This is a genomic window from Leptothrix mechoopdaensis (SeqCode) (genome assembly GCF_053893855.1).
Map to the genome: position 1 here is coordinate 1,019,883 of NZ_CM132699.1, position 911,334 is coordinate 1,931,216.

At 69.5% G+C, this 911,334-nt stretch carries 771 protein-coding genes, 11 tRNA genes, 1 other RNA gene, 5 pseudogenes and 3 riboswitches (2 of these 791 running past the window's edge); of the genes and pseudogenes, 423 read left to right on the top strand and 365 right to left on the bottom strand.

Features of this window, described 5'->3' with window-relative positions:
• The 7 genes in view from xrtB to ACWA7K_RS04630 are tightly spaced (at most 17 nt apart) and all read left to right on the top strand, a layout consistent with a single transcriptional unit that may run on beyond the window.
• Positions 1-510, top strand: the 3' portion of a protein-coding gene (gene xrtB, locus ACWA7K_RS04600; RefSeq protein WP_456166085.1) for an exosortase B. Its footprint begins 363 nt before the window's first position; 510 of the gene's 873 nt are visible here — the last part of the coding sequence; its start codon lies beyond the left edge, outside the window; it ends in the stop codon at positions 508-510.
• A gap of 17 nt (positions 511-527) precedes the next feature.
• Positions 528-1,226, top strand: a complete 699-nt coding sequence (epsI, locus tag ACWA7K_RS04605; protein WP_456166087.1) for an exosortase-associated protein EpsI, B-type — start codon at positions 528-530, stop codon at positions 1,224-1,226.
• Positions 1,223-2,677 carry a lipopolysaccharide biosynthesis protein gene (locus ACWA7K_RS04610; RefSeq protein ID WP_456166089.1) on the top strand — a complete coding sequence of 485 codons (1,455 nt, stop codon included), beginning with the start codon at positions 1,223-1,225 and terminating at the stop codon, positions 2,675-2,677. Before epsI ends, ACWA7K_RS04610 begins: the two co-directional genes overlap by 4 nt.
• The gene (locus tag ACWA7K_RS04615) at positions 2,670-4,106 is read left to right on the top strand and encodes an O-antigen ligase family protein (RefSeq protein ID WP_456166091.1); all 1,437 of its coding nucleotides are present in this window, start codon (positions 2,670-2,672) and stop codon (positions 4,104-4,106) included. The genes ACWA7K_RS04610 and ACWA7K_RS04615 overlap by 8 nt, the downstream gene beginning before the upstream one ends.
• Positions 4,103-5,068, top strand: a complete 966-nt coding sequence (locus ACWA7K_RS04620; protein WP_456166093.1) for a glycosyltransferase family 2 protein — start codon at positions 4,103-4,105, stop codon at positions 5,066-5,068. The genes ACWA7K_RS04615 and ACWA7K_RS04620 overlap by 4 nt, the downstream gene beginning before the upstream one ends.
• Positions 5,065-5,973, top strand: coding sequence for a glycosyltransferase family 2 protein (locus ACWA7K_RS04625; RefSeq protein ID WP_456166095.1), 909 nt, complete (start codon positions 5,065-5,067; stop codon positions 5,971-5,973). The genes ACWA7K_RS04620 and ACWA7K_RS04625 overlap by 4 nt, the downstream gene beginning before the upstream one ends.
• A complete protein-coding gene (locus ACWA7K_RS04630) occupies positions 5,970-7,184 on the top strand; it encodes a GH39 family glycosyl hydrolase (RefSeq protein WP_456166097.1) in 1,215 nt (404 codons plus the stop codon). The genes ACWA7K_RS04625 and ACWA7K_RS04630 overlap by 4 nt, the downstream gene beginning before the upstream one ends.
• Positions 7,185-7,220: 36 nt before the next feature.
• On the opposite strand, the gene ACWA7K_RS04635 is transcribed toward ACWA7K_RS04630, so the two are convergent.
• The 3 genes from ACWA7K_RS04635 to ACWA7K_RS04645 are packed head-to-tail and all read right to left on the bottom strand — an operon-like array spanning position 7,221 to position 11,906.
• Positions 7,221-8,360 carry a glycosyltransferase family 4 protein gene (locus tag ACWA7K_RS04635; RefSeq protein WP_456166099.1) on the bottom strand — a complete coding sequence of 380 codons (1,140 nt, stop codon included), beginning with the start codon at positions 8,358-8,360 and terminating at the stop codon, positions 7,221-7,223.
• Entirely contained in the window at positions 8,357-9,154 is a 798-nt protein-coding gene (locus ACWA7K_RS04640; RefSeq protein WP_456166101.1) for a WecB/TagA/CpsF family glycosyltransferase, read from the bottom strand. The genes ACWA7K_RS04635 and ACWA7K_RS04640 overlap by 4 nt, the downstream gene beginning before the upstream one ends.
• Before the next feature lie 43 nt (positions 9,155-9,197).
• Complete coding sequence (locus tag ACWA7K_RS04645) at positions 9,198-11,906, bottom strand: patatin-like phospholipase family protein (protein WP_456166103.1); 2,709 nt, start codon at positions 11,904-11,906, stop codon at positions 9,198-9,200.
• A 332-nt stretch (positions 11,907-12,238) separates the two neighbouring features.
• Between ACWA7K_RS04645 and ACWA7K_RS04650 the strand changes: the two genes are divergently transcribed.
• Positions 12,239-13,561, top strand: a complete 1,323-nt coding sequence (locus ACWA7K_RS04650) for a UDP-glucose dehydrogenase family protein (RefSeq protein WP_456166105.1) — start codon at positions 12,239-12,241, stop codon at positions 13,559-13,561.
• Between the two features lie 2 nt (positions 13,562-13,563).
• On the opposite strand, the gene ACWA7K_RS04655 is transcribed toward ACWA7K_RS04650, so the two are convergent.
• The 7 genes from ACWA7K_RS04655 to metG all read right to left on the bottom strand — a co-directional run bounded on the left by ACWA7K_RS04655 (position 13,564) and on the right by metG (position 21,910).
• Positions 13,564-14,154, bottom strand: coding sequence for a CZB domain-containing protein (locus tag ACWA7K_RS04655; RefSeq protein ID WP_456166107.1), 591 nt, complete (start codon positions 14,152-14,154; stop codon positions 13,564-13,566).
• Between the two features lie 161 nt (positions 14,155-14,315).
• Complete coding sequence (locus ACWA7K_RS04660; protein WP_456166109.1) at positions 14,316-15,497, bottom strand: MFS transporter; 1,182 nt, start codon at positions 15,495-15,497, stop codon at positions 14,316-14,318.
• 64 nt (positions 15,498-15,561) lie between these two features.
• Positions 15,562-17,637 carry a putative bifunctional diguanylate cyclase/phosphodiesterase gene (locus ACWA7K_RS04665; RefSeq protein ID WP_456166111.1) on the bottom strand — a complete coding sequence of 692 codons (2,076 nt, stop codon included), beginning with the start codon at positions 17,635-17,637 and terminating at the stop codon, positions 15,562-15,564.
• A gap of 182 nt (positions 17,638-17,819) precedes the next feature.
• Positions 17,820-18,746 (bottom strand): segregation and condensation protein A, encoded by a 927-nt coding sequence (locus ACWA7K_RS04670; protein WP_456166113.1) that lies wholly within the window; start codon positions 18,744-18,746, stop codon positions 17,820-17,822.
• Positions 18,743-18,943, bottom strand: coding sequence for a DUF3460 family protein (locus ACWA7K_RS04675; protein ID WP_456166115.1), 201 nt, complete (start codon positions 18,941-18,943; stop codon positions 18,743-18,745). Before ACWA7K_RS04675 ends, ACWA7K_RS04670 begins: the two co-directional genes overlap by 4 nt.
• 71 nt (positions 18,944-19,014) lie before the next feature.
• The gene (locus ACWA7K_RS04680; protein WP_456166117.1) at positions 19,015-19,791 is read right to left on the bottom strand and encodes a YoaK family protein; all 777 of its coding nucleotides are present in this window, start codon (positions 19,789-19,791) and stop codon (positions 19,015-19,017) included.
• 43 nt (positions 19,792-19,834) lie between these two features.
• Positions 19,835-21,910, bottom strand: a complete 2,076-nt coding sequence (metG, locus tag ACWA7K_RS04685) for a methionine--tRNA ligase (RefSeq protein WP_456166119.1) — start codon at positions 21,908-21,910, stop codon at positions 19,835-19,837.
• A 109-nt stretch (positions 21,911-22,019) separates the two neighbouring features.
• On the opposite strand from metG, the gene ACWA7K_RS04690 reads away from it, so the two are divergent.
• The 3 genes from ACWA7K_RS04690 to apbC all read left to right on the top strand — a co-directional run bounded on the left by ACWA7K_RS04690 (position 22,020) and on the right by apbC (position 24,618).
• The gene (locus tag ACWA7K_RS04690; RefSeq protein WP_456166121.1) at positions 22,020-23,081 is read left to right on the top strand and encodes a dienelactone hydrolase family protein; all 1,062 of its coding nucleotides are present in this window, start codon (positions 22,020-22,022) and stop codon (positions 23,079-23,081) included.
• A gap of 7 nt (positions 23,082-23,088) precedes the next feature.
• Complete coding sequence (locus tag ACWA7K_RS04695) at positions 23,089-23,418, top strand: 2Fe-2S iron-sulfur cluster-binding protein (RefSeq protein WP_456166123.1); 330 nt, start codon at positions 23,089-23,091, stop codon at positions 23,416-23,418.
• A gap of 108 nt (positions 23,419-23,526) precedes the next feature.
• On the top strand, positions 23,527-24,618 hold the full coding sequence (gene apbC / locus ACWA7K_RS04700) for an iron-sulfur cluster carrier protein ApbC (RefSeq protein WP_456166125.1): 1,092 nt from the start codon (positions 23,527-23,529) through the stop codon (positions 24,616-24,618).
• A gap of 16 nt (positions 24,619-24,634) precedes the next feature.
• On the opposite strand, the gene ACWA7K_RS04705 is transcribed toward apbC, so the two are convergent.
• A complete protein-coding gene (locus ACWA7K_RS04705; protein WP_456166127.1) occupies positions 24,635-25,258 on the bottom strand; it encodes a hypothetical protein in 624 nt (207 codons plus the stop codon).
• Positions 25,259-25,326: 68 nt separating this feature from the next.
• Here ACWA7K_RS04705 and ACWA7K_RS04710 point away from each other — a divergent pair, with 68 nt between their 5' ends.
• The 6 genes from ACWA7K_RS04710 (at position 25,327) to ACWA7K_RS04735 (ending at position 33,705) form a co-directional block, all read left to right on the top strand.
• Positions 25,327-26,289, top strand: a complete 963-nt coding sequence (locus ACWA7K_RS04710) for a LysR family transcriptional regulator (protein WP_456166129.1) — start codon at positions 25,327-25,329, stop codon at positions 26,287-26,289.
• A gap of 214 nt (positions 26,290-26,503) precedes the next feature.
• Positions 26,504-28,171 carry an OFA family MFS transporter gene (locus tag ACWA7K_RS04715; RefSeq protein WP_456166131.1) on the top strand — a complete coding sequence of 556 codons (1,668 nt, stop codon included), beginning with the start codon at positions 26,504-26,506 and terminating at the stop codon, positions 28,169-28,171.
• A gap of 171 nt (positions 28,172-28,342) precedes the next feature.
• Positions 28,343-28,873 carry a formate dehydrogenase subunit gamma gene (locus tag ACWA7K_RS04720; protein WP_456166133.1) on the top strand — a complete coding sequence of 177 codons (531 nt, stop codon included), beginning with the start codon at positions 28,343-28,345 and terminating at the stop codon, positions 28,871-28,873.
• Entirely contained in the window at positions 28,870-30,480 is a 1,611-nt protein-coding gene (locus ACWA7K_RS04725; RefSeq protein ID WP_456166135.1) for a formate dehydrogenase beta subunit, read from the top strand. Before ACWA7K_RS04720 ends, ACWA7K_RS04725 begins: the two co-directional genes overlap by 4 nt.
• A gap of 10 nt (positions 30,481-30,490) precedes the next feature.
• The gene (gene fdhF / locus ACWA7K_RS04730; RefSeq protein WP_456166137.1) at positions 30,491-33,403 is read left to right on the top strand and encodes a formate dehydrogenase subunit alpha; all 2,913 of its coding nucleotides are present in this window, start codon (positions 30,491-30,493) and stop codon (positions 33,401-33,403) included.
• An 89-nt stretch (positions 33,404-33,492) separates the two neighbouring features.
• The gene (locus ACWA7K_RS04735) at positions 33,493-33,705 is read left to right on the top strand and encodes a formate dehydrogenase subunit delta (RefSeq protein ID WP_456168685.1); all 213 of its coding nucleotides are present in this window, start codon (positions 33,493-33,495) and stop codon (positions 33,703-33,705) included.
• Between the two features lie 3 nt (positions 33,706-33,708).
• Here the strand turns inward: ACWA7K_RS04735 and ACWA7K_RS04740 are convergent, their stop codons facing one another.
• A complete protein-coding gene (locus ACWA7K_RS04740; RefSeq protein WP_456166139.1) occupies positions 33,709-34,071 on the bottom strand; it encodes a response regulator transcription factor in 363 nt (120 codons plus the stop codon).
• Positions 34,072-34,236: 165 nt separating this feature from the next.
• Between ACWA7K_RS04740 and ACWA7K_RS04745 the strand changes: the two genes are divergently transcribed.
• The 3 genes from ACWA7K_RS04745 (at position 34,237) to ACWA7K_RS04755 (ending at position 37,121) form a co-directional block, all read left to right on the top strand.
• Entirely contained in the window at positions 34,237-35,721 is a 1,485-nt protein-coding gene (locus tag ACWA7K_RS04745) for a methyl-accepting chemotaxis protein (RefSeq protein WP_456166141.1), read from the top strand.
• A 13-nt stretch (positions 35,722-35,734) separates the two neighbouring features.
• Complete coding sequence (locus ACWA7K_RS04750) at positions 35,735-36,958, top strand: sensor histidine kinase (RefSeq protein WP_456166143.1); 1,224 nt, start codon at positions 35,735-35,737, stop codon at positions 36,956-36,958.
• 87 nt (positions 36,959-37,045) lie between these two features.
• Positions 37,046-37,121, top strand: a tRNA-Asn gene (locus ACWA7K_RS04755).
• A 78-nt stretch (positions 37,122-37,199) separates the two neighbouring features.
• Here the strand turns inward: ACWA7K_RS04755 and ACWA7K_RS04760 are convergent.
• The gene (locus tag ACWA7K_RS04760) at positions 37,200-37,508 is read right to left on the bottom strand and encodes a sensor histidine kinase (protein ID WP_456166145.1); all 309 of its coding nucleotides are present in this window, start codon (positions 37,506-37,508) and stop codon (positions 37,200-37,202) included.
• 534 nt (positions 37,509-38,042) lie between these two features.
• Here ACWA7K_RS04760 and ACWA7K_RS04765 point away from each other — a divergent pair.
• Positions 38,043-38,912, top strand: coding sequence for a hypothetical protein (locus ACWA7K_RS04765; protein ID WP_456166147.1), 870 nt, complete (start codon positions 38,043-38,045; stop codon positions 38,910-38,912).
• Positions 38,913-39,457: 545 nt separating this feature from the next.
• Here the strand turns inward: ACWA7K_RS04765 and ACWA7K_RS04770 are convergent.
• The 11 genes from ACWA7K_RS04770 to ACWA7K_RS04820 all read right to left on the bottom strand — a co-directional run bounded on the left by ACWA7K_RS04770 (position 39,458) and on the right by ACWA7K_RS04820 (position 51,027).
• Complete coding sequence (locus tag ACWA7K_RS04770; RefSeq protein ID WP_456166149.1) at positions 39,458-41,770, bottom strand: sensor histidine kinase; 2,313 nt, start codon at positions 41,768-41,770, stop codon at positions 39,458-39,460.
• Positions 41,767-42,573 (bottom strand): ABC transporter substrate-binding protein, encoded by an 807-nt coding sequence (locus ACWA7K_RS04775; RefSeq protein ID WP_456166151.1) that lies wholly within the window; start codon positions 42,571-42,573, stop codon positions 41,767-41,769. Before ACWA7K_RS04775 ends, ACWA7K_RS04770 begins: the two co-directional genes overlap by 4 nt.
• 11 nt (positions 42,574-42,584) lie before the next feature.
• On the bottom strand, positions 42,585-43,667 hold the full coding sequence (locus tag ACWA7K_RS04780) for an NAD(P)/FAD-dependent oxidoreductase (RefSeq protein WP_456166153.1): 1,083 nt from the start codon (positions 43,665-43,667) through the stop codon (positions 42,585-42,587).
• A 10-nt stretch (positions 43,668-43,677) separates the two neighbouring features.
• The gene (gene fdxA, locus ACWA7K_RS04785; protein WP_456166155.1) at positions 43,678-44,001 is read right to left on the bottom strand and encodes a ferredoxin FdxA; all 324 of its coding nucleotides are present in this window, start codon (positions 43,999-44,001) and stop codon (positions 43,678-43,680) included.
• Positions 44,002-44,063: 62 nt separating this feature from the next.
• Positions 44,064-44,774: a uroporphyrinogen-III C-methyltransferase gene (gene cobA / locus ACWA7K_RS04790; RefSeq protein ID WP_456166157.1), complete on the bottom strand. Its 711-nt coding sequence runs from the start codon at positions 44,772-44,774 to the stop codon at positions 44,064-44,066.
• A 23-nt stretch (positions 44,775-44,797) separates the two neighbouring features.
• Positions 44,798-46,102 carry a sulfate adenylyltransferase subunit 1 gene (locus ACWA7K_RS04795; protein WP_456166159.1) on the bottom strand — a complete coding sequence of 435 codons (1,305 nt, stop codon included), beginning with the start codon at positions 46,100-46,102 and terminating at the stop codon, positions 44,798-44,800.
• Positions 46,102-47,055, bottom strand: coding sequence for a sulfate adenylyltransferase subunit CysD (cysD, locus tag ACWA7K_RS04800; protein ID WP_456166161.1), 954 nt, complete (start codon positions 47,053-47,055; stop codon positions 46,102-46,104). The genes ACWA7K_RS04795 and cysD overlap by 1 nt, the downstream gene beginning before the upstream one ends.
• Positions 47,056-47,119: 64 nt before the next feature.
• Positions 47,120-47,860, bottom strand: coding sequence for a phosphoadenylyl-sulfate reductase (locus ACWA7K_RS04805; RefSeq protein ID WP_456166163.1), 741 nt, complete (start codon positions 47,858-47,860; stop codon positions 47,120-47,122).
• A gap of 26 nt (positions 47,861-47,886) precedes the next feature.
• Positions 47,887-48,429, bottom strand: coding sequence for a DUF934 domain-containing protein (locus tag ACWA7K_RS04810; protein WP_456166165.1), 543 nt, complete (start codon positions 48,427-48,429; stop codon positions 47,887-47,889).
• Positions 48,430-48,470: 41 nt separating this feature from the next.
• Positions 48,471-50,180 (bottom strand): nitrite/sulfite reductase, encoded by a 1,710-nt coding sequence (locus ACWA7K_RS04815; protein WP_456166167.1) that lies wholly within the window; start codon positions 50,178-50,180, stop codon positions 48,471-48,473.
• 55 nt (positions 50,181-50,235) lie between these two features.
• Positions 50,236-51,027: a sulfite exporter TauE/SafE family protein gene (locus ACWA7K_RS04820; RefSeq protein WP_456166169.1), complete on the bottom strand. Its 792-nt coding sequence runs from the start codon at positions 51,025-51,027 to the stop codon at positions 50,236-50,238.
• Between the two features lie 353 nt (positions 51,028-51,380).
• Here ACWA7K_RS04820 and ACWA7K_RS04825 point away from each other — a divergent pair, with 353 nt between their 5' ends.
• On the top strand, positions 51,381-52,262 hold the full coding sequence (locus ACWA7K_RS04825; RefSeq protein WP_456166171.1) for a patatin-like phospholipase family protein: 882 nt from the start codon (positions 51,381-51,383) through the stop codon (positions 52,260-52,262).
• 21 nt (positions 52,263-52,283) lie between these two features.
• Here the strand turns inward: ACWA7K_RS04825 and ACWA7K_RS04830 are convergent, their stop codons facing one another.
• Positions 52,284-52,781, bottom strand: coding sequence for a DUF192 domain-containing protein (locus ACWA7K_RS04830; protein ID WP_456210366.1), 498 nt, complete (start codon positions 52,779-52,781; stop codon positions 52,284-52,286).
• Between the two features lie 101 nt (positions 52,782-52,882).
• On the opposite strand from ACWA7K_RS04830, the gene ACWA7K_RS04835 reads away from it, so the two are divergent.
• The 9 genes from ACWA7K_RS04835 to ACWA7K_RS04875 all read left to right on the top strand — a co-directional run bounded on the left by ACWA7K_RS04835 (position 52,883) and on the right by ACWA7K_RS04875 (position 61,005).
• Complete coding sequence (locus ACWA7K_RS04835) at positions 52,883-55,291, top strand: heavy metal translocating P-type ATPase (RefSeq protein ID WP_456166175.1); 2,409 nt, start codon at positions 52,883-52,885, stop codon at positions 55,289-55,291.
• Between the two features lie 3 nt (positions 55,292-55,294).
• On the top strand, positions 55,295-55,522 hold the full coding sequence (gene ccoS / locus ACWA7K_RS04840; protein ID WP_456166177.1) for a cbb3-type cytochrome oxidase assembly protein CcoS: 228 nt from the start codon (positions 55,295-55,297) through the stop codon (positions 55,520-55,522).
• Between the two features lie 25 nt (positions 55,523-55,547).
• Entirely contained in the window at positions 55,548-56,987 is a 1,440-nt protein-coding gene (gene ccoN, locus ACWA7K_RS04845) for a cytochrome-c oxidase, cbb3-type subunit I (protein ID WP_456166179.1), read from the top strand.
• 19 nt (positions 56,988-57,006) lie between these two features.
• Positions 57,007-57,648 (top strand): cytochrome-c oxidase, cbb3-type subunit II, encoded by a 642-nt coding sequence (gene ccoO, locus ACWA7K_RS04850; protein ID WP_456166181.1) that lies wholly within the window; start codon positions 57,007-57,009, stop codon positions 57,646-57,648.
• A gap of 10 nt (positions 57,649-57,658) precedes the next feature.
• Entirely contained in the window at positions 57,659-57,838 is a 180-nt protein-coding gene (locus tag ACWA7K_RS04855) for a cbb3-type cytochrome oxidase subunit 3 (RefSeq protein WP_456166183.1), read from the top strand.
• Positions 57,831-58,775: a cytochrome-c oxidase, cbb3-type subunit III gene (gene ccoP / locus ACWA7K_RS04860; RefSeq protein WP_456166185.1), complete on the top strand. Its 945-nt coding sequence runs from the start codon at positions 57,831-57,833 to the stop codon at positions 58,773-58,775. The genes ACWA7K_RS04855 and ccoP overlap by 8 nt, the downstream gene beginning before the upstream one ends.
• A gap of 69 nt (positions 58,776-58,844) precedes the next feature.
• Positions 58,845-60,287: a cytochrome c oxidase accessory protein CcoG gene (ccoG, locus tag ACWA7K_RS04865; RefSeq protein WP_456166187.1), complete on the top strand. Its 1,443-nt coding sequence runs from the start codon at positions 58,845-58,847 to the stop codon at positions 60,285-60,287.
• Between the two features lie 32 nt (positions 60,288-60,319).
• The gene (locus ACWA7K_RS04870; RefSeq protein WP_456166189.1) at positions 60,320-60,631 is read left to right on the top strand and encodes a hypothetical protein; all 312 of its coding nucleotides are present in this window, start codon (positions 60,320-60,322) and stop codon (positions 60,629-60,631) included.
• A 23-nt stretch (positions 60,632-60,654) separates the two neighbouring features.
• Positions 60,655-61,005, top strand: a complete 351-nt coding sequence (locus ACWA7K_RS04875; RefSeq protein WP_456166191.1) for a hypothetical protein — start codon at positions 60,655-60,657, stop codon at positions 61,003-61,005.
• A gap of 78 nt (positions 61,006-61,083) precedes the next feature.
• Here the strand turns inward: ACWA7K_RS04875 and fnr are convergent, their stop codons facing one another.
• Positions 61,084-61,830, bottom strand: coding sequence for a fumarate/nitrate reduction transcriptional regulator Fnr (gene fnr, locus ACWA7K_RS04880; RefSeq protein ID WP_456166193.1), 747 nt, complete (start codon positions 61,828-61,830; stop codon positions 61,084-61,086).
• Between the two features lie 240 nt (positions 61,831-62,070).
• Here fnr and hemN point away from each other — a divergent pair, with 240 nt between their 5' ends.
• The 3 genes from hemN (at position 62,071) to icd (ending at position 65,711) form a co-directional block, all read left to right on the top strand.
• Positions 62,071-63,465, top strand: a complete 1,395-nt coding sequence (gene hemN / locus ACWA7K_RS04885) for an oxygen-independent coproporphyrinogen III oxidase (protein ID WP_456166195.1) — start codon at positions 62,071-62,073, stop codon at positions 63,463-63,465.
• Between the two features lie 85 nt (positions 63,466-63,550).
• A complete protein-coding gene (locus ACWA7K_RS04890; RefSeq protein ID WP_456166197.1) occupies positions 63,551-64,315 on the top strand; it encodes an urease accessory protein UreH domain-containing protein in 765 nt (254 codons plus the stop codon).
• Between the two features lie 142 nt (positions 64,316-64,457).
• Positions 64,458-65,711, top strand: a complete 1,254-nt coding sequence (icd, locus tag ACWA7K_RS04895) for an NADP-dependent isocitrate dehydrogenase (protein WP_456166199.1) — start codon at positions 64,458-64,460, stop codon at positions 65,709-65,711.
• Between the two features lie 345 nt (positions 65,712-66,056).
• Here the strand turns inward: icd and ACWA7K_RS04900 are convergent, their stop codons facing one another.
• The 7 genes from ACWA7K_RS04900 to ACWA7K_RS04930 are packed head-to-tail and all read right to left on the bottom strand — an operon-like array spanning position 66,057 to position 73,131.
• On the bottom strand, positions 66,057-67,088 hold the full coding sequence (locus tag ACWA7K_RS04900) for a branched-chain amino acid ABC transporter permease (protein WP_456166201.1): 1,032 nt from the start codon (positions 67,086-67,088) through the stop codon (positions 66,057-66,059).
• A gap of 4 nt (positions 67,089-67,092) precedes the next feature.
• Positions 67,093-68,004, bottom strand: coding sequence for a branched-chain amino acid ABC transporter permease (locus ACWA7K_RS04905; RefSeq protein WP_456166203.1), 912 nt, complete (start codon positions 68,002-68,004; stop codon positions 67,093-67,095).
• Positions 68,001-68,747: an ABC transporter ATP-binding protein gene (locus ACWA7K_RS04910; protein WP_456166205.1), complete on the bottom strand. Its 747-nt coding sequence runs from the start codon at positions 68,745-68,747 to the stop codon at positions 68,001-68,003. The genes ACWA7K_RS04905 and ACWA7K_RS04910 overlap by 4 nt, the downstream gene beginning before the upstream one ends.
• On the bottom strand, positions 68,744-69,499 hold the full coding sequence (locus tag ACWA7K_RS04915) for an ABC transporter ATP-binding protein (RefSeq protein ID WP_456166207.1): 756 nt from the start codon (positions 69,497-69,499) through the stop codon (positions 68,744-68,746). Before ACWA7K_RS04915 ends, ACWA7K_RS04910 begins: the two co-directional genes overlap by 4 nt.
• Positions 69,499-70,815: an ABC transporter substrate-binding protein gene (locus ACWA7K_RS04920; RefSeq protein WP_456166209.1), complete on the bottom strand. Its 1,317-nt coding sequence runs from the start codon at positions 70,813-70,815 to the stop codon at positions 69,499-69,501. Before ACWA7K_RS04920 ends, ACWA7K_RS04915 begins: the two co-directional genes overlap by 1 nt.
• Positions 70,816-70,859: 44 nt before the next feature.
• On the bottom strand, positions 70,860-72,311 hold the full coding sequence (locus ACWA7K_RS04925; protein ID WP_456166211.1) for an aldehyde dehydrogenase: 1,452 nt from the start codon (positions 72,309-72,311) through the stop codon (positions 70,860-70,862).
• Positions 72,312-72,357: 46 nt separating this feature from the next.
• Positions 72,358-73,131, bottom strand: coding sequence for a coniferyl-alcohol dehydrogenase (locus tag ACWA7K_RS04930; protein WP_456166213.1), 774 nt, complete (start codon positions 73,129-73,131; stop codon positions 72,358-72,360).
• A gap of 209 nt (positions 73,132-73,340) precedes the next feature.
• On the opposite strand from ACWA7K_RS04930, the gene ACWA7K_RS04935 reads away from it, so the two are divergent.
• The 3 genes and pseudogenes from ACWA7K_RS04935 to ACWA7K_RS04945 form a co-directional block, all read left to right on the top strand.
• Complete coding sequence (locus ACWA7K_RS04935; RefSeq protein WP_456166215.1) at positions 73,341-75,143, top strand: sigma 54-interacting transcriptional regulator; 1,803 nt, start codon at positions 73,341-73,343, stop codon at positions 75,141-75,143.
• 57 nt (positions 75,144-75,200) lie between these two features.
• Positions 75,201-75,689 (top strand): hypothetical protein, encoded by a 489-nt coding sequence (locus ACWA7K_RS04940; protein WP_456166217.1) that lies wholly within the window; start codon positions 75,201-75,203, stop codon positions 75,687-75,689.
• A 420-nt stretch (positions 75,690-76,109) separates the two neighbouring features.
• A pseudogene (locus tag ACWA7K_RS04945) lies at positions 76,110-76,277 on the top strand (relaxase/mobilization nuclease domain-containing protein); the annotation flags it as partial.
• Between the two features lie 324 nt (positions 76,278-76,601).
• Here ACWA7K_RS04945 and ACWA7K_RS04950 read toward each other — a convergent pair.
• On the bottom strand, positions 76,602-77,501 hold the full coding sequence (locus ACWA7K_RS04950; protein ID WP_456166219.1) for a LysR family transcriptional regulator: 900 nt from the start codon (positions 77,499-77,501) through the stop codon (positions 76,602-76,604).
• 124 nt (positions 77,502-77,625) lie between these two features.
• Here ACWA7K_RS04950 and ACWA7K_RS04955 point away from each other — a divergent pair, with 124 nt between their 5' ends.
• The 7 genes from ACWA7K_RS04955 to ACWA7K_RS04985 all read left to right on the top strand — a co-directional run bounded on the left by ACWA7K_RS04955 (position 77,626) and on the right by ACWA7K_RS04985 (position 86,783).
• Complete coding sequence (locus ACWA7K_RS04955) at positions 77,626-78,258, top strand: NADPH-dependent F420 reductase (RefSeq protein ID WP_456166221.1); 633 nt, start codon at positions 77,626-77,628, stop codon at positions 78,256-78,258.
• 48 nt (positions 78,259-78,306) lie between these two features.
• Positions 78,307-78,870 carry an ester cyclase gene (locus ACWA7K_RS04960; RefSeq protein WP_456166223.1) on the top strand — a complete coding sequence of 188 codons (564 nt, stop codon included), beginning with the start codon at positions 78,307-78,309 and terminating at the stop codon, positions 78,868-78,870.
• Positions 78,871-78,975: 105 nt separating this feature from the next.
• Positions 78,976-79,845, top strand: coding sequence for a helix-turn-helix domain-containing protein (locus ACWA7K_RS04965; RefSeq protein ID WP_456166225.1), 870 nt, complete (start codon positions 78,976-78,978; stop codon positions 79,843-79,845).
• Between the two features lie 224 nt (positions 79,846-80,069).
• Positions 80,070-81,836, top strand: coding sequence for a tannase/feruloyl esterase family alpha/beta hydrolase (locus ACWA7K_RS04970; protein WP_456166227.1), 1,767 nt, complete (start codon positions 80,070-80,072; stop codon positions 81,834-81,836).
• 165 nt (positions 81,837-82,001) lie between these two features.
• Complete coding sequence (locus ACWA7K_RS04975; RefSeq protein ID WP_456166229.1) at positions 82,002-83,255, top strand: helix-turn-helix domain-containing protein; 1,254 nt, start codon at positions 82,002-82,004, stop codon at positions 83,253-83,255.
• Between the two features lie 156 nt (positions 83,256-83,411).
• Positions 83,412-85,175 (top strand): GMC family oxidoreductase, encoded by a 1,764-nt coding sequence (locus tag ACWA7K_RS04980; protein WP_456166231.1) that lies wholly within the window; start codon positions 83,412-83,414, stop codon positions 85,173-85,175.
• Between the two features lie 156 nt (positions 85,176-85,331).
• The gene (locus ACWA7K_RS04985) at positions 85,332-86,783 is read left to right on the top strand and encodes an aldehyde dehydrogenase (protein ID WP_456166233.1); all 1,452 of its coding nucleotides are present in this window, start codon (positions 85,332-85,334) and stop codon (positions 86,781-86,783) included.
• 85 nt (positions 86,784-86,868) lie between these two features.
• Here ACWA7K_RS04985 and ACWA7K_RS04990 read toward each other — a convergent pair whose 3' ends face one another.
• Positions 86,869-87,780: a LysR family transcriptional regulator gene (locus ACWA7K_RS04990; RefSeq protein WP_456166235.1), complete on the bottom strand. Its 912-nt coding sequence runs from the start codon at positions 87,778-87,780 to the stop codon at positions 86,869-86,871.
• Positions 87,781-87,892: 112 nt separating this feature from the next.
• On the opposite strand from ACWA7K_RS04990, the gene ACWA7K_RS04995 reads away from it, so the two are divergent.
• The 12 genes from ACWA7K_RS04995 to maiA all read left to right on the top strand — a co-directional run bounded on the left by ACWA7K_RS04995 (position 87,893) and on the right by maiA (position 98,177).
• Positions 87,893-88,879 carry a 2Fe-2S iron-sulfur cluster-binding protein gene (locus ACWA7K_RS04995; RefSeq protein ID WP_456166237.1) on the top strand — a complete coding sequence of 329 codons (987 nt, stop codon included), beginning with the start codon at positions 87,893-87,895 and terminating at the stop codon, positions 88,877-88,879.
• Between the two features lie 11 nt (positions 88,880-88,890).
• Positions 88,891-89,940 carry a gentisate 1,2-dioxygenase gene (gene gtdA / locus ACWA7K_RS05000; protein ID WP_456166239.1) on the top strand — a complete coding sequence of 350 codons (1,050 nt, stop codon included), beginning with the start codon at positions 88,891-88,893 and terminating at the stop codon, positions 89,938-89,940.
• Positions 89,941-89,979: 39 nt separating this feature from the next.
• Entirely contained in the window at positions 89,980-90,675 is a 696-nt protein-coding gene (locus ACWA7K_RS05005) for a fumarylacetoacetate hydrolase family protein (protein ID WP_456166241.1), read from the top strand.
• 48 nt (positions 90,676-90,723) lie between these two features.
• Positions 90,724-91,998: an aromatic ring-hydroxylating dioxygenase subunit alpha gene (locus ACWA7K_RS05010; protein ID WP_456166243.1), complete on the top strand. Its 1,275-nt coding sequence runs from the start codon at positions 90,724-90,726 to the stop codon at positions 91,996-91,998.
• Positions 91,999-92,021: 23 nt separating this feature from the next.
• Entirely contained in the window at positions 92,022-92,510 is a 489-nt protein-coding gene (locus ACWA7K_RS05015; RefSeq protein ID WP_456166245.1) for an aromatic-ring-hydroxylating dioxygenase subunit beta, read from the top strand.
• Positions 92,511-92,528: 18 nt separating this feature from the next.
• Entirely contained in the window at positions 92,529-92,846 is a 318-nt protein-coding gene (locus ACWA7K_RS05020) for a non-heme iron oxygenase ferredoxin subunit (RefSeq protein WP_456166247.1), read from the top strand.
• A gap of 109 nt (positions 92,847-92,955) precedes the next feature.
• Positions 92,956-94,116 (top strand): ABC transporter substrate-binding protein, encoded by a 1,161-nt coding sequence (locus ACWA7K_RS05025; protein WP_456166249.1) that lies wholly within the window; start codon positions 92,956-92,958, stop codon positions 94,114-94,116.
• Between the two features lie 10 nt (positions 94,117-94,126).
• On the top strand, positions 94,127-95,047 hold the full coding sequence (locus ACWA7K_RS05030) for a branched-chain amino acid ABC transporter permease (RefSeq protein WP_456166251.1): 921 nt from the start codon (positions 94,127-94,129) through the stop codon (positions 95,045-95,047).
• 13 nt (positions 95,048-95,060) lie between these two features.
• Positions 95,061-96,062, top strand: coding sequence for a branched-chain amino acid ABC transporter permease (locus ACWA7K_RS05035; protein ID WP_456166253.1), 1,002 nt, complete (start codon positions 95,061-95,063; stop codon positions 96,060-96,062).
• Positions 96,062-96,808, top strand: coding sequence for an ABC transporter ATP-binding protein (locus tag ACWA7K_RS05040; RefSeq protein WP_456166255.1), 747 nt, complete (start codon positions 96,062-96,064; stop codon positions 96,806-96,808). Before ACWA7K_RS05035 ends, ACWA7K_RS05040 begins: the two co-directional genes overlap by 1 nt.
• 10 nt (positions 96,809-96,818) lie before the next feature.
• Entirely contained in the window at positions 96,819-97,538 is a 720-nt protein-coding gene (locus ACWA7K_RS05045; RefSeq protein WP_456166257.1) for an ABC transporter ATP-binding protein, read from the top strand.
• A 3-nt stretch (positions 97,539-97,541) separates the two neighbouring features.
• On the top strand, positions 97,542-98,177 hold the full coding sequence (maiA, locus tag ACWA7K_RS05050; protein ID WP_456166259.1) for a maleylacetoacetate isomerase: 636 nt from the start codon (positions 97,542-97,544) through the stop codon (positions 98,175-98,177).
• Between the two features lie 2 nt (positions 98,178-98,179).
• Here maiA and ACWA7K_RS05055 read toward each other — a convergent pair whose 3' ends face one another.
• From ACWA7K_RS05055 to ACWA7K_RS05140, 18 genes are all read right to left on the bottom strand, one after another.
• Positions 98,180-99,235, bottom strand: coding sequence for a LacI family DNA-binding transcriptional regulator (locus tag ACWA7K_RS05055; protein ID WP_456166261.1), 1,056 nt, complete (start codon positions 99,233-99,235; stop codon positions 98,180-98,182).
• A gap of 96 nt (positions 99,236-99,331) precedes the next feature.
• Complete coding sequence (locus ACWA7K_RS05060) at positions 99,332-100,591, bottom strand: MFS transporter (RefSeq protein ID WP_456166263.1); 1,260 nt, start codon at positions 100,589-100,591, stop codon at positions 99,332-99,334.
• A 9-nt stretch (positions 100,592-100,600) separates the two neighbouring features.
• Positions 100,601-102,268, bottom strand: coding sequence for a glycoside hydrolase family 3 protein (locus ACWA7K_RS05065; protein ID WP_456166265.1), 1,668 nt, complete (start codon positions 102,266-102,268; stop codon positions 100,601-100,603).
• A gap of 68 nt (positions 102,269-102,336) precedes the next feature.
• The gene (locus ACWA7K_RS05070; RefSeq protein WP_456166267.1) at positions 102,337-104,532 is read right to left on the bottom strand and encodes a TonB-dependent receptor; all 2,196 of its coding nucleotides are present in this window, start codon (positions 104,530-104,532) and stop codon (positions 102,337-102,339) included.
• A 178-nt stretch (positions 104,533-104,710) separates the two neighbouring features.
• Complete coding sequence (locus tag ACWA7K_RS05075) at positions 104,711-105,556, bottom strand: alpha/beta fold hydrolase (protein WP_456166269.1); 846 nt, start codon at positions 105,554-105,556, stop codon at positions 104,711-104,713.
• Between the two features lie 21 nt (positions 105,557-105,577).
• Positions 105,578-106,405 (bottom strand): alpha/beta hydrolase, encoded by an 828-nt coding sequence (locus ACWA7K_RS05080; protein WP_456210369.1) that lies wholly within the window; start codon positions 106,403-106,405, stop codon positions 105,578-105,580.
• A 41-nt stretch (positions 106,406-106,446) separates the two neighbouring features.
• Positions 106,447-107,643, bottom strand: coding sequence for a hypothetical protein (locus ACWA7K_RS05085; protein WP_456166273.1), 1,197 nt, complete (start codon positions 107,641-107,643; stop codon positions 106,447-106,449).
• A 39-nt stretch (positions 107,644-107,682) separates the two neighbouring features.
• Positions 107,683-108,111 carry an ExbD/TolR family protein gene (locus ACWA7K_RS05090; RefSeq protein ID WP_456166275.1) on the bottom strand — a complete coding sequence of 143 codons (429 nt, stop codon included), beginning with the start codon at positions 108,109-108,111 and terminating at the stop codon, positions 107,683-107,685.
• A gap of 10 nt (positions 108,112-108,121) precedes the next feature.
• A complete protein-coding gene (locus ACWA7K_RS05095; protein ID WP_456166277.1) occupies positions 108,122-108,532 on the bottom strand; it encodes an ExbD/TolR family protein in 411 nt (136 codons plus the stop codon).
• Positions 108,533-108,598: 66 nt separating this feature from the next.
• Complete coding sequence (locus ACWA7K_RS05100; RefSeq protein ID WP_456166279.1) at positions 108,599-109,375, bottom strand: MotA/TolQ/ExbB proton channel family protein; 777 nt, start codon at positions 109,373-109,375, stop codon at positions 108,599-108,601.
• Between the two features lie 73 nt (positions 109,376-109,448).
• On the bottom strand, positions 109,449-110,144 hold the full coding sequence (locus ACWA7K_RS05105; protein WP_456166281.1) for an energy transducer TonB: 696 nt from the start codon (positions 110,142-110,144) through the stop codon (positions 109,449-109,451).
• A gap of 186 nt (positions 110,145-110,330) precedes the next feature.
• Positions 110,331-111,353, bottom strand: a complete 1,023-nt coding sequence (gene dctP / locus ACWA7K_RS05110) for a TRAP transporter substrate-binding protein DctP (protein WP_456166283.1) — start codon at positions 111,351-111,353, stop codon at positions 110,331-110,333.
• A gap of 47 nt (positions 111,354-111,400) precedes the next feature.
• Positions 111,401-112,996, bottom strand: coding sequence for a tannase/feruloyl esterase family alpha/beta hydrolase (locus tag ACWA7K_RS05115; RefSeq protein WP_456210371.1), 1,596 nt, complete (start codon positions 112,994-112,996; stop codon positions 111,401-111,403).
• 412 nt (positions 112,997-113,408) lie between these two features.
• Complete coding sequence (locus tag ACWA7K_RS05120) at positions 113,409-114,302, bottom strand: helix-turn-helix transcriptional regulator (protein WP_456166287.1); 894 nt, start codon at positions 114,300-114,302, stop codon at positions 113,409-113,411.
• 75 nt (positions 114,303-114,377) lie between these two features.
• A complete protein-coding gene (locus ACWA7K_RS05125; protein ID WP_456166289.1) occupies positions 114,378-115,247 on the bottom strand; it encodes an IclR family transcriptional regulator in 870 nt (289 codons plus the stop codon).
• An 81-nt stretch (positions 115,248-115,328) separates the two neighbouring features.
• Positions 115,329-116,084 (bottom strand): SDR family NAD(P)-dependent oxidoreductase, encoded by a 756-nt coding sequence (locus ACWA7K_RS05130; protein ID WP_456166291.1) that lies wholly within the window; start codon positions 116,082-116,084, stop codon positions 115,329-115,331.
• A gap of 32 nt (positions 116,085-116,116) precedes the next feature.
• On the bottom strand, positions 116,117-117,331 hold the full coding sequence (locus ACWA7K_RS05135; protein WP_456166293.1) for a CaiB/BaiF CoA transferase family protein: 1,215 nt from the start codon (positions 117,329-117,331) through the stop codon (positions 116,117-116,119).
• Positions 117,331-118,275 (bottom strand): FAS1-like dehydratase domain-containing protein, encoded by a 945-nt coding sequence (locus ACWA7K_RS05140; RefSeq protein ID WP_456166295.1) that lies wholly within the window; start codon positions 118,273-118,275, stop codon positions 117,331-117,333. The genes ACWA7K_RS05135 and ACWA7K_RS05140 overlap by 1 nt, the downstream gene beginning before the upstream one ends.
• A gap of 125 nt (positions 118,276-118,400) precedes the next feature.
• On the opposite strand from ACWA7K_RS05140, the gene ACWA7K_RS05145 reads away from it, so the two are divergent.
• The 8 genes from ACWA7K_RS05145 to ACWA7K_RS05180 all read left to right on the top strand — a co-directional run bounded on the left by ACWA7K_RS05145 (position 118,401) and on the right by ACWA7K_RS05180 (position 124,966).
• Positions 118,401-118,829, top strand: coding sequence for a VOC family protein (locus ACWA7K_RS05145; protein WP_456210373.1), 429 nt, complete (start codon positions 118,401-118,403; stop codon positions 118,827-118,829).
• A 28-nt stretch (positions 118,830-118,857) separates the two neighbouring features.
• Positions 118,858-119,904 carry a TRAP transporter substrate-binding protein gene (locus ACWA7K_RS05150; protein ID WP_456166301.1) on the top strand — a complete coding sequence of 349 codons (1,047 nt, stop codon included), beginning with the start codon at positions 118,858-118,860 and terminating at the stop codon, positions 119,902-119,904.
• 119 nt (positions 119,905-120,023) lie between these two features.
• On the top strand, positions 120,024-121,910 hold the full coding sequence (locus tag ACWA7K_RS05155; RefSeq protein WP_456210375.1) for a TRAP transporter large permease: 1,887 nt from the start codon (positions 120,024-120,026) through the stop codon (positions 121,908-121,910).
• Between the two features lie 10 nt (positions 121,911-121,920).
• Positions 121,921-122,826: an NAD-dependent epimerase/dehydratase family protein gene (locus ACWA7K_RS05160; RefSeq protein WP_456166305.1), complete on the top strand. Its 906-nt coding sequence runs from the start codon at positions 121,921-121,923 to the stop codon at positions 122,824-122,826.
• 37 nt (positions 122,827-122,863) lie between these two features.
• On the top strand, positions 122,864-123,634 hold the full coding sequence (locus tag ACWA7K_RS05165; RefSeq protein WP_456166307.1) for an SDR family NAD(P)-dependent oxidoreductase: 771 nt from the start codon (positions 122,864-122,866) through the stop codon (positions 123,632-123,634).
• Positions 123,635-123,653: 19 nt separating this feature from the next.
• The gene (locus ACWA7K_RS05170; RefSeq protein WP_456166309.1) at positions 123,654-124,064 is read left to right on the top strand and encodes a cupin domain-containing protein; all 411 of its coding nucleotides are present in this window, start codon (positions 123,654-123,656) and stop codon (positions 124,062-124,064) included.
• A 16-nt stretch (positions 124,065-124,080) separates the two neighbouring features.
• Entirely contained in the window at positions 124,081-124,422 is a 342-nt protein-coding gene (locus ACWA7K_RS05175; protein ID WP_456166311.1) for an antibiotic biosynthesis monooxygenase family protein, read from the top strand.
• Positions 124,415-124,966 (top strand): hemerythrin domain-containing protein, encoded by a 552-nt coding sequence (locus ACWA7K_RS05180; RefSeq protein ID WP_456166313.1) that lies wholly within the window; start codon positions 124,415-124,417, stop codon positions 124,964-124,966. Before ACWA7K_RS05175 ends, ACWA7K_RS05180 begins: the two co-directional genes overlap by 8 nt.
• A 21-nt stretch (positions 124,967-124,987) precedes the next feature.
• On the opposite strand, the gene ACWA7K_RS05185 is transcribed toward ACWA7K_RS05180, so the two are convergent.
• The 5 genes from ACWA7K_RS05185 to ACWA7K_RS05205 all read right to left on the bottom strand — a co-directional run bounded on the left by ACWA7K_RS05185 (position 124,988) and on the right by ACWA7K_RS05205 (position 130,319).
• Positions 124,988-125,836 carry an IclR family transcriptional regulator gene (locus ACWA7K_RS05185; protein WP_456210377.1) on the bottom strand — a complete coding sequence of 283 codons (849 nt, stop codon included), beginning with the start codon at positions 125,834-125,836 and terminating at the stop codon, positions 124,988-124,990.
• Positions 125,837-125,931: 95 nt separating this feature from the next.
• Positions 125,932-127,791, bottom strand: a complete 1,860-nt coding sequence (ilvD, locus tag ACWA7K_RS05190) for a dihydroxy-acid dehydratase (protein ID WP_456166317.1) — start codon at positions 127,789-127,791, stop codon at positions 125,932-125,934.
• A 26-nt stretch (positions 127,792-127,817) separates the two neighbouring features.
• Positions 127,818-128,708, bottom strand: a complete 891-nt coding sequence (locus tag ACWA7K_RS05195; protein ID WP_456166319.1) for an NAD(P)-dependent oxidoreductase — start codon at positions 128,706-128,708, stop codon at positions 127,818-127,820.
• A 92-nt stretch (positions 128,709-128,800) separates the two neighbouring features.
• Complete coding sequence (locus tag ACWA7K_RS05200) at positions 128,801-129,805, bottom strand: tripartite tricarboxylate transporter substrate binding protein (RefSeq protein WP_456166321.1); 1,005 nt, start codon at positions 129,803-129,805, stop codon at positions 128,801-128,803.
• Positions 129,806-129,890: 85 nt separating this feature from the next.
• Complete coding sequence (locus ACWA7K_RS05205; RefSeq protein ID WP_456166323.1) at positions 129,891-130,319, bottom strand: VOC family protein; 429 nt, start codon at positions 130,317-130,319, stop codon at positions 129,891-129,893.
• 426 nt (positions 130,320-130,745) lie between these two features.
• Between ACWA7K_RS05205 and ACWA7K_RS05210 the strand changes: the two genes are divergently transcribed.
• Entirely contained in the window at positions 130,746-131,192 is a 447-nt protein-coding gene (locus tag ACWA7K_RS05210) for a DoxX family protein (protein WP_456166325.1), read from the top strand.
• Positions 131,193-131,226: 34 nt separating this feature from the next.
• Complete coding sequence (gene ypfH / locus ACWA7K_RS05215) at positions 131,227-131,844, top strand: esterase (RefSeq protein WP_456166327.1); 618 nt, start codon at positions 131,227-131,229, stop codon at positions 131,842-131,844.
• Between the two features lie 16 nt (positions 131,845-131,860).
• Here ypfH and ACWA7K_RS05220 read toward each other — a convergent pair whose 3' ends face one another.
• The 5 genes from ACWA7K_RS05220 to ACWA7K_RS05240 form a co-directional block, all read right to left on the bottom strand.
• Positions 131,861-132,277 carry a GFA family protein gene (locus tag ACWA7K_RS05220; RefSeq protein WP_456166329.1) on the bottom strand — a complete coding sequence of 139 codons (417 nt, stop codon included), beginning with the start codon at positions 132,275-132,277 and terminating at the stop codon, positions 131,861-131,863.
• A gap of 17 nt (positions 132,278-132,294) precedes the next feature.
• Entirely contained in the window at positions 132,295-132,651 is a 357-nt protein-coding gene (locus ACWA7K_RS05225; protein ID WP_456166331.1) for a c-type cytochrome, read from the bottom strand.
• A 3-nt stretch (positions 132,652-132,654) separates the two neighbouring features.
• Positions 132,655-134,331: an outer membrane protein assembly factor BamB family protein gene (locus ACWA7K_RS05230; RefSeq protein WP_456166333.1), complete on the bottom strand. Its 1,677-nt coding sequence runs from the start codon at positions 134,329-134,331 to the stop codon at positions 132,655-132,657.
• Positions 134,332-134,472: 141 nt separating this feature from the next.
• Entirely contained in the window at positions 134,473-135,570 is a 1,098-nt protein-coding gene (locus tag ACWA7K_RS05235; RefSeq protein ID WP_130483901.1) for an LLM class flavin-dependent oxidoreductase, read from the bottom strand.
• Positions 135,571-135,641: 71 nt separating this feature from the next.
• Complete coding sequence (locus ACWA7K_RS05240) at positions 135,642-136,199, bottom strand: flavin reductase family protein (protein ID WP_456166335.1); 558 nt, start codon at positions 136,197-136,199, stop codon at positions 135,642-135,644.
• Positions 136,200-136,524: 325 nt separating this feature from the next.
• Here ACWA7K_RS05240 and ACWA7K_RS05245 point away from each other — a divergent pair, with 325 nt between their 5' ends.
• The 3 genes from ACWA7K_RS05245 to ACWA7K_RS05255 all read left to right on the top strand — a co-directional run bounded on the left by ACWA7K_RS05245 (position 136,525) and on the right by ACWA7K_RS05255 (position 141,419).
• Entirely contained in the window at positions 136,525-138,522 is a 1,998-nt protein-coding gene (locus tag ACWA7K_RS05245) for a sigma-54-dependent Fis family transcriptional regulator (RefSeq protein ID WP_456166337.1), read from the top strand.
• A gap of 228 nt (positions 138,523-138,750) precedes the next feature.
• A complete protein-coding gene (locus ACWA7K_RS05250; RefSeq protein WP_456166339.1) occupies positions 138,751-139,983 on the top strand; it encodes a bifunctional 3,4-dihydroxy-2-butanone-4-phosphate synthase/GTP cyclohydrolase II in 1,233 nt (410 codons plus the stop codon).
• Positions 139,980-141,419 carry an NAD-dependent succinate-semialdehyde dehydrogenase gene (locus ACWA7K_RS05255; protein ID WP_456166341.1) on the top strand — a complete coding sequence of 480 codons (1,440 nt, stop codon included), beginning with the start codon at positions 139,980-139,982 and terminating at the stop codon, positions 141,417-141,419. Before ACWA7K_RS05250 ends, ACWA7K_RS05255 begins: the two co-directional genes overlap by 4 nt.
• A 1-nt stretch (position 141,420) precedes the next feature.
• Here the strand turns inward: ACWA7K_RS05255 and ACWA7K_RS05260 are convergent, their stop codons facing one another.
• Positions 141,421-142,347 (bottom strand): LysR family transcriptional regulator, encoded by a 927-nt coding sequence (locus ACWA7K_RS05260; RefSeq protein ID WP_456166343.1) that lies wholly within the window; start codon positions 142,345-142,347, stop codon positions 141,421-141,423.
• 113 nt (positions 142,348-142,460) lie between these two features.
• Between ACWA7K_RS05260 and ACWA7K_RS05265 the strand changes: the two genes are divergently transcribed.
• The 10 genes from ACWA7K_RS05265 to ACWA7K_RS05310 all read left to right on the top strand — a co-directional run bounded on the left by ACWA7K_RS05265 (position 142,461) and on the right by ACWA7K_RS05310 (position 153,341).
• Complete coding sequence (locus ACWA7K_RS05265) at positions 142,461-143,621, top strand: acyl-CoA dehydrogenase family protein (protein WP_456166345.1); 1,161 nt, start codon at positions 142,461-142,463, stop codon at positions 143,619-143,621.
• A 46-nt stretch (positions 143,622-143,667) separates the two neighbouring features.
• The gene (locus tag ACWA7K_RS05270) at positions 143,668-144,888 is read left to right on the top strand and encodes a CaiB/BaiF CoA transferase family protein (protein ID WP_456168687.1); all 1,221 of its coding nucleotides are present in this window, start codon (positions 143,668-143,670) and stop codon (positions 144,886-144,888) included.
• Positions 144,889-144,903: 15 nt separating this feature from the next.
• Positions 144,904-146,952 (top strand): 3-hydroxyacyl-CoA dehydrogenase NAD-binding domain-containing protein, encoded by a 2,049-nt coding sequence (locus tag ACWA7K_RS05275; RefSeq protein WP_456166347.1) that lies wholly within the window; start codon positions 144,904-144,906, stop codon positions 146,950-146,952.
• Positions 146,953-146,978: 26 nt separating this feature from the next.
• Positions 146,979-148,181 (top strand): 3-oxoadipyl-CoA thiolase, encoded by a 1,203-nt coding sequence (gene pcaF / locus ACWA7K_RS05280; RefSeq protein ID WP_456166349.1) that lies wholly within the window; start codon positions 146,979-146,981, stop codon positions 148,179-148,181.
• A gap of 55 nt (positions 148,182-148,236) precedes the next feature.
• Positions 148,237-148,986, top strand: a complete 750-nt coding sequence (locus tag ACWA7K_RS05285) for an electron transfer flavoprotein subunit beta/FixA family protein (RefSeq protein ID WP_456166351.1) — start codon at positions 148,237-148,239, stop codon at positions 148,984-148,986.
• A 4-nt stretch (positions 148,987-148,990) separates the two neighbouring features.
• Complete coding sequence (locus ACWA7K_RS05290; RefSeq protein WP_456166353.1) at positions 148,991-149,995, top strand: electron transfer flavoprotein subunit alpha/FixB family protein; 1,005 nt, start codon at positions 148,991-148,993, stop codon at positions 149,993-149,995.
• 74 nt (positions 149,996-150,069) lie between these two features.
• Positions 150,070-150,576 (top strand): VOC family protein, encoded by a 507-nt coding sequence (locus ACWA7K_RS05295; RefSeq protein WP_456166355.1) that lies wholly within the window; start codon positions 150,070-150,072, stop codon positions 150,574-150,576.
• 3 nt (positions 150,577-150,579) lie between these two features.
• Positions 150,580-151,467 carry a TolB family protein gene (locus ACWA7K_RS05300; protein ID WP_456166357.1) on the top strand — a complete coding sequence of 296 codons (888 nt, stop codon included), beginning with the start codon at positions 150,580-150,582 and terminating at the stop codon, positions 151,465-151,467.
• Between the two features lie 462 nt (positions 151,468-151,929).
• The gene (locus ACWA7K_RS05305) at positions 151,930-152,256 is read left to right on the top strand and encodes a hypothetical protein (protein WP_456210379.1); all 327 of its coding nucleotides are present in this window, start codon (positions 151,930-151,932) and stop codon (positions 152,254-152,256) included.
• Positions 152,257-152,357: 101 nt separating this feature from the next.
• A complete protein-coding gene (locus ACWA7K_RS05310; RefSeq protein ID WP_456166361.1) occupies positions 152,358-153,341 on the top strand; it encodes a Gfo/Idh/MocA family protein in 984 nt (327 codons plus the stop codon).
• A gap of 30 nt (positions 153,342-153,371) precedes the next feature.
• Here the strand turns inward: ACWA7K_RS05310 and ACWA7K_RS05315 are convergent, their stop codons facing one another.
• Entirely contained in the window at positions 153,372-153,713 is a 342-nt protein-coding gene (locus ACWA7K_RS05315; protein ID WP_456166363.1) for a translation initiation factor Sui1, read from the bottom strand.
• Between the two features lie 93 nt (positions 153,714-153,806).
• On the opposite strand from ACWA7K_RS05315, the gene ACWA7K_RS05320 reads away from it, so the two are divergent.
• Positions 153,807-155,066 (top strand): MFS transporter, encoded by a 1,260-nt coding sequence (locus ACWA7K_RS05320; protein WP_456166365.1) that lies wholly within the window; start codon positions 153,807-153,809, stop codon positions 155,064-155,066.
• 42 nt (positions 155,067-155,108) lie between these two features.
• A complete protein-coding gene (locus ACWA7K_RS05325; protein WP_456166367.1) occupies positions 155,109-155,948 on the top strand; it encodes a PA4780 family RIO1-like protein kinase in 840 nt (279 codons plus the stop codon).
• A gap of 78 nt (positions 155,949-156,026) precedes the next feature.
• Here ACWA7K_RS05325 and ACWA7K_RS05330 read toward each other — a convergent pair whose 3' ends face one another.
• Entirely contained in the window at positions 156,027-156,941 is a 915-nt protein-coding gene (locus tag ACWA7K_RS05330) for a LysR family transcriptional regulator (RefSeq protein WP_456166369.1), read from the bottom strand.
• Positions 156,942-157,052: 111 nt separating this feature from the next.
• Between ACWA7K_RS05330 and ACWA7K_RS05335 the strand changes: the two genes are divergently transcribed.
• The 7 genes from ACWA7K_RS05335 (at position 157,053) to ACWA7K_RS05365 (ending at position 164,027) form a co-directional block, all read left to right on the top strand.
• A complete protein-coding gene (locus tag ACWA7K_RS05335; protein ID WP_456166371.1) occupies positions 157,053-157,982 on the top strand; it encodes a hydroxymethylglutaryl-CoA lyase in 930 nt (309 codons plus the stop codon).
• Between the two features lie 12 nt (positions 157,983-157,994).
• Positions 157,995-159,956 (top strand): aconitase family protein, encoded by a 1,962-nt coding sequence (locus ACWA7K_RS05340; protein WP_456166373.1) that lies wholly within the window; start codon positions 157,995-157,997, stop codon positions 159,954-159,956.
• A 14-nt stretch (positions 159,957-159,970) separates the two neighbouring features.
• Complete coding sequence (locus tag ACWA7K_RS05345) at positions 159,971-161,125, top strand: CaiB/BaiF CoA transferase family protein (RefSeq protein ID WP_456166375.1); 1,155 nt, start codon at positions 159,971-159,973, stop codon at positions 161,123-161,125.
• A gap of 62 nt (positions 161,126-161,187) precedes the next feature.
• Positions 161,188-162,153: a Bug family tripartite tricarboxylate transporter substrate binding protein gene (locus ACWA7K_RS05350; protein ID WP_456166377.1), complete on the top strand. Its 966-nt coding sequence runs from the start codon at positions 161,188-161,190 to the stop codon at positions 162,151-162,153.
• An 85-nt stretch (positions 162,154-162,238) separates the two neighbouring features.
• Positions 162,239-163,222: a 2-dehydropantoate 2-reductase gene (locus ACWA7K_RS05355; protein ID WP_456166379.1), complete on the top strand. Its 984-nt coding sequence runs from the start codon at positions 162,239-162,241 to the stop codon at positions 163,220-163,222.
• Between the two features lie 185 nt (positions 163,223-163,407).
• Positions 163,408-163,533 (top strand): hypothetical protein, encoded by a 126-nt coding sequence (locus ACWA7K_RS05360; RefSeq protein WP_456166381.1) that lies wholly within the window; start codon positions 163,408-163,410, stop codon positions 163,531-163,533.
• Between the two features lie 71 nt (positions 163,534-163,604).
• A complete protein-coding gene (locus ACWA7K_RS05365) occupies positions 163,605-164,027 on the top strand; it encodes a hypothetical protein (RefSeq protein WP_456166383.1) in 423 nt (140 codons plus the stop codon).
• 28 nt (positions 164,028-164,055) lie between these two features.
• Here the strand turns inward: ACWA7K_RS05365 and ACWA7K_RS05370 are convergent, their stop codons facing one another.
• The 5 genes from ACWA7K_RS05370 to ACWA7K_RS05390 all read right to left on the bottom strand — a co-directional run bounded on the left by ACWA7K_RS05370 (position 164,056) and on the right by ACWA7K_RS05390 (position 169,465).
• A complete protein-coding gene (locus tag ACWA7K_RS05370; protein ID WP_456166385.1) occupies positions 164,056-164,961 on the bottom strand; it encodes a bile acid:sodium symporter family protein in 906 nt (301 codons plus the stop codon).
• Between the two features lie 6 nt (positions 164,962-164,967).
• Entirely contained in the window at positions 164,968-166,704 is a 1,737-nt protein-coding gene (locus tag ACWA7K_RS05375) for an AMP-binding protein (protein ID WP_456166387.1), read from the bottom strand.
• A 105-nt stretch (positions 166,705-166,809) separates the two neighbouring features.
• Positions 166,810-167,391, bottom strand: a complete 582-nt coding sequence (locus ACWA7K_RS05380; protein WP_456166389.1) for a flavin reductase family protein — start codon at positions 167,389-167,391, stop codon at positions 166,810-166,812.
• A 74-nt stretch (positions 167,392-167,465) separates the two neighbouring features.
• The gene (locus ACWA7K_RS05385; RefSeq protein ID WP_456166391.1) at positions 167,466-167,849 is read right to left on the bottom strand and encodes a hypothetical protein; all 384 of its coding nucleotides are present in this window, start codon (positions 167,847-167,849) and stop codon (positions 167,466-167,468) included.
• Entirely contained in the window at positions 167,846-169,465 is a 1,620-nt protein-coding gene (locus ACWA7K_RS05390) for an ankyrin repeat domain-containing protein (RefSeq protein ID WP_456166393.1), read from the bottom strand. Before ACWA7K_RS05390 ends, ACWA7K_RS05385 begins: the two co-directional genes overlap by 4 nt.
• Positions 169,466-169,762: 297 nt before the next feature.
• Positions 169,763-169,868: riboswitch (glycine riboswitch) on the top strand.
• Between the two features lie 47 nt (positions 169,869-169,915).
• On the opposite strand from ACWA7K_RS05390, the gene ACWA7K_RS05395 reads away from it, so the two are divergent.
• A complete protein-coding gene (locus ACWA7K_RS05395; RefSeq protein WP_456166395.1) occupies positions 169,916-171,241 on the top strand; it encodes a D-amino acid dehydrogenase in 1,326 nt (441 codons plus the stop codon).
• Here the strand turns inward: ACWA7K_RS05395 and ACWA7K_RS05400 are convergent.
• Complete coding sequence (locus ACWA7K_RS05400) at positions 171,199-172,113, bottom strand: LysR family transcriptional regulator (protein WP_456166397.1); 915 nt, start codon at positions 172,111-172,113, stop codon at positions 171,199-171,201. The two genes, ACWA7K_RS05395 and ACWA7K_RS05400, sit on opposite strands and share 43 nt — an antisense overlap.
• 102 nt (positions 172,114-172,215) lie before the next feature.
• On the opposite strand from ACWA7K_RS05400, the gene ACWA7K_RS05405 reads away from it, so the two are divergent.
• Genes ACWA7K_RS05405 through ACWA7K_RS05425 form a run of 5 tightly spaced genes read left to right on the top strand, consistent with a single transcriptional unit; the run spans position 172,216 to position 176,117 of the window.
• A complete protein-coding gene (locus ACWA7K_RS05405; RefSeq protein WP_456166399.1) occupies positions 172,216-173,184 on the top strand; it encodes a ketopantoate reductase family protein in 969 nt (322 codons plus the stop codon).
• Positions 173,181-173,570: a VOC family protein gene (locus ACWA7K_RS05410; RefSeq protein ID WP_456166401.1), complete on the top strand. Its 390-nt coding sequence runs from the start codon at positions 173,181-173,183 to the stop codon at positions 173,568-173,570. The genes ACWA7K_RS05405 and ACWA7K_RS05410 overlap by 4 nt, the downstream gene beginning before the upstream one ends.
• 5 nt (positions 173,571-173,575) lie before the next feature.
• Positions 173,576-174,049: a MaoC family dehydratase gene (locus tag ACWA7K_RS05415; protein WP_456166403.1), complete on the top strand. Its 474-nt coding sequence runs from the start codon at positions 173,576-173,578 to the stop codon at positions 174,047-174,049.
• A complete protein-coding gene (locus ACWA7K_RS05420) occupies positions 174,046-175,362 on the top strand; it encodes a CaiB/BaiF CoA transferase family protein (protein WP_456166405.1) in 1,317 nt (438 codons plus the stop codon). The genes ACWA7K_RS05415 and ACWA7K_RS05420 overlap by 4 nt, the downstream gene beginning before the upstream one ends.
• Before the next feature lie 50 nt (positions 175,363-175,412).
• On the top strand, positions 175,413-176,117 hold the full coding sequence (locus tag ACWA7K_RS05425; protein WP_456166407.1) for a glutathione S-transferase family protein: 705 nt from the start codon (positions 175,413-175,415) through the stop codon (positions 176,115-176,117).
• A gap of 3 nt (positions 176,118-176,120) precedes the next feature.
• Here the strand turns inward: ACWA7K_RS05425 and ACWA7K_RS05430 are convergent, their stop codons facing one another.
• From ACWA7K_RS05430 to ACWA7K_RS05460, 7 genes are all read right to left on the bottom strand, one after another.
• On the bottom strand, positions 176,121-177,254 hold the full coding sequence (locus ACWA7K_RS05430; protein WP_456166409.1) for an HD domain-containing phosphohydrolase: 1,134 nt from the start codon (positions 177,252-177,254) through the stop codon (positions 176,121-176,123).
• The gene (locus tag ACWA7K_RS05435; RefSeq protein WP_456166411.1) at positions 177,251-179,887 is read right to left on the bottom strand and encodes a response regulator; all 2,637 of its coding nucleotides are present in this window, start codon (positions 179,885-179,887) and stop codon (positions 177,251-177,253) included. The genes ACWA7K_RS05430 and ACWA7K_RS05435 overlap by 4 nt, the downstream gene beginning before the upstream one ends.
• Before the next feature lie 25 nt (positions 179,888-179,912).
• Positions 179,913-180,818: a hypothetical protein gene (locus tag ACWA7K_RS05440; protein ID WP_456166413.1), complete on the bottom strand. Its 906-nt coding sequence runs from the start codon at positions 180,816-180,818 to the stop codon at positions 179,913-179,915.
• Between the two features lie 210 nt (positions 180,819-181,028).
• Entirely contained in the window at positions 181,029-181,553 is a 525-nt protein-coding gene (locus tag ACWA7K_RS05445; RefSeq protein ID WP_456166415.1) for a dihydrofolate reductase, read from the bottom strand.
• 13 nt (positions 181,554-181,566) lie between these two features.
• Positions 181,567-182,403 carry a thymidylate synthase gene (locus tag ACWA7K_RS05450; RefSeq protein ID WP_456166417.1) on the bottom strand — a complete coding sequence of 279 codons (837 nt, stop codon included), beginning with the start codon at positions 182,401-182,403 and terminating at the stop codon, positions 181,567-181,569.
• 63 nt (positions 182,404-182,466) lie between these two features.
• Positions 182,467-182,835: a PilZ domain-containing protein gene (locus ACWA7K_RS05455; RefSeq protein WP_456166419.1), complete on the bottom strand. Its 369-nt coding sequence runs from the start codon at positions 182,833-182,835 to the stop codon at positions 182,467-182,469.
• 6 nt (positions 182,836-182,841) lie between these two features.
• Positions 182,842-184,674: an ABC transporter transmembrane domain-containing protein gene (locus ACWA7K_RS05460; RefSeq protein WP_456166421.1), complete on the bottom strand. Its 1,833-nt coding sequence runs from the start codon at positions 184,672-184,674 to the stop codon at positions 182,842-182,844.
• 46 nt (positions 184,675-184,720) lie between these two features.
• Here ACWA7K_RS05460 and ACWA7K_RS05465 point away from each other — a divergent pair, with 46 nt between their 5' ends.
• The 8 genes from ACWA7K_RS05465 to ACWA7K_RS05500 all read left to right on the top strand — a co-directional run bounded on the left by ACWA7K_RS05465 (position 184,721) and on the right by ACWA7K_RS05500 (position 191,920).
• Positions 184,721-186,760, top strand: a complete 2,040-nt coding sequence (locus ACWA7K_RS05465) for a putative bifunctional diguanylate cyclase/phosphodiesterase (RefSeq protein WP_456166422.1) — start codon at positions 184,721-184,723, stop codon at positions 186,758-186,760.
• A 34-nt stretch (positions 186,761-186,794) separates the two neighbouring features.
• A complete protein-coding gene (locus ACWA7K_RS05470) occupies positions 186,795-187,253 on the top strand; it encodes a hypothetical protein (protein ID WP_456166424.1) in 459 nt (152 codons plus the stop codon).
• Between the two features lie 84 nt (positions 187,254-187,337).
• Positions 187,338-187,592 (top strand): hypothetical protein, encoded by a 255-nt coding sequence (locus ACWA7K_RS05475; protein ID WP_456166425.1) that lies wholly within the window; start codon positions 187,338-187,340, stop codon positions 187,590-187,592.
• Positions 187,589-189,028, top strand: a complete 1,440-nt coding sequence (locus tag ACWA7K_RS05480) for a TolC family protein (RefSeq protein ID WP_456166427.1) — start codon at positions 187,589-187,591, stop codon at positions 189,026-189,028. Before ACWA7K_RS05475 ends, ACWA7K_RS05480 begins: the two co-directional genes overlap by 4 nt.
• Before the next feature lie 35 nt (positions 189,029-189,063).
• Positions 189,064-190,470, top strand: coding sequence for a multicopper oxidase family protein (locus tag ACWA7K_RS05485; protein ID WP_456166429.1), 1,407 nt, complete (start codon positions 189,064-189,066; stop codon positions 190,468-190,470).
• A 58-nt stretch (positions 190,471-190,528) separates the two neighbouring features.
• Entirely contained in the window at positions 190,529-191,044 is a 516-nt protein-coding gene (locus ACWA7K_RS05490; protein WP_456166431.1) for a cupredoxin domain-containing protein, read from the top strand.
• 52 nt (positions 191,045-191,096) lie between these two features.
• Positions 191,097-191,579 (top strand): DUF411 domain-containing protein, encoded by a 483-nt coding sequence (locus tag ACWA7K_RS05495; RefSeq protein WP_456168689.1) that lies wholly within the window; start codon positions 191,097-191,099, stop codon positions 191,577-191,579.
• A gap of 20 nt (positions 191,580-191,599) precedes the next feature.
• Positions 191,600-191,920, top strand: a complete 321-nt coding sequence (locus tag ACWA7K_RS05500; RefSeq protein WP_456166433.1) for a copper-binding protein — start codon at positions 191,600-191,602, stop codon at positions 191,918-191,920.
• A 27-nt stretch (positions 191,921-191,947) separates the two neighbouring features.
• On the opposite strand, the gene ACWA7K_RS05505 is transcribed toward ACWA7K_RS05500, so the two are convergent.
• Positions 191,948-192,940 carry a hypothetical protein gene (locus tag ACWA7K_RS05505; protein ID WP_456166435.1) on the bottom strand — a complete coding sequence of 331 codons (993 nt, stop codon included), beginning with the start codon at positions 192,938-192,940 and terminating at the stop codon, positions 191,948-191,950.
• Positions 192,941-193,257: 317 nt separating this feature from the next.
• Here ACWA7K_RS05505 and ACWA7K_RS05510 point away from each other — a divergent pair, with 317 nt between their 5' ends.
• The 4 genes from ACWA7K_RS05510 to ACWA7K_RS05525 all read left to right on the top strand — a co-directional run bounded on the left by ACWA7K_RS05510 (position 193,258) and on the right by ACWA7K_RS05525 (position 202,489).
• On the top strand, positions 193,258-195,969 hold the full coding sequence (locus tag ACWA7K_RS05510) for a hypothetical protein (protein WP_456210381.1): 2,712 nt from the start codon (positions 193,258-193,260) through the stop codon (positions 195,967-195,969).
• A gap of 302 nt (positions 195,970-196,271) precedes the next feature.
• The gene (locus ACWA7K_RS05515; protein WP_456210383.1) at positions 196,272-199,037 is read left to right on the top strand and encodes a hypothetical protein; all 2,766 of its coding nucleotides are present in this window, start codon (positions 196,272-196,274) and stop codon (positions 199,035-199,037) included.
• Between the two features lie 243 nt (positions 199,038-199,280).
• Positions 199,281-201,962, top strand: coding sequence for a hypothetical protein (locus ACWA7K_RS05520; protein ID WP_456166443.1), 2,682 nt, complete (start codon positions 199,281-199,283; stop codon positions 201,960-201,962).
• Between the two features lie 176 nt (positions 201,963-202,138).
• Positions 202,139-202,489 (top strand): helix-turn-helix domain-containing protein, encoded by a 351-nt coding sequence (locus ACWA7K_RS05525; protein WP_456166445.1) that lies wholly within the window; start codon positions 202,139-202,141, stop codon positions 202,487-202,489.
• A 245-nt stretch (positions 202,490-202,734) separates the two neighbouring features.
• Here the strand turns inward: ACWA7K_RS05525 and ACWA7K_RS05530 are convergent, their stop codons facing one another.
• Complete coding sequence (locus tag ACWA7K_RS05530) at positions 202,735-203,112, bottom strand: hypothetical protein (protein ID WP_456166446.1); 378 nt, start codon at positions 203,110-203,112, stop codon at positions 202,735-202,737.
• A 305-nt stretch (positions 203,113-203,417) separates the two neighbouring features.
• Between ACWA7K_RS05530 and ACWA7K_RS05535 the strand changes: the two genes are divergently transcribed.
• Complete coding sequence (locus ACWA7K_RS05535) at positions 203,418-206,051, top strand: bactofilin family protein (RefSeq protein WP_456166448.1); 2,634 nt, start codon at positions 203,418-203,420, stop codon at positions 206,049-206,051.
• 24 nt (positions 206,052-206,075) lie between these two features.
• Here ACWA7K_RS05535 and ACWA7K_RS05540 read toward each other — a convergent pair whose 3' ends face one another.
• The 13 genes from ACWA7K_RS05540 to ACWA7K_RS05600 form a co-directional block, all read right to left on the bottom strand.
• Entirely contained in the window at positions 206,076-207,761 is a 1,686-nt protein-coding gene (locus ACWA7K_RS05540) for an ABC transporter ATP-binding protein (protein WP_456168691.1), read from the bottom strand.
• A 62-nt stretch (positions 207,762-207,823) separates the two neighbouring features.
• Positions 207,824-208,849, bottom strand: a complete 1,026-nt coding sequence (locus ACWA7K_RS05545) for an ABC transporter permease (RefSeq protein WP_456166450.1) — start codon at positions 208,847-208,849, stop codon at positions 207,824-207,826.
• Between the two features lie 24 nt (positions 208,850-208,873).
• Positions 208,874-209,911 carry a microcin C ABC transporter permease YejB gene (locus ACWA7K_RS05550; protein ID WP_456166452.1) on the bottom strand — a complete coding sequence of 346 codons (1,038 nt, stop codon included), beginning with the start codon at positions 209,909-209,911 and terminating at the stop codon, positions 208,874-208,876.
• A 54-nt stretch (positions 209,912-209,965) separates the two neighbouring features.
• The gene (locus ACWA7K_RS05555; RefSeq protein WP_456166454.1) at positions 209,966-211,921 is read right to left on the bottom strand and encodes an extracellular solute-binding protein; all 1,956 of its coding nucleotides are present in this window, start codon (positions 211,919-211,921) and stop codon (positions 209,966-209,968) included.
• A gap of 93 nt (positions 211,922-212,014) precedes the next feature.
• Positions 212,015-212,587, bottom strand: coding sequence for a YceI family protein (locus ACWA7K_RS05560; protein ID WP_456166456.1), 573 nt, complete (start codon positions 212,585-212,587; stop codon positions 212,015-212,017).
• 65 nt (positions 212,588-212,652) lie between these two features.
• Positions 212,653-213,849: a lipocalin-like domain-containing protein gene (locus ACWA7K_RS05565; RefSeq protein ID WP_456166458.1), complete on the bottom strand. Its 1,197-nt coding sequence runs from the start codon at positions 213,847-213,849 to the stop codon at positions 212,653-212,655.
• Positions 213,849-216,404 (bottom strand): FtsX-like permease family protein, encoded by a 2,556-nt coding sequence (locus tag ACWA7K_RS05570; protein ID WP_456166460.1) that lies wholly within the window; start codon positions 216,402-216,404, stop codon positions 213,849-213,851. Before ACWA7K_RS05570 ends, ACWA7K_RS05565 begins: the two co-directional genes overlap by 1 nt.
• Entirely contained in the window at positions 216,401-217,162 is a 762-nt protein-coding gene (locus tag ACWA7K_RS05575) for an oxygen-binding di-iron domain-containing protein (protein WP_456166462.1), read from the bottom strand. Before ACWA7K_RS05575 ends, ACWA7K_RS05570 begins: the two co-directional genes overlap by 4 nt.
• Positions 217,152-217,904: an ABC transporter ATP-binding protein gene (locus tag ACWA7K_RS05580; protein ID WP_456166464.1), complete on the bottom strand. Its 753-nt coding sequence runs from the start codon at positions 217,902-217,904 to the stop codon at positions 217,152-217,154. The genes ACWA7K_RS05575 and ACWA7K_RS05580 overlap by 11 nt, the downstream gene beginning before the upstream one ends.
• Positions 217,905-217,915: 11 nt before the next feature.
• Entirely contained in the window at positions 217,916-218,923 is a 1,008-nt protein-coding gene (miaA, locus tag ACWA7K_RS05585; RefSeq protein WP_456166466.1) for a tRNA (adenosine(37)-N6)-dimethylallyltransferase MiaA, read from the bottom strand.
• 10 nt (positions 218,924-218,933) lie between these two features.
• Positions 218,934-219,260, bottom strand: coding sequence for a helix-turn-helix domain-containing protein (locus ACWA7K_RS05590; protein WP_456210385.1), 327 nt, complete (start codon positions 219,258-219,260; stop codon positions 218,934-218,936).
• Positions 219,235-219,516 carry a BrnT family toxin gene (locus ACWA7K_RS05595; RefSeq protein WP_456166470.1) on the bottom strand — a complete coding sequence of 94 codons (282 nt, stop codon included), beginning with the start codon at positions 219,514-219,516 and terminating at the stop codon, positions 219,235-219,237. The genes ACWA7K_RS05590 and ACWA7K_RS05595 overlap by 26 nt, the downstream gene beginning before the upstream one ends.
• Positions 219,517-219,595: 79 nt before the next feature.
• The gene (locus ACWA7K_RS05600; protein WP_456166472.1) at positions 219,596-220,831 is read right to left on the bottom strand and encodes a Bcr/CflA family efflux MFS transporter; all 1,236 of its coding nucleotides are present in this window, start codon (positions 220,829-220,831) and stop codon (positions 219,596-219,598) included.
• 157 nt (positions 220,832-220,988) lie between these two features.
• Here ACWA7K_RS05600 and ACWA7K_RS05605 point away from each other — a divergent pair, with 157 nt between their 5' ends.
• Together ACWA7K_RS05605 and ACWA7K_RS05610 are read left to right on the top strand one after the other, a co-directional pair.
• On the top strand, positions 220,989-221,429 hold the full coding sequence (locus ACWA7K_RS05605; protein WP_456166474.1) for a PA2779 family protein: 441 nt from the start codon (positions 220,989-220,991) through the stop codon (positions 221,427-221,429).
• A gap of 5 nt (positions 221,430-221,434) precedes the next feature.
• Positions 221,435-222,454, top strand: a complete 1,020-nt coding sequence (locus tag ACWA7K_RS05610) for a PA2778 family cysteine peptidase (protein WP_456166476.1) — start codon at positions 221,435-221,437, stop codon at positions 222,452-222,454.
• 15 nt (positions 222,455-222,469) lie between these two features.
• Here the strand turns inward: ACWA7K_RS05610 and ACWA7K_RS05615 are convergent, their stop codons facing one another.
• Positions 222,470-222,901 (bottom strand): DUF1841 family protein, encoded by a 432-nt coding sequence (locus ACWA7K_RS05615; protein ID WP_456166478.1) that lies wholly within the window; start codon positions 222,899-222,901, stop codon positions 222,470-222,472.
• A gap of 83 nt (positions 222,902-222,984) precedes the next feature.
• Between ACWA7K_RS05615 and ACWA7K_RS05620 the strand changes: the two genes are divergently transcribed.
• The 5 genes from ACWA7K_RS05620 (at position 222,985) to ACWA7K_RS05640 (ending at position 227,949) form a co-directional block, all read left to right on the top strand.
• Positions 222,985-223,584 carry a malonic semialdehyde reductase gene (locus tag ACWA7K_RS05620; RefSeq protein WP_456166480.1) on the top strand — a complete coding sequence of 200 codons (600 nt, stop codon included), beginning with the start codon at positions 222,985-222,987 and terminating at the stop codon, positions 223,582-223,584.
• Between the two features lie 31 nt (positions 223,585-223,615).
• On the top strand, positions 223,616-224,377 hold the full coding sequence (locus tag ACWA7K_RS05625; RefSeq protein WP_456166482.1) for a sulfite exporter TauE/SafE family protein: 762 nt from the start codon (positions 223,616-223,618) through the stop codon (positions 224,375-224,377).
• Between the two features lie 108 nt (positions 224,378-224,485).
• On the top strand, positions 224,486-225,508 hold the full coding sequence (locus ACWA7K_RS05630) for a Bug family tripartite tricarboxylate transporter substrate binding protein (protein ID WP_456166484.1): 1,023 nt from the start codon (positions 224,486-224,488) through the stop codon (positions 225,506-225,508).
• Positions 225,509-225,572: 64 nt separating this feature from the next.
• Entirely contained in the window at positions 225,573-226,370 is a 798-nt protein-coding gene (locus ACWA7K_RS05635) for an enoyl-CoA hydratase/isomerase family protein (RefSeq protein WP_456166486.1), read from the top strand.
• Between the two features lie 46 nt (positions 226,371-226,416).
• Positions 226,417-227,949, top strand: coding sequence for a malonate--CoA ligase (locus tag ACWA7K_RS05640; RefSeq protein WP_456166488.1), 1,533 nt, complete (start codon positions 226,417-226,419; stop codon positions 227,947-227,949).
• Between the two features lie 30 nt (positions 227,950-227,979).
• Here ACWA7K_RS05640 and ACWA7K_RS05645 read toward each other — a convergent pair whose 3' ends face one another.
• From ACWA7K_RS05645 to kefF, 4 genes are all read right to left on the bottom strand, one after another.
• Positions 227,980-228,903, bottom strand: coding sequence for an SPFH domain-containing protein (locus ACWA7K_RS05645; protein ID WP_456166490.1), 924 nt, complete (start codon positions 228,901-228,903; stop codon positions 227,980-227,982).
• 52 nt (positions 228,904-228,955) lie between these two features.
• Positions 228,956-229,387 (bottom strand): NfeD family protein, encoded by a 432-nt coding sequence (locus ACWA7K_RS05650; RefSeq protein ID WP_456166492.1) that lies wholly within the window; start codon positions 229,385-229,387, stop codon positions 228,956-228,958.
• A 73-nt stretch (positions 229,388-229,460) separates the two neighbouring features.
• The gene (kefC, locus tag ACWA7K_RS05655) at positions 229,461-231,275 is read right to left on the bottom strand and encodes a glutathione-regulated potassium-efflux system protein KefC (protein WP_456166494.1); all 1,815 of its coding nucleotides are present in this window, start codon (positions 231,273-231,275) and stop codon (positions 229,461-229,463) included.
• On the bottom strand, positions 231,272-232,000 hold the full coding sequence (kefF, locus tag ACWA7K_RS05660; protein WP_456166496.1) for a glutathione-regulated potassium-efflux system oxidoreductase KefF: 729 nt from the start codon (positions 231,998-232,000) through the stop codon (positions 231,272-231,274). The genes kefC and kefF overlap by 4 nt, the downstream gene beginning before the upstream one ends.
• On the opposite strand from kefF, the gene ACWA7K_RS05665 reads away from it, so the two are divergent.
• From ACWA7K_RS05665 to phoR, 14 genes are all read left to right on the top strand, one after another.
• Complete coding sequence (locus ACWA7K_RS05665) at positions 231,999-232,670, top strand: ParA family protein (RefSeq protein ID WP_456166498.1); 672 nt, start codon at positions 231,999-232,001, stop codon at positions 232,668-232,670. The two genes, kefF and ACWA7K_RS05665, sit on opposite strands and share 2 nt — an antisense overlap.
• Positions 232,671-232,768: 98 nt before the next feature.
• Positions 232,769-233,620 carry a response regulator transcription factor gene (locus ACWA7K_RS05670; protein ID WP_456166500.1) on the top strand — a complete coding sequence of 284 codons (852 nt, stop codon included), beginning with the start codon at positions 232,769-232,771 and terminating at the stop codon, positions 233,618-233,620.
• A gap of 10 nt (positions 233,621-233,630) precedes the next feature.
• Positions 233,631-234,335: a sensor histidine kinase gene (locus ACWA7K_RS05675; protein ID WP_456166502.1), complete on the top strand. Its 705-nt coding sequence runs from the start codon at positions 233,631-233,633 to the stop codon at positions 234,333-234,335.
• 31 nt (positions 234,336-234,366) lie between these two features.
• Positions 234,367-235,311, top strand: coding sequence for a branched-chain amino acid transaminase (locus ACWA7K_RS05680; RefSeq protein ID WP_456166504.1), 945 nt, complete (start codon positions 234,367-234,369; stop codon positions 235,309-235,311).
• A 34-nt stretch (positions 235,312-235,345) separates the two neighbouring features.
• Positions 235,346-235,552 (top strand): zinc-finger domain-containing protein, encoded by a 207-nt coding sequence (locus ACWA7K_RS05685; protein ID WP_456166506.1) that lies wholly within the window; start codon positions 235,346-235,348, stop codon positions 235,550-235,552.
• A 152-nt stretch (positions 235,553-235,704) separates the two neighbouring features.
• A complete protein-coding gene (gene folP / locus ACWA7K_RS05690; protein WP_456168693.1) occupies positions 235,705-236,472 on the top strand; it encodes a dihydropteroate synthase in 768 nt (255 codons plus the stop codon).
• 130 nt (positions 236,473-236,602) lie between these two features.
• Entirely contained in the window at positions 236,603-237,937 is a 1,335-nt protein-coding gene (glmM, locus tag ACWA7K_RS05695; protein ID WP_456166508.1) for a phosphoglucosamine mutase, read from the top strand.
• 209 nt (positions 237,938-238,146) lie between these two features.
• Complete coding sequence (pstS, locus tag ACWA7K_RS05700) at positions 238,147-239,196, top strand: phosphate ABC transporter substrate-binding protein PstS (protein ID WP_456166510.1); 1,050 nt, start codon at positions 238,147-238,149, stop codon at positions 239,194-239,196.
• A gap of 138 nt (positions 239,197-239,334) precedes the next feature.
• Positions 239,335-240,312: a phosphate ABC transporter permease subunit PstC gene (pstC, locus tag ACWA7K_RS05705; RefSeq protein ID WP_456166512.1), complete on the top strand. Its 978-nt coding sequence runs from the start codon at positions 239,335-239,337 to the stop codon at positions 240,310-240,312.
• A 2-nt stretch (positions 240,313-240,314) separates the two neighbouring features.
• Entirely contained in the window at positions 240,315-241,178 is an 864-nt protein-coding gene (gene pstA / locus ACWA7K_RS05710; RefSeq protein ID WP_456166514.1) for a phosphate ABC transporter permease PstA, read from the top strand.
• Positions 241,179-241,204: 26 nt separating this feature from the next.
• Positions 241,205-241,990 (top strand): phosphate ABC transporter ATP-binding protein PstB, encoded by a 786-nt coding sequence (gene pstB, locus ACWA7K_RS05715; protein ID WP_456166516.1) that lies wholly within the window; start codon positions 241,205-241,207, stop codon positions 241,988-241,990.
• 21 nt (positions 241,991-242,011) lie between these two features.
• The gene (gene phoU / locus ACWA7K_RS05720; protein ID WP_456166518.1) at positions 242,012-242,716 is read left to right on the top strand and encodes a phosphate signaling complex protein PhoU; all 705 of its coding nucleotides are present in this window, start codon (positions 242,012-242,014) and stop codon (positions 242,714-242,716) included.
• Positions 242,717-242,738: 22 nt separating this feature from the next.
• Positions 242,739-243,440: a phosphate regulon transcriptional regulator PhoB gene (phoB, locus tag ACWA7K_RS05725; protein WP_456166520.1), complete on the top strand. Its 702-nt coding sequence runs from the start codon at positions 242,739-242,741 to the stop codon at positions 243,438-243,440.
• 31 nt (positions 243,441-243,471) lie between these two features.
• Positions 243,472-244,833 carry a phosphate regulon sensor histidine kinase PhoR gene (gene phoR, locus ACWA7K_RS05730; protein WP_456166521.1) on the top strand — a complete coding sequence of 454 codons (1,362 nt, stop codon included), beginning with the start codon at positions 243,472-243,474 and terminating at the stop codon, positions 244,831-244,833.
• A gap of 28 nt (positions 244,834-244,861) precedes the next feature.
• Here phoR and ACWA7K_RS05735 read toward each other — a convergent pair whose 3' ends face one another.
• From ACWA7K_RS05735 to trxA, 4 genes are all read right to left on the bottom strand, one after another.
• Positions 244,862-246,616, bottom strand: a complete 1,755-nt coding sequence (locus ACWA7K_RS05735; RefSeq protein WP_456166523.1) for an ArnT family glycosyltransferase — start codon at positions 246,614-246,616, stop codon at positions 244,862-244,864.
• Positions 246,617-246,722: 106 nt separating this feature from the next.
• The gene (locus ACWA7K_RS05740) at positions 246,723-246,980 is read right to left on the bottom strand and encodes a type B 50S ribosomal protein L31 (protein ID WP_456166525.1); all 258 of its coding nucleotides are present in this window, start codon (positions 246,978-246,980) and stop codon (positions 246,723-246,725) included.
• Between the two features lie 89 nt (positions 246,981-247,069).
• Positions 247,070-248,332 carry a transcription termination factor Rho gene (rho, locus tag ACWA7K_RS05745; RefSeq protein WP_456166527.1) on the bottom strand — a complete coding sequence of 421 codons (1,263 nt, stop codon included), beginning with the start codon at positions 248,330-248,332 and terminating at the stop codon, positions 247,070-247,072.
• A gap of 235 nt (positions 248,333-248,567) precedes the next feature.
• Positions 248,568-248,897 (bottom strand): thioredoxin TrxA, encoded by a 330-nt coding sequence (gene trxA / locus ACWA7K_RS05750; protein ID WP_456166529.1) that lies wholly within the window; start codon positions 248,895-248,897, stop codon positions 248,568-248,570.
• Positions 248,898-249,107: 210 nt separating this feature from the next.
• Here trxA and ACWA7K_RS05755 point away from each other — a divergent pair, with 210 nt between their 5' ends.
• Genes ACWA7K_RS05755 through chrA form a run of 3 tightly spaced genes read left to right on the top strand, consistent with a single transcriptional unit; the run spans position 249,108 to position 253,237 of the window.
• Positions 249,108-250,874, top strand: a complete 1,767-nt coding sequence (locus ACWA7K_RS05755) for an HDOD domain-containing protein (RefSeq protein ID WP_456166531.1) — start codon at positions 249,108-249,110, stop codon at positions 250,872-250,874.
• 58 nt (positions 250,875-250,932) lie between these two features.
• Complete coding sequence (locus tag ACWA7K_RS05760) at positions 250,933-251,874, top strand: chromate resistance protein ChrB domain-containing protein (RefSeq protein WP_456166533.1); 942 nt, start codon at positions 250,933-250,935, stop codon at positions 251,872-251,874.
• A 19-nt stretch (positions 251,875-251,893) separates the two neighbouring features.
• On the top strand, positions 251,894-253,237 hold the full coding sequence (chrA, locus tag ACWA7K_RS05765; protein WP_456166535.1) for a chromate efflux transporter: 1,344 nt from the start codon (positions 251,894-251,896) through the stop codon (positions 253,235-253,237).
• Between the two features lie 113 nt (positions 253,238-253,350).
• Here the strand turns inward: chrA and ffs are convergent.
• Positions 253,351-253,449, bottom strand: an RNA gene (gene ffs, locus ACWA7K_RS05770) — signal recognition particle sRNA small type.
• A 164-nt stretch (positions 253,450-253,613) separates the two neighbouring features.
• Here ffs and ACWA7K_RS05775 point away from each other — a divergent pair.
• Complete coding sequence (locus ACWA7K_RS05775) at positions 253,614-253,922, top strand: H-NS histone family protein (RefSeq protein ID WP_456166537.1); 309 nt, start codon at positions 253,614-253,616, stop codon at positions 253,920-253,922.
• Positions 253,923-253,941: 19 nt separating this feature from the next.
• On the opposite strand, the gene ybiB is transcribed toward ACWA7K_RS05775, so the two are convergent.
• The gene (gene ybiB, locus ACWA7K_RS05780; RefSeq protein ID WP_456166539.1) at positions 253,942-254,889 is read right to left on the bottom strand and encodes a DNA-binding protein YbiB; all 948 of its coding nucleotides are present in this window, start codon (positions 254,887-254,889) and stop codon (positions 253,942-253,944) included.
• A gap of 193 nt (positions 254,890-255,082) precedes the next feature.
• On the opposite strand from ybiB, the gene ACWA7K_RS05785 reads away from it, so the two are divergent.
• The 4 genes from ACWA7K_RS05785 to ACWA7K_RS05800 all read left to right on the top strand — a co-directional run bounded on the left by ACWA7K_RS05785 (position 255,083) and on the right by ACWA7K_RS05800 (position 258,691).
• Positions 255,083-255,505: a rubrerythrin family protein gene (locus tag ACWA7K_RS05785; protein WP_130480261.1), complete on the top strand. Its 423-nt coding sequence runs from the start codon at positions 255,083-255,085 to the stop codon at positions 255,503-255,505.
• 85 nt (positions 255,506-255,590) lie between these two features.
• Positions 255,591-256,949 (top strand): (Fe-S)-binding protein, encoded by a 1,359-nt coding sequence (locus ACWA7K_RS05790; protein WP_456166541.1) that lies wholly within the window; start codon positions 255,591-255,593, stop codon positions 256,947-256,949.
• A gap of 26 nt (positions 256,950-256,975) precedes the next feature.
• Entirely contained in the window at positions 256,976-257,557 is a 582-nt protein-coding gene (locus ACWA7K_RS05795) for a DUF3501 family protein (protein ID WP_456166543.1), read from the top strand.
• Between the two features lie 123 nt (positions 257,558-257,680).
• On the top strand, positions 257,681-258,691 hold the full coding sequence (locus ACWA7K_RS05800; protein WP_456166545.1) for a GGDEF domain-containing protein: 1,011 nt from the start codon (positions 257,681-257,683) through the stop codon (positions 258,689-258,691).
• A gap of 6 nt (positions 258,692-258,697) precedes the next feature.
• On the opposite strand, the gene ACWA7K_RS05805 is transcribed toward ACWA7K_RS05800, so the two are convergent.
• The 4 genes from ACWA7K_RS05805 to ACWA7K_RS05820 form a co-directional block, all read right to left on the bottom strand.
• Positions 258,698-259,510: a sulfite exporter TauE/SafE family protein gene (locus ACWA7K_RS05805; RefSeq protein ID WP_456166547.1), complete on the bottom strand. Its 813-nt coding sequence runs from the start codon at positions 259,508-259,510 to the stop codon at positions 258,698-258,700.
• Positions 259,507-259,983 (bottom strand): EVE domain-containing protein, encoded by a 477-nt coding sequence (locus ACWA7K_RS05810; RefSeq protein ID WP_456166549.1) that lies wholly within the window; start codon positions 259,981-259,983, stop codon positions 259,507-259,509. Before ACWA7K_RS05810 ends, ACWA7K_RS05805 begins: the two co-directional genes overlap by 4 nt.
• Before the next feature lie 243 nt (positions 259,984-260,226).
• Positions 260,227-260,550, bottom strand: a complete 324-nt coding sequence (locus tag ACWA7K_RS05815) for a cell division protein ZapA (protein ID WP_456166551.1) — start codon at positions 260,548-260,550, stop codon at positions 260,227-260,229.
• Positions 260,547-260,774, bottom strand: coding sequence for a DUF904 domain-containing protein (locus ACWA7K_RS05820; RefSeq protein ID WP_456166553.1), 228 nt, complete (start codon positions 260,772-260,774; stop codon positions 260,547-260,549). The genes ACWA7K_RS05815 and ACWA7K_RS05820 overlap by 4 nt, the downstream gene beginning before the upstream one ends.
• Before the next feature lie 118 nt (positions 260,775-260,892).
• Positions 260,893-261,134, top strand: a riboswitch (cobalamin riboswitch).
• A 73-nt stretch (positions 261,135-261,207) separates the two neighbouring features.
• Here ACWA7K_RS05820 and ACWA7K_RS05825 point away from each other — a divergent pair.
• From ACWA7K_RS05825 to ACWA7K_RS05870, 10 genes are read left to right on the top strand one after another with little or no spacing between them, the layout of a single operon-like run.
• Positions 261,208-263,160 (top strand): TonB-dependent receptor, encoded by a 1,953-nt coding sequence (locus ACWA7K_RS05825; RefSeq protein ID WP_456166555.1) that lies wholly within the window; start codon positions 261,208-261,210, stop codon positions 263,158-263,160.
• Positions 263,161-263,175: 15 nt separating this feature from the next.
• Positions 263,176-263,742, top strand: a complete 567-nt coding sequence (locus ACWA7K_RS05830; protein WP_456166557.1) for a bifunctional adenosylcobinamide kinase/adenosylcobinamide-phosphate guanylyltransferase — start codon at positions 263,176-263,178, stop codon at positions 263,740-263,742.
• On the top strand, positions 263,739-264,590 hold the full coding sequence (locus tag ACWA7K_RS05835) for an ABC transporter substrate-binding protein (protein WP_456166559.1): 852 nt from the start codon (positions 263,739-263,741) through the stop codon (positions 264,588-264,590). The genes ACWA7K_RS05830 and ACWA7K_RS05835 overlap by 4 nt, the downstream gene beginning before the upstream one ends.
• A 24-nt stretch (positions 264,591-264,614) precedes the next feature.
• Positions 264,615-265,625, top strand: coding sequence for a FecCD family ABC transporter permease (locus ACWA7K_RS05840; RefSeq protein ID WP_456166561.1), 1,011 nt, complete (start codon positions 264,615-264,617; stop codon positions 265,623-265,625).
• Positions 265,622-266,401 (top strand): ABC transporter ATP-binding protein, encoded by a 780-nt coding sequence (locus ACWA7K_RS05845; RefSeq protein WP_456166563.1) that lies wholly within the window; start codon positions 265,622-265,624, stop codon positions 266,399-266,401. The genes ACWA7K_RS05840 and ACWA7K_RS05845 overlap by 4 nt, the downstream gene beginning before the upstream one ends.
• A 32-nt stretch (positions 266,402-266,433) precedes the next feature.
• Complete coding sequence (locus ACWA7K_RS05850; RefSeq protein ID WP_456166565.1) at positions 266,434-267,966, top strand: cobyric acid synthase; 1,533 nt, start codon at positions 266,434-266,436, stop codon at positions 267,964-267,966.
• 17 nt (positions 267,967-267,983) lie between these two features.
• On the top strand, positions 267,984-269,060 hold the full coding sequence (gene cobT, locus ACWA7K_RS05855; protein ID WP_456166567.1) for a nicotinate-nucleotide--dimethylbenzimidazole phosphoribosyltransferase: 1,077 nt from the start codon (positions 267,984-267,986) through the stop codon (positions 269,058-269,060).
• Between the two features lie 13 nt (positions 269,061-269,073).
• Positions 269,074-269,880, top strand: coding sequence for an adenosylcobinamide-GDP ribazoletransferase (cobS, locus tag ACWA7K_RS05860; protein WP_456166569.1), 807 nt, complete (start codon positions 269,074-269,076; stop codon positions 269,878-269,880).
• Between the two features lies 1 nt (position 269,881).
• Positions 269,882-270,496: a histidine phosphatase family protein gene (locus tag ACWA7K_RS05865; RefSeq protein ID WP_456166571.1), complete on the top strand. Its 615-nt coding sequence runs from the start codon at positions 269,882-269,884 to the stop codon at positions 270,494-270,496.
• Position 270,497: 1 nt separating this feature from the next.
• On the top strand, positions 270,498-271,304 hold the full coding sequence (locus tag ACWA7K_RS05870; protein ID WP_456166573.1) for a cobalamin-binding protein: 807 nt from the start codon (positions 270,498-270,500) through the stop codon (positions 271,302-271,304).
• 28 nt (positions 271,305-271,332) lie between these two features.
• Here ACWA7K_RS05870 and nth read toward each other — a convergent pair whose 3' ends face one another.
• The gene (gene nth, locus ACWA7K_RS05875) at positions 271,333-271,971 is read right to left on the bottom strand and encodes an endonuclease III (RefSeq protein WP_456166575.1); all 639 of its coding nucleotides are present in this window, start codon (positions 271,969-271,971) and stop codon (positions 271,333-271,335) included.
• Between the two features lie 200 nt (positions 271,972-272,171).
• On the opposite strand from nth, the gene ACWA7K_RS05880 reads away from it, so the two are divergent.
• Entirely contained in the window at positions 272,172-272,660 is a 489-nt protein-coding gene (locus ACWA7K_RS05880) for a hypothetical protein (RefSeq protein ID WP_456166577.1), read from the top strand.
• Between the two features lie 19 nt (positions 272,661-272,679).
• Here the strand turns inward: ACWA7K_RS05880 and ACWA7K_RS05885 are convergent, their stop codons facing one another.
• Complete coding sequence (locus ACWA7K_RS05885; protein ID WP_456166579.1) at positions 272,680-273,111, bottom strand: YchJ family protein; 432 nt, start codon at positions 273,109-273,111, stop codon at positions 272,680-272,682.
• Positions 273,112-273,222: 111 nt separating this feature from the next.
• Between ACWA7K_RS05885 and yaaA the strand changes: the two genes are divergently transcribed.
• The 3 genes from yaaA to ACWA7K_RS05900 all read left to right on the top strand — a co-directional run bounded on the left by yaaA (position 273,223) and on the right by ACWA7K_RS05900 (position 275,588).
• Complete coding sequence (gene yaaA, locus ACWA7K_RS05890) at positions 273,223-274,008, top strand: peroxide stress protein YaaA (protein ID WP_456166581.1); 786 nt, start codon at positions 273,223-273,225, stop codon at positions 274,006-274,008.
• 73 nt (positions 274,009-274,081) lie between these two features.
• Positions 274,082-274,948 carry a 2OG-Fe(II) oxygenase gene (locus ACWA7K_RS05895; protein WP_456166583.1) on the top strand — a complete coding sequence of 289 codons (867 nt, stop codon included), beginning with the start codon at positions 274,082-274,084 and terminating at the stop codon, positions 274,946-274,948.
• 79 nt (positions 274,949-275,027) lie between these two features.
• Positions 275,028-275,588: a hypothetical protein gene (locus ACWA7K_RS05900; protein ID WP_456166585.1), complete on the top strand. Its 561-nt coding sequence runs from the start codon at positions 275,028-275,030 to the stop codon at positions 275,586-275,588.
• 2 nt (positions 275,589-275,590) lie between these two features.
• Here the strand turns inward: ACWA7K_RS05900 and ACWA7K_RS05905 are convergent, their stop codons facing one another.
• The gene (locus ACWA7K_RS05905; RefSeq protein ID WP_456166587.1) at positions 275,591-276,973 is read right to left on the bottom strand and encodes an MBL fold metallo-hydrolase RNA specificity domain-containing protein; all 1,383 of its coding nucleotides are present in this window, start codon (positions 276,971-276,973) and stop codon (positions 275,591-275,593) included.
• A gap of 292 nt (positions 276,974-277,265) precedes the next feature.
• On the opposite strand from ACWA7K_RS05905, the gene ACWA7K_RS05910 reads away from it, so the two are divergent.
• Positions 277,266-277,874 carry a GNAT family N-acetyltransferase gene (locus tag ACWA7K_RS05910; RefSeq protein ID WP_456166589.1) on the top strand — a complete coding sequence of 203 codons (609 nt, stop codon included), beginning with the start codon at positions 277,266-277,268 and terminating at the stop codon, positions 277,872-277,874.
• Between the two features lie 69 nt (positions 277,875-277,943).
• Here ACWA7K_RS05910 and ACWA7K_RS05915 read toward each other — a convergent pair whose 3' ends face one another.
• Positions 277,944-279,413, bottom strand: coding sequence for a DEAD/DEAH box helicase (locus ACWA7K_RS05915; RefSeq protein WP_456166591.1), 1,470 nt, complete (start codon positions 279,411-279,413; stop codon positions 277,944-277,946).
• A gap of 420 nt (positions 279,414-279,833) precedes the next feature.
• Between ACWA7K_RS05915 and ACWA7K_RS05920 the strand changes: the two genes are divergently transcribed.
• The gene (locus tag ACWA7K_RS05920; protein ID WP_456166593.1) at positions 279,834-281,036 is read left to right on the top strand and encodes an ammonium transporter; all 1,203 of its coding nucleotides are present in this window, start codon (positions 279,834-279,836) and stop codon (positions 281,034-281,036) included.
• 6 nt (positions 281,037-281,042) lie between these two features.
• Here ACWA7K_RS05920 and ACWA7K_RS05925 read toward each other — a convergent pair whose 3' ends face one another.
• A complete protein-coding gene (locus ACWA7K_RS05925; protein ID WP_456166595.1) occupies positions 281,043-283,346 on the bottom strand; it encodes a TonB-dependent receptor plug domain-containing protein in 2,304 nt (767 codons plus the stop codon).
• A 157-nt stretch (positions 283,347-283,503) separates the two neighbouring features.
• On the opposite strand from ACWA7K_RS05925, the gene coaBC reads away from it, so the two are divergent.
• Positions 283,504-284,775: a bifunctional phosphopantothenoylcysteine decarboxylase/phosphopantothenate--cysteine ligase CoaBC gene (gene coaBC, locus ACWA7K_RS05930; protein WP_456166597.1), complete on the top strand. Its 1,272-nt coding sequence runs from the start codon at positions 283,504-283,506 to the stop codon at positions 284,773-284,775.
• Between the two features lie 22 nt (positions 284,776-284,797).
• Complete coding sequence (gene dut / locus ACWA7K_RS05935; RefSeq protein ID WP_456166599.1) at positions 284,798-285,262, top strand: dUTP diphosphatase; 465 nt, start codon at positions 284,798-284,800, stop codon at positions 285,260-285,262.
• Positions 285,263-285,269: 7 nt separating this feature from the next.
• Here the strand turns inward: dut and ACWA7K_RS05940 are convergent, their stop codons facing one another.
• Positions 285,270-285,791 (bottom strand): FKBP-type peptidyl-prolyl cis-trans isomerase, encoded by a 522-nt coding sequence (locus tag ACWA7K_RS05940; protein ID WP_456166601.1) that lies wholly within the window; start codon positions 285,789-285,791, stop codon positions 285,270-285,272.
• A 46-nt stretch (positions 285,792-285,837) separates the two neighbouring features.
• Here ACWA7K_RS05940 and ACWA7K_RS05945 point away from each other — a divergent pair, with 46 nt between their 5' ends.
• The gene (locus tag ACWA7K_RS05945) at positions 285,838-287,049 is read left to right on the top strand and encodes a JmjC domain-containing protein (protein ID WP_456166603.1); all 1,212 of its coding nucleotides are present in this window, start codon (positions 285,838-285,840) and stop codon (positions 287,047-287,049) included.
• A 296-nt stretch (positions 287,050-287,345) separates the two neighbouring features.
• Complete coding sequence (locus ACWA7K_RS05950; RefSeq protein WP_130480235.1) at positions 287,346-287,528, top strand: hypothetical protein; 183 nt, start codon at positions 287,346-287,348, stop codon at positions 287,526-287,528.
• A 105-nt stretch (positions 287,529-287,633) separates the two neighbouring features.
• Here ACWA7K_RS05950 and bamC read toward each other — a convergent pair whose 3' ends face one another.
• From bamC to ACWA7K_RS05980, 6 genes are all read right to left on the bottom strand, one after another.
• A complete protein-coding gene (bamC, locus tag ACWA7K_RS05955; protein WP_456210387.1) occupies positions 287,634-288,860 on the bottom strand; it encodes an outer membrane protein assembly factor BamC in 1,227 nt (408 codons plus the stop codon).
• 3 nt (positions 288,861-288,863) lie between these two features.
• Positions 288,864-289,745 carry a 4-hydroxy-tetrahydrodipicolinate synthase gene (gene dapA, locus ACWA7K_RS05960; protein WP_456166607.1) on the bottom strand — a complete coding sequence of 294 codons (882 nt, stop codon included), beginning with the start codon at positions 289,743-289,745 and terminating at the stop codon, positions 288,864-288,866.
• Positions 289,746-289,830: 85 nt separating this feature from the next.
• Entirely contained in the window at positions 289,831-290,364 is a 534-nt protein-coding gene (locus tag ACWA7K_RS05965; RefSeq protein WP_456168695.1) for a class I SAM-dependent methyltransferase, read from the bottom strand.
• 2 nt (positions 290,365-290,366) lie between these two features.
• Positions 290,367-290,543, bottom strand: coding sequence for a hypothetical protein (locus tag ACWA7K_RS05970; protein WP_456166609.1), 177 nt, complete (start codon positions 290,541-290,543; stop codon positions 290,367-290,369).
• Positions 290,540-291,766, bottom strand: a complete 1,227-nt coding sequence (locus ACWA7K_RS05975) for an MFS transporter (RefSeq protein ID WP_456166611.1) — start codon at positions 291,764-291,766, stop codon at positions 290,540-290,542. Before ACWA7K_RS05975 ends, ACWA7K_RS05970 begins: the two co-directional genes overlap by 4 nt.
• Positions 291,767-291,818: 52 nt before the next feature.
• Positions 291,819-292,538 carry a hypothetical protein gene (locus tag ACWA7K_RS05980; RefSeq protein WP_456166613.1) on the bottom strand — a complete coding sequence of 240 codons (720 nt, stop codon included), beginning with the start codon at positions 292,536-292,538 and terminating at the stop codon, positions 291,819-291,821.
• Positions 292,539-292,693: 155 nt separating this feature from the next.
• Between ACWA7K_RS05980 and ACWA7K_RS05985 the strand changes: the two genes are divergently transcribed.
• The 5 genes from ACWA7K_RS05985 to parC all read left to right on the top strand — a co-directional run bounded on the left by ACWA7K_RS05985 (position 292,694) and on the right by parC (position 300,132).
• The gene (locus ACWA7K_RS05985; RefSeq protein WP_456166615.1) at positions 292,694-294,673 is read left to right on the top strand and encodes a DNA topoisomerase IV subunit B; all 1,980 of its coding nucleotides are present in this window, start codon (positions 292,694-292,696) and stop codon (positions 294,671-294,673) included.
• Between the two features lie 387 nt (positions 294,674-295,060).
• Positions 295,061-295,981 carry a DUF4347 domain-containing protein gene (locus tag ACWA7K_RS05990; protein WP_456166617.1) on the top strand — a complete coding sequence of 307 codons (921 nt, stop codon included), beginning with the start codon at positions 295,061-295,063 and terminating at the stop codon, positions 295,979-295,981.
• Positions 295,982-296,244: 263 nt separating this feature from the next.
• Positions 296,245-297,159, top strand: coding sequence for a hypothetical protein (locus ACWA7K_RS05995; protein ID WP_456166619.1), 915 nt, complete (start codon positions 296,245-296,247; stop codon positions 297,157-297,159).
• Positions 297,160-297,194: 35 nt separating this feature from the next.
• A complete protein-coding gene (locus ACWA7K_RS06000; RefSeq protein WP_456166621.1) occupies positions 297,195-297,725 on the top strand; it encodes a hypothetical protein in 531 nt (176 codons plus the stop codon).
• Positions 297,726-297,801: 76 nt separating this feature from the next.
• Entirely contained in the window at positions 297,802-300,132 is a 2,331-nt protein-coding gene (parC, locus tag ACWA7K_RS06005) for a DNA topoisomerase IV subunit A (protein ID WP_456166623.1), read from the top strand.
• Between the two features lie 36 nt (positions 300,133-300,168).
• On the opposite strand, the gene ACWA7K_RS06010 is transcribed toward parC, so the two are convergent.
• The 6 genes from ACWA7K_RS06010 to ACWA7K_RS06035 all read right to left on the bottom strand — a co-directional run bounded on the left by ACWA7K_RS06010 (position 300,169) and on the right by ACWA7K_RS06035 (position 309,729).
• Positions 300,169-300,471, bottom strand: a complete 303-nt coding sequence (locus tag ACWA7K_RS06010; RefSeq protein ID WP_456166625.1) for a hypothetical protein — start codon at positions 300,469-300,471, stop codon at positions 300,169-300,171.
• A gap of 102 nt (positions 300,472-300,573) precedes the next feature.
• A complete protein-coding gene (locus ACWA7K_RS06015; RefSeq protein ID WP_456166627.1) occupies positions 300,574-303,168 on the bottom strand; it encodes a hypothetical protein in 2,595 nt (864 codons plus the stop codon).
• Between the two features lie 17 nt (positions 303,169-303,185).
• On the bottom strand, positions 303,186-304,559 hold the full coding sequence (locus ACWA7K_RS06020; RefSeq protein ID WP_456166629.1) for a hypothetical protein: 1,374 nt from the start codon (positions 304,557-304,559) through the stop codon (positions 303,186-303,188).
• Between the two features lie 212 nt (positions 304,560-304,771).
• Positions 304,772-306,451, bottom strand: coding sequence for an ABC transporter substrate-binding protein (locus tag ACWA7K_RS06025; protein WP_456166630.1), 1,680 nt, complete (start codon positions 306,449-306,451; stop codon positions 304,772-304,774).
• Positions 306,451-307,650: an SCO family protein gene (locus tag ACWA7K_RS06030; protein ID WP_456166632.1), complete on the bottom strand. Its 1,200-nt coding sequence runs from the start codon at positions 307,648-307,650 to the stop codon at positions 306,451-306,453. The genes ACWA7K_RS06025 and ACWA7K_RS06030 overlap by 1 nt, the downstream gene beginning before the upstream one ends.
• 6 nt (positions 307,651-307,656) lie before the next feature.
• Positions 307,657-309,729 (bottom strand): YncE family protein, encoded by a 2,073-nt coding sequence (locus tag ACWA7K_RS06035; protein WP_456166634.1) that lies wholly within the window; start codon positions 309,727-309,729, stop codon positions 307,657-307,659.
• Positions 309,730-310,198: 469 nt separating this feature from the next.
• Between ACWA7K_RS06035 and ACWA7K_RS06040 the strand changes: the two genes are divergently transcribed.
• The 3 genes from ACWA7K_RS06040 to ACWA7K_RS06050 all read left to right on the top strand — a co-directional run bounded on the left by ACWA7K_RS06040 (position 310,199) and on the right by ACWA7K_RS06050 (position 318,133).
• A complete protein-coding gene (locus ACWA7K_RS06040) occupies positions 310,199-314,908 on the top strand; it encodes a copper oxidase (RefSeq protein ID WP_456166636.1) in 4,710 nt (1,569 codons plus the stop codon).
• An 862-nt stretch (positions 314,909-315,770) separates the two neighbouring features.
• Positions 315,771-316,487: a winged helix-turn-helix domain-containing protein gene (locus ACWA7K_RS06045; protein WP_456166637.1), complete on the top strand. Its 717-nt coding sequence runs from the start codon at positions 315,771-315,773 to the stop codon at positions 316,485-316,487.
• A 2-nt stretch (positions 316,488-316,489) separates the two neighbouring features.
• On the top strand, positions 316,490-318,133 hold the full coding sequence (locus tag ACWA7K_RS06050) for an ATP-binding protein (RefSeq protein WP_456166639.1): 1,644 nt from the start codon (positions 316,490-316,492) through the stop codon (positions 318,131-318,133).
• Between the two features lie 427 nt (positions 318,134-318,560).
• Here the strand turns inward: ACWA7K_RS06050 and ACWA7K_RS06055 are convergent, their stop codons facing one another.
• From ACWA7K_RS06055 to ACWA7K_RS06115, 13 genes are all read right to left on the bottom strand, one after another.
• Positions 318,561-319,052 (bottom strand): type II secretion system protein, encoded by a 492-nt coding sequence (locus ACWA7K_RS06055; RefSeq protein ID WP_456166641.1) that lies wholly within the window; start codon positions 319,050-319,052, stop codon positions 318,561-318,563.
• A gap of 49 nt (positions 319,053-319,101) precedes the next feature.
• The gene (locus ACWA7K_RS06060) at positions 319,102-319,581 is read right to left on the bottom strand and encodes a type II secretion system protein (protein ID WP_456166643.1); all 480 of its coding nucleotides are present in this window, start codon (positions 319,579-319,581) and stop codon (positions 319,102-319,104) included.
• Positions 319,582-319,601: 20 nt separating this feature from the next.
• Positions 319,602-321,656 carry a secretin N-terminal domain-containing protein gene (locus tag ACWA7K_RS06065; RefSeq protein ID WP_456166645.1) on the bottom strand — a complete coding sequence of 685 codons (2,055 nt, stop codon included), beginning with the start codon at positions 321,654-321,656 and terminating at the stop codon, positions 319,602-319,604.
• On the bottom strand, positions 321,653-322,258 hold the full coding sequence (locus ACWA7K_RS06070) for a hypothetical protein (protein ID WP_456166647.1): 606 nt from the start codon (positions 322,256-322,258) through the stop codon (positions 321,653-321,655). Before ACWA7K_RS06070 ends, ACWA7K_RS06065 begins: the two co-directional genes overlap by 4 nt.
• Positions 322,255-322,881, bottom strand: coding sequence for a GspMb/PilO family protein (locus ACWA7K_RS06075; RefSeq protein ID WP_456166649.1), 627 nt, complete (start codon positions 322,879-322,881; stop codon positions 322,255-322,257). Before ACWA7K_RS06075 ends, ACWA7K_RS06070 begins: the two co-directional genes overlap by 4 nt.
• Positions 322,878-323,507, bottom strand: a complete 630-nt coding sequence (locus ACWA7K_RS06080; RefSeq protein WP_456166651.1) for a PilN domain-containing protein — start codon at positions 323,505-323,507, stop codon at positions 322,878-322,880. The genes ACWA7K_RS06075 and ACWA7K_RS06080 overlap by 4 nt, the downstream gene beginning before the upstream one ends.
• Entirely contained in the window at positions 323,504-324,325 is an 822-nt protein-coding gene (locus ACWA7K_RS06085) for a hypothetical protein (RefSeq protein WP_456166653.1), read from the bottom strand. Before ACWA7K_RS06085 ends, ACWA7K_RS06080 begins: the two co-directional genes overlap by 4 nt.
• Before the next feature lie 19 nt (positions 324,326-324,344).
• Positions 324,345-326,102, bottom strand: a complete 1,758-nt coding sequence (locus tag ACWA7K_RS06090; RefSeq protein WP_456166655.1) for a GspE/PulE family protein — start codon at positions 326,100-326,102, stop codon at positions 324,345-324,347.
• Between the two features lie 5 nt (positions 326,103-326,107).
• Positions 326,108-327,220, bottom strand: a complete 1,113-nt coding sequence (locus tag ACWA7K_RS06095; RefSeq protein ID WP_456166656.1) for a type II secretion system F family protein — start codon at positions 327,218-327,220, stop codon at positions 326,108-326,110.
• Positions 327,221-327,251: 31 nt separating this feature from the next.
• Complete coding sequence (gene gspG / locus ACWA7K_RS06100; RefSeq protein WP_456166658.1) at positions 327,252-327,695, bottom strand: type II secretion system major pseudopilin GspG; 444 nt, start codon at positions 327,693-327,695, stop codon at positions 327,252-327,254.
• Between the two features lie 144 nt (positions 327,696-327,839).
• Complete coding sequence (locus ACWA7K_RS06105) at positions 327,840-328,574, bottom strand: lytic transglycosylase domain-containing protein (protein WP_456210389.1); 735 nt, start codon at positions 328,572-328,574, stop codon at positions 327,840-327,842.
• Between the two features lie 226 nt (positions 328,575-328,800).
• Positions 328,801-329,310, bottom strand: a complete 510-nt coding sequence (locus ACWA7K_RS06110; RefSeq protein ID WP_456166662.1) for a disulfide bond formation protein B — start codon at positions 329,308-329,310, stop codon at positions 328,801-328,803.
• A gap of 16 nt (positions 329,311-329,326) precedes the next feature.
• On the bottom strand, positions 329,327-329,785 hold the full coding sequence (locus tag ACWA7K_RS06115) for a RidA family protein (protein ID WP_456166664.1): 459 nt from the start codon (positions 329,783-329,785) through the stop codon (positions 329,327-329,329).
• A gap of 136 nt (positions 329,786-329,921) precedes the next feature.
• On the opposite strand from ACWA7K_RS06115, the gene ACWA7K_RS06120 reads away from it, so the two are divergent.
• The 6 genes from ACWA7K_RS06120 to ACWA7K_RS06145 all read left to right on the top strand — a co-directional run bounded on the left by ACWA7K_RS06120 (position 329,922) and on the right by ACWA7K_RS06145 (position 342,461).
• Entirely contained in the window at positions 329,922-332,609 is a 2,688-nt protein-coding gene (locus tag ACWA7K_RS06120; RefSeq protein WP_456166666.1) for a DNA internalization-related competence protein ComEC/Rec2, read from the top strand.
• Positions 332,606-334,039 (top strand): circularly permuted type 2 ATP-grasp protein, encoded by a 1,434-nt coding sequence (locus ACWA7K_RS06125; protein WP_456166668.1) that lies wholly within the window; start codon positions 332,606-332,608, stop codon positions 334,037-334,039. The genes ACWA7K_RS06120 and ACWA7K_RS06125 overlap by 4 nt, the downstream gene beginning before the upstream one ends.
• Positions 334,040-334,115: 76 nt before the next feature.
• On the top strand, positions 334,116-335,072 hold the full coding sequence (locus ACWA7K_RS06130; RefSeq protein ID WP_456166670.1) for an alpha-E domain-containing protein: 957 nt from the start codon (positions 334,116-334,118) through the stop codon (positions 335,070-335,072).
• A 52-nt stretch (positions 335,073-335,124) separates the two neighbouring features.
• A complete protein-coding gene (locus ACWA7K_RS06135; RefSeq protein WP_456166672.1) occupies positions 335,125-338,667 on the top strand; it encodes a transglutaminase family protein in 3,543 nt (1,180 codons plus the stop codon).
• 72 nt (positions 338,668-338,739) lie between these two features.
• Complete coding sequence (locus tag ACWA7K_RS06140; protein WP_456210391.1) at positions 338,740-341,406, top strand: circularly permuted type 2 ATP-grasp protein; 2,667 nt, start codon at positions 338,740-338,742, stop codon at positions 341,404-341,406.
• Positions 341,403-342,461 (top strand): transglutaminase family protein, encoded by a 1,059-nt coding sequence (locus ACWA7K_RS06145; RefSeq protein WP_456166676.1) that lies wholly within the window; start codon positions 341,403-341,405, stop codon positions 342,459-342,461. Before ACWA7K_RS06140 ends, ACWA7K_RS06145 begins: the two co-directional genes overlap by 4 nt.
• Here the strand turns inward: ACWA7K_RS06145 and ACWA7K_RS06150 are convergent.
• On the bottom strand, positions 342,445-343,152 hold the full coding sequence (locus ACWA7K_RS06150; protein ID WP_456166678.1) for a glutathione S-transferase C-terminal domain-containing protein: 708 nt from the start codon (positions 343,150-343,152) through the stop codon (positions 342,445-342,447). The two genes, ACWA7K_RS06145 and ACWA7K_RS06150, sit on opposite strands and share 17 nt — an antisense overlap.
• Before the next feature lie 51 nt (positions 343,153-343,203).
• Between ACWA7K_RS06150 and ACWA7K_RS06155 the strand changes: the two genes are divergently transcribed.
• Positions 343,204-344,124, top strand: coding sequence for a hypothetical protein (locus ACWA7K_RS06155; RefSeq protein ID WP_456166680.1), 921 nt, complete (start codon positions 343,204-343,206; stop codon positions 344,122-344,124).
• 3 nt (positions 344,125-344,127) lie between these two features.
• Here the strand turns inward: ACWA7K_RS06155 and ACWA7K_RS06160 are convergent, their stop codons facing one another.
• The 7 genes from ACWA7K_RS06160 to lptF all read right to left on the bottom strand — a co-directional run bounded on the left by ACWA7K_RS06160 (position 344,128) and on the right by lptF (position 350,894).
• Positions 344,128-345,228, bottom strand: coding sequence for a phosphotransferase (locus ACWA7K_RS06160; RefSeq protein WP_456166684.1), 1,101 nt, complete (start codon positions 345,226-345,228; stop codon positions 344,128-344,130).
• Between the two features lie 19 nt (positions 345,229-345,247).
• On the bottom strand, positions 345,248-345,952 hold the full coding sequence (locus tag ACWA7K_RS06165; protein WP_456166686.1) for a Crp/Fnr family transcriptional regulator: 705 nt from the start codon (positions 345,950-345,952) through the stop codon (positions 345,248-345,250).
• 21 nt (positions 345,953-345,973) lie between these two features.
• Positions 345,974-347,161, bottom strand: coding sequence for a methionine aminotransferase (locus ACWA7K_RS06170; RefSeq protein WP_456166688.1), 1,188 nt, complete (start codon positions 347,159-347,161; stop codon positions 345,974-345,976).
• 55 nt (positions 347,162-347,216) lie between these two features.
• Positions 347,217-348,182 carry a CysB family HTH-type transcriptional regulator gene (locus ACWA7K_RS06175; RefSeq protein WP_456166690.1) on the bottom strand — a complete coding sequence of 322 codons (966 nt, stop codon included), beginning with the start codon at positions 348,180-348,182 and terminating at the stop codon, positions 347,217-347,219.
• Complete coding sequence (locus tag ACWA7K_RS06180; RefSeq protein ID WP_456166692.1) at positions 348,179-348,592, bottom strand: sirohydrochlorin chelatase; 414 nt, start codon at positions 348,590-348,592, stop codon at positions 348,179-348,181. The genes ACWA7K_RS06175 and ACWA7K_RS06180 overlap by 4 nt, the downstream gene beginning before the upstream one ends.
• 98 nt (positions 348,593-348,690) lie before the next feature.
• On the bottom strand, positions 348,691-349,797 hold the full coding sequence (gene lptG, locus ACWA7K_RS06185) for an LPS export ABC transporter permease LptG (protein WP_456168697.1): 1,107 nt from the start codon (positions 349,795-349,797) through the stop codon (positions 348,691-348,693).
• Positions 349,798-349,817: 20 nt separating this feature from the next.
• Positions 349,818-350,894 (bottom strand): LPS export ABC transporter permease LptF, encoded by a 1,077-nt coding sequence (gene lptF, locus ACWA7K_RS06190; protein WP_456166694.1) that lies wholly within the window; start codon positions 350,892-350,894, stop codon positions 349,818-349,820.
• Between the two features lie 27 nt (positions 350,895-350,921).
• Here lptF and ACWA7K_RS06195 point away from each other — a divergent pair, with 27 nt between their 5' ends.
• The 5 genes from ACWA7K_RS06195 to ACWA7K_RS06215 all read left to right on the top strand — a co-directional run bounded on the left by ACWA7K_RS06195 (position 350,922) and on the right by ACWA7K_RS06215 (position 354,772).
• Positions 350,922-352,403: a leucyl aminopeptidase gene (locus ACWA7K_RS06195; protein ID WP_456166696.1), complete on the top strand. Its 1,482-nt coding sequence runs from the start codon at positions 350,922-350,924 to the stop codon at positions 352,401-352,403.
• Between the two features lie 20 nt (positions 352,404-352,423).
• Positions 352,424-352,867 (top strand): DNA polymerase III subunit chi, encoded by a 444-nt coding sequence (locus ACWA7K_RS06200; RefSeq protein WP_456166698.1) that lies wholly within the window; start codon positions 352,424-352,426, stop codon positions 352,865-352,867.
• Between the two features lies 1 nt (position 352,868).
• Positions 352,869-353,261, top strand: a complete 393-nt coding sequence (locus ACWA7K_RS06205) for a hypothetical protein (RefSeq protein WP_456166700.1) — start codon at positions 352,869-352,871, stop codon at positions 353,259-353,261.
• Between the two features lie 118 nt (positions 353,262-353,379).
• The gene (locus ACWA7K_RS06210) at positions 353,380-354,576 is read left to right on the top strand and encodes a branched-chain amino acid ABC transporter substrate-binding protein (protein ID WP_456166702.1); all 1,197 of its coding nucleotides are present in this window, start codon (positions 353,380-353,382) and stop codon (positions 354,574-354,576) included.
• A gap of 106 nt (positions 354,577-354,682) precedes the next feature.
• Positions 354,683-354,772 (top strand) — tRNA-Ser (locus tag ACWA7K_RS06215).
• A gap of 340 nt (positions 354,773-355,112) precedes the next feature.
• Here ACWA7K_RS06215 and ACWA7K_RS06220 read toward each other — a convergent pair.
• Positions 355,113-355,718: a hypothetical protein gene (locus tag ACWA7K_RS06220; protein ID WP_456166704.1), complete on the bottom strand. Its 606-nt coding sequence runs from the start codon at positions 355,716-355,718 to the stop codon at positions 355,113-355,115.
• Between the two features lie 236 nt (positions 355,719-355,954).
• Between ACWA7K_RS06220 and ACWA7K_RS06225 the strand changes: the two genes are divergently transcribed.
• From ACWA7K_RS06225 to ACWA7K_RS06305, 17 genes are all read left to right on the top strand, one after another.
• Positions 355,955-356,182, top strand: a complete 228-nt coding sequence (locus tag ACWA7K_RS06225) for a hypothetical protein (protein ID WP_456166705.1) — start codon at positions 355,955-355,957, stop codon at positions 356,180-356,182.
• 65 nt (positions 356,183-356,247) lie between these two features.
• Complete coding sequence (locus ACWA7K_RS06230) at positions 356,248-356,721, top strand: DUF3293 domain-containing protein (protein WP_456166707.1); 474 nt, start codon at positions 356,248-356,250, stop codon at positions 356,719-356,721.
• A gap of 365 nt (positions 356,722-357,086) precedes the next feature.
• Positions 357,087-358,721 carry an ATP-binding domain-containing protein gene (locus ACWA7K_RS06235; protein WP_456166709.1) on the top strand — a complete coding sequence of 545 codons (1,635 nt, stop codon included), beginning with the start codon at positions 357,087-357,089 and terminating at the stop codon, positions 358,719-358,721.
• The gene (locus ACWA7K_RS06240) at positions 358,718-360,001 is read left to right on the top strand and encodes an HNH endonuclease (RefSeq protein ID WP_456166711.1); all 1,284 of its coding nucleotides are present in this window, start codon (positions 358,718-358,720) and stop codon (positions 359,999-360,001) included. The genes ACWA7K_RS06235 and ACWA7K_RS06240 overlap by 4 nt, the downstream gene beginning before the upstream one ends.
• Positions 359,998-360,930, top strand: a complete 933-nt coding sequence (locus ACWA7K_RS06245; RefSeq protein WP_456166713.1) for an HNH endonuclease — start codon at positions 359,998-360,000, stop codon at positions 360,928-360,930. The genes ACWA7K_RS06240 and ACWA7K_RS06245 overlap by 4 nt, the downstream gene beginning before the upstream one ends.
• A 175-nt stretch (positions 360,931-361,105) precedes the next feature.
• On the top strand, positions 361,106-362,002 hold the full coding sequence (locus tag ACWA7K_RS06250) for a restriction endonuclease (protein WP_456168699.1): 897 nt from the start codon (positions 361,106-361,108) through the stop codon (positions 362,000-362,002).
• Positions 362,003-362,119: 117 nt separating this feature from the next.
• Complete coding sequence (locus tag ACWA7K_RS06255) at positions 362,120-363,085, top strand: hypothetical protein (RefSeq protein ID WP_456166715.1); 966 nt, start codon at positions 362,120-362,122, stop codon at positions 363,083-363,085.
• A 221-nt stretch (positions 363,086-363,306) separates the two neighbouring features.
• On the top strand, positions 363,307-363,801 hold the full coding sequence (locus ACWA7K_RS06260; protein ID WP_456166717.1) for a hypothetical protein: 495 nt from the start codon (positions 363,307-363,309) through the stop codon (positions 363,799-363,801).
• A 159-nt stretch (positions 363,802-363,960) separates the two neighbouring features.
• On the top strand, positions 363,961-366,147 hold the full coding sequence (locus ACWA7K_RS06265; protein WP_456166719.1) for a hypothetical protein: 2,187 nt from the start codon (positions 363,961-363,963) through the stop codon (positions 366,145-366,147).
• The gene (locus ACWA7K_RS06270) at positions 366,032-367,102 is read left to right on the top strand and encodes a type I restriction endonuclease subunit R, EcoR124 family (protein WP_456166721.1); all 1,071 of its coding nucleotides are present in this window, start codon (positions 366,032-366,034) and stop codon (positions 367,100-367,102) included. The genes ACWA7K_RS06265 and ACWA7K_RS06270 overlap by 116 nt, the downstream gene beginning before the upstream one ends.
• 89 nt (positions 367,103-367,191) lie before the next feature.
• Positions 367,192-368,139: a COG2958 family protein gene (locus tag ACWA7K_RS06275; RefSeq protein ID WP_456166723.1), complete on the top strand. Its 948-nt coding sequence runs from the start codon at positions 367,192-367,194 to the stop codon at positions 368,137-368,139.
• 87 nt (positions 368,140-368,226) lie between these two features.
• Positions 368,227-369,384, top strand: a complete 1,158-nt coding sequence (locus ACWA7K_RS06280) for a hypothetical protein (RefSeq protein WP_456210393.1) — start codon at positions 368,227-368,229, stop codon at positions 369,382-369,384.
• Between the two features lie 197 nt (positions 369,385-369,581).
• Entirely contained in the window at positions 369,582-370,637 is a 1,056-nt protein-coding gene (locus ACWA7K_RS06285; RefSeq protein WP_456166727.1) for a metallophosphoesterase, read from the top strand.
• Between the two features lie 239 nt (positions 370,638-370,876).
• A complete protein-coding gene (locus ACWA7K_RS06290; RefSeq protein ID WP_456166729.1) occupies positions 370,877-371,701 on the top strand; it encodes a hypothetical protein in 825 nt (274 codons plus the stop codon).
• Between the two features lie 103 nt (positions 371,702-371,804).
• A protein-coding gene (locus ACWA7K_RS06295; RefSeq protein WP_456165363.1) for an IS3 family transposase occupies positions 371,805-372,988 on the top strand; the annotation gives its coding sequence in 2 pieces (ribosomal slippage) (positions 371,805-372,075 and positions 372,075-372,988; 1,185 coding nt in all).
• A gap of 432 nt (positions 372,989-373,420) precedes the next feature.
• The gene (locus tag ACWA7K_RS06300; protein ID WP_456166731.1) at positions 373,421-374,851 is read left to right on the top strand and encodes a P-loop NTPase fold protein; all 1,431 of its coding nucleotides are present in this window, start codon (positions 373,421-373,423) and stop codon (positions 374,849-374,851) included.
• A gap of 143 nt (positions 374,852-374,994) precedes the next feature.
• On the top strand, positions 374,995-375,603 hold the full coding sequence (locus tag ACWA7K_RS06305; RefSeq protein WP_456166733.1) for a diguanylate cyclase domain-containing protein: 609 nt from the start codon (positions 374,995-374,997) through the stop codon (positions 375,601-375,603).
• Here ACWA7K_RS06305 and ACWA7K_RS06310 read toward each other — a convergent pair whose 3' ends face one another.
• From ACWA7K_RS06310 to ACWA7K_RS06330, 5 genes are all read right to left on the bottom strand, one after another.
• Complete coding sequence (locus ACWA7K_RS06310; RefSeq protein ID WP_456166735.1) at positions 375,604-376,965, bottom strand: AAA family ATPase; 1,362 nt, start codon at positions 376,963-376,965, stop codon at positions 375,604-375,606.
• An 82-nt stretch (positions 376,966-377,047) separates the two neighbouring features.
• On the bottom strand, positions 377,048-377,683 hold the full coding sequence (locus ACWA7K_RS06315; protein ID WP_456166737.1) for a YitT family protein: 636 nt from the start codon (positions 377,681-377,683) through the stop codon (positions 377,048-377,050).
• A gap of 20 nt (positions 377,684-377,703) precedes the next feature.
• Positions 377,704-379,665, bottom strand: coding sequence for a chorismate-binding protein (locus ACWA7K_RS06320; protein WP_456166739.1), 1,962 nt, complete (start codon positions 379,663-379,665; stop codon positions 377,704-377,706).
• Positions 379,662-381,425: a single-stranded-DNA-specific exonuclease RecJ gene (gene recJ, locus ACWA7K_RS06325; protein ID WP_456166741.1), complete on the bottom strand. Its 1,764-nt coding sequence runs from the start codon at positions 381,423-381,425 to the stop codon at positions 379,662-379,664. The genes ACWA7K_RS06320 and recJ overlap by 4 nt, the downstream gene beginning before the upstream one ends.
• Entirely contained in the window at positions 381,425-382,441 is a 1,017-nt protein-coding gene (locus tag ACWA7K_RS06330) for a hypothetical protein (protein ID WP_456166743.1), read from the bottom strand. Before ACWA7K_RS06330 ends, recJ begins: the two co-directional genes overlap by 1 nt.
• Positions 382,442-382,556: 115 nt before the next feature.
• On the opposite strand from ACWA7K_RS06330, the gene ACWA7K_RS06335 reads away from it, so the two are divergent.
• From ACWA7K_RS06335 to ACWA7K_RS06345, 3 genes are all read left to right on the top strand, one after another.
• Entirely contained in the window at positions 382,557-383,813 is a 1,257-nt protein-coding gene (locus ACWA7K_RS06335; protein WP_456166745.1) for a lipoprotein-releasing ABC transporter permease subunit, read from the top strand.
• The gene (lolD, locus tag ACWA7K_RS06340; RefSeq protein ID WP_456166747.1) at positions 383,806-384,516 is read left to right on the top strand and encodes a lipoprotein-releasing ABC transporter ATP-binding protein LolD; all 711 of its coding nucleotides are present in this window, start codon (positions 383,806-383,808) and stop codon (positions 384,514-384,516) included. The genes ACWA7K_RS06335 and lolD overlap by 8 nt, the downstream gene beginning before the upstream one ends.
• A 71-nt stretch (positions 384,517-384,587) precedes the next feature.
• The gene (locus ACWA7K_RS06345; protein WP_456166748.1) at positions 384,588-385,805 is read left to right on the top strand and encodes a Fic family protein; all 1,218 of its coding nucleotides are present in this window, start codon (positions 384,588-384,590) and stop codon (positions 385,803-385,805) included.
• Between the two features lie 141 nt (positions 385,806-385,946).
• Here ACWA7K_RS06345 and ACWA7K_RS06350 read toward each other — a convergent pair whose 3' ends face one another.
• Complete coding sequence (locus ACWA7K_RS06350; protein ID WP_456210395.1) at positions 385,947-387,047, bottom strand: HNH endonuclease; 1,101 nt, start codon at positions 387,045-387,047, stop codon at positions 385,947-385,949.
• Positions 387,048-387,116: 69 nt separating this feature from the next.
• Between ACWA7K_RS06350 and ACWA7K_RS06355 the strand changes: the two genes are divergently transcribed.
• A complete protein-coding gene (locus tag ACWA7K_RS06355; protein ID WP_456210397.1) occupies positions 387,117-387,311 on the top strand; it encodes a hypothetical protein in 195 nt (64 codons plus the stop codon).
• Positions 387,312-387,562: 251 nt separating this feature from the next.
• On the opposite strand, the gene ACWA7K_RS06360 is transcribed toward ACWA7K_RS06355, so the two are convergent.
• The 4 genes from ACWA7K_RS06360 to ACWA7K_RS06375 all read right to left on the bottom strand — a co-directional run bounded on the left by ACWA7K_RS06360 (position 387,563) and on the right by ACWA7K_RS06375 (position 390,540).
• Positions 387,563-387,991, bottom strand: coding sequence for a hypothetical protein (locus tag ACWA7K_RS06360; protein ID WP_456166754.1), 429 nt, complete (start codon positions 387,989-387,991; stop codon positions 387,563-387,565).
• 598 nt (positions 387,992-388,589) lie between these two features.
• A complete protein-coding gene (locus ACWA7K_RS06365) occupies positions 388,590-388,982 on the bottom strand; it encodes a hypothetical protein (RefSeq protein ID WP_456166756.1) in 393 nt (130 codons plus the stop codon).
• A 68-nt stretch (positions 388,983-389,050) separates the two neighbouring features.
• Complete coding sequence (locus ACWA7K_RS06370; RefSeq protein WP_456166758.1) at positions 389,051-390,013, bottom strand: hypothetical protein; 963 nt, start codon at positions 390,011-390,013, stop codon at positions 389,051-389,053.
• Between the two features lie 86 nt (positions 390,014-390,099).
• Positions 390,100-390,540, bottom strand: a complete 441-nt coding sequence (locus ACWA7K_RS06375) for a hypothetical protein (RefSeq protein WP_456210399.1) — start codon at positions 390,538-390,540, stop codon at positions 390,100-390,102.
• 949 nt (positions 390,541-391,489) lie between these two features.
• Here ACWA7K_RS06375 and ACWA7K_RS06380 point away from each other — a divergent pair.
• Positions 391,490-392,686, top strand: a complete 1,197-nt coding sequence (locus ACWA7K_RS06380; RefSeq protein ID WP_456166762.1) for an IS256 family transposase — start codon at positions 391,490-391,492, stop codon at positions 392,684-392,686.
• A 434-nt stretch (positions 392,687-393,120) separates the two neighbouring features.
• On the opposite strand, the gene ACWA7K_RS06385 is transcribed toward ACWA7K_RS06380, so the two are convergent.
• Together ACWA7K_RS06385 and ACWA7K_RS06390 are read right to left on the bottom strand one after the other, a co-directional pair.
• Positions 393,121-393,306, bottom strand: coding sequence for a hypothetical protein (locus ACWA7K_RS06385; RefSeq protein ID WP_456166764.1), 186 nt, complete (start codon positions 393,304-393,306; stop codon positions 393,121-393,123).
• A 13-nt stretch (positions 393,307-393,319) separates the two neighbouring features.
• A complete protein-coding gene (locus ACWA7K_RS06390) occupies positions 393,320-394,684 on the bottom strand; it encodes a class I SAM-dependent methyltransferase (protein WP_456166766.1) in 1,365 nt (454 codons plus the stop codon).
• A gap of 102 nt (positions 394,685-394,786) precedes the next feature.
• Between ACWA7K_RS06390 and ACWA7K_RS06395 the strand changes: the two genes are divergently transcribed.
• From ACWA7K_RS06395 to ACWA7K_RS06415, 5 genes are all read left to right on the top strand, one after another.
• The gene (locus ACWA7K_RS06395) at positions 394,787-395,281 is read left to right on the top strand and encodes a Crp/Fnr family transcriptional regulator (protein WP_456166768.1); all 495 of its coding nucleotides are present in this window, start codon (positions 394,787-394,789) and stop codon (positions 395,279-395,281) included.
• The gene (locus tag ACWA7K_RS06400) at positions 395,271-395,759 is read left to right on the top strand and encodes a hypothetical protein (protein WP_456210401.1); all 489 of its coding nucleotides are present in this window, start codon (positions 395,271-395,273) and stop codon (positions 395,757-395,759) included. The genes ACWA7K_RS06395 and ACWA7K_RS06400 overlap by 11 nt, the downstream gene beginning before the upstream one ends.
• Positions 395,756-396,754: a CapA family protein gene (locus ACWA7K_RS06405; protein WP_456166772.1), complete on the top strand. Its 999-nt coding sequence runs from the start codon at positions 395,756-395,758 to the stop codon at positions 396,752-396,754. Before ACWA7K_RS06400 ends, ACWA7K_RS06405 begins: the two co-directional genes overlap by 4 nt.
• A gap of 145 nt (positions 396,755-396,899) precedes the next feature.
• Entirely contained in the window at positions 396,900-398,660 is a 1,761-nt protein-coding gene (locus ACWA7K_RS06410) for a DUF1800 domain-containing protein (RefSeq protein WP_456166774.1), read from the top strand.
• Between the two features lie 27 nt (positions 398,661-398,687).
• On the top strand, positions 398,688-400,274 hold the full coding sequence (locus tag ACWA7K_RS06415) for a DUF1501 domain-containing protein (RefSeq protein ID WP_456166776.1): 1,587 nt from the start codon (positions 398,688-398,690) through the stop codon (positions 400,272-400,274).
• Between the two features lie 12 nt (positions 400,275-400,286).
• Here the strand turns inward: ACWA7K_RS06415 and ACWA7K_RS06420 are convergent, their stop codons facing one another.
• On the bottom strand, positions 400,287-401,054 hold the full coding sequence (locus tag ACWA7K_RS06420) for a SapC family protein (RefSeq protein ID WP_456166778.1): 768 nt from the start codon (positions 401,052-401,054) through the stop codon (positions 400,287-400,289).
• The gene (locus ACWA7K_RS06425; RefSeq protein ID WP_456166780.1) at positions 401,051-402,355 is read right to left on the bottom strand and encodes a hemolysin family protein; all 1,305 of its coding nucleotides are present in this window, start codon (positions 402,353-402,355) and stop codon (positions 401,051-401,053) included. Before ACWA7K_RS06425 ends, ACWA7K_RS06420 begins: the two co-directional genes overlap by 4 nt.
• A 65-nt stretch (positions 402,356-402,420) precedes the next feature.
• On the opposite strand from ACWA7K_RS06425, the gene ACWA7K_RS06430 reads away from it, so the two are divergent.
• The 4 genes from ACWA7K_RS06430 (at position 402,421) to ACWA7K_RS06445 (ending at position 405,618) form a co-directional block, all read left to right on the top strand.
• Entirely contained in the window at positions 402,421-403,242 is an 822-nt protein-coding gene (locus tag ACWA7K_RS06430) for a symmetrical bis(5'-nucleosyl)-tetraphosphatase (protein WP_456166782.1), read from the top strand.
• Positions 403,243-403,464: 222 nt separating this feature from the next.
• A tRNA-Ser gene (locus ACWA7K_RS06435) sits at positions 403,465-403,552 on the top strand.
• A gap of 18 nt (positions 403,553-403,570) precedes the next feature.
• Complete coding sequence (locus tag ACWA7K_RS06440) at positions 403,571-404,233, top strand: hypothetical protein (RefSeq protein WP_456166784.1); 663 nt, start codon at positions 403,571-403,573, stop codon at positions 404,231-404,233.
• Positions 404,234-404,787: 554 nt separating this feature from the next.
• A complete protein-coding gene (locus ACWA7K_RS06445; protein WP_456166786.1) occupies positions 404,788-405,618 on the top strand; it encodes a hypothetical protein in 831 nt (276 codons plus the stop codon).
• A 4-nt stretch (positions 405,619-405,622) separates the two neighbouring features.
• Here ACWA7K_RS06445 and ACWA7K_RS06450 read toward each other — a convergent pair whose 3' ends face one another.
• From ACWA7K_RS06450 to ACWA7K_RS06460, 3 genes are all read right to left on the bottom strand, one after another.
• Entirely contained in the window at positions 405,623-406,678 is a 1,056-nt protein-coding gene (locus ACWA7K_RS06450; RefSeq protein WP_456166788.1) for a DNA cytosine methyltransferase, read from the bottom strand.
• A 188-nt stretch (positions 406,679-406,866) separates the two neighbouring features.
• Positions 406,867-407,064 carry a hypothetical protein gene (locus tag ACWA7K_RS06455; protein ID WP_456166790.1) on the bottom strand — a complete coding sequence of 66 codons (198 nt, stop codon included), beginning with the start codon at positions 407,062-407,064 and terminating at the stop codon, positions 406,867-406,869.
• 76 nt (positions 407,065-407,140) lie between these two features.
• Positions 407,141-407,584, bottom strand: a complete 444-nt coding sequence (locus tag ACWA7K_RS06460) for a DUF6641 family protein (protein WP_456166792.1) — start codon at positions 407,582-407,584, stop codon at positions 407,141-407,143.
• Positions 407,585-407,698: 114 nt separating this feature from the next.
• Between ACWA7K_RS06460 and ACWA7K_RS06465 the strand changes: the two genes are divergently transcribed.
• On the top strand, positions 407,699-408,232 hold the full coding sequence (locus ACWA7K_RS06465) for a hypothetical protein (RefSeq protein ID WP_456166794.1): 534 nt from the start codon (positions 407,699-407,701) through the stop codon (positions 408,230-408,232).
• 446 nt (positions 408,233-408,678) lie between these two features.
• Positions 408,679-409,251: a tyrosine-type recombinase/integrase gene (locus tag ACWA7K_RS06470; protein WP_456168701.1), complete on the top strand. Its 573-nt coding sequence runs from the start codon at positions 408,679-408,681 to the stop codon at positions 409,249-409,251.
• A gap of 9 nt (positions 409,252-409,260) precedes the next feature.
• On the opposite strand, the gene ACWA7K_RS06475 is transcribed toward ACWA7K_RS06470, so the two are convergent.
• The 7 genes from ACWA7K_RS06475 to corA all read right to left on the bottom strand — a co-directional run bounded on the left by ACWA7K_RS06475 (position 409,261) and on the right by corA (position 424,460).
• Positions 409,261-410,022 carry a hypothetical protein gene (locus ACWA7K_RS06475; protein WP_456166796.1) on the bottom strand — a complete coding sequence of 254 codons (762 nt, stop codon included), beginning with the start codon at positions 410,020-410,022 and terminating at the stop codon, positions 409,261-409,263.
• A 130-nt stretch (positions 410,023-410,152) separates the two neighbouring features.
• Complete coding sequence (locus ACWA7K_RS06480; protein WP_456166798.1) at positions 410,153-410,851, bottom strand: hypothetical protein; 699 nt, start codon at positions 410,849-410,851, stop codon at positions 410,153-410,155.
• A gap of 77 nt (positions 410,852-410,928) precedes the next feature.
• Positions 410,929-412,149: a tyrosine-type recombinase/integrase gene (locus ACWA7K_RS06485; protein WP_456166800.1), complete on the bottom strand. Its 1,221-nt coding sequence runs from the start codon at positions 412,147-412,149 to the stop codon at positions 410,929-410,931.
• A 250-nt stretch (positions 412,150-412,399) separates the two neighbouring features.
• On the bottom strand, positions 412,400-413,416 hold the full coding sequence (locus tag ACWA7K_RS06490; protein WP_456166802.1) for a tripartite tricarboxylate transporter substrate binding protein: 1,017 nt from the start codon (positions 413,414-413,416) through the stop codon (positions 412,400-412,402).
• Positions 413,417-413,500: 84 nt separating this feature from the next.
• Positions 413,501-413,680, bottom strand: coding sequence for a hypothetical protein (locus ACWA7K_RS06495; protein ID WP_456166804.1), 180 nt, complete (start codon positions 413,678-413,680; stop codon positions 413,501-413,503).
• An 8-nt stretch (positions 413,681-413,688) separates the two neighbouring features.
• The gene (locus ACWA7K_RS06500; protein ID WP_456166806.1) at positions 413,689-423,360 is read right to left on the bottom strand and encodes a SwmB domain-containing protein; all 9,672 of its coding nucleotides are present in this window, start codon (positions 423,358-423,360) and stop codon (positions 413,689-413,691) included.
• A gap of 131 nt (positions 423,361-423,491) precedes the next feature.
• Positions 423,492-424,460: a magnesium/cobalt transporter CorA gene (gene corA / locus ACWA7K_RS06505; RefSeq protein ID WP_456166808.1), complete on the bottom strand. Its 969-nt coding sequence runs from the start codon at positions 424,458-424,460 to the stop codon at positions 423,492-423,494.
• Between the two features lie 95 nt (positions 424,461-424,555).
• On the opposite strand from corA, the gene trkA reads away from it, so the two are divergent.
• On the top strand, positions 424,556-425,998 hold the full coding sequence (gene trkA, locus ACWA7K_RS06510; protein WP_456166810.1) for a Trk system potassium transporter TrkA: 1,443 nt from the start codon (positions 424,556-424,558) through the stop codon (positions 425,996-425,998).
• Between the two features lie 25 nt (positions 425,999-426,023).
• Positions 426,024-427,481 carry a TrkH family potassium uptake protein gene (locus ACWA7K_RS06515; RefSeq protein ID WP_456166812.1) on the top strand — a complete coding sequence of 486 codons (1,458 nt, stop codon included), beginning with the start codon at positions 426,024-426,026 and terminating at the stop codon, positions 427,479-427,481.
• 21 nt (positions 427,482-427,502) lie between these two features.
• On the opposite strand, the gene ACWA7K_RS06520 is transcribed toward ACWA7K_RS06515, so the two are convergent.
• Positions 427,503-428,309, bottom strand: coding sequence for an IclR family transcriptional regulator (locus ACWA7K_RS06520; RefSeq protein ID WP_456166814.1), 807 nt, complete (start codon positions 428,307-428,309; stop codon positions 427,503-427,505).
• Between the two features lie 86 nt (positions 428,310-428,395).
• Here ACWA7K_RS06520 and ACWA7K_RS06525 point away from each other — a divergent pair, with 86 nt between their 5' ends.
• From ACWA7K_RS06525 to ACWA7K_RS06565, 9 genes are all read left to right on the top strand, one after another.
• A complete protein-coding gene (locus ACWA7K_RS06525) occupies positions 428,396-429,310 on the top strand; it encodes an amidohydrolase family protein (RefSeq protein WP_456166816.1) in 915 nt (304 codons plus the stop codon).
• A 35-nt stretch (positions 429,311-429,345) separates the two neighbouring features.
• On the top strand, positions 429,346-430,920 hold the full coding sequence (locus ACWA7K_RS06530; RefSeq protein ID WP_456166818.1) for a sugar ABC transporter ATP-binding protein: 1,575 nt from the start codon (positions 429,346-429,348) through the stop codon (positions 430,918-430,920).
• An 18-nt stretch (positions 430,921-430,938) separates the two neighbouring features.
• Positions 430,939-431,967, top strand: a complete 1,029-nt coding sequence (locus tag ACWA7K_RS06535; RefSeq protein WP_456166820.1) for an ABC transporter permease — start codon at positions 430,939-430,941, stop codon at positions 431,965-431,967.
• Positions 431,968-432,091: 124 nt separating this feature from the next.
• Complete coding sequence (locus ACWA7K_RS06540; protein ID WP_456166822.1) at positions 432,092-433,030, top strand: substrate-binding domain-containing protein; 939 nt, start codon at positions 432,092-432,094, stop codon at positions 433,028-433,030.
• A gap of 166 nt (positions 433,031-433,196) precedes the next feature.
• Positions 433,197-433,991, top strand: coding sequence for an SDR family oxidoreductase (locus ACWA7K_RS06545; RefSeq protein WP_456166824.1), 795 nt, complete (start codon positions 433,197-433,199; stop codon positions 433,989-433,991).
• A gap of 13 nt (positions 433,992-434,004) precedes the next feature.
• On the top strand, positions 434,005-434,355 hold the full coding sequence (locus ACWA7K_RS06550) for an L-rhamnose mutarotase (protein ID WP_456166826.1): 351 nt from the start codon (positions 434,005-434,007) through the stop codon (positions 434,353-434,355).
• Positions 434,352-435,122, top strand: coding sequence for an SDR family oxidoreductase (locus ACWA7K_RS06555; RefSeq protein ID WP_456166828.1), 771 nt, complete (start codon positions 434,352-434,354; stop codon positions 435,120-435,122). Before ACWA7K_RS06550 ends, ACWA7K_RS06555 begins: the two co-directional genes overlap by 4 nt.
• Positions 435,123-435,204: 82 nt before the next feature.
• The gene (locus tag ACWA7K_RS06560) at positions 435,205-436,071 is read left to right on the top strand and encodes a fumarylacetoacetate hydrolase family protein (RefSeq protein ID WP_456166830.1); all 867 of its coding nucleotides are present in this window, start codon (positions 435,205-435,207) and stop codon (positions 436,069-436,071) included.
• Between the two features lie 15 nt (positions 436,072-436,086).
• The gene (locus ACWA7K_RS06565) at positions 436,087-437,637 is read left to right on the top strand and encodes a UxaA family hydrolase (protein ID WP_456166832.1); all 1,551 of its coding nucleotides are present in this window, start codon (positions 436,087-436,089) and stop codon (positions 437,635-437,637) included.
• Positions 437,638-437,690: 53 nt separating this feature from the next.
• Here the strand turns inward: ACWA7K_RS06565 and ACWA7K_RS06570 are convergent, their stop codons facing one another.
• Both ACWA7K_RS06570 and ACWA7K_RS06575 read right to left on the bottom strand, forming a co-directional pair.
• Entirely contained in the window at positions 437,691-438,227 is a 537-nt protein-coding gene (locus ACWA7K_RS06570; protein ID WP_456166835.1) for a toxin-activating lysine-acyltransferase, read from the bottom strand.
• A gap of 9 nt (positions 438,228-438,236) precedes the next feature.
• Entirely contained in the window at positions 438,237-466,043 is a 27,807-nt protein-coding gene (locus ACWA7K_RS06575) for an Ig-like domain-containing protein (RefSeq protein ID WP_456166837.1), read from the bottom strand.
• Between the two features lie 407 nt (positions 466,044-466,450).
• On the opposite strand from ACWA7K_RS06575, the gene ACWA7K_RS06580 reads away from it, so the two are divergent.
• Entirely contained in the window at positions 466,451-467,842 is a 1,392-nt protein-coding gene (locus ACWA7K_RS06580; RefSeq protein WP_456166839.1) for a phosphomannomutase/phosphoglucomutase, read from the top strand.
• 26 nt (positions 467,843-467,868) lie between these two features.
• Positions 467,869-469,227: a 3-deoxy-D-manno-octulosonic acid transferase gene (locus tag ACWA7K_RS06585; protein ID WP_456166841.1), complete on the top strand. Its 1,359-nt coding sequence runs from the start codon at positions 467,869-467,871 to the stop codon at positions 469,225-469,227.
• On the opposite strand, the gene ACWA7K_RS06590 is transcribed toward ACWA7K_RS06585, so the two are convergent.
• The 7 genes from ACWA7K_RS06590 to ACWA7K_RS06620 all read right to left on the bottom strand — a co-directional run bounded on the left by ACWA7K_RS06590 (position 469,205) and on the right by ACWA7K_RS06620 (position 475,972).
• Positions 469,205-470,551 (bottom strand): TolC family outer membrane protein, encoded by a 1,347-nt coding sequence (locus ACWA7K_RS06590; protein ID WP_456166843.1) that lies wholly within the window; start codon positions 470,549-470,551, stop codon positions 469,205-469,207. The two genes, ACWA7K_RS06585 and ACWA7K_RS06590, sit on opposite strands and share 23 nt — an antisense overlap.
• A gap of 65 nt (positions 470,552-470,616) precedes the next feature.
• Positions 470,617-470,958, bottom strand: a complete 342-nt coding sequence (locus ACWA7K_RS06595) for a rhodanese-like domain-containing protein (protein ID WP_456166845.1) — start codon at positions 470,956-470,958, stop codon at positions 470,617-470,619.
• A 16-nt stretch (positions 470,959-470,974) separates the two neighbouring features.
• Entirely contained in the window at positions 470,975-471,628 is a 654-nt protein-coding gene (locus ACWA7K_RS06600; RefSeq protein ID WP_456166847.1) for a protein-L-isoaspartate O-methyltransferase family protein, read from the bottom strand.
• 69 nt (positions 471,629-471,697) lie between these two features.
• Positions 471,698-472,390 carry a TetR/AcrR family transcriptional regulator gene (locus tag ACWA7K_RS06605; protein ID WP_456166849.1) on the bottom strand — a complete coding sequence of 231 codons (693 nt, stop codon included), beginning with the start codon at positions 472,388-472,390 and terminating at the stop codon, positions 471,698-471,700.
• An 87-nt stretch (positions 472,391-472,477) separates the two neighbouring features.
• The gene (locus tag ACWA7K_RS06610) at positions 472,478-473,002 is read right to left on the bottom strand and encodes a hemerythrin domain-containing protein (RefSeq protein ID WP_456166851.1); all 525 of its coding nucleotides are present in this window, start codon (positions 473,000-473,002) and stop codon (positions 472,478-472,480) included.
• Positions 473,003-473,066: 64 nt separating this feature from the next.
• Positions 473,067-473,519, bottom strand: a complete 453-nt coding sequence (locus ACWA7K_RS06615) for a SirB2 family protein (RefSeq protein WP_456166853.1) — start codon at positions 473,517-473,519, stop codon at positions 473,067-473,069.
• A 5-nt stretch (positions 473,520-473,524) separates the two neighbouring features.
• Positions 473,525-475,972: a UvrD-helicase domain-containing protein gene (locus tag ACWA7K_RS06620; RefSeq protein ID WP_456166855.1), complete on the bottom strand. Its 2,448-nt coding sequence runs from the start codon at positions 475,970-475,972 to the stop codon at positions 473,525-473,527.
• A gap of 70 nt (positions 475,973-476,042) precedes the next feature.
• Between ACWA7K_RS06620 and ACWA7K_RS06625 the strand changes: the two genes are divergently transcribed.
• From ACWA7K_RS06625 to ACWA7K_RS06635, 3 genes are all read left to right on the top strand, one after another.
• Complete coding sequence (locus ACWA7K_RS06625; protein WP_456166857.1) at positions 476,043-477,101, top strand: patatin-like phospholipase family protein; 1,059 nt, start codon at positions 476,043-476,045, stop codon at positions 477,099-477,101.
• Positions 477,102-477,215: 114 nt separating this feature from the next.
• Entirely contained in the window at positions 477,216-478,973 is a 1,758-nt protein-coding gene (locus tag ACWA7K_RS06630) for a GGDEF domain-containing protein (protein WP_456166859.1), read from the top strand.
• A gap of 251 nt (positions 478,974-479,224) precedes the next feature.
• The gene (locus tag ACWA7K_RS06635) at positions 479,225-480,202 is read left to right on the top strand and encodes a GMP reductase (protein WP_456166861.1); all 978 of its coding nucleotides are present in this window, start codon (positions 479,225-479,227) and stop codon (positions 480,200-480,202) included.
• Positions 480,203-480,677: 475 nt separating this feature from the next.
• On the opposite strand, the gene ACWA7K_RS06640 is transcribed toward ACWA7K_RS06635, so the two are convergent.
• The 5 genes from ACWA7K_RS06640 to ACWA7K_RS06660 all read right to left on the bottom strand — a co-directional run bounded on the left by ACWA7K_RS06640 (position 480,678) and on the right by ACWA7K_RS06660 (position 486,749).
• Complete coding sequence (locus ACWA7K_RS06640) at positions 480,678-482,174, bottom strand: undecaprenyl-phosphate glucose phosphotransferase (protein ID WP_456166863.1); 1,497 nt, start codon at positions 482,172-482,174, stop codon at positions 480,678-480,680.
• A 136-nt stretch (positions 482,175-482,310) separates the two neighbouring features.
• Positions 482,311-483,384 carry a VWA domain-containing protein gene (locus ACWA7K_RS06645; RefSeq protein ID WP_456166865.1) on the bottom strand — a complete coding sequence of 358 codons (1,074 nt, stop codon included), beginning with the start codon at positions 483,382-483,384 and terminating at the stop codon, positions 482,311-482,313.
• A complete protein-coding gene (locus tag ACWA7K_RS06650) occupies positions 483,381-484,532 on the bottom strand; it encodes a DUF58 domain-containing protein (protein ID WP_456210459.1) in 1,152 nt (383 codons plus the stop codon). The genes ACWA7K_RS06645 and ACWA7K_RS06650 overlap by 4 nt, the downstream gene beginning before the upstream one ends.
• A gap of 110 nt (positions 484,533-484,642) precedes the next feature.
• Positions 484,643-485,662, bottom strand: a complete 1,020-nt coding sequence (locus tag ACWA7K_RS06655) for an AAA family ATPase (RefSeq protein ID WP_456166867.1) — start codon at positions 485,660-485,662, stop codon at positions 484,643-484,645.
• A gap of 34 nt (positions 485,663-485,696) precedes the next feature.
• Complete coding sequence (locus tag ACWA7K_RS06660; protein ID WP_456166869.1) at positions 485,697-486,749, bottom strand: S1C family serine protease; 1,053 nt, start codon at positions 486,747-486,749, stop codon at positions 485,697-485,699.
• A 108-nt stretch (positions 486,750-486,857) separates the two neighbouring features.
• Here ACWA7K_RS06660 and ACWA7K_RS06665 point away from each other — a divergent pair, with 108 nt between their 5' ends.
• The 11 genes from ACWA7K_RS06665 to ispF all read left to right on the top strand — a co-directional run bounded on the left by ACWA7K_RS06665 (position 486,858) and on the right by ispF (position 499,022).
• On the top strand, positions 486,858-487,709 hold the full coding sequence (locus tag ACWA7K_RS06665) for a TatD family hydrolase (protein ID WP_456166871.1): 852 nt from the start codon (positions 486,858-486,860) through the stop codon (positions 487,707-487,709).
• Positions 487,702-488,232: a DNA-deoxyinosine glycosylase gene (locus ACWA7K_RS06670; protein ID WP_456166873.1), complete on the top strand. Its 531-nt coding sequence runs from the start codon at positions 487,702-487,704 to the stop codon at positions 488,230-488,232. The genes ACWA7K_RS06665 and ACWA7K_RS06670 overlap by 8 nt, the downstream gene beginning before the upstream one ends.
• On the top strand, positions 488,229-489,110 hold the full coding sequence (locus tag ACWA7K_RS06675) for a spermine/spermidine synthase domain-containing protein (protein WP_456166875.1): 882 nt from the start codon (positions 488,229-488,231) through the stop codon (positions 489,108-489,110). The genes ACWA7K_RS06670 and ACWA7K_RS06675 overlap by 4 nt, the downstream gene beginning before the upstream one ends.
• 15 nt (positions 489,111-489,125) lie before the next feature.
• Positions 489,126-490,997, top strand: a complete 1,872-nt coding sequence (locus ACWA7K_RS06680; protein ID WP_456166877.1) for a GspE/PulE family protein — start codon at positions 489,126-489,128, stop codon at positions 490,995-490,997.
• A gap of 107 nt (positions 490,998-491,104) precedes the next feature.
• Positions 491,105-491,581, top strand: a complete 477-nt coding sequence (locus ACWA7K_RS06685; protein WP_456166879.1) for a tripartite tricarboxylate transporter TctB family protein — start codon at positions 491,105-491,107, stop codon at positions 491,579-491,581.
• Between the two features lie 13 nt (positions 491,582-491,594).
• Positions 491,595-493,109, top strand: coding sequence for a tripartite tricarboxylate transporter permease (locus ACWA7K_RS06690; RefSeq protein ID WP_456166880.1), 1,515 nt, complete (start codon positions 491,595-491,597; stop codon positions 493,107-493,109).
• Positions 493,110-493,218: 109 nt separating this feature from the next.
• Complete coding sequence (locus ACWA7K_RS06695; protein WP_456166882.1) at positions 493,219-494,850, top strand: MFS transporter; 1,632 nt, start codon at positions 493,219-493,221, stop codon at positions 494,848-494,850.
• A gap of 51 nt (positions 494,851-494,901) precedes the next feature.
• Entirely contained in the window at positions 494,902-496,194 is a 1,293-nt protein-coding gene (locus ACWA7K_RS06700) for a DUF3422 family protein (RefSeq protein WP_456166884.1), read from the top strand.
• Positions 496,195-496,210: 16 nt separating this feature from the next.
• Positions 496,211-496,930: a 2-C-methyl-D-erythritol 4-phosphate cytidylyltransferase gene (ispD, locus tag ACWA7K_RS06705; RefSeq protein ID WP_456166886.1), complete on the top strand. Its 720-nt coding sequence runs from the start codon at positions 496,211-496,213 to the stop codon at positions 496,928-496,930.
• 409 nt (positions 496,931-497,339) lie between these two features.
• Positions 497,340-498,476 carry an NAD-dependent epimerase/dehydratase family protein gene (locus tag ACWA7K_RS06710; protein ID WP_456166888.1) on the top strand — a complete coding sequence of 379 codons (1,137 nt, stop codon included), beginning with the start codon at positions 497,340-497,342 and terminating at the stop codon, positions 498,474-498,476.
• Between the two features lie 54 nt (positions 498,477-498,530).
• Positions 498,531-499,022 (top strand): 2-C-methyl-D-erythritol 2,4-cyclodiphosphate synthase, encoded by a 492-nt coding sequence (gene ispF, locus ACWA7K_RS06715; RefSeq protein ID WP_456166889.1) that lies wholly within the window; start codon positions 498,531-498,533, stop codon positions 499,020-499,022.
• A 1-nt stretch (position 499,023) separates the two neighbouring features.
• Here the strand turns inward: ispF and moaA are convergent, their stop codons facing one another.
• The 5 genes from moaA to argA form a co-directional block, all read right to left on the bottom strand.
• The gene (gene moaA, locus ACWA7K_RS06720; RefSeq protein WP_456166891.1) at positions 499,024-500,172 is read right to left on the bottom strand and encodes a GTP 3',8-cyclase MoaA; all 1,149 of its coding nucleotides are present in this window, start codon (positions 500,170-500,172) and stop codon (positions 499,024-499,026) included.
• 85 nt (positions 500,173-500,257) lie between these two features.
• On the bottom strand, positions 500,258-500,860 hold the full coding sequence (locus ACWA7K_RS06725; protein WP_456210404.1) for a C40 family peptidase: 603 nt from the start codon (positions 500,858-500,860) through the stop codon (positions 500,258-500,260).
• A gap of 250 nt (positions 500,861-501,110) precedes the next feature.
• Complete coding sequence (locus ACWA7K_RS06730; RefSeq protein ID WP_456166895.1) at positions 501,111-502,166, bottom strand: extracellular solute-binding protein; 1,056 nt, start codon at positions 502,164-502,166, stop codon at positions 501,111-501,113.
• A 178-nt stretch (positions 502,167-502,344) separates the two neighbouring features.
• Positions 502,345-502,617, bottom strand: a complete 273-nt coding sequence (locus tag ACWA7K_RS06735; protein ID WP_456166897.1) for an oxidative damage protection protein — start codon at positions 502,615-502,617, stop codon at positions 502,345-502,347.
• Positions 502,618-502,670: 53 nt separating this feature from the next.
• A complete protein-coding gene (argA, locus tag ACWA7K_RS06740; protein ID WP_456166899.1) occupies positions 502,671-504,011 on the bottom strand; it encodes an amino-acid N-acetyltransferase in 1,341 nt (446 codons plus the stop codon).
• Between the two features lie 108 nt (positions 504,012-504,119).
• On the opposite strand from argA, the gene ACWA7K_RS06745 reads away from it, so the two are divergent.
• Together ACWA7K_RS06745 and hrpA are read left to right on the top strand one after the other, a co-directional pair.
• The gene (locus ACWA7K_RS06745) at positions 504,120-504,506 is read left to right on the top strand and encodes a VOC family protein (RefSeq protein WP_456166901.1); all 387 of its coding nucleotides are present in this window, start codon (positions 504,120-504,122) and stop codon (positions 504,504-504,506) included.
• 19 nt (positions 504,507-504,525) lie between these two features.
• Complete coding sequence (hrpA, locus tag ACWA7K_RS06750) at positions 504,526-508,551, top strand: ATP-dependent RNA helicase HrpA (protein WP_456166903.1); 4,026 nt, start codon at positions 504,526-504,528, stop codon at positions 508,549-508,551.
• A 49-nt stretch (positions 508,552-508,600) separates the two neighbouring features.
• On the opposite strand, the gene ACWA7K_RS06755 is transcribed toward hrpA, so the two are convergent.
• The 5 genes from ACWA7K_RS06755 to ACWA7K_RS06775 all read right to left on the bottom strand — a co-directional run bounded on the left by ACWA7K_RS06755 (position 508,601) and on the right by ACWA7K_RS06775 (position 513,422).
• Complete coding sequence (locus ACWA7K_RS06755; RefSeq protein ID WP_456166905.1) at positions 508,601-509,884, bottom strand: ROK family transcriptional regulator; 1,284 nt, start codon at positions 509,882-509,884, stop codon at positions 508,601-508,603.
• 65 nt (positions 509,885-509,949) lie between these two features.
• Entirely contained in the window at positions 509,950-510,420 is a 471-nt protein-coding gene (locus ACWA7K_RS06760) for an RbsD/FucU family protein (protein ID WP_456166907.1), read from the bottom strand.
• 87 nt (positions 510,421-510,507) lie between these two features.
• A complete protein-coding gene (locus tag ACWA7K_RS06765; protein WP_456166909.1) occupies positions 510,508-511,317 on the bottom strand; it encodes an ATP-binding cassette domain-containing protein in 810 nt (269 codons plus the stop codon).
• Position 511,318: 1 nt separating this feature from the next.
• Positions 511,319-512,278 (bottom strand): ABC transporter permease, encoded by a 960-nt coding sequence (locus ACWA7K_RS06770; protein ID WP_456166910.1) that lies wholly within the window; start codon positions 512,276-512,278, stop codon positions 511,319-511,321.
• A gap of 163 nt (positions 512,279-512,441) precedes the next feature.
• Positions 512,442-513,422: a substrate-binding domain-containing protein gene (locus tag ACWA7K_RS06775; RefSeq protein ID WP_456166912.1), complete on the bottom strand. Its 981-nt coding sequence runs from the start codon at positions 513,420-513,422 to the stop codon at positions 512,442-512,444.
• 259 nt (positions 513,423-513,681) lie between these two features.
• Here ACWA7K_RS06775 and ACWA7K_RS06780 point away from each other — a divergent pair, with 259 nt between their 5' ends.
• Together ACWA7K_RS06780 and ACWA7K_RS06785 are read left to right on the top strand one after the other, a co-directional pair.
• Complete coding sequence (locus tag ACWA7K_RS06780; protein WP_456166914.1) at positions 513,682-514,632, top strand: carbohydrate kinase family protein; 951 nt, start codon at positions 513,682-513,684, stop codon at positions 514,630-514,632.
• Between the two features lie 45 nt (positions 514,633-514,677).
• Positions 514,678-514,754, top strand: a tRNA-Pro gene (locus ACWA7K_RS06785).
• A 360-nt stretch (positions 514,755-515,114) separates the two neighbouring features.
• Here ACWA7K_RS06785 and ACWA7K_RS06790 read toward each other — a convergent pair.
• Positions 515,115-515,432 carry a hypothetical protein gene (locus tag ACWA7K_RS06790; RefSeq protein WP_456210406.1) on the bottom strand — a complete coding sequence of 106 codons (318 nt, stop codon included), beginning with the start codon at positions 515,430-515,432 and terminating at the stop codon, positions 515,115-515,117.
• A gap of 982 nt (positions 515,433-516,414) precedes the next feature.
• On the bottom strand, positions 516,415-517,017 hold the full coding sequence (locus tag ACWA7K_RS06795; protein ID WP_456166918.1) for a hypothetical protein: 603 nt from the start codon (positions 517,015-517,017) through the stop codon (positions 516,415-516,417).
• A 737-nt stretch (positions 517,018-517,754) separates the two neighbouring features.
• Here ACWA7K_RS06795 and ACWA7K_RS06800 point away from each other — a divergent pair.
• The 7 genes from ACWA7K_RS06800 (at position 517,755) to ACWA7K_RS06830 (ending at position 527,216) form a co-directional block, all read left to right on the top strand.
• A complete protein-coding gene (locus ACWA7K_RS06800) occupies positions 517,755-520,115 on the top strand; it encodes a cytochrome-c peroxidase (protein WP_456166920.1) in 2,361 nt (786 codons plus the stop codon).
• A gap of 34 nt (positions 520,116-520,149) precedes the next feature.
• Entirely contained in the window at positions 520,150-522,339 is a 2,190-nt protein-coding gene (locus tag ACWA7K_RS06805; protein ID WP_456166922.1) for a hypothetical protein, read from the top strand.
• Between the two features lie 160 nt (positions 522,340-522,499).
• Complete coding sequence (thiM, locus tag ACWA7K_RS06810; RefSeq protein ID WP_456166924.1) at positions 522,500-523,372, top strand: hydroxyethylthiazole kinase; 873 nt, start codon at positions 522,500-522,502, stop codon at positions 523,370-523,372.
• A gap of 11 nt (positions 523,373-523,383) precedes the next feature.
• A complete protein-coding gene (thiE, locus tag ACWA7K_RS06815) occupies positions 523,384-524,028 on the top strand; it encodes a thiamine phosphate synthase (protein ID WP_456166926.1) in 645 nt (214 codons plus the stop codon).
• 17 nt (positions 524,029-524,045) lie between these two features.
• A complete protein-coding gene (gene thiD, locus ACWA7K_RS06820; protein WP_456166928.1) occupies positions 524,046-524,939 on the top strand; it encodes a bifunctional hydroxymethylpyrimidine kinase/phosphomethylpyrimidine kinase in 894 nt (297 codons plus the stop codon).
• Positions 524,940-524,989: 50 nt separating this feature from the next.
• Positions 524,990-525,835 carry a creatininase family protein gene (locus ACWA7K_RS06825; protein ID WP_456166930.1) on the top strand — a complete coding sequence of 282 codons (846 nt, stop codon included), beginning with the start codon at positions 524,990-524,992 and terminating at the stop codon, positions 525,833-525,835.
• Between the two features lie 46 nt (positions 525,836-525,881).
• Positions 525,882-527,216, top strand: coding sequence for a YncE family protein (locus ACWA7K_RS06830; protein WP_456166932.1), 1,335 nt, complete (start codon positions 525,882-525,884; stop codon positions 527,214-527,216).
• On the opposite strand, the gene ACWA7K_RS06835 is transcribed toward ACWA7K_RS06830, so the two are convergent.
• From ACWA7K_RS06835 to ACWA7K_RS06845, 3 genes are all read right to left on the bottom strand, one after another.
• Positions 527,187-528,491, bottom strand: coding sequence for a purine-cytosine permease family protein (locus ACWA7K_RS06835; RefSeq protein ID WP_456166934.1), 1,305 nt, complete (start codon positions 528,489-528,491; stop codon positions 527,187-527,189). The two genes, ACWA7K_RS06830 and ACWA7K_RS06835, sit on opposite strands and share 30 nt — an antisense overlap.
• Positions 528,492-528,575: 84 nt before the next feature.
• A riboswitch (TPP riboswitch) is annotated at positions 528,576-528,687 on the bottom strand.
• Between the two features lie 121 nt (positions 528,688-528,808).
• Positions 528,809-531,742 (bottom strand): fibronectin type III domain-containing protein, encoded by a 2,934-nt coding sequence (locus ACWA7K_RS06840; RefSeq protein ID WP_456210408.1) that lies wholly within the window; start codon positions 531,740-531,742, stop codon positions 528,809-528,811.
• Between the two features lie 17 nt (positions 531,743-531,759).
• On the bottom strand, positions 531,760-533,133 hold the full coding sequence (locus tag ACWA7K_RS06845; RefSeq protein ID WP_456166938.1) for a hypothetical protein: 1,374 nt from the start codon (positions 533,131-533,133) through the stop codon (positions 531,760-531,762).
• Between the two features lie 607 nt (positions 533,134-533,740).
• Between ACWA7K_RS06845 and ACWA7K_RS06850 the strand changes: the two genes are divergently transcribed.
• Together ACWA7K_RS06850 and ACWA7K_RS06855 are read left to right on the top strand one after the other, a co-directional pair.
• Positions 533,741-533,817: transfer RNA gene (locus tag ACWA7K_RS06850), tRNA-Arg, on the top strand.
• Between the two features lie 251 nt (positions 533,818-534,068).
• Positions 534,069-535,266: pseudogene (locus ACWA7K_RS06855) on the top strand (IS256 family transposase).
• A gap of 204 nt (positions 535,267-535,470) precedes the next feature.
• Here the strand turns inward: ACWA7K_RS06855 and ACWA7K_RS06860 are convergent.
• Positions 535,471-535,692 (bottom strand): hypothetical protein, encoded by a 222-nt coding sequence (locus ACWA7K_RS06860; protein WP_456166940.1) that lies wholly within the window; start codon positions 535,690-535,692, stop codon positions 535,471-535,473.
• A gap of 373 nt (positions 535,693-536,065) precedes the next feature.
• Here ACWA7K_RS06860 and ACWA7K_RS06865 point away from each other — a divergent pair, with 373 nt between their 5' ends.
• Positions 536,066-537,364, top strand: coding sequence for an MFS transporter (locus ACWA7K_RS06865; RefSeq protein ID WP_456210410.1), 1,299 nt, complete (start codon positions 536,066-536,068; stop codon positions 537,362-537,364).
• Here ACWA7K_RS06865 and ACWA7K_RS06870 read toward each other — a convergent pair.
• The 4 genes from ACWA7K_RS06870 to ACWA7K_RS06885 form a co-directional block, all read right to left on the bottom strand.
• Positions 537,301-538,026: a Crp/Fnr family transcriptional regulator gene (locus ACWA7K_RS06870; RefSeq protein ID WP_456166942.1), complete on the bottom strand. Its 726-nt coding sequence runs from the start codon at positions 538,024-538,026 to the stop codon at positions 537,301-537,303. The two genes, ACWA7K_RS06865 and ACWA7K_RS06870, sit on opposite strands and share 64 nt — an antisense overlap.
• Positions 538,027-538,141: 115 nt before the next feature.
• Positions 538,142-538,861 carry a Crp/Fnr family transcriptional regulator gene (locus ACWA7K_RS06875; RefSeq protein WP_456166944.1) on the bottom strand — a complete coding sequence of 240 codons (720 nt, stop codon included), beginning with the start codon at positions 538,859-538,861 and terminating at the stop codon, positions 538,142-538,144.
• Between the two features lie 107 nt (positions 538,862-538,968).
• Positions 538,969-539,874, bottom strand: a complete 906-nt coding sequence (locus tag ACWA7K_RS06880; RefSeq protein WP_456166946.1) for an SMP-30/gluconolactonase/LRE family protein — start codon at positions 539,872-539,874, stop codon at positions 538,969-538,971.
• A gap of 36 nt (positions 539,875-539,910) precedes the next feature.
• Positions 539,911-540,717 (bottom strand): SDR family NAD(P)-dependent oxidoreductase, encoded by an 807-nt coding sequence (locus ACWA7K_RS06885; protein WP_456166948.1) that lies wholly within the window; start codon positions 540,715-540,717, stop codon positions 539,911-539,913.
• Positions 540,718-540,882: 165 nt separating this feature from the next.
• On the opposite strand from ACWA7K_RS06885, the gene ACWA7K_RS06890 reads away from it, so the two are divergent.
• The 7 genes from ACWA7K_RS06890 (at position 540,883) to ACWA7K_RS06920 (ending at position 549,917) form a co-directional block, all read left to right on the top strand.
• Positions 540,883-542,625, top strand: coding sequence for an IlvD/Edd family dehydratase (locus ACWA7K_RS06890; protein WP_456166950.1), 1,743 nt, complete (start codon positions 540,883-540,885; stop codon positions 542,623-542,625).
• Between the two features lie 24 nt (positions 542,626-542,649).
• Complete coding sequence (locus tag ACWA7K_RS06895) at positions 542,650-543,585, top strand: dihydrodipicolinate synthase family protein (RefSeq protein WP_456166952.1); 936 nt, start codon at positions 542,650-542,652, stop codon at positions 543,583-543,585.
• 56 nt (positions 543,586-543,641) lie between these two features.
• The gene (gene chvE, locus ACWA7K_RS06900) at positions 543,642-544,706 is read left to right on the top strand and encodes a multiple monosaccharide ABC transporter substrate-binding protein (RefSeq protein ID WP_456166954.1); all 1,065 of its coding nucleotides are present in this window, start codon (positions 543,642-543,644) and stop codon (positions 544,704-544,706) included.
• 165 nt (positions 544,707-544,871) lie between these two features.
• Entirely contained in the window at positions 544,872-546,386 is a 1,515-nt protein-coding gene (mmsA, locus tag ACWA7K_RS06905) for a multiple monosaccharide ABC transporter ATP-binding protein (RefSeq protein ID WP_456168707.1), read from the top strand.
• Between the two features lies 1 nt (position 546,387).
• On the top strand, positions 546,388-547,566 hold the full coding sequence (mmsB, locus tag ACWA7K_RS06910; protein ID WP_456166956.1) for a multiple monosaccharide ABC transporter permease: 1,179 nt from the start codon (positions 546,388-546,390) through the stop codon (positions 547,564-547,566).
• 48 nt (positions 547,567-547,614) lie between these two features.
• A complete protein-coding gene (locus tag ACWA7K_RS06915) occupies positions 547,615-548,367 on the top strand; it encodes a FadR/GntR family transcriptional regulator (RefSeq protein WP_456166958.1) in 753 nt (250 codons plus the stop codon).
• 17 nt (positions 548,368-548,384) lie between these two features.
• Complete coding sequence (locus ACWA7K_RS06920; protein ID WP_456166960.1) at positions 548,385-549,917, top strand: aldehyde dehydrogenase (NADP(+)); 1,533 nt, start codon at positions 548,385-548,387, stop codon at positions 549,915-549,917.
• A 40-nt stretch (positions 549,918-549,957) separates the two neighbouring features.
• Here the strand turns inward: ACWA7K_RS06920 and ACWA7K_RS06925 are convergent, their stop codons facing one another.
• Both ACWA7K_RS06925 and ACWA7K_RS06930 read right to left on the bottom strand, forming a co-directional pair.
• On the bottom strand, positions 549,958-551,229 hold the full coding sequence (locus ACWA7K_RS06925; RefSeq protein WP_456166962.1) for a c-type cytochrome: 1,272 nt from the start codon (positions 551,227-551,229) through the stop codon (positions 549,958-549,960).
• Positions 551,230-551,237: 8 nt separating this feature from the next.
• Complete coding sequence (locus tag ACWA7K_RS06930; protein WP_456166964.1) at positions 551,238-551,984, bottom strand: c-type cytochrome; 747 nt, start codon at positions 551,982-551,984, stop codon at positions 551,238-551,240.
• Positions 551,985-552,139: 155 nt separating this feature from the next.
• Here ACWA7K_RS06930 and ACWA7K_RS06935 point away from each other — a divergent pair, with 155 nt between their 5' ends.
• Positions 552,140-552,922 (top strand): glycoside hydrolase family 19 protein, encoded by a 783-nt coding sequence (locus tag ACWA7K_RS06935; RefSeq protein WP_456166966.1) that lies wholly within the window; start codon positions 552,140-552,142, stop codon positions 552,920-552,922.
• A gap of 59 nt (positions 552,923-552,981) precedes the next feature.
• The gene (locus tag ACWA7K_RS06940; RefSeq protein ID WP_456166968.1) at positions 552,982-553,461 is read left to right on the top strand and encodes a VOC family protein; all 480 of its coding nucleotides are present in this window, start codon (positions 552,982-552,984) and stop codon (positions 553,459-553,461) included.
• Between the two features lie 14 nt (positions 553,462-553,475).
• Here ACWA7K_RS06940 and ACWA7K_RS06945 read toward each other — a convergent pair whose 3' ends face one another.
• Positions 553,476-553,739 (bottom strand): DUF1653 domain-containing protein, encoded by a 264-nt coding sequence (locus ACWA7K_RS06945; RefSeq protein WP_456166970.1) that lies wholly within the window; start codon positions 553,737-553,739, stop codon positions 553,476-553,478.
• A gap of 167 nt (positions 553,740-553,906) precedes the next feature.
• On the opposite strand from ACWA7K_RS06945, the gene ACWA7K_RS06950 reads away from it, so the two are divergent.
• Positions 553,907-555,583: a hypothetical protein gene (locus tag ACWA7K_RS06950; RefSeq protein ID WP_456166972.1), complete on the top strand. Its 1,677-nt coding sequence runs from the start codon at positions 553,907-553,909 to the stop codon at positions 555,581-555,583.
• Between the two features lie 19 nt (positions 555,584-555,602).
• Here ACWA7K_RS06950 and ACWA7K_RS06955 read toward each other — a convergent pair whose 3' ends face one another.
• Together ACWA7K_RS06955 and ACWA7K_RS06960 are read right to left on the bottom strand one after the other, a co-directional pair.
• Positions 555,603-556,490 (bottom strand): pirin family protein, encoded by an 888-nt coding sequence (locus ACWA7K_RS06955; RefSeq protein ID WP_456166974.1) that lies wholly within the window; start codon positions 556,488-556,490, stop codon positions 555,603-555,605.
• A gap of 59 nt (positions 556,491-556,549) precedes the next feature.
• Positions 556,550-557,188 carry an FMN-dependent NADH-azoreductase gene (locus ACWA7K_RS06960; RefSeq protein ID WP_456166976.1) on the bottom strand — a complete coding sequence of 213 codons (639 nt, stop codon included), beginning with the start codon at positions 557,186-557,188 and terminating at the stop codon, positions 556,550-556,552.
• 144 nt (positions 557,189-557,332) lie between these two features.
• On the opposite strand from ACWA7K_RS06960, the gene ACWA7K_RS06965 reads away from it, so the two are divergent.
• The 3 genes from ACWA7K_RS06965 (at position 557,333) to ACWA7K_RS06975 (ending at position 559,640) form a co-directional block, all read left to right on the top strand.
• A complete protein-coding gene (locus ACWA7K_RS06965; RefSeq protein WP_456166978.1) occupies positions 557,333-558,346 on the top strand; it encodes a LysR family transcriptional regulator in 1,014 nt (337 codons plus the stop codon).
• 23 nt (positions 558,347-558,369) lie between these two features.
• A complete protein-coding gene (locus tag ACWA7K_RS06970) occupies positions 558,370-559,251 on the top strand; it encodes a hypothetical protein (RefSeq protein WP_456210412.1) in 882 nt (293 codons plus the stop codon).
• 92 nt (positions 559,252-559,343) lie between these two features.
• Entirely contained in the window at positions 559,344-559,640 is a 297-nt protein-coding gene (locus ACWA7K_RS06975; RefSeq protein ID WP_456166982.1) for an AraC family transcriptional regulator, read from the top strand.
• Here the strand turns inward: ACWA7K_RS06975 and ACWA7K_RS06980 are convergent.
• From ACWA7K_RS06980 to ACWA7K_RS07030, 11 genes are all read right to left on the bottom strand, one after another.
• Complete coding sequence (locus tag ACWA7K_RS06980) at positions 559,595-560,209, bottom strand: dihydrofolate reductase family protein (RefSeq protein ID WP_456166984.1); 615 nt, start codon at positions 560,207-560,209, stop codon at positions 559,595-559,597. The genes ACWA7K_RS06975 and ACWA7K_RS06980 overlap by 46 nt on opposite strands.
• A gap of 72 nt (positions 560,210-560,281) precedes the next feature.
• Entirely contained in the window at positions 560,282-560,677 is a 396-nt protein-coding gene (gene gloA2, locus ACWA7K_RS06985) for an SMU1112c/YaeR family gloxylase I-like metalloprotein (RefSeq protein ID WP_456166986.1), read from the bottom strand.
• 22 nt (positions 560,678-560,699) lie between these two features.
• Positions 560,700-561,434 (bottom strand): SDR family NAD(P)-dependent oxidoreductase, encoded by a 735-nt coding sequence (locus ACWA7K_RS06990; RefSeq protein ID WP_456166988.1) that lies wholly within the window; start codon positions 561,432-561,434, stop codon positions 560,700-560,702.
• A 50-nt stretch (positions 561,435-561,484) separates the two neighbouring features.
• Positions 561,485-561,907 carry an inner membrane protein YiaA gene (gene yiaA, locus ACWA7K_RS06995; RefSeq protein WP_456166990.1) on the bottom strand — a complete coding sequence of 141 codons (423 nt, stop codon included), beginning with the start codon at positions 561,905-561,907 and terminating at the stop codon, positions 561,485-561,487.
• A 158-nt stretch (positions 561,908-562,065) separates the two neighbouring features.
• Entirely contained in the window at positions 562,066-562,527 is a 462-nt protein-coding gene (locus ACWA7K_RS07000; protein WP_456166992.1) for a methyltransferase family protein, read from the bottom strand.
• Between the two features lie 17 nt (positions 562,528-562,544).
• Entirely contained in the window at positions 562,545-562,952 is a 408-nt protein-coding gene (locus tag ACWA7K_RS07005) for an SRPBCC family protein (RefSeq protein ID WP_456166994.1), read from the bottom strand.
• 29 nt (positions 562,953-562,981) lie between these two features.
• Positions 562,982-563,434, bottom strand: coding sequence for a hypothetical protein (locus ACWA7K_RS07010; RefSeq protein ID WP_456166996.1), 453 nt, complete (start codon positions 563,432-563,434; stop codon positions 562,982-562,984).
• A gap of 49 nt (positions 563,435-563,483) precedes the next feature.
• Positions 563,484-563,990: a hypothetical protein gene (locus ACWA7K_RS07015; RefSeq protein ID WP_456166998.1), complete on the bottom strand. Its 507-nt coding sequence runs from the start codon at positions 563,988-563,990 to the stop codon at positions 563,484-563,486.
• Entirely contained in the window at positions 563,987-564,199 is a 213-nt protein-coding gene (locus ACWA7K_RS07020; protein WP_456167000.1) for a tautomerase family protein, read from the bottom strand. The genes ACWA7K_RS07015 and ACWA7K_RS07020 overlap by 4 nt, the downstream gene beginning before the upstream one ends.
• A 52-nt stretch (positions 564,200-564,251) precedes the next feature.
• Positions 564,252-564,644, bottom strand: a complete 393-nt coding sequence (locus ACWA7K_RS07025) for a VOC family protein (RefSeq protein ID WP_456167001.1) — start codon at positions 564,642-564,644, stop codon at positions 564,252-564,254.
• 6 nt (positions 564,645-564,650) lie between these two features.
• The gene (locus ACWA7K_RS07030; protein WP_456167003.1) at positions 564,651-564,866 is read right to left on the bottom strand and encodes a DUF4287 domain-containing protein; all 216 of its coding nucleotides are present in this window, start codon (positions 564,864-564,866) and stop codon (positions 564,651-564,653) included.
• A 337-nt stretch (positions 564,867-565,203) separates the two neighbouring features.
• Here ACWA7K_RS07030 and ACWA7K_RS07035 point away from each other — a divergent pair, with 337 nt between their 5' ends.
• The 10 genes and pseudogenes from ACWA7K_RS07035 to ACWA7K_RS07080 all read left to right on the top strand — a co-directional run bounded on the left by ACWA7K_RS07035 (position 565,204) and on the right by ACWA7K_RS07080 (position 577,960).
• The gene (locus ACWA7K_RS07035; protein ID WP_456167005.1) at positions 565,204-566,283 is read left to right on the top strand and encodes a glycosyltransferase family 2 protein; all 1,080 of its coding nucleotides are present in this window, start codon (positions 565,204-565,206) and stop codon (positions 566,281-566,283) included.
• Positions 566,284-566,461: 178 nt separating this feature from the next.
• Positions 566,462-567,679 (top strand): ammonium transporter, encoded by a 1,218-nt coding sequence (locus ACWA7K_RS07040; protein WP_456167007.1) that lies wholly within the window; start codon positions 566,462-566,464, stop codon positions 567,677-567,679.
• A gap of 59 nt (positions 567,680-567,738) precedes the next feature.
• Positions 567,739-568,080 carry a hypothetical protein gene (locus tag ACWA7K_RS07045; protein ID WP_456167009.1) on the top strand — a complete coding sequence of 114 codons (342 nt, stop codon included), beginning with the start codon at positions 567,739-567,741 and terminating at the stop codon, positions 568,078-568,080.
• A gap of 496 nt (positions 568,081-568,576) precedes the next feature.
• Complete coding sequence (locus ACWA7K_RS07050) at positions 568,577-569,470, top strand: hypothetical protein (protein ID WP_456167011.1); 894 nt, start codon at positions 568,577-568,579, stop codon at positions 569,468-569,470.
• A gap of 121 nt (positions 569,471-569,591) precedes the next feature.
• A pseudogene (gene tadA / locus ACWA7K_RS07055) lies at positions 569,592-570,179 on the top strand (tRNA adenosine(34) deaminase TadA); the annotation flags it as partial.
• A gap of 484 nt (positions 570,180-570,663) precedes the next feature.
• Positions 570,664-571,614, top strand: a complete 951-nt coding sequence (locus ACWA7K_RS07060; RefSeq protein WP_456167013.1) for an LD-carboxypeptidase — start codon at positions 570,664-570,666, stop codon at positions 571,612-571,614.
• Between the two features lie 4 nt (positions 571,615-571,618).
• Positions 571,619-573,868: an ABC transporter substrate-binding protein gene (locus ACWA7K_RS07065; RefSeq protein WP_456167015.1), complete on the top strand. Its 2,250-nt coding sequence runs from the start codon at positions 571,619-571,621 to the stop codon at positions 573,866-573,868.
• Between the two features lie 20 nt (positions 573,869-573,888).
• The gene (locus ACWA7K_RS07070; protein WP_456168709.1) at positions 573,889-574,899 is read left to right on the top strand and encodes an ABC transporter permease; all 1,011 of its coding nucleotides are present in this window, start codon (positions 573,889-573,891) and stop codon (positions 574,897-574,899) included.
• Complete coding sequence (locus ACWA7K_RS07075; RefSeq protein ID WP_456167017.1) at positions 574,896-576,314, top strand: ABC transporter permease; 1,419 nt, start codon at positions 574,896-574,898, stop codon at positions 576,312-576,314. The genes ACWA7K_RS07070 and ACWA7K_RS07075 overlap by 4 nt, the downstream gene beginning before the upstream one ends.
• Positions 576,311-577,960 (top strand): ATP-binding cassette domain-containing protein, encoded by a 1,650-nt coding sequence (locus tag ACWA7K_RS07080; RefSeq protein WP_456167019.1) that lies wholly within the window; start codon positions 576,311-576,313, stop codon positions 577,958-577,960. Before ACWA7K_RS07075 ends, ACWA7K_RS07080 begins: the two co-directional genes overlap by 4 nt.
• A 9-nt stretch (positions 577,961-577,969) precedes the next feature.
• Here ACWA7K_RS07080 and ACWA7K_RS07085 read toward each other — a convergent pair whose 3' ends face one another.
• The 4 genes from ACWA7K_RS07085 to ACWA7K_RS07100 all read right to left on the bottom strand — a co-directional run bounded on the left by ACWA7K_RS07085 (position 577,970) and on the right by ACWA7K_RS07100 (position 582,239).
• Entirely contained in the window at positions 577,970-579,202 is a 1,233-nt protein-coding gene (locus ACWA7K_RS07085; protein ID WP_456167021.1) for an SLC13 family permease, read from the bottom strand.
• 78 nt (positions 579,203-579,280) lie between these two features.
• A complete protein-coding gene (locus tag ACWA7K_RS07090; RefSeq protein ID WP_456167023.1) occupies positions 579,281-581,026 on the bottom strand; it encodes a PhoH family protein in 1,746 nt (581 codons plus the stop codon).
• Positions 581,027-581,221: 195 nt separating this feature from the next.
• Positions 581,222-581,701, bottom strand: a complete 480-nt coding sequence (locus ACWA7K_RS07095; protein ID WP_130481017.1) for a peroxiredoxin — start codon at positions 581,699-581,701, stop codon at positions 581,222-581,224.
• A 166-nt stretch (positions 581,702-581,867) separates the two neighbouring features.
• Positions 581,868-582,239 carry an Mth938-like domain-containing protein gene (locus tag ACWA7K_RS07100; protein WP_456167026.1) on the bottom strand — a complete coding sequence of 124 codons (372 nt, stop codon included), beginning with the start codon at positions 582,237-582,239 and terminating at the stop codon, positions 581,868-581,870.
• Positions 582,240-582,357: 118 nt separating this feature from the next.
• Between ACWA7K_RS07100 and ACWA7K_RS07105 the strand changes: the two genes are divergently transcribed.
• From ACWA7K_RS07105 to clpB, 9 genes are all read left to right on the top strand, one after another.
• Positions 582,358-583,587 carry a pyridoxal phosphate-dependent aminotransferase gene (locus ACWA7K_RS07105; RefSeq protein WP_456167028.1) on the top strand — a complete coding sequence of 410 codons (1,230 nt, stop codon included), beginning with the start codon at positions 582,358-582,360 and terminating at the stop codon, positions 583,585-583,587.
• A gap of 94 nt (positions 583,588-583,681) precedes the next feature.
• On the top strand, positions 583,682-584,992 hold the full coding sequence (locus ACWA7K_RS07110) for a homoserine dehydrogenase (protein ID WP_456167030.1): 1,311 nt from the start codon (positions 583,682-583,684) through the stop codon (positions 584,990-584,992).
• Positions 584,993-585,000: 8 nt separating this feature from the next.
• Positions 585,001-586,419 carry a threonine synthase gene (thrC, locus tag ACWA7K_RS07115; protein ID WP_456167032.1) on the top strand — a complete coding sequence of 473 codons (1,419 nt, stop codon included), beginning with the start codon at positions 585,001-585,003 and terminating at the stop codon, positions 586,417-586,419.
• Positions 586,420-586,426: 7 nt separating this feature from the next.
• Positions 586,427-586,984, top strand: a complete 558-nt coding sequence (gene mobB, locus ACWA7K_RS07120; RefSeq protein ID WP_456167034.1) for a molybdopterin-guanine dinucleotide biosynthesis protein B — start codon at positions 586,427-586,429, stop codon at positions 586,982-586,984.
• Complete coding sequence (locus ACWA7K_RS07125) at positions 586,974-588,254, top strand: molybdopterin molybdotransferase MoeA (RefSeq protein WP_456167036.1); 1,281 nt, start codon at positions 586,974-586,976, stop codon at positions 588,252-588,254. The genes mobB and ACWA7K_RS07125 overlap by 11 nt, the downstream gene beginning before the upstream one ends.
• Positions 588,255-588,297: 43 nt before the next feature.
• Complete coding sequence (locus ACWA7K_RS07130) at positions 588,298-588,549, top strand: MoaD/ThiS family protein (protein ID WP_456167038.1); 252 nt, start codon at positions 588,298-588,300, stop codon at positions 588,547-588,549.
• Positions 588,550-588,570: 21 nt separating this feature from the next.
• Positions 588,571-589,104 (top strand): molybdenum cofactor biosynthesis protein MoaE, encoded by a 534-nt coding sequence (locus ACWA7K_RS07135; protein ID WP_456167040.1) that lies wholly within the window; start codon positions 588,571-588,573, stop codon positions 589,102-589,104.
• On the top strand, positions 589,101-589,493 hold the full coding sequence (gene crcB, locus ACWA7K_RS07140) for a fluoride efflux transporter CrcB (RefSeq protein ID WP_456167042.1): 393 nt from the start codon (positions 589,101-589,103) through the stop codon (positions 589,491-589,493). Before ACWA7K_RS07135 ends, crcB begins: the two co-directional genes overlap by 4 nt.
• A 150-nt stretch (positions 589,494-589,643) precedes the next feature.
• A complete protein-coding gene (gene clpB, locus ACWA7K_RS07145; protein ID WP_456167044.1) occupies positions 589,644-592,235 on the top strand; it encodes an ATP-dependent chaperone ClpB in 2,592 nt (863 codons plus the stop codon).
• 18 nt (positions 592,236-592,253) lie between these two features.
• On the opposite strand, the gene ACWA7K_RS07150 is transcribed toward clpB, so the two are convergent.
• Positions 592,254-593,465 carry a hypothetical protein gene (locus ACWA7K_RS07150; RefSeq protein ID WP_456167046.1) on the bottom strand — a complete coding sequence of 404 codons (1,212 nt, stop codon included), beginning with the start codon at positions 593,463-593,465 and terminating at the stop codon, positions 592,254-592,256.
• A 192-nt stretch (positions 593,466-593,657) separates the two neighbouring features.
• On the opposite strand from ACWA7K_RS07150, the gene nadB reads away from it, so the two are divergent.
• Positions 593,658-595,283 carry an L-aspartate oxidase gene (gene nadB, locus ACWA7K_RS07155; protein WP_456167048.1) on the top strand — a complete coding sequence of 542 codons (1,626 nt, stop codon included), beginning with the start codon at positions 593,658-593,660 and terminating at the stop codon, positions 595,281-595,283.
• A 24-nt stretch (positions 595,284-595,307) separates the two neighbouring features.
• On the opposite strand, the gene ACWA7K_RS07160 is transcribed toward nadB, so the two are convergent.
• The 4 genes from ACWA7K_RS07160 to ACWA7K_RS07175 all read right to left on the bottom strand — a co-directional run bounded on the left by ACWA7K_RS07160 (position 595,308) and on the right by ACWA7K_RS07175 (position 599,557).
• Positions 595,308-595,592: a late competence development ComFB family protein gene (locus ACWA7K_RS07160; RefSeq protein ID WP_456167050.1), complete on the bottom strand. Its 285-nt coding sequence runs from the start codon at positions 595,590-595,592 to the stop codon at positions 595,308-595,310.
• Between the two features lie 101 nt (positions 595,593-595,693).
• Positions 595,694-596,836, bottom strand: coding sequence for a quinolinate synthase NadA (gene nadA, locus ACWA7K_RS07165; protein ID WP_456167052.1), 1,143 nt, complete (start codon positions 596,834-596,836; stop codon positions 595,694-595,696).
• 88 nt (positions 596,837-596,924) lie between these two features.
• Positions 596,925-598,013, bottom strand: coding sequence for a hypothetical protein (locus ACWA7K_RS07170; RefSeq protein ID WP_456167054.1), 1,089 nt, complete (start codon positions 598,011-598,013; stop codon positions 596,925-596,927).
• Positions 598,014-598,150: 137 nt separating this feature from the next.
• The gene (locus tag ACWA7K_RS07175; protein WP_456167056.1) at positions 598,151-599,557 is read right to left on the bottom strand and encodes a hypothetical protein; all 1,407 of its coding nucleotides are present in this window, start codon (positions 599,555-599,557) and stop codon (positions 598,151-598,153) included.
• A 216-nt stretch (positions 599,558-599,773) separates the two neighbouring features.
• Here ACWA7K_RS07175 and ACWA7K_RS07180 point away from each other — a divergent pair, with 216 nt between their 5' ends.
• The 4 genes from ACWA7K_RS07180 (at position 599,774) to ACWA7K_RS07195 (ending at position 604,543) form a co-directional block, all read left to right on the top strand.
• Positions 599,774-601,060: an MFS transporter gene (locus tag ACWA7K_RS07180; protein ID WP_456167058.1), complete on the top strand. Its 1,287-nt coding sequence runs from the start codon at positions 599,774-599,776 to the stop codon at positions 601,058-601,060.
• A gap of 49 nt (positions 601,061-601,109) precedes the next feature.
• Entirely contained in the window at positions 601,110-603,047 is a 1,938-nt protein-coding gene (gene dsbD / locus ACWA7K_RS07185; RefSeq protein ID WP_456167060.1) for a protein-disulfide reductase DsbD, read from the top strand.
• Positions 603,048-603,054: 7 nt separating this feature from the next.
• A complete protein-coding gene (gene rraA, locus ACWA7K_RS07190) occupies positions 603,055-603,588 on the top strand; it encodes a ribonuclease E activity regulator RraA (RefSeq protein ID WP_456167062.1) in 534 nt (177 codons plus the stop codon).
• An 88-nt stretch (positions 603,589-603,676) separates the two neighbouring features.
• Positions 603,677-604,543: an HDOD domain-containing protein gene (locus ACWA7K_RS07195; protein WP_456167064.1), complete on the top strand. Its 867-nt coding sequence runs from the start codon at positions 603,677-603,679 to the stop codon at positions 604,541-604,543.
• Between the two features lie 16 nt (positions 604,544-604,559).
• Here the strand turns inward: ACWA7K_RS07195 and serB are convergent, their stop codons facing one another.
• The 3 genes from serB to mfd all read right to left on the bottom strand — a co-directional run bounded on the left by serB (position 604,560) and on the right by mfd (position 610,129).
• Positions 604,560-605,279, bottom strand: coding sequence for a phosphoserine phosphatase SerB (serB, locus tag ACWA7K_RS07200; protein WP_456167066.1), 720 nt, complete (start codon positions 605,277-605,279; stop codon positions 604,560-604,562).
• 66 nt (positions 605,280-605,345) lie between these two features.
• Complete coding sequence (locus ACWA7K_RS07205) at positions 605,346-606,461, bottom strand: methyl-accepting chemotaxis protein (protein WP_456167068.1); 1,116 nt, start codon at positions 606,459-606,461, stop codon at positions 605,346-605,348.
• Positions 606,462-606,601: 140 nt separating this feature from the next.
• Positions 606,602-610,129, bottom strand: coding sequence for a transcription-repair coupling factor (mfd, locus tag ACWA7K_RS07210; protein WP_456167070.1), 3,528 nt, complete (start codon positions 610,127-610,129; stop codon positions 606,602-606,604).
• Positions 610,130-610,167: 38 nt separating this feature from the next.
• On the opposite strand from mfd, the gene tam reads away from it, so the two are divergent.
• A complete protein-coding gene (gene tam, locus ACWA7K_RS07215) occupies positions 610,168-610,953 on the top strand; it encodes a trans-aconitate 2-methyltransferase (RefSeq protein ID WP_456167072.1) in 786 nt (261 codons plus the stop codon).
• A gap of 21 nt (positions 610,954-610,974) precedes the next feature.
• Here tam and ACWA7K_RS07220 read toward each other — a convergent pair whose 3' ends face one another.
• Positions 610,975-611,511, bottom strand: a complete 537-nt coding sequence (locus tag ACWA7K_RS07220) for a hypothetical protein (protein ID WP_456167074.1) — start codon at positions 611,509-611,511, stop codon at positions 610,975-610,977.
• 285 nt (positions 611,512-611,796) lie between these two features.
• Here ACWA7K_RS07220 and ACWA7K_RS07225 point away from each other — a divergent pair, with 285 nt between their 5' ends.
• Positions 611,797-612,708 carry a diguanylate cyclase domain-containing protein gene (locus ACWA7K_RS07225; RefSeq protein ID WP_456167076.1) on the top strand — a complete coding sequence of 304 codons (912 nt, stop codon included), beginning with the start codon at positions 611,797-611,799 and terminating at the stop codon, positions 612,706-612,708.
• A gap of 19 nt (positions 612,709-612,727) precedes the next feature.
• On the opposite strand, the gene ACWA7K_RS07230 is transcribed toward ACWA7K_RS07225, so the two are convergent.
• Together ACWA7K_RS07230 and ACWA7K_RS07235 are read right to left on the bottom strand one after the other, a co-directional pair.
• A complete protein-coding gene (locus ACWA7K_RS07230) occupies positions 612,728-613,912 on the bottom strand; it encodes an acyltransferase family protein (RefSeq protein ID WP_456167078.1) in 1,185 nt (394 codons plus the stop codon).
• Between the two features lie 80 nt (positions 613,913-613,992).
• Positions 613,993-614,295 (bottom strand): annotated as a pseudogene (locus ACWA7K_RS07235) (aldehyde dehydrogenase family protein); the annotation flags it as partial.
• Between the two features lie 58 nt (positions 614,296-614,353).
• Here ACWA7K_RS07235 and ACWA7K_RS07240 point away from each other — a divergent pair.
• A complete protein-coding gene (locus ACWA7K_RS07240; protein ID WP_456167080.1) occupies positions 614,354-614,644 on the top strand; it encodes a type II toxin-antitoxin system RelE/ParE family toxin in 291 nt (96 codons plus the stop codon).
• Positions 614,645-614,653: 9 nt separating this feature from the next.
• Positions 614,654-614,959, top strand: a complete 306-nt coding sequence (locus ACWA7K_RS07245; RefSeq protein WP_456167082.1) for an addiction module antidote protein — start codon at positions 614,654-614,656, stop codon at positions 614,957-614,959.
• A 436-nt stretch (positions 614,960-615,395) separates the two neighbouring features.
• On the opposite strand, the gene ACWA7K_RS07250 is transcribed toward ACWA7K_RS07245, so the two are convergent.
• The 9 genes from ACWA7K_RS07250 to gabT all read right to left on the bottom strand — a co-directional run bounded on the left by ACWA7K_RS07250 (position 615,396) and on the right by gabT (position 626,291).
• On the bottom strand, positions 615,396-616,886 hold the full coding sequence (locus tag ACWA7K_RS07250; protein ID WP_456167084.1) for an NAD-dependent succinate-semialdehyde dehydrogenase: 1,491 nt from the start codon (positions 616,884-616,886) through the stop codon (positions 615,396-615,398).
• A 92-nt stretch (positions 616,887-616,978) separates the two neighbouring features.
• Positions 616,979-617,950, bottom strand: coding sequence for an agmatinase (gene speB / locus ACWA7K_RS07255; protein WP_456167086.1), 972 nt, complete (start codon positions 617,948-617,950; stop codon positions 616,979-616,981).
• Positions 617,926-618,765: an ABC transporter permease gene (locus ACWA7K_RS07260; RefSeq protein WP_456167088.1), complete on the bottom strand. Its 840-nt coding sequence runs from the start codon at positions 618,763-618,765 to the stop codon at positions 617,926-617,928. Before ACWA7K_RS07260 ends, speB begins: the two co-directional genes overlap by 25 nt.
• 12 nt (positions 618,766-618,777) lie before the next feature.
• Entirely contained in the window at positions 618,778-620,037 is a 1,260-nt protein-coding gene (locus tag ACWA7K_RS07265) for an ABC transporter permease (protein ID WP_456167090.1), read from the bottom strand.
• Between the two features lie 56 nt (positions 620,038-620,093).
• Positions 620,094-621,128: an ABC transporter substrate-binding protein gene (locus ACWA7K_RS07270; protein ID WP_456167092.1), complete on the bottom strand. Its 1,035-nt coding sequence runs from the start codon at positions 621,126-621,128 to the stop codon at positions 620,094-620,096.
• Between the two features lie 70 nt (positions 621,129-621,198).
• Positions 621,199-622,368: an ABC transporter ATP-binding protein gene (locus ACWA7K_RS07275; RefSeq protein ID WP_456167094.1), complete on the bottom strand. Its 1,170-nt coding sequence runs from the start codon at positions 622,366-622,368 to the stop codon at positions 621,199-621,201.
• A 168-nt stretch (positions 622,369-622,536) separates the two neighbouring features.
• The gene (locus ACWA7K_RS07280) at positions 622,537-623,757 is read right to left on the bottom strand and encodes a CaiB/BaiF CoA transferase family protein (RefSeq protein WP_456167096.1); all 1,221 of its coding nucleotides are present in this window, start codon (positions 623,755-623,757) and stop codon (positions 622,537-622,539) included.
• The gene (locus tag ACWA7K_RS07285; RefSeq protein ID WP_456167098.1) at positions 623,757-624,938 is read right to left on the bottom strand and encodes an acyl-CoA dehydrogenase; all 1,182 of its coding nucleotides are present in this window, start codon (positions 624,936-624,938) and stop codon (positions 623,757-623,759) included. Before ACWA7K_RS07285 ends, ACWA7K_RS07280 begins: the two co-directional genes overlap by 1 nt.
• Before the next feature lie 54 nt (positions 624,939-624,992).
• Positions 624,993-626,291: a 4-aminobutyrate--2-oxoglutarate transaminase gene (gene gabT / locus ACWA7K_RS07290; protein ID WP_456167100.1), complete on the bottom strand. Its 1,299-nt coding sequence runs from the start codon at positions 626,289-626,291 to the stop codon at positions 624,993-624,995.
• 206 nt (positions 626,292-626,497) lie between these two features.
• On the opposite strand from gabT, the gene ACWA7K_RS07295 reads away from it, so the two are divergent.
• The 6 genes from ACWA7K_RS07295 to ACWA7K_RS07320 all read left to right on the top strand — a co-directional run bounded on the left by ACWA7K_RS07295 (position 626,498) and on the right by ACWA7K_RS07320 (position 632,411).
• The gene (locus ACWA7K_RS07295; protein ID WP_456167102.1) at positions 626,498-627,907 is read left to right on the top strand and encodes an aminotransferase-like domain-containing protein; all 1,410 of its coding nucleotides are present in this window, start codon (positions 626,498-626,500) and stop codon (positions 627,905-627,907) included.
• A gap of 81 nt (positions 627,908-627,988) precedes the next feature.
• Positions 627,989-628,252 (top strand): type II toxin-antitoxin system Phd/YefM family antitoxin, encoded by a 264-nt coding sequence (locus ACWA7K_RS07300; RefSeq protein WP_130481060.1) that lies wholly within the window; start codon positions 627,989-627,991, stop codon positions 628,250-628,252.
• Entirely contained in the window at positions 628,249-628,644 is a 396-nt protein-coding gene (locus tag ACWA7K_RS07305) for a type II toxin-antitoxin system VapC family toxin (protein WP_456167104.1), read from the top strand. Before ACWA7K_RS07300 ends, ACWA7K_RS07305 begins: the two co-directional genes overlap by 4 nt.
• Positions 628,645-628,691: 47 nt before the next feature.
• Positions 628,692-631,319, top strand: coding sequence for an alanine--tRNA ligase (gene alaS / locus ACWA7K_RS07310; protein WP_456167106.1), 2,628 nt, complete (start codon positions 628,692-628,694; stop codon positions 631,317-631,319).
• Positions 631,320-631,332: 13 nt separating this feature from the next.
• Positions 631,333-631,818 (top strand): hypothetical protein, encoded by a 486-nt coding sequence (locus tag ACWA7K_RS07315; RefSeq protein WP_456168711.1) that lies wholly within the window; start codon positions 631,333-631,335, stop codon positions 631,816-631,818.
• 68 nt (positions 631,819-631,886) lie between these two features.
• Complete coding sequence (locus ACWA7K_RS07320) at positions 631,887-632,411, top strand: DUF1993 domain-containing protein (RefSeq protein WP_456167108.1); 525 nt, start codon at positions 631,887-631,889, stop codon at positions 632,409-632,411.
• Between the two features lie 26 nt (positions 632,412-632,437).
• On the opposite strand, the gene ACWA7K_RS07325 is transcribed toward ACWA7K_RS07320, so the two are convergent.
• From ACWA7K_RS07325 to ACWA7K_RS07355, 7 genes are all read right to left on the bottom strand, one after another.
• Positions 632,438-633,562, bottom strand: a complete 1,125-nt coding sequence (locus ACWA7K_RS07325; RefSeq protein ID WP_456167110.1) for a GGDEF domain-containing protein — start codon at positions 633,560-633,562, stop codon at positions 632,438-632,440.
• A 17-nt stretch (positions 633,563-633,579) separates the two neighbouring features.
• On the bottom strand, positions 633,580-634,065 hold the full coding sequence (locus ACWA7K_RS07330; protein ID WP_456167112.1) for a copper chaperone PCu(A)C: 486 nt from the start codon (positions 634,063-634,065) through the stop codon (positions 633,580-633,582).
• 75 nt (positions 634,066-634,140) lie between these two features.
• Positions 634,141-634,773: an SCO family protein gene (locus ACWA7K_RS07335; RefSeq protein WP_456167114.1), complete on the bottom strand. Its 633-nt coding sequence runs from the start codon at positions 634,771-634,773 to the stop codon at positions 634,141-634,143.
• Between the two features lie 25 nt (positions 634,774-634,798).
• Positions 634,799-635,317, bottom strand: a complete 519-nt coding sequence (locus ACWA7K_RS07340) for a copper chaperone PCu(A)C (RefSeq protein ID WP_456167116.1) — start codon at positions 635,315-635,317, stop codon at positions 634,799-634,801.
• A 19-nt stretch (positions 635,318-635,336) separates the two neighbouring features.
• Positions 635,337-635,885 (bottom strand): copper uptake system-associated protein, encoded by a 549-nt coding sequence (locus ACWA7K_RS07345; protein ID WP_456167118.1) that lies wholly within the window; start codon positions 635,883-635,885, stop codon positions 635,337-635,339.
• Positions 635,886-635,976: 91 nt separating this feature from the next.
• Entirely contained in the window at positions 635,977-636,417 is a 441-nt protein-coding gene (locus ACWA7K_RS07350; protein WP_456167120.1) for a DUF2946 family protein, read from the bottom strand.
• Positions 636,418-636,687: 270 nt separating this feature from the next.
• A complete protein-coding gene (locus ACWA7K_RS07355; protein ID WP_456167122.1) occupies positions 636,688-637,257 on the bottom strand; it encodes a phasin family protein in 570 nt (189 codons plus the stop codon).
• A gap of 169 nt (positions 637,258-637,426) precedes the next feature.
• Here ACWA7K_RS07355 and ACWA7K_RS07360 point away from each other — a divergent pair, with 169 nt between their 5' ends.
• The 4 genes from ACWA7K_RS07360 to ACWA7K_RS07375 are packed head-to-tail and all read left to right on the top strand — an operon-like array spanning position 637,427 to position 641,833.
• Positions 637,427-638,368 (top strand): histone deacetylase family protein, encoded by a 942-nt coding sequence (locus ACWA7K_RS07360; protein ID WP_456167123.1) that lies wholly within the window; start codon positions 637,427-637,429, stop codon positions 638,366-638,368.
• Positions 638,369-638,428: 60 nt separating this feature from the next.
• A complete protein-coding gene (locus ACWA7K_RS07365; RefSeq protein WP_456167124.1) occupies positions 638,429-639,856 on the top strand; it encodes a sodium:proton antiporter in 1,428 nt (475 codons plus the stop codon).
• Between the two features lie 49 nt (positions 639,857-639,905).
• Complete coding sequence (locus tag ACWA7K_RS07370) at positions 639,906-640,904, top strand: 2-hydroxyacid dehydrogenase (protein WP_456167126.1); 999 nt, start codon at positions 639,906-639,908, stop codon at positions 640,902-640,904.
• A complete protein-coding gene (locus tag ACWA7K_RS07375) occupies positions 640,901-641,833 on the top strand; it encodes a c-type cytochrome domain-containing protein (protein ID WP_456167128.1) in 933 nt (310 codons plus the stop codon). The genes ACWA7K_RS07370 and ACWA7K_RS07375 overlap by 4 nt, the downstream gene beginning before the upstream one ends.
• 24 nt (positions 641,834-641,857) lie before the next feature.
• Here the strand turns inward: ACWA7K_RS07375 and ACWA7K_RS07380 are convergent, their stop codons facing one another.
• From ACWA7K_RS07380 to ACWA7K_RS07390, 3 genes are all read right to left on the bottom strand, one after another.
• On the bottom strand, positions 641,858-644,035 hold the full coding sequence (locus tag ACWA7K_RS07380; protein ID WP_456167130.1) for a molybdopterin cofactor-binding domain-containing protein: 2,178 nt from the start codon (positions 644,033-644,035) through the stop codon (positions 641,858-641,860).
• A 1-nt stretch (position 644,036) separates the two neighbouring features.
• Complete coding sequence (locus tag ACWA7K_RS07385; protein WP_456167132.1) at positions 644,037-644,504, bottom strand: (2Fe-2S)-binding protein; 468 nt, start codon at positions 644,502-644,504, stop codon at positions 644,037-644,039.
• 146 nt (positions 644,505-644,650) lie between these two features.
• Positions 644,651-645,208, bottom strand: a complete 558-nt coding sequence (locus ACWA7K_RS07390) for a LuxR C-terminal-related transcriptional regulator (protein WP_456167134.1) — start codon at positions 645,206-645,208, stop codon at positions 644,651-644,653.
• Positions 645,209-645,320: 112 nt separating this feature from the next.
• Between ACWA7K_RS07390 and ACWA7K_RS07395 the strand changes: the two genes are divergently transcribed.
• From ACWA7K_RS07395 to ACWA7K_RS07405, 3 genes are all read left to right on the top strand, one after another.
• Positions 645,321-646,025 carry a CoA transferase subunit A gene (locus ACWA7K_RS07395; RefSeq protein ID WP_456167136.1) on the top strand — a complete coding sequence of 235 codons (705 nt, stop codon included), beginning with the start codon at positions 645,321-645,323 and terminating at the stop codon, positions 646,023-646,025.
• A gap of 32 nt (positions 646,026-646,057) precedes the next feature.
• Positions 646,058-646,696, top strand: a complete 639-nt coding sequence (locus ACWA7K_RS07400; RefSeq protein WP_456167138.1) for a CoA transferase subunit B — start codon at positions 646,058-646,060, stop codon at positions 646,694-646,696.
• Between the two features lie 147 nt (positions 646,697-646,843).
• A complete protein-coding gene (locus ACWA7K_RS07405) occupies positions 646,844-649,501 on the top strand; it encodes a hypothetical protein (protein WP_456167140.1) in 2,658 nt (885 codons plus the stop codon).
• A gap of 118 nt (positions 649,502-649,619) precedes the next feature.
• Here ACWA7K_RS07405 and ACWA7K_RS07410 read toward each other — a convergent pair whose 3' ends face one another.
• From ACWA7K_RS07410 to ACWA7K_RS07450, 9 genes and pseudogenes are all read right to left on the bottom strand, one after another.
• Positions 649,620-650,033 carry a PIN domain-containing protein gene (locus ACWA7K_RS07410; protein ID WP_456167142.1) on the bottom strand — a complete coding sequence of 138 codons (414 nt, stop codon included), beginning with the start codon at positions 650,031-650,033 and terminating at the stop codon, positions 649,620-649,622.
• Positions 650,030-650,266, bottom strand: a complete 237-nt coding sequence (locus ACWA7K_RS07415) for an antitoxin (RefSeq protein WP_456167144.1) — start codon at positions 650,264-650,266, stop codon at positions 650,030-650,032. Before ACWA7K_RS07415 ends, ACWA7K_RS07410 begins: the two co-directional genes overlap by 4 nt.
• Before the next feature lie 159 nt (positions 650,267-650,425).
• A complete protein-coding gene (gene cobA, locus ACWA7K_RS07420; RefSeq protein ID WP_456167146.1) occupies positions 650,426-651,217 on the bottom strand; it encodes a uroporphyrinogen-III C-methyltransferase in 792 nt (263 codons plus the stop codon).
• Positions 651,214-654,030, bottom strand: a complete 2,817-nt coding sequence (locus tag ACWA7K_RS07425; protein ID WP_456167148.1) for a nitrate reductase — start codon at positions 654,028-654,030, stop codon at positions 651,214-651,216. The genes cobA (ACWA7K_RS07420) and ACWA7K_RS07425 overlap by 4 nt, the downstream gene beginning before the upstream one ends.
• A 21-nt stretch (positions 654,031-654,051) precedes the next feature.
• A pseudogene (locus ACWA7K_RS07430) lies at positions 654,052-655,317 on the bottom strand (NAD(P)/FAD-dependent oxidoreductase); the annotation flags it as partial.
• Positions 655,314-656,093: an ABC transporter ATP-binding protein gene (locus ACWA7K_RS07435; RefSeq protein ID WP_456168712.1), complete on the bottom strand. Its 780-nt coding sequence runs from the start codon at positions 656,091-656,093 to the stop codon at positions 655,314-655,316. The gene ACWA7K_RS07435 and the pseudogene ACWA7K_RS07430, both read right to left, overlap by 4 nt.
• Positions 656,094-656,203: 110 nt before the next feature.
• The gene (gene ntrB, locus ACWA7K_RS07440; protein WP_456167151.1) at positions 656,204-657,166 is read right to left on the bottom strand and encodes a nitrate ABC transporter permease; all 963 of its coding nucleotides are present in this window, start codon (positions 657,164-657,166) and stop codon (positions 656,204-656,206) included.
• A 27-nt stretch (positions 657,167-657,193) separates the two neighbouring features.
• Positions 657,194-658,450, bottom strand: coding sequence for a CmpA/NrtA family ABC transporter substrate-binding protein (locus ACWA7K_RS07445; protein ID WP_456167153.1), 1,257 nt, complete (start codon positions 658,448-658,450; stop codon positions 657,194-657,196).
• A gap of 305 nt (positions 658,451-658,755) precedes the next feature.
• The gene (locus tag ACWA7K_RS07450) at positions 658,756-659,544 is read right to left on the bottom strand and encodes an SDR family oxidoreductase (RefSeq protein WP_456167155.1); all 789 of its coding nucleotides are present in this window, start codon (positions 659,542-659,544) and stop codon (positions 658,756-658,758) included.
• A 179-nt stretch (positions 659,545-659,723) separates the two neighbouring features.
• Here ACWA7K_RS07450 and ACWA7K_RS07455 point away from each other — a divergent pair, with 179 nt between their 5' ends.
• A complete protein-coding gene (locus ACWA7K_RS07455; RefSeq protein ID WP_456167157.1) occupies positions 659,724-660,128 on the top strand; it encodes a hypothetical protein in 405 nt (134 codons plus the stop codon).
• Between the two features lie 21 nt (positions 660,129-660,149).
• Here the strand turns inward: ACWA7K_RS07455 and ACWA7K_RS07460 are convergent, their stop codons facing one another.
• From ACWA7K_RS07460 to ACWA7K_RS07470, 3 genes are read right to left on the bottom strand one after another with little or no spacing between them, the layout of a single operon-like run.
• Positions 660,150-660,911 carry an arginyltransferase gene (locus ACWA7K_RS07460; protein ID WP_456167159.1) on the bottom strand — a complete coding sequence of 254 codons (762 nt, stop codon included), beginning with the start codon at positions 660,909-660,911 and terminating at the stop codon, positions 660,150-660,152.
• Positions 660,908-661,717 (bottom strand): leucyl/phenylalanyl-tRNA--protein transferase, encoded by an 810-nt coding sequence (aat, locus tag ACWA7K_RS07465; RefSeq protein WP_456167161.1) that lies wholly within the window; start codon positions 661,715-661,717, stop codon positions 660,908-660,910. Before aat ends, ACWA7K_RS07460 begins: the two co-directional genes overlap by 4 nt.
• A gap of 24 nt (positions 661,718-661,741) precedes the next feature.
• Positions 661,742-662,860 carry an AIR synthase-related protein gene (locus ACWA7K_RS07470; RefSeq protein WP_456167163.1) on the bottom strand — a complete coding sequence of 373 codons (1,119 nt, stop codon included), beginning with the start codon at positions 662,858-662,860 and terminating at the stop codon, positions 661,742-661,744.
• A gap of 84 nt (positions 662,861-662,944) precedes the next feature.
• Between ACWA7K_RS07470 and dnaX the strand changes: the two genes are divergently transcribed.
• From dnaX to recR, 3 genes are all read left to right on the top strand, one after another.
• Entirely contained in the window at positions 662,945-664,828 is a 1,884-nt protein-coding gene (gene dnaX / locus ACWA7K_RS07475; RefSeq protein ID WP_456167165.1) for a DNA polymerase III subunit gamma/tau, read from the top strand.
• Positions 664,829-664,918: 90 nt separating this feature from the next.
• The gene (locus tag ACWA7K_RS07480) at positions 664,919-665,245 is read left to right on the top strand and encodes a YbaB/EbfC family nucleoid-associated protein (RefSeq protein ID WP_456167167.1); all 327 of its coding nucleotides are present in this window, start codon (positions 664,919-664,921) and stop codon (positions 665,243-665,245) included.
• Between the two features lie 16 nt (positions 665,246-665,261).
• Positions 665,262-665,885 carry a recombination mediator RecR gene (recR, locus tag ACWA7K_RS07485; protein WP_456167169.1) on the top strand — a complete coding sequence of 208 codons (624 nt, stop codon included), beginning with the start codon at positions 665,262-665,264 and terminating at the stop codon, positions 665,883-665,885.
• Between the two features lie 33 nt (positions 665,886-665,918).
• Here recR and ACWA7K_RS07490 read toward each other — a convergent pair whose 3' ends face one another.
• Entirely contained in the window at positions 665,919-667,634 is a 1,716-nt protein-coding gene (locus ACWA7K_RS07490) for a transglycosylase SLT domain-containing protein (protein WP_456167171.1), read from the bottom strand.
• Positions 667,631-668,413, bottom strand: coding sequence for a hydroxyacylglutathione hydrolase (gene gloB / locus ACWA7K_RS07495; protein WP_456167173.1), 783 nt, complete (start codon positions 668,411-668,413; stop codon positions 667,631-667,633). Before gloB ends, ACWA7K_RS07490 begins: the two co-directional genes overlap by 4 nt.
• Between gloB and ACWA7K_RS07500 the strand changes: the two genes are divergently transcribed.
• The 4 genes from ACWA7K_RS07500 (at position 668,412) to ACWA7K_RS07515 (ending at position 674,367) form a co-directional block, all read left to right on the top strand.
• Positions 668,412-669,227 carry a class I SAM-dependent methyltransferase gene (locus ACWA7K_RS07500; protein WP_456167175.1) on the top strand — a complete coding sequence of 272 codons (816 nt, stop codon included), beginning with the start codon at positions 668,412-668,414 and terminating at the stop codon, positions 669,225-669,227. The genes gloB and ACWA7K_RS07500 overlap by 2 nt on opposite strands.
• Positions 669,228-669,360: 133 nt before the next feature.
• A complete protein-coding gene (gene rnhA / locus ACWA7K_RS07505; protein ID WP_456168714.1) occupies positions 669,361-669,801 on the top strand; it encodes a ribonuclease HI in 441 nt (146 codons plus the stop codon).
• Positions 669,802-669,966: 165 nt separating this feature from the next.
• Positions 669,967-671,259, top strand: coding sequence for an efflux RND transporter periplasmic adaptor subunit (locus ACWA7K_RS07510; protein ID WP_456167177.1), 1,293 nt, complete (start codon positions 669,967-669,969; stop codon positions 671,257-671,259).
• A 30-nt stretch (positions 671,260-671,289) separates the two neighbouring features.
• On the top strand, positions 671,290-674,367 hold the full coding sequence (locus tag ACWA7K_RS07515) for an efflux RND transporter permease subunit (protein ID WP_456167179.1): 3,078 nt from the start codon (positions 671,290-671,292) through the stop codon (positions 674,365-674,367).
• A gap of 47 nt (positions 674,368-674,414) precedes the next feature.
• Here ACWA7K_RS07515 and ACWA7K_RS07520 read toward each other — a convergent pair whose 3' ends face one another.
• From ACWA7K_RS07520 to ACWA7K_RS07530, 3 genes are all read right to left on the bottom strand, one after another.
• Positions 674,415-676,436, bottom strand: a complete 2,022-nt coding sequence (locus ACWA7K_RS07520; protein ID WP_456167181.1) for a peptidase U32 family protein — start codon at positions 676,434-676,436, stop codon at positions 674,415-674,417.
• A 5-nt stretch (positions 676,437-676,441) separates the two neighbouring features.
• A complete protein-coding gene (locus ACWA7K_RS07525; RefSeq protein ID WP_456167183.1) occupies positions 676,442-678,256 on the bottom strand; it encodes a glutamine--tRNA ligase/YqeY domain fusion protein in 1,815 nt (604 codons plus the stop codon).
• A gap of 77 nt (positions 678,257-678,333) precedes the next feature.
• Positions 678,334-679,908 carry a helicase HerA-like domain-containing protein gene (locus ACWA7K_RS07530; protein WP_456167185.1) on the bottom strand — a complete coding sequence of 525 codons (1,575 nt, stop codon included), beginning with the start codon at positions 679,906-679,908 and terminating at the stop codon, positions 678,334-678,336.
• Positions 679,909-680,055: 147 nt separating this feature from the next.
• On the opposite strand from ACWA7K_RS07530, the gene ACWA7K_RS07535 reads away from it, so the two are divergent.
• The 9 genes from ACWA7K_RS07535 to ACWA7K_RS07575 all read left to right on the top strand — a co-directional run bounded on the left by ACWA7K_RS07535 (position 680,056) and on the right by ACWA7K_RS07575 (position 688,101).
• On the top strand, positions 680,056-680,781 hold the full coding sequence (locus tag ACWA7K_RS07535; RefSeq protein WP_456167187.1) for a YebC/PmpR family DNA-binding transcriptional regulator: 726 nt from the start codon (positions 680,056-680,058) through the stop codon (positions 680,779-680,781).
• A gap of 38 nt (positions 680,782-680,819) precedes the next feature.
• Positions 680,820-682,103, top strand: a complete 1,284-nt coding sequence (gene purD, locus ACWA7K_RS07540; protein ID WP_456167189.1) for a phosphoribosylamine--glycine ligase — start codon at positions 680,820-680,822, stop codon at positions 682,101-682,103.
• 15 nt (positions 682,104-682,118) lie between these two features.
• Positions 682,119-683,066 carry an oxygen-dependent coproporphyrinogen oxidase gene (gene hemF, locus ACWA7K_RS07545; protein ID WP_456167191.1) on the top strand — a complete coding sequence of 316 codons (948 nt, stop codon included), beginning with the start codon at positions 682,119-682,121 and terminating at the stop codon, positions 683,064-683,066.
• A gap of 1 nt (position 683,067) precedes the next feature.
• Positions 683,068-683,796, top strand: a complete 729-nt coding sequence (gene nadD / locus ACWA7K_RS07550; RefSeq protein WP_456167193.1) for a nicotinate (nicotinamide) nucleotide adenylyltransferase — start codon at positions 683,068-683,070, stop codon at positions 683,794-683,796.
• Positions 683,797-683,821: 25 nt separating this feature from the next.
• Positions 683,822-684,751, top strand: a complete 930-nt coding sequence (gene rsfS, locus ACWA7K_RS07555) for a ribosome silencing factor (protein WP_456167195.1) — start codon at positions 683,822-683,824, stop codon at positions 684,749-684,751.
• Between the two features lie 16 nt (positions 684,752-684,767).
• Complete coding sequence (rlmH, locus tag ACWA7K_RS07560; RefSeq protein WP_456167197.1) at positions 684,768-685,238, top strand: 23S rRNA (pseudouridine(1915)-N(3))-methyltransferase RlmH; 471 nt, start codon at positions 684,768-684,770, stop codon at positions 685,236-685,238.
• A 41-nt stretch (positions 685,239-685,279) separates the two neighbouring features.
• Positions 685,280-685,888 (top strand): Maf family protein, encoded by a 609-nt coding sequence (locus ACWA7K_RS07565; RefSeq protein ID WP_456167199.1) that lies wholly within the window; start codon positions 685,280-685,282, stop codon positions 685,886-685,888.
• Between the two features lie 93 nt (positions 685,889-685,981).
• Positions 685,982-687,466 carry a ribonuclease G gene (gene rng / locus ACWA7K_RS07570; RefSeq protein ID WP_456168716.1) on the top strand — a complete coding sequence of 495 codons (1,485 nt, stop codon included), beginning with the start codon at positions 685,982-685,984 and terminating at the stop codon, positions 687,464-687,466.
• Positions 687,467-687,534: 68 nt separating this feature from the next.
• On the top strand, positions 687,535-688,101 hold the full coding sequence (locus ACWA7K_RS07575) for a GrpB family protein (protein WP_456167201.1): 567 nt from the start codon (positions 687,535-687,537) through the stop codon (positions 688,099-688,101).
• Here the strand turns inward: ACWA7K_RS07575 and ACWA7K_RS07580 are convergent.
• Complete coding sequence (locus ACWA7K_RS07580; RefSeq protein ID WP_456167204.1) at positions 688,090-689,040, bottom strand: LysR family transcriptional regulator; 951 nt, start codon at positions 689,038-689,040, stop codon at positions 688,090-688,092. The genes ACWA7K_RS07575 and ACWA7K_RS07580 overlap by 12 nt on opposite strands.
• Positions 689,041-689,137: 97 nt before the next feature.
• On the opposite strand from ACWA7K_RS07580, the gene ACWA7K_RS07585 reads away from it, so the two are divergent.
• Together ACWA7K_RS07585 and ACWA7K_RS07590 are read left to right on the top strand one after the other, a co-directional pair.
• A complete protein-coding gene (locus tag ACWA7K_RS07585) occupies positions 689,138-690,679 on the top strand; it encodes an NADH-quinone oxidoreductase subunit L (RefSeq protein ID WP_456167206.1) in 1,542 nt (513 codons plus the stop codon).
• Between the two features lie 20 nt (positions 690,680-690,699).
• A complete protein-coding gene (locus tag ACWA7K_RS07590) occupies positions 690,700-693,249 on the top strand; it encodes a YbcC family protein (RefSeq protein ID WP_456167208.1) in 2,550 nt (849 codons plus the stop codon).
• A gap of 2 nt (positions 693,250-693,251) precedes the next feature.
• Here the strand turns inward: ACWA7K_RS07590 and ACWA7K_RS07595 are convergent, their stop codons facing one another.
• Both ACWA7K_RS07595 and ACWA7K_RS07600 read right to left on the bottom strand, forming a co-directional pair.
• On the bottom strand, positions 693,252-694,919 hold the full coding sequence (locus tag ACWA7K_RS07595; RefSeq protein WP_456167210.1) for a methyl-accepting chemotaxis protein: 1,668 nt from the start codon (positions 694,917-694,919) through the stop codon (positions 693,252-693,254).
• Between the two features lie 152 nt (positions 694,920-695,071).
• The gene (locus ACWA7K_RS07600) at positions 695,072-696,067 is read right to left on the bottom strand and encodes a LysR family transcriptional regulator (RefSeq protein WP_456167212.1); all 996 of its coding nucleotides are present in this window, start codon (positions 696,065-696,067) and stop codon (positions 695,072-695,074) included.
• Positions 696,068-696,217: 150 nt separating this feature from the next.
• On the opposite strand from ACWA7K_RS07600, the gene ACWA7K_RS07605 reads away from it, so the two are divergent.
• Both ACWA7K_RS07605 and ACWA7K_RS07610 read left to right on the top strand, forming a co-directional pair.
• The gene (locus ACWA7K_RS07605; RefSeq protein ID WP_456167214.1) at positions 696,218-697,180 is read left to right on the top strand and encodes a Bug family tripartite tricarboxylate transporter substrate binding protein; all 963 of its coding nucleotides are present in this window, start codon (positions 696,218-696,220) and stop codon (positions 697,178-697,180) included.
• A 2-nt stretch (positions 697,181-697,182) separates the two neighbouring features.
• Positions 697,183-698,280, top strand: a complete 1,098-nt coding sequence (locus tag ACWA7K_RS07610) for a methyltransferase (protein WP_456167216.1) — start codon at positions 697,183-697,185, stop codon at positions 698,278-698,280.
• Here ACWA7K_RS07610 and ACWA7K_RS07615 read toward each other — a convergent pair.
• Positions 698,250-698,858 (bottom strand): peroxidase-related enzyme, encoded by a 609-nt coding sequence (locus ACWA7K_RS07615; RefSeq protein ID WP_456167218.1) that lies wholly within the window; start codon positions 698,856-698,858, stop codon positions 698,250-698,252. The genes ACWA7K_RS07610 and ACWA7K_RS07615 overlap by 31 nt on opposite strands.
• Before the next feature lie 227 nt (positions 698,859-699,085).
• Between ACWA7K_RS07615 and tolB the strand changes: the two genes are divergently transcribed.
• From tolB to ACWA7K_RS07675, 12 genes are all read left to right on the top strand, one after another.
• A complete protein-coding gene (gene tolB, locus ACWA7K_RS07620; protein WP_456167220.1) occupies positions 699,086-700,381 on the top strand; it encodes a Tol-Pal system beta propeller repeat protein TolB in 1,296 nt (431 codons plus the stop codon).
• Between the two features lie 120 nt (positions 700,382-700,501).
• Positions 700,502-701,119, top strand: coding sequence for a peptidoglycan-associated lipoprotein Pal (pal, locus tag ACWA7K_RS07625; protein ID WP_456167222.1), 618 nt, complete (start codon positions 700,502-700,504; stop codon positions 701,117-701,119).
• Positions 701,119-701,991 (top strand): tol-pal system protein YbgF, encoded by an 873-nt coding sequence (gene ybgF / locus ACWA7K_RS07630; RefSeq protein ID WP_456167224.1) that lies wholly within the window; start codon positions 701,119-701,121, stop codon positions 701,989-701,991. Before pal ends, ybgF begins: the two co-directional genes overlap by 1 nt.
• Before the next feature lie 74 nt (positions 701,992-702,065).
• A complete protein-coding gene (locus ACWA7K_RS07635) occupies positions 702,066-703,181 on the top strand; it encodes a YeeE/YedE family protein (RefSeq protein WP_456167226.1) in 1,116 nt (371 codons plus the stop codon).
• Positions 703,178-704,023 carry a tRNA threonylcarbamoyladenosine dehydratase gene (locus tag ACWA7K_RS07640; protein WP_456167228.1) on the top strand — a complete coding sequence of 282 codons (846 nt, stop codon included), beginning with the start codon at positions 703,178-703,180 and terminating at the stop codon, positions 704,021-704,023. The genes ACWA7K_RS07635 and ACWA7K_RS07640 overlap by 4 nt, the downstream gene beginning before the upstream one ends.
• Positions 704,024-704,314: 291 nt before the next feature.
• Positions 704,315-704,390: transfer RNA gene (locus ACWA7K_RS07645), tRNA-Lys, on the top strand.
• Between the two features lie 26 nt (positions 704,391-704,416).
• Positions 704,417-704,492 (top strand) — tRNA-Lys (locus ACWA7K_RS07650).
• A 276-nt stretch (positions 704,493-704,768) separates the two neighbouring features.
• Positions 704,769-707,477: a TonB-dependent receptor plug domain-containing protein gene (locus tag ACWA7K_RS07655; RefSeq protein ID WP_456167230.1), complete on the top strand. Its 2,709-nt coding sequence runs from the start codon at positions 704,769-704,771 to the stop codon at positions 707,475-707,477.
• A 189-nt stretch (positions 707,478-707,666) separates the two neighbouring features.
• Positions 707,667-708,395, top strand: a complete 729-nt coding sequence (locus tag ACWA7K_RS07660; protein WP_456168718.1) for a MotA/TolQ/ExbB proton channel family protein — start codon at positions 707,667-707,669, stop codon at positions 708,393-708,395.
• 21 nt (positions 708,396-708,416) lie between these two features.
• Positions 708,417-708,842 (top strand): ExbD/TolR family protein, encoded by a 426-nt coding sequence (locus ACWA7K_RS07665; RefSeq protein WP_456167232.1) that lies wholly within the window; start codon positions 708,417-708,419, stop codon positions 708,840-708,842.
• Positions 708,843-708,880: 38 nt separating this feature from the next.
• On the top strand, positions 708,881-709,306 hold the full coding sequence (locus tag ACWA7K_RS07670) for an ExbD/TolR family protein (protein WP_456167234.1): 426 nt from the start codon (positions 708,881-708,883) through the stop codon (positions 709,304-709,306).
• Positions 709,307-709,385: 79 nt separating this feature from the next.
• The gene (locus tag ACWA7K_RS07675) at positions 709,386-710,108 is read left to right on the top strand and encodes a hypothetical protein (RefSeq protein WP_456210415.1); all 723 of its coding nucleotides are present in this window, start codon (positions 709,386-709,388) and stop codon (positions 710,106-710,108) included.
• 72 nt (positions 710,109-710,180) lie between these two features.
• Here ACWA7K_RS07675 and efp read toward each other — a convergent pair whose 3' ends face one another.
• Both efp and earP read right to left on the bottom strand, forming a co-directional pair.
• Positions 710,181-710,735, bottom strand: coding sequence for an elongation factor P (efp, locus tag ACWA7K_RS07680; RefSeq protein ID WP_456167238.1), 555 nt, complete (start codon positions 710,733-710,735; stop codon positions 710,181-710,183).
• A gap of 71 nt (positions 710,736-710,806) precedes the next feature.
• Positions 710,807-711,925 (bottom strand): elongation factor P maturation arginine rhamnosyltransferase EarP, encoded by a 1,119-nt coding sequence (earP, locus tag ACWA7K_RS07685; RefSeq protein ID WP_456167240.1) that lies wholly within the window; start codon positions 711,923-711,925, stop codon positions 710,807-710,809.
• A 46-nt stretch (positions 711,926-711,971) separates the two neighbouring features.
• On the opposite strand from earP, the gene uvrC reads away from it, so the two are divergent.
• The 8 genes from uvrC (at position 711,972) to ACWA7K_RS07725 (ending at position 719,670) form a co-directional block, all read left to right on the top strand.
• On the top strand, positions 711,972-713,999 hold the full coding sequence (uvrC, locus tag ACWA7K_RS07690) for an excinuclease ABC subunit UvrC (RefSeq protein WP_456167242.1): 2,028 nt from the start codon (positions 711,972-711,974) through the stop codon (positions 713,997-713,999).
• A gap of 43 nt (positions 714,000-714,042) precedes the next feature.
• Positions 714,043-714,609: a CDP-diacylglycerol--glycerol-3-phosphate 3-phosphatidyltransferase gene (gene pgsA, locus ACWA7K_RS07695; RefSeq protein WP_456167244.1), complete on the top strand. Its 567-nt coding sequence runs from the start codon at positions 714,043-714,045 to the stop codon at positions 714,607-714,609.
• A gap of 24 nt (positions 714,610-714,633) precedes the next feature.
• Complete coding sequence (locus ACWA7K_RS07700) at positions 714,634-715,563, top strand: DMT family transporter (protein WP_456168720.1); 930 nt, start codon at positions 714,634-714,636, stop codon at positions 715,561-715,563.
• Positions 715,564-715,670: 107 nt separating this feature from the next.
• Positions 715,671-715,943: an HU family DNA-binding protein gene (locus tag ACWA7K_RS07705; protein WP_456168722.1), complete on the top strand. Its 273-nt coding sequence runs from the start codon at positions 715,671-715,673 to the stop codon at positions 715,941-715,943.
• 27 nt (positions 715,944-715,970) lie between these two features.
• Positions 715,971-716,046: transfer RNA gene (locus ACWA7K_RS07710), tRNA-Val, on the top strand.
• Positions 716,047-716,102: 56 nt separating this feature from the next.
• Positions 716,103-718,019, top strand: coding sequence for a SurA N-terminal domain-containing protein (locus tag ACWA7K_RS07715; RefSeq protein WP_456167246.1), 1,917 nt, complete (start codon positions 716,103-716,105; stop codon positions 718,017-718,019).
• A 102-nt stretch (positions 718,020-718,121) separates the two neighbouring features.
• Positions 718,122-718,197: transfer RNA gene (locus ACWA7K_RS07720), tRNA-His, on the top strand.
• 270 nt (positions 718,198-718,467) lie between these two features.
• The gene (locus tag ACWA7K_RS07725) at positions 718,468-719,670 is read left to right on the top strand and encodes an ISL3 family transposase (protein ID WP_456168724.1); all 1,203 of its coding nucleotides are present in this window, start codon (positions 718,468-718,470) and stop codon (positions 719,668-719,670) included.
• Between the two features lie 55 nt (positions 719,671-719,725).
• Here ACWA7K_RS07725 and ACWA7K_RS07730 read toward each other — a convergent pair whose 3' ends face one another.
• The 3 genes from ACWA7K_RS07730 to ACWA7K_RS07740 all read right to left on the bottom strand — a co-directional run bounded on the left by ACWA7K_RS07730 (position 719,726) and on the right by ACWA7K_RS07740 (position 721,763).
• Entirely contained in the window at positions 719,726-720,571 is an 846-nt protein-coding gene (locus tag ACWA7K_RS07730) for an FTR1 family iron permease (protein ID WP_456167248.1), read from the bottom strand.
• A gap of 10 nt (positions 720,572-720,581) precedes the next feature.
• Positions 720,582-720,956: a cupredoxin domain-containing protein gene (locus tag ACWA7K_RS07735; RefSeq protein WP_456167250.1), complete on the bottom strand. Its 375-nt coding sequence runs from the start codon at positions 720,954-720,956 to the stop codon at positions 720,582-720,584.
• A 99-nt stretch (positions 720,957-721,055) separates the two neighbouring features.
• Complete coding sequence (locus tag ACWA7K_RS07740) at positions 721,056-721,763, bottom strand: LuxR C-terminal-related transcriptional regulator (protein ID WP_456167252.1); 708 nt, start codon at positions 721,761-721,763, stop codon at positions 721,056-721,058.
• 150 nt (positions 721,764-721,913) lie between these two features.
• Between ACWA7K_RS07740 and surE the strand changes: the two genes are divergently transcribed.
• The 4 genes from surE (at position 721,914) to rlmD (ending at position 726,013) form a co-directional block, all read left to right on the top strand.
• A complete protein-coding gene (gene surE, locus ACWA7K_RS07745; protein WP_456167254.1) occupies positions 721,914-722,669 on the top strand; it encodes a 5'/3'-nucleotidase SurE in 756 nt (251 codons plus the stop codon).
• Between the two features lie 6 nt (positions 722,670-722,675).
• Positions 722,676-723,512 (top strand): protein-L-isoaspartate(D-aspartate) O-methyltransferase, encoded by an 837-nt coding sequence (locus tag ACWA7K_RS07750; RefSeq protein WP_456167256.1) that lies wholly within the window; start codon positions 722,676-722,678, stop codon positions 723,510-723,512.
• 75 nt (positions 723,513-723,587) lie between these two features.
• Positions 723,588-724,496, top strand: coding sequence for a peptidoglycan DD-metalloendopeptidase family protein (locus ACWA7K_RS07755; RefSeq protein WP_456168726.1), 909 nt, complete (start codon positions 723,588-723,590; stop codon positions 724,494-724,496).
• A 59-nt stretch (positions 724,497-724,555) separates the two neighbouring features.
• On the top strand, positions 724,556-726,013 hold the full coding sequence (gene rlmD, locus ACWA7K_RS07760) for a 23S rRNA (uracil(1939)-C(5))-methyltransferase RlmD (protein ID WP_456167258.1): 1,458 nt from the start codon (positions 724,556-724,558) through the stop codon (positions 726,011-726,013).
• On the opposite strand, the gene ACWA7K_RS07765 is transcribed toward rlmD, so the two are convergent.
• The gene (locus ACWA7K_RS07765) at positions 726,014-728,644 is read right to left on the bottom strand and encodes a [protein-PII] uridylyltransferase (RefSeq protein WP_456167260.1); all 2,631 of its coding nucleotides are present in this window, start codon (positions 728,642-728,644) and stop codon (positions 726,014-726,016) included. It lies immediately after the preceding gene.
• A gap of 19 nt (positions 728,645-728,663) precedes the next feature.
• Positions 728,664-729,491: a type I methionyl aminopeptidase gene (gene map, locus ACWA7K_RS07770; RefSeq protein ID WP_456167262.1), complete on the bottom strand. Its 828-nt coding sequence runs from the start codon at positions 729,489-729,491 to the stop codon at positions 728,664-728,666.
• A 111-nt stretch (positions 729,492-729,602) separates the two neighbouring features.
• On the opposite strand from map, the gene ACWA7K_RS07775 reads away from it, so the two are divergent.
• Both ACWA7K_RS07775 and purL read left to right on the top strand, forming a co-directional pair.
• Positions 729,603-730,790 carry an NAD(P)/FAD-dependent oxidoreductase gene (locus tag ACWA7K_RS07775; RefSeq protein ID WP_456167264.1) on the top strand — a complete coding sequence of 396 codons (1,188 nt, stop codon included), beginning with the start codon at positions 729,603-729,605 and terminating at the stop codon, positions 730,788-730,790.
• A gap of 95 nt (positions 730,791-730,885) precedes the next feature.
• Positions 730,886-734,920 carry a phosphoribosylformylglycinamidine synthase gene (gene purL, locus ACWA7K_RS07780; protein WP_456168728.1) on the top strand — a complete coding sequence of 1,345 codons (4,035 nt, stop codon included), beginning with the start codon at positions 730,886-730,888 and terminating at the stop codon, positions 734,918-734,920.
• A gap of 15 nt (positions 734,921-734,935) precedes the next feature.
• Here purL and ACWA7K_RS07785 read toward each other — a convergent pair whose 3' ends face one another.
• Together ACWA7K_RS07785 and ACWA7K_RS07790 are read right to left on the bottom strand one after the other, a co-directional pair.
• Positions 734,936-735,571, bottom strand: coding sequence for a TetR/AcrR family transcriptional regulator (locus ACWA7K_RS07785; protein ID WP_456167266.1), 636 nt, complete (start codon positions 735,569-735,571; stop codon positions 734,936-734,938).
• 118 nt (positions 735,572-735,689) lie between these two features.
• Complete coding sequence (locus ACWA7K_RS07790; protein ID WP_456167268.1) at positions 735,690-737,021, bottom strand: pseudouridine synthase; 1,332 nt, start codon at positions 737,019-737,021, stop codon at positions 735,690-735,692.
• A gap of 141 nt (positions 737,022-737,162) precedes the next feature.
• Here ACWA7K_RS07790 and ACWA7K_RS07795 point away from each other — a divergent pair, with 141 nt between their 5' ends.
• Positions 737,163-737,987 (top strand): undecaprenyl-diphosphate phosphatase, encoded by an 825-nt coding sequence (locus ACWA7K_RS07795; RefSeq protein ID WP_456167270.1) that lies wholly within the window; start codon positions 737,163-737,165, stop codon positions 737,985-737,987.
• A 28-nt stretch (positions 737,988-738,015) separates the two neighbouring features.
• Here ACWA7K_RS07795 and trmB read toward each other — a convergent pair whose 3' ends face one another.
• The 3 genes from trmB to nadC all read right to left on the bottom strand — a co-directional run bounded on the left by trmB (position 738,016) and on the right by nadC (position 739,790).
• Positions 738,016-738,738: a tRNA (guanosine(46)-N7)-methyltransferase TrmB gene (trmB, locus tag ACWA7K_RS07800; RefSeq protein WP_456167272.1), complete on the bottom strand. Its 723-nt coding sequence runs from the start codon at positions 738,736-738,738 to the stop codon at positions 738,016-738,018.
• A gap of 66 nt (positions 738,739-738,804) precedes the next feature.
• Positions 738,805-738,878 (bottom strand) — tRNA-Gly (locus tag ACWA7K_RS07805).
• A gap of 51 nt (positions 738,879-738,929) precedes the next feature.
• On the bottom strand, positions 738,930-739,790 hold the full coding sequence (gene nadC / locus ACWA7K_RS07810; protein ID WP_456167273.1) for a carboxylating nicotinate-nucleotide diphosphorylase: 861 nt from the start codon (positions 739,788-739,790) through the stop codon (positions 738,930-738,932).
• 364 nt (positions 739,791-740,154) lie between these two features.
• On the opposite strand from nadC, the gene ACWA7K_RS07815 reads away from it, so the two are divergent.
• Complete coding sequence (locus ACWA7K_RS07815) at positions 740,155-740,466, top strand: hypothetical protein (protein WP_456167275.1); 312 nt, start codon at positions 740,155-740,157, stop codon at positions 740,464-740,466.
• A gap of 181 nt (positions 740,467-740,647) precedes the next feature.
• On the opposite strand, the gene ACWA7K_RS07820 is transcribed toward ACWA7K_RS07815, so the two are convergent.
• Complete coding sequence (locus ACWA7K_RS07820) at positions 740,648-743,170, bottom strand: penicillin acylase family protein (protein WP_456167277.1); 2,523 nt, start codon at positions 743,168-743,170, stop codon at positions 740,648-740,650.
• 112 nt (positions 743,171-743,282) lie between these two features.
• Between ACWA7K_RS07820 and ACWA7K_RS07825 the strand changes: the two genes are divergently transcribed.
• Entirely contained in the window at positions 743,283-744,293 is a 1,011-nt protein-coding gene (locus tag ACWA7K_RS07825; protein ID WP_456167279.1) for a D-2-hydroxyacid dehydrogenase family protein, read from the top strand.
• A gap of 3 nt (positions 744,294-744,296) precedes the next feature.
• On the opposite strand, the gene ACWA7K_RS07830 is transcribed toward ACWA7K_RS07825, so the two are convergent.
• The 3 genes from ACWA7K_RS07830 to ACWA7K_RS07840 are packed head-to-tail and all read right to left on the bottom strand — an operon-like array spanning position 744,297 to position 746,212.
• Positions 744,297-744,674, bottom strand: coding sequence for a hypothetical protein (locus ACWA7K_RS07830; protein WP_456167281.1), 378 nt, complete (start codon positions 744,672-744,674; stop codon positions 744,297-744,299).
• An 8-nt stretch (positions 744,675-744,682) separates the two neighbouring features.
• Complete coding sequence (gene rlmB, locus ACWA7K_RS07835) at positions 744,683-745,420, bottom strand: 23S rRNA (guanosine(2251)-2'-O)-methyltransferase RlmB (RefSeq protein WP_456167283.1); 738 nt, start codon at positions 745,418-745,420, stop codon at positions 744,683-744,685.
• A 21-nt stretch (positions 745,421-745,441) separates the two neighbouring features.
• On the bottom strand, positions 745,442-746,212 hold the full coding sequence (locus ACWA7K_RS07840) for an ABC transporter ATP-binding protein (RefSeq protein ID WP_456167285.1): 771 nt from the start codon (positions 746,210-746,212) through the stop codon (positions 745,442-745,444).
• On the opposite strand from ACWA7K_RS07840, the gene ACWA7K_RS07845 reads away from it, so the two are divergent.
• Positions 746,211-746,825: an arylesterase gene (locus ACWA7K_RS07845; protein WP_456167287.1), complete on the top strand. Its 615-nt coding sequence runs from the start codon at positions 746,211-746,213 to the stop codon at positions 746,823-746,825. The two genes, ACWA7K_RS07840 and ACWA7K_RS07845, sit on opposite strands and share 2 nt — an antisense overlap.
• Positions 746,826-746,846: 21 nt before the next feature.
• Here the strand turns inward: ACWA7K_RS07845 and phaR are convergent, their stop codons facing one another.
• From phaR to ACWA7K_RS07865, 4 genes are all read right to left on the bottom strand, one after another.
• Positions 746,847-747,428, bottom strand: coding sequence for a polyhydroxyalkanoate synthesis repressor PhaR (gene phaR / locus ACWA7K_RS07850; RefSeq protein ID WP_456167289.1), 582 nt, complete (start codon positions 747,426-747,428; stop codon positions 746,847-746,849).
• Between the two features lie 142 nt (positions 747,429-747,570).
• Positions 747,571-747,647 (bottom strand) — tRNA-Val (locus ACWA7K_RS07855).
• 67 nt (positions 747,648-747,714) lie between these two features.
• Positions 747,715-750,006: a RelA/SpoT family protein gene (locus ACWA7K_RS07860; protein ID WP_456167291.1), complete on the bottom strand. Its 2,292-nt coding sequence runs from the start codon at positions 750,004-750,006 to the stop codon at positions 747,715-747,717.
• A gap of 22 nt (positions 750,007-750,028) precedes the next feature.
• Positions 750,029-750,901, bottom strand: coding sequence for an alpha/beta fold hydrolase (locus ACWA7K_RS07865; RefSeq protein WP_456167293.1), 873 nt, complete (start codon positions 750,899-750,901; stop codon positions 750,029-750,031).
• A gap of 75 nt (positions 750,902-750,976) precedes the next feature.
• Between ACWA7K_RS07865 and ACWA7K_RS07870 the strand changes: the two genes are divergently transcribed.
• The gene (locus ACWA7K_RS07870; RefSeq protein ID WP_456167295.1) at positions 750,977-751,747 is read left to right on the top strand and encodes a 3-hydroxybutyrate dehydrogenase; all 771 of its coding nucleotides are present in this window, start codon (positions 750,977-750,979) and stop codon (positions 751,745-751,747) included.
• A gap of 11 nt (positions 751,748-751,758) precedes the next feature.
• Here ACWA7K_RS07870 and ACWA7K_RS07875 read toward each other — a convergent pair whose 3' ends face one another.
• Entirely contained in the window at positions 751,759-752,523 is a 765-nt protein-coding gene (locus ACWA7K_RS07875; RefSeq protein WP_456167297.1) for an SIMPL domain-containing protein, read from the bottom strand.
• A gap of 175 nt (positions 752,524-752,698) precedes the next feature.
• Between ACWA7K_RS07875 and ompR the strand changes: the two genes are divergently transcribed.
• The 4 genes from ompR (at position 752,699) to ACWA7K_RS07895 (ending at position 757,927) form a co-directional block, all read left to right on the top strand.
• Positions 752,699-753,433: an osmolarity response regulator transcription factor OmpR gene (ompR, locus tag ACWA7K_RS07880; RefSeq protein ID WP_305748083.1), complete on the top strand. Its 735-nt coding sequence runs from the start codon at positions 752,699-752,701 to the stop codon at positions 753,431-753,433.
• A 54-nt stretch (positions 753,434-753,487) separates the two neighbouring features.
• A complete protein-coding gene (locus ACWA7K_RS07885; RefSeq protein ID WP_456167299.1) occupies positions 753,488-754,936 on the top strand; it encodes an ATP-binding protein in 1,449 nt (482 codons plus the stop codon).
• A gap of 79 nt (positions 754,937-755,015) precedes the next feature.
• Positions 755,016-756,428, top strand: a complete 1,413-nt coding sequence (locus tag ACWA7K_RS07890) for an AAA family ATPase (protein WP_456167301.1) — start codon at positions 755,016-755,018, stop codon at positions 756,426-756,428.
• Between the two features lie 32 nt (positions 756,429-756,460).
• Positions 756,461-757,927, top strand: a complete 1,467-nt coding sequence (locus ACWA7K_RS07895) for a VWA domain-containing protein (protein WP_456167303.1) — start codon at positions 756,461-756,463, stop codon at positions 757,925-757,927.
• Between the two features lie 53 nt (positions 757,928-757,980).
• Here ACWA7K_RS07895 and ACWA7K_RS07900 read toward each other — a convergent pair whose 3' ends face one another.
• The 13 genes from ACWA7K_RS07900 to mltG form a co-directional block, all read right to left on the bottom strand.
• The gene (locus ACWA7K_RS07900) at positions 757,981-760,497 is read right to left on the bottom strand and encodes a glycogen/starch/alpha-glucan phosphorylase (protein ID WP_456167305.1); all 2,517 of its coding nucleotides are present in this window, start codon (positions 760,495-760,497) and stop codon (positions 757,981-757,983) included.
• Positions 760,498-760,585: 88 nt separating this feature from the next.
• Positions 760,586-762,058: a glycogen synthase GlgA gene (glgA, locus tag ACWA7K_RS07905; RefSeq protein ID WP_456167307.1), complete on the bottom strand. Its 1,473-nt coding sequence runs from the start codon at positions 762,056-762,058 to the stop codon at positions 760,586-760,588.
• Positions 762,059-762,071: 13 nt separating this feature from the next.
• Complete coding sequence (gene glgC, locus ACWA7K_RS07910; RefSeq protein WP_456167309.1) at positions 762,072-763,340, bottom strand: glucose-1-phosphate adenylyltransferase; 1,269 nt, start codon at positions 763,338-763,340, stop codon at positions 762,072-762,074.
• A gap of 95 nt (positions 763,341-763,435) precedes the next feature.
• Entirely contained in the window at positions 763,436-765,070 is a 1,635-nt protein-coding gene (locus ACWA7K_RS07915; RefSeq protein ID WP_456167311.1) for an alpha-D-glucose phosphate-specific phosphoglucomutase, read from the bottom strand.
• Between the two features lie 51 nt (positions 765,071-765,121).
• On the bottom strand, positions 765,122-767,332 hold the full coding sequence (gene glgX, locus ACWA7K_RS07920) for a glycogen debranching protein GlgX (protein WP_456167313.1): 2,211 nt from the start codon (positions 767,330-767,332) through the stop codon (positions 765,122-765,124).
• Positions 767,333-767,542: 210 nt separating this feature from the next.
• The gene (locus tag ACWA7K_RS07925) at positions 767,543-769,801 is read right to left on the bottom strand and encodes an Orn/Lys/Arg family decarboxylase (RefSeq protein WP_456167315.1); all 2,259 of its coding nucleotides are present in this window, start codon (positions 769,799-769,801) and stop codon (positions 767,543-767,545) included.
• Between the two features lie 144 nt (positions 769,802-769,945).
• Positions 769,946-770,482, bottom strand: coding sequence for a peptide deformylase (gene def / locus ACWA7K_RS07930; RefSeq protein WP_456167317.1), 537 nt, complete (start codon positions 770,480-770,482; stop codon positions 769,946-769,948).
• Positions 770,483-770,543: 61 nt separating this feature from the next.
• Positions 770,544-770,777 carry a hypothetical protein gene (locus ACWA7K_RS07935; protein WP_130481189.1) on the bottom strand — a complete coding sequence of 78 codons (234 nt, stop codon included), beginning with the start codon at positions 770,775-770,777 and terminating at the stop codon, positions 770,544-770,546.
• A gap of 248 nt (positions 770,778-771,025) precedes the next feature.
• Positions 771,026-771,814 carry a TatD family hydrolase gene (locus ACWA7K_RS07940; RefSeq protein WP_456167319.1) on the bottom strand — a complete coding sequence of 263 codons (789 nt, stop codon included), beginning with the start codon at positions 771,812-771,814 and terminating at the stop codon, positions 771,026-771,028.
• A gap of 75 nt (positions 771,815-771,889) precedes the next feature.
• Positions 771,890-772,276: a PilZ domain-containing protein gene (locus ACWA7K_RS07945; RefSeq protein ID WP_456167321.1), complete on the bottom strand. Its 387-nt coding sequence runs from the start codon at positions 772,274-772,276 to the stop codon at positions 771,890-771,892.
• Entirely contained in the window at positions 772,273-773,394 is a 1,122-nt protein-coding gene (locus ACWA7K_RS07950; protein ID WP_456167323.1) for a DNA polymerase III subunit delta', read from the bottom strand. The genes ACWA7K_RS07945 and ACWA7K_RS07950 overlap by 4 nt, the downstream gene beginning before the upstream one ends.
• Positions 773,388-774,023: a dTMP kinase gene (gene tmk, locus ACWA7K_RS07955; protein ID WP_456167325.1), complete on the bottom strand. Its 636-nt coding sequence runs from the start codon at positions 774,021-774,023 to the stop codon at positions 773,388-773,390. Before tmk ends, ACWA7K_RS07950 begins: the two co-directional genes overlap by 7 nt.
• A gap of 13 nt (positions 774,024-774,036) precedes the next feature.
• A complete protein-coding gene (mltG, locus tag ACWA7K_RS07960) occupies positions 774,037-775,005 on the bottom strand; it encodes an endolytic transglycosylase MltG (RefSeq protein ID WP_456168730.1) in 969 nt (322 codons plus the stop codon).
• Positions 775,006-775,159: 154 nt separating this feature from the next.
• Between mltG and ygfZ the strand changes: the two genes are divergently transcribed.
• Genes ygfZ through ACWA7K_RS07975 form a run of 3 tightly spaced genes read left to right on the top strand, consistent with a single transcriptional unit; the run spans position 775,160 to position 777,371 of the window.
• Positions 775,160-776,167 (top strand): CAF17-like 4Fe-4S cluster assembly/insertion protein YgfZ, encoded by a 1,008-nt coding sequence (gene ygfZ, locus ACWA7K_RS07965; RefSeq protein WP_456167327.1) that lies wholly within the window; start codon positions 775,160-775,162, stop codon positions 776,165-776,167.
• 18 nt (positions 776,168-776,185) lie between these two features.
• Entirely contained in the window at positions 776,186-776,494 is a 309-nt protein-coding gene (locus ACWA7K_RS07970; RefSeq protein ID WP_456167329.1) for a DUF4936 family protein, read from the top strand.
• A gap of 16 nt (positions 776,495-776,510) precedes the next feature.
• Complete coding sequence (locus ACWA7K_RS07975) at positions 776,511-777,371, top strand: NRDE family protein (protein WP_456167331.1); 861 nt, start codon at positions 776,511-776,513, stop codon at positions 777,369-777,371.
• Here ACWA7K_RS07975 and ACWA7K_RS07980 read toward each other — a convergent pair.
• From ACWA7K_RS07980 to ACWA7K_RS07995, 4 genes are read right to left on the bottom strand one after another with little or no spacing between them, the layout of a single operon-like run.
• Complete coding sequence (locus tag ACWA7K_RS07980) at positions 777,358-778,257, bottom strand: YbgC/FadM family acyl-CoA thioesterase (protein WP_456167333.1); 900 nt, start codon at positions 778,255-778,257, stop codon at positions 777,358-777,360. The genes ACWA7K_RS07975 and ACWA7K_RS07980 overlap by 14 nt on opposite strands.
• 19 nt (positions 778,258-778,276) lie before the next feature.
• Positions 778,277-779,257: an alpha/beta hydrolase gene (locus ACWA7K_RS07985; RefSeq protein WP_456167335.1), complete on the bottom strand. Its 981-nt coding sequence runs from the start codon at positions 779,255-779,257 to the stop codon at positions 778,277-778,279.
• A 27-nt stretch (positions 779,258-779,284) separates the two neighbouring features.
• A complete protein-coding gene (locus tag ACWA7K_RS07990; protein ID WP_456167337.1) occupies positions 779,285-780,697 on the bottom strand; it encodes a sensor histidine kinase in 1,413 nt (470 codons plus the stop codon).
• Positions 780,694-781,350: a response regulator transcription factor gene (locus tag ACWA7K_RS07995; protein ID WP_456167339.1), complete on the bottom strand. Its 657-nt coding sequence runs from the start codon at positions 781,348-781,350 to the stop codon at positions 780,694-780,696. Before ACWA7K_RS07995 ends, ACWA7K_RS07990 begins: the two co-directional genes overlap by 4 nt.
• A gap of 208 nt (positions 781,351-781,558) precedes the next feature.
• On the opposite strand from ACWA7K_RS07995, the gene ACWA7K_RS08000 reads away from it, so the two are divergent.
• Both ACWA7K_RS08000 and ACWA7K_RS08005 read left to right on the top strand, forming a co-directional pair.
• Positions 781,559-783,319 (top strand): phosphoethanolamine transferase, encoded by a 1,761-nt coding sequence (locus ACWA7K_RS08000; protein ID WP_456167341.1) that lies wholly within the window; start codon positions 781,559-781,561, stop codon positions 783,317-783,319.
• A complete protein-coding gene (locus tag ACWA7K_RS08005; protein WP_456167343.1) occupies positions 783,316-784,044 on the top strand; it encodes a phosphatase PAP2 family protein in 729 nt (242 codons plus the stop codon). The genes ACWA7K_RS08000 and ACWA7K_RS08005 overlap by 4 nt, the downstream gene beginning before the upstream one ends.
• On the opposite strand, the gene ACWA7K_RS08010 is transcribed toward ACWA7K_RS08005, so the two are convergent.
• From ACWA7K_RS08010 to ACWA7K_RS08045, 8 genes are all read right to left on the bottom strand, one after another.
• On the bottom strand, positions 784,014-785,153 hold the full coding sequence (locus tag ACWA7K_RS08010; RefSeq protein ID WP_456167345.1) for an iron-containing alcohol dehydrogenase: 1,140 nt from the start codon (positions 785,151-785,153) through the stop codon (positions 784,014-784,016). The two genes, ACWA7K_RS08005 and ACWA7K_RS08010, sit on opposite strands and share 31 nt — an antisense overlap.
• A 61-nt stretch (positions 785,154-785,214) precedes the next feature.
• Positions 785,215-787,587 carry a Tex family protein gene (locus tag ACWA7K_RS08015; RefSeq protein WP_456167347.1) on the bottom strand — a complete coding sequence of 791 codons (2,373 nt, stop codon included), beginning with the start codon at positions 787,585-787,587 and terminating at the stop codon, positions 785,215-785,217.
• Between the two features lie 492 nt (positions 787,588-788,079).
• Positions 788,080-788,565: a GNAT family N-acetyltransferase gene (locus tag ACWA7K_RS08020; protein WP_456167349.1), complete on the bottom strand. Its 486-nt coding sequence runs from the start codon at positions 788,563-788,565 to the stop codon at positions 788,080-788,082.
• Between the two features lie 34 nt (positions 788,566-788,599).
• Positions 788,600-789,061 (bottom strand): PaaI family thioesterase, encoded by a 462-nt coding sequence (locus ACWA7K_RS08025; RefSeq protein ID WP_456168732.1) that lies wholly within the window; start codon positions 789,059-789,061, stop codon positions 788,600-788,602.
• A gap of 68 nt (positions 789,062-789,129) precedes the next feature.
• Complete coding sequence (locus ACWA7K_RS08030) at positions 789,130-790,305, bottom strand: acetyl-CoA C-acyltransferase (protein ID WP_456167351.1); 1,176 nt, start codon at positions 790,303-790,305, stop codon at positions 789,130-789,132.
• 31 nt (positions 790,306-790,336) lie between these two features.
• A complete protein-coding gene (locus ACWA7K_RS08035; RefSeq protein ID WP_456167353.1) occupies positions 790,337-792,457 on the bottom strand; it encodes a 3-hydroxyacyl-CoA dehydrogenase NAD-binding domain-containing protein in 2,121 nt (706 codons plus the stop codon).
• Positions 792,458-792,586: 129 nt separating this feature from the next.
• Entirely contained in the window at positions 792,587-793,480 is an 894-nt protein-coding gene (locus ACWA7K_RS08040; protein ID WP_456167355.1) for a transglutaminase-like domain-containing protein, read from the bottom strand.
• A 147-nt stretch (positions 793,481-793,627) separates the two neighbouring features.
• Complete coding sequence (locus ACWA7K_RS08045) at positions 793,628-795,286, bottom strand: 3-(methylthio)propionyl-CoA ligase (protein WP_456167357.1); 1,659 nt, start codon at positions 795,284-795,286, stop codon at positions 793,628-793,630.
• 117 nt (positions 795,287-795,403) lie between these two features.
• Here ACWA7K_RS08045 and ACWA7K_RS08050 point away from each other — a divergent pair, with 117 nt between their 5' ends.
• The 5 genes from ACWA7K_RS08050 (at position 795,404) to ACWA7K_RS08070 (ending at position 799,332) form a co-directional block, all read left to right on the top strand.
• Positions 795,404-796,930 carry a protein adenylyltransferase SelO gene (locus ACWA7K_RS08050; RefSeq protein WP_456167359.1) on the top strand — a complete coding sequence of 509 codons (1,527 nt, stop codon included), beginning with the start codon at positions 795,404-795,406 and terminating at the stop codon, positions 796,928-796,930.
• Between the two features lie 28 nt (positions 796,931-796,958).
• On the top strand, positions 796,959-797,387 hold the full coding sequence (gene msrB, locus ACWA7K_RS08055) for a peptide-methionine (R)-S-oxide reductase MsrB (RefSeq protein ID WP_456167361.1): 429 nt from the start codon (positions 796,959-796,961) through the stop codon (positions 797,385-797,387).
• Between the two features lie 92 nt (positions 797,388-797,479).
• Positions 797,480-798,106: a septation protein A gene (locus ACWA7K_RS08060; RefSeq protein ID WP_456167363.1), complete on the top strand. Its 627-nt coding sequence runs from the start codon at positions 797,480-797,482 to the stop codon at positions 798,104-798,106.
• Complete coding sequence (locus ACWA7K_RS08065; RefSeq protein ID WP_456167365.1) at positions 798,103-798,396, top strand: BolA family protein; 294 nt, start codon at positions 798,103-798,105, stop codon at positions 798,394-798,396. Before ACWA7K_RS08060 ends, ACWA7K_RS08065 begins: the two co-directional genes overlap by 4 nt.
• 111 nt (positions 798,397-798,507) lie before the next feature.
• The gene (locus tag ACWA7K_RS08070) at positions 798,508-799,332 is read left to right on the top strand and encodes a peptidylprolyl isomerase (RefSeq protein ID WP_456167367.1); all 825 of its coding nucleotides are present in this window, start codon (positions 798,508-798,510) and stop codon (positions 799,330-799,332) included.
• 73 nt (positions 799,333-799,405) lie between these two features.
• Here the strand turns inward: ACWA7K_RS08070 and ACWA7K_RS08075 are convergent, their stop codons facing one another.
• Complete coding sequence (locus ACWA7K_RS08075) at positions 799,406-800,143, bottom strand: DUF1624 domain-containing protein (protein WP_456167369.1); 738 nt, start codon at positions 800,141-800,143, stop codon at positions 799,406-799,408.
• Positions 800,144-800,238: 95 nt separating this feature from the next.
• Between ACWA7K_RS08075 and ACWA7K_RS08080 the strand changes: the two genes are divergently transcribed.
• Positions 800,239-800,727, top strand: coding sequence for a thioesterase family protein (locus ACWA7K_RS08080; RefSeq protein ID WP_456167371.1), 489 nt, complete (start codon positions 800,239-800,241; stop codon positions 800,725-800,727).
• A 27-nt stretch (positions 800,728-800,754) separates the two neighbouring features.
• On the opposite strand, the gene ACWA7K_RS08085 is transcribed toward ACWA7K_RS08080, so the two are convergent.
• Positions 800,755-801,990 carry a hypothetical protein gene (locus tag ACWA7K_RS08085; protein ID WP_456210417.1) on the bottom strand — a complete coding sequence of 412 codons (1,236 nt, stop codon included), beginning with the start codon at positions 801,988-801,990 and terminating at the stop codon, positions 800,755-800,757.
• A gap of 262 nt (positions 801,991-802,252) precedes the next feature.
• Here ACWA7K_RS08085 and ACWA7K_RS08090 point away from each other — a divergent pair, with 262 nt between their 5' ends.
• Positions 802,253-803,914, top strand: a complete 1,662-nt coding sequence (locus ACWA7K_RS08090) for an ATP-dependent DNA ligase (RefSeq protein ID WP_456167375.1) — start codon at positions 802,253-802,255, stop codon at positions 803,912-803,914.
• A gap of 31 nt (positions 803,915-803,945) precedes the next feature.
• On the opposite strand, the gene ACWA7K_RS08095 is transcribed toward ACWA7K_RS08090, so the two are convergent.
• Entirely contained in the window at positions 803,946-805,670 is a 1,725-nt protein-coding gene (locus tag ACWA7K_RS08095) for an MFS transporter (protein WP_456167377.1), read from the bottom strand.
• A gap of 98 nt (positions 805,671-805,768) precedes the next feature.
• Positions 805,769-806,722 (bottom strand): hypothetical protein, encoded by a 954-nt coding sequence (locus tag ACWA7K_RS08100; protein ID WP_456167379.1) that lies wholly within the window; start codon positions 806,720-806,722, stop codon positions 805,769-805,771.
• A 434-nt stretch (positions 806,723-807,156) separates the two neighbouring features.
• Between ACWA7K_RS08100 and folE the strand changes: the two genes are divergently transcribed.
• The 9 genes from folE (at position 807,157) to ACWA7K_RS08145 (ending at position 815,953) form a co-directional block, all read left to right on the top strand.
• A complete protein-coding gene (folE, locus tag ACWA7K_RS08105) occupies positions 807,157-807,906 on the top strand; it encodes a GTP cyclohydrolase I (protein WP_456167381.1) in 750 nt (249 codons plus the stop codon).
• A 44-nt stretch (positions 807,907-807,950) separates the two neighbouring features.
• Complete coding sequence (locus tag ACWA7K_RS08110) at positions 807,951-808,376, top strand: BLUF domain-containing protein (RefSeq protein WP_456167383.1); 426 nt, start codon at positions 807,951-807,953, stop codon at positions 808,374-808,376.
• A gap of 55 nt (positions 808,377-808,431) precedes the next feature.
• Positions 808,432-808,899, top strand: a complete 468-nt coding sequence (locus ACWA7K_RS08115; RefSeq protein WP_456167385.1) for a MarR family winged helix-turn-helix transcriptional regulator — start codon at positions 808,432-808,434, stop codon at positions 808,897-808,899.
• Positions 808,900-808,938: 39 nt separating this feature from the next.
• A complete protein-coding gene (locus ACWA7K_RS08120) occupies positions 808,939-809,772 on the top strand; it encodes a DUF429 domain-containing protein (RefSeq protein WP_456167387.1) in 834 nt (277 codons plus the stop codon).
• 209 nt (positions 809,773-809,981) lie between these two features.
• Positions 809,982-811,325, top strand: a complete 1,344-nt coding sequence (bioA, locus tag ACWA7K_RS08125; protein WP_456167389.1) for an adenosylmethionine--8-amino-7-oxononanoate transaminase — start codon at positions 809,982-809,984, stop codon at positions 811,323-811,325.
• Positions 811,315-812,538 (top strand): aminotransferase class I/II-fold pyridoxal phosphate-dependent enzyme, encoded by a 1,224-nt coding sequence (locus ACWA7K_RS08130; protein WP_456167390.1) that lies wholly within the window; start codon positions 811,315-811,317, stop codon positions 812,536-812,538. The genes bioA and ACWA7K_RS08130 overlap by 11 nt, the downstream gene beginning before the upstream one ends.
• Complete coding sequence (gene bioD / locus ACWA7K_RS08135) at positions 812,535-813,227, top strand: dethiobiotin synthase (RefSeq protein WP_456167392.1); 693 nt, start codon at positions 812,535-812,537, stop codon at positions 813,225-813,227. The genes ACWA7K_RS08130 and bioD overlap by 4 nt, the downstream gene beginning before the upstream one ends.
• Positions 813,224-814,261 (top strand): biotin synthase BioB, encoded by a 1,038-nt coding sequence (gene bioB, locus ACWA7K_RS08140; protein WP_456167394.1) that lies wholly within the window; start codon positions 813,224-813,226, stop codon positions 814,259-814,261. The genes bioD and bioB overlap by 4 nt, the downstream gene beginning before the upstream one ends.
• Before the next feature lie 153 nt (positions 814,262-814,414).
• A complete protein-coding gene (locus tag ACWA7K_RS08145; protein ID WP_456167396.1) occupies positions 814,415-815,953 on the top strand; it encodes an alpha/beta hydrolase family protein in 1,539 nt (512 codons plus the stop codon).
• A gap of 89 nt (positions 815,954-816,042) precedes the next feature.
• Here ACWA7K_RS08145 and ACWA7K_RS08150 read toward each other — a convergent pair whose 3' ends face one another.
• The 6 genes from ACWA7K_RS08150 to ACWA7K_RS08175 form a co-directional block, all read right to left on the bottom strand.
• The gene (locus tag ACWA7K_RS08150) at positions 816,043-816,582 is read right to left on the bottom strand and encodes a CoxG family protein (protein ID WP_456167398.1); all 540 of its coding nucleotides are present in this window, start codon (positions 816,580-816,582) and stop codon (positions 816,043-816,045) included.
• Between the two features lie 51 nt (positions 816,583-816,633).
• Positions 816,634-817,854 carry a vWA domain-containing protein gene (locus ACWA7K_RS08155; RefSeq protein ID WP_456167400.1) on the bottom strand — a complete coding sequence of 407 codons (1,221 nt, stop codon included), beginning with the start codon at positions 817,852-817,854 and terminating at the stop codon, positions 816,634-816,636.
• A 37-nt stretch (positions 817,855-817,891) separates the two neighbouring features.
• Complete coding sequence (locus ACWA7K_RS08160) at positions 817,892-818,839, bottom strand: AAA family ATPase (RefSeq protein WP_456168734.1); 948 nt, start codon at positions 818,837-818,839, stop codon at positions 817,892-817,894.
• A gap of 103 nt (positions 818,840-818,942) precedes the next feature.
• Entirely contained in the window at positions 818,943-819,731 is a 789-nt protein-coding gene (locus ACWA7K_RS08165) for an FAD binding domain-containing protein (RefSeq protein ID WP_456167402.1), read from the bottom strand.
• Between the two features lie 27 nt (positions 819,732-819,758).
• A complete protein-coding gene (locus ACWA7K_RS08170) occupies positions 819,759-822,110 on the bottom strand; it encodes a xanthine dehydrogenase family protein molybdopterin-binding subunit (RefSeq protein ID WP_456167403.1) in 2,352 nt (783 codons plus the stop codon).
• Between the two features lie 63 nt (positions 822,111-822,173).
• Entirely contained in the window at positions 822,174-822,650 is a 477-nt protein-coding gene (locus ACWA7K_RS08175) for a (2Fe-2S)-binding protein (RefSeq protein WP_456167405.1), read from the bottom strand.
• 200 nt (positions 822,651-822,850) lie between these two features.
• On the opposite strand from ACWA7K_RS08175, the gene ACWA7K_RS08180 reads away from it, so the two are divergent.
• From ACWA7K_RS08180 to ACWA7K_RS08200, 5 genes are all read left to right on the top strand, one after another.
• Complete coding sequence (locus ACWA7K_RS08180; protein WP_456167407.1) at positions 822,851-823,858, top strand: XdhC family protein; 1,008 nt, start codon at positions 822,851-822,853, stop codon at positions 823,856-823,858.
• Positions 823,859-824,034: 176 nt separating this feature from the next.
• Positions 824,035-826,200, top strand: coding sequence for a TonB-dependent receptor family protein (locus ACWA7K_RS08185; RefSeq protein ID WP_456167409.1), 2,166 nt, complete (start codon positions 824,035-824,037; stop codon positions 826,198-826,200).
• Positions 826,201-826,208: 8 nt separating this feature from the next.
• Positions 826,209-827,042 carry a quinoprotein dehydrogenase-associated SoxYZ-like carrier gene (locus ACWA7K_RS08190; protein WP_456167411.1) on the top strand — a complete coding sequence of 278 codons (834 nt, stop codon included), beginning with the start codon at positions 826,209-826,211 and terminating at the stop codon, positions 827,040-827,042.
• Positions 827,039-828,046 carry a quinoprotein relay system zinc metallohydrolase 1 gene (locus ACWA7K_RS08195; RefSeq protein ID WP_456167413.1) on the top strand — a complete coding sequence of 336 codons (1,008 nt, stop codon included), beginning with the start codon at positions 827,039-827,041 and terminating at the stop codon, positions 828,044-828,046. The genes ACWA7K_RS08190 and ACWA7K_RS08195 overlap by 4 nt, the downstream gene beginning before the upstream one ends.
• A 95-nt stretch (positions 828,047-828,141) precedes the next feature.
• Positions 828,142-828,846, top strand: a complete 705-nt coding sequence (locus ACWA7K_RS08200; RefSeq protein WP_456167415.1) for an aspartate/glutamate racemase family protein — start codon at positions 828,142-828,144, stop codon at positions 828,844-828,846.
• Positions 828,847-828,890: 44 nt separating this feature from the next.
• On the opposite strand, the gene ACWA7K_RS08205 is transcribed toward ACWA7K_RS08200, so the two are convergent.
• Positions 828,891-830,039, bottom strand: coding sequence for a substrate-binding domain-containing protein (locus ACWA7K_RS08205; RefSeq protein WP_456168736.1), 1,149 nt, complete (start codon positions 830,037-830,039; stop codon positions 828,891-828,893).
• A 21-nt stretch (positions 830,040-830,060) separates the two neighbouring features.
• Positions 830,061-830,399 (bottom strand): hypothetical protein, encoded by a 339-nt coding sequence (locus ACWA7K_RS08210; protein ID WP_456167417.1) that lies wholly within the window; start codon positions 830,397-830,399, stop codon positions 830,061-830,063.
• Positions 830,400-830,472: 73 nt separating this feature from the next.
• Here ACWA7K_RS08210 and ACWA7K_RS08215 point away from each other — a divergent pair, with 73 nt between their 5' ends.
• Positions 830,473-831,780: an alanine racemase gene (locus ACWA7K_RS08215; RefSeq protein WP_456167419.1), complete on the top strand. Its 1,308-nt coding sequence runs from the start codon at positions 830,473-830,475 to the stop codon at positions 831,778-831,780.
• A gap of 19 nt (positions 831,781-831,799) precedes the next feature.
• On the top strand, positions 831,800-832,825 hold the full coding sequence (locus tag ACWA7K_RS08220; RefSeq protein WP_456167421.1) for an LLM class flavin-dependent oxidoreductase: 1,026 nt from the start codon (positions 831,800-831,802) through the stop codon (positions 832,823-832,825).
• A gap of 27 nt (positions 832,826-832,852) precedes the next feature.
• On the opposite strand, the gene ACWA7K_RS08225 is transcribed toward ACWA7K_RS08220, so the two are convergent.
• The 10 genes from ACWA7K_RS08225 to ACWA7K_RS08270 all read right to left on the bottom strand — a co-directional run bounded on the left by ACWA7K_RS08225 (position 832,853) and on the right by ACWA7K_RS08270 (position 843,135).
• Positions 832,853-833,422, bottom strand: coding sequence for a YcnI family copper-binding membrane protein (locus ACWA7K_RS08225; protein WP_456167423.1), 570 nt, complete (start codon positions 833,420-833,422; stop codon positions 832,853-832,855).
• Positions 833,423-833,451: 29 nt separating this feature from the next.
• Positions 833,452-835,755 carry a TonB-dependent receptor gene (locus ACWA7K_RS08230; protein ID WP_456168738.1) on the bottom strand — a complete coding sequence of 768 codons (2,304 nt, stop codon included), beginning with the start codon at positions 835,753-835,755 and terminating at the stop codon, positions 833,452-833,454.
• 273 nt (positions 835,756-836,028) lie between these two features.
• Positions 836,029-836,442: a hypothetical protein gene (locus ACWA7K_RS08235; protein WP_456167425.1), complete on the bottom strand. Its 414-nt coding sequence runs from the start codon at positions 836,440-836,442 to the stop codon at positions 836,029-836,031.
• Between the two features lie 124 nt (positions 836,443-836,566).
• Positions 836,567-836,821 (bottom strand): sulfur carrier protein ThiS, encoded by a 255-nt coding sequence (gene thiS / locus ACWA7K_RS08240; protein ID WP_456168740.1) that lies wholly within the window; start codon positions 836,819-836,821, stop codon positions 836,567-836,569.
• Between the two features lie 28 nt (positions 836,822-836,849).
• Complete coding sequence (locus tag ACWA7K_RS08245; RefSeq protein WP_456167427.1) at positions 836,850-838,181, bottom strand: NAD(P)/FAD-dependent oxidoreductase; 1,332 nt, start codon at positions 838,179-838,181, stop codon at positions 836,850-836,852.
• A gap of 117 nt (positions 838,182-838,298) precedes the next feature.
• Complete coding sequence (locus ACWA7K_RS08250; RefSeq protein WP_456210419.1) at positions 838,299-840,146, bottom strand: aldehyde ferredoxin oxidoreductase family protein; 1,848 nt, start codon at positions 840,144-840,146, stop codon at positions 838,299-838,301.
• A gap of 12 nt (positions 840,147-840,158) precedes the next feature.
• Positions 840,159-840,632 carry a 4Fe-4S dicluster domain-containing protein gene (locus tag ACWA7K_RS08255; RefSeq protein WP_456167431.1) on the bottom strand — a complete coding sequence of 158 codons (474 nt, stop codon included), beginning with the start codon at positions 840,630-840,632 and terminating at the stop codon, positions 840,159-840,161.
• A 207-nt stretch (positions 840,633-840,839) separates the two neighbouring features.
• Positions 840,840-841,718 (bottom strand): substrate-binding domain-containing protein, encoded by an 879-nt coding sequence (locus tag ACWA7K_RS08260; protein WP_456167433.1) that lies wholly within the window; start codon positions 841,716-841,718, stop codon positions 840,840-840,842.
• Positions 841,706-842,419 (bottom strand): ATP-binding cassette domain-containing protein, encoded by a 714-nt coding sequence (locus ACWA7K_RS08265; protein WP_456167435.1) that lies wholly within the window; start codon positions 842,417-842,419, stop codon positions 841,706-841,708. Before ACWA7K_RS08265 ends, ACWA7K_RS08260 begins: the two co-directional genes overlap by 13 nt.
• Positions 842,416-843,135 carry an ABC transporter permease gene (locus ACWA7K_RS08270; protein WP_456167437.1) on the bottom strand — a complete coding sequence of 240 codons (720 nt, stop codon included), beginning with the start codon at positions 843,133-843,135 and terminating at the stop codon, positions 842,416-842,418. Before ACWA7K_RS08270 ends, ACWA7K_RS08265 begins: the two co-directional genes overlap by 4 nt.
• A gap of 170 nt (positions 843,136-843,305) precedes the next feature.
• On the opposite strand from ACWA7K_RS08270, the gene moeA reads away from it, so the two are divergent.
• From moeA to ACWA7K_RS08340, 14 genes are all read left to right on the top strand, one after another.
• Positions 843,306-844,598, top strand: coding sequence for a molybdopterin molybdotransferase MoeA (gene moeA / locus ACWA7K_RS08275; RefSeq protein ID WP_456167439.1), 1,293 nt, complete (start codon positions 843,306-843,308; stop codon positions 844,596-844,598).
• Between the two features lie 258 nt (positions 844,599-844,856).
• Positions 844,857-846,596, top strand: a complete 1,740-nt coding sequence (locus ACWA7K_RS08280; RefSeq protein WP_456167441.1) for a PQQ-dependent methanol/ethanol family dehydrogenase — start codon at positions 844,857-844,859, stop codon at positions 846,594-846,596.
• Between the two features lie 346 nt (positions 846,597-846,942).
• Positions 846,943-848,316: a sensor histidine kinase gene (locus ACWA7K_RS08285; protein ID WP_456167443.1), complete on the top strand. Its 1,374-nt coding sequence runs from the start codon at positions 846,943-846,945 to the stop codon at positions 848,314-848,316.
• A gap of 50 nt (positions 848,317-848,366) precedes the next feature.
• On the top strand, positions 848,367-849,941 hold the full coding sequence (locus ACWA7K_RS08290; RefSeq protein WP_456167445.1) for a sigma-54-dependent transcriptional regulator: 1,575 nt from the start codon (positions 848,367-848,369) through the stop codon (positions 849,939-849,941).
• Between the two features lie 294 nt (positions 849,942-850,235).
• Positions 850,236-851,582, top strand: coding sequence for a glycosyltransferase family protein (locus ACWA7K_RS08295; RefSeq protein WP_456167447.1), 1,347 nt, complete (start codon positions 850,236-850,238; stop codon positions 851,580-851,582).
• A gap of 3 nt (positions 851,583-851,585) precedes the next feature.
• Positions 851,586-853,640, top strand: coding sequence for a heparinase II/III domain-containing protein (locus ACWA7K_RS08300; protein ID WP_456167449.1), 2,055 nt, complete (start codon positions 851,586-851,588; stop codon positions 853,638-853,640).
• On the top strand, positions 853,640-854,788 hold the full coding sequence (locus ACWA7K_RS08305) for a glycosyltransferase (RefSeq protein ID WP_456167451.1): 1,149 nt from the start codon (positions 853,640-853,642) through the stop codon (positions 854,786-854,788). Before ACWA7K_RS08300 ends, ACWA7K_RS08305 begins: the two co-directional genes overlap by 1 nt.
• On the top strand, positions 854,785-855,798 hold the full coding sequence (locus ACWA7K_RS08310) for an aminoglycoside phosphotransferase family protein (RefSeq protein WP_456167453.1): 1,014 nt from the start codon (positions 854,785-854,787) through the stop codon (positions 855,796-855,798). Before ACWA7K_RS08305 ends, ACWA7K_RS08310 begins: the two co-directional genes overlap by 4 nt.
• Positions 855,799-855,802: 4 nt before the next feature.
• Entirely contained in the window at positions 855,803-856,951 is a 1,149-nt protein-coding gene (locus tag ACWA7K_RS08315; RefSeq protein ID WP_456167455.1) for a glycosyltransferase, read from the top strand.
• Positions 856,952-856,971: 20 nt separating this feature from the next.
• On the top strand, positions 856,972-858,837 hold the full coding sequence (locus ACWA7K_RS08320) for an ABC transporter ATP-binding protein (RefSeq protein ID WP_456167457.1): 1,866 nt from the start codon (positions 856,972-856,974) through the stop codon (positions 858,835-858,837).
• Complete coding sequence (locus ACWA7K_RS08325) at positions 858,822-860,171, top strand: phosphotransferase (RefSeq protein WP_456167459.1); 1,350 nt, start codon at positions 858,822-858,824, stop codon at positions 860,169-860,171. The genes ACWA7K_RS08320 and ACWA7K_RS08325 overlap by 16 nt, the downstream gene beginning before the upstream one ends.
• A gap of 2 nt (positions 860,172-860,173) precedes the next feature.
• A complete protein-coding gene (locus ACWA7K_RS08330; protein ID WP_456167461.1) occupies positions 860,174-861,406 on the top strand; it encodes a glycosyltransferase in 1,233 nt (410 codons plus the stop codon).
• A complete protein-coding gene (locus tag ACWA7K_RS08335) occupies positions 861,403-862,026 on the top strand; it encodes a histidine phosphatase family protein (RefSeq protein WP_456167463.1) in 624 nt (207 codons plus the stop codon). Before ACWA7K_RS08330 ends, ACWA7K_RS08335 begins: the two co-directional genes overlap by 4 nt.
• A complete protein-coding gene (locus ACWA7K_RS08340) occupies positions 862,023-863,363 on the top strand; it encodes an aminoglycoside phosphotransferase family protein (RefSeq protein ID WP_456167465.1) in 1,341 nt (446 codons plus the stop codon). Before ACWA7K_RS08335 ends, ACWA7K_RS08340 begins: the two co-directional genes overlap by 4 nt.
• Positions 863,364-863,370: 7 nt before the next feature.
• Here ACWA7K_RS08340 and ACWA7K_RS08345 read toward each other — a convergent pair whose 3' ends face one another.
• Positions 863,371-864,255: a 23S rRNA (adenine(2030)-N(6))-methyltransferase RlmJ gene (locus ACWA7K_RS08345; RefSeq protein ID WP_456167467.1), complete on the bottom strand. Its 885-nt coding sequence runs from the start codon at positions 864,253-864,255 to the stop codon at positions 863,371-863,373.
• A gap of 215 nt (positions 864,256-864,470) precedes the next feature.
• On the opposite strand from ACWA7K_RS08345, the gene ACWA7K_RS08350 reads away from it, so the two are divergent.
• On the top strand, positions 864,471-865,175 hold the full coding sequence (locus ACWA7K_RS08350) for a CAP domain-containing protein (RefSeq protein WP_456167469.1): 705 nt from the start codon (positions 864,471-864,473) through the stop codon (positions 865,173-865,175).
• A 31-nt stretch (positions 865,176-865,206) separates the two neighbouring features.
• Here ACWA7K_RS08350 and ACWA7K_RS08355 read toward each other — a convergent pair whose 3' ends face one another.
• The 10 genes from ACWA7K_RS08355 to ACWA7K_RS08400 are packed head-to-tail and all read right to left on the bottom strand — an operon-like array spanning position 865,207 to position 873,623.
• Positions 865,207-866,208, bottom strand: a complete 1,002-nt coding sequence (locus tag ACWA7K_RS08355) for a tripartite tricarboxylate transporter substrate binding protein (RefSeq protein ID WP_456167471.1) — start codon at positions 866,206-866,208, stop codon at positions 865,207-865,209.
• Complete coding sequence (locus tag ACWA7K_RS08360; RefSeq protein ID WP_456167473.1) at positions 866,199-866,966, bottom strand: hypothetical protein; 768 nt, start codon at positions 866,964-866,966, stop codon at positions 866,199-866,201. The genes ACWA7K_RS08355 and ACWA7K_RS08360 overlap by 10 nt, the downstream gene beginning before the upstream one ends.
• 1 nt (position 866,967) lies before the next feature.
• Positions 866,968-867,462, bottom strand: a complete 495-nt coding sequence (locus ACWA7K_RS08365) for a hypothetical protein (RefSeq protein ID WP_456167475.1) — start codon at positions 867,460-867,462, stop codon at positions 866,968-866,970.
• A 51-nt stretch (positions 867,463-867,513) separates the two neighbouring features.
• The gene (locus ACWA7K_RS08370; protein WP_456167477.1) at positions 867,514-868,128 is read right to left on the bottom strand and encodes a hypothetical protein; all 615 of its coding nucleotides are present in this window, start codon (positions 868,126-868,128) and stop codon (positions 867,514-867,516) included.
• A gap of 3 nt (positions 868,129-868,131) precedes the next feature.
• Positions 868,132-868,833, bottom strand: a complete 702-nt coding sequence (locus tag ACWA7K_RS08375) for a hypothetical protein (RefSeq protein ID WP_456167479.1) — start codon at positions 868,831-868,833, stop codon at positions 868,132-868,134.
• Between the two features lies 1 nt (position 868,834).
• Positions 868,835-869,683, bottom strand: a complete 849-nt coding sequence (locus ACWA7K_RS08380; RefSeq protein WP_456167481.1) for an ABC transporter permease — start codon at positions 869,681-869,683, stop codon at positions 868,835-868,837.
• The gene (locus ACWA7K_RS08385) at positions 869,680-870,849 is read right to left on the bottom strand and encodes an ABC transporter substrate-binding protein (RefSeq protein ID WP_456167483.1); all 1,170 of its coding nucleotides are present in this window, start codon (positions 870,847-870,849) and stop codon (positions 869,680-869,682) included. Before ACWA7K_RS08385 ends, ACWA7K_RS08380 begins: the two co-directional genes overlap by 4 nt.
• An 11-nt stretch (positions 870,850-870,860) precedes the next feature.
• Entirely contained in the window at positions 870,861-871,862 is a 1,002-nt protein-coding gene (locus tag ACWA7K_RS08390) for a PQQ-dependent catabolism-associated beta-propeller protein (RefSeq protein WP_456167485.1), read from the bottom strand.
• 55 nt (positions 871,863-871,917) lie between these two features.
• Complete coding sequence (locus tag ACWA7K_RS08395) at positions 871,918-872,655, bottom strand: ATP-binding cassette domain-containing protein (protein ID WP_456167487.1); 738 nt, start codon at positions 872,653-872,655, stop codon at positions 871,918-871,920.
• Entirely contained in the window at positions 872,655-873,623 is a 969-nt protein-coding gene (locus ACWA7K_RS08400) for an MBL fold metallo-hydrolase (RefSeq protein ID WP_456167489.1), read from the bottom strand. Before ACWA7K_RS08400 ends, ACWA7K_RS08395 begins: the two co-directional genes overlap by 1 nt.
• Before the next feature lie 250 nt (positions 873,624-873,873).
• On the opposite strand from ACWA7K_RS08400, the gene ACWA7K_RS08405 reads away from it, so the two are divergent.
• On the top strand, positions 873,874-874,938 hold the full coding sequence (locus ACWA7K_RS08405; RefSeq protein WP_456167491.1) for a hypothetical protein: 1,065 nt from the start codon (positions 873,874-873,876) through the stop codon (positions 874,936-874,938).
• A 34-nt stretch (positions 874,939-874,972) separates the two neighbouring features.
• On the opposite strand, the gene ACWA7K_RS08410 is transcribed toward ACWA7K_RS08405, so the two are convergent.
• The gene (locus ACWA7K_RS08410) at positions 874,973-877,198 is read right to left on the bottom strand and encodes a sigma-54-dependent Fis family transcriptional regulator (RefSeq protein ID WP_456167493.1); all 2,226 of its coding nucleotides are present in this window, start codon (positions 877,196-877,198) and stop codon (positions 874,973-874,975) included.
• Positions 877,199-877,489: 291 nt separating this feature from the next.
• On the opposite strand from ACWA7K_RS08410, the gene pedF reads away from it, so the two are divergent.
• From pedF to ACWA7K_RS08460, 10 genes are all read left to right on the top strand, one after another.
• Entirely contained in the window at positions 877,490-877,987 is a 498-nt protein-coding gene (gene pedF / locus ACWA7K_RS08415) for a cytochrome c-550 PedF (RefSeq protein ID WP_456167495.1), read from the top strand.
• A 126-nt stretch (positions 877,988-878,113) separates the two neighbouring features.
• On the top strand, positions 878,114-878,980 hold the full coding sequence (locus tag ACWA7K_RS08420; protein WP_456167497.1) for an ABC transporter substrate-binding protein: 867 nt from the start codon (positions 878,114-878,116) through the stop codon (positions 878,978-878,980).
• A 255-nt stretch (positions 878,981-879,235) separates the two neighbouring features.
• Positions 879,236-879,448 carry a 30S ribosomal protein S21 gene (gene rpsU / locus ACWA7K_RS08425; protein ID WP_012346814.1) on the top strand — a complete coding sequence of 71 codons (213 nt, stop codon included), beginning with the start codon at positions 879,236-879,238 and terminating at the stop codon, positions 879,446-879,448.
• A gap of 124 nt (positions 879,449-879,572) precedes the next feature.
• A complete protein-coding gene (locus ACWA7K_RS08430; protein ID WP_456167499.1) occupies positions 879,573-880,019 on the top strand; it encodes a GatB/YqeY domain-containing protein in 447 nt (148 codons plus the stop codon).
• A 47-nt stretch (positions 880,020-880,066) separates the two neighbouring features.
• Positions 880,067-880,420, top strand: a complete 354-nt coding sequence (locus ACWA7K_RS08435; protein ID WP_456167501.1) for a TIGR01244 family sulfur transferase — start codon at positions 880,067-880,069, stop codon at positions 880,418-880,420.
• Positions 880,421-880,465: 45 nt separating this feature from the next.
• On the top strand, positions 880,466-881,974 hold the full coding sequence (locus ACWA7K_RS08440) for a cache domain-containing protein (RefSeq protein WP_456167503.1): 1,509 nt from the start codon (positions 880,466-880,468) through the stop codon (positions 881,972-881,974).
• Complete coding sequence (locus ACWA7K_RS08445; protein WP_456167505.1) at positions 881,952-882,587, top strand: response regulator transcription factor; 636 nt, start codon at positions 881,952-881,954, stop codon at positions 882,585-882,587. The genes ACWA7K_RS08440 and ACWA7K_RS08445 overlap by 23 nt, the downstream gene beginning before the upstream one ends.
• Before the next feature lie 179 nt (positions 882,588-882,766).
• A complete protein-coding gene (locus ACWA7K_RS08450) occupies positions 882,767-883,360 on the top strand; it encodes a TRAP transporter small permease subunit (RefSeq protein ID WP_456167507.1) in 594 nt (197 codons plus the stop codon).
• Positions 883,357-885,114 (top strand): TRAP transporter large permease, encoded by a 1,758-nt coding sequence (locus tag ACWA7K_RS08455; protein WP_456167509.1) that lies wholly within the window; start codon positions 883,357-883,359, stop codon positions 885,112-885,114. The genes ACWA7K_RS08450 and ACWA7K_RS08455 overlap by 4 nt, the downstream gene beginning before the upstream one ends.
• A gap of 181 nt (positions 885,115-885,295) precedes the next feature.
• On the top strand, positions 885,296-886,486 hold the full coding sequence (locus tag ACWA7K_RS08460; RefSeq protein WP_456167511.1) for an ABC transporter substrate-binding protein: 1,191 nt from the start codon (positions 885,296-885,298) through the stop codon (positions 886,484-886,486).
• 177 nt (positions 886,487-886,663) lie between these two features.
• Here the strand turns inward: ACWA7K_RS08460 and recD are convergent, their stop codons facing one another.
• The 4 genes from recD to ACWA7K_RS08480 are packed head-to-tail and all read right to left on the bottom strand — an operon-like array spanning position 886,664 to position 897,674.
• Complete coding sequence (recD, locus tag ACWA7K_RS08465) at positions 886,664-888,928, bottom strand: exodeoxyribonuclease V subunit alpha (protein WP_456167513.1); 2,265 nt, start codon at positions 888,926-888,928, stop codon at positions 886,664-886,666.
• The gene (locus tag ACWA7K_RS08470) at positions 888,915-892,844 is read right to left on the bottom strand and encodes a UvrD-helicase domain-containing protein (RefSeq protein WP_456167515.1); all 3,930 of its coding nucleotides are present in this window, start codon (positions 892,842-892,844) and stop codon (positions 888,915-888,917) included. Before ACWA7K_RS08470 ends, recD begins: the two co-directional genes overlap by 14 nt.
• Positions 892,837-896,646, bottom strand: a complete 3,810-nt coding sequence (gene recC, locus ACWA7K_RS08475) for an exodeoxyribonuclease V subunit gamma (protein ID WP_456167517.1) — start codon at positions 896,644-896,646, stop codon at positions 892,837-892,839. Before recC ends, ACWA7K_RS08470 begins: the two co-directional genes overlap by 8 nt.
• A gap of 29 nt (positions 896,647-896,675) precedes the next feature.
• Positions 896,676-897,674 carry a helix-turn-helix transcriptional regulator gene (locus tag ACWA7K_RS08480; protein ID WP_456167519.1) on the bottom strand — a complete coding sequence of 333 codons (999 nt, stop codon included), beginning with the start codon at positions 897,672-897,674 and terminating at the stop codon, positions 896,676-896,678.
• A 269-nt stretch (positions 897,675-897,943) separates the two neighbouring features.
• Between ACWA7K_RS08480 and ACWA7K_RS08485 the strand changes: the two genes are divergently transcribed.
• Positions 897,944-899,128, top strand: a complete 1,185-nt coding sequence (locus tag ACWA7K_RS08485) for a hypothetical protein (protein ID WP_456167521.1) — start codon at positions 897,944-897,946, stop codon at positions 899,126-899,128.
• A gap of 112 nt (positions 899,129-899,240) precedes the next feature.
• A complete protein-coding gene (locus tag ACWA7K_RS08490) occupies positions 899,241-901,292 on the top strand; it encodes a S8 family serine peptidase (RefSeq protein ID WP_456167523.1) in 2,052 nt (683 codons plus the stop codon).
• Between the two features lie 335 nt (positions 901,293-901,627).
• Here ACWA7K_RS08490 and ACWA7K_RS08495 read toward each other — a convergent pair whose 3' ends face one another.
• Positions 901,628-902,857, bottom strand: coding sequence for a CaiB/BaiF CoA transferase family protein (locus ACWA7K_RS08495; protein ID WP_456167525.1), 1,230 nt, complete (start codon positions 902,855-902,857; stop codon positions 901,628-901,630).
• A gap of 249 nt (positions 902,858-903,106) precedes the next feature.
• Between ACWA7K_RS08495 and ACWA7K_RS08500 the strand changes: the two genes are divergently transcribed.
• From ACWA7K_RS08500 to ACWA7K_RS08525, 6 genes are all read left to right on the top strand, one after another.
• The gene (locus ACWA7K_RS08500; RefSeq protein WP_456167528.1) at positions 903,107-903,865 is read left to right on the top strand and encodes an SDR family NAD(P)-dependent oxidoreductase; all 759 of its coding nucleotides are present in this window, start codon (positions 903,107-903,109) and stop codon (positions 903,863-903,865) included.
• Between the two features lie 63 nt (positions 903,866-903,928).
• The gene (locus tag ACWA7K_RS08505) at positions 903,929-904,864 is read left to right on the top strand and encodes a glutathione S-transferase family protein (RefSeq protein WP_456167530.1); all 936 of its coding nucleotides are present in this window, start codon (positions 903,929-903,931) and stop codon (positions 904,862-904,864) included.
• Between the two features lie 43 nt (positions 904,865-904,907).
• On the top strand, positions 904,908-905,327 hold the full coding sequence (locus ACWA7K_RS08510; RefSeq protein ID WP_456167532.1) for an ester cyclase: 420 nt from the start codon (positions 904,908-904,910) through the stop codon (positions 905,325-905,327).
• A gap of 68 nt (positions 905,328-905,395) precedes the next feature.
• On the top strand, positions 905,396-906,025 hold the full coding sequence (locus tag ACWA7K_RS08515) for a glutathione S-transferase family protein (protein ID WP_456167534.1): 630 nt from the start codon (positions 905,396-905,398) through the stop codon (positions 906,023-906,025).
• A complete protein-coding gene (locus ACWA7K_RS08520; protein WP_456167536.1) occupies positions 906,012-907,868 on the top strand; it encodes a DUF1800 domain-containing protein in 1,857 nt (618 codons plus the stop codon). The genes ACWA7K_RS08515 and ACWA7K_RS08520 overlap by 14 nt, the downstream gene beginning before the upstream one ends.
• A 34-nt stretch (positions 907,869-907,902) precedes the next feature.
• Positions 907,903-909,099: a DUF1501 domain-containing protein gene (locus tag ACWA7K_RS08525; RefSeq protein WP_456167538.1), complete on the top strand. Its 1,197-nt coding sequence runs from the start codon at positions 907,903-907,905 to the stop codon at positions 909,097-909,099.
• Here ACWA7K_RS08525 and ACWA7K_RS08530 read toward each other — a convergent pair.
• Complete coding sequence (locus ACWA7K_RS08530; protein ID WP_456167540.1) at positions 909,092-909,991, bottom strand: LysR family transcriptional regulator; 900 nt, start codon at positions 909,989-909,991, stop codon at positions 909,092-909,094. The two genes, ACWA7K_RS08525 and ACWA7K_RS08530, sit on opposite strands and share 8 nt — an antisense overlap.
• Positions 909,992-910,146: 155 nt before the next feature.
• Between ACWA7K_RS08530 and ACWA7K_RS08535 the strand changes: the two genes are divergently transcribed.
• Positions 910,147-911,334, top strand: partial view of an aldehyde dehydrogenase family protein gene (locus ACWA7K_RS08535; RefSeq protein WP_456167542.1) — the 5' portion only. It continues 246 nt past the right edge of the window; 1,188 of the gene's 1,434 nt are visible here — the first part of the coding sequence; the start codon lies at positions 910,147-910,149; the stop codon falls past the right edge of the window.

Genomic DNA, 911,334 nt, shown 5'->3' on the forward strand with positions numbered 1-911,334 from the left:
GGCACGGCGGCGCTGCGGCTGCTGGCCTTCGCGCTGTTCTTCATGCTGTTCATGGTCCCGCTGCCGGGCCTGCTGGTCGACACGGTGACGCAGCCGATGAAGCTGGCCGTGTCCTGGGCCGCCGAGGCCGTGCTGCACGGGGTCGGCTACCCGGTCAGCCGCAGCGGCGTGATCCTGCAGGTCGGCCAGTACCAGCTGCTGGTGGCCGATGCCTGTGCCGGCCTGCAGACGCTGTTCACGCTGGAGGCGATGGGCCTGCTCTACCTGAACCTGGTGCGCCACGGCAGCCTCGCCCGCAACGTGCTGCTGGCGCTGCTGATCGTGCCGATCAGCTTCAGCGCCAACGTGATCCGCGTGATCGCGCTGTCGCTGATCACCTTCCATTTCGGCGACGCGGCCGGGCAGGGTTTCCTGCACGGCTTCGCCGGCATGGTGCTGTTCCTCGCCGCCCTGCTGCTGATCATGCTGGTCGACGGCCTGCTGCGGCTGGGCGTCGGCCGACCGGCCTGAACCGCGCGAGCGACACCGTGGCCGACCGCACCGGACCGTTAACGCTGCGCCGGACCAGCCTCGTGCTGGCGCTGGCGATGGTGCTGGACGCCGCGCTGGCGGTGCGCCTGAAGCCGACCCGCTACCTGGCCGACAGCCGAGCGCCGGGCTCGATCGACGCGGCCATCCCGGCCACCTTCGGCGACTGGCAGCAGCTGCGCCAGGCCGGCGGCGTGGTCAACCCGCAGCAGCGCCAGGCGCTCGACGCGCTCTACGCCGAGCTGGTCACGCGCAGCTATGCCGATGCGGCGGGGCAGCGCGTCATGCTGTCGATCGCCTACGGCCGCAACCAGAACGACAGCTTCCAGGTCCACCGGCCGGAGGTCTGCTACCCGGCCCAGGGCTTCCAGCTGCTGAGCGTGCAGGACGGCCAGATCGACACGCCGCAGGGCGCCATCCCGGTGCGCCGCATCGAGAGCCGGCTGGGCGCGCAGCGGCCCGAGCCGGTGACCTACTGGACCACGCTGGGCGACCACGCGGTGCGGTCGAGCGTCGACAAGAAGCTGCGCGAGGTCGAGTACGCGATGCAGGGCCTGATCGCCGACGGGCTGGTGTTCCGCGTCTCGACGATCGATGCCGACAGCGCCCGCGCCTTCCGGGTCCAGGACGCCTTCATCGCGCAGCTGCTGGCGGGCGTCGACGCGCAGGCCCGGCGGCGTCTGGCGGGCCTGCCATGAGCCCTGGCAACCTGGGTCAGCGCAGCGTCGCGGCGGTCGCCTGGGGCGGCGGCGGCACCGCCGTGCGGCTGCTGCTGCAGCTGGGCACGCAGGTGCTGCTGGCGCGGCTGCTCGGTCCGGCCGAATACGGCGTGTTCGCGATCGGCGCGATCGTGGTCGCCTTCGCGACCTTCTTCTCGGACGTCGGGCTGGCCTACGGGCTGATCCAGAAGGCCGAGGTCGACGACCGCGACATCCGCTTCGTGCTGACCTGGCAGGCGCTGCTGGGCGGCGTCGTCACGCTGGCGGTGGTGGCGCTGGCGCCGTGGCTGGCGCGTTTCTTCGACGAGCCGCGCGCCGGCCCGGTCATCGCGGCGCTGGCGGCGCTGGCCCTGCTGAACGCGCTGACGGCGCCGTCGCTGAACCTGCTGAAGCGGCGGCTGGACTTCCGCCGCATCCAGATCGCCCAGGTGCTGAGCTACGTCGCCGGCTACGTGCTGGTCGGCATCCCGATGGCGCTGGCCGGGCAGGGCGTGTGGGCGCTGACCTGTTCGTGGCTGGTGCAGGGCGGCTGCAACCTGGTGCTGATGTACGGCGCGACGCGCCATCCGTTGCGCCCGCTGCTCTGGTATCCGCAGGGCCGCAGCCAGTTCGCCTACGGCTCGGTCGTGTTCGCCACCAACTTCGTCAACTGGGTCATCAACAACGCCGACCGGGTGATCGTCGGGCGCTTCATGAGCAGCCGCGACGTCGGCCTCTACGCCACCGCCTGCAACCTGCTGGCGACGCCGTCGTCGGCGCTGCTGGGCGTCCTGCAGCCGGTGTTCTTCTCGGCCTCGTCGCGTGTGGCCGACGACCGCGAGCGGCTGGTGCGCGGCTACCTGACGCTGCTGTCGGCCTTCGCGGTCTTCCTGCTGCCGGCCTTCGTGGTGCTGTTCGTCGTCGCGCGCGACCTGGTCGCGCTGCTCTACGGCCCGGCCTGGCGCGAGGTCGGCCCGCTGCTGCAGGTGGTGGCGCTGTCGATGCCCTTCTTCATCCTCTGGGGCCTGACCACGCCGATGCTGTGGACCGGTGGGCGGGCGCGCAGCGAGGTGCTGATCCAGCTGCCGATCGCCCTGCTGTGGATCGGCGCCTGCCTGCTGGCCGCGCGCCACTCGCTGGCCCATGTCGCCGTGGCGGTGCTGCTGCTGAACGTGCTGCGCTGTGGCGTCGGCGTGGTGGCCGTCTGCCGGCTGCTGGAGATCGGGCTGGCGCGGGTCGGCCGGGCGCTCGGCGGCGGGCTGCTGCTGGCGCTGGCGATGGGGCTGCTGCTGCAAGGCCTGTCGACCGCCCTGGCCGGGCTGGCGGCATGGCGCCTGGCGCTGGTGCCGCTGGCGGCACTGGCGATCTGGGGCCTGTTGCTGACGTGGCGGCCGACGCTGCTGGACGAGGGCGTGCGCACGCTGCTGGCACGGAGGCTGCGCCATGCCTGACCTGCAGCTGCTGATCGCCTGGGTCGTCGGCCTGCTGGTCGCCTTCGGCGCCGCCGTCGCGCTGGTGCTGGCGATGGCCGGGCTGCTGCACGCCGAAGGCGCGCTGCGGCGCTGGCGCCACGTCGTCATCGTGCCGCTGCTGGTCGCGGGCGTGTCGCTCAGCGGCCTGCTGTCCGGCCGCGACCTGCGCGCCGTCAACGACATGCTGGACGGGCCCGGCGTGGGCGGCACGCTGACCACGCTGATGAACATGGGGCTGCGGCTGATCACCGTCGCGCTGGTGCTGATGGCGCTGGCGGCCGTCGTGGCCAGCCGGTTCCACCGTCACCGCCACGCCCGACCTGCCGCGTCCGACCTTCCGGCGCTCGATCCGGCCGGCGGGGCGCGCTGGCTGCTGGCCAGCTTCTGGCTCTACGTCGCCGCCAACGCGATCGTCAACGCGGCCTTCGGCGCCTTCCCGGCCTTCAGCCACAACGCGCTCTACCTGCCGGTGGTCGTGCTGTCGCTCTACCTGGCGCGCGGACGGCCGCTGGCCGAGCTGCTGGTGCCGGCGAAATGGGCCCTGGCGGCCATGATGGTGCTGGGCCTGCTGGCGGCGGCGCTGAAGCCGGAACTGGCGATCCAGCCCGGCTACAAGGGCCTGCTGCCGGGGCTGGGCTTCCGCTTCTGGGGCGTCGGCTCCAGCCCCAACAGCACCGGGCCGCTGGCGCTGCTGGTGATGCTGCTGGAGGTCCACCAGCCCGCGCCGCGACGCTGGCAGCGCGTGCTGCTGCTGCTGCTGGGCGGCGTCGTGCTGCTGCTGTCGCAGTCCAAGACGACCTGGGGCGTGGCGCTGGCGGTCGTGCCCATCCTCCACCTGTACCGGCGCGGCGAGCAGGCCGGCCGCGGCGGACCGGGGCTGGGCGAGCTGGCCGCCGTGTTCATCGGCCTGGCGCTGCTGGCGACCGGGCTGGCGGCGGGGCTGCTGGGGGGCATCGGCAATGCCATGTCGAACATGGCCGATCCGGTGGCCGCCAACGATGTCCAGACCCTGACCGGCCGGACCCGCATCTGGGACGCCGCGCTGGCGGCCTGGCAGCTCAACCCGTGGTTCGGCTACGGCCCGACCGCCTGGGGCCTGGAACACCGCATCGCGCTGGGCATGCCGTTCGCGGTGTCGGCCCACAACCAGTTCCTGCAGTCGCTCAGCGCCGCCGGCATCCTCGGGCTGGCGACGCTGCTGGTCCACCTGGTGCTGCTGGCCGGGCTGCTGGTGCGGCGGCGGCGCGAGACCCGCGGGCTGTCGCTGGCGCTGCTGCTGTTCCTGCTGATCCGCTGCGCCACCGAGACGCCGCTGCCGGTCGGCACGATGTTCAACGGCGACGTCATCGCGCTGCTGCTGATGCTGCAGGTCGCGTGGTCGAGTCCGCCGCGCCGGGCCGAGGCATGACGGCCACGCCGGTCCCGACCTTCACGGTCGTCGTGCCGCTGCACGACAAGGCCGGGCTGGTGTCGCGTGCGCTGCGTTCGGTGCTGGCGCAGACCTGGCCGGCGCTGGAGCTGATCGTGGTCGACGACGGCTCGACCGATGCCGGCCCGGCCGAGGTCACCGCGCTGACCACCGGCTGGCCCGGCCCGCCGGTGCAACGGGTGCGGCAGGCCAATGCCGGTGTCGCGGTGGCGCGCAACCGCGGCATCGCGCTGGCGCGCGGCGAGTTCGTCGCCTTCCTCGATGCCGACGACGCCTGGCTGCCCGGCCACCTGGCCGCGCTGGCGGACCTGGCGCTGCAGTACCCCGACGCCGGCTTCCTGGCGGCCGGCTACCGGCGCGTCTGGCCGGACGGCCGCAGCCGCGACGAGGGCCTGCCGCAGCAGCCGGCCGGCGCGCGGCTGCGCGTGCCCGACTTCTTCGCGGCCTGGTGCCGCCACGCCTGCACCCACACCAACTCGATCGCCGTGCGGCGCACCGTGCTGGCGGCGTTGCCGACCGCCTTTCCGCCGGGCGAGCGGCTGGGCGAGGACCAGGACCTGTGGTTCCGGCTGGCCGAGACCACGCCGCTGGCCTACGTCAACCAGGTCCAGTCGATCTACCACCTCGACGTGCCCGGCAGCGCCTGCACGACGGCCGGACAGGTGCTGGACCTCTTGCCGTGTTACGAGCGCCTGGCCCGGCGTGTGGCCAGCGGCGAGACACCGGCGGCGCTGCGCCCATCGGCGCGCCGCCTGCTGGCCAGCCACCGCCTGAACGTGGCCCGCGCCCGCGCCGAGGCCGGACGGCCGCGCGACGCCTGGGCCTTGCTGCTGGACCGCCGCGCGCTGCACCAGCCGGTCTACTGGTGCCGGACCGCCGCATGGCTGGTCGGTCGTTCGTTCGGCATCGGCAGTGGCGGCAACGGCAGGGCCACGCGATGAGCGCCGTGCGGCTCTCGCTGGTGATGGCCAGCGTCGGGCGGGCCGACGAGGTCGGCCGGCTGCTGGACTCGCTGCTGGCGCAGACGGCCGGCGGCATCGAGTGGATCGTGGCCGACCAGAACGCGGATGACCGGCTGCGGCCGCACCTCGATCGCGCCCGGGACGCCGGCCTGCCGGTGCAGCACCTGCGGCTGGCGCGGCCCAACCTGTCGGCCGCCCGCAATGCCGGCATCGCCGTGGCACGCGGGCGCTGGGTCGCGTTCCCGGACGACGACTGCTGGTACGAGCCCGACACGGTCGCGCAGCTGCTGGACGTGCTGGCGCGCCAGCCCGGTTGGCAAGGCGCGGTGATCGACTGGGTCGAGCAGAGCCGCTCGCATGCGCAGCCTTCCGGACACGCGGTCGACGCCGACGCAGACCCCCGGCTGAGCCTGCCGGCCTGGCGCCGCTTCCGGGGCGGTGACGCCAGCTCGATCGCGCTGGTGCTGGACGCGGCGCTGCTGCGCACGCTCGGCGGCTTCGACGAACGCCTGGGCGTGGGCCAGCGTTACGGCGCCGCCGAGGAAACGGACCTGGTGCTGCGGGCGCTGGCGGCCGGCGCGGTGATCGGCCGGGTGCCGCAGGCGCGGGTCCACCACCATCACCCCGGACAGCAGCCGCCGCGCGAGGTCGACTGGCGCCGCTGGCGTCAGGCGATGGCGCGTGGCCGTGGCACCGGCGCGCTCTACGCCAAGCACCGGCTGGCCTGGGCCGTGCGGCTGCGCGGTCTGGTCGGGCCGTCCTGGCAGGCCTGTCGCGCCGGGCAAGGCTGGCCAGGGCTATGGCTGGCGCTGGCGACGGCAGCCGGCCGGCTGCAAGGGGCGCTGTCGTGGTGGTGGTCGATGCGCGACGGGGCCGGGCGATGACACGCGGCTGGTTGCATGGGATCGCCGCCGTCGCGCTGGCGCTGGGGCTCGTGGCGTCGGCGTTCACGCAACCCTCGCCGCCCGCGCTGCCCGCGCGCTTCACCCCCGACTTCTTCGGCCTGAACCTGTCCCGCCCGGACGCTGCCGCGCCGTGGCCCGACATCCCCTTCGGCGCCTGGCGGCTGTGGGACGCGCAGGTGGCGTGGCCGCAGCTGGAGCCCGAGAAGGGCCGCTGGGACTTCACGCTGCTGGACCGGCTGGTCGACGAGGCGCAGCGCCACCAGGTCCGGCTGATGCTGGTGCTGGCGCAGTCGCCGCCCTGGGCCTCGGCCCGGCCCGGCGAGGCCAGCGCCTACCGCCCGGGCTACGCCGCCGAGCCGGCCCGGCTGGCCGACTGGACCGACTACGTGCGCAGCGTCGCGACCCGCTACCGGGGTCGCATCGCCGAGTACCAGGTCTGGAACGAACCGAGCGACCGCTCGCACTACACCGGCACGGTCGAGCAGCTCGTCGAGCTGACCTGCAGCGCCCGCCAGGTGATCCGCCAGGTCGACCCGGCCGCGCGGCTGGTCTCGGCCGGCTCGGCCGGGCCGGGGCGGCATGTGCAGTACCTCGACGACTTCCTGTCGCGCGGCGGTGCCGGCTGCATCGACGTGGTCTCGCACCACTTCTACGTGCCCCGGCTGGCGCCCGAGGCGATGGTGCCGATCGTGCGCGAGGTCCGCCGCGTGATGGCCAAGAACCGCGTCGCCCACCTGCCGCTGTGGAGCACCGAGGTCGGCTGGTGGCTGGCCCACGAGGACGCCACGCCCGACCACGCGATGGTCGCGCGCGGTGGCTGGCGCAAGCTGGCGCTGGGCGACGAGACCTTTGCCCACCTGACCCGCGCGCACCTGCTGGCCCGCGCCGAAGGGGTCGAGCGGCTCTACTGGTACGCGTGGCGCAACGTCTATGGCTGGGGGCTGGCCGAACGGGCGTCGGGGCTGGCCAAGCCGGGCGTCGACCGCTGGGGTCGGCTCGCGCAGGCGCTGCAGGGCGGCACGCTGCGCTCGTGTGGCGTCGAGGCCGGCGTGCGCCGCTGCCAGGTCGAGCAACCGGGCCAGGGGCTGGAGATCGGCTGGCAGGACGTCGACGCCGCGCCGCGCGAAGGGCCGGGCGCGCTGCCGTATCCGGCGGCGGCGGTGCCGCGCGTCGAACGCCTGCCGCGCTGAATCGTCTGGCCGCGCATGGCCGCGCACGGCCTCGCCTCAGGCCCGCAGCGCCCGTTCGATGCCGTCGGCGAAGTGCTCGACCATGCGCGCGAGCGTGTAGCGCGCGCTGTCGGCCAGGGCCTGTTCGCGCATCGCCTGCAGGCGCGGCGCGTCCTGCAGCAGCGCGACGACGGCGGCAGCGTGGCGGGCCGGGTCGTCGGTCAGCATCAGGCCGTTGCGGCCGTGTTCGAGGTAGGCGACCTCGGGCGAGTGGCGGGCGTTGTCGGTCGTCACCATCACCAGGCCGGCGCAGAAGGCGTCGACGATGTGCAGGCCGACCAGGCCGGGGTTCAGCATCACGTCGGCCATGCGGAACAGCCGCGCCTTGTCGCGGCCGGTGCGCACGCCGGTCAGGTGCAGCCAGGGCCGGCTGTTGGCGGCCTCGCGCAGCAGCGGCATCGACGGGCCGTCGCCGATGACGATCAGCGTGAAGCCGGGAAGCTGCGCGCGGATGCGGTCGGCCACGTCGATCAGCAGGTCGAGCCGCTTGTCCGGGTAGAGCGAGCCGCAGAACACCGCCGTCGGCGCGCCGTCGGGCAGGCCCAGCGCGACGCGGCCGGCGCGGATCTCGGCCTCGCTCCACGCCGCCAGGTCGGCCTTGAAGCCGTCGCTGTCGATCGCGTTGTCCAGCTGCGTGATGCGCTCGCGCGGGTAGCCGGCCTGTTCGAGGATCGCCGTCGTCGCGGCGGTGTAGCTGAACCACCAGTCGACCCGGCACAGCATCAGGCTCTTCCAGCGCTCGCGCCAGCCGGTCGGCGCCACGCTCTGGAAGTTGCGGCCGTGGCCCCAGTAGGCGACCTTGCGACGCCGCCACAGCCGGCTCAGCAGCAGCGGGTAGTTCGACAGGATGCGGTTCTCCTGCATCGTCACGACCAGCGCGGCGTCGCGGGCGGCCGGCGGCAGGGGCTGCCAGATCCAGTCGCGCTCGCCGATCTCCCAGACCCGGTTGCGCACCACCCGGGCCCAGTCCAGCCGGCCCTCGTCGCGCTTGACCTGTTCGCGCCGCGTCGCCTGGCCGTGCACCAGCACCAGCTCGATGCCGCGTGCCGCGCAGGCCTGCCGCAGCTGCTCGAACAGCTGCACGCGGTAGTGCAGCAGGCGGTACTGCAACAGGGCGACGCGGGGTGGCGGGTTCATTTCGGTCGGGGCTGCCGCAGCAGCTGGCGGGCCGTGTGGAGCACGAAGCGGCTGTTGGTCGACAGGTAGCGGCGCCACAGCCGGCGCGGATCGCTGGCCAGCCGGTGCAGCCATTCGAGGCCGTGTTCGCGCATCCAGAGCGGTGCGCGCGCGACGCTGCCGGCGTGGAAGTCGAAGGCCGCGCCGACGCCGACCATCACGGCGTGGACGCGGCCGCGGTGGTCGGCCATCCAGCGTTCCTGCTTCGGGCAGCCGAGGCCGACCCAGACCGTGCCGGCGCCGCTGGCGTTGATCTGCCCGACCAGCGCGGCGTCCTCGTCGTCGGTCATGGGCCGGAACGGTGGCGACACCGCCCCGGCGATGCGCAGCGCGGGCCAGCGTTCGAGCAGCCGCGTCTGCAAGCGCGCGAGCGTGGCCGGCGTGCCGCCGAGCAGGAAGACGGGTTCGCCGATCGCGGCGGCGTGGGCGCAGCAGTCGAGCATCAGCTCGGGCCCGCTGACGCGGACCTGGCCGTGTGCGCCGAGCCGCCGCATGACCCAGGCGACCGGCGCGCCGTCGGGCGTGCGCAGGTCGGCCGCCTGCAGCGCCTGGGCATGGCGCGGGTCCTGGCGGGCGGTCACCAGCGAATGGGCGTTGCAGACCGCGACGACCCGGCTGCTGCGCATCGCCGACCAGCCGGCGATGCGGCGCACCGCCTCGTCAGGCGTCAGCACGTGCATCGGCAGGTCGAGCACGGGCAGCGTGGCGGGCGGGGTGACGTCGGGGCTGACGTGCAGGGTCGGAGGCAAGGTCATCGGGTCGCGGGGCAGGCGGCCCGGATTGTCCGCGCCGCCGTGCTCAGGCCGCCGCCGGCGCGGGCTGGTTCAGCGTGATCCATTCCCCCAGTCGCCGATAACTCTCGAACTGCGCCTCGTCGAAGAACTGGTCGGCGGTCGACTGGTGCGGGAAGGCCTTGCCGGGCTTGTCGTGGGTGCGGGCGTAGTGCAGCACGTCGAGCGGCTCCTCGCCGGTCAGCACCGGCTTGATGTAGACCAGCGTGCCGTCCGGCGGCGCGGCCACGCCGGGCGGGCGCGGCACCCGGCTGTAGTCGATGCGGGCCTGCGTGATCGCGCGGGCCTTGGCATCGAGCGTCTTGCCGGCCTCGGGCTTGGGCAGCGGGTGATCGGGGTCGAAGACGATCTCGACGCCGAAGTCGACCCGGACCTTGCGGATCGCCTCGTGCAGGTCGTCGTAGGCGTAGTCCGGGTCGCAGCCGGCGTCGACCACGACGATGCGGCGGCAGTGCCGGCGCACCATCTCGTACAGGCCGAGGTTCTCGAAGTGGCCGCCGTCGGAGAGGTAGACGAAGTCGCGGTCCTCGCTGGTCGCACCGGCGGCCTCGCGCAGCAGGTCGGGCAGGCCGAAGAAGGGCTCCTGGCGTCGCCAGATGCGGCCCTTCTCGGTCCGCGGGTTGGGCAGCCACCAGCCCAGCCGGGCGTTGAACAGCGTCATCAGGAAGGCCACCAGGCGGGCCGTGTGGTAGCCCATGTTGGGCGACGCGGCGGCGCCGGAGATCGTCATCGCGCGGCCCAGCGTCAGCCCCAGGCGGCCGCCGTAGCGCCAGGTCGGCGCATGGCCCAGGCGGTCGTTGCCGCAGTGCAGCGGCGTCATCGTGAACGAGGCTGCCTTGCGCTGCTGCCATTCCAGCCGGCCGCCCGAAGGCTTGACCAGGTTCAGCGCCACGTTGACGACCGGGAACAGCCGCCGCTCGTCGGGCGGGCGCGGGCCTTCGGGCGGATGGGCCAGCTCGGCCAGCAGGATGTTGTCGCGCGGGTCGAAGCCGGTGAACCAGTGCGGCCGGCGCTGTTCCCGGGTCGCGCCCAGGAAGGCGCGCTGCAGCCGGTTGCCGTACATGTTGTGCAGCGAGAAGGTGTTGACGCCGACGACGGCCGACATCGCCAGGCCGAAACCGGCCAGCACCGCCAGCGCGCCCAGCAGCAGCTCGACGTCCGATTCCTCCAGCACGGTCTGGTAGGTCACGGCCGCCCGCATCGACAGCGGCACGGGTTCGGGCGCGCTGGCGGCCTTGGCCTGGGCGCGTTCGGCGGCCGCTTCCTGCTGCCAGGCCCGTGCGCCGGCCACGCTGGCATCGAGCTGGCCGGTGCGGACCAGCGCATCGGCCAACCGCAGCGAGCACGACAGCGCGTAGCTCAGCGCCAGCACCAGCGCGAGGGTCGACACCAGCGCGCCCAGGTCCAGCAGCCGGGTGCCCGTGCGTTCGACCAGCGACAGCGCCTGCGTGCGCACGGTCGCGCCGTGTTTGCTCCAGTAGCCCGCCAGCGTGGTCGCCAGGCCGATCAGCGCGGCACCGGCCCCTGCCGTCTGCGGCCCCAGGCCGAGCTGCAGCGCGGGCGTCTCCAGCAGCCAGACCGGCAGGTGCAGCACCAGGATCGCCGCGACCAGCCAGGCCAGGCCCGCGCCCAGCCACCAGGCGGCGGCGCGGGCCCACCACTCGCGGTCCTGCTCGCTGGTGCAGCGCGCCGACAGGCCGACGTGGCAGGTCATGCCGACCCAGAACACCACCAGCAGCGTGGGCACCGACAGCGTCGCGTACCAGGCCGGCGTCAGGTCGGCGCCCTGTATCACCGCGCCGTACAGCACCATGCCGCCAGCCACGCCGCTGGCGACCATGAAGGCGAGGTCGAGCACCAGGATGCCCCAGCCGTGCCGGCGCAGGCCTTGCCCGCGTGCGCGCCGCCAGCCCAGTCCGACGACGACGCCCAGCGCGTGCGCGATGACGCTGTAGAGCATCAGCCGCGCCATGCCGTCCTCGGTCGAGACGACCTGCCAGCGCGCCGACCAGCTCAGCAGCACGGCCGAAGCCAGCAGCGCGCCCAGGCAGAACAGCCGGGCCCGGTCGGGCGGATCGCGTGGCGGCATCTCGCCGGGCAGGTCGGCCACCATGTAGGCGATCGCCACGATCAGCAGCGCGACGCCGGCCCACAGCGTTGCGGCCTGCAGCCAGGCGGGCACGGCGTAGCCGTTGACCATCGCCATCATCAGCCGGGGCAGCAGCAGCGCGGCGGCCAGCATCGGCATGACGACGAGCCAGTGCAGCGTCAGGTTGCGCAGGAAGATGGCGGCCAGCGACAGGCTGTCGGTCGACAGGCCACGCACGGGGCTCAGGTAGTTCGCGTAGGCGCGCAGCCGGTGTACCGGCTCGGGTTCGGCGCGGCTGCCGTGTTCGGCGCCGGCCAGCGCGGCGCTGACCTCGGCCAGCGAGCGGTGGCGGATCCAGCTGCTCAGCCAGCTGCCGATGTAGCCGCCGCCCGACACCGTCGACAGGTAGTGGAAGCTGGCCAGCTCGCCACGCCGGGCCAGCGCCTGCAGCACGCCCAGGCTGAAGGTGGCGCTGCGGATGCCGCCGCCCGACAGGCACAGCGCGGTCAGGGCCTCGGGCTGGCCGTCGGCGCCGGCGGCCGGCACGCCCAGCCATTGCCGCTCGGCGGCGATCACCGTGTCGATGTCGCAGGCGGCGGGTGCCGCGCGGTTGTCGTCGCTGCTCATGGCCTGTCTCCCGTCGCGCCGCGCCCGATCTGCGGGATCTGCGGAATCTGCGCAAGCGCGCTCGCTTCGGATAATGCGGTGCAGCGGGCTGTGCGGCATCGTCCCGGCGACGGGCGAAACGGGCCTCCTGCCCTGGAAATCGACCGCTCCGTGTCGGCTGTCACGCCACACCCGCGTGCGCCTCGTGCTGCGGTGCGTCATCGGTCGGTCATCGAGGCGACGGCATCATGACGGGCTCGCGACGCGGCAGCGTCCGGCCGGTCACGACCGCAGGAAGATTCCCGCCAGAGTCCCGCAAGAGTCACGAGAGCTTTCCCAGAGGAAAAACGCACATGAAAGTCACTGTCATCGGCACCGGCTACGTCGGACTCGTCAGCGGGGCCTGCCTGTCGGAGATGGGCAACCACGTGCTGTGCCTGGATCTGGACGAACGCAAGATCCGCATCCTGCTGGACGGCGAGATCCCCATCCACGAGCCCGGGCTGGAAGAGCTGGTGCGGCGCAACGTGGCGGCTGGCCGGCTGGAGTTCACGACCGATGTCGCCCGCGCCGTGGCGCACGGCACGATCCAGTTCCTGGCCGTCGGCACGCCGCCCGACGAGGATGGTTCGGCCGACCTGAAGTACGTGCTGGCGGCGGCCCGCAACATCGGCCGCACGATGACCGACTACAAGGTCGTGGTCGACAAGAGCACCGTGCCGGTCGGCACCGGCGACAAGGTCCGCGCGGTGATCGACGAGGAGCTGGCGCGGCGCGGCATGAAGCTCGACTTCGCGGTCTGCTCCAACCCCGAGTTCCTCAAGGAAGGCGCGGCGGTCAAGGACTTCATGAGCCCCGACCGGGTCGTGCTGGGGGCCGAGGACGAACGCGCGATCCTGCTGATGCGCGCCCTCTACGCGCCGTTCGTGCGCAACCGCGAGCGGATGATGCTGATGGACATCCGCAGCGCCGAGTTCACCAAGTACGCCGCCAACGCGATGCTGGCCACGCGGATCAGCTTCATGAACGAGCTGTCGCGGCTGGCCGAGAAGGTCGGCGCCGACATCGAGCTGGTCCGCAAGGGCATCGGCTCGGACCCGCGCATCGGCACCCACTTCCTCTATGCCGGCGTCGGCTACGGCGGCAGCTGTTTCCCGAAGGACGTCAAGGCGCTGGCCCGCACCGCCGCCGACAACGGGGTGCCCAGCAAGCTGCTCGATGCCGTCGAGGCCGTCAACGAGGAGCAGAAGACGGTGCTGCTGCGCAAGGTCGTGGCGCAGTACGGCGAGGACCTCACCGGCCGCACCTTCGCGGTCTGGGGCCTGTCCTTCAAGCCCAACACCGACGACATGCGCGAGGCCCCGAGCCGCGTGCTGATCGAGGCCCTGCTGGCGCGCGGTGCGCGGGTGAAGGCCTATGACCCGGTCGCCACCGAGGAAGCGCGGCGGGTGCTGCCCGAGGGCGAATCGCTGCAGTTCGCGGCCAGTGCGATGCAGGCGCTCGAAGGGGCCGACGCGCTGCTGATCGTCACCGAGTGGCGCGAGTTCCGCACGCCCGACTTCGACGCCATCCGCGAGGCGCTGAAGGACCGGCTGGTGTTCGACGGCCGCAACCTGTACGAGCCGGAGCTGATCCGCAGCTTCGGGCTCGACTACCGCTGCATCGGCCGGCCCTGAGCTCAGGCCATCAGTCGCGCGCCGGGGTGGCGCGCGGCATGCACCGCCGGATGGGCGGCGTCGAGCTCGTCCAGCCCGCTGAACTGGCTGACGCTGACACGCCCGCCGCGGTCCAGGAAGAACTGCGCCAGCTGGGCGCGCACCTGCTCGGCGTAACGCGCGTACAGGCCGACGTGCATCATCGCGCGCGCCTCACGCAGGTGACCGGCGCGCTGCAGTTCCAGCACATCGGCGGCGGCCAGGTGCAGGTTGCGGTGGCTGACGATCAGGCGGCGGTAGGCGGGCAGGGCGCCGTAGAGCATGTAGCCGTCGCCATGCAGCCAGCGGCCCAGCCGGCCGGTGTCGCAGCGGCGGATCAGGCGGATGTCGAGGCGGGGATCGTCCTGGCCTTCCAGCGCGGCTTCCAGCTTGCGCGTCAAGGCGCCGTGGGCGCGCATCGCGGTGCCGAAGTCCATGCCGTCGGCGCAGCGCATCTCGCTGGGGCGGGAAGGGTTCGCCGGCAGGGTCTCGGCGTCATCGATGGCTTGCCGATCGAGCGGGTCCAGCAGATACAAGCGTGCGGCGATGCTGGCAAGACCGTCGAGCAAGCTCATGTCGAATCCCTCGAATCTGTAAAGTTGGCCCCTGAAACAGGGGGTGGCAACAAGATACAAATTGTGTATTACAGGCTGACGCGAAACTTGCAGACCGAGAACGATTTCAGCGCCTGACAAGCCGATCCGTGGCGTCCGGCGCATTGACATGTGTCAATGGTTCAGGATCCGTCCAGCTTTTGTCGAATCTTGCCGAGCCACACGATCGCGGCCCCGAGCAGCAGCAGCGGCACCAGCGTGGCCGCGTTCATGGCCTGCCAGCCACCGCGCACGACCAGCGCGCCGGAACCGAAGGCGGTCAGCGTCATGACGACGTAGACCCAGAAGTCCAGCCCGGCCTGCGCGGTGGTGCGTTCCTCGGGCCGGTAGCACTCGGTCGCCAGCGCGGTGCCGCCGATGTAGAGGAAGTTCCAGCCCAGCCCCAGCACGAACAGCGCCACCAGGAAGTGCGGCAGGTCGACCCCCGACAGCGCCACCGCCACGCAGGCGATGTTCAGCGCCAGGCCGGCGCTGAGGATGCGCACGGTGCCGAACCGCTTGATCAGGTTGCCGGTGAAGAAGCTCGGCACGAACATGCCCAGCACGTGCCACTCCAGCACCAGCGCGGCGTCCTTGAAGGGCAGGCCGCACTGCGACATCGCGATCGGCGTGGCCGACATCAGCAGGTTCATGACGCCGTAGCCCATCGAGCAGGCGGCGATGGCGACGATGAACTTCGGCTGCCGGGCGATCTCGCGCAGCGGCCGGCCGCGTGCCACGCTGCCATCGGCGGCCAGCGGCGCGGCGATGACCGGGAAGCGGATGAACTGCATCACGCCGATGCCGGCGGCGGCCAGCCCCATCAGCGCCAGGTAGGGGCCGACGAAGGGCACCACCAGGGCCTCGCGCGTGGCGTTGGCCAGGTTGGGGCCGACGACGGCGCCGACGATGCCGGCGGCCAGCACCCACGAGATCGCCTTCTCCTTCGCTGATGGCTCGACCAGCTCGGCCGCCGCGAAGCGGTAGAGCGAGGCGTTGGCGTTGAAGTAGCCGTTGATCAGCGTGGCCGTGCAGAGCAGCCAGAAGCTGCCGATCCAGGCCGCCCACCCGGCCAGCCCGGCAGCGCCCATGCCCACCAGCAGACCGAGCTGGAAGGTGCGGCGGCGGCCCCAGGCACGCTGGTGACGCGCCACCAGCGGCGTGGCCAGCGCACCGCCCGCGACATAGGCGGCGATCGGCAGCGTGGCCAGGAAGGGAGACGGCGCCAGGCTCAGTCCGAGCAGGCCGTTGACGGCGACCAGCGTCACGTTGGTCGACAGGAACAGGCCTTGGCAGATCGCCAGCAGCAGCAGTTGGGAGTTCATCGCGCACCCGGGTCCGAAGAAGGGCGGCAGTGTACGGGCGGGGGTTTGCAGCGGCGTCTGCGTCTCACGCCGGCAGCAGATCCAGCGGCGCCGGCTCGCTCGGTGCCGGCAGGCTGCGGGCACGCGACATCGGCAGGCCGCCGGCCACCCGGTCGCGCAGCAGCGCGGCGATGGTCAGGCTGTCCTGCGCCTGGGCATAGAGGTAGCCCTGGGCGATGTCGCAGTCGTGTTCGGCCAGGAAGGCCATCTGCTCTTCGGACTCGACGCCCTCGGCGACGACCGGCAGGCCCAGCCCGTGGGCCAGCGCGATGGTCGCGCGCACGATCGCCGCGCCGTTCGGGTCGCGGCTGATGTCGCGCACGAAGCTCGGGTCGATCTTGATCTGGTCGACACGGAAGTTCTTCAGGTGCGACAGCGACGAGAAGCCGGTGCCGAAGTCGTCCATCGAGACCTGCACGCCCATCGCGCGCAGTTCGGCCAGCAGGCTGCGCAGCTGGCCGAGGTCGGCCATGGCGGTCGACTCGGTGACCTCGATCTTCAGCAGCCCGGCGGCGACGCGGTGTTCGGCCAGCGCCTCGGCGACCACCGTCACCAGGCGGCGGTCCAGGCACTGGCGGGTCGACACGTTGACCGACACCGGCACCAGCGGCAGGCCCTGGGCGCGCCAGCGGGCGAGCTGGCCGATGGCCTCGCGCACGACCCATTCGCCGATGTGCAGGATCAGCGAGGTCTCCTCGGTCACCGGCAGGAAACGCGCCGGCCGCCACAGCGAGCCGTCGGGCTGGCGCCAGCGCAGCAGGGCTTCCAGCCCGACCACCTGGCCGCTGCGCAGGTCGACCTGCGGCTGGTAATGCAGCACGAAGCTGTTCTGCTCCAGCGCGTGGCGCAGGCGGGTCTCCAGCGCCAGCCATTCGCGCGTCCAGGCCGGCATCTCGCTGGCGTAGAACTCGAAGCGGCGACCGCCGCGTGCCTTGCCGCGGTACATCGCGGTGTCGGCCATCGCCAGCAGCTTGTCGGCGGCCTGGCCGTCTTGCGGCGTCATCGCGATGCCGATGCTGCAGCCGCAGGCCACCTCGATCGCGCCGGTCTCGGCCGACTCGATGCGGATCTCGCGCGTGACCGCGTCGATCATCTGCGCCGCCCGGGCGGCCACCACCTCGCGGTCATGGGCGTCCTCCAGCAGCACGACGAACTCGTCGCCACCCCAGCGCGCCAGCGTGTCGTGGGCGCGCAGGCAGCGCTGCAGCCGTCCGGCGACGGTGCGCAGCACCTCGTCGCCGTGGCGGTGGCCCAGGCTGTCGTTGATGCGCTTGAAGCGGTCCAGGTCGATGAACAGGATCGCCACGTGGCGGTGACCGGCATTGGCGCCCAGCACCGCCTGTTGCAGCCGGTCGCTCAGCAGCGCGCGGTTGGGCAGGCCGGTCAGCGCGTCATGGGTCGCATCCCGCTGCAGGCGTTCGGCGCTGGCGAGCTGGTCGGTCACGTCCGACAGGGCCAGCACGACCGCGATGACCCGGCCGCCCTGGTCGGTCGGCAGGCGGCTGTCGGGGGCCGCGCGGGAGGCCACCGGAGTGGCCGCGCCAACCTGCTCGAACACGGGGCTTGCGACCACCTGCACGCGCCGATCGCCGGCCGCCGTCGCCAGACGCAGGGCTTCGCCGACCCGCACGACGCGGCGCGTGGTGCGGCAGCGTTCGAGCGCCTCGGCCAGGGTCTGCGCGTCATCGGCCTGCCAGGGCAGGGCCCGCACGACGGAATGGCCCAGCAGCTGCATCGCCGGCTGGTCGCACAGCTTCTCGGCGCTCGGGTTCAGGTAGCGCAGGCGGTCGGACGGGTCGACCGTCAGCACGCCGTCGGTGATGGCCTGCAGCGTCGCATTGGCCCGGCTGCGTTCGTGGCGCAGCGCACGCCGGGCCAGCCGCAGCTCGCGGTTGCGGCTCAGCACGGCGGCCAGCGCGATGCCCAGCGTCAGGCCGACGGTGGGGATCCAGACATGGCCCAGCCACAGGGTCAGCGCGCTGACCAGCGCCGCCACCCACCACAGGCGCTGCAGGCGGCGCCAGACCTGCACCGGCCACGGTCGGTCGGTCGGGCCGGAGCGGCGCGATGACGGGGCGGAAGAGGGACGGTTGCGGGACATCTGCGGGTCGATTTCCTGAAGCGCAGATTAACCGTCCGGGGCATGGCAGGAACCGTTCAGCCCTTGGAGGGATTGCCGGTTTTTTCACAAAAAGACATTCCGCATCGCCTGCTGTCGTTGACTCACGCCTCGACGTCTGGATGGGAAAAACCGCCATTCCATCGGGCCTGTCGGCCGGTGGCTCAGTCGCTGAGCCTGTCTGGCGCCAGCAGGGCCTCGTCCGAGTCGGCCGGCGCGGACTCGATCGCCGTGGCCTGGTAGGCCAGCCGGACGTAGATCGGCGCGAAGGCCTCGGCCTGGGTGATCTCCAGCAGCCGTTCGCGCGCGAGTTCCAGCATCGCGATGAAGGTCACGACGACGACCTGGGTGCCCTGGCCGGTCTCGAACAGGTCCTGGAACTCGACGAAACGGCGGCCCTGCAGGCGGCGCAGCAGCAGGCTCATGTGCTCGCGCACCGACAGCTGCTCGCGGCTGATGCGGTGGTGTTCGGTGAGCCTGGCGCGCTTGAGCACGTCGGCCCAGGCGTCGCGCAGCTCGGCCAGGCCGACCTCCGGCCAGCGCGGTTCGAGCGACTGCTCGATCGTGACCTCGGCGCGCAGGAAGTCGCGGCCCAGCACCGGCAGCTGGTCGAGCCGGGCGGCCCCCAGCTTGATGCGCTCGTACTCCAGCAGGCGGCGGACCAGCTCGGCGCGCGGGTCCTGGACCTCGTCCTGACCGGCCACCTTCTTCGGCGGCAGCAGCATGCGCGACTTGATCTCGATGAGCATCGCCGCCATCAGCAGGTACTCGGCCGCCAGTTCGAGGTTGTGCTCGCGGATCTGGTCGACGTAGTCGAGGTACTGCCTCGTCACATCCGCCATCGGGATGTCGAGGATGTTGAAGTTCTGCTTGCGGATCAGGTAGAGCAGCAGGTCCAGCGGGCCCTGGAAGGTCTCCAGGAAGACCTCCAGCGCATCCGGCGGGATGTAGAGGTCCTGCGGCATCGAGAACAGCGGCTCGCCGTAGAGGCGCGCCACCGCGACGTGGTCGATCACGTCCGGTGCGCTGTCCCCCAGGGTCTGCGCCTTCTCCGCCAGGGCGGCGGCGCCGTTCTCGGTGTGCTCGCTCAAGCCTTGGTCTGGTAGACGTAGGGCTGCTGGGGCACGCGGGCGTCCTTGAAGTCGGACTCGGCGACGTGGTCGATCGGACGATCCCACAGCAGGCCGCGGCCTTCACGCTGACGCGACTCCAGCTTCGGGTCCTGCTGCTTGAGCGACTCGATGAACTGGGTCGTCTCGGACTTGTAGTGCTTCCAGAAGAGCGGCATGGCGGTCCTGGCCCGGGGAGGGCGGGCAGTCGTTGGAGAAAACCCGCGATTTTAGGGCGAGGGCGCCGCCGTCAGGCTGACGGCCGGTGCGGCGCGCGCAGATCGTCCAGCACCGGCAGCGCGGCCAGGACGACCAGCGCCAGCGCCAGCGGCACGGTGGCGATGAAGCCGAAGTGCTTGAAGGCCAGGGCCCCGCTCAGCCCGCCGACGAAGAACAGCCCGACGATCAGGGCCAGCAGCGCCAGCCGGTCGCGGTTGGCGAGCACCGGCCCGAGGCCGGGATCGACCGGCGCGGCGCGGTTCCAGTACACCAGCCGACCCAGCTCGATGCCCAGGTCGGTGATCAGGCCGGTCATGTGCGTGGTGCGGATCTCGGCCTGCGAGATCTTGGTCACCACCGCGTTCTGCAGCCCCATGATGAAACACAGCAGCAGCACCGTGGCGGGCAGCAGCGCCTGCGTGCCGACATGGGCCGACCAGTGCGCCAGCGTGCCGCCGATCAGCCCGAAGACGAGCAGCAGCAGGGCCTCCAGCAGCAGCGCCAGCGCGTACTCGCTGTGCATGGCACGCCTTCTGGCCCAGTTCGTCAGGATCGCGGTCACCATCGCCCCGCCGATGAAGGCCAGCAGCGCGAGGAATCCGGCGCCGGCCGCCAGCCAGGCGCCCAGCACCAGGTCATCGGCCACGGCCGAGACCACGCCGGTCATGTGCGAGGTGTAGCGCTGGACGGCCAGGAAGCCGCCCGCGTTGATGGCACCGGCGTTGAACGCCAGCAGCGCACCCAGGCGCCGGTTGGCGGTCCGGGTGCGGTGTCGGCCGGTGAGGCCGCGCAGGAAGGCGCCGGGCATCGCCGCGCGTGGAGGGCGTCGGGGTCGCTGCGGCCGGGTGCGCTCAGCGCACCCGCATGCCGGGGACGGCGCCGGCGTGCGGCTCCAGCACGAACAGGCCCGGGACGGCCTTGCCGTCGGCGTGGCTGGCCGCCAGCACCATGCCTTCGCTGACGCCGAACTTCATCTTGCGCGGCGCGAGGTTGGCGACCATCACGGTCAGCTTGCCTTCCAGGTCCTCGGGCTTGTAGGCGCTGCGGATGCCGCTGAAGACGTTGCGGGTGCGGCCCTCGCCGACGTCCAGCGTCAGGCGCAGCAGCTTGTCCGAGCCGTCTACCGTCTCGGCCTTGACGATGCGGGCGATGCGCAGGTCGATCTTCGAGAAGTCGTCGATGCCGATCGTGTCGGCGATGTCCTCGCCGCCGGGCACGACCTTCTCGACCACCGGAGCGGGCGGCTCGAACAGGGCGTCCAGCATCTTCGGGTCGACCCGTTGCAGCAGGTGGGCATAGGCGCCGATGGTGTGTTCGCCCAGGCGCCGGCCGGCGTCGGCGAAGGTCAGCGGCTCGACCTTCAGGAAGGCCTCGACCTGCTCGACCACGCCGGGCAGCACCGGCTTGAGGTAGATCGTCAGCAGCCGGAAGGCCTCGATGCAGACGGTGCAGACGTCGTGCAGCACGGCGTCCTGGCCGGCCAGCTTGGCGAGTTCCCAGGGCTTGTTGCGGTCGACGTATTCGTTGACCCGGTCGGCCAGCGCCATGATCTCGCGCAGCGCCTTGCCGAACTCGCGGCTCTCGTAGAGCTGCGTGATGGTGTCGCGATGGGCCTGCAGGCCGTCAAGCAGCACGTTGCCCTCGACACCGACCTCGCCGGAGAGCCTGCCGCCGAAGCGCTTGGACAGGAAGCCGGCCGCGCGCGAGGCGATGTTCACGTACTTGCCGACCAGGTCCGAGTTGACGCGGCTGGTGAAGTCCTCGGCATTGAAGTCGATGTCCTCGACCCGCGCGTTGAGCTTGGCGGCGATGTAGTAGCGCAGCCAGTGCGGGTCCATGCCCAGGCTCAGGTACTTCAGCGGATCCAGGCCAGTGCCGCGGCTCTTGCTCATCTTCTCGCCGTTGTTGACGGTCATGAAGCCGTGCACGAACACGTTGGTCGGCGTCTTGCGGCCGCTGAAGTGCAGCGTGGCCGGCCAGAACAGCGTGTGGAAGTAGGTGATGTCCTTGCCGATGAAGTGGTACTGCTCGACCGCCGGATCGGCGATGAACGCGGCGTAGTCGCGCGTCTCGCCGTACCGGCGCTGCGGACCGCCCTTGTCGAAGTAGTTCTTCAGCGAGGCGAGGTAGCCGATCGGCGCATCGAGCCAGACGTAGAAGTACTTGCCCGGCGCGTCCGGGATCTCGATGCCGAAGTAGGGCGCGTCGCGGCTGATGTCCCAGTCGCCCAGGCCGCCCTGGCCGTTCTCGTCCTTCGTGAACCACTCGCGGATCTTGTTGATCACCTCGGTCTGCAGCTTGCCGGACTCCTGCGTCCACTGCTGCAGGAACTCGACGCAGCGCGGGTCGCTGAGCTTGAAGAAGTGGTGGTCGCTGGTGCGCAGCACCGGCGTGGCGCCCGACAGCGCCGAGTACGGGTTCTTCAGCTCGGTGGGGCTGTAGACCGCGCCGCACGATTCGCAGGAATCGCCGTACTGGTCCTTGGTGCCGCACTTCGGGCACTCGCCCTTGATGAAGCGGTCGGGCAGGAACATGCCCTTCTCGGGGTCGTAGAACTGCTCGATCGGGCGGACCTCGATCAGGCCGTTGTCGCGCAGGCCGCGGTAGATGTCCTGGGCCAGCTCGTGGTTCTCGATGCCGTCGGTCGAATGCCAGTTGTCGAACGAGATGCGGAAGCCGTCGAGGTATTCCTGGCGGCCCGCCGCGATGTCGGCGACGAACTGCTGCGGCGTCTTGCCGGCCTTCTCGGCCGCGATCATGATCGGCGCGCCGTGGGCGTCGTCGGCCCCGACGAAGTGGACCTGGTGACCCATCAGCCGCTGGAACCGCACCCAGATGTCGGCCTGGATGTATTCCATGATGTGGCCGATGTGGAACTTGCCGTTGGCATAGGGCAGGGCGGTCGTGACGAAGAGCTGGCGGGTCATGGTGATGGCTCGGACTGCGCGGGGAAGGGCGGGATTCTAGGGACTGCTGGACGGGCCGCCGGCCTGCCCCTTAACCTCGGCAGCACCTGTTCCGACACGAGGCCCGACCATGTTGCCGCCCCCCCTGAACCGCTGGCTGTCGACCATCCTGACGGGTCTGCTGACCCTCTTGCTGACCGGCCTGGCCATCCCCGCGCAGGCGGCCGATCCGGTCGCCGTGACCGACTTCAGCGCCGGCCCGGGCAATGGCGTCTACGCCTTCCCCAGCCGCACGCCGCGCACCTTGCCCGACCTGCTGCGGGGCCAGGGCGAGGCGGCCCAGCCGGTCGGCCACCTGTTCCTGCCGGCCGACACCGGCCAGGGCAAGGTCGGCGCGGTGGTCTTCATCCACGGCTCGGGCGGCGTCTACGACGCGATGCTGGGCCACTGGCCGAAGGCGTTCAACGGTGCCGGACTGGCGCTGTTCGCGCTCGACATGTTCGGCCCGCGCGGCGTGCGCAGCACCGCAGAGGACCAGTCGCAGGTGCCGTTCGCGGCCGATCTGGCCGATGGCTACGCGGCGCTGCGGCTGCTGGCCACGCACCCGCGCATCGACCCGGCGCGCATCGCCGTGCTGGGCACCTCGCGCGGCGGCATCGCGGCATGGCGGCTGGCGGGGCAGCGCATCACCACCAGCCAGAAGCTGCCCGACGGCCTGCGCTACGCGGCCCACGTCATGCTCTATGCCGGCGGCTGCAGCGGCGGCTTCCGGCAGGTCGTGCGACCGGGCGTGTTCGGCCCGGCGCCGATGCTGTGGGTCCACGGCGAGGCCGATGACTACACGCCGATCGGCCCGTGCCGCGAGTACGCCGGCCTGATCGCGCAGGCCGGCACGCCGGTCGAGTTCGTCGCGCTGCCCGGGGCGCAGCACAAGTTCGATGCCGACGACACCCGCAACATCCTGGTCCGCGGGGCCCAGCGCACGCGTGAGGACTGCCCGCTGCAGTTCGACGTCGACACCCTGTCCTGGAGCGACCGCCAGACCGGCGAGCGCCTGAGCCTGGAGGCGATGACCGAGGTCAACCGCAGCCGCTGCAGCGCGCTCGGCGCCCACGTGCAGGGCGACCGGGCCGCGCGTGACGAGGCCACGCGGGCCGTGCTGGCCTTCCTGGCGAAGCTCTACGCGAAGTGAGCGCGAAGTGAGCGCAGAAGAGGCCGACGCGCCCGCGCCGGGCTGGACCGTCACGCTGGTCGACGGCACCCGCATCCCGGTGCCGCCGGGCACCGACCTGGTCAGCGCGGCCCGGGCGGCCGGCTGGCGCTGGCCGAAGTCCTGCCGCAACGGCACCTGCCGGACCTGCCGCGCCCGCGTCATCGAGGGTCAGGCGGTGCACCGCATCGAGTGGCCGGGCCTGAGCCGCGAGGAGCTGGCCGAGGGCTGGATCCTGCCGTGCGTGGCCGAGCCGCGCTCGGACCTGCGGGTCGACGCACTGTCCCATTCCGACACGATGACGCTCAAGCCCCGCTGAGCGCTGGGGTCTGTCCCCGGGCGTCGAGGCGGGGGCGAGCCGGTAGACTGATTGGCTGTCGTTTGCATAACGGCTTTCAAAGTCCTTCAACCGTCGACCGCCGCCACCATGTCCCTGACCGAAAGCGCGATCCGCGCCGCGATCCAGACCGTCACCGATCCCAACACCGGCCGCGACTTCGTCAGCGCCAGGCAGGTCCGCAACCTGAGCCTCGAAGGCGCGGACGTGGCCTTCGACATCGAGCTCGGCTACCCCGCCCGCAGCCAGCACGCCAGCCTGCGCAAGGCGCTGATCGAGGCGGTGCGCGCGGTGCCCGGCGTGGGCAACGTCAGCGTCAACGTGTCCAGCAAGATCACCGCGCACGCCGTCCAGCGTGGCGTGCAGCTGCTGCCGGGCGTCAAGAACATCGTCGCCGTGGCCTCGGGCAAGGGCGGCGTCGGCAAGAGCACCACCGCCGTCAACCTGGCGCTGGCGCTGGCCGCCGAAGGCGCGCGGGTGGGCATCCTCGATGCCGACATCTATGGCCCCAGCCAGCCGATGATGCTGGGCGTCTCGGGCAAGCCCGACAGCCACGACGGCAAGACGATGGAGCCGCTGGTCGGCCACGGCATCGAGGTCATGTCGATCGGCTTCATGGTCGACCCCGACCAGGCCATGATCTGGCGCGGCCCGATGGCCACGCAGGCGCTCGAACAGCTGCTGCGCCAGACCAACTGGCACGACCTCGACTACCTGATCGTCGACATGCCTCCGGGCACCGGCGACATCCAGCTGACGCTGTCGCAGCGCGTGCCGGTGACCGGCGCGGTGATCGTCACGACGCCGCAGGACATCGCGCTGCTCGACGCCAAGAAGGGCGTCTCGATGTTCCAGAAGGTCAGCGTGCCGATCCTCGGCGTGATCGAGAACATGGCCGTCTACTGCTGCCCGAACTGCGGCCACACCGCGCACATCTTCGGCGCCGACGGTGGCAAGAAGATGGCCGCCGAGCAGGGGCTGCGCTACCTGGGCGCGCTGCCGCTGACGCTGGCCATCCGCGAGCAGGCCGACAACGGCCGCCCGACCGTCGTGGCCGAACCCGATGGCGAGATCGCGGCGCTCTACAAGGGGCTGGCGCGCCAGGTGGCGATCCAGATCGCCGACGCGGCCAAGGACTACTCGGCCAAGTTCCCGACCATCACGGTCAGCAAGTCGACCTGACCGGTCGGGCAGGGCCTCACTGGCCCTCGCTCGACTGGCCCGGCTTGAAGACCCGCACCCGGTGCCATTGCGCCCGGTTCACGGCCGCGATGACACACGGCCGGGTCTTGGGTTGCAGGCCCGCATGCAGCGGGTTGCCGGGCGTGTCGCGCACCGGCCACCACAGCACGCCGGCCTTCAGTCGCAGCAGGTCGGTGGCCGACTCCAGTTCCCGCCCGCTCGCCGGCTGCAGGTCCTCGGCGTAGACCACCACCTTCTCGCGCGACCACAGTACGCGCCGGCCCAGGCCGCCGGCCTCGTCGATCGACAGCGTGTCGGCCCATTCGTTGCGCGAGTCGATCGTGCGGACCGTCCGGGCGCTGCCGGCCAGCGGGCAGAAGGCGTGCGAGCGGCTGGCCAGCACCTTGATCGGGCGGTTCAGGTTCGCCAGCTTCGCGCGCGCATCCGGTGCCGCACGCGGTCCCGACGGCGTGACCGTGTCGGCCTGTGCCGCAGGCGTGAACGCGAGGCCGCCGATCACCGCCAGCGACAGCACGAGCACCTGCACGAGCGCCTGCACGAGCGCCAGGGCACCCCGGCGGCGGGCGGGTGGTGCAGACCGTGCCCGGGGCACGGCGATCGACATGGCGATTCGAGTCATGGCGGTTGCCGGCCAGGGCCGGTGGAGTGTGCGGAAAATCATAAACGCTCGACCCGACAATCCCGCCCATGAACCTTCTGGACGCCATGCGCTACCTGGCGGCGCTCGAGCAGCACCGCCACTTCGGCCGCGCCGCGCAGGCCTGCCACATCACGCAGCCCGCGCTGTCGAACGCGCTGCGATCGCTCGAATCCAGCCTGGGCGTGCCGATCGTCCGGCGTGGCCGCCAGTTCGAGGGCCTGACGCCCGAGGGCGAACGGGTGCTGGCCAGCGCACGCCGCATGCTGCACGAGCAGGAGCGCCTGACGCAGGACCTCGCCAGCTTCATCGGCCGCCCGCGCGGCCGGCTGCAGATCGGCGTGGTGCCGACCGCGCTGCCGGTGGCGATGCGGCTGGCGGCCCGGTTGCGCGAGCGTGCCGACGGCATCCAGCCGGTCGTGCGCTCGCTCAGCTCGCAGGCGATCGAGGCCGGGCTGGAGAACCTGACGCTGGACCTCGCGCTCGGCTACATCGACCGGGCCGAGGTCGCGCAGCGCCGGCTGACGGTGCTGCCGCAGTTCACCGAGCGGTACTACCTGGTCGAACGGAACCTGGACCAACGGAACGCGGCTGACGGCCCCGCCGACACCACCTGCCGCTGGTCCGACGCCGCCGGGCGTGCGCTGGTCATGCTGACCCCGGAGATGCACAACCGCGCCATCGTCGACCGGGCGCTGCAGTCCGCCGGTGCGCAGGTCCACGCCGCCATCGAGACCGACACCGTGCTGGCGCTGCTGCAGCCGCTGCTGGACGACGGCCCCGGCGCGCTCGCGGCGATCCTGCCCGGTGCGCTGGTCGCCACCTTGCGCAGCGTGCCGGGGCTTCGGGTGCGGGCGCTGGTCGATCCGCTGGTCGAGACCTCGATCGGCCTGCTGACCGCGTCGAACGTCCAGCCGACCCCGGCACTGGTCACCGCGCTGGCGCTGGCCACCGAGCCGGACTGGCTGACCGATGTCGCGGCCCGGACGGGCGTCGGCGTCGTTTCGGGTTGACCTGAAAAAACCCCTCAGAATCGAGGGTATTCACTTGGAATAAGCAGGCTAACGGACGGATTTTGGGTTCTTGGGGCACCTCACGAAACCCAGGCACGCCAGAACGTCGTGACCGCCGGACAAGCTGCGCCCGGGCCTGGGTGATCGTCTCGTTGTGGGGCCGTGGCGGGTCGCCTTCAATCGCGGCTTCCCTGACATCCCCGAGAACTCCGACATGTCCTCTGTCCTGCCACTACCCGCGACGCCGCCCGATGCCCCTGGCTGGCTCGACAAGGAGCGCACCATCGCGGCGCCCGGCTTCAACCGCTGGCTGGTGCCGCCGTGCGCCCTGGCGATCCACCTGTGCATCGGGATGGCCTATGGCTTCTCGGTCTTCTGGCTGCCGCTGTCGCGCGCACTGGGCATCAAGGAGGCCATCAAGTGCGGCCCCGAAGTCGGCTTCTTCCAGGAGCTGTTCACGACCCAGTGCGACTGGCGCGTCGCCACGCTGGGCTGGATGTACACGCTGTTCTTCGTCTTCCTGGGCTCGTCGGCCGCGCTGTGGGGCGGCTGGCTCGAACGGGTCGGCCCGCGCAAGGCCGGCGTGGTCAGTGCGCTGTGCTGGACCGGCGGCATGCTGTTCTCGGCGCTGGGCATCTACCTGCACCAGTTCTGGATGATGATCCTGGGCTCCGGGATCATCGGGGGGATCGGGCTGGGGCTGGGCTACATCAGCCCGGTCAGCACGCTCATCAAGTGGTTCCCGGACCGGCGCGGCATGGCCACCGGCATGGCGATCATGGGCTTCGGCGGCGGCGCGATGATCGGCTCGCCACTGGCGGCCGAGCTGATGAAGCACCACGCGTCGGCCACCCAGGTCGGTGTCTGGCAGACCTTCGTCGTGCTGGCCCTCGTCTACGCGGTCTTCATGCTGGGCGGTGCGCTCGGCTACCGCGTGCCGGCCAGTGGCTGGAAGCCCGCAGGCTGGACCCCGCCGGCCGCCGCGAGCCGGGACGCCATGATCACCAGCGGCCACGTCCACGTGCGCAAGGTCTGGGGCATCCCGCAGTTCTGGCTGGTCTGGACGGTGCTGTGCATGAACGTCAGCGCCGGCATCGGCGTGATCGGCATGGCCAGCCCGATGCTGCAGGAAGTGTTCGGCGGCCAGCTGATCGGCGTGGCCGGCAAGTTCGGCGAACTCGACAAGACCCAGCTGGCGGCGATTGCCGGTGTGGCGGCGGGTTTCACCGCGCTGCTGAGCCTGTTCAACATCGGCGGCCGCTTCGTCTGGGCCAGCCTGTCGGACGCGCTGGGCCGCAAGATGACCTACTCGATCTTCTTCGTGCTGGGCGGGCTGCTGTACGTCAGCGTGCCGGGCAGCGCGGCCGGCGGCAGCCTGCTGCTGTTCGTGGCGGCCTTCTGCGTCATCCTGTCGATGTACGGCGGCGGCTTCGCCACCGTGCCGGCCTACCTCGCCGACCTGTTCGGCACGCAGATGGTGGGCGCGATCCACGGCCGCCTGCTGACCGCCTGGGCGACCGCCGGCATCCTCGGCCCGGTCATCGTCAACTACATGCGCGAGTACCAGCTGGGCCTGGGCCTGCCACGCGAGCAGGTCTACAACCAGACCATGTACATCCTCGCGGGGATGCTGGTCGTCGGCCTGCTGGCCAACCTGATGATCCGACCGGTCGACCCGAGGCACTTCATGAGCGAATCCGAACTGGCCGAGGAGAAGCGCCTGGCGCATGAGCGTGCCGCTGCGGCCGAGGTCGGCTCCGGCAGCGTCGGCGGACGGGCGACACCGGTCGCGCTGGTCGTTGTCGCCTGGCTGCTGGTCGGCCTGCCGCTGGCCTGGGGCATCTACCGCACGCTGCTGGCGGTGGGCAAGTTCTTCGGCTGACCCGCTGTTTCGTGGCGCCTCGCACCGGTCGATTCATGCCATGTATCGCCCGGTGTCGAGATTCAATTGGACAGCGCCGCTCCCGCTCGGAATAGTCCGGTCGCCCTGTCGCCGGATGTCCGCCGCGACGAACCAACCTGCCGTCCAGCCCGCCCTGGCGGCCCCCTGACGATGAACGCAGAACCGACCTCCAGCGTGACCGACGCGACCGCTGCCGCCGATGTGGTGCAGGCCATCCTGGCGCGGCACCACGGCCGTCCCGGCGCGCTGCTGCCCATCCTGCATGACGTGCAGCACGCGCTCGGCCACATCCCGCGCGAGTCCCTGGCCAGCATCGGCCGGGCCCTGAACCTCTCGCGCGCCGAGGTCCACGGCGTCGTCACCTACTACGACCACTTCCGCACCGAGCCGGCCGGCCGTCACGTGATCCAGGTCTGCCGGGCCGAGGCCTGCCAGGCGCGCGGCAGCGAGGCGCTGTGGGCCCATGCCTGCCGCCGCACCGGCTGCGACGAGGCCTGCCCGACGTCGGCCGATGGCCAGTGGACGCTGGAGCCGGTCTATTGCCTGGGGCTGTGCGCCTCCGGTCCTTCGGTCCAGATCGACGAGCGCCTGCACGCGCGGGTCAGCGTGGCCAGCTTCGACGCCAGGCTCGATGCCGTCGTGGCCGCTGACGCGAACCAGTCTTCGGAGGTGTCGGCATGAAGGCGATCCAGGTGTACGTGCCGCGTGACAGCGCGGCGCTGGCGGTCGGGGCCGACGAGGTCGCCGACGCCATCGTGGCCCAGGCCGCCTCGCGCGGCGCTTCGGTCGAGCTGATCCGCAACGGCTCGCGCGGCCTGCTGTGGCTGGAGACGCTGGTCGAGGTCGCGACGCCGGCCGGGCGCGTGGCCTACGGGCCGGTGACGGTCGACGATGTCGCCGGCCTGTTCGATGCCGGCTTCCTGACCGGCGCGGCCCACCCGCTGTCGCACGGCCTGACCGAGCAGATTCCCTACCTGGCCCGCCAGCAGCGCCTGCTGTGCGCACGCATGGGCATCACCGATCCGCTGTCGCTGGCCGACTATGCGCAGCACGGCGGCTGGGCCGGCCTGCAGGCCGCCTTGCAGCTGCCCGCCGATGCGGTCTGGCAGACAGTGCTCGATTCCGGCCTGCGCGGCCGTGGCGGCGCGGCCTTCCCGGCCGGCATCAAGTGGCGCACCGTGGCGCAGGCCAAGGCCGCGCCGGGCCAGCAGAAGTACGTCGTCTGCAACGCCGATGAAGGCGACTCGGGCACCTTCGCCGACCGCATGGTGCTGGAGGACGACCCCTACATGCTGATCGAGGGCATGACCATCGCCGCGCTGGCCAGCGGCGCGACGCAGGGCTATGTCTACATCCGCAGCGAGTACCCGGTCGCCTTCGACGTGTTCTGCGAAGCCATCACCCGCGCGACGGCGGCCGGCTTCCTCGGTGACAGCGTGCTGGGCAGCGGCCGGACCTTCCACCTGGAAGCGCGCCTGGCCGCCGGCAGCTACGTCTGCGGCGAGGAGACGGCGATGCTGGAGAGCCTCGAAGGCCGGCGCGGCATCGTGCGCGCCAAGCCGCCGATCCCGGCGCTGTCGGGCCTGTTCGGGCAACCCACCGTCATCAACAACGTGCTGACCTTCGCGTCGGCGCCGTGGATCCTGGCCCACGGTGCCGCCGCCTACAAGGCCTATGGACGTGGCCGTTCGACCGGCACCTTGCCCTTCCAGCTGGCCGGCAACATCGCCCGCGGCGGGCTGGTCGAGCTGGCCTTCGGCACCACGCTGCGCGAGCTGCTGCACGATTTCGGCGGCGGCACCGCCAGTGGCCGGCCGGCCAAGGCGGTGCAGGTCGGCGGCCCGCTCGGCACCTACCTGCCCGAGTCGCAGTGGGACATCCCGCTGGACTACGAGGCCTACGCGGCCGTCGGTGCGGTGGTCGGCCACGGCGGCCTGGTCGTGCATGACGACACCGCCGACCTGGCGAAGCTGGCCCGCTACGCGATGGCCTTCTGCGCCCACGAGAGCTGCGGCAAGTGCACGCCCTGCCGCATCGGCAGCACGCGTGGCGTCGAGGTGATCGACCGCATCGTGGCCAACCGCCATCAGCCCAAGGTGCGCGAACAGCAGGTCCACCTGCTGCGCGACCTGTGCGACACGATGGTCAACGGCAGCCTGTGCGCGATGGGCGGCATGACGCCCTATCCGGTGCTGTCGGCGCTGAACCATTTCCCGGACGATTTCGGCATGACCGGGTCGACCGGAACGCCCGAAGCCGCGCCGTCCACCGACCGCGCGACGGCCTGAGGAGATCGCGATGAACCATCCCTACCCCGTCTTCAAGATCCACGAGATCGACCACGGCACGCCGGCACGTGTGTCCGACAAGCTGGTGACGCTGCAGATCGACGGCGTCAGCGTCACGGTGCCCGAGGGCACGTCGCTGATGCGCGCGGCCGTCGACGCCGGCGTGCAGGTGCCCAAGCTGTGCGCCACCGACAGCCTGGAGCCGTTCGGCTCCTGCCGCCTGTGCCTCGTCGAGATCGACGGCCGGCGCGGCTACCCGGCCTCGTGCACCACGCCGGCCGAGGCCGGCATGACCGTGCGCACCCAGAGTCCGAAGCTGCAGGAACTGCGCAAGGGCGTGATGGAGCTCTACATCTCCGACCACCCGCTGGACTGCCTGACCTGCGCGGCCAACGGCGATTGCGAGCTGCAGGACATGGCCGGCGTGGTCGGCCTGCGCAACGTCCGCTACGGCGTGGCCGGCGAGCAGGTCGCGGGCGTCTGCGGCTCGCACCACACCGAGTCGTGCAAGGACGAGTCCAACCCCTATTTCACCTACGACCCGAGCAAGTGCATCGTCTGCAACCGCTGCGTGCGGGCCTGCGAGGAAGTGCAGGGCACCTTCGCGCTGACGATCTCGGGCCGCGGCTTCGAGTCGCGCGTGTCGCCGGGCATGGACGAGCCCTTCATGCAGAGCGAGTGCGTCAGCTGCGGGGCCTGCGTGCAGGCCTGCCCGACCGCGACGCTGCAGGAGAACAGCGTCATCGAGCTGGGCCAGCCCGAACACAGCGTCATCACCACCTGCGCCTACTGCGGCGTGGGCTGCGCCTTCAAGGCCGAGATGAAGGGCAACCAGGTCGTGCGCATGACGCCCTGGAAGGACGGCAAGGCCAACGAGGGCCACAGCTGCATCAAGGGCCGGTTCGCCTGGGGCTACGCGACCCACAAGGACCGCATCACCAAGCCGATGATCCGCGAGAAGATCACCGACCCGTGGCGCGAGGTGTCGTGGGACGAGGCCTTCAACCACGCGGCCAGCGAGTTCCGTCGCATCCAGAAGAAACACGGCAAGGACTCGATCGGCGGCATCACCTCCAGCCGCTGCACCAACGAGGAAACCTACCTGGTGCAGAAGCTGATCCGGGCGGCCTTCGGCAACAACAACGTCGACACCTGCGCCCGCGTCTGCCACAGCCCCACCGGCTACGGCCTGGGCCAGACCTACGGCACGTCGGCCGGCACGCAGACCTTCAAGTCGGTCGAGCACGCCGACGTGATCATGGTCATCGGCGCCAACCCCAGCGAGGCCCATCCGGTGTTCGGCTCGCGCCTGAAGAAGCGCCTGCGCCAGGGCGCGAAGCTGATCGTGGTCGACCCGCGCGTGATCGACCTGGTCGGCTCGCCGCACATCAAGGCCGATGTCCACCTGCAGCTCAAGCCGGGCACCAACGTGGCCGTCATCACCGCGCTGGCGCACGTGGTCGTCACCGAAGGGCTGATCGACGAGGCCTACGTGGCCGAACGCTGCGACCCGCACAGCACCGAGATCTGGCGCGACTTCGTCTCGCGCGCCGAGAACTCGCCCGAGGCCCTGAGCGCCGCCTGCGGCGTGCCGGCCGAGCTGCTGCGGCAGGCCGCGCGGATGTACGCGAAGGGCGGCAACAGCGCCATCTACTACGGCCTGGGCGTGACCGAACACGCGCAGGGCTCGACGATGGTCATGGGCATCGCCAACCTCGCGATGGCCTGCGGCATGGTCGGCCGCGAGGGCGTCGGCGTGAACCCGCTGCGTGGCCAGAACAACGTGCAGGGCAGCTGCGACATGGGAAGCTTCCCGCATGAACTGCCGGGCTACCGCCACATCTCCGACACGACGGTGCGCAGCCAGTTCGAGGCCGCCTGGGGCGTGACGCTGGCGTCCGAACCCGGCCTGCGCATCCCGAACATGTTCGACGCGGCGCTGGAAGGCAGCTTCAAGGGCCTGTACTGCGAGGGCGAGGACATCGTGCAGTCCGACCCGAACACGCAGCACGTGGCGGCGGCGCTGTCGGCGATGGAATGCATCGTCGTGCAGGACATCTTCCTCAACGAGACCGCCAAGTACGCCCACGTCTTCCTGCCCGGGGCCTCGTTCCTGGAGAAGGACGGCACCTTCACCAACGCCGAGCGCCGCATCAGCCGCGTGCGCCAGGTGATGCCGCCGCTGGCCGGCCTGGCCGACTGGGAGGTCACGCAGCGCCTGGCCCAGGCGCTGGGCTACCCGATGTCGTATGCGCATCCCGAGGAGATCATGGCCGAGATCGCCTCGCTGACGCCGAGCTTCGCGGGCGTCAGCTACGACAAGATCGAGCGCCTGGGCAGCGTGCAATGGCCTTGCAACGACAACACCGACGAGGCCGGCACCGCGACGATGCACCAGGGTTCCTTCGTCCGCGGCAAGGGCCGTTTCGTGCCGACGCAGTACGTGCCGACCGACGAGAAGGTGACGCGCAAGTTCCCGCTGCTGCTGACCACCGGCCGCGTGCTGAGCCAGTACAACGTGGGCGCGCAGACCCGTCGCACCGAGAACAGCCAGTGGTACGACGAGGACCGGCTGGAGATCCACCCGGTCGACGCGCAGGACCGCGGCATCGCGGCCGGCGACTGGGTCGGCATCGGCAGCCGCGCCGGCCAGACCGTGTTGCGGGCCGACGTGACCGAGCGGGTCCAGCCGGGCGTGGTCTACGCGACCTTCCACTTCCCCGAATCGGGCGCCAACGTCATCACGACCGACAGCTCCGACTGGGCCACCAACTGCCCCGAATACAAGGTCACGGCGGTGCAGGTCAGCAAGGTCAGCCAGCTCAGCGCGTGGCAGCAGCAGTACGCCAGCTTCGACCGCACCCAGCAGCAGCTGCTGGCACAGGCCGGGCAGGGCGCCCATGCCGTCGTGGAGGGCAAGTGATGAGCGCCGACATGAATCCCGACACGAACGCCGTGGGACACGATGCCGGCCATGACTTCCATGCCGGCGTGCTCGACAACCTGATCCGCATGGCCAACCGGATCGGCCAGTTCTTCGAGATCTACCCCGACCGCGAGGAAGCGATCGACGGTGTCGCGCTGCACATCCGCAAGTTCTGGGAACCGCGCATGCGCCGACAGCTGTACGCGCACCTGGACGGCCCGGCCCAGGGCGCGGGCCTCAGCGCGCTGCTGATCGAGACGATCCGGGCGCGCCGGACCGACCTGGAGCCCAGGGGCTGACCTTCACAGCACCCGGCTGACGACTTCCAGCAGCTGCCGGGGGCTGAAGGGCTTGGCGAGGTAGTCGGTGGCGCCGGCGCGCAGGCCGGTGGCCCTGTCGGCAGCGCTGTCGCGGGCCGTCAGCATGACGATCCGGGTGCGCTTGAAGCGGGCATCGGCGCGCATGCGGCGGCAGACCTCGAAGCCGTCGATGCCGCCGGGCATCATCACGTCGAGCAGCATCAGGTCGGGCTGCACCCGCCCGGCCAGCGCCACGGCGGCATCGCCGCGATCGGCCTCGTGCACGTCGTAGTCCTCGATCTCGAGGGTCATGCGGATCAGCTCGCGGATGTCCGGCTGGTCTTCGACGATCAGGATCTTCTTCATGGCGGTCTTCGGGCGGTGGTGGGGGGCGTCGGTTCGTGACCGCACTTTAGGCGTCGGCCCACGTTCCCAAGATGGAAAACGCCGGGTCGGACGGGCGTACTTCCGGGCTTGGGCTTCATTCACTGGCACGTAAGGTTCTGCTTGCCCAACGTGTGCAGGAATCCGATGCCGTCCTCCAGCCAGACACCACTTGTCCGATCCAGCCGACAGTCCGACCAGCTGGTCGCCGTCGCGCTGGCCGCTCACGCCGTCTATGCCGCCTTGCTGGCGCACATGGCGGACAAGATGACGCTGTGGTCCGTCTGGGCGGGCGCCTTCGGTGTCCCCGTCGCCCTGGTGCTGTGGCGCTGGCGTGGCACGACGCTGTCGCGCTGGCTGCTGGGTGCGGGGCTGGTCAGCGCCGCACTGGTCCAGGCCATGACCGGCACCGGCCTGACGCCGGGCCACCACGAGGGCTACCTCTTCATGCTGGCCACCATCGGCCTGCTGCCGATCTACCGCGACTGGCGCTTCATCGTCGCCGTGGCCCTGGGTTACGGGGCGGTGGCGGTGACCGAACAGATGGGCCTGATCGGTCATCCTGACCATGAGCTGAGTTCCGTCGTGATGGGCCTGCTGGCGGTCCAGACGGCCTTCCTGACCTGGGTGGCGCGGCGCGACGAGCAGCGCGAGCGCGAACGTTTCGACATCGAGTTCCTGATCCGCGCGATGGGCCGCGAAGGCCCGATCCGCCTGAGCCTGGACGTCGTCAAGGCCGAGTCGGCGCTGGGCGCGCGCCTGAAGCACGTGCAGGAACGCATGGCGGCCGCGATGCGCCAGGTCAGCCTGGCCGCCGGCGGTGTCAGCGACGCCTCCGACGTGCTGGGCGCCAGCAGCCGCGAGCTGATGGGCCGCACGGAGACCAGTGCCGCGGGCCTTCGCGATGCGGCGATGTGCCTGGACCAGATCACCGTGATCGTGCAGAGCAGCGCCGAGGCCACGCAGGAGGCCCGCAAGATGGCCGTGCGCGCCTCCAGCCTGGCTGTTGAGGGGGGCGAGATCTTCGACCAGGTCGTCGCCAAGATGAGCGCGATCGACACCGCTTCGCGCCAGATCACCGACATCGTCTCGGTGATCGACGGCATCGCCTTCCAGACCAACATCCTGGCGCTCAACGCCGCCGTCGAGGCGGCCCGCGCCGGTGAACACGGACGTGGCTTCAGCGTCGTCGCCGCCGAGGTCCGCAACCTGGCGCTGCGGGCGTCCGAATCGGCCCGCGAGGTCAAGCAGCTGATCGGCCACACGGTCGACACGGTCGAGAGCGGCACCACGCTCGTCAATGCCGCCGGCATGACGATGAAGGACGTGGTCGCGGCGGTCCGGCAGGTCGGCGAGGTGTTCGAGAACCTGTCGGCCGACACCAGCGAACACGCCGCCGGCATCAACGCGGTGACCCAGTCGGTCAAGGAGCTTGACGAGGTCACGCGCCAGAACGTCGCGGTGGCCGAACGGGCCAACGACATCGCCGCGCAGCTGCATGAACACGCCGAACGCCTGACGCGGGTGCTCAGTTCCTTCCAGCTTGGCAGCGCCACGCTGGCCGGCCGCGGGCTGGACGACGTGATGATCGGCGGCCCGACCCTGGCAGTGCCTGCCTTGCACGCCGACTGACGGCCGGAACGACATGACGACGTCCACGCTGACGGATCCCCTGGCCGACCTGCTGCGTCAGGTCGAGGACATCGTCGCCCCGCTGGGCATGCCCGTCGTCATGCCGGGCCAGCCCGCGGCCGATGCGATCGTCTCGCGGGTCGAGCAGCTGGCGCTGCAGGCCAGCGTCAACCAGGACCAGTTCGAGGCGGTGTTCGCGCTCAGTCCGGATGGTCTGGTGCTGTTCGACGAGGACGGCAGGGTGCGCCGTGTCAACGCCGCCTTCACGACCTTCACCGGCCTGTCGTCCGAGGCCCTGCAAGGCCTGGAGGAGGTCGTCTTCCTGTTCCGCCTGAACGCGCGCTGCGCGCCGCCGTCGATGCTGCACAGCCTGGCCGACCTGCGCGAGGTCGACACCGCCAGCCCGGCCGACCGCGCCGGTCGCAACGTGCTGCAGCTGTTGCGCCCGCAGGCCCGCACGCTGCGGCTGCGCCTCTACCGCGGCTTCGACGCGGCCTGGTCGCAGGTCCTGCAGCTGCGCGACATCACCGCCGAGGCCCAGGTCGACCGGCTCAAGTCCGAGTTCCTGGCGATGGCCGCGCACGAGCTGCGCACGCCGATGGCCAGCATCTACGGCTTCATCGAGCTGATGCTCACGCGCGAGCTGTCGCCGGCCAAGCAGCGCGACCTGCTGGAGCGCATCCACCGCCAGTCGGGCGTGATGGTGCGCATCCTCAACGAGCTGCTGGACCTGGCGCGCATCGAGTCCGGCCGGGGCATGGACTTCGCCTTCGAGCCGATCGAGATCGGCCGCTGGCTCGAACACCTGCGCCACCAGCACGCACCGCCACCCGGGCGCGAGCCCTTCGTGCTCGACCGGCCGCTGAGCGAGCCGATGCCGGTCCGCGCCGACGCCGCCAAGCTCGAACAGGCCCTCGGCAACCTGCTGTCCAACGCCTACAAGTACTCGCCCGACGGCGGGCTCGTGCGCGTCACCGCCTGGATCGACCGCGACACCTCCGGCGGCCCCTGGGTCTCGATCGCGGTCAGCGACACCGGCATCGGCCTGAGCGACGAGGAGAAGGCCCGCGTCGGCGAACGCTTCTTCCGCGCCGACAAGTCCGGCCACACGCCGGGCACCGGTCTGGGCATCAGCATCGTCCAGCAGATCATCGACCTGCACGGCGGCCGGATCGGCATCCACAGCGTCCTGGGGCAGGGCAGCACCTTCACGCTCAAGCTCCCGCTGCTCGACTGAGAAAGGCCTGCGCGCAACTTTTTTCGCCCGCCCTCTTGCGCCCTTTCAAATTTCCAGCATAGAATCGCAGCTTCAGCAAACAGCTGATCCCCGATAGCTCAGTCGGTAGAGCGCCGGACTGTTAATCCGTAGGTCCCTGGTTCGAGCCCAGGTCGGGGAGCCAAATCAAGCAAGGCCTTGCATCTCGCGATGCAAGGCCTTTTGGCTTTCTGGCGATCCGCATTCTTGGGTGCCCGGGCCCTCAGGCGTCGAATGGATTCCGCTGTCGTGTCGTCGCCGACTCGGATGGGCCGTCGGGCGGCGTGGCGTGGCCGTCGTCGGAGATGCCGCCCGGCAGGCTCAGGTGGAACGCGACGCCGGCCTCGGGCAGGTTCTCGCTCCAGACGCTGCCGCCGTGGGCCTGCATGATCTTGCTGGCGATGGCCAGGCTGAGGCCGAAGCTGCCGGTCTCGTCGCGGTTGCGCAGGCCGTGGAAGAAGGCCTCGAAGAGGTAGGCCTGCTCATGGTCCGGCACGCCGGGGCCGGTTTCCTTGATGGTCCAGCACTTCAATGTCCTGAGCCATGGCGCAACACTGCGGCACCCTTCCCTCCCGTCCTTCCCGCCAGCGGGAAGGGGGGCGAGTTGCCCTTTGTCGTCAGGAGACTCAGCCAAGCTTGGCTGAGTCCCCGACTAGAAACGCGTTACGCCCACCTGAGCGTCAAGGCCAAGCCCTGGCGGGCGGCCTTGACACCCATGCGCGGTCCCGTGAGGGAGCGGCCGGCTTGGAGAGCTCAGACCAAGCGCTTCGGCAACGTGATTACTTGCGCGGATGGCACTAGAGACGATCCGCTCTCCCCCGCACGGCTGATGTTCAGATTGGGCGACCACCGGTAGGATCTTTCGCTTGTAACTTTTGACCCCGAGTTACTTCAACTAAACGAATACATCCACTTATAACCAAGGATACAACCGTCATTGCTTACTCATGGCGGAGGCGCGCTACAGCCATCCTCTCAGGCGGACCTCGGTTGTCACAACAAGATCAAGGCATCCATGTGTTTTGAGAGTGGAAAATAATCTCCTATGTAAAACACCTGCGCCATCTTGGATGTTCGACGCTGCAATGCAGCGTCGCAGAAGGTTTCCTGCAAAAAATCGCGAACAAAACACATCATGCCATTATTAATATCTGATTGGGGAATTGATCGAGAGTTGGAGCGACTAACCGATTTTGTTCAACTTGTCAAATTCGGGTTGAGTGCCGCACCGGGAAACCTTGAAATTGCTGCCGCAATGCGGGATATTTCGACCCGAAGAAACAATGATCCATATGAGACCAACTGGGAAGAAGTGGTTGCAGAGGCTCAAGAACTGACAGAAAAGGCTAAGCAATTCTCCAGATCTGATGCGAACTATTTAAATGAAATACTCCTGATTCGTTGCTGGAGTATATTAGAGTTCGGGGTGGAAGAGATTCTGCTGGATTGTCTGAGCCGAATAGAGGAGTGCAAAACCTTTGAAAAGGTTCGTTCGCTAAAAGGTCCCCTGATAGACTTCGTGGCTTCATCAGCCGAAAAAAGAGCAGAACTATTGCTAATCGAACTAAAAACGACAATTCGACCAGATGGGCGACTAGGTGTGGGTGCCTTCGAGGCATTGCTGGATTGTGTCGGTATGGGTGGCGGCGTAGATGAGATCACAGCGAGGTTGCTACTTCAACTCCAGCAGACTAGAAATGTTCTTGTGCACCGAAGGGGTTTTGTCGATCGTAGATTCGTCGAGGCATGTCCTTTTTTGCAACGACAAATCGGCGATCGACTTGATACGAGCAACAGTGCGTGCACTCGGATGATTTTGGGTTTGGGGTTATATGATTTGGAGTTGCGACGCAGGAATTATTTGCGTGCAAATATTTCTGTTCCCATTGAAGTGGATTTACAGCGCGAAAGTATAATTGATAAACTTGATCGATGAGGGCAATGCTAGGCTGCCGTCTTTGCGCCAAAGTTCCCTTTTAGGCTCCCCAAAGGCTGATATTGCGGCACTCCATCAAAATCATCACTAAACGCTTTCAAACCATTTTCCTCTCAAGACGCGCAATCCCATCCGTTGATCACGCGAGATGCGCCGACGACTTGTTCTTTATGTATTCTGGTGATGCGTTGTTAATAACTCAGCGCCGGTCTCGCTCTTATATCTTCGATTTGGGGTGCCATAACTTCGTTGTGTCACACATAACTTGCCTGTAGTTCGCGCAAGTAGTCGTTAAAATGATGGCCCATGCTCGTTTGTGCTCTGAGGTGGTCATGCTAAGAATATGATCACTAGGTATCGACTATCGGAATATCTGGACGCGTTGTCTGCGCTCAGTCAGTGGCCGAATCACAGCTCGGAACGATTTGTTAAATCCAATTCTCAGATCCCGCGCGCCCGTGGAGCCAAATCAAGCAAGGCCTTGCATCTCGCGATGCAAGGCCTTTTGGCTTTCTGGCGATCCGCTTTCTGGGGTGCCCGGGCCCTCAGGCGTCGAATGGATTCCGCTGTCGTGTCGTCGCCGACTCGGATGGGCCGTCGGGCGGCGTGGCGTGGCCGTCGTCGGAGATGCCGCCCGGCAGGCTCAGGTGGAACGCGACGCCGGCCTCGGGCAGGTTCTCGCTCCAGACGCTGCCGCCGTGGGCCTGCATGATCTTGCTGGCGATGGCCAGGCTGAGGCCGAAGCTGCCGGTCTCGTCGCGGTTGCGCAGGCCGTGGAAGAAGGCCTCGAAGAGGTAGGCCTGCTCATGGTCCGGCACGCCGGGGCCGGCGTCCTTGATGGTCCAGTGCAGCCGGTCGTCCGCGCCGCGGTCGAGGTCGATGTCGATCGCGCTGCCGCCCGGGGCGAAACGCAGGGCGTTGTCCAGCACGTTGCGCAGCGCCTGATGCAGGCGCATCCGGTCGGCCCAGGCGTTGTGCTCCGCCGCCGACGGGCGGACCGCGCCGGGTTCGCTCGCTTCCGGCGGTGCGGCCAGCAAGCCGAAGGTGCGCAGGCTGACCTGCTGGGCGGCGGCGCGCGCCTTCAGCTCGTCCATCACCTCCTGGGTCACCGTGACGACGTCGGTGACGTCGCGGTGCATGTTGCCGACCGTGCTCTCCAGCTTGGACATGTCCAGCAGGTCGTTGACCATCACCAGCATGCGTTTGCCGGTGCGGTGGATGTCGTCGAACATCTCGCGCAGCAGCGGGTGTTCGCCGCTGTGCCACTTGCCCAGCTCGGCGAAGCCCAGCACCGACTGCAGCGGCGTGCGCAGGCCGTGGCTCATGTTGGCGATGAACTCGTTCTTGCTCTCGCTGGCCTGCTGGGCGCGCTGCATCGCCTCGCGGGTGTGGCGCTCGGCCTCGCGCAGCTCGGTGACGTCGGTGATGCTGCCGATCACGGCATGCGGCCGGCCGTCCTCGCGCAGGATCGCGACCTTGCTGACCAGCGCCTCGCGCAGCCGGCCGTCGGCGCCGGGCAGGTCGTCGAGGTAGTGGCTGCGGCCACGACCCTTCCAGACGGCGTTGTCGTGCAGCGGGTGGTAGGCGAGCTGCTGCAGGTGCGCGGCCAGCGGCAGGCCGGTGCCCAGCAGCTGGTCACGTTGCACGCCGAGGAAGTCCTCGAAGGCGTGGTTGACCATCGCGTAGTGGCCCAGCGCGTCCAGCACGAACATCGGCGCCGGGGCGGCCTCGATGACCGCGCGCAGCGAGCGTTCCTTCTCCTCCAGCCCGGCCTTGGTGCCGGCCAGTTCGCGTTCCAGGGCTTCGTGGATGCGCAGCGAGCGCCACGCCAGCCCCGTCGCCGCGACGATCAGCAGCGCCAGCACCAGGCTGGCGGCGAGCAGCCAGCCGACGTCGTCGTGCCATTGCGAGATCACCTCGGCGCTCGGCTGCTCGACCAGCAGCAGCCACGGGTGTTCGCGCAGGCTGCGGTAGGCCGAGATCGCGTCGCTGCCGTCCAGGCCCGGGCCGTTGAAGGTGCCGTGTTCGGCCTGGCTGACCAGCTCCTGCATGGCAGGGCTGAAGCGTACGGTCGATCCAGGCGCGACATGGGCGTTGTCGGTCGCCGCCATCACCATGCCGTGCACGCTGACCAGCGCGACGCGCATCGTGCTGCGCTGGAGCGCGAGCTCGTAGGCGTTGCCGAGGAAATCGGTGTTCAGCGCCGCGACCAGGCTCAGCGTCTCGCCGTCGGCGCTGACGGTCGTGCGCACCAGCGTCGACAGGCCCGCCCGTTCGATCGCGCTGTCGCGGTTGCCGGCGGCGGCGCTGGCCGCCTGCGAGGCCGACAGGACCGCCGGCGCGACCAGCGCGGGCACCAGATCGCGGCCGGGCAACCACGGGCCGATGCGGTACTGGCCACTGCTGCGCGGGCGCAGCAGGCGCCCCAGGTCGACCTGGGCGCCCCGGTTGTCGGCCACCGAACTGGCCCGCACGCGCCCGGACTCGTCGACGACCGACAGGCTGCGGATCAGCGGCGACGTGCGTGCGGCGCTGGGCAGGTCGCGGTCCAGCTCGGACAGCTGGGCGCCGCGGACCTGCCGGGTGCGCAGCGCCACGTTGTCCAGCACCAGCTTGACGGTGTCGAGATGGCGCGAGCTGAGGTCTTCCAGCGTCCGGGCGACCAGTTCGGTGCCGGCGCGTTCGCTCTCCAGGATGTGCTGTCGGTGGGTGATCGCCAGCGCGCTTGCGAAGGCCAGCAGCACGGCCAGCAGCGTCAGGCCGATCCACGGCAGGTAGGCGCTGGAGGTGCGCTGGAACGTGCCGGACGACTCGGGCGACGCCGCGTGGCCGGTGGAGACGGAGGTGTTGCTGCTCATGGCCGGACCACGATCTCGCCCAGGCCGTGGCGGCGGGCGGTGGCCTCGAGCCGGCCGTCGTGCTGGATGCGTTCGACGAAGGCGTTGATGCGCTGCAGCCAGGCCTCGTCACCGGGCTTGACCGCGTAGGCGTAGGGGACGACGTTGAAGGGCTGCGGCGGCGCGATCACCTGGGTCCATTCCTGCCGCTGCAGCGTGCGGCTGTAGGGGTAGTCGGTCATGAAGGCGTCGATCCGGCCCGATTCCAGTTCACGCTCGCGGGTGTCCGGCGGCTCGATCACCACCAGCTGCGCCTGCCTGAGCGTGCGCGCCATCACCGGCTGCATGAAGGTGCCGGCCTGCACGGCCACCCGGACGCCCGGGCGGTCCAGGTCTTCCCAGCGCCGGACGATGCGGTTGGCGCGGGTCGTCACCGCGTAGATCCCGCTGGACAGGTAGGGCCGGCTGAAGGCGAGCTGGGCGCTGCGTTGCGGCAGCACGGCGATGGCGAACATGGCGACGTCGCAGCGGTCGCCCAGCAGGTCCGGGATCAGGGTCTGGAAGGACGAGTCGACGTGCCGCAGCGCCAGGCCCAGGTCATGCGCCAGCTCGATCGACAGGTCGATGTCCAGCCCGACCAGGTGTTCGGAGCGCGGGTGGCGGTAGCTGATGCCCTGGTAGTCGGGCCAGATGCAGACCAGCAGCTCGCCACGTTGCTGGATCCGGTCGGCGATCGGGCCGGCGCGGGTCGCCGGCGAGGCGGCCAGCAGGCTCATCAGCAGCAGCACTGGCAGGGTGATCGCGAGAACGCCGGGGATTCGCATGGGTTTCGACTCTAACGAGAGTCGGGCGCTCCGGCGAGAGGCAACACGCCGAGCAGTCGCTGAAGTCGCGCACTGCTGGTCGTGTATTCGAGGACATGGGGCGCGTCCGGCCGCAGGCGACGGGCAATCGCGTGCGCCGCCAGCGTCGCCTCGTGGAAGCCGCTGACGATCAGCTTGAGCTTGCCCGGGTAGGTGCAGATGTCGCCGACGGCGTGGATGCCGCTCAGGCGTGTCTCGAAGGTGGCCGGATCGACGCTCACCTGCTTGCGCACGAGGCCCAGGTCCCAGTCGGCCAGCGGGCCCAGGCGCGGGTTCAGGCCCAGGCTGACGTAGAGGGCGCTGGCGGGTGTCTCGGGCGAACCGCCGTCGCGGTCGATCCAGGCGATGCGGGCCAGCCGGTCGGCGTCATCGAGCCGCAGCGCCTCTGGCTGGCCGACCAGCGGCAGGACTCGCCCGGCCGCGATCTGGCCTTCCAGGCGTTCGATCCGCTCGGCGCTGGCCGGGTAGACGTCGCGGCGGTAGAGCAGGTGGACACGTGGCGCGCCCAGGTCGAGCAGCGCGGTGATGGCGTCCAGCGCGCGGTCGTCGCCGCCGTGAACCCAGGGCGTGTCGCCGAACGGGTCGCCGGCACGCGGTTCGCGGTGCCAGACCTGACGGCCTTCGAGCGCCTCGATGCCGGCCAGCTTCAGCCGGCGTGGCGCGAAGGCGCCGACCCCGGCGGCGATGACCACGCTGCGCGCCAGCCAGACGCGCCCGGCCGCATCGCCCAGCCGCCAGCGGCCGTCGGGCTCGGCGGCCAGCGAAACGATCTCCTGCCCCAGCACGCTGCGCGGGTGCAGCGGTTCGAGCTGGCGCAGCAGCCGTTCGACCAGCTCGGCGCCGCTGCAGTCCAGCAGGCCGGGCAGGTCGTGGATGGGCTTGTCGGGGTAGAGCTCGGCGCATTGCCCGCCCAGGAAGGGCAGGGCGTCGACCACCGCGCAGGACAGTTCCTGCAGGCCGAGCTGAAAGATCTGATACAGCCCGACCGGACCGCCGCCCACGACGAGGCAATCGACCTCGTCGGGTGCAGGGGAATCCGGTGCGGCGTCGACCACGTGGCCCGGATCAGCGCTGCAGTTCGTGCAGCTTGTCCTTCACGTCCTTCCACTGCTCGGCATCGGGCAGGGCGGCCTTGCGCTTGGTGATGCTGGGCCACTTGGGCGACAGCTCGGCATTGATCTTGATGAACTTCTGCTGGTCGGCCGGCACGTCTTCCTCGGGGAGGATGGCGTTGACCGGGCACTCGGGGATGCAGACCGCGCAGTCGATGCATTCATCCGGGTCGATGACCAGGAAGTTCGGGCCTTCGCGGAAACAATCGACCGGGCAGACATCGACGCAATCGGTGTACTTGCAGCGGATGCACGATTCGGTGACGACGTGGGTCATGTCAGAGGGGCTGGTTGCGTGTAGGAAGCCTGTCGGCCGGTGCGGCGGACAAGCGAGCGATTTTAGGGGGTGGCGTCGACCGGGCGGGCACCGACGCCGACGGTCACCAGCGTGGGCCGGCCGGCATGCTGCGCGATGGCCTCGGCCAGCGTGCCGACCGTGTGATGGCCGATGCGCTGGTCCGGCCAGCCGGCGCGCGAGACGACCAGCGCCGGCGTGTCGGCCGGCCAGCCGACATCCAGCAGCTTCGTGCCGAGCACGTCCAGCTGGCGGCCGGCCATGTAGAAGACCTCGGTGTCGGCGCTGCGACGGGCCTCCAGCGCGCCGGCCTGCGTCATCGCCGTGCTGAAGGCGACGCTGCGGCCGGCACCCCGGCGGGTCAGCGGGCATTGCGTGATCGCGGCAGCGGCCAGCGCGGCACTGACGCCGGGCACGACCTCGGCGGCGATGCCGGCCTCGCCGAGCGCCTGGAGTTCTTCCTCCAGCCGCCCGAACAGGCTCGGGTCACCGCCCTTGAGCCGCGCCACCAGCCGCGCGCCGCGGGCGCTCTCGACCAGCAGCGCGTTGATGCGCGCCTGGCCGGTGCTGTCGGCGCTGAAGCCGCGCTTGCCGACGTCGATCCAGCGCGCGTCCGGTGCGGCCTCGGCGCGCAGCGCCGGGTCGATCAGCGCATCGGCCAGCACGACATCGGCCGCGCGCAGCCGGGCCAGGCCGCGCACGGTGATCAGGTCGGCGGCACCCGGTCCGGCACCGATGAAGACGACGCGGCCCACGTCGGTGTCCGGCTCGTGCTGCCTCAGGCGGCGGCTTGCACCAGCAGCGCGCCGCTGGTGCGGTTGGTGGTCGGGTCGACCACGATCAGCGCGCCGCCGACGCGGTTGGCCGCATAGGCCTCGACCGGCAGCGCCTGCTGGGTCTGGATCGTCACGTGGCCGATCTCGTTGACGCCGAGCTGGTGGGCGTCGACCTCTTCGAGCGTGTTGATGTCGAGCCTGTGGGCGATCTCGGTGATGCGCGCCTGCACCCAGCGGTTGCCGTGGCGGACCCAGTACTTGCGGCCCAGCACGGCCGGCTCGGTGTCCAGCCAGGCCAGCGTGGCCTTGAACTCCTGCACCGTGCGGCTGCTGCCGGGCGTGAAGATCCAGTCGCCGCGCGAGACGTCGACCTGGCGGTCCAGCACGATCCCGGCGGACTGGCCGGCCTCGCAGCCGTCGACGTCGATGCCGGCATGGCGCACGGCCGCGACGACCGCCGTCTCGCCGCTCGGGAAGATCTGCACCGTGTCACCGGGCTTGACGCTGCCGTGGGCGATGCGGCCCCACATCACGCGGTGCTGATGGCCCGTGCCTTCACCGTCGTCGCGGGCCACGTACTGCACCGGCACCAGCAGGTTGCCGTCGTGCGCCTCGTCGGTGACGGGCAGCGTCTCCAGCAACTGCAGCAGCGTCGGGCCGGTGTACCAGTCCCAGTTGGCCGACGGCGTGGCGACGTTGTCGCCGCGCAGCGCCGACACCGGCACGATGCCCTTGACGGTGATGCCGGCCTCGGCCGCGAACTTCTCCAGCGCCGTCGACACGGCCTTGAAGGCCGCTTCGCTGCCGGCATCGATGGCATCGAGCTTGTTGACCGCGAAGACGATGCTCGGCACGCGCAGCAGGCGCGCCAGCAGGCTGTGGCGGCGGGTCTGCGGCAGCAGCACGACCTCGGGCACGGCGGTGTCGAGCTTGGTGATGTCGACCAGCACGACGGCCGCATCCGAGCCGGCCGCGGCCGTCACCATGTTGCGGGTGTACTGCTCATGGCCGGGGGCGTCGGCGATGATGAACTTGCGCGTCTTGGTCGCGAAGTACTGGTAGGCCACGTCGATCGTGATGCCCTGTTCGCGCTCGGCCTCCAGGCCGTCGGTCAGCAGCGACAGGTCGATCGGCGCGCCGGCCGCGCGCTTCTCCAGCGCGTCGAGCTTGTCGGCCAGGATGCCGCGGCTGTCGAACAGCAGACGCCCGATCAGCGTGCTCTTGCCGTCGTCCACGCTGCCGGCGGTCAGGAAGCGCAGCGCCTTGTGGGCCAGTTCGGCGCCGGCGTCGATGTGTTGGGTGCTCATCAGAAATAGCCCTCTTTCTTGCGGCGCTCCATCGAGGCCTCGGACGTGCGGTCGTCCATGCGGGTCGCGCCGCGTTCGCTGACGGTCACCTGCAGCGTCTCGGCGACGATGTCGGCGGTGGTCGCCGCGTCGCTCTCGACCGGGCAGGTGCAGGTCATGTCGCCGACGGTGCGGAAGCGCACGTCGACCGTCTCGACCACGTCATCGGCGTCCGGCGGCGTCACCTCGGTGACCGGCACCAGCAGGCCCTTGCGGCGGTAGATCTGGCGCTTGTGGGTGTAGTAGATGTCGGGCAGCGGGATCTTCTCGCGCTCGATGTAGAGCCACACGTCCAGCTCGGTCCAGTTGCTGATCGGGAAGGCGCGGAAGTGCTCGCCCGGCTTGATGCGCGTGTTGAACAGGCTCCACAGCTCGGGGCGCTGTTCCTTGGGCTGCCATTGGCCGAAGCTGTCGCGGTGGCTGAAGATGCGTTCCTTGGCGCGCGCCTTCTCCTCGTCGCGACGGGCCCCGCCGATCATGCAGTCGAAGCGGTGCTCCTCGATGGTCTCCAGCAGCGTCACGGTCTGGTGGCCGTTGCGCGATTCCAGCGGGTGGGCCAGGCGGATCGTGCCCTTCTTCATCGAGTCTTCCAGGTGGCCGACGATCAGCCGCTCGCCCATCTCGGCGATGCGTTCGTCGCGGAAGGTGATGACCTCCGGGAAGTTGTGGCCGGTGTCCACATGGACCAGCGGGAAGGGCAGCTTGCCGGTGAAGCGCGGCCGCTCGCCGGCCGCGCTGACCTTGCGCTTGAAGGCCTTCTCGGCCAGGTGCAGGACCACGCAGGAGTCCTTGCCGCTGGAGAACAGCAAGCCGGGGCGCTCGAAGGCGCCGGCCACTTCGCGCAGGATGAAGATCGCCTCTTCCTCGAGGGCATCGAGGTGGCGGTGGTCCACGTCGGGCAGCAGTTGGGTCATGGTCGTCGTCGGGGGTTCATGTCGTTGTTCTGGTCGGGCGGTGCGCAGGCTCAGGCCGTGAGCCTCAGGCCTGGCCGGCCTCGGTCTGGTGGACGTGCAGGCCGCATTCCTTGGCGTTCTCGTCCTCCCACCACCAGCGGCCGGCGCGGAAGTCCTCGCCCACCGCGATCTCGCGGGTGCAGGGCGCGCAGCCGATGCTGGGCATGAACTGGTCATGCAGCGGGTTGTACGGAATGCCGTGGCTGGCGATGTAGTGCCAGACGTCGTTCCAGGTCCACTCGATCAGCGGGTTGTACTTGGCGCGGCCGGCGTCGTCGGACTCGACCCGCTGCATGCCGCCGCGGTTGTTGGACTGCTCGCGGCGCAGGCCGGTGATCCAGCCCTGCCGGTCGGCCAGCATGCGCGACAGCGGTTCGAGCTTGCGGATGCCGCAGCAGGCCTTGCGCAGCGCGATGCTCTCGTACATCGCCTTGTCGCCGTGGTCGCGCACGAAGGTGATGACGGCCTCGTTCTTCGGCTCGTAGACCTCGACCTTCAGGCCTTGCGCCGCGTAATGCGACTCCAGCCGGCCGATCAGCGCGACGGTCTCGGCGTGCAGCGCGCCGGTCTGCAGCGTGCCGATGGCGATCGGCAGCGCGTGGCGCTGGATCAGGTCGGTGACGACCATGTCCTCGGCGCCCAGGCTGGTGGCCTGCACGATGGCGCCCGGGTGGGCGGCGGCGGCTTCACGCAGCGTCTCGATGGCCTGCGCGAGGCGGTCTTCATGACCCGGCTTCTGCCGGGCGTACAGGTCGATGGCACCCATGTCGTGACTCCTCTGGCGTGTGCCGATCAGATGGCCGCGCCGGCGTTGACGAAGTCGGCGTCGGTCGACTTCCAGGCCGCGTCGGCCGGGCGCTTGAACAGCGGACGGGTCTCGCTGACGTCGCCCTGGTAGTGGCCGCCGAAGAAGCCCAGGGCCCGTTCGGCCGCCTCGACCGACTGGTCATGGCGCAGCACGACCGCATCGACGCCGCAGCGCTGCAGCAGCGGCAGCATGTCGACCAGCACGTCGCCACGGGCGCGGACCTCGCCGGCATAGCGGTAGCGGCGGCGCAGCAGGCGGGCCTGGCTGTAGGCGCGACCGTCGACCCACTTCGGGAACTCGATGACGACCAGCGCCAGGCGCGGCAGGTCGGCGGCGATGTTCTCGACGTCGTCGGTGTTGGCCAGGATCACGCCGGTGCGCAGGCCGGCCGGCCAGGTGTCGCGCACGGCATGCCACTGTTCCAGCGTCAGCAGCTGGCCGTCGCGGGCGATCGGGTGCGGCGACGGGCCGTCCTCGCCGCCGACGGTGGTCCAGGCGGGGTCGTGGTGGGTGGTGATGAACTTCATGGTCGATCTTTCGGAATCGGGGCTCAGGCTCGGACTCGGGCTCAGGCTTCGGCGCGCGCCGTGGCCGTGCGCTGCGCATTGGCGGCGGCCTTGAACGGGTCGATGCCCAGACGGCGCACCGCGTCGATGAACTTCTCGCCCGACAGGCGCTGGGCGCGGTAGGTGTCGAGGATGGCCTCGACCGCATCGGCGATCTCGCTGGCCGCGAACGACGGGCCGATCACCTTGCCCGGCACGGCCACCGGCGCGTGGTCCGAGCCGTCCGAGCCGCCGAGCGTGACCTGATACCACTCGGTGCCGTCCTTGTCGACGCCGAGGATGCCGATGTGGCCGCTGTGGTGGTGGCCGCAGCTGTTGATGCAGCCGCTGATGTGCAGGTCGATCTCGCCGATGTCGAAGACCTCGTCCAGATCATCGAAACGGGCGGTCAGCTCCTCGGCGACCGGGATCGAGCGGGCATTGGCCAGCGCGCAGAAGTCGCCACCCGGGCAGGCGATCATGTCGGTCACCAGGCCGATGTTGGGCGTCGCGTAGCCGGCGGCCTTGGCGGCCTCGTAGAGCGCCGGCAGGTCGCTGGCGGGCACCCACGGCAGCAGCAGGTTCTGGTCGTGCGTGACGCGCAGCTCGCCGCTGCTGTAGCGGTCGGCCAGGTCGGCGGCCAGGTCCATCTGGACATCGGTCGCGTCGCCCGGGGCCTGACCGGCACGCTTGACCGACAGCGTCACCGCGCGGTAGCCGGCGACCTGGTGGGCGTGCACGTTGCGCTGCAGCCAGCGCCGATAGGCCTGCGGCGCGCTGGTGCTGTCGGCGGCGGCCTCGGCATCGAACTCGGCCCGCGGCGCGACGCCGGCCGGGCGCACGAAGCAGGCGTTGACGCGGTCGAACTCGGCCTGCGGGATGACCTGCGCGTCGGCGTCGGTGTCGTGGGTCAGGATCGCGCGGTACTCGGCCTCGACGGCGTCGAAGAACTTCTGGCCCTCGGCCTTGACGAGGATCTTGATGCGCGCCTTGTAGGCGTTGTCGCGGCGGCCGTAGCGGTTGTAGACCCGCACGATCGCTTCGAGGTAGACAAGGATCTGCTGCCACGGCACGAAGGTGCTGATGACGCTGCCGATGATCGGCGTGCGGCCCATGCCGCCACCGACCTGGACCTGGAAACCGACCTCGCCGGCCGCGTTCTTCACCAGCTTCAGGCCGACGTCATGCCAGCCGATCGCGGCGCGGTCCTCGCGGGCACCGGAGACGGCGATCTTGAACTTGCGCGGCAGGAAGGCGAACTCGGGGTGCAGCGTGCTCCACTGGCGCAGGATCTCGCAGTAGGGGCGCGGATCGATCTCCTCGTCCGCCGCCACGCCGGCCAGCGCATCGCTGGTGATGTTGCGGATGCAGTTGCCGCTGGTCTGGATGCCGTGCATGTCGACCTCGGCCAGACGCTCCATCACGTCGGCGGCCTGGGGCAGCGGGATCCAGTTGTACTGGACGTTCTGGCGCGTCGTGAAGTGGGCGTAGCTGCGGTCGAACTCGCGCGCGATCTGCGCCAGCGTGCGCAGCTGGCGGCTGTTGAGTTCGCCGTAGGGAACGGCCACGCGCAGCATCGGCGCGTGGCGCTGGATGTACCAGCCGTTCTGCAGCCGCAGCGGCCGGAACTCGTCATCGCCGAGCTGGCCGGCGAGGTTGCGGGTCAGCTGATCGCGGAACTGGGCGGCGCGGGCGCGCACGAACTGGCGGTCGAAGTCGGTGTACTGGTACATGGCGGTCGTCGGCGGGAAAGGCGTGTAGGGGGAGCGTCCGGCGGAGCCCGCAGGCTCAGGCGATCAGCAGGATTTTCCGCGCCGCCAGCAGCAGCGCGCAGGACAGGGCCAGGCGGGTCCAGATGTCGGGCAGCAGCTTGGTCAGCTTCGCGCCGAGCCAGATCGCCGGCACCGAGCCGAGCAGCAGCTCGATCAGCAGGGCCCAGTGGACGTTGCCCAGCGTGGCGTGGCCGATGCCGGCCACCAGCGTCAGCGGCACGGCGTGGGCGATGTCGGTGCCGACCAGGCGCGGCGTGGGCAGGCGCGGGTAGAGCAGCAGGATCAGCGTGGCGCCCAGCGCCCCGGCACCGATCGAGCTGAGCGAGACCAGCACGCCCAGGATCAGCCCGCAGGCCAGCGTCAGCCAGGGCCGGCGCGCATCGGTGATCCATCGCTCCAGCCACAGGCCGACGCGGTGCCAGACCGGCCGCAGGATGATGGTCACGGCGGTCAGCACCAGCGCGATGCCGAGCGCGAAGCTCAGCAGGCTGTCGGCCTTCTTGGTGATGCCGACCATGTGCATCCAGGCGGTCGTGCCGATCGAGGCCGGGATGCTGCCGGCCAGCAGCAGCGTGGTGATCTTGTAGTCGACGTGGCCGTGGCGGTGGTGGGCCCAGGAGCCCGAGACCTTGGTCAGGCCGGCAAACCACAGGTCGGTGCCGATGGCGACCGCCTTGTCGAGGTGGAAGACCGAGATCAGCAGCGGCGTCATCAGCGAGCCGCCGCCGACGCCGGTGACGCCGACGATCAGGCCGATGCCGAAGCCGCTCAGGATCGCGATCCAGTCGAAGGGGGGGAGCCAGTCCATGAAATCCAGTCGAGGGTCAGGCCCTCAGGCAGGACGCGCCATCGGACAGGGTCGCGACTCTAAGGACAGCCTTCATATAAACAAACTACTTATTCAGATGATGCTTATGGGTCAGCGGAATATGAGGCGCTTCTGGATCGGGTCGGCGTCACGGACCGGTCCCTAGAATTCGCCGCCATGCATCCCCAAAACCTGACGTTTCCCTTGTCCTTGCCCGTGCCGAAAAGGCCGGCTGGCCGCCTGTTCGGCAGCTGGGCACTCGCGCTGACCCTGTTCGTGACCGGCTGCGCCACCGCGCCGGGCGGGCCGCAGGCGCCGGTCGTTGTCGGTGGGGGCTCGACGGGGGCGGCTCCGTGGTCACCCCGGTCGACGGCGGCGCCTCGGCGCCCGGCCAGGTCGACCCGGTGCCGCCGGTGGTGGTCGTGCCGCCGGTGCCTCCGGTGGTGCCGGCGACGCCCAAGCCGCCGAAGATCGGTCTGGCGCTGGGCGGCGGCGCGGCGCGCGGGTTCGCCCACATCGGCGTGATCCAGGTGCTGGAGGAAAACGGCATCCGCCCGGATCTGGTCGTCGGCACGTCGGCCGGCAGCCTCGTCGCCGCGCTGTATGCGTCCGGCCACAACGGCCAGGCGCTGGCCAGGCTGGCCGACACGATGGACGAGGCCACGATCACCGACTGGTCCTTCCCGCTGCGCGGCGTGATCCGCGGCGAGGCGCTGGCGCGTTATGTCCGCACCCAGACCGGCAGCAAGACGATCGAGCAGATGAAGATGCCGCTGGGCATCGTCGCCACCGACCTCGACGACGGTTCGGGCATCCTGTTCCGGCGCGGCGATGCGGGCACGGCGGTGCGGGCGTCCAGCTCGGTGCCGGCGGTGTTCCAGCCGGTCTCGATCGGCGGTCGCGAATACGTCGACGGTGGCCTCGTGGCGCCCGTGCCGGTGCGTTATGCGCGCCAGATGGGCGCCGACCTCGTCATCGCGGTCGACATCTCGTCGCCGCCCGAAGGCGCCGCCACCGGCGACGCGATGAAGATGCTGCTGCAGACCTTCTCGATCATGGGCCGCAGCATCAACAGCTTCGAGCTGAAGGAGGCCGATGTCGTGCTGCGCCCGAAGCTGACGGGCATCTCCAGCGCCGACTTCTCGGCCCGCAAGCGTTCGATCCAGGCCGGCCGCGACATTGCCGTGGCGATGCTGGCCGAGCTGAAGAACCGGATCCTGGCGAAGACGCGCTGAACGCCGTCCCCGCCGGCCGGCTCACTTCGCGAAGGGCGCGCCGCCGACCTTGTCGCCGGCCTTGAAGCCGCGCTTGGCGAACCAGCCCTGGTTCATCTCCAGCGCGAAGCGCACCGGCTCGCGCGGGCAGTGCGAGGTGTCGGTCTGCGGCGCCATGTCCTCGATGTTGACGATGCGCCCGTCGGCCGCCAGAAAGGCGATCGACAGCGGCAGCAGCGTGTTGCGCATCCAGAAGCAGTGCATGTCCGGGCCCTCGAACACGAACAGCATGCCGTGGTTGGGCGGCATCGTCGGGCGGTTCATCAGGCCGATCTGGCGCTGAGCGGCGTTGCCGGCGACCTCGGCCTCGATGCGGTGCATGCCCAGGCTCAGCTCGATCGTCGGCAACTGCTGGGACTGCGCCAGCGCCGGTGCGGCGATGAGGCTGGCGAGCGCCGCGACCCAGGCCAGCATGGCCCTGCGCAGCCCGTGTGCCAGCCGGCGGGCCGGCGTTGTCTTGATACCGCTCGGGGTAGTCATCTTGATCTGGATCATGTTGAATCGCCGCTGCTGTTTCAGAATGCCCTGGCCGGGTTCATCGGGAACCCGCTGTCGTACCGCCGGTCGTTCCCGTCTGCCCCATGTCCCTGCCCACCGCCAACCCTGCTGCGCTGAACACCGCCGTCCCGGCAGGGGTGTCGGCGCTGACCGAGACCCAGGCGGCGGCGGTCGACGCGCCGGCCACGCTGGCCGTCTGCACGCAATGGCTGGACGGGGCTGACGGCACGCGCACCGGGCGCACCCGGCTGCTGCTGGGCGGGCTGCATTGTGCCGCCTGTGCCGGCGTGATCGAGGGCGCGCTCCAGCGCGTCGACGGGGTCCGGCGTGCCGAAGTCAACGGCACGGCGCAGCGTGCGGTGGTCGACTGGGACCCCGCGCGCACGCGGGTCTCCGAGCTGATCGAGGCGGTGCGCGGGGCCGGCTATGGCGCCTTCCCCGACACCGGCGCCGAGGCCGTCGCGCTGGCGCAGCGCGAGTCGCGCCAGGCGATCTGGCGGCTGTTCGTGGCCGCCTTCTGCATGATGCAGGTGATGATGTACGCGACGCCGGCCTACGTGGCCGAGCCGGGCGACATCAGCGCCGACATGGTCCAGCTGCTGCGCTGGGCCAGCTGGGTGCTCAGCGTGCCGGTCGTGCTGTTCGCCGCCGGACCGTTCTTCCAGGGCGCATGGCGCTCGCTGCGCCAGCGCCGCATCGGCATGGACGTGCCGGTCACGCTGGGCATCGTCGTCACCTTCGTGGCCAGCTCGGCCGCCACCTTCGGCGGCCTGCAGGCGACCCGCGTGATGGGCCACGAGGTCTATTTCGATTCGCTGACCATGTTCGTCAGCTTCCTGCTCGGCGCGCGACTGCTCGAAAGCCGCGCCCGCGCCCGCGCCGCGCAGTCGCTCGACGCCGTCATGCGCCGCCTGCCCGACGCGGTCGAGCGCCTGCTGGCCGATGGCCGCGTCGAACGCGTGCCGGCCGCCGAGCTGGCGCTGGGCGATGTCGTGCGCGTTCACGTCGGCCAGGCCTTCGCCGCCGATGGCGAGGTGATCGACGGCCGCACCCAGGTCGACGAGGCCATGTTGACCGGCGAGTCGCGCCCGGTCGAGCGGGGTCCCGGCGACCGCGTCGCGGCCGGTTGCCTGAACCTGGGTGCGCCGGTGACGCTGCGGGTCACGCAGCTCGGCGCGCAGACCCGCTTCCAGCGCATCGTCGCGCTGGTCGAGCGAGCGCTGACCGAGCGGCCGTCCTTCCTGGTCAGCGCCGACCGCATCGCCGGGCCGTTCCTGTGGGCGGTGCTGGCGCTGGCGATCGGGGCCTACGTCGTGTGGCTGCGCATCGACCCGTCGCGGGCGCTGGAAGTGGCGGTCGCCGTGCTGATCGTGACCTGCCCGTGCGCGCTGTCGCTGGGCGCGCCGGTTGCCTGGCTGGCCGCTGCCGGTGACCTGGCGCGGCGCGGTGTGCTGCTGCAGCGGCTGGATGCGCTGGAGGTGCTGACCCGCGTGCGCCACCTCGTGTTCGACAAGACCGGCACGCTGACCGAGGACCGGCTGTCGCTGGCACAGGCTCAGTCGCTGAGCCACCTCGACGGCGTCGCACCCGAGCGGGTGCGGGCCGTGGCCGATGCGCTGGCCGCCCGTTCGCGTCACCCGCTGGCGCGGGCGCTGGCCGAGGCCGCGTCGACCGTTCCGGCATCGCTGCCGGTGGCCCTGGACGACCTGGCCGAACAGCCCGGTGCCGGCCTGCAGGCCCGTGTCGACGGGCATTCCTGGCGATTGGGCTCGGCCGACTTCTGCGGTGCGGATGCCGACGGCGTCGACCGTCCGGCCGTGTGGCTGGCGGTCGAGGCCGATGCTGCCTGGCGGCCCTTGCTGCGCTTCGAGTTCGACGAGACGCTGCGACCCGATGCCGAGGCTGCCGTGCAGCGCCTGCATGCCGCCGGCCTGCAGACCCGCCTGCTGTCGGGCGACCAGCCCGGCCCGGTCGCCCGCATGGCCGCCCGGCTGGGACTGGGCGCCCACCAGGCCCGCTGCACGCCGCAGGACAAGCTCGATGCCGTCGCCGCGCTGCAGGGGCAGGGCGAGGCGGTGGCGATGGTCGGCGACGGCATCAACGACGCGCCGGTGCTGGCGCGTGCCGATGTCTCGATCGCGATGGGCAGTGCGGCCGCGCTGGCGCAGGCGCGTGCCGATGTCATCGTGCTGTCCGATCGCATCGGCGATCTGGTGCTGCTGCACGACACCGCGCGCCGCACCGTTCGCATCGTGCGTCAGAACCTTGTATGGGCACTGGCCTACAACCTCGTCAGCGTGCCGCTGGCGCTGGTCGGCTGGCTGCCGCCCTGGCTGGCCGGACTGGGCATGGCGCTCAGCTCGCTGCTGGTCGTGCTGAACGGTCTGCGACTCGCACGGCCGGCCGGGAAGGCCGATCAGCACGAGGATGCTGTTCGATCGCCGGTCGGCATCGATCAGCGTCCTGTCATGACGGCGACGTCGGGAACCTGAATCATGGACATCCTCTATCTCCTGATCCCGCTGTCGGTGGTCCTCGTCTTCGGCATCCTGGTCGTGTTCGCCTGGGCGCTGCGCTCGGGCCAGTTCGACGACCTCGAACGCGAGGGCCTGAGGTTGCTGGGCGACGACAACTCACCCGCTTTGGCCGCGCGCGCCACCGGGGTTGATGCGAATCAAGCGGCGCCGTTACGAAGTGACAAAGAATCCGCGCCGAACAGATGACGAATGAGCTTCGAAGGAGCAATCAATGGCAGTGACAACACAGACGGCATCACCCGTCTACAGCGACGGGGTGATCCGGCAATTCGCCCTCGCCTCGATCCTGTGGGGGGTCGTGGGCATGCTGGTGGGCGTGATCATCGCGTCCCAGCTGGCGTGGCCTGAACTCAACTTCGGCATCCCGTGGCTCAGCTACGGGCGCCTGCGCCCGCTGCACACCAATGCAGTGATCTTCGCCTTCGGCGGCTGCGTGCTGTTCGCGACCAGCTACCACGTGGTGCAGCGCACCTGCCAGACCCGGCTGTTCCTGCCGGCGCTGGCCCAGTTCACCTTCTGGGGCTGGCAACTGGTGATCCTGCTGGCGGCCATCTCGCTGCCGCTGGGCTTCACCTCGGGCAAGGAATACGCCGAACTCGAATGGCCGATCGACATCCTGATCGCCGTCGTGTGGGTGTCCTACGCGATCGTGTTCTTCGGCACCGTCGGCACCCGCAAGGTCCGTCACATCTACGTGGCGAACTGGTTCTTCGGCGCCTTCATCATCGCGGTGGCCCTGCTGCACATCGTCAACAGCGCGGCCATCCCGGTCAGCCTGACGAAGAGCTACTCGGCCTATGCCGGCGTGCAGGACGCGATGGTCCAGTGGTGGTACGGCCACAACGCGGTGGGCTTCTTCCTGACCGCCGGCTTCCTGGGGATCATGTACTACTACATCCCCAAGCAGGCCGAACGCCCGGTGTATTCGTACCGCCTGTCGATCGTCCACTTCTGGGCGCTGATCTTCACCTACATGTGGGCGGGTCCGCACCACCTGCACTACACCGCGCTGCCGGACTGGGCCCAGTCGATCGGCATGATCTTCTCGCTGGTGCTGCTCGCGCCGAGCTGGGGCGGCATGATCAACGGGATCATGACCCTCTCGGGTGCCTGGCACAAGCTGCGTGACGACCCGATCCTGAAGTTCCTCATCGTGTCGCTGTCGTTCTACGGCATGTCGACCTTCGAGGGCCCGATGATGTCGATCAAGACGGTCAACGCGCTGTCCCACTACACCGACTGGACCGTCGGCCACGTGCACTCCGGCGCGCTGGGCTGGGTCGGCCTGGTGTCGATGGGCGCCCTGTACTACCTGATCCCGCGCCTGTTCGGCCGCAAGGCGATGTACAGCGTGCGCGCCATCGAGCTGCACTTCTGGGTCGCCACGATCGGCATCGTCCTCTACATCGCCGCGATGTGGATCGCCGGTGTCATGCAGGGCCTGATGTGGCGTGCGACGAACCCCGACGGCACGCTGGTCTACAGCTTCGTCGAGAGCGTCAAGGCGACCTATCCCTTCTACGTGATCCGCGTCGTCGGCGGCCTGCTCTACCTGGGCGGCATGCTGATCATGGCCTGGAACACCGTGATGACCGTGCGCAACGGTCGTGTCGAGCCCGCGCCCATCCCCCTGGCCGCGGCCCACGCCTGAGGCGCAAGGAGCACAACACATGGCAAACACACACAAGCCCGCGAGCGGTCACGAGAAGATCGAGACCAGCAACTTCCTGATGATCGTGCTGGTCCTGCTGACCGTCATCTGGGGTGGCATCGTCGAGATCGTGCCGCTGTTCTTCCAGCGTTCCACGACCCAGCCGGTCGAGGGCCTGAAGCCCTACACGGCGCTGCAGCTGGCCGGTCGCGACGTCTACATCCGCGAGGGTTGCTACAACTGCCACTCGCAGATGATCCGTCCGTTCCGCGCCGAGACGCTGCGCTACGGCGACTACTCCAAGGCCGGCGAATTCGTCTACGACCACCCGTTCCAGTGGGGCTCCAAGCGCACCGGTCCGGACCTGCACCGCGTCGGCGGCAAGTACAGCGACGACTGGCATCGCATCCACCTGAACAACCCGCGTGACCTGGTCCCCGAGTCCAACATGCCGGCTTACTCGTGGCTCAACACCGGCACCGTCAACCCGGCCGACATGGCCCCGAAGATGAAGGCCCTGCGCATCGTCGGCGTCCCGTACACGGACGACGAGATCGCCAAGGCCGCCGACGAGGTCAAGGGCAAGACCGAGATGGATGCCGTGGTCGCCTACCTGCAGGTCATGGGCACGGCCGGCGCCAACGCCGCGCCGGCCAAGTGAGGAGTCCGACATGGAAGCCGATCTGAACACCCTGCGCAGCCTGGTGACCCTGCTGTCCTTCGCGGGTTTCCTGGCCATCGTGGTCTGGGCCTACTCGCGTCGCAACCGTTCGTCCTTCGACGAGGCCGCCCAGCTGCCTTTCCTCGACGACGAAGCCCTGCAAGCCAACAAGGGAGCCACCCATGAGTGACTTCATCTCCAGTGGCTGGTCACTGTTCGTGGCCGCCCTCACGATCGTGGGACTGCTGCTCTGCCTGGTCCTGCTGGTCATCGCCAGCCGTCGTCAGGTGATGGCCGACGACAACACCACCGGTCACGTCTGGGACGGTGATCTGCGTGAGCTGAACAACCCGCTGCCGCGCTGGTGGATGGGCCTGTTCGTGATCACCGTGGTGTTCGCGGGCCTCTACCTGGCGCTCTACCCGGGCCTGGGCAGTTCGGCAGGCACGCTCAAGTGGTCCAGTGCCGACCAGCTCCAGAAGGAGCAGGACAAGGCGAAGGAAGCCCTGTCGAAGGTCTATGCGCAGTTCAAGGACCAGCCGGTCGAGGCACTGGCCGCGAACCCGCAGGCCCAGGGCATCGGCGAGCGCCTGTTCGTCAACAACTGCGCCGGTTGCCACGGCTCCGACGGTCGCGGCAGCAAGGGCTTTCCGAACCTCGCCGACGGCGATTGGCTCGGTGGCGACGGTGGTCTGGACTACATCGCCAAGACCATCGCCGAAGGCCGTCAGGGCATGATGCCGCCGATGGCGGCGGCGGTCGGCACGCCCGAGGACGTCAAGAACGTCGCCAACTACGTGCTGAGCCTGTCGGGCAGCCCGCACAACAACATCGCCGCCCAGCTGGGCAAGGCCAAGTTCGGTGTCTGCGCGGCCTGCCACGGCCCCGAAGGCAAGGGCACGCCGGCGATGGGTGCGCCCAACCTGACCGACAAGGTCTGGCTGCATGGTTGGGGCGAGGACGCCATCGTCGCGATGGTCACCAACGGCAAGACCAACGTGATGCCGCAGCACGCCTCGCGCCTGACGCCCGATCAGATCCGCGTGCTGGCCGCCTATGTCTGGAGCCTGTCGCACAAGGGCCCGAAGACCGCGCTGGCCGACACGCCGGTCACCCCGCGTCAGTGATGCACTGACCCCGCGCCCGGTCGCCGTCTTCGGTGCCTGGGCGCGTTCCGTTGATCGACCACCGCCTGCATGACCGACCACCCCGCGCCCGCCCCGACGAACCCCGAACTGCCGGTCAAGATGGTCTCCTTGTACGAGAAGACCCGGAAGATCTATCCGAAGGCCGTCACCGGCCTGTTCGTCAAGTGGCGCTGGCTGCTGGTCTGGCTGACCCAGGTCGTCTTCTACGGGCTGCCGTGGCTGAGCTGGAACGACCGCCAGGCGGTGTTGTTCGACCTCGGCTCGCGGCGCTTCTACATCTTCGGTCTGGTGCTCTATCCGCAGGACTTCATCTACCTGACGGGCATCCTGATCGTCTCGGCCTACGCGCTGTTCCTGTTCACCGCGCTGGCCGGCCGGCTGTGGTGCGGCTATGCCTGCCCGCAGACCGTCTACACCGAGATCTTCCTGTGGTTCGAGAAGAAGTTCGAGGGTGACCGCGCCGCGCGCATGAAGCTCGATGCCGGTCCGTGGACCGGCGAGAAGTGGCTGCGCAAGGGCGGCAAGCAGCTCGCCTGGATCACCTTCGCGCTGTGGACCGGCTTCACCTTCGTCGGCTACTTCACCCCCGTGCGCGAACTCGCCGTGTCGGCCGTGACGCTCGGCTTCGGCCCTTGGGAATGGTTCTGGGTGCTGTTCTACGGTTTCGCCACCTACGGCAATGCCGGCTACATGCGCGAGCAGGTCTGCAAGTACATGTGCCCGTACGCGCGCTTCCAGAGCGCGATGTTCGACCGCGACACGCTCATCATCACCTACGACGCCGCACGCGGCGAACCGCGTGGCTCGCGCAGCAAGAAGGCCGATCCGAAGACGCTGGGCCTGGGTGCCTGCGTCGACTGCAACCTGTGCGTGCAGGTCTGCCCCACCGGCATCGACATCCGCAAGGGCCTGCAGTACGAGTGCATCGGCTGCGCCGCCTGCGTCGACGTCTGCGACGGCGTGATGGACAAGATGGGCTACGAGCGCGGCCTCGTGCGCTACACGACCGAGAACGGCCTCGAAGCCGGCTGGACCCGCGCGCAGATGTGGCGCCGGGCGCTGCGGCCGCGCGTGCTGGTCTACACCGCCATCCTGTTCCTGATCGTGGCCGCGCTGGGCATCAGCCTGGCGCTGCGCTCCCCGTTCAAGGTCGACGTGGTGCGCGACCGGGCCTCGCTGGCGCGGCTGGTCGACGATGGCGCGATCGAGAACATCTACCGCCTGCAGATCATGAACACGACCGAGTCGACGCAGACCTATCGCGTCGACGCCGGCGGGATCGAGGGCCTGTCGGCCGCCATCGACGGCGAGCTGCGGGTCGGTCCGGCCGAGGCCCGCTGGATCACCGTTGCCGTCCGGCTCGATGCGCTGCAAGCCCAGCGGGCCGGCAGCGGCAGCCACCCGATCCACTTCGACATCCAGCGCCTGCCCGACGGCGCCGGCGCGCCGGTCAGCCTGCGCGAGAAGTCCACCTTCCTCGTGCCGCGCTGAAACGCGTCGCACCGAACACCCGGAGAACACCGATGTCCCAAGCCCATGCCCCCGCCGCGCCTGCCCTTGCCCCTGTCGCCACCCGCAGCGCGCGTCGCGTCTGGTGGCGCGAGCCGATGATGTGGCTGGTGCTGGGCGGTCCGGCCATCGTGGTCGCGGCCAGCTTCGTGACGCTGGCCATCGCGATCACGCATCCGGATCCGGTGCTCGACACGCGCGCCAGCAGCGTCGCCGCCGACGATGTCGAGAACGGCGCCCACACCGGTGACCACGCCGGCAACCTGCCGGCGATGCAGGCCCGCAACCACGCGGCGACCGGCGGCAAGCCCGAAGGCGTCAAGTGAGCGGGTCGGCCGGTTCCCGTCCGATGCCCGACCGGGGCGAGGACAGCGACTTCGACAGCTCCGAGCTGGCCGCGCCCGACGACGTGCGCGCCGCGCCGGTCGCCCTGACCGGCTTCGGCCGCCGCGCGCTCGCAGTGCTGTGGCCGGCCTTCCTGATGGCCGGCGTGCTCGAGATGCTGGTCTTCGCCTTCGTCGACCCGCAGGCGCTGCACTGGCTCGGCGGCGCCCCGGTCGACATGGACCGCAAGGCCGTCTACTCGATCGCCTTCTTCCTGTTCTGGGTCGTGCTGGGCCTGTCCGGCGCCATCACCCAGCTGCTGCTGCGCGAGCCCGCCACCGACGGCGACCTCGCGACCCGACGGCGCTTCCCCTGAATCGCGCCAGCCCCGTGGCAGACGTGAAAACGGCGACCCGAAGGTCGCCGTCGTCGTCTTGGGGCAGGGTGCTTCAGCTCAACAGGCGGCGCCGTTGACGACGCGTTGCAGGGCGTCCTGGTCGAGGATCCGGATGTCGCGCTGCTTCACTTCGAGGATGCCCTCGTCCTGGAACTTCGAGAAGGTCCGGCTGACCGTCTCCAGCTTCAGGCCCAGGTAGCTGCCGATCTCCTCGCGCGTCATGCGCAGGACCAGCGCCGAAGCCGAAAAGCCGCGCGCCTGCAGGCGCTGCGTCAGGTTGAGCAGGAAGGCGGCCAGGCGCTCTTCGGCCCGCATGCTGCCCAGCAGCAGCATGACGCCGTGGTCGCGCACGATCTCGCGGCTCATGATCTTGTGGAACTGGTGCTGCAGCAGCGTGAACTCGCGCGACAGGTGTTCGAGCTGGCCGTACGGGATCATGCAGACCTGCGAGTCCTCCAGCGCGACGGCGTCGCAGGAATGGCGGTCGTTGCTGATGCCGTCCAGGCCGATCAGCTCGCCGGCCATCTGGAAGCCGGTGACCTGCTCGCGGCCGTCCGAGGCTGACACGACGGTCTTGAAGAAGCCGGTGCGCACGGCGTACAGCGCGGCGAAGTCGTCGCCGGCGTGGAACAGGCTCTCGCCACGCTTGACGCTGCGACGGGTGCTGATGATGTTGTCCAGCGAGACCAGCTCGTCCTCGGACAGGCCCACGGGCAGGCACAGCTCGCGCAGGTTGCAGGCCGAGCACGCCACCTTCAGCGCATTGAGCGGGGACGACGGGGTGGCGGTAGCTTCGTGGATCATGGTCCGGTTCCTGTTCGGTGGCGGAGGCGCCACAGTATGCACGCCCCCGCACACTGGCTTGGGTTTTGATGCGTGTCGCGATCAGGGGATTCTTGACCCGGCCCTCCGCACGCGGCTTGAGGCAGGTCAAGTCCGGACGGCGGATGCGCGGCACAGTGGGACGCCATGCACACCATGACTTCCGGTCCGCTGGCTGCCGAGGCGGCTGCCACGTCCAACCCGTTCCACGGAGATGCCGACATGCCCCAGCCCCCTGCGCTGAGCGACGACCTGCTGCGGCGCATGGACCGGCCGGGCCCGCGCTACACGTCCTACCCGACGGCCGACCGCTTCGTCGAGGCCTACACCGCCGAACACTACCGCCAGGCGCTGGCCCAGCGCGCCAGCGGCGCCATCGGCGCGGCCGGCGGCCCGCTGTCGCTGTACGTGCACGTGCCGTTCTGCGAGTCGGTCTGCTACTACTGCGCCTGCAACAAGATCGTCACCAAGGACCACGGCCGCGCGTCGGCCTACATCGACGCGCTGGCGCACGAGGCCTCGCTGGTCACCGACGTGCTCGGCCGCGGCCATTCGGTCACGCAGCTGCATTTCGGTGGCGGCACGCCGACATTCCTCGACGACGGCGAGCTCGACCGCCTGATGGGCATCCTGCGCCGCCACTTCACGATCGAGCCGCGCGGCGAGTATTCGATCGAGATCGACCCGCGCACCGTCACCCGCGCGCGCCTGAAGCACCTGGCCGACCTCGGCTTCAACCGCCTGTCCTATGGCGTGCAGGACTTCGACGGCGAGGTCCAGAAGGCCGTTCACCGGATCCAGCCCTACGAGCAGGTCGAGGCGCTGATGAACGATGCCCGCGATCTGGGCTTCCAGTCCATCAACGTCGACCTGATCTACGGCCTGCCGCGCCAGACGCCCGAGAGCTACGCCCGCACGATCCGCCAGGTCGCCACATTGCGCCCGGACCGCATCGCGATGTACGGCTACGCACACCTGCCGCAGCGTTTCAAGCCGCAGCGCCGCATCGTCTCCGAGGAACTGCCGACCGGCGCGCAGCGCATCGGCATGCTGTCGCAGGCCATCAGCGGCTTCATCGCGCACGGCTACCAGTACATCGGCATGGACCACTTCGCGCTGCCCGAGGATTCGCTCGCGCAGGCCAAGCGCCAGGGCCGTCTGCACCGCAACTTCCAGGGCTACAGCACCCAGGCCGACTGCGACCTGATCGCGCTGGGCGTCTCGGCCATCGGCCGCGTCGGTGCCAGCTACAGCCAGAACGCCAAGACGCTGGACGAGTACTACGACGCCCTGAACCGCAACGAGCTGCCGATCGTGCGCGGCCTGTCGCTGACCCGCGACGACCTGGTCCGGCGCGCCGTGATCATGGCCATCATGTGCCACGGCCGGCTGAGCTACGAGTCGGTCTCGCTGGCCCACCTGATCGACGTCAGAAGCTACTTCGGCGCGGAACTGGAGGCCGTCGAAGGGCTGGCCGAGGACGGCCTCGTCACCATCGATGCCGACGGCTTCGAGCTGACCGCCCTGGGCTGGTACTTCGTGCGCTCGGTGGCGATGGTGTTCGACAAGCACCTGCGTGCCGACCTGTCGCGCGAACGCTTCTCGCGCGTGATCTGACGACCCGGGTCCTTCAAGCCGCCAGGCCATCACGCGGTCTGGGCGGTCTGGACGGCCTGACGCCTGCTCGCCCGACAATCTCCCGATGAGCCTGACCCTCGCCGCTTCCGCCGCCCTGATGGGCCTGGCCGGCTCGCTGCACTGCGCCGGCATGTGCAGCGCGGCCTGCACCGCCGTGGCCGGGCGCTGCACCCCGGACCGGCCGGGGCAGGGCACCACGGCGGTGCTGGCCGGCCGGCTGATCGCCTACGCGGCGGCCGGCGCGCTGGTTGCCACGGCGGCGGCCGGGCTGCGCTGGCTGGGCGAAGGGGTCGGCTGGCTGCGGCCGGTCTGGTCCGCCCTGCAACTGGCGCTGCTGGTGCTCGGCCTGTGGCTGCTGGTGCGTGGGCGCATGCCGGCGGCGGTGCAGGGCTGGATCGAGTCGCTCGGCCAGCCGCGTTCGCCCGAACAGGTCGGCGACGGCGGCTGGCAGCGCATCCGCATCCAGCGACGTCTGCCCGGCGGGCTGAAGGCCGGCGCGCTCGGCCTGCTCTGGCCCGTCATCCCATGCGGCCTGCTGCACGGCGCGCTGCTGGTGGCCTCGATGGCATCGGGTCCGCTGGCCGGTGCCGGCGTCATGGCCGCCTTCGCGCTGGCCAGCAGCGTCGGCCTGGTCGCCGGTCCGGCGTTGTGGTTCCGGCTGCGGCCGCTGCTGGCGCGGGGTCGTGACGAGGGGCATGACGCGGGCGGCGCGGCAGTCGACGATGGCGGCGCCCTGGCGCTGCGCCTGGCCGGCGCCATGCTGGTTGCCAGCGTCGGCTGGACACTCGGCCACGGCCTGCTCGAACCGCTGCAGGCCTGGTGCGCCTGAGCCGGTCGGGCACACGGCTTGCACGCAGGGCGCACGCGCATCGTCGCCGGGGCCACAGGCTGTCAAGTCCACGACAGAGTGCCTGCCCTAGAATCGCTTTCCCCTGAGAAATCACCCTACCGAATCACACGGAGTCGGCCACATGTACCAACACATCCAGGTGCCCGCCGGGGGCCAGAAGATCACCGTCAACGCTGACTTCTCGCTCAACGTCCCCAGCAATCCCATCATTCCCTACATCGAGGGTGACGGCACCGGTTTCGACATCACGCCCGTCATGCTCAAGGTGGTCGACGCCGCCGTCGCCAAGGCCTACGGCGGCGCGCGCAAGATCCACTGGATGGAGATCTACGCCGGCGAGAAGGCCACCAAGGTCTACGGCCCGGACGTGTGGCTGCCCGCCGAATCGCTCGAGGTGCTCAAGGAGTACGTCGTGTCGATCAAGGGCCCGCTGACCACCCCCGTCGGTGGCGGCATCCGCTCGCTGAACGTCGCGCTGCGCCAGGAACTCGACCTCTACGTCTGCCTGCGCCCGGTGCAGTACTTCAAGGGCGTGCCTTCGCCCGTGAAGGAACCCGAGAAGATCAACATGGTCATCTTCCGCGAGAACTCGGAAGACATCTACGCCGGCGTCGAATGGGAAGCCGAGAGCGAGAAGGCCAAGAAGGTCATCAAGTTCCTGATCGAGGAAATGGGCGTCAAGAAGATCCGTTTCCCCGACACCTCCGGCATCGGCGTCAAGCCGGTCTCGCGCGAGGGCACCGAGCGCCTTGTGCGCAAGGCCATCCAGTACGCGATCGACAACGACAAGCCCAACGTGACCATCGTGCACAAGGGCAACATCATGAAGTTCACCGAAGGTGGCTTCCGTGACTGGTCGTATGCCCTGGCCCAGCGCGAGTTCGGCGCCGAGCTGATCGACGGCGGCCCGTGGTGCAAGTTCAAGAACCCGAAGACGGGCCGCGAGATCATCGTCAAGGACTCCATCGCCGACGCCTTCCTGCAGCAGATCCTGCTGCGCCCGGCCGAGTACAGCGTGATCGCCACGCTGAACCTCAACGGCGACTACATCTCCGACGCGCTGGCCGCCCAGGTCGGTGGCATCGGCATCGCCCCGGGTGCCAACCTGTCCGACTCGGTCGCCTGCTTCGAAGCCACCCACGGCACCGCGCCGAAGTACGCCGGCAAGGACTACGTCAACCCCGGCTCCGAGATCCTCTCGGCCGAGATGATGCTGCGCCACATGGGCTGGACCGAAGCCGCCGACCTGATCATCGCGTCGATGGAGCGCTCCATCGCCAGCAAGAAGGTCACCTACGACTTCGCCCGCCTGATGGACGGCGCCACCCAGGTGTCCTGCTCGGGCTTCGGTCAGGTGATGATCGACCACATGTGATGCGGTCTCGGGACGTCCCAGGACGTCCCGATTTGCCGATTTCGGAACCCCAGTTCGTTGATTCGACTGGGGTTTTTGTTTTGGGGGATTCCAGGCGGTTTGTTGACATCCCGGCGAGGCAGGGCCAGATTCGGGGCCATCATGGGGCCACGGCTTCGGCCAAGTCATCGTCATGCGACACGTCAACTATGTCCTCAAGCCCTTGGTGATCGACCACGCCAAGCCGCGTGAGAAAGGCTATGCACTGACTGTCAGGTCGTGCAGCGACATACGGCTGAAGGTGGTTGGCGGCATTTGCAAGGCGGTTTGCAGGGACTGATGTTCGCCGACCAGTTCTGCATCGGATCAAGCCCGGCCGTGTCGCGGTCCGCTGTCTAGCCGGTACCCCACCGGCAGCAACTGCACACCGAAGCGCCGTTCCACCGTCCCCCAGATGCCGCGAGGCAGCAGCAGCGCGAACAGCACGGCCACACAGCCCAGGCCGATCAGGTAGGTCACGCCGGCAGCACCGAACAGCGTCTCGATGGTGAAGAACAGCAGTGCCCCGAGGATCGGGCCCTCGTAGGTGCCGATGCCGCCGACCAGCACCATGAACAGCATGTAGGCGGTCCACTGCACGCTGAAGTAGGTCTTGGGCTGGAAGGTCACCGAGGTCGCCAGCCACAGCGCGCCCGCCGCCGCGCAGCCGAAGGCCGACAGCACAAAGAGCATGCGCTTGGTGGCAAAGACCTTCACGCCGACCGACGCGGCGGCTTCCTCGCTGTCGCGGATGGCCTGCAGGGCACTGCCGACGCGGCTGCGCAGCAGGCCAAAGACGCACCAGGCCAGTCCGGCCATGGTGGCCAGGGCCAGCCAGTAGGTGATCAGGCGGCGCTCGTCGGACCCGTAGCGCTGCAGCGCGATCAGCGAGGTGCCGGTCTCGCCCTGCACCAGCGTGTCGAGGTTGACCAGCAGGTGCGCCAGCGCGGCCACCACCCACATGCCGATGGCGAACTCGCCGCCCTTGAGCCGCAGCATGAAGGACGAGATCGGCACCGACAGCAGCGCGACCAGCAGGGCCGCGACGAACAGCGCGGGGTAGGGGCTCAGACCCGCATCGGCAAGGCGGACGGCGGCATAGGCGCCGAGCCCGAAGAAGGCCTGGTGGCCCACCGACACCAGGCCGGCGTAGCCCGCCAGCGCGTTCCACATCAAGGCCAGGATGCCGTAGATAAACAGCGTGGTCAGGCGGTCCACCAGGCCCGGCGGCAGCAGCCAGGGCGCGCAGGCCAGGGCCAGCTGGGCCAGCACTACGGCGGCCACCGAGGCCCGCGACAGCGGGGTCCAGCGTTCGACCCGGGCGTGTGCCGAAGGTCGGGAGTCGTTCGTGTCGATCATGTCGTCAGGCCGAGCGGGTGGAGGTGAGCCGGAGGGCGAGCTGGAGGACCAGCCGAAGAGGGCGGCCAGCCAGCAGCAGGCGGGCCAGCAGCACGAGCAGGAACAGCACGTGGCCGGCGATCAGGAAGCCCTGGGTGTGGACCTGGGCGCCCAGGCTCTGCGCCACGCCGAGCGCGATGCCGCCGGCCAGCGTGCCCCAGAGCGAGCCGGCGCCGCCGATCATCACGGCCTCGAAGGCAAAGATCAGCTGCGGGCCGCCGGCATACGGGTCGACCGAGGCCCGCATCGCCAGGAAGGTGCCGGCGATGGCCACCAGCATCATCGCGATGGCCGTGGCCACGGCATTGACGGCGGTGGCGTTGACGCCGACCAGCTGCGCGGTGTCCGGGTCGTCGGCGACCGCGCGGATGCGCCGGCCCAGCGCCGTGTGGGCCAGCATCAGGTGCAGGCCGCCGAGCAGCAGCACGGCCAGACCGAAGGTCAGCAGCGCCAGGTGGCCGAGCATGAAGTCGCCGACCTCCAGGCCGTCGTAGGCCAGGGTGTCGATGCTGGTGGCGAGCGAACGCGTGTCGGCACCGAAGGCGCTGAACATCGTGTTGTCGAGCACCACCGCCAGCCCGAAGGTCGCCAGGATGGGCACCAGCTCGCCGGCTCGAGCGCTGCGTTCGAGCACCAGCTTCTGCAGCAGCCAGCCCAGCAGGGCCATGGCCGGCATCACCAGCAGCAGGCCGAGAAAGGGGTGCACCTCGTGCCGTTCGGCCAGCGTCAGCACGGCATAGGCGGCGACCACCGCCAGGCTGCCGTGGGCCAGGTTGATGATGCGCATCACCCCGAACATGAAGGACAGGCCGCAGGCCAGCAACGCGTAGTAGCCGCCGAGCAGGATGCCCTGCAGGATCTGGTTCAGCCAGGTCATGCGACCTCCGTGGATGGGGCGGCCCGTCGATGGCCGAAGTAGTGGTCCATGACCTCCTCGCGGGTCATGTCGGCGGTGCGGCCGCTGGCCACCACCTGACCTTCGAGGATGCAGGCGATGTGGTCGGACGAGGCGAAGGTGCGCTGCAGGTCCTGCTCGACCAGCACCAGCGTGATGCCGCTGGCCATCAGGCCCGCCAGCGAGTCGTAGACGCCCTGCACGGCAGCCGGCGACAACCCCAGCGAGACCTCGTCGAGCAGCAGCAGGCGCGGGTTGGTCATCAGCGCACGACCGATGGCGACGGCCTGCTGCTGGCCGCCCGACAGCGATCCGGCCGGGGCCTTGAGCTTGGGCTTGAGCTGCGGGAAGGCGTCGACCACGCGGTCGAGATCCCAGGTTCCGAACTGACCGCCTGACCGGCCGGCCGAACGGGCGACACGCAGGTTGTCGGCCACGCTCATGCTGTTGAACAGCTTGCGGCCTTCGGGCACCAGCGCGATGCCTTCGGCCGCGCGCCGGTGGGCGCTCATCGACGTGATGTCCTGCCCGTCGAACACGATGCGGCCCGCCGATGCCGGGTGGATGCCGGCCAGCGTGCGCAGCAGCGTGGTCTTGCCCGCGCCATTGGCGCCGACCAGCGCGAGCCGTTCGCCGGCCCGCAGCACGAGGTCGATGCCGCGCACGGCCTTGAGCAGCCCGTGGCGGGCTTCCAGGCCTTCGACCTTCAACAGCGCATCGCTCATCGCTGGCCTCCCAGGTAGGCGTCCACCACGGTCGCGTCGGACAGCACCGCATCCGGGCTGCCATCCGCGATGATCCTGCCGTCGGCCATGCAGACCAGCCGGCGGGCGACCTGCACCAGCACATGCACGATGTGCTCGATCCAGACGATGGTGATGCCGCGCGCATGCAGCGTGCGGATGGTGTGGACCAGCTCCTCGGCCTCGCCATCGGTCAGCCCGCCGCCGATCTCGTCGAGCAGCAGCACGGCCGGGTCGGTGGCCAGCGCGCGGGTCAGCTCCAGCCGCTTGCGGTCGAGCAGGCCGAGCGTCTCGGCGCGCCGGTTGGCCACGGCCGACATGCCGCACAGCGCGATCGCGTCGGCGGCGCGGTCGTAGGACGCCTGTCCCCGGAAGCCACCGCCCTGCGTCGCGGCGGTCAGCACGTTCTCGAACACCGTCATGCCGCCAAAGGGGCGCGGCACCTGGTGGCTGCGGGCAACGCCTTGTCGGCAGCGCGTGGCGGCGTCCTGCCGCGTGACGTCGTGGCCGCGCAGCCAGACCCGGCCGGCACTGGCCGGCAGCGTGCCCGACAGCGTGGCCAGCAGCGTCGTCTTGCCCGCGCCGTTCGGGCCGACGATGCCGATGGCCTCGCCCGCGCGGACATCGAAGTCCACGCCGTGCAGCACCGTGTGGGCGCCGAAGCGCTTGACGACGCCACGGGCCGACAGCAGCACGTTGGACTGGGATGTGGAAGGGGAAGGCGTCGGCGTCATCACGAGGCGTAGGGCTTGATCTTGGCGGTCACCGGCACGCTGCGGTCGTTGACGTTCTCGGTGATGACGTAGTCGAGCTTGTGCTTCGATCCGGCCGGTGCCTTGACCCATTGCGCGCCGATCATCTGCGTGGCCGACACGTTGGGCACGGGGCCCTTGGTGAAGTCGAGCGGACCCATCATCGTCGTGGTCTTCAGCGTGGCGATGGCGCGGGCGACGACCGCCTTGTCCTTCGGGTTGCTGGCCGACTTGAGCACGGCGACGCCGGCATCGAGCAGCGACATCGTCGCGCCCAGTTGCTGGCTCCACTGCTTGCCCGAAGCCTGCTCGTAGCCATCGGCCAGTTGCACGCCCGACAGGCCGGTCAGCGCCGACTTGTAGGGGAAGGTCTTGTGCCAGTAGGCGCACACCGAGATGTTGTGGCCCAGCGGGCCGAGCACCTCGATGGTCGGCGCGAACAGGCCGGTCTTGGCCACCTGCACGACCTTCATGTTCTTGGCCAGGCCCTGCTGCGCGGCCTGGCGCCAGAAGGTCGCGAAGTCCGGCGGGATCGGGAAGCTCAGCAGGATCTCGCACTTCTCGGCCTTGAACTTGGCGATCTGGGCCGAGAAGTCGGTCGTGCCGGTTTCGTAGGGGCCGCCGTCGATCAGCGTGTAGCCGGCCTTCTGCAGCTGCGGCAGCATGGCCGCGCGGATCGCGTTGCCATCGGCATCGTTGGGCAACAAGGCCGCAACGCGCTTGTTGTTCGGCACCAGCGCCCATTGCGACACGTAGGAGTTGACGAACTCCGCGACGCCAAACGAGAACAGGTAGGTCCACTTGAACGGCGAGGGCTCGCCCGGCTTGGCGCCGCGACCGAAGTAGAAGGCCTCCCACGGCATGATGGTCGCCAGGCAGGGCACGCCGGCGGCCTCGCAGGCATCGGAGACCGGGTTGACCACCTCGGGCGTCGACGTGGTCAGCATCAGGTCGATCCTGTCGTCGTTGATCAGGGCCTTGGCGAGCTGGCTGGCGCGGGCCGGATCGGACTGCGTGTCGCGGTCCAGGATCTCGACCTTCCAGGTCTTGCCGCCGATGCTGATGCCCGATGCCAGTGCCTTGCGGGCGAGTGCCAGCACATGGCCGTCGCCTTCGCCGAAGCTGCCCAGCGGGCCGGTGCGCGGGCTGATGAAACCGACCTTGAGCGTGTCGCTGCCCTGGGCGCGCAGCACGCCGGGGCTGACCAGCGCGAGGCCGGCCGCACCGGCGGCGCCGAGCAGTTGGCGGCGCGAGGCGGGCAGGGCGTTCAGGTCGATGGCAAGGGTCTTGTCGTTCATGGGTGTCTCCTGTGGATGAGGCGGGAACAGGTGTGGCAGGGTGATCAGAAGGGGTAGTGGCGCGGCGCCGTCTGCAGCGTGATCCAGCGCAGATCGCTGAAGGCCTCGATGCCGGCCTGGCCGCCGAAGCGGCCGTAGCCGCTGGACTTGACGCCGCCGAAGGGCATCTGCGCCTCGTCGTGCACGGTCGGGCCGTTGACGTGGCAGATGCCCGACTCGATGCGCTGCGCGACGCGCCAGCCGCGCGCCAGATCGGCCGTGAACACGGCGGCGGACAGGCCGTAGGGGTTGTCGTTGGCGCAGGCGATGGCCTCGTCCTCGCCGTCCACGCGCACGATCGCCTTGACCGGCCCGAAGGTCTCGTCGTGGTAGATCCGCATCGCCGGCGTGACGTGGTCCAGCAGCGTGGCGGGCATCAGCGTGCTGTCGGCCTTGCCGCCGCAGACCAGCGTCGCGCCCTGGGCGAGGGCATCGTCGATCAGCGCGTTGCAGCGCTGCACGGTGGCCATGTCGACCACCGAGCCCAGCACGACCGGTCCCAGACGCGGATCGCCCAGCGGCAGCGCGCGGGCCTTGGCCGCCAGCCTGGCGACGAAGGCATCGGCGATCGAGGCATCGACCACGATGCGTTCGGTCGACATGCAGATCTGGCCGGAGTTGGCGAAGGCACCGAAGGCCGCGCCGTTGACGGCGGCATCGAGGTCGGCGTCGTCGAGCACCAGCAGCGGGGCCTTGCCACCGAGTTCCAGCACCGCCGGCTTGAGGTGTTTCGCGCAGGTCTGCGCGATCAACCGGCCCACATGCGTCGATCCGGTGAAGTTGACGCGCCGCACGGCCGGGTGGGCCACCATGGCCTCGACCACGGCGGCGGCATCGGCCGGCGCGTTGGTCACGAAGTTGACGACGCCCTTCGGAAAGCCGGCTTCCTGCAGCGCCTGGATGATCAGCCCGTGCGTCGCCGGACACAGTTCGCTGCCCTTGAGCACGACGGTGTTGCCGCAGGCCAGCGGCACCGCGACGGCCCGCACGCCCAGGATCACCGGCGCATTCCACGGCGCGATGCCCAGCACCACGCCGGCCGGCTGGCGCGTGGCCAGCGCGAGGCTGCCGGGCACGTCCGAGGGGATCTGCTGGCCGTTGATCTGCGTCGTCAGCGCGGCGGCCTCCAGCAGCATGCCGGCAGCCAGGTGCACGTTGAAGCCGGCCCAGCCGCCCGAGGCGCCGGTCTCGGCGGCCATCGCCGCGATGAAGTCGGGCGCACGCGCTTCCAGCGCATGGGCGGCCTTCATCAGCAGGGCACGTCGTTCGCCTGGGCCCGTCCTGGACCAGCCGGCGAAGGCGGCGGCTGCGGCATCGACGGCGGCCACGGCGTCATCGGCGCTCGCGGCCGGCGCGGTGGTCGCGACCTGGCCATCCAGCGGGTTAAGGCGGTTGAAGGTCTTGCCGCTGCGGGCCGTGCAGGCCTCGCCGTTGATCAGCATCGAGATGGTGGTCATGTCGTGTGTCTCCTGGGTTCAATGGCCATGCGTCACAGGCCATGCGTCAAAGGCCATGCATCTGGCAAAGCACGTTTGAGAACATGCCGCCATCGGTGGGCACGTTGGTGCCGCGGATCCAGGCTGAGCCGTCGGACAGCAGGAAGGCCACCACCGGCGCGATGTCGGCGGGCGTGCCGGGCCGGTCCATCGTGCGCATGTCCTCCTCGGCGCGCGCGCCCAGCGTCTCGATGAAGTCCTTCAGGATGGGCGTGTCGACCGGGCCGGGGCTGACCGCATTCATGCGGATGCCGCGTGCGCGCCAGGTCCAGCGGTTCTGCATCGTCCAGACGATCAGCGCCTCCTTCGAGAAGAAGTAGCTGCGTGCGCCCTCGATGCCATGGGCCTGACAGAAGGCCGGCACGGCGTCGAAGTCGAGGTTCTCGCTGGCCTGGATGGCCGCCTTCGCGTCAGGCCAGCCCAGCCCGGCCAGCGAGGCCAGGTTGACGATCGAGGCGCCGTCGGCCAGCTTGGGCACCAGCCGCGTGGTGAGCCGCTTCAGGCCGAGCAGGTTGACCTTGAGCACCGCTTCGGGCGACTTTGTCGGCGGCAGGCCGGCGATATTGGCCAGGCCGTGGGCGCCGGTGGGCAGGGCGTCGACCAGCCGGTCGATCGAGGCGGCGTCCGACAGGTCGGCCTGGACAAAGCGCCCGACCGGCTGGGCCGGGGCGTTGATGTCGACCGAGATGACGTCGGCGCCTTGCTGTGCCAGCAGTGCGGCGGTGGCGGCACCGATGCCGGAGGCGGCGCCGGTGACGATGAGGGTCTTGCCTTGCAGCATGGATGAACCTTTCGGTGGGACGGTGGGTGCGTGCTTGAACCTCTCTTTCGCAATGCCGATGCCAGCTTCAGGTCGATCACGAAGCGCAGAAGAATCAAGGACTTGCGTTTGCCTGCCCGGGATTCCACCGAATCGGATGTTCAGCAGTTGATCAATCCTTGATGAACAATCCTTGATGCGACATCGCGTCGATTCGAGGGTTCACCCGCATGAAGAAGACACCTGCCCGGCTCAGCCTGGCCGAGCTGCAGCGCCAGGTCAGCCTGGCCCGCACCAGCGCCGACATCGACGAGGGCGCCGCGCCTACGCTGCGTGACCTGAGCGAGACGCTGACCTTCTCGCCCGGCGACGGCCGCATCTGGCTCAACGACCAGCGCATGGTCCTGTGGCGCTCGTCGACCTACGGAGGGCTGCGCAGCGAGCTGATCGCCAGCATGGGTCAGGAACAGGCCCGCTCGCTGCTGACGCGGGTGGGTTATGCGGCCGGTGCGCGCGATGCCGAGCTGGTGCGGCGCATGTGGCCCGACAGCGATCCGGCCAATGCCTTCCACGCGGGTCCGCGCATGCACAAGCTGGAAGGCATCGTGCGGCCGACCACCATCACCTTCGAGTTCGACATCGCACGCGGCGACTTCTTCGCCGACTACTGGTGGCACGACTCCAGCGAGGACGACGAGCACATCGCCGCCTTCGGCCTCGGCACCGAGCCGGCCTGCTGGATGCAGGTGGGCTATGCCAGCGGCTACGCCAGCGCCTTCATGGGCAAGCTGATCATCTACCGCGAGGTGGCCTGCCGCTCGGCCGGTGCCGAGGTCTGCCGCATCACCGGCCGACCGGCCGACCAGTGGGACCAGCCCGAGCTGGACCTGCACTACTTCACCCCGGACGCGTCGGCGGTGCGGGTGCGGCGCAGCTTCGTGCCGGTCGTCTCGGAGGTCAGCCGCCGACGCGCCAGCGCGACCCGCGCCGAGCCGCCGGCCGGCGTCGGCCAGCTGATCGGCATCTCGTCGAGCTTCAGCGCGGCGCGTCACCTGATCGAACGGGTCGCGCCGACCCAGGCCACCGTGCTGTTCACCGGCGCCTCGGGCGTCGGCAAGGAGCTGTTCGCGCAGACGCTGCACCAGATCAGCCCGCGTGCGGAAGCGCCCTTCATCGCGCTGAACTGCGCGGCCATCCCCGACACGCTGATCGAGTCGGAGCTGTTCGGCGTCGAGCGGGGTGCCTACACCGGTGCGACCACCTCGCGACCCGGCCGCTTCGAGCGCGCCCAGGGCGGCACGCTCTTCCTCGACGAGATCGCCTCGCTGAGCTATGTGGCCCAAGGCAAGCTGCTGCGGGCGCTGCAGGAACGTTGCGTCGAACGGGTCGGCGGCACAAAGGTCATCCCGGTGGACGTTCGGGTCGTGGCCGCCACCAACGTCGACCTGCGCGACGAGGTCGCCGCTGGCCGCTTCCGCAGCGACCTCTTCTTCCGCCTCAACGTCTTCCCGATCACGCTGCCGCCGCTGAAGGAACGGCGCGACGACGTCCCGCTGCTGATGGAGGCCTTCCTGCGGCGCTACTGCGAGCAGCACCGCCGCGACGTACCTGGCTTCACCCCGCGTGCGGTGCAGGCGCTGCTGCAGTACGACTTCCCCGGCAACATCCGCGAGCTGCAGAACCTCGTCGAACGCGGGGTGATCATGGCGCTGCACGACGAGCCGATCGACGTGCACCACCTGTTCCGGGGCGGCGAGCACATGAACACCGTGTCGCTCGGGCTGGACGTCGGAGGTCGCCTGGCCGAGTCACCGGGCGTCGCGCCGGAGCGGCCCGCCAAGTCCGAGAAGGCAAGGCGTCCCGACACCGGCCATGAGGCCGCGCCACCGGCCCGATCGGCCGCCGCCAGCGACGCCGCCGCCTACCGCAAGGCCCTGATCGCCGCCCGCTACAACGTGGCCGAGGCCGCGCGGCAGCTGGGGTTGAGCCGGGCGCAACTGGCGTATCGGCTCAAGCGGCTCGGGGTGGGGTGAGCACGCCGGTTCGCAAGACGTTTGTCGTGGCTCGCCCACACCTCGGCCGACCCCATCATGTCCGTCGTTCTCGCGGGACCTCTTCTTGGAAGCTGGTTCGAAGCGACATGTGTTTCGGGGCCACACCAGGGGCCATCGACCCTTGCTCATTTCTTGAAAGCGGCGCCAGCATTGACAGTCAAGCTGTCGATCCGCCTGAAGGCCGAAGAGGTGCGGCGTATGGACGAGGCCGCGCGCAGCGCAGGCCTGTCGCGTGCCGCCTACCTTGCAGGTCTGATCGCCCAGGTGCCGATCGTGGTCAACGGTGGCCGTCACGCCGAGAGCGTCGCTGCACTGGTTCGAGCCAATGCCGAACTCGCGGACCTCTGCCGCGACATGCGACACCTGACAAGCCTGCTGTCCCGAGGCGAGGGCCAGGCGGCCAAGGCCTACCGCGCGCGATTCGAGTCCTTGGACGCTGAGGTTCGCGCGCACCTGCGTCTGGCCTCTCGGGTCCTGTCCGATCTTCAACCCCAGCGCAGCGCGAACCCTTCGGTCCGCGCATAGGCACAGGAGTCCACCATGACCACACCCTCGAACATCGACGGTCTGCTCGTCCTCTGGGGCGATCGCCTGTTCTACCCCGGCAACCGGAGCATTCGCAGCGCGACGCCCAGGTTGTCGGCCGAGGCGATACGCCAACGGGCTCAGGAGATCCGGGCCCCCATCGCCGCGACCGTGGTGCGGCGGGCGCCTCAGGTGATGGTCAAGGTGACGGGCGGTGGTCGCGGCATGCGAGCGATCGCAGCGCACTTCCGCTACATCAGCAAAAACGGACGGCTCGACATGGAGGACGAACTCGGCGACGTGCGGCAAGGCAAGGACGCGCTGCGCGATCTGGTCGACGACTGGCGCTATGGCGGATCGTTCATCGCCGATGACGTACAGCCCGGACACCGGCGCGAGGCCTTCAACATCATGCTGTCGATGCCGAGTGGCACGGATCCGCTGGCCGTCCAGCGGGCTGCCAGGGCTTTCGCGCTGGCCGAGCTGGCCGATCACAAGTTCGTGATGGTGCTGCATGACCACCAGGCCAATCCGCACGTGCACGTGAGCGTGCGGGCGGAGTCCAAGCAGGGCCGCAGGCTGAACCCGCGCAAGGCGGACCTCGCTCGATGGCGGGAGATGTTTGCCGAGAAGCTGCGTGAACTGGGCGTTGAGGCGGAGGCCAGTCGCCGATTCGCGCGCAGCAGTGGTCGTTCGTCCGAAGCGCTGTGGCGCATCAACGCCCGTGAAGAGGGACGTCTGGTTCGAGACGCCAAACCGGCAGCCCATCGACAGATGAGCCGGCTGGAACGGCCTGCGTCGCCGTTCGGCCTCAAAGCTTGGCTGCGCGTCGCCAGGGCACTGGGAGCGTCAACCGATCCCAAGGACCACGCCTTGTCGCAGTCGATCCGCGATGACCTCGCGTCACGGTCCTCAGGCCGGCCAGGGTCTGACCTTGAACGCCTCGACAAGGTGGTCCACCAGCAACCTCACCTTGGGCGTCAGGTGCTGCCGGGTCGGGTAGACGGCGTAGACGTCCAGCTCGATCGAGCGGAACGCCGGTAGCACCTCGACCAGTTCGCCCGACTGCAGCGCATCACCGACCAGGAAGGTGGGCTGCAGCACGAGGCCGCCGCCGGCCAGCGCGACGCTGCGGCAGGTGTCACCGCTGTTGGAGCGCAGGCGCGGGTTGATCTTCACGGTGACCGGACCGCTTGGCCCTTCGAAGGCCCAGTTCTCGCCGATGGACAGCAGGCTGTAGGCCATTACCGCGTGGTCGGCCAGTTCCGATGGATGGGCCGGCGAGCCGTACTGGCGCAGGTAGCCGGGCGAGGCGCAAAGCACCATGCGCGTGGACGTCAGCCGGCGGCTGACCAGCGTCGAAGCCGGCAGGCGGGCGATGCGCACGGCCAGGTCGTAGCCCTCGTCGACCAGGTCGACGACGCGGTCCGACAGCGTCACGTCCAGCGTGACCTTGGGGTGTTTGGCCAGGAAGCCGGCCCACAGCGGCGCCAGATGCAGCAGGCCGAAGCTGACTGGCACGTTGACCTTGAGCGTACCGATGGCCTCGCCGCTGCGCGCGGTGATCTCGGCCTCGGCCGCGTCGAAGCCGGCCAGCAGCTCGCGGGCGCGGGCCAGGAAGGTCTCGCCCTCGACCGTCAGCGACAGCCGGCGCGTGGTGCGGTTCATCAGCCTCACGCCCAGGTGCGACTCCAGCTCGCCGACCTGGCGCGAGATCGCGGCCTTGGAGATGCCGATCGCCTCGGCCCCTGCCACAAAGCTGCCGGCGTCGACGACGGCCACAAAGGCCTGCAGGGCTTGGTATCGGTCCATGTGCTGCATTGTCCTGTATCGCGAGACAGTTCTTCTCGGATTTGGTTGTTTATCGCCACGAGTGGTGTTTCTACAGTTCAACCCATCGCAGCAAGTCGCTGCGGCAACTCCAGGAAACACCGTCATGAAGATCACTGTTCTCGGCGCCGGCAACATGGGCTCGGCCTTCGTCTCGCAACTCGTCCGCGCCGGCCACCAGGTCCGCGTCACCGCCCGCGATGCGGCCAAGGCTGCCGCGCTCGCCGCGAAGTTCCCGGGCGTGCAGGCCGTGCCCACTGCCGGTGCCGCCGCCGAGGCCGAGGCGGTCGTGCTGGCCACCGGCTACGGCGACGCGGTTGCGGCGCTGCGATCGCTGGGCGACCTGTCGGGCAAGACCGTCATCGACATCACCAACCCGCTGACGGCCGACTACATGGGCCTGACGATCGGCCACGAGACCTCGGCGGCCGAACAGATCGCCGCCGCCGTGCCGGGCGCACAGGTGGTCAAGGGCTTCAACACCGTGTTCGCCCAGGTGCTGGCCGAAGGCGCCGACTTTGGCAACGGCCGCACCGTGCCGGTCTTCGTCGCCAGCGACAGCGCCCTCGCCAAGCAGACCGCCAGCGACATCGCCAAGAGCATCGGCTTCGACGTGGTTGACGCCGGCGGCTTGAAGAACGCGCGCTACCTGGAGCCGCTGGCCGGCTTGAACATCTACCTCGGCTACGGCGCGGGGCTGGGCACCGCGATTGCGCCGACCTGGCTGCGCAAGGGCTGATCGGCCCGATCGTCAAGACAACCGATGAACACGACAAGGACACCTGCCATGAACGCCATCCGCACCACCCTCGCGACCGCCGCCATCGCGGTCCTCGGACTTGCCGCCAACGTGGCCTTCGCCGCCACGCTGGCCGAGAACCCGCCGACGCCGGCACCGAAGCAGGAACGTCAGGCCCCCAAGGTCGAGAAGAACCTCAAGAAGTTCGACACGCTGGACTTCGACGTCTTCAGCAACCAGAAGTGGGAGCGCCTGCACGAGAGCCACGCCAAGGACATCGTGGTCACCTGGCCCGACGGCCACGAGACGAAGGGCATCGACCGCCACATCGACGACCTGAAGGCGATGTTCGTGTTCGCGCCCGACATCACCATCAAGACCCATCCGATCCGCTTTGGCTCCGGCGCCTGGACCTCGGTCACCGGCGTCATGACCGGCACCTTCACGCAGCCGATGCCCTTGCCTGATGGCAGCAGCATCGCGCCGACCGGCAAGCGCTTCGCGATCGGCATGGCCACCATCGCGCACTGGAAGAACGGCACGATGGACCACGAGTGGCTGTTCTGGGACAACCAGGATTTCATGACGCAACTGGGGCTGGGCGGGAAGTGAGCCGCCATCACGGAGGGTGATGCGGCTCATCGCGAAAACCAGCTTGCGAGGCAAGGAGGGATGTCAGACGATGACCGACCCCACGCGTCAGTCCCTCTGCCTTCGATGTCCCTGCACGACCTGTCGCTCAGCAACGACCCGCGCGAGATCCTGGCCCGTGGCCCGGCCGATGGGGTCGGCTTCCCGGTGATCGTGCATCCCATTCCGGCGACCGGACGTCTGGAGCGGGACTACCACCCGAGCCCGCGCATCTACGTGGCGCATTCGGGCGTCGGCCGCCGCCAGTACCGGCGGGGCCTGCATTGCCTGGACCTGCAGACGGCGCCGCGGATGATCGAGGTCTATGCCGCCGGGCTCGGCTTCGAGCGGTCCACATGGGCGGGGGAGGCGGGGCGGTGTGTCGAGGTCCAGTTCGCCGATTCAGACGTTGAGGCCTTGAGTGGCGGCGAACTGTCGCGCCTGGATCTGCAGACCCGGCATGAGGCCTTCGACGAGCGCATCAGCTCCACGGTCTTCCTGCTGGCCGAGGAGGTTCTGGCGGGACAGCCGAGCGGGCCGCTCTACGCACGCGGGCTGAGCCTGTCGCTGCTCGGGCTGCTGCTGGCGCATCACACGCGGGGCAAAAGCGTCGCGGCATCGTCCGCACGGGTGTTGTCGGGTGAGCAGAAGCGACGCATCGTCGATCTCGTTGCACATGCTTTCGGCACTCGCCTGACCATCGACCAACTGGCCGGTGAACTGCGCATGAGCCCGTCGCATTTCTCGAGGCTCTTCAAGGCGAGTTTCGGCGTGACGCCGCACGACTACGTGCTGCGCGTCCGTCTCGATGCCGCCACGCGGGCCTTGCAGTTGACGGGCGGTGAGTCGATCTCCGACATCGCCCAGCGCTGCGGTTTCTCCAGCCAGTCCCATCTGACCGCGCAGATGCGCCAGCACCTGGGCACCACGCCGCTGGCGGTGCGTCGGGGCCGCTGAGTCCTGGTCTCCATCGGGTAAGTCCCGGTCTCGTCGCAGCAGGCTTCTGACATCGCAGCAGGATTGCGAAAGACCGCCGCGCGTCTCGTTCCTATCGTCTGCGCCCTGCATGCACGGCCTTTCCCGGTCATGTGCTGCACGGATGCAAGACAACCACTGGAGCGAGACTCATGCAATGGAATCGGACGGGACGACGGCTGGCTTTGACGCTGGCCGCGAGCGCGATGGCTTTGCTGCTGCAGGCATGCGGCGGCGGCAGCGCGACAACGGCAACGACCGCGAGCGTGCGGACCTGTGACGACGGCCTCAAGACCTCGTTCCAGCCGGATGCTGATACCACCGTGCTGCTGGTGAAGTCCTTCAAGGCCGGTGACACCGTGCAGCTGTCGGGCACGCCCACCCAGCCGGCGCCTGTGGCCCCTGTCGACCTGTGCCTGGTGAAGTTGCTCGTCGGGCCGGGCCATCCCGGGACGGCCGGGGCGCCGTCGACGTCGGCGGGCATCGGCATCGAGGTCTGGCTTCCGACGGGCGCAAACTGGAACGAACGCATCCGCGCCTATGGCAGTGGCGGCTGGGCCGGCAGTGCACAGACCGACCTGACGCTGATCGGCGGAGGCGGAGACGGCAACGACTTGCACGTGGCGGCGGCAGGCCAGGGCTATGTGGTCGCGACCTCCGACCACGGTCACGCCAGCGCGTTGGGCCCATTGGCCGCGCTCGACGCCTCGTTCGGCTTGAACCCTGACGGCACGATCAACACGACCTTGTGGCGCGACTTCGCCGAGCGCAGCCTGCACGAGATGGCGGTCAAGTCCAAGGCGCTGGCGCGTCACTACTACGGCAAGGCCCACAAGTACGCCTACTGGGAGGGCTACTCGACCGGTGGCCGCCAGGGCTTGAAGCTGGCACAGGTCCATCCGGATGACTTCGACGGCATCGTCGCGGGCGCGCCGGCCATCAACTGGAGTCGCTTCATCACCAACGAGCTGTACCCGCAGGTGGCGATGCGCCAGGAGCTCGGCGGCCCGATCGCGGCGGCCAAGCTGACCGCCCTCACCAATGCGGCGATCGCCTCGTGCGGGGGGGGCACGCTCGGCTTCCTGATCGATCCGTATGCATGCCGTTACGACCCGACGCGCGATGCGGCTGCGCTGTGCAGCGGCGTCAGTGGCAATGGCGGCGTGGTCGGCACCAATGCTGATGCGGCCAGCTGCGTCACGCTGGCGGAGGCGGGCGTCGTCAACCGCATCTGGTACGGCCAGACGGCCGATGGCAGCGTGCCGGATCCCGCGCTGGACAACGCGGCCGGCCCCTTCCTGGCCAGCAGCAACCAGCTCTGGTTTGGCCTGACCCGCGGCACCGACCTGGGCGCGCTGGCCGGGGCGACCGGGCCGTTCCCGATCGCTGCCGATCAGGTCGCGATCGAGTTGCAGAACCCGGCACTCGGCTCGGTCTTCTTCCGCAATGCCATCAGCAACGGCACGAATGCCTGGGTCAACCTGGGCTACAGCGGCCTGACGCTGGCGGCCTACCAGGGCCTGGCGCTGCAGTCGCAGTTCTCGGACATCAACACCGACGATGCCGACCTGTCGGCCTTCAAGGCGCGTGGCGGCAAGCTGCTGATGTTCCACGGCCTGGCCGACAACCTGATCGCCTCGCAGGGCTCGGACAACTACTACAACCGGGTCGCCTCGCTGCAGGGCGGGTTCACGCCCACGCAGTCCTTCTTCCGCTACTACCACGTACCGGGCTTCGCGCACACCGGCCGGCTCGAAGCCGGTCCAGGCGTGCCGGTGCCGCAGTCGGCGCGAGGCCGCGACGAGATGTTCACGGCGCTGAAGGCCTGGGTGGAGCAGGGCACCGCACCCGGGACGATCACCGTCACCTCGTCGAACAACCTGGTGTCGCTGCCGCTGTGCGTGTATCCGAAGAAGATCACCTATTCGGGCAGCGGTGCGGTGACGGCGGCGGCGAGCTACGGCTGTCAGTGAACGGGGTTGCCGACGCGCGAGGGTCGGCCGCCATCACAACCGGTGATGTGCCACATCGCCGTTTGTGCATTGTGACGAGCTGACCGATACCGGACGATCCGCTGCCTCGAACGGCAGACCATCCGGTGCGGAAGGCTCGCGCACGGATGGCATCGGAGAACCGCCATGTCGCCCTACGCAGCCAGCCCCTTCTTCCCGTCGCGCGACTCGGTCGTTGAACTGGCGAGGAAGCGCTACTTCGAGGAAGGCGTGCCGCCGACCGGTGTGATCAGCGAGGCCGTGTTCCAGTCGTGGGCACGTTGTCAGCGGACCCATGCCAGCCCCTCGGGCGACGTCGAGTTCCAGCCCGTCACCGTCAGCCGGGCCCATCTGGCCCTGCAGCGCAACCGCGCGTTGACGCAGGCCTGGGACGCCGAGATCCCGCATCTGCAGATGCTGCTGGGAACGACGAGCTGCGCGGCGATGCTGTCGGACGCGAGCGGCGTGATCATCGGCGCGACCTGCGCCGGCCGGCCCCATGAGGCCCTGATGCCGGTGGCCACGCGCATCGGCGTCGACCTGTCGGAAGAGGCGGTCGGCACGACCGCGCCGGGCGTGGTGATCCGCACCGGCCGGTCGGTCAACGTACAGGGCGTCGAGCACTTCTTCGAAGGTGTACGGCAGATGCACTGCGCTGCCGCCCCGATCCGCGACGTGCGGGGCCGCGTGGCCGGCGTGTTCGACATCTCCAGCGAATCCATCCCCTTCCAGTTCGATGCGGCGGCGGTGGCGTCGCACTTCGCCAGCGCGATCGAGAACCGCCTGCTGGTCGCCCAGGCCGACGAGCATCTCGTCGTGCGCGTGCAGGTCGCGCCGTCCCTGCTGGACTCGGTCACGGTGGGCCTGATCGGCGTCGACCGCAGCGGCCGCATCGCGTGGTTCAACGATGTGGGCGCGCGCATCCTCGGTCTGTCATCCGGCCCGGTGCCCGACCTCGTGATGCCCTTGGCGGAACAGGCTTTTGCGCTGCCGCTGGATCGGCTCGCGTCCCTGCCGTCTTCAGGCGCGGCCGCCTTGCCCTTGCCCAATGGCCTGACCGTCTGGGCCCGCGCCGAGATGCGCGCCCGCGACGGCCGGCGGGACCTTCACCCGTCCGCGCCGCACATCCCGGCCGAGGCTGCGGGCCAGGCGCCCGTCCAGGCGGTCATGGCCGTCGAGCATCCGGCCGTAACCGCCGCGGCACCCGAGGCGACATCTGCACCCGCATTGGCGCTGACCGACCGCACGCTGCGCGACATCAACGACGAGCTGATCCAGCAGGTGCTTCGCCAATGCGGCGGCAACGTCTCGGCGGCGGCGCGCCGCCTGAAGGTCTCGCGCGGCTGGATCTACCGGCGCATGAAGGACGGCGGTTTCGACGAAGGCGTCCAGCCCGCATGACGTCGCAAGCCCCGGTCCGGTCGCAGTTGTTCTCAATCGGAACAGGTGGCGCCTGGGGCAAACCCGATGTGCGTGCGATTGGCGCCTGAGACCTAACGTCACGTCCAACGCACTTCCTCGACGCACGGTGCGTCGCCACAACAAGGAGACCTCCCCATGGTGAATCCCTACCTCCCGCAAGGCCAGTCGGCCGACCTTTCCCCCGATGCCGACCGTCTGATGGACCGTCTGGAGCAAGGCCTGATCGCCGGCCGCCTGAGCCGTCGCGGCTTCATCCAGGCGGTTACCGCCGCCGGTCTGGCCACCACTGGCCTGAGTGCGCTGGCCGATGAACTCGACGCGATGCGCGCCAACCAGGACGAGCGTGCGGCCAAGCTGCAAGGCGCCTACGACTACATCGTCGTCGGCACCGGCAGCGCGGGCTCGGCGCTGGTCGGCCGCCTGGCGGCCCGCACCGATGCCAGCATCCTCGTGATTGAGGCAGGCGACTGGGACACCGCACCGTCGGTGCTCGACCCGAGCGTGTGGTTCACCAACCTGGGCTCCGAGCGCGACTGGAAGGACGTCGCCATCGCCTCGCCGTCCACCAATGGCCGCGCGATCCCCGAGCACATGGGCAAGGTCGTCGGTGGCGGCAGCAGCATCAACGCGACCATCTGGGCGCGTCCGTTCAAGGGCGACCTGGAGTACTGGGCGCAGGAAGCCGGTGACGCGCGCTGGGGCTACGAGCAGGGCCTGGCGATCTACCGCCGCATGGAGAACTGGCAGGGCAAGCCCGATGCGCGCTACCGCGGCCAGGGCGGCCCGGTGTGGTGCCAGCATGCGGCCAACCCGCACCCGATGGCGCCGGCCATGCTGGCGGCCTGTCGCAGCCTGGGCATGCCCGTGCTGGACGACCTCAACGGCGCCCGTGAAGAAGGCTCCGGCGGCTTCGCGCTGATGAACCAGATCATCCGCGACGGCCGTCGCCAGAGCATGGCGCGGTCCTACCTGTACCCGGTGCTGGCGCGCAAGAACGTCACGCTGCTGGTGCGCAGCCACGTTGACCGCCTGACCTTCGAAGGCAACCGCGTCACCGGCGTCGAGCTCAACATTGGCGGCAAGGTCCGCACGGTGCAGGCCAAGTCCGAGGTGATCGTCAGCTCCGGCGGCATCAATACGCCCAAGCTGCTGATGCTCAGCGGCATCGGCCCGGAAGAGCAGCTGCGCCAGCACGGCATCAAGACCCGGGTGAACGCGCCTGAGGTCGGCGAGAACTTCCAGGATCACCTGCTGCATGGCGGTTGCCTCTTCGAGCCGAAGGAGCACATGCCCCATCGCAACAGCGCGGCCAACGCGTCGGGTTTCCTCAAGAGCGTGTCCTCGCTGGTGACGCCGGACGTGAACCTGGTGCAGATCGAGCTGCCCTACGCCAGCGACGTGGTGGGCAAGCAGTACGGCCCGCCGCCGACGTCGTGGGCGCTGTGCGCCGGCCTGGTCGGCCCGAAGAGCCGCGGCGCGGTGCGCCTGCGCTCGGCCGATCCGGCTGACCGCCCGATCGTCGACGCCCGCTTCCTGAGCCACCCGGACGACGTCAAGGCCCTGGCCTACGGCATCGAGGTCAGCCGCGAGATCGGCAACTCGGCAGCGATGAGCGACTTCGTCAAGCGCGAGGTGGCACCGGGCAAGAAGCTCGTCGGCAAGGACATGGAGAACTTCGTCCGCGACGGCGCCACCACCTACTTCCACCAGGCCGGCACCTGCCGCATGGGAAAGGACGGCAAGGCGGTCGTGGACGCCCAGCTGCGCGTCAATGGCGTGAAGGGCCTGCGCATCGCCGACAGCTCGATCATGCCGCGCATCGCCTCGGTCGCGACCATGGCCACCTGCGCGCTGATCGGCGAGCAGATGGCCGACATCCTCGCGCCCGTCAAGGCCTGACACAGGCCTGGGTCCCGCGTGGCACCGCTTCCGGTGTCACGCACGGGGCAACCTTTTCCCACCTGACAACGGTCCCGCGCGCAGCACGGCGTGCGTGGACCGGTGTCGCCCAACGCGGCACGCGGGTCGTGCCGACCAACTGACCTGGAGCACAGCATGGAAACCCAACTCCTCATCGACAACGAGGCGCGTCCTGCCGCCGGCCAGGCGACCTTCGAACGTCGTCACCCCGCCACTGGCGAACTCGTGACGCGCTCGGCCGCCGCCAGCGTCGCCGATGCCACGGCCGCCGTCGAATCGGCCCATGCGGCCTTCCGCAAGTGGCGCCTGACCGGCCCGACCGAGCGCCGTCGCGTGCTGCTCAAGGCCGCCGACGTGCTGGAGTCCAAGACCCCCGCCTTCATCGAGGCGATGGCTGCTGAAGTCGGTGCCTCGGCGCTGTGGGCCGGCTTCAACGTCTACCTCGCCGCCAACCTGTTCCGCGAGGCCGCATCGCTGGCCACGCAGATCCAGGGCGAGACCATCCCGACCGACAAGCCCGGCGCGATGTCGATGACGGTGCGTCAGCCCGTTGGCGTGGTGCTCAGCATCGTGCCGTGGAACGGCCCGGTCGTGCTCGCCGCGCGTGCCATCGCCTACCCGATCGTCTGCGGCAACAGCGTGGTGTTCCGCGCCTCCGAGACCAGCCCGCGCACCCACATGCTGGTGGCCGAGGCGCTGGTCGAGGCCGGCCTGCCCGCCGGCGTCCTGAACGTGCTGACCAACGCACCGCAGGACGCGCCCGAGGTGATGGACACGCTGATCGCCCACAAGGCGGTGCGCCGCATCAACTTCACCGGCTCGACCCGTGTGGGCCGCATCATTGCCCAGAAGGCTGCGACCCACCTGAAGCGCTGCCTGCTGGAGCTGGGCGGCAAGTCGCCGCTGGTGGTGCTCGACGACGCCAACGTCGATGAAGCCGTCAAGGCCGCCGTGTTCGGCTCCTTCCTGTACCAGGGCCAGATCTGCATGTCGACCGAGCGCCTGGTGGTCGATGAGTCGATCGCCGACGAGTTCGTCGCCAAGTTCGCCGCCCGGGCCAAGGAACTGCCGGCCGGTGATCCGCGCCGCGAAGCCATGTGCGTGATCGGCCCGATGGTGGCCAAGGAATCGGGTACCCGTCTGAACGCCATGATCGACGACGCGCTGGCCAAGGGCGCCACGCTGGCCTGCGGCGGCCGTGCCGATGGCGCGCTGATGCCCGCGACCATCGTCGACCACGTCAAGCCCGGCATGAAGATCTACGACGAGGAGACCTTCGGCCCGATCACCACCATCGTGCGCGTGCGCGGCGTCGACGAGGCCATCGCGGTGGCCAACGACACCGCCTACGGCCTGTCGGCCGGCGTGTTCGGCCGCGACGTCAACCGTGCCCTGGCCGTGGCGATGGAGATCGAGACCGGTTCCTGCCACGTCAATGGCGCGACCGTGCAGAACGAGGCCCAGGCACCCTACGGCGGAACCAAGGACAGCGGTTACGGCCGCTTTGACGGCCGTGCGGTGATCGACGAGTTCACCGAGCTGAAGTGGATCACCATCGAGCCGTCGGTCCAGCAATATCCGGTTTGATGACCGTTTGATGCCGGCCTGATCGGACATCCCGACGCCCCGTCACCTTCGCAGGTGGCGGGGCGTTGTCACGTTCGGGTGTGCTTCAGCCCTCGTCGTCCGCGAACAGGTCCACCACCACGCCTCGCAGCCACTGGCTGGCGGCCGAACGGTGTGACTTGGCGTGCCAGAACAGGTTGATCGCGATCTCCGGCAACTTGACCGGGTGGGTGACGTAGCGCAGGCCGAAGGGCTCGACCAGATGCTTGGCGAGCCGCTCGGGCACGGTGGCGACGAGCTCCGAGCCCTGCAGGATGTGGCCGACGCTGACGAAGTGCGGCACGGTCAGCTGCACCTTGCGGTCCACGCCGGCGCGCTTGATCAGCTCGTCCACCTTGCCATGACCGGTGCCCGGCGACACGACGACCAGGTGTTCCGCGCGGCTGTAGTCCTGCAGCGTGACACGGGCCTTGTCCAGCGCATGGCCACGTCGAAAAAGGCACACGTAGCGCTGCTGGAACAGGCGACGCTGGAAGAAACCGGCCTTGAGCTGTGGAAGAAGGCCGATGGCGAGGTCGACCTTGCCGGCCTCCATCTCGTCGCGCAGGTTGACCACCGCATTGCGCACGGTGCTCAAGGTCACGCCGGGCGCTTCCTGTCGCACGCGGTCCATCAAGGCGGGCAGGAAGACGATCTCGCCGATGTCGGTCATGCCAATCGTGACGGCGCGCTTGTACGACGCCGGATCGAAGCGGGTCTGCTGGTTCAGGCCGCTCTGGATCATGCCCAGCGCATAGCCCACCGACTCGGCCAGCTGCTCGGCAAACGGCGTGGGCACCATGCCGGCCGGCGTGCGCAGGAACAGCTCGTCGCCGAACTGGCGTCGCATCTTGGCCAGCGTGTTGCTGACGGCCGGCTGGGTGATGCCGAGCGATTCGGCCACGCGCGACACGCGTCGCTCGACGATCAGCTGCTGGAAGACGACCAGCTGGTTCAGATCGATGTCCTTGAGCTCCATGCAGGTCTCCTATCACCGCCCATGATGATCAATATACGGCGGATGTTATTGGCTGATTCCCTCTGTCGCACGACCATACGGCCCATCCCAGACATGCCGCACGGGCGCCCACATGGAAGTCTTGATCCAGCCTCTGAACCGCGCCATCCAGGTCGAAGCCGGCGACAACCTGCTGGAGGCCCTGCGGGCCGCGCAGATCCCGATGTCGTACTCCTGCCTGGCGGGTCGCTGCGGCACCTGCCGCTGCCGGCTGGTCGACGGCGAGGTGCTGGAAGGCGGCCAGGCCCAGCAGCATCCGCTCGACGGCGAGGATGACTACATCCTGGCCTGCCGCACCTTCATCACCGAGCCCTGCACGATCGAGATTCCCGAACCGGACGAGGTAGTCGTCCACCCGGCGCGCATCATCAAGGCCACCGTGCAGGCGATCGAGGACCTGACGCACGACATCAAGCGCGTGGTTCTCAAGCCGGCCAAGCGCATCGAGTTCTCGCCTGGACAGTACGCGCAACTGCAGTTCACGCCGGACCACGTGCGGCCCTATTCGATGGCCGGGCTGGATGGTGACGACACGCTCGAGTTCCACGTCCGACTGGTGCCCGACGGCCGCGTCACCGGCTACATCGCCAACCAGCTGAAGGTCGGCGATGCGGTCAAGGTCAGCGGCCCACTGGGTTCGGCCTTCCTGCGCCGCAAGGGCGAGTCTCCGATCCTCTGCGTGGCCGGTGGCACAGGCCTGGCGCCGATCCTGTCCATCGTGCGCGGCGCCATCGCGGCGGGCATGAGCAACCCGATCCATGTCTACGTCGGCGTGCGCTCGCCGCGCGACATCTACGGTCTGGACTGGCTGCAGCAGCTCCAGCGCGACCACCCGGCCATGAAGGTCCATGCGGTGGTCACCTCCGGTGGCGACCCGCGCGTGCACCGCTGCGGCATGGTCACCGACGCGATCGAGCAGGACTTTCCCGACCTGACCGGCTGGCGCGCCTACCTGTGCGGCTCGCCGCCGATGGTCGAGGCGGCCACGGTGCTGGCGCGCCGCAAGGGCATCGACCCGCGCCACGTCTATGCCGACGCCTTCTACGCACAAGGAACTTGAGGATCCCCACCATGCATGCACCCCAGAACCTGAGCCCGGAGGCGCGGCAGCAGCGCCAGGCTTTCTACGACCGCATTGGCGAGAAAAACATGACCCCGCTGTGGGAGGTGCTCGGCGCGCTGGTGCCGCCGCAGCCGCGTTCGCCCGCCCAGGCCGCCCATTGGCGCTATGCCGAGCTGCGCGACCAGGTGCTCGAAGCCGGTCGGCTCATCACCGCCGAGCAGGCCGAGCGCCGCGTGCTGATCCTCGAGAACCCGGCACTGCGCGGCCAGTCCTGCATCACCCAGTCGCTCTACGCCGGCCTGCAACTGATCCTGCCCGGTGAAGTGGCGCCCGCCCACCGCCACACCCAGTCGGCCCTGCGGCTGGTGATGGACGGGGAGGGCGCGTACACGGCGGTGGACGGCGAACGCACGACCATGCGCCGCGGTGACTTCATCATCACCCCGGCCTGGACCTGGCATGACCACGGCAACCTGGGCAACGAGCCGGTGGTGTGGCTGGACGGCCTGGACATCCCCATCGTGCGTTTCCTGGACGCCGGCTTTGCAGAGCGCAGCGAGCAAAGCTCGCAGGATGCTCTGCGGCCCGAGGGCGACGCGCTGGCCCGCTACGGCGCCAACATGCTGCCGATGGACTACCAGCCGAAGCCGGCTGATCCGACCAAGGTGTTCGTCTACCCGTTCGAGCGCACCAAGGCCTCTCTGGCCGGCATCGCGGCCGGCCCGATCGATGCTCACCACGGCCACAAGCTGCGCTATGTGAACCCGGCCACCGGTGCCTCGCCGATGCCGACCATCGGCGCCTTTGCCCAGCTGCTGCCGGCGGGCTTCGAGACCCGTCCCTATCGCTGCACCGACGGCACCGTGCACGTCTGCCTGGAAGGCGGCGGAGAGGTGCAGGTCGGCGACCAGTCCTGGTCCTTCGAGGAGAACGACGTGTTCGTCGTGCCCTCGTGGCACACGTTGACGCTGCGGGCGCGGCGTCATTCCATCCTCTTCAGCTTCTCGGACCGACCGGTCCAGCAGGCCCTCGGCCTGTGGCGCGACGAACGGCTCTGATCCGCGACGTCGAACAGCATCCACCTTCCAGGAGACCCCATGAAACTCGCCATCGAGGCACCCCGCCAGCACACCCTGGCCGTCGCCGGGCGCGACGAGCGCTTTCCCGTCAACCGCGTGTTCTGCGTCGGCCGAAACTACGCCGCCCACGCCCGCGAGATGGGCAAGGATCCGGACCGCGAACCGCCGTTCTTCTTCATGAAGCCGGCCTCGGCCGTGGTCGACGCCTCGTCGCCGACGAGCGTGCCCTATCCGCCCAAGACGGCGAACTACCACCATGAGATTGAGCTGGTGGTCGCGCTGGGCAAGGGTGGCCGCAACATCCCGATCGCACAGGCGCTCGAACTTGTCTACGGCTATGCCGTGGGCCTGGACATGACGCGCCGCGACCTTCAGCTTGAGGCGCGCGACAAGGGCCGCCCGTGGGAGTTCGGCAAGTCGTTCTCGCTGTCGGCGCCGATCGGTGCGCTGCACCGTGCGGCTGACATCGGACATCCGGCCTCGGCGGGCATCTCGCTGACCGTGAACGGCACGCCGCGCCAGTCTTCGGACATCGCCAAGCTGATCTGGTCGGTGGCCGAGTCGATCGCCTACCTGTCCGAGTACGAGGACCTGGAGCCCGGCGACATCATCATGACCGGCACGCCCGAGGGTGTGAACGCGGTCGTGGCCGGTGACGTGATGCGCGGCCAGATCGACGGTCTGGGCACCCTCGAGGTCCAGGTGACGGCCTGAGGCCTCAAGCCTGAACGCATGCCACTCAAGACGACGCAGGAGACAGCCATGAGCGAACCTTCCACCGCATCGAAGGTCTTCCCGATCACCCCGCAATGGGAGGGCGACGGCACCCATCGCATCCCCTTCCTGGCCTACACCGATGCGCAGATCTACCAGCGCGAGCTGGAGCGTTTCTTCTACAAGGGCCACTGGTGCTACGTCGGCCTGGAGGCCGAGATCCCCGAGCCGGGCGACTACAAGCGCACGGTGGTCGGTGAACGCTCGGTCATCCTGGTGCGCGATGCGGATGGTTCGATCAACGTCGTCGAGAACGTCTGCGCTCACCGTGGCATGCGCTTCTGCCGTGAGCGCCACGGCAAGGCCAAGGACTTCGTCTGCCCCTACCACCAGTGGAGCTACGGCCTCAACGGTGACCTGCAGGGCGTGCCGTTCCGGCGTGGCGTCAAGCAGGACGGCCAGGTTCACGGTGGCATGCCCTCGGACTTCAAGACCAGCGACCACGGCCTGACCAAATTGAAGGTCGCCGTGCGCGGCGGCGTGGTGTTCGCGTCCTTCGACCACGACATCGAGTCGCTGGAGGACTACCTGGGCCCGACCATCCTGGGCTACTACGACCGCCTGTTCAACGGCCGCAAGCTCAAGATCCTGGGCTACAACCGCCAGCGCATCCCGGGCAACTGGAAGCTGATGCAGGAGAACATCAAGGACCCGTACCACCCGGGCCTGCTGCACACCTGGTTCGTCACCTTCGGCCTCTGGCGGGCGGACAACAAGAGCCAGCTGCGGATGGACGAGAAGCACCGCCACGCGGCCATGATCTCCACGCGCGGTGCGGCCGGCAAGGCCGATCAGGTCACGCAGGTCTCGAGCTTCAAGTCGGAGATGAAGCTCAACGACCCGAGCTTCATCGACATCGTGCCGGAGCCGTGGTGGAACGGCCCGACCGCCGTGATGACCACGATCTTCCCGAGCGTCATCCTGCAGCAGCAGGTCAACAGCGTGTCGACGCGCCACATCCAGCCCAATGGCCACGGCAGCTTCGACTTCGTCTGGACCCACTTCGGCTTCGAGGACGACAGCGAGGAGATGACCCAGCGCCGCCTCACGCAGGCCAACCTGTTCGGCCCGGCCGGCTTCGTGTCGGCCGACGACGGCGAGGTGATCGAGTTCTCGCAGCAGGCCTTCGAGTCCAAGCCCTTCCACCGCGCGGTGGCCGAACTCGGCGGCAAGGGCGTCGAGAACACCGAGCACATGGTCACCGAGACGCTGATCCGCGGCATGTACCGCTACTGGCGTGACGTGATGGAAGCGCAAGAGTGACCCGGCGCGAAGGAGACCCGACCATGAGCAACAACACATCGCTGAACTTCGAGGACTGGTTCGCCCTGAACCAGCTCTACGCCGACTACGCCAGCGCGGTCGATTCCGGACATTGGGACCTGTGGCCCGAGTTCTTCACCGACGACTGCGTCTACCGACTGCAGCCGCGCGAGAACCACGAGCGCGGCTTCCCGCTGGCCACGCTGTCCTTCTCGAGCAAGGGCATGTTGAAGGACCGCGTCTACGGCATCCAGGAGACGCTGTTCCACGACCCCTACTACCAGCGCCACGTCGTGGGCGCGCCGGTGGTGCGCGAGGTCTCCGACGGTCGCATCCGCAGCGAGGCCAACTACGCCGTCTTCCGCACCAAGCTGTCGCAGGAGAGCACGGTCTTCAATGTCGGTCGCTACCTCGACGTGGTGGTGCGCACGCCGGCCGGCCTGAAGTTCGCCTCGCGCGAATGCATCTACGACACCGAGATGATCCCGAACTCGATCATCTATCCGATCTGATCTGCCAAGAGACATGACATGAGCGATCCCAACTGGACCGATGCCCTGGCCGCCGCCGACCTGCCCGACGACGACGTCATCGGCGTGGCCGTGGCCGGCCGCGACATCGCCGTCTACACCGTCGGCGACGAGGTCTACGCGACCGACAACCTCTGCACCCACGGCAACGCCCGGCTGTGCGACGGTTTCCTCGAAGGCCACGAGATCGAGTGCCCCCTGCACCAGGGCAAGTTCGACGTGCGCAATGGCATGCCGACCTGCTCGCCGGTCACCGAGGCCCTGCGCAGCTACCCCGTGAAGATCGAGGGTGGCCGCGTGTTCCTGCAGATCGACTGATCCTGCCGCCGGGCCCGTTCAGGTCCGGCCTTTCCTTGCCTGCCCGACCGCTCGGCGGGACCGTCCTCGACGGCCCCGGGGGCGGACTCATCCCTGTTGGAGACACACCATGTTGGATCGCATCGTTCGCAGCGCCGCCAGCGGCACGCTGATCGCCCTGGCCGCCGCAGGCGCCCACGCCGCCACCATCGGCCTGATGGCCCCGCTGTCGGGCCCGCAGGCCCTCGTCGGCCAGGACCAGGTCGACGGCTTCCAGCTCGCGCTCGACCAGCTCGGCGGCAAGCTGGGCGGCCAGGCCGTCACCGTCGTCAAGGAAGACGACCAGCTCAAGCCCGAGGTCGGCCAGCAGGCCGTGCGCAAGCTGATCGACAAGGACAAGGTCGACGCGATCGTCGGCCTGTCGTTCTCCAACGTGCTGATGGGCAGCCTGCCGCGCATCGCCGAGTCCGGCGTCGTGGCCCTGGCCACCAACGCCGGCCCGTCGCCGATCGCCGGTGCGCAGTGCAAGGCCAACCTGTTCTCGATGGCGTGGCAGAACGACGGCGCCGCCGAGGCGATGGGCAAGTTCGCTCAGGATCGCGGCATCAAGCGCGTCTACCTGATGGCGCCCAACTACCAGGCCGGCAAGGACATGCTGGCTGGCTTCAAGCGCTTCTTCAAGGGCCAGGTGGTGGACGAGGTCTACACCCAGGTCAACCAGCCCGACTACTCGGCCGAGATCGCCCAGCTGCAGGCGGCCAAGCCCGATGCGCTGTTCGTGTTCTACCCGGGCGGCATGGGCATCAACTTCGTCAAGCAGATGAGCCAGGCGGGCCTGGCCGGCAAGATGCCGTTCTATTCGGTCTTCACCGTCGACGGCACGACGCTGCCGTCGCTGCGGGAAGCGGCGGTCGGCTCGGTCAGCGGCGCGATGTACGACGCGGCGCTCGACAACCCCGAGAACCGCAAGTTCGTCGCCGCCTTTGAGGCCCGCTACAAGCGCACGCCCAGCCTGTATGCCGCCACTGGCTACGACGCCGCCAACCTGCTCGACATCGCTCTGCGCAAGGCCGGTGGCGATGCGAAGAAGCTGGCCGCTGCGGTGAAGGCCGCCGGCAGCGAGCTGAAGTCGGTGCGCGGTCCGTTCTCGTTCGGCAAGAACAACATGCCGGTCCAGGACTACTACGCCTTCGAGACGGCCCGTGACGGCGGCAAGATCGTCACCCGCCTGATCGGCACGCCGTTCAAGGGCCACGTCGACCCCTACGCCGCGCAGTGCAACCTGCCCTGAGGCGAGCGACATGAGTGCGACCCTGTTCCTCGCGCAGCTGCTCAACGGGCTGCAGTACGGCGTGCTGCTGTTCCTGCTGGCGGCGGGGCTCACGCTGGTCTTCGGGATCATGAGCTTCGTGAACCTGGCGCATGGTTCGCTCTACATGATCGGCGCCTACATCGGCGCGCTGGCCTACGGCGCATCGGGGTCCTTCCTGGTCGCCCTGGGCGCGGCCATGGCGGCCGCGCTCGCCACCGGGCTGCTGCTGGAGAAGACCATCGTCGCGCGGCTGTACCGGCGCGATCACCTCGACCATGTGCTGGCGACCTTCGGCCTGGTGATGTTCTTCAACGAGCTGGTCCGCGTGGTCTGGGGGCCGCAGCCGCTGTTCGTGCAGGTGCCCGAGGTGCTCGAGGGCACGGTCGACCTGTTCGGCTTCAGCTACCCGGCCTACCGCTTCGCCATCATCGGCGTCGGCCTGGTCGTGGCGGTCGGCTCATGGCTGCTGATCCACAAGACCCGCGTGGGCATGCTGATCCGTGCCGGCGCGCAGAACCCGCAGCTGGTGGGTGCACTGGGCGTGAACATCGGCCTGCTCAACGCCATGCTGTTCGGCGTCGGAGCGATGCTGGCCGGCGTGGCCGGCGCGATGGCCGGGCCGGTCCTGTCGGTGCAGTCGGGCATGGGCGAGCCGGTGCTGATCACCACGCTGGTGGTGATCGTGATCGGCGGCATCGGCTCGGTCTCCGGCGCCTTCTACGCCGCACTGATCGTCGGCGTGGTCGACACGCTCGGCCGTGTCTTCCTGCCGCTGCTGCTGCGCCAGATCGCCGAGCGCTCGGTCGCCGATGCGGCCGGGCCGGCGCTGGCCTCGATGAGCGTCTACCTGCTGATGGCCGCCGTGCTCGCGCTGCGCCCGCAGGGCCTCTTTCCCGCCCACCGCGCCTGAGCCCGGACCTGCCATGACTTCCATCCTCCACGTCCCGCCCTCGCGCTGGATCCCGCTGCTGCTGCTGGCCCTGCTGGCGCTGGTCCCGGTGCTGGCGACCGCCTTCGAGCAGACCTTCTGGATCGCCTTCTTCGCCCGCATCCTGATTTACGCCGTGGCGGCGAGTGCGCTCAACCTCGCGCTCGGTCACGGTGGTCTGGTCAGCTTCGGTCATGCGCTGTTCCTCGGCGTGGGTGCCTACGCGGTCGGCCTGAGCGCCTTCCACGGCATCGGCAACGGCTGGGTCCATCTGGCGCTGGCCGTCGTGGTTGCGGGCCTGCTGGCCTGGCTGGTGGGCACCATCAGCCTGCGCACCTCGGGCATGGCCTTCATCATGATCACGCTGGCGTTCGCGCAGATGGGCTACTTCCTGGTCGTCAGCCTGAAGCAGTACGGCGGCGACGACGGCCTGCCGGTGACCGCCACCAGCCGGCTGGCCGGCTTCGACCTGGGCTCGGCCTCCAACGTGTACTACGCCGCCTGGCTGATCCTGGCCGCCGTCACCGTCTGGATGGCCCGGCTGCGCGTGGCCGCCTTCGGCATGGCCTTGCGCGGTGCGCGCCAGAACGCCCGCCGCATCGATGCGATCGGCCTGCAGTCGCGCCAGCTGCAGCTAGCGGCCTTCGTGCTGTCGGGCATGGTCTGCGCGCTGGCGGGCGTACTGCTCGCCAACCTCAACGCCTTCGTCTCGCCCAGCACCATGGCCTGGACCGTCTCGGGCGAGCTGATCGTGATGGTCGTGCTCGGCGGCATCGGCACCGTGGCCGGACCGCTGCTTGGCGCACTGGTCTTCCTCGGCCTGGAGGAGGTGCTCAAGGGTTGGACCGATCACTGGATGATGGTCTTCGGCCCGCTCATCGTGCTGGTCGCGCTGTTCGGCCGACGCGGCATCGCCGGCTGGCTCGAGGTCCTGGACCGACGTCGCGTCACCGCTGCCACCGCCCCCAACGTCCCCACCGCGCAGGAGCAACCCTGATGGCCGCACTGCAGACCGAAGGCCTGGTCAAGCGCTTCGGCGCCCTACTGGTCACCGACGACGTCTCGCTCGACATCCGCAGCGGCGAGCTGCATGCGCTGATCGGGCCGAACGGCGCGGGCAAGACGACCCTGATCAACCAGCTCAGCGGTGAATTGAGTTCCAGCGCCGGCCGAGTCCTGTTCGACGGCCATGACCTGACCGCGCTGCCGGTCCACCAGCGCGCCCGCGCCGGACTGCTGCGGTCCTACCAGATCACCTCGATCTTCGAGGAGTTCACCGTGCGCGAGAACGCGATGCTCAGCGCGCTCGGCGCCCGTCAGCACGCGTGGTCGTTCTGGCGGCCGATGCTGGCCCACCCGCAGGCCCGTGCGGCAGCGGACGAGGCGATCGAGGCCGCCGGCCTTGGCGCCTTCGCCGACACCGCCGCCGGCGAGCTGGCCTATGGCCAGCGCCGCCAGCTGGAACTGGCCATGGCGCTGGCCGCGCAGCCGCGCTTCCTGCTGCTCGACGAGCCGATGGCCGGCATGAGCGTGCAGGAGTCCGCCGCCGTGACGGCGCTGCTGCAGCGGCTCAAGCGCCGCTACACCATCTTGCTGGTCGAGCACGACATGGACGCTGTCTTCGCGCTGGCCGACCGCATCAGCGTGCTGGTCTATGGCCGGGTGATCTTCACCGGCACGCCCGACGAGATCCGCGCGCATCCCGAGGTCCGGGCGGTCTACCTCGGCGAAGAAACCACGTGAGGACCGGACGATGAAACCAGCCATCCTGTCGATCCAGGGCCTGCAGGCCAGCTATGGCCGCGCCCAGGTCCTGTTCGACGTGTCCTTCGACGTGCAGGCCGGCGAGGTCGTCACCCTGCTGGGCCGCAACGGCATGGGCCGCTCGACCACCGTCAAGTGCCTGTTCGGCATGTTGCCGGTGCAGGCCGGCACGGTCAGCGTGGGCGGCGAGCGCGTCAACGGCATGCCCTCGCACCGCATTGCCCGCCGGGGCCTGGCGCTGGTGCCCGAAGGCCGGCAGATCTTCACCAGCCTGACGGTCGAGGAGAACCTCGTCGCCACTGCCCATGTGCCGCGAGCCGGCCACGAGACGCCACTGTGGGACCTCGGCCGCGTCTATGCCTTCTTCCCGCGCCTGAAGGAGCGACGCGGCAACCTGGGCTCGCAGCTGTCGGGCGGCGAGCAGCAGATGCTCGCGATCGGACGCGCACTGATGACCAACCCGAAGCTGCTGGTGCTCGACGAGGCGACCGAGGGCCTGGCACCGCTGATCCGCGCCGAGATCTGGCGCACGCTCGGCGAGCTCAAGCGCGAGGGCCTGGCCCAGATCGTCATCGACAAGAACGTCGCCAAGCTCATGGACCTGGCCGACCGCCACGTCGTCATCGAGAAGGGCCGCGTGGTCTGGGACGGCGACAGCGATGCGCTGCGCCAGCAACCCGAGATCGTCCACCAATACCTGGGAGTCTGAACCGTGAAGCTCTATGGATTCTTCCGCAGCGGCACCTCGCACCGCCTGCGCATCGCCTTGAACCTCAAGGGCCTGACGGTCGAGCACGTCGGCGTCGACCTGCGGCGCGAGCAGCATCTGGAGGCGGCGTTCAAGGCCGTCAACCCGCAGCAGCTGGTGCCGGCGCTGGACATCGGCGAGGCGGTGCTGACGCAGTCGCCCGCGATCATCGAGTGGCTTGAGGAACGCTTTCCGCAGCCCGCGCTGCTGCCGGCCGATCCCTTGGCGCGGGCCCAGGTGCGGGCCCTGGCGGCGGTCGTGGGTTGCGACATCCACCCGATCAACAATCGCCGCATCCTGGAGGCCCTGCGCCAGCGCTGGCAGGCCGACGACGCCGCGATCAACGACTGGTGCGCCACCTGGATCACGGCCGGCTTCGACGCCTACGAGGCGCTGGTGACTTCACACGGGACGGGCACGTACTCCTGCGGCTCCACGCCCACGCTGGCCGACGTCTATCTGATCCCGCAGATGGAGAGCGCGCGCCGCTTCAAGGTTGACCTGTCGCGCTGGCCGCGCCTGCTGGCGATCGAGGCCGCCTGTCTGCAACTGGACGCCTTCCGGCTCGCGGCGCCGGCCCTGCAGCCCGACGCGTCCTGAAATCAGGCACCCGCTGGTCGGGTGATCGAGTCGCGCAGGATGATCCGGCAGTCCAGCGTCCGGACCGAGCGCCGGCTTCGGCCTTCAAGCGCATCGATCACCTGCAGCGCAGCGGCTTCGCCCATTTCTTCGGCCGGCAGGCCTGCGGTCGTCAGCGCCGGGGTGATCTTGCGTGCCAGACCGAAATTGTCGAAGCCGGCGATCGACAGGCCGCCGGGCAGCGGGATCCCGAGCCGGGTGGCGGCCGCGATCACGCCGGCGGCGATGTCGTCGGTCAGGCACTGGACGGCCGTCGGACGATCCGGACGCGACAGCACCTGCAATCCCATCTCGAGACCGTCGTCGAAGAAGGCCTTGCAGTTGTGCACCACATGCTGGATGGCGGCCCGGTCGGGATGCAGGGCTACCGCATCGAGGAAACCCGCCTGGCGTTCCACCGTCGCGCGATGCTGGTCGGCCCCACCGATGAAGGCGACGTGCCGGTGCCCGAGGTCAAGCATTCGGGTCGTCAGCTTCCGCGTGGCGCTGCGCTCGTCGGCATCAACGGCGAGGTCGGCGTGGGACGTGTCGAAGGCGCTGATGGCCGAGAAGGCCAGGTCGTGCGCCTTGAGCGTCTTGAGCAGGTCCAGGTATTCGGACGCAGGCGCCGGGACGATGTAGCCGCCGACCTTGCGCGAGAGGACCTTGCGCACGAGCAGGTTGACGTCGTCCGCGTCACGCGTCTCGATGATGTTGACGGCGAAGTCGTGTGACTTGCAGACGTTCAAGGCACCGATCAGCAGGGCGTATTCGTATTCGTAGCCGTGGCGGTATTCCCGGTAGTCGTTCGCGTTCGGGATCACGATGCCGATCGTGCGCGAGAAGGACCCGGAGAGGTTGCGGGCGGACGACAGTGGCTCGTACGAAAGTTCGCTGATGACCTTCAGCACCAGCGCCCGGGTTTCCGGTGCGATCTTTCCCTGGTTGCGCATGACGCGCGACACTGTCATCGCCGAGACGCCGGCCTTCTCCGCGACATCCTTGATCGTGACCTTGTTGTGGGGGCTGTTTTCTTGCATGGAAAGGGATGTGCTGCGTGCCGCCGGCGAGCGCCGGACGAACGAAGGGCGCCAGCATAGACGGTCCGACCGGCCGTCCCTGGCGCCCACGCCGGATCAGCGAACCTTTCGGATCGGGATGATCGTCAGCGCCGCCAGCACCGCGTAGACCGCTGCCGCCGTGAACAGGATGCCGTAGTCGGGCGTCGTCTGGCCGCCGGCGAACAGGAACAGCGGGGCGATGGCGGGCGCCAGCGTCTGCGGCAGGGTACCGGCCACGTTCATCACGCCCAGGTCCTTGGCCGCGTTGTTCGTCGCGTCCGGCAGGACTTCGGTGACCAGTGCGACGTCGACGGCGAAGTACACCCCGAAGGACAGGCTCATGACGCAGGCGCCGAGCAGGAAGGCGTCATAGCTGGTCGCCTTGGCGATGATCATCAGGCCCACGCCGTAGAGCGCGGCCGAGGCCCAGATGAAGACCTTGCGGCGGCGGATCAAGTCGGACAGCCAGCCGCCCAGGAAGCTGCTGGCGATCTGGATGGCCGACGCGATCGTGTTGACCTTCACCATGATGCCCGGCACCTCGGCGGCGGTGTAGCCCAGGCGGTCCATCAGGAAGAAGACCTGGTAGCCCAGGAAGGTCGCCAGCGCGAAGAAGAAGAACAGCCGGCTCAGGAAGGCCCAGGTGAAGTCGGGGAAGGCGACCGGGTTGAACGCGAAGTCGCGCAGCATCTGGCGCAGGCTGAAGGGCGCGACGCTGGCCGGATCGGTCGCCTTGTCCGTGTAGGTCAGGCACAGCAGGCCGATCGTCACCAGCAGGATGGCCGGCGCGGCCACGAACATCATCTGGGCGTTGCCCTGTGTTGCGTTGACCAGGGCGAAGCCGGAGATGATGCCGGCCGGCACGCACATGCCGATCGCTCCGCTGACCATGCCGCGCTGCTGCTCGGGGATCTGGTCGGGCAGCAGCGCCATCAGCGCGGCGGCCACGGCGTTCATGCCCAGCTGGGTCAGGCACCAGCCGACGATCATGGTGTTGACCCCGCCGACCGAGATCAGCCACAGGCCGAACATGCCGATCAGGCCACCGCCGATCATCCAGGTCTTGCGCCGGCCGAAGCGGGTCACGGTGCGGTCGCTGAAGTAACCGGCGACGGGGTTGGCGAAGATCGCCACGATCGCGCCGATGCCCAGCAACAGGCCCAGCGTGCTCTCCTTGTTCTGCGGCGCGATCTCCGCGACCCGCAGCGCGATGGTCATCATCGGCGGCGTCAGCAGCGCCATCGACAGGGCCCAGTAGGCCAGCACGATGGCGGAGATCAGCGCCCAGGACGCCCGGGACGGGCTGGCGGTAGCGGGCGAGGTGAGGGTGGTCATGGTGATCTTTCAGAAGTGCGCGTCAGCCAGACCGCAGAACGCGTCGACCGGACTCTTGCCGGTGAAGCGGCTGCGTCCGAGCAACTTGTCGACGACGGCCCGCTGGATGTCGGGCGTCGGCGTGTAGGCGTTGATCAGGCAGGGAACCCGCGGGGCGTCGTACAGGTAGTACGGATGCCCGAAGGAGATGAAGACGGTGGGCGTGTCCCACCAGACCCGGGACATGCCGGGCAGTGTGCCGCCGTGCAGCCGGACCCAGTCGATGTAGAGCCTCGACTTCATCAGCTGCGATTCCTGCGCGAACACGTAGAGGATCAGGTCGTGTTCCAGCCGGATGCCCAGGTCATCCGACGTCGGATCGAAGACATGGACCTCGAAGCCTTCCGCTGCGAGCAACTGGTCCAGCTGGATGCGGAACGACTCGTCACCACCCAGCGGGTGCACGTTCTCTTCCTTGAACATCAGGATCTTGCGGACCTTCTGCCGGTCCAGCGGCACGGTGCCGTGCACGTCCTTGACGAGGGTGGGCGACAGGTCCGACAGGCGCGCCATGACCGCCTTGTGCGCGGGCGATCCGATCAGCGACGGGTCGACGGCCGCTTCCGGGCGAGGGCGATGCAGGTTCATGCGGGCCTTCAGGCCGAGCACGCGCACCAAGGCCTCGTCGATGCGCTTCTGGCTGAGCACGCCGGTCCGGAAGGCGTCCAGCAGGGTCTCGATGTCGGTGTCGACCGATGGGGAGAACAGGATCATGTCGCAGCCGTTCTCGATCACCTCGGGCAGCCACTGCCGGCGGCTGCCCCAGCTCTCGAGGCCGCCCATCAGCGTCGCGTCCGAGACGATCAGGCCGTTGAACTTCAGCTGCTCGCGCAGCAGCGTCTGATTCAGGTGGCGCGAGATGGACGCCGGTCGATACAGCTCGATCGCGTCCATGCCGACGCGGCGCAGATAGTCCGGGAATGCGATGTGCGCCGACATGACCGACAGCACGCCCGCCTCGACCGCGCGGGCATAGAGGGGTTCGAACACCGCCGTCCATTCCTCGACCGTCATCGGGTTGATGGTCGTGACCAGGTGCTGATCGCGGTCGTCGAATCCTTCGCCGGGCCAGTGCTTGGCCGTGGTAGCGACGCCGTGCTGCTGGAACACCTCGATGTGCAGCTGCGCCAGTTCGCCGATCAAGGCGGGGTCGCTGCCGTAGGAGCGGGTGCCGACGACGGCGCTCTGGAACTTCTGGTTGACGTCCAGGACCGGCGAGAAGGTCCAGTTCACACCCAGCGAGGCCAGTTCGGCCGACAGCATCCTCAATGCTTCGCCGTAGGTGTCCAGGCAGGCCGCAGCGGCACAGCCGAGCTGGTTCGGGAAAGTGGTGGTCAGGTGTCCGCTGGTGACGCCGCCTTCCAGGTCGGCGCAGACCAGCGGAGGAATCCGACAGGCCTTGCGCCCGGCGTCGATGACGCGGCGACAGCCGTCCGGATCGGAAAAATTGATGACGGTGAACGCGCCGAGCTGGTGTCGTTCGATCAGCTCGATCGCGTGATCGTCGCCGGGCAGGATCTGGAGATTGATCAGCTGGCCGACCTTCTGTTGCAGCGTCAGGCCGTCCAGGGTGTCGCAGACCCATGCGATCTGCTCCTCATCCAGATCGAATGGCGCCTGACGCAGGATGTCTTTCATGTTCTTGGTTTCGATCACCGGGGGACAGAAGGGAACGGGGCCCGGCGAACCGGGCCCCGTGGGGTGCATCAGAAGCGGAACGTGGCGCGCGCGCCGAAGGTGCGCGGCTCGCTCATGTAGCCGTAGTTCGAACCGAAGAACGCCACCGAGCCCATCAGCTGCGACTTGTTCTCGATGTTGCGGACGTAGAACTGGACGTCCATCGATTCGTCCTCGCTGCCATAGGTCAGCGACGCGCTCGACTTCGTGAACGACTTCTGCGTGAACTGGGTCGGCGCGACCGTGATGTCACCGGTGTCGGTCGTCACGTAGGACGCCGAGTACTTGGTACCCAGGTAGCCGGTCAGGCGTGCGCCGGATTCCAGGTTCCAGTTGTGCGTGTAGCCGACGTTGAGCGTGACGGCCGGCGTCTTGTCGAGCTTCTTGCCGGCGTAGTTGGTGCCGTTCGGCGTCGTGTAGTTCTTGTACTTCGCCTCCAGCAGACCGAGGCTGGTGTCGATGCGGCCGGCGCTGCTGAGGCGATAGCGCGCCGAAACCTCGACGCCGTCCACCGTCGCATTGCCGGTGTTGGTCGTCTTCATCTGGCTGTTGACGATGCCGGACTTCTGCATCTGGCTGTAGTCGTAGTGGAAGACCGACGACGTCAGCTGCAGGGTGTTGTCCAGGAACTTCCCGTTCAGGCCGGCCTCGTAGGCCGTGATCTCTTCAGGTGCGTAGATCAGGCTCGGGTCGCTGCGGGTGTCGCCATCGTTGAAGCCACCGGCCTTGAAACCGGTCGACACGCTGGCGTAGAACATCTTCGTGGCCGACAGGTCCAGCTCATAGCCGAGCTTGTAGGTCGAGCTCTTCCACGAGGCGTTGCCGTAGAGCGGAACGACCAGGTTGCCCGGATTGGTCGGGTCGTAGTTGACGCCGCCCGACAGCATCTGCTGGCCGTCGCGGGACTTCTTGTCGGTGGTCTGCCGTGCACCCGCGATCAGGCGCGAAGCCTCGGTCAGGCTGTAGGTCGCCTGGCCGAACAGCGCGTGCGATTCGTTCGTGACCAGGTTGTCCTTGAACTGCAGGCCGGGGTAGCACGACGAGAAGCCGCCGCACTGTGCCGGGCCGAACGGGCCGGCGCCGGGGCCGAAGAAGAAGAACGGGAAATTGCCGTCGAGTTGGCCGTCCTTGCCGGTTTCCTTGTATTGGAAATAACCGGTGACCCATTGCAGCGGGGACTTGGCGTCGTTCGAAGACAACCGCAGTTCGTGCGAGTTCTGCTCGAACTTGAATTTCGTCAGCAGGATCAGCGGACCGGTGCTGTAGTCCTCGACATTCTTCGCATCACGACGTCCGAAGACATAGGTCAGATCCGCGAAACCGAGATTCGACTTCAGTTCGGACTTGATCCCGGAGGTCTTGTCGTTGAAACGGCCCTGGATCAGGACATTCGAGTCGACCAGTTTCGTCGGGATCCCGCCGGTGGTCAGGTTGTAATAATTCGGGCCGGTCGTCTTGTTGGTGCTCTGGTCGTAGGACAGGCTCAGGCTGGTCGATGCCGAAACCTTCAACAGACCCTGCAGCCGGAACGAGTCGGTGTGGACGCTGTCCTGGTTCTCGGTGAAACCGTTGGTTGCCGTCTTGGTTTCCGAATAACCATCACGGCGGTTGGTCGAAAACGCGGCGCGGAGCGCCAGTGCATCGTTCACCGGCAGGTTGTAGGCGCCGTCGACGCGTTTCTGGCCGAGATTGCCGACGTCGACCGAGACAAAACCCTCGCGCTTGCTGGTCGGGGCCTTGGGGATGACGTTGACGACGCCCGCGTTGGCGTTGCGGCCGTACAGCGTGCCCTGCGGGCCGCGCAGCACCTCGACGCGCTCGATGTCGTAGAACGCGGAGCCCGCGCCCGACATGCGACCGAGGTAGATGCCGTCGATGTGGAAGGCCGCTGCCGGCTCGCCCAGCGCCGTGGTGTTGGTGTTCTCGATGCCGCGGATGTTGACCACCACGCTGCTGTTGCCGGCCTGGCTGATCTGCGTGTTGGGCATCAGGTCGGTCAGCGCCTTGGCGTCGGACACACCCTTTTCACGGATGTCGTCCGAACTCACCGCCGACAGCGATGCGCCCACTTTCAGGGCAGATTGGGTGACCTTGTTGGCGGTCACCACGACTTCGGCGTCCTGGCCTGCCGCGTCATTGCTCTGGGCATTGGCGACGAAGGACGCCTGGGCTGCCAAAGCGCCCAGCACCGCGACCACCAACGGTCGCTTCTGGAAAATCATCATCGTTGTCTCCATGGGGTCGGAAAGTATTCGTGGCATGTTCCGCCAACACTTCGTGTTAACGATAACATTTCGAGATGCTAGGACACCGGAAGATGCCTGACATTGGTGTTATCCCGGGCGAGACCGCTGAGTTTGTGGCCGTCTCGCACGGCCGCGGTCAAAACGGTGCCTCAGGGCTTCAATTGGCAAAAATGAACTTTTCCAGCAGCGGGTTGAAAAGTTCGGGCCGCTCGATCTGCGGTGCGTGCCCGCATTCCTCGAAGATCTCCAACGTGGCGCCCGGAATGCGCGCCTTGAAGATTTCGGCATGGCTCACCGGCAGGAACAGGTCTTGTCGGCCCCAGACAATCAAGGTCCGGCAGCGGATCGCCCGGGTCATCCTTTCCAGGGCTTCCAGATCATGCTGGCGAAAACCCCAGACGTTCATCATGGCGACGACCGTCTGGCGGTGACTGCGCTGCGCCTGCAGCGGTTGGGCGTCGAAGAACTTCTGCTGCACGCGTGCTTCGGTGAGCTTCTTCGGGTCGTGGAACGCGGCCTGCCACCCTTGCTTGAACTCGTCGTAGCTCGGCTGGCGCATGAAGCGCCACAGCAGGGGCAGGGTGCTCAGGCGCATCGGCTTGGGCGCCTCGCGACCGGCGCCGGCCGAGTCGACCAGTGTGAGCGATCTGATCCGGTGTGCGGCCAGGTCGGTCATCTCGATCGCGACCTTGCCGCCGAACGAGTTGCCCGCGACGTGAAAGCCGTCGACGCCCAGTGCGTCCATCAAGGCAAGCAGTCGGCGGGCCTGGCTGCGGGCGGTGTAGTCGAAGTCGGTGGGCTTGTCGCTGCTGCCGAAGCCGATCAGGTCGACCGCGATCACCGTCATCCGGCGCGACAGGGGCTCGATGTTCTCGGACCACTCCGTTGACGAGCAACCCAATCCGTGGACCAGCAACAGCGTCTCGTCGCCATGGCCGGCCTTCACGTAGCGCAGGGTGGCGCGACCGTCGTTGTGTTCGTTCATGCCGGGAGTGGTGCTCATGTTCACAGGGGTATCCAAGGTTCAGATGCCGGAATCGAGCCAGGCTTCGTACAAGGTCAGCCATTGGTCGGAGGTCGTGCCCTGCCGGCGGTTGCCGAAGCCGTGGCCGCCCGCCTTGAAGAGGTGGAACTCGAGCGGCCGATCGGCGTCACGCCACGTCTGCAGCAGGCCGAATCCACCGCGCGCGAACAGCGGGTCGTCGTTGGCCAGCACCGTGAACAGCGGCGGCAGGTGCGAGCCGTTCAATGGCGGATCGTCGAGGCTGAAATAGATCAGGCCGGCCGAGGCCAGCGGCGGGCGCGTGCCGAACCGGTCGAGTGCATCGATGCAGACCTTGGCGCCGGCCGAGAAGCCGACAACGTGGACCTTGCCCGTGGCCGGTGACTCGTGCTGGCGGATCCAGTCGACCGCCGAGATCAGGTTGTCGACAGCCGGTGCGGTCTCGAGATGGGCCTCTGCCTTGCCAAAGCCGCGCGACATCTTGTCCTGATAGAAGGCCTGGCAGGCCTGCGCGAATCTGTCGGCCTCCGGTGGTGTTGGCTGTACCCGGTACTTCAGGACATAGGCCGTGTAGCCCAGGTTCGCGAGGTGGCGCGCCACATCGAAGCCTTCATGCGCCATCGCCAGCACGAGCATGCCGCCACCGGGCGCCACGATGACGGCCTCGCCTCGCGCGATGACACCAGCCGGCGGATGGAACGCGGTCAGCGTGCCTTGCCGGACATTTCGCACCACGCGGTCGCCATTGAATTCGGTCCACTGATCGGCCGCAGCATCGGGCACGTCGCCCAGAGGGATCTCGACGAGGTCCGGATGCGGGTTGTCGACGTTCGTGGCGGTGAAGTCCATGCGGGGTCCCGTGCGTGGTGTCGTGCGTGGTGTCGTGGGGTTCAGTTCGGCGCGGTCCAGAGGACCCCGAGTTCACGTGCGGTGCTGCCGGGCTTGAGGGACGAAAGAATCTCCCGTGCCTCCTGCCGTCGGCCGGCCAGTTCGAGCGACACGAGCAGGTGCAGGCGCAACTCGTCCTCTCGGCGCAGGCCGGTGCCTTGAAGCGCTTGTCGATACAGGGCAATGGCGCTGGCGTGATCGCCCTTCGACGCGAGGATCTCCGCCAGTTCGGCATGCTGCGGCGCCGTCGTCGCTGCTTCCAGCGCCTTGATCTGCGGGGCGTCCTCTGCCACCTTCTTCTGAACCGTCAGACGCAGCTTGGCGAGGCTCTGCCGATCGGCGGCAGAGACGAAAGCCTGGGCGGCTTCACCGGCTTCGAGGACACGTGCGGCCTCCAGCGGATAACCGGCCTTCAACGCGAGCTGGGCGTGCTGCAGATGCGCATCGGCACCGCTGAGCAGCCGGCGATGCGCCATGAGCCGGACCACGTCAAGTTCATGACGCGGATCGAAGCCGGGCCTTTCCCTCAGCTGTGCGAGCACCTCGCGCCAATAGTCCGGGTTGGTCGGTGCGACAGCGACCAGGCGCTTGAGCGCGTCGTAGTAGCCGGCATCGTTGCCCAATGCCTGCTGGGCCAGCGCCAGGGCGGTGACCTCGGGTTCGGTCAGCGTCGACTGACGGTCATCGGCCAGCAGGGGCCTGAGGTAGTCGACGATGTCCGCGTGGCGTTTCTGGGCCGACAGCGACTGCAGGTAGAGCGCCCGGATGCCCGCCTTCGCACCGCCCTGATCGAGGTACAGCCTGGCGGTGCGCGACAGGCCTGGCAGGTCACCTTGCGCGCGCTGCAGGCCGATGAGGATCTCCTGGAACGTCAGCCTTTCGGCCGGTTGCACGGAGGCCTCGCCGCTCAGGTAGGCAAGGGCCTCGATGGCGCTGGCGTTGTCCTTGGCGTGCAGGGCCGCCGTCGCGGCAACGCGTTCGACCGTGATGCGCTCCGAGGCACTCAGGTTGGCGATCGAGCGTGCGTTCACGGCCTGCGCCAGCGCACCCGCCGGGTTGCCGGACTTGATCAATTCCTGGGCGGCCTGCAGCGGCTTGGCGACCTCGGCCCGCAGGGCCGTTTGTGCCGGCGCCGCTGTGGTGGCCAGGAGGGCGGCCAACAGGGCCAGAAGCTGCAGGGACGCGCGAGCGGACTTCATGCTGTTCGGTGTGGGGTATCGACGGGGCCGATGGGGGCGTCAGTTCGCGAACAGTTCGGTACCGACGATGCCGAGCTTGTTCAGGCCGTTGCGCTGGGCCGAGGCCAGCACCGTGGCCACCGCTTCGTACTTCGCCTTGCCCTTGGAGCGGATGTGCAGCTCGGGTTGCGGTTGCATGCGTGCCGATTCGGCCAACTTCAGCTCGAGAGCGTTCCGGTCTGGCACTTGCTCGCCATTCCAGAAGATCGCGCTCGTCTCGTCGACATCGATGCGCACGACGATCGGCTCGACCGTCTTCGGCGCATTGGTGGGCAGAGGGATGTCGAGGTTGACGGCGTGCAGCTGCGCCGGGATCGTGATGATCAGCATGATCAACAGCACGAGCATCACGTCGATCAGCGGCGTCGTGTTCATGTCGGCGATGACCTCCAGATCACCGTCCGACGAACTACCCAGGTTCATGGCCATGTGCGTGCCTTCAATTCGGTTCGGTGATGAAGCTGACCTTGACGATGCCGGTGCGCTGGATCGCGTACATCACGCGTCCGACCGACTCGAAGTCGCTGTTGAGGTCGCCGCGGATCTGGACTTCCGGTTGCGGCTTCATGGCAGCGAACTTCTTCATCCGTTCCTGCAGTTCATTGCCGTTGCGGATCGGCGTGTCGTACAGGAAGATCCCGCCCCGGCTGTCGACCGAGACGATCACGTTCTCGGGCTTGGTCTCCCGCACCGTGTTGCGTTCCTTCGGCAGGTCGACCTTGACCGAGGTCGTCACGACGGGAATGGTGATCAGGAAGATGATCAGGAGGACCAGCATGACGTCCACCAGCGGCGTCGTGTTGATCGTGCCGATGATCTCGTCATCGGCTTGGCCGAGGTTCATTGCCATCTTGTGTTCCCCAGTGGGCGCGCGCGAACAGGCACCGCTTGGAGGCGGCGCCTGGACGTGAGGTGCTTACTTCTTGGCCTGACCCAGCAGGACGGCGTGCAGGTCGGAACCGAAGGCGTTGACCTCTTCCATCACGGCCTTGTTGCGACGCACGAGCCAGTTGTAGCCCAGCACCGCCGGCACGGCGACGGCCAAGCCGATGGCGGTCATGATCAGCGCCTCGCCGACGGGGCCGGCGACCTTGTCGATCGACGCCTGACCGGACATGCCGATCTTCACGAGCGCGTGGTAGATGCCCCAGACCGTGCCGAAAAGGCCGACGAACGGTGCCGTCGAGCCGACGGTGGCCAGCACGGCCAGGCCGTCCTGCATGCGGCTCTGGACGTTGTTGATGGCGCGCTGGATGCTCATCGTCACCCATTCGTTGAAGTCGACCGCTCCCAGCAGGCCGGTGTGCTTGGAGGCACCCTCCAGGCCCTTCTCGGCGATGTAGCGGAAGGCGCTGCCGGTCGCCAGGGTGTCCTTGCCAAGCTCGACGGTCTGGGCCTCCCAGAAGGTCTTGCGGGTCGCGGCGGCCTGACGATTGAGCTTGGCCTGCTCGGCCAGCTTCGTGAAGATCACGTACCAGGATCCCATGCTCATCAGCACCAGGATCAGCAGCGTGCCCTTGGCCACGAAGTCGCCCTGGGCCCAGAGCGCGCTGAGGCCGTAGGGGTTCTCTTCGGCGGCGCCTGCGACCGCTGCGCCAGCCGCTTCATTGGCCTGAACGGCAAAGGCGGCGACGCTCGACAGCATGAGGGCCAGCCATTTGGCGGACATGCGGGACATATTCTTGAAGTTCATGATCGGTTGCTCCATTCGTGATTGAACGAAATTCTTGGCGGGTATGGATCTGCAGGATTCGACGGAGACCGGCTTATTCCAGTCGCCAGGTGTATTTCAGGCTCGCCCAACCCTGTTCGGGTTTACCATCGACCGTCGCCGGTTTGAAATGGCAACGTGACAACCCGATGCGGGCGGCCTCATCCAGCCGTTTGAAGCCGGAACTCTTCTCGATTTCCGCCTGAACCACCTTGCCGTCGACGCCCACCAGGAATCGGAGGCTCACGGTGCCTTCTTCCTCCAGTCGCCGGGATGCGCTCGGATATTCCGGTTTCTCGCATCCGGAAGCATTGGCCACCGCCGGGGTGCGCACCGGTTCGGCCGGTGGCGGGGCAGGCGCAGGCGGCGGCGGCGGGGGCGCGGGCGCCGGGGGAGGTGGCGGCGGAGGCGGTGCCTCCACCTTGGGTGGCGCACTGGTGACAGCCGCGATGGCATTGGCGGCCGGCGCCTGGGTGACCTGCACCTCGACCGGCGGCACGTAGGCCGGCGGCGGCGGCGGTGGCGGCGCGTTCTTGGGTGGCGGGGGCGGAGGAGGCGGCGGCGGCAGGGGAATATCCGGCTTCGCCTCTTCCAGCATCACGGCTTCGACCGGGCCCTTGATTTTCTTGACAAAAGCTCGCGCCAATCCGGAATTGATGGCCCAGAGCAATGCCACGTGCAATACCACCACCAGTCCAAGACCGATCAGGTGCTTGGTCGGCTGTCGTTGCCGGCTGGCGTAGTCGTCCATACGTACTTTCAATGTTCAGACGAGAAAAGACGGTCGGCATCGATGCGCCAACCTGATTGGGTAGTTAGAATGTTATCGTTAACATTCTCATGTTAGAGAGGCCACTGATCAATGTGAACGGTGTTAACCCTAGGAGTTGATCCGGAGAATCGCGAGGGGCGCGCCGGGGCCGCCGCGTGGGCGGTCTTACCTGGCGCGCCGGACGGCTTGCCGTGCGTCTTCGAGTTCACGGACCAGCGTGGGTCCGATCCGCAGCGTGTGTCGGGCGATCACGACCTGCGCCAGGGCCTTCATCCGGGCGAGTTCCGTGCTGCCGAGTTCGTTGAACTGCATGCCCTGGGACTGGAGCATGGCAACGCCTTGGGCATCGCGCTCGCTCAGGGCTTGCCTGGCGTAGGCGCGGACCGACAGTGCGGCCTCGCGCAGGATGTCCCTGTCGACGGGAGGAAGCGTGTCCCAGAGCTTCTTGCTGAAGATCACCGACTGCGGATTGGCGATGTGTCCGGTCAGCGTGACGAAGTTCTGGACCTCATGCAGCCGGGCGCTGAGCAAGGTGGAAACCTGCTGGGTGCCACCGTCAACCGCTCCGCTTTCCAGGGCGGCATAGAGCTCGGTGAAGGGCAGGGGAACGGGTTGGGCGCCAAGTGCCGACATGAAGTCAACGTAGACAGGCGTCTCGACGACACGGATCTTCATGCCCTGCAGATCATCCAGCCTGACGATGGGGCGCTTGCCGCTGTGGAAGTGGCGAACGCCGACACCCCAGTAACAGAGGCCGACCAGGCCCCGGGGCGCCAGCATGTCGTGCAGCTTCTGGCCGAACGGACCGTCCATGACGGCATAGGCCTCGGCGGTGCTGGAGAACAGGAATGGAAAGTCGAGGATGCCCAACTGCCTCACCACACCGGAAAGCAGGCTGGTGTTGAGGATGGCCATCTCGATCGTCCCGCCGCGCACGGCGGAAACGACGGCCAGGTCGTGTCCGAGCTGCCCTGCGCCATGCAGGCTGATCTCGAGCCGACCCTGGCTGCGAGCCCTGACGATGTCCGCAAACCGCAATCCGGCATCGTGCTGGGCGCTGCCGGCCGCCCCCTGCATCGCGAACTTGATCTGGCGCGGCGGTGCTGGTTCGCCTGACACGAGGGTCGAGAAGGCGAACAGCACCGCGCACGTCAGGGCTCGAATGACCTCAGGCATCTCGTCCTTCATGACCGGACGTGCCCGCTGGCGACGCCGGCCATGGTCTCAGAAGGCACTCAATTGCAGGTGTAGCTGGCCGCCGACCTGACCGAGCCGGTGCCGCCATAGACGGCCCGCTTCGGGTACGCGCAGATGGGCAGGCTGACGGACGCATCCGACGAGCTGATGTCCATCCGGCTGGGCGGCGTCGCATTCTCGACCCAGTTGCGCAGGGCCGAGAACAGCTGGTCGTTGGTGCCGCCATTGATGGGCAGGGCAGGCAACGGAACCTTGCTGGTCGCGGTGATGGCGCCTGTGGCGGGATCCAGCGCACTGACCTTGAAGATCGTGTTGTGACCCATGCCGGGGATCAGGAACAAGCGATTGAACTTCTGCACCTCTGCATTGCCACCCATCGTGGCCTCGACCCGCGCGTAGTAGTTCACCGAGCCTTGCGGCGTGATCAACTCATCGGCCAGGCCGTGATAGGTGAGGATCTTGCCGCCCTTGTCGCGGAATGCAGCGAGATTCGGGTTGTCGGTGTTGATGTTGCTGAACCATGGTTGCAGGCCGACTCCGAGTGCGTTCACGTTGGCCAGGTCGGCGTAGGACAGGGTTCTCCAGCGGTCGGCCGGAGCAGCTGTTGCATTGACGAAGGTTGCGGGGGCAGTCTGCGCGAACTGTGGCGATTGCAGGATCAGCGCCACGTTGTCCGACGAGATCGGGAACGGGTTGGTGCCCGCCAGACTCGTGAGGCTCGTCCCGCGGGTCAAGCCCCACCACAGTTGCTTGAAGCCCTGGGTCGTGCCGCTGCCGTTGTCGACGAAGGGGTCAGGTGCACTGCCGTCCTGCGTCTGGCCGTACCAGATCTTGTTGACGGCCTGAGCCTCTGCAAGGCTCAGGCACTTCGTGGTGTCGGCGTTGCTGCCTGGTGTTCCGCCCGACGTGGTGGCCGTCGTGCAGAGCGCTGCGGCGTCCTGTGTCGGGTCGTAGCGGCAGGATGCGGGATTCAGGATGAAGCCCAGTCCGGCTGCGTCACAGGCGGCGGTCGCCGATGCACTGACGGCATTGAGCTTGCTCGATGCGATGACACCGCCCAGATCGCGCCACATCACGGTCTGCGGGTACATCTCGCTGGTGATGAAGTTGGTCCAGTTGAAGGCGGGCGCGCCGGCCAGGATGCCGTCGAAGTCGCCGGGAAACTTCTGGGCCGACTTGAAGCCTTGTCGCCCGCCCGTCGAGAAACCGTCCCAGTAGGCGAACTTGTGGCTTCGTGCGTAGTACAGCTTGACCAGGGCCTTCGACTTCTCGGCCATCTCGTGAATGGCGCGTTCGGAGAAGTCCTGCCACGAGACCTGGTTGATCGATCCGTCCGGGTTCATCAGGAACGACGCGTTGGCGCCGCCGCCATAGGGTGCCGTGGTCTTGCCGTGATCGGACACCACGACGGCGTATCCATTGGCCACGGCGGCCAGGTGCAGCGGCTGGAAGGATGCCCCTTCGTAGCCGATGCGCGTGATGTCGGTGTGCCGCCCGCCGGCCCAGCCGCCGCTGCCAAAGGCGCGGATGCGTTCGTTCCAGTTCGACTGCGTCGGAAGCCAGACCTCGATTCCCACGCCCCGGGTAGTCGATGGGGCCCCGGCGGTGCCGGCGTTCCCCGGGCCGACCACCATCTTGACCAGGCACATGCCCGAGCTCAGCACCGGCGGCGTAGGCGATGCAGGCGTGCCCGGCAGGGCCAGTGAATCACCGGCGTTGTAGGACTTGACCAACAGCACGGTGGTGTTGGCGTCTGGCGCGAACGAGGTCTTCAGGCCGTCGTCGCAGGCCTGTGCCGTGGCCGTGGGCGTGGGTGTGGGTGTCGCTGCGGGGGCACTGCCACCACCGCAGCCCGCAAGCGTCAGCGTGGCCATGCTCACTGCAGCCAACAGGGGGGAGCGGGAATTCCGGGAATGCATCTGTCTGGTCTCCTGGCGTCTTGAGTCGGTCGGTCGGGTGACGCGACCTCGCCATGAGGTTAGGCAGACGGGTATCCGAGGTCTTTCAGGAAACGGGGGCGCCTGTCGAAAAGCGGGGGGCGGGTGCTCAGGTCTTTCTCGCAACTGCAGGCGTGACGCCACAGTGGGCACGGAACACCTGCGTGAAGTGAGACTGGCTCGAGAAGCCGAGCGCGAGCGCCAGCTCGGAGATCGGCGTCGTGGTCGTCTTGAGCAGCGTCCGGGCGCGATCGAGCCGCCTCTCCAGGACGTAGCGGTGAGGCGTCCTCCCCATCGATGCCTTGAAGCATTGGGCAAAGTGGTGAGGACTGAGATCGACCTCACGGGCCAGTGCCTCGATGCTCAGGTCCGCACCGAGATGGGCATCGATGTGTTCAATGACACGCTCCCGATCCGCCCGGCAGAGCTGTCCCGGCGGTGCGACCTCGATCGGCGCGCCGTAGTGCGCCGCGAGTCGGCCCAGCAGCGAACAGGACAGGCCTTGAGCGTAGAGCGAGCCGTTCGGGGCGCCACGTTCAGCTTCTTCCAGAAGCTCTTGAACCAGCCATTGAAGCTTCGGATCGAAGACTTCGTGGGTCGTCCTGAGGTCGAATGACGACGACTCCGGCGCGAGGGACTTCACCAGATCGGGCGACAGGTGAACCCCGACCGTCTTGCCGGGCTCGCCGAGCCAGCGCGCACCACTGCGCTGGAAATCTCGGCCATACAGTTCAAGCATGCCCGGCTGGGTGGACAACTCCACCGTGCGCGCGCCGAAGTGGTACCAGCGCCGACCCTTGCCACGCAATGCCATCAGGACGAGGGGTGCGCGGACATGGGCAGGACCACGCTCCGAGTCGGTGGGAATCGGAAAGACGGCCAGAGGCAGTCCGGCCCAGTGGGGCGGCAGCACGAACTCGGGCTCACCGGACGCGCGTCGAGCGACGTCGGACGGCGCACAGATCGCATCGCGCCCGGCGTCGATTTCGGCTCGGTCTGACATCGGATTTCCTCCTCGCCTTGCACGATGCCTGTCGAGTCGTCTGGCCGCGATCGGGGCGAGCCCTTGCATCGCACGTCAACGATGCCCGTTGCGACTGGCCTTCCGCGTCGTGCTGTCCCGCTCACCCGGCTCCAGCGCACTCGCCGACACCATGCCGCCGACCCGGCTGGACAGGTTGCGCGCCGCCGCTCCGAGGGCTTCGGTCACCTCGGGGATGGACTTGCGCTGGGTCTGGTCGATCCGTTCGGCGTAGGGCACCGTCAAGGCCGCGATGGCGCGGCCCTGGGTGTCCAGGACCGGGAAGCTGACGGCCCACAGGCCGCGCACCTGCACGCTCGGAATGGACTCGTAGCCGGCGACGCGGATCTTCTCGAGGATGCTGTCGATCTGCGGGTCGGCCTGCTCGGGTCGGCGCTGCAGCGACTCCTCGATGCGCAGCTTGCGGGTCTCGTCGTCCTGGAAGGCCAGCAGGACGCGGCCGGAGGCGGAGATCAGCACGTCGAGTTCGGCACCCGCGCGCACCGAGAAGCCCATGCCGCTGGGCGTGTCGACCTTGCTCAGCACCACCTGCTTGCCCTGGCCGTAGACGGTCAGGTGGCAGGACTGGTCGAGCTCGCCAGCCAGGCGCTGCATCACCGGTGCGGCCTCGAACAGCAGCCGGTGAGTCGGCGGGTTGACGTGCGACAGCTCGAAGAGCTTGGTGGTGATGCCGTAGCTGTTCTCGTCGACCAGCGTCACGTAGTTCCGGTTCACGAGGCAGGCCATCATCCGGTAGATCTCGCCCACGCTGCGTCCCAGCACGTTCGCGATGTCCTTCTGGGTCATCGGGTGCTCGCTGCGGCAGAGGGTCTCCAGGATATCGAGACCCTTCTCAAGCGCCGGCGCCGAGTAGGACCGGCTCTCGGCATCGACCACCGGTGTCGTTTCGTTCTTGTCCACGTTCATCGATCCGCTCCAGCCTTGCGCGCGCCCGCCAGAGCGGCGGGCACCTTGTCTCAGGCGCCATTATCTTGGTGCCGGAACACCTCAGGCCGGCAGGCCGCCGTCGATCATCAAGGTCGCGCCGGTGACGTAGGACGCCTCGTCGGAAGCCAGCCAGAGCATCGGGTAGGCCATCTCGGACGGGTCGGCCCAGCGCTTCATGACGCAGGGCGGCACCAGGTCGTCGACCACCTTCGCGCCGAGGCGCTGGACGTGGAAGGGCGTGCGCGTGAAGCCTGGGCAGATCGCGTTGGCGCGCACCCCGTGTTCGCCTTCCTCGAAGGCGAGCGTGCGGGTCAGGGCCAGCACGCCGGCCTTGGTGGCGTCGTAGGCACCCATGCCCTTGCGGCCGTAGACCGCGTAGGTCGAAGAGGTGTTGACGATGCTGCCCCGGCCGGAGCGGCGCAGGTAGGGCAGGGCGGCGCGGGTCATCGACACGAAGCTCAGCAGGTTGACGCGGACGATCGCGTCCCAGGTCTCCCACGGCGCATCGGCCACCGCCTCGTAGCGGCGGATGCCGACGTTGTTGACCAGCACGTCGATGCCGCCGAAACGCGCGACCACCTCGCCGATGACGCGATCGGCCTCGGCTTCCACGCCGAGATCGGCCACCAGGCCGTGCACCTCGACATCCGGCATCGCCTGCCGGATCTCGTGCACCGCCGAGGCCACGGCGTCCTCGCTCTGGTCGACCAGGGCCACCCGCGCGCCTTCCTCGCAGAAGATCCGGCCAGCGGCCGAGCCGATGCCCCCGCCGCCGCCGGTGATGACGGCGACCTTGCCTTGCAGTCTCTTGCCCATGTCTGTCTCCTGTGGTGTGTCGGTTCTCCGGCTCAGCCTTGGGCTGACCCTGGCGTGCGTGCGGCGCCCGATGCCTGGAGCGCGCTGATCTGATCGTCGGAATAGCCCAGTTCGGACAACAGCGACCGGTTGTCCGCGCCACGCGGCCTTGCCGGGTCGCGCAGCGGCGGGTAGTTGCCGTCAAAGCGCACGGTCGACCGGATCGTGGCGGTGCGGCCCTCGGTCGGGTGGTCTTCCCAGCCGAGCAGGCCGACGGCCTGCAGGTGCGGGTCCTGCGGCAGCGTGTCCAGCGTGTGGCAGGCCTGCACGGCGATGTCGGCCGCCTGCAGGATGGCCAGCCATTCGGCGGTGGTGCGGTGGGTCAGCGCCGCGCCCCGGATCTCGAACCATGCGGCGACGTGGCGGGCGCGGGCGGCGACGCTGCTGAAGCGCTCGTCGCCGAGCAGGTCATGCCGGTCGGTGGCGGCCAGGAAGGCGCGCACCTGCGGGTCGGTGTTGACGGTGAACGAGATCCAGCCGTCGGCCGTCTGCACCGGCCGGTTGTGCGGGCTGAGCAGACGCTGGTCGCCGGGCGGTCCCACCGGCGGGTCGAAGCTGCGCTGGGCCAGGTGTTCCTGCAGCACGAAGGCCGACATCGTCTCGAACATCGGGATCTCGAGGCTGCAGCCTTCGCCGGTGGCGCGTCGTTGAAGCACGGCGGCCAGCACCGCTCCTGCCGCGATCTCGCCCGAGACGTGGTCGCAGATCAGCATCGGGACGTAGCTCGGCTGGCCATCCCGGGCCAGTGCCAGCCCAGCCATGCCGGTGGCGCCCTGGACGACGCTGTCATAGGTCGGCTGGCCAGCGTAGGGGCCGTCGGTGCCGTAGCCGGTGATCAGGCAATAGACCTTGTCCGGATGTTTCGCGCGCACGCTGTCCGGATCGATGCCCAGCCGCGCCAGGGCCTGTGGCCGCATGTTGGCGACGATGACGTCGGATGAGGCGATCAGGCGGTCCAGCGCTTCGCGCGCCTCCGGCTTCTTGATGTCCAGGCAGACGTTGCGCTTGCCGCGGTTGAAGTGCAGGTAGGTGCCCGAATGCTGGCCCGTCGGCGACTGGCCGCCCAGTCCGCGCATCAGGTCGCCTTCGGGGCTCTCGAGCTTCACGACCTCCGCGCCGTACTGGCTCAAGCGCCAGGTGCAGACGGGCCCCACGACCACGGAGGTCAGATCCAGGACACGTACACCCTTCAGCGGTTCGAAGGCCATCAGACCGTCACCTCCAGTTCGACGGCCAGGCGATGCTGGTCGTCAAGGGCCCGCAGCCGCCAGCCGCCTTCGACCGGGTCGGCGCACAGCGTCACCGGCCGGTTGCAGTACAGCGGTGTCACGTGACGGGCCTTCAGGGTGCGGGCCACGGCCCCGAGATCGCGTCGCAGGAACTCCGTGAGCAGCAGGGTCGACAGGCCGCCATTGACCACCAGGTCGGGAAAGCCTTCGACCTGCCGGGCATGTTCGCGATCGACGTGGATGCGGTGCGAGTTGAAGCCCAGCGCCGAGTACTGGAACAGCAGTGTGTCGTCGGGCGTGACGGTCCTGTGATGGGCAGCCTGCACCGGGGCGATCACGGCCGGAGCTTCAGCCGCAGGCGACGACCCCGCCAATCGGGCCGGCAACAGCAGGTAGGTCTGCGTCTCGACCAGCGCCGGCTGCGCCTGGCCATCACGGTGCAGTTCATGCGCCAGCGTCACCACCGCCATCGGCCCCGATGCCGTCGACTTGTGGGCGACGTTTCGCACGCTGCTGTGCCGGGTCACGGTTTCGCCGATCCGGATGTCGTCGAGAAGGGCGACGGTCCGGCCACCCAGCATCAGGCGGGGCAGACCGAAGTCGGGCATGGGCACGCCGAGGCCCGGAAAACCGTCGCGGCGCAGCGCGGAGCGGCGTGTGTCGGCGGCCAGCAGGAAAAAGTGCCAGCCACGCGGCAGGGGCTGGCTGGCGGCCACCTCGTCCGGATCGATGTCCAGCATGGCCGCGACCCGCCGGGCGCTGGCCAGCGAGCAGGCCTCGGTGCGTTTCACCGAGGGGATGTCGCTCGCAACAGGATTCGGGATGGAGGCGTCGATCATGGCCGTTCTTGGATCATCAATGAAGACGAGTATTTGTTGGTGAAGAAGAGTCTCGGTGAAATTGGCCGAATCCGTCAAAGTCATGAGCTAATGGTTTTCACTGGTGCATGGAAAAGTTCATGGATGCAAAACTGCTGCCCAGCAGATGCCCCTCGACGACTGTCTGCGCCCGGCCCGTCGCGGCTTCTTTCCACTCACCAAGGATCGGCATGAACTTCAAGTTCCACCACATGAACATCTGCACGGACAACCTGCCCCGGTTGACCCAGTTCTACAAGACGCTGTTCGAGCTCGGCACGATCAACGACAAGGAACACACCGTGGTGAGCGGCATTCGCGAGGACCGCGCCTACACCGGCAACGTTGACTTCCTGACCGATGGCGCCATCGAGTTCCACTGGTCCGAGCGCGACCTCAACACCGGCTTCAAGATGAAGCAGTTCGTCAACCCGATGGGTCACGGCCACTTCTGCTTCCGCACCGATGACATCCAGGGCTTCATGCGCAAGTGCGACCAGCTCGGCATCCGCTATTCGGACTACGGCTGCTGGGCGATTCCCGGCTGGCACCAGGTCTTTCTGCATGACCCCGACGGCCACGTCATCGAGGTCCACCAGCCCGGCGTGTTCAACCGCTGATCGACGACCAGAACCCAGGAGACATGACATGCAAGAAGAGCAGAACCTGATCGCCGGCCCCATCGGGTCGGGTCGTCGCGCAGCCCTGCGCCAGTTCGCTGCCGTGGCCGCAAGCGCCCTCGTCCCGGGCGCCGTCATGGCCCAGTCCGGCAAGTTCAACCTGAAGATCGCGATCTCCTTGCCCGAGACCCATCCGACCAGCGCAGCGTTGAAGGCGGCCTGCGCCGACATCGGCAAGGAATCGGGCGGCCGCCTCACGATCGAGGTCTACCCGAATGGCCAGCTCGGCAGCGACACCGACACGGTCTCTCAGGTCCGCTCCGGCGCCATCGACTTCGTCTGCACCGCCGGGACGATCTGGGGCAACCTCGTGCCCGTGACCTCGATCAACACGATCGCCTTCGCATTCCCCGACTACGCCACGGTCTGGAAGGCGATGGACGGTGACCTGGGCGCCCATATTCGCGGGGCCTTCGACAAGATCAATCTGGTGCCGATCGGCAAGGTCTTCGACCACGGCTTCCGCCAGACCACCACGGCGTCCAAGCCCATCGTCGAGCCCAAGGACCTGGCGGGCCTGAAGATCCGCGTGCCGGCCAGCCAGATCCTGACCTCGCTGTTCAAGGGTCTGGATGCCTCCCCGGCCACCGTGCCAATCGGCGAGCTCTACACCGCCCTGCAGACCAAGGTCGTCGACGGCCAGGAGAACTCGCTGCCGACCATCGATGCGACCAAGCTCTACGAGGTGCAGAAGTACTGTTCCTACACCTCGCACATGTGGGACTGCTTCACGCTGGTGGGCAACAAGCGCAACTGGAACGCGCTGCCGGATGACCTGCGCGCGCTGGCCTCCCGCATCTTCGAGGCCCATGCGCTCAAGCAGCGTGCCGCGCACGATGCCTTGACGGCCTCGTTGGAGACCAAGCTCAAGGGCCTGGGCATGCAGTTCAACAAGGTCGACGTGCGCCCGTTCCGCGAGGTGCTGTCGAAGTCGGGCTTCTACGTCGAGTGGCAGAAGAAGTTCGGGCCCGAGGCGTGGGCGCTGCTCGAGAAGTACAGCGGCAAGCTGGCCTGACCGACGCGCGCAGGGCTGGTCATCCGCCCGGGTCGGCCAGCCCCTTCGACCTGTCATTCCTCCCTCGTGCCGCGCGTGCCGACCACGCGTGTGCACCGATCCGCCACTGGAGCCCGCACGTGGATCCCCATTCGAGCCCTGATCGTTCGCGGTCCTCCCCATCGCCGGACACGGCCTGGCGCCGTGGCGTCCAACACGCCGACCGCATCCTGGGGCTGATCACCGAGGTGCCTGCTGCCTTGCTGGTGCTGACCGAGATCGTGGTGCTCTTCTCCGGCGTTGTCAGCCGATATGCGCTGCATCAGCCGCTGACCTGGTCCGACGAACTGGCCGCGATGCTCTTCCTGTGGCTGGCGATGCTGGGCGCCGTGATCGCCTTCCGCCGTTCGGCCCACATGCGCATGACGGCACTGGTCGACATGGCATCGGTCGAGACACGCGCCTTCCTGGACCTGTTCGGTGTTGTGGCGGCCGGCGTCTTCCTGCTGTTGATCGCCCATCCGTCCTACGAGTTCGCATCCGAGGAGGCGATCGTGACCACGCCGTCGATGGGCATCTCCAACGCGTGGCGTGCGGCAGCCTTGCCGGTCGGCGTGGCCCTGATGGGGTTGGCGGCCATCCTGAAGCTCGCCGAGGTCACCGACTGGCGACGGCTGGCGCTGGCCGGCCTGCTGGCGGTGGTCGTCGCGGGCGGCCTGCGCCTGCTCGCGCCCTGGTTCCAGGATCTCGGCAACTTCAACCTGCTGATCTTCTTCGTCTTCATCGTGGCGCTGCTGGTGCTGGCCGGCGTGCCGATCGGCTTTGCCTTCGGACTCGCGACCTTCGGCTACATCGCCTTGGCCACGAGCAAGCCGACCATCGTCATCGTCGGACGAATGGACGAGGGCATGTCGCACCTGGTGCTGCTCGCGGTGCCGCTGTTCATCTTCCTCGGTGTCGTGCTGGAACTGACGGGCATGGCCAAGGCAATGGTGCATTTCCTGGCCTCGTTGCTGGGCCATGTGCGTGGCGGCCTGTCCTATGTCCTGGTCGGCGGCATGTACCTCGTCTCCGGCATCTCGGGATCAAAGGCGGCGGACATGGCGGCCATCGCACCGGTGCTGTTCCCCGAGATGCGCAAGCGTGGCGTCGACGATGGCGAGATGGTGGCCTTGCTGGCTGCGACCGGCGCGCAGACCGAGACCATCCCGCCGAGCATCGTGCTGATCACCATCGGGTCGGTCACCGGCATCTCGATCGCGGCGCTGTTCTCGGGCGGTCTGGTGCCGGCCCTGGTGCTCGCCCTGCTGCTATGTGCCGTTGTCTGGTGGCGCAACCGCCGGCTGGACCTGGCCGTCGGCGAGCGCGCCAGCGGCCGGCAGATCTTGCGCACGCTTGCGGTGGCGGCGCCGGCACTGGCCTTGCCTTTCATCATCCGGGCGGCGGTCGTGGAAGGCGTGGCGACGGCCACCGAGGTCTCCACCATCGGCATCGTCTATGCCCTGATCGCCGGCGCGGTGCTCTATCGGCAGCTCGATGTCCGCAAGATCTGGCCGGCACTGGTCGACACTGCCGCGTTGTCGGGCGCGATCCTGCTGATCATCGGCACGGCCACGGGCATGGCCTGGGCCCTGACGCAATCGGGATTCTCACGCCAGCTTGCCGAGGCGATGTCGCAGCTGCCGGGAGGCACTGCCGGCTTCCTCGCCGTGTCCATCCTGGCCTTCGTGGTGCTGGGCAGCGTGCTGGAGGGCATTCCGGCCATCGTGGTCTTCGGGCCGCTGCTGTTCCCGATCGCGCGGCAGTTCGGCGTCCACGACGTCCACTACTCGATGGTGGTCGTGCTGGCGATGGGAATTGGCCTGTTCGCGCCGCCGTTCGGCGTCGGCTACTACGCCGCCTGCGCCATCAGCCGCGTCAGCCCGAGCGCTGGCATGCGTCCCATCCTCGGCTACATCGCGGCCTTGCTGGTAGGCACCGTGCTGGTCGCGGCCATCCCCGGTCTCTCGACTGGTTTCATGAAGTGAAGGAGCCCGCTTGAACACCGTCTTCATCACCGGCGCCAGCGGCTACATCGGCGGATCGGTCGCACAGGCGCTGATCCTGGCGGGCCACCGTGTGCGTGGCCTGACGCGCGACGACCGGACCGGCGCATTGCTGGCCGCTTCCGGCATCGACCCGGTCATCGGCTCGATCGACGACGCCGACCTGCTGGCACGCGAGGCCCGTGCGGCCGACGGCGTGATCCACACCGCCAGCGCGGACCATGCGCCCTCGGCCCTGTCCCTGGTCGATGCACTGTCCGGATCGGGCAAGTTGCTGCTGCACACCAGCGGTTCCAGCATCGTGGCCGACGATGCCCACGGCGAACGCCTCTCGGACCACGTGATCGACGAGGATGCACCGCTGGTCGTGCATCCGCTCAAGCAAGCCCGTCGGGACATCGATCTGGCCGTGCTTGGCGCCGCAGCCAAGGGCGTGCGTTCGGTGGTGATCTGTCCCGGGTTGGTCTATGGCCTCGGACGCGGTCTCAAGCGCGACAGCGTTCAGGTCCCCTTCCTGGCCGCGAATGCTCGCCAGCGCGGTGTCGTCGAGATCGTCGGCTCGGGGCGCAACGTCTGGTCAAACGTCCACCTGGATGACCTGGTCGAGCTTTACCTGCTGGCATTCGACCGGGCACCAGCTGGCTCGTTCTACTTCGCCGAAAACGGCGAGGCGGCGTTCAGCGACGTCGGTGCTGCCATTGCCAGCCGACTGGGCTTGCCGGGTGTCGTCTCGGTGCCTGTTGACGAGGCCGTCCGCCAATGGGGCGAGGCCCGCGCGCGGTTCTCCTTCGGTGGCAACAGCCGCATGCGTGCGGCGCGAGCCCGTCGGGAACTGGGCTGGGCGCCACATCAGGCCTCCTTGCTCGACTGGATCGCGCACGAGCTGCCGGTCGCTTGATCCGACGTCTGTCCATCCGAATTCCAGAAAGATCCAGATGCTGTTGAAGGACAAGGTGTGCGTCATTGCCGGTGCAGGTTCGCTGCGCAGCATCGGCTACGCCACGGCTGAACTCTTTGCCGAACACGGTGCCAAGGTCGTGCTGGCCGACGTGATGCTGGACGACGCGCTGGTGGCCAGCCTGCGTGCGTCAATCGAGCATCACCTGGGTCGTCCGGCCGAGGTGCAGGGTTGGCGCTGTGACGTCACCCAGGCGGAGGACTGCGACCGCCTTGTCGCCAGGACGCTCGACCTGCACGGCACCATCGACTGCCTGGTGAATGCGGCGGGCATCGTCAAGTCGACGCCGCTGCTGGAGATCGGTGCGGACGAACTCGATCGCATGCTGGACGTCAATCTCAAGGGGGCGTTCCACCTCTGCCAGAGCGTCCTGCGCGTGTTCACCGAACGTCGCGCCGGGACGATCGTCAACGTCGCATCGCTGGCCGCGCAGCGGGGCGGCGGGCTGGTCGGCGGCCCGCACTACGCCGCATCCAAGGGCGGCATGCTGAGCCTGACCCGCAGCATCGCCCGCGAGTTCGGCGCGAAGGGCATCCGGGCCAACGCGATCTGCCCGGCCATGATCGATTCGCCCATGCTGGACAGCCTGCCGCCCGATCGCTTGCAGGGCATCGTCGATGCCATCCCGCTCAAGCGCATCGGCGCACGACGCGAAGCGGCGGGTGCCTGCCTGTTCCTCGCGTCCGACCTGTCCGGCTTCGTGACCGGCGCGACGCTGGACGTCAACGGTGGCGCGCACATCCACTGATTCGAACCGGACACCCGACATGAGCGACCACGCGCATTTCCTTCCCTTCGACACCCTGCCGAAAGTTTCTCGCGGCAATGGCATCGTCAACTACCCGATCGCCGGCCGGAAGCAGGGCGCGCGCGCCATGCACACGGGCATCACGATGCTCCCGGTCGGCGTGCCAGCGCCGCCCCATGTCCACAATGCCGAGGAACAGGTGACCGTGCTGGAAGGCCGCGTGAAGATCCGCCTGGGCGAACGCGAGCAGGTCTGTGGCCGCCTGGACTCGACTTTCATCGCGGCTGGCGTCGAACATGAACTGGTCAACGTCGGTGACGCACCAGCCTGGGTGCTGGTGGTGTATGGCACGCCGGACGTGACGCGCACCTTTGTGGCCACGGGTGAGACCGTGGCCATCGGCTCGGACGCTGACCGGTTCACGAACTGATCGCGTGTTCTCACTTGTGAAGGCTGCCAACATGATTTTCGAGATCGCCGACATCCACGTCCAACCGGGCCGCGCTTCGGAGTTCGAGCAGGCGTTGAACAAGGGCCTGCACGAGGTCTTTCCGCAGGCCCGAGGCTTCCTGGGCCATGAGGTGCAGCGCTGCATCGAGACGCCGGAACGCTACGTGCTGCTGCTGCGTTGGGAGACGGTGGAGGACCACACGGTGGGCTTCCGGGGTTCGCCCCTGTTTGCGCAATGGCGCGGCCTGGTCGGCGACTTCTTCGCGCAGCCGCCGAAGGTCGAGCACTTCAGCTGCATCGATCGATCGACCCGACGCCCGGGAGTGAACGATGAATGAGGCTCCGCGTTCGCCCGGCGACGAACCGGTCCAGTCCTTTGCCGATTGCCATGCCGGCATCGTGCAGGTGCTCCAGGACCTCGGTGAGTTGCCCTCGATGGTCGATCTGGCTCGCAAGGCGCGTCAAGTGGCCAGCGAGGTCGAGGCGTTCTTTCGCGATGTGATCGTCCAGCATCACCGTGACGAAGAGATCGACCTGTTCCCCGCTGTGCTCGCCAGCGCAACACCAGGGGCCGAGCGCGAGGACGTCGAGCGCCTGATCGCGCGGCTGACCTCGGAGCACCGGCAACTGGAGTCGACCTTCCGTCGCCTGCTGCCTGCCATCGAGGCCATCGCCAACGGGATCCTGTCGCCGCTGGACCGTGCCGACGTGGCCGGACTCATCCGCGCTTATCTGGCCCATGCGAGCCATGAGGAGGCGGTGTTCCTGCCCAAGGCGCAGGTGATCCTCGGGCGAAATGGCAACCACATGGCCGCACTCGGTCTGTCGCTGCACATCCGGCACGCCGCCGACGACGTCCGGCGACGCTTTGGCATGGTCTGAACCTGGGGCGCGCCTTGCGTCTCAGGGTGAGAGTGGCGGTGCGCCCAGCTCGGCGCGCAGGCCTGAGCCACCGATGCGCGCCGAGAGCTGGCGGGACGTCAGGTCAAGGGCTTCGGTGGCCTGCTGGATCGAAGGTCCCGGAGTCTGGTCGAGCCTTTCGGTGTAGGGCACCGTCATCGAGGCGATCGCATGCCCCTGGGTGTCGAGGATCGGAAAGCTGATGGCATAGAGGCCACGGACCTGACCGCTGGGGACGGATTCGTGACCTCGGGCGCGGATGGTGTCTAGGATGGTGTCGATTTGCGGATTCGCCTGGCCGGGGCTTCGTGCCAGTGATTCCTCGATGCGCAACTTGCGCGTCTCCGCGTCCTGGAATGCCAGCAGCACTCGTCCGGACGACGAGATCAACACATCGATCTCTGCTCCGGCGCGGATCGAGAAACCCATGCCGTTGGGTGTATCGACCTTGTGCAGGACCAGCTGTTTTCCGTTGCCATAGACCGTGAGGTGGCAGGACTGGTCGAGCTGATTCGTGAGCCGCTTCATCAAAGGCGCCGCCTCGATCAGCAATCGCTGCGTTGGCGAGTGGACATGGGCCAGTTCGAAAAGCTTGGTGGTGATGCCATACGTGTTGGCATCGACGAGCCGCAGGTAGTTGCGATCCACCAGACAAGCAATCATCCGGTAGATTTCGCCGACGCTGCGGTCGACCCGTTGAGCGATCTCCTTCTGGGTCAGAGGATGCTCGCTGAGGCACAGCGCCTCCAGGATGTCGAGTCCCTTCTCAAGGGCCGGTGCCGCGTAGGTACGGGCCTCCGCCTCGTCCGTCCCGGCCTTCTCGCGCTTGTCGACTTTCATCGCCTTCTTCATGACCCTTGCTGGCTTGGTTTCCGTGTCCGCCGGCCCGCATCCGGGGCTAGCGTTTTCGATGGTAGTCCAGCCCCAGATTCGCTCGCCTGGTTCGGTCAGTCTTCCAGCAACGAGCGGTTTCGGACCGCTCCCTTGTCTGCAGAGGTGGCCAGCATTGCATAGGCCTTCAATGCGGCCGACACCTGTCGCTCGCGCTTGTGCGCCGGGCGCCAGCCAACAGCGTCTTGGGCCTCTCTGCGGGCTGCGAGTTCCTCGTCCGACACCAGCAAGCGGACGCTGCGATTCGGGATGTCGATCCGGATCCGGTCGCCATCCCTGACGAGCCCGATCGCACCGCCCGCCGCGGCCTCTGGCGACACATGGCCGATCGACAGGCCGGAGGTGCCACCCGAGAAGCGTCCATCCGTGAGCAGCGCACACGATTTTCCGAGGCCCTTGGACTTGATGTAGCTGGTCGGATACAGCATCTCCTGCATGCCCGGTCCGCCCTTGGGTCCCTCGTAGCGCACGATGACGATGTCACCGGGCTTGACCTTGTCGGCGAGGATGTCGGCGACGGCCGCATCCTGCGATTCCGTGACGTGAGCGACACCCTCGAAGACGAGAAGTCCCGGATCGACGCCCGCGCTCTTGACGACACAGCCGTCGGCGGCAATGTTGCCGTAGAGAACGGCCAGACCGCCATCCTGGGAGTAGGCATGCGTCTGCGACCGGATGCAGCCATGGGAACGGTCGAGATCCAGACTGGCCCATCGCGTCGACTGGCTGAAGGCCACTTGTGTCGGAATACCGGCTGGGCTGGCACGGTAGAAGGTCTGCACCTCGGCCGATGGCGCGTGCGCGATGTCCCACGCCGCCAGCGCGTCCTTGAGCGTCGAGCTGTGAACGGTCGGCACATCGGTGTGCAGTTTTCCGGCGCGGTCCAACTCGCCCAGGATTGCCATGATCCCGCCGGCACGGTGTACGTCCTCGATGTGGAACTTGTCCGTGTTGGGGGCGACCTTGCAGAGCTGCGGCACCTGCCGCGACAGGCGGTCGATGTCCTTGAGCGTGAAGTCGATCCCGGCTTCCTGCGCGATCGCCAGCAAGTGCAGGATCGTGTTGGTTGATCCGCCCATGGCGATGTCAAGCGTCATGGCGTTCTCGAAGGCCTTGACGCCGACGGCGCGCGGCAACACCGAGGCGTCATCGCCTTCATAGTGGCGGCGGCAGAGTTCGATGATCGTCCGTCCGGCCCGGCGGAAGAGCTGTTCGCGGTCCGCATGCGTGGCCACGAGCGTGCCATTGCCCGGTAATGAGAGGCCTAGCGCCTCGGTCAGACAGTTCATCGAGTTCGCGGTGAACATGCCCGAGCACGAGCCGCAGGTCGGGCAGGCCGACCGTTCGACTTCGGCGACCTCGGCGTCCGTCATGCGACTGTCGGCGGCCATGACCATCGCATCCACCAGGTCCAGCTTGCGTATCTCGATGGATTGGGACTTCGAATCCCGGTTCTGGATCCTGCCGGCCTCCATCGGTCCGCCTGAGACGAACACCACCGGGATGTTCAGTCGCATGGCGGCCATCAGCATGCCGGGCGTGATCTTGTCGCAGTTCGAGATGCACACGAGCGCGTCTGCGCAATGTGCATTGGCCATGAACTCGACGCTGTCGGCGATCAGCTCCCTGCTGGGCAGTGAATAGAGCATGCCGTCATGGCCCATTGCGATGCCGTCATCGACTGCAATGGTGTTGAACTCCTTGGCGACGCCGCCAGCCGCCTCGATCTCGCGAGCCACCAGCTGACCCAGGTCCTTGAGGTGAACGTGGCCGGGGACGAACTGGGTGAAGGAGTTGGCCACCGCGATGATGGGTTTGGCGAAGTCGTCATCCTTCATCCCCGTGGCGCGCCAGAGCGCACGGGCGCCGGCCATGTTGCGGCCGTGGGTGGAGGTCTTGGAACGGTAGGCGGGCATGGAGGGTCTCCGGAGATCGGCGGAGCTCAGTCGCGGCGCGTGCGCCGTGCGTAGTTCGTCATGATCGATGCACCATCGGCGCCACCCAAGCCCCGGCCTGCCGCTTCGATGAACGACAGATAGGCCATGTGGGCCAGTGGCGCGGTGAAGCGCGCTTCGCGCGTGGTATCGAGGACCAGCGAGAGATCCTTGACGAAGATGTCGATCGCGGCTGCAACGTCGTCGTAGCCCTCTGCAATCATCTTGGGTCCTCGGTCCGACAGCATCCAGCTGTTGGCCGCGCCGCTCGACAGAATGTCCAGGGTGGTCTGCAAGGGCACGTCCAGATGTTTCGCCAGCGCCATCGCCTCGGCAGCTGCAGCCAGGTTCGCACCGACCAGCAACTGGTTGATCACCTTCATCTTGGCGCCCGTGCCCGCCTGACCGAGGTAATGGATCCGCTTGCCCATCGCTTCGAGGACCGGACGGGCCTGCTCGAATGCGTCCTTCTCCCCCGAACCCATGATGGTCAGCGTGCCCTGGAGGGCGCCGCCGGGTCCACCGGTCACCGGGGCGTCGACGAGCTGGATGTCTTTCGCTGCGAGGCGCGAGGCCAGCTTCTCCACATAAGCCGGGTCCATCGTGCTGCACGATATGAAGATCGAGCCGGCCGGCAGTCTTCCCACGAGTCCGTCCGGACCCAACAAGACTTGTTCGGTCTGCTCGGCATTGACGACGAAGCTGACCACGATCTCGACCTGGCCTGCCAGTGCTGCAAGAGTGGCAGCGGGTGTGCCGCCGATGCCTGACAGCCAATCAAGGCTCTCCTGCCGGACGTCGAAGCCGACAAGCTCGAATCCCTTGTTGATCAACTGGGTCGCGGACCCTCGTCCCATGGCTCCGAGGCCGATGAGACCCACCTTCTGCTTGCGGTTCATGGGTGCTTCGTTCGATCGGCGCCTCATGGATCTCGAGACGCCTGGTTGGGGACATCGATCGAGCAGCTGCTTGCCGCTCGATCGGGGAACACTCACTCCACGTTGATCTTTCGATCGCGGATGAGGGTGGAGAGCGTCTTGCCTTCGTCAGCCAGCAGTTTGCGGAATGCGGTCGTCTCAAGGGACACGGCTTCGGCGCCCATCTCGTTGAAACGCTGCTTGACGACCGGGTTCGCGAGAGCCTTGCCGAGTTCGCGGGTCAGCCGCGTCGTGATCTCGGCCGGCACGCCGTTGGGCGTCCAGACGCCGAACCAGATGTCAAAGCTGGCGCCTTGGATGCCGAGGTCCGCGAAGGTCGGTGCGTCCGGGAAGAACGGCGACTTCTTCTCGCTGGCGACGGCCAGCAGCTTGACCTTGCCAGCCTTGATGAGCGGCAGCGAGACGCCGGAGTCGAAGGTGAAGTCGACCTGGCCGCCCATCAGGTCCTGCAACGCGGGGCCGGATCCGCGATAAGGGATGTGATTGATCTCGGTGTCGGAACTCTGCTTGAACAACTCGCCGGCCAGGTGTTGCGGCGTGCCAGCGCCCGACGATGCATACGACAGCTTGCCCGGTTGGGACTTCGCCAAGGCGATCAGCTGCTTCACGTCCTTGGCCGGAAGGTCCGGGCGGGAGATCACGTACATCTGCGAACGACCGACGCCCATGACGGCGCTCAGGTCGCGAGAAGGAAGCAAGGGCGACTTGAAGAGCGAGGGATTGGCGGTCTCGACCGAGGTCGGCGCCACGAGGATGGTGTAACCATCGGGCGCCGCCTTGGATACCTCAGCCGCACCGATGTTGCCGCTCGCCCCCGGCTTGTTGTCGACCACCACGGTCTGGCCGAGTGCCTCGGTCAGAGATTGGGCCAGTGAACGTGCGATCACGTCCGTCGTTCCGCCGGCAGCGAAGCCGATCACCAGACGGATGGGCTTCGTCGGCCAGGGGGTCGTCTGGCTCCAGGCTGGCCATGCTGTGCAGGCCAGGGCGGCGGCGCCAAGCAGCGTCAGCAGGCGGCGCGCTCGAGCGGGATGGCGATTCAGGGTGGACTTGGTCATCTTGTCTCCTCGTGTCGGCATCGGTGCCAACGTCATTTGTCTTCAGGAACGACCGCCGTCTGGCGGTCTGCGTTGGCGGTCGTGGTCAACGATTGAACACGCCGGGCTGGTGGACCTCGATGACGTGGCCGTCGGGGTCATGCAAGAAGACCTGGTGCCAGCCGGGAATGGCCCAGCAGCCGTAGTCCGAATAGCGGATGCCGAGCTGGTCGCACTTGCGCATGAAGCCCTGGATGTCGTCGGTGCGGAAGCAGAAGTGACCACGCCCCATCGGGTTGACGAACTGCTTCATCTTGAAGCCGGTGTCGAGGTCGCGTTCGGACCAGTGGAACTCGATGGCGCCGTCGGTCAGGAAGTCAACGTTGCCGGTGTAGGCGCGGTCCTCGCGGACACCGCTCACCACGGTGTGTTCCTTGTCGTTGATCGTGCCGAGCTCGAACAGCGTCTTGTAGAACTGGGTCAACCGGGGCAGGTTGTCCGTGCAGATGTTCATGTGGTGGAACTTGAAGTTCATGACGGTCCTTGGTGATGGTTGCGTGAGCGAAAGCCGAGGCCAGAGGAAGGCTGCGGCAGCGAGGGGGGCGTCTGTGCGGCGGGAGATGCCGCCTGCGGCTGGGTCTTGATCACCCTTGCAGCCAACGTTATCAGATTCAATAGTGAAGTAGACAATGCATAGGTGAAACCACCTAGATTGACCCATTGGTGAATGGAGAGAGACTTGTCTCTGCTGATTTCGTAGGCGAGCAAAGGTGTGTGCCGGTGAGGTCTTGTCCGACTTCTCCGCTGACGGACCTTGGCACCCGTGCAGCATCTGGTAGGACCTGATTGGCTTGTTTTTCGAGCCAGTCTTTCTCGAAGATGGTTCTTTATCTTGATTTGATGGGTTACTAGAGTTCAGCCCATCGCAGCGATCCGCTGCATCCAATCCCGGAGAGACACCATGACCCAGACCCTGATCCAGCGCCTCCTGTCCACCGACGACCGTGTCGGACCGGTGGCGCTTCGTGTGCCCGTGGGCATCATCTTTGCGGCCCACGGCGCCCAGAAGCTGTTCGGCTGGTTTGGCGGCTACGGGCTTGACGGCACTGGCGAGTTCTTCGCCTCGATCGGTCTGGCGCCGGGCTACCTGCTGGCGCTGCTGGCGGGCTCGGCCGAGTTCTTCGGAGGTCTGACGTTGCTGCTGGGACTGTTGGTGCGGCCGGCCTCAGCGGTGCTGGCCTTCACGATGCTCGTGGCCATCTTCTCGGTCCACTGGAGCAAGGGCTTCTTCGCGGGCAACGGCGGCTATGAGTACGCGTTGGCGTTGTTCGCGGCAGCCGTGTCGCTGTTCTTCAGTGGCGCCGGTAGGTACTCGGTGGACGCAACGCTGGCGGCTCGTGCAGACTGAACCGAGTCTTCCCATCACCTCACCCGGAATCGACATGTCCCAGGCCATCATCGTCCAGCAGCCCGCAACCGCCAGCGAGCTGATCCTCATGTTCCACGGCGTGGGCTCCAGCGCCGCCGACCTGGCGCCGCTGGGCGAGGCATTGGCACCGCATCGGCCGCAGGCCTGCATCGTCAGCGTGCAGGCGCCCGATGCTTCGGACTTCGGTTCGGGCTGGCAATGGTTCTCGGTCCAGGGCGTGACCGAGGCGGGCCGTCCGGCACGCGTCGCCGCGACGATGCAGCGCTTCGTCGACACCGTCCAGCACTGGCAGCGCCAGACCGGCATCGGTCCGGCCGCGACGACGCTGCTCGGCTTCTCGCAGGGCTCGATCATGTCGCTGGAATCGACCCAGCAGCCGGTCGCGCTGGCCTCGCGCATCGTGGCGATTGCCGGGCGGTTCGCGCAGCCGCCGAAGGTGGCGCCGTCGGGGACCCGGATCCATCTGCTGCATGGGGATGCCGACGCCGTGATGCCCGTGCGCTTGAGCGTGGACGGCCAGGCGCAGCTGCAGGCGCTCGGGGCCGAGGTCACACTCGACCGCTTCCCCGGCCTGGGCCACGGCGTCGATGCGCGCGTGCTGGCTCAGGTGGTCGACAGGCTCAAGGGCTGAGCCTCGGGCGCCCGCTCTACATCGCCGTCGGTCCCTGAGGGAAGGCCTTCATGCCGTCCGGCTGTCCGACCCAGGGCTGGGCCGAGTCGCACCAGATGGCGAGCGTCGGACGCAGCCAGGACCGATCGTCCAGCGTGCCGGCCTTGACCCAGTCCAGCGTCGGGCGAGATACCACGTCCGAGAAGATCGGCGAGCCGCAGCGTCCGCAGAAGTGCCGGTAGACCGGCTGGCCGCTGCTGCCCAGGTCGGTGTAGACCTGCGGCTTGGCGGCGGTGAACGTGAGTGCGCCCTTGGGCACGCCGACGTTGACCGAGAACGCCGCGCCGGACTGGCGCTGGCAATGGGTGCAGTGGCAAAGAACCACGACGACCGGCTCGGCCGTCGTGGTGTAGCGCACGTCGCCGCAGAGGCATCCGCCTTCGATCCTGGGCATCGTCACACTCCGGTTCGTCAAGGTGGCGGCTGTTTCGACAGGTGCTGCAGGTAGGCCACCAGTTCCCAGACCTGTTCAGGCGAGAAGGTGCTGCCCCACGGCGGCATGATGTCGATGCCTCTGCGGCCTTCGGTGATGGTCCGAAAGGCGTCTTCCGGGGCGAAGCGGGTGTTGCCCTTGAAGGCCGGTGCGCGTCCACCGACGCCTTCGGACCCGTGGCAGTACGCGGCGCAGGCGGCGCCGAAACGTCGCTTGCCGGCATCGATGCGGGCCTGTTCTTCCAGGTCGAACGGTGGCGCGGCGTGGGCCGCCGCGCCCCATGCAACCAGGATCGGTGCCAGGCCGAAGGCCTGGAGCATGGATCGCTGGCCCATCGATCAGTCCACCGTGAAGACCATCAGCGCCGAGCCGCCGGGCAGGTCGCGGATCTGCGGGAAGGCGCCCGTCAGGAAGCCCGGCGCGTGCGAGCCCAGTCCGGTCGGGATGGCGATGTACTGCTTGCCGTTGACGGCATAGCTGATCGGGCCGCCTCGCGCGCCAGAGCCCGCGTTGAAGCGCCACAGCTCCTTGCCGTTGTCGGCGTCGAAGGCGTAGAGCACGCCGCGCATGTCGCCGGTGACCACCAGACCGCCGCCGGTGGCCAGCACCGAGCTGAGCGGCGGCATCTCGAAGCGGACCTTCCAGGCCTGCTTGCCGCTGATCGGGTCGAAGGCACCCAGCCAGCCATCGGCCTTCTTGCCGGGCGGATCGGTCAGCTTGATGTCGCTCAGTCCCAGGGCCAGCGAACTGATGCCCATGACCGGATCCTGCTTCGCACTGGTCACGTGGTTGCAGACCTCCATGCCTTGCGAGTACCAGAGCCTGGTGGCGGGGTTGTACGCGCCGTGGTTCCAGCTGCGGGCACCCAGCAGGTTGGGGCAGTGCAGCTTGGTCTTGTTGGTCTCGGGGAAGTTCGGCTCGATCGGCAGACCGGTCTTCGGATCCACACCCTTGGCCCAGTTCATGTTCTCGGTGTACTGCCAGGCGTTCACCATCGAACCGTTGTCCTTGTCCATCACGTAGACAAAGCCGTTCTTGTTGAGGTGGACGAGGGCCGTCTTGCCATTGGGCTGCGGCACCAGCAGCGATTCATAGGCCGAGTCGAAGTCCCAGGTGTCGTTGGGCACTTCCTGGCGATGCCACTTCACCTTGCCGGTCTTCGACTCCAGCGCCAGCACGGTGGCGGTGTAGAGGTTGTCGCCCATGCGGTCGTCGCGGTTGAAGTCGGGCGACGCGTTGCTGGTGCCGATGTAGATGGTGTCGGTCGACGGGTCGTAGGTGCCGGGCAGCCAGGCCGAGCCACCCCCGCGCTTGCGGCTGTCGCCGGGCCAGCTCTTGGGGTCGTCGCGCGGGATCTCGAAGGTCCAGGTGCGCTCACCGGTGTCGGCATGGACCGCGTAGATCTTGCCGACGATCGGCTGGTCACCGCCGGTGGTGCCGCCGAACAGGATGTTGCCGGCGAGCTGCGGCGGCGACGAGAACAGCGCGCCACCTTCGGCGCGCATGTTGGTCAGCTGCGTGCTCCACAGCTCCTTGCCGGTTTTCTGGTCCAGGGCGATGAAGCGCCCGTCCAGCGAGCCGATGTAGACCTTGCCGCGACCGACGGTGACGCCACGGCTGGCCGAGCCGTAGAACACCTCCCGCACGATCGGGTCGAGCTTGGGCGTGTAGCGCCACAGCACCTCGCCGGTGGCGGCATTCAGTGCGAAGACGTTGTTGTCGGCCGCGATCGAATACATCACGCCATCGATCACGATGGGCGTGGCCTGCAGACCATGCGTGACCGCACCGGGCTGGTGGACCCAGGCCACGTGCATGCGCTTGACGTTGCCCTTGTTGATCTGATCCAGCGGACTGAAGCGCCAGGCGTTGTGGCTGCGGTGGTACTGCGGCCAGTTGGTCGGGTCGTCGTAGCCGGGGCCACTGGCGGCCAGTGCCAGCGTGCAGGCCGCGCCAGCGGCGAGGCCGACGAGGGTCGAAAGAATGCGGGTGCTCCGCGCATGCTTGAAGTTCATGAGGCTTGTCTCCTGTGGCGAGCCGGTGTTCGAGGGGCGTGCGCAGGCACGCTCGCGACACGGGCCGCGTTCGTGGGTCTTCTAGGTTCGCAGGGTCTGGACGGGCTGGTCGTCCCATCGGGGACGCCAGCCGGATCCGCTTCAGCGGCCGAGTGCCGCGCGGATCTTGGGCATGACCTCGCGGGCCAGCAGCGTCATCGACTCCCACTCGCGGGCGCGGTTGGCGCCGGAGCCGTCCATCGACGCCATCAGCAGCGCGCCGAACGGGCCGGTGCGCTCGCGGAAGGCCAGCAGCTTTTCGGTGACGGTCTTGGGCGAGCCGTAGACCACCATGCTGTCGATCAGCTGCTCGATCGTGACTTCCGAGTCGGGTTGCTTCGGGTCGGCCTTCATGACGGCCGTGTAGTTCACCGCCAGCAGCACCTTCCAGAGGTATTCGAAGTAGTAGTAGTTGCTGCCTGCCGGGTCCATGACACGGTCACGCGCCTCGGAGTCGCTGCGCGCCAGCACGATGTTGCGTGCCACGCGCCAGTCGTCGCCATTGGGCTTGCGGCCGCCCAGCTCGCAGCCTTCGAGGTACTTCTTCCAATGGCTGGCGATGACGTACTCGGGGCAGAAGTTCGCGCTCATCGGGCTCCAGCCGCGCTGGCCGGCTGTCTTCACGCTGTCCGAGAACGGTGACATGGCCGTCATCATGATCGGCGGGTGCGGAAGCTGGAAGGGCTTGGGGATGTAGCCGACGCCGAGTTCGGGCATGACGGTCTGCGACAGCTGGATGTTCCAGTGCTTGCCCTCGATGTGGTAGGGCGGGTCCTGTCGCCACAGTTTCAGGATGGTGTCGATCGACTCCATCATCCGCTCGCTGCGGTAGGCGTTGTCGAGGACCTGGAACAGCTCCATGTCGCTGGCCAGGCCGCCCGGGCCGATGCCGAACATCAGACGGCCACGGCTCATGTGGTCGAACTGGGCGACCTCGGCGGCGACGACGGCCGGGTGGTGGTTGGGCAGCGCGATCACGCCGGTGCCGAACTTCACGTGCTTGGTGCGGCTCAGCAGCGAGGCCATGAACATCAGCGGCGCGGCGATCGGCTCGGTGGTGCACGACATGTGCTCCCCGAACCAGACCTCGTCGAAGCCGAGTTCATCGGCGTGGATCACGCGGTCGGTGTTCTCTTCGTAGGTCTCCGCCGTCGGACGGGTGGGCGGGTGCAGGGGCATGCCGAACAGGCCGAGTTTCATGGTCAGTCTCCTCTTGGGGTTGGAAGCGCCGGCTGGCGCGGGGGAAGAAAGCGGGGCAGGAGGCGTGGCGGTCAGGCCTCTGCGGCAAGGCGGGCGCGTTGGCCGGCCAGCCAGACCAGCGGCTGCGGCGCGGAGGTGCCGGTGGCCGTCTCGGTCGGCGCACATCGCACGCGGACGACACGGCCGACGAAGAGGGTGTGGGTGCCGTAGTCCAGGGTCTGGTCGACTTCGCACTCGATCGCGGCGGGGGCGCCGTCCAGCCAGGGCAGGGGACCGTCGCCGGACGTCCAGGCATCACGCCAGTCGTCCGAGCGAAAACGCTGTTCGCGCAGCGCGGTCTGCGAGAAGGGCTTGAGCAACGGGTGCTGGTCGTCGGCCAGCAGGTTGATGCAGTAGCGGCGCGAGCGCTGCAGCACCGGATGGAGGCCGGCATCACGGTTGACCGCCACCAGCATCGACGGCGGGTCCATCGACACCGGGATCACCGCCGAGGCCGCCATGCCGTGCGGCTGGCCGTCCGGGTCGCGGCTGGTGACGATGGCCACCGAACTCGCCAGCCGGCGCATCGCTTCCTTCAGGTCCGCGGACAGGTTCTGTTGCCCTTCGTCCACGCCGTGGCTCGTGCTCATCTCGTCGGTCTCCTGTTGGGCGTCTCACGCCTTAGCAGGAGTCACTGCCAGAGCCGTGCCAGGACCGCAACACGAGAGAAATCAAGCACTTGTCATGTGCGACGCTGTCGCATGACCGGGCCGTTGCGACAGTCGACTGTCGCAAGCCGGCCGGCACGCGACAGTCGCGGGCGACACAGCGACAACGGTCGGGACAAAGGGTGGGACGAAGGTCGGGTGTGGTGCCGGGTTGTCACCATAGGCAAAACGCTGAATGCACCCCTAAATTCAGATGCCTACCGTGGGAGAGCCGACAGTGGCCAACAACAGTCACGCGCATCTCGTCATGGCCGCACTGGAAGGCCGGCGGCCGGTCCAGATGCCCGATCTCGAGCCCGGCGTGCTGGCCTCTTGGATGCGCAGCGTCACCGAACATGGCCTGGAGCCGGACCGCATCGTCGAGCCGGACGTCCTGACCCATGCGGAGTTGCAGGAGCGTCGCGCGCCGATCGAGGAGATGAGCGCGTATTCGTCGCCCGAGATCGACCGCCTGTACCAGACCCTGAGCGATCACGCCCAGGTGGTCATGCTGTCCGACGCACAGGGCGTGGTGATGCATTTCCGCAGTGCCGCCACGGTCGTCGACACCTGCTCGAACCTGCGCGTGTTGCCAGGCTCGGTGTGGAACGAGGAGAAGCAGGGCACGACCGGTGTCGGGCTTTGCCTGCGCGAGCAGAAGCCGCTGTCGGTGGTGATGTCAGAACACTTCGCGACCAAGCTGGCCGGCCTGAGCTGCACCGTGGCGCCGATCTTCGGCGCGGAAGGCCGGCTGGCCGGGGTCCTCAACGTGACCGCGATGCGCAGCACCGACCACACGCTGCAGGCCGTCGTGCGGCAGATGGTCGCCAGCTCGGCGCGCCGGATCGAGAACGTGTTCTTCGACCGGCGTCACGCCCGTGCCCGCATCCTGCGGCTGTCCCGCCACGACGACTTCAGCGACACGGCGGCGGAGGCGCGCCTGGCCGTCGACGAGAGTGGCCGCATCATCGATGCGACACCCAATGCCGCTCGGCTGCTTCGCAGCGTCTCGATCAACGGGCGTGCCCATGAATTGCCCGAGCAGCTCATCGGCCGCAAGTTCAGTGCGATCGTCGATGCCGGCCATGTCGAGCGCCTGCTGCAGGACCCGTTGGCGACGCTGGAGGGCGTCAACGGTCGCATTCACCTGCGTGTGACCGAGCCGCCCAGGCGTGCGCCCGTGAAGGTCCAGGACATCGATGTGGCCCCTCGTGCGGCCCGCTTGGCGCCGCAGTCGGCGGCCCCCAAGGTATCGAGCTCGAAGGCCGCGACGGCGCCAACGCTGGAGGAGATCGTCGGCCACGACGAGGCCATGCTGGAGCGCCTGCGCATCGCCCAGCGCCTGCATGCGCGGGGCCTGCCGCTGCTGCTGCAAGGCGAGAGCGGCAGTGGCAAGACACAGCTCGCGCGGGCGCTGCACGAGGATGGACCGCATCGCGCCGGAGGTTTCGTCTCGATCAACTGCGCGGCGATCCCGCAGGAGTTGATCGAGAGCGAGCTGTTCGGCCATCGACCCGGCGCCTTCACCGGTGCGGCGCGGCAGGGCTCGCCAGGACGGCTGATGGGCGCCCACGGCGGCACGCTCTTCCTCGACGAGATCGGCGACATGCCGCTGGGCCTGCAGGGCCGCTTGCTGCAGGTGCTGTCCGAAGGCGAGTTCGTGCCGGTCGGCGCGACCGAGCCGGTGCAGGTCCGCTTCGCGCTGATCTCGGCGACGCTGCGCGACCTCAAGGCACTGGTACAGGAAGGCCGCTTTCGCGAAGACCTCTACTACCGCTTGAGCGGCGCCACGCTGGCCCTGCCACCGCTGCGGGAACGCACCGACCTCGACCAGCTGGTCGAACGCGCCTTTGCTCGGGCGGCAACAGAGGCTGGTGTCGACGACTGCCCGCTGGGCGCGGCTGCCATGGATGTGCTGCGCCGTCACCGCTGGCCCGGCAACATTCGCGAGTTGCAGCACGTCGCGAAGTTCAGCGTGGCCATCAACGATGACGGCGTCATTGGCCTGTCGTCCCTGCCGGCCTCCCTGCGCGAACAGGTCGAATGCGTCGGGCCAGCCGAGCCGCTGGTTGCACGCAGGGGCGGCCTGGCCTCGCCGCCGGCTCTGAAGCGTCAGGTGTCCGATGCCGAATCGCTGCTCGCGTTGATGGAGCGGACCGGCTGGAACGTCTCTGCCGCCGCTGCCCAGCTCGGTATCTCCCGGGCGACCCTGCACCGTCGGCTCAACGAGTTCGACGTGCATCGCCCGCGCCGCCAGCCTCACTGACGCGCGACAGCGACCCGACTGGACTGTCGCAGGCGCTCGTCGCCTGCGACACCTGCCTGTCGCAGCCGCTGTGCGCACAGGCGCCGGTCCGCGATGCGACGGGTGCAAGTCCTTGATTCTTCAAGCGTGGCGACCTGCTCCCTGGCTCCAAGACCGATTGGCACGGACTTGGCTATCTCCTGATCCATCCACGGCCCTGCAGGGCCGGATCAACCCAGGAGACAGGTGATGGCCTTGCATCGGATCGAAGACGCTCTGGCGGCGCTCGCGCGCGGCGAGATGGTGGTGGTGGTGGATGACGAGGACCGCGAGAACGAGGGCGACCTCATCCTGGCGGCCGAACACGCGACGCCGGAGTCCATCGCCTTCATGGTTCGCCACACCAGCGGCATGTTGTGCATCGGCCTGCCGGGCGAACGGCTCGACCAGGTGGACCTGCCGCTCATGGTCGAGCGCAACACGGACTCGATGCGCACGGCCTACACGGTCACCGTCGACTACCGGCATGGCACGACCACCGGGATCTCGGCGGCCGATCGGGCGCTGACCTTCCGCGCACTGGTCGACCCGGACGTGGTCCCGTCCGACTTCAACAGGCCCGGCCACGTCTTCCCGCTGCGCGCCGTGCCCGGTGGCGTGCTGCACCGGCCCGGCCACACCGAAGCCTCGGTCGACCTGACCCGGCTGGCCGGCCTGCGCCCCGGTGGCGTGCTGGCCGAAGTGGTCAACGACGATGGCACGATGGCCCGGCGACCCCAGCTGGAAGTCTTTGCGCGCGAGCATGGACTGGTGATGGTCTCCATCGCCGACCTGGTGGCTTACCGCCGTGCGCGCATCGAGGTCCGGCGCGAGTCCGAGGCCCGCCTTCCGACCCGCCACGGCATGTTCACCGCGTGCGTCTACCGCGCCCAGGGGGGTGAACACGAACATCTGGCGATGGTCATGGGTGACCTGTCGGGGGCCGAGAACGTCCTGGTCCGCGTGCATTCGGAGTGCCTCACCGGCGACACCTTCGGCTCGCTGCGCTGCGACTGCCGGCAGCAACTCGAGGCCTCGCTCGCCGCCGTCGGCCGGGCCGGGCGCGGGGTGGTGCTTTATCTGCGCGGCCACGAAGGGCGTGGCATCGGCCTGACCCACAAGCTGCGCGCCTATGCGCTGCAGGATGCCGGGCTCGATACCGTCGAGGCCAACCTGGAGCTGGGCCTGTCGGTCGATGCACGCGACTACAGCGTGGGCGCGCGCATCCTGCAGGACCTGGGCATCACCAGCCTGCGCCTGCTGACCAACAACCCGGCCAAGTACCAGGGGATCGCCGACTTCGGCCTGGACATCCGCGAACGCGTGCCGCTTCACACGCCGCCGACGGCCGAGAACGAGGCCTACCTGCGGACCAAGCAGCAGCGCATGGGTCACACCCTGGGCCTGCCGGCCCAGGACCTGTCGAGCGAGATCGTGTCGTGAGCACGCACGACGTCCAGCATTTCATCGGAGGCGTCTGGCGCGACGGCGCTGCGGGCCGCACCTTGCCGGTGATCGATCCATCCGATGGCCAGATGATCGGCCAGGTCGCGCGCGCCGAACGCTCGGATCTCGACGACGCCGTCGCGGCGGCGAAGACCGGTTTCGACGGCTGGCGCGGCATGACCGCGATCGAGCGGGCCCGCATCATGCGCAAGGCCGCGACGCTGCTGCGCGAACGTGCCGACGCCGTCGCGGCCCTGATGACCCGCGAGCAGGGCAAGCCGCTGGCCGAGTCCCGTGCCGAAACGATGGCGGCCGCCGAGATCATCGACTGGTTCGCCGACGAGGGGATGCGCGTCTATGGCCGTCTGGTGCCGTCGCGCCATGACCTCGCGATCCGGCAGATGGTCGTCAAGGACCCGGTTGGTCCGGTTGCGGCCTTCACGCCGTGGAACTTCCCGATCAATCAGGTCGTGCGGAAAGTGGCTGCGGGCCTGGCGTCAGGGTGCTCGATGCTGGTCAAGGGCCCCGAGGAGACCCCGGCCAGCCCGGCTGCACTGATCCGCGCCTTTGCCGACGCCGGCCTGCCGCCGGGCGTGCTGGGCCTCGTCTACGGCGATCCGGCCGAGATCTCCAGCTTCCTGATCGCCCATCCGGTGATTCGCAAGATCACCTTCACCGGGTCGACGGCCGTGGGCAAGCAGCTCGCCGCGATGGCCGGCCAGCACATGAAGCGCGCAACGATGGAGCTGGGTGGCCATGCGCCCGTGATCGTCTGCGACGACGCCGACCTCGAACTGGCCGTGAAGATCTCGGTGGCGAGCAAGTTCCGCAATGCCGGCCAAGTCTGCATCTCGCCGACCCGCTTCCTGGTCCATCGCCGCGTTATCGATGCTTTCGCCGCCGAGTTCGCCCGTCAGACCGAAGCCCTGAAGGTCGGCAACGGCCTGCACGACCGCACGCAGATGGGCCCGCTGGCCAACGCCCGCCGCGTCACCGCCATGCAGGACCTGACCCGCGATGCCGTGTCGCGCGGAGCCCGCTTGTTGACCGGTGGCGAACGCATCGGGCAGGCCGGCAACTTCTGGCGCCCGACCGTGCTGGCCGACGTGCCGCTGTCGGCTCGTGCGCTCAACGAGGAGCCCTTCGGTCCGATGGCGCTGATCCGCCCCTTCGACACGCTGGACGATGCCATCGCCGAGGCCAATCGCCTGCCCTACGGTCTGGCCGGCTATGCCTTCACGCAGGGCCTGCGCAACGCCGACCGGCTGACGCGACAGGTCGAGGTCGGCATGTTGTGGATCAACATGGGCGCCCTGGCCTCGGCCGAGATGCCCTTCGGTGGCATCAAGGAATCCGGCCACGGGACCGAGGGCGGCAGCGAGGCACTGGAGGCCTATCTCAACACGCGATCCGTGGCGGTCATGAACGCCTGAATCAGCGCGTGGCCGATGGATCCCGTGAGAAGGAGGTCGCCCAAGAGCGGGCCCTGGCCACGATGAAGTCGATCAGCGTGCGTGTGGCCAGCGTCTGGTAGCGACCGGGCATGCGCAGCAGGTGCAGGCGCGAGCCGAAGACGCTCAGGCGCCAGTCGTCCAGGGCGGTCACGAGCCGGCCTTCGACCACATCCTGCGCGACCACGTAGTCCGGCACCAGACCGAGGCCCAGGCCGGCCAGCACGGCCTCGCGCAGGAACTGGAAGTTCTCGGAGGCCAGCGTCGGATGCAGCGTGCGTTCGTGGCGCTCGTCGTCCTGGTAGCCCGTGACCTTCAGCTCGCGGCCGGACACGGCCGAGGTGATCAGCGGCAGCCGTGCCAGGTCGTCCAGCGTCTGCGGCAAGCCTTGCGCGTCGATGAAGGCGGGCGTGGCGCAGAGCACATAGCGCACCCGGGCCAGCTCGATCGCGATCAGGTTGGGCGGCGGTTCGGACATGACCCGCACGGCCAGGTCGACCTCGTCTCGCAGCAGGTCGCCGACCTGGTTGTCGAACAGCAGCTCGAGCGCGATGTCCGGGTACTGGCGCTTGAACTCGATCAGCCACGGCGACATCACCAGGTGGCCGAAGCCCGTGGGCATGCTCAGCCGCACCGAGCCGTGCAACGCCTTGCCGAACATCGCCACCGATTCGCGCGCGGCCTTCCATTCGTTGCGGATCGCGCTGCCGTGTTCGTAGACGCGCTGGCCGACCTCGGTCAGCTCCATGCGCCGGGTCGTGCGCCGAAGCAGTTGCTGGCCGACCGACTTCTCGAGCTGGGTCAGGTGGTAGCTGACGTTGGCGCGGCTCATCTTCAGGTTGCGCGCAGCGAGGCTGAGGTTGCCGGCTTCCACGATGTCCACGAAGAGCGCCAGGGCGTTGAGGTCCATCGCGGGTCCGGATCCTTTGATTCGTCGAAGGCGTTTGACAGTGTGTTCACTGGCATTGTGATTGTCAAACACGACCGCCGAACCAACAATCGTTTCTGTCACCTGGAGAGCCCATGTCCCTCGATCAAGAAACCTTCCTGCTGCTCAAGGACGCCGTGCAGCGCTTTGTCCGCGAACGCCTGGTCCCCGCCGAGAACCACGTCGAGGAGCACGACGAGGTGCCCGCCGACATCGTGTCGGACATGAAGGACCTGGGCCTGTTCGGCATCTCGATCCCCGAGGCCTTCGGCGGCATCGGCCTGTCGATGGCGCAGGAATGTGAAGTCGCCTACGAGCTGGGACAGACCGCCCTGGCTTTCCGTTCGGTGGTCGGTACCAACATCGGCATCGGCTCGCAGGGCATCCTGATGGACGGCACGCCCGAGCAGAAGGCGCACTGGCTGCCGCAGATTGCCAGCGGCGAACTGATCGTGTCGTTCGCGCTGACCGAGCCGGATGCGGGCTCGGATGCGGCCTCGCTCAAGACCCGTGGTGAACGCGACGGTGATCACTACGTCCTGCACGGCAGCAAGCGCTACATCACCAACGCGACCCGTGCGGGCGCCTTCACCCTGATGGCCCGCACCGACGGGCCTGGCGCCGGCGGCATCACCGCCTTCATCGTGCCGGCCGACTCACCCGGGCTCTCGCTGGGCAAGCCTGACAAGAAGATGGGCCAGCGAGGCACCAAGACCTGCGACGTCAACCTCGACGGTGTGCGCGTCCCGGCCGCGAACATCATCGGCGGCGTGCCGGGCCGTGGCTTCAAGACGGCGATGAAGGTGCTGGACCGGGGCCGCCTGCACGTATCGGCACTGGCTTGCGGCATGGCTCAGCGCATCCTGCAGGAAAGCATCGCCTACGCTCAGCAGCGCCGCCAGTTCGGTCAGCGCATCGGCGATTTCCAGCTGGTCCAGGCGATGCTCGCCGACAGCCAGTCCGAACTGTTGGCGGGCTGGTCGATGGTGCAGGCCACGGCCCGCCGCTATGACGAGCGAGCCGCCGGCCGTGACGATCCGGACGTCGGCATGCACGCGTCCTGCACCAAGCTGTTCACCACCGAGATGGTCGGCCGCGTCGCCGATCGTGGCGTGCAGATCCACGGCGGCGCGGGCTACATCAACGAATACAAGGTCGAGCGCTTTTACCGCGACGTGCGCCTGCTGCGCCTGTACGAGGGCACCACGCAGATCCAGCAGCTCATCATCGGCAAGCACCTGATGCGCCAAGGCTGAGGGGGGCTTCATGACCACGAACGCCACCGCTTCCGTCGCCGGAACCATCGGCGCCTTGACCGGCCTGCGTGTACTCGACCTGACACGTGTGCTCGCCGGCCCCTGGTGCACCCAGACGCTGGCCGACCTGGGAGCCGACGTCATCAAGATCGAACGTCCCGGCGCCGGTGATGACACCCGCCACTGGGGGCCGCCCTATGCCCGTGATGCGAACGGCGAGGAGACCCGCGAGGCGGCCTACTTCCTGGCCGTCAACCGCAACAAGCGCTCGGTCACGCTGGACATCGCCAGCCCCGAGGGCCAGGCCCTGGTGCGGCAACTGGTGCCGCAATGTGACGTGCTGGTCGAGAACTACAAGGTTGGCGACATGGCCCGTTACGGGCTGGACCCTGACAGCCTGCGCGCGCTGAACCCGGGTTTGGTGTATTGCTCGATCACGGGCTTTGGCCAGACAGGGCCCTATGCGCCGCGGGCCGGCTATGACTTCATCATCCAGGGCATGGCCGGCTTCATGAGCGTGACCGGCGAACGTGACGACCTCCCCGGCGGCGGTCCGCAGAAGGCCGGGGTGGCGATCGCCGACCTGGCCACCGGAGCCCACGCGGTCATCGCCATCCTGGCCGCATTGCGGCACCGCGACCGCACCGGCGAAGGCCAGCACATCGACCTGAGCCTGCTGGACGTGCAGGTCTCGCTGATGGCCAACATGGCCAGCAACTACCTGGCGACCGATCGGGCGCCCAAGCGCTGGGGCAACGCACACCCCAACATCGTTCCCTATCAGGTCTTCCAGGTGTCTGACGGCTGGGTCATCGTGGCTTGCGGCAATGACCACCAGTTCGGCAAGCTGGTGGAAGCGGGCGGCCGGCGCGAGCTGGCCTTTGATGCGCGCTTCTCGACCAACCCTGCCCGGGTGCGCCATCGCAACGAGTTGATTGCCGAGCTCGAGTCGATGATGCGCCAGCGCAGCCGCAGCGACTGGATCGCCACGCTGGAGGCCATCGGCGTGCCCTGCGGCCCGATCAACGACCTGGCCGATGTCTTCGCCGACCCGCAGGTCATCGCCCGCCAGATGCGGCTCGACCTGCCACATCCGACTGCCGGACAGGTGAGCGTGCCGGCCAGCGCGCTCAAGCTTTCGGCCACGCCGGTGAGCTACCGCAGCGCTCCACCGCTGCTGGGCCAGCACACCGAGGAGGTGCTGAAGGAACTGGCCGGACAGTCCGACGCCGATCTGGCGGCGCTCAAGGCCCGGTCGATCATCTGACCCGAGAGACCCCCCATGCCTCACCACGACATCGCAGTCGTCACGCTCGACAACCCACCCCTGAACAGCCTGGGCCACGCGCTGCGCCTGCGCATCGTCTCTGCACTGACGGCGGCGCAGGCCGACCCCGCCATCCGCGCCATCGTGCTGACCGGCAGCGAGCGAGCTTTCTCGGCGGGTGCGGACGTGACCGAGTTCGGCACCCCGCGCCAGTTCGCGGAGCCCATCCTTCGCAGCGTGCTGGAGCAGGTCCGCCACAGCAGCAAGCCCGTGGTCGCCGCCATCGACGGTGTGGCACTTGGCGGTGGACTGGAGCTGGCGCTGGCCTGCCACGGTCGTGTCGCGACCCGCCGGGCCAAGGTTGGCCTGCCAGAGGTCACGTTGGGTCTGATTCCCGGCTCGGGCGGCACCCAGCGGCTGCCTCGGCTGGCCGGCATCGATGTGGCGCTCGGCCTGATGCTCGGCGGTACGCAGAAGACCGCCGCCGAATTCGTCGACACCAGCCTCTTCGACCGAGTGGTGGAGGACCATCTGCTGGACGCCGCGTGTGCCTGTGCTGCGGAGCTTGCAGATGCCGGCGCGCCGTGGCCCCATGCCGATCGCATCCACCTGGACCCGGGTTATGTGTCCACCAAGGTCTCGCTGGCCCGCCAGCGGCTGAATGCGCGCCAACGCCTGCAGCCGGCCTATGCCGCGTTGCTGGATGCGGTGGCGGCTTCGGCAGGACCGATGGACGAAGGTCTGGCGCTGGAGCGGTCCTTGTTTCTCGGCCTGATCGGCACGTCCGAAGCGCGTGCGCTGCGCCACCAGTTCAAGGCCGAACGAGAGAGCGCGCGTCTGCCCGATGCGCTGCAGGTCGCGCCGCGCCCAGTGTCGACCGTGGCGGTCATCGGCGCCGGCACGATGGGCACGGGCATCGCGATCTGCGCGCTCGATGCCGGCCTGGACGTGGTCCTGGTCGAACAGGACGACGCCGCGTTGTCGCGTGGTCGCAAACGCGTGAGTGATCACTACGCCGCGCGCGTGTCGGCCGGCAAGCTCGATGAACACGCAGCCGTCGCCGTTCAGGCCCGCTTGCTGCCCACCATCGACTGGCAGGCCATCGGTCGTGCCGACCTGGTGATCGAGGCGGTGTTCGAGGAGCTGTCGGTCAAGCAGGACGTCTTCCGCCGGCTTGATGCGGTCGCCCGTCCTGGCGCGGTGCTGGCCACCAACACGTCCTACCTGGACATCGACACCATCGCGGCCGTGACCTCGCGCCCGCAGGACGTGCTGGGTCTGCACTTCTTCAGTCCGGCCAACGTGATGAAGCTGCTGGAGGTCATCCGCAGTCGCGACACGGCAGCCGACGTGTTGGCCACCGGCATGGCGCTGGGCCGCACGCTGCGCAAGTCGCCGGTGCTGTGCGGCAACGCCTTCGGCTTCATCGGCAACCGCGTCTACAACGCCTACCGACGCCAGTGCGAGTTCATGCTCGAGGACGGCGCCTTGCCCGAGGACGTCGACCGTGCCTTGACGGCCTTCGGCGTCGCGATGGGGCCATTCGCCGTGGCCGACCTGTCCGGCCTGGACATCGCCTGGCGCATGCGCCTTGCCCAGGCGGCCACACGCGACCCGCGCGAGCGCCACGTGCCGGTGCTGGCGCAACTCTGCGAGAAGGGCCGCATGGGTCAGAAGAGCGGTGCCGGCTACTACCGCTACACCGACGGCCAGCGTGCGCCGTCCACCGACGAGACCGTCCGCGGCCTGATCGAACAGGCCAGCGCCGCCCGTGGACTGAAGCGGCGTGCGCTGAAGGCCGACGAGATCGTGCGCCGCGCCCTGCTGGCCATGGTCAACGAGGCCGCCTGCCTGCACGCCGATGGCGTATCGGCTCGCCCGGGTGACATCGACGTCGTGCTGGTCCAGGGCTACGGCTTCCCGCGCTGGCAGGGCGGCCCGGTCTTCTGGGCCCGAGAGCAGGACCGAAAGCAGCTGTTGGCCGAACTGCGCGAACTCGTCGCAGCCGGTGGTCACGGCATGCGTCTGGCCGACGAGGCGGCGCTGGCCCTGTTGCTCGACTGAACCCCATCCCTTCGAACACCTACCCCATGACCCACGCCTACATCTGCGACGCCATCCGCACCCCTTTCGGCCGCTACGGCGGCGCGCTGTCCAGCGTCCGTGCTGACGATCTGGGTGCGATCCCGATCAAGGCACTGATGGACCGCAACCCGAACGTCGACTGGGCAGCGGTCGTCGATGTCCTGTACGGGTGTGCGAATCAAGCCGGCGAAGACAACCGCAACGTGGCACGCATGAGCGCGCTGCTGGCCGGCCTGCCGATGGACGTGCCCGGCGCGACCATCAACCGCCTGTGCGGCTCGGGCATGGACGCGATCGGCTCGGCGGCACGGGCCATCAAGTCCGGCGAGGCCGGCCTGATGATCGCCGGTGGCGTCGAGAGCATGAGCCGCGCGCCCTTCGTCATGCCCAAGGCCGAGAGCGCCTTCAGCCGTGCGAATGCGGTCTACGACACCACCATCGGCTGGCGCTTCGTCAACAAGCTGATGAAGGCGCAATACGGAGTCGACTCGATGCCCGAGACGGCCGAGAACGTCGCCACCGACTTCGGCATCGAGCGCGAGGCGCAGGACCGCATGGCGCTGGCCTCGCAGCTGAAGGCCGTGGCGGCGCAGAAGGCGGGCGTGTTCGATGCCGAGATCTGCCCGGTGACGATCTTGCAGAAGAAGGGTGACGCGATCGTCGTCAACAAGGACGAACACCCGCGTGAAACCAGCCTCGAAGCACTCGCGAAGTTGAAGGGTGTGGTCCGTCCCGACGGCACCGTGACGGCCGGTAATGCAAGCGGTGTCAACGACGGCGCCTGTGCGCTGCTGCTGGCCGATGAGGCCCACGCGGCTCGCTACCACCTCACGCCACGAGCCCGCGTGGTCGGCATGGCCACGGCAGGTGTGGCTCCACGCATCATGGGCTACGGCCCAGCGCCGGCCACGCTGAAAGTGCTGGCGCAGACGTGCCTGACGCTCGATCAGATGGATGTCATCGAGCTGAACGAGGCCTTTGCCGCGCAGGGCCTGGCCGTGCTGCGCGGCCTGGGCTTGACCGATGACGATGCGCGAGTGAACCCGAACGGCGGCGCGATCGCACTGGGGCATCCGCTGGGCGCGAGTGGCGCACGGCTGGTGACCACGGCGGTCAACCAGCTGCACCGGACCGGCGGGCGCTACGCCCTGTGCACGATGTGCATCGGCGTCGGGCAGGGCATCGCGCTGATCGTCGAGCGGGTGTGAGGCCCAAGACGTCCAACGCCAGGCCAGTTTGTTTGTCTCTCACGGAAGGATATCGATGAAAGCCGTCGTCGCCGTCAAGCGGGTGGTCGACTACAACGTCAAGGTGCGCGTCAAGAGCGACGGCACGGGCGTGGACATCGCCAACGTCAAGATGAGCATGAACCCGTTCGACGAGATCGCGATCGAGGAAGCCGTGCGACTCAAGGAGAAGGGCGTCGTGACCGAGGTCATCGCCGTCTCCTGCGGCGTCGCCCAGTGCCAGGAAACGCTGCGCACCGCGATGGCGATCGGCGCCGACCGCGCCATCCACGTCGAGACCGATGCCGAGCTGCAGCCGCTGGCGGTCGCCAAGCTGCTGAAGGCGCTGGTCGACAAGGAGCAGCCGGGTCTCGTGATCCTGGGCAAGCAGGCCATCGACGACGACTGCAATCAGACCGGCCAGATGCTGGCCGCGCTGGCGAACCTGCCGCAAGCCACGTTCGCGTCGAAGGTGGAAGTGGCCGAAGGCAAGGCCACGGTCACCCGCGAGATCGACGGCGGCCTGGAGACGCTGCGCCTGTCGCTGCCGGCCGTCATCACGACCGACCTGCGCCTGAACGAGCCGCGCTACGTCACGCTGCCCAACATCATGAAGGCCAAGAAGAAGCCGTTGGACAAGGTGACGCCGGCCGATCTGGGCGTGGACGTCACGCCGCGCCTGAAGACCTTGAAGGTGGCCGAGCCCGCAGGCCGCAAGGCCGGCATCAAGGTGGCCGACGTGGCCGCGCTGGTCGACCAGCTCAAGAACGAAGCGAAGGTGATCTGAAGTCATGTCTACCCCCACGCTCACTTCGTTCGCTGCCCCCCAAGGGGGCGCGCAAGGCCTTTCGGGCGGCCGTGCAGGCCTTGCTGTCCTCGTCATTGCCGAACACGACAACAACACGCTCAAGCCGGCGACGCTCAACGTCGTCAGCGCCGCTGCGAAGCTGGGTGACGTCCACATCCTCGTGGCCGGCCACAACGCGGCTGCGGTGGCTCAGCAGGCGAGCCAGGTCGCTGGCGTCGCCAAGGTGATCCATGCCGACGGTGCCAGCCTGGCGCACGGTCTGGCCGAGTCGCTGGCCCCGCAGGTCGTCGGCCTGGCCGGTGGCTACAGCCACATCCTGTTCCCGGCCACGGCCGGCGGCAAGAACACCGCGCCGCGCGTGGCCGCCTTGGTGGACGTCGCCCAGATCAGCGACATCACCGCCGTCATCAGCGCCGACACCTTCGAGCGCCCGATCTACGCCGGCAACGCGATCGCGACGGTGCAGAGCGCCGATGCGGTCAAGGTGATCACCGTGCGCGGCACCGCCTTCGATGCCGCCGCGTCGACCGGTGGCAGCGCGGCCATCGAGACCGTCGCCGCTGCGGCCGACTCGGGTTCCAGCGCCTATGTCGGCAGCGAGATCGCCAAGAACGACCGGCCCGAACTGACCGCCGCCAAGATCATCGTGTCGGGTGGCCGCGCGCTGGGCAGCAGCGACAAGTTCAACGAGGTGCTGACCCCGCTGGCCGACAAGCTCGGCGCGGCGCTGGGTGCCAGCCGCGCGGCCGTCGATGCGGGCTATGCGCCCAACGACTGGCAGGTCGGCCAGACCGGCAAGATCGTCGCGCCGCAGCTCTACATCGCGGCTGGCATCAGCGGCGCGATCCAGCATCTGGCCGGCATGAAGGATTCGAAGGTGATCGTCGCGATCAACAAGGATCCGGAGGCGCCGATCTTCTCGGTCGCCGACTACGGCCTGGAAGCCGATCTGTTCACCACCGTGCCGGCGCTGACCGCTGCGGTTTGACCGGGCTTGCATGGGTGTGACGCGGCGAGCCATGCTCGCCACCCCGATCGATCGAGCAACTCCACCCGACCACCATGCCCCGCCAGCCCCACATCTTCCAGATCTGCATCGTCGTCCACGACGTGCGCCAGGCCAATGCCCACTGGGCCCGTCTGCTCGACCGCCCGGAGGCGCCCGTCGAGGTGATCTTCCAGGGCGGCATCGTCCACCACACCCACGGCCAGCCGGCCGACTATGTCGACTGCCAGGTCGCCAAGCACGACCTCGGCCACCTCGTGCTCGAACTGATGCAGCCCGGCCCCGGCCCCAGCCCGTGGCGCGATCACCTCGATCGGCACGGGCAGGGCGTCTTCCACGTCTGCCTGCAGGTCGATGACCGCCGGGCCTTCCAACGCCAGCTCGGCGAGATCGGCGTGGGCCTGCCGTACCACGTCGGCTATTGGCCGGGCGGGTCGTACAGCTATGTCGACACCCGCGAGCAGCTCGGGCTGGAGCTGAGCGTCAACCACCAGGCCGACCACACGCAGCTGATGCAGGCGCTGCTCAGCGGTGCCGCGCAGCCCTTCGACGACATGAGGTGATCCATGCCCGGCAACCTGACCCTTTCCGAACTGCGTGCGCTGCTGGCGCGGCGCGCCTCCACCAGCGTGCTCGAGACGCTCGACGTCGAGACTGGCGAGCGCACGGTGCTGAAGGTCTTCGACGCCGTCATCGAGGCACCCAACTGGACCCGCGACGGTCGCAGGCTGATCTTCAACAGCCAGGGGCTGATGCATGCCTACGACCTGACGAGCGGCGAGGTCACACGCATCGACACCGGCTTTGCGGTCGACTGCAACAACGACCATGTGCTGTCGCCGGACAACACCGAGTTGGCGATCAGCCACTTCGCGCACGAAGACGTTGAATCGCGCATCTACATCGTGCCGATCGGCGGTGGCGAGCCCCGCCTCGTGACCGAACGCGGCCCGAGCTACTTGCACGGCTGGTCGCCTGACGGCCGGCGACTGGCCTACTGCGCCGAGCGCGGCGGGCAGTACGACATCTACACGATCGATGTCGATGGCGGTCCGGAGTCGCGCCTGACGGACACGCCCGGGCTGGACGACGGCCCCGAGTACTCGCCCGACGGCCGCCACGTCTGGTTCAACTCGACGCGCAGCGGGCTGATGCAGGTCTGGCGTATGAACGTCGACGGCAGCGAGCCGACACACATGGTGCGCGAGGACCGCAACAGCTGGTTCCCGCACGTCTCGCCCGATGGCCGGCGCGTGGTCTACGTGGCCTATGGGCGCGACGACGTCGCGCCGGGTGATCACCCACCCGATCGCCAGGTGGAGATCCGGCTGGCGTCGGCCGAAGGCGGCGAGTCCCGCGTGATCGCTCAGCTGTTCGGCGGGCAAGGGACGATGAACGTCAACTCGTGGTCGCCGGACGGTCGACGGATCGCGTTTGTGTCGTACAGGAACTGACGCATGGAATGGGTCGGTCGCGGTAACGCATTCGTCCCCGGCTTTCCTAACATCAACTGTCGTTGATTCGTGCGCGGCAGTGTCGTGCGCCCGACACAGGTGACGGCAGTTTTCATCGTCCATCTGTGTCGGCGAACGTCGTTCGACACGCCTCATCATTGGGGCCACACCCGGGCCTATCGAGCGTTGACGATTTGCAGGAAGCCGCACCAGCATTGACTCTGCGGCGATCTGGAAAGTCATGATCGAACATGTGATGCCGCGCCGCGACGTCGCCTGACGTCTCGCACCGCCTCACCCGAAACCCCGGTCCGCGCCAGCGGCCGGGGTTTCTTGCATCTGGCGTGGTGGTGGATTCTTTCTGGGGTGGCAAGAACTGGGAATGTCTGCTTGTGGCCGTGGTGGACAGGGTCCGATGGAAGTGTTCTCGCGGACTGCGCGCAAGCTTGCGGCGGGCATCTCGTGATTGACGAGACTCACCCCTTCCTGGAGGTTTTCAATCCAAAGGGCGATAGTCCGTTCCTGCCGGAGCTGAGTTATTTCCGGAAGACGCCCATGAAGATCGAGGGGGCCATCACCTACGACGGCAGCGATGGGGGTGCCGGTGCGACGGGTTACTGGTTCGTTCATGGCCTCGGTGACATCGTCACGGCCTGCGCCAGTCAGGGATTTCACATCGAGCGCCTGGAGGAACATCCGCATTCCAACCGCGAGGTGGAATACGACATTTACGAGAAGCAGTCGGCGCAGTTGCCGCTTTCTTATACCTTGGTGGCGCGCGCAGTCTGAACGTCACCCCACGGCGCGCTTGACGCGGTGCGTTCGATCACCAGATCGATGAAGGCCCGTACACGGCTAGCATCGCCGCTCCAACATGGACAGGAGCGGTGATGAGCAAGGCCTTGCGGTGGGGAATTCTCGGGACCGGCTGGATCGCCGATCTGTTCGTTCAGGACCTGCTGCTGACGGGGCATGCGGTCAGCAGCGTCGGTTCGCGCACGCAGGCCGGTGCGGACCGTTTCGCGTCCCGGTTCGGCATTGCCCGCGCCCATGGCAGCTACGAGCGCCTGCTGGCCGACCCGGAGGTCGACATCGTCTACGTCGCGACGCCGCACCCGATGCACGCGGCCAACGCGATCGATGCGCTGAATGCCGGCAAGCATGTGCTGGTCGAGAAGCCCTTCACCCTCAATGCCCGCGAGGCACGCGCCGTCGTCGACCTGGCCCGGGCCAAGGGTCTGGTCGTGCTGGAGGCGATGTGGACACGCTTCCTGCCGCACATGGTCCGCATCCGCGACGTGGTGGCCTCGGGTGCGCTGGGCACCGTGTATTCGGTCGTGGCGGACCACACCCGCGACCTGCCCGATGACCCGGCGCACCGCCTCAACGCGATGGAACTGGGCGGCGGTGCCTTGCTCGACCTGGGCATCTACCCGATCTCCTTTGCCTGGGACATCCTCGGCGCGCCGCAGGAGATCGTCTCGATGGCCCGATTCAAGGCCACGGGCGCCGATGCCGAGGTGGCGACGATGTTCCGCCACGCCGGCGGCGCGATGTCGACGTCGGTCTCGTCCAGCGACAACGCCGGCCGCAACGTCGCGACGATCCAGGGCACCGACGCCCGCATCGAGATCGACGCGACCTGGTATGCGCCGACCACCTATCGCATCCTCGATGGCGAGGACCGCGAGATCGGGCGTTACGTCTCCGACGTGCCCGGCCGCGGCATGCAGTTCCAGGCCGACGAGATCGAACGTCTCGTGTCCATCGGCAGTCTGGCGGGCGAGATCCTGCCGCCCGAGGAGAGCGTCGCGATCATGCAGACGCTCGACACGATCCGGGCGCAGATCGGCCTGCGTTATCCCCGCGAGTAGCGAGCGCGTCCGACGCGCCGAGACCTGCCGTCACCCTCCGGCGCGCTTGACCCGATGCCCCGCCTGCGTCAACCAGGCCATGACGCGTTCGACGTGGTCGCCCTGCACCTCGATCACGCCGTCTTTCGCGGTGCCGCCGGTGCCGCAGGCGGCACGAAGCTGCTTGCCGGTGGCGGTCAGCGCGAGGGCGTCCAGCACCAGGCCGCGCACCACGGTCACGGTCTTGCCGCCACGGCCCTGTTTCTCGCGGCTGACGCGCACGATGCCGTCGCCTGCAGGGATGGGCTTGGCGGCCTGGCAGGTGCAGGCCGCCAGCGGCTGGCGGCAGCCGGGGCAGGTGCGTCCGTGATCGGTGCTGTAGACGAGGGCCATGGCGGCGGATCGTACAAGTGCCGGACGATTGCGGCAGGGCTGCATCTGTCGGGCCTAGGCACGTGACGGCCTCGTCTCGGGCAACATCGTTGCATGCTGCTCGACACCCGTCCCTTGCGCGACAACCTCGCGTTCCGCCGCCTCTTCATCAGCCAGTTCGTCTCGGGCGTGGGCACGATGGTGAGCTACGTGGCGGTGCCTTGGCAGCTCTACGAGTTGACCCATTCCAACGCGCAGGTGGGACTGCTCGGCCTGGTGCAGCTGCTGCCGGTGCTCGTCTGCGGGTTGTTGGGTGGCGCGGTGGCCGACCGGGTGGACCGCAAGCGGCTGCTGATCGGGTCCGAGGCCTTGATGGCGCTGTGCCTGGTCGGGCTGCTGGCCAACGTGCTGCAGGGCGTTCCCAGCGTCTGGGCGATCTATGCCCTGGTGGCCGTGCTGCAGGGCGCCAGCGGCTTCCACCGCCCGGCCTTGGAGGCCCTGACGCAGAAGCTGGCCCGGCCTGAGGAGTTCGCGGCGGTCGCCGCACTGTCCTCGGTTCGCGGCACCGTGGGCATGGTGGGCGGGCCGGCATTGGCGGGCCTGCTGCTGGCGCGGTGGGGCGCGGTGGGCGCCTACCTGTTCGACCTGGTCACGTTTGTCGTCGCCTTGATCTTCATCGCGCGCATCCCGCGCGAGGCGGTGGACACCGCCCTGGCCGAAGGCGAACGCCCGCACCTGCTGGCCGACCTGGCCGAGGGCCTGCGTTTCGCGTGGAAGCGGCCTGAGCTGATGGGCACCTACATCGTGGACATCGTCGCGATGACCTTCGCGTTTCCGGTGGCCTTGTTCCCGGCGATGGCCGAGGCGGCCGGCAACACGCAAGCCGTCGGCTGGCTGCTGTCGGCGATGTCGCTCGGCGCCTTGGCGATCGGGCTGTTCAGCGGCTGGACCGGTCAGGTCGTGCGCCACGGCCGTGCCGTCGTGATGGCTGCGGCGGTCTGGGCCCTGGGCATCGTGGCGCTGGGCTTTGCACCGGGCCTGGCGATGTCGCTGTTGTGCCTGGCGGTGGCCGGTGCGGCCGACATGGTGAGCGGCGTGTTCCGCGGCACGATCTGGAACGAGACCATCCCGAACACGCTGCGTGGCCGTCTGGCTGGCATCGAGATGATCAGCTACCTCACCGGCCCCTTGCTGGGCAACGTGCGCGCCGGTCTGATGGCCGATGCCATCGGCGTGCCGGCCGCCATCTGGATCGGCGGCACCGTCTGTCTCGTGGGCGTGTTGGCCACGGGCTTGGCGTTGCCGCGCTTCTGGGCCTATCGCAGCATCCAGTATCGGGCGGACGCCGTTCCGGCACAGGGGTCGGCCGGGTGACGTCTTGCCGGCCTGCGCGCACGCACCGCCGACAATGCGCCGATGAAAACACCCGCTCGCCTGCAAGTGCTCCTCGACGAAGGACTGATCGACGGGGTGCTGCGGCAGCTCAAGAGCGGCAAGGAGGCCGAGGTCTTCGTGGTCCGCTGCGGCGATGAGACCCGCGCCGCCAAGGTCTACAAGGCCGCCACCGACCGCAGCTTCCGGCAGGCGGTGGACTACACCGAGAACCGCAAGGTGAAGAACAGCCGTCAGGCACGTGCGATGGCCAAGGGCACCCGCTACGGACGCGAGCAACAGGAAGCGGCCTGGCAGAGTGCCGAGGTCGACGCGCTGTACCGCCTGGCCGCAGTCGGCGTGCGCGTGCCGCAGCCCTTCCACTTCTTCGAAGGCGTGCTGCTGATGGAGCTGGTGGCCGATGCCGACGGCCATGCCGCGCCGCGACTCAACGATGTGCCCTACACGCCCGAGGCCGCGCGCGAGCACCACGCGCTGCTGCTGCGCGAGGTGGTGCGCATGCTGTGTGCCGGGGTCGTGCATGGCGACCTGTCGGAGTTCAACATCCTGCTGGCCCAGGACGGCCCCGTCATCATCGACCTGCCTCAGGCAGTCGACGCCGCCGGCAACAACCACGCCCCGCGCATGCTGATGCGCGACGTCAACAACCTGCGCGACTTCTTCGGCCAGCACGCGCCCGAGCTGCTCAAGACGCAGCACGGCCCCGAGATCTGGGACCTGTACGCCGCCGGCCGGCTCAGCCCGGAGACCCCGTTGACCGGCCGCTACGAACCGAGGCCGGGCGCGGTGGACCTGAGCGCCGTGCTGCGCGAGATCGAGGACGCCCGGCTCGAAGCCGCCGAGCGGGATCTGCGCAGAGCTTGAAGCGCCCGGCAGCGCGGACGATGAGCGCATCGACACGCACGCCGGAGGCGTTGCGGCGCAAGGCATGAAGGGGCAGGGCTACGCCGTGGCCTCGGCCTCGGCGGCGCGCCGGTGCAGGTAGTCCAGCAGCCGTGCCGCCGACGGCTGCAGCGCTGACGGGCTTCGAAAGGCGACGGCGAATCGCCGTTGCGCCCAGGGCTCGTCAAGCCGGATGCTGATCACCCCCTGTGGCCGCGCGCGTTCGACGATCACGCGCGGAATGATGCTGAGCGCGAGGCCCGAGGCCACCACCCGCAACGAGGCGTCGAAGGTCGAGACGATGGCCCGGTAGTTGACCTGGCCACCCGCCTGGACCGCCGCGCGCGCCAGCATCGTGTGGGCGGCGGCGGCGGGCGGCAGGCCGACGTGCTCGAAGGGCAGGGTGTCGGCCAGACGGACGCGGCGACGCCTGGCGAGCGGATGCCCGACCGGGACGGCGACCGCCAGCTCGTCGCTGCGATAGGCGAGGTGCTCCAGCCCCTCGAAGTCGACCGAGTCCCAGCAGACGCCCAGCGCCGCGCTGCCTTCGCGGACCAGCCGGATGACGTCGCGCGAGAACCGCTCCTCGACGACGACGCGGATCTGGCTGAACTCGGGCTCGCGCATGAACGCGGCCAGGTCATCGGGCAGATGTTCGGCGATGGCCGAGGCGCTGGCCGCCACCGTGACCTGGCCCCGCACGCCGCCGGTGAAGGCCTCGACGTCGGTGCGCATTCGCTCGATCGCGAACAGCACGTTGCGGGCGTGTTCGAGCACCGCCTCGCCCGCCGGCGTCGGGTGTACGCCTCGCCGCCCGCGAACCAGCAGGGGCGTGCCCAGGCGCTCCTCCAGCTGGGCGATGCGCTTGCTGATCGCCGAAGGCTCCAGGTGTTCCTGTGCCGCTGCCTCCTTCATGTTGCGCAGGTCGCAGGCGGCCACGAGCAGGCGCAGCGTCTTGGAGTCGATGTCGAACATGGGTGTGGATGTCCTGATTGGACATTTCGATTTCCAAAATGCCACTATTCCACAGTTTGAGGAAACTCTACAGTCCATCGCCCACACCACCAGATTCGATGGAGACAAGCGATGGCAGACCGGGTCGTGATTCGGGAAGTCGGCCTGCGCGATGGCCTGCAGAGCATCGCCACGAGGATCAGGACGGCGCAGAAGCTGGCCTGGATCCAGGACGCCGTGGCCGCCGGTCAGCGCGAGATCGAAGTCGGCTCCTTCGTGCCGCCCAGGCTGCTGCCGCAGATGGCCGACACCGCCGAGGTGCTCGCCTTCGCCAAGACCGTGCCGGGGCTGTCGGCCTCGGTGCTGGTGCCCAACCTGCGCGGGGCGGAAGCGGCATTGGCCGGCGATGCCGACCTGATGGTGCTGCCCGTGTCGGCCAGCCATGCGCACAGCCTGGCCAACTTGCGCAAGACGCCTGACGAAGCCGTTGCGGAAGTGGGTCGAATCCGAGCGGCGCGCGATGTGTCCGGCCGCAAGACCTTGATCGAGGGCGGTGTCGGCACGGCCTTCGGCTGCACGATCCAGGGTCGCGTCGAACCCGACGAGGTGCTGCGGCTGCTGCAGGCCTTGCTCGATGCCGGGGCCGACCGGGTCAGCCTGGCCGACACGGTGGGCTATGCCGACCCTGCCGGCGTCAGCCGCCTGTTCGAGCAGGCGCTGAAGCTGGCGGGCGACCGCTTCTGGTGCGGCCATTTCCACGACACCCGCGGCCTCGCGCTGGCCAACGTGCTGGCCGCCTTGCAACTCGGCGTGCGCCGCTTCGACGCCTCGCTGGCCGGCATCGGTGGCTGCCCCCACGCACCGGGCGCCAGCGGCAATGCGTCGACCGAAGACCTGGCCTTCATGCTCGAAGCGATGGGCCATGACACCGGCATCGACGTGGCCGCCTTGCTGGCGCTGCGCGAGCGGGTCGCCGGCTGGATCGCGGGCGAGCCGATGCACGGCGCGTTGTGGCGCGCAGGGCTGCCCAGGACCTTCGTGGCGGCCCGTGCAGCGGCCTGAAGGAGCGGCGCGATGAGTCATCCTGCCGTGCGATTCGATGGGCGCGTGCTGTTCCTGTCGCAGGACCCGGCCGTCGTGGAGCGCCAACTGCGAGGCGAGGACCTGAGCCTGGCCGAGGCCGGTGCCTTGCGCACCGACATCTCGACCGACGAGATCTCGCCCACCTGGATCTGCTACCACTTCGACGAGACGCTGGGCGACTACCCCTACCTGGGCGTCAGGTGCGGCGACCGCACGCCCCTGGTGGCGCGCAGCGTGAAGGCCGGTGGTTTCGGCATCACCGTGGCGGGCCGTCGCTACGGCAAGGGCTCGTCGCGCGAGGCCAGTCCGTATGCCGAATGGTGTGCCGGCATCCGGCTGGTGATCGCCGAGAGCTTCGAGCGCATCTACCGGCAGAACTGCCGCAACCTGGGCCTGCTCACGTCGACCGACTTCGGGCTGATCGAGCGCATCCGCCGGGGCGAGGCAATCCCTCTGGAGGAGTTCACGCGCGGCGAGGACGAGGTGACCGCCGAGCTGATCCGTCGTGGCGGGCTGTTCAAGCTGATGCGGGCCCGCGCCGAGGGCTGGTCGGTGCCCGAACGCCCGGCCGTGTCGCGGCCGATGACCTATGCCGAGAAGATCATCGCCCGGGCCTCGGGCGGGCGGCCCGTGCGGCCAGTGCGAGCGGGCGATGCCGTGTTCGTCCGCACCGACTGGCGCTATGCGCACGAGTACAGCTCGCCGCTGGCCATCAACGCCATCGAGCGCGAGATGCCCGAGGGTGTGGTGATCAAGGACCGCGACGGCGTGGTCGTGTTCTCCGACCACCTGACCTTCATCCACCGGGCGATGCCCGAAGAGCGGCGCAAGCTGGGCATGCTCGACCTGGCGCAGGCGATGTCGCGCTACCAGCAGCAGTTCTGCGAACGGCACGACCTGCGGCTGCACGGCTTCCTGAAGGACCGCGAAGGCTCCGAAGGCATCAGCCACTCGATCATGGCCGAGCGTTACGTGCTGCCCGGTCAGGTGGCCATCGGCACCGATTCGCACACGCCGCATTGCGGGGCCCTGGGCGCCTTTGCGTTTGGTGTCGGCTCGACCGAGATGGCCGTGGCCTGGATGTCGGCCGAGGTGCGCCTGCAGGTGCCCAGGACGCTGCGCGTGCAGCTCGACGGCCGGCTGGCAACCGGCGTGGCGGCCAAGGACGTGGCGCTGCACCTGCTGCGCCTGCCCTACATCCGAGACGGCCAGGCGATCGGCCAGATCTTCGAGTTCTGCGGCAGCGCGATCCGTTCGATGTCCACCGATGAACGGGCCACGCTGACCAACATGGTGGCCGAGATGGGCGGCTTCACCGGCATCGTCGCACCCGACGACGAGACCCGCCGCTTCCTGCGTGAACGGCGGGGCGTGGACGTGCTCATCGAGGACTGGATGCACAGCGACGCCGGGGCCGAGGTAGCCCACACCCTCGCGGTGGACTGCTCGACGCTGCAGCCCATGCTGGCCCAGCCGGGCGATCCCGGGCGCGGCATCGCGGTGGGCGAGCTGGCCGAGCCGGTCCGGGTCGACATCGCCTATGGCGGCTCGTGCACCGGCGGCAAGCGCGAGGACCTGGCGCAGATGCACGACGTGCTGGCCTGGGCGGTGGGGCAGGGCCTTCGGGTCGCCGACGGCACCCGGCTGATCGTGCAGGTGGGCAGCCAGGACGTGCGCGAGCACTGCGTGGCCCACGGCTTCCTCAAGACCTTTGCCCAGGCGGGCGTGGAACTGATCGAGCCCGGCTGCGGCGCCTGCGTGAATGCCGGCCCCGGCGTGTCCGAGCGTGCCGACCAGGTCACCGTCAGTGCCATCAACCGCAACTTCCCCGGCCGCTCCGGCCCCGGCCAGGTCTGGCTGGCGAGCCCGGCCACCGTGGCGGCCAGCGCAGTGGCCGGACACATCGTCACCTTCGAGCAACTGCGCGCGCTGCACATCGGCACCGCCCACTGAACAGGACATCCACGATGAACGTTGAAACCAGCACTGGCCTTCCCCTTGAAGGCGTGCGCGTCGTCGAGTTCACCCACATGGTGATGGGCCCGACTTGCGGAATGATCCTGGCCGACCTGGGCGCCGAGGTCATCAAGGTCGAGCCCCCGGGCGGCGATCGGACACGCCAGCTGCCGGGCCTGGGCGTGGGCTTCTTCCGCAGCTTCAACCGCAACAAGAAGAGCGTCGAGCTGGACATCCACACGCCGCAAGGTCGTGACGCCGCCATGGCGCTGGTGCGGACCTGCGACGTGGTGCTGGAGAACTTCCGGCCCGGCCTGATGGCCTCGCTGGGCCTGGACCACGCGAGCCTGAGCCGCGACCAGCCCGGCCTGATCTACGTCTCGCACAAGGGCTTCCTGCCCGGCCCGTACGAGAACCGCCTGGCGCTCGACGAGGTCGTCCAGATGATGGGCGGGCTGTCGTACATGACCGGGCCGCCGGGTCGGCCGCTGCGTGCCGGCACCTCGGTCAACGACATCATGGGCGGCATGTTCGGCGCCATCGGCGTGCTGGCGGCGCTGCGCGAGCGTGACCATCCCGTGTCGGGCACCGGCCGCGGCCAGGAGGTGCAGAGCGCCCTGTTCGAGAACTGCGCGCTGCTGTCGTCCCAGCACCTGCAGCAGTTCCTGATGACCGGCGACAAGCCGCCGCCGATGCCGGCGCGCGTGTCGGCCTGGAGCGTCTACGACGTGTTCACGCTGGCCGATGACGAGCAGTTGTTCATCGGGGCCGTCAGCGACAAGCAGTTCCAGGCCCTGTGCCGCGTGCTGGGTGCCGACGACCTGGCCAGCGATCCGGCGCTGGCGACCAACGCCAGCCGCGTCGACGTGCGGCCCGCGCTGCTGCAGCGTCTGGGCGAGCGCCTGCGCCATCACCGCACCCACGACCTGGCGCCGCAGCTGGAGGCCGCCGGCATCCCCTACGCCCCCATCACGCGGCCCGACCAGCTGGTGCAGGACCCGCACCTGCTGGCCAGCGGTGGACTGGTGCCCATGACCACCGACGACGGCGACACGACCCAGGTCGTGCTGCTGCCGCTGCTGATGGGCGGACGGCGCCTGGGCGTGCGCAGCCCGCTGCCGCGCGTGGGCGAGCACAACGACGAGTTCCTGTCCCGCCCGGCTTGATCGAGCGGGCCCGGTTCAAGACCCCAAGACCCCAAGACACAAAGACCACGGAGACAAAGACGATGACTTCCTTCACCCGCCGCGCCGCACTGGCCGCCACCTTGTCGCTGGCCGCAACCCTGGCCCGTGCCGCCGATGGACCGCTGAAGATCATCATCCCGGCCGGGGCCGGCTCCGGCCTCGACACGCAGGTGCGGGCGGCCGGTCCGGCCCTGGGCCGTGCGCTGGGCGGTCGCGCCGTGGTGATCGAGAACCTGGCAGGGGCCGGCGGTCTGACCGGCACCAGCACGCTGGTCAAGGCCGCCCCCGACGGCAACACCCTCGCGGTGGTGTCGAACAACCACGCGGTCAACCCCAGCGTCTACAAGAAGATGCCGTACGACACGCTGGCCGACATCACGCCCATCGCGGTGATCGGCGAGACGCCCTTCGTGCTGGTCGTCAACCCGGCCCGCGTGCCGGCCCGGAATGCCAAGGAACTGCAGGCCTTCCTGAAGGCCAGGCCCGGTGCCTACAACTACGCGTCGTCGGGCAACGGCACCATCCTGCACCTGGCCGGCGAGATGGTCGTGGACGCGCTGGGCGCGGACGTGCGGCACATCCCCTACAAGGGCGCCGGGCCGATGGTGGCGGACATCATCGGCGGTCAGGTCGAGATGGGTGTGGTGGCCGTCAACGTGGCGCTCCCGCACCTCAAGTCCGGTGCCCTGCGGGCGATCGGGATGACCGGCAAGCAACGTGTGCCGGCCTTGCCCGACCTGCCCACGATGGCCGAACAAGGCTTCCCGGATATCGAGGTCGGCGGCTGGTTCGCCGTCGTCGCGCCGGCCAGGCTGCCACCGGCCGAGGTGCAGAAGCTGCATGCCGTCTTCGTGGCCACCTTCAACGATCCCGAGACCCGCGACGCGATGACGCGGCAGCAGAACATCATCAACCCGATGACGCCGGAAGCGTCCGTGCAGTTCTTCCGCAGCGAGGTCGAGCGTTACGGCAGACTGGCCAGGAAGGCTGACATCAAGATCGATTGAGGACAACGCCATGCCCGATGCCCGGAGCCGCACCCCGCACGTTGATGGACGTGTTGACGGAAACGCTGACGCACCTGCCGCCCCGATGCGCGTGACCCTCGTGGGCGCCGGTGCGATCGGCGGATTCATCGGCACCCGCCTGGCCGCCGCCGGAGCCTGTGCCGTCAGCGCGCTGGCGCGTGGTGCGACGCTGCAGGCCCTGCGCACGCAGGGCTGGCGTCTGGACACCGCCGGCGGGCTCGTGACGGTGCCGGCAACGGCCACCGATCGGGCGGCAGACCTGGGGGTGCAGGACCTCGTCGTGCTCGCGGTCAAGGGCCCCGCCCTGGCGGCGGCTGTCGAGGATGCCCGCGCCCTGATCGGCCCGGACACGTGGGTGCTGCCGGCGATGAACGGCGTGCCCTGGTGGTTCTGCTCCGGCATCCCGGGCATCGGCGACATGCCCCTGTCATCGGTCGACCCGGGCGGTCGCATCGCCGCCGTGATCGACCCTGGCCAGGTGCTGGGCTGCGTCGTGCATGCCAGCACCTCCGTGAGCGAACCGGGGCGGGTGCTGCACAAGATGGGCCAAGGGCTCATCGTCGGTGAACCTGCCGGTGGCCGCAGCGCCCGTGCGCAGGCCGTGGCCGACCTGCTGTCCGGTGCCGGATTCGACGTCACGCACAGCGACAACGTCCGCTACGACATTTGGTACAAGCTCTGGGGAAACATGACGATGAACCCCGTGAGCGCCATCACCGGCGCGACCATCGACCGGGTGCTGGCCGACCCGCTGGTGCGCGGCTTCTGCTCGGCCGCCATGCAGGAAGCCGCCGCGATCGGCGCGCGCATCGGCTGCCCGATCACGCAGAGTCCCGAGGACCGGCATGCGGTGACGGCCAGGCTGGGCGCCTTCCGCACCTCGATGCTCCAGGACGTCGACGCGGGCCGGGCGATCGAGCTCGATGCCCTCGTCTGCGCCGTGCGCGAGATCGGCCAGCGGCTGGGCCAGCCCACGCCCAACATCGACGCGCTGCTGGGCCTGACGCGCCTGTTCGGCCAGGTCCGCGGCCTGTACCCGCAGGCCTGAGCGTCCGCCGGCCGGAGCTGGCGCATCCCGCAGCCGAAGGCGGCGATCTAGCTCATCGGTCTGGGAACGGGGCAACGCCTGGGGCCGCTGCGATGGACGGGGGTTGCACGCAGCAGCGTGTCGAGCGTGCGTGAGGTGTCGGATGCGAAAGGCGGGGTCATGCGGCGGTTTCAACCGATGGCCGAATGGCCGCCCGTGCATCGGGCCTGTGCTTGACGGGTTCGGCGAGGCTGGCCTGCCGCGTCAGGCCCAGCAGCGACATCCGCCTGAAGGTGGTCGGCGGCATCCGCAAGGCGGTCTGCCGCGACTGATGACCGGCGGCGCCCGCAAAGGCAAACTCCGCCGACCCCAACACCCTGCAGACAGCGAAAGGATCATTCCCATGCTGGATCGCATCAAGGAACTCGGCGGACACCTGACCCATTCCGCCGCCAAGGTCGCCGAAACGGTCAAGGACGGCGCCGGCAACGTTGCCAGCCAGGCTGGTGACGCCGTGTTGGCCACCCGGCGCAAGGCCGCCGAGCTGGGTGACCGCGCCAGTGCTGCCGCCACCCGCGAGGCGATCGGGCAGATGCGCGACATGCTGGCGCTTGCGGCCGAGGAATTGCGCGCCCGCCCGATCATCGATGGCCCGGTCACGTTGACCGCGCGGGTGGACCTGGTGCTGACCGGCCTGCAGATCGAGTTCGTGCTGCACCCCGACACCACGCTGCTGCACGTGCCGCGCCCGGTCCCGCCGACCGAGGGCGACGGCGCGCCGACGGTCGAGGTGAGCGTCCGCCCGGCCGATCCGACGCCGGGCTGAACGTCGCGGGCCCGGGTCGCCGGGCCGCTCAGGCCCGGGCGAGCGCGCCGATCTTCGCGGCGTCCCGGGCCAGCTCCTCGCGCAGGGTCAGGCGACGGAACCAGACCGTCACCGCGCTCGAGGTCAGCACGATGAACAGCGAGTACAGCACCGGGATCAGCAGCACCTCCTGCTGCTGCGTGCCGGTGAAGGTCAGCAGCACGATCAGCACGCCCAGCGGGCCGTTCTGGATGCCGGTCTCCAGCGCGATCGTTCGGGCGCGGCGCCGGTCCTGGCGCACCAGGCGGGCGAAGGCATAACCCACGCCGAAGCCGAACACGCCCAGTCCGATCGCGCCGAAGTACACCTGCCACGGCGTCGTCGCCAGCAGCATGTGGTTGCGCGGCACCCAGCTGATCATCAGGAACAGGATCACGACGATGCCCAGCGCGCCGCCGACCATCTCGATCACGGCGCCGACATTGGCATTCCACTTGCGCAGCAGCATGCCGATCAGCGTGGGCACCAGCAGCAGGAACAGCACCTGCGCGACGTTGCCCGGCGGGATCTGCCACTCGCCGTCGATGCCGGCGGAGAAGATGCCCAGCGTGAGAGGCACCAGCACCACCGCGAACAGCGTCGACACCACCGTCATCAGGATCGACAGGCTCAGCACGCCCTTGCTGAAGTAGTTGAAGATGTTGCTGGTCGTGCCGCCGGGCAGGCAGGCCATCAGGATCAGGCCCACCGCATAGGCCGGCGGCAGGTTCAGCAGCATCGCGAGCGTGTAGCCCAGCATGGGGGTCAGCACATAGGTCGTGACCAGGCCGATGCCGACGCCGGCCGGCTTGCGCAGCGCGATCGCGAAGTCCTTGAAGGTCAGGCTCGCGCCCATGCCGAGCATGATGACCATCATCATCACGCCGAGCAGGCGGGTTTCGGTTTCCGACAGCATGGTGGATCAGCCTTTCGTCGGGGTCTGCCAGGTGGCCAGCACCTGCGCGCGCAGCTCGCGCCGCAGGATCTTGCCGACGGGGGTCTTGGGCAGCTCGTCGCGGAACTCGATGTGCGCCGGCACCTTGTAGCCGGCCAGCAGGCTGCGGCAGTGGGCGGTGAGCGCCTCGGCGGTCAGCGTCTCGTCGCGCCGCACCACGCAGGCCCGCACCGCCTCGCCGGTCTTCGCATCGGGCACGCCGATCACGGCAGCCTCGAGCACGCCGTCGTGGCGGGTCAGCGCATCCTCGACCTCGTTCGGATAGACGTTGAAGCCGCTGACGAGGACCATGTCCTTCTTGCGGTCGACGATCCGGAACGTGCCCTCGGCGTCCATCACCGCCACGTCACCGGTCGCGAGCCAGCCATCGCGCAGCACCTCGGCCGTCGCCGCCGGCTGCTGCCAGTAGCCCTGCATCACCTGTGGCCCGCGCAGCAGCAGTTCGCCGGGCTGGCCCACGGCCACCGGCAGGCCCTGGTCGTCGACCAGGCGCACGTCGGTCATCGGTGCCGGGATGCCGATGCTGTCGCGATGGCGCTTCGCGTTCAGCGGCTGGAAGCACACCACCGGCGAACTCTCGGTCAGGCCGTAGCCCTCCACCAGCGGCGCGCCGGTGACCTGCTCGAAACGCTCCACCACGGCGTGGTGCATGGCCGCACCGCCGCCACCCGCGGCCTTCAGGCTCTTCGGCGGGTAGGCGGTGAACCACTCCTCGCCGAGCAGCGCGTTGTAGAGCGTGTTGACGCCGGTCATCCAGGTGATGCCGTGGTTCTCGATCGCGCGCTGCAGGTTCTGCACCGGCCGCGGGCTGGGCACCAGCACGTTGCTGGCACCGGCATCGAACATGCACAGGAAGTTCACCGTGAAGGCGAAGATGTGATAGAGCGGCAGGGCGGTCAGCACCACCTCGGTTCCTTCTGACAGGTGGCTCTCGCACATCGAGCGCATCTGCGCCACGTTCCACAGCAGGTTGCCGTGCGTCAGCATCGCGCCCTTGGCCACGCCGGTGGTGCCGCCGGTGTACTGCAGCAGCGCGAGGCTGTCGTGGCCCAGGTCGCGCCAGTAGCCGTGCACCTCACCACCCGCAGCGGCACCCTGCGCCAGCGCGTCCGGCAGCGACGTGGCCTTCAGGCCATGCGCCGGCACCTGCCGGTTCCAGTACTTCATCACCGCATGCACGATCGGCCCGACCACCGGCGGGAAGAACTCGGGCACCCGGGTGATGACGACATGGGCGATGTCGGTCTGCGGCAGCGCCTCTTCGAGCTTGTCGGTGAACAGGTCGACGATGACGATCGCCTTGGCGCCGCTGTCCTTGAACTGGTGCGCCATCTCGCGCGCCGTGTAGAGCGGGTTGGTGTTCACCGCCACGCAGCCGGCCTTCAGCACGCCCAGCAGCACGACCGGGTAGGCGAGGGTGTTGGGCATCTGGATCGCCACACGGTCGCCGGCCGCCAGGCCCAGCACCGCCCGCAGGTAACGCGCGAACTGGTCGCTCCTGTGCTGGACCTCGCGGTAGGTCAGGGCGCCGTACATGCCGTTGGGCATGACCGTCGTGAAGGCCGTGCGGTCCGCGAAACGGCCGCAGGCCGCCTCGGCCATGGCGGGCAGGCTGGCGTGCCGGGGTGGCGGCAGTTCGGCCTGGATGTGGGGACCGTACTGGCCCACCCAGGGCCTCAGGTCGTAGGGGTTGATGGCGTCCATGGGTCTCCCTGCGGGCGTAAGGGCCGATCGAACAGACAACGCGCCCGGAGAGAGTCGGTCACGCCCGGCGGAGTTCCTTCGGTGGGTTTGGGGTAATCCCGAGCGTCAGGCGACCGGCTGGGCCCGCACCGTCCCCGCCGCACACGCGAACAGCCCGGCGCCCAGGTGGTGCAGCGTGTGCAGCGCCGCGTTGTCGTCGCGGATGGACCAGTGGCCCTGGCTGAAGATGCGTTCGTCGGCGGCGGCGGCGACGACTTCGGCGAAGCAGGTGTCGTAGGCGTCCTCGGTGTGGGGCTCGCGGATCAGGCGGCATTCGAGCCAGGCGGCGCAGCCGGACTCGATCATCGGCATGCCCAGGACGGGGCCCGGGCGGGCGTCGATGGCGTGGCGGGCGAACTTGTCGATGTCGCGGCCGCTGGTGCTGCCGACGGCATAGGTGAGGTCGGCCAGGCCGGCGCCGGGGATGCACAGGCCGAAGGCGCCGCTGGCCAGGATCAGCTGGCGGGTGTGGGTGTTCTTGTCGATGACGACGGCGATGCGCGGCGGCGTGAACTCCACCGGCATCGACCAGGCGGCGGCCATCACGTTGCGTTGCGTGCCGGCCGCGCTGGTCACCAGGACGGTCGGGCCGTGGTTGATCAGGCGGCTCGCGTGTTCAAGAGCGACGGGGCGGAAGTGTTCGTGCATCGGTGTTCGTTCGCGTTGGGGGCGTGGGCATGGTCGGGTGGTCCTCGGCGTTCATCGCCGGCTCGCGGCGGACGTCACTTCACCTTCAACGCCCGCTGCAGCTCGCGCCGGTAGTCGAGGATCTGCCGGGCCTTGGCGCCTTCGGCCATGTTGTGGTCGTCGCGCAGCGCGCTGCAGTAGGCCGAGAACATCATCTGTTCGAGGTAGAGCTTGTCTGCGCCCGGCATCCTGGACATCAGGTCGTGCGTCACCGACCGCACCTTCGTGCGCAGTTCGGCGCCGCGCACCGGGCCGATGCGGCCGACTTCGGCCTGCACGTCGACGTCCCAGTCCTTCTGGGTCTGGCGGGGCGGTTCGGGGCAGTCGAGCGCATGGGCGGGCAGCGTGGCCAGCATGACCAGCAGGGGCCCTGCAACCCGCATGAAGAGCCGGCGTGCGGCTGGAAGGCGTGTGTTCATCGGGCAGCGTTCTCCAGCAGTCGGATGATGGCGCGGCGGGCGTCGCCGTCGGTCAGCGCGCGGGCGTGGTCCAGGGGTGTCAGGCCGTCGCGATCGGGCAGGTCGGGGCGGGCGCCGCGTTGCAGCAGCAGGCGCACCGTGTCGGTGGCGTAGCGGCGTACGGCATAGGCCAGCACCGTGCGGCCGTCCTGGGTCCGGGCGTCGACCGGCGCGCCTGCGTCGATCAGCAAGGTGGCGTTGTCGTCGCGGTCGCGGACCGCCGCGAAGGCCAGCGGCGTGCGGCCGGCCGGCGTGTGTGCGGCGGGTCGTGCGCCTCGGTCCAGCAGGGCGCGCACGACGGGCGCCTGGGCGTTCTCGGCGGCGTGCATCAGCGGTGTCACGCCGTCGGCGTCGGGCGTGTCGACCGGCACGCCACGGTCCAGCAGCAGCAGCACCGGTGCCGGCGTGCGGGTGCCCTTGTCCAGCATCAGGTGCAGCGCGCTGCGGCCGCGCGCGTTGGTGGCGTCGGGGCGCGCACCGGCGTCCAGCAGCGGCGCGATGACGTCGTCGGCGTCCTGCATCGACGCCAGCAGCAGCGGCGTCATCAGGCCATCGCCGTAGCCGCTGCACGGGCAAACCTTGTTCGGGTCGGCGCCCAGGCGCAGCAGCGTCGCGACGACGCGGGGCTTGCCCCGGGTCACCGCCTGCATCAGCGGCGTCCAGCCGTCATCGTCGGCCTGGTCGATCGGCACGCCCTGGGCGGCCAGCACCTCCAGCGCCCGCAGCGATTCGGCGTCTTCCCCGTTGCGCACGGCCACGCGCAGCACGGCCTGCGGCCCGAGCCGTACCGGGTCGGCGCCACGTTCGCGCATCAGCTGGGCAGCCTCCGTCTGCGCATAGGACGCGGCCAGCACCCAGGCGGCGTCGATCTCCTCCTTGGCGGGCCGGCGGGCCAGCAGACGCTTGACACGCGCCAGGTCGCCACGGGCGCCCAGCTGCGCCAGGGCACCGCCGGCCGGTGCCGCACCGGCATCGATCAGGGCATCGACCACGGCCCATTGCTCATGGAACACCGCCGCCTGCAAGGGGCGCCAGGTGTCGGGGTTGCGGACCTCCAGGTCCATGCCGGCGGCGATGAACAGGCGCACCACCTTCAGGTCACCGTCCCGGATGGCCCGGTGGAACGCCGCGCCCGTGTAGGGCACCGGCAGCCGTGCGAGTTCGGCGCGTGCCTTGTCGCGCGGATCGACGGCGGCCGGCACGGCGCCGTCGCCCAGCGCCTTCTGCATCTCCCGCCGATAGGCCAGCACCCGAGCTTCGCGCTCGCCCTCGGTCAGTGCCGCGTTGTCGCGCACGGCGCTGCAATAGGCGGCAAACAGCATCTGCTCCAGATAGACCCGGTCGGCGCGCGGCAGGCGCCCCATCAGGTCGGTCGTCAGCTGGCGCGCCCGCGCCTCCAGTTCCGGCCCCTTCGCATCGCCCAGCAAGCGCACGCCGACCCGCACCTCGACCTCCGCATCACGCGAGGCCTGCTTCGGCATCTCCGGACACTGCAAGGCCTGCGCGGCCCAGGGCAGCGCGCAGGCCCAGGTGACGGCCAGGCACTTCGCGGCGACCCGGGTGGAGCATGTCGACATGGCGCGAAGCATAGAAACAAGGCCCGAGCCGGGCAATGGCCCGGCGCACGTCGTGGCGTGCGATGGCGTCCTGAAGATTGATGCATTGGCCTCATGCTCAACCATCATCCAATGCATTGGACGCCAGAACCGGTCCACCCTACATTCCGCCCGTGCGGTGTCGCCAACACCCCGCATCGGCCGGAAAGGCCGGTCGCAACGGGTGAAGGCGGCAACGCCCTGCAGGAGAGTGCCGGACCTGTCCGGCCACCGAAGGCGCAAACTCCCATGAACGCTCAGGTCCCGTACTGCACACCACCAACGCCGTCTGGAGAGCCGTCACCGACGTGACGCACCGAAGGAGCAAGGCCCCGGGCGATGCCGGGGGCTGAATCTCTCAGGTATCGAGGACAGGGGGAGCGGCACACCGTCCGGCCAGGCGCCGGGCGCATCTGTCCTGTGGGGTGCTCCATGAAAGTCATCGTCCTCGGCGCCGGCCTGCTCGGCGTGACCTCGGCCTATTTCCTGCGCCAGCAAGGCCACGACGTCACCGTCATCGACCGCCAGGCCACGGCGGCGGCCGAGACCAGCTTCGCCAATGGCGGGCAGATCTCCGTCAGCCATGCCGAACCCTGGGCCAACCCGAGTGCGCCGCTGAAGGTGCTGAAGTGGCTGGGCCAGGAAGACGCGCCGCTGCTGTTTCGCATCCGTGCCGACATGCGGCAATGGCTGTGGGGCCTGCAGTTCCTGCGCGAATGCACGCCGGCCCGCACGCGCCACAACATCGAGCAGATCGTGCGTCTGGGCACCTACAGCCGCGACACGCTGCAGGCACTGCGGCGCGACACCGGCATCCGCTATGACCAGCGCACGCAGGGCATCCTGCACTTCTACACGAGCCAGAAGGAGTTCGACGGCGCCGAGGCACCGGCCGCGCAGATGCGTGACCTGGGCTGCGACCGGCGCGTGATCTCGGCCGACGAGGCCGTGCGGCTCGAACCAGCGCTGCGCCACATCCGGCCGCAGCTCGCCGGTGCGACCTACACCGCCGAGGACGAGTCGGGCGACGCGAACCAGTTCGCCCGCGAGCTCGTCGCGCGCTGCATCGCCGACGGCGTGACCTTCCTGATGAGCCACACGGTGACGGCGCTGCGCGAGGTCGGCGGCCGCATCGACCATGTCGAGGCGACCGATGCCGACGGCCGCTTCCAGCGCGTGCGCGGCGACGCCTACGTGCTGGCGATGGGCAGCCTGAGCCCGCTGATGGCCGCGCCGCTGGGCATCCGCCTGCCGATCTACCCGGCCAAGGGCTACTCGGTGACGATGCCGGTCAAGGACGCCTCGATGGCCCACCAGGTCTCGCTGACCGACGACGAATACAAGCTGGTGTTCTCGCGCCTGGGCGACCGCCTGCGCATCGCCGGCACGGCCGAGCTCAACGGCTATGACCGCGACCTGAACCGGGTGCGCTGCGAGGCCATCGTGCGCCGCACCGAGGAGCTGTTCCCCGGCGCGGGCGATGCCGAGCAGGCCCAGTTCTGGACCGGTCTGCGGCCGGCCACGCCGTCGAACGTGCCGATCATCGGCCGCTCGAAGATCGACAACCTGTTCCTCAACACCGGCCACGGCACGCTGGGCTGGACCCATTCCTGCGGGTCGGGCAAGAGCATCGCGCGCATCGTCAGCGGGCTGGCGCCGGAGATCGACTTCGCGTTCACCGGCCTGCCGGCATCGACGTCGGGCAAGGGCGCGGGTCAGGCGCTGAACAGCGCCCGCATGACGCCGCGCAGCCACTGATTGCCGGCGTCCTGGTGGTAACGCGCGTGCCAGTGCTGGCGGACCTGGAAGGTCTCGACCGGCACCGGGCAGGCAAACACGCTCAGGCCGCCGAGTGCGGCCAGCGTCTCGCCGATCTGGCGCGGCAGCGTCACCAGCAGGTCGGTGGCCGAGATGATGGGCGCCAGGCCCAGAAAGCTCGGCAGCTCCAGCTGCACCGTCCGCTCCACGCCTGAGCGCGCCAGTGCCGCATCGAGCAGGTGCGCGCCGGTGCCGGCGGCGATCGTCACGTGCGGCACCGCCTGGTAGAGGTCGAGGTTGAGCCGGCGGCGCCGCGCCAGGCGCGGGTGGGTGGGGCTGGCCAGGCAGACCCAGTCCTGCTGGAACAGCGTCTGCTGGTAGATGCCGGTCTCCAGCCAGGGCGCGTAGCCGACGGCCAGGTCGGCCTCGCCGGAGGCCAGCGCCTGCGCGGTCTGGCCGTCCATGCGGGCGGCGGCCAGCTGCACGCCGGGCGCCTCGGCCCGCACCCGGGCCAGCAGCGGCGGCAACAGCGTGATGTGGCTGGCGTCGGTCATGCAGATGCGGAAACGGCGCTGCGCCGTGGCGGGGTCGAAGGCCTCGTCGAGCGAGGCCAGCCGCCGCAGCGACTCAAGGATGGTGCGCGTCGGGCCGATCAGCGCTTCCGCGCGCGGCGTCGGCAACATGCCCGCCGGCGTGCGCACGAACAGCGGGTCGCCCAGCTGCTCGCGCAGCCGTGCCAGCCAGATGCTGACGGTGGGCTGGCTCTGGCCGAGCTGCTCGGCCGAGCGGGTCACGCTGCGGGTCTGGTAGAGCACGTCGAACAGGCGCAGCAGCTTCGGGTCGGGCAGGTCGTCGAGGCTTGCGGTGCGCATGTCGACATTGTGATCCGCAATGTCGACATTGCCGCCATTGCATCGACAACATGGGGCGATGTCCCTAAGGTGTGGGCTCCCCATCGCTCCCGGAGCCCACACGTGAACATCTGCATCGTCGGCGCGGGCGCGCTCGGCTGCACCATCGGCGCGGCCTTGTCCGAGGTGGGATCGCGCGTCTGGCTGATCAACCGCTCGCCGGCCCAGGTCGAGGCGATGAACGCGCGCGGCCTGCAGCTCGTCACGCCGGAGGGCGAACGCAGCGTGCCGGTGCAGGCGGCGACAAGCTGCGCCGGCCTGCCGCAGGCCGACCTTGTCATCGTGCTGGTCAAGTCCTTCGACACCGAGGCCGCCATCCTCGGCGCCGCGCCGGTGATCGGGCCGGACACCGCCGTGCTGTCGCTGCAGAACGGCCTGGGCCACGAGGACATCCTCGCCGCCACCGTCGGCCGCGAACGTGTGCTGGCGGGCAAGACCTACCTGGGCGGCGTGATGCTGGCGCCGGGCCGGATCATCTCGGGCACGGTCGGCAAGCAGACCCACATCGGCGAACTCGACGGCGCGATCACGCCGCGCGTGTCGGCCATCGCGGCCGAGTTCAACCGGGCGGGCCTGTCCACCACCGTCAGCGACAACATCCTCGGCACGATGTGGGACAAGCTGCTGGTCAACGTCGCGACCAGTGCGCTGAGCGGCATCACGCGGCTCGCCTATGGCGATCTCTACGAGGTGCCCGAGGTCCGCGAGACCGCGCTCGCCGCCGTCGCCGAGGCCCTGGCCGTGGCCCGCGCGGCCGGCGTGCGACTGAGCTTCAGCGAGCCCGAGCAGGCCTGGAACCGCGCCGCCGAAGGGCTGCCGCGCGCCTTCAAGGCCAGCATGTTGCAGAGCCTCGAAAAGGGTTCCGTGACGGAGGTCGACTTCATCCACGGCGCCGTCGTGCGCGCGGGCCGCCAGCACGGCATCCCGACCCCCGTCAACGCGACGCTGGTGGCCTGCATCAAGGGCATCGAACGGGCCCTCGTGGTCAACACGAACGCCAGGAACACCGATCAACACGGAGAAAAGTCATGAGCGCCCGCACCTACCTCGAACACGTCGCCATTTGGGTGCGCGACATCCACTGGCACATCCGCTTCTTCCAGGAGGTCTGCGGCATGCCGATGCGCGAGGTCCAGGGCACCCTGGAGAACCCCGTCCAGTACTGGACGCTCGGCGGCCTGCAGTTCATCGCCAGGCCCGACTTCGCCGGCCCGGAAGGGCGGCTCGGCCACCTCGGCGTCATGTGCGAGGACCTCGAGGCGACGCTGGCCGCCGCGCAGGCATTCGGCGTGACCGAGATGCCGCAAGGCCGCAACTGGCTGCGCCTGCCCGATGGCCTGGCCGTCGAGTTCATGCAGGCGAAGCCGGCGTCTTGCGTGGCTGCCGCGCTGGCCATCAACCCGCGTGCCGAGAAGTGATGGCCATGAGTTCCCACACGTTGAGCCCCGAGAAGTACTGGGACGACGCCCGTGACGGCGACCGCTGCACCAGCCCGTCCTACGTCGTCACGAAGGAACGCATCCTGGCCTATGCAGACCTGACCGGCGACCACACCCCCGTGCATGTCGACGAGGCCTATGCGAACGCCAGCCACTTCGGCGGCATCGTCGCGCACGGCCTGTTCGGCCTGTCGATTGCCGACGGCCTGAAGACCCGCAGCGACTACCGCTTCCTGCCCGGCATGTCGCTGGGCTGGACCTGGGACTTCCTGCTGCCGATCCGGGTCGACGACGAGCTGCACGTGCGCTTCTCGATCACCGGCCTGCGGGCCTCGAAGAGCAAGCCCGGCTGGGGCATCGTCATCCTGCCGTCCGAGCTGGTCAACCAGCACGGGCAGGTGGTGCAGAAGGGCGAACACCGGCTGATGGTGCCGCGCCGTCCCCAGGAGGCAGCATGAGTTCATACGCTGACGACAGCAACGGGCCGAGCGCCGGGCCGCCCCAAGCCGGCCCGCATCCCCTCGGGGGATCGACCGGCGTACCCGCCGGGCGAGGGGCACCACCTCTCGCCGGCATCCGCGTCATCGACTACTCGCACTTCCTGGCGGGGCCGTATGTCGGGCGCTGCCTGGCGGCGCTTGGCGCCGAGGTCATCAAGGTCGAGCGGCCCGGCAGTGGAGACGCCGGCCGCCAGCATGCGCATGTGCTGGACGAGCACACCAGCGGCTACTTCCTGCAGCTCAACATGGGCAAGCAGGGTGTCAGCGTCAACATGAAGGACCCGCGTGGCAAGGCCTTCATGCAGACGCTGTGCGACAGCGCCGACGTGTTCATCGAGAACTACCGGCCCGGCGCGCTCGACAAGCTGGGCCTGGGCTGGGCCGAGCTGTCGGCGCGCAACCCGCGCCTGGTCTATTGCTCGATCTCGGCCTATGGCCACACCGGACCGGACGCCCACCGCGCCGGCTTCGGCCTGATCGCCGAGGCCAAGAGCGGGATCATGCAGATGGTCGGCACGCCCGGCGAGGCACCGCCGCTGCTGCGCATCTCGCTGGGCGACATGTACACGGGCATCCACGCGGTGGCCGCGATCAACGCGGCATTGCTGGGCCGCGAGCGTTCCGGCCTGGGCCAGCACATCGACATGGCGCTCTACGACACGCTGGTGTCGATGCACGAGTACGCGGTGCAGTGCTGCACGCTGTCCGGCGGCACCGTGTTGCCCGAGCAGACCGGCCACGACATGCCGACGTCGACGCTCTACGGCGTGTTCCGCGCGAAGGACGGCGACCTCGTCATCGCCGCGCAGGTCGACGACGCCTGGAAGCGCTTCGCCACGCTGGTCGAGGCCCACGGCGGCCCCGCCGGCTTTGGCGCCGATGCGCGCTTCCACACGCTCGCCGGGCGCAACACGAACCGGCTGGAGATCCTGGCCGCCGTGCGCGCCTTCGTCGCTGCCCGGCCGGTGGCTGAGGTGCTGGCCTTGCTCGATGGCATCGACGTGCCGAGCGCCAAGGTCCAGCGCATCGACGAGGTGCTGGCCGACCCGCAGATCCTGGCCCGCGGCATGGTGGTCGAGCAGCAGCACCCGCGCCACGGCACGCTGCGCCTGCCCAACCTGCCGTTCCGCTTCTCGGGCTGCGACACGACGATCACGCAGGTCGCGCCGGACCTGGGCGAACACAACGCCGAGGTGGCGCGCTCGCTCGGCTACAGCGCCGCCGAGATCGCCGCGCTGCAGGCCGACGGCGTGTTCTTCAGCCCGGGCTGAGGAACGGCGCCAGAATCGTCTCGCGACCTTGTCCCTTGCCGGAGCCGCCGATGACCCCGTTGACGCTGCACTACCACCCGCTGTCGTCCTATTGCCAGAAGGTGCTCGTCGCGATCGACGTGCTGGGGGTGGCGGTCGAGCACAGGCTGCTGAACCTGGGCGATCCGGACGAGCGGGCGGCGCATCTGGCGCGCTGGCCGACCGGCAAGATGCCGTTGCTGATGGACGGCGATCGGCCGGTGCCGGAATCGAGCATCGCGATCGAGTACCTGCAGCGGCACCACGCGACATCGGGCGCCCGGCTGATCCCCGATGACGTCGATGCGGCGCTCGACGTGCGGCTGTGGGACCGCCTGTTCGACCTGCAGGTGATGACGCCGATGCAGGCGCTGACGGGCGATCTGCTGCGGCCCGAGGCCGAGCGTGACGCGCGTGGCGTGGCGCAGGCGCGGGCGACGCTGGCAACGGCCTACGCCTTCATCGACCGCCATCTGCAGGGCCGGACCTGGGTCAGCGGCCCGTCCTTCAGCCTGGCCGACTGCGCCGCCGCGCCGGCGCTGTTCTATGCCGTGACCTACGTGCCGTTCGAGCCGGGGCAGGTCCATCTGGCCGCCTACTTCGAGCGCCTGATCGCCCATCCGGCGGTGGCCCGTGTGCTGGAACAGGCGCGGCCGTGGTTGCGGTACTACCCCGGCCGGGCCGGGCTGGCGGCGCGTTTCCTCGATCCGGCCGAGGTGGCGGGCGGCGCGCGTTGACGCTCAGTCGGCCCGGAGTTCCGGCGGGTCATCGTCCTGGTCGGCGAACGCGGTCGCGATCTGGCGGAAGACCTCGTTCAGGCGCATGAAGACGTCGACCACGGCCGGGTCGAAGTGGCTGCCGCGCCCCTGCAGGACCAGCGCGGTCGCGGCCTCGTGGCTCATCGGGGCCTTGTAGACGCGCCGGCTGATCAGCGCGTCGTAGACGTCGGCGACGGCCATCAGGCGGGCCGACAGCGGGATGTCCTCGCCGGCCAGGCCTTGCGGGTAGCCTGAGCCGTCCCACTTCTCCTGGTGCGACAGCGCGATCTCCTTGGCGTAGCGCAGGAAGGGCGCGGACTTGCCGAGCCGCCGTTCGGCGCTGCACAGCGCGTCGTGGCCCAGCGTGGTGTGGGTCTTCATGATCTCGAACTCGGCCGGCGTCAGCTTGCCGGGCTTGAGCAGGATCGCGTCGGGGATGCCGACCTTGCCGATGTCGTGCAGCGGCGCGGACTTGTAGAGCAGCTCGATCGTGTCGTGGTCGAGCACATGCGCGTGGCGCGGGTCCTGGGCCAGCACCTCGGCCAGCGCGCGCACATAACGCTGGGTGCGCAGGATGTGGTTGCCGGTCTCGTTGTCGCGCGCCTCGGCCAGGGCGGCCAGCAGGTTGATCGTGACGTCCTGGGTGTCGAGGATCTCGCCGATGCGGCGCTGCACCTCGCTTTCCAGGTTGCTGGAATGGGCCCGCAGCGTGTCGGCAGAGGCCTTGAGCTGGAGATGGGTGCGCACGCGGGCGCGCAGCAGCGCCGGCACGATCGGCTTGGCGATGTAGTCGACGGCACCGAGCTCCAGGCCGCGGGCCTCGTCATCGATGTCGTCCAGCGCGGTCAGGAAGATCACCGGCACCTCGCGCAGTGCCGCGTCGGTCTTCAGGCGCCGGCAGATCTCGTAGCCGTCCAGTTCGGGCATCAGGATGTCGAGCAGGATCAGGTCGGGCGGCTCGGCCCGGGCGATCTCCAGCGCCCGCGCGCCGGACGGCGCGACGCGGATCCGGTGGCTGCCGCGCAGCAGGTCGCCGATCAGGGCCAGGACCGGCGGGCTGTCGTCGACCACCAGCACGGTGGGCAGTTCGGCACGTCTCATCGGGTTCGGGCTCATGCCGGGGGTCCGTTCGGTTGGAAGGTCATGGCGGCGCCTTGACCCGCCATCAGGGCCAGCGCGGCGGGGAAGTCGCAGCGTTGCAGTTCATCGAGCAGCCGGCCGATCCGCGCCGGATGGAGCCGCTCCAGCGAACGACGATGCCGTTGCGCCAGCTTCAGCGCCCGCGGGTCGTCATCGGCCAGCAGCCGGCGCAGCAGGCCGTCGACGCGGCGGTCGCGCCAGCGGTGTTCGTCGGCCTGACCGGTGTCGGGCCTCGACGGCATCGGCGTCTCGGCCGGCAGGCGCTGCGCCAGCATCGTCACCAGCGTCTGCAGACTGGTGGCCAGGCAGGCCAGGTCGTCGGCGTCGACGCGCCCTTGCCGTGCAGTCTTTTCGACCTGCCGGGCGGCAGCTTGAAGACTTTCGGCGCCGATCTGTCCGGCGATGCCGCGCAGCGTGTGGGCGATGCGCCCGGCCAGCACCCGGTCGCCGGCCTGCAGCGCGTCGGCCAGGCGCCGGTCGGTGTCGTGGTGGGCGGCCACGAAGGCGCGCAGCAGGTCGGCAAAGACGGCCGGCCGGCCCAGGGTCCGGCGCAGGCCGGCGGTCACGTCCAGCCCGGTCAGCTCGCGCAGCCAGTCGGGCGGGATGGCCGATGGCGAAGGGGCTTGCGCCTTCATCGGCCAGGACGGCGCCAGGAATCGCGCCAGCACGGTGTGGAGCCGCTCGGGCTCGACCGGCTTGGCCAGGAAGTCGTCCATGCCGGCGGCGGCGCAGCGGGCCCGGTCCTCGGGCTGGGAGTTGGCGGTCATCGCGACGATCGGCAGGCGGTCGTGGGCCGGATCGGCGCGCAGCCGGCGCGTGACCTCCAGGCCGTCCATGCCGGGCATCTGCATGTCCATCAGCACGAGGTCGTGGCGGTGCTGGCCGGCCAGCACCAGCGCGGTCGGGCCGTCACCGGCGACATCGACCGTGACGCCGGTCTCGGCCAGCAGGCCGACGGCCACGCGCTGGTTCAGCAGGTTGTCCTCGACCAGCAGGATGCGCTGGCCGCGCAGGTCGATCGGGGCCGCCTCCGGCCGGGGCACATGCGCGGGCCCGTGCAGCCGCGCCTGGGGCAGCGCCAGTTCGATCTCGACCCAGAAGGTCGAACCCTCGCCGGGCCGGCTCGTGACGCCCGCGTCGCCGCCCATCAGCCTGGCCAGCTCGCGCGTGATCGCCAGTCCCAGCCCGCTGCCGACGTGCCGTGGCCCGGTTGACGTGCTGGCCTGTTCGAAGGCGGTGAACAGCCGCGCCAGGGTCTCGTCGTCGATGCCGACGCCGGTGTCGGTGACGGCCAGCCGCAGGCGCGCTTCGGTGGGGTCGGCGCGAACGCAGCCGACCTGCACCGTCACGCTGCCGCGCTCGGTGAACTTGAGCGCGTTGCCGACGTAGTTGATGATCATCTGCGCGATCCGCGTCGGGTCGCCCATCAGCAGCGGAGGAACATCGGGGTCGATGACGATGTGCAGCGCCAGGCCCAGGCTGGCGGCGCGCTCGCGGAACATCGACGCGATGTTGTCGAGCACGGCGGCCATCGCGAACGGTGTCGAGGCCAGCGTCATGCGGCCGGCCGAGATGCGCGCATCGTCCAGCACGTCGTTGACCAGCCCGAGCAGGTGGTGGCCGGCCTGCTCGATGCCGCGCAGGTGCTCGCGCCGGCTGGCCTCGTCGGTGCTGCGGCTGGCCAGGTGGCTCATGCCGATCACGACGTTCATCGGCGTGCGGATCTCGTGGCTCATGCGGGCCAGGAACTCGCCCTTGGCGCGTGTCGCCGCCTCGGCCTGCGACAGCGCCACTCGCAGGTCGGCATCCATGCGCTGCAGCGTCGACTGCATCCGCGCCAGTCCGCCCAGGATGCTCTGCGGCTCGGTCGCGATGGTCGCGGGCACGCGCGCGCCCAGCTCGCCCGAGGCGATCCGGCCGATGGCCTGCCGGACCTCGTCGACGTTGCCGCCAACGGCCCGTTCCAGCTGCGCGATGAAGGCGTTGAACTCGCGGTTGATGGCGGCGAACTCGACGCTGCCGTCCTCGGGCAGGCGGGTCGACAGGTCGGCCTGTTCGCTGCCGACCTGCACCAGCGCGTCGCGCACGGCATCGAGCGGTCGCAGGATGAAGCGGCGGATGCCCAGGCTCAGCGTGACGATCAGGAACAGGTCCAGCAGCAGCATCAGCAGCAGCTGGCGCACCAGCTCGCGCCGTAGCTCGGCACGGATGGCCGCGTCGCTGACGGTCACCCGCAGCTCGCCGACGGCGTAGCGGCTGCCGTCGCGGACGATCGCCAGCGGCAGCTTGCGGATCTGGCCGGGCGCATCGGCACGGGCCGGCCCCGGTGCCTCGATCACGCGGGTGTTCTCGTCGGCCACCTCGATGCCGACCAGCCCGGCGATGTTGATCTCGGCGTCGACCAGCGTGCGCATCAAGGGGCGGTCGATGGCCCAGAGCGCCTCCGGCAGCGTGCGCACGAGCCGCTGTTCGAGTGCGCCGATCTTCTGGTCCAGGTCGGCGAGGCGTCGCTCGCCGGTCTGCTTCAGGTCGACCGCCGCGAACAGCGCGAGCACGGACGACACGACCACGACGATCAGCGCGATCAGGCGATGGTGGATGGTGTTCATGCCGGCCGGTTCGGCGGGGTCCGCCTCAACGTGGCGTCGCCCGCTGGCAGGTCGCCGCGCGCGGGCCGGTCTGCACCCAGGGTGGCGGGTAGTCGCCCAGCGCGCGCGTCTCGATCGGGGTGTCCCATTGCGCGGTGAACTCGACCGTCTTGCGCTGTCCGGTCAGGAGTCGCGAGAAGGCATCCCGGGTGGAGGCGTGCGAGCGCAGGAAGCGTTCGAACTCGCCGCTGCAATAGAGCCGGTGCAGGCCCAGCGCCAGGGTGTCGCGCATCGCGCTGTTGTGCGGGCCGACATAGAAGAACAGGTCGTTGGGGACGTGGAACAGGAAGCGCCGCTCGATGAAGTAGACGTCGCGATCGAGCCGCTCGTGCTCGCCGAGGATCTCGAACGCCGAACGTGGCATGGCGTCGAAGCGGCCGGCCGCGAGCATCGTGAACAGCGGCCCGTAGTCGGCCTTCTCGACCGCGTAGCCGTTGCGCTCCCAGACGGTGGTGTCGGCCCAGACGCTGCCGCTGCCGATGCGCAGCGTGCGCAGCTCGGCCAGGTCGACGATGGCATCGGCGCGGCGCAGGCCGTCCTCGTTGACCAGCAGCACGCGGTAGCCGCCGCCGCCGAGGTAGATCGGCACCGGCACGGGCACGAGAGCGGCGGACGCGTCGCCGCCGGAGGACGTCGTCATGAGGTCGCAGCGTTTGCCTTCGGCCACCTCGCGGATCATCCGTCGCTCGCTCAACGGGACACCCGGCAGCGAGCAGTCGCTCAACACCGGCTCACGCCCGGCCGCGCGGATCGCCAGCGTCAGCAGCTCGCGCCGGTAGGCGATCAGCGGGTTGTCGATCAGGCCGTTCTCGACGATCCGGACCGTGAGAGGCGGACGTGACGCTGTCGCAGGGGTCGTCGACTGTGCGCCGGCGAACCGAGGGGTCGTCAACCCGATGCAGGCAAGCAGGGTCCCCAACAGCAAGGCGACACATGAGGGGCCGCGGCGGGGGGCAGGGGATGAGGCGGGGAACCGGACTTTCGATCGCTGGAAGGACATCAATGACTGACAACGTGCAGACGAGTTTGCATGCCGTCGGGCATTCCGATATCGGTAGCCGCCCTTGTGGCCGGCACAAGTTGGCTCGATTCCTGATGCGGATCAGCCTGTCCGTCTTCTTTGCAGGCTGACGAAGGCGAAACCGAAGTCGTTGGGCGCACCGGCGCGGTGCGTCTCGCGCGACGACTCGACCCAGTCGCGGCGGTCGAAGGCCGGGAAATGCGCGTCGCCATCGAAGTCGCGATCGACTTCGGTCAGCTCCAGCCGATCGGCCTGCGCGATCGTGGCGGCGTAGATCTGTTCGCCACCGATCACGAAGACGCGCTCGACGGGGCCGGCTGCGATGGCCGCCTCCAGCGCCTGTTCCAGCGTCGTCACGGCCGTCGCGCCGTCGGCGCGCCACTGCGCGTCGCGGGTCAGCACGATGTTGTGGCGACCGGGCAGCGGGCGGAACCGGGCCGGCAGCGAGTCCCAGGTCTTGCGGCCCATCAGCACCGGCTGGCCCATCGTCAGTCGGCGGAAGTGGGCGAGGTCCTCGGGCAGGTGCCAGAGCAGCTGGTTGTCGGCGCCGATCGTGCCGTTGCGGGCGACGGCGGCGATCAGCACGAGTTCGGGACGGACGGTCATCAGGCGGCCCGTCTCAGACCGCCACCGGCGCCTTGATGGCCGGGTGATGCTGGTAGTCCAGCACCTCGAAGTCGTCGTAGGCGTAGTCGAGGATCGACTCGGGCCGGCGCTGGATCCGCAGCGTCGGATACGGATAGGGCGTGCGCGCGAGCTGGGTCTCGACCTGTTCGACGTGGTTGTCGTAGATGTGGCAGTCGCCACCGGTCCAGATGAAGTCGCCGACGTCCAGGTCGCACTGCTGCGCCAGCATGTGCGTCAGCAGCGCGTAGCTGGCGATGTTGAACGGCACGCCGAGAAAGATGTCGGCGCTGCGCTGGTAGAGCTGGCAGCTGAGCCGGCCGCGCCCGCCCGGCTCGGTGGCCGGTGCGACGTAGAACTGGAAGAAGGCGTGACAGGGCATCAGCGCCATCTTCGGCAGGTCGGCCACGTTCCAGGCGCTGACGATGATGCGGCGCGAATCGGGGTTGCCGCGCAGCGTCTTCACGACCTCGGCGATCTGGTCGATCGAGCCGCCGTCGGTGGTCGGCCAGCTGCGCCACTGGACGCCGTAGACGGGGCCGAGGTCGCCGTCCTCGCGCGCCCACTCGTCCCAGATCGTGCAGCCGCGCTCCTGCAGCCAGCGCACGTTGCGCTCGCCGCGCAGGAACCACAGCAGCTCCAGGATGATCGATTTCAGGTGGACCTTCTTGGTCGTCACCAGCGGGAAACCCTCGTTCAGGTCGAAGCGCATCTGGTGCCCGAACACGCTGCGCGTGCCGGTGCCGGTGCGGTCGCCCTTGGCCACGCCGTGGTCGCGCACATGGCGCATGAAGTCTTCGTACTGGCTGCGGACGGGGCGGGGGTCGGTCATGGCGGCGGGGTTCGCAGGGAGGGGCGCAAGGGCGCGGATTCTAGAAAGGGGCCCGGTCGGCCCCTAGCCGTACTTGATCTTCTGGATCCACTGGTCCAGCAGCTTGCGGGCCGGCGGGCTCAGATGAGCCCAGGTGCCACCCAGGCGCCACTCGCCCTGGCTCATGACCAGGAAGGCGACCTTCAGCGTGCCGGGCACGGCCTGCAGGCGGCGCGGGTCGTTCAGGTCCGGGACGCCCAGCGTCAGCTCGAACTGTTCGCGCTGCGGCAGCGGGTGGTCGCTGCGCAGGCCGATGCCGCTCTCGGACAGGTCGCGCACCTTGACGTCGATCTCCTGGCCAGGCGCCAGCGTCAGGCGGGCCGGCCAGGCCACCGGGAAGCGCGGTTCGCGGCGGCTGTCGATGCTGTCGGGGGTCAGCAGGTTGCGGCTCATGGCGTGTCACTCCGACTCGACTGTCTCGACCGGCTCGACCTGGAACTGCTGGGCCGCCAGCTTGGCGTAGACGCCGCCAAGGGCGACTAGGTCGGCGTGGCGGCCGGTCTCGACGATGCGGCCCTCGTCGAGCACGACGATCCGGTCGGCCTTCTGGACGGTGGCCAGCCGGTGCGCGATGACCAGCGTGGTGCGGTGCGCCATCGCCGCTTCGAGGGCGGCCTGCACCAGCCGTTCGCTCTCGCTGTCCAGCGCGCTGGTGGCCTCGTCCAGCAGCAGCAGCGGGGTGTTGCGCAGGATGGCCCGGGCGATGCTGATGCGCTGGCGCTGGCCGCCCGACAGACGCACGCCGCGTTCGCCCAGGAAGCTGTCGTAGCCCTCGGGCAGCGCGCGGATGAAGGCGTCGGCGTGGGCCGCGCGGGCCGCCTCGATGACCTCGGCCTCGCTGGCGTCGGGTCGGCCGTAGCGGATGTTCTCCAGCGCGCTGGCCGAGAAGATCACGCTGTCCTGCGGCACCAGGCCGATGCGGCCGCGCAGGTCCTGCAGCGAGACCGCGTCGACGCGCTGGCCGTCGATCATCACGTCGCCCTGCTGGGCGTCGTAGAAGCGCAGCAGCAGCTGGAAGACGGTCGTCTTGCCGGCGCCGCTGCTGCCCACCAGCGCGACCGTCTCGCCCGGCTCGATGCGCAGGTCGATCGAATGCAGCGCGGCGGTGCGGGGCCGCGACGGGTAGTGGAAGGTCACGCCGCGCAACTCGACCGACGAGCCACCCTGGACCGGCGGCAGCGCCAGCGGTCGGGCCGGTTCGGCGACCGGCGATTCGGCGGCCAGCAGTTCCATCAGCCGCTCGGTGGCGCCGGCCGCACGCAAGAGGTCGCCCCAGACCTCCGACAGCACCGCGATGCTGCCGACCAGCAGCACCACGTAGACGACGGTCTGGCCCAGATGGCCGGCGCTGATGTCGCCGCGGATGACCGCCTGGGTGCCCTGGTACAGGCCCCACAGCAGCGCGCCGAAGGTGGCGCTGATGATGAAGGCGACCAGCATCGCGCGGGTGCGGGTGCGGCGGCGGGCGACGTCGAAGGCGGCCTCGGTGGCGAGGTGGTAGCGGGCTTCCTCGCGCGCCTCCTGGGTGTAGCCCTGCACGACCGGGATGGCGTTGAGCACCTCGGCGGCGATCGCGCTGGTGTCGGCGACGCGGTCCTGGCTGGCCCGGCTCAGGCGCCGCACCCGGCGCCCGAAGTACAGCGACGGCGCCACCACGATCACCAGGATGCCCAGCACCTGCACCATCACGGTCGGATTGGTCGCCACCAGCATGACCAGCGCGCCCAGGCCCATCACCGTGTTGCGCAGCCCCAGGCTCAGGCTGGAGCCGACGACGGTCTGCACCAGCGTGGTGTCGGTGGTCAGGCGCGACAGCACCTCGCCGGTCTGGGTGGTCTCGAAGAAGGCCGGACTCTGGCGCAGCACGCGGGCGTAGACGGCGTCGCGCAGGTCGGCGGTGATGCGTTCGCCCAGCCAGCTGACGGTGTAGAAGCGCGCCGCCGAGAACAGCCCCAGCGCGATGCCGACGCCGAACAGCGCGACGAAGTGTTCGCGCAGCGCCATCACCCGAGCGGCCGGGTCGGCGCTCAGGACGTCCGGACTGACGAGCCCCTGGTCGATCAGCTGGCGCATCGCGACCGGCACCGCCAGCGTCGCCGCGGCCGCCAGCAGCAGGAACAGCAGCGCGGCGCCGACCTGGCGGCGGTAGGGCAGGATGAACGGCGCGAGTCCGCGCAGCGATCGGGGCGTGGATGCGCGCGGGCGCTCGGTGATCTTGCTCGACTGGGCCATGGCGGCGCAGTTTACGCAGCGCAGGTCGCGGGCAGAATCCGGCACCGTGGCTTTCCTTGACCTGTCATTCCGCCCGCACCTGTCGATCCGGACGACGGTCCTGCTGGCCGTCATCGCGGCGGTCGCCTTGCCGGTGGCGATCTGGTGGCGTCTTCAGCAGCGGATGTTGCGCGAGGCCTACGAGCCGATGGTCGCGCAGGGCCGGCAGGCGCTGGTCAGCCAGACCGCCGCCGCGCTGGTCGAACCGCTGTGGACGCTCGATGCCGTGGCCGTCGACCTGGCCTTGCGACGCGGCGCTGCCGATCCTTCGGTGCGGCAGCTCGAACTGGTCGAGAACCGGCCGACCGACGATTCGCGGCCGGTCGTCCATGCGGTTCGCGCCGCCGCTGCGGCCGGCGGCCAGGCCGGGCGGGATCCGCCCGTCTGCCTGACCGAGCCGGTGCGGCGCGAAGGCCTGCTGCTGGGCGATCTCGAGGTCTGCTTCGATCCCGACCAGCTCGACCTGCTGCTGGCTGAACGGCGCACCCAGACCATCCAGCTCGCAGCGCTGCAGGCCTTCGTCGGCGCGCTGCTGCTGCTGGCCGTGCTGTACCGCCGGCTGATCCGCCCGATCGAGCGCCTGAAGGAACAGGCCACGCGCATCGCGCTGCGCGGCGAGGAGGGGTCGATCAGCTGGCGTCGCCGCGACGAGATCGGCGAGCTGGGCGAGCACCTCAACGACGTGCACCGCCAGCTGCATGCGCTGTTCGGCCAGATCGAGCGCCAGCAGAACGCGCTGGAGAAGCTGGCGCTGCACGACCACCTGACCGGTCTGCCGAACCGGCTGCTGTTCCGCGAGCTGGCCCAGACGGCCTGTGCCGGCGCGCTGCGCGACGGTCACCTGCTGGCGGTGCTGTTCATCGACCTGGACCGCTTCAAGGCGGTCAACGACACGCTCGGCCACTCGGCCGGCGATGCCCTGCTCAAGACGATCGCGCAGCGGCTGACCAGCTCGGTGCGGGCCTCGGACGTCGTCTGCCGCCACAGTGGCGACGAGTTCCTGGTGCTGCTGCAGGATGTCGGCACGATCGAGCAGCTGGTGCAGACCGTCGAGCGCATCCAGCACGAGGTGGCCCGGCCGATGCTGCTGGACGGGCGCGAGGCGCACGTGCAGGCCAGCATCGGCATCGCGCTGCTGCCCGACGACGCCAGCGAACCCGACGAGCTGGTGCGCCATGCCGATCTGGCCATGTACGAGGCCAAGAAGGCCGGCCGCGACCGCCACGGCTTCTACCGGGCCGAACTGAACCAGCGCGTGCAGGCGCAGATGCAGGTCGAGCACGAGCTGCGCGAGGCGCTCGCCCGCGACGAGTTCGAGCTGCATTACCAGCCGCAGATCGGTGCGGCGCGCGGCGAGCTGCTGGGCTGCGAGGCGCTGATCCGCTGGCGCCATCCGCAGCGCGGGCTGGTCGGGCCGCTGGGTTTCATCCCGGCGGCCGAGCAGGCCGGGCTGATCGGCGAGATCGGCGCCTGGGTCGTGCGCGCCGCCTGCGCCCAGATCGCGCGCTGGAAGGCCGATGGGCTCGCCTTCGGCTGCGTCGCGGTCAACCTGTCGGCGCACGAGTTCCGCGACCGCGGCCTGGTCGACGTGGTGCGCGACGCGATGCAGCAGCACGGCGTGCGGCCCGACGAGTTCGAGATCGAGATCACCGAGACCGTGCTGATGACCGAGGCCGCCGCCTTGCGCATCGTGGCCGACCTGCAGGCGCTGGGCATCAACATCGCGGTCGACGACTTCGGCACCGGCTACTCGTCGCTGGCCTACCTGAAGCGGCTGCGCCCGCGCACGATCAAGATCGACCGCAGCTTCCTGGCCGACCTGCCCGACGACGAGGAGGACCGGGTGGTGGTCGAGGCCATCGTCGGCATCGCCCAGGCCCTGGGCATCGAGGTGGTGGCCGAGGGCGTCGAGACCGAGGCCCAGCTCGACTACCTGCGCGGCGCCGGCTGCGACATCCTGCAGGGCTACCTGATCGCCCGTCCGGCCGATGCGCAGCAGTACGCGCTATGGCTGGCGGCGCGTCCGGCCGACATCGTCTCGGCATGACCCGCCGACGCTCGACCGGCATAATTTCCGTGTGATGTCCGCCTTCCTGCGTTCCCTCATCGCCGCGCTGCTGATGCTGGCCCTGCCGCTGCAGGCTGCCGAGCTGGCGCGCATGGCGGCCTGCCTGCCGGCGGGTGTCGAGGCGGTGCTGGGCGGGCAAGGGCACGATGCTGCGGAACAGCATGCGGCACATCACGCGGCCCCTCACGCCGATCACCAAGCGGATCACCACGCCGATCAGCACGCCGATCAGCACGCCGATCAGCACGCCGATCAGCACGCCGACCACGGACTGCCCGATCACCACGACCACGCCGGCAGCAGCTGCTGCAAGAACTGCCTGGCCGGCTGCTGCAGCTGGGTGCTGGCCGGCACGACCGACTGGACGGTGCCCGACTGGGCGCCGTCGCGCTATCCCCGTCTCGCCGTGATGGCGACGCCCGAGCCGCTGCCACGCGGGCTCGAACGACCTCCCAGGACAGCAGCCGTCTGACGCCGTCGCGGCCTGTCGGCCGCCGATCCGTTCGACCCGGTCGACGGCCACCCGCCGCATCGACCGAACCGTCCCGAGGTTCCCATGTCCTGGTTCCGAACCCTGGCGCTGTGCGGCATCGCCAGCGTGGCCTTGCCGTTGGCGCAGGCCGCGTCGCCGGCACCCGCACGGCCCGATCCGCTCGACCCGGATGCCGCCGTGGCGCCCCTGCCGCATCGCAGCGTCTGGCCCCAGCGTGCGACCGCAGAAGACGCCACGCCGGTCGACTGGCGCGCCGCCCACGAGGCCGTGCGCCGCGCCGGTGGCTGGCGTGCCTATGCCCGCGAGGTGCAGCGATGAGGCCGCTGCGCAAGACCGGTTCGGCGCTGGTGACGGCGACGCTGGCCCTGATCCTCTCGGGCTGTGCATCGCTCGATGACGCACCCGGCGGCCGTCAGGCCGAGGCGCCGGTGGCTGCGGCGGTCCAGCGCCAGTTCGGCCTGCCCGACGGCAGCTTGAGGCTGGCGCGTGACGATGCGGCGCTCGATGCCGTCCGGCGCGAGGTCGATGCGCTGCTGCGCGAGCCGCTGACGGCCGATGCCGCGTTGCGGATCGCGCTGATCAACCACCGCGGCCTGCAGGCCCGGCTGGCGGACCTGGGCGTGGCACAGGCCGACTGGCTGGCCGCCGGTCGACTGCCCAATCCGCGCCTGAGCCTGGGCCGGCTGCAACGCGGCGACGAACGCGAGATCGAGCGCGGCCTGTCGCTCGACCTGGGACATTGGCTCGCCTTGCCCTGGGCCCGCGAGATCGAGGCCGGCCGGCTGGGCGCGCTGCAACGCGGCGTGACGGCCGATGCGCTCGCGCTGGCGACGCAGGTGCGCAAGGGCTGGATCCAGGCCGTCGCCGCGCAGCAGCTCGAAGGGCTGGCGGCCGAGGCCCGCGAGAACGCCGGTGTCGGCGCCGAACTGGCCGACCGGCTGCGTGCGGTCGGCAACTGGAGTCGCCTGCAACAGGCCCGCGAGCAGGCTGTGCGGGGCCACGCCGAGCTGCAGCACGCCCGCGCCCGTCAGGCCGCCGTGGCCGCGCGCGAGCGCCTGAACCGGCTGCTTGGCCTGTGGGGCACGCAGACCGCCTACACCTTGCCCGATCGGCTGCCCGAACTGCCGGCAACGCTGCCCGAGCGGCCCGATCTGGAACGGCAGGCGCTGGCGCAGCGCTTCGACGTGCAGGCCGCCCGCTTGCGGCTCGACGCCACCGCGCGCAGCCTGGGCCTGAGCCGCGTCACCGGCTGGGTCGACGGGCTGGAACTGGGCCTCGTGCGCAACAGCTCGAACGAGGCGCCGGTGCAGACCGGCGCCGAACTCGCCTTCGAGCTGCCGCTGTTCGGCGGTGGCCAGGCCCGCACGCTGCGCGCCGAGGCGCTCTACCGACGCAGCCTGCACGAGGCCGCGCAGGTCGCGATCGAGGCGCGAGCCGAGGTCCGCGAAGCCGACGCCGCCGCGCGGTCCGCCTGGGACATCGCCCGTCACCATGCCGAGGTGCTGCTGCCGCTGGCCCGCCAGATCTCCGACGAGAACCTGCTGCGCTACAACGGCATGTTCATCGGCGTGAACGACCTGCTGGCCGATGCGCGCAGCCTGTCGGCCGCCCTCGCCGCCGCCGTCGAGGCCGAGCGCGATGCGTGGCTGGCCCAGGCCGATCTCGAACTCGCGCTGGTCGGCAAGCCCGATCTCGTGGCCGCCTCCGGCGCGTCCCTCGGGACGTCGACCGGTGCTGCTGCGGCTGGCCATTGAGCCGGCCATTGAGCCGGCGCCTACAGGACACCCCCATGGTCAACCGAAGAGATTTCATCCGCGGCTCCGGCGCCGTCACGGCTGCCGTGACCGCCGCCGTCGCCACATCGGCCGTCAGCCGCGTCGCGATGGCCGCCTTGCCCGAGCCGGTGCTCCAGACCAGCGCGGCCACGCAGCCGCCGCTGATGCCGCCCGATGGCCGACCCTACGACCCGGTCGTCACGCTCAACGGCTGGACCTTGCCGTGGCGACAGGTCAACGGCGTCAAGGAGTTCCACCTGGTCGCCGAGCCGGTCGTGCGCGAGCTGGCACCCGGCATGAAGGCGCACCTGTGGGGCTACAACGGCCAGAGCCCGGGCCCGACGATCGAGGTGGTCGAGGGCGACCGCGTGCGTGTCTTCGTGACCAACCGCCTGCCCGAACACACCAGCGTGCACTGGCACGGCCAGCGCCTGCCCAACGGCATGGACGGCGTCGCCGGCCTGACGCAGCCGGCGATCCCGGTGGGCAAGACCTTCGTCTACGAGTTCACCGCGCGTCGCCCCGGCACCTTCATGTACCACCCGCATGCCGATGAGATGACGCAGATGGCGATGGGCATGATGGGTTTCTGGGTCACGCACCCGAAGGCCCGCCATCCGCTGATCGAGCCGGTGCAGCGCGACTTCTGCTTCCTGCTCAGTGCCTACGACATCGAGCCGGGCAGCGCGACGCCGAAGATCATGACGATGACCGACTTCAACCTGTGGACCTGGAACAGCCGCGTGTTCCCGGGCATCGACAGCCTGAACGTGCGGCTCGGCGACCGGGTCCGCATCCGTGTCGGCAACCTGACGATGACCAACCACCCGATCCACCTGCACGGCCACGAGTTCACCGTCACCGGCACCGACGGCGGCCCGACCCCGCCGGGCAGCCGCTGGCCCGAGGTCACCACTGACATCGCCGTCGGCCAGATGCGCCAGGTCGAGTTCATCGCCGACGAGGAGGGCGACTGGGCCTTCCACTGCCACAAGAGCCACCACACGATGAACGCGATGGGCCACGCGGTGCCGACGATGATCGGCGTCGACCACACCGGTCTGGCCGGGCGCATCGCCAAGGTCGTCCCCGACCACATGGTGATGGGCGAACGCGGCATGGCCGACATGGCCGAGATGGCGATGCCGCTGCCCGACAACACCTTGCCGATGATGACCGGCACGGGCCCGTTCGGCTCGCTCGAGATGGGCGGCATGTTCAGCACGCTGAAGGTGCGGCGCGACCAGAAGCCCGGCGACCACGGCGATCCCGGCTGGTTCACGCACCCGCCGGGCACGGTTGCACGCGAATGGCGCGGCGACCTGGCCGAGCCGGCGCGCGCACCCGACAGGTCGAACGGCGCCCCTTCTCCGGACGTCGAACTGAAGGCCCGCAAGCCCGGCGGTCATGCCGGCCATTGAAGCCGGGGGCGAGGCCCGGATCCGGACACGCATTCACATTCAACGAGCTGGAACACCGATGAACACGACCAACGTCTCGATTCGACCTGTCGTCATGGCGATGCTGCTGGCGGCGACCGGCGCCGTCAGCGCACCGGTGCTTGCCCACGGCGACCAGGCTCATGCGGGCAACGCACAGGCCTTGCGACTCGAACAGAAGCCCTGGGGCATCGCCGCGCCGGCCAAGGCCGCGACCCGCACCATCGAGATCCGCATGAGCGACCGGATGCGCTACAGCCCCGATCGCATCGAGGTTCGCGAGGGCGAGACGGTCCGGCTGGTGCATCGCAACGGCGGCAAGCTGCTGCACGAGTTCGTGCTCGGAACGCCCGAGGAACTGGCCGCCCATGCCGAGCTGATGAAGAAGTTCCCGACCATGGAACACGACGAACCCTACATGGCCCACGTGCCCGCCGGTCGCCGCGCCGAGATCACCTGGACCTTCAACCGATCGGGCGAGTTCGAGTTCGCCTGCCTGCTGCCCGGTCACTACGAGGCCGGCATGGTGGGCAAGGTGATCGTCAAGCCACGCTGATCCGGTCGCCCCGATGCCATCCGTCCCTTCAAGGAGAAGCCCGATGAACACGATGAAGAACGCGCCCGGCACGTCACGCCGGCAACTGGTCGCGCTGCTGGCGCTGGGCGGCCTGGGCCTGCCGACGCTGGCCGCGACGCCGACGTCGCCCAAGGTGCTGGTCGAGGTCTGGAAGAGCCCGGACTGCGGCTGCTGCAAGGACTGGGTCAAGCACCTGGAGGCCAACGGCTTCCAGGTCCGCCTGCACGACGAAGGCAACCAGGAGGCGCGCACCCGTCTGGGCATGCCGCAGCGCTACGGCTCGTGCCACACGGCGAAGGTTGGCGACTACGTGCTGGAAGGGCATGTGCCGGCGCGTGAGGTCCGCCGCCTGCTGAAGGAGAAACCCGCCAATGTCGTCGGACTGGCCGTGCCGGCGATGCCGGTCGGGTCGCCCGGCATGGACGGCCCCGAATACAAGGGCCGCCAGGATCCCTACGACGTGCTGCTGGTGCAGCGCGACGGCGGCGCCAGCGTCTACCAGTCCTACCGATGAATCATCAGGAGCGATCCCACATGAAGACCCACCCCACGCGCCGCATCGTCATCGCGGCATGGCTGTTGAGCCTGCTGGTACCCGTTGCCTGGTCGACGGCCCTCGCGGCCGATTCCCCCGACCGGAGCGAAGCCGAGATCCGGCGTGTCGACAAGGCCGGCGGCAAGCTGACCCTCAAGCACGGCGAGCTGCGCAACCTCGACATGCCGCCGATGACGATGGTCTTCGTCGTGCGCGACCCCAAGGGTGTCGAAGGCCTGAAGGTCGGCGACCGCATCCGCTTCGTGGCCGGGCAGGACGGGCCGACCTACACAGTGGAATCGTGGGAGTTGCTGAAGTGACGTGGCTGCCCGGCCGGGCCCCAAGGGTCAGGTCGGCTGCACCCGTTCCGAACGTGTCTTGTAGAGCTGGAGCAGGGCGCCCAGGAAGTCCTGGCCCAACCACCTGGACATCGGAACGGCGTAGAAGTTGATGGGGGTCGACAAACGGTAGCGGGCCACCATCTCCAGACGGGTTGTCGTCGGGGAGGTGTCGACCAGGTGGAACGACACCTCGTGCAGGTCCATGTACCGACCACCGATGACGACGTGCTCATCCATCGTGCCCGCCGGGAACGAGTCGGGTCCGAACTCGTAGTGCAGGACCATGGCGCTGTTTTCCTGACGGTCGCGCACCCGGGCCGAGAAATGGATGCCCTGGTCCCAGGTCGAGTGCCGCGTGGCGCCGTCGGTCGCGTCGACCACCTCCGCGTCCAGGGGGCGAGGCACGCCGATCGCGTGTGCCCAGGTCCAGGGCAGTTCGTCCGGGCGGATCCCCTTCAGGCGAAGCAGGTTGGACCAGACCGTGGCAGCCGGTGCCTGGATGTGGACGTCATGCCGCAGCGTCTGGATCGAATCGTCCGGTGATCGGGCATCCAGCGGCAGCAGGAGGATCGGCAGCAACGCCAGTGCCGCGAGCGAATCCTTGGGCGGAGGGCGGTCGCGACTGACCAGCGCCATGCAGATGCCGCCGAACATCGCCAGCAGATAGAACAACGGCGCCATCAGCGCGATGCAGATGCTTCCTTCCAGCATCGTCACGGCGCAGCCGGCAAGCATCAGGGTCATCGGAAGGAGCGGTGCCGTCGCGGCACGCCAGAGCGAGGTCCTTGCCGCTGGCGACAGCCGTACCGAGATCGCACCGATCGCCATAGGCGTTCCGATCAGGAAGGCGACCGACATCACGCCTTGCATGCTCGGTGACAGGGCGCCGAACACGAAACGCAGCAACACCCCGTAGACCGGTCCGGCGATCACCCATCGCCACGGTGACGGCTGCGCCCTTTCAGGCTTGGCGCAGTTGGAGCGGTCGGGGCGGTGCATGTGGTGTGAATGAGGTTCAGATACCAGATTCTGGTTCAGATGTGGCCGGGTAAATCAGCATATACCTGTCCTGAAAGAGATTTGAATGATGGATGGATGCCGGCCACTCAAAACCCAGCCGAATCATGTTGCTTGGCTTTTGGATGGTTCGACCTGTCCGCCTGCGTTGCGCGCTTTGGGTGACTCGTTCAAGTCAATAGATTTGTTGAATCTTGTTATGTGGGCTCATTTTTGCGTGTCTCAGAATCGCGTCACTTTCGATTTTCCAGTTGACCTGTCAGCAGGCTGGATATTCGGTGACGTCTCAGGGGAGCATGATGAAAATCAGATCAATCAGAAGTCAGTCAGGCGCGATCTTCGCGAATCTGGCGCTGGGTACTGCGGCCCTGGGTAGTGCGGCGGCCGTCACCGCCGATTGGACAGCGCAGCAATCTGCGCTGGCCCTTCAGAAACAGCAGGGTTATATCTTCTCCCGACTGAACGATGCGGTCGGAAACTACATGACGCTGCTGTTCCCGCAACTCACCGAGCAAAAGGCCGGTGGTGTTGACGTGATTCCAGTCGAGTGTGCCAATCTGCCGTACCGCTACGGCACTTCGGTCGCGGTCGAGCCTGTCATCCTGTCGGGAAAATGCGAGCTGACCTTGCCGCTGGCTGCTGGCGGCAGTTATGTGCTGAAGAATGCACTTCAGCCGACGGTAGCGGACCTCAAGGCCATGAACCTGCTGGATCATGGCATCTCCGATGCGCCGGTACTGGTCACCGAGGCGGTCGTCGCCGGGCCTGACACGGCGGGGGCGGCCAGCACCACGAGCGCGCCGAACGGCTATGCGATCAGCATCCAGCCCAAATGCATCGGCAAGGGCAGCAGTTCAGGCGCGACCGCGGCCACCTGCACCAACCTCAACAAGGCGCTGAGTTCGTCGGTCCTGAACATTCAGCCGTTTGTGTCGTCGCGATACATCCAGAACTTCCTGCCATTGATGTGGTCTGCAGGTCCGGATGCGGCGATGTCGGGTCCGCCCGACGCATCCAATATCCAGGTACAAGCGGATCGAACGAACCCGAACGGAGAATTCCGATCCATTCAGGCTGGCTGGACCCGTGACAACCCGATCACGCGCGAATGGAAATACTCGACCACCAGCACCACCACCCAATACTCGCGAGGAGTGGACAACCTGGTGTTGATCCGCAACGGCTATGACTCGGCCTATTGGCAGATGGTCCGACGCGACGGCTCGTCGCCACCGACGGCCACCTGGGATTTCAACGGGCAGGACCTGAAGAAGGTCGGTCTGTTGACGGCGGCATCGGCCGAGATCTCCGGCGACCTGAAGGTCGGGGGCAATCAGACCGTCACGGGCAACCAGGCCATCACGGGCGACCAGACCGTCACCGGCAAGGTCAAGGTGGACGGCACCGGCACATTCAAGGGCGTGCTCACGGCGATGTCGAACCTGTTCGTCGAGGGCGCGACGGAATTGAAGGGCAAGCTCACCGTGGTGGGCAAGGCGCTGTTCAAGGACGATGTGACACTGGAAAAGAATCTGCTCGTCAAGGGCAGCGCACAGATTGACGGTGACTTGTCGGCCGGATCGGCGACGTTCAGCGGTGCGCTTCTGGCCAACAGCCTGATGATTGGGGGCACGCAGATCACTCCGGATGGCACCTTGCTGGGCGCAGCGACGGGTTGGGGCGTGAACGTCGGCGACAGTTGTGCCGTGAACCTGGCATTGGCGCAGAGCACGGACGGCAAGGTCCAGATCTGCCGCAACGCGGCGTGGACACCGCTGATCACCGCCGAAAACATCGTCCAGCCCACACCTGCTCCTGACAAGGCCTGCGCGCCCGAAGGCGCACCGGGCCGTCTGCCCGATGGCACGCTGGCGGTTTGCACGAACGGCAAGTGGGAGTCGGTTGCGCAAGGTAGTGCGACGGAAGGATCCGCCTGCATGGTCGAAGGCGCGTTGGCAACCACCACGGCATCGCCGAGTCCCGGTCGCATATTGATGGCCTGTCAAGCAGGGAAATGGACGACGAATGTCTTTGCCAAGCCCCGGCTTGTTTATGCAACCGACGGGAACACCTGTCAGACGAGCGAAGAACTGGCCCTGGATGGGCGAGGGTATCCTTCGTTGCTTGTCTGCAAGGATGGCAAATGGCAACCGCCGGGCACCCAGTTGCTGTCCCGAATGGCGTTCGGGGGTAAATGCACCCTCGATGGTGTCCTGGCCAGTGATGTTCAAAAGACAGGTCTGCTGGTTTGCAAGAATGGGGTTTGGTCGAAAATCACAGAAGCTGTCTCCCTTGGTGGCAACTGTGATCAACTGAATCAGACCATCACCAATGCGGATGGATCCAAGTGGTACTGCATTCATGCGCCGGCTCACAATGGCTACGTCTGGGCAAATGCGCCCGACATGTTGCCGCTGTGGCGTGGGGACGATGTGAAGGTGGAGATGAATCGGCTGGTCCAGTTTAGGGGTAATGATTATTACTTCTACAGTGAGCCTGGCTGGATGAATAAGCCTCAGACTTACATCAACATCGCGACATGGCTCCCTTGGCCTAGATATGCGGGCAACGATCACGCAATCACGTCTTGGCTAAACAATTCGAGTTCCCCTGCATTGGGAGAGGCCTGGACATCGAGAATGCCTCCATTCGACGACAACACGTGGGGGTCTGCCGAATCGAGGGGGCGTTGCCAAACCTATGTCGTGACGCTCCCGAGTTCCGAAGATCTGCGTGATATTTCCATTGCGTTTGGCGGTCGTCCTGCGCCTTGGCAATACAATTGGGATGGTGGCGAAGAGATCTGGTCGGCGTCAAGGCGCGATGAATGCGATGGAAACTGGGGATGCGGTTCCACCCCGTGGAGTGGCGGCGGAGGAAACTGGTGGGACCATATTTCCGTCAATCTCTGGGGTGCGAAGATCTTTCATACCTACAACACAGAAGCCAAGCCGGTTCTCCTCAAGGTCAAGAAGTTGTTTGGGGATAGTTGCAGTGACCCACGGCCTTGATGTTTAGGTGCCGTCGACGCCCCTCTTCCTTGAGTTCTACGAGGCTGCTTCCGTCACGGTCGATCGTGCGGTGCAGCCTGTCTGAGTCGGGTTTTCTGAAGCATCCGGCACCTTCTTTACCCGACTACTGGACGACTCAAATCGTCCTTTCTCGACGTCCGTGTTGGATGACTCATTTAAGTCGGTAGATTTGCTGACTTGGGTGGTGATGGCTTACTTTTGTATGTTTCAGAATCGGCTCATTTTCAATATTCCAATTGCCCCGTCAGGGGGCTGGGTATTCGGTGACGATTCAGGGGAGCATGATGAGATTCAAGTCGATCAGAAGTCAGTCAGGCGCGATCTTCGCGAATCTGGCGCTGGGCACCGCGGCCCTGGGTAGTGCGGCCGCCGTCACCGCCGATTGGACAGCGCAGCAATCTGCGCTGGCCCTGCAGAAACAGCAGGGCTATATCTTCTCCCGACTGAACGATGCGGTCGGAAACTACATGACGCTGCTGTTCCCGCAACTCACCGAGCAAAAGGCCGGTGGTGTTGACGTGATTCCAGTCGAGTGTGCCAATTTGCCGTACCGCTACGGCACATCGGTAGCGGTCGAGTCGGTCATCCTGGCGGGCAAATGCGAGCTGACCTTGCCGCTGGCTGCTGGTGGCAGTTATGTGCTGAAGAATGCGCTGCAACCCACGGTGGCCGACCTCAAGGCCATGAACCTGCTGGATCATGGCATCTCCGATGCGCCAGTACTGGTCACCGAGGCGGTCGTCGCCGGGCCTGACACGGCGGGGGCGGCCAGCACCACGAGCGCGCCGAACGGCTATGCCATCAGCATCCAGCCCAAATGCATCGGCAAGGGCAGCAGTTCAGGCGCGACCACGACCACCTGCACCAACCTCAACAAGGCGCTGAGTTCGTCGGTCCTGAACATCCAGCCGTTTGTGTCGTCGCGATATATCCAGAACTTCCTGCCATTGATGTGGTCCGCAGGTCCGGACGCGGCGATGTCGGGTCCGCCCGACGCATCCAATATCCAGGTACAAGCGGATCGAACGAACCCGAACGGAGAATTTCGATCCATTCAGGCTGGTTGGACCCGTGACAACCCGATCACGCGCGAATGGAAATACTCGACCACCAGCACCACCACCCAATACTCGCGCGGGGTGGACAACCTGGTGTTGATCCGCAACGGCTACGACTCGGCCTATTGGCAGATGGTCCGACGCGACGGCTCGTCGCCACCGACGGCCACCTGGGATTTCAACGGTCAGGATCTGAAGAAGGTCGGTCTGCTGACGGCGGCCTCGGCCGAGATCTCCGGCGACCTGAAGGTCGGGGGCAACCAGACGGTCACGGGCAACCAGTCCGTCACCGGCGACCAGACCGTCACCGGCAAGGTCAAGGTGGACGGCACCGGCACATTCAAGGGCGTGCTCACGGCGATGTCGAACCTGTTCGTCGAGGGTGCGACGGAACTGAAGGGCAAGCTCACCGTGGTGGGCAAGGCGCTGTTCAAGGACGATGTGACGCTGGAAAAGAATCTGCTCGTCAAGGGCAGCGCACAGATTGACGGTGACTTGTCGGCCGGATCGGCGACGTTCAGCGGTGCGCTTCTGGCCAACAGCCTGATGATTGGCGGCACGCAGATCACCCCGGACGGCACCTTGCTGGGTGCCACAACGGGCTGGGGCGTGACCGTCGGGGCAAGTTGCAGTGTCAACCTGGCATTGGCGCAGAGCACGGACGGCAAGGTCCAGATCTGCCGCAACGCGGCGTGGACACCCCTGATCACCGCCGAAAACATCGTCCAACCCACACCTGCTCCTGACAAGGCCTGCGCGCCCGAAGGCGCGCCGGGCCGTCTGCCCGACGGCACGCTGGCGGTTTGCACGAACGGCAAGTGGGAGTCGGTTGCCCAGGGTAGTGCGACGGAAGGATCCGCCTGCATGGTCGAAGGCGCGTTGGCAACCACCACGGCATCTCCCAATCCAGGGCGCATCCTGATGGCCTGTCAGTCCGGCAAGTGGACGACCAACGTGTTCGCGAAACCCCGTCTTGGTTATGCGCAGGCAGGGGATACCTGCCAGACCCAGGACGAGATGGCGTACGACAACAAGAGCGGCTTCTATACCGCTGTGATCTGCGATGGTGGCAAGTGGCGCCCAGAAGGTCTGCAGATGCTGGCCAATATGGAAATGGGGCGGTCCTGTTCGCTCGACGGCGTGCTGGCAAGCGACATGGAACGCACCGGGTTGCTGGTTTGCAAGGGCGGCGTCTGGTCCAAGATCACCGACCCCATCGGTCTTGGCGGGACTTGCTCGCCTGAAGGTAAAAAGGTCACGGCACCCAGTGGCGCCGAGTTGTATTGCATGAACGGCATTTGGTCTCTTGCCCCGAAACATGGTGATCGGTGTACTTCAGTTGGCAAGGTGTTTCAACTGTCGGCGAATCCAAGGAGAGCCTTGTATTGCAATATGTTCCATGAGGGTGATTACTGGTCTCAATCGCCTGGCACCTTGCAGTTATACCGGTTTGATGGTGGTAGGGTAACGATGAGTCGCCTGATGCAATATAATGGCGAGGATTATTATATTTACAGTGAGCGCGGAGATGGCGCGTATACCGTACAAAGGATGCATGACATATCTTATTGGCTGCTTGAAGAGTCAGATCCAGTGAAGGTTTACAGCGAGCGTCGAACGAGTAGTGTGAGCTTCAGTGCAGATGGGTGGAAGCACGGGTGGACCGTTGCGAGAGAAGGGCAATCTCATGGCGATGCCTTGAATGACAAATGTAATTACTATGAGGTCATGCTTCCGTCTGTAAGGGAGTTGCAGGGACTTGCCTCGGCACTTGGTGGCAGGCCTCGACAATGGAGTTTTGTTGATACCGAACTCTGGTCAGATGTGAGATGTGATGAGTCTTACTGCAATGGCGGCAACTGGTGGGATCACATGACCGTCGAACTCGACAATCAGGTATCCCGTCATCGATGGAATACCGATTATTGGGCAGTTGCGGTGAAGATCCGTAGGCCATGGGCGGACGAGAGTTGCGCTTCGCCGTGGTAATCTGAGTCTGGTGGGTGGCGGGTATGGTGTGGCCCAAGTTTGGTTGCACCAATTGTTGGGCCTAGACTTCCGGCGGCTCAATCCCTCTCGGCTCAGTGTCTGAGTTGAATCCACGGTTTAGGTTGGTGGATCTGCTGATTTTGATCGTGATGGCTTAATCCCGTCATCCTCAGAATCGCACCACTTTCGTTTTTTCGGTTGATCCGTCAGCGGGCTGGTTCTTCGGTGACGATTCAGGGGAGCATGATGAGATTCAAGTCGATCAGAAGTCAGTCAGGCGCGATCTTCGCGAATCTGGCGCTGGGCACCGCGGCCCTGGGTAGTGCGGCCGCCGTCACCGCCGATTGGACAGCGCAGCAATCTGCGCTGGCCCTGCAGAAACAGCAGGGCTATATCTTCTCCCGACTGAACGATGCGGTCGGAAACTACATGACGCTGCTGTTCCCGCAACTCACCGAGCAAAAGGCCGGTGGTGTTGACGTGATTCCAGTCGAGTGTGCCAATTTGCCGTACCGCTACGGCACATCGGTAGCGGTCGAGTCGGTCATCCTGGCGGGCAAATGCGAGCTGACCTTGCCGCTGGCTGCTGGTGGCAGTTATGTGCTGAAGAATGCGCTGCAACCCACGGTGGCCGACCTCAAGGCCATGAACCTGCTGGATCATGGCATCTCCGATGCGCCAGTACTGGTCACCGAGGCGGTCGTCGCCGGGCCTGACACGGCGGGGGCGGCCAGCACCACGAGCGCGCCGAACGGCTATGCCATCAGCATCCAGCCCAAATGCATCGGCAAGGGCAGCAGTTCAGGCGCGACCACGACCACCTGCACCAACCTCAACAAGGCGCTGAGTTCGTCGGTCCTGAACATCCAGCCGTTTGTGTCGTCGCGATATATCCAGAACTTCCTGCCATTGATGTGGTCCGCAGGTCCGGACGCGGCGATGTCGGGTCCGCCCGACGCATCCAATATCCAGGTACAAGCGGATCGAACGAACCCGAACGGAGAATTTCGATCCATTCAGGCTGGTTGGACCCGTGACAACCCGATCACGCGCGAATGGAAATACTCGACCACCAGCACCACCACCCAATACTCGCGCGGGGTGGACAACCTGGTGTTGATCCGCAACGGCTACGACTCGGCCTATTGGCAGATGGTCCGACGCGACGGCTCGTCGCCACCGACGGCCACCTGGGATTTCAACGGTCAGGATCTGAAGAAGGTCGGTCTGCTGACGGCGGCCTCGGCCGAGATCTCCGGCGACCTGAAGGTCGGGGGCAACCAGACGGTCACGGGCAACCAGTCCGTCACCGGCGACCAGACCGTCACCGGCAAGGTCAAGGTGGACGGCACCGGCACATTCAAGGGCGTGCTCACGGCGATGTCGAACCTGTTCGTCGAGGGTGCGACGGAACTGAAGGGCAAGCTCACCGTGGTGGGCAAGGCGCTGTTCAAGGACGATGTGACGCTGGAAAAGAATCTGCTCGTCAAGGGCAGCGCACAGATTGACGGTGACTTGTCGGCCGGATCGGCGACGTTCAGCGGTGCGCTTCTGGCCAACAGCCTGATGATTGGCGGCACGCAGATCACCCCGGACGGCACCTTGCTGGGTGCCACAACGGGCTGGGGTGTGACCGTCGGGGCAAGTTGCAGTGTCAACCTGGCATTGGCGCAGAGCACGGACGGCAAGGTCCAGATCTGCCGCAACGCGGCGTGGACACCCCTGATCACCGCCGAAAACATCGTCCAACCCACACCTGCTCCTGACAAGGCCTGCGCGCCCGAAGGCGCACCGGGCCGTCTGCCCGATGGCACGCTGGCGGTTTGCACGAACGGCAAGTGGGAGTCGGTTGCGCAAGGTAGTGCGACGGAAGGATCAGCCTGCATGGTCGAAGGTGCGTTGGCAACCACCACGGCACCTCCCAATCCAGGGCGCATCCTGATGGCCTGTCAGTCCGGCAAGTGGACGACCAACGTGTTCGCGAAGCCGCGCCTCGGTTATGCGCGGGCAGGGGATACCTGTCAGACCCAGGACGAAATGGCCTATGACAACAAGAGCGGCTTCTATACCGCCGTCATCTGCGACGGCGGCAAGTGGAGACCAAAGGGTCTGCAATTGATGGCCAACATGGAACTCGGTAAGTCTTGCTCGCTTGATGGTGTTCTTGCGAGCGACATGGAGAGAACTGGCTTGTTGGTTTGCAAGAATCAAGTCTGGTCAAAGATTACCGATCCTGTCAGTCTTGGTGGTACATGCTCATCTAATGGTGAAAAGATTGCTTTGTCCACCTTGCCGAATCATGAGCAGTTGTATTGCCTGAATCAGAAATGGGTTGCCGCGCTTTTCTTGACTCGTTTGGATGGCGTTGAAGTGATTGCGCACAGCCCGCTCGTAACTCCTGATGGTAGATACTATCTCTACACTGAGCCTGGTTATACGGATAAGCCTTACAAGCCTCAAAGCTTGGATGCTGTTGCATTTTTGCTGGGCAATCCAGGGTTCGAACCAGATAACATGGATGGACGATTTCATCCGCGCTGGCCAGCAATGGCAATTGGTCCAAATAGCAGATGCACTACCGCTGACAATCTGTGGAGATTGACATCAGACACCAGTCCAACACCTGCAGGCGTGGAGGTGTGCCTACCAGCAAACGCTGCTCCATTTGCATCGACGTTCCAGGATGCCATTGGCAACGCTTGGACTGGCGTGGGTGTGCCGGACCTCACCTTTTGGACGGCCCATGTGAGATGGGCAGAAATGGGCTACTCAGATGTTCAAACGTACCTGAGCGACTACGGATGGCATGCAACTACCGAAAGCTTTTACCACGTTGCTGCGCGCCTCTATTACGGTAATGTCGTGACATCTTTCCGTGATCGTTCAGAACCCCAGGCTGTTGCCCTCCGCGTAAAGATGCTGTGAGTCGAGGGAATCTTTCTGGGCGAAATTGTTCGGCTGCTGAATCACTCTTCTATTCCCCTGGCTGACAAGTCTGATTCGCAGGCCCTGTGGGCCGGGGGTAATGTGGCCATAAAGTTCATTCGGCGGTGGATTCAAGTCTGAAGTAAAATACCTCACCGTCTCGGTCAGGTATGAAGATGACGAGATACCGGCAATTGCAGCCCGAAGAGCGCGTGACGCTCTCGAGCGTGCTTCAGTGGGGACACGGCCTGCGCTCGATTGCCAAGGCGCTGGAGCGCAACTCCAGTTCCGTGAGTCGCGAAGTGAGCCGAAACGGCGGTGCCGACGAGGCACTTGGCGGGCTCCTAAAGCTGTCGATTGCATCGACCGATGCGGCCAACCGCCCTCGCGATCGTTCTCGCGCCAGCGTCATCGATCGAAATCGGCGTTCTTCTCGGTCTGGCGGACTGTCTGTTGAGGCTGGTCGCCGCGTCAGGGGCGGGCTTTGGCCTCTCACGCCGGCCTCGCAGACGCACCTGTCCTCTTGACCCGCCACACCAGCGTGCGTGCGGTGTAGGCCGCGCGCACTGCAGCGTGATGGCGATTGCATGGCGCGCCAGCGTCATTGCCTGCACGCATTTCCCGCCATCCTGGGCCAGGCTGGCGAAGACGTGTTCGACACTTGCGCGGGTCCGGTTGCCCAAGGCGCCGTCGAGCCAACAGAAGCGCTGGAAGCTCTTCTGATCGAGCACGTCCTGCTCGCACTGCTCGTCCGACAGGTTGTAGAACCCCCTCAAGAACTCCATGCCCACCAGTGCCCCGGTCGGGTACTGCGGGCGTTCACCCCCAACGTCTGCACGTAGCCCTTGAGCTTGGCCTTGCGCTGACGCGCCAGGAACCGGTCATCGACCGGTTCTTCCGGGAAGAAGATCAAGAGCTTGATGCTCGCCGTGATCTTTGTTGCCGGTCCAGGCGACATCGTCGCCACGCGATCGAGGTAGCGGCCGGCCAGGTTCAGGTCCTCGGTCGTGAACTGCAGCGCCTTGACGATCATGTCGGGCTGGCACCGGCCTTCCGACGACATCTGCAGGTGGGCATCGACACGGCAGACGCGCCGTGGATGTCGGTGCGATCCATCGATGCGATTGCGGCGGCCGTGCATCAGACGCAAGCCGATGCTCCCCCCTTCGTTGCCGTCGCGGCTGGCCTGATTGACTCAGGTTCGACGGGCGAAGCGCACGCAGGGCTGGTCGCCCTGCAGCAGCAGCTTTCCCTCGGCCAGAGGATTGAGCGGCCCTGAGGCCAACCCGTGCGAAGTTGTCGCTCATACGTCGTAATGACACGTTTGAGTGGTCTCGTCACACTGAGTTTGCCATTGACCTGTCAGTCGCACCCAAGACAATCAAAACCCATCCGATTTACTGCGTCTGCCTGCCAGGTAGTTTGGTTCATCGAATTGGTTTTATGGGGGACGTGATGAGATTCAGATCGATCAGAAGTCAGTCAGGCGCGATCTTCGCGAATCTGGCGCTGGGCACCGCAGCCCTGGGGAGTGCGGCCGCCGTTACCGTCGATTGGACCGCGCAGCAATCTGCGCTGGCCCTGCAGAAACAGCAGGGTTATATCTTATCCCGACTGAACGATGCGGTCGGAAACTACATGACGTTGCTGTTCCCGCAACTTACCGAGCAAAAGACCGGTGGCGTGGACGCGATTCCAGTCGAGTGTGCCAATCTGCCGTACCGTTACGGCACGTCGGCGGCGGTCGAGCCGGTCATCCTGGCGGGTAAATGCCAGCTGTCCTTGCCGCTGGCTGCTGGTGGCAGTTATGTGCTGAAGAATGCACTGCAGCCGACGCTGGAAGATTTCAAGGCCTTGAACCTGCTGGATCACGGTATTTCTGATACGCCCGTGCTGACCACCGAGGCGGTCATCGCCGGGCCAGACACGGCGGGGGCGGCCAGCACCGCCAGCGCGCCGAATGGCTATGCGATCAGCATCCAGCCCAAATGCATCGGCAAGGGCAGCACGGCCAGCACCTGCACCAACCTCAACAAGGCGCTGAGTTCGTCGGTCCTGAACATCCAGCCGTTTGTGTCGTCGCGATACATCCAGAACTTCCTGCCGCTGATGTGGTCTGCCGGTCCGGACGCGGCAATGTCGGGTCCGCCCGATGCCTCCAATATCCAGGCACAAGCGGATCGGACGAACCCGAACGGGGAATTCCGATCGATTCAGGCCGGCTGGACCCGTGACAACCCGATCACGCGCGAATGGAAATACTCGACCACCAGCACCACCACCCAATACTCGCGCGGGGTGGACAACCTGGTGTTGATCCGCAACGGCTATGACTCGGCCTACTGGCAGATGGTCCGTCGCGACGGTTCGTCGCCACCGACGGCCACCTGGGATTTCAACGGGCAGGACCTGAAGAAGGTCGGCCTGCTGACGGCGGCTTCGGCCGAGATCTCCGGCGACCTGAAGGTCGGGGGCAATCAGACCGTCACGGGCAACCAGGCCATCACCGGCGACCAGACCGTCACCGGCAAGGTCAAGGTGGACGGCACCGGCACGTTCAAGGGCGTGCTCACGGCGATGTCGGACCTGTTCGTCGAGGGCGCGACGACCTTGAAGGGCAAGCTCACCGTGGCGGGCAAGGCGCTGTTCAAGGAAGACGTGACGCTGCAGAAGAACCTGGAGGTCAGGGGCAGCGCGTCGATCGATGGCGATCTGACGGCCGCATCGGCGACGTTCAACGGCGCGCTGCTGGCGAACAGCCTGATGATTGGCGGCACGCAGATCACCCCGGACGGCACCTTGCTGGGTGCCACAACGGGCTGGGGCGTGACCGTCGGGGCAAGTTGCAGTGTCAACCTGGCATTAGCACAGAGCACGGACGGCAAGGTCCAGATCTGCCGTAACGCGGCGTGGACACCGCTGATCACCGCCGAAAACATCGTCCAGCCCACACCTGCTCCTGACAAGGTCTGCTCGCCCGAAGGCGCACCGGGCCGTCTGCCCGATGGCACGCTGGCGGTTTGCACGAACGGCAAGTGGGAGTCGGTTGCGCAAGGTAGTGCGACGGAAGGATCCGCCTGCATGGTCGAAGGCGCGTTGGCAACCACCACGGCATCGCCGAGTCCCGGTCGCATATTGATGGCCTGTAAAGAAGGGAAATGGACGACGAATGTCTTTGCCAAGCCCCGGCTTGATTATGCAACCGACGGGAACACCTGTCAGACGAGCGAAGAACTGGCCCTAGATGGGCGAGGGTATCCTTCGTTGCTTGTCTGCAAGGATGGCAAATGGCAACCGCCGGGCACCCAGTTGCTCCACAACATGCAAAAGGGTAAAGCTTGCACGCTCGACGGTGTTCTGGCTAGTGATATCGACAAAACTGGTCTGCTGGTTTGCAAGGACAGCATTTGGTCAAAGCTGACCGACCCAGTTGAACTGGGTGCAAGTTGTTCGCCGAATGACCGGGAGGTGACACTGGGCGATGGCGACAAGATCTATTGCGTCAACGGCAAATGGTCTGACATGCCCGGCCAGTTTGTGCTCTACCGAATGGACGGCCAAAAGGTCATGCTCAATCGCCCGATCAAGTTCGGCGGTGAAATCTATGGGGTCTACAACGAGTATGGTAGTGGTAATGGCAATGGATTCAACAAGAGCCAGAGCATCCGCGATGCATTCTCAAAGTTGTTGACAGGAACGACCTACATGCTGGACCCGGCCAACCTGACCACCAACAATCGAACCAGCATCATGGTGCACGACGGCGGTTCGTATCGGGGCTGGAAGGATGAATATGGCCGAAAAGTGCAAATCCAGATTGTGACGGCCAGCGAGTTGTTTGCCATACACGACGCATTCGGCGGGCGCCCGCCCGCATGGAGAGTCAACTTCCAGGATGGCTCCGAGATCTGGACGGCGACACGTCGTGACGAGTGTGGCGATGGGCCTGGCTGTGCGGGGCAAGCCTGGGGCGGCGGTGGCGGTGGATGGTGGGACCACGTAACGGTCGACCTGAACAACCGTTTGGTGTTTCACCGATACAACTCTGACGCCTGGGCGGTGATCATGAAACTGATACCCCGCTATTGAACAGTTGAGTTGCGACTTTCTCCCTCAATCCCCCGGCTCGGCCGCCAGCGCGGCCGCCAGCAGGGACTGCGTGTAGGGATGTTTCGGGGCGTCGAACACCTGGGCCGTTGGCCCGCGTTCGACGACCTCGCCGTCCTTCATCACCAGCACCTGATGGGCGACCGCGCGGATCACCGCGAGGTCGTGGCTGATGAAGACGTAGCTCAGGCCCTGCTCGCGCTGCAGCCGCAGCAGCAGGGCCAGCACCTGCTGCTGGACCGAGGCGTCGAGCGCCGAGGTGGGTTCGTCGAGCAGCAGCAGTTCGGGCTTGAGGATCAGCGCCCGGGCGATCGCGATGCGCTGGCGCTGGCCGCCGGAGAACTCGTGCGGGTAGCGCTGCAGCAGGTCGCTGCCGCCGCGGGTGTCACGCGGATTCGTGGCGGTGGCTTCGGTGTCCAGCCCGACTTCCGCCAGCGTGGCGCGGATGCGCGACTCGCGAGCGACGGCATCCAGCTCAGGGTGATGCAAGGCCAGGCCTTCGCCGACGATCTGGGCGATGGTCATGCGCGGCGACAAGGCCGCGAACGGATCCTGGAAGACCACCTGCATGCGACGCCGCATGGCGCGCAGGTCAGCGCCTTCGGCCAAGTCGACGCGCTGGGTGGCGCGCTGCTGGCTGGCGCCCTGGACCGACTTGAGCAGGTCGCTGCCGACCTGGTTGTGCAGCGTGACCTCGCCGGCGGCGAGCGGCTGCAGGGCCAGCAACGCCATGCCAAGCGTCGTCTTGCCTGAACCCGATTCCCCGACGATGCCCACGGTCTGACCGCGTGGCACGGCCAGCGACGCCTCGCGCACCGCGACGAAGTCCTTGCGGCGCCACCACCCGGCCGGCTGGCTGAAGGTGACGCGCACGCCCTGGGCCTGCAGCAGCGGGGTCTGGCGGCTGTCTCGTTCGGCGTTCGTCAGCGGTTGCGGCCGGGCGGCCAGCAGTTGGCGCGTGTAGGGGTGCTTCGGGCGCGCAAAGACGCGGGCGGTGATGCCGTCCTCGACGATCTGGCCACGCGACATCACCGCCACGCGATCGGCGTATCGGCCGACCAGGTTCAGGTCGTGGGTGATGAATAGCAGCGCCATGCCCATCTCCTGCTGCAGTTCGTCGAGCAGGGCCAGGATCTGCGCCTGGATGGTCACGTCCAGCGCGGTGGTGGGCTCATCGGCGATCAGCAGGCGCGGTTTGCAGGCCAGCGCCATGGCGATCATGGCGCGCTGGCGCTGGCCGCCCGACAGCTCGTGCGGGTAGGCGTCGACGCGTCGTGCGGGCTCGGGGATGCCGGTGCGATCGAGCAGCGCGATGGCGCGTTCGCGGGCCTCGCGCGCGCTCAGGCCCTCGTGCAGTTCGAGCACCTCGCCGATCTGGTTGCCGACCGTGTAGAGCGGGTTCAGGGCCGTCATCGGCTCCTGGAAGATCATCGCGATGTCGCGCCCGCGCAGGCCGCGCATCTGGCGCTCGCTGGCGCTCATCAGCTCGTTGCCGTCGAAGCGGATCGAGCCGCCGATGTGGCTGGCGCCGTCGACCAGTCGCAGGATGGACAAGGCGCTGATCGACTTGCCCGAGCCCGATTCGCCGACCAGCGCGAATTTCTCGCCGATGCCGATCTCGAAGCTGACCTCGTTGACGACGGTCTGGCCGCCGAAGGCCACGCTGAGCTGGTCGACCTGCAGCAGCGGCATGCCCGCGACCTGGGGCAGCTGGCTGGCCGGGGGTGTCTGGGTGTTCACGTTGGGGTGGCTGCTCATGACTTGCGGGTGTCGAAGGCGTCGCGCAGCGCGTCGCCGATGAAGGTCAGCAGCAGCATCGTCACGGTCAGCAGGACGAAGGTCGGAACGATGATCCACCAGGCATCGAGGTTGGCCTTGCCCTGCCGCAGCAGATCGCCGAGCGACGGCACGGAGGCCGGCACACCCAGGCCGAGGAAGTCCAGCGAGGTCAGCGCCAGCAGGGCGGCACTCATGCGGAAGGGCAGGAAGGTGATGACCGGCGTCATCGAGTTGGGCAGCACGTGGCGCCAGATGATCTGGGCATTGCCCAGGCCCAGCGCGCGGGCGGCCTTGACGAACTCGAGGTTGCGGTTGCGCAGGAACTCGGCCCGCACGTAGTCGGACAGGCCCATCCAGCCCCACAGGCTCAGCAGCACCAGCAGCAGCAGCAGCGAGGGCTCGAAGATCGACGCGAAGATGATCAGCAGGTAGAGCTCGGGCACGGCGCCCCAGATCTCGATCAGGCGCTGGGTGACCAGGTCGACGCGACCGCCGAAATAGCCTTGCAGCGCGCCGGCGGCCACGCCCAGCATCGTCCCCGTCAGCGTCAAGGCCAGCGCGAACCAGATGCTGACGCGGAAACCGTAGATCAGCCGCGCGAGCATGTCGCGGCCTTGCGCGTCGGTGCCCAGCAGGTTCAGCGCGTTGGGCGGCATGGGGCTGGGCAGCGGGTCGAAGTAGTTCAGCGAGGTCGCCGAATGCGGGTTGAGCGTGAACACCGCCCAGTTGCCGTCTTCTCGGAGCTTGCCGGTGATGTAGGCGTCCTTCCAGTCGGTGGGCGTGCGGAAGTCGCCGCCGAACGCGGTCTCGGGCGGGTTGTCGACGATCGGCAGGCTGATGCGGCCCTGGTAGGACACCAGCAGCGGCCGGTCGTTGCTGACGACCTCGGCCAGCGTGCTGAGCACCAGCAGCACCAGGAAGATCCACAGCGACGCATGGCCCAGCCGATGGCGGCGAAAACGCGCCCAGGCGCGGGCGTTGGGGGAGGTCGAGCGCTTCATGTTCGGGTCCTGGTCACGTCCGGATCACCTGGCGGCCTTGCCGAACTGCACCCGCGGGTCGACGATGACGTAGAGCAGGTCCGACACCAGCTTGACCACCAGGCCGATCAACGTGAAGAGATAGAGCGAGCCGAGCACGACCGGGTAGTCGCGCCGCACGACGGCCTCGTAGCCAAGTTGGCCGAGGCCATCGAGCGAGAACAGGTTCTCGATCAGCACCGAGCCGGCGAAGAAGGCACCGACGAAGGCGGCCGGGAAGCCGGTGATCAGGGGGATCAGCGCGTTGCGGAAGATGTGCTTGTAGAGCACCCGGTTCGGTGACAGGCCCTTGGCTCGCGCGACCTTCACGTACTGCTTGCGCATCTCCTCGACGAAGGTGTTCTTCGTCAGCAGCGTCATGGTCGCGAAGCTGCCGATCGTCATGCAGATCAGCGGCAGGGCAAGGTGGTGCAGGTAGTCGGCGATGCGGGACGGCCAGTCCAGGCTGGCCCAGTTGTCCGACGTCAGCCCTCGCAGCGGGAACCAGTCCCAGTAGGTGCCGCCGGCGAACAGCACGATCAGCAGCACGCCGAGCACGAAGCCAGGGATGGCATAGCCGATCAGCACCAGCAGCGTCGTCAGCGTGTCGAAGCGCGTGCCTTCCCGGACCGCCTTGGCCACGCCCAGCGGGATCGACACGAGGTAGGCGATCAGGAAGCTCCAGACCCCCAGGCTGATCGAGACCGGCAGCTTCTCCAGGATCAGCTGCGTCACGTCCTTGTTGAACATGAAGCTCTTGCCGAGGTCGAAGCGCAGGAATCGGCCGAGCATCTCGACATAGCGCACATGCGCGGGCTGGTCGAAGCCGTAGAGCTTCTTGAGCGCCTCGATCTGCTGCTTGTCGACGTCCCGGCTGGCCTTGTAGCCGCTGCTGTCACCGCCCTTGTCGGCCGCGCGGGCCTCGGCCATGACCTGCTCGACCGGCCCGCCGGGCACGAACTGGATCACCACGAAGGTCAGGGTCAGCGCCCCCAGCAGCGTGGGCACCATCAGCAGGATGCGCTTGAGGATGTAGGCGAGCATGGGGGCGTCAGTTGAGGGTGCGGCGTTCGCAAGGGAGGGTGCGAGACAACCGGCTCACGGCCGCTGCTCCCGCTCCACCCACCAGGTCCACAGCGGCCAGGGTTCGCCGCCGTCGACCGAGATGTAGCCGGGTTGCACGGCGGGCTTGCCGAAGCGGTTCCAGTAGGAGACACGTTCCTTGCTGAGGTACAGCTCGGGGATCTGCCAGTGGTTCCACATGACGATGCGGTCCAGCGCGCGGGCGGCGGTGCGCAGCTGGGCGATGTCCTTGGCGTCGGCGATGGCCTGGATCAGCGCGTCGACCGCCGGGCTCTTCACGCCGCGGAAGTTGTTGCCGCCGGGCTCGTCGGCGGTCGCGCTGCCGTAGCCGGCCTTGAGATCGGTCGCACTGGGCAGCGTGAAGTCGCCCTCGACGATGGTGATCAGGTCGTAGTCGTAGGTCTCCAGGCGACGGCGGTAGAGCGCGAAGTCGACCACCCGCTCCTTGAACTCGATGCCGAGCTTGGACAGGTTGTGCTGGAAGTCGGTGTTGCGGCCGGGCTGGCTCGGTTCGAGGTACTCGACGACGAAGGCCTCGCCCTTGGCGTTGCGCAGCTTGCCGTCGTCGGCCACCTTCCAGCCCGCCTGCGCCAGCAGGTCGCGGGCGCGCAGCAGGTTGGCGCGCAGCCGTTGGGCATCACCCTGGATCGGCGCGACATAGGCCGGACCGAAGACCTGCGGCGGCAACTGGCTGCGGAACGGTTCGAGCAGCGCGAGTTCGTCCGGCGTCGGCGCGCCCTGGGCGGCGAACTCGGAGTTGTTGAACAGGCTGTTGGCGCGCTTGTACTGGCCGTAACGGTTCAGCCGCTCGAAGTCCCAGGCCAGCGTCAGGGCCTCGCGCACACGGGCGTCCTGGAAGATCGGCCGGCGCAGGTTGAAGTGGGTCGACTGCAGGCCCTGGCCCCAGGCGGTCGGCAGCTCGGCCTTGACGATGCGGCCGTCGCGCCACTTCACGCCCTGGTGCTGGCGGACCCAGGACCGGGCGCTGTATTCCTTCATGAAGTCGAACTCGCCGGCCTTGAAGGCCTCGGCCGCCACCGCCGGATCGGCATACATGCGGTAGACGATGCGCTCGAAGTTGAAGTGGCCGCGCCGCACGCCGAGGTCACGGGCCCAGTAGTTCGGGTCGAGCTTGAACTCGATGCGGCGCGGCATCTCGGCCACGTCGATGCGGTACGGGCCGCTGGCGATCGGGTGCTCGGAGACGATCTGGTCGAAGGGCTTGACCTTGCCGCCGACCCGGCCCCAGGCCTGCGAGAACACCGCCATGCCGCCGGCGGCGAAGACCGCGTCGATCTTGCGTTCCTTGAGCGTGAAGCGGACCGTCGCCGCGTCCAGCGCGGTCACGTCGCCGATGTCCGACAGGCCGATGCGCACGCCCGGTGACGACTGCGGGCTGGTCAGCATCCGGTAGCTGTGGACGACATCGGCGGCGGTCACCGGCGAGCCGTCCGAGAAACGTGCCTTCGGGTGGATGCGGAAGCTGACGCTGGAGAGGTCCGGCGCCACCGACATCTGCTCGGCCAGCAGGCCGTACATCGTCTGCGGCTCGTCCATCGAGCGGGTCGCCAGGCTCTCGAACATGAACAGCGAGACGCCGGCCGGCGCGTTGCCCTTGATCGTGAACGGGTTGAACTTGTCGAAGCTGGAACGCCGGTCCGGGTTGCGCAGCCAGAGCGTGCCGCGCTTGGGCGCGTCGGGCCGGACGTAGGCGAAGTGCTCGAAGCCGGCCGGGTACTTCGGCGTCGTGTAGGCGGCGTAGGCGTGCGACCAGGTCTCGAGCGCCTGGGCCGGCGCGGCCGGGGCGGCGATCGCCCGGGGCACGGCGCGGGCCTCGTTCGCGGCGGCGTCCGGCGCGGCCTGCAGGGTCTGCAGCAGGCCCGTCGTGCCCAGCACCAGGGCGGCCAGCAGGCGGGCGGCGTGGCTCGGCCAGGTGCGGATCGTCGTTCGGGCAGGGCGCTGGATGGGCATGGGCCAGGGCTGGATCAGGGTTGGAAAGCGTCGGACGATTCTAGGCAGCGCCCCCTGTCCGGCCGGGTCGGGGAATGCCGTGTTTGCCGGGTGTCAGTCGCGCGCCACGGCCTCGACCTGGATGCGCAGCGTCGTGGCCATCGAGAAGCCCCAGTCGCGGCCCACGTCGAAGCCCCAGTCGGCCCGCGAGAAGGTCGCCTGCGCGTCGGCGCCGCACCAGTCGCGCTTGTTCAGCGGGTGCGGCTGGCACTTCCAGCGCGACACCTCCAGCGTCAGCGGCCGGGTCACGCCGCGGAAGTCCAGCGTGCCGACCACGCGTGCGGTGCCGCCCGGGCCGAAGCCTTCGAGCCGGCCCTTGTAGAAGGCATAGGGGAACTGGGCGACGTTGAACATCTCGGTGTCCTTGGCGACGCTGTTCATCTGCGCCAAGCCGAAGTCGATGCTGCCGACGTCGATCTTCAGGTCGACCGAGCCGGTGCCCGCAGCCTTGTCCAGCCAGAGCGTGCCGGTGGTGGTGTTGAACTTGCCGCGCCAGGTCGACATGCCCATGTGGTCGGCCTCGAAGCTCGGGTAGGTGTGGGTCGGGTCGACGACGTATTCGACCGGTGCGGCCTGAGCGGCGGTCAGGCCGAGGGCCAGCGCGGCGGCGGCAAGGCGGAGCGACATGGGGCAGTCCTTCGGGTTGGCTTCGATCGGGAAGCGGTCCACCCGATTGTGTCGGCAGGACGGTTTCAGCGCAGTTGCAGGCGTTGCGCGTAGCCGGTCATCTCGAGGTAGCCCAGGCCGATGCGCCGGCCGCCGTCGGCATCGAGCAGCTCGCTCAGGCCTTCCCAGTAGACCGTGCCGGTGCTGGCGCGGCTGTCGAGTTCCTGGGCGTCGAACAGCGCCCTGACGCGGTAGCGGCCGACGGGGGTGTCGAGCCGCCATTCGACCGGGTAGCGGGCCTTCGTCGACGGGCTGGTCCAGTGGCGCAGCGGCGTCCAGCGCAAGGCCTCGCCGGCCTCATGTTCGAAGCTGCGGTCGCGGCCGGCCGCATCGCGCCAGGAGCCGCCGGTCCACAACGTGGCAGCTTCCGCCCCGGCATCCGCCCCGGCAGTCACATCGTCCGCGCCGGCCGCCTGCCGGTTGTGACGCCTCAGCCGGAAGACCGTCAGCGCGCTGCCGTCGACCAGGTTGAAGCCGGCCCAGTCCCAGCCGACCGCGTCCGGGTCGAGCAGGCTGTCGCTCCACTCATGGTCGAGCCAGGCCCTGCCGACCCGTTCGACGACCTGGCCGCCGCGCTGCAGACGCGCCTGCAGCGCCAGCTGCGGCTGGCTGTAGTAGCGGCTGGACTGTGCCGGCTGCGGCCCCTTGCGCGACCAGCCCTGGCGGCCCTGCAGCAGCACGGGGCCCTGGGTCCGGGCGCTCAGCTCGATGCGGTCGGCCAGCGCGCTGCGGCCGATCTCGATCCGGTAGAGGCTCGACTGCGCCGCCGGCTGGCCGGGCACCGGCTCGCGCCGCAAGGTCCAGTCGCGCAGGCGGATGTCGCTGTCGCCCGTGGCGCTGCCGGCCAGCCCGAAGCCGGCCCGCGCGATGCGCTGGTCATGGACCAGCCGGCCGCCACGCACGTCGCCCAGGGCCGCGTGGGCCATCAGCAGCTGGGTGGCGGCGAAGGCGCTGGGGTGGTCGTCGCGCACGTCCGTCCGCGAGCGGAAGAAGGTGATCTGCAGGCCCTGCAGCGGCACGTCCGGCGCGGCCGGATCGGCCAGCCAGCCGGTCAGGTACCACCACTCGATGCGCTGGCCCGGGTGGGCGCCGAAGTCCTGCGGGAAGCGCAGCGGCTGGCCGGGCGACAGGGCGTGTGCGGGGCGGGCCAGCGTTGTCAGCGCCGATCCCGTTGCAAGTGATGCCAGCGAGGCCAGCATCCACCGGCGTTTCGGCCCGTCCATCACCAGTCCTCCTGCACCGCGCGCACCATGTCGCCCGGGTCGCGCCCGGCCGCGTGGCGGGCCGACAGCCAGGCGGTCGCGCTGCCGGCGACGACCACGGCGGCGGCCAGCGCAGCCAGGCGGGTCACCGGCAGGCTCAGGTCCATCGTCCAGCCGAAGCTCTGCGGGTTGACGACCCAGACCAGCACGCCGCTGACCGCCAGCCCCAGGAGCAGGCCCAGCGTGGCGCCGACGCCGCTCCACAGCGCACCTTCGGCGCTCACCAGCGTCATCACCTCGCGGCGCGACAGGCCCAGGTGCAGCAGCGTGCCGAACTCCTTGCGGCGGGCCAGCACCTGGGCCGAGAAGCTGGCCGCGATGCCGGCCAGGCCGATCGCGATGGCGACCGCCTGCAGCCAGGTCGTGACCGCGAAGCTGCGGTCGAAGATCGCCAGCGAGGTGGCCCGGATCGCCGCCGGCGTGGCGAACTCCAGCAGCTCGCCGACCGGCCCGGCGAGCCGCCGCACGCCCGCTTCGACCGCCGCCGCGTCGGCGCCGGGCTGCAGCCACATCGCCAGGTCGTTGATGCGGCGGTCGCCGCTGAGGGTGATCCAGTCGGCCCGCTCGATCACCAGCGAGCCGTGCTGGCGGGCGTAGTCGCGCCAGGTGCCGCGGATCCAGACGGCGGCGCGGCGGCCGTCCGGCAAGGGCAGTTCCAGCCGGTCACCGGGCCGGGCGCCGTGGCGCGCCAGGTAACCCTCGCTGGCGTAGACCGCCGGCAAGCCCGGGCTCGGCGGCCCCGCCACCAGGTCGCCGACCAGCGGCAGCGTGCGGGCCGGGTCGCCGACCTCGCGGGCGATCAGCGGCACCGGGATGGCGCTGTCATCGAAGGCGAGGGGCACCGTGCGCAGCGCCTGCACCCGCTGCACGCCGGGCAGGGCGGCGACGCCGTCGACCAGCGCGGGTTCCAGCCAGACGGCATCGGCCTGCGCCGACGAGGTCGCGCTGCGGGCGTACAGGTCGGCTGGCAGGACCTGCAGCAGCCAGTCGCTGACCGAGTCGCGGAAGCTCGCGACCATCACCGTCAGCGCGACGCTCAGCGCCAGGCTGGCGATCACGCCGGCGACCGCCACGGTGGCCTGCTGGCGCTGGTCGCGGGTGCGTTCGACCGCCAGCAAGGCCAGCGGCTGGCGCGGTGACGGCAGGCGGGCCCGCAGCGCGTCGACACCGGCCGGCACGCAGGCGATGCCACCCAGCAGCAGCAGCGCCACGGCCGCGTAGGCCGCCAGCGGCAGGTCGAGGATCGGCGGGGCGAAACACAGCGCCAGCGCGCCCGCCAGCATGACCGGGCCGAGCCACGGCCGGGTGATGCGGCGGCCGTCGTCGCCCAGGCCCTTCAAGGCCAGCGCCGGGGCGATGCGTTCGGCCTGACGCGCCGGCTGCCAGCCGCCCAGCAGGGCGGCCAGCACGCCCAGCGTGGCGTAGAGCAGCGCGGCGCCGGCCGACCACTGCAGCGGCGGCGGGTTGCCGCCGCCGAACACGCCGCTGCCCAGGTCGCCGCCGAGCCGCTGCAGCGCCAGCCAGGCCAGGCCGGTGCCGAGGGCGGTGCCCAGCGCGGCGCCGATCAGGCCGATCAGCGCGGATTCGGCCAGCACGCCGCGCCGCCGCGTCGCGGCATCGAGCCCGAGCACGCCGAGCAGCGCCAGTTGCGGCACCTGCCGCGCGACCGACAAGGCCTGCACCGAGCCGACCAGGAAGGCGCCGGTGAACAGCGCGACCAGCGCCAGCACGGTCAGGTTGACGCGGTAGGCGCGCGACAGGTTGGACAGGCGCTCGGCCGATTCCTGCGGCGCGGCGAGGCGCAGCGGCACGGTGCTGTCGACGTTCAGCGCGGCCAGCAGCGCCTCGCGGTCGGTGCCGGGCGCCAGGCGCAGGTCGATGCGGCCGAGCTGCCCGAGCCGATCGAGGTGGTCCTGCGCGCCGGCCAGGTCCAGCACGGCCAGCGGCGGGCCGTCGGCCGCGACCGCGCCGGCCACCGCCAGCGTCTGCAGGCCGCTGCCCCGGACCAGCCGCATCGAACCGGACGACCCGACCAGCGCCTGCGCAGCCGGGTTCAGGAAGACGCGGTCCGGATCGAGCATCGCCAGCCTTGGCGCGTCGTCGGCCGGGCGTGGCAGCAGGTCCGGCGCCAGCAGCGGGGCGACCAGCGCGTCGAGGCCCAGCACCTTCAGCGCGACGCGGCGCCCCTGGGCATCCAGCGCCAGCGTGTCGACCTCCAGCAGCGGGCTGGCGAGCAACACCTCGGGGCGCTGCGCGACGCGGGCATAGACCGATTCGGGCAGCAGGTTGCCGCGGGCGGGGCGCAGCTCGGCGTCAGGCTGGCCATTGACGCTGCGCACGGCGGCACCGAACTCGGCCAGCGCCGAGCGGTTGATCAGCTGCACCGCCAGCGCCAGCGCCACGCCCAGCGCGATCGCCAGCACCGCGATCAGCAGTCGGCCCGGGTGATGGCGCCATTGCTGGCCGATCAGCCGCAGCTGGCCGCGCCAGCCTGGCGCCGCTGCGGTCGCCGTCAACGCGGGATCGTGTAGTGGCCCTGCTGCATCAGGTCGATGCCGCAGGGCAGGGTCTGGACCCAGTCGATGAACTCGGTCACCGCTGGCCCGACCATCGGCGCGCCATGCTGCGGCACCAGCATGCGGATCGGCAGGGTGCGGACCATCTCGGCCCACAGCCGCAGCACCTTGTTGCTGACCATGTAGCGGCGGTGGAACGGCTCCATGTGCGGGATGTGGGCGGTCAGCGACTGCACCGGCACCCGCGGGTCGACGCCGATCGAGGTGCCCAGGTCGCCGGTGAACAGGATCCCGCTGGGCGGATCCCAGAACTGGAAGTTGCCTTCGGCGTGCAGGAAGTGCGCCGGCAGCGCGATCAGCTCATGGCGGCCGATGGCGATGCGCGCGCCCCGGTCGGGGATGCCGATCACCCGGCCGCCGGTCTTGCCGGGCTTGCAGAAGTGCGGGATGAAACGCTCCCACACGGTCGAGATGTGGACCGGAGCCGACGTCGCGGTCATCCAGCGGTCCAGCGACGCGATGATGTCCGGATCGGCATGCGAGGCCACGATGGCCGACAGCTGCTGCGGCGGGAAATGCTGGGTCATGCCCAGGTACAGCTCGTTGTAGGCCAGGTTGCCGCCCGGGTCGATGATGGCGCCGGTGTCGTCGTTGACGATCAGGAACTGGTTGGCCTGCACCGCCTCGCCGTGGAGCTGGTTCAGGTCGCAGAACATCAGGCGCTTCAGGCCGCCTTGTCGGAACAGTTCAACGGGCATGGGATGGCCTGTTCGTTGCCGGCGACATGCCGGGGCTGGAAATCGTAGCGTCGGTCGTGTCGACACCGTCACTGCGCAGCCGCAGCACCCGGTCGGCGCGCTGCGCGGCGTCGCTGGCGTGCGTCACGATCAGGCAGCCGGCGCCCTGTTCGCGGGCCTGCCGGCACAGCAGGTCCAGCACTTGCGCCGCGCTGGTCGGGTCGAGGTTGCCGGTCGGTTCGTCGGCCAGCACCAGCGCCGGCCGGTGCACCAGCGCCCGGGCGATCGCCACCCGCTGCAGCTGGCCGCCCGACAGCTCGCGCGGGCGCCGGCGCTGGTAGCCCGCCAGGCCGACACCGTCAAGCAGCTCGCCGACCCGGGCGTCGACCGCCGCCGTGTCGCGCTGGCCCAGCAGCAGCAGCGGCAGCGCGACGTTGTCGGCCACGCTCAGGTGCGGCAACAGGTGAAAGGCCTGGAAGACAAATCCGAGCGACTGCCGCCGCAGCGCCGCCGCCTGCGGTTCGGCCAGCCGGTCGACGCGCTGGCCCAGCAGCTCGATCTCGCCGGCATCGGCCCGGTCCAGCCCGGCGATGCAGTTCAGCAGGCTGGACTTGCCGACGCCCGAGGCGCCCAGCAGCGCGACCACCTCGCCGCGCGCCAGCGCCAGGTCGATGTGCTCGAACACCGGCGTCGCGCCATAGCGCTTGGCCAGACCGCGCACGCGCAGCAGCGGCGACAGCGTCTGCCGGGGGGCGTCGTTCATCGTGTCCATCGTCATCGGGCGGGGACCAGGAAACCGGTCTGCTCGGCCAGGCTCAGCACCTGAGCCAGGGCATCCGGCGCGTCGCAGGCGACCACGCGGCGCGCCGGCATGCTGCGCAGCCACGTCAGCTGGCGCTTGGCGAGCTGGCGGGTCGCGGCGATGCCGCGTTCGGCCAGTTCGGCATCGGGGCAGACGCCGTCCAGCATCTCCCAGGTCTGGCGGTAGCCGACGCAGCGCATCGACGGCAGGCCGGCGTGCAGGTCACCGCGCTCGCGCAGCCGCCGAACCTCGTCGACCAGGCCGGCGTCGAGCATCTGCCGGAAGCGTTGCGCGATGCGCTCGTGCAGCCAGGCCCGCGACGCGGGTTCCAGCGCGATCAGCGTGCCCGGGCCGGCGGGCGAGGGCAGATCGTCCGGTCGGCCCGGGCGGCCCTGGCGGTGCAGTGCCGACAGCGGCTGGCCGCTCAGCTCGAAGACCTCCAGCGCGCGCTGGATGCGCTGCGCATCGGCCGGTGCCAGCCGGGCGGCGGTGACCGGGTCGACCCGGGCCAGCTCGGCATGCAGCGCCGGCCAGCCCAGCAAGCGCGCGCGTTCGTCGATGGCCGCACGCACGACCGGGTCGGCGGCGGGCAGCGGGTCGATGCCGTCGAGCCAGGCCTTCAGGTAGAGCATCGTGCCGCCGACCAGGAGCGCTCGGTGGCCGCGCGCGTGGATCTCGCCGACCAGCCGGCTGGCGTCCTGCGCGAACTCGGCGGCCGAATAGGCCTGGGTCGGCTCGATCAGGTCGACCAAGTGATGCCGCACCTCGGCCAGCTCGGCCGGATCGGGCTTGGCCGTGCCGATGTCCATGCCGCGATAGACCAGCGCCGAGTCGACGCTGATGACCTCGACGTCCGGCCCGCCCCGCGCGCGCTGCGCCCGCACGATCGCCAACGCGGCGGCGGTCTTGCCGGAGGCGGTGGGGCCGGCGAGGGCGAGCCAGGGGAGGGCGGCGAGGCGCGGCAGGTTCGCCGTCGTCATGTCGAATGCATCAGCCCAAGGCCGCCAGAGCGACTTCGGGCGCCTTGTCCAGCACCTTCAGCAAGGCCTTGGCCGCACCCGTTGGCGAACGCTTGCCCTGTTCCCAGTTCCGGATGGTCTGGAGGGAGACATCGATCCGGCTGGCAAATTCGGCCTGACTGAAGCCCAGTCGCCGCCGAACCCTGCGGGCGAACCGGGCCGCGTCCTGCATCGCAGCCGCCTCGTCCGCCGCGGCGTGAAGCGCGATCCGCGCCTCGTCGGTCGCGTCCACGACGGTCGTGTCGATGCGTCCGACCCGGGCCCGGGCGGGATCAATCGTCATGCGCACGGTCTTCATAAGTCCTGACCTCTCGGGCGTTGGCCTTGCGGGCCGAAATGATGCGGGTGGCGCGTGGTCGCAGCGTGTAGACCACCACGAAGACGCGACCGTCGATGCTGCCGAGCATCCGGAAACGATCTTCGCCGTAGCTGTGCCGCTGATCGGCCCGGACCAGACGGTCCGGATCGAAGAATGCCAGCGCCGCATGGGCGAAGTCGAAGCCGCGCTCGTCGAAACAGCTTCGGCTCTTGGCCTCGTCCCACTCGAATTCCATCGTCGATGGTAGGCCAATGGCCTACACCCGCCTACGGCCAGCTGATCGTTCCGTCGGATGTGCCACGGCGATCGAGCGGTCACTGGCCATGTCGCCTCACCCACGTCCACGCCACCCCGGCCGTCAGCACCGACGCCGCGCCGATCCCCAGCGCGAGCGGCAGCGTGGTGTTGTCCAGCGCGATGCCCAGCAGGTTGCCGACGCCGAAGGCGACCGCCGCGAGGATGAAGCCGGCCAGCGCGGAGGCCGCACCCGCTTCCTTCGGGAACTGGCTGACCGCGCCGGCCTGGCCGCAGCTCTGGTGTGTCGCGTGGGCGAAGGCGTAGGCCAGTTGCGGCAGCAGCACCGCCCAGAGCGTCTGCACGCCGGCCAGCGCCAGGGCGGCCAGCACCAGCCCGCCGGCCAGCGTCCAGCCGGCCGCCCGCTGGACCGCGCCGACGGGGCCGTGGCGCAGCAGCCAGCGCCGGCACATGAAGGTGCCCGCCAGGTAGGACACCGAGCTGCTCCCCAGCGCCAGCCCGTAGGCCGCCGGGCTCAGTCCCAGCACATTGATGTAGACGAAGGGCGAGCCGGCCAGGAACATGAACAGGCCCGCGTAGGTCGCGCTCGTCAGCCCCGCCCAGGCGAGGAAGTTGCGGTTGCCCAGGATGCGCCGCCAGCTCGCCAGCAGCGGGCCCGGTCGCAGCGCATCGGGGTTGGTCTGCGGGATGGTCTCGGGCACGACGCGCCAGATCCAGGCCGCGATCACCAGCGCGAACAGGGCCACCACCGCGAACGGCGCGCGCCAGCCCCAGGCCGCCGTCACCCAGCCGCCCAGCAGCGGGCTGCCGATGGCGATGACCCCCAGGCCGGACATCGCCCAGGACATCACCCGCGTGCCTTCGGCTGGCGCATAGAGGTCCCGCACCATCGCCCGGGCCACGACGACCAGCGCGGCGAGGGCGGCCCCTTGCGCGCCGCGCGCCACGATCAGGAAGCCGATGTGCGGTGCCGACAGGCCGGCCAGCACCGCCAGCGTGTAGAGCGCGATGCCCAGCAGCAGCACCGGCCGACGGCCGATGCGGTCGGCCACCGGTCCCCAGACCAGCTGCGCCAGCCCGAAGGCCAGGATCAGCGTCGACATCGTCAGCTGCGCCGTCGCCACCGTCGTGCCCAGCTCCCGCGTGAGCAGCGGCAGCGCCGGCAGGTAGAGATCGGTCGTGGCGGGCTGCAGGCCCAGGCACAGCGCCAGGGTGATGGCGGCCTGGCTGGCGGTGAAGGTCGTGCGGGATGCGGGGGACGAGGCGGCGGCGTTCGCGGGTGCGGGGGACGGCATGCCCGGAAGCGTATCAGCCGCCCCGTGTGCATTTCGTCACGCACCCTCGCCCCGCTGCGGTAGATTCCGGCCGTCGCGTCGCCTGGGTTTCCCGGGGGATGCCGCCTTGCCAACCTTGTTGACGTCTCACGTCCCACTTCAGATCTGGAGCCCGAACATGTCCGCCGATCGTGCCTTGTCGTCCCTTGCCACCCGTCCTTCGGCCGCCCGCCGGCTGGTTGCCAGCGTGGTGATCGCCAGCCTGAGCTTCGGCGGCATGCTCGGCACCGCGCAGGCCGGCATGGTCGGCGCGCAGACGCTGTCGGATGCCCAGGCCGAGGCCAGCCTCGGCCCGGCGCAGCGCCAGCTGCTGGCGGCGGTCGACCGGGCCGAGGTGGCGCAGGCGCTGGTCGCACGCGGCGTCGATCCGGCCCAGGCCCGCCAGCGCATCGCCGCGCTGAGCGATGCCCAGGCGCAGGCCCTGGCCGCCGAGATGGACCAGGCCCCGGCCGGTGCCGACGGCGTGCTCGACACGCTGGTCTTCATCTTCCTGGTGCTGCTGGTGACCGACATCCTCGGCTTCACCAAGGTCTTCCCGTTCACGCGCTCGATCCGCTGAGGCCCATGCGCCGCCTTGCGCTGGCGCTGGTCTGCACGTTCCTGCTGGCGGGTTGCGCCAGCCTGATCCCGCCGCCGCAGACCGAGGCGCTGGTCGCCGAGATGACGTCCGGCGGTCCGCCCGCGGGCCGGCCGCTGCGCACCGAGCTGGTCGACGTCCCCTTCTTCCCGCCGACCGACGCGGCGCAGGCGCGCCATTGCGGCCCGCTGGCGCTGGCCAGCGCGCTGGCGGCGATCGGGCGGCCGGCCGATCCGGCCCGGCTCGCGGCGGCGACCTACCTGCCGGCTCGCGGCGGCAGCCTGAGCACCGAGATGCTGGCCGCCGGCCGGCGTTTCGGCGCCTACACGCTGACCGGTCCGGCGACGCTCGCGGGCCTGTTCGACGAACTCGACGCCGGGCGCCCGGTGGTCGTGCTGATGAACCTCGGGCTCGGCGGCCCGAAGTCGTGGTTCGCGCGCTGGCATTACGCCGTGCTGGTCGGCCATGACCGCAGCCGCCGCGAGGTGATCCTGCGCAGCGGTGACGAGCCGGCGCAGCACCTGCCCTGGGAGACCTTCGAGTACAGCTGGGCCCGCGCGGGCCACTGGTCGGCGCTGCTGTTGCGACCGGGTGAACTGCCCTGGTCGCCGGATGCGGCGCGGCTGGAACAGGCCGCACTCGATTTCGACCGCGTCGCGGCGCCGGCCGATGCGCGGGCGGTCTGGCTGCGCCTGGCGGCCATCGAGCCGTTGCGCCCGGTGGTCGCGCTTGGTGCGTCGAACCGGCTGGTCGAGGCCGGCCGGCTGGACGAGGCGGCGGGGCTGCTGGAACGGGCGCTGGCCGTGTCGCCCGGTGCGGCGCTGGCGAACAACCTGGCGCATGTCGAGGCCCGTCGCGGTCGACCGGCCGAGGCGCGTTCGGCCCTGGTCATGGCCGCCGATCTGGCCCGTCAGGCCGATGCTGCAGGCGAGCCGCGCTGGCTGGCCGTGGTGCGCGACAGCGCGGTCGAACTGGGCTGGCCGGACCTGCTGGCGCCGAGGCCCTGACGCTGCGTCAGCGCGTCAGCGTGTCGCGCGCCGCCGCACCGCGTCGAGGTAGGCGTGCGGATCGGGCGGCTGGCCGCTGCGCTGCGACTGCCAGAGCATTTCGCCGAGGCAGTCCATCACCTCGTGCTGGGCGGCGTGCAGGTCACCGCGCCGGGCGGCCAGCAACTCGACCGCCTGACGGATGCCGCGCGGCTGGTCGATCGAACACTGCTCGCTGATCGACAGGTGCATCGACAGGTGCAGGAAGGGATTGGTGCGGCCATCGTCGACGCTGTAGACGGCGGCCAGCGCGGCTTCCTCGTCGGCCAGGTCGGCGTGGTATTCGGGGTGGCGGGCGATCCATTCGGCGGCCAAGGTCTCCATCGGGGACATCGGCGCGCCCTGTTGCTGCTGGCGCCAGGTGGCGCAGAAGAATCGGCGGACGTCGTGCTGGCTGGGGGCGAACATCCGAGAATTGTGCAGTGCACCGGCTTTCGATCCCTCAAACCCGTCACCCCGTCATCCCGTCACCCCTGACCCCCGAACCCCCCATGACCTTCGACACCGCTCTCGACGACGCCACGCTGTCCCGCCTCTACACCGACGCCCGCACCCACGGCACCTGGCTGGACCGCCCGGTCAGCGACGCGCAACTGCGCCAGCTCTATGAGCTGACCCGCTGGGGCCCAACGGCGATGAACATCTCGCCGCTGCGCGTGCGCTTCGTCCAGAGTCCGGAGGCCCGCGCCCGCCTGCTGCCGCTGATGGCCGAGGGCAACCGCGCCAAGACCGGTCTGGCGCCGGCCGTCGCGATCCTGGCCCGCGACGTCGACTACCACCAGCACATGCCCACGCTGGCGCCCTTCCGCGAGGGCCTGCGCGAGCAGCTGGCCGACAAGCTGGCGGCGCGCGAGTCGGCGTCGTCGCTGAATGCCGCGCTGCAGATCGGCTACTTCATCCTGGCCGTGCGCTCGCTGGGCCTGGACGCCGGCCCGATGGGCGGCTTCGACGCGGCCGGCGTGGACGCCGAGTTCTTCGCCGGCACCGGCCTGAAGTCGATGGTGGTCTGCAACATCGGCCACGGCGACCCGGCCGGCCTGCGCCCGCGTGCGCCCCGGCTGGACTTCGACACTGCCTGCGCGATCCTGTGAGCGCCGCCCGTCTGCCGACCGGGGCCGCCCGATGACCGGCGTCATCACCGATCCCGCCTTCTGGTGGGTGGCCCTGCCGGCGGTGCTGCTGCTGGGCCTGTCGAAGTCGGGTTTCGCGTCCGGGCTGGGCTCGCTGGCGACACCGTTGCTGGCGGTCGCGATGCCGGTGCCGCAGGCCGCCGCCGTGATGCTGCCGCTGCTGGCGGTGTCGGACGCGATGGCGCTGTGGTCGCTGCGTGGCACGCCCGACTGGAAGCTGCTGCGTCAGCTGCTGCCGGCCGGACTGGCCGGCATCGCAGTGGGCTGGCTGAGCTTCGGCCTGCTGCCGGGGCATGTGGTGGCCGGCATCGTCGGCGTCGTCACGCTGCTGTTCCTGGCCCAGCAGCTGCTGTGGCCGCCGCGCGCCGATGCGCCAATGCCCGGCCATGCGCAGACCGCCGGCCTGGCGCTGATGTCGGGCTACACCAGCTTCGTCGCCCACGGCGGTGGCCCGCCGATGGCGATGGCGCTGCTGCCGCGCCGCATGCAGCCGCTGCCGTATGCCGGGACCTCGGCGGTGTTCTTCGCCAGCATCAACCTGGCCAAGTGGATCCCCTATGGTCTGCTGGGCCTGTTCGATGCCCGCAACCTGGCGACCTCGGCGGTGCTGGTGCCCGTCGCGGCCGGTGGCGTCGTGCTGGGTGTCTGGGCTGCCCGGCGGGTGACGACACGCTGGTTCTACCGGCTGGTGCAGGTCGGCATGCTGCTGACGGGCCTGAAGCTGCTCGCGGACGCCATCTGGCCGCACGCCTGAGCGCCCGCCGAGCCGTCCGACAGCATGTCGCCCGGCGCGGCGGGTGAGCCCGGATGGGCAGTTGCGGGCGTGCTGCCTAGCATCTGCGCTCCCAACACAGGAGCGCACATGGCCCGGTCGAATCAGGCGTTGATCCAGAACTCCGCGCGGCGTCCGTCGTGGCGTCGCACGTTGCTCGCGACCGGATTCGGGCTGGCAGCCGCGTTGCTGGCGGGTGGCGCCCAGGCCCAGGCCTGGCCCTCGCGGCCGGTCACCTGGATCGTGCCGTTCCCGGCCGGCGGTGGCACCGATGCCTTCGCCCGACCGCTGACCGCGCAGCTGAGCAAGCAGCTGGGCGTGCAGGTCATCATCGACAACAAGGGCGGCGCCGGCGGCAACGTCGGCGCGACGCTCGCTGCCAAGGCGACGCCGGACGGCCACACGTGGTTCATGGGCGCTGTGCACCACGCGATCGCGCCGGCCATGTACCCGAAGCTCGACTACAAGCTGCAGGAAGACTTCGTGCCCGTGGCGCTGCTGGCCAGCGTGCCGCAGGTCGTGGTGGTCAACCCGCAGAAGGTGGCGGCCACCAACCTGGCCGACTTCCTCAAGGAGGTGCGCAGCAAGCCGGGCAAGCTGAACTACGGCTCGGCCGGCAACGGCACCTCGCACCACCTGGCCGGCGAGCTGTTCAAGCTGCAGACGCGCACCTTCATCACCCACATCCCCTACCGCGGCGCGGGCCCGGCGCTGCAGGACCTGATGGCCGGCCAGGTCGACGTGATGTTCGACGGGCTGGGCTCTTCCGCGATGCACATCAAGGGCGGCCGGATCCGCGCGCTGGCGGTGGCCGGCAGCCAGCGGGCGCCCGGTTTCCCGGACGTGCCGACCGCCGCCGAGGCCGGCGTGCCGACCTACCAGGTCGCGACCTGGTACGGCCTGTGGGCCCCGAAGGGCACGCCGCCCGAGGCCATCGCGCGCATGACCGAGGAACTCCGCAAGGCCTACGCGACGCCCGAGATCAAGGCGATCTGGAACGGCCTGGGCGCCGAGCTTCCGAACCAGTACGGCAAGGCCTACGGCGACTTCGTCGCCAGCGAGATCAAGCGCTGGGCCGAGGTGGCGCAGGCGTCCGGGGCCAAGCTGGACTGATGCCGTCGACCGGCCCGCGTCGACCGCGATACTTCCCGGCTGTCGTCGTTTCCGGAAGTACCGCATGACCGTCGCCGCCGAGGTCCGCCTCGAATCCCACGCCAGCCTGCCCGACGTGGCCGTGCTGACCCTCTCGAATCCCGGCAAGCTCAACGCGATGAGCGTGGCGATGTGGCAGCAGCTGCGCGGACACATCGACGGGCTGGCCGAGCGCATGCCGACGCTGCGTTGCCTGATCGTGCGCGGCGAGGGCGGCACCTTCGTCTCGGGCGGCGACATCGAGGAGTTCCCCGCCTTCCGCTTCGAGGCCGACCGGCTGCGCCACTTCCACGAACAGATCGTCGGCCCGGCGCTGGAGGCCCTCTACCGCTGCGACATCCCGCTGGTCGCGCAGATCGAGCGGGCCTGCGTCGGTGGCGGGCTGGAGATCGCCTGCCAGTGCGACCTGCGCATCGCCGGCGCCAGCGCCCGCTTCGGCGCGCCGATCGCCCGGCTCGGCTTCCCGATGGCACCCGACGAGCTGGCCGGCGTGGTCCGTGTGGCCGGTCTGGCGACCGCCGCCGAGATCCTGCTGGAAGCCCGCCTACTCGATGCCCCGACGGCGCGCCAGCGTGGCCTCGTCCACCGCGTCGTCGCCGACGAGCAGGTCGCCGACGAGGCCGCCGCGACGGCCCAGCGCATCGCCGCCGGCGCGCCGCTGGCCGCCCGCCTGAACAAGCGCACGCTGCGCCTGGTGGCCGCCCAGTTCACCTTCACCGAAGACCAGCGCGCCGCGCTGGCGGCCTACGCCAGCGGCCCCGACCACCGCGAGGGCATCACCGCCTTCATCGAGAAACGTCCGCCCCGCTTCCAGGGCACATGACGCGCCCGGACCCGATCTGACCTGACCCGACCCGACCCGCTACGACATGACTGCCAACGCCAACCTGTTCGCCGCCCTGCGTGCCGCCTTCCCGGCCGACCTCGACGCCGCCGCGATCGAGACCGACACCGGCCTGGTCTATTCCTGGCGCGACCTCGACCGCGCCAGCGCGATGCTGGCCAACCTGCTGGCCTCGCTGGACATCCCCGCCGGCAGCCGGGTGGCCGCCCACACCGAGAAGTCGGTCGAGGCGCTGCTGCTCTACCTCGCGACCTTGCGCGCCGGCTTCGTCTACCTGCCGCTGAACACGGCCTACCAGCAGGCCGAGCTGGCCTACTTCATCGGCAATGCCGAGCCGGCCGTCGTGGTCTGCACGTCACGCAACTTTCCGTGGCTCAGCAAGCTGGCGTTCCAGCAAGGCGTGGCGCATGTCTTCACGCTCGATGACGACCGTACCGGCACGCTGCTCGAACGCGCGAGTCACTTCCCGGACGTGCACGAGCCAGCGCGACGGCGTGCCGATGACCTGGCCGCGATCCTCTACACCAGCGGCACGACCGGGCGCAGCAAGGGCGCGATGCTCAGCCACGGCAACCTGCTGTCGAACGCGCAGGTGCTGAAGGCGCACTGGGACTGGCAGCCGGGCGACGTGCTGATCCACGCCCTGCCGATCTTCCACGTCCACGGCCTGTTCGTGGCCAGCCACGGCGCGCTGCTCAATGGCAGCAAGATGCTGTGGCTCGGCAAGTTCGACCCGCGTGCGGTGATCGAGCGACTGCCGCGCGCGACCGTCTTCATGGGCGTGCCGACGCTGTACGTGCGGCTGCTGCAGGAAGGCGGCCTGACACGTTCGGCCTGCGCCGGCATGCGGCTGTTCATCTCGGGCTCGGCGCCGCTGCTGATCGAGACCTTCCGCGACTGGCAGGACCGCACCGGCCACGTCATCCTGGAGCGTTACGGCATGAGCGAGACCGTCATGCTGACGTCCAACCCGTGCCGCGCCAGCGATGGCGAACGGGTCGGCGGCACCGTCGGGCCGGCCTTGCCCGGTGTCGGCGTGCGGGTGGTCGACGATGCCGGCGCGGCCCTGCCGGCCGACGAGATCGGCCATGTGCAGGTGCGCGGCCCGAACGTCTTCGGCGGCTACTGGCGCATGCCCGAGAAGACCGCCGAGGAGTTCACCGCCGACGGCTGGTTCAGGACCGGCGACGTCGGCCGCTTCGATGCACGCGGCTACCTGACCATCGTCGGCCGCAGCAAGGACCTGATCATCAGCGGCGGCTACAACGTCTATCCGGCCGAGATCGAGGGCTACCTCAACGACATGCCCGGCGTGGCCGAGTCGGCCGTGATCGGCGTGCCGCACCCGGACTTCGGCGAGGGCGTGGTCGCCGTCATCGTGCCCAAGGCCGGCGCGGCGCTGCAGGCCGATGCGCTGGTGGCGACGCTGAAGTCGCAGATCGCCAACTACAAGGTCCCCAAGCGCGCCTTCGTCGTCGCCGACCTGCCGCGCAACGCGATGGGCAAGGTGCAGAAGAACCTGCTGCGCGAACAGCACAAGGGGCTGTTCGCGGCCTGAGCCCGAGCCTGTGCCTGATGGACGGGCCGGTCAGGCCTTCGGCGCCTGGCCGCCCTGCCTGAACAGCGCCATCGCGGTGCCGATCAGGCCGGCGACCTCGCCCATGTGGCCGGGCACGATCATCGTGTTGTTGGTCCTGGCGAGCTGGCCGTAGGCGTCGACCGCCTTCTCGGCGACCTTGAGCTGCACCGCCTGCGCGCCGCCGGGTTGTTCGATGGCAGCGGCAATCTTGCGGATCGCGTCGGCGGTGGCGTCGGCCACGGCGGTGATCGCGGCGGCCTCGCCGAGCGCCTTGTTGATCTCCGCCTGCTTGGCGCCTTCGGACCGCGCGATGTAGGCCTCGCGCTCGCCGGTGGCGATGTTGATCTGCTCCTGGCGACGGCCCTCGGAGGCCGCGATCAGCGCGCGCTTCTCGCGTTCGGCCGTGATCTGCGCCTGCATCGAGCGCAGGATCTCGGCCGGCGGCGTCAGGTCCTTGATCTCGTAGCGCAGCACCTTGACGCCCCAGTTCAGCGCCGCCTCGTCCAGCGCCGAGACGACCGCCGCGTTGATCAGCTCGCGCTCCTCGAAGGTCTTGTCCAGCTCCATCTTGCCGATCACGCTGCGCAGCGTCGTCTGCGCCAGCTGGGTGATGGCCATGACGTAGTTGCTGCTGCCGTAGCTGGCCAGCTTCGCGTCGGTGACCTGGAAGTAGATGATCCCGTCGACCTGCAGCTGGGTGTTGTCGCGCGTGATGCAGACCTGGCTCGGGACGTCCAGCGGGATCTCCTTGAGCGAGTGGGCGTAGGCCACCCGGTCGACGAAGGGGATGACGAAGTTCAGGCCGGGCGTGAGCGTGGCGTGGTAGCGGCCGAGCCGCTCGACCACGATGGCGTGCTGCTGCGGCACGACCTTGATGGTGCGGACCACGAAGATGATCGCGATGACCAGCACGATGAGGGCGATGGTTTCCATGAGCGTGACGTTCCCTGTTGTCTTCGTTGGTGTCCGATCGTGGCCGGCTGACTCAGCGGCCGACGACGAAGCGGTTGCCGCGCAGCGCGCGGATCGTGTAGGTGCCCGGGCCGGGCGGTGGCTCATTCGATGAGCCATCCCACAGCACGGTCCAGTCGGCGCCCCGGTGGTGGACCCGGGCGCTGCCGTCGGCGTCCCAGGCGGTGACGTGGACCGTCTCGCCGATGTCGAGGTTGAGGCCCGGATCGGCATTGGCCGCCGGTCCGGACGGCACCTGCTGGCGGCGCCAGGTCCACAGCGCGACCGCGCCGGCACCGACCAGCGCGGCCGACAGGATCTGCCCGGTCGGACCCAGGCCGACATGGCCAGCGACCGCGCCGGCGCACAGGCCGATGGCGATCATCAGCAGGTAGAAGGTGCCGGTGGCCAGCTCGGCCGCGACGGCCAGCGCGGCGGCGATCCACCACAGGTGGGCGGGTTCCATCAGGGCGTCCTCGGTTCCAGGAGAGATGCGATCCAGTGTAGGCCGGGGGGTGCGCGGCGTCGGTGCGGCTGGCTCAGTCGTCCCAGGTGCCGCGATGGCGGCGTTCGCGGGCGGCGCGGTCCTTGGCGAACAGTTCCTCCAGCTGCGCGCTGCCCGCCTTGGCCAGCGCGACCAGGCGCTCGCGGTCGCCGCGATGTTGGACGCCCTGTTCGACGATGGCCCGGTTGAAGCGGCGGAAACGGGATGCCAGCTGCCAGGCGTGATGCGGCTGGTGTCCCATCACCTCCAGCACGCTGCGGCCGCTGGCCAGTGCCGATTCGAAGGTCTCGCGTTCGATGTGCCGCACGCCGAGCTCGCGCAGCTGGAAATAGTGCTGGACGTTGCGGGCCCGCACGACCAGTTCGGCCTGCGGGAAATGGGTCTGCGCCAGCTCGACGATCTTCAGGCTCTGCTCGACGTCATCGACCGCGACGACGATCGCGCGGGCCTCGGCCGCACCGGCCTTGCGCAGCAGGTCCAGCCGGGTCGCGTCGCCGTAGTAGGTGCGGAAGCCGAAACGCCGCATCACCTCGACCTGCTCCGGATCGTGGTCCAGCAGCGTGGCCTTGAAGCCGGCGGCATAGAGCAGCCGGCCGACGATCTGGCCGTAGCGGCCGTAGCCGCAGACGATCACGGGCACCTCGGCCGGTTCGTCGTCCTGCGGGTCGACGGCTGGCCCGGGACCGAGCGGCTTGGGCGCCGGCAGCCAGCGGTCCAGCGCGACCAGCAGCAGCGGCGAGGCCAGCATCGACAGCGCCACCGCGCCGACCAGCAGCGACGCGGTGGCCGCGTCGAACACGCCAGCCCCGGCGGCCTGCTGGAACACCACGAAGGCGAACTCGCCGCCTTGCGCGAGCAGCAGCACCCAGATCGGCCGCTCGCCCCGCGCGATGCCCATCGCCCGCGCCAGCACGACCAGCGCGACGGTCTTGACCGCCAGGAAGCCCAGCAGCAGGCCGGCGACGATCCACGGGCTGGCGCGCAGCACCGCGAAGTCGATGCTCATGCCGACGGCCATGAAGAACAGGCCCAGCAGCAGGCCCTTGAAGGGCTCGACGTCGGTCTCCAGCGCGCGCTTGTATTCGCTTTCGGCCAGCAGCACGCCGGCCAGGAAGGCGCCCAGCGCCATCGACAGGTCGACCGCCTGCATCAGCGCGGCGATGCCGACCACGAGGCCCAGCGACGCGGCGGTGAAGACCTCCGGCGTGCGGCTGGCGGCGACCCAGCGCAGCCCGTGGCGCAGCAGCAGGCGCCCGCCCAGCACGATCGCGGCGACCACGCCGAGCGCCTTGGCCGCTTCCAGCCACGGGTTGCCGGCGGCTGCCTCGCCACTGCCCAGCAGCGGCAGCAGGGCCAGGATCGGGATCGCCGCGACGTCCTGGAACAGCAGGATCGCAAACGCCGACTGGCCGGCCGGGGCGGCCAGCAGGTTGCGTTCCTGCAGCACCTGCAGGGCGACAGCCGTCGACGACAGCGCCAGGCCCAGCGCACCGACCAGCGCCCAGCGCCAGGGCAGTCCCAGCGCCAGCCCGACGCCGGCCAGCGCGAGCGTGCAGCCGATCAGCTGTGCGCCGCCCCAGCCGAAGATCGGCCGGCGCAGCGACCAGAGCCGGCGCGGCTCGAGTTCGAGTCCGACCAGGAACAGCATCAGCACGACGCCGAACTCGGCCACGTGCAGGACGGTCTGCGGATCGCCGATCAGTGCCAGCCCGGACGGGCCGATGACGATGCCGGCGATCAGGTAGCCGATGATGGCGCCGAGGCCCAGGACCCGGGCCAGCGGCACGCCGACCACGGCGGCGGTGAAGAACACGAGGCTGGTCAGCAGCCAGTTGTCATGGGCGGTCAAGACAGGGCTCCGATCTCGCGGTGCGGCTCCTCGCGGGGGCGGTCCTGGTCGGGTGCGATGCAGGACTCCAGGGCCGGCAGCGCGGCCAGTTCCGGCCAGCCGGGGTAGCTCGCCAGACGCTGCGCGAACAGCCCGGCCTGGTCGTCGAGCGCCGCATCGCTCGCCGCATGGGCACCGTGCAGCACGAACGGCGGCAGGAAGCGCAGGCCGCACAGCGCGGCGGTCTGTTCGTAGGGCGGCAGGAAGGCGTCGAAGAAATGGCGGTTGTAGCCCGTCGGGTGATAGGCCTCCTCGCGCCCGCCGGTCGAGCAGGCCAGCCACAGGTCCTTGCCGTGCAGTGCCGTGCCGCCCTTGCCGTAGGCCCAGCCGAGCGTCAGCACCTCGTCGATCCACAGCTTCATCAGCGCGGGGGGCGCGTACCACTGGATCGGGTGCAGCCAGACCACCAAGTCGGCGCGTGCCAGCGCAGCCTGTTCGGCGGCCGGATCGACGGCGTAGTCGGGGTAGAGCGCGTAGAGGTCGCGCAGCTCGATGCGCTCGGATCCGAGCCGCCGCACCGCATCGGCCAGCCGGCGGCTGACGCGCGAGCGGTGCAGGTCGGGATGGGCCAGCAGCACGATGACGCGTGGGGCGGCGGGGGTGTCGGGGCTCGATTTCACGTCGCTAACATAGCTCAGGAGCCGGCGCCCGTGCAGCGCCGCCGACCCGCACAGGAGCGAGAGCATGAGCGTCTACGTGGTGGCGAATCCGAAGGGCGGGGTCGGCAAGTCGACCCTGGCGACCAACCTGGCCGGCTACCTCGCCCGACGCGAGGCGGACCGGGCTCCCGCTGCCGACGAGGCCGATGCCCGTCCGGCCGTGGTGCTGGCCGACGTCGACCGACAGGAATCCGGCGCGCTGTGGCTGTCGCTGCGCCCGCCCGAACTGCCCCGCATCGGCCTGTGGACGACCGACGCCGACGCGCTCGTCAAGCTCCCGAAGGGCGCCCGCCATGCCGTGATCGACACCCCCGCCGGCCTGCAGGGCAAGCGGCTGGAGGCGGTCATCAAGGCGGCCGACGCGATCCTGGTGCCGCTGCAGGCCAGCGTGTTCGACATCTACGCCACGCGCGACTTCATCACCGAACTGCGCCAGAGCCGCAAGCATGCCGACGTGCCGGTGGCGGTGATCGGCAACCGCGTGCGCGAGCACACCCATGCGGCCGAGCAGCTCGAACAGTTCCTGTCGCGCCTGAACGCGCAGATCGACGTGCCGGTGCTGGGCCTCCTGCGCGACACCCACAACTACGTCCACCTGGCCGCGCAGGGCGCCAGCCTGTGGGATGTCGCGCCCGGCCGGGTCGCCCGCGACCTGGAACAGTGGGCGCCCTTGTCGGCCTGGGTCGACCGGCACTGACCCGGCCAGCCCGGCGCCGCAATCCCCGCGAAGGGGGAAGCACCCGTCGGCACGATCCCTAAACTGGCGGCCCCGCAGCTGCACCGAACCCGCCCGCCATGAAGGTCCTGATGATCGACGACCACCCGCTGATCCTGGCGGCGATGCAGAACGTCGTGCGGGGCCTTGGCGAGCAGGTCCGCGTGGTCGGGGTCGAGACGGTCGACGAGGCGCGCAACCTGCTGCATGGGCCGCACGGTTTCGACCTGGTGCTGCTGGACCTCTTCCTCGGCGCCCACGATGGCTACGACTTCCTGGTCGAGCTGCGGGCGGCCCATCCCCAGCTGCCGGTGGTGGTCGTGTCGGCCTCCGAGGATCCGGCCGACCTGGACCGCTGCATCGACGGCGGTGCGATGGGCTTCGTCCCCAAGCGCGCCACCAACGAGATGCTGTTCGAGGCGCTGCTGCTGGTGATGTCCGGTGGCGTCTTCGTGCCGGAGATGTTCAGCGGCGCCGGTGGCGTGGGCGCACCGGCCGGGACCTGGCCGGCGGCGGCGTCAGCCGCGCCGGTCGAGCCGCCGGTGCCTGCCGCCGAGGGCGTCACGAGCCCGGCGGCCGACGCCTGGGCGGCACCGGCGTCCGCCCCGTCGGCCGTCCTGTCCTCCGCGCTGGTCGCCGGCGTGCCGGTCGCGCCCTACATCGCCAGCGGCGAACGGGTCGCCGCCCGAGAGGCGCTGATCAGCCCGACCTCGCTGGAGTCGCTGGGCCTGACGCCGCGCCAGTCCGAGGTGCTGGTGCTGCTGCTGGAAGGCAAGCCCAACAAGCTGATCGCCCGCGAGATGGGCCTGTCGGTCGAGACCATCAAGGACCACGTGGCGGCGGTGCTGCGCTGCCTGGGCGTCAGCTCGCGGACCCAGGCGGTGATCGCGGTGCGGCACCAGTTCAGCCCGACCGCGGCCGGTCCGCGCTGAGGGTGGACACATGACCTCCGAAGCATCGTCCCGGGCGATCGTCCAGGCCGTCGCGGCGGCCAGCCACGACCTGCGCCAGCCGATGCACGCGATCGGCCTGCTGGTGCATGCCCTGCGCGCCCGACCGCTGGACGCCACCAGCGCCGGCATCGTCGGCCAACTGGGTGCGACGCTGGCGGCGCTGGAACACCAGATCGACGACCTGCTTGACTTCAGTCGCGGCGCCACCGGCGCGTTGCAGGCGCAAAGCGTGCCGCTGCGGCTGGGCGAGCTCTACCAGCGCCTGCAGCCGCTGCTGCAGCCGATGGCCTTCGACCGCGGCCTGGACCTGCGCTGGCGCGGTGGCCATCTGCGGGTCGACGCCGATCCGCGCCTGCTCGAACGCGTGCTGCGCAACCTGGTCGGCAACGCCGTTCGCTACACCGACGATGGCGGCGTGCTGGTATCGGCACGGCGGCGCGGCCGACAGGTCCTGCTGCAGGTCTGGGACAGCGGTGTCGGCCTCAGCGAGGAAGATGCCGAACACCTGTTCCAGCCGGGTCGTCGCGGCACGGCGGCGGTGCGGCAGCCGGGCGAGGCGCGGCGCGGTGTCGGCCTGGGGCTGAGCATCGTCCGGCAGATGGTCGACGCGATGGGCCTGGGCCTGGCCTGGCGCTCGACGCCGGGGCGCGGCACCGTCTTCACGGTGGTCCTGCCGCTGTCGGCCGGCGCCTGAGCCCGTCTTACAATCGCGGCCCCGAAAGAGGATGCAACCCATGTCGATGCACGACCGAGACGGAAAGATCTGGATGGACGGCGAGATGGTGGACTGGCGCGACGCCAAGATCCACGTGCTCAGCCACACGCTGCACTACGGCTGCGGCGCCTTCGAGGGCGTGCGCGCCTACAAGACGGCCAACGGCACGGCGATCTTCCGCCTGCGCGAGCACACCGAGCGCCTGTTCAACAGCGCCAAGATCCTGCGCATGAAGATCCCGTTCACGCAGGAACAGGTCAGCGAGGCGCAACGCGCCGTCGTGCGCGAGAACGGCCTGGAGAGCGGCTACATCCGCCCGCTGACGTGGATCGGCTCCGAGAAGCTCGGCGTCAGCCCGCGCGGCAACACCATCCACCTGATGGTCGCGGCCTGGACCTGGGGCGCCTACCTCGGCGAGGAAGGCCTGAAGCGCGGCATCCGCGTCAAGACGTCGAGCTACACCCGCCACCACGTCAACATCACGATGACGCAGGCCAAGGCGGTCAGCAACTACACCAACTCGATCCTCGCCAACATGGAAGCGGTCGACGAGGGCTATGACGAGGCCCTGCTGCTGGACTCGGCCGGCTTCGTCAGCGAAGGCGCGGGCGAGAACCTGTTCATCATCAAGAACGGCGTGATCTACACGCCCGACCTGTCGGCCGGCGCGCTCAACGGCATCACCCGCAACACCATCTTCCACATCGCCAAGGACCTGGGCCTGGAGATCGTGCAGAAGCGCATCACCCGCGACGAGGTCTACATCTGCGACGAGGCCTTCTTCACCGGCACGGCCGCCGAGGTGACACCGATCCGCGAGCTCGACCGCATCGAGATCGGCAACCGGGGCGATGGGGGCTCGCGCGGCCCGATCACCGAGAAGATCCAGTCGGCCTTCTTCGACATCGTCAACGGCCGCAACCCGAAGTACGCCGAGTGGCTGACCCTGGTCTGAGCCGCCGCATCGACACCCTGGAGCGAACGCACCCATGAGCACCCCGAAAGCCGTCGTCGAAGTCGTCGCCGCCGACCTGCAAGGTCCCGGCGTGGTGGCCTGCCCGAACCCGAAGCAGGAACTCTGGAGCAACCACCCGAAGGTCTACATCGACGTCGTCAAGAACGGCGAAGGCAAGTGCCCGTACTGCGGCACGGTCTACCGCCTGAAGGCCGGCGAGAAAGTCCACGCGCACCACTGAGTCGTCGTCGACCCTGGAAGACACCTGCGGGACGGCTGAGCCGTCCCGCAGTCGTTTCCGGCCTTGTATCCATCCGCAACCCGAAGGATGAACCGCCCGTGACCCTCTGGCAGACCACCCGGCATGACATCGACCTGAGCCGTCCGCGCGTGATGGGCATCGTCAACGTCACGCCCGATTCCTTCTCCGACGGCGGACGTGGCGCGGCCGAGGCGCTGGCCCATGCCGAACAGCTGCTGCGCGAGGGCGCGGAGATCCTCGACATCGGCGGCGAATCGAGCCGTCCGGGCGCTCCGGCGGTCGGCATCGACGACGAACTTGCGCGGGTGCTGCCGGTGCTCCAGGGCGCGTTGACGCTGGGCGTGCCGGTCTCGGTCGACACCTGCAAGCCCGAGGTGATGCGCGCCGCGCTCGACCTGGGCGCCGACATCGTCAATGACATCCGGGCGCTGCAGGAACCCGGCGCGCTGGCGCTGGTGGCGGCGCATCCGCGTTGTGGCGTCTGCCTGATGCACATGCAGGGCGAACCGCGTTCGATGCAGGCGGCGCCGCACTACCAGGACGTCGTCGCCGAGGTGGCCGCGTTCCTGAAGGCGCGTGCCGATGCCTGCGTGGCGGCCGGCATCGGCGCGGCGCGCATCACGCTCGATCCGGGCATCGGCTTCGGCAAGACCGTCGAACAGAACTTCGCGTTGCTGCCCGGCCAGCGTGCATTGTTGGCACTCGGCTATCCGGTGCTGGCGGGCTGGTCGCGCAAGTCCTCGGTCGGTGCGGTCACCGGCCGGCCGGTCGCCGAACGTGTGCACGGCAGCGTCGCGGCCGCCTTGGCTGCGGTGCAACATGGTGCCCGGGTGATTCGTGTGCACGATGTGGCGGCAACCGTCGATGCACTGGCCATCTGGCGGGCCGCCGGCTTGTGACCGGCCTGAGCTTGACCTAGGCTGGCAGCCTGACGGGCCGACGGCCTGATCATCGGGTGGCGAGCCACCCCCCCATTCGCGGTGTCGCCGACCTCCGGCACGGACACCGCCCACGACCCAGCGAGCAGACATGAGCAGAAAGTATTTCGGCACCGACGGCATCCGCGGCGAAGTGGGCGTCTCGCCCATCACCCCCGACTTCGTGCTGCGCCTGGGCCATGCCGTGGGCCGCGTGCTGCGGGGCACGCACGAGCGCCCGGTCGTGCTGATCGGCAAGGACACCCGCATCTCCGGCTACATGCTGGAGTCGGCACTGGAGGCGGGCCTGAACTCGGCCGGTGTCGACGTCGTGCTGACCGGCCCGCTGCCGACGCCGGCCGTGGCCTACCTGACCCGGGCGCTGCGCCTGAGCCTGGGCGTGGTCATCAGCGCGTCGCACAACCCCTACATGGACAACGGCATCAAGTTCTTCTCGGCCCGCGGCGAGAAGCTGTCGGACGCCTGGGAGCTGGAGGTCGAGGCCGCCATCGACACGCCGCCGCAATGGGCCGACTCGTCGCGCATCGGCAAGGCCCGCCGGCTGTCGGATGCGCCGGGCCGCTACGTCGAGTTCTGCAAGTCGACCTTCTCGAACGAGCTGTCGCTGAAGGGCCTGAAGATCGTCGTCGACGCGGCCCACGGCGCGGCCTACCACGTCGCCCCGGACGTCTTCCACGAGCTCGGCGCCGATGTCATCCGGATCGGCTGCGAGCCCGACGGCATCAACATCAACGACGGCGTGGGTGCGACCTCGCCCGAGGCGCTGGTGGCGGCGGTGGCGCAGCACGGCGCCGACTACGGCATCGCGCTGGACGGCGACGCCGACCGGCTGCAGCTGGTCGACCGCTCCGGCCGCCTCTACAACGGCGACGAGCTGCTCTACGTGATGGTGGCCGACCGCCTGGCGCAGGGCGAGCCGGTGCGCGGCGCGGTCGGCACGCTGATGACCAACATGGCCGTCGAGCTGGCGCTCGGCCGCCGCGGCGTCGACTTCGTGCGCGCCAAGGTCGGCGACCGCTACGTGCTGGAGGAACTGGTCCGCCACGGCTGGCAGCTGGGCGGCGAGGGCTCCGGCCACCTGCTGGCGCTGGACAAGCACACCACCGGCGACGGCATCGTCAGCGCGCTGCAGGTGCTGCAGGCCCAGCAGCGCAACGGCCGCTCGATCGCCGAGCTGCTGGAAGGCGTCGAGCTGTTCCCGCAGACGCTGATCAACGTGCGCCTGGCCGCCGGCAGCGACTGGAAGACCAACTCCGTGCTGGCCGAGGAACAGGCCGCCATCGGCCGCGAGCTGGGTCAGACCGGCCGCGTGCTGATCCGCGCCTCCGGCACCGAGCCGGTGCTGCGCGTGATGGTCGAGGCCCAGGACGCCCGCGTCGCCAAGGCCTGCGCCGACCGCCTGGCCGCTGCGGCGGTCGCCGCCTGAAGCCGGTCGTGCCCGCCCGGGCATGACGGCTTCGTGACGATTGATCCGGCAAATGTGACAGGCAAGGGCCCGCACGGCCCCCGCTTCGTGCTGTTCTTCCGCCTGTGTGACGGATCGTGTGACGGTGGATGTCACATGACCGTCACAGAGCCTTTCTAAAGTCCCGTCATCGGCGCAACCTGCGCCTGGGACTTGAAAGGTCGATCGACATGAAGAACTTCACCTGGCTCTCCGGTCTGGCTTCCAGCCTGACCGCCCTGGCCCTGTTCGGTGCCGCCGGTTCGGCCGCCGCCCAGGACGTCACCGGCGCCGGCGCTTCCTTCCCCGCGCCGATCTACGCCAAGTGGGCCGACGCCTACAACAAGGCGACCGGCGCGCGCATCAACTACCAGTCGGTCGGCTCGGGCGCCGGCATCCGCCAGATCAAGGGCAAGACGGTCGACTTCGGCGCCTCCGATGCGCCGCTGACCGACGAGGAACTGGCCAAGGACGGCCTGATCCAGTTCCCGACCGTCATCGGCGGTGTCGTGCCGGTGGTCAACATCAAGGGCATCCAGCCGGGCCAGATCAAGCTCACCGGCGCCGTGCTGGGTGACATCTACCTGGGCAAGGTCACCAAGTGGAACGACAAGGCGATCGCCGACCTGAACGCCGGCGTGCCGCTGCCGGATGCCGCGATCTCGGTCGTGCGCCGCGCCGACGGTTCGGGCACCAGCTTCATCTTCACGAACTACCTGTCGAAGGTGAACGCCGAGTGGAAGTCCAAGGTCGGTGAGGGCACCGCCGTGAACTGGCCGACCGGTGCGGGCGGCAAGGGCAACGAGGGCGTGTCGGCCTTCGTGCAGCGCCTGCCGAACTCGATCGGCTACGTCGAGTACGCCTACGCCAAGCAGAACAAGATGTCCTTCGTGCAGCTGAAGAACGCTGCCGGCGTCTACGTCTCGCCGGACGACGAGAACTTCAAGGCCGCCGCTGCCGGTGCCGACTGGAACAAGACGTTCTACCAGGTGCTGACCGAACAGCCGGGCAAGGACAGCTGGCCGCTGACTGGCGCCACCTTCATCCTGATGCATGCCAAGCAGGACAAGCCGGCCCAGGCCAGCACCGCGCTGAAGTTCTTCGAGTGGGCCTACGCCAACGGCGACAAGATGGCCAGCGAGCTCGAGTACGTCGCGCTGCCCGACACGCTGAAGGCGCTGGTTCGCAAGCAGTGGGGCGCGATCAAGGGTGCCGACGGCAGCGCCGTCGCCTACAAGTGATCGGCGGTCAGCCTCGCTGACATTGCTCTTCCCGGCCCGGCGGTCGCAAGGCAAGATGCCGCGCCGCCGGGCCTTTCGACTTGCCGTGATTCCGGAGGTCCCGTGGCTGCCACCCTACCCGCCGCGTCCTTGCCGAACATGACCACAGACCACGTGACTTCCGGGGCGCCCGCGCCGCGCCCCGTCAACCGCCTGCGTTGGGCCGATGCCGTCTTCGCCTGGCTGGCCCAGGGCGCTGCCTGGCTGACGCTGGCGCTGCTGGCGGGCATCCTCGGTTCGCTGGTGTTCGGCGCGATGCCGGCCATCCGCGAGTACGGCCTGTCCTTCCTGTGGACGGCCGAGTGGGACCCGGTCCAGAACCGCTACGGCGGCCTGGTGATGATCTACGGCACGCTGATGACCTCGTTCATCGCGCTGCTGATCGCGGTGCCGGTGAGCTTCGGCATCGCGCTGTTCCTGACCGAGCTGTCGCCGGGCTGGCTCAAGCGCCCGCTGGGCATCGCCGTCGAGCTGCTGGCGGCCGTGCCGTCGATCGTCTACGGCATGTGGGGCCTGCTGATCTTCGGCCCGGTGCTGGCCACCTACGTGCAGCAGCCGCTGCAGGCGCTGACCCAGGGCGTGCCCTTCATCGGCTCGCTGTTCAGCGGCCCGCCGGTGGGCATCGGCATCTTCTCGGCCGGCGTGATCCTGGCGATCATGATCATCCCGTTCATCGCCTCGGTGATGCGCGACGTCTTCGAGGTCACGCCGCCGATGCTCAAGGAATCGGCCTACGGTCTGGGCTCGACCACCTGGGAGGTCGTCTCCAAGGTCGTGCTGCCCTACACCAAGACCGGCGTCATCGGCGGGATCATGCTCGGCCTGGGCCGCGCGCTCGGCGAGACGATGGCCGTCACCTTCGTGATCGGCAACATGAACCAGCTCGATACGCTGTCGGTCTTCGAGGCCGCCAACAGCATCACCTCGGCGCTCGCCAACGAGTTCGCCGAAGCCGCCGAGGGCCTGCACCAGGCCTCGCTGATCTACCTGGGACTGGTCCTGTTCTTCATCACCTTCGTGGTGCTGAGCCTGTCCAAGGTCCTGCTGGCGCAACTGAAGAAGGGCGAGGGACGCTGATCATGGACGCAGCACTGCACGCCACCCGCCTGTCGCGGCATCGCCGCCGCAAGGTCGTCAACCAGGTCGCGCTGACGCTGTCGATGTCGGCGATGGCCTTCGGCATCTTCTGGCTGATGTGGATCCTGTTCGAGACCATCTCGCTGGGCATCGGCGGCCTGTCGCTGTCGCTGTTCACCGAGATGACGCCGCCGCCGCAGGCCGAGACCGGCGGTCTTGCCAACGCGATCTTCGGCAGCCTGCTGATGGTCACGCTGGCCACGCTGGTCGGCACGCCGGTGGGCATTCTGGCCGGCATCTACCTGGCCGAATACGGCGTCGACACCTGGCTCGGCCGGACCACGCGCTTCATCAACGACATCCTGCTGTCGGCGCCGTCGATCGTCATCGGCCTGTTCATCTACGCCGTGTGGGTCGCGCGCTTCAAGAGCTTCTCGGGCTTCGCCGGCGTGCTGGCGCTGGCGCTGATCGTCGTGCCGGTGGTGATCCGCACGACCGAGAACATGCTCAGCCTGATCCCGAACGCGCTGCGCGAGGCGGCCTATGCGCTGGGCACTCCGAAGTGGAAGGTGATCCTGTCGATCACGCTGAAGTCGGCCCGTGCCGGCGTCATCACCGGCGTGCTGCTGGCGATCGCCCGCATCTCCGGCGAGACCGCGCCGCTGCTGTTCACCGCGCTGTCCAACCAGTTCTGGACCGCCAGCCTCGGCGAGCCGATGGCCAGCCTGCCGGTGACCATCTTCAAGTTCGCGATGAGCCCCTACGAGAACTGGCAGAAGCTGGCCTGGGCCGGCGTCTTCCTGATCACCGTGGGCGTGCTCGCCCTCAACATCGTTGCCCGCGTGTTCCTGCGCGACAAGCACTGAACGCATCCAGGACGGAGATCCACCACATGGACGCCAAGGTTGACAACAGCGTGACCGCCAAGACCAAGCTGTCGGTGCGCAATCTGAACTTCTTCTACGGGCACTTCCACGCCCTGAAGAACATCAACATGGAGATCCCCGAGAAGAAGGTCACCGCCTTCATCGGGCCTTCCGGCTGCGGCAAGTCGACGCTGCTGCGCACCTTCAACCGCATGTTCGAGCTCTACCCCGAGCAGCGCGCCGAGGGCGAGATCCTGCTCGACGGCGAGAACATCCTGACCTCCAAGGACGACGTCTCGCTGATCCGCGCCCGCGTCGGCATGGTGTTCCAGAAGCCCACGCCGTTCCCGATGTCGATCTACGACAACATCGCCTTCGGCGTGAAGCTGTTCGAGAACCTGCCGCGGGTCGAGATGGACGAGCGGGTCGAATGGGCGCTGAAGAAGGCCGCGCTGTGGAACGAGGTCAAGGACAAGCTCGACAAGAGCGGTTCGGGCCTCTCGGGCGGCCAGCAGCAGCGCCTGTGCATCGCGCGCGGCATCGCGATCAAGCCCGAGGTGCTGCTGCTCGACGAGCCCTGCTCGGCGCTGGACCCGATCAGCACGGGCAAGATCGAGGAACTGATCGACGAGCTCAAGGGCGACTACACCGTCGTCATCGTGACCCACAACATGCAGCAGGCCGCGCGCAGCTCGGACTACACCGCCTACATGTACCTGGGTGACCTGGTGGAGTTCGGCGCGACCAAGGACATCTTCATGCAGCCCAAGCGTCGCGAGACCGAGGACTACATCACCGGCCGTTTCGGCTGACCTGAGCAGGGACTACCGCACATGGAAAAGCATCTCTCCAGCCAGTTCGACGCCGAACTCAGCTCGATCTCGACCCGCGTGCTCGAGATGGGCGGCCTGGTCGAATCCCAGGTCGTGCAGGCCGTCTGGGCGCTGTCGAACTTCAGCAGCGAAGTGGCCGAGCAGGTCGTGGCGACCGAAGAGCGCGTCAACCAGCTCGAGGTCGAGATCGACCGCGACCTGTCGACCATCATCGCCCGGCGCCAGCCGACCGCCCGTGACCTGCGCCTGCTGATCGCCGTCTCCAAGACCATCGGCAATCTGGAGCGTGTCGGCGACGAGGCCGCGCGCATCGCCCGCACGGTCCAGCGCCTGGTCAACACCGGCGTGTCGAGCCGGCTGCGCCTGCCGGTCGGCGACGTGTCCTTCGAGTCGCAACTGGCCACCGCCTCGCTGCGCAAGGCGCTCGACGCCTTCGCCCGGCTGGACGCCCAGCAGGCGCTGGAGGTCATCAAGCAGGACAACGAGATCGACGCCGAGTTCGACGGCCTGATGCGCAAGCTGATCACCTACATGATGGAAGACCCGCGCACGATCTCGGCGTCGATCGACCTGGTGTTCGTGGCCAAGGCCATCGAGCGCGTCGGCGACCACGCCAAGAACCTGGCCGAGCAGATCATCTACATCGTCAAGGGCACGGACGTGCGCCACAACCCGCTCGACGTCGTCGAGTCGGTGGTGCGCTGAACGCGCTGCGGAGCCACTTTCCATGAGCCGAGTTCTGGTTGTCGAAGACGAGGCCGCGATCGCCGAGCTGGTGGCGATCAACCTGCGCCACGCGGGTTACGAGGTGACGCTGGCCGCCAGCGCCGAACAGGCCCAGGCGGCAGTCGATGCCGTGCTGCCCGATGTCGCGCTGCTGGACTGGATGCTGCCGGGCCAGTCCGGTGTCGCGCTGGCCCGCAGCTGGCGCGCCAGCGCCCGCACCCGCGAGCTGCCGATCATCCTGCTGACCGCGCGGGCCGAGGAAGCCGACAAGGTGCAGGGCCTGGACGCCGGTGCCGATGACTACCTGACCAAGCCGTTCTCGACCGGTGAGCTGCTGGCGCGCATCCGCGCCGTGCTGCGGCGCCGTCTGCCCGAGGCGCTGGACACCGCCGTCGAAGTCGGCTCGCTGCGGCTTGATCCGTCGACCCGGCGCGTGTCGGGGCAGGGCGGTCAGGAGATCAAGCTCGGCCCGACCGAGTTCCGCCTGCTGCATTTCCTGATGACCCACCCGGAGCGTGTGCACAGCCGGGCGCAGCTGCTCGACCGGGTCTGGGGCGACCATGTCTTCATCGAGGAACGCACGGTCGACGTCCACGTCAAGCGGCTGCGCGAGGCGCTGGCGCCGGGCCAGTGCGCGCACATGGTCGAGACGGTGCGCGGCGCGGGTTACCGCCTGACGCGGGCCGCCGCGACGGCCAGCTGATGGCTGGATCGATCGGGGAAGGGCGCGATCGATGAGCGCCTTGTTCGGCCGCTGGCTGTGGCTGGTCACCTGGATGAGCGTCGTCGCGGCGCTTGGCGGCTGGCTGGGTGAGTCCTTCTTCAACCGGCTGGAGATCGGTGCCTGGATCGGCGCGGCGCTCGGTATCGCGCTGGGCAGCGCGCGCGACGTGCTGCGCGCCTACCGCGTGCTGCGCTGGCTGCGCGACCCGAGCATCGGCTCGGCCCCGCGTGGCGGCGAGCTGTGGGGCGAACTGGCGTACTACATCGAGCGCGCGCTGCAGTCGCGCGACCGGCTGCTGGCGCAGGAGAAACGTCAGCTGACGCAGTTCCTGTCGGCCATCGAGGCTTCGCCCAATGGCGTGCTGCTGCTGGATGCGGACGAGCAGATCAGCTGGATGAACTCGGCCTCGGCCGACCACTTCGGACTTGATCCGCAGCGTGACCAGGGCCAGCGCATCACCAACCTCGTGCGCTCGCCGAGCTTCGTCGGGCACCTGCAGTCGGGTGACTACGCCGAGCCGGTCACGGTGGTGAACTACGGCCGCGACCTGACGCTGATGGTGCTGCTGCGACGCTATGGCGACGGGCTCAAGCTCGTCATCTCCAGCGACGTGACCGAGCGGCTGCGCGCCGACGCGATGCGGCGCGACTTCGTGGCCAACGTCTCGCACGAGATCCGCACGCCGCTGACGGTGCTGTCGGGCTTTGTCGAGACGCTGGTGAACCTGCCGCTGGGTGAAGCCGAACGGCGCCACGTGCTCGGTCTGATGACCCAGCAGACCCAGCGCATGCAGCTGCTGGTGGGCGACCTGCTGACGCTCGCGCAGCTGGAGGGCAGCCCGCGCCCGCCGGTCGACCGCTGGGTCGACCTGGCCGACCTGCTGCGCCAGGTCGAGGCCGACACCCGAGGCCTGTCGAACGGTCGTCATCCGCTGGACGTGCGGTTCGACGCGACGTCTCACGGTCACCTTCGGCTGGCGCTGGCCGGCAACGCCAGCGAGCTGCTGTCGGCCTTCACGAACCTGTGCAGCAACGCGGTGCGCTACACCCCCGAAGGCGGACGCATCACGCTGACCTGGAAGCGGCGCGACAACGGCGATGGCGTGTTCGAGGTCCGCGATTCCGGCATCGGCATCGCCCGCGAGCACATCCCGCGCCTGACCGAACGCTTCTACCGGGTCGACGGCAGCCGTTCACGCGAGAGCGGTGGCACGGGCCTGGGCCTGTCGATCGTCAAGCACGTGGTTCAGCGGCACGGCGGCGCCATCGAGGTCGAGAGCGAACCGGGTGTCGGCTCCTGCTTCCGGCTGGTCCTGCCGGCCGCGCGCATCCGCGAGCAGACGCTGACGACGCTGCAGGATTCGGTCGCCTGACCGGGCGGCGAGCGCCTGTTCAGATGCCTCAGCGCGCGCGGCGCCGGTAGACCAGGATCGCCTCGTTGCGATCGGTCGGGCGGCGCACCTTGTCGACATAACGCCAGCCCGGCAGTGCCGGCGCTGCTGCGCCCGGGCGGGTCCGGTCATCCCACGACACCAGCAGCCAGTTGCAGGCCGTCGGGTCCAGCGCGGTATCCGACGGCTCCTCGTCGTCCGGCGGATCGACGGCCTCGGGGGCCCGGTCGATGTCGGGCGCCGCGCGGTCGAGGCGGGCATCGGCGGGCAGCACCTCGACGCGGTGCTGGCTGTGCACCAGGATCGCGGCGACCTGCGGCAGGCTCAGCCCGCGGTGCAGCAGGCAGGCCTTGGGCGGCACGACGGTGGCCAGGCGCTGCATCATCGGCCGGTAGCTGCGGGCGTAGTCCAGCAGCGGCAGCCACAGCGTCATCAGCAACAGCCAGCACAGCGCCACGCCGCCGGCCGGCAGCACGAGGCTCTTCCAGAGCGCATGGCGGTGGCGCCCGGTGCGCCAACGCACCAGCCACAGCCAGGCCAGCGTCGCGGCCAGCGCGAGCAGCATCTGCACCGGATGCCCGCTCGGCTCGAAGCCTGGCGCCAGCCGTGCGACGTTGGCGGCGATCTTGGGCGGCACGCCGGTCTGCATCGCCGCGTAGATGACCCAGATCGCGATCGCGCAGGCGCTGAAGAAGAAGACCGAGAACCAGTCGATCGCCGCGCTCACGCTGCGTCTCAGCGTCGGCAGCGCGAAGGCGGCCAGCACCGACAGCGCCGGCAGCGCCAGCATCAGCGCGCGATCGGAACCTCCCATCGCCACGCTGACGGCCACCGCCACGCCAGCCACCGCGAGCGGTGCCGCGACGTGACGCCGCAGCACCTGACGGCGCCATTGCCAGAGCGTCCACAGCGCCATCGGCCAGACCGGCCAGGTGAACCAGGCCAAGACCCGCAGGACGCCGGCCGGATCGACGGCAGCGGCGACGCGCCAGACCCAGGCGTCCAGCGCCCAGGCGATCAGGGCCGAGCCGGCGCCGGAGGCCACGATCCAGCCGGCCAGACGGCGCATCGCCGCGTCGTGCGAAGCCAGGCAGATCCACAGCCCGGCCAACGCCAGCAGCAGCGCCGTGGTGGCCGCACCACTGGCCGCCAGGGCCGGCAGGGCCAGCAGCAGCGCCAGCCGGCTGCGTCCGGGTCGATACGGGCCGGCGGCCAGACCGTAGAGGTAGAGCGTGGTCGACAGCAGCTGCGTCAGCTCCGGCGTGGTCTCGTGACCGAGCTGCAGCAGGCCGAGTGCCGAGATCAGCGCCAGCACCGAGCCGTCGGCGATGGCGCGCGAATAGTCGATCGGGGACGCCTCGCCGCCGAACGCGAACGCGAGCGGCTGGGCTGCTTCGGTGCGCGCCAGGTTCAGCGTCGCATACCAGACCAGCGCGAGCGTTCCGGCCAGCATCAGCGCGAAGGGCAGGCGGGCCGCCACGGTCAGATCGAGCCAGCCGCCGAACAGCTGCATCGCGCCGGCGCCGATCCAGTAGGGCAGCAGGCTGCCGGTGCTGCCCACGCCGGCCAGCATCGGGTGCAGCCAGCCCGCGTCGCCCTGGTGCAGCGACATCATGTAGCCGACCGCCATCACGTCGGCGTTCTTCCACGGGTCGCGCCCGAAGATGCCGGGCAGGACATAGGCAGCACAGAGCAGCCACAGCGCCAGCCGGGGCAGGGCCTGGACGGCCCGTTGGGTCACGAGAGCGGGGTTGGGCGTGTTCACGTTGAGGCGGGCACCTGAAGGCGGCGAAGGATTCTTGCAGCTTCCGGTCCGGCCATGAAAAAAGGCAGCCGAGGCTGCCTTCGATCGTTCCGGAGCGGGCTCCGGGTCAGCGCTTGATGCCGACCTTGAACTTGTTGCGGAACTTCTCGACGCGACCACCGAGGTTGTCGACGCTCTTCTGCTGGCCGGTGTAGAACGGATGGGTCTCGCTGGTGGTTTCCAGCTTGAACAGCGGCAGCTCGCGGCCGTCTTCCATCTTGATGTTCTCGCGCGTCGGGGCGCAGGAGCGGGTCACGAACTTGAAGCCGTTGGACAGGTCGACGAAGCAGACGTCGCGGTAGTTCGGGTGGATGCCGTCTTTCATGGGGAACCTCGCTGTGTGCCAGCAGCCACGTCGCACCATGCGAGCGCACTTTCTGACAGCGGAAAAACAAAAATTATAGCGTGCCGGCCTCAGCCGCCGCGCCGCATCAGGTCGAAGAAGTCGACGTTGCTCTTGGTCGCCTTCATCTTCTCGAGGATGAACTCCATCGCCTCGATCTCGTCCATCGGGTAGAGCAGCTTTCGCAGGATCCAGGTCTTCTGCAGGATTTCCGGCTTGAGCAGCAGTTCCTCGCGCCGCGTGCCGCTCTTGTTGAGCAGGATCGACGGGTAGACGCGCTTCTCGGCCATCCGACGGTCGAGGTGGATCTCGCTGTTGCCGGTGCCCTTGAACTCTTCGTAGATCACCTCGTCCATGCGACTGCCGGTGTCGACCAGCGCGGTGCCGATGATGGTCAGCGAGCCGCCTTCCTCGACATTGCGGGCCGCACCGAAGAAACGCTTCGGGCGCTGCAGCGCATTGGCGTCGACACCGCCGGTCAGCACCTTGCCGGACGAGGGCAGGACGTTGTTGTAGGCACGCGCCAGTCGGGTGATCGAGTCCAGCAGGATCACGACGTCCTTGCGCAGCTCGACCAGGCGCTTGGCGCGCTCGATCACCATCTCGGCGACCTGCACGTGGCGGGCGGCAGGCTCGTCGAAGGTCGAGCTGATGACCTCGCCGCGCACGGTGCGCTGCATCTCGGTCACTTCCTCGGGCCGTTCGTCGACCAGCAGGACGATCAGGTGGACGTCCGGGTGGTTGGCCACCAGCGAGTGCGCCAGGTGCTGCATCATGACCGTCTTGCCGCTCTTGGGCGGGGCGACGAGCAGGGCGCGCTGGCCTTTGCCGATGGGGGCGATCAGGTCGATGATGCGGCTGGTGATGTTCTCTTCACCGCGCACGTCACGCTCCAGCCGGAACTGTTCCTTGGGGAACAGCGGCGTGAGGTTCTCGAACATGATCTTGTTCTTGTTCTCCTCGGGCGTCAGGTCGTTGACCCGATCGACCTTCACCAGCGCGAAATAGCGTTCGCCGTCCTTGGGGACACGAACCTCGCCTTCGATCATGTCGCCGGTGTGGAGATTGAAACGCCGGATCTGGCTCGGCGACAGGTAGATGTCGTCGGTGCTGGCCAGGAAACTCGTGTCCGGCGAGCGCAGGAAGCCGAAGCCGTCGGGCAGAACCTCCAGCACGCCGTCCCCGAAGATCTGCTCGCCCTGGCGGGCGCGCTTTTTCATGATCGCGAACATCAGTTCCTGCTTGCGCAGGCGGCTGGCGTTCTCGATCTCCAACGTCTCGGCCATCTGGACCAGCGCCGAGATGTGCAGAGCCTTGAGTTCGGAAAGGTGCATGGGATTGAACCCGGAAGTCAGCGTGTGGAGAAATCCCGCGCCGGATCGGAGCGGGTCGTGACACCGGTCCGGCCAGGTGGCGGAACGGGACGCGCGAGGATCCGCAGCGGGATCAGGAGAAACAAGGGATAAGGTTCGATCGGCCACCGGATGACCCGGATCCGGGTCGCCCCGCGTCATGTGCGGGCGGGTGGACGATCGGGCGGCGGATGACTCCGACGCCCGATGGGAAAGATTATAGGTGTGCGTCGATGAAGGCCGTCAACTGGGCCTTCGAGACGGCGCCGACCTTGGTGGCGGCGAGTTGACCGTCCTTGAAGATCATCAGCGTCGGGATGCCGCGGATGCCGAAGCGGGCCGGGATCTCGCGATTCTCGTCAACGTTCATCTTGGCGATCTGCAGGCGACCGTCATAGTCCTTGGCGACCTCGTCGAGGACCGGCGCGATCATCTTGCAGGGGCCGCACCATTCGGCCCAGTAGTCCACCAGGACGGGCTTGGCATTCTTGACGACATCGCCGTCGAAGGTCGCGTCGGAAACGTGTTTGATGAGATCGCTGCTCATGGGGCATCCGCAGAGGAAGTCCGCGCGGGATAGCGGACGGAAGCCCGGATTTTTGCACGATCGTGACCGGGCCGTCGGCGCATGGGGCTGTCGCCTGGGTCGTGAACGTGGGCAGGAAACGATCTGGCGCAAATTTAGGCGCTGTTCCAGTCTTGGTCGTTGACGGGTCGGCGGTTGAATCTCGTCATCCGTAGCCAGGAACCGTCGCGCATGCCGCCACCGAACCCCGCCCCACGCGCTTCTGCCGACGCGCCGCCCCGCGCGGCCGCCGCGCTGGCGCGCACCTTCGGGCGATTCGAACTGCGTGAACTCATGGGGCGCAGCTCGCGCAGCATGGCCTGGCTGGCACGCGATCCGCGCGTCCAGCAGGACGTCTGGCTGCTGATCGCCCGTCACCCGATCGACGATCGACACGAGCTCGCCGCCGCCGTCGACAACCTGCGACGCGCCGCGCGGCTGGAGCATCCGCGGCTGCTGCAGTCGGTCGAGAGTGGCGCCCATGGCGGGCGCGCCTACGTCGTCTGCGACAAGCCGCAGGGTGCCGTGACGCTCGCCCAGCACCTCAGCCAGCGCAAGCCCGGCCCGCCGATCGAGACGGTCGGCTGGGCGATCGATGCGCTCGAAGGTCTGGCCTATCTCCACGACGCCGGCTATGCCCACGGCGATGTCGGGCTGCACACGCTCTTCATCGGCCGCAACGGCCGGCTGCAGGTCTGGGGCAGCGGCATGCCCGGCTCGCGGACGGCACCGTCTCCGGACACCACCACCGACGATCCGGAAGACCCGATCGCCACCCGTCGCCATCTGGCCTCCGACCGCGACGTGCTGGCGATCGGCCTGCTGCTCTATGCCTGGATCGCGCATGCCCCTGCGCTCGACGAGCCGGACGTGCCCAGCGCCGTCAACCGTCTTGGCCAGGACATCGTGCGCCTGCCGTGGTCCTTGCCGGCGCCGGTGTCGGACGCCCTGCGCGCCATCATCAACCGGGCCACCGATCGCCACGAGCGCCGCCGCTACCTGGGCGCCCGCAGCCTGGAGCGTGCCCTGTCGGGCTGGCGTCAGGTCGAAGGCTCGGACCGCGGCGGTCCGCTCGCGCTGCTGCTGGACCGCCTGCGCGTCAACGGCCATCTGCCCGCCTTGCCCGGACTGGCCCAGCGCGTGGCGCAGCTCTCGCGCATGGAGACCCGCCGGCTCGACGAGCTGACCGATGTCGTGCTGGAGGACCTCGCGCTGTCCTTCGAGCTGCTGCGCAGCGTCAACTCCGCCAGCATCGGCCTGATGGCCGAAGACGGCGTGACCACCGTGCGCCGCGCCATCCAGCTGATCGGCCTGACCGGCGTGCGCCGCGCGGCATCCACCTTGCGGGCGTGGCCCGGACCGCTGCGCGACGGCGCCGCCGAACGGCTCGAGAAGGCGATGCGCAGGGCCTGCATGGCCGGCCACCTGGCGGAAGTCCTCGTGCCAGCCGGGCTGGACGCCGAAGGTGCCTTGATCGCCGCGCAACTGCAGCACCTCGGCCGGCTGGTGACCTACTACCACTTCCCTGACGAGGCGGTGCAGATCCGCCAGCTGATGCAGCCCAGCCCGCCGCTGCGCGAGGGCGAGCCGCCCGCGCCCGGCCTGACCGAGGACGCCGCCGCGATGGCCGTGCTCGGTGTGGACCTGCAATCGATGGCCAACGCGCTGGCGCGCCACTGGGGCCTGGACGAATCGGTGCAGGAAACGATGCTGCCGCTGCCGACCCACCAGACCGTCGTCGCGCCGCACACCGTCGACGGCTGGCTGCGGCTGGTGTCGAGTTGCGCCAACGAGACGTTGCAGGCCTTCGACGCGCCCGCCGCCGCACAGCCCCGTGCGCTGGCCCAGGTCGCCAACCGCTACGCCCGCGCGCTGGGGGTCAGCGTCGACTCGCTCAAGCAGGCCTACCTCGACGCACGCGACAAGCTCGCACGGCACCTGAAGGTCAAGGCCGCCTGATCCCGGCGGCGGTGGCCGCGTTGCAGCAGATGTCACGTCATGCGATATTTGCTTCAACATGACCTGGCTGATCCTCGCCGCGACGCTCCCGACCTCGCCGTCGGGCTTGCGCGTGCGCGTCTGGCGCCAGCTGCGCGGCCTGGGTTGCGCGACGCTGCGCGAAGGCGTGCAGATCCTGCCGGCCCATGCGCCGAATGCGGCTGCCTTCCGGTCGATCGAGCAGACCATCCGTGACGGCGGCGCCGAAGCCCACCTGCTGGAACTCGATGCCCGTGACGCCGCCCAGGATGCCGCCTTCCGCGCGCTGTTCGACCGCACTGCCGCCTATGCAGAGTTCGGCCAGGCGCTGAAGCTCGCGCGCCAGGAGGTGGCCCGCCAGACCGACGCCGGGCTGCGCCAGACACTGCGACGCCTCGAACAGCAGCTGCAGGCCATCGACGCGATCGACCACTTCCCCGGCCAGCCGGCCACCGATGCCCGCGCCGGCCTCGCGACCCTGCGCGCCGAGATCGAACGCCGCCTGTCCCCGGGCGAGCCGGCCGCCACCGACGGCTTCATTCCGCGCCTCGACATCGAGGCCTGCCAGGGCCGCATCTGGGCGACCCGGGCGCGGCCGTGGGTCGACCGCCTCGCCACCGCGTGGCTGGTGCTGCGATGCATCGACCGCGCGCCGACCTTCCGTTGGCTGGCCGATGTCCGGCGCTGCCCGAAGGCGGCGATCGGCTACGACTTCGACGGCGCGACCTTCACGCATGTGGGCGACCGGGTCACCTTCGAGGTCGTCGCCGCATCGTTCGGCCTGGACGCCGATCCGGCGCTGCGGCGGCTCGGCCAGGTCGTGCATGCCATCGACGTCGGTGGCATCCCGGCCGACGAGGCCGCCGGGCTGGCGACGCTGGTGCGCGGCCTGCAGGCGCAACACGCCGATGACGACGCGCTGCTCGCCGCGGCCGTGCCCTTGTTCGATACCCTGCTGGCCGCATTCCGGGCCCCATCCTGAACGCCTCCCGGCGACCGACATGACCCCTGACCCAGACCGTTCGACACCCCCCGCGCCCGTCAGCTTCGGCCAGGCGCTGCTGTACTGGCTCAAGCTCGGATTCATCAGCTTTGGCGGGCCGGCCGGGCAGATTGCCCTCATGCACGAGGACCTGGTCGAGCGACGCCGCTGGATCTCCGAGAACCGCTACCTGCACGCGCTGAACTACTGCATGCTGCTGCCCGGTCCCGAGGCCCAGCAACTGGCCACCTACATCGGCTGGCTGATGCACCGCACCTGGGGCGGCATCGTGGCCGGCGGGCTGTTCGTGCTGCCGTCGCTGCTGCTGCTGATCGGGCTGTCCTGGATCTACATGGCCTACGGCACGGTGCCGGCGGTGGCCGGCGTGCTCTACGGCATCAAGCCGGCGGTCACCGCGATCGTCGTCTCGGCGGCCTTCCGGATCGGCTCGCGGGCGTTGAAGAACGGCTGGCTGTGGGGCATCGCGGTGGCGGCCTTCGTTGCCATCTTTGCGCTCAGCCTGCCGTTCCCGCTCATCATCCTGGTCGCCGGCCTGATCGGCTACCTTGGCGGCCGTTTCCGGCCGGACCAGTTCGCCGTCGGCGGCGGCCACGGCAAGGCCGGCAAGACGGCCGGCGCCGCGCTGATCGACGACAGCACGCCGACGCCCCCACACGCGCTGTTCACCTGGCCGCGCTTCATCCGCGTGCTGGTGGTCTGCCTGGGCCTGTGGGGCGCCGCCATCGGCGGGCTGACGCTGGCCTTCGGCTGGGACGCCGTGCTGACGCAGATGGCGTGGTTCTTCACCAAGGCCGCGCTGCTGACCTTCGGTGGCGCCTACGCGGTCCTGCCCTATGTCTACCAGGGCGCTGTCGAGCATTTCCAGTGGCTGACCGCGCCGCAGATGATGGACGGCCTCGCGCTGGGCGAGACCACGCCCGGCCCGCTGATCATGGTCGTGTCCTTCGTCGGCTTCGTCGGCGGCTGGACCCGCGCGCTGTTCGGCAGCGACTCGCTCTTCCTGGCCGGCGCGGCAGCCGCCACGGTGGTGACCTTCTTCACTTTCCTGCCGAGCTTCTGCTTCATCCTGCTGGGCGGGCCGTTCATCGAGTCGACCCACGGCAACCTGAAGTTCACCGCACCGCTGACCGGCATCACCGCCGCCGTGGTCGGCGTGATCGTCAACCTGGCCGTGTTCTTCGCCTTCCACGTGCTCTGGCCGCAGGGCCTGTCTGGCCGCTTCGACGTGGTGTCCGCCGCCATCGGCCTCGTTGCGGCCGTCGCGTTGATCCGCTTCAAGATCGGCGTGATCCCGGTCATCGCCGGCAGCGCCGTGGCGGGGCTGGCGTGGAGCCTGTGGTGAGCGCTTCACGCGCCTGAAGGCGCTGCGTCGATCGGAAGGGAGGGTGGGGGGCGCCAGCCTCTGCAGAACCCGGGGTGCGTACCCCGGGGCAGGTCTGGCGATCTTCGAATGAGGGTGACGAGCCTGAACCCCGGCACTGAACAGAATCGGTTAGGGCTGCTTCGTTCCCGACCTGACCCGTTTGGCCGCCTGCCCATGCGGGGAGGCCCGTCACCGACGATTGTAGGCGAGCCGCCGCAGCGACTTCCGCCGGACACGGTTGCGGGGGGTGGACAGGGTCGATCGGCGCGTCGCGTATGCCATGATTCGGCACCCCAAGCGGCATGTTTCCCGACCCGCAGCACCTCGTGCCGGCCTGGCCGGCAGGCCTCAGCAGATGCAAGACGACGACGAAGATCTCGAGAAGCTGGCGGCGATCCGCAAGATCCGGCGCCTGATGGATTTCTGGCAGATCGAACCGGCGGAACTCGCCGGTGTGCCGCTGCCGGCCACGCCGGTCGTGCGCCGCGTGGCGGCGCCGGAAGTGCGTTATCGCCACCCCGTCAGCGGTGACACCTGGGACGGCCGCGGCAGCCAGCCCGACTGGCTGCGCCAGGCCCTGATCCGCGAGGGCTACACGGTCGACGAATTGCGCGTCGCCGCACCGGCCGAGCAGTCGACGGGCGCCGATCCTTCCGCGACCTGAGAGCCCGGCCGGCGCGGCCTCACGCCGCCGTCGACACCGTCATCGCCCGCCGCACCGCCTGCAGCGCCGCGACCTGCTGCGTGATCGGCGCAGGCACCGGCGCGTCGCCGTCCAGCATGCGGCGGATCAGGCTGGCGGTGCTCGCCGCGTCGATCGACGCCGGCAGTTCTGGCAGGTCGACCAGCACCCCGTCCTGCGGCGCCAGATCCAGCTCGGGCCGGCGTTGCCCGTCCAGGTGGACCTGCAGGCGTGGCTGGCGGCGTGCATCGGCCACCGGTTCGCCTTCGGTCCCGCGCATCAGCACCGCGTCGGCGCCGCTGTCGCCCAGGAACTGCGTCAGGCTGACCGCGTATTCGGGATGGGTGTGGTTGACCACCCGCAGCGAACCCGGCACCGCAGGCAGCAGCTTGGCGAGGGTGTGGCCGCTGTTGCGCAAGCCCAGCACGCGGCGGATCGCCAGCAGGCCGGCGAGCGGGCGGTTCAGGGCCTCCAGCGCGATGAAGGCCGGTTGAGCGCCTGACCAGCGCCGCGCCACGCCGTCGGCATCGGTCACGGGCGGCAGGCCGAGCGCCTCGAAGATCGCCGCGCTGGTGACGCGGCCCGGGTCGTCGAGCACGCCATGCACCAGCACCGGCACGCCGGCACGCGCCAGCAGCAAGGCCAGCAGCGGCGTGAAGTTGGGCAGCTTGCGTGCGCCGTTGTAGCTGGGCAGCAGCACCGCCGGGCCGGCTTCGGCACCGGGCTGCGGCAGGCTCATCGAATGAGCCACCGTGGCCTCGATGAAGCCGGCCAGTTCGTCGGCGGTCTCGCCCTTGATGCGCATGGCCAGCGCGAAGCCGCCGAGTTCGAGGTCGCTGACGCGCCCGTCCAGGATCAGCGACATCAGCTCTCGGGCCTGTTCGCGCGTCAGCGGCCGGGCGCCGTCCTTGCCTCGGCCGATGGTGCGCAGGTAGGGGGCAATGCTCATGGTGTCGAGACCGGATGGAGGGGTCGGAAAAGGTCGAGGGCAGCCGATTCTGGCCTTGCCCGGCGGCCATTGGGTTTGCCCGAAAGTTCGAATAGATAAATCCTAAGGAGTTCGCCTTCCCGTGTGCGATATCGTGATGTGCGCGATCCGATCGCGCGCCCCATCCCCCACGCAGGTCACAACGGAGAGAGCAATGAGCACACTCAAGGGATCCAAGACCGAGCAGAACCTGAAGGACGCCTTCGCCGGCGAATCCCAGGCCAATCGTCGCTACCTGTACTTCGCGAACAAGGCCGACATCGAAGGCCAGAACGACGTCGCCGCGCTGTTCCGTTCGACCGCCGAAGGCGAGACCGGCCATGCGCATGGCCACCTCGAATTCCTGGAAGCCGTCGGTGACCCGGCCACCGGCCTGCCGATCGGGTCGAGCCGCCAGAACCTGATGGCCGCCGTGGCCGGCGAGACCCACGAGTACACCGACATGTACCCGGGCATGGCCAAGACGGCCCGCGACGAAGGCTTCGACGAGATCGCCGACTGGTTCGAGACGCTGGCCAAGGCCGAGCGCTCGCATGCCAACCGCTACCAGAAGGCCCTGGACGCGCTGGTCGACTGAACCGGCGTGGTGATGACCGGGGCGAACGTCCCGGTCATCCTTCTGTCCATCCTTCAGGCCCGTGACCCGGGCAGGAGCGACGAGCATGCGCGAAGGCAATCTCGAGGCACCGACCCGGCACCCGCTCGACTGGCTGAGCGCCGACTTCCACGACGAGGCGAAGTGCGAGGCCGAGCTGGAGCGTGTGTTCGACATCTGCCACGGCTGTCGCCGCTGCGTCAGCCTGTGCCAGAGCTTCCCGACGCTGTTCGACCTGGTCGACGCGACCGAGGACGGCGAGGTCCACGGCATTCCCAAGGCCGACTACGGCAAGGTCGTCGAGCAGTGTTACCTGTGCGACCTCTGCTACATGACCAAGTGCCCGTACGTGCCGCCGCACGCGTGGAACCTGGACTTCCCGCACCTGATGCTGCGTGCCAAGGCGATCCGCTTCAAGAAGGGCGAGGTCAGCAAGGCCGACCAGTTTCTCGCCTCGACCGACAAGCACGGCCAGTTCGCCGGCATCCCGGTGGTCGTGCAGGCCGTCAATGCCATCAACGCGACGCCGCTGGCGCGCCAGGCGATGGATCGTTTCCTGGGCGTGCATCCGGACGCCTGGATGCCCGCACTGGCGACCCGCCGCTTCCGCTGGAGCGCGGCCACGAGCCCGTCGAAGACCGTGACGAACGGCGAGCGCACGCCCGGCAAGGTGGCGGTGTTCTCGACCTGCTACGTCAACTACAACGAACCCGGCATCGGCCACGACTTGCTGGCCGTGCTGGCCCACAACGACATCCCCTACGAGCTGGTCGAGAAGGAACGCTGCTGCGGCATGCCCAAGCTCGAGCTGGGCGACCTCGATTCGGTGGCGGCGAGCAAGGAAGCCAACATCCCCGTCCTCGATCGTTATGCCCGCGAGGGCTGGGCGATCCTGTCGGCGGTGCCGTCCTGCACGCTGATGTTCAAGCAGGAACTGCCGCTGATGTTCCCGGGCGACGAGGCGGTCAAGCGGGTCCAGCAGGCGATGTGGGACCCGTTCGAGTACCTGGCGGCGCGCCACCGCGACGGGCTGTTGCGGACCGACTTCAAGCGTGACCTCGGCCGCGTCAGCTACCAGATCCCATGCCACGGCCGGGTCCAGAACATCGGCCGCAAGACCGAGGAAGTCCTCAAGCTGATCGGCCAGACCGTGCGCGTCCAGCTCAACACCGTCGAGCGCTGCTCGGGACACGCGGGCACCTATGGCGTGAAGAAGCCGTATCACACGCTGGCGATGAAGATCGGCAAGCCGGTGTTCAAGGCCATGGGCAAGCTCAATGCCGAGGGCCAGGGGCCCGACTGGATCAGTTCGGACTGCCCCCTCGGCGGCCATCACATCGCCCAGGGACTGGCCGTCAACAACCTGCCCACGGCGCCACTGGCTCATCCGCTGAGCCTGGTGGCGACGGCCTACGGGCTCAAGTGACCCACGACTTTTCGAGGAACCGATACATGACCGTCATCACCCGCGACAGCCTCCTGACGCTGGAGGCCTATGCCCGACAGCGCAAGGCGATGCGCGCCGAGGTGATCGCCCATCGCCAGCGCCGTTCGGTCGTGCTGGGCGAGCACCTGCGGCTGCAGTTCGAGGACGAGACGACGATCCGCTACCAGATCCAGGAGATGCTGCGCATCGAGAAGATCTTCGAGGAGGAGGGCATCCGCTCCGAACTCGAGGCCTATGCGCCGCTGGTGCCCGACGGCAGCAACTGGAAGGCCACGATGCTGCTGGAGTACCCCGACGTGAACGAGCGCCGTCGCGAGCTGGCGCGGCTGATCGGCGTCGAGGACCGTGTCTTCGTCGAGGTCGAGGGCCATGGCCGCGTCCACGCCATCGCCGACGAGGACCTGGACCGCGAGAACGCCGAGAAGACCTCGGCCGTGCATTTCCTGCGCTTCGAGTTCAGCGAGGCCATGCGGGCCGCGATCCGGGCCGGCGCGGGGGTCAAGGTGGGTTGCGACCACGTGAACTACCCCAGCCACGTCAGCCTGTCGCCGGAGACGCTGTCCAGCCTGGCCGGCGACCTGCGCTGAGTCCTGGCGGTCAGTGACCCAGTTCACGCCGCAGGCCCGGTGTGATCCGGGCTTCCGGGGCGCGGGGGTGGCGCTGCCTATCATCGCGAGCCACCTTTCCGCGCGGCTCGCCGCCCCTCGACCATGACCGAACTGCCGCACGAAATCGATGTCGCGACCCTGTCCGATCGCCTGTTGGCGATGCTGGACGTGGCGGGCGTGATGGTGTCGCTGAAGGCGGTCGGAGAAGGCGGCGAGGCGCCGCGCTACCGATGGGCCAATGCGGCCTGGCTGGCCTTCCTCGGTCTGGATGCCGGACAGGTGACCGGCCGTGACGACCTGGCCGTGCTGCCCGCGGCGGATGCGGCGGCCGTGCAGGCCGCCGACCGCCGTGCGCTGGGCGCGCAGGCGGTGGCGCTGGAGCAGCACCGGTTCGAACGCGGCGGCCAGCGAGTCGACATCCAGACCTGGCGCACCGAACTGAGCGGACCGGCCGGCGAGCGGCTGTTGCTGACGATCTGGCGGCTCGACCCGAAGGCGGCGCTGGAGGTCCGTCTCGACCAGGCGCTGCAGCAGATCGAGCGTCAGCAGGCGATGCTCGATCGCCTGCGCGAGGACACCGCCAACGACCGCCCCGACGCGATGTTCCGGCGCGACCATTTCGAGGCCACGCTGCAGCGCGAGGCCGCGCTGTCGCAACGCGAAGGCCGCGAGTTCACGCTGGTGCTGCTGGCGGTCGACCGTCTGGACGAGGTCGTGCAGCGACACGGCGCGGCAGCGGGCGAGCGCATCGCCCAGACCCTGCAGGTGCTGATGCGGGCCAACACGCGGGCGATGGATGCGCTGTCGCAGCTCGGCCCCGAGCGGTTCGCGATCCTGTTCTCCGGCATCGGCCTGGCAACTGCGCATGCCCGCGTCGAACAGCTGCGCAAGGCGTGCGCCGCCGAGGTGCTGGTGCAGGACGGGCAGTCCTACGGCTTCGAGATCTCGGCTGGCGTCGCCAGCTTTCCGCACAGCGCGGCAAGCCTGGATGCGCTGAGCCAGGCGGCCATCCGTGCCCTCAACGAGGCGCGCCAGCGTGGCGGCAACCGGGTCTTGCCGGCCACCATCTCGCTGGCGGTCACCCGCGGTGCGTCTGCACCGCCGTCGACCTGAGTCGGCTCAGAGCACCGCCCGGCTGGCCATGTAGGCGGCCAGCAGGTAGAGCACGGCGACGAACGCCTTCTTGAGCTGCGCGACGTCCATCGCGTGCGCGGCCCTCGCGCCGAGCGGCGCGGTCAGCACGCTGGCGCAGGCGATCACCGCCAGGCCCGGCAACCACAGGTAGCCGAAGGCGCCCGGCACCTCCGTCGGCATGTTCCAGCCGCCGATGACGTAGCCCAGCGTGTTGGCCAGCGCGATCGGGAAACCCAGCGCCGCCGAGGTCGCGACCGCGTTGTGCATGGCCACGTTGCACCAGGCCATGAACGGCACCGAGATGAAGCCGCCGCCCGCGCCGACGAGGCCCGAGACGAAGCCGATCAGCCCGCCCGCACCGAGGCTGCCGGCCGTGCCGGGCATCTGGCGTGACGGCGCCGGTTTCTTGTTGCGCAGCATCTGCGTGGCCGAGAACGCGACGAACACGGCGAACACGGCCGCCAGCGCCTGGCCCTTCAGGGCCGCGAAGGCGCCGGCACCGGCGATCAGCCCGCCAGCGACGATGCCGGGCGCCAGCGTGCGCACGATGTCCCAGCGCACGGCGCCGCGACGGTGGTGGGCCCGCACGCTGGAGATCGACGTGAACAGGATGGTCGCCATCGACGTGGCGATGGCCATCTTCACCGACAGGCCGGACGCGACGCCCCGATGCGACAGGATCAGCGTGGTGAACGGCACCATCAGCATGCCGCCGCCGATGCCCAGCAGGCCGGCGAGGAATCCGGTGCCGACGCCCAGCGCCAGCAGTTCGAGGATGAGCAGGGGATCGAGGTTCATGGGGCAGCTGGGTCCAGCACCGACAGCACCGCCTGCCACTGCGCCGCCGTCACCGGCGTGATCGACAGCCGGTTGCCACGCTGCAGCACCTGCAGGTCGGCCAGGCTGGCTGTGGCGCGCATCTCGGCCAGGCCGAGCAGGCGGGTCTTGCGCACGAAGCGCACGTCGACGTTCAGCCAGCGCGGTGCGGCCGGATCGGACTTGGGATCGAAGTAGGGGCTGGCCGGATCGAACTGCGTCGCGTCCGGGTAGGCCGTGCTCGCCACCTCGGCCAGACCGGCGATGCCGGGCTGCGGGCAGGACGAGTGATAGAACAGGACGCCGTCGCCGATGCGCATCGCGTCGCGCATGAAGTTGCGGGCCTGGTAGTTGCGCACCCCGGTCCAGGGCAGGCACTGGCTCATCGCATGAGCCAGGGTGTCGATCGAGGCCTCGTCGGGCTCGCTCTTCATCAGCCAGTAGGAGCGTTCCATCGGGGCATTCGGGAGAGGGTGTCCACCGCGAACCAAAGGTCGCATTCCTGAACCCAGGGGGATTCAGGTGGGCAAGGTCAACCAGGCATCGGGTTCATCTGACGCGAGACGATCACGCCAGCCTGGTGATGTTCCAAGCCCTGGCTCGCGAGAGCATCGGTTCAAGGAAATATAAAACCTTCGCGGACGCGGCGGACGAGTCCATTCTAGAACCCAGCCGGGCCGCCATGCGGCCCAAGACCTTCAAAGCAGCTGGCCGTCGTGACCGAGTGCGGCATCGACACGCCGAACCAGCGCGTCGACGTCGATGTGGCCGGCGGCCGGTGCCGCAGCGGCGACGGCGGCTGGCGCCGGTGCGGGCGTGCGGGCCTGTTCGGCCAGCGCGTAGGCGAGGTTCAGGGCGGCCAGCACGGCGATGCGTTCGCGCGCCTTGACGCGTCCGGCGTCGCGGATGCCGCACATCTCGCGGTCGACGCTGCTGACGGCCTCCAGCAGTTCGGTCTCGTGGCCTTCGGGGCAGGCCAGCACGTAGGTCTGACCCATGATGCTGACTTCGATCTGCTTCATGCGTCGCTCCCGCTGGCCTGGGTGGCGTCGTGTTCGTTGGCGGGCAGGCGCTCGATCAGCGCGTCGATGCGGTGACGGGCGGCGGCGAGGCGGGAGCGCAGGTTGTCGCGTTCGGCGAGCACCGTCGCGAGCTGCTGCTCGAGCAGCGAATTGGTGCGCTTGAGCTCGTCGTGTCGCAGCAGCAGGCGGTCGACGCGGTCGGCCAGGTCTTCGAGGGTGGACATGCGCAGTGGGGTTGCAGCGCTCACGCAACGACTGCGTGAACCGAGCCTGTGAATTGTAGGGGTGGCGACCGTGGCGTCCGGGCCGTGCGAGCCGTCAGCAAGGCGTCGGACACGCACGGATACACTCGCGGCCGTTGGTGCTCGGGCCCTCCTCAAGGGGCCCGGTTAAACGGGAAGCAGGAAGGCGACGCCCATCGGGAAGAGCCCAACCTGCGCTGCCCCCGCAACGGTAAGCGGACGGTCGAGGCCATGTGCCCAGACCCGCTTCTGCGTTCAGCCACTGGTGCCGCCACACGGCGCCGGGAAGGTCGCAGAGGTTGTTCCGTCAGCCCGGATACCGGCCAACAGGGGGCGGACGCGCGATGAGCGTCTCCGCCATGTGGTGCAGGCCTGCGGGGACGCTGGCGTGCACGTCTGTTCCGTGGTGTTTCCCATGTCCCTCTCGTTCCGCAACGCCCGTCGACCGGCGGCGTCCCTCCTGTCCTGCACGGCCGCGCTCTGCGCGTCGGGCGCCGCGATGGCCCAGTCCGATCTCGGCCTCCGGCTGGCGATGGCCGACAGCCTGCCGCAGGTCGTCATCAGCGGCACCCGCTTCGCCGACAAGGCCGACAGCCAGCCGATCGGCATCAGCGTCATCAGCGCCGAGCAGATCCGCAACGGCGGCTACACGACCATCAACGAGGCCGTGATGCGCCAGCTCGGCGTGCCGGGCCGGCTCGACCTCAACGGCGGCGGCGAATACGCGCTCGACCTGCGCGGCTTCGGCAGCACGTCCGACAGCAACATGGTGATCGTCGTCGACGGCATCCGCATCAGCGAGGGCGACACCGGCGGCACCCGGCTGGCCGGCATCCCGATCGAGACGGTCGAACGCATCGAGGTCCTGCGCGGCAGCAACGCCGTGCTGTACGGCGAAGGCGCGACCGGCGGCGTGATCGTCGTGACGACCAAGGCCGGCAAGGGCGTGGCCCGCCGCGACAACGGCCAGGTCTACGTGGCCGGCGGCAACCAGGGTCGACGCGAGCTGCGCGGCTCGGCCACGCTCAACGCGGGCGACTTCAGCTTCGACCTGGCGGCGCAGCGTCGCCTCAACGACGGCCATCGCGACAACTTCGCCTCGGGCGTCGGCGGCGCCTCGCTGACCGCGCAGTGGCAGGACGGCGAGGGCCTGCGCGTGGTGGCCCGCCATGCCGAGGACACCGTCTCGACCGGCCTGCCCGGCGCGCTGTCGGCAGCCCAGTACGCCAGCGATCCGAGCCAGGCCTTCAGCCTGACCGACCACGGCCGCATCGACGGCCGCCGCAACACGCTGACCGCCGAGCTGCGGGCCGGTGCCTGGGAGTTCGCCGCCGATGTCGGGCAGCGCAGCAAGACGCTGCGCAGCATCAACTTCGGCTCGGCCTTCGACTACGACGTCACCGCCCGCATGGCGGCGCTGCGGGCGCGCCACAGCGGCCAGATCGCCGGCCTGGCGAACCAGTTCCGCATCGGTGTCGACCACAACCGCTGGAGCCGCGACGTGCTGCCGCAGGGCGATCCGGACCAGCAGCGCAACCGCGCCGTCTACGTCAAGGATGACCTCACGCTGCCGGGCGGCACGCTGCTGTCGGCCGGGCTGCGGCGCGAATCGGCCGTCAAGGACGCGCAGAGCTTCGGCGTCGGCCGGGCCGAGGACCGCGTGACGGCCTGGGACGCCGGCGTGGTCCAGCCCGTCGGCAGCCAGGCCCAGGTCTACGGCCGCATCGGCAAGAGCTTCCGCCTGCCCAATGTCGACGAGCTGGGCAGCACGCCGCTGCGCACCCAGACCTCGCGCGACCTCGAGGCTGGCGCGCGCTGGCGCATCGAGACGACCCGGCTGGAGGCGCGGGTCTACCGCAGCCGCCTGACCGACGAGATCGGCTTCGACCCGGCCTCCGGCCTGTTCGGCGCGAACGTCAACTACGACCCGACCCGCCGCAGCGGCGTCGAGTTCGAGGGCCGCCACGACCTGAGCGCCACCGTCGAGCTGCGCGCGGCCGCCGCGCTGCGCCGCTCGCGCTTCGACAGCGGCGTCAACGCCGGCAAGGACGTGCCGCTGGCGCCGCGCGAAAGCGGTCTGGTCGGCGTCAACTGGCAGTTCCTGCCGCAGCACCACCTGGGCGCCGACGTGGTCTACGCCGGCCAGCAGTTCCCGACGCTGACCAACGACTGCCGCATGGCCTCGGCGACCACGCTGGATGCGCGTTACGCGTGGCGCCAGCCGACCTGGGAGCTGGCGCTGTCGGTGACCAACGTGGGCGACCGCAAGTACACGACCCAGGCCTTCCGCTGCGATGCGGGCGAGGTGTCGGCGATCTACCCCGAGCCCGGCCGGGCCGTGGTGGCGTCTGCCCGCTTCAACTTCTGACGCAGGCACCCGGCGATGCACACCCTGATCCTCGGCGGCCAGAAGAGCGGCAAGTCGCGTGCGGCCGAACAGCGCGCGGCCGACTGGCTGGCCGCCGGGGCAGGGCGGCGCGCGACGCTGATCGCCACCGCCTGGCCCGGTGACGACGAGATGCGCGCGCGCATCGCCCGTCACCAGGCCGACCGGGCGGCGCGGGCGCCGGGTCTGGCGACGCATGAACTGGCCGGCGGCATCGACGGCGACCTGGCGGCGGCCTTGCATCGCCTGGCCGCCGACCGGCATCTGCTGGTGGTCGACTGCCTGACGCTGTGGCTGACCCAGCTGCTGATGCCGCCGCCGGGGCTGCCGGTCCAGGACGCGGCCGCAGCCATCGACCGCCTGTGCGCGGCGCTGGCCGACGCGCCCGCGCCGGTCGTGCTGGTGTCCAACGAGATCGGCCTGGGCGTGATGCCGCTGGGCGCCGAGACGCGCCGCTTCCTCGACACGCTGGGCCTGCTGCACCAGCGCCTGGCCGGCCGGTGTGACCGGGTCACGCTGATGGTGGCCGGCCTGCCGGTGCACCTGAAGGGCGGTGCCGCATGAGGCGTTGGCTGTTCCGGCTGTTGTTGACGGGTTGGCTGGCCGTGCCGGCGGTCCATGCGGCCGACTCGGTCGGCCCGACCGCGCCGCGCCGCATCGTCTCGCTGCTGCCGTCGCTGACCGAATCGGTCTGCGCGCTCGGTGCCTGCGAGCGGCTGGTCGGTGTCGACCGTTATTCGAACTGGCCGGCCTCGATCGCCGGCCTGCCGCGACTGGGTGGCATGGACGATGCCCAGCTGGAGCGCATCGTCGCGCTGCGGCCGGACCTCGTGCTGGCGGCGCCGTCCACGCGGGTGGTCGACCGGCTGCGTGGCCTGGGGCTGCGCGTCGTCACGCTACAGGCCGAGAACCATGCCGAGGTGCAGCGCGCGCTGCGCCAGATCGCCGAACTGCTGGACGGCCGGCCGGACCGGGCCGACGCGCTGTGGTCCGGCATCGAGACCGAGCTGGCGCGGGCCGCGCAACGTGTGCCGCCGGCCTGGCGCGCTCGACGGGTCTATTTCGAGGTCTCGAGCTCGCCGCATGCGGCCGGCGCGTCCTCGTTCATCGGCGAGACGCTGGCGCGGCTGGGGCTGCGCAACATCGTCGACGCGGGCATGGGCCCGTTCCCGCAGCTCAACCCGGAATTCATCCTGCGCGCCCAGCCCGACCTGGTGATCGCGGCGACGCAGTCGCTGGCCGAGATGCCACGCCGACCGGGCTGGCAACGCCTGGCCGCGTTGACCGCGCACCAGACCTGCGCCTATGCGCCCGCCGCCTACGACATGCTGGTCCGGCCCGGCCCGCGCATGGGCGAGGGCGCCCGCCTGATCGCCGATTGCCTGGCCAGCCTGCCGGCGCCGGCGCGCTGACCGGACAGCCGAGAACAGCCGCCGATGCCCGCCGCCGAACGCCTGCGTCGCCTGCGCCTGGCGCTGGCCCTGCTGCTGCTGGGGACCGCCGGTCTGCTGGCGGGCCTGCTGGCCGGCAGCGAAGGCTGGGACCTGGCGGCGCTGCGGCTGTCGCCCGGCGGCGACCTGATCCTGTGGGACATCCGCGCGCCGCGCAGCCTGGGCGCGCTGCTGGTCGGCGCGCTGTTCGGGCTGTCCGGTGCGCTGGCGCAAGGCCTGTTCCGCAACCCGCTGGCCGATCCCTACCTGCTGGGCTCGGCGGCCGGTGCGTCACTTGGCGTCGTGCTGGTGCTGGCGGCCGGCGGGCTGCTGGGCGCGAGACTGACGCTGACCGGCGCGGACGCCCTCCAGCGCCTGGGCCTCGTCGGCGCGGCCTTCGTCGGTGCCCTCGGTGGCGTCACCGCGACGCTGCTGCTGGCGCGCGGTGCCGAACACACGACGCGGCTGCTGCTGGCCGGCGTCGTCGTCGGCGTGCTGCTGGGCGCGCTGAACGACCTGGTGACGCTGTTCTCGCCCGACGCGCTGCGCGGCAAGCAGTCCTTCCTGCTCGGCCAGACCGGCCTGCTCGGCTGGCCCAGCGTCGCGGCGCTGGCGCTGGCGCTGCTGGCGACGCTGCCGCTGGCCTGGCGCTTGTCGCGTGTTCTGGACGCCCTCGCGCTGGGCGAGGAAAGCGCCCGCAGCCTCGGTCTGGCGCTGCCGCGGCTGCGCGCCGCGCTGGTCGTGCTGATGGCGCTGGCCACCGGCACGGCGGTCGCGCAGGCCGGCCTGGTCGCCTTCGTCGGGCTGGTCGCGCCGCACCTGGTCGCCCGTTTCGTGCGGGCGCCGCACGGCTACCGGCTGGTCGCCAGCGCGGCGATGGGCGGCGTGCTGCTGCTGTGGGCCGACGTGATCGCCCGCAGCGTGATCGCGCCGCAGGAACTGCCGGTGGGCGTCTTCACCGCCGTGCTGGGCGGGTGTTACCTGCTGGTGCTGCTGTGGCGCAGGGGTCTGCGATGACGGCGGTGCTCGACTGCATCGACCTGGCCCTGGCGCCCGGCCCCGGCAGCGAGCCGGTGCTGCGCCATGTCGACCTGTCGATCGGCCCGGGCTGGACCGCCATCGTCGGCCCCAACGGCGCCGGCAAGTCGACCTTGTTGCGCGGCCTGGCCGGGCTGCTGGCGCCACGCGCCGGCCGTGTCCTGCTGGAAGGTCGCGAACTGGCGAGCTGCACGCCGCGCGAACGCGCCTGCCACATCGCCTGGCTGTCGCAGCAGGCCGATGCCGGCAGCGAGCTGACGGTGCACGACGTGGTGATGCTCGGCCGCCTGCCGCAGCAGGGCCTGTTCGGCCGGCCGAGCGCGCAGGACCACGCGATCGTGGCGCAGGCGATGCGCGACACCGAATGCGCCGACTGGGCCGACCGGCGCCTGTCGGACCTGTCCGGCGGCGAGCGCCAGCGGGCCTTGCTGGCGCGCGCGCTGGCGGTGCAGGCGCCGGTGCTGCTGCTCGACGAACCGACCACGCACCTGGATGCGCCGCACCAGGTCGCGCTGGTCCGGCGGATGCGTGAGCTGGGCCGTGACCGCACGGTGGTCAGCGTGCTGCACGACCTGTCGCTGGCGCTGGCGGCCGACCGGCTGGTCGTGCTGGAAGCGGGTCGCGTGCGGGCCGCCGGTGCCCGTGACGACCCGGCCGTGCACACCGCGCTGCGCGAGGTCTTCGGCGGCGCGATCCGGATCGAGCGGCTCGGTGACGAGTGGCTGGCCTTGCCTGACCTGGGGCTCACGCGATGAGCCACCCGCTGAGCAGACCGCTGAGTCGGACGATGTCACCGGGGCGCGCCGTCATGGTGCTGGGCACCACCAGCGGCGCCGGCAAGAGCTGGCTGGCCACCGCGCTGTGCCGCTGGTATGCGCGGCAGGGTCTGAGCGTGGCGCCGTTCAAGGCCCAGAACATGAGCAACAACGCCCGCGTCGTGCCCGGCCTGCCGGGGCCGGACGGCCGCACGCGGCTGGGCGAGATCGGCAGCGCGCAGTACTTCCAGGCGCTGGCCGCGCGCTGCGTGCCCGAGGTCCGCCACAACCCCGTGCTGCTCAAGCCCGAGGCCGACACGCGCAGCCAGGTCGTCGTGCTGGGGCAGGTCCGGCGTGACCTGGCCGAGGTGCCGTGGCGCGACCGCAGCGAGCGGCTGTGGCCCCAGGCCTTCGAGGCACTGGCGGCGCTGCAGGCCGACCATGACGTGGTCGTGATCGAGGGCGCCGGCTCGCCGGCCGAGATCAACCTGCACGCCAGCGACTACGTGAACATGCGCACCGCCCGGGCCGCCGATGCAGCCTGCCTGCTGGTCACCGACATCGACCGGGGCGGCGCCTTCGCGCACCTGTACGGCACCCACGCGCTGTTGCCGGCCGAGGAACGGGCCTTGATCCGCGGCTTCGTGCTGAACCGCTTTCGCGGCGATGCCGCGTTGCTGTCGCCCGGTCCGGAACAGCTGCAGGCGCTGACCGGCGTGCCGACGCTGGGCGTGCTGCCGATGTGGCGCGGCCACGGCCTGCCCGAGGAAGACGGCCTGCACGATGTCGACGCCGGCGCGGGCGGTCCGGCCGGTGCCGTGACGCTGCGCATCGCCGTCGTGGTCACGCCGCGCATCAGCAACCTCGACGAGTTCCAGCCGCTGCGCAACCTGCCCGGCGTGCGGCTGGTCTGGGCCCGCACGCCGGCCGACGTCGACGGCGTCGACTGGATCGTGCTGCCCGGCTCCAAGCACAGCCGCGCCGACCTGGCCTGGCTGCGCGCCCAGCGGCTCGATGCCGCGATCGCCCGCCATGCCGCCGCCGGTGGCGCGGTGCTGGGCATCTGCGGCGGGTTGCAGATGCTGGGCGAGGCGCTGATCGACCTCGACGGCGTCGAGGGTGACCCCACCGGCAGCGCTGTCGACGCCTGCATGCCCGGCCTCGGCCTGCTGCCGCTGGTGACCCGCTTCGAGCCCGACAAGCTGCTGCGGCCGGCCACCGCCACGTTTGCCACGCTCGACCCGTCCGGCCCGTGGGCGGCGCTGTCGGGCATCGGCTGGCAGGGCTACGAGATCCACCACGGCCGCAGCGTGCCGCACCCGTCGATGGCCGCGCCGCGAACGGCCTTGTCCGACGCCGACGGCGAACCGATCGGCTGGCAGGCCGGGCCGCGCGGCAACGTGCTGGGCCTGTACGCCCACGGCCTGTTCGAGTCGCCGGCGGTGCTGCGGGCGCTGTTCGGCACCGAGGTCCGCACGCTGGACGCCGTGTTCGACGGCCTGGCCGATTTCATCGACACCCACATCGGGCCGGCAGCCCTGCTCGATCTGCTGCAAGCCCGTTGAACACGAAGCCTTCCGACATGCCTGACCGCTCTCCCGATCGTGCGCTCGATCTCGACCTTGACGTCGTCCTGCCGGCCGTTGCCGCGCTGCACGACCCGGCCCTGGCCGCGCGCGTGCAGCACGCAATCGACCGCAAGACCAAGCCGCTGGGCGCCCTCGGTCAACTGGAGGCGCTGGCGCTGCAGCTCGCGCTGGTCCAGGGCCGTGACCTGCCCCGGCTGGAGCAGCCGCAGATGCTGGTGTTCGCCGCCGACCACGGCCTGGCCGCGCGGGGCGTGTCGGCCTACCCGTCCGACGTGACGGCGCAGATGGTGCTGAACTTCCTGCACGGCGGCGCGGCCGTCAGCGTGCTGGCGCGCCAGCATGGCCTGGCGCTGACGGTGGTCGACGCGGGCGTTCGGCAGCCGTTCGAACCCCACCCGCAGCTGCGCCGCTGCAAGGTCGCACCGGGCACGGCCGATGCGTCGCAGGCTCATGCGATGAGCCCGGCGCAATGCGCGCAGGCCATCGCGGTCGGCCGCGAGGTCGTCGCCAGCCTGCCCGGCAATGTGGTGCTGCTGGGCGAGATGGGCATCGGCAACACGTCGGCCGCCGCGATGCTGGTGGCGCGCCTGACCGATCACCCGATCGCCGCCTGCACCGGCCGTGGCACCGGGCTGGACGATGCCGCGCTGGCGCGCAAGACGGCCGTGCTGATCGAGGTCCTGGCCCGCCACGCCGAGGCGGTCGAGCCGCTGGCCGCGCTGGCCGCCTTCGGTGGCCTGGAGATCGCCGCGCTGGTTGGCGCGGTGTTGCAGGCGGCCGAGGAGCGGCGCGTGATCGTCGTCGACGGCTACATCGTCGGCGCGGCGGTGCTGGTCGCGCAGCGGCTGCGGCCGGCCGTGCTGCAGCGCTGCGTGTTCGCGCACCGCTCGCAGGAGCCCGGCCACCGTCTGCTGCTGGACCACTTCGGCGTGCGTCCGCTGCTGGACCTCGACCTGCGGCTGGGCGAAGGCTCGGGCGCGGCGCTGGCTTGGCCGCTGCTGGCGTCCGCCTGTCACGTCCTGGCCGAGATGGCGAGCTTCGAATCGGCCGGCGTCAGCGACCGCGCCTGAGCCGGCCACGACGATGTTCGCCCGAGCCTTCGAGCGCGTCCGCCACGAGCTGCGGCTCTACCTGATCGCGCTGCAGTTCTTCACCCGCGTGCCGGTGCCGGCCTGGGTCGGCTACACGCCCGAGTGGATGAACGCCAGCGCGCGCCACTACCCGGGCGTCGGCCTGCTGGTCGGGCTGTGGGGCGCGGCGGTGCTGGCGGCGGCGTCGGCGCTGTGGCCGGCGCCGGTGGCGGTCGGGCTGTCGATGGCGGCGACCGTCTGGCTGACCGGTGGCTTCCACGAGGACGGTCTGGCCGACACCTGCGACGGCCTGGGCGGCGCGGTCTCGCGCGAGAAGGCCCTGCTGATCATGAAGGACTCGCGCCTGGGCAGTTACGGCGCGCTGGGCCTGGTGGCGGTGCTGGGGCTGAAGGCGGCGGCCTTGCACGGCCTCGTCGGCCTGTCGGTGGCGCAGGCGCTGCTGGCCGGTGTCTGGGCCCATGCCGCTTCTCGGCTGGTGCCCGTGCTGCTGCTGGCCTGTCTGCCCTATGCCGGCGACGCCGAACACGCCAAGGCCAAGCCGATGGCGCAACAGGTCACGCGCGGCGGCGTGCTGGCCGCCCTGGGCTGGGTCGTGGCGCTGAGCGGGGTGCTGCTGCTGCTGACACCCGCGTCGGCACCGGCCTGGACGGGTGCGATCGGCGGGCTGATTCTGGTCACCCTGGCCTGCCGGCGCTGGTACCGTCAGCGCCTGGGCGGCTACACCGGCGACACGCTGGGGGCCGCGCAGCAGTTCGGCGAGCTGGCCGCGCTGCTCGGCTGGCTGGCCTTCGGGGGGTGACATGACCAACACGGAACGCGACCGCACGACGCCGCTGGCGCTCACGTTGCCGATGGCGCTGGCGGAGCTGCGCATCTGGCGGCATCCGCTCGCCGTCGGCGCCGCCGGGCGCTGCATCGGCCACACCGACCTGGCGGTCGACCGGCGCCGGGCCAAGCGGCTGGCCCACCGCATCCGCAGCGCGCAGCGCCGGTCCGGCGGGGCGCGGCTGATCCTGACCTCGCCGCTGCGCCGGGCGGCCGACGTCGGCCGCTGGCTGCAGCGCTGGGGCTGGCAGCACCGGATCGACACGCGCCTGTCCGAGGCCGACTTCGGCCACTGGGACGGCCGCCGCTGGGTCGACATCGACGTCGCCGACCTGACCGGCTGGACCGACGACTTCGCCGCCTGTCGCCCCGGTGGCGGCGAGAGCGTCGTGATGCTGCGCGAGCGCGTGCGGGCCCTGCTGGACGATCCGGCGCTGGCCGGCGCGGCGGTCTGGGCGGTCGGCCACGCCGGCTGGCTCAGTGCGCTGCGCACGCTGCACCTGGACCCGCCGCGCGCGATCGACTGGCCGGTCGCGCTGCGGCACGGCGGCTGTCTGCGGGTCCGCCCTGCCACCCGCCTGTCGACCTGACATGACCCACGACCGCCACCCGCGCCGCATCGTCTGCCTGACCGAGGAGACGACCGAGACGCTCTACCTGCTGGGCGAGCAGCACCGCATCGTCGGCATCTCCGGCTACACCGTGCGGCCGCCGCAGGCGCGGCAGGAGAAGCCACGCGTCAGCGCCTTCCTGAGCGCGAAGATCGACCAGATCCTGGCGCTCGAACCCGACCTGGTGCTCGGCTTCTCGGACCTGCAGGCCGACATCGCCAGCACGCTGATCCGCGCCGGGGTGCCCGTGCACGTCTTCAACCACCGGACGGTCGACGGCATCCTCGGCTCGATCCAGATGGTCGGCGCGATGGTGGGGGCCCATGAACGCACCGCCGCGCTGATCGCCGAACTGCAGGCCGGGCTGGACGCCGTGGCCGAACGGGCGGCGCGCTTGCCGCGTCGCCCGCGGGTCTACTTCGAGGAATGGATGGACCCGCTGATCTCCGGCATCGGCTGGGTCAGCGAGCTGATCGTGCGGGCCGGCGGCGAGGAGTGTTTCCCCGAACTGGCCGGCCGCTCGCTGGGCCGTGACCGGATCATCGCGGACCCGGCCGAGGTGCTGCGGCGCGCGCCGGAGCTGATCCTCGGTTCCTGGTGCGGGCGCAAGTTCCAGCCCGCGACAGTCGCCGCCCGGCCCGGCTGGGACACGCTGCCGGCGGTGCGCGACGGCCAGGTCTTCGAGATCAAGTCCAGCGAGATCCTGCAACCCGGCCCGGCCGCGCTGACCGACGGGCTGCGCCGGATCGAGGCGCGCATCCAGGCCTGGGCCACCCTGCACGCCTGACGCGCACGCGGCCGGTCGACCGCTGGCCTCAGCTGGCGCTCGTCTTGGGCGTGAAGTCGCAGCAGTCGGCCACCGCGCAGGCCGCGCAGCGCGGCTTGCGGGCCTGGCAGACGTAGCGGCCGTGCAGGATCAGCCAGTGGTGGGCGTCGACCCGGAAGCGTTCGGGGATGCGTTCGAGCAGCTTCAGCTCGACCGCCAGCGGCGTCTTGCCGGGCGCCAGCCCGGTGCGGTTGGAGACCCGGAAGATGTGGGTGTCGACCGCACAGGTCGGCTCGCCGAAGGCCACGTTCAGCACCACGTTGGCGGTCTTGCGGCCGACGCCGGGGAGGGCCTCCAGCGCCTCGCGGCTGCGCGGCACCTGGCCGCCGTGGCGGGCGAGCAGGATCTCGCAGGTCTGGATCAGGTGGCGCGCCTTGCTGCGGTACAGGCCGATGGTGCGGATGTGCGACTCCAGCCCTTCGAGGCCGAGCGCCAGGATCCGCGCCGGCGTGTTGGCCACCGGGAACAGCCGCCGCGTCGCCTTGTTCACGCCGACATCGGTCGCCTGGGCCGACAGCAGCACGGCGGCCAGCAGCTCGAACACGGAGCTGTATTCGAGTTCCGACGCCGGCATGGGGTTCGCGGCCTGCAAGGTCGTGAAGAAACGCTGAATCTGGGTGTCTTGCATTCGGTCAAGTCTAGAGTTCTTCAGGGACTGGCCGATATAGAGGAAAAGGCCACCGGCTAACGGCACCGACTTCGGGTGATCACCTGCAATCGTTTGTAGTGGTTCAGCGAAACTACTACAGATGCATGTGGGTGTTTCGGTGGCGCGGCGCGGTCACCATGCGTGACACACCCCAGATTGGATGAACCAAGATGCCACGCGTGATCGACAACCCCCTGCTCCTGGACGACCCGGCGACCGCCGCGGGGGTCCGCGACCGCTCGCGCGACATCGGTGCCCTGGCCTGGACGCTGCTGCTGCTGGGCCTGCTGGGTTGGGCGAGCGCGATGGCGATTCCGTTCCGGCCGCCGACCCTGCTGCCGACCGCCGGCCTGCTGGCCGTGACCGGACTCGGGCTGCTGCGCCGCGAAAGGTGGGCCCGGCCCGCGACCATGGCGCTGTTCATCGGCCTGATCCTGGCGCAGCTGGGCCAGCGCTGGCTGGAGGTCAGCCTGCTGAACCCCATCCTGGATGCCTTCGGCGGCGTGCATCTGGCCGGGCGATTTGCGGCTGCCACGCTGATTCATCAGCCACTGCCGCTGCGGCTCGGTGGCGCCATTGGCGGCGCACTGCTGTGCGTGGTGATGGGCTGGTACGTGGTGCGCCTGGGCAGCCACGCGGTCCGCATCGAGTTCGATTCGCGCCGCTGACGATCCGGCACGGCGGCGTTCAACGGCCGGCGACATCCCCGTCGACATAGAACCAGCGCCCATCGCGGCGCTCGAAGCGGCTGGTCTCGACCAGCCGGTGCGCCCGGCCACCGAGCTTGCTGCGCGCCACGAACCGCACCGTCTGGTGGTCGGCATCGATGACGCGGTGTTCCTGGATCTCCAGCCCGAGCCAGCGCAGGCCCGGCTCGTTGGCGGTCAGGTCGGCCGGGCAGTGCGCGGCGTCCCAGGTCGCGCGCAGGTAGTCCAGCCGGTCCAGCACATAGGCGCTGTAGCGCGATCGCATCAGGGCCAGCGCGTCCGGCGCCTGCAGGTGCTGAGCGCCGGCGTGGTAGCGGCCGCAGCAGTCGGACAGCCGCAGCCGGCGGGACGTGCCGAGGTCGCAAGGGCAAGGAGCCTGGTCGGCGGGGCTGGCAGGGGCCGGGTTCTTCATCTGGCGGTGCTCGGTGGCGGGGCTGAGTGGGGGGTGTCGTGCGGCGGTTCCGGCCGCGGAGCATAGTGCGCGGCGCCCGATAATCCGCGCCGTTCCAGACCCCCCGACACCATGCTGTTCGTCCTCTCGCCCGCCAAGTCGCTCGACTACGAGACCCCCACCCGCGTCAGCGCCACCGAGCCGCGCTACGTGGCCGAGGCAGCCGAGCTGATCGGCATCCTGCGCCAGCGCAGCCCCGCCGAGATCGCCGAGCTGATGGACCTCTCGGACACGCTGGCCACGCTCAACGTGGCCCGCTACGGTGCCTGGCAACCGGCGTCCGACCGCCGCAACAGCAAGCCTGCCGTGCTGGCCTTCAACGGCGATGTCTACGACGGCCTGGATGCCCGCAGCCTGGGCGCCGCCGACCTGCGCTGGGCCCAGTCGCATGTGCTGATCCTGTCGGGCCTGTACGGCCTGCTGCGCCCGCTCGACGCGTTGCAGCCCTACCGCCTGGAGATGGGCACGCGGCTGGCGAATCCGCGTGGCAAGGACCTCTACGACTGGTGGGGCGACACGATCTCGCTGGACCTGGCCGAGCGCCTGGCCGGCGAGCGTTCGCCGGTGCTGGTCAACCTGGCCTCGCAGGAGTACTTCAAGGCCGTGCGCCGACCGGTGCTGCAGGCCGCCGGCCCGGTCCGCGTGGTCGACTGCGTGTTCGAGGACTGGAAGGACGGCGACTACAAGATCATCAGCTTCCACGCCAAGCGCGCCCGCGGGCTGATGGCGCGTTACGCGATCACGAAGCGCGTCCAGCGCGTCAGCCAGCTGCTGGCCTTCGACCTGGGGGGCTATGTCCATGCGCCCGAGGTGTCCGGACCGGACCGGCTGGTGTTCCGGCGTCGGCAGGAAGGTTGATCAGGTGACAACTCGTCGCATTCCTGGGCGCGGCGACCAGCGCCGCCGCGATGCCCGACGCGACAATCCCTCGATGAGCACGACGACCATGACCCGCCAGACCGCCACCCCCGAACTGCGCCAGTGGATCATCGAGCAGGCCCGCGCCGGACATGGCCCGGAGGTCGTCCTGGCGTCGATGCGCGAAGCCGGCTGGCAGGAAGACGTCGCCGTCGCGGCGCTCGAGGAGACGCTCAGCGACTACCTGGCCGAGCAGGGCGTGGCGGTCGACCTGCCGCCGGGCTCGGTGGTGCCGGAGCCGGCCCTGGAAGGCTCGCCCGTCCACCTTGACCTGCCCGACCGCCGCGTCACCGTGCTGACGCAGATGCGCCTGCCGCGCGTGGTGGTGTTCGGCGGTTTCCTGTCCGACGAGGAATGCGACGCGCTGGTCGCGCTGGCCGATCCGCGCCTGGCCCGCTCCGAGACGGTCGACAACGACACCGGCGGCAGCGAGGTCAACGAGGCCCGCACCAGCGAGGGCATGTTCTTCGGCCGCGGCGAGAGCGAACTGATCACCCGCATCGAGGCCCGCATCGCGGCGCTGCTCGACTGGCCGGTCGAGAACGGCGAGGGCGTGCAGGTGCTGCACTACCGCCCGGGCGCCGAATACAAGCCGCACTACGACTACTTCGACCCGGCCCAGCCGGGCACGCCCACCATCCTCAAGCGCGGCGGCCAGCGGGTCGGCACGCTGGTGATGTACCTGAACACGCCGACCCGCGGCGGCGCGACGACCTTCCCGGACGTCGCACTCGAAGTCGCGCCGATCAAGGGCAACGCCGTCTTCTTCAGCTACGACCGCGCCCACCCGGTCACCCGCACGCTGCATGGCGGCGCGCCGGTGCTCGAGGGCGAGAAGTGGGTTGCCACCAAGTGGCTGCGCCAGGGCCGGTTCGACTGATTTCCCCGCTTCGCTGCTGAGCCGTCCTCCCCCGCTTCCCCGAACCATTCCAACGATTCCCCGAGACAGGACCTGACCGATGACCCGCTCCTCCGCCACGCTCGCCCTGCTGCTGGCCACGCTGCTGACCGCCACCGCCGCCACGGCGCAGACCGGCACCACGACCATCGTGCTGCCGACTCCGGTGCCGGCCCAGCCGACGGCCGCGCCGGTGGCACCCGCCGCCGCGCTGGGCGAGATGCCGGCCGCGTCGCAAGCTGCTGCGACGTCGAAGTCGTCGCGCGCCGCAGAGAAGGCCGAGAAGGCCGACAAGGCGGCCGCGCGCAAGGAGCACGCCCAGAAGGACCACACGCAGAAGGACCACACCCAGAAGGCCGCGACCGCCAAGGCCGACAAGGCCGACAAGGCCGACAAGGCCGCCGCCCGCAAGGCCAAGGCTGAAGCGGGTGCCGGCAAGGTTGCGCAGAAGGCCGGCAAGACCGTCAAGGCCGACAAGGCGGTGAAGGTCGGCAAGGCCGAGAAGGCGGCGGCAGCGAAGGCCGAAAAACGGGCCGAAAAGCGGGCCGAACGCAAGGCCGCCCAGGCTGCGGCGGCCAAGGCCCAACGCAAGCCGCTGCAGGACGACGGCTCGCGCCCCTGACGTCAGCCGTCGACGGCCACCGCCAGCGGCACCGTCTCGCCCGGGCGCGGCACCCGCGCCGGCCAGCCCAGTTCGCGCGTGATGCGCAGCCTCAGCGCATCGGCCGCCGCCGGTTCGCCGTGTACCACCAGCACCTGCTGGGGAACCCCGGGCAACTGCCGCATCCAGTCGATCAGTCCGGTCGCGTCGGCATGGCCCGACATGCCGCGCAGGTGATGCACCTCGGCGCGCACCGGCACGATCTGGCCCATCACCTTGATCTCGCGCGCGCCGTCGACCAGCCGGCCGCCCCGGCTGCCGGCCACCTGGTAGCCGGGGAAGACGATGCTGTGGCGTGGCTCCGGGGCCATCGCCGCCAGATGGGTCAGCACCCGGCCGCCGGTGGCCATCCCGCTCGACGACAGGATCACCGCCGGCCCCTTGCGGCGCGCCAGCCGGCGTGAATCGGCCGCGTCCTCGACGGCGGTGACGCCCTCGCACAGCGTGCGCAATTCCGCCTGCGACAGGCGCATCAGCCGGGCGTGGGCCAGGTGGATGCGCGTGGCGGCCTGCGCCATCGGGCTGTCGAGGTAGATCGGCAGCGACGCCGGGATCTCGCCACTGCGGCGCAGGCGCTGCAGCAGCAGCATCAGCGCCTGGGCGCGTCCGACCGCGAAGGTCGGCATCAGCACGCTGCCGCCGCGTCCGGCGGTCTCGCGCACGATCGCGCCAAGGCGGGCCTGCTGGTCGACGTCGTCGTGCAGCCGGTCGCCGTAGGTGCTTTCGACCAGCAACAGGTCGGGCGAGTCGGGCACGGTCTGTGGCGCGCGCATCAGCAGGTCGTCGACACGGCCGACGTCGCCCGAGAACACCAGCGTGTGCAGGCGGTCGCGCAGCGTCACCGAACAGGCGCCGAGCAGGTGGCCGGCCGGCGTCAGGCGGGCGGTCAGGCCACTGGCGGGGGTGAACTCCTTGCCCGGCGTGATCGGCCGCATCAGCTCGATCGCCCGGGCCGCATCGCGCCGGGTGTAGAGCGGCCGGGCCGGCAGGTGGCGCGACCAGCCGCCGCGGTTGGCGCGCCGCGCGTCCTCTTCCTGCAGGTGCGCCGAATCGAGCAGCAGCACCTCGGCCAGGTCGCGCGTGGCCGGACTGCACCAGATGCGGCCGCGAAAACCCTCGCGCACCAGCGCCGGCAGCCAGCCGCTGTGGTCGAGGTGGGCGTGGCTGAGGATGACCGCGTCCAGCGCGACCGGCGCGATGCCCAGGGGCAGCCAGTTGCGTTCCCGCAGCGGTTTCCAGCCCTGGAACAGGCCGCAGTCCAGCAACACGCTGGCGCCGTCGGCACCCCGCACCAGGTGGCGAGAACCGGTCACGCAATCGGCGGCGCCGAGGATCTGCACCTGCATGGTCTGCTCCTGTCGGGACGGGGTGACATGGAGCATCGCCGACGCTGCGCGGGTGCGCCAGACGGGTCTGCCGCTCTCTTGATCTGGCCTAAATCACGCCGATTGATTTGCTTGCCACAGATCAAGTCCCTTTGGACAAGTCATTGACAAAGATGAACGAAAGCCAACACCGTGGGAAAAGCCCCCAGTCGGCGGACTGGTGTAACAAGACGCTAGCTGACATGATCGGGTCATTGCAGTTGTGAACAATCGCACAAAGTTCAGCAGTGCAATCCCCCATTTGGAGGTATTCATGGCAGCGCTTCCGGCCTTTTCCGACACCGGCTTGCCCGCCCCTGGCGCGGCGGTGCGGGTGCGGGCGGCCCGGATCAGGGACTGGTCGCGCCTGCAGGGCCTGATCGCCCAGGTCTTCCCCGATGTCGACGAGGCCACCATCGGCCACTGGCTCTGCGACGAGCGCCACAAGCTGGCCGTCGCGTTCACCGCGATGGGCCTGGTCGGCCTGGTCCGGATGCAGGTCCATCCGGGTGAACGGATCACCGAGGTATCCGCCCTGGGCGTCCTGCCGGCTGCGCGCGGCCAGGGTGTCGCCCGTGCGTTGATGAACTATTGTGAAGAGGTCGCCTGTGCTTGCGGGGCGCCGAGTCTGGAGCTGGAGTTGCCGGCAGAAGCTCGCGACACGCAAGCCTTTTTTCAGCATCTGGGTTATGTGACCCAGAAGCGCGCGGATCGTCGCCCCCAGTCGGGTGACGTCCGCTGGGTCCGCCGAGCCCCCTTGCCGACGTGGCCGGACTGGGAACTGCGCCGCGAACACGCCCCGCGCGTGCCGCCGGCCACCCTGCAGCGGCTGGCGGTGCGGGCGCTCTACGGCGCCTGGGTCGGCACCGCCCGATCGCACTGAACGGCTCCAGCGCCGCCAAAAGCAAAGACGCCCCGAGGGGCGTCTTTTTCATGGTCAGGCGACGAAGGCTCAGCGCGTCGGCTTCGGGCGGTTCAGCGCAGCCGGTGCGCTGCCACGCGGCCCGTTCGAACCGGGGCCACGGCCTTGGGCGGGGCGACCACCACCGCCACCACCATTGCCGCCACCACCACCACCCGAGCCCTGCGGCCGGGCGCCGGCCTGCGCCGGACGGCCCTGGCTGCCCTGGCCACCACCGCCAGCCGGGCGCGCCGCCGGACGGCCACCACCACCACCACCGCCACCGCCACCACCGCCCGACGGGCCGCCACCGCGCCGCTGCGGTCCGCCGTTCAGCGTCCGGCGGCCGATCTGGATCGGCTCGGGGCGCTCGCCCGGATCGGGCTCGTAGCCCTTGACGGTCTCGCTCGGGATGCTGCGCTTGATCAGCTTCTCGATGTCGGCCAGGAAGCCTTCCTCGTCGACGCAGACCAGCGACAGCGCCTCACCCTGCGCGCCGGCCCGGCCGGTGCGGCCGATGCGGTGCACGTAGTCCTCGGGGACGTTGGGCAGCTCGTAGTTGATGACGTGCGGCAGCTGGTCGATGTCGATGCCGCGCGCCGCGATGTCGGTGGCCACCAGCACCGTCAGGTCACCGGTCTTGAACTCGGCCAGCGCCTTGGTGCGCGCGCCCTGGCTCTTGTTGCCGTGGATCGCCATCGCGCTGATGCCGGCCTTGTTCAGGAACTCGCACAGGCGGTTGGCGCCGTGTTTCATCCGCGTGAAGACCAGCACCTGGTGCCAGTTCTGGCTCTGGATCAGGTGGGCCAGCAGGTCCTTCTTGCGCTCGCGACCGACGCGGATGACGCGCTGGGCGATCGTCTCGGCGGTGGTGTTGCGGCGAGCGACCTCGATGACCTGGGGCTTGTTCAGCAGCCGGTCGGCCAAGGCCTTGATCTCGTCGCTGAAGGTGGCCGAGAAGAGCAGGCTCTGCTTCTTCGCCGGCACGATCGCCAGCACCTTCTTGATGTCGTGGATGAAGCCCATGTCGAGCATGCGGTCGGCTTCGTCGAGCACGAAGAACTGGACCTGGCCCAGGTCCAGCGTGCCTTGCTGGTGGTGGTCCAGCAGGCGGCCCGGCGTGGCGACGAGGATGTCGACGCCACGGCGCAGACGGTCGACCTGCGGGCCCATGCCGACACCGCCGAACATGACCATGCTGCTGAGCTGCAGGTACTTGCCGTAGGTGCGCACGCTTTCCTCGACCTGGGCGGCGAGTTCGCGGGTGGGGGTCAGGATCAGCGCGCGGATGGCCGGGCGGCCGTTGCGGTTCTTGACCGGCTCGCCGGCGGCAAGCTGGTGCAGCAGGGGCAGGGTGAAACCGGCGGTCTTGCCGGTGCCGGTCTGCGCACCGGCCAGCAGGTCACCACCGGCCAGCACGGCGGGGATCGCCTGGCGCTGGATGGGGGTGGGCGTCTCGTAGCCTTCCTCGCGCACGGCGCGCAGGATGGGCTGGGCCAGGCCCAGGTCGTCAAAACTCATGGAGGGATGGTTGCCCGCTCGGTGGCGGGGCGACGGGCTGCAGGCTTCCAAGGCGGAAGCGCCAGTCGTGGAGCCCATCGGTGCAGGAAGGTCGGAGGTGACCGACGCGGCCAGACTGGAGTGGCTGCATCTGGACGGGATTGTAGGCGCTGGCGGGTTGCGCTTGATGCGCTGCAGCATCGAATCCCGAGCGAGAGCCTCCGGGCCGCTTTCGTGTGAACTGAAATGGTGCGTGAAGCCTGAATTGGTGCGGCGCGCCGGCTTGTCTGCCGTCTGATGGTGCATGCCCTGACGTTGCCGGACGACCTGCACCTTGACGCAGCGCGAGGCACCGACATGGGTACGGTGCTTGCTATGTTGGTGCGCTTTGCGGCCCGCCGGCCGTGCGGCTTCCCACCGACCGACACAGACAAGATCGCCATGACATCCAATCCCCCGGGCGCCGACGCGCTCTTCATCCTGCTGGGCGCCATCATGGTGCTGGCCATGCACGCGGGCTTCGCGTTCCTGGAGCTGGGCACGGTGCGCCAGAAGAACCAGGTCAATGCACTGGTCAAGATCCTGGTCGACTTCGCGGTCTCGACCATCGCCTATTTCTTCGTCGGCTACACGGTGGCCTACGGCATCGACTTCTTCACCGGCGCCGACACGCTGGCACAGAAGAACGGCTACGAGCTGGTCAAGTTCTTCTTCCTGCTGACCTTTGCGGCGGCCATCCCGGCGATCGTCTCGGGCGGCATTGCCGAACGCGCCCGCTTCGGCCCGCAGCTGGTGGCGACCGCGCTGATCGTGGCCTTCATCTACCCGCTGTCCGAAGGCGTCGCCTGGAACCGCCACTTCGGCCTGCAGGACTGGCTGGCCGCGACCTTCGGTGCCGACTTCCACGACTTCGCCGGCAGCGTCATCGTGCATGCCGTCGGGGGCTGGATCGGCCTGGCCGCCGTGCTGCTGCTGGGCGCGCGGTCCAACCGCTACCGCAAGGACGGCGCGATGAGCGCACATCCGCCGTCGAGCATCCCCTTCCTGGCCCTGGGCGCGTGGATCCTGACGGTCGGCTGGTTCGGCTTCAACGTCATGAGCGCCCAGACGCTGGACAAGATGTCCGGTCTGGTCGCCGTCAACTCGCTGATGGCGATGGTCGGCGGCACGCTGGTGGCGGTGCTGATGGGCCGCAACGACCCCGGCTTCGCCTACAACGGCCCGCTCGCCGGCCTGGTGGCCGTCTGCGCGGGTTCGGACCTGATGCACCCGATCGGCGCGCTGATCGTCGGCGGCGTGGCCGGCGCGATCTTCGTGCAGCTGTTCACCCTGACCCAGAACCGCTGGAAGATCGACGACGTGCTGGGCGTCTGGCCGCTGCACGGCCTGTGCGGCGCCTGGGGCGGAATCGCCTGCGGCATCTTCGGCCAGCACGCCTTCGGTGGCCTGGGCGGCGTCAGCTTCATGAGCCAGCTGATCGGCACGCTGCTGGCGATCGTGTGGTCGCTGGCCGGCGGCCTGGTGGTCTACGGCCTGATCCGCAAGTTCTTCGGCATCCGCCTGAGCCAGGAAGAGGAATACGAGGGCGCCGACCTGTCGATCCACCGCATCGGCGCCACCCCGGACCGCGACGTCAACTGGTGATCGGCCTCACATCTTCAGTTCGAGCCTGAGGCTCCAGCTGGTCTCGCTGGGCTCGAAGCTGGTCGTGGTCGACCGGATCGCGTTGCCGGCATCGGTCGACGCGACCGTCGTGGTGCTGGTCTCGTCGCGTGGCAGCAGGTTGCTGGCCGACAGGCGCAGCTGGGCGACCGGGCTGAAGCGCCACAGCGCATAGGCGTCCAGCACGCGGCGCGCGTCGGTCGTGCTGCGCTGCGTGGCCGACTGTTGCACCGCGTAGGCGGGTGTCAGCGCGAGGTTGCCGCCCAGCGTCAGCGGCAGCTGCCGCAGCCGGTAGTCGGCGCCGAGGCCGGCGGTCCAGCCGGGCTGCTGGTCGAGCCGGTTGTCGGGCCCGGCGATGCCGTCCACCCGCGAACGGAACACCGAGCCGTTGGTGCGCAGCTCCACCGGCGCGGCCTGGGCCACCGCCTCGTCGAGACGGAACTTGGCCTCCAGCTCGATGCCCTCGGTCGTCGCGTTGCCGACGTTCTGCGGCCGCGACACGTAACGCGGCACGCTCGACCAGCTGACGCTCTCCAGCTGCGTCTGGTTGCGGATCAGGTCATGGATGCGGCGGTGGAAGATGCTCGCGCTGAGCACGCCGCCGCCGTCCAGGTAACGCTCGAAGGCGAGGTCCAGGCCGGTCGCCAGCTCGGGCCGGATGTCCGGGTTGCCGGCCCGGTCGGGGCTGCTCGCGGTGTTCGCGCCGGCGGCCGGGAAGCGGCTGTTGATCGACGGCCGCGCGGCGATGTTCTGCAGCGTCGGCGCGCGGTAGCTGCGCGTCAGGCTGGCGCGGATCTGGTCACGGCCACCTTCCTCCAGGCGGTAGATCGCGTGCAGCAGCGGGCTCAGCACCTGGCTGGTGTTGTCGACCGTGCCGGTCGACAGGTCGCTGCGGGTGTTGATGGCCTCCCAGCGCAGCCCGCCGTGCACAGCCCACTGGCCGGTGATGGCCCATTCGTCCTGCGCCCACAGCGCGCTGCGGGTGGTGCGCGCCGAGAGGTTGTCGCCGAAGTCGGCCAGCAGCGAACTGGTCGTGCCCGCAGGCAACAGCGTCTGGACGCTGCTGCGGCTGTCGTCGCGCTGGCCGCGCTCGAACTCCCAGCCGGTCGCCAGCTGATGGTCGCCGCCGAGGTTGCGGGTCAGCTTGCCGCCGGTGCTCCACCAGCGTTCGTCGATCGCGCTGACGTCCTGCTGGCGGCGGTTGTCGGCGCCGGCCAGCGACTCGGTGCGGCGGGTGTCGGCGTCGAAGTTGGAGCGGCTCGTGCTGGCCCGCGCCTCCAGCCGGGTGCCGCCCTCGAAGCGGCTGTTCCACTGGCCGTTCAGGCGCAGCAGCCGGAACTCGCGTTCGGCCTGCTGCGCGCTGGCGTCGTAGTCGGGCGTGCCGGCGTCGGTGCGGCGCGTGCCGCGGGTCTCGCCGCCGCCCTTGGACAGGATCGCGAACGGCGACAGCGATAAGGTGTCGGCCGGGCCGAGCTTCCACTGCAGCCTGCCGCCCAGGTGCGCGGCGTTGCGCCAGTCGCGGCTGTCGCTGGTGTCGGTCTGGTCCAGCGTGACGGTCTCGGCGCCACCGGCCAGCGGCGTGCTGGTCTCGCGCGTCGTGCTGCGGCTGGTGGTCAGCCGGTCGCTGCGCATCAGGTGGGCGTTGAGGTTGTAGCTGAGGTCGCCGACCTGATCGGCCCGGCTCCAGCTGGCGCTCGGGTGCAGGTGGTTGTCCTCGTCGGTCACGCCCAGGTTGATGTTGTTCAGGCGCTTGCGCACGTCCTCGCGCAGGACGATGTTGATGGTGCCGGCGATCGCCTGCGCGCCGGTCTCGGCGGTCGGGGCGCGCAGCACCTCGATGCGATCGAGCTGTTCGGGCGTCAGGTCGTCCAGCGACATGCCCGCGCCCATGCGCTCGCCGTTGATCAGGATCTGCGTGTAGCCGCTGCCCAGCCCGCGCATGCGCACGGCGCCGCCCCGGCCGGGCCGGCCGCCCAGCGTCACGCCGGGCAGGCGCTTGAGGACCTCGGCGACGCTCTGGTCGGCATAGCGGTCGAGCTCGTCGCGGCCGATGATGGTCTTGGCGGCGGTCGACTCGCGGCGGATTGCGGTCTCGACCGCCGCGCCGGTGATCTCCACCCGTTCGAGCTGCACGACGCCGTCGTCGGCAGGACGCGCGGTGTCCGCAGCGGGTGAGGCAGCCGGTGAGGCAGGGGCTGGCGCCGGATTGTTCTGGGCGAGGGCGCCGGCCGGCAGCAGGGCCGAGGCCAGCAGCAGGGCCAGCGGGCGAGGGGAGAGCGGCAAGGTGGGCATGTCGGTTGACGGGTCTCGGTTCGAGTCTTCTTCGGATGGGATCGCGGACCGGCCGATTGTCCGGGTGCGGCCGCATGCCTGCAGCCGCGTCCGCGACGGGCCTGCATGACAGATGGAACCGAAGCACGCGCGATGGCCCCGTTTAGACTCGCGCCCCATGACCCGGACCCCCGACCACGATCCCCGTCCCGCCACCCGCCGCGACCTCGAAGGCCGGCACATCGTGCTGGGCCTGAGTGGCGGCATCGCCTGCTACAAGTCGGCCGAGCTGCTGCGCCTGCTGGTCAAGGCCGGTGCCGATGTCCACGTCGTGATGACCGAAGGCGCGCAGCGCTTCATCACCGCCGAGACGATGCAGGCGCTGTCCGGGCATCCGGTCGCCACCGACATCTGGGACGGCCGCGAGCCCAACGGCATGCCGCACATCAACCTGACGCGTGGCGCCGACGCGATCCTGGTCGCTCCGGCCACGGCCGACTGCATCGCCCGGCTGGCGCAAGGCCGGGCCGACGACCTGCTCGGCCTGACCTGCCTGGCGCGTCCGTGGGGCAGTGGCGCCGACCGCGTCCCGCTGGTCATCGCGCCGGCCATGAACCGCGAGATGTGGGCGCACCCGGCGACGCAGCGCAACCTGCGTCAGGTCGTCGCCGACGGTGCGATCGCGCTGGGCGTGGAGGCTGGCGAGCAGGCTTGCGGCGAGGTCGGCGACGGCCGGATGCTGGAGGCGCCGCAGATCGTCGAGGAGCTGATCGCCGCCTTGTCGCCCAAGCCGCTGGCGGGCGTGTCGGTGCTGATCACCGCCGGCCCGACCTTCGAGGCGATCGACCCGGTGCGCGGCATCACCAACCTGTCGAGCGGCAAGATGGGTTTCGCGATTGCCCGGGCGGCCCGCGAGGCCGGTGCGGCCGTGACGCTGGTCGCCGGCCCGGTCCACCTGGACACGCCGCGCGGCGTGCGCCGCATCGATGTCCGGTCGGCCAACCAGATGCACGACGTCGTGCTGCCGGCCGCCGCGCAGCACGATGTCTTCGTGGCCACCGCAGCGGTGGCGGACTGGCGTCCGGCGGCGCTGAGCCAGCACAAGATCAAGAAGGACGGCAAGAAGGTCGCCCCGACCTTCGAGCTGACCGAGAACGCCGACATCCTGGCCGCGGTGGCCGCGCTGCCGCAGCCGCCGTATTGCGTCGGCTTCGCCGCCGAGAGCGAGAAGCTGGCGCTGCATGCGCGCGAGAAGCTGGTGCGCAAGAAGGTGCCGCTGATCGTCGGCAACCTCGGTCCGGCCACCTTCGGCCGCGACGACAACGCGCTGCTGCTGGTCGATGCGGAAGGCGAACAGCCGCTGCCGGCCGATGGTCGTCCGCTCGACAAGCTGGCGCTGGCGCGCGAGCTGGTGCGCGAGATCGCGGCCCGGCTGTCGCGCCGTTCCTGAGACATCTCCCGGTACCCGGCCCATGACGACCTGCATCGACTTCAAGATCCTCGACGCGCGCCTGCGCGAGAACCTGTCGGCGAACCTGCCCGCCTACGCGACACCCGGCTCGGCCGGCCTGGACCTGCGCGCCTGCGTCGACGCGCCGCTCGAACTGGCACCCGGCGCCAGCGTGCTGATCCCCACCGGCATGGCGATCCACATCGGCGACCCGGGGCTGGCGGCGGTCATCCTGCCGCGCTCCGGGCTGGGCCACAAACACGGGTTGGTGCTGGGCAACCTGGTCGGCCTGATCGACAGCGACTACCAGGGCCCGCTGATGGTCAGCGCCTGGAACCGCAGCGCCACGGCCTACACGATCACGCCGATGGAGCGCATCGCCCAGCTGGTGATCGTGCCGGTGGTGCAGGCCGCGTTCCGCGAGGTCGACGACTTCAGCGCCACCGAACGCGGCACGGGCGGTTTCGGCTCGACCGGGCGCGGCTGAGGCGCCCTCAGTGCAGGTGCTGGCTGGCCGGCGCCAGGCTCAGCAGGCTGAGGCCGTCCTTGTCGACGCTGCGCTGGCTGGCTTCCTCGTCGGTGGCCTCGCGCACGTCGATGACCTTGAGCTGCAGCACCAGCGCGATGCCGGCCAGCGCGTGGTTGCCGTCCAGCACGACGTGGCTGTCGTAGACCTCGGTGACGGTGTAGATCACGTCACGCGGCAGGTCGGGCGTCTGGCTGCCCTCGGGCGGGCCCTCGAACTGCATGCCGGTGGCGATGGCCTCGGGAAAGATGTTGCGGGCCTCGAAGAACACCAGGTTGGCGTCGTACTCGCCAAAGGCGTGTTCGGGCTCCAGGTGCAGCGTGGCCTCGAAGCCGGCGCCTTGTCCGGCGATCACTTCCTCGACCTTGGCGAGCAGGTCGTCGCCGCCGTAGAAGAACTCGACCGGTTCGTCGAGGTGGTCGATCAGGTTGCCGTGGGCGTCTTCAAGTCGCCAGCTCAGGCTGACGACGCAGGGTGCGGTGATGAGCATGGCGGGAATCATCGCATGCGTGATGGCGCCCGGCAGAATCCGTGCCATGCCCAAGAAGCCCACCCAGACCTCCGCAGCGGCCGCCCAGCGCCCGCATCCCGATGCCGCCGTCACCCCGCTGGACCAGCCCGGCGCCCTGCTGGGCGGCCTGAGCGCCGATGCCTTCATGCGCCGCCACTGGCAGCGCAAGCCTTTGCTGGTCCGCCAGGCGCTGCCGGGCGTGCAGCCGCCCCTGTCGCGCACCGAGCTCTTCGCGCTGGTCGAACGCGACGACGTTGAATCGCGCCTGATCCGCCGCGAAGGCGAACCCGGCCAGGAAGCCTGGCACCTGCGCCGCGGCCCGATGCCGCGCCGTGCCTTGCCGCCGGCCACCCGCGCCGGCTGGACCGTGCTGGTGCAGGGCCTGAACCTGCATGTGCCGGCGGCCGAGGACATCCTCAACCGCTTCCGTTTCGTGCCCCAGGCCCGGCTCGACGACCTGATGGTGTCCTGGGCCAGCGACGGCGGCGGCGTCGGTCCGCACTTCGATTCCTATGACGTCTTCCTGATCCAGGTGCAGGGCCGGCGTCGCTGGCGCATCGGCCGCATGCCCGACGCGCAGCTCCGCCCGGGTCTGCCGCTGAAGATCATCGACGGTTTCGTGGCCGAACAGGAATGGGTGCTGGAGGCCGGCGACATGCTTTACCTGCCGCCGGGCTGGGCCCATGACGGCGACGCGGTCGGCGGCGACTGCATGACCTGTTCGGTCGGCTTCCGGTCGCCCGGGCGCAGCGAACTCGCCCGCGAGACGCTGCTTCGACTCGCCGATGCGGTCGACGACGAGGCCGATGCCGGCGCGCGTCCGCCCGTCTACCGCGACCCGGGGCAGGCCGCCACCGCGACGCCCGGCCGCGTCCCCGCCGAGCTGCACGACTATGCGCAGGCGGCGCTGACGCGGGCCCTCGCGCAGCCCGGCGCGCTGGCGCAGGCGCTCGGCGAGTACCTCAGCGAGCCGAAGGCGCAGATCAGCTTCGACCCGGGCCGCACACTGCCGGAAGGCTGCGGCGTGCGACTGGATCCGCGCACCTGCCTGCTCTATGACGACCTGCGCGTCTACTGCAACGGCGAGTCCTGGCGTGCCGCCGGACGAGACGCCCGCACCCTGCATCAGCTGGCCGACGCCCGCGTGCTGGACGCCGCCACCGTCGCCAAGGCCAGCCCGGCGCTGCAGGAGTTGCTGACCCAGTGGGTCGAGGATGGCTGGTTGCTGCCGGTCTGATGGGTTGGAGGTTCGAGGGCGCACCGCTTGCGTGCGCCTTCAACACAACGCTGCACCCATGCCAATACATGGATCAGCGATAACCCTGACTGTCAACTGGGAACTTTTTGACCGGGTATGCCTCTCGGGTCAGCTTGTCAACCGGGTTGACCATGTATCATCGCGGGCTGGACGCGAATTCATTTTGAATTTTCGTATCCGACCTGGTCCGAAGCTGTTGGCGCGTGCTGTACGCCCTCAAGCCAAGATCGATCCCGCATTGTCACCACTGCAATCTACTGTCTGAGGACACAAGCATGAACAAGTCGCTCCTGATGGCCGCCCTGATCGCTGCCGCTGCCCTGGCCGCGTGCGGCAAGAAGGAAGAAGCCGCCCCGGCCGCGCCGGCCGCTGCTCCCGCCGCTGAAGCTTCGGCTCCGGCTGCTGCGCCCGCCGCCTCCGAAGCCGCTGCCCCGGCTGCTTCCGCTGCTTCGAACTGATCCTCTTCAGTCAAGTCAGTGCAAGCCGCCTTCGGGCGGCTTTTTTTCGCCCGTACCAAAGCAAGAAGCCACCCGAGGGTGGCTTCTTCGTGGGCGGTCGGTCGCTCAGCGCAGTTCGTTCAGCAGCAACTGGGCGATGTTGCGGGCCGATTCATCGCCCGGCCGTGCGGTGGCACCTTCGGATTCCAGCACCGCCACCGTGCTCGCGCTGTTGCCCTGCGCCACGACCTTGACGCGGTAGCGGCGGCCGGTGGCCTCGGGCTTGTCCTTGCCGAACAGCCGCGACAGCAGGTTCGGGGCTTCGGCGCCGGCCAGCTTCGGGTCGATGTAGCGGACGAAGTAGGTGCCCTGGCTGCGGTCACGGTCCTCGACGGTGAAGCCGCTGCGGTCCAGCGCCAGGCCGACACGACGCCAGGCGCGATCGAAGCCGTCGTCGAGCTGCAGCGTCGTCGAACCCGCCGCGCCTTCGAAGCGCGCGCGCGCCGGGCTGGCCGGTGCCGACGTCACGGTCTTGGTGGCATCCGCGAGTGCGGCAGGGGTGGGCGCGGCGTTCGCGGTGGCCGGGGCCAGCGCCAGCATCAGGCGGGCCAGCATCTCGGCTTCCAGGCTCGGATCGGACGGCCGGGTCTGCCAGCGCACCAGGTTCGCCGAGGTCCGGTTGTCGGCGGCCACGACCTGCGAGGCGCCGGTGTGCGAGATCGAGATCTCGGTGCCCTGGCTGCTGCGTTCCACCAGCATGCGGTAGCGATCGCGCTCGCCGCTGTCGGACAGGCCGTCGAAAGCCTTGGCCAGCAGACGGCTCAGGCCTTCCTGCGGCAGCTTGGCGCGGTTCTGCTTCCAGTCGGTCTCGATCAGGCCGAGCTCGGGCTTGTCGGTCGTCAGCGTGTAGCCGTTGCTGCGCCAGTACTCCTGCAGACGCGGCCAGAGCTGCTCGGGCGTCTGCTTGCTGACGAGCCAGCGCTGGTTGCCGATGCGCTCGATGCGCAGCGAGGCATCGCCCGACGGCGCCACCACCGGCGCTGCCGCCGCCGACGGCGCCGTGGTCGCCGGCCTTGCGGCGGCGGCCTGGGCAGCGCCCTGCAGCGCGTTGGCGCTGATCGGGGCGCCGGTGGGCGGCTGGTAGCGCGGATCGCTCGACAGCTGCGTCAGGTCGGGCGGCACCGACAGCGTGCCCGGCGCCTGCGCGTTCGACTGGTAGTCGACCTTGGCGCTGCCGAAGGTGTTGGAGATGGCCTGGCAGCCGGCCAGACCTTGGGCGGCCAGCAAGGCCAGCAGCGGCGCGGCCAGCGGGATCTTGCGGGTCGTGTTCGAGCGGGAGATCGTCATCGTCATCGGTCAGATCAGGCCGGCTTCGCGCATGGCCTGTTCGAGACCGGCCTCGAGGTTCGCGCTCATCGGGACCATCGGCAGGCGCAGCGCGCCGCCGCACAGGCCCATGCGGGCCATCGCCCACTTGACCGGCGTCGGGTTGGGCTCGGCGAACAGCAGCTTGTGCAGGCCCAGCAGCTTGAAGTGGATCTCGGTGGCGGTGCGGGCATCACCCGCGACCGCCGCGCGGCACAGGTCGGCCATCGCGCGCGGCGCGACGTTGGCCGTGACGCTGACGTTGCCGTGGCCGCCGAGCAGCATCAGCGCGATCGCGGTGCCGTCATCGCCGGAGTAGATCGAGAAGCCCTTCGGGGCCTGCTTGATCAGCCAGCAGGCGCGCTCGATGTTGCCGGTCGCTTCCTTGACGCCGATGACGCCGGGCAGGCGGGCGACCCGCAGCGTGGTCTCGGGCTGCATGTCCGCAACGGTCCGGCCGGGCACGTTGTAGAGCACCGTCGGGATGTCGACCGCCTCGGCGATCGCGCGGAAGTGCTGGTAGATGCCTTCCTGCGAAGGCTTGTTGTAGTAGGGCACGACGCTGAGCGTGCAGTCGGCGCCGACCGACTTGGCGAACTTCGCCAGCTCGATCGCCTCGCGGGTGGAGTTGCCACCGGCGCCGGCCATCACCGGCACGCGGCCAGCCGTCTGTTCGACGGCCACGCGGATGATTTCGCAGTGCTCGTCGACCGACACCGTCGGTGACTCGCCGGTGGTGCCGACCACGCCGATGCAGGCGGTGCCTTCGGCGATGTGCCAGTCGATCAGGCGGCGCAGAGCGGGATAGTCGACGCTGCCGTCTTCTTGCATCGGCGTCACGAGCGCGACGATGCTGCCAACAATCGGATTCATGGGCGGGTTTCCTTGCGAGCCGGCGATTCTAGCGGCCGGGTTCACACGAGCCTGACGGCTCGGGCGGGGGTGGGCGTGTGTCGTGTCAGAGCCGCAGAACGGACCGGGTGCCGTCCGCGCCGACACGGTCGAGCACGACGCGCTGGACCCGCCGCAGCGGCTCGTCGAGCAGGCCGTCCTCGTAGGCGCCGACCTGCAGTTGCGTGTCCGCCAGGCCGAGCAGTTCGCCCGGGCGCAGCAGGAAGTCCGGCCGGCTCGGTCGACCGAACTGTTCGTGGCCCAGCGCGAAGGTCTCGTAGACCAGCCGGCCGCCCGGCGCGACGCAGGCCGTGATGGCCGGCAACAGCGGCCGCCACAGGTAGTTCGTCACCACCACCAGGTCGAAGCGGCGATCCGCCAGCGGCCAGGGGCCGGCCTCGATGTCGGCCTCGATGCGTTCGGCGGCGATGCCGGCCAGCGTCGCCAGCGCCGCCGCATCGCGGTCCAGTGCCGTGACTTGGTGCCCTTGTCCGGCCAGCCAGCGCACATGCCGGCCGCTGCCGCAGGCCAGGTCCAGCACGGTGCGGCCGGGCGCCAGGTCGCGGGTGTGGCGCAGCACCCAATCGGACGGGGCGGGCATCATCAGAAACAGGCCCAGAGGCGGTTGGCCAGGTCGACCACCATCTCCGTGCGCAGGTAACTCAGGCCGACGGCGGCCAGCACGCCGGCGATGGCCAGACCGGCCATCGTCCGCTTGAGCCAGCGCGGCAGTCCCGGCACCGGATCGGGTTGCGGCGGCAGGTGATCGAGCGGGTTCATGCCGGCACCGCCGTCGGGCGCGCGATGGCCGTCTCCCGCACCGGCAGGTTCACCAGCGCGGCGAAGATGCCCAGCGCCACCGCGATCCACCAGACCACGTCGTAGCTGCCGGTGCTGTCGTACAGACGGCCACCCAGCCAGACGCCCATGAAGGAGCCGATCTGGTGGCTGAAGAACACGAAGCCGCCCAGCATCGACAGGTAGCGCACGCCGAAGACCTGGGCCACGATCGCGTTGGTCGGTGGCACGGTCGACAGCCACAACACGCCCATCACGGCCGAGAAGATGTAGACGCTGATCGGCGTCAGCGGCACGTTCAGAAAGATCACGATCGCCACGGAACGCAGGCCGTAGATCGTCGCGAGGATGTGCCGCTTGGCGAGTTTCTGGCCCAGCGCCCCGGCCGCGTAGGTGCCGAAGACGTTGAACAGGCCGATCAGTGCCAGCGCGCCGGTCGCCACCTCGGGCGCCAGGCCGTGGTCCTTCAGGTAGCTCGGCATGTGGACGCCGATGAAGACGACCTGGAAGCCGCAGACGAAGTAGCCGGCCATCAGCAGCTGGAAGCTGCGGTAGCCGAAGGCCTCGCGCAGGGCCGCGCCGATGCTCTGCTGCACGGTGTTGCCCGGGCTGGCGGCCGGCGGCTCCTTCAGGCCCCAGGCCAGCGGGACGATCACCAGCGCCAGCATCCCCAGCACGAACAGCGCCTGCTGCCAGCCCAGGCTGGAGATCAGGAAGTTCTCGACCGGCACCATCAGGAACTGGCCGAACGAGCCGGCTGCAGCGGCCACGCCCATCGCCCACGAGCGCCGCGACGGGTCGATCTGGCGGCCGATCACGCCGTAGACGACGGCATAGGTGCAGCCCGACTGCGCGATGCCGATCATCAGGCCGGCGCTGCCGGTGAAGGCCAGGCCGTTGGTCGCCAGCGCCATCAGCACCAGGCCGGCGGCGTACAGCACGCTGCCGCCGATCAGCACGCGCAGGGCGCCGTAGCGGTCGGCCAGCATGCCGGCGATCGGGCCGGAGACGCCCCAGGCCAGGTTCTGGATCGCCAGCGCGAAGGCGAAGGTCTCGCGGGTCCAGCCACGCTCGGTGGTGATCGGCCCCAGCCACAGGCCGAAGCCGTGGCGGATGCCCATCGACAGCGTGACGATCAGGGCCCCGCACAGCAGCACCTGCTGCATCGACAGGCGGGGGGCGGCAACGGCTTGGTGTGACGACATCCGCGCACTGTAGCCAAAGCGGCCCCGGCGCGCGGGCGACGTGACCGGACGCTCAGAAGCGAAGGCCGACCTTGGCGCCGTAGCTCGCGGCCTTGCCGGTCTTGTCGGTCTCGAGCGCCAGGTTCATCAGGCCGAGGTTGATGTTCACGCCGCCGAACACCTTCTGCTGCGTGAAGCGCTCGCCGGCCAGCGCCGTGCCGGGCGCGGAGGTCCGGACCTGGACGGTGCCGATGCCGGCATAGGGCGTGAACATCACGAAGCCCTTGGAGATCGAGACGTCGAGGCTGGTCGTGTCGACGTTCAGCTGGTTGACGCCGGCCAGGTTGTTGATGGCCGCACGCACCGCGATGGCCGGCGTCAGCATGCCGCCGCCGACGAAGGCCCAGCGCAGTTCGCCGCCACGGGTGCGCACGTTGCTGCCCGGCACGCTGCCCAGCGCCACGCCGACGTCGACGCCGAACGGCAGGCCCTTGACCGCCCGCACGCTGACCAGCGGCAGCGTCGACGGCACGCTCGAACCGCCGGCGGCGGCTGTCAGCGCGGCGGTGTTCTCGAGCTTGGTGCCGGTCATGCCGATGCCGATGTCGAAGCCGATCAGGCCCAGGCCCTCGGCCGGCGTCATGGCCTTGTAGGACACGGCCGCGCCGAGGTCCTCGCTGAGCTGGCGGAACTGGCTCTGGCTCAGGCTGCCGATGGCGTTGATGTCGGCCGCGTGGGCCGCGCCGCAGGCCAGCAGGGTGACGCCGGCGATGAACTTCAGACGAGCTTGCATGGGACTTCCTTTCAGGTTTGCTGCGAGTGCACAAAACGGCCGAAGGCTAGCACCCGGCCGACAACCGAAGCCTCGGGCCGGGCGCGGGAATGTGTCCTGGCGTGACAGCCCGGCGCGGCCGGGCCGGTTGGGGTGGCTGCCTAGAATCCGCCGCCATGTCGACCTCACCGAAGTCCAGTCCCGCCTATGGCGAGGCCTCCATCCGCGTCCTCAAGGGCCTAGAGCCGGTCAAGCAGCGACCGGGCATGTACACCCGCACCGACAACCCCCTGCACATTGTCCAGGAGGTCATCGACAACGCCGCCGACGAGGCCCTGGCCGGCCACGGCAAGCGCATCGCCCTGACCCTGCATGCCGACGGCTCGATCAGCGTCGACGACGACGGCCGCGGCATCCCCGTGGGCCTGCACCCCGAAGAACAGGTGCCGGTGGTCGAGATCGTCTTCACGCGGCTGCATGCCGGCGGCAAGTTCGACAAGGGCTCCGGCGGCGCCTACAGCTTCTCGGGCGGCCTGCACGGCGTGGGCGTCAGCGTCACCAACGCGCTGTCGACGCGGCTGCAGGTGCAGGTCCACCGCGAGAAGCAGGTCGCCACGCTGGTGTTCTCCGGCGGCGACGTGATCGAGCCGCTGCAGATCCGGCCGATGGTCAGCGGCGAACGGCGCAGCGGCACCTCGGTACGCGTCTGGCCCGATCCGAAATACTTCGAGAGCGCCGAGCTGCCGCGCCACGAGCTGGTCCACCTGCTGCGCAGCAAGGCCGTGCTGATGCCCGGCGTGACCGTCACGCTGACGACCGAGAAGACCGGCGAGACGCAGACCTGGCTGTACCAGGGCGGCCTGGGCGACTACCTGCGCCAGAACCTGGCCAGCGACGCGCTGATCCCGCCGTTCGAGGGCGAGCAGTACGCCGGTTCCGGCGAGACCGAGAACTTCGCCGAAGGCGAGGGCGCCGCCTGGAGCGTCGCCTTCTGCGAGGACGGCACCAACCTGCGCGAGAGCTACGTCAACCTGATCCCGACGGTGGCCGGTGGCACCCACGAGGCCGGCCTGAAGGACGGTCTGTTCCAGGCCGTCAAGGGCTTCGTCGAGCTGCACGCGCTGTGCCCCAAGGGCGTCAAGCTGATGCCCGACGACGTCTTCGGCCGCGCCAGCTTCGTGCTGTCGGCCAAGGTGCTGGACCCGCAGTTCCAGGGCCAGACCAAGGAACGCCTGAACAGCCGCGACGCGCTGCGGCTGGTCACCGCCTTCGTGCGACCGGCCTTCGAGCTGTGGCTGAACCAGCACGTCGAACACGGCAAGAAGCTGGCCGAGTTGGTGATCCGCCAGGCCCAGGCCCGCCAGCGCGCCGGCCAGAAGGTCGAGAAGCGCAAGGGCTCCGGCGTGGCCGTGCTGCCGGGCAAGCTGACCGACTGCGAGAGCCGCGACCTGAGCCTCAACGAGGTCTTCCTGGTCGAGGGCGACTCGGCCGGCGGCAGCGCCAAGATGGGCCGCGACAAGGAGACCCAGGCCGTGCTGCCGCTGCGCGGCAAGGTGCTGAACTCGTGGGAGGTCGAACGTGACCGCCTGTTCGCCAACACCGAGATCCACGACATCGCCGTGGCCATCGGCGTCGACCCGCACGGCCCCGACGACCAGCCCGACCTGAGCGGGCTGCGCTACGGCAAGGTCTGCATCCTCAGCGACGCCGACGTCGACGGCTCGCACATCCAGGTGCTGCTGCTGACGCTGTTCTTCCGCCACTTCCCCAAGCTGATCGAGACCGGCCACATCTTCGTGGCCAAGCCACCGCTGTTCCGCATCGACGCCCCGGCGCGTGGCCGCAAGCCGGCGGTCAAGCTCTACGCGCTCGACGAGGGCGAACTGCAGGCCACGCTCGACAAGCTGCGCAAGGAAGGCGCCCGCGAGGGCAGCTGGACCATCAGCCGCTTCAAGGGCCTGGGCGAGATGAACGCCGAGCAGCTCTGGGAAACCACCCTCAACCCCGACACCCGCCGACTGCTGCGGGTCGACTGGGGCTCGGTCGACTTCGGCGCCACGGTCGAGGCGATGGACAAGCTGATGGGCAAGGGCGAAGCCGCCTCCCGGCGTGCGTTGATGGAACTGCACGGCGACAGCGTCGAGGTGGATATCTGACCCGGGTTTGACCGTTTCAGGGCTTGGCCAGTTTGTTTGGGTAGATCCGGGTGGGTTTGAGATAAAACCTCTTCTGGATTCCCGGTCTTCACTCAGGTATGTCTGGGAAGACAAATCAGGGAAACCTTGTTTCTTCAAACATGGATTTGACTGGCTGAACGAAGTAGCGGTCTCCGTCTGAAAAAAATCACCCGACACCCCCGATTGCGGGGTGTCGTACATATTAAATCCTCATAAGAATCATTGTCATAGAGGGGCGATCGGCTTTTCGGGTCGATACCTCCGGCTGATTCGAGGGGGATTCCACGCAGAGATTGCAGGCGATTACCTGCCTCGGTTGCGGCGTTGCCCGAAGAATCGTTTGTCATTCTTTTCGGGAGCGTGAGCATGAACGAGGCCATTCGCCATCTGGTGTGTGTTGACCGTGCGGTGCAGGAACCGTGGCAATTCCTCGGCAGCTTGCCGCTGAACAGCGTGATCGTGATGCTCGACACCGGTTCGCCGGGTATCGAGCAGGTCTGGATCGCCGCGGCGAGCCTGGCCGACCTGACATCGCTGCAGATCGTCTCGCACGGCGCGCCGGGTTGCCTGCGGCTCGGCGGCGACGTCATCGATGCGGAGGCCGTGCGCCGCGACCCGATGGCGTGGACCGGCATCGGCCAGGCGCTGGCCCAGGACGGCCAGATCCTGCTGTATGGCTGCGAGATCGGCCAGGGCGATTCCGGTGACGAGTTCGTCCGCGTGCTGTCCGAGGCGACCGGCGTTGCCGTGGCGGCCTCCCGCCAGGTCAACGGCAATTTCACGCCCGTGCGTTTCGACGCCCGTCACCTGCCCGCCGCCAGCGATGCGTCCCTGCCCCTGCCGCCGACCCTCGACCTGCGGGCCTATGCACACGCGCTGGTCATCCAGGGCGACGCGCAGGCCAACCTGCTGCAGGGTACGGCGGGGGATGACACGATCGTCGGCCTGGCCGGCAACGACACCCTGATCGGCCTGGCCGGCAACGACAACGTCGACACGATCAGCGACTTCAGCAGCGGTGACCGGCTGGTGCTGGACGCCGCCGTGTTCGCCGGCATCGGCCTGCACAACGTCACGCTCGACGCGACGATGCTGCGCCAGGGCGCGGGCGTCGTCACGGCCGGGGATGCCAACGACCACGTGATCTTCAACACCTCGACCGGCGCGCTGTACTACGACGCCGACGGGGCAGGCGGTGCGGGTGCGGTGCGGTTTGCCACGCTGACGGGGGTGACGTCGATCGCGGCGACATCGATCCTGGTGGCCGACCAGCCGTTCGCGGTCTGAGGCGTCGGGCGCGCCTTCCGGACGGCGTGGATGTGGCGTGTCCGCATCCGCGCCGGCGGTCTCGGCGTCTTGATCCTGCAAACCGGTGAAGCATCACGGCCGACGGCCCCCGCGCCTGCGGGTCGCAAGCGTTTGCGGTGCCGGCAAACGTGTCGGATGACACTACATTTTGTTGCGGCGCCGCTCCCGAGTGGAAAAGCGGTTCCGGAACTGAACAAGCAGCGGGGTAGAAGATCGTGGAAAGAGCCCGAACGGGGCGAGCGGTGGGGTGGGACGTCGTGCTGTGTGCAATGGGCGTCGCGGTGCTGGGCTGGGCGGTGTTCGCGCACGGCCAGGGCCGGCCCGACGCGCTGCGCCAGCTGGCCGAAGGCCGCATCAACCAGGCACTGGCCGATGCCGGTCACGGCTGGGCGCGCCTGAAGGTGAACGACAGCATCGGCGTGCTGGTCGGCACGGCGCCGAACCCGGCCAGCCGGACCGCGCTGATGGATGTCGCCCGCGAGGTCACCGAGCCCTATGCCGGCGTGCCGGGCGTGTTCTGGCGGCTCGAGGACCGCACCCAGGTCAACGAGGTCCTGCCGCCGCGGCCGACCGCGCCGCCGCCGCCGCCCGAGCCCGAGGTCGATCTGCTGGCCGAGCTGGCGCCGCCGGGTGCCGGCCGGGTCGCCGACAAGACCCCCGTGCGTGGCCCGTCGATGGCCGCCTGCCTGAAGGCCTTCCAGACCGTCCAGGAGACCCGCCCGCTGCGCTTCCGTCCCGGCATGGCGACGCTCGAACGTGGCACCGGCGTGGTGGTGCAGCAGCTGGCTGCGCTGGCGATGCAGTGCAAGGACTGGCGGCTCGTGGTCGAGGCGCCGCTGGACGGCATCGGCCCGCGTCGTGGTGACGTCAGCCTGGGCGAACGCCGCGCGGCGGTGATCGCGGCGGCGCTGATGGTCGAGGGCGTGCCGGCGCGCCAGATCGAGGCGGTCGCGCAGCAGCCCGAGGCGATCGAGTCGGCCATCGTCCAGGCGAATGCCGCCGCGAGTGCCGCGGCGCTGGCCGCTTCCGACGCCTCGGTGGCCGCCTCCGCCGTGCTGGCCGAGGCCAGCGCGCCGCAGGTCGCGCCCCGCCCGGTGCCGCGTCCGGCGTCGCGCAACCGTGTCGAATTCCGGCTCGCGTCCCTGTCGGCGCGCTGAGCCCCCCAACGCAACCCATCACCTAGGTCACGACCATGTTCCTGCTGGCCCAACTCTGGATCTTCCTGCTGCTCGCCGCCGTGCTGGGCGTGCTGATCGGCGTCTCGGTGGCGCGGCGCTTCTGGGTGGCGCGCACCGAGGCGACCCGGATGGAGCTCGAGTTCCGTCACACCGAGCAGCTCTACAGCGTCAGCGCCGAGAACGACGCCGCGCTGGCCGCGCTGGAGGCGGCGCGCTGGGAGGCCAACGTCGCGCTCGACAAGACCACCGCCGACGCCGCCGGCATGCAGGCGCGCATCAACGAGCGCGACCGCCAGATCCGCGAACTCAGCCAGATGCTGATGCGCGTCAACGGCGACCTGGCCAAGGCCGAGGGCGTGCGCCGCGCGCTGATGACCGAGCGCCAGAAGCATCGCGAGGAGATCGAGATGCTGCGCAAGCAGGTGGCCTCCGGCCGCGCCGAGCTGGCGCAGGCGCTGGGCCAGCACGAGCGCGAGCGCCAGAACCTGCAGGAACAGCTGGCCGCCGAGCGCGCCTTCCGCCTGCAGGGCTCGCTGCAGGGCTGACACGGGGCGACGCTAAGATCCCGCGCCTTTCAAGCTTGACCCGGCCGCAAGGCACACGGGCCGACCTCGCGGGACGATGCAACAGACTCCGATGGACTTCGCGCCGCCGCCGCCGCCCGCCCCGGGCAGCGACGCCGACGCCCTCACGCTTGCCCACTACGCCGAGCGGGCCTACCTCGAATACGCGCTCAGTGTCGTCAAGGGCCGGGCCCTGCCCGATGTCTGCGACGGCCAGAAGCCGGTGCAGCGCCGCATCCTCTACGCGATGCAGCGCATGGGGCTGGCCTTCTCCGGCAACGCCGGTGCCAAGCCTGTCAAGAGCGCCCGCGTCGTCGGCGACGTGCTGGGCCGCTACCACCCGCACGGCGACACCGCCGCCTACGACGCGCTGGTGCGCATGGCGCAGGACTTCAGCCTGCGCTACCCGCTGATCGACGGCCAGGGCAACTTCGGCTCGCGTGACGGCGATGGCGCAGCGGCGATGCGCTACACCGAAGCGCGGCTGACGCCGATCTCGCGCCTGCTGCTCGACGAGATCGACGAGGGCACCGTCGACTACGTGCCCAACTACGACGGCTCGACCGAGGAGCCTCGCCAGCTGCCGGCGCGGCTGCCCTTCGTGCTGCTCAACGGCGCCTCCGGCATCGCGGTCGGCATGGCCACCGAGGTGCCCAGCCACAACCTGCGCGAGGTCGCCGCCGCCGCCGTCGCGCTGATCCGCGACGAGGCCTTGGGCGACGACGCGCTGGCCGAGCTGCTGCCCGGCCCGGACTACCCCGGCGGCGGCCAGATCATCAGCAGCCCGGCCGACATCCGCGAGGCCTACCGCACCGGGCGCGGCTCGCTGAAGGTGCGCGCGCGCTGGAAGATCGAGGACCTGGCGCGTGGCCAGTGGCAGCTGATCGTCACCGAACTGCCGCCGGGCACCAGCAGCCAGAAGGTGCTCGAGGAAATCGAGGAACTCAGCAACCCGAAGATCAAGGCCGGCAAGAAGGCGCTTGGCGCCGAGCAGCTGCAGCTCAAGACGACGCTGCTGGCGGTGCTCGACGGCGTGCGCGACGAGTCCAGCAAGGACGCGCCGGTGCGCCTGGTGTTCGAGCCGCGCAGCCGCACCGTCAGCCAGCAGGAGCTGATCACCACGCTGCTGGCGCACACCAGCCTGGAAAGCTCCGCGCCGATCAACCTGACGATGGTCGGCGCCGACGGCCGGCCGACCCAAAAGAGCCTGCGCCAGATCCTGACCGAGTGGGTCGGCTTCCGCCAGACGACGGTGCGCCGCCGCACCGAACACCGGCTGGGCCGTGTGCGCGACCGCATCCACGTGCTCGAAGGCCGGCAGCTGGTGCTGCTCAACATCGACGAGGTGATCCGCCTGATCCGCGAGAGCGACGAGCCCAAGCCCGCGCTGATCGCCCGCTTCAGCCTGAGCGACCGCCAGGCCGAGGACATCCTCGAGATCCGGCTGCGCCAGCTGGCGCGGCTGGAGGGCATCAAGATCGAGCAGGAACTGGCCGAGCTGCGCGGCGAGGAAGCCAAGCTGTCGGACATCCTCGCCAACCCGGGCTCGCTCAAGCGCGTGCTGATCCGCGAGATCGAGGCCGACGCGAAGGCCCACGGCGACGAGCGCCGCACGCTGATCCAGGCCGAGAAGAAGGCCGTCGCCGAGGTCAAGGTGATCGACGAGCCGGTCACGGTCGTCGTCAGCCAGAAGGGCTGGGTGCGCGCGCGCACCGGCCACGGCCACGAGCCCGGCGGCTTCGCGTTCAAGGCCGGCGACGCGCTGTACGGCACCTTCGAATGCCGCACGGTCGATCCGCTGATCGTCATGGGCAGCAACGGCCGGGTCTATTCGGTGCCGGTCAGCCAGCTGCCGGGCGCACGTGGCGACGGCGTGCCCATCACCAGCCTGATCGAGCTGGAGGCCGGCACGCAGCCGCTGCACTACCTGGCTGCGGCGGCCGACACGACGCTGCTGATCGCGCACAGCGGCGCGACCGGCCTGCTGGCCAAGGTCGGCGACATGACCGGGCGCAACAAGGGCGGCAAGGCCTTCCTGACGCTCGAAGCCGGCGAGACCTGGCTCTCGCCCGTGCGTGTGCAGGCCGACCACCGCCAGGTGGCCTGCCTGAGCGTCAAGGGCGCGCTGCTGACCTTCGCGCTGGACGACCTGAAGCACCAGCCCGGCGGGGGCCGCGGGCTGATGCTGATGTCGCTGGAGGACGGCGACGCGCTGGCCGGCGCGACGACCTATGCGGCCGGCGTGCGCATCACCGTGATCGGCCGCAACGGCCAGGCGCGTGACGAGGACCTGCGCACCGTCGCGCTGCAGCCCTACGCCAACAAGCGGGCGCGCAAGGGCAAGGACTGGTCCGGCCGTCTGAAGGTCCAGGCGATCCAGGCGCTCTGAGTCACGCCGGGGCGCGGCCGCAGCCGCGTCCGTGACTCAGTGGTGACGCTGCGCCGCCGCGCGTGGCTTGCGGGCCGGCGCGGCCTTCGGGGTGACCGCCGCCGGGCGCGTGTTCGTGGCGGTGTCGACCGGCGGGACTGCACCGGCGCGCGGCAGTTCGGGCGGCAGCACCTGACCGGCTGGCGGCCAGTTCACCGGCGGCAGCGTCGAGACCCACCAGGACAGCCAGAGCTGGCCCGCCTCCATCCATTCGTGCCAGTAGCGTTGCTGCTGGTGCAACCAGGTGTCCCAGCCTTCGTGCCGGTCGGTCGGCGAATTCGGGTTCGGGCGCGGGTCCATCGTGAGCCTCCTGGGAAGACAGGGTGCGGGGAGCAGGACCCAGGGCGGTCTGCCTTGGGTTCTGCCCGCCATGTTCTCACCGACGGACCCGCGAGGGAATGGTCAGCGCGTGACCGTGCGCACCGTGCTCATCACCCAGGGCGAGTTCGCGCCGACCTCCACCGGGGTCGCGCTGCGCACGCGGAAGCGGTAGCTGTTGGTGCCGGCGGGCAGGGCGGTGTAGGCGATGGTCGGCGACGCGGTGGTCGTGCGGGCCACCGAGCCCAGGTTGACCCAGTTGCTCGTGTTGGCCGTGCAGGTCGTCGCGTTGCCGATGCAGTACTGCGCCACGTAGCTGGCGATACCGGCATTGCCCGCGCCGCCCGGCTGGGTGAAGGTCAGCGCGTTGGCGCCGGCCGTCACGCCGCCCGGAGCCGGGACGGTGCCGTTGTAGATGAAGCCTGACGTGCTGCCGTCGCCCACCGTGCCGCCATTGACCGGCGTGACCACGTAGCGGAACACGCCCGGGTTGGCCAGGCCGCGCGCCAGGTTGCTGGCGACGGTGCCGATGTTGCGGTTGTAGGTCTGCAGGTTGACGGTGTTGACCGTGACCGAGTCGGTCGCCGTGGCCGCGAACACGCCGGTGGTCGCGTCATGGGTGTGGCGCTGGCGGGTGATGCGGTAGCCGGTCTCGCTGGTCGCCGTGTCGGTCCAGCGCAGGATGGCCGAGTTGGCGTTGTTGGGGTCGATCGTGGCCGTCAGGCTGGCCGGCGCCGACAGCGTGTTGACGGCGCTGGCCGTGCGGCCCGACAGCGTCGCCGAGCTGGCGTTGCCGGTGTTGCCGACCACCTCGATGCGGTAGGTGTAGGCCGTGTTCACCGCCAGGCCGGTGTCGGTGTAGGTCATCGCCTGACCGGCGGCGACGTTGCCGACCAGCACCTCGTTGAGCCCGTTCGCGTCGCTGCGGTAGATGCGGTAGGCGCGCAGGCTGGTCGAGACGCGGCTCCAGGTCACCGTCAGCGAGGTCGTCGGATTGACCGCCGCCTGCCGCACCGCCGTGATCGTCGGCGCCAGGATGGGCACGACAACCGGGGTGGTCAGGTTGGATTCGGCCGTCTCGTTGCCCCGCACCGCCACGACCCGGTAGGCATAGGTGTTGTCGTCGGCGATGCCGGTGTCGGCGAACTGGGTGACGTCCGCCCCGATCGCGGCCGGCAGGGTCGTCGCGGTCGCCGAACCGTTCAGGTAGCGCTTGATCTGGTAGCCGAACTCGTTGCTGCTGTCCTGCCAGGTGACCAGGATCGAGCCGGTCTGGCGCGTCGCCGCGGCGTGGGTCGGTGCCTGCAGCGCGACCGCATCGACCACGCGGACGGGCGCCGTGTCGCTGCCGCCGGCCGGCGACTGCACGGTGACCGTGCCGGGCGGCACGCGGGTGACGATCGGCGCGCCGTTGGCGGCCGTGGCGGTCTCCTCGATGATCAGGCGGGACTGGGCGACCGTGGCGTCGCTGGACGTGGCGCGCACCGTCAGCACGCCGGCGCTCGGGTCGTAGTCGGCCTGCTGGATCACGACCGAGTCGGTCAGGCCGCGCACCAGCCGGGTCGCCTGGCCGACGCTGCCGTCTGCGGCCTTGCCGTTGGCGACCAGTTCCATGCCGATCGGCAGGGCGGTCGTGGCGCTACGAACGCCGATGCCGCGAGCGGTCGAGAACACGTCGGCGCTGTGGTCCAGCGCGACGGCGGTGGTGATGCCGGTGCCGCTGGCGACGGTCGTCGTGACGTCCTTGATCGTCACCGAGCTGTCGGTGCCGGAGGTCGCGAAGGCGTCGATGCGGGTGTCGTTGGTGCCGGCCGCGCGGCGATAGGTGACACGATCCGAGGCCAGCACGGCCTGCGTGTCGCCGTCCCAGAGCTGGCCCTGGACGGTGAACAGGTCGTTGCGGATGCGGTGGCTCGGCTGGCCGCCGACGACCGCGAAGTTGACCGGCGTCTCGTCGTTCAGCGCGACCGCCTCGATCTCGACGAAGTTGCGCACGCTGCCACCCTTGACGGTGTGGAAGGTGGCGCCATCACCGATGTAGCCGGCCGGCGGCGCGGCCTCGCCGGGGCGGTGGCCCGCGTCACCCGGTTCGGTCCAGCGCAGCCACGGCCCGACCTTGCCGCAGGCATCGGTCTGGCCCGGGCGGAAGGCGATGTCGAAGGTCTCGTTGACCTCCCAGCCGGCCGCGTCGATCGCCTCGACCAGCACCTCGTGCGTGCCCCAGGGGTGGTGGATGCGGTAGCGGCCGAGCTGGTCGGTGTTCATCCGCACGCGGAAGCGGGTGAACGTCAGCTGTTCGCCGGCGGTCGGCTCCTCGACCGTGTAGGTCGCCTCGGCGGCCATCACGAAGCGCAGCTCGAAGCCGGTGACCGCGTCCTCGGTGACGCTGTCGGCGAGCCAGAAGAAGGACTCGGCGCCGGTGCCGGTCTGCTCGGACTGCAGGTTGCCCGGCACCTGCGGGTCGAAGAAGCAGAGGTTCGGGTCCTTGCAGATCTGCAGGGCCAGGCCGTTGATGTCCTTGACGTATTCGCCGTAGCCGGTGACCGGGTTGAGCTGGCCGACGACGAAGGGGCGCGGGCCCTCGGTCGACGTGCAGCTGACGGCGGCCTGCGCCGAGGCGCTGGCGGCGTAGATCTCGAGCGCACCTGCGACCAGGGCGACGATGAGTTTGCGTTGCATGGCGGGTCTCTCGGGGTTCAGTTGATCGTCAGCGACTTGCGGGCGGCGCCCTTGCGGTCGGAGCTCACCTTGACGGTGGCCGGCAGCCCCGTCAGCCCGGGCAGCGTGAAGGTCGTGCCGGTGCCCGACACCGCGCTGGCCGTGCGGCCGCCGCCCAGGTCGAGGGTCAGCACGGCGTCCGGGTCGCTCGACGTGGCCGAGACGCTGACGGTGCAGTTCGTGGTGGCGCTGGCGCAGCTGGCGCTGGCCGAGCCGATCGTGACCAGGTCGGTCAGCACGACCCGCTGCGAGCGCGACGGGCTGGTCGGCGAGTTGTCGGCCTGCACGACCAGGGCCTCGGGCAGGTTGCCGGTGGTGGACGCCTGCAGCGTCGCGTAGAAGCGGCCGGTGCCCTCGCTGGCAAGCGTCGCGCTGCCCAGCACGCTGTCGGGCGAACCGGCGACGACGTCCAGCGCCTGCGCGTTGACTCGGGCAGTGGTCGGGGCGGTGGCGAAGACGTGCACCTTCACGTTGGCGCCGTTCTTCGAGTAATACGCGCTGTCGACCGTCAGCGGCGTGATGCGCGCGGCATCGGGCGCGAGCTTGCCCTGCACCGTGAACAGGTCGGAACGCAGGCGGCGCAGTTCGGCGCCGGTGTTCAGGTCGGTCACGACCAGCTCGACGTGGTTGGTGCCGCAGGGGCTGCCCACCACGGTGTGCGGCGTCACGCCGTCGCCGAGGTAGCCGGCCGGCGCCAGCCGTTCGCCAGCCAGCAGGCCGTCGGCGCTGGAGGTGGTCCAGCGCAGCCACGGGCCGACGACGCCCTGGTTGGTCCGCGCCGGCACGTCGCCGTCGTTCAGCACCACGGCCGGCGCGGGGAACAGTTGGATGTCGGCGGTGTCGTTGATGGCGCGGCGGCCCGGCGCCGTCACCGTCCAGGTCTTCTGGCCGTAAGGGTGGGTCAGCGTGTAGACACCGGCCACCGGCGCGTCGATGCGCACCCGCAGGCGGGTGAACGGGAACTGCTCGCCCGGGTTGGGCACCTCGGCCGCGAAGGCCGATTCGGCGCCCATCACCACCAGCACGTTGGTGCCGGCGCCGTCCGAGAAGGTGGACTGGGACAGGAACCAGAACGCCTCGGCACCGAAACCGATCGCCTCGGAGAAGGCGTTGCCGGGGATGGCCGGGTCGTAGAAGCAGCCACCGGCGCCGCCCGGGTCGGTCACGGCGTTGCAGATCACGAGGCTGACGCCCTCGGAATCGGCCAGCACGCCGGGGAAGCCGTGCACCGGATCGGGTGCCGAAGCCGAGAACGGCGTGGCGGCGTTGGGCTTGCAGATCGCCGCCAGCAGCGGCTGGCTGGCGGTCCCGAGGATCAGGGCGATCGCTGCGGCGAGGGTTCGGGTTTTCATCGGCATTCCTTCGGTGCTGCGTTCTGAATCTGAAGAACAACTTCAGCTGAACGCAGTGTCTTCCGGGTGCCAACCTTCAGGAAGTCTTCAGACGGTTCCGACCCCCAAGTTGGGGAAAGCCGCGTGATGCAGTTCCCGAACAGAACCTGAATTGATGCGCCAATGCGACGTTTCTTGAAGGTTCCGGTTCAGCTGATGAACTCTGTCTGAATTCACCAGCTCTGCGGCGTGCGCCATTCGCGCACCGTTTCGAGGCGTCGCCCATCGGCCGAGATGCGCACGATGGCGCTGCCGGTGCTGCCGACGTGGTTCTGGCGCGAGTAGTTCAGCGGCCCGACCACGCCGGTGCGGAAGTCGCGCACCTCCTCCAGTGCCTGGCGCAGGCGGCTGCGGCTGGGCTCGCGGCCAGCCCGGCGCAGGCCCTCGACCGTGAGGCAGGCCGCGGCGTGCGCGAGGCTCTGGACGGCGGGATGGCTCAGGTCGGCGCCGACGCTGGCGAGCGCCTGACGCAGCGGCACCGGGTCGGGCGGCGCGTCTTCCGGGACGGTGTGGCTCAGGCGCAGCGGCGCGCGCAGGGCGGCCGGCCAGTCCAGCACGGCGGCACCTTGTTCGGCGAAGGCGCCCAACAGCAGCGTTTCAGGCGGCTGGCCGGCTGTGCCCGATCGGGTCGACCCATTCGGGTCTGGCTTGACAAGACGAGAAGCAATGGTTTGCAGCCATCCGGGCGGTCCGAGCACCAGAACGGCATCCTGGGGCGGCAGGCTGGCCAGCCAGCGTTGGGCGTCCGCCATCAGCGCAGCTTCAGACAGGCCGAGCCGCGGCTGCCAGATCGACAGCTGCAGGTTGGGGTGGTTCTGCGCCTGGCGTTCGCTGGCCAGCAGGGCGGCGCGGTGGTGGCGGGCGGGGCTGGCGATCACCGCCAGCCGGGCCTGCTGCGGGCGCTGGACCGACGGCGTGTCGGCCAGTTCACCCCAGGCGACCGCGTCGACCAGGTTGCGGACCTGGTGGCTCAGCTGCGGCGCGACCGCGAACAGCTGCGGCTGCGGGGCCTCCAGTTCGGTGGCCGCCCCGAGCGGGCCGACCAGCGGCAGGCCGGCCAGACGTTCGACCAGCGCCTGGCTGCCGAGGTCGCCCCACCACGGCGCGACGGCGGCGAAGGTCTGCTCGCGCAGCACGCGGGCGATCTCGGTCGGGCCGACCGTCAGCGCGTCCTGCGGTCGCCACTCGATCTGGCGCCCGAAGAGGCCGCCGCTGCGGTTGGCCTGCTCGAAACAGGCCCGCACCGCCGCATCGGCCGCCCGGCCGGCGGCGGCCAGCGGTCCGCTCAGCGGCAGCACGCCGCCGATGACGATGCGTTCGCGCGTCAGGCCTGGATCCGGTTCGTCGTGCCGGCCCAGCTCCCGCATGTAGGCCAGCAGGTCGGCCTCGTCGCGCGGCGTGAGCGAGAAACGCGGCATGACCGACGACAGCGGCCGCCCATCGGCGTCGATGCCCTGGCGCAGCGCGCGCAGCAGCGCCGCGTCGTCGTAGCGGCTGCGTGGCAGCAGGCCGGGGCTGGCGGCACGCGCCTGGCCCAGCGTGTTGGCGTCCAGCGCCGGGGCGGTCAGGCCGCCTTCGCGGTTGCCGGCGCCGTCGCCGCCGTGGCAGCGCGCACAGGCCACCGCCTCGCCCTGCAGTGACACGCCCGAGCCGACGCTCGCCTGGATCGCCTCGCCGTGGCGGTTGCGACCTTCCAGGAACAGCGTGCGACCGGCGCGGCGGGCCTGCGCGGCCGGGTCGTCAGCGGGCCCAGATGCCGCCTGCGCCCACGCGCCGCTGGCTGTCGACAGGGACACCGACAACGACGCCGACACCGTCAGCAGCAAGGCCGCCCAGCCGGGGAAGCCAGCCATCACAGCACCTTGCGCACGGCGGCGACGATGGCCTCGGGCGGGGCCAGCGCATGCAGCTTGAGCCACGCGCCGGTGCGGTCGTTGCCGACCCAGAGGATGGCGGTGTGCTGCTCCGGCTTCTCCTGGTAGAGGCCGAGCTTGTGCAGCACCCAGTCGACGTTCTCCTTCTTGCCGGTGACGAAGGACCAGCCGGGCCGGGCGTTGTGGCGCTGGGCGTAGTCGCGCAGCACCTCGGGCGTGTCGAAGCCGGTGTCGGTGGTGATCGAGACCAGCTGCACCGGCGTCTTCACCTCGTCGGCCAGCAGTTCCTGGACCTTGGCCAGGTTGTGCGTGACCGGCGAGCAGACGTCCTTGCAGCTGGCGTAGAACGAGGTGATCAGCACGACGCGGTCGCGGATCAGGTCGTCATAGAAGCGCACCCGCGGGCGCTGCTGGGTCACCAGCGGCAGGTTGGTGAAGTAGTCGGCGCCGCGTGTGCCCGGTGCGGCCTGCTGCACGCCCGCCTTGCCGGCGGCCTGGCCGGCGATCTGGCGCATCGGCGCGAGCGGGTCGGCTTCGGCCGCATTCCCCGTGTTCCCCGTCGCAGCGTTCTTCGGCGCCGGCTTGTCCAGTCCGGCCAGCCGGTCGACCAGCAGCTTGGGCGACGCCAGGCCGTAGGTGCGCACCCAGCGCTGGCTCGGCTCGTGGCCCAGCCAGACCATCGGCGAGTGGTCCTCGGGGCTGCCGCCGGCGACGTCGAAGGCCTTCAGGATCGCGTCGATCGAGGCCCGCGAGCCGGTCACGAAGGTCCAGTTGGCGCCAGCCTCGAACTTGCGGCCGAACTTGCGCAGTTCCTCGGGCGTGTCGGTCAGCGGGTCGACGCTGACCGAGATGAACTGGACATCCGGCCCGGCGCGGCGGCGCAGTTCCTCGTCCATCGCCTTGAAGGTCGCGCTCAGCGGCGAGCAGATCGTCGTGCAGGACGTGAAGATGAAGTTGACGGCGACACGCTTGCCGGCGATCAGGTCACGGCCGAAGCGGCGCTTGCGGCCGTCCTGGTCCAGCACCTCGACATCGGGCACCTTGACGCGCAGGCCGTCGGCATCGGCCTGGGCGGTCGACGGGGCGTTCACCTGGGCAACAGCGCCGGCCGAGCCCAGCGTGGCCAGGGCGAGGCAGGCCGCGAAGGCGGTGCGGTGCAGGGCGGAGATCAGGGTCATGCGGTCTCAGTTCGTGGCGGCGGGGGCAGGGCGGTTCGGGTCATTGGCGACAAGATCAGGCGTGGCCGGCACGGCCTCGGGGCCGCGCACGGCGATGTCCAGCAGCGGCGAGCGGTCGAAGGTCAGGCCGAGCGTGCGCGACTGCACCATCAGGCGCCAGACGCCCGCGCGCGGGTAACGCTGGCGGATCAGGTAGACGCCGCTGCCGGGTTCCTGTTCCTGCGCGAACAGGCGCTGCTGCGACAGGCCGGGGCGTTCCAGCGCCATCGCCTGCAGGTCGGTCAGGCCGGTCAGCGGCTCGCCGGTGCGGCCGTCCTTCAGGCGCACCAGCAGTTCCTGGGTCTCGCCGACACGGGCTTCGGCGCGCGGGGTGGCGGTGTCGCGGCCGGCATCGCGGCCGGTATCGCGTGCATTGCCGGGCAGGGTCTGGCGGGCCTGCCGGGTCGAACTGCCGGTGTAGGTCTGCTCGCCGAGCTGCCAGGTGACGTCGATGCGACGGCCGTCGGGCGTCGCGCCGGTGTCGTCGACGTCGAGCGCGTAGCAGTGCGTCAGGCGCGGCTGCTCCAGCAGCGTCGCCAGGCTGTAGAGGCCGCCGCGGTCGAGCCGCACCAGGCTGGTGTAGACGCCCGGGGCGGTCTCCTTGAGGCTGCGGTCGACCACCTTGAGCGCGCGCGCGGCGCGGCTGTAGGTGGCATACGTGCCCTGTGGCGCCATCATCCCCTCGGTGTAGTAATACAGCGCGGTGTCGGGCGCGCTGCCCAGCAGCATCGCGCCGGGTTCGGGCGAGGCGGCCATCAGGTCGGCCGGGCCGATCTGGTCGGGCATCGAGCCGGGTGTCTTCTGGAACACCGGCAGTTCGTTGAGCGCCAGCCGGCCCTCGTCGAGCGCACGCAGCTCGACCATCTGGACGCTGCTGCTGCCAAGTCCGCGGATGAAGGCGAAGCGCTGGGTGTAGGCGATCTGGTCGGGCTGGGCCACCACGTCGGCCTGCGCGACCAGCCGGCCGCTGGCAGCGTCGATCGCCATCAGCTTGCTGCTGGCGGTGTGCACCGCCAGCACATGGCGGCCGGACGGATCCGTGCGCACGGCGCTGACCGGCTGCGGCAGGGCGATGCGGCTGACCAGGCGGCCGTCCTCCAGGTCGATCACGCTGATCTGCGGCATGTTCAGGCTGCCGACATAGGCGCGCCGCGCCAGCGCGCTGTGCGTCACCGCCAGCGGCGTGCCGGCGATGCTGACCCGCGCGATCACCCGGGCCGCCTGCGCGTCCACCACCGTGGCCAGGCCGGCGGCGCTGCTGGTGACGACCAGGCGGCGGCCGTCCTCGCTGGCGCTCAGCGCGTGGGCGCCGTCGCCGATCTTCAGCTCGTGGCGGGTCTCCATCGCCGCGACGTCGACACCGACCAGCCGGTCGCCGTCGTCCATCGCGACCCAGACGGTGCGTTCGTCCGGCGTGATCACCAGCCGGCGCGGCTTGCCCTCGCCCAGCGCGATCGTCTTGATCAGCTTGTTGGTGGCCAGGTCGACGATGGCCAGCTCGCCGCGCTCGGCCAGCGTCACGAACAGGCGGTCCAGCCCGCGCGCGTGAACCCAGTCGGTGCCGACGCCGGGCAGGCGGATCAGCGCCTCCAGCTTGGTGTTGTTGAGCTGCAGCAGCGGGTTGATGACCGAGATCGTCGCGTCCGCGTTCAGCGTCAGCAGCTGGAAGCTGTTGAGGTCGCGTTCGGCGCGCTGCGCCAGCCGGCCGCTGGCGTAGCGGCGGATCTGGGTGGTGCAGGGCTCGGCCACGTCACCGCCCTGGCGGCTCAGCCACATGCGCGGGCGCAGGCCGCGCAGCGGCGCGCCACTCAGTTCGTCGGTCAGCCGCAGCGACAGCGTCAGCGGCTGTCCGAGCGGAACAGCGCCCTCGGTGGCGGCGCTCAGGGTCAGCTCGGCCTTCACGCCGTTCTGGATCTGCAACTGCTTCAGCGGCAGGCGGTCGGCCGCTTGCGCGCCGGTCGACCAGGGCAGGGCGGTGGCGGCCAGCAGGCTCAGCAGCAGGCCGCGCAGCACCGCCGCCACCCCCGGTGCGTGGGCCACCCGATGGGGTGTGGCGCGTCCCCTCGACTCGATGTTGTCTGAAGCGTGACTGAATTCACGTTTCCTGCTTGCTGAAGGATTCATGTGGGTTTCTGTGCGCCGAAATGGACACGGCACGGCTGGGAGGTGGCGCCGATGTTGCCCACCGGACGGGCGGGATGTCCATCCGCCAAGTCGGGGCCGACGTCACGGTACGCCCACGGAAGTCTCTGCAAGTGGTTGATTCGTCGACTACTTCACCGTTTTTATTCGGCTTTGCCCCGGTCGACTTGAGCCTTTTGGACGGAAACGTGACGAGTTGCGTGACGTGTTGCGGGAGTTCTCCACCCATCCTCGGGGTGGGTGGTTCCCAATCCTTTCAGCTTAAGTGAGACTGAAGCTAATCCAAACAAATTGGGGTCTGGATCGGGGCCATCCACCCGATTCGACCCCCAAGACGGCAACCACCATGAGCAACAAGAGTGAAGTCATGAGAAGCCAGCAACGCGTGCGCAAGTCCGGTCCTGGTGCCCTGGGGGTGCTGGCCGCTGCGGTGGGCCTGGCCTGTGCCGGCACCGCGCTGGCGAGACCGGCTGGAACGGTCGTCGCCGACGTGGTCGCGCTGGACCAGTCGATCGTCTACAACCGCTTCGGCTCGTTCAATCCCTACGGGATGATCTACGCGCTCAAGCGCGACGTGGTCGACCTCGACACCGGCCTGACGCTGGACCAGCCCGGCGCGAGCGCCAAGCCCTGCCGCGTCGCGCTGCGCTCGGACAAGCGTCCGCGCCCGCTGGTGATCCGCGGGAACATCGGCGACAAGCTGGAGGTGAACTTCACCAACCTGCTGTGCCAGGACGCACCGGGCACGCCCGGCAACGACCCGTTCGCCGTGCCCGAGCCGGTGGTGCCCGAGGTGCCGGAACCCGGTGCCGTCGCCGGCCCGGCCGATGTGCCCAACGGCTTCAGCCGCCCGGCCACGCGCCTGGCGTCGATGATGTTCAACGGCCTGACGCACGACACCAGCTTCCCCGGCTACAACAGCTGGGACCCGCGCGTGACCGGCATCTCGGGCATCGCCCCGGGCGAGTCCATCACCTACCGGCTGGTGCTCGAACGTGAAGGCGGCCACCTGTTCCACGACAACGCCATGCCCGCCGGCGGCGAGGGCGACGGCGGTTCGACCGTGCTGGGCCTGTTCGGCTCGGTCAACGTCGAGCCGGCCGGCTCGAACGTCTACCGCAGCCAGGTGCGCGGCCAGACGATGGCGGCCGCACGCCCGAACGGCGTCTTCCAGTACGACGCGGTCGACGCCAACGGCGTGCCGCTGCTGAACATGCACCGCAGCCTGGGCGGCGGTCGCTGGGAGCTGATCCACACCGACATCAACGCCATCGTGCAGGACTACGTGGTGGTCGACGACGGCGTGGCCTCGTCCAACGAGAACTGGTTCCGCGAGTTCACGACCATCTTCCACGACGAGCTGAAGACGGTGCAGGCCTATGGCGACGCCTTCGACCACACCGGCGCGGGCGCCGGCCTGCGCGACGGCTTCGGCATCAACTACGGCTCGTCCGGCCTGGGCGCGATCGTCGCGGCCAACCGCCTGGGCGTCGGCCCGGCCGCCGGCTGCGCCGAGTGCGCGCTGGAGGACTTCTTCCTGACCTCCTGGGCCAACGGAGACCCGGCGATGGTCGTCAAGTACGACGCCGACGGCCGTCCGATCCAGCAGTACGAGGAAGACGCCGGCAACGTCCACCACAGCTACGTCGGCGACCCGGTGCGCTTCCGCGCGATGCAGGCGGGCGTCAAGGAGACGCACGTCTTCCACCTGCACGCCAACCAGTGGTTCGCCAAGAGCGGCGCCGGCAACGACAAGTCCAACTACCTGGACAGCCAGACGCTGGGCCCGCGCCAGTCCTACACCTACGAGATCGCCTACACCGGCGCCAACCGCAACCTGTCGGTCGGCGACGCGATCTACCACTGCCACATGTACCCGCACTTCGGCCAGGGCATGTGGTACCTGTGGCGCAACCATGACGTGTTCGAGGACGGCAGCCGCCGCCTGCCCGATGGCGAACTGGGTTCGGGCACCGACCCGGTCACCGGCCTGACCGTCGGCGGCGCCTTCTCGCCGGCCGTCGTGCCGATCCGCAACCAGGCGCTGGCCCCGACGCCGACCTATGGCGCGAGCGCCACGCCCGGCTACCCGTTCTTCGTCGCCGGCCAGGCCGGCCACCGGCCGCCGCAGCCGCCGCTGGACCTGACCGCCGACAGCCAGCTCGGCCCGACCGGCGTGGGCCGCCACGTCATGACCGGTGGCGAGCGCGTGCTCGGTGCCGGCGTGGCCGCCGGCGATGTCTCGTCGACGCTGGTGTCGGCCGAGATGAAGCTGCTGCCGCACCAGGGCACGCCGCTGGAACGCGCCGCGATGGCCTTCCACGCCAAGGCCGCCGGCCACGCCACGGTCAAGCCCGACGGCACCGCCGCCGTCTTCAAGGTCAACGGCAAGCCGGCCGCCCCGGGCGCTCCGTTCGCCGACCCGTGCCCGTCGACCGCGCCGGTGCGGCGCTACGACGTCTCGGTGATCCAGCTCGACCTGGTCGTCAACAAGGCCGGCTGGCATGACCCGCAGGCGCGCATCAACGTGCTGTCCAGCGAGGTGGCCGACTACGAGGGCAAGACCCGCCCGGCCGACCCGTTCTTCTTCCGTGCCCATTCGGGCGACTGCATCATCTTCCGCCACACCAACCGGCTGCCGGCGGAACTGGCCAAGGACGACTTCCAGGCCCGCACGCCGACCGACACGATCGGCCAGCACATCCACCTGGTGAAGTTCGACGTCATGGCCTCGGACGGCGGTGGCAACGGCTGGAACTACGAGGACGGCACCTTCGCCCGCGACGCCCTGAAGGAACGCGTGCACGCCGCCCTGCACCACGGCACCGTCACGGTGGTGCAGCCCAACGGCGTCAAGGTCGCCAAGCCGGCCGCCGACGTGCTGCCGCCGGCCGAGAACCTCGGCTTCCAGACCACCATCCAGCGCTGGTGGGCCGACGAGGTCTTCGACAAGCAGGGCCGCGACCAGACCCTGCGCACGGTGTTCACGCACGACCACTTCGGCGCCTCGTCGATCCAGCAGCACGGCTTCTACAACGCGCTGGTGGTCGAGCCCAAGGGCACCGAATGGCTCAAGCCGGACGGCACGCCGCTGACCACCGGCGTCGGCCCCGAGGCCATCATCCGCGGCGCGCTCGACCGTCAGACGCACCCGAACTTCCGCGAGTTCATGCTGGCCAGCGCCGACTTCTCGCTGCTCTACACCCAGGACGGCAAGCCGGTCGACCCGCCGGTCAAGCCCGAGGCGATCTCGGCGGGCCACCACAACCCCTACCTCGTCAACTACAAGAACGAGCCCATCCCGCTGCGCCTGGCCGATGGCGGTGATCCGACCAAGATCTGGGCCGACAAGCGTGGCGACACCGCCTTCGCCTTCAGCTCGACCGTTCACGGCGACCCGTTCACGCCGGTGCTCAAGGCCTACGAGGGCGAGCGCGTCCAGCTGCGCCTGATCCACGGCGCGCAGGAGGTCCAGCAGGTCTTCACGATGCACGGCCTGCGCTGGCGCCGCGAGGTCGGTGATCCGACCGCGACCTGGGTGGGCGCGCAGGAGATCGGCATCTCCGAGCACATGGAGATCAACACCGGCAAGCTCGCACCGGTGACGGCCGCCGAGGGCACGCGCGACTACATGTACCACTACGGCACGACCGACGCGCTGTGGAACGGGGCCTGGGGCATCCTGCGGGCCTACGACAAGCCAGGCACGGTCGACCCCGAGACGCGCCAGCCGATCCTGAACCGTCTGCGCCAGCTCGACGAGACCGTGGTGGCCGAGTCGACCGGCCTGAACCGCTTCATCCAGGCCCAGCTGGCCAACGACAGCTGCCCGATCAACTCGACCCGTCGCACCTACAACGTCCAGGCCTGGGCCGCCCGCGACCTGCTGCCGGGCAAGGCGCTGGTCTACAACGAGCGCGCCGGCATCACCGATCCGACCGCGCTGATGTACGTGCACGCCGGTGACGTCGCGGCGCTGCGGGCCGGCACCAAGAAGCCGGAGCCGCTGGTCATGCGGGCCAATGCGGGCGACTGCATCATCGTCAACCTGACCAACAAGCTGGTGCTGCCGGTGCCGGACCTGCCGGGCGACGCCGACCTGCCGCGCACCGTCGCGCTGAACGCCGATCACCTGAAGCCGTCGAAGTACGTCGGCATGCACGCCGGCGTGCTGAGCTTCGACCCGCGCAAGAGCGATGGCGCCAACGTCGGCTTCAACCCCGAGCAGCTGGCCGCCCCGGGCGAGACCCGCCAGTACGTCTGGTACGCCGGCCGCATCAAGTCGTTCGACGCGGTGATGGGCGCGCTGGACATCGGCGCCCCGATCGAGTTCGGCACCGTGCCGCTGCGCGCGATGAGCGACGTGGTCAAGCACGGCTCGCAAGGCCTGGTCGGCAGCCTGATCGTCGAGCCGCGCGGCTCGACCTGGTGGAACGCCAGCAACACGTCGACCGCCGGCGCGGCGACGTCCACGGTGGCGACGATCCGCAACGGCACCAAGTCCTTCAAGGAGTTCGTCGTCCACTACCAGGACGGCCTGAACCTGCGCAAGGACGGCGCCCAGGCCAACGAGATCCGCCAGCACTGGGTCGGCGACGACTCCTACGACTTCGGCGAGCGGGCGATCAACTACCGCACCGAGCCGCTCTGGTCGCGCATCGACTACAGCGCGCAGCCCTACGCGGCCTGCCAGATGTCGCTGGTGGTCTCGGGTGACATCAACCCGTGCGTGCTCGGCCCGAACCTGATGGTCGACGCCGACCCGCGCCTGCCGGCCGACATCCGCGGCCTGCCGGTCGAAACGCCGGTGTTCGAGGCCAAGGCCGGCCAGTCGGTCCGCTTCCGCGTGCTGCAGGCCGACGGCCGCGCCCGCCAGCACAGCTTCCGCGTCATCGGCCACAGCTACGCCGACCTCGGCATGGAAGGTTTCCTGGCCACCGGCGCCAGCCTGATCGCCCCGGGCAAGGCTGTCACCGCTGACCTCTACGGCGGCGCCAAGCGCGGTTACTGGCACTACCGCGACGGCCCGGCGATGTTCGTCAACACGGGCATGTGGGGTCTGTTCAAGGTTGACTGACCTGAGGTGAACCTGGGAGCCCGCGCTGGAGACGGCGCGGGCTTTTTCTTTGTGCATCAAGTGCGTCGCCGGAGGGCGACGAGGGCTGGGGCGTTGGCGGTGGCGTGGGTGTGCCTGGACAGGTCGCTGACCCCCTCCCCCCGGGGACCGGGGTACTCCCCCTTGGCAGGGGGAGAGTTGAAGACGACGCGCTGATCAACATGGAAGTGCACAACCAACTCTCCCCCTGCCAAGGGGGAGTCCCCGCCAGGGGGAGGGGGTTCGTGCCCCCGCTCGGTGTCTTCGTGCGACACCCCGTCGGACACCGCAGGTGTCCGACCTACCGATGGGATTCAGGCCATCTCCAACGAGCCATCTTTCGCCGCCCTCCGGCGGCGCTGGTGCCTGCGTGCGCATCAAGTGCGTCGCCGGAGGGCGACGGTGGCTGGGGCGTTGGTGGTGGCGAGGGTGCGCCTGGACAGGTCGCTGACCCCCTCCCCCCGGGGACCGGGGTACTCCCCCTTGGCAGGGGGAGAGTTGAAGATGACGCGCTCGTCGACGTGGCAGTTCTCGGTCGACTCTCCCCCTGCCAAGGGGGAGTCCCCGCCAGGGGGAGGGGGTTCGTGCCCCTGCTCGGTGCCTTCGTGCGACACCCCGTCGGACACCGCAGGTGTCCGACCTACCGGGGGCCTCGCCCCGACGTTCATGGCGCCGATCCACGTCGCCCTCCGGCGACGCACGACGTGTCCGACCTGCTGTTTCAGCTTGATCTGCATCGACCTTTAAGCACCTCTTCAGCGAACCGAAGCGTGGGTTGCGAGTTCTGCACACCTGAATTCTTAAGGCCTGTCTATGCTTCGGTTTTCTGAAGGTCGAGGTGAACATGCGCCTGTTGCTTGCTGAAGATGACGCCTTGCTGGGCGATGGTTTGCGTGCCGGATTGCGGGCGATCGGCTTCCAGGTGGACTGGGTGCGTGACGGCCTGGCGGCCGAGCGCGAGCTGTCCAACCAGAGCTACACCGCTGCCGTGCTCGACCTGGGTCTGCCGCGCATCGACGGGCTGGATGTCCTGCAGTCGATCCGCAAGGCCGGCGTGAAGACGCCCGTGCTGGTGCTGACCGCCCGCGACGCGGTGCCGCAGCGCATCGAGACGCTCGATGCCGGGGCCGATGACTACGTCGTCAAGCCGATCGACCTGCACGAGCTGGCGGCCCGGCTGCGGGCGCTGGTGCGGCGTTCGCACGGGCAGGTGCAGGACCTCATCCAGGCCAATGGCGTCGAGCTGGACCCGGGCGCGCGCGAGGTCCGCCTCGAAGGCCAGCCGGTCAAGCTGTCGACGCGCGAGTTCGACCTGCTGCATGCGCTGATCCTGCGGCCCGGCCGGGTGCTGACGCGCGAGCAGCTCGAGAGCCATCTCTACGGCTGGGGCGAGGAGGTCGGCAGCAACACCGTCGAGGTCCATGTCCATCACCTGCGCCGCAAGCTCGGCAGCCAGCGCATCCGCACTGTGCGGGGCGTGGGCTACGCCTTCTCGCCGACGTCGGCGGCGCCGCCGAGCGAGCCGCCGGCCGATGGCCTGACCGCACCGGCGGCGCTCTGAACATGGCCGCGCGGCGCTCGACCCAATCGCTGCAGCAGGGCCTGCAGTGGCGCGTGCTGGGCGCGGTGGTGGCCCTGTGGGCCGCCGTCGCCTTCACCACCTGGTACCGCATGAGCGAGCAGGTCGACAGCCTGCTCGACGGCCACCTGGCCCAGGGCATGGCGCTGCTGATGGCGCTGCAGGTCCAGGATCACGAGTTCGACGAGATGCTGACGGCCGACCATGTCGCGGTCGATCCCGGCACGCCGGACGGCCAGGTGCCGACCTGGTCCGGCACCTCGACGGCCGAGCTGACGCTGCACAAGTACGCCACCAAGGCGGTGTTCCAGGTCTGGTACCAGGGCCAGCTGCTGCTGAAGTCGACCGATGCACCGGTCGAACCTCTGGCCGAGCTGCGTCCGGGTTTCTCGGACACCACCGTCAAGGGCGTGCAGTGGCGGGTCTACACCGCGCCTGCGGTGCGGCCCGATTCCTACGTGATCATGGCCGAGTCGGCCGAGGCCCGCGACGCCATCGTCGATGCCGTGCTACGCGACTCCTGGCTGCCGCTGCTGGCCGGCCTGCCCTTGCTGGCCTTCGCGATCTGGCTGGCGGTGCGCCAGGGTCTGGTGCCGCTGAACCGGCTGAGCGCGCAGATCGGCGCGCGCAAGGCCGAGTCGCTCGAACCGATCGATGCCGACGATTCGCCGCGCGAGCTGGCGCCGGTGATCCAGGCGCTCAACCAGCTGTTCGTGCGGATGCGCAACTCGCTGGAATCGGAGCGTCGCTTCACGTCCGACGCCGCCCACGAGCTGCGCACGCCGATCGCCGGCATCCGCGCCCAGGCGCAGGCCGCCCTGACGGTCAACGACCGCGCGCAACGCCACCAGGCGCTGGTCAGCACGCTCGAAGGCTGCGACCACGCCGCCCACCTGGTCGACCAGCTGCTGCAGCTGGCGCGGCTGGAAGGCGGCCGTTCGGCCGGCGGCAAGCTCGAAGCGGTCGACGTGCACGCGGTCGTGCGCGACGAGGTCGGCGAGGCCGCCAGCTCGGCATTCGAGTCCGGCCATGAGCTGATCCTCGAGACCGATGCAGGCCATGACGGCGCGTGGTGGCTGGCGGCCGATCCGGTGCTGCTGGGCATCCTCGTGCGCAACCTGATCGACAACGCGCTGCGCTACAGCCCGCCGGGCTCGACGGTGCAGGTCAGCCTCAAGCGCGCGGGCGCGCCGGGCCGGATGGTGGTCTCGGTCGAGGACAGCGGTCCGGGCCTGTCACCGGCGCTGATGCAGCGGCTGGGCGAGCGGTTCTTCCGGGCCCGCCAGAACGACGCGCCCGGCAGCGGCCTGGGCTGGTCGATCGTGCGCCGCATCGCCCGGGCGCTCGAGATGGACGTGGAGGTCGACCGTTCGCCGCAGTGGGGCGGCCTGCGCGTGACGCTGGCCTGGAGCCTGGATCCGGCGCTGGCTCAGCGCACCACGCTGCCGCCGGAGCGGAACGGGCTCGACGGCGCGGTGCCGAACCCGCTGTTGCCGCCCGGACTGGACAGCCCCGGGTTGGAGAACGTCGGCAGCGCGCCGCTGGCCGCACCGGAGGCCGCATCGGCCGCGGCACCCGGCAGGTTGGCGATGCCGCGCACGCTGGCCACGAACTCCCATTCGGCGTAGCTGGTCGCGTCGGCGAACTTCTCCAGCCCGGTGGGGAAGCCGGTGCGGCGGAACGGCAGGCCCTTGGCCTCGGTGCGCACGCCGACGATCTGCTCGGCGCGCAGGATCAGCTTGAGCGGCTCGCCCGGGCGCAGCGGGTCGCCGTAGGCCTGGCGCAGATGCCGGCGCGAGGTCGGGAAGCGCTTGTCCTCCAGCAGGTCCTCGACCTTGGTCGGCAGCTTCTTCACGCCGCCGGGCGTGGCGTTGTAGTAGGACTCGATCGCCTGGCGGTACTGCTGGCCGATCCACAGCAGCTCGGCCTCGGCGTCGCGCTGGCGCTCGTCGGCCGCCGCCTGGCTCCAGGTCGCCACCGTCCAGCCCGAAGCCGCCAGCAGCACCAGGAAACCGAGCAGGACGGCGCCGCGCGCCGGGCGGGAGGCCAGCGCCATCAGCGTTCGAAGTCGGGTTGCTGGGACACCGTGACGGTGATGCGCGCGCCGTTGGCGACCGGCTGGGCCGAGCCGGTGCCGTCGCCGGCGTTGGCGTTCTTGCGCGGCCGTCCGTCGCGGTCGCTGCCGGTGCTGTCGACGTCGATCACGCCGCCCAGCGTCAGGTCCGACGGGGCGACGACGACCCAGGTCGGCGCTTCCAGGAACGGGTCGGGCGGGATCGCGCGCAGGTAGCGCTTGGCGACCAGGTCCTCGAGCCGGTCGGGATATTTGCCGGTGTCGCCGTAGTAGCGGTCGATCGCCTCGCGCATCAGCGTCAGGTTGCGTTCGAGCACCTTCTCCTTGCCGCGGTCGAGCGCATCCAGGTAGCGCGGCAGCGCCACCGTCAGCAGCAGGCCGATCAGCGTCATCACGACCACCAGCTCCATCAGCGTGAAGCCGAGCAGGCTGCGGCGGCCAGGGCGTTGGCGGGCACGGGCGGATCGGGGCATGGCGGGTTTCATCGTGTCGATCGAAAGGGGTGGGGGCGGGGCCCGGTTCCTACCACTGGCGGTAGGGCACGCCGTTGAGGCCCTTGCCCTCGGCCTTGGAATGCACGTCGAACACGTCGTCGCCCGGACGCGGATCGTCCGGCGGACTCTGGTAGCTGCGCAGCGCCCAGGTCCGCGCGGCCGGCAGCGACGGGTCGGCGAAGGGGTCGCGCGGCACCCGGCGCAGCAGGTAGAGCTTGCGCGTCTGGTTGTCGTTGACGCCCTTGGCGACCACCTCGATGCCCTGTTCGAGCACCTCCAGGTTGGGCGGATAGCCCGAGTCGCCGGGCTTGCGCGCGATCTGGCCCTGTTCGGCGGCCACCTTGTGGCGGTCGAGCGCGCCGCGGATCTCGCGCAGCGCGACCCGCAGCTCCTGTTCCTTGCTGCGCTGCACGGCCAGTTCGGCCATCGGCGCGGCCACCATCGCCAGCACGCCCAGCAGGGCGAGCGTGACGACCAGCTCGATCAGCGTGAAGCCACGAACGCGCACGGGAGCTGTCCTGCCGAGGTTCACTGGGCGACCGGTGCGGTCTCTTCCTCGGTCGGCGCCGGCGTCGGCGCGACGTCGACCGGGGCCTCGTCGGGCTGCGCCGGGCTGGGCGCGACCGCCGCTGGCGCGCCGGCCGGCGAGCCGGGCACGCGCCGGGCCGGCAGGCTGGCGCGGGCCGGTCCGGTCAGGCGCGGGGCGCTGGCACCCGTGGCCGCTGCACCCGCACCACCGGCCCCACCGGCACCCCCGCTGGTGCCGACGCTGCCACCCGTCGCCGGGGTCGACTTCACCGAGCCGATCGGGTCGATGCGCAGCGGCCGGTCACGCACGTTCGATTCGGTGCCCGACCAGATCTCGCCCAGGCGGGCTTCCGGCGTCGCCGTGGCCCGCACGATGTGCGGGGTGATCGACAGCACGATCTCGGTCTTGCCGCCCGACGAGTTGGTCGAGCTGAACAGCCGGCCCAGGATGGGCAGCTGGCCGAGGCCCGGCAGCTTGCTGGCGGTGCTGCGGTCCTGGTCGTTGATCAGGCCGGCCAGCACCTGCGTCTCGCCGTCACGCAGCCGCAGCGCGGTGGTCGCGTTGCGGGTGCCGATCTGGTAGGCCACGCCCGAGGCGGTCGTGATCGTCTTGGCGATGTTGCTGACCTCGAGGTTGACCTTGATGCCGACGTCCGAATCTGCATAGACCTGCGGCTCGACCTCCAGCTTGATGCCGACGTCGACGTACTGCACCGAGCCGGTGATGACCGAGTTGGTGCCGTTCTGCTGCGGCGAGATCAGGTTGGTGATGACGGGCACCTTGTCGCCGACGAGGATGCGCGCCTTCTCCTTGTTGCGGGCGCGGATGCGCGGGCTGGCGAGGATGTTGGTGTCGGTGTCCTGCAGCAGCAGGTTCAGCCCCAGGCTCAGGCTGCTGGCCGTCAGGTCGTCGGTGCCCAGGCCGCGCAGCGCGCCGACGGTCGTGGCGGTCGACGGCGTCGAGACGGTGAAGCTCTCGGGGAACTTCAGCCCCAGGTTGGAGGTGCGGTCGGCCGAGACTTCCAGCACCTGCACCTCCAGCATCACCTCGGGATCGGGCACGTCGTTGGCCGCGATCAGCTTCTCGGCCACCGCGATCGCCTGCGGCGTGTCGCGCATGACCAGCGAGTTGGTCTTGGCATCGGTGACGACGTCGCGTGTCTTGAGCATCGTCTTGATGATCGTGGCCATCTGCGTGGCCTCGATGTTGCTCAGCTGGAAGCTGCGCACCTTCAGCTCGTTGTACTCGCGCTGCTTGGCCGCCGTGGCCGGGTAGATGAACAGCGTGTTGCCGTTGAGCACGCGCTTGTCGAGCTGGTTCTGCAGCAGGATCAGGTCGAGCGTGTCCTCGACCGAGGCGTTCTGGACGTAGATCGTCGTGCGCAGGTCGGCCCGCACGTCGCGGTCCAGGATGATGTTGATGTTCGCGGTGCGCGACAGCGCCTCGAACACCATCTTCACGTTGGCATCGCGGAACTGCAGCGTCACCGGGCGCTTGAAGGCGGCCTCCAGGCCGGCGTTGCGTTCACGCTCGACACGCTCGGATTCGATCCGGTCGTCGACCTGGCGGGCCAGCAGCGTCAGCTCGGGCCGGTTCGGCAGCTCGCGCTGGGCCCGGCGCACCGTCTCGGCCGCCTGTTCAAGCTGCTTGCCCTTGAGCTGGCTGTCGACCTGGCCGCGCACGACCTCGATGCGGCGCAGGTCCTGCACGGCCTGCAGGCCGCGCTGGGCGCGTTCGTTGGCGGGATCGAGCGACAGCGCCTCGCGGTAGAGGCGGGCGGCCTCGTCGAACTGGTCCTTGGCGCGGGCCTCGTCGGCGCGGTTGCAGATGTTCTGCGTCGCCAGGGCCCGCTGCGACAGGTAGTCGATGCGGTAGCGGGCGTTGCCCGGATCCTGCTCGCTGGCCTGGCGCAGGTGCTGCAGGCCTTCACCGGTGCGGCCTTGGGCCAGGGCGTTCAGGCCGTCGTCGTGCGCGCGCTGGGCGGCGCAGCCCGTCAGCACCACGGCGCAGGCCAGGGTCAGCCGGGACAGGGGGCGGCGATAGGTACTCTTCACGAGGGAGCTCCGGATAGGGGCATGCGCACGGTCACGCCCTGCTGCACGTGGATGAAGACGAGTTCGGTCGGCTTGATGGCCTCGAGGCGGAAGCCGCCATCGAGCGCATCGCCCGCGGCGGCGACCAGCAGCTTGTCGCCGATCGACAGGAAGACCTGGGGCTTGGCGCTGGGCAGCGTCTCGAGCATCCCGACGAACTTGTAGGGCAGGGTGGGCGGCGGCGGCGGTGGCGCGACCACCGGCGCGGCCGGCGGCGGCGGCGGTGCGGCGACCACCGGGGCGGCCTTCGGTGGCGGTGGCGGCGGCGGCTCGAAGCTGCGCGCGCCGAAGGCATCGGCCCGGGCGGCGGGTTCCAGCCGGGCGGCGGCGACCAGCGTGGCGCCGCTGGCCGCAGGGGCGGCGGCATCGGCTGCTGCGGCGCCGGCCAGCGCCGTGCCCGGCCCGGTCGGGCTCATGCGCTGCACGGGCAGGCGGGCGCGGTCGGCCTTGGCGACCGGCTCGACCGTGTCGTCGCCCTTGATGACGATCCAGCCCGACCACGCGACCACCGCCGCAGCGGCGGCCCACAGCCAGGTCTTCCGGTTCGAGGCGGCCGCGCTCATGTCCGCCCCCGATAGAAGAAGGTGATGCGCAAGGTGGTTTCCAGTTCGGCCTGCTGCGTGTCGGGCCGGTCGATCTGGAGACCGTCGAGCGCGACGTGCGGCATCGTGTTGAGCATCTCGGCCGTGAAGCGGCGCAGCTGCGCGTAGCTGCCGCGCACCGGCAGCTGCAGGCGCCATTGCGAGATCGCCTCGTCGCCCAGCGCGGCGGCGTCGGCGGCCGGGTCCAGGCGCTCGACCGCGTAGTCGCCGCGGGACAGCTCGACCTTCAGCTGGTGCGACAGCTCGACCAGCCGGGTCAGGTCCGCGCCGCGCTGGGTCGGCGGCGGCAGGCTTTCCAGCAGCGCGATCGCGTTGCTGACGGCGGCCATGCGGGCCGGCCGGCTGCGCGAGGCCGGCGCCTGCGCGGCCTCGGCCTGGGCGGCGGCCTGACGGCGGGCCAGGTCGGCCTGACGCTGCATCAGTGACGGCGCCTCGACGCCGACCAGGTAGAGCGCGCCCAGCACGCCGACCAGGCCGATCAGGCCGGGGCGGCCGATGTGCAGGCGCCAGGCCACGGCCAGGCGTCGCAGCAGCGGCGGGCCGCGCCGGCTGGGCGGCGGCAGGGGGTTCAGGACATCGGTCATCGGGCGACTCCCGGCTCGGTGGCGGCGGTGCGCACGGGGGTGGCGGCGGTGGCGGGCGTTCCGGCATCGGCCTGACGCGGCTTGCCGGCCGGGCCGGCACGACCCGCCGCATCGCGCCAGCGCGCGACGATGTTGAAGCGCACCGGGCGGCCCGGCAGCTGCTCCTCGATCTGGTGCTGGACGATCTGCACGTCGGCCAGGTGCGGATCGTTCTCCAGCCGGCGCAGCCAGGCCGCCATCGCGCCCAGGCTGCGGGCCAGCGCCATCACGCGGATCTGGCCGCTGGCGGCATCCGGTTCGAGCCGCAGCAGGCCGACCTGCGGGTCGGCGTTCTGTTCGAGCAGGTTGAACAGCTCGTTCCAGGGCGCCTCCAGCTGGACCAGCAGGCGGCGCGCCTGGGCCTGACGGCGGCGGTCGTTGGCCGACAGCTCGATCGGCGCATCGGCCGCCGCGCTGGCGCGGCGCTCGGCGCTGAGGGCCTGGTTGCGGGCCTCGATGTCGGCCCGCAGCGGCAGCAGCGGCAGGGCGGCCAGCCCCGCCAGCAGCACGCCGACGCCGGCCAGCAGCCAGCCGCCCCAGGGCGTCTGGCGATCGTTCAGCAGGTCGAGTCCGTGGATGCGCTTCATGCCGCACCTCCCGTGCCGGTTGACGTGCCCGTGCCGGACGCCTGCAGCGAGGCGGCCGCACCGCGTGCGCCCAGCGGCATCGTGCTCGGGCGCGGCATGCCGTCCAGCGGCGCCGGCACCAGCGCGCCGGCCTGGCCGTGGCCTCCGCCCTGACCGCCGCCCCAAACGTAGCGGCACAGCGCCTGGCTCTCGGGCAGCAGGTAGACGACACATTCGTCGGCCTGCGGCACGCTGCGCACGAAGGCACGCAGGCGCTGTTCCATCGTCACCGCATCGGCGGCCTCGAAACGTTCCCAGGCCAGCTGCGCCGGCAGGCCGTCGCGGACGTGGACCAGCGACATGCCTTCCTCGCGCAGCAGCGCCAGCACGGCGTCGTTCTCGGGGATCTGTGGCGCCAGCCGGCGCAGGTCCTCGACCAGCGCCGCATGCAGGTGCTGCAGTTGCACGCCCGACATCGACAGCGCCTCGGTCCAGGCCTGCACATCGGGTTCGGCCGCCGCCACCGCCAGCCAGCGTTCGCCGTTGCGCAGCGGCAGCACCTGCACGCGCAGGTCGTCGCGGCCCAGGTCGGCGGCAAAGCGCAGCGTGGCCTCCTGCAGCGCGGCGCCCCAGCCGAGGTCCTCGTCGAGCAGCAGGTAGTAGAGGTACTCGTCGGCGACCGTCAGCGCGGCCTGTCGCGGCAGCTCGTCGATGTCGGCCAGACGCAGCGCCGACAGCGCCGCCGTCAGCGCACCCGCGCCTTCGCCGGAGCCGCTGGCCACCGCGATCGGGCGGCTGTTCCACCCGGCCGGCAGCAGCTCGGCCTGGCAGCTGCGCATGCGCAGGTTCAGGCGGAGCTCACTCTTGAACCGCAGTGACACGATTGGCTTCCTCCAGGGTGGTGACGCCGGCCTTCACGAAGGCCAGGGCGGCTTGTCGCAGCGTGATCAGGCCGCGCTTCTCGGCGGCCGCGCGCAGCAGCGAGGGGCTGGCGCGTTCGGCGATCAGGCTCTTCAGCTCGATGTCCAGCGCCATCGTCTGCGCGATGGCGCGGCGGCCCTTGTAGCCGGTGCCCCGGCAGTGGCTGCAGCCGCGGCCGCGCTGGAAGCGCCACGGCAGGTCGAACACGCTGTCGTCCAGGCCGCTGGCGGCCAGCAGCTCGGCATCGGGCTTGACCGGCTCGGTGCAGTGCGGGCAGATGACCCGCACCAGCCGTTGCGCGACCACGCCGTTGAGGGCGGCCACGAGGTTGTACGGGTCGACGCCCATGCTGGCCAGGCGGCCGATGACGTCGAACACGTTGTTGGCGTGGACCGTCGCGTAGACCTGGTGACCGGTCAGCGCCGCCTGCACGGCGATCTGCGCGGTCTCGGCGTCGCGCATCTCGCCGACCATGATGCGGTCCGGGTCGTGGCGCAGGATCGAGCGCAGGCCGCGCGCGAAGGTCAGGCCCTTGGCCTCGTTGACGGGGATCTGCAGGACGTCGGGCAGCTGGTATTCGACCGGGTCCTCGATCGTGATCATCTTGTCCTGGCCGGTGTGGATCTCCGACAGCACGCCGTACAGCGTGGTCGTCTTGCCCGAACCGGTCGGACCGGTCACGAGCAGCAGGCCGTAAGGCATCTGCGCCAGCCGGCGGATGAAGCTGGCGGCGTGGTCGTCGAAGCCGAGGTGGTCGACCGACAGGGTCTGGTCGGCCGCCAGCTGGTAGCGGTCGAGGATCCGCAGCACCGCGTCCTCGCCGTAGCTGCTGGGCATGATCGACACGCGCACGTCGATCTCGCGGCCGGCGCGGCTGAGCTTCAGGCGGCCGTCCTGCGGCACCCGGCGCTCGGAGATGTCGAGGTCGGCCAGCACCTTCAGGCGCGAGATCACGCGGTCGGCGAACTCGCGGCCTTCGGGCCGGCTGACGCTCTGCAGCACGCCGTCGAGGCGGTACTTCACGACCAGGCCGCGCGGTCCGCATTCGAGGTGGATGTCGCTGGCCTGGGCCTGCAGCGCGTCGTAGAGCGTGCCGTTGAGAAACCGGACGACGGGGCTCTCGTCGGCGCTGATCTGCGCCAGCGACAGCTCCAGCGTGCCGCTGTCGCCGCGTTCGCCGTCACCGCCGAGGCTGCCGGTGTCGGCCGCCAGCGCGCGGGTCTCGCGCTCCAGCCGGCCGTAGAAGGCCTGCACGTCGCCGGTGGTGGCGACATACCAGCGCGTGCGCGGATGGCCGCCCTCGCGCAGGCGGGACTCGATCCATTGCCGCGTGCCGCGGTCGAACGGGTCGGCCAGCACCAGGTCGATGGCGTGATCGGCCCGGCGCAGCGCCACGCACAGCCGGCGCTGGCCCTGCGCGAACGGGATCAGCGTGAAGTCGGCCAGTTCGGTGCGGGCCTGGCGCAGGTCGCCCAGCAGCATGCCGCTGGCCTCGCCGAGCCAGCGCCGGAAGGCGGCCTCGCGGACGGGGGCGTGGGCCTGGCTGCTGATCTGCGATTCGGCCTCGAAGCGGTCGAGCAGGCGTTGCTGGACGAGGTTGACCTGCTCCTGCATCAGGTCGGCGCCACCGTCGTCCAGCGTGTAGCCGCCGGTGTCGCCGCGATCGCCGCGTTCGGTCTCTTTGGGGGTGTCCATGGGGCTCAGCGGATGCTTGCGGCGAGTTGGAAGATGGGCAGGTACATCAGCACGACGATGCCGCCGACGACACCGCCAATGAACAGCATCAGCACCGGTTCGATGACCCGGCCGAGGCGTTCGAGGGCCCGTTCGACGACCGCGTCGTGGACGTCGGCCAGCCGGTCCAGCGCGGTGTCGAGCGCGCCGGTCTGCTCGGCCACGCGCAGCACGCGCAGGCCCAGCGTGTCGACCAGGCCGCTGTCATGCAGCGACGGCGCCAGCGGCGCACCGCCGGTGGCGGCCGCCAGCGCACGGTCCAGCCGGGGCTGGTCGGGGGCCGACAGCAGCGCGCGGCACATGCCCAGCGCCTTCAGCGCCGGCACGCCCGAGCGCACCAGCATCGCGCCGGTGCGGGCAAGCTGGGCCTGGCCGTAGGTCCGCACCAGGCCGCGCAGCCAGGGCAGGCGGCCGGCCGCGTTCATCATCATGGTGCCGAGCCGGCCGGCCCGGGCGGCCCGCAGCAGCACCCAGACCAGCAGGCCGACGCTGGCCACCATCGCCGCCAGCAGGGGGCCCTGCACGGCCGACAGCGCCATGCCGACGTCGATCAGCAGGCGCGACAGCGGCGACATGTCGCGCGCCGCGCCCTCCAGCACCATCGCGAAGCGCGGCACCACGTACATCAGCAGGAACAGCACCACCAGCGTCGCCACCGACACCAGCAGGGCCGGGTAGACGCAGGCCGAGATCAGCTTGCTGCGCAGCTGGCGCAGCCGGGTCGCGTTGGCGGCGTAGCGGGCCAGCGCGTCGCCGAGGTCGCCGGTCAGCTCGCTGGCCTTCACGCAGGCCAGCATGGCCGTGCTGAAGTGCCCGCTGGCCTGCAATGCGGTCGACAGCGTCTCGCCCTGGCGCAGGGCTTCGAGCAGGCGGTTCATGGCCTGGGCCGCGCCGCCGCTCTGGCGTTCGGCGACGGTGCGCAGCGCCTCGATGAGGCTCAGGCCCGAACGCAGCATCAGCGCCAGGTCGTGGGCGAACTGTTCCTCGTCGAGGCGGCTCTCCTTCAGGCCGCCGACCAGCGTCGCGCCGCGCGAGGCGGCGGCGCTGGCGGTTCCGGGCCGGGGACGGGGTGCGCTCATCGGGGGACGCTCATCTGGGGAAGGATTCCGGTCACCAGCTGTTGACGTCGGCCGCTTCGCCTTCGCCGCCGGGCTGGCCGTCGCTGCCCAGGCTGGTCAGGTCGTAGTCGCCGTGCTGGCCGGGCGCGGCGTAGACATACGGGCGGCCCCACGGGTCGACGGGGATGTCGCGCTTCAGGTAGGGGCCCTGCCAGCGCGGCAGGTCGGCCGGCGCGGTCCGCAGCGCGGCCAGGCCCTGTTCGGTGCTGGGGTAGCTGCCGACGTCAAGCCGGTACTGGTCGAGCGCCTGGCCGAAGGACTCGATCTGCGCCTTGGCGACCTTGGCGTTGGACTTGCCGAGCTGCGAGAAGTACTGCGGCGCGACGATGCCGGCGAGCAGGCCGATGATGACCATCACCACCAGCAGTTCGAGCAGCGTGAAGCCACGGGCGGCGGCGCGGCGGGCAAGGCGGGAGCGGAACGTGGCTTGCGTCATGGATGGATCAGCGTGCGGTGCGGTAAACGGCTTCGGAAGGCCCCGGCACCGGGGCGCCTGGGTCACGGGTCTGGACGTTAGTGGCGGACGGGGCGATGTCGGCGCGCGACGGCGGCCGGTCGTGACGGATTGCTGTCACCCTCGTCACGGTGTGCGGGTCCCGGGAGGATCTGCCGATGCGGCGGCGGTCCGCAGCGCCTTGGCAGGGGCCGGCGGACGCTGTGCGTCATGGGCGGCGTACTGGCGCTGCCAGGCGATGACCTTCGGGACGTAGAGGCGGGTCTCCTCGATGTCGGGGATGCGGTTGCCGGCGCGTTGCACCGCGCCTTCGCCGGCGTTGTAGGCGGCCAGCGCGAGTGCCAGGTCGCCGGCGTAGCGCTGCAGCAGCGCGCGCAGGTAGCTGGCACCGCCGCGCAGGTTGTCGCCGATGGCCCAGACCTGCCGCACGCCGAGCTGGCGGGCCGTCGCGGGCATCAGCTGCATCAGGCCCTGGGCGCCCTTGGGCGAACGGGCGCGCGGGTTGAAGCCGGATTCCACCGCCGCGACCGCCATCAGCAGGCTGGCCGGCAGGGCGTGTTCGCGGCCGACATGCTGGAACCACGGCAGCAGCGTCGCCGGCACGCCGGGGGCGACGCTGATCCGGGGCGGCTCGATCGGTTCGGCGGAAGCGGGGGCGGGCGATCCGGCTGCAACGGCCGTGGCTGGCGGGGTGACCGCCGTGACAGCGGCTGGCACGTCGATCAGCAGCCGCGGCGTGTCGTCGCTGGCGAAGTTCGACAGCACCAGCGGTGCCGCCTCGTCGTCGGCCTGTGCGCTGGCGTAGACCTGGGCCCCGGCCGGCAGCGCCAGCAGCGCGCCCAGCACGACGACGCCATGCACCACACAGCACCGCAGCGGGCGGGCGCGGTGTCGTTGCGGTCGGGACATCACCAGGGGCGGACGGGCGGAAAACACGGGACGGAGCGACCTGCAACATTGAGTGACAAACACTCAAAGAAGTAGACCATAGCTCCGTGCCGAGACGACTTCCGCGGCCCCCACGATTGGGGGCAGGTGTGCAAGGTGCCCCGATTCAGGGGATGGGCAAGGCCCGTACAGCTGCCGTTCAGGCGCTGTCGCGGGCCGTCCAGCGTTGCAGCGCGACACCGGCCAGCGCGACGAACAGCGCCAGGCTCCACAGCTCGAACGGCACGCCGAACAGGTCGACCGCTGCATCGGCGCAGGAGGCCCGGACCTCGAACAGCTCGGGCCACTGCGCATCCAGGCCCAGGCCGCTGATGACGCGGTCGGCCAGCGTCATGTCGCAGCTGGCCGACTTCGAGGCGACCCGGTTCTGCCACAGCGCCGCCGCCACACCGCAGGCGGCCAGCGCGGTGGTCAGCGCGGTCAGCGTGCGGCGGCCGGCTTCGGCGATGCCGCCGTGGCGGTCGGGCAGGGCCGCCAGGCCGATCAGCCCGGCGCCGACCAGCAGGAACAGGATGCGCTGCAGGATGCACCAGGGGCAGGGCAGCATCTGCAGCACGTGCTGGGCGTAGTACGCCGCGCCGACGCTGCCCCAGGCGGCCAGGCCGGCGAGCAGGCAGAGCCGGCGGGCGCGGGCGGAGGAGAGGGCCATGGGCGCCGTCCCCGCCTCAGGCCACTTCGGCGATCAGCTCGATCTCGACGCAGGCCCCGAGCGGGATCTGCGCGACGCCGAAGGCGCTGCGGGCATGGGCGCCGCGTTCCGGGCCGAACACCTCGACCAGCAGCTGCGAGGCGCCGTTGGTGACCAGGTGCTGCTCGGTGTAGGTCGGCACGCTGTTGACCAGGCTCATGACCTTGACGATGCGCTGCACCTTTTCCAGGTCACCCAGCGCCGCCTGCAGCGTGCCGAGCAGGTCGATCGCGACCGCGCGGGCGGCCTGCTGGCCGGTGGCGGTGTCGATCTCGCGGCCGAGCTGGCCGGCCCAGACCTGGCCGTCGCGCTTGGCGATGTGGCCCGACAGGAACAGCAGGTTGCCGCTGCGCACGAAGGGCACGTAGGCGGCGGCGGGCACGGCGACGGGGGGCAGGACGATGCCGAGGTCCTGCAGGCGTTGGGCGATGGTCATGGCGTGTGGCTCGGTCAGGCGAGACGGGAAGGTGGCCCGACACCCCCCGATGGGGGAGCCGGGCGGCGAAGAAGGAGCGGGATGCTACCGCGCGCCCCTTCCCGCTCGCGCGCCCCCCAGCTCTCCAGGACCCACGATGCCCGTCGACGCCTTGCCCCCCGCCGGTCCCGACCGGGTCCTGCCGCTGCGTCTGCTGGCGGCGCTGGCCGGACTGGGCTGGCAGCTGCAGCAGGCCCGGTTGCTGACGGTCGACGAACGCGTGGCGATGCTGGTGAGCCTGGGCGGGCTGGCGGTCCTGGCGGTTCTGGCCGCGAAGCGGCAACGGCGTCGTTCGGCGGTGGCGCTGGCCTGTCTGGGCTGCTTCCTGTCCGGCTGGCTGGCGTGCGACCTGCGCGCCGGCTGGCGGCTCGACGACCGGCTCGATCCGGCCCTGGACGGCGCGGTGGTGCACCTCACCGGCGTGGTGCGTGGCCTGCCGGTGCAGCGCCCGGACGGTGCACGCACCGAGGTGGAGATCGAGTCGGCGACCCAGGATGGCCGCACGCTGCAGCCCGGCGTCGAACTGCCACAGCGGCTGTGGTTGTCGTGGCGGGCGCCGACCGACGGAAGTGCGTGGGGCGGCGGCACGCTGGCCAGCGGCCAACGCTGGCGCTGGCCGGTGCGGCTGCTGCTGCCGCGTTCGCGCGTCAACCCGCATCTGCCGGACGGCGAGCTGTGGCTGTTTGAAAGGGGTTTGCGCGCCAGTGCCTCGGTGCGTTCGGCGGGGGCCGATCCGCCGCAGCGGCTGGCCGACGCGGCCGGGTTCGACCCGCTCGGTGCGGTCGACCGCTGGCGCGAGCGGGTGCGGCGCGAGATCCGCGTCGAGGTCGGCGACCGGCGACAGGCCGGGCTGCTGGCGGGGCTGGTGATCGGCGACCAGACCGCCGTCGTCGCGCGCGACTGGGTCGGCGTGCGGGCCACCGGCACGGCGCACCTGCTGGCCGCCAGCGGGCTGCACCTGACGATCTGGGCGCTGATCGTCCGAGCGCTGGCCGACCGGCTGTGGCGCCGCAGCCGACGGGCGATGCGCTGGCTGCCGGCGCCGCAGGCGGCGCGCTGGCTCGGTCTGCTGGCCGCCGTTGCCTACGCGCTGGCCTGCGGCTGGGGCGTGCCGGCCCAGCGCACGGTGCTGATGCTGGCGACCTGGACGCTGCTGCGCGAACGCGCTCGCCGCTGGCCCGGCCTGCGCGTGCTGACGCTGTGCGCGGCGGTGGTGCTGGCGGTCGATCCGTGGGCGGCGCTGCAGGCCGGCTTCTGGCTGTCCTTCGTCGCGGTGGCGCTGCTGATGGCGAGCGGGGAACGGGGGACCGTCGGCGAACAGCCTGCCGACGACACGACCGAGGGCGACGCCCCCGCCCGCGACAGCCATCGCCAGCGGCTGCTCGGCTGGCTGCGCGCCGATGCCCGCAGCCAGTGCATCTCGACCGTCGGGCTGGCGCCGTGGACGTTGCTCTTCTTCAACCAGCTGGCACCCGTCGGCCTGCTGGCCAATGCGCTGGCGATCCCGTTCGTGACCTGGCTGCTGACGCCGCTGGCGATGGCCGGGCTGGTCTGGCCGGGTTTCTGGTCGTGGGCCGGCCCGCTGGCCGTCGCCGGGCTGGATGGCCTGAACGCGCTGGCGGCGTCGTCACTGGGCGCCTGGAACCCGGGTGCCGCGCCACTGCCGCTGCAGCTGCTGGCCGCCCTGGGCGCGGCGCTGGCGGTGTCGCCGCTGCCGGGTGCCTTGCGCGGCGTTGGCGCGCTGATGCTGCTGGGTCTGCTGTGGCCGCCGTTGCAACGCCCGCCCGAAGGCCGCTTCGAGCTGATCGGCCTGGACGTCGGCCAGGGCCAGGCGGTGCTGGTGCGCACGGCCCGGCATGTGCTGCTCTATGACAGCGGCCCGGCCAGCGGCTGGCAGGCCGACCCGATGCGGCTGAAGGGTGCCGGCGCGCCGTTGGTGCTGACGCCGCCGCCGTCCGCCCTGGAAGCCCCGGCGCCGCTCGATGCCGAACCCGGCGAGCGCCTGCTGCTGCCGCTGCTGGACGCCCTGGGCCATGCGCGGCTCGACCTGCTGCTGCTGTCGCACCGCGACACCGACCACACCGGCGGCGCAATGGCGCTGCTGCGGGCTGGCCGGGTGCGGCAGCTGCTGACCTCGCTGGAGACCGGCCACCCGCTGCGCCGGCTGGCACCGCACCAGCCCTGCCATGCGGGGCTGCGCTGGCGCTGGGACGGCGTCGACTTCGAGCTGCTGCACCCGATGCCGGCCGACCTGGAGATGCGCGAGGCCGGCCGTCTGCCGTCCAACGCGGTGAGCTGCGTGCTGCGGATCGCCGCAGCCGATGCCGGCGCGGACGGCCAGGGCGTCGCGCTGCTGACCGGCGACATCGAACGGCGTCAGGAGCTGGCGCTGATCGAACGCGCCGACGCGGCCGGCGATCGGGCCCACCTGCGCGCCGAGCTGATGCTCGCGCCGCACCACGGCAGCCGCACCTCGTCGACCGACGGCTGGCTGGACGCCGTCCGGCCCCGGCTGGCGCTGGTGCAGGCCGGCCACCTGAATCGGTATGGCCATCCGGCCGACGAGGTGATGGCGCGCTATCGTGTGCACGGCATCGGGGTGATCCGCACCGATCGGTGCGGGGCCTGGCACTGGCACAGTGCGCCGGAGGCCCGGCCTGCGCCAGAAGGGTGCGAGCGCTGGCGGCGATACCGCTACTGGCATCCGCCGATCGATGTCAGCGGCCTGGCCGCCGATGGCCTTGAATTTGCTAATCCCCTGCCGTCCAACCGAGCCACACCATGACCACGATGTTCGACGAGATGCATGCCCAGGGCGCCACGGTGCGCGAGCACTACCAGGCCTACGACCGCTGGCTGCGCAGCCAGCCGCGCGACATGATGAAGGACCGGCGCGAAGAGGCGGAGATGATCTTCCGCCGCGTCGGCATCACCTTCGCCGTCTACGGCGACAAGGATTCCGGCGAGGGCACCGAGCGGCTGATCCCCTTCGACCTGATCCCGCGCGTGATCCCGGCGCATGAATGGCGCGAGATGGAGAAGGGCCTGCGCCAGCGGGTCAACGCGCTGAACCGCTTCATCCACGACGTCTACCACGGCCAGGAGATCATCAAGGCGGGCCTCGTTCCGGCCGAGCAGATCACCCGCAACGCCCAGTTCCGGCCCGAGATGATCGGCGTCGACGTGCCCGGCGGCGTGTACTCGCACATCAGCGGCATCGACATCGTGCGGGCCGCCAATGCCGATGGCAGCGGCACCTACTACGTGCTGGAGGACAACCTGCGGGTGCCCAGCGGCGTCAGCTACATGCTCGAGAACCGCAAGATGATGATGCGGCTGTTCCCCGAGCTGTTCGCGCAGCACCGCATCGCGCCGGTCGCGCACTACCCCGACCTGCTGCTGGAGACGCTGCGCAGCGTCGCGCCCGGTGGCGTCAACGAGCCGACCGTCGTCGTGCTGACGCCCGGCATGTACAACTCGGCCTACTTCGAGCACGCCTTCCTGGCGCAGCAGATGGGCGTCGAGCTGGTCGAGGGCCAGGACCTGTTCGTCAAGGACGGCTTCGTCTTCATGCGCACCACCCGCGGCCCGCGCCGCGTCGACGTGATCTACCGCCGGCTGGACGACGACTTCCTCGACCCGCTCGCGTTCCGGCCCGACACCACGCTCGGCTGCCCGGGCCTGCTGTCGGCCTACCGGGCCGGCAACGTGACGCTGTCCAACGCCATCGGCACGGGCGTGGCCGACGACAAGTCGATCTACCCCTACGTGCCGAAGATGATCGAGTTCTACCTCGGCGAGAAGCCGATCCTGAACAACGTGCCGACCTATCTCTGCCGGGTCAAGGAAGACCTGCAGTACGTGCTGGCCCATCTCTCCGAGCTGGTCGTCAAGGAGGTCCACGGCGCCGGCGGCTACGGCATGCTGGTCGGCCCGGCGGCGACCCGGGCCGAGGTCGAGGACTTCCGCCAGCACCTGCTGGCCAACCCGTCGAACTACATCGCGCAGCCGACGCTGAGCCTGTCGACCTGCCCGACCTTCGTCGACTCGGGCATCGCGCCGCGCCACATCGACCTGCGGCCCTTCGTGCTGTCGGGCAAGACGGTGCAGATGGTGCCGGGCGGCCTGACCCGGGTCGCGCTGAAGGAAGGTTCGCTGGTCGTCAACTCGTCACAGGGTGGCGGCACGAAGGACACCTGGGTGCTCGAGGACTGAGCCTCGCGCGCGCCGCGTCCCCCCGCCACGCCTGTCCACACGAGAACACGAAGCACACGTCCCAAGGAACATTCCCATGCTGTCGAGAACTGCCGATCACCTCTTCTGGATGTCGCGCTACATGGAGCGCGCCGAGAACACCGCCCGCATGCTGGACGTCAACTACCAGACCTCGCTGCTGCCGCAATCGGCCGCCGTCAGCGAACTGGGCTGGCGCGGCCTGCTGAGCATCTCCGAGCTCAGCGGCGACTACGGCTCGCGCTACGGCGCGGTCGATGGCCGCAAGGTCATGGACTTCATGCTGCGCGACGAGCGCAACCCGTCGTCGATCTTCTGCTGCCTGCGCGCGGCGCGCGAGAACGCCCGCGCGGTGCGCGGTGCGCTGACCACCGAGGTCTGGGAGACCACCAACCAGACCTGGCTGGAGTTCAACCGGATGCTGCGCGACAAGGCCTTCGACCGCGACCCGTCGGCCGTGTTTGAGTGGGTCAAGTTCCGCTCGCACCTGTCGCGTGGCGTGCAGGTCGGCACCATGCTGCAGGACGAGGCGCTGCACTTCGTGCGCATCGGCACCTTCCTGGAGCGGGCCGACAACACCGCGCGTCTGCTGGACGTGAAGTTCCACGCCGTCGAGAGCGACTTCTACGGCGCGGCCGATGCGCGTGACCTCGAATACGACTTCTATCACTGGACCGCGATCCTGCGGTCGGTCTCCGGCTTCGAGGTCTACCGCAAGGTCTACCGCAACGTGATCCAGCCGGAGAAGGTGGCCGAGCTGCTGATCCTGCGTCCGGACATGCCGCGTTCGCTGGCCGCCTGCACGCACGAGGTGACCAGCAACCTGGCGCTGGTCGCCAACGAGCAGTCGTCCGAGACGCTGCGCCGCGCCGGACGCCTGCAGGCCGACCTGCAGTACGGCCGCATCGACGAGATCCTCGCCACCGGCCTGCACGCCTACCTGACCCAGTTCCTCGACCGCGTCGGCGACCTGGGTGCCGGCATCAGCCGCGACTTCCTGGTGACCGCGCACTGAGCGCGGTCAGCCTTTTCCTTACTCCGCATTCATTCCAAGTCAGGGCCAGCCAGTGTCCATTCATGTCGCGTTGAATCACGTCACGCACTACAAGTACGACCGCCGCGTCAGCCTGTCGCCGCAGGTCGTGCGCCTGCGTCCGGCGCCGCATTGCCGCACGCCGATCCTGAGCTATTCGCTGCGGGTCGAGCCGGTCGGCCACTTCGTCAACTGGCAGCAGGACCCGTTCTCGAACTACCTCGCGCGGCTGGTCTTCCCGGACCAGACGACCGAGTTCAAGGTCACCGTCGACCTGGTGGCCGAGATGTCGGTCTACAACCCGTTCGACTTCTTCCTCGAACCCGGTGCCGAGAACTTCCCGTTCACCTACGACGAGGGCCTGGCCGAGGAACTCGCGCCCTACCGAGTGCCGGCCCCGGCCACGCCGCTGCTGCAGGCCTTCCTGGACAGCGTGCCGCGCGAGGAGAAACGCACGATCGACTTCCTGGTGTGGATCAACCAGAAGCTGCAGCAGGACATCGCCTACACGATCCGCCTCGAACCTGGCGTGCAGACGCCCGAGGAGACGCTGACCAAGCGCAGCGGCTCCTGCCGCGACACCGGCTGGCTGCTGGTCGAGGCGCTGCGCCATTTGGGCCTGGCTGCGCGCTTCGTGTCGGGCTACCTGATCCAGCTGAAGCCGGACGTCGAGGCGCTCGACGGCCCGAGCGGCTCGGAGGTCGACTTCACCGACCTGCACGCCTGGTGCGAGGTCTACCTGCCCGGCGCCGGCTGGATCGGCCTGGACCCGACCTCCGGCCTGCTGGCCGGCGAAGGCCACATTCCCGTGGCCTGCACGCCGCAGCCGTCCAGCGCCGCGCCGATCAGCGGTGCGGTCGACGAGTGCGAGGTCGAGTTCGGCCACCTGATGCAGATCACGCGCATCCACGAATCGCCGCGCGTGACCAAGCCCTACACCGAGGACCAGTGGCAGCAGGTGCTGGCACTGGGCCAGCAGGTCGACGCCGACCTGGTCGCCGGTGACGTGCGCCTGACGATGGGCGGCGAGCCGACCTTCGTGGCGGTCGAGGACCGCGACGGCGCCGAATGGAACACCGATGCGCTCGGCCCGACCAAGCGCATCTACGCCCAGGAACTTGTGCAGCGCCTGCGCGCGCAGTACGGCGACGGCGGCTTCCTGCACTTCGGCCAGGGCAAGTGGTATCCGGGCGAGCAGCTGCCGCGCTGGGCCCTGTCGGTCTACTGGCGCGAGGACGGCCAGCCGTGCTGGCATGACCCGAGCCTGTTCGCCGACGAGCGCGACCGCCACGACTACACCGCCGAGGACGCGAACCGCTTCATCCGTCACCTGAGCACCAAGCTCGGCCTGCCGGACCGCTACATCCAGACCGGCTACGAGGACACCTGGTACTACCTGTGGCGCGAGCGCCGCCTGCCGGTCAACGTCGACCCGTTCGACAGCCGGCTCGAGGACGAGCTGGAGCGCATGCGGCTGCGCCGCATCTTCACGCAGGGGCTGGAGTCGCCGGTCGGCTACGTGCTGCCGCTCAAGCGCGAAGGCGCGCCCGGCCTGGCCGGCTCGCACTGGGTCACCGGCCCGTGGTTCTTCCGCGATGAGCGCATGTACCTGTTCCCCGGCGACTCGCCGATGGGCTACCGCCTGCCGCTCGATTCGCTGCCCTGGGTCGCCTCGCACGAGTTCCCCTACCTGATCGAGCAGGACCCGTTCGCCGACCGCAGCGCGCTGCCGGCCGCCGCGCGGCTGCGCAGCCAGTACGCCGCGCACGTCATCGGCGGCGGCTTTGCCGAGGGCGGCACCGTGGCGCGGCAGGGCCAGGTCGTGCCCGGCGCGTACGGCGATGGCGAACCGGGCTGGCCGGCCGAAGGCGCATCGGTGTTTGGCTCGGGCGGCTCGGGCGGATCGGACGGATCGAGTGGACCGGGCAAGGCCACCGGCCGCGCGCCGCTGCGCCAGCTGACCAGCGAGGAGCTGGCCAAGGCGCCCGAGCGTTTCCAGTCGGCCTACTGGATCACCCGCACCGCGCTGTGCGTGGAGGCCCGCGACCCGCGCCGCGCCAACGGCCCGAAGGCCGAGAAGGTCGGCGAGCCGAGCGGCGTGCTCTACGTCTTCATGCCGCCGCTGCAGTACCTGGAGGACTACCTCGACCTGCTCGCGGCGGTCGAGACCACGGCGGCCGAACTGGAAGTCAAGATCGTGCTGGAAGGCTATCCGCCGCCGCGTGATCCGCGCCTGAAGATGCTGCAGGTCACGCCCGATCCGGGGGTCATTGAGGTCAACATCCACCCGGCCCACAACTGGGGCGAGCTGGTCGAGCACACCGAGTTCCTCTACGACGCGGCCTGGAAGACCCGCCTGTCGAGCGAGAAGTTCATGCTCGACGGCCGCCACACCGGCACCGGCGGCGGCAACCACTTCGTGCTGGGCGGCGCCACGCCCGGCGATTCGCCCTTCCTGCGCCGGCCCGACCTGCTGGCCTCGCTGCTGACCTACTGGCACAACCACCCGAGCCTGAGCTACCTGTTCAGCGGCATGTTCATCGGCCCGACCAGCCAGGCGCCGCGGGTCGACGAGGCCCGCAACGACCAGGTCTACGAGCTGGAGATCGCGCTGGCCGAGATCGAGCGCAACAAGGCCGTCTACGGCGCGGACATGCCGCCGTGGCTGGTCGACCGCACGCTGCGCAACGTGCTGATCGACGTCACCGGCAACACGCACCGCAGCGAGTTCTGCATCGACAAGCTCTATTCGCCCGACAGCGCGACCGGCCGCCTCGGCCTGCTGGAGCTGCGCGCCTTCGAGATGCCGCCGCATGCGCGCATGAGCATCGTCCAGCAGCTGCTGCTGCGGGCGCTGGTGGCGCGTTTCTGGGCCGAGCCCTACCGCGCGCCGCTGGTGCGCTGGGGCACCGAGCTGCACGACCGCTTCCTGCTGCCGACCTTCGTTCAGATGGACTTCCAGGACGTCATCGACGAGATGGGCCTGGCTGGCTACGGCTTCGAGGCCGAGTGGTTCGCGCCGCACTTCGAGTTCCGCTTCCCGAAGGTCGGCGAGCTCAGCGCGCGCGGTGTCCACCTGACGCTGCGCAACGCGCTGGAGCCGTGGCACGTGATGGGCGAGGAAGGCTCGCCCGGCGGCACGGTGCGCTATGTCGACTCGTCGCTGGAGCGCATCGAGGTCAAGGTGACCGGTCTGGTGGATCCGCGCCACATCGTGACCGTCAACGGCGAGCCGCTGGCGCTGCAGCCGACCGGCCGGGTCGGCGAGTTCGTCGGCGGTGTGCGCTACCGCGCCTGGCAACCGTCGTCGGCGCTGCACCCGACCATCGGCGTGCATGCGCCGCTGACCTTCGACCTGGTCGACAGCTGGATGAAGCGCTCGCTCGGCGGGTGCCAGTACCACGTCGCCCATCCGGGTGGCCGCAACTACGACACCTTCCCGATCAACTCCTACGAGGCCGAGAGCCGCCGCCTGGGGCGTTTCTTCACGATGGGCCACACGCCAGGACGGATGGAGGTGCAGCCGGCCGAGCGCAGCCTGGAGTTTCCGTTCACGCGCGACCTGCGGCGGCGCTGAAGGTCCGGCCCGCCGTCCAGCCCTGGCCTACCCGCATGACCGGGGCCGTGGCCCCGAGGCATCATGCCGCCCATGCAACCGAGCCTCCTGTCCGACGAAGACCTGCCCGACCCTGCCGCGCTCGCTGCGGCAGCGGCCGGGCGTGGCACGCCCGGGCATCACGATGAACTGCGCGGGGTCCTGAGCACCGCCGAAGCCAAGGGCGACACCCGGGGTGATGCGGCCACCGGCCGCGGCCTGGCGCCGGCCTGGCGCGACTTCTTCACCAGCACCGGCCGCGACGGCTGGCAGGACCTGGCCGCCCGGCAGGCCCGCGTGCAGCGCCGCGTCCGCGACGACGGGGCGACCTACAACGTCTATGCCGACGGCGGCCACAGCGAGCGCACCTGGCCGCTGGAGATGCTGCCGCTGGTGATCTCCGCGCCCGAGTGGGCCCGCATCGAACGCGGCGTGCGCCAGCGCGCCCGCATGCTGGAAGCGGCGCTGGCCGACATCTACGGCCCCCAGCACCTGCTGCACGAGGGCGTGCTGCCGGCCTCGCTGGTGCTGGCCCATCCGCAATACCTGCGGCCGATGCACGGCGTCAAGCCGGCCGGCGGCGCCTGGCTGCACCTGCTGGCGATCGACCTGGCGCGCGGCCCGGACGGCCACTGGTGGGTGGTCGACCGCCGCACCCAGGCGCCGTCCGGTCTGGGCTATCTGCTGGAGAACCGGCTGATCATCGCGCAGCAGTTTCCGGAAGCCTTCCGCGACCTGAAGGTCCAGCGCGTCGCCTTCGCCTTCCGCGCGCTGATGGACGGCCTGCTGCGCTCCAGCCCGGCCGGCGAGCGTTCGCGCGTCGCCCTGCTGACGCCCGGTCCGCGCAACGAGACCTACTTCGAGCACGTCTTCCTGGCCCGCTACCTGGGTGTCAGCCTGGTCGAGGGCTCGGACCTGACGGTGCGCGACCAGCGCCTCTACCTGAAGACGCTGCACGGCCTGGAGCGCGTCCACGTGCTGCTGCGCCGGGTCGACGACGAATGGCTCGACCCGCTGGAGCTGCGGCCCGAATCGGCGCTCGGCGTGCCCGGCCTGCTGCAGGCGGTGCGCGCCGGCGAGGTCGTGCTGGCCAACGCACCCGGTGCCGGCGTGCTGGAGACGCCGGGGCTGACGGCGTTCTGGCCCGGCGTCGCGCGCCGGTTGCTGGGCGAGGAACTCAAGCTGCCCGCGACCACCAACTGGTGGTGCGGCGAGGCCAGCGTCTGGGCCGACAGCCGCGACCGGCTGGCCGATTACGTGATCGTGCCGACCTTCCCGGCCGGCCCGGTGACGCAGGGCTTCGAGCCGGTGCTCGGCAGCGAGCTCGATGCCGCCAGCCTGCGCGCCTGGCAGGCCCGCATCGACGCCAACCCGGCCGCCTACACGCTGATGTCGCGGGTGCGGCCGTCCGAACTGCCGGTCTGGCGCGACGGTCGGCTCGAACCGCGCCCGGTCGTGCTGCGGGTCTACGCGATGAACGACGGCCAGGGCGGCTGGTGCGTGCTGCCCGGCGGCCTGACACGGGTCGGGCTGCGGCCGGGCGAGTCGCCGGCAGGGTCGGGCGCGGCGACACCGCCATCCGCCAAGGGCGGCGCCGACGTCTACCTGTCGATCCAGCGCGGCAGTGCCAGCACCGACACCTGGGTGCTGACCGATGGCGAGGTCGACCCGACCAGCCTGCTGCCCAGCCCGCTGGCGCCGGCCGAGCTGGCGCACTGGCACCGCGTCATCACCAGCCGGTCGGCCGAGAACCTGTTCTGGCTCGGCCGCTACACCGAGCGGGCCGAGAACACCGTGCGGCTGGCCCGGCTGGCGCTGGAGGGCCTGCCCGGTTCGAGCGCGCCGGTGCTGGGTGTCCTGCACACGCTGCTGCAACGCCACGGCCTGATCGGTGCGGGCGTGCCGTCGCCGGCGCTGCCGTCGCCCCAGGCCGGCCGGCTGTTCGAGCGTGCGCTGGTGCGCGCGCTGGGCGACCCGGCCGCCGGTCCGAGCGTGGCCTACAACCTGCGCGCGCTGCGCAGCTGCGCCGAGGCGCTGCGCGAGCGGCTGTCGACCGAGCACTGGGCTATGATCCAGGAGCTTGAACAGCGTTTTTCCGCCGAGATGGCCGAGGTGCTGGCCGCCGAGGGCCACGAGCCGCTGTCGGACGTGCTGACCGTGCTGGGCGGCGCGATGATGCGGCTCAGTGCCGTCACCGGCGCCCAGACCGACCGCATGACCCGCGACGACGGCTGGCGCCTGCTCAGCGTCGGTCGCCAGATCGAGCGGCTGGACATGCTGGCCCATGCGCTGGCGCTGTGTTTCGAGCAGGGGCTCGATGCGCTCGACGACGGCTTCACGCTGATGCTGGGCCTGTTCGAGAGCACGATCACCTACCGCGCCAACTTCCAGGCCCGCCGCGAGGTGCTGCCGCTGGTCCACCTGCTGGTGCTCGACACCGACAACCCTCGCTCGCTGGCCTGGGTCGCCCGCACGATGCGCGACCGGCTGCGCAAGCTGGCCCGCCATGACCCGGTCTGGGCCGATGCGGTGGCCGACCGCCTGCCGCAACCGGGCCAGTGGTCGCTGGAGACGCTGGCCGGTGCCGACGAGGCCGGCCGCCACGCCGCGCTGATCGCCGCACTGGGCAGCTGCAGCCAGGCCGCGCTGGCGCTGTCCAGCGAGATCAGCCAGCACCTGTTCTCGCACGTGGGCTCGGCCGACCGGGCGGTGTGGCAATGAACACGGCCGCGACACCCGCCACGAAGGCGGCATCGGCCCGCACGCTGCGGGTCCTGCACGAGACCCGGTATGACCACGACCAGCCCGTCGAGCTGGCCCACCACGTCGCCTACCTGCGCCCGCGCGACACCGACTGGCAGCGGGTGCGCGACTGGTCGCTGCACATCAGCCCCTGGCCGGACGGCGTCGATGCGCAGGCCGCCGCGCGGCTCGATCAGGAGCTGGAAGCGCCCGAGGCGGCCGAGCCGGACGGCGGCGAGCGCGGCTTCGATCCGGCGCCTGGCGTGCAGCTCAGCCCGGATCCGTGGGGCAACTGGCGCGCGGTGTTCTCGCATTCGCGGGTCCACCGCCGGCTGATCGTCCGCGCCAGCTTCGTCGCCGAGCTGCGTTCGCAGCCGGGCCTGCGGCCCCATGCGAGTCCGCCATGGGAAGCGGTCGCGCAGCGGCTGCGTTACCAGCCCGGCCAGCCCTTCGACGAGGCGGTCGAGTTCATGCTGCCGTCGTGGTTCGCGCCGCGCGACACCGCGCTGGCGCGGCTGGCCGGCGAGGTCTTCCTGCCCGGCACGCCGCTGCTGTCGGGCGCGCTGGCGCTGATGCACCTGGTCCACCGCCGCTTCGAGTACCGCCCGGCCGCGACCTCGGTGACGACCCGCGCGACCGATGCGCTGGCCCAGCGCCGGGGCGTCTGCCAGGACTTCGCCCACGTGATGATCGGCGCGATGCGCTCGATCGGGCTGGCCGCGCGCTACGTCAGCGGCTACCTGCTGACGCAGCCGCCACCGGGCCAGCCCCGGCTGGTCGGCGCCGACGCGTCACACGCCTGGGTGGCGGTCTGGTGCCCGGTGCACGGCTGGGTCGCGCTGGACCCGACCAACGCGGTCACCGCCGGGGCCGATCACGTCACGCTGGCGTGGGGCCGCGACTACGGCGACGTGGCGCCGCTGCGCGGCGTGATCCGCGGCGGCGATGGCGCGGTGCCGCGGGTGTCGGTGACGGTGGAGCCGATCGAGCCGGTCGGGACTGGCAAGCCCGATCGCCTCAGCGAGACGGCTTGACCGACTGGCGGACCTGCGAGCTGCCGAACAGCATCTCGCGGGCCTGCTCGTCCATCACCGGCTTGCGCCGGTCGGCCAGCACCTCGACCGCACGCTGCACCGCCGGGCGCTTGCCGATCTCGTCGTACCAGCCCTTCAGGTGCGGGAAGTCGGCCCAGTCGATGCCCTGGTTCTTCCACGACCGCAGCCACGGCCAGATCGCCATGTCGGCGATCGAGTAGGTCGGCCCGCCGATGTAGGTCGACTTCGCCAGCCGCTTGTTCATCACGCCGTACAGCCGCTTCGCCTCGTTGGTGTAGCGCTCGACCGCATAGGGCACCTTCTCGGGCGCGTAGATGCGGAAGTGGTGCGCCTGCCCCAGCATCGGCCCGACGCCGCCCATCTGGAACATCAGCCACTGCAGCACCTCGTACTTGCCGGCGGTGGTCTCCGGCAGGAAGCGGCCGGTCTTGCCGGCCAGGTAGAGCAGGATGGCGCCAGACTCGAACAGCGCGATCGGCGCGCCGTCCGGGCCGTCCGGATCGGTGATCGCGGGGATCTTGTTGTTCGGGCTGATGGCGAGGAAGCCGGCCTCGAACTGCTCGCCCTTGCCGATGTCCACGCCATGCACGCGGTAGGGCAGCCCGCACTCCTCCAGCATGATGTGCACCTTGTGACCGTTGGGCGTGGCCCACGAATACAGTTCAATCATGGTGGTCTCTGGTCGATAAGGAAGTGGGGAACCCACTTTATTCCATATCCCATGCTCGAAGCCCTCACACGACTCCTGCGGGAATCCCGCCTCTGGCCCTGGGTCTCGCGCGACACGCGCTTGCTGCGCGACTGGGCGCGCGAGCGCGGTGCCGTCTACAAGGTGCCCCGGCAAGGGCACGGCTGCGTGGTCGAGAACTGCAGCCGCCACTTCCCGGCCCGGCTCGAATGGGGCGACAGCCAGCGCGACTACATCCGCGGCGCCGAGCTGCGGCTGCGGCTGGAGGCCGGCCTGCCCGAATCCTTCGAGGCGCTGGTGATGACCCGCGCGCTGGCCGAGCGGCTGGAGCAGCAGGCCTTCAAGCAGCTCACGCGCGGCACCCAGACCGGCATCGACGCGACCATGCCCGAGGAGGCCCGCTGGCTGGCGATGTTCGAGCCGGTGACGATCGACGACCCCGAGTTCAGCCACCACTTCGTGCTGCTGGCGGCCTCGCGCAGCGCCGCGCGGGCCTGGATCGACGCCGACATGGCAGCGCGCCTGCTGCGGGCGCGGGACAAGTGGCTGGGCGCCGACACCGCCTTCGTGATGATGGCGCTGCGCGGCCGGCTGATGCTGCGGACCGAGACCCGCAACCTGGACGAGGCGATGCTCGACGGCCTCTGCCTGGTGGCCGAGAACGCGGCCAGCCACGCCCAGCAGGCCTCCCGGCGCCACGGCGGCAAGGTCGACCCGGCGGCGGCGCGGCGCGGCGTGATCGGCACGGCCCAAGGTGTCACCCACCTGCGCTCGCTCGACGAGCCGGTGCCGGCCGGCGAGGCCAGCGACATCGACCCGGCGGCGATGACGCCAGACCCGGGCCCGCTGTCCAACCTGATGACGCCGACCGAACTCGGTGATGCGACCGGCATGGTCACCGGCGACACGCTCGGCCGCCAGCCCGACGGGCCGGGCCGCAAGCCGGGGCGCTGAGGCTCAGGCGCCCAGGCGCTGCGCCTGCCGCCAGGCCAGATCGGCCAGCGGCCGGGCCCGTTCGCCGGTCTCGCGTGCCTGCGCGCTGGCCGCCGTGCCGTCGACCACCCGGCGGGCGATGCCCTGCAGGATCGCGGCGATGCGGAACAGGTTGTAGGCCAGGTAGAACGGCCAGTCCGCGCGCAAGGTCTCGCGGTCGGGCAGGGCGCCCCGGGCCGGGCGCACATGGGCCAGGTAGTCGGCGATGTGGCTGTCCTCGTCTGGGATGCCCAGGGCGGACAGGTCGACGTCGCCGATGCCCCGGAACAGGCCCTGCGGGATGTGCCAGGTCATCGCGTGATAGGCCAGGTCGGCGATCGGGTGGCCCAGCGTCGACAGCTCCCAGTCCAGCACCGCCAGCACGCGCGGCTCGCTCGGGTGGAACAGCAGGTTGTCGAGCCGGTAGTCGCCATGCACGACGGCCACGAGGTTCTCGTCGCGCGCGCTGGCCGGCACATGGGCCGGCAGCCAGTCGATCAGGCGGTCCATCTCGGCGATCGGCGCCAGCGCGCCGCCGTCCATGCTGGCCTGGTACTGGCGGCTCCAGCGGGCGATCTGGCGCTCGAAGTAGTTGCCCGGCTTGCCGTAGTCGGCCAGCCCGACGGCCTGCACGTCGACGCTGTGCAGGGCGGCCAGCGTGCGCGCCATCGCGCCGTAGATGGCGCGCCGGTCGGCCGGTTCGTGGCCGGGCAGCGCCGGATCCCACAGCACCCGGCCGTCGACATGCGACATCACGTAGAACGCGCGGCCGATGACCGATTCGTCCTCGCACAGCAGCAGCGCCTCGGGCACCGGCACGGCACTGCCGTGCAGCGCACGCATCAGCCGGAATTCGCGTTCGATCGCATGTGCCGACGGCAGCAGCCGGGCCACCGGCGCGGGCTTGCTGCGCAGCACGTAGGAGCGCGTGGGCGTGTCGACGCGGTAGGTCGGGTTGGACTGCCCGCCCGCGAAGCGCGTGACGGTCAGAGGGCCGCGATGGCCGATGGCCGCGAGCTTCTCGCCCAGGTGGGCATCGAGCGCGGCGACGTCGAAGTCGACGTCCGGGGTGGCGTTTGCGGTCATGCGGGTGGGCCTCGTCGGGTCAGCGGTCCATGATGGCCAGCAGCTTCTCGCGCGACAGCACGACCAGCCGGGTCGGCTCGACCCGCAGCGCGCCTTCGCGCTCGAAGCCCTTGAGCTCCTGGTTGACGCGCTGGCGCGAGGCGCCGACGAGGTGGGCCAGGTCTTCCTGGGCCAGCTGCAGGCCGATGCGGATCTCCTCACCCTCGGCCTGACCGTAGCTGCGCGCCAGCATCAGCACCTGCCGCGCCAGCCGGGCCGCCAGCGGGCGCGAGTTGATGTCCTCCAGGTTGCTGAACATCAGCCGCAGGCGCCGGCAGTTCAGTCGCAGCAGGGCCTCGTAGAGCTCGACGTGGCGCGACAGCAGGCCCTGGAACTCGGACTTGCGCACCACCAGCAGCGTCGTCTCGCCATGCGTGACGGCATCGTGCGTGCGCGGCAGGCCGTCGAACAGCGCGATGTCGCCGAACCAGCTGCCCGGCTCGACATAGGTCAGCGTGATCTGCTTGCCGCCCAGCGAGACCATGCCGATGCGCACGGCGCCGCTGGCCACGCCCATCCATTCGTTGGGCTCGCCGCCGCGCGTGGTGATCTGCATGCCGTCGCGGTAGCGGCGGATCGAGGCGTGCGCCAGGATGTCGTCGCGCAGCGGCGCGGACAGGCTGGCGAACCAGCGGCCGTCGTCGATCTGGCGGCGTTCCTCAGGGGTCAGGATCTGGCTGGTCATCGGCGTCTCCGAGGACTCGGGTCAGGACAGGTGCTCGGCCAGCCGGGCCAGCGCGCGGTCCAGCGTCTCGTCGCGCTTGGCGAAGCACAGCCGGGCGATCTGCTGGTTGTCGCCGTCGCGGTAGAAGGCGCTCAGCGGGATGGCGGCCACGCCGACCTCGGTGGTCAGCCAGCGGCAGAAGGCGTTCTCGTCCAGCGCGGCGATCGGCGCGGGCAGGGCGCTGTAGTCGACGCTCTGGAAGTAGGTGCCCTCGCACGGCAGCAGCCGCAGGGCGGTGCCGGCCAGCCCGGCGCGGAAGCGGTCGCGCTTGCGCTGGTAGAAGGCCGCCAGGTCCAGGTAGGGCCGCGGGTCGGCCATGTAGCGCGCCAGCGCGTGCTGCATCGGCGTGTTGACGGTGAAGACGTTGAACTGGTGGACCTTGCGGAACTCGGCCGTCAGCGCGGCCGGCGCGGCCGCGTAGGCGACCTTCCAGCCGGTCACGTGGTAGGTCTTGCCGAAGCTGGAGATCAGCACGCTGCGGGCGGCCAGCTCGGGGTGGCGGGCGACGCTCTGGTGCGCCACGCCGTCGTAGACCATGTGCTCGTAGACCTCGTCGGCGATCAGCACGATCGGCGTCGGCCGCAGCAGCGCGGCGAGCTGCGCCATCTCGGCCTCGGTCCAGACGGTGCCGCTGGGGTTGTGCGGCGTGTTGACGATCATGGCGCGGGTGCGCGGCGTGATGGCCGCGGCGATGCGCTCGAAGTCGGGCCGGAAGGTGCCCGGCATCAGCGGCACGCGCACGCTGCGGGCGCCGGCCATCTCGATGCTGGGCTCGTAGCTGTCGTAGGCCGGCTCCAGCACGATCACCTCGTCGCCCGGCTGCGTCAGCGCCAGCACGGCGGTCAGGATCGCCTGGGTCGCGCCGGCGGTGATGGTGATCTCGCCGACCGGGTCATAGGCGGTGCCGTAGAGCGACGCGATCTTGCCGGCGACCGCCTCGCGCAGGGCCGGCAGGCCGGCCATCGGCGGGTACTGGTTGTGGCCGGCGTCGAGCGCGTCCTTGGCCGCCTGCATCAGCGCCGGATCGCCGTCGAAGTCCGGGAAGCCCTGGCCCAGGTTGACCGCGCCGGTCTCGCTGGCGAGTGCCGACATGACGGTGAAGATGGTCGTGCCCACCGACGGCAGGCGGCTGGCGGGCGTGGCGAGGGCGGCGGGCAGGGCGAGGGTCATGACGGTCGGTGGGCGGGTTGGACGAGGTCGGTCTGGCCGGCGTTCGGAGGACGGTTCACATCGCGTCCGCGGCGGCATCGCCACCGTTCGGACCGTGCATCGCGCGTTCGATCAGCGCGCGGTTGAGCCGCTCGGACAGCAGCTCGGCGAAGGCGAAGACGAAGTGGCGCAGGTAGGCGCCGCGCTTGAAGGCGATGCGCGCGACGTTGGCGCCGAACAGGTGGCCCAGCGGCATCGCGACCAGTTCGCCGCCGGGGGCGCACATCGGGTCGTCGCGCACGGCCATCTCGGCGACGATGCCCACGCCCAGTCCGAGCCGGACGTAGGTCTTGATGACGTCCGAGTCGATCGCCTCCAGCGCGATCTGCGGCTTCAGGCCGCGCTGCTCGAAGGCCGCGTCGATGCGCCCGCGTCCGGTGAAGGACGGGTGGTACGAGATCAGCGGGTACTTCATCAGGTGCTCCAGCCCGATCCGCTCCAGCTGGGTCAGCGGGTGGTCCACCGGCATCACCGCGACATGGCGCCATTCGTAGCAGGGCAGGGTGACGAGGTCGTCGTACTGCGTCAGGCGCTCGGTCGCCATGCCGATCTCGGCGGCGTCGTCCAGCACCATGCGCGCGACGTCGTCGGGCGTGCCCTGGTGCAGGCTGACGGCGACCTTGGGCCAGGCCGTGCGCAGCGCCGCGACCGGCGCGGGCAGCACGTAGCGGGCCTGGGTGTGGGTGGCCGCGATCGACAGCGTGCCGGCATCCTGGCGCGAGAAGTCCTCGCCGATGCGGCGCAGGTTGGCCAGCTCGGTCATGATCGACTCGATCGACTTCAGCACCAGCTGGCCCGGCTCGGTGACGCGCTTCAGGCGCTTGCCGTGGCGGGCGAAGATGTCCACGCCGAGCTCTTCCTCCAGTTCGAGGATGGCCTTGGAGATGCCCGGCTGCGACGTGTGCAGCGCCTTGGCCGTCTCGGTCAGGTTGAGGTTGCGGCGCACCGCTTCCTGGACGAAGCGGAACTGGTGCAGATTCATGCCGACGGCCCAGGTTGCGTGGCGGTGGGCTGCGTGGCGGCGGGCTGCGTGGCGAGCTGCAGCGCCGCGAGCGCGATGGCCTTGGTCACGACCTCGGTCTCGCCGATGGCCGGGGTGGACCGCAGGGCCAGGCCGGGATAAGCAGCGCGCAGCTCGTCGAGCAGGGCCGGCAGGTCACGCCGGACATGGCCGCCGGCGCCGAGGAACAGCGGCACGACGGTGATGTCGTCGCAGCCCTGCGAGGTCATCGTCGCCACGGCGTCCTTCAGGCCGGGCTGCATCAGTTCCAGGTAGGCAAGCGCGACGGCTTGGCCGGGTGCGGCGGCGCGCATCTGCGCGGCAATCGCCTCGAAGGGGCGGGCCCAGGCCGGGTCTCGGGCGCCATGGGCGAACAGCAGGATGCCTTGCATCGTCGGGTCTCGTGTCGAGCGGATCGGGTGAGGCCGGCCGCGCGCGAGGCACGTCCGGCACGGGGAAAGAAAGGAATGAACGCGGCGCCTCGGCCCGGTCAGCGGTAGCGGACCAGCCAGCTGAAGGCGGCCATCGACAGCAGCAGGTAGATCGCGCTCGGTGCGCTGGCCGCGATCCACGGGGTCCAGTTGTTGAGCAGGCCCAGGTGGCCGCTGACGTTGTTGAGCAGCACGAAGCTGATGCCCAGCATGATCCCGCCGAACACCATCAGGCCGATGCCGCCGCTGCGGCCGTGCAGGTAGGCGAAGGGCAGCGCCAGGCCCATCATCACGAGGCAGGCGAAGGGGTAGAGCGCCTTCTTCCAGAACTGGATCTCGTAGCGTTGCGCCGCCTGGTCGTGGTCTTCCAGGTGGCTCATGTAGGTGTAGAGCGCGGCGGTGGTCATCGTGCGCAGCGGCAGCACGGCGGCGGCCACGACGGCACGGGTCAGGCCCGAATGCCACTGCAGCTCGTCGCGGACCTCGTCGGCTTCCAGCCGGGGCGTGCGGTCGGGCGACCAGTGCGACACGCGCACCTGCAGCAGCGTCCAGGTGCCGTCCTCGTCGATGCGGGCCTGCGCGGCCTGGGTGCGCTGGCGCAGCTCGCCGCGCGGGCCGAACTCGAAGATGCGGACCTGTTCGAGCGAGCCGTCGTCGCGGGCCGACATGAAGTTGACGGTGTAGCGGTGCTCGCCGTCCTCGCGCAGCGTGCTGTCCTTCAGCCAGGCGCCACCCTGGGCCACCGCCAGCCGGCCCGAGACGCTGGCCTGCAGCAGTGTCGCGCGGGTGTCGCACCACGGCGCGATGAAGTCGCCGACCACGAAGGTCGTGGCCGCGAACGCCAGGCCGAGTCCGGCCAGCAGCTTCAGCGCCAGCCCCGGCCCGAGCCCGCCGGTGCGCAGGATGGTGTATTCCGACGAATGCGCCAGCCGCGACAGCGCGTAGATCGCCCCGATCAGCACGGCGATCGGCGCCAGCTCGTAGACGTGGCCGGGCACCTGCAGCAGGCAGGCCAGCCCGGCATGCCAGAGCGTGTAGCCGTTGCGGCCGACCTGTTCGATCTCGCCCATCAGGTCGATGAAGAAGAACAGCCCCAGGAAGGCCGCCATCACGAACAGCGTGGCGCCGAGGATCTCGCGGTAGAGCAGGCGACGGACGGTGCGCAGCATGGCCATGTCGTCGTGCCTCAGGAACCGCGCGTGGCACGGCCACGCACGCGCCACCAGAACAGCGTCGCGGTGATCGCGGCCATGCCGCCATGCACCAGCAGCAGCGCGCCGGCCAGCGACAGCCGGCCCGATCCGACCCAGGACTGGCTGAGGTTGACCATGTTGAAGTAGACGATGAAGCCCAGCAGCGCCGACATCAGCGTCCAGCCGCTGCCGGTGCGCGCGCTGCCCTGCGCCAGCGCCACGCCGAGGAACGCGAGGTTCAGGCCGGCCAGCGACATGCCCAGTCGCCAGGCCAGCTCGCCACGGGCGCGCGGCTCGGGGTCCATCAGCAGGTCGAGCGTGCCGCGTGCCGGCGGGCGTTCGGTGGCGTCCTGCTGCACCACCTTCTCCTCGATGCGGATGCGGTAGCTCTCGAAGCGCGAGATCGTGCGGGTCGTCCCCTGCAGGTCGAGATCGGTGCGGGCGCCGTCGCGCAGCACCAGCTGGCGCGTGCCGTCCTCGGGCACCTCGATGCGGCCGGCCAGCGCGCTGGTCACCGACTCGTGGTCCGGACGCTGGTCGACGATGAAGATGTTGCGGCCGGTCGAGGCGTCCGGCGACTGCTTGTCGATGAAGAAGACCCGCTGGCCGTTGCCCGAGATCTGGAACTGGCCGGGCGCGACACGCGACAGGTCGGAACGCTGTTCGTAGCGGGCGCGCAGCTCGATCGCCTGCCGGTTCGCCCAGGGCCAGGTGACCAGCAGCATCACCACCACCATCGCCAGCACCGGCGCCGCGAAGCGCAGCACCGGCCGCAGGAAGCGCAGCAGCGAGACGCCGCTGGCGAACCACACCGCCATCTCGCTGTCGCGGTAGAGCCGCGTCAGGGTCGACACGATCGCGACGAACAGCGACAGGCACAGGATGGTCGGCACATGGCCCAGGCCGGTGTAGCCGAGCAGCAGCACGACGTCCTGGGGCGAGACGCGACCGAGGGCGGCCTGCCCGAGCGTGCGGATCAGCATCATCGTCAGCACGATGGTCAGGATGACCGCGAGCGTGCCGCCGAAGCTGCGCGACAGCTCCTTCCGTAGGGTGGAATCGAATAACATGTTTGCGTCTTGTGACCGTACGGAATTATGGACGTTCGAGCCCTGCCCCTGACGCCTGCTGACTGGGCCGGACATGCCACCCCGGCGTGGCTGATCCTGCTGCCTGCAGACCCCAAGACCTGGCGCCTGGATGGCGTCATCGCCGACCTCGCGCACGATGCCGTGCGCCACGGCGATCTGGAGCTGAAAGCTGGCAAGCAGCTCTACCTGCACCGCCCCGCCGGCCTGAAGGCCGCTCGTCTCGTGCTGTCGGTCGTCGCCGACCTGGGCGCCAAGGCCTGGCGCAACGCGATCGCGGCGGGTCTGGCCTCGATCAAGGGCAGTGGCGCCAGCGCCGCCGTGGTCGGCTGGGCCGGCGCCGAGCCGCTGACCGCGCAGCATGCCGAACTGGCCGCATCGGCCTTCGCCGATGCGCTCTACACCTACCGCCACACCAAGCCGAGCGCCCCGGCCGCAGCGGCCCTGGGCAAGCTCGCCATCGCGGTCGACAAGGCCGACAAGGCCCAGCTGGCCGAGCTTCGCGCCGGTCTGGCCCGAGGCAAGGCGATCGGTGCCGGCGTGACGCTGGCGCGCGAGGTCGCCAACCGCCCCGGCAATCACTGCACCCCGAGCCAGCTGGCCGCGCAGGCCCGCGCCCTGGCCGAAGAACATGGCCTGGCCATCGAGGTGCTCGACCGCAAGGCGATGGCCCGGCTCGGCATGGGCGCGCTGCTGGCCGTGGCGCAGGGTTCCGAGGAGCCGCCGCAGTTCATCGTGCTGCGCTACGACGGGGCGGCCCGCAAGGCGGCGCCGGTCGTGCTGGTCGGCAAGGGCATCACCTTCGACACCGGCGGCATCTCGATCAAGCCGGCGGCCGAGATGGACGAGATGAAGTTCGACATGGGCGGTGCCGCCAGCGTGCTGGGCACGATGCGCGCGGTGGCCGAACTCAAGCCCAAGGTCAACCTGATCGGCGTCATCCCGACCTGCGAGAACATGCCCGACGGCCGCGCCGTCAAGCCGGGTGACGTCGTCACCAGCCTGTCGGGCCAGACCATCGAGATCCTCAACACCGATGCCGAAGGGCGACTGATCCTGTGCGACGCGCTGACCTACGTCGAGCGCTTCAAGCCCGCCGCCGTGGTCGACATCGCGACGCTGACCGGCGCCTGCGTGATCGCGCTGGGCCATCAGCACAGCGGCCTGTTCAGCGCCGATGACGCGCTGGCCGACAGCCTGCTGGGCGCCGGTCGCCGCAGCCTCGACAGCGCCTGGCGCATGCCGCTGGACGACGAATACGCCGAGGGCCTGAAGAGCAACTTCGCCGATGTCGGCAACGTCGGCGGCCGCGCCGGCGGGGCGATCACGGCGGCGCTGTTCCTCAAGCGTTTCACCTCGGCCTACCGCTGGGCCCACCTCGACATCGCCGGCACGGCCTGGAAAAGCGGTGCCGCCAAGGGCGCGACCGGCCGCCCGGTGCCGCTGCTGACCCACTTCGTGCTGTCCCAGGTCGACGGCGGCACGACCTGAGCCACGTCCGAGTACCCGTCATGGCCCTGGCCGCCGTCGCCTTCCACTTCAACGTGCCGGATCGGCGCGACTACACCTGCCGCCTGCTGCGCAAGGCCTGGCGGCAAGGTGCGAAGGTGGTGGTGACGGGGGCGTCGCACACGCTTGACGATCTCGACCGGGCCTTGTGGATCTTCGATGCGCTCGAGTTCGTGCCCCACTGGCGCGCCGCGAGCACCGATCGCCTGCCCGAGCGGCTGCGCGCCCGCACGCCGATCGTCCTGCTGGACCAGGCCGCGCCGGATGCCGGCCATGGCGTGCTGGTCAACCTCGGTCACGAGGTGCCCGAGCCGGCGACGCGCTTCGACCGCGTCATCGAGATCGTCGGCATGGGCGACGAGGAGCGCGCCCAGGCGCGGCTGCGCTGGCGCCACTACACGCAGCTCGGCGTGGCGATCGAGCGACACGACGTCAAGGCGGCCTGACATGCAGACCCCGCCGCCCAAGCTGGTGCCCACGCTCACCGATGTGGTGGGTTTCTCGCTCGACGCCGAGTCGTCGGCAACGTCCCCGCCGGCTGCGTCGCCCGCTCCGGAAACCCCGCCGCGCAGTGCCGACGTGATGCAGCTGCGACCGTTGCCGTCGGCCGGGAACCCCGATGGCATCGATGAAAACGAGCTGGCGCAGCGGGTGCTGTCCGATGTCCAGCGACAGATCGACCGCATGTTCGAGTACCGCATGCGCGAGAGCGTTGGCCCGGTCTTTGCGAGGCTGCTGGACGCCTTCCTGATCGAGACCCGCGAAGAGCTCAACAGGACCTTGCAGGACGTCGTCCGCCGCGCCGTCGCCCAGGAGCTGGCCCGTCACCGACCGCGCTGAACCGCCATCCCCGCGGCGCGGGCGCAGCGCCAGGATGTCTGTACATCTCAGTGTCTGCGCGAATGTTCGGGGTGCTTTTCCTCCACTATCCTTACCGCTTCTATCACTGAGGGTTCACATGAATCGTTCCATTTTTGCTCTCTCCCTCGTCAGCGTCGCCATGCTCGCCGCCTGCGGCAAGAAGGAAGAAGCCGCCCCGGCCGCTGCTGCTGCCTCCGCTGCCGCTCCGGCCGCCCCGGCTGCCGCCGTCGTCAAGATCGGCCACGTCGGCCCGACCAGCGGCGCGATCGCCCACCTCGGCAAGGACAACGAGAACGGCGCCCGCATGGCGGTCGACGAACTCAACGCCAAGGGCGTGACGATCGGTGGCGCGAAGGTCACCTTCGAGCTGCTCGCCGAAGACGACGGCGCGGATCCGAAGCAAGGCACCGCCGCAGCGCAGAAGCTGGTCGACTCGAAGGTTGCCGGTGTCATCGGCCACCTGAACTCGGGCACCTCGATCCCGGCCTCGAAGATCTACAGCGACGCGGGCATCCCGCAGATCTCGCCGTCGGCCACGAACCCGACCTTCACCCGCCAGGGCTTCAAGACCACCTTCCGCGTCGTCGCCGATGACGTGCATCTGGGCGGCACGCTTGGCAAGTACGCCGTGACCGAACTGAAGGGCAAGTCCATCGCCGTCATCGACGACCGCACCGCCTACGGCCAGGGCGTCGCCGACGAGTTCGAGAAGGGCGTTGCTGGCGCCGGCGGCAAGACCGTCGCCCGCGAGTTCACCAACGACAAGGCCACGGACTTCACCTCCATCCTGACCAAGATCAAGGCGTCCAAGCCGGACGTCGTCTTCTTCGGTGGCATGGACGCTGTGGCCGGCCCGATGATTCGCCAGATGAAGCAACTGGGCATCAAGGCCAAGTTCATGGGCGGCGACGGCATCTGCTCGGGCGAACTGCCCAAGCTGTCCGGCGGCGCGATGGGTGACGGCCAGGTCGTCTGCGCCGAAGCCGGTGGCGTCGAAGGCGAAGCCAAGGTCGCGATGGACGACTTCAAGGCCCGCTTCAAGGCCAAGTTCAATGCCGACGTCCAGATCTACGCCCCGTACGTCTACGACGCCACCAACGTGCTGGTCGCCGCGATGGTCAAGGCCGACTCGGCCGATCCGGCCAAGTACCTGCCGGTGCTGGCCCAGACCGCCGACTACAAGGGCGTGACCGGCACCATCTCGTTCGACGAGAAGGGCGACATCAAGAACGGCGCGCTGACCCTGTACACCTACAAGGGCGGCAACCGCGAGCAGATCGCCGTCGTGCGCTGATCGACCCCGCTGTCTCGCCGGCGCCTCACCGCGCCGGCTGACCGCCTCGACGCCCGCCTCGTGCGGGCGTTTTTGCGTCCAGACCCGCTATACTTGCGGGCTTCGCGGAGAGGTGGATGAGCGGTTTAAGTCGCACGCCTGGAAAGCGTGTGTGGGTTAATCCCCACCGCGGGTTCGAATCCCGCCCTCTCCGCCAGAGACAGCACCAACGAAAGCCCAAGTGATTGATTCACTTGGGCTTTTTTGTTTTTGCCTGTTCTACCCACCAATCTACCCACCATCAGAACGCCCATGAAAACCGCTGGGAACAGCGAGGCGGTCCGAAGATTCTGCGAGCCATGCCCGGTTCCGTTGGGGACGTTGGGGACATGGGGACACGGGTCTCCAACGCCGCTCGGAACGATTTCATGGTGATCGGGTGTTGGTGCCTCGCGACGAGCCGGACCTGGCTCGCGAGCGGTACTGATTGCATGTCGTGCGCTGGATCTTGATGCGGTGTCCTGACATTTCGCTTCAATCAAGAACCTGTTGACCCTTCACAGCTTGACCCGCCCTGTCGCCTGACGGCTTCTCGTCGGGGTGAGATAGGCGTCGTCGTCATGACGATCAAGCGGCAGACCTAGACCTGATGCGCCGGCCGTGAACTCGTCGACCATCGAGACGGGCACCGTGAGCGTCCACATGCCCACCGCTGCCGTTGCCCAAGCCCCTTGGCAACGATGGACGAGTCGGGCCAGTTCGCTGTCGGGATCCATCGGGCCCGACATCATCAGGTGGAAGTGTCGATACCTTCGGGGGAGCACCACCTTCTGAATCGTGACCTGCCTCTCCCCGGTGAGCACGCCCACGAACTCGTCGCCCCAGTCCAGCCGGGAGACCGAGAACAGGTCCGGCACGGCAATGCGATACCGCCCCTGACCGAGTTCGACCAGTTCCATGAACTCAAGTTCGGTACGACCGTCACGCCCTTCCAGGACCAGGCCATCGTCGTCCCAGTAGAGGCCGTAACGCTCCGGACCCTCGTCCGTCAGGGGGAATGTCACCTCGTAGGCGACCGCGGGTTCCAGCAGGTCGTAGAAGGGGCTGACAGCAGAGCCAGAGGCCATGGCGGACTCCTCGAACGCGGAGAGGTCGTGATGCACCCCTCAATCGGGGCGTCTCGGCATGTTGTCCTGTGCCATAACAGCCGTCTACACTGAGCCATCGCCGATTTACTGCTACTTGCGGGCGATTCACAAATGCAGCTAAACGGTCCAACCCGTCGACGCTGCTGCGCGACGGGTTTTTTGTTTTGGGCTGGTCCACCACATGGACCCAGGTGATTTGTTTCGATTGTCGACCTGGGCCTTCGCCTAACCGACTAAACCGGAGACGCGCCATGCGCATCCAGATCCTGCACGCCAACCCGGCGTACCAGCTGTCCGCACAGCTCCAGAGCAGCCACCACGGCCACCACCTGCAGTTCGTCAGCTTCGTGCCGACCGCGCGTCGCCCCGAGCGGCAGGTCCGCTTCCAGACCTTGCTCTCGCGGACGGACCTGCTGGGCCTGCGTGCGCTGATTGACGCGCAGCTGCAGGACATCGTGCCGACGGAGATCGGCACCTGAGGACTGGCTCACGATCTGAGCCAGCCATGTCGCACCATGACCCATAGAGTTCCAGGGAGAACCACATGACCGATCCACACGACAACATCAGCGCCAAGGCGCCCGCCGTCGACGCTGACCTTGCGGCCGCCTACGAGAGCACGGCCTTCGAAGTGCTTGGCGATCGCCCCATCGTCTTGAAGGTGCAGGACGGGCCGGACGAGATCGACGCTGCGGCCACGTGGCTGGCCGGCTTCGGCGCCGAATCGGCCATTGTCATCACCGCGTGGAACCCGTTCAGCGAGTCCCGCACGACCGAGTGGAACGAGGCTGCGAATGAGAGGCTGCAGGCCGATGTCAAGGCCGCCGGCCGGCGCTGGTTGCCGGCGCGTGGCGTCAGCGAGGACGGCAACTGGTCGGAAGCGAGCGGCTGCGTCTTCGACGTGCCTCCGCAGCGTGTGGACGCGTGGCTGGTCGAGTTCCGGCAGCACGCCGTTCTGTTGGCTCGGCGAGGCGAGTCGCCGGTGCTGATCTGGCACCCGGACCACCGTCGAGCCTGACGGCTGCCGCAGGCGAAACAAGGGTCAGGTCCACCTTACGGACCGGGGGGAGTTGCCCGCTTGCCGGCCCCGACATCGCGTCAGACACGGCTAAACCGGAGACCTGCATGGCCAAGCCCTGGAGTCCGTCGATCGGGGCGGTCCGGTTGGCGCCGCAGTTCCTCACGCCGCCAGACTTCTGGATGGGGCACCACCATCGTCTGGCGTCGAAAGCCGCTACCGATTCTGGGCAAAATCCAGCGAAAAGATGCGCGCGCCCCAGGGCGTGGCGGCAGGCCAGGGAGGCATGCCGGGTGGTCGATGGCCTCTCTTCAGGCGGTCGACCGCTCTGCCATCGAGACCTGCGACGATGGAGTTGTTTGCGCATGGCCCGGATCTCGCCGCTGTTGGACCAACGACGCCCGACCACAGCGGGCGAGTACACCGAGCTTGCGGTGCTCAAGCAACTGCGCGACGGACTCGACGACCGCTTCCACCTCTTTCACGGCATGAACTGGGTCGTCACGGCAGCCGCCGCCGACCACCATGGCGAACTCGACATCGTGGTCGTCAATGACGCAGGCGACGTTGCGGTGCTGGAGGTCAAGGCCGGCGCTCTGACGCTCGACGGGTCGACCCTGCACAAGACCTACCGTGGCGAGTCCAAGGACGTGATCGCGCAGGCCAGGCGTCAGTTCGGCAGCATCCTGGGCCGCCTGAAGTCCGCCAATCTGGGAGTACGGCTGCTGCATCTGCTGGTACTCCCTGACCAGCGCCTTGGTGATCTCGGAACCGTTGCCTATCCACGCGAGCGCATTGCCGACGCCGACGACTGTGTCGACCTGGCGGGTCTCCTGATGATTCGCCTGGGCAGTGGCTTGCCCGATCAGGACCGCAAGGCGAGGGTCCTGGCGTTCTTCGACAACCGACTGCCTCAGCAACCCGACGTCTCGCAGATGGCTGGCACCTTGCGCCGTCAGGTCAGCGAGCTCTCGGACGGACTCGCCACCTGGGTGCCTCGCATCCAGGCGCCGAACGGTGTGATTCGCGTGCGCGCCACCGCCGGCTCTGGCAAGACCCAGCTCGCACTGCGCCTGCTGCGCGACGCTTGTGTGGATCGCCAACGGGCGGCCTATGTCTGCTTCAACCGTCCGCTGGCCGACCTGATGCGCCAGCATGCGCCGGATCCGGTCGACGTCGCCACGTTCCACCAGTTGGCGTGGTTGGCCGCTGGCAGCACCGTCGGCGCGCAGGACCGTCTGGCGCAAGAGCAGGCGCTGGCCGCAGCGATCCATGCCACAGGGCCCGATCTGGACCTGTTGGTGATCGACGAATTGCAGGACTTCCTGCCGGACTGGGTCACGACGCTCATTCAGCGCGTGAGGGCCAGTGGTCGCCTGGTGTTGCTGGACGACCCGGCGCAATGCCTCTACCCGGACCGAGACGAGATCGAGGTCGACGGCGCCGTTGTCGTCACCTGCGACGACAACCACCGCAGCCCGCGGCGCATCGTCGAGACGATCAACCTGCTGGACCTCGCGGACCGTCCGATCCGTGCCTGCGGGCCACTACGGGGCGAGTCTCCGAACATCCTGACCTACGACTCGACAGTGGCTGACCGTCTGGCCGACAGCCTGATCCGCAAGACCATCGATGCGGTACAGGACTGCCTGGACTGCGGCCATCCGCTGCAGGACATCGTCCTGTTGTGCTGGCGTGGCCGGGAGCATTCGAGGCTGGCGGAACTGGATCGGTTGGGCGACTGGCCGCTGGCGCGGTTCACCGGCAGGTATGACGCGAGCGGCGAGCCCGTCTGGACTGCAGGCGACCTGCGTGTCGAGACGGTGCGGCGATTCAAGGGCCAGTCGGCGCCGGCAGTGGTCTTGTCAGAGGTGGACTTCGACCAGATCCGGGCACTCGACCGACGCATGCTCTTTGTTGCGCTGACACGTGCCCAGATGAAGGCGACCTTGGTGATGACCTCGACCGCTGAACAAGAACTGATGCGGCAGATCCCATGAAGCACTACGTTCAATATCACAACGAAGACATCAACGGCCCACTGGGCAAGGGTGACGGCATGGGCCGCTTCGTCATCTCGGCCAGCAAGTCGATCAACCATCTGGTTGGTCAGCGGGTGTGGCTCGTCAGCGGCAGCGGCAAGCCGCGGCGCTATCGTCTCGAGTACACCTTCACGGTCGACCACATCGTGAACGGCACGCCCAACCGGGCCATCGGATACGACGGTGAACGGTTCGATCCTGCCCCGTTGTTGAATGACACGGACTGGGGCCCTGCATTCGTCAAGAGCCAGCAGAACTTCAGCCTTGGCGTGCGAGAGATCCCCACCGAATGGGTCGAGCGCCTCCATGCTCTGGTCAGGTCCGAGTCCGCAGGCATTGAGGATGCAATTGTCAACCTCACGGCCGATCACTACCTGGCCGCGCTCCAGCAATTCGAGCCCAGCATGTCATCTGCGCAGCGAGCCATGCTGCTCGGCCATGCCGCTGCCCCACACGCAAGCCTGTCGATGTCGGCGCTGGCCAGGCTCGGGAACTACCGCGGAATCCGCCCGGCCAATCTGCAATATGGCGCGCTGGCCGGCAAGATCGCCGCTGCGCTGCGTGTCGACATGCGCGGCAACGACAACGTCGCGGTACTCGCGACGCCAGACCGTTCGATTCGAGGCGACGACGACTGGCAGTGGAGACTTCGCCCGCAGGTGCTCGACGCTGTTCATGCCCTTTGGCCCGACGAGGTGCAGGCTGGCAATCCTGACCTTCAGGGGGCAGCGCTGGCGGTCGATGCGGAGAATCAAGGCCGCCATCTGACTGCGACCGAGCGGGCAGCCTTGATCCTGGCGCGCATCGGCCAGGGCCGGTACCGCGCAGACCTGCTCGACATCTGGGACGGTCGCTGTGCCCTGACCGGTTGCGCGGTCCCGGCTGCCTTGATCGCCTCGCATGCGAAAGCATGGCGCGATTGCAGCCATGCAGAACGACTGGATCCGCACAACGGCCTGTTGCTGGCGGCCTCTGTCGATCGCCTCTTCGATGCCGGCCTCATCGGCTTCGATGATCGTGGCCGCCTGCTGATGAACCCCTCGCTGTCCGCCGGGGATCTGGCAACGATCGGCGTGGCACCGGGCGCGAGGCTGCGGCAGGTTCACCCGGCCCTGAAGCCCTACTTGCGCCACCATCGCGAACAGCACGGTCTGAGCGAGCGTGACGAACGGCGCCAGGGATCCGTGGATGCATCCCCCATCGCGCGGACCGCGCACCGCATGGCGCGGCAAGCATGAGTCGGGCGGCCGTCTACACCATCGTCAACCGTGCGCTGGTCCAACAGGCCTTGGTCCAGGGCCAGCGTGGCCACTTCATCGAGGCCAAGCGGTGGGCCAGCGCCAGCAAGGCCTGGCGAGCATGCGTGGACGATGGGCTGAGCTATCTCCTGCTGCTCGGCGATGCGGCCGAGATCCGCGGGGTGGAGTGGGTCGCCGAGGTCGAGTCGATCGAGATCCTTCCCGACGATCGGACGCGTGTCACCTTCGCTCGCCTTCGCATGCTGGACAAGGCGATCCCGCGCAGCCGCTTGATCAAGGCCAGCAACTTGCAGCCCTTGAGCAACGACTACATCAAGCCTTACGTGCCGTGCGTTCTGAAGGGCGCGGCGCTGCAGGCCGTGACGGCCGCACTCGCTCAGCCTGCGGCGGCCTTGCAGGATTGGGAACCCACGGGTGTTGATGCCGCTGCCGCTGGGCTGGTCGGCATCACCCAGCGCGACCTGCTGACCACCGGGCGCGTGGGGCAAGACAGCTATCGAGCGGCGCTGATGCAACTCTGGCAGGGCCGTTGCGCCTTGACCGGCGTCGATGTGCCTGAGGTGCTGATTGCATCTCATGCCAAGCCCTGGAGCGAGTGCAGCGATGCCGAGCGGCTGGATCCCCACAACGGCCTGTTGCTGGCGGCCTCTGTGGACCGACTCTTCGACGCCGGCCTCATCGGCTTCGATGACGACGGAGGCTTGTTGTGCAGTCCGCTACTGCGCCCTGAAACGCTGCGGGCCATCGGTGTCGCGCCGGATGCGCGACTCGCGCGGGTGGACGCCGCCCTGAAGCCCTACCTGCGACATCATCGCGAACGTCATCGCCTGGGCGACGGCGTCGACAAGGAAGTCGACTCGTCAGGTCGGACCCAACGTCCCTCGCGCTTGCTGGATGACCGCCGCTAGCTTCAGCCAACACCTTCGCATGACCCGACCCGCCATGCATTGCCGGGCAGCCCATTCGGCTTTCGTGAGGAAGGATTTCATGTTGGTCGAAGGTGACTCACCCTCTTTCTGCACGGATGGTGGTTCCGAAAACGCAAGAATCTCCCCTGGTCTGAAATCAACCACAGGGAGAACCATGTCCAGACGCCGATCGACGAAGAAGAACAACGCCGAGTTCCTGATGGAGCTGATGGCGCGACTGCCCTGGTGGGCGGGCGTGCTGCTGGCGGTGCTGAGTTACCTGCTGCTGCACCGCATCGCCGAATCCCCAATGACAGTCGCGGCGCAGCCCGGACAAGGGGGCGCGTTCGTGGTGCAGGCCATGGGCCGTTCGCTCGCGGCCTTTGGCCAGTACGTGCTGCCCTTGATCTGCCTGGCCGGCGCTGCGATGTCGGCCTGGCGGTGCCGGGAACGGCGTCAGCTGGTGGCGGAGGTGGCCGAGGCACCGGCGAACCTTGGCGCTTCGGTCGTCGACGGCCTGAGCTGGCAGCAGTTCGAGAAGCTGGTCGGCGAGGGCTTTCGATTGCAGGGCTACCGCGTCAACGAAACCGGTGGCGGCGGGGCAGATGGTGGTGTCGACCTGGTGCTGAGCCGGGGTGCCGAGACGACCCTGGTGCAGTGCAAGCAATGGCGCGCGCTGAAGGTCGGCGTCACCGTGGTCCGCGAGCTTTATGGCGTGATGGCCGCACGTGGCGCAGCAAGCGGCATCGTGGTGACCTCCGGGCGGTACACCGCCGATGCCGTCGCCTTCGCCGAGGGGCGCAACATCCGGCTCGTGGACGGCAAGGGCCTGCAGGCGCTGATCCGGTCGGCGCGCCAGGATGCCCCGCCCGAGAAGGCGAGGGTGGCGCCGTCGACGGCCGCCCGGGCACCGGCCGCTGAGCACGGCCCTTCGGCTGTCCGTGCGCCTGCCTGCCCTTTGTGCGCGAAGACTATGACCCAGCGCACCGCCAGGAAGGGTGCCAACGCCGGTTCGGCCTTCTGGGGCTGCACCGGCTACCCAGCCTGCAAGGGCACGCGGGCCATCGGTTGAGGCTTTGGCCGCGCGGCTGGGACGCGCCGGTGCCGAGGCACTGGATACCCGTCCAGATCACCTCCTGAGCCTCTGGCCACCTATCGTTGTCCGCAAATCAAACGGGAGATCACACCGATGGATTGGTTCGAACGCATCACCGGCTTTGCCGAGGGCGACGCCAGCGACGTCCGCTCGCGCCTGAAGGTCGACAGCGACGCGATCGTCAACATCGTCAACGGCCGACGCTTTGGCATGGGGACGTTGGAGATCGTCTCGCTGGCCGAGCTGCGCGAGCGGGTCGGCCGTCTGGACCCCATAGCGCCCACGCAGGGCCCGCAGTCGGTCCGAACCATCCGTGGCGATGTCCGCCGGCTACACCTGTCGCCCGAGCACGCGGGCGCGCTGTTCCAGGTCGCCTCGCAGTTCAACCTGCTGGAGATGGTCGGCCCCAGCGTCACCCCCGACGACGGCGTCACCCGCTACCTCCACGACCCCACCCAGGGTCCCGCCTGCGCGATCGCGGCGGGGGCCGGGACGATCTACCGCAACTACCTCGTCCCGGTCGACGGCGGCGTCGGCCAGACCCGTCGTCGTCAGGTCAACACGCTGTCCGACCTGGGCGCCGCACTGGGCCACGACAACGAGCCACTATGGGACTGGCGCAATGGCTATGCGCTGTGCACCGGCCGGGGCCTGGCGCGGATTGACCAGGTGCTCCAGGCTGCTGACGACACCGAACGCGACCGCCTGCGTGGCCAGCTGCGCATCGGCTTGCACTGGGACGTCGAGGTCACCGACGCTCCGACCTCACCCGGCCCGCGCGTCAGCCAGGCCTACTGCTCGGCCCTGCCGGTGGCCTACGGTGAGCCGCCCCGTGCGGCCTGGGCGGGCTTCGCGCAGCTGGTGCTGGAGGCGGCCTACGAAGCGACCTTGCTCGCGGCCCTGCTCAACCACCGTCGCGGCGCGTCACAGCAGGTGCTGTTGACGCGGCTGGGGGGTGGGGTGTTCGGGAACGACGATCGGTGGATTGATGCGGCGATGGAGCGGGCGCTCGGCGTGGTGGCGGGGCAGGGGCTGGATGTCTGTCGGGTGGTGCGGTGAGATCGGAGCATCAGTTCCTCACGCCGCCTGCCTTTTTGATGGGAGACAACCATCATCTGGCGTCGAAAACCGCTACAGATTCTGGGCAAAATCCAGTGAAAAGGTGCGTACGCCCCAGGGCGTGGCGGCAGGCCAGGGAGGCATGCCGGGTGGTCGATACTCTCTCTTCGGGCGGTCGACCGCTCTGCCATCGAGACTTGCAACGATGGAGTTGTTTGCGCATGGCCCGGCTCTCGCCCCCGTTGGACGAACGACGCCCGACCAAACTGGGCTGGTACACCGAACTCACGGTGCTCAAGCTGCTGCGCCAGGGCCTTGAAGATCGCGTCCACATCTTTCGTGGCTTGAACTGGATCGTCACCGGCGCGGCGGTCGACCACCATCGTGAGCTTGACATCGTGGTCGTCAACTTCGCTGGGGCCGTCGCAGTGCTGGAGGGCGGGGCCGGTGCGCTGACCCATGACGGGTCGACCGTGAGCAAGGCCTACGGCGTGGAGTCCAAAGACGTGGTCGCAAAGGCCCGGCGCCAGTTCAGCGGCTTCCTGAGTCGACTGAAGTTGGCACAACTGGGCGAACGCCTGTTGCACCTCTTGGTGCTGCTTCACCAGTCAGACCACACGCCCTCAGTGCGCTTGACGGCCTTCAGACACTCGGCCGCATCAACTCCACCCATCACCCGATTCCAGACAGCCGCACACATGGCCACCAAGCCGTGAGACTTCTACTGTTCCGTCTGGGCCAGCTGCGACGAACTGCGCGGCGGCATCGATGACCGGTTGCGCGCGACCGGTTTGAGCAGTTCGGCATGAACCGTTGTTTGCAAGGCAGGGAGCATCTTCTTGAGTAACAGGAGCATTCTTTCCACGTTCATTCGCATGGCCGAGGACGACCCATTGATCGCTGGTATCGCGATGGGCATCGTCCTGCTTGCGGTGGCCATGGGGTTGTATTGGTACATAAAGGGTCTGCGCCCACTGGGAGCGGCGCTGCGCGGACTGTCCAACGAACTGAAGGGCGTGAAGACGCTTGAAACGCGCCAAGCCCATCGCTTGCCGGAGGGGCTGAACAGTGGGTTCCCCGGCCTCAACGAGGTCTGGCACGAGACGGTGGCGCGCATCGTCTGGCTGCCTGGGCCCCAAGGGCAGCAGGCGGTTCTGTTGAGTTCGCCGCGCGACCTGTGGACGCCTGCGCGACTGCTGGCCGGCCGCGTCAACCTCGGCCTGGCCGAGGCCATGCCCAACCTGCTGGTGGGCATCGGGCTGCTGTGCACTTTCTTCTTTCTGACCCTGGCGCTGGCGGGTGCCACGTCGGCGCTTGTGGCGCAAGGCGGCCAGCCTATGCAACTGGTGGATGCCACCCGCGAACTGCTGCGCACGGCCGGAGGCAAATTCGTGACGTCGCTGGCGGGCCTGGGCGCATCGGTGCTGTGGACCGTGCTCGCCAAGCGTCAGGCCGCGAGACTAGACAACCGCATCGACGAAGTGCTGAGCGAGCTGAACCGGCTGGCGCCCTTCAATGGTGGCGAAAAGGCCGTGGCCGCCCAGTTCGCCCAGTTTGGCGCCATGCGTGACAAGCTGGTCGAGCAGCACGCCACCGCACTCACCGGTGTGGAAGTTGCCACGGCGCAGCTCGACAAGGCCACGGCCATGGCTGAGACCGAGGTTGCACACAAGGCACTGGCGGAAACGCTGGTCGAAACCGTCACCGAACTGCACGCCGTGACCGAGGAGCAGGCGGCTGCGTTCAAGAGCTTTTCGACCGACCTTGCCGTTTCCCTGGGCACGGCGATCGACAAGGCGCTGGCCCCCCGGTTCGAGGCCATGACGGGCCAGCTGGTGGCCTCGCTCGACAAGCTCACTGAGCGCATCGGCACCATCAACCAGGAGAGCCTCGACCGCATGGCGCACGAACATGCCAAACGTCTGGCCGAGGCCACCAAGCAAGAAATGGAGGAGTTCAAGGTCGCGCTGACGGATCTGGCCGGGCGCCTGTCGTCGGCGGGTGGGGTGATCAATGCAAGTGCGGGCGAAGCTGCCAAGTCCCTGGGCGACGCGGGCCACGCGCTGAAGGCACAGATGGACCAGACAGGGGCGGCCTTCAGCACCCAGCTCACGAACGCGGCCCAGGCCTTGAACGATGCCGCAGACGACACGGCCGAACGGCTCGACAGCGCCGGCAAACAACTGACGCAGAACATGACCGCAGCAGGGGACGAGATCACGGAAGCTGCGAAGGGTGCGGCCGAGGCTTTGCGCGTCGGCATCGAGACCGCTGCCAACCGCTTGCAGCAGGCGGGCCATAACGCCGCCGCCAGCATTGACATCGCCGGTACGACACTGAAGCTGCAAAGCGAGAACATGGCCATCACGATGGCGACCCAGGTGGACCAGTGCGCCCAGGCGCTGGCGCGTGCCAGCGGCAACGTCGAGGCGGCGATGGGTGCCGTGATGCGCCAGCTGGATGAGGCCGCTACGGAAGCCAGCCAGCAGTGGGCGGGCGGCGTGTCCTCTGCGGTGGATCTGCTCACGGCTGGTGCCCGCCAGGCGTCCGACGTGCTCGGGAAATCGACCTCCGAGGCAAGCAAGGCCTTCGATGTGTCCGCGGCCGAACTGGCTCGCCAAGCGGGACTGTTTGGCCAAGTGATGAGCGACAAGCTCAGCGAGGTGGCCAACGCGACCTCGACCATGAACCGCGAGGTGCAGGGCATCGCCAAAGTGGCGCGGGAGCTGGCCGATCAAGGCATCGACGGCGCGAACCGCTTCAATTCGGCGATGGAGCGCACGGGGCTGTTGGTCAACACCCTCGGTGAACTGGCCGGCACCTGGGGGCCGCTGGTGGCCAGCCTGCGTGACGCCGCAGAGGAAGTGCGTTCTGCGACCCAGCCGATGGGCGACATGGTCAAGTCGCTCAGCGCCCTGGGACAAGAACCTCCGCTTCCACGGGCTGATGCAGGCCTATTCCCGCACCAACCGCATCTTCGACGCCACCAAGACCTTCGGCAACATCGTCACCTTCCGCGACTTGGAGCAGGCGACCATCAACGCCATCACCCTGTTCGGTGACAAGAACACGAAGAACGTGGTGCTGGAGAAGAGCTACAAGGAGTACATGGAAGGCTTCACCGATGCGGCCACCGGTGAGGCGCGGCGTGGATTCAAGGATGTGGTGCAAGAGTTGGAGGCCCGCTTTCCTGACCCCGCAGCCATCAAGAAGGAATCAGACAAGAAGGCGTTCGCCAAGTTGTTTGGCGAGTACCTGCGCGTCGAGAACATCCTGCAGAACTACGACGAGTTCGCCAGCTTGAAGGAGCTGCAAACCGTCGATTTGGCGGATGCCGCTGCGGTGGAGGCGTTCAAGGCCAAGCATTACTTGAGCGATGAAGACTTGACTGCGCTGCAGGCCATCACGCTCCCTGCAGAGCGGAAGATCCAGGACTACCGCTCCACCTACAACGACGTGCGCGACTGGTTGCGCCGCGAGAAGGCCGGCGCCGAGAAGGAGAAGTCGACCATCGACTGGGACGACGTGGTCTTTGAGGTGGACCTGCTGAAGTCGCAGGAGATCAACCTCGACTACATCCTCGAACTGATCTTCGAGCACAACAAGAAGATCAAGAGCAAGAGCGAGCTGGTCGATGAGGTGCGGCGGGTGATCCGCGCGAGCCTGGGTAACCGCGCCAAGGAAAGCTTGTTGGTCGACTTCATCAACCAGACCGATCTGGACCAACTGGGCGACAAGGCCAGCGTGATCGATGCGTTCTTCAAGTTCGCTCAGGCTGAGCAGCAGCGTGAAGCCCAAGACCTGATTGCGTCGGAAGGCCTCAACGCTGACGCAGCTAAGCGCTATATCACGGCCTCACTGAAGCGGGAGTTCGCCAGCGAAAACGGTACCGAGCTCAACGCGGTGCTGCCCAAGATGAGCCCGCTGAACCCGCAGTTCAAGACGAAGAAGCAGACGGTCTTTCAAAAGATCGCGGCGTTCGTTGAGAAGTTCAAGGGCGTGGGGGGGATGTTGTGACGCCGTCGATTTAGAGGTGAAAGGCTCGGTTCGGTGTATGCCAGCGAGCCGAAGCCTGGGCTCCAGCCGAAGAACATCAGGGGGAAAACATGGCGCTGAATCTCGCCAAGGCGGTCCTGGACTGCCTGAAGGCTCGTCCGGAAGAGAAGCTGACAGCACGACAAATCGCCGAGTGGATCTTCAAAACCTACCCGGCTGAGTGCCAGGAGAAGAAGGCCAACAGCCAAGGCGGCTACATCAACAGCGACGCTGACCTGGTTCAGCAGCTGGTGGCCGAGATTGGCTCAAGGCGCCCGAGCCTGCAGAAGCGACACACCGAGCTGAAGACCACCGAAGGGCGGCCGCGGAAGTACTACTACTCCGAGAAGTCGGACGTTGCGGAGGTGGCGGCAGCTGAAGGGCAGACGGCTGTGGCGGTGCCGGAGGCTGAGGCCAAATCCATCGGCGAGCACGCGATGTATCCGATGCTCTCGGCCTACCTCTGGGAGGAGTTCGGCGTCTACTCGAAGCGCATCGACGAGAAGCGATCCTCGAACAAGCGGGGGCCAAACGGCAACCGGTGGCTGTACCCTGACGTGGTCGGCATGGAAGACCTGGGTGCCGACTGGCATCGCGAGGTGCGCGACTGCGTCAACCAGTACTCGGACAAGCGCACCAAGCTCTGGTCCTTCGAGGCCAAGCTGCTGATCAACCGTTCAAACGTCCGGGAGTGCTTCTTCCAGGCAGTGTCGAACTCGTCATGGGCGAACCACGGTTACCTGGTGGCGGCAGAGATCGAGGGGCAGGACACGCTGAAGGAGCTGCGCATGCTGTTCGGCGCCCACGGCATCGGTCTGATCAAACTGGACGCGGACAACCCGGCTGAAAGTCAGGTGCTGATCCCGGCCCGCGAGCGTGATGAGATCGACTGGGACATGGCCAACCGGCTGGCCACCGAGAACCGCGATTTCCTCGACTTCGTGAAGCTGGTGAAGCAGTTCTATCAGACGGGCGAGGCGCGGCTGAGCGATTGGGATGTGCCGAAGGTGGAGGGGTGAAGTGCTGAACCGCACCTGTAAGGCAAACCTGAATGCGCTTGATGGCGCAGCCTGCCGTTGGGCATTGGTGTCTGATCGGGCGCCTCGATGAGACGCCGGGTTGATGGCCACTCGCTGGAGCAGATGGGTCTGGTGCCGCAGGTCGGCTCCGACCTGCCCAGCCTGTTTGAGTGGCTGGATCGCGCGCAGTTGACCCGCGAGGCCAGTGTCTTCGACCGTGAGCTTCAGCTTGATCTGCCCGGTGGGCAAGAGCTGCGCGGGGGCCTTGCCCTGGCGCAGGCAACCGGTCGTTATCAAGCACGGCCACTGCATAGCGAAGAACTGAAGCAGCTCAAGGAACGATTCAAGAACCAGGCTCCAAACGGAGCGAGTCAGCATGCCTTGTGGAACGCCGTGAAGGACGCCGGTCATGCCGTGCGGGCCTTGTCGTGGGAGAAGCTTCCGGCAGATGCCATGGCCTTCTACCGGCCCTTTCACTTCCCACCCTTTGATCAGTGGGGCATCTACCTGTTGATCGGGCCACTGCTCGACTATCACCAGCGGCTGTTGGCGCAGAGTCGATCGGCAAGCTTGTTCTCCGCCGAGACCTTGATGCACTTGGTGCTGTTCGAGGTCTTCAACCACGAGTTCTTTCATCACTTGGTCGAGTCCACCGCAACGACACTTGAGGTGATTTCTGCTTCGCAGGGCAGGCCGCAGCCTCTGTACCTGGAGCATCGCCGTTCGCAGCGCGACAACGAGCTTCGACACCCTCACGCGCCGCTGGAAGAAGCGCTGGCCAATGCCTACGCGTACAACGCACTCAGCTTCATCAGCCGCGTCAAGCTCGGCTTCAAGACCGTCAGTGTCAAGGTCTACCAGAAGGCGGTTTCCAACCACTGGACTGGCGAGCCGCCGGGGTATCGAGACGCTGCGCACTATGCCGGCGGAGGTTACGTTGACGGCGCGGCAGCGCTGCTGGGTCAACTGCTGCAAAAGCCGAACCTGATGCACGAGGCGCCACTGGCCGCCATCGCAAAGCATGTGATGCCCAGTGGGTTTTCGGCCTTCGTTGCCAAGCCCGACATACCCACTTGGCTGGTGGGCAGCCCGTTGGAGCTGAAGCTGTTCGAGACCTTGGTGCCCGCCCCCAACGAGGCGTACACCCAACTCTTCTGGCCGTACGACACCAGTCAGTACGACGTGTTTCTGCAGGCCAAAGTTGACGAAGAGAAGGCCAGGCGGGCAGCCGCGCGGTTGTTCTGAGAGCCGACCTCTCTATCCAATAGCTCGCGCCAAGAGCCAGTGCCAGGGGATGATGGCTTCGAGCGGTTGAGGGCTTGGTCGATAACCGGACCCTTGATACCCACTGCTGAGGGGAGAGGTGTGCGGCTGACGTAACGCTGTAGATGCGACAGCTCGCCCGGTTGCCTCGGCCTGAAACCATGAAGGGATAGAACTTGATGTTCAAGGAACTGCCTGCCGGCCCGCTCGACATCGTCGGCGACATCCACGGCGAACTGCCCGCGCTGATGGCGCTGCTGGGCCATCTGGGCTACAGCAAATCGGGCGACCACCCCGAGGGGCGGCGCCTGGTCTTCGTGGGCGACCTGGTCGACCGTGGCCCGGACAGCCCGGGGGTGGTCCGCATCGTCCAGCGCATCGTCGAATCGGGCCGAGGCGCGGCCATCCTGGGCAACCACGAGCTGAACCTGCTGCGCGAGCAGAAGAAGGACGGCAACGACTGGTTCTGGAACCACGGCACCGAGCGGGACCGCAAGTACGAGCCGACGGTCAAGGCTGCGGCGGAGGAGCGCGAGTCGCTGCTGAGCTTCCTGGCCAGTCTTCCGGTGACGCTGGAGCGCGAAGACTTGCGGGTGGTGCACGCCGCCTGGCACGACGGCGCGCTGAGCGCGCTGGCCGATCAGGCGCACGAGCCCGTGGTGGCGCTGTACCAGGCTTACGAGCAGCGCGCGGAGGCCGAGATGGCATGCAGCGGCCTAGCGGCTCGCGCCAAGGCTGAGAAGGAGGCGTGGAAGCACGCTCTGGACGACATCAGCCAGGAAGTGCCCTTGCTGCACGCCATTGCGGAAGCCGATGAGGTGCACCAGATGGGCAACCCCATCAAAGTGCTGACCTCGGGCGTGGAGCGCAAGGGCACGGTGCCCTTCTTCAGCAGCGGCAAGTGGCGCTTCGTCGAGCGGGTGAAGTGGTGGAACGACTACCACGACGACAAGCCGGTGGTGGTGGGCCACTACTGGCGCCGCATCCAGCCTGTAGACCGCATGCTGGGGGGGAAGGGCGATCCAGACCTCTTTGAGGGCCTGCGGCCCGAGGCCTGGCACGGCGCCCGCGGCAACGTGTTCTGCGTGGACTACTCGGTGGGCGGCCGCTTCAAGGAGCGCCAAGGCGGACAGCTCGGGCACACCACCAAGCTCGCTGCGTTGCGTTGGCCAGAGCGTGAGCTGGTGCTGGACACCGGCGAGAGCCTGCCCACGGTGGGGCGCGCCAGTGCCTGAGGCCCCGATTAGCCAACCGAGCCCCCCTCTGAACCTCATCGACCGCTGGCAGCTTGGCTGTTGGTGCTGTGCTGCCTTGCTCACGAGCCCCGCGCATGAGGTGGCGGGGCCCAAGACCATCGTCCGCCATCCGGAACAGTGGATGTTCGTGGTGTGGCGCCCGACGGAGCTTGCTTTGCCCTTCAGCCGGCCCGACTGCTCGCTGCACACGATCGGCGCGCCGTGGAGCGCAAAAACCGATGCGGCAGTCATCTGTTCAGGGCGGAATCCAGGGCGCGAGCAGGCTCTGGTGCGGCGCCGTCGCCCGGCTCTGCGACGCTCGGGAAGTGCGGTCGGACCACGAGACGGTTGCCTACCCCGAGCAATGGTTCTACGTGCTATGGCAGCCCCGCCCCGGCCCGCTGCCAAACCTGTTGCCCGATCACTGGGGCCTGCTGGATGTGGACCCGTCGCCCACCATCGCCGAGATCTCGGGCGACGACGACGTAGCCGTCCTGCCGGAGGTGGAATGCCTGTGGTCGGTCTGGCTGGAGATCCTGCTGAATTGCGAGATGCTGGTGCCTTGGCAGGTCGATGTCGTGCAGGCCTTCCAGGCGCGAGCCAAGGTCCGTGAGCGTGCCCGACAGCGCCAGAGATACGGCGTCCTGCGCGAGAACTTCGACCGCTTCCTGACGGACGTCATGCGGGACGTGCCGGCCGACCTGAGCACGGCCTCATCGCTGGTCACCGCACGCGACGGTGTAGGCAATGCGCTCTGTCAGATCACGGTCGCGATGTGGCCCGATCGGACCCTGGTGATGCGTTTCGACGAACTCGATTTCGGCGGGCCGAGGGCGTCGGACATTGAGTTGACCTTCGATCCGGAATCGGTGGCCTTGCTGCAGCTGGAACTGGCGATGCGGACCCGACGGGTCTTCGAGAGGGCGGACGAACTGCTCGACCTTCTGCGCGCGGAGCATGGCAGTGGCCGGGCGGCGCTGGCGTGGATGCGCTCGGTGGGCGTTCGGGCGACGGGCAGCACCCGCGCCCGTGATCGGGCCGGGGCCAGCCTGAAGGAGGGTTGATCGCCAACACGGCGCGACCGTCGCGCGCTGCTCGCGAGGGATGCATGTGCTGGTCCAATCTCCCTGGACACCTCGCTAGGTGGTCAACCCCCGGAGAGGACAGATGAGCAAGAAGGAAAGAAGGACGTTCAGCGCCGAGTTCAAGCTGCAGGTCGTGCAGATGATTCGGGATCAGGGACTGAGCGTGAGCGAGGTCTGCCGAGACATGAAGCTGGGCGAGACGGCTGTGCGTCGCTGGTTGACGCAGGTCGATGAAGAGGCGGCCGGTCGGTCGGGGATCGGCAAGCCGCTGACGGCCGAGCAGCAGCGCATCCGGCAACTTGAGGCCGAGAACAGGCAATTGCGGGGCGATGTGGAGATCCTAAAAAAAGCATCGGCCTTCTTCGTCCGGGAACTGCGATGAGCCACCGGCTCGTCGAGCATCTGCACAAGAAGGCCTACCCCGTCGAGCGGCTTTGCCACGTCCTGGGCGTGAGCCGATCGGGCTACTACGGCGCGCGACATCGACAACGGCAGGCGCCAGCGGCTTGCCTGGTCAGCGCCCAGCTCAAGGCCGAGTTTGTCGCCAACGAGAAGGTCTACGGCAGTCGTCGCCTGGTCTCGGCGCTGCAGGATCTGGGCTTGCGAGTGGGTCGCTACCGCGTGCGCCGCCTGATGCGCGAACACCGTCTGCGCCCCCGGTGGCAACGCAAGTTCATCCACACCACCGACAGCGCGCACGCGCTGCCGGTCTCGGAAAACCTGCTGGCTCGGCGCTTCGATCCGAGCCGGCCTGACCAGGCCTGGGTCAGCGACATCACCTACATCCGCACGCGCAGCGGCTGGCTGTACCTGGCCGTCGTGATGGACCTGTACGCCCGCAAGATCGTGGGCTGGTCGATGGCGCCGAACATGCCCGCCGAACTGGTGTGCTCGGCGCTCCAGATGGCCATTGCCCAACGTCGACCCGCCCCCGGTCTGATCGTGCACTCGGACCGCGGCAGCCAGTACGCCAGCGGCCAGCATCAAGCGCTGCTCGCACGCCATGGCCTGATCGGCAGCATGAGCCGAAAGGGCAACTGCTGGGACAACGCGGTCATGGAGCGCTTCTTCCTGAACCTCAAGATGGAGCGCGTCTGGCATCGCGACTACGCCAACCACGGCGAAGCCACCCAGGACATCGCCGACTACATCGTCGGCTTCTACAACAGCGTGCGCAGGCACTCGAAGCTGGGCAACGTCGCGCCCAACGTCTTTGAGCAACGGCAGGCTGTACAACAACCTATCGGCGTGTCCGTTGGGGCTTGACCAGCACAGTCGACGGCGCGGGCGCTGACGCTGGAGGCGGCCGAGGAACTCGTCGCCCGCAGCCGCCAGCAGACGCAGGCGCGGGCGACGCTGGCGGCCGCGCAGCAGGCGCTGGCGCTGCAGACCGCCGCGCTGCAGGGGCACCCGCTGGTCGCGGCGGAAGCCTTCCGCGCGGTCTGGGCCGACGATCAGCCCGATCAACCGGGTACCGCACACGACGCGCTGAAGGCGCTGCGCGAGGCCGCGCAACAGGCCGGCATCGGTGATCTGGTCGACGCCTCGCGCACCTCCGTCGAGGCCTTCCAGCAGCTGACCGACCAGGGGCGACGCGGCCAGCTGCTGTGGCGCGGGCTGCTCGAACAACTGGGCAGCGGCTGGAACGCCGTCTGGTTCTGTGCCGGCCTGTTCGCCGGGCCACCCGCGATCGCCTGGTTGCTGCGCGAAGCCCTGCCGGCGCTGAAGGCGGATGGCATCACGACCGGCATCACGACCGGCATCACGTTGCTGACGACCACGCTGGGGCTGCTGGCAACGTGGATGAACCGCCTGTTGCAGCCGATGAAGACGGCGCTGTCGACGATCGAACGGGCGCAGGTCGCCGTCGAGGCCGCCGTCGACCAGCGTTTGCAGACGGCGAAGGCGGCCCGCGAGGCGGCGCGCGAAAAACTTGAGGCGGTCGAGGCCCGCATCGAGCAGGCGCGCCAGCAGCTGTCGGCGGCCAGCACCGACCTGGCCGCCGCCACGGCCGCCTTCAGTGGCGAGACGCCGGCCGGGCGGCTGATCCGCTTCGTCCGTGCCCGTGCAAGCGATGGTCACTACGCCCGGCACCTGGGTCTGATCGCGACGATCCGCAAGGACTTCGAGCAGCTGTCGGCCGATCTGCAGGCCCAGCAGCGCGAAGTCGCGGAGGCCACCACCGAGGCCCCGCCGCCGCCCGACGCGCTGGCGCGGTTCCTCCAGGACCACGGCGCCGACCTGCCGGCCGACGTGCGCGACGCGCTGCAGGCGCTGGCCGCCGGCCCGACCGCGCCGGCGCCGCCGTTCCAGCGCGTCATCCTCTACATCGACGACCTTGACCGCTGCGCGCCCGACAAGGTCGTCGAGGTGCTGCAGGCGGTCCACATGCTGCTGGCCTTCCGCCTGTTCGTCGTGTTCGTCGCGGTCGACGTGCGCTGGATCGACCAGGCCCTGCGCCAGCAATATGGCGGCCTGATGACCGAGCCGGGCGGGGCGACCTCGGCGGACTATCTGGAGAAGATCTTCCAGATCCCGTTCTGGTTGCCGGCGCTGGATGAGAACAAGAGCGGGAAGTACCTGCGCAGCATCCTGCCGAAGGCGGGACCGGAGCCGGAGGTGGCGGTTCTGCCCGAGACCGCCGCGTCGTGGCGCGAGGCCGGTCCACCCGTCGTGGCGACGGTCACCGAGGTCGACGTGCGCCTGTCGATGCGCGAGGAACAGACGATGCTGCTGTTCGTGCCGCTGGTGGGTGGGTCGCCGCGCAAGATCCTGCGGTATGTGAACGTCTACCGCTTGATCAAGGCCCGCGGCTTCCTGGACAGCCTGGCGTGGTTTCCGGCGGTGCCCGAACACGCGATCCTCGCCAACCTGGCGCTGGCGATTGCCGATCCGGCGCACTTCGAGCGGTGGATCGAGCTGCTGAACCAACGATCGGACGACTCGTTGCGGGACCTGACCGCCGCCGCCATTCGGCTGGGCGCCGAAATCGAGGACCGCACCGAGCGGCATCTGAAGGCCCTCAAGAGTTACTTCGAAGGCCTAGATTCGCCGGAACTCTTCGAGCCCGCACTGGCCGAACTCCGCCGCTGCGCCCCGATCGCGCGGCGCTATTCGTTCACGACCTGAGCCACTCTGGCCGGCTCGCCGCAGCCGGTCTCTTCGGTGCGGCTCGGTGCGTTTGCGCACCGACCTCCCCGCCGCATCGCGGTCCACTGCGTGCCATGCACACGAACCCTGCACGCTCTGATGGCGGTGCGTGGCGAGCTGCCATGGACATGCCGCTTCCCGACGCCTCCGAGGCGCCCGACCGGGCGGCGCTGGAAGGGCGTGTCCGAGCCCTGGCGCACCAGGTCGCCGAGCTGCAGCGGCAGAACGAGGAGCTGCGGCGGCTGGCGCACCACGATCCGCTGACGGGCTTGCCGAACCGGCGCCTGCTGGCGGACCGGCTCAAGCTCGGCATGGCCCGGGCGCGCCGGGGTCGGCAGACGCTGGCGGTGTGCTGTCTGGACCTCGACGGCTTCAAGGCCGTCAACGACGCCTACGGTCACGCCGCCGGCGACAGCCTGCTCGTGACCCTGGCGCGGCGGCTGGAACAGGCCGTGCGGGCCGAGGAGACCGTCGCGCGTGTGGGCGGCGACGAGTTCGTGCTGTTGCTGCACCTGGACCAGCCGGACGAATACGCGGCGGTGCTGGACCGCGTGCTCGCGGCGCTGGCCGAACCGGTCGTGCTGGGCGACGGGACCTTGCAGGTCACGGCCAGCGCCGGGCATGCCTTCTACCCGGGTCCGACCGGCGACGGCATCGACGGCGACACGCTGCTGCGGCTGGCCGACCGGGCGATGTACCGGGCCAAGCACCGCGCCCGGGTCGCGGCCTGACTAGCGGTACCGCCGCGCCGCCGCGATGGCGCGTGTCAGGTCGACCTCGTCGAGCGAGCTCCGGCCGCGCCGCAACGCTTCCAGCGCCGCATCCGACAGCGCCTGGGCGATCTCGCCGGCGGTCAGGTCGTGGGCGGCGGCCAGACGGGCCAGGTCGACGTCGCGCGACAGCTTGCCGGACGACCCGGCCTGGCTGCGCCACAGGCGCTCGCGCTGGGCCGCGTCCGGCGGGGTGAAGGGAACGGTGGTCTGGATGCCGGGCACGCGCTGGCCGGGCGTCGCGGGCTGTTCGGTGGCCACGATCACCAGGCCCGGGTGACGCGCCATGCGTTGCCGCCAGGCCTGGCCTTCGGGCGTCGGGGTGTTGCCGGCGCGGCCGAACAGCTCGTCGGCCTCGGCGCTGTCGATGAACAGGATGGCGTTGCGCCGCTCGGCCAGCGCGAACAGGTGGTCGATGTTCTTCTCGGTCTCGCCGGCGTAGGGCGACCGCAGCGCGGCCAGGTCGACGCGGTAGACCTCGCGCCCGGTGGCGCGCCCGAGCAGCGCGGCGGCGGTCGCCTTGCCGGTGCCGGCCGGGCCGACGAACTGGGCGCGGTGGCCGGCCGGCAGGCCCTGCGCGCCGGGCCATTCCGTCGCCAGTTCCTTGCGGTGCTGCAGCCAGGCCTGCAGGCGGGCCAGGCCTTCGCGGGTCTCGGGGGCGACTTCCAGCGCGTCCCAGTCGCAGCCGCTGGTCAGCGGCTGGGCGGGGATCGGGGCCTCGCGTCCGGCGACCGGAGCGGTGGCCTGGCTGCTGTCCCGACGTCCCAGCACCAGCCGGCTGCGCATGTCGGCGGCCAGGCGCAGCGGGGCGTCGGTCGGCAAGGTGGACGCGCTCGTGTCGACCGCCGCCAGCAGCCCCAGGCGCGACAGCGCGCTGTCGGGTTCGAACATCGCCATCACCGCGAGCCGGCGGCCCAGGTCGTCGCCGGCCAGCAGGAACAGCGCCGTCTCGATCGTCGGCAGGAAGCCGCCGCTGTCACGGCCGGCCACGCCGCCGAACTCGCTGTGGCGGCGGTCGGTGGCGGGGTTGCGCATGAACAGCGCGTCCAGCAGCGTCGGCCGCAGGTGCGGCGCGAGGGCCAGCGCGACGATCGCGCGTTCGTCGAAGCCCAGGCCCGCGGACCGTACCAGCTCGGCCAGCGCGCTGGTGTTGCCGTCCAGCGGCGGTGCGGCCAGGTCGTGCAGCGCGTGCAACGCGGGTGCCGGCTCGGCGCCTTCGGGTTGCTGCATCAGCAGCAGCAGGCGGGTGTCGAGCAGGCGGGCCAGCCAGTCCATCTCGCGGCGCAGGGTCGCCACGTGCAGGGTGTGATCGTCTTGGTTCATGGGGGTTCGTCCGGTCAGGCCGACAGTGTCCGGCGCCGTGCCCGTTTCGGCGCGCGCCTGCAAGCCCGCGCCCCCAACACCGTCACGACAAGCCGCGATACCGCCCCGGCTTGTGGTTCATTGCCAGCACCAGGTTGACCGCGACGGCGCCCAGCACCGACCAGGCGACACGCGCCAGGTCGGTCGCGGCCAGGGCGCCCAGCACGATGCAGACGTCCACGCCCATCTGGAACTTGCCGGCGCGGATGCCGTGGCGTTCCTGCAGCCACAAGGCCAGCACGCCGATGCCGCCCAGGCTGGCGCGATGCCGGAACAGCACCAGCAGCGCCGTGCCCATCAGCACGCCGCCGGCCAGCGCGGCATAGCCGGGCGCGACGCGGTCCAGCGCGATCCACTGCGGCGTGGCCTCGCTGAGCGCCGAGATCAGCCCGACCGCCGCCAGCGTGCGCAACGCGAAGGGCCGGCCCAGGTGGCGCCAGGCCAGCCAGGCGAAGGGCAGGTTGATGACGAAGAAGATCGCGCCCAGCGGCCAGCCGCTGCGGTAGTGCAGCAGGAAGGCCAGCCCGGCCGTGCCGCCGGTGTAGAGCCCGACCTTCTGGAACAGGACCAGCCCGAGCGACATGAACAGCGTGGCCGACAGCAGCGCCATCGCGTCCTCGACCGGGGCGTGGCGCTGCGGGTCGTCCGGGTCGACTTCGGGCGTGTTGGCCGTGTTCATCGGGGTTTCCGGCGGGTGGCTCATGCGCTGAGCCCGTGCAGGTCGAGCCGCACCAGCATCAACCCGCGCAGGCTGTTGCAGACGGCGACGGCTTCGGCGCGCAGCAGGTCGGCGCGGCTGATCTCGCGCTCGACCGGCAGCGGCGACAGCACGCAGCCGGCCTCGCCGGCCAGCACCGCCGCGCGCATCACGCCGGGCAGCAGCTGGCCCCGCGCGGGCGGCGTGAACCAGCGGCCATCCAGTCTCACGAAGACGTTGCTGCGGCCACCTTCGGTCAGGCGGTCGTCGGCGTCGAAGAACAGCAGGTCGAAGGCGCCGGCCAGTTCCGCGACCTGGATCGCCACGTCGTAGGCGCTGCGCCGCGAGGTCTTGTGGCCGAGCAGGACGGCCTCGTGGTCCGGCACGTGCGCGCTCGCCGGGTCGGCCAGCAGGACGCGCCGCGCGGTGGCCTTCAGCGCTGCCAGCGCGCCATGCCGCACCGCCAGCGTGCCGTCGGCCGACAGGTCGAGCCGCACGCGGTGCGGCGCGGTCGGCAGCTCGCGCACGGTGGCGGCCAGACGCGCGCGGATCGCGTCGGCATCGAAGGTGTAGCCCAGCTGCGCCGCGCTGTGGCCGAGCCGGGCCATGTGCGCGTCCAGCCGCAGCAGCCGGCCGCCTTCGGCGCGCAGGGTCTCGAACAGCGTGAAGCCGGGGTCGAGGGCGGTGACGAAGCGGGCCTTGAGCTGCACCTCCTCGGCCTCGGCCGTGGCGATGGAATCGAGCACGATGCCGGCGCCGACACCCAACGTGGCCGGGCGCCGGCCGCCGTCCTGGTCGGACACGGGCGGATCGAGCACCAGCGTGCGGATCGCGACGTTCAGGCACAGCGGGCCGAGTGCGAGGCCGTGTGCCACGCCGCTGCCAGCCGGTGGCGCGTCGATCCAGCCGATCGCCCCGCAGTAGAGGCCACGCGGCTGCGTCTCGACGCGGGCGATCAGGTCCATCGTGTGGCGCTTGGGCGCACCGGTGATCGAGCCGCACGGGAACAGCGCGCGCAGCACGTCGGCCAGGCCGGTGGTGGGCGGCAACTCGGCCTCGATGGTGGAGGTCATCTGCCAGACCGTGCGGTAGGGCTCGATCTCGAACAGCTTGGGCACGCGGACCGTGCCGGTGCGGGCGATGCGGCCGAGGTCGTTGCGCAGCAGGTCCACGATCATCAGGTTCTCGGCCCGGTTCTTCGGGTCGGACTGCAGCCGGTCGGGGCTGAACGCATCGGCCAGCGGATCGGTCTGGCGCGCGGCGGTGCCCTTCATCGGCTTGGCGGTCAGGATGCCGATCGCCCTGTGTTCATCGGCGTTCTCTTGAAGGTCATGCCGGACGAACAGCTCCGGCGAACAGCTCAGCACCCAGCGCCCGTCGGGCCGGTGGATCAGTGCGCCGTAGGGCACCGGCTGGCGCTGGCGCAGGCGGCGGTAGAGCGCGCGCGGGTCGCCCCAGGCTTGCGCGTGCAGGCGCACGGTGTGGTTGACCTGGTAGGTCTCGCCGGCGCGGATCCAGTCGTGGATGCGGCCGATGGCGTCGAGGTAGGGCGCGCCGAAGACGTCGTCCAGCTCACGCCCGGCCTCGCCCTGCCAATGGCCGAAGCCGGCCGGCAGGTCGTTGACTTGCGCATCGAGCCAGCGCGCCACGCCGTCGGCATCGAGGCGCTCGCAGTGGTCGAACAGCAGCACCGTGAAGGCGCCGCCCGTGGCGGGTGCCGCATGGGCCGAGTCGGCGAACTGCAGCCGCACGCCCCATTCGTAGTCGGCCAGCACGACGGCATGGGCACCGACGGCCAGCTCGCGGTCGAGTTCGGCACAGGTGGCGTCCAGCGTCGCCGGGTCATGGCAGACCAGCTCGCGGCGCAGGCCGGTGCAGAGCCGGCTGGTCGGGTGATCCGCGCTCGCGTGGGCGTCGTCGAGCAGCGCGAAGACGGGCAACGTGGAGGACTCGGGTTGGCTCATGCCGCCCCCGTCGTCGGGCTGACCGGCACGGCGGCCTCGACCACCATCTGCACCCGCTGGCGGCCCTGGTATTCGTCGATGTTGAGCCGGTAGGCCAGCCGCACGCGATTGGGCAGCGCATCGGTGTGGCCGAACCAGATCGCGTCGCGCAGCGTGCCGGCGTGGCGCACGCTGAGCTTCAGGTGCTTCTCGCCGACCAGGCGCTGCTGGACCACGTCGACCTCGTCGGTGAACAGCGGCGCCTCGAAGGCCTGGCCCCAGACCTCGGCATCGAGCAGCCGCACCAGCGCGGGTTCGAAGTTCGCGGCGTCCAGCGGGCCGTCGGTGGCCAGCCGGCGCTGCAGCGCGGCGGCGTCCAGCCATTCGGCGGCGACCTGCTGCAAGGCGTTTGCGAATCGCTCGACGCCATCCCCTTCAAGGGTGCAGCCGGCGGCCATCGCGTGGCCGCCGAACTTCTTCAGCAGCTCGGGTTCGCGCTTGGCGACCAGGTCCAGCGCGTCGCGCAGGTGGAAGCCGGGGATCGAGCGGCCCGAGCCCTTCAGCAGCCCGTCGCCGCCGCGCGCGAACACGAAGGTCGGGCGGTGCAGGCGTTCCTTCAGCCGGCCGGCGACGATGCCGACGACGCCCTCGTGGAAGTCCTCGTCGAACAGCACCAGCGCGGGCGGTGCCTCGCCACGGGGCATCAGCCGTTCGAGCAGCCGTTCGGCCTGATCCTTCATGCCCGACTCGACCTCCCGCCGCTCGCGGTTGATCGCGTCCAGCGCCTGCGCCAGCTCGGCGGCCCGGCGCGGCTCCTCGCACAGCAGGCAGGCGATGCCCAGGCTCATGTCGGCCAGACGGCCGGCGGCGTTCAGGCGCGGGCCGAGCGCGAAGCCGAAGTCGGCCGCACTGGCGCGTGACGGGTCACGTCCGGCCGCCGCGAACAGCGCCGCGACGCCGGCCTGCATGCGCCCGGCGCGGATGCGCTTGAGGCCCTGCGCGACCAGCCGCCGGTTGTTGGCATCGAGCCGCACCACGTCGGCGACGGTGCCCAGCGCGACCAGGTCGAGCAGGGCGTCCAGGCGCGGCTGGCTGGCGGCGTCGAAGGCGCCGCGGCGGCGCAGTTCGGCGCGGGTGGCCAGCAGCACGTAGAACATCACGCCGACCCCGGCGATGGACTTGCTCTCGAAGCCGCAGCCCGGCTGGTTCGGGTTGACGATCACGTCGGCCTCGGGCAACACGACAGCGCCGCTGGCATCGCAGGCCGGCAGGTGGTGGTCGGTCACCAGCACGCGCAGGCCGCGCGCCCGGGCATGGGCGACACCGGTGAGGCTGGCGATGCCGTTGTCGACGGTGATCAGCAGCTTGGGGCGGTCGGCCTCGGGCCGGTCCAGCGCCAGGTCGACGATGGTGGGCGTCAGGCCGTAGCCGTGCACGGCCCGGTCCGGGACGATCTGCTGCAGCGTGCCGGGCCGCGCGCCCAGCATCGCCAGGCCCCGCAGCGCGACAGCGCAGGCGGTCGCGCCGTCGCAGTCGTAGTCGGCCACGACGACCAGGCGCTCGCCGGCCTGCAGCGTGTCGGCCAGCAGCTCGGCGGCCTCGCGCGTGCCGCGCATCGCGTCGGGCGGCAGCAGGCGGCCGAGGCCGTCGTCCAGCTCATCGGCGCTGCGGATGCCACGCGCGGCAAACAGCCGCGCCAGCAGCGGGTGGACGCCGGCCTGTTCGAGCGCCCAGGCCGCACGGGGCGGCACGTCGCGGATGGCAATCTGGGGCGTGCTCATCACAGGTCCTTCAAGGTCTCGATCACGGCCCGTCCGTCGGGTGTGGCGAGCCTGTCCTTCAGGCCCAGGCCGATGCGCCGCAAGGTGCTGGCCGCGCCACCGCCTTCGAGCCGCCAGGTCCGTGCCCGGCGTTCGCCGCACAGGCTCAGGGCGACCGGCTGGCCGGCGCGGGCGCGCGCCAGCAGCTCGGCCAGCGGGCCGGCGTCGAGCGCCTGCCAGGCGGCGACCCAGCCGGGCCAGTCGCCCGACAGCAGCGTGCGGCGCAGGCGCTCGTCGACGGTCACGCCCGGCAGCGGGGCGGAGGCTTGCGCCAGGCCGCAGCCGCTGAGCCAGAACGAGTTGACGGTCCATTGCCGCGCGGCTTCGCGGGCCTCGTTGACGGGGTGTTCGTGCCACAGCATCTGCGCCTCGACCTGCAGCCGGCGGGCGCGGCGCGCCTCGGGCGTCTTGCCCAGCCACAGGTCCAGGCTGCGGCCGATGGCGCGGTCGGGCGAGGCCAGCGCCAGCGTCGCCAGGCTCGGGTGACGTGCATACCAGCGCAGCGGCGCGCCCCACAGCAGCTGCCAGCCTTCGGCCTCGAACGACGGCCGCAGCAGCTCGAACAGCGCGCGCGATTCGGGCTCGGTCAGCGCGAGTTGCGCCGGGTCGATCAGGTTGACCGAATCACTGCCGACCTGCCAGTGCACCGGCGTCACCAGGCCCCAGGGCAGCGGGTCACCAGGGCGCACGTCCAGCCCGTCGGCGGCGGCGGCCTGCGCGGCCAGCGGCCACAGGCCGTCGGCCCCTTGCCAGCCGTGCAAGCGCGCCAACAGGGTCTCGTGCGGTGCGCTGAGGGTGTATTCCTCGTCGCCGCGATGCGCGTCGCCCAGGTGCCGGTCGGTGTCGTCGACCAGGCTCAGGCGGGCCAGCAAGGCCTGCAGCGTCGGCAGCTTCAGGGTGCCCAGGGCCGCCAGCGCGGCGTCGGACAGGGCGCTGGCGTGGGGCAGGATCAGGTGAGGGGTCGGGACAGCGGTCAAGGCGGGCGGGCTCGTGGGTCAGGGCGTTCGGGGCAGGGCAGGGCGGGCCGGATTATCGGCGTCGACCCGGCCCTGATCCGGTCCGGCCGGACCGCTCGGGTAGCATCGCCGCCCCATGAACTGGCCCTATGAAATGCGCATCGGCTGGCGCTACACGCGCGCTGGCCGGAGCGGTCGCCGCAACGGCTTCATCTCCTTCATCTCGGGCGTGTCCATGCTCGGGATCGCCCTCGGCGTCGCCGCGCTGATCATCGTGCTGAGCGTGATGAACGGCTTCCAGAAGGAGGTCCGCGACCGCATGCTGAGCGTGGTCGCGCACGTCGAGGTCTATGCCTCCGACGGCGCCCCGCTGGCCGACTGGGCCGCGCTGGGCCAGCGGCTGAAGGCCAATCCGCAGGTCCAGGGTGTCGCGCCCTTCGTCGCCGCGCAGGCGCTGATCGCCCGGGGCGAGGACATGCGCGGCGTGATGGTCCGCGGCATCGACCCGGCCCACGAGGCCGACGTGACGCCGCTCGGCGCGCAGCTCAAGGACGGCGTGCTGTCGCGGCTGCAGCCGGGCGAATGGGGCGTCGTGCTCGGCAGCCAGCTGGCGCGCAGCTTGGGCGTGCAGGACGGCGACACCATCACGCTGGTCACCCCCAGCGGCCAGACCACGCCGGCCGGCGTCGTGCCGCGCCTGAAGCAGGTCAAGGTGGTGGGTGTCTTCAACGCTGGCCACTACGAATACGACAGCGGCCTGGCGCTGATGCACATCGACGACGCCGCCCGTCTGTTCCGCACCGGCGGCCCGCAGGGCGTGCAGCTGCGCCTGGCCGACCTGCACCAGGCCCGTGCGCTGGCCGCGCAGATCGGCAACGAGCTGGGGCTGGGCTACCTCGTGCGCGACTGGACCCGCACCAACGCGACGTGGTTCGACGCCGTCCAGATCGAGAAACGCATGATGGGCATCATCCTGACGCTGATCGTCGCGGTGGCCGCCTTCAACCTCGTCTCGACGCTGGTGATGACGGTGACCGACAAGCGCGCCGACATCGCCATCCTGCGCACGCTGGGCGCGAGCCCGCGCTCGGTGATGGGGATCTTCATGGTGCAGGGCGCAACCTCCGGCGTCATCGGCACCTTCGGCGGTCTGGCGCTCGGGCTGCTGGTGGCCTTCAACGTCGACGTGATCGTGCCGGCCATCGAACGGGCGCTGGGCGTGAGCTTCCTGCCCGGCAACATCTACCTGATCAGCCGCATGCCCAGCGACCCGCAGGGCGCGGACATCCTGCCGATCGTGATCACCTCGCTGCTGCTGGCCTTCGTGGCCACGCTCTACCCGAGCTGGCGCGCCAGCCGCGTCAACCCGGCCGAGGCGCTGCGCTATGAATGACACCGCCCGACAGGGCCACGCCGGCCCCGTGATCCGCGCCACCGGCCTGACCCGCCGCTACCACGAGGGCGGCGCCGACGGCCTGGACGTGACCGTGCTGCGCGGCATCGACCTGACCATCTCGCGCGGCGAGGTCGTCGCGGTGGTCGGCGCCTCAGGCTCGGGCAAGAGCACGCTGCTGCACCTGCTGGGCGGGCTGGACGCCCCCAGCAGCGGCAGCGTCGAGCTGCTCGGCCAGCGGCTGGACCGGCTCGACGCGGCCGAGCAGGGCCGCTGGCGCAACCGCCACCTCGGCTTCATCTACCAGTTCCACCACCTGCTGCCCGAGTTCAGCGCGGTCGACAACGTCGCCATGCCGCTGCTGATCCGCCGCGAGCGCCCCGAGGCCGCCCGCGCCGCCGCCGAACAGGTCCTGACCGCCGTCGGCCTGGGCCCGCGCATGGCGCACCGCCCCGGCGAACTCTCCGGCGGCGAACGTCAGCGCGTGGCCATCGCCCGCGCCCTGGTCACCCGCCCGGCCTGCGTGCTGGCCGACGAGCCGACCGGCAACCTCGACCGCGAAACCGCCCGCCAGGTCTTCGACCTGATGCTGAGCCTCGCCCGCGACCAGGGCATCGCCTTCGTGCTGGTCACCCACGACCTCACCCTCGCCCAGCGCTGCGACCGCGTGCTGCGGCTGGACAAGGGCGCGATCGTCGGGTGAGCGGGGCGGCTTGAGCCGCTTTTGGGGGAATGCAGCTCAGGAAATGAGCCGTATTTTCTAGAATGCGGCTCATGAGCCCGACATCCGACCTGATCTGGCAATCCGCATCCTGGCCGCAGCTGCGCGCCGATGCGCCCGAAGTCGCGCCTGCCTTGATGGAGGCGCGCCTCGCCTGGCACCGCCTGCAGGTCAAGGCCGAGGTGGTCGGCCTGCCGGACGCCGAGCCGCTCTGGCGTGACGTATGGGTTCAGGACGTGATGGCCACGTCGGCGATCGAGGGCGAAACGCTGGACCTGGCGTCGGTGCGTTCATCCGTCATGCGCCAGCTGGGCCTGCCCACCCCGGAAGGCTCGCCCGCGCCGAGTGAACGGGTCGACGGCCTGGTCGCCCTGACCCAGGACGCCACGGTGGACCCGCAGCGGCCGGTGACACACGAGCGGCTGCACCGCTGGCATCAGGCGCTTTTTCCGCTGTCTGCGCTGTCCACGCTGTCCGGGCTGACCGGCCCCGGCAGGGGGCCGTCGTTGACCGTCGGGCGTTACCGCGACCACGCCGACGCCATGCAGATCGTCAGCGGCTTCCCCGGGCGCGAGGTCGTGCACTACACCGCGCCGCCGTCCAGCCGTGTCCCGACGGAAATGCAGGCGCTGCTGGACTGGTTCGAGGCGACGACGCCCGGCCGAACCACCCCGGTCGACCCGCCGGTCCTCGCCATCGACGGCATCGCCCGCGCGGCGCTGGTGCACCTGTGGTTCGAGACGATCCACCCCTACGAGGACGGCAACGGCCGCATCGGCCGTGCCCTGATGGACCTGGCCATGGCCCAGGAACTGGGCCTGTCGGTGCGCCTGTGCAGCCTGTCCGGCGAGATCCTGCGGCAGCGGCGCGACTACTACGCCGCCCTGCAACAGGCCCAACACGGCGGCACGGACGTCAGCGCCTGGGTGATCTGGTTCGCCCGCCTGTGCATCGCCGCATGCGACACCTCGGCGCGCAGCATCGACCTGGCCTTGGAGAAGTCACGCTTCTGGCACACCCACGCCGCCTGGGTCCTCAACGCCCGCCAGCGCAAGGTCATCCAGCGCCTGCTGGACGACGGCGACGGCGGCTTCCTCGGCGGCCTGAACGCGTCCAAGTACATGAAGATGACCGGCGCCTCAAAGGCGACCGCCACCCGCGACCTGTCCGACCTCGTCAACGGCGGCCTGCTGCGCACACGCGGCCTCGGCAAGGCGCTGCGGTATGAGTTGACGGTGCCGGGGTGGGGTGGGGGGAGCGGCGGTTCTTGAGGTGGTGAAGCGATGGGCTGTTCAGCGTGCGCCGGAACGGGCTGACGTGAATACTTGGCGGCGCAAATCGGGGCGAATGACGATCGAAGATTTGCGCAAGGGCAGCAGGTGTGCTTCGTTGTTGGGTACTTCAGCAGCCACTTAGGCGTCACTGGAGGCCGCGAATTGAAGGAGTTCGGTGAGAGTGCGGCACGCGCCACCTCTGTGAATCATTCGGTGGCAATTGGAGCAGACCACAGCAAGATCATTCAGGGTTGTTGTAACGGCTTCGTTTGCGGCAGACAGTGGAATCAAGTGATGCACTTCAGCGTAGCCAGCACCTAATGTGCCGTACCTGGCCTGAAAGTCAAAGCCACAATTGGGCACCTCGCAAACTAGGCGGCCCGCTGGGTTGGCCGCACGAGCAGCTTGCAACTTGGCCAGTCGAAGCGAGCTTTCTCTATGGCGATGCGTCGTTAAACGCTGAACTGAGGTTCCCTCTTGGGCGGCAATAATCGCGACTTCTGCATTGCTATCGCCCAGCAATTCCTCGTCAAAGCAGTGCAGTTCGCGAAGCGCGTCGCGTACTTCGGGGTGGAGCACCCAGTTCCAACCCTCAGATTTTTCCGTCGGAGGGACAAAGTACGCAAAGATGTAGGACTTCTGGCCGCCGACCACGCAGGATCGGCCGAAGAACTCCCGAAGTTTGGTTCCGACTCGACCGTAGTGGATGTTCACGGGTTTCGAGTTCGCAAACCCTGCTGCCAAGGCTAGTTCCTGGGTCGACATAGTGGCGTCTTCCGCCTGAAAGTGCGAGCGAAGCATTGTCAGTTGCGGACCGGAAAGCAGCGGGAGGACTTCTGAGAATGCACGGACGTAGTCTTCTACAGCGGGAAGATCAGCTTCTGATGATATCGATGACGCTATGTCGTCCGTTGCTTCGTTCGGCGCCGGTTTTCCGTCAGGTTGCAACTGCTTTAGTAGCAAACGACCTGCCGATGTTATCCGGTACTCGAAGGGTGTATCGTCATTGCGGCGCTCGACTAGGCCTCGCGCCTCTAGACTATCGGCGTGCAAAACACCTGTAGGTGCGCCAAGCGCTAGAGAAAAGCCTTTCGGCCCCGTGTACTCCTCCATCTTCCTTCGCGTCGTCCAGTCGTCAGCAGCCGAAAGAAATTGAAGGATACGGACTTGTTTTGGAGTTAAGGACATTGGAAGGCTTCGGGCGGCGCGTTTGTGTCGGCTAATGAATGAGAGGGACATCCCCGTCCCGATGCGCGACGATGGTACTGCAAACTCTCATCAACTCACACCTGTCGGAAGGGGATGGTCATGACCAATGTGTTTGTTGGCATCGATCTCGCCAAGAACGTTTTCACGCTGAATGGCGTGGATGGGGCGGACAAGGCGGCGCTGGTGCGTCCGGTGGTGCGGAGCGATCAATTGATGGGGGCCGTTGCCAAACCTCCGATGTGCACGAGCGGCATGGAAGCCTTCTCGTATGCGCACCATTGGGCCCAGCAGTAGGAACGCGTTGGCTACCGCTGGCGCGAGCTGGAGCCCCTCCGGACATCTTTCATCTGGGTCAGCGGCCGAGAATGCTGCAACAAAGACCGGTTGTAGTTTTGCAGTCCGCACCCTTGTTCTCCCTGAAGTGTCGGCGTGGCGATGGACAGATTCAGAACTCATTCTCAGGTAAACTGCTGCGCAATTCGTCAGGGCTTGGTTTTGCTAGGCAGGTGGGGTGCCCGTGTAGTTTGATTTCAGGCCGCGGCCCGTCAGGGCCGTCGTGCCTGCAACGAATTGTTTGTTGCCGCTGCGCGTTGCGCAACTTTCAGTAATTCTACGGCTGTTGTTAAACCGAGCCGTACTGCTTCCTGCTGCTGCGAAACAGACAAATTTAAAGGATCAATTTTTGGCGATTGCATGAGTATTGCAACCGACTTTCCCGCTGGCTCTATTTTCATTTCTTGAGAGATATGCGGTCCATATAGATGCGACACCGACTCCATTGAACTGGGTGGGCTAAAAAATAATTTCACCATGCCAGCAGCAAGTTGGTGGCAAAGATATGCACCGCGTGGTAGACCCGTAGGATTGAAAATAACCCATGTGCTACCGCTAGGTCGTGGTTTCGCCTCTTGCATTTTAAGTTCTGAGAATTCTCTTGCCGCGATCTCGTAATAATCTTCAACGAACTTCGTCATCGCTGGGCTGTATTCAGGCTGATAGCCTCGCCTGTTTTGCTCAATGGCTTCTTGTACGACCGTTGCCTTGTATGCGCGCCGCTCGCTGTCAGGCCCGGAATCAGAGAAGTGGTCCGCTACATTTTCGTACGGAATTTCTACGTCATAGACTTGGTTGTGTACCGAAGATTGAAGATAACGCCTAGGAGCAATGACGCAAGTTACAAATCGCTCCCAATACCCTTCAGAAATTCCCTTCTGGCCGCGCTGCCTGTAACGCCTGCCTTGATCGGGTTGGGTGAGGCATCAATTTTGTTTTCAATGAGAATTGCAACTCGTTCACCCGACCGCGATGTGTAGACAAAGATTAAGTCTGACTCACCCAAACTTGCGTCTACGACGGAATGCCAAACTCCGATCTTCGACTGATAATCGGAATTATCGGATGTCTGATTCGAAAACCACTCTCTGAATTTCTCACTTACTGAGAGTTCTTCGAGAAGCAGCAAATCGATATCTCTTTCTGCAACGGAACCAATAAATCGTGTTTCTAGCACAATGCCTCCTGCGGCATCTAGCGAATGAAAGGGATATCCCCATCCCGGTGCGCGACGATGTGCTATGGACGAACCCACTTCATCTCTCGTAGCGCCGCCAGCAGCTCCGGCCTCATGACGAACTGAAAGTGACCGGTGTCGGGATCGGAACTGCCGTCGATGGCGTATGAAAGGACAGTCCACCACATGGGGCTTCCATCTTTCCGCTTTGGCGGTGTGTAGTCGATGAATGCGCCAAGATTGAACGCGAGCGTCCCGTACTGCAGGTTCGCTGCGTTGTAGTTCTCGTACTCTGCTACTTCTGCGAGTCTTGTTGCGGTGATCTTGCCGCCATCAGCCTTCGCCTGAGCCTGGAGCATCTTCAGGTGGGTGTCGGGCAGTCCCTTGTCTCGGAGCGACAGCAGGGCCTTCTTGAATTGCTCGGCATTGGCGATGGGTGCAGATGAAATATTCATGGGCGGGTGGGGGGCTTGGGAATTGGATGTGAGGTCTAACGAATGAAAGTTTCTGTAATGGATTGGTCTCATTCCGCCACGCCGAATAGGCCGTACACCTTAATCCGAAGGGCGTCGTCACAGAACTCGTCCATGTCGAGTAGTCGAATGATCGCGTCGACTTGCTCCTTGCTTTGATGGGGAAGGGCGAGAACGCGTTCGATCGCATGCGGCGGCAAGTACTGCGATAGATACTGAAGTGGATTCAGCCCCTTAGGGGCGTGTGAAATCAGCAGGTTCCAGTTGAACTTCTTGCTGATTCCTTGGAAGAGACGTTTGTATACCAGGCAGGGCCGCAATTTGTCGTTGTACTGGCGCAGCACCGCTCCCCGGTGCCAAGCGTAGAACTTCTGAACATGACTTCGGTAGGTCGAGAAGACCTCGTAGAGGTCTAGCGACTTATCAATGCCGCTTATGTAGTCCTTTGCCTTAGCCGTCCAACCGTCCCAGCTCAGGAGTTCAGTTTTGGCCATATGGAAGCGCGCAGTCCTAGAGTTCTTCCCTTGCCCATACGAGATGGTCCAGTTCGCTTGGGCGATGCGCCAATGCGTGTTGTAGTTGCGAAGGCACTGGAGAAAGTCGTGTAAGCCCGGCGGTACGAAGTGCCTCTTGAGTTCCTCGGTGTAGTCCGGAACTGGCGAAACGCGCGTAAAGTTCCGAGCATGCTCAACGAGCGCCATCAGGGCGGCTGTGGAGTTCGCCATCTTGCGTTTCACCTCAAGGGTATGGCGTTCGGCTTCGCTTCCGTCTCCTTGGTGCCAGAAGGCGGGATTCTTGCTACGGTCTGAGAACAGCGAAATCTCGTCCAACAGGTCGGAGATGTTCGTCTCGAGCACATAGACAGACTCGTCCAATTCCTGGAGCGAGCGCCATAGTTGCCCGCCTTCGGTCTCCTCGATTGCCGCTCTCGCATCCGAGAAGTCTTTGAAGATGGCCGTTTGGATGACGTCGGGCGTCCAAGGATGTGGGATGGTGTCGAGATAGCGAGTCATGACGCCCAACGTTTGAGTTAGGCCGCAGCCCAACATTTGGTGTTGCCGAAGGACCAGCCTGGAGAATTGCGGATGCGGCCGAGTTACTACAAATGATCACGGGAGACACTCACTCTGCATGAGTCGTAGCGAACGACTTCTTCGAGCAACTGGTTCCACTTGGCGAGTCCTGACTCGCTAAGGCGCGTGCCCTTGGATAGCACAGCAAGTACTTCGCTGTGATGGTCGGAACCGTCTTCCTTTGTCCAGGTTCTCCGAAGTGTGCTGAACTCAACTGCACTCTCACTGACGCGAACGTCGACATGGAGATGTTCTAGGAATTCTTCTGGATCGCCTTCCTTGCAGAAGACGCCAATTGAGACATTAACCTCCACTTCATTTTCGCGCCCTTCATTCCAGAGGTCGATCGCTTCCCAAAACTCTCCAACGGCTTGAACCTCGCTTCCGGTTGTCGCAAGAGGAAGGATTTGGTTACGCGCGCAATGAATGAGCGCTTCAAGGTCGGGTAGATCTCGCGCACTGTGCATGGTTGTGAACTTGTTGACTTGATGTTGCGCGAAGAAGGACCGGACTTTTGCGGCCTAACGTTGCAGCTAACCGGCATTTTGTGGCGGGCCGGGTTTGGGCTTCATTTCATTCTCGCCCAAACCCGGCCCGCCACAAAATGCCGGTTGAGCGACCTGTTAGGCCTCACTAGGCGTGTGCAAAAAGTGTCTCTGGAAGATCTTGCATCAACGTTGTTGCGATTACACCCGGCTCAATGTGCAATTGTCTGAATAGTTGTACTCGAGTCGGATCGTCGTTATAGAACTTCCGGCAATCGTTATGAAACCATGTATAAAGGCTAAGTGCTAAAAGTCTCGGCCAGCTTGTTCGTTTGTACTCTATGGAGTTGTCTCGTAGCACCAAAGCTTGCTGCTTCAAAGCATCCATGTGGCCAGTGGTCATGTAGTTGTAGTACTGGTCTGGCACAAACAATTCTTGCGTTGCAATTCTTCTGGCCTCCAGTCCGAATTCGGTACTACTGCTTCCTTTTCTCGCTCTGAGTAGACCTCTAATGATCGAAAACACAACCCACGCTACGACTGCAATACCAATGAATTCAAACATACCGTTCCGCTTTGCTCTGTGAAATTAAATTGATTGCAGTGGTAAGCCACTGCGATGCGATTGTGAGGCCTAACGTGTTGTAGACAACACCACACTGTCGCCTAGCGCCGCAACTGTCGCCCTAATCGGGTCCACATGACGTGTCCCATATGCTTGACGCATCTGTTTTTTCCCTTGTTGACTACATGTTTATGTGGTCCTGAGTCCGCCGTGAAAATCGGCATTTGCTGACGATTCTGTCGACAGTGGGTGATGCCCCGCGAGGTGGTGTAAGTTTTTAGGCGAGGCGGCCCGTAGAGGGTGGCCATCGTGGTCCCGGATAAGGTTGAGGTGCGACCCACCAACCCTTGTCCAAAGGAAATCACGATGACCACCTCCACTATGGCATTGGCCGAACTGGCCGAGAAGGGAGCCGACGTTGATGTGCTGCGCCAGATGGTGCAGTTCATGGCCCAGAGGCTCATGGAGATCGACGTCGAGGGGCGCTGCGGCGCCGGCTACGACGAGAAGAGCGCTGAGCGTTTGAACAGCCGCAACGGCTTCCGGGATCGCACCTGGGAGACGCGTGCCGGCAGTGTCGAACTCAAGATCCCCAAGCTGCGCCAAGGCAACTACTTCCCCGAGTTCCTGGAGCCGCGCAGAACCGCCGAGAAGGCGCTCACGGCGGTGATCCAGGAGGCTTACATCAAGGGCATCTCCACGCGCTCGGTGGACGACCTGGTCAAGGCCATGGGCATGAGCGGCGTGTCCAAGAGCCAGGTGTCGCGCCTTTGCGCCGAACTCGACGAGCGTGTCGGCGCGTTCTTGAACCGGCAGATCGAAGGCGACTGGCCGTACCTCTGGATCGACGCCACCTACGTGAAGACGCGCGAGGCGGGCCGCATCGTGAGTGTCGCGGTGATAGTGGCTGTGGGCGTGAACACCGAGGGGCAGCGTGAGGTGCTGGGCATCAAGGTCGGGGCCAGCGAGGCAGAGCCGTTCTGGACCGAGTTCTTGCGCAGCCTGAACCGACGCGGACTGCGGGGCGTCAAGCTCGTCATCAGCGACAGCCACGAAGGCATCAAGGCGGCCGCGGCAAAGACGCTCAAGGCCACTTGGCAGCGATGCCGCGTGCACTTCATGCGCAACGTCCTGGCCTATGCCAACAAGACGCAGCGGCGTATGGTGAGCGCGGCCATCGGCACGGTGTTCGTGCAGGAGACGGCCGAGGCGGCAAGGATGCAATGGCGCAGCGTGGCCGACCAGTTCCGCGAGAAGCTGCCCAAGCTCAGCGCCATGATGGACGAGGCCGAGAACGACGTGCTGGCCTTCATGGGTTTCCCCAGGGCGCATTGGCCACAGATCTACAGCACCAACCCGCTGGAGAGGCTCAACGCGGAGATCAAGCGCAGGACCAACGTCGTGGGCATCTTCCCCAATGACAACGCCATCACTCGACTGGTCGGGGCCATGATGCTCGAGCAGAACGACGAGTGGAGCCTGACCCGGCGCTACATGCAGCTCGAAGGCCTGCAGGCCCTCAGTGATACTGTCCCGACTCGGCTGTCTGCAGTGGCACGCTGAGTAACCCGCGCATCCCAGCCTGTCCGGGCTGTGGACTTACACCACGCGCTGGGACATCACCCGACAGTGCGCTGGCTTGCCAAGGGTGGCAATGATGGTGTTTACGCGACAGGTTCAGCGACCAGGGCGTGCGGTTTCACGACCCGTGGATTCAGTCGAGGCGCTGCTGACGTTGAAGTACGTTCGCCTGCTGGATTAGTCGCGAGTGCGCTTCCGGTTGCTGCACGACAGCTTGGGCACCGAACCTGGCCCAGTCGCGCAAGAAACACGCGCTTCGAACGCCGCTTGCCCAGGCCCGTCAGCCCAGGCCAAGGCCCAGGTCGGTTAAAGCCTGCGCCGGCGTCACGCTCACCTTCAGTGCCACCGCGATGAACTTGTCGTCGTCGCCATCTCGGCTCCAGTGGCCGACGTGACCTTGCCTTTCGCCCCGTCCCTCAGGACTCGTCACTCAGCAACTCGTCCAGTGCATCCGGCGTCAGGCCGGACTGCTCGGCTTGTGTAGTGGTCGCCATCAGCGTGTTCTGCAGGCGATCGACATGAACCTGCCTCATGCCTTCATCGTCGTCCGCCGACACCAACCCGCCGATCACGCATCCGTCGCCATCACCGATCGAACTCATCGAATCCCCCAAATCAAGCCCCCACCCGCTCCCCCACCAACCTCTCCAGACACTGCTCCCGAATCCCATAAAACGCCTTGATCTCCGCAATCTGCTTGTGGATCCGCTGGGCGTGGCCCGCATCGGGGCGGGGGCGGCGGACAGCGAGGATCATCTTGTTCTTGTTGGTGTGTTCCAGCGACACGAACTCGAAGACCTGGGTGTCGTAGCCCGCCGCGTCGAGCAGCAGGGCGCGCAGGCTGTCGGTGACCATTTCGGCTTCCAGGCCCAGGTGGACGCCGTGGCGCAGCAGGGCGCGCAGCGGGCCGGGGGGTTGGAGCTGGCCGCGCAGTTCCTTGTGGCAGCACGGCGAGCACATGATGATCGACGCGCCCGCGCGCAGGCCCAGGTCGATGGCGTAGTCGGTGGCGATGTCGCAGGCGTGCAGGGCGACCATCACGTCGAGCTGGGGCGGGGTGTAGTGGCGGACGTCGCCGGCGTCGAAGCGCAGGCCGTCGTGGCCGTGGCGGCGGGCGCTGGCGTCGCACAGCGTGACGAGTTCCTGGCGCAGCTCGACGCCGGTGACCTCGGCGCGGCGGCCCTGGGCGACCAGCCACTGGTGCATCGCGAAGGTCAGGTAGCCCTTGCCGCAGCCGAAGTCGATGACACGCACCGGCTCGCCGGCCGCGACGCGCTCGGGGGCGGCCAGCGGCGAGCGGGCGAGGGCGTCCGCGAAGATCTCGGTGAAGCGGTTGATCTGCTTCCACTTGCGCGCCATCGACGGCACCAGCCGGGCGTCGGCCGTGGCCAGGCCCAGGTCGACCCAGGCGGGCTGGGCGATGTCGAGCAGGCGGTGCTTGGTGCGGTTGTGTTCGTCGCTGGCGACGTCCGCCGGTGACGTCGACAGGCTGGCCGACTCGGCTTCGGCCGACTCGTTGCCGGAGCCCGCAGGCTGCTGGCGCTTGCCGACCTGCAGCCGGAACTTCCAGCCGGCGCCCTTGCGGCGCGCGCCGAACTGGATCTCGTGGCGGCGGGTGTCGAGGTGGGCGTGGGCGAAGCTGCCCAGGCCGTCCGCGTCCGTCTCTTGCGGCGCCAGCAGCCGCCCGATCAGCGCCAGGCCCTCGGTGGGCGACAGGTTCTTGGTGATGTCGCGGGTGGCGTGGCGCCAGACGAACTGCAGCGCCGGTTCGCCGCGCAGGCGCAGCGGGCGGACGATCAGCCGGTCCAGGTCGGCCGGTTCGCCGTGGTGCTGGCTCAGGATCAGCCGCTGCAGCGGATCGGCCGAGCCGTCGCCGCCGAGCGTGGCCGTCTCCAGCAGCCGCAGGAAACGGGCGCGGTCATCGGGCTTGGCGGCGGCATCGGGTACGGCGGGTACGTCGGGTATCAGGTTCGTGAACATCGCGCGATTGTCGTTGCAGCCCCTGTCGGGACGTCGCCGGCCGCGCTATCTTGACGCTCCGCCCGGACGGTCGAAGCCGGGCACGACAGCAGGAGACCCGCCATGAACCACCAGCGCATCGAACGCCTCCAGGCCATGCCCGTGTTCGGGGCGGTCAGCGCGAAGGCGATCGACGACCTGCTGACGCCCTTGCGGGTGCGCCAGGTGCAAGCAGGGCGCTACTTCTTCCGCCAGGGCGATGACGCCTGCTCGATGTACGTGCTGGAGTCCGGCACGGTCGAGGTCCGCAAGCGCTGGCAGGACCACGACTACCGGCTGCGCACGCTCGGCCCTGGCGACGTGTTCGGCGAGATGGCGCTGATGGATCCGTCGCCGCGCAACGCCTCGGTGCGGGCCGAGACGGACTGCTCGGCGATCGAGATCTCGCCCGACGACCTGCTGCGGCTGTTCGAGCACGACCCCGAGCAGTTCGCGCTGATCCAGATGAACCTCGGCCGCGAGGTCTGCCGGCGCCTGCGGGCGACCGACGAACAGCTGTTCCGTGCGACCGTCGGCGACGGCCCGACGACGGTCGACACGGTCTTCCATGCCCTCTGACACCATGAACCTCGCACGCCTGATCTCGCCACTGATCTTGCTGATCCTGGCCCTGCTGATCGCCACCTCGGCCAGCGCCCGGCCGCTGGCCACCTGCCATGTCACCTATGGCGGCGAGACGGTCGACCATGCCGTCGCGGCCGTGGCCGACCCGCATGCGGTGCCGACCGTGGCGGTCGGGTCCTACTTCCTGATCCGCTTCGTGCTGCAGACCCGCCGCGAGGCGCCTGGCGCCGATCTGGCCGCCTTCAAGGCCTATGTCTATGCCGACCGGGGCGACGCGCCGGTGCTGATCCACCAGCTCGACGTGGCCTGGCCGCCCGCGAACGCCACGGCCGGCCGCAGCGGCGGCTACACCGGCCTGAACCGGGTCTACGAGCCGATGCGCGACGGGGAGCTGCAGTACTGGTGTGAACGGATCGGTGAACGCACCGGCGAACGCACCGTCGAACGCATGCCCGCTCAGGAGGCCCGATGAACACGCGCTTCCTGACGATCCTGCTGCTGGCGGGGCTGGCCGGTCTGCTGTCGGCACCGGCCCGCGCCGAGGCACCGCCGCCGGTCCGGCTGCTGTTCGTCGGCGACCTGATGCTCGACGACGGGCCGGGCCGCACGATCGCCGCCGGCGGTGATCCGCTGGTGGCCTTCGATCCGTGGTTGCGGGCGGCCGATGCGCGCATCGGCAACCTCGAACTGCCGGTGGCGACGACCGGCACGCCGCTCGACAACAAGATCTACACCTTCCGCGCCGACCCGGCCGCGATGCGCGTGCTGAAGGGGCGTTTCGACGCGCTGGCGGTGTCGAACAACCACTCGGGCGACTACGGCCCGGCGGCTTTCCTGGAGACGCTGGACCAGGTCCGCGCCGCCGGCATCGAGCCCTTCGGCGGTGGCCGCAACCTGCACGAGGCGCACCGGCCGCTGTGGCTGCAACGCGGCGGGCTGCGCATCGCCGTGCTGGGCTACAACGAGTTCAAGCCGCGCCGCTTCGAGGCCGGCCCGGACTGGCCCGGCATCGCCTGGAGCGAGGACCGCCATGTCGTGGCCGACATCCGCGCCGCCCGCCGTGCCGGCGCCGACCTGGTCATCCCCTTCATGCACTGGGGCTGGGAACGCGAGCCGCAGCCCGACGCGCGCCAGCGTGCGCTGGCGCGCCGGATGATCGACGCGGGGGCCGATGCGGTCGTCGGCGGGCATCCGCATGTCACGCAGGGGGCGGACGTCTACCGGGGCAAGCCGATCATCTGGAGCCTGGGCAATTTCGTGTTCGACGGCTTCGAGCTGCCCGCCGCGCGCGAGGGCTGGTTGCTGGAGCTGACGCTCGACCGCCGCGGCGTGCGGTCCTGGCACACCGTGCTGGCACGCATGGACGAGGCCGGCACGCCGACGCCCGACCTGTCGGCTGCAACGCCCTGCGGCCGGCGCGCCTGGGCGACGGTGCGCAGCTGCCGCGCCGGCCAGCCGGTGCGCTGAGCCGTCGCGCCATCCCGCGCTCGCGGGGGTGCGGCGCGTGACATCGGTAAGGGCTTGGAACGGCGGTATCAGCTGCCAAGGATTCACGCTTTTGGCGAGGTCCGACCACGCAAGATCGGCGCATCCACCACGCTGGGTCTGCCCGATGTGCCTCGATCGAAGTCTTCACCGTCCGCTTGCGCGTACCGGCCCCGTCCGCACCGTCGCCGGCCTGCTGCTGGCCGCCGCCCTGCTGGTGCCCGTGACGGGCTGCGGCGGCGGCTCGTCGACCAGCCAGGAGGTGCCGATCCAGTCGGATGCCGAAGCCGTGCGGTTCCTCGACCAGGCCAGCTTCGGCGCGACCGAGGCCGAGATCGCCAACGTCCGCAAGCTCGGCGCCGGGGGCTGGATCGACGCCCAGCTGGCGATGCCGGCGACGTCGGCGCGGGCCTACTGGGACACGCTGGACGCGGCCAACCGGGCGGTCGACCCGACGGTGGTCAGCCGCAACGAGGTCCAGTACGCCTTCTGGCGCAACGCCGTCACGGCGCCCGACCAGCTGCGCCAGCGCGTGGCCTGGGCGCTGGCGCAGATCTTTGTCGTCTCGGCCGCCGACTCGACCGTCGGCGAGCGCCCGCGCGGCGTCATGGCCTACCACGACCTGCTCGCCACGACCGGGCTGGGCAGCTTCCGCGAGCTGCTGCGGCAGGTCTCGCTGAGCCCGGTGATGGGCGCCTACCTCTCGCACCTGCGCAACCAGAAGGACGACCCGGCGACCGGCCGGGTGCCCGACGAGAACTACGCCCGCGAGGTGATGCAGCTGTTCTCGATCGGCCTGGTCGAGCTGAACCCCGATGGCAGCGTGCGGCGCAACGGCACCACGCCGATCGAGACCTACGACGCCAGCGACGTCAGCGGCCTGGCGCGGGTCTTCACCGGCTGGAGCCTGGCCTGTGGCGACCAGGGCAACGCCTGCTTCTTCGGCTGGAGCACCGCGCCGTCGCCCGATCCGGATGCCTGGGTCAAGCCGATGGTCCCGTACAGCCGCTTCCACTCGACCGGGGTCAAGGCCTTCCTCGACACCAGCATCGCCGACCAGGGCAGCTCGCCGAACGCGCAGGCCAGCCTGGACCGTGCGCTCGACCGGCTGGCGTCGCACCCGAACGTCGCGCCCTTCATCGGCCGGCAGCTGATCCAGCGGCTGGTCACCAGCAACCCGAGCCCCGCCTACGTGGCGCGCATCTCGGCCGTGTTCAACGGCAGCGGCGGCAACCTGGGGGCGGTGGTCAAGGCCATCCTGCTGGACCCGGAAGCGCGCCGCGCGCCCGATCCGGCCGCCGTCGAGGCCGGCAGGCTGCGCGAGCCGGTGCTGCGGCTGGCGCGGCTGCTGCGGGCCTTCGGCGCGCGGTCGATCACCGGCACCTGGCGGATCGGCAACACCGACGATCCGGCCACGTCGCTGGGCCAGACGCCGTGGCGCTCGCCATCGGTCTTCAACTTCTACCGGCCCGGCTACGTGCCGCCGAACTCGCGCGCCGGGGCGCTCGGGCTGACGGTGCCGGAGATGCAGATCAGCCACGAGACCAGCGTGGCCGGCTACGCCAACTACCTGCGCAGCGCCCTGCAGAGCAACGGCGTCGGCGACGTGCCGGCCGGCCAGACGCTGCGCGACGTGCAGATCCCGCTGGATGCCGACATCGGCCGCGCCGAGCAGCCGGCCGGCCTGGTCGCCTGGGTCGATGCGCGGCTGTTCGGCGGCGCGATGCCGGCCGCCCTGCGCGACGAGATCGTCGCGGCCGTCACCAGCGTGACGGTGCCGGTGCTGACGCCCACCAACGCTGCCACGCGCGACAACGCGCTGCGCAACCGGCTGCGGCTGGCGGTCTACCTGGCGATGGTGTCGCCGGAATGGTTGCTGCAGTCCTGATCCAGACCCGAACGAGAGCCCGACGCCATGACCCGATCGACCCGACACGACGACCCGCTGCGCGGCCTCGGACCGCAGGCCCGCCGCACCTTCCTGCGCCAGCTCGCCGCGCTGGGCGCGGGCGTGACGCCCGGTGCCTTGCCGCTGGCCACGCTGCTGGCCGCCAGCTCGCAGGTGTCGGCCCAGACGGCGGGCGGCTACAAGGCGCTGGTGTGTGTCTTCCTGGCCGGCGGCAACGACGCCTGCAACACCGTGCTGGACACCCGCACGGCGCCCTGGGCGGCCTACCAGACGGTGCGCAACCAGGCGCCCGACAGCCTGGCGCTGCTGGCGGCCGGCACGCCCGCCGACACGTCACCCACGGCTGGCGTGCTGGCGCGGCTGGGCGGCGTGCGGCCGCTGGCGATCACGGGGGCAGGGCTGGCGCTGCACCCGTGCCTGTCGCAGCTGGCGCAGATCCACGACACGCGGCGCCGGCTGGCGATCGTCGCCAACGTCGGGCCGCTGATCCGCCCGACCACCAAGGCGCAGTACGCCAGCCCGAGCCATGCCCGGCCGCCCAAGCTGTTCAGCCACAACGACCAGCAGAACTGGTGGCAGGCGCTGTCGCCCGAAGGTGCGCGCAGCGGCTGGGGCGGGCGCATCGCCGATGCGCTGATGGGCGGCAACACGCAGGCGATGTTCACGTCGGTGTCGATCAGCGGCGCCAGCATCTGGCTGGCCGGCGAACAGGCGCGCCAGTACCAGCTCAGCAACAACGGCGCGATCCGCATCGGCGGGACCGGCACGACGCTGTTCGGTTCGACCCAGGCCCGCGCCGCGATGGAACGCGTGATGACCGGCACCCGCGCCGATGGCAGCCGGCGCGTCTCGAACCTGCTGGCGCTCGATCACGGCGACGTGGTGCGGCGTTCGATCGACGCCGAGGCCTCGCTCAGCGCCGCGCTGCAGGCCGCCGGCATGGCGCCGTGGGGCACGCCGGTCAGCGGCACGGCGACCTATTCGGCCGATGCCGATCCGCTGCTGCGCTGGACCCATCCGCTGACCGGCGCGGTGGCCGCCAACGGCCTGGCCCGCCAGCTGCAGATGGTGGCGCGCTGCGTGCAGGCCGCGCCGGCGCTGGGCATCACCCGGCAGGTGTTCTTCGTGACGCTGGGCGGCTTCGACACCCACGACGGCCAGAACCGCCGCCATGCCGAACTGCTGGCGCAGCTCGACCACGGCCTGAACTACTTCGACAACGTGCTGGCCGCGCTCGGCCAGTCGGCCAACGTGACGACCTTCACCGCCTCCGATTTCGGCCGCGCCTTCACCAGCAACGGCGATGGCACCGACCACGGCTGGGGCGCCCACCACCTCGTCATGGGCGGCGCGGTGCAGGCGGGGCTGCATGGGGTCTGGCCGACGCTGGGCCCGAAGAACACGGCCAACAACGACTTCGACAGCAGCCCCGACCAGCTGCGCAACGGCGCGCTGCTGCCGACCACCTCGGTCGATCAGATGGGCGCGACGCTGGCCGGCTGGATGGGAGTCGGGGCGACCGACCTGGGCCGCATCTTCCCCAACCTCGCCAACTTCGACGCCAGCGTGCGCAACCTCGGCTTCATGGCCTGAGGGCCGGCCGCGTCAGGCCTTGGCAGGCTTGCGGCCTTCCAGGCGCTGGGCCAGCGCCTGCACCTGGCCCATCGCGACCAGGTGGGTGTGGATCAGCGCCAGCATGCCGCTGCGGTGCAGCGCCAGCACCTCGGCGTCGGGCAGCTTGTTGAGCTTGTCCTCGTCGACCATGAAGAAGCCGGTCGCGTTGACCTTGTCGCCGCCGGGCAGGTCGCCCTTGATCTCGGCCCCGCGCAGCAGTTCGAGTTCGACCAGGCGGGCGCAGAACTGCTCGGTGCGCTGCTGTTCGAGCTCGTAGCGGTCCAGGAACCGCATGATCTGCTGCAGGTAGTCGGTCGGTTCGCCGTCGGCCGAGATCATCAGCTCGCCGTCGCTGTCGTTGAGACCGCCGTAGCTCTCGTCGATCACCAGCGACAGCTGGTCGCCGCCCTGCGTGCGCACGTAGGCGAAGGGGTAGCGGCGCAGCGTCGCGGGGACGAAGTGGGCGTCCCAGCGGCCATCGGCCGTGACCAGCAAGTTGTCCTTCTCGCGCAGGCCCATCAGCGCCATTGGCACGATGCGCGGCTTGTCGTCGGCGCCCTTGCCGGCGTAGACGAAGCCGATCGGCATCTCGCGCGCGGCCTCGCTGAATTCCACGGCGGTCAGCGGCACCGCGTTGGCGTCGCGGGCAAAGGCCCAGTCGGCGATCGGGCGCACGCGCTTGCCGGCGTGACGCTTGCGGTCGACCAGCGCGACGCGCTGGGTGGCCGGGGTGGCCGTGCCGTTCAATGCTTCAGTCAATCGTTCTCTCCAGAGTCCTGTTGTCGACTGGCCAGCACCTTGTCCACGCGCTTGCCGTCCAGGTCGACCACCTCGAACCGCCACTCGTCCCAGGTGACGACATCGGTGGTCTGCGGCAGTCGGCCGAGCAGCAGCATGATCATGCCGGCCAGGGTGTTGTAGCGCCCGCGATCCTCATCGGGCAGCTGCTTGAGTCCGAGGCGGTCCTTCAGCTCGGGCACCGGGATCAGGCCATCGACCAGCCAGGAGCCGTCCTCGCGTTGGACCGCCCAGGCATCCTCAGCCTGAGCCGGCGTGAATTCTCCGGTGATCGCCTCCAGCACGTCGCGCAAAGTAATCACGCCTTGCACGACGCCGTACTCGTCGACCACGAAAACCATCTGCACCTCGGAGCCGCGGAAGTGCTCCAGCAGCTCCATGCCCGACAGCGTCTCGGGCACGAAGACGGCCGGCTGCAGGGCGTCCTGCAACGACAGCTCGTCGCTGCGCGCCAGCTGCATCAGCAGCAGCTGCGACTTGACGACGCCCATCACGTCATCGAGCCCGCCCCGGCAGACGGGGTAGCGCGAGTGGCCGTGTTCGGCCAGCACGGCCAGGATCTGCTCGCGCGGCGCGCTGGCTTCGAGCCAGGCGATGTCGCCGCGCGGGATCATCATGCTGCCGATCTGGCGGTCATCGAGTCGGAAGACGTTGCGCACCATCTGGTGCTCGTGGGCCTCGATCACGCCGGCATCCAGGCCTTCCTCGAGGCTGGCGGCGATCTCCTCTTCGGTCACGCCCCGGCTGCCGGTGTCGCGCACGCCGATCAGCTTCAGGATGGTCTGCGTGCAGGTCGACAGCAGCCGCACGAAGGGCCGCGCGCCGATCGACAGCCAGTTCATCGGCTGGGCGGTCAGGCGGGCGACGGTCTCCGGGTAGAGCTGGCCGACACGCTTGGGGACGAGCTCGCCGAAGATGATCGTCAGGAAGGTGATGGTGACGACCACCAGCGCGGTGGCGGCGACATCGGCCACGCTGTGCGAGACCGATTCGAAGGTCGTCGTGATCCAGTGGGCGAACGGCGCCGAGAAGGCGGCGTCGCCGACGATGCCGTTCAGCACGCCGATCGACGTGATGCCGATCTGCACCGTCGACAGGAACTGGGTCGGGTTGTCGTGCAGTGCCAGTGCCACCCCTGCGCCCCGATCACCCGACTCGACCAGCACCTGCAGCCGCGCCTTCCGGCTGGTCGACAGGGCCATCTCCGACATGGCGAAGACGCCATTCAACAGGATCAGGAAAACGAGCAATGCAAGGTCCATGGCGGGCACGAAGCAGCATTCGCGCCAGAGTCGAGGGAGCGTGGGAGCGTAGCAGAATCACCCCCATGATCCACCTCGTCGGCGACCTCCAGGGCTGCTGCGACGCCTTCGACAGGCTGCTCGCGGACATCGGTTTTTCCCCCTCCCGCGACCAGCTCTACGTGCTGGGCGATCTCGTCAACCGCGGGCCCGAATCGCTGCGCACGCTCGAACGCCTGGCCAGCTTCGGTGCCTCGGCCACCTGCCTGCTCGGCAACCACGATCTCAACCTGCTGGCGGTCGACCAGGGCGTGCGGCGCCTGCACCGCAGCGACACGCTCGACGACATCCTCGCCAGCCCGCGCCGCCGTCACTGGATCGAATGGCTGCGCCACCAGCGCCTGGCCGTGCAGGCGCATGGCTGGCTGATGGTGCATGCCGGCGTCGTGCCGCAATGGGATGCCCAGCAGACGCTGGCACTGGCCGCCGAGGTCGAGCAGCTGCTGCGCGGACCGGACCTGGCCGAGTTCCTGCCGCTCATGCACGGCAATGAACCCGTGCTGTGGGACGACACGCTGCAAGGCGTGGCGCGCTGGCGCGTCGTCATCAACAGCCTGACACGGGTGCGCTTCTGCAGCGCCGATGGCGCGATGGACTTCAAGCTCAAGGAAGGCGCGAACACCGCACCGCCCGGCCTGATGCCCTGGTTCGACGTCCCCGGCCGCCGCACCGCCGGCACGCCGATCGCCTTCGGCCACTGGTCGACGCTCGGCCAGCTCGACCGACCCGACCTGCTCGCCCTCGACACCGGCTGCGTCTGGGGCGGCCGCATGACCGCCGCCCGCGTCGACGGCGGCCGCCGCGAACTCGTCAGCGTCGCCTGCGAACAGGCCCAGGCGCCGGGCTGATCACGCCAGTGCCCATGCCACAATCCGCGCCCTCAGGAAGCTTGGCAGAGTGGTCGATTGCACCGGTCTTGAAATGCGCTGCATCTACAGCGCTAGCGCTGTAATAGGTTGATTTCATTGAGTTTTTTCAGCTGCTTTGCGTGTTTTTCGCTTGCAAAGATTTGCAAAGTTCGCGGCTTGCTGGGTTACTTGGTTGGACCGATACACTACCGGCGATCTGTTGGAGAAGTGGCAGAGTGGTCTATTGCACTGGTCTTGAAAACCAGCGACGGGCAACCGTCCGTGGGTTCGAATCCCACCTTCTCCGCCAACGACCTCCAGCGACGGCATGCTCACACTACAAGACTTGTTGCCTGGTGATGTGCTTCTGTGTCGCTATGCAATCACTGCGAGCCCACGCAAAGTGGTACGTGCGGGCATTGAGGCCGTCACCGGAAGCCCCTACACACACGCGGCTATCGTTCTAACGAGTTCACTGGCTCTTGATGCGAGGCCAGGTCATGGAGTGGAGTCCCGTCCGCTTGCAGAAGTGGTTGGGGAGGCACTGTATGTTGCCGTCCTTCGTCATCCTGATGCTTGGAATGAATCTCGACTAGAGAGCCTGATCGACTACGCGGCGGCGCTTCAGGCCATGGGTGTTGGCTACAACTATCGCGAAGCGCTCCGCTACTCCTCCAACAAGCGTGCTCATGATGTCGGCACGATGGATGCGCTAACTGAGTACTTTGACGAAGGCAAGCCGGAACCTGCAACTGACTTTGGTCCCTTCTTCTGCTCAGAACTTGTCGCTGCTTGCTTCGTGCACAGTGGCTTCATTCACACAAGTGCTGCCATAGTCATTGCACCCGGCGTGCAAGCTCCTGGCGACTTGGCAATGGAGCCGGCCTTCGGCTACTTGGTCGGTTTCGTTGCAAGCGATCCGAGCGTTGAAGTGCTGCATGACGACCCACTCATGACCCACGCGAGGTACGCTGACATCTTCGGGCAATAGAGCGCCTATTCGATGTGACGACGGCGTTCACACTAAAGTCATGAATGTAATTGGTGTTCAAGGTGTCGTAGGTTGACTTTTCACCTTCTCCGCCAGTCACTTGCCTCGCGTTCGTCCCCGAAAATCATCCATTTCGTGGACGAGTCGAGAGGCGGGCTGTGTGCGTGTGGCTGTCTCGAGGTCAGCGGTGAGGCTTGATCGGCTTGATCGTTCCTGCCATACGCTGTCGGCTGCCATCGCGCCTCGCCTTCTGGCGTTCCAGCTGCGCTGCGCTGGCGTCAGCTTGAGCCTTCATTAGCCTCGCTCGCTCCTTCGCTGCTGCTGCGCTGTCTTGCAAGCGCCTGACCCTCTGGTCGCCTGGTGTGCTCCCGCTGATCTCTTCAAGTCGCATCCTCTCTCTCCGCTAGTCGTCGCATATTTATGACTGGCTGAGCTAGCGCTGTTTGCGGCATTGTTGACCGACTGCACGGGGTGTCTGGCGTGCCCTGTTGCATGCACACGGGTTGAGCCTCGACCGACGTATCCTCTGCCAACAACAGTCAGAGAGGCGAGCCGTGTCCCAACCGTTCCTCAGCGCGAACCCAACAGACGATCAGCTGCGCGCCCTGGTCAAGTACCTGAGCACGTTCCGTGATGGCAGCGGCAACATCAGGGAGGCCGATCCTGACAAGACGACCAGAGCTGACTCCCGACAGATCGAGCGCTGCTTCGCCGAACTGTTCGGTGTGAAGCCGCCGGAAAGCAAGTCCTACTACGACTTCACCGTCGAGATCAACAAGGGTGGGGGCGTCGTAGTCAGTGCGGCTTCAGTCAAGTCGAAGGAGTCTGCAACGCTGCTCGACTACAAGGACGCAAGCAAGAGGAAGAAGCTCCGTGCGTACCTTGAAGTCGCGAACGCTGCTGCCAAAGACTGGAGCTTGTGCCATGAGTGGGGACTGACAGAAGACGACTTCAGGGCACACAGGCACGCGGCCAAGTTCGGTGAGGCCATCCTTCAGCGCCAGGCTGACGAGCGCAAGGCAGCGGAGGCCAAGGTGGAGAAGCAGCGCAAGCACGCCGCAGTCCGCAAGGTCGACGCGAACGCAAGCGTCTTCCTGTCGGTCATGTACTCGCCGATGGACAAGCAACACCAGCGAGACTACTTGGTGTCGTCGTTCCCCATTGTCTTGCCTGAGCCTGATAGATGGGAGTTCAGGAGCAAGGCGCTTGTTGGCTTCGACAGCAAGGACGGTGTGGTCTATGAGTGGTACGCGCTCTCGGGTAGCCAGTTCAAGTACTACCCGCTTATCAGTGACCGCACGTACGGATCAGGTCTCTTTCAGCTGCTGGTGCCGGCCCAGGAGTCGTTGCATCAGAAGTCTGTCCGCATGTTCGGCCACAGCTAGACAGCTACAGCAGTTCCTTGACCTTGCTCATGATGTGTTGCATCAGCAGAGGTGGCACAGCGTTGCCGATCTGCTCGAACTTCTCTTCAAGATCACCCGCTGGATCGAAGTGCGACGGGAAGGTCTGGATGGCTGCTGCCTCGCGCCATGACAGTCTGCGTGGCGGGTCGATCTTTGGGAAGTCAGGTGCGAACTCGACGTGATCGTAGACATCGGTGAAGCGCCACTTCTGCTTCCAGCCGTTCGCTAGGTCACTCCACTCAAGTTCCATCGCTGGTGATGCCGGATGCAGCGTGATGTGCCTGAAGTTCGCGACGACAGTGAACGCAGGGCTGTCCCAGCGATGACGTCGATTGCGCGACATGAAGTACCACGCGAAGTTCCCTTCGGGATCGTGCGGTCGCTCGTAGTACTCGCCCACCGGGTAAGGCGGGAGGTGCTTGATCGCTTCGCCGTGTGAGGCGTGGGGCAAGAGGCCGAGCTTCTTGGCGAGCTTCGGCTTGGTGTGGGTAGGTGACGGGAACTCAAACGTGTCGCTCACGTCGTGCCGCACGCCGACGATGATGACTCGCTTGCGGAACTGCGGAACGCCGTAGTCGGCAGCGTTCAGCAGCATGTGATGAACGTGGTACTTCACCGACAGGTCGTTCTCGTAGACCTCGATCTGCTTCCTGAACCACTCGCCGTTGTGCAGCTTTGCCAGCCCGGACACGTTCTCCGCGATGAAGACCTTGGGCTTGATCTTGTTGACTGCATCAGCGAAGCCTAGGAACAGGTTCGAGCGATCATCCTGTGACGGATCGCGAACGCCGCCCATGGAGAAGGGCTGGCACGGGTAGCCGCCGGTGACGACGTCTGCTTTGGGGTACGGGTTCTTCGCTGACGCATTGAACTCGAAGATGCCTGTGGTTCGAACGTCTGTGTCCGGGAAGTGCCGGGCGAAGGTCTCCGTGGATGCCTTGAAGTTGTCCAGCGCGAGCACGGTCTCGAAGCCGGCTGCATGTGCTCCGAAGTCCATGCCGCCCGCCCCGGAGAAGAGGGAGATGATGCGAGTTGCCATCGTGTTGTCGTTGTGTTAGCTCGAACCCGCCATGCTACCGGCCTTGGTCGGCTTTGGCCACGGGCTGCCTGTCGTGTTTGGCCAACATGCGCCTGAGTGGTCGTCGAGCATAGTCGTACGATTTTCGTGCACGTTGTGCATGTTTTTTCGTCGTTTGTCGGTGTCTGGGCTCAAGACCTTGATTGCGTCTAGCTCGGATGAACCGTGAGCGGCGTGCCAAGCATGGCTTGCAGGCCCGCCCGAACCTGCTCTGCATCGCCTGCGGTGCCCCACGTGTAGGCCAGGGCTAGTTGACGGGTCAGCGAAGCCCCGTGGCGTGTGTCGTAGGTCAGATAGCGGCCATCACTGGCCTTCAGGACATAGCGCCTTGCGTCTGGCTTGATCAAGTCTCGACCTCTCCAGTTGACTGCAGCACGTAGCCTCGACTTGGGACAAGTTGCCCAAGTCGTGCCGCACAGCCGATCACTTCTTCTTCGCGAAGCCCGCGCGCAGTGAGCCACTTGCTTGTTCGATCTGCGCATCCAGTTCCCCCGCCGTCACGGCCTCCTTGACTGCCTCAAGGGCTTCAATCAGTTCGGCCATGCTGCTCAGCTCGATCGCGTTCTTGCCCTTCGCAAGTTCGATCGGCTTGGCACCGTAGCGAACTGCGAGCATCACCTTCCCGGTCGCTGACTTCCACCACCATTGCTTGACGCGCGTAGCGGTCTCAACCTGCTTTCGCTCGCCCGTTTCGCTGTCCTGCACGAACTTCATCCGCTTTGCAGCGTAGGTGCTGCCTTCAGACTCTGCTTTGGCTGCAGCGATTTGGTCGAGGATTTTCCCAGTCAGCTTCGCGCGACGCAGACCGGCTGGCGATCGCTTCTCCGCGTGAGCCGCGACCAGCTTCAGCTTCGACAGTGCACTCATCTTCATCTCCTGTGTTGAGCGTGTAGGACAAGTGTGCTGTCGACCAGTGCTCAAGGTCGACCTGTTCTTGCCGTGAATCGCCACGTCTTGTTGGTCGATGCGATAAGTAGCTGTATGAGCAACACCTACAAGGCAACCCGAGACTTCTTCGATCAACACGCAGCAAACGTCACGCATGTGGCAGTCGCTCACACTCGGTACACGACCTACGATCGATGTGAAGCGGGCATGGCGCGCATCGTTGAGCTAGCCAAGAACGACTGCCGGCACTTCAGGAGTTGCTTCAACAAGGTGCTCTACGGAAAGCGTGCGCAACGAAAGCCAAAGCTCTATCAGCCGTTGATCTTGGCGACGCTTGAGGGGTCGCTTGTCACATCGGATCCGAACTTGACGCTGCACTACAACTTCTCGATGGGCAACCTGCCAAGTGAGATGACTGACGACGATCTGCGCAACGCAATGCGTGCGTGTTGGGTCGGACTAGCAGGGCAGCGCGACGACATCTACATCGAGAACGTAGTTGGTCGCTTGGAACGGGTGAAGGGATGGATCGGCTACAGCTTGAAAGAGGCTGAGCTACATCGCAACCACGACGTTTGGGACTTCGAGAACACTCAGATCCCACACGACGCACTGGCCGCAGGCTGAAGCTAGCACCAGTGGGTTGCAACGACGGGCACGCTCTGCCCGTAGTGCCGAAGGCATGACTTCAAGATCATGACTCGTTGGTCAGCATTGACTGACACTGTGCAGGCAAGTCACCTTGAACACGAAGTGCAGGGCATAGGGACACTGGCTTGCACACGCTGTAGGGGGCCTACAGCACGCGATCATGACGCTAGACATGCGCTGATAGCGGGACGGGCGTCCAAGCGCTTGCAGGGGCTGCAATCAGCGTGCGTCGTTCAGCGCCAGCGAACGGGGGGGTGAGCGGGATCAGCAAGAACCAAAGCTAATCCGCATTAGATGTGGTTCTGCACGCATGTCGTTGATCTGCAAGGAGAACTGCGACATGCCAGCATCCGGTCGCCCGATGAGACCAAAGACAGCACACTTCCCCACATGCAAGTCTTTGGTCTATGACGGAGGAACAGATGGGGCAAGCAAGGACACTGAGCGAGCGAGAGCTGAAGCGCGTGCTCGACTACATCGCGATCAACAAGCATGCTGCGCGCAATCGGGCGATGGTCATGCTCACGTACTGCGCAGGACTGCGGGTCAGCGAAGTCGCTGCCCTCATGTACTCAGACGTGATCGCCAGTGATGGCAGTGTCAGGGCTGAGTTCCGCCTGTCGGCCGAGCAGACCAAGGGAGGTCACGCGCGCACGGTCTTCGTCAGCGACAAGCTGCGCAAGGAGCTTGCGACGTACGTGAAGACGCTAAAGCGTCACGACAAGGACACGTTGCCGTTGTTCGGTACGCAGAAGCGCGATGGCTTCACTGCAAACACCTTGTGTCAGTACTTCCACTGGCTCTACAAGCGTGCAGGCATTGACGGGGCGAGCAGCCACAGTGGCCGTCGCACGTTCATCACGAACCTGGCATCGAAGGGCGTTGGTGTGCGGGTCCTCGCTGCGCTTGCCGGACACCGGAACCCATCGACCACGATGGTCTACATCGACGCCAGCGACGACATGAAGCGAAGGGCTGTGGAACTCGCACTCTGAGTGAGTCGGCTAGTCTGCAAGGCCAGGCAAGATCTTCTTAGCCTGGGTCTTGTCCATCACAGCTTTGGTTGTCAGCTGCAAGTCAATGCGCTTGCATGCGGCACGCATTTGGCGCGTGAACTTCTTCAGCGTCGATGCGTCCCCGAGTTGGTCAACGTTGTCCATCAACTCTTCTAGCGTCTTGAACGCTTCTCCGATCTCAAAGTCGCAGTACGCGATGAGATCCTTGTGCACTGCCATCGCAGCCTTCTTTGCACTCGATCCTGTTGTCTGAGCCGGCGTTGACGCCGGCGTCAACGCGGCAGCTACAGTTGCCGCGAGAGGTTGGGATGTCGATGTTCCATTCGACGTTGGCGCTGCTATGGGCTGGTGAACAGGCTTGGCTTGGTTCGAGTGTTGCGTCTCTAGCTGAGCTACTACGATGGGTTCGGTCGGTGTGCTGGCAACCCCTGCCGGTCGACTACTACCTTGGTTCTTGGTGTTCGTCTTCGTGTTGGCTGCTTTCGCCGAAGTCTGAGTGCCATCAAGACGGACTACTTCGAACTTCTTGTTGGCCTTCAGGCCTACCTCGTGCTGACACTTCAGATAGAGGTTGTGTTGGTTCGTGTCTGACGCGTGTAGCTGACTCTTGATGTCCGATAGGACTGCCTGGCGCCAAGTCATCGTGCGGTCGTGTGTGCCGTCTTGCGCCTGCTGTAGGTGCTCTCGGTAGATCTTGAGTGCTTGTTCGAACATTGACTTCTTGGGCTTCGGCTGCACGTTGCTTGCCATCGTGTACTCCGCGTGATTGACCTAGTGCCGGTTGGGCAACGGTTGGGTTGGTCGAGTTGACGTTTGCGACCTGCCTATACACGTCAATAAAACGTGCATGGGCAGCATAAAAAAGGCGCGACTATTCGCGCTATCGTCTTCGCGGTGCTCGAAGGCTGGCGATACGTGTAGTCAGTTGCTGCTCAGCTTCGTTAGCAAGTTCTTGAGTGATCCGAGCTTCGATCGCCTCGCGTTCTGCGATGTTGTGCAGTGCTGCAACTAGTGCCTGGAGCTTGACCTCTCGCTTCGAGAGCATGCCGGTCAACCTGCCGTCCCCAAGTCGTTCACGGCTTCGTGATGTCACTACGCGCGGCATGTCTGATGGCGACGGCGTGATGTCACCATCCCATCCGAACACAAGCGGGCGGTCGAACCACACCTGTAGGCCTGGGTCCGCTGCCAGTTGCTCCTCAAGGTACTCAATCAATCCCTCTAGCAACGTCTCGCACTTGCGGTAGCCACGTTGATGGGCCTTCAAGCCATCATGTGGTGATGACGGGAGAGTGTCTGCCGACTCGCTGTAGTGCTCGGCCTTTCCGTACTCGAAGAGAGCTTTCTTGAGTCGCGCCTCATACGTCAGTACCGCAGCAGGTTTGCTGACAAGCGAGTCGCGCAGCTTCTTCTGGTCTTCCCATGCGTCCGTCAGAGCACGATGTTCGGCGTCAAGTAGGACGTTCTTGAGGTCACGCTGCGCGACGTCCTCGCCCGCTCTAAGCTTGGCGATCAGTTCGTTCAGTCGTTCTTTGCGTCGCTGCGGGTCCACACGGTCTATCGAGGTGTCTTCGACCAAGCGTAGGCGATTCGTGCGTGTGATGCACGAAAAAGAGCCGTGTGTTCGGGGTGCTGTTCAACCGATCAAGCCGGACCTCAAATGTCGGCGTACTTCGTGATCAGGCTAGCCATCGCAGCGCCCTCGTTGCCCGACAGCTCCTTGGTGTACATGAGCGGCGTGATGTGGCTGTAGTGAGCCTCGATCATTGCCGTGCTCGTGCCGCATTGCTTCGCGATCAGCGACGCCGGGGTTCTGTCGAGCAGCATGTGCGTGATGTAGGTGTGACGCAGTGAGTACAGAGTGCGCTTGCCCCCCGATCCGCTGTCGAGCTTCAGGCGACGGAGCAGGGTGGTGAAGTTCCGACCTAGCGTGTCGCAGGTGCTGCCATCTGACAGTCGAAACACCAGTGGGTTCCAGTCGTCAGGCACGTTGTCCTCATTTCCGATCCACTCGGTCGACTTGCCGTGCATGTCTAGGATCATCTCGTGAACCGTGCTGTTGCCGACGACATGTCGACTGCCTGTGTAGAGCGTCGTCTTGCCCTTCCGCACCGTGATCACCACGTGATCCTCTTTGATCGCAATGTCGTTCCACCTCAAGTTGTCCATCTCAGTGCCTGGCCTCAAGCCGGTCAGCACTGCCACGTTGAAGTAGTAGTACAGCAGTTCGCGGATAGAGCGCGTCTGACTTGTCCGTCCCTCGTCGATCCACTCAGGGAACGCATTGCGGATCTTCTCGATCTCTTCAGCCGTGAAGTAGTCGCGACGCGTTGCCGCGACCCCGCCTGAAGACGACAGCACGGGCACCTGTCCCGGTGTCATCCACTTCCTCAGCACGGCCTCGTCGAAGACCTTGTGTAGCGCAACGTTGTGGGTCTTCAGCGTCGACTGTGCAGGCGTGCGTCCAAGTTGCTCGATGCGCCATGCATCGAACTCAGCCAGCTTCTGGCGATCGATGCTGGTGATGTACGTCCGATCGAAGAACGGGATGTGGTACTTCAGTAGCGCCCACTCGTGGTCCTTGACTGAGCCAGCGCCGCGCACGTTACTGGGTAGCTGCTTCATTCGCTCGATCGCCAGCTTTGCAACGTCCCGGAACGCCTTGGTCTGGATCGCGATGCCGTGCTCGTGCTTGATCTCGCACTCAGCGCGGACTCTGACAGCGGCAGTGATGGCCTTCGCCCGGTCTCGCTGCTTCGTTGTGCGCGACAGCCAGCGGCCGCCTACCTTGAAACGCGCGATCCAGACCCGGCTGTTCGCTTGGAGGTAGATGTGCAGGCCATCGTCTACCTCGTGTCTGTCGATCAGCGTACTCATCGTGTCTCGGCCGGTGGGGCAAGAGCTGCATTTTTGCAAAGTTTTTGCAAAGTCGCGATCTACGTCGCTATCTTATTGATTTTGAACGTGATTTCTTGAAGCATTGCTCTTGAAAACCGGCAACCCGCAAGGGTTCCAGGGTTCGAATCCCTGAGCTTCCGCCAGGATGGGTCAGAAGAGGCAAACAAGCCAGACAAGCCAAGGGCCCCGATCAAGGGGCCCTTTTCATGTGTCCTCTGCGCGCCCGACCTCAGCCGAAGCTGAGCGACTGCTCGATCACCAGCTTCTTCCAGCGCTGCTGTTCGCGCTGGATCATCTGGCCGAAATCGGACGGGGTGCTGCCGATCCATTCGAGGCCTTGCTGCGCGAGCGTCTGGCGCACCTGCGGCTGGCCCAGGGCCTTCAGGACGGCCTCGTGCAGCTGCTGCTGGCGCGCCGCGCTGATGCCGGCGGGGGCGAGGGCGCCGATCCAGGTGCTGACGTCGTAGTCGCGCACGCCGCCTTCCTGCAGCGTCGGCAGGTCGGGCGTGACGCTGTAGCGCTTCGCCGAGCTGACGCCCAGCACCTTGACGCGGCCCGACTTCACGTGCGGGCCGATCGCCACCCAGCTGCCGGCGAACAGCTGGACGTCGCCGTTCATGACCGCCTGCAGCGCCGGGACGCCGCCGCGGTAGGGGATGTGGACCAGGTGCGTGCCGGTGCGCTGCTTGAACAGCTCGACGGCCAGGTGGTTGAGGGTGCCCAGGCCGGCGGTCGAGTAGTTCAGCCGGCCGGGCTGGCGTCGCGCCAGCGCGATGAACTCGGCCATCGAGCTGACCGGCAGGTTCGCCGGCACCGCGTAGACCAGCGGAAAGCTCAGCAGCTGCGCGATCGGGGTGAAGTCGCGCTGGGTGTCGTAGCTCAGCTGCGGGTAGACCAGCGGGTTGGTCGCGTGCGAGTCGAACACCAGCATCAGCGTGTTCGGATCACCCGCCGCCCGGGCGACACTGGCGGCGGCGATCGAGCCGGACGCGCCGGCGCGGTTCTCGACCACCACCGACTGGCCCAGCTGTGCCGGCAACTGCTCGGCCAGCAGGCGCGCCGTCAGGTCCACCGACCCGCCCGGCGGCACCGGCACCACCAGCTGCAGCGGGCGGCTGTCGGCGGCACTGGCCGCCGGAGCCGTCTGGGCCTTGACGCCCCAGGGCAGGGAGGCGACCAGCGAGCTGGCCGCCGCGCGGCTGAGGATCTGGCGGCGGGCGGGCGAAGAGGGCAGGTCAGTCGTCATGGCGCGGCGGGATCGAATCCGAAACCGCGCAGTTTGACGGCTGCAGCTGACAACTTCGTGGCGTCGAGACGTCAGGTCAGCCGGTCATCCCGGGGTCGTGCAGGCGCACCGGCCGGTCTTGCTCTCCTGGCCGGGAGGGCAGGGCCACGTCTTGCGGGCACGGTCGTCGGCGCAGCGTGGCCGCGGTTCGAGTTCCGTGCACTGGCCCAGGATCAGCGTGCTCATCACGATCACGAAGACCTGAGCGGCGATCACCGTGCGCATCTGGCGATTCACAGGACTGCAGGAGGCGTGGCCGGTTGCAGCGACGTGGTGACACTGGCGGCGACCAGCACCTGGTAGAGCTGACCGTTCGTGTCGGCGCCGTTCCAGACCCGCAACTCCCCGTAGGTCGGGTCCATGATCGGCGCGGCCTCGGTCCAGCTGCCGGCGCTGCCCGTCAACAGGCGCAGCGTGTCGCCGTTGTCGCCCACGACCAGGAACTGCAGCCGGTCCGCGTCGGACGTGCCGGCGTTGTCCTTCAGGGGCGACCAGACGTTCCAGCCATCGGTGTCGTCATGCAGGGACAGGATGCCCGCGCCGCCCAGCTCCAGCGTGTTGTTGCCGCCGCCGGTGAGGTCGTAGCCCTCGATGCTGCGGGCGACGCTCGGTGCGCCGGGCGCCTTGTCCAGCGTCGAGGTGTGGCCTTGCACGTCGCTGCCCAGGGCCAGCAGGTCACGGCCCTTGCCGCCGTCGAGGATCAGCCAGCCGTTGCCGAACGAGGACGTCGACAGCTCCAGCCTGTCATGACCGGCGCCGCCCAGCGCGATCGTGCCGCCGGCCTGGATGTGCAGCGTGTCGTCACCGCCACCGCCCGCCAGGACGCCTCTGGCGTGGCCCGGCAAGGTCATGTCCTCGGACAGGTCGCTGCCCAGCGCGATCTCGAACAGGTCCCCTGGCGTGCCGCCATGCACGAGGCCGATCCGTTCGACGCCCGCGACGGTCGTGGCCGCGTCGCCGTGGCTGCCGTTGCCGTGGCGGATCTCCAGTTGAACGTCGCTGGTGGTGTCGACCGCCTTCAGGTTGAACTGCGCGACCAGGCCGGCCGCGTCCGGCGCGAAGGAGCCATTGACCCAGCTGCCGTGGGCCGACTTCAGCGTGACGCTGCCGTCCGCTTCCAGGACCGGATAGTTGGTCATGTCGCCGTCCATCCGCAGCAGCAGCGTGTCGTGATCGCCGCTGCCCATCTGGACGACGCTGCCGTGTTGCGGACCGCCGGCCAGGTGAACCACGTCATCGCCCGCCCCGGTGCTGATGTGGGCGGTGCCTTGCTGCGGCATGACGATGTCCCGGCCGGCGTGGCCGATGAGGGTGTCGCCGCCGGGGCTGCTGTCGAAGGTGACGACCGCGCTGGCCGGAACGGCCGAGGCGTCGCGCTGGTCGCCGGTCATCGCACCGGACCACGACTGGTCACCGGTGACCGGGTCGGTCAGCACGGTGTGGCTGCGCCAGAGCACCTGCATCGCGCGGTCGCCTTCGACCTGCAGCCATTGGTTCGCGGTGGCATCGCGGTAGGTCAGCTGGTAGGCCAGCGCCTCGATGTTCAGGGGCCAGGCCGTGTTGCCGGCCACCGGGTTTGGCACGTCGATGTCCTTGACGAGGACGCCGCTGGCGTTGAGCACGTGCAGCTTGAGGTTGGCGGGGTCGAAGTCCAGCCAGTGGCCGGACGCGGTGGCCGCGTCGGTCACGCCGTCGAGCACGATCGGCAGCACCAGGCCGTCGCGCAGGCCGGCGCCACCGTCGAGGGCAACGGCCTGCAGCGCGGTCAAGGTCTTGGGCGCCGCAGACGGGTCGAGCTTCCACGGCTCCAGCACGTCGTTGTGTGACGTCCCGGTGGTCCCGGCAACGGGTGCCTGCGCATACATCCACACGCTGCTCAGCGCAGCGGGAATGGCGTTGCCAAGACCCAGGCTGGCGACGATCGGGTGGCTGGCGCCGACGATGCTGGCGCTGCTGTCGGTGGGCAGTCGCAGCGGGTCGGTCGCCAGTCGCAGCTGGCCGCCCAGGCCGATGACATCGGTCTCGGTGTAGCTGAACACGAAACGCGCGACCGACTGGCTCTGGCCGGTCGACAGGCCTTGCCGGTCGTAACGGGCGACCAGCGGATGGGTGCCGCCATTGGCGTCCTGCGCGATCAGGTTCAGCGTCGGCACGCCGGAGATGACGACCTGCTGGTCGAAGGTCAGGTCCAGCGCGAGTTGCTTGCCCGGGAACACGGCCGTCGACGCCTGCAGGGTGATGGCCGAGACGGTCGGTGCCGCGCTCGGCGCAACCCCCGATCCACCGCCGCCGCTGTCGTCGTCCATCACGCTGACCCAGGTGTTGGGCTTCACCGCATCGGCGGTCTGCAGCGCGATGCCGAAGCTCTCGCCGGACTCGGGCAGGCTGTCGGCCTTGATCTGGACGGTCAGCGTCTTGCTGGTCTCGCCGGCCGCGAACGACACGGTGCCGGTGGGCAGCACGTCGCCGACGAAGTCGCTGGCGCCGAGGCCGCCAGCCGTCATCGTGGTCCAGTAGACGCTGCTGGACAGGCCGGTGTCGCCCGAGCGGCTGACCGTGAAGGTGACGGTCGTGCCGCTGTTGCCGGTGCCTTCGGTCACCTGCCCGTTGAGGGTCTGCGACGAGATGCCATAGCTGAAGGCGCCCGTCGGCAAGGTCACCATGACGGCGGGATCCACGACCAGCACGGTGTTCGCGGCCTTGTTGGCATAGACCACCTTGCCGCCCAGGGTGGCCTGCGCGCCCTCGTTCGTCCAGCCGCTGTCGGTCAGCTTCAGCGTGCTGCCGCTGTTGCCCGCGACCGCGAAGTTGGTGACGGCCGGACTGCCGGCCGTGGCGGAGACCCAGAGGTTCTTGCCGCTGTCGTCGCCGCTGTCGTGCAGGGCCAGGATCTGCGCCACGTCCAGCAGCAGCGTGTTCTGGCCACCGCCCGTGAGGTCGATGCCCTCGATGCGGCGCACGCCGCGCGACGGGTTGATCGCCATCGCGGTGGTGTTCTGCAACAGCCCGTCGAGCCGACCGGAGGCACCGCTGACGTTGCTGCCCAGCACCAGCCGGTCCGTGCCGGCGCCGCCGTCGATCTGCAGCGGCGTCTGCCAGTCGCTCAGGCGCAGCGTGCCGGCGTTGACGGTGATCTGGTCATCGCCCTGGCCCGACAAGGTCAGCTCGCCGGCGGTGAGGGTGTCGCTGCCGTCGCTGCCGACGACCACCTGCAGGTTGATGCGGCGGCTGGTGTTGTCCTCGTGGCGCAGCTGGATCTGCTCGACGTTGCTGACCAGCGCGACGACCTGGTTCAGCGCCAGGTCGGTCACCTGCCAGCGGCCGTCGTGGCCGCCGGTCGTCGCCGGATCGAGGCGGTAGCGGTCGACCCAGGTCGTGGTGTCCGAGCTGCTGGAACTGCTGCCCGAACCGTTGCCGGACAAGGTGCTGCGGATGACGAACGAGGCGCCGATGTCGACGATGCGGCTGTCCGAGCCCGGCAGGGTCAGGCGCAGCGTGTCGGTGCCGGTGCCGCCATCGATGGTGTCCTGACCCCGTCCGACGATGACGACGTCGTCGCCGGCGCCGGTGTTGATCGTGTTCGCGCCCCCTTGGCCGGCGACGATGTCGACGCCGGCGTGGCCGGTGATGGTGTCGCGGCCCGGGCCGGCCCGCACGAGGATGCGCTGACCGGTCGCGTGGCTGCTCAGGTCGATGGTGTCGGCGCCGAGCGAGCCCTGGACGAAGACGTCCTGACCAGCGGCATCGACCGACTCGGTCACGCCGCGCGCCAGCAGCAGCGGGTCGCCGTTGCCGGTGAACTGCCACTGGCCGCGCGTGTCGCGGTACAGCAGGTGATAGGCCAGTTGCTCGATGCCACCAGGCCAGGCGGCGTCGGTGGGCACGGTGTAGGTGCGCTGCAGCTGGTTGGCGGCATCCAGCAGCTGGACCTGTCGCGTGCTGTTGTCGGCCGCGAGCGTGTAGGCCAGGTGCCAGCCGGCCGCTGCGGCCTGGGTGTCGACGCTGGCGGGCAGCGCGATCGACAGGAGCAAGGTGTCGCGGTTGCCGTCGCCGCCCTGGACGGCCAGGTTGGCCAGCGTCAGCGGGGTCGCGGTGGGGTCGTGGATCCAGGGCGCGAGCAGGTCGTTGGCGGCGCTGCCGACGGCGCTGGTGCTGCCGCCATAGACCCAGGTCTGCTGGGTGAAGGGCAGGGCGGCGGGCGGCAGGACGAGGTTGGCCGTGCTGGCACCGCCGCTGCCGGCTGCGCTGATCTGTCCGCCGTTGAGATCGATGCTGGCGCTGTCCAGGTGGACGGACCCCCTGTCCCCCGGCTGCAGCGTGTAGACGAAGGACAGCGAGGTCTGGCCCCAGGTGCTGGCGTTGCTGGACGGGCGGTAGCGCGCCTGGACGGCGTGCGGGACGCCCTGGTCATCGGTCAGGGTCAGCGCCAGTTGCGGCGTGCCGCTGACCTGCACGGCGTTGTCGTATTCGACGTGGAACCACAGCTCGGACGGTTCGGCGGAGGCCGTGCCCGAGCCGCGGGTGCCGAAGCCGTCGGCAACCTCCAGCTCGCCGGCGTTGTAGGCGACGAAACGGACCGAGGGTGCTGATGTCGCGGTGATCTGCGCCTGGAAGCCGCCGTTCGGCGACACGTCGTTGCCGGCCAGATCCTGCAGGGCGTGGAGGTCGTTGCTGCCGTTGGTCGGATCCTGGTAGTTCACCTTCACCAGCTGTCCGGAGGTGACGGGTGTGGCCAGCGTCAGCGTCACGTGGCGAGACAGGTTGCCGGTGCCGACGACGACGGCGCTGACGTTCACCGCCACGTCGTTGACCCGGACGCTGAATGCGGCGAGCGGCGGCGGGTGGCTCGCGTCCAGGTCCTCGCTGGCGGTCAGCGTCACGATCGAGCCGCTGGCGTAGCTGGCCCACACGTACGGCTCGGTGTTGTCGGTCGCGATGGCGATGCTGTTGACCGCATCGGGCAGGTCGCCCGGCGGCGTGTAGCGGTTGCCGGCGGCGTCGAAGGTGTTGGTGTTGTGGCGGTTGAAGCTGGCCAGCGTGATGCCGCCGGCGCCGACGAAGTCGCCGGCCTGGACCTTGTAGACGAAGACGAGGTCGCTGCTGTAGGTGTAGCCATCGGCCGCCTGGGCCGACGTGAAGCTCTTGCTGCGGTCCAGCAGGGCCTCGCGGCTGCCGTTGGCCAGCACGATGCCGACGCCGGGGGTGGCGTTGGTGCTGACGCGCACCGGCTCGGCGTAGTGGAGCGTCACGCGCACGTGGTCGCCGATCGCCAGCGGGCCGGACTTCGGCGTGATGCCATCGGCCGCATAGCCGGCGACCTGCGTGCCCGGGCTGGTCGGCCGCGTGATGTCGGCCGGCAGCGTGAAGGTGATCGGCGCGGGGTTGGCGTTGCCGGCCGCGTCGTGGACCGAACCGCTGGCAAGCGTCAGCACATCGCCGCTGGCCGCCGTGTTGCCGCTGCCCAGGCCCAGCAGGTAGGTGCGGCCCAGGGCACCGCTGGTGCTGCTGGCGACGGCTTCATCGAGCTGTGTCGCGGAGGCCCACGGGTCGGTGCCTTCCGGCACGGTCGACGAGCGGGCGAACCAGGACGACACGCCGAGCACCACCTCGCGGGCGTTGGGGTTGGACACGCTCGACAGGCTGCCGATGTACCACTCGCCGGGCGACGATTCGGCCTTGGACAGCAGGTAGTTGTTCCACCCCGCCTGCCGCCACAGGTACCAGACGCCGCCGCTGGCATCGGTGTGGGTGTAGATGGTGCTGGTGGCGTCGACATTGAAGGCCGACTTGAGACCCAGCGCGTAGTCGCTGGAGAAGGTCGGGACGCGGGTGTTGCCACCCTTGCCGCCATTGAGCGAGCTGTCCCACAGCGACGTGAAGGCACCGTTGACCCGATCGCTCCCGAAGCCCTTCAGCGTGATCTGGCTCGGCGTGTAGGCGTCGAGCGTCCAGCCACTGCCCAGGCTGTGCGTGCTGCCATCGCTGCCCTTGAGCACGATCGTGCCATTGGCGATGGCCGCGCGGATGTCTTCGACGCGGACCGACTCGCTGAAGCGCAGCCGCAGCGTGTCGGCCGAAGCGCTGGTCAGCACGCCGCGGTCGAGGGTCTCGGTCAGCTCGGTGGTCGAGGCGGTCGGCGGCGTCGTGTCGCCGGAGCCGGATCCTGCCGTCACGGTCACCGGCAGATCCGCGTTCCTGGCTGCCTTGTGGCCGCCGACGGTCTCGGTGGCGGTCACGCTGGCCTTGAGCGTGAAGCTGCCGCTATAGGTCGCGGGCGGTGTCAGCGTCAGGCCGGCAAGCTGGTCGGCCGGCACGCTGAAGACGCCGCCGGTTGCCGTGAAGACGGTGGTGCCGCTGCGCAGCACCGAGCCGTCGGGCGCGCCGCTCAGGGACACCGACGACAGCGTTTCCGAGCCGTCGGTGTCGGTCAGCGCGGCGGTGATGGCCAGGGCGACGATGCCGCCCCGGATGCCGCTGGCCGCCGTCACCTGCAGGTCCGGCAGGCTGGCGGTGGTGTCGACGAACGCTGCGGCACGGGCGGCCACGGCGGGGTGGGACAGCGTGGGCGACAGGCCGGCGGCATCGACGATGCGGCTGCCGGCCAGGCGCAGGGCATCGGCCGGCACGGCGATGCCGTCGGCATCGGTGTCGCCGGCTCGCACGACATAGGCGAAGTGCAGCACCCGGCGGTCGTCGCTGGTGCCGACCAGGCTGGCGCTGCGGGCCAGCGCGGCGCTGCCGGTGCCCATCAGGAGCTGTGCCTGCAGGCCGATGCCCTGGACCGTCACGGCCGCGCTGAAGGTGGCGTCGATCTCGATGCGGTCGCCGACCTGGTAGCCGCCGCTGGTAGGCACGTTGACGAGCTGGACGCTGGCCAGCGTCGTCGCGGAGACCTCGCCGGCCCTGGGCGCCAGCTCGAAGCTGCGCAGCGGCGAGTCGTGCAGGACGTTGCCGGCCGCATCGGTGAGGGTGCCGCGCACCGTGAAGGGCCCCGAGCCCATCGTGAGCAGGTCCGCCGCCGTCAGCTTGACGGTCTCGATGCCGCCACTGGCCTTCGTGAAGGTCTTGGTGACGGTCTTCCGGGTGTCGCCGCTGTCGGGGTAGAAGACCAGCGAGCCGCTGGCACCGACCTCGGTGCGGTAGCTGATGGCCAGGTCGCGGCCGCTGTCGATGATCTGGCGCTCAAGCGCGCTGATGCGGTCGTCGCCGCTGATCGGGCTCAGGCTGATCTGGGCGGCAGTGTCGACGGTCCAGACCCGCGCGGCGCTGCTCTTGACGCTCGTCGTGTCGATCGAGACCTGCAGCAGCTGCGCAGCGTCGGCCGTGGCGCCGGCATTGATGTCCAGCTCGGCTGTCCAGGTGCCCGCTGCCTTGTCGATGTGCGTGACGGTCGACAGCAGCGTGGCGCCGGCGGCTTGCGCCAGCGGGCGCAGGCTCACGTGCAGGTCGTTGTCGTTCAGGCCGGCCAGCAGCGTGGCATCGCCGGTGATCGTGCCGCTGACGACCAGCTTGTGGGCCGCGCTGGCGGCCGCCAGTTCGCTGGCGTTGAGGATGTTGTCCTGGGTCACCGCATGGATGCCGAGGTCGACCGAGCCGACGTCGAAGGTCCAGGCGCCGGTGCTGTCGCGGCTCAGGCCGGCGTGGGCGTTGCCGGCCCGGTCGGTGATCGCGCCGGCATCGATCGTGACCTGGTAGTGGCCGGGCGCGAGGGTCTTGCCCAGTGCCACCGTGACGCTCTGGCCATCGGCCCCGAATGCCACGGCCGTGGCGGCGATGCGGGCGACTTCGGTCGCGCGACCGTCGACGATCTGCCAGACCACGAAGCTGCCGCTGCTGCCGGCCTTGACGGGTTCGGAGAAGTGCAGCGTCAGGTGGTCGGCGAGTGCCTTGCCGATGGTCGCGCCGGACAGCGGCACCTGCGTGCTGGCGTCGAACGTCGGCGCGGTGGTGTCCAGGCGCAGCGACGTCAGGCCGTCGGCCGCCATGTTGTTGAGCGTGTCCAGATTGACGTGGTTGCCCAGCGATGTGAACGGATTGCCGGCGAGGTCGGTGATGGCCGCATCGGGCGGAAAGCGCAGGTCGTTGACCTGCAAGCGCTGGTTGACGTTGACGGACCCCAGTTCGGCGTTGTCGTCCGGTCCGACCTGGTAGTCGAACACGAGGTGCTGGCTGCTGCTGGCCGAGGCCACGTAGAGGGCCTTGCGCGTGGGCGCCGTGCCGGCGATGAAGGACAGCTCCGGGACGCCCTGGACGACACCGGGCTCGTCGAGCACCAGCGTCCAGCGCAGCGTGTCGCCGGCCTTCAGCACGGTCGTCTTGACGGCGGGGTTGCCGGTCAGGCCGATGACCTGCAAGCCCTTGGCCAGCGGCGCGGTGCTGTCGACGGCGATCCGCAGCTCATTGGCCATGTAGCGGTCGGACGGCAAGGCGAGCGTGACCGGCAGGTTCAGGTCCGGATCGTCCTTCAGCGCCAGGCGCCAGGTGGTGCCCGAGCCGGACCAGTCGGCGTCGACCGGCGATACCGCGCCACGCAAGGCGGCGGCCACGTCGGTCTTCAGGGTCGCGAGCTGGGTCGCATCCGGTGCCGTCTCGAACTGGAAGCTCAGCGTGGCGTCGGCGCCCCGGCTCAAGGCGGTGCGGCTGGCCGAGATGAAGACGGCCTGCCCGTTCGGATCGCCGGTGCCGAAGGCCGATTTCGCGGCGTTGAAGGCGGTGTTGCGGATCGCGTCGAGCAGCGTCGGGTCGATGCGGTCGGCCAGTCCGGCAGCGGCCTGCGACAGCAGGGCCAGCGCGGCGGTGTCGAGGCCGTTGAACTGCGCCGCGACCTCGCCCTGGATCGTCACCGTCATGCCGCTCTGCAGCGTGCGCAAGGTCGCGTCCATCGGGTTGTCGGCACCGTTGCGGCTTTGCGATTCGTCCATGCCCGACAGCAAGGCCAGTGCGTGGCCGTAGCTGTCGGTGTCGGCGGTGGTGCTGGTGCGGGTGACGACCTTGGGGGTGCCGCCGACGATGTCGGACACGCCGAAGAGCTGGCCGATCGCGCGGTTCAGCGACGACACGACACTGGCCTGCTGCGCATCGACCGTGTGACCGTTGGCGCCGTTGACGATGTGGCGCGTCGCCAGCTCCGTCAGCGGCGTGATCGCGGCGGTCTGCTGGACGGCAGTGCCGACGATCATCGTCGTGCGCAGTTCGCCGACCAGGTCACGCGACTCGCCGGTGGCCTCGTCGACATAGCCGATGCCGTCGGTCGGATCGGCATCGACGGCGACCAGGGTGATCGCCTGGCCCGCCAGCGTCGCGGCGATGTTGTGGAGCGCGAAATGGCCCTGGTCATCGGTCAGGGCGGTGTCGATGGCGTTGCCGTTGCGGTCGTAGGCGGTGATCAGCAGGCCTGCCGAGGACAAGCCCATCGCGACCACGCCGCTGAAGCTGAGCTTGGCGTTCGTCGTGCCGCCATCGGTACCACCGCCGGTGTTGCCACCGGTGTTGCCGCCGCCGGAACTGGTCGAACCTGTCTTGCCCCCGCCCGCCAGCCCGCCCACCAGCAGCAGGCCGGCACCGGCTGCGGCTGCGGCTGCGAGGGTGCCCAGGCTGTAGCCGCCCAGACCGGACGATGACGCTGCCGCCGTGTCGGCGACCGGCGCATCGGCCCTGGCCACGGCGCCGGAGGAGGGCGCCCCGGCCGCGCCGGTGTCGAGCAGGGCCAGCAAGCCGGGCTCCGAACTGCCCGGGTCCGACACCCCCTCGTTCGTCACGACCGCCGGGTCGGCATGGGCGTCCAGGTCGACGCGGTTGGCGTCGGGCAGGTCGACGCTCATGTCGTCTGCGTGGCGGGTCTTGGCCCGCTTGCCGGCCTGCAGCTTCTCCGTCGCGATGGACGGGCGGTCGTTCTTGGCTGACATGGTGATTCCCTGTGCTGGCTGGTTCGGAGAACCGGCAAGACTAGGGGGGCGTTTTCGCCCGAGGGATCACCGGAATCTGTCAAACGCGGCTTCAAGCCTCGTCATTGCGAATGGGGAGGCGAGGCGGGATCTCAGAGCCAGCCGGCGCGCTTGAAACGGCGGTAGAGCACGCTGCAGACGACCACGATCAGGCCGATCGCGGCGGGGTAGCCGTACTTCCATTTCAGCTCGGGCATGTTCTCGAAGTTCATGCCCCAGAGGCCGGCGAAGGCGGTGGCGACCGCGAAGATGCCGGCCCAGGCGGCCAGGCGCTTGCTGACGTCGGTGTCCTCGATGGTCACCATCGACAGGTTGACCTGGATGGCCGTGCCGATCGTCTCGCGCAGCGCATCCAGCGTCGAGTTGATGCGCGTGAGGTGGTCGTAGACGTCGCGGAAGTAGTTCTCGCTGGCGGCGCAGACTCCCGGCACGCGCCCGCCGTGCAGCTTGGCGGTGGCGTCCATCAGCGGCGCGACCGCATGGCGCACCACCGTCAGGCGGCGCTTCAGCGCGTACAGCATCTGGATGTTCTCGCGCGCGGCGCCGCGCTCGAAGATCTGGTCCTCGATGTGCTCGAGCTCGCTTTCCAGCGCATCGACGATCGGGAAGTAGCGGTCGACCACCGCGTCCATCAGCGCGTACAGCACGAAGCCGGAACCCTGCCGCAGGTGCTGCGGCTCGCGCTCGCAGCGGGCCCGCACGCCGAGGAAGCCCTGGGTGCTGCGGTTGCGCACCGAGACCACGAAGTCCTGCCCGACGAAGACGGCGACCTCGCCCAGGTGCAGCTCGTCGGTCGGCGACATCTCGACCAGGTGCATGACCGCGAACAGCGTGTCGTCGTACTCCTCGATCTTGGGCCGCTGGTGACCGTGGCGGGCGTCCTCGACGGCCAGGTCGTGCAGCTTGAAGATGCGTTGCAGGTTCAGCAGCTCCTCGTCGTCGGCGTCGCGCAGGGCCACCCAGACGAAGGTGCCGTGCTGGCCCAGGTAGCCGCCGATGCGGTCGAGCGGGATGTCGGCCAGCTTGTGGCCATCGCGGTAGGCGACGCAGTTGATCAGCATGGGCGTGGACTTGGGCTGGAACCGGGATGGCGGCGGGCATCGGATCTTCCCATGCGGGTCCGCGACGGCCCGACGGGCCTGCCTATGATGAAGCCATGAACATCATCATCCTCGGCGCCGGGCGGGTCGGCGAGAGCGTCGCCGAGAGCCTGGTCTCCGAGCACAACGACATCACCGTCATCGACACCGATCCGGCCCGGTTGCGCGAGCTGCAGGATCGGCTCGACCTGCGCGGTGTCACCGGCAACGGCATCCAGCCGTCGGTGCTGGAGGCCGCCGGCGCGCGCGACGCCGACATGCTGATCGCCTGCGCGCCCCACGACGAGACCAACCTGGTGGCCTGCAAGGTGGCGCACGACCGCTTCAGCATCCCCACCCGGATCGCGCGGCTGCGGTCGCCCGAGTTCGTCGAAGGCGGGCCGCTGCTGGGCGATGCGGGCTTCGCCGTCAACGAGGTGATCTGCCCGGAGCAGAGCGTCACCGCCACGATCCGCCAGCTGATCGAGCACCCCGAGGCGCTGCAGGTGCTGGCCTTCGCCGGTGGTGCCGTGAGCCTGGTGGCGGTGCGCGCGCTCAGCGACGGGCCGATGGTGCGCCACACCATCGCCGAACTGCCCCGGCTGCTGCCGGCGGTGCCGATGCGCCTCGTGTCGATCTACCGCCGCCGCGAGGACCAGACCGACCAGCGCATCACGTGCGAGGGCGACACTCTCATCGAGCCGGGCGACGAGGTCTTCGTGCTGGCCGCCACGCGCGACATCCCCGCCGTGCTGGGCGCCTTGCGTCGGCGCGAGGAGCCGGTGCGGCGGCTGATGATTGCCGGCGGCGGCCGGGTCGGGCTGCGGCTGGCGCGCGAGGTCCAGGGCGCCTGCCGGCTCAAGCTGATCGAGGTCTCGGCCACGCGCTGCGAGTACCTCTGCGGCGAGCTCGATGACGACGTGCTGGTGCTGCATGGCGACAGCACCGATGCCGACCTGCTCGAACGCGAACAGGTCGACCAGACCGACCTGTTCGTCGCCCTGACCGGTGACGACGAGGACAACATCATGGCCTGCCTGCTGGCCAAGCGCATGGGCGCGCGGCGGGTGCTGGCACTGATCAACCGGCGGGCCTATGCCGACCTGGTGCAGGGCACCCAGATCGACATCGCGCTGTCGCCGTCGCAGGTCGTGATCGGCGAGCTGCTGGCCCATGTGCGGCGTGGCGACGTCGAGGCGGTGCACAGCCTGCGACGCGGCGCGGCCGAGGCGATCGAGGCGGTGGCCCGGGGCGACCGGCGCACCTCTCGGGTGGTCGGGCGCCGCATCGATGAACTCCGGTTGCCGCCCGGTGCGGAGATCGGCGCCATCGTGCGGGGTGGCAGTGACCGGTCCGAGGTGCCCGACGGAGACGAGGCGTCGGCCGATCGTCAGGTCATCTTCCCGCACCACGACACCGTGATCGAGCAGGACGACCACCTGATCCTCTTCCTGCCCCGCAAGCACATGGTGCGCGAGGTCGAGAAGCTGTTCCAGGTCGGCGCAACCTTCCTGTTCTGACCCCTGGCCTGAAGGACTCTCGAACATGCGCAGCATCCGTGCGGTGATGCCGGTGGTGGGCCTGCTGCTCATGATGCTGGCGCTGATGATGATCGTGCCGCTCGTGTTCGCGCGGGTCCAGGGCGATGCCGGCGAGCCGGCCTTCTGGCGCGGCCTGGCCATCACCGCGCTGGCCGGTCTGGTGCTGCGCGTCAGCAGCCGCGCGCACCGCCGCGAGCTGCAGCCGCGCGACGGCTTCGTGCTGGTGGGGCTGACCTGGTCGCTGCTGCCGGCCTTCGCGGCGGTGCCGCTGTGGCTGGGCATTCCGGGGCTGAGCGCGACCGATGCCTACTTCGAGGCCGTCTCGGGCCTGACGGCCACCGGCGCCACGGTGCTGACGGGGCTGGATGCGCTGCCGCTGAGCCTCAACGTCTGGCGATGTTTCATGATGCTGATCGGCGGCCTGGGCATCATCGTGCTGGCCGTGGCGGTGCTGCCGCTGCTGGGCGTGGGCGGTGCGCAGCTGTTCCGGGCCGAGGCCGCCGGACCGCTCAAGGACACCAAGCTGACGCCCCGCATCGCCGAGACCGCGCGTGGCCTGTGGGCCGTCTACGCGCTGTTCTCCGTGGCCTGCTTCCTGGCCTACCGCTGGGCCGGCATGAGCTGGTCGGATGCCTTCATGCACATGTGCTCGACGATGGGCCTGGGCGGCTTCTCGTCGCACGACCTGAGCTTCGGCTACTGGAACTCGCCGCTCATCGAGGCCGTCGCGATCGTCTTCATGCTGCTGGCCGGCGTGAACTTCGCGCTCTACTTCGTGGCCTTTCGACAGCGCTCCTGGCGCGTCCTGCTGGGCAACGTGGAGCTGCAGGCCTACGTCGCCGTGGTCGCCGCCGCGATCGTGCTGATCACGCTGTTCCTGGCCGCCAGCCGGGTCTATCCGGACGTCACCGAGGCCCTGCGCCACACCGCCTTCCACGTCGTCTCGCTGGCCACCACGACCGGCTATGCGGCCTACGACTACGCCACCTGGCCGATCTTCGCGCCGCTGCTGATGATCCTGCTGGGCTGCTTCGCGACCTGCGCGGGCTCGACCGGCGGGGGCATCAAGATGGTCCGCATGGTGCTGCTGATCAAGCAGAGCCAGCGCGAGCTGGTGCGCATCGTCCACCCCGACGCGGTCAACCCGGTCCGGTTCGGCGGCCGGGTCGTGTCGCCCCGGGTGATGCAGAGCGTGATCGCCTACATGATGATCTACGGCGCCTCGCTGATGGTGCTGACCTTCGTGCTGCTGTTCACCGGGCTGGACGTGGTCACCGCCTTCACCGCGGTCATCGCCTGCGTCAACAACATCGGCCCGGGGCTTGGCGAGGTCGGCCCGGCCGTCAACTTCGGCGGCCTGAGCGACCTGCAGACCTGGATCTGCACCTTCGGGATGCTGCTCGGCCGGCTGGAGCTGCTCAGCGTGCTGGTGCTGTTCACGCCGCAGTTCTGGCGCGACTGAACGGCGGACCTGACTGGCCGCTCAGCGCATCGACAGCGCCCGGGCCGCCTCGGCCAGCTGGCGGCGCGTCTGCACGATGTCCGGCCCCGGATGGCGGTCGATGCGGCGGATGAAGGGGCAGGTCAGCACCGCGAGGGCCTCGTCGCCCGGGCCCAGCACCGGCATCGACAGGTCGGTCACGCCGAAGGTCTGCAGGCTTTCGCCCTGCCAGCCGCCGTCGGAGCGGACCCGTTCCAGCGCGCTCGCCAGGTCGGTCTCCGACATCGGCACCTCGCCTTCGAGGGCCTCGTGCGCGGCCAGCATCTCGGCGCGCCGCGCGGGGTTCTGGTAGGCCAGCAGGACATGGCCCGAGCCGGTGTCGAGCAGGCTGACGCGGGCCCCCAGGCGGAGCGAGAAACCCAGCTTGTGCGGGCTGCTGACCTGTGCCACAACCGTCAGGTTGCCGCGGTCGTAGATGCCGAGGTGGCAGCTCTGCTCGACGGCGTTCGAGAAGGCTTCCATCACCGGCATCGAACGGGCGGCCAGGCGGTTGAGCGGCGGGTGGCGATGGGCCAGCACGAACATCTTCAGGCTCAGCGCATAGCGGTCGCCCTCGACCGAACGGCTGACGTAGTCGCGCGCCACGAGGCGTTCGAGCATCCGGTAGATCTCGCTCGGACTGCGGCCCATCGCCTTGACGATCTCGCCGCGCGTCAGGCCGGCGGGCTGCTCGCTGAGCAGTTCGAGGATGTCCAGGCCCTTGTCGAGGGCCGGCGCGCGGTAGCGGTCAGCTTCCGCCTCGCCCGGCGCCTGACTGCGGGTAAGTCCTGGGGTCGTTTCGGGCTTCATCGGATGGTTTTCTTGTTCATCGATGGATATTCTGTTCGCAGATGAATTGAAGACGCCACGACTTCCGACTCCTGACTTACCCCGACATGACCGCAGCAGCCCCCCGTACCCCGCCTGACCGCATCGACGCCCACCAGCACCTCTGGCGGGTGGCGCGGGGCGACTACCGCTGGCTGCGGGCGGACGAGCCGGCGCTGGCGCCCATCCACCGCGACTTTGAGCCCGACGACCTGCTGCCGCTGCTGCAGGCCCACGGCGTGACGCGGACCGTGCTGGTGCAGGCGGCCGACAGCACCGCCGAGACCGAGTTCATGCTGCAGCTCGCGACGCTGAACGACTGGATCGCCGGCGTCGTCGGCTGGGTCGACGTCAGCCAGCCCGAGTCGGTCGACGTGCTGCGGCGCTGGGCCGCGCACCCGAAGTTCAAGGGCGTGCGGCCGATGCTGCAGGACCTGCCGGAACACGACTGGATCGAACACCGTCCGCACCCGGACGTGATGGCCTGCATCGCCGACCTGGGCCTGCGCTTCGACGCGCTGGTCAAGCCCTGGCACCTGGCGCACCTGCTGCGTTTCCTGGACCGCCATCCGGACCTGCCGGTGGTGGTCGACCACGCCGCCAAGCCGCAACTCGGCACGCTCGATGCCGCTGGTGCCTGGCGGGCCGACTGGGCCGTGCCGTGGCGGGTCGGCATGACCGAGCTGGCGCAGCGCCCGGGCCTGCACTGCAAGGTCTCCGGCCTGCTGACCGAGTGTGCGGGCGAGGCGCGGGCCGGCAGCGCCGCCGGCAGGGCCGCGCTGCAGCCGGTCTGGGACCAGCTGGTGTCGACCTTCGGGCCGCAGCGCCTGATCTGGGGCAGCGACTGGCCGGTGCTGAACCTGGCCGCCGACTACGCCGCCTGGATCGCCCTGAGCGACGCGCTGATGGCCGACCTGCCGGCCGATGCGCAGCGCGCCATCCGGCACGACAACGCGGTGGCCTTCTACGGGCTGACCCTGTAGCCGACTAAATCAAGGTAAGTGATCATTTCCCGGACATGAGCACCGCTGCATCCCCCACGCCCGTCGCGACCGCTACCCGCGGTCAGCCCCTCGTCCAGATCACCGACCTGTGCAAGGCGTTTTCCGGCGTCAAGGCGCTGGACCGCGGCCAGTTCGAACTGCTCGGCGGCGAGGTCCACGCGCTGATGGGCGAGAACGGCGCGGGCAAGTCCACGCTGATGAAGGTGCTGGCCGGCGTCTACCAGAAGGATTCCGGCGAGGTGAAGATCGACGGCCGGCCGGTCGAGATCGCCGACCCGCGCGCCGCCCAGGCGCTGGGCATCGGCATCGTCCATCAGGAACTCAACCTGATGAACCACCTGAGCGCGGCCCACAACATCTTCGTCGGCCGCGAGCCGATGAAGCATTTCGGCCTGGTGCTCGACGAGGACGCGATCAACGCGCAGGCCGCCGCGATCTTCGCGCGCATGCACCTGCACCTCGACCCGCGCACCATCGTCGGCGAGCTGACGGTGGCCAAGCAGCAGATGGTGGAAATCGCCAAGGCGCTGAGCTTCGACTCGCGCGTGCTGATCATGGACGAGCCGACCGCCGCGCTGAACGACGCCGAGATCGCCGAGCTGTTCCGCATCATCCGCGGCCTGAAGGCGCAGGGCGTGGGCATCGTCTACATCTCGCACAAGATGGACGAGCTCAAGCAGATCTCCGACCGCGTCACCGTCATGCGCGATGGCCAGTACATCGGCACCGTGCCGACCGCCGGCACGCCGATGGAGACCATCATCTCGATGATGGTGGGCCGCACGCTCGATGCCACCCGGCGCGAGATCCCCGACACCTCGGCCAACGAGGTGCTGCTCGACGTGCGCGGCATCACCCGCGGCCATGCCGTCAAGAACGCCAGCTTCACGCTGCGGCGCGGCGAGATCCTAGGCCTGGCCGGCCTGATGGGCGCGGGCCGCACCGAGCTGGCGCGGGCCGTCTTCGGCGCCGACCCGATCGATGCCGGCGAGGTCCATGTGCGCGGCCGCCAGGTGGACATCCGCTCGCCGCAGGACGCCGTCGGGCACGGCATCGGCTACCTGTCCGAGGACCGCAAGCGCTTCGGCCTGGCCACCGGCCTGAACGTCGAGACCAACGTCGTGCTGGCCACGCTGGACCGCTTCAGCCGGGGCGGCTTCTGGCTCGACCAGAACGGCATCCACGCGACCGCCCGCGACTACGTGCAGCGCCTGGCGATCAAGACGCCGTCGGTCGAGCAGCAGGTGCGCCTGCTGTCGGGCGGCAACCAGCAGAAGATCGTCATCGCCAAGTGGCTGCTGCGCGACTGCGACATCCTGTTCTTCGACGAGCCGACACGCGGCATCGACGTCGGCGCCAAGAGCGAGATCTACAAGCTGCTGGATGCGCTGGCCGCCCAGGGCAAGGCGATCGTGATGATCAGCAGCGAACTGCCCGAGGTCCTGCGCATGAGCCACCGTGTGCTGGTGATGTGCGAGGGCCGCATCACCGGCGAACTCAGCGCGGCCGAGGCCACGCAGGAATCGATCATGCATCTCGCGACGCTGCGACCGTCCTCGGTCGACGTGGACGAGCCCGCCGCCGCCTGAAGCCCCTGGAATCCCGACATGACCACCCCCCAGACGATGAACCCTTCTCCTGCCAACGAGGCTTCCCAGGGCCTGCGCGCGCGCCTGTTCAACCCGGCGGCGCGCCAGAAGCTGCTGGCCTTCGCCAGCCTGATCGCGCTGATCGCCGTGTTCTGCGTGCTCAAGCCCGAAGCGTTCATGACGACGGACAACTTCATCGGCATCCTGCAGGCGACCAACGTGATCGGCGTGCTGGCCGTGGCCTGCACCTTCGTCATCATCACCTCGGGCATCGACCTGTCGGTCGGCGTGCTGATGACCTTCACCGCCGTCATGGCCGGCGTCTTCATGACCAACTGGGGCTGGCCGATGATCGTCGGCGTGCCCGCCACCATCGTCATGGGCGCGCTGGTCGGGGCCACCTCCGGCCTGATCATCACCAAGCTCAAGGTCACGCCCTTCATCGCCACGCTGGGCATGATGATGCTGCTCAAGGGCGCCTCGCTGCTGATCACCGAGGCCCGGCCGATCTACTTCAGCGACGTCGAGGGCTTCGACGCGATCTCGCTGGGTTCGGTGGTCGAGAAGGTGCTGCCCTTCCTGCCGATCCCCAACGGCGCGCTGATCTTCCTGTCGGTGTGCATCGTCAGCGTGATCATCCTCAACAAGACCAAGCTCGGCCGCTACACCTTCGCGCTGGGCAGCAACGAGGAAGCGGTGCGCCTGTCGGGCGTCAATGCCGACCGCTGGAAGGTCATCATCTACACGCTCAGCGGCGCCATCTGCAGCATCTCGGGCCTGCTGGTCGCCTCGCGGCTGAACTCGGCGCAACCGGCGCTGGGCCAGGGCTACGAGCTTGATGCGATCGCGGCGGTGGTCATCGGCGGCACCTCGCTGGCCGGCGGCACCGGCACCATCCTCGGCACCGTGATCGGCGCCTTCATCATGAGCGTCCTGATCAACGGCCTGCGCATCATGTCGGTCGCCCAGGAATGGCAGATGGTGCTGACCGGCCTGATCATCATCGTGGCCGTCTACACCGACAACCTGCGCAACAAGCGTCAGTGATCCGGCCGTGCCGTTGGTGCGCGGCTCGCGTCAGCCGGCACGCGGCCTGCCTCGTTCAAGTGTCCGGGGTTCTACACGTGGCTCGCCCCCTTCCCACCAAGCAGCCCGACTACAGGAGACTTCCATGATCTGCAAGCGCAAACTTCTGGCCCTGACCGCCGCGATGACCCTCGCCGGCTTCGGCTCGGCCGCCCAAGCCCAGGAGGTCTACATCCCCCTGATCTCCAAGGGCTTCCAGCACCAGTTCTGGCAAGCCGTGCGCGCCGGCGCCGAGCAGGCCGCCAAGGACTTCAAGGTGAAGATCACCTACGAAGGCCCCGAGACCGAGCAGATGGTCGACAAGCAGATGGACATGCTCTCGGCCGCCCTGGCCAAGAAGCCCGCTGCGATCGGCTTTGCCGCGACCGACTCCAAGGCCGCGATCCCGCTGATGAAGAAGGCCAAGGAGATGAAGATCCCCGTGGTCGCCTTCGACTCGGGCGTCGACAGTGACGTGCCGGTGACCACCGCCGCCACCGACTCCAAGGCCTCGGCCGCGCTGGCCGCCGACAAGGTCGCCGCCATGATCGGCAGCGAAGGCGATGTCGCCGTGATCGCGCACGACCAGGTCTCCAGCACCGGCAAGGACCGTCGCGACGGCTTCGTCAACCAGATCAAGGCCAAGTACCCGAAGATCAAGATCGTCGACATCCAGTACGGCGGTGACCAGCTCAAGGCCAACGACATCTTCAAGACGATGGTCAAGGCCCATCCGAAGGTCAAGGCCATCTTCGCGACCAACGAAGGCGCCGCCATCGGTGCCGGCACGGCCAAGAAGGAAATCAAGTCCAGCGTGATCCTGGTGGGCTACGACTCGGGCAAGGGCCAGAAGGACATGATCATGGACGGCACCATCGCCGGCTCGATCACCCAGAACCCCGTGGGCATCGGCTACAAGGTCGTCGAGTACGGCCTGAAGGCCGCCAAGGGCGAGAAGGTGCCGAACCGCATCGACACCGGCTTCTACTGGTACGACAAGTCCAACATCGCCGACCCGAAGATCGCCGCCGTCCTGTACGACTGATCAACCGGCTGGTTGCGGGTCCTGACAACACGCAGTACCGCCGCCTGACCAGCGGTCGGGTGCTGTCGGGGACCGGGTGGGGGGCGGCGGGCTGAAGGGGTCCGCCGCCCGGCCTCCTGTGGTGGGTCACCGCAGCGTCATCCCTTCGCACTGCATTCATCCCGACATGGACCTCCACCTCGCTGGCAAGCCGGTCATCGTGACCGGCGGCGGCGCCGGCATCGGCGCGGCCATTTCACGGGCGCTGGCACAGGAAGGGGCCATTCCGGTCATCTTCGGCCGCTCGCCCTTGTCGCCCGAATTCGCCGCCGAGCTGCAGGCCCTGCAGCCGGCCTACACCTTCCATGCCGTCGAGCTGACCGACGAGGCCGCCTGCCGACAGGCCGTGGCCGACGCGGTGGCGCGCCACGGTGGCATCGCCGGCCTGGTCAACAACGCCGGCGTCAACGACCACGTCGGGCTCGAAGCCGGCCGCGAGGCCTTCCTGGGCTCGATCGACCGCAACCTGACCCATGTCTACGTGATGGCCAACCTCTGCCTGCCGCATCTGCGCCAGAGCCACGGTGCCATCGTCAACATCGGCTCCAAGACCTCGCTGACCGGCCAGGGCGACACCAGCGGCTACACCGCCGCCAAGGGCGCGATGCTGGGCCTGACGCGCGAATGGGCCGTGGCGCTGCGCGGCGACGCGATCCGCGTCAACGCGGTGATCGTCGCCGAGGTCATGACGCCGATGTACGAACGCGAGCTGGCCAAGCTGCCCGACCCGGAGGCCACGCGCCAGGCGATCGAGCGCCGGATCCCGCTCGGCCAGCGCTTCACCACGGCACAGGAGATTGCCGACACCGTCGTCTTCATGCTGTCGGACCGGGCCAGCCACACCACCGGCCAATGGCTGCTGGTCGACGGCGGCTACACCCACCTGGACCGCGCGCTGGACGGGCCGGCCCAGCGCACCTGAAGGGGCGACCGCGATGCTGCACGTGCTGGCGCTGGACCTGCGCGACGACCCCGCGCTGATCGACGAATACGAGGCCCATCACCGGGCCGTCTGGCCCGAGGTGCAGGCCCATCTGGCGCGCTGCGGCGTCACGGCCATGACCATCCACCGGCTCGGCACCCGCATGGTCATGCTGATGCAGACCGATGACGCGGTCTACGACCCGGCGCGCATGGCCGAGGCTACCGCGACCGACCCGGCCGTCGTGCGCTGGGAAGAACTGATGTGGCGCTTCCAGGCGCCGACCCCCTGGACACCGGCCGGCCAGAAATGGACCGCCATGGATTGCATCTTCGACTGGACCTCTGCAGGAGTTTCGACATGACAGGACGACTGGCCGGCAAGACCGCGCTGCTCACCGCCGCCGGGCAAGGCATCGGCCGCGCCACCGCGCTGGCCTTCGCCCGCGAAGGCGCGAGCGTCATCGCCACCGACATCAATGCCGGCCTGCTGGCGCAACTGGCCGCCGACGCCGGCGCCGCCAGCGGTGCCATCCGGACGATGGTGCTGGACGTGCGCAACGCCGACGCCATCACCGCGCTGGCCGCTCAGGTCGGCACCATCGACGTGCTGTTCAACGGCGCGGGCTACGTGCACGCCGGCAGCATCCTCGACTGCGACGAGTCGGCCTTCGACTTCTCGTTCGACCTCAACGTGCGCGCCATGTACCGGATGATGCGGGCCCACGTGCCCGGCATGCTGGCGCAGGGCAGGGGCTCGATCATCAACGTGGCCTCGGTCGCGTCGAGCATCAAGGGCGCGCCCGGCCGCTTCGTCTATGGCGCGACCAAGGCAGCGGTCATCGGCATGACCAAGGCCGTCGCGGCCGACTACGTCGCACGCGGCGTGCGCTGCAACGCGATCTGCCCGGGCACCGTCGAATCGCCGTCGCTGCGCGAGCGCATCCAGGCCCAGGCGGCGGCCAGCGGCAAGACCGAGTCCGAGGTCGAATCGATGTTCGTCTCGCGCCAGCCGATGGGCCGTCTCGGCACCGCCGAGGAGATCGCGATGCTCGCGGTCTACCTGGCCAGCGACGAGGCCGCGTTCACCACGGGCACCGTCCACGTCATCGACGGCGGCTGGTCGAACTGAATCCCGCTGCCTTCCCGAAACACCCGAAACACCCGATCCACACGATCAATCCGATCCACACGATCAACACGAGAACTGCGCCATGAAGCTGTTGCGCCTGGGCCCCAAGGGCCAAGAGAAACCCGCCATCCTCGACGCCGCCGGCCGGCCGCGTGACCTGTCGGGCCTGCTGCCCGACATCACCGCCCGCACGCTGACGCCCGAAGGCCAGGCCGCCCTGCGCGCGGTCGACCCCGAGCGCCTGCCGCTGCTGGACGCCAGCCAGCGCATCGGCCTGCCGTGGACCGGCTGCGGCAAGTTCCTGTGCGTCGGCCTGAACTACGCCGACCACGCTGCCGAGTCCGGCGCGCAGGTGCCGGCCGAGCCGGTGCTGTTCACCAAGCACACCTGCACGATGGTCGGCGCCAACGACGCCGTCGTGCTGCCGCAGGGCTCGGTCAAGTCGGACTGGGAGGTCGAGCTTGGCGTGGTGATCGGCAAGACCGCCCGCTACGTCAGCCAGGACGAGGCGCTGTCGCACGTCGCCGGCTACTGCGTCGTCAACGACGTGTCCGAGCGCGAATACCAGCTCGAACGCAGCGGCACCTGGGACAAGGGCAAGGGCTGCGACACCTTCGGCCCGGTCGGCCCGTGGCTGGTCACCGCCGACGAGATCGCCGATCCGCAGCAGCTCGACATGTGGCTGGACGTCAGCGGCGTGCGCCGCCAGACCGGCAACACGCGCACGATGGTTTTCGGAGTGGCTCATCTCGTGAGCTACATCAGCCGCTTCATGACGCTCTACCCGGGCGACCTGATCACCACCGGCACGCCGCCCGGCGTGGGCATGGGCATCAAGCCGACCGCCGTGTTCCTGAAGCCGGGCGACACCATGCGCCTGGGCATCGCCGGCCTGGGCGAGCAGCACCAGACGGTGCACGCCTGGAACCCGGCCCTGATCGACGGTTGAGCAGGAGCCCTTGCCATGAGTCACGACCCGAGCCGGATCGAACCGGCGATCCGCATCCATCCCGCCGATGACGTCGCCATCGCGCGCCGCCAGCTGCTGTCCGGCACCCGGCTGGAGAGCCTGGGCGTGACCGTGGCGGGCCTCGTCCCGCCGGGCCACAAGATCGCGCTGCGCGACCTGCCCGAAGGCACGCCGGTGCGGCGCTACAACCAGGTCATCGGCCACACCAGCGCGGCCGTGGCCGCTGGCCAGCACGTGCACAGCCACAACCTGCGTTATGCCGATTTCGCCCGCAGCCACGAGGTCGGCGTCGATGCGCGCCATCCGCAGGCGCCGGCCGAACCGGCCACCTTCGAAGGCATCGTGCGGGCCGACGGCCGTGTGGCGACGCGCAACTACATCGGCATCCTGACGTCGGTGAACTGCTCGGCCACCGCCGCCCGGGCCATCGCCGACCACTTCCGCCGCGACATCCATCCGGAGGCGCTCGCGCCCTATCCGAACGTCGACGGCGTCGTCGCGCTGACCCACGGCGCAGGCTGCGCCACCGCCAGCGAAGGCGAGCCCATCACGGTGCTGCGCCGCACGCTGGGCGGCTATGCGCGCCACGCCAACTTCGCCGCCGTGCTGATCGTCGGCCTGGGCTGCGAGACCAACCAGATCCAGGGCCTGGTCGCGCAGGAGGCGCTGCAGGAAGGCACCCGGCTGGTCACCTTCACGATCCAGGACAGCGGCGGCACGGCCAAGACCGTCGCACGCGGCATCGAGGCGGTCCATCGCCTGCTGGCCGAGGCCAACCGCGTGCAGCGCCAGACCGTGTCGGCGCGCCACCTCGTCGTCGGCCTGCAGTGCGGCGGCTCGGACGGCTATTCCGGCATCAGCGCCAACCCGGCGCTGGGCGCGGCGGTCGACCGACTGGTCGCGCACGGCGGCAGCGCCATCCTGTCGGAGACGCCCGAGATCTACGGCGGCGAGCACCTGCTGCTGCGCCGCGCGGTGTCGCAGGGTGTGGCCGACAAGCTGATCGCCCGGATCCGCTGGTGGGAGGACTACACCGCCCGAAACAACATGCAGATGGACAACAACCCGTCGTCCGGCAACAAGGCCGGCGGGCTGACCACCATCCTGGAGAAGTCGCTCGGCGCCATCGCCAAGAGCGGCACGACCGCGCTGGTCGACGTGCTCGAGTACGCCGAGCCGGTGCCGGCCGGCACGCACGGTCTTCTCTACATGGACACGCCCGGCTACGACCCGGTCTCGGCCACCGGCCAGGTGGCGGGCGGCGCCAACCTGATCTGCTTCACCACCGGCCGCGGCTCGGCCTATGGCTGCGCGCCGTCACCGTCGCTGAAGCTGTCGACCAACACGGCGCTGTGGCAACGCCAGCAGGAAGACATCGACCTCGACTGCGGTCCGATCGTCGACGGCCTGGCCACGATCGACGAGGTCGGCGAGCAGATCTTCCGCCAGATGCTGCGCACCGCCTCGGGCGAGCGCACCGCCAGCGAACGGCATGGCTACGGCCAGAACGAGTTCGTGCCGTGGCAGCTGGGAGCGGTGATGTGAGGAGGGTGGGGCTGGCCGCGGCTGGCCGGAGCTGGCACAGCCCCGTCGCCGCGTCACAACTGCCGGGATGGATGACGCTGCCGCAGCGCCTCGATGGTCTGCCGGTGGTACTGGTCCAGCTGGCGTGAGCCGACGCCATCGGGCCGGCGGTCCGGGCCGACGAACTCCATCACCCGTGCGGTCTTGCGGTCGGTCTTGACGCGGATCGCGCGTGCCACCTGATCGTGGAAACGCAGCGCCAGCCGCGTGCGCAGGGCGAGCGAGTCGCGCTTGCCGAAGGGCGCCACCCAATCGACGAACCAGAGCCGCTCGCCGCTGCGCCAGGCCCCCGGGGGCAGCCGGCCCGGGTCGCCGATGTAGGCCACCTCGACCTCGTGGCTGACCCACGCCCAGCTGGCGTAGGCCACCGGGACGCCGTCGCGCTCCAGCAGCTCGTACTGGCCGAGCATCACCGGCGGCAGGATGAAGTGGCGTTGCAGGTCGACCGTCCAGCGTTCGTGCAGCGGCGAGTGCATCCACAGCCAGGCGATCTGGCCCAGCGCCGTGAAGGGCGCGGCCGGTGGGTTCGTGTCTTGCAGGTTCTGTTGCATGGGATGTCCTCAGACCCGGATCACGCCCTGATTGGCGAGCGCGATCGGGTCGGTGGTGCCGAGCAGCACGCCGGCCAGCGTGATGACCTGGCTGGCCGAGCTGGCGGCCGAAGGGTCGGGCTGCACCGTCAGCAGGGTGTTGCCGCCGCTGGTGGTGACGCTGATCCAGCTCGACAGGTTGGCCGTGCTGCCGGCGGTGTGGTTCTTCAGCAGGGCGCTCAGGTCCAGCTGGTCGCCCTGCAGGCCGTTCCACGGCTCGAAGTCCAGCAGCCGGTCGCGGCCGGACTCTGCGGCGCCCCACAGGAAGCGGTCGTTGCCCGCTCCGCCGCGCAGTTCGTCGTCCCCCAGGCCGCCGGCCAGGGTGTCGTTGCCGCTGGCGCCGTTGATCGTGTCCCGGCCGGCCCCGCCGCGCAGCGCGTTGTCCTCGCTGCTGCCGAGGATCCAGTCGTCGCCGACCGAGCCGTTGGCGTCCTGGATGTTGATCAGGCTGTCCATGCCCTGCAGGCTGTCGGTGCCGGCATTGCGGAACTTCCAGGTCGCGCCATAACCCAGGTCGATCTTCAGGCTGGTGCTGGTGGCCTCGCCGAGCTGGAGGTTGTCGATCGCGAAGCTGACGCCGCTGTCGGCGGCGGCCACGTCGCGCAGCTCGATGGTCTGGGTGCCCGTCCGGCTCGCGGTGAAGGTGATGCTCGACGCCTGCCATGCCGTGCTGGTGCGCAGCTCGGCCGTGTTCATGGCCTGGCCGTTGACGAACAGCGTCAGCCCGGCCAGCGGACTGGCCGTGGCGAGGTCGAAACCGAGCGTGTAGGCACGGCCCTCGACCAGGTCGGCGCCTTGTCCCCAGAAGGCCAGGGACGGATCGCCCGCGGCGCAGACCATCAGGAAATGATCGCCCGCGCCGGCCGGTCCCTGCGCGCTGCTCAGGCCGCTGCCGGCCGGCGCGCTGTCGACCGTGGCGACCACGCCGGGCCGTGCCACGAACGACGACATCACCGTGTAGGCCGTGCTGCTCGACGAGGCCAGCACGTTCTCGAAGTCCTCCGTGAAGGCGCGCTGACCCGAGCCGGCCAGGCTCGTGTCCAGCCCGTAGTCGACCGTGTTGCGCCCGGCGCCGCCGTCGATGACGTCGTGGTCCCAGTGGATGTCCTGCCTGACCAGGTCGTTGCCCGCGCCGCCGGAGACGGTGTCGTTGCCGGGGCCGGCGGTCAGCACGTCGTTGCCCGTGCCGCCCTGCAGGCGGTCGTCGCCGGCCAGGCCCGTGAGGGTGACGTCGACGCCCAGCCCGTCGGCATTGAGCACGTCGTTGCGCGAGGTGCCGACGACCGACTCGATGCTGGTGATCGTGTCCATGCCGATCAGCACGTCGTTCTGGCCGTACTTGGCGGCCCAGCCAGCGGCCAGGTTGACGTTGACACCGCGGCTCTGGCCCATCTGCGTCAGTGACAGGTTGTCGAGCGCGAAGGCGTGCCCGGGCGTGCCGGGGCTGCGGCTGACCAGTGACAGGCCGACGAGGCCGGTCTCGGTCACGTCGAAGGCCACGTCGCAGGTCTGCCAGCCGGGCCGGGTCTCGGTCTGCACGACACCGACCGCCGTCTTGTCGACCAGCAGCTGCACCCGCCAGTCGGCATCGGCACCGGCCACGTCGTAGCGGAAGACGTAGCGACCCGGCGTCAGCGTCGCCTGTGCCTTCCACACCGCGACGTCGGTGTCCTGTGCATTGACCATCAGGTAGTGGTCGGTGGCGCCCAGCTGGCCGGTCATGACGCGCGAGCCGGTGCTCAGGGCACCGGCGCGCAGCGTCGCGTTGCGCGTGCGTTCGTCGAAGGTCGCGGTGATCGGCAGGTCGGTCTGGCTGGTGCCGAGCGACTTGCCCGACTCGAAGCCGTGACTCAGCACCGGCTGGGCGTTGGCCAGCTGGCTGTAGCTGTAGTCCAGCGTGTCCTGGCCGGCGCCGCCGTCCAGCACGTCGCTGTCGGCCGCCATGTGCTGGATCAGCAGGTCGTCGCCATCGTTGCCGCTGACGCGGTCATCGCCCAGGCCGCCCATCAGGATGTCGCGGCCGCTGCCACCGATGACGGTGTCCTGGCCACGCCCGGCGTCGATGTTGCTGCCGGCGTTCGACGCGGTGATCCGGTCGTTCGCCTGTGAGCCGACCAGGTCGGTGATGCCGCTGAGGCGGTCGACGCCCAGGGTCGGGTTGGTGTCGCCGAACTTGCGCACGCTGCCGCCTTGCAGGTCGGCCACGATGCCGCTGCTGGCGCTTTCCAGCAGGGCGATCTGGTCGACCGCGAAGAGGCTGCCCAGATTGCCGCTGGCGTCCTTGAAGGCCAGCGTGTGCGGGCCGGTGCTGCCGACCGTGAACGTCAGGGTGTGCTCTTGCCAGCCGTCGCGGGTCAGGCTGATCGGCGCGCTGCTGACCGCCACGTCGTCGACGTAGAGCTGGACCTTGGCCGTGGTCGTCAGCGCGGCCAGCTCCAGACGCAGCGAGTAGGTCTGGTGGGCCACCAGCGTGGACTGGGTGCGCCAGAAGGCCCTGCTGCTGTCGCCGTCACCGGTGACCACGAGGAAGCTGTCGCCCGTGCCGCGTCGGCCCACCAGGCCGGCCGAAGGCACCGCCTGCACGATCGCCACCGTGCCGGACGTGCCGGGGCTGGCCTGCCGCGTGTAGGCCGTGTCAACCGTGTCGCGGTTGCTGAAGTCCTGCTGGAACAGCACCAGCGACGTGCTCGTCGCGCTGCCGCCGTAGTCGACCTGGTTGCGGCCGGTGCCGCCCTCGATCACGTCGTTGTCCCAGTTCAGGCCCTGGACGAAGGTGTCGTCGCCATCACCGCCGCGCAGCGTGTCTGCGCCGGAGCCGCCCACCAGCGTGTCGGCGCCGCTGCCGCCCTCCAGCAGGTCGTCGCCGGTGCCGCCATTGAGCACGTCGTCGCCGCCTTCGCCCATCAGCGTGTCGTGGCCGTCGCCGCCGGTCAGCACGTTGGCGGCAGCGTCGCCGCGCAGGCTGTCCTGGCGCTGCGTGCCGACCACGTTCTGGATGTTGCGGATCGTGTCGCTGCCGCTGACCTTGCCGTCGGCGTACTTGCTGACCGTGCCCGTCTGCAGGTCCAGCGTGATGCCCAGCGTGCCGGCCACTGCCGCCGCCTCGCTGCTGTAGTCGACCGCGTTGACGCCGCTGCCGCCGTCCAGCGCGTTGCTGCCCTTGCTGGCGTCCAGCAGGATCAGGTCGTCGCCGCCACCGCCCTCGATGCGCTGGTTGCCACCGCCCGTGCCGATCAGCCGTTCATCGCCGGCGCCGCCCAGCAGCGTGTCGTTGCCGCCGGCGCCGTCGAGCGTCACCTGGTCCGCATCCGAGCCGCGCAGGATGTCGTGGCCCTGCGAGCCGATCAGCCGCTCGATCGAGTCGACGTGGTCATCGGCCGCCACGCCCCAGCCGATCTTGTGGACCACGCCGGTCGACAGGTCCGCGTCGATGCCGGTGGGCTGCATCTGGCGCAACACCAGGGCATCGAGCGCCACCGCATGGGCGCCCGCGCTGGCCAGGTCACGCAGGCTCAGCACGCAGTCGCCGCTGGTGGGAGCCTCGAAGTCGAGCGTGACGCTCTGCCAGTCCCCGGTCTGCGGTCGGATCTCCGAGCCGATCGACTGGCCGTTGAAGAACAGCTGCAGGCGCGCGGTCGCGTCATTGCCCTTGACGAGGAAGGTCAGGCGGTAGGTCACCCCGGCCTCCAGCAGTTGCGAGGTCTTCCAGAAGGACCGGCCGATGTCGTTGCCGCTGACCATCACCAGGCAGCTGCCACCGTCGCCGGGATTGAGGTTGCCGGTGAAGCCCAGTGCGGCCGGCAGGCTGGTGACCAGGCTCGACTTGCCGCGATCGGCCAGGGTCAACGCCGGCAGCAGGCCGTAGTCGGTGGCCAGGTTCGAGACCTCGTCGAAGTCCTGCTTGACCAGCGGGGTCAGCGTGGTCGACAGCTCGTTGAGCCCGTAGTCCAGCGTGTCGACGCCGGAGCCGCCGCGGATCTGGTTGTGGCCGCCGTCGAGCAGCACGATCAGGCGATCGTCGCCCGAGCCGCCCACCAGGGTGTTGCTGCCTTCGCCACCCATCAGCAGGTCGTTGCCCTCGCCACCGCCGAGCAGGTCGTTGCCCAGGCCGCCCGACAGCACGTCGTCGCCGCCGCGGCCCTGCAGCTCGTCGTCACCGGCCCCACCCGTCATCAGGTTGGACCAGCCGTCACCCAGCAGCACGTCGTTCAGGTTGCTTCCGCCGATGTTCTGGATGTTGAACAGTGTGTCCTTGCCCTGGCTCTGGTTCGGGTACTTCTGCACCTGGCCCGTCTCCAGGTCGACCACGATGCCGGTCATGCCCAGGCCGTCGCGGCCGTTCGGGTAGACCGCCGAGCCGTAGTCCAGCGAGTTGATGCCACGTCCGCCGTCGATGACGTTGTTGCCCGGGCCGATCTTGACGAGCACCTGGTCGTCGCCGTCGCCGGCCGAGATCCGGTTGCTGCCGCGGCCGACCGTGATCCGGTCATTGCCGGCACCGGCGCTGATGGTGTTGTCACCGTCGCCTGCCGCCAGGCCGTTGGCCGCATCGTTGCCGTAGAGCACGTTGTTGCCCTGGGTCGGCGCGAAGACGTTGTCGATGTCGTGCAGCGTGTCGATCTGCAGCAGCTCGGTCCGGACCGTGGCGCCCCTGGTGTTCTGGCTCGTCTGCACCGAATGCTTGCGCACCTGCTGCAGGTTCAGGTCGGCCTCGATCCAGGAGGCCTTGTCGGTGTCGCCGCCGTAGTCCACCACCGCACGCCCATCGGTCGCGCCGAACAGGTGGTCGTTGCCGGTGGACACCCCTTGCACGAAGGTGTCGGAACCGCCACCGCCGATCAGCGTGTCGTCGCCATTGCCGCCGATCAGCGTGTCGTCGCCCTTGTTGGCCTTGATGTGGTCGTTGCCGTCGCCACCGCTGATCACCCCACCAGCTGTGCGCGCACCGTCCTTGACGGTGCCATCGGCGTTCTTCTCGGGCTCGATGAAGGTGCCGACGATCACGTCGTCGCCGTTGGTGCCGACGAGGTTGGGCGCCTCGCGCACCGTGTCGGTCCCGACCAGGTTGCCGTTGACGTACTTCTTCACCGTGCCGGCGATCAGGTCGGCCTCGATGCGCGTCTGCGCCAGCGTCTCCTTGAGCGTCATCTGGTCGATCGCGAAGGCGTTGCCGGTGCTGCTCGTGTTGAGGTCACGCAGCTCCAGCTTCTGGTCGCCGCTGCGCGCCGCGATGAAGCTGACCGTGAAGTCCTGTCCGGCGTCCGAGCCGGTGCGGGCGAACGACTGCACCGAGCCCGCCGCGACTCCATCGACGAACAGCTGCAGGCGGGCAGGGCTGCCGTCCTGGCCCCACACCTTGGCGCTGAACTGGTACTGCACGCCCATGCGCAGGTCTTCCGACTGGCGCCAGAAGGACTTGCTCGCATCGTTGCCGCCGTGCACCAGCAGGGCCTGGTCGTTCAGGCCTTCGGTGCCCGAGAGTTCGCGCGTGTTGACCTTGTAGAACTTCAGGTCGTCGATCGCGAAGCGGTTGCCGCCGTCGGCCAGCGTACCGATGTCCCACAGCTCGATCCGGTGCATGCCGGCCGTCGCCACGGTGAACTCGAAGTCCATCTCCTCCCAGCCCGCGCAGGCGACGCCCTGGGCTGACCCGACCGCCTGGCCGTCGACCTTCAGCTGCACGCGAGCCCGCCGGTCGTTGCTGTTGATCTGGTGGTTGATGCGGTAGACACCCGCTTCCAGGCTCTGGTCGCAAATCCAGAAGGCCTGCTTGTCCGTGCCGGCCACGACCATCATGTCGCCGTTGCCGCGGTCGTTCTTGAAGCCCTGACCCGACGGCACCGTGTTGGTGATCCAGACCCTGCCCGGCGCCAGTTCACCCCACGATGTCGCGACGCCATAGCCGGTCCGCTCGTTCGTGCCCGGCTTCCAGCCGGTGAAGTCCTGCGTCCACTTCAGCGTGTCCAGGCCGCCGGCGCCGAAGAAGCGTTCCAGCACCAGGTTGTCCAGCGCCAGGTCGTTGGCATCGGCCTGGTTGTTGGTGTCCCACAGGCTGATCGTGTGGCTGCCGGCCTTGGTGATCGTCAGCCTGACGCTGTAGTCCTCCCAGCCGTTGGCGCTCAGGCCGTTCAGGACGCGGGTCGTCGCCGCGCCGTCGAGCAGCAACCCGAGCTGGGGCGCCTTGCTGTTGGCATTGACCTGATAGCTGAAGCGGTAGTCGCCTTCCGACAGGTCCAGCGTCTTGCGCCAGATCGCCTGTCCCGAGCCGCCATTGACCAGCAGCGCCTGGCCCTGCGAGACCCGGATGGCGAACTCCGACGAGCCGGCACCGGGCAGGTCGGCGGCCTTCGGCAGGTTGCTGCTCAGCATGGCCTTGTTCTGCGTCAGGTTGCCGGTGGCATCGACCCAGCCGTAGTCGGTGCCTTCACCGGCCGCGCGATGGCTCCAGTCCTCGAAGTTCTGCGTGAACACCCGTGCCAGGCTGGTCGAGCCGGCCGACAGGCGACGTGTGCTCAGGATGGTCCCGGTGACCATGCCGGAGGACAGCAGGCCGCTCGCGCCGTAGTCGGCATAGTCGGAGGTCCAGCCAGCCTTGCCGCTGAAGGTCTCCGTCAGCAGGGTCCGCAGCACATCGGGGCTGCTGTCGGCCACGCTGTAGTCGACGGTGGCGTTGAGGTCGGCCCCACCGACCATCTGGTCGTTTTCCTGGTCGATGAATTGCTCGAACAGGTTGCGCCCGGCGCCGCCCGACATCGAGTCGTTGCCGCTGCCGCCGTAGAACACGTCCGCCCCGGCACCGCCGACCAGCGTGTCGTTGCCGTCCTCGCCGTAGAGCAGGTCGTTTCCGGCACCGCCGGTGATGCTGTCGTTGCCGGTGCCACCGGCCAGCGCGCCGTCCGCCGCACTGCCCTCGATCACATCGTCCAGCGCACCGCCCTTGACGTTCTGGATGTTGCGCACCGTGTCCACGCCTTGGGCCAGGCCGGCGAACTTCTCGACCACGCCGGTGCGCAGGTTGATGTTCATGCCCAGCGTCTCGGACCCCTTCGGCGCGATCCGCTCGCCGCTGTAGTCCAGCGTGTTGTTGCCCGGTCCGCCGTCGATGTCGTTGCTGCCGACGTCCACCGTGTCCATCAGCTGATCGTCGCCCGCACCGCCGACGAGGGTGTCGCTGCCTTCACCGCCGACCAGCGTGTCCTTGCCCGAACCGCCCGTGACCACGTCATTGCCCAGGCCACCCGACAACTGGTGGTTGTCCGTCAGCCCAGCCGCCGTGATGACGTCGTCGCCCTGCGACCCGACGAGGTTCTCGATGGAAGTGAGCTTGTCGGGTTGGGGAGCGATTTTGATGATCAGGTCGACGTATTGTTCTTTTTCGTCTGCTTCCCAGCGAGTGATTTTGGAAGCGAGTTTTTTGGTAGTCTCTGCATCAGGATCCACGTAGCCGTGAACGCGAGGAATGTCCACCCAGGCGAACCCAAGATTTGCGATCGATAGTCCGGATTCGGATGTCCGAATAATGTATTTGGCTGCGATAAATCCGTCCACCAACGTGAGGGTTCCATTGAGTTTCTTCTCGATTGAGAAAAAATCGGAGCACATCCAGAATACCCGGACTCCCGACGCTTGCTCGGCGAGACTTCGTGGGGTTTCCACAACATAGTGAAGCTTGGTCGGAGACGGGAATATTCTGAAGTGGAAAGTCGATGCCACGAGATCCACTTCGTATGCGCTGGCTTTGAATGCGAACGATTGTTCGCCCTTGAATTTCCTGCCGGACTCCAAGCTGTGGCTGCCCAGGACAATCCGCCCATCTGACCGTGCGACCTTCTCCACCAAGCCAGTCGCCAGATTGGCCTTGATGCCGGTGTAGACGGCCGTCAGCATGTCCGTCTGTCCATAATCGACGGTGTCGATGCCGGCGCCGCCGTCGATGGTGTCGCCCTCTGACCGAAGGTCCTGGATGATGTAGTCGTTGCCGCGTCCGGCCAGGATCTGGTCGGCGCCCATGCCGCCCGATATCGTGTCGTTGCCCGCACCGGCCAGAACGGTGTCGTTACCGGCTCCAGCGAACAATCGGCGTCCGATGGGGCTGTCCCGCAAGTCGAACAGGTCATTGCCGGCGCTGCCGGTGATGTGCTCGATGCCATGCAGTTCGTCGCGGTAGTGGGCGACCCCCTCCAGGGTTTGCAGCTCGACATCGCGGTATTGGACGGTTTCGGTTCGTTTTCCGTAGGAGAAATCCTTGGAGGACACCAGTTCCTTGTAGACCTTCTGGTCGGACAAGGTCTTGTCGACCAGCAAGCCGTCGCCATAGGTTCTGACGATGATCCCGTTGTCGGTCCCGATTCCCGTGTCACTGAGGAGTCCGGAATAATCGGCCGTGCTGTCGGTGCCCGATTTGCCGAAATACTTGATGGACGACGCTACGCCCGCCAGCATGGTGTTGTGGCCGCTGCCGGCGTCAACCTCGAGACCGACCGAGAAGCGGAGGCTGCCGTCGGCCTGGTAGAGGCTGGTGGCCACCCGGCGCAGGTCCAGCACGGTGTCCGCGTCACCCACCTCGAAACGCCAGCGTTCGGTGGTGGAGATGATGTCGAGGCTGGTGAAATACTCGTTCTTGCCCGTCGACACACGTGCCCGCAATTCCTCGCCCGGCCCGTAGAGCGGCGACACCATCGTCAGCAGTTGTTTCTGTCCGGCTTCGCTGGGCAGGTGGATCACACCGGCACCCGGATCGACATGCAAGGTCTTGTCGGAACCCACCAGGCCATTCTTGAAGCGGTCCACATAAGTGGTGAGGGTCTTGATGTCGGCCGCGTTGGACGTGATGGCGGCAAGTTCCAGGGCCGACTGGCTGATCTGACCGCCCGACAGGCCCACCACGCTGCCGACGCCATAACTGGCCTGGATCTCGTTGAGGAAGGCCTGGGTGCCTTCATCGGAAATCAGTTCCAGGTGCGCCGCATCCATGCTGCGGCCAAAGAAGAGCTGGCTGCCACCCTGTTCGACGATCTTCCTGGCGTAGTTGGTGGCGATCAGTTCGAGGATCGGCTGTTCGATGCCTTGCAGGATGCCGGTCAGGGCCGCCGTGGCCAGGCCCGTGATCGCTGCGACCGGCGCGCCGACACCGGTGGAAGCCGCTGCAATCGACACCACCGTGCCGATCACCGAAAGTGCGTAGATCGCGCCGGCAATGCCCCCGGACGCGGCGACCCGGTCACGATACAGATCGGCCAGCATTTCATCGCCGGTATATCCGAACTTCTTGGTGGATTCGGCCAACTGGTCCATCTTGTCCGCATAGCCCGACAACTGGACCAGTTCGTAGATCTGCATCGGACTGATCATCAGCGCAAAGGCGCCGGCGGCCGCTCCGATCATCGGCCCGATGATCCCCATGCCGGTGGTGACGCCGCGCGAGATATTGAAAGCCAGCCCGAGGCTGCAACCGACCGACGCGGCGGTGCCGACCGTCTTCAGGCTGATCTCGGCAATCATCATCGTGCGCTGTTCCGGCGTCAGGTCGGGCTGCGACAACATGGTGCCGACCGAGACGATGGACGCCACCGAGCCGATGCCGCCCAGCACGACGCCTGCCACGCCCAGCTTGGCCGACGCGGATCCGAGTTTGGAGCCGAGCGCCTGCGTGACGCCCGACACCAGGCTGCTGGTCAGCCCGACGACGCCACCGGTGACGTTGAGCGCCGCCAGGGCAATCTGAGTCTGGTCACCGGATTTCTGCGCCGCCTGCAACTGCCCTGCAGCAGCTGCAATCTGCATGATCGAGCCTGCGGCGTTGACGAATTCCGCGCCGGCACCCATCCGGTCGCAAAACGCATTCAATTTGGCCATTTTCGCCGCGATGTCCCAGTTTCCTCCCGAGTAGGTGCCACGGGTCGTCGTCATGGGCACGCCGTCAATTTCGATGGGCGCACCGTTGACGTCGACCACGGATTCCCGCAAGGAACCCGAATGTGAACCGCCGCGTATGCCGTTGAGGACGACATCGATCATTTCCTCGCCCAGCGCGTCGATCGCATTGCCACCGTTCGCCAGTGTTCTGCTGTTCAGGTGTCTCAATGCCTCTGAAACATCATTCGAGCCGGCATCGCCCGCCGTCAGGAAATGCTCCAGCAAGGTCCGGGATTGACCCGGACGCCTGCCGAACAGGGCGTCGGTATCCGTGCTGGCACTGGTCAGCAGCGTGCTGCTGGTAGACGGGGCATGGTCGGGACTGGGTGGCCTCGTGAGGTTGACCGGTTCAGGCTCTGTCGATGCATTGTTGAGTGCCGCCATGTCTTGGAGCGGGATCAACTTGCCGTCAAAAACTCTTGCAAACTGCGCGATCTTTGCTTCCCGTAGCGCGTTGATCCGGGAAGAGACATCCTGTACTTCGCAATTCTTGGGATTGATCTGAAATGTTGCTGGCTCCACCAGGATATGTACATCCATGGTGTTGATGCCTTTTTCGATGATCAATTCCTTGATTGTTTTGCCGACCCCACTGTTGTTAACAAGAATTTTTCCGAACGAAGGGATCATGATCAGACCATCGCCGATGTCGAACGCGGTCATCACGGCGTTGTGCCTCGATTGATCTGGAATCAGGAAACCCTTCGCGGTGGTGATGCCAGGGAACTGGTCAATCAGTGCGGTCAGCGCCGTATTGGGTATCGTGACGAGGGTGTTGTTGTAGGCCGAAGGATACGGCGACTTCAAGATTCCCTGCCAACCCCTGATCAGCGTGGATTCATCAACAATACCCTGTTTCCAGAGGTGTTTGGTGATGGCGTCCGCAAAGTCGGGATTCGTCTTGACGGTGAGGTCCGACATGATCTCGCCGACAGAATTGCAACTCTTGAAGTTCAGGGTTTCCAAGATTTTGGAGTTGTCCAGCGTCAAGCCCAGGTTCTGCATCTCGTTGGAGATGGTGCGACCAGCGTATTGGTGCTCGGTGATGTTGTCGACGAACGCGGAGGGGTAGATTCCGTTCAAGACATTGCGACCGTGGCTGAACAACGTCAGTTCATAGGTGCTTGTCGGGTCGCTGGCGCTGGACGAGTCCTTTATGTAGGCGAGGGCACTCTTGAGACTGATGCTCTTGATCTTGTTGTTCTTGATCAGAAAATACTTTGGGTTGGCGAGATCTTCGTCGAACAGGACGACGAGTCCTCTCATTCCGATCAGGCCGTCCACGCCTTCCTGGCCAACTCCAAGTGCAAATGTGACGCTCACGTCCGGATGTTTGAGCGCACCGGACGCCAAGGCTTCCGAATTGGTCAGGTAGGGTGCCTTGAAGTCTCTCAGGGGAACGTTTTCGAACCATGTCGCCGGTGTCCCGTTCACCGCCGTCAGGATCGATCCTGAATGTGTGAAGCTCAGTTTTTCGTTCTCGGTTCCGGTCCAGACTCGGGATGATTGACCGTCGAATGTGTAGGCGTACTTGTCGCCATTCGTGGCGATGGCGATCGGCGTCGTATGGATGCTGATGAAATTGACCGCCAATCCCGCCTGTGATTGTTCGAAGAGACGGTTTGCGTAAGCCTCGACGAAATGGGTTGCGGTTTCCTTTGGCATCTCGAGCGTGCCCTCTGGAGCGCCCGCGACAAAACTTGTCTTGGTTTGGTAGTGTGTGAGTTCAATAGAGTTGTGGGGCTTCATGATCCTTTCGGCATAAATGACGGCGATCTCTTCCGGGGTGAAGTTTCCGATGGTCAGGCTGCCGTCGGTTTCAATTCTCTGATTTCCCAGGTAGCTGACCTTGATTCCTGTGCCTGGGAAAGCTTGGTAGGAGGGTTTGTCCGAGTAGAGGGCTTTACCTTTATGATCGTAGATGGCGGTTCGATCGGGGTATTTGTGTGCAAGTGCCTCGGCCGCCGCGTTGAGTTCCGGGCTGCGTTCAAGCATCACGATGTAGTGAACCTTGTATTTGTTGTAGTCGCTGCTCGGATTGTTTCTGGTGCGATCGACAATCAATTCCCGATTGGGATCCTTGTAGAACTGTTCGACATAGCTGATGGCGTCCGGCAGGGTCTGCGCTGGAAGGCCGGGCGTGCTGGTGCCGCCGGGTTCGTATGAGACTTTTCTCAGCAGGTCGGCGAATCGATCGTTCGAGTGCAGCAGTTCGGCGAACTTGTGCTGGTATTGGTTGACCAGCGCGAACTGAGTTGGCGTCAGGTCGGGCAATGTGTCCAGCAGAAGTGCGTGAAAATCTCCGAAATTTCTCTCGGACGTGGCCTCGACCGCGTCCTCAAATAGCGCCTTGAGGCTGGACTGCAGCCCCAGTGAGGCCGCAGAGTTCGTGAATTCACGCGGGATGTTGAACAAGAGTCGCGACGCACCGGACGTGTCCACCATCGCGCCGAAGTAGCTTTCGATGCTTCTGAAATAGGCGTGATGGATGATGTCGTCAATTTCAGTGAACTTGGCGAGATTTTCCGGGCTGGCGTTTGGCCACATGGATTTCACGTAGGCCGAGAACTCGTCCGAGTTGGAGCCGGGTTCTTCCAAGGCCTCCATCGTGGTCTGCCACAGCCGCCAAGATGCCTGTTGATTTGGGCGGGTCTGGTCCTGCCCGAGCATCTCGACCAGCTTGAGCATCGCCATCGATTTCAGTGACAACGAACTCTCGACCGTAAGAGTATCTGAATGTTCATTGATCTTGATCAGGTCGGTCAGCGTGACATAACCTGGCAGTGTCTTCAGGATGCCGTCGACTTCATTGTCAGGAATGCCGAGCAGCGAGATTCCCTTCTTCACGTTGGCGAGAATGACCTGAAGGTCTGCATACCAGAGGTCATCGAGATCGAGGTTGAAATGCGGCGCGAACGTGTGCGCCGCATGAAGGCTCGCGTTGTCGATGTTCGGCTTGATGTGGTCGTTGTTGATTCTCTCGAATGAATTCAACAACTTGCCGCGCCCGTTCGAGGAGTCTTTCTGGATGTCGATGTCGATCAGCTGGATGCTGCCGTCCGCATCCATCATGAACTGGAAGTCCACCAGATTGAGCTTGTCATTGGCCAGGATGAACTGCTTGAAGATCTCCAGGCCGTCGGCGGTCTTCTGGCTGAAGGCACGTTTGGATGCCGCGCTCAACGGTTCGCCGTCACCTTCGGTCAAGGGCTTTTCATTGCCCCAGGACTTGATGAGGGTGCCTTGCACCTTCTCGACGACATAGCCGTTGTGGCCGTTGATGTTGACGTAGCCGTAGACCTCCGGCACCGGCAGGTCGTAGACATGCTTGAGCAGGTAGGCGTCGTTGATTTCCTTGAGGATCAGGTTCTTCTCGTGAGCCGGGTCCAGGTATTCATACTGATCGTCCAGCAGCACGAGATAGTTTTCGTTGCCCTTGACCTTGAACGCCGTCTTTTGGTCGCCGCGCGAATAGACGTCGCCGAGGTCGGCCGCTGTCAAGGTACCGATGTCAAACGGCAGACTCGACACCTTCAGCGAGCGCCCTGCCGTACCCGTCTTGGACTTGATCAGTTCGATGAACGACTCCAGCGTCTGGTATTTGTCGAGGAACAGGATTTCCTGAATGGCGGCCTTGCCGGCGTCGGTCAGCTTGGTGAACAGGCTGGCCGGATGGGCGGTCGCGGCAGATTCCCGCGAGGTCGGGGAGGCGGCGCCGGACGATGACGGGCTTCTGGCGAAGATCGGGGTTTCCTGGCCGATCAGGCCGAGGGCCTCTTCCGCACCCAATATTTCGCCGGTCAGGGTGCGCACGCGCAGGATCGCCATCTCGATCTCGGCCTGGTCGTTGTTGTCGGCCGTGCGGGCGACGCCGGACGGGTCGAACCGTGCGGTCAGTTCCTGCAGTCGGGCGTGGATCGTCTGGAGCTCGACCAGCTTCTTCTGCAGCGAGGCGAGCTGGCTGTTGAGCTGGTAGCCGTCGCCGCTGCCGTCGCGCAGCAGGGCATCGAGCAGGCTCGGGCCGCTGACGTGGCTGTCCGCCAGGATGCCGGCGCGGCCCTTCCAGGTGGTCGATGTGGCTGAGCGTTCGAGCGAGCGCGTCAGCGCAGCCAGGGAAGCGCTGGCCAAGAAGATCGCGTCGAGCTGGCTGTCGTTCTCGTAGCCGGAGGTGGCCTGACGGCTGAGCGCGCCCAGGCCGAGGGCGGTTTGCGCTCCCCAGGCCGAGACGACGTTGCTTCGGAGGGCTGCGTTCTGCTGCATCCGCTGCTGCAGCAGCCGTGCGCCGCTCGGGTCGGACGAATCGGCGCTCCCGCCGCCGAGGGCGCGGTCGAGGTATTGGGCATAGGACGAGCCGGCGTGGCCCGCCATGTACTGGCGCAGTTCGTTGGCCAACAGCAGGTTGTTCTGCGCCAGCAGCGAGCCGCCGGACGCCAGGTCGAACCGGTTGGCGATGTCGACCGCGTCGCGCAGCGCCTTCATCTGGGTGTAGGTGCGGGCCTGCGCGGCGATGGCGGCGTCGATCGTGCTGGTGTCGGTGGGGGCGGTCCAGGCCATGCTGGCCGCCGGGTTCGTGACCGTGGCTGAGGCCGCGGCGGACGTGTAGGCGCTCCGGGTCAGGCCAGCCGACTTGAGGCCCAGGCCGCTGGCGGTGTCGCTGGCGACCAGCGCGGTCGTGCTGCCGGCGGTGTTGAAGTTGAAGGTGCCGCGGACATCGCCGGCCGTCGAACGTGCCTGCAGGGCCAGGATCTGGATGCCGTCGGTGGCGTCCTGCACGCGCAGCTGGACCGCGTGGGTGAGGCTGCCGTCGAAGGTCTCGACCCAGAAGGTCTTCTGGCCGGAGACGGACTCGTCGATCAGGAAGGCGCTGCCCGCCTTGTTCTGGCCCAGGGTGCCGCCGAGGGTGAAGGTCGACCGGACGAGGTCGAGCTGCGCCACCTTCTGCGTCGTGTGCAGCAGCGTGGTCGTCGTGCCCAGGTAGCCGTCCAGCTCGGCCGCGCGGGGCTGGCCGGTCACGGGCGTGTTCTGCGGCAGCAGTTCCTTCTCGGGCGCGCTCAGGTGGACGTCGACCAGGACGGACTTCTTCACCGCGAGGTGGCTGGGGTTGCCGGCCGGATCGGTGTGGAAGACGGTGAAGCTGCGTTCGCCGCTTCCGGCTCCGCTGGCGGACTGGAACTGCAGGCCCTGTTCGATCTTGAGCGCCTGGTCGGCGCTCAGCTCGGCACCGTCTTCACGCCAGAAGGTCAGTTGCCGACTGGGGCCGCTCCAGGCCCAGCCCAGGCCGCTGACGCCGTTGACGGTCAGCGCCTTGCCCGAGCTGGCGTCGGTCCCCAGCGCCTGGCTGACGCTGCCGAACAGCAGCTGGTCGGCGGCGGCGTCGGGCGAGCCCTGGACCCGCACATGCACGGCGGCGATGTGGCTGTCGCTCGACAGCGCCATGTTGGGCAGCAGGGCCTTGGGCTTGCCGATGCAGCTCTGGTCGTAGCGCTGGTACTGCTCGCTGACGGCATGGCCGTCGGCATCGATCAGCGACAGGTCCGACAGGCGATGCATCGCGACCCGGACGCTCTGCGTGGCCGGATCGCTCCAGCGCGTCCCGTCACCGTTGGCCAGCGTGAAGGTGCGTGTGCCCTCGGTGGCCTCGACGGTGGTGGCGTAGGCGATGGCCTTCTGCAGGTAGGTGATCTCCAGGGCGCTCAGGGTGGCGCCGCTGGTCTTGGACAGCGTCAGGCTGTGGTCGCTGCCGCGGTAGCGCCAGCTCACGCCGTCGACGCCGTTGACGCTCACCCGGTCCTGGCCGCTGTCGGTGTTGCCGGGCATCAGCTCGACGGCACCGAACATCAGCCGGTCCTGCAGGGCATCGAGGGTGCCGCCCAGCGTCACGCGGATCTGCGTGACGGTGTCGTCGGGAGTGGCCGCGACGTCGCGGAACACCGGCACGGCCAGACCCGCCAGCGGCAGGCCGTAGTGGCCTGCGATGCTCGACTGCACGCCGTCGGTGCGGGCGTCCAGATCGGGTGCCGTGTAGGCATGGACCTGGACGGTCTGGACGTAGGCCTCGCTGAAGTTGCCGGACCGGTCACCGGTCTGCAGCCGGAACTCGCGCGTGCCGGCGAGCGCGCCGGTGCTGCTGCTCATCTGCAGGCTGGCGAGGATCTGCCGGACCTCGGCCGGCGTGAAGTTGGCGCGGGCCGGGTGTTCGAGGTTCAGCGTCGTGCCGTCATAACGCCAGTCGGCGCTGACGCCGCCCAGGTTGGCGCCACTGCCGGATGCGCTGGTGCTGCCCAGCGCGAGGCTGACGGCGCTGCCCAGCCGGAGCGTGTCGTGGCCCGCATCGGCGCCGCTGACCTTCAGGCGGATCACCGCGATGTCGGTGTCGACGATGGGCTCGAAGGCGGGCAGCAGCGTGATCCGCTGGCCGGACGGGCCGGCGTAGTCGACGGTCTGCGCACGTGTCGGGTCGGGGCTCGGTCCGGTCACGTCACGGGCCTGCAGGCCCAGCGGCGCGCGGGTGTCGATGCTGATCCGGAGGTCGTCTGCGCGGCCGCCGAGGTTGCCCGCCGCGTCCTGCACGCGGGCGCTGAAGCGGTGCGTGGCGTCGGCCAGCCCCGCGCTGCTGAAGCTCCAGTCCTTGCCGCTGACGGTGGCCTTACCCAGCGGCACCTCGCCGTCCAGGATCACCAGGCTTTCGTTGGGCGCCAGGTCGGCCGACAGGCGGCCCTTCAGCGTCGGCGTCGCGGTGCTGGTCCAGCCGCCGTTGCCGAGGCGGTCATTCAGCCCGTCGATGGCGTCCTCGGCATGGGTCAGCCAGCGGGTCCCCGAGAGGCTGGCGGCCGAGCCGCCGCTGACGAGGTTGCGGGGCGCCTGACCCGCGCCGTCTGCCAGCGGCAGGTAGAGCGATGTCTGGCCGTGGCTGGCGGGATCGAGCAGGGTGTCGGCTGCGGCGAGCTTGCCGCGCCAGGCGGCGACCTCGGCGATCTCGCCGCCGAAGCCGCGGGCGGCTGCCACATGGTTGCCCACCGTCAGGGTGTAGGTCGCCGAGGTCGACAGGATCAGTCCGCCGGTCAGCGTCAGCACGGCGACGCCATCGCGGATCAGGGTCCAGGTACCCCAGCCATCGGAGCTGACGGAGACCTGGTGCCAGGCCGTGTCGGTGGCGATGCTGCTGACGCGCGTGATGCCGTTGGAGTAGAGCGCCAGGTACCAGACGCCCGTGCTGGTGTTCTTCTGCAGGAACACCTCGGCCACGCTGGTCGAGTTCCAGGCCAGGTGCAGATACTGGTTGTCGACGGTCGCGCCGCTGCTGCTGCTGGCAGAGGCATCGTTGCGGAACCAGGCACCGACTGTCAGTTCCTTGTTGCTGGCGGTGGTCGCGAGCGTGCTCACCAGCTTGCCCGAGGCCGGGCTGACGCTCTGGTCGATGTGCAGCAGCGACGTGCCAGGATGGGTGTAGACCGCCTTGCCGGTCGACTGGACGGCCTTGTCCAGGTAGACCGACTGGGCCGGCGCGAGGCTGTCGATGTTGACCGTCACGGCGCTGCTGCGCCTGCCGGCGTTGCCCGCCGCGTCCTCGATCTGCAGGCTCAGGCCGTGAGCCCCTTCTGCAAGTGCCGCGCTGGTGCCGAAGGTCCAGGTCGAGCCGTCGACACGAGCGGTGCCCAGTCGCGTGGCGCCGTCGAACAGCACCAGGGTCTCGTTGGCGGCCAGCGGTGCCGACAGCGTGCCTTGCAGGGTCGGCGTGTTGTCCGGGCTCCAGACGGCTGCGCCGGACACGGCGATGGCGTCGGTGCCCGCGTCGTCCATCACGCTGACCAGACGGGCGGTCTGCGCCGGCGCCACCGTGTCGATCCGCAGCATCGCCGCAGGCGTCATGGTGCCCACGTTGCCCGCCGCGTCCTCGACCCGGGCGGTGTAGCTGGTGTTGCCGTCCGCCAGCGTCGCCGTCTGGTAGCGCCAGGTCCGGCCGCTGACGGTCGCCGTGCCGATCCGGTTGCTGCCCTGGTAGATCACCAGCGACTCGCCGCCGGCCAGGTCGGCCGACAGGGTGCCGCCCAGGGTCGGGGTGGCGTCGCTGGTCCAGTTGCCCGCCTTGGCCAGCACGTTCTGGCCGGCATCGTTGAGCGCCTGGGTCAGGCCGACGGCCTGCGTCGGCGCGACCGTGTCGATCTTCAGCTGCACCGCGCGGGTGCTGCCGCCGGCATTGCCGGCGAGATCCTCCAGGCGTGCGGTCAGGGTGTGCAGCCCGTCAGCCAGGCCGCTGGCCGCGTAGGTCCAGTCGCGGTCGATGACGCTGGCCACGCCCAGCCGGATCGAGCCGTCGTAGACGACCACCTGCTCGTTGTCCGCCAGCGTGCTCGCGAGCGTGCCCTTGAGCAGCGTGTTGCGATCGCGGGTCCACGGCGCGTCGGCGCCCGCCGGGCGGCTGGTGGTGCCGTCGCCGGTCTCTTCGAGCGTTGCGGGCTGCCCCGGTGCGATGGTGTCCACGTTCAGCCGCACCGCCGTGCTGCGCGTGCCGCGATTGCCGGCCAGGTCCTCGACCTGCACGCTCAGGTCGTGCGTGCCGTCGGGCAGCGTGGCAGCGGTGTAGCGCCAGGTCCTGCCACTGACGGTGGCCTTGCCCAGCCGGGTCCCGCTGGCGTAGACGACCAGCGACTCGTCGGTGCCCAGCGCCGCCGACAGCGTGCCCTGGAGGGTCGGTGTCGCGTCACGGGTCCAGTGGCCGGTGACATCCAGGACGTTCACGGCGCCGTCGTCGCCGACGCGGGTGATGTCGGCACGCTGGGTCGGGGCTTCGAGGTCGATCCGGACCGATGCCTTGACGGGATCGGAGACGGCGCCCCTGTTGTCCTCGATGCGGGCCGAGAACTCGTGTGCGCCCGCCGACAGCTTGGCGGTCGTGAACTGCCAGGCGCCGCGGTCGTTGACGGTCGCGGAGCCCAGCCGTTGGGCGCCTTCGTACACCACGACGTTCTCGCGCAGCACGTCGAAGGCGTTGACCGTGCCCTGGAGGAGCAGTTGGCGATCGCGGGTCAGCCCGCCTGCCGACGCCAGCACGTTGGTGCCGGCGTCATCGGTCACCTGGTCCAGCGTGATCGAGAGCTGGACGCTCGCCTTGGCCGAACGCTTGCTGGCCGATGCGGCCATGCTCGGCTCCGGTGACCAACTGCCGTAGACCCGGAAGACCACCGAGTGTTTCTCTCCTGCACCCCGCCGGAACTCCTTGCCGCCCCAGTTGTCGCCATCCTTTGCATTGGCCATGTGGACGGTGAAGACTTCGCGGTAGATCTGGTCCCATTCCGCGACATTGCAGGACCAGAATTCATCGGCGGCATAGGCATCGCCCTCGCTTTGCCGGCCCTGCCATTGATCCGGCATGTAGTGGCCGTATTGATTGGCGATGCCCCACAGGTTTCCGGTCGACGGCAGCGACACGGCATAGGTGGTGCCGCCTCGATTCTCCGCACCATAGAAAAGGGTCTGGGAGAAGTTGCCGTTGTCGTCGCGGTTGAGGTAGGCGTTGAGGTTGTTGGCGGTCTGCAGCTTGCTGGTGCCGTTGCCGCTACCCGGCTCGTTGTAGAGGTAGAAGACGTCGTCCCCGAAGTAGTGCGGGTTCTGCAGGGTGACCTGCACGCTGTCCTTGCGGTAGACATTCAGCGTCGGCGTCCACGAGTAGGTCTTGACCACCGTGTCGCTCTGGTTGCCGGCCACGTCCCGCACGAAGGCCTTGTAGCCGTGGCGGCCCAGCTTGGCGTTGAACGACACGCCGCTCGGGTCGCCGCGCCAGTCGGCGCCGGCGGTGTCGGCCCACAGGGCGGTGTCGGTGGGCCGATCGCCGTAGACGGCCAGGCGGCCGCTGTCGCTGTACTGGAGCAGGGTGACCGAGGCGCCGGTGTCGATGGTGTAGTCGCGCGCATTGCCGGTCGGGGCGCTGGTGACGCCGTACAGGGTCTGGCGCACCTGGATGTCGCCCGCCAGGTAGGCGATGCCGTCGTTGTCGCCGGCCAGCGTCCAGCCGGTGCCGCTGCCGGTCTGCCAGGTCTTGCCGCCGTCGACGGAATGCTCCCAGGTGGCACCGGCGGCGAGGCCGGTGACCTCCATGCGGCCGTTGCGGGTGATGCCGTCGTCGCTGAGGGTGCCGCTGTCTTCGGCCAGGCTGAGGGTGAGCTGCGGCACGACCAGCTCGGTGTCGGTGTCGAGCCGCGCCCAGGACGTGTTGCCCGCCACGTCGGTCTGGATCACCTGCAGCTTGCCGGCCGCGAAACGCATCGCGCCGAGGCCGTCGAGCGAGAAGGCGTGGCCGGTCCCGGCCGTCCAGGTCGCCCCGCCGTCGACGCTGTAGGTCCAGCTGGCGCCGTCTTCCAGTCCCGAGACGCTGACCCGGTGGGCCGTCGCGGAGACCTGCAGCGTCGGCGTCGCCACCGACGTGTCGAGCGTGTAGGTGGTCGAGGTGGCCTCGCTGACGTTGCCATAGGCATCGGTCTGGCGCGCCATCACCGTCTGCAGGGAATCGCGGGCGAGCGTCAGGCTCAGGTTGTCGATCGCGAAGTCGTTGTCGGTGCGCCCGGTGTTCTCGTCGTGCAGGCTGATCGTGTGGACCTTGGTCGCCCCGTCGACGCGCAGGCGCACGCTGTATTCGTCCCAGACCGTGCTGGCCGACTCCAGCTTCTGCAGGCCGCCCACCACCGTGCCGTCCAGGTGCAGGCGCAAGGCCGGTGGCGTGCCGCCGTTGGCCACGGCCCTGAACTTGAAGTCGTAGTTGCCCTGAGCCAGGCTCAGGCTCTGCTTCCAGAAGGCCTTGTCCGTCTGGCTGCCGCCATTGACGACGAGGAAGGGACCGTCGCCGCCGGGCAGTCCGAAGCCCCAGCCGGGCGGCAGGCTGCTGCTGTTCCAGGCCGCGCCGGGCGCCTGGTCGATCAGCTCGCGCAGGACCGTGCCGGCGCCGTTGATGGCGAACACCGCGCCGATGTCCTGGCCCTGCCAGCGCAGTTGCTTGAGGCCGTAGCCTTCGGTCGCGTCGTCGCCGGCGATGCGGAACGTCGTGCGGGTGGCGCTGGCCCAGTCGCCGCGATGGTCGCCTTCGGTGTAGGCGGCCTGCTTGACCGTCGCCTGCAGGAAACCGGAGGCATGGACGCTGAAGACGACCTGGATGCCCTTGGTCTGGTTGTCCTGGAAACCGACCAGCCAGGTGCTCACGCCGCCGGCCTCGTCTTGCCAGTCCAGGGCCTGCGCGTCGAGCCGCCGGCCGTTGATCGAGCCGCCGCCGAGGATCGCGGTGGGCTTGAACTGCTTCAGGCCGGCCAGACTCACCGGCGAGTTGATGCTGTAGTCGCCGTCGGCCGCCGCCAGGGCGGTGCTGAAGTCGCCGTTGGTGATCAGGTTGCCGCGCGACGGCGCAGGCACCGTCGGCGCCTGGATCAGCTGCAGGCCGTCGATCGCGAAGTCGTTGCCCCCCGTCTCGGTGGTGAGGTCGAACAGCTGCAGCGTGTGCTGGCCGCTGACCGACGCACCGGCCGTGAAGCTGACGCTGTAGCGGGTCCAGACCGGTGCGCCCAGCGGCAGGATCAGGTCATCGCCCATGACGGCGCCGTCGACCTGCAGCTTGAGGCGCGCCTGGTTGCTGCCCCCGCCGATGGCGTGGAACGAGAACTCGTAGCGTTGGCCCGACTGCAGCTGGACGTCCTGCCGCCAGAAGGCCTTGGTGTCCGTCGTGGAGCCATCGACCATCAGGAACTTGTCGGCGCTGACGCCGCGTCCGTTGGTGGTGCTGAAACCCCAGCCCGCCGGGGTGTTCCGGGTCACCCATTCGGTCCCGGAGCCCGTGCCGGCGCCGCCGGTCTCGGTGTAGTCGCCGCGGGTCGCGCCGAGGTCGGTGTCGAACTCACCGTTGCTCAACAGGTTCGGCAGGATCTGCGGCAGTTCCTGCAGGCTCAGGCCATCGACGGCGAAGTCGTTGCCCGAGGACTCGGTGCGCAGGTCACGCAGCTTAAGCGACACGGTCTTCGTGTCGCCAGGGGTGAAGGTGAAGCTGTGGCGCGACCAGGACTTGCCGCCTGCCGGCAGTCGCCATTCGACGTCGGCATCGACGCCGTCGATCTGCAGCTTCAGCCGGGCCGGGTTGAGATCGCTGGCGATCGCGTGGAAGGCGAACTCGTAGGTGCGCCCGGCCTGCAGCTTCACGTCCTGCTTCCAGAACGAATCGCTGGCCGATGCCGAGCCGTCGACCACGAGGAATCGGTCGTCACTGCCAACCCGTCCGCCGCTGGCGCCGAAGCCGGCCGGCGTGGTGGTGGACACCCAGACCGATTTCGCGCCGCCGCTGCCGCTGGTGATGCGGTAGTCGCTGTCGGTGCTGCCGGGGGCGGCATCGAACTCGCCATTGCGCAACAGGTTCGTGGCCGGCGCCGCCTGTGTCTGCCAGGTCTTGCCGCCGTCGAGGCTGGCCGACCAGCTGGCGCCGGGCTGGATCCCGGTCACCAGCATCGAGGGCGTCTGCGTGATCGCATCGCTTGCGTTGCCGCTGTCCTTCAGCAGGCCCAGGCCCGGCTTCTCCACCCGCGTGATCACCGTGTAGGCCAGGTTGGCCGATGCACCGGCGTGGCTCAGCACGGCGTCGTTGCCGGCGGCGTCGCGCAGGCTGCCGCCGGGCGGGAGCGTCAGCCCGCCGGCCTCGATGGCGACACCGTCGATGTCCTGGTCGCCCTGTTGCACGGTGTAGGCAAAGATCAGCTGCGTGCCCGACGAGCCGGCCTTGCCGAACTCGCTGACCGGCACGACACGCCCGGCCAGTTCGACGCCCTTGATGCCGAAGCCGGTGTGGCGGTCTTCCGTGGCCAGGTTGACGCGGGTGCCGTTGCCGACCAGCCCGAAGTCATAGGCCCCCACCACGTTGCCGGCGACGTGCTTGGCATCGAGCGCCTGCAGCAGCAGGCCGCCCGGCGTGGACGACAGGCGCATCTGCACGGCCCGGGTGTAGCCGTCGTGGAAGGCCTCGACCCAGAACGTGACCGAGCCATCGGTCGCGACGGGGCTCACGTCAAAGGCCTTGGCCTGCACGTTGGCCGTGCCGATGACGAGGCCACCCAGGGTGAAGGCGCTGCCGGCCAGGTCGACGTCGCCCGGACGCCGTTCGGCGGCCAGCCGCGTGCCGACCGCCTCGGTGGTGACATAGCCCTGCGGCAGGCGCAGGGGGCTCAGGCGCAGGCCCGTGCAGGATGCCTGCACGACGGTGCCGCCGACGTTGAGCTTGAGCGTCAGCAGCGGGCCGTTCGGCGTCACGGTCTCGTCGAAGGTCACCGTGGCCCGGATGACGTCGCCGGCCACCGAGACCTTGGCGAACCGGCCCGTGCTGTCCGTCATCGCGACCTGGGCGATGCCGGGCGAGCGGTAGTCCAGATCGATGGTCTGGGTCGCCGCCGTGCTGGCGTTGCCGGCGGGATCCTCGTGGGTGAGGCTGAAGCGGCGCTTGCCCGCCGTCATGCTGTCGCCCGAGAACTGGATCGCGCGTTCGATCGCCAGCACCTCCTGGGCGCTGAACACGCCCGCGTCGCTGCGGGTCAGGCTCAGGGTCCGGCTGCCGCCGTCGTACTGCCAGTTGACCTCGGCGACGCCGCCGACGGTCTGGTGTTGCTGCTGTTCCGAGATCCCGTTCAGGCGCTTGCTGGCCTTGCCGAGCACGAGCGTGTCACGGGTCGGGTCCACGTCGCCGCTGATCACGATGCGGATGCGGGCGATGTCCGTGTCGGTCGGGGTGGCCGGGTTGGCGAACAGCACGTGCGCGCCGGCCATCGTGGCCACCGTGTAGCTGGTCGTGGCGTCGTCGTTGATCGAGCCGGCGCTGGCGTTCAGGTCGACCGGTTTCGGCGCGACGGTGTCGAGCTTCAGCGTCTGCACGCCCGGCTGGCTGACGTTGTTCGCCAGGTCCGCCAGCGTGAGCGTGAAGGTCCGGTCGCCTTGCTGCGCATCGGCGGTCGAGCTGAACTTCAGCTCGCGCATCAGCGTCTGCAGTTCATCGGGCGTGAACGCGCTGCCATCGCTCTTGCGCAGGGTCAGGCGCTGGTTCTCGTCATGGGTCCAGTCGATGCTGCCGACGCCGGGAATCAGCACCTTGCTGCCGCTGCCCGACAGGTTGTCGATCCGCTTGACCTGGCCGCCGAACTCCCACTGGTCCCTGGCTGTTCCCAGGTTGAGCTGGCCGCCGACCTGGTCCACCGCCAAGGGCTGGTTGGCGCCGTCGCGCAGCTCGTAGCCGTCGCCGGTGCCGAAGTCCAGCAGCTGCTCGGCATGGCCGGCGGTGACGACCTTCAGCCGCAGGCTCATCAGCACCGTGCCGTCCTCGATCACGACCGCCCGGTTGTCGCGGTAGGCGGCCGACCACTGCAGGTTGATGACGTCACGCCCGTCCTCGGTGCGGGTCTGCACGTCGATGCCGGACAGGCCCTTGTCGCCCAGCCCCATGAAGCGCACGAGGTCGTGGTCGAGCACGAGCTGGCGTGACATCGCGCTGATGGACTGGCCGGTCGCGAAACCGCGTGCGCGCACGGACAGCACGATCTCGCCGTCCAGGCCGCTGACGGCCGAGTCGAGCACCAGCGTCGGTGTCCGGTAGTCGGTGATGGGCGTCGGCAGCGGCCGGGCCCGGTCGGAGATGCCGGCGACCTGGATCGTCACCGTGGCCACCTCCGCATCCGCAGCCACCTTGCCGAAGTCGGGGAACACCGCCACGGCCTGGCCCTGCCTGGCCTGGGTCAGGCCGTAGCGGACCGTGCCCAGACCGCTGGGGAGCAGCGGTGCGTCGACATCCAGCCGGTACTGGTAGGACGTGCTGACGGCCGAGTTGCCGGCGCCATCCACCTGTCGGACGATGTAGCTGTGCTGGCCGGCCCGGGCCTTCAGCTGGCTGCCGGTGCCGTCGATCCAGGCACCGCTGCCGTCGACCTGGTAGGCCCATGTCGACCCGGTCTCCAGCCGGTTCACCAGGATCACGCCCTGGCGGGTGATGCCGTCGAACGCGCGGGTGCCGGTGTCGCTGGCCAAGGCCAGCACGGGGGCCTGCACGGTGTTGTCGAGGGCGTAGGACATGGCGGTGCCCACCGCCTCGTTGCCGGCCAGGTCGATCTGCCGCACCTGCCAGGCGTGCGTGCCGGCCGGCAGTTCGAAGAACGCGTCGGGCACGTCGGTCGCGCTGCTGGTCAGGTAGCCGGGGGTGACGTCCAGGCCCTTGATCTTCAGCGTCTGCACGCCGTAGCCGGGCGCCGTGCTGCTGGTGGCGAGCGTGAAGGCGATCGGCTTCTGGCTGCCCCAGTCGGCCAGATGCTGGCCGGCCACGTAGGCGGCCTTCAGCAGCCTGACCTGCAACTGGCCGGCCGACGAGGTCGAGAACTCGATCTGCACGCCCTTGGTGTGGACCGGATCGGCCATCAGCAGCCAGGTCGTCCGGGTGCCGCTGGCGGTCGTCTCCAGCGGCAGGACCTTGGCCACCGCCGAGGCGGTGACGACGCCGCCGTTGATCGAGCCGCCGTTGAGGGTCGCGCCGAGCATCGTGCTGTCCAGCGTGGCCAGCGTGATGCGCTGGCCGTCGATCCAGCCGCCGTCATCGATCCGGTACGACCAGCGCGCGCCGGCCTCCAGCGCGTCGACGTGGACGGTGCCCTGGCGGGTGATGCCGTCGAGGCCGGCGCGGCCGGTGTCGGCCACCAGCGCGGCCTGCGGTGTCGCCACCCGGCTGTCGAGCGTGAAGGTGCGGCTGGCGCTGGCGCTGACGTTGCCGGCGAGATCGGTCTGACGGACCTGGACCTCGTAGGCCCCGTCGACGCTCGGCGCGACGTAGCGCTCGCTCCAGTCGCCGAAGCTGCCACCGTCCTTCCGGATGCGGTAGTGAACCTGCGCGCCCGTCTCGATGCCACTGGGCGCCTGCAGCGCCGCGCTGTTGCTCAGGCCGTCGGTCGGGCTGCTGCCGCTGTCGAGCTTCAAGGCGACGGTGGGCGTCGCGGCGCTGTCGTCGAGCTGGAAGGTCACCTCGGGCGACGTTGCGGCGTTGCCGGCGAGGTCGGTCTGGCGCACGGCGTAGCGGTGGGTGCCGCGACTCAAGGGCAAGGTGCCGGCCGAGCCGGCAGGACCGTCGACCCAGGCTGCGCCGTCGACCTGGTATTGCCAGCTCGCGCCGGGTTCCAGCCCGCCGACTTGGACGACGCCAGCGCGGGTGATGCCATCGGCACCGTCACGGCCGCTGTCGACCGACAGCGTCAGCGTGGGTGTGCTGGCCGCCTTGTCGAGCCGGAAGACCTGCGTGGCGCTGGTGGCGGTGTTGCCGGCCGCGTCGGTCTGGCGCACGGCATAGCGGTGCGCCGCGCCGTCGTCGTCCTGCAGCAGGAAGGCATCGCTGGCGACCGCAGGTCCGCTGCCCAGGAAGCCGCCATTGCCCATCGTGATGCCGCGGACCGCCAGCCCGGCGATCCCGTAGCCCTTGCCGTCCGCTGCCGTGACCAGCGTCGTCGCCGTCAGGCCTTGCAGGATCCAGTCGGCGCGGTGATCGCCGCGCACGTAGGCGGCCTCCTTGGCGCTGACCTGCAGACGGCCGTCGGCACCCATCGAGAACTCGACCCGCACGCCCTTGGTGTAGACGTCGTCCAGGACCACCAGCCAGGCGCTGCGGACGTCGCCCGAACCCTTCAGGTCGACCACGCTGACGCTGTTCTGCAGGTTCGAGACGTAGCTGCCACCGAGCCGCCCGGTGATGGCGTCGACATCGACGTCGGACAGGCGCAGTCGCCCGTCGACCCAGCCGCCGCCGTCGACCTGGACCTGCCAACGGCCACCCGTCTCGATGCCGCCGACCTGGACCATGCGCGAGCGCGTGATGCCGTCGCTGGCACTGCTGCCGGTGTCGCTGGCCAGGCTCAGCGTCGGCGTCGAGGCGAGCGTGTCGACCACCCAGCGGACGTCGTTGCGGCCCACCGGCGAGACATTGCCGGCCGTGTCGGTCTGCCGGACCTGCACGGTGCCGGCCGCCAGGGCCTTGCCGGTCGCGTCACGGCTGTCGGGCAGGTCGAAGCTGCTGCCGGTGCCGGTCTGCCAGCTGCCACCGCCGTCGACGCTGTACTGCCAGCTGGCACCGGCCTCCAGCCCGCCGACAAGGACCGACCGGGCCTGGCTGACGCCGTCGTCGTGACGCGTGCCGCTGTCGCTGGCCAGCGCGAGGGTCGGCGCGGCGGCGCCGGTGTCCAGCGTGTAGCTGGTCGCGACGTTGGCCGCAGACGTTCCGGTCGCATCCGACTGCCGCACCGCATAGCTGTGCTGGCCGCCCGACAGCGCGAAGGCCTCGTTGAGGACCGTGGCGCGGGTGCCGACATAGCCATTGCTGACCTCGGCGCCCTTGATGCTCAGCGACTTCAGTCCGCTGCGTTCATAGCTGTCGCTCAGGGCGGGCGGCATCAGCGCGAAGTCGATGCCGCTGTCGGTGTAGTCGCTGTTGAGGGCCTCCATGCAACCCAGCACACGGGCCTGCAGACGTCCCGTCGTGTCCTCCGAGAACTCGACCTTGACGCCGCGCGTGTACGAGCCGTTCCAGGTCATCAGCCAGGCGGTGCGGGTGCTGCCGCCGGCGTTGCCGAGGTTGGCGACCCGGGTCACCGGCAGGTCGGCACCGACCCAGCCGCCGTTGATCGTCCCGGTGATCATGTCGGCGGTCAGCGAACGCAGGGCCGTCCGGCCCTCGATCCACGACCCACCGTCGACCTGGTACTGCCAGCCGGCGCCGGCGCTCAGGCCGCCGACCCGCACGGTTTGGCTGCGGGTGTTGCCATCGGCCGCAAGCCTGCCGGTGTCGTTGGCGAGGCTCAGCGTCGGGGTCGGGAGGGAAGTGGGCATGTGGATTTGTCTCTTGAAGTGCGGGTGTTCGAGTCCGGCCTGGATGCCATTCGATGGCGTGCCGGGGAAACGTCGGAGGAAAGGTCGTAGGAAAGGTCGGGGGAAAGGACGGGTAGGCGACCCAGATAAACCCTGGGGCGCAAATCAAATGGAATAAAAAGTGATGTGCCGTGGCGGCGTTTAGCCGGCGACGAAACAGATGGGTGGCTCGCGAAAAGGATTCACAGTCCTTTTCAAGGGCCGCCGAAGAGTTTCTCGGGCGGGTTTAGTGGTGTCACTGACGCATTTACGTGGGAATTGCGACTGGAAAAAAGCCATGCGACGCGGCGAGGCACCTGCGGTTGGCTTCCTACAATCCCGTCCTTCCCCGAACCCCACCCCGGCGCCTGTCGGCGCCCGCGTCCACCATGCAGATCACGCCTTCGGCCTTCAAGGCCTATGACATCCGCGGCATCGTCGGCCAGGCCATCGACGAGACCTTCGCCGAGCACCTCGGACGGGCCTTCGGCAGCGAGGCGCTGGCGGCGGGTGAGAAGGCGGTGGCGGTGGGGCGCGACGGGCGTCTGTCCGGGCCCGCGCTGGCCGCCGCGCTGATGCGCGGGCTGGCGTCGACGGGGCTGGATGTCGTCGACCTGGGTGCGGTCACCACGCCGATGCTCTATTACGTCGCCGCGACCCGTGGCGCGCACGGTTGTCGCAGCGGCATCCAGGTCACCGGCAGCCACAACCCGAAGGACTGGAACGGCTTCAAGATGGTGCTGGCCGGCGTGGCCATTCACGGCGAGACGATCCAGAACCTGCGCCGGCGCATGGAGGCCGAGGACTACGTGCAGGCCGCCGGCGGGCGCATCGCGGCGATGGACATCGTGCCGGAGTACGGCCACCGCATCACCAGCGACTGCCGGCTGGCACGGCCGATGAAGATCGTCGTCGACTCGGGCAACGGCATCCCGGGCGCGTCGGCACCGGGCATCCTGAAGGCGCTGGGCTGCGAGGTGATCGACCTGTATAGCCGTGTCGACGGCCATTTCCCGAACCACCACCCGGACCCGTCCAAGCTCGAGAACCTGGCCGACCTGGTCAAGGTCGTGCATGCGACCGAAGCCGAACTCGGCCTGGCCTTCGACGGTGACGGCGACCGGCTGGGGCTGGTCACGCGCGACGGCGAGATCATCTTCCCGGACCGCCAGATGCTGCTGTTCGCCCGCGACATCCTGGGCCGCCAGCCGGGCGCGACGATCATCTTCGACGTCAAGTGCTCGCAGCGACTGCCGGCCGGCATCGCCGATGCGGGCGGCGTGCCGATGATGTGGAAGACCGGCCATTCGCTGGTCAAGGCCAAGCTGCGCGAGACCGGTGCGCCGCTGGCCGGCGAGATGAGCGGCCACATCTTCTTCGGCGAGCGCTGGTACGGCTTCGACGACGCGACCTACACGGCCGCGCGGCTGCTGGAGATCCTGTCGCGCTTCGACGATCCGAGCGCGGTGCTGAAGGCCTTGCCGACCAGCCACAGCACACCCGAGCTGAACGTCGCGGTGCCGTCGGGCAACCAGCACGAGATCGTCGAGCGCCTGATCGCGCAGGCCGATTTCCCCGGCGCGACGATCGGCACGATCGACGGTCTGCGCGGCGACTACCCGGACGGCTTCGGGCTGATCCGCGCCTCCAACACGACGCCCGTGCTGGTGCTGCGTTTCGAGGGCCACACCGAGGCCGCGCTGCACCGCATCGAGGCCGACTTCATGGCCGCGCTGCGCCGTGTGATGCCCGAGGCGCAGGTCCAGCAGGCAGCGCATTGACGGTGGCTCAGTCCGTGAGCCAGCCCATGAAGCACTGGCGCGCCGCACTGGCGCGCGGGGCCTACGCCACGCTGATGCGGCTGCTGACGCCGCTGCTGATCGGCCGGCTGTACGGGCGTGCGCGGCGCGAACCGCTGTACGGCCATGCCGTCGCCGAGCGGCTGGGGCTGGGTCAGCCGACGCCACCCGGCGCGCTGTGGCTGCATGCCGTGTCGCTGGGCGAGACCCGTGCGGCCGAGCCGCTGATCGCGGCGTTGCGGGCGGCCCGGCCCGGCCTGCGCCTGCTGCTGACCAGCGGCACGGCGACCGGCCGCGAGACCGCCGCGACGCTGCTGCGCGACGGTGACGCGCAGCGCTGGCTGCCGATCGACACGCCCGGCGCGGTGCGGCGTTTCCTGCGTCGCCACCGTCCTGCCATTGGCGTGCTGATGGAGACCGAGGTCTGGCCGGTGCTGCAGCACGAGACCGCGAAGGCGGGCGTGCCGATGGTGATCGCCAACGCGCGGTTGTCCGAGCGCAGCCTGCGCAAGGCCCGCCGCCTGGCCGCGCTGATGCGCCCGGCGGTCGGCACGCTGAGCCTGGCGCTGGCGCAGACCGAGGACGATGCGGCGCGCCTGCGCGAGGCCGGTGCGCCGCGCGTCCAGGTCAGCGGCAACCTCAAGTTCGACCTGCGGCCCGATGCGGCCTTGCTGGCGCGTGGAGATGGCTGGCGTGCGGCGGCGTCAGGCCGCCCGGTCGTGCTGGCCGCCAGCTGGCGCGAGGGCGAGGACACGCCGCTGCTGTCGACCTGGGTCGCGGCGATGGCCCGCCGGACCGGCCCGCTGGAGCGTCGACCGCTGCTGGTGCTGGTGCCGCGTCACCCGCAACGCTTCGACGAGGTCGCGGCGATGGTGCAGGCTCACGGGCTGAGCCTGTCTCGGCGCAGTGCCTGGGGCGAGGGCGCTGCGGCGGTGGTGCCGGCCGACGCGGCGTCGTGCGACGTCTGGCTGGGCGACTCGATGCGCGAGATGCCGGCGTATTACGCGCTCGGTCATGTCGCGCTGCTGGGCGGCAGCTATGCGCCGCTGGGCGGGCAGAACCTGATCGAGGCGGCGGCCTGCGGCTGTCCGGTCGTCATGGGGCCGCACACCTTCAACTTCGCCGATGCGGCGCAGCTGGCCGAACAGGCCGGCGCGGCGTGGCGGGTGCCGGACCTGGCGGCCGGTGTGGCGGCGGCGATCAAGCGGGCAGGGGACGCCGAACTTCGCGGCGCGATGGTGACGGCGTCGCGGGCCTATGCCGCGCAGCACCAGGGCGCGGCCCGGCGCATGGCCGAGTCGGTGCTGGCGGTCATGGATCGGCTGGACCCAGCCGATCCGGCGTTCACTTCTTCAGCAGCACGTTGACGGCGTCGAGATCGGCCGGTGCCAGCACGCCGGCCGCCTGACGCAGGCGCAGCCCGTTGACCAGCACGTCGTAGCGCGCCTTGGCCAGGTCACGCTGGGTCGAGTAGAGCTGGGTCTGGGCGTTCAGCACGTCGAGGTTGACGCGCACACCGACGCGGTAGCCCGTCTGGGTCGCCTCCAGCGCCAGCTTGGACGACGATTCGGCCGCCTCCAGCGCCTTCACCTGGGCCTGGCCCGATTGCACGCCGAAGTAGACCTGGCGGGTCGACTGCGCCACGATGCGGCGGGCGTTGTCGAGGTCGTTGCGCGACTTCTCTTCCAGCGCCGCCGCTTCCTTGACCTGGTTCTCGACCGCGCCGCCGGTGTAGAGCGGCATGCGGAAGGTCAGGCCGACCTTGGCGTTCTTGGCGAACCCCGTGCCGCCCGACGAGTTGGCCGCCGTGCCGGAGTTGTGCGCCATCGCGGCACTGCCTTCGAGGTCCAGCGTCGGACGGTCGCCGGCATCGGTGCGACGCGTCTCGAGCTTGGCGATCTCGTAGGCGGTGCGGGCCTTGCGCACGCCCGGCGCCTCGGCAGCCTTGCCGACCCAGGACTCGACCTCGTCGGCCGGCAGCGCCGGCAACAGCACCGGCTGCATCAGAGGGGCTGGCTCGGTGCCGGGCTTGCCGACGAGCTGGTCCAGCGCGATCTTCTTGGTGCGCAGGTCGTTTTCGGCGGCGATTTCCTGGGCCGTCGCCAGGTCGAAGCGGGCCTGGGCCTCGCGGGTGTCGGTGATCGTGGCGGTGCCGACCTCGAAGTTGCGCTTGGCCGACGCGAGCTGCTCGACGATGGCCTTCTTGCCGGCCTGGGCCGTCGCCAGCGTGTCCTGCGCGCCCAGCACGTCGAAGTAGGCCTGCGAGACCCGCACGATCAGGTCCTGCTCGGCGCTGGCCAGGTCGGCGTCGATCAGTTCCAGCGACTTGCGCGCCTTGTCGATCGCCGCCGAGCTGGCGTGGTTCCACAGCGGCTGCACGGCATTGACGCCGACGTTGGCGGTGTTCAGGGCCCGCAGACCCGCCAGCGGCGTGTCGGTCTGGGTGCGCGAGACGCCGCTGACCAGGCCGACGGTCGGCCGCAACAGGGCTTCGGCCTGTTCGGCCTTGGCGCGACTGGCCTCGGCCTGCGACAGCGCGGCCAGGTAGCCGGCGTCGTAGCCGCGGGCGATCTCGTAGAGCTCGCGCAGGCTTTGCGCATGGACAGGCGAGGCGAGCAGGCCGGAGGCGATGACCTGGAGCGCGGCGGCGGCCAGCAGGGACAGGGGCTTGCGGCGGAACGTGACGGTCATCGGGGGTCCTCGGATGGGCCTCGGTTCGGAGAGCGGGATGCGGAGTGCGGGACGGGGCGGGCGCCTCAGTAGCGCGGCACGGACGGGTCGACCTGGACGGACCAGGCGTCGATCCCGCCCATGATGTTATACGTCTGGGGGTACCCTTGCCGATCCAGGAACAGCGCCACCTGCAGGCTGCGCATGCCGTGGTGGCAGAGCGTCAGGATCGGCTCGTCGCGGGGCAGTTCGGCCAGCCGGGACGGGATCTCCTGCATCGGGATGGCCACCACCGGCACACCCACGTCCTGCAGGCTGGCCGTGGCGCATTCCCAGGCTTCACGCACGTCCAGCACAACCGGCTGGCGGCCTTCGGCGCGCCACTGCGCGAGCTGGGTGGTGATCTGCGCGACGGTCAGCTGCTGCATCGAGGGCGTCCGACGATCAGAAGCTGAAGCGGGTCGGTTCGCCGAAGCCATCCAGGCGCGGCGCGACGACGTCGAACAGGACCTCGGTGCGGAAGGCGCTGTCGCTGCTGCGCACGATGCGCACGGCCCGCATCATCGGCTGCTGGCCGACGATGCCGACCAGGCGGCCGCCGACCTTGAGCTGCTGCAGCAGCGCTTGCGGCACCTCGGCCACCGAGCCCGACAGCAGGATCGCGTCCCACGGGCCCTGCACGGCGGCGGCATCGCTGCCATCGGCCTGGCGGACCTCGACGTTCATGATCTTGGCGGTGCGCAGGTTCTCGCGCGCCATCGCGGCCAGTTCGGGCCGGTTCTCGAGCGTGACGACCTGCTGCGCCTTGTGCGAGAGCAGCGCGGCCATGAAGCCGCTGCCGGCGCCGATCTCGAGCACCTTCTCGTGGCGGTGCGGGGCCAGATCCTGCAGCAGGCGGGCCTCGACGCGCGGGGCCAGCATGGTCTGGCCGGCCGGCAGCGGCACTTCCAGGTCCATGAAGGCCACCGAGCGGTGGGCGGCGGGCAGGAAATCCTCGCGCTTGACGACGGCCAGCAGCGACAGCACCGAGCTGTCCAGCACATCCCACGGACGGATCTGCTGCTCGATCATGTTGAAGCGGGCTTGTTCGACGTTCATGGTGTTCAGGCTTTCCAGTGGCGCGCGTGGGAATGGGGGCTGCGCGGGGTTGCGGGCAAACCCGAGATTTTAGGAGCCGGCCGCAGGCGTGCCAGCGGGTTCCGGTTGCATCTGTCGCAGACCCCGCAACAGCAGCTCGAAGTGGGCGCGGATGAAGTCCAGCGGATGCCCGATCGAGGCAGCGGCCTCGCAGGCGCCGAGCGAATGCCGGTGCACGCACAGCATGATCAGCGGCAGCAGCAGCGAATGCACGGCGGACGGCACGTCGACCGCGCGGAACTCGCCGCGCGCGATGCCGCGCCGGATCACCGTCTCCATCACGCGATGGCCGGGCTCGACCACCTCGCGGTTGTAGAACTCGGCGATCTCGGGGAAGTTGCGGACCTCGGTGATGATGAGCTTGAAGACGCCGGAGGCGTCGCTGCCGATCACCTCGGCCCACCAGGGCGCGACGACGTCGGTCAGCAGCTCGTCGGTGCCGCCGGTGTGCGCCGCGACCGTCTCGATGGCCTCTGCGATCGGCGTCGACAGGCGGGTGCGGATGACGGCCTTGAGCAGGTCTTCCTTGCTCGCGTAGTAGAGGTAGAGCGTGCCCTTGGAGACACCGGCGCGGCGCGCGACCTCGTCGATGCGGGTGGCCGCGTAGCCCTTCTCCACGAACAGCGACAGCGCGGCGTCGAGCAGCTCGTCGGGGCGCTCGGCCTTGCGGCGCTGATGGCTGGGGGCCGTCGGATCGGCGGTCTCGGACAGGGTGGCGTTCACGGTGCGAAGGTCTGGTGCCAGTTAATGACTGACTGGTCAGTAATGTAGGCAATCAAACCCAAGCGGTCAAGCCGCTGGCAGGCCGGCTCAGCGCACGCCGCGTCGTCGCGCCATTTCCGTGCCCATGGCCTGCAGCGCGGTGGCGTCCAGACGCGGGCGGGCCAGCGGATAGGCGTGGTCTTCCTCGGCGGCGATGTGGGCGCGGTAGAGCGCGGTGAAGTCGCCGATGTCGGACAGGCCATCCGCTGCCGGCCGGCCCTCGGACAGCGCCACCAGCACCGGACGCAGGGCGCGCCACTGCAGGTCCATGCGGCGGTGGTCGGCGCGCAGGCGCTCGGCCAGTGGCGCGTGGCCGTCGGCGATCAGGCGCGGGAAGACGTGGCGTTCCTCGTCCTCGTGGTGATGCGGCGCGGCCAGGTCGAAGTAGCGCAGCAGGTCGCCGGCGGCCGATCGGGCATTGGTGTCGGTGCCGTGCCGGCCGACATGCTCGTCCAGCCGCTCCAGCAGGCCGAGCATGCGTTCGACCCGCTCATGGCAGCTGGTCAGCATCTCGAAGGGGTTGTCGTAGCCGGCGGCGGGGCCGGCGTGCAGGGCGGCGGTCACGGTGCTCATGGTCGTTCTCCTGTGCGGGACGGTACGCCCGTTTCCAAGCGGTGGACCGCCATCGGATCAACGCTCATGCAGGTGATGGCGTCGACCGGTGTGTGTGACCGATGACATCGCGCAGCCAGCCCGCCGGGTCATGGTGCCGTGCGATGCCGAACATCGTCACCAGCACGGCCAGCGCCGCCGCGCCGCACAGCGCCCGCGCCAGCCAGCCGCGCGCCCGCTTCAACGCGAAGGTGCCCAGCACGATGTAGACGACCAGCAGCGCGAGCTTGGCGGCGAGCCAGTGCTGCACCAGCGGGTTCAGGCCCAGGCCGACCCACAGCGTCGCCCCGGCGACCAGCAGCAGGGTGTCGACGACCATGCTGGTGTGACGCCAGTGCGCCGCCATCGGCCAGCGCGCGCCGGCCAGCGTCGCCAGCCAGCGCAGCGTGAACAGGCCGCCGCTGGTGATGACCAGGCCGATGTGGGCGTGGCGGATGCCAGGGTAGGCGGCACCGAACAGGGCTTGCAGCATGGCCATCGCGCTCATTCGATCGGCGTCAGCTTGGCGACGCTGAGCGCCAGCCACTTGGCCCCGTGCCGACCGAAGTTGACCTGCGCGCGGGCGTCGGCGCCGCTGCCTTCGAGCGTCAGGATGACGCCCTCGCCGAACTTGTTGTGGAACACGCTCTGGCCCTGGCGCAGGCCGTGGCCGTTGTCCTTGGCGGCCGCCTGCCGCATCGCGGCGGGCACCGGTGCGGCCCAGGACGGCGGCGGGGCCGGGGGCGGGCTCCAGCCGTGGTCCCGACCGGCCTGGCGCCCGGCACCGACCATCGAGCCCATGCCGCTGCCGCGTTGCCAGGCCTGCTGGTAGCTGGTCTCGAAACCGGAGCCGAAGCCCTGGTTCTTCGGGCTGATCCACTTCAGCGCGGTCTCGGGCAGTTCCTCGATGAAGCGGCTCTTGATGTGATAGCGCGTCTGGCCATGCAGCATCCGCGTCTGGCTGAAGCTCAGGTACAGCCGCTGGCGCGCCCGCGTGATCGCCACGTACATCAGCCGGCGTTCCTCTTCGAGCCCGTCGGCGCCTTGCGCGCTGACGCTGGTCAACGAGTTCTCGTGCGGGAACAGGCCTTCCTCCAGCCCGGTGATGAAGACGGCGTCGAACTCCAGCCCCTTGGCGGCATGGACCGTCATCAGCTGGATGGCGTCCTGCCCGGCCTGGGCCTGGTTGTCGCCGGCCTCCAGCGCGGCGTGGGTCAGGAAGGCGGCCAGTGGCGACAGGATCTCGCCGGTCTCGGCGTCGGGCAGCAGGTCGACCCGGGCGACCGCCTCGGGCTCGCCGGGCTGCGGCGCGGCGATCGTTCCGGGGGCGGTCTCGTCGACCGGCAGCGCGATGACGTCCTTGCCGAAGCCTTCCTGGGTCACGAAGGCCTCGGCGGCGGTGACCAGTTCCTCCAGGTTCTCGATCCGGTCCTGGCCTTCCTTCTCGGTCCGGTAGAAGGTGATCAGCCCGCTGGCGTCGAGCATGCGCTCGATGATCTCGCGCAGCGTCGCGCCCCGGGTGCGGTCGCGCAGCTCGTCGACCAGACGCTGGAAGCCGGCCAGCTTGGCCCCGGCCGCACCGCTGACCGCGCCGACGCTCTGGTTCAGGCTGCGACCGCTGCTGCGCGCGGCGTCCTGCAGCTGCTCGACGCTGCGCGCGCCGATGCCCCGGGCCGGGAAGTTCACCACCCGCAGGAAGCTGGTGTCGTCGTTCGGGTTCTCGATCAGTCGCAGGTAGGCCAGCGCGTGCTTGATCTCGGCCCGCTCGAAGAAGCGCAGGCCGCCATAGACGCGGTAGGGCACGCCGGCGTTGAACAACGCCGACTCGATCACCCGCGACTGCGCGTTGCTGCGGTAGAGCACCGCGACCTCGCTGCGCGCCGTGCCGCTGCGGTGCAGCTGCTGGGCCTCGTCAAGCAGCCACTGCGCCTCGGCGTAGTCGCTGGTGGCCTCGTAGACGCGGATCGGCTCGCCCGGTCCGGCCTCGGTGTGCAGGTTCTTGCCGAGTCGCCGGCTGTTGTGGGCGATCAGCGCATTGGCCGAATCGAGGATGTTGCCGAAGCTGCGGTAGTTGCGCTCCAGCTTGATCAGGTGGCGCACCCGGTACTCGCGCTCGAAGTCGCTCATGTTGCCGACCTGCGCGCCGCGGAAGGCGTAGATGCTCTGGTCGTCGTCGCCGACCGCGAACAGCGCCGCGCTGTGTGCGCCGTCGGGCGGGCCGGCCAGCATCTTCAGCCACAGGTACTGCAGCCGATTGGTGTCCTGGAACTCGTCGACCAGGATGTGGCGGAAGCGGCGCTGGTAGTGCTCGCGGATCTCCGGGTGATCGCGCAGCAGCTCGTAGCTGCGCAGCATCAGCTCGGCGAAATCGACCACGCCCTCGCGCTGGCACTGGTCCTCGTAGGCCTGGTAGATCTCCACCAGCGTGCGCGCCTGGCCGTCGTGCTGGGGCAGGTCGTGCGGGCGCTTGCCCTCTTCCTTGGCACCGGCGATGGCCCAGGCCATCTGCTTCGGCACGAAGCGTTCCTCGTCGAGGTTGAGTGCCTTGATGACCCGCTTGACCGCCGACAGCGTGTCGCCGCTGTCGAGGATCTGGAAGGTCTGCGGCAGGTTGGCGATCTTCCAGTGCGCCCGCAGGAAGCGGTTGCACAGGCCGTGGAAGGTGCCGATCCACATGCCGCGCACGTTGTACGGCAGCATGGTCGACAGCCGCGTGACCATCTCCTTGGCGGCCTTGTTGGTGAAGGTCACCGCCATCAGCCCGCCCGGGCCGACCTGGCCGGTCTGCAGCAGCCAGGCGATGCGGGTGGTCAGCACGCGGGTCTTGCCAGACCCCGCGCCGGCCAGGATCAGGGCCGGTTCGGGGGGCAGCGTGACCGCCGCGAGCTGCTCCGGGTTGAGGTTCGCGAGCAGGCTCGGGGGGACGCTGGGGTAGGACGGCTGACCATTCATCCGGGCATTCTATTTTTCTGGTCATACTGCACTGCAGCATCGCGCCCATCCCGGGTGCCGGAAGGTGCCGATGAACGCTACGAGCCAGCCCGTCCGACTCAGCCTGGCCCTGCAGGGCGGTGGTGCCCACGGCGCCTACACCTGGGGCGTGCTGGATGCCCTGCTGGCGGCGCGCCGCTGGCAGTTCGACGCCGTCAGCGGCACCAGCGCCGGGGCGCTCAACGCGATCGTGCTGGCCGATGGGCTGGCGCGTTCGGGCGGTGATCCGGACGCCGCCCGCGAGGCGCTCGCCGCCTTCTGGGGCGAGGTCGGCTCGGTCTTGCCGTTCGAGTGGTTCGCCGGGGGCGACCCGGATCAGCCCGGGCTCGCACCGGTCGCCCGCGTCGCGTTCCAGTGGAGCCAGCTGCTGTCGCCCTACCAGCTCAACCCGCTGGGCCTGAACCCGCTGCGCGAGCTGCTGCTGCGATGTGTCGATTTCGAGCGCCTGCGCGCCGCCAGCCCGGTGCGCCTGCACATCGCCGCGACGGCGGTGCGGACCGGCGCGCTGCGGCTGTTCCGCGAACACGAGCTGACGGTCGACATGGCGATGGCCTCGGCCTGCCTGCCGACGCTGCACCACGCCGTCGAGGTCGGCGGCGAGGCCTGCTGGGACGGCGGCTACAGCGCCAACCCGGCCCTGTCGCCGCTGGTCGAACCGGTGGCCGGGCCGCAGGCCGACGACCTGCTGATCGTCATGCTCAGCCCGCTGGCCTGGGCCGCACCGGGTGCAAGGGCGCCGACCAGCGTCGCGGAGATCCGGGCCCGCGCCGCCGAGATCGCCTTCAACGCGACCTTCCGCTGCGAGGCCGCCGCCCTCGGTGCCGCCTGCGATGCGGCCGTCGCCGACGGCTGGTTCGCCGCTGCGTGCGCCGGGCCGCGCCAGCGTCGTCTGCGTCGCCTGCGCTGGCACCTGATCGATGCCCAGGACGCCCTCGGCCCGCTGGCCAGCGAGACCAAGCTGCTGGCGCACCGGCCCTTTCTGGAAAAACTGCGCGACCTCGGTCGTGACCGCGCCCAGGCGTGGCTGCAGGGTGAGGGCGCCCGAGTCGGCAAATCATCCACCGTTCACCTGCCCAGCCTGTTCGCCTGAATCGGGGATAGGTCACCCCCAGGGGCGTGGCTATGCTGGCCCGGCGCCATCGTGCATGCCTGCACGCAGCGCCAGTGCCCGCTGTCCGGCGCGATAGAACTGAACCTGCGCGACATGCCGCCCTCGACTGCCGTCAACGCCGTTCCTGCCGGGACCCCCGATATCACCGCCACGGTCATCCAGGCCGACCAGGCCTTGCTGCTGAAGGCCTGGCAAGCCCTGAGGTCGCCCGGCAAGCCAGTCGACCCTTCCGCCTTCGAAGGCCAGCGCTGGTCGGCCATGGCCGGCCACTGGCTGCTGCTGCGCCGCGAAGGTCCGCAGGATCTGCTGGTGCGGCGCCAGGGTCTCGTGCATCTGGCGCAGTGCGAGGTCGATCTGGCCGGCCGGCTGCTGTCGAGCTGGGACGGTGCCGAAGCCCTGCACGCCGCCGCGATCGAGGTGCTCGACACCCGCCGGCCGCGTTGCCGCATCGAATGGGCGCCGCCCGGCCAGGCCGTGCTGAGCTGGCGCGAACTGCTGCTGCCCTTGCGCGACGGCGAAGGGCGCGAATGGTTGCTGATCGACCGCCGGGTCCACGAGTGGCGACACCAGCATGTCGACCATGTCCTGCAGGCCAGCCCGGTGGCGACGCTGGGGCTGCGCGCGCTGCTCGACGAACGCCAGGTCGTGCGCGACTGGCGCATCACGCTGGCCAATCCGGCGCTCGGTCGTCTGCTCGGTCTGGACGTCGACACGCTGGTCGGCCGCACGGTCGAGAGCGCCTTGCCGGCCTGGGCCAAGCTGGACCTGGCCGCCGAATGTGTCGCCACGATGCATGGCGGTTCGCCGCGCGAGCTGCAGCGGCTGCTGGGCAGTGCGTCGGGCGATGACCGCGCGGCGCTGCGGCCGATCGCGGTGCATGTCTCGCCGCTGTCCGATGGCGTCGTGCTGAGCCTCGTCGACCCGGCCGGCCCGCGGGCGCGGCTGTCGGGCGTGCAGCGCCTGGGCGGGACGGATGCCACCACCGGTCTGGCCGACCGCCAGGGCTTCGATGAACGGCTGCGCGCCGAGGCGCTGTGCGCCCGCCGTGCCGGCGACAACCTCAGCCTGGTGCTGGCCGAGATCGACCATTTCCCGGCCTACATGCAGGCCAAGGGCAGCCGTGCCAGCGAGTCGGCCGTGCGCCGCATCGCCCGCCTGCTGGCGGGTGCCTGCGAGCGCGAGAACGACCTGGTCGCGCGCATCGGCATCCAGTCCTACGCGATGCTGCTGCCGTCGACCGACCTGCGCGGCGCCAGCGAGGTGCTGGGCCGCCTGCGCCGTGCGCTGCAGCGCGCCAGCGCGACGGCCGGCGACGAGGCCGGCGGCCTGACGCTGAGCCTGGGTCTGGCCGGCTACCGGCGTCACTTCGACGAGGTCGACCTGGTCGAACGCGCCGAACAGGCGCTGATCGAGGCCCGGCTGTCGGGCGGCGACCAGCTGGTTGTCGACGTCAGCTCGCAGCCCGGCGCGTCGCTGGAAGCGGAACCGTCGGACCGCGATGGCGCGCCGACCTCGTTGTCGGGCATGGAGACCCGCGACATGCTGGAGTGGACCGATTCGGCGCTCAGCGACATGGGCACGCTCGGCACCGAGGTGATGTCGCGCTTCCAGCTCTCCGGGATGATGGACGACCACCCGGCCACCATCCCCGACGGCCTGCGCGAACTGCGCCATCCCGCCGGCCACACCGCCGAGATGCCCGGCCCCGATTCGGCGCCGCGCCAGATCAACGGCCAGATCAACGCACCGCTCAGCGGCCAGCGCCACGACCTGCCGCTGGACCTGTCGATGGACCTGCCGCGCAACAGCGGCTGGGCCGGACTGCCACCGCCGCGCAACCGTCACCACTGAGGCGTGGGGCATCGCTCGCCGGGCTGGCGGGCGATGCGTAAAATCAGTCACCGGGCCCAAATTCTGAGCCCGGTTCCCGATGCCTCCCACCGCCCTCGCTGGCGGCTTCCGGAAGGCGAGGGCCGGTCCCAGGTCAAGCGCTCGCAGCCTTGCGGCGGCACTGCAACAACGCCGCTGTGACACCACGCTGCGCCCGACGCGCGACGACGACGCCGAAACGGCGCGGCGTGAACTGACGAGAGCCTTCTGCCATGGAAATCTTCGACTACGACAACGTCCTGCTGCTGCCGCGCCAATGCCGCGTGGAGAGCCGCAGCGAGTGCGATCCGTCCATCGAGTTCGGCGGCCGCCGCTTCAAGCTGCCGGTCGTGCCGGCCAACATGAAGACGGTGCTGGACGAGCGCATCGCGCGCTGGCTGGCCGACCACGGCTACTTCTACGTGATGCACCGCTTCGACCTCGACGCCGTCGCCTTCGCCCGCGACATGCGCGAGGCCGGCCTGTTCGTCTCGATCAGCTCGGGCGTCAAGGAAGCCGACTACGCGGTGATCGACCGGCTGGCCAGCACGGGGGTCGGCGCCGACTACATCACCATCGACATCGCCCACGGCCACGCCGAGAGCGTGCGCCGCATGATCGGCCACATCAAGACCCGCCTGCCCGACACCTTCGTGATCGCCGGCAACGTCGGTACACCCGAGGCCGTGATCGACCTCGAGGCCTGGGGCGCGGACGCCACCAAGGTCGGCATCGGCCCGGGCAAGGTCTGCATCACGCGCCTGAAGACCGGCTTCGGCACGGGCGGCTGGCAGCTCAGCGCGCTGAAGTGGTGTGCCCGTGTGGCGACCAGGCCGATCATTGCCGACGGCGGCATCCGCCACCACGGCGACATCGCCAAGAGCGTGCGTTTCGGCGCGGCGATGGTGATGGTCGGCTCGCTGTTCGCCGGCCACGAGGAGTCACCCGGCCAGACCGTGGAAGTCGACGGCAAGCTCTACAAGGAGTACTACGGCTCGGCCAGCGACTTCAACAAGGGCGAATACAAGCACGTCGAGGGCAAGCGCATCCTCGAACCCGTCAAGGGCAAGCTGGCCGACACGCTGCGCGAGATGCAGGAAGACCTGCAAAGCTCGATCAGCTACGCCGGCGGCAAGGTGCTGGGCGACCTGCGGCGCGTCAACTACGTCATCCTGGGTGGCGAGAACGCGGGTGAGCATCTGTTGATGTGAGGCGCGTGGGCGGGAGACCCCTCACCCTCGGTCCCTCTCCCGCAGGGGGAGAGGGATGACCACTTGGCAAGGTTGTCGCGCTGAAGAGGCGTCGTGGTGTCGTGACTGGCTCATCGAATGAGCCACCGCCAGCAACACCGATCAACACGAGGCAAGACTCCCTCTCCCCTTGCGGGAGAGGGTAGGGTGAGGGGTTCATCCCGCGTCGCCCTCCGGCGACGCATTTGGTGGGCGGTGGGTCGGCGCGGCTGGCGAGAAACCCCTCACCCTCGGTCCCTCTCCCGCAAGGGGAGAGGGATGACTACTTCGCAAGGGTGTTTCGCTGAAGAGGGGTTGTGGTGTGGTGACTGGCTCATTGGATGAGCCACCGCCAGCAACACCGATCAACACGAGGCAAGAACCCCTCTCCCCTTGCGGGAGAGGGTAGGGTTAGGGGTTCATCCCCCGTCGCCCTCCGGCGACGCACTTGCGTAGCCTAGTAGGCGTTGCGCCGATCGAAGAACGCCACCACGGCCGTCCTCGCGATGATCCGCAGGTCCAGGGCGAGGCTCCAGTTGCGCAGGTATTCCAGGTCCAGGCGGACGCGCTCGGCCATCTTCTCGGTCGTGTCGGTCTCGCCGCGGCTGCCGTTGACCTGGGCCCAGCCGGTGATGCCGGGGCGGACCTTGTGGCGGACCATGTAGGCCTTGATCAGCTCGCGGTACTGCTCGTTGTGGGCCAGCGCATGCGGGCGTGGGCCGACGATGCTCATGCGGCCTTGAAGCACGTTGATGAACTGCGGCAGCTCGTCCAGCGAGGTGCGGCGCAGGAAGCGGCCGAAGGGGGTGATGCGGTCGTCGTCGCGGGTGGCCTGGCGCACCACGGCGCCGTTGTCCATCGTCGTCATCGAGCGGAACTTGTAGACCACGATCTCGCGGCCGTCGAGGCCGTGGCGGCGCTGGCGGAAGAACACCGGTCCGGGTGAGCTGAGGCGGATGACCAGCGCGATCAGCACCATCAGCGGCGCGATCAGCAGCAGGATCAGCGTGGCCAGCACGAGGTCGCTGGCGCGCTTGAGCAGCGCGTTGGTGCCGATGAACGGGCTTTCCAGCAGGCCGACCACCGGCACGCCGTCGATGTTGCGGACACGTCCCTGGATGACCTGCACGCGCATCACGTCGGGCACGAAGTAGACCGTGCAGGCGGCGTCCTGCAGCGCGCCGACCAGCCGGGTGATGCGGGGCTGCGCGCCCAGCGGCAGCGTGATGTAGGCGTCGCGCACGCCCAGGCGCTCGATGACGTCGCCGATCTGTGCGAGCGTGCCCTGGATGTCATCGGCGCGCACGCCCGGCACGCGTTCGAGGTCGCGGTCCTCGATGTAGCCGACAAAGTCGTAGCCGACCGCCGACCGGTTGCGCAGCACCGCCGCCATGCGCTGGCCGACCTCGCCGGCGCCGATCACCAGTGCGGCGCGGCGCAGGGCCGGGTTGCGGGCCATGCGGCGCAAGAGGGCATGGCCCGACAGCGCCAGGCCCAGGTGCAGCAGCGGCACCACCAGCAGCCAGGCGACCAGCACCTCGGGCGTGTAGAAGTGGATCGAGTCGGTCGCGAAGCCCACCAGCGCCAGCACGCTGCAGACCACCAGCCAGGACGAGACGATGCCCTGCAAGGCGGCCAGCGGCGCGACGTGGAAGCGGTTGGTGCCGGGAAAGGTCAGCACCAGCACGCCCAGGCTGAGCAACTGCGTGGCGCGGTCGATGCGTTCGCCGGCCAGTGCGGTGATGACCAGCAGCGCCAGCACCGACAGCAGCGGTTCGGCGATGCCGGCCACGAAGCTGGTGATGGACTGCGGCTGCGTCGGCGCGAAGCCGTGCGGGCTGCGCGAGATGCGCTCGCGCGGCGCGGGCGATGCCGGGCGCGCGGGAATGGCCGCCGGCTCGGCCGCAGGCGCGGAGGCCTCGGCCGGGGCGGTCATCTCGGAGCTGTCCCTCATGGCGCGTGCAGGTCGTCGGGCCCGGGCCCGCAGTTCAGACGACCGGATTTTCGTCGGCGCCGACGCCGGTCCGCCGCGCGCGGCCGGGAGTTTGACCGAGCTTCGACGAAATCTGCACGGCCGGCCGGCCGCGTCGTCAGATGACGCGCCCGAACCACGCCACGCTGAGCCCGCAGGCCAGCATCACCAGCAGGCCGGCGGCACCGGCCACCAGCGCGCTGATCTCGGTTTCCTTGCGCTCGAACACCAGCCGGCTGCTGAGCGTGTCGTAGACCTTCTTCAGGTCGCTGGCGCTGCCGGCGTAGAAGTACTCGGCCTGGGTCAGGTTGGCGACGTTCTTCAGCGTCGCCTCGTCCAGCCGGACCCGCATGCTCCAGCCCTCGAAGCCGATGATCTCGCCGTTGGTGGTGCCGAAGCCGACGGTGTAGACCTTCACGCCCCGGTCGGCGGCCAGCTTGGCCGCGTCCATCGGGTCCATGCCGGTGGTCCGCTGCCCGTCGGTCAGCAGGATGATGGCCGCCGAGCCGTAGCTGCCCGGCGCAACCGGCTTGAACCCGTCCTGCGCCTGTTTCTCGGCGCCCAGCGGCTTGGGCATGCGGCGCTCGCCGGTGATCTCCGACAGGTCGATGCCGGCTTCGGGGAACAGCGTCGCCAGGCTCAGCACGATGCCGCTGCCGATGGCGGTGCCGCGCTGCAGCTGGAAGCGGTCGATCGCGGCGATGACGTCCTCGCGGCTGTGGGTCGGCGCCTGCACGACGGCGGCCGTGCCGGCGAAGCTGACGACGCCCACGCGCACATGCCGGGGCAGGTCCTGCACGAAGGCCTTGGCCGCGTTCTGCGAGGCGACCAGCCGGTTCGGCTCGACGTCGGTCGCGCGCATGCTGCCCGACACGTCCATCGCCAGCAGCAGCGTCTGGTCGCGCAGCGGCAGCGTCAGCACCGCCACCGGCCGGGCCAGACCGGCCAGCAGCAGCAGCAGCGCCAGCCCGATCAGGGCCGGCGGGACATGACGCCGCCACGCGCCGCCGGGGCCGGCCGCCTGCCGGATCAGGCCCAGGCTGGCGACCCGCACGACCTGGCGCTTGCGCCGCCGCAGCAGCCACCAGTAGGCCAGCACGATCAGCGGCCACAGCAGCAGCGCCCACAGCAGGCTGGGCCAGAGGAAGCTCAGCGGCGCGTGCTGCAGCAGGGATTCGAGGGTCGGGTTCATCGGGGCCTCGGCGTCGCGGGGGAGGTCGGTGACGTGGACGGTGACGTGTTCGGGGTCGGGCCCGGCCGGCGGCCCCCGGCCAGCGCCGATCCGGCCGCACCCTGGCGTTGCCGGACCCGGCGCAGGTCCAGGAAGCGGCGCAGCGTGTCGAGCAGCGGTTCGGCGGTGTCGAGTTCCAGCGTGTCGACGCCGGCCGCCGTCAGCCCTTGCCTCAAGGCGGTTTCGCGCTCGGCGGCCAGCGCGGCATGGCGCGCGCGCAGGGCCGGGTCGTCGGTGTCGATCAGCAGTTCGTCGCCGCTTTCGGCGTCGCGCAGCAGCACCAGGCCCATCGCCGGCAAGGTGTGCTCGGACGGATCGCCCAGCCGCACCGCGACGACGTCATGGCGCAAGGCGAGGCGCGCCAGCGGCGCCTGCCAGCCGGGCTGGCTGATGAAGTCCGAGACGACGACGACCGTGGTGCGGCGGCGCAGGCGGTGTTCGGCGGCGATCAGCAGGTCGGCCAGGCGGGTCGATTCGGCCGCATCGGTCGGCGCGCCCGCAGCGGGCTGCCGGCGCCGGAACCAGCCCGACGAGCCGGCCGGACGCGGGGCCGTCGACCGGGCCGGCGCCTTCGCCGCGTCGACCGAACGGGCCATGCGCGAGATCAGCTGCAGCACCTGGCTGCGTCCGCCGCGTGCGGGCAGTTCCTCGGCGCGCTGGTCGGCCTGGCGGTAGATCTGCGCGCCGATGCGGTGGCCGGCGCGGGTGTAGAGCCGTGCCAGCAGGGCGACCAGCTCGGTGGCGACCTGCTGCTTGGTGCGGACCTCGGCCTCGCCGGCGCGCAGCACCGATCCCCAGTTGACCGACGCGCTGAGGTCCAGCAGGAACACCGCCGTCATGTCGCGGTCCTCCTGGAACTGGCGCACGTGCGGCTGGTCGACCCGGGCGGTGACGTTCCAGTCGATGTGGCGCACGTCGTCGTGCGGCTGGTACTCGCGCAGGTCGGCCAGATCGAGGCCGGCGCCGCGCATCAGCGTCCGGCAGTCGCCCTGCAGCAGGCCGTCGAGGCGGCGCAGCACGGTCCATTCGAGCCGCCGCAACAGCGCATCGGCCGGGCCGATGGCGGCGCTGGCGCGGTGGGCGTCGACCGGCCCGGACGGGCTCGGCAAGGCGCCATCGGCGGTTGACGGTCCCGTGCCGGCAGCGGTCTTCCGACGCGGCCAGACCAGCCCGAGCAGGCGCTCATGCAGATGCTGGCGGACGGGGTTGCGGGCCACCGTCAGGCCCCTTCGGCATGGGCCAGCGGACGCGGCGGCGCGGGCAGGTGGTCCAGCATGCGGCGGATCAGCGCATCGGCGTCCAGGCCCTCGGCCAGCGCCTCGTAGCTCAGCACCAGGCGGTGGCGCAGCACGTCGGGCACCAGGTCGACCAGGTCCTCGGGCAGCGCGTAGCTGCGGCCCCGCAGCATCGCCAGCGCGCGGGCGCCTTCGACCAGGCCGATGGTGGCGCGCGGGCTGGCGCCGAAGGCCAGCAGCGGTGCCAGCGACGGCAGGCCGCCGCGCACCGGATCGCGTCCGAGCGAGACCAGCTTGACGGCGTACTGCACCAGCGACGGGTCGACGTAGACCTCGCGGCAGGCCTTCTGCAGCGCCGACAGCTGGCCGGTGTCGGCCACCGCCGCGACCGCCACGGCCGCGCCGGTAACCCGCTGGACGATCACGAACTCCTCTTCCTCGCTCGGGTAGCCGACCAGCACCTTCATCATGAAGCGGTCGACCTGCGCCTCGGGCAGCGGGTAGGTGCCTTCGGTCTCGATCGGGTTCTGCGTGGCCATCACCAGGAAGGGCTCGGGCACCTTGTGGCTGACGCCCGCGATCGTCACCTGGCGTTCCTGCATCACCTCCAGCAGGGCGCTCTGCACCTTGGCCGGCGCGCGGTTGATCTCGTCGGCCAGCAGCAGGTTGGTGAAGACGGGGCCCAGCGCGGTGCTGAACTCGCCGCTCTTCTGGCTGTAGATGCGGGTACCGACCAGGTCGGCCGGCACCAGGTCGGGCGTGAACTGGATGCGCTTGAACTGGCCGTGCACCGCCTGCGCCAGCGTCTTGACGGTCAGCGTCTTGGCCAGCCCGGGCACGCCCTCGACCAGCAGGTGACCCTGCGCGAGCATCGCCACCATCACCCGTTCGAGGAAGTTGTCCTGGCCGACCACCACCTTCTTGACCTCGTAGAGGATGCGCTCCATCAGCGCGGCGGGGTCGTCGGGGGCGGCGACGGGCAGGTCCTGCGGGCGATCGGTCATGGTGGTCCTCGGGTCGAGTCGGGATCGGATCGGGTCAGAACGGCGGGAAGCCGACCGCACCGGCCGCGCTCTCGATCGTCACGGCGAAGCCGATGCCGATGAAGGTGCGCGCGGGGGTCGGGTTGAGGATGGCGGTGACGATGCCCACCACCTCGCCCTGGGCGTTGACGAGCGGCCCGCCGGAGTTGCCGGGGTTGGCGGCGGCGTCGAACTGGATCAGCTTGCTGAGCGTCTGGCGACCTTCCGGCGAGCGGAACTCGCGGTCCAGTCCGGACACCACGCCGGCCGACACGCTCGGCCCGATGCCGAAGGGGTAGCCCACCGCCACGACCGTGTCACCGAGCCCGAGATCTCCGCTGCCGCGCAGCGTGGCCGGCTGCAGGTCGTCGGGGATCTTGCTGGCCTTGAGCACCGCCAGATCCTGGTGCGGTTGCACGCTGACGATGCGGGCCTCGGCTTCCATGCCGTTCCAGAAGGTCACGGTGACGCGGCGGGCGCCCTCGATGACGTGGTAGTTGGTCAGGATCACGCCGGTCTCGACGATCACCACGCCGGTGCCGACGCCGCGGCGGTGGTGGCCGTTGTCCTCGTCGTCGTCGCCCGCCGTGGGCTTGGCGACCTTGCCGCCCGGCCGCAGCTTGCCGCCCGGGCCGGGCACCAGCGGCTTCTGGCGTGGTGCGCCTGCGGCCTTGGACGACGGCGACTCGGTGTCGTCGTCCGACTGCGCGACCACCCGCACGACGGACGGCAGGATCTTGTCGGCGGCCTTGCGCGTGGCGGCGGTCAGCGGCTGGGTGTCGAGCGTCTGCAGCACCGCGCGGTCGATGTCCTGTTGCGTGATGACCGGCGGTGCGTGGCGCACCTGCCACTGCCAGGCGCCGAGCATCGCCAGCGCCATCAGCGCCCAGGCGCCCCACATCGCGGCGGGGGTCTGCAGCCAGGTCTTCAGGCGTTGCAGGCGGCCCGGGCGGGCTTGCGCATCGGTGGGTGCGGTCGTGTCGGACGAGGTAGACGGCTGCGCCGCCGTGCTCGCCTGATCGGCGGCGAGCGCTCCGGCCGCTCGGCTGTACCTGGGTCTGCGTGTCATCGGCACCCCTGCGCCAACCGCCCCGGCCGGCATGGCTGCAAGTTAGCACGCCACGCTTGGGCTTGCCAGTCCGGGGCCGACCGGGCGGGGCGGCGGCATCATCGCGGCATGTCTGCCACCGCACCCGTGCCGACCTGGATCGACACCCATTGCCACCTCGATGCCGACGAGTTCGCGCCCGACCGCGACGCCGTGCACGCCCGCAGCCGCGCGGCCGGCGTCGCCTGCCTGGTGATCCCGGCCGTCGCCAGCCGCTGGCTGGACGCGGTGCGCGCGCTGGCGCACCGGCACGGCGACACCTATGCGCTGGGCTTGCATCCGCTCTACGTGGCCGACGAGCCGGATGACGCGCTGGAGCGGCTGGCCGGCGCGCTGCGGGCGTCGATCGACGATCCGCAGCTGGTCGCCGTCGGCGAGATCGGCATCGACGGCTTCGTGCCAGGCCTGGACGCGGCGCTTCAGGAGCGTTTCTATGCCGCCCAGCTCGACCTGGCCGTGGCGTTCGACTTGCCGGTGATCCTGCACGTGCGGCGTTCAGCCGACCTGCTGCTCCAGCAGCTGCGGCGCCGGCCGCGGCTGCGCGGTGGCATCGCCCATGCGTTCAACGGCAGTGACACGCAGGCGCGTGCCTTCGTCGACCTGGGTTTCAAGCTTGGCTTCGGCGGCGCGCTGACCTTCGACCGCGCGCTGCAGATCCGCCGCCTGGCCGCCAGCCTGCCGGCCGAGGCGCTGGTGCTGGAGACCGACGCGCCCGACATCCCGCCGCACTGGCTCTACCGCACGGCGGCCGAGCGGGCGGCCGGTGCGGTCTCGCGCAACGAGCCAGCCGAACTGCCCCGCATCGCGGCTGAGCTGGCGGCGCTGCGCGGGCTGTCGACCGCCGAGCTGGCGGCGCTGACGACCGCCAACGCCCGCGCCGCGCTGCCCAGGCTGGCCGCGTGGCTGGACCGGCATGGCTGAGGCCGGCCCCCGCCTGGTCGGCCTGGCGCCGGTGGTCGACGCCGACACGCGCGTGCTGGTGCTGGGCAGCTTCCCGGGTGCGGCGTCGCTGGCGGCGCAGCAGTACTACGCTCATCCGCGCAACCAGTTCTGGCCGATCCTGGGCGCGCTGTGGGGTGTCGACATCGCGACCTTCGACTACCCGCAGCGGCTGGCGCTGGCGCGGTCGCACGGGCTCGGCCTCTGGGACGTCCACGCGGCCTGCCGGCGCGAGGGCAGCCTCGACAGCGCGATCGAGGCGGCCGAGCCCAACGACCTGATCGGCCTGGCCCGCCGCCTGCCGAAGCTGCAGGCGCTGGCGCACAACGGCGGCGAGTCGGCCCGCTCGATGCGCGTCACCCGCTCGCTGGGCCTGCCGGTGCACCGCCTGCCGTCGACCAGCCCGGCCCACGCCAGCTGGTCGTTCGAGCGCAAGCTGGCGGCCTGGGCGGCCGTGCTGGCGCCGCTTACGATCGATGCTGAACCACCGACAAGGACCCCGTGAGCGACCAACGTGATCCCACCCCGACGGCCGAGACACGGCCGCGCTCCCGCCGCAGCAACGGCAAGCCGCCCGAGGCGTCCGTCTCCGAATTCGACGGCGTGCGCTACCTGCACCTGGGCCACACGCCCTGGGTCCAGGGCGCCATGCGGGTGCGCAAGCCGCGCGTGATCGAGCTGGAGTACGTGCGCCGCATGATGTCCTGGCTGCTGCTGCACGACCCGGCGCGATGGGACGGTGATGCGCCCGAGCTGCACACCGCGCAGCTGGGCCTGGGCGCGGCCACGCTGACCCGCTACTGCCACGGTGAACTGGGCCTGCGCGCGACCGCCGTCGAGCTGAACCCGCAGGTCATCGCGGCCTGCCGCCAGTGGTTCCGCCTGCCGGCCAACGACGAGCGCCTGACCGTCGTCTACGGCGATGCCGGCGACTGGGTCCGCGATGCCGCGAATGCCGGCACGGTCGACGCGCTGTGTGTCGACCTCTACGACCACCAGGCCGCCGCGCCGGTGCTGGACGACGTCGACTTCTACGCCGCCTGCCACGCCTGCCTGGCGCCGGGTGGCGTGCTGAGCGTCAACCTGTTCGGCCGCAGCTCGAAGTTCGCGCGCAGCGCCCGCCGGATCGAGTCGGTGTTCGCCGAAGGCGGCGGCAGCGTGCGCGTGGTCGCGGCGACCGAGGAGGGCAACACCGTCGTGCTGGCGCTCAAGGGCGAGGACTGGCCCGATGCGGCCGTGCTGGCCGACCGCGCCCGCGTCATCGAGGCCCGCACCGGGCTGGACGCACCGCTGTGGACGCGGCTGCTGCGCCGGGTGCCGGCCGAACGCGCGGCCAAGGCTGCGGCGACGTCGGACCCGGCTGACGGCCCTTCGAACGTCTGACGAGGGAAGAACGCGATGACCACCTCACGCGATGGCGGTTCCGGCAAGGGGCCGGGTCCGGGCGCCGGGACCGACGGCCGCCCGCCGGCGCGACGGGTCCACCTGGCCTCGTCCAGCGAGACGAGCCGCCCGGCCGGCGGCCCGCTGACCTGGCGCCAGCTGGTCGGCTGGCTGCTGGAGGACGGCGTGGTCAGCGCCGCCGAGGCCGCCACGCTGGCCCAGCGCCTGACCGGCAGCAGCAGCCTGCATCCGCTGGTCCGGCTGGCTGGCGCCGGCCTGCGTCATGCCCGCAACGGCGAGGCACTGGACGTCGAGGCGCTGACCCGCTGGCTGGCTCATCGCATGAGCCTGCCCTACCTGCGCATCGATCCGCTGAAGGTCGACGTGGCGCGTGTCACCGAGGTCATGTCGGCCGGCTATGCCGAGAAGCGCCGCATCCTGCCGGTGCAGGTCGGACCGCAGGAGGTCACGGTGGCGACCTGCGAGCCGCTGGAGGTCGACTGGGTGCCCGAGATCGCGGCGCACACCCGCAAGACCGTCCGGCTGGTGCTGGCCAACCCGGGCGACATCACCCGCTACACGAGCGACTTCTACAGCGTCGCGCGCTCGGTCCGCAACGCCCAGAAGAGCGGCGAGATCAGCGCCATCGCCAGCTTCGAGCAGCTGGTCGACATGGGCTCGTCCAAGCCGCTCGATGCCAACGACCAGGGCGTCGTGCAGCTGGTCGACTGGTTGTGGAACTACGCCTTCGAGCAGCGCGCATCGGACATCCACGTCGAGCCCCGGCGCGACCAGGGCGTGATCCGGCTGCGCATCGACGGCGTGCTGCACACCGTCTACCACCTGCCGTCGACGGTGATGTCGGCGGTGACCGCGCGCATCAAGCTGCTCGGCCGCATGGACGTGGTCGAGCGACGGCGCGCCCAGGACGGCCGCATCAAGACCCGCAGCCCGCGTGGCGATGAGATCGAGATGCGGCTGTCGACCTTGCCGACGGCCTTCGGCGAGAAGCTGGTGATGCGCATCTTCGACCCCGAGACGGCGGTGCAGCCGGTCGAGGCGCTGGGCTTCGCGGCACCGGACGCGCAGCGCTGGCAGCAGCTGGTCGGCCAGCCGCACGGGATCATCCTGGTCACCGGCCCGACCGGCAGTGGCAAGACGACCACGCTGTACGCGACGCTCAAGGGCCTGGCGACCGACGAGGTCAACGTCTGCACGGTCGAGGATCCGATCGAGATGATCGAGCCCTCGTTCAACCAGACCCAGGTGCAGCCCGGGCTGGACCTCGACTTCGCGGCCTGCGTGCGCACGCTGATGCGGCAGGACCCGGACATCATCATGGTCGGCGAGATCCGCGATCTCGAGACCGCCGAGATGGCCGTGCAGGCCGCTCTGACCGGCCACCTCGTCTTCAGCACCTTGCACACCAACGACGCGGCCAGCGCCATCACCCGGCTGCTCGACCTGGGTGTGCCGGCCTACCTGCTCAACGCCACCGTGATCGGCGTGCTGGCCCAGCGGCTGGTGCGACAGCTGTGCATGGCCTGCCGGCAGAGCGACACGGCGGTCACGCCCGCCCTGCTGCAGGCGGCCATGCCGGGCCTGACGGTGGGCGAGGAGGGTGCGCCGTTCCGGCCGCAGAAGCCGATCGGCTGCGAGGCCTGCCGGCAGACCGGCTACCGCGGTCGACGCGGCCTGTTCGAGCTGATGCTGCTGTCGCCGGAGCTGCGTGCGGTGGTGCAGGAACAACCCGACCTGACCCGCATCCGCCGCCAGTCGCTGCGCGAAGGGTTGCTGCCGCTGCGCCTGGCCGGGCTGCGCCAGGTCGCGGCCGGCCACACCACGATGGAAGAGGTGCTGCGCTCGACGCCGGCATGGGACGCCTGACGCGGCGTTGTCCAGCGTTCTCCGCTAAGTGGAATCCACACCGGGGGGTGCAAGGGCGGTTCCTAGAATCGCTTGGCATCTGGATTCCAACTAGAGGAGACTCGTTCATGCAAATCAAGAGCCAGAAGGATTTCTGGTCCGGGCTGATGTTCATCGTGGTGGGCATCGCATTCGCGTGGGGCTCGCTGAACTACAGCTTCGGCAGCTCGGCCCGCCCCGGTCCGGCCTACTTCCCCTTCGGCCTGGGCGTGCTCATGGCCATCCTGGGCGCCTTCGTGCTGTTCGGCGCGATGACCATCGAGACGGAGGACGGCGACCGCATCGGTCCGTGGGCCTGGCGCCCGCTGATCATCATGATCCTGGCGCTGGTCATCTTCGGCGTCGCCCTGCCGCGCCTGGGCATGGTCATCACGCTGCCGCTGCTCGTGTTCATCGTGTCGCTGGCCGGTGACGAGTTCCACTGGAAGGATGCGCTGCTGAACGCCACCATCCTGACCGCCATGTCGTGGGTCGTGTTCGTCAAGGGCCTGAGCCTGACGATCCCGGTCTGGCCGACGATCTTTGCCGCTGCGGCCGGCGCCTGAGGAGAGACCCGTCATGGAACTGCTGCACAACCTCTCGCTCGGCTTCGGCGTCGCGTTCACCTGGATCAACCTGGCCTACGCCTTCGGTGGCGCCGTGCTCGGCACCCTGATCGGCGTGCTGCCCGGCCTCGGCCCGGTCGCCACCATCGCGATGCTGCTGCCGTCGATCTACTCGCTCGACGCCACGCCCGCGCTGATCATGCTGGCCGGCATCTACTACGGCGCCCAGTACGGCGGCTCGACCACCGCGATCCTGATCAATGTGCCCGGTGAGGCCTCGTCGGTCGTCACCGCGCTGGACGGCTACCAGATGGCCCGTCGCGGTCGCGCCGGTGCGGCGCTGGCTGCCGCCGGCCTGGGCTCGTTCTTCGCCGGCTGCGTCGGCACCATCATCATCGCGGCCTTCGCGCCGCCGCTGACCGAACTGGCCTTCAAGTTCGGCCCGGCCGAGTACTTCAGCCTGATGGTGCTGGGCCTGATCGGTGCCGTCGTGCTGGCCTCGGGCTCGCTGCTCAAGGCCATCTCGATGATCATCCTCGGCCTGCTGCTCGGCCAGATCAACACCGACGTGATCTCGGGCGTGCCGCGCTTCAGCTTCGACATCCCCGAGCTGACCGACGGCATCGGCTTCGTCACGATCGCGATGGGCGTGTTCGGCTTCGGCGAGATCATCACCAACCTGGGCCGTCCGGCCGAGCACCGCGAGGTCTTCACCAAGGACGTCAAGGGCCTGTGGCCGACGCTGCAGGACTTCAAGGATGCGACCCCCGCCGTGCTGCGCGGCACCGCGCTGGGCTCGATCCTGGGCGTGCTGCCCGGTGGTGGTGCACTGCTGGCCTCGTTCGCCGCGTACACGGTCGAGAAGAAGACCCGCGGCCGTGCCGGCGAGGTGCCGTTCGGCCAGGGCAACATCCGCGGCGTTGCCGGTCCGGAATCGGCCAACAACGCCGGTGCGCAGACCAGCTTCATCCCAATGCTGACCCTGGGCATCCCGCCCAACGCGGTGATGGCGCTGATGGTCGGCGCGATGACGATCAAGGGCATCCAGCCCGGCCCGCAGGTCATGACCAGCAACCCCGAGCTGTTCTGGGGCCTGATCGCCTCGATGTGGGTCGGCAACGCGATGCTGGTGATCCTGAACCTGCCGCTGATCGGCATCTGGATCAAGCTGCTGACGGTGCCCTACCGCTTCCTGTTCCCGGCCATCGTCGTGTTCTGCTCGATCGGCCTCTACACGCTGAACAACAACAACTTCGACGTGTTCGCGGGAGCCCTGTTCGCGCTGGTCGGCTACGTCTTCTACAAGCTGGGCTGCGAACCCGCCCCGCTGCTGCTGGGCTTCATCCTGGGCCCGATGATGGAAGAGAACCTGCGCCGCGCGCTGCTGCTGTCGCGTGGCGAGTGGGGCACCTTCCTGACCCGCCCGCTGTCGGCCGGCCTGCTGATCGCCGCCGCGCTGATGATCGTGGTGGTGATGCTGCCGTCGATCCGCGCCAAGCGCGAGGAAGCGTTCCAGGAAGAGGACTGACGCTGCACCGGGTGCGGTGCCCTGGCGCCGCGCTCGGCAGAATCGCCGTCTGACCCGGGAGGGCCTCACCGCTGGTGAGGCCCTTCTTCCTTTCACGGAGCCTGGCCCGATGACCCTTCCGACCGCCGCACCCAGCTGGCTGGATCGCATGCCGCCGACCCTGCAGGCGCTGCGCCTGCCGGTCTTCCGCATGTTGTGGCTGGCCTGGCTGGCCGCCAACCTGACGATGTGGATGAACGACGTCGCGGCGGCCTGGCTGATGACCCAGCTGACCGAGAGCGCCGTGATGGTCGCGCTGGTCTCGGCCGCGTCGACCCTGCCGGTGTTCCTGCTCGGCCTGCCCAGCGGCGCGCTGGCCGACATCGTCGACCGCCGGCGCTGGTTTGCCGGCACGCAGCTGTGGGTCGCGAGCGTCGCGGTGCTGCTGGCCACCTTGAGTCTGGCCGACGCGCTCGACGCCCATCTGCTGCTGGCGCTGACCTTTGCCAACGGCATCGGCCTGGCGATGCGCTGGCCGGTGTTCGCCGCGATCGTGCCGGAGATCGTGCCGCGCGAGCGGCTGTCACCGGCGCTGGCCTTGCAGGCGCTGGCGATGAACATCTCGCGCGTGATCGGGCCGGTCATCGCCGGTGCCTTGCTGGCGGCAGCCGGCAGCGCGGCGGTGTTCGTGGTCAACGCGCTGCTGTCGCTGGCGGCCTTCGTGCAGGTGCTGCGCTGGCGCAGCCCGCCGCGCATCAGTGCCTTGCCCGGCGAGCGCTTCGTCGGCGCGATGCGGGTCGGCCTGCAGCACGTGATGCAGAGCCCGCGCATGAAGGCGGTGCTGGTGCGGGTCTTCCTGTTCTTCCTGCAGAGCACGGCACTGACCGCGCTGCTGCCGCTGGTGGCGCGCAAGCTCGGCGGCACAGCCGGGTCCTTCACGCTGCTGGTCTCGTCGATGGGCGTGGGCGCGGTGGTCGCCGCGCTGACCGTGCCGCAGCTGCGCGAGCGCGTCCGCCACGACACCATCGCGCGGGTCGGCACGCTGGTCGTCGCGGCCGTCACCGTCGTGGTGGCCTGGGCGCCGGCGCTGTGGATCGCATCCCTCGCGCTGGTGGTGGCCGGCGTGGCCTGGATCAGCACCGCCAACACGATGACGATGTCGGCCCAGATGGCCTTGCCGAACTGGGTTCGCGCGCGTGGCATGGCGGTCTACCAGATGGCGCTGATGGGCGGTTCGGCGGCGGGTGCCGCGCTGTGGGGCCAGGTGGCCGGGCGCTTCGACATCCGCACGGCGCTGCTGACGGCATCGGCCGCCGGACTGGTCGCGCTGCTGGCCACCCGGCACCTGCGGCTGGAGGGTGAACACGGCGAGGACCTGAGCCCCGTGCCGGCACAGGCGGTGCCGGATCCCGCCTTCGATTTCGAGCCCGAACAGGGGCCGGTGATGGTGACGGTCGAGTACCTGGTCGACCCGGCGCGGGCCGAGGAATTCGGTGCGGTCATGCAGCAGACCCGGCTGGCGCGGATGCGCCAGGGCGCGCTGTCCTGGGGGCTGTTCCGCGACACCGCGCAGCCCGGTCGCTACATCGAGTACTTCGTCGACGAGAACTGGACCGAGCACCTGCGCCGCATGGAGCGTTTCACCGCCGCCGACATCGGCCTGCGCGAGCGGCGGCTGGCCTTCCACATCGGGCCGTCGCTGCCGCGCGTCACCCGCTACCTGGCCGAGGACCTGGGCCGCAGCGCCGCCACGCGATCCTGATCACGGCCTGCAACCGCCGGCTCTGATAATCCGCGCCCAGGAGAACCCCCCATGCACACGATGCACCCCTGGCGCGAGGCGCTGCACAACGAGGTCCATGCACGACCGCAGGAGCGTCTGCATGCGCCGCTGGCGCTGACCCACATCGGCTGGGTCGGCCAGGAGGTCAGCCAGGCCCGCGAGCACCTCAACGAGCTGCTGCGCCGGCGTCACCTGCCGCAGGTCGGGGCCGAGGCCAGCCACCTGAGCGTCGAGCTGGGGCCGCTGCGGCTGCGCTGGGAACGCCATGCCGAGTTCCACACCGCCAGCTTCATCAAGCAGCTGACCGAACCGCCGACGGGCTTCGACCGCATCGCGCTGGCCGAGGTGCCGCATGACTGGCTGCACGCCTTGCCGGGGCAATGGCTGATCGGCATGCACGTGCTGGTGCTGCCGCGTGCCGGGCTGGCGATCAACGACGACGGCGTGCCGGCGCTGGTGCGTGCCAGCCTGGCCGACGACACGCTGGTGGCCAGCCGGGTGATGGACGGCCAGGCCGAGATCTACACCGACTTCCACCTGCATGCCGACGGCTTCGCGCGCTGGCTGGTGGTGGTCGACAAGATGAACCCGCGCCGGCTGGGCCGGGCCGTGCAGCGCGCCATCGAGATCGAGACCTACCGGATGATGGCGCTGCTGGGCCTGCCGGCCGCGCGCGAGGTCGGCGCCACGCTGACCAGCGCCGAACGCGAGCTGGCCGAGGTCGCCGAGGCGATCCGCACGGCCCACCGGTCCGAGGAACCCGAACTGCTGCGCCGTCTGAGCGAGCAGGCGGCGAAGGTCGAGGGCCTCTACGCCCGCACCCATTCGCGTTTCTCGGCGACGACGGCCTACTGGGATCTCGTCCAGCGCCGCATCGCCGAACTGCGCGAGCAGCGCCTGTCGGGCCTGCAGACGCTGGGCGAGTTCATGGACCGGCGACTGCTGCCGGCGATGCAGACCTGCTCGGCGGCCGCGCGCCGGCTGCAGGCGCTGTCCGAGCGCATCTCGCGCGCCAGCAACCTGCTGCGAACCCGCGTCGAGGTCGAACAGCAGCGCAGCAGCCAGGCGCTGCTGGACGCGATGAACAAGCGCCAGGAAGCCCAGCTGCTGCTGCAGAGCGCGGTCGAGGGCCTGTCGGTCGCGGCCATCACCTATTACGGCGCCGGGCTGGTCGGTTATCTCGCCAAGGGCGCCAAGGCCGCCAACCTGCCGGTCGCACCGGACCTGCTGACGGCCGCTGCGGTGCCGCTGATCGCGCTGGCGGTCTGGTGGGGCGTGCGGCGCCTGCACCGCCGCATCCTGTCGTCGGTGTCGGGTGGCTGAACCCATGCAACCCGGCATGTGTCCGTCGCCCCGGCTCTACGCGGTCGTCCCCTGTGCCGGCATCGGCAGCCGGGCCGGCGTCGGCGGTCCGAAGCAATACCACCCGGTCGCCGGCCGGGCGGTGGTCGCGCACACGCTGGCAGCGCTCGCGGCGGTCGACCGGCTGGACGGCGTGATGGTCGTGCTGTCGCCCGACGACGACCGGTTCGAGTCCGCCGTCCCCGATCACCCGGCCGACTGGGCCGTGCGCACCGGTGGCGCCAGCCGCGCCGACAGCGTCTCCGCCGGACTGCAGGCCTTGCTCTCGCGCGGCGCGTCGCCCGACGACTGGGTGCTGGTGCACGATGCGGCGCGGTGCCTGATCCAGCCGTCCTGGGTCGATGCGCTGATCGACGCCTGCCGGCTCGATCCGGTCGGCGGCCTGCTGGCGCTGCCGGTTGCCGACACGCTCAAGCAGGCGGCCGACGACCGGTCGATCGCCACCGTCGACCGGCAGGGCAAGTGGGCTGCCCAGACGCCGCAGATGTTCCGGCTCGGCGTCCTGGCCGACGCGCTGGGGCGGGCGGGCTCGGCGGTGACCGACGAGGCCAGCGCGATCGAGGCGATCGGCCTGTCACCCCGGCTGGTGCCCGGTCACCTCTGCAACGTCAAGGTGACCTGGCCGGGCGATTTCGCGCTGGCCGAATGGCTCCTGCCGGCCCTGCGTGGGCGCGACGGCCTCGTCCCACCCCCTTGAATGCGGGTGGCGCAAACCGGTGGTCGACCTACAGTGGTTGTGGCTGAAGTGTCAGATTTGTCACGTCCGGTGGCTGGCCGGGTGCCCCGTGTCGACCGCTGACGTGGTCATGGACCGGGTCTGAACAGTCGCAAAGTCCTGGATTTGGTCGATTTCACCCACTGAATCTGGCATTACTGACACAAACTCGCACAATTGATGCAGAATTTCGTCACGTTTTTCACGATCGGAGCCGCGTGTGTCGCGCACTGATCTTGACAAATGGGAATTGATGCCATTTTCCGTTCAGCCTCATCTGCTCATAATGGTGGACCAGTCGAATCCGGTCCGGAGCCAGCTGCTGCAGTGAGCGGCACGCACGGGTCCAGGTCAGGTCCATCTGGATCGATCGACGCGTCAAGGGGTATTCGTGAGGGTCCTGATCACCGGTGTGGCCGGCTTCATCGGCATGCATGTCGCGAGCACGCTGCTCGCGCATGGCGACGAGGTCGTCGGTGTCGACGCGCTGGATGATCCCTTCGACGTCGCGCTGACCTATGCGCGGCTGGCCCGGATCCAGTCGCATCCGCGGTTCCGTTTCGCCCGTCTCGACATCGCCGACCGGCCTGCAGTCGACAACTGCTTCCAGTCCGGCCAGTTCGACGTCGTGGTCCACCTGGCGACCCAGCAAGGCGGCGCCGAGCGCGAGGGGCGTGGTCCCGTGCGGGTCCATCTGTCGGGCTTCGTGAACGTGCTGGAAGGCTGCCGTCAGCACGGGGTCCCGCACCTCGTCTACGCCAGCAGTTCGGACATCGACTGTGAACGTCGCGCCCGCAGCGTCAACACCGTCGGTGTTTCGGATTGCCGATCCGACAAGCGCGTCGGCGAGACGCTGGCACGGGCCTACAGCCGCCTGCATGGCGTCGCGACGACGGGGCTGCGCTTCTTCACGGTCTACGGCCCTTGGGGTCGTCCCGACATCGGCTATCACGAACTCACCCGTGGCCTGATGACCGGCGAGCCGCTGCCGGTCTATCCCCGTGAGGGCGAGATCGGTCATGGCCTGACCTATGTCGACGACATCGTCGGCGGCATCGAACGGGCGTTGCGCCGGACCGAACAGTCCGAACCGGGACTGCAGCCCGGCGAGGCGCCGGCCCGGGTGCTGAACATCGGCAGCCACGATCCCGTCCGGCTGCTCGACTTCATCGCGGCCCTCGAGGTCGCGCTGGGTCGCGCCGGCGACCACAAGGTCATGCCGGTCGCGGGTGCCGACACGCCCGAGGAGGCCGCACGGGCCGCCGCAGGGCTCGATGACGGCGCCCAGTCGGTGCACGGTGGCGATTTCCTGGGCGAACAGCGCGTGACCATGCCGCTGGCCGAGGGCGTGCAACGCTTCGTGCACTGGTATCTCGCTTATCACGGGATGGATCCGGCGCGCAGCACATCGGCGCTGCGCCGGGCCGCCGTGTTCGAGGACCCGCTCGCGGTGCAATGGCTGCCGGCGCGTGCGCCGCTCGCCCGCCAGCCTCGCAGCGCCGAAGCGCCAGGCTTGCGCGTGCTCTGAGGCCGGAGCGCCGCGCGGATCGGTCGGTGACCGGCTGGACCGACAATCCCTTGCATGACGAACCTTTCGATGCTCCGAGTGGGCGAGGGCTGGGACACCCATGCCCTGGTGCCCGGACGTGCGCTCTGGCTGGGTGGCGTGAAGATCCCGCATGACCGAGGGCTTCTGGGTCATTCCGATGCCGATGCGCTGCTGCACGCGATCACCGACGCCGTGCTCGGCGCGGCCGGACTGGGCGACATCGGCAAGCACTTCCCCGACACCGATCCGCGCTTGGCGGGGGCCGATTCGCACCGGCTGCTGACCGAGGCAATGGCATCGGTCCGTGCGGCAGGCTGGCTGCTGGTCAACGTCGACAGCACCATCGTGGCGCAGGCGCCTCGCATGGCGCCGCACATCGAGGCCATGCGCGAACGGATCGCGTCCGCGCTCGGCATCGAGGTCCAGCGGGTCAACGTGAAGGCCAAGACGGCCGAACGGATGGGCCCGGTCGGTCGCGGCGAGGCCATCGAGGCCCGCGCCGTCTGCCTGCTGGTGCAGGGCTGAGTCAGCCGCCGATGTAGCTCATCTCGACCCGGCGGCGCGGGCTGTCGGCCGGCGCTGCCGGCATCTGCGCGCGCAGCTCGGAGTAGCGGTCGCGCCGGCCTTGCCAAAGGGCGCCGATGGCGTCGGCGATGGCCGTGTCGTCCAGCCTCGCCGGGTCACGCAAGAGGCTGCGCAGGTCATGCCCCTGGCCGGAGAACAGGCACAGGTAGAGCTGGCCTTCGGTCGACAGGCGCAGGCGGTTGCAGTCGCCGCAGAAAGCCTGGGTGACGCTGGAGATGAAGCCGATCTCGCCGCGTCCGTCGTCATAACCCCAGCGTTCGGCGGTCTCGCCGGGTTGGGCGGCGGACAGCGCGTGCATCGGGAAGGCTGCGGCGAGTCGCTGTCGAAGCTCGGCCGAAGGCACCACCTCGTCCATGCGCCAGCCGTTGGTCGCGCCGACGTCCATGAACTCGATGAAGCGCAGCACGACCCGGCCGCCGTGGTGTTCGCGGAAGTGGCGCGCCATCGGCAGCGCTTCCTGGTCATTGGTGCCGCGCTTGACGACCATGTTGACCTTGATCGGACCCAGGCCTGCAGCCTCGGCCGCCGCGATGCCATCGAGCACATCGGCCACCGGGAAATCGACGTCGTTCATGCGGCGGAAGATCGCGTCGTCCATCGCGTCGAGGCTGACCGTGACACGCTGCAGGCCGGCGTCGCGCAAGCTGCGGGCCTTGCGGGCCAGCAGCGAGCCGTTGGTCGTCAAGGTCAGGTCGACCGGCCGCCCCTCGGGCGTGCGAAGCATGGCGAGCATCTCGACCAGGCGTTCCAGGTTCTTGCGCAGCAGCGGCTCGCCGCCGGTCAGCCGGATCTTCTGCACCCCGTGGTCGACGAGGATGCGCGCGACACGCGCCATCTCCTCGAAGCTGAGCAACTGGCTCTGCGGCAGGAAGGCGTAGTTCTTGTCGAACACCTCCTTGGGCATGCAGTAGCTGCAGCGGAAGTTGCACCGGTCGGTGACCGAGATGCGCAGGTCGCGCAAGGGACGACCGAGGCCGTCCTGCCAGCTGGCCAGACCGGCGACGCTGCCGGTGGCGGGTCTGGGCATCCGCAGGCCCGAGGCGGGCGTGGCGGTGATCGGCGTGATGGCGATGATGTTGCGCTCGGACATGCGGCGATTGTGGCCTTCGGGGGCCACCCGTCGACAGTCGGGGCTAGTCCGGAGCCCGGGCACGCTCGGGGCGCGCCGGTGATCCTTATTGGAGCTTGTCGCCCGGCAGTTCCGCGCGCAGGTTCGGCGCGGTGCCGGCTTCGCCGACGGAACCCAGCGATGCGGCGCCTGGGGCGCGGCGGGCGCCGTTGAAGCGCTTGGTCCAGTAGGCCTCGCGCATGTCCTCGACCCGGACTGAACTGCCGGTCCGCGGTGCGTGGATGAACTTGCCGTCGCCGACGTAGATGCCGACGTGCGAGAAGGCGCTGCGCATCGTGTTGAAGAACACGAGGTCGCCCGGTCGGAGCTCTTCCTTGCGGATCGGCAACAGGCTCGGGCTCTGGGCCTGATCGCGCGAACGACGCGGCAGGATCAGGCCGAGGCTGTTCTCGAAGACATGCCGCGTGAAGCCGCTGCAGTCGAAGCCGTTCTCGGTCGTGCCGCCGCGCTTGTAGGGGACGCCCAGGAACTGCATGGCCGACACGACCAGGTCCGTGGCGACGCCGCGCACCTGCTGGATCAGCTGACCGCCGCCTTCGCTGTTGGCCAGCACGCCGGAGTCCTGCAGGAAGCGGGCGACCGAATCGGCGCCGCTGGTGGCCATCTGGGAGATCGGCGCGGTGATCGTGCCGACGCCCGATCCATTCACGTTCCCGTCGGCAGGGGCCGACCACGCAGACACGGCGGACCCGACCAGAAGGCCGGCCAGCAGGATGCGCGAGATGTTGCGGGATTGAAACACTGGGTTGAACGTGAAAAACGTCGGGCGAGCATAGGTACCGCCTCGTTCACTGTCAACCGTTCGGGGGGGATGGACGGGTACTTCCTTGACAGGGTGAAGGCATCGGTGCTAGGCAAATTCTCTGCCTCACGTCGGGCCTGCACCCTGTCATATCCGATCACTTGAAGCCGACGCGATCGAGGATCTGCTGCACCTTCGCGCTGTTCTGCCCGACGACCGAGATCGGGATCAGCTCCTGCTTGAAGCTGCCGAGCGTGGTCAGCGCCGGGTTGGCGGTCTTCACGCCGGCGACGACCGGGTATTCGTTGTTGCCGTCGGCGAAGTAGCGCTGGGCGTCGTCGCTGGAGAGGTATTCGAGGAACTTGATCGCCGCGTCGCGGTTGCGCGCGTTCTTCGCGACGGCGCCGCCGGCCACGTTGACGTGGGCGCCCCAGGTCTTCTGGTTCGGGAAGATCACGCCGACCTGTTCCATCGTCTTGCGGTCGTCCGGATTGGTCGAGCGCATCAGCCGGGCGACGTAGTACGTGTTGCTCAGCGTCATGCCACATTCGCCGGTCGCGACCGCCTTGATCTGGTCGGTGTCGCCGCCCTTTGGGTCACGCGCCTGGTTGGCGACGATGCCCTTGAGCCAGGCCTCGGCCTTGGCGTCGCCCAGATGCTCCAGGTAGGCGCCGAACAGCGAGAGGTTGTAGGGGTGCGAGCCCGAGCGCGAGCAGAACTTGCCCTTGTTGACCGGGTCGGCGAGCTTCTCGTAGGTGTCGACGTTCTCGGCCTTCACGTCGGCCTTGTTGTAGACGATGACGCGGGCGCGGGTCGAGAAGCCGAACCACTGCGAGCCGTCGCCGCCATCCTTGCCGCGCAGCTGGGCGGGAATGCGCTGTTCCAGCACGGCCGACTTCACCGGCGAGAACAGGCCGTCGGCTTCGGCACGCCACAGCCGGGCGGCGTCGACCAGCAGGATCACGTCGGCCGGGCTGGCCGCACCTTCGGTCTTCAGGCGCTGCAGCAGCGCCGCGTCGTCGGTGTCGACCCGGTTGATGCGGATGCCGGTCGCCTTGGTGAAGTTGGTGTAGAGCGCCTCGTCGGTCTGGTAGTGACGGGCCGAGTACAGGTTCAGGACCTTTTCCTGGGCCTGCACCAGCGGTGCGGCCAGCGTCAGGGTGGCGGTGCCCAGGGCGGCGAGGAGCAGTCGGGAAAGAGACGAGGCGTTCATGGCGGATGACCTTGGAGTGGATCGGCGCCGGCGTTTTCCGGCTCTGGAATCCATCCTAGCAGCAAACGAGAACGATTCGCAATTGCAAGCAGAAGGCTGGCGGCCGAAAAAAAGCGCCGCAGGCGCGGCGCTCGGTGCGAGGGTTGGACAGCCCTTGTTCAGGCGAGCAGTCGCTCGTTCAGGCCGAGGGCGGCACGAAGCCGGCCGGCTGGTCGGCACCTTCGCCGAAGAAGAAACGTTCCATCTGGCGCGCCAGGTACTGGCGGGCGCGGGCATCGGCCAGGTTCAGGCGGTTCTCGTTGACCAGCATGGTCTGGTGCTTGAGCCACTGCTGCCAGGCTTCCTTGCTGACGCCTTCGTAGATGCGCTTGCCGAGTTCGCCCGGGTAGGGCGCGAAGTCGAGGCCGTCGGCTTCCTTCTTCAGCAGGACACATTGAACGGTACGGGCCATGGTTTCTTCCTTTCGGGATGCGGGAGGCTAGTCGTGTCGGGTGAGGCCGGGCCTCAGCCCAGCTTCTTGACCAGGACCTGCGAACGCCGGTCCCAGTTGTACTTGCGCTTGCGGGCCTCGGGCAGCCAGTCGGGGTCGACCTGCACGAAGCCGCGCTTGATGAACCAGTGCATCGTGCGGGTGGTCAGCACGAAGATGCTGTCCAGGCCCTGCATGCGGGCGCGTTGCTCGACCCGCTTGAGGATGCGTTCGCCGTCGCCCTGACCCTGCACCTGCGGCGAGATGGTCAGCGCGGCCATCTCGGCGGTGCGGGCCTCCGGGTAGGGGTAGAGCGCGGCGCAGCCGAAGATGATGCCGTCGTGCTCGATGACGGTGTAGAGCTGGATGTCGCGCTCGATCTCGGTGCGGCTGCGCTTGACCAGCGTGCCGTCGCGCTCGAACGGCTCGATCAGCTGCAGCACGCCGCCGACGTCATCGGACGTGGCCTCGCGAAGGCTCTCCAGCTTCTCGTCGACCACCATCGTGCCGATGCCGTCGTGGGTGAAGACCTCGCGCAGCAGCGCGCCGTCGACCGCGAACGGCAGGATGTGCGAACGCTCGACGCCGCCTTCGCAGGCGCGGATGCAGTGCTGCAGATAGAAGGCGGTGTCGGTCGGCTGGGTCGGGTCGGGCAGGGCGGCCAGCATGCGCTTGGCGTCGGCCAGCGCGAGCTCGGTGTCGATCGGGCTTTCCGGGTCGTCGCGGTCCTCGTGGATGCCGGGGACCTCGGTGATGAACAGCAGCTTGTCGGCCTGCAGCGCGATCGCGGTCTGCGTGGCGACGTCTTCCATCGTCAGGTTGAAGGCCTCGCCGGTGGGCGAGAAGCCGAACGGCGACAGCAGCACCAGCGCGCCGATGTCGATGGCGCGGCGGATGGTTGCGCTGTCGACCTTGCGGACCACGCCGCTGTGCATGAAGTCGACGCCGTCGACGATGCCCACGGGCCGCGCGGTCAGGAAGTTGCCCGACACCACGCGCACGGTCGCGTTGGCCATCGGCGTGTTGGGCAGGCCCTGCGAGAAGGCCGCCTCGATCTCGAAGCGCAGCTGGCCGGCGGCTTCCTGGGCGCAGTCCAGCGCGATCGGGTCGGTGATGCGCTTGCCGTGGCTGAAGCGCGAGGGGTGGCCCTTGGCGTTGAGCTGCTCGGTCACCTGCGGGCGGAAGCCGTGCACCAGCACCAGCTTGATGCCCATCGCGTGCAGGATCGACAGGTCCTGGGCGAAGGCGCTGAGCTTGCCCGCGGCGATCAGCTCGCCGGCCATGCCGATCACGAAGGTCTTGCCGTGATACGCGTGGATGTAGGGCGCGACCGAGCGAAACCACGGGACGAAGGTGTGCGGGAAGACGAGGCTCATGGTCGGCTGGGAAGGTCGATCGGCGATTGTGCCGCAGGGCCCCGCCAGCAGGCTTGACGCGCGAACACCGGCCGCGCAGCATGCCTTCGAACTTCCGAGGAGACCGCGATGGACCCGATGAAGACCCACGGCGCGTTCAGCTGGTGCGAGCTGATGACCCCGAACCCGAAGGCGGCGGCCGGCTTCTATCACCAGCTGTTCGGCTGGACCCTGCAGACGCTGGACATGCCCGGCGGCCCGTACCACGTCGTCAAGGTCGGCGACACCTCGGTGGCCGGGATCATGGCGATGCCGGCCGATGCGACACCGAAGATGCCGCCGCACTGGGGCTGCTACATCACCGTCGACAACGCCGACGAGAGCGCGGCGGAAGCCCAGGCGCTCGGCGGCAAGGTGATCGTCGCGCCGACCGACGTGCCGGGCGTGGGCCGCTTCGCGGTGTTGCAGGACCCGCAAGGCGCGGTGTTCAGCATCATCGACTACCTCGACGATTGAGCTGTCCCGAAAGGGGCGCATGGATAATCCGCGCCCCGTGAACCGACCTACCTCCGAAGGGGCCGCCGCCCCGGCGCGTGCGCCCGCCCACAGCCGGCCTCGCCGTGCGCCGTCGAGCGTGCCGCCGACGCCCGTCCCGCCGATCACCTTTCCCGAAGCGCTGCCGGTCTCGGCCCGGCGCGAGGCCATCGAGGCCGCGCTGCGCGAGCACCAGGTCGTCATCGTCTGCGGCGAGACCGGCTCGGGCAAGACCACGCAGCTGCCCAAGATCGCATTGGCGATGGGCCGTGGGCTGGGCGCCGGCGGCACCGGCCTGATCGGCCACACGCAGCCGCGCCGGATCGCCGCCAGCTCGGTCGCCAAGCGCATCGCCGACGAGCTCAAGAGCCCGCTGGGCGACGTGGTCGGCTACAAGGTCCGCTTCCAGGACCGCCTGCAGCCCGGTGCCAGCGTCAAGCTGATGACCGACGGCATCCTGCTGGCCGAGACCCAGACCGATCCGCTGCTGCGGGCCTACGACACGCTGATCATCGACGAGGCCCACGAGCGCAGCCTCAACATCGACTTCCTGCTCGGCTACCTGCGCCAGATCCTGCCGCGCCGGCCCGACCTGAAGGTGATCGTGACCTCGGCGACGATCGACGCCGACCGCTTCGCCAACCACTTCGCGACCACCCGTCGCGCCGCCGACGGCACGGCCGAGGCGGTGCCCGCGCCGGTGCTGATGGTCAGCGGCCGGACCTTCCCGGTCGAGCAGCGCTGGCGGCCGTTCGAGGACGGCAAGGACTTCGACATCGACGACGCGATCGCCGATGCCGTCGATGAACTCTGGCGCGAGGGCTCGGGCGACATCCTCGTCTTCCTGCCCGGCGAGCGCGAGATCCGCGAGGCCGCCGACCACCTGCGCAAGCACCTGAGCCACCAGCCGCTGCACCGCAACGCCGAGATCCTGCCGCTGTTCGCGCGGCTGTCGCAGGCCGAGCAGGACCGTGTCTTCGAGACCGGCGGCGGGCGCCGCATCGTGCTGGCGACCAACGTGGCCGAGACCTCGCTGACGGTGCCGGGCATCCGCTACGTGATCGACACCGGCCATGCCCGCGTCAAGCGCTACAGCTATCGCAACAAGGTCGAGCAGCTGCAGGTCGAGCCGATCAGCCAGGCGGCGGCCAACCAGCGCGCCGGCCGCTGCGGCCGAGTTGCCAACGGCATCTGCATCCGGCTCTACGACGAGAAGGAATTCACCGGCCGGCCGCGCTTCACCGACCCGGAGATCCTGCGCAGCTCGCTGGCCGGCGTGATCCTGCGGATGAAGGCGCTGAACCTCGGCCTGGTCGAGGACTTCCCCTTCCTGGAGGCGCCGCCGCGCAAGGCGATTGCCGACGGCTACGCGCTGCTCGGCGAGCTGGGCGCGGTCGACGATGCCAACGAGCTGACCGCCATCGGCCGCGAGCTCTCGCGCCTGCCGCTGGACCCGCGCGTGGGCCGGATGATCCTGGAGGCGCGCGACCGCCAGGCCCTGCACGAGGTGCTGATCATCGCCAGCGCGCTGAGCGTGCAGGACGTGCGCGACCGGCCGATGGAGGCGCAGCAGGCGGCCGACGAGAAACACAGGAAGTTCGACGACGAGAAGTCCGAGTTCATGGGCTACCTCAAGCTCTGGCGCTGGATCGAGGAAGGCCGCGGCAACCACGGCCACGCCGGTCAGGCGCAGGCCCAGGTCGACAGCCACAAGCTCAGCAACCGCCAGCAGGAACAGCGACTGCGCGACAGCTTCGTCAGCCCTCGCCGGGTGCGCGAATGGCGCGACATCCACAGCCAGCTGCACACCGTCGTGGCCGAACACGGCTGGCGCCTGAACGGCACGGCGGCCACCTACGAGCAGATCCACCTGTCGATGCTGGCCGGCCTGCTCGGCAACATCGGCCTGAAGGCCGACGACGACGAGTGGTACCTGGGTGCGCGCGGCATCAAGTTCTGGCGCCACCCGGGCGCGCACCTGAGCAAGAAGCCCGGCCGCTGGCTGGTGGCCGCCGAGCTGGTCGACACCACGCGGCTGTTCGGCCGCGGGCTGGCCGCCATCGAGCCGCAGTGGATCCCCGGCATCGCCGGCCATCTGCTGAAGACCCAGCTGCTGGAGCCGCACTGGGAGAAGAAGGCCGCCGAGGTGATCGCGCTGGAGCGCGCCACGCTCTACGGCATCGTCGTCTACAGCAACCGGCGGGTGAACTACGGCAACGTCGACGCGAACGCGGCGCGGCAGATCTTCATCCGCGAGGCGCTGGTCAACGGCGACTGGGAATGCCGGCTGCCCTTCCTGGCGCACAACCAGAAGATGATCCGGCAGGTCGAGGAGCTGGAGCACAAGTCGCGCCGCCAGGACGTGCTGGTCGACGACGAGCTGATCCACGCCTACTACGACGAGCACCTGCCGGCGGACGTCTGCAGCGGCGCCAGCTTCGAGCGCTGGTACCGCGTCGCGAGCAAGGCCAACCCGAAGCTGCTGCACCTCAGCCGCGACGAGCTGATGCGCCACGAGGCCGCCGGCATCACGACCGAGTCCTTTCCGCGCGCCGTGCGGCTGGGCGGCATCGACTGCGCCGCCAGCTACCTGCACCAGCCCGGCGACCCGAAGGACGGCATCACCGTGACGGTGCCGATCTACGCGCTCAACCAGGTCAGCGAGGACCGCTGCGACTGGCTGGTGCCCGGCATGCTCGAAGCCAAGGTGCTGGCGCTGGTCAAGAGCCTGCACCAGCGGCCGCGCTCGCGCCTGATGCCGCTGCAGGAGTTCGTGGCCGAGTTCTGCGCCAGCCACGCCTTCGGCGACGGCCGCCTGCTCGACCTGCTGCTGGCCGCCGTGCGCGAGCGCAGCCAGATCGCCGTGCAGCGCAACGACTTCAAGCTGGACATGGTGGCGCCCCACCTGTTCATGAACTTCCGCATCGTCGACGAACACGGCCGCCAGCTGGGCGCGGGCCGCAACCTGGCCACGCTGAAGGCCGAGCTGGGCACGCAGGCGCGGTCGGCCTTCCAGGCGCTGGCGACGATGAAGCTGGCCTCGCAGGTGTCGGCACCGGACGTGGCACCAGCCGCTGCGGCGCCATCGGCGTCGTCCGCTGCGAAGAAGGTGACGCCGGCCGCATCCACGGCCGCATCCACGGCCTCGACCGCGCCTTCCGCTCCCGCCGTCCAGGCCAGCGCGACCTACACCGCGTGGACCTTCGGCGAGCTGCCCGAGCTGATGGAGATCCGCAAGGCGGGGCAGACGCTGGTGGGCTTCCCGGCCCTGATCGACCGGCTCACGCATGTCGAGATCGAGGTCTTCGACGAGCCCGACGCCGCCGCCGCCAAGCACCGCGCGGGCTTGCGCCGGCTGGTCGCGCTGGCGATCAAGGAGCCGCTGAAGTACCTTGAGAAGAACATCCCCGACCTGCAGAAGATGGCGGTGGCCTACATGCCGCTGGGCACGCAGGAGGAGCTGCGCGCCCAGGTCATCGACGTCGCGCTGGACCGCGCCTTCCTGGCCGACCCGCTGCCGACCGATGCGCAGGCCTTCGCCCGCCGCATCGAGGAAGGCCGCTCGCGGCTGAACCTGATCGCGCAGGAGGTGGCCCGCAACGCCGGCGTCGTGCTGACCGAATACGCCGCCGCGCTGCGCAAGCTCAAGGACGCCCGCGCGCCCAAGGACGTCGCCGACGACATCACCGCGCAGCTGCAGCGCCTGATGCCCAAACGCTTCGTCGCCACCACGCCGTGGGCCCAGCTGCAGCATCTGCCGCGCTACCTGAAGGCGATCACGCTGCGGCTGGACAAGCAGCGCGCCGACGCCACCCGCGACGCCCAGCGCCTGGCCGAGCTGCGCCCGCTGGAGCAGCGCTACACCCGCCGGCTGGCCGACCTGAAGGGCAGCGCCGATGCCCGCATGGACGAGTACCGCTGGCTGCTGGAGGAACTGCGCGTCAGCTTCTTCGCCCAGGAACTGCGCACCCCGCAGCCGGTCAGCGTCAAGCGGCTGGACAAGGTCTGGAGCCAGATTTCGCAGTGAGGCTGTGGCGCAGTGGCGCCGTGACGCGGCGGCCGTCCCCGGCCCCGCCTCAATCGACCGGCAGGCCCGGCTGGGTCTTCAGGAAGACTTCCGGATCGGGCGCGAAGGCCGCGTAGATCGGCAGCAGCGCGCCGCCCATCGCCCGGGCGTCCGAGCCGATCGTGCCGGCGCGCACGCTGGGGCGGCTGATGCCTTCCCAGTTGTGCATGTCCAGCGCCTCCTCGAGGTGGGCGATCAGCCGCGACAGCAGCTCGCGGCCGAACACGCCGTCGACCACCACGTCGTCGAGGTCGAGCAGGCAGGTCGCGTTGACGGTGGCCAGTGCCATCGCCTGGGCCGCGTTGCGCAGCCAGACACGGGTGTGGTTGGCCCACGGCGGCTCCAGCGCGCGGCCGTCGATGGCCGCCTGCGGGTCCAGGCCGGCGGCCTCGTAGAGCTGCTGCAGGTTGAACAGCGAGGCGGCGCTCAGCACCTGCGGCGGCACGCCCACGCCGGTGCCGGCCGCGTGCATCGGCATCGAGGCGACCGCGCCGGCATTGCCGCGTGCGCCGTTGTAGAGGTGGCTGTCGATCACCAGTCCGCCGCCGACGAAGGTGTCGACGAACAGGTAGAGGAAGCTGTGCATCGAACGGCCGCGGCCCGAGACCAGCTCGGCCACACAGGCCGCCGAGGTGTCCTTGATGACGTGCACCGGCAGGTCGGTCATCTCGCCCACACGCGTGGCCAGGTCGATCTCGTTCCAGCGCCGGGCCTGTTCCTCGGCCACGCCCAGCAGCGTCTGCCAGCTGCCCAGCGACAGCGGCGTCGCGATGCCGATGCCGGCCAGCCGGTCCGCGCCGGCGCCCAGGCTGGCGACCGAACGGTCGAGCAGACGCTGCAGGTCGTCGAACAGCGTCAGCGGATCGGGGAAGTCGTAGGTGACGCTGGAGCGCTCGCGCACCACGCCGGTGAAGTCGATCACCAGCACGTCCATGCTGCGGCGGCCGATCTTGACGCCGATCGAATAGGCGCCGTCCGGGTTCAGCGCGATCGGCACCGAGGGCTGGCCGATGCGCCCACGCAGCGGCTCGCGCTTGACCAGCAGGCCGTCGTCGAGCAGCGCGTTGACGATCAGCGAGACGGTCTGCGTGCTCAGGTGCGTCAGCCGCGCCAGGTCGGCCTTGGGCAGGTCGCCGTGCAGGCGGATCGCCTGCAGCACGACCCGTTCGTTGTACTGCCGCATGCCGGCGTGGTTGGAGCCGCGCGGGCGCAGCTGCCGGGCGGGCTCGGCGCTGCGGGAGGCGCTGGCCGGACCGGTCGAGCCGGGGCTGGAGGCGAGGAAGTCGTGGGCCACGGCGGCAGGGCAGGGTGCTGTGCGCGACGGCAGGCCGGCGCGCGGGGTTGGGTCGGTAGCGAGGACTAGGGCTCCAGCGCCTCGCCGATGACACCCTTCTTCAGGATGAAGTTGCCGTAGGGCTGCAGGTCGCTGGTCAGCACGATCGCGTAGGCCGTGCGGACCCGATCATAGAAAGCGAATCGTTCGATCGCCTGACATTGTTCGGGGCGGGCGTGACCGGCTTCGTTCAGCCAGCCGATGATGTCCCGCTGCAGGCGGCTGCGGTAGCCCTCGGGCTGGCCGCTGACGTGCATGTAGGCGACCGGCTGCTCGACCGCCGCGTCCAGCGGCAGCAGGCTGGTGATGGCCTGCACCGTGCGCAGGATGCCCGCGCCCGGCAGGTGGATCACCGGCTTGCGCTCGCCGTCCGGGCCGATCGACAGGCTGGCGGCGGTGAAGTTCGCGTCGGCGACGACGATCTCGTTGCCGTGGCCCATGTCGGCCAGGACCTTCAGCAGGTCCGGGCTGATCAGGGGATCGATGCCTTTGAGCATGGGGGTCTCCGTGTGACGGGCAAGCCCCTGCCGTTGCGGGTCAGGGGCTTGCGTTTCAGGGGCTGCGCAACGTTCTGCGGCGTCGCGTCAGTGGGCCAGGCACTCCGCCGGGATCTGGTCCGGCGACATCGCGCCGGTCATCACCGCGACCGTGTCGCTCATGCTGATCTTCTTCGGGTTCAGCACGGCCGCACGGCGACCCAGGCGGGCGACGTGGATGCGGTCGGCGATCTCGAAGACGTGCGGCATGTTGTGCGAGATCAGGATCACCGGCAGGCCCTTGTCGCGGACCCGGCGGATCAGCTCCAGCACCATGTTGCCTTCCTTGACGCCGAGCGCGGCGGTCGGCTCGTCGAGGATGACCACGTGTTCGGCAAACGCTGCCGCACGGGCCACTGCGACACACTGCCGCTGGCCGCCCGACAGCGTCTCGACCGCCTGCGTCATCGAGCGGATGCCGACCTTCAGGTCGTTCATGCGCGCGATGCTCTGTTCCAGCATCTTCTTCTTGTCGATCATGCGCAGCACGCTGCCGGCGAAGCCCGGGCGGCGGATCTCGCGACCGAGGAACAGGTTCTCGGCGATCGTCATCGCCGGGGCCACCGCGAGGTCCTGGTAGACCGTCTCGATGCCGACGCGGCGGGCGTCGATGGGGCTGCGGAAATGGATCGGCTGGCCGTCCAGCTCGATCGAGCCTTCATCGGGGATCGTCGCGCCCGACAGGCACTTGATCAGCGAGGACTTGCCCGCGCCGTTGTCGCCGATGACCGCGAGGATCTCGCCGGCGCGCAGCTCGAAGTCGGCACCGTCCAGCGCCGTGACCTGGCCGTAGCGCTTCACCAGGCCGGTGGCCTTCATGACGATCTGCGGCGTCGTGGATTGTTGTTGCGCGCTCATCTCAGCGACCTCCCTTGCGAGACATCTGATCCGTGGCCACCGCCAGGATCACCAGGACACCGGTCACCAGGATCTGGTAGACCGAGGAGACGCCCATCAGCGTCAGGCCATTGCGGAACACGCCGACGATCAGCGCGCCGACGAGGGTGCCCAGCAGGATGCCGCGGCCACCGAACAGGCTCGTGCCGCCCAGCACCACGGCGGTGATGGCGTCGAGGTTCTCGGTCTGCCCGGCATTCGGGTCACCGGCGCCGGTGCGGGCCACCGCCAGCATCGAGGCGATGCCGTAGAACACGCCGGCCAGCGCGTAGACGGTCAGCAGCACACGTTCGGTCGGGATACCGGTCAGGCGCGTGGCTTCGGGGTTGTTGCCCACCGCGTAGACGTGGCGGCCGGGCGCGGTCTCGCGCAGCCACAGCCAGGTCAGCAGGTACAGCGCGATCACCAGCACGGCGCCGTAGGCCACGCGGGCACCGCCCAGGCCGAAGGTCTCGCCGAAGAAGTTCATCCCGTCGGGGATGTTGGTGACGGTCTGCGCACGCGAGTAGAGCTGCGTGATCGCGAAGGCGATGTTCAGCGTGCCCAGCGTGACGATGAAGGGCGGCAGCTTGATGCGGGTGACGAGCAGGCCGTTGATCAGGCCGAACAGGGTCGTCACGACGATGCCGCAGAGGATCGCGACCGGTGCGCTCAGGCCGTAGTCGGCGGCGACCTTGGTCATCACGATCGAACCCAGCGCCATGACCATGCCGCAGGACAGGTCGATGCCGGCGGTCAGGATGATCAGCGTCTGGCCGATGGCGATGGTGCCCACCACCATCACCTGCTGCAGGATCAGCGAGAAGTTCTGCAGCGTCAGGAAACGCTCGTGCTGGAACGAGAAGAAGGCGCAGGCCAGGATCAGCGCGATGGCTGGGCCCAGTGTCCCGATCGGAGGGAGCTTGGCTTTGAGCGAATTCATGGAATGGGCTCGCTGGAGTGGTGCCTCGAACGACCGGCCGGGCCGGTGTCGTGCACGGGGAAGAAAAGAAAGCCCCGTGTCCACGGGGCTTTCAGGTCAGGTGCGCCACGCCGGGTGGCGCGCCCGTTCGGTGCGGGCCCTGGCGATCAGGACCCGAGCCGGATCAGTCGCCCCAGCACTGGCCGCGAGCGGTCTTGGTGTCGATGCTCTTGATGCCCGAGACGGCCTTGCCGACCACCAGGTCCACGCCGGTGTCGGTGTAGCCCGACTGGCGCTTGCCGTCCTTGGCGTACTGGACGCCAGCGGCGACGCCCATCGAGGCCATCTTCAGCGGGTACTGCATCGAGGTCGCGGCGATGACGCCCTTCTCGACGTTGCCCACGCCGTTCGAGCACATGCCGTCCACGCCCAGGATCACGACGTCCTTTTCCTTGCCAGCGGCCTTCAGGGCCTTGTAGGCACCGGCGGCAGCGGGTTCGTTGATCGCGTAGACGACGTTGATGTTGCCGTTCTTCTGCAGGCAGTTTTCCATGCCGGTCTGGCCCTTGGCGGCATCGCCGAAGGAGTCGGCCATGCAGACCACTTCAGCCGGCTGGGCCAGCTCGTTGCTCTCGGCGGGCAGGGTCTTCAGACCGTAGCCGGCCAGGAAGCCGTTGTGGCGCTGCGCGCCGACCGGGTGGCCGGGGAACAGGTCCAGCGTGGCGATGACGGGCTTCTTGCCACCCAGCACGGCCTTGGCGTAGGCGCCGATCAGCTCGCCGGCCTTGTAGTTGTTCGTGGCGAACAGGGCGTCAGCTTCCGGAACGGGGCTGTCCAGGGCGATGACTTGCACGCCTTGGGCCTTGATCTTCTTGATGGTCGGGACGATGGCGTCGCCCGACGACGTGATCAGGATGGTCTTGGCGCCGGCGGCAACCATGTTCTCCATCGCGGTGATCTGGCCGGCGGTGTCGCCGTCCTGCTTGCCGGCGGCCGACAGCAGCTTGGCGCCCAGCTTCTTGGCTTCGGCCTCGGCGCCTTCCTTCATCTTCACGAAGAAGGGGTTGGTCTCGGTCTTGGTGATCAGGCCGATGATCGGCTGGTTCTGGGCCGAAGCGGTGCCGGCGACGAGGACGGCGGCGGCGAGGATCGAAAGACGCTTCATGTTGTCTCCTGGACAGGTTCGAAGGGGGTTGGACCGGGTGGGCATCGGGAGCGACCGTGCTCCTGAACGCAGAGCGAATCTTAGTGAGTCGCCAACTTAAATCAAGGCGATTGATTTAGTGGTTTCCCTGAGTACACCTGTGCCGGCAGAGTGCGACGATCGGCGGCACCTCGGGTTCTCCCCGGGTCCAGCTGGCGTGAATCTTGTTTAGTGACGCCCTAAATCATTCTTGTTGATCATTGCAAAGAGGTTGCCCACCATGTCTGACCGTCTGCCCATCGTCGTCGTCGGCGAGTCGCTGCTGGATGTCTTCGATGACGGGGCCACGCCCACCGGCATGCACCTGGACGCGGTCGTCGGCGGCTCGCCGCTGAACGTGGCGCTGGGCGTGGCGCGCATGGCGCAGCCGGTGTCGTTCTTCGGCGCGATCTCCAGCGACTTCCTCGGCGCGCGCATCGAACGCACGATCCGCGAAGAGAACATCGGCATGGACACGCTGGTGCGCTGCGACGCGCCGACCACGCTGAGCCTCGTCGGCGTCGACAGCGAGGGCGTGCCGAGCTACCGCTTCTACGGCCACGGCGGCGCCGACCGCCAACTGCTGCCCGAACACTTCGACCGCCTGCCGGCCCAGGCGGCGGCCTATCACACCGGCTCCTACGGCTGCGCGGTCGAGCCGATCGGCAGCACCATCCGCGCGCTCTATGAACAGCGCCGCCACGCCAGCGTCATGTCCTACGACCCGAACGTGCGCCTGAACGTGCAGCCGGACGTGGCCGCCTGGCAGGAACTGGTCGAGTGGATGTCGCGCCGCGTGCACCTGCTCAAGCTCAGCGACGAGGACTTCGAGCGCCTCTACCCGCACCAGAGCCCGGCCGAACTGGCGCGCGGCTGGCTCGCCGGCGGCGTCCACCTGGTCATGATGACGCGCGGAGGCGAGGGCGCCCTGGCCTGGACCCGCGACGGCGAGGTCTCGGTGCCGGCGCCCAAGGTCAAGGTGCAGGACACCGTCGGCGCCGGCGACACCTTCCAGGCCGCCACGCTGGTCGCGCTGTCCGAGATCGGCCGCCTGACCCCGCAAGGCCTGGCCGGCATCACCCTCGACGAGGTCCGCCGCGTCGCCGATTTCGCCGCCCAGGCCGCTGCCATCACCTGCACCCGCCGCGGCCCCGACCTGCCCCGCCGCAGCGAACTGCGCGCCACGGTCTGACGCATTTCCAGACCCACCCCGCCGCCGGGCTACACTAGCCGGCTTCGGGGCGTGGCGCAGCTTGGTAGCGCGGCTGGTTTGGGACCAGTAGGTCGCACGTTCGAATCGTGTCGCCCCGACCACTCAAGTAGGCCTCAGCACTGGATTTCCGGGCTGGGGCCTTGTCGTTTCTGGGGCTCGGGCGTCTCGGGCGCTGGAAAGCCCGGGCTTGCCTCGGCCTCATTCAGGTTGGGTCGGGCTGGAGCGGGCTCTGTCACCAAGGAACGCACGTGCGACTACGAGGGCTCGTCGCCAGCATCGTTCAGAGGTGATTGGTGGATGCCACAAGCTCCGATCGATCCGGAGCGGTCTGAACGGACTGCGAATACTCCGCCTGCAAACTCTCACTCGTCGTATGTGCGGAGAGGCATCTGCGGGGGAGACCATTGGCTGGCACAGCGGTCGCTGACACTGGCCGGTTCGTGTGCATTAGTGCGAAGGCCTCACGCGTTTAGTTGCCACGCTTCACCCCCTTTGCAGTTGTAGATGCGAATGAACTTTCGCTCGACCTCATTGATGTTCTCGTGGGTTTCAATGTTGCACAAGAACTGAAGCGTCACCCGAAAGCCTCTGACCTCGGCTTCCGCCAGAGCATGGTGAATGCGGCGAAAGCCGGTTGGATTGCCCCTCCGGTAAGGCTTGTTCAGCAGCAGCTTGGCAACGTTTCGTTTGTAGTGTTTCAGTGGTCGCTTGGCACCAGCCTTTGTTTTCCCCACATAGCGACCAACAAGCTCTCCGGACGCCTCATGGATCTCCCACATGTAGATCAGCGGCAGCTCTACTTTGACTGCATGAGGCAGGAGATGAAACTGCACAGGTGAGGCCTAACGAATGAAAGGGACATCCCCGTCCCGATGCGAGCCGATGGGGTTGCAAACGCTCATCAACTCACACCTCTCGGAAGGGGATGGCCATGACCATCGTGTTTGTTGTGGTCGATCTAGCCAAGAACGTTTTCGCGCCGCAGCTAGCACTTGCAATAGCCATGACGTCCACAACGGTCGGCTATTCGCGGTCCTGCTGAGCGGTTCGTATCTGGGCCAACGCCATTTCGCGGCGCACACGGCTGTTTGTAGATGGACAGTCTGTTCCTGATCGTGATGTGGATTCAATGCGCACATCTTGAAGAGGTCTCCAGGAGATCAAATGCCTGCCACGGGGATGGCGAATCGCGGGGAAGTCCTTGTAGAGGGGTTGGGCCGCGCTGGCGACCGGTCGGTGAGTCGAATCATTGGCTTCTATGGCTGCAGCTCGCGCATACGTACTCGGGCTCGTTCCAAGAGTTCTGCTCGGTCAAGTCGTTCGCTCTCACCTTTGGATTCGATGCAAACTGACACTATGGCTTCTAGCGCTTGACGTGTACTCGATACGTCTAGGGAACGTAGCTCGAGGAGTAATGTCCGAATGCGCGGCTCATCGTCTGTGTTCAAGCCCCGCAGAACAGTAGGCCAATTCGCTTTGCTCTCCTTCAGTGAAACTGCTTCGAGAAATAGCTTCGCGACGCTGTTTGTTTCCTGATACGAACGTTCACTGCTCCTGCTTCGAGGGGGAGGAAGATTCTTTGGCCTTCTCTTGCCTCCTCGCGCGAAGAAGAAGGCGACAACTAGGCAGCCTATGAACAGAATGACGACGACGACCTGAAAATCGGTTTTCATTGCCGAGAGTATGTCACTAGGCAGTACGCAGCCCACATGCGGTGAATGCGCGGCCTGCCGTTGGCGCTCCGCTTGAGCGGGTTAGGCCTCAGCGCAGCCTCGCAAGTGGATCAATGGCTACGAGGCGGCCATGTTCTTTGCTGTACGCGAGCAATACGGTCTTGCCGACGATGCGAACCTGCTTGAGTTCGGTGATGACTTCAGCGGCGAGCGTGCCCCTGTGAAAGGCGTCGAGAAAGTCAACAAACGCTTCTACTGTTGCCGAGTACTCAGCTTCCGTGGCTGATTCTTGAATAAGAAGTTTGAATCGGAGGCCGTCATCTGCTTCAGCAAGTAGAGAGAAGAGCAAAGAATACTTGCGGTCGGATGCAAGCTTACCCACTGTTCCGACGACGGTGACCGCGGGGGTATTTGGTCCGATGAGCCGTGCGTAGAGCGCTCTTGTCTTTGCCTTGAGCAGATGGTAGTGCTCTTTGCCCAGCTCCTTGAGCATCCCATCAAAGTAGGACTTTCCAATGAATAGAAAGACTGCAGTTGGTAGAAGCCATTCGATGCCAGCTTGAGGGCCGCTCGACTCCCTTACGTCTAGGACTACCTCCGCATTTGCATCTGCATGAGATTGAGCAAAGTCCGAAAAGTCCGCTGCGCTGAAGGGCGGTTTGAAGCTGAGAATAACCAGTGGCGTGGGCATGGTATGAATACTGAGGCCTAACGTGTTGCAGCCAACACCAAACCGTCGCCCAACACAGCACCCGTCGCCCTCATCGGCTCCGCATGACGTGTCCCATGTACCTGTCGCATCTGATCTTTCTCCCCGTTGACTGCATGTTCATGCAGTCCTAATTCCGCCGTCAAAAGCGGCGTTTGCTGACGATTCTGTCGACGGTGCGCAGCCTTGCCAAGGGAGGCGACGATGAGGTTCGCGCGACCGCTTCAGCGGCCAGGGCGGCGGCCTCGCGACTCGGGGATTCAGCCGATGGGCCGCCGCCGTTGAAGTCCGTTCGGGCGTTGGACCCGTTGCGAGAGCGCAGCCGACTGCGGCACGACAGCTTGCGGACCGAAGAGGGCCGCCCTCAACCCCTGCAGCCCCACACCCGAAGCCCAGCTTCAAACTGAAGGAAATCTTCATTAATGAATCTGCATCAGCCACTTCGAGTGGCTCGATCCGGGCGTGATGGCTCTGCCGCGAACTTCTAGAATTGGGTCTTTTCACCCGCATTGACTCGTCAATTCACCCGATTCAGATCATTGGTTGACGCCTGGCGTCTCAAAAATGCGATTTCCTTCACGGTAATTGGTGGCATCCACCCACAAGACGCCCGAATGGGTGTCCCGGTTTGGGGGTGGGATGAATAAGAATGGCTTAACCACGTGACATGACCGCATCTGAAGGTCATGCGCGACGAGCGACAGCCGAAGGGAATGGCCATGAAGAGGGTGCAACGAGGGGGCGCGCGCTGGCGGCGTGCGCTGGGGGTGGTGATCGCCATGGGCCTGGTGGGCACGGCGTTCTACGCCACCGCCCGGGGCGGTGGTCGCAATGCCGCTGGCCTGGATGAGCTGGGCATCGACCTGTTCGTGCCGGACACCAACGGTCTGCCGGCGAACCTGGTGTCGGGCTTCGAGTCGACCTCGTCGATCGCCGGGGACGGGTCGCTGGGCGCGACGTCGGATGGCCGGACGATCTCGTTCGGCTCGACCACGCTGGATTCGAGCGGCAACCTGGTGTTCGAGCTGAAGGGTGTCAGCGGCAGCGGAAGTTCCAAGGGTGGCCGCAACCTGATCCCCGGCATCGACGTGCCGCTGGGGCCGGACCTGTTGCCGCCGATGCTGTCGCTGAAGATGGTGCCGGTGCCGCCCACGCCGGGCATCCAGGCCTACATCCGTGACCAGCAGGCCGCCATCGTGCTGGGCAAGGCGCTGTTCTGGGATGCCCAGGTCGGCAGCGACGGCCAGGCCTGTGCCAGCTGCCACTTCGCCGCCGGTGCCGACAACCGGATGAAGAACCAGCTGAGCCCCGGCCTGAAGGGCGGCGACCATGCCTTCAGCCGCATGCCGGCGGGTGCGGGTGGCCCGAACTACCTGCTCAAGCCGGCCGACTTCCCGCTCTACCGGCTGGCCGATCCGAACGACCGCGAGTCGGCGATCCTCTACCAGACCAATGACGTGGTGTCGTCGCAAGGCACGTTCTCGGGCCTGTTCCGCAGGCTCGATGGCCGCGGTGGCGAGGACTGCGACCTGCGCTCGCCCGACGAGTTCACGGTTGGCGGCGTGCTGGCCCGCGTGGTCGAGCCGCGCAACACGCCCAGCGTGATCAACGCGGCGTTCTATGACCGCAACTTCTGGGACGGCCGCGCCAACAACACCTTCAACGGCGTCAGCCCCTTCGGCGCCCGCGACCACGATGCGCGCGTGCTCGAACTGCTGCCCAACGGCACGACCGTCTGGTCGGCCGTGCGGCTGGAGAACGCCAGCCTGGCCTCGCAGGCGGTCGGCCCGGCGCTGTCGGACTTCGAGATGTCCTGCGGTGCCAAGGCCTTCAAGATGCTCGGCCGCAAGATGCTGGCGCGCCGCCCGCTGGCCGGCCAGCAGGTGCATGCCAAGGACAGCGTGCTGTCGTCGCTGCGCGGCCCTGCTGGAGATGGTCTGAACACGACCTATGTCGAGCTGATCAAGAAGGCCTTCCAGCCGGCCTGGTGGCAGGCCAGGGGCAGCTTCGGCGGCTACACCCAGATGGAGAACAACTTCTCGCTTTACTGGGGCCTGGCCATCATGGCCTACGAGCAGACGCTGATCTCGGATGACGCGCCGTTCGACCGCTTCGTCGGCTCGCCCGGCCGTCCGGCCAAGCCCGATGCGCTGAGCCCGGAGCTGATCCGCGGCCTGCAGGTCTTCCGCGGCAAGGGCCTGTGCGTGTCCTGCCACAAGGGCGCCGAGTTCACCGGCGCGGCGACCAACCTGCAGACCAGCCTGGGCGAGTCCAACGTGGTCGAGCACATGTTCACCGGCGACCGCCAGCTGGGCGTGTACGACAGCGGCTTCTACAACATCGGCGTGCGGCCGACCTCGGAGGACCTGGGCGTCGGCGCGACCGACCCGTGGGGCATGCCGCTGTCGCTGTCGCGTGGCTGGATGCGCTGGCTCAAGGGCGACGACAACGTCGACGACACGCTCTGGATCGACCCCTGCCTGTTCGCGGTGCAGGTCGACGTGCGCGACTGCTTCATGGCGCCGGACCCGTACAACACGCGGGTCTCGGTCGACGGCGCCTTCAAGACGCCGACGCTGCGCAACGTGTCGCTGACCGGTCCGTACTTCCACAACGGCAGCCGGCTGACGCTGGAACAGGTGGTCGAGTTCTACAACCGCGGCGGTGACCGGCGCGGTCCGGACGAGGCCAACACCAGCGGCCTGGTGACGCCCGAGGTGCAGGACGGCGGTGCGACCAACCTGCACCCCGCCATCCACAACCTCAACCTGACCGCGCAGGAGCAGGCCGACCTGGTCGCCTTCCTGCGCCACGGCCTGACCGACATCCGGGTGGCGTGCGAGAGCGCGCCCTTCGACCACCCCGAACTGCGCCTGTTCAACGGCCAGATCGGCGACGAACGCAGGGTCATCGGTGCACCGGGAGGCAAGTCGCGCGACGAGACCTACCTGCTGCCCGCCACCGGCGCGGCCGGACGTGCGCTGGGCACCTGCCTGCGCAACGACGACGGCAGCCTGGTGCGTGGCACCGAGGCCCCCGTGGTCGTCAAGACGCCCGTGAAGCCGCCCGTCAAGGGCTGACCCGCACACACGAACGAACGAGAAGGACGACGCCATGAACCGTCTTGCCCAACATCCCGCCGGCCGCCGCTGGGCGGCCCTGGCTTCGGCCGCGACCGCCTTGCTGCTGGCCCTGTCCGGCCCGGCCATGGCCGCCAAGGGCCCCCCGGGCGTGTTCCCGCCCGCACCGGTGGCACCCGCCCCGGTGGTGCCGCTGCAGTTCGACATCGTCGGCTTCATCCAGGAAGCCTCGCTGGACACCAACAGCTCCATCTGCAATGCGACCCACCCGCTGCTGCGCGGCGGTCTGCTGAAGGTCAACGGGCGCGAGATCGTCGTGCCCTGCAACACCATCCTGCAGATGCCGGCCACGTCGCTGACCTGGGCCGAGCTGTTCGACCCCAGCCTGGTCGATGCCAGCGGTGGCAGCTCGAGCACGCCGGTCACCCGGCTGGCCCTGGCCGACGTCATCACCGCGCCGGCCACCGGCAGCGCCAACCCGTACAACGGCGTGCTGCCGTCGTACGAGGTGCGCGTGCAGGGCAACATCGTCAAGGGCCGCTACATCGCCGGTCTGATCTTCATCTCGCAGCAGTCGCTCAACGCCGGCTTCGGCGTCGTCAACTGCATCGACTACGTCAATGCCGAGCTGCACGTCGGCGGCGTCTCCGGCGTCTGTGCCAACTCCGACACCCGGGTGCGCATCAACGACCCGGTCGGCCGCTTCGGCAAGTCGCATGGCAAGCCCGGCAGCAATGCCGACGTGAAGGAAGTCGGCCACGACCGCCGCCTGACCGCCGACACTGACAACCCGACGGTGAAGGCCGAGACCGGCTACCCGATGTGCATCCCGCGCAAGAACCCGTTCGGGCTGGCCTCGGCCGATCCGGTCAACAACGGCTTCGACCCGCTGTGCCCGCAGTCCAACCGGCCGCATGCGCCGAACTGCACCTCGCTGCCCGACCCGTTCCCGGGCTTCGCGCAGCCGGCTACCGGCCAGTACTGCCACACCTGGACGATGGATCCTCCGGACTGCGCCAGCTGCACGACCGATCCGACCCAGCAGGCGCCGTTCGTCATCGGTGACCCGATCGACTACGCCGGCACGCTGAAGATCGACGCGACCGGCCCGTACATCTCGGCCCACACCGTGACCGCCCACCTGGGCATCTACACGACCCCGGGCACGCGGCCGTCGTATGTCGCGCTGGAAGAGCTGCTGCAGGGCACCGGTGCACTGCCGATCGCCAACCTGCCGCAGGAATCGACCTCGCGGGCCAAGATCGAGGGCATGTCCAGCGACCCGTCGATGATGGTCGACCTCTATGCCGTCGACGTCGATCCGGTGACCGGCGCAACCTCCGAGCGCCTGCTCGGCACGGCCAACCCGATGGGCCCCCCGGTGGTCGGCCGCTTCCGCTTCAAGCCCAACGCCGGTGCCTACCTGCCGGCCACCCGCGAGCTGCGGGCGGTCAGCCGCAACATGTGCGGCGACAACGCGATCCCGTGTGCGATGCCGGGCACGACGCCGCCGTTCTGGTCCAACACGGCCCAGCCGATGGAGTACGCCAATGGCCTGACCGCCGGCCAGTACCGGGCGCCGAACTTCGACTTCATCTTCCCGGAGCCCACCGTCGTTGGCGACCCGATGGTGCCGGCCAACTTCCAGGACCTGGTGTTCCTGTACTGCGGCTCCGGCCCGCTGGGCACGATGACCGCGCCGAGCAACCCGCCGATCGTCGGCCAGCTCGACCCGGCGCCGTGGGACACGCCGATGCTCGACCCGGTCTTCCGCAGCACGCTGTGCCCGACCGCCCGCCCGGTCGGCACGCCGCCGCCGCCGCCGCGCCGTGTGCTGCTCGACAGCGTCACCATCGTCACGGCCAACTACGACAACAAGGCGCTCAAGGGCAAGCTGAGCGTGGTGGCGACCGACTCGCTGCCGGCCAACACCAACGGCCTGCAGCTCTATGTCCAGGTCACCGGTCTGGCGTTCGACCCGAACACCGGCCTGGGCATCCCCGTCAACCTGTCGAGCGTGCCGCAGCCGATGTCGCTGGTCCGCAACGTGGCCGGCGCCCCGGCGATCTGCCCGACCACCGCACCGTGCTGGACCTATGACGCCACCGGCGTGATCAACAACCCGGCCGACCCCGGCTTCTTCGCCGCGCCGATCAGCATCACGGTCACCTCCAGCTTCGGTGCCCGCCAGACGATCGACTCGACCAAGATCACGATCCGCTGATCCTGCTCACGTCCCCGGCGTGCCACACGCACGCCCGGGCCAGGCCGGACGCCCCTCATCGGGGCGTCCGGCCTTTTCACGTCCGGGGCAGCCGCAATAATCCCCGCCTTGACCTCCCGCCCTTGACCTCCCGACCCGACCCGACCGACCCGGACCCGCCATGCCCGCCGACATCGCCTCGAACACCGCTGCCTCGACCCTGAGCCCTGCCGACCTGTGGGCCGACCTGCAGGCGGTGCGCGCCGGCTCGCCGCTGGTCCACAGCATCACCAACTTCGTGGTGACGAACTTCAACGCCAACGTGCTGCTCGCGCTCGGTGCGGCGCCCGTGATGGCCCATGCCCACGAGGAAGTCGCCGACATGGCCGGCATCGCGCAGGCGCTGGTGCTCAACATCGGCACGCTGGAGCCGGCCTGGATCGCGTCGATGCGGATGGCCCAGGCGCGCGCGCACCAGCGTGGCATCCCCGTCGTGCTCGACCCGGTCGGCGCGGGCGCGACGCCCTACCGCAACCACGCGCTGGCCAGCCTGATCGACACCCATGCGCCGACCATCCTGCGCGGCAACGGCTCGGAGATCATGAGCGTGGCCGGCCTGGCCGCCGCGACCCGCGGGGTCGACAGCTCGGCCTCGTCGGACGACGCGGTGACGGCGGCGCGCACCTTCGCGGCGCGCACCGGCGCGGTGGTCTGCGTCAGCGGCGAGGTCGACCATGTGATCGATGCGCGCGGGCGCTGGATCCGGCTGCGCAACGGTCATCCGTGGATGACCCGCATCACCGGCGTCGGCTGTTCGGCCACCGCGATGATCGGCGCCTTCGCGGCGGTCCAGCCCGATGCCTGGCGCGCGACCGCGTCGGCGATGGCGGTGATGGGCGTCGTCGGCGAATGGGCTGCCGAACGCGCCCAGGCCGCCGGCGGTGGCGTCGGCCGCATGCAGGTCGAACTGCTGGACGCGCTGCATCTGCTGGACGAGTCGACCTTCCTGAGCCGCCTGCGTCTGGCCGGCCCGGGCGCGGGCGAGGCGGCCTGAGGCCGGTGCGCGTGAGCCGTCCGCTGCGTGCCACGCGCTGGCAGCCGTCACATGCCCTCTGCCTCGTGACCGATGCGGCGCTGTGCGGGCCGCGTGGCGTCGAGGCGGTCGTCGCGGCGGCCGTGCGCGGCGGCGTCGGCATGGTCCAGCTGCGCGAGAAGACGCTCGACAGCCGCGACTTCCTGGCCCGTGCGCGGGCCCTGAAGGCGCTGCTGGCGGGCACCGGCGTGCCGCTGCTGATCAACGACCGGCTCGACATCGCGCTGCTGTGCGGCGCCGATGGCGTGCACGTCGGCCAGTCGGACGTGCCGGTCGACGACGTGCGCCGCTGGCTGCCCGACGCGATCGTCGGCCTGTCGATCGAGTCGCTGGCGCAGCTCGATGCCTTGCCGGCCGATGTCGACTACCTCGGCGCCAGCCCCGTCTTCGCCACGTCCACCAAGGCCGATGCGGCACCGGCGCTCGGGCTCGACGGCCTGGCCGCGTTGCGCGCCGCGACCGACCTGCCGCTGGTCGCCATCGGCGGCCTGCACGCCGGCAATGCGGCCGAGGTTCTGCGCCACGGCGCCGACGGCCTGGCTGTCGTCAGCGCGATCTGCGCGGCCGACGATCCGCAGGCCGCCGCCGCGCGGCTGCGCGCCTGCCTGATCCCCTGAACTTCCCGGGACACCCGATGAACACGAACAAGACGCCCGATGGGCAAGCCACGCCGCTGCGACGTTATGCCCGCGTGCTGAGCATCGCCGGCTCCGACAGCGGCGGCGGCGCCGGCATCCAGGCCGACCTGAAGACGATGGCCGCGCTGGGCTGCTACGGCATGACCGCGATCACCGCGATCACCGCGCAGAACACCATCGGCGTGCGCGCGATCCATGCGCTGCCGCCGGAGATCCTGGCCGCGCAGATCGACGCGGTGATCGAGGACATCGGCGTCGACGCGGTCAAGATCGGCATGCTGCACGACCCGGCCGTCGTGCGGGTGGTGGCCGACGCGATCCGCCGCCACCGCCTGACCCGCGTCGTGCTGGACCCCGTCATGGTGGCGACCAGCGGCGACCGCCTGATCGCCCAGGAGACCGTGGCGGTGCTGGTGCGCGAGCTGTTCCCACTGGTCACGCTGATCACGCCCAACCTGGACGAGGCCGAGCTGCTGCTGGGCCGCCCGATCGACGGGCTGGACGCGCTGGAGGACGCCGCCCGTGCGCTGGTCGCGCTGGGTGCACCGGCCGCGCTGCTCAAGGGCGGTCACCTGCCCGGCGAGGTGGTCGAGGACCTGCTGCTGCAGGGTGCCGACGACCGCCAGCCGCTGCGCCTGCGCAGCGCGCGCATCGCCAGCCGCAACGTCCATGGCACCGGCTGCACGCTGTCCAGCGCCATCGCCTGCCACCTGGCGCTGGGCCAGGATCTGGGGCAGGCCGTGCAAAGTGCACGCCGCTACATCCTGGCGGCCATCGCGGCCGGGGCCGACGTGTCCACCGGATCGGGCCACGGGCCGCTGAACCACGGTCACGCGCCGCTGGCCAGCGTGGTCCTGCCCGCTGTCAAGGAACCGGTCAGGACACCGTGACACGATCGCGCCCCCTGATGCCCCACGAAGCGACGAGCCCGATGACGACGATGTCCGCCAACCCCATGCGCCGCCTCGGCCTGCAGGCCGGCCTTGGCCTGGCCACCGCCTGGGCGGCCCCGACCGCAGCGGCAACGTCGACAGCGGACGCCACCGGCGCCAGCTCGGTCCACGTCGAGGACCTGACCTGGACCGAGCTGCGCGAGCGCATCGCCACCGGCTCGACCACGCTGCTGATCCCCGTTGGCGGGATCGAGCAGAGCGGCCCGCACCTGGCGCTGGGCAAGCACAACACGCGCGTCCGCGCACTCGCCGGCCAGATCGCCCAGGCGCTCGGCCGCACGCTGGTCGCGCCGGTGCTGGCCCATGTGCCCGAAGGCGCCATCGAGCCGCCGACCCAGCACATGCGCTACCCCGGCACGCTGTCGATCCCGGCGCCGGTGTTCGAGGCGGTGCTGGAGGCGACGGTGCGCAGCTACGCCCGCCACGGCCTGCGCCACCTCGTCCTGCTGGGCGACCACGGCGGCTACCAGTCCAACCTGCAGGCCGTCGCGGCGCGCCTGTCGAAGGCGGGGCCGCACGGCCTGTCCGGCGCCCGCGTGATCGCGCTGACCGAGTACTACCGCGCCACCCAGACCGCCTACGTCGAGGCCTTGAAGGCCCGCGGCCACCGCCCGGCCGAGATCGGCGAACACGCCGGCCTGGCCGACACCGCCTTGTCGCTGGCGCTCGATCCGGCCTCGGTCCGACAGGGGCGCCTGGCCCAGGTCCGGCCCGATGCCGACGGCGTCACCGGCGACCCGCGCGGCGCCACCGCCGAGCTGGGGCGGCTGGGCGTGCAGGCCGTGCTCGACGCCTCGTTGACCGCCTTGCGCCGCCAGCTGGCCGGCGCCTGAGATCCGCAGACAGAACCCCCATCCCGAACCCACCTTGCCGCTGTCCATGAACGACCGAAAGCTCCCGAACCTGTCCCGTCCGACTCCGCTGATCCTCTCCGCGCTGGCGCTGGCCGCCCTGCTGGCCGGCTGCGGCCCCTCATCCGGCTCGGGTGACACGCCGATCACCTCGGCCTCCGCCGCGGATGTGGCGGCGTCCGGTGCCACGGCAGCGGCAAGCGCCCCGGCGGCCCCTGCCGTCGACTACCTGCCCGGCGTGCCGGCCTTGCCCGATGCGCGCAACCTCTACGCCGGCACCAGCGCCGAGCGCCTCGATCCGGCGCTGAAGGACCTGCCCGCGCGCATCTACGTGCCCAACCTGCGTGGCAACGACGTCAGCGTGATCGATCCGGAGACGATGAAGGTGGTGGACCGATACCGCGTCGGCCTGTCGCCGCAGCACGTCGTGCCGTCCTGGGACCTGCGCACGCTCTGGGTCGCCAACAACGCCGAACGCACCAATGCCGGCAGCCTGACGCCGGTCGATCCGGCCACCGGCAAGCCGGGCAAGGCGATTGCGGTCGACGATCCGTACAACCTGTATTTTTCGCCCGACGGCCGCTCGGCCATCGTCGTGGCCGAGGCGCGTCGCCGGCTCGATTTCCGCGATCCGAAGACGATGGCGGTGCAGTACGCGATCGACACGCCGGACTGCGGCGGCATCAACCACGCCGACTTCTCGATCGACGGCCGCACGGCCTGGTTCACCTGCGAGTTCAACGGCAGCATCGCCCGCATCGACCTGGTCGAACGCAAGGTGACGGCCATGCTCAAGCTGAAGATGCCCGAGCTGCGCTACAAGGAAGGCGCCGCCTTCAAGGACGCACCGCCCGACGACATCTGCACCAGCACGCGCAGCATGCCGCAGGACATCCGCCTGTCGCCCGACGGCTCGACGCTCTACGTCGCCGACATGGACGCCGACGGCGTGCACGTGGTGGACGTCGCGACCTTCCAGGAAACGGGCTTCATCTCGACCGGCATCGGCGCCCACGGGCTCTACCCGAGCCGCGACGGCAAGCAGCTCTACGTCGCCAACCGCGGCACCCACAAGATCCACGGCCCGCGCAAGGGCCCGGGCAGCGTCGCGGTGATCGACTTCGCGCAGGGCGCGGTGGTAAAGCGCTGGCCGATCCCCGGCGGCGGCAGCCCCGACATGGGCAACGTCAGCGCCGACGGCCGCTGGCTGTGGCTGGCCGGGCGCTACGACGACGAGGTCTACCGCATCGACACCGGCAATGGCGAGGTCGCCAAGGTCAAGGTCGGGCTGGAACCGCACGGCCTGACCGTGTGGCCCCAGCCGGGCCGTTATTCACTCGGCCACACCGGCAACCTGCGCTGATCCGGAGCCCGAACGCTGCTGCAGCAGTCGCAGCAGCGTGCCCAGCAGCAGCGTCACCAGCAGGCTCGGGATCGCCTGGCCCAGGTCGGGCACGACCTGCGGCGCCAGGTGGAAGGTGGCGATGCCCAGCACCCAGACCAGCGCCGGGCCCCAGGCAATCGCCGCCTGATGACCCGGCGAGCGGCCGGCCAGCTGCGAGATCACGACGCCGAACAGCGGCACGAAGATCGAGCTGAGCATCAGCAGGAAGGGCTCCAGGCTGTGCATCGGCAGCACCAGCGCGGCGGCGGTCGACGCCGCCGCCATCACCATGCCCCAGCCGGCCAGGCCGTGGCGCGGTGACAGGAAGTTCAGCGACACCGAGCCCGAATGGACGTCGCCGTAGGCGTTGTCCATCTCGTCGACGAGGATCAGGCCCAGCGCGATCAGGCCGCCTTGCGCCAGCAGCAGCGTGCTGACCAGGTCAACGCCCGGCTGCGACACGCTCACCACCAGCACGCCCAGCGCATAACACCAGGTGTTGGCCAGCGCATAGCCCAGCCAGGTGCCGCGGCGGGTGCCGCTGGCGCTGGTGCCGTGGCGGGCGTAGTCGGCCACCAGCGGCAGCCAGGACACCGGCATCGCCATGACCAGGTCGACGGCGGCGATGGTGCTCATCTCGCCGGTGCCGGCGCGGTTCCAGAAGGCCGCGAAGCCCTGTGCCTGCGCCATGCCGACGAACTGCCAGGTCAGCCACAGCAGCGAGGCGATCACCAGCGGCAGGCCGTAGCGGCCGATGAAGCGGCGCACCAGTGTCAGCATCGAGCCGCGCGCCAGCAGCAGCAGCACGCCGCCCCACAGCAGCGTGGCCGCGTAGGGCACCCAGCCCGCGTCCAGGCCGGTGACCTGCCGGACGATGGCGGCGCTGCCGTCGCGCATGACGACCAGCTCGAAGGCGGTCCAGCCCAGCAGCTGCACGATGTTCAGGACCACCGGCAGGCGCGCGAAGTGGCGGCCCAGCGTGATCGACATCAGCCCGGCGCTGGACAGCCCGCGCTCGCAGGCGATCTGCGCCGTCCAGGCCAGCAGGCCGGCCCCGGCGATGCTGCCCACCACGATGGCCAGCAAGGCCGCCTGCGTGCCCATCGCGGGCACCAGGTAGGCGCCGACCTGCATGACGAGCAGGCCCACGCCGAGGCTGAACCAGAGCGCCGCGTGGTCGCGCAGCCCGAAGACACGCGGCAAGGCTGCGGCGGGCGAGGGAGAGAGAGAGGAGTCGTGTGGTGTGTCGGCCATCGTGGTCACCCGTGAGCGAGTGTTGGTTGAGCGATGGCAGGTCAGCGGCAACAGGGCCGGCCGAGCCGCGAGGGCAGGGCGTGTCGACCCTGTTCCATGCTTCCCTGCGCGAGGATTACCTCAATCAGGTTCAAAGGGACTTTCTCAGTCGCCACCGGTCCGCAGGGGACCGGGAGCAACACCCCCAGCAAAGAACGAGGGCGCGACTTTAGCGCACGCCGATCGACAAAAAAAAACCGCCTGGCGGTGAGGCCAGGCGGCAATTCGCGGGGTCACGCAGCACCGGCCCTCACGGAGGCCGGTGGTGCGGTCGATCGTCAGTTCTTCAGGACGCTGGCACCGGCACCCAGCGGGCCGACCAGGGCGTTGCCTGCGGCGTTGTTCACGCCAGCGCCACCCACGGCACGCACGAAGTAGCGGTAACGGGTACCAGCTGCGGCCGTGGTGTCGCGGAAGGTCAGCGTCGCGCGGCCGTCGACGGTGCCGGCGGTGTTCACCGCCGTCCCGTTCAGCTTGGCGGCGGTCTGACCCGCAGCGCAAGCCGTGCCGGCGGCATTGGCAATGCATCGCTGCACTTCGTAGCCACCGACCGACAGCGTGCTGGCACCACCACCCAGGGACCAGGTCACCGTCACGCCCGAGGCGTTGTTCAGCGAGAAGGTCGGCGCATTCGGCGTCGGCAGCGCGTTGGTGAACGTGTAGACCGTGGCAGCCGGACCGACGGTGGCGCCGTTGAGCGGCGTCACCACGTAGCGGTAGGTCCGGTTGGCCGTCAGCGCGTTCGCTTCACGGAAGCCCGTGGAGTTGGCTGCTTGCGCCAGGTTGGTGGCCGCAGCGAACGTGACCGTGCCATCGGCAGCGACCGTCGCCAGCGAGCGGGCGGCGCGATAGCCGGACTCGTTGATCGAGTTGTCGGTCCATGCCAGCGTCGGGCTGCCGTTGATGGTGGCCGTCAGGTTGGTCACGGCCTTCAGCTCGATCACGGCGACCGTGTTCGGGTTGGCGCCGGCAGCCGGGGAGACGTTGCTCGAGACCGTGGTGGCCCAGTTGCGGACGTCCACGCGGTAGCGGTAGTTGCCGCCCGGCACGTTGGTGTCCTGCACCGACATCGGGTTGGCGGTGCTTGCCACATTGGTCGGCGTGATCACGCCGCCGATGGCGACCGGCGTACCGGCCGTGCCATTCACCACCGGGATGCGGTAGAGCTGGAAGCCGGTCTCGTTCGACGAACGATCGTTCCAGTTCACGGTGACCGTGTTGCCGGAGACCGTGATGCCGGTGATCGCCGACGAGGTCGGGGCGCCCACCGAGGTCTGCGTCGTGGTGGTGGTCGCCACGCTGCTGTCGGTGATGCCGTTGATGTTGCGCAGGGCGACGACCTGGTAGGTGTAGGCCGTGCTGGCCGCGCCCGCGCCGTCGGTGTAGGACGTCTGCGTGGCCGGAACCGTGGCCAGCAGCGCGTAGGCACCCGTGCCGATGCGCTTGTAGACCTGGTAGCTCGTGGCTTCCGCGACCGCAGCCCAGCCGATGTCCAGCTGACGCTGGACGGAGGTGCTGAAGACGAAGTTGGCCGAGGCAGGCTGCGCCGGCAGCGCGATCGTGCTGGCCACGATCGTGGTCGAACTGGCCGAACCCACGGAGTTGAACGAATCCACCTGCAGCGTGTACGAGGTGGAGGTCGCCAGACCGGAGATGGTCAGCTGGGCCACGCCCGGGCCGGTCTGGCCGCGCAGCGTGCGCACGCCGGCGCCGTCGACGGTGTAGACCTTGAAGCCCGACTCGTTGTCCGAGTTGTCCGTCCAGTGCAGCGTCAGCGTGTTGGCCGTGGCGAAGTCGAACGTCGGGTTCAGCGGCGCCGCCGGCGGGACCGAGGTGATCACGCGAACGGTCGTCGAGGCGGTGCCGCCGTTGGCGGAGTCCACGTTCACGACGGCCGGAGGCGCGACGGTGGTCAGGCGGAAGGTCGACGTGGCGGGATCGATGTTGCCGAGGCCGCGGACCGCGAGGACCGGGTTGCCCACCTTGTCACCCGAGGCGGCCTGGACCGTCAGGATGTGGGTGTTCGGGTCGTAGTCGGCCGAGGCGATGTCGACGAAGTCCACCAGACGGATGTGCTCGGCGGTCGGGTCGAACTGGCGAACACCGGCCGCCAGGGATGCGTCGTCGGCGGTGATCGTCACGACCGGCGGCAGCGCGGCCACGCCGACGGCACGCGAGTTCACGCCTTCGGCGGCGGTCGCGCCGTCGGGCGTCAGGTTGCTGTGTGCCAGCGTCGTGACGGCGGTGATGCCGGCGACGGTGCCGGGCACGGTCGGGCCGTTCTGGACCGTGACGGTCGCGGGCGTCGTCGAGCTTGCGAAGGCCTCGACTTGACCGGACGCTGCCGTGCGGCTGTAGGTCAGGCGGCGGTTGTTCAGCGGCGTCTGGACGCGGCCGTCGTAGACGCGGCCCTGGATCGCGAACAGGTCGGTCGACAGGACGGTCTGGCCGCCGCCGAAGTCGATCGGCGCGCCACCAGCGGTCACGCCCGACAGCGTCACCGTGGCAAAGCCGTCGGCGTTGGCGTGGCAAGGAGCGCCGGTCGCCAGGTCGGGTGCCGCCAGCGCGCCACCATCACCCAGGAAACCGGTCGCGGGGATGAACACCGACTTCATGAACGGGCCGACGTTGCCGGTCGTGATCTGGCCGGCGTTCAGGCCGCGGTCGTAGGTCGTGAAGATGTCGCGGTTGCCGGTGGCGCCGACGACCTCGAACTCTTCCGTGCCGTACGGGTGCTTCAGCGTGTAGATGCCGTCGGCCGGCGCGTCGAACACGTAACGCAGGCGCAGGAAGGGGAACTGCGAGCCGTTGATCGGCTCACCGTTCGGGCCGGCCTGCAGGAAGGCGGTCTCGGCCGCCATCACGAGGCGGAAGACGGCCTTGCCGGTGTTGTCCGCCAGCAGCGCGTCAGCGCCCCAATAGAAGGCCTCGCCGCCCGAACCGATCTGGATCGAGAACGGGTCGGTGTCGACGATCGGGTCGAAGAAGCACCAGTTGGCGTCCAGGCAACGCTGGACCGACAGGCCGGTCGAATCGGTCACGTACTCGGGGAAACCGTCGACCGGGTTCAGCGGGCCCGCCGTGACGGGGCTGGCCATGTTGGCCGACTTGGAGGTGCCGACTAGGTCGCAGGAGCCGACCTGGGCGGTGGCGGCGGCGGCATACAGCTCAAGGGCCGAGGCCACCAGGGTGACGATGAGTTTGCGCTTCATGATGTTGTGGCTCCGGATCACTGGTTGACGATGGTCACGGGCTTGCTGGCGCTGCCGCCGAACGAGGACCGCACGGTGATCACACCGGGCACGGCCGCGTTGAGCGTCGTCGCGCTGCCGTTGACCAGCGGCGTGCCGTCATTGGCGAGCTTCAGCGCCGGGGCACCGGCGGTGCTGCTGCCGTCGTCGCTGGACGAAGCGTTGACCTGGAGCTGGCAGAGGTTGGTGGAGGCCGTGCAGGTGGCGACGGCGCTGGTGATCGTCACCAGGTCCGTCAGGGTGGCCGTCTGGGTGTTGTCGGTGGAGGGCTGGCCCGGATCGGTGGCGGTCACGGTCACGCTGGTCGGCAGCGTCGCGCCGAAGAAGGGCACGCTGGCGTAGAAGCGGGCACCGTCGCGCACCATCGGGGCGGTCGAGCCACCGATGTTGACGATCATCGAGGCCGCAGCGGTTGAGCTGGCGCTGCCGTCGACCATCACGCTGACCGTCGTGCCGCCTTGCTTGCGGGTGTAGTAGGCGGCACCGATCGACATCGGCACGGCGGCGGCGGGCGCCAGGGTGCCCATCACGGTGAAGGTGGTGTTGTTGACCACGTTCGAGCCACCGTTGATGTCCAGCGGCGTGATGTCGTCCATCTGGAAGGCCGTGATGCGCACGCTGTTCTGGCCGCACGGGCTGCCCGTGACGTTGGTCAGCGTCAGGCCGTCACCGATGTAGCCCTGGGCCTTGCCGAAGCCGGGGATTTCCGGCGTGGCGAGCAGGAAGGGCGTCACCAGGCCAGGGTTGGAACCCGGCCCGAAGGTGATGTCGATCGGCTCGCTGATTTCCGAGCGGTTCTGGCCGTTGCCCGGGGGCAGGATGGCGCTGGCCGGCACCGGGTAGCGGGTCTTGCCCCACGGCGTCTCGACGTAATAGATGCCGGGCTTGGCGACGTTGACCCGGGTGCGCAGGCGCGAGAACTGGGTCTCGAAGCCAGGGGCGGGCGGGTCGCTCAGGAAGGCCGATTCGATGCCCTGCACGATCACGACGTCCAGCGCCAGGGCGCCGGTGCCGTCGTTGGTCGTGAAGACGCTGTCGGCCAGGAAGTAGAACGCCTCGCCGCCGCGGTTCAGCGACTGGGTGTAGGCGTTGGCCGGGTTGACCGGGTCATAGAAGCAAGGCGGCGGGTTGCCGTCGTTGGTGACGCTGGTCGTGCACAGCTTCAGGCCGACGCCGTTGGAGTCCACCACCCATTCCGAGAACGGGCCGCCCCAGGAGCCGGTGGCCGGCTTGACGGCGATCGGGCCGGCCGTGAACGGCGTGGCCTGGTTGAACTGGCAGGCCAGGCTCCACTGGCTGACCAGCGCGCTGGCGGCAAGGACGGCTGCCTGGGCCAGGGTGTGACGCTTCATGATTTTCATCTTCTTCCCCCGTGAGGGTTGGTTAGCGGTTGAGTGCCCGGCCGCGAAACCGGGCACCTCTCTCTCCTGTCGAACTGCTGCCGGAACCTGCGCCCTGCTCCCTCTGAAGGGCGACCGGGACACCCTGGATGGGGTGTCGGACGGCACAGCACGGGTCTGACATCGACCGTAGATTCGCAAGACTTAAGCCATCCTTCCTGAACAGAACACAACAAAACATTGAGATGCAACTGTGTGAAGAATTGCTCGTGGTGAACGTGTTGCCCCAGGTTGACTCGGTTGGGTGTCCCAGACAGCAATCGACGGAAGAGTGGGAAAGAGACCCGTCTATTTGGGCATTTGATCCACGTGTGGTGGTGGAGATGCCCCATGTTGGGCTTAGGACTGACCCTCAAATGGGTGGTCGCTTCATCACTTTTGCGCCTCGTTGATACAGGTCAGTTTCAGTATCAGCAGATCAAGGCCGGCTGACCCGAACGGGCGTTAAGAGGCGCTAATGTGCCTCACGGACCCTTCCTGAGCCTTGCTGAGGCCCGGTCCGGCCTGTCCTGCGTGCCATAATTTTTTGACGCGCCGCAGCGTGCGCAGGCCTAGCCAACTGCCCGTAGCTCAACTGGATAGAGCAGCTGCCTTCTAAGCAGCAGGTCGGGGGTTCGAGTCCCTCCGGGCAGGCCAAGAAGCCACGCAGCCGGGTGCGATCGCCGGATCCGGCGGCCCGGCACGGGCGAATCAGGCTGGATCGACAGCCCCATCCACAACGACCCGGACAGACAAGCGCCGCTCGGCCGCTGGCCGACGTGCGGCCACGGGTGATGCCCCGCGAGGTGGTGTAAGTTTTTAGGCGAGGCGGCCCGTAGAGGGTGGCCATCGTGGACCCGGATAAGGTTGAGGTGCGACCCACCAACCTTTGTCCAAAGGAAATCACGATGACCACCTCCACTATGGCATTGGCCGAACTGGCCGAGAAGGGAGCCGATGTTGATGTGCTGCGCCAGATGGTGCAGTTCATGGCCCAGCGGCTCATGGAGATCGATGTCGAGGGGCGCTGCGGCGCCGGCTACGACGAGAAGAGCGCCGAGCGCATCAACAGCCGCAACGGCTTTCGCGATCGCACCTGGGAGACACGCGCGGGCAGCGTCGAGCTCAAGATCCCCAAGCTGCGCCAGGGCAGCTACTTCCCCGAGTTCCTGGAACCCCGCAGGACCGCAGAGAAGGCACTGACGGCGGTGATCCAGGAGGCCTACATCAAGGGCATCTCCACGCGCTCGGTGGACGACCTGGTCAAGGCCATGGGCATGAGCGGCGTCTCCAAGAGCCAAGTGTCGCGGCTGTGCGCCGAGCTCGATGAGCGTGTCGGCGCGTTCTTGAACCGGCAGATCGAGGGCGACTGGCCGTACCTGTGGATCGACGCGACCTATGTCAAGACGCGCGAGGCCGGGCGCATCGTGAGCGTGGCGGTCATAGTGGCCGTGGGCGTCAACACCGAGGGTCAGCGCGAAGTGCTTGGCATCAAGGTTGGGGCCAGCGAGGCAGAGCCGTTCTGGACCGAGTTCTTGCGCAGCCTGAACCGACGCGGACTGCGGGGCGTCAAGCTCGTCATCAGCGACAGCCACGAAGGCATCAAGGCGGCCGCGGCAAAGACGCTCAAGGCCACTTGGCAGCGATGCCGCGTGCACTTCATGCGCAACGTCCTGGCCTATGCCAACAAGACGCAGCGGCGTATGGTGAGCGCGGCCATCGGCACGGTGTTCGTGCAGGAGACGGCCGAGGCGGCAAGGATGCAATGGCGCAGCGTGGCCGACCAGTTCCGCGAGAAGCTGCCCAAGCTCAGCGCCATGATGGACGAGGCCGAGAACGACGTGCTGGCCTTCATGGGTTTCCCCAGGGCGCATTGGCCAGCAGATCTACAGCACCAACCCGCTGGAGAGGCTCAACGCGGAGATCAAGCGCAGGACCAACGTCGTGGGCATCTTCCCCAATGACAACGCCATCACTCGACTGGTCGGGGCCATGATGCTCGAGCAGAACGACGAGTGGAGCCTGACCCGGCGCTACATGCAGCTCGAAGGCCTGCAGGCCCTCAGTGATACTGTCCCGACTCGGCTGTCTGCAGTGGCACGCTGAGTAACCCCGCGCATCTCAGCCTGTCCGGGCTGTGGACTTACACCACGCGCTGGGACATCACCCGGCCACGGCCCAGCGACCCGGCATGTCCGGGTTCACGTCGACGGGCTTTGAATATCTCGCAGGCTGTTGTGCGGGAAGCGGAAACTGGCGAGGCCAGCCGTCCCGGGGCGATGCGTGGCGGCGGCTTGGCAGCCGGCCTGCCTAATCTCGGGGGCCGATCCGGCGGCCGAGTTCCTTGTCGATGTCATTCATCGCGGCGAATTTCGCTTCCTTGAGCGCGAGTATCTCCACGGTGGCGTCGGCGCCCTTCATCTGGACCGGCGGACGATCGTTGATGCTGTAGGCCCAGCGGAAGCGCTTCGGCTCGACGGTGATGGTCCAGCACTCGATCTTCATTCCGGCGTAGGTCTCGACGATCTTCATGGGTCTTCTTGCTTGTTCTTGGAGGACACGCCTACCGATTCCAGAATTGTCGGCCGGGCTTGTCGCTCGATAAATGAACGAGTCGAAAATCAGATTAACCTGAGACAAATCGGGATTCAGGCTGATCTCCCAGTCTCGGTCCTGATGGAAGGGCGCGCAATATATATGGCGACATCATTTGCAGGCCAGATATTGCGTGGTAATCGATTTCGGGAAAAACATGTTGGCCGGAATCGATGACAAGACGTCGCTGTCTTGAGTTTTCCCGGGCACCCACGGCAGAAGGTCCGGGGGGCGCCATGACAGTCGGTGGACCCAAAATGGACGTGCAGCACCTTCTGCCCACCATCCCCCCACACCACCCCAACCGCAGATGGCCCAGATTCCCCGACCCGGCCCCAGGCCTGTTCCGGTTCGCCGTGCGGTCATCCCGCTGGGGCTGGCCCAGACGCTCGCGTGGGCGTCGACCTACTACCTGCCGGCGATGCTGGCCGAGCCGATGGCGCGCGATCTGGGCGTGCGCACGCCGACGGTCTTCGCGGCGTTCTCGGTCGCCCTGATCGTGTCGGCGCTGGTGGGGCCGTGGTCCGGCCGGCTGATCGACCGCCACGGTGGCCGCCCGGTGCTGATGCTCACCAGCCTGCTGTTCGCCGCCGGCCTGGTCGCGCTCGGTTCGGCGCAGGGGGCCGTGACGCTGTTTGTGGCCTGGGCGCTGATCGGCCTGGCGATGGGCGCCGGCCTGTACGAATCGGCCTTCGCGACGCTGGTGCGCCTGTACGGCCACGACTCGCGCCCAGCGATCACCGGCATCACGCTGATGGCCGGGTTCGCCAGCACGGTCGGCTGGCCCTTGTCGGCCTGGCTGGAAGCGCACCACGGCTGGCGCGGCGCCTGCCTGACCTGGGCGGCGCTGCACCTGCTGGCGGGGCTGCCGCTGAACATGCTGCTGCCGCGGGCGGGGCCGTTGCACGAGCTGCGGCCTGAGCCCCTGCCAGATCCGTTGCCAGATCCGTTGCCTGATCCGTTGCCCGGTGCCGCACCTGCGCCCGAAACCTCGCGCCCGCTGCTGCTCACCAGCGCGCTGCTGGCTTTCGTCTTCGCGGCGACGTGGTTCATCAGCACGTCGATGGCCGCGCACCTGCCGCGCACGATGCAGGCGGCGGGGGCCAGCCTGACCGTCGCGGTGGCCGTCGGGGCGCTGGTCGGCCCGGCCCAGGTGGCCGGTCGGCTGCTGGAGTTCGGCTACCTGCGGCGGGTGCACCCGCTGCTGTCGGCCCGGCTGGCGGCGCTGTGCCATCCGCTCGGTGCCGCGACCTTGCTGCTGGCCGGGCCGGTGGCGGTGCCGCTGTTCGCCGTCGTCCACGGCGCCGGCAACGGCATCCTGACCATTGCCAAGGGCACCTTGCCGCTGGTGCTGTTCGGCCCGGCGGCCTACGGCGCACGGCAGGGCTGGCTGATGATGCCGGCGCGGGTCGCGCAGGCCTTCGCGCCTTTCCTGTTCGGGATCGCGCTGGACGGCTGGGGCGCCGGTGCCCTGTGGCTCTCAGCCGTGATCGGGCTGGCCGCCTTCGTGGCCTTGCTTCTGATCCGGCAGACCGGGGTGGCCGGTCAGGCCCGGCTGGGGGCCGGCGCTTCGGGCTCCGGGTCGACCGGCAACCGCTCGGCTGCGTAGCAGCTGCAGGCGCTGGACTCCAGGGCGTCGCGGTCGAGCACCGTCAGCTGGCCACGGTGATAGGCGATCAGGCCGCGGCGCTGCAAGGCGGCGGCGGCCTGCGTCACGCCGACGCGGCGCACGCCGAGCATGCCGGCCATGAAGGCCTGCGTGACATGCAGCAGGTCGCCGTGGGCGCGGTCGAGGCTCATCAGCAACCAGCGCGCCAGACGCTGTTCGATCGCGTGTTCATGCAGGCAGCCGGCCGAACGGGCGACCTGCATCATCAGACCGCAGACATGCTCGTCCAGCAGCGGGCGCAACGGGCGGCACCGGTTGATTTCTCGACGCAAGGTGCGGATGTCCAGCCGCCAGGCCATGCCGGTGCCTTGCACGATGGCCGTCCAGGAGGCGATGCCCTGGCCCAGGAGCAGCGGCACGCCGAGCATGCCTTCTCGGCCGACCATCCCGACCTCCAGGCCCGCGAGCCCGTCGACCTGGACCAGCAGCGAGATGAAGCCGCTGGTCGGGAAGAGGACATGCCCGACCGGCTCCCCCGGCGTCTCCAGCACGCGCCCGAAGCGGAGCTCGATCCGTTCGGCGTCGGCCAGCAGGCGCTCCCGGTCCGGCGCCGGCAAGGCGTCGAGCAGTCGGTTGCCCTTGTGTTCCTGAGCGTTGGCCACGGTGTCCCGTTCGTCACGTGGCCCGGTCGATCAACCATGCGTTCCACCGGTCGAGTCTGACCGGCCGCGCCTGGCTTGGCTGTACGCCAGCGCACAGCGGGATCCGGGTGACGGTTCAGGCGGCGGTGATGGCCGGCAACAGGCGCTCGTATTCGTTGCGCACGACGGCATAACACTCGCAGGTGCGCCGTTCGAGGCCGGGCCGGTCCAGCACCTGGATCTGGCCCCGCGCATAGCGGATCAGGCCGAGCGCCTGCAGCTTCAGCGCCGCCTCGGTGACGCCTTCGCGACGCACGCCGAGCATGTTGGCGATCAGTTCCTGGGTCATCCGCAGCCGGTCGCCTTCGAGCCGGTCCAGGCTCAGCAGCAGCCAGCGGCACAGCTGCTGGTCGAGCGTGTGGTGGCGGTTGCAGACGGCGGTCTGCGCCATCTGCGTGATCAGCGCCTGGGTGTAGCGCAGCAGCAGGTGCATCACCGGACCGGCCTGGGCGAACTCGGCCTTGAGGTCGGCCGCTCGCATTCGCAGCCCCGTGCCGGCGCTCTGCACGACGGCGCGGCTGGGCGTGGTCTCGCCGCCCATGAACAGCGAGATGCCGACCATGCCCTCGAAGCCGACGATGCCGATCTCGGCCGATGCGCCGTTCTCCAGCACGTACAGCAGCGAGACGATCGCGGTGGTCGGGAAGATGACGTGCGACATGCGCGCGTCGGACTCGTGGACCACCATGCCCAGCGGCAGGTCGACCGGTTCGAGCAGGGGTTGCCAGCGTTGCCAGATCGCTTTCGGCAGGGCCGCGAGCAGGTGGTTGCCGTGAGGTTCGGGGGGGCGGGTCATCGATACGGCCTTGATGCTGCGACGGCTGTCGCCGGACCACTGTAGGCGCATGCCCCCGCGCCGTCCGTTCGACAGCGAACAGAGGCCGCCGAAAACGGACCGATGACTCAGGCGCCGAGCCCTGTCCTGAAGCGCTGTTCGGGCAGGCCGCGGTGGCGGGTCGGCGCGACGAACACGCCGCCGCTGGTCGGGCAGGCGGCGAGCCCGGCGGCGTCCAGGCCCTTGCGGGCGCTGGTCATGTACAGGCGATCCAGCGCGGCGCCGCCGAAGGCCGGGCAGGTGATGTTGGGCACCGGCAGGTCGATCACGTCGGTCAGCCGGCCCTGGTCGTCGTGGCGGCGCACGGCATGGCCGTCCCAGCAGGCGGTCCAGACGCCACCGGCAGCGTCGACGCAGGAGCCATCGGGGTAGCCCTCGCTGGCATCGAGCCGCACGAAGACCTCAGCGGGGCCGATGCGGCCGTCGGGGCCGTAGTCGCGGCACCAGATCGTGCGGCCCGGCGAATCGGTGTGGTACATCCGCCGGCCGTCCGGGCTGAAGCACAGGCTGTTGGCGACGCCGGCGATCGGCAGCGGCAGGGTCTCGATGTTCAGCTCGGCATCGACGCGATACCAGGCGCCGAGCGGGGCCTCGTCGGCGGTCTGGTTGTACATGCCGAACAGGAAGCGGCCCTCGCGGTCGCAGCGGCCGTCGTTGATGCGGGTGGTCGGGTGCTGCGGTTCGACCGGCACCTCCGCCGAGGTCGCACCGGTCGACAGCCGGTGCAGCGCGATGCCGCCGGCCAGGCCGAGCAGCAGCAGGTCCGGGTCGTCGCAGAACGCGAACGAGCCGACCCGGTCGGGCATCGGCCAGCGTTGCACCGTGCCGCTGGCCTCGTCGCGGCGGTGGATCACCCGGCCCTCGATGTCGGTCCACCAGAACGACTGGCTGCGGTCGCACCACAGGGCGCATTCGCCGAGGGTGTTGCGGGCGTCGACCAGCAGCTGGCCAGGGGTGCGGAGGAGGGCGGTCACGTTGGGCGTCCGGGTCGGGTGTGGGCAGGGGGGCGATCAGGTCCAGCCGGCATCCACGGTGAAGGTCTGCGCGGTGCACATCGCGCTGTCGTCGGCGCCGAGGAACAGCGCCATCGCGGCGATGTGCGACGGTAGCAGCGGTTCGTTGATGCACTGGCCGCGGGCGATCTCGGCACGCGCCGCATCGTCGACCCACAGCCGCACCTGCTTGTCGGTCATGACCCAACCCGGCACCAGCGTGTTGACGCGCACCCGGTGGGGCCCGAAGTCGCGCGCCAGCGAGCGGGTCAGGCCATGCAGCGCCGACTTGCTGGTGGTGTAAACGGGCATGCCGCCCTGCTTGATCATCCAGCTCAACGAACCGAAGTTGACGATGCTGCCGCCGCCCGCGCGGCGCATGTCTTCGATCACCGCCTGGGCACAGAAGAACGGGTGCTTGAGGTTGACGGCGATGCCGCGGTCCCAGCTTTCGGAGGTGACCGACTCGACCGAATGGCGGGTGTCGTTGGCGGCGTTGTTCATCAGCACGGTGACCGGCCCGAAGGCCTGCCGCACGCGGTCGATCGCGGCCCGCAGCGCGTCGACATCGGTCAGGTCGGCCGCCACGAACAGCGGCGGCGTGGCGCGCACGCCCTCCGGTGCACAGGGCTCGCCCGCCAGCCGGGCGGCCAGCGCGTGGCCGGCGTCGGCCGCCAGGTCGATGAAGCCGACCCGGCTGCCCTGGGCGACGAAGTGCTCGACCAGCGTCGCGCCGATGCCGGTCGCCCCGCCGGTGACCAGCACCACGCGGTCCTGCAGGCTCGGGTAGCGGGCGAGGCTGGGGCTGGGCGTCGCGTCGGGCATCTTGTCTTCTCCAATAGTCGTACTTTTCAAGTGTAGAGGGGGCGATTGAGAAGTCAGGACTCAGTGTTTGCACTGAGTCCTGATGAAAAAGTATGACTATAAAGTCCGGCCACGGCGGGTAGGACCCGCTTCCGTGCGCCGACTGCACCCCCCGAGAGGTCTCCGATGCCCCGATCCGATGTGAAGCTGCGTTCTGCCGAGTGGTTCGGCACCGACGACAAGAACGGGTTCATGTACCGCAGCTGGATGAAGAACCAGGGCATTCCGGACCACGACTTCCGCGGCAAGCCGGTCATCGGCATCTGCAACACCTGGAGCGAGCTGACGCCGTGCAACGCGCACTTCCGCAAGCTCGCCGAACACGTGCGCCGTGGCGTGATCGAGGCCGGCGGCCTGCCGGTCGAGTTCCCGGTGTTCTCGAACGGCGAATCGAACCTGCGCCCGACGGCGATGTTCACGCGCAACCTCGCCAGCATGGACGTCGAGGAGGCGATCCGCGGCAACCCGATCGACGCGGTCGTGCTGCTGGTGGGCTGCGACAAGACCACCCCGGCTCTGCTGATGGGCGCGGCCAGCTGCGACGTGCCGGCCATCGTCGTGACCGGCGGGCCGATGCTCAACGGCAAGCACAAGGGCCGCGACATCGGCTCGGGCACCGCCGTGTGGCAGCTGTCCGAACAGGTCAAGGCCGGCACGATCACGCTGCACGAGTTCATGTCGGCGGAGGCCGGCATGTCGCGTTCGGCCGGCACCTGCAACACGATGGGCACCGCGTCGACGATGGCCTGCATGGCGGAGGCTCTCGGCGTGAGCCTGCCGCACAACGCCGCGATCCCGGCGGTCGACTCGCGCCGCTACGTGCTGGCCCACATGTCGGGCATGCGCATCGTCGACATGGTCTGGGAGGACCTGCGGCTGTCGAAGCTGCTGACCCGCGAGGCCTTCGAGAACGCGATCCGCACCAATGCCGCGATCGGCGGCTCGACCAACGCGGTGATCCACCTGAAGGCGATTGCCGGGCGCATCGGCGTGGCGCTCGAACTCGATGACTGGACGGCGGTCGGGCGTGGCACGCCCACGGTCGTCGACCTGCAGCCTTCGGGCCGCTTCCTGATGGAGGAGTTCTATTACGCCGGTGGCCTGCCGGCCGTGCTGCGCCGCCTCGGCGAGGCCGGGCTGCTGCCGCATCCGGGCGCGCTGACGGCCAACGGCCAGTCAATCTGGGACAACGTGCGCGACGCGCCGGTCCACGACGACGAGGTGATCCGCCCGCTCGACCGGCCGCTGTGCGCCGATGGCGCGATCGCCGTGCTGCGCGGCAATCTCGCGCCGCAGGGCGCCGTGCTGAAGCCGTCGGCGGCGACCGAGTCGCTGCTGGTCCATCGCGGCCGCGCGGTGGTGTTCGAGAACCTCGAACACTACAAGGCACGCATCGTCGACCCGGACCTGGACATCGACGCCGACTCGGTGATGGTGCTCAAGCACTGCGGCCCGCGCGGCTACCCGGGCATGGCCGAGGTCGGCAACATGGGCCTGCCGCCCAAGCTGCTGGCCCAGGGCGTGACCGACATGGTGCGCATCTCCGACGCCCGCATGAGCGGCACGGCCTACGGCACGGTGGTGCTGCACGTCGCGCCGGAGGCGAGTGCCGGCGGCCCGCTGGCGGTCGTGCGCGACGGCGACTGGATCGAGCTCGACTGCCGCCAGGGCCGGCTGCACCTGGACATCCCGGAGGCGGAACTCGACGCGCGGCTGGCCGAGTGGCGCAACGGCCATCGCCCCGATGCCCGCGACCGCAGCGGCTACCGCCAGCTCTACGTCGACCACGTGCTGCAGGCCGACCAGGGCTGCGACTTCGACTTCCTCGTCGGCTGCCGTGGCGCCGAGGTGCCGCGCCATTCGCATTGACCACGCATTCGAACGGGATCTGACGTGACCTCTTCCTTGCGGCCTGGCCGACCCTATCGGGGCGTGTTCCCCGTCGTGCCGACCACCTTCACCGACAGCGGCGAGCTGGATCTCGACAGCCAGCGGCGCTGCCTCGACTTCATGATCGACGCCGGCTCGGACGGCCTGTGCATCCTGGCCAACTTCTCCGAGCAGTTCGCGCTGTCCGATGCCGAACGCGAGACGCTGACCCGCGTGCAGCTCGAACACGTCGCCGGCCGGGTGCCGGTGATCGTGACGACCACGCACTACAGCTCGCGCGTCTGTGCCGCCCGCAGCCGCCAGGCGCAGGACCTGGGCGCGGCGATGGTGATGGTGATGCCGCCCTATCACGGCGCGACCTTCCGCTGCGGCGAGGCGCAGATCCACGAGTTCTATGCCCGCGTGTCCGACGCGATCGACATCCCCATCATGATCCAGGACGCCCCGGCGGCCGGCACGCCGATGTCGCCGGCCTTCCTGGCGCGGCTGGCGCGCGAGGTCGAGCATGTCGCGTACTTCAAGATCGAGACGGCCGGCGCGGCGGGCAAGCTGCGCGAGCTGATCGCCCTGGGCGGCGACGCGGTCGAAGGCCCGTGGGACGGCGAGGAAGGCATCACGCTGCTGCCCGACCTGGAGGCTGGCGCGACCGGCGCGATGACCGGTGGCGGCTTCCCGGACGGCATCCGCCAGATCACCGACGCGTGGTTTGCCGGCGAGCGCGAACGCGCGGCCGACCTCTACCAGCGCTGGCTGCCGCTCATCAATTTCGAGAACCGCCAGGCCGGCCTGCTGGCCGCCAAGGCCCTGATGAAGGAGGGCGGCGTGATCGCCTGCGACGCCCCCCGCCACCCCTGGGCGCCGCTGCATCCGGCCACCCGCGCCGGGCTGCTCGCGACCGCGCGCCGACTCGATCCCATGGTGCTGCGCTGGAGCCGTTGATCGGTCGGCCCGCCGCAGCCTTCACACCCCCCCAAGACCGACACAGGAGACATTGCATGAACATGATCAAGACCCTGGTGGCCTCGCTGGCCATCGGCCTCTTCGGTGCGGCCCTGCCGGCCGCCGCCCAGGACAAGGGCACCGTGGGCATCGCGATGCCCACGAAGTCCTCGGCCCGCTGGATCGCCGACGGCGACAACATGGTCAAGGTGCTGAAGGAGCGCGGCTACAAGACCGACCTGCAGTACGCCGAGGACGACATCCCCAACCAGCTCGCCCAGATCGAGAACATGGTGACCAAGGGCGTCAAGGTGCTGGTGATCGCCTCGATCGACGGCACCACGCTGACCAAGGTGCTGCAGAGCGCCGCCGACAAGGGCATCAAGGTCATCGCCTATGACCGCCTGATCAAGGGCAGCAAGAACGTCGACTACTACGCCACCTTCGACAACTTCCAGGTCGGCGTGCTGCAGGCCGGCTCGATCGTCGACAAGCTCGGCCTGAAGCAGGGCAAGGGCCCGTTCAACATCGAGCTGTTCGGCGGTTCGCCCGACGACAACAACGCCTTCTTCTTCTACGACGGCGGCATGAGCGTGCTCAAGCCCTACATCGACAGCGGCAAGCTGGTGGTGCGCAGCAAGCAGATGGGCATGGACAAGGTCGGCACGCTGCGCTGGGACGGCGCGGTCGCGCAGGCCCGCATGGACAACCTGCTGTCGGCCTTCTACGGCAATGCCAAGGTCGATGCGGTGCTGAGCCCGTACGACGGCCTGTCGATCGGCATCCTGTCGTCGCTGAAGGGCGTGGGCTACTGCACCGCGCAGCAGCCGTGCCCGGTGGTCAGCGGCCAGGACGCCGAGGTCCCGTCGGTCAAGTCGATCCTGCGCGGCGAGCAGTACTCGACCGTGTTCAAGGACACGCGTGAGCTGGCCAAGGTCGCCGCCAACATGGTGGACGCGGTGATGGCCGGCAAGCAGCCGGAGGTCAACGACACCAAGACCTACAACAACGGCATCAAGGTCGTGCCGTCCTACCTGCTCAAGCCGGTCAGCGTCGACGCGAGCAACTGGAAGAAGGTGCTGATCGACAGCGGCTACTACAAGGAAAGCCAGGTGAAGTAAGGCTCCCCCCCTACGCGCTACGCGCGCCCCCTCAAGGGGGCAACGCCAGCGGACCGGCGGAGCCGGATCCGCGGCGTTTGCTGGGTGGGGCCTGAACTCTGCCTGGCGGGTGCGGCGCGCACCTTGGCTCACTGACCGGAGACACCCTTGAGTGCCATCCTCGAGATGCGCGGCATCAGCAAGACCTTCCCGGGCGTGAAGGCGCTGGACCGTGTCGACCTGGCGGTGCAGCCGGGCGAGATCCATGCCGTCGTCGGCGAGAACGGGGCCGGCAAGTCCACCTTGATGAAGGTGCTCAGCGGCGTCTACCCGCATGGCAGCTTCGACGGCGAGATCGTGTTCGATGGCCAGCCGCGCCAGTTCGGCGACATCGCCGACAGCGAGCGGCTGGGCATCATCATCATTCACCAGGAACTGGCGCTGGTGCCGCTGCTGTCGATCGCCGAGAACATCTTCCTCGGCCAGGAGATCGCCCGCCACGGCGTGATCGACCCGCATGCGGCCAACCTGCGCACCCGCGCGCTGCTGGCCAAGGTCGGGCTGGACGAGTCGCCGACGACGCTGGTCGACGACCTCGGCGTGGGCAAGCAGCAGCTGGTCGAGATCGCCAAGGCGCTGTCCAAGGACGTCAAGGTGCTGATCCTCGACGAGCCCACCGCCAGCCTCAACGAGACCGACAGCGACGCGCTGCTGGACCTGCTGACGGAGCTGCGCGCGCAGGGCATCGCCTGCATCCTGATTTCCCACAAGCTCAACGAGATCACCCGCGTGGCCGACCGCATCACGGTGCTGCGCGACGGCAGTTCGGTGAGCACGCTCGAATGCCACGGCGACACGCCGGTCAGCGAGGACCTGATCATCCGGGCGATGGTCGGCCGCGAGATGGCCGACCGTTACCCGAGGCGCGAACCGCGCATCGGCGAGGTCGTCTTCGAGGTCCGCGACTGGCATGTCCATCACCACCTTCACCCCGACCGCGTGGTCGTCAAGGGCGTCGACCTGAACGCCCGACGCGGCGAGATCGTCGGCATCGCCGGCCTGATGGGCGCCGGCCGGACCGAGTTCGCGATGAGCGTGTTCGGCCGCAGCTACGGCCAGCGCATCCGGGGCGAGGTGCGGCTCAAGGGCCAGCCGGTCGACGTCTCGACGGTCGAGCGCGCGGTGCGCCACGGCCTGGCCTACGTCACCGAGGACCGCAAGGGCTGGGGCCTGGTGCTGGGCGACGAGATTGTCCGCAACGTCAGCCTGGCCAACCTGGGCGGCGTCTCGCGCCGGGGCGTGATCGACGCCGGGCGCGAGTTCCAGGTCGCCAGCGACTTCCGCCGCAAGCTGGCGGTGCGCTGCGCCAGCGTGTTCCAGCAGGTCGGCAACCTGTCGGGTGGCAACCAGCAGAAGGTCGTGCTGGCCAAGTGGCTGTTCGCCGACCCGGAGGTGCTGATCGTCGACGAGCCCACGCGCGGCATCGACGTCGGCGCCAAGTACGAGATCTACACGCTGATGGCCGAACTGGCCGCACAGGGTCGCACCATCGTGATGATCTCGTCGGAGATGCCCGAGCTGCTGGGCATGTGCGACCGCATCTACGTGATGAACGAGGGCCGCTTCGTCGCCGAGATGGCCGGCGCGGAAGCCACACAGGAATCGATCATGAGATCCATCGTCAAGTCCGGAGGCCGCTGACATGCAGGCAAAGAACGACACGGCCCGCGGCATGGCCTACCTGCGCAACCACATGCGCGAATACGGGATGCTCCTGTCGCTGGTCGCGATCATGGGCTTCTTCCAGGTGATGACCGACGGCACGCTGATGCAGCCGCTGAACATCACCAACCTGATCCTGCAGAACAGCTACATCGTCATCATGGCGCTGGGCATGCTGCTGGTCATCGTGGCCGGCCACATCGACCTGTCGGTCGGTTCGGTCTGTGGCTTCGTCGGCGCGCTGGCGGCGTTGCTGATGGTGCAGTTCGAGATGCACTACCTGCCCGCCACGCTGATCTGCCTGGTCGTCGGCGGCCTGATCGGCGCGGCGCAGGGCTGGTTCATCGCCTACGTCAAGATCCCGTCCTTCATCGTCACGCTGGCGGGCATGCTGGTGTTCAAGGGCCTGGCGCTGGCGGTCCTGGGCGGGCAGTCGCTCGGGCCGTTCCCGCCGACCTTCCAGCTGCTCAGCTCGGGCTTCCTGCCCGACCCGCTGCAGGGCCAGTCGCTGCGGCTGCTGTCGGTGCTGCTGGGCCTGCTGGCCGCCGCCGCGCTGCTGTGGTCGAAGTGGCGGGCCCGTTCCGAGGCCCGCACCCACGGCATGGAGATCGAGCCCGGCGCGCTGTTCTGGATCAAGAACCTCGTGTTCGCCGCGACCCTTGTCGCGCTGGTCACGCTGATGTCGACCTACAAGGGCATCCCGAACGTGCTGATGGTGATGGCCGTGCTGATCGTGGTTTACGAGTTCGTCTCGACCCGCATGACGATCGGCCGGCGCATCTACGCGCTGGGCGGCAACGAGAAGGCGGCGCGGCTGTCGGGCATCAAGACCGACCGGCTGACCTTCGGCACCTTCGTCAACATGGGCGTGCTGGCGGCGGTCGCCGGGCTGATCTTCGCGGCGCGCCTGAACACCGCCACGCCCAAGGCCGGCCTGGGCTTCGAGCTCGACGTGATCGCCGCCTGCTTCATCGGCGGTGCCTCGGCCTCGGGCGGCGTCGGGCGGGTCTACGGCGCGGTGATCGGCGCCTTCATCATGGGCGTGATGAACAACGGCATGTCGATCCTCGGCATCGGCATCGACTACCAGCAGGTCATCAAGGGACTGGTGCTGCTGGCCGCCGTCTTCGTGGACGTCTACAACCGCAACAAGCGCTGATCCGCCGGGGGCGGCCGGCACAATGACGGGCTCCGATCCCCGACCGCCATGAGCCCGACCTCCCCCGTGAAGAACGAAGACTACCGGCGCCCGCGCGAGAGCAAGAGCATGCACGCGCGCATCGTCAAGGAGCTCGGTTGCCGCATCGTCTCGGGCGACCTGGCGCCGGGCGACAAGCTGCCGGCCGAGGCCACGCTGTGCGCCGCCTACGAGGTCAGCCGACCGGTGCTGCGCGAGGCCATCCGGGTGCTGTCGGCCAAGGGCCTGGTGGTGGCGCGCCAGCGCACCGGCGTGGTGGTGCGCGAGCGCAGCGGCTGGCACCTGCTCGACCCGGACGTGCTGTACTGGTTCATCGAGGCCCAGCCGCCGGCCGAGTTCGTCGAGACGCTGTTCACCGTGCGCCGCATCATCGAGCCGGCCGCCGCCGCGCTGGCGGCGCGCTCGGCCAGCGACGAGCAGATCGCCCGCGTCGCCGAAGCCTATGCCGGCATGGCGGCCGCGCGCACGCCCGAGGAACTGCTCGAACCCGACGTCGCCTTCCACCGCCACATCGCCGAGGCGTCCGGCAACCCGCTGCTGGCCTACATCGGCACGATGCTCTCGCACGCGCTGCGCGAGTCGATCAAGCTCAGCAGCAAGATGCCCGACACCCACGCGCTGTCGCTGCCCCGGCACAAGGCCATCCTGACCGCCCTGCAGGTGCGCGACCCGCTCGCGGCGCGGCAGGCCACGCTGGTCCAGCTCGAAGAGACGAGCGACGACATCAGCCATGTGCTGGGCGGCGACGTGCCACCCGTCTGACCTTGCAGGAACTCCCCATGACCCCGTCCACCTACACGCCGCACGGCAACCACTTCATCGCCGGTGAGCGCGTCGCGAGCGCCGAGCGCTTCCACTCGTCGCCGGCCAGCGGGCCGTCGCATGCCTTTGGCGTCGGCACGCCCGCGCTGGTCGATGCGGCCTGCCGCGCCGCCGAGGATGCTTTCTGGACCTACAGCCAGACCGCGCGCGAGACCCGTGCCGCCTTCCTGGAGGCGATCGCCGACGAGATCGAGCAGCGCGCCGCCGCCATCACCGAGATCGGCAGCCAGGAGACCGGCCTGCCGACCGCCCGGCTGGTCGGCGAACGCGGGCGCACACAGATGCAGCTGCGCCTGTTTGCCAGCCACATCCGCGCCGGCACCTACCTGGACGTGCGCCACGACGCCGCACTGCCCGAGCGCCAGCCGCTGCCGCGTCCGGACCTGCGCCTGGTGCAGCGCCCGATCGGCCCGGTCGCGGTGTTCGGCGCGTCGAACTTCCCGCTCGCGTTCTCGGTCGCGGGGGGCGACACGGCCTCGGCGCTGGCCGCCGGCTGCCCGGTTGTCGTCAAGGGCCATTCGGCGCATCCGGGCACCTCCGAGGTCGTCGCCGAGGCGATCCAGGCCGCCGTCAGCCGCTGCGGCCTGCCGGCCGGCGTGTTCTCGCTGATCCAGGGCGGGCGGCGCGATGTCGGCGAGGCGCTGGTGCGCCATCCGCTGATCCGCGCGGTCGGCTTCACCGGTTCGCTGGCCGGTGGCCGGGCGCTGTTCGACCTGTGCGCGTCGCGGCCCGAGCCGATCCCGTTCTTCGGCGAGCTGGGCTCCGTCAACCCGATGTTCCTGCTGCCGGCGGCGACCGCCCGGCGCGGCCGTGACATCGGCACCGGCTGGGCCGCGTCGCTGACCCAAGGCGCCGGCCAGTTCTGCACCAACCCGGGCATCGCCGTCGTGCTGCGCGGCGCCGAAGGCGAGGCCTTCGCCGAAGCCGCCACCGCCGCGCTGGCCCAGGTGCCGGCCCAGGTGATGCTCACCGACGGCATCGCCGCCGCCTACCGCGCCGGCCGCGACCGCGTCGCCGCCGGCACGGGCGTGCAGGCGCTGCTGACGTCGACCTGCGACCTGCGCCAGGCCACGCCCTACCTGTACCGCGTCACCGCGCGCGACTGGCTGGCCGACCACGCGCTGGCCGAGGAAGTGTTCGGCCCGCTCGGCCTGATCGTCACCGCCGACGACCTGGCGCAGATGCGCGAGGTGGCGCTGGCGCTGAGCGGCCAGCTGACCGCCACGCTGCACCTGGACGAGGCCGACCACGAGGTCGCCCGCAGCCTGCTGCCGATCCTCGAACGCAAGGCCGGCCGGGTGCTGGTCAACGGCTTCCCGACCGGCGTGGAGGTCTGCGACGCGATGGTCCACGGCGGGCCCTATCCGGCCTCGACCAACTTCGGCGCGACCTCGGTGGGCACGCTGTCGATCCGCCGCTGGCTGCGGCCGGTGTGTTTCCAGAACCTGCCGGACGCGCTGGTGGATTCAGACCTGGCCGGGGCGCGCTGAACACCCTTCCAGCGCCTTTCAAGCGACTTTCAAACGCCCTTCAACGCACCCGCTGCACCTCCAGCGCGCCGACCGCCGAGGCGCGGTGGCCCCAGGCCTGGCGCAGGTAGCTGGCCAGCGCGGCCAGTTCCTCGTCGTCGAGCTGGTGCGCGAACGGCGGCATGCCGTAGGGCCTCGGGTGGCCTTCGGTGGCCGGCGCGAAGCCGCCACGCAGCAGTGCCTGCAGCAGGTTCAGCGGCGGGTCCATCGTGACGACGCGGTTGCCGGCCAGCGCCGGGTAGGCGGGGCTGCGGCCCTGGCCTTCGGCACCGTGGCAGTCGGCGCAATGGTCGACGTAGAGCTGCCGGCCGCGCGCCAGCCGGGCCGGGTCGTCCGGCGCGACCGGCTGACGCATCGGGTCGACTGCCGGCAAGGCGCGCAGGTAGGTCGCCATCGCCGCGAGATCGGCGGGGTCGAGGTGGCGGGTGCCGCCCAGCACGACCTCGGCCATCGGCCCGTTGGCGCGGGCACGGCCGTCGGGCGTGATGCCGTCGCGCAGCAGCGCCGCCACGTCCGCCTGCGGCCATCCCGCCACGCCGGCCTGGTCGGCCACCTGCAGCGACGGTGCGTGCCAGCGGCCGTCGGGCATCGTCGCGCCGCGCGGCACGTCCGGCCAGGCCGGGCCGCCGGTCAGGCCGCGGTCCTGGTGACAGGCGCCGCAGTGGCCCAGGCCCTCGACCAGCAGCCGGCCCCGGTTCCATTCCGTCGATCGGGTCGGATCGGGGTTCAGCTCGCCCGGGCTGAAGTTCAGCAGACGCCAGGCCCACAACGCCGTCTGGGTCGAATACGGGAAGCGCAGCCGGTGATCGGCACGTGGCTGGCGCACCGGCGGCAGGCTGCGCAGGTAGGCGCCCAGCGCGTCGAGGTCGGGGTCGGGCAGGCGGGTCGTGCCGGTGTAGGGGAAGGCGGGGTAGAGCAGCCGGCCGTCGCGCGAAATGCCCTCGCGCAGCGCGCGTCGGAAGTCCTGCACCGACCAGCGGCCGAGGCCGGTCTCCGGGTCCGGCGTCAGGTTGCTGGCGATCACGTCGCCGTAGGGCGTGGCGATCGGGCGACCGCCGGCAAGGGGCGCACCTTCCTCGGCGGCATGACAGCCGGCGCAGTTGCCGATGCGCGCCAGGTAGGCGCCACGCGCGATCTGATCGGGCGTGTCGACGGGGGCCGGACCGGTGCTGGCGGCCGGCAGGGCGCGCGGTCGTTCCAGCCAGGCGATGCCGGCCAGCGCGGCGGCGAGCGCCAGGGCGGCGGTCCAGCCGGTCAGCTTCACGAGACTCATCGGACGACTCATTCGTCACCCCCGCAGCGCAGCGCCGCCTTGCCGCGCGACGGTGGTGGTGATGGGGGTGGTGATGGGGGTGATCCGGCGTGATCGGGCACCGGCAGCGTCGCCAGCCAGGCGGCCAGCGCGCTGATGTCGGGGCCGTCCAGACGGGCGGCGATGCGGGCCATGCAGTCCGGCTCGCGGGCGCGCCGCTGGCCGACCTTCCAGGCGCCGAGCTGGCCGCTGAGGTAGTTCGACGGCATGCCCAGCAGGCCCGGCACGTGGCGCCGGTCGCCCATCAGCGTGTCGCCGTGGCAGGCGGTGCAGGCGGGGATGTCGCGCGCGGCGTCGCCCTGCTGGGCCAGCGCCTCGCCGCGCCGCAGCGTGGCCGCGTCGGCCTGGGCCGGGCCGGGCGGCGGGTAGGGCAGGTCGAGGGCGGCGAAATGCTCCGCGATCTCGCGCAGGTAGCCGTCCGACAGCGGCTGCAGCAGGTGCCGCATCGCGGCGTTCTGGCGCCGGCCGCTGCGCAGCGCCAGCAGCTGGTCGTACAGGTAGGCGGCGGGCTTGCCGGCGATGCGCGGCAGGTAGCCCTCGCGGCTGGCGCGCCCTTCGCGGCCGTGGCAGGCCGAGCAGGCGACCAGCCGCTGGGCCAGGGTGTCCGGTGGGGGCGGGGCGGGGGGTTGGGCTGCCATGTCGGCGGCGCGGGCCGGCGCCAGCGTCGTCAGCAGGGCCAGCAGCAGCGCCGCCGGCCATCTTGCGGGTGGTGTCATGCGCGCATGTTCGCCGCAGTCGGGATCGGCCTGGCTGACGACGTCCTTCCCTTGGGTTGAGGACGCCATACGCCAACGGCCGCCCCAACGTGCTTAGGATGAACCGAACCCACCGGATGCCCCGGCGCGGCCCGTCACCTTCGAGGAGAACGACGATGTGCATCGCGAATTCGGTCGGGCGTGGCGCCCGCAACGATCTGGTGGACGTGGCGGCGATCCAGACGCTGCTGAACGCCAACCTGCCCCGCATCGGGCAACCGGAGTGGCCGCCGCTGGAGGTCGATGGCCGGATCGGCCACAACACGATCAGCCGGATCGAGCTGTTCGAGACCGTGGTGATGGGCCAGCCGGCGTCCGACGGCATCGTGGCGCCGGACGACGCGACGGTCGCCGCGCTGATCGCCGGGCTGCCGGCCGGGCCGTCGCGCGAGAAGCTCGCGATCGTGATGCCGCTGGCGACCGCCCGGCGCATCGACACCTACTTCGAGCCGATCCGCACCGCGCTGGCCCGCTACCAGCTGACCAGCCGGCTGCAGATCGTCCATTTCGTCGCCCAGATCGGCCACGAGTCTGCCTCGCTGCTCTACAGCGAGGAACTGGCCAGCGGCGAGGCCTACAACGGCCGCGCCGACCTGGGCAACACCGAACCGGGCGACGGTCCGCGCTACAAGGGCCGCGGCCTGATCCAGCTGACCGGCCGCGCCAACTACGCCGCGTACAGCCGCGATGCCGGCTACGACTACGTCAGCGACCCGCAGCGCCTGGCCAGCGATCCGGCCGCCGCCGTCGACGTGGCCTGCTGGTTCTGGAAGAAGAAGGGCATCGACCGCCTGGCCGAGGCCGACGACGCCAAGGCCGTCACGCTGCGTGTCAACGGCGGCTACAACGGCCTGGACGACCGGCTGCAATACCTGCGACGCGCCAAGGCGCTGATCTGAGCCGGCCGGCGCGGCCTAGCATCGCGGCTCCTGCCCACCGGCATCCACAGGAGCGCGCCATGGCCGCGAAGAACACCATCTGCATCTGGTACGACGGCACCGCGCTGGAGGCGGCGACCTTCTACGCGCAGACCTTCCCCGACAGCACGGTCGGCGCGGTGCTGCGCGCGCCGGCCGACTACCCGGCCGGCCGTCAGGGCGACGTGCTGACGGTCGAGTTCACCGTCATGGGCATCCCCTGCCTGGGCATGAACGGCGGGCCGGGCATGCCGCACAGCGAGGCGATGTCCTTCCAGGTCATGACCGAGGACCAGGACGAGACCGACCGCTACTGGCACGCCGTCATCGGCCATGGCGGCAAGGCCAGCGAATGCGGCTGGTGCAAGGACCGCTGGGGCCTGTCGTGGCAGATCACGCCCCGCGCGCTGATGGCGGCCATCAGCGACCCCGACCCGGCGGCGTCGCGGCGCGCCTTCGAGGCCATGATGACGATGTCGAAGATCGACATCGCGACCATCGAGGCGGCCCGGCGCGGCTGAGCCGCCAGGCCGCGTCAGGCCATCGGCGCGAAGCGCGGCACGACCTGGCCGTCGACCTCGACCGTGCCGAAGAACATCGCGTGCGGCCGCACCCACAGGCCGGTCGCGTTGTAGAGCGGGCGGTAGACCACCAGCGGCTCCAGCGTCTCGCTGTGACGGGCCACGCCGATCACCTCGTACTCGCCGCCCTTGTGGTGCCGGAACCGCCCGGTCGGCGTCGCCGGCAGCGGCGGCAGGTCGTCGTCGGGGCGGGGCGTGCTCGGTACGGGCGGGGTCATCGGGGCTCCTGGAGTTCGTCTGGTGCGGGATCGGCAAGGATGGCCGGATCGAGGTCCGATGTGAAGGATGTCACGACCCGAGCGGCGCTGTCCGGGTTGACCTACCGGTTCAAGTTTGTTTCGCGCTTTCCAGTCATATACCGGTGTTGACAACGTCCGTAGCGTCCATGCAAGACCAAGATGGCACGCTCAACATGACGCCGAAACCACTCAACTCCTCGATCCGCGCCGACACGTTTCAACTTCCTCGCACCGACGAGCTTTTCCTGTCCGCCGCCGCGCGCGGGCGAGTCAGCGGCCAACAAGGCACCTCGTGGCGGGTCTGCGCGATGTTCGTGATCGGCACGACCTTGCTGCCGAACCTGCCGGTGTTCTGGCACCGGACCCTGGCGCTGGAGGCCGTCGAAGGGCCGTCGCGGGCGGTCGCGGTGATCTTCCTGGAACTGCTGCTGCTGCTCGGTGCCGGCGTGCTGCTGCTGGCGCTGCTGGCGATGCTCGGGCGGCTGGCGACGCGGCTGGTCGGCGGCGCGCTGCTGCTGGGCAGTTCGGGCGCGTTCGGGTGGATGTGGCGTGAACAGGCCGCGATCGACGTCGACACCGTGCTCTCGCTGCTGAGCCCGGACCCGCTGGCGGAGGCCGCAGCGTTCGATCCGCGCCTGCTCATCGTCATCGGCGTGGCCGGGCTGCTGCCCGCGCTGGCGTGGTGGCGGCAGGTGCCGCCGAGCTGGTGGCGGGGGCGTGGCCGCACGCGCCGGTTCGCCGGCTGGCTGCTCTGCGCGCTGGTCGCGCTGGGCTGGATGGACTTCGCGCGGACGGCGCTGGCGGCCTTGCCGCCTGGCGACCCGGCGACCTTCGCCAGCAGCAGGGCCGGCATTGCCGCGCAGGCCTACCTGCCGTCGAACTGGCTGATCGCGCTGGGGGGTGTCGGCGATCAGGCCTGGCGCCAGCTGCGCGACGGTGCCTTGCAGCGCCCGGTGCTGCGGCACCGGCACATCGCGCGGACCCGCCTCGATGACCTGGTGGTCGTGGTGGTCATCGGTCCGGGCGGTGTGGCGCATGGCCATGACATGGCGAAGGCGCTGGCGCCCGAACCGGATCTCGCGGCCTTCACCGGCTGGTCCTGCAACACCTCGACCACCCGTTCGCTGGCCTGCATGTTCGTGCGTCCGCAAGCCATCGTGGCGGACCCGTCGGGCGGGCCGGACCGCATCACCGAACGCGATGTCTTCGCGGTCTTCCGCGAGCTGGGTTTCCGCATCGAGCTGTTCGCGCTGCAGGGCGAGGCGGCCTTCTACAACCGCGTCGGGGCCGATGAAATACGGCTGCGCGACACCTTGCCGGACGACCCGCTGCGCGCCGGTCGTCCACTGGACGACCGCCTGCTGGTCGGCCAGCTGCGCGGGGCGATCGAGCGCCACGAGGCACGTCGCACCCACCAGCCGCTGCTGGTGCTGCTGCAACCCCGTGCATCGGCCGGTGCGGACGAGGGCGGCGCGGCGTCGATCGACGCGTTGCTGCAGGCCACGCGCGACACCGTCCGGCCACGCAAGGCCTGGATGGTCTATGCGGCCGACCGTGGCGAAGGCAGCGCCGCACACAGGGCGTCGGCACCGCCGGAACTGCGCCGCATCCCGATGGTGTTCTGGGCCAGCCGGAGCTGGCTGGACGATCCGGCCAACGCAGCCCGTCACGCGCGCCTGCTGGCGCAGGCCGAACACGCCCGGTCCGAGCCGCCGGAGCGGCATGGCCACCACGAGCTGTACGCGACGCTGCTCGGCTGCCTGGGCATCCAGTCGCCCGACGGCGGCATCGACCCGGCGCACGACCTGTGTGCCGGGCCCTGATGCCGCCGGCGGACCGGCCTCAGGCCAGCCGGCCGGCGCGGAAGTCCTCGACCGCCTGGTACAGCTCCTGCTGCGTGTTCATGACGAACGGGCCGTACTGGGCGATCGGCTCGTTCAGCGGCGCCCCGGCGATCAGCAGCAGCCGGGCGCCGTCCGGGCCGGCCTGCAGCCGCACGCCGTCGGCCGCCGGCTGGTTGGCCAGGATGGCCATGCGCTGCACCGGCACGTCGGACGCCTGGCTGTCCGGGCCGACCTTGGCGGCGCCCCGGTAGACGTAGACGAAGGCGTTGTGGCCGGCCGGCAGGGCCTGCTCGACGCTGGCGCCGGGTTCCAGGTGCAGGTCCAGGTAGACCGGCTCGGTGGTCTCGCGCTGCATCGCGCCGGTCACGCCGTGGCTGTTGCCGGCGATCACCCGCACGGTCGCGCCGGGCAGGCTGACCTCGGGGATCTGCTCGGACGGGATGTCGCGATACCAGGCCGGCCGCATCTTGTCGCGCGAATGCAGGTTGACCCAGAGCTGGAAGCCTTCCATCCGGCCTTCCTCCTGCTCGGGCAGCTCGCTGTGGATGACGCCGCGGCCGGCGGTCATCCACTGCACGCCGCCGTTGGTCAGCAGGCCCTCGTTGCCGGCCGAGTCGCGGTGGCGCATCCGGCCGGCCAGCATGTAGGTGACGGTCTCGAAGCCCCGGTGCGGGTGGTCGGGGAAGCCGGCGATGTAGTCGTCGGCCTTGTCGCTGCCAAAGGCGTCGAGCATCAGGAAGGGGTCGAGCCGGCGCTGCAGGTTGTTGGTCAGCACACGGGTCAGCTTGACGCCCGCGCCGTCCGAGGTCGGCTGGCCGGCGATCAGGCGCTCGACGGTGCGCGGGCTCTTCAGTTGGCCGTTCGGCTGGACGGTGGCGGTGCTCATCAGGGGCTCCTTGTGTTGGCTTGTTCAGGCGGTCGGACCGGATGGCTGCGGAGTTTCGGTCAAACCGAAGCCGCTTCGCCCAGCAGACCGTCGATCTGCGCACGGGCCTCGGCGATGCCGCGTGCGCTGGCCTCCGGGCCCATGCCCTGCGCTTCGGCGTAGATCACCTCGACATCGGTCATGCCCAGGAAACCCAGCACCTGGCGCAGATACGGCACCTGCGTGTCGCTGGGCAGGTCGCGGTGGATGCCGCCGCGCGTGGCGACGATGTAGACCTTCTTGCCCGTGAGCAGGCCGACGGGTCCGTTGGCGGTGTATGCGAAGGTCACGCGGACCCGGGCAATCGCGTCGATCCAGTTCTTCAGCTGCGCGGTGACGCCGAAGTTGAACATCGGCGAGGCGATCACCACCACGTCGGCGGCCTGGATCTCGGCGATCAGCGCGTCGTCCAGCGCGACCCGCGCGGCGGCCTCCGGGCTGCGCTGCGCGGCCGGCGTGAACAGCGCCTGCAGGGCGGCCTCGTCGAGCACCGGTTGCGGCTGGCGGGCGAGGTCACGCACGGTCACGGCGGCATCGGCGTGGCGCGCCTTCAGGCGTTCGACGACCTCGGCGGCCAGGCGGCCCGACAGCGAACCGGCCTCGGCGGTGGCAGTGGCGGAGGTCGTGCGGGCACTGGTGTTGACTTGCAGGATGTTCATGGCGGGCTCCTTCGGGAAGCGGTGGATCGGTGGCGATGGGATGAACTCTATCGATGCGATTCCCGCAACAGAAGCCACGTGCATGGATATGATTGATCCACCGATGGAACGATCAAGCCACTTGAAACCCTGCAGGAACCCACCATGACGATCGACGCCGATGACCTGCTGCTGTTCGCCCGCGTCGTCGAGGCCGGCAGCCTGAGCGCCGCCGCCGCCCGGCTGGACTGGCCCAAGTCGACCGTCTCGCGGCGCCTGTCCGGGCTGGAACAGCAGCTCGGCGAACGGCTGCTCCAGCGCAGCACCCGCCGGCTCAGCCTCACCGAGTTCGGCCAGGGCGTGCTGGAACACGCGCGCCAGGTGGTCGCCGAAGTCGAGGCCGCGCAGGCGCTGGCGGCGCACCGGCAGGTGGTCCCGTCGGGACGGTTGCGGGTGTCGATGGCGGGCGATCTGGCGAGCTTTCTGCTGGCCGACCTGGTGGCCGACTTCCTGGTCCGGCACCCGCAGATCACGCTGGAGCTGGACCTGTCGCCGCGCCGGGTCGACCTGATTGCCGAGAACGTCGACGTGGCGATCCGCGCCGGCGAACTGCCGGTCGACAGCAGCCTGTCGGCGCGCCGGCTGGTCGAGTTCACCGGCGCGCTCTACGCCGCGCCGTCCTGGGTCGACCGCCGCGAGCCGGTCAGCGAACCGGCGCAGCTGAGCCAGCTCGACGGCCTGGTGCAGCTGCGCGACGGCGCCGAGCCGCGCCCGTGGGCGCTGGTCGAGACGGCGACCGGCCAGACCTGGACTGGCCGGCCGAAGGTGCATGCCGCCGCCAACTCGCCGCACCTGCTGGGCCAGCTGGCTGCCGCCGGCCTGGGCATCGCCGCCTTGCCGGATCTCTACGCCGCCGAGGCCGTCGCGCAGGGCCGGCTGGTGCGGCTGCTGCCGGGCTGGCACATCGAGGCGGTGCCCGTCTGGGCCGTCTTCCCCGAACGGCGGCTGATGCCGGCCCGCTCGCGCGCCTTCATCGACGCGATGGTCAGCGGGCTGGCGCAGCGTTGCCGGGCGCATGGCTGCGGCGGGGCGGTCGAGGGGGTCGATCCGGTCGCAGGCGATGCAGCTGGCGGGCGGGCGACAGGCTCATCCCGTGAGCCCGCGCAGGCGCTAGCCTGAGCGCCCTCGTGAACCCAAGCATCGTGTCCTCCGCCCCCAACTCCACCCCTGCCGCCAACGTGACCGCCTTGCCGGTCGCCATCGGCTCGGTCCATCGCCGCCGCTTGCGCACGCTGTGGCAATCGGCCGGCTGGCCCTGCCATGACCTGATCGAGGCCGAACTGCTGGCCGCCGGCCTGCTGCTGCGCGTGCTCGACGAACAGGGCCGCATGACGCTGCACCTGAGCGACGCCGGCGTGCAGGAACTCGTGCGCGCCAGCGAGCAGAACCGCCGCGCCCGCAGCGCCCACGACGGCCTGGCCACCCGCGTGGCCGCGACGCTGGCGCGCGAGGGCCGGCTGGCCTGGTGCGGGCTGAGCGTGCGCGCGCCGCTGCCGGTGTCACCGGACGGGCCTGAGGTCGTCGCCGAGCCGCCCGACAGCGTCCCCGGCGACCTGCTCGACGGCCTGGTCGAGCCGGTCGAGCCGGTCGAGCCGGCCCCTCGTTCACCGAGCCGCTGGCCGGTCGTCCTGCCGGACGTCTATTCGATCCGCCAGACCAGCGCGCCCGGCTGGCTGCAGCCGCAGGTCCACGAGATCAAGGTGACCCGCGCCGACCTGCTGGCCGACCTCCGGCTGGCCGACAAGCGCGCCGCCTACCTGGCCGTCGCCGGGGCGATGTACTACGTGCTGGCCGAAGGCATCGGCGACGCCGACGACGTGCCGCCCGAATGCGGCGTGCTGCTGGCGCGCGGTCAGCCGCGTGAACATGCCGAGGCGGCCGGCGAGCCGGTCGTGCTGGATCTGCTGCGGCTGGCCCCGACCCGGCCGCTGGACCTGCCCGGCGGCCTGCCGTTCGGCGTCTGGATGGCGCTGGCCCGCAAGACGCCGCAGGCGCTGCCCGAAGAAGGCCAGCGCGGGCTCTGAAAGGCCCCGGCTGTGTCCTGGGTGACAGCGTTCTGAATTCAGATGCGCGACGATCGGGGCCGTTCAAGTCTTCCCGTTGTGGAGTCCATGCCATGCCCGATCTGCCCACCTTCGCCGACTACGAGGCCGCCGCGCTGGCCGCTGGTGCCGACGCGGTGATCGAACGCCACTGGGCGCCGCTGACCGTGGTCGACACGCACACCCACCCGTTCTCGGCCAGCGCCCTGATGGTGCAGGGCGAGATGTGGCTGGCGGTCGACGAGGGCGGCCAGACCGGCGTCGAGCGCCACCTGCGCCCGGGTGACCGCTTCGCCGTCGCCCGAGAGGTGCCGCACCGCGAGCGTTACGGCGCCGAGGGCGCCACCTTCTGGGTCGCCCGCAAGGCCTGAGAACCCGCTGCCGGATCCGGCCGGGGCACCGCGTAGGTCAGCTCGGCAAAGCCGCTGCCGACCTGCGCAACCGACAGCAGCTTCAGCGGCGGCGACGTGAACCGGCGCGGCAGCAGCGGCTGACCGCGGCCCAGCGTCACCGAGCCGATCTGGACCCGGATCTCGTCGACCAGCCCGGCGTCCAGGAACTGCCCGACCAGCTCGCCGCCGCCGACCAGCCAGACGGTGCGGCCCTGCGCGGCGTCCTGCATCGCCGCATGGACGGGCAGGACGTCGCCCTGCACGAAGCGCACGTCCGCCCCCTTGATCACCGGCAGGCTCCGGTGCGTGAAGACCCAGACCGGCTGCGCGTAGGGCCATGAGGTGCCCGGATCGTCCGGTGTCCGGACGACGTGGCGCAGCATCCATTCGTAGGTCGACGCACCCATCGCGAGCGCGCCGACCGTGTCGAAGAAGGCGGGGAAGCTGGTGTCGCGGATGTCGGCCAGCGGGAACAGCCAGTCCAGACCGTGGTCCTCGGTCGCCAGGAAGCCGTCGAGGCTGCAGGCGGTGTAGTAGGTCGTCGTCATGGCGGCTCCTGAAGGTGCGTCGGACGATCCTAGCCAGCGACGCGTGCCGTTGCAGGCCGATCAGCGGGCGGCTCAGCCAGCCGGCCCCGCCTCGTAAAGCTCCAGCGGCAGCCCGTCTGGATCGGCGAAGAAGACGAAGCGCCGGCCGGTCAGCTCGTCCAGCCTGACGGGCTCGACCACGATGCCGCGTGCTTCCAGCATGGCCTTGCAGGCCTCGACATCGGTCACCGAGAAGGCCAGGTGGCGCAGCCCGCGGGCCTCGGGCCAGGACGGGCGCGGCGGGGCGCCGGGGAAGGTGAACAGCTCCAGCTGGCCGCCGTCGGGCAGGGCCAGGTCGACCTTCCAGGACTGGCGGGCCTCGCGCCAGGTCTCGGCGATGACACGCAGGCCGAGCAGGTCGACGTAGAAGCGCCTGGAGACCTCGATGTCGGCGCAGATCAGCGCGACGTGGTGGATGCGTTGCAGCATGGTGGCTTGATGGTGCGGGGCTTCAGGCGTGGTCCGCCGCCACCCGGCGCTGGCCGCCGGCCAGGTCGGGCAGGGCGACGATGCGCAGGATCGCGGCGGCGACGTCATCGGCCGGCCGGAGCTCGCCGTCGGCCTGTCGGCGGATGAAGCGCGCCACGTCCGGGAAATCGGCCGGCGACTGCTGGCGGATCAGCGCCTGCATCGCGGTGTCCATCACGCCGGGGTCGACGTTGATGGCGATGAAGGGGTGCGGCTCGCCGGCCTGTTCGGCGGCGACGGCGCGGATGAAGTTCTCCAGCCCGGCCTTGGCCGCGCAGTACAGCGACCAGCCCGCATAGCCCTTCTGCGCCGCGCCGGACGACACGCTGGCCAGCACCTTGCGGCAGGGCAGCGCCTGGAACTGCCCGATCACGGCGGCCATGAACAGGATCGCCGACGTGAAGTTGGCCTGCAGGTTGGCCTGCACGGCGGCCGGGTCCTTGCGCGATGCCGGCCCGATCGGGTCGAGCACGCCGGCATTGCCGATGACGACCAGCTCGTCGATCACCGCACCCGGCCCCAGCGCGTCGACGCAGCGGGCCAGCGCCGGCTTGACGACCGACTCGATCTGCCCCGGATCGGCCAGGTCCACCCGGACGGAGCCCGCATGCGGCGCCCCGCGCGAGAACTCCAGCACCTGCCAGCCCTGTCGCTGCAGCTGGTCATGAAGGGCAAGTCCGAGGCCGCGAGAGCCGCCGGTCAGGATGGCGAGGCGCATGGGGTGGGGTCCGTGGGTCCGAGGGAACGGGAGGGGTATCGGGATGGCGATTACAAGGCGTCGGCCGCCTGCGAGGCAGCCTGCAGGTCACGCACGTTCTTCTGCACCGCAATGGCACCGAACAGGCCGAGCAGGAAGGACATCGCATAGAAGCCCTTCTCGGACGCCGCGAGCGCAGCGTTCCACAGCCCGATGCCGAGCAGCACGATGGCCGACGCCACCGAGACCCAGCACAGCAGGTAATACAGCCGCGTGACCGGCACGCCTTCGAGCCGGTCGCGGACCGACTTCTGCAGCGACACCGCCGAGAACAGGCCGTACATCAGCAGCACCAGGTAGTAGCCCTGTTCGTTGAGCGCCATGTTCGAGTTCCACAGGCCCGCCAGGTAGACGGCCGCGCCGGCCAGCAGGGCCCCCCACGATGCGGCGACGAAGGCGCCGGTGGGACGTTGGAAAGGCTGGGTCTTGTTCATGTTCGATCCTTGAAGTCGGTTGCGTGGCCGGCCATCGGAAGGGGCCGGTTCCGGACCGATTCTGTGCAGCGCCCCCGCGTGCGCTGCCCACCGCTTCAGGTCGGTTTCTGCAGGGCAACTGCTCAAGGAAGTCAGACGGCCACGGCTGTCGCCCAGGCTCACAGCCAGCGCCGGACCCGCGCGCACCAGGCCCGGTAGTCGTCGCCGAACCGGTCGGCCAGGATGCGTTCCTCCGGCTCGATCTGGAACCGGGTGATGTAGAGCACGAAGGCGACCGGCCCCAGCCAGGCGGGCAGCGCCGCCAGATGGACCGCCCAGGCCGTCAGCGGGCAGGCCATGCCGACGTACATCGGGTTGCGGGTGATGCGGTAGACGCCCCCGGTGACCAGCGTGCTGGCCTGTTCGGGCCGCAGCGGGTTGATGGTCGTGCGCGCGGCGAGGAAGGCCAGCAGGCCGAGCAGGTCGAAGGCAAGGCCGGCCAGCACCAGCAGCGCGACCACGACGATGCGCAGCCCCGGTGGCAGGCCGAATGCCGGACCGAGCTTCGCCAGGGCCCACATCGCCAGCGCGATCAGGGCGCCGACGACGGGCGGCGGGATCTTGTGGTCGAGGCGGGACATGGTCGCGTCGCCGTCCCTCAGGCGCCCGCCTGCACGTGGCGCGCGAAGCTGTCCAGGATGGCCTGCCAGCCCTGGCGCTGCTGCTCTTGCGGGAACTGGTTCTCGGGGTCGAAGGTGACGCTGACCGTCACGCCCTCGGCATCGGGGCTGAACACGACCACGCCGTGGCGGTCACCGAAGTCGTATTCGATGCGCTCGTGCGGCACGACCACCGTGTAGGTGCCGGCGAAGTCGAAGCCGAAGCTGCCGTCCTTGGCTTCCATGCGCGACGAGAACTGGCCGCCGGCCCGCAGGTCGACCTCGGCGCGCGTGGTGTGCCAGTCGGGCGAGGCGGTGTTCCATTGCACGATGTCGGCGGGGGTCACGTAGGCGCGCCATACCTCGGCGACGGGGGCGCGGACATGGGTCGAGACGGTGATGGTCATGGGTGTCTCCAGGGGTGAATGGCCGGCGCTCAGGTCGCCTGACCGATGCGGCGGAACGGGCCGATGCAGGCCGACAGGCTCTCGTCCGAGCACATCAGGAACTCGGGCCGCGAGGGGTGGACGATGATGAAGTTGGTCGCCTCGTGGCCGACCGTCATGACCGAGCCCATGCAGTCGGGCAGGCCGTTGTCCTTCACCAGCTTGTCGACCCACTTGTAGAAGCCACGCGGCGACGGCTTCACGTCGATGACGAACTCGCTCTCGGCCGCCTGCTGGCCGCTGGTCACGGCGGTCGTGCCGTCCGGGTTGATCGTGTAGACCTCATGGCAGCCGGTGCCCGGCACATCGATCCGCCAGGCGCCGATCAGCGGGTGGTCGAAGGGCAGGGGGCTGCGCTTGAAGTCGTCGGCCGCGCAGGCCAGGCTGAAGGTGCCCAGCGCGAGCGCCAGGAACAGGGATCGGACGTGTTGGCCTTGTGGCATGTTCTCGTGCGGTTCTGGTTGCGAAAGCGTGGGGCCGATGATCGCGCGATCAGTTCGTGTCCTGCACGAAGGTGGCCGTGCCGGAGAAGGACGGCACCAGCGCGAACGCGATCAGCGGCCCGTCGCGCAGGCAGGCCAGCGTGCTGCCGGTGGGCACACGGTAGCGCGCGACCAGGTCGTTGCCTTGCCGCGTGACCGCCGTGATGACCGGCTTGAAGCACCACTTGCCGACCCCGAGCGACAGCCCGATCACCGCCTGGGTGCCGTAGTCGTAGACCGGCTTGGCCGGCTCGCTCGACAGCAGGCCGATCGGCCAGGTCTGGAAGGGCGTGGCAGCCCAGAACGTGTCGAGCTCGGAACTGCTGCGGATCACGTGCGTGCCGGCCGGCACGGCCCGGAAGAACGTCATCGTGACGTCCTGCGTGGCGACCTCGTCGCTGCCACCCGAGCCACCGCAGGCGGCCAGCATCAGGGCCGACGTGATCAGGGCCGACACGATCAGCACCGACGTGATCAGCGCCGCCCCGCGCAGCCCGCTCTGTCCGGCCGGCCTCACGCCAACCGCCGACGCCGGATCTCGCTGGCGGTGATGCCGCCCTGGCCCCAGTTGTCGGGGTCCAGTTCCTCGATCAGCACGGTCACGTCCTCGGCCCGCTTGTCGAGCGTGCGCACCAGCAGGTCGGTGATGCCGGCGATCAGCTCGGCCTTCTTGTCCGCAGGCGTCGGCGGGTCGCGGCGGGCGAGGTGGACGGTGATGAGGGGCATGGTTCAGGGCTCCGTGGGATAGGGCGACGTCGGCGCGGCCGAGGTCGATGTTTCAGGCCGGCTGGATCAGGTCCCACAGATTGCCGCTGACATCGCGGAACACCGCCACGGTGCCGTAGGGCTCGACCTTCGGCTCGCGCACGAACTCGACGCCGCGAGCGCGCCAGGCGTGGAAATCGCGCCAGAAGTCGTCGGTCTGCAGGAACAGGAACACCCGGCCGCCGGTCTGGTCGCCGATGCGCGCACGCTGGGCCTCGTCGCTGGCACGCGCCAGCAGGATCCGGCACTCGCGCGACCCGGGCGGCGCAACGACCACCCAGCGCTTGGCCTGCGCCGGCTGCCAGGTGTCCTCGATCAACGTGAAGCCGAGCGTGCCGACATAGAACGCCAGCGCGGCGTCCTGGTCGTCGACCAGCAGCGAGATCAGGCTCAGGTGCTGCGCCATGGCGGACTACGTCTGCGACGTCGCCCGGTGATGGGCCACCAGCGCATTCGCATGGCCATGCCCGATGCCGTGTTCGGCCTTCAGATGCGCCACCTGCTCCATGTGCTTCAGGTGCTGCAAGCCGTCCAGGATGCGCAGCCAGTGGTCCACCGGCTGCCCGTAGGTCTTCTCGATCGACGGGAAGTAGGAGGCGGGTCCCTTGGGCTTGGCGGTGTCGGGCATGTCGGGCACTTTCGGAGTCGACGGGCTCCCCATTGTTGCGGCAGCGGGGCGCGGTTTCCGGCTCGGGTTGGCGGATCAGGGATTTCGATGAGGCGGCGAGCACGGGTGCTGAGCGCCCGGATTTTCCGGGCTTGCGCAGCGGTTGTCGCCCTTTGCTGGCTACTGTATTGGTTTATGGGTGTCAATAACCAATATAACGGGAGTGCATGTTTCTTGTAGATGTACAAACATATTTGTCATGTGCTAACGGATTTTCGAAAACACAATCCGACCCATCTGATCGTTTTCACATCAATAGCCTGTCAATGCCAGAGTTCTGACGAAAATATCTGCCAAGGTGGACGTTTTCAAGGGTGGCCTGTGGGCGGATGATGATCAGTTCTGGTATTTGCATCAACAGCATCGATTTCGCGTCGCGTTCAAAATGAAACCTACCGTCAGTGTCGTCATCCCGTTCTATAACGGTTCTGCCTGGATCGAACGTGCGATCGAGAGCGTGAAGCAGCAGAGTTATCCTGCCCACGAGTTCTTTGTCGTCAACGACGGGTCTACTGAGGAAGAGGCATTGAAGTTGCTCGAACTGAGCAAGCTCTACGGTTTCTCGGTCATCAACCAAGCCAACACCGGGCAAGGCGGCGCCAGAAATGCCGGGGTTGAAGCTTCCACTGCAGAGTACATCTGCTTTCTCGATCAGGATGACTTCTTTCTCAAGAATCATATTCTTGATCTCGTCAATGCCATTCCGGAAGATGACCCGTACTTCGGCTATGTTTACGGGGACTTCTGTCATGCTGATGCGCATGGCAACACGATCAACTCGGAATCTTTGATGTCCAGCCAGCCAGGTCAGCATCCGAAACGTGGCCACATATCGTTGATACTTTCCCGTGACCTCATGATCACGCCTTCATCGGTTCTTGTTAGGAAGGATGCATTTGACGCGGTGGGCGGCTTTGACTCACAGTTTCGCGGTTATGAGGACGAGGATCTGTTCATTCGGTTGTTCAGGGCGGGATACTCTAGCCATTTTCTTCCGAAGACGGTCTATGTCTGGTGCATGCATGGCGATTCGACATCCTGGAGTGCCACCATGTCGAAGAGCCGGATCGCTTTCTTCAAGAAGATGTGCAGTCTTTTCCCTGACGATGAATTCAACCGGATCTTCTATCTCAGGGACTGCTTGAAGCCGAGATTCGAGAGCGCCTTCCTGCGTGATCTGGTGGTGGCAAGACTGAAGCGGGACAAGAACAGCAGTCTCTATGCTGAAATCGTCGATCAGTATGTGAAGATCATCGACGCGAGTCGAAGCGTCAAATCCAGGCACAAGGCCCGATTGCACTTGAAGAGTTGGCTGGCTTCTCACCTGCCATTGTTCATGTTCAAGAGATTCAGGGCGCTGAAGAAATACGCAACCTGAAGGGCGCGACTGGCGCGGTTCGATGCGGAACGGCGGGAGGGGTGCGGGACGTGACCTTCTTGCCTTCTGGACGATCGCTGGCGCAACTGGACAGTGAAGGGGCCTTGGGCGCACCGCCCTCACACCCGGCCCGCAATTTGCAACTTCGAGCCATCCGCCACTCCCGTCCCTCTTCCCCATGCCCACCCTCGACACCGGCAACACCGCCTGGATGCTCGTCGCCACCGTGCTCGTGCTGCTGATGACCTTGCCGGGGCTGGCCCTGTTCTATGCGGGGATGGTGCGCAAGAAGAACCTGCTGGCGACGATGGCGCAGGTGCTGGCGACCTGTGCGGTCGTGTCGATGCTGTGGTTCGCGGTGGGCTACAGCCTGGCGTTCCGGCCGGGCCAGGGCTGGCTGGGGGATCTGGGTGCGGCCTGGCTGGAGACGCTGCGGACCGATCTTGCGCATGGACAGGTCAGCGTACACCCGCTGGCGCCGACGGTGCCGGAGGCGGTGTTCGTGATGTACCAGCTGAGCTTCGCGGTCATCACGCCTGCCCTGATCGTGGGCGCGTTCGCCGAACGCATGCGCTTTGCCGCCCTGTTGTGGTTCATGGCGCTCTGGAGCGTCGCGGTCTATGCGCCGGTCGCCCACTGGGTCTGGGGGCCGGGCGGCTGGCTGGGCGCGATGGGCGCGCTGGACTTTGCCGGCGGCACCGTGGTCCACGTCAACGCCGGGGTGGCCGGGCTGGTCGCGGCGGTGATCCTGGGGCGGCGGCTGGGTTATGGCGAGGTGCCGCTGATGCCGGCCAACCTGGGCTGGACGCTGACCGGTGCCGGCCTGCTGTGGGTCGGCTGGATGGGCTTCAACGGCGGTTCGGCGATGGCGGCGGATGGCCGCGCGGGCATCGCGATCCTGAACACGCAGATGGCGGCGGCAGCGGGCACGCTGGCCTGGATGGTGGCCGAGTGGCTGGTGCGCGGCACCCCCACGCTGCTGGGCCTGTGCAGCGGCGCGGTCGGCGGGCTGGTCGCGGTGACGCCGGCGTCGGGCTACGTCACGCCGGCCTCGGCGGTGCTGATCGGCGCGCTGGCGGGTGTCGCGTGTTACTGGGGCGCCACCGGGCTGAAGCGGATGCTGGGCGCCGACGACAGCCTGGACGTGTTCGGCGTGCATGGCGTGGCCGGACTGCTGGGGGCGCTGATGACCGGCGCACTGGCCGACCCGCACATCGGCGGCGCCACCGGCTCGGTGCTGACCCAGGCCATCGCGGTGGGCGCCGTGGCGGTCTACAGCGCGGTCGCGACCGCGCTGATCCTGGGCGTGGTCGGCGTGACCGTCGGCCTGCGGGTGACGGCCCGCCAGGAACATGCCGGGCTGGACCTGAGCCAGCACGGCGAACGCGTCGAATGAGGCCGGCCATCCGGCGCGCCTGAAGCAGGGACCCTTCCATGTCCAACCCCACAGCTCCCATGCCCGAACGCCTGAGCGAGAGCGACAAGCTCGGCATCGCCGCCCATCTGCACGTGGCCATGCGCCGCAAGATCGGCCGGGTCACCGACATCGAATGGCTGGTGCGCGACGCGACCTACGCGAGGGAGATCATCCGGCTCGCGCTGGCCGAACGGGATCACCCCGACCTGCAAGGCTGGGCGCTGAAGCTGCAGGCGGCGCTGTTCCCGCCTGCCGCCCGGGAAACGCCAGCGGCCAACAGCGGGCCGATGCCGCTCGATGCCTCCTCCAGTCCCGGGCGTGAAGCCGCCCTGCGTCCGGCTCAGGGGTTGCTGGGGCGGTATGTGGGCGGCTTGAGATGACCGGACGTCCGGCCTTGTGGCGTTCTCCTGTTTATCCGATGGGTGAAAGCGGGTAAGTGATTACCCGATGTTGGCGAGTTTCGTCCACACGTTCTTGCTACTCGAATAGATGAACTTTGCAGTGGAACCGACGGCGGCGGATCCAGAGAATCGCGCTTCGCATTTTTCGTCGTTCCGGGGTTTCCCAGTGATCCTGGAAAGTAATCGCTAGAGAAAGAATGACTTTCAAGAGATTCTGGATGTTCTTGACCGCCGTGAACATGCGGCTCCATCCGAAGCCAACAGGAAGGGTCGGGGTCAGGTGGGAATCTGGCAGCAGTATTCACGGGATATCGAAGAATACGCCAAGGGTTATCTGATGCGGGGCAGCCAGAGCCGATGTCTGGTTTCTCGGTCCATTGCCGCGCAACCGGATCAGCAAGGCATGGCAACGCGGGCGTCGTGAGCCGCGCCCGGCGGCGGACGGGTGCACCAGCGTATGGAAGGAAACATGCCCATGAAAAGAATGATCCTGCTGTCGTCGACCCTGCTGTTGGGCCTTGCCGACCTTGCACGCGCCGACTATCCGGATGTGCTGAACCTGCAGCGCGCCAATGGCGCGGCCGTGTCGCTGATCTACAAGGTCGATTCATCGTCCGGTCGGGCCTATTACGTCTACGGCGGTGGGGCGAGGCCGGTGAACTGCGGCACGGGCGACCTGACGTCGTATGCGATCGGCACGCCGCATGACCCGTCGGAGGTTGCCGGCGTCCTGGGTATCCAGGCGATGCCCGGGGTTCCGGGCGGGGCGCCGGTTCCGACCGCGCTCAACCGGTCCTCGGTCATGGCGGATGCCCGTGGGCGCCACTACCGGGTCTCCCTGGCGGACCGGCGCGAACTCGAGGATCTGCGCGCCGAGAACGGCCATCGCATCCCCTTGCGCTGGACCTATTCATGTCCGTACGGCGGCCCGTCGTTCGTGCAGGGCAGTCCGGAGTTCCTGACCGCCGACCAGTCGAAGCGCCAGCCGATGGTCTACAACCTGCGGACCCAGGAGGCCCGACCGCTGCAGAAGGGCGAGAAACGGGCGGTGGTCCTGCAGGTCCGCAGCCTGGGCGACGCCGAGGTCTGCCTGTTCGAGGACACCGACGGGCGAGGGCGCCACAAGTGCCTGGGCACCGGCCAGTGGCGGCAACTCGGCGAGTTCGAGGAAGGTGGTTCGGCCCTGCGCGCCGTCCGGTCGGTGGTGGTGGGCCGCCACTGCAGCGCCGCCCTGAACGAGGACGTCGATTTCGGCGGTCGGCTGGTGTCGCTGAACCTGTACCGGACGGTCACCGTCTTCCGCCGCTCGCTGACCGCGCTGGACGACCGGGTGTCCTCGTTGCGGGTCACCTGCCAGGACGGAAACTGAAGCCGTCAGGCCTGCGGCGCATCCGGCCCGTCGACTCGGCCGGGATTGAAGTGAAAATGCCCCGATCCGGCCGCGGCATCCATCGTGGCCGCCGCGGCTGCGCTGTCCACTTCACCCTGCGATGTCCGAACCTTCCTCCCGCCATCCCCACGCCGCACCGGTCGATGCGCTGCCCGAACTGGGCACCGGGATCGACCACTACCCGTCGCCGTCGAGCGTCACGCCGGTCGACGAGCACCTGATGCGGCTGGCGCTGGACCAGGCGCTGAACGCGCACCTGGCCGGCGAGGTGCCGGTGGGCGCGGTGATCGTCCAGCACACCGAAGACGGGCCGAAGGTGCTGGCGACCGGCTACAACCGGCCGATCACGACCCATGATCCGACGGCGCACGCCGAACTGGTCGCGTTGCGCCACGCGGCCGCGCTGGTCGAGAACTACCGGCTGCCGGACTGCGAGCTGTACGTGACGCTCGAACCCTGCCCGATGTGCGCGATGGCGCTGCTGCACGCACGCTTCAAGCGCGTCGTCTTCGGCGCCCGCGACCCCAAGACCGGCGCGGCCGGATCGGTGGTCGACCTGTTCGGCCTGAACCAGCTGAACCACCACACGGCGGTCGTCGGCGGCGTTCTGGAAGAGCCTTGCGGACGGGTGCTGCGCGACTTCTTCGCCGAGCGCCGGGCGCAGCAGAAGGCCGAGCGGCTGGCGCGCGTCTCCGACGGCTTGCCGGGTGCGGCCGATGCGCGCGATGCGTCCGATGACCTGAGGCCGGTCGACGCGCCGGTCGGACTCGTGCACGCCCCCATCCTCGGGCACCCCGCCGCCGAGCCGGTGGTCGACATCGGCGGCCACCCGCCCGGCCCGCCGCACGCCACGCGCGAGAACGACACGCTGACCTTCACGCTGCCGGAGGTGATCGAGGATCCGTCCCTGCCCATCACCCAGCTCGCGCCGCTGGAGCCGCTGCCGGTGCCCGACGTGGCAGAGGCCTCGCTGACGCAACTGGGCGGGCTGAGCGCCTTCGCGTCGCTCGACAGCCTGCCGCCGTCCGACAAGTCGCGCGAGCCGAAGCCGCGCGGCTGAGGCCGCACGGCCTCTTGCTCCGTCCGTCCGAACCCGTTGTTCCCCGAGGCCGCTGCGCAGCGGCCTCATTCGTTTCCCGATCTGCTGATCTCCCGATCCCCGAAAGCCCCGCATGCCCGCAGCCCAGCCGCCCATCGATGTTCCCGACCGGGGCGACCTGCACGTCTACAGCCCGTCCGGCGTGGTGACCCAGGCCGCCGTGCTGAAGCGGGCGGTCAAGCGGCTGGGGCAGGCCGGCTACCGCGTCACGGTCGACGAGGCGGCGCTGGCGAAGCACCAGCGTTTCGCGGGCGATGACGACACCCGCCTGGCCGCCTTGCACCGCATTGCGACGGCCGCGCCGCATGTCGCGCTGGCCAGCCGGGGTGGCTACGGCCTGACGCGGCTGCTGGACCGGATCGACTGGACGCTCATCGCCCAGGCGGTCGAACGCGGCACGCACTGGGTCGGCCACAGCGACCAGACGGCCCTGCAGGCCGGCCTGCTGGCCCACATCGGCAACAGCCCGAACGCGGTGACCTGGCACGGCCCGCTGGCCTGTGCCGACTTCGGCGCCAGCGATGCCGATGGCGGTCTCGACGAGGTCACGCCCGACTGCTTCCACGAGGCCGTCAGCGGCGAGCTGGAGGCGATCGGCTTCCGCGTCGCCGAAGGGCATGACGGCCTGGCCGTCAGCGGCCGGCTCTGGGGCGGCAACCTGTGCGTGCTGACCAGCCTGCTGGGCACCCCGCACTGGCCCAAGGTGCGCGGCGGCATCCTGTTCCTGGAGGACGTCAACGAGCACCCCTACCGGGTCGAACGCATGCTGCTGCAGCTGCACCAGGCCGGCGTGCTGGCGGCGCAGAAGGCGATCCTGCTGGGCGACTTCAGCGGCTGGAAGAAGAGCCCGCTGGACCGGGGCTACAACCTCAAGGCGATGGTCGAACACCTGCGCAGCGTCTGCCCGGTGCCGGTGCTGACGGGCCTGCCGATCGGCCACGGCCGCACCAAGGTGACGATCCCGTCGGGCCTCAAGGCCGACCTGGTGGTGCAGGGCCGCGATGCCCTGGTCGCCTGGGGATGAGGCAGTGACGGGCCGCCTGCTCGCCGTCTTCGCGGTGGCCGCCTCGGCCCTGCTGGCGAGCGGGCTGACGGCCTGCGGCAACAGCCCCTACGCCGACGGCGCGGCCGAAGCGAACACCCTCTACACGGCGTTCACCGAACGGTCGCCGCGCCACCTGGACCCGGTCGCGTCCTACTGGAACCAGGACACGCCCTACACCTACAGCATCCTCGAACCGCTGCTGGGCTATCACTACCTGAAGCGGCCGTACACGCTGATCCCGCGGCTGGCGCTGGCCGTGCCCGAGCCGGTGCTGAAGGATGCGCAGGGCCGAACCCTGCCGGCCGATGCGCCCGACGCCCAGGTGGCCGAGAGCGTCTACGAGATCGCCATCCGCCCGGGCGTGCGCTACCAGCCGCACCCGGCCTTCGCACGTGATACGCAAGGCCGCTACCGCTACCACGGGCCGCACGCCGAACACCTGGCCGACGAACCCGACGCGCCGCTGGCCTTCCCTCACCTGGACACCCGCGAGCTGGTCGCCGACGACTTCGTGCTGGCCTTCCAGCGCCACGCGACACCGCGCCTGCCCGCGCCGATTTCCGGGCTGCTGGCCGAACACGTCGTGGGCATGGCCGACTACCTCACGGCGATCCGCGCCGAGGACGCCCGGTTGCGCGCCGACCTGCCGCCCGACAGGCAGGACCTGCCGTGGCTGGACTTCCGACAGTGGCCGCTGGCGGGGGTCAGCGCGCCCGACCGCCAAACCCTGCGCATCCGGCTGAAGGGCCGCTACCCGGCCTTCCGCTACTGGCTGGCGACGACCTTCGTCGCGCCGGTGCCGTGGGAGGTCGAGGCCTTCCACGCCGAGCCCGGCCGCGTGCAGCGGGGCCTGACGCTGGACCGCTGGCCGGTCGGCACGGGGCCCTACATGCTGGCGACCTTTGAACAGGACCGCCGCCACGTGCTGGTGCGCAACCCGAACTTCCGCCATGAGACCTATCCCTGCGAGGGCACGCCCGGCGACGCCGAACGGGGCCTGCTGGCCGATTGCGGCCGGCCGCTGCCCTTCATCGACCGGGTCGAGTTCCGCATCGAACGCGAGGCGTCGACGCTCAAGAGCAAGTTCCTGCAGGGCTGGCTGGACGCGCCCGAGGTCGAGCGCACCGACCGGGGCTCGGACTACGCGCTCGACATGCGCGACGACGACGCCACCCGCGTGCGCCTGACCGAACGGGGCCTGCAGCTGCCCGAGGCCGGCGACCTGGTGATCTGGTACCTGGGTTTCAACATGCTCGACCCGGTCGTCGGCCAGGGCGACACGCCCGAGCGCCAGCGCCGCAACCGGGCGCTGCGCCAGGCCATCGCGATCGCGCTGGACTGGGGCGAGTACAGCCGCATCTTCCCGGCCAAGGGCGGTGCCGAGGCGATGGGCCCGTTGCCGGCCGGCATCGCCGGCTCGCGGCTGGGCACGCGCGAGGGCGTCAACCCGGTCACCCACCGCTGGGTCGCCGATGCGAACGAGCCGGCCGGCGGACGCGCGGTGCGCCGCAGCCTCGACGAGGCCCGCGCGCTGCTGCGCGAGGCCGGTTATCCCGACGGCCGCGACGCGCAGTCGGGCCAGCCGCTGGTGCTGCACTACGACTTCTACCGCGCGATGACGCCCGAGCTGCGCGCCGAGATCGCCTGGCTGACCGGCCGCTTCGCCGCGCTGGGCCTCACGCTGGACCTGCGCGCGACCGACAACAACCAGTTCCAGGACAAGGTCCGCAAGGGCCGCCACCAGCTGTACTTCGCCGGCTGGGGCGCCGACTACCCGGACGCCGAGAACTTCCTGTTCCTGCTGCACGGCCCGAACGGCAAGAGCCGCCACGACGGCGAGAACCTGTCCAACCATGCCGACGATCGTTACGACGCGCTGTTCCGCCAGATCCAGCAGCTGGCCGACGGCCCGGCCCGGCAGGCGTTGATCGATGAGGCTGTCGCGCGGCTGCAGCAGGACACGCCGTGGGCCTGGGGTTATGTCTCGCAAGGCCGTGCCGCCTGGCAGCCCTGGGTGCGCAATGCCGGCGTGCCGGTGCTGGCCAAGGACCAGCTGCGGTACCTGCGGCTGGACACGGCCCAGCGCACCCGCCTGCTGAAGGACTGGAACGCGCCGCGCTGGCAGGTGCCGCTGGCCTTGCTCGTGTTGATCGGCCTTGGCGTGGCCTGGGCCTGGCGGCGCCAGTGGCAGCGGCGCGCGGCCGCATCGGCGCGTGGGGAGGGGCGGTCATGACGCTGCACCTGCGCCGACCCGTGTTCACCTTCCTGCTGCGCCGCCTGCGCGATGCCGCGCTGGTGCTGGTCGGCGTGCATGTGCTGAGCTTCGTGCTGTTCTTCGGCATCAACACGCCCGACGACATGGCGCGGCTGGCGCTGGGTGGCAAGCGGGTCAGCGCCGAACAGGTCCTGAACTGGAAACGCGAACGTGGCTACGACCGGCCGCTGCTCTGGAATGCCGATGAACACGGGGCTCGCGCGCTGACGCAGACGATCTTCTGGCAACGCAGCGCCGGCCTGCTGCGGCTGGACTTCGGCCGCGCCGACAGCGAGAGCGGCGGCCAGATCGGCCGCGAGATCGCCCGGCGCATGGCGGTCAGCGTGCAGCTGGCCCTGCCGCTGTTCGTGCTGCAGGGACTCGCCAGCCTGCTGATCGCGCTGGCGCTGGTCGCCGTGCGCGGCAGCGCGCTCGAACGCTGGGGCGGGGCGCTGACGCTGCTGATGCTGTCGGTCTCCAGCCTGTTCTACATCGTCGTCGGGCAGGCGCTGTTCTCGAACGTGCTGCGGCTGGCGCCCGTCTCGGGCTGGGCCGACGGCTGGGCCTCGTGGCGCTTCCTGGCCTTGCCGCTGGGCCTGGCGCTGCTGACCCGGCTGGCCGGCGACGTGCGGCTGTACCGCGCGATGCTGCTGGAAGAGGCCGGCAAGCCGCATGTGCGCGCCGCCCGCGCACGTGGCCTGGGTGATGCCGCCGTGCTGGGCTGCCATGTGCTGCGCAACGCGGCCGTGCCGGTGCTGACCAGCGCCGGGCTGGTGCTGCCGCAGGTCTTCCTGGGCAGCCTCGTGTTCGAGAGCTTCTTCGGCCTGCCGGGCCTGGGCGCCTACGCGATCGAGGCGATCGCGGCGCAGGACTTCGCCGTCGTGCGCACGATGGTGCTGCTGGGCGCGGTGCTGTACGTGGCGGCGATGCTGCTGGTCGACCTGGCGTTGCTGTGGGCCGATCCGCGCATCCGGCTGGACGGCGGGTCCGCTGCGGGGGAGGGCCGATGAACACGGCCGACCCGTCGTCGACCCTGTCGATCTGGAGCGTCCTGTCGCAGGCCCGCCCGGTGCTGCTGTGGACCGACGCGCTGCTGTGGGCGCTGCTCGCGGCCGGTCTGCAGGCCGGCTGGCGGCTGCGGCGCGACCCGTTGCAGCGGCGCGCCTGGCGGCGTGTGCTGGCGACGCCGGGTGCCGCCGCCGCGCTCGTCGTGCTGACGCTGCTGGGCGCGCTGGCGATGGTCGACAGCGTCCACTTCCGGCGCGCCTTGGCGGTGCCGGCGGGCGCACCGCCGGTCTACGCCACGCAGACCGAATCGCTGCTGGACCTGCTGCTGGCGCGGCCCTTGTCGATGCGCGAGGCCGGCTACTCGCGCCCGCTCGACGCCTGGAGGCTGACACGCGAGAGCGTCGTGCGAGACGGCGTCGTCGTGCGGGAACCGCAGCGGCTGGCGCATGGCGGCGCGCACCTGCAGGACCCCGCCCGCGACCGTGCGGCGGACCTGGTCTGGCGGGCCCTGGCCGGCGCCTTGTTCGGGCTGGGCGCCAGTCTCGGGGTGTGTGTCGTCTTGCTGCGCCGGCGCCCCGACCGCTTGCGCGGCCCGGCGCGCGAGGCCGCGATCAGCCTTACCGTGCTGGCGATGCTGGCCGGCATCGTCATCGCCTGGGCCGACGGCTGGCATGTGCTGGGCACCGACCGGATCGGGCAGGACGTGCTGGTGCAGGCGCTCAGGAGCGTGCGGACCGCCTTCGTGATCGGCCTGCTGGCGAGCCTGGCCACCGTGCCGCCAGCCCTCGCGCTCGGCCTGCTGGCGGGCTGGTACCGGGGCGCCGTGGACGCGGCGGTGCAGGGCCTGGGCGCCGTGCTGTCGGCGATCCCCAACGTGCTGCTGATCGCGGCCGGCGTGCTGCTGGCGCAGGCGGCGATCGATGCGCATCCGGATGCCTTCGCCTCGGCACTGGAACGGGCCGATGCGAAGCTGCTGCTGCTGTGCCTGATCCTCGGACTGGGCGGCTGGGCGGGGCTGTGCCGGCTGGTCCGGGCCGAGACGCTGCGGCTGCGCGCGCAGGACTTCATCCGCGCGGCACGCGGCTCGGGCCTGTCGGACGCCCGCATCGTCTGGCGCCACCTGGCGCCCAACGTCGCGCACCTGGTGCTGATCCAGGCCGCCCTGGACCTGTCGATGCTGGTGCTCTACGAGGCCGTGCTGACCTATGTCGGCGTCGGCGTCGACCCGGCCGTGCAGAGCTTCGGCGGCATGATCAACCTGGCCCGCAGCGAGCTGCTGCGCGAGCCGGTCGTGTGGTGGTCGGTCGCGGCGGCCTTCGTCTTCATGGTCGTGCTGGTGCTGGCGCTGAACGTGCTGGCCGACGCGATCCGGCAAGCCTTCGACCCGCGTGCGGCGGTCGGCGGAGGGCGGTCATGAACGGGCCGCTGCTGGACATCCGCGAGCTGTGCGTCGACCTGCACGACGACGCCGGCGAGGCGCCGGTGCGGCGGGCGCTGCACGACCTGTCGCTGGCGCTGCGGCGCGGCGAGACGGTTGCGCTGGTCGGGCCTTCGGGCTGTGGCAAGAGCCTGACGGCAGCGGCCCTGCTGAGGCTGCTGCCCGACAACGGCCGGATCGTGTCGGGCGACGTGCTGCTGGCGCCGCGCCAGGGTCAGCCGGGGGCGGCGCAGAACCTGCCGGATCTGCCCGGACACGCGATGCGCGCGGTGCGCGGCGGGCGCATCGGCATCGTCTTCCAGGACCCGGGCAGCAGCTTGAACCCGGTGCTGACGATCGGCCGCCAGCTGCGCGAGGCGATCGAGGCCCACACGCCGCTGCGCGGCGCGGCGGCGCTGGAACGGGCGCGGCAATGGCTCGACGAGGTCGGCCTGCCGCCGTCCGTGCTCGGGCGCCATGCCTTCGAACTGTCCGGCGGCCAGCAGCAGCGCGCGATGCTGGCCATCGCGCTGGCCGGCGAGCCCGAGCTGCTGATCGCCGACGAGGCCACGTCCGCGCTCGACGTGCTGACCCAGGCCCAGGTGCTGGCGCTGGTCGACCGCCTGCAGGCCGAACGCCGGCTCGGGCTGCTGCTGGTCACGCACGACCTGGCGGTGGCCGCGACGCATGCCGACCGCATCGCGCTGCTCGAACACGGCCGGCTGGTGGCCGTCGGGCCGACGGCCTTGCTGCTCGGCCGCGACGGGCCGCCCGCCTTGCCGCTGCTGCGCGAGCTGCTGGACGCCGTGCCGGGCGGGGCGGGCTGGGCCCGATCGGCGCAGCCTGACGAAAGCGCCGGCGAACGGGGCGATGCCGGCCCCGTCCTGCAGGTGGAGAGCTTGCGCGTGGCCTATGCCGGCCATGTCGCCGTCGACGGCATCGGCTTCCAGGTCGCGGCCGGGCGCACGCTGGCGCTGGTCGGCGCGAGCGGCTGCGGCAAGTCGAGCGTCGCGCTGGCCGTGGCGCGGCTGTTGCCGGAGGCGGCGGCGGTTTCGGGCTCGATCCGGCTCGGCGGTCAGGAGATCGGCGCCTTGCGCGGCGCTGCCTTGCGCGCGTCGAGGGCTGACGTGCAGCTGGTCTTCCAGGATCCGCTGGCCTCGCTCGACCCGCGCCAACGTGTCGGTGACATGCTGGCCGAGACGCTGGCCGCGCTGCGGCCGGGCTGGGACGCGGCCCGGCGCGCCGCCCGCATCGACCGGCTGGTCGAGCAGGTCGGCCTGAAGGGGATCGACCTGGGGCGCCATCCGCACGCCTATTCCGGCGGCCAGCGCCAGCGCCTGGCCATCGCCCGCGCGCTGGCCTGCGAGCCGCGTGTGCTGGTCTGCGACGAGCCGACCTCGGCACTGGACCTGATCACGCAGGCTCAGGTGCTGAGCCTGCTGCGCACGCTGCAGCACGAGACCGGCGTCGCGCTGGTCTTCATCACGCATCACCTCGCGCTGGTCGAGGCGGTGGCCGACGAGGTGGCGGTGATGGACGGCGGGCGGATCGTCGAGTCCGGCCCGGTCGCCCGGGTGCTGGACCCGGTGACCGGCCAGCGCCACCCGGTCACGCGGGCCTTGTGGGCGGCCTTGCCGAGGCTGTAGCCGGCCTCGTCAGGCCAGCCATGCCAGCGAGGTCAGCCACACGCCCGTGACGGCCAGCGAGCCGAGCGTCACCGGCAGGCCGACGCGGGCGTGGGTGCGCCAGTCGATCTCGACGCCGCGCCGCCGGGCCGCGTCGACCACGATGATGTTGGCGATGCTGCCGACGATCAGCAGGTTGCCCGCCAGCGTGCTGATCAGCGTCAGCGTCAGGCCGGCCAACGGATGGGTCGCGTGCGGCAGCAGCAGCATCACGGCCGGCACGTTCGAGACCAGGTTGGAGAGCCCGAAGGTGACGACCGCCAGCGGCCCCGGCTGAGACAGCGCCACGCCGGCCTGCGCCAGCGCCGCGACCGCCTGCTGCGGCAGGCCGGTGGCCTCGAACGCATGGTTGACGATGAACAGGCCGATGAACAGCAGCAGCAGCTCATGGTCGACCAGGCCGAGCATGTCGCGCGAGTGCAGCTTGCGGCTGAGCAGCAGCAGCCCGGCGCCGGTCAGCGCGACGACCTCGCGCGGCCAGTCGGTCAGCAGGAAACACGCGACGATGCCCAGCGCGACGCCCAGGCCCTTGGCGGTCTGCCAGCGGTCGAGCGTGATCTCGGCGCTGCCCGTGCCGGCCTCGACCGGGCCTTGCCAGCGGCCCCGGAACAGCCACGCGACGATCGCCCAGGTCAGCGCCAGCGACAGCAGCACCGGCAGCGCCGCGTCCCGCAGATGGGCCGCGAAACCGAGCTTCAGCGTCTCGCCGATCAGCATGTTCTGCGGGTTGCCGATCAGCGTCGCGGCCGAGCCGATGTTGGACGCGCAGGCCAGCGCCAGCAGCAGCGGCAGCGGGTTCAGGCCACGCCGCCGGGCCGCGTCGACCAGCACCGGCGCGACGGCCAGGCAGACGATGTCGTTGCTGAAGAGGGCCGACAGCACCGCGCTGACCGCGATCAGCGCGCCCAGCAGCCGCACCGGCGACCCGGGCAGGGCGGCCAGCCGGCGTGTCGCCCAGTCGTAGAAGCCGCCCAGGCGCATCTGCGCGGACACCACCATGAAGGCGAACAGCAGGATCACGGTGGGGATGTGGACCGACTCGGCGGCCTGCTGCATCGACAGCGCATCCATGCCGATCAGCGCGATGGCACCCAGCAGCGCCACGCCGGTGCGGTCGAGCTGCAGGAACGGCAGGCCGCCCAGGATCATGCCCAGGTAGACCAGCGAGAAGACAAGGACGACGAGGTCCTGGGTCGGCGTCATGGCGAGTCCGTCCAACATCGTTCAACCCAAAAAAAGACCGGCCGGAGCCGGTCTTGCGAGGGCAGGGCGCGAGGCCCGTCAGAGCACGTCGGAGGCGAAGTCCGCCAGCCGCGAGCGCTCGCCGCGCGCCAGCGTGATGTGGCCGGCGTGCGGCCAGCCCTTGAAGCGGTCGACCGCGAAGGTCAGGCCCGACGAGCCTTCGGTCAGGTAGGGTGTGTCGATCTGCGCCAGGTTGCCCAGGCAGACGATCTTGGTGCCCGGGCCGGCGCGCGTGACCAGCGTCTTCATCTGCTTGGGCGTCAGGTTCTGCGCCTCGTCGATGATGACGAACTTGTTCAGGAAGGTCCGCCCGCGCATGAAGTTCAGGCTCTTGATCTTGATCTTGCTGCGCACCAGGTCGTTGGTGGCTGCACGGCCCCATTCGCCGGCAGCGCTGTCGCCACGGGCCAGCACCTCGAGGTTGTCGTCGAGCGCGCCCATCCACGGGCCCATCTTCTCTTCCTCGTTGCCGGGCAGGAAGCCGATGTCCTCGCCGACCGGCACCGTCACGCGGGTCACGATGATCTCGGAGTAGCGGCGGTCGTCGAGCACCTGCGCCAGGCCCGAGGCCAACGTCATCAGCGTCTTGCCGGTGCCGGCCGTGCCGGTCAGCGTGATGAAGTCGCAGTCCGGATCCATCAGCAGGTTCAGCGCGAAGTTCTGCTCGCGGTTGCGGGCCATCACGCCCCACACCGCATGCTTGGCGTGGGTGTAGTCCTTCAGCGTCTTCAGCACGGCGGTCTTGCCGGTGATCTCGGTGACCTTGGCATACAGCGCGGCGTTGCCCGGGGTCTCCAGGTAGACGAACTGGTTGACCATCAGCACGGGCACCAGCGGGCCGCTGATGCGGTAGTAGGTCGAGCCGCCCTGCTGCCAGCTCTCCATCGTCTTGCCGTGGCGCTCCCAGAAGTCGGAGGGCAGGGCCATGACGCCGGTGTAGAGCAGGTCGCCGTCTTCGAGCGTCTTGTCGTTGAAGTAGTCCTCGGCGGGCAGGCCCAGCGCACGGGCCTTGATGCGCATGTTGATGTCCTTGGACACCAGCACGACCTCGCGCCCGGGCATGGCCGCACGCAGGCTCTGCACCACACCCAGGATCTGGTTGTCGGCCTTGCCTTGCGGCAGGCCGTCGGGCAGCTTGACGTCCAGGAAGGTGGTCTGGAAGTACAGCTTGCCGCCGGCCTCGCGGTGACCGGTCTTGGCCAGCGCGATGCCGTCGGCGGCGTCGAGCTTGCCGTTCTCGTCCAGGCTGGCGGCCAGCGCGTCGAGTTCACGGCTGACCTGGCGGACGTTGCGCGAGACCTCGCTCATGCCCTTCTTGTGGCCGTCGAGCTCCTCGAGCGTGATCATCGGCAGGTAGATGTCGTGCTCCTCGAAGCGGAAGATCGACATCGGGTCGTGCATCAGCACGTTGGTGTCCAGCACGAACAGCTTGGCCGGACCGGTCGAGCGCGGCTTGCGGGCGCGAGGTGCGGCGGGTGCGGCGACGGGCCGGACCGGTGGCTGGACGACGGCAGCGGGGCTGGCGACCGGGCTGGCGACAGGACTGGTGACCGGAGCCGTCGCCGCGGCCGTCCGCGCCTTCGCCTTCGGCTTGACGGCCTTCACCGGCGTTGCGGCAACGACCGGTACAGGTGCGGCTTCGGCGGCCGCGACTTCCAGCAGATCGACGACCTGGTCGGCCGCTTCGTTCACGCTGCGCCGGGCGGATCGCCCCTTGGCCGGCTTGTCGTACTGGGCAGGATCGAGGACAGCGCCGCGTTTGGCGGGAGGTTGAGGCAGAGGCATCGAGTTCAGGCTTCGCGGGCTGGGAGAACGCCGCGTCGGCCGGCAGGACCGGTGGCGTTCGCGGCAACAAAAAAGCCGCGCAGCAAGCTGGGCGGCTTCGTCAGGGGATGCGATCTGTTCGTCGCAGGCATGAATTCATTATGCACGGGCGAGAAGGCGGCTCATGTGACCGCCTTCACGTCCGAGTCGCGACGCTCAGGCGGTGGTGATGTTGAGTTCGCGCACGGCCTTGAGGACTTCCTCGACGTGGCCGGCGACCTTGATGCCACGCCATTCGGCGCGCAGCACGCCTTCGGCATCGATCAGGAAGGTCGAGCGCTCGATGCCCTTGACCTTCTTGCCGTACATGATCTTGTTCTTGACCACGCCGAACATGTGGCAGAGCTTCTCTTCCGTGTCGGCGATGAGTTCGAAGGGCAGTTCGAGGTTCTGCTTGAACTTGTCGTGCGACGCCATGTTGTCGCGCGAGACTCCGAACACCACCGCACCGGCGTCCTTGAAGTCCTGGTGCTGATCGCGGAATTGCATCGCTTCGGTGGTACAACCCGGCGTGTTGTCCTTCGGGTAGAAGTACAGCACCACGGCCTTGCCCAGGAAGGCTTGCGACGTGAACTTGACGCCTCCCGTGGCGTTGGCGTCGATGTCCGGCAGGGCTTTGTTGAGAGCAGGCGTCATGCAGCGTTCTATCTGGAATAGCACTCGGTCGAGTGCAATCCCGTCATTATAAAACGCTCGGACCGGATGGCTCCTGCCGGTGCCTCACCGGACCGCCCGATCGGGGGCTGGCGAGAGGTCCGCGCGGGCCGGGATGCACGTTCCGATCGGCCTGATCGCGAAAAACTCAGTCCAGCAACAAGACCGCGACGGCGCGTCGACCCTCGCTGACGAGGATGTTGTAGGTGCGGCAGGCGGCCACCGTGTCCATGCCCTCGACGCCGATTCGACGGGTCTGCAGCGGGTGACTCAGGCGTGGCGAGACGAACTGGTGGCGTGACCCGGTGCCGACGATCACGACCTCGGGTTGCAGCGCCAGCAGCGTCTCGAACATGGCGGTCGTCAGGTCCTCGACCCGCTGGCAGGGCCAGGCGGTGATCTCGCCCTGCCAGGGCACCATCACGCTGCTCGTCCAGGCCTGCTGGTTGACCACCACCTGGGACGCCGTGGCGGCCTGGATCGCGTTGACGCCGTCGAGGCGTTCGGGTTGGAACTTCACGGTGCGGGGACGGCCGGGAAGGCCGGTGGGCTGGGGCTAAAATTGTAGGCTTTGTGCCCCAGGCAGCGCTCGGAAGGGTCCGTGGCTGCCGGAGTCGGCCGTCCATCCAGGAGACCTCGTGCTCAAGCCCGTCGCCAAGTCCAGCAAGCTCGCCAACGTGTGCTACGACATCCGTGGCCCGGTGCTGGAAAAGGCCCGCCAGATGGAGGAGGAAGGCCACAAGATCATCAAGCTCAACATCGGCAACCTGGCCGTGTTCGGGCTGGAGCCGCCCGACGAGATCGTGCAGGACATGATCCGCAACATGCCGCACTCGGCCGGCTACACCGACAGCAAGGGCCTGTTCGCGCCGCGCAAGTCGGTGGTGCACTACACGCAGGAGAAGGGCGTCAAGGGCGTGACGGTGGACGACGTCTACCTCGGCAACGGCGCCTCCGAGCTGATCGCGATGAGCATGAACGCGCTGCTCGACGACGGCGACGAGGTGCTGATCCCCTCGCCCGACTACCCGCTCTACACCGCCGTCGTGGCGCTGTCCGGTGGCCGTCCGGTGCACTACCAGTGCGACGAGCAGAGCGACTGGTTCCCCGACATCGCCGACATCAAGGCCAAGATCACGCCGCGCACCAAGGCGATCGTGGTGATCAACCCGAACAACCCGACCGGCGCGCTGTATCCGGACAGCCTGCTGCTGGAGCTGATCGAGGTCGCGCGCCAGCACCAGCTGATCATCTTTGCCGACGAGATCTACGACAAGACGCTCTACGACGGCAACACGCATACCAGCATCGCCTCGCTGTGCGACGACGTGCTGACGCTGACCTTCAACGGCCTGAGCAAGAACTACCGCTCCTGCGGCTACCGGGCCGGCTGGATGGTCGTCTCGGGCGACAAGCGCCATGCCCGCGACTACATCGAGGGCCTGACGATGCTGGCCTCCATGCGCCTGTGCGCCAACACGCCCGGCCAGCTGGCGATCCAGACCGCGCTGGGCGGCTACCAGAGCATCAAGGACCTGGTCGCGCCGACCGGCCGGCTGTGCCGCCAGCGCGACCTGGCGCACAAGCTGCTGACCGACATCCCGGGCGTGACCTGCGTCAAGCCCAAGGGCGCGCTCTACATGTTCCCGAAGCTGGACCCGAAGCTCTACCCGATCGAGGACGACCAGGCCTTTGCCTACGAGCTGCTGGCCGAGGAGAAGGTGCTGATCGTCCAGGGCACCGGCTTCAACTGGCCGACGCCGGACCACTTCCGCCTCGTCTTCCTGCCGAACTCGGACGACCTGACCGACGCGGTCACGCGCATCGCCCGCTTCCTCGACGGCTACCGCCGCCGCCACGGCCGCTGAGCTGGCACGGGCACCGGCGCCGCCAGGCTGCGGCGCCGATCGAACCATCCGTTTTTCCTTTTCCATTGAACCTGGCGCTCCGCGTCTCGCTGTCATGAAACCCATCCAAGTCGGCCTGCTGGGCATCGGTACCGTCGGTAGCGGCGTCTTCGAGGTCCTGCGTCGCAACCAGGAAGAGATCAAGCGCCGCGCCGGTCGCGGCATCGAGCTGGTCATGGTCTCGCGCCGCGACCTGGCCAAGGCCCGCGAGATCGTCGGCGACCACGCCCAGGTCGTGGCCGATCCGCGCGACATCGTGCGCAACCCCGAGATCGACATCGTGGTCGAGCTGATCGGCGGCTACACGCTGGCCCGCGAGCTCGTGCTCGAGGCGATCGCCGCCGGCAAGCACGTCGTCACCGCCAACAAGGCGCTGCTGGCCGTGCATGGCACCGAGATCTTCGCGGCGGCCCGCGCCAAGGGTGTCATGGTGGCCTTCGAGGCGGCCGTCGCCGGTGGCATCCCGATCATCAAGGCGCTGCGCGAGGGCCTGACCGCCAACCAGATCCAGTGGGTCGCCGGGATCATCAACGGCACCACCAACTTCATCCTCAGCGAGATGCGCGACAAGGGCCTCGACTTCGAGGTCGTGCTCCAGGAAGCGCAACGCCTGGGCTATGCGGAAGCCGATCCGACCTTCGACATCGAGGGCGTCGACGCGGCCCACAAGGCCACGCTGATGAGCGCGCTGGCCTTCGGCATCCCGGTCCAGTTCGACCGCGCCCACGTCGAGGGCATCACCAAGCTGCAGGCCGCCGACATCCGCTACGCCGAACAGCTGGGCTACCGCATCAAGCTGCTGGGCATCGCGCGCCGCCAGGCCGCCGGCATCGAGCTGCGCGTGCACCCGACGCTGGTGCCGGCCAAGCGCCTGATCGCCAACGTCGAAGGTGCGATGAACGCGGTGATGGTGCAGGGCGACGCGGTCGGCACGACGCTCTATTACGGCAAGGGCGCCGGCAGCGAGCCGACCGCCAGTGCGGTCATCGCCGACCTGGTCGACATCACCCGCCTGCACACCGCCGACCCGGAACAGCGCGTGCCGCACCTGGCCTTCCAGCCCGACGAGCTGCACGCCACGCCGATCGTCACGATCGACCAGGTCGTGACCTCGTTCTACCTGCGCCTGCAGGTGGCCGACCAGAAGGGCGTGCTGGCCGCCATCACGCGCATCCTGGCCGAGTCCGACATCTCGATCGACGCGGTGCTGCAACGCGAGTCGGCCGAAGGCGAGGCCTCGACCGACGTGATCATCCTGACGCACGAGACCGTCGAGGGCCGCATGCGCGCCGCGCTGGTCCAGATGCAGGCCCTGCCGACCGTGCTCGCGCCGATCGTCAGCCTGCGCAAGGAAGAACTCGCCTGAGGCCCGCCATGAAGTACATCAGCACCCGAGGCGACCAGACCCTGCGCGGCTTCTCCGAGATCCTGCTGGAGGGCCTGGCGCCCGACGGCGGCCTCTACCTGCCGGTGACCTATCCGACGGTCGACACCGCCACGCTGGCCGCCTGGCGCGGCCTGTCGTACGCCGACCTGGCGTTCGAGATCCTGTCGCTCTACATCGACGACATCCCGGCCGACGACCTGCGCACGCTGGTGCGCAAGACCTACACCGCCGAGGTGTTCGGCAGCGCCGCGATCGTGCCGCTCAAGCCGCTCGAACCCGGCCTGATGCTTGAAGCCCTGTCGAACGGCCCGACGCTGGCCTTCAAGGACATGGCGATGCAGCTGCTGGGCAACCTGTTCGAGTACGAACTGGGCCGGCGCGGCGAGAGCCTGAACATCCTCGGCGCGACCTCCGGCGACACCGGCAGCGCAGCCGAACACGCGATGCGCGGCAAGCGCGGCGTCAACGTCTTCATGCTCAGCCCGCACGGCCGCATGAGCCCGTTCCAGCAGGCGCAGATGTTCAGCCTGCAGGACCCGAACATCCACAACCTCGCCGTCGAGGGCGTGTTCGACGACTGCCAGGACATCGTCAAGGCGGTTTCCAACGACCTGGCCTTCAAGCGCAAGTACCGCATCGGCACGGTCAACTCGATCAACTGGGCCCGGCTGCTGGCCCAGGTCGTCTACTACTTCGCCGGCTACTTCCAGGCCACCACGTCGAACGACGAGCGGGTCAGCTTCACGGTGCCGTCGGGCAACTTCGGCAACGTCTGCGCCGGCCATGTCGCGCGGATGATGGGCCTGCCGATCGCGCAGCTGGTGGTGGCGACCAACGAGAACAACGTGCTGGAAGAGTTCTTCCGCACCGGCACCTACCGGGTCCGCGGCAGCGCCGAGACCTGGGAGACCTCCAGCCCGTCGATGGACATCTCCAAGGCCAGCAACTTCGAGCGTTTCGTGTTCGACCTGCTGGGCCGCGACGGCGCGCGCACGCAGTCGCTGTTCGGTACGGCGCTGTCGCGCGAAGGCGTCTTCACTCTGTCGGCCGACGAGTTCGCCCGGGTGCCGGGCTATGGCTTCGTGGCCGGCCGCAGCACCCACGCCGACCGGCTGGCGACGATCCAGGTGACCTACCAGGCGCACGGCGTGCTGGTCGACACCCACACCGCCGACGGCCTGAAGGTGGCGCGTGAACGGCGCCAGGACGGCATCCCGATGATCGTGCTCGAGACCGCGCTGCCGGCCAAGTTCGAGGCCACGATCACCGAGGCGCTGGGCGATGCAGTCCATGCGCCGCGTCCGGCCCATCTGATCGACATCGAGTCGCGCCCGAAGCGCTTCGAGGTCGTGCCGGCCGACACCGACACGGTCAAGCGCTACATCGAATCGCACGTCTCGGTCTGAGCGCCCCATGCACGTCGTCGGTCTCTGCGGTGTCTCCGGTTCGGGCAAGACGACCCTGGCCGAGGGCCTGATCGCCGCGTTCCGGGCCCGCGGCCTGCGCGTGTCGGTCGTCAAGCACGCCCACAAGCGCTTCGACATCGACCTGCCGGGCAAGGACAGCTTCCGGCACCGCCAGGCCGGCGCCTTCGAGGTCGTCATCGCCAACGACCACCGGCTGGCCAAGGTGCGCGAGTTCGAGGCGCCCGAGGCGCTCGACGTCCACCAGATGCTGGCCGAGCTGATCGACCTGGGGCCGGAACACTGGGTGCTGGTCGAGGGCTTCAAGCACGCCAGCCTGCCCAAGATCGAGGTCTGGCGCGCGACACCCGGCGCGCAGGCGCTCTATGCGAGCGGTGATCCGCACGTGATCGCGCTGGCGGTGAAGGCGGGCGCCGAACTGCCGGCACCGACCGGGTTGCCGGTGCTGGATCTGGACCGGCCCGAGCGGATCGTCGAGTTCCTGCTGCAAGATCCGCGTCGCCATGCGTATCTCCCCCCCAGCGAGCCAGCCCCTCATGTCGACTGAACCCGCCCGCCGCCCCGCCGCTCCGCTGCTGCCGCTGGACGAGGCGCTGGCGCGGCTGCTGGCCACCGTCGCGCCGCTGCCGGCCTCGCGCCGCGAGACCGTGTCGACCTTTGCGGCGCGTGACCGGATCCTGGCCGAGGACGTGGCCTCGCTGCTGGACGTGCCGCCGGCCGACAACACCTCGATGGACGGCTATGCGCTGCGCGTCGCGGATCTTGCCGGCGACGAGACCCGGCTGCTGATCGGCCAGCGCATCCCCGCCGGCACCGTCGGCCAGCCGCTGCAGCCGGGCACCGCTGCGCGTGTGTTCACCGGCGCGCAGATCCCGGCCGGCGCCGATGCGGTCGTGATGCAGGAACAGACCCGCCACGAGCCGGCCAGCGACGGCGGTCTGGGGCATGTCGTGATCCAGGCGCCGGTCAGCGCCGGCCAGTGGATCCGCCGCCAGGGCGAGGACGTGCGCATCGGCAGCACGGTGCTGCCAGCCGGTGCGCGCCTGAATGCGGCGGCGCTCGGGCTGGCGGCCTCGGTCGGCGCCGCGAAGCTGGTGGTGGCGCCGCGCCCGCGTGTCGCGCTGTTCTCGACCGGCGACGAACTGGTCATGCCGGGCGAGCCGCTGCGGCCCGGCGCGATCTACAACTCGAACCGCTACACGCTGCGGGCGCTGCTCGAAGGGCTGGGTTGCGATGTCACCGACCTGGGCATCGTGCCCGACCGGCTGGCCGACACGCGCCAGGCGCTGCGCGACGCGGCGCAGTCGCATGACCTGATCCTGACCTCGGGCGGCGTCTCGGTCGGCGAGGAAGACCACATCAAGCCGGCGGTCGAGGCCGAAGGCCGGCTGCACCTGTGGCAGATCGCGATGAAGCCCGGCAAGCCGCTGGCCTTCGGCAGCGTGCGCCGGGCGATCGACACGCCCGATCCGGAACGCCACCTGGGCGCCTGGTTCATCGGCCTGCCCGGCAATCCGGTGTCCAGCTACGTCACCTGCCTGCTGCTGGTGCGCCCGGTGATCCGGCGTCTGCAGGGCGCGACCGAACTGGCGCCGAAGGCCTTCCCGCTGCGTGCCGACTTCGACTGGCCGCGCGCCGACAAGCGCCGCGAGTTCCTGCGCGTGCGTCTGAACGACCGTGGCGGGCTGGACCTGTTCCCGAACCAGAGCTCCGGCGTGCTGACCTCGGCCTGGTGGGCCGACGGGCTGGTCGACAACCCGGGCGGCCAGACGATCGCCGCCGGCGACACGGTGCGCTTCATCCCTTTCATCGAATAGTCTTTTCCCGACAAGGGTTTGGGCGCTATTTCTCAAGTTGAGCATGAAGATCCAGCTGCGTTATTTCGCCGCCCTGCGCGAAGCCCTCGGCCCCGGCGAGACGCTGGAGCTGGCCGCGCCGGCCACCGTCGCGCAGGTCCGTGACCTGCTGATCGCACGTGGCGGCATCCATGCGTCGGCGCTGGCCCGTGGCCGGGCCGTGCGGGCCGCGCTGAACCAGGCGATGGTGGCCGAGTCGGCCGAACTGGCCGACGGCGCCGAGCTGGCCTTCTTCCCGCCCGTCACCGGCGGCTGACCCTCCGCAGCAGACCCCGCCATGTCAACGCCGATGCCCAACCCCACGCCCCGTGTCTCCATCCAGACCGCCGACTTCGACCTGAGCGCCGAAGTCGCCGCACTGCGTGCCGGTGACGGCGGCGTCGGCGCGGTCACCAGCTTCGTCGGCACCGTGCGCGACCGCGACGACGGCGCGGGCATCCGCGGCATCAGCACGATGGAGCTGGAGCACTACCCCGGCATGACCGAACGTGCCATCGAGGCCATGATCGACGAGGCCATGCGCCGCTTCGACATCCGCGCCGCGCGGGTCATCCACCGGGTCGGCCTGCTGCAGGCGCTCGACCAGATCGTGCTGGTGGCCGTCAGCTCGGCGCACCGGGGCCAGTCCTTCCAGGCCTGCGAGTTCCTGATGGACTACCTGAAGTCCGAGGCGCCGTTCTGGAAGAAGGAGACCACGCCCGAGGGCGCTCGCTGGGTCGACGCGCGGGTCAGCGACGACGCGGCGGCGCGGCGCTGGGGCCTGTCGACCGCCAACGCGGCGCCGGGGAGCGAGCCGGGCGAACCGGCATGAGCGCATCCGTCTGGCTGCAGGCGGCGGCCGTCGCGTCCGGGTCTGCCGTCGGGGCGCTGGCACGCTGGCAGGTCGGCCTGCTGTTCAACCCGGTGTTCAAGGGCTTTCCGCTCGGCACCTGGCTGGTCAACGTGATCGGCGGCCTGCTGATCGGCATGGCGATGGTGGCGCTGCAGCGCTGGCCCGATCCGCTGCTGCGGCTGCTGCTGGTGACCGGCGTGCTGGGCGGCTTCACGACCTTCTCGTCGTTCTCGTCCGAATCGCTGGCGCTGCTGCAGGCCGGCCGCCACGGCTGGGCGCTGGCGCACACGCTGGCCCATGTCGTCGCCTCGCTGGCGGCGGCGGCTGGCGGCTTTGCGCTGGCCCGGGCGATCTGGCCGGCAGCCTGAAGTTCCGCGCCGGGCGGCCTGTCGGCGGGCGGGCTTGACGCAACGCAAGGTCGCCGCATCGCGCCGGCAGCGCGTCGGAAGCGCATCGGAAACGGCCTTGAAATGGTCGCGCGCCGCCTCATGTCGAGCAGCAATCGGAGGATCAACCCCATGCGTCTCGACAAGCTCACCACCGCCTTCCAGCAGTCGCTCGCCGACGCCCAGAGCCTGGCCGTCGCCCGCGACAACCCCTACATCGAACCGGCCCACCTGCTGGCCGCGATGCTGGCCCAGCCCGACGGCCCGCGCGCGCTGCTCGAACGCGCCGGCGCCGACGTCGCCGCGCTGAAGACCGCGATGGACACGCTCCTGAAGGGCTACCCCAGCGTGCAGGGCGGCGGGCCGATCCAGCCCGGTCGCGACCTGATGCAGCTGCTGCAGGCGACCGAGAAGGAGGCCGGCCAGCGCGGCGACCCGTTCATCGCCAGCGAGATGTTCCTGCTGGCGCTGGCCGATGCCCGCAACGACATCGGCGGCGTGGTGCGCGGCCACGGCTTGACGCGCAAGGCGCTGGAGGCCGCCATCGATGCGGTGCGCGGCGGCCAGAAGGTCGACTCGGCCGAAGCCGAGGGCCAGCGCGAGGCGCTCAAGAAATACACGCTCGACCTGACCGAGCGCGCCCGCCTGGGCAAGCTCGACCCGGTGATCGGCCGCGACGACGAGATCCGCCGCGCCATCCAGGTCCTGCAGCGGCGCAGCAAGAACAACCCGGTGCTGATCGGCGAACCGGGCGTGGGCAAGACCGCCATCGTCGAAGGGCTCGCCCAGCGCATCGTCAACGGCGAGGTGCCCGAGTCGCTCAAGAACAAGCGCGTGCTGGTGCTGGACATGGCCGGCCTGCTGGCCGGTGCCAAGTTCCGCGGCGAGTTCGAGGAGCGCCTGAAGTCCGTGCTGAAGGAAGTCGCGCAGGACGAGGGCCGCATCATCCTGTTCATCGACGAGCTGCACACGATGGTCGGCGCCGGCAAGGCCGAGGGCGCGATCGACGCCGGCAACATGCTCAAGCCGGCGCTGGCGCGCGGCGAGCTGCACTGCATCGGCGCGACCACGCTGGACGAGTACCGCAAGTACGTCGAGAAGGACGCCGCGCTCGAACGGCGTTTCCAGAAGGTGCTGGTCGACGAGCCCAGCGTCGAGGCGACCGTGGCGATCCTGCGCGGCCTGCAGGAGAAGTACGAGGTCCACCACGGCGTCGAGATCACCGACCCGGCGATCGTCGCGGCGGCTGAACTGAGCCACCGCTACATCACCGACCGCTTCCTGCCCGACAAGGCGATCGACCTGATCGACGAGGCGGCGGCCAAGATCAAGATCGAGAAGGACAGCAAGCCCGAGGCGATGGACCGGCTCGACCGCCGGCTGATCCAGCTGAAGATCGAACGCGAGGCGGTGCGCAAGGAGAAGGACGACGCCTCGGTCAAGCGCTTCGAGCTGATCGAGGACGAGATGCTCAAGCTGCAGCGCGAGCTCAACGACCTCGACGAGATCTGGAAGGCCGAGAAGGCGGCGGCGCTGGGCAGCGAGGACCTGCTGGCCGAACGCGACCGGATCCGCTCGCAGATCGAGGACCTGACGCGCAAGGGCCTGTTCAACCAGGTTGCCGAGCTGCAGTACGGCCGCCTGCCCGAGATCGAGAAGCGGCTGAAGGCCTCGCAGGACGCCGAGGCCGGCAAGAAGGGCACCGGCCGTCCGCAGCTGCTGCGCACGATGGTGGGCGCCGAGGAAATCGCCGAGGTGGTCTCGCGCGCCACCGGTATCCCGGTGTCCAAGCTGATGCAGGGCGAGCGCGACAAGCTGCTGAAGATGGAGACGAAGCTGCACGAGCGCGTCGTCGGCCAGCAGGAGGCGATCGTCGCGGTGGCCAACGCGATCCGGCGTTCGCGCGCCGGCCTGTCGGACCCGAACCGGCCGCTGGGCAGCTTCCTGTTCCTGGGCCCGACCGGCGTGGGCAAGACCGAGCTGTGCAAGGCGCTGGCGGGTTTCCTGTTCGACAGCGAGGACCACATGATCCGCATCGACATGAGCGAGTTCATGGAGAAACACTCGGTCTCGCGCCTGATCGGCGCGCCGCCCGGCTATGTCGGCTATGACGAGGGCGGCTTCCTGACCGAGGCGGTGCGGCGCAAGCCCTACAGCGTGGTGCTGCTCGACGAGGTCGAGAAGGCCCATCCGGACGTCTTCAACGTGCTGCTGCAGGTGCTCGACGATGGTCGGCTGACGGACGGCCAGGGCCGCACGGTCGACTTCAAGAACACCGTCATCGTGATGACCAGCAACCTGGGCTCGCAGCTGATCATGCAGATGGCCGGCCAGGACAGCGAGGTCATCCGCGAGGCGGTCTGGGAGGAGGTCAAGCAGCACTTCCGGCCGGAATTCCTCAACCGCATCGACGAGTCGGTGGTGTTCCACGCGCTCGACCGCAGCCACATCGAGGCGATCGCGAAGATCCAGCTCAAGGGGCTGGAAGGCCGGCTGGCCAAGATGGAGATGGCGCTGGAGGTCTCGCCCGAGGCGCTGGCCGAACTCGCCAAGGTCGGCTTCGACCCGCTGTTCGGCGCCCGCCCGCTCAAGCGCGCGATCCAGCAGCGCATCGAGAACCCGGTCGCCCGGCTGATCCTGGAAGGCCGCTTCGGGCCGAAGGATGTCGTGCCGGTCAACGTCTCGGCCGACGGCCAGTTCGAGTTCGGCCGCACGGTCCACTGACCGCGCGGGCCCGGGGCCTCAGATCACGGGGCCCCGGGGCAAGGCCGCGTCGAGCGCCATCAGCTTCGGGCGCAGCTGCGGCCAGTCGGTCTGGGTGGGCGTGAAGATCACGTGCATCGCGATGCCCGGGTGGCTGTGCAGCATGCGCAGGCCCTGGGCGTGATGGCCGCCCATCAGCAGCAGCTCGTCGGCGGCGCCGTCCAGGCCCAGCTGCTTGCGGTTGCTGGCGGCGGCGGCCAGCAGCAGGGTGCCGCGTCGCGCCAGTTCAGGGGGCTTCGGGTTCAGGCCGGCGTGGGCCAGCACCCGGCTGGTCGAGACCTCGAACAGGCAGATGTCGCGGATGCCCGGCAGCGCGATGACCTCGTGGACGAAGCGCTCCATCGGCTTGGGCCGGGCGCTGCCGCTGCGGGTGTCGGGCATCGGCTGGCGGACGTCGCGGGCCGGTGCCAGCGTGTCGAGCAAGGCCAGCTCGCGGCCATCGCGGCTCTGCTGGGTCTGGATGTGGTTCCAGGTCGCGCTCAGGTAGGCCCAGGCCTCGGCCGGTCGGCTGACCATCGGCGCCAGCCGGGTCTGCACGCCGGCTCCGGCGGTCAAGCCGCCCGCAACCGACTTCAGCGCGATCGCGGTGGCCGGCGCCAGCGGCATCAGCTGCAGGTGCGGGCATGACCAGGCCGGGCTGAACAGCAGTTCGCGCAGCGGCTGCAGCTGCTCGGGCACGGCGTGGCTGGGCAGGTCGCCCATCATCACGACCGACAAGGTGGCGCGGCTCAGCAGCACGCGGGTCAGCGCCGTGCGCGACTGGGTGTCGGTGTCGGCGTCGGTGCTGTAGATGCGCACCAGGCTCGAACCGGTCGTCGGGCAGTCGACGAATTCGAGGCTCGCCAGGGTCGTGCCGTAACCCTGGCGCCGGATCACCAGGCGCTGGACCGGCCGGCCGGCCGCCGCCGCGACGGCCTGCAGCAGGTGGCTGGCGGCGTGGCAGGCCAGGTCATGCAGGGCGATGTAGGACGGCTGGAGGTGGTCGAACTGCTGTTCCAGCGCATCGCCGACCTCGCAGGAGACGAACAGCTCGCGGGTCTGGTTGCCGACCGCGCGGCCGATGTCGGGGCGTTCGCCCAGGTAGTCGCCGGGATTGGGCGCGATCAGCGTGTGGATCTGGCTGTCGGGTCCGGCATCGCGCACGGTGTCGAAGGTCGAGTGGCGCGACGGCAGTTCGATCGGACGGTTCATGCCGGTGCCTCCGGGTCCCGTTGGACGGTGCGCTGGATCGGGCTGCAAGCCGGTCCCCGCGTGGCGGCGAGGACGAAAGCGTCTGCAGCATTTGTTTACATTCGGTCATCCTATCATCCGGCCCCCCACCGACAGCGATAACCCAGGCGGACGTCACCAGACGGCGCGCGGGTGTCGTGCAAAAGCTGCTTCATGAGCTCCATTCCCGTTTCCGAAGACCTGCCCGTCGTCATCATCGGCGCCGGCCTGGCCGGCCTGACCGTCGCGCTGCACCTGGCGCAACAGGGCCGCGAGGTGATCGTGCTGGCCAAGCGCAACCTCGAGGAATCGGCGACGGCCTGGGCGCAGGGCGGCATCGTCGGCGTGCTGGGCGACGACGACAGCGTCGACAGCCATGTGCGCGACACCCAGGAAGCCGGCGCCGGCCTGGTCGACGAACACACCGCCCGCTTCATTGCCGAACGCAGCGCCGAGGCGGTCAGCTGGCTGGTCGACCGGGGCGTGCCGTTCTCGCCTGACCCGGAAGGCCCGCTGGGCCTGCACCTGACGCGCGAGGGCGGCCATGCCGTGCGGCGCATCGCCCACGCGGCCGACGCCACCGGCAAGGCGATCCACGAGGCGTTGCTGGCGGAGGTCAAGCAGCACCCGCGCATCTCGCTGCGGGCGCGCTGGATGGCGGTCGACCTGATCACCTCGCGCCACGTGCGCCGCAACGAGGCGCCGCGCTGCTACGGCGTCTACGCGCTCAACATCGACAGCCGCCGGGTCGAGGCCCTGCCGGCCGGCGCGGTCGTGCTGGCCAGCGGCGGCGCCGGCAAGGTCTACCGCTACACGACCAATCCGGACACCTCCACCGGCGATGGCATCGCGATGGCTTGGCGGGCCGGCTGCCGGGTCGGCAACATGGAGTTCATCCAGTTCCACCCGACCTGCCTCTACCACCCGCAGGACCGCAGTTTCCTGATCACCGAGGCGCTGCGCGGCGAGGGCGGCGTGCTGCGCCTGCCCGACGGCACGCGCTTCATGCCGCAGCATGACGAACGCGCCGAACTGGCGCCGCGCGACGTGGTGGCCCGCGCGATCGACTTCGAGATGAAGCGCCACGGCCTGGACCATGTGTGGCTCGACGCCACGCACCTCGGCGAAGCCTTCCTGCGCGAGCATTTCCCGACCATCCACGCGCGCTGCCTGGCGCTGGGCATCGACATCGCGAAGCAGCCGATCCCCGTCGTGCCGGCCGCGCACTACACCTGCGGCGGCGTCGTCACCGACCTGCACGGCCGCACCGACCTGCCGGGGCTGCACGCGGTCGGCGAGACCACCTACACCGGCCTGCATGGCGCCAACCGGCTGGCGAGCAACTCGCTGCTGGAATGCGTGGTGCTGGGGCGGACCTGCGCCGAGGCGATCCTGGCGCGGCCGTCCGAGCCGCGTCCGGCCGTGCCGGCCTGGGACGAGAGCAAGGTCGAGGACGCCGACGAGCAGGTCGTCATCTCGCACAACTGGGACGAACTGCGCCTGCTGATGTGGAACTACGTCGGCATCGTGCGGACCACCCGCCGACTGGAGCGGGCGCTGCACCGCATCGAGTTCCTGCGCGGCGAGATCGACGACTACTACAAGAACTTCCGCGTCAACCGCGACCTGCTGGAGCTGCGCAACCTGGTCGACTGCGCCGAGCTGATCGTGCGTTCTGCGCTGATGCGCCACGAGAGCCGCGGGCTGCACTTCAGCCGCGACTTCCCGGACACGCTGCCGGTCAGCTTCCCGACCATCCTGGTGCGCGAGGCCCGGCGCCGGACGATCGACGCCGGCTGAGCGGCCGTTGCGCCGACGGGTGCGTCAGCGCCGCGCCCGCATCGCGATGCGCGCCTGCACGAACTCGAAGGCGAAGCTGACCGCGTCGCTGATGGTCTGTTCCATCGACAGGCGCTCCTTCTCGGTCAGGTAGAAGGCCAGGTCGACGGTGTGGCGGATGTAGCGCGCACCGAGCCGGTTCAGCGCCACGCAGGCGACATCGGGCAGCTGTTCGGCGCTCAGGTAGGGGTAGTTCGGCGCCATGCGGGCGACCGCGTCGAACACCGGTCGTTCGTAGTGGTTGTGCACGGAGCTGAAATCGGGCGTCATGGCAGGCGGTTCCGCTGAGGTCTGTCTGTCGGGCTTATCGGCCAGCCGGCGCCCGACTTGAACAATCCCGCAGGACCGGTGCGCGCGCCGTGACAGGCTGCTCAGGCCGCGCCCATGCCCGACGCGAGCGGCGACACCGCCATCGGCCGGGCCACCGCCGCCGGTTGGGCGGCGACGAAGTCGAGCATCCGGCGGATGCAGCCTTCGGCCTGGCTGCGGATCGGCTCGTCGACGTGGATCTCGCCCTGGCCCTGCTCCAGGCAGTCGATCACGCCCTGCAGCGCGTTCATCGCCATCCACGGGCAGTGCGCGCAGCTCTTGCAGGTGGCGCCGTTGCCGGCGGTCGGGGCCTCGATCAGCACCTTGTCCGGCGCGGCCTGGCGCATGCGGTGGAACATGCCGTTGTCGGTCGCGACGATGAACTCGCGCGCGTCCAGCTCGATCACCGCCTTGAGCAGCTGCGCGGTCGAGCCGACCACGTCGGCCTGTTCGACGACGTGCTGCGGCGACTCCGGGTGGACCAGGATCTTCGCCTTCGGATGCTCGCGGCGCAGCAGCTCCAGCTCCAGGCCCTTGAACTCGTCGTGGACGATGCAGGCGCCGTTCCACATCAGCATGTCGGCACCGGTCTCGCGCTGGATGTAGCCGCCCAGGTGGCGGTCCGGCGCCCACAGGATCTTGCTGCCCTGGGCATGCAGATGGCGCACGATCGGCAGCGCACAGCTGCTGGTGACCATCCAGTCGGCACGTGCCTTCACGGCCGCGCTGGTGTTGGCGTAGACCACGACGGTGCGGTCCGGGTGGGCATCGCAAAAGGCGCTGAAGGCGTCGGCCGGGCAGCCCAGGTCGAGCGAGCAGGTGGCGTCCAGGTCGGGCATCAGCACGCGCTTGGCGGGCGACAGGATCTTGGCGCTCTCGCCCATGAACCGGACCCCGGCGACGACCAGCGTCTGCGCCGCGTGATCACGGCCGAAACGCGCCATCTCGAGCGAATCGGAGACGCAGCCGCCGGTCTCCATCGCCAGGTCCTGCAGGTCGCCGTCGACGTAGTAGTGGGCGACCAGCACGGCGCCGCGCGCCTTCAGCAGCTCGGCCGCGCGGGCCTTGAGCGTGCGGCGCTGGTCCGGCGTCAGCGGTGCCGGCACCTTGGCCCACGCATGGGCCGTGCAGGTGGCGCCGCTGGCGTCCTGCTGGTCGTAGTCGAACTGGGCGGTGCGGGCGGTGCTGGCGGGGGTCGTGGTCATGGCGGGATGCTGCGGCAACGGAAAGGCTCGGGTCGGGGCAGGGGCTCCCCGACCGGGCCGGCATGCTAGCCCAGCACCGCTGCCCGGGTCACGCCGGGGCCAGCGTGTTGCGGGCGACGGTGGCCATCCAGCGCAGCTCGGCCGGATCGGTCGTGCCGGCGTCGCCGAGAGCCAGCAGCGCCAGGCCGCGGCCATCGTCGGGCAGACGCAGCAGCAGGTGCTGGCGCTGGTCCTCGGTCCAGCTCAGGACGTCGGCGGGCTCGTTCTCCTGAGACGACGCGGCGTCGTGGCCGTCCGGGCGCCAGCCTTGCGCGACGCGGCGCGTCTGGGTCGCGCCGGAGGCCAGCCAGTCGGCATCGCCGCGCTGCGCCAGCAAGGACGCGTCGGCCAGCCGCAGCACCGCACAGGCGCGCACGCCGGGCACGGCGATCAGCTGGTCGCAGGCGACGTGGTGCAGGCGGTCGGGCTCGCCCAGCGGTGGCAGTGCGGGTTTCTGCGGCGCCGTCTGCTGAGCCGCAGGCGCTTCGGCCGGACGCGCCGCCTCGGACGAGCTGAGCGGGCTGGCGGGGGCGCCTGACGGGATCGAGACGAGCCGGTTCAGGCGCTGGGGTTTCGGACGTGACACGCGGGGCTCCCGGTCGGGCGGGCTGGGGGGGTGCGGGCTGGCCGGAACGACCGACAGGCCGATCGGTTCGAGCATGACCCGCCGCAGCAGGTCGAGGTTCCAGCCCGGGCGACCGGCGCGCGGCCAGCCGAACGGCTGGGCGCGCACGCCGCCCGGCCAGGCGTGGCGGCGCAGGCGGGCCTCGCGGGTCGGGTGTTCGAGCGGCGTGGCGATCTGCCAGACAGGGCCCTGCCAGCCTTCCGAACCCAGCGCACGCGCCAGCTGGTTCTGCCAGTCGAGGTCCTTGTCGCTGCCGCCCATCACGACCAGGCGATCGGCCTGCCGCATCAGCGACAGCGCCAGCCGCAGCGATGCCGCGTGGTGGGGCAGGGTGCGCAGCAGCAGCACGCTGAGCGCACGACCGTCCAGCGTCAGCTCGACGTGTTCGACGTGCAGCAGCGGCGCCAGCTGGCCTTCGCGGCGCATCGCCAGTTCCGTCAGCACGCCGGAGCCGGCTTCGGCCAGGTCGACCATCGCCAGCGCCGGCCAGTGCCGGCTCGGGTCCCAGATCACCAGCCAGGCGTGTTCGTTCGCCGCCGTCCGCCCGAAGATCCGGGCCAGCGGCGGCGCGTCGGGCTGCGCGTCGGTGGTGCGCAGCTCGCGCTTGCGCAGCCGGATCGGCGCAGGCCCCGTCCCGCTTCGGGTCTCGCTCAGTTCAGCACCTGCTGGGCTTCCATGATCCGGAACCGGGTCATCGCGAGGTTGCTGCGCAGCTTGTCGAGGACGGCCAGGATGAAGTAGTCCGGATGCGCCTGCAGCGTGCGCAGGATGTGATAGCGGCTGCCGGCCGTCACCAGCACCTCGTCGACCGGATCGTTGACGCGTGAATGGCCCAGCTGACGCAGCGTGCGGCGGTGCACGCGCAGCACCTCGCTGGCGGCGACGGCGGCGCGGTCGATGTCCGGACCGCGGCCTTCGCTGGCCACCACCTGGCCGGAATTGACGTCCACGAGCGCCGCGAAGATCAGGCCGTCCAGCAGCATCAGCTCATGCAGGACGCTGGTGGCGCGCTGGGCGTCCGGCGCACGCCGGGCCGCTTCTCCCGCACCGGCACCTTCGCCACCGATCGCGCTCGGATAGGCCGAGGCGGCCGACGGATAGGCCGGCGCCGCCACCAGCACGGTGGTCGTGTTGTTGGTGTGGACGCTCTCGTTGTGCGGTGCCGGGCTGAGCGCGGGCGGGTAGGTCGGTGCGAAGGCCGACGCCAGGCCGAAGCCGCTCGGGCCGGCATCGGCACGCGGACCGCTCGGGGCGGCCGCCGCCGGGTTGACGTTGGCCGGACGGGCCGATGCCGAGGCCTGGCCGCCCGGGTTGCCCTTCAGGTTGTTCCAGTGCGCCAGCAGCTTGTTCCAGACCGCGCTGGCGCTGGTCAGCGGCTCGGCCAGCGTCTGCACCTGCATGCCGGCCGGCCAGCCCATCGCCTCGATCTTGTTGCTGATCCAGGCGGCGCCCACCGGCAGCAGGAACAGCAGGTGAGGGCAGTGCCAGGTGTCGCTGGCGATCGCGCTGCGCAGCTGCGTCAGCATCTCGTCGATCGCCGACGGCGGCAGCGGACCGACGATGACGGCGGTCAGGTCCGAGCGCTCCATCAGCGCGTAGGGGATGGCGTTGACGTCCGCGCCCTGGCCGCGCACATCGGCGTGGTAGACCTTCAGCGTGTCGCCGGCCCGGCGCGGCAGCGTCGTGCGCTCGATCATCGCGAGCGTGTTCAGCGTCGTCTGGTCGCGCAGGTGCAGGCGTTCGACCGGCTGGCCGCTGGCATCGGCCAAGGCCTTGATCACCGCTGCGGCCCACATCTGGGCCGGGTCGTGCAGGCTGATGATGCGCTGGTCGGCGCCAGTCTCTTCACGGTTGCCGGCGAAATGGGCCCGCATCGCCTGGGCGGGCGAACCGGTCACGAACAGGTCGCGCAGGTTGCGGTCGACGATCTGGCCCCGGTCATCGACCTCGCCCGCGACCGATTCGAGTATGGCGGTGGCAACGAACTCGGGCTGCGACTCGCGCCGCTCCGCCGGCTCGCGCAGCGGCGCCAAATCTCCAAACAGGCTTTTCAGCATGAATTCCTCGTCGTCGCGGCGGATGGCCCGGCGGTCAGCAGTTTCCAAAACATCCGGGTCGTCGGCGGGGCCCGGACAGCACGTACTTTAGTCGCATGGGTTACGCCCGCAAACCGCTGGGCGCAACAGTTGGAAACAGGTTGGGCCGGCCACCGTGCAGGTGCCACGACCAGCCTTGCGGCTGCGCCACGCCGGGCGCGCTCCTATGATCGCGAGATGTCCTCATCCGCAGCTGCCTTCGCCCCGGAACCGCCCGCAGACGCCCTGCGCCGGGATGCCCGGACCATCGGCCTGGTCGGCCTCGTTCACGGCACGTCCCACTTCTTCCACCTGCTGCTGCCGCCGCTTTTCCCCCATTTCATGCGGGAATTCGGCCTGAGTTATTCCCAGCTCGGCCTGCTGGTCACGGTGTTTTTCGTGATATCCGGCGTCGGGCAGGCGCTGTCGGGTTTCCTGGTCGACCGCGTCGGCGCCCGGCCGGCCCTGTTCGGTGCGCTCGGCTGTTTTGTCGTCGCCGCGCTGCTGGCGGCCGGATCGGAGGGTTATGCCGGCCTGCTGCTGGCCTCGGCGATGGCCGGACTGGGCAACGCGCCGTTCCATCCGGTCGATTTCACGATCCTCAACCGCCGCGTCTCGACCCCGCGTCTGGGCCACGCCTACTCGGTCCACGGCATCAGCGGCAACCTGGGCTGGGCGCTGTCGCCGATCTTCTCGACCGAGCTGTTCGCGCTGACCGGCTCGCTGCGCTGGACCTACGCGGCCGTCGCCTGCGTCGCGCTGGTGGTGCTGGCGATCGTCTGGTGGCGACGTGACGACCTGGACGACCGCGCCGCGCTGCGCCGGGAACCCGAGGCCGCCAAGGCCACGTCGCCGTCGGCCCGCCCGGCTGGCGCCAGCACCTTCGGCTTCCTGCGCCTGCCGTCGGTCTGGCTGTGTTTCTCGTTCCTGTTCTTCACGACCAGCGCGCTGGCGGCGATCCAGAGCTTCGCCAGCCCGGCCCTGCAGCTGCTGCACGGCGTGCCGCTGCGCTGGTCGGCCTGGGTCGTCAGCGCCTACATGGTCTGCGGTGCGCTGGGCATGGTGGCCGGCGGTTTCCTGCTGGCCCGCGCCGAACGGCTGGAACCGCTGATCGCCCGGGCGCTGATGCTGGCCGGCACCTTCCTGGTCCTGGCCGCGACGCCGTGGGTGCCGGGCTGGCTGGCGCTGGCGCTGGTCTCGCTGGCGGGCATCGGCACGGGACTGGCCGGACCGTCACGCGACATGCTGATCCGCCGCGCGGCGCCGCCCGATGCGTCCGGACGGGTCTACGGCACGGTCTATTCCGGCCTGGACCTGGGTTTCTCGGTCGCCGCACCGATCTTCGGCTGGCTGCTCGACCGCGGCCATCCGGCCGGGGTGCTGGTCGGTTCGGCCCTGGCACTGGGCGCGGCGGTGCTGGCCTCGTCGCTGGTCGGGCGACATACCGCACGCCGGACCGCTTCCATCGCGGCCGCGTCTGCCTGAGATCAGACGGTCCGCCGCCCGGCGCGGCGACAATTTCCGGATGCATGTCATGAGTCTTTTCTCGTTGCGGTCTTCGCGCCGTGTCGGCCGCGCCTGTTGGGCGCTGTTCGGTCTGCTCGCCCTGCTGTTCGGCCTCGGGCTGTCGGCCCGCGCCGCCGAGTTCCTGGAGCCCGACAAGGCCTTCCTGCTCTCCGCCCGCAGCCCGGACGGTGCCCAGATCGAGGTGCGCTTCGACATCGTCGACGCGTACTACATGTACCGCGAGCGTCTGGCCATCGCCGCCGCGCCCGAGGGCGTGCAGCTGGGCACGCCGGTGATCCCGCCCGGCAAGGTCAAGTTCGACGAGACCTTCCAGAAGGACGTCGAGACCTGGCGCCACGAACTCGTCTTCCAGGTCCCCGTGAAGGCCGCGCCGGCCGAGTTCAAGCTGCTGGTGACGAGCCAGGGCTGTGCCGACGCCGGCCTGTGTTACCCGCCGCGCGAGCAGGTGCTGAAGGTCCGCACCGATGGCGGCGCGATCCGCTCGGTCGAGGTGATGGGCGAGGAAGCCGGTCTGGCCTGGACGCCGGCCGCTGGCGAGGTCCGCCCGATCACCGCCGTCGCGGTGGCATCGGCGACGCCGACCGCCACGGCGACCGCAGACCCGAAAGCCGGCGACGCGGTCTCGCGCGCCTTGCGTTCGGGCAGCCTGTGGAGCGTCGTCGCGGTGTTCGCGCTCGCCGGCCTGCTGCTGTCGTTCACGCCCTGCGTGCTGCCGATGGTGCCGATCCTGTCGTCGATCATCGTCGGGCAGGGCGCGGCAACGTCGCGTGGCCGGGGCCTGATGCTGTCGATCAGCTACTCGCTGGGCATGGCGCTGGTCTACACGCTGTTCGGCGTGCTGGCCGGCCTGGCCGGCGAAGGCCTGGCCGCCACCTTGCAGACGCCCGCCGTGCTGGGTGCCTTCGCCGCGCTGCTGGTGCTGCTGTCGCTGTCGATGTTCGGCGCCTACGAGCTGCAGATGCCGGCGTCGCTGCAGACCCGCCTGACGGCCTGGTCGGGCTCGCTGGGCGGCGCGTCCGGTGGCGGTCATCACCTGGGCGTGTTCGTGATGGGCGGCATCTCCGCGCTGATCGTCGGCCCCTGCGTGGCCGCGCCGCTGGCCGGCGCGCTGCTCTACATCTCGCAGACCCGCGACGTGCTGGTCGGCGCGGTGGCGCTGTTCTCGCTGGCCTGCGGCATGAGCGTGCCGCTGCTGCTGGTGGGTGCCTCGGCCGGCTCTCTGCTGCCGCGTGCGGGTGCCTGGATGGACGGCGTCAAGCGCTTCTTCGGCATCACGATGCTGGCGGTGGCGATCTGGATGCTGAGCCCGGTCATCCCGACCTGGGTCGCGATGGCCGCCTGGGGCCTGCTGCTGATCGTCTCGGCCGTGCTGCTGGGGCTGCTGGACCGCCTGCCCGAGTCCGCCTCGATGCTGGCGCGCAGCGCCAAGGGCCTGGCGCTGGTGCTGGCGCTGGTCGGCGCGGCGCAGTGGGTCGGCCTGCTGTCCGGCGGCCGTTCGGTGCTGCAGCCGCTGGGCCATCTGGCCGGATCGTCGACCGCTGCGGGCGCAGGCGGCAACACCGGCGCGAAGGCGCCGACCGATGCCGCGCTGGCCAGCTACCGGCGCATCAAGACCTCGGCCGAACTCGACCAGATCCTGAAGACCGCCGGCCAGCCGGTGATGCTGGACTTCTATGCCGACTGGTGCGTGTCCTGCAAGGAGTTCGAGCAGTTCACCTTCCCCGACCCGCAGGTGCAGGCCCGTCTCGCTGGCGCGCTGCTGCTGCAGGCCGACGTGACGGCCAACGACGCGGCCGATCGCGAGCTGCTCAAGCGCTTCGACCTGTTCGGCCCGCCCGGCATCCTGTTCTTCGACGCCCAGGGCCAGGAACGCGGCGCCGCCCGCGTGATCGGCTACCAGAACGTCCCGCAATTCCTGAAGAGCCTGACCAGCGCCGGCCTTTGAGACCACGATGACCACCTCCGCACCCGCCTACGCCCCCGCTCACCTGCCCGTTCCCGCCACCTGCGACCTCTGTGACGTCCACAAGGGCGACCGCAGCGGCGCCTTCCGCGTGCTGCCGCCGGTGTTCCACCGCTACGGCGGGCGGGCGGCCTTCGCCGGCACCGTCGTGACGGTCAAGTGCTTCGAGGACAACACCAGCGTCAAGCAGCTGCTCGAAGGCCCCGGCCTCGGCCGCGTGCTGGTGGTCGACGGCGGTGGTTCGCTGCGGCGTGCGCTGGTCGGCGGCAACATCGCCGCGGCGGCGGCGCGCAACGGCTGGGCCGGCGTGGTGGTCGACGGCTGCGTGCGCGACGTCGCCGAGCTGGCCGCCTGCGATGTCGGCGTGCTGGCACTCGCGCTGATGCCGCTGCCGACCGAACGCCGCGCGCCTGGCGAGGTCGACGTGCCGGTGCAGCTGCAGGGCGTCACCGTGCGGCCGGGCGAGTGGCTGTGCGCCGATGCCGACGGCGTCGTCGTGATGGCGCAGTCGCCCGCCGCCTGAAGCTGCCAGCTCAAGTTCCGTTCGCGTCTGCCGATAGAGCAGAAGCCGGCGATCGGATGTCACGCGTGCCGGCGCAACCCGGTCACGCATGCCCCCCTCCGTCCTCGCCGATCCCCTGATCGATCCGCAGCAGCTCGCCAGCCTGGTGCGCGACATCGGCATCCCGCCGCGTCCGCAGTTGCTGGAGCGCCTGCATGCGGAGCTGCTGCGCGAGGCACCCCGGCTGGACATGCTGGTGCAGCTGGCCTCGTTCGACGTTGCCGTCGCGGCCGCGCTGCTGAAGGTCGCCAACGCGCGCGGACCGGGCACCCGCGCCGGTGCCGGCACGCTGAGACGAGCCTTCGAACAGCTGGGCAGCAAGCGCTGCATCGCGATCCTGAGCGCGCTGGTGCTGCGCAAGGTCCTGCCGGTTCACGGCGGCACCTTCGAACGATTCTGGGATGTCGCCCACCGGCGCAGCCTGGCGATGGCCTGGCTGGCCCGCCAGCTGGGCGTGGTCGAGGCGGACGTCGCCCACACCTTCGGGCTGTTCTGCGACGTCGGCATCCCCGTGCTGCTGCAGCGCTTCGACAACCCGAGCTACCGCGTCACGCTGGCCGAGGCCAACCTGGGCCACCGGCCGTTCACCGAGGTGGAACGTTCGCGCCACGGCACCGACCACGCGGCCGTGGGTGCCGCGCTGGCGCAGAGCTGGGGCGTCAGCGAGGAGATCGTCGAGGCGGTCGCCTGGCACCACGATTTCCGTGTCTACACGCAGCCGGGCCGCGCCCGTGTCGCGCACCTGGTGGCGCTGGCACTGGTCGCCGACCGTTACCTGCAGCGTCGCCAGGGCCGCAATCGGCACGGCGAATGGCAGCGCGGCGGCACGCAGGCGCTGCTGGCGCTTGGGGCTGGCGAGCGCGACTTCGACATCTGGTGCGACGAGCTGGAAAGCCAGCTCGAACTGATGGTCTGAGCGGCGATCCGGCCGTTCAGGGCCGGACGACTTCCAGCAGCCGGTCCAGGCCGCCGTCCTCGATGGCAACCATCGCCTGTTCGCGCACCGCCGGCTTGGCATGGTGGGCGACCGACAGGCCGACCACCGACATCATCGGCAGGTCGTTGGCGCCGTCACCCATCGCGATGGCCTGGCTGGGCGAGATGCCCATCGCGGCGCAGGTCTCGAGCACCGTGCGGCGCTTCTCGTCGCCGTCGCAGATGTCGCCCCAATGCTGGTCGACCAGCCGGCCGGTCAGCACGCCGGCCTCGATCTCCAGCAGGTTGCTGCGGGTCCAGTCGAGCTTCAGGCGCTGTTGCAGACGGTCGGTGAAGAAGGTGAAGCCGCCGGAGACCAGCAGCGTCTTCAGGCCGGCGGCCTGGCAGGCCTGCACCAGCGCCTCGGCACCCGGGTTGAGCTGCAGGCGCTGCGTGTAGACCTCGTCGAGCGCGCTGGCCGGCACACCCTGGAGCAGGGCGACGCGCTGGCGCAGGCTTTCCTTGTAGTCGGCGATCTCGCCGCGCATCGCGGCGGCGGTGATGGCGGCGACCTCGGCCTTGCGCCCGGCGGCATCGGCGATCTCGTCGATGCATTCGATGTTGATCAGCGTCGAATCCATGTCGAACGCGATCAGCTTGAAGTCACCCAGCCGCAGCGGCGGGGTGAAGCCGCGAACGGTCAGGCCGGGGGAGATCGTGTGGGGCAGGTCGGTCATGCGCACGGGGAGTGACGGGTGGCGGGGCGCGGCCCCGGCAAAGCCCGAGATTCTCCCCGATGCGGGTCAACCCTGGGTCTTGAACGCGCCGACCGCTTCCAGCAACTGGCCCGACTGGCCCTTGAGCGACTGCGCGGCGGCCGAGACCTCCTCGACCAGCGCGGCGTTCTGCTGCGTCACGCCGTCGATCTGCGAGATCGCCTGGTGTACCTGGTCGATCGCGCGGCTCTGCTCGCTGCCGGCATCGGCCATCGTGCTGACGAGGCTGCTGACGCGGCTGACCCGTTCGAGCAGGTCGCGCATCGTCTGGCCGGCCTCCTGCACCAGACGCTGGCCGGCGTCGACCTTCTCGGTCGAGTCGCCGATCAGCGACTTGATCTCGCGGGCCGCCGTGGCGCTGCGCTGGGCCAGCGCACGGACCTCGCCGGCGACCACCGCGAAACCGCGACCCTGTTCGCCCGCCCGGGCCGCTTCCACGGCCGCGTTCAGCGCCAGGATGTTGGTCTGGAAGGCGATGCCATCGATGACGCCGATGATCTCGTTGATCCGGTTGGCGCTCTGGTGGATGCCGTGCATGCGCTCGACCACCTCGCCGACCAGTTCGCCGCCCCGGCTGGCGACCTCGCGGGCGCCGTCCATCTCGCGCCGCGCGTCCTGGGCGCTCTGGGCGTGGCTGCGCACCGTCGACGCCAGCTCGTCCATCGTGCTGGCGGTCTGCTGCAGCGCGGCGGCCTGGTTCTCGGTGCGGGTCGACAGGTCGTTGTTGCCCAGCGCGATCTGTTCGGACGCTGCCGCGACGCTGTCGACCGTCAGGCGCACGCCGCCGACCGTTTCCGACAGGCGCTTGCGCATCTTGTTGAGTTCGGAGCGCAGCCACGACAGCTCGTCGCGGCCGGGCGATTCGATGCGGCTGACCAGGTCGCCCTGCGCGATGCGCATGACCGCCATCGCGGTGTCCTCGACCGGTGCCTTGATGCTGGCGCGGATCAGCCAGCCCAGCGTCATGCCGATGCCGCCCAGCACGACGGCGGCGGCGACCAGCGCGTAGCCGGCATCGGCGGCGCCCCGTTCTCGCAGCATCGCGGCGGCGGCCAGCGCCAGCCCGATCAGCATCAGGGTCATCAGGGTAAAGCCGGCCAGCACGCGGTTGGCCTGGCTGTAGCGGCGCAGCAGTTCGATCATCGGCATGTCTCCACGGAAGCGCCGGTTTCCGGGGATGTCCTGCACGACCGACGCTGGTGCGGATCTTCTGCGCGCCGCCGCCGCCGCCAAGGCCGGATCAGCGGCTGAAAAGCCCCGTTTTCCGTGCCCGGCCAGGTGCGTCAGCGCACCGTCCGGGGTGTCGCCGGGGCGGCCTTCGTGGCGGTGGCCGATGCGTGTGCCTGCGGCGTGCCGAGCATCCGGAACACGTCGCGCACCGCCTGCGCGCGGTCCTTCGGATCGGGCCAGGCGCGCTCGATGCGCAGCTTGTCGTTGCCGGCCAGCTTGATGTGGCGGTTCTTCTGCACCAGCTCGATGATCTTCATCGGATCGATCGGCGGGTTCGGGCGGAAGTGGATCGAGATGACGCCAGGGCCGGCCTCGATCTTCTGCACGCCCCAGGCCTTGGCCTGGATGCGCAGCCGGTGCAGGTCGAACAGCGTCTGCGCCTGCGCCGGCAGCTTGCCGAAGCGGTCGACAAGCTCTTCGAGCATCGCGTCGATCTTGTCGGCGCGGTCGGTGCTGGCCAGCCGCTTGTACAGGCTCAGGCGCATCTGCACGTCCGGGCAGTAGGCCTCGGGCAGCAGCGCCGGGGCGTGCAGGTTGACCTCGGTGGTGCCGCCGAAGAAGCCGGTCGGCGACAGCAGGTCGGGCTCCTGGCCGTTCTTCAGTGCCCGGACGGCCTCGGCCAGCATCTCGTTGTAGAGCTGGAAGCCGACCTCCATCATGTTGCCGCTCTGGTTGTCGCCCAGCACCTCGCCGGCGCCGCGGATCTCCAGGTCGTGCATGGCGAGGTAGAAGCCCGAACCCAGTTCCTCCATCGACTGGATCGCGTCCAGCCGCTGCTGCGCCTGCTTGGTCAGGCCCTCGATGTCGGGGACCATCAGGTAGGCATAGGCCTGGTGGTGGCTGCGGCCGACCCGGCCGCGCAGCTGGTGCAGCTGCGCCAGGCCGAACTTGTCGGCCCGGCTGATGACGATGGTGTTGGCGCTCGGCACGTCGATGCCGGTCTCGATGATGGTCGAGCACAGCAGCAGGTTGTGGCGCTGCGCGACGAAGTCGCGCATCACGCGTTCGAGCTCGCGCTCGGGCATCTGGCCGTGGGCCACGCCGATGCGGGCCTCGGGCAGCAGCTCTTCGAGCTTCTGGCGCCGGTTCTCGATCGTGTCGACCTCGTTGTGCAGGAAGTAGACCTGCCCGCCGCGCTTCAGCTCGCGCAACACCGCCTCGCGGATCGTGCCGGTGGTCTCGTTGCGCACGAAGGTCTTGATGGCCAGCCGGCGTTGCGGCGCGGTGGCGATGACGCTCAGGTCGCGCAGCCCTTCGAGGGCCATGCCCAGCGTGCGCGGGATCGGCGTGGCCGTCAGCGTCAGCACGTCGACCTCGGCGCGCATGGCCTTCATCTGCTCCTTGTGGCGCACGCCGAAACGGTGTTCCTCGTCGATGATCAGCAGGCCCAGGTTCTTGAACTTCGTCTCCGGACTCAGCAGCTTGTGCGTGCCCACGACGATGTCGATCGTGCCGGCGGCCAGGCCTTCCATCGCGGCCTTGACCTCCTTGGGCGAGCGGAAGCGGCTCATCTCGGCGACCTTCACGGGCCAGGGCGCGAAGCGGTCGGAGATGGTCTGGAAATGCTGCTCGGCCAGCAGCGTGGTCGGTGCCAGCAGGGCCACCTGCTTGCCGCCGGTGACGGCCACGAAGGCGGCCCGCAGCGCCACCTCGGTCTTGCCGAAGCCGACGTCGCCGCAGACCAGCCGGTCCATCGGGCGCGGGCTGATCATGTCCTGGATGACCGCGTGGATCGCGGCGGCCTGATCGGGTGTCTCCTCGAAGCCGAAGCTGGTCGCGAAGGCCTCGTAGTCCTGCGGGCTGTAGCGGAAGGCGTAGCCCTCGCGGGCGGCCCGGCGGGCATAGAGGTTCAGCAGCTCGGCGGCGGCATCGCGGACCTGTTCGGCGGCCTTGCGGCGGGCCTTCTCCCACTGGCCCGAGCCGAGCCGGTGCAGCGGCGCTTCCTCGGCGCTGACGCCGGTGTAGCGGCTGATCAGCTGCAGCTGCGCCACCGGCACGTAGAGCGTGGCCTGGTCGGCGTATTCGAGGAACAGGAACTCGTTGGACGCGCCGTCGCCCGACAGGTCGATGTTGACCAGCCCGCGGTAGCGGCCGATGCCGTGGTTGGCGTGCACGACCGGGTCGCCGACCTTCAGCTCGGACAGGTCCTTGATCAGCGCGTCGACGTCGCTGGTGGTCTCCTGCTTGCGGCGCCGGCGCACCGTCGGCGTGGTGTCGAACAGCTCGGTCTCGGTGACCAGCTGGACGCCGAACTGTTCGGTCGCATCGGTCCAGAAGAAGCCCGAGGCCAGCGCGGCCGTGGTGATCGCGTAGGCGTGGGCGCTGGCCAGGAAGGCGGCCAGCGTGTCGACCGACGGCGGCTCCAGCCGGTGGTCGCGCAGCAGCTCCAGCAGGCTCTCGCGCCGGCCGGCGCTCTCGGCCACGACCAGCAGGCGCTGGCCGGTCTCGCGCAGCCGCGTCAGCTGGTCTTCCAGCCGGCGCAGCGGGTCCTGCGCGCCGCGCTGCACGCTCAGGTCGGGCAGCGGGCGGGCCCAGTCGACGGGGTGGTTGCCGCGCACGGCCAGCTGGGCAAAGTCGTTGCAGCGGCTGAAGAAACCCTCGCCACGCAGGAACAGCTCCTCGGGCGGCAGAACCGGCCGTTCCGGGTCGTGCTGCAGGAAGCGGTGGCGCTCGCGGGTCTCGGTCCAGAAGCGCTCCAGCGCCTCGTCGACCTCGCCGTGCAACACCAGCGAGGCCTGTTCGCCGAGGTAGTCGAAGAAGGTCGCCGGCTCGTCGAAGAACAGCGGCAGGTAGTACTCGATGCCCGAGGTCGTGATGCCCTGGGCCATGTCCTTGTAGATGCGCGCGCGGCTCGGGTCGCCGTCCATCTTCTCGCGCCAGCGCGAGCGGAAGGCCTGGCGCGCCGCGTCGTCCATCGGGAACTCGCGGCCGGGCAGCAGGCGCACTTCCGGCACCGGGTAGAGGCTGCGCTGGCTGTCGGGGTCGAAGACGCGGATCGAGTCGACCTCGTCGTCGAACAGGTCGACCCGGTAGGGCACCGTCGAGCCCATCGGGTAGAGGTCGATCAGCCCGCCGCGCACGGCGTATTCGCCCGGCGACACGACCTGGCTGACGTGCTGGTAGCCGGCCAGCGTCAGCTGCGCGCGCAGGCCCTGTTCGTCGAGCTTCTGCTTCTGCTTGAAGTGGAAGGTGTAGGCGGCCAGGAAGGACGGCGGCGCCAGCCGCGTCAGCGCGGTCGTCGCCGGCAGGATCACGACGTCCAGCGGCACGGCGGCCTTGCGCCGCTGCTGCACCTGCCACAGCGTGGCCAGGCGCTCGGAGATCAGGTCCTGGTGCGGGCTGAAGCTGTCGTAGGGAAGGGTCTCCCAGTCGGGGAAGACGGCCACCACCAGCTCGGGCGCGAAGAAGGCCAGCTCGTCGGGCAGGCGCTGGGCATCGGCGGGTTCGGCGACCACGATGGCGACCAGTTCACCGGCCGCCTTGCGGGCCTGCGCGTGGCGCGCCAGCAGCAGGGCATCGGACGAGCCGATCGGGCGCGGGAGCGTGTAGCGTTTGCCGGGGACGAGGGTCGGGAGCTGCATGGCGGCGGATTCTAGGGAGCGGGTCAGAATCCCCGGCCATGACGGACTGGAACGACTCCCTGTACCTGCGCTTCGGCGACCAGCGCACACGCGCCGCCATCGACCTGCTGGCGCGTGTCCGGCCCGAGCCGCCGGACGCCGTGCGCGAGGTGGTTGACCTGGGCTGCGGCCCCGGCAACTCGACCGCGCTGCTGGCCGCACGCTGGCTGGGCGCCCGCATCACCGGTGTCGACAGCTCGCCGGCCATGCTGAAGGCGGCACGGCTGGCCTTGCCGGCGCTGGACTGGGTCGAGGCCGATGTCGCGACCTGGCAGGCACCCGGCGGCCGGCCGGTCGATGTGCTGTTCGCCAACGCGGTGTTGCAGTGGGTGCCGGACCACGCCCGCCTGCTGCCGCAACTGCTGCGCCAGGTCCGGCCGGGCGGCGTGCTGGCCGTCCAGATGCCGGCCAACCGCGACGAGCCCAGTCACCGCTGGATGCGCGAACTGCCCGGGCCCTGGTCGGCGCGGCTGGCACCGGCCGCCGAGGCCATGAACCATGTCCTGTCGGCCGAGGCGTATCACGACCTGCTGGCGCCGCTGGCGGCCGAGATCGACCAGTGGGACACCCGCTACCAGCAGGTCATGGCCGATGCCGACGCGATCGTCGAATGGGTCCGGGCGACCGGCCTGCGTCCCTTCCTGGATGCCCTGGCCGACGACGCCGAGCGGGCGGACTATCTGGCGGCCTACCGCGCGCGCATCGACGCGGCGTACCCGGTGCGGGCCGATGGCCGGCGGCTGTTCGGCTTCCCGCGCCGCTTCATCGTGGTCCGGCGGGCCTGAGCGGCCGGCGCCGGTGCGGTCTCACCAGGCCAGGCGGTTGAAGTTGACCGAGTAGACCTTGGCGGACGTCGCGCCGTCGCCCTGCACCCGCACGGCACCGCGCGACACCGCTGCTGCCGCGACGCCCGGCGTGGCGCGTTCGTCGGCCTGGCGGTCGCGGAAGGACCAGCGCGCGGCCGTCAGCACCGATTGCGTCGTGTCGATCTGCAGCAGCAGATCGGCCAAGGCGCCGAGCCCGGCCGATTTCGGCAGGCAGGCGTCGACCGTCACGCCCTGGGCGCGCACCCGCATCACGTCCTCGACCGTCTCGACCAGCAGCACCAGCTGGCGGCTGCCCAGGCACGGGCGCAGCGTCGTCACCAGCGTGCTCATGCGGGACCAGCCACACAGGCCGAGGTCCAGCACCACATGGTCGATCTCGGGCTCCTGGCGCAGGTAGGGCAGGGCGCTGGCGAGCGTGTGGGTGCGGGCGATTTCGGCGTCGGGGCGACGGCGGCGCAACTCATGCTGGAGAAGCACGTGCAGATCGCTGGTGTGGCTGAGCAGCAGGGCTTTCATGGGAACTACTTGTTTGAGTGGCTGAACCGCAGGTTAAAGTGGAATCACACCAAATTGGTTCCCCCATAGTGATGAAGCGGCCCGGTATACGACATGAATAAGTTGACTTGAAACAAGTCATGCCGGCCTTTCAGCCGGTCGCACCAAGCTAGTGCCTATCTTTTTGTGGGGTTGGCCCAGAAACATGTGAGGTCGGACACGCTGGCCGCGAGTCGTCCGATTCGCAGCCGCTGCCCGTCAGTAACATCGCCCCCTTCCTTTTCGCCTCGGGTGACCCTGTCCGCCATGTCCAAGCCGCGCTCCGATCGGGTTTCCGTCTGCCATCTCGGTCTCGGGGGCGGTTTGCCCGGTGACCCGGCCGACGGACTGGTCTGGGAGGCCGTCGACAGCCTGGACGCCCTCAGCGCGCAGCTGCAGCTGCACACCCCGCCGGCGATCGTCATCGGCTGTCCGAACCGCCAGCAGGTTCAGTCGTTGCTGGCCTGGAGCGGCCTGTCGCAGGCGGCGGCGGCTTCGGCGGTGATCGTGGCCTGGCCCGCGCCCGACCGTGACCTCGCCCGCCGGCTGATCCAGATGGGGGTGCAGGACGTCCTGGCGCTCGAGGACGCGCAGGGCGTGCGACTGAAGCGCGCCGTCTACCAGGCCATCGACCGCAAGGCGCAGGACCTGGAGGTGCGCCGCGCCTGGTCGATCGACCTGGGCACCGGCCTGCCGAACCGCGCGCTGCTGGTCGAGCTGCTGAACCAGCTCTGCGCCTTGCGCGAGCGCGAACCCGTGCCGATGGCGCTGCTGGTGTTCCGGCTCGACGGGCTGGACGCCATCGCGGCCCGGCTCGGCGCCCAGGCCGCCCAACTGCTCAAGCGCAAGGCGGCCGTGCGCTTGCGCGCGGGTCTGCGCTCCAGCGACGTCGTCGCCGTCGTCGGCAGCGATGCGTTTGCCGCGCTGCTGCCCAGCATGGAACGGCCGCAGGACGGCGAGCGGGTCGCCGCCAAGCTGGCGCAGAGCATGAGCGAGCCCTATGTCGTGACCGGCCAGCAGGCCGTGCTCGGCATCGGCACCGGCGTCAGCCTCTACCCCGACCACGGCCGCCAGGCCGAGGAGCTGCTGCGGCTGGCCTATGCCGGCGCCGTGCAGTCGCGCCATCCGCGTCGCGGCGGGCTGGTCGGCGGCATGGACGACGCGGCCAACGACGACTGAGTCGCCGTCCGCGCGCGGCTCAGCCTGTCGCCGTGCGACGGCCCGACAGGCGCAGACGCAGCCAGCGGGTCGCCGGGCCCGTCAGCGCCAGTCCCGGCTGTTCGACCATCCGATAGGCCAGCTGGCTGAGCAGGATCAGCACGGGACAGAGCACCAGCACCATCAGCCAGTGCTGCGTCGCGCTCAGACCGGCGGCCCGTTCGGCGCCCAGCACGCCTTCGAACAGCGCGTAGAGCAGCAGGCCGTGCAGCAGGTAGAGGCTGTAGGTCATCTCGCCGAGCACGCGCGAGGTGCGGCAGGTCAGCAGCCCGAACAGCGAACTGCCAGCGGCGATCAGGCAGAAGGCCAGCGACACCAGCAGCATCGGCACGGCCTGGTAGGCGCCGGGGAAACGCGCGACGGCCACCGCCAGCAGGGCGATCACCAGCAGCGAGGCGGCCGGCCGGCTGGCCCGCTCGCGCAAGCCCGGCGAGCGCACGCACAGCGCCGCCAGCACGCCGCCCAGGAAGGCCGACATCTGCATCGCATGCGGATGCCAGACCAGCAGGAACAGCAGCGCCAGCAGGCCGGCCAGGTGTGCGGCTAGGGGCGGCCGACGGCCGGTCGCCAGCGCGAGCAGCGGCAGGCAGAGGTAGAAGAACCACTCGTAGGGCAGCGACCAGGTCACGCCGGCGACGATCACCAGGGTGTCGCGCACGCCGTTGAGGTCCTGCGTCCCGCCGACCGAGAACAGCAGCCACTCCGTCGCATGCCGCAGCAGGTCGGCCGGCGGCTCCTGCAACTGCCCGCCCGAGCGCCAGGCGACGACCGCGAACAGCAGCGCCATCGCCAGCAGGTAGAGCGGCGTCAGGCGCATCACGCGGCCGACATAGAGCCGCAGCCAGTCGATCGGCCGCTGGCTGGCGTCCAGCACCTTCGTGACGAACAGGAAGGCCGTGATCATGAAGAACAGCGCCACGCTGGTCTGCCCGAGATGGACATACAGGTTCGACGGCGGGGTTTCCCAGCGGCCGGTCCGCAAATGGAAAAACCAGATGCAGCCGTGGTGCAGGAACACCGACAGCGCGAGATACCCGCGCAGACCGTCGATCGAGGCATGGCGTCCGGGTTCCGGTGCGCTGCGGCGCCAGGTCGCGAGGGCCCAGGCGGTGGCGCTGCCGGTCAGGGCGATGGCAATGGCGGGTATCGGGCTGACAGGATTCATGCGGGCAGGGTTTTCCTGCCCGAGATGCTAGGTCATAACCCAAGCGGGAAACCCCGCCCATCCTGAAGCGCGATGCCGGCTCAGCGCATCACGTCACCAATGCACAGGTACTTCATCTCGACGTAGTCCTCGATGCCGTGGCGCGAGCCTTCGCGGCCGAGGCCGGATTGCTTGACGCCGCCGAACGGCACTTCGGCGACCGAGATCAGGCCGGTGTTGATGCCGACCATGCCGGTCTCCAGCGCCTCGGCGACGCGGAAGATGCGGCCGATGTCGCGGCTGTAGAAGTAGCTCGCCAGGCCGAACTCGGTCGCGTTGGCCAGGCCGATGACGTCGGCCTCGGTCTCGAAGCGGAACACCGGGGCGACCGGGCCGAAGGTTTCGTTAGACCGCACAGAGCCACGGTTGCGCATTTCGTATCCCATGTGATACAGTTCCGTCATGCTTGAAGTCCGCCAGACAGTCACCTATGCAGAGTGGTTCGGCGGCCTTCGCGACCGAACAGCCAAGGCCCGAATCGACATCCGCATTCGTCGGCTCGCGCTTGGGAATACAGGCGACGTGAAGCCCGTTGGTGAAGGGGTCTCCGAGCTACGCGTGGACTACGGACCAGGCTACCGCGTGTACTTCGTTCAGAAGGGAAACGTCTACGTGGTCTTGTTGGCTGGTGGCGATAAGTCCACGCAGGACCGCGACATCCGTGAAGCGAAGGCGCTTGCGCGCGACTTGTAGGAGATCGAGATGGCAAAGACAGTCACTACCCCCTGGGATCCGGCGGACCATCTGAAGTCCGAGGAAGACATGGCCGCGTATCTTGAGGCGGCCCTTGAAGAAGGCGATCCCGCTCTGGTGGCGGCTGCGCTCGGTGACATTGCCCGCGCGAAGGGAATGACACAAGTCGCTCGCGACGCGGGTCTCGGGCGAGAGAGCCTTTACAAGGCACTCTCACCGGCTGGCAATCCGGAGTTCGCAACGATCCTCAAGGTCGTGGCAGCTCTTGGCCTTCAACTCCACGCCACGCCGGTCATCGCAAAGAGTGCGGCCTAACCCTTCGTTCGAAGGGACGTACACCGGCAAGGCACTTGGCCCGCGCAACGGCCATTCTCATCATCCATTGCGCGGGCCAAGTGCCTTCCTGCTGCGCGCCCCTCAGCTCGAACGTAGAACGACAGCTTCCGGACGCTGGATTCGCACTCGTTCTGACCGCTTGGGGTCGATGGCGACCACCCAAGCCAACGACTTCCACCCGCAGCACCCACTCCCGCAGCCGCGCAAACCCAGCTCGGGTTGAGCATTGATCGCCCACCCGCGCTCCGTATCGAGCCTCCGACTCGATGGAGGACCGTCAGGGGCTCAAGGTCCGCGAAGCGGGTCACGGTGACCAACTGGCGACGCGAGGCGTGTTGCGGGCTCGGATCGGGCAATGCCGAACTCAAGCCCGAGGACGCCCGATGCACCCGCGCGTCGGGCGTGGACTGGCGCGTCAGCGCAGCACATCCCCGATGCACAGGTACTTCATCTCGACGTAGTCCTCGATGCCGTGGCGCGAGCCTTCGCGGCCGAGGCCGGATTGCTTGACGCCGCCGAACGGCACTTCGGCGACCGAGATCAGGCCGGTGTTGATGCCGACCATGCCGGTCTCCAGCGCCTCGGCGACGCGGAAGATGCGGCCGATGTCGCGGCTGTAGAAGTAGCTCGCCAGGCCGAACTCGGTCGCGTTGGCCAGGCCGATGACGTCGGCCTCGGTCTCGAAGCGGAACACCGGGGCGACCGGGCCGAAGGTCTCCTCTCGGGCGCAGAGCATGTCGGCGGTGACGTCGGCCAGCACCGTCGGCGTGTAGAAGCGCTCGGCCAGCGCACCCGGCGCGCGGCTGCCGCCGGTCACCAGCGTGGCGCCCTTGGCCAGCGCGTCGGCCACGTGCGACTCGACCTTGGCCATGGCCTGGGCGTCGATCAGCGGGCCCTGGTTCACGCCCGGCTCGAAGCCGTTGCCGACCTGGATCGCGCGGGCCTTGGCGGCCAGCTTCTCGACGAAGGCGTCGTAGACGCCCGCCTGCACGTAGAGGCGGTTGGCGCAGACGCAGGTCTGGCCGGCGTTGCGGTACTTGCTGATCAGCGCGCCTTCGGCGGCGCTGTCCAGGTCGGCGTCGTCGAAGACGATGAAAGGCGCGTTGCCGCCGAGTTCGAGGCTGAGTTTCTTGATCGTCGGCGCGCACTGGCGCATCAGGATGCGGCCGACCTCGGTCGAGCCGGTGAAGCTCAGATGGCGTACCACGTCGGAGGCGCACAGCACGTTGCCGATCTCGATCGAGCGGTCGGCGTCGGCCGTCAGGATGTTGAGCACGCCCGCCGGCAAGCCCGCGCGCAGCGCCAGCTCGGCACAGGCCAGCGCCGACAGCGGCGTCTGCTCGGCCGGCTTGATGATCACCGGGCAACCGGCGGCCAGGGCCGGGGCGACCTTGCGGGTGATCATCGCGATCGGGAAGTTCCACGGCGTGATGGCCGCGCAGACGCCGATCGGCTGCTTCAGCACGATGAAGCGCTTGTTCGGGTCGGTGGTCGGGATGGTCTCGCCGTAGACGCGCTTGCCTTCCTCGGCGAACCACTCGATGAAGCTGGCGCCGTAGACGACCTCGCCGCGCGCCTCGGCCAGCGGCTTGCCCTGTTCGGCGGTCATGATGCGGGCCAGGTCGTCGGCGTGCTGCACCAGCAGGTGGTACCAGCGCATCAGGATGGCCGCACGTTCCTTGGCGGGCTTGGCCTTCCAGGCCGGCCAGGCCGCGTTGGCGGCGGCTATCGCGGTCTGCGCCTCGGCCGCGCCGGTGTTGGCGACCTGGGCCAGCGCCAGGCCGGTGGCCGGGTCATCGACCGTGAAACGCGACGGGCCGGCGACCCACTCGCCGTTGATCAGCGCATCGGTGCGCAGCAGCGTCGGGTCGTTCAGCAGGGCCAGCGGAGAGGTCTTGGTGTCCATGGTCGGTGGGGATGTCAGGCGTGGAGGAAGGTGCAGGGACAGGCCGTGCAAAGACTGGAAACGAAGACTCTACGGCGCCAGGCCTGACCCGTTCAGCGTCGTGGCACGCCGGGCAGCACGCACAGCATCTCGTAGAGCAGGTTGGCGCCCAGCAGCGCGGTGTTGCCGCTCGGATCGTAGGGCGGCGAGACCTCGACCAGGTCGGCGCCGACCAGGTTCAGGCCGTGACAGCCGCGGATGATCTCCAGCGCCTGCGGCACGGTCAGGCCGCCGATCTCGGGCGTGCCGGTGCCGCCGGCGTAGGACGGGTCGATGCCATCGATGTCGAAGCTCAGGTAACACGGCGCATCGCCGATGGCGGCGCGCACCTCGGCCATCAGCGGCGCGAGCGATTGCCACCAGACCTCGTGCGCCAGCACCAGCCGGAAGCCCTGGCGGCGCGGCCAGTCGAAGTCGTCGGCCGCATAACCACTGCCGCGCAGGCCGATCTGCCAGACCTTGTCGGTGCGCAGCAGGCCTTCCTCGACCGCGCGGCGGAAGGGCGTGCCGTGGGCGATGCGCTCGCCGAACATGTCGTCGTTGACGTCGGCATGGGCGTCCACATGCACCAGCGCGACCGGGCCGTGGCGCGCGGCCATCGCGCGCAGGACGGGCAGGGCGATGGTGTGGTCACCGCCCATCGTCAGCGGCCGGCAGCCGGCGGCCAGCACGCGGTCGTAGAAGGCGGTGATCAGGCCGAGCGACTTGTCCAGCGAGTAGGTGTTGATCGGCACGTCGCCCAGGTCGGCGACCTGCAGCGCGTCGAACGGCGCGGCGCCGGTGGCCATGTTGTAGGGCCGGATCAGCGCGGACTCGGCGCGGATCTGGCGCGGCCCGAAGCGCGCGCCCGGCCGGTGGCTGGTGCCGATGTCCAGCGGGATGCCGATGAACGCGGCGTCCAGGCCCTCGGGCGAGTCGACGACCGGCAGCCGCATCATGCTGGCGATGCCGCCGAAGCGCGGCATCTCGTTGCCGCCGAGGGGCTGGTTCAAGACCCGGTTCACGCTCGTTTCCCGCGGATCCATTCGAGCACCAGCATCAGCCCGGTCGTGAAGATCGTCAGCAGCGTGGCGACGGCGGCGATGGTCGGGTTGATGTTCTCGCGGATGCCCGTGAACATCTGGCGCGGCAGCGTGACCTGCTGCGGGCCGGCGATGAACAGGGTCACGACGACCTCGTCGAACGATGTGGCGAAGGCGAACAGCGCGCCCGAGATCACGCCCGGCGCGATCACCGGCAGCGTCACGCGCCAGAAGGTCTCCAGCGGCCCGGCACCCAGGCTCAGGCTGGCGCGCACGAGGTTGTGGTTGAAGCCCTGCAGCGTGGCCAGCACGGTGGTGACGACAAACGGCGCGCCCAGTGCGGCATGCACGACGATCAGGCCGATGTAGGTGTCGGCCAGGCCGATGCGGGCGAAGAACAGGTAGCAGGCCACACCGACGACCACGATGGGCACGACCATCGGCGCGATCAGCACGCTCATCAGCAGGCCCTTGCCGGGGAACTGCGTGCGCGCCAGGCCGACCGCCGTCAGCGTGCCCAGCACCGTCGCGATGACGGTCGCGGCCGGCGCGACGATGAAGCTGTTGCGCGCGGCGCGGGCCCAGTCGTCGGAGGTGAAGAGGTTCTCGTACCACTGCAGGCTCCAGCCCGGCATCGGATAGGCCAGGAAGGAACTCGACGAGAACGACAGCGGCACGATCACCAGGATCGGCAGCAGCAGGAACAGCAGCATGGCGACCGCGAACACGCGCACCGCCCACCAGCCGAGCGTGTCCAGCGGCGTGTAGTAGGCGGGCAGCACCGGCAGGCTCGGACGCCAGGACTTGATCGGCAGCATCGACGTCTCTCCTCAGCCCAGGCTCAGCTCGGACTTCACCAGCCGGCGGTAGACGCCGTAGAGCAGCAGCGTGGTCACCAGCAGCACCGCGCCAAGCGCGCAGGCCATGCCCCAGTTGATGTCGACGTTGGTGTACTGGGCGATGTAGTAGCTCAGCATCTGGTCATCGGCACCGCCCAGCAGCGCGGGCGTCACGTAGTAGCCGATGCTGAGGATGAAGACCAGCAGCGCGCCCGCGCCGATGCCGGGGAAGGTCTGCGGCACGTAGACGCGGAAGAAGGCCGCCAGCGGCGCACTGCCCAGCGACACCGCTGCGCGCAGGTACGTCGGCGGCACCGACTTCATGACGCTGTAGAGCGGCAGGATCATGAAGGGCAGCAGGATGTGCACCATCGCGATGACCACGCCGGTGCGGTTGAACAGCAGGGCGGCCGGTTCGTGGATGATCGACAGCGCCATCAGCGACTTGTTGACCAGGCCCTCGCGCTGCAGCAGCACGATCCAGGCGGCCACGCGCACGAGGATCGAGGTCCAGAACGGCACCAGCACCAGGATCATCAGCACGTTGGCCTTGCGTGCCGGCAGCGTCGACAGCCACCAGGCCAGCGGATAGGCCAGCAGCAGGCACCAGACGGTCACGACGGCGCTGATCTCGAAGGTGCGCAACAGGATGCGGCTGAACACGCGCTGGTCGGGCTCGACATGGGCGATGCCACCTTCGGGCTGGCGCTTCAGGTCGACGGCGGTCAGCAGGTAGTCGGGCGTCCAGCGCGAGGCGTTCTTGGCAATCGCCTGCCAGTACTTCAGGTCGGACCAGCGGGCATCGAGTTCGAGCATCCGGGCGCGGATCTGGTCGGGCGACTGGCTGGCCAGTTCGGCCCCCCAGGTGGCCGGGTCGCGCACGGCCTTGTAGGTGCCCATCACCAGGGATCGGGCACCCGAGGCCTCGGTGTTCAGGCGCCGCGCCAGCGCGCCGGCCTGCGAGCCTTCGTCGATCGCGGCGAGGTCCTGCGCCACGCCGGCAAAGGCGGTTGCGGGCGGCTCGGCCTGGCGGCCCCAGGCCGACAACGCCGCGCCGGTGCGCGACAGGGCGCCGGCCACCTCCGGGTTCTCGACCGCGCGCAGCAGCAGCGCGCCGATCGGCACCAGCAAGGTGGCCAGCAGGAAGACCAGCAGCGGCAGCGTCAGGCCGATGGCCAGCCAGCGTTGACGCACCTGCACCCGCTTCAGGGACTGGCGCAGGGCGGGGGCATCGAGCACGGTGGCGGTCATCGGCGGGGCGCTTTCAGGCGGCTGGGAACGGCTTCAGCAGGCGGTGAGGACAGGCCTCACTGGGCCGCCCAGGAGGCGAAGCGCTTCTCGAGTTCCTCGCCGGCATCGGCCCAGAACTTGATGTTGAACTGCAGCGCATCCTTGCTGTTGGCCGGCGAGGTCGGCAGCAGGTCCAGCACCTTGGCATCGAGCTTGGCCAGCGCCTTGTTGTTGGTCGGGCCGTAGCTGATGTTGCGGGCGTACTCGGCCTGGGCATCGGGCGACGAGGCGTAGGCGATGAACTTCATCGCGACGTCCTTGTTGGGCGAGCCCTTGACGATGGTCCAGTAGTCCAGGTCGTAGATGCCGCCGGTCCAGCTGATCTTGAGGTTCTTGCCCTCGCGCTGGGCGGCGTCGATGCGGCCGTTGTAGGCGGTGGTCATCGTGACGTCGCCGGCGACCAGGAACTGCGGCGGCTGCGCGCCGGCTTCCCACCACTGGATGCTGGGCTTGAGTTCGGTCAGCTTCTTGAACGCGCGGTCGGCGCCGGCCTTGGTGGCCAGTTCCTTGTAGACGTCGGCGGACTTGACGCCGTCGGCCATCAGCGCGAATTCCAGGTTGTAGCGGGCGCCCTTGCGCAGGCCGCGCTTGCCCGGGTACTTCTTGACGTCCCAGAAGTCGGCCCAGGTCTTGGGCGCGTCCTTGAGCTTGTCGCCGTTGTAGGCCATGACGGTCGACCAGACGAACACGCCGATGCCGCACTCATGGACGGCGGCGGGCTGGAAGTCGGCCTTGTTGCCGATCTTGCTGTAGTCGAGCTTCTCGAACAGGCCCTCGTCGCAGCCGCGGTTGACGTCCGGGCTCTCGACCTCGACGACGTCCCAGCTGATCTTCTTGGTCTCGACCATGGCCTTGATCTTGGCCTGCTCGCCGTTGTATTCGACGCCGACGATCTTGGCCGCGCCGGTCTTCTCGAAGGGCTCGAAGTAGGCCTTCTTCTGCGCCGCGCCGTTCGCGCCGCCGAAGTTGACGACCGTCAGCTGCGTCTGGGCCAGCGCGGGCAGGGCGATCAGGGCGACGGCCGCGGCCGACCAGTGGGCGATCTTCTTCATGCGAGCAACTCCTCGGGGGTTGGGGTGAACGGGGTTGGGAAAGGACCTGTCCGGCTTCGTCCGGGCCGGCTCAGGCGTACACGCGCAGGAACGGTGTGGGGATGTGCAGGCCGACACGCTGGCCGACCTGCGGTTGGGAGACGCCCGACAGCGGCAGCTTGACCGTGGCGGGCGCCTGTCCGGCGATGCGGCAACGCAGCCGCAGGTGGTCGCCGAAATAGATGATGTCGTCGACCTCGGCCGGCAGCGTGTTGGGCTGCGACAGCGCGTCGGCGTCGACGCGGACCTCGATGCGCTCGGGCCGCACCGACGCCAGCACCGCCGCACCATCGGCCGCGCCGTTGACGTTGACGCCGCTCAGGCGCGCGCCACCGGCCAGGCGCAGCTCGCACAGGCAGCCGGGCTCGGCACTGCCTTGTGTCGCCAGCGTGCCGGCCAGCGGCGTGCTGTCGCCGACGAAGCCGGCGACGAAGCGGTTGGACGGCGCCTCGTAGAGCCGGTCGACGGCATCGAGCTGCTGGATCTCGCCGTCGTTGAACACGGCCACGCGGTCGCTCATCGTCAGGGCCTCGCCCTGGTCGTGGGTCACGTAGACGAAGGTCACGCCAAGCTGGCGGTGCAGCGCCTTCAGCTCGATCTGCATGTGCTCGCGCAGCTGCTTGTCGAGCGCGCCGAGCGGCTCGTCCATCAGCACGAGTTGCGGCTCGAACACCAGCGCCCGCGCCAGCGCCACACGCTGCTGCTGGCCGCCCGACAGCTGCGACGGATAACGCTGGTCGCGCCCCGTCAGCTGCACCATCGCCAGCGCCTTGGCGACCCGTTCGGCGATCTGCGCCTTGGGCACCTTGCGCACGGTCAGCGGGTAGGCGACGTTGTCGGCGATCGTCAGGTGCGGGAACAGTGCGTAGTTCTGGAACACCATGCCGAAGTTGCGCTTGTGCGGCGGCGTGCGCGTGATCGGCTGGCCGTCGAGCGTGATCTCGCCGGCGGTCGGCGACTCGAAGCCCGCCAGCATCATCAGGCAGGTCGTCTTGCCCGAACCGGACGGGCCCAGCAGCGACAGGAACTCGCCGCGCCGGATGTCGAGATCGAGGCCGCGCACGACCAGGTTCTCGCCGTCGTAGGTCTTCTGGACACCGCGGAACTGCACGAGGGTGTCGGCCCCTGACGTGCCGCTGGCCGGGGCCGCGGCGGGCGTGGCGTCGAGCGAGGGATGTCGGAGGATGGCGGCAGGTGGCATGGTGGTCTCAGGGTGAGCGCGGCGATGTTGCGGCCGGGGGCTGTGCGGCGCCATGTACAGCGGGGCGCAGACAGCGCGAAGGCTGTATCGGCTGTGCAGCCTGTACACAGAAACAGGGGGTTGCGGCCAGGCCGCGAGCGGCCCTTGGTGGTCGGGCGGCTCGCTGGCTCATCGGCTGGGCCAGCCCTCGCCACGGGCGAGCGCGGCGCGGATCGTGTCGCCTTGCTGGTCCAGCGAGGGCGGCGGCTGGTCGGCCACGGCCGGCTGGCCGTCGAAGCGCATGGGGTTGCGCACGAGTGGCAGGGTCGGCGGCTGGGTCGCTTGCAGGTCCGTGTCGACCGGGGCCGGCAGATCCACTCGCAAGCCCCGGGCCAGCACCTGCGGGTGGGCGAACACGCCGGCGATGTCCAGGATCGGTGCACAGGGCACCGCGTTCGGCTCCAGCAGGTCCATCCACGCCTGCGTGGTGCGCGTGCGCAGCCAGTCGGCCAGCAGCGGCACCAGCCCGGCGCGGTGGGCGACACGTTGCGGGTTGCTCGCGTAGCGCGGATCGGCGGCCACGTCGGCATGGCCGGCCAGCTCGCAGAAACGCGCGAACTGGCCGTCGTTGCCGATCGCCAGCACGAGGTGGCCGTCGGCGGTGCCGAAGACCTGGTAGGGCACGATGTTGGGATGCGCATTGCCCATGCGCTGCGGCACCACGCCGCCGACCAGGTGGTTGCTGGCCTGGTTGGCGAGCATCGCGACCTGCACGTCCAGCAAGGCCGCGTCGATGTGGCGACCCTTGCCGGTGCGGCCACGTTCGACCAGCGCAGCCAGGATCGCGGTGCTGGCATAGACGCCGGTGAACAGGTCGGTGACGGCCACGCCGACCTTCTGCGGCTGCGTGCCGGGCGTGCCTTCGGCCTCGCCGGTCAGGCTCATCAGCCCGCCGGTGGCCTGGATCGCGAAGTCGTAGCCGGCGGCCTGCGCCATCGGGCCGTCCTGGCCGTAGCCGGTGACCGAGCAATAGACCAGGCGCGGGTTCAGCGCCATCAGGCTGGCCGCGTCCAGGCCGTAGCGGGCGAGCTGGCCGACCTTGTAGTTCTCCAGCAGCACGTCGGCCTCGGCCGCGAGCTGTCGGACCATCGCCGCGCCGTCGGGCGTGGCCAGGTCGATCGCGACCGATCGCTTGCCCCGGTTCGCGCTCAGGTAGTAGGCCGACATGCGCGCATCGGCCGGCCCCCACCACGGCGGTCCCCAGCCGCGGGTGTCGTCACCGGCACCGGGCCGTTCGACCTTGATGACATCCGCGCCGTAGTCCGCCAGCAGCTGGCCGGCCCACGGACCGGCCAGCACGCGCGACAGGTCCAGCACGCGCACGCCGTCGAGCATCGAGGCGCCACCCATCAGGAGAACGCCTGGATGCCGGTGATGGCCCGGCCGAGGATCAGCGCATGCACGTCGTGCGTGCCCTCGTAGGTGTTGACGACCTCCAGGTTGACGAGGTGGCGCGCCACGCCGAACTCGTCGGAGATGCCGTTGCCACCGAGCATGTCGCGCGCCATGCGGGCAATGTCCAGCGCTTTGCCGCAGCTGTTGCGCTTGAGGATGGACGTGGCCTCGACCGATGCCGTGCCCGCGTCCTTCAGCCGGCCCAGCTGCAGGCAGCCCTGCAGGCCCAGCGCGATGTCGGTCAGCATGTCGGCCAGCTTCTTCTGGATCAACTGGTTGGCCGCCAGCGGCCGGCCGAACTGTTTGCGTTCGAGCGTGTAGCTGCGGGCGCGGTGGAAGCAGTCCTCGGCCGCACCCAGAGCGCCCCAGGCGATGCCGTAGCGGGCGCTGTTCAGGCAGGTGAACGGGCCCTTCAGGCCGCGCACGTCGGGGAAGGCGTCCTCGTCGGGGCAGAACACCTCGTCCATGACGATCTCGCCGGTGATGCTCGCGCGCAGGCCGACCTTGCTGTGGATCGCCGGGGCGCTCAGGCCCGCCGCGCCCTTGTTGAGGATGAAGCCGCGGATGGCGCCCTCGTCATCCTTGGCCCAGACCACGAACACGTCGGCAATCGGGCTGTTGGTGATCCACATCTTGGCGCCTGAAAGCTTCCAGCCGCCGGCCACCTTGCGGGCCCGCGTGACCATGCTGCCGGGGTCGGAGCCGTGGTCCGGCTCGGTCAGGCCGAAGCAGCCGACCCATTCGCCACGCGCCAGCCGGGGCAGGTACTTCTGCTTCTGCGCCTCGGTGCCGAAGGCCTCGATGGGCACCATCACCAGCGACGACTGCACGCTCATCATCGAGCGGTAGCCCGAGTCGATGCGTTCGACCTCACGCGCCACCAGCCCGTAGCTGACGTAGTTCAGGCCGGCGCCGCCGTAGGCCTCGGAGATGGTCGGGCCGAGCAGGCCGAGTTCGCCCATCTCGCTGAAGATGGCGCGGTCGGTCTTCTCGTGCCGGAAGGCTTCCAGCACGCGCGGGGCCAGGCGTTCCTGGCAGTAGGCCTGCGCGGCCTCGCGCACGGCGCGTTCGTCGGCGCTCAGCTGGGCGTCGAGGTTGAGGGGGTCTTCCCAGTTGAAGGCGGCGTGGCTGGCCATGGGCGAGGTTCTCGGGTCAGGTGTTGGGGGACGTGTCGGTGGACTTGCTGCCACTCAGGCCAGCGCGGCGAAGCAGTCGGCCATGATGGCCAGGCCCTCGTCGAGCACGGCATCTGACGCGGTCAGCGGCACCAGCACGCGGATCACATTGGCGTAGGTGCCGCACGACAGCAGGATCAGCCCGCGCCTGGCGGCCTCCTTGACGATCGCGCCGGTCAGCGCGGCGTCGGGCTGGTGCGGGTCACCGTCCTTGCACAGCTCGATGGCGACCATCGCGCCGGGGCCGCGCACCTCGGCGATGACCTTGTGCTTCGCGGCGATGGCGCCCAGGCCGGCCTTCAGGCGGTCTCCGACGGCACGGCCGCGTTCGAGCAGGCCGTCCTGTTCGAACACGTCGAGCACCGCCAGCGCCGAGGCGCAGGCCAGCGGGTTGCCGGCATAGGTGCCACCCAGGCCGCCGGGGCCGGGCGCGTCCATGATCTCGGCCCGGCCGATGACGGCCGACAGCGGCATGCCACCGGCCAGCGACTTGGCCATCGTGATGATGTCGGGCACGGCATCTGGGCCCCACTGTTCGCAGGCCAGCCAGGTGCCGGTGCGGCCGGCGCCGGTCTGGACCTCGTCGGCGATCAGCACGATGCCGTGCTGGTCGCACAGCGCGCGCAGGCGGCGGGCGAACTCGGGCGGCGCGACGTAGAAGCCGCCTTCGCCCTGCACCGGCTCCAGGATGATGGCCGCGACACGCGCGGCCTCGACGTCGTACTTGAAGATCGCCTCGATCGACGCCATCGCGTCGTCGACGCTGACGCCGTGCAGCGCGCACGGGAACTTGGCGTGGTAGACCTCGGCCGGGAAGGGGCCGAAGCCGGTCTTGTAGGGCGCGACCTTGCCGGTCAGCGCCATGCCCATCATCGTGCGGCCGTGGAAGCCGCCGCCGAAGGCGATCAGCGCCTGCCGCTTGGTGTAGGCGCGGGCGACCTTGACGGCGTTCTCGACCGCCTCGGCGCCGGTCGTCAGGAAGAAGCTCTTCTTGGCGAAGTTGCCCGGTGCCTTGGCGTTCAGGCGCTCGGCCAGTTCGACATAGGGCTCGTAGGCCAGCACCTGGAAGCAGGTGTGGGTGAACTTGTCGAGCTGGGCGGCGATGGCCTCGACCAGCTTCGGGTGGCGGTGACCGGTGTTGAGCACCGCGATGCCGCCGGCGAAGTCGACATAGCGCCGGCCCTCGACGTCCCAGACCTCGGCGTTGTCGGCGCGCTGCACGAAGATCTCGTGGCTCTGGCCCAGACCGGTGGGCAGCGCGGCGCGACGGCGGGCCATCAGGGCGGCGTTGTTGAGGTTCGGTTCGCGTTGCATCGTGGGACTCCGGGTGGCGGTTGGCGGGTGCCTTGGGGCTGTTGTCGGTGGCTGTCGTCTGCAGCAGGTGCCGGGCCAATGTAGGGGCCGCACCGGGGCGCCGCCATGCACAGTCGCGGCCGATGCGGCGATGCACTGTGCTGGGCCGCCGACCGGCACAGCCGGAGCCGTACCATCCCCGCGATCGACTCTCCGACGGCAGTTCCATGTTCACGCTCAATCCGAAGTCCGCCACGCCGCTGGTGGTGCAGATCGTCCAGGCCCTGAGCCGGCAGATCGAGGAAGGCGGCCTGCGCGCGGGCACCAAGGTGCCGTCGATCCGCCAGTTCGCGCATGCCCACCAGGTCAGCATCTTCACGGTCGTCGAGGCCTATGACCGGCTGGTCGCGCAAGGCTGGCTGGTGTCGCGTCCGCACTCCGGTTTTTTCGTGCGCAAGCGCGGCGAGGGCGCGGTGGCGTCGGTCGATGCGGCCTCGCCGGCCGGCATCGCGGGCACCTCGTTCGACTCGATGTGGTATCTGCGGAAGATCTTCGAGAACCGTCACCTGTCGATGAAACCCGGCTGCGGCTGGCTGCCCGGCGACTGGCTGTTCGAGGACGGCCTCAAGCGCAGCCTGCGCGGCCTCGCCGGTGACGACGTCGACCTGGGCGGCTACGGCGACCCGAAGGGCTACCCGCCGCTGCGCCAGCTGATCCGCGACACGCTGGCCGAGCAGGAGGTGGCCGTCACCGCCGAACAGGTCCTGCTGACCCAGGGCAGCAGCCAGGCGCTGGACCTGTGCGCGCGCCGGCTGGTGCGGCCCGGCGATGCCGTGCTGGTCGATGACCCGGGCTACGCCAACCTGCTGTTCTGCCTGCGCTTCCAGGGCGCCCGGCTGGTGGGGGTGCCGCGCACGCCCGGCGGCTACGACCTGGCGGCGCTGGAGGCCGCGCTGGTCGAGCACCAGCCGCGCGTGTTCTTCACGCAGCCGCGCCTGCAGAGCCCGACCGGCTCGGTCGCCACGCTGGCGCAGTTGCACCGCGTGCTGCAGCTGGCCGAGAAACACGACGTGCTGATCGTCGAGAACGACATCTACGCCGACCTGGACCCGGAGCCGCGCCCGTCGCTGGCCAGCCTCGACCAGCTCAACCGCGTCGTGCATGTGGGCAGCTACAGCAAGACCATCTCGCCCAACATCCGCGTCGGCCATCTGGTGGCGCACCCCGACCTGGTCGAGGACCTGGCGCAGTTGAAGATGATCGCCGGCCTGACCAGCTCCGAATTCGGCGAGCGGCTGGCCTACGGCGCGCTGACCGAAGGCCGCTGGCGCAAGCACCTGAAGGCGCTGCGCGACCGGCTGGCCAAGGCCCACGAGCGGGTCGCCCAGCGGCTCGACGACCTGGGCTTCGAGATCTTCTGCGAGCCCAAGGCCGGCATGTTCCTGTGGGCCCGCCATGCCGACATGCCCGATGCCGTCCAGACCAGCAACCAGGCGGCCGAACACGACCTGCTGCTCGGGCCCGGTCACCTGTTCTCGGCCGACCTGACACCGACGCCGTGGATGCGCTTCAACGTCGCCTACTGCGAGGACGAGCGGCTCTACACCTTCCTCGAAAGCCGGCGTCAGGCGGTGTGAGGCCGAGGCGGGTCGGCACGGATAGAATCTGGTTGATTCAACCAATTTGCGCACGCCCCTCACGCCAGCCTGGAGTACCCCATGGAAACCGTCGGTCTGTTCGAAGCCAAGACGCACCTGTCCGAGTTGATCGCTCGCGCCGAACGTGGCGAGGAGGTGGTGATCACGCGGCACAACAAGCCGGTGGCCAAGCTGGTGCCGATCAACGAGGTGCCGGCCGATCTGGTGGCCCGGCGCCGCCAGGCCCTGTCCGAGTTGCAAGGCATCGGACGGCGCATGGCCGAGCGGGGCGGGCCGATCACGGTCGACGAGATCCTGCAGTGGCGCGATGAGGGGCGCCGGTGATCGTCGTCGACTGCTCCTACACGCTGGCCATGGTGATGCCCGACGCGCAGTTGCCTGTCAGCCTGCATCAGGCCATCGAGGGCCGTCTGGTGGTCCCCGCGCTCTGGCCCTTCGAGGTCGCCAACGTGCTGCGCCACGTGGTGCGGCGTGGCCGTCTGCGCGGCGACGAGGTGGCCGAGGTCTGCGCGCGCCTGGACGCCTATGGCATCGAAGTGCTGGGCAGCGCCGACACGTCGGTGCAGCAACGCCACGCGGCCGCCAGCGCCCATGACCTGACCGCCTACGATGCCGCCTATGTCGACCTGGCCGTGCAGCGCCGCTGCGCGTTGGCCACGCTGGACGCCCGCATGGCGGCTGCCGCACAGCGCGCCGGCGTCATCGTTCTCAATTGAGCCTCATCCCTTCGAATTCATTGCCCATCCCGAACCTGACGACGCCCATGAAAGCCTCCGACATCCGCCACACCTTCCTGAAGTTCTTCGAGAGCAAGGGCCACACCATCGTCTCGTCCTCGCCGGTGATCCCGGGCGATGACCCGACGCTGCTGTTCACCAATGCCGGCATGAACCAGTTCAAGGACGTCTTCCTGGGCTTTGACAAGCGTGCCTACACGCGCGCCACGACCAGCCAGAAGTGCATCCGCGCCGGCGGCAAGCACAACGACCTCGACAACGTGGGCTACACCGCGCGCCACCACACGTTCTTCGAGATGCTGGGCAACTTCAGCTTCGGCGACTACTTCAAGCACGACGCCATCCAGTACGCCTGGGAGTTGCTGACCGTCCACTTCAAGCTGCCGACCGAGAAGCTCTGGGTCACCGTCTACGCCGAGGACGACGAGGCCTACGAGATCTGGAACAAGGTGGTGGGCGTGCCCGCCGAGCGCATCGTGCGCATCGGTGACAACAAGGGCGGCCGCTACATGTCCGACAACTTCTGGATGATGGGCGACACCGGTCCCTGCGGCCCCTGCACCGAGATCTTCTACGACCACGGCGAAGGCATCCCCGGCGGTCCTCCGGGCAGCCCGGACGAGGACGGCGACCGCTACATCGAGATCTGGAACAACGTCTTCATGCAGTTCAACCGCACCGAAGACGGCGTGATGCACCGCCTGCCCAAGCCCTCGGTCGACACCGGCATGGGCCTGGAGCGCATCACGGCGGTGCTGCAGCATGTGCACGGCAACTACGAGATCGACCTGTTCGTCGCGCTGCTCGCCGCAGCCAAGGCGGCGGTCGAGGCCAGCGGCGGTGCCGGCATCGACCCGGCGTCCCCGAGCCTGAAGGTCATCGCCGACCACATCCGCGCCTGCTCGTTCACGATCACCGACGGCGTGATCCCCGGCAACGAAGGCCGCGGCTACGTGCTGCGCCGCATCGCCCGCCGCGCCATCCGCCACGGCTACAAGCTCGGCGCGCGCAAGCCCTTCTTCCACCTGATCGTGGCCGAGCTGGTCACGCAGATGGGCGAGGCCTACCCCGAGCTGCGCGCGGCCCAGGCGCGTGTCACCGAGGTGCTGAAGCAGGAAGAAGAGCGCTTCTTCCTGACCATCCAGCACGGCATGGAGATCCTCGAAGGCGCGCTGGCCGGTGGTGCGAAGACGGTCGACGGCGAGACCGCCTTCAAGCTGCACGACACCTACGGCTTCCCGGTCGACCTGACCGCCGACGTCTGCCGCGAACGTGGCGTGACGGTCGACCAGGCCGGCTTCGAGGCGGCGATGAACCGCCAGCGCGAGCAGGCCCGCGCGGCCGGCAAGTTCAAGATGGCCGCCGGGCTGGAATACAGCGGCACGCCGACCACCTTCCACGGCTACGAGCATCTGGCCTGCGAGACCTCCAAGGTCGTCGCGGTCTATGTCGACGGCAGCCCGGTCGACGCCGCCCAGGCCGGTGACGACGCGGTGATCGTGCTGGACCACACCCCGTTCTATGCCGAGAGCGGCGGCCAGGTCGGCGACAGCGGCGAGCTGCGCAATGCGGTCAGCCGCGTGCTGGTCGAGGACACGATCAAGATCCAGGCCGACGTGTTCGGCCACCACGGCCGGGTGGTCGAGGGTTCGGTCAAGGTCGGTGACGTCTACACCGCCCGCGTCGACGCCGAGCGGCGTGCCCGCACCGTGCGCAACCACAGCGCCACGCACCTGATGCACAAGGCGCTGCGCGAGGTGCTGGGCGGCCATGTCCAGCAGAAGGGCAGCCTGGTCAACGCCGAGCGCACCCGCTTCGACTTCGCCCACAACGCGCCGATGAGCGACGACGAGATCCGCCGCGTCGAGGCCCTCGTCAACGCCGAGATCTTCGCCAACGCGGCCGCGCAGGCCCAGGTCATGGCGCTGGACGACGCGCAGAAGAGCGGCGCGATGATGCTGTTCGGCGAGAAATACGGCGAGACCGTGCGGGTGCTGACCATCGGCTCCAGCAAGGAACTCTGCGGCGGCACGCACGTCGGCCGCACCGGCGACATCGGCCTGTTCAAGATCGTGGCCGAAAGTGGTGTGGCCGCCGGCATCCGGCGCGTCGAGGCGGTCACCGGCGACAACGCGCTGGCCTATCTGCAAGGGCTCGAACGCACCGTCAACGACGTCGCCGGCGCGCTGAAGGCGGCGGTGCCCGAGGTGCCGGCCCGCATCGCCGGCCTGCAGGACCAGATCCGCGCGCTCGAGAAGGAACTGGGTGCGCTGAAGGGCAAGCTGGCCTCGTCGCAGGGCGACGGGCTGGTCGCCCAGGCCGTCGACATCAAGGGCCTGAAGGTGCTGGCCGCGACGCTCGAAGGCGCCGATGCCGCCACGCTGCGCGCCACGATGGATCAGCTCAAGAACAAGCTCAAGACCGCCGCCATCGTGCTGGCCGCGGTCGACGGCGGCAAGGTCCAGCTGGCCGCAGGCGTGACGGCCGACTCGACGGCCAAGGTCAAGGCCGGCGAGCTGGTCAACTTCGTCGCCCAGCAGGTCGGCGGCAAGGGCGGCGGCAAGCCCGACATGGCCATGGCCGGCGGCACCGATGCCAGCAAGCTGGCGGCTGCGCTGGCGAGCGTGCAGGGCTGGGTTGCCGAGCGTGTCTGAGCGCGACGACACGATCGCCGCGGCGTCGGACGAGCACCTGGACGACTGGCCGCCGGTCCAGTCGCCCAAGCTCTGGCGCGACGAGCTGTGGTGCGCCCAGGTCATCAAGAACGAGGACGACGAGGGCTGGGCCGTGTCGATGACGCGGCGCGGCGAGTCCGAGCCGGTGCTGGTCGCGCCGTGGACGATGGGGCGCGACAAGAAGAACCCGAAGCCGCTGGACATCAACGCCTTCAACACCTGGATCAAGACCGCCCACGAGGTCCTGCGCCGGCATGAGCAGCAGCTGCACGCGCAGCTGCACAAGCGCCTGCGCGTCGACACGCCGGCCGGCGCGGTCGAGGTCACGCTCGACATCGAGCCGGACGAGGACATGCCCAGCGCCACGCTCAGCGCGCACGACGCGATGGGCGAGCTGCTGGCGCGCAAGAAGGTCGCACCCGACTTCCGCCTGAGCACGCGCAGCGCGCAGGCCTGGCTCGAGACCCTGGACGCCTGAGTCGAACCGGGTCAGGACGACACTCGCGCCCTGACCCTCTCCATCCACGACACCCCCGAGGAACCGCGATGAGCACCATCACCCTGAGTTCGGCCTTCCTGCCGATCTTCAAGCGCGCGCTGCGCAACCTGGACCACTTCCTCGACAAGGCCCAGGCCAACGCCGAAGCCCGCAAGTTCAGCCCCGACGTGCTGGCGCAGTCGCGCCTGGCGCCGGACATGCTGCCGCTGACCGCCCAGGTCCGCATCGCCTGCGACGCCGCCAAGCTCGCCGTGGCGCGTGTCGGTGGCCTGACGGCGCCGAAGTTCGAGGACAAGGAAACGACGCTGGCCGAGCTGAAGGCGCGCATCGCCAGCACGCTGGCCTGGCTCGACACGGTGCCGGCCGATGCGCTCGATGGCCGCGAGGACGTCGACGTGACCTTCCCGGTCGGCCGCGAGGCGACCCGCACGCTCAAGGGCGCCGACTACCTGCGCCACTGGGCCCTGCCCAACGTGATGTTCCACGTCACGACGACCTATGCGCTGCTGCGCCACAACGGTGTCGAGCTGGGCAAGCAGGACTTCCTGCTCGGGCCGGACGAGGCGCTTTGAACGACGTGCCCTGAGCGCCTCGCGGCTCAGAAGAAGTCGACGCCGCTGCTGGCCGGTTCGGGGGCGCTGAGCAGGCCCAGCGCGACCAGCTCGGCGTGTTCGTGGACCTGGTTCCGGCCCGCCTGCTTGGCGTGGTAGACGGCCTGGTCGGCCCGCCCGAAGGCCCGTTCGGGCGTGTCGTCCGCGCCGATGCAGGTGTAGCCGATGCTGATCGTCAGCTGGCCGACCTGCGGGAAGTCGCGTTCGGCCACCCGCCGACGCAGACGCTCCAGCGCCGCGCGGGCGCCCGAGGCGGCCGGGCAGCGCAGCAGCACGACGAATTCCTCGCCGCCGAAGCGGTACAGCCGGTCCTCGTGCCGGAAGGTGTCGCGCATCAATTGCGACAGCAGCAGCAGCACCTCGTCGCCGACGAGATGACCGTACTGGTCGTTGACCCGCTTGAAGTGGTCCACGTCGACGACCGCCAGCCACGATTCGCCGCGTTCGGGACGGGCCCGGCGTTCGTCCGCGCCTTCGCCATCGAGCAGCTCGGTCGGGCCGATCTCCTCGATCGCCACGGGCGATTCCGCGTGCCGCAGCGGCCCGAGCCGCATGAAGCTCTCGTCGAAGGTCTTGCGGTTGAGCAGGCCGGTCAGCTCGTCGCACTCGTTGTCGTCGAGCAGACGGCGCAGGTTGCCGTAGAGGCGCAGCAGCTGCTCGATCAGCGCCCGTTCGGCGCTGTCGCAAGGCGGGTCGCGTTCGATCTCCAGCAGCGCGATCGGCACGTGGCCGTGCAGCAGCGGGAAGATCAGCAAGGCGGGTTGTTCGGCCGGGCGGGCCGTGCGTTCGGTCTGCACCACCCAGGACCGCAGTTTGCGGCGCAGCGGGTCGGCGCGCCGGGTGGCGGCCTCGTCCGGCCAGGCCTGCAGGGTGCGCCAGCCGGAGCTGGCGGCGTCGGCATCCTGCCGGTCATCGTCCGCCAGACCCTCTGCCTGCTGGGCATCGGCATCCGGGGCATCGGCATCCGGGGCCAGCAGGGCCACCGATCGGGGCGCCAGCAGGTCGGCCAGTCCGGCGACCAGCCGCTGTTCGAGCGCCGGTCGGTCACGCAGGCCGGACAGGTCCAGCATCGTGGTGGCCAGGTGGCGCAGCTGCGCCTCGACGGCAGGCATCAGGCCGGACCCTTCATTCAGTGGCCCGCGTGGCCGTCGTGTCCGCCACCGGCCGCGCCCATCGGGCGGGCGACAGCCTGGACGGTGACGCGCGAGCGCTTCTGCGCCTTGTCCTCGACCTCGAGGTCGAGCGTGACCGAGGTGCCGGCCTTCACCGGACGGGCGACGTCGATCAGCATCAGGTGGTAGCCGCCCGGCTTGAGCTCGACCGCCTTGCCGGCGGGCAGGTCCAGCGCGGGCACCGCGCGCATCTTCATGACGTCGCCTTCCATCGCCATCTCGTGGACTTCCACCACGCGGGCATCGGGTGACGAGGCGCCGACCAGCTTCAGGTCGCTGCCGGCGGTCAGCGTCATGAAGACACCGGTGACACGCTGCATGCCAATGGTCGGGCGCACCCAGGCGTCCTTGGCTTGAACGGAGGGGGTCTGGGCTTGGGCGGCACCGGCCAGCAGGGACAGGCCGAGCGCGGCAGTCAGGGCAAGGGACTTGAGGGAAGTCATCGTCGGATCCGGTAAATGTGGCAAATGTGAACCCGAAGCCGAAGCTTCGGCAAGGAACAAAGTGGCAATCGCGGCTCAGGCGTCGAGCAGGATCTTCAGATCGTGCGCAACGTCCTCGGCGGTCTGGTTGTGGCGCACGGCCAGGCGCAGCTTGCCGTGCGTGTCGTACACGTAGGACAGCGCGGTGTGGTCCATCGTGTAGGTCGAACCGGTCGGAACCTTGTTGTAGAAGACCTTGAAGTCCCGGGCGGTCGCGCGGGTCCGCTCCTCGTCGCCGCGCAGCGCGAGGAAGCTTGGATCGAAGGCGGTCGCGTAGCCCTTGAGCAGCTCGGCGGTGTCACGCTCGGGGTCGACCGTGATGAAGACGACCTGCAGCTTGTCGCCCTGGGGGCCGAGCAGGCGCCGCACCTCGACCGCGCGGGTCAGGGCGGTCGGGCAGACGTCCGGGCACTGGGTGAAGCCGAAGAACACCATCACCAGCCGGCCCTGGAAATCGGCCAGCGTGCGGGTCTTGCCGTCCGGGTCGTCGAGCGAGAAGCCCTTGCCGTATTCGGCGTCGGTGATGTCGATGGTCTTGAACGGCGGCGGGGCCTTCTTGCAGGCGCTCAGCGTGCCGCCGATGGCCAGCATGGAAGCGGTGGCCAGCAGGTGGCGGCTGAAGGTGCGGCGGCTGAAGGCAGATCGGTCGAGGGTCACGGAGGTGTCCATGTCAGGTCGGTCGGGGTCGGTCAGGTCAGTGGCCGGCGTGGGCGCCGTGGTTCTTGTCCATGTCGAGGGTCGCCGCCTTCGGCTTCTGGACCCAGGCCATGACCTCCACCTTGCCACCGCGCTCGAAGGTCAACGTGACGGGTACGCGGTCGCCTTCGGCCAGCGGCCGGCGCAGCTCCAGCAGCATGATGTGCAGCTCGCCGCCGTGGCGCAACGCGATCTCCTGCCCGGGCGCCAGCTCGATGGCGTTGAGCGCGCGCATCTTCATGATGTCGCCGACCATCTTCATCTCGTGGAACTCGACCTTGCCGGCCACCGGCGATTCCGCCGCGATCAGGCGGTCGGCCTGCTGGCCGGTGTTCGACAGGGTGCGGAAATACAGCGCGCCGCTGCGCACGCCCGGCGGCGTCGGCGTCGAGTAGGGATGGTCGATGCGGACATCGCCGGCCTTGCTGCCGTGGGCCTGGGCGGGACCCGTCAACAGGCATGCGGCGGACATCAGGAAGGTGCTGGCGATGGCGCGCAGCAGTGGACGCTGGTTCATGGTGTCGGGATCCTCTTGATCACTTCGCGGCGTTCGACGCAGCGGGATGGTGGCCGTGGGCGTGGGGGTCGCCATGTCCGGCATGGGCATCATGGCCGGCCACCGGCGGATGTTCGCCATGGGGCCCCATCCGGACGGTTCCTTCGAAGCTCGCAAGACGGGCCAGCGTGGCCTTGTCGAGGCGTGCTTCGGCGCGCGCCAGCGCACCGGCCAGGGCCTTGGCGTCGGCGGGCGCCATGCCCGCCTGTTCGAGCATGGCCGCCTGCCTCAGACCGTCACCGGAACAGAGGTTGATCTCCCAGGTCTTGCCGTCGTCAGTGCGACGCATCAGGGCTCTGCCACCCCGTTCGCCTTGCTGCCAGTCGGCGACCGCGTGGTTCTGGTGGATCACCACCGGATCGACGCGCAGGCGCGCGTCCGGGCGATCGAAGGTCTTCATCAGGACATGGCGAATGGCGTGGATATCGCGGGACGGATCGGCATGGGCTGCCATGCTGCCGAGGCAGAGGATGCCGGTCAGGACGAGAGCGAAGGAACGGCGCGTGGCCGCATGAAAGGCGTGGGTCATGGTGTCGGGTGCGTGCGCGTGTGGGCAGGACGTTGCCGGATCGGCCGCAGGCCGGGTCCGGACGAGAGGCGTTCAGGGACGGCGGCCGTGATCAGGCCGCGTCGACGCTCGATGTCGGGGGTGCGCGCGCACCGTGGGCGGTGGCCCGGGGGCGGGCCGGCGAGGGGGTGTCGGGGGCGAGCGGCGAGCCGTGTCGCGTCAGCGCGGGCGTCAGCAGGTCGGCAGCCAGGCCGGGCAGGGGGCTCGTGCCGACGGGCCAGCCGCAGTAGTCGCAGGCCGACGCCAGATGGGCGGGGCCGGCGGGGGCTTGCCGGTCCGCGTTGACGTTGGCATCGGCGGTGACATCGACCGCGGCATCGGCCGGGCCGGCATCGGTCGTTGCCGGGCTGCACCAGCCCATCGACCAGCCGACCGGCGTCGCGCCGTCCTGCGCGCGCAGCAGCGCGTGGCTGATCGACGGGGCGATCAGCGGCATCAGGACCAGCAGGATCCCGAGCCAGGCGAGGTGGGCGCGCGTGCGCAGCGACGTCATGCCGGAATTGTGCGGGATGGCATCACCGACACGGGCGTCGCGACACGGCGGCGGCGGCGCGAGTCGTGACGTATGAGGGTCCGCACGGGCATAAAAAAACCCGGCCATCAGCCGGGTTGAAAGGTACCTGGAAAGAATTCTTTCGCGCGGTACCGAGGAGACAAGCGGTGTCGCAGACGGGTCTGCGCGAATCTCGGTGGGCGGGCGACCGGGGTCGCCGCGCCGATGACGGATCGTCTCGCGTCCGTCACCTTCCTGCCTTGAGCAGGATCAAGCGGCGGTGCGGCGCTTCGGGGCGGCGGCGGTGGTCGCGGCCTTGGCGGCGGTCGTCGCGGTCTGGGTCAGCTGCTCGAAGCTGGCTTCGGCGGCGGTCTGGGCCTGCTTGGCGGCCTTCTGGGCCGATTCGACGGCGTTCTGGCCGGCGCTCAGGGCCGACTTGACGAAGGCGACGGCGCTTTCGCTGCCGGCCGGGGCGTTCTTCAGGGCCGACTCGATCAGCGAGGTGATCTGGGCTTGCGCAGCGGCGAACTGGGCTTCGGCCAGCTTGGCGACTTCACCCTGGGTGGCCGAGGCGATCTCGTAGACCTGGCGGCTGTAGGAGGCAACCTTCTCGGTGGCCGGCTGGACCAGCGACGATTGCAGCGCCAGGACTTCCTGGGCGTCCTTGGCCGACAGGATCGCCTTGGCGGTCTCGGTCGACTCGGCCAGCGTGGCGCGGCCGGCTTGCAGGTTCAGTTCAACCAGCTTCTCGACGCCTTCGAAGGCCTTCTGGCTCAGTTCGAGGACGGCTTCGAGGTTGGCCTTGCCGGCGGCAGCGAATTGCTCAGGGGTCGTGGTCATCGTGGGCTCCTAGGTGAAAACAGGCTGCTTCAGGCGTTTGTTGCACTGCAGCAATGAGGCCAGTATAGGACCCCGCAACGCAAAATCAAGCGGTCATGTTGCAGCGCAGCAAGATTAGGGAGAAAGCTCTAGCCGGACCCGGTTTCGGCCCGCCGGACACAATTCCGCCATGCAACTGCACTACAGCGACCACTTCGTGCTGCCGCTGCCCGAGGGCCACCGCTTCCCGATGCGCAAGTACCGCGACCTGCACGACGCGCTCGCCGTGTCGCTGCCGCAGGCGCGTTTCGTCGAGGCCCCGGCGGCGACGCCCGGTGAACTGGCGCTGGCGCACGGGCCATCCTATGTCGACGCGGTGCTGCACGGTCACCTGAGCGCCGCGCAGCAGCGCGAGATCGGCTTCCCGTGGTCACCGCAGATGGCCGAACGGGCCCGGCGTTCGGTCGGCGCGACCATCGCCGCCGCGCGGGCCGCGCTGGCCGAAGGCATCTCCGCCAACCTGGCCGGCGGTACCCACCACGCCAGTGCCGATGGCGGCAGCGGCTTCTGCGTCTTCAACGACGTGGCCGTGGCCGCCCGGCTGATGCAGGCCGAGGTGCACCGGCAGGCGCGCCGGCTGCTGCGCGTCGCGGTGATCGACCTCGACGTCCACCAGGGCAATGGCACCGCCGCGATCTTTGCCGACGATCCGACGGTCTGGACGCTGTCGCTGCACGGCCAGCACAACTTCCCGTTCCGCAAGGTGCCGGGCGACGACGACGTGGCCCTGCCGGACGGCTGCGACGACGCGGCCTACCTCGACGCGCTGGACGCCGCGTTGAAGCGCCTGTGGGCCCGGCATGCCGACGCGCCGCCCGGGCTGGTCTTCTACATCGCCGGGGCGGACGTGCACGAAGGCGACCGGCTCGGCCGCCTGAAGCTCAGCGACGCGGGCGTGGCCGAACGCGACCGGCGCGTGTACACCGCGCTGCGCGAGCGCGGCATCCCCGTGGCCGTCAGCATGGGCGGCGGCTATGGCGTCGACCTGGCGCGGACCGTCGCGGTGCAGCGCCGCACGCTGGAGCTGGCCTGGGACGACTGGCAGCTTCGGCGCGCAGCGGAGCGCCGCTAGCATCGGGCGCCCTTTCAAAGCCCGATGCCCAAGGCCCAAAGCCGTGAAGCTGGAGTCCCGATGTCCCTGGTTCGACGCTCATCTCCCCGCAACACCTTCCTGCTGGCCGCGCTGGGTCTGCTGGTGACGCCTCTGGCGCAGGCCGCCGAGGTCGACGGCGCGGCGCTGTCTGCCGCCTGGGCCATCCCGTTCGCCGGCCTGCTGCTGTCGATCGCGCTGTGCCCGCTGCTGGTGCCGCAGGTCTGGCACCACCACTTCGGCAAGATCACGGCCGGCTGGTCGCTGGCCTTCCTGTTGCCCTTCGCGGCGCTGTTCGGCGCCGGGCTGGCCGCTCAGGGGCTGGTGCATGCACTGGTGGCCGAGTACCTGCCTTTCATCGTGCTGCTGACGGCGCTCTACACGGTGGCCGGCGGCATCCACATCCGCGGCAACTTCCACGGCAGCCCGGGCTTCAATGCGCTGCTGATGGTGATCGGCGCGGTGCTGGCGAGCTTCATGGGCACGACCGGCGCGTCGATGCTGATGATCCGGCCGCTGATCCGCGCCAACGACAACCGCCGGCACGCCGCGCACGTGGTCGTGTTCTTCATCTTCATCGTCAGCAACGCCGGTGGCTCGCTGACGCCGCTGGGTGATCCGCCGCTGTTCCTGGGCTTCCTCAAGGGCGTCGACTTCTTCTGGACGCTGGGCCATGTCTTCCCGGAAACGCTGTTCCTGATCGGCGCGCTGCTGGCGATCTTCTGGCTGGTCGACACGTGGTTCTACCGCCGCGAGGGCGTCGAGCGGGCCGACCCGACGCCGGACGACCACCGCTTCGCGATCGAGGGGCGCGTCAACCTGCTGCTGCTGCTGGTCATCGTCGGCCTGGTGCTGATGAGCGGCACCTGGAAGCCCGGCATCACCTTCGACATCGCCGGCATCGCCGTCGGGCTCGAACAGGTCGTGCGCGACCTGGCGCTGCTGGGCGTCATCGCCGCATCGCTGCTGCTGACCGCCCGCCAGGTCCACCAGGACAACCAGTTCAGCTGGGCGCCGATGCAGGAGGTGGCCAAGCTCTTCGCCGGCATCTTCCTGACCATCACGCCGGTGCTGGCGATGCTCAAGGCCGGTGCGGCCGGCGCCTTTGCGCCCGTCGTCGCGCTCGTGACCGGCCCGGACGGCCAGCCGATCCCGGCGATGTACTTCTGGGCCTCGGGCCTGCTGTCGTCCTTCCTCGACAACGCGCCGACCTACCTGGTGTTCTTCAACCTCGCCGGTGGCGACCCGCAGGTTCTGATGACGACGCTGGCGCCGGTGCTGGCGGCGATCTCGGCCGGCTCGGTCTTCATGGGTGCCAACAGCTACATCGGCAACGCGCCCAACCTGATGGTCAAGGCCATTGCCGAGGACCGCGGCGTGCGCATGCCCAGCTTCTTCGGCTACATGGCCTGGAGCGGCGCGGTGCTGATCCCGCTGTTCATCGTGATGACCGCCATCTGGATGCGCTGAAGCACGCCACACCACCCCCACACCCGGACCCGGAACAGAAGGAAACGACATGTCCACCAAGCCCCGCCTGCTGGTTGCCCGCAACGTCTTCGAGCCGGTCCTCGACCGGCTGCGCGCGCACTTCGAGCTGGAGGTCAACACCGACGACGCGGTGCTCGGCCGCGACGAGCTGATCACGCGGCTGCAAGGCTTCGACGCCGTCTTCATCACCACCAGCGAGCCGATCGACCGCACGCTGCTGGCGGCCTGCCCGCAGCTCAAGGCGGTCTGCAGCATGGCCGTCGGCTACAACAACATCGACGTGCCGGCCTGCACCGAACGTGGCGTGATGGCGAGCAACGCGCCCGACGTGCTGACCGAGACCACCGCCGACCTGGGCTTCGCGCTGATGATGGCCGCCGCGCGCCGGCTGGCCGAGAGCGAGCATTACCTGCGCGCCGGTCGCTGGCAGAAGTGGTCGGTCGACATGATGTGCGGCCAGGACGTGCATGGCCGCACGCTCGGCATCCTGGGCATGGGCCGGATCGGCCAGGCGATTGCCCGGCGGGGCGCGCTCGGCTTCGGCATGAAGGTCGTCTATCACAACCGCTCGAAGCTGGCCGCCGAGATCGAGCAGCCGCTGGGCGCGCGCTGGGTCGACTTCGACGGCCTGCTGCGCGAGTCCGACCACCTGATCATCGTGCTGCCCTACAGCCCGGCGGCGCACCACCTGATCGGTGCCGAGCAGATCGCCAGGATGAAACCGACCGCCACGCTGACCAACATCGCCCGCGGTGGCATCGTCGACGACGCGGCGCTGGCTCAGGCGCTGAGCCAGGGCGTCATCGCCGCTGCCGGCCTGGACGTCTTCGAAGGCGAGCCGGCCGTGCATCCGGACCTGCTGAAGGTGCCCAACATCGTGCTGACGCCGCACATCGGCAGCGCCAGCATCCCGACCCGGATGGCGATGGCCAACCTCGCGGCCGACAACCTGATCGCCCGCTTCACCGGCGGCAAGCCGCCGACGGCGCTGAACCCGCAGGTCCTGCCGGAAGGGCAACGCGCATGAAGGGGCTGCCGTCACGCGCGAAGGCCGTGCTGATCGAGTTGATCGGGTTGATCGGATTGGCCGGCCTGTTCGGCAGCGCCACGGCCAACGCCGCCGAGCCGACCTGGTCCGACCTGCAGCCGCTGTTCCAGCAGCGTTGCGTCGTCTGCCACAGCGGCACCAGCGCGGCGGCGGGGCTGTCGCTGGACACGTTGGCCGGCCTCAACAAGGGCAGTGCGCGCGGCCCTGTCGTCAGCAGCGGTCAGCCGGCCAACAGCGAGCTGGTCAAGCGTCTGAAGGGCATCAGCCTGCCGCGCATGCCGCTGACCGGGCCGCAGTGGGTGGACGACGCCGACATCGGCCGGATCGAACGCTGGATCGCCGCCGGCCTGCCGGCCGGTGCGGCGGTGGCCCCGGCCGCGCCGGTCGCGGCACCGAAGCCGGCGCCGGGGCAGGCGGCGACGTGGACCCATGTCGCACCGATCTTCGCGACCCGCTGCGCCAAGTGCCACAGCCCGCAGGGCGTGATGGGGCCGGCGCCGGAAGGCTACGTGCTCAACAGCTACGAGGCCGCCGTGTCGGCCAACGACCGCGCCCGCATCGTCCCGGGCCGACCGGAGGCCAGCGAGCTGGTCCGCCGCGTCAAGGGCCATGCGTCGCCGCGCATGCCCTTCGACGGCCCGCCTTGGCTGACCGACGAACAGATCCGGCTGGTCGAGGACTGGGTCCGCGAAGGCGCCCGCGACGCCACCGGCAAGCCCGCGCCGATCCGCGCCGGTGCGCGCATCCGGCTGCGCGGCGTGATGTCGGCGGACGGCACGCTGGACGGCCTGGTGCTGCCCGGCGGTGGCCGGCGCGACCGGCTGCCGCGCCCCGGTGACGAGCTGGAGCTGCGCGCCTGGCTGATGCCCGACGGCAGTCTGGACGTCGACCGCCTGCGACGCCGCTGAACGCCGCAGGCCCGGGCCTGCCGGTCAGGCCTTGCGCAGCCTCGCCGTGTCGATTGGCAGGCTGCGCAGCCGCTGGCCGGTCGCCGCCGCGATGGCGTTGACGACGGCCGGCGCGGCGGGCGGCGTGCCGGGTTCACCGATGCCACCGGGCTTCTCGTTGCTCGGCAGGATGTGGACCTCGATCTTCGGCACCTCGTTCATCCGCAGCACCGGGTACTGGTGGAAGTTGCCTGTGGTGACGCGGCCGTCGGCGATCTCGAGCTTGCCGTACAGCGCGGCGCTCAGGCCGTAGACGATGCCGCCCTCGATCTGGCGGGCGACGATGGCCGGGTTGACCACCTGGCCGCAGTCGACCGCCGCGACGATGCGGTGGATCTTCGGCGTGCCGTCGGCGGCGACCGAGACCTCGGCGACCTCGGCCACGTAGCTGCCGAAGCTCATGCCCACCGCGATGCCGCGGAACACGCCGGCCGGCAGCGGGCGGCCCCAGCCGGCCTTCTGCGCGGCGGCTTCCAGCACGCCCTTGTAGCGCGGCTGACTGCCCAGCAGGCTGCGGCGGAACTCGTACGGGTCCTGGCCGGCGGCCAGCGCCAGTTCGTCGATGAACCCCTCCATGAAGAAGATGTTCTGCGAGTGCCCGACCGAGCGCCAGAACCACACCTGCGGACCGGGCTCCTGACGGCTGTAGGCCAGGCGCAGGTTGGGGATGTCGTAGGGCATGTCGGCGATGCCTTCGACCGCGAAATGGTCGACGCCGTTCTCGGGCACCTTCATGAAGCCCGAGCCGCCCATGATCGACGGCGAGGCGACGTCCGCACTGAGTGCCACCAGCTTGCCGGTGCCATCCAGCGAACCGGTGAAGCGTGTCGCGGAAGCGGGCCGGTAGTAGCCGGCCGCCATGTCGTCCTCGCGGGTGTAGATCAGCTTGACGGGCTTGCCGCTGAGCTTGGACAGCAGCGTCGCGTCGATCGCGAAGTCGGGTGCGAAGCGCCGGCCGAAGCCGCCGCCCAGCATCATCGTGTGGACCTTGACCTTGGCCGGCGCGACCTGCGCGACCGCCCCCAGGATGCCCTGCGCCGGCCCCTGGCTCTGCGTGCCGGCCCAGATCTCGACCTCGTCACCCTTGACCCAGGCGGTGCAGTTCATCGGCTCCATGCAGGCATGGGCGAGATAGGGCGCGCTGTAGTCGGCCTCCAGCGTGCGGGCCGCCGACGCCCTGCCGGCCGCGACGTCGCCCGCGGCCTTGGCCACCGACGGCGCCCCGGCGCGGGCCGCGTCGGCCAGCATCTTCTCGACCTTGGCGGTCGACAGGCCGGCGGTCTCGCCGTGGTCCCACTCGATCTTCAGCGCGTCGCGGCCCTTGCGGGCGGTCCAGTAGCCATCGGCCAGCACCGCCACGCCGTGCGGGATGCTGATCACCTGGCGCACGCCCGGCACCGCCTTGGCGGCGGCGTCGTCGAGCGTGCGGACCTTGGCGCCCGGCATCGGCGCGCGCGCCATCACCGCGACCAGCATGCCCGGCACCTGCGCGTCGATGCCGTACTTGGCGCTGCCATCGAGCTTCAGCGGCGTGTCCAGCCGCTTCTTGGGCTGGCCGAGGATCTTGAAGTCCTTGCTGTCCTTCAGCGCGACCGAGGTCGGCACCGGCAGGCGCGACGCGGCCTCGGCCAGTTCGCCATAGCGGGCGCTGAGCTTGCCCGGTCCGCTGACCACGCCGTCGGCGGTGCGGCACTGCGACGGGTCGACCTTCCACTTCTCGGCCGCCGCCGCGACCAGCATCGCGCGGGCGGCGGCACCGGCCTTGCGCAGCGGCTCCCAGTGGCCGCGCACCGTCGTGCTGCCGCCGGTCGCCTGCATGCCGAACATCGGGTTGTTGTAGGCCGGATCGGCCGGTGCCTGCTCGACCCGCACGCGGGCCCAGTCGGCGTCGAGTTCCTCGGCCAGCAGCATCGGGATCGCGGTCAGCACGCCCTGGCCCATCTCGGCCGAGCCGCAGATGACGGTGACGGTGTCGTCGCTGCCGATGCGGACCCAGGCGTTCAGCACATGGCCGGGCGCCAGCGTGTCCTGCCGACCGGCGGCCAGCGCGCCCGACGGCAGCGCGAAGCCGAGGACCAGCGCCGCACCGGAGGCGCCGAGGAAGGCTCGGCGATCGAGGGTGTTGTCGAGCGGGGTGTCGAGGGGAATGTCGTGGCGGGCCATCTCACGCTCCCTTCGTCAGCGTCTGCGCGGCATCCTGGATGGCCGCGCGGATCTGGTTGTAGGTGCCGCAGCGGCAGATGTTGCCGCTCATGGCCGCGTCGATGTCGGCCTCGCTGGGCTTGCCCTTGTCCTTGAGCAGCGCGCAGGCGCTCATGATCTGGCCGGACTGGCAGTAGCCGCACTGCGGCACGTCCAGCTTCATCCAGGCCGCCTGGACGGCCTTGCCGACCGGCTGCGCGCCGACCCCCTCGATCGTCACGACCTGCCGGCCCGCGACGGCCGACAGCGGCGTCTGGCACGAGCGCACCGCCTGGCCGTCGAGGTGGACCGTACAGGCGCCGCAGAGCGCCATGCCGCAGCCGAACTTGGTGCCGGTCAGCTGCAGGTTCTCGCGCAGCGCCCACAGCAGCGGCATCTCGGGGTCGGCGTCGACGCTGCGCGCCTGGCCATTGACCTGGAACTGGATCATCGGGAGTCTCCTCGTGTTGGCTTGTCGGTCCATCGGACCAGCGGCGCAACATACGCCCGGCCCCGGGGAGCGTCAAACGGCGTCGGATCTGTCCCGTGGCGGTACGCGGGCTTGCCCGAAGGCTCGCCCGAAGGCCGGCCCGCGGCTCAGGCGCTGAGCAGCTTGTGGACCAGCTCCGGCGTCGTCGCGGCCTCGTACTTGCGCATCAGCCGGGCCCGGTAGACGTCGACGGTGCGCGGGCTGATGGCCAGCCGCTTGCCGATCAGCTTGCTGGTCAGGCCCTCGATCAGCAGCGCGGCGATCTCGCGTTCGCGCGGCGTCAGGTCGGCCTTCAGCTGGCGCACGGCCGACAGGTCCTCGAAGGTCCAGATGCCCGCCGCGTGCGGCTGCGACGGGTCGAGCGCGCGGCCCGAGACATGGCACCAGAACAGCTCCTCGCCACCCGGCGCCGACAGCCGCTTCATGACCCGTTCGTCGGCATACCGCCCGTCGCGGCCGAGGCTGGCGACGATGCGCGCGCCGGTGCGCTCGAACTCGGCCGTGCTGGGGTAGAGCACCTCGAAGCTCAGGCCGATCAGCTGTTCGCGCTGGGCCCCGAACATCGCCAGCATCTGGCGGTTGCAGTCGACCATCAGCCGGTTGCGCGACAGCACCATGCCGATGGGCGCGAGGTCGAAGGCGGTGCGGTAGTCGAGGTCGTTCATGCAGGCTCCGGGCAAACCCTGAGTCAATTCTACGTATCCACTACGTAAGGGCTTAAGTAGTACGCTGCACGCCGTTCCGAACCACCCCTGTCACCCCTGTGGAGACCCACGCATGAACAAGGTTTACCCGAGCGCGGCAGCCGCGCTCGACGGCATCGTCCGGGACGGCCAGCTGATGGCCGTCGGCGGCTTCGGCCTGTGCGGCATTCCCGAGGCCCTGATCGACGCGCTGCAGGCCAGCGGCGTCAAGGACCTGACCGTCATCTCGAACAACGCCGGTGTCGACGGCTTCGGCCTGGGCAAGCTGCTGCAGACGCGCCAGATCCGCAAGATGATCTCCAGCTACGTCGGCGAGAACAAGGAGTTCGAGCGTCAGTACCTCAGCGGCGAGCTGCAGCTGGAGTTCACGCCCCAGGGCACGCTGGCCGAGAAGCTGCGGGCGGGCGGCGCGGGCATCCCGGCGTTCTTCACCAAGACCGGCGTGGGCACCATCGTGGCCGAGGGCAAGGAGCTGCGCGAATTCGACGGCCACACCTACGTGATGGAACGTTCGCTGACCCCCGAGGTGTCGCTGGTGAAGGCCTGGATGGCCGATCGCAGCGGCAATCTCGTCTTCCGCAAGACCGCGCGCAACTTCAATCCGAACGTGGCGCAGGCCGGCAAGATCACCGTCGTCGAGGTCGAGAAGATCGTCGAGACGGGCACCTTCGATCCAGACCAGGTCCATCTGCCGGGCATCTTCGTGCACCGCATCGTGCTCAACGAGACCCCCGAGAAGCGCATCGAACAACGCACCGTCCGCAAGACGGCGGCCTGACAGGCTCAACGACTGAGCCAGGAGCAACACACATGGCATGGACCCGAGACGAGATGGCCGCGCGCGCAGCCCGCGAGCTGCAGGACGGCTACTACGTGAACCTGGGCATCGGCCTGCCCACGCTGGTCGCCAACCACGTGCCCGAAGGCATGGAGGTCTGGCTGCAGAGCGAGAACGGCCTGCTGGGCATCGGCCCGTTCCCGACCGATGACGCCGTCGACGCCGACCTGATCAACGCCGGCAAGCAGACCGTCACGACGCTGCCGGGATCGAGCATCTTCAGCAGCGCCGACAGCTTCGGGATGATCCGCGGCGGCAAGATCAACCTCGCCATCCTGGGCGCGATGCAGGTCAGCGAACACGGCGACCTGGCCAACTGGATGATCCCCGGCAAGATGGTCAAGGGCATGGGCGGCGCGATGGACCTGGTGGCCGGCGTCGGCCGCGTGGTCGTGCTGATGGAGCATGTCGCGACCAAGAAGGACGGCTCGACCGACCTGAAGATCCTGCCCAGGTGCACCCTGCCGCTGACCGGCGTCGGCGTGGTCAACCGGATCATCACGGACCTGGCCGTGCTGGACGTGACCCCCGAGGGCCTGAAGCTCGTCGAGGCCGCACCCGGCGTGTCGCGCGAGGACATCCAGAAGGCGACCGGCGTGACGGTGCATTGAGCCTGTCGTTGCTGCGCACCTGACCGGTTTATGTGAGGTTATTAGCCTCGATCAGCGATAGTCGCTGAGAGGTTTACGCCATCTGATGACGCTCCGCCCGGGTCGTTCCTGACTCGGGCGTTGTTTCATCCACAACCGGTAATTCAGATGGCAAGCAACTTCACTTCCGCGACGGCGACTGGACAGGCCCAGAAGCCGATCGCCACCCCCGCGACCACGATCGGCGTCGTCTCGGGCGACGACCGTGTCAATGCTGCAGAAGTCGCGCTGGGCGTGCGCGTGACCGGCACCTCGGTGCCCCTGGGCCTCGTGCGTGTCATGTGGGGCAGCAGCTCCAGGGTGGTCATGACCGATGCGACCGGGCAATGGTCCATGGCGTTCGAACCTGGCGAAGTCCCGCGCGGCGATGGCATCCGCACCAGCATCAGCGCCCAGCCGATCGGCAACCCGCTGGTGCCGTCGGCACCGGTGACGCGCAGCGTCCTGGTCGACACGACCCCGCCGGCCAAGCCGGTGATCCTGGCCGTGACCGGCGACGACAAGATCAATGTGGCCGAGGCCGCCGCAGGCATCAAGGTGAGCGGCACCGCCGAGATGAACTCACGGGTCGAGGTCCGCTGGGGCACGGTGATGAAGTCGGTCCAGACCGATGGCAAGGGCAACTGGAATGCCGACTTCACGTCGCAGGAAGTCATGGGCAATCGCAACGCCAGGGACATCGTCGCCCTCGCCGTCGATGCCAGCGGCAATGTGGGTCAGTCCACCGTGCGCCAGAGCCCGGTGTTCGACCTGGTCGCACCGATGGCGCCGGTCGTCCTCAAGGTCGCCGTTGATGACCACCTGTCGCCTGCCGAAGCCAGGGACTCCGTCTACGTGCGCGGCCTGGGTGAACCCGGCGCCACCGTCGTGGTCCAGTGGGACCGGTACACCCGCTCGGTGACGGTGGACCGCTGGGGCGAATGGACGACCCAGTTCACGTCCAACGAGGTCATGTCGGTCACCTCGGCCGTGGTCGACGTGACCGCGAGGCTCATCGACACGGCCGGCAATGTCAGCGCCGTCACGCACCACGCCGTGACCCGCGACGGCGTCGCGGCAGGCGCGTCCACGCTGATGGCCGCTGAAGGCGTGACCGCGGCCGTGGCCGTGGCGGATGCAGCCGCCCAGTCCGGCCGCCCGGGCCCGGACGCCGACCACGGATGGCCGGGCGGCAACCGCCCTCCGGTCATCGGCAATGGCACCACCCTCAACCCGGTGAGCGGCGACAACCTGATCAACGCCCAGGAGGTCCGCGACGGCGTGACCGTCTCGGGCATGGCCACGGCCAAGGGCCAGGTCCGCGTGCAATGGGGCAACACGATCAAGAGCGTGGCCACCGATGACGCCGGCAACTGGACGGCCGCCTTCAGCGCGACCGAGATCCCGGTGTCGACGTCGGGTTGGGGTCGCGAGACCGAGATCCGGGCCCAGTTCACCGATGGCACGACCGGCAAGGTCAGCGGCTGGATGCGCGAGTCCGTGCGGGTCGACACCGTCGCGCCGAAGGCGTCGAGCCTGGTGGTGGACACGCAGGTCACCGAAGCCGAGGTCTCGGCCGGCGTGGCCGTCTCGGGCGTGGCGGAAGCCGACGCCAGCCTGATCGTCAAGTGGGGTGACGCGAGCAAGACCGTCACCGCCAACCATCGCGGCGTCTGGAGCACGACCTTCGAGGCCGCCCAGATCCTCGTCAAGGACCCGGCGGCGCGGACCGTCGAGGTGTCCGCGCAGGCCTTCGACGTGGCCGGCAATGCGGGCGAGACGGTGCGCCAGAACGTCGTCGTCGCCGGCATGTCGCCGGGTGATCCGGCCGCGCCTGCCGTGCCCGTCACGATCCAGGCGGTGGCCGGCAACGACGTCCTCCTCGCCGCCGAGGCGGCAGCGGGCGTGGCGGTCTCGGGCACCGCAGCGGCCGGCCGCTGGGTCCAAGTCCACTGGGGCGATGCCGACAAGGTCGTGCTGGCTGATGCCGGCGGCCACTGGCAGGTCAGCTTCGGCAAGGACCAGGTCCCGGCCGTGAACGGCGTCAACGTCGACGTGACCGCGAAGCTGCTGAACCCGCCGACGGCCGATGCCAACCCCGTTGTCGTCCACCCCGTGCTGGTCGACACCGTGGCGCCGCTGTCGCCCGTCATCGTGGCGGTGGCTGGCGACGGCAAGGTCAACGCGAAGGAGGCGGCCGCAGGCGTGGACATCTCCGGCACGGCCGAGGCGCACACGCTGGTGAAGGTGGGCTGGGGTGCAACGAGCCACTCGGTCATGTCCGACGACGCCGGCGCCTGGGCGACGACCTTCACGCAGGCCGAGATCCCGTCGCGTCCGTCGGACCGCGCCGTGACCGCCTCGGCGGTCGACGACCACGGCAACAGCAGCGAGACCTCGCTCATGGGCGTGATGGTCGACCTGTTCGCCCCGGCAACCCCGTGGGTGCTGGCGGTTGCCGGCGACAACCGCGTCACGGCCGCAGAGGCCGCCGCCGGTGTCAAGGTGACGGGCTACACCGAGCCCAACGCCGGCGTGACCGTCCATTGGGGCGACGTCAGCAAGACGGTGACGGCCGACCGATTCGGCCACTGGAGCGCCCCCTTCGTCGCGAGCGAGATCCAGGGCAGCACGGCACGCACCGTGGACCTCGGCGTCGAAGCCTTCGACGCGGTCGGCAACCACAGCGCCATCACGCACCGGATGCTGACCGTCGACGCCGCCACGACGTCCGCGACGCTGTCCCTGGCCGACACCGCGTACCTGTCGCACGCCGTGCTGGGTTGACCGTGTCGGGCTGAAGCGGCACGCAGGCCATGCCTGCTGCCTGCTGTCTGATGCCTGAATGACGAAGGGCCGCAGCGATGCGGCCCTTTTTCGTGGCGGGAGCAAGTCCCGGCCTTCGTCAGCCGGGCATCGCCACCCAGTTCTCGGTGCGCAGGCCCGGATAGGCGGCGAAGTCGGCCGGGTTGTTCGTGACCAGGATCGCGTCGAGTGCCAGGGCGTGGGCGGCGATGAGCTTGTCGAGCGCGTCGCGGCGTCGTTCCCGGGTGGCCATCCGGACAGGGCCGTAGGCGAGGGCGCAGGCGTCGTCGAAGGGCATGGCCGGCACTTCGGCCAGGAAGGCATCGAGGGCCTCCCGGTTGCGCAAGACCTGGTCGCCTGAACAGGCCACGCCGTATTCGAGTTCCGCCCGGGTGATCGCCGACATCGCCACATCGCCGACGAAGCACTGCGCGAAACGCGCCGCGACTTCGGGCGGCTGGTGCCGGATCAGGTAGATGCAGATGTTGGTGTCGAGCAGGTAGCGAGGATTCACAGCGGCGCCCGTTCGCCTTCGAGGTTCTCTTCGCGGCCGTCCGCCATGAATCCAGGGCTGAAACGCGCCAGCGCGCCCATCACGTCGCCGATGCGGCGCCGGACCGGACGGATGTGCAGTTCGTCGCCGTGGCGCTCGATCAGCAGATCCATGTCCCAGCGGTCATAGGCCAGTTCGGCCGGGATGCGCACGGCCTGCGAATTGCCGTTCTTGAAAACGCGGGTGACAGGCATGGTGTTCTCTTTGCTTGTGTGTACATGTACATCATAAGCCAGAGGAAACACCAGGGAAAGGCGGGAACGCGATGCGTTCCGGGTTTCGAGTCGGATCGGATGGTCCATGAGGCGCTCACGCGGAAGATGAAACCCCGCAAGTTGCCCGCGAACCCCGAGTCAGGCCATCGCCCGAAGGAGCGAGTCCCCCTTTTGGGGGGCGACGGCCGCAGCCGCCAGCGGATGGTCGGGCGCCAGCGCCGCGACGTCGCCGATGACGACGATGGCCGGGCTGGCGAGGCCGGCACGGGCGACGTCGGCGACCACCGCGTCGAGGCGGCTGTGCAGGTGGCGCTGCTGCGGCGTGTGGGCCGCGTGGATCAGCGAGACCGGGGTCGAGCCCGGCAGACCGCCTTCGCGCAGGCCGGTGACGATGTCGTCGAGCCGGGCCAGGCCCATGTAGACGACCAGCGTCAGGCCGGTGCGGGCCAGCGCGGACCAGTCGGGCGCGTGGCCGCCGTCCTGGGCGTGGCCGGTGACGAGCGCGACGCCGGGGGCGCAGCGGCGGTCGGTCACCGGGATGCCGATGGCGGCGGGCGCGGCGATGCCCGAGGTCAGGCCGCCGATCACCTCGACCGCCAGCCCGGCTGCGCGCAAGGCACTGCATTCCTCGCCGCCACGGCCGAACACGAACGGGTCGCCGCCCTTGAGCCGCACGACCCGCTCGCCGCGCTGCGCCTCGGCGATCAGGCGCTTGTGGATGAAGGCCTGCGACGTGCTGACCTGGCCGCCACGCTTGCCGACGCGGATGACGCGGGCGTCGCGGCGCAGGTAGCGCAGCACCTCGGGCTGCACCAGGTCGTCGACCAGCGCGACGGTGGCGCGGCGCAGTGCCCGCACCGCCTTGATCGTCAGCAGGTCCGCGTCGCCGGGGCCGGCGCCGATCAGCGTGACGGGGTGGATCGTGTTCATGTCGTCTCCAGGATGCGGACCTGCACCAGCGTGCGCAGCCGGGGCAGGCAGCTGCCGCATTGGGTGCCGCACTTCAGTTCGGACTGCAGCCGGCCGAGTCGCTCGGCGGGCTCATGGCATGAGCCAGGCAAACGGGCGAGTGCGTCGTGGATGCGCTGTTCGCTGACGTCGAGGCAGGCGCAGACCTGCGGGCTGCGGGCGGCCACCGCCGTCGGCGCGGCGGGCGTGGCGGCCAGCAGCGTGCGGCCCAGCGCGGCGGCGTCGCCGTCCTGTTGCAGCAGGTCGAGCATCCAGGTCGACGCGCGGGTGTCGCCGGCCAGCAGGAAGGCCGACAGGCGACCGGCCGCATCGCGCCGCACCGCGCGGGTCTGGCCGGCGTGGGCGTCGGCATAGCGCAGCACGTCGTCGCCATCGAGCCGCAGCAGGCCTTGCAGGCGCTGCAGCCAGGAGGCCGATGCCGGGCCGTGGGCGGCCACGCGCAGCAGCAGGCCGACACGGCCTTGCGGTTCGCGGCCGAAGGGGACGCAACTGGCGTAGGGCGCGTCCGGGGCGTCCGGCTGATCTGCCATCAGCGCCTGGATCCCTTCCCGCGCGACGACCCAGTCGGCCTCGGGCAACCACGCAGCGGCGACGACGCGCCAGGGCAGGTCGACCGCTTCGACGCGAACCGCGCTGTGTTTCAGCTCGGGCTGGCCGGAGCCCGGACAGCAGACCGGCTGCGTCAGCGCGTTGACGCCTTGGCTGTCGCGGCCCATCAGCACCTCGCTGCCCCAGTGCATCGCCAGATGCGCGGCGTCGGCGGCCAGTTCGTCGCTGGCCTGGACCGGCAACACCAGCGCACCGCGCCGCGACGCCACGCGCACGAGATCGCCGTCCGTCAGGCCTTGCCGCGCGAGTGCGACCGGATGCAGCTGCAGCGCCGGCTCGGGCGTGTGCGCCAGCAGGCGGCCGAGCGTGCCGGTGCGGCTCATGCCGTGCCACTGGTCGCGCAGCCGGCCGCTGGTCAAGGCAAGCGGGTAGTCGGCATCGACCGATTCGGCTGTCTCGCGCGGCACCGGTGCGCTGAAGCGGGCGCGGCCGTCGGGCGTCACGAAGCGGCCATCGGTGTAGAGCCGCGCCGTGCCGGTCGAGCGGCCTTCCGGGCAAGGCCATTGCACGGGGCCACGGTCCAGCCGGGCCCAGTCCAGCCCGCTGATGTCGAGGTCGCGGCCGCGTGTCATCTCGCGGTGTTCCAGCCAGACCGATTCGGGCGTCGGGAAGTCGAACATCGAGCGGCCGGCCGATGCGGGCACGCGGCGCGACGGCAGGCGTGTCTCCAGGCGCTGCGCCACGTCGCGGGCGATGGTCCAGTCGTGGCGGGCTTCGCCGGGCGCGGCGATGGCCGGGCGCACGCGGCTGATGCGGCGTTCGCTGTTGGTGACGCTGCCTTCCTTCTCGCCCCAGCTGCTGGCCGGCAGGACCAGGTCGGCGTAGGGCGTCGTCGCGGTGTGGCGATAGGCCTCCTGCAGCACGACGAACTCGCAGCGTTCGAGCGCGCGCCGCACCATCGCCTGATCGGGCAGCGACTGGGCCGGGTTGGTGCAGGCGATCCACAGCGCCTTGATCTGGCCGTCGGCCGCCGCCTCGAACATCTGCACGGCGGCCTTGCCGGGCGCGGCGGGCACGTCGGTGACGCCCCACAGCGCGGCCACCTCGGCGCGGTGGGCGGCGTTGCCCAGGTCGCGGTGACCGCCCAGCAGCGTGGCCATGCCGCCGACCTCGCGCCCGCCCATCGCGTTGGGCTGGCCGGTCAGCGACAGCGGTCCGGCGCCGGGCCGGCCGATCTGGCCGGTCGCCAGGTGCAGGTTGATCAGCGTGGTGTTCTTGTCGGTGCCGCTGCTGCTCTGGTTGAGGCCCTGGCAGTACAGGCTGAGCGTGGGCTGGCGCGGACCGCCGCCCGCGTCGACGCCGGCAAACCAGCGGGCCGCCTGCACGATGTCGGCGGCCGGCACGCCGCAGACCTGCGCGGCGCGTTCGGGCGTGAGGGTTGCGACCCGCTCGCGCAGCGCCTCGAAGCCGTTCGTGTGCGCGGCGATCCAGGCGGGGTCGTGCAGGCCCTCGGCCAGCATCACGTGCAGCAACGCGTGGTGCAGCGTCACGTCGGTGCCGGGGCGGATCGGCAGGTGCAGGTCGGCCACGGCAGCGGTCTCGGTGCGGCGCGGGTCGACCACCACCAGCTTCATCGCCGGCTGGGCGGCGCGGGCGTCCTCCAGCCGGCGGAACAGCACCGGATGGGCCCAGGCCATGTTGCTGCCGGTGATGAAGACGCAGCGCGCCAGCGCCAGGTCCTCGTAGCATGCCGGCGGCGCATCGGCACCCAGGCTGGCCTTGTAGCCGGCCACCGCGCTGCTCATGCACAGGCGCGAGTTGGTGTCGACGTTGTTGGTGCCGACGAGGCCCTTGGCCAGCTTGTTGAAGACGTGATAGTCCTCCGTCAGCAGCTGGCCCGACAGGTAGAAGCCCACCGCGTCCGGGCCGTGCGTGGTGATGGTGTCGGCCAGCCGGTCGGCGACCCGGTCGAGCGCCACGTCCCAGCCGATCGGCGCCAGTGGCGCACCCCGCGCAGCGCGGGCCATCGGCCGGTGCAGGCGGGCGGTCTGCAGCAGCACCGGCGTGGCCGTCAGGTGCAGCGTGCTGCCCTTGGTGCAGAGGCGGCCAAGATTGGCCGGATGGTCAGGATCACCGCGCACGCCGGTGATCGCGCCGGCCTCGTGTTCGATGATCACGCCGCAGCCGACGCCGCAGTAGGGGCAGGTGGAACGGGTCTCGGACATGGCGACGACTCAGGCCTCGGCGCCGAACATCAGCGCATGACGGATGCCGCGCACGTCGCGGCCCTCGCGGATCAGCTGCAGGTACCAGGCGCCATCGGCGGTGTCGCCATACAGGCAGGCGCCGACCAGCCGGTCGCCCTGCAGCACGAGCTTGCGGTAGACGCCAGCGGGCGGGTCGCTGAGGGTGATCTCCTCATGGCCGTCGCCGCCCATGAAGTTGCCGGCCGAATACAGCGCGATGCCGGTGACCTTCAGCTGCGTGCTGACCTGGCTGCCGACGTAGCGGCCCAGGCCGTTCTCGGCCAGGTGCGTGGCGCAGACGCGTGCCTGCTCGAACACCGGCGCGACCAGGCCATAGGCCACGCCCCGGTGCGCGGCGCATTCGCCGACCGCGTAGATGCGCGGATCGGTGACGCTCTGCAGCGTGTCGCTGACGACGATGCCGCGGTCGCAGCGCAGCCCGGCGGCCTCGGCCAGGGCGGTGTTCGGGCGAATGCCGGCGGCCATCACGACCAGGTCGGCGGGGATCTCGCGGCCGTCCTGGAAACGCACCGCGCGGACCCGGCCGGCGCCGGCATCGCCGTGGTCATCACCGTGGTCATCACCGTGGCCATCGGGGTTCCCGAGCAGCGCGGCGGTCTGCGCGCCCAGCTCGAAGCGCAGCCCGCGCGACTCCAGCTCGGCGCGCAGCAGCGCGCCGGCGGCGGCGTCGAGCTGGCGGTCCATCGGCCAGGCGGCCAGATGGACCACGGTGACGTCCATGCCACGTTGTCGCAGGCCGTTGGCGGCCTCCAGCCCGAGCACGCCGCCGCCGATGACGACGGCATGGCGGTGGGTGCGGGCCGCCTCGATCATGGCCTGCGTGTCGGCGATGTCGCGGTAGGCGATCACGCCGTCCAGGTCGCGGCCGGGGATCGGCGGCTTGAACGGCGTCGAGCCGGTCGCGATCAGCAGCCGGTCATACGGCGCCTCGGTGCCGTCGTCGGCCACCACCACGCGGCGGACACGGTCGATGCGGGTGACCTGACGGCCCAGGTGCAGCGTGATGCCGTGGCGCCGGTACCAGTCCAGCGGGTTCAGCACGATCTCGTCGACCGTCTGCTCGCCGGCCAGCACGGGGCTCAGCAGGATGCGGTTGTAGTTCGGGTGCGGCTCGGCGCCGAACACGGTGATGTCGTGCAGGCCGGGCGCGATCTTCAGCAGCTCCTCCAGCGTGCGGATCCCGGCCATGCCGTTGCCGACCAGGACGAGCCGCTGGCGGCGCTGCGGAAGGTCGTCGCGTGTCATGCGGCGTGTGCCTCGACATGCGCCTGCTTGGCGTAGAGGAACTCCAGCACCGCCTCGCGGGCCTGCAGATAACGCGGGTCGTGCGCCATCTCCAGGCGATTGCGGGCGGCCTCGCGCAGCGGCGGCAGCGGCACGTCCAGCACCTCGCCGATCGTGGCGGCCGGGCCGTTGGTCAGCATCACGATGCGGTCGGACAGCAGCACCGCCTCGTCGACGTCGTGCGTCACCATCATCACGGTCGAGCCGGTGGCCGCGACGATCTTCATCATCTCGTCCTGCAGCTTGGCGCGCGTCAGTGCATCGAGCGCGCCGAAGGGCTCGTCCATCAGCAGCATCTTGGGCTCCATCGCCAGCGCCCGGGCAATGCCCACGCGCTGCTTCATGCCGCCGGAGATCTCGCCCGGCCGCTTGTCGGCGGCATGGGTCAGGCCGACCAGCTCCAGCGCGGCGCGGGCACGCTCGCGCAGCTGGGCCTTCTTCTCATTGGCGCCGAACACGCGCTCGACCGCCAGCAGCACGTTGTCCAGGCAGGTCAGCCAGGGCAGCAGCGAGTGGTTCTGGAACACCACCGCGCGGTCCGGTCCGGGGCCGCGCAGCTCGCGGCCGTCGAGCAGCAGCACGCCCTGCGTCGGCGTGGTCAGGCCGGCGACGAGGTTCAGCAGCGTCGACTTGCCGCAGCCGGAATGGCCGATCAGCGCGATGCATTCGCCACGGGCGACGTCGAGGTCGATGTCGCGCAGCGCGACGAACGGGCCCTTGCGGGTCGGGAAGGTCATGCCGACCTGGCTGATGCTCAGGAAGCGGCTCTGGTCGCGCACCGGGGCGGTGGCGGCGGGCGTTGGGCTCGTGTTCATCGGGGTTCCTGGTCGTTTCCGGTTGGCGCGGTTCAGCGGTACTCGAAGCGGCGGGCGATGGCGACCAGCAGGCCTTCCAGCAGCAGGCCGACGCCACCGATCACGAAGATCGCGATCAGGATGTGGGCGACGTTGAGGTTGTTCCACTCGTCCCACAGCCAGAAGCCGATGCCCTGGCCGCCGGTCAGCATCTCGGCGGCGACGATCACCAGCCAGGCCGTGCCGACCGCCAGCCGCACGCCGGTCAGCATGTAGGGCAGCACGGCGGGGAAGAGGATCCGGCGCATGACGGTCCACTCGCTCAGGTCGAGCACGCGGGCGACGTTGAGGTAGTCCTGCGGCACCTGCCGCACCCCCACCGCGGTGTTGATCACCATGGGCCAGATCGAGCAGATGAAGATGGTCCAGATGGCGGCCGGGTTGGCGGCCTTGAAGACCATCAGGCCGATCGGCAGCCAGGCCAGCGGCGAGACCGGGCGCAGCAGGCTGATGATCGGGTCGAGCATCTGGTGCAGGAAGTTGAAGCGCCCGACCGCGAAGCCCAGCGGGATGCCGACCAGCGCGGCCAGGCCGAAGCCCAGGCCGACCCGCTTCAGCGAGGACAGCACGTTCCAGCCGATGCCCTGGTCGTTCGGGCTCTTGACGTAGAACGGGTCGGCAAACAGCTTCACGGCGGCATCCCAGGTGGTCAGCGGGCCGGGCAGCTGCTTGTCGCCGCTCTGCGCCACCAGCTGCCACACCAGCAGCATCAGCGCGAAGCCCAGCAGCGGCGCGACGACGCGCGTCAGCAGCACCCGGCGCTGGGCCCGCAGCAGCGCGGCGGTCTGCTCGCGGGCCACCGTGTCGCCGTGGGTCTGGGCCTGCGAATGCGCGACGGCCTCGGCCAGTTCCTCGGCCGCCGGGTGGGCCACGACGAGGGCCAGCGGGGCCGGGCTGGACGTGATCGGCTGGGCGGGGGTCGTGAGGCCCGACAGGGCCAGCGTGGTTGCGCTCATCGAGGTTGCTCCTGTGGGGGCCGGGGCTCACGCCGCCTTGATCTTGAAGGCGCCGGCGTACTTCACCGGGTCCTTGCCGTCCCAGGTCGTGCCGTCGATCAGCTTGCTGGTGCGGAGGTCGCTTTTTGGCAGATTGACCTTCACCTGCGCGGCCGCTTCCTTGTAGAGCGCCGTCTGGTTGATCGCCTTGGCGACACCCAGGTAGTCGACATCGGTCTTCAGCAGGCCCCAGCGGCGGTGCTGGGTCAGGAACCACATGCCGTCCGACAGGTAGGGGTAGTTGACCGCCCCATCGTTGAAGAACTTCATGTGGTTCGGGTCGTCCCAGGTCTTGCCCATGCCGTCCTGGTAACGGCCCAGGATGCGCTGGTTGATGACGTCGACGGTGGTGTTGACGTAGGACTTCTCGGCGATGGCCTCGGCCATCTTCATCTTGTTCTGAAGGCCGGCGTCGATCCAGCGGCCGGCTTCGAGCACGGCCATGATCAGCGCACGCGCGCTGTTCGGATTCTTCTGGACGAACTCGGCGGTGGTGCCGAGCACCTTCTCGGGGTGGTCACGCCAGATGTCCTGCGTGGTCGTCGCGGTGATGCCGATGCCATCGGCGATCGCGCGGTGGTTCCACGGTTCGCCGACGCAGTAGCCGTCCATGTTGCCCACGCGCATGTTGGCGACCATCTGCGGCGGCGGCACGGTGATGACCTTGGCGTCCTTCATCGGGTCGATGCCGTGCGCGGCCATCCAGTAGTACAGCCACATCGCGTGCGTGCCGGTCGGGAAGGTCTGCGCAAAGGTGTACTCGCGCGGGTCCGACTTCATCAGCTTGGCCAGGCCGGTGCCGTCGACCGCGCCCTTGTCGGCCAGCTTCTTCGACAGCGTGATCGCCTGGCCGTTGTGGTTGAGCGTCATCAGCACGGCCATGTCCTTTTTTGGCCCGCCGATGCCGAGGTGGACGCCGTAGATCAGGCCGTAGAGCGAATGCGCCGCATCCAGTTCGCCGTTGACGAGCTTGTCGCGCACGGCGGCCCAGGACGATTCCTTGCTCGCGATGATCTTGATGCCGTACTTCTCGTCGAACTTCAGCAGCGAGGCCATCACGACCGAAGCGCAGTCGGTCAGCGGGATGAAGCCGACGCGGATCTCCTTCTTCTCGGGGGCATCGGAACCGGCCGCCCAGGCGGTCGTCGACAGCGCCGAGCCGGCGACCACGGCGGTCGACACCGCGGCCGTCTCCTTGATGAACTGGCGACGGCCTGCGCTGAGGAGTCCTTCGGGCTTGAACATGGCTGATCTCCGGCTGATGGAAAAACGGGAAGCGAGAAACACGAGAGGAAAAAACGAAAGGCGTCTCGACCACGCGCCGACGACAGAGGTCGCGGGCGACGGGTCGGACGCCTTTGTCCGATGCCTGTTGCCGCCGGTACGCCATTGCACCGGGGCTTGCCGAAGTCATTGCAGGAGCCGTGCCAGCGGCCTGCGCCGGTCACTGCCGGCTTTTTGCACCAGCGCAGCGCGCGGGGCGCCTGCGCTTGGTGCATGGGGGAAACCCGAAGGTGGTTTCCGGGGCGCGCCGGGCGGGCGCGAGGCGGTCAGCCGCGGCCGACGAAGGGCATGCGCGTGGCCATGACGGTGGTGAACAGCACGTTGGCCGACAGCGGCAGGCGGGCCATCGCCATGAAGGTCCCGGTCACCGCCGACATGTCCATGCGGGCTTCGGGCCGGATGCTGCCGTCGGCCTGCAGGATGCCGGCGGCCATGCGCTCGGTCATCTCGCTGGCGACGTTGCCGATGTCGATCTGGCCGACCGCGATGTCGAAGGCCCGGCCGTCCAGCGCCGCCGCCTTGGTCAGGCCGGTGATGGCGTGCTTGGTGGTCGTGTAGGCGATCGAGTTCGGGCGCGGCGCATGGGCCGAGATCGAGCCGTTGTTGATGATCCGGCCGCCCTGCGGCGACTGCGCGCGCATCAGCGCGAAGGCGGCTGACAGGCAGTAGAAGGCGCCGTTGAGGTTGGTGTCGACCGAACGCCGCCAGGCCGTGCCGTCGAGCACGTCGGGCGTGCCGCCGGGCGGGAAGATGCCGGCGTTGTTGAACAGCAGGTCGAGCCGGCCGTGGCGGGCGCGGATGGCGTCGAACAGCGACCGCACCGAGGCCTCGTCGCCAACGTCCACCGCATGGCTCCAGCCCCTTGCGCCGCAGCCGGGCTGCGCTGCATCGGCTGCGGCAATGGCCGCGTCCAGCGTCGCCGCCGTGCGGCCGGCGTACACGACGGTCCAGCCCTCGTGCAGCAGGGCTTGCGCGCAGGCCTTGCCGATGCCGGAACCGGCGCCGGTGACGAGGGCGATGCGAGAGGTCGCGGAGGGGGCGGAAGTCGCGTTCATGGTCGTGTGTGCGTGTGGAGAGGCGTGTGGAGAGGCGTGTGGAGAGGCGTGTGGAGAGAGAGGCGGGCAGAGGTCCTGGAACGGCCCGGATTCTGGCGTCGGCCGGCCGTTACGTGCGTGTTATGGTCCGCGCCGTTTTTGACCGCGCCCGGTCGGCGCGGGCCGCCACAGGAGCATCCATGAGCCAGGATTTCGCCACCCTCCCGCACTTCACCCAGGTCCGCCTTGTCACCGGCGAGGACGGCTACGCGCGCTGGGAGGAAGCCGTCATCCCGCTCGACCAGGGCAAGCCGCAGGCGCGTCTGTCGGCACTCATGCCCAGCAGCGGCTTCCAGCTGCGCGAGAGCCCGGTCGGCTTCCGCAGCGACTTCCACTGCACCGGCGAGCCGCAGTGGCTGTTCGTGATCGGCGGGGCGATGGAGATCGGCCTGCAGGACGGCAGCAAGCGCGTCTTCAAGCCGGGCGACCACTTCTATTCGGCCGACGTGCTGCCAGCGGGCGCGACCTTCGATCCGAAGGTGCATGGCCACTGCAGCCGTCAGCTCGGCGACGAGCCGCTGCGCACGCTGTTCGTGCGGGCCTGAACGGCCTTCCGGGCTGGACGCTCAGGCCGCGCCGTCGTCCAGGCCGATGCGGCGCTGCCACTGCCCGTCGACCAGCCGTTCGTGCGGGTTGAACTGGGCCTTGTAGGCCATCTTGCGGCTGGCCTCGATCCAGTAGCCGAGGTAGAGGTAGGGCAGGCCCAGCTCGCGCGCCTGGGCGATCTGCCACATCACGTTGTAGGTGCCGTAGCTGGCCTTGTCCTCGGGCGCGTAGAAGGTGTAGACGGCCGACAGCCCGTCGTTGAGCACGTCCAGGATCGACACCATCTTCAGCTCGCCCGGGCGGCCGTCGGCATCACCCGGCAGGCGGAACTCGACGATGCGCGAGTTGACGCGGCTCTGCAGCAGGAACTGGGTGTACTGGTCGATCGAGTCCTGGTCCATGCCGCCGCCGGCGTGGCGCTCGTTCTGGTAGCGCAGGTAGAGCGCGTAGTGCTCGGGCACGAAGCCCAGCCGCAGCACCCGGGTGACCAGGTCACCGTGCTGCTTCCAGGCCCTCCGCTGGGCCCGGCGCGGCACGAAGTCGGCCACGGGGATGCGCAGCGGCACGCAGCGCTGGCAGCCGTCGCAATAGGGCCGGTAGGTGAACATGCCGCTGCGCCGGAAGCCGGCGGCCACCAGGCCCGAATAGGTGTCGGCGTTGATCAGGTGCGACGGCGTGGCGACCTGCGAGCGCGCCATGCGGTCGCTGAGGTAGCTGCAGGGGTAGGGCGCGGTTGCGTAGAACTGCAGCTGGGCGAGGGGCAGGTCGGTCGGGTGCGTCACGCGGCGTCGGGGTTGGGCGAGTCGGAACCGTCGGGATGGAGGCGCAGGCCGACCTGCGTCCAGCTCGCCGGATCATAGGACCAAGCCTGCGGCGGCGGCAGGTCGACCACCCCGGCCAGGTGTCGCTCGAACTGCGAACGCGACACCGGGCGCGCGCCCATCGAGGCCAGGTGCGCGGTCTCCTGCTGGCAGTCGATCCAGTCGATGCCGTGGGCGCGGCAGCAGGCCACCAGCGCGGCCAGCGCGAACTTCGAGGCGTCGGTGCGGCGCGCGAACATCGACTCGCCGTAGAACATCCGGCCGATGTTGACGCCGTAGAGGCCGCCGACCAGTTCGCCGTCGACCCAGGTCTCGAACGAATGCGCGTGGCCGGCGCGGTGCAGGCGCACGTAGGCGTCGATCACCTCGTCGACGATCCAGGTGCCCGACTGGCCGGCGCGAGGCGTGCCGCTGCAGTGGCGCATGACGGCCTCGAAGGCGCTGTCGACGCGGACTTCGCAGCCGGGGGTCGCCAGGAAGCGTTGCAACGCCTTGCGCAGCGAGCGGTGCAGCCGGAAATCGGCCACCTGCAGGACCATGCGCGGGTCGGTCGTCCACCAGAGCACCGGCTGGCCGTCGCTGTACCAGGGGAAGATGCCGTGGCGATAGGCCTGCAGCAACCGCGCGACGCTCAGGCGCCCGCCGGCGCAGAGCAGGCCGGGCGCGTCGCTGTCGGGGCCGAGCGCGCGGGCGGTCGGCGGGAAAGGCCAGATCAGCGCGCCTTCGGCGGCGTCCTCCGGCTCGTCATCGGGCAGCCAGGGGATCACGGCGCGCCGCTCCGGCCGTGGCGGTCAGCGCAGCTGCAGGTCTTCGCCGCCCCAGCGGATGCCCAGCGGCTCGATGTCGAGCTGCTTCGGGCCGGCCTCGACCGTGCCGGCGACCCAGGCCTCGATGCCCTGTGCACGCGAGATCTCGACGCAGCGCTGCGCGTCCTCGGCGGCCACGTAGAGCGCGAAGCCGGCGCCCATGTTGAGCGTGCTGTAGGCCTCGCGGTCGTCCTGGCGGGCCTGTTCCTGGATGAACTTCAGCACCGGCGGCACGCTCGGCAGGGTGTGGATGCGATAGCTCAGTTCGGCCGGATGGCGCAGCAGCTTGCGCCAGCCGTGACCCGTCACGTTGGCGCAGTAGTGCGGCGTGATGCCGGCCTTCCACAGCGCCTCGGTGACCGGCGAGTACAGCGTGGTCGGGGCCAGCAGCGCGTCACCGTAGGTCAGGCCGGGCGCGACCTCGGTCAGGTAGCCCTGCGGCAGGCGTTCAACCAGCTTGCGCGCCAGGCTCAGGCCGTTGGCGTGGATGCCGCTGGAGGCCAGCAGCACGATCGCGTCGCCGGCGCCGAGCCGGTCACCCAGCGACAGGCGCTGCTTCGGGTTGACGAGGCCGGTGCAGGACGCGGCCAGGTCGACCCGGCCGCTCTCGACGATGCCGGCCAGTGCGGGCGTCTCGCCACCGCCCCAGGCGACCTGGCAGGTCTCGCAGGCTTTCTTCCAGCCGGCCACCAGGGCCTGCGCGCGTTGCGCGTCGCCGAACCAGTCGGAGCCGCCAGCGGCCCAGTAGGCCTGCACCACCAGCGGCGTCGCGCCGACGGTGATCAGGTCGTTGATCGCCATCGCGATGGTGTCCTGCGCGATCGCGTCGTAGCGGCTGACGCCGGTCAGGCGGGCCATCTCGTCGGCCACCAGGGTCTTGGTGCCCAGGCATTCGACGATCGAGGCGAGGTAGAAGGGGCCGACGTCGACCACGTAGGCCGATTCGCCGCGCGAGGCCAGGATCTCGCTGAAGCCGTGGTGCGCGAGCTGGCTCGCGGTGGAGGCCGCAGCGCGTTGCGCGGCGATCTTCAGCGGGTCGATCAGGTCGTAGTTGACGCCGGCCTGGTCGTAGCTCAGCGTGGTCGTGTTCGGTGCGGAATTCATGGGGCGGGATTATCGGCCAGCCCGGCCCGGGCACCGGTCCGGGCGCTCCGGCAGGGCCGATCGGCGCCCCTAGAATCGCCGCCCATGTCCTACGTCGTCCTGGCCCGCAAGTACCGCCCGCGCACCTTCTCGGAGATGGTCGGCCAGGGCCACGTCGTCCAGGCGCTGACCAATGCGCTGACGCAGCAGCGGCTGCACCACGCCTACCTGTTCACCGGCACGCGCGGCGTGGGCAAGACGACCGTCTCGCGCATCCTCGCCAAGAGCCTGAACTGCACCGGCCCCGACGGCAACGGCGGCATCACCGCCACGCCCTGCGGCGTCTGCAGCGCCTGCCGCGACATCGATGCCGGCCGGCATGTCGACTACGTCGAGCTGGACGCGGCCTCCAACCGGGGTGTCGACGAGATCAGCCAGCTGCTCGACCAGGCCGTCTACAAGCCGGTGGTGGGCCGCTACAAGGTCTACATGATCGACGAGGTGCACATGCTCTCGACGACCGCCTTCAACGCGATGCTGAAGACGCTCGAGGAGCCGCCCGAGTACCTCAAGTTCGTGCTCGCGACGACCGACCCGCAGAAGGTGCCGGTCACCGTGCTGAGCCGCTGCCTGCAGTTCAACCTGCGGCCGATGGCCGGCGAGACCGTCGCCGAGCACCTCCATGCCGTGCTCGGCGCCGAGCAGGTGCCATTCGAGGAAACCGCGCTGCGCCTGATCGCACGCGCCGCCCACGGCTCGATGCGCGACGCGCTGTCGCTGACCGACCAGGCGATCGCCTATGCCGGCGGCCAGCTGGCCGAGACGGCGGTGCGGCAGATGCTCGGGGCCGTCGACCGCACCCACGCGGTCCGCATCGTCGAGGCGCTCGGCGCCAGCGACGGCGCCGGGCTGGTCGACGCGGTCGAACGCCTGCGCGGCCTGGGTCTGTCGGCGGCCGGCCTGCTGGAGGAACTGTCCGACCTGGCCCAGCGTCTGGCCGTGATCCAGGCCGTGCCGCAGGCGCTCGATCCGGCCGATCCGGAAGCCGCGACGCTGCAGGCGCTGCTGCCGCTGCTGTCGGCCGACGAACTGCAGCTGCTTTACAGCATCGCGTTGCACGGCCGTGCCGAACTGGGCCTGGCGCCCGACGAGTACAGCGGCTTGACGATGGTGCTGCTGCGCATGCTGGCGTTCCGGCCGGCGGGCAGCGGCACACGGGTGACGCCGCGTGCGGCCGTTGCCACGCCGCCGCCGTCGCCGCCTGCCAGGCCTGTGCCCGCCGCGTCGCGCGAGCTGCTCCGGCCGGCCGCCGAGTACCGCGCCGCGCCGGTCGCCCCGGCCACCCCGACCGTCACTGCGACCGTCACTGCGACCGTCACCCCGACCGCGATGCTGCCGGCCCGTGAACCTGCGCCGCCTTGGGTCGAGCCGGAACCGGTTGTCACGGCTTCGCCGGTCGCTGCCCCTGAACCGGCGCCGTGGACCGATGAACCGAATTGGGTTCGCGACGACGCCGAGAGCGACGAGCCGGCCCAGGCTCCGACCCAGACCCCGGCATCTGCCGTGGCCCAGATCACCTTCGACCGCACGCCGCAGCAGGACCGCTGGATGCAGACCCTCGACGCGCTGTTCGAGCGCGGCGCCGTCGCCGGGCTGGTGCGCGAGCTGGCCTGGCAGGCCCAGTGCATCGGCTGCGACGAGGTCGACGGCCAGACCGTCTGGCGCCTGAAGGTCGAACGCGAATCCTTGCGCCAGGCCAGCCACCGCGAGCGCCTGCAGACCGCGCTGACCGCCTTGCTGGACCGCCCGCAGCGGGTCGAGGTCGAGGCCGGCGTGGCGGTCGACAGCGCCGCCCGGCGCGACCTGGCCGCCAAGGCGCGCCGGCAGGCCGAGGCTGAAGACGTGATCCACGCCGACCCGGTGGTGCGCCAGCTGCTGGAGACCTTCCCGTCGGCGCGCATCGTGCCGGGCTCGATCCGGCCACGTTGACCGACCGGCGAGCCGACCGCCCGCAGCGATGCGGGCAGGGCGACATCACCCCACCCGATTCCTCAACCCACTTCCCGACAGGACAACACCATGCTCAAAGGACAACTCGCCGGCCTGATGAAACAGGCCCAGGCCATGCAGGACAACCTGAAGAAGGCCCAGGACGAACTGGCGCTGGTCGAGGTCGAGGGCCAGTCCGGCGCCGGCCTGGTCAAGGTCACGATGACCTGCAAGCACGACGTCAAGCGCGTCGTCATTGACCCCAGCCTGCTGGCCGACGACAAGGACATGCTGGAGGACCTGGTGGCCGCCGCCTTCAACGACGCGGTGCGCCGTGCCGAGTCGGTCAGCCAGGAAAAGATGGGCAAGCTGACCGCTGGCATGCCGCTGCCGCCGGGCATGAAGTTCCCGTTCTGAACCCGGCGCCCACGACGTGAGCCAGGGCCATCCGCCGGTCGATGCGCTGGGTGCGCTGGTCGAGGCGCTCAAGCGCCTGCCCGGCGTGGGCGCCAAGTCCGCCCAGCGCATGGCCTACCACCTGCTGCAGCACGACCGCCCGGCCGCGCAGCAGATCGCCCATGCGCTGCAGACGGCGGTCGACCAGGTGCGGCACTGCGCACGCTGCCACACCTTCACCGAACAGCCGGTCTGCGCGACCTGCCTGGATCCGACGCGCGATGCGCGCCAGCTGTGCGTGGTCGAGACCCCGGCCGACCAGGCGGCGCTGGAGCGCACCGGCAGCTACCGCGGCCTCTACTTCGTGCTGATGGGCCGCCTGAGCCCGCTGGACGGCATCGGCGCGCATGCCATCGGCCTGCCCGAGCTGATCGAGCGGGTCTGGGACGGCGAGGGCGCCGGCTCGGGCGTGGCGGTCGAGGAAGTGATCGTCGCGACCAACTTCAATGCCGAGGGCGAGGTCACGGCCCACGTGATCGCCGAGGCGCTCAAGCCGCGCGGCATCCGCGTGACCCGTCTGGCGCGCGGCGTGCCGGTCGGCAGCGAGCTCGAGTACGTCGATCTGGGCACCATCGCCCACGCGCTCAGCGAACGGCGCTGAAGCGGTCCGGCCAGCCCTGCGGCCAGCCGCCGATCAACGCGCGGCGTTGGCTACCCGCACCGAAGAGCCCGTGGCTGCGGCCTTCTTGCGGACCGGCGCTGGCGCCGCCTTGTTGCGGTTGGGCCGCGCCGACGTGTCGGCCTGCCAGATCACCAGTTGCTGACCGGCGCTCAGGCGCGTCTGCACGCTCAACTTGTTCCACTGCGCCAACTGCGCGGCGCTGACGCGGTATCGCTGCGCCAGCGTGGCGATCGTGTCGCCCTTGCGGGCCTGCACCTCGACCTTGCGCAGCGGCGGGCGGTCGGGCGCCAGCGCCATGTGGGCGTTGTCGGCGACATGTTCCGGCACATCGGTGGTGCGTTGGGCCAGGCGCGGCACCAGCAGCGTCGATCCGGCCTTGACCAGCATGCGCGGCGGGATCCGGTTGATCTCGCGCAGCGTGGCTTCGGTGACCCCGACGCGCCGCGCCGCATCGGCCGGCTTCATCGTCGCCGGGACGACCCAGGCGGTCCAGCTCGCGAGCGGGCCGACATGGGCATCGAGCCGGCGCTTGAAGTCGTCGGCGTTGTCGTAGGGCAGCAGGATCTGCGGCGTGCCGGCGGCCAGGATCACCGGCTTGTTCATCGACGGGTTCAGCGCCTTGAACTCGTCGACCGGCATGCCGGCGAGCCGCGCGGCCAGCGCCACGTCGATGTCGCGGCGGATCGGCACGCCCATGAAGTAGGGGTGGTTCTCCAGCACCGGCAGCGACAGGCCGTAGGCGCCGGGCTGCTGCACGATGTTGCGCACCGCCAGCAGCTTGGGCACGTAGTGGCGCGTCTCGTTGGGCATGCGCAGGCTGGCGTAGTCGGTCGGCAGACCGGCCTGGCGGTTGCGCGCGATGGCCCGGCGCACGTTGCCTTCGCCCCAGTTGTAGGCCGCCAGCGAGAGCTGCCAGTCGTTGAACTCGGCGTTGAGCCGGCCGAGGTAATCGAGCGCGGCGCGGGTCGAGGCCAGCACGTCGCGGCGGTCGTCGCGGAAGACGTTCTGGGTCAGGTCGAAGTCGCGCCCGGTCGACGGGATGAACTGCCACATGCCCGAGGCCTTGGCGGTCGACATGGCCTGGGGGTTGAAGGCGCTTTCGATGAAGGGCAGCAGCGCCAGTTCGGTCGGCATGCGGCGGCGCTGGACTTCCTGGACGATGTGGAACAGGTAGCGCCCGCCGCGGGTGGTCATGCGCTCGACGTAGTCGGGCCGGGACGCGTACCAGCGTTCGTGTTCGGCGACCAGTCCGGCCAACGAGCCGGGCAGGTCGGGGATGCCGTAACCGTCGCGCACGCGCTGCCACAGGTCCTGGCGCGCCTGCACCGGATCGATGATGTCGCCGTTGTCGACGTCGTCGATCGGCTGGCCGGCGGCATCGACACCGGTTTCGGGCTCGATCGGCAGGGCGATGGCCGGCCTGCCCGGTGTCGGCAGGGTGCCGACCTCGAAGCCCGGGCCGGTCTGGGCGGAGACGCTGCCGGCCTCGCCACGACCCGTAGACGATGCGGCCGGGCGCACCACCTCGGGGATGCCGGGGATCGGCGCGAGCGGGCCCTCGCGCGTCAGGGGGGTGCGGCTCGGCAGGGTCGTCAGCTGCGGCGGCGGGGGCGGCATGTCCTCGTCGTCGACCGGTGGCGCGCTGGCGCAGGCGGCCAGCAGCGCGGTCGCCAGCAGGCTCAGGGCGAGCCGGCCACGGACGGGCAGGCGGGGCAGGGAGGGGCTCATCGGAACTCGTTCTTCCAGGACCGGACGGTCGCGAGGACCGAGACCGGGTCGGCCGGGTTGGCGCCACGCAGGGCGGCGCTGGCCTTCACCTGCGGCTGATCGCAGCGCAGGTAGGGGTTGATCTGGCGCTCCAGCCCGATCCGGCTGGGCAGCGTGGGCTGCAGGTCGTCGCGCAGCGTCTCGCAAAGCGTCTGGTGGGCCAGCAGGGCCGGGTTGTCGGGCTCGACTGCGCGCGCGAAACGCAGGTTGGCCAGCGTGTATTCGTGGGCACAGCAGACCCGCGTCGCTGCGGGCAGCGCGGCCAGCCGCGACAGCGAGTCGTGCATCTGCGCCGGCGTGCCTTCGAACAGCCGGCCGCAGCCGGCCGAGAACAGCGTGTCGCCACAGAACAGGATCGGATCCTCGCCGTCCAGCGCCGGCACCACGTAGGCGACATGGCCGGCGGTGTGCCCGGGCACGTCGATGACGTCGATGGGAAAGCCGCCGAGCGCGTCGACGTGGAGGGTCTGTCCGCCTTGCACCCGGATCACCTCGACCGGCATCGATTCCCGTGCCGGACCCCACACCGTGCAGGGGTGGCTGGCGAGCAGGGCGGCAAGCCCTCCGACGTGATCGCCATGGTGGTGCGTCACTAGAATCGCGCCGAGTTCGAGCCCCTGGCGCTCGAGCGCGGCGCGCACCGGCCCGGCATCACCCGGGTCGACCACGAGGGCCTTGTGTCCGTCGTGGAGCATCCAGATGTAGTTGTCGTCGAAGGCGGGTAGCGCGACCAGATTCATGGCAAAAGAGTCCGCAATTATAGGGATCGACCACTGGCTCACGACCCCGCCGGGGCGCTACCTGGTGGCCTGGGAACAGGACCGGCTGGATGCTCTCGTGAGCAACCTGTTCGGCTATCACGCGGTCCAGCTGGGCTGGCCGGTGCTGCAGGGCTTGCGATGCAACCGCATGTCGCATCGCTGGCTGGTGACCGACGGCAGCGGCGACCCGGCGCTCGCCGATCTGGCACCTCCGCCGCAGGAGGACATGGCGGTCTTCCCGCCCAGCCCGCTGCCGCTGAGCGTGCTGGCGGAGTATGACGCCTTGCCCTTTCCGAGCAACAGCCTGGACCTGGTCGTGCTGCCGCACACGCTGGAACTGGCCGCCGACCCGCACGAGACGCTGCGCGAGGTCGAGCGCGTGCTGATGCCCGAAGGCCGCGTGATCATCATCGGCTTCAATCCGGCCAGCCTCTGGGGCGCCTACAAGGCCGGCACCGACATGGCCGCCCGTATGGGCTGGACCCAGCCCTCGGTGCCGGGCGGAACCGAGCTGATCGGCTGGCGCCGGCTGCGCGACTGGCTGCGGCTGCTGGGCTTCGAGCACGAGGGCGGCCAGTTCGGCTGCTGGCGTCCGCCGCTGGCCAGCGCGACCTGGCTGGAACGCACCGCCTGGCTCGACCGCGCAGGGCCGCGCTGGTGGCCGGTGCTGGGCTCGGCCTACGTGATGGTGGCGGTCAAGCGGGTGCGGGCGATGCGTCTCGTCGGCAAGGCCTGGAAACGCCGCCCGGCGACCCGCGCCGCAGCGGCTGCGGTCAGCTCGCGTCAGGCCTGAACGTCCCGCGCGGATCCGGCGACCGATACTCGCGGGCTTGCCTTCTCCGACCTGACGACAACCGATGAGCTCCACCTTGCCCTCCGCTGCGCCCGCCCCGTCGACACCGGCAGCGCCCGCCTCCGCGATCGCCCTGCCCGAGGTGGTCATCTACACCGACGGCGCCTGCAAGGGCAACCCAGGCCCCGGCGGCTGGGGTGCGTGGCTGGTCAGCGGCGGCCACGAGAAGGAACTGTGGGGCGGCGAGGCCGGCACGACCAACAACCGCATGGAGCTGACGGCGGTGATCGAGGCGCTGGCGAGCCTGAAGCGGACCTGCCGCATCACCGTCTACACCGACAGCGAGTACGTCAAGAACGGCATCACGACCTGGATCCACGGCTGGAAGTCGCGCGGCTGGCTCACCGCCGACCGCAAGCCGGTCAAGAACGCCGACCTGTGGAAGCGCCTGGAGGCGCTGGCCGCGCTGCACCGGGTCGACTGGCGCTGGGTGCGCGGCCACAACGGCGATCCGGGCAACGAGCGCGCCGATGCGCTCGCCAACCGCGGCGTCGACAGCGCACGACGCGGCTGATCCGGTTCTGCCATTTCCGGCCGTCGCACCGCTGCGACGCCCGGCGCCGTGTTGCAGATGTCGTGCAAGCCCCCGGATCGGAAGTCATCAGGCGCATTGACAATCCGCAATCGGTTTCCATCGGGCGTGTCCGTTCGCCCGCGATTTCCCTCAAGGTTCCCGCTCGTGAAGATCACGCAAAAAGCTCTCGCCATCGCCGGTCTGGTCGCCTTGCTTGGCGCCGCCTATTGGGTCCAGAACCGCGGCGGCGCGGACAAGTCCGGCGGGGGTGCCGACGCCGGCGCGTCTGCTGCGGCGTCGTCGGTGGCGGGGGCCGGGAGCGGGTCCGGCGGTGGTTCGGGCGGTGGTTCGGGTGGCGGCGGCCGTCGCGGTGACGGCGGCCCGGCACCGGTCGAGGTCGCCAAGGTCGAGCAGCGCCGGCTGGAGGACGAGGTCCGCGCGATCGGCTCGATGCGGTCGAACCAGAGCGTCACGCTGCGTCCGGAAGTCGCCGGCCGCATCGTCGCGCTGAACTTCCGTGACGGTCAGCGGGTCCGCCGTGGCGAACGGCTGGTGCAGCTCGACGACAGCCTGCAGCAGGCCCAGCTCGCCCAGGCCCAGGCCCAGGCCGGCATCGCCGCCACCAACTTGCAGCGCAGCCGGGATCTGGCCGCGCAGAACTTCCTGAGCCCGAGCGCGGTCGACCAGGCCGCCGCCAACCTCGCGGTGGCCGAGGCCCAGGTCAAGCTGGCCGAGGCCCAGGTCGCGCGCATGCGCATCCTCGCGCCGTTCGACGCCGTCACCGGCATCCGGCTGGTCAACGTCGGCGACTACCTGAAGGACGGCGCCGACATCGTCGGCCTGGAGGACACCAGCCGGATGCTGCTGGACTTCCGCCTGCCCGAGCGCGTGCTGGGTCGCCTCAAGCCCGGCGCCTCGATCGAGGCCGAGTTCGACGCGCTGCCCGGCCAGGCCTTCAAGGGCCAGGTCGAGGCGGTCGATGCCCAGGTCGACGCCAACGGCCGTTCGCTGCTGGTGCGCGCCCGGCTGGCCAATCCGGGCCAGATCCTGAAGGCTGGCATGTTCGCCCGCGTCCGGACCGTGATGGACGTGCGCGAGAAGGCGCTCGTGGTGCCCGAGGAAGCGCTGGTGCCGCAGGGCAACAAGCAGTTCGTCTTCAAGGTCGAACCGGGCGAGAAGGGCCCGCAGGCCCGTCGTGTCGAGATCCAGGTCGGCATGCGCCTGCCCGGCATCGTCGAGATCAAGGGCGACGTGAAGCCTGGTGACTCGGTCGTCAGCGCCGGGCAGTCGCGGCTGGGTCGTGGCGACACGCCCGCGCCGGTGCGGCTGGTCGACCTGAACAAGCCGGGCGGCCCGAAGGGTGCTGCGTCCGGCGCGGCCGGTGCGGCCAGCGCCGCCTCCGGTGCCGGCAAGTCCGCCAGCGGCAACGTTGGCGCAGACGTCGCCAAGGCGCCCTGAGCACCCCGCAGCATCCCGCAGGAGCGCAGCATGCGTCTGTCCGAAATCTCGATCCGCCGCCCCGTCTTCGCGACCGTGATGTCGCTGATGCTGATCCTCGTCGGCGTGGTCTCCTACAGCCGCCTGCAGGTGCGCGAATACCCGCGCATCGACGAGCCGGTCGTGACGGTGCGCACCAAGCTGATCGGTGCCTCGGCCGAGGTCATCGAGTCGCAGGTCAGCAAGCCACTGGAGGACTCGATCTCCGGCATCGACGGCGTCGACATCGTCACGTCCATCTCGCGCGCCGAGCAGAGCCAGATCACGGTGCGCTTCAAGCTCGAGAAGAACCCCGACGACGCCGCCGCCGACGTGCGTGACCGGGTCTCGCGGGTGCGCGGCCGCCTGCCCGACGCGATCGACGAACCCGTCATCGCCAAGGTCGAGGCCGACGCGACGCCGACCATCTTCCTGGCCTTCAGCAGCGACCGCCTCAGCGCGCTGCAGATGACCGACGTGATCAACCGCATCGTCAAGCCGCGCCTGCAGACGGTGCCGGGCGTGGCCGACGTGCAGATCAACGGTGACCGCACCTACGCGATGCGCATCTGGCTGGACCCGGACCGGCTGGCCGCCTACCGCCTGACCACGCAGGACGTCGAGGACGCGCTGCGGCGCCAGAACCTGGAAGTGCCGGCCGGCCGCATCGAGAGCCGCCAGCGCGAGTTCAACGTCACCTCGCGCACCGACCTGAACACCGAGGCGCAGTTCGGCGAGGTGGCGCTCAAGCTGGTCAACGGCTACACGGTGCGGCTGCGCGATGTCGCCCGCATCGAGCAGGCGCCGGCCAGCGAGCGTTCGATCGTGCGGCTCAACGGCCAGCTGGCGATCTCGACCGGCGTGGTCCGCCAGGCGACGGCCAACCCGCTGGAAGTCTCGGCCGCCGTGCGGGCCATGCTGCCGCGTCTGCAGCAGGACCTGCCGGCCGACCTCAAGGTGCTGGTGGCCAACGACAACGCCGTGTTCATCGACCGTTCCGTCGATTCGGTCTATCACACGATTGCCGAGGCGGTGGTGCTGGTCGCGCTGGTGGTGTTCGTGTTCCTGCGCCACCTGCGCGCCGCGATCATCCCGCTGGTGACCATCCCCGTCAGCCTGATCGGCGCCTTCGCGCTGATGGCCGCCGCCGGCTTCACGGTCAACACGCTGACGCTGCTGTCGCTGGTGCTGGCCATCGGCCTGGTGGTCGATGACGCGATCGTCGTGCTGGAGAACATCTTCCGCCACGTCGAGGAAGGGCTCGCGCCGTTCCAGGCGGCGCTGAAGGGTGCCAAGGAGATCGGCTTCGCGGTCGTGGCGATGACGATGACGCTGGCGGCCGTCTACGCGCCGCTGGCCTTCACGCCGGGCCGCACCGGTCGGCTGTTCGTCGAGTTCGCGCTGACGCTGGCCGGCGCGGTGATCGTCTCGGGCTTCGTCGCGCTGACGCTGACGCCGATGATGTGCAGCGTGCTGCTGCGCCACGAGCCCAAGCCCAACGTGTTCGACCGCGTCATCGAGGCCGGCCTGGACCGCCTGACGCGCGGCTACACGGCGGCGCTGTCCTTCGTGCTGCACCAGCGCTGGATCGTGCTGATCGTGATGGCCGCCTCGGCCGGCGGCAGCTGGTGGCTCTACAAGGGTGCCAAGAGCGAGCTGGCGCCGATTGAGGACCGCGGCGTCATCATCACCAACGTCACGGCGCCGGACGGCTCGACGCTGGCCTACACCGGCCGCTACGCGCGCGCCATCGAGCGCATCGCCGAGCAGTACCCGGAGCTGGACCGCAACTTCGTCATCACCGGCAACCCGACGGTGGCGCAGGCCACCGCGATCCTGCGCACGGTCGACTGGGCCGAACGCAGCCGCAGCACCCAGGAGATCGCCCGCGCCCTGCAGCCGCAGTTCGCCAGCCTGCCGGGCGTGACGGCCTTCCCGATCACGCCGCCGAGCCTCGGCCAGGGCTTCCGCGAGCGGCCGGTCAACTTCGTCGTCGTCACCAACGACAGCTACGCCAACCTGTCGAAGGTCACGCAGCAGATCCTGTCCGAGATGGGCAAGAACCCCGGCATCGTGCAGGCCGACAGCGACCTGCGGCTGAACAAGCCGGAGATCCTGATGGAGGTCAACCGCGAACGCGCGGCCGATGCCGGCGTGTCGGTCGACCAGGTCGCGCGCACCGTCGAGACCATGCTCGGCGGTCGGGCCGTGACCCGCTACAAACGCGATGCCGACCAGTTCGACGTGCTGGTGCAGACGGGGGCCACCGGCCGCACGACGCCCGAGGACATCGACCGCCTGTTCGTGCGCGGCCGCAACGACACGATGGTGCCGCTGTCCTCGCTGGTGACCGTGCGCGAGTCGGTCAGCCCGCGTGAGCTGAACCACTTCAACCAGCGCCGTTCGGTGTCGATCACGGCCAACCTCGCGCCGGGCTATTCGCTCGGCGAGGCGCTGGGCTTCATGGACGAGACCGCGCGCAAGGTCCTGCCTCCCGGCTACACGACCGAGCTGAACGGCGTGAGCCGCGAGTTCCGCGCCTCCAGCGGTGCGCTGGGGCTGGTGTTCGTGCTGGCGCTGCTGTTCATCTTCCTGGTGCTGTCGGCCCAGTTCGAGAGCTTCGTCGACCCGTTCATCATCCTGCTGGCGGTGCCGCTGTCGATGGTCGGCGCACTCGCCGCGCTGCAGTGGAGCGGCGGCACGCTCAACGTCTATTCGCAGATCGGCCTGATCACGCTGGTCGGCCTGATCACCAAGCACGGCATCCTCATCGTCGAGTTCAGCAACCAGCTGCGCCAGCAGGGCCGGGCGGTGGTCGAGGCCACGCTGGAGGCCGCCTCGCTGCGCCTGCGTCCGATCCTGATGACGACCGGCGCGATGGTGCTGGGCGCCTTGCCGCTGGCCCTGGCCAAGGGCGCCGGTGCCGAGAGCCGCCAGCAGATCGGCTGGGTCATCGTCGGCGGCATGACGGTGGGCACGCTGCTGACGCTGTTCGTCGTGCCGACCGTCTACACGCTGCTGGCCCGCAAGGCGGTGCCCGGCGAGAAGACGACGCCGGAATCCGACGACGTGCCCGCCGCAGCACATTGAGCTCGGCGCACTGAGCTCGGCGCACCGAGCGCCGCCGGTCGTCCGCCTCAGGCGGTCGGCCGGGCCTTGTAGAAGGTCATCGGCACGCCCTCGGCCGCGCGCAGGCGTTCCTCGCGGCGGGCCTGGGTCAGCACGTTGGGCTTCATCTTGCCGACCACGTGCATCTCGCAGGGCTTGCAGTCGAAGCGCAGCGTCAGCACCTCGTCGCCGTGACGGATCGTCATCGGCTCGGCCCGCACGGTGCCTTGCACGCCCTGGACGCCCTTGGCCTGCTTCGGACACAGGCTGAGCGACCAGCGCACGCAATGCTTGGTGATCATCAGGCTGGCCTCGCCGAGCGCCTCGTGGCTCTCGTAGGCCGCCTCGATCACCTGGACGCCGTGACGCGCATAGAAGTCATGCGCCTTCTGGTTGTAGACGTTGGCCAGGTAGCTCAATGTGTCGTCGGGATAAGGGACCGGCGGCTCGACCGCGGCGTCGCGCGGCAGCGGCTGCAGGGCCGCCAGACGCGCGGCATCCAGTGCCTCGACCGCCGCGCGCCGCAGCGCGTTCAGCGCGCTGGCCGGCACGAACCACGGCTGTTCGCAGGCGATGCGGATCTCGTGCGGCGCATAGATCGTCGTGCCGAGCTTGCCGAGCTGCTCGCGCAACGTCGACTCGGCGCGTGCCAGGTCGCGTGGTGGCTGGCGTTCGACGGCCAGCGTGGCGACGGCTTCGGTGCCGGCCTCGTCAACCAGCGTGAGGGCCAGGCCGTCGGGGCGGTCCGACAAGGTCATCCAGACGCCGATGCGCCGTTCCGATGACGGCTTGTCCAGCAGCCGGTCCCAGGCCATGTCGCGGTTGCGGCGCAGCGCCAGGTCGCGTCGCAGGTCCTTGTAGGACGGCAGCGGATCCTTGGGCACGATGCGCCAGAGCCGGCGTGCCGCATCGACCGCGACCGCCGTGTTGATCGGCATCCCGACCAGTTCGCCCTGCAGGTCCTGGTAGGTCAGCGCGTCGTTGTTGTTGAGCGGGCTGACGTCCTCGTCGAGCTGGACCTCCAGGTGATCCTTGCCGACCTTCGTGACCCAGCCCAGCGGAAGGCCGGCGTGTTTGGGCGTGTCGAAGGCGCCGATGTCCTGTTTCCGGCCGTTGACGAAGTAGTCGGTCGAGCCGCGGTTGAAGTTGCGGTCCGGATCGGGCGTGAAGGTGTAGCGGCAATGGCCGTGCGAGGTCCGCGCCAGTTCGGGCCGCTGTTCCAGCAGCGCGTCGAGAAGCTGGCGGTAGTGCGCGGTGATGTTCTTGACGTAGCCGAGGTCCTTGTAGCGGCCCTCGATCTTGAAGCTGCGGATGCCGGCATCGACCAGCGCGGCCAGGTTGGCGCTCTGGTTGTTGTCCTTCAGCGAGAGCACGTGCTGCTCGTGGGCGACGATGCGGCCCTGCGTGTCGGTGACGGTGTAGGGCAGGCGGCAGGCCTGCGAGCAGTCGCCCCGGTTGGCGCTGCGGCCGGTGTGCGCATGGCTGACGTAACACTGGCCGCTGTAGGCCACGCACAGGGCGCCGTGCACGAAGAACTCGAGCGTCGCGCGTGGCACCTGATCGGCGATGGCGCGGATCTGGCCCAGGTCCAGCTCGCGCGCCAGCACCATCTGCGAGAAGCCGACGTCCTGCAGGAAACGCGCCTTCTCGACCGTGCGGATGTCGGTCTGCGTGCTCGCGTGCAGCTGGATCGGCGGCAGGTCGAGTTCGAGCAGACCCATGTCCTGCACGATCAGCGCGTCCACGCCGGCATCGTGCAGCTGGTGGATCAGCCGGCGCGCCGGTTCCAGCTCGTCGTCGCGCAGGATGGTGTTGAGCGTGACGAAGATGCGCGCGTGGTAGCGGTGCGCATGGGCCACCAGCCGGGCGATGTCGGCCACGCCGTTGCCGGCGTTGTGGCGCGCGCCGAACTCGGGTCCGCCGATGTAGACCGCGTCCGCGCCGTGGTTGACGGCCTCGATGCCGATGTCGGCATCGCGCGCCGGGGCCAGCAGCTCCAGTTCGTGGGTGCGGGTGCGGACCAGGCCGCCGCGCGGCGCGGACGTCGTCATGTGAGTCACTTGGTCCAGCCGTCCTTGAGACCGGCGATGCGGTTGATCACCGGCTGGTCGGCGCGGTGGTCGAGCCGGTCGGTCACGAAGTAGCCGTGGCGCTCGAACTGGAAGCGCTGGTCCGGTGCCGCACCGCGCAGCGACGGTTCGAGGTAGCCGGTCGTGACCTTCTTGCTGGCCGGGTTCAGGGCGCTCAGGAAGTCCTTGCCGCCGGCATCGGGCTGGGCCTCGCTGAACAGGCGGTCGTACAGGCGCAGCTCGGCGGCGATGCCGTCGTGCACGCCGACCCAAGTGATCACGCCCTTGACCTTGACGCTGTCGGCGCCCGGCGTGCCGCTCTTGGTGTCGGGCACGACACGCGCCAGCACGGCGGTGACGTGGCCGTCGGCGTCCTTCTCGGCGCCGGTGCACTCGATCACGTAGCCGTACTTGAGGCGCACCTTGTTGCCCGGGAACAGCCGGAAGAAGCCCTTGGGCGGCTGCTCGGCGTAGTCGTCGCGCTCGATCCAGACCTCGCGGCCCAGGCCGAACTGGCGCTGACCCAGCTCCGGTCGTTGCGGGTGCGCCGGGGCGCCGCAGGCCTCGACATGGCCGTCGCTGCCGAAGACCTCGGCCCAGTTGGTCAGCACGAGCTTGACCGGGTCGATCACGGCCATCGCGCGCGCGGCCTTGCCTTCCAGGTCGTCGCGCAGCGCGATGTCCAGCCAGCTGTAGTCGATCCAGCTGTTGGCCTTGCTCGCGCCGGTGCGTTCGGCGAGCAGCTGCAGGCTCTCGGGCGTGTAGCCGCGCCGGCGCAGGCCGACGATGGTGGGCATGCGCGGATCGTCCCAGCCGCTGACATGGCCCTCGTCGACCAGCTGCTTGAGCTTGCGCTTGCTGGTGATGATGTAGGTCATGTTCAGCCGCGCGAACTCGTACTGCTTCGGCAGCGGCTGGGCCAGCAGGCCACCTTCGGCGAGGCGTTCGAGCAGCCAGTCGTAGAACGGGCGCTGGTCCTCGAATTCGAGCGTGCAGATCGAGTGGGTGATGCGCTCCAGCGCGTCCTCGATCGGGTGCGCGAAGGTGTACATCGGGTAGATGCACCAGGCCTTGCCGGTCGCGTGATGTTCGGCGTGCTTGATGCGGTAGAGGGCCGGGTCGCGCAGGTTGATGTTGGGCGAGGCCATGTCGATCTTCGCGCGCAGGACCATCGCGCCGTCGGCATGCACGCCGTCGCGCATCTCGCGGAAGCGGGCCAGGTTGTCGGCCGGGCTGCGGCTGCGGAAGGGGCTGTCGGTGCCGGGCGTCGTGAAGTCGCCGCGGTTGCGCCGCATCTCGTCGGGCGTCTGCTCGTCGACATAGGCCAGGCCGCGTTCGATCAGGTGCTCGGCGGCGCGGTACATGAAGTCGAAGTAGCTGCTGGCGTAGAACAGGTGGCTGCGCGAGCCGCCGGGCGCCGTCGCGTCGGGCGCGTCCCAGCCGAAGCCGAGCCAGCGCACCGCGTCGAGGATGCCGTCGACGTATTCCTGCTCTTCCTTCTCCGGGTTGGTGTCGTCGAAGCGCATGTGGCAGACGCCACCGTAGTCGCGCGCCAGGCCGAAGTTCAGGCAGATGCTCTTGGCGTGGCCGATGTGCAGGTAGCCGTTCGGCTCGGGCGGGAAGCGGGTGCGCACGCGGGCGGCGTCCAGCGGTCCGGCGGCATGGTGGGCCGCATCGCCGGGCGTGCCGGCGAAGTGGCGCTGGGCGTAGGTGCCGGCCTCGAGGTCGCGCTCGATGATCGTGCGCAGGAAGTTGGCGGGCTTGACGGCGGCCGGGTTGGCGTCGCTGGAGGGTGCGCTCATGCGGGGCGTGGGGACTGGTTGGAGGTAGGGATGGGGAGGGGTGGTGATGCCGACGGCGGTCCGTCGGCCTGACGACCTCAGCGGCGGCGGCGCGTGCCGGTCGAGCCGCCCAGCAGCGAGCCCAGCACGCCGCGCACGATCTCGCGGCCGACGCTGGAGCCGACCTGGCGCACGGCCGACTTGACCAGCACCTGGGCGATGCCGTCGCGCTGGCCGCCGCGCGGGCCGGTGGTGCCGAACAGCAGGCTGCCCAGGCCGCTCATCACGCTGCCGGCCAGGTCGCTGCCGCCGCCGTCCTGCGCCGGGGCGCCGTCTTGTCCGGCTTGACCGGCCTGACCGGACATGGGCTGCGCCGCCGCCGTGCTGCCGGCACCCTGGCCGGCGCGGCCCTTGAGGATCTCGTAGGCCGATTCGCGGTCGACGGTCTTCTCGTAGACGCCCGCCACCAGCGAGCCGTCCAGCAGCGCCTGGCGCTGCGCCGCGTCGATCGGACCGACGCGGCTGCCCGGCGGCAGCATGAAGACACGCTGGGTCACGCCCGGGCGGCCCTTTTCGTCAAGCAGGCTGACCAGGGCCTCGCCGACGCCGAGTTCGGTGATCGCCGTCGAGATGTCCAGGCCGGGGTTGGCGCGCATCGTCTCGGCGGCCGACTTGACCGCCTTCTGGTCACGCGGCGTGAAGGCGCGCAGCGCATGCTGGACGCGGTTGCCGAGCTGGCCGAGCACGGCGTCGGGGATGTCGAGCGGGTTCTGCGTCACGAAGTAGACGCCGACGCCCTTGGAGCGCACCAGCCGGACGACCAGCTCGATGCGTTCGACCAGCGCGGCCGGCGCGTCCTTGAACAGCAGGTGGGCCTCGTCGAAGAAGAAGACCAGCTTGGGCTTGTCCAGGTCGCCAACCTCGGGCAGGGTCTCGAACAGCTCGGACAGCATCCACAGCAGGAAGGTCGCGTAGAGCCGCGGCGAGGCCATCAGCTGGTCGGCGGCGAGGATGTTGACGACGCCCCGGCCGTCGACCGTCTGCATGAAGTCGTCGATCGACAGCATCGGCTCGCCGAAGAACTGGTCGCCGCCCTGTTCGTCGATCTGCATCAGGCCGCGCTGGATCGCGCCGACCGAAGCCGCGCTGATGTTGCCGTACTCGGTCTGGAAGGTCGACGCGTTCTCGCCGACGTGCTGCAGCATCGCGCGCAGGTCCTTCAGGTCCAGCAGCAGCAGGCCGTTGTCATCGGCGATCTTGAAGGCCAGCGACAGCACGCCCTGCTGTGTCTCGTTGAGGTTGAGCATGCGCGCCAGCAGCAGCGGACCCATGTCCGAGACGGTCGCGCGCACCGGGTGGCCCTGCTTGCCGAAGACGTCCCACAGCGTGGTCGGGCAGGCGGCCCATTCGGGCGTGTCGAGGCCGCGTTCGGCCAGGATCTTCAGCAGCTTCGGGTTGTCGCCACCCTTCTGGCTGATGCCGGTCAGGTCGCCCTTGACGTCGGCCATGAAGACCGGCACGCCGATCGCCGACAGGCTCTCGGCCAGCTTCTGCAGCGTGATGGTCTTGCCGGTGCCGGTGGCACCGGTGATGAGCCCGTGCCGGTTGGCGAGCGCGGGCAGCAGTTCGCAGCGGATCTCGCCATGCTGGGCGAGCAGGATCGGGTCGGCCATCGTTGGGTCTCCGGGGGGTGAGGCTCAGGGCCAAAAGTAGAATGGCAGTCTATCGAAGAAACCCGGGGCACCGGCTCTGAGAGGGCACGGTTCCGCCAGCCGTGACGCCTCTGCCGGCGCCCATCCGACGACGCATCAGGAGCATCCATGGCCGGACATTCCAAGTGGGCCAACATCCAGCACCGCAAAGGCCGCCAGGACGAGAAGCGCGGCAAGGTCTGGACCCGCGTGATCCGAGAGATCATGGTCGCCGCCCGCCAGGGTGGCGGCGACATCACCGCCAACCCGCGCCTGCGGCTGGCGGTCGAGAAGGCCAAGGCGGCCAACATGCCCGCCGACACGGTCAAGCGCAACATCGACAAGGCCACCGGCTCGCTCGAAGGTGTCACCTACGAGGAGATCCGCTACGAGGGCTACGGCATCGGCGGCGCGGCCATCATCGTCGACACCATGACCGACAACCGCGTGCGCACCGTCGCCGAGGTCCGTCATGCCTTCAGCAAGTACGGCGGCAACCTCGGCACCGAAGGCTCGGTGGCGTTCCAGTTCAAGCACTGCGGCCAGCTGGTGTTCGCGCCGGGCACGTCCGAGGACCAGGTCATGGAGATCGCGCTGGAAGCCGGCGCCGATGACGTGATCAGCGACGACGACGGCGCCATCGAGGTGCTGACCCCGCCGGCCGCCTTCGAGGCGGTCAAGGAAGCCCTCGAGGCCGCCGGCCTGAAGGCCGAGATTGCCGAGGTCACCTGGCGTGCCGAGAACAGCATCCCGCTGAGCGGCGACGATGCCGCGCGGATGCAGAAGCTGCTCGACGTCATCGAGGATCTCGACGACGTGCAGGACGTCTTCCACAACGCCGAGATCGACGCGTGAGCGTCGTTCCTGCCTCCACCTCCCACACACGTTTCCCCATGAAAGTCCTGGTGATCGGTTCCGGCGGCCGCGAGCACGCCCTGGCCTGGAAGCTCGCGGCCTCGCCGCGTGTGCAGAAGGTCTTCGTCGCGCCCGGCAACGGCGGCACCGCGCTGAGCCCTGCGCTGCACAACGTCGCGCTGAGCGACGTCCAGGCGCTGGCCGACTTCGCGCAAGCCGAGAAGATCGGCCTGACCGTCGTCGGCCCCGAGGCGCCGCTGTCGCAGGGCGTGGTCGACGAGTTCCGCCGTCGCGGCCTGCGCATCTTCGGCCCGACCCAGGCCGCCGCGCAGCTCGAGAGCTCGAAGGCCTTTGCCAAGGCCTTCATGAAGCGGCATGGCATCCCGACCGCCGCCTACGACACCTTCACCGACGTGGCCGCCGCCCATGCCTACGTCGACCGGATCGGCGCCCCGATCGTCATCAAGGCCGACGGACTGGCCGCCGGCAAGGGCGTGGTGGTGGCGATGACGCTGGCCGAGGCGCATGAGGCGGTCGACTGGATGCTGGGCGACAACACGCTGGGCGTGCAGCACAACAGCGGCGGCGCGCGCGTGGTGATCGAGGAATTCCTGCAGGGCGAGGAAGCCAGCTTCATCGTGCTGTGCGACGGCCGCAACGTGCTGCCGCTGGCGACCAGCCAGGACCACAAGCGCATCGGCGACGGCGACACCGGCCCCAACACCGGCGGCATGGGCGCGTACTCGCCCGCGCCGGTGGTCACGCCCAACATCCACAACCGGGTGATGCACGAGATCATCGGCCCGACCATCGCCGGCATGGCCCGCGACGGCGTGCCCTTCACCGGCTTCCTCTACGCCGGCCTGATGATCGATGCGCAGGGCCAGGTCAAGACGCTCGAGTTCAACACCCGCATGGGCGACCCCGAGACGCAGCCGATCCTGATGCGCCTGAAGAGCGACCTGCTGGAGGTGCTGCTGCATGCCACCGACGGCACGCTCGACACGGTCCAGCTGGACTGGGATCGCCGCGTCGCGCTGGGCGTCGTGCTGGCCGCTGGCGGCTACCCGAACGCGCCGCGCAAGGGCGACGTCATCCGCGGCCTGCCGGCCGAGACGGAGGACTGCATGGTCTTCCACGCCGGCACCACGATCGACGCCCAGGGCCAGGTCGTCACGAGCGGCGGTCGCGTGCTGTGCGTCACCGGCCTCGGCGACTCGGTCAAGGCGGCCCAGCAGCGCGCCTACCAGGGCCTGCAGGGCATCCAGTTCGACGGCATGCAGTACCGCCGCGACATCGGCCATCGCGCCATCAAGCGCTGAACGGGAACGCCGGCCATGCCTGACACCTCGCTGAGCAACGACACCGTCCGCAGCTATCTGCTGGGCCTGCAGGACCACATCTGCAGCACGCTGGCTGCGCAGGACGGCCATGCCTTCATCACCGACGCCTGGGAGCGCCCGCCCGGCGGCAAGCTCGAAGGCAAGGGCATCACCCGGCTGGTCGAGGGCGGCGAGCTGCTCGAACGCGGTGGCTGCGCGTTCTCGCAGGTGCGCGGCACGGCGCTGCCGCCGTCGGCCACGCAGCATCGGCCGGAACTGGCCGGCGCGCCGTTCGAGGCGATGGGCGTGTCGCTGGTCTTCCACCCCCGCAACCCGCATGTGCCGACCGTGCACATGAACGTGCGCATGCTGTCGGCCACGCCGACGCAGGGCCCGAACGCCGGCGTGCCGGTGCGCTGGTTCGGCGGCGGCATGGACCTGACGCCCTACTACGGCGTCGAGGAAGACGCGGTCCACTTCCACCAGGCCTGCCACGACGCGCTGGCGCCGCACGACGCGGCGCTGTATCCGCGCTTCAAGCGCTGGTGCGACGAGTACTTCTTCCTGAAGCACCGCAACGAGCCGCGTGGCATCGGCGGCATCTTCTTCGACGACTTCGCCGAGCTCGGTCCCGAGGGCAGCTTCGCGATGCTGCGCGACGTCGGCGACGCGCTGCTCAAGGGCTGGCTGCCGATCGCCCAGCGCCGCCGCGACACGCCCTACGGCGAGCGCGAACGCGACTTCCAGCGCTACCGGCGCGGTCGCTACGTCGAGTTCAACCTCGTCTGGGACCGCGGCACGCTGTTCGGCCTGCAGTCCGGCGGCCGGACCGAATCGATCCTGATGTCGATGCCGCCGCAGGCCGACTGGCGCTACCAGTGGTCGCCCGAGCCCGGCACGCCCGAGGCGCGGCTCTACACCGACTTCCTGCGCCCGCGCGACTGGCTGGGCGTCGGGGCCTGAGATGGCCGCGCCGATGCCGGCCCGTGCGCGGCGCCGCATCGGCCTGTTCGGCGGCAGCTTCGACCCGGTCCACCAGGGTCACCGGGCCCTGGCCGATGCGGCCGTGCAGGCGCTGGGTCTGGACGAACTGCGCTGGGTCGTCGCCGGCCAGCCCTGGCAGAAGGCCGGCCGCCAGCTGGCACCGGCCGACGAGCGTGTCGCGATGGTCGAGGCGGCGATTGCCGATGCGCCCGGCCAGCGCGTCGAGCGCATCGAGGTTGACCGCAGCGGGCCCAGCTACACGATCGAGACCGTGCGGGCGCTGCAGGCCGCCGAGTCGCCGGACGTCGACTGGTGGCTGCTGATCGGCCAGGACCAGCACGCCAACTTCACCAGCTGGCGCGACTGGCGCGAGCTGCTCGGCCGGGTCGCTCTGGCGGTGGCCGCGCGCGACGGCGTCGAGCCGGTGCCGTCGCCGGAACTGGCCGGCGTGCCGCACCGCTGGCAGGTCGTGCCGATGCCGCCCCATCCGGCCAGCGCCACGGCGATCCGGCGGCGGCTCGCGGGCGGCGAGTCCGCGCAGCTTCTCGCGCCCGGCTGGCTTGCGCCGGGCGTGGCCGATCTCATCGAACGGCGGGGGCTGTACCATCCCGACCCCGCGCAGCCTGTGGACAGGCCCGCATCGCCCGACGCAGGACCGGTCAACGCCCCCGACCGCCCGTCACCTGGCGCCCCCCAACAGCGTCCCTGACAAGAACGCACCAAACACCACCCGCATGGACATCCGCAAGCTGCAACGTGCCATCGTCGACGGTCTCGAAGACGTCAAGGCGCAGGACATCGTCGTCTACAACACCGAACACCTCTCGCCGCTGTTCGAGCGCGTGGTGATCGCCTCGGGCACGAGCAATCGCCAGACCAACGCGCTGGCCGCGAGCGTGCGCGACGCGGTCCGCAGCGCCGGCGGCCAGATCCTCAGCACCGAGGGTGGCGACAACGGCGAATGGATCATCGTGGACTGCGGCGCGGCCGTCGTTCACGTCATGCAACCCGCGATCCGCCAGTACTACCACCTCGAAGAGATCTGGGGCGGCAAGCAGGTCCGCATCAAGCTCGGCGCCGCCAAGGGCGGCCTGGTCAAGGCCAGCGAGCCGGTCGAGGAAGAGGACGAGACGCCCGCTCCCGCGCCTGCCGCCAAGCGCCGCAGCCCGCGCGTCAGCCGTGACGACCACCTGACCGCAGCCGACAACGCCGTGCGCGCCTCGCAGACCCGCGTCGACGATGACGAGGACGGCCTGACCCAGCGCGCGATGGCCCGCCCGGCCCGCAAGACCTCGAAGACCGCCGCGCGCAAGCCGGCTTCCAAGACCGCTCCGAACGCCGGCAAGGCCGACGCCCCCGGCACGGCGGTCGGCCGCAAGGCGGTCGCCCGCAAGACGACCGGCACGACCGGCCGTCGCGCCCCGACCACCGTGCAGTCGCTGGTCGTGCTGCCCGAGGGCAAGGTCGTCAAGCGCAAGGCGCCGACGACCGCCGTCAAGACGGCGACGCAGACGACGGCCCGCAAGACGGCTGCCAAGACGGCCGCCAAGACGGCCGTGAAGACCGCAGCGAAGACGGCACCGAAGGCCCCGGCCAAGACCGCCGCGAAGGCCCCGGCCCCGAAGGCTCCCGCCAAGGCTCCGGCCCGCAAGCGCAGCGCCTGATCCGGCGAGGCTGCGGGTGAAGCTGCTGCTGGTGGCCGTCGGCCAGCGTCTGCCCGGCTGGGCCGACGAGGCCTACGCCGACTACGCCAAGCGCTTCCCGCCCGAGCTGCGGCTGGAGCTGAAGGCGGTCAAGACCGAGTCGCGCCAGAGCGGCAAGCCGGTCGACGCGCTGATGGCAGCCGAGGCCCAGCGCATCGAGGCCGCGATCCCGAAGGGCGCCCGCCGGGTCGTGCTCGACGAACGCGGCACCCGCGTCACCACCGTCCAGCTGGCCGAACGGCTGAAGGCCTGGCAGCTCGACGGCCGCGACGCCGCGTTGCTGGTCGGTGGCCCGGACGGGCTCGATCCGGCCTTGCGCGCCACCGCCGACGAGAGCCTGCGGCTGTCGGACCTCACCCTGCCGCACGCCTTCGTGCGCGTCATGCTGGCCGAGGCCCTGTACCGCGCGTGGACGCTGTCGATCGGCCATCCGTACCACCGCGAATGAGCACCGCGCATCACCACGATTGACCTGAGGCCCCCCGCGCCATGCCACGTCCCGACTGGCTGTACCTCGCTTCCCAGAGCCCGCGCCGGGCCCAGCTGCTGGACCAGCTCGGCATCGTCCACCGGCCGCTGCTGCCGGCGCCGGACGAGGACGCCGAGGCGCTCGAAGCCGAACGTCGCGGCGAGTCGCCGGCGGCCTATGTGCAGCGGGTCACCGCCGCCAAGCTCGATGCCGCGCGGCGTCGCCTGAAGACCCTTGGCCTGCCGGCCGCGCCGATCCTGTGTGCCGACACGACCGTGGCGATCGGCCGGCGCATCCTGGCCAAGCCGGTCGACGCCGACCATGCCTGCGCGATGCTGGCCGAGCTGGCCGGGCGTGAACACCGCGTCCTGACCGCCGTCGCGGTCGGCACCGCGCGCCGGACCGAGGCGGCGCTGCAGGTCTCGCGGGTGCGCTTCGAGCCGCTGACGCCGCGCCAGATCCGCGCCTATGTCGACACCGGCGAGCCGATGGGCAAGGCCGGCGCCTACGGCATCCAGGGCCGTGCCGGTGCCTGGGCCAGCGTCGTTCACGGCAGCCATTCGGGCATCATGGGCCTGCCGCTGCACGAGACCGCCGTGCTGCTGCGGCGCTACGGTTGGCCGCTCTGACGTGATCCGTCGGCCGCCGGCCGCGTACCCCACCCCGACGAAGTTCCCGAGTCCGCCGCGCCGCCTGGCCGGCCCACGAAAGCACGCTTGAGCATGCAAGACATCCTGGTCAACTGGTCGCCGCAGGAAACCCGCGTGGCGGTGGTCGAGAACGGTGCGGTGCAGGAACTGCACCTCGAACGCACGCTCGAACGCGGCCTCGTCGGCAACGTCTACCTCGGCAAGGTCGCGCGCGTGCTGCCCGGCATGCAGAGCGCGTTCATCGACATCGGCCTCGAACGCGCAGCCTTCCTGCACGTCGCCGACGTCCACGTCGCCGGTCAGCCGCATGGCCGCGGACCGCACGTCGACGCGGCGTCGATGCCGCCGATCGAGAAGCTGGTCTTCGAGGGCCAGAGCCTGGTCGTGCAGGTCATCAAGGACCCGATCGGCACCAAGGGCGCGCGGCTGTCGACCCAGATCAGCGTGGCCGGCCGGCTGCTGGTCTACCTGCCGCAGGACGACCACATCGGCATCTCGCAGAAGATCGGCTCGCCCGAGCTGCGCGAGCAGCTGCGCCAGCGCATGGCCGCGCTGGTCGGCACGCGCGAGAGCGGTGGCGGTGGCGGCTTCATCCTGCGCACCAATGCCGAGGATGCCGATGACCGCGAGCTCGCCGACGACATCGCCTACCTGCGCAAGACCTGGGCGACGATGCGCGCGCTGGCCCTCAAGAGCCCTGCCGGGGCGCTGCTGCACGAGGACCTGAACCTGACCCAGCGCGTGCTGCGCGACCTGGTCAACGAACACACGCAGTCGATCCGGATCGACTCGGGCATGCAGTTCGAGCTGCTGCGCGCCTTCGGCACCCAGTACACGCCCAGCGCGGTCGGGCGGCTGCAGCACTACCGGGGCGAGCGGCCGATCTTCGACCTCTTCAGCATCGACCAGGAGGTCGAGAAGGCCCTGGGCCGGCGGGTCGAGCTGAAGTCCGGCGGCTACCTCGTGATCGACCAGACCGAGGCGCTGACCACCATCGACGTCAACACCGGCGGCTACGTCGGCGCGCGCAACTTCGACGACACGATCTTCAAGACCAACCTCGAGGCCGCCCAGGCCATCGCCCGCCAGCTGCGCCTGCGCAACCTGGGCGGGATCATCATCATCGACTTCATCGACATGTCCCGCAGCGAGCACCAGGACCAGGTGCTGGCCGAACTGCGCAAGCAGCTGGCGCGCGACCGCACCAAGACGACGATCAGCGGCTTCACCCAGCTCGGCCTGGTCGAGATGACCCGCAAGCGCACCCGCGAATCGCTGGCCCACATGCTGTGCGAACCGTGCCCGACCTGCAGCGGCCGCGGCCAGACCAAGACCGCCCGCAGCGTCTGCTACGACATCCTGCGCGAGATCCTGCGCGAGGCGCGCCAGTTCAACCCGAAGGAATTCCGCGTCATCGCCTGCGCCGCCGTCGTCGAGATGCTGCTCGACGAGGAAAGCCAGCACCTCGCCGGCCTGAGCGACTTCATCGGCAAGCCGATCTCGCTGCAGGCGGAGGCGTCGATGAATCCGGAGCAGTACGACATCGTGCTGATGTGAGGCGACGGGACGTGTCGTGAGGTGATCGTCCCGGGGCGACACCGGAGCCTCGTCTGGACCCCTCTCCGATGATCACGCTTCACCCCTCCAACCCTGACTGGCCGACCGGCTTCCGGACCCTCGGCGCGCGCCTGCGCCAGCAGCTCGGCTCGCTCGCGATCCGGATCGACCACATCGGCTCGACCGCTGTCCCGGGGCTCTGCGCCAAGGACGTGCTGGACGTCCAGGTCAGCGTGCAGGACCTCGGCGCGCCGGTGTCGGACCGCCTGAAGGCGGCGGGTTTCAGGGCGCCGGAAGGCGTCTGGCGCGACCATCGGCCGCCAGGTGCGGCAGGACCTGACGAGGATTGGGCCAAGCTGTTCTTCCTGGAGCCGGACGGCGAACGGCGGGTGAACCTGCATGTCCGCGTCACCGGCCGGCCGAACCAGCTTTATGCCTTGCTGTTCCGCGACTTCCTGATCGCGCATCCGCCGATGGCCGCCGCCTACGGCGAGCTGAAGCGGCGTCTGGTGGCCAGCCTGCGGGATCACGAGGACTACCCCGACGTCAAGGATCCTGCGGTCGACCTGATCTACCTCGCGGCGGAAGACTGGGCGCATCGGACCGGCTGGCGGCCGGGCCCGTCAGACGCTTGACGGCCCCGGGCGCTGCGTCGCCTCGTCTCGCCCAGCCGCTGGTTCATCCCCCAGCACCGGCGCCTGCGCCAGCAATTGCTCCAGCCGCTCCAGCCGGTGCCGGTGCAGGGTCGTGATGGCGTAGAAGTGTTCCTGCAGACGGGTCGAGCGGCCGACCGTCACCAGCGTGCCGGTGCGCAGTTCGTCCTGAACGACGACCTCGGGCAGGACGGTCAGCCAACCGCTGTCGCGGGCGACGAGGCGGAGCATGGCCATGTCGTCGACCTCGGCGCGCACGCGTGGCGTGACGCCGGCTGCCACGCAGAGGGCGTCGAACTGGCCGCGCAGCGCGTGGCGCGGGCCGGGCAGGGCGAGGTCGCAGCCGCCGAGGTCTTCCGGGATGCGCAGCGTGCGGCCCTGCCACAGCGACGCCGGTCCGACCAGCGAGATCGGCTGGCTGCCCAGGAAGCGGCAGTGCAGCGGGCGGTCCGGGTCGGCCGGCACGGCGTCGTTGGCCAGCACCACGTCGAGCTGGTGCTGCAGCAGACGGGCGAGCAGGTCGTCGAGCAGGCCGGACTCCAGCGACAGCGTCACGGTCGGGTCGGCCAGCAGCGGGCGGATCCAGTTCTCCTGGTAGTTGCGTGACAGCGTCGCGACGCTGCCCACGCGCAGCCGCACCAGCCCTTCGCTGCGGCCCTGCAGCCGGCCGAGCAGTTCCTGGCCGAGGCCGAAGATGTTCTCGGCATAGGACAGCGCGAGCTGCCCCGTCTCGGTCAGCACCAGACGGCGGCCGGTGCGTTCGAACAGCGGCTCGCCCAGGGCGTCCTCCAGCTGGCGGATCTGGTTCGACAGGGCCGACTGAGAGACGTGCAGCTCGGTCGCCACTCGCGTCAGGTGACCGGTCTTGGCCACGCGCCAGAAGTAGAAGAGGTGGTGGAAGTTGAGGCTTTCGAGCTTCACGGTTCTGTTTTATGGATTGATCGGTTCGTATAAATGAATTTTACAGAACCACGACGGGGCCGCACCATCCGCCCATCCCCGAATCGATGTGGCCACCATGACCCTGACCTCCTTGTTTCTGCTCGCCAGCGCCGTGCTGCCGGCCGCCTTGATGCTGCTGGCGACGTCGCTCTGGCGCACCGCCGACGTGCCATCCGCCCGGCAACGCCTGCGCCGGCTCGCGCTGGCCGCACTGGCCGGCACGGCGATCAGTCTCGGCCTGCAACTGCTCGTCGGCTCGGATGCGACCCAGGCCTCGTGGGCCGGCTTGACCACCACGCTGGCCGCCGCCTGGGTGGCCCTGCTGGTGCAGTGGCTCGGCACGGTGATCGCCGCGTATGCATCGCGCTACCTGGAGGGCGAACCGGGCCAGACGCGGTTCATCGCCGCGTTCGGCGCTGTGCTGGCCGGTGTCCACCTGATGCTGCTGGCCGACCACTGGCTGGTGCTGATCGCGGCCTGGGCCGCTGTCGGTGTGGCGCTGGAGCGCCTGCTGTGTTTCTACGCCGACCGGCCGTTCGCGCTGCTGGCGGCGCACAAGAAGCGCCTGGCCGACAGGGCTGCCGACCTGCTGCTGATCGTCGCTGCCGCGCTGGCCTGGTCGGTCACCGGCTCGGGCTCGCTGTCGGCGCTGTGGCTGCACCTCGAGTCCGGCGCGCCCTCGGTCGCGCTGCAGGCCAGCGCCGTGCTGCTCGCGCTGGCGGTGGTGTTGCGCACGGCGCTGCTGCCGGTGCACGGCTGGCTGATCCAGGTGATGGAGGCGCCGACGCCGGTGTCTGCGCTGTTGCACGCCGGCGTGATCAACCTGGGCGCGGTCGTGCTGATCCGCTTCGCGCCGCTGCTCGATCAGGCGCCGGTCGCGCGCTGGCTGCTGGTCGCCTTCGGGCTGGCGAGCGCGCTGCTCGCCGGGCTGGTGATGCTGACGCGCATCAGCATCAAGGTGCGGCTGGCCTGGTCGACCGTCGCGCAGATGGGCTTCATGGTGATGGAGTGCGGCCTGGGCCTGTACACCCTCGCGCTGCTGCACCTGGTCGGCCATTCGCTCTACAAGGCCCACGCCTTCCTGACGGCGTCGCGGGCGGTCGAGGAAACCCGCCTGCAGATGATGCGCAACGCCGGCAGCGTCTCGGTCGCCAGCGTGCTCGCGGCTCCGCTGCTGACCGCCGGCTGGCTGGCGGGTCTGCTGGTGCTGGTCACGACCCTGGTGCCGGGCTCCCCCTGGCCGTGGTGGTGGACCGCCGTGCTGGCCCTGGCCTGGGCGCCGATGCTGTGGCGCGCGAAGACGCCCGGCGGTGACGTCGCCGGCACCGTGCGCAGCCTGCTGACCGGCCTCGGTCTCGTGACCGGCATGACGCTGGCGGCGTGGCTCGGCCATGCGCTGCCGCTGGGCACGGTGGACTCGCCCGACGGCGTCGCCGGCCTGGTGGCACTGGTCGGCATGACCGCGCTGTACGTCTGCCTGGCGATGCTGCAGGTGCGGCCCGAGGCCCTGTCGACCTGGCGCCGCTGGAGCCATGCCGGCTTCTACATCGATGAACACGTGACCCGCGCCGCGCTGCGTGCCTGGCCGGCACGCTGGACGCCCGCCACCAAGACCTGAACCACCACAAGGACGACCCCATGGACATCCAGCTGACGCCGCACGTCGAGACGATCCGCCAGCCGCTGCTGGCCGACCAGCCCGAGATGACCTTCCAGCAGCAGGTCGAGCGCGCCTGCGCGCAGGCCTGCAAGGCCATCGCGCCGGCCTGGCCACTGGACCGCGCGATCGCCGTCAACCCGCACTGGGAGCGCATCGGTCTGCCGGTGCGCACGGTCGCCGCGCGCATGGCGGTGCTGGGCGACATCCGCGTCTTTCCGCCGCGCGATCAGCTGCGGCAGGCCTGGGCGACCGGCCGCATCGTCGCCCACGATGTCGTGCAGGCGCTGGCGCAAAGCCCCGATGCACGGTTGGCAGGGTTGGACACCGCACGCGCCATTGCAGCGCTCGCCCGGACGCCCGAACTGCCGCATCTGCCCTTGCTGATCGACGTGCTGGACGACGACCCGCGCGCAGGTGACCGCCTGTCGTGGCGGCAGGCCATCACGCACCAGGTCAGCCAGGTCTGCGCGGCCTACTTCGACACCCATCAGGCCGACTGGCAACCCGACCGCAGCGGCGGGCTCTACGCCTTCTGGCGCGAGACGCTGACGCATGACCACGGCATCGGCGTGCTGATGGGCCTGCCCGGACTCGGTCGCGGCCTGTCGGCCTTGCCCGCCACGCGCGAGGATGCCGAACGCTGGGTGCTGCGCCGCCTCGGGCTGCCCGAGGAGGTCTGGGCCGACTACCTGGAGGCCGTCCTGCTGACCGTGAACGGCTGGGCCTCGTGGTGCGCCTGGCTGGGCTGGGAGGCGCGCCAGGCCGGTCGCGACGACAGCCATCTGCGTGACCTGCTGGCGATCCGGCTGGCCTGGGGCGCGATCCTGCTGGAGTGCCGCGACGACCGCGCCGCGCAGCGTGCCTTCGTGACGCTGCAGGTGGCCTGGGAGTGCGCACCGGCGCTGCTGCAGCAGGCAGAGGTGGCCCTGCTGGTCGACGAGGTCTGGCAGCTGGCCTACGAGATCGGCTACCAGCGCGACCTGAAGCAGCGGCTGCGGGCCGTCGCCAGGCCTGCGCCGCAGCTGGCACCGAAGCCTGCGGTCGAGGTGCAGGCCGCCTTCTGCATCGACGTGCGCAGCGAACCGTTGCGCCGGGCGATCGAGGCGGGCTGCCCCACTGTCCAGACGGTCGGCTTTGCCGGCTTCTTCGGCCTGCCGGTGGCCTACACGCCGCTGGCGACGGAGGCGCGCCGGCCGCAGCTGCCGGGCCTGCTGGCACCGGCGCTGGACGTGACCGACCGGGTGGCCGAGACCCTGATGGACTTCGGCCCGCAGGGCGACGCGCTGCAAGAGCCGGCCCGCGAGGATCGCCAACAGCGCTTCGAGCGGACCGAGCAGTGGCGCGCCGGCAGCCGCTGGCCGGGCGCGGCGTTCTCGTCGGTGGAGGCGATCGGTGCGGGCTACCTGGGCGCGCTGGCCGGCTGCCTGAACGTGTCGCCCGCCGCCCGCCGTTCGCCCGATGGCGAGGGCCTGGCGCCGCGCTACCGCCCGGTCTGCCGGCCGGTCCTGTCAGGTGTCGACCTCGACACCAAGGTCGACCTGGCCATGCGGGTGCTGAACGCGATGGGCCTGGCGCCCGCGATGGCCCCGATGGTGCTGCTGGTCGGCCACGGCAGCCAGAGCGCGAACAACGCCCAGGCCGCCGCGCTGGACTGTGGCGCCTGCTGCGGCCAGACCGGCGAGGTCAATGCGCGTGCGCTGGCGCGGCTGCTGAACGAACCCGATGTCCAGGAAGGCCTGCTCGCGCGCGGCATCGACCTGCCCGAGGACGTGGCCTTCATCGCGGTGCTGCACAACACGACCACCGACGAGATCGAGGCCTACGACCTCGACCTGCTCGACGCCCCGGCGCGGGCACGCTGGGGCCGGCTGCAGGCGAGCTTCGTCCAGGCGGGCGACCGGGTGCGGCGCGAGCGCGCCCCGACGCTCGGACTGGACCCGACCCAGCCGCCCGCCGTGCTGGTCGACCAGCTGCGCCGGCGCGCCAACGACGTCGCCCAGACGCGGCCGGAATGGGGCCTGGCGGGCAACGCCGCCTTCCTGATCGCGCCGCGTTCGCGCAGCCGCGGCGTGTCGCTCGGCGGCCGCGTCTTCCTGCATGACTACGACGCCGGCCAGGACCTCGACGGCAGCCTGCTGGAACTGCTGATGACCGCGCCGATGCTGGTGACGCACTGGATCAACTGGCAATACCACGCCTCGACCAGCGACCCGAAGCGCCTGGGCAGCGGCAACAAGGTGCTGCACAACGTCGTCGGCGGGCGCATCGGCGTGTTCGAGGGCAATGGCGGCGACCTGCGCATCGGCCTGTCGCGCCAGTCCCTGCACGACGGCCAGCAATGGCGCCACGAGCCGCTGCGGCTGACGGTCGTGATCGACGCGCCGGCCGAGGCGATCGACCGCGTCATCGCACGCCACGCGGTCGTGCGCCAGCTGGTCGAGAACGGCTGGCTGCACCTGTGGCGCTTCGACGGCGACGACGGCTTCCTGCGGCGCGCGGTCGGCGGCTGGAGCGCCGTGCCGGCGTGAGCTCAGGCGGCGGCTGACAGCCGGAACACCGAGACCGCCTCCACCAGCTGGTTGGCCTGGACCTTCAGGCTCTCGGCCGCCGCAGCGCTTTCCTCGACCAGCGCGGCGTTCTGCTGGGTGGCGCGGTCCATCTGGTCGACCGCCTGGCCGACCTCCAGGACACCGGCGCTCTGTTCGGTGCTGGCTGACGAGATCTCGGCGACGATGTCGCTGACGCGCTGGATCGAGCCGACGATGTCGACCATGGTCTTGCCGGCCTGATCGACCAGCACGGTGCCTTGTTCGACCTGCTCGACGCTGCGGTTGATCAGCATCTTGATCTCCTTGGCCGCATCGGCGCTGCGCTGCGCCAGGCTGCGGACCTCGGAGGCGACGACCGCGAAGCCGCGGCCCTGTTCGCCGGCCCGGGCGGCTTCGACTGCCGCGTTGAGCGCGAGGATGTTGGTCTGGAACGCGATGCCGTCGATCACGCCGATGATGTCGCCGATCTTGCGGCTGCTGTCGCTGATGCCCTGCATGGTGTTGACCACCCGGCCGACCACCTCGCCGCCCTGTGCCGCGACGGTTGAGGCGCCCTGCGCCAGCTGGTTGGCGTGACGGGCGTTGTCGGCGTTGTGCCGCACGGTGGTGCCCAGTTCCTCCATCGTCGCGGCGGTCTGCTGCAGCGCGGCGGCCTGCTGTTCGGTGCGCTGGCTGAGGTCCTGGTTCCCCTGCGCGATCTCGGCGCTGGCAGTGGCCACGCTGTCGGCACCGGCACGGATGGCGCCGACCACGTCGGCCAGCTTCGTCTGCATGCGACCCATGCTGCGCAGCAGGTCGCCTTCCTCGCCGCTGACGGTGCGATCGACGCTCTGGTCGAGCCGGCCATCGGCGATGCCCGACGCGACCCGGCCGACCTGGCCGATCACGTCGCGGGTGCGGCGGCGCAGGTACATCAGGCCGATGAACAGGATCACGATCAGCGCGGCGGTGGCGGCGATCGCCAGCCCCGACCAGCGTTGCCGGCTGTTCGACGCGGCGTCGGCCTCGGCCTGCGTGCGGCTGTCCAGCAGGAGCAGGAAATCGTCGACCGGCCGCATGATCCTGGCCTTGTTCTGGTGATAGGTCAGGTCGTTCATCAGCTCCAGCGCCTTGGCACGGTCGGGGGTGCCCAGGCGGGTGTAGCCGCCCTGGCCGTCCTCGTAGCGGCCCTGGACCATGTTCATCGCGATCGTCTCGGTGCGCACCAGGTCGTCTGAGTTCGCCTTGGCTTCGGCCAGCTTGGCCAGCTCGGCAGCGGTGAAGCCCTGCGCCTTCATCAGGTCGAGCAGGGCGGCCTTCGAGCCGGGCGGCTGGGTGTCGGGCAGATCGGCCGCGCGGAAGTCCCAGTAGATCCGTTCGTAACCGGTGGGGCGCGCATGTTTGCCGCTGCGGATGTCGAGGATCTCGCGGTACTGCCGCTCCCACTTCTCGTCGCCGGTCGCCACGTAGGTGCGGGCCAGACGGGTCAGGTCGTCCGAGCTCTGGCGCAGCTCGTCGGCCAGCTGGTAGGACGTGTACCGGCGCGTCGCGCTCTCTTCGGCCTGATGGCCGCTGCGACCGCTCATGACGACCGCGCCGATGGCGACGGTGCCCAGCAGCAGCAGGATGGCCGCACCGTAGCCGTACGCCTGTTTGATCTCGAGTCGCATGTCTCTTCCTGGGGTGAAGTCGGGTCCGGAAATGGCCGGTGCCGCCCCCGTTATCGGTGACGAAGAGGCTCGCTTGATCGGCGTGCGGATCGTTTTTGGCTATCGCTGTCGACACCCCAGGGGGTTTGTGTCCGGTGCCGGACAGACGGCATTCAACGCCGCAGCGTCGCCGAGGCGCGACCGTATCCACGACGGTGCCAGGCCGGTCGTTCGCTGCCGGACAGACCGTCGCCGCGCACGTCCAGGTCGCGCAGGCACTGCAGCGTGAAGTCGATGAAGGCGCGCAGGCGGGGCGTGCGGCGCGCGTTGCCCTTGAACAGCAGGTTGACGGGCGGGCCGCCCTGGACTTCCCAGTCCAGCAGCACCGGCACCAGCCGGCCGGCCCGGATCGGATCGCGCGTGGTGAGTTCGGTGAAGCGCCCGACGCCGTGCCCGCCCAGCACGAGGTCCAGCGTGGCTTCGCGGGCGTTGCTGGACATCCAGCCCTTGACCTTGACCTGCACGGTCTCCTGAGCGCGCTTGAACTCCCACAGGTCGAGCAGGATGCCGACCGGGTTGCGCATCAGCAGGCAGGTGTGACCGGTCAGCTCGGAGGGGTGCTGCGGGATGCCGCGGGCGGCCCAGTGTTCGGGCGCGGCCATGATCAGGCTGCGGTCGCCACCCAGCCGACGGTGCACGTAGTCCGGCGGTACCTCGGGCCAGCCGTGCAGCAGCAGCACGTCGGCGCTGACGGCGTCGATGTCGCCGATGCGGTTGACGGCGCGGAAGTCGATCTCGATGTCCGGATACAGCGCATGGAACCGTGGCAGCGCCGGCAGCAGCACGTGATGCGCGAGCTGCGGATGCGCTGCCACCGACAGCTGACCGGCAGGACGTTCGCCCGCGCCGGCCAGCCGACGTTCGGCCTGCCCCAGTTCGTCGACCTCGGCGAGCAGCGCACGACAGCGGTCGAGGTAGTCGTGTCCGCTGGCCGTCGGACGCACGCCCCGCGCCCCGCGTTCGAGCAGCACCAGGCCGAGGCTGCGTTCGAGCGCACCGACCAGCTTCTGCACCGCCGGCACGCTGATCTCGAGCCGCTGCGCGGCCTGCGCGAAGCTGCCGGTCTCGACCGCCGCGACGAAGTATTGGAGGGCCTTAAGCTTGTCCATAGACGCACCTCGCAGGAGCCGGCTTGGCCCGGCCCGGAACCAGAACCGGAGCCACAACCGGAAGTTAATGCCGGGATCAGCCGCCGTCGGCTTACCCGCTGCCGATCGTCTTCCTAAAGTGGGCCCATCGTCCACCGCAGGAGCACCACGATGAACAGGCGCCAGATCCTTGCAGCCTTGATCGCCACGATCGCCCTCCCGGGCATGCCGTCGATCGGGCATGCCGCCGAGCCGGCCGGGCCGCTGAAGATCATCGTCGGCACGCCGGCCGGTGGTGCATCGGACACGGCGGCGCGGCTGCTGGCGCAGTCGATGGCGCGCGCGCTCGGCCGCCAGGTCCTGGTCGAGAACCGGCCCGGTGGCAATGGCGTGCCCGCGATCCTGGCGGTGCGCTCGGCCGCGCCCGACGGCAACACGCTGCTGTGGGCCCAATCGTCGATGGCCGCGCTGCCGGTGCTGGTGCGCGAGTCGCCGATCCGGTCGATGGCCGAGTTCGTGCCGGTCGCGCCGGTGATGAACCTCGTCTACGGCGTCGTCGTCAACCCGAAGGTCCCGGCCGGCAACGTGGCGGAACTGACCGCGCACCTGAAGGCCCACCCCGACAGGCTCAGCTATGGCACCGGCGTGCTCAGCGAGTACCTGGTGACCGAGCACTACCTGCAGTCGGCCGGGCTGAAGGCCTTGCGCGTGCCCTACAAGGGCGGCGCGCAGCTGATGCCCGACCTGATCAGCGGCGAGCTGCAGTTCAACATCGGCCCGCTGGCCGCCGCGCTGCCGCACATCCGGTCGGGCAAGCTGCGCCTGCTGGCGACCTTGCCCGACCGCAGCGAGGCTGCACCCGGCGTGCCGGCCTTGTCGGAGTCCGGCATCGCGACCGACACGCTGCCGATCTGGAACGGCCTGGTCGCGCCGCCCGGCACGCCCGCCGAGCTGGCGGCGCGCCTGTCCCAGGAGGTCAACCGGGCACTGGCCGAGCCGGCGCTGCGCAGCGCGATGGAGGCCCAGGGTCTGCGCGTCAGCGGCGGGACGCCCCAGCAGATGGGGGCCGCGATCGAGTCGGCCACTGCGGTCTGGCGCCAGTTCGTGCGCACGCACGACATCCCGCAGGAGTGAACATGGGCGCCGATCGACCTGCGCAGCGCCCGTCCGGCCGGCGCGACGAGGCCCGCGCCCGGCTGGTCGGGCAGATCACCGCCTGCTGGCGCACCCAGGCCCTGAACGCGGCCGTGCTGCTGGACCTGCCCGACCGGCTGGCCAGCGGATGGATCGACCCCGAGACGCTGGCCCGAGCCTGCGATGTCGACCCGGACGGTCTGCGCCGCCTGCTTCAGGCGCTGTGCGTGCTGCAGGTCTGCCGACAGGGCCGGCATCGGCACGAAGGCCGTTACCGGCTGACCTGCGCCGGGCAGGCCTTGTGCCGCGCGCCGGCCGACGGTTCACCCAGCCTGCGCGCCATGGCGATGTGGTGGGGCGGGCCACTCTGGCCGATGTGGGGGGAACTGGGCTACAGCGTGCGCAGCGGCCGCAGTGCCCGCGCCCGTCTGACGGGCCGGTCGCACTACGGCTTCCTCGACGGCCAGCCGGCCGCCGCCACGCTGTTCCATGCGGCGATGCAGGCCCTGACCACGCTGGTCGCCGGCGAGGTGGCGCGGCTGCCCCTCTGGCAGGGCGCCGGCACGCTGGTCGATGTCGGCGGCGGCATCGGCACGCTCGGCGCGGCGATCGCGGTCGCGCATCCGGGCCTGCAGCTCGTGGTGCTGGACCGGGCCGACGCTGCGCCCGGCGCGCAAGCCCTGTTCGAGCAGCACGCGCTGGCCGAACGGGCCCGTTTCGAGATCGGCGACTTCTTCGCCGCCGTGCCACCGGGAGCCGACCGCTACCTGCTGAAAAGCATCCTGCACAACTGGGACGACGACGCGTGCCGTCGCCTGCTGGCGCGCTGCGCCGAGGCCGCACCGGCGGGCGCCCGGCTGGTCGTGGTCGAACGTGTGCGCGGCGAACGGCTGGGCGCGACGCCACACGACGAGGCGCTGGTCCGCACCGACCTGAACATGCTGGCCGGCCTGGGCGGGCGTGAACGCGGTCTGGCCGAGTTCCGCGACCTGCTGGAAGCAGCCGGCTTCGAGCCGGTCGCGGTGACCCCGACGCGGCACGAGTTCTCGGTGATCGAGGCGCGACGCCGTCAGCCGCGCGGCAGGCGGCCCATCAGGTAGAACTCGGCGTTGGGCATCAGGCTCATCAGGTTGGCCATGCGGTTGGACAGGCCGAAGAACGCGGTGATCGCGCCGATGTCCCAGATGTCCTCGTCGCTGAAGCCGTGGCCGTGCAGGGTCGCGAAGTCGGCTTCGTTGACGGTGGCCGAGTCGCCGCCGACCTTCAGCGCGAAGTCGAGCATCGCGTGCTGGCGCGGCGTCAGCGTTGCCTTGTGGTGGTTGAGGGCGACGGCATCGGCCAGCAGCGGCGACTTCTCGTAGATGCGCAGGATCGCGCCGTGCGCGACCACGCAGTACAGGCAGCGGTTCGCGCCCGAGGTCGCCACGACGATCATCTCCTTCTCGCCCTTGCTCAGGCCGGACGGGCGCAGCATCAGCGCGTCGTGGTAGTCGAAGAAGGCGCGGCATTCGTCCGGCCGATGGGCCAGCGCGAGAAACACGTTGGGCACGAAGCCGGCCTTGGCCTGGACCGCGAGGATGCGCTCGCGCAGGTCGTCGGGCAGGTCGGCCAGTTCGGGGACCGGAAAGCGGCTGAAGGCGAGGGCGGTCTGGGACGGGGGTGAGGCGGGCGTGTCCATCGGGGGCTCCGGCAGGTTCGGCGAGGTGGGACGTGGGCGCTGTGTGCGGGGCGGTGCGTGCACCGCATCACGGTCGTCGCGGCATGCTGCCACGAGGTGCCGAGGCGGCCTGTCGCGCTTGGCACAGCCTGTCACGGACCCCTTGTAACCTTGGGATATATTGCCGGGGCCTTTCGTGGCGCCGTCGCCCTGGCGGCCTGCATTCCACGCCATCTCCCCACCTCCAGATGACATCTCGTCGACAGTTTTCCCGCCTGGCCCTTGGCGCGCTCGGCGGTTTCGCGTTGCCCGGACTGGCCCCCGTCCAGGCCCAGTTCAAGGTCGAGATCTCGGGCGTCGGTGCCACCCAGGTGCCGATCAGCGTGGCCCGGCTGCGCGACGAGGACAAGTCGCCGGTGCCGATCTCGGCCGTGGTCCGGGCGGACCTGGAACGCAGCGGCCTGTTCCGCATCGTCGACACCGGCAACGGCCCGCTCGACGAGAACACCCGCCCGGCCTATGCCGACTGGCGCGCCAAGGCGATCGACGCGATGGCCGCCGGCTCGATCGCCCGGCTGGCCGATGGCAAGTTCGATGTCCGCTACCGGCTCTGGGATGTCGTGCGCGGCACCGACCTCGGCGGCAAGGCCGCGCCACCGTCGGCGACCGGCGAGCTGCGCCGCATCGCCCACGAGATGTCGGACTTCATCTACCAGCAGCTGACCAACGAACGCGGCATCTTCTCGACCCGCATCGCCTACGTCTCGAAGGCGGCCGGTCGCTACACGCTGTGGGTGGCCGACGCCGACGGCGAGGCCGCGCAGGTCGCGCTGGCCGGGCCCGAGCCGATCATGTCGCCGGCCTGGTCGCCCGATGCGCGCGAGCTGGCCTATGTCTCCTTCGAGGAACGCAAGGCGGTCGTCTACGTGCAGGACGTCTACGCCGGCAAGCGCCGCGTGGTGGCCAACTTCAAGGGCTCGAACAGCGCCCCGGCCTGGTCGCCCGACGGCAGCATGCTGGCGGTCACGCTGACGCGCGACGGCCCGTCGCAGATCTGGGTCATGAACCGCAACGGTGGCGACCTGCGGCGTCTGACCAGCCACAGCAGCATCGACACCGAGGCCGCCTGGGCGCCCGACGGCAAGAGCCTGTTCTTCGTCAGCGACCGGGGCGGCGGCCCGCAGATCTACCGCGCCGCGCTGACCGGTGGCGGGGTCGACCGCGTGACCTTCCAGGGCAACTTCAACATCAGCCCGGCGGTCAGCCCGGACGGCCGCTACCTGGCCTACATCTCGCGCAACGGCGGCAACACCTTTCAGCTGACGCTGCTGACCCTCGCGACCGGCGAGGTCCGCACGCTCACCGACACCAGCGACGACGAGAGCCCCAGCTTCGCGCCCAACGGTCGGCTGCTGATCTACGCGACCCGCGCCGGTGGCCGTGACGTGCTGATGACGACGACGCTCGACGGCGCGATCAAGGCTCGCCTGGGCGTGCCGCAGGTCGATGTTCGCGAACCGACCTGGGGTCCGTACGGCCGCTGAAGCCGGACGTCGCCCGGCACGAACTTTCCGATCCGGGAACGGTCCGAACCCTCGAACCGGACGCCGTCCCGATCTCCCTGAACACATCGGCCGCCGCACGGCGGCCTGGAGTCCTATCCGATGAATGCCACGTCCTTCTCCTGGATCCGCCCGCTGCGCCTGGCCGCAGCGGCGGGGATCGTCGTCCTGCTGACGGCCTGCGCGTCGTCGACGCGTCTGGACCCGCCGGCGCCGGTCGAGGACCGCAACCGCGGCGGCGCATCGGCGCTGGCCGGCGGCGGCGCCAACGGGGGCGCCGGCATGGGCTCGGTCAATGGCGGCGGGGCGGGTGGAACGGCCTTGCCGGGCGACAACCGCATCCCCTCGATCGACCTGGGCGGCGCCGGCAACGGTGCCGGTGGCAATGCCGGTCTGCCGCGCGTCGTCTACTTCGACTACGACAGCTACGTCGTCAAGGACGAGTACCGCAACGTCATCGATGCCAACGCCCGCTACCTCAATGCCGACCGCAAGCGCAAGCTGCTGGTCGAGGGTCACACCGACGAACGCGGTGGCCGTGAATACAACCTGGCCCTGGGCCAGAAACGCGCCGACGCGGTGGTGCGGGCACTCGGCCTGCTCGGTGCCGGTGGCGCCCAGACCGAGGCCGTGAGCTACGGCAAGGAACGCCCGGCCGCGAGCGGCAATGACGAGGCCACGTGGGCCAAGAACCGCCGTGTCGAGTTGAAGGATCGCTGATGAACACGCTGCAACGTCTCTCCAACCAGCCGCTGACCCGACTGGCCCGCACCCTGCTGATGAGCCTGCCGCTGCTGGTCTTCGTGCCGCAGGCGCAGGCCGGCCTGTTTGACGACGAGGAAGCGCGCAAGGCGATCCTTGAACTGCGGGGTCGGCTGGACAAGGCCGAGTCGGCCAACAGCCAGCTCAACCAGCAACTGCAGCAGCAGCAGGCCGCTCGCAAGACCGAGATGAGCGATCTCGCCGAGCAGCTCAACGTGCTGCGTCGCGGGGTGCTCGACCTCAACAGCCAGATCGAGGTGATGCGCGGCGAGATGGCCAAGCTGCGCGGTCAGGACGAGCAGGTGACCCAGTCGACCCGTGATGCCACCCGCGACCTCGCCGACCTCCAGCGCAAGCAGAAGGACCTGCTGGCCGCGCTGGCCGCGCAGGACGAGCGTCTGCGCAGGCTCGAACCGCAGAAGGTCAGTCTCGACGGCAAGGAGATCACCGTCGACGTGTCCGAGAAGAAGGCCTATGACGACGCGATCGGCGTGCTGCGCAAGGGCGACTTCGCCCGTGCGGTCGACGCGCTGCAGGCCTTCCAGCGCCGGTTCGCCGGCAGCAGCTACGGTGGCCATGTGCAGTACTGGCTCGGCAACGCGCTGTACGGCAAGGGCGACGTCAAGGAGGCCATGGCCACCTTCCGCGCGCTCGTGACGACCACGCCGGACCATCCGCGGGCGGCCGAGGCGCTGTTGGCCGTGGCCAATTGCCAGGTCGAGCTGAAGGATCCGAAGGCGGCACGCAAGACGCTGGAGGAACTGGTCAAGACCTACCCGCAGTCCGAGGCGGCGCAGTCCGGTCGCGAACGGCTCGCGCAGATCAAGTGATCGCCTGAGGCGTCAGCTCGGCCGGGGTCTGCCCGGTCCGGTCTGGCGAGGGCGCGAACCTAGAATCGCGCGCCATGCAAGAGATCGACGTTTCCACGCTCACGGCCCAGGTTCTCTGGGCCGTCTTCATTCTGGCCTTCGCCTTCGGCGCGCTCGGCGTGCGGACCCAGTTCTGCACGATGGGCGCCATTGCCGACTGGGTGAACTTCGGCGACAGCCGGCGCCTGCGCATGTGGGGACTGGCGATCGGCGTTGCCGTGCTGGGCTTCAACCTGCTGGTCGCGCAAGGCCTCTTCGCCGCCGACTGGACGCTCTACGGCGGCACGCGCTGGCTGTGGGCCTCGGCGCTGGTCGGCGGTCTGATGTTCGGCTTCGGCATGGTGCTGGCGTCGGGATGCGGCAGCCGCAACCTGCAGCGCCTGGGCGGAGGCAACCTGAAGGCCCTGGTGGTGCTGCTGGTGATGGGCCTGACCGCCTGGATGACGCTGCGAGGCCTGACGGCGCAACTGCGCGTCGAGACGGTCGATGCCTGGGCCTTGACGCTGGGCACCTCGCAGGATCTGCCCAGCGTGCTGGCAGCCGTGACCGGCCTGTCGACCCGGACGCTGGCGGCCGGTCTGGGCCTGCTGGTGGGGGGCGGGCTGATCGCCTGGGTGCTGTCGTCGGCCGATGGCCGTGAGGCGCGGGTGCTGGTCGGCGGGATGGGCAGTGCCGTGCTGCTGCTGGCGGTGTGGTGGGTCTCGCTGCGTTTCGGGCACCTGGCCGAACATCCCGAGACGCTCGAGGAGGCCTTCCTCGGCACCTACAGCCGGCGTGGCGAAGCGCTGAACTTCGTGTCGCCGGTGGCCCAGGGTTACGAATGGCTGGTGTTCTTCACCGACTCGGGTCGCCGCCTGACGACCGGTCTGGTCGCGGTGCTGGGGGTCTTCGGCGGCTCGCTGGCCGTGCATCTGCTGCGCCGCGAGTTCCGCTGGGAAGGCTTCCGCGACACGGCCGACACCGCGCGCCATCTGGTCGGCGCGGCGCTGATGGGTGTCGGCGGTGTCACCGCGATGGGCTGCAGCGTCGGGCAAGGGCTGTCGGGCATCTCCACGCTCGGCCTGACCAGCGTGGTCGCGCTGGCGGCGATCGCGGCCGGTTGTGTTGCCGGTCTGCGCTTCCTGGTCTGGCAGCTGGAGCGTTCGGCTTGAACTCGCCGCTGCCCCTGACCGAAGGCCACGACGCCGATCTCGAACGCCGTTTCGGCGGCCTGCGGCGCCTGTGGGGCGACGCTGGTTACGCGGTCGTCCGGCAGGCGAGGGTGGTGGTGATCGGCCTGGGCGGCGTCGGCTCGTGGGCGGCGGAGGCGCTGGCCCGGTGCGGTGTGGCGCAACTGGTGCTGGTCGACTTCGACCAGATCGCCGAATCGAACATCAACCGCCAGATCCAGGCGCTGGGCAGCAGCGTGGGCGCCGCCAAGGTCGACGTGATGGCCGCGCGTGTGCGCGACATCCACCCGGGATGCGATGTCCATGCGGTCGAACAGTTCGCCGAACCCGGCAACTGGCCCGGTCTGTTGCCCGGATCGGTCGACGTCGTCGTCGATGCCTGCGACCAGGCCAGCGCCAAGCTGATGCTGGCGCGCTGGTCGCGCGAATCGAACGTGCCGCTGGTGACGGTCGGTGCGGCCGGCGGCAAGACCCAGCCCCAGCGCGTCCGCGTGGCCGATCTGGCACGAGTCACGCATGACCCGCTGCTGGCCCGGTTGCGGCAGCAGTTGCGCAAGTCGATCGGCGTCTCCGGCCCGATCGGCCCGCGCGAGGTGCTGGGGCCGATCTGCGTCTACTCGGAAGAGGCGGTGGTCATGCCGAGTGCGCCGGGCGATGTCTGCGCAACCGACGGCAGTCTCAACTGCGCCGGCTACGGCTCGACCGTGGCTGTCACCGCGACCTTCGGCATGACGGCAGCAGAGGCGGCGCTCGCGGCGCTCCGGGATCGGGTCGGTGCTGCGGGCCCGCCGGACGCGGAAAGTGCATCGAACCTCTTGCGCTGAAGCTCTTTCGTTGTCTATACTCTTTGGCTTTCCAGAGTACTGCTTTCTGTCTTGAACTGAGATGAGCGCAAGGCGCGCTGACCAGATCGAGAAACAGGAAAAAGTCTGGATACTCTTCGAGCAAGGCTCGTCGAGTGCCCAGGCAGCGTTCGCTGGAACCTCTGTCGAGATTTCGCCGGAGAGCATGGGCAAGGTCAACCGTAGCCTTGCCGATACTCCCCGGGTTGGGTCGGTTGATCATCGTGTCGAAAGACGCGGAGTTACTCCGGACCACGCATGACCGGTTGAGGCGGGTTGTTAGCTCAGTCGGTAGAGCAGCGGACTTTTAATCCGTAGGTCGCGTGTTCGAGTCACGCACAACCCACCAAAACAGTGTTATGATTTAGTTCTCACGGGCTCTTAGCTCAGTTGGTAGAGCAGCGGACTCTTAATCCGTTGGTCGAGTGTTCGAGTCACTCAGGGCCCACCAACATTGAAAGCCCCTCGGTTTGCGCCGAGGGGCTTTTTCTTTGGTGCGACGGATTTCACAGGCGTTCGTGTTGAACCCTTCCGGCACGCGCATTCGACCGGGTGTATGCGATGAATGTTGCATCTCCCCAACATACTGGCACGTAGGTCACGGTGACTCGCGCCTCGCGCAACCTGGGAGTCACGCTGACCCCCCCGGCATGGCTTCGACAATCAGCCGATGCTGAATCAGCCCTGCACCCGCCCCCGACGCGCATGCCGTCTCCCGTTTCGGGCCTTGCTGCTGTTCGTCGCCGGACCGGGCCTGGCGAACATCGCCAGCGCCGATGACGGTGTGTCGAATCCTTCGACCACGCTGGAGCGCGTCGAGATCACCGGCAGCCTGTTGCAGATCCACGACGCGGCCGATCGTGCGCCGGTCACCATCCTGAGTGCCGCGGCGCTGCGTCAGCGCGGCATCACCAGCATGGCGCAGGCGATGGCCGCCATCGTGGCCAACCAGGCGCGGGTTGACGTGGCCGATGCCGTCGGCAACGTCAACGGTGGGAAGGCCGAGGTCGACCTGCGCGGGCTGGGTGCGGCGATCGGTTCGGGCGCGGCTCGAACACTCGTCCTGCTCAATGGCCGACGGCTCGTGAACCACCCCTTCGACGGCGCTTCGGTCGACGTGCATGGCATCCCGTTGGCCGCAGTCGACCGCATCGAGGTGCTGCGTGACGGCGCGTCGGCGGTCTATGGCGCGGATGCCGTAGGCGGCGTGGTCAATGTCGTGCTCAAGCGCGACCTGAGCGGCGGTGACGTGGCGCTCGAGACCCAGGGCTCGCCCCGGGGTGGCGGTCTGGTCCGCCGCTTCTCGTGGAGTGCCGGTTCGGGCGACGCGGACGGCGCCGATTGGCGCTGGATGCACGCCTTCGACCTGCGCGACCAGCAACGCCTTCCGGCCAGCCGGCGTTCGGCCTCCCGGACGGGCGTGCTGCTCGGTGACCCGGACCGTCTGACGAGCTACTACGGCCTGCCGGGATCGATCAATGGTCATGATCCCGCCTGGCCCGCCTGTGCGGCCCCCAACACCGTCGCGGGCAGCGACGGCTACTGCAAGTACGACCTGCCCGCCGTCGTCGACGCGATACCGGCCAACCAGCAGCGCCTGGCGTTCTTCCGGACGGAACGGACGCTCGACGACGGCTGGAGCCTGACCGGTGAACACCTCTGGTCACGCCAGCAGGTGGTGGCCAACAGCGGGGCGGCGCCCGCAGACCATTACCTTCGGGCCGGCACCCCCTACTTTCCCAGCCTTCCGCCCGGTGTCCTCGGCACGGTGCCGGACCTCTATGGCCCTGATCCGTCCGCGCAGGTGCCGGGCGGTCTGGTGTCGTGGCGAGAACTGGCGGCCGGACCACGCATCCGCTCCTCGACCACGCTGGCCGGTCGGACCTTGCTGAGCCTGCAAGGTGACTTGGCCGGCGGCTGGCGCCTGGAGACCGGCATTGGTCGTGCCCGCAGCAGCAGCGTTGAACGTGTCCGGCAAGGCTTTCTCGACGACAACCTCGTGCAGCAGGGTGTCTGGGATGGCCTGATCAACCCGTTCGGTCCGCAGACCCTGGCCGGCCAGCGGGCGATCGACGCGGCCCAGGTCCAGGCGGTGGTGCAGAGTGGCCGGGCGACGCAGGATCTGGTCGACCTCAAGCTCAAGGGCGACCTGACGGAAACCGCCCACGGCCCTGTCGCGGCCGCCTTCGGCGTCGAACACCGGCGCGAGCGGAGTGCGTTCCAGGTGTCCGATGTCGCCGCCCGTCTTCCGAGCCTGGGTCTTGATCCTGCGGCTGACACGGGCGGAGCCAGGCGTCTGCATGCCCTGCACGCCGAGGCGAACTGGCCGCTGACCTCACGCGTCGACCTGACGACGGCGTGGCGAGTGGACCGCTACGACGACATCGGCACGGCCTTCAGCCCGAAGCTCAGCTGGCGCTGGCGGCCGGCCTCGAACTGGACGATGCGCGGCGGTTACGCGAGCGGATTCCGGCCGCCGACCCTCTATGACCTGCATCGACCCGCGTCGCTGGGCAACACGGCGGACTACCGGAACGACCCGGTCAACTGTCCCGGTGGCGTGCCGGCCGCAGGCGTCGGCACGGCCGACGAGCGGCTTGCGTGCAACGTGCAGTTTCAGGTCCGCCATGCCGGGCCGGAGGCCAACGGACAGCCGCTGGAGAGCCTCGCACCGGAACGGTCGCGTCAGTTCACCCTGGGCAGCCAGTGGTCGCCCGACCCGACGGTCAGCCTCGCACTGGACTTCTGGCACCTCACGCTGAAGCAGGTGATCGGTGCCTTGCCGGACAGCGCGGTGTTCGACGATCCGGCCCGTCATGGCGCGCGCATCGTGCGCTGCAGCCAGCTGCCCAGCGGTGCGGGCCCGGGTCTCCGACGCGAGGACTTCGCGTCCTGCCTGGGCGGCGGCATCGATGCCATCGCCTATGTCGACCTGCCCACGCAGAACCTGGGCACGCTGCGCACCCGCGGTCTGGATGTCGGACTGCAATGGCTGATCTCGCGCGGGGACGGCGGCCGCTGGTCTGCCCGGCTGGACGGCACGCAGGTGCTCAGCCATCGCTACCAGCGCGAGCCCGGCGAGGCGTTCCGCGAGGCGGTCGGTGTGTATGGCGACGACGCGCCCGTGTTCCGCTGGCAGCACGTCGCCACGCTCGACTGGCAGCGCGCGAACTGGATGGTGAGCTGGTCGCAACGCCATCGTTCGGGCTATCAGGATCAGCTGGCCACGCGCCGCGTCGCGGCGGACATCACCCATGATCTGGGGCTGCAATGGCGGCCATCCGAACGCTGGCTCATGACCTTCACGGTGCGCAACGTGTTCGACCGGGATCCGCCGCTGAGCCTGCAGTCCCGCTCGTTCCAGGCTGGCTATGATCCGCGCTTCGCCGATCCGGCCGGGCGTGTGCTCGGGCTCCAGGTGTCGGCCCACCACTGATCACCGGGCCTGCGTTCCGGGTCGCCTGACGGCGACATCGCGGGTGCCGATCCGCGACGAGAGGACCCCATGCAGGCCCAGCCCGAAGCCCCGTTCCGACCCGATGCCGGCCGTCCGGTTGCACAGGCTCATCGAGTGAGCCCGCGCCTCGCGATACGGGTCCATCGCGCGCTGTTGCCGATCGGCACGATGTTCCTGGCCGGATGGGCGCATGCGCAGGAACAGGTCCAGGCGGTCGCCGCCACGGCGGTTGCGCCGGACAACCCCTATGGTCTTGCCGCGCTCTGGAACGGCAGCGACGTGGTCGCCCGGCTGGTGCTGCTGCTGCTGGCGGTGATGTCGGTCGGCAGCTGGTATGTGATCGTGATCAAGCTGATCGAGCAGAACCGCATCGGCCGACACGCCCGCGAGGCGCAGTCCGGCTTCTGGTCGGCCACCGATCTGCCGCAAGGCATCGCCGCGCTCGACGCCGCCAGCCCCTTCCGTGCGCTGGCCAGCTCGGGTGTCGAGGCGACCCGCAAGCACGACGGGTTGCTCGGCCAGATCGACCTGAACACCTGGGTGACGATGTCGATCCAGCGGGCCATCGAGCGCATCAACTCGCGCCTGCAGGGCGGGCTGGCCTTCCTGGCCACCGTCGGCTCCACGGCCCCGTTCATTGGCCTGTTCGGCACGGTCTGGGGCATCTACCACGCGCTGACCGCCATCGGCGTGGCCGGTCAGGCCTCGATCGACAAGGTCGCGGGCCCCGTCGGCGAGGCGCTGATCATGACCGCCATCGGCCTGGCCGTCGCCGTGCCGGCGGTGCTGGGCTACAACTGGCTGGTCCGCCGCAACAAGGCTGCGATGGACGAGGTCCGCGCCTTTGCGGGCGACCTGCATGCGGTGCTGCTGGCCCAGGCCGCCGCACCGCGCTGATCGCCGGACAGATCGACGAACATGGCCTTCCAGGTGCCCGGCGAGGGCGGTGACGACGAGGTCATCGCCAGCATCAACACCACGCCGCTGGTCGACGTGATGCTGGTGCTGCTGATCATCTTCCTGATCACGATCCCGGTGGTGAACCTGTCGTCGCCGGTGGTGCTGCCCAAGGAGCGCAACCAGCCGCGCCAGAGCCAGCCCGACACCATCGTGGTCTCGGTCGACGCCAAGGGCGGCCTGCACTGGTTCGACCAGCCCTTGAAGGACCGTGAGGCACTTCTGGCCCGCCTGCGCGACGTGTCCGGCCGCCAGCCACAGCCCGAGGTCCACCTGCGCGGCGACACGAACGCGCGTTATGCGATGGTCGCGCCGGTGCTTCAGGCCTGCACGCTGGCCGGCATCGCCAAGGTGTCGTTCATCACCGAACCGCCGCCGCGCAACTGACACCGTGGCACCGACGCCGCACACATGAGGCAGAACCCATGGCGATGACACCCCTCGGCGGATCAGGCGACGACGACGCGCCGATCATGGACATCAACACCACGCCGCTGATCGACGTGATGCTGGTGCTGCTGGTCATGCTGATCATCACGATCCCGATCCAGCTGCACGCGGTTGACCTGCGCCTGCCGGTGTCGAAGGCACCGGCCAGCCAGACGCCGCCGACGCCGGTGACGCTGCACATCGCCGCCGATGACCGCCTGAGCTGGAACGGCCAGCCGCTGGCCGACGCCGTCGAGCTGCGTCAGCGCCTGACCGAACTGGCCGCGCTGCAGCCGCCGGCACCCTTGCGCATCGAATCCGACGGGCGGGCCAGCTATGGCGCGCTGGCCGGCGTGATGGTCGCGGCTGATCAGGCCGGCGTGCGCCAGCTGGGCGTGGCCAGCGTGCCGGTCGGACCTTGAGGGCAAGGGGATGAACGGCTCGAAGCCCCAGCAATCGCTTGGCTCCGCGATGGCCCTCGAGGGCGATCAAGCTGCCTTGATGGCGGCCGATGCGGCCGCTCGCCGCACCCGTCGTGCCGGCCTGGCGGTCGTCATCGGTGCACATGTGCTGATCGGCTGGTGGCTGCTGCAGCCGACGCTGCGCGAGTTGCCCGCGCGGCTCAAGGTGATCGAGGCGGCGATCCTGGATGCGCCGCCGCCACCGCCACCACCCCCTCCGCCGCCCGCCCGGCTGGTCGAGGCGCCCAAGCCCGTGACGCCGCCGGTGACGCCGCCCAAGGTTCCGCCCGCGCCCGCACCGGTGCCTGCCCCGACGCCCGCGCCGGCACCGGTGGTCGCGCCCGCTCCGGAGCCGCGCCCGATCGAGCCGGTCGCCGTCCCCGCGCCACCGGCCCCCGCGCCCGCTCCACCGGCACCACCGGCACCACCGGCGCCCACGCCCCCTCCGGCTGCGCCAGCCCCCGTTGCGGCACCCGCCGCGCCACGCGCCCCGGCGGTCGCCGAGGTTGCCGTGGTCTGTCCGGGTTACCGGCGCATCCTCGAGACCTCGCTGGCCGACGAGTGGAACCGGGTCGGCATCACCGGCGTGGTGGAGGTGCTGATCAAGCTGCGCGGCAACCAGATCGTCGATGTGCAGGCGCTGTCCGGCCCGAAGGAATACCACCGCGCCGTCCAGCGTGCCGTGCGTCGCTTCAAGTGCAGCGTGGACGGTGCCGAGGAACGCGACGTGCGGCTGGAGGTCAGCTTCCGCGAGGTCGGCTGAGGCCGTCGAGCAGGCTGTCGAACAGGCACAAAAAAGGCGCCTCGAAGGCGCCTTTCGTTCAAGCCAGGTCGATCAGACGCGCTTGCGGTACTCGTGCGTGCGGGTGTCGATCTCGATCTTGTCGCCCTGGGCCACGAAGATCGGCACGGGGATCTCGAAGCCGGTCGAGATCTTGGCGGGCTTCAGGACCTTGCCCGAGGTGTCGCCCTTGACGGCCGGCTCGGTCCAGGTCACTTCGCGGACCAGCGAGGTCGGCAGTTCGACCGAGATGGCCTTGCCGTCGTAGAACACGACTTCGGCCTGCATGCCGTCTTCCAGGTAGCTGATCGCGTCGCCCATGTTCTCGGCCTCGACCTCGAACTGGTTGTATTCGGTGTCCATGAAGACGTACATCGGATCGGCGAAGTAGGAGTAGGTGCACTCCTTCTTGTCCAGGATGACCTGGTCCATCTTGTCGTCGGCCTTGAACACGACTTCCGTACCGGAGTTGTTCAGCAGGCTCTTGAGCTTCATGCGCACGGTGGCGGCATTGCGGCCACCGCGGCTGTATTCGGTCCTCAGCACGACCATCGGGTCCTTGCCCTGCATGATCACGTTGCCGGCGCGGATTTCCTGTGCAATCTTCATCTCGGTATCCCAGTTTCCCAGTTGTCTTGGCGGACGTCGCGGCCACGCGGCCCTGCGCAAAGCCCGCGATTCTAGACGCTTTGCCCGCCGACCCCTTGACGCGACACGAAGTCGAGCAGCCGGGCCAGCAGATCCGGCTGGGCGGCCAGGGCGTTCGCACGCCCGCTGGACCAGGCTTGCCAGGGCGCCCAGAGCGGACCTGCCGGCAGCAGCCGGCGCCATGCCATGTCGGTTGACGGATCCCCGGATACCGGCCCCGCCAGGCCGTTCCAGTTCCGCCAGACACGACCCAGCGTGTCGGCCAGGTCGGGGCTGGCACCGTCCAGGTAGAACGACAGGAAGGCCTCCAGCTTGTCCGCATGGGCGCCGTCGTCCTGCGGGTAAAGCTGCCAGACGAACGGCCGACCGGCCCACAGCGCGCGCACCAGCGAGTCTTCGCCGCGCACCAGGTTCAGGTCGCTGCCGCGCAGCTGCGCGTCGAAGGCGGGCTGGGGGACATGCGCGAGATGGCGCCAGGTCACCCGTCCTGCCGATGCGTCGCCCAGGCGCGCCGCCACGCTGCGCGCCGACCAGCCGGGCGTGACGTCGACGCGGGCGCCGTAGGGCAGGGACTCGAGCGCATCGCGCAGGGCCATGAGCCCGGGCGGGTCGTAGCTGAAGAGCGTCACGTTCAGCGCGCGTCCGGTCATCGGCGCGATGTCTGGCGGCGACACGCCCGGCTCGCGCAGCAGACCGCCGGTCGCCGCCGTGAAGCCGGGATAGAAGAACCACTTGTCGAGCCCGCGCCCCGGGCCAGCCATCTGCGGCGAGCGCAGGCCGTGCGAGCGCTCGACGTAGGACTCGGCGCTCAGGTACTCGAGGTTGATCCACAGCGGCTGCCGGGGCAGGGCGGCCATGCGTTCGACGAAGGCGGCCGGCGGGTCGCAGCCGAAGGCCTCGACGACCACGTCACCCGGCTGCTCGTCGGCCCATGGATCTCGCCAGGGCAGCACCTCGACGCCGCGCGCGCCGTCGGGCGCCATCCAGGCCAGCGCCGACGCGTCGTCGATCCAGAGCCGGACCCGGTGGCCGCGTGCGCCCAGGTCGGCCGACAGCCGCCAGCACACGCCGACGTCGCCGTGGTTGTCGATGACGCGGCAGAAGACGTCCCAGGACAGGGCGGTGGAGGGCGACGAAGGACCGGGTGACATGGGGCGCGGGAGGCGAAGGCGAAGGGCGGGACGGCAAAATCGCCGGATGGTGAACGAGTCCAGCAACGACGGCAAGCCGCCGGAAGACGCCGCAGGCACGGCCACGGCGGCCGAGCCGGCCAAGCTCGATGAACGCGAGCAGATCTGGCAACGCCTGCTCGGCGAGGTCGCCGCGCTGCCGCAGCTGCCGGGCGTCTACCGCTACTTCGATGCACAGGGCGGTCTGCTCTACGTCGGCAAGGCCCGCAACCTGCGCAAGCGCGTCTCGAGCTACTTCCACAAGGACCATGCGGGCACGCGCATCGGCCACATGGTCGGCCGCATCGTGCGGCTCGAGACGACGGTGGTGCGCAACGAGGCCGAGGCGCTGCTGCTCGAGAACAACCTCATCAAGACGCAGAACCCGCGCTTCAACATCCTGTTCCGCGACGACAAGAGCTACCCCTACCTGAAGCTCGTCACGCACGAGTTCCCGCGGGTGGCCTACTTCCGCGGCGCGGTCGACCGCAAGCACCGCTACTTCGGGCCGTACCCGAGCGCCTGGGCGGTCAAGGAAGGCATCCAGCTGATCCAGAAGGTCTTCATGCTGCGGACCTGCGAGGACACCGTCTACGCCAACCGCACGCGGCCCTGCCTGCTGTTCCAGATCCACCGCTGCTCGGGCCCCTGCGTCGACGAGATCAGCCGCGAGGACTACGCCCGTGACGTGCGCGATGCCGTGCGTTTCCTCGACGGCGAGACCGAGGCCGTGCTGGCCGGCCTGCAGGACGAGATGATGAAGGCGGCCGAGGCCTTCGAATACGAGAAGGCCGCCGAGGTGCGCGACCGCATCGGCGCGCTGTCCAAGGTGCTGCACCAGCAGGCCATCGACACCGGCGACGACCGCGACGTGGACGTGCTGGCCGTCAAGGTCCAGGGCGGCAAGGCGTGTGTCAACCTGGCGATGATCCGGGGCGGTCGGCACCTGGGCGACCGGGCGTATTTCCCCGCCCACATCGAGGATGCGCTGGCCTTGGGTGCGGGGGATGCGGATGACGATGCCGTCAGCGACGGCTCGGCCGGCGGATCTGGCGGATCCGGTGAATCCGGCGAACCCCCGAGCGCCGAACGGACCGTGCTGGAGGCCTTCATGGCGCAGCACTACCTCGGCGTCGATTGCCCACCGCTGCTGGTGACCAGCCACGCCGTCTCGCGCGAGCTGCTGCAGGCGCTCGGGGGCCCTGCGCAACGCCGCATCACGGCCCAGCATCAGCCACGCGACCAGCGTCGGGTCTGGCTCGACATGGCCATCCAGGGCGCCGAGATCGCGCTGGCCCGGCTGCTGGCCGAAGAAGGCTCGCAGCAGGCCCGCACCCGCGCGCTGGTCGAGGCGCTCGACCTGGCGCCCGAAGGCGAGGACGCCGCGCTGGACAGCCTGCGCATCGAGTGTTTCGACATCAGTCACACCCAGGGCGAGGCGACGCAGGCGTCGTGCGTGGTGTTCGAGAACCACCGCATGCAGCCGGCCCAGTACCGGCGCTTCAACATCGGCGGGATCCAGGGCGGCGACGACTACGCGGCGATGCGCCAGGTGCTGCAACGCCGCTACGCCAAGCTGGTCGAGGCGGCCCGCGAGGGGACCGGGCGGTTGCCGGATCTGGTGCTGATCGACGGTGGCAAGGGACAGGTCGGCGTGGCCCGGGAGGTTTTCGAGAGCCTGGGCATCGACCTGTCGATCATCGTCGGCGTCGAGAAGGGCGAAGGCCGCAAGGTCGGGCTGGAAGAACTCGTGTTCGCCGATGGGCGCGAGAAGGTCTACCTCGGGCGTGATTCGGCCGCGCTGATGCTGGTGGCGCAGATCCGCGACGAGGCGCACCGCTTCGCGATCACCGGGATGCGCGCCAAGCGGGCCTCGGTGCGCACCGGGGGCAGCCGGCTGGAGGACATCCCCGGCGTCGGACCCAAGAAGCGTGCCCGGCTGCTGCAGCGCTTCGGCGGCGCACGCGGCGTGGCGCAGGCCAGCGTCGACGAGCTGTCGAGCGTGGAAGGCATCTCGGTCGAGCTGGCGCAGCAGATCCACCAGGCCTTGCGCTGACGTCGCCCGGGCGCGTCACCGAACCTGTGCACAATGCCGCTCCATGTTCACGACGCTACCGACGCTGTTGACCTGGGCCCGCATCGTGGCCATCCCGCTCATCGTGGGCATCTACTACCTGCCGTGGACGATCGAACATCGCAACGAGTCGGCCACCTGGCTGTTCGTGCTGGTCGCGCTGACCGACTGGCTGGACGGCTACCTGGCCCGCAAGCTCAACCAGACTTCCGCCTTCGGCGCCTTCCTGGACCCGGTCGCCGACAAGCTGCTGGTCTGCGCGGCGCTGCTGATCCTGCTGCAGCTGGATCGTGTCAATGCGCTGGTCGGGCTGGTCATCATCGGCCGCGAGATCACGATCTCGGCGCTGCGTGAATGGATGGCGCAGATCGGTGCCTCTCGCAGCGTCGCGGTCCACATGCTGGGCAAGCTCAAGACCGCCGCGCAGATGGTCGCGATTCCCTTCCTGCTGTTTGACGGCATGCTGTTCGGGCTGATCGACACGCGCTTCTGGGGCACCGCACTGATCCTCGTGGCGACCGTGCTGACGATCTGGTCGATGGTCTATTACCTGCGGAAGGCGGTCCCCGAGATCCGCGCGAAGGTCCGCTGAGTGAGCGGCGTTCAAGCACCGGCGATGGCCGGTGGCAGCCGCTGGATCGGCGCGATGCCCGGTGTCTTCGTGGTCATCTGGAGCACCGGTTTCGTGGTCGCCCGCTACGGCATGCCGCACGCACCGCCGTTCACCTTCCTGGCGGTGCGCTTCTTCCTGTCGATGCTGTGCCTGGGCCTGTGGGCCCGCGTTGCCGGCGCGGCATGGCCGGCCACACGCGATCAGTGGCGACACCTGGCCATCACCGGCGTGCTGATGCAGGCCGGCTACCTCGGTGGCGTGTGGGCTGCGGTGCGATGGGGCATCGGCGCCGGCACGGTCGCGCTGATCGTCGGTCTGCAACCGCTGCTGACCACCTTGTGGGTCGAGGCGCGCGCGGGTTCTTCATCGAATGGCGGACCGCGTGAACGGCTAGGCGTGCGGCACTGGCTCGGCCTGATGCTGGGGCTGTGCGGCCTGGCGCTGGTGGTCGGGCCCAAGCTCGGTCATGGCGAGGTCACGCCCGTCAACCTCGCGCTGGCCTTGCTCGCCTTGCTGAGCATCACCAGCGGCACCCTCTACCAGAAGCACCATGTCCGGCCCTGTGACGTGCGGACCGCCGGCGGCGTCCAGATGATGGCGGCGCTCGTCGTCGCGGCGCCGCTGGCGCTGGCCGAACTGACGGTGGGCGGCGCCCGCATCGACCTGCATCCCGAACTGCTCGGGGCGATGGCCTGGTCGGTGCTGGCCCTGACGCTCGGTGGCAGTTCGCTGCTCTACCTGCTGATCGCACGGGGTGCGGCCACCCGCGTGACCAGCCTGATGTACCTGGTGCCACCCTGCACGGCCGTGCTGGCCTGGCTGCTGTTCGACGAGGCGCTGAACGCCAGCATGGCGGCCGGCATCGCGTTGAGTGTCTCGGGCGTCCTGCTGGTCGTGCGCGCGGGTCCCGGTCAGGCCCGCCGAGGCGGTTGAACACCCCCGGCACGGGCGTCCGGCAGGCCGCTGCCGGGGCCTTAGAATCCGGCGCCGCAGATCACCTTGCCGAAGCCCAGGAGGGCGCAAGCCCCGAGGATGCCCCCGTGAACAAGTCCGAACTGATCGAACACATTGCCGAACAGGCCGACATTTCCAAGGCCGCCGCCGCGCGGGCCCTGGAGGCCGTGATCGGCGGCGTCGGCACCGCCCTGAAGAAGGGTGACAGCGTCGCGCTGGTGGGCTTCGGCACCTTCTCGGTCACCAAGCGCGCATCCCGCGCCGGCCGCAATCCGCGCACCGGCGCGGCGATCAAGATCAAGGCCAGCAAGGTCGCGAAGTTCCGGCCGGGCAAGGCCCTCCGGGACGCCATCAACTGAATCACGAAGACCGCATTTGCACGCGGCGGGTGCTTAGCTCAGTTGGTAGAGCGGCGCCCTTACAAGGCGTAGGTCGGGGGTTCGAGCCCCTCAGCACCCACCACCGTCCCGTGCATGCGGCCATGTCCGCCCCATACGCCCGTCCCTCCGAGAGTCTCCATGTTCGATTTCGTCCGTCGCCACAACCGTCTGCTGCAGTTCGGCCTGGTGCTCGTGATCTTCCCGTCCTTTGTCGCCTTCGGCATCCAGGGCTATCAGAGCTTCAACGAGAAGACACAGGCGGTCGCCCATGTGGACGGCCACTCGATCACCCAGAACGAATGGGATGCCGCGCATCGCCAGCAGGTCGAACGCCTGCGGGCCAACATGCCGACGGTCGACCCGAAGCTGCTGGACAGCCCGGCCATCCGCCAACAGGTGCTCGACCAGCTGGTGCGCGAGCGCGTGATGTTCGCGGCGGCGCGTGACCTGCGGCTGGACCCGACCGACCAGCGCCTGCAGCGCCTGTTCCGCACCGATCCGAACTTCGAGGCCCTGCGCAACCCGGACGGCTCGGTGAAGGCCGAACTGCTGGCCATGCGCGGCATGACCTCGGCGCAGTTCGCGCAGCAGCTCAAGCAGGACCTGGCGACCCGCCAGGTGATGCTCGGGCTGGGCGTGTCGGTGCCCGCGTCGACCTCGGTGACGTCCCGTGCGATGGAGCCGTTCTTCCAGCAGCGCGAGATCCAGGTCGCGAACTTCCCGGTCCAGGACCAGCGCGCCAAGGTCCAGGTCAGCGACGACGAGCTGAAGGCCTACTACGACGACGAGAAGAACGCGGCGCAGTTCCAGTCCAAGGAGACCGTGTCGTTCGAATACGTGGTGCTGGACCTGGCCGCGGCGGCCCAGAGCGTGACGATTGCGGCCGACGACCTGCGCAAGTACTACGACGAGAACGTGGCCCGCTACGAGACGCCGCAGGAACGCCGCGCACGCCACATCCTCGTGAAGGTCGACTCGTCGGCCAGTGCCGACGACAAGGCCAAGGCACGTGCGAAGGCCGATGGCCTGCTGCAGCAGCTCAAGGCCGATCGCAAGGCCTTTGCCGCGCTGGCCACCAAGCAGTCCGATGACCCGGGCTCGGCCGGGCAGGGAGGCGACCTGAACTGGATCTCGCGCGGCGCGATGGTCAAGCCGTTCGAGGACGCCGTCTTTTCGCTCGGCAAGGGTGAGCTCAGCGGCATCGTCGAGAGCGAGTTCGGCCTGCACATCATCGAGGTCACCGACATCCGCGGTGGCGAGCGCCGCAGCTTCGAGAGCGTGCGTGCCGAGATCGAGAAGGAAGTGCGCCAGCAGCTGGGCCAGAAGCGCTATGCCGAGATGGCCGAGCAGTTCACCGATCTGGTCGAGCAGGAGGACAACCTGCAGGCGGTCGCGACCAAGTTGAAGCTGAAGATCCTGCGCGCCGACAAGCTCGGCCGTGGCGAGGCGGTGGCCGATGCGCCGCTGCTCAGCAACCCGAAGCTGGTCGAGACGCTGTTCGATGCGCAGACGCTGAACTCGCGCCGCAATTCGGCGCCGATCGAGCTGGGCAGCAATCAGCTCGCGGCGGTCCACGTGACCGAACACCTGCCGTCGCGTCGTCAGCCGATGGCCGAGGTTGCCGATCGTCTGCGCCAGCTGGTGACCGACCAGAAGGCGGCGCTCGCTGCGGCTGCCGCCGGCAAGGCCGCGCTGGAGGCCTGGAAGCAGCAGCCTGCCAACGCCGCCGTCGGCGCAGCCATGACGGTTTCGCGTTTCGAACCGCGCGGCCAGTCGACCGCCGTGCTGACCGCCGTCATGCGCGCGTCGACCGAGTCCCTGCCGGCCTGGGTCGGTGTCGACCAGGGTCAGGGCGGCTATGCCGTCGTGCGCATCAACAAGGTCCTGGGTGCCGATCCCGCGAAGCTGGATCCGCAACGTGCGGCGACGCAGTACGCGCAACTCTGGACCCAAGCCGAGACCGACGCCTACTACAAGGCCCTGCGCAAGCGCTTCAAGGTCGACGTGACGGCCGCACCGGCCGCCACCGCTGCGGCGACTTCAGCCGGTCGTTGAACGACATCGGCGCCGCTCGCGGGTATCTCGCGACGGTCGCCTGAGATCACGCCCGAGATACTGGACAGATCTCGATCTCGGGTTATACTTTATGTCTCTGCGGTGGCTGTAGCTCAGTTGGTAGAGCCCCGGATTGTGATTCCGGTGGTCGTGGGTTCGAGTCCCATCAGCCACCCCACCGCTTCGAGACAAGATCCAGAAAACGCCCGGTCCTCCGGGCGTTTTTCATTCTGTCGAGGGAATTCCGTTCCGACCGTTCCTCTGTCTCCGGACATAACCGCCGGATACGGCATCGGGGATTTGACAGCGGCTTGGCAGGCTTCTTGAGACCAGAAAAAAAGGTTCATCACGGAAGTCCGGGAGGACGATCCAGAACGAGGTAGGGCAGTGACATCCCGCGAGAAGATGGTTGTGCGAAGACACACCGACTCGGGAAAGCACTGCCCCAATGAACAAGGATACAAGCGAGCTCCCGTTCTGGGAGGGCTTCAGCGTGCGACGGCTGGTCCGCAAGGAGTCGGCCGTCGAGATCGAACTGGAGGTTGAGGAAGGCTCGGTGCCTTTGTGCGGACGCTGCCGTCAGGCGTGCGCGCAGGTTCACGAGCGGGTGCAACGGCGCATCCGTGACCTGCCCATGCTGGGCTGTCCGGTCACGCTGGACGTGCAGTTCCAGCGACTGGCCTGTCCGACTTGCGGGCATTGCCAGCAGTTCGTGTCATGGCTGGATCCGCACGCCAGGCTGACGCGCCGGCTGGCTCAGGCGGCCGCTGAGCTGTGCGCGAGGATGACGGTGGCGCATGTGGCCGAGCTGTTCGGCCTGCACTGGAGCACGGTGCGAGAACTGGATCGACGTCGCCTGCAAGCGCTGGTCGAAGGCTTGCCGCCCGCGCAGCCGAGGCGACTGGCGATGGACGAGTTCGCGGTGTTCAAGGGTCACCGCTACGCCAGCGTCATCGTCGATGCCGATACGCGTCGCGTGCTGTACGTCGCCCAGGGCCGCACGCGCCGATCGATCCGCCCGTTCTTCGAGCAACTCGGCGCCGAGGGCTGCGCACGCGTCGAGGCCGTGGCCATGGACATGAACTCGGCGTTCGACCTCGAGGTGCGCCATCACTGCCCACGCGCGCGCATCGTCTATGACCTGTTCCACGTCGTCGCCAAGTACGGCCGCGATGTCGTGACCCGCGTCAGGGTCGAGGCGGCCAACAAGCTGCGACAGGACAAGCCCGCGCGTCGCCTGGTCAAGCAGGCGCACTGGCTGCTTCTGCGCAACCGAGACCGGCTCAGCCACTCACAGCAGGTTCACCTTGACGAGGTGCTTGCCGCCAATCAGCCCATCTTGACGGCCTACCTCATGCGCGATGAGCTCAAGACGCTCTGGACGGCAAGCTCAGCCTGGGAATGGCGGCAGCGATGGCGGCAGTGGCTGGCGCACGCCCAGCAAAGCGCCATCCCGGCCTTGCAACACTTCGCCCGCAGCCTCAAGCCCTACTGGCGCGGCATCGTCTCTCGCGTTCGATGGCCCATGCACACCGGCCAGATTGAAGGCATCAACAACCGCATCAAGGTCATCAAGCGCATGGCCTACGGCAACCGCGACACCGACTACTTCTTCCTCAAGATCAAGGCAGCGTTTCCCGGGAATCCGTGATGAACCGAAAAAAAGGGCACCCAACTGGATGCCCCGGCTCATGACGCATGAACGATCAGCGCGGTCGTTGCAGTCGTTCTGGTCGTGACGTGCGGCGCGCCATCCAGCGCGAGCCCGCGACGATCAGCAGCAGTGCCGCCGCATAGGACGCCAGTTGTGCTGCCGTCGGCTGTGCGTCGTAACCGACCATCGCGTGAAGCAGCGTGCCCAGAGGCGAGTCCTGCGCCAGCGTGCCGGAGCTGTCCCAGACCGGCTCGGCGCCGATCTCGAGCCAGCCGGCCTGGCTCAACGCCCGTGCGAGCTGGCTGGCGATCGAGGCGGCCAGCAGGGAGACCAGCACATTGGTCGCGAGGAAGAGGTGGCGTGTCGGGATGCGCGCCAGCCCGGCGTAGACCAGCCATCCGGTCAGGGCGCCCAAGGCCAGACCGGTTGCGCAGGAACCCAGCACCGCCAGCATCGGCGCGCCGTTGGCATCGCCCTGCATCGAGCCTGCCACGAAGAGCACGGTTTCCGCACCTTCGCGCAGCACCGCCAGGGCCACCGCGATCAGCAGGGCCCAGGGCCGTTCCTGACCCTGCTGGACCGACTGGCCGAGCGTGCGGGCCTCGCCGACCATCTCGCGCGCGTGCGTTCCGCCCCAGACGCAATGCCACAGCAGCATCAGCAGCGCCACGGTCAGGACGGCGATGTTGACCAGGTCCTGTCCGAGCCCGTCGAAGGCATCGGCGAGCAGGGGCGCCAGCAACGCCAGCACGATGGCGCCGAGGAAACCGAGGCCGACGCCGGCCCCGAGCCAGCGGCCGCGCCCGAGCACGCCGCGGGTGGCGGCCGCGACGATCCCGACGAAGAGCGCCGCCTCAAGCGATTCGCGGAAGACGATCAGCGCAGCCGAGAAGACCATGAGCTGACCCTCACTCGACGACCAGCACGCCCTTGGCGGTGGCCTCGTGGAACTCGCCGACAAACTTGTAGCGACCGGGCTTGAGCGGTCCGACCAGAACCTGACCCTTGGACTTGCCCGGGATCACCTTCTCGCGCTTCAGGCTCGAACTCTCGAACTCCTCGGGGGTCGCGTCCTGGTTGTCGACCAGGATCTTGATGCGCTGGCCGGCCGGAACCTTGAGCTCTTCCGGCTCGAACCGGTGGTCGCGGATGACGAGTTGAACCTCGACGTCGGCGGCGCTGACCGCACCGGCACCCAGCAGGGCGAAAGCCGCCATGGCCGAGGCGGTCAGTCGGTTGAAGAGGGAACGGCGGGTGTGGCGGGTGTGGCGGCGGTCAGACATGGGCACTCCAGAGCGGGATGGCCCATGCTAATGACAACGATTCTCATTTGCAAGCCAGGCGCCTGCCTGTCCCTGACCTGGATCAAGGAGTCGCGCGACTCAGTCGTTCAGCGCACGACGTGCCTGCATCAGCGCGGCCTCGGGCGAGCTGGACTGCACCAGCTTGTGCCAGGACGTGCGCACATGGTCGTTGACGATGAACCACGCGATGCCCAGCTGGCGTGCGATCTCCTTGACCGCGTAACCCTTGCTCAGCAAGGCCAGCACGTCACGCTCGCGCTCGGTCAGGCTGCTGGCCGACGTCTCGCTCGGATTCGGTGACGGACGCGAACCCGGACCGGCGATCTCGCGGAAGTAGGCGAGCATCCGCCGCGCCATCGCCGGTGACAGCGAGGGCTGGCCGCGGGCGATCTTCTGCAGTTCCTCGACCAGCACCTCGAAGCGGTCTTCCTTCAGCAGGTAGCCGTTGGCGCCACATTGCAGGGCAGGGAAGAGGTGCTCGTCGTCCGAATGCAGCGTCGTCGCGACCTTGATGGCGGCGTCATGGCCCAGCTGCGCCAGCAGTGCCAGGCCTTCGCCATCGGCCGACTCCAGGTCACACAGGACAAGGTCGAACCGGGGGGCGTCAGCGCGCCGCTGCGTACCGCTTTCACCGAGGCCGAGCAGCGCACGTGCGGCGTCCAGATCGGCGGCTTCGCTGAAGGTGATCTCGTCGCTGAAGCTCTCGCGCACCACCCGCACCATGAACTGGCGGGCGGCAGCGTTTTCCTCGACTACGAGTGCCCGCAAGGGCAGGGATTCGGACATGTGTGATGACGCGCGGTACGACGGTTGCGCGGGATTATCGGCCGCAGGTGTGCGCCACATTCATCGTCCCCCGAGGACCAGGGGACGGATGGGTCAACTGACCCGTTCCGTGCCCCGATCTGATATTGACCGGTCCCTACAATCCGCCTTATGCACATCCTGGTAGCCAACGACGACGGGTACCTCGCCCCGGGCCTGCAGGCCCTCGCGAGGGTCTGCAGCACATTCGGCACGATCGACGTCGTCGCGCCCGAGCAGAACGCGAGCGGCACGTCGAACGCGCTGACGCTGACCCGACCGCTGTCGGTCCACACGGCGAGCAACGGCTTCCGGTACGTCAATGGCACGCCTTCGGACTGCGTCCACGTGGCCATGACCGGCCTGCTGGCACACAAGCCGGATCTGGTGGTCTCGGGTATCAACAACGGCGCCAACATGGGCGATGACACGGTGTATTCCGGCACCGTGGCCGCCGCGATGGAGGGTTACCTCTTCGGTGTGCCGGCCATCGCGTTCTCGCTGTCCGAGAAGGGCTGGGGCCACCTGGACGCCGCCGAAGTCGCGATGAGGCGCGTGCTGCAGGCGGTCCTGTCGTCGCCTTGGGCGCGCGAACACTGGCTGCTCAACGTGAACATTCCGAGCCGCGCCGATGCGGCCGAGGCCGCGATCGAGGTGACCCGCCTGGGCAAGCGTCACGCCAGCGAACCGGTGATCCGCCAGATGAGCCCGCGCGACGAACCGATCTACTGGATCGGCGCGGCCGGCGACGCCCGCGAAGCTGGTGAAGGCACCGACTTCCACGCGGTCGCCCAGGGGCGCATCTCGATCACGCCGCTGCAGGTCGACCTGACCGATCATGCCCGGCTGGGACAGTGGGCCGGACGCTGGCGCGGCCCGGCGGCCTGAGCCGTGATGGACGAGGCGCCGCCGCGGCGCAAGCGGTTTCCCCTGACGCTGGACGACACCCGGCCGGTGACCCGGCACGTGGCTCGACCACTGACGGGAGCCGGATCCGGTTCGGTGGCCGTGCCGTTGATGCGCCCGAGCGCCCCGCCGTTCACGCCGGTGACCGGCCTGGGCCTCGACTCGGCCAGCTTCCGCTCCCGCATGGTCACGCGCGTGCAACTGGACGGCTGCACCGACACCGAGGTGCTGCGGGTGATGGGCGAGGTGCCGCGTCACCTGTTTGTCGATCCGGCGCTGGTCTCGCAGGCCTATGAGGACACCAGCCTGCCGATCGGCCTGGGGCAGACGATCTCCAAGCCGTCGGTCGTCGCCCGGATGCTGGCACTGCTGCGCGCGCGTCCGGGTGGTCCCGCCCTGTCACGCGTGCTCGAGATCGGCACCGGCTGCGGTTATCAGGCGGCGCTGCTGTGCGGTCTGGCCCGCAACGTCTACTCGGTCGAACGGCTCAAGGCCCTACATGACCGGGCACGCGAGAACCTGGCGCCGATCCGGCCCGCCAACCTGCGGCTGATCTATGGTGACGGCCGTCTTGGTCATGGCCCGAACGCGCCCTACGACGGGATCATCTCGGCTGCTGGCGGCCTGGGCCTTCCACAGGCCTGGCTCGACCAGCTCGCGCCGGGCGGCAGGCTGGTCGCGCCGGTCCAGAGCGAGGTGGACCCGAACCAGCAGGTGCTGATCGTGGTCGATCGCATGCCGGACGGCCGCTGGGTCGAGCAACGCCATGAAACCGTCCGATTCGTCCCCTTAGAATCCGGCACCCGTGACCACAGGCCGGCTTGAGATGACCCCGCGCGTAGCGCCTGGCGCTCATCCTCGATGACCGGAACCCCTGCCTCCCCGATGCCCATGACCCTGATGCCCATCGCTGCCCGTGCAGCGCGATTTGCCGTGTTCGGCGCCAGTGCGCTGCTGCTGGTGGCCTGCGCGGGCTCACCGAAGGTGCAGGCGCCGGTCGAGGACCGCTACACCCAGGCGGTCCGCCAGCAGTCCGCGCCCGCGCCGGTCACCGCGCCCGCCGAAACCCCCAAGCCGCCGCCCGGCGTCGAGAACGCCGGCAAGCCCGGCTTCTACACCGTCCGTCCGGGTGACACGCTGATCCGCGTCGGCCTGGAGACGGGCCAGAACTGGCGCGACCTGCAGCGCTGGAACAGCCTCGACAACCCCGACCGCATCGAGGTCGGCCAGGTGCTGCGCGTGTTGCCTCCTGGACAGGATCCAGGTGCCGCCACGGTTCGTGCGGTGACGCCGCCCCGGCCGGTCGACAAGTCCGCTTCCGACAGCAAGCCGCTGCCGCCGTCGGTCAGCACCAGCGCGCCGATCCCGCCGGTCCCGGTCGTGGTGCCGGCACCGACCCCGGCCGTTCCCGCGCCGGCACCGTCGGCCCCGCAGGGTGACGATGACCTGAACTGGATGTGGCCCGCCCAGGGCCCGGTGGTCGCCGCCTTCGACGACAGCCGCAACAAGGGTGTGGCGATCGGTGGCAAGGCGGGTGACCCCGTCATCGCCGCCGCCGACGGCCGCGTGGTCTACGCCGGCTCCGGTCTGCGTGGCTACGGCAACCTGGTCATCATCAAGCACAACGACACCTTCCTGACCGCCTATGCGCACAACCAGGTGGTGCTCGTGCGCGAGGACCAGGCCGTCAAGCGCGGTCAGAAGATCGCCGAGATGGGTTCGACCGATGCCGACCGGGTGCAGCTGCACTTCGAGATCCGGCGCCGGGGCAAGCCGGTCGACCCGGTGCGCTACCTCCCGAACCGCTGATATCCACCCGCCTGCAGCAGCGCCCGCCGTGCACTGCGCGGGCCCATCCAGGCTGAGTCATGACTGCTGCGGACGAATGGTTGCTGGTCGACGCGCTCGACCTCGAGGCGCAGGGCGTTGCCCGCAATGCCGAAGGGAAGGTCGTGTTCATCGAGGGCGCGCTGCCCGGTGAACGGGTCCGCGCCCACACCAACCGGCGCAAGAACAACTGGGAACAGGCCACGCTGGTCCAGATCGGCCGCGAGAGCTCGCAGCGCGTGCGGCCCGGTTGTCCGCACTTCGGCCTGCATGCCGGTGCCTGCGGCGGCTGCAAGATGCAGCACCTGCACGGCGCCGCCCAGGTCGCGATCAAGCAGCGGGTGCTGGAAGACAACCTCTGGCATCTTGGCAAGGTCCGCGCCGAACGCCTGCTGCGGCCGGTCGAGGGCCCGACCTGGGGCTACCGATACCGGGCCCGCCTGTCGGTTCGCCACGTCGTCAAGAAGGGCGTCGTGCTGGTCGGCTTCCACGAGCGCAAGTCGCGCTATGTGGCCGACATGCAGACCTGCGCGGTGCTGCCGCCGCATGTCAGCGCGATGCTGCTGCCGCTGCGCGAACTGATCGCCGCGATGGACGCCCGTGATCGCCTACCGCAGATCGAGCTGGCGGTTGGCGAGTCACCGGCCGGCCTGGTCACCGCGCTGGTGCTGCGCCACCTGGAGCCGTTGAGCGCCGGTGATGCCGCGCGGCTGCGGGCCTTCGGCGCCGAACACGGCGTGCAATGGTGGCTGCAGCCCAAGGGCCCGGAGACGGTCCATCGCCTCGACCCCGACGACGGTCCGGAGCTGGCCTACGGCCTGCCCGAGTTCGGTCTGACGATGCCGTTCAAGCCGACCGACTTCACCCAGGTCAACCACCACATCAACCGCGTGCTGGTCGTCAAGGCGCTCGGCCTGCTGGGCGTGCAGCGCCAGGAACGCGTGATCGACTGGTTCTGCGGCCTGGGCAACTTCACGCTTGCGCTGGCCAGGCAGGCCCGCGAGGTGCTGGGCATCGAGGGCAGCGAGACGCTGGTGGCCCGCTCGCGCGAGAACGCTGCGCGCAACGGCCTGGCCGATCGCACGAGCTTCGCCGCCCGCAACCTGTTCGAGATGGCCGCGCCGGATCTGGCGGCCTACGGCAGCGCCGAACGCTGGCTGATCGACCCGCCGCGCGAAGGCGCCTTCGCGCTGGTGCGGGCGCTGGCCGCCGTGCGCCAGCAGCCGATCGACGGCTACGAGCCGCCGCAGCGCATCGTCTACGTCAGCTGCAACCCGGCGACGCTGGCCCGTGACGCGGGTCTGCTGGTGCACCAGGCCGGCTACCGGACGGTCGCCGCCGGGGCGGTGAACATGTTCCCGCACACGGCGCACGTCGAATCGATCGCGGTGTTCGAGCGCATCGACGGCTGGACCTTGCCGGCCCAGCCGGTGGCCATCGACGAAGCGCCGTCGGACGTCGCCGCAGCCGAAGCCGGCGACACGCCCGACGCCGACTGATCAGGCCAGAGCCGCCAGCAGCTCGGTCTCGAACTCGATCTGGCTGCGGTTGTGCTGCAGCGCGGCGCCGTCGACGAGGAAGGTGTCCTCGACCCGCTCGCCCAGCGTGCTGATCTTGGCCAGCTGCAGGTTGATGCGGTGCTGCGCCATGACCCGGGCGATGCGATAGAGCAGGCCCGAGCGGTCGCTGGCCGACACCGACAGCAGCCAGCGCTGCGCCTTCTCGTCCGGCCGCAGCTGCACGCGCGGCGCCACCGGGAAGGACTTGACGCGGCGCGACAGCCGGCCGGTGCCGGGTTCGGGCAGGGCCTGGTCGCTCGACAGGGCCAGCACCAGCTGGGTCTCGACCATCACGATCAGGTCGCGATAGGCCTGGTCGATGTAGGGCGTGATGACCTGGAAGGTGTCCAGCGCATAGCCGGCCCGCGTGGTGTGCACGCGGGCATCCAGGATGCTGAACTGGCCGCTGTCGAAGTAGCCGCAGATGCGCGCGAACAGGTCGGGCCGGTCCGGTGCATAGACCATCACCTGCAGCCCTTCGCCGACCGGTGACAGGCGGGCGCTGACGACCGGCGTGGTCGTGTCGACGCGCTTCTTCAGCGAGCGGGCGTGCCAGGCGATCTCGCCGCTGTCGTGGCGCGCGAAGTAGCTCAGGTCGAGCGTCTGCCAGAGCGCCTCCTGCGAGCCCGGCAGCATCGAGTGCAGCGCCAGCATCTGGCGGGCCTCCTGCTTGCGCATCTCGATGTCGGCGGCGTTGTTCGGCTGCGAGCCGCCCAGCGCCCGCAGCGTCGAGCGGTAGAGGTCCTCCAGCAGCTTGCCCTTCCAGGCGTTCCAGACCTTCGGGCTGGTGCCGCGGATGTCCGAGACGGTCAGCAGGTACAGGCCGGTGAGCCGGCGCGGATCACGCACACGTTCGGCAAAGGCCTTGATGACCTCGGGATCGGACAGATCCTCCTTCTGCGCCACCCGCGACATCGTCAGGTGTTCCTGCACCAGGAACTCGATCAGGCGGGCGTCCTCGCGCTCGATGCCGTGGTCGCGGCAGAAACGCCGGACCTCGACCGCGCCGAGATCGGAATGGTCACCGCCGCGGCCCTTGGCGACGTCGTGGAACAGCGCCGCGACGAACAGCACCCACGGCCGGTCCCAGTGCGCCGCCAGCTGCGAGCAGAACGGGTATTCGTGCGTGTGCTCGGGGATGAAGAAGCGCCGCACGTTGCGCAGCACCATCAGGATGTGCTGGTCGACCGTGTAGACGTGGAACAGGTCGTGCTGCATCTGCCCGACGATGCGCCGGAAGACCCACAGGTAGCGGCCCAGCACGGAGGTGTCGTTCATCAGCCGCAAGGCGTGCGTCTGGCCACGCGGCTGCTTGAGGATCTCCATGAACAGCCGGCGGTTCTCGGGGTCCGCGCGGAACTTGCTGTCCATCAGCTCGCGGGCGTTGTAGAGCGCGCGCAGCGTGCGCACCGACAGGCCCTTGGCGCCGACCGACTGCTGGAAGGTCAGGAAGGTCTCGAGGATCGCGTGCGGATCCTTCTCGTACAGGTCGTCGCTGGCGACCTCGATCATCCCGCCGCGGTCGAAGAACTTCGGGTTGATCGGTCGCATCGCCGCGTCGTGCATGCCGTTGACGCGCTCCTCGATGTTCAGCATCAGGATCTGGTTGAGCTGCACCACCGCCTTGGCGGCCCAGTAGTAGCGCCGCATCAGCGCCTCGCTGGCGCGCCGCTCGGCGGTCGATGCATAGCCGAAGCTCTCGGCCACCGCCGTCTGCAGGTCGAACACAAGCCGGTCCTCGCGACGCCGCGCCACCGTGTGCAGGCGGGCGCGGATCAGGCGCAGCAGGCCCTCGTTGCGCTGCAGCTGGCGGGCCTCGAAGCGGGTGATCAGGCCCTTGCTGGCCATCTCCGTCCAGCTGCGGCCCAGGCCGGCCGCGCAGGCCACCCAGCGCAGCACCTGCAGGTCGCGCAGGCCGCCCGGGCTCTCCTTGCAGTTGGGTTCGAGCGAGTAGGGCGTGTCCTCGTACTTGGTGTGGCGCTGGCGCATCTCCAGCGTCTTGGCGATCAGGAACTCGGCCGGGTCGAGCACCTCGCGGCTGCGGCGGCGGAACTGCTCGAACAGGCGCTTGCTGCCGCACAGGAAGCGGCATTCCAGCATCGCCGTCTGGGTCGTGACATCGGCCAGCGCCTCGGCCACGCATTCGTCGACCGTGCGCACGCTCGAACCGATCTCCAGCCCGATGTCCCAGCAGGCGGTGACGAAGGACTCGACGCGCGAACGTTCGTCGCCGACGGGCGACGCCGCGTCGGCCGGCGACAGGTCGTGCGGCATCAGCAGCAGCACGTCGACGTCCGAATACGGGAACAGCTCGCCGCGACCGTAGCCGCCGACGGCGACCAGCGCGGCGCCCTTGGGCAGGCCGGACTGGTCCCACAGCTGGGCGAGCACGTCGTCGACATGTTCGGCCAGCAGCCGGACGAGCCGGCTGGCGGCGGGCGCCGTGGCGCGGCCGCGCTGGAACTGGTCGATCAGGGTCTGGCGCCCGTCGCGCACCAGGCGGCGCAGTTCGGGCAGGGCGATGGCCGGGCGGGGCGCCGCGGCGGGTTCTGGCGCGACGGCGACGTCCATGCAGGCTCCGGCGGTGTCGTCAGGTGGTCGCCGGCGCGGACGCGGCGGCGGTCACGAAGGCGGGAATCGCGGGGCTGCCGGCCGACACCGTCAGCACCTCGTAGCCGGTCTCGGTCACGGCGATCGTGTGTTCCCACTGGGCCGACAGCGAGCGGTCGCGCGTGACGATCGTCCAGCCGTCGCCGGCCTCGCGGATGTCGCGCTTGCCAGCGTTCACCATCGGCTCGATCGTGAAGACCATGCCGGGCACCAGCTTGTCGAGCGTGCCGGGGCGGCCGTAGTGCAGCACCTGCGGTTCCTCGTGGAACTTCTGGCCGATGCCGTGGCCGCAGAACTCGCGCACCACGCTCAGGCCCTGGTTCTCGACGAAGGTCTGGATCGCATGGCCGATGTCGCCCAGCGTGACGCCGGGACGGACCTTCTGGATGCCCTTCCACATCGCGTCGTAGGTCAGCTGGCACAGGCGCTTCGCGGCGATCGAGCCTTCGCCGATCACGAACATCCGGCTGGTGTCGCCGTGCCAGCCGTCCTTGATGACGGTGACGTCGATGTTGACGATGTCGCCGTTCTTCAGCGGCTTGTCGTTGGGGATGCCGTGACAGACCTGGTGGTTGATCGACGTGCAGATCGACTTCGGGTAGGGCGTGTAGCCGGGCGGCGTGTAGTTCAGCGGCGCGGGAATCGCCTGCTGCACGTTCACGATGTGATCGTGCGCGAGCTTGTCCAGCTCGTTGGTGGTGATGCCGGCCCGCACATGCGGTGTCAGCATGTCCAGCACCTCGGAGGCCAGCCGGCCGGCCACGCGCATGGCCTCGATGTCGGCGACAGTCTTGATGGAGATCGTCATAGGGGCGGAATTATTGCATCGGGGCCCGCCCGGAATGCCGCCTGACATGCCGCCTGCCATGCCGCTTGGGAAGCCCTGGACGCCCGCGTACACGCCGCCAGAATCCGGCCCATGACCCGTGAACTGACTCCTCCCGACGCGGTCGACTGCGTGGTTGTTGGCGCCGGCGTGGTCGGCCTGGCGATCGCCCGGGAACTCGCCCGCAGCGGCCGCGAGGTGGTGATCCTGGAAGCCGCGACGACCTGGGGCAGCGCCACCAGCTCGCGCAGCAGCGAAGTGCTGCATGCCGGCCTCTACTACCCGCGCGGCTCGCTCAAGGCACGGCTGTGCCTGCGCGGCCGGCACCTGCTGAGCGCCTTCTGTGCCGACCACGGCGTGCCGATGCAGCGCTGCGGCAAGCTGGTCGTGGCGACGTCCGAGGCCCAGTTCGACGACCTGCAGCGGCTGGCCGATCAGGCCGACGCCAACGGCCTGCACGGCCGCGAGGCGTTGCAGCACCTGACGGCCGCGCAGGCCCGCGCGATCGAGCCCGAGCTGAGCTGCGTCGCCGCGCTGTGGTCGCCGGCCACCGGGATCATCGACAGCCACGCGCTGATGACCGCGCTGCTGGGCGATGCCGAGGCGGCCGGCGCGATGCTGGCCGTGGCGTCGCCCTTGCGGGGCGCCGAACGGGTGGACGGCGGTTGGCGGCTGCAGGTCGGTGACGCAACGGGCGGTGTTGGCGACAACGCGTTCACCGAACTGCGCTGCCGGGAACTGGTCAACGCGACCGGGCTGTGGGCGCCGCTCGTGTCGGCCCGCATCGGTCCGCGCCCGGCCGCCGCACCGGCGTTGCCGGGCCTGCACCTGTGCAAGGGCAACTACGTCAGCCTGACCGGGCGTGCGCCGTTCAGCCGGCTGATCTACCCGATGCCCGAGGCCGACGGCCTGGGCGTCCACCTGACGCTGGACCTGGCCGGGCGGGCCCGTTTCGGGCCGGACGTCGAATGGCTGGACGGCGTGGAAGATCCGTCGACGATCGACTACCGCGTCGATCCGGCCCGACTGGACGGCCTGGCCGACGCGATCCGGCGCTACTGGCCCGGTCTGCCCGACGGCGCGCTGCAGCCCGACTACGCCGGCGTGCGGCCCAAGCTGGCCGGGCCTGGCGAGCCGGCCGGCGACTTCCGCATCGACGGGCCGGCGCAGCACGGCCTGCCCGGGCTGGTCGAGCTGTTCGGCATCGAGTCGCCCGGCCTGACCGCCTGTCTGGCGATCGCCGAGCAGGTCGGCGAGTGCCTGGACGCCGGCCTCACCTAAAATCTGCGCCGCCGCAGCCGGGATTTCCCGGCTGTCTGTCTTTTCAAGCGGGACCTTTGCGCGTGTCGACTCCTACCAGCTCCAGCCCCCAGTTCATGCACTTCGAGGGCGGCAACGCCTTGTCGACCTTCCGCGCCCAGGCGCTGCTGCCCCGGCTGCAGGCCATCGATGACCGGATCGTCTCGGTGCAGGCCCGCCATGTGCACTGGGTCCAGGCCGATGCGCCGCTGGGCGAAGACGACCTCCGGCGCCTGGCCGCGCTGCTGACCTACGGCGACCCGTACGAGGCCGGCGCCGGCTCGGCCGATGACGCGCTGATCGTCGTGATGCCGCGCCTGGGCACCGTCTCGCCGTGGGCTTCCAAGGCCACCGACATCGCCCACAACTGCGGCCTGGGCATCCACCGCGTCGAACGCGTCACCGAGTTCCGCATCGGCCTGAAGACCGGCGGCGTGCGCGGCGTGATCGACAGCCTGCGCGGCACCGCCAAGGGCCTGGACGCCGCCGCCTGGCAGGCCTGCGCCGCCGTGCTGCACGACCGCATGACCGAGAGCGTGGCCGCCGAGCGCGACGCCGCGCGCCACCTGTTCGACGCCCAGCAGGCCGAGCCGATGGCCCATGTCGACGTGCTGGGGCAGGGCAGGGCCGCGCTGGTCGCCGCCAACAAGGACTTCGGCCTGGCGCTCAGCGACGACGAGATCGACTACCTGGTCGCCGCCTTCACCGGCCTGAAGCGCAACCCCAGCGACGTCGAGCTGATGATGTTCGCGCAGGCCAATTCCGAGCATTGCCGCCACAAGATCTTCAACGCCGAGTTCATCGTCGACGGCGAACGCCAGCCGCTGTCGATGTTCGGGATGATCCGCAACACCGAGAAGCTCGCGCCGCAGTCGACCGTCGTCGCCTACAGCGACAACGCGGCGGTGATGACCGGCGGGCCGCTGCAGCGCTGGCTGCCGGTCGACGGCGAGCCGGGCAGCGGTGCGCCGCGCTACGTCGCACGCGACGAGATCGGCCATGTGCTGATGAAGGTCGAGACCCACAACCACCCGACCGCGATCTCGCCTTTCCCGGGCGCCTCGACCGGCGCAGGCGGCGAGATCCGTGACGAGGGCGCGACCGGCCGCGGTTCCAAGCCCAAGGCCGGCCTGACCGGCTTCAGCGTCTCCAACCTGCACCTGCCCGGCACCGACGAGCCGTGGGAACGTGCGCCGGTCGGCAAGCCCGAGCACATCGCCAGCGCGCTGCAGATCATGATCGACGGCCCGCTCGGCGGCGCCGCCTTCAACAACGAGTTCGGCCGCCCCAACCTGGCCGGCTACTTCCGCGTCTTCGACCAGGACGTGGCGGGCGTGCGGCGTGGCTATCACAAGCCCATCATGATCGCCGGCGGGCTGGGCACGATCGCCGACGGCCAGACCCACAAGCTGCCGTTCGGCGCCGGCACGCTGCTGATCCAGCTCGGCGGTCCGGGCATGCGCATCGGCATGGGCGGCGGCGCGGCCAGCTCGATGGCGGCGGGCACCAACGCCGCGTCGCTGGACTTCGACTCGGTCCAGCGCGGCAACCCCGAGATCCAGCGCCGCGCGCAGGAGGTCATCAACCACTGCTGGACGATGGGCGCGGCCAACCCGATCCTGGCCATCCACGACGTCGGCGCGGGCGGCATCAGCAACGCCTTCCCCGAACTGGTCGACGGCGCCGGCAAGGGCGCGACCTTCGACATGCGCAAGGTTCCGCTGGAAGAGACCGGCCTGGCGCCCAAGGAAATCTGGTGCAACGAGAGCCAGGAGCGCTACGTGCTGGCGATCGCGCCCGAGAGCCTGGCGCTGTTCACCGCGCTGGCCGAACGCGAGCGCTGCCCGTTCGCCGTCATCGGCACGGCGACCGACGAGCTGTCGCTGGTGCTGGAGGACGGCCCTGGTGGTGACCGCCCGATCGACATGCCGATGGACGTGCTGCTGGGCAAGCCGCCGAAGATGACGCGCGACGTGAGCCGCGTCACCCGCCAGGGCCAGCCGCTGGACCTGACCGGCGTGAAGCTCGACAACGTTGCGCCGAGCGTGCTGCGGCATCCGAGCGTGGCCTCCAAGCGCTTCCTGATCACCATCGGCGACCGCAGCGTCGGCGGCCTGAGCCACCGCGACCAGATGGTCGGCCCGTGGCAGGTGCCGGTGGCCGATTGCGCCGTCACGCTGGCCGACTACGCCGGCTTCCGCGGCGAGGCGATGAGCATGGGCGAACGCACGCCGCTGGCGTCGCTGGACGCGCCGGCATCCGGCCGCATGGCGGTGGCCGAGGCCATCACCAACCTGCTGGCCGCGCCGATCGAGCTGTCGCGCGTCAAGCTCAGCGCCAACTGGATGGCGGCCTGCGGCGAGGCCGGCGAGGACGCCGCGCTGTACGACACCGTCAAGGCCGTCGGCCTGGAGCTGTGCCCGGCGCTGGGCATCGGCATCCCCGTCGGCAAGGATTCGCTGTCGATGCGCACCCGCTGGACCGATGCCGGCGGCGAGGCCCGCCAGGTCGTCGCGCCGGTCTCGCTGATCGTCACCGCCTTCGTCTCGCTCGACGACGTGCGCGGCACGCTGACGCCGCAGCTGCGCACCGACACGCCGGCCGGCACCGACACCACGCTGATCCTGATCGACCTGGGGCAGGGCCGCAACCGCATGGGCGGCTCGATCCTGGCGCAGGTGCTGGGCCAGTTCGGCTGTCACCTGAAGGACGGCGTGCCGGACGTGGACGAGCCGGCCCAGCTCAAGGCGCTGGTCGCGGCGATCAACCAGCTGCGCGCCGAGGGCCAGCTGCTGGCCTACCACGACCGCAGCGACGGCGGCCTGTGGGCGGCGGCTTGCGAAATGGCGTTTGCCGGCCAGGCGGGTGTCAGCCTCAACGTCGACCTGCTGGTCACCGAAGGTGACGGCATCAGCGACAGCCGGGCCGACACCGGCGACTCGAAGAACTGGGCCGGCCAGGTCGGCGAACGGCGCAACGAGCTGACGCTCAAGGCGCTGTTCAACGAGGAGCTCGGCGCGCTGATCCAGGTGCCGACCGCCGCGCGCGACGAGGTGCTGCGCACGCTGCGCACGCATGGCCTGTCGCGCCACAGCCATGTCGTCGGCAAGACCAACGACCGCCGCATCGTCGAGGTCTGGCGCGACGCCAAGGCCGTCTATGCCGCGCCGCTGCAGGACCTGCACAAGGCCTGGGACGAGGTCAGCTGGCGCATCGCCGCGCTGCGCGACAACCCGGCCTGCGCCGACAGCGAACATGCGCTGGCCGGCACGCCGCAGGACGGCGGGCTGCATGTCGCGCTGACCTTCGATCCGGCCGAGGACGTCGCCGCGCCGTGGATCGCCAAGGCGCGCCCGAAGGTCGCGATCCTGCGCGAGCAGGGCGTCAACTCGCACGTCGAGATGGCCTACGCGATGGCCCAGGCCGGCTTCGACACGCATGACGTCCACATGAGCGACCTGCAGTCCGGCCGCACCGCGCTGACCGGCTTCCAGGGCTTCGTCGCCTGCGGTGGCTTCAGCTACGGCGACACGCTCGGGGCCGGCGAAGGCTGGGCCCGCTCGGTGCTGTTCAACCCGCGCCTGGCCGAGCAGTTCGAGGGCTTCTTCGGCCGCGCCGACACCTTCGCGCTGGGCGTCTGCAACGGCTGCCAGATGATGGCCGCGCTGAGCCCGATCATCCCGGGCGCCCAGCACTGGCCGAAGTTCACCCGCAACAAGAGCGAGCAGTTCGAGGCGCGTGTCTCGCTGGTCGAGATCCTCGACAGCCCGTCGATCTTCTTCCAGGGCATGGCCGGCAGCCGCCTGCCGATCGCGGTGGCGCACGGCGAGGGTTATGCCGATTTCTCGCAGCGCGGCGACGCCGCCCAGGTGCACCGTGCGATGCGCTACGTCGACGGCGCCGGGCGCCCGACCGAGACCTATCCGCTCAACCCGAACGGCAGCCCGGACGGCCTGACCTCGGTCACCACGGCCGACGGCCGCTTCACCGTGCTGATGCCGCACCCGGAACGGGTGTTCCGCAACGTGCAGATGAGCTGGACCTCGGGCGACGTGTCGGCGCGCAGCCCGTGGGCGCGCATGTTCGGCAACGCCCGCCGCTGGGTCGGCTGACGGCGGCGCGGGGCGTCAGGCCACCAGCCGGCGCCCCAGGATCGCCGCGCGCAGCATCGCGGCGACGGCCGGTGCGTCATCGGGCAGGGCGGCGACGCGGTCCTGCTCGATGGCCAGCAGGATCCATTCCGACAGCATCCCGATCAGCGCGGCCGCCTCGGCTGCCGGCAGCGTGACGCCCTGTGTGGCGGCGCTGTGCTGGATCGCCTCGGCGAGTGCGTCCAGGTTGGCGCGTCGGGCACGCAGGCCTTCGGGGCCGAGCGACAGCACCTCCATGAACAGCGCGCGCATCAGCAGCGGGCGTGTCGCCAGGTGCGTCAGGTAACGCCGCACGGCACCTTCGACCTGTTCGGCCCAGGGCTGGCCTTCGATCTCGTCCAGACGCAGCTGGCGCCGGCTGGCTTCGCTCGCGCTCTCGTAGAGCGCGATCATGCAGGCCTGCTTGTCCTCGAAGTGTTCGTAGAAGGTGCGCTTGGAGACATGCGCCGCCGCAGCGATGTCGGCGATCGTCGTCTGCGCATACCCCTGCCGGGCGACGCAGACGGCCAGCGCCTCCAGCAGGCGACGCCGGTGGTGGCGGCGGTTGTGGAACGAGTCGGCGCGGGAACCGTAGGCCGGTGGAGCCGGTGCGGCGTCGATGACGGTGTTCATGAGCGAGCTCCCTGGATCCTTCGAACCATCGTAGCGAGCCGTTCATGACATCACCACCCGCGAGCACGGGTGGTCACAACGGCATCGAGGTGTTGCACCCGATGCCTTCGTTCCCGCTTCAGCCGAAGAATTCCTCGCGCCGCAGGTAGCGCCACTGGCCGGGCGGCAGGTGGCCCAGCACGACGCTGCCGATGCGCACGCGCTTGAGGCCGACCACCGTCAGCCCGACCAGCTCGCACATGCGGCGGATCTGGCGCTTGCGGCCCTCGCGCAGCACGAAGCGGAGCTGGTCCTCGTTGGCCCAGCTGACCTTGGCCGGCTTGAGCTTGTGGCCGTCCAGTTCGAGGCCGTGGTTGAGCAACGCCAGGGCCTGGTCGGACAGCTGGCCGCCGCCTTCCTTGACGACCCGCACGAGATATTCCTTCTCGATGGTCGAGTCCTCGCCGATCAGCTGGCGGGCGACGCGGCCGTCCTGTGTCAGCACCAGCAGGCCGACCGAGTCGATGTCCAGCCGGCCGGCCGGCGCCAGGCCGCGCAGGTGGCCCGGATGCCAGCGCTGGCCGCTCTTGTCCTCGGCCCACTGGTTGCCGGGCTTGATCAGCACGACGGCCGGTTCGTGACCGTCCTCGGCCTGACCGCTGACGTAGCCGATCGGCTTGTTCAGCAGGATGGTCACGCGCTGGGCCTGCTGCTGATGCGCGGCGGGGTCGATCTCGATGCGGGCGTCGGGGCCGACGCGCTGGCCGAGAACCGCCATCTGGCCGTCGACGCGAACCCAGCCGGCCTCGATCCAGGTATCGGCCTCACGCCGGGAAGCCAGGCCCAGTGCGGTCATGCGCTTGGACAAGCGTTCGCCGTCCTGGCGCAGCGGCTGCGTCGGCACGTCGGTCGCTTGCTCGACCGGGCGGGCCCTGAGCCGCTCCGAAGGCTTCACGAACGGGCGCTGCGGGTGGTCGCCACGTTCGTCACGGCGGGCCTGTGGGGCAGGCGTGTCGCGGCCGAACCCCGGGCCAGGGCCCCGGTCCGGCCAGCGCCTCGGTTCCGGCGCCGGGCCGCTGCGCCGGTCATCCTGACGCGGACCCGGCCGCGGCTCGCCGCGCTGCGGTGCGCGCGGATCCTGGCGGTTGTCGAAGCGCGGATCACGGCGCGGGTCCTCACGGCGGCCGTCGCGCGGGGGGGCTGGTCGCGGGTCCTGGCGAAAGTCCTGACGTGTGTCCTGACGGGGATCCTGGCGCGGCGTGCCGAACGACCCCTGGGCGGTCTCGCCACGTTGCCGGAACGCTTCCTCGCGCTGCGCCCGCTCCGCCTGGGCCTGCGCCAGCGTCGGGCGCTGGCGGGCGGCGGCGAGTCCGCGCACGGGGCTGCGACGCGGTCCGTCGCTCGGCGAGGGCGACGTGTTCTTCGACGGCAGACCGGCGTCGGGCGATTTCTTCAGCTTGAGCGTGACCATGTGGGCAGGTGCGTGGAGTCGTTCGTCGGGAGCGCGCAGACCCTGTGCTAAGGTCCCGTCGCTGTGTTGAAGGCGGCCCCGCTGGACGGGGCTTTTTCATGTCTGTGACTGGGGCGCCGCCGGGGCGCCGAGGGAGTGCGTGTGGATCTCGTCTTGCTGATCAAGGCTGCGGTGATGGGTGTGGTCGAAGGCCTCACCGAGTTCCTGCCCATCTCCAGCACGGGCCACCTGATCCTGGCCGGTTCGCTGCTCGGCTTCACCGACGACAAGAGCAAGGTCTTCGACATCGCGATCCAGACGGGCGCGATTGTCGCCGTGATCCTCGTGTATTGGCAGCGCCTGCGTGTGACGGCCGCCGGTCTGGGTCATGACGAACGTGCGCGCCGCTTCGTCCTCAACGTCGCCATCGGCTTCCTGCCGGCCGTCGTGCTGGGCCTGCTGTTCGGCAAGGCGATCAAGGCCCACCTGTTCACGCCGGTCGTCGTGGCGACCACCTTCATCGTCGGTGGGCTGATCATCCTGTGGGCCGAGAAGCGCAAGGAGCCGGTGATCCGCATCGCCAGCGTCGACGAGATGCAGCCGATGGACGCGCTGAAGGTCGGTCTGGTGCAGTGCCTGGCGATGATCCCGGGCACCAGCCGTTCGGGCTCGACCATCATCGGCGGCATGCTGCTGGGCCTGTCGCGCCAGGCGGCGACCGACTTCAGCTTCTTTCTGGCCATTCCGACGCTGATCGGCGCGGGCGCCTACAGCCTCTACAAGGAACGCGCGCTGCTGTCGGTGGCCGACCTGCCGATGTTCGCGGTCGGGCTGGTGTTCTCGTTCATCTCGGCCTGGCTGTGCGTGCGCTGGCTGCTGCGCTATGTCGCCACCCACAACTTCGTGCCCTTCGCCTGGTACCGCATCGCCTTCGGCATCGTGGTGCTGGTGACCGCCTCGACCGGCTGGGTCACCTGGGCCGACTGAGGCACCCGCCGCTTGCAGGGCAGGGCGCTCAGGCCGGGCGCCGGAACACGAGGTCCCAGACCCCGTGGCCGAGCCGGATGCCGCGCTGCTCGAACTTGGTCAGCGGCCGGTAGTCGGGGCGCGGTGCATAGCCATCGGCCGTGTTGACGAGCCCCGGCTCGGCCGACAGCACCTCGAGCATCTGCTCGGCATACGGCTGCCAGTCGGTCGCGCAATGCAGGTAGCCGCCCGGCTTCAGGCGTGACACCAGCTTCGCGACGAAGCCGGCCTGGATCAGCCGGCGCTTGTTGTGTTTCTTCTTGTGCCACGGGTCCGGGAAGAACACATGCACGCCGGCCAGCGAGCCCGGCGTGATCATGTGTTCCAGCACCTCGACGGCATCGTGCTGGACGATGCGCAGGTTGCCCAGTTCACGTTCGCCGATCAGCTTCAGCAGCGCGCCGACGCCCGGCGTGTGGACCTCGATGCCGATGAAGTCGTCCCCAGGCCGCGCCGCCGCGATCTCGGCGGTGGCGCCACCCATGCCGAAGCCGATCTCGACGATGGTGTCGGCCTGACGCCCGAAGGTCGCGCCCAGGTCGAGCGCCTCGGCCCGATAGGGCAGCACGTAGCGTGGACCCAGGTCGGCCAGCGCCTTCTGTTGCCCGGTGCCCATCCGGCCGGCCCGCAAGACGAAGCTGCGGATCGCGCGCGGCGGATGCGCGGGGCTGTCGGGCTGGTCCGGCACGTTCGGTTCTTGTTCGTTGTTCATGGCTCGAAAACGACGAAGCCGGCAAGCGCCGGCTTCTGCAAGGGTCTGGATGAATCAGGAGGAATCTGGAGCGGGTGAAGGGAATCGAACCCTCGTATGAAGCTTGGGAAGCTGCCGTTCTGCCATTGAACTACACCCGCAGCGCAGCGCATTCTAGCCAGCGGGCAGGGCGCCCGGACCGGCCGGCGTGTTCAATCGTCCGCGAAGCGCATCGACAGGTCGACCGCTCGCAGGTGCTTGGTCAGCGAGCCGACCGAGATGCGGTCGACACCGGTCTCGGCCAGGCTGCGGATGCTCTCCAGCGTCGCGCCGCCCGAGTACTCGATCAGCGTCTTGCCGCCGCAGGCGCGGTGCTCGCGCACCATCTGCACGGCGGTGCGGATGTCGGGCAGCGAGAAGTCGTCGACCAGCAGCAGGTCGACGTCCTCGTCCAGCGCGATGCGGGCCTCGGCGAGGTTTTCGGCCTCGGTCATCAGCGGCACCTCGGCCCCCAGCGCCCGCGCCTGGTGGATCGCCTGCCGGATCCCGCCGGCCGCCGCGATGTGGTTCTCCTTGATCAGGATGCCGTCGTACAGCCCGATGCGGTGGTTCACGCCACCGCCACACACGACGGCGTACTTCTGTGCGTTGCGCAGCCCGGGCAGCGTCTTGCGGGTGTCGACGATGCGGGTGCCGGTGCCGGCCACGGCATCCACATAACGCCGCACCGTGGTCGCCGTGCCCGACAGCGTCTGCAGGAAGTTCAGCGCGGTGCGCTCGCCGGTCAGCAGCGTGCGCGCCGGCCCCGACAACAGGCAGACCACCTGATCGGCCGCCACCTGCGCACCCTCGGCGACGGTCCATTCGATGCGCACCGGCGACTGCAGCGCCCGGAACACCCCGTTGACCCACGCCTGACCGCAGATCACGGCCGCTTCGCGCGCGACGATCCGCGCCCGCCCATACGTCGCCGGATCCACCAGCTGCGCCGTCACATCGCCACTGCCGATGTCCTCGTTGAGGGCGTGGGCCACGATGAAGTCGAGGTCGGCAGGCAGGCGTGGCGCGGTCATCGGGAGGACTTTCGGTAAGACGTGAGTCGGCAATCGGGCCGTCATTCTGCCGGTCTTCATCTGCCGAACATTCCCATCCGTCGCACCGCCACGCAAAACCTCAGCCCTCAGGGGGATGCACCCAAGCGACGTTCGGCCGGCATGGTGCCCGGTTGCATTTCTCCAGAGGACTCCATGATCCGTTCAGCCATCGTCGCCGCCCTTGCCGCCCTCACCCTCGCCGCGTGCGGGGGAGGGGGGAGCAGCAGCACCACCACCAGCGGGGGGCGGCACCAGCGGCGGGACCGGCGGCACGGCCACTGCGTTCCTGTCGGGCGTGTTCTCGGAGTACACCGGCGGCGTAACCCCCGATCCGGCCAACCGGATGCAGACGCTCCACCTTCGAGGGTCCGCGAAGTTCACCGGCACCGCGTCACCCGTGACGGGCGCGCTCGACGTGCCGTGTTCGATCACCGTGGACGGGGCGGCGTCGACCGTGGCGTGTGTGACCGAGTTCACCGTCAGCACCGGCACGACGGAATCCGGCGTCTATGCTGGCGTGCTGGCCGTTGACCTCGCGCCGCTGGCCGCAGGGGCGCACACCATCTGCGTGACGCTGCACCCTGAGAAGTGGGCCAGCACCTGGAGCGGCATCAACCACGCCAGCAACTGCGCGACCGTCACCGTCGCACCCTGACCACCTGCAGCACCGGCCGCGTCGGGCTCATCGACGCGGCCGCGTCGTTTGCGCAGCGACCGTTGAAGAACGGCTAACGCGGTTTGGTTCGCTGTGTTAGTTGACATAATCAACATCGTCACGCATCAAAGATCCGGCAAGACAACCCCGGCACGGCGCCATCCCACCCATGAGCCGACCCTCAAGGCAGGACCGCCCTCAGCGTCAGCTCATGGGTGGATGTCGCCGCAGGCCACAGCGGCATCAGGTCGCCTTGGGCCCAGCGGGTCCAGAGGCTGGCGTAGTCCGGTGAGACCGGGATGCCCGACTGGCCGCCGGCGATGACGATGCGGGACTTGGACGGATCGGCCAGGTCGTAGACCGCACGCAGGCCCGGGCCTTGTTCGACCTGGAAGGCGCGCGGATCGTCGGGGTCGGGGCGCAGGTTCACGCGCATCGCGTCGATCGTGTGGCTGTCACCCGGCACGGGCGCGCTTCGTTCGAACAAGCGGCGCAACGGGGGTACCTGGCTGAACGGTCGGTGCTCGGCACGGGCGACATGCAGGCGATCCCAACGCCAGGTGGACGGATCGGCGCCCAGTCGGCGGCGCAGCTGGATGACGGCATCGGACAGGGCCGCGTCGACCTGTTCCGCGCAGGTTTCGAGCCGGTCCTTCGTCGACTTGTCGTCGCACCACCACGCATCCTGCCGGGCCAGGATGCCTTCGATCCCGTCCCGGAAGGAACGCCGTTCGCTGAACTGGCGACCCCAGAGCGGACCGAGCTCATCAGCCACGAGCCTTCGGGTCAGGGCCTGCACCCAGGCGTTGAAGAGGCTGGCCGCCGGAGAGTCGGACGCCATGTCGCCGACAAAGCCGGCCTGCATCGACCCGATCACCGCCAGATCGAGATCGGCCGGTGGCGCGGGCACGCCGGGAAGCGTGCCCCAGCGGGCGGCGTGGAAAGCCTCCAGCAGCGGCCGGGCGCCCAGGGACAGGACGTCCAGCTGCATCGCGGCCAGGCTGGCCACGTCGTGCCGTGGCTGGGCTTGTAGCCGCTCGACGATGCGCCTGTAGCGGTGTGGCGCCGCCCATTCCGAGCTCAGGTAGAACGGATAACCGTCGGGCGTCGACCGGTGATTGGCCGTGGCGAGCCAGCCGTCGGGCGGATCGAGCATGACAGGCAGCTGCGCGGCCGGGATCGAACCCTGCCAGTCGTAGCGCGCCAGCCATCCTGGTGCGGGGACCTGGCCGTGCAGGTCGTGCCCGGGCCCGCGCACCGGCACGCGGCCGGGCAACACCAGCGCGATCCGGCCGTGCGGGCCCTGCCGGTCGGCCACCAGCATGTTCTGCATCGGGGCGCCGTAGGTTCGGCTGGCGGCGATGAAATCGTCGATCGAGCGGGCGCGGTTGAAGCCGAGACCGGCGGCGATCGACGTGACGTCCGGATCGAGCGCGGTCCACCGCATCGCGATCGCGTAGGACTGCCCCGCCCTGCCCGTCAACCCTTCGGTGGCCGGCAAGGCGGCGTCCGAGATCACCGGGCCGTGCCGGCCGGTGCGCACCTGCAGCAGCACCGGCGTGGACTGGCCGCGGACGGCGATGCGCTCATCGCGCACCTCGAAGCGGGCCCAGCCTTCGGGCGTCCGGTAACGCAGCGGGTCGGCGGGATCGACGGCTTCCAGGTAGAGGTCCTGGACATCCGGATTGGTGTTGGTGTAGCCCCAGGCGATGTCGGCGTTCTGGCCCAGCACGATGGCGGGTAATCCGGGGATGCTGGCGCCGGCCACGTGCAGGCCGGGCGCATCCAGCCGTGCGAGATACCAGAGCGCCGGCATGCTCAGCCGCAGATGGGGATCGTTGGCCAGCAGCGGCATGCCGCCTTGACTGCGGCGGCCGTCAACCGCCCAGTTGTTCGAGCCGACACCCTCGACGCCGGACTCGGGCGCCATGCCGATCAGGCGTTCGACCGTCTCGCCGCCGTGCACCTGCCAGTCGCGCGCCAGCTCGGTGTAGTCCGCGACCGGCAAGGGCTGCTCGCCCGGATAGGGCGGCAACAGCTCCTGGATGCGCCGCAGGTCCATGCGCGCGGCCAGCCGAAGGCGCAGCAGTTCGGTGGTCCAGTTGCCGCCCAGGTCCCAGGCCATCATGATCGACCAGGCCAGCGAGTCGACCGGCGTCCAGTGGGTCGCCTTCAGGCCCAGCAAGACGAACTCGGGCGGACGGGCTCGCAAGTGCTGCCCGGACCACGCGTTGACGCCATCGGCATAGGCCTGCAGCGCGCGGCGCGAAGGCTCGTCGAGGCGCTCCCATTGGACTTGTGCGGCGCGACGCACGCCCAGGGCGCGCAGGAAGCGGTCGTTGTCCAGCGCAGCCGCACCGAAGGCTTCCGCCAGCTCGCCGGCGCCCGTGCGGCGATGGAGTTCAAGCTGCCAGAGCCGGTCCTGGGCATGGGCATAGCCAAGCCCGAACCAGGCGCCTTCGGCACGGTCAGCCTGGATGCTCGGCACGCCTTGCGCGTCACGGGCGATCCGCACATCGCCCCAGCTGCTGACCACCGTGCGGGCCCCCGAGACTCGCGGCAGGACCTGCTGTCGCCACGCCGCATAGGCGGCCAGCACCAGCAGGACCAGCAGACCGAGCCCCCAGGCGATGCGCCGCAACCAGCGTGTCAGCCGAGGCGTTCGGCGCGCGGCGACGGGCGATGGGGTGCGTCGGACAGTCATGTGCGCATGGTGCCCCGGGTGATGCCTGACACGGCTTCAGGACAAGCCCGAAGTTCGGCCGCGATGGCGGCATGAAGGCTCGGGGCACAATGTCATGAACGAGAAAAAGCCCATGAACATCGTCATTCTCGATGACTACCAGGACGCCGTGCGCAAGCTGCCATGCGCGTCGCTGCTGGAGCCCTACAACACCAAGGTCTACACCAACACGGTCAAGGGCATCGGCCAGCTTGCAGTGCGGCTGCGCGATGCCGAGATCCTGGTCCTGATCCGGGAACGGACGCCCTTCCCTCGCACCTTGCTCGAGAAGCTCCCGAGGCTGAGGCTGATCGCGCAGACCGGCCGCGTGGGCTCGCACATCGACCTCGAGACCTGCACCCGCCTGGGCATCGCGGTGGCCGAGGGCGTCGGTGATCCGACCGCGCCGGCCGAGCTGACCTGGGCGCTGATCATGGCGTCGATGCGGCGCATCCCGCAGTACATCGGCAACCTCAAGCACGGCGCCTGGCAGCAGGCGGGACTGAAGGCGGGTTCGATGCCACCGAACTTCGGCCTCGGTCTGGTGCTGAAGGGACGCAAGCTCGGCGTCTGGGGCTATGGCCGCATCGGCAAGCTGGTCGCCGGCTACGGAAAAGCCTTCGGCATGGAGGTCCGGATCTGGGCCAGCCCAGAAGGCCTTGAACGGGCGCGGGCCGATGGCCACGAGGTCCATGCCAGCCGCGAGGAACTGTTCGAGCAGAGCGACGTCCTGACCGTGCACCTGCGTCTGGTCGATACCACCCGCGGCCTGATCGGCATGAGCGACTTCGCGCGCATGAAGCCGACCGCGCTGTTCGTCAACACCTCGCGTGCCGAACTGGTCGAGGAAAACGCCCTGGTGACCGCACTGAACCGGGGTCGCCCGGGCATGGCGGCGGTCGACGTGTTCGAGAGCGAGCCGACGCTTCAGGGCCATCCGCTGCTGCGGCTCGAGAACGCGGTCTGCACGCCGCACATCGGTTACGTCGAACTCGACAGCTACGAGCGCTACTTCCACGCCGCCTTCACGAACGTCGTGAAGTTCCTGGAAGGCTCGCCGACCCACATCGTCAACCCGGCAGCGCTCGCAGTGGCACGCCGCTGAGGGTCAGTGCGGGTTCTCGTAGAAGACGTAGGACGTCGAGTAATCGCTGAACTCGAAGTACACGCGCTTCTCGCCATCGTTGACCTTGCCGTCCAGGTTCTCGTCGAGAACACCGTAGCCGTAGCGATAGGGGCGCGCGACGTTGTCGTCGGTGCCGTAGGCCGTGCTCAGCTTGTCGATCTTGATGAAGCGCCGCACCAGCTTGTCGCCGGCGAAGATCTCCAGCACACCGTTGGTGCCGGTCCAGTTCTGGATGCTGCGGCGGATCTCGTTCTGACGTTCCTGCGTGCAGGCCGCCAGGCCGGCCACAGAGGCGATCACCAGGGCCAGCGCACCCGCGCGGGCCAGCGGCTTCAGGGAGACGGGAAGGATCGGGTTCATGGTCGGGTTCAGCTCCGTTGGCGCAGGGATTCGTACAGGCAGATGGCGGAGGCCACCGAGACGTTCAGGCTCTCGACCGCCCCGCGCATCGGGATGCTGACCAGCTCGTCGCAGGTCTTGCGCGTGAGCTGTCGCATGCCGCTGCCCTCGGCGCCCAGCACCCAGGCGATCGGGCCGGCGACGTCGCTCTGGTAGAGCGACCGCGGGGCGTCGTCGCTGGTGCCGACGATCAGGATGTCGCGCTCCTTCAGTTCGCCAAGCGTGCGCGCCAGGTTGGTCACCATGAAGTACGGAACCGTCTCGGCTGCGCCGCTGGCCACCTTGGCGACGGTCGCATTGATGCCGGCGGCGTGATCGCGCGGGGCGATCACCGCATGGGCACCGGCACCATCGGCCACCCGCAGGCAGGCGCCGAGGTTGTGCGGGTCGGTGATGCCATCGAGCACCAGCAGCAGCGGCGGTCCTTCGACCGCGTCGAGCAGGTCATCGAGCGACTTGTTCAGCACGACGGGCTCGACCCGCGCGACGACGCCCTGGTGGCGCGTGTTGCCGGCGAGCTGGGTCAATCGGGCGTCATCGCTGTCGACGATGCGCAAGCCGGCGGCGCGGGCGCGCTCGACGAACTGGTGCATGCGGGCATCGCGCCGGGAGGCGTCGACATGGATCTCCTGGACCGACGCGGGGGCGGTCTTCAGGCGGATGGTGACGGCGTGAAAACCGAACAGCAGGCGGGTGGGAGCAGGCATCGCCCGATGGTAGCGGTGGCCTCAGCCGACCAGACGACCGGCCTCGATGCGCAGTTGCCGATCGCAGCGGGCGGCCAGGGCAGGATCGTGCGTGACCAGCACCAGCGTTGTGCCGGCGGCGCGGTTGAGCTCCAGCATCAGCTGCATGACGCTCTCGCCGGTCGCATGGTCCAGGCTGCCGGTCGGTTCATCGGCCAGCAGCAGCGAAGGTTCGATCACGAAGGCCCGTGCCAACGCGACACGCTGCTGTTCACCGCCCGACAGCAGACGCGGGTAGTGGCCCAGACGGCTGCCCAGCCCGACGCGGCCGAGCATGTCGGTGGCGCGCTGGCGGGCGTCGCGGTCGCCGCGCAACTCCAGCGGCAGCATGACGTTCTCCAGCGCGGTCAGGTGGGCCATCAGCTGGAAGCTCTGGAACACAAACCCCAGGCGCTCGCCGCGCAGGGCCGCGCGGCCGTCCTCGTCGAGCCCGAACAGGTCGATCCCATCGAGCTTCACGGTGCCGGCGGTCGGCACATCCAGCCCGGCCATGATCGACAGCAAGGTGCTCTTGCCCGATCCCGACGCGCCCACGATCGCCACCGATTCCCGGGGCGCGAGGCGGAAGCGGATGTCATGCAGTATCGTGAGAGTCCCGTTTGCATCGCGCACCTGCTTGGTGACGCCCTGCACGTCGATGATGGATGCTTGCTCGACCACGCTGATGTCCCGTCCTCTGTTGAAACCGTCGTTGTCATCGGCCTTGTCGGCCACACCGATCGATCGGCGCGACTGTATCGCGCGACTCGGCATGCTCGCCGGCGCGGGGCTGTTGGGCGCCTTGTCGACAGCCCGGGCAGCAGGCCCTCGAACGGTGCTGATCGTGGGCGACAGCCTGTCGGCCGAATATGGGTTGCCGCGCGGAACCGGCTGGGTCGCCTTGCTGGAGCGGCGGCTCGCCGATCGCAAGTTAGCGGCCACGGTGGTCAACGCCAGCATCAGCGGCGAGACGACCTCGGGCGGACGATCAAGGCTGGATGCGCTGATGAAACGGCATCGGCCTACTCACGTCGTGATCGAACTGGGTGGCAACGATGCCCTGCGTGGCCTGCCGTTGCGCATGACCGAGGACAACCTGCGCGCGATGGCCCGGTCGGCCAAGGCGGCGGGGGCGTCGGTCCTGTTGATCGGCATGCAGATGCCGCCGAACTACGGCGCCGCCTACGCTCGCGATTTCGCCTCGATCTTCGGCCGGGTGGCCAAGGACGAGCAGGCCGCACTGGTGCCCTTCATGCTGGCTGGCCTGGCCGACGGCGGGGACGCGATGCGCTGGTTCCAGCCCGACCGCATCCACCCTGTGGCCGCCGCGCATCCGATCATCCTGGACACGATCTGGCCGGTGCTCGAAGGCTGGCTCAGGCGCTGAGCCAGCGAGCTTCGGGCCTCGTCATTCCTTGGGTGGGGTGCCCAGGCCCGGCATGCCGGGGAAGAAGCTTCCGGCCTGCTTCTGCATCTGTTCCTGCATCTGGGCAAACAGCGACTTCGACTGGTCGAGATAGCTGCTCATGAAGCCCTGCATCACCGGTGCCTGCATCGACATGAACTGCGACCAGGCATCCGGGTTGAACGGCTTGCCTTCGTAGAGGCCGCCGGTCTGTTCGGTGTAGCGCTTCTGCAGGTCGATGAAGACCATCAGGTTCTTCTCGAGATACGCGCCCATCAGACCCTGCATCGTGTGGCCGTAGAAGCGGATGATCTGCGCCAGCATCTGGGTCGAGAACATCGGCACGCCGGCTGTCTCTTCTTCCAGGATGATCTGCAGGAGGATGCTGCGGGTGATCTCCTCGCCGCTCTTGGCATCGCGGACCTCGAAGGTCTCGGCATCCAGCACCATCTGCTTGACGTCGGCCAGCGTGATGTAGCTGCTCGTCTGCGTGTCGTAGAGCCGGCGGTTCGGGTACTTCTTGAGCACGCGCAGGCCGGCGTTGGGACCGCTGTCGGTCGCGTCGGTGCGGCGGGTGGCTGGCATGGGGGCGGTCTCCTCGGGCAGATCGGCGGATTCTAGGGATCGAGCCGGACGCGTCATCCTGGGGTTTGAACGATGCAGCGACCGCGCAAAACAAAAAGGGCACCGGCTTGTGACCGGTGCCCTTCAGCAACCTCAGGAAATTTGGTAGGCGCGATTGGATTCGAACCAACGACCCCCACCATGTCAAGGTGGTGCTCTAACCAACTGAGCTACGCGCCTGGGAAGAATTGAATAATAGCATGGATGTCGAAGTCGTCAAGCCCTGCGATGCGAATCGTGGTGAATCTCATCGACGGCGGGCGTGCTGGACACCCTTTACCTGGCTGAGCTGGCTCATGACGTGAGCCAGTCGCGAGGCGTTCGAGACCTCGATCGTGAAGGTCATCGCCGCCGTGCCGCGCAAGGTCTGCGTGTGGACGCCGGTGACGTTCATCTTCTCTTTCGCGAAGACTTCCGAGATGTCGCGCAGCAGCCCCTGCCGATCGTGTGCGGTGATGGCGATGTCGACCGGGTAGACCGCGCTGTCGCCCTTCGCATCGCGTGATTCGCCCCAGGCCACCGGGATGACCCGTTCGGCGCTGCGTTGCGCCATCTCGCGGTAGTTGATGCAGTCGGCACGGTGGATCGACACCCCGCGGCCGCGCGTCACGTAGCCGCCGATGCGGTCTGGCGGCGCCGGGCGACAGCAGTGCGCCAACTGGGTCAGCAGCGAGTCGACACCGACGACCAGCACGCCGCGCCCGCCGCTGGACTGGCTGCGCGCGCGCTTGAGGATCGGTGCCTCTTCGGACACCGCCGGCTCTGGCGGCCGCAGCAGCTGTTCGATGTTGCGCAGCGAGAACTCGTCCTTGCCGACCACCTCGAACAGTGCATCGGCAGTCCGGAAACCGAGCTGCGCGGCCAGGTCATCGAGACGGAAGGCTGTGCGGCCTTCACGCTGCAACAGCTTCTCGACCGCCTCGCGGCCACGCGCGATCGTCTCCTGCTGGGCACGGGCGTTGAACCAGGCGCGCACCTTGGCGCGCGAACGCGGGCTCTGCAGGAATCCGAGCTGCGGGTTGAGCCAGTCCATCGACGGCCCACCCTCCTTGACCGTCACGACCTCGACCGTCTGGCCATTGCGCAAGGGCGTGTTCAGCGGCTGCAGCGCGCCGTCGATCTTGGCGCCACGACAGCGATGACCCAGCTCGGTGTGCAGGTGGTAGGCGAAGTCGATCGCGGTCGCGCCGGCCGGCAGTTCGATGATGGTGGCCTGCGGCGTCAGCACGTAGATGCGGTCCTCGAACAGGCCCTTGCCGGCGCTGCCATCGGCCGACACGGGCGACACGCCCTGCTCGTCCGCACCGGCCAGTTCCCGCTCCCAGGCCAGCAGCTGATGCAGCACGGCACGACGGGCCTGGGCGACGCGGCTCTCGAAATCACCGGCAGCGGTGACACCCGCATAACCTTTGGTGCCCGCCTCCTTGTAAGCCCAGTGCGCGGCGACGCCGCTCTCGGCGTGTTCGTGCATGGCGCGGGTGCGGATCTGGATCTCGATCGGCCGCTGGTCCGCATCGAGCACGACGGTGTGCAGCGATTGGTAGCCATTCGGCTTCGGGCGTGCAATGTAATCGTCGAACTCCTCGGGCATCGCCTGCCAGAGTTCATGCACGCGGCTGAGCGCCGCATAACAGGCCGGCACATCGGCGACCAGCACGCGCAGCGCCCGCACGTCCAGCACCTGCGTGAAGTCCAGGCCCTTGCCGCGCATCTTCTTCCAGATGCTGTAGATGTGTTTCGGGCGCCCCTGCACCTGCGCCGGCAGGCCCTGGGCGGCCAGCGCATCGGCCAGTTCCTGGCGGACCCGCTCGATGCCGGCCTCGCGCTCGACGCGCTTCTCGTCCAGCCAGCGGGCGATCTGCTTGTAGGGCTCGGGCTGCAGGAAGCGGAAGGACAGGTCCTCCAGCTCCCACTTGATCTGCCAGATGCCAAGACGGTTGGCCAGCGGCGCGAAGATCTGCTGCGTCTCGCGTGCCAGCGCACGCGGACAGGGCTGGCGCGACGCCGCGTAGTGGCGCAGCGTCTGCAGCCGCGATGCCAGCCGCAGCAACACGACGCGAAGGTCGTGCGAGAAGGCCAGCAGCATCTTGCGCACACGCTCGAGCTGCTCGGCCAGCACCTCGGCATCGGTCTCGTCGGCCAGCGCATCGCGGGCATTGCGTTGCAGCTTGACGAGCTTGCGGGTGTAGGTGACGAGCCGTGCATAGGAAGGCCCGAAGGCCTGCTCGACCACCGTCTCCGGGTCGGTCAGGAAATCGCCCGCGTAGACCAGGTAGACGGCCGCCTGCATCGACGGCGCAGCGCCGATGTCACTCAGGATGCGCGCCACGCCGTCGGCATGGGTCATCGCGTCCTCGCCGGTGTCGAAGTTGCGGCCGGTCAGCAGCGGCAGCGCGAACGCACGTGCCCTTTCAAGACGCTCCTGCTCGGCGGCGGCGTCCTGTGGCTGCCCGGTCGTGGCCGATTCGTCGGCCAGCGCGAGGATGGGCGACAGCGCTGTGATGGCCTCAGCGCCGCGCTCGAGGCCGGTGGTCTTCATCGGAACGGATCGGATGGACGGTTCAGCGTCCGGCCTCCAGGAAGCCGACCACCGCCGCGACCTGGTCGGGTGCGACCAGCGTGGGCGCATGGCCGACGCCGCCGAACTCGACCAGCGTGGCCTTCGGACCGCGCTGCGTCATCGCCTGCGCGGTGGCCGGCGACAGCAGGTCGGACTCGGCTCCGCGCAGCAGCAGCGTCGGCGCCTGGATGCGGTCGTAGGCGGCCCACAGCATGGTCTCGCCAGCCTTGGCGATCTCGGGCGTCACGGCCTTGAAGGCCGCTGCGATCGCCGGGTCGTAGTGGGGGATCAGGTCGCCCTCGGGGCTGCGCTTGAACTGCGGTCGCGACAACGCGGCCCATTGTTCGTCGGTGTGCGGGCCGAAGCTCGCGGAGATCGTGCGCAGGAAGGCGGCGCCCTGGGCCTCGTCCGGGAAGCGCACCGGCGCGCCAAGGTAGGTGCCGATGCGCTGCAGCGACGAATACTCGATCACCGGCCCGACGTCGTTGAGCACCAGGCGCTGCACCGGGGTGTTGCGCAGGCTTGCCAGACCCATGCCGATCAGGCCGCCCATCGACGTGCCGACCCACGACACCTTCGGCACGTTCAACCGGGCCACCAGCGTGACCATGTCGGCCACGTAGGCCGGCACCTGGTAGCCCATCGGATCGACCAGCCAGTCGGACTGGCCACGGCCCACCACATCGGGGCAGACGACGCGCCAGCGCGGTGCGAGGGCACGAGCCAGCGTGTCGAAGTCGCGGCCCTGGCGCGACAGGCCATGCACGCAGACGACCACGTCGGGGTTGTCGGACTCGCCCCATTCCCAGTAGCCCATGCGGTGCAGGCCGGTGGAATCGAGGCAATCGACGTGATGCAGGCGCGGTTCTGGCATGGGCTGGCTTGTCATGGAGGGCAAAGGACCCCCCTTCATAATCGTCATCGTACCCAACTGCTCAAGGAACCTCTCATGCTCAAGGGCAAGACTGCGCTGGTCACCGGATCGACCAGCGGCATCGGACTTGGCGTCGCGCTCGCGCTGGCACGCCAGGGCGCGAACATCGTGTTGAACGGCTTCGGCGACGTCGAAGGGCCGCGTGCCCAGGTCGCCGCGCTGGGCGTGCAGGTCGGCTACCACGGTGCCGACATGAGCAAGCCGGCCGAGATCGAGGCCATGATGGCCTACGCGGCCGAGACCTTCGGCGGCGTCGACATCCTGGTCAACAACGCCGGCATCCAGTTCGTCGCGCCGGTCGAGTCCTTCCCGGTCGAACGCTGGGACGCGATCATCGCGATCAACCTCAGCTCGGCCTTCCACACCACCCGGCTGGCCCTGCCCGGCATGCAGGCCCGCAACTGGGGCCGCATCATCAACATCGCCTCGGTGCACGGCCTCGTGGCGTCGGCGCAGAAGTCGGCCTATGTGGCCGCCAAGCATGGCGTGATCGGCCTGACCAAGGCGACCGCGCTCGAGAACGCCACCACCGGCGTGACCTGCAACGCGATCTGCCCGGGCTGGGTGCTGACCCCGCTGGTGCAGAAGCAGGTCGATGCGCGTGCTGCCGCCGAAGGCATCGACAACGCCGAGGCGACGCGGCGCCTGCTGGGCGAGAAGCAGCCGTCGCTGCAGTTCACGACGCCCGAGGAACTCGGCGAACTCGCCGTCTTCCTGTGCTCGGCCGCCGCCAACAACGTGCGCGGCGTGGCCTGGAGCGTCGACGGCGGCTGGACCGCCCAGTAAGGCGCGCAGCGTCAGGGCGTCATGCGGATCGTGCCTTGCACGGTCACGCCCAGACGGCCCTTGCCGCCTTCGACCGGCAAGGGCGCCGCATCGGCCATCGGTGCGGCGGCCGCCTTCATGAACATCACGGGCGGGCGGCCCGCCTCCTCGTTCTCGACCCGCGTGACCTGCGCCTCGACCAGCGTGTAGCCGCGATAGCCGAACTGCTCGGCGATCTCGCCGGCGCGCTGGCGGAACTGGCGGATCGCCTGCGCCGTCAGCGCGCTTTCCTGCTGATCACGTGCCGCCGGCGACAGGCTGTGCTGGACCGACTGCACCGTCATCCCCTCCAGCTTGCCCGCCAGTGCCGCGATGCGGGCGGTGTCGCGGCCCTTCAGCTGGAGTTCGGCCACGCCGATCCAGCCGTTGACGCGCCCTTCCCGGCCATAACGCGGCGACAGGTTGAAGGCGCCGGTGGTGACCTCCAGCGTCTCGCTGCGTTCGCGTCGTGCGCTCGCCAGCGCGTGGTCGAGCACCTGCTTGAGCTGCGTCTGGACCAGCGTCGCATCGGCCCCTTCGCGCTGGACCCGCAGCACCACGCCGAGCGTGTCGAACGCGATCTCGGTCGCGGCTTCTGCCGACAGGCTGACCTGGTGGCCCCGCTGCGGCTCGCCGGCCTCGGCCGCCCTTGCCGACGGCGCCAGGGCCAGTCCGATCGCGAGTGCCGCCAAGGCGCTTCGCAGCACCGGCAGGCTGCGGAAATCAAGGCCGGGGAAGCGCGGGAATCGAGCGGGCATGACGTCCTTTCGTGGGGTCTGGAACACGCTGCGACGCAGCGCACAGGCTCAACGCGGCAGGGCTTCACGGGGTGCGCACCACCAGCCGAAAGAAATGTAACAGGGGGTCAAGGCAGCCAAAAACCCGCTTGGGCCATGCGCACAATCGTGGCTGTTACAAATTCCGGAGCCGCAGATGACGACGCCCAACCCCCAGCGCACCGACCGCATCGTCGTGGTCGACGACGACGCCCGCATCCGCGACCTGCTGCGCCGCTACCTCACCCAGGAAGGCTTCGAGGTCCTGCTGGCCGAGGACTCCAAGGCCCTCAACCGCATCCTGACCCGCGAGACGGTCGACCTGATCGTGCTCGACCTGATGCTGCCCGGCGAGGACGGCCTGTCGATCTGCCGCCGCCTGCGCGCCGGCAACGACATCACGCCGATCATCATGCTGACGGCCAAGGTCGACGACGTCGACCGCATCGTCGGCCTGGAGGTCGGCGCCGACGACTACCTGCCCAAGCCCTTCAACCCGCGCGAGCTGCTGGCCCGCATCAACGCCGTGCTGCGCCGCCGCCCGGTGATGGAAGCGCCCGGCGCGCCGTCGCGCGAGGCCCAGACCGTCACCTTCGGCCCGTTCGAGTTCGACCTGGCGCTGCGCCGCCTGACCCGCGAAGGCGAGGTCATCTCGCTGACCACCGGCGAGTTCTCGATGCTCAAGGCGCTGGTGCGCCACCCGCGCCAGCCGCTGTCGCGCGACAAGCTCGCGCAGCTGGCCCGGGGCCGCGAGTTCGAGCCCTTCGACCGCAGCCTGGACGTGCAGGTCTCGCGCCTGCGCAAGATGATCGAGCCCGATCCGTCGCAGCCGCGCTACATCCAGACGGTCTGGGGCGTCGGTTATGTGTTCGTGCCGGACGGCGCGGCCTGAGACTCGCCTTCCCGGTATCCCAGCTGACCCGGCAGCACCGATCAGCGAGCGTCCATGGTCGCCACCACCACCGCCAATTCCGTGCAGGGCCCGCCCTCGGTCTCTCCCAGCTCGACCCACCGCCGCAGCGCCTCGCCGGCACAGCGGCGGCCGCTGCATCGCTTCTTGGCGATGTTCCGCCGGACCTTCATCCTGAGCCTGTTCTGGCGCACCTTCCTGCTGCTGTCGCTGATGCTTGGCGTGGGCATCCTGGGCTGGACCTACGTGCTGCGCTACTTCGAGCTGGAGCCGCGTGCCGTGCAGGCGGCCCAGCAGATCGCCAGCCTGGTGAACCTGTCGCGTGCGGCCCTGCGCTACACCGACCAGGTCAACCGGGTCGCGCTGGTCAAGAACATCGCCGAACAGGAAGCCGTCAAGCTGCAGCCGCGTGAACCGGGCGACAAGTGGGAGCCCTTCGAGGTCGACCGCTTCACCCGCACCATCGGCGCCCAGCTGCGCAGCCGGCTCGGCCCGCAGACGGTGGTGGCCAGCAGCGTCAACGGCAGCAGCGGGCTGTGGGTCGGCTTCCTGATCGAGACCGACCAGTACTGGCTGCAGGCCGACCCGAACCGGGTCCAGACCGCCATCACCGGCATGACCTACTTCCTGGTCATGGGCCTGACCTTCGTCGCGACGCTGATCGTCTCGGCCTACATCGCCGCCAAGATCAACCTGCCGCTGCGCGAACTGAGTTCGGCGGCCAGCCGGATCCGCGAGGGCGAGTACACCTCGCGGCTGGACGAGGACACCGCGACGATGGAGATCCGCGAGGTCAACCGCGGCTTCAACCGCATGGCCCGCGAGCTCGCCAAGATCGAGGACGACCGCGCCGTCATGCTGGCCGGCATCTCGCACGACCTGCGCACGCCGCTGGCGCGCATCCGGCTGGAGACCGAGATGAGCGTGGTCGACGAGGAAGCGCGCCGCAACATGGCGATGGACATCGACCAGCTCGACGCGATCATCGACAAGTTCATGGACTACGCCCGGCCGACCGAGGTCAAGCTGGTGCCGATCGTGCTGGCCGTGCTGCTCGACACCGTCGCGCGGCGCGTCTCCAGCGACCACCTGAAGATCACCGCGCGGGTCACCACCGACGTGCGCGTGATGGGCGACGAGACCGATCTCGACCGCGTCTTCGCCAACCTGTTCGAGAACGCGCGCCGCTATGCGCAGTCCGAGGACGGCATCGCCCGCGTGACCGTGACCTACGCCAAGGCCGGCCAGTGGGTCGTCGTCAGCGTGCGCGACGAGGGCCCCGGCGTCAGCCCCGAGACGCTGGCGCGCCTGACCACGCCGTTCTATCGCGGCGACAAGGCCCGCACCCACACCAGCACGACGGGCGCCGGCCTGGGGCTGGCGATCGTCGAGAAGACGGTCACGCGCATGGGCGGCCAGCTCGAACTGGCCAATGCGCCGCAAGGCGGTTTCGTCGCCTACGTCAAGCTGCGCCGGGCGGCCTGAACGTGCCCCCCCCCGGGGCAGGGCAAGCACGGCCCTGTCGCGTCGGCTTCGCGTATGCAAGGTCTTGCAGAATGCCGGCATGACCTCCGAACACGCCCTGGCGCAACGGCTGCGCGACCACCTCGACGCCCTTGAGGCCGGCCTGCTTGAACGCAGCGTCGCGACCCGGTTGATGCTGCTGGCCGCGCTGGCCGGCGAACACGTGCTGCTGGTCGGCCCGCCCGGCACCGCCAAGAGCGAGCTGGCGCGGCGGCTGCACGGCGTCATGGCCGTCGGCCACTGCTTCGAGCGGCTGCTGACACGCTTCTCGACGCCCGAGGAGCTGTTCGGCCCGCTGTCGCTGAAGGCCCTGGAGGACGACCGCTACGAGCGCCTGACCGAGGGCTACCTGCCGACCGCCGGCGTGGCCTTCCTCGACGAGGTGTTCAAGGCCAACTCGGCCATCCTCAACGCGCTGCTGACGCTGCTCAACGAGCGCGAGTTCGACAACGGCCAGCAGCGCCTGCGCGTGCCGCTGGTCAGCGTCGTCGGCGCGACCAACGAGGTGCCGACCGAAGAGGCGCTGCTCGCCTTCCATGACCGTTTCCTCGTGCGCGTGCCGGTCGAACCGGTCAGCGACGACAGCTTCGGCGCGCTTTTGCGGCTGAGCCCGGCGGCGCGCGCGCCGATCGCGCAAGCGTGGCAGCCGGCCGAGATCGACGCGCTGATCGCGGCACGCGAACGTGTCTCCCTGCCCGACGCCGTGCTGGCCCATCTGGCCGACCTGCGACCGCGCCTGCGCGAATGGGACATCGCCGTGTCGGACCGCCGCTGGCGCCAGGTCGCCGGGCTGTTGCGCAGCGCCGCGCTGACCGAGGGGCGCGACGCCGTCGACACGCTGGACCTCTGGCTGCTGCCCTACACGCTGGCGCAGCAGCCGGCCCAGGTCGAGCCACTGGCGCAGTGGTTCTTGCGCGAGGTGGTCGAGGCCGCCCCGCAGGCGCCGACCTGGCTGGCGCGCGCGGTCGAAGCCTTCGACCAGCAACTCGGCCTGGAACGCAGCGCCGAGGCCGAGGACGTGCTGGACGCCGGTGCCGGCAAGCTCGCGCTGGCCAAGGCCATCGGTGGCCAGACCACGAACGAGGGCATGTTGCGCATCGTCGGCGCGGCGCTGGAAGCACACCAGCGGCGCCGCTACAGCCCCGTCCACATCGACGCCCGCGTGGCCCAGGTCGACGAGGTGCTGGCGACGGTGCGCGGCCATCTGGACGCGCTGCAGGCCGATCTGGACGCCCTGCGCGCGCGCCTGGCCGGCCGCATCTGGCTGCCGCCGGCGCTGGCGCAAGGTTTCCTGGCCGAACGTGAACGCACCGTCGACGCGCTGACGACGCTGGCCGCGCAGCTGGTCGCGCTGCGCGCCGGTTATGCCGCCTTGCCGATGGACGAGCGCAGCGACGCCGTCGCGCCCGGCCCGGTCGCCTACGAGGCCGACGCCACCGCGCGGCGCGCCTGAGCGGTCGACGCGTCGCCGGTTCACGCCCAGCCATGCGCGCGCTCGACGCCCCCTACGACCCGCTGGCGCAGCAGGCCCGCGAGCTGTGGCTGCCGGCCATCGTCAACTCGGTCGGCGACACCCGCCAGCGCATCGCCGACCTGGCGCGCTGGGTCGACGCGCTGGACCAGGGGCTGCTGCCGCCCCGGCCCTGCGACTTCGGCGATGCCGAGGCGGTCACGCCGCTGCGCGAGGTGATCGAGCGGCTTGAGCTGCCGTCGCTGTGCCGTGGCGTGCCGGCGCTGGCGCAGCAGGTGCTGCGCACGATGTTCTGGTCGCTCGACCGCATCGTCGACCTGCAGCCACCGCTGAGCCGGTCCGAGGCGATCGCCCGGGTCAGCGCCGATTTCGAGTCCGAATGGACCCGCCAGACCATCGGCCTGGAGGACGAACTGGCCTTGCTGCAGGGCCTGGGCGAGCTGGCGCACCTGCGCTGGGACGAGATCCAGGGCGTGCTGCGTTCACGCGAGTGGCAGGAGGCGCAACGCCTGAGCGCGCTGCTGGCGCACCTGCAGCCGCTGGTCGACCTGATCCGCCAGTTGGGCCGCAGCGAACACGATCCTTCGGCGCCGCCGGCCGACACGCTGGACGCCGAACCGGCCCGCAGCCGCCGGCCGATGCGCACCCGCGAGACGCTGCTGCCCGGCGCCCCGGGCGAGCTGACCGGCATCCACCGATCGGCCCGGCTGGACCGGCTGCTGGGCAGCGAGGCGGCGCAGATCCGCCACCCGGTGCTGCACCGGCTGTGGCGCGCCCGGCTGGCCGAGGCCAGCCTGCTGACCTACGACAGCCAGGGCGTGCTGCTGGAACAGGTGCCCGACCCGACCGCCCGCGCGCCCTCCCCCGCCCGTTCGCTGCGTGCGCCGCGCCAGCGCGGGCCGCTGATCCTGTGCGTCGACACCTCCGGCTCGATGCAGGGCGCGCCCGAGAAGATCGCCAAGGCGGTCGTGCTCGAAGCCCTGCGCACGGCCCAGCGCGAGCAGCGCGGCTGCGTGCTGATCGCCTTCGGCGGCCACGGCGAGATGTTGACGCGCGAGCTGCACGCCGGCCGCGACGGGCTGCAGGCGATGCTCGACCTGGTCGGCATGGGCTTCGACGGCGGCACCGACGTGCAGACGCCGATCGAACACGCGATCGAGCTAGTTCACGACGCGCGCTGGCGCAGCGCCGACCTGCTGATCGTCAGCGACGGCGAGTTCGGCTGCGTGCCGGCCACGCTGGACCGGCTGGACCTGGCGCGCGAGCAGCTCGGCCTGCGCGTCCAGGGCATCCTGATCGGCGACCGCGAGACGATGGGCCTGCTGGAGACCTGCGACGCCATCCACTGGCTGCGCGACTGGCGCCGCTTCGAGTCGGGCCAGCCGCTGCGCGAGGCGACCGTGCCGGTGCACACGGCCAGCCTGACGGCGCTGTACTTCCCGAACGCGCTGAGCGCGCGGGCGTCGCGGCACAAGCGCTGATCGGCACAAGCGCTGAGCGGTTCAGCCCCTCAGCCCCTCAGCCTTTCAGCCGGTCAACCCTTGGGTGGTGTCGCGTTCGCCGCCAGCGCCACCGTGTGCGGCAACGGCAGGACGACCGGGCGGGTGTGCCAGATCTGGTCGGCGTATTCGGCGATGGTCCGGTCCGACGAGAACGCGCCCATGCCGGCGACGTTGAACACCGCCTGACGCGCCCAGGCCTGCGGGTCGCGGTACAGCGCGTCGACGGCGTCCTGCGTCTGCACGTAGCTGGCGTAGTCGGCCAGCAGCAGGTAGTGGTCACCCCAGTTCACCAGCACGTCGAAGATCTGCTGGAAGCGGCCGGGCTCCTCCGGGCTGAAGACGCCGTCGCGGATCGCGTCGAGCGCCGCCTTCAGGCGCACATCGGCCTCGTAGAACGCGCGCGGCTGGTAGCCCCGGGCGCGGATCTGGGCGACCTCCTCGGTCGTGTTGCCGAAGATGAAGAAGTTCTCGGGCCCGACCTGCTCGCGCATCTCGACGTTGGCGCCGTCGAGCGTGCCGATCGTCAGCGCACCGTTGAGCGCGAACTTCATGTTGCCGGTGCCGGACGCCTCGGTGCCGGCCGTCGAGATCTGCTCGGACAGGTCGGCCGCCGGGATGATCACCTCGGCCAGGCTGACGCTGTAGTTCGGGATGAAGACGACCTTGAGCCGGTCGCCGATGCGCGGGTCGTCGTTGACCGTGCGGGCCACGTCGTTGATCAGCTTGATGACCAGCTTGGCCATGTGATAGGCCGACGCCGCCTTGCCGGCGAACACGACCACGCGCGGCACCCAGTCGGCCTGCGGGTTGGCCAGGATGGCCTGGTAGCGCGTCACCACGTGCAGCAGGTTCAGCAGCTGGCGCTTGTATTCGTGGATGCGCTTGACCTGCACGTCGAACAGCGCGTCCGGGTTCAGCGCCACGCCCAGCGTCTTCTGGACGTGGCGGGCCAGCCGTTCCTTGTTCTGCCGCTTGACGCGCCGGAAGGCGCCGAGGAAGCCGGGGATGTCGACGGCATGGCGCAGCCCTTCAAGCTCGTCGAGATGGCGCCGCCAGCCGCGCCCGATGCGGTGGTCGATCAGGTCGGCCAGGCCCGGGTTGGCCTGGGCCAGCCAGCGGCGCGGCGTCACGCCGTTGGTCTTGTTGTTGAAGCGCTCGGGCCACTGCGCGGCGAAGTCCGAGAAGATCGACGCCTTCATCAGCTCCGAGTGCAGCGCCGAGACGCCGTTGACCGAATGGCTGGTGACGACCGCGAGGTAGGCCATGCGCACGCGGCGCTCGCCAGCCTCGTCGATCAGCGAGAGCTTGCGCATCAGCTCGGGCTGGTAGCCGTGGCGCTCGGTCAGCGCGGCCAGGAAGTCGGCGTTGATGTCGAAGATGATGCGCAGATGGCGCGGCAGCACGCGGCCGAACAGGTCGATCGGCCAGGTCTCCAGCGCCTCGTGCATCAGCGTGTGGTTGGTGTAGGAGAACACCCGCTGGCACAGCGACCAAGCCTTGGCCCACGGCACGTCGTGCTCGTCGACCAGCAGGCGCATCAGCTCGGGGATGGCCAGCACCGGGTGGGTGTCGTTCAGGTGGATGCTGACCTTGTCGGGCAGCGCGTCGAAGGTGGTGTGGGTGCGCAGGTAGCGGCGCACCAGGTCCTGCACGCTGGCCGAGCAGAAGAAGTACTCCTGACGCAGCCGCAGCTCGCGGCCCGACAGCGTCGAGTCGTCCGGGTACAGCACGCGCGAGACGTTCTCCGACAGGTTCTTGCTGGCCACCGCGCCGAAGTAGTTGCCCTGGTTGAAGGCGCGCAGGTCCATCTCCTCGGTCGCCTTGGCCGACCACAGCCGCAGCGTGTTGGTGGCCTGGGTGCCGTAGCCCGGGATGATGGTGTCGTAGGCCATCGCCAGCACGTCGTCGGTGTCGACCCAGCGAACCTTGCCGGGGCCTTCGCCGCGGTCCTCGACGCGGCCGCCGAAGCGCACGCGGTAGACCACCTCGGGGCGCGGGAACTCCCACGGGTTGCCGGCCTTGAGCCAGTAGTCGGGCGCCTCGACCTGGCGGCCGTCGACCACCATCTGGCGGAACATGCCGTAGTCGTAGCGGATGCCGTAGCCGAAGCCGGGCACGCCCAGCGTCGCCATCGAGTCCAGGAAACACGCCGCCAGCCGGCCCAGGCCGCCGTTGCCCAGGGCCGCGTCGGGTTCGAGGTCGAAAAGGCCCTCGACGTCGACATCCAGCTCCTTCAGCGCCTGCCGGATCGTCGGCATGACCTCCAGCGCGAGCAGCGCGTTGCTGAAGGTGCGGCCGATCAGGAACTCCATCGAGAGGTAGTACACCCGCTTGACGTCCTGCTCGTACTGCGCGCGCGTGGTGTTCATCCAGCGCTCGACCAGGTGGTCGCGCACGGCGTAGGAGACCGCCTGCAGCCAGTCTTCCGGACGGGCCGAGACGGGGTCCTTGCCGACGCTGTACATCAGCTTGTTGGAGATCGCCCGCTTGAACGCCGCGACGTCGCGGGCGAGGTGGTCGTACTGGTGCTCGAACTGTTGAAGGTCCATCCCTGTCTCTCGATGTTCTGGTTCTGGTCGGGGTTGCGTGGAAGGTCGTGTCGCAGCCGGTCGGGCCGACGTCTCGGTCGCCCAGGCCTCAGTAGCCCAGGCCGCGGTACAGCGCCATGTAGCGCTGCGCCGCCTCGGCCCAGCCGAAGCGCTGCGCCATGGCGCGCTGCTGGACCCGGCGCCAGTCGGCCGGACGGCGGTGCAGCGCCTGCGCCCGGTCGGTCGCGGCGGTCAGGCCGGCGGCGCTGAAGTCGTCGAAGACGAAGCCGGTGGCGTCGACGTCCAGCGTCTCCAGCCGCGCATCGATCACCGTGTCGGCCAGGCCGCCCACCCGCCGCACGACCGGCAGGGTGCCGTAGCGCAGGCCGTAGAGCTGGGTCAGGCCGCAGGGCTCGTATCGCGACGGCACGAGGATCATGTCGGCGCCGGCGATCAGGCGGTGCGCGAAGCTCTCGTCGTAGCCGATCCGCACGGCGACCGACTGCGGCACGCGGGCGGCCCATTCGCGGAACGCGGCCTCCATGCCGGCATCGCCGCTGCCCAGCAGGCCGAGCTGCGCGCCGCTGCCGACCCAGTGCCCGAGCGCCTGCAGCACCAGGTGCAGGCCCTTCTGCTCGGTCAGCCGGCTGACCACGCACAGCAGCGGCGCATCGGGCGTGACCGCCAGGCCCAGCTCGGTCTGGAGTTCAGCCTTGCAGCGGGCCTTGCCGGCCAGCTTGCCGGGGCCGAAATGGGACGGGATCAGCGCGTCGCTGGCGGGGTTCCAGACGGCATCGTCGACGCCGTTGAGGATGCCGCTGAGCGTGTTGGCACGCGCGCGCAGCAGCCCGTCCAGCCCGCAGCCCTGCTCGGGGCCCTGGATCTCCTGCGCATAGGTCGGGCTGACGGTGGTCAGGCGCTCCGAGAAGAACAGGCCGCCCTTCATGAAGCTGATCTGGCCGTGGAATTCAAGCCCGTTGACGCCGTAGAAGTCCCAGGGCAGGCCCAGGTCCGGGTAATGGTGGGCGCCGAAGAAGCCCTGGTAGGCGAGGTTGTGGACGGTGTAGACCGTGCCGGCCACGCGCCGGCCCTGTTCACGGCCGAGTGCGGCCAGGTAGGGGGCGGCCAGCGCCGCGTGCCAGTCGTGGGCATGGACGATCTCGGCCTGCCAGGCCGGATCGGCACCGTCGGCCAGCCGTGCCGCCGTCCAGCCCAGCAGCGCGAAGCGCAGGTGGTTGTCGCCCCAGGGCTGGCCGCGGCTGTCCTGGTAGGGGCCGCCCTCGCGGTGGTAGTAGCCCGGCGCGTCGATCACGTAGGCGATGACGCCGCCGCAGGCCGGCAGCGTGCCGCGCAGCAGGCGGATCGGCCCGCCGGCGCCGGGCCCGATCGCGCCGGGCGGCTGCAGCGTGCCGAGGTCGACCGCATCGGCCAGGCCGGCCTGGATCGCCGCGAAGCCCGGCAGCAGCACGCGGACATCGCCGCCCTGCTCGGCCAGCGCGGCCGGCAGCGCGCCGGCCACGTCGGCCAGGCCGCCGGTCTTCAGCAGCGGGAAGATCTCGGCACAGGTCTGGAGGATGCGCATGGTCGGCCGGTCCTCAGAGCTTGGCGAGCATGCCGCGCGTCACCAGCACGACGCCGTTCTCGGTGCGGAAGAAACGCTGCGCGTCCAGTTCCGGGTCCTCGCCCACCACCAGACCGTCGGGCACGCGGCAACGCCGGTCGATCACGCACTTGGACAGGCGGCAGTTGCGGCCGATCTGCACGTCCGGAAGGATCACGACCTGGTTGATCTCGCTGTACGAGCGCACCAGCACGTTCGAGAACAGCACCGAGTTGCGGATGGTCGAGCCCGAGACGATGCAGCCGCCCGAGACCAGCGAGTTGATCGCCTCGCCGCGACGGCCGTCGTAGTCGTGCACGAACTTGGCCGGCGGCAGCTGTTCCTGGTAGGTCCAGATCGGCCAGTCCTTGTCGTACATGTTGAGTTCGGGCGTCGGCGAGGCCAGGTCGAGGTTGGCCGCCCAGTAGGCGTCGACCGTGCCGACGTCGCGCCAGTACGCCTTCGAATACGGCGGGTTGGCGATGGCCGACATCGAGAACGGGTGCGCGATGGCCTGGTTCTCGCGGACCGCGCGCGGGATCAGGTTCTTGCCGAAGTCGTGTTCCGAGCCCGGGTCGGCCGCGTCGTCCTCCAGCAGCTTGTAGAGGTAGTCGGCCGTGAAGATGTAGATGCCCATGCTGGCCAGCGACGTGTTCTCGTCACCGGGCATGTGCGGCGGATCGGCCGGCTTCTCGACGAAGTCGACGATGTGGCGCTGCTCGTTGATCGCCATGACGCCGAAGGCCTTGGCCTCCTCGCGCGGGACCTCGATGCAGCCGACCGTCACGCCGCGTCCGCTGGCGGCGTGGTCGGCCAGCATCAGCGAGTAGTCCATCTTGTAGATGTGGTCGCCGGCCAGCACGATGACGTACTCGGGCGGGGTCGAGTTCCGGATGATGTCCAGGTTCTGGTAGATCGCGTCGGCGGTGCCGCGGTACCAGCTTTCCTCGTCGACACGCTGCTGCGCGGGCAGCAGGTCGACGAACTCGTTCATCTCGTTGCGCATGAACGACCAGCCGCGCTGCAGGTGGCGCAGCAGCGAGTGCGACTTGTACTGGGTGATCACGCCGATGCGGCGGATGCCCGAGTTGATGCAGTTCGACAGCGCGAAGTCGATGATGCGGAACTTGCCACCGAAGTGGACCGCCGGCTTGGCGCGGCGGTCGGTCAGGGCCTTGAGGCGGGAGCCCCGGCCACCGGCGAGCACCAGTGCCAGCGAGCGACGGGTCAGGCTGCGGGTTTGAGCCATTCTGGTGAGGTCCATGTTGTCTCCGGTTGAGTTTTGGGTGGGAACGGACTCGCCCGGCACGGGGCCGGGTATTGCAAGCCGCAGGCCAGGCGATGCCTGCGGCGGCGGGTTCAGGTGATGACGGCCGGCGCGTCCAGCCCGGTGTGCGAGCGGATGCCGGCGAGCTGGTCGGCCAGCACGATCAGGTCGGCCAGGGCCTCCTGCGGTTCCAGGTCGTGGCGGGCCGGATCGGCCTCGTAGCGTTCCAGGTAGACCCGCAGCGTCGCGCCTTCGGTGCCGGTGCCCGACAGGCGGAAGACAATGCGCGAACCGCCCGCCAGCAGGATGCGCAGCCCCTGCGACTTCGAGACCGAGCCGTCGACCGGATCGGTGTAGGCGAAGTCGTCGGCGGCCTCGACCTGCAGGTTGCCGAAGCGCTGGCCGACGAGACCCGGCAGGCGGCTGCGCAGGCTGCTCATCAGCGCATCGGCGCGGTCGGTGGCGACGCCTTCCCAGTCGTGGCGCGAGTAGTAGTTGCGGCCGAATCGGGCCCAGTGCGAGCGCACCAGCTGCTCGACGGACTGGCCGGTGCTGGCCAGCAGGTTGAGCCAGAACAGCACGGCCCACAAGCCGTCCTTCTCGCGCACGTGGTTCGAGCCGGTGCCGTAGCTTTCCTCGCCGCACAGCGTGGCCTGGCCGGCGTCCAGCAGGTTGCCGAAGAACTTCCAGCCCGTGGGGGTCTCGTGGCACGGGATGCCCAGCATCCGGGCGACCCGGTCGGCGGCCTGCGAGGTCGGCATCGAACGGGCGATGCCGGCCAGCCCCTGGCGGTAGCCGGGCACCCGGGTGGCATGCGCGGCCAGCACGGCCAGGCTGTCGGACGGGGTGACGACGAAGTGGCGGCCCAGGATCATGTTGCGGTCCGCATCGCCATCGCTCGCCGCACCAAAGTCGGGCGCATCGGGCCCTGTCATGACCGCGATGAGCTGCTGCGCATGCGCCGGATTGGGGTCCGGGTGATGGCCGCCGAAGTCTTCCAGCGGCTCGCCGTTGATGACCGTGCCGGCCGGCGCGCCGAGCAGGCCTTCCAGGACCGCCTTGGCGTAGGGGCCGCCGGCAGCGCCCATCGCGTCGTAGCACATGCGCTTGCCCGAGGCGAACCACGCGCGCATCGCGTCGAAGTCGAACAGCTGCTGCATCAGCTCGGCATGGTCGCTGACCGGGTCGATCACCTCGACCACCAGGTCGCCGATGTGCTGGATGCCCAGCCGGCCCAGGTCGATGTCGCCGACCTCGGTGGCGATGTCGTAGTGGTCGAGGGTCTGGGTGCGGGCATACACCGCCTCGGTCACCTTCTCGGGCGCCGGACCACCGTTGCCGACGTTGTACTTGATGCCGAAGTCGCCATCCGGCCCGCCCGGGTTGTGGCTGGCCGACAGCACCACGCCGCCGTAGGCCTTGCGCTTGCGGATTACCGCGCTGGCCGCCGGTGTCGACAGCAGGCCGCCCTGCCCCACCAGCACGCGGGCGAAGCCGTGGGCCGCCGCCATGCGCAGGATGGTCTGCACCGCCACCCGGTTGTGGAAGCGGCCGTCACCGCCCACCACCAGCGTCTGGCCACGACGGTCTTCGAGCACCTCGAACAGCGACTGGACGAAGTTCTCGAGGTAATGCGGCTGCTGGAACACCGTGACCTTCTTGCGCAGGCCGGAGGTGCCGGGGCGCTGCCCGGCGAACGGTTGGGTGGGGACCTGGATGATCTTCATGGCGTGACCGCGTCGGTGGGGATGTCGGGATCGGTGGAAAGGTACTGGCGCTCAGGCGGCCGGCCAGGTCGGCACGTGCACCAGCAGGCGCAGGGAACGGGACTCGACCTCGCAGGCGCCGTCGGGCGCGTTCAGCGGGTCGACCCGTGGCGTGTGGTGCGCGCCGGGTGCGCCGTCGGGCGTGCAGCTGCACAGCAGCGTCTGCCACGGCCCCGTCGGCAGCACGAAGCGCTGCGCGCGGGCGCCGGGGTTGACCAGCAGCAGCACCGGTGCGGCGTCGCCACCGGCGTCGAGGCGGATCGCCAGCGCGCGGTCGTTCGGATCGCCCCAGTCACCGCCGGCCAGCACGCGGCCTTCCGGATGCCACCACGTCACGTCGGTGCGGCCCTGTGCATCGGGCAGGCCGCGCAGCCAGTGCGTGATGCGCAGCGACGGCAGCTCGCGGCGCAGCCGCAGCACCCGCGACACATAGGCCGTCAGCGCGGTGTCGGCGCCGGCCCAGTCCAGCCAGGTCGTCTCGTTGTCCTGGCAGTAGGCGTTGTTGTTGCCGCGCTGGCTGTGGCCGATCTCGTCGCCGCCCAGCAGCATGGGGGTGCCCTGCGCCAGCAGCAGCGTGCCCAGCAGCGCGCGTTGCAGACGACCGCGCAGGGCCAGCACGTCGGCCCGGTCGGTCTCGCCCTCGACACCGCAGTTCCAGCTGCAGTTGTGGTGGTGACCGTCGCGGTTGTGCTCGCCGTTGGCGTCGTTGTGCTTGTGGTTGTGGCTGACCAGGTCGCGCAGCGTGAAGCCGTCGTGCGCGGTGATGAAGTTGACGCTGGCCAGCGGCGAGCGGCCGTCGTGGTGGAACTGCGTGCTGGACGCGGCGTAGCGGTGCGCGAACACGCCCCGGTCGCCTGCGCCGCGCAGCCACCACGAGCGCATCGTGTCGCGGAACTGGTCGTTCCATTCAAGCCAGCCGGGCGGGAAGGCGCCCAGCTGGTAGCCGCCCGGGCCGATGTCCCAGGGCTCGGCGATCAGCTTGACGCGCGACAGCACCGGATCGGCCTGCAGCGCGGCGAAGAAGCCGCTGGCCGTGCTGAAGCCGCCATCGCGGCCGCGCGCCAGGATCGGCGCCAGGTCGAAGCGGAAACCGTCGACGCCGTGTTCAAGCACCCAGTGGCGCAGCGAGTCGATCACCAGCTGCACGACCCGCGGTTCGGCCAGGTTCAGGCAGTTGCCGCAGCCGCTCCAGTTGCGGTAGTGGCGCGGCGTCTGGTCGTCGAGGTGGTAGTAGCGGGCGTTGGCCAGACCGCGCAGCGACAGCGTCGGGCCGAGCTCGTCGGTCTCGGCGCTGTGGTTGTAGACGACGTCCAGCACGACCTCGAAGCCTTCGCGGTGCAGGCCGTCGACCATGTGGCGGAACTCGCTGGCGGCCAGGTCCGGCCGGCTCGCATAACGCGGCTCGGGCGCCAGGAAGGCGATGCTGCTGTAGCCCCAGTAGTTGCTCAGGCCCAGCTGCTGCAGCCGCGCCTCGTCGGCCCGCGCATGGACCGGCAGCAGGCTCAGCGTGGTCACGCCCAGCCGCTTGTAGTGCGCCAGCAGCTCGGGCTGCGCCAGGCCGGCATAGGTGCCACGCAGGTGGCCCGGCACGCCGGCATGGCGCTGGCTGGCGCCCTTGACGTGCAGCTCGCACAGGACCGTCAGCTCGGGCGGCACGCGCGGGCCGTCGGGGCGGCTGGCCGCAGCGCCATCGGCCGCGACGTCGCTGCGCAGCTGCAGCCGCACGCGCGCCTTCAGAGCCTGCGGCGCGTTGTCGCGCGGATCGGGGTGGGCCGGATCGCTGGCGTCGTGACCGAGGTGCAGCGACAGGTCGCCGGCATAGGCGCCGACCACCTCGCGTGCGTAGGGGTCGAGCAGCACCTTGGCCGGGTTGAAGCGGTGACCGCGCGCCGGCTCCCAGGGACCGAAGGCGCGCAGTCCGTAGACGAGGCTGCCGGCGGCCTGGACAACCTCCAGCGCAGCGGCCGTCAGCCGGCCATGCCAGACGCCATCGGTGCAGGCGGGCAATGGCAGACGGGCCCGTTCATGCAGGCCGTCGGCATCGAACAGGCAGACCTCGACGCGGGTGGCATCCGGCGCCCAGACGGCAAAGTTCAGCGCCAGGCGTTCGCCCTCGGGCACCACCTGGGCACCCATCGGCCACGGCTGCCCGGCGATCAGCAGGTCGGTGCGGACCCCTGCGGCGGCGGCGGACATCCGCGACAGCATGCCGTCAGACCGCATGTCGGCACCTGTGTGCCAGCTCCGCCGGCCTGGCCCCACAGCCGGAGTCGGGGCCCGGCCGCTCCGGAAGACTGCAAACGTTTACCAGCGACGAAAACATGACATTCATCTTGCCATGTAACCCCGCTGTACCCCATAGCGGGCAGCCCAGGCTTACCCCGAAGAGAGGTGGGCTTTCCCTGAGTCAGGAAGCCCTGCCCGCGTGGCCGCTCAGGCCTTCACGCAGTCGACGTAATAGCGCCGCTTGCCGTTGCCCAGGTCTTCCTCGACCAGGCCGTGCACGTCGGTGTGGAAACCGGGGAAGCGGTCGTTGAACTGGCGCGTGAAGCGCAGGTAGTCGCAGATCTTGCGGTTGAAGCGCTCGCCCGGGATCAGCAGCGGGATGCCCGGCGGGTATGGCGTCAGCAGCGAGGTGGTGATGCGGCCTTCCAGGTCGTCGATCTCGACCCGCTCGGTCTTGCGGTGCGCGATGTGCGCATAGGCCTCGCTGGGCTTCATCGCCGGCTGCAGGTCCGACAGGTACATGTCGGTGGTCAGGCGGGCGATGTCGCCTTCGGCGTAGGTCTTGTGGATGGCCTGGCACAGGTCGCGCAGGCCCATGCGCTCGTACATCGGGAACTGCGCTGCGAACTCGGGGAGGATGCGCCAGATCGGCTGGTTGCGGTCGTAGTCGTCCTTGAACTGCTGCAGTGCCGTCAGCAGCGTGTTCCAGCGGCCCTTGGTGATGCCGATGGTGAACATGATGAAGAAGCTGTAGAGGCCGGTCTTCTCGACCACCACGCCGTGTTCGGCCAGGAACTTGGTGACGATCGACGCCGGGATGCCGCTCTCGGCGAACTCGCCCTGCATGTTCAGTCCGGGCGTGATGATGGTCGACTTGATCGGGTCGAGCATGTTGAAGCCCTGCGCCAGGTCGCCGAAGCCGTGCCACTGCTCGTTGGCCTGCAGGACCCAGCCGTCGGCCCGGCCGATGCCGTCCTCTGCCAGGCGCTCGGGGCCCCAGACCTTGAACCACCAGTCGTGGCCGAACTCGTCCTCGACCTTGCGCATCGCGCGGCGGAAGTCCAGCGCCTCCTTGATGCTTTCCTCGACCAGCGCGGTGCCCCCGGGCGGCTCCATCATCGCGGCGGCCACGTCGCAGCTGGCGATGATGGCGTACTGCGGGCTGGTGCTGGTGTGCATCAGGTAGGCCTCGTTGAAGAGGTGGCGGTCGAGCTTCTGCTCCTGCGCGTCCTGCACCAGCACCTGCGAGGCCTGGCTCAGGCCGGCCAGCAGCTTGTGGGTCGACTGGGTCGCGTAGACCATCGCGTGCTTCGGACGCGGACGGCCCTTGCCCATCGCGTGGTACGTGCCGTAGAACTTGTGGAAGGCCGCGTGCGGCAGCCACGCCTCGTCGAAGTGCAGCGTGTCGATCCAGCCGTCGACCATGCCCTTGATCGTCTCGGTGTTGTAGAGCACGCCGTCGTAGGTGCTCTGCGTGAGCGTCATGATCCGCGGCTTGATCTGCGAGGTGTCGACCCCCGCCAGCAGCGGGTTCGCGGCAATCTTGCGCTCGATGACCTCGCGCGTGAACTCGCTCTGCGGGATCGGGCCGATGATCCCGTAGTGGTTGCGCGTCGGCGTCATGAACACGGGAATCGCGCCGGTCATGATGATCGAGTGCAGGATCGACTTGTGGCAATTGCGGTCCACCACCACCACGTCACCCGGGGCCACCGTGTGGTGCCAGACCATCTTGTTGGACGTGCTGGTGCCGTTGGTGACGAAGAAGCAGTGGTCGGCGTTGAAGATGCGTGCGGCATTGCGCTCGCTCTGCGCCACCGGGCCGGTGTGGTCGAGCAGCTGGCCGAGTTCCTCGACCGCGTTGCAGACGTCCGCACGCAGCATGTTCTCGCCGAAGAACTGGTGGAACATCTGCCCGACCGGGCTCTTCAGGAAGGCCACGCCGCCCGAGTGACCGGGGCAGTGCCAGCTGTAGGAGCCGTCCTGCGCGTAGTCCATCAGCTGCTTGAAGAACGGCGGCGCCAGGCCGTCCAGGTAGCTCTTGGCCTCGCGGATGATGTGTCGGGCCACGAACTCCGGCGTGTCCTCGAACATGTGGATGAAGCCGTGCAGCTCGCGCAGGATGTCGTTGGGGATGTGCTGGCTGGTGCGCGTCTCGCCGTAGATGTAGATCGGGATGTCGACGTTGCGGAAACGGATCTCCTCGATGAACTTGCGCAGGTTCAGCACGGCCGGATCGAGCTCGGGGCCGGGCGTGAACTCCTCGTCGTCGATCGACAGGATGAAGGCGCTGGCGCGGCTCTGCTGCTGCGCGAACTGGCTCAGGTCGCCGTAGCTGGTGGCGCCCAGCACCTCGAAGCCTTCCTTCTCGATCGCCTGGGCCAGCGCCCGGATGCCCAGCCCCGAGGTGTTCTCGCTGCGGTAGTCCTCGTCGATGATGACGATGGGGAAATGGAAGCGCTGCATGGCGGACTCCTGGAACACGGATCGGGGCGGAAGCGGAAAGACCATCGGCCGCCACGGGCTGGTCTCCAACACGGAGCCCGGGCGGCCAAAAACGAAGGCGCGAGTGTAGGGCCGTGCCCGCGGGTTTTCCTTGACGGACCGGTGTCAGTCGTCCTGCTTGGGATCGAGGCCCGGAAACAGGATCTCCGTGTAGCCGAAGCGCGTGAAATCGCGCACCCGCATCGGGTAGAGCGTGCCGAAGAGGTGGTCGCACTCATGCTGGACCACGCGGGCGTGGAAGCCCTCGGCCTCGCGATCGATCGGCTGGCCGAGCGGGTCGAATCCGGTGTAGCGGATGCGCCGCGCGCGCGGCACGATGCCGCGCAGGCCGGGCACCGAGAGGCAGCCTTCCCAGCCTTCCTCCTCGGTCGCGTCCAGCACCTCGATGCGCGGGTTGACCAGCACCGTGAACGGCACCGGCGGTGCCTCCGGGTAGCGCTCGTTGCGCTCGAAGCCGAAGATCACCACGGCCTGGTCGACACCGATCTGCGGTGCCGCGATGCCCGCGCCGTTGGCGGCGTCCATCGTGTCGCGCAGGTCGGTCACCAGCGCATGGAGTTCGGGCGTGTCGAAGGCCTCGACGGGGCGGGCGATGCGCAGCAGGCGGGCATCGCCCATCTTCAGGATCTGACGGACGGGCATGGGCAGGACGGAGTCGGACGATGGGGCGCCGCAGCGCCCGGGACGCCGGCTCGCGGCCGGCTCACTCGCCCAGGCCGTCGTCGAAGTCGGCGCCGGGCTCGGACGGATCTTCGTCGATGTCGTGGTCCCAGGCCTCGAGGTCGCTCAGCTTGTGCGGGATCAGCGGCTTGTCGAGCGGGCGGCAGACGTGTCGCGCGAGGCCTTGCAGGCGCTCCGAGCGTTCCATCGCCTGCAGCACGACCTGCGGGTTCATCATCAGCGTGAAGGCATCGACGCGAAGGTTCTGGGCTTTCATGGCGGGCTCCTGACGGGCTGACGGGTCCTGTGGCGGGTCCCGGCATCCGGAACCCATGGCTGAACTCTAGGAGTCCACCCCCAACCGCGTCAGTGGTCGGAACGCGAAAAACCGTGTCAGAAGAATTCCGACAGGCTGTCGGACAGCGCCCGCCGGCGCGTCGGATCGACACAAGGTCGATCTTGAAACTCATTCAATGACAAGGACTTGGCGTTGTCATTGAAAGTCGTTTCTCACCCAACTTGAAGTCAGGTTGATGCCGGCAGGAACAGCCGGTCGAAGTTCGCCGTCGTGGCTTGCGCGACTTCCTGCACGTCCACGCCCTTGACCCGCGCCAGCTCGGCGGCCACGTAGGGCACGTACGCCGGCGTGTTGGTCTTGCCGCGGTAGGGAACCGGCGCGAGGTAGGGGCTGTCGGTCTCGATCAGGCAACGGTCCAGCGGCACGAAGGCGGCCACGTCGCGCAGGTCCTGGGCGGTCTTGAAGGTCATGATCCCGGAGAACGAGATGTGGAAGCCCATCTCCAGCGCCGCCTCGGCGACCTCGCGGGTCTCGGTGAAACAGTGGAAGACGCCGCCGACCTGGTCGGCCCCCTCTTCCCGCAGGATCGCCAGCGTGTCGGCCGACGCGCTGCGGGTGTGGATCACCAGCGGCTTGGCCAGTTCGCGGGCGGCGCGCACATGCACGCGCAGGCGCTCGCGCTGCCAGTGCATGTCGGCGTGGCTGCGTTCGCCGATGCGGTAGTAGTCCAGCCCCGTCTCGCCGACCGCCAGCACCCGCGGCCGGCGGCCCCAGGCGACGAGGGTGTCGACATCGGGCTCGGCGACCTCCTCGCCCTCGTTGTCCGGGTGGACGCCGACGGTGGCCCAGAGGTTGTCGTGCGCCATCGCCAGCGCGTGGACGGCCTCGAACTCCTCCATCGTCGTGCAGATGCAAAGCGCCCGCTCGACACGGGCGGCGGCCATGGCCTCCAGCACCTCGGGCAGGCGCTCGCGCAGGCCGGGGAAGTTCAGGTGGCAATGCGAGTCGACGAACATGGGCAGGTCATCCGGGTGTCGGAAAAGAAAAAGGCCGGCACGCAGGCCGGCGATTCGATCGGGGAACAGCCGGCCTCAGATCGTCTGGGTCGGCTTGGCGGACTGGATCGCGGTGCCGAGCGTCTCCTCGATGCGCACGCGCAGCGCGCGGGTCTTCTCGTCGAGGGGAAAGCGCACGCCGACGCCCTGGGTGCGTCCGCCGGACGCGTTGGCCGGCGTGATCCAGGCGACCTTGCCAGCGACCGGGTAGCGCTGCGGATCCTCCGGCAGCGTCAGCAGCAGGTAGACGTCCTCGCCGAGCTTGTATTCGCGCGTGGTCGGCACGAACAGGCCACCTTCGCTGAACAGCGGGATGTAGGCCGCGTAGAGGGCACCCTTTTCCCGGAACACCAGCTGGATCACGCTGGGCCGGTTGCCCGGCTGGGCCGAGGCAAGGGCGGGTCGCAGGGCGGGTTCGTTCATGACCGCGAGTGTATCGGCCCACCCGCCTGCCGCTGGCGTGAGGAAGCCGCGCCGGGCCCGCCTGAAGCACCCGCCGGGCCGCTGGCCTCGCGGGCCTGGGCCAGCAGCGCCTCGATCGCCAGACCGGCGTTGTAGGGGTGTTCGGCGTGGCGCGCCTGACGCCGCAGGTCGGCCGCCCAGGCCGTCAGCCGGCCGATGTCGCCGGGGGCGATGCGGGCCCCGGCGAAGTAGCGTGGCGCGGCGCCGACGCTGACCAGCAGGCGGTCGTGGCAGAGCTTCTGCAGCGTGTCGATCAGCTGCGGCAGCGCCCAGCCGGTGAAGGCGGCCGCATCGCCGGCGGCGACCCGTTCGGGCAGCGCCAGCCAAGCCGCCGCATCCAGGCCGGACTCGTGCATCGCCAGCGCCACCAGCGGCTGTTCGCCGCTGGCCGCCAGCATCACCTCCGGCCGTTCGACGCCCTGCCCGGCCAGCCAGGCCGTCGACGGGCCCGTCTCGGGACGTGGCAGCGGCACGACCTGGCAGCGGCTGCGGATGGTCGGCAGCAGGCTCTGCGGCGACGAGGTCGACAGCACGAAGCGCAGGGCGCCCGGCGGCTCTTCCAGCGTCTTCAGCAGCGCGTTGGCGGAGATGGTGTTGAGCGCCTCGGCCGGGTGCAGCACCAGCACCTTGGTCGACGCGCGGCCGGCGGTCAGCTCGGAGAACCCGATCGCCGCGCGGATCTGGTCGACCTTGATCTCCTGGCTCGGCTTGGCCTTCTTGGACTTGCCCTCGCCGTCGCCGTCGCCCGGCTCGTCGGAATCGAGGCCGACCTCGCCACGCAGCGCCTCGGGCACGATCAGGCGCAGGTCCGGGTGGCTGCGTTCGTCGACCAGGTGACAGCTGCCGCAATGACCGCAGGCCAGCCCTTGCGGTCGTTGCCCGACCGGCGTCTCGCACAGCCAGGACTTGGCCAGGGCCAGCGCGAAGGCCAGCTGGCCAACGCCGCTGGAGCCGCTGACCAGCAGCGCGTGCGAGCGCTGGCTGGCCAGCGTGTGGCCCAGCGTCTCGGCCAGCCACGGCAGCCGCGCGGCGTCGAGCTGGGGCCGGGCGACCGGCTTGGCGGCGGCGCGCGTCACCATCCCAGCGACTCCAGAACGGCCTGCCAGCCCTGCGCGACCTGTTCGGGCGTGCCGCTGGCGTCGAGCCGGCGAACCCGCTGCGGATCGGCGGCCTCGCGGCGGGCGTAGCCGGCCCGCACGGCGTTGAAGAAATCGACCTGTTCGCGCTCGAAGCGGTCCGGCGCCCGGGCCGCCCCCCGGCGTTGCGCGGCCAGTTCGGCCGGCAGGTCGAACCACAGCGTCAGGTCAGGCTGCAGGCCCTGCTGCACCCAGGTTTCGAGCTGCGCCAGCACGGCCAGGTCGAAGCCCCGGCCGCCGCCCTGGTAGGCGAAGGTCGCGTCGGTGTAGCGGTCGCACAGCACGACGGCGCCGCGTGCCAGCGCCGGGCGGATCACCTGTTCGGTGTGGTCGCGCCGGGCGGCGAAGACCAGCAGCGCCTCGGTCAGCGGGTCCATCGCCTGTTCGAGCACGAGGCTGCGCAGCGTCTCGGCCAGCGGCGTGCCGCCGGGCTCGCGGGTGCGCAGGACCTCCAGGCCACGCGCCTGCCAGCGCTGCGCGATCGCCTCGACGTGGCTGGTCTTGCCGGCGCCGTCGATGCCTTCGATGGTGATGAAACAGCCGGCCGGGGCCGGGAGCTGGGAGACGGTCATGCGCGGGGCGGACTCAGGGTTTGCCGGCGCGCCGCTGGTAGCGGTCGACGGCGCGGTTGTGGTCGGCGAGGTTGCTGCTGAACTCGCTGCTGCCGTCGCCCCGGGCGACGAAGTACAGCGCGGTGGTCGTGGCCGGGCGGGTGGCGGCCTGCAGTGCGTCGCGGCCGGGCATCGCGATCGGCGTCGGCGGCAGACCGCCGCGCGTGTAGGTGTTGTAGGGCGTGTCGGTTTCCAGGTCGCGGCGGCGCAGGTTGCCGTCGAAGGACGCGCCCAGCCCGTAGATCACGGTCGGATCGGTCTGCAGCGGCATGCCGATGCGCAGTCGATTGATGAACACGCCGGCAATCTGCGGCCGGTCGGCGGCCCGGCCGGTCTCCTTCTCGACGATCGACGCCAGCGTCAGCGCCTCGTCGGCGGACTTCAGCGGCAGGCCGTCGATCCGGCCCAGCCAGGCGTTGTCGAGGTGCCGCTGCATCGCATGCAGCGCGCGCTTGAGCACGGCCAGGTCGCTGCTGCCCTTCGAGAAGGCGTAGGTGTCCGGATAGAAGCGGCCCTCGGGCGCCAGGCCGGGTGCGCCGATGGCGGCCATCAGCGCGGCATCGTCGAGCGCTGCGGCGTCGTGTTTCAGGTCGGGATGACGGGCCAGTTCGGCGCGCCACTGGCGGAAGGTCCAGCCCTCGATCAGGCGGATGCGCGCCAGCGTCACGTCGCCGTCGACCAGCTTGCGCAACAGGTCGACCGGGCGGGTGCCGGCGCCGAACTCGTAGCTGCCGGCCTTGATCGCACGCGACTGGCCCGACCAGCGGAAGTACTCGAACAGCCAGCGCGGCTCGGTCTGCACGCCGGACTCGACCAGGTGGCGCGCGATGTCGCGCGGGCTGTCGCCCGGCTCGACGGTGGCTTCGACCGTCGTCGCCGCCAGCGTCAGCGGGCGGTACAGCCACAACCCGATCGACGCCGCCAGCGCGGCCCCCAGCAGCATCACCGACACCAGCGTCCACGCCAGCCAGCGGGTCCGGCGCGGCCGGACAAGCCCCGACGTCTTGCGGGTGTTGCGGGGGGGCGGGGGCTTTCTCCTCATGGCGGCTGATGATAATGAGCGCCCTCTTCGAGCCACCTGTCGAGCCCCTGCCGCGATGACCCAAGCCCTGCATGCCCCGCAAGCCCCGATCCACCCGGCCGCTCTCGAAGGCGGCGCCTGTCGCCTGCCCTTCTGGGGCGTGATGGAGGCCAGCGGCGCCGATGCGGCCAGCTTCCTGCACGGCCAGCTGAGCAACGACGTCAACCACCTCGATGCCCGCCAGGCCCGTCTGGCCGGCTACTGCAACGCGCAGGGGCGCATGCTCGCCAGCCTGGTCGTCGCGCGGCGGGATGCCGACACGATCGGGCTGCTCTGCGCGGCCGACCTGCTGCCGGCCACGCTCAAGCGGCTGTCGATGTTCGTGCTGCGGGCCAAGGCCAAGCTGCGCGATGCCAGCGCCGAGCGGGTCGTCACGGGGTTGGCGGGTGCCTCGGCACAGACACACCTGACCCAGGCGCTGGGCCACGCGCCGGCCGCCGAGGCCTGGAGCCGCCACGACGTGGGCGACGCGATGGTCATCCGCCTGCCCGACGCCGGCGTGCCGCGCTGGCTCTGGGTCGGCCCGGTCGATGCGGCCAGCGCGCTCGAAGCCGCCCTGCCCGCCTTGCCGGTCGATGCCTGGGAGCGGCTCGACATGGCCTCCGGCGTCGCGCCGGTGCAGGCCGCCACCAGCGGGCTGTTCGTGCCGCAGATGCTGAACTACGAGCTGGTCGGCGGCGTCGACTTCAAGAAGGGCTGCTACCCGGGCCAGGAGATCGTCGCCCGCAGCCAGTACCTCGGCAAGCTCAAGCGCCGCGCCTTCCTGCTGGCGGGCGCGACGCAGCCGCAGCCGGCGCAGGAAGTCTTCTGGAGCGAGGACCCGCAGCAGCCCGCCGGCCAGGTCGCCGCCTCCGCGCCGGCCGGTCCGGACGGCGCACCGGCGCTCGCGCTGGCCGAGCTGAAGATCGGCGCGGTCGGCAGCGGCACGCTGCACCTGGGCTCCGCGCAAGGCCCGCAGTTGCAGGTGCTGGGCCTGCCCTATGCCGTGCCGCAACTGGCCGCCGATGCACCGACGCCGGCCTGAGGCGTGAGGTCCGACGGCGTGTCCCTCTATGTGTACTACCGCGTCGACCCGCAGCAGCTCGACGCCGCCCGCTCGTCGCTGAGGGCCACCCAGGCCGCCCTGCAGGCCGACTGGCCGGGCCTGCGGGCCGAGTGCCTGCAGCGCGCCGACCGTGTCGACGGCGAGGCGCCGACCTGGATGGAGGTCTACCGCCACCCGGACGGCCTGTCGCCGGCCTGTCTGGCCGACCTGCGCCAGCGCCTGTCGGACCTGCCAATCGGTCGCCTGGCCGGTCGCCACGAGGAACGCTTCGTGCCCTTGCACGAAGCGCCTTCCGCAGGCCGTTGAGGAAGGTCGCCGAGCGATGTGCCTGGTGGCCTGGTCGATCGATCAGCACGCGCGTTTTCCGCTGGTGCTGGCCTCGAACCGCGACGAGTTCCGTGACCGCCCGACCGCCGCGCTGTCCTGGTGGCCTGAACGGCCCGATGGTGCCCGGATCCTGGCCGGCCGAGACCTGCAGGCCGGTGGCACCTGGCTCGGTCTGTCGACGGCGGGTCGGCTCACGCTGCTGACCAACATCCGCGCGCCCGGCCGCCAGCGGCCCGATGCGCCGAGCCGTGGCGCGATCGTGCCGGACTGGCTCGACAGCCCGCTGCCACCCGAGCAACTCTGGCCGCAGACCGCCCAGGCCGGTCACAACGGCTTCAACCTGGTGTCGTTCGACCTGCTGCAAGGCCGTTGCCACTGGCTGAACAGCGACCGCCCGGCCCCGCAGCGCTTGTCGGCCGGGCTGTATGGCCTGTCCAACGGCGTGCTGGACGAGCCCTGGCCCAAGGTGGTCGCGTTGCGCGAGTCGGTCGACGAGACGATCCGGCAGGCGCTCGACCCGGCGGTCCCCCGGGAATTTCTGGCCGACCGCCTGCTGCAGGTGCTCGGCCGCCGCGAACGGGCCGACGACGCACAGCTGCCGTCCACCGGCGTGCCGCTGGAGATCGAACGTGGCCTGTCGGCCATCTGCATCGACATGCCCGAGCGCGGCTATGGCACGCGCAGCTCGACGGTGCTGGTGGTCGAACGCGTCGGCACGACGGCCTCGCCGCGCTACGAGGCCACGCTGATCGAACGCACGCTGGGCGACGACGGCCAGCCGGTCGGCCGCCAGATGGTCGACCTGCCGCAGTGGCCGCCGGTCGACGCCGCGCAGCCGCTGCTCAGAGCGCCTTGACCATCTCCAGGTGCTCGATGCCGGCCTCGACGAAGCGTTCGCCACGGGGCACGAAGCCGGCGCGCAGGTAGAAGCCGATCGCGCTGGCCTGGGCGTGCAGCAGCGCCTGCCGGCAACCGGTGGCGCGGGCCGAGGCCAGCAGCGCGTCCAGCACCTGACGGCCGACCGAACTGCCGCGCATCGCCGCGCGCACCGCCATGCGCCCGATCCGGGCGACCGGCTCGCCGCCGTCGTCCTGCGGCACCCAGCGGCCGGTGGCCAGCGCCAGGCCCAGCCGGTTGCGCGCCAGCGCATGCGTGGCGATGTCGAGGTCGGCTGCGTCGTGTTCCAGCTCGGCCGGCACCTGCTGCTCGTCGACGAAGACCTCGCGCCGGATCGCATGGGCGTCGCTGCCAAGCGTGGCCCAGTCGCCGACGTCGACCTGCACCATCGGCTCGCCAGCCTCGTAGCCCAGGAACACGGCGCGCAGCGCGTCCGGCACCGGTTGGCTGCGCTGGGTCGCGGGGTCGGCGTAGACGTAGACCAGCTCGCCGTCGACCAGCCGCTGCGGTCCGCGGAACACGGCGCAGCCGATCGCCATCGAGGTGTTGCCGATGCGCTGGCAGCGCACCCCGATCTCGAGCTGGTCGTCGTAGCGGGCGCTGGCGTGGTATTCGAGTTCGGCCTTGCGCACGAACAGGTCGCCGCCCAGCTGCGCCATCGTCGCGTGATACGGCAGGGCCAGCGCGCGCCAGTGCTCGGCCACCGCCGTGTCGAAGTACATCAGGTAGTGGCCGTTGAAGACGATCTGCTGCAGGTCGACCTCGGCCCAGCGCACGCGCAGGCGGTGCAGCTGGCGGAAGTCGTGGCGTTCAAGCCGACGCGGCGTCGGGGCGGACGTGTTCATGCGGTGAGCCTGTCGGGGGTCAGACGGTGACGGCGGGCAGCGGCAGGCCGAAGGCCTCGCGCAGGGCCTCGGCGATCGACGCCTGGGCCTGCAGCGCCTCGGGGATCGCCCGGCCCATCTTGATGAAGTCGTGCGTGACGCCGCGCCAGATCTCCAGCTGCACCGGCACGCCGGCCATGCGCAGCCGGTCGGCGTAGGCCACGCCCTCGTCGACCAGCGGATCACATTCGGCCAGGCCGATCCAGGCCGGCGCGACCGCATCGTGGTCGGGCGCCAGCAGCGGCGCGAAGCGCCAGTCGGTGCGCTGGGCGTGGTCGATGTAGTGGTCGAAGAACCAGGCGATGCTGTCGCGCTCCAGCAGGAAGCCGTTGGCATACAGCTCGTGCGACTCGGTGTCCGCATGCGCCCCGGTGCCGGGCGTGATCAGCACCTGCAGCGCCAGCTTCAGGCCGTGGTCGCGCGCCATCAGCGCCAGCACGGCGGCCAGCGTGCCACCGGCGCTGTCGCCGCCGACCGCCAGGCGCTGGCCGTCCAGACCCAGCGCCGCAGCCTGCGCGGCCAGCCAGGCGAGACCGGCCCAGGCATCGTCCACCGCAATCGGGAAGCGGTGTTCGGGCGCCAGCCGGTAGTCCAGCGACAGCACCGCCGCGCCGCTGCGCAGCGCCAGCTGGCGGCACAGGCTGTCGTGCGTGTCCAGCCCGCCGATCGTGAAGCCGCCGCCGTGCAGGTAGAGCAGCACCGGCAGCGGCTCGCCGTCGCCCGGAGCCTTCGGCGCGTACAGGCGGGCCGGCCGGACCAGGCCGGGCGCCAGCGTCAGCTGCAGGTTCTCGACCCGTGCCAGCGTTGCGCGCGGCGGGTCCAGCATCTCGGCGCCCAGGTGGTAGAGCTCGCGTGCCTTGGCCGGCGGCAGGTGGTGCAGCGGCGGCCGGCCGGCCTTGCGGATGCGCTGCAGCAGCGACTGCATCGCGGGGGTCAGGGAAGCGGGCTTGCGGTGGCTCATCGGTTCATTGGCACATCGGGATCCGGGTCAATCGTTGTCGTGGTCGTGGTCGTCGACATCGGTGTCGTCGACGACTTCGGCCGCCATGTCCCAGCTCAGGTCGACCGCAAAGCCGCTGGCGACATCCGGCAGCACGAGTTCACCACGATGGGCCCGCGCCACCAGCAGCGCCATCTGCAAGCCCAGCCCGGTGCCCTGGGCCTGGCCGGTGGAGCGGGTGTCGCCCGACGGTCCGGCCGGGCTGGCCGGTTCGCCATGCGCCGACCGGGCCAGCGCCAGGCGCAGCCGCTCGCGCTGTTCCGGCGGCACGCCCGGTCCGTTGTCGGCGATGCGCAGGCGGTCCGGCGAGATCGCCTCGATGCGGACCTCGCGACCGCCGTGGCGCAAGGCGTTGTCGAACAGGTTCAGCAGCGCGGCGACCAGCAGGTCGGCATCGGCCCGGACATGCAGCCCCGGCGTGATGTGCAGCGTCAGGCCGTCGATCGGCCAGCGCGCCAGCAGCGTCGCCACGTCGATGTCCTGCCAGCGCAGCTCGGCGCCGTCCATGCCATCGGCGCGGAACAGCAGCAGCAGCGCCGCGACCATGCGCTGCAGGCGGTTGCCGGCCTCGCGCACCCGACCGAGCCGCGGCTTGAGCGCCTCGGGCGCTTCGCGCAGGGCCAGCGCCAGTTGCACGTCCATGCCGGCGAGCGGCGTGCGCAAGGCGTGGGCCGCGTGGGCCGAGAAGACCCGCTCCTGCGCCATCCGCCGCGCCAGCCGGTGGCCCATCGCGTCGATCGCCTGGTGGACCGGCTCCAGTTCGGCCCGTTCCGGCACGCCCAGCCGGGCGTCGAAGCGGATCGGGTCATGGATCGCCAGCCGCTGGCCGAGCCGCTGCAGCGGGGCGAGTTCCTGGCGCAGCCGCGACCGCAAGGTCAGCCAGGCCAGCAGGGCGACGCAGACCGTCGCCAGCACGCCGCCCATGCCCAGGTCGAGCAGCGCCAGCCGGCGTTCCTGCTGCGACTGGGCCACGTACAGGGTCTGGTGCGACGCCGGCACGGCCGAACCCAGGACCCGCCAGCCGCCCACGTCGCTGAACCCTTCGGTGTGGACCTGGTGCCAGGCGACGGCGGGGGCGCCGGGCGACCGCAGCAGCACGTGGCCGTCCTCGTCGACCAGCTGCCAGGCGTAGCGCGGATCGACCTGGTTGAGCACCTCGCCGTGGATCACCTCGAGGTCACGCGCCTGCTTGCTGAGGCTGCCCAGCATCACCGCCATCACGTCGGCCGAGGCGGCCATCGCGTCGTCGAGCAGATCGTCGACCTCGCGGTGCACCACCAGTTGCAGCGCCAGCGAGACGACCACGAGCCAGACCACCGACCAGCCGGTCAGCAGGCCGGCGATGCGCGAGGCGATCGACGGCGCGTGGCCGGTCGCCGGCGCCGGGTCGCCGACGCTCAAGGCGCCTCCATCCGGTAGCCCAGACCGCGCACCGTGTCGAGCAGGCGGCGGCCGAGCTTGCGGCGCAGGTTCGAGACATGCACCTCGACCACGTTGCTCGACACGTCCGCGTCCATGCCCAGCACCAGCTTCTCGAGGTCGGCCTTGGGCACGATGCGGCCGGCGCGCATCGCCAGCGCTTCCAGCACGGTCCATTCCCGCGCGGTCAGGTCGACCCGTTCGCCGGCCCGCCAGACGGCCCGCGCATGCAGGTCCATCTCGACCTCGCCGAAGACCAGCCGCGAGCGCGGCGCGGCGGCGCTGCGGCGCGCCACGACGCGCAGCCGCGCGGCCAGCTCTTCCGGCGCGAACGGCTTGACGAGGTAGTCGTCGGCGCCCTGGTCCAGCCCGTGGATGCGGTCGTCCAGGCTGTCGCGGGCGGTCAGCACCAGCGCCGGGATCGCCTCGCCGCGCGCACGGACGGCACGCAGCCAGGACAGGCCCGAGCCATCGGGCAGCTGCCAGTCGATCAGCAGGCCGTCATAGGGCTCGCCGCGGGTGGCATCGGCCTGTGCCAGGTGGGTGCACCAGTCGACCACATGCCCCTCGCTGCGCAGGTAGTCGCGCAGGCCCTCGCCCAGGATGGTGTCGTCCTCGATCAGCAGCAGTCTCATGTCCGTCGCGTTCCGCAGGTTGTCGGCTGGCAGGTCATCCCGCCCAGCCCGTGTTCCGGTCCGATCCCCGCCCGACGTCCCCCGGGTGGGTACCCAAGCGCGCGAGACGGTAACACTGCCGGGCCCATCCTCATGGAATCCTCATGCACTTGGGTTCCAATGCAAACCCCGCGGAGCCCCGCCGCCGCCCCTTCCTGCGCCTGTCCCGATGCTGATCGACTTCCTCAAACGCCCTCTGCGCCTGCTCGCCAGGATCCTGCCCCAGACGAGCCGACGCCGCACCTTCGGCGGCCTTTCCGAGCCTGCCGAGGAGGTCGGCCTGCAGTTCCACGCCAGTGTCGAGCAGCTCGTGCTGGTCGCCAGCGTATTCTTCGCCTTCAGCGCCAACCAGCTGTTCCTGCGTGCCGCCCTGCAGGGCCGCGACCTGTCGGCGGCCAGCAGCTGGGGCTTCGCGCTGGCGCTGATGGTGGCGCTGATCGCGGCCCACGCGCTGATCGTCGGCCTGTTCGCCAACCGCTGGACCGTCAAGCCGCTGCTGACCGTGCTGATCGTGGGCACCGCCTTCGCCAGCCACTTCATGCAGACCTTCCATGTCTACCTCGACCCGTCGATGCTGCGCAACGTGATGCGCACCGACGTCGGCGAGGCGCGCGAGCTGCTGTCCTGGTCGATGGTGCTGCACCTGCTGCTCTACGCGGTGCTGCCGCTGCTGCTGCTCTGGCGCGTGCGGATCGTCAACCGGTCGACCTGGCTGCGGGCAACGATGGTGCGGGTGCTGGCGCTGGTGCTGACGGCCGCCGCGCTGGTGGGCGCCATCCTGGCCGTGTTCCAGCCCTTCTCCTCGATGATGCGCAACCAGAAGGAGATGCGTTTCCTGGTCACGCCGGCGAACTACCTCTGGTCGATCGGCAGCGTGGTGGCGCAGGACCTGCGCGGCGCCGCCAAGCCGCGTGCCGTGATCGGCGAGGACGCCAAGCCCGGCCCCGGCTGGGCCACCCAGACCCGCCCGCGCCTGCTGGTGCTGGTCGTCGGCGAGACCGCCCGCGCCGCGAACTGGGGCCTCAACGGCTATGCGCGCCAGACCACCCCCGAACTGGCCGCGCTGCCAGTCATCAACTTCCCCGACGTCACCAGCTGCGGCACCAACACCGAGGTCTCGTTGCCCTGCATGTTCGCCCCGGTCGGCCGGCGCGACTACGACGAGGACCGCATCCGCGGCAGCCAGTCGCTGCTGCACGTGCTGGCGCGGGCCGGCGTGGCGGTGAACTGGCGCGACAACCAGTCCGGCTGCAAGGGCGTCTGCGAGGGCCTGCCCACCGAGGACGTCGCCTCGCTGAATCCGGAAGCCTTCTGCGAAGGCGGCCGTTGCCTGGACGAAGGCCTGCTGCACGGCCTGGACGCCCGCCTCGACAGCCTGGCGGCCCAGCCGCCCGGACAGGGTCGGCAGATCCTGGTGCTGCACCAGCTCGGCAACCACGGCCCGTCCTACTTCCGCCGTTACCCGCGCGGTTTCGACCGCTTCCAGCCGGCCTGCCAGAACGACGACCTGCAGAAGTGCACGCAGCAGGAGATCGTCAACGCCTACGACAACGCGCTGCTCTACACCGACCACATCCTCGCCACGCTGGTGCGCCGGCTGCAGGCACGCTCGGACCGGGTCGACAGCGCCGTCTACTTCGTCTCCGACCACGGCGAGTCGCTCGGCGAGAACAACCTGTTCCTGCACGGCCTGCCCTACTCGATCGCGCCGGACACCCAGAAGAAGGTGCCGATGGTGATGTGGTTCTCCGACAGCTGGCAGAAGTCGACCGGCCTCGACCTGGCCTGCGTGCGCTCGGTGGCGGCCAAGCCGGCCCGCCATGACCACCTGTTCCACACCGTGCTGGGCCTGATGGACGTCCAGACCGGGCTGCACGAGAAGGAATGGGACCTGCTGGCCGGCTGCACCGGCACGGGCGCCAAGCCATGAGCACCCAACTTCCGGGCGTTGTCACAGGGTCCGAGCCAGGCACCGGGAAGCGCGACGCGCTGGTCACGGCCGTCGCCGCCGCCCTGCTGCTCGCGTGGGACCTGGGCGGGCTGGACCTGCCGGTGGCCGCGCTGTTCGGCACCGCCTCCGGCTTCCCGCTGCGCGATGCCTGGTGGACCAGCCGGCTGCTGCACGAGGGCGGCCGGGCGCTGGCGATGGTCGTGCTGCTGCTGATGGTGGTCGACGCGATCCGCCCGACGCTGCATCCGGCGCCGGCTGGCCCGAGCCGCGCGCGGCGCTGGCAGTGGATCGGCGCGACGCTGGCCTGCCTGGTGCTGATCCCCGCCATCAAGCGCGTCAGCCCGACCAGTTGCCCCTGGGACCTGAGCGTGTTCGGCGGCGTGGCGCGGCACATCTCGCACTGGCGCTTCGGCATGCCCGACGGCGGCGGCGGGCACTGTTTCCCGTCCGGTCACGCGGTGGCCGCCTTCGCCTTCTTCACGCTGCACTTCCTGTGGCGCGACCAGCACCCTGCGCTGGCCCGCCGCTTCCTGTGGGCGGTCCTGCTGGCCGGCGCGCTGTTCGGCTTCGGCCAGCTGGTGCGCGGCGCGCACTTCCCGAGCCACACGCTCTGGTCGGCCTGGCTGAGCTGGACGGTCTGCGTGATCTGGGCGACGGTGCTGAGACGGCTCGCTCAGCGCGACGCCGCCAGCATCGCCCGGTAGTCGGCCTCGCTGGCCAGCCGGGGGTTGGTGGCGTGGCAGTGGTCCTTCATCGCACCGGCGATGACGCGGTCATCCAGCTCGGGCCCGACGCCCAACTCCGCCAGGCCGGAGGGCAGGCCGAGGCGCCGGTTCATCGCCACGATCGCATCGGCCGGGTGCTCGCCGGCTGACAGGCTCATGGCCTGAGCCAGCCGGGCGATGCGGCCGTCGCGGCGCACGCTGTCGGCGTCTTCATTGAAGCGGATCACGGCCGGCAGGAAGACCGCGTTCAAGGTGCCGTGGTGCAAGCGCGGGTCGACGCCGCCGAGGCTGTGGCTGAGCGAGTGCACGCAGCCCAGCCCCTTCTGGAAGGCCATCGCGCCGTGCATCGAGGCGCACATCATGTCCAGCCGCGCGTCGCGGTCGGCGCCGTCGCGCGTGGCGCGTTCGATCGCGCCCCAGCCGCGCCGCAGGCCTTCGAGCGCGATGCCGTCGGCCGGCGGGTTGAAGGCGGCCGACAGGAAGGTCTCGATGCAATGCGCGATCGCGTCCATGCCGGTCGCGGCGGTCAGGCGCGGCGGCAGGGCCAGCGTCAGCAGCGGGTCGCAGATGGCGGCCTTGGGCAGCAGGTGCCAGCTGTGGAAGCCGAGCTTGCGGCCGTCGTCCACGATCAGGATGGCGCCACGTGCCACCTCACTGCCGGTGCCCGCCGTCGTCGGCACGGCGATCAGCGGCAGCACCCGTTCGGTGATGCGCGGCGAGCCGCCCTCGATCGTCGCGTAGCGGGTCAGCGGGCCTTCGTGCGTTGCCGCGATGGCAACCCCCTTGGCCAGGTCGATGGCCGATCCGCCGCCGACCGCGATCAGGCCGTCGCAAGCGTGGGTGCGCAGCACCTCGACCGCCTCGCGCACCGCCGCTTCGGTCGGGTTGGACGGCGTGCCGTCGTAGACCGGCGTCGCCTCGCCGTCGGGCAGCGTCGCCAGCACAGCACCGAGCACGCCGGCCGCCCGCACGCCCCGGTCGGTCACGACCAGCGGGCGGCGCATGCCCACGCGCGCGGCGTGGGCCGCCAGCGTGGCCACGGCCTCGTGGCCCAGCTCGATCTGGGTCAGGTAGAAGATCGCGCTCATCGGGGATTCGCCTCCATCTTGGGATGGCGGCGATCCTAGCGAGCGCGCCCGCGACGCTCGATCAGCGCTTGCCCTGCAGCTTCGCGAACGCCGCCGCCATCGCGTTGCCGGCCGCCGGTTGCTGCTGCGAGCCGCCGCGTGACGGCTGGGCGTAACGCTCGCCACGCGCCGCCGGCTTGAAGCTGTTGTCGGCGTTGCGCGCGCCCTTGGACGGCACCGGCGCGTCCAGCTTCATCGTCAGCGCGATGCGCTTGCGGGCGAGGTCGACCTCGACCACGCGGACCTTGACGATGTCGCCGGTCTTGACGATCTCGCGTGCGTCGTTGACGAACTTGTGGCTCAGCTGGCTGACGTGGACCAGGCCGTCCTGGTGCACGCCCAGGTCGACGAAGGCGCCGAACTGGGCGACGTTGCTGACGGTGCCTTCCAGCACCATGCCCTCGACGAGGTCCTTGATGTCCTCGACGCCATCGTTGAAGCGCGCGACCTTGAAGTCCGGGCGCGGGTCACGGCCGGGCTTCTCCAGCTCGGCCAGGATGTCCTTGACCGTGATGGCGCCGAAGCGCTCGTCGGCAAAGGCCTCGGGCTTGAGCTTGCGGATCACGTCGGTGTTGCCGATCAGGTCCTGCACCGGCCGGCCGACCGCCGCGACGATCTTCTCGATCACCGGGTAGGTCTCCGGGTGCACGCCCGACAGGTCCAGCGGGTTGTCGCCGCCACGGATGCGCAGGAAACCCGCCGCCTGCTCGAAGGTCTTGGGGCCCAGCCCGGCGACATCCAGCAGCTGCCGGCGGTTGCGGAAGGCGCCGTTGGCATCGCGCCAGCGCACCACGCTGGCGGCCACCGCCGCGCTCAGCCCCGACACCCGCGACAGCAGCGGCGCGGATGCGGTGTTCAGGTCGACGCCGACCGAGTTGACGCAGTCCTCCACCACGGCGACCAGCGTGCGCGCCAGCTCGCCCTGGTTGACGTCGTGCTGGTACTGGCCCACGCCGATGCTCTTCGGGTCGATCTTGACCAGCTCGGCCAGCGGATCCTGCAGCCGCCGGGCGATCGAGACCGCGCCGCGCAGGCTGACGTCCAGCTCGGGCAGCTCCTTGCTGGCGAACTCGCTGGCCGAATAGACCGAGGCGCCGGCCTCGCTGACCACCACCTTGTCGATCAGCGCATCCGGCGCGATGGCCTTGAGCTGCTTGATCAGGTCGCCGGCCAGCTTGTCGGTTTCGCGGCTGGCGGTGCCGTTGCCGATGGCGATCAGGTTGACGCCGTGCGTCGCGCACAGCCGCGCCAGCACGTGCAGCGAGCCGTCCCAGTCGCGCCGCGGTTCGTGCGGGTAGACGGTGGCGGTGTCCAGCACCTTGCCGGTGTCGCTGACGACCGCGACCTTCACGCCCGTGCGGATGCCCGGGTCCAGCCCCATCACGACGCGCTTGCCGGCCGGCGCGGCCAGCAGCAGGTCGCGCAGGTTCTCGCCGAACACCTTGATGGCGACCGCCTCGGCGTCCTCGCGCAGGCGGGTGAACAGGTCACGCTCCAGGCTCAGCGACAGCTTGACCTTCCAGGTCCAGGCGATGGTCTTTCGGATGAGGTCGTCGGCCGGCCGCCTGGCGTGGCTCCAGCCGAGGTGGATGGCGATCTTGCCCTCGGCCAGGCTGGGCGTGCCGGGCACGGCCTCCTCGTCGAGCGCCAGACGGGCGTCGAGGATCTCCAGCGTGCGGCCGCGGAACACCGCCAGCGCCCGGTGTGACGGCACCTTGTGGATCGGCTCGTCGTAATCGAAGTAGTCGCGGAACTTGGCGTGGTCGGGGTTGTTCTCGTCCTTGCCGTCGGCCAGCTTGGACTTGAACAGGCCCTCTTCCCACAGCCATTCACGCAGCTGCCTCACCAGCACCGCGTCCTCGGCCCAGCGTTCGCTGAGGATGTCGCGCACGCCGTCGAGCACCGCCAGCGCGTCGGCAAAACCGGCCGTGGCCAGCGCCTCGGCACCGCCCTCGTACGCTGCGATGAAGGCCTGAGCCTCGGCACGCGGGTCCAGCGTCGGATCGGCGAACAGCCGGTCGGCCAGCGGCTCGATGCCGGCCTCGCGGGCAATCATTCCCTTGGTGCGGCGCTTCTGCTTGTAGGGCAGGTAGAGGTCTTCCAGCTCCTGCTTGGTCGGCGCGGCCAGCACGGCGGCGCGCAGCTCGGGCGTCAGCTTGCCCTGTTCCTCGATGCTCTTGAGGATCGCCGCGCGGCGTGTCTCCAGCTCGCGCAGGTAGGCCAGCCGGGCCTCCAGATCACGCAGCTGCGTGTCGTCGAGGCCGTCGGTGGCCTCCTTGCGGTAGCGGGCGATGAAGGGAACGGTGGCACCACCGTCAAGCAGCGTAACCGCCGCCTGGACCTGGGCCGGACGAACCTTCAGTTCGGCGGCCAGCTGCAAAAGGATCTGTTCCAAGACGTCTCGGAGCCCCTGGCGGGGCCTGGGAAAACACGGAGCGCGCGAGTGTGCCACAGGGGTTTTGGCGGGCGACGAAGCCCAAACCACGCCCCGTCGGTCCGTGCGCCCAGGCAGGTTTCGATGCCGGCGGCCCATCGGCAACAGCCCGTCGGACACGGGACGTGTCCGACCTACCGATGTGTGCCGCCGCAGGGCGGCGGTCGATGGATCGGCGAACGCGGTTTGAATGCGTTTCGGTAGGTCGGACACCCGTGGTGTCCGACGGGTTCGTGCCGGATGACGCCATCAACACGGTCGCGATGGGGCGGCCCATCGGCAACAGCCCGTCGGACACGGGACGTGTCCGACCTACCGATGCGCGGCGGAGGGTGGCGGTCGATGGTTCGGCAAACGCCGTTTGAACGTGATTGGGTAGGTCGGACACCCGTGGTGTCCGACGGGCTCGTGCTGATGGGCCTCCGGTCCGCAACCCGGTTGAACGCGCCCGCCTCAACCCCTCGCCGACCGCACCATCTCGCGGTGCGGGATGTTGTCTTCCATGTATTCCTCCCCCAGCGCCACATAGCCGTGCGCGCCGTAGAAGCGCTGCAGGTGGGCCTGGGCGCTGATGCGGTTGGCCTGGCCGGGGAAGGCCTGTTCGTCGCAGCGCCGCAGTGCTTCGGCGACGAGGGCGGCGCCGGTGCCGGTGCCGCGCAGGCGTGATGGGGTGACGACGCGGCCGAGCGAAGGTTCGGGGTACTTCAGGCCCGCGTCAACCACGCGGCAATAGGCCAGCAGCGTGCCGTCGTCGCCGCGGCCGAGCAGGTGCCAGCACTGGCGGTCCAGGCCGTCGACGTCCTGATAGGGCTCCTGCTCGACGATGAAGACCTCGCAGCGCAGCGCGAGCGCGTCGTAGAGGTCGTCCTTGCTGAGGCCTTCCCAGCGGGTCCAGGTCCAGTGCAGATTGGGTGGGGTCGGGGTCGGGGTCGAGTTCATTCTTGTCGTGTCGGTCATCGTCATCTTCTGTCGATCAATCGGAACCCGGGCCATCCAGCTTGCGGGTCGGGATGCGGGTCTGTTCCTTCAGCCCGCCCAGGCTCGCCGGCAGCTTGCGGACGAACTTGAACGTGCCGGTCGCGTGGGCGCACAGGCCACCGCGTTCGTCGAGCACGCGGCCTTCGGTGAAGACCATCGTGGCGGTGCGGTGCAGCAGCGTCGCGCGGGCCAGCAGGCGGCCCTCGGCCGGGCGCATGAACTGGGTCTTCATCTCGACCGTCACCAGCCCCGGCGCGGCATCGCCGAGCGCGATGTTGGTGCTGCGGCCGGCGTACGCCATGGTCACGTCCAGCAGCGTCATGCAGACGCCGCCGTGCACCACGTCGAACGAGTTGTGATGGTCCGGGCGAGGCTGGAAACGGATCGCCGCAAGGCCGTCCTCATAGCGCACCAGCTCGAAGCCGAGCCAGAGCACGAAGGGGTTGGCGATGCGCATCTCCAGCGCCGGCAAGGCGAGTTCGCCAGCGAGATCGCGGGCCACGTCAAAGTCCTTCGTCGCCACGTTCACAGCACCTCGAACACGCCGGCCGCGCCCATGCCGCCGCCCACGCACATGGTCACGCAGACATGCCGGACGCCGCGCCGCCGGCCCTCGATCAGCGCGTGGCCGGTCAGGCGCTGGCCGCTCATGCCGTAGGGGTGGCCCAGCGCGATGGCGCCGCCGTTGACGTTGAGCCTGTCCATCGGGATGCCCAGCACGTCGGCGCAATGCAGCACCTGCACCGCGAAGGCCTCGTTGAGTTCCCACAGGCCGATGTCGTCGACGTGCAGGCCCAGGCGCCTGAGCAGCTTGGGCACGGCGAAGACCGGGCCGATGCCCATCTCGTCGGGCTCGCAGCCGGCGGTGGCGAAGCCCAGGAAGCGGCCGAGCGGTTTCAGGCCCTCGCGTTCGGCCAGCGCCTCGTCGACCACGACGCAGGCGCCCGCGCCGTCGCTGAACTGGCTGGCGTTGCCAGCGGTGACGACGCCGTCCGGCAGCGCCGGCTTGATCGACATGACCGCCTCCAGCGTGGTGCCTTCGCGCAGGCCTTCGTCATGGCTGACGGTCACCTCGCGCGTGACCAGCCCGAGCGCCTTGTCGGCGATGCCGGCGGTGACGGTGATCGGCGCGATCTCGGCGTCGAAGGCGCCGGCCGCGCGGGCCGCGCAGGCGCGTTGCTGGCTCTGCGCGCCATAGGCGTCCATGCGGTCGCGGCCGATGCGGTAGTGCCGCGCCACGTTCTCGGCCGTCTGCAGCATCGGCCAGTAGATCTCGGGCTTGTGCTGCACCAGCCACGGGTCGTCGAAGAAGTGCCGGTTCATCTCGTTCTGCACGCAGGAGATGCTCTCGACGCCACCGGCGACATAGGCCTCGCCCTCGCCGCTGGCGATGCGCTGGGCCGCCAGCGCGATGGTCTGCAGGCCGCTGGAGCAGAAGCGGTTGACGGTCATGCCCGAGACCGACATCGGCAGGCCGGCGCGGATCGCCACCTGGCGGGCGATGTTCCAGCCGGTGGCGCCCTCGGGGTTGGCGCAGCCCATCAGCACGTCCTCGATGCGGTCGGGCGCGATACCGGCGCGGGCCACGGCAGCGGCGACGGCGTGGCCGCCCAGCGTCGCGCCGTGGGTCATGTTGAAGGATCCCTTCCAGCTCTTGGCCAGCGGGGTCCGGGCGGTCGAGACGATCACGGCTCGGGTCATGGCGTTCTCCTGTCTTGCGTGGGTCGTCGCGTCAGTTGAAGGTCCGGCCTTCGTCGGCCAGCCGCGCCAGCAGCGGCGCGGGTTGCCAGAAGGTGGCGTCGTCGTGCGGGTTGCGGGCAAACCGCTTCATCGCCTGGACGATGTTGAACAGCCCCTGCGTGTCGGCCCAGCACATCGGCCCGCCGCGCCAGACCGGAAAGCCATAGCCGGTCAGGTAGACGATGTCGATGTCGCTGGCGCGCGCGGCGATGCCCTCTTCCAGCAGCCTGGCGCCCTCGTTGACCAGCGCGCCGACCAGCCGGCCGACGATCTCGTCATCGCCGATGCGGCGCGGCGTGATGCCGAGCGTCTGCCGGTGCGCCTCGATCATCTGCGCCACCACCGGGCTGGGCCAGGCCTCCGTGCGACCAGGCTTGCTGCCGGCGACGTGGTCGTACCAGCCGGCCCCCGTCTTCTGGCCGAAACGGCCGGCCTCGCACAAGGTGTCGGCCAGCGTGCTGTAGCGCAGCCCAGGCTGCTCGACCGCGCGGCGCTTGCGGATCGCCCAGCCGATGTCATTGCCGGCCAGGTCGCTGACGGCGAACGGCCCCATCGCGAAGCCGAAGCGCTCCATGGCGCGGTCGACCTGCTGCGGCGTCGCGCCCTCGTCGATCAGGAAGCCAGCCTGCCGGAAGTAGTGCTCGACCATGCGGTTGCCGATGAAGCCGTCGCAGACGCCGCTGACCACGCAGGTCTTGCGGATGCGCTTGCCCACGGCCAGGGCGGTCAGCAGCACATCGGGCGCGGTGGCCTGGCCACGCACGACCTCCAGCAGCTTCATGACGTGCGCGGGGCTGAAGAAATGCAGGCCCAGCACGTCCTGCGGCCGGCGGGTGAACTGCGCGATGACATCGACATCCAGCGTCGACGTGTTGCTGGCCAGGATGGCGCCGGCCTTGGCGATGCCGTCCAGCCGCTCGAACACCTGACGCTTGACGGCCAGGTCCTCGAACACCGCCTCGATCACCAGATCGGCCCCGGCCAGCGCTTGCCAGTCCAAGGTGGGCTGCAGCAGCGCGAGGCGCGCTTCCAGCGCGTCGGGCTTGAGCTTGCCCTTCCTGACCTGCCCTTCCAGCACGCCGCGCAGCGCCGCGACGCCCTTGTCCAGCGCGGCCTGGGTCTGCTCGACCAGGACGACCGGCAGCCCGGCGGCCAGGAAGTTCAGCGCGATGCCCGTGCCCATCGTGCCCGCGCCGATCACGCCGACGCGGTCGACGTTGCGGGGCTGCGTGCCCTCGGGCAGGTCACGGACCTTGCCGGCGGCCCGCTCGGCCAGGAAGGCATGGCGCAGCGCGCGGCTCTCGGGCGTGACCATCAGCGCGAGGAAGGCCTCGCGCTCATGGGTCATGCCGGCATCGAACTTCGCCTTGACGGCCTGCTCGACGCAATCGACACAACGCAGCGGCGCGGGCAGGTTGCGGCTCATCGCGGCGACGGTGTTGCGGGCGAAGCGGAAGTAGGCGTCGGGGCTGGCGTCCGCACTGGCGAGCGAGGCTTTCAGGTCGCGCACACGTGGCAGCGGGCGCACGGCGGCGTGTTCGGCGGCCAGCGCGAGTGCGGCGTCCAGCACCTCGGCCACGTCGACCACCCGGTCGAACAGGCGCTGGCCCGGGACCTGCGCCAGTCGCTCGGCGGCGACCGGCTCGCCGCTGACGATCATGTTCAGCGCCGGCTCGACGCCCAGCGCGCGCGGCAGGCGCTGCGTGCCGCCGGCTCCGGGCACCAGACCGATCTTCACTTCCGGCAACGCGACCTTCACGCCACGCCCGGCGACGCGGTAGTGGCAGCCGAGCGCCAGTTCCAGCCCGCCGCCCATGCAGGTGCCGGCAATCGCCGCGACGACCGGCTTGCTGCAGCCTTCGATCCGGTGGATCAGCGAGATCAGGTGCGGCTCGGTCAGCGCCTTCGGGCTGCCGAACTCGGTGATGTCGGCCCCGGCGCAGAAGACCTGCGCGTTGCCGGCCAGCACGATCGCGTCGACGCCGGGGTTGTCCTCGGCCGCCTCGATCGCGGCGGCGACGGCGCGGCGGGTGGCCAGGCTCAGGCCGTTGACGGGCGGGTGGTCCAGCGTGATCACCGCGATGCGGTCGCGCCGGCTCAGGTGAGCGGTCATGGGGTCTCCTCGTGTCGTCCCGGGGCGAGCGGTCTGGCACCTGGGCGGCGCCAGAAACGAACGGTCGTTCGCCTGGGAAAACGAGTTTAAGGGGACCGAGGAGCCGACCTGAACGACGCCAACGCCCTATCAGGCCGCGCGCAACACCTCGTCAAGCCCGCCGCCATCGGTCGACAGGGCTTCCGGCCGGTGGCGCGGCCATTCCATGTGCCGTACCGGGTCAGTCTCCGCGCCCAGCCGGATCACCGGCGCCTGCGACTGCACCGTGCCGAAGATGGTGGCGAAGGCGACATCGGCCGCGTCCCGCCCGGTCGCCAGCCGCACCAGCCCCATCGGGATGGCCGTGCCGGACGGGTCGAACAGATACCAGCGCCCGCCCAGCCAGACCTCGACATAGGCGTGGAAGTCGGGCGGGCCAAGCGCAGGGTCGGCGCCGAAGTCGAAGCCGGTGGTGAAACGCGCCGGGATGCTCAGCGCCCGGCACAGCGCAATCATCAGGTGGGCGAAGTCGCGGCAGACGCCGACCCGTTCGGTCAGCGTGTCGACGGCGGACGTGTTGCCGTCGGTCGTGTTGGACGCGAAGGTGACGTGGCGCTGCACCCAGTCGCGGATCGCCTGGACCCGGCCGTAGCCCTGCCACAGCGTGCCGAACTCGCTGATCGCGAAACGGCCGAGCCGGTCGGACTCGCAGTAGCGGCTGGGCAGCAGGAAGGGCAGCACGTGGACCGGCAGTTGCGCCACCGGCACCTCGCCGATCTGTTCGGGCAAGGCGATGTGGTGGGCGACGTCGATGGTCGCGTCATAGGCCAGCCGCAAGGTGCCGGGCATGGCCTGCAGGCGCATCACGCGGTTGCCGCTGGCGGGGTCCAGCGTCAGCGTGCGCGGGACCGGCTGGCTGACGTTCAGGCGTTCCTGGACGATGCGCTGGTGACGCGTCTGGGCGGCGTGGAAGGCGAAGATGAAGTCACTGCCGGGGGCGGTGACCTCGTAGGCGAGTTCGAGCGAGATCTGGAGTCGGACCATGGGTGTGCACCTGGACCGCGCTCGAATGGCGAAAGCTCAAACGCAGGCAACAAGGGATGACGAGGCACAGGGCCGGGCCCTGCGAAGCTGGCGCGTGACTCGCAAGTCCCGCGCCAGCCGATTGTGCGCGCCAACCCAAGCAGATCGTCAGACGCCCGGCAGCACATGCCCCTTGAACTGCTCCCGCAACTTCGTCTTCAACAGCTTGCCCGTCGCCGTGTGCGGGAGTTCGTCAACGAACACGACGTCATCGGGCACCTGCCACTTCGCGATGCGGCCGTCGTAGTGGGCCAGCAGGGCCTCGCGGGTGACGCTGGCGCCGGCCTTGCGCACGACCACCAGCAGCGGGCGCTCGTCCCACTTCGGGTGGGCGCAGGCGATGGCGGCGGCCTCGGCCACGTCGGGGTGGGACATGGCGATGTTCTCCAGCTCGATCGAGCTGATCCACTCGCCACCGGACTTGATGACGTCCTTGCTGCGGTCGGCGATCTGCATGGTGCAATCGGCGTCGATCGTGGCGACGTCGCCGGTCGGGAACCAGTGCTGGCCGTCGACCTCGCGCAGCGGGCTGTCGTCGCGGCCGAAATAACGCTCGATGACCCAGTGGCCGCGCACCAGCAGGTCGCCGGTGGTGTGGCCGTCCCAGGGCTGCACGCGGCCGTCGTCGCCGACGATGGTCATGTCGACGCCGTAGATGACGCGGCCCTGCTTCTCCAGGATGCGGCGCTGCTCGTCGGCCGGCAGCTTGCGCTGGGCCGCGCTCAGGCTGGCCAGCGTGCCCAGCGGCGACATCTCGGTCATGCCCCAGGCGTGGATCACGCGCACGCCCAGTTCCTCGAAGGCCCGCATCATGGCCGGCGGGCAGGCCGAGCCGCCGATCACCGTGCGGCGGAAGGTCGAGAAGCCGGCGCCCTTGGACTTGACGTGGTTGAGCAGCCCCAGCCAGATGGTCGGCACGCCGGCGCTGAAGGTGACGCCCTCTTCCTCCATCAGCGTGTGCACCGAGGCACCGTCGAGGTGCGGCCCGGGGAACACCAGCTTGGCGCCGACCAGCGCCGAGGCATACGGCAGGCCCCAGGCGTTGACGTGGAACATCGGCACGACCGGCAGGATCACGTCGCCGGTCGAGCAGCCCATCGCATCGGGCAGCGCCGCGCCCATCGCGTGCAGCACCGTCGAACGGTGGCTGTAGACGGCGCCCTTGGGGTTGCCGGTGGTGCCCGACGTGTAGCAGATGCTCGATGCGCTGTTCTCGTCGAACTCGGGCCAGACGTAGTCGCCGTCCTGCGCCGCGACAAGTTCCTCGAAACACAGCAGCCCGGGCAGCGCGGTCTGCGCCGGCATGTGGGCGCGGTCGGTCATCAGCACGTAGTGGCGCACCGTCTTCAGGTGCGGCGCGAGCTTCTCGACCAGCGGCAGGAAGGTCAGGTCGAAACAGAGGACCTGATCGGCCGCGTCGTTGACGATCCAGGCGATCTGCTCGGGGAACAGGCGCGGGTTGATGGTGTGGCAGACCCGCTGCGAGCCCGACACCGCGTAGTAGATCTCCAGGTGCCGATGGCTGTTCCAGGCCAGCGTGCCGATGCGGTCACCTGGCTGCGTGCCCAGCGCGGCAAGGGCCTGCGCGAGCTGGCGGGAACGCTGTTCGACCTCGGCCCAGGTGCTGCGGTGCGTGTCGCCTTCGCAGCGCCGCGAGACCACCTCGGTACGGCCATGGTGGCGCGCCGCATGGGTCAGCAACCCGGAGATCAGCAGGGGCATCTGCATCATGCGGCCGGCCAGCGGCAGGTGGTTCGTCGTGCTCATCGGGTCTCCATGGGGGTTCGTCGTGCTGGCGGACTATAGGAAGCGCCTTCGGGTCGGTGAGGGTCGGACTAACCCTGAGCGGCGTCGGGGCTGCAAGCCGGTCGATAACATGATCCGATGCTTGCTCCGCTCCAGACGACCTCGTTCGACCCCGCCACGCTGACCTGGCTGAACCGCCACGCAGCCCTCGGCGCGACCTTTGGCCGCGCGATGAACGGGCAGCCGGTGCCGCAACCCGAGTGGCTGGCGACCAGCGATGACGCTGCTGAAGAGCTCGGCTGGCCGGCCGACTGGTGGCGTCACCCGCTCGCCCTGGACGCCCACAGCGGCGGACCGTCCTGGCCCGGCAGCCAGCCCTTTGCCACGGTCTACAGCGGCCACCAGTTCGGTGTCTGGGCCGGGCAGCTGGGGGATGGCCGCGCCCTGCTGCTGGGCGAGGTCGAGACGCCGCACGGCACGCGCGAGATCCAGCTCAAGGGCAGCGGCATGACGCCGTATTCGCGCCGCGCCGATGGCCGCGCGGTGCTGCGCTCGTCGATCCGCGAGTACCTGTGCTCGGAGGCGATGGCCGCGCTGGGCATCCCGACCACGCGGGCGCTGGCGCTGGTCGGCTCACCGTTGCCGGTGCGGCGCGAGGAGATCGAGACCGCCGCGGTCGTGACCCGCACGGCGCCGAGCTTCATCCGCTTCGGCCACTTCGAGCACTTCTGCCACCACGACCAGCATGACGCCCTGCGCCACCTGATGGACCACGTGCTGGACCACCACCTGCCGGCCTGCCGGGAGTCGGCGCAACCGGCGGTCGCGCTGCTCGAATGTGTCTCGCGCCGCACCGCCGAGCTGATGGCGCAGTGGCAGGCGGTCGGCTTCTGCCACGGCGTGATGAACACCGACAACATGTCGATCCTCGGGCTGACCATCGACTACGGCCCGTTCGGCTTCCTCGACGGCTTCGACCCGGGCCACATCTGCAACCACTCCGACGAACGCGGCCGCTACGCCTATGCGCGCCAGCCGCAGGTCGCGTGGTGGAACCTGCATGCGCTGGCGCAGGCGCTGATCCCGCTGGTCAACGCCCAGCCCGAACAGGCCGCCGAGGTGCTGGGCGAGGCGCTGCAGCCCTTCCGCGAGATCTTCCCGGTCGCCCTCGACGCGCTGATGCGCGCCAAGCTCGGGCTGACGGTCGAACGCCCCGAGGACCGCGTGCTGATCGAGGACCTGCTGCAGCTGATGGCGACGACGAAGGTCGACTACACGCTGACCTGGCGCCGCATGGCCGGCGTGCGCAGCGCGGAAGGCCTGTCGCCGGCCGAGGCGGCGGGGCCGGTGCGCGACCTGTTCCTGGACCGCGCGGCCTTCGACGCCTGGCTGTCGCGCTACCTGCAACGCCTGCATGCCGAAGGCAGCGACGACGGTGCCCGGCGCGCCCGCATGTTGCGCACCAACCCGGCCGTCGTGCTGCGCAACCACCTGGCCGAGGAGGCGATCCAGGCGGCCCGCGACGGCAACGTCGACGTGCTGAAAGAACTGGCCCGGCTGCTGCGACAACCGTTCGACGAGCGGCCCGACGACCCAGCCTGGCAACACGCCACCGCCCTGCCACCGGATTGGGCGGCGGGCCTGGAAGTGTCCTGCTCGTCCTGAGTCCAACGCCTTCTTCGAAAGACCCGACATGAGCACCAAGCCCACCGACGCACCCGACTACCCGGTGCGCAAGCCCGAAGCCGAATGGCGCGAGAAGCTCGACCGCGTGCAATACGCCGTGACCCGCGAATGCGCCACCGAGCGTGCCTTCACCGGCCGCTACTGGGACCACTGGGCCGACGGCAGCTACCGCTGCGTCTGCTGCGAGGCCGTCCTGTTCGACGCCGGCACCAAGTTCGATGCCGGCTGCGGCTGGCCCAGCTTCAGCGAGGAGATGGTGCCCGGGCGGGTCGAACGCCTGGTCGACCACAGCCACGGCATGACGCGCGTGGAGGTGCGCTGCGCGCAGTGCGGCGCCCACCTCGGCCACGTCTTCGACGACGGGCCGGAGCCGACCGGCGAGCGCTACTGCATCAACTCGGCCTCGATCGACTTCGCGCCGCGCCAGCCCGAGTGAGACCGCGCACCTGAGCCGGCCACCCCGGGCGGCTCGGGCGCCGTCGCGATAATCCGCCCTCCTTCCGACGGTCCCCGAGACCCTGCCCGCGCATGAAGCTGTTGCTCGATTTCCTGCCCATCATCCTGTTCTTCACGACCTTCAAGTTCGCCGAAGGACGCAGCGATGCGGCAGCCACGTTCGCCACCGAGCACCTCGGCGGCCTGGTCTCCGGTGGTGTCGTCGGGCCGACCGAGGCGCCGATCCTGCTCGCCACGGTGGTGGTCATCCTGGCCACGCTGGCGCAGGTCCTTTGGCTCAAGCTGCGCGGCCAGAAGGTCGACACGATGCTGTGGGTCAGCCTGGGGCTGGTGACGGTGATGGGCGGTGCCACGATCTGGTTCCACAGCGAGACCTTCATCAAGTGGAAGCCGACGGTGCTCTATGGCGTGATGTCGCTGGCGTTCCTGCTTGCGCCGATCGTTGCCGGCAAGAACCTGCTGCGCAGCATGCTGGGCGGCCAGATCGAGTTGCCCGAGTTCGCGTGGCAACGGCTGAACTGGGCCTGGGCCGCGTTCTTCGCCTTCATGGGCGTGCTCAACATCTGGGTCGCCTACACCTTCAGCACCAGCACCTGGGCGACCTTCAAGGCCTTCGGCGGCATGGGCCTGATGCTGGTCTTCATGGTCGGCCAGGGCTTCTACATGCACCGCCACATGAAGCCGGAGCAGACCTCGTGAGCGCGCCGGCCAAGGTGTCCGCCGCCGACATCGAGGCGCGTCTGCGCGAGCGCATCGCGCCGCTGCAGAGCCTGTCGGTGCGCGACGACAGCGCCGCCCACGCAGGCCATGCCGGCGCGGCCAGCGGGGGGCATTTCACGGTCGTGATCCGTGCCCCCGCATTCGCCGGAAAGGCCCGTCTGGCCCGGCATCGCCTTGTGTATGATGCCCTGAAGGATCTGATGGACAGCGGTATCCATGCGCTGGCCATCGATGCGGACGAGGGCCAGGACACCGCTCAGCAACCCTGAGTCGCACCCCCACCCGACCGCCAGCTTCGATCCAGTCCGCCGCCGGAAGGCCAACGGTTTCGCGCCGTCCTCGACCCGCCCGGTTTCAATCCAATCAAGGTGTTTCCTCCCATGCATCAGCTTCCCCTCGCCCTGCGCGCACTGCTTCGCGCCGTTCCCGCCGCCGCCCTCGCCGTCGCCCTGCTGCCGGCCGTGTCGCAGGCCCAGAACGTGGCCATCGTCAATGGCAAGGGCGTGCCGACCGCGCGCTTCGAGTCCTTCATGACGCAGATCACCAAGCAGGGCAACCAGCCCCGCACGCCTGAGCTGGAACGCCAGGTCAAGGACGAGCTGGTGCTGCGCGAGATCTTCGTGCAGGAAGCCGAGAAGCGCGGCCTGCAGCGCAACGAGGAATACAAGACGCAGATGGAGATCGCGCGCCAGAGCCTGCTGATCCGCGAGCTCTTCGCCGACTACCAGAAGAAGAACCCGGTCACCGACGCCGACGTGCAGGCCGAGTACGACAAGGTCAAGGCCACGGCCGGCGAGAAGGAATATCACGCCCGCCACATCCTGGTCGAGAAGGAAGACGAGGCCAAGGCGCTGATCGCCGAACTGAAGGGCGGCGCCAAGTTCGAGGACCTGGCCAAGAAGGCGTCGAAGGATCCGGGCTCGGCCCAGAACGGCGGCGACCTGGATTGGGCCGCGCCGGGCAACTACGTGCCCGAGTTCTCGCAGGCCATGGTCGCGCTGGCCAAGGGCGGCTACACGCAGGAGCCGGTGCGCAGCCAGTTCGGCTTCCACGTGATCCTGCTGGAAGACGTGCGCGAGGCGCAGTTCCCGAGCCTCGACGAGGTCAAGGGCCAGCTCCAGCAGCGCCTGCAGCAGGCCAAGATCGGCAAGTTCCGCGAGGACCTGCGCAGCAAGGCCAAGACCGACTACAAGTTCGCGCAGTGATGCGGACGGGTCACCGGGCAACCGGTGGCCCTGTCGGAACCGGAGGGCGCCACGGGCGCCCTTTTTCATGCGCTCAACGCAAGGCGACCCAGGCCATGCACAGCCCGATCAGCAACGGCTGGTGGACCATGTAGTAGCCCAGCGACCGGCTGCCCAGCCAGGCCAGCGGCCGCAGCGGGCGGGGCAAGGGGCCCGTGAGCGCCTGAGGCCGGTGCTTCAGCAAGGTCCGGCAGGCCAGCAAGCCCGCCAGCATCACGCCGAGCCAGGGCAGCACGGGCACGTAGTCCTCGGTGCGCGGCTTGTGGGTCACCAGGCCGATCCAGTTGGTCCAGCGGCTGTCGAAGAACGGATCGGCCAGCAGCTGCGGCGCTGCCAGCGCCGCCACCGCCAGGGTGGCCAGCGCCATGCCCGGCCACGGCGCGATCCAGCGCGTCAGCAGCAGCATCACCGCCATGCCGTGCAGCACGCCGAAGCTGATCCAGCTGTGCGGGAACATCCACCACGAGCCGATGCTGACGGCCACCGCGCAAGCCGCGATGCGCCACCAGCGTGCCCGGAAGCGCGTCCAGCCAAGTCCCTGCTGCAGGGCCACCGCCTGCGCGGCACCGGCGCAGGCCAGGAAGATCGAGACGATCACCAGCCGTTGCCCGGTCCAGAACGGATCGCGGTAGAAGTCCTGCGGGGCGATCAGGCGGAAGTTGTTGAGGTCGAAGGTGCCGTGGAAGACGGTCATCCAGACCATCGCGAAGCCCCGCAGGGCATCGAGCCGCTCGTGGCGGCTGGCAAGGGGCGACGTGCGCTCGGGAGTCATGCCGGCACGATAGCCGAGCAAGGCCGGCGAAGGTCGCAGCCCCTACCATCGCGCCCGCCCGAGAACGCTCGCCCGAGCCACGTCCACCGCCGTCCATGACACTAGCCGCCCTGCCCCCCCGATCTGCCGAAGAGCAACAACGCGTCGACGCCACGCTGCGCGAGCTGTTCGACCAGCGCATCCGCTTCAACGAGGTCCTGGGGCTGCACACCGAGTCGATGGACCCGCACGACTACCGCATGCGCTTCGACATGCGACCCGACCTGATCGGGCACTACCTCTACGGTCGGCTGCATGGCGGGGTGATCGCGGCGGCGCTCGATGCGGCCGGCGGCAACGCGGTGATGCTCGCCATCGCCCACAAGCATGCGGACGAGAACGCCGATCAGGTCCTGCACCGCTTCGCGCGGCTGGGCACGATCGACATGCGCGTCGACTACCTGCGGCCGGGCCTCGGCTCGCACTTCGTCGCCAGCGCGGCGGTCACCAAGCTCGGTGGCCGCGTGGCATCGGTGCAGATGCGCCTGAGCAACGACAGCGGCGTGCTGATCGCCACCGGCGCGGGGGCCTACATCGTCAGCTGACCGGTCGCCTGACCGGGCCGGCGCGCCTCAGGTTCCCGATGCGGCGGCCGGCGGCAGGTCGCCGCCGAGGTCACGCAGGCGCTTGCGCAGCTGGCTGCGTTCGGCCCTCAGGTCGACCTGCAGGTGCGCCAGGTTGAGCATCAGCGACTGCAGCGCGTTCGGGCCCGCCGCGACGGCGCCGAAGGTGGAGTCCAGCGGCATGGCCGAGCTGCCGGCGGCGAAGTCGTCGAACACCGAGTTGTTGACCGGGCGGACTTCCAGCCGCTGCGACAGGTCGGTGAAGGCCAGGCCGACGTGTTCGCCGTGCTGGCGCAGCCAGACCTCGATGCCGTCCAGGCGGCGGCCGAGCGACTCGATGACGCGGCGCAAGGCGGCATCGACCGCCGGCCCGACGTCCGCGCTGCCGTGGCCGGTGACCGGGTGATCCAGGCGCCGATCCAGCCGGACCAGCATCGCGCCGAGTTCGGCGATGTCGTGGCGGGTCTGGGCGGTGATCTGTTCGAGCCGGCCGTCGATGTGGGCGACCCGCTCGGTCAGCTGGCGCAGCGTGGCGTCGTCCGCGCCCGTGCCTCCGGCGTGATAGGCGGCCACCGGCGAGAACGGGTCGAAGTCGACGAAGCCGCTGGTGCCACCGGACAGGCCGCCCAGCGGCGCCGGCTGCGTCATGCGCGACTCCAGCTCGTCGAGCCGGCTGGCCAGCTGGCGGTCGATGCGCTGCAGGTGCTGTTCCAGGGCCGGTCCGGCCAACGCGGCATCGGCGCCGACCTGACGGCTGCCGATCGCCTGCAGGTGCTGGCTGACCAGCACGGCCACGCCTTCCAGGCGTTCGGTGATCGTGTCGTCGATGCGCTTCAGGGAAGCCTCGACGCTGGCGAAACGCATCTCCTGCAGACCCTGGCGATGCTGCTGCGCGGTGTCGAGCGAGACCATGTCGTTCATGACGACCTCACGGCTGTGCATCAGCTGCGCGCTCAGCTCGCGGCAGCGGGCGGCCAGGTGGACTTCCTGCTCCGACAGCATGCGGCCGAGGCGGGCCTCCTGTTCGGCGATGCGGTCCTGGCGGGACACCAGGTGCAGCAGCGCCACCGCGATCGCCAAGGCCCAGGCCACCACCGCGCCGGCCAGCAGCAGGCGGATGTCGGCGCTCGCGCCCGCCAGCCGCGCGGCCTCGGGCGCCTGCCACAGGGTGACGACCCGCTCGGCGGCCAGCGCCACCATCACCATGCCGATCAGCAGCCCGCCGGCCACGGCACCCAATCGCATCGTTCTCATCGTCTCGATCCCTCGTTTGCCCGTGTCGCTCGATTTGCCAGACCGGGTCATGCCCCACCGTCGATCGCGCCAGCCGAGCTGCGCAATAAGTCTCGAAGCACTCTAGAACACTTGCTGACGGTTTCGACGCCGCACCCCGCGAACGGGGGATGGCCGAGTCGTTCAGGATCGGGTTGCATCCCCCAAACACATCGGTGAAATGACCCATCGCAGGCCCGAATGGGGGAACAAGGCGGCCCGGTAAGCTAGTGCGATGTCCAGCTTCGACCTCATCGCGCGTCACGCCCAGGCCCACGACCTGACCCTGGACGGCGCCGCCGACCCGGTCGCCGCGCTGGCGGCGCTGCTCGATGCGCTGTCGCCCGACGATGCCGCCTGGCTGGTCTACCTGATGGCCGGCGGCCGGCCCCTGCGCCCGGCCGTGCCGGCGAGGGTGCTGCACGAGGCGGCGCGTCAGGCCAGCGGCCTGCCGGACTGGCTGTTCGAGGCCAGCGTCCAGGCGGCTGGCGACCTGCCGCAGGCGCTGGCCCTGCTGCTGTCGGGGTCCGGGGACGAAACAAGCCCATCGCCCGGTCTGGCAGCCTGGATCGCGCACAGCCTGCGGCCCTTGCAAGGCCGGACGGCAGACGAACAGATCGCCGGACTGCCTGCCGCCTGGCGTGCGGCCGGCCCGCTCGCGCTGGAACTGGCGGTGCAGCTGAGCGCCGGCCGCTGGCGCTTTCGGCCGGGCGCCGACGTGATCCAGCGGGCGCTGGCTGCCCAGGCTGGCCTACCGGTCGACACGCTGGCACGGCGCTGGGCCGACTGGTATGCCCGGGCGCACAAGACCGGCCGGCCGGACGACAGCCTGGCCTGGCAAGCCCTGCTGGCGCCACCGGATGCCACCGCCGCCCCGGCCCCCGAGCGCCTGCCGGCCTGGCCGAGGCTGCAACAGGCGGATCCGGCCCTGCTGGGTTCGGTCGACGACTGGCTGGTCTGCCGCGACCACGACGGCTGGCGCGTCCAGCTGGTCCGCAGCCCGTCGGAGACGCGGCTGTGGGCCGACGGCGCGCGGCTGCTCGATGCGGCGTTTCCGGAACTCGTGGCCGAGGCGGCGCGGCGGCCGGGAAGCTGGGGGCTCGAAGGCGAACTGCTGCCGGCCCGCGCCGGCGGCACGCTGCAGCCGCGCATCGGTCGCGGTGCGACGGCGCCGTCACCCACGCCCGCACAGATCGCCCGCGCACCCGCACGGCTGCGGCTGCACGACCTGCTGGCCATCGACGGCGAGGACCTGCGGACGTGGCCTTACGCCCGGCGTCGGCAGCGGCTGGAAGGCTGGCTGGCGCAGCACCCTTCCCCGCTGTGGACGCTGGCCGATCCGTGTCCGCCCGAGACTTGGGACGGCGCGGCCGGCCTGCTGCTGCAACGCCTGTCGGCGGGCTATGGGGATGACGGCGCATGCTGGCGATTGCCCGCGCCGCCGCAGGTGGTGCCGGCGCTGCTGCTGCATGCGCAGGCGGGGACAGGGCGCGATGCCGGGCTCTACGTGGACTGCACGCTGGCGGTCTGGAACCGCCGGCCGGCCGACGCGGCCGAGGCCGAGGCCGTGCTGGACGCGATCGCGCGGCAGGCCCCCCGCGACGCGAGCGGCAGCGGCCTGGAACTCGTGCCGCTGGGTCGCACGGCCGAGGGTCTGGGGGATGCCGAACGGCGCCAGGTCGACCGTCTGGTCCGGGCGACCACCGTGGCGCGCCACGGCCCGGTGCGCAGCCTGCGACCGGGCCTGGTGCTGGCGCTGGCCTTCGATGGACTCGAAGCCAGCAGCCGCCGCCGCAGCGGCGTGGTGCTGCGCTCGCCGCGCCTGCAAGGCGTGCTCGACGGCGTGGCGCCGCACGAGATCGCCGACCTGGCGACGCTGCTGGCGCCGACCGGCTGAGCGGCGGCGCCAGGCTTCAGCGCGGGGCCGCTCAGCGGCGCACGCGGTTCGGGTGCCAGTAGAGGAACTTGGCGTAGATGTCGACGTCCTTGGTCTCGCGCACGAACAGCATGCCGATCACGAAGGTCGCCAGCGCGATCACCACCGGGTACCACAGGCCGTGGTAGATGTTGCCGTTCTGGGCCACCATGGCGAAGGCGATGGTGGGCATCAGACCGCCGAACCAGCCGTTGCCGACGTGGTAGGGCAGGCTCATCGAGGTGTAGCGGATGCGGGTCGGGAACAGCTCGACCAGGGTTGCGGCGATCGGGCCGTAGACCATCGTCACGTAGATCACCAGCACGGTCAGGATCAGCACGATCTCGAACTTGGCGATCTTCTCCGGGTCGGCCTTGGTCGGGTAGCCGGCGGCCACCATGCCTTCGGACAGCGCCTTGCGGAACGCCGCGATCTGGGCCGACGACTCGGCGCTGAACTGGTTGCGTTCGGCGTTGAGCGTGGCGGTCGGCACCTCGATGCGCTGGTCGGCGATCAGGATGTGCGTGGCGGTGCCCGCCGGTGCGGCCTGGTTGCTGTAGCTGGCCGAGCTTTGCGCCAGACCGCGCTTGGCGATGTCGCAGGCGCTGGTGAAGTCGATCTCGCGGGCGATCGGGCTGCCCTGGAACGAGCAGGTCGCCGGGTCGGCCACGACCGCGATCTGCGCGCCGGCCTGGGCCCGCGCCAGGTCCGGGTTGGCGGCCTGCGTCAGCGCCTTGAACAGCGGGAAGTAGGTCACCGCCGCCAGCAGCAGGCCGGCCATGATGATGGGCTTGCGGCCGATCCGGTCCGACACGGTGCCGAAGATCACGAAGAACGGCGTGCCCAGCAGCAGCGCGAGCGCCACCAGCATGTTGGCCGTCGAGGCCTCGACCTTCAGCACGCTGGTCAGGAAGAACAGCGCGTAGAACTGGCCCGTGTACCAGACGACCGCCTGACCGGCGACCAGGCCGAACAGGGCGAGCAGGATGATGCGCAGGTTCTTCCACTGGCCGAAACATTCCGACAGCGGCGCCTTGGAGGTCTTGCCCTCGTCCTGCATCTTCTGGAAGGCCGGCGACTCGCTCATCGACAGGCGGATCCAGACCGAGACGCCGAGCATCACGATCGAGATCAGGAACGGGATGCGCCAGCCCCAGTCGGCGAAGGTGGCCTCGCCCAGCGCCTGGCGGGTGCCGAGGATGACGATCAGCGACAGGAACAGGCCCAGCGTCGCGGTGGTCTGGATCCAGGCCGTGAAGGCGCCGCGCTTGCCTTGCGGTGCGTGTTCGGCGACGTAGGTTGCCGCGCCGCCGTATTCGCCGCCAAGGGCCAGACCCTGTGCCAGGCGCAGCGCGATCAGGATGACCGGCGCGGCCACGCCGATGCTGGCGTAGCTCGGCAGGATGCCCACCAGGAAGGTCGAGCCGCCCATGATCAGGATGGTGACCAGGAAGGTGTACTTGCGGCCGATCATGTCGCCCAGGCGGCCGAAGAACAGCGCGCCGAACGGTCGCACGATGAAGCCGGCCGCGAAGGCCAGCAGCGCGAAGATGAAGGCCGACGTCGGGTCCAGGCCCGAGAAGAACTGGCGGGCGATGATGCCGGCCAGCGCGCCGTACAGGTAGAAGTCGTACCACTCGAAGACGGTGCCCAGCGACGACGCGAAGATGAGCTTGCGCTCCTCGGCGGTCATCGGCTGGTGGCCGTCGTCAAACTTGCTTTCAGAGAAATCGGCCATGTTCAGGCTCCAGGATCGGTCTGCCGCCGGTGGACGGCCGGCGGCGGTGGGCATTCAGGGGCGCAGCCGGCGGCGGGCCATGGCTGCGCGGGACGGGTTCACATCGCGGCCATCAGGCGCTTGGGCGAGAACTGGCGCGCCTCGGGCAGGCTCTCGGCCATGCCGATCGCGCGCTGCAGGATCTGGTCGGCGCCGACGCGGCCGAAGGCCTCGTTGAGCGCCGCATACATCACCTTGGTCAGCTCGGCCAGGTCGGCATGGCTGCCCTGCAGCTGCCAGTCGTGCTGGCGGGCGCGGCCCCAGGCGTCCTTGAAGGTGGCCTGCAGGCCGGCGGTCACGCGCGAGCCGACCAGTGCCTTCATGGCATCGCGCTGGACCTCGTCGAGGGCATCGCGGTGGAAGGCGTAGACCTCGCTGACGAGCTCGCGCATCACCGCGCCGAAGACGACCGGCGGCTCGGCCGCGATGACCGGCTCCGGCACGGGCGGCGGCGCGACCGGTGCGGCGGCGGCGACCGCTGCGGCGGCCGGCGCGACCCAGCCGGGCTGCTGGCCGTCCGGCGGCGCATAGATCGGCTGGCCGTTCAGGGCGTAGCCGATGATGGTGCCCTGCGGGTAGCCGGGCGGGCTCATCGCGGGCGCCATCGGCTGGCCATACGGCTGACCCATCGGCGGCGCATACATCGGCGCGGGCTGCTGCGGCTGTTGCCAGTACGCCGGCGCGACCTGCGGCGGCGGGGCGTAGACGGGGGCCGGCGCCGGCGCGGCCGCCGGACGCATCGCCTGCATCGCCGGCCACGGGTCGAACGGCAGGCGGTCCTCGGCCTCGCGCAGCGCCTTGTAGAAGTCGTTGTAGAGGCGCCGGCAGACGGCAGCGTCGAGCATGTGCTGGCGCGCCACCGCATCGACGACGCGGATGATGTCGGACACGGCGTCGCCGCGCATGCCGTCCTGGACCTGCCAGAGCGCCTGCATCAGCGCGTTCTCGTCGAGCACCGGGGAAAGCACCGCGACGGCGGCACGGCGGCGTTGGGCCTGCGGATCGAGGGCCATGGTGTCAGGCCTCCGCGCTGCAGGACGGGGTCGATGCCGCCGGAGCGGTCATCGGGCGGCGGACGGCGGGCGCGCGTGGGTCGAGGGTCGGTGGGTGCATGCGATCTCCGGGCGGGCATGTCTGGTGCATGCCTGGGTTGACGACTCAGGTAAGCCTGATCGGATGTGCCGAGTCTGTGCCGGATCAATGCAGTGCATGCTGACGACCCCCCGCACATGCAGGGGCGGTCAGCCGGGAAAATCACCGCCTCAGGGCTTCAAAGTGCGATTTGCGCGGGTTGCCGTCGCGGGACTGGCCCATCCGATGAGCCAGTGACCGGCCGATGGCGCCGCCGACAGCCTCACGCCGACGCCGGTTGGAGGGCCGCTGATACAGTCGTCCGACACGGTTGCCGCACCCGGACGGGGCCGAACCCGAGACCCACGATCACGCCATGTCCACCTCTTCCCTCCTGCCTGACCTCGATCACCGCCACGACGCCGACGACCACACGCCGGCCGAGGGCGTGCCGGTCTCCCAGCGCATCCGCGCGCGCATCCGGGCGGCCCAGCGGCGCTTCCATGCCAACGACAACATCGCCGAGTTCATCGAGGACGGCGAACTCGACGCGCTGGTCGATGAAGTGCAATCGAAGATGGCCGCCGTGCTGTCCAGCCTCGTGATCGACACCGACAGCGACCACAACACCCAGGACACCGCCCGCCGCGTCGCCAAGATGTACGTGCGCGAGGTCTTCAAGGGCCGCTACTCGCCGGCCCCCGCGACGACCGAGTTCCCGAACGTCGAGCACCTCAACGAGCTGATGATCGTCGGCCCTATCACCGTGCGCAGCGCCTGCTCGCACCACCTCTGCCCGATCGTCGGCCAGCTGTGGATCGGCGTGATGCCCAACGAGCACTCCAACCTGATCGGCCTGTCCAAGTACGCCCGCCTGGCCGACTGGATCATGAGCCGGCCGCAGATCCAGGAGGAAGCCGTCACCCAGGTCGCCGACCTGCTGCAGACCAAGATGCAGCCCGACGGCCTGGCCGTCGTGATGGAAGCCGACCATTTCTGCATGGGCTGGCGCGGCGTCAAGGACATGGACTCCAAGATGATCAACAGTGTCATGCGGGGCTCGTTCCTGAAGGACGCCAACTTGCGGCGCGAGTTCCTCTCGCTGCTGCATCGCAAGAAGTCCTGACCTGCGCCGATCCACCCTCCACCGAACACGACCGAAAGCCATCCATGCTCGTCCGACTGCTGTATGCGAGCCGCGCCAACGCGGTCACACCCGACGTGATCGACGCCATCCTGGCGCGTTCACGGGTGACCAACCCGGCGATGGGCATCACCGGCATCCTCTGCCACGGCGGCGACGTCTTCCTGCAGGTGCTCGAAGGCGGACGTGAGCCGGTCAACCAGCTCTACAACCGCATCGCCGGCGATCCGCGCCACCAAGACGTCACGCTGCTGCACTACGCCGAGATCGCCGAACGCAGCTTCTCCGGCTGGACGATGGGCCAGGTCAACCTGGCGCGCATCAACCCCTCGATCGTGCTGAAGTACAGCGAGCGCCCGGTGCTCGATCCCTTCGGCGTGCCCGGTGCGGTGTCGATGGCGATGCTCGAGGAGCTGATCGCGACGGCCTCGATCGTCGGTCGGGCGGGCTGACCGGCCCGGCTACGATGCGGCGCCCATCCGCAGCCGCAACCGCCAGACGCACCACATGGTCGACCCGACGCCACGTCCCTTCCTCCAAGTCCAGCCCGGCTACCTGATCCGCCGGCTTCAACAGGCCGCCGTGGCGATCTTCATGGCCCGGACGGCCGAACAGGGCCTGACACCGGTCCAGTTCGCCGCCCTGATCGCCACGCATGAACAACCCGGCCTGGACCAGCGCACGCTGGCCGACACCATCGGCTTCGACACCTCGACGATCGGCGGCGTGATCGACCGGCTCGAACGTCGCGGCCTCATCCAGCGCAACCTCGCGCCCCACGACCGTCGCGTGCGGCTGCTGACCGTGACACCGGCCGGCGAGGCGCTGCTCCACGACGTCATGCCCGGCGTCAGGGCGACCCAGGAACAGATCCTCGCGCCGCTGCCCGAAGCCGACCGCGCCGTCTTCATGGCGATGCTGCGCACGCTGGTCGAAGGCCATGCGAGCGTGCCACCGGGCGTGTCGGCCGACTGACACCGGTCGACGGACACCCGCCAAGCCCGAGACACCCGGATGACCGCCGCTCCGGCCCTGCGCCTGCTGGGTGTCGACTTCAGCAGCCGGCCGACCCGGCGCAAGCCCATCGTCGTCGCCGAAGGCCATCGGCACGGCAACACCGTCCACGTGACCGGCCTGCGCTTCTGTCCGGACGAAGCCGGCTTTGCCACCTTGCTGCGCGAGCCCGGCCCCTGGCTCGGCGGCTTCGACCTGCCCTTCGGCCTGCCGCGCGAGCTGGTCGAGTCGCTCGGCTGGCCGACCGACTGGCACGCGCTGATGCGGCACTACCTGGCGCTGGACCGCGCGACGATCCGCGCCACTTTCGCCGCGTTCTGCAACGCCCGGCCGCCCGGCGGCAAGTTCGCCCACCGTGCCTGCGACGGCCCGGCCGGCTCGTCGCCGTCGATGAAGTGGGTCAACCCACCCGTCGCCTACATGCTGCACGCCGGCGTGGCGGCGCTGCTGGACGCCGGCTGCAACCTGCCGGGCCTGCATCCGGGAGATCCGGCCCGAGCCGCGCTGGAGGCCTATCCCGGCCACCTCGCCCGCGCGCTGGTCGGTCGGGCGTCCTACAAGAGCGACGACCCGAACAAGCAGACACCCGACCGCGACGCCACCCGCGCCACGCTGCTGACGCGGCTGGAGGCCGGCGCGCCGACCCTCGGACTGCGTCTGTCCGTCGCCCCCGCGTGGCGCCAGCACCTGCTCGACGACCGCCAGGGCGATGCGATCGACGCGGTGCTGTGCCTGCTGCAGGCCGGCTGGACCATCGGCCGACCGCGTCACGGCTGGCCGGCCGACGTCGATCCGCTCGAAGGCTGGATCGCGACCGTCCAGCCCGAACGCTGACCTGCCCGAACTCGCCACGGACCCGTCGTCAGGGGCTCCGACATTTTCCCATTGCCGAAATCATGGGTTTTGCCAACTGACCGATGACGGTCATTGCACGACCGTCTGGCGATGATTATAAAAATGGGGTGCGGAGTTCGATAAATGGATCCGCCAGCGCCTCGAAGGAAACTTCGAGATATTGCCACTGGCCATGCCCATGATCATCGATGCAGATTCCCCATCATCCAACCGACGCGACGGCGTCGACACCAGCCCAATCCCTGGATACCCGCAGCCTGTCTGCCATCTGGCATCCTTGCACACAAATGGCACGGGCGCAGGATATTCGACCGATTCCGATGGTCCGCGGCATGGGCCCCTGGTTGTTCGATGACAGTGACCGGCCGTATTTCGACGCCAACAGCTCGTGGTGGGTGAACCTGTTTGGTCATGCCGACGCCAAGATCCATGCGGCCATCAAACGTCAGCTCGACCTGTTGCCGCATGTCATGTTGGCCGGTTGCACCCATGAACCGGCGGTGCGTCTGGCGGAACGACTGAGCGCGCACACCGGCGGTGCGCTCGGCCATGTCTTTTTTGCTTCCGACGGTGCCAGCGCCGTTGAAATCGCACTCAAGCAGAGTTTCCATAGCTGGAAGAACCTGGGTCAAGCTCAGAAGCAGGAGTTTGTCTGCCTGAAGAACAGCTACCACGGAGAAACGATCGGCGCGCTCTCTGTCACGGACGTGGCGCTGTTCCGAGACGCCTACGATCCGATGCTGATGCGTTCCCACGTGGTCGAGTCACCCGACAGCCGACTGGGAAACGAAGATTCCGCTCTGGCCGCGCTTCGGGGCCTGTTCGAAAACCGCGGGCATCACATCGCCGCCTTCATTCTGGAACCGCTGGTGCAATGTGCCGCCGGCATGGTCATGCACAGCCCCGCCTATTTGCGCGCGGTGCGGTCGTTGACGCGCGAGTTCGACATCCACCTGATTGCCGACGAGATTGCGGTGGGCTGTGGGCGCACCGGGACGTTCTTGGCATGGGAACAGGTCGACACCGAACAATGGCCTGATTTCGTGACCCTGTCCAAGGGCATCACGGGCGGCACCTTGCCCCTGTCTCTGGTCCTGACCACCGATGCCGTCTACCGCGCCTTCTGGAGCGAAGACGTGACACGCGGCTTCCTGCATTCGCATTCCTACACCGGCAATGCCCTGGCTTGTGCGGCGGCCAATGCGGTGCTGGACCGGTTTGATTCCGGACAGGTCGACGCCAACCGGTCCCAGTCGATCTGCTTGGCCGAGGCTTTTGCGTCGTTTTCGGAAAACCCCCGAATTACCCACATGCGCCAACGCGGGATGATCCTCGCCTTCGATATCGCCGACCCCGGCGACCGGTTCAGCGAACGTTTTCACATGGCTGCACGACAGCATGGGCTGCTCATTCGACCGATCGGTGCGACGGTCTATCTGATGCCACCCTATGTCATCGACCAGCAAACTGCGGCCTACCTGGCCGGTGCCGTCCGGGCCACCTTGCAGGAGGTCTTGAACGATGCTGCTTGAACACCTGCAAACGAAGCTGGATGAAATATCCACCAGACATCAGACCCGTGTCCTGCGGATTGCCGAATCACCTGCGGCACCTCGTCAAACCGTGCGAGATTCGCATGGCAGGCGCTCCGAACAGCTGATGTTCTGCTCCAACGATTATCTCGGCCTGGCCTCTCACCCACGCATCGCAGAAGCCTTGTCGGAAGGCGCACGAATCTGGTCCGGTGGCGCCGGCGCGTCACATCTGATCAGCGGACATACACAAGCGCACGTGGATCTCGAAAACCGCCTGGCGACCTGGTTCGAACCCAACATCCCCGCGGTTCGCGTGCTGAGCTTCAGCACAGGCTACATGGCCAATCTGGCCGTCACCACGGCACTCGGTGATCCTGAGGCGGAGTTCTTTTCAGATGAACTCAACCATGCCTCGCTGATCGATGGCATGCGCCTGGCCAAGGCGACGGTCCGACGATATGCCCATGCCGATGTGGCCGAGTTGCGCAAACTTCTGGAGAACAGCAAGGCCAGGATCAAGCTGATCGTCAGCGACACCGTCTTCAGCATGGATGGCGACATCGGCCCATTGCCCGAACTGCTGGAACTGGCCGAGGAACACGACGCCTGGGTGATCCTCGACGACGCGCACGGTTTCGGTGTTCTGGGCCATCGCGGTCGGGGTGCGCTGGAACACGTCGGTCTGTCCAGTGATCGCCTGATCCTGGTGGGCACGCTCGGGAAAGCGGCCGGCTTGTCCGGCGCATTCGTGGCCGCACATGAACGCATCATCCAATACCTGATCCAGAGCGCCCGCACCTATATCTTCACGACCGCCTCGTTGCCAGCCGTCGCCCATGCCTTGTTGACCAGCCTGGATCTGATCGAAGGCGAAGTCGGTCAGCATCGCCGTGTCCATCTGGCCCGTCGACAGATTCAGTTGCGTGAAGGTCTGCGATACCTGCTGAACCGGCATCCTGAGCTGGGCTGGCGTCTGGTTGAATCGACCACTCCGATACAACCCGTGATCATCGGTCGAAACGACACCACCATGAATCTCGCCGCCAGGTTGGAGGCGTCGGGCATTCGGGTCCCGGGTATCCGTCCGCCGACCGTTGCGGCGGGCCAGGCGCGTCTGCGCATCACCTTGTGTGCCACACATGACTCGGACGACATCGACCGCCTCCTGAATGGGCTGGAAACGGCCGTGCAGGGCATGGCGGTTGTTTGAAAGCCTACTTTGTCACCGGCACCGACACGGAGATCGGCAAGACCGCCGTCACCGCAGGTTTGACCTGTCTGGCGGCCGGTTTCGGTCTGCGCAGCCTGGCCATCAAACCCGTGTCGGCCGGGCAGGATTTCGTGGCGGATCGTTGGGTCAACGAAGACGTCTTGCGACTGCGTTCCGCTTCCAGCGTCCCCCTTTCCGATGCGCAGGCTGGACCGATGCAATGGCGCATGCCCTGCGCGCCACACATCGCGGCCACGCTGGAAGGCAAGACCATCGACCGTGTATCGCTGCTGGCCGACGTCAGGCAGACCTTGAACCTGGCCGACGTCGCATTCGTGGAAGGCGTCGGGGGGTTTCAGGTCCCGCTGACCGATACCTGGGATACCGCTGACCTGGCAGTCAATCTGGGCTTTCCCGTCATCCTGGTGGTGGGCTTGCGGCTGGGATGCCTCAACCACGCCTTGTTGACGGCCGCCGCCCTGCGCTCACGCGGCTTGCACTTGGCAGCGTGGGTCGCCAATACCGTTGACCCTGTCATGCGCCATGTCGAAGAAAACCTCGCCGCCTTGTCGGTCCGGCTGAAGGCAGATTGCTGGGGACAGGTTCCTCGCCTGCCGGAACCGGATCCCGCCGCCGTTGCGGCGCATTTGAACCGCGATCTTCTGCGGCAAGCCTTGGAAACCACATGAAAACGAATCAGATCAACACCCTGACGCCCACGACCGATGCAGAGCGCCGCCAGGCAAGACCGTGGACGGTTGATGCCGTCAACGCCTTGTTCGAACTGCCCTTCAACGACCTGATCTTCCGAGCCCAGCAGGTCCACCGCGAGAACTTCGACCCGAACGCCATCCAGCTTTCAACCCTGCTGTCGATCAAGACCGGGGGCTGCGAGGAAGACTGCAAATACTGTCCCCAGTCGGCACATTTCGACACGGGTCTGAAGGCGGAAAAACTCTTGCCATTGGAAGAGGTCTTGCAGGCCGCCAAGGAAGGCAAGGCCAGTGGTGCGACGCGTTTCTGCATGGGCGCAGCCTGGCGTTCACCGCAGGAACGGCACATGGCGCAACTCGGGACGATAGTCCGCGAGGTCAAGGCGCTGGGGCTCGAAACATGTCTGACCGCCGGCATGCTGGCGGATCTTCAGGCCGAACAACTCAAGCAAGCTGGCCTGGACTACTACAACCACAACCTGGACACGGCCCCCGAGTTCTATGGCCAGATCATCACGACCCGGACCTACCAGGACCGGCTCGATACCCTGGCCCGGGTGCGCGAGGCGGGTTTGAAGGTCTGCACCGGCGGGATCGTCGGCATGGGCGAAACACGTCGCCAGCGTGCCGGGCTGATCGTGCAACTCGCGAATCTGGATCCCTATCCTGAATCCGTGCCCATCAACAACCTGGTGCGGGTGGAAGGAACGCCTTTGGCGGACGCCACGCCGCTGGATTCATTCGAGTTCGTTCGGATGATCGCCGTGGCCCGCATCTGCATGCCGCGCGCGATGGTGCGCCTGTCGGCGGGCCGGGAAGAGATGCCCGAGAGCCTGCAATCGCTGTGTTTCCTGGCCGGCGCCAACAGCATGTTCTATGGCGACCGGCTGTTGACGACCCGCAACCCGCAGGCGGACCGGGACCGACAGCTGCTGCACAGGCTGGGGATGCACGGAGCCAGCGAAGCCGACAGCGCGATGACCCGGGAGGGTCTGGACCTGCCCGCCTGAACGCAGCCCGCTTCGGTTCCCGGGCTGCGCGTTTTTCGTCGTCTGCGGCCGACGCTGAAGGGTTTCCACCATTTGTGACCGCAGGGTTACGAAGTCGATACTGATGCAAATAGCACGGTCGTGCTATTCAACTTCACCACGACGACGCCCACCATGCGCCCTACCCGTTTCATCCCCGGCGTGCTTGCCGCCGCAGCCCTGCTTTCCCTGGCCGCTTGCGGTGGGGGCAGTGACAGCAGCGAGGTGACGCTCAACTTGACCAACGACCGCGGCACGATCCAGCGCAACCCGCCGACGCAGCTGGCCAGCCTGACGGCGGCGCAGTTCTCGGCGCAGCTGCGGGCGTCTTCCTCGGGTCAGCAGCTGCTGCAGCTGGCAGGACTCAATCCCGCCGACGCGAACGCCAACCTGCCCTGCGGCATCGACCTGCGCTACATCCAGTACGGGACCGTCGGCGGTGCCGGCGAGAAGACCAACGCGACCGGCGCGCTGATGATCCCCACCGGCGGCGCGGCCTGCACCGGCGCCAAGCCGATCGTGCTGCACGCCCACGGCACGACCACCGCCAAGGACTACAACATCGCGCTGCTGGGCAGCACCAATGCTGCCGGCGGTGAAGCCGGCCTGATCGCGGCGCTGTACGCGGCCCAGGGCATGATCGTCGTGGCCCCGAACTACGCCGGCTACGAGGCTTCGGCGCTGAGCTACCACCCCTACCTCAACGCCGACCAGCAGTCCAAGGACATGATCGACGCGCTGTCGGCCGGCCGGCAGGCGCTCGCCAAGATCGCCAACGGCACCAGCGACAACGGCAAGCTGCTGATCACCGGCTACTCGCAAGGCGGCCACGTGGCAATGGCGACCGCCAAGGCGCTGCGTCTGGCCGGCCAGCCGGTCACCGCCGTGGCCGGCGGCAGCGGCCCCTACGCACTGGCGAAGTTCGCCGACGCGATCTTCGGCGGCAACCCGATCGTCGGCGGCACGCTGTTCGCGCCGCTGCTGACGACCAGCTGGAAGCGCTCCTACGGCGACATCTACAACACGGCCAGCGACGTCTACAACACCGCCTACGCGACCGGCATCGAGACGCTGATGCCGTCGACGCTGACGACCACCCAGCTGTTCACCACCGGCAAGGTGCCGCAGGCGGCGCTGTTCGACAACACGGCCAACGCCTACCCGCTCGCCACCGCACAGTTCCAGCCGCTGTACAGCACCACGACGGGTCTGGGCCTGATCAACAACACCTACGCGAATGCAGTGCTGGCCGATGCCGCAGCCAATCCTTGCACGGCCGCTGCGCCGACCGCCTGCGTGACCGGCCATCCGCTGCGCGCACGTGCCAAGCAGAACGACCTGCGTGGCGGCTGGGCACCGGCCTTCCCGGTGTTCATGTGCGGCGGTGCGAACGACCCGACAGTGTTCTATGCGAACACCCAGCTGCAGGCGGCGTGGTTCGGCACCTTGCCGCTGCCGACCGGCACGGTGACGACGCTGGACCTCGAGACCGCATCGGGCGGTGGCGCCGACCCGTTCGCGGCGGCCAAGGTCGGCTTCCAGACGGCGATCGCGGCGATCAACACCGCCGGTGGTGCGACCGCCGTGGCCCAGAACTACCACGCCACCGTGGCCCCGTTCTGCACCGCGTCGACCGCCGGCTTCTTCCGCACGGTGCTGGCCACCGCGCCCTGACCAACCTTGACCAACCCTGGCCGGCCACGTGCCGGCCTTGCACGACAAAGGCCGGCTCACGCCGGCCTTTTTCCTGGGCGCAAGAAGCTTCAGGCCTTGCCGACCAGCTTCTTGAACCAGCCCTTTTTCTCGGTCGTTTCCGCCGGTGCATCGGCGTCTGCGCTGGCCTCGACTGGCGGCGCGTGGCGCTGGGTCAGGGCGTTGTTGAACTTCTCGAAGAATTCCTTGGCCATCTTGGCTGCGGCCATGTCGACCAGGCGCGAGCCGATCTGGGCGATCTTGCCGCCGACCGTCGCGTGCACGCTGTAGGTCAGCAGCGTCTCGTGGTCGCCCTGCGCACTCAGCGTGACCTGTGCCGTGCCCTTGCCGTGACCGGCCGCGCCGCCCTGGCCCTCGAACGCGAGCTGGTAGGACGTCGGCGAGACGATGTCGCTGATGTGCAGCTTGCCCTTGAACTTGGCCTTGACCGGGCCGATGGCGGCCACGACCACCACCTCGTACTGGTTCTCGCCGACCGTCTCGATGCCCTCGCAGCCGGGGATCGCCTGCTGGATCAGGCTCATGTCGTTGAGGCTCTCCCACGCGATGGCCTGGGAGACGGGCAGGGTCTGGGTGTTCTCGAGTTGCATGGTGTGTTCCGGGGCAGGTTGAAGGGATGCGGGTGTGTCAGGTGTCAGGGGTCAGGAGACAGGCGCCCTGCGGTGGCTCGCCGGCTGAGCCAGCAGCCGGGCGAGGTCGGCCAGGCTGTCGAGGTTGTGCGCGCTCATGAACTCGTCGACGTGCGGCAGCATCGCCCGGATGCCGGCCGCGCGCGGCTCGAAGGCGTCGTAGCGCAGCAGCGGGTTGAGCCAGACCAACCGCCGGCAGCTGCGCGACAGCCGGTCCATCTCGAAGGACAGCGCGGACGTGTCGCCGTGTTCGAGCCCGTCGGTCACCAGCAGCACCGTCGCGTTGCCGCGCAGCACGCGCCGGGCCCAGCGACGGTTGAAGGTGTGCAGGCAGGCGCTGATGCGCGTGCCACCGGCCCAGTCCTGAACGGCATGGCTGACCTGGCTGACGGCCTGGTCCGGATCGCGCTGGCGCATCAGCCGGGTCGTGTGGGTCAGGCGGGTGCCGAAGACGAAGCTCTCGACCCGCGCCTCCGCATGGCCCAGCGCATGCGTGAAGTGCAGCAGCATGCGCGAGTAGCGGCTCATCGAGCCCGAGATGTCGGCCAGCACCACCAGCGGCGCCGGCTCCACGCGCGGTCGCCGCCAGCGCATGTCCCAGACCGAACCGCCCTGGCGCGCCATCGCCTGCATCGTCGCGCGCCAGTCGGCCCGGCCGGGTACGTAGGCACGGGTCTGTCGGCGGGTCGGCAAGGGTTCCAGGAACAGCACCAGCTTCTGCAGCAGGCGCTTGGCCTGGCGCCATTCGTCGGCCGTCATGGTCTCGAAGTCGGTGTGGCGCAGCACCTCCTGCTCGTTCCAGGTCAGGGCGGCGTCGATCTGGATCTCGTCCTCGGGCGGTTTCTCCTTCGGCGGCGGCGCGGGCGGCTGGGTGTTCGGGAAGAACGCGGCGGCCAGGCGCTGGTGTTCGGGCGGCGGCGGCAACGAGCCGCTCAGGTCGACCTTGGGCAGCAGCAGCGCCCGCATGCGGCCTTCCAGGTCGGGGTTCTTCCAGAAGATGTGGAAGGCCTGGTCGAACAGCAGCCGGTGTTCGGCCCGGTCGATCAGCGTGGCGCTCAGCGCGGCGTGGAAATCGCGCCGGCTTTCCAGCCCGCCGAGCCGCAGGGCGGTCAGCGCCAGCTCGATCCGGCCGGTGCCCACGGGGATGCCGGCGGCGCGCAGCACGCGGGCGAAGTGCATGACGTTCTCGGCCAGGTGGCCGGCCAGCGCATCGGCCTTCGGGACGGGCAGCATGACGAGGCCGGCGCGGGCGGGAACAGGCGCGGCACCGTCAGGCGCGCGCGGCTTCCTGCAGGCTGCGGGCGGCCACGCGGGCCTCTTCCAGCAGCCGGGCGGCCTCGCTGCCGGACACGCGCTGGATGTCGTCCTGGTACTTGAGCAGCACGCCCAGGGTCTGCTGGACGAGGTCCGGGTCCAGCACCATCGCGTCGAGTTCCAGCAGCGCGCGGCTCCATTCCAGCGTCTCGGCGATGCCGGGCAGCTTGTAGAGGTCGAGCTTGCGCAGGCCCTGGATGAAGGCCACGATCTCGCGCGCCAGTTCGCGGCCGATGCGCGGCAGGCGCGCCTCGAGGATCTGCAGCTCGCGCTTGACGGTCGGGAAGTCGACCCAGTGATACAGGCAGCGCCGCTTGACCGCGTCGTGGATCTCGCGGGTGCGGTTGGACGTCAGCACGACGATCGGCGGCTCCTTGGCCTGCACCGTGCCGAGTTCGGGAATCGTGATCTGGAAGTCCGACAGGACCTCCAGCAGAAAGGCCTCGAAAGGCTCGTCGGCGCGGTCGAGTTCGTCGATCAGCAGCACCGGCGCGACCGGGTTGGCCGGGTCGATGGCCTGCAGCAGCGCCCGCTTGATCAGGAAACGCGGCGAGAACAGTTCGGCGGCCAGCGCGTCGCGGTCCGCCGTGCCATGACCACCCGGACCGCCCTGCCCTCCGGCCTCGGCCAGCCGGATCTCCATCATCTGGCGGGCGTAGTTCCATTCGTAGGCCGCGCCGGCCAGATCCAGGCCCTCGTGGCACTGCAGGCGGATCAGCGGCCGGCCCAGCATGGTCGCCAGCGTCTTGGCGATCTCGGTCTTGCCGGTGCCGGGCTCGCCTTCGAGCAGCACCGGGCGCTGCAGCTTCAGCGCGAGGTAGATCACCGTGGCGAGCGCGCGTTCGGGCACGTAGCCCAGCGCGAGCAGGCAAGCCTGCGTGTCGTCGATGCTGCTGGGCAGCATGCCGGCCGGGCTGCGGCCCAGCCGGTCGGCCAGGTGGCCCGGGCCGTTCAGGCCGATCGGGCCGCTTGCCGGGCTCGCCACGGTGTCGTTCATCACCGCTCCGTCAGGTTGCCGCGACCGCGCGCGAGGCCAGCACCGGGATCAGCGCGGCGCGGTAGTCCGCCGAGCCGTGCAGGTCGCTGTTCAGCCCGTCGGCCGACACGCTGACGGCCGCTGCGGCGGCGGACGACCAGCTGGCCGCCAGGGCTGCCTCGACGTCGCTGGCGCGGAACACGCAGGCGCCCGCGCCCGTGACCGCCACGCGGGTGCCTTGCGGGCCCTGGCTGACGAACACGCCGACGATCGAGAAGCGCGAGGCCGGCTGCTTGAACTTCTGCCACGCGGCCCTGGCCGGGATCGGGAAGCTCACCGAGGTGATGACCTCGCCGGGCTGCAGCGCCGTCTCGTACAGACCCTTGAAAAAGTCGTCGGCGGCGATGCTGCGGCGGTCGGTGTGGACCGTCGCGCCCAGGCCCAGCACGGCGGCCGGGTAGCAGGCCGCCGGGTCGTTGTTGGCCAGGCTGCCGCCGATCGTGCCGCGGTTGCGCACCTGGCGGTCGCCGATCCGGCCGGCCAGGTCGGCCAGCGCGGGGATCGCCTTCTGCACCTCGGCCGACGCCGCGACGGTGGCGTGCGTGGTCATGGCGCCGATGGTGACGGTGCCGTTGGCCACGCTGATGCCGCGCAGGTCGGACAGCGCGCCCAGGTCGACCAGCGTCGACGGGGCGGCCAGACCCAGCTTCATCGAGGCCAGCAGCGACTGGCCGCCGGCGACGATCCTGGCGTCATCGCCGGCTGCGGCGCGGGCCGCATCGGCCACGGAGGACGGGGTTTGATACGCGAATGCTTGCATGTTGGTGTCTCCTGTCGTCCTCGGATGTCACTGCGCGCCGCGGGCGGCCTGCCACACGGTGTAGGGCGTGGCGGGCATCGGCACGTCCTTGACGCCCAGGGCGTCGCAGATCGCGTTGATGAGGGCCGGCGGCGAGCCGATCGCACCGGCCTCGCCACAGCCCTTCACGCCCAGCGGGTTGTGGGTGCAGGGCGTGCCCTTGGCGGTCTCGACCACCAGGTTGGGCAGGTCGTCGGCGCGCGGCATGGCGTAGTCCATGTAGCTGCCGGTCAGCAGCTGGCCGGTCTCCTCGTCGTAGATCGCGTGTTCGAGCAGTGCCTGGCCCAGGCCCTGCGCGATGCCGCCGTGCACCTGGCCCTCGACGATCATCGGGTTGACGACGTTGCCGAAGTCGTCCACCGCCGTGAAGCGGTCGACGCGGGTGGTGCCGGTCAGCGGGTCGATCTCGACCTCGGCGATGTAGGTGCCGGCCGGGTAGGTGAAGTTGCTCGGGTCGTAGAACGCGTTCTCGTTGAGGCCCGGCTCCAGCTTGTCGTGCGGGAAGTTGTGCGGCACGTAGGCCGTCAGCGAAACCTGCGCGAACGGGATCGCCTTGTCGGTGCCGGCGACCTTGAAGTTGCCGTTCTCGAACACGACGTCGGTGTCGGCCGCCTCCATCAGGTGGGCCGCGATCTTCTTGCCCTTGGCGATGACCTTGTCGAGCGCCTTGACGATGGCCGTGCCGCCGACGGCCAGCGAGCGCGAGCCGTAGGTGCCCATGCCGAACAGCACCTTGCTGGTGTCGCCGTGGACGATGTCGATGTCCTCCATCGGGATGCCGAGCTTCTCGGCCACGACCTGCGCGAACGTGGTCTCGTGGCCCTGGCCGTGGCTGTGCGAACCGGTGAACACCGTCACCTTGCCGGTCGGGTGGACCCGCACCTCGCCGGCCTCGAACAGGCCGGCACGGGCACCCAGCGCACCTGCGACGGCCGACGGCGCGATGCCGCAGGCCTCGATGTAGCAGCTGTAGCCCAGGCCGCGCTTGAGGCCCTTGGCGGCGCTCTCGGCCTTGCGGGCGGCGAAGCCGGCCACGTCGGCCAGCTCGATCGCGCGGCCCAGCGTGGCCTCGTAGTCGCCGGTGTCGTAGGTCAGGCCCACGGGGGTCGGGTACGGGAAGGTGGTGATGAAGTTGCGGCGACGCAGCTCGGCCGGGTCGATGCCGGTTTCCTTGGCGGCCGTCTCGACGATGCGTTCGAGCAGGTAGGTCGCTTCCGGACGGCCGGCACCGCGGTAGGCGTCGACCGGCGCGGTGTTGGTGAACACGGCGTTGATCTCGGCGTAGATCTTCGGCGTCTTGTACTGGCCGGCCAGCAGCGTGGCGTGCAGGATGGTCGGGATGCAGGACGCGAAGGTCGACAGGTAGGCGCCGAGGTTGGCGGTGGTCGTCGCACGCAGGGCCAGGAAGTTGCCGTCCTGGTCCAGCGCCAGTTCGGCCAGCGAGTCGTGGTCACGGCCGTGGGCGTCCGACAGGAAGGCCTCGCTGCGGTCGCAGGTCCACTTGATCGGGCGGTTGACCTGCTTGCTGGCCCAGACCAGCGCGGTCTCCTCTCCGTACAGGTAGATCTTCGAGCCGAAGCCGCCGCCGACGTCCGGCGCGACCACGCGCATCTTGTGCTCGGGGATGCCCAGCACGAAGGCGCACATCAGCAGGCGCTCGACGTGCGGGTTCTGGTTGCTGACGTAGAGCGTGTAGTGGTCGTCCGCGCGGTTGTACGACGCGTTGGCCGCACGCGGCTCCATCGGGTTGGGCGCCAGGCGGTTGTTGCGGAACTTCAGCGTGGTGATGTGGGCGGCGGTCTTGAATGCTTCCTCGACACCCGCCTTGTCGCCGATGCCCCAGAGGTAGCAGCGGTTGTTCGGCGCCTCGTCGTGCACGGCGGCCGGCGCGGTCAGCGCGGCGGCCGGGTTGATGACGGGCGGCAGCTCGTCGTAGTCGACCTCGATCAGCTCGGCGGCGGCCTTGGCCTGGTCCAGCGTCTCGGCCACGACCAGCGCGACACGGTCGCCGACGTAGCGGACCTTGCCGTCGGCCAGCACCGGGTGCTTGGGCTCCTTCATCGGCGAGCCGTCGAGGTCGTTGATCAGCCAGCCGCAGGGCAGGCCGCCAACGGCCTTGAAGTGTTCGCCGGTGAAGACGCCGACGACGCCGGGCGCGGCGGCGGCGGCGGCGGTGTCGACCTTCAGCAGTCGGGCATGCGCATAGGGCGAGCGCAGGAAATAGCCGTAGGTCTGGCCCGGCAGGGTGATGTCGTCGGTGTACTGGCCGCGACCGGTCAGGAAGCGGGCGTCCTCGCGACGGACGACCGACTGGCCGATGAATCCTTGGCGTGCGTTCATGGAATGGGCTCCGGTGATGTCGTGTGGGTTGTTCCGTGGCGGATCAGGCTGGATCGCACCGGATCAGGCCTTCATCGCCTCGGCGCCCACGAACACCGCCTTGACGATGTTCTGGTAGCCGGTGCAGCGGCAGAGGTTGCCTTCCAGGGCCTCGCGGACCTGGGCGTCGCTGTGGCAGCCGTGGTGCTGCACCAGGTCGACCGCGCTCATCACCATGCCGGGGGTGCAGAAGCCGCACTGCAGGCCGTGGCACTGGTTGAAGGCCGCCTGCATCGGGTGCAGCGTGCCGTCGGCAGCGGCCAGGCCCTCGATCGTCGTGACCTGCTTGCCGGCGGCCTGCACGGCCAGCATCGAGCAGCTCTTCATCGCGCGGCCATCGACGTGCACGGTGCACGCGCCGCACTGCGACGTGTCGCAGCCGACGTGCGTGCCGGTCAGCTGCAGCGTCTCGCGGATGAACTGGACCAGCAGGGTCTGCGGCTCGACGGCGCGCGTGACGTCGCGGCCGTTGACCTGAAGGGTGATCGTCTGTGTCGACATGGGGGGTCTCCTCGTGGGTCTGCGGTTGTCGGACTGGCGGGCAGCCTCCAACTCGGGGGGCATCCTATGCAGCACGGCCGTTCGAAACTGCCTGTCGCGATTCCCTATGAAGCCATCCGCATAGCCTTGACTAGGCAGTGCCGTGCATAGGGGTAGAGGAGCCATCGGCTTGCGCGCGGCCACGCAGTAAGGTTGCGTCCATGGACAACATCGACCTCCAGATCCTTCGCCAGGTGCAGGCCTGGCGCGCCGCCGGACATCGCGTCGTGCTGGGCACGATCATCCGGACGTGGGGCTCCGCGCCGCGCCCGATCGGCTCGGTGGTGGCGGTGCGTGACGACGGCCAGATCGCCGGCTCGGTCTCCGGCGGCTGCATCGAGGACGACCTGATCGAGCGCGTGCGCGAAGGCGCCCTGCTGGCCGACACGCCGCGCACCGTGCGCTACGGCGTCTCCGGCGACGAGGCCGCGCGTTTCGGCCTGCCCTGCGGCGGCACGATCGAGCTGGTGCTGGAGCCGGTCTTCCCGCACAGCGAGATCGAGGGCCTGCTCGAACGCCTGGCCAGCGGGCGACGGGTGCGGCGCACGCTCGACTTCCTCAGCGGCGCGGTCACGCTGACCGAGGCCGATCCGGGCGACACGCTCACCTTCGACGGCCAGACCCTCGTCAGCACCCACGGCCCGGGCTGGCGGCTGATCGTCATCGGCGCCGGCCAGATGACCCAGTTCCTGGCCGAGATGGCCCGCGCGCTCGACTACCAGGTCTTCATCATCGACCCGCGCCCCGAATACGCCGACGGCTTCGCGGTGCCCGGCTGCCAGCTCGTGCGCGACATGCCCGACGACGCGCTGGTCGCCCTGTCGCTGGACGCGCACTGCGCCGTCATCGCCCTGACCCACGACCCCAAGCTTGACGACCTGGCGCTGATGGAGGCGCTGCGGTCGCCGTGTTTCTACGTCGGCGCGATCGGCTCGCGGCTCAACCAGGCCAAGCGCAAGGCCCGGCTGATGGAGCATTTCGGCCTGACCGAGGCCGAACTGGCGCGTCTGCACGGCCCGGTCGGCATCAAGAACGGCGCCCGGACACCGCCGGAAATCGCCGTGGCGATCCTCGCGGAGGTCACCGGCGTGCGTTATGGCTACCGGATTCCGGAGCCGGTGGTCATCGGCGGCACCGTCAACAGCGTCGAAGCGGGCTGCGTGACCTGAGCGAGAGCGCCGGACTGTCACAGGCTGGAGCACTCCCGCTGCTCCAGCATCCGCACGTCCTGTCGCCTCGGTGACGCCACCCGAGCGGGTTAATGCGAACTGGCACAGCGGCGTCCCGCTGGTGAACATGCCAGGGCTCGCAAGGGTCGCCTGACGACCCTCATCCACCCACGCCCATGATGACCGCCGATCTGTACGCCTCCTCCCTGAACGCCGTTCCCCGTCTTTCCGTCCTGGCCGTCCGTGCCGCCCTCGGCCTGCTGGCCGCCGGCCAGGTCGGTGCAGCCCTTGCCCAGGAGGCCGAACGCCTGGAGCCGGTCGTCATCACCGGCTCGACCCGCGAACAGAAGCTGGTCGACACGCCCTATGCGATCAGCGCCGTCGGCAGCGAGGCCCTGCGCGCCGCCGGCCCGATGGTCAACCTGTCGGAGGCGCTGCAGTCGGTCCCCGGCCTGGTCGTCGCCAACCGCAACAACTACGCCCAGGACCTGCAGATCAGCTCGCGCGGCTTCGGCGCCCGCGCCGGTTTCGGCGTGCGCGGCATGCGGCTCTACGCCGACGGCATCCCCGCGACGATGCCCGACGGCCAGGGCCAGGTCGCCCACTTCGACCTCGCCGGCGCGGACCGGGTGGAGGTGCTGCGCGGGCCGTTCTCGGCGCTCTACGGCAACAGCTCCGGCGGTGTCATCGCCGCCTGGTCCAAGCCGGTGCGTGACCGCCAGTTCGAGGTCGGCGTCGACGCCGGCAGCTTCGGCCTGCGCCAGCAGCGGCTGGCCGTGCAATCGCCGTTCGACGGCGGCTTCTCGATCGCGGCCAACGTGTCGAACTTCGAGATCGACGGCTTCCGCCCGCAGAGCGACGCCGATCGCCGGCTGGCCAACATCCGCCTGGCCTGGGCCGGCGAGGACGACCGCATCACGCTGGCCATCAGCGACCAGCACCAGCGCGCCAACGACCCGCTCGGCCTGACCCGCGTGCTGTTCAACCAGAACCCGGATCAGACCGCCGTCCAGGCCACCAACTTCAAGACCCGCAAGACCATCGACCAGACCCAGGCCGGCCTGAACTGGCAGCACCAGCTCGGCGGCGACGGCGCCCTGCAGTCGACCCAGGTCAGCACCTACACGGGCCAGCGTTCGGTGTTCCAGATGCTGTCGACGCCGCGGGCCAATCAGCTCCTGCCGGCCAACCCGACCAGCCCCGGCGGCGTGATCGACTTCGACCGGCGCTACGACGGCATCGACGGCCGCCTGAGCTGGAAGGTCGGCGAGGCCGACCTCGTCACCGGCGTCAACCTCGAACGCCAGCGCGACGAACGCAAGGGCTACGAGAACTACACCAGCGCGACCACCCTCGGCGTGGTCGGCAACCTGCGACGCGACGAGACCAACCGCGCCACCACGCGCGAGGTCTACGCCCAGTACGAACGCCCGCTGTCGCCCGCCTGGCAACTGGTCGCCGGCCTGCGCACCGGCAAGGTCCGCCTGTCCAACGAGGACCGCTACATCGCCACCGGCAACCCGGACGACAGCGGCTCGCTCGACTATTCGTACACCAGCCCCGTGCTCGGCCTGCGCTGGCAGCCGTCGACCGAGCTGACGCTGCACGCCAGCGCGTCGCGCGGCTACGAGTCGCCCACGCTCGGCGAGGTCGCCTACAGCGTCGATGCGGGCGGCAATCCGACGACCGGCTTCAACAACAACCTGTCGGCCCAGACCAGCCGCCAGATCGAGCTGGGCGCCAAGTGGCGGCCGACCGACCGCTACGCCATCGACGCGGCGCTGTTCCACGTCGCGACCGCCAACGAGATCGGCGTCAACACCAACACCGGCGGACGCTCGACCTTCAAGAACGTCGGCGACACGCTGCGCCAGGGCCTGGAGCTGTCGCAGCGCTGGCAGCACAGCGCCACGCTGCGCGGCCAGCTGGCGCTGACGGTGCTGGATGCCCAGTACCGCACCGGCGCGATCAACGGCAACCAGATTGCCGGCACCCAGCCGGCCAGCCTCTACGCCGAGGTCGCCTGGAAGCCGTGGACCGGTGGCGAGATCGGCCTGGAAGCGCGTGGACAGGGCCGCACCGCGCTGAACGACAGCAACCAGGACGTGCCCGGCACGGCCGGCGGCGGCTTCGCGGCCGGCTGGGGCATCGCCAACCTGCGCTACCTGCACACCTGGACGGCAGGCCCCGACGGCCGCGTCGAGCTGCTGGCCCGCGCCGACAACCTGGCCGACCGGCGTTATGCCGGCAGCGTGATCGTGGCCGAGGCCAACCAGCGCTACTTCGAGACGGCGCCCGGCCGCAGCGGCCTGCTGTCGCTGCGCTACCAGCGCAAGTTCTGAGCACCACGATGACGTACCCCGCCAGCCTGGCCCGCCGCCGCCTCGTCGCATCCGTCACCTTCGGCGTGGCGCTGCTGGCGGTGACCGGCCTGGCGCGGGCGGCCGACGAGTTCGAGGGCGACCCGTACCAATCCCACCCCTGGCCCGACATGCGCCGCGAGTACCTCGGCGCGGGCGAGGTGGAGTGGGATGCGCGCGTGCAGGTCACCGGCCCGGCCTTCGCCGAGGACCCGATGAACGTGCCGGTCTCGGTCGCCGTCGACGGCCTGACCGGCATCGAGCGCATCGTCATCCTGGTCGACCGCAACCCCATCCGCAAGGTGCTGGAGTACCAGCCGCTGGCCGCCCTGCCGCGCGTGTCGTTCCGCTTCAAGCTCGAACAGGCCAGCCCCGTCCGGGCGGCGGTGCGCACGGCCGACGGTCGCTGGCATGTCGGCGGCACCTGGGTCGACTCGTCCGGCGGTGGCTGCACCGTCTCGGGCGCCACCCGCAAGGACGGCAGCTGGTCGCGCACGCTGGGCGACGTCAGCGCGCGCGTGTTCGAACGCAGCGAGGCGCCGGAATCGGCCCGCGACAGCGTCGCGCTCGATGCCGGCTCGCGCATCCGGGTGCGCGTCATGCACCCGATGGACACCGGCCTGGTCGCCGGCGTGCCGGCCTTCTACCTGAGCCGGCTGGTGCTGCGCGACGGCGCCGACCGCGAGCTGCTGCGCCTGCAGCCTTTCGAACCCGTCAGCGAGAACCCGGTCTTCTCATTCGACTTCCCGGTCCGCCCGGCCGGACCGCTGCGGCTGACCGGCGTCGACAACAACGGCAACCGCATCGACAGCCGGATCGAATGAAGCGCGTCACCCTTGCCCTTGCGCTGGTCCTGGCCTCGCTCGCCGCCGCGCTGATGCTGTCGGCCGCCGCCGCAGCGCAGACCGCCACGCCCCGTGTCGACCTGACCCGGCTGGACTTCGGCCTGCAGGCCCGCCAGCTGGCCGATGGCGTCTACGTCGTGGAAGGCGCCAACGCCGACTTCAGCCCGGCCAACGGCTGCAACATCATCAACACCGGCTTCATCGTCACCGACGCAGGCGTGGTCGTCATCAACACCGGCCCGAGCCGGCTCTATGGCGAACAGCAGCGCGCGTTGATCGAACGCACCACCGGCAAAGCCGTCGTGCAGGTCATCCACCTGAACCTGCACCCCGACTACTTCCTCGGCAACCAGGCCTACGCCGACGTGCCGCGCCGCGCCACCACGCCGACCCGCGCCGGCATGGTCCGCGAGGCGGCGGCCTACGAGACCAACCTCTACCGCCTGTGCGGCGACTGGATGAAGGGCACGCAGGCGCTGTTGCCCGAACCTTCCGACAACCTCGACGCGGCCGCCGCGTCCGGCGTGCTGCGCATCGGCGGGCGCGAGCTGCTGCTGCAGGAACTGCGCGGCCACACCGAATCCGACCTCGTCCTGATAGACCGCCGCACCGGCGTCGCCTTCATCGGCGGCCTGGCCTTCGCCGACCGCATCCCGACCACCCCGCACGCCCGCGTCGACGCCTGGCAGACCAGCCTGACGACCCTCGCCGCGACGCTGACATCCGCCGACGCCCGCGTCATCGTCCCCAGCCACGGCCCCGTCCGCCCCGACCCCAGCGCCCTCTTCCAGACCCGCGACTACCTGCGCTGGCTCGACCAGCGCCTGACCAGCGCCGCCCGCAACGGCCTGGAAATGGCCGAGGTCCTGAAACTGCCGATCCCCGCCCCTTACAAGTCCTGGGCGGCCGTCGACACGGAGTACCTGAGGAATGTGGTGCACCTGTTTCCGGGGATCGAGGCGCGGGTGCTGAAGGGGCCGTGACGCGGCCGAATGACCGATTCGCCATCGGTGGCGAGACCCGGCTGGAATGGGCGCTCAGGGTTGAAGTCGCCCAACATCACGGACGTCAGTCACACATGAAAACCATCGGCCTGATCGGCGGCATGAGCTGGGAATCGACCGTCACGTATTACCGCCTGATCAACGAGACGATCAAGGAACGATTGGGTGGCCTGCATTCGGCCAGGATCGTTCTCTACAGCGTCGATTTCAACGAGATCGAACAACTCCAGAGAATCGGTGACTGGGACGCCGCAGGCGCCTTGCTCGCCCAGGCGGCGAGATCCCTGAAGCTGGCCGGCGCAGAGTTTCTTGTGCTGTGTACCAACACCATGCACAAGGTGGCCGACGCGATCGAATCGGCCTCAGGACTTCCGCTGCTGCATATCGCCGATCCGACCGCTACCGACATTCGGTCGGCCGGCCACAGGAAGGTCGGCCTGCTGGGTACAAGATTCACGATGGAACAGGCCTTCTACCGTGATCGCCTGTCCGAACAGCATGGCCTGGAAGTCCTGATACCCGATGTTCCGGACCGCGAGATCGTCCATCGCGTCATCTACGAGGAACTCTGCCTCGGCATCGTCAAGGACGAATCGCGCGCTGACTATCTCCGGATCATGAACAGCCTCGCCGCCGATGGCGCGCAGGCCATCATCCTGGGTTGCACGGAGATTTCCCTGCTGGTCGGGCCGACGGACACGGACATCCCCCTGTTCGACACGACCGCCCTCCACGCCCGCGCGGCCGCCGAGCGGGCGATCGTGGATTCCCGAGCCTGACTGCTGCGCGTCCGGCGCCGGTCCTCGCGCTGACCCGGACGACCTCACCCCGCCGGCAACAACCCCAGCGGTGCCACCGACGCCTTCGGCTGGCGGAAGTGCCACCACGGCAGGGCCTTGGTGAGTGACAGGACCTGGCCGGGGGCGGCGATGCCGGGCGGTTCGTAGCCGGGGACGGCGCCGAGGGTCTGTTGCCAGTCGGCGCTGCCGAGCACGGCGCGCAGCTTGAGGACGGCGGGGTGGTCGAGGGCGTCCTTCAGGCAGACGAGGAAATAGTCCTCGTGGGCCATCGGCACGAAGGCGAGGCCGAAGGCCTGGGCGGCGGCCTCGATGCCCATGCCGACGTCGCCCAGGCCGCTGGCGATCGCGGCGGCGACGGCGAGGTGGCTGTCCTCGGCGGCCTGTTCGGCGCGGTTCAGCGCATCGGCCGGCAGGCCGGCCTCTTGCAGCAGGTGGTCGGTCAGCAGGCGGGTGCCGGAGCCCGTCTGGCGCTGGACGAAGCGGGCGCCGGTGCGGACCACGTCGGCCAGCGTGCGCAGCCCCAGCGGGTTGCCGGGGGCGACCATCAGGCCCTGGGCGCGGCGGCTGAAGCCGATCAGCTTGTGCTGACCGGGCTTCAGCAGCGGCTTGAGCGCCTGGGCGAACAGCCGGGGCGAATCGGGCAAGGGCGGCACGTGGAAGCCCGCGATCAGGCAGCGGCCCTCGGCCAGCGCCCGCAGCGCGTCGACGCTGCCGGCGAAACGCAGCTCGATGTGCAGGCGCTGCTGGCGCGTGGCCAGCTCGCGCAGCGCGGGCAAGGCCAGGTCGTGGCTGGCGTAGATGGTCAGCACGTGCTGGTCGCCGTCGCGGGCCTCGGCCAGCGCGCGTTCGAGCTCGACGCGCAGGGCCTCGATGTGCGGCGTCAGGCGGGTGCGTGCGCGCGTCTCGGCCCAGACCAGCCGCTCGGCGAACGGCGTCAGGCGGGCGGGCTGGCCCTGGGTCCAGCTGACCAGCGGCTCGCCGAGGACGTCCTGCCACTGCTTGAGCGAGCCCCAGACATGGCGGTAGGACAGGCCGAGCGCCTTCGCGGCGTGCTGGATCGAGCCGTTCTCGCGCACGGCCCAGAGCAGGTCGAACAGCGGGTTGCGGACCTGCGCGCCCTGTTGCGCGCTCGGATCGAAGCTGTACTGGAGGTGGACGCCGAGGGTCTTCATCGTGCTCATCGATTCGATCGATCAGCCGCCACCGCGGCGGGTGTAGAGGTCGAAGTAGTGCATGAAGCGGGCGCGCTCGGGCGCCTCGCAGCCTTCGAAGGTGAAGCGCACCGCCAGGCGCGGCATCTGCAGCAGCGCGATGCGGCGGGGCGGCAGGGTCTGCCAGTCCAGCAGCAGGCGGGCGCCGGGTTGCCACGCATCGAGGTTCACCTCGGCGGCGCCCTCGCCGGTCGAGCGCCAGGGGTGCGGGCCGACGGCACCGGGCAACCAGCCCAGCCATTCGGCTTCGGAGCAGCCCTGTTCGCGGCTGAAGGCCGGCGGTGTGGACGCGGCGGGGGCGGCGGGGGTGGCAAGTGTCATGGCCGCGATTATTCGTCGTGTCGCGGGCGTCTATGCTGGCGCCTGCTGGAAACCGACTTGCCCGAAAGTGCCGATGAACACGCATGCCCTGCCCCGCCCCGACCTGGACCCGCTGATCGACGCCCGCTTCAAGGGCTACCCGCCCGATGCCCCGCCGCTGCGCCGTTCGCAGATCGGCGCGCAGCGCTGGCATGTGCTGGGCGACGACCTGCCGCTGCCGCTGGCGGTGCTGGACCAGGCCGCGCTGTCGCACAACGTCGGCTGGCTGCAGGCGCTGGTCGAACGCGAGGGCATCGCGCTGGCGCCACATGGCAAGACGACGCTGTCGCCGCAGCTGTTTGCGGCGCAGCTGCAGGCCGGTGCCTGGGGCATCACGGTGTCGCAGCTGCGCCAGGTCGATACGGCAATCGAGGCCGGCGCGCGCCAGGTGCTGGTCGCCAACCAGATCGTGCAGCCGGCCGAGTTGCGCCAGCTCGATGGCCTGCTCACGCGCCATCCGGGGCTGCGCGCGCCCTTCCTGGTCGACGCGGCCGAGCAGGTCGAGGCGGTCGAACGCGCGGCGCTGTCGCAGCCGCTGGAGGTGATGCTCGAAGTGGGTCTGGCGGGCGGACGCACCGGCTGCCGCAGCGTCGAGCAGGCGCTCGCGATCGCGCGGCGCGTGCGGGCCAGTGCGGCGGTGCGGCTGGTCGGCATCAGCACCTACGAGGGCCTGTGGGGCAGCGGCGACGATGCGAAGGATCAGGCCCTGGTCGACGGCCTGGTGCGCGACACCCATGCGCTGGCGCGGGCCTGTGACGACGAGGGCCTGTTCGAGTGCGACGAGGTGATCCTGACGGCCGGTGGCTCGGCCCTGTTCGACCAGATCGCGCCGGCGCTGCGCGGGCCGTCGGGCGCATCGGCGCTGAGCCGGCCGGTGCGCGGCCTGCTGCGCTCGGGCTGCTACGTCAGCCACGACGATGGGCACTACCAGCGGCTGGTGCGCCACGCCAACCGGCGGCTGGGCTGCAGCGACGCCGACGGGCTGCGGGCCGCGCTGACGGTCTGGGCGGTGGTGCAGGCCACGCCGGAGCCGGGGCTGGTGATCCTCAACGCCGGCAAGCGCGACCTGTCCTTCGACATGGGCCTGCCGCAGCCCAAGGTGATCGCCCGACGCGGCGAGCGCCACGCCGTCGCGACACCGGCCGGCTGGCAGGTCGTGGCCCTGAACGACCAGCACGCGCACCTGCGCCTGAACGACGCCGATCCGGCGCTGGCGCCTCGCATCGGCGACCGCATCGGGCTCGGCATCTCGCACCCCTGCACGACCTTCGACAAGTGGCGCTGGATGCCCGTGGCCGACGCCAGCGGGGCCATCGTCGACGCCATCACGACGGCGTTCTGACACGCGGCATGATCCCCGGATGACCTCGCCTGCCACCGTTCCCCTGTCGGTCCTCGACCTCGCCCCGATCGCCGCCGGCCAGACCGCCGCCGATGCGCTGCGCCACAGCCTCGCGCTGGCGCAGCATGCCGAAGCGCTCGGCTACCGCCGCTACTGGCTGGCAGAACACCACAACATGGACGGGCTGGCCTGTTCGGCGACCGCCGTGCTGGTCGGCCACATCGCCGGGGGCACCCGGACGATCCGGGTCGGCTCGGGCGGCGTGATGCTGCCCAACCACGCGCCGCTGGTCGTCGCCGAACAGTTCGGCACGCTGGCGACGCTATACCCCGGCCGCATCGACCTGGGCCTGGGCCGCGCGCCCGGCACCGACCGCGCCACCGCCCGCGCGCTGCGGCGCACGCTGCAAGGCGGCGACGAGGAAAGCTTCCCGCAGGACGTGCTGGAGCTGCAGGGCTACCTCGACGTGCCCGACGACAGCCGCCCGCCCGAGGCCGTGCGCGCGATCCCCGGCATCGGCACGCAGGTGCCGATCTGGCTGCTCGGGTCCAGCCTGTACAGCGCGCAGCTGGCGGCCTATCTGGGCATGCCGTTCGCGTTCGCCTCGCACTTCGCACCCGACCAGCTGATGCAGGCGCTGCAGATCTACCGTCAGACCTACAAGCCCAGCGAGGCCCATCCGCGCCCCTACGCGATGGTGGCGGTCAACGTGGTCGCCGCCGATGACGACGCGACCGCGCGCTTCCAGTTCACCTCGATCCAGCAGCGTTTCCTGGGCATGGTGCGCGGTCGCCGCGGCCCCTTGCCGCCGCCGGTCGAGGACATGGATGCACTGTGGAGCCCGCCCGAACGGGCCCAGGTCGAACGCATGCTGGCCGTGTCGGTGGTCGGCGGACCGCAGACCGTGCGCGCCGGCCTGCAGGCGCTGGTCGACCGCACCGGCGCAGACGAGCTGATCGTCGCCGGCGCCATGCACGACCACGCGGCACGGCTGCACTCGTACACGCTGGCCGCCTGCACGCTGCAGCCAGCGCCCGAGCGCTGAGCCTGGCCCACCGGGCGAGGGGCACCATCAGTGCCCTTGATGGCCGGCGTGCGGATCGGCCGGATGCACCATCAGCAGCGCAGCCGGCTCCTTCAGGCCCTTGGTGGACGTGCCTTGTGCGGGCACCTCGGCCCAGTCGACCTGGCCCTTGTCGCAGACCTGAAGGACCTTGAACCACAGCGGACCGGCCTGGTCGGGCAGCTGGCCGCGCAGCACGAAGCTGTCGTACCAGGCGTCCTGCAGCTTGGCCTCGGCCGACTGGGCGGTCCAGCGGATCTCGGTGACGTCGTCGGTGATGGTCTTGCCGTGGCTGGTGTAGGGCCTAGCGAGCGGGGCGCGGGTGATGTCGATCTTCCAGCCGGCCTTGGGCGACGGCTTGGCGCCCTTGAAGCCTTCGGGCAAGCGCACGACGACGGTGTGGACCGCCGTGCCCTCGCAGCCGTGGCCGATCTGCACGGCGGCCTTGTAGTAGCTGCCGGCCAGCGCCTCGCCCTCTTCGAGCGTCGCGTGGGCCTGCGCGCCGAAGGCGCTCAGGGTCAGGGCCGAGGCCAGCGCGAGAAAACGGGCGGCGGTGCGGGTCTTCAGGTTCATGTACATGTCGATGTGTCCTTCGGGTTGCAAGGGGTTCAGCGCAGGTCGTACTTCAGCTGGGCGCTGGTGCTGCGCTGCGGGTACGGGTGGAAGTTCCAGTAGGTCTGGTTCATCAGGTTGTCGATGCCGAAGGCGGCCGACCAGTCGCGGTCGATCTGCCAGCGCACGCGCAGGTCGGCGACGGTGAACGGGCTGACACCCTGGTAGGTGTGGCCATTGACGTCCGAGTTGTTCAGCGTGCGGTACTGCTGGCCGCTGTGTCGCACGGCCAGCGTGCTGGTCCAGTCGGTGTTCCAGCGGTAGCTGGCCAGCGCGGTGGCACGCCAGCGTGCGACGTTGGGCTGGCGCTTGCCGATGGTGTCGCCCGGCGTGGTGACGAAGCCGGCGTTCTCCTTGATCTGCGAATCGGCGTAGGTGACGCTGGCCTGCAGGTCGAGCGCGCGGCTGCCGATGCCCTGGCCGTACCAGACCGTCTCGACGCCCTGCGTCGCGATGCGGCCGACGTTCTGCACGCGGGTCACGTTGCGGTTCGCGGCGGTGTCGAACAGGGTCTGCGAATAGATCGCGTCGTGTGTCGACTCGTGGAACCAGGTCATGCGCAGGCTGCCGCTGTCGAGCTGCTGCTCGACACCCAGTTCACCGGTCACCGACCGTTCGGCGCGCAGCTGCGGGTCGTTGATGAACAGCGAGTTGGTGGTCGACGTGGCGCCGTACAGCTCGGCCACCGTCGGCATCCGCAGCGCCCGGCCGATGGCGGCCTTGACGACCGTGTCCGGCAGGGCCTGCCAGGACAGCGCGGCCTTCGGCGACCAGGCGAACTCGCGGCGCGACGGGTGGTCCGTGCTACTGCTGGCCGAGAAGCGGGTGTGGCCGTTGTCGGCCTGCCATTGCTCGCCGCGCAGGCCCAGCACCGTCTTCCAGTCGCTCGCGAAGGACCAGACGTCCTGGGCCCACAGGCTGCGCAGGGCGGTGTTGCCGCCGACCTCGCTTGCCAGGGCGCCGGCTCCGTCGCTCAGCCAGTTGCCGGTGATGGCCGAGGTCTTGTAGGAGAGCTTGTATTGCTCCTGCTGCAGCCCGCCCTCGACGATGTGGGCGCCGCCCACGCCCTGCGGGCGCCAGATGCCCTTGACCGCCAGGTTGTTCCAGCCGGTGCCGCTGCCATCGGCGATGGTGCCGGCGCCGCCGGTCAGCGCGCCGGGCAGGTTGTTGGTGGCGGCGTTCTGGCGCTTGTCGTCGCGGCCGTAGTCATAGAGGCTGGCGGCGGCCTCCCAGTCGAACTCGCCCAGCGTGCGGCTCTTCAGCGACAGGCCGTGCATCGTGTGGCTCAGCTTCTCGCGGGTCTGCGCGAAGTCGCCGCCGTTGACGGCCGCATACGAACGGCCGTCGATGTTGACGACGCCGCTGTTGACGGTGTTGCCGCCGGCGTCACGCAGGTAGGACTCGGCGTTGCCCTCGGACGTGTTCTGCCACAGGCCGAAGGTGTAGGCCGCCCGCAGCGTCGGCGTCAGTCGGTAGGCCAGCTTGAACTTCAGGTGGTCCTGGACGGTGTGGTACTGCGTGCCCGCGCCGATGATCTGCCACGGCCGGTTCTGGTTGTCGCGGTCGATCACCGCGCCGGTCACGGCGGTGCCGGCCGAACCGGCCGTGCCGCTGCTGACCAGCCGCGTCGCGAAGGTCAGCGGCTGACCCTCGCTGTCGGTGCGGTTGACGTTGAGATACCACTGCGCGTCACCGACCTGGTTGCCCAGCGCCGCGCTGGCCTGCCAGGCGTCGTAGCTGCGCCGGGTGTTGTAGAGCTGGAAGGGCTGGTGGGTCAGGCCGACCTGGGCATGGGCCTCGAAGCGGGTCGGCATGCGGGTCGTGTAGTCGACGACGGCACCGACCGAGTTGCCGGGATAGGCGGCCGAATACGGGCCGTACATGACGTCGACCCGCTCGATCTCCTCGGGCGTGACCAGGCCCCAGCGCGGCGGGAAGCTCAGGCCGCCGACGCCGTTGCCGAGGAAGTTCGACAGCAGCACGCCGTCGCCGTAGACCGCCGAACGGGCGCTGTTGCCGGTGCCCGAGGCGCGGCTGGACAGGATCGCGTGGTTGTAGTCGCCGATGTAGCGCTTGCGCACCAGCAGGCTGGGCAAGTACTTGAGGGCGTCCTCGCTGTCGGTGGCGTTGACGGTGCGCGCGAGGGTCTCGGCATCGACCCCCTCGACGCTGGCGGGGATCTGCACCGGCAGGGAGGTCGGCTGGCTGGCGCGGATCTCGACCACGCCGAGCGACTTGACGGGGCCGCTGCCGGTGGCCTCGTCCGAGGCGGCCTGGGCCCGGGCGCCAGGCGGCGTCATCAGCAACGGGAAGGCGGCGGCCAGCGCCAGGACGAGAGGACGATGGGTCGGTCGGGTGGCCGGCTGGCCACGACGGGAAGACACGAACGGGGACATGAGCGTTCTCCGGCCACGCCGCAGCGGCCGTTCGGCTCGCAGGCTTCGAACGGCGGCACGCGGTCGGCGTGGCTGATCAGGGTCGACGCCGCAGCCGCCGACGAAGGCCGGCGATGGCGTCAGGACAAGGGCGACGGGAGATGGATGGCCCGCGTCGGACGTGCCGACCGGGCCCGCTCAGGCCTGGGGAGGGCCGCGCGCCGGCTCGAAGCCAGGCGCCAGTTCATGCAGGACGACGGTCTGCGCGGGCTCGACCCGCAGCGGCTCGACCGGTGCATGCAGCACGACCGCCGGCAGGTCCGACGGCGGCGCCATCGGGCTCCAGCAGGCGGGGCACTTCAGCACGTCATGCGAGACGGCCGGCGTGGCCGGCGCAGGCTCATCGACCGAGCCCGCGCCGTCGGCCGACGCCAGCACCGACGGTGCGCCGCCCATGCCGGGCAAGGCACACCAGGACTGCAGGTCGACGACGTCCTGGCGGACCTTCGAGGCAATCACCGGGTTGGCGATGCCCGCGAACAGGAACGCCACGAACCACAGCAGCAGCCACAGGGCGTGGCGTGAGCGGTGACGGGTGGCGTGAGGCGACATGCCCGCGATTATCGAAGCCCCTGACGCGCCAGAAACGCCACGGCCCCCGACAAGGCGGGGGCCGCGGTGATCCGAGCCGGAAATCTGCGACATCCGTCGCTGATCCCGCGCGCTGGCCGGCGTATCAGCCGCCCGCCACCGGCGGCCAGATCGCCAGGACGTCGCCAGGCTGCAACACGCGGGTGGCGCGTTCGCCCGGCGGCACGAAGACGCCGTTGATCAGGACCAGGTGGACGAGCCTGGGCGGCAGGCGGTGCTGCTCGACCAGGTCGACGACGGTGGTGGTCTCGGGCACGTCCATCTGGACGACGTTGCCGACCCGGCCTTCGCTGGGCAGGTACTCGCCCAGCGTGGCGTAGAGCTTGAAGGTGATGTGCATGGTGCGATGCTGCCGCACGGCTGCGGCATCAGCCTCGGGCAGGGACATGCGCACGCTCGGACTGCGCCTGGGCACGGGCCAGGTAGGCGGCCATCAGCTGGGTCGGATCCTCCAGCAGCTTGTCCTTCCACTCGCCCAACTTGACCTGACCTTCGACCAGCCCGCGCATCACGCCGACGTGCTGGATCCAGCCGATCGCGTTGCAGCCCACCAGCGTGTCGCCGCTGAACTGCAGGCTCAGGTGACGGCCATTGGGCGCATCGGTCAGCTCGACGTGTTCGCCGCCGGGCACGCCGTCCCACTTGCCGAAGCTCGCCGAGATCATGCCCAGCGTGTCGAGCACGTTGATCTGCGTGACGCCCTTGAGCTCGGCCTTCTGGCCGATCATGTTGAGCGCGGCCACGCGGGCCTGCTCGGCCGCGTTGGGCTGGATCGCGCTGACGATGGTCGTGCCGCTGACCTTGTCGAAGGCTTCGGCGCAGTCGCCGGCCGCGTAGATGCCGGGAACGTTGGTCTGCAGGTGCTCGTCGGTCAGGACGCCCACCAGGCAGGTGATGCCGGAGTTCTCGAGGAAGCCGATGTTCGGGCGCACGCCGGTCGCGCTGATGACCAGGTCGGCGTCGATCTTCTCGCCGGTCGACAGCCGCACGCGCATCGGCGCGGACGAGGCCGGAGCGCCCAGGCCGATGGCGGCGGCCACCTTGCCCAGCAGGCCGGGCTCGGCATCGCGCTCGATCGCCTCGGCGCGGGCGCCGGTGTGGACCTTCACGCCCTTGCCCTCGACCCACTTCTTGATCATCGTGCCGGCGGTCGGACCCATCATGCGGGGCACCATCCGGTCGCCCATCTCGACCACCGTCAGCTGCACGCCGCGCATCGCCAGCGCTTCCATGATGATGCAGCCGATGAAGCCGGCGCCGAGCTGCAGCACGCGTGCGCCGGGCTTGGCGAGCTTCATGATCTCGCGGGCGTTTTCCAGCGTCCAGCAGGGGTGGACGCCAGGGCCCTGGATGCCGGGGATCGGCGGCGTCGCGGGCGACGAACCGGTCGCGATCAGCAGGCGGTCATAGCCCACGCGGCTGCCGTCGGTCAGCTCGACCGCACGGGCCTTCACGTCGACCTTGGCCGCACGGCCGGTCTTCAGCGTGATGCCAAGCTTGGCGTAATGGTCCTGGCCGTGGCGCAGGTGGGTGCCCTCCTCGCCGACCTTGCCGATCAGCAGGTAGGGAATGGCCATGCGCGAGTACGGCGCCTCGGGCTCATCGCCGATCAGCACGACCTCGTCGTTCGGAGCGTGCTTGCGCAGGGTCTCGGCGGCGATCACGCCGGCAGGACCGGCGCCCAGGATCACGTGTTTCATGGTGGTGGCGCGGGGTGCGGTTTCAGGTTGCAGGAAGGCAGAAAAAAGGCGGTCCGAGACCGCCTTCGTGCGCTGGGACTTCCGCAGGCCGACTTCCGCCGGCATGCGGTCCCGGGGTCAGAGACCCAGGCGCTGGCGCGTCTCGGGCTTGAGCTGGCCGTCGCTGTCCCAGCCGCGGATGTCGTAGTACTTCGGCAGCATCTCGGGCAGCTTGTTGACCAGGCCCTTGGCCGGACCGGTCTGGGCCGGCTCGGTCAGCAGGCGCTTGGGCAGCGTGTCGTCCTTGCTGGTGAAGCCGGCGCGGTTGTTGAAGTCGCGCTCCATGTTCCAGATGCGTTCGCCGATCTGGTTCAGGTTCTCGAGCGTGAACTCGTCACCGCAAGCCGCCGCGACCTGCGGCTGCACGTCGGCCAGCGTCCAGGCGAAGCTGGTGAAGATGCAGATGCCGGCGGCGTCGAAGGCGGCCGTCGCGTCCTGGAAGGCCATGACCAGCTCGGGCTTGCCGTCGGCGGTCAGCGGATCGGTCTTGACCGGGATGCCCAGCACTTCCGAGGCCACGGTGTAGCTGCGCAGGTGGCAGGCGCCGCGGTTGGAGGTCGCGTAGGTCAGGCCCATGCCCTGGATGCCGCGCGAGTCGTAGGCCGGGAATTCCTGGCCCTTGACGCTCATCGACAGCTCGGGGTGACCGTACTTCTCGCACAGACGCTTGGAGCCCTGGCCGATCTCCTTGCCGAAGCCTTCGCCACGGGCGGTGATGTCGACGAAGTGGGCCAGTGCCTGGGCCGAGCCGAACTTGGCGTCGATGCCGAGCTGTTCGGCCGTCAGCACGCCCTTCTCGTAGAGCTCCATGACCGCGCCGATCGTCGCGCCGAACGAGATCGGGTCCATGCCCTGCTCGTTGCAGATGACGTTGGCGTACTGCAGCGCTTCGAGGTCGCTGACGCCGTTGGCGGCGCCCAGGGCCCAGGCGGCCTCGTACTCCAGGCCGCCCGAGGCGCCCCAGTACTGCGGCTTGTTCTCGACCGTGAAGTGGCCCTGGTCGATCTTGGAGATCCGGCCGCAGGCGATGGTGCAGCCGAAACAGGCTTGGTTGGTCACCAGCTGCTTCTTGCCGTCGGTCGCACGCGGGGTGGCCATCGCCTCGGCGGAGATGTCCTTGGCGCCTTCGAACTGGATGTCCTTGTGGTTGCGCGTCGGCAGCGCACCCATCTCGTTGATCACGTTCATCAGCACCTGGGTGCCGTAGGTCGGCAGGCCCTGGCCGGTGACGGCGTTGTCGTGAAGGATCTTCTTCTTCTCGAAGGTGACCTTCATGAACTCCTTGGGGTTGGCGATGTTGCCCACGCCCTTGGTGCCGCGCACGGCAACCGCCTTGAGGTTCTTGCTGCCCATCACGGCGCCGACGCCCGAACGGCCGGCCGCGCGGTGCAGGTCGTTCACCACGGCGGCGAACAGGACCTGGTTCTCGCCTGCCAGACCGATGCTGGAGACGCGCAGCAGCGGGTCCTGGTGCTGGGCCTTGAGGGTCTCCTCGGTCACCCAGACGCTCTTGCCCCACAGGCCCGAGGCGTCGCGCAGCTCGGCGACGTCATCGGAGATGTAGAGGTAGACCGGCTTCTCCGAACGGCCTTCGAAGATGACCATGTCCCAGCCGGCCATCTTCAGCTCGGCGCCCCAGTAGCCGCCCGAGTTCGAGCAGGCGATGGCGCCCGTCAGCGGACCCTTGGTGACGACCGTGTAGCGGCCGCCGGTGGAGGCCATCGTGCCGGTCAGCGGGCCGGTGGCCCAGATGATCTTGTTGTCGACCGACAGCGGGTTGACCTTGGCGTCGATTTCCTCGACCAGGTACTTGGTGGCCAGCCCGCGCGAACCGAGGTACTGCTTGGCCCAGTCCATCTTCAGCGGCTCGGACTTGACCGTGCCGGCGCTCAGGTTGACGCGAAGGATTTTTCCTGCCCATGCCATGTCGTGTGCTCCTTACGCGGCGGTTTGGTTGCCGAGCTTGTCAGCCCAGGCCTGCATCTTGTTGAGACCGGTCCAGTTGGCGTCGATGAAGGTGATCGCGCCGGTCGGGCAGGCTTCGGCGCAAGCCGGTTCGCCGCCGCACAGGTCGCACTTCTGGACCTTGCCGGTTTCCTGGACGTAGTTGATCGTGCCGAAGGGGCAGGAGATCGTGCAGACCTTGCAGCCCACGCACGTCGTGTCGTTCACCACCTTGGCGCCGGTGGCCTTGTCGACCGTGATCGCCTCGACCGGGCAGGCGTGCAGGCACCAGGCCTCGTCGCACTGCGTGCAGGTGTAGGGGACCTTGCGGCCGGTCTCGTGGAAGTCGAACACCTTGATGCGCGACTTGGCCGTGGCGAAGACGCCGTAGTTCTCGAAAGAACAGGCCATTTCGCACTGCAGGCAACCCGTGCACTTGTCCGGGTTGATGTGGAGGCTCTTCTGCATGACGGGGTTCTCCGCAGTCGTTCCGTTGGTTGAATGAAGGCCGATTGAAGGCTGCTCTTGGACGGCGCCATTGAGCGGCTCTATGCAATGATCTGCATAGCGATCCCCGGTGGATACCTAGGCGTAACCCGTACGACCCATCCGGGTATCCGGTCGGACCCTGAACCCTGTTCCAGCCTGACACGGCAGCAGCGATCTGCCCCGTGATCAGCGCGCCGCGTTCGGGAAGAACAGCTGCTCGCCACCGATCTTGTAGGCCGCGATGGCCGTCTGGCCGGCCGGCGAGACCACCCAGTCGACGAACTGCTGCCCGAGCGCCTGTTTGACGTGCGGATGTTTGGCGGGATGGACCAGCATCACGCCATATTGATTGAAGAGCTTCGTGTCGCCCTCGACCAGCACAGCCAGGTCGGCGCGGTTCTTGAAGGACAGCCAGGTACCGCGGTCGGCCAGCACGTAGGCGCCCGAACTCGCCGCCATGTTCAGCGCCGGGCCCATGCCGCAGCCACATTCGCGGTAGCCGGCCGGCTTGGCCGCGCCGCCGGCGATGTCGGTGCCGGCCTGCTTCCAGTAGCGCAGCTCGGCCGCGTGGGTGCCGCTCTTGTCACCGCGCGAGATGAAGGCGGCCGAAGCCGCCGGTGCCGCCGCCAGCTTCTGCAGCGCGGCGACGATGTCGCGACCCTTGACCTTGGCCGGATCGGCCGCCGGGCCGACCAGCACGAAGTCGTTGTACATGACCGGCAGGCGCTTGACGCCATAGCCCTCGGCGACGAACTTCTCCTCGGCGACCTGGTCGTGCACGAACACCACGTCGGCATCGCCGCGGCGCGCCATGTCCAGCGCCTGGCCGGTGCCCAGCGCCACGACGCGGACCTCCGTGCCGGTGGCCGCCTTGTAGATCGGCAGCAAGTGGCCGAACAGGCCGGACTGCTCGGTCGACGTGGTCGAGGCCACGACGATGAACTTCTCCTGCGCCTGGGCCGGCGTCGACAGGACGCCCGCCATCAGGCCGGCCAGGGCGAAGGCGGCAGCCAGCAGGCCACGGCGTCCGGTGGCGGAAGGTTGCAGGGTGTTCAGGTGGTCCATGGGAGTTCGGCTTTCAGGAATTGCGCCGTCGCGGACGGCAGCTTGTCGCGGAAGAAACGGTCCACCGGCAGGTCGACGACGACCCGGCCGGCTTCGAGGTGGATCACCCGGTTGGCCAGGCGCTTGGCCTGGCCGAGGTTGTGCGTGCTCATGACCAGCGTGACGCCGTCGCGCGCGAACTCGTCGATCAGCGTCTCGACCTCGCGCTTGGCGCTCGGGTCCAGGCTGGCGGTCGGCTCGTCGAGGAACAGGATGTCGGGCCGCATCGCCCAGGCCCGTGCCAGCGCCAGGCGTTGCTGCTGGCCACCGGACAGCGCCCGGGCCGGCCGTTCGGCCAGCGACTGCAGGCCGACCCGCTCCAGCGCGGCATCGGCGCGCGCCCGCCGTTCGACCTTGGGTACGCCTGCGAGCCAGAGGGCCAGCGTCAGGTTGCGACGTGCCGACAGCGAGATCAGGAAGGGCCGCTGGAACAGCATCGCCATGACGGGCGGCCGGCCGTGTTCCGCCGCGTGACAGGTGCGCTCGCCCGGCCCGCCGATCAGGCCGTGCAGCCGGCGCAACAGCGTCGTCTTGCCCGAGCCGTTGGCGCCGACCAGCGCCAGCCGGTCGCCGCGCCGCAGCGTCAGGTCGACATCGGCCAGCGCCGGCACATGGCCGAACACGACCCCGGCGCCGCGCAAGGTGATCAGCGGCGGGTTCATCCGACCGCTCCCTCGCCCGCCGCGCGCAGGCCCTGCGGCTGCAGCCAGCCGACCAGCGCGTTGATCGCGCCGACGACGGCCAGCAGCACCAGACCCAGCGCCAGCGCCAGCGGCAGGTCGCCCTTGCTGGTCTCCAGCGCGATGGCGGTGGTCATCACGCGTGTCACGCCGGCGATGTTGCCGCCGACGATCATCACGGCGCCGACCTCGGCCACCGCGCGGCCGAAGGCGGTCAGCAGCACCGTCAGCACCGACAGCCGTTCGTGCACCAGCAGGAGCGCGGCGCTGGCCAGCGGGCCGGCGCCCATCGAGCGCAGCTGGTCGCCGCCCTCGGCCATCGCGTCGATCACCAGCCGGCGCGTCAGCGCGGCGATCAGCGGCACCACCAGGATGCTCTGCGCCACCACCATCGCCGCCGGCGTGAACAGGATGCCCAGCGAACCGAGCGGCCCGCTGCGCGACAGCAGCAGGTAGACCACCAGGCCGACCACCACCGACGGCAGGGCCAGCAGCGTGTTGAGCAACCAGACCGCCAGCCCGTGGCCCGGGAAACGTGTCACCGCCAGCCAGGCGCCCAGCAGCAGCCCGACACCGGCGCCCAGCGCGCAGGCGCTGCCGCTGACCTGCAGCGACAGCAGCAGCACCTGCCGCACGACAGGGTCACCGCTGGTGATCAGCTCGACGGCGGTCGTCAGGCTCTGTGCCAGCGTCGTCATCGCCGCGCTCCGCAAACAAGATAGGCAGGTCCGTTCATGTGGCGCGCGATTCTGCGGATCTTGTCCAGACGTGGCGATATGTCCGGATCTGCATAGCCAACCGGCGTCAGGCAGGGGTCGACGGGGCCTCGATACCATCCGCCGCTCCATCGATGCACCCTCGCACGACCATGACCGCAGCCCTCGGCCCCTCCCCCCTGATCAGCGGCGATGCCCACCTGAGCGTCGACCAGGCCCGCGCCGCCATCGCCGCCGCGCTCGTGCCGATCACCGGCGACGAGAGCGTCGCGCTGCATGACGCGCTGGGCCGCACGCTGGCCGAGCCGGTGATCTCGGCGATCGACGTGCCGGCGCACGACAACTCGGCGATGGACGGCTACGCCTTCGCGTCCGCCGACCTGCCGGCCGCCGGCCAGGTCGCCACGCTGCGGGTGGTCGCCACGCTGCACGCCGGCGACGTGCCGGCCTTCGAGGTGCCGCCCGGCGGCTGCGTGCGGATCATGACCGGCGCGGTCATGCCGGCCGGACTCGACACGGTCGTGCCGCAGGAGCTGTGCAAGACCACGACGGTCGACGGCGAGCCGGCGATCACGCTGGCGGCCGGCGTCGTGCAGCCGGGCGAGAACCGCCGCCTGGCCGGCGAGGATCTGGCACGCGGCAAGCCCGCCGTGCCGGCCGGACGGACGCTGCGGCCGGCTGAGCTGGGGCTGATCGCCTCGCTCGGCATCGGCCGGGTGACGGTGCGGCGGCGCCTGAAGGTAGCCGTGTTCTCGACCGGCAACGAGCTGCGCAGCCTGGGCGAGCCGCTGGACGCCGGCTGCATCTACGACAGCAACCGGCCGGCGCTGGTCGGCGCGCTGCAGCGCCTGGGCGCCGAGGTGGTCGACCTGGGCCTCGTGCGCGACGACCCGGCGGCGCTCGAGGCCACGCTGCAGCGCGCCATCGCCGAGGCCGACGTCGTGCTGACCAGCGGCGGCGTCAGCGTCGGTGATGCCGACCACACCCGCACGCTGCTGGCCCGGCTGGGCCGGGTCGACTTCTGGAAGGTCGCGATGCGCCCCGGCCGGCCGTTCGCCTTCGGACCGCTCGCGGCACCCGAAGGCCAGCCGCCGCGCTGGCTGTTCGCCCTGCCCGGCAACCCGGTCGCCAGCCTGGTGACCTTCTACGCCTTCGTCCGCGAAGCCCTGCAGCAGCTCGGCGGTGCCGAGGTCCGGCCGCTGCCGACGCTGCGGGCGCGCTGCGAGACGGCGATCCGCAAGCGCCCGGGCCGGACCGAGTTCCAGCGCGGCATCGTCGGCCGGGCCGACGACGGCGGCTGGTCGGTGCGGCTGACCGGCTCGCAGGGCGCCGGCATCCTGCGCAGCATGAGCGAGGCCAACGCGCTGGTCGTGCTCGGTCACGAGCAGGCCTCGGTCGCGGCGGGTGATCCGGTCGAGGTCTGGCTGTTCGACGGGCTGGTCTAGGACAGGACTTGCGGGTTTGCCTGAAGTCCGGCCTGTGACAACCGCACGGCCCCGCTGACCTGCTTCACCGCGTCTTCGCGTGTCATCTGTTCAAGGCTGGCACACCCGACTCGGACTAACCCGGACGTTTGACGGGTTGAAATCGGCTGGAAGTGCGCCGAATCGGCTTTTGTGCATTGGCACGCTTGTTGCCCTTGGAAGGTTCCCGGGCGGCCTCGTTCCAGCCGCCTTGACACACCTCGCCGAGGAGACGTTTCCATGAAGAAAAGCTTGCTGAGCCTGCTGGTTGCAGCTTCCCTGTCGACCCTGGCCGCCCACGCGGCGGTGACCGACAAGATGATCGAGAACGACGCGGCCAGCACGGGTGACGTGCTGTCGTGGGGCATGGGCACGCAAGGCCAGCGCTACTCGCCGCTCAAGCAGATCAACCCGTCCACGATCAACAAGCTCGTGCCGGTGTGGTCGTTCTCGTTCGGTGGCGAGAAGCAGCGCGGCCAGGAATCGCAGCCGGTGATCCACAACGGCAAGATGTTCGTGACGGCCTCCTACTCGCGCATCTTCGCGCTCGACGCCAAGACCGGCGCCAAGCTGTGGAAGTACGAGCACCGCCTGCCCGACGGCATCATGCCCTGCTGCGACGTGATCAACCGCGGCGCCGCCCTGTACGACAACCTGGTGATCTTCGCCACGCTGGACGCCCAGCTGGTCGCTCTGAACCAGGACACCGGTGAAGTCGTCTGGAAGGAAAAGATCGACGACTACGCCGCCGGCTACTCGGCCTCGGCCGCCCCGCTGATCGCCAACGGCCTGCTGCTGACCGGCGTGTCCGGCGGCGAATTCGGCATCACCGGCCGCGTCGAGGCCCGTGACCCGAAGACCGGCGCGCTGGTCTGGACCCGTCCGACCGTCGAAGGCCACATGGGCTACACGTACGACAAGGACGGCAACAAGAAGGAAAACGGTATCTCCGGCACGACCGGCCAGAGCTGGCCGGGTGACCTGTGGAAGACCGGCGGCGCCGCCACCTGGCTGGGTGGCACCTACGACGCCCGCACCGGCCTGGCCTACTTCGGCACCGGCAACCCGGCTCCGTGGAACAGCCACCTGCGCAAGGGTGACAACCTCTTCAGCTGCTCGACCGTCGCCATCGACGTGAAGACCGGCAAGATCGTCTGGCACTACCAGACCACGCCGAACGACGGCTGGGACTTCGACGGCGTCAACGAGTTCGTCACCTACAACGACGGCGGCAAGATCCTCGGCGGCAAGGCTGACCGCAACGGCTTCTTCTACGTCATCGACGCGAAGAACGGCAAGCTCGAGAACGCCTTCCCCTTCGTCAAGAAGATCACCTGGGCCACCGGCATCGACCTGAAGACGGGCCGCCCGAACTACGTGCCGGAAAACCGCCCGGGTGACCCGGTCGCCGGCGCCGACGGCAAGAAGGGCAACACGGTCTTCGCCGCGCCGTCCTTCCTGGGTGGCAAGAACCAGATGCCGATGGCCTACTCGCCCGACACGAAGCTGTTCTACGTGCCGGCCAACGAATGGGGCATGGAGATCTGGAACGAGCCGATCACCTACAAGAAGGGTGCCGCCTACCTGGGCGCCGGCTTCACCATCAAGACGCTGGGCGACGGCCCCATCGGCGCGATGCGCGCGATCGACCCGAAGAGCGGCAAGATCGTCTGGGAAGCGCCGAACAACGCCCCGCTGTGGGGTGGCGTTCTGACCACCGGCGGCAACCTGGTGTTCTGGGGCACCCCGGAAGGCTTCCTGCAGGCGGCTGACGCCAAGACCGGCAAGATCGTCTGGAAGTTCCAGACCGGTTCGGGCGTCGTGGCCCCGCCGGTGACCTGGAGCGAAGGCGGCGAGCAGTACGTCGCGGTGGCCTCCGGCTGGGGCGGCGCCGTCCCGCTGTGGGGTGGCGACGTGGCCAAGAAGGTCAACTACCTGGAGCAGGGCGGCTCGGTCTGGGTGTTCAAGCTGGCCAAGTGATGGCCTGAACCCCGGGACCTGACGCCGGACCCCGCACGCTGCGGGGTCCGCGAGATCCGGACAACGGCGACCCGCGAGGGTCGCCGTTGTCGTTTGGGGGTGCGGACGCTGCGAACGTGGTGGTGACCCAGTTGGGGCTTCTGATCAACATGGCGTGAAATGCCCCACCCTCCTTGCCCCAACGACCGCTGACCGATCGACCACGACGGCCGCGTCAGAAGACACCCATCCGATTTCCCCCTGGGTAGTGACGGGATACCGACCTGAATCGGGAACGAGACATCATTTCCGGCATGGAACGTGCTTGATACATTTGGGAACAAATCCCAGTTCAATCGTTCCCGACATGCCCTTCCTGACCACGCTCAAGCCACGCTCGCCCGGCACCTTCAGCCTGACCCGCTGGTTCTCGGTCGTGGCGCTGGTGTCGTTGTCGGCCATCGCGCTCGCGCTGGCGATGCTGCTGAACTGGTTCTTCTCCGAACGGCTGATGCGCCAGCAGGCGGCGCTGACGTCCGAATTCGTCGACAGCCTGATGCGGGTCGAGCGGCCGATGGTGATGTTCATCGCCGGCTCGGACCGCGAGCCGAGCCAGGAGGTCCGCACCGCGCTGACCCATCTGGCGGCGATGCCCGACGTGCTGCGGGCCAACGCCTACAACCGCCACCGCGAGGTGATCTGGTCCAGCGACGAGCGGCTGATCGGCCGCCAGTACCGCCTGAACCCCAACCTCGAGGCCGCGCTGCGCGGCGAGGTTCGGGTCCAGCGCGACGACGACTTCATCGAACACGGCGTCGAGGAGCGCACCGCCCCGCACCTGGAGTCCGGCATCTTCATGGAGACCTACGTGCCGGTGGTCGACCCGAGCGATGGCAGCGTCGTCGGCGCGATCGAGTTCTACAAGCGACCGCAGGCGCTGCAGGACGCCCTGAACGAGCTGCACACCTTCATCGTGGTCGGCGGCGCGATCAGCACCGCGCTGATCTTCCTGGCGCTGTTCGGCCTGATCCGGCGCGCCGACCGGACCATGCAGCGCCAGCGCGAGCAGTTGCTGGACCAGGAGAAGATGGCCGTCATCGGCGAGATGAGCACGGCGGTGGCGCACGGCATCCGCAACCCGCTGGCCTCGATCCGCAGCTCGGCCGAGCTGATCCAGGACGGCCCGCCGCTGCTGGCCAGCCAAGCCGTGGCCGACGTCATCGCCGAATGCGACCGGCTGGAGCACTGGGTCAACGAGCTGCTGTCCTATGCCCGGCCGATGCACGCCGAACATGTCCCGGTGGACCTGCCGCCGCTGATCCAGACCTGCCTGGCCGAGACCCGGCGCGAGCTGGCGCGTCGCGGCATCAGCGTCGAGACCACCGTGCCCGATCACCTGCCCGCCGTGCGCGGCAACGCGCTGCTGATCGGCCAGGTGCTGCGCAGCCTGCTGTCCAACGCGCAGGAGGCCTGCACCCAGGGTGGCCGGATCCGTGTGCAGGCCCGCCTCGACGAGGCCAGCCGGCGTGTCACCGTCACCGTCAGCGACGACGGCCCCGGCATGACCCCGGCCCAGCTGCGCTGCGTCGGCCAACCCTTCTTCACGACCAAGCCGCGTGGCCTGGGTGTCGGCCTCGCGCTGGCACGCCGGGTCATCGAACGGCTTGGCGGCTCGCTCGACATCGAAAGCGCGCCAGGTCACGGCACCGCCGTCCACCTGTGCATGCCCGCGCACGGCTGAAGGCCGCGCGCCCCAGGACCACAACGACCGACTGCTTCCGGGAGAACCACATGCGCAACGCCATCCTGCTGATCGAGGACGAGGCCATCCTGGCCAAGAACATCGGTCTCTACCTGGAACACCACGACTTCGAGGTCCGTCACGCCGAAACCGCCGAGGAAGGTCTGGCGCTGATGGACCGCTTCAAGCCCGATGCCGTCGTGCTGGACTTCAACCTGCCCGGCATGGACGGCCTGGAGGGCCTGCGCCGGCTGCAGGAGATGGCCCCGGCGTTGCCGGTGGTGATGATCACCGGCCACGGCAACGTCGAGATGGCGGTCGAGGCGATGAAGCTCGGCGCCTGCGAGTTCCTGACCAAGCCGGTCTCGCTGGGCAAGCTCAAGCTGGTGCTCGACAAGGCGATGGACGACGCCCGCCGGGCCCGCAACCTGGACTACCTGACCTCGCGCGACAACGAATCGCTGCCGCGCCACGGCCTGGTCGGCGAATCGACGGCGATCCGCCAGCTGCGCGCCACGCTGCAGCAGCTGCTCGATGCCGAGGCGCACATGAGCCAGACGGGCCAGTCGACCCCGCCGGCGGTGCTGATCCTGGGCGAGACGGGCACGGGCAAGGAAGTCGTCGCGCGCACCCTGCACTTCAGCGGCCGGCGCCACGAGAAGCCTTTCGTCGAGCTGAACTGCGCGGCGCTGCCGGCCCAGCTGCTGGAGTCCGAGCTGTTCGGCCACGAACGCGGTGCCTTCACCGGCGCCAACGAACGCAAGCTCGGCCTGGTCGAGACCGCCGAGGGCGGCACGCTGTTCCTCGACGAGATCGGCGACATGGATCTGGGCCTGCAGGCCAAGCTGCTCAAGCTGCTCGAAGAACGCACGATGCGCCGGGTCGGCGGCCTGCGCGAGCTGAGCGTGGACGTGCGCGTGATCGCCGCGACCCATCGGCCGCTGGAGACGCTGGTGCAGGAAGGCCGCTTCCGCGCCGACCTCTACTTCCGGCTCTGCGTCGTGCGCATGGTGATCGCACCGCTGCGCGACCGCGAGCGCGACCCGCTGCTGTTGGCCGAGCATTTCCTGGCCGAGCTGGCGGCCCGCTACGGCCGCGCGACCCCCGTGATCAGCACCGGCGCGCAGCGGCGCATGCTGGCGCACAGCTGGCCGGGCAACGTCCGCGAGCTGCGCAACGTGCTGGAACAGGCGCTGCTGATGTGCGGCAACGGCCCGATCGAGGAACAGCACCTCGCGCTGGTCAGCATGAGCCCCGTTCGCCAGCCGCTGACCAACGCCATGCCGGTGATGGAGCGCGGCCTGACGTCCAGCCGGGCCGGCAACGGCTTCCAGTCGAGCGACTTCGGCGGGCTGGGCCATTCCGGCTTCGGGGGCTCGGGCTTCGGCTCCTCCGGCTTCGGTGGCCTGTCGGGCAGCGGCTCGACCAGCAGCGCGCCGGTCGACCCGGCCGTGGCGGCCGAACGGGAGGCCCTGGTGGCCGCGCTGGAACGTTGCCACTGGAACGTCTCGCGCACCGCGCAGGCGCTCAACCTGACCCGCGACGCGCTGCGCTACCGGCTGGAAAAGCACGGTCTGCAACGCCGGATGAGCTTCGCACCACGCGGGCCCGCCGACGCCCTCTGAGCGCACCAGCAGCGTTCCTGTCGACCGTTTGCCCATGACCCCCAACTGGGGGTCTGCGGCGGTGGGTGCGTCAATTCCCCAATCTTTTGTTCGATGCGACACGCTCGGAGCGGCGCATTCTTGACGACTTGATGAAACGTACGTTTCCAAGTCGTTGAATTTGTTGGATATTTTTGGATACAGGGCGGTTACGGCCTGCAATCGTTTCAAGGCTGGCACGACTCCTGCAAATTCGGATGGGATCACATCCCATTATTCGAGTCCGCTCGAAGCCCGAAACGCCGGAGTCCGCGCATGAAACGCATCCTGGTCTACTCCCACGACACCTACGGTCTGGGCAACATCCGCCGCATGCTGGAGATCACCCGGCACCTGGTCGACCACGACCCGGAACTGTCGGTGCTGGTGGTCACGGGCTCGCCGATGATCCAGGCCTTCCGGATCCCGGAACGGGTCGACTACATCAAGCTGCCGTGCGTCGGCCGCAACGAGAGCGGCGCATCGGGCGTCAAGACGCTGGCGCTGGACTACGCCGCGACGATCCGCATGCGCGCCAACATGATCCTGATGGCCGCGCTGGACTTCGCGCCCGACCTGATCCTGATCGACAAGAAGCCGCTGGGCATCGACGACGAGCTCGAACCGATGCTGGAGGCGCTGCGCTGCGGACCGCGCGCGCCGCGTGTCGCCCTGCTGCTGCGCGACATCCTCGACGAGCCCGCCCGCACCCGGCGCCAATGGCAGCAGGGCCGCTACCACGAGGCGATCGAGCGCCATGTCGACGCGATCCTGGTGGTCGGTGAAGCGCAGGTGTTCGATGTCGTGCGCGAGTACGACTTCCCGCCCGCGTCGGCCGCCAAGGTGCAGCACTGCGGCTTCCTGGCGCGACCCGGCGCTCACGGCCCTGGCGAGCGGGTCCGCGCCGACCTGGGCCTGCCGATGGACGTGCCGCTGGTGCTGGTGACCGCCGGTGGCGGTGCCGATGGTCACCGGCTGCTCAAGACCCACCTGGACCTGATCGCCAGCGCCGCCGCGACCGGCGAGGCGCTGCCGTGGCGCAGCCTGCTGATCACCGGCCCCGAGATGCCGGCCGACCTGCGCCATGCGCTGCGGCGCCAGGCCGACACGCTGCCCGATGTCGTGCTGCGCGAGTTCACCGCCGACATGCTGGGCTGCATGAACACGGCCGACGTGGTCGTCTGCATGGGCGGCTACAACACGATCTGCGAGCTGCTGACGCTGCGCAAGCCGGCGGTCGTCGTGCCGCGCACCGAGCCGTCGCTCGAACAGGCGGTGCGCGCCGACCGGATGCAGCGCGCCGGGCTGTTCAGCGCCATCCACCCGGATCAGCTCGACGAGGAAACGCTGCTGCGGGCCATCACGCGGCAGTTCTCGCGGCCGGCGACGCAGCTGCTGGCGCGCTTCGAGATGCGCGGGCTGGCCGGCGTCGAACGCGCCTGCGCCGAGCTGATCGCGCAGACCGGCGCGACCCGGCTGCCCCACGGCCTGACCGGCGAGGCCCTGGCCGACGAGGAACGTGTCGCCAGCTCCGAGGCGCTGGCGCTGGACACGGCACTGCAGGCGCTGACCCGCGGCTTCGCGCGCAGCCGCCTGGGCGGTGGCCCGGCCTACGCGTGGTGAGCGATGCCCGACCTTGACGTTGACCTTGACCTGGCCCCTGCCCTGGCCGCCCCGCGTCTGCAGCCCGAGGTGGTCGACGCCTGGCTGTCGCTGGCACGTCCCGAGCTGACGCCGGAGCGCCGCGCGCGGGCCGACGACGTGCTGCGCGGCGTGTTCCGCGCCATCGGCGTGCGCCATGCGCTGGCCCGACCGATCGACTGGCGCCACAACCCGAGCCCGGATCATGAATGGCTGATCGAGCACCACAAGATGCCGGTGCTGGTCGACCTGGCGCTGTGCTGGGCGGCCGACCGCGATCCACGCTGGCTGCAGACCTGCGCCGAGCTGCTGTCCGGCTGGCTCGACACGATGGGCACCGGCGAACTGCGCAGCAGCGACGCCCAGGTCGAGGCCAAGCGCATCGAGCACTGGCTGCTGACGCTGGCGATGCTGCAGCAGGACGGCGCGCTCGATCGCTTCGAGCAGCGCCATCCCGGCCTGGTCGAGCGGGTCCACCAGCGCCTGCGCGACGAGGCCGCGCACGTGTTCGCGCACCTGCGGCCGTCGCGCAACCACCGCACCTTCCAGCTGCTGGCCGTCTGGCTGGTCGCGGTCGCCTTGCCGGCCGACGGCCACAGCGCCGACTGGCGCGCCCGCAGCCAGGCGCTGCTGTGCGCCAACCTGCTGGACGACTTCGGGCTGGACGGCGTCCACGTCGAGCTGTCGAGCCACTACCACCAGATCACGCTGGAAGCGGCGATGGCTCACGCGCTGACCGCCGATGCGATCGGTGCGACCTTGCCGGCGGCACTCGAACAGCGCCTGGCCGCGGCGCTGCGCCACTCGGCCTGGCTGCAGCTGCCCGATGGCGACATGCCGCTGATGAACGACGCCGACTCGGGTGAGCACCGCCGCCTGCTGGCCATCGGCGCACGCCGCCACGGCCTGCCGGCCGACGAACGGTCGGCCTGGTTCGGCCAGGCCGGCTACCTGTTCAGCCGGGGCGAGGCGGGCAGCGGCCAGCACCTGTTCGCCGACTTTGGCGAACTCGGCGCCGGCAGCCATGCCCACTACGACCTGTTCAACGTCTGCTGCAGCATCGGCGGCCGCCAGGTGCTGGTCGATCCCGGTCGCTACACCTACCACCCGGAACCGGACGCCGACGGCATCGACTGGCGCCACGCCTTCAAGCGCACGGCGGCGCACAACACGGTCGAGATCGACGGCCGCGACCAGACCCGCTACCTGTCGAAGGCCCGCCAGCCGGCCGCCGGCCTGGAGCGGCTGGACCGCAGCCGCCATGTCGGCAAGCACGGCCCGGCCGTGCGGGCGGTCGACCGCCGCGTCATGACCGGCCGGCGCAGCGACTGGGCCTGCGCGACCGCGCTGAGTCACGAGTACACGCCGCGCCACAGCCGGCTCGTGCTGCATGCACAACGCCGGCGGCTGCTGCTGGTCGACCACGTCACCGCAGACGACGGCCAGCCACATCAGGCCGCCCTGCACTTCCACTTCGCCGCGCCGTGGCTGGACGGCGTCACGCTGTCGCCGGCCCTTGCCGGCACGGCCGGCTGGACGGCTGCCGCACCCGGCTGGCGCCTGCACCTGACCGGCCTGGCCGAGGCGGCCGAATGGCAGGCGCCCGCGCTGCAACACGGCTGGGTCAGCCGGCACTACGGCATCAAGGCGCCGGCCCCGGTCCTGCGTCTGGCCGGCCCCTTGCGGCGCCGCGCCGTCGTCGTCAGCGTGCTGGCCGCCGCGACCGACGACCTGGCGGTCGATCGGCTGGAGGCCGGGCTCGGTGACGACGACACGGTCCATGTCCGCGTCCACGGCCACGACCGGCACGGCGCCTGGGTCGAGCAGACCGTGCTGGCCTGCGGCGCGCAGCCCTTGTCGATCGGTGCCGTCGCGCCGGCATGCGGCACGGGCCATGCCCGGCTGCTGCACCAATGTCTGCGCGACGCGGCGTCGGCGCCGGACCACCTCGTCATCGGCGACGCCGCCGCCGACCTGGACCTGCGGCTCGAACCGGGCCGGCCGCTGCTGCGGCATCCCGGCTCCCACCTGGAATCGTGATGAAGCGCCTCGACGACCTCTCGACCCCGGACCGCGCACCGCGCCTGCTGTTCCAGGTCCGCAACCGGCGCGGGCTCGGGCACATGATGCGCGGCCTCAACATCGCCGCCGCGCTGCGCCAGATCTGCCCGCAGGCCCGCATCGACTTCCACCTGCGCACGCCGCCCGGGGCCGGCTTCTGGCCGGACGACCTGGGCCTGACGGTCGAGGACCCGGCCGATCCGGCCCATCCGCAGCGCGGCTGGCGCGCCACGGTCGAGCGGCTCGACCCGGACGTGATCGTCTTCGACACGATGCTGCCCGAGCCGGACGAGGTCGGGAGCGAACGCGCCGCGCTGGCCTTCGTGATGCGCGAGTGCCTGCCCGAGGAACAGCGCGCGCTGCACGCCCACCCGCTGATGGCGCGCATCGGTCGATTCATCGTGCCGCACGAGGCCGCCGACTACGGCCCGGTGCCCGAGGCGCTGGCCGACCGCACGCACTGCGTCGGCACGATCCGGCGCAGCACCAGCGCGGCCGCGCAGCAGGCGCTGCGCCAGCGGCTGGGCCTGGCCGACGACGCCTTCGTGCTGACCAGCACGGTCGGCGGCGGCGGCTTCGCGGCCCAGGCCGACCGCTTCTTCGAGGTCGTGCGCACCGCCCATCAGCGCCTGCAGCCGGCGTTCGACGCGCTGGCCGCTCACGGCCGGCCGGTGGCTCATCTGCTGATCCAGGGGCCGAACTACGCCGGCACGGTCGAGCCGCTGCCCGGTCTGCGGGTGATCGCCTCCGAGCCGGAGCTGGTCAGCCTGCTGGCGCTGTCGGACCTGGTGATCGGCGAGGGTGGCTACAACACCGTCAACGAGATCCTCGACACCCGCACGCCGGCGCTGTTCCTGCCGTCCACCCGCGGCAAGGACGACCAGCACGGCCGCGTGCAGGTGCTGGCCGACGCCGGCCGGGCCCAGGTGATCGACGTGACCGACCCGGACGCCGGCGACCGGCTGGCGCAGGCCGTGCAGGCCCTGCTGGACGATCCGCAGCGGCTGGCGACGATGCGTGCCTGCGCCGCCCGGCTGCCACCGCCCCGGCGTGGCAACGAGGCCGCCGCCCGGCTGCTGCACGCCCTGGCGCTGACGCGACTGCCTGCCCACGCGAGCGCCGCATGAACGCGACCCGGATGCCGCCCGAACGCCCGCCGGTCGACGGCGAGCCGGCCAGCCCGCGCGAGATCGCCTGCCGGGCGGTGCGCGAGCTGGTCGGTCCGCTCGACCCGCTGGGCGACCCGCGCAACACGCCGGTCGAGGTCGGCGGCGTCGCCTCGGGCAGTTCGGTGTTCGGCTTCGGCGAGCGCAACGCCGACGGCCAGGTCGTGATCAAGGTCTATGCCAAGGTCTACCCGGACCGGGGCGCCAGCGCCCAGCACGCCCGGCTGCACCGGCTGCGCCACGTGCTGGCGACGCAGGACGCGGCCCATCCGCTGCGCATCCCGCAACCGCTCGGGGTCGACCGGGACGGCCGCTGCCTGCTGCAGGCGCCCGCGCGCGGCACGCTGCTCAGCGAGCTGCCGGCGGGCCCCCGGCTGCTGGAGGCGCTGGAACAGACCGGCGCGGCGCTGGCCCGCCTGCATCGCACGCCAGCCGCCGTTCTGGGCCTGGCCGAACGCGGTGGCGAGCGGCTGCAGGACCAGGTCGAGGCGCTGATGCGGCCGCAGCCCGACACGCTGGCGGCCAGCCTGCCGGCGCTGGCCGCGCGGGTGCGCACGGTCCAGGCCGACATCGCCCGCCGCTTCGAGGCCTGCCGCAGCGCCGCGCCGGCCACGCTGGCGCACCGCGACGTCCACCCGCGCCAGCTGTTCTTTTCGCCGCAAGGCGTCGACCTGATCGACTGGGACCTGGCCGGCGCTGCCGACCCGGCGCTGGACCTCGCCAACCTGCTGATCCACCTCGACAGCCGCTGGCCCGGCCAGCCGCAGGCGGCCGACGCGCTGTGCCACGGCTATGGCGCCAGCCGGATCGACGCACTGCGCGAGCGCCTGCCGGTCTGGCGGGCCTTCCACCACCTGCGGCGGGCCTGCAAGTCGCACCGCCTGGGCGCCGAGCCCGCCCGCATCCAGACCGAACTGACGGCCGCGCAACAGGCGCTGGCGACCGACCGCGCCGACGGCCTCCCGGAGTGATGACATGAGCCTTGCCTACGTCCTGAAGACCTACCCGCGCCTGTCGCAGACCTTCATCGTCAACGAGATCCTGGCCCACGAGGCGGCCGGCCAGAGCCTGCGCATCGAGACCTTGCGCCCGCCGAAGCCGGAGGACGCGCAGGCCGATGTCAGCGCGGTCCGCGCGCCCGTCCATCGCCTCGGCGAACACGCCGCCGGACAGCGCGGCGAGGCCCTGCTGGCGGCCCAGGCCGACGAGCTGGCCGGCCGGGTCCGCTCGCTGGGCATCACGCACCTGCACGCCCATTTCGGCAACAGCGCGGCCGAGGTCGCGCGGCGTGCCGCCGAGCAGGCGGGGATCGGCTATTCGTTCACCGCCCACGCCCGCGACATCTTCCTGGACGGGCTGGACCATGACGCGCTGGCGTTGCGGCTGCACGCGGCGCGCCGGGTGGTGACCGTCAGCGACTTCAACCGCCAGCACCTGATCGCCCGCTACCGCCTGGCGCCCGAGCAGGTCGTGCGCATCTACAACGGGCTGGACCTGCGCCGCTTCAGTCTGCAGACCGGTCCGCTCGAAGCCGCCCGCGAGCCGCTGATCCTGGCGGTCGGGCGCCTGATCGAGAAGAAGGGGTTCGCTGACCTGGTCGCCGCCTGCGCGCTGCTGCGCACGCGCGGCCGGCGTTTCCGTTGCGTGATCGCCGGTGGCGGGCCGCTGATGGAGACGCTGGCACGCCAGATCGCCGCGCTCGACCTGAACGGCCAGGTCCGGCTGCTGGGCGCCGTCAGCCCGGCCGAGGTCCAGCACTGGATGCAGCGCGCCGCCGCTTTTGCCGCGCCCTGCGTGGTCGGCGCCGACGGTGACCGCGACGGCCTGCCGACCGTGCTGCTGGAGGCGATGGCGCTGGGCTGCCCCTGCGTGTCGACCGACGTCACCGGCATCCCCGAGGTCCTCCACGACGGCGACAGCGGCCTGCAGGTGCCGCAGCGCGACCCGGCGGCGCTGGCCGACGCGCTGGATCGGCTGCTGGCCGATGCGACGCTGCGTGAGCGGCTGGCGCGACAGGCCCGCGCGCGGATCGAACGCGACTTCGACATCCACCACAACGCCGCCCGGCTGCGCCGGCTCTTCGCGGCCGAGTCCGGCCGGGTGCCGGCGACACAGGGCTCGTGATGTCCGCCGTGAACTCCACCTTGAACACCACCCTCCCCGTCGATCCGCCAGTCGACTTGCCGCCGCCGGTGCGCCACCCGTTCCGCGACCTCGTGCTGGCGCAGTTGCGGCAGGTGCGCGGCCCGATCGCGATCGCGGCGCTGTGCATGTTCGGCTCGACGCTGGCGGCGCTGGCCGCGCCTTGGCCGCTCAAGCTCGCCTTCGACCTGGTGCTGCTGCCGGGCGTCGGACGGGCGCCGTCGACCGCGGGCCAGGCCAGCCTCGATGGCCTGGTCGCCCCCTGGCTGGCGGGCGATCCGATGGGCGCGATCGGCCTGCTGTGTGCCGCGCTGGTGGTCATCGCGCTGGTCGGCGCGGTCTGCGGCTTCGTCCAGCAGATGCAGATGCAGCGCATCGGCTTCCGCATCGTTCACCACCTGCGCAGCACGCTGTTCGACCATGTCCAGCAGCTGCCGCTGTCCTTCCACAGCCGCGCCCGCAGCGGTGAGCTGATGAGCAAGATCACCGCCGACACGACCACGCTGCGCGATGTCTGCAGCGACTCGGTGCTGGTCTTCACGACCCATGCGCTGACGGTGCTGGGCATGCTGGTGCTGCTGCTGGCGCTGGACCTGCGGCTGGGCGCGCTGGCCACGCTGACCTTTCCGCCGCTGCTGCTGATGCTGCTGCAGCGCCTGCGCCGGATCACCGCGAGTGCGCGGCGACAGCGCTCCAACGAAGGCCAGCTGGCGCACCGGGTCGGCGAGATGCTGCAGTCGGTCAGCCTGGTGCAGGCCTACGGCCGCGAGCAGCACGAGCGCGACCGCTTCGACGACGCGAGCCGCCGCGCCACCGACGAGAGCCTGCGCACCAGCCGGGCCGAGGCGGCGGCCGGCCGGATGATCGAGCTGGTCACCGCCGCCGCGACCGCGCTGATCCTCGCCGCCGGCGGCTGGCTGACGTTGCGCGGCGAGCTGTCGCCGGGCAGCCTGCTGGTCTGCATGGCCTATGTGACGGCGATGTTCAAGCCGGTCAAGCAGATTTCCAAGCTGGCCGCGCGCATGGCCAAGGCCCGTGCGTCGATCGAGCGCATCGAGGAGATCCTGGCGCTGCAGCCCGAAGGCCGCGACGCACCCGATGCCGTCGAGGCCCCTGCGCTGCGCGGCGACATCCGCTTCGACCATGTCAGCGTGCGCCACGAGGGCCGCACCGTGCTGCACGACATCGACCTGCACATCCCCGCCGGCACGCGGGTGGCGATCGTCGGGCCGTCGGGCGCGGGCAAGTCGACGCTGGCCCGCCTGCTGGTGCGACTGGTCGAGCCGCACGCCGGCCGCGTCTGCATCGACGGCACGGACCTGCGGCGCTGGAAGCGCCGATCGCTGCGCGAGCAGATCGGCATGGTGCTGCAGGACAACCTGCTGTCGGGCAGCCGCGTGCGCGACAACATCGCCTACGGCCGCGACGACGCCAGCGACGCGCAGATCGAGGCCGCCGCCCGGCTGGCCCAGGCGCACGACTTCATCACCGGCCTGCCCGGCGGCTACGAACATGTGCTGGGACCGGGCGGCGCGACGCTGTCGGGCGGCCAGCGCCAGCGCCTGTGCCTGGCGCGCGCGCTGATCAAGGATCCGCCGATCCTGCTGCTGGACGAGCCGACCTCGGCGCTGGACGCGACCTCCGAGCGGCAGGTGCGGGCGGCCATCGCCTCGGCCCATGCCGGGCGCACCAGCATCGTCATCGCCCACCAGCTGCACAGCGTGCTGGACGCCGACCTGATCGTCGTGCTGCAGGACGGCCGCATCGTCCAGCAGGGCCGGCACGACGAGCTGATCGGCCGCGAAGGCGCCTACCGCCGGCTGTTCGGCGCCGCCGTGCAGGAGGGCGCGAGATGGCGGTCAGCGTGACAGGCGACGACACCGTGGCGCGCCGCCCTTACGCCGTGGTCGACGACCGGCACCCCTGGGCCGCCCAGGTGCAGGCGCTGCGCGAGGCGATCCGGCTCGGACCGGCGGCACCGGTCGGCGCGCGGATCCAGGCCGAGCTCAAGGGCGTGCGCCAGCCCGACGGCCGCTGGACGCTGGAGCGCGCCTACTGGTCGATCCAACAACGCGACCCCGGCGTCGCCTTCGGACTGGCCGCCTACACCTTGAGCGCCGACCTGCGCACGCCGGGCGCACCGCGCATCGACTGGCTGCGCCTGCCGCACGACCCCTACCTGTCGGAGATGGCCGGCTGGCTGGCGGCGATGCCCGACGGCGCAACGCTGCAGATCCTGCGCTACGTGCCGCTGCGGCGCCTGACCTTCCGGCTGCGCCATGCCGACGGCCGCGTCGGCATCGGCAAGTTCAAGCGCCGCTCGCGCTATGCCCAGGCCTACGGCCTGCTCGGGCTGATCGACGAGGCCGTGCAGCGCCAGCCGGGCGGCGCGCAGGCGTGTGGCTACCGGGTCTCGGCCCCGGTCGCGCTGAACCCGCAGCGGGCGCTGTATTTCCAGACCTGCCTGGCCGGCGACGACCTGGCCGACCGGGTCACGCCCGCCAACGCGGCCGGCTGGCTGGCGGGCATCGCCCGGCGTCATGCGCATCTGCAGCAGCTGGACGTGCCGACGCTGGCCTTGCGCAGCAACGCGCACTGGCAAACCCAGGCCCGCACCGATCTGGCCTGGATCGCCTGGATGCGCCCGGACCTGGCCGAGCCGCTGGCCCTGCTGGCCGAGGGCGTCGAGCGCCTGCCCGATGCCGGCTCCGGCGACATCGACGCCCGAACCGGCTTCTGCCACGGCGATTTCGTCTGTTCGCAGTTCCTGGTGCCCGAGACGACGGACCCCGGACACGGCGCGCCGGACGAGGGCTCGGTCTGGTCGATCACCGATTTCGACCTGGCGCATCGCGGCGACCCGCTGCGCGATCTGGCGATCCTGCTGGCGTCGCTGACACACGACGTGCCGGCCCTCGCCGCTGATGCATCCCGTGAGCGACTTCTCGACCACGAGGCGCTGGCGCAGGCCTGCCTGGCTGCACGCGCGCAAGCCCGCGCCAGCAACGCCAGCAACGCCAGCAGCGCCGAGCAGATCCGGCACGACGAGCGGCGGCTGCGCTGGCACCGGCTCTGCGCGGAGATCTACTACCTCGGCCTGGCGCTGAAGAAGGACACGCTCGAACCGGTCGCCTACGCGCGTCGTCTGGACCGGGCCCTGGCCTTGGCGCGGGTGCTGGCAGGGGTGCAGGCGTGGGTCTGAGCGTGGCACCACGTTCCGGCCGGGTGCCGATCGGCCATGTGCTCAACACCGCCGGACTCGGTGGCGTGCCCGAGGCCGCCTGGCAACTGCTGACCCGGCTGCCGGCCGACCGCTGGGAGCGGCACCTGTACGTGATGAGCCCGCCGGCCGACAGCGCCGATCACAGCGGGCAGGCCGCCGAGGCCCGGGCCGAGCGGCTGGCCCGTTTCGAGGCTGCCGGCATCCGCGTCAGCGGCAGCGCGGCGGGCGACGGCGCGTTCGCCCGCCAGGGTGCCTTCGGCGACTGGCTGCAACGGCACCGCATCGCCCTGCTGCACACCCATTCCTACAAGCCCAACCTGCAGGCCCGGCTGCAGGCCGCCGCGCTCGGGCCGGCCGGTCTGCCGCTGGTCGCCCACTATCACAACCAGTACGACAACAAGTGGCAGGCCGACGGCAGCCTGCCGCTGGACCGCCAGCTGGCCGCCCGCAGCGCCGCCTTGCTGGCCTGCTCGGCGGCGGTCGCCGGCCATGTCGAGGACCGCCTCGGGCTCGCCGCCGGCCAGGTCCTGGTGGTGCCCAACGGCGTCGACGGCACACGCTTCCGGCCGGCCGACGGCGCGGGCGCCCGTCTGGCGGCGCGGCAGCGTCTGGCTGCGCGCCTGCAGCCCGACGACCCGATGCTGGCCAGCCGGCCCTGGATCGCGCTGGTCGGTCGCCTGTGCCGCCAGAAGGGCCAGGACCTGCTGCTGCGCGCCGCCGCCCGGCTGCGCCAGGATCATCCGCAGGCCTGCTGGCTGCTGGTCGGATCGAGCGATGACACGGCCACGCGCGACATGCTGCTGGCACTGGCTCATGAGCTGAGCCTGCCGGCCGATCGGGTCCTGCTGACGGGACACCTGCAGGACATGCCGACGCTGTACCAGGCCATCGACCTGCTGGTCGCGCCGTCGCGCTGGGAGGGCTACGGGCTGATGCTGGTCGAGGCGATGGCCTGCGCCACGCCGATCGTCGCCAGCCGCGCCGGTGCGATCCCCGAGGTGGTCGGCGACGGTCCGGACGGCCCGGCCGACCTGGTGCCAACCGAGGACATCGAGGCGCTGGCCGCAGCGATCGACACGCTGTTGCGCGACCCGGTGCGGCGCGCCGCCAGGGGCGCAGCCGGGCCCGCCCGTGCCGCGACCTTCGGCTGGCAGCGCAGCGCCGACCAGCTCGATGCGCTGTACGCGCGGCTGCTGCAGGGCGCCCCGGCATGAATGCGCCGCCGGTATCGTCGCCGCGCCCCGGCACCCTGATCCTGGTGCGACACGGCCGCACGGCCGGCAACGGCCAATGCCATGTCGGCTGGCTCGACCTGCCGCTCGATGCGGTCGGCGAGGCCCAGGCCCGTCACGCGGCCGAGCTGCTGCGCGACCGGCCGCTCGCCGCCTTGCACGCCAGCACGCTGCAGCGGGCCTGCGCGACGGCCCGGGCCATCCAGGCCGGCCGCGACGGGCTGGTGCTGCAGACCCACGACGCGCTGCGCGAGATCGACTACGGCGAACACACCGGCCGCCGCAAGGCAGGCGAGCCGCTGCGCCTGCGCCATCACCATGTCGACGTGCCGATGCCCGGCGGCGAGAGCCTGGCCGACGTCGAGCGACGGGTCGCCGGGCTGCTGCCGCTGCTGCTGCCCACGCTGGCGGCGGGCGACACCGCCGTCGTCGTGGCGCACTTCTGGAGCCTGCGGGTGCTGCTGGGTCGACTGCGCGGGCTGACGCTGCGCGAGATGCTGGCCACGCGCGACTACAAGCCGGGGAACGGCTCGGTGGCGGTGGTGCCGGTGCGCGTCAGGCTGAATGCGCAACGGCGAGAACCCGTGGACATCGGCACGTGAACATCCCCTGGCAGCACCGCGACGGCGACGATCCGGACGCGCCGGCACCGGCCGACTTCCCGCAGCGGCGCTGGTGTTTCGGCTCGGCCTGGCTCGATGGCGGACTCGCCCGGGCGCTCGGCCGCGCGCCGGTCCGCGCCGAGGTCGACAACGTGCACCACCTGCCCGGCCGGCAGCTGCAGGTCGTCTACCGGCTGGAAGGCGCGGGCGACGAGCGTGTCACGCTGCGGTTCGAGCCGGCTGCTGCGGCAGGCACCGACGCCGACTCCACCGCCGTACGGGCCTGCGGTTCCGGTCGCTGGCTGGCGCCGGCCCGGGCATGGGCCTGGTGCTGGCCGGACGACCCGGGCGGTCTGCCACTGGCCGACTGGCTGTCGCCGGCGCAGATCCGGTCGGTCCTGCCGCCCGGACAGGCGGCGGCCTGGCCGTCCGCTGCGCCGTTGCGCGCCGAGCTGCTGTCCTACTCGCCCGCCGAGCGGCTGGCACTGCGCTGGCGCGCCGGGCCGGTCGAGCCCGGCTGGGTCATGAAGGCGCAGCGCACCGGCATGGCCGACGCGACGACCTTGCAGCGGCTCTGGCACTCGCCGTCGCGGCGCTGGGTCATGGCCGAGCCGCTGGCCGAGGCACCGCGCAGCCCCCATCCGGAGCCGGGCACGATCGCGCTGCGCTGGGAACGTTTCCTGCCCGGCGAGCGCCTGGAAGAAGCCGCAGCGCGTGACGGCTGGACGCGCGTGCTGCAGCAGGCGGCGACGGCGCTGGTCGCGCTGCACCGCCAGCCGCTGGACGGCCTGGAGCGCCTGCCCCGTTTCGGCATCGCCGAGGCCCACGCCCAGCTCGACCGCAAGGTGATGCGGCGCATCGAGGCCACCTTGCCCGGCCTGGCCGACCGATCACGCGCGCTGGCCGACCGGCTGGGTCGGCAGGCGGTGCGGCTGGCGTCGCGGCGACCCGCACCGGCCGCGTTGCTGCATGGCGACCTGCACACCGGCAACCTGCTGCGCGGGGCGGACGGCCGCATCGCCTTCATCGACCTGGACAGCCTGCGGGTGGGCGACCCGGCCTGGGACCTGGCGATGCTGTCGACCCGCCTGATGCTGATCGGCCTCGTCGACCCGGGCCGGGCGCACGACCTGGCCGGGCCGCTGACCGCCTGGCCGCAGACCTGCCTGGATGCCGGCGCCGACCCGCAGCTGCTGCCGCGCTACCACTGGCATGTCGCGACGATGCTGCTGTCCCGCCAGGTCAAGACCTGCGTGCGTCACCACGCGCCCGGGCTGACGCGGCTGGCGACCGCGTTGCTGGAACAGGCCGAGGCGGTTGCGGCGGCGCTGGACTGACGCGGCCTCAGACCACGTGCTGGTCGAGCAGGTAGCTGGCGTGCGGGTGCTGCGCCAGCCGGTCGACCAGCCACGGCAGGCAGGCCGCCAGCGTGGCGTGCAGCGTGTAGGGCGGGTTCAGGATGAACATGCCGCTGCCGATCAGCCCGAAGCCCTGCGCATCGGGCTGCTGCACGCTGATGCGCGCATGCAGCCAGCCCTTCGGCGCCAGCGCCTGCAGGCGGCGCGGCAGCTGGCTGGCCTCGACCCGGCTGACCTGCGGGTACCAGACCACGTAGACGCCTTCGGCAAAGCGCTTGAGCGCATCGCGCAGGCTGTCGACCACCTTGCCGTAGTCCGACACCAGCTCGTAGGACGGATCCATCAGCACGACCCCGCGCCGTGACGGCGGCGGCAGCTGGCCCTTCAGCGCCTCGAAGCCGTCGACCTGGGCGATCTGCACGCCGCGCGCGCCGCCGAGGTGGTCGGCCAGGATGGCGTGTTCGGTCGGGTGCAGCTCGAACAGCCGCAGCTGGTCCATCGGCCGCAGCAGCGCCTGCGCGATGGCCGGCGAGCCCGGGTAGTGGCGCAGCGGCAGGTTGGCCGGCTTCGCATCGGGATCGGTGTTCAGGCGGGTGTTGAAGGCCCGGACGAGGTCGAGGTAGTCGGTCACGGCGTCGGGCGTGTCGTCGCCGTCGGCGGCGTCCCACAGCCGCGCGATGCCCTGCAGGTACTCGCCCTTCTTCTGCGCCTGGACGCTGTCGAGCGCATAACCGCCGCCGCCCGCATGGGTGTCGACCAGCCGGTACGGCTTGTCCTTCAGGGCCATGTGGCGCAGGACCTGCACCAGCACGAGGTGCTTGAGAACGTCGGCGTGGTTGCCGGCGTGGAAGGCGTGGCGGTAGGCAAGCATCAGGTGATTCGGTTGGACTCGGGACTTCTACGGTGAACGTGGCGCCGACCACGACGAATCGGCCTGAAATGAAAGAAATGCGCACGGTGCCCATTCCGCGTGGGCAACCGAAGCCGTATTGTCGAGTCGGTCGACGCAGCTCGCTCCTGCGCCTTCTCCGAACACACGACAGGGATGCCGATCCGCCGCACACCGGCGCGAGACGGCCCGCCGCCATGACGCTCACGCCCGCTCCATCGCCGTCCCGTGACGGCCCGCCTTGCCCGTGCCTGATCCGGCCGAATCGCCGGGTCGGCCGGAACTCGTCCGCCAGATGGGCGGCCGGGCTGAGCCTCGGCCTGAGCGTGCTGCTGGCCGCCTGCGGTGGCGGGGGTGGTGGTGGCAATGGCGGTGATCCGGCCAGCGACCCGGGCACCGCCGCCCAGGCCTTCGTCGGCGAGGCGGTGCAGCCGGTCGGCGAGGCGAACTGCGGTCAGGCGGCGATGGTCAGCGAGATCGAGACCCGCCTGTCGCTGCTGCGATCCCATGCCCGCAGCTGCGGCAGCCGCGGCAGCTTCGCCGCCGCCAGCGCCGTCACCTGGAACGCCGTGCTGTACGAGGCCGCACGCGCCCACACGCTGGAGATGGCCGACCACGCCTACTTCGACCACGTCGGCCTGGACGGCAGCTCGCCCGCCGCACGGGTGACGGCAGCGGGCTACGCCTATTCGACGACGGCCGAGAACATCGCCCGGGGCCGGACCTCGGCGAGCGGTCGGACGGCGCTGGACGTGGCCGCCGTGCTCGACCTGTGGACCGCCAGCGACGACCACTGCGCCAACCTGATGGCGCCGCGCATGCGCGAGATCGGGCTGGCCTGTGTCGCCAACCGCTTCGGCGTGCGCTACTGGACGCTGGTGTTGGCCGCGCCGCTGCGCTGAGCCTCGGGCCAGACGGGCCGGTGGCGACGCCTCAACCGCCCTGCCCGCCCTTGTTCAGCCCGAGCCGCTCGACGGTGCGTTTCTCGGTCGCATAGGCCTCGCGCAGCGCGCGGCCGTAGTCGTCCGGACCGAGGTAGTCGACCGACTGGTCGTACTTGGCCAGCTCGGCCACATGGACCGGGTCGTTGAGCGCGGCACGGAAGGCCTCGTGCAGCACCTGCACGACCTCCGCCGGCATGCCACGCGGGCCGACCAGTCCATAGGGCGAGGTCGCGACGATGCCGTAGCCCAGCTCCTTGAGCGTCGGCACCTGCGGCCAGCGCTGGGTGCGGTGGGCGCCGAAGGTGGCCAGCAGGCGCAGCTTGCCGCTGTCGACGAAGGGCGCGAAGCCGTTCGAGTTGACGCCGACCATCACCTGGCCCGACGACACCGCCAGCATCTGCTCGGCCGTGCCCTTGTACGGCACGTGGGTGTAGGTCAGGTTGCGGCGGCCGAACAGGTCGTCCAGCACGACATGCGGCGTGGTGCCGACGCCGTTGGTCGCGACGGTCAGCTCGCCGGGGCGCTGGCGGGCCCAGGTGAACAGGTCCTCGACGCTGCGCAGCTCGCTGCCAGCCTGCACGACGATGCCGAAGGTCACGCCCGTCAGCTGCAGGATCGGGGTGGTGTCGCGGATCGGGTCCCACAGCACCCGCTGGACATGCGGGGCGCGCAGCACCGGCTGCGGCAGCTGGGCGATGGTGTAGCCATCGGGCGCGGCCTGCTGCAGCACCGGCATCGCCAGCGTGCCGCCGGCACCGGAGCGGTTCTCGACCACCACGCGCTGACCCAGCTTCTGGCTGGCCAGCTCGGCCAGCAGGCGCATCGTCAGGTCGGTCGCGCCACCGGCGGGCCAGGGCACCCACAGCGTGACGGGACGCAGCGGGAAGCGGCCGGGCTGGGCCAGGCTCGCCACCGGCAGCGCAGCGGCCGATCCGGCGCTGCAGGACGCCAGCCACGCCAGCAGGCGACGGCGGCGAAGGGTCATTGCCATTCGTTCAGCTCCAGGGTCTGCTTGCCCCCCAGCAGGAAGGTCGAGTTGGCCGGCTCGACACGCTCGACGCGCACCAGCCCCGGCCCGGGGCAATACCACTCGGCGGTGGTCAGCGGCATGTCGCGCCAGCCCTGCACCGGGTCGGCGAACAGCCGCATCTGCGCGGTGCCGCTGACCTTGATGCACTGGCCGAAGCGCCCGGCCGGGCTGTCGACGGTCTGGCCGACCGCCTCGATCGTGTAGGTCATGACGACCGGCGCGTGGCTGTGGCGGATCTCGGGCGGGAACTCCTGCCGGCGCCGCAGCAGGTAGGCCGTCGTGCTGGCCTGCCATTGCGTGCCGACGACCAGCGGCTGGCGCAGCACGTAACGCGGCGCCGGATCGGCCACCGGGTCGGGCAGCGTGTCGTTCTTGCTGGCGACGCGGTAGATGCCGGTGTCGTCGCTGCGCAGCCAGTAGTCGACGCCGGACTCGCTGCGCCGGTGCCAGGCCCGGCCAATGCCCGGCAGGTCTTCCTGACCCAGGCTGCGCAGCACGACCTCGTCGTGTTCGACGGTGTTGTTCTCCCACTCGCTGGTCTGGCGATAGACCCAGCGATGGCCGCCCTCCAGCGGGAACATCGCCGCCGCAGCGCCGCCCTGGCCGCAGCCGGACAGCATCACCAGGGCCACGATCGCCGCGCCGATCAGCGCCGCCAGCAGCGTGCGGCGCAGCGGGCCGCTCAGGCCCGGTCGCGGGGGGTGCATCGGCAGGCGCATGTCACTTCTCCGGCAGCTGGGGCGCCGGCAGGTCGCGGATCTTGACGACCTGCTCGTCGCTGCCCGGCCTGAGCCAGTTCAGACCCTTCTTGCCGGCCTTCGGTTCGGCCTGGCCCATTTGCGTGACCCCCTGGCGCGACTTCTTGATGCCTTCGTTGAGCAGCGCGTGCAGGTCCTTCGCATAGGGCAGCTGGTAGCCGCGCGGCTGGCGCACCGGCTTGCCGTCCTCCAGCGCCTGGACCCAGACGAACAGCGCGCCCGGGCCCTTGTTGGTCGGCTCCTCGATGACGGCGGCCAGCAGCACGAAACGCTCGGGCAGCGCGTCGGAGGTCGGCCAGCCCGACAGGTTGTGCACCGCCGTGTCGGCCCAGAAATAGAAGATGGCGACGCCGGCCACCAGCAGGCCCTTGAGCCAGCCCGGCCAGCGCGACCACAGCAGGGCCAGCACGGTCAGCGCGGCCAGCACGACGAAGGTGAGGGTCAGGGCGAGGGTCATGCGTGTCTCGGAGTCGTTCTTCTGATCGGGGGCGGGTGGCGTGCAGCGGCTTCAGAGCCGCTGCACCAACGTTTTCGGCAGCGTGTTGATGTTGGTGACGGCGCCGTCGGGCAGCAGCGTGAAGCGGGCGGCGGTGGCCTCGTCGCCCTTGCGGGCCAGCGTGACGGTGCCGTAGTACACGACCTCGGCACGCGGGTTGACCTTGACGATGCTGACCGTGACCTCGACCGGCTGACCGTCCTTGCTGTCGTAGTAGTGCGCGTTGACGGTGTACTCGCCGGCGGCGATGCCGCGCAGCGTCACCACCTCCTGGTTCAGCGGGTTCACGACCTGGCGGCCGTTGACCACGATGGTGTCGTTGGCCAGGCCGCGGTCGTCGCGGTCGAGGTGCATCAGCCCGGCCTCGCGGGCGCGGAACCAGACCAGGTTGCCGCCCGGGTCCTGCACCCAGGTGTCGATGTCGTTCGGGTTCAGGTCGGGCCAGGACACGGTGACGATGTATTCGGCCTTGGCCGGGATGTCGCCGGCCTTCAGCGCCTTCGGGTTCATCGCCAGCAGCGCGATCAGGAAGCAGAAGACGAAGGCGATCAGCATGTTGAACAACATGTCGTAGAACGGATCGACCTCGGCTTCCCGGCCGCTGCGGGCTCGACGCGAACGGGCCATGTCTCAGCCCTCGCCGCCGTTGCGCAGGCGCAGGCCGATGCGCTGGCAGTCGGCCACCAGCGCGTCGGCGTAGCGGTCCAGACGCGTCAGCTGCAGGCCCAGCACGATGTTGCCGACCAGGCCGACCATCGTCGTCAGCAGCGCGATGCCCAGGCCCGAGGTCAGCGTGCGCAGCAGATCCTGGGTCTGGTTCGGGTCGAAGCTCTGCACCTGCCCGATCTGGATGGCCAGGATCGAGAAGCCGATCACCTTGCCCAGCAGACCCAGCTTGAGCTGGATGCCGTTGACCCACCAGGCGGTGTGGTGCGGCCCCTGCGCCTGTTCCAGCAGCAGGTCCAGCGGCGCGTCGGCGTCACGCGGGGATGCGGCCAGCGCGGCCCAGTAGCTCGCGGCCCAGCCGTCGGCGTCGTGTTCGGCCAGGCCGGCGACCGGACGCAGGCGGGCCTGCTCCATCAGGCGGCGCTGGCGTTGCAGCTCGCGCGAGCGGGCACCGCACCACAGCGTCGAGCCGGCGAAGACCACGATGATCACCAGCGTCAGCCCGGTCGGATCCGAGCGCAGCAGCAGGCCCCAGACGCCGCGCATGCCGAGCAGCCAGGTCGCGAAGACCAGCAGGCCGCCGAGCGTCAGCCATTCCAGCCAGATCGGCTCGATCGCCGGGGCACCGTCCCGGGCCGGACGGTTCGTGAGCTTGAACAGCGCCATGTCAACCGCCCCGCTTGGTCAGCGCACCGAAGCCACGCTGCGGGTCATAGCCCCAGCTGGCGACGCCGAAGCAGATGGCCAGCGTGCCCAGCACGATCCACGGTGACAGGCCCGGGTCCTTGTCGTAGAGCGCGTAGCGCATCCACTCCACCGCATGCGTGAACGGGTTGAAGCGGGCGATCTGGTAGACCCAGGTCGCGCCCGATTCCTCCAGCTTCCACAGCGGGTAGAGCGCGGTCGACATGAAGTACATCGGGAAGATGACGAAGTTCATCGTGCCGGCGAAGTTCTCGAGCTGCTTGATGTGCACGCTCAGCAGCAGGCCCAGCGCGCCCAGCATCAGCGCCGCACTGACGGCCGCGACGATGACGTGCGGCGTCTGCGGCCCCCAGACCGGCAGCTCGGTGCCCAGCAGCCAGGCGATGACGACGAAGGCGCCGGCCTGCAGCAGCGACAGCACGGCGGTCGCCACCAGCTTGGACAGCAGGATCCACGGCCGCGGCAGCGGCGCCGTCAGCAGCAGGCGCATCAGGCCCATCTCGCGGTCGTAGACCATCGCCAGGCTGGACTGCATGCCGTTGAACAGCAGCACCATGCCGATCAGGCCGGGCGCGATGTAGACGTCATAGGGAATGTAGGTGTCGTAGGGCTCGGCGATGGCCACGCCGAAGACGTTGCGGAAGCCGGCCGCGAACACCGCCAGCCACAGCAGCGGACGCACCAGCGCCGACACCAGCCGGCCGGTCTGGCGCAGGAACTTGGCCAGCTCGCGGGCGACGATCGCCCACATCGCCTGCAGCGCGTGCGGCAGGCCGGTCCGGGCGCTGGCCCGGTCGTGTGTCGGGCTCATCCTCGTGCCTTGCAGAGCTTCTCGGGCGCGTCGCCGCCCAGGGTGTCGAGCTTGTTCTTCGGGTGCAGGATGCCGTCGGGCGGGGCCACCGCGACAACGCCCTGGCCATCGGTCATCAGCATCGTCTGGCGCATCTGGCCATCCCACGGGCGGAAGCCCATCGTGACGCCCTTGGAGCCGTCCAGCTCCAGCGCGGCAAAGGCCTTGTGGACGGCGGCGGCCGGGCCCTTCGGCGCTTCGACCGCTGCGGCGGCAATCGCCTTGCCGGCCATCCAGGCCGACCACTCGTGGCCGCCCATCGGCCGCTTGGCGTCGCGCGTGAAGCGGCGCGAGACCTGCGGCGCGCCGTAGCGCTCGTACTGCGCATGCCAGGCCACCGCCGTCAGCCCGGCATCGCCGACCACCGGACGCGGCAGCACCGTGCGATAGGGCAGGCTGCGGGCGAACTCGCCGTCGCTGTCGACCACCCAGACGACGTCGTAGCTGCCCTGGGTCAGCAGCGCCGGGTTGGCCAGGTCGCGCTCGCGCGGATCACCCGAAAGCTTGAACGGCTTGGTGCCGGCCAGCTTCAGGCCGTAACGCTTGATGGCAGCCTGCGCGGTGGCACTGCGTTGTGCGTCGGCCGGGGTCGGGCCGGTCAGCAGCAGCACGTTCATCCACTTCTGCGCCACCAGCGTCTGCGCCAGCGCATCGGCGCGCATGCGGTCGCTGGGCAGGGTGTGGAACAGGCGGGCGCGGCAGTCCTTCTCGCGCAGCGCGTCGCTGGGGTCGCCGACGTTGATGACCGGCAGCTTGACGGCATCGGCCACCGCCAGCGTCGCCGCCGGCGGCAGGTCGGTCAGCAGGAAGGTCGCCCCGGCCTTCTCGGCCTTCTCGGCCGCCGCGCGGGCGGCCTCGGGCGTGGCGGCGACGTTGACGACCTCGAAGGTGACCGAGGCGCCGGCCGCGTCCAGTTCCATGCCGGCTTCCTTCAGCGCGACGCGGATGCCGTCGGCCGCCGGACCGCCGGTCTGGCCGAGGTAGGCCCGCTCGATGCGGTTGCGGTCCAGTCGCGGATCGTCATCCGGCGCGATCAGCACGGCCTTGAAGGCGGCGGCCTGCACCATGCCGGCGCCGCACAGCAGCCCCAGCGCGGCCAGCCGGATCGTCACGGGTCGCAGGCGCATCGGACCCGCCCTCACTCGACCACCAGCACGCCGTAGGGCACGCGGCCGACCGGCACGGTCTTGATGGCCTTGGCGGCCGGCACGTCGACGATGGTCAGGTCGTCGGACAGGCCGTTGACGACGTAGAGCCGGTCCTGCGCCTTGTTCAGGCCCAGGCCCCAGGCGCGCTTGCCGGCCAGCACCAGGTCGGTGACCTTGCGCTCGGCCACGTCGACGAAGGCGACATGGTTGGCACGGCCCAGCGCCACGTAGGCGCGCTTGCCGTCGGCGCTCATCTCGATGCCGACCGGCGTGATGTCGCTGGCGCGGGCGCCCTTGACCTCGAACTTGATGGTGCCGACCACCTCGAGCTTGCGGGTGTCGATGATGCTGACGCTGGCGCCCAGCTCGTTGGTGACCCACAGCTGCGAGCCGTCGGGCGTCAGGCCGAAGCGGCGCGGCCGCTTGCCGACCTTGATGTTCTTGACGACCTTCTGCGTCGCGGTGTCGATGACGTGGACCAGGCTGGCGACCTCGGAGGTCACGTAGACCAGCTTGCCGTCATGGCTGACCTTGACACCCTCGGGCTCCTTGCCGACCTCGACCTGCTTCTGCTTGCCGCTGGCGATGTCGATGATGGTCAGCGCGCCATCTTCCTCGCTGGAGACGTAGAGCGTCTTGCCGTCGGGCGACAGGTCGAAGGCCTCCGGGTCCTCGCCCATCGGTACCTTCTTGACCGACTGCCGGGTCGCCAGGTCGATGACGTCGGCCTGGCCGGAGTCGCCGCAAGCCGTCATCAGCTGCTTGCCGTCGGGCATCAGGCGCAGGTGGCGCGGGCGCTTGCAGGTCGGCACGGTGCCGGTCACGGCCATCGTCTTCAGGTCGAGCACCGTCAGCGTGTTGTCCTTCTCGCTGGACACGTAGGCGACGCCCTGGGCGTGCGCGCCGGCCGCGCAGGTGGCGCCCAGCGCGATCAGCGTGGCGGCGGCCAGGCGGCGCAGGCCGCCGGTCGATTCGGGTCGGGTGAGGTCCATCGTTGTCTCCTTCGTTGTGGAACCGGCCGCCCTTCGAGGGGCGGTCCGCATCGGATCAGGTGGTCGCCTGGATGAAGGCTTCCTCCAGCCGGCTGCCGCCGAGCGCGGCGGCGACCTCGGCAGGCGTGCCATCGGCCAGCAGTCGGCCCTTGTGCAGCACCACCACGCGGTCGGCGGCCTCGGCCTCCTCGACCAGGTGGGTGGCCCACAGCACGCTGCTGCCGCGTGCGGCGACATCGGCCTGGATGGCGGCCAGCAGGTCGCGGCGCGACTTCGGATCCAGCCCGACGGTCGGCTCGTCCATCAGCACCAGCGCCGGGCGGTGCAGCAGCGAGCGCACCAGCTCGACCTTGCGGCGGTTGCCGCCCGACAGCTCGCGCACCGTGCGGCCGAGTTCGGCACCCAGCCCCATCGCGGCACAGCCCAGCGCGATGCGCTCGGTCGTGATGCCACGCGGCAGGCCGTGCAGGTCGGCGTGGAAACGCAGGTTGCGCTCGACCGACAGGTCCAGGTCCAGCGACATCTGCTGGAACACCACGCCGATGTGGCGCAGCGCGGCGGCCGGCGACTGCCGCACGGCAATGCCGGCGACCTCGACCTCGCCCTCGTCGGCCGCGAACAGCCCTGTCAGCACCTGGAACAGCGTCGACTTGCCGGCGCCGTTGGGCCCCAGCAGGGCGACCCGCTGGCCCGGCGGGATCACCAGATCCAGCCCGTTCAGCGCCACCCGTTCGCCATAGCGCTTGACCAGCCGTTCGATGCGCAGGATCGGCCCTGCCTTGTCGGCGTTCATCAGAGTTCCACCTCCATGCGGTCGGCCGCCGGCTCCAGGCCCCAGCGCGCGATCAGCTGGTCGCGCACCGGCGCCTGGGCGTCGTCGACCGATTCGAGCAGCAGCCGCCGCCGCGCCCGGGCGCCCTCCAGCGCACTCCACGGCTCGTTGGCGGCGTCCGGCGTCCAGCGCGGTGCCGGGATCGCCTCATGGGCCGGCAGCGACGGGCTGCCACCCAGCAGCACGCAGTCGGCCTCGCGCATCCACTCGCCGGCCATCGCGCCGACGCCGGCCACGCTGGAGGCGCAGAAGAAGCGCTGACCCGTCACGAGGTCCCGCACCGCCAGCGCGATGGTCGAGCCGACCTGCGGCCCCGATGGTTGCTGGCTGTGACGCGGCAACGGACCGTCGGTCGCCACGGCGGTGAATTCGAGCTGCGGCTGGCCGTCGACCTGGAACACCGCGCTGCGGCATTCGCCCGCCACCGGGATCACGTGCCAATGCACGCCGCAGTAGTGCTCCAGCATCGGCAGCACCGGCAGCGTGTGGCTCAGTTCCTCGAACACGGCCGGCGTGGCGAACAGGTGGATCGGCGCACCGTCGCGCAGGCTCAGCAGGCCGGTGACGTGGTCCATCTGCGCATCCGTCAGCACGACGGTGCGCACGGCGGCATCGGCCAGCCCCGGATGGCGCAGCAGCCGCGCATCGGTGGCGAGCTGGTCGGCCACGGCCGGCGTCACGTTGACCATCAGCCAGTGACGGCCGTCGCCGGACAGCGCCGCCGCGCCGGCTGTCCGGCTGGGCGGCATGTGGGCCACCTGGCTGCGCTGGGGCAGCGGCACGGCGTCTGCGCCGCCCTTGAGCACCACCAGCTTCACGTCAGACCCCGCATGGATGTACTTCCTCTCCTGGTTCATCGGCCGCCCGGCCGACAGCGCCAGGGCGCCGACACGCGGGGCGGTGTCAACCCGATATTCAGCAAGAGACATGCCGCCATGCCGCGGCGTCAAGTTGACGTGCGCGTCGATCGAACGACCGTTCGCACTGCTGGAAAACACCAAGGCCGAGGCCGACAAAGCCGCCGCAAGGCCCGACCACGAGCTGGAACATTGTTCCAACGCGACACAGACGCCGCGCCCGCGCACCGGATCTGGCCGGGGGTTCCGCTTCGCACGGCTGCGCCTATGCTGTCCGGACAGGTGCGTGACACTGTGTCGCGCCCGCAGTCCCCCGTCGACGATGCGTTTCCGACCGTTCCCGACCCGCCGCACCGCCGCCCGGCTGGCCTGCGCCCTGACGCTGGGCGTCGGCAGCGCGGCGGCCGAACCTGTGAACCTGTCCAACCAGGTCGCCGCCCCGGCCTGCACGGCCACGCCCGGCGCACCCGCCATCGCCGGCTGGCAGGCACTCGCGCCGGACCTGTGGCTGCTGCCGGGCGCCGCCGGCGACACCGATGCCGGCAACCGGGGGGCCATCTCCAACCTGCTGCTGCTGTTCGACGGCCCTCGCACGTGGCTGGTGGGCGCCGGGCCGAGCGCGGCATACGGCAGGGCCTTGTCGGCCGACATCCGCTGCCGCTTCGGCCGGACGCTGACCGACGCGATCGCGCCGTGGCCACGTCCCGAGCTGGTGCTGGGGCTGGCCGGACTCGACGCCTCGGTGCGGCTGTGGGCCCACGCCGACGTCGCCGCCGCGATGGCCGAGCGTTGCGCGCATTGCAGCGAACGGCTGCAGGCGCGGCTCGGTGAACACGCCGCCGACCTCGGCGAGCCGCCATCGATCCCGCGCCCCCAGCGGCTGCTGGACGGTGAACAGGGCCGGCTCGGGCCGTGGCACTGGTGGCGCGTCGAACGCACGCCGGGCACGGCGGTGACACTGTGGTCGCATGCGCCGAGCGGCATCGTCAGCGCCCACGGCCTGTCCTGGAGCGACGGCGCACCCGACCTGCGCGACGCCACGCTCGACGGCATCGAGGCCGGCACCGCGCAGCTGCAGCAGATCGCCTCCGCCCTGTCGTCGGCCACACCCCGGCGACCGCCGCGCTGGCTGCCCGAACAGGGGCCTGTCGACCGGCTGGCGACGCCGGACGCGCAGGCCGCGTACTGGCAGGCCCTGCGCGAGGCCGTGAGCGCCGCGCAGTCCGCTGGCATCGGCGAGACCGAACCCGCCCCGGCGCAGTTGCCGGGCGTGGACGCGCGCTTCACCCGCAGCGAACGCCACGCGCTGAACTGGCAGCGGGCCTGGCGCGAGCTGGAGGACCGTGCCTTCGACGCGGCCCCTGCCAGCCGCCCGGAAGGCCGCTGATCGCGCAACTGGCGCGCAACACGCATCCCGGACATCAGGCCGGCTTGTTCCAGCGCAGCTTGCGGTAGATGGTGTTGCGGCTGATGCCCAGCTGCTTGGCCGCCACCGAGATGTTGCCGCCGGCCGCCTCCACCGCCGTGCGGATCGACATCAGCTCGATGTCCTCCAGCGAGCGCGGCGTGGACTCGACCGGCATGCCACGCCCGACCCCCGGCGGCAAGGTGGCCGAGGACAGCGAGGACGCATCGCCGGAGGCGGCCCGCGAAGTGGCGGGCTGGAACGGCGCGCTCGCCGCGTTGGCCGTGGCCGGCGCGGGCTCGCTCGCCGGCTCCGGCTGCACGGCCTGGCGGGCCTGGCGTTCGTCGAGCGCGCGGCGCGCGTCCTCGATGAAGTCGTCGGACAGGTGGTCGCGCGTGATCACCCGTTCACCCGCCGCCATCACGCAGGCGGTGCGCAGCACGTTGAACAGCTGGCGCACGTTGCCGGGCCAGGCATAGGCCTGGAACAGGCGCACGACCTCGGTGCTGAGCGTGGGCGCGTTGCGGCCGCATTCGCGTTCGAGGATGCGCTCGACCAGCGGCATCAGGTCGCTGCGTTCACGCAGCGGCGGCAGGCGCACGGCCAGACCGTTCAGGCGGTAGTAGAGGTCCTCGCGGAAGGTCTTCTGCTCGATCATCTCGCGCAGGTTGCGGTGGGTCGCGCAGACCAGCATCACGTCGACCGCCACCGACTTGGCGCTGCCCAGCGGTGTCACCTGGCGCTCCTGCAGCACCCGCAGCAGGTGGGCCTGAAGGGCGATCGGCATGTCGCCGATCTCGTCGAGGAACAGCGTGCCGCCATTGGCCTGGACGATCTTGCCAACGGCGCCCTTGCGGCGCGCACCGGTGAAGGCGCCTTCCTCGTAGCCGAACAGCTCGGCCTCGATCAGCGTGTCAGGGATCGACGCGCAGTTGACCGCCACGAAGGGCTGCTTGGCGCGGTCCGAATCCTGGTGGATCGCTCGTGCCAGCAGTTCCTTGCCGGTGCCGGTCTCGCCCAGCACGAGGATCGGGATGTCGCGGTTGAGCACTCGCCGGATCTTGTCGAGCAGCGCCCCGACCTGGGCGTCGCCGGTCGCCAGGCGGGCCAGGCCTTCGCGCTGGGCGGTCCCGCCCGAAGTCGACGGCTGGACCGCGGCCGATGCCGGCTGACCGGTCGCGCCGGACGTGTTCGCCGCATCGGCGGCGGTTGCGGAATGACTGGCCGCAGGGGCCGCATCACCCGCCGAGGCCGGCTCGCCAGTCTGCTCGCGCAGCATCGTGTCGAAGCTCTGCCAGACCGGCCAGTTGAAGCGCGCGTAGACGTGGAACTGGCGGCCGTTGTTGGTCTCCAGCGGCAGCGGCGTGGCCAGCGGCGAACGGAAGCGGTCGACCAGCGCGGCCACCGTCGTGCCGAACAGCGTGCTCAGCGAGTGCATGCGCAGCGCCGCGCCGCTCAGGCCCAGCTGCTCCAGCGCGCCACGGTTGGCGCCCACGAGCTTGCCGTCCTGGCTGACGGCGACGATGCCCTCCATCAGCGTGCCGATGAACTCGACGCGGCTGTGGAAGTGCAGGCGCATGACGTTGCGGTAGTCGTCGGTGAGCCAGTGGTTCTCGATCATCCGCGCGCTCATCTTGACCAGCCCCATCGTGTGCTGGTGGTAGCCGCGGTGATCGCCCGAGACGTCGAGCACGCCCAGGATGTTGCCGCGCGGGTCAAGGATGGGCGCGGCCGAGCAGGTCAGGAAATGGTTGGCGTGCAGGTAGTGCTCGTCGGCGTGGACCAGCACCGGGCGTTCCTCGATCAGCGCGGTGCCGACCGCGTTGGTGCCCTTGTACTGCTCGGACCAATTGGCGCCCGGCGCCAGCGCCACCTTGGAGGCACGGCTGAGGAAGTCGTCGACGCCGATCGAATGCAGGATCACGCCGGTCGCGTCGGTCAGCACCACCATGCTCTGCGACTCGACGATCTGGTCGTGCAGCATCTCCATCACCGGCGCGGCATGGGTGTAGAGGCGGTGGTTGCGCTCGCGCACCACCGACAGGTCGGTGCGGCCGAGCGGCGAGAAGTCGGGCCGCTCGATGCGCGACAGGCCGAGCGCCTGGCAACGCTCGTGCGACTGGTCGATGCGCTCGACGTGTTCCTCGGGCAGTTGCAGCGCCGAGGCGATCGGGCGGCGGGGTTCGTCCGCCTGCAGTCGGGCGCGTGCGCTGCCGATCGGCGGCAGGTAACTCGTGGACATGCAGGGCTCCTCAGGAAGATGGGACGGTGACGACGCGGGCCGAAGGATCGTGGAGCGTGACACGTCCCGCCACCCGGGACTGTCCCGAGGGTGTCACACGATGGAACACCTCGAACGGGACACCGGGTTGTCACCCGGCCACCCCTGTCCCATCCGCGCCAGCTCGCAACAGGACACCCGGACAACCCCTCAAGCAGGCGGCCGGAGTCCCCGGGCGGACGCGCTGGAAGCCGTTGGCACGGGCATTGCAGACATGCCGTCCAAGCACCCATCCTCAACGATCCTGGAGACATGCCGATGCCCCGCTCCCTGACCCTGCGCCCCGTCGCCCGCACCCTCGCCGCCCTCGCCTTCGCCGGCCTGGCCGGCCTCAGCACCTGGGCCGTCGCCCACGGTGACGTCACGCCCCAGGCGGTCGACACCAGCAGCCTGCCGCAGCTCGGCGCCGACTGGCTGCCCGACAACCCCTACCGCGGCAACGACAAGGCGGTCGCCATCGGCAGCTCGGCCTACAACCAGAACTGCGCCCGCTGCCACGGCCTGGAAGCCATCTCCGGCGGCATCGCGCCCGACCTGCGCAAGCTCGACAACGACTGCGCCAACGCCAAGGACGCACGCCGCAAGGCCGCCTGCGTGCGCGAGATCGACGACTACTTCAGCGGCAGCGTCCGCCGTGGCAAGGTCCGCAACGGCGCGGTCTACATGCCGCCGTTCGAGGGCATCCTGTCGCAGGAAGCCGTCTGGTCGATCAAGGCCTACCTCGAGACCCGTCGCGAGAAGCCGCTCTGATCCGCTCCGAGCGGATCGGCAGCTGAGCACCTGACCGATTTCCCCCCTTCGGCGCCCCATGGCGCCGTTGTCGTTCCTGCCCACCACGAGACGCCGCCACACGGCGTCCGAACCGAGAGACAAGCCATGAACCGTCGTCGATTCCTGCGCCAGGGCTCATCCCTGGCTTCCCTGGCCGTCGCGCTCGGCGCCGGCGGCACCGCCACTTCCGTGCTCGCCCAGGCGGCCGACGGCGCCTCGGCGCTGGAGAAGGTGCGCGCCCGCGGTCGCCTGATCGTCGGCGTCTACCAGGAACTGCCGCCCTTCCATGTCGACGGCAAGGGGATCGAGGTCGAACTGGCGCGGGCGCTGGCCGGCGGCCTGGGCGTGCAGACCTCGGTCCTGCCGTTCACGGCGGGCGAGAACATGTCCGACGACCTGCGCAACATGGTCTGGCGCGGTCACTACCTGGGCTGGGGCCCTGCCGACGTGCTGCTGCACGTGCCGGTGGACCGGCCGCTGATCGATTCGAGCCCGCAGGTCGAGATCTTCGGACCCTACTGGCGTGAACGCGTCGTGATCGCCCGCGACCTGAGCGTCGTCCCGAAGCTCGACGGACTCGACGACCTGAAGAACCGCCGCATCGCGGTGCCCGGCCTGTCGCTGGCCGGCTGGCTGATGATCGGCGCCGAGAACGGCCGGCTGCGCGAGCAGCTCGTCACCGACCTGCCCTCGGGCGTCGACGCGGCCCAGCTGCTGCGCAAGGGCGAGGTGCCGGTGGCGGCGGGCCTGCGCTCGGAGCTGGAATCGGTGCTGCGCGACGACCCGCGCTACGCCATCACGCCGCTGCCGATCCCGCGTGCGCCGCGCGACGGCTGGGCCGTCGGCATGGCCGTCAAGCGCAGCGCCGGCGACCTGGCGCGCGCGCTGCAGGGCACGCTCAACGATCTCGCCGAACAGGGCAAGCTGCGCGAGATATTCGCCAGCGGCGGCCTGGCCTGGCAAAAGGTCTGACGCCCCTTCGGCGGTATTCGCGGATCGGGCGATGCAGTACTCGCGCCCGGGCGTCCGGAGATTTTTGTGTGGCAGCGCTCGACCAGCATCCGAAAACTTTGTCTATAATTTCGGTCTTTGCTGCAATAGGCCTGATCGAGTTGGTGATCAGAGGGTTGTCGGTCCGGACCGGGGACTACCCGGCTTGGACCGCTCCGCGCGGAACCCCATCACGACACCGACCACCGAGGGCATAACCGAAGGATCCTTCAGTTCATGACGACCATCCGTGTCAAGGAAAACGAGCCGTTCGACGTGGCCCTGCGCCGCTTCAAGCGCACCATCGAGAAGCTCGGCCTGCTGACCGAACTGCGCGCCCGCGAGTTCTACGAGAAGCCCACCGCCGAGCGCAAGCGCAAGAAGGCTGCGGCCGTCAAGCGCCACTACAAGCGCGTGCGTTCGATGCAGCTCCCCAAGAAGCTGTACTGATCGCCCCGCGCGGCTGAGCCGGGTGCATGAAGCCCGTCAGCCGAACGAATGAGCCCACGCGGGACGCCGTGTGGGCTTTTTCATTTCCGACACTCTTCTTCGCCACGACCAGCCGAGACCTGCCATGAGCCTCAAGGACCGCATCACCGACGACATGAAGGCCGCCATGCGCGCCAAGGAAGCCGACCGCCTGGGCACCATCCGCCTGCTGCTGGCGGCGCTCAAGCAGAAGGAAGTCGACGAACGTGTGGTGCTGGACGACGCGATGGTGATCGCCATCGTCGACAAGCTCATCAAGCAGCGCAAGGATTCCATCTCGCAGTTCGGCGCCGCCGGCCGCGATGACCTGGTCGCCAAGGAAAGTGCCGAGCTGCTCGTGCTGGAGGCCTACCTGCCGGCCCGCCTGAGCGCCGACGAGATCGACGCCGCCGTGCGCGCCATCGTCACCGAGCTGGGCGCCAAGGGCCCGGGCGACATGGGCAAGGTGATGGGCGCGGTCAAGCAGAAGCTGGCCGGCAACGCCGACATGGGTCTGGTCTCGGCCGCCGTCAAGCGCGCGCTGCAGCCCTGATCCTGGAAACTCTACCGCCCGCGAAACCTCCTCAGGAACGACACGCCATGAACGCTCCCCTGCTGCCCGCCCAGCCGCTGAACGCGAACATCTCGGTGGCCCCGCAACTGATGCCCGACGCGATGGCCGCCGCCGCCGCCGCCGGCTTCCGCTCGGTGATCAACAACCGCCCCGACTTCGAAGGCGGCCCGGAGCAGCCGACCAGCGCGCAGATCGAGGCTGCCGCCCTGGCCGCCGGCCTGCAGTACGCCCACCTGCCGGTCTCGGGCGTCTACCAGTCGCCCGAGGAGATCGCCGAGTTCCGCCGCCTGATCGACACGCTGCCCGCCCCGGTGCTGGCGTTCTGCCGCAGCGGTGCGCGTTCGACCAAGCTCTACGTCCAGGCCTGCGAGCTCGGTTGAGCCTGGCGGGCCGGCTTCCCCCCGCCACGCCACGGAACGCCGCGCATGAACCCCAGCGCGCCTGCCCGGAACGCGGCCGCCCCGACCGAGTCGCGCGGCCTGCGTGCACTGCGACGCCAGCTGCTGCTGCTGGCGGTGCTGCCGCTGCTGGCCTCGCTGCTGCTGATCGCGCTGGCGGTGCGCCACCAGACCGAGGAACTCGCCAGCAGCGAGCGTGACCTCGTCCAGACCGCCTACCTGTCGAGCAAGCGCGCCGAGCTCAAGCGCTCGGTCGACCTGGCGCTCAGCGTCATCCAGCCGCTCTACGACACCGGCCGCGACGACGACATCATCAAGGTCGAGGCCCAGCGCCTGCTGCGTTCGCTCGACAACGGCGGCGGCGACCAGTACTTCTTCGCCTACGACTTCCAGGGCATCTGCCTGGTGCTGCCGCCGCAGCCCGAGCTGGAAGGCCAGAACCTCTGGGAGATCCGCGACCGCGACGGCCGCCCGGTCGTCCAGGCGCTGATCGCCAAGGCGCGCGAGGGCAGCGGCTTCTTCCAGTACGTCTGGAACAAGCCCAGCCTGCGCCAGGAAGTGCCCAAGCTCGGTTATGTCGTCGGCCTGCCGCGCTGGGGCTGGATGATGGGTTCGGGCCTCTACCTCGACGACATCGACGCGACCCTGCGCGAGCTGGAGCAGCGGGCCCACCAGAACATCTGGACCACGATGGCCTGGATCACCGCGATCGCGCTGCTCGGCATCACGCTGGTCGGCGGCTGCGCGCTGGTGCTCAACCTCAACGGCGCGCGCGCGGCCGATGCCCAGCTGCAGCTGATGGCGCGCCAGGTCGTGCAGTCGCAGGAGGCCGAACGCGCCCACCTGTCGCGTGAGCTGCACGACGGCACCGGCCAGACGCTGGTGTCGATCAAGCTGCTGATGGACAGCGCGATCGGCCAGCTGCGCCGGCTCGGCCCCGGCCAGACGCCGCCGACGCTGGACAAGGCACGCGACCGCATCGAGGAGGCACTCGGCGAGATCCGCCACCTGTCGCACCGGCTGCGCCCGCCGCTGCTCGACACCTTCGGCCTGCCGGCGGCGCTGCGCCACCTCGGCGAGGAGTTCGCCGAACACGCCGACCTGGCCTTCTTCCTGCGCGAGCGCGGCACCGCGATCGACCTGCCCGACGAGATCAAGACCGTGCTGTTCCGCGTCACCCAGGAAGCCCTGACCAACATCCAGCGCCACGCCCGCGCCAGCCGGGTCGACCTGCGCCTGGTCAGCAGCGCCAGCGGCCTGCGCCTGACGGTGCAGGACGACGGCATCGGCTACGACGCCGAGGCCCTGCGCGACGACCCGCGCCGCGGCATCGGCCTGCGCAACATGCACGAGCGGCTGGCTTCGATCGGCGGCCGGCTGCGCATGCAGTCGCGGCCCGGCGCGACCCGTGTCGTCGCCGACGTGCCGCGCGAGGCGATCCGGCGCTTCAGCCAGCAGGTCGGCACGCCGCCTGCCACCGTACCGATGAACCTGTCCGAGCCGAGGCCCGCCGATGCGCATCGTCCTGGTCGATGACCACGCGCTGGTGCGCGAGGGCGTGCGCGCCCTGCTCGCCAGCCAGCCCGCGCTGCAGGTGGTCGGCGAAGCGTCCCAGGCCGACGAGGCCCTGGCGCGCATCGCCGAACTGCAACCCGACCTGGTGCTGATGGACATCGGCATCCGCCAGACCAACGGCATCGTGCTGACCGCCGAACTGCTGCGCCGCCACCCGGGCCTGGCCGTGCTGATGCTCAGCATGTACGACAACCCCGAGTACGTGCACCAGGCCCTGCAGGCCGGCGCCCGCGGCTATGTGCTGAAGGACGGTCCGTCGAGCGAGATCTTCGCGGCCATCGAGGCCATCGCCGCCGGCGGCAGCTACCTGGCCAGCGAGCTGACGCGCCGCCCGGTCGTGCCGGCCGACGAGTCGGCCCGGCCGCTGCTGTCCGAACGCGAGAGCGAGATCCTCGCCTCGCTGGCGCGCGGCCTGTCGAGCAAGCAGATCGCCGCGCAGTTCGACCTGAGCGTGCGCACCGTCGAGACGCACCGCCAGAACATCCGCCGCAAGCTGCGCATCGCCGGCCAGGCCGAGCTGATCCGCTATGCCGTCGAACGCTGCCGCACGGTCGGTGACGACACCGGCAGCTGACGCCGCGAGGGCGCATCGCCCTGCGTAGTGCCGCGTAGTCGTAAGACCCAATTCGCCGACTCAGGGTTTTCGAGTGTCATACGGCCCGCGCAGACCGGGCTGACCCTGCCTGGCCGACAGCGCCCGCGGGACACCTGTCCGCACCGATTTCTTTCACTGTCCTACCCGGAGGTTTCTCCTTGACTGCCCTGCTGCAACTGTCCAGGCGGATCGACGCGCTCAACGAGCTCGTCGGACGCTGGGTGGCGTGGCTGGTGCTGGTGGCCGTGCTCGTCTCCGCGCTCAACGCGGTGGTGCGCAAGGCCTTCAACAACAGCTCCAACGCCTTCCTCGAAATCCAGTGGTACCTGTTCGCCGCCAGCTTCCTGCTCGCGGCGGGCTACACCATGCTGCGCCAGGAGCACGTCAAGATCGACGTCATCCTGAGCCGCTTCAGCAAGCCCACGCAGATGAAGGTCGAGATCTTCGGCATCGTCGTCTTCCTGTTCCCGCTGGTGATCGTGGTCGTCGACCTCGTGACGCCGCTGGTCATCAAGGCCTTCCTGTCCGGCGAGATGTCCTCGAACGCCGGTGGCCTGATCCGCTGGCCGGCCTATGCGCTGGTGCCCGCCGGCTTCGTGCTGCTGGGCCTGCAGGGCGTCTCCGAGCTGATCAAGCGGGTCGCCTTCCTGAAGGGCCTGATCGACGATCCGACCGAGAAGAAGGGCGTCAAGTCGGCCGAGGAAGAACTGGCCGAGGCCATCCGCGCCCAGACTGAAGGAGCGTCCAAATGATGGAGTTCCTGTCCGCCAACATGGCGCCGATCATGTTCCTGGGCCTCATCTGCTTCCTGCTGATGGGCTATTCGGTGGCGTTCTCACTCGGTGCCTGCGGCCTGCTGTTCGGCTTCATCGGCATCGAGATGGGCATGCTGCCGGCCTCGCTGATGCAGGCGCTGCCGCTGCGCATCTTCGGGATCATGCAGAACGACACGCTGCTGGCGATCCCGTTCTTCACCTTCATGGGCCTGATCCTCGAACGCTCGGGCATGGCCGAGGATCTGCTCGACACCATCGGCCAGCTGTTCGGCCCGATCCGCGGCGGCCTGGCCTACGCGGTGATCCTGGTCGGCGCGATGCTCGCCGCGACCACCGGCGTGGTGGCCGCCTCGGTCATCTCGATGGGCCTGATCTCGCTGCCGATCATGCTGCGCTACGGCTATGACCGGCGACTGGCCAGCGGCGTCATCGCCGCCTCGGGCACGCTGGCGCAGATCATCCCGCCGTCGCTGGTGCTGATCATCATGGCCGACCAGCTCGGCCGCAGCGTGGGCGACCTGTACAAGGGCGCCTTCATCCCCGGCTTCGTGCTGACCGCGCTCTACGTCGGCTATGTGCTGCTGGTGACGCTGTGGCGTCCGACCTGGGCGCCCGCCCTGCCGCCCGAGGCACGTGTCTTCCGCGAGCCGAACGGCAGCTCCGGCCTGCCCTCCCTGGGCCTGCTGACGCTGCTGTCGGTCGGCCTGGCCATCGCGTTCGCCAAGACCCGCCCGGAAGGCACGCCGACCGACGAGATGATCGTCGTGTCGATGTGCGTCGGCGTCGGCGTCGCCTTCGTGCTGGCGGTCATCAACAAGGTGACCGGCCTGAAGCTGCTGTCGAAGATGGCCGAACGTGTCACCTTCGTGCTGATCCCGCCGCTGGGCCTGATCTTCCTGGTGCTGGGCACGATCTTCCTGGGCATCGCCACGCCGACCGAAGGCGGCGCGATGGGCGCCGTGGGCGCGCTGGCGATGGCGCTGAGCCGCCGCCGCCTGAGCATGGCCCTGCTGCGCCAGGCGATGGACTCGACGATGAAGCTGTCGACCTTCGTGGTCTTCATCCTGATCGGCTCGACCGTCTTCAGCCTGAGCTTCCAGGCCGTCGACGGCCCGAAGTGGGTCGAGCACCTGCTGACCAGCCTGCCCGGCGGCCAGCTCGGCTTCCTGATCGTGGTGAACGTGCTGGTCTTCGTGCTGGCGTTCTTCCTCGACTTCTTCGAGCTGAGCTTCATCGTCGTGCCGCTGCTGGGCCCCGTGGCCGAGAAGCTGGGCATCGACCTGGTCTGGTTCGGCGTGCTGCTGGCGGTCAACATGCAGACCTCCTTCATGCACCCGCCGTTCGGCTTCGCGCTGTTCTACCTGCGCAGCGTGGCCCCGACCGACGACTACAAGGACCGCGTCACCGGCAAGACCATCCCGAAGGTCACGACCGGCCAGATCTACTGGGGATCGGTGCCCTTCGTGTGCATCCAGATCATCATGGTCGGCCTGATCATCGCCTTCCCGACCCTGGTGTCGGGCGGCCTGGAGAAGAAGACCGAGATGAACGTCGACGACGTCCAGATCGAGATCCAGGCCAACGACAGCAACACCGAGCTCGACCCATCCAAGCTGTTCGAACAGGGTGGCGCTGCCAGCGAGGCCGGTGCCGCATCGGCCGGCGGTCAGGCCGAGGAAGACCCGATGGCCGTGTTCAAGGACGCCGCCAAGGACGACGCCAAGAAGTGAGGCGCTGACCACGCATCCTGACGCCCTCCGGCCCTGACCGGACCCAGGCGGCGGCCCTGCACCAGCGGGTCCGCCGCCTGTCTCTTTTTGGCCTTGCCGCAGACCTACTTCAAGCAAGTCCGGATGTCGCCGGAAGGCCGCTTGGGGCATCGTCGCGGCCATCTTCTTCTGGAGCTGTCCGATGTCGCCTGTCCCCGCCCGCCGCCCCGCCCTGCGCACGATCGCGCTGGCCACCGTCACCGCCGCCGCGCTGGCCGGCTTCAGCCTGCAGGCCGTCGCGCAGGAAAAGATCAAGGTCGGCCTGATGCTGCCCTACACCGGCACCTTCGCCGCGCTGGGCGTGGCCATCGAGAACGGCTTCCGCCAGTACATCGACGAACAGGGCGGCAAGCTCGGCGGCCGGGCGATCGAGTTCGTCAAGGTCGACGACGAGTCCGACCCGGCCAAGGCGGCTGACAACGCCAACAAGCTGGTCAAGCGCGACAACGTCGACGTGATGGTCGGCACCGTCCACTCGGGTGTCGCGCTGGCCATGGCCAAGGTCGCCAAGGACAACGACACGCTGCTGATCGTGCCCAACGCCGGCGCCGACGCCATCACCGGCCCGCTGTGCGCGCCAAACATCTTCCGCACCTCGTTCTCGAACTGGCAGCCGGGTTTCGCGATCGGCAAGGTCGCGGCCGAACGCAAGTTCAAGACCGCCGTCACGCTGACCTGGAAATACGCCGCCGGCGACGAGACCGTGCGCGGCTTCAAGGAAGCCTTCGAGGGCGGCGGCGGCAAGGTCGTCAAGGAACTGAACCTGCCCTTCCCCACCGTCGAGTTCCAGGCCCTGCTGACCGAGATCGCGGCGACCAAGCCGGACGTGGTGTTCGTGTTCTTCGCCGGCGGCGGCGCGGTGAAGTTCGTCAAGGACTGGGCGGCGGCCGGCCTGAAGGACAAGATCCCGCTGTACGCCTCGGGCTTCCTGACCGACGGCACGCTCGACGCCCAGGGCGACGCGGCCGCCGGGATCATGACGGCGCTGCACTACGCCGACGACCTCGGCACCAAGCGCGACCAGGCCTTCCGCCTGCAGTACGCCAAGACCTACAAGCTGCAGCCGGACGTCTACGCCGTCCAGGGCTACGACGCGGCCCAGTTGCTCGGCGCCGGCCTGGCGGCGGTCAAGGGCGATATCAAGAACCGCGAGGGGATGGTCAAGGCAATGGAATCCGCCCGCATCGACAGCCCGCGCGGCCCGTACACGCTGAGCAAGGCGCACAACCCGGTGCAGGATTTCTACCTGCGGCAGGTGGTGGGGAAGATCAACAAGAACGTGGGGATCGCCGCGAAGGGGCTGGCGGATCCGGCTCGGGGCTGCAAGATGTGACTTGGAGCCCCCGGTCACGCGGGTACGCGTGACCGCCCCCCAAGGGGGCTGCGCAGACCGCCTTGGGGCGGCCCGGCGCCGGTCTGCGGGTGCATCGAAGCCCGGTCGCGCGGGGCGTCGTTCGTCCTCCGATCGACGTGGTCCGGTAGGTCGGACACCCCGTGTCCGCCGGGCTCTTCACCGCCGCAACCGCCCCCTCAACCCGCTCGCCCGCCGCGTCTGGCGCTGCAAGGCGGCGTCGAACACCGATGGCTCCGGGGCGATCAGCGTGAAGGCGGTGCGGGCGCGGGTGATGCCGGTGTAGACCAGCTCGCGGCTGACGACCGGGTTGATGCGCGGGGGCAGCACCAGCACGGTGTGGCCGAACTCCGAACCCTGCGACTTGTGGACCGTCATCGCCCAGGCCGTCTCGACCGCGCTCAGGCGGCTGGCGAGCACCGAGCGGACGCGGTCGCCGTCCTGGAACCAGACGCGCAGCGGCTCTGGCTCATCCGTTGAGCCACCCGGCCCGCCGACGCCACCCCTTGAGCGCAGCACCGGCTGGCGCAGCGCGATGCCGATGTCGCCGTTGTAGACGCCGAGCGCCGCATCGTTGCGGGTGACCATCACCGGACGGCCCTCGTACCACTCGCCCTGGCGCGCGATCAGGCCGTCGCGGCGCAGCGTGGCAACGATCGCGTCGTTCAGGCCGGCGACGCCCCAGTCGCCCTCGCGCACGGCGCACAGCAGGCGGCTGCGGTCGAAGGCGCGCAGGACCTCGCGGGCCCAGGCCTGCATCTGGACCTGCCGGGCATCGGCGTCCAGGTCGGCCAGCAATCGCGCGTCCGGGCGCTGCGCCTGAAGCACCTGCAGCATCTGGCGGTAGCCGGCCGAGGCGGCTGCGGCAGCGGTCGCATCCTCGCCGCCAGCGTCGACCGGCCGACCGTCCAGCGCCATGCGCACGGCCAGCGCCGGGTCGACGCCGCCGAGCGCGGCCACGCTCGCATCGTTGACGACCTGGTCCGGATCGGCCCCCCGCTGCGGCCAGCCGACGCAGGCGCGGGCGGTCGCGACGTCGCCGGCATTGACCGCCTTCGCCAGCGCGCCGATCGCGCCCGAGAAGCGATGGCTGTGGCGCAGCTTGACGGTCTGCGCCGCCAGCACGCTGGCGGGCCGGGCCGGGTCGATCTCGGCCGTGTCGACCTGGCCGGTGCAGGCGGCCAGCCAGTCGCCCTCGACCGGATGGGCCGGGTCGGCCGGCACGTCGATCGCGTCGGCGCACAGGTCGCCCAGCACCGCACCGGCCTCGACCGAGGCGAGCTGGTCCTGGTCGCCCAGCAGCACCAGCCGGGCACCGGCGGGCAAGGCGCGAAGCAGCGCGGCCATCATCTCCAGGTGGACCATCGACGCCTCGTCGACCACCAGCAGGTCGACCTCCAGCGGGCGCTGCGCATGGCGGGCGAACTGGCGCGTGTCGGGCCGCGCACCGAGCAGCGCGTGCAGCGTCTTGGCGGTCGCCGTGTCTTCGATCAGCCGTTGCCAGTCCAGCGCCCCGGGCAGGCTGGCCAGCAGGCTGTCCAGCGCACTGCGGATCGACTGCTGCAGCCGTGCGGCCGCCTTGCCGGTAGGAGCAGCCAGCGCGACACGCAGCGGCCGGCGCTGGCTCATCGCCTGAGCCTGCTGCCGCGCCTCGTGATCGGCCTGCAGCAGCGCCAGCAGGCGCGCGACGGTGTAGGTCTTGCCGGTGCCCGGACCGCCCGTGATCAGCGTCAGCCGGCCGCGCAAGGCGGTCGCGCAGGCGCGCCGCTGGTGGTCGATGCGGTCGGCCGGCAACTCGCCGAACAGGCGGTCGAGCCACGGGCGGACCCAGTCCGGCGTGGGGACATCCGTGATCGCCACGTCTGCCAAAGGCAGCACCCGCGCCCGCAAGGACGTGGCCACCGCCACCTCGTCGCGGAAGTGCCGGCGCAGGTACAGGCGCGGGCCGTCGAGCAGCAGCGGCGCGGGCGCGTCGGCGGTGTGGTGTCCGTCGCGCTCACCCGCCGGATCGACCGCCGGATCGACCGCGCCGCTGCCCAGCAGCGATGCGCGCCAGCCCTTCAGGTCGCGGGTCGGCAGACGTTGCAACAGCGCCGCCAACGCGGCCTGCGCCGCCATCGGCCCGGCCAGCCACGGGTCGCCGAACGCGGCGGCCGGCGCCAGCAGCTCGTCCAGCGGCAGGCAGGTGTGGCCCCGGCCCTCGTTGTGGGCCAGCAGCGCGGCGGCCAGCGGCAGGACGGCATCGGCCTGCGGGCACTGCTCGACCAGCAGCCGCGCCAGCGCCAGGTCCAGCGCGCGCAGCCAGCCGGCCTCGACCCAGCGGGCCAGCTCGGCCAGCACGGCCGCCGCGTCGATCCCGTCCAGGTCGGTCTCGCCGGCCTGCCCGGCCCCCAACCCATCGGCGAACAGGTCAGGCTGCGTCATCGGCCGCTCCTTGCTCGACAGGCTCGTTCGATGAGCCACCCCCGTCCAGCGCCGCTTCCAGCTCGGCCAGGCAGGCCGCATCGGCCTTCAGGTGGACACAGCCCGCCGCCGGGCCGCGCCAGCCGCGCAGGAAGACGTAGACGGCGCCGCCCAGGTGCTGTCCGGGGTCGTAGGCCTCGCCGAGACGGCTGCGCAGCAGGCGATGCAAGGCCAGCAGGTAGAGGGCCGCCTGCAGCTCGTAGCGGTGCGACAGCATCGCGGCCTCCATCGCGGCGGGCGTGTAGGCGGCATCGTCGTCGCCGAGCGCGTTGGACTTGTAGTCCATCACCCACCAGCGCCCCTCGTGTTCGAACACCAGGTCGGCATAGCCCATCAGCAGGCCCTGCAAGGTGCGCGCGGCCAGCGTCGGCCGGGGCTGGCCGAGCAGCAGGTGACGCTGGCAGATGGCATCGAGCCGGCGCGGGTCCAGTGCCGGGCTGGGCAGCCAGAACTCCATCTCGGCCAGCATCGGCCCGACCTCGGCCAGTGCAGCGCCCAGCGGCGGCAAGGGGGTGCGCAACAGGCCTTGCAGCCAGGCGGCCAGCGCGCGGGCCTCGTCTTCCGGCTCGCCCGCATCGGCCAGCCGGACCTGCTGCAGCGCGCGCAGGCAACGGCGTTGCAGCGCGGCGGCCACGCCGGGTTCGTCGGCCTGGTCGAAGCCCTCGTCGGCCAGCCACTCCAGCAGGTCGTGCAGCAGGTTGCCGGCACGGGCACCGCGGGTCCAGCGGTGCCAGGCGTCGGTGCTGCGGGGGATCGTCGGGCTGGCGAGCGGGCTGGCGGGTGACAGCGCCACAGCGCCCTCGCCGGCCGCGCCGCGCCACTCGTCGCGGCTGCGTTCGGCCAGCGCCCGGTCCGCGTCCAGCGCGCGAACCGTGTCCTGCTTGTCGCGCACCAGTGCGCTGAAGCTGCCGATGCCCCAACGGCGCTCGAAGGCCGCCTCGTAGGCCTGCGCAGGCCGCAGTGGCGGCAAGGTCCGGGTGTCGCGCCAGGGCTGGCGCGACGGCAAACCGGCCAGCCTCTGCACGGCGATGGCGGGCTGCGCCTCGGCCCAGCGCTGCAAGGCATCGCCGACGACCGCCGGATCGTCCGGCGTGCCGCCCAGCAACAGCCAGGTCAGCGCCGACGTCGGCGCCGCCGTCTTGCTGCTGCGCGGCTTGGGCAAGCCGACGCCCAGCCACAGCGCGTGGCGGGCGCGGGTCAGCGCGACATAGAACAGCCGCAGGTCCTCGCGCAGCCGTTCCAGCCGGGCCAGTTCGACGGCCTCGGCGCTGCGCAGGTAGTCGAGGTGGCGCGTGCCGGTCTGTTCGTCGACCCATTCGACCGGCTCGGTGCTGCGCGGCCGGGCATCGCGCACGGCGTGGGCGAAGGGCAGCATGACGACCGGGTATTCAAGGCCCTTGGACTTGTGGACCGTGACGACCTGGACCAGCTGCGCGTCGCTCTCCAGCCGCACGACATGGGCCTCGGTGTCGCTGACCACCGCCTGCGTGCCGGCCGCCGCGCCCAGGCCGCCACCGTCGCGACCGCCGCCCTGCACCTGCGCGGCCAGCCAGCGGATCAGCGCCCCCGGGCCTTCGAGCCGCGCCGATGCGGCCTGCAGCAGCTCGCCCAGGTGCAGCAGGTTGGTCAGGCGGCGTTCGGCGCCCCGGCTGGAAGATGAAGACGCAGAGGCGGAGGCGGATTCAGCCTCGGTGTCAACCTGGCCGTCGGCCACGTCCAACAGCGGATCCACCGCCTCGTCCGCCAGCCAGCGCTGCGGCAACGCCAGCGCATGCAGCGTCTGGCGCAGCAGCGTCAGCACGCCCTGGCGGTGCCAGACCTGCTGCAGCCGCTGCAACAGCGCGACGCGGCGGTCCCACAGCAGCTCGTCGTCCAGGTGCGCGGCCAGCTCGGCCAGCGGCAGGTTCCAGGTCACGCAACCATAGGCGGCGCGGGCCAGCCGGGCGTCCAGCGGCTGGTCGACCGCGCGCAGCCATCGCAGCAGGTCGGCGGCCTCGGGGCTGGCGAACACGCTGTCCTTCTCCGACAGGTAGACCGACGGGATCGAACGCCGCGCCAGCGCACGCCGGATCGCCTCGGCCTCGTGCTGGTCACGCACCAGCACGGCGATGTCGCCGGGCCGCAGACGGCGTTCGGGCCGGGTCGCGCCTTCTGCCGCCCAGCCGGTCAACGGGTCCGACAGCCACAGCGCCAGTTGCGCGGCGGCGTGTTCGGCCAGCAGCCGGCGCAGCCTGGGCTGGTTCAGGCGTTGCGCCAGCCAGCCGGCCTGCAGCGCCGGCATCGGCAGGCCGCCGTGCAGCAGCGCGTCATCACGGCCCTGCGCCTGGACCGGGTCGAAGGGCAGCGCCTGCTGGCCGTCGCGGCCCAGCGCGAAGGCGCCGCTCGGGCGTTCGGCCTGGGCCTGCGCGAACACGTGGTTGACGGCCGCGACCAGCGCTTCCGTCGAGCGGTAGTTGGTGCCCAGCGCATGGTGCCGGCCGGCGGTGGCGAGGCGGGCGCGCAGGTAGCTGTAGATGTCGGCGCCGCGGAAGCCGTAGATCGACTGCTTCGGGTCGCCGATCAGCAGCAGCCCGGTCTCGGGCCGGTCCTCGGCGCTGCGGTAGATGCGGTCGAACAGCCGGAACTGCAGCGGCGAGGTGTCCTGGAACTCGTCGATCAGCGCGACCGGGAACTGCGTGCGGATGCGCTGCGCCAGCACCTCGCCCTGCGGCCCGTGCAGCGCCGCGTCCAGCCGCGTGGCCAGGTCGGCATAGCCGAATCGACCGGCCCGGCGCTTCAGCGCCGCCAGCCGCGCCGCGATCGCGTGGGCCGCGTGGCGCTGCAGGGCCTGGTGCAGCGGCGCGCGCTGGTCGAGCCGGTCCAGCAGCGCCGCCAGATCGTCGAACACCGGCGGCGGGTCCAGCGTCACGTCCGGCTTGAGCGCATCGTCGAATCCGGCCCGGGTCAGACGCTGTCGAGCCGTCTTGCTCAGCTCGATGCGCTCGGCATCGGGCGATGTCGCCCAGTCGCGCACGGGGTCGCACCAGCTGTCGACGTAGCGCTGCTGGACCTTGTTGCCGTTGAAGGGCTTGGCCCGGTCGGCCAGGCGGGCCGTGAACCAGCCGCGCAGGTCCTCGATGCGGTCGACCCAGCCGGCCTTCAGCTCGGCCAGCTCGGCGCGGCGTTCGTCGTCGACGCGGGCCAGCCAGTCGCGCAGCGGCAGGTCGACCGGCGGCTCCAGCGCGTCCAGCCGGTTCAGCAGGCCGATGACCTGGGCCTCCAGCGTCTCGACGTCTGGCCACAGCGACAGCACGGTGTCGAGCGCCGCGTCGGTCAGCGGGTAGACCTCCTGACGCCAGTAGTCCTGCACGGCCTGGTGGCGGCGGCCGGCCTCGTCGGCTTCGAGCGCCTCGTCGAACAGCTGGGCGCTGTCGAAGGCGTGTTCGCGCAGCATGCGCTGGCACCAGGCGTCGATGGTGTGCACGGCCGCGTCGTCCATCGCCTCGGCGGCCAGCGCCAGCCGGTGGCCGGCCTCGCGGCGTTCGCGGCCCTCGGGGTAGGCGTCGCGCAGGTCGAGCAGGAACCTGTCGGGCGGCGCCAGGCCGGGCTCGTCGCGGAAGCAGCGGGCGGCCTCCAGCAGCCGGGCGCGGATGCGGTCGCTCAGCTCGCGGGTGGCCGCGCGGGTGAAGGTCATCACCAGGATCTCGCCGGGCACCAGCGCACGCGGCGGCGCGCTGCCGTCGCGGCCGTGGCCCAGCACCAGCCGCAGCATCAGCGCGGCGATGGTCCAGGTCTTGCCGGTGCCCGCGCTGGCCTCGATCAGCCGGCTGCCCCGCAGCGGCAGCGTCAGCGGGTCGAGCAGCGTGGCGCCGGTCGGCACGGCTTGCGGCTCAGTCATCGCCGTCCTCGTCATCGTCCAGGTCGTCGGCCGCGTCGCCCACCAGCTTCGGCAAGGCGGTGACCTGCACCCGCGTCGGGTCGCGGCTCCAGCGCAGCAGCGGCATCAGCAGCGCCTCGGCCGCCTTCTGGACGGCTTCCGGATCGGCCCGCAGCGCCTCGGCATCCGGGTAGAGCCGGGCCCAGGACGGGTCGTCGCGTTCGGCCCTCATGCCGCCGCCCTTGCCCTGGCTCATGCCGTTGCCGTCGTAGCCCTGCACGACGGCGTCCCAGGCTTCGTCGTCCCACGGCAGACCTGGCAGGCGCTCGGCTTCCAGCACGCGCCGGCAGGCCGCCAGCGCCGAGCGCAAGGGCAGCGGCACCGGCACGCGCCGGCCCAGCGCCCAGTAGCGCAGCAGCGCTTCCAGCGCGGCTTGCGCGTCGGCCGGATCGGGGGCGGTCATCTCGACACGGGCGTCGCGACCGATCAGCACGACGCGCAGCGGCTGGCCGGTGGCGCAGGTCGCGATCAGCGCCAGCCAGGCCGGCAACAGCGCCGCGGCGTGCACGACGATGCCCTTCTTCTTCGTCTCGCCCTGCACCAGCTTGCCGGGCGTGCGGTCGAGCCAGACGGGCACCGTCACATCCCCGCCGCCAGCGGTGTCGGCGGCGGGCATCGCCCCGCGCAGCCCGTCGAGCCAGTCCGACAGCTCGACCTCGGTGCGGGCGCCGCTGGCGTCGTCCCAGACCATCGTGTGGCGCAAGGCCAGCGCCGGCAGGCGGTGCGGGCGCGCAGCAAGTTCACGCCGCCACGCCGCCAGCAGCGGCAGGGAGGTGTCGATGAAACGCCGTTGCCAGCGCCGCCCGAGTCCGGCCAGCGGCAGCAGGCCCTGGCGCTGCAGATCGGCCGCGCCGGCCTGCAGCGTGTCGAGCAGCGCGTCGCGTTCGGCCGGTGTGATCGCGACGGTCTCGTCGTCCATCGGCTGGACCAATCCTGCCAGGTCGGGCTGGCCGGCGCGGTCGACCAGCAGGCCGAGCATGCGGTGTTCCTGCAGCGAGTCGAGCGCCATCGGCTCGTCGTCCTGGCTGACCTCGCGGGCGGCGTCGCGCAGGTCCTCCAGCTGGATGCCCAGGCGCTGCGACAGGTGGTCGCGGGCGGCGTTGCGCAGGAAGGCGTGCAGCTGCGAGCGGTCGACCTCGAAAGTCGCCGTCGGCGTGCCGCTCGCGGGCGTCTCCACGCGAGGCAAGGCCACGGCCAGCGGCTCGTGGACCGCACGCCACTCGCGGGCATGGGTGACCAGTGGCGTGGCGAGATGGGGCGCGGCGTCCTCGAAGTAGGCCCGGCTGAAGGGCTGCAGCGGGTGTTCGGTGGTGGCCGCCGCCAGACGTTCGGCACCCCATCCGGCGGCCAGGTAGTCGCGCAGCTGGCCGACCAGCACGGACGGCGGCTGCGGGCTCTGGTCGCGCACGCTGCGGCCGACCCAGCTGACGATCAGGTGGCGGCGTGCGCTCAGCAGCGCTTCGAGCATCAGCATGCGATCGTCGTCGCGGCGGGCCCGGTCACCCGGCCGGCGCTGGCCCGGCAGGCCGAGCAGGTCGAAGTCGGCACGCGGTGCGCGGCGTGGGTAGTCGCCCTCGTTCATGCCCAGCAGCGCAACGACCTCGAACGGGATCGCCCGCATCGGCATCAGCGTGCAGAAGGTGACGCCGCCGGCCAGGAAACGGCTGCGCAGACCCGGTTCGGCGACACCCGACAACCAGGCCTCGCGCAGCACCGACAGCGGCACCGGCGTGTCGAAGTCGGCCTCGTCACAGTCGGCCAGCCAGCGCGACAGGGCGGCTTCGAGCGCGTCGATCAGCTCGCGTTCGCTGTCCTCGACGGCCTGGAAGACATCGGCCAGCAGCGCACGGGCGCGCACCGCCCAGTCCTGCGGTGTGGCGGGCGCGCGGGCGCTGCGCCACCAGCGTTGCAGCAACTGCACCAGCGCGTCGAGCGACCCGGCCGCAGCGGCGCCCAGGCCGGCCACCTCGGCATGCGGGGCGATGCCGTGCCACGGCTCGCCGGTCACGTCGTCCGGCGTGACGCCGTCGAGCGCCAGGTCACCGGCCGCATAGCCCAGCAGCATCCGGCGCAGGCCGAAGGCCCAGGTGTTGGCCTCGCCGCAGGCCTGCAGGTCCAGGCTGGCGCGGTGTTCCAGGTCCAGCCCCCAGCGCACGCCGGCGCCATCAAGCCAGCGCGACAGCACCACGCGGTCCTCGTCGCCCAGGCGGAAGCGGCGGGCCAGCGGCGCGACCTCCATCAGCTCGCGCAGCTCGCTGGCGGTGCAGCGCTGTTCGGTGATGCGCAGCAGCCATTCCAGCGCCAGCAGCATCGGATGCCGGCCACGCGGGCGCAGGTCGGCGATCTCGTAGGGGATGTGGCGGGCGTCGCCGGCCGGCACCGCGCCGAAGACCGCGTGCACCAGCGGCGCGCTGGCCTCGATGTCCGGGACCATCACGACGATGTCGCGCGGCGCCAGAGAACCTTGGACCTCGGCCAGGCGGTCGAGCAGCTGGTCGTGCAGGACCTCCAGCTCGCGCAGGGCGCTGTGGCAGCTGTGGAAGGCGATCGAGCGGTCGTCCGGCGGCAACGGCGCCTCGGCATTCAGCGCCGCGTGTTCGGGCAGCGGCACGGCATCGCGGATGCGGGCCTGGACTTGCGCCAGCCAGGTCGCGCCGGGTGCCTCGTCGAACACGTCCACGCGCGGCAGCTGGCTGCGCAGCGCGCCGGCCTCGTGGGCGCCCAGGCGTTCCTCGAAGTCGTCGAGCAGGCGCAGGAAATCGCGTCCCTGCCGGCCCCATCCGGCCAGCAGCGGATGGCCTTGCGCATGGGCATCGGCCAGGCTGATGGCACCCAGGTCGACGCCACCGCGATGCGGCTGGCGGCGGTGCTGCGCGCGCAGCAGCTCGCGGCCGTCGATCAGGTCGGCCCAGTGGTAGCGGCAGGGGTTGGGCACCGCCAGGATGACCTGGGCGCGGCTGGCCAGCGCGGCCAGCGCCTCCAGCGTCTGCCCCGGCAGGTGGCTGTGGCCGAACAGCACGATGCGGCGCGGCAAGGGCCGGCGCGGCGGTCGGCCGTCGGCCAGCGCGTCGACGAAGCGGCGGTGCACGGCCGGGCGGATGCCCGCGAGCACGTCACGGGCCTCGGCCTCGCCGGGCAGGCGCTGGCGCACGTCGTCGACCAGCGCGCGCCACAGCGCCGGCTGCCAGGCCTGGTCGGCCGGCAGCTCGCGGCCGATGCCGGCGGCGTCGCGCAACAGGTCGCGGCCGTCGGCCCAGTCGGCCAGCCAGTCGGCGCGGTAGACCTGGTACTGGTCGTACAGGTCGGCCAGATGGCGGGCCAGCTGCAGCCGGCGCGACAGGTCGGGCGCACCGCCCCGGCCGGGCTCGTCGACCGGTCCGGCCAGGAACTGCGCCAGCGGCGCCAAGCGGGCATCGTCAAGCAGGCCGGGCAGCAGCCGCATCAGGCGCCAGGCAAGCGGACCTTCATCCAGCGGCGACCGGGCCGGCGCGCCGTCACGCCCGAGCTGGGCCCGGTAGGCGCGCCACAGGAATCGCGCCGGCAGTTCGACCCGCGTGGCCGCACAGATGCCGCGGCGCTGCGCCAGGTTCATCTTCAGCCACTCGGCGATGCCGTTGCTCTGGACCAGCAGGACCTCTTCCTCCAGCGGCGCGAGAGGCGTGCGCGCCAGCCAGTCGAGCAGGACGTCGAGCAGGTCTTCGAGCCGGTTGCCTTGCAGCACCAGCAGCCCCGGCGTGATCGGGGCGATGTCGTCGCGGGACACGGCGGTCGGCGGGGCCTTCAGCCGATGCGTCAACCCGCGTACTGCCCGAGCGCAGCCTGCAGGCGCTGCTGCAGCTTGTTGCGCAGCGCAGCGGGCGACTCGACCCGCACGTCGGGGCCGTGGCGCAGCAGGTCCATCAGCAGCTCGGTGTCGTCGGTGTACGGCAGCTTCATGCGCAACCGGCCGTCCGGCTGGGGTTCGAGCACCTGGCGCGGGTGCCAGAGTTCATTGGCGACCCACTGTGCCGCCTCGGCGCTGAACATCAGCGTGGCCTGCTTGACGTCCTTGCCGCCGTAGATGCCGTAGCCGCCGTCGAGCTCGGCCTCGACCGTCTTCATGGCGACGTCCTTGGCGCGCTGGGTCAGCACCTCGGCCGCGCGCATCGCGTCGAGCGCGAAGCGGCGCAGGCCGTCGGACTCGTGGCACCAGGCGTCCAGGTACCAGGTGCTGCGGTAGTGCACCAGCCGCAGCGGCGAGATGGCGCGCTGCGACTCGCTCTGCTTGCTGCGGCTGTAGTAGGTGATCTGCAGACGGCGGCGTTCCAGCAGCGCGCTGGCGACACGCTCGAAGAACTTGCCGACGACCGGGCGCTGGGCCGGGTGGACGATGCGCACGCGCCGCATCAGCTCGCGGGCCTCGCCCTCGCTGGTGCCGAGCATGCCGTGCAGCTTGTCCAGCAGGGGCGCCAGATGGCGGCCCAGCATGCCGGCGCTGTCCAGCCCCTGGATCAGGTGGTGCAGCGTCAGCAGCGCATGAATCTCGCGTTCGCTGAACCACACGCCCGGCAGTTCATGGCTGGCCTCGCGGGGCTTGCCGCCCAGGCCGCGCACGGTCGCCTGCTCGAAGCGGTAGCCGTTGCTGTCGCGGTCGTAGACGATCGGGGCGTCCATCCGGCTGCGCAGGTAGTCGAGGTCGCGCTTGAGGGTGGCGCGCGAGACTTCCAGCTCGTCCATCAGCGCGGCGAAGCTGACCGAGCCGCGGCTCTTGATCAGCATCTCGATCTTGTAGAAGCGTTCGGTGCGGTCCATCGTCGTTCTCCGTTCCCCTGTCCGGCGTCGCGGCCTGGTGGCTCAGCGTCTGAGCCCCGCGCGGTCGGTGATCCCGATCCATGTTAATGGCCCGCACGTCGCTTGCGAGCCTGCCCATCATCCCGCAGACCGGGGGGACGGTCGAGCCGGGCGGGCCCTGCCGCGACTGTCTGAACCCGCAACCGTTTGCGGCCTGGCCACAGGTCCGTTCGGCCCGTTCTTCCTGGGTGGCTCATGTCTTGAGCCACCCGGGGCCGAGACTGCTTTCCATGCCGGGCGAAGGCGCCCGGCCGCAGCAGGAGATCACGATGGCCGCCCGCAGCTCGATCACCACCGACCACGCCGATGACGCCAATGACGTTGCCCACGCCCTCGGCCGCGACTTCGCCCGCCACGGCCTGCCGCTGCCCGACGGCATGGCCCGCGCCGATTCCCCGTTGTGGTGCGGCTGGCAGGCCGGTGAGGCCCTGTTCGCCGCCCGCCCCTGGCCGGCCGACCTGCGCACCCGGCGCTGGCTGCACCTGCGGCTGCGGGCCTGGCAACGTGGCGAGGCGGTCGAGCTGGCGCGTGTGACGCCGCACCTGGTCGGCCGGCTCGACAGCAGCCACTGCCCGGTGACGCGCCGCCCTCTTCGCCTGGCCGCCCTGACCGACCCGAGCGTCACGCCCCACCCGGACGACGCGCTGCTGGTGACGCTGGACCGCGATCGTGGCGTCGACGCCGGCCTGATCGTGATGCTCAGCCGCCGCGCCGCCGCCGTGCTGGACAGCCATGACCTGGATGACCTGCGCGAGCTGGCGTACGGCACGAGCGGCGACATCGCCACCGGCCTGACCGCACCGCAGCGCGACCGCCTGGCGACGCTGCTGGGCTACGTCAGCCCGTCGACGCATGTGGAAGCCGCGTTGCAGCCGCTGCGCCTGCTGCCGCCCAACCGCCTGCGTGTGGTGCAGCCGGTGCAGGCGCTGCAGGCCCTGCTGAGCCGGATGCTGTTGCGCAGCGGCTGGACCGCGCGGTTGCAGGGCTGGCAGGCGCTGCTGCCCCATGCCGCCCAGCGCGACGCGCTGCAGCGCTTCTTCCTGGCCCTGCTGGCCCGCGTGCTGGAAGCCGGCCACGCCGCCGACCCGCTGCAGCGCCGCTGGGCCATCGAGGACGCCTGGCGAGATGCCGAGGTGCTGCGGCTGTGGACCCGCCTGGCGCTGCAGCTCGATGCCGCCACCTGCGCCGCGCTGGTCGAACGTGCCGCCGAGCGTGGCCTGTGCGACACCGCCGTGCTGAACCACCCGGATGCCGACGAGGTCGCGCAGCCCGTCCCGGCCCGCGTGCGCCTGCAGCCGGCTCACGCGCTGCGGCCGGTGCGCATGCCGCGCCGCACCCCGTTGCTGCACGGCCTGACCGCCCGGCGCATCCCGCCGTCGCACCCCGTGCAGCTGAACCTGCCCTGGGCCGCCTGAGGACGCGACACAACGTCCGGTGACGGACGGTGACAGCTGCGGCAGCACGTCACGAATGGCCAAGGGGCGCTGTCTACACTGGACGGACTCCTGCCCGCCCCTCCGCCCGCCCATGCCGTTGCCTTCCTCGCCTTCTCCGGACCTGCGACCGGACCGCCGACCGCACCGTCACCCCGGGCTCCTCGCGTGGCTGGGCGTCGCGGCCGTGCTGGTCATGGCGTCACCGGGTCTGCAGCCACTGGCCCAGGCAGCGGCCAGCGCCCAGGCGCCGCAGCGGCTGATCGTGAAGTACCGCCAGGCCGAAGCCGCCGCAGGACGTGCACAGGCCCGTCGCGCGGACGCCGGCAGCAAGGCCGAGGAAACGGACGACAGCACCCAGCGCCGCGCCGGCACGCTGTCGCAACGCCACGGCCTGAGCCTGCGTGACGGGCCGCCGGTCGGCACTGGCGCCCAGGTCATGCTGGTCGATGCGGGTCAGGACAGCCGCGAAGTCCAGCGTCGGCTGGCGGCCGACCCGGAGATCGAATACGTCGAGGAAGACCGGATCGCGCGCAAGCACGCGGCGCCGAACGATCCGCGTTATGCGGCCGGTGGCGGCACCGGCGTCGAAGGCCCGGCCGCCGGCCAGTGGTACCTGCGCTCGCCAGATGCCACGCTGCGCTCGGCGATCAATGCCGAGAACGCCTGGACGATCAGCAACGGCAGTGCCGACGTGGTCGTCGCGGTGCTCGACACCGGCGTGCGCCCGGACCATCCGGACCTGGTCGGCAAGATGCTGCCGGGCTACGACTTCGTCAGCGACGTCTACGTCGCCAACGACGGCGATGGCCGCGACGGTGATCCGTCCGACCCGGGCGACTGGGTCACGTCGACCGACCGGACCAACAGCCCGAACAGCGTCTGCGCCGGCGCCGCCGTGGAGCCCAGCAGCTGGCATGGCACGCAGATGGCGGGCCTGGTCGCCGCAGCGACCCAGAACGGCGTGGGCATGGCCGGCAGCGGCCGGCACGTGCGCATCGTGCCGATCCGCGTGCTGGGCAAGTGCGGCGGCTACACGTCCGACATCGCCGACGGCATCCGCTGGGCCGCCGGCCTGCGTGTCGCGGGCGTGCCCGACAACGCCAACCCGGCCCGCGTCATCAGCCTGAGCCTGGGCGGCAACTCGGCCACCTGCTCGACGACCTACCAGCAGGCCATCACCGCGGCCCGCGCGGCCGGCGCGATCGTCGTGTCCTCGGCCGGCAACGAGGGCCTGGCGGTCGGCGATCCGGCCAACTGCACCGGCGTGATCGCCGTGGGTGGCCTGGACCACGACGGCTACAAGGCCTACTTCTCGAACCTGGGCAGTCGCGTGACGATCAGCGCGCCGTCCGGCGACGGGGCCTGCGTCACGCTCAGCTGTCTCTACCCGATCCTGAGCACGGTCAACAAGGGCAGCCAGACGCCCGGCGTCAACGGCTACACCAACGGCACCACCGACCGGGCCGCCGGCACCAGCTATTCGACGCCGCTGGTCGCGGGTGTCGCCGGGCTGCTGCTGTCGGTCAGGCCGGACGCCACGCCGGACCAGCTCACCGCCTGGCTGACGTCCAGCGCGCGGGCCTTTCCGAGCGGCCTGGAAGCCACCTGCACCGCACCGGCCGGCACGGCACAGGCCCGCTGCGGCTGCACCACCGCGACCTGCGGTGCCGGCATGCTGGATGCGACGGCGGCCCTCACGCTGGCGATCAGCGGTGGCCCGCCGGTGGCCAACATCGAACCGTCGTCGACCCAGATCGGCGTCGGCACCTCACTGGTGCTGGACGGCGGACGTTCGCGCAACGCCAGTTCAGGCGTCGGCACGCTGACCTACGCCTGGGACATCGTCGAAGGCGGTGGCATCGCCAGCTTCGAGACCAACCCGCTGATCCCGTCGCTGCGGACGCTGACCATCGGGGCCACCGGCATCGTCAAGGTCCGGCTGACGGTCAGCAACGGCACGCAATCGGCCAGCAGCACGGTGGTGCTGCGGGCGGGCGAGGCGGCTGTCGCGGTCGGGACGGCGACGCCGCAGTCGTCCGGTGGCGGCGCGCTGCAACCCGGCTGGCTGTTCGGCCTGGCCGCCGCGGTCCTCGCGCTGGCCTGGCTGCGGCGCGAGCCGCTGCGGCGGGCGGCCGATGCCTGAGGGCATCGTCATCGCCATCCACCCGGCCGCACCGGCCAAGCCGGCCTGGGGCCAGCCGTGCAACGGCTGCGGCGTCTGCTGCCTGCAGGAGCCCTGCCCCGTCGGAGCGCTGCTGAGCCTGCGCCGCCGTGGCGCCTGTGACGCGCTGCGCTGGAGCGACACGGCGCAGCGCTACCACTGCGGCCTGCTGAGCGCCCCCGACCAGGTGCTGCCACGTGTGCTGCGGCCGCTGTCCGGCTGGATCAGCCGGCGCGCCCGGCGCTGGATCGCGGCAGGCATCGGCTGCGATTGCGACACCGTGGTCGATGTCGAGGTCGAGTCCCCCCCGAGCCCGGTCAGCGCACCGACAACGCCGGGTCCTGAGCCCCGTCCGGCACCGGCCCGGGCGCCTCGCCGAACTCGGCCCGGATCGCCGCGCCGTGTGCATCCAGCGCCGGCGCTTCCGGGTAGCTGGCCGACTCCCATTCGACGCCCCACGGCGACGCCGGCACCTCGACGCTGCGGCCGTGTACCGGCATGCGCCGCGTGCGCAGCTGCGAATGTTCGATCAGGTCGTGCACCGAGTTGACGTTGGCGAACGCGGTCTGGGCCTCGACCAGCCGGTCGATCACCGCAGCGCTGGGCAGGCTCGCGAAGACCTCCGCGACGACGCCGTCGACGAAGGCGCGGTGGGCCACGCGCGAGGCGTTGTCGGCGCTGCGCGGGTCCTGGGCCAGCGCCGGACGGCGCAGCACGACGCGGCAGAACTCGGCCCACTCGCGTTCGTTCTGGATCGAGATGACGATGTCGCGGCCGTCGGCACAGGTGAAGGCACCGTAGGGCGCGATGGTCGGGTGGCGCAGGCCGACCCGCTCGGGCGCCTGGCCGCCGTAGCGGGTCTGCAGGTAGGGCACGCTCATCAGCTCGGCGGCCGAGCCGAACAGCGAGACCTTGACGGCCGAGCCGCGCCCCGTGCGCTCGCGCTGCATCAGGGCCTGCTGGATGCCGATCAGCGCATTCATGCCGGCGGTGATGTCGCACAGCGAGACGCCGATGCGGCCGAGCGATTCGACGCCCTGCCCCGGCGCGCCGCTCACCGCCACAAGGCCGCTCTCGGCCTGCACCAGCAGGTCATAGGCCTTCAGGCCGACCCGCTCGCCGTCGTCGCCGTAGCCGCTGATGTCACAGGTGATCAGGCGCGGATGGCGCTCGCGCAGTGCGGCCGAGCCGATGCCGAGACGGTCGGTCGCACCGGGTGCGAGGTTCTGGATGAACACATCGGCCTGCGCCAGCAGGCGTTCGAGCAGGGCCAGGTCGGCGCGGTCCTTGACGTCCAGCGCGATCGATTCCTTGCCCCGGTTGATCCAGACCCAGTAGGACGACTCGCCGTGCACCGCGCGGTCATAGCCACGGGCGAAGTCGCCCTCGCGGCGCTCGATCTTGATCACGCGCGCACCCGCATCGGCCAGCCGGCTGCTGCAGTAGGGCGCGGCCACCGCCTGTTCCAGCGCCACGACGAGGATGCCGTCGAGCGGGCGCGGGCACGGGCTCGGCTCGTGGGAACGGGACGCTGGGCTGCTGGACATGGGCGGGCTACTCCGGGTCTGTGATCGAGGGTGATTGTGGAAAGCGGCCCGGCCCGGGCGGAATTGCTTTTGCGTGTATCCAGCATTCACCCGCCCGCAACGCGCCCGTTGCGGCGCCGGCAAGGCTGGATACACGACTTTGAAATGGTCAGGCCGCGCGGGCTCCGCGACATTGCGACGCCAGGGACGCCGCCGCGTCCGACCGTCATGACCGCCTGCACCGACAGGCCCCACCTCCAGGATTCCCGCATGAGCACGTACGACCTCCTCGCCGGCCGCACCATCATCGTCACGGGCGCCGCCACCGGCATCGGCCAGGCCTTCGCGGTCGGCGCCGCCGCACAGGGCGCCAACGTCGTCGTGGCCGACATGAACACGGCCGACGAGACGATCGCAGCGGTGCAGGCGGTTGGCGGTCGGGCCCTGGGCGTGCGGGTCGACGTGGCCGACAACGAATCGGTGCAGGCGATGGCACGTGCCGCCGTCGAACGCTTCGGCCGCATCGACGGCCTGGTCAACAACGCGGCCTACTTCCGCGAGGTCAAGCTGACGCCTTTCGAGGACCTCGATCCGGTGCAGTGGGACCGCATCTTCGCGGTCAACGTCAAGGGCGTCTGGCAATGCTGCAAGGCGGTCATGCCGACGATGCGACAGCAGCGCAGCGGCGCCATCGTCAACATCGCCTCGGTGGTCGCGGTGGCCGGCCAGCCGGGCTACCTGCACTACGTCGCGACCAAGGGCGCGGTGCTGTCGATGACCAAGGGCCTGGCCAAGGAATGTGGCGCCCACAACGTGCGCGTCAACGTCATCGCCCCGGGCTTCGTGCTGACCGATGCGACGAAGAACCGCCCGATCGAGTGGCAGCAGAGCTTCCTGAAGGCCCGGGCGATCAGCCGCGAGCAGCGGCCGGACGACCTGGTCGGCACGGCCCTCTACCTGCTGTCGGACCTGGCCGCCTTCGTCAGCGGCCAGACCATCGTGGTCGACGGCGGCCACATCATGTATTGACCCCACGCGTTGAACAGACGCCCTGTAGAGATCGACCTGAATCGACCCCGAGGAGACAACACCGTGACCCAGCTGATCCTGCACCACTACCCGTTCTCGACCTTCTCCGAGAAGGTCCGCGCCGCGCTCGGCTACAAGGGCCTGGCCTATGGCTCGGTCGAGATCGCCGGCCTGCCGCCGCGCCCGCTGCTGAGCCCGCTGACCGGTGGCTACCGGCGCGCGCCGGTGCTGCAGGTCGGTGCGGACATCTACTGCGACACGCAGGTGATCCTGCCGGCGCTGGAGCGCCTGACGCCGACGACGCCCAGCCTCTACCCGGCCGGCAGTGAAGGTGTGGCGCAGGGCCTGGGCTTCGCGTGGGAACGGCAGATGTGGATCCCGACCATCGGCGTGCTGGTGCACCACATCGGCCAGCACATCCCGCCCGAGTTCCTGAAGGACCGCAAGGAGGGCTACCTGATGATCGACATCAGCCAGGAGGCGATGGCGCCGCAGCTGGCCCAGCACCTGTCCTTCGTGCGGGCCCAGATCGGCTGGCTGGCGCAGGCGCTGGCGAAGCGGCCCTTCCTGTTCGGCGATGCGCCCAGCGCGGCGGACCTGGCCTGCTGGCAGACGATCTTCCTGCTGCGCAAGAACTGCCCGCCGGAGGTCGACGCGCAGATTGGCATCACGCCCGATTCGCCGGTGCGCGGCTGGTACGACCGCATCGTCGGCTACGGCCACGGCCAGCCCGAGACGATGAGCGCCGAACAGGCCTTCGAGATCGCCCGCGCCGCGTCGCCGGCCGCCGTCACCCACCTCGACCCGGACGGTGACCCGGGCGGCCTGAAGGCCGGCTGCCCGGTCGTCGTCACGCCCGACGACAACGCCCGCGTGCCGGTCAGCGGCCGGCTGGTCGCGGCCAGCGCCAGCGAGCTCGTCATCCACCGCCGCGACCCGCAGGCCGGCGACCTGCACATCCATTTCCCGCGACTGGGCTTCGACGTCGTCGCGGCCTGAACACGATCCTGCCCCCGACCCTGACCCCGAGAGGAGACAAGCCATGAGCACCCAAGAGACCAACAAGCAGATCTGCCGCGACTACTTCAAGGCCTTCCTGGCCCGCGACACCGCCTGGATGGAGCGCCACATCGCCGCCGACTTCGTCCGCCACGACCCGGGCCTGCCCTTCGAGGTGCGCGGCCCGCAAGGCGTGACGCAGCTGCACGACGCGCTGCTGCCGGCCTTCCCGGACATGGAGCTGCCGCTGGAGGACTTCGTCGCCGAGGGCGAGAAGGTGCTGGTGCGCCTGCGCGTCAAGGGCACGCACACCGGCGACTTCGGTGGCATGCCCGCGTCGGGCCGCCAGATCGACATCGGCGTGCTGGACCTGTTCCAGATCCGCGACGGCGTGCTGGTCGAACACTGGGCCCTGCTCGACAACCTGGGCATGCTCAAGCAGCTCGGCGCGCTGCCGGCCTGAGGCTCACGTCGCGAGCCACCCCGCGCCTTTCCTGTCCCACGTTCGCGCCGAACCACCGGAGTCGCCCGATGCAACTGCTGGCCAACACCACCTCGCCCTTCGTGCGCATCGCGCGGGTCGCGCTGATCGAGAAGGGCCTGGCCCTCGATCCCGTCATCGTCGACCCCTGGGCCGATGACGCGCGCCTGCGTGCCGCCAACGCCGCCACCCGCGTGCCCACGCTGGTGCTGGACGACGGCAAGCCGCTGACCGAGGCCATGCTGATCGTGCAGTGGCTGGAGGCGACCCGTCCGGCGCCGGACTGGCCGAGCCTGATCGTGCCGGCGACCGGCGTCGCGGACGTGGCCGGCGTGCTGTCGCGCGCGGGCATCGCGATGGGTGCGATCGAGGCCTCGGTCATCACCATCATCACCCGCAAGGTGACGGCACCGGCGCTGTTCGACGAGACCCCCGTCGGCCTGCGCCGCCGCCGCTCGATGGTCGAGGGCATGCAGCGCCTGGAAGCCCAGGCCGGCGACTTCGCCCGCAGCGGTGCGCCGACGATCGACGTCATCACCGCCGTGACGCTGTACGACTACCAGCAGCTGCGCTACGCCGATCAGCCCTGGCTGCCGGCCACGCCAGGTCTGAAGGCGCTGGCCGAGGCCTGGCGCTCGCGCGAGTCGTTCCGCACGACGATGCCGCATGTCCCGGCCTGATCGCCTCCTGCCACGCACGGGCTGGCGCGTCGCGTCGGCGCTGTGCATCGCGCTGACCTGCGGTGCCACGACCGCCGCACCAGCCCCGAACGACTGGGTCGACGACCTGCGGCCGATCACCCCATCGGACTGGACCCGCGAACGCGCCGCGCACCTGCTGGAGCGCACCGGCTTCGGCGCCCTGCCCGACGAGATCGACCGCGCGTTCGCGGCCGGCCCGCGCGCAGCGGTGCAGGCCCTCGTGCGGCCGACCGGGCCGGAAGATCCTGCCGTGCCGGCCTTCGTGCCGTCGGGCATTCCGGACGACGGCATCGACCCCTTCCCCGAAACGCGCCCGATCGCATCGGACACCGCCAAGGCACGCGGCGAGGCGATCGGCGTGCAGGTCAAGCCGGCCGGCAACCGGCCGATCCAGCCGGTGGTCGACAAGTTCTTCTTCTGGCTGCGCGCCAGCGCGCTGGAATGCAACCGCATCGACCACTGGTGGGCCAACCGGATGCTGCTGACGCGCCGGCCGCTGGTCGAGCGCATGGCGCTGTTCTGGCACGGCCACTTCGCCACGCACGAGGACAAGGTGCGAGACCACCGCAAGATGCTGCGCCAGGTCGAGCTGTTCCAGCGCCAGGGGCTGGGCAACTTCCGCACGCTGCTGATCGCGGTCGCGCAGGACCCGGCGATGCTGGCGTTCCTCGATGCGGGCGTGAACGTCAAGGGCGCCCCGAACGAGAACTTCGCCCGCGAGATCCTGGAGATGTTCACGATGGGCGTGGGCCACTACGGCGAACGCGACATCCGCGAGGCTGCCCGCGCCTTCACCGGCTGGAACACGCGCGGCCTGCAGTTCGTCGTGAATGCCGATCAGCACGATGACGGCGTCAAGACGGTGTTCGGGCAACAGGGGCGTTACGACGGCGTGCAGGTCATCGACCTGATCCTGGCCCAGCCGCGCACGGCCGACTACGTCGCCAGCCGGCTCTACGCCCACTTCGTCCGTCAGGACCCGTCACCCGCGCTGGGCCAGCGCCTGGGCGCGGTGCTGCGCGAGAACCGCTACGAACTCGCGCCGCTGATGGAGACCATCCTGCTGTCGCGCGATTTCTACAGCGCCGCCTCGGTCGGCACGCGCATCAAGGGGCCCGTCGAACTGGTGGTGTCGACCTACCGCAAGCTCGGCCTGCGCAGCGTGCCGGGCATGCCCGACTTCAACGAGGTGACACGCGCGCTCGGCCAGCACCTGCTGCATCCGCCCACGGTGGCCGGCTGGGCCGAGGGCCGCGCCTGGATCACGCCGGGCCTGCTGATCGACCGGGGCAACTTCGTGCGCGACCTGATGTTCCCGGACTTCATGGCCGTGGCCAACGACCGCCAGCCGCTGATCACCGTCGGCCCCGAGGTGCGGGCGGTCCACGAACGCATCCGCCGCGGCCTGGACATCGGCGCGGCGACCAAGCCCGAGAGCAGCACCGCGATGGGCGAGGCGATGATGTCCGAGGCCTCGCGCAAGCTCGATCGCGAAGAGGACTTCAACACCCGCTACGGCAGCTACAAGGGCTGGCAGAAGGCGGTCGAGGTCATCACGCCGATCCCGCGCACGCTGGCCCGCATCGACCTGGCCGGGCTGGTGCGGACCTCCGGCGCGCAGACCAGCACCGAGGTGGTGGACCTGCTCGCGCAGCGCTTCTTCAGCGTTTCCGTCGACGCGGCGGACCGCGCGGCCTGGTCGGCCTTCCTGACCGAACAGTGGGGCACCGAGCGCGTCGCGCGGGCCAGCACCTACATGGAAGACGGACTGCGCACGCTGCTGCACGTGATGCTGAGCAGCCCGGATTACCAGTTGCATTGAACCCGTTGCTCAGACCCCGTTGCCAAGGCGCCCCATGACCGAACGAAACCCCGTCGACCTGCCGCTGCGCCGTGCATTGCTGGGGGCCGGGCTGGCCCTGCCCTTCGGGTCGGCCCAGGCGGCCGAACCACCGCCCGGCCGCATCCTGGTGGTGCTGGAGATGTCCGGCGGCAACGACGGCCTGAACACCGTGGTGCCCTATGCCGACGACCTCTACCACCGGCTGCGCCCGCGTCTGGCGATCCGCCCCCAGCGGGTCCTGAAGCTCGACGAGCGACACGGCCTGCATCCGGCCATGGCCGGCTTCGAGCGGCTCTACAAGGACGGCCAGCTCGCCATCGTGCACGGCTGCGGCTACGAGCAGCCCAGCTTCTCGCACTTCGCGTCGATGGCCTACTGGCACACCGCCGCGCCCAACAGCGGCGAGGAGACCGGCTGGATCGGCCGCCTGGCCGACGCGCTGCGGCCGGACGGCGCGCCCGGCTACGTCGTCAACATCGGCTCGTCGCAGTCGCTCGCGGTGCGCAGCCGCCGTCAGGTGCCGCTGGTGTTCGATGACCCGGAGCGTTTCGCGCGGCAGGTGCCGTTCGAGTCGCGCGAGGTGATCGACCGGGGCACGCCCGTCCCTGCCGGCGAGGTCAACGCCTCACGCCGCTACCTGCACGACATCGCGGCCAGCGCACGTGCCTCGTCGACGCTGGTGCGCGAGGCCTGCGCGAACTACCGCACGCCGGTCGACTACGGCCTGGTGCCGCTGGACCTGCCGAAGGTCGCCGCGCTGATCGCGGCCGGCTCGTCGACGCGGCTGTATTACGTCGCCTACCGCAACAACGCCTTCGACACGCATGTGCAGCAGCTCGATCCGCACCAGCGCCTGCTGACCTATGTCTCCGACGCGGTGACCGGCTTCCTGCGCGACATGGCCCGCATCGGCCGGGCCGACGATGTCGTGCTGATGGCCTTCTCGGAGTTCGGCCGCCGCGCCACCGAGAACGCCAACCTGGGCACCGACCACGGCACCGCCGGGCCGATGTTCATCGCCGGCAAGCCGGTGCGCGGCGGGCAATACGGCGAGCCGCCCGACCTGGCGCGCCGCACGGCCGACGACAACCTCGTCCACACGACCGATTTCCGGCGCGTCTACGCCACCGTGGCGCAAGGCTGGCTGGGCCTGCCCGACACCGGCGCGGTGCTGCGCGGGCGTTTCGAGCCGCTGCCGGTCTTCAGCTGAGGGCGGAGCCGCAGCCTTCCAGGTGCGACACCAGCACGTCCAGCGGCGACTGCGGCACCGGCTCGGCGCGGGTCACCAGCTGCATGCGCCGCTGCGCCCAGGCGTCACGCAGCGGCAGCACCTGCAGCTGCATCGCCTGCGCGAAGCTGCGCGCGGCGGCCAGCGGCAGGATGCCGATGCCCAAGCCGGCCTCGACCGCGCGGCAGACCGCCTCGAAGCTGCGCACCTGCACGCGCAGCGCCATCGGCCGGACCTGCTGAGACGCCTGCGCGGTCAGCAGCCGCGTCAGCGTGCTGCCGCCTTCGAGGCCGACGAGATCGCGCTCCAGCAGGTCGACGAAGTCGATCGACTCTGCGCCGCTGAGCGGGTCGTCCAGCCGCATCACGGCGGCCAGGTGATCCTGCCGGTAGGGACGGCTGTGCAGGCCCTGCAGGTCGCAACCCTCGACCACCACGCCGAGTTCGGCCTCGCCGCTGCGCACGCGCCGCACCGCCTCGTCGCTCCAGCATTCCTCCAGCACGATGCGCACGTCCTGGTGTCGACTCTGGAAGCCCGCCACGTCGCCGGGCAGGAACTGCGTCATCGCCGAGGTGTTGCCATGCACGCGCAGCACGGTGTGGCGGCCGGCGGCGTAGTTGGCCATCTCCGCGCGCATCTGCTGCATGCTGGCGATGACCTCGCGCGCCAGCCGGAACAGGTGCTCGCCGGCAGGGGTCAGCTGCAGGCCGCGTGAATGGCGCTCGAACAGCGTCGCCTTGAACTGGTGTTCCAGCAGCGACAGCCGCCGGCTCGCGGCCGGCACGGTGATGTGGCAGGCCTCGGCGGCCCGCGTCAGGTTGCGGAGTTCCGCAGCCTGCACGAAGAGCGCGAGCGAATCGATGTCGGGCAGCATGCTTCGGATTCTCGCGCCGCTGTCGGGAGGAAGGTGGGGTCAAGACGGCGCGACGGATTGCGTGCCGCGCAAGTCGCCGTTGCCGGTTTTCCAATTCAACCGGAAGGCCCCAGTGCCTACAGTGGCCCGCATCGATCCCATCCCCAGGAGACCCCATGAAGCAGATGCACATCGACGGACGCTGGCTGAGCGCCTGCGACGGCCGCACGATCCCCGTCGTCTCGCCGGCCGACGGCGAGGCCTACGACCAGATCCCGCGCGGCGGCGCCCATGAGGTCGACCTGGCCGTGGCGGCGGCGCGCGCGTCGCTGCAGGGCCCCTGGGGTCGCCTGAACGCGACCGAGCGGGGCCGCATCCTCGTGAAGGTCGGCGAGGCCGTGCTGGCGCACGAGGAAGAGCTGGCGCAGATCGAGGCGCGCGACACCGGCAAGCCGATGACGACGGCCCGCAACGACATCCGCGTGCTGGCGCGCTACTTCGAGTTCTACGGCACCGCCGCCGACAAGGTCCACGGCGAGACCATCCCCTTCCTGGCCGGCCACCAGGTCAGCCTGGTGCGCGAGCCGCTGGGCGTCACCGCCCACATCATTCCGTGGAACTACCCGGCGCAGATGCTCGGCCGCACCGTCGCCCCGGCGCTGGCGATGGGCAACGGCGTGGTGCTCAAGCCGGCCGAGGACACCAGCCTGTCGGCCCTGCGCTTCGCCGAGATCGCCAGCGCCGCCGGCCTGCCTGCCGGCGCGCTGAACATCGTCACCGGCCTGGGCGAGGAAGCCGGCGCCGCGCTGGCCGCGCATCCGGGCATCGACTTCATCAGCTTCACCGGCAGCAACGAGGTCGGCACGCTGGTGCAGCAGGCCGCCGCGAAGAACGCGGTCAAGTGCGTGCTCGAACTCGGCGGCAAGAGCCCGCAGATCGTGTTCGACGACGTCGACATGGCCCGCGCCGTGCCGATCATCGTGCGGGCCATCATCCAGAACGCCGGCCAGACCTGCACGGCCGGCAGCCGGCTGCTGGTGCAACGCTCGATCGTCGACCGCTTCGTCGCGCAGGTCGCCGAGGCGTTCGCCAAGGTCCGCGTCGGCACCCCGGCAATGGACCTGGATTGCGGCCCGGTGATGAACCCGGCCCAGCAGCGCCGGGTCCAGCGCTACATCGACCAGGCCCGCGCCGACGGCATCCCCGTGCTGGCCGAAGGCACGATCGCCGACGGCGCGCCGGCCACCGGCCACTACGTCCGCCCGACGCTGTTCGGCCCGGTGCCGCGCGACCACGCGCTGGCGCGCGAGGAAGTCTTCGGCCCGGTGCTGGCCGTGCTGCCCTTCGACGACGAGGCCGATGCC

What these genes read in the sequence shown, in the direction of transcription:
- ACWA7K_RS04610 (WP_456166089.1), top strand. Translation starts at nt 1,223, where the DNA reads ATGAGCCCTGGCAACCTGGGTCAGCGCAGCGTCGCGGCGGTCGCCTGG.
- ACWA7K_RS04615 (WP_456166091.1), top strand. Translation starts at nt 2,670, where the DNA reads ATGCCTGACCTGCAGCTGCTGATCGCCTGGGTCGTCGGCCTGCTGGTC.
- ACWA7K_RS04620 (WP_456166093.1), top strand. Translation starts at nt 4,103, where the DNA reads ATGACGGCCACGCCGGTCCCGACCTTCACGGTCGTCGTGCCGCTGCAC.
- ACWA7K_RS04625 (WP_456166095.1), top strand. Translation starts at nt 5,065, where the DNA reads ATGAGCGCCGTGCGGCTCTCGCTGGTGATGGCCAGCGTCGGGCGGGCC.
- ACWA7K_RS04630 (WP_456166097.1), top strand. Translation starts at nt 5,970, where the DNA reads ATGACACGCGGCTGGTTGCATGGGATCGCCGCCGTCGCGCTGGCGCTG.
- ACWA7K_RS04635 (WP_456166099.1), bottom strand. Translation starts at nt 8,360, where the DNA reads ATGAACCCGCCACCCCGCGTCGCCCTGTTGCAGTACCGCCTGCTGCAC.
- ACWA7K_RS04640 (WP_456166101.1), bottom strand. Translation starts at nt 9,154, where the DNA reads ATGACCTTGCCTCCGACCCTGCACGTCAGCCCCGACGTCACCCCGCCC.
- ACWA7K_RS04645 (WP_456166103.1), bottom strand. Translation starts at nt 11,906, where the DNA reads ATGAGCAGCGACGACAACCGCGCGGCACCCGCCGCCTGCGACATCGAC.
- ACWA7K_RS04650 (WP_456166105.1), top strand. Translation starts at nt 12,239, where the DNA reads ATGAAAGTCACTGTCATCGGCACCGGCTACGTCGGACTCGTCAGCGGG.
- ACWA7K_RS04655 (WP_456166107.1), bottom strand. Translation starts at nt 14,154, where the DNA reads ATGAGCTTGCTCGACGGTCTTGCCAGCATCGCCGCACGCTTGTATCTG.
- ACWA7K_RS04660 (WP_456166109.1), bottom strand. Translation starts at nt 15,497, where the DNA reads ATGAACTCCCAACTGCTGCTGCTGGCGATCTGCCAAGGCCTGTTCCTG.
- ACWA7K_RS04665 (WP_456166111.1), bottom strand. Translation starts at nt 17,637, where the DNA reads ATGTCCCGCAACCGTCCCTCTTCCGCCCCGTCATCGCGCCGCTCCGGC.
- ACWA7K_RS04675 (WP_456166115.1), bottom strand. Translation starts at nt 18,943, where the DNA reads ATGCCGCTCTTCTGGAAGCACTACAAGTCCGAGACGACCCAGTTCATC.
- ACWA7K_RS04680 (WP_456166117.1), bottom strand. Translation starts at nt 19,791, where the DNA reads ATGCCCGGCGCCTTCCTGCGCGGCCTCACCGGCCGACACCGCACCCGG.
- metG (WP_456166119.1), bottom strand. Translation starts at nt 21,910, where the DNA reads ATGACCCGCCAGCTCTTCGTCACGACCGCCCTGCCCTATGCCAACGGC.
- ACWA7K_RS04690 (WP_456166121.1), top strand. Translation starts at nt 22,020, where the DNA reads ATGTTGCCGCCCCCCCTGAACCGCTGGCTGTCGACCATCCTGACGGGT.
- apbC (WP_456166125.1), top strand. Translation starts at nt 23,527, where the DNA reads ATGTCCCTGACCGAAAGCGCGATCCGCGCCGCGATCCAGACCGTCACC.
- ACWA7K_RS04705 (WP_456166127.1), bottom strand. Translation starts at nt 25,258, where the DNA reads ATGACTCGAATCGCCATGTCGATCGCCGTGCCCCGGGCACGGTCTGCA.
- ACWA7K_RS04710 (WP_456166129.1), top strand. Translation starts at nt 25,327, where the DNA reads ATGAACCTTCTGGACGCCATGCGCTACCTGGCGGCGCTCGAGCAGCAC.
- ACWA7K_RS04715 (WP_456166131.1), top strand. Translation starts at nt 26,504, where the DNA reads ATGTCCTCTGTCCTGCCACTACCCGCGACGCCGCCCGATGCCCCTGGC.
- ACWA7K_RS04720 (WP_456166133.1), top strand. Translation starts at nt 28,343, where the DNA reads ATGAACGCAGAACCGACCTCCAGCGTGACCGACGCGACCGCTGCCGCC.
- ACWA7K_RS04725 (WP_456166135.1), top strand. Translation starts at nt 28,870, where the DNA reads ATGAAGGCGATCCAGGTGTACGTGCCGCGTGACAGCGCGGCGCTGGCG.
- fdhF (WP_456166137.1), top strand. Translation starts at nt 30,491, where the DNA reads ATGAACCATCCCTACCCCGTCTTCAAGATCCACGAGATCGACCACGGC.
- ACWA7K_RS04735 (WP_456168685.1), top strand. Translation starts at nt 33,493, where the DNA reads ATGGCCAACCGGATCGGCCAGTTCTTCGAGATCTACCCCGACCGCGAG.
- ACWA7K_RS04740 (WP_456166139.1), bottom strand. Translation starts at nt 34,071, where the DNA reads ATGAAGAAGATCCTGATCGTCGAAGACCAGCCGGACATCCGCGAGCTG.
- ACWA7K_RS04745 (WP_456166141.1), top strand. Translation starts at nt 34,237, where the DNA reads ATGCCGTCCTCCAGCCAGACACCACTTGTCCGATCCAGCCGACAGTCC.
- ACWA7K_RS04750 (WP_456166143.1), top strand. Translation starts at nt 35,735, where the DNA reads ATGACGACGTCCACGCTGACGGATCCCCTGGCCGACCTGCTGCGTCAG.
- ACWA7K_RS04770 (WP_456166149.1), bottom strand. Translation starts at nt 41,770, where the DNA reads ATGAGCAGCAACACCTCCGTCTCCACCGGCCACGCGGCGTCGCCCGAG.
- ACWA7K_RS04775 (WP_456166151.1), bottom strand. Translation starts at nt 42,573, where the DNA reads ATGCGAATCCCCGGCGTTCTCGCGATCACCCTGCCAGTGCTGCTGCTG.
- fdxA (WP_456166155.1), bottom strand. Translation starts at nt 44,001, where the DNA reads ATGACCCACGTCGTCACCGAATCGTGCATCCGCTGCAAGTACACCGAT.
- ACWA7K_RS04795 (WP_456166159.1), bottom strand. Translation starts at nt 46,102, where the DNA reads ATGAGCACCCAACACATCGACGCCGGCGCCGAACTGGCCCACAAGGCG.
- cysD (WP_456166161.1), bottom strand. Translation starts at nt 47,055, where the DNA reads ATGACCCAACTGCTGCCCGACGTGGACCACCGCCACCTCGATGCCCTC.
- ACWA7K_RS04805 (WP_456166163.1), bottom strand. Translation starts at nt 47,860, where the DNA reads ATGGGTGCCATCGACCTGTACGCCCGGCAGAAGCCGGGTCATGAAGAC.
- ACWA7K_RS04810 (WP_456166165.1), bottom strand. Translation starts at nt 48,429, where the DNA reads ATGAAGTTCATCACCACCCACCACGACCCCGCCTGGACCACCGTCGGC.
- ACWA7K_RS04815 (WP_456166167.1), bottom strand. Translation starts at nt 50,180, where the DNA reads ATGTACCAGTACACCGACTTCGACCGCCAGTTCGTGCGCGCCCGCGCC.
- ACWA7K_RS04820 (WP_456166169.1), bottom strand. Translation starts at nt 51,027, where the DNA reads ATGGACTGGCTCCCCCCCTTCGACTGGATCGCGATCCTGAGCGGCTTC.
- ACWA7K_RS04830 (WP_456210366.1), bottom strand. Translation starts at nt 52,781, where the DNA reads ATGACTACCCCGAGCGGTATCAAGACAACGCCGGCCCGCCGGCTGGCA.
- ACWA7K_RS04835 (WP_456166175.1), top strand. Translation starts at nt 52,883, where the DNA reads ATGTCCCTGCCCACCGCCAACCCTGCTGCGCTGAACACCGCCGTCCCG.
- ccoS (WP_456166177.1), top strand. Translation starts at nt 55,295, where the DNA reads ATGGACATCCTCTATCTCCTGATCCCGCTGTCGGTGGTCCTCGTCTTC.
- ccoN (WP_456166179.1), top strand. Translation starts at nt 55,548, where the DNA reads ATGGCAGTGACAACACAGACGGCATCACCCGTCTACAGCGACGGGGTG.
- ccoO (WP_456166181.1), top strand. Translation starts at nt 57,007, where the DNA reads ATGGCAAACACACACAAGCCCGCGAGCGGTCACGAGAAGATCGAGACC.
- ACWA7K_RS04855 (WP_456166183.1), top strand. Translation starts at nt 57,659, where the DNA reads ATGGAAGCCGATCTGAACACCCTGCGCAGCCTGGTGACCCTGCTGTCC.
- ccoP (WP_456166185.1), top strand. Translation starts at nt 57,831, where the DNA reads ATGAGTGACTTCATCTCCAGTGGCTGGTCACTGTTCGTGGCCGCCCTC.
- ccoG (WP_456166187.1), top strand. Translation starts at nt 58,845, where the DNA reads ATGACCGACCACCCCGCGCCCGCCCCGACGAACCCCGAACTGCCGGTC.
- ACWA7K_RS04870 (WP_456166189.1), top strand. Translation starts at nt 60,320, where the DNA reads ATGTCCCAAGCCCATGCCCCCGCCGCGCCTGCCCTTGCCCCTGTCGCC.
- ACWA7K_RS04875 (WP_456166191.1), top strand. Translation starts at nt 60,655, where the DNA reads ATGCCCGACCGGGGCGAGGACAGCGACTTCGACAGCTCCGAGCTGGCC.
- fnr (WP_456166193.1), bottom strand. Translation starts at nt 61,830, where the DNA reads ATGATCCACGAAGCTACCGCCACCCCGTCGTCCCCGCTCAATGCGCTG.
- hemN (WP_456166195.1), top strand. Translation starts at nt 62,071, where the DNA reads ATGCCCCAGCCCCCTGCGCTGAGCGACGACCTGCTGCGGCGCATGGAC.
- ACWA7K_RS04890 (WP_456166197.1), top strand. Translation starts at nt 63,551, where the DNA reads ATGAGCCTGACCCTCGCCGCTTCCGCCGCCCTGATGGGCCTGGCCGGC.
- icd (WP_456166199.1), top strand. Translation starts at nt 64,458, where the DNA reads ATGTACCAACACATCCAGGTGCCCGCCGGGGGCCAGAAGATCACCGTC.
- ACWA7K_RS04900 (WP_456166201.1), bottom strand. Translation starts at nt 67,088, where the DNA reads ATGATCGACACGAACGACTCCCGACCTTCGGCACACGCCCGGGTCGAA.
- ACWA7K_RS04905 (WP_456166203.1), bottom strand. Translation starts at nt 68,004, where the DNA reads ATGACCTGGCTGAACCAGATCCTGCAGGGCATCCTGCTCGGCGGCTAC.
- ACWA7K_RS04910 (WP_456166205.1), bottom strand. Translation starts at nt 68,747, where the DNA reads ATGAGCGATGCGCTGTTGAAGGTCGAAGGCCTGGAAGCCCGCCACGGG.
- ACWA7K_RS04915 (WP_456166207.1), bottom strand. Translation starts at nt 69,499, where the DNA reads ATGACGCCGACGCCTTCCCCTTCCACATCCCAGTCCAACGTGCTGCTG.
- ACWA7K_RS04920 (WP_456166209.1), bottom strand. Translation starts at nt 70,815, where the DNA reads ATGAACGACAAGACCCTTGCCATCGACCTGAACGCCCTGCCCGCCTCG.
- ACWA7K_RS04925 (WP_456166211.1), bottom strand. Translation starts at nt 72,311, where the DNA reads ATGACCACCATCTCGATGCTGATCAACGGCGAGGCCTGCACGGCCCGC.
- ACWA7K_RS04930 (WP_456166213.1), bottom strand. Translation starts at nt 73,131, where the DNA reads ATGCTGCAAGGCAAGACCCTCATCGTCACCGGCGCCGCCTCCGGCATC.
- ACWA7K_RS04935 (WP_456166215.1), top strand. Translation starts at nt 73,341, where the DNA reads ATGAAGAAGACACCTGCCCGGCTCAGCCTGGCCGAGCTGCAGCGCCAG.
- ACWA7K_RS04940 (WP_456166217.1), top strand. Translation starts at nt 75,201, where the DNA reads ATGTCCGTCGTTCTCGCGGGACCTCTTCTTGGAAGCTGGTTCGAAGCG.
- ACWA7K_RS04950 (WP_456166219.1), bottom strand. Translation starts at nt 77,501, where the DNA reads ATGGACCGATACCAAGCCCTGCAGGCCTTTGTGGCCGTCGTCGACGCC.
- ACWA7K_RS04955 (WP_456166221.1), top strand. Translation starts at nt 77,626, where the DNA reads ATGAAGATCACTGTTCTCGGCGCCGGCAACATGGGCTCGGCCTTCGTC.
- ACWA7K_RS04960 (WP_456166223.1), top strand. Translation starts at nt 78,307, where the DNA reads ATGAACGCCATCCGCACCACCCTCGCGACCGCCGCCATCGCGGTCCTC.
- ACWA7K_RS04965 (WP_456166225.1), top strand. Translation starts at nt 78,976, where the DNA reads ATGTCCCTGCACGACCTGTCGCTCAGCAACGACCCGCGCGAGATCCTG.
- ACWA7K_RS04970 (WP_456166227.1), top strand. Translation starts at nt 80,070, where the DNA reads ATGGCTTTGCTGCTGCAGGCATGCGGCGGCGGCAGCGCGACAACGGCA.
- ACWA7K_RS04975 (WP_456166229.1), top strand. Translation starts at nt 82,002, where the DNA reads ATGTCGCCCTACGCAGCCAGCCCCTTCTTCCCGTCGCGCGACTCGGTC.
- ACWA7K_RS04980 (WP_456166231.1), top strand. Translation starts at nt 83,412, where the DNA reads ATGGTGAATCCCTACCTCCCGCAAGGCCAGTCGGCCGACCTTTCCCCC.
- ACWA7K_RS04985 (WP_456166233.1), top strand. Translation starts at nt 85,332, where the DNA reads ATGGAAACCCAACTCCTCATCGACAACGAGGCGCGTCCTGCCGCCGGC.
- ACWA7K_RS04990 (WP_456166235.1), bottom strand. Translation starts at nt 87,780, where the DNA reads ATGGAGCTCAAGGACATCGATCTGAACCAGCTGGTCGTCTTCCAGCAG.
- ACWA7K_RS04995 (WP_456166237.1), top strand. Translation starts at nt 87,893, where the DNA reads ATGGAAGTCTTGATCCAGCCTCTGAACCGCGCCATCCAGGTCGAAGCC.
- gtdA (WP_456166239.1), top strand. Translation starts at nt 88,891, where the DNA reads ATGCATGCACCCCAGAACCTGAGCCCGGAGGCGCGGCAGCAGCGCCAG.
- ACWA7K_RS05005 (WP_456166241.1), top strand. Translation starts at nt 89,980, where the DNA reads ATGAAACTCGCCATCGAGGCACCCCGCCAGCACACCCTGGCCGTCGCC.
- ACWA7K_RS05010 (WP_456166243.1), top strand. Translation starts at nt 90,724, where the DNA reads ATGAGCGAACCTTCCACCGCATCGAAGGTCTTCCCGATCACCCCGCAA.
- ACWA7K_RS05015 (WP_456166245.1), top strand. Translation starts at nt 92,022, where the DNA reads ATGAGCAACAACACATCGCTGAACTTCGAGGACTGGTTCGCCCTGAAC.
- ACWA7K_RS05020 (WP_456166247.1), top strand. Translation starts at nt 92,529, where the DNA reads ATGAGCGATCCCAACTGGACCGATGCCCTGGCCGCCGCCGACCTGCCC.
- ACWA7K_RS05025 (WP_456166249.1), top strand. Translation starts at nt 92,956, where the DNA reads ATGTTGGATCGCATCGTTCGCAGCGCCGCCAGCGGCACGCTGATCGCC.
- ACWA7K_RS05030 (WP_456166251.1), top strand. Translation starts at nt 94,127, where the DNA reads ATGAGTGCGACCCTGTTCCTCGCGCAGCTGCTCAACGGGCTGCAGTAC.
- ACWA7K_RS05035 (WP_456166253.1), top strand. Translation starts at nt 95,061, where the DNA reads ATGACTTCCATCCTCCACGTCCCGCCCTCGCGCTGGATCCCGCTGCTG.
- ACWA7K_RS05040 (WP_456166255.1), top strand. Translation starts at nt 96,062, where the DNA reads ATGGCCGCACTGCAGACCGAAGGCCTGGTCAAGCGCTTCGGCGCCCTA.
- ACWA7K_RS05045 (WP_456166257.1), top strand. Translation starts at nt 96,819, where the DNA reads ATGAAACCAGCCATCCTGTCGATCCAGGGCCTGCAGGCCAGCTATGGC.
- ACWA7K_RS05055 (WP_456166261.1), bottom strand. Translation starts at nt 99,235, where the DNA reads ATGCAAGAAAACAGCCCCCACAACAAGGTCACGATCAAGGATGTCGCG.
- ACWA7K_RS05060 (WP_456166263.1), bottom strand. Translation starts at nt 100,591, where the DNA reads ATGACCACCCTCACCTCGCCCGCTACCGCCAGCCCGTCCCGGGCGTCC.
- ACWA7K_RS05065 (WP_456166265.1), bottom strand. Translation starts at nt 102,268, where the DNA reads ATGAAAGACATCCTGCGTCAGGCGCCATTCGATCTGGATGAGGAGCAG.
- ACWA7K_RS05070 (WP_456166267.1), bottom strand. Translation starts at nt 104,532, where the DNA reads ATGATGATTTTCCAGAAGCGACCGTTGGTGGTCGCGGTGCTGGGCGCT.
- ACWA7K_RS05075 (WP_456166269.1), bottom strand. Translation starts at nt 105,556, where the DNA reads ATGAGCACCACTCCCGGCATGAACGAACACAACGACGGTCGCGCCACC.
- ACWA7K_RS05080 (WP_456210369.1), bottom strand. Translation starts at nt 106,405, where the DNA reads ATGGACTTCACCGCCACGAACGTCGACAACCCGCATCCGGACCTCGTC.
- ACWA7K_RS05085 (WP_456166273.1), bottom strand. Translation starts at nt 107,643, where the DNA reads ATGAAGTCCGCTCGCGCGTCCCTGCAGCTTCTGGCCCTGTTGGCCGCC.
- ACWA7K_RS05090 (WP_456166275.1), bottom strand. Translation starts at nt 108,111, where the DNA reads ATGGCCATGAACCTGGGTAGTTCGTCGGACGGTGATCTGGAGGTCATC.
- ACWA7K_RS05095 (WP_456166277.1), bottom strand. Translation starts at nt 108,532, where the DNA reads ATGGCAATGAACCTCGGCCAAGCCGATGACGAGATCATCGGCACGATC.
- ACWA7K_RS05100 (WP_456166279.1), bottom strand. Translation starts at nt 109,375, where the DNA reads ATGAACTTCAAGAATATGTCCCGCATGTCCGCCAAATGGCTGGCCCTC.
- ACWA7K_RS05105 (WP_456166281.1), bottom strand. Translation starts at nt 110,144, where the DNA reads ATGGACGACTACGCCAGCCGGCAACGACAGCCGACCAAGCACCTGATC.
- dctP (WP_456166283.1), bottom strand. Translation starts at nt 111,353, where the DNA reads ATGAAGGACGAGATGCCTGAGGTCATTCGAGCCCTGACGTGCGCGGTG.
- ACWA7K_RS05115 (WP_456210371.1), bottom strand. Translation starts at nt 112,996, where the DNA reads ATGGTGGTCGGCCCGGGGAACGCCGGCACCGCCGGGGCCCCATCGACT.
- ACWA7K_RS05120 (WP_456166287.1), bottom strand. Translation starts at nt 114,302, where the DNA reads ATGTCAGACCGAGCCGAAATCGACGCCGGGCGCGATGCGATCTGTGCG.
- ACWA7K_RS05125 (WP_456166289.1), bottom strand. Translation starts at nt 115,247, where the DNA reads ATGAACGTGGACAAGAACGAAACGACACCGGTGGTCGATGCCGAGAGC.
- ACWA7K_RS05130 (WP_456166291.1), bottom strand. Translation starts at nt 116,084, where the DNA reads ATGGGCAAGAGACTGCAAGGCAAGGTCGCCGTCATCACCGGCGGCGGC.
- ACWA7K_RS05135 (WP_456166293.1), bottom strand. Translation starts at nt 117,331, where the DNA reads ATGGCCTTCGAACCGCTGAAGGGTGTACGTGTCCTGGATCTGACCTCC.
- ACWA7K_RS05140 (WP_456166295.1), bottom strand. Translation starts at nt 118,275, where the DNA reads ATGACTTTGACGGATTCGGCCAATTTCACCGAGACTCTTCTTCACCAA.
- ACWA7K_RS05145 (WP_456210373.1), top strand. Translation starts at nt 118,401, where the DNA reads ATGAACTTCAAGTTCCACCACATGAACATCTGCACGGACAACCTGCCC.
- ACWA7K_RS05150 (WP_456166301.1), top strand. Translation starts at nt 118,858, where the DNA reads ATGCAAGAAGAGCAGAACCTGATCGCCGGCCCCATCGGGTCGGGTCGT.
- ACWA7K_RS05165 (WP_456166307.1), top strand. Translation starts at nt 122,864, where the DNA reads ATGCTGTTGAAGGACAAGGTGTGCGTCATTGCCGGTGCAGGTTCGCTG.
- ACWA7K_RS05170 (WP_456166309.1), top strand. Translation starts at nt 123,654, where the DNA reads ATGAGCGACCACGCGCATTTCCTTCCCTTCGACACCCTGCCGAAAGTT.
- ACWA7K_RS05180 (WP_456166313.1), top strand. Translation starts at nt 124,415, where the DNA reads ATGAATGAGGCTCCGCGTTCGCCCGGCGACGAACCGGTCCAGTCCTTT.
- ACWA7K_RS05185 (WP_456210377.1), bottom strand. Translation starts at nt 125,836, where the DNA reads ATGAAGAAGGCGATGAAAGTCGACAAGCGCGAGAAGGCCGGGACGGAC.
- ilvD (WP_456166317.1), bottom strand. Translation starts at nt 127,791, where the DNA reads ATGCCCGCCTACCGTTCCAAGACCTCCACCCACGGCCGCAACATGGCC.
- ACWA7K_RS05195 (WP_456166319.1), bottom strand. Translation starts at nt 128,708, where the DNA reads ATGAACCGCAAGCAGAAGGTGGGTCTCATCGGCCTCGGAGCCATGGGA.
- ACWA7K_RS05200 (WP_456166321.1), bottom strand. Translation starts at nt 129,805, where the DNA reads ATGACCAAGTCCACCCTGAATCGCCATCCCGCTCGAGCGCGCCGCCTG.
- ACWA7K_RS05205 (WP_456166323.1), bottom strand. Translation starts at nt 130,319, where the DNA reads ATGAACTTCAAGTTCCACCACATGAACATCTGCACGGACAACCTGCCC.
- ACWA7K_RS05210 (WP_456166325.1), top strand. Translation starts at nt 130,746, where the DNA reads ATGACCCAGACCCTGATCCAGCGCCTCCTGTCCACCGACGACCGTGTC.
- ypfH (WP_456166327.1), top strand. Translation starts at nt 131,227, where the DNA reads ATGTCCCAGGCCATCATCGTCCAGCAGCCCGCAACCGCCAGCGAGCTG.
- ACWA7K_RS05220 (WP_456166329.1), bottom strand. Translation starts at nt 132,277, where the DNA reads ATGCCCAGGATCGAAGGCGGATGCCTCTGCGGCGACGTGCGCTACACC.
- ACWA7K_RS05225 (WP_456166331.1), bottom strand. Translation starts at nt 132,651, where the DNA reads ATGGGCCAGCGATCCATGCTCCAGGCCTTCGGCCTGGCACCGATCCTG.
- ACWA7K_RS05230 (WP_456166333.1), bottom strand. Translation starts at nt 134,331, where the DNA reads ATGAACTTCAAGCATGCGCGGAGCACCCGCATTCTTTCGACCCTCGTC.
- ACWA7K_RS05235 (WP_130483901.1), bottom strand. Translation starts at nt 135,570, where the DNA reads ATGAAACTCGGCCTGTTCGGCATGCCCCTGCACCCGCCCACCCGTCCG.
- ACWA7K_RS05240 (WP_456166335.1), bottom strand. Translation starts at nt 136,199, where the DNA reads ATGAGCACGAGCCACGGCGTGGACGAAGGGCAACAGAACCTGTCCGCG.
- ACWA7K_RS05245 (WP_456166337.1), top strand. Translation starts at nt 136,525, where the DNA reads ATGGCCGCACTGGAAGGCCGGCGGCCGGTCCAGATGCCCGATCTCGAG.
- ACWA7K_RS05250 (WP_456166339.1), top strand. Translation starts at nt 138,751, where the DNA reads ATGGCCTTGCATCGGATCGAAGACGCTCTGGCGGCGCTCGCGCGCGGC.
- ACWA7K_RS05260 (WP_456166343.1), bottom strand. Translation starts at nt 142,347, where the DNA reads ATGGACCTCAACGCCCTGGCGCTCTTCGTGGACATCGTGGAAGCCGGC.
- ACWA7K_RS05265 (WP_456166345.1), top strand. Translation starts at nt 142,461, where the DNA reads ATGTCCCTCGATCAAGAAACCTTCCTGCTGCTCAAGGACGCCGTGCAG.
- ACWA7K_RS05275 (WP_456166347.1), top strand. Translation starts at nt 144,904, where the DNA reads ATGCCTCACCACGACATCGCAGTCGTCACGCTCGACAACCCACCCCTG.
- pcaF (WP_456166349.1), top strand. Translation starts at nt 146,979, where the DNA reads ATGACCCACGCCTACATCTGCGACGCCATCCGCACCCCTTTCGGCCGC.
- ACWA7K_RS05285 (WP_456166351.1), top strand. Translation starts at nt 148,237, where the DNA reads ATGAAAGCCGTCGTCGCCGTCAAGCGGGTGGTCGACTACAACGTCAAG.
- ACWA7K_RS05290 (WP_456166353.1), top strand. Translation starts at nt 148,991, where the DNA reads ATGTCTACCCCCACGCTCACTTCGTTCGCTGCCCCCCAAGGGGGCGCG.
- ACWA7K_RS05295 (WP_456166355.1), top strand. Translation starts at nt 150,070, where the DNA reads ATGCCCCGCCAGCCCCACATCTTCCAGATCTGCATCGTCGTCCACGAC.
- ACWA7K_RS05300 (WP_456166357.1), top strand. Translation starts at nt 150,580, where the DNA reads ATGCCCGGCAACCTGACCCTTTCCGAACTGCGTGCGCTGCTGGCGCGG.
- ACWA7K_RS05310 (WP_456166361.1), top strand. Translation starts at nt 152,358, where the DNA reads ATGAGCAAGGCCTTGCGGTGGGGAATTCTCGGGACCGGCTGGATCGCC.
- ACWA7K_RS05315 (WP_456166363.1), bottom strand. Translation starts at nt 153,713, where the DNA reads ATGGCCCTCGTCTACAGCACCGATCACGGACGCACCTGCCCCGGCTGC.
- ACWA7K_RS05320 (WP_456166365.1), top strand. Translation starts at nt 153,807, where the DNA reads ATGCTGCTCGACACCCGTCCCTTGCGCGACAACCTCGCGTTCCGCCGC.
- ACWA7K_RS05325 (WP_456166367.1), top strand. Translation starts at nt 155,109, where the DNA reads ATGAAAACACCCGCTCGCCTGCAAGTGCTCCTCGACGAAGGACTGATC.
- ACWA7K_RS05330 (WP_456166369.1), bottom strand. Translation starts at nt 156,941, where the DNA reads ATGTTCGACATCGACTCCAAGACGCTGCGCCTGCTCGTGGCCGCCTGC.
- ACWA7K_RS05335 (WP_456166371.1), top strand. Translation starts at nt 157,053, where the DNA reads ATGGCAGACCGGGTCGTGATTCGGGAAGTCGGCCTGCGCGATGGCCTG.
- ACWA7K_RS05340 (WP_456166373.1), top strand. Translation starts at nt 157,995, where the DNA reads ATGAGTCATCCTGCCGTGCGATTCGATGGGCGCGTGCTGTTCCTGTCG.
- ACWA7K_RS05345 (WP_456166375.1), top strand. Translation starts at nt 159,971, where the DNA reads ATGAACGTTGAAACCAGCACTGGCCTTCCCCTTGAAGGCGTGCGCGTC.
- ACWA7K_RS05350 (WP_456166377.1), top strand. Translation starts at nt 161,188, where the DNA reads ATGACTTCCTTCACCCGCCGCGCCGCACTGGCCGCCACCTTGTCGCTG.
- ACWA7K_RS05355 (WP_456166379.1), top strand. Translation starts at nt 162,239, where the DNA reads ATGCGCGTGACCCTCGTGGGCGCCGGTGCGATCGGCGGATTCATCGGC.
- ACWA7K_RS05360 (WP_456166381.1), top strand. Translation starts at nt 163,408, where the DNA reads ATGGCCGCCCGTGCATCGGGCCTGTGCTTGACGGGTTCGGCGAGGCTG.
- ACWA7K_RS05365 (WP_456166383.1), top strand. Translation starts at nt 163,605, where the DNA reads ATGCTGGATCGCATCAAGGAACTCGGCGGACACCTGACCCATTCCGCC.
- ACWA7K_RS05370 (WP_456166385.1), bottom strand. Translation starts at nt 164,961, where the DNA reads ATGCTGTCGGAAACCGAAACCCGCCTGCTCGGCGTGATGATGATGGTC.
- ACWA7K_RS05375 (WP_456166387.1), bottom strand. Translation starts at nt 166,704, where the DNA reads ATGGACGCCATCAACCCCTACGACCTGAGGCCCTGGGTGGGCCAGTAC.
- ACWA7K_RS05380 (WP_456166389.1), bottom strand. Translation starts at nt 167,391, where the DNA reads ATGCACGAACACTTCCGCCCCGTCGCTCTTGAACACGCGAGCCGCCTG.
- ACWA7K_RS05385 (WP_456166391.1), bottom strand. Translation starts at nt 167,849, where the DNA reads ATGAACACACGCCTTCCAGCCGCACGCCGGCTCTTCATGCGGGTTGCA.
- ACWA7K_RS05390 (WP_456166393.1), bottom strand. Translation starts at nt 169,465, where the DNA reads ATGTCGACATGCTCCACCCGGGTCGCCGCGAAGTGCCTGGCCGTCACC.
- ACWA7K_RS05395 (WP_456166395.1), top strand. Translation starts at nt 169,916, where the DNA reads ATGAAAGTCATCGTCCTCGGCGCCGGCCTGCTCGGCGTGACCTCGGCC.
- ACWA7K_RS05400 (WP_456166397.1), bottom strand. Translation starts at nt 172,113, where the DNA reads ATGCGCACCGCAAGCCTCGACGACCTGCCCGACCCGAAGCTGCTGCGC.
- ACWA7K_RS05410 (WP_456166401.1), top strand. Translation starts at nt 173,181, where the DNA reads ATGAGCGCCCGCACCTACCTCGAACACGTCGCCATTTGGGTGCGCGAC.
- ACWA7K_RS05415 (WP_456166403.1), top strand. Translation starts at nt 173,576, where the DNA reads ATGAGTTCCCACACGTTGAGCCCCGAGAAGTACTGGGACGACGCCCGT.
- ACWA7K_RS05420 (WP_456166405.1), top strand. Translation starts at nt 174,046, where the DNA reads ATGAGTTCATACGCTGACGACAGCAACGGGCCGAGCGCCGGGCCGCCC.
- ACWA7K_RS05425 (WP_456166407.1), top strand. Translation starts at nt 175,413, where the DNA reads ATGACCCCGTTGACGCTGCACTACCACCCGCTGTCGTCCTATTGCCAG.
- ACWA7K_RS05430 (WP_456166409.1), bottom strand. Translation starts at nt 177,254, where the DNA reads ATGAGCCCGAACCCGATGAGACGTGCCGAACTGCCCACCGTGCTGGTG.
- ACWA7K_RS05435 (WP_456166411.1), bottom strand. Translation starts at nt 179,887, where the DNA reads ATGAACACCATCCACCATCGCCTGATCGCGCTGATCGTCGTGGTCGTG.
- ACWA7K_RS05445 (WP_456166415.1), bottom strand. Translation starts at nt 181,553, where the DNA reads ATGACCGTCCGTCCCGAACTCGTGCTGATCGCCGCCGTCGCCCGCAAC.
- ACWA7K_RS05450 (WP_456166417.1), bottom strand. Translation starts at nt 182,403, where the DNA reads ATGACCGACCCCCGCCCCGTCCGCAGCCAGTACGAAGACTTCATGCGC.
- ACWA7K_RS05455 (WP_456166419.1), bottom strand. Translation starts at nt 182,835, where the DNA reads ATGAGCCGCAACCTGCTGACCCCCGACAGCATCGACAGCCGCCGCGAA.
- ACWA7K_RS05460 (WP_456166421.1), bottom strand. Translation starts at nt 184,674, where the DNA reads ATGGCCCAGTCGAGCAAGATCACCGAGCGCCCGCGCGCATCCACGCCC.
- ACWA7K_RS05470 (WP_456166424.1), top strand. Translation starts at nt 186,795, where the DNA reads ATGTCCGCCTTCCTGCGTTCCCTCATCGCCGCGCTGCTGATGCTGGCC.
- ACWA7K_RS05475 (WP_456166425.1), top strand. Translation starts at nt 187,338, where the DNA reads ATGTCCTGGTTCCGAACCCTGGCGCTGTGCGGCATCGCCAGCGTGGCC.
- ACWA7K_RS05480 (WP_456166427.1), top strand. Translation starts at nt 187,589, where the DNA reads ATGAGGCCGCTGCGCAAGACCGGTTCGGCGCTGGTGACGGCGACGCTG.
- ACWA7K_RS05485 (WP_456166429.1), top strand. Translation starts at nt 189,064, where the DNA reads ATGGTCAACCGAAGAGATTTCATCCGCGGCTCCGGCGCCGTCACGGCT.
- ACWA7K_RS05490 (WP_456166431.1), top strand. Translation starts at nt 190,529, where the DNA reads ATGAACACGACCAACGTCTCGATTCGACCTGTCGTCATGGCGATGCTG.
- ACWA7K_RS05495 (WP_456168689.1), top strand. Translation starts at nt 191,097, where the DNA reads ATGAAGAACGCGCCCGGCACGTCACGCCGGCAACTGGTCGCGCTGCTG.
- ACWA7K_RS05500 (WP_456166433.1), top strand. Translation starts at nt 191,600, where the DNA reads ATGAAGACCCACCCCACGCGCCGCATCGTCATCGCGGCATGGCTGTTG.
- ACWA7K_RS05505 (WP_456166435.1), bottom strand. Translation starts at nt 192,940, where the DNA reads ATGCACCGCCCCGACCGCTCCAACTGCGCCAAGCCTGAAAGGGCGCAG.
- ACWA7K_RS05510 (WP_456210381.1), top strand. Translation starts at nt 193,258, where the DNA reads ATGAAAATCAGATCAATCAGAAGTCAGTCAGGCGCGATCTTCGCGAAT.
- ACWA7K_RS05515 (WP_456210383.1), top strand. Translation starts at nt 196,272, where the DNA reads ATGATGAGATTCAAGTCGATCAGAAGTCAGTCAGGCGCGATCTTCGCG.
- ACWA7K_RS05520 (WP_456166443.1), top strand. Translation starts at nt 199,281, where the DNA reads ATGATGAGATTCAAGTCGATCAGAAGTCAGTCAGGCGCGATCTTCGCG.
- ACWA7K_RS05525 (WP_456166445.1), top strand. Translation starts at nt 202,139, where the DNA reads ATGACGAGATACCGGCAATTGCAGCCCGAAGAGCGCGTGACGCTCTCG.
- ACWA7K_RS05535 (WP_456166448.1), top strand. Translation starts at nt 203,418, where the DNA reads ATGAGATTCAGATCGATCAGAAGTCAGTCAGGCGCGATCTTCGCGAAT.
- ACWA7K_RS05540 (WP_456168691.1), bottom strand. Translation starts at nt 207,761, where the DNA reads ATGCCGCTGCTGCAGGTCGACCAGCTCAGCGTGGCCTTCGGCGGCCAG.
- ACWA7K_RS05545 (WP_456166450.1), bottom strand. Translation starts at nt 208,849, where the DNA reads ATGAAGCGCTCGACCTCCCCCAACGCCCGCGCCTGGGCGCGTTTTCGC.
- ACWA7K_RS05550 (WP_456166452.1), bottom strand. Translation starts at nt 209,911, where the DNA reads ATGCTCGCCTACATCCTCAAGCGCATCCTGCTGATGGTGCCCACGCTG.
- ACWA7K_RS05555 (WP_456166454.1), bottom strand. Translation starts at nt 211,921, where the DNA reads ATGCCCATCCAGCGCCCTGCCCGAACGACGATCCGCACCTGGCCGAGC.
- ACWA7K_RS05560 (WP_456166456.1), bottom strand. Translation starts at nt 212,587, where the DNA reads ATGTCGCTCCGCCTTGCCGCCGCCGCGCTGGCCCTCGGCCTGACCGCC.
- ACWA7K_RS05565 (WP_456166458.1), bottom strand. Translation starts at nt 213,849, where the DNA reads ATGGACGGGCCGAAACGCCGGTGGATGCTGGCCTCGCTGGCATCACTT.
- ACWA7K_RS05575 (WP_456166462.1), bottom strand. Translation starts at nt 217,162, where the DNA reads ATGCCCGTTGAACTGTTCCGACAAGGCGGCCTGAAGCGCCTGATGTTC.
- ACWA7K_RS05580 (WP_456166464.1), bottom strand. Translation starts at nt 217,904, where the DNA reads ATGAACGACGCCCCCCGGCAGACGCTGTCGCCGCTGCTGCGCGTGCGC.
- miaA (WP_456166466.1), bottom strand. Translation starts at nt 218,923, where the DNA reads ATGACGACGGCGAACCTGCCGCGCCTCGCCGCCCTCCCCTGGCTCGCC.
- ACWA7K_RS05590 (WP_456210385.1), bottom strand. Translation starts at nt 219,260, where the DNA reads ATGAAGACCGTGCGCATGACGATTGATCCCGCCCGGGCCCGGGTCGGA.
- ACWA7K_RS05595 (WP_456166470.1), bottom strand. Translation starts at nt 219,516, where the DNA reads ATGGAATTCGAGTGGGACGAGGCCAAGAGCCGAAGCTGTTTCGACGAG.
- ACWA7K_RS05600 (WP_456166472.1), bottom strand. Translation starts at nt 220,831, where the DNA reads ATGCCGTCCCCCGCACCCGCGAACGCCGCCGCCTCGTCCCCCGCATCC.
- ACWA7K_RS05605 (WP_456166474.1), top strand. Translation starts at nt 220,989, where the DNA reads ATGTCCGCCGATCGTGCCTTGTCGTCCCTTGCCACCCGTCCTTCGGCC.
- ACWA7K_RS05610 (WP_456166476.1), top strand. Translation starts at nt 221,435, where the DNA reads ATGCGCCGCCTTGCGCTGGCGCTGGTCTGCACGTTCCTGCTGGCGGGT.
- ACWA7K_RS05615 (WP_456166478.1), bottom strand. Translation starts at nt 222,901, where the DNA reads ATGTTCGCCCCCAGCCAGCACGACGTCCGCCGATTCTTCTGCGCCACC.
- ACWA7K_RS05620 (WP_456166480.1), top strand. Translation starts at nt 222,985, where the DNA reads ATGACCTTCGACACCGCTCTCGACGACGCCACGCTGTCCCGCCTCTAC.
- ACWA7K_RS05625 (WP_456166482.1), top strand. Translation starts at nt 223,616, where the DNA reads ATGACCGGCGTCATCACCGATCCCGCCTTCTGGTGGGTGGCCCTGCCG.
- ACWA7K_RS05630 (WP_456166484.1), top strand. Translation starts at nt 224,486, where the DNA reads ATGGCCCGGTCGAATCAGGCGTTGATCCAGAACTCCGCGCGGCGTCCG.
- ACWA7K_RS05635 (WP_456166486.1), top strand. Translation starts at nt 225,573, where the DNA reads ATGACCGTCGCCGCCGAGGTCCGCCTCGAATCCCACGCCAGCCTGCCC.
- ACWA7K_RS05640 (WP_456166488.1), top strand. Translation starts at nt 226,417, where the DNA reads ATGACTGCCAACGCCAACCTGTTCGCCGCCCTGCGTGCCGCCTTCCCG.
- ACWA7K_RS05645 (WP_456166490.1), bottom strand. Translation starts at nt 228,903, where the DNA reads ATGGAAACCATCGCCCTCATCGTGCTGGTCATCGCGATCATCTTCGTG.
- ACWA7K_RS05650 (WP_456166492.1), bottom strand. Translation starts at nt 229,387, where the DNA reads ATGGAACCCGCCCACCTGTGGTGGATCGCCGCCGCGCTGGCCGTCGCG.
- ACWA7K_RS05665 (WP_456166498.1), top strand. Translation starts at nt 231,999, where the DNA reads ATGAGCGTCTACGTGGTGGCGAATCCGAAGGGCGGGGTCGGCAAGTCG.
- kefF (WP_456166496.1), bottom strand. Translation starts at nt 232,000, where the DNA reads ATGCTCTCGCTCCTGTGCGGGTCGGCGGCGCTGCACGGGCGCCGGCTC.
- ACWA7K_RS05670 (WP_456166500.1), top strand. Translation starts at nt 232,769, where the DNA reads ATGAAGGTCCTGATGATCGACGACCACCCGCTGATCCTGGCGGCGATG.
- ACWA7K_RS05675 (WP_456166502.1), top strand. Translation starts at nt 233,631, where the DNA reads ATGACCTCCGAAGCATCGTCCCGGGCGATCGTCCAGGCCGTCGCGGCG.
- ACWA7K_RS05680 (WP_456166504.1), top strand. Translation starts at nt 234,367, where the DNA reads ATGCAACCCATGTCGATGCACGACCGAGACGGAAAGATCTGGATGGAC.
- ACWA7K_RS05685 (WP_456166506.1), top strand. Translation starts at nt 235,346, where the DNA reads ATGAGCACCCCGAAAGCCGTCGTCGAAGTCGTCGCCGCCGACCTGCAA.
- folP (WP_456168693.1), top strand. Translation starts at nt 235,705, where the DNA reads ATGGGCATCGTCAACGTCACGCCCGATTCCTTCTCCGACGGCGGACGT.
- glmM (WP_456166508.1), top strand. Translation starts at nt 236,603, where the DNA reads ATGAGCAGAAAGTATTTCGGCACCGACGGCATCCGCGGCGAAGTGGGC.
- pstS (WP_456166510.1), top strand. Translation starts at nt 238,147, where the DNA reads ATGAAGAACTTCACCTGGCTCTCCGGTCTGGCTTCCAGCCTGACCGCC.
- pstC (WP_456166512.1), top strand. Translation starts at nt 239,335, where the DNA reads ATGACCACAGACCACGTGACTTCCGGGGCGCCCGCGCCGCGCCCCGTC.
- pstA (WP_456166514.1), top strand. Translation starts at nt 240,315, where the DNA reads ATGGACGCAGCACTGCACGCCACCCGCCTGTCGCGGCATCGCCGCCGC.
- pstB (WP_456166516.1), top strand. Translation starts at nt 241,205, where the DNA reads ATGGACGCCAAGGTTGACAACAGCGTGACCGCCAAGACCAAGCTGTCG.
- phoU (WP_456166518.1), top strand. Translation starts at nt 242,012, where the DNA reads ATGGAAAAGCATCTCTCCAGCCAGTTCGACGCCGAACTCAGCTCGATC.
- phoB (WP_456166520.1), top strand. Translation starts at nt 242,739, where the DNA reads ATGAGCCGAGTTCTGGTTGTCGAAGACGAGGCCGCGATCGCCGAGCTG.
- phoR (WP_456166521.1), top strand. Translation starts at nt 243,472, where the DNA reads ATGAGCGCCTTGTTCGGCCGCTGGCTGTGGCTGGTCACCTGGATGAGC.
- ACWA7K_RS05740 (WP_456166525.1), bottom strand. Translation starts at nt 246,980, where the DNA reads ATGAAAGACGGCATCCACCCGAACTACCGCGACGTCTGCTTCGTCGAC.
- rho (WP_456166527.1), bottom strand. Translation starts at nt 248,332, where the DNA reads ATGCACCTTTCCGAACTCAAGGCTCTGCACATCTCGGCGCTGGTCCAG.
- trxA (WP_456166529.1), bottom strand. Translation starts at nt 248,897, where the DNA reads ATGAGCAGCGATCTCATCAAACACGTTTCCGACGCGACCTTCGACGGC.
- ACWA7K_RS05755 (WP_456166531.1), top strand. Translation starts at nt 249,108, where the DNA reads ATGCCGCCACCGAACCCCGCCCCACGCGCTTCTGCCGACGCGCCGCCC.
- ACWA7K_RS05760 (WP_456166533.1), top strand. Translation starts at nt 250,933, where the DNA reads ATGACCTGGCTGATCCTCGCCGCGACGCTCCCGACCTCGCCGTCGGGC.
- chrA (WP_456166535.1), top strand. Translation starts at nt 251,894, where the DNA reads ATGACCCCTGACCCAGACCGTTCGACACCCCCCGCGCCCGTCAGCTTC.
- ACWA7K_RS05775 (WP_456166537.1), top strand. Translation starts at nt 253,614, where the DNA reads ATGCAAGACGACGACGAAGATCTCGAGAAGCTGGCGGCGATCCGCAAG.
- ybiB (WP_456166539.1), bottom strand. Translation starts at nt 254,889, where the DNA reads ATGAGCATTGCCCCCTACCTGCGCACCATCGGCCGAGGCAAGGACGGC.
- ACWA7K_RS05785 (WP_130480261.1), top strand. Translation starts at nt 255,083, where the DNA reads ATGAGCACACTCAAGGGATCCAAGACCGAGCAGAACCTGAAGGACGCC.
- ACWA7K_RS05790 (WP_456166541.1), top strand. Translation starts at nt 255,591, where the DNA reads ATGCGCGAAGGCAATCTCGAGGCACCGACCCGGCACCCGCTCGACTGG.
- ACWA7K_RS05795 (WP_456166543.1), top strand. Translation starts at nt 256,976, where the DNA reads ATGACCGTCATCACCCGCGACAGCCTCCTGACGCTGGAGGCCTATGCC.
- ACWA7K_RS05800 (WP_456166545.1), top strand. Translation starts at nt 257,681, where the DNA reads ATGACCGAACTGCCGCACGAAATCGATGTCGCGACCCTGTCCGATCGC.
- ACWA7K_RS05805 (WP_456166547.1), bottom strand. Translation starts at nt 259,510, where the DNA reads ATGAACCTCGATCCCCTGCTCATCCTCGAACTGCTGGCGCTGGGCGTC.
- ACWA7K_RS05810 (WP_456166549.1), bottom strand. Translation starts at nt 259,983, where the DNA reads ATGGAACGCTCCTACTGGCTGATGAAGAGCGAGCCCGACGAGGCCTCG.
- ACWA7K_RS05815 (WP_456166551.1), bottom strand. Translation starts at nt 260,550, where the DNA reads ATGAAGCAGATCGAAGTCAGCATCATGGGTCAGACCTACGTGCTGGCC.
- ACWA7K_RS05820 (WP_456166553.1), bottom strand. Translation starts at nt 260,774, where the DNA reads ATGTCCACCCTCGAAGACCTGGCCGACCGCGTCGACCGCCTGCTGCTG.
- ACWA7K_RS05825 (WP_456166555.1), top strand. Translation starts at nt 261,208, where the DNA reads ATGTCCCTCTCGTTCCGCAACGCCCGTCGACCGGCGGCGTCCCTCCTG.
- ACWA7K_RS05830 (WP_456166557.1), top strand. Translation starts at nt 263,176, where the DNA reads ATGCACACCCTGATCCTCGGCGGCCAGAAGAGCGGCAAGTCGCGTGCG.
- ACWA7K_RS05835 (WP_456166559.1), top strand. Translation starts at nt 263,739, where the DNA reads ATGAGGCGTTGGCTGTTCCGGCTGTTGTTGACGGGTTGGCTGGCCGTG.
- ACWA7K_RS05840 (WP_456166561.1), top strand. Translation starts at nt 264,615, where the DNA reads ATGCCCGCCGCCGAACGCCTGCGTCGCCTGCGCCTGGCGCTGGCCCTG.
- ACWA7K_RS05845 (WP_456166563.1), top strand. Translation starts at nt 265,622, where the DNA reads ATGACGGCGGTGCTCGACTGCATCGACCTGGCCCTGGCGCCCGGCCCC.
- ACWA7K_RS05850 (WP_456166565.1), top strand. Translation starts at nt 266,434, where the DNA reads ATGTCACCGGGGCGCGCCGTCATGGTGCTGGGCACCACCAGCGGCGCC.
- cobT (WP_456166567.1), top strand. Translation starts at nt 267,984, where the DNA reads ATGCCTGACCGCTCTCCCGATCGTGCGCTCGATCTCGACCTTGACGTC.
- cobS (WP_456166569.1), top strand. Translation starts at nt 269,074, where the DNA reads ATGTTCGCCCGAGCCTTCGAGCGCGTCCGCCACGAGCTGCGGCTCTAC.
- ACWA7K_RS05865 (WP_456166571.1), top strand. Translation starts at nt 269,882, where the DNA reads ATGACCAACACGGAACGCGACCGCACGACGCCGCTGGCGCTCACGTTG.
- ACWA7K_RS05870 (WP_456166573.1), top strand. Translation starts at nt 270,498, where the DNA reads ATGACCCACGACCGCCACCCGCGCCGCATCGTCTGCCTGACCGAGGAG.
- nth (WP_456166575.1), bottom strand. Translation starts at nt 271,971, where the DNA reads ATGCAAGACACCCAGATTCAGCGTTTCTTCACGACCTTGCAGGCCGCG.
- ACWA7K_RS05885 (WP_456166579.1), bottom strand. Translation starts at nt 273,111, where the DNA reads ATGAAGAACCCGGCCCCTGCCAGCCCCGCCGACCAGGCTCCTTGCCCT.
- yaaA (WP_456166581.1), top strand. Translation starts at nt 273,223, where the DNA reads ATGCTGTTCGTCCTCTCGCCCGCCAAGTCGCTCGACTACGAGACCCCC.
- ACWA7K_RS05895 (WP_456166583.1), top strand. Translation starts at nt 274,082, where the DNA reads ATGAGCACGACGACCATGACCCGCCAGACCGCCACCCCCGAACTGCGC.
- ACWA7K_RS05900 (WP_456166585.1), top strand. Translation starts at nt 275,028, where the DNA reads ATGACCCGCTCCTCCGCCACGCTCGCCCTGCTGCTGGCCACGCTGCTG.
- ACWA7K_RS05905 (WP_456166587.1), bottom strand. Translation starts at nt 276,973, where the DNA reads ATGCAGGTGCAGATCCTCGGCGCCGCCGATTGCGTGACCGGTTCTCGC.
- ACWA7K_RS05910 (WP_456166589.1), top strand. Translation starts at nt 277,266, where the DNA reads ATGGCAGCGCTTCCGGCCTTTTCCGACACCGGCTTGCCCGCCCCTGGC.
- ACWA7K_RS05915 (WP_456166591.1), bottom strand. Translation starts at nt 279,413, where the DNA reads ATGAGTTTTGACGACCTGGGCCTGGCCCAGCCCATCCTGCGCGCCGTG.
- ACWA7K_RS05920 (WP_456166593.1), top strand. Translation starts at nt 279,834, where the DNA reads ATGACATCCAATCCCCCGGGCGCCGACGCGCTCTTCATCCTGCTGGGC.
- ACWA7K_RS05925 (WP_456166595.1), bottom strand. Translation starts at nt 283,346, where the DNA reads ATGCCCACCTTGCCGCTCTCCCCTCGCCCGCTGGCCCTGCTGCTGGCC.
- coaBC (WP_456166597.1), top strand. Translation starts at nt 283,504, where the DNA reads ATGACCCGGACCCCCGACCACGATCCCCGTCCCGCCACCCGCCGCGAC.
- dut (WP_456166599.1), top strand. Translation starts at nt 284,798, where the DNA reads ATGACGACCTGCATCGACTTCAAGATCCTCGACGCGCGCCTGCGCGAG.
- ACWA7K_RS05940 (WP_456166601.1), bottom strand. Translation starts at nt 285,791, where the DNA reads ATGCTCATCACCGCACCCTGCGTCGTCAGCCTGAGCTGGCGACTTGAA.
- ACWA7K_RS05945 (WP_456166603.1), top strand. Translation starts at nt 285,838, where the DNA reads ATGCCCAAGAAGCCCACCCAGACCTCCGCAGCGGCCGCCCAGCGCCCG.
- ACWA7K_RS05950 (WP_130480235.1), top strand. Translation starts at nt 287,346, where the DNA reads ATGAACAAGTCGCTCCTGATGGCCGCCCTGATCGCTGCCGCTGCCCTG.
- bamC (WP_456210387.1), bottom strand. Translation starts at nt 288,860, where the DNA reads ATGACGATGACGATCTCCCGCTCGAACACGACCCGCAAGATCCCGCTG.
- dapA (WP_456166607.1), bottom strand. Translation starts at nt 289,745, where the DNA reads ATGAATCCGATTGTTGGCAGCATCGTCGCGCTCGTGACGCCGATGCAA.
- ACWA7K_RS05965 (WP_456168695.1), bottom strand. Translation starts at nt 290,364, where the DNA reads ATGCCCGCCCCGTCCGATTGGGTGCTGCGCCACACCCGCGACCTGGCG.
- ACWA7K_RS05970 (WP_456166609.1), bottom strand. Translation starts at nt 290,543, where the DNA reads ATGAACCCGCTCGATCACCTGCCGCCGCAACCCGATCCGGTGCCGGGA.
- ACWA7K_RS05975 (WP_456166611.1), bottom strand. Translation starts at nt 291,766, where the DNA reads ATGTCGTCACACCAAGCCGTTGCCGCCCCCCGCCTGTCGATGCAGCAG.
- ACWA7K_RS05980 (WP_456166613.1), bottom strand. Translation starts at nt 292,538, where the DNA reads ATGCAAGCTCGTCTGAAGTTCATCGCCGGCGTCACCCTGCTGGCCTGC.
- ACWA7K_RS05985 (WP_456166615.1), top strand. Translation starts at nt 292,694, where the DNA reads ATGTCGACCTCACCGAAGTCCAGTCCCGCCTATGGCGAGGCCTCCATC.
- ACWA7K_RS05990 (WP_456166617.1), top strand. Translation starts at nt 295,061, where the DNA reads ATGAACGAGGCCATTCGCCATCTGGTGTGTGTTGACCGTGCGGTGCAG.
- ACWA7K_RS06000 (WP_456166621.1), top strand. Translation starts at nt 297,195, where the DNA reads ATGTTCCTGCTGGCCCAACTCTGGATCTTCCTGCTGCTCGCCGCCGTG.
- parC (WP_456166623.1), top strand. Translation starts at nt 297,802, where the DNA reads ATGCAACAGACTCCGATGGACTTCGCGCCGCCGCCGCCGCCCGCCCCG.
- ACWA7K_RS06010 (WP_456166625.1), bottom strand. Translation starts at nt 300,471, where the DNA reads ATGGACCCGCGCCCGAACCCGAATTCGCCGACCGACCGGCACGAAGGC.
- ACWA7K_RS06015 (WP_456166627.1), bottom strand. Translation starts at nt 303,168, where the DNA reads ATGCAACGCAAACTCATCGTCGCCCTGGTCGCAGGTGCGCTCGAGATC.
- ACWA7K_RS06020 (WP_456166629.1), bottom strand. Translation starts at nt 304,559, where the DNA reads ATGAAAACCCGAACCCTCGCCGCAGCGATCGCCCTGATCCTCGGGACC.
- ACWA7K_RS06025 (WP_456166630.1), bottom strand. Translation starts at nt 306,451, where the DNA reads ATGGCTGGCTTCCCCGGCTGGGCGGCCTTGCTGCTGACGGTGTCGGCG.
- ACWA7K_RS06030 (WP_456166632.1), bottom strand. Translation starts at nt 307,650, where the DNA reads ATGACCCTGATCTCCGCCCTGCACCGCACCGCCTTCGCGGCCTGCCTC.
- ACWA7K_RS06040 (WP_456166636.1), top strand. Translation starts at nt 310,199, where the DNA reads ATGAGAAGCCAGCAACGCGTGCGCAAGTCCGGTCCTGGTGCCCTGGGG.
- ACWA7K_RS06045 (WP_456166637.1), top strand. Translation starts at nt 315,771, where the DNA reads ATGCGCCTGTTGCTTGCTGAAGATGACGCCTTGCTGGGCGATGGTTTG.
- ACWA7K_RS06050 (WP_456166639.1), top strand. Translation starts at nt 316,490, where the DNA reads ATGGCCGCGCGGCGCTCGACCCAATCGCTGCAGCAGGGCCTGCAGTGG.
- ACWA7K_RS06055 (WP_456166641.1), bottom strand. Translation starts at nt 319,052, where the DNA reads ATGCCCCGATCCGCCCGTGCCCGCCAACGCCCTGGCCGCCGCAGCCTG.
- ACWA7K_RS06070 (WP_456166647.1), bottom strand. Translation starts at nt 322,258, where the DNA reads ATGAGCGCGGCCGCCTCGAACCGGAAGACCTGGCTGTGGGCCGCCGCT.
- ACWA7K_RS06075 (WP_456166649.1), bottom strand. Translation starts at nt 322,881, where the DNA reads ATGACCGATGTCCTGAACCCCCTGCCGCCGCCCAGCCGGCGCGGCCCG.
- ACWA7K_RS06080 (WP_456166651.1), bottom strand. Translation starts at nt 323,507, where the DNA reads ATGAAGCGCATCCACGGACTCGACCTGCTGAACGATCGCCAGACGCCC.
- ACWA7K_RS06085 (WP_456166653.1), bottom strand. Translation starts at nt 324,325, where the DNA reads ATGCGCAGCTGCCAGGCCGAGCTGCTGCCGGCCGGGTGGAACAGCCGC.
- ACWA7K_RS06090 (WP_456166655.1), bottom strand. Translation starts at nt 326,102, where the DNA reads ATGGACACCCCCAAAGAGACCGAACGCGGCGATCGCGGCGACACCGGC.
- ACWA7K_RS06095 (WP_456166656.1), bottom strand. Translation starts at nt 327,220, where the DNA reads ATGAGCGCACCCCGTCCCCGGCCCGGAACCGCCAGCGCCGCCGCCTCG.
- gspG (WP_456166658.1), bottom strand. Translation starts at nt 327,695, where the DNA reads ATGACGCAAGCCACGTTCCGCTCCCGCCTTGCCCGCCGCGCCGCCGCC.
- ACWA7K_RS06110 (WP_456166662.1), bottom strand. Translation starts at nt 329,310, where the DNA reads ATGGCCCTCTCCTCCGCCCGCGCCCGCCGGCTCTGCCTGCTCGCCGGC.
- ACWA7K_RS06115 (WP_456166664.1), bottom strand. Translation starts at nt 329,785, where the DNA reads ATGACCATCGCCCAACGCCTGCAGGACCTCGGCATCGTCCTGCCCCCC.
- ACWA7K_RS06120 (WP_456166666.1), top strand. Translation starts at nt 329,922, where the DNA reads ATGCCCGTCGACGCCTTGCCCCCCGCCGGTCCCGACCGGGTCCTGCCG.
- ACWA7K_RS06125 (WP_456166668.1), top strand. Translation starts at nt 332,606, where the DNA reads ATGACCACGATGTTCGACGAGATGCATGCCCAGGGCGCCACGGTGCGC.
- ACWA7K_RS06130 (WP_456166670.1), top strand. Translation starts at nt 334,116, where the DNA reads ATGCTGTCGAGAACTGCCGATCACCTCTTCTGGATGTCGCGCTACATG.
- ACWA7K_RS06140 (WP_456210391.1), top strand. Translation starts at nt 338,740, where the DNA reads ATGCAACCGAGCCTCCTGTCCGACGAAGACCTGCCCGACCCTGCCGCG.
- ACWA7K_RS06145 (WP_456166676.1), top strand. Translation starts at nt 341,403, where the DNA reads ATGAACACGGCCGCGACACCCGCCACGAAGGCGGCATCGGCCCGCACG.
- ACWA7K_RS06150 (WP_456166678.1), bottom strand. Translation starts at nt 343,152, where the DNA reads ATGATTGAACTGTATTCGTGGGCCACGCCCAACGGTCACAAGGTGCAC.
- ACWA7K_RS06155 (WP_456166680.1), top strand. Translation starts at nt 343,204, where the DNA reads ATGCTCGAAGCCCTCACACGACTCCTGCGGGAATCCCGCCTCTGGCCC.
- ACWA7K_RS06160 (WP_456166684.1), bottom strand. Translation starts at nt 345,228, where the DNA reads ATGACCGCAAACGCCACCCCGGACGTCGACTTCGACGTCGCCGCGCTC.
- ACWA7K_RS06165 (WP_456166686.1), bottom strand. Translation starts at nt 345,952, where the DNA reads ATGACCAGCCAGATCCTGACCCCTGAGGAACGCCGCCAGATCGACGAC.
- ACWA7K_RS06170 (WP_456166688.1), bottom strand. Translation starts at nt 347,161, where the DNA reads ATGACCCTCGCCCTGCCCGCCGCCCTCGCCACGCCCGCCAGCCGCCTG.
- ACWA7K_RS06175 (WP_456166690.1), bottom strand. Translation starts at nt 348,182, where the DNA reads ATGAATCTGCACCAGTTCCGCTTCGTCCAGGAAGCGGTGCGCCGCAAC.
- ACWA7K_RS06180 (WP_456166692.1), bottom strand. Translation starts at nt 348,592, where the DNA reads ATGCAAGGCATCCTGCTGTTCGCCCATGGCGCCCGAGACCCGGCCTGG.
- lptF (WP_456166694.1), bottom strand. Translation starts at nt 350,894, where the DNA reads ATGTTATTCGATTCCACCCTACGGAAGGAGCTGTCGCGCAGCTTCGGC.
- ACWA7K_RS06195 (WP_456166696.1), top strand. Translation starts at nt 350,922, where the DNA reads ATGGACGTTCGAGCCCTGCCCCTGACGCCTGCTGACTGGGCCGGACAT.
- ACWA7K_RS06200 (WP_456166698.1), top strand. Translation starts at nt 352,424, where the DNA reads ATGGCCCTGGCCGCCGTCGCCTTCCACTTCAACGTGCCGGATCGGCGC.
- ACWA7K_RS06205 (WP_456166700.1), top strand. Translation starts at nt 352,869, where the DNA reads ATGCAGACCCCGCCGCCCAAGCTGGTGCCCACGCTCACCGATGTGGTG.
- ACWA7K_RS06210 (WP_456166702.1), top strand. Translation starts at nt 353,380, where the DNA reads ATGAATCGTTCCATTTTTGCTCTCTCCCTCGTCAGCGTCGCCATGCTC.
- ACWA7K_RS06225 (WP_456166705.1), top strand. Translation starts at nt 355,955, where the DNA reads ATGCGCATCCAGATCCTGCACGCCAACCCGGCGTACCAGCTGTCCGCA.
- ACWA7K_RS06230 (WP_456166707.1), top strand. Translation starts at nt 356,248, where the DNA reads ATGACCGATCCACACGACAACATCAGCGCCAAGGCGCCCGCCGTCGAC.
- ACWA7K_RS06235 (WP_456166709.1), top strand. Translation starts at nt 357,087, where the DNA reads ATGGCCCGGATCTCGCCGCTGTTGGACCAACGACGCCCGACCACAGCG.
- ACWA7K_RS06240 (WP_456166711.1), top strand. Translation starts at nt 358,718, where the DNA reads ATGAAGCACTACGTTCAATATCACAACGAAGACATCAACGGCCCACTG.
- ACWA7K_RS06245 (WP_456166713.1), top strand. Translation starts at nt 359,998, where the DNA reads ATGAGTCGGGCGGCCGTCTACACCATCGTCAACCGTGCGCTGGTCCAA.
- ACWA7K_RS06250 (WP_456168699.1), top strand. Translation starts at nt 361,106, where the DNA reads ATGTCCAGACGCCGATCGACGAAGAAGAACAACGCCGAGTTCCTGATG.
- ACWA7K_RS06255 (WP_456166715.1), top strand. Translation starts at nt 362,120, where the DNA reads ATGGATTGGTTCGAACGCATCACCGGCTTTGCCGAGGGCGACGCCAGC.
- ACWA7K_RS06260 (WP_456166717.1), top strand. Translation starts at nt 363,307, where the DNA reads ATGGCCCGGCTCTCGCCCCCGTTGGACGAACGACGCCCGACCAAACTG.
- ACWA7K_RS06265 (WP_456166719.1), top strand. Translation starts at nt 363,961, where the DNA reads ATGGCCGAGGACGACCCATTGATCGCTGGTATCGCGATGGGCATCGTC.
- ACWA7K_RS06270 (WP_456166721.1), top strand. Translation starts at nt 366,032, where the DNA reads ATGCAGGCCTATTCCCGCACCAACCGCATCTTCGACGCCACCAAGACC.
- ACWA7K_RS06275 (WP_456166723.1), top strand. Translation starts at nt 367,192, where the DNA reads ATGGCGCTGAATCTCGCCAAGGCGGTCCTGGACTGCCTGAAGGCTCGT.
- ACWA7K_RS06280 (WP_456210393.1), top strand. Translation starts at nt 368,227, where the DNA reads ATGAGACGCCGGGTTGATGGCCACTCGCTGGAGCAGATGGGTCTGGTG.
- ACWA7K_RS06285 (WP_456166727.1), top strand. Translation starts at nt 369,582, where the DNA reads ATGTTCAAGGAACTGCCTGCCGGCCCGCTCGACATCGTCGGCGACATC.
- ACWA7K_RS06290 (WP_456166729.1), top strand. Translation starts at nt 370,877, where the DNA reads ATGCGGCAGTCATCTGTTCAGGGCGGAATCCAGGGCGCGAGCAGGCTC.
- ACWA7K_RS06305 (WP_456166733.1), top strand. Translation starts at nt 374,995, where the DNA reads ATGGACATGCCGCTTCCCGACGCCTCCGAGGCGCCCGACCGGGCGGCG.
- ACWA7K_RS06310 (WP_456166735.1), bottom strand. Translation starts at nt 376,965, where the DNA reads ATGAACCAAGACGATCACACCCTGCACGTGGCGACCCTGCGCCGCGAG.
- ACWA7K_RS06315 (WP_456166737.1), bottom strand. Translation starts at nt 377,683, where the DNA reads ATGAACACGGCCAACACGCCCGAAGTCGACCCGGACGACCCGCAGCGC.
- ACWA7K_RS06320 (WP_456166739.1), bottom strand. Translation starts at nt 379,665, where the DNA reads ATGAGCCAACCCGAGTCCTCCACGTTGCCCGTCTTCGCGCTGCTCGAC.
- recJ (WP_456166741.1), bottom strand. Translation starts at nt 381,425, where the DNA reads ATGAGCACGCCCCAGATTGCCATCCGCGACGTGCCGCCCCGTGCGGCC.
- ACWA7K_RS06335 (WP_456166745.1), top strand. Translation starts at nt 382,557, where the DNA reads ATGAACTGGCCCTATGAAATGCGCATCGGCTGGCGCTACACGCGCGCT.
- lolD (WP_456166747.1), top strand. Translation starts at nt 383,806, where the DNA reads ATGAATGACACCGCCCGACAGGGCCACGCCGGCCCCGTGATCCGCGCC.
- ACWA7K_RS06345 (WP_456166748.1), top strand. Translation starts at nt 384,588, where the DNA reads ATGAGCCCGACATCCGACCTGATCTGGCAATCCGCATCCTGGCCGCAG.
- ACWA7K_RS06350 (WP_456210395.1), bottom strand. Translation starts at nt 387,047, where the DNA reads ATGTCCCTCTCATTCATTAGCCGACACAAACGCGCCGCCCGAAGCCTT.
- ACWA7K_RS06355 (WP_456210397.1), top strand. Translation starts at nt 387,117, where the DNA reads ATGACCAATGTGTTTGTTGGCATCGATCTCGCCAAGAACGTTTTCACG.
- ACWA7K_RS06360 (WP_456166754.1), bottom strand. Translation starts at nt 387,991, where the DNA reads ATGACGAAGTTCGTTGAAGATTATTACGAGATCGCGGCAAGAGAATTC.
- ACWA7K_RS06365 (WP_456166756.1), bottom strand. Translation starts at nt 388,982, where the DNA reads ATGAATATTTCATCTGCACCCATCGCCAATGCCGAGCAATTCAAGAAG.
- ACWA7K_RS06370 (WP_456166758.1), bottom strand. Translation starts at nt 390,013, where the DNA reads ATGACTCGCTATCTCGACACCATCCCACATCCTTGGACGCCCGACGTC.
- ACWA7K_RS06375 (WP_456210399.1), bottom strand. Translation starts at nt 390,540, where the DNA reads ATGCACAGTGCGCGAGATCTACCCGACCTTGAAGCGCTCATTCATTGC.
- ACWA7K_RS06380 (WP_456166762.1), top strand. Translation starts at nt 391,490, where the DNA reads ATGACCACCTCCACTATGGCATTGGCCGAACTGGCCGAGAAGGGAGCC.
- ACWA7K_RS06385 (WP_456166764.1), bottom strand. Translation starts at nt 393,306, where the DNA reads ATGAGTTCGATCGGTGATGGCGACGGATGCGTGATCGGCGGGTTGGTG.
- ACWA7K_RS06390 (WP_456166766.1), bottom strand. Translation starts at nt 394,684, where the DNA reads ATGTTCACGAACCTGATACCCGACGTACCCGCCGTACCCGATGCCGCC.
- ACWA7K_RS06395 (WP_456166768.1), top strand. Translation starts at nt 394,787, where the DNA reads ATGAACCACCAGCGCATCGAACGCCTCCAGGCCATGCCCGTGTTCGGG.
- ACWA7K_RS06400 (WP_456210401.1), top strand. Translation starts at nt 395,271, where the DNA reads ATGCCCTCTGACACCATGAACCTCGCACGCCTGATCTCGCCACTGATC.
- ACWA7K_RS06405 (WP_456166772.1), top strand. Translation starts at nt 395,756, where the DNA reads ATGAACACGCGCTTCCTGACGATCCTGCTGCTGGCGGGGCTGGCCGGT.
- ACWA7K_RS06410 (WP_456166774.1), top strand. Translation starts at nt 396,900, where the DNA reads ATGTGCCTCGATCGAAGTCTTCACCGTCCGCTTGCGCGTACCGGCCCC.
- ACWA7K_RS06415 (WP_456166776.1), top strand. Translation starts at nt 398,688, where the DNA reads ATGACCCGATCGACCCGACACGACGACCCGCTGCGCGGCCTCGGACCG.
- ACWA7K_RS06425 (WP_456166780.1), bottom strand. Translation starts at nt 402,355, where the DNA reads ATGGACCTTGCATTGCTCGTTTTCCTGATCCTGTTGAATGGCGTCTTC.
- ACWA7K_RS06430 (WP_456166782.1), top strand. Translation starts at nt 402,421, where the DNA reads ATGATCCACCTCGTCGGCGACCTCCAGGGCTGCTGCGACGCCTTCGAC.
- ACWA7K_RS06440 (WP_456166784.1), top strand. Translation starts at nt 403,571, where the DNA reads ATGCTCACACTACAAGACTTGTTGCCTGGTGATGTGCTTCTGTGTCGC.
- ACWA7K_RS06450 (WP_456166788.1), bottom strand. Translation starts at nt 406,678, where the DNA reads ATGGCAACTCGCATCATCTCCCTCTTCTCCGGGGCGGGCGGCATGGAC.
- ACWA7K_RS06460 (WP_456166792.1), bottom strand. Translation starts at nt 407,584, where the DNA reads ATGAGTGCACTGTCGAAGCTGAAGCTGGTCGCGGCTCACGCGGAGAAG.
- ACWA7K_RS06465 (WP_456166794.1), top strand. Translation starts at nt 407,699, where the DNA reads ATGAGCAACACCTACAAGGCAACCCGAGACTTCTTCGATCAACACGCA.
- ACWA7K_RS06470 (WP_456168701.1), top strand. Translation starts at nt 408,679, where the DNA reads ATGGGGCAAGCAAGGACACTGAGCGAGCGAGAGCTGAAGCGCGTGCTC.
- ACWA7K_RS06475 (WP_456166796.1), bottom strand. Translation starts at nt 410,022, where the DNA reads ATGGCAAGCAACGTGCAGCCGAAGCCCAAGAAGTCAATGTTCGAACAA.
- ACWA7K_RS06485 (WP_456166800.1), bottom strand. Translation starts at nt 412,149, where the DNA reads ATGAGTACGCTGATCGACAGACACGAGGTAGACGATGGCCTGCACATC.
- ACWA7K_RS06490 (WP_456166802.1), bottom strand. Translation starts at nt 413,416, where the DNA reads ATGACGACTGACCTGCCCTCTTCGCCCGCCCGCCGCCAGATCCTCAGC.
- ACWA7K_RS06495 (WP_456166804.1), bottom strand. Translation starts at nt 413,680, where the DNA reads ATGCGCACGGTGATCGCCGCTCAGGTCTTCGTGATCGTGATGAGCACG.
- ACWA7K_RS06500 (WP_456166806.1), bottom strand. Translation starts at nt 423,360, where the DNA reads ATGTCAGCCAAGAACGACCGCCCGTCCATCGCGACGGAGAAGCTGCAG.
- corA (WP_456166808.1), bottom strand. Translation starts at nt 424,460, where the DNA reads ATGCTGATCAACTGCGTCGCCTACCGCGATGGCCACAAGCTGGCCGAC.
- trkA (WP_456166810.1), top strand. Translation starts at nt 424,556, where the DNA reads ATGAACATCATCATCCTCGGCGCCGGGCGGGTCGGCGAGAGCGTCGCC.
- ACWA7K_RS06515 (WP_456166812.1), top strand. Translation starts at nt 426,024, where the DNA reads ATGCGCAGCATCCGTGCGGTGATGCCGGTGGTGGGCCTGCTGCTCATG.
- ACWA7K_RS06520 (WP_456166814.1), bottom strand. Translation starts at nt 428,309, where the DNA reads ATGAAGCCCGAAACGACCCCAGGACTTACCCGCAGTCAGGCGCCGGGC.
- ACWA7K_RS06525 (WP_456166816.1), top strand. Translation starts at nt 428,396, where the DNA reads ATGACCGCAGCAGCCCCCCGTACCCCGCCTGACCGCATCGACGCCCAC.
- ACWA7K_RS06530 (WP_456166818.1), top strand. Translation starts at nt 429,346, where the DNA reads ATGAGCACCGCTGCATCCCCCACGCCCGTCGCGACCGCTACCCGCGGT.
- ACWA7K_RS06535 (WP_456166820.1), top strand. Translation starts at nt 430,939, where the DNA reads ATGACCACCCCCCAGACGATGAACCCTTCTCCTGCCAACGAGGCTTCC.
- ACWA7K_RS06540 (WP_456166822.1), top strand. Translation starts at nt 432,092, where the DNA reads ATGATCTGCAAGCGCAAACTTCTGGCCCTGACCGCCGCGATGACCCTC.
- ACWA7K_RS06545 (WP_456166824.1), top strand. Translation starts at nt 433,197, where the DNA reads ATGGACCTCCACCTCGCTGGCAAGCCGGTCATCGTGACCGGCGGCGGC.
- ACWA7K_RS06550 (WP_456166826.1), top strand. Translation starts at nt 434,005, where the DNA reads ATGCTGCACGTGCTGGCGCTGGACCTGCGCGACGACCCCGCGCTGATC.
- ACWA7K_RS06555 (WP_456166828.1), top strand. Translation starts at nt 434,352, where the DNA reads ATGACAGGACGACTGGCCGGCAAGACCGCGCTGCTCACCGCCGCCGGG.
- ACWA7K_RS06560 (WP_456166830.1), top strand. Translation starts at nt 435,205, where the DNA reads ATGAAGCTGTTGCGCCTGGGCCCCAAGGGCCAAGAGAAACCCGCCATC.
- ACWA7K_RS06565 (WP_456166832.1), top strand. Translation starts at nt 436,087, where the DNA reads ATGAGTCACGACCCGAGCCGGATCGAACCGGCGATCCGCATCCATCCC.
- ACWA7K_RS06570 (WP_456166835.1), bottom strand. Translation starts at nt 438,227, where the DNA reads ATGCAACAGAACCTGCAAGACACGAACCCACCGGCCGCGCCCTTCACG.
- ACWA7K_RS06575 (WP_456166837.1), bottom strand. Translation starts at nt 466,043, where the DNA reads ATGCCCACTTCCCTCCCGACCCCGACGCTGAGCCTCGCCAACGACACC.
- ACWA7K_RS06580 (WP_456166839.1), top strand. Translation starts at nt 466,451, where the DNA reads ATGCAGATCACGCCTTCGGCCTTCAAGGCCTATGACATCCGCGGCATC.
- ACWA7K_RS06585 (WP_456166841.1), top strand. Translation starts at nt 467,869, where the DNA reads ATGAAGCACTGGCGCGCCGCACTGGCGCGCGGGGCCTACGCCACGCTG.
- ACWA7K_RS06590 (WP_456166843.1), bottom strand. Translation starts at nt 470,551, where the DNA reads ATGACCGTCACGTTCCGCCGCAAGCCCCTGTCCCTGCTGGCCGCCGCC.
- ACWA7K_RS06595 (WP_456166845.1), bottom strand. Translation starts at nt 470,958, where the DNA reads ATGCAGCAGCTGACCGTCGCGCAGATCACCACCCAGCTCGCGCAGTGG.
- ACWA7K_RS06600 (WP_456166847.1), bottom strand. Translation starts at nt 471,628, where the DNA reads ATGAACGTCGAACAAGCCCGCTTCAACATGATCGAGCAGCAGATCCGT.
- ACWA7K_RS06610 (WP_456166851.1), bottom strand. Translation starts at nt 473,002, where the DNA reads ATGAGCACCGTGACCGCCGCCCTGCACGCCGGCCCCGCCGCCGGCTAC.
- ACWA7K_RS06615 (WP_456166853.1), bottom strand. Translation starts at nt 473,519, where the DNA reads ATGGCCATGCTGCAAGCCCTGTTCGGTGCCGCCTACCCTGGCATCCGC.
- ACWA7K_RS06620 (WP_456166855.1), bottom strand. Translation starts at nt 475,972, where the DNA reads ATGAATGGTCAGCCGTCCTACCCCAGCGTCCCCCCGAGCCTGCTCGCG.
- ACWA7K_RS06625 (WP_456166857.1), top strand. Translation starts at nt 476,043, where the DNA reads ATGAACGCTACGAGCCAGCCCGTCCGACTCAGCCTGGCCCTGCAGGGC.
- ACWA7K_RS06630 (WP_456166859.1), top strand. Translation starts at nt 477,216, where the DNA reads ATGCCGCCCTCGACTGCCGTCAACGCCGTTCCTGCCGGGACCCCCGAT.
- ACWA7K_RS06635 (WP_456166861.1), top strand. Translation starts at nt 479,225, where the DNA reads ATGGAAATCTTCGACTACGACAACGTCCTGCTGCTGCCGCGCCAATGC.
- ACWA7K_RS06640 (WP_456166863.1), bottom strand. Translation starts at nt 482,174, where the DNA reads ATGAGGGACAGCTCCGAGATGACCGCCCCGGCCGAGGCCTCCGCGCCT.
- ACWA7K_RS06645 (WP_456166865.1), bottom strand. Translation starts at nt 483,384, where the DNA reads ATGAACCCGACCCTCGAATCCCTGCTGCAGCACGCGCCGCTGAGCTTC.
- ACWA7K_RS06655 (WP_456166867.1), bottom strand. Translation starts at nt 485,662, where the DNA reads ATGACCGATCGCCCGCAGGACCTGCCCGTCGCCGCCCCCGACGACCCC.
- ACWA7K_RS06660 (WP_456166869.1), bottom strand. Translation starts at nt 486,749, where the DNA reads ATGACACGCAGACCCAGGTACAGCCGAGCGGCCGGAGCGCTCGCCGCC.
- ACWA7K_RS06665 (WP_456166871.1), top strand. Translation starts at nt 486,858, where the DNA reads ATGTCTGCCACCGCACCCGTGCCGACCTGGATCGACACCCATTGCCAC.
- ACWA7K_RS06670 (WP_456166873.1), top strand. Translation starts at nt 487,702, where the DNA reads ATGGCTGAGGCCGGCCCCCGCCTGGTCGGCCTGGCGCCGGTGGTCGAC.
- ACWA7K_RS06680 (WP_456166877.1), top strand. Translation starts at nt 489,126, where the DNA reads ATGACCACCTCACGCGATGGCGGTTCCGGCAAGGGGCCGGGTCCGGGC.
- ACWA7K_RS06685 (WP_456166879.1), top strand. Translation starts at nt 491,105, where the DNA reads ATGCAAATCAAGAGCCAGAAGGATTTCTGGTCCGGGCTGATGTTCATC.
- ACWA7K_RS06690 (WP_456166880.1), top strand. Translation starts at nt 491,595, where the DNA reads ATGGAACTGCTGCACAACCTCTCGCTCGGCTTCGGCGTCGCGTTCACC.
- ACWA7K_RS06695 (WP_456166882.1), top strand. Translation starts at nt 493,219, where the DNA reads ATGACCCTTCCGACCGCCGCACCCAGCTGGCTGGATCGCATGCCGCCG.
- ACWA7K_RS06700 (WP_456166884.1), top strand. Translation starts at nt 494,902, where the DNA reads ATGCACACGATGCACCCCTGGCGCGAGGCGCTGCACAACGAGGTCCAT.
- ispD (WP_456166886.1), top strand. Translation starts at nt 496,211, where the DNA reads ATGTGTCCGTCGCCCCGGCTCTACGCGGTCGTCCCCTGTGCCGGCATC.
- ispF (WP_456166889.1), top strand. Translation starts at nt 498,531, where the DNA reads ATGACGAACCTTTCGATGCTCCGAGTGGGCGAGGGCTGGGACACCCAT.
- moaA (WP_456166891.1), bottom strand. Translation starts at nt 500,172, where the DNA reads ATGTCCGAGCGCAACATCATCGCCATCACGCCGATCACCGCCACGCCC.
- ACWA7K_RS06730 (WP_456166895.1), bottom strand. Translation starts at nt 502,166, where the DNA reads ATGAACGCCTCGTCTCTTTCCCGACTGCTCCTCGCCGCCCTGGGCACC.
- ACWA7K_RS06735 (WP_456166897.1), bottom strand. Translation starts at nt 502,617, where the DNA reads ATGGCCCGTACCGTTCAATGTGTCCTGCTGAAGAAGGAAGCCGACGGC.
- argA (WP_456166899.1), bottom strand. Translation starts at nt 504,011, where the DNA reads ATGAGCCTCGTCTTCCCGCACACCTTCGTCCCGTGGTTTCGCTCGGTC.
- ACWA7K_RS06745 (WP_456166901.1), top strand. Translation starts at nt 504,120, where the DNA reads ATGGACCCGATGAAGACCCACGGCGCGTTCAGCTGGTGCGAGCTGATG.
- hrpA (WP_456166903.1), top strand. Translation starts at nt 504,526, where the DNA reads ATGGATAATCCGCGCCCCGTGAACCGACCTACCTCCGAAGGGGCCGCC.
- ACWA7K_RS06760 (WP_456166907.1), bottom strand. Translation starts at nt 510,420, where the DNA reads ATGCTCAAAGGCATCGATCCCCTGATCAGCCCGGACCTGCTGAAGGTC.
- ACWA7K_RS06765 (WP_456166909.1), bottom strand. Translation starts at nt 511,317, where the DNA reads ATGAGCGCGCAACAACAATCCACGACGCCGCAGATCGTCATGAAGGCC.
- ACWA7K_RS06770 (WP_456166910.1), bottom strand. Translation starts at nt 512,278, where the DNA reads ATGAATTCGCTCAAAGCCAAGCTCCCTCCGATCGGGACACTGGGCCCA.
- ACWA7K_RS06775 (WP_456166912.1), bottom strand. Translation starts at nt 513,422, where the DNA reads ATGAAGCGTCTTTCGATCCTCGCCGCCGCCGTCCTCGTCGCCGGCACC.
- ACWA7K_RS06780 (WP_456166914.1), top strand. Translation starts at nt 513,682, where the DNA reads ATGTCTGACCGTCTGCCCATCGTCGTCGTCGGCGAGTCGCTGCTGGAT.
- ACWA7K_RS06790 (WP_456210406.1), bottom strand. Translation starts at nt 515,432, where the DNA reads ATGTGGGAGATCCATGAGGCGTCCGGAGAGCTTGTTGGTCGCTATGTG.
- ACWA7K_RS06795 (WP_456166918.1), bottom strand. Translation starts at nt 517,017, where the DNA reads ATGCCCACGCCACTGGTTATTCTCAGCTTCAAACCGCCCTTCAGCGCA.
- ACWA7K_RS06800 (WP_456166920.1), top strand. Translation starts at nt 517,755, where the DNA reads ATGAAGAGGGTGCAACGAGGGGGCGCGCGCTGGCGGCGTGCGCTGGGG.
- ACWA7K_RS06805 (WP_456166922.1), top strand. Translation starts at nt 520,150, where the DNA reads ATGAACCGTCTTGCCCAACATCCCGCCGGCCGCCGCTGGGCGGCCCTG.
- thiM (WP_456166924.1), top strand. Translation starts at nt 522,500, where the DNA reads ATGCCCGCCGACATCGCCTCGAACACCGCTGCCTCGACCCTGAGCCCT.
- thiD (WP_456166928.1), top strand. Translation starts at nt 524,046, where the DNA reads ATGAACACGAACAAGACGCCCGATGGGCAAGCCACGCCGCTGCGACGT.
- ACWA7K_RS06825 (WP_456166930.1), top strand. Translation starts at nt 524,990, where the DNA reads ATGTCCGCCAACCCCATGCGCCGCCTCGGCCTGCAGGCCGGCCTTGGC.
- ACWA7K_RS06830 (WP_456166932.1), top strand. Translation starts at nt 525,882, where the DNA reads ATGAACGACCGAAAGCTCCCGAACCTGTCCCGTCCGACTCCGCTGATC.
- ACWA7K_RS06835 (WP_456166934.1), bottom strand. Translation starts at nt 528,491, where the DNA reads ATGGCCGACACACCACACGACTCCTCTCTCTCTCCCTCGCCCGCCGCA.
- ACWA7K_RS06840 (WP_456210408.1), bottom strand. Translation starts at nt 531,742, where the DNA reads ATGAAGCGCAAACTCATCGTCACCCTGGTGGCCTCGGCCCTTGAGCTG.
- ACWA7K_RS06845 (WP_456166938.1), bottom strand. Translation starts at nt 533,133, where the DNA reads ATGAAGCGTCACACCCTGGCCCAGGCAGCCGTCCTTGCCGCCAGCGCG.
- ACWA7K_RS06860 (WP_456166940.1), bottom strand. Translation starts at nt 535,692, where the DNA reads ATGAAGATCGTCGAGACCTACGCCGGAATGAAGATCGAGTGCTGGACC.
- ACWA7K_RS06865 (WP_456210410.1), top strand. Translation starts at nt 536,066, where the DNA reads ATGGCCCAGATTCCCCGACCCGGCCCCAGGCCTGTTCCGGTTCGCCGT.
- ACWA7K_RS06875 (WP_456166944.1), bottom strand. Translation starts at nt 538,861, where the DNA reads ATGACCCGCCCCCCCGAACCTCACGGCAACCACCTGCTCGCGGCCCTG.
- ACWA7K_RS06885 (WP_456166948.1), bottom strand. Translation starts at nt 540,717, where the DNA reads ATGCCCGACGCGACGCCCAGCCCCAGCCTCGCCCGCTACCCGAGCCTG.
- ACWA7K_RS06890 (WP_456166950.1), top strand. Translation starts at nt 540,883, where the DNA reads ATGCCCCGATCCGATGTGAAGCTGCGTTCTGCCGAGTGGTTCGGCACC.
- chvE (WP_456166954.1), top strand. Translation starts at nt 543,642, where the DNA reads ATGAACATGATCAAGACCCTGGTGGCCTCGCTGGCCATCGGCCTCTTC.
- mmsA (WP_456168707.1), top strand. Translation starts at nt 544,872, where the DNA reads ATGCGCGGCATCAGCAAGACCTTCCCGGGCGTGAAGGCGCTGGACCGT.
- mmsB (WP_456166956.1), top strand. Translation starts at nt 546,388, where the DNA reads ATGCAGGCAAAGAACGACACGGCCCGCGGCATGGCCTACCTGCGCAAC.
- ACWA7K_RS06915 (WP_456166958.1), top strand. Translation starts at nt 547,615, where the DNA reads ATGAGCCCGACCTCCCCCGTGAAGAACGAAGACTACCGGCGCCCGCGC.
- ACWA7K_RS06920 (WP_456166960.1), top strand. Translation starts at nt 548,385, where the DNA reads ATGACCCCGTCCACCTACACGCCGCACGGCAACCACTTCATCGCCGGT.
- ACWA7K_RS06925 (WP_456166962.1), bottom strand. Translation starts at nt 551,229, where the DNA reads ATGAGTCTCGTGAAGCTGACCGGCTGGACCGCCGCCCTGGCGCTCGCC.
- ACWA7K_RS06930 (WP_456166964.1), bottom strand. Translation starts at nt 551,984, where the DNA reads ATGACACCACCCGCAAGATGGCCGGCGGCGCTGCTGCTGGCCCTGCTG.
- ACWA7K_RS06935 (WP_456166966.1), top strand. Translation starts at nt 552,140, where the DNA reads ATGTGCATCGCGAATTCGGTCGGGCGTGGCGCCCGCAACGATCTGGTG.
- ACWA7K_RS06940 (WP_456166968.1), top strand. Translation starts at nt 552,982, where the DNA reads ATGGCCGCGAAGAACACCATCTGCATCTGGTACGACGGCACCGCGCTG.
- ACWA7K_RS06945 (WP_456166970.1), bottom strand. Translation starts at nt 553,739, where the DNA reads ATGACCCCGCCCGTACCGAGCACGCCCCGCCCCGACGACGACCTGCCG.
- ACWA7K_RS06950 (WP_456166972.1), top strand. Translation starts at nt 553,907, where the DNA reads ATGCAAGACCAAGATGGCACGCTCAACATGACGCCGAAACCACTCAAC.
- ACWA7K_RS06955 (WP_456166974.1), bottom strand. Translation starts at nt 556,490, where the DNA reads ATGAGCACCGCCACCGTCCAGCCGAACGGCCAACTGAAGAGCCCGCGC.
- ACWA7K_RS06960 (WP_456166976.1), bottom strand. Translation starts at nt 557,188, where the DNA reads ATGAACATCCTGCAAGTCAACACCAGTGCCCGCACGACCTCCGCCACT.
- ACWA7K_RS06965 (WP_456166978.1), top strand. Translation starts at nt 557,333, where the DNA reads ATGACGATCGACGCCGATGACCTGCTGCTGTTCGCCCGCGTCGTCGAG.
- ACWA7K_RS06975 (WP_456166982.1), top strand. Translation starts at nt 559,344, where the DNA reads ATGCCCGATCTGCCCACCTTCGCCGACTACGAGGCCGCCGCGCTGGCC.
- ACWA7K_RS06980 (WP_456166984.1), bottom strand. Translation starts at nt 560,209, where the DNA reads ATGACGACGACCTACTACACCGCCTGCAGCCTCGACGGCTTCCTGGCG.
- gloA2 (WP_456166986.1), bottom strand. Translation starts at nt 560,677, where the DNA reads ATGCTGCAACGCATCCACCACGTCGCGCTGATCTGCGCCGACATCGAG.
- ACWA7K_RS06990 (WP_456166988.1), bottom strand. Translation starts at nt 561,434, where the DNA reads ATGCGCCTCGCCATCCTGACCGGCGGCTCTCGCGGCCTCGGACTTGCC.
- yiaA (WP_456166990.1), bottom strand. Translation starts at nt 561,907, where the DNA reads ATGAACAAGACCCAGCCTTTCCAACGTCCCACCGGCGCCTTCGTCGCC.
- ACWA7K_RS07000 (WP_456166992.1), bottom strand. Translation starts at nt 562,527, where the DNA reads ATGTCCCGCCTCGACCACAAGATCCCGCCGCCCGTCGTCGGCGCCCTG.
- ACWA7K_RS07005 (WP_456166994.1), bottom strand. Translation starts at nt 562,952, where the DNA reads ATGACCATCACCGTCTCGACCCATGTCCGCGCCCCCGTCGCCGAGGTA.
- ACWA7K_RS07010 (WP_456166996.1), bottom strand. Translation starts at nt 563,434, where the DNA reads ATGCCACAAGGCCAACACGTCCGATCCCTGTTCCTGGCGCTCGCGCTG.
- ACWA7K_RS07020 (WP_456167000.1), bottom strand. Translation starts at nt 564,199, where the DNA reads ATGCCCCTCATCACCGTCCACCTCGCCCGCCGCGACCCGCCGACGCCT.
- ACWA7K_RS07025 (WP_456167001.1), bottom strand. Translation starts at nt 564,644, where the DNA reads ATGGCGCAGCACCTGAGCCTGATCTCGCTGCTGGTCGACGACCAGGAC.
- ACWA7K_RS07030 (WP_456167003.1), bottom strand. Translation starts at nt 564,866, where the DNA reads ATGCCCGACACCGCCAAGCCCAAGGGACCCGCCTCCTACTTCCCGTCG.
- ACWA7K_RS07040 (WP_456167007.1), top strand. Translation starts at nt 566,462, where the DNA reads ATGCCCACCCTCGACACCGGCAACACCGCCTGGATGCTCGTCGCCACC.
- ACWA7K_RS07045 (WP_456167009.1), top strand. Translation starts at nt 567,739, where the DNA reads ATGCCCGAACGCCTGAGCGAGAGCGACAAGCTCGGCATCGCCGCCCAT.
- ACWA7K_RS07050 (WP_456167011.1), top strand. Translation starts at nt 568,577, where the DNA reads ATGAAAAGAATGATCCTGCTGTCGTCGACCCTGCTGTTGGGCCTTGCC.
- ACWA7K_RS07060 (WP_456167013.1), top strand. Translation starts at nt 570,664, where the DNA reads ATGCCCGCAGCCCAGCCGCCCATCGATGTTCCCGACCGGGGCGACCTG.
- ACWA7K_RS07075 (WP_456167017.1), top strand. Translation starts at nt 574,896, where the DNA reads ATGAACACGGCCGACCCGTCGTCGACCCTGTCGATCTGGAGCGTCCTG.
- ACWA7K_RS07080 (WP_456167019.1), top strand. Translation starts at nt 576,311, where the DNA reads ATGAACGGGCCGCTGCTGGACATCCGCGAGCTGTGCGTCGACCTGCAC.
- ACWA7K_RS07085 (WP_456167021.1), bottom strand. Translation starts at nt 579,202, where the DNA reads ATGACGCCGACCCAGGACCTCGTCGTCCTTGTCTTCTCGCTGGTCTAC.
- ACWA7K_RS07090 (WP_456167023.1), bottom strand. Translation starts at nt 581,026, where the DNA reads ATGCCTCTGCCTCAACCTCCCGCCAAACGCGGCGCTGTCCTCGATCCT.
- ACWA7K_RS07095 (WP_130481017.1), bottom strand. Translation starts at nt 581,701, where the DNA reads ATGACGCCTGCTCTCAACAAAGCCCTGCCGGACATCGACGCCAACGCC.
- ACWA7K_RS07110 (WP_456167030.1), top strand. Translation starts at nt 583,682, where the DNA reads ATGAAACCCATCCAAGTCGGCCTGCTGGGCATCGGTACCGTCGGTAGC.
- thrC (WP_456167032.1), top strand. Translation starts at nt 585,001, where the DNA reads ATGAAGTACATCAGCACCCGAGGCGACCAGACCCTGCGCGGCTTCTCC.
- mobB (WP_456167034.1), top strand. Translation starts at nt 586,427, where the DNA reads ATGCACGTCGTCGGTCTCTGCGGTGTCTCCGGTTCGGGCAAGACGACC.
- ACWA7K_RS07125 (WP_456167036.1), top strand. Translation starts at nt 586,974, where the DNA reads ATGTCGACTGAACCCGCCCGCCGCCCCGCCGCTCCGCTGCTGCCGCTG.
- ACWA7K_RS07130 (WP_456167038.1), top strand. Translation starts at nt 588,298, where the DNA reads ATGAAGATCCAGCTGCGTTATTTCGCCGCCCTGCGCGAAGCCCTCGGC.
- ACWA7K_RS07135 (WP_456167040.1), top strand. Translation starts at nt 588,571, where the DNA reads ATGTCAACGCCGATGCCCAACCCCACGCCCCGTGTCTCCATCCAGACC.
- crcB (WP_456167042.1), top strand. Translation starts at nt 589,101, where the DNA reads ATGAGCGCATCCGTCTGGCTGCAGGCGGCGGCCGTCGCGTCCGGGTCT.
- clpB (WP_456167044.1), top strand. Translation starts at nt 589,644, where the DNA reads ATGCGTCTCGACAAGCTCACCACCGCCTTCCAGCAGTCGCTCGCCGAC.
- ACWA7K_RS07150 (WP_456167046.1), bottom strand. Translation starts at nt 593,465, where the DNA reads ATGAACCGTCCGATCGAACTGCCGTCGCGCCACTCGACCTTCGACACC.
- nadB (WP_456167048.1), top strand. Translation starts at nt 593,658, where the DNA reads ATGAGCTCCATTCCCGTTTCCGAAGACCTGCCCGTCGTCATCATCGGC.
- ACWA7K_RS07160 (WP_456167050.1), bottom strand. Translation starts at nt 595,592, where the DNA reads ATGACGCCCGATTTCAGCTCCGTGCACAACCACTACGAACGACCGGTG.
- nadA (WP_456167052.1), bottom strand. Translation starts at nt 596,836, where the DNA reads ATGACCACGACCCCCGCCAGCACCGCCCGCACCGCCCAGTTCGACTAC.
- ACWA7K_RS07175 (WP_456167056.1), bottom strand. Translation starts at nt 599,557, where the DNA reads ATGCTGAAAAGCCTGTTTGGAGATTTGGCGCCGCTGCGCGAGCCGGCG.
- ACWA7K_RS07180 (WP_456167058.1), top strand. Translation starts at nt 599,774, where the DNA reads ATGTCCTCATCCGCAGCTGCCTTCGCCCCGGAACCGCCCGCAGACGCC.
- dsbD (WP_456167060.1), top strand. Translation starts at nt 601,110, where the DNA reads ATGAGTCTTTTCTCGTTGCGGTCTTCGCGCCGTGTCGGCCGCGCCTGT.
- rraA (WP_456167062.1), top strand. Translation starts at nt 603,055, where the DNA reads ATGACCACCTCCGCACCCGCCTACGCCCCCGCTCACCTGCCCGTTCCC.
- ACWA7K_RS07195 (WP_456167064.1), top strand. Translation starts at nt 603,677, where the DNA reads ATGCCCCCCTCCGTCCTCGCCGATCCCCTGATCGATCCGCAGCAGCTC.
- serB (WP_456167066.1), bottom strand. Translation starts at nt 605,279, where the DNA reads ATGACCGACCTGCCCCACACGATCTCCCCCGGCCTGACCGTTCGCGGC.
- ACWA7K_RS07205 (WP_456167068.1), bottom strand. Translation starts at nt 606,461, where the DNA reads ATGATCGAACTGCTGCGCCGCTACAGCCAGGCCAACCGCGTGCTGGCC.
- mfd (WP_456167070.1), bottom strand. Translation starts at nt 610,129, where the DNA reads ATGCAGCTCCCGACCCTCGTCCCCGGCAAACGCTACACGCTCCCGCGC.
- tam (WP_456167072.1), top strand. Translation starts at nt 610,168, where the DNA reads ATGACGGACTGGAACGACTCCCTGTACCTGCGCTTCGGCGACCAGCGC.
- ACWA7K_RS07220 (WP_456167074.1), bottom strand. Translation starts at nt 611,511, where the DNA reads ATGAAAGCCCTGCTGCTCAGCCACACCAGCGATCTGCACGTGCTTCTC.
- ACWA7K_RS07225 (WP_456167076.1), top strand. Translation starts at nt 611,797, where the DNA reads ATGTCCAAGCCGCGCTCCGATCGGGTTTCCGTCTGCCATCTCGGTCTC.
- ACWA7K_RS07230 (WP_456167078.1), bottom strand. Translation starts at nt 613,912, where the DNA reads ATGAATCCTGTCAGCCCGATACCCGCCATTGCCATCGCCCTGACCGGC.
- ACWA7K_RS07240 (WP_456167080.1), top strand. Translation starts at nt 614,354, where the DNA reads ATGCTTGAAGTCCGCCAGACAGTCACCTATGCAGAGTGGTTCGGCGGC.
- ACWA7K_RS07245 (WP_456167082.1), top strand. Translation starts at nt 614,654, where the DNA reads ATGGCAAAGACAGTCACTACCCCCTGGGATCCGGCGGACCATCTGAAG.
- ACWA7K_RS07250 (WP_456167084.1), bottom strand. Translation starts at nt 616,886, where the DNA reads ATGGACACCAAGACCTCTCCGCTGGCCCTGCTGAACGACCCGACGCTG.
- speB (WP_456167086.1), bottom strand. Translation starts at nt 617,950, where the DNA reads ATGGATCCGCGGGAAACGAGCGTGAACCGGGTCTTGAACCAGCCCCTC.
- ACWA7K_RS07260 (WP_456167088.1), bottom strand. Translation starts at nt 618,765, where the DNA reads ATGCTGCCGATCAAGTCCTGGCGTCCGAGCCTGCCGGTGCTGCCCGCC.
- ACWA7K_RS07265 (WP_456167090.1), bottom strand. Translation starts at nt 620,037, where the DNA reads ATGACCGCCACCGTGCTCGATGCCCCCGCCCTGCGCCAGTCCCTGAAG.
- ACWA7K_RS07270 (WP_456167092.1), bottom strand. Translation starts at nt 621,128, where the DNA reads ATGAAGAAGATCGCCCACTGGTCGGCCGCGGCCGTCGCCCTGATCGCC.
- ACWA7K_RS07275 (WP_456167094.1), bottom strand. Translation starts at nt 622,368, where the DNA reads ATGCCACCTGCCGCCATCCTCCGACATCCCTCGCTCGACGCCACGCCC.
- ACWA7K_RS07280 (WP_456167096.1), bottom strand. Translation starts at nt 623,757, where the DNA reads ATGGGTGGCGCCTCGATGCTCGACGGCGTGCGCGTGCTGGACCTGTCG.
- ACWA7K_RS07285 (WP_456167098.1), bottom strand. Translation starts at nt 624,938, where the DNA reads ATGGCCAGCCACGCCGCCTTCAACTGGGAAGACCCCCTCAACCTCGAC.
- gabT (WP_456167100.1), bottom strand. Translation starts at nt 626,291, where the DNA reads ATGCAACGCGAACCGAACCTCAACAACGCCGCCCTGATGGCCCGCCGT.
- ACWA7K_RS07295 (WP_456167102.1), top strand. Translation starts at nt 626,498, where the DNA reads ATGTTCACGCTCAATCCGAAGTCCGCCACGCCGCTGGTGGTGCAGATC.
- ACWA7K_RS07300 (WP_130481060.1), top strand. Translation starts at nt 627,989, where the DNA reads ATGGAAACCGTCGGTCTGTTCGAAGCCAAGACGCACCTGTCCGAGTTG.
- alaS (WP_456167106.1), top strand. Translation starts at nt 628,692, where the DNA reads ATGAAAGCCTCCGACATCCGCCACACCTTCCTGAAGTTCTTCGAGAGC.
- ACWA7K_RS07320 (WP_456167108.1), top strand. Translation starts at nt 631,887, where the DNA reads ATGAGCACCATCACCCTGAGTTCGGCCTTCCTGCCGATCTTCAAGCGC.
- ACWA7K_RS07325 (WP_456167110.1), bottom strand. Translation starts at nt 633,562, where the DNA reads ATGCCTGCCGTCGAGGCGCAGCTGCGCCACCTGGCCACCACGATGCTG.
- ACWA7K_RS07330 (WP_456167112.1), bottom strand. Translation starts at nt 634,065, where the DNA reads ATGACTTCCCTCAAGTCCCTTGCCCTGACTGCCGCGCTCGGCCTGTCC.
- ACWA7K_RS07335 (WP_456167114.1), bottom strand. Translation starts at nt 634,773, where the DNA reads ATGGACACCTCCGTGACCCTCGACCGATCTGCCTTCAGCCGCCGCACC.
- ACWA7K_RS07340 (WP_456167116.1), bottom strand. Translation starts at nt 635,317, where the DNA reads ATGAACCAGCGTCCACTGCTGCGCGCCATCGCCAGCACCTTCCTGATG.
- ACWA7K_RS07345 (WP_456167118.1), bottom strand. Translation starts at nt 635,885, where the DNA reads ATGACCCACGCCTTTCATGCGGCCACGCGCCGTTCCTTCGCTCTCGTC.
- ACWA7K_RS07350 (WP_456167120.1), bottom strand. Translation starts at nt 636,417, where the DNA reads ATGACGTCGCTGCGCACGCGCGCCCACCTCGCCTGGCTCGGGATCCTG.
- ACWA7K_RS07355 (WP_456167122.1), bottom strand. Translation starts at nt 637,257, where the DNA reads ATGACCACGACCCCTGAGCAATTCGCTGCCGCCGGCAAGGCCAACCTC.
- ACWA7K_RS07360 (WP_456167123.1), top strand. Translation starts at nt 637,427, where the DNA reads ATGCAACTGCACTACAGCGACCACTTCGTGCTGCCGCTGCCCGAGGGC.
- ACWA7K_RS07365 (WP_456167124.1), top strand. Translation starts at nt 638,429, where the DNA reads ATGTCCCTGGTTCGACGCTCATCTCCCCGCAACACCTTCCTGCTGGCC.
- ACWA7K_RS07370 (WP_456167126.1), top strand. Translation starts at nt 639,906, where the DNA reads ATGTCCACCAAGCCCCGCCTGCTGGTTGCCCGCAACGTCTTCGAGCCG.
- ACWA7K_RS07375 (WP_456167128.1), top strand. Translation starts at nt 640,901, where the DNA reads ATGAAGGGGCTGCCGTCACGCGCGAAGGCCGTGCTGATCGAGTTGATC.
- ACWA7K_RS07380 (WP_456167130.1), bottom strand. Translation starts at nt 644,035, where the DNA reads ATGGCCCGCCACGACATTCCCCTCGACACCCCGCTCGACAACACCCTC.
- ACWA7K_RS07385 (WP_456167132.1), bottom strand. Translation starts at nt 644,504, where the DNA reads ATGATCCAGTTCCAGGTCAATGGCCAGGCGCGCAGCGTCGACGCCGAC.
- ACWA7K_RS07390 (WP_456167134.1), bottom strand. Translation starts at nt 645,208, where the DNA reads ATGAACGACCTCGACTACCGCACCGCCTTCGACCTCGCGCCCATCGGC.
- ACWA7K_RS07395 (WP_456167136.1), top strand. Translation starts at nt 645,321, where the DNA reads ATGAACAAGGTTTACCCGAGCGCGGCAGCCGCGCTCGACGGCATCGTC.
- ACWA7K_RS07400 (WP_456167138.1), top strand. Translation starts at nt 646,058, where the DNA reads ATGGCATGGACCCGAGACGAGATGGCCGCGCGCGCAGCCCGCGAGCTG.
- ACWA7K_RS07405 (WP_456167140.1), top strand. Translation starts at nt 646,844, where the DNA reads ATGGCAAGCAACTTCACTTCCGCGACGGCGACTGGACAGGCCCAGAAG.
- ACWA7K_RS07415 (WP_456167144.1), bottom strand. Translation starts at nt 650,266, where the DNA reads ATGCCTGTCACCCGCGTTTTCAAGAACGGCAATTCGCAGGCCGTGCGC.
- cobA (WP_456167146.1), bottom strand. Translation starts at nt 651,217, where the DNA reads ATGAACACGATCCACCCCGTCACGCTGATCGGCGCCGGCCCCGGCGAC.
- ACWA7K_RS07425 (WP_456167148.1), bottom strand. Translation starts at nt 654,030, where the DNA reads ATGTCCGAGACCCGTTCCACCTGCCCCTACTGCGGCGTCGGCTGCGGC.
- ACWA7K_RS07435 (WP_456168712.1), bottom strand. Translation starts at nt 656,093, where the DNA reads ATGACCTTCCCGACCCGCAAGGGCCCGTTCGTCGCGCTGCGCGACATC.
- ntrB (WP_456167151.1), bottom strand. Translation starts at nt 657,166, where the DNA reads ATGAGCGCAACCACGCTGGCCCTGTCGGGCCTCACGACCCCCGCCCAG.
- ACWA7K_RS07445 (WP_456167153.1), bottom strand. Translation starts at nt 658,450, where the DNA reads ATGTTCAAGCCCGAAGGACTCCTCAGCGCAGGCCGTCGCCAGTTCATC.
- ACWA7K_RS07450 (WP_456167155.1), bottom strand. Translation starts at nt 659,544, where the DNA reads ATGAACGCGACTTCCGCCCCCTCCGCGACCTCTCGCATCGCCCTCGTC.
- ACWA7K_RS07455 (WP_456167157.1), top strand. Translation starts at nt 659,724, where the DNA reads ATGAGCCAGGATTTCGCCACCCTCCCGCACTTCACCCAGGTCCGCCTT.
- ACWA7K_RS07470 (WP_456167163.1), bottom strand. Translation starts at nt 662,860, where the DNA reads ATGAATTCCGCACCGAACACGACCACGCTGAGCTACGACCAGGCCGGC.
- dnaX (WP_456167165.1), top strand. Translation starts at nt 662,945, where the DNA reads ATGTCCTACGTCGTCCTGGCCCGCAAGTACCGCCCGCGCACCTTCTCG.
- ACWA7K_RS07480 (WP_456167167.1), top strand. Translation starts at nt 664,919, where the DNA reads ATGCTCAAAGGACAACTCGCCGGCCTGATGAAACAGGCCCAGGCCATG.
- ACWA7K_RS07490 (WP_456167171.1), bottom strand. Translation starts at nt 667,634, where the DNA reads ATGAGCCCCTCCCTGCCCCGCCTGCCCGTCCGTGGCCGGCTCGCCCTG.
- ACWA7K_RS07500 (WP_456167175.1), top strand. Translation starts at nt 668,412, where the DNA reads ATGGCAAAAGAGTCCGCAATTATAGGGATCGACCACTGGCTCACGACC.
- gloB (WP_456167173.1), bottom strand. Translation starts at nt 668,413, where the DNA reads ATGAATCTGGTCGCGCTACCCGCCTTCGACGACAACTACATCTGGATG.
- ACWA7K_RS07515 (WP_456167179.1), top strand. Translation starts at nt 671,290, where the DNA reads ATGCGTCTGTCCGAAATCTCGATCCGCCGCCCCGTCTTCGCGACCGTG.
- ACWA7K_RS07520 (WP_456167181.1), bottom strand. Translation starts at nt 676,436, where the DNA reads ATGACGACGTCCGCGCCGCGCGGCGGCCTGGTCCGCACCCGCACCCAC.
- ACWA7K_RS07525 (WP_456167183.1), bottom strand. Translation starts at nt 678,256, where the DNA reads ATGAGCGCACCCTCCAGCGACGCCAACCCGGCCGCCGTCAAGCCCGCC.
- ACWA7K_RS07530 (WP_456167185.1), bottom strand. Translation starts at nt 679,908, where the DNA reads ATGGCCGACCCGATCCTGCTCGCCCAGCATGGCGAGATCCGCTGCGAA.
- ACWA7K_RS07535 (WP_456167187.1), top strand. Translation starts at nt 680,056, where the DNA reads ATGGCCGGACATTCCAAGTGGGCCAACATCCAGCACCGCAAAGGCCGC.
- purD (WP_456167189.1), top strand. Translation starts at nt 680,820, where the DNA reads ATGAAAGTCCTGGTGATCGGTTCCGGCGGCCGCGAGCACGCCCTGGCC.
- hemF (WP_456167191.1), top strand. Translation starts at nt 682,119, where the DNA reads ATGCCTGACACCTCGCTGAGCAACGACACCGTCCGCAGCTATCTGCTG.
- nadD (WP_456167193.1), top strand. Translation starts at nt 683,068, where the DNA reads ATGGCCGCGCCGATGCCGGCCCGTGCGCGGCGCCGCATCGGCCTGTTC.
- rsfS (WP_456167195.1), top strand. Translation starts at nt 683,822, where the DNA reads ATGGACATCCGCAAGCTGCAACGTGCCATCGTCGACGGTCTCGAAGAC.
- ACWA7K_RS07565 (WP_456167199.1), top strand. Translation starts at nt 685,280, where the DNA reads ATGCCACGTCCCGACTGGCTGTACCTCGCTTCCCAGAGCCCGCGCCGG.
- rng (WP_456168716.1), top strand. Translation starts at nt 685,982, where the DNA reads ATGCAAGACATCCTGGTCAACTGGTCGCCGCAGGAAACCCGCGTGGCG.
- ACWA7K_RS07575 (WP_456167201.1), top strand. Translation starts at nt 687,535, where the DNA reads ATGATCACGCTTCACCCCTCCAACCCTGACTGGCCGACCGGCTTCCGG.
- ACWA7K_RS07585 (WP_456167206.1), top strand. Translation starts at nt 689,138, where the DNA reads ATGACCCTGACCTCCTTGTTTCTGCTCGCCAGCGCCGTGCTGCCGGCC.
- ACWA7K_RS07590 (WP_456167208.1), top strand. Translation starts at nt 690,700, where the DNA reads ATGGACATCCAGCTGACGCCGCACGTCGAGACGATCCGCCAGCCGCTG.
- ACWA7K_RS07595 (WP_456167210.1), bottom strand. Translation starts at nt 694,919, where the DNA reads ATGCGACTCGAGATCAAACAGGCGTACGGCTACGGTGCGGCCATCCTG.
- ACWA7K_RS07600 (WP_456167212.1), bottom strand. Translation starts at nt 696,067, where the DNA reads ATGGACAAGCTTAAGGCCCTCCAATACTTCGTCGCGGCGGTCGAGACC.
- ACWA7K_RS07605 (WP_456167214.1), top strand. Translation starts at nt 696,218, where the DNA reads ATGAACAGGCGCCAGATCCTTGCAGCCTTGATCGCCACGATCGCCCTC.
- ACWA7K_RS07610 (WP_456167216.1), top strand. Translation starts at nt 697,183, where the DNA reads ATGGGCGCCGATCGACCTGCGCAGCGCCCGTCCGGCCGGCGCGACGAG.
- ACWA7K_RS07615 (WP_456167218.1), bottom strand. Translation starts at nt 698,858, where the DNA reads ATGGACACGCCCGCCTCACCCCCGTCCCAGACCGCCCTCGCCTTCAGC.
- tolB (WP_456167220.1), top strand. Translation starts at nt 699,086, where the DNA reads ATGACATCTCGTCGACAGTTTTCCCGCCTGGCCCTTGGCGCGCTCGGC.
- pal (WP_456167222.1), top strand. Translation starts at nt 700,502, where the DNA reads ATGAATGCCACGTCCTTCTCCTGGATCCGCCCGCTGCGCCTGGCCGCA.
- ybgF (WP_456167224.1), top strand. Translation starts at nt 701,119, where the DNA reads ATGAACACGCTGCAACGTCTCTCCAACCAGCCGCTGACCCGACTGGCC.
- ACWA7K_RS07635 (WP_456167226.1), top strand. Translation starts at nt 702,066, where the DNA reads ATGCAAGAGATCGACGTTTCCACGCTCACGGCCCAGGTTCTCTGGGCC.
- ACWA7K_RS07660 (WP_456168718.1), top strand. Translation starts at nt 707,667, where the DNA reads ATGTTCCTGGCCGGATGGGCGCATGCGCAGGAACAGGTCCAGGCGGTC.
- ACWA7K_RS07665 (WP_456167232.1), top strand. Translation starts at nt 708,417, where the DNA reads ATGGCCTTCCAGGTGCCCGGCGAGGGCGGTGACGACGAGGTCATCGCC.
- ACWA7K_RS07670 (WP_456167234.1), top strand. Translation starts at nt 708,881, where the DNA reads ATGGCGATGACACCCCTCGGCGGATCAGGCGACGACGACGCGCCGATC.
- ACWA7K_RS07675 (WP_456210415.1), top strand. Translation starts at nt 709,386, where the DNA reads ATGGCGGCCGATGCGGCCGCTCGCCGCACCCGTCGTGCCGGCCTGGCG.
- efp (WP_456167238.1), bottom strand. Translation starts at nt 710,735, where the DNA reads ATGAAGATTGCACAGGAAATCCGCGCCGGCAACGTGATCATGCAGGGC.
- earP (WP_456167240.1), bottom strand. Translation starts at nt 711,925, where the DNA reads ATGTCACCCGGTCCTTCGTCGCCCTCCACCGCCCTGTCCTGGGACGTC.
- uvrC (WP_456167242.1), top strand. Translation starts at nt 711,972, where the DNA reads ATGGTGAACGAGTCCAGCAACGACGGCAAGCCGCCGGAAGACGCCGCA.
- pgsA (WP_456167244.1), top strand. Translation starts at nt 714,043, where the DNA reads ATGTTCACGACGCTACCGACGCTGTTGACCTGGGCCCGCATCGTGGCC.
- ACWA7K_RS07700 (WP_456168720.1), top strand. Translation starts at nt 714,634, where the DNA reads ATGGCCGGTGGCAGCCGCTGGATCGGCGCGATGCCCGGTGTCTTCGTG.
- ACWA7K_RS07715 (WP_456167246.1), top strand. Translation starts at nt 716,103, where the DNA reads ATGTTCGATTTCGTCCGTCGCCACAACCGTCTGCTGCAGTTCGGCCTG.
- ACWA7K_RS07725 (WP_456168724.1), top strand. Translation starts at nt 718,468, where the DNA reads ATGAACAAGGATACAAGCGAGCTCCCGTTCTGGGAGGGCTTCAGCGTG.
- ACWA7K_RS07730 (WP_456167248.1), bottom strand. Translation starts at nt 720,571, where the DNA reads ATGGTCTTCTCGGCTGCGCTGATCGTCTTCCGCGAATCGCTTGAGGCG.
- ACWA7K_RS07735 (WP_456167250.1), bottom strand. Translation starts at nt 720,956, where the DNA reads ATGTCTGACCGCCGCCACACCCGCCACACCCGCCGTTCCCTCTTCAAC.
- ACWA7K_RS07740 (WP_456167252.1), bottom strand. Translation starts at nt 721,763, where the DNA reads ATGTCCGAATCCCTGCCCTTGCGGGCACTCGTAGTCGAGGAAAACGCT.
- surE (WP_456167254.1), top strand. Translation starts at nt 721,914, where the DNA reads ATGCACATCCTGGTAGCCAACGACGACGGGTACCTCGCCCCGGGCCTG.
- ACWA7K_RS07750 (WP_456167256.1), top strand. Translation starts at nt 722,676, where the DNA reads ATGGACGAGGCGCCGCCGCGGCGCAAGCGGTTTCCCCTGACGCTGGAC.
- ACWA7K_RS07755 (WP_456168726.1), top strand. Translation starts at nt 723,588, where the DNA reads ATGCCCATCGCTGCCCGTGCAGCGCGATTTGCCGTGTTCGGCGCCAGT.
- rlmD (WP_456167258.1), top strand. Translation starts at nt 724,556, where the DNA reads ATGACTGCTGCGGACGAATGGTTGCTGGTCGACGCGCTCGACCTCGAG.
- ACWA7K_RS07765 (WP_456167260.1), bottom strand. Translation starts at nt 728,644, where the DNA reads ATGGACGTCGCCGTCGCGCCAGAACCCGCCGCGGCGCCCCGCCCGGCC.
- map (WP_456167262.1), bottom strand. Translation starts at nt 729,491, where the DNA reads ATGACGATCTCCATCAAGACTGTCGCCGACATCGAGGCCATGCGCGTG.
- ACWA7K_RS07775 (WP_456167264.1), top strand. Translation starts at nt 729,603, where the DNA reads ATGACCCGTGAACTGACTCCTCCCGACGCGGTCGACTGCGTGGTTGTT.
- purL (WP_456168728.1), top strand. Translation starts at nt 730,886, where the DNA reads ATGCACTTCGAGGGCGGCAACGCCTTGTCGACCTTCCGCGCCCAGGCG.
- ACWA7K_RS07785 (WP_456167266.1), bottom strand. Translation starts at nt 735,571, where the DNA reads ATGAACACCGTCATCGACGCCGCACCGGCTCCACCGGCCTACGGTTCC.
- ACWA7K_RS07790 (WP_456167268.1), bottom strand. Translation starts at nt 737,021, where the DNA reads ATGGTCACGCTCAAGCTGAAGAAATCGCCCGACGCCGGTCTGCCGTCG.
- trmB (WP_456167272.1), bottom strand. Translation starts at nt 738,738, where the DNA reads ATGAACAACGAACAAGAACCGAACGTGCCGGACCAGCCCGACAGCCCC.
- nadC (WP_456167273.1), bottom strand. Translation starts at nt 739,790, where the DNA reads ATGACCGCGCCACGCCTGCCTGCCGACCTCGACTTCATCGTGGCCCAC.
- ACWA7K_RS07815 (WP_456167275.1), top strand. Translation starts at nt 740,155, where the DNA reads ATGCAGACGCTCCACCTTCGAGGGTCCGCGAAGTTCACCGGCACCGCG.
- ACWA7K_RS07820 (WP_456167277.1), bottom strand. Translation starts at nt 743,170, where the DNA reads ATGACTGTCCGACGCACCCCATCGCCCGTCGCCGCGCGCCGAACGCCT.
- ACWA7K_RS07825 (WP_456167279.1), top strand. Translation starts at nt 743,283, where the DNA reads ATGAACATCGTCATTCTCGATGACTACCAGGACGCCGTGCGCAAGCTG.
- ACWA7K_RS07830 (WP_456167281.1), bottom strand. Translation starts at nt 744,674, where the DNA reads ATGAACCCGATCCTTCCCGTCTCCCTGAAGCCGCTGGCCCGCGCGGGT.
- rlmB (WP_456167283.1), bottom strand. Translation starts at nt 745,420, where the DNA reads ATGCCTGCTCCCACCCGCCTGCTGTTCGGTTTTCACGCCGTCACCATC.
- ACWA7K_RS07845 (WP_456167287.1), top strand. Translation starts at nt 746,211, where the DNA reads ATGCTCGCCGGCGCGGGGCTGTTGGGCGCCTTGTCGACAGCCCGGGCA.
- ACWA7K_RS07840 (WP_456167285.1), bottom strand. Translation starts at nt 746,212, where the DNA reads ATGCCGAGTCGCGCGATACAGTCGCGCCGATCGATCGGTGTGGCCGAC.
- phaR (WP_456167289.1), bottom strand. Translation starts at nt 747,428, where the DNA reads ATGCCAGCCACCCGCCGCACCGACGCGACCGACAGCGGTCCCAACGCC.
- ACWA7K_RS07860 (WP_456167291.1), bottom strand. Translation starts at nt 750,006, where the DNA reads ATGAAGACCACCGGCCTCGAGCGCGGCGCTGAGGCCATCACAGCGCTG.
- ACWA7K_RS07865 (WP_456167293.1), bottom strand. Translation starts at nt 750,901, where the DNA reads ATGCCAGAACCGCGCCTGCATCACGTCGATTGCCTCGATTCCACCGGC.
- ACWA7K_RS07870 (WP_456167295.1), top strand. Translation starts at nt 750,977, where the DNA reads ATGCTCAAGGGCAAGACTGCGCTGGTCACCGGATCGACCAGCGGCATC.
- ACWA7K_RS07875 (WP_456167297.1), bottom strand. Translation starts at nt 752,523, where the DNA reads ATGCCCGCTCGATTCCCGCGCTTCCCCGGCCTTGATTTCCGCAGCCTG.
- ompR (WP_305748083.1), top strand. Translation starts at nt 752,699, where the DNA reads ATGACGACGCCCAACCCCCAGCGCACCGACCGCATCGTCGTGGTCGAC.
- ACWA7K_RS07885 (WP_456167299.1), top strand. Translation starts at nt 753,488, where the DNA reads ATGGTCGCCACCACCACCGCCAATTCCGTGCAGGGCCCGCCCTCGGTC.
- ACWA7K_RS07890 (WP_456167301.1), top strand. Translation starts at nt 755,016, where the DNA reads ATGACCTCCGAACACGCCCTGGCGCAACGGCTGCGCGACCACCTCGAC.
- ACWA7K_RS07895 (WP_456167303.1), top strand. Translation starts at nt 756,461, where the DNA reads ATGCGCGCGCTCGACGCCCCCTACGACCCGCTGGCGCAGCAGGCCCGC.
- ACWA7K_RS07900 (WP_456167305.1), bottom strand. Translation starts at nt 760,497, where the DNA reads ATGGACCTTCAACAGTTCGAGCACCAGTACGACCACCTCGCCCGCGAC.
- glgA (WP_456167307.1), bottom strand. Translation starts at nt 762,058, where the DNA reads ATGCGCATCCTCCAGACCTGTGCCGAGATCTTCCCGCTGCTGAAGACC.
- glgC (WP_456167309.1), bottom strand. Translation starts at nt 763,340, where the DNA reads ATGGACCTCACCAGAATGGCTCAAACCCGCAGCCTGACCCGTCGCTCG.
- ACWA7K_RS07915 (WP_456167311.1), bottom strand. Translation starts at nt 765,070, where the DNA reads ATGAAGATCATCCAGGTCCCCACCCAACCGTTCGCCGGGCAGCGCCCC.
- glgX (WP_456167313.1), bottom strand. Translation starts at nt 767,332, where the DNA reads ATGCGGTCTGACGGCATGCTGTCGCGGATGTCCGCCGCCGCCGCAGGG.
- ACWA7K_RS07925 (WP_456167315.1), bottom strand. Translation starts at nt 769,801, where the DNA reads ATGCAGCGCTTCCATTTCCCCATCGTCATCATCGACGAGGACTACCGC.
- def (WP_456167317.1), bottom strand. Translation starts at nt 770,482, where the DNA reads ATGCCCGTCCGTCAGATCCTGAAGATGGGCGATGCCCGCCTGCTGCGC.
- ACWA7K_RS07935 (WP_130481189.1), bottom strand. Translation starts at nt 770,777, where the DNA reads ATGAAAGCCCAGAACCTTCGCGTCGATGCCTTCACGCTGATGATGAAC.
- ACWA7K_RS07940 (WP_456167319.1), bottom strand. Translation starts at nt 771,814, where the DNA reads ATGTTCGTCGACTCGCATTGCCACCTGAACTTCCCCGGCCTGCGCGAG.
- ACWA7K_RS07945 (WP_456167321.1), bottom strand. Translation starts at nt 772,276, where the DNA reads ATGAACGAACCCGCCCTGCGACCCGCCCTTGCCTCGGCCCAGCCGGGC.
- ACWA7K_RS07950 (WP_456167323.1), bottom strand. Translation starts at nt 773,394, where the DNA reads ATGGTGACGCGCGCCGCCGCCAAGCCGGTCGCCCGGCCCCAGCTCGAC.
- tmk (WP_456167325.1), bottom strand. Translation starts at nt 774,023, where the DNA reads ATGACCGTCTCCCAGCTCCCGGCCCCGGCCGGCTGTTTCATCACCATC.
- mltG (WP_456168730.1), bottom strand. Translation starts at nt 775,005, where the DNA reads ATGCTGCTGGGGGCCGCGCTGGCGGCGTCGATCGGGTTGTGGCTGTAC.
- ygfZ (WP_456167327.1), top strand. Translation starts at nt 775,160, where the DNA reads ATGACCCAAGCCCTGCATGCCCCGCAAGCCCCGATCCACCCGGCCGCT.
- ACWA7K_RS07975 (WP_456167331.1), top strand. Translation starts at nt 776,511, where the DNA reads ATGTGCCTGGTGGCCTGGTCGATCGATCAGCACGCGCGTTTTCCGCTG.
- ACWA7K_RS07980 (WP_456167333.1), bottom strand. Translation starts at nt 778,257, where the DNA reads ATGAACACGTCCGCCCCGACGCCGCGTCGGCTTGAACGCCACGACTTC.
- ACWA7K_RS07985 (WP_456167335.1), bottom strand. Translation starts at nt 779,257, where the DNA reads ATGAGCCACCGCAAGCCCGCTTCCCTGACCCCCGCGATGCAGTCGCTG.
- ACWA7K_RS07995 (WP_456167339.1), bottom strand. Translation starts at nt 781,350, where the DNA reads ATGAGACTGCTGCTGATCGAGGACGACACCATCCTGGGCGAGGGCCTG.
- ACWA7K_RS08000 (WP_456167341.1), top strand. Translation starts at nt 781,559, where the DNA reads ATGCTGATCGACTTCCTCAAACGCCCTCTGCGCCTGCTCGCCAGGATC.
- ACWA7K_RS08005 (WP_456167343.1), top strand. Translation starts at nt 783,316, where the DNA reads ATGAGCACCCAACTTCCGGGCGTTGTCACAGGGTCCGAGCCAGGCACC.
- ACWA7K_RS08010 (WP_456167345.1), bottom strand. Translation starts at nt 785,153, where the DNA reads ATGAGCGCGATCTTCTACCTGACCCAGATCGAGCTGGGCCACGAGGCC.
- ACWA7K_RS08020 (WP_456167349.1), bottom strand. Translation starts at nt 788,565, where the DNA reads ATGAACTCGACCCCGACCCCGACCCCACCCAATCTGCACTGGACCTGG.
- ACWA7K_RS08025 (WP_456168732.1), bottom strand. Translation starts at nt 789,061, where the DNA reads ATGCGCATCGCCAACCCCTTCGTGCTCTGGCTCGGCTTCGAGCTGGTG.
- ACWA7K_RS08030 (WP_456167351.1), bottom strand. Translation starts at nt 790,305, where the DNA reads ATGACCCGAGCCGTGATCGTCTCGACCGCCCGGACCCCGCTGGCCAAG.
- ACWA7K_RS08035 (WP_456167353.1), bottom strand. Translation starts at nt 792,457, where the DNA reads ATGACCGCTCACCTGAGCCGGCGCGACCGCATCGCGGTGATCACGCTG.
- ACWA7K_RS08040 (WP_456167355.1), bottom strand. Translation starts at nt 793,480, where the DNA reads ATGGTCCGACTCCAGATCTCGCTCGAACTCGCCTACGAGGTCACCGCC.
- ACWA7K_RS08045 (WP_456167357.1), bottom strand. Translation starts at nt 795,286, where the DNA reads ATGAGCACGACGAACCACCTGCCGCTGGCCGGCCGCATGATGCAGATG.
- ACWA7K_RS08050 (WP_456167359.1), top strand. Translation starts at nt 795,404, where the DNA reads ATGCTTGCTCCGCTCCAGACGACCTCGTTCGACCCCGCCACGCTGACC.
- msrB (WP_456167361.1), top strand. Translation starts at nt 796,959, where the DNA reads ATGAGCACCAAGCCCACCGACGCACCCGACTACCCGGTGCGCAAGCCC.
- ACWA7K_RS08060 (WP_456167363.1), top strand. Translation starts at nt 797,480, where the DNA reads ATGAAGCTGTTGCTCGATTTCCTGCCCATCATCCTGTTCTTCACGACC.
- ACWA7K_RS08070 (WP_456167367.1), top strand. Translation starts at nt 798,508, where the DNA reads ATGCATCAGCTTCCCCTCGCCCTGCGCGCACTGCTTCGCGCCGTTCCC.
- ACWA7K_RS08075 (WP_456167369.1), bottom strand. Translation starts at nt 800,143, where the DNA reads ATGACTCCCGAGCGCACGTCGCCCCTTGCCAGCCGCCACGAGCGGCTC.
- ACWA7K_RS08080 (WP_456167371.1), top strand. Translation starts at nt 800,239, where the DNA reads ATGACACTAGCCGCCCTGCCCCCCCGATCTGCCGAAGAGCAACAACGC.
- ACWA7K_RS08085 (WP_456210417.1), bottom strand. Translation starts at nt 801,990, where the DNA reads ATGCGATTGGGTGCCGTGGCCGGCGGGCTGCTGATCGGCATGGTGATG.
- ACWA7K_RS08090 (WP_456167375.1), top strand. Translation starts at nt 802,253, where the DNA reads ATGTCCAGCTTCGACCTCATCGCGCGTCACGCCCAGGCCCACGACCTG.
- ACWA7K_RS08095 (WP_456167377.1), bottom strand. Translation starts at nt 805,670, where the DNA reads ATGGCCGATTTCTCTGAAAGCAAGTTTGACGACGGCCACCAGCCGATG.
- ACWA7K_RS08100 (WP_456167379.1), bottom strand. Translation starts at nt 806,722, where the DNA reads ATGGCCCTCGATCCGCAGGCCCAACGCCGCCGTGCCGCCGTCGCGGTG.
- folE (WP_456167381.1), top strand. Translation starts at nt 807,157, where the DNA reads ATGTCCACCTCTTCCCTCCTGCCTGACCTCGATCACCGCCACGACGCC.
- ACWA7K_RS08110 (WP_456167383.1), top strand. Translation starts at nt 807,951, where the DNA reads ATGCTCGTCCGACTGCTGTATGCGAGCCGCGCCAACGCGGTCACACCC.
- ACWA7K_RS08115 (WP_456167385.1), top strand. Translation starts at nt 808,432, where the DNA reads ATGGTCGACCCGACGCCACGTCCCTTCCTCCAAGTCCAGCCCGGCTAC.
- ACWA7K_RS08120 (WP_456167387.1), top strand. Translation starts at nt 808,939, where the DNA reads ATGACCGCCGCTCCGGCCCTGCGCCTGCTGGGTGTCGACTTCAGCAGC.
- bioA (WP_456167389.1), top strand. Translation starts at nt 809,982, where the DNA reads ATGCAGATTCCCCATCATCCAACCGACGCGACGGCGTCGACACCAGCC.
- ACWA7K_RS08130 (WP_456167390.1), top strand. Translation starts at nt 811,315, where the DNA reads ATGCTGCTTGAACACCTGCAAACGAAGCTGGATGAAATATCCACCAGA.
- bioB (WP_456167394.1), top strand. Translation starts at nt 813,224, where the DNA reads ATGAAAACGAATCAGATCAACACCCTGACGCCCACGACCGATGCAGAG.
- ACWA7K_RS08145 (WP_456167396.1), top strand. Translation starts at nt 814,415, where the DNA reads ATGCGCCCTACCCGTTTCATCCCCGGCGTGCTTGCCGCCGCAGCCCTG.
- ACWA7K_RS08150 (WP_456167398.1), bottom strand. Translation starts at nt 816,582, where the DNA reads ATGCAACTCGAGAACACCCAGACCCTGCCCGTCTCCCAGGCCATCGCG.
- ACWA7K_RS08155 (WP_456167400.1), bottom strand. Translation starts at nt 817,854, where the DNA reads ATGCTGCCCGTCCCGAAGGCCGATGCGCTGGCCGGCCACCTGGCCGAG.
- ACWA7K_RS08160 (WP_456168734.1), bottom strand. Translation starts at nt 818,839, where the DNA reads ATGCTGCCCAGCAGCATCGACGACACGCAGGCTTGCCTGCTCGCGCTG.
- ACWA7K_RS08165 (WP_456167402.1), bottom strand. Translation starts at nt 819,731, where the DNA reads ATGCAAGCATTCGCGTATCAAACCCCGTCCTCCGTGGCCGATGCGGCC.
- ACWA7K_RS08170 (WP_456167403.1), bottom strand. Translation starts at nt 822,110, where the DNA reads ATGAACGCACGCCAAGGATTCATCGGCCAGTCGGTCGTCCGTCGCGAG.
- ACWA7K_RS08175 (WP_456167405.1), bottom strand. Translation starts at nt 822,650, where the DNA reads ATGTCGACACAGACGATCACCCTTCAGGTCAACGGCCGCGACGTCACG.
- ACWA7K_RS08180 (WP_456167407.1), top strand. Translation starts at nt 822,851, where the DNA reads ATGGACAACATCGACCTCCAGATCCTTCGCCAGGTGCAGGCCTGGCGC.
- ACWA7K_RS08185 (WP_456167409.1), top strand. Translation starts at nt 824,035, where the DNA reads ATGATGACCGCCGATCTGTACGCCTCCTCCCTGAACGCCGTTCCCCGT.
- ACWA7K_RS08190 (WP_456167411.1), top strand. Translation starts at nt 826,209, where the DNA reads ATGACGTACCCCGCCAGCCTGGCCCGCCGCCGCCTCGTCGCATCCGTC.
- ACWA7K_RS08195 (WP_456167413.1), top strand. Translation starts at nt 827,039, where the DNA reads ATGAAGCGCGTCACCCTTGCCCTTGCGCTGGTCCTGGCCTCGCTCGCC.
- ACWA7K_RS08200 (WP_456167415.1), top strand. Translation starts at nt 828,142, where the DNA reads ATGAAAACCATCGGCCTGATCGGCGGCATGAGCTGGGAATCGACCGTC.
- ACWA7K_RS08205 (WP_456168736.1), bottom strand. Translation starts at nt 830,039, where the DNA reads ATGAAGACCCTCGGCGTCCACCTCCAGTACAGCTTCGATCCGAGCGCG.
- ACWA7K_RS08210 (WP_456167417.1), bottom strand. Translation starts at nt 830,399, where the DNA reads ATGACACTTGCCACCCCCGCCGCCCCCGCCGCGTCCACACCGCCGGCC.
- ACWA7K_RS08215 (WP_456167419.1), top strand. Translation starts at nt 830,473, where the DNA reads ATGAACACGCATGCCCTGCCCCGCCCCGACCTGGACCCGCTGATCGAC.
- ACWA7K_RS08220 (WP_456167421.1), top strand. Translation starts at nt 831,800, where the DNA reads ATGACCTCGCCTGCCACCGTTCCCCTGTCGGTCCTCGACCTCGCCCCG.
- ACWA7K_RS08225 (WP_456167423.1), bottom strand. Translation starts at nt 833,422, where the DNA reads ATGTACATGAACCTGAAGACCCGCACCGCCGCCCGTTTTCTCGCGCTG.
- ACWA7K_RS08230 (WP_456168738.1), bottom strand. Translation starts at nt 835,755, where the DNA reads ATGACGCCGCCTGGCGCCCGGGCCCAGGCCGCCTCGGACGAGGCCACC.
- ACWA7K_RS08235 (WP_456167425.1), bottom strand. Translation starts at nt 836,442, where the DNA reads ATGTCGCCTCACGCCACCCGTCACCGCTCACGCCACGCCCTGTGGCTG.
- thiS (WP_456168740.1), bottom strand. Translation starts at nt 836,821, where the DNA reads ATGCACATCACCTTCAAGCTCTACGCCACGCTGGGCGAGTACCTGCCC.
- ACWA7K_RS08245 (WP_456167427.1), bottom strand. Translation starts at nt 838,181, where the DNA reads ATGAAACACGTGATCCTGGGCGCCGGTCCTGCCGGCGTGATCGCCGCC.
- ACWA7K_RS08250 (WP_456210419.1), bottom strand. Translation starts at nt 840,146, where the DNA reads ATGGCATGGGCAGGAAAAATCCTTCGCGTCAACCTGAGCGCCGGCACG.
- ACWA7K_RS08255 (WP_456167431.1), bottom strand. Translation starts at nt 840,632, where the DNA reads ATGCAGAAGAGCCTCCACATCAACCCGGACAAGTGCACGGGTTGCCTG.
- ACWA7K_RS08260 (WP_456167433.1), bottom strand. Translation starts at nt 841,718, where the DNA reads ATGGACCACCTGAACACCCTGCAACCTTCCGCCACCGGACGCCGTGGC.
- ACWA7K_RS08265 (WP_456167435.1), bottom strand. Translation starts at nt 842,419, where the DNA reads ATGAACCCGCCGCTGATCACCTTGCGCGGCGCCGGGGTCGTGTTCGGC.
- ACWA7K_RS08270 (WP_456167437.1), bottom strand. Translation starts at nt 843,135, where the DNA reads ATGACGACGCTGGCACAGAGCCTGACGACCGCCGTCGAGCTGATCACC.
- moeA (WP_456167439.1), top strand. Translation starts at nt 843,306, where the DNA reads ATGACCGCAGCCCTCGGCCCCTCCCCCCTGATCAGCGGCGATGCCCAC.
- ACWA7K_RS08280 (WP_456167441.1), top strand. Translation starts at nt 844,857, where the DNA reads ATGAAGAAAAGCTTGCTGAGCCTGCTGGTTGCAGCTTCCCTGTCGACC.
- ACWA7K_RS08285 (WP_456167443.1), top strand. Translation starts at nt 846,943, where the DNA reads ATGCCCTTCCTGACCACGCTCAAGCCACGCTCGCCCGGCACCTTCAGC.
- ACWA7K_RS08290 (WP_456167445.1), top strand. Translation starts at nt 848,367, where the DNA reads ATGCGCAACGCCATCCTGCTGATCGAGGACGAGGCCATCCTGGCCAAG.
- ACWA7K_RS08295 (WP_456167447.1), top strand. Translation starts at nt 850,236, where the DNA reads ATGAAACGCATCCTGGTCTACTCCCACGACACCTACGGTCTGGGCAAC.
- ACWA7K_RS08300 (WP_456167449.1), top strand. Translation starts at nt 851,586, where the DNA reads ATGCCCGACCTTGACGTTGACCTTGACCTGGCCCCTGCCCTGGCCGCC.
- ACWA7K_RS08305 (WP_456167451.1), top strand. Translation starts at nt 853,640, where the DNA reads ATGAAGCGCCTCGACGACCTCTCGACCCCGGACCGCGCACCGCGCCTG.
- ACWA7K_RS08310 (WP_456167453.1), top strand. Translation starts at nt 854,785, where the DNA reads ATGAACGCGACCCGGATGCCGCCCGAACGCCCGCCGGTCGACGGCGAG.
- ACWA7K_RS08315 (WP_456167455.1), top strand. Translation starts at nt 855,803, where the DNA reads ATGAGCCTTGCCTACGTCCTGAAGACCTACCCGCGCCTGTCGCAGACC.
- ACWA7K_RS08325 (WP_456167459.1), top strand. Translation starts at nt 858,822, where the DNA reads ATGGCGGTCAGCGTGACAGGCGACGACACCGTGGCGCGCCGCCCTTAC.
- ACWA7K_RS08335 (WP_456167463.1), top strand. Translation starts at nt 861,403, where the DNA reads ATGAATGCGCCGCCGGTATCGTCGCCGCGCCCCGGCACCCTGATCCTG.
- ACWA7K_RS08345 (WP_456167467.1), bottom strand. Translation starts at nt 864,255, where the DNA reads ATGCTTGCCTACCGCCACGCCTTCCACGCCGGCAACCACGCCGACGTT.
- ACWA7K_RS08350 (WP_456167469.1), top strand. Translation starts at nt 864,471, where the DNA reads ATGACGCTCACGCCCGCTCCATCGCCGTCCCGTGACGGCCCGCCTTGC.
- ACWA7K_RS08355 (WP_456167471.1), bottom strand. Translation starts at nt 866,208, where the DNA reads ATGGCAATGACCCTTCGCCGCCGTCGCCTGCTGGCGTGGCTGGCGTCC.
- ACWA7K_RS08360 (WP_456167473.1), bottom strand. Translation starts at nt 866,966, where the DNA reads ATGCGCCTGCCGATGCACCCCCCGCGACCGGGCCTGAGCGGCCCGCTG.
- ACWA7K_RS08365 (WP_456167475.1), bottom strand. Translation starts at nt 867,462, where the DNA reads ATGACCCTCGCCCTGACCCTCACCTTCGTCGTGCTGGCCGCGCTGACC.
- ACWA7K_RS08370 (WP_456167477.1), bottom strand. Translation starts at nt 868,128, where the DNA reads ATGGCCCGTTCGCGTCGAGCCCGCAGCGGCCGGGAAGCCGAGGTCGAT.
- ACWA7K_RS08375 (WP_456167479.1), bottom strand. Translation starts at nt 868,833, where the DNA reads ATGGCGCTGTTCAAGCTCACGAACCGTCCGGCCCGGGACGGTGCCCCG.
- ACWA7K_RS08380 (WP_456167481.1), bottom strand. Translation starts at nt 869,683, where the DNA reads ATGAGCCCGACACACGACCGGGCCAGCGCCCGGACCGGCCTGCCGCAC.
- ACWA7K_RS08385 (WP_456167483.1), bottom strand. Translation starts at nt 870,849, where the DNA reads ATGCGCCTGCGACCCGTGACGATCCGGCTGGCCGCGCTGGGGCTGCTG.
- ACWA7K_RS08390 (WP_456167485.1), bottom strand. Translation starts at nt 871,862, where the DNA reads ATGGACCTCACCCGACCCGAATCGACCGGCGGCCTGCGCCGCCTGGCC.
- ACWA7K_RS08395 (WP_456167487.1), bottom strand. Translation starts at nt 872,655, where the DNA reads ATGAACGCCGACAAGGCAGGGCCGATCCTGCGCATCGAACGGCTGGTC.
- ACWA7K_RS08400 (WP_456167489.1), bottom strand. Translation starts at nt 873,623, where the DNA reads ATGTCTCTTGCTGAATATCGGGTTGACACCGCCCCGCGTGTCGGCGCC.
- ACWA7K_RS08405 (WP_456167491.1), top strand. Translation starts at nt 873,874, where the DNA reads ATGCGTTTCCGACCGTTCCCGACCCGCCGCACCGCCGCCCGGCTGGCC.
- ACWA7K_RS08410 (WP_456167493.1), bottom strand. Translation starts at nt 877,198, where the DNA reads ATGTCCACGAGTTACCTGCCGCCGATCGGCAGCGCACGCGCCCGACTG.
- pedF (WP_456167495.1), top strand. Translation starts at nt 877,490, where the DNA reads ATGCCGATGCCCCGCTCCCTGACCCTGCGCCCCGTCGCCCGCACCCTC.
- ACWA7K_RS08420 (WP_456167497.1), top strand. Translation starts at nt 878,114, where the DNA reads ATGAACCGTCGTCGATTCCTGCGCCAGGGCTCATCCCTGGCTTCCCTG.
- rpsU (WP_012346814.1), top strand. Translation starts at nt 879,236, where the DNA reads ATGACGACCATCCGTGTCAAGGAAAACGAGCCGTTCGACGTGGCCCTG.
- ACWA7K_RS08430 (WP_456167499.1), top strand. Translation starts at nt 879,573, where the DNA reads ATGAGCCTCAAGGACCGCATCACCGACGACATGAAGGCCGCCATGCGC.
- ACWA7K_RS08435 (WP_456167501.1), top strand. Translation starts at nt 880,067, where the DNA reads ATGAACGCTCCCCTGCTGCCCGCCCAGCCGCTGAACGCGAACATCTCG.
- ACWA7K_RS08440 (WP_456167503.1), top strand. Translation starts at nt 880,466, where the DNA reads ATGAACCCCAGCGCGCCTGCCCGGAACGCGGCCGCCCCGACCGAGTCG.
- ACWA7K_RS08445 (WP_456167505.1), top strand. Translation starts at nt 881,952, where the DNA reads ATGCGCATCGTCCTGGTCGATGACCACGCGCTGGTGCGCGAGGGCGTG.
- ACWA7K_RS08455 (WP_456167509.1), top strand. Translation starts at nt 883,357, where the DNA reads ATGATGGAGTTCCTGTCCGCCAACATGGCGCCGATCATGTTCCTGGGC.
- ACWA7K_RS08460 (WP_456167511.1), top strand. Translation starts at nt 885,296, where the DNA reads ATGTCGCCTGTCCCCGCCCGCCGCCCCGCCCTGCGCACGATCGCGCTG.
- recD (WP_456167513.1), bottom strand. Translation starts at nt 888,928, where the DNA reads ATGACGCAGCCTGACCTGTTCGCCGATGGGTTGGGGGCCGGGCAGGCC.
- ACWA7K_RS08470 (WP_456167515.1), bottom strand. Translation starts at nt 892,844, where the DNA reads ATGACTGAGCCGCAAGCCGTGCCGACCGGCGCCACGCTGCTCGACCCG.
- ACWA7K_RS08480 (WP_456167519.1), bottom strand. Translation starts at nt 897,674, where the DNA reads ATGGACCGCACCGAACGCTTCTACAAGATCGAGATGCTGATCAAGAGC.
- ACWA7K_RS08485 (WP_456167521.1), top strand. Translation starts at nt 897,944, where the DNA reads ATGCCGGGCGAAGGCGCCCGGCCGCAGCAGGAGATCACGATGGCCGCC.
- ACWA7K_RS08490 (WP_456167523.1), top strand. Translation starts at nt 899,241, where the DNA reads ATGCCGTTGCCTTCCTCGCCTTCTCCGGACCTGCGACCGGACCGCCGA.
- ACWA7K_RS08495 (WP_456167525.1), bottom strand. Translation starts at nt 902,857, where the DNA reads ATGTCCAGCAGCCCAGCGTCCCGTTCCCACGAGCCGAGCCCGTGCCCG.
- ACWA7K_RS08500 (WP_456167528.1), top strand. Translation starts at nt 903,107, where the DNA reads ATGAGCACGTACGACCTCCTCGCCGGCCGCACCATCATCGTCACGGGC.
- ACWA7K_RS08510 (WP_456167532.1), top strand. Translation starts at nt 904,908, where the DNA reads ATGAGCACCCAAGAGACCAACAAGCAGATCTGCCGCGACTACTTCAAG.
- ACWA7K_RS08515 (WP_456167534.1), top strand. Translation starts at nt 905,396, where the DNA reads ATGCAACTGCTGGCCAACACCACCTCGCCCTTCGTGCGCATCGCGCGG.
- ACWA7K_RS08520 (WP_456167536.1), top strand. Translation starts at nt 906,012, where the DNA reads ATGTCCCGGCCTGATCGCCTCCTGCCACGCACGGGCTGGCGCGTCGCG.
- ACWA7K_RS08525 (WP_456167538.1), top strand. Translation starts at nt 907,903, where the DNA reads ATGACCGAACGAAACCCCGTCGACCTGCCGCTGCGCCGTGCATTGCTG.
- ACWA7K_RS08530 (WP_456167540.1), bottom strand. Translation starts at nt 909,991, where the DNA reads ATGCTGCCCGACATCGATTCGCTCGCGCTCTTCGTGCAGGCTGCGGAA.